Here is a 646,093-nt window from a genome sequence, read left to right as displayed (position 1 = left end):
AAACGGACGAGCCTGCGAAACTAGAAACCTACAAGCAAGAACAGTCAGACAAGCAAGTGCTTTAGCTGTCGTCCCACACTAAAATCCGGATACCCGTTTTTATTGCCGCGTTCGCGGTGCGTCAGAACGTGGCGCCGCCCGCCTGCTTGGCACTGCCGTCGGTGCAGAAACGCTGGCGATACTCATGCGCCTTGGGCAGGAGCGAGCGAAGATGCTCGATGCGGCTTTGCGGGCTGGGATGAGTGGAGGCGAACTCCGGGCCGGAGTTGCCACCGGCCTGCGCTGCCATGCGCTCCCACAGCGGCACGGCTTCGTCCGGGTTGAAACAGGCGGCCGCCATCAACATCAAGCCGACTTCATCTGCACTGCTTTCGTGGCCACGCGCATACGGCAGCTGCGAGGTCACGCCGTAGGCACTGAATATTGCCTGCTGTACGCCCACATCCACACCGCCAGCGGCTGCGCCCATCTGGGCCATCTGCTCAAGCTTGCCGCGACTCATGCGCTGCGCGCCATGGCGCATCAAGGCATGGGCGATTTCATGGCCCATCACCACCGCCATGCCATCGGCGTTCTGCGCCACCGGCACCAGGCCCGTGTAGACAGCCATCTTGCCGCCCGGCAGGGCGAAGGCATTCGCCTGCTGCGAATTGAGCACCGTCACTTGCCAGTTGAAATCCTTGGCGAAATTGTTGGCTTGCATGCCGTGTTCCTGGGCCAAGGCACCTTCGACCTCATCGATCTTGTCGACCAGGCGACCGGCGATGCCGCGGATCTGCTGGGCGATCTGCGAGTTCGGATCAACCGGCTGCTCTTGCTGCAGGATTTCCTGATACGCCTGCAAACCCAGCGCTTCTTCCTGCTGCGCGTCGATGCTCTTGTCGATCAGCACTTTTTCGCCGGTATACGGGTCAACCGTGCGATTGGAGAAGTAGTAGTACAGACCGTAGGCCGCGAAGGCCACGATGATCAACAGGCGCGGGTTGAAGCCGAACCCGCGGCGACGCGGCTGGCCATACGGGGACTGTGACGGGTCTTGACGCATCTTGGCTCACTCCTTGGAATCCACCCGTGCGCACAACGGTGGCACGACGTCTTATTGAAGCGGGAACGTCCGCATGGGCTTGTGAAGCCGCACCCTACACCGAAACCCGGGGTTTGGCGCGGCCCGGTCAGATCTCGCGCACCACCCGGATGCCGGTGCGGGCATTCGTGATGTCGTGGGCCTGCGACATCCGCCAAGCCGAGCGCGCCTGCGACGGCGCGCTGGACCAGGTGCCACCACGCACCACACGGCTGCGGCAGCCAGGATTGAACCATGCCCCACCGTCCGCCGGCGCGCGCCGATAGCCTTGATGCCAGCAATCCATCGTCCATTCCCCCACGTTGCCGGCCATGCCTTGCAGGCCGAAGGCATTGGCACGCCCGCGCGAAACCGGTGCCGGGCCCCAGTAACCATCGCCATAGCCCACGAAGGCGTTGCCCCAGCGCCGGCCGCCGGGCGAACGATCCAAGCTGCCGGTCAGGTTGCCGCCACCGCGTGGCGGGATACCGATACCCCAGGGGAAACGGGTCTGTTTGCCGGCGCGCAACGCATATTCAAATTCGGCTTCGTGCGGAAGGCGGTAGGGATGCCCGCTCTCTTCCGACAACCACGCCGCGTAGGCTTCCGCATCGCTGGCATCGACATGCAATACCGGCAAGTCCGGATTGGCCGGCCGGCCGACGTAGTCGTTACGCCAGGTGATGTCGTTGCGCAGCACGAAGTTGCCGCTGCGCTCGTCGTAGACCACGGAATAGCCACGTCGCTCGGCGCGCGTGCGGTGGCCAGTGGCGGCCACGAAACGTCCGAATTCGCCCACCGTGGTCTCGGTCCGCGCCATCGCGAAGCCGCGCGCGAATCGCACCTTGTGCTGCGGCCACTCGGCCTTGCTGGAATCGAGTTCATCCTCGGGCGCGCCCATCATGAATTCGCCATGTGGCACCACCACCAAGGCTGGCCCTTCGCCGCCTGAGATCAATGCATCGGCGAAACGCTCGCCTGGCCGATGGCGCCCGTACAAGGTGGCGCGCGTGAGTGTTTCTTGGGCGTGCCTGATACGGGGCTCGCCAGGCACGGCGATGGCCTGCATTTGTTCGATGTCAGCCTGCGCAGCTTTCAATGCACCAAATTCCCCCGGCTTCTCCAGTCGCTGCAGAACATTCGCGTACAAGCGCGCGACGCGCGCCTCGCGACGAAGCTTCATCCGCCTGCGTGCCTCATCCACCGCCACAGGCGTGTCGGGGCGCAATTTGGCCGCCGCATCCAACCAGAGGATGGCGCGATTGAATTGATCTACGCCGATCGCATCCTCGGCGCGGCCGATCATCTGGCTTTCGACCGCCGCCAAGCCTTGCATCGCACGCGCATCATTGGGCCTGTTACGCAATACTTCACGAAACGCGGTGGCGGCGCCGATTCCTGTTTCACCCAGGTTGCCTGCGGCCAGCTCGTTTTCACCGTGCTCCAGCAAGGCCTGCAAACGGTCGGCTGCATCGACGCGCGTCAGGTACTCCAGGGTTTCGGGCGCAGCCGGCGCAACTACGCGGGCGACGGCGGCAATCTCGTGCGCCAGGGCCAGGTTCACGCCATCGGCCTCGCTGCTTTCAAGCACTTCATTGCCTCGCTGGTGCAGGGCTGTACGTGCGTCTTCAAGACCTTGAATGGCCGTTTCATTACCCGGTGCCACTTTCAGGATAGCCATATAAAGAGGTATCGCTGAAGCTGCATCTTCATAAAGCCTCCCCTCATCCAGCGCCGCTTCTGCACGTGCCAGCGCATCCGGGAGCGCTCCTGCATCGACCACCACTTGCGGCACCCGCCAGTCCAGCGAGTACATGGGGGACTCATCCGCGCTGATGCTCACCAAGCCACGGCGCAGGCGCGCCTCCGCTTCGGTAGATGGCGGAGCGGTCTCCTTGCCCCCGCACGAGGCGAGCAAGATCGACAGCAGCAAAACAAGGCCGGCGTGGATGCGCATTCGCCTAGGGTATCGTTAGCGACCTTTCCATTCCCCGAATATCGCGTGACGCATCTCTGGATCGACCAACCCGACGCCCTCCGCTCGCACCTCGTTGACCTGCCCGAACGGGTAGGCCTGGACACTGAGTTCGTGCGCGAGCGCACTTGGTGGCCGGTTCTGGCCTTGGTTCAGGTGGCCATCAACGACAAAGTCTTGCTGGTGGACCCGACCGTCGCCGGCATGCCGGAGGTGATCGCCGAGTTGCTACGGGATTCCAGTGTGTTGAAGATCATGCACAGCCCGAGCGAAGACCTCGTCGCTTTCGGACACACATGCAATGCCCTGCCCGCGCCGCTGTTCGACACGCAAGCGGCTGCCGCGCTGGCCGGGCTGGGGGCGGGCCTTGGCTACCAAAAATTGGTGCAGGCCGCGCTTGGCGTGGCGCTGGAAAAAGGCGAGACGCGCTCCGATTGGTTACGCCGGCCGCTGAGTCCGTCGCAATGCGAATACGCGGCAGACGATGTGAATCACTTAGCCGCCTTACACGATCTACTGCGTGACAAGCTGCATGAGTTGAAGCGTTCCGCTTGGCTTGAAGAAGACGCCGAGCGCACGTTGCGAAATGCGGGTGATGACAGTCTCGACCCATGGCCGCACTTGGGTGTGCGTCCCGCACAGGATTTCGATGCTGAAGCCCAAATTCGCCTGCTGCGCTTGATGCGTTGGCGCGAAGTCTTCGCCCGCGAACGCGACCTGCCAAAAAATTGGGTCATCGACCAGCCCTTGGCGCTACAGCTCTCCCATCGACCGCCGGAAGATTTCACCGCGCTGCAGAAACTGCTGGATACGACACCAAAATCACCACGCAAATTGGCGAAGGAGTTGTGGGCCGCGCTCACCACGGCTTTGGAAGATGAAGCTTCGATGCCACCAGTGCGTCGTGATGGCGACATCGACAAGAAAAAACTGAAAAGCCTGCAGCAGGCCGTGGCCGATGTTGCCAAGGAGCTAGACCTGCCCGAAGGCCTGATTGCATCTCGGCGTTGGTTGGAAGCTCTGCTGGAAAACGGCGAATGGCCCGATGCGCTGAAAGGCTGGCGACAAACACTGCTGGCACCACGCTTCGCGCCGATCCTGGGCTAAGGCTCAAGGGGCAGGACAGTCGCCCACGCGCTGGAAATCCAAGTCTTCGAAATCGTCGCTGAAGTCGCCATCAGGGTCGAGCTTGGCCATCTTCAGGCGTTGGGGCGATGCACTATCAGACGAGAATCGCAGCCAAGCTTCGCTGACCGCATCGCCATCCCAATCCACCAGCCAGCCCTGGCCTGTCGTCATCACCTGCCCTTTGACACGCGGTGACTTGGCTGCCGCGAAGTACACGTTGCCTGACTCTGGGCAAATCTTGACATCGCCAAACCAAGGGTCGCGGAAGAGGCCCAGCTTTCCTGCCAATTCACTGGATGTCGATGGACGGCGGTCGCGCGTATCGGGAATAAGTGATGGCGATGCTGCAGCAGCGTGGGTGCGCTCATCAGCCAGCATCTCCGCGTATCCGTCGACACCAGGGTTGTTGGATGGGGCGGTGAAATGCTTGGTCAACGCCTGCATCAGCACGGTACGCGCTTCATCCGCATCGCCATTGATCAGCACCACGATGCCGATGTTTTTTTGAGGCAGCAGGGTGAAAGACGAATACATGCCCGACAATGTGCCGGTATGTGCGACGCGCGCGGTGCCATCGACATCGGACAAACGCCAGCCATAGCCGTAGGCGTAATAATGACTGTCGTCCCAACGCTGCATGCGTGCCGATAGCGGCATGGGCTGTTGCATCGACCACATCGCACTGCGTTGCGCATTGGAAAGCCAGGGCTTGCCGCCCGACTGCACACCGGCGCGATCAGGCTGCAGCCACATCGATGCCCACTTCAGCATGTCATCTAAGCTGCAGCGCACACCGCCCGCTGCAGCCATTGTGCTTTCTGGGATGTCGCTTCCATCGCGGTTAACCACTTCGTAACGATCATCACGCAGACGATGGGGCTGAGCGACGTTGCCCACAGCATCGCGCGACCATGCTCCGACGCGGCATCGTGACAAACCGAGCGGCTTGAATACTTCACGCTGCATCAGCGTTTCGTAAGACGCACCGCCCGCCGTCGCCGCAAGCTCACCCGCCACGATATAGAGCGTGTTGTCGTAGGCGTAGCGCGAGCGGAAACTCCACTTCGGCTTGAGATAGCGCATTCCGCGCAATACGTCAGCGCGGGTGAAGTGGTTGGGTTCGGGCCACAGCATCAGGTCGCCGGCGCCGGCAGGCAGCCCGCTGTTGTGGATCAAGAGGTCGCGCACCTGGATCTCGCGGGTGACCCAATCCTGCTGCATGCGGAAGTCCGGCAGATGGCGCGTGACCGGATCGTCCCAGCGCAGCTTGCCCTGGTCCACCAACCGGCCCAGCATCGCCGCGGTCATCGCCTTGGTATTGGAGGCAATCTTGAAGATGGTCGCGCTGTCGACTTTTTCACCCGTGCCGATTTCAGTCTCACCGCGCGTCCCGCGGTAGATGATTTCGCCATCCTTGACTACGCCAACGGCCACGCCGGGCAGCTGGTAGCGCTTGACCGCCGCATCCACCTCGTGATCAAGGGCCGCAGCATCGACCATCGCTTGTGCCACCGCGTCCAAAGGACACAGGGCCAGCACGAATGCCAGCCCTGCTGTCCCGCCAAACAGTCGTCGCATCAGAAATTCCAGCTCAGCACCATTTGCGCGTAACGCGGCGATTGCCAGCGCGTGCCGGTACCGAATGTAGACCGTTTGACGCCGGGCTGGCCTTCGTAGCGTGCGCTCACGTTGATGACTTCCTGCGAGTTGAGCAGGTTGAACACGGAGAAGCGCGCCTTGAAATCCGAATTGCCGATCTTGGTGCTCCAGCTGATGTTCGCGCCCACATCATAAGTCCATGGCATGCGACCAAACGCGCCACGCGGCGTGTATTCGTACACGCGACCGGTGTAGGGACCTGCGCAGTTCGCTACACAGAGCCAGCCAGAGCCGCCACCCGACCCCGTGCTGACGAAGCTGGCCGCGGCCGTGGTGTCATTCGGCCACGTGACGCCGAAAGCTGTGATCGGGCCGCCCGATGCCGCTCGCAGACTGCCGCCGATGCTCCAGTGATCGGTAATCGCATAGCTACCGCGCAATTTGATCTGGTGACGTCGATCATTGAACAACGGGCCATAGCGTTCGTTGTTGGCGGGATGATCCCAGTGCTGGACCATGCCGGTGTCACCGTAGTTGGTGTCCGAGTTGACCGGCCCCTCGTGGTTGCCGTCCGACTTGGACCACAGGTACGAGGCATTGAAGGCCCACTTGCCATCCCATGCACGATCAATCTGGAACTCAACCGACTTGTAGGTACGCTTCGGCTCGTAATAGCCGATTACCTGCCCGCTGCCGCCCTTGCGGTATCCGTCCTGCGAAGTATCGATGGTGATCCAGCCATCTTGTGCACACCCCATCGAGGTAGTGCCCCAGATGGTCAGTGGGCGCCCCGGATTGGCGATCGGCCAGAGCGTGCTGGTCGGCCCGCAGGGCGTGTGATTGATGCGCACATCGTCCAGCGCATTCTTCATCCGGCGATAGGTGGCGTTGACGCCCCAGGACCAGGCCTGGTTGATCATCGACTGGTAACCCAGGATCGCTTCATCCTGATACACGGCTTCCAGGTCGCGATCCACGCTCTTGCGCAAGTCGCCAACCGAAACATTGAACTGGTCATCCACTGGGCCAATCTGATTGCCCAGTATCGGCATCATGTAGGCCGCGCCCGTGATCGGGTTGGTCTCATTACTGAAACCATTGAGCGCGTAGAACGTGCGTTCGTCGGTCAGGCCGCCGGCGAAGGTGTAGTTGATGTTGTTGGTGACCGGCAGGTAATAACGTCCCAGGTTACCGAACAGCTTGCTGGCGCCATCCCCTTTGATGTCCCAGGAAAAGCCCAGTCGCGGGGACACGAGGTTATCGATCTTGATGAAGCTGGTGCCGGCCGCGGTCTTGTTGTTGAACGAATCCACGCGCACGCCGAGATTCAACAACAAATTGGGGGTGATGCTCCAATTGTCCTCGATGTACCACGCATTGGCCGTGGTTTCGAACACGCCGCCATCGATGCGGCGACGGCCCATCACGAAAGCATTCACGCCCGCGGGGACCGTGGCACCGTTGTCCAGGGTTGCGCCTGGCGTGGTGCCGTAGATCGTGTACAGCATGCCGGTCGGACCCGGATAGCGCGAGGTGCGGTCCGTCGTCATCACCTCGCGGTCCATGCCGAAACGAAGCAGGTGGTCACCGAGCGTCCACTCGAAATCCAGACGCGCGACTTTGCGCTCATCCTCGTGATCCACCACGGAGCCACCCGGATGGCAGCCCAACGTGGGGCGTCCCATGTTGTTGTACTGGGTGCCGTAAGTGGCGGTGTTGATGCCGACTAAATCGCAGGCTGCATCAGCGGGGGAGCGCGATAGGCTTTGACTGCGATTAACGCCGTACATCGCCTTGGCCACGAAGTTGTCACCGAAATAACCGGTGTACGTCAGTGATGCATTCTTGCCACCGCTTTCCACCGTGCGCTGGCCGGTCATGGTCTTCACTTCCTTGCTGGCGAAGTCATAACCGTAAGTCTTGGTGGTGATGTCGCCTTCATCGGAGAAGGCAAGAAATTCCAGCAGATGGTTATCGGTCAGTTTCCAGTCCAGCTTGGTGCCCCAGAAACCGTTGTCGCTCGATCCCTTGTTCAAGCTGTTCCCGAAGGAGCCCGTGGTGTAGCGCGATGTGCTGTCTCGGTCTTCATACATCGCGAAAATAAACAAACGGTCCCGGATGATCGGACCCGATCCCCACACATTGGTCTTCAAGAATCGTGAGCTGTCCTGACTGGACAAGGTATTTGGTGTGCCGTCAGCGTAGTAGTGATCATCCGCGCTCGACTTCCACTGCTCAGGCTCGATGGTCAGCTCGACGCCGCCATGAAATTCGTTGCTGCCTGATCGCGTGACCGCGTTGATCACGCCGCCGGTGCTACGCCCGAACTCAACGGAATAACCGCCTGTCTTGACTTGAAATTCCTTGAAGAACGCGAAAGGCGCAGTTGAAAAACTCTGTCGGCGATAGAAGTCAGTGACGTTCAAGCCGTTGATGAAGACCGAATTCTCGGCCACCGACGAGCCGCCGAACGATATGCCGCCGAACGAAGAATTGCCGCCGATAACCCCGGGGGCCAGCAACGCCACCGCGCCCATTGATTGGTCGACGGGGAGGCGAGCCAACTCATCACGCGTGATGTTGGTCGCAGACTCGGTCGATCGCACATCCACGCGATTGACGATGCGCGTGCCGATCACTTGCACGGAATCCAATGCGCCTGCAGTCCCGCCGGCCAGATTGACCGTCGTGGTACCACCCAGCGAGACACTGACATCGAACTTGCGGCCAGAGGCCTCAAGTTGGTAGTCACCCACCGGCAGCTGACTGAGCCGATAGGTGCCATCCGCGCCCGCCGTAACGGTACGACTGAAGCCGGTGGCCGGGTTGCTGATGGTGACCTCGGTGCCGGATGCCGCCCTGCCAGCAATCGCGCCCGTGGCGCTCTGCGCCAACGCCGGCTCCATCACCGACATGGACAGCAAACACGCACTCACCATGACGGCCAATGTCGAACGCCTGATCTTCCTCATGCCCCTCTCCTCTCGATCATAGTTGCAAGGCCATCACGGCACCGGCCTCGCCAGGCCGGGTGATGGCAGTGATGTGGTCCAACCGCTTATAGATGCGCAGGCCTACCCATCCGGTATGGGGGCCTGATGTCGGCACGCAGACAACCCGGGCTCCCACGCCCCCGCGTATGCTGAGTTTCCAAGCCTTGCTGCCCATGGCGTGCATGCGCTGCCCTCCTGCTACAGCAAGGGTGTAACACGGGGGAGCGAGGTCGGTCAATAAATTATTCCATTAATGCGTGATATAAAAATACATATTCCTAGCAGCGACCGAATGCGATGACTACCCGCCTCTCATCTCGCCCCCACCGCCCCAATTATTTAGGTGCCGCGTATTTAGGTACCGCGCTCTCCTTGGTATTGGCAGGATGCGCAAGCACACCTCAACCGCAGGCTGCCGCCGCTGCATCCACCCAAGCCACGTCGGTCATCCCTTACGTCAACAGCGCCCAGCTAACCGCAGCACATTGGGTTGGCCGCCTGGACGCGCCGGATCGACCGATGTTGGATGCCGCCTCCATCGACACGCAGAACGCGCGCCTGAAGACTGAAGACCCCAGCATCCACGACCTGCGCGCCCAACCCGCACGCATGATCGGCAACGATGTAAAGGCAATGGTCGGCAAACTGTCCAAACCACCCACACGCGCCCTTTACGATGTCGAGGGGCGTGAGATACCGGCATCAACATTGCAAGCCTGGCAGCGTGATGTCGCGTTGGATGCGATACCCGCCGATGTCGTAGTACGTCACGCTTTGGTGACCGAGCGCGCCGACCTGCGCACCTTCCCCACGACCACGCGCGTCTTCAGTCGTGCGGGTGACACCGACATCGACCGCTTCCAGGAAAGCGCGCTTTTCCCGGGCACGCCGGTGTTGGTACTGCATGAAAGCCGCGATCGCAACTGGGTATATGTGATGTCGACGCGCTATGCCGCATGGATGCGCCGCGATCATCTGGCCGTCGGTCCAGCGGATGATGTATTTGCCTACGCGGATCGCCAGCCTTGGCTGATCGTGACCGGCGTGCGTGCCGAAACGGTGTACACGCCGGAGCAACCGCAGCTTTCGCGTTTGTCGCTGGACATGGGCACGCGCGTACCGTTGCGACAAGATTGGCCGGAGAATCAGCCCGTCAACGGACAGCTGCCTGCTGGCGCCTATGTCATCGACTTACCGACGCGCGACAAGAATGGTCGCCTGCATATTGCACAAGCCCTGCTGCCCAAGTCGGTCGATGTCGCTACCGACTACCTGCCACTTACCCCGCGCAGCGTGCTGACCCAAGGTTTCAAATTCCTCGGCGAACGCTACGGCTGGGGGCATAGTTATGACGCACGCGACTGCAGCGGATTTGTATCCGAGGTATACGCAGGATTTGGCGTACAGATGCCGCGCAACACCAGCGACCAGGGCAAGAGCCCGGCCTTCAACACGCTGCAAGTGCCCGCATCGACCACCCGCGACGAGCGCATCGCATTGATGAAAACACTCGCCCCCGGCGACCTGATCTACATCCCCGGCCACGTCATGATGGTGATAGGCCATGAGGGCGGCCTCACCTATGTGATCCACGACACACCCGGCGTTCGATATCGCGATGCACAGGGGCGATCCGCGCACTATCCGCTCAATGCCGTCTCAGTCACGCCACTCGAGCCCTTGCAGTCGGGCGAAGATGCGCTATACATCGACAAGATCTACAGCATCCAGCGCATGCGTCGCTGACCGGAGCCCACATCGCATGAAGATATCCACCATCGAACTCGGCATGCTCCGGGTGCCGCTCAAGACACCCTTCAAGACCGCCTTGCGCAGCGTCGATCATGTCGAGGACATCATCGTGCGGGTGCGCACCGATGATGGCGCTTCGGGCTGGGGCGGCGCACCGGCCACCGCAGTGATCACCGGCGACACCCACGGGTCGATCATCGACGCGATCCGCCATTACATCGCGCCGAAGCTGATCGGCCGCGACATCGCCGACCACAACCGCAACATCGCACTGGTGCAATCCGCGCTGGAGCGCAATACAAGCGCAAAGGCAGCGGTCGAAATCGCGCTCTATGATTTGTTTGGCCAGCTGCATGGTGCACCCACCTATCAACTGCTCGGTGGTGGCGACCCGGTGGTAAGCACCGACATCACCATCAGCGTGGACTACATCGACAAGATGGTGGCCGACTCCATCAACGCGGTGGAACGTGGTTTTTCCGCGCTCAAGATCAAGGTCGGCAAGGACATTGGCGTGGACATCGAACGCGTGCGTGCGATCCACGCAGCAGTCGAAGGTCGCGCCCTGCTCCGCCTTGACGCCAATCAAGGTTGGACAGCAAAACAAGCAGTTTTTGCCCTGCAAGCATTGGAAGATGCTGGCGTGCACCTGGAGTTGGTGGAGCAGCCAGTCAAAGCGCGCGACCTATCCGGCCTGAAATTCGTCACCGAGCGTGTGCATACGCCAGTGATGGCCGATGAATCGGTGTTCGGGCCAAGTGAAGTGATCGAGCTCATTCGCATGCGCGCCGCCGATATCATCAATATCAAACTGATGAAGACAGGCGGACTCTCCGGGGCGATCCAGATCGCCGACATCGCCGCGGTACACGGCATGGAGTGCATGATGGGCTGCATGCTGGAGTCCTCGGTCAGCGTTGCCGCCGCAGCACACCTGGCCGCCGCCAAATCACAAGTAATCACCAAGATCGATCTCGATGGCCCCTCGCTGTGCGCGAACGACCCGGTCATCGGCGACACCGTTTTCAACGAGGCCGAGATCACCTTGGGTACTCGGTCGGGTTTCGGTGTCACCGATGTACCTGGCCTTTTGCCGGTTCGGAGCGATTGATCCATGCCCTTGCTTCGCATCCGTGCCGAGCGTGACCGCATGTCGGCGATGGAGCGGCGCATCGCCGACTACATCGTCGAAAACGCGCATTTTCTGCGCGATTATTCATCGCAGCAATTGGCCGATGCGCTTGGTATCAGCCAATCTTCCATCGTCAAATTTGCACAGAAACTCGGGTTCAAGGGCTATCCCGATCTAAAATTCTCGATTGGCGAAGCCCTGGCCCGCGATGGTGGCAATGGCAACGGCCACGCGCATGACGATACGGATGCAGAATCCACTCAAGCGCACCCGCATGCGCAAGTTGCCGATGACCTGTGGCGGCGAAAATCACTTGCCGAGCAGGAAACTCGTTTGCTCAATCCCCCGGAAAATATCGATGCCATCGCCCGCGCCATCCATCGCTCCAACGCGGTGTTCGTGATCGGACTGGGCGAGGACGGCATCCCCGCACGCGCATTCGCGATGAAGTTGTCACTGCTTGGCATCCTTGCCGTACATCACTTCGATCCCGCATTGATGGCTGCGGGCTTGTCTGGTGCCAGCAAGCGCGACGTGCTGCTGGTGTTCTCCGAGCAAGGCCAACAACCGATGCTCAGCCGCATGCTGCAGGACTGCCAGCCACGCATCGGCCATGTCATCAGCGTGACCCGGCACTCCGCCAATCCATTGCGCGCCCAAGCAGACATGACGTTGCTGGTCTCAGCGCACGACGACCGCCCGCATATCGCGCCCCTGCTTTATCAGGCGGCATTGCAACATTTGCTTGACTTGATCTTCGTGCTGCTTTGCGATGCGCGCGAACAGCGTCTCGCGGCGGTCAACACCAATCTCGAGCGCATGCAAGAGATACTTTCACCATGAGCCCATCCATGCCTCGCTTGCAAAACCTACTGACTACCGCGACTGCGGTCATCGCCCTCTCTGCGTGTGCCAATACGCCGTCTATGTCCACCGCGCCCAATCTGCCATGGTCGAACGCGAATCAGATGATTGTGGTCACCAGCGCGGACTGGAACAACGTGCGCGGCACGCTACGCCGCTTTGAACGCAGTGGCGAAGATTGGCTGCAAGTCGGCAATGCAGAGCCAGTCATGCTGGGGCGGTCCGGGATCGCCTGGGGCATGGGCCTGCATCCCGCGCAATCCGATGGCCCGCAAAAGCGCGAGGGGGATGGCCGCAACCCTGCTGGCGTGTTCGCCATTGGCCCTGCGTTTGGGTACAGCGCGACCGCCGAAACATCGCTGAACTATTTGCCGATGCAGGCAACGAGTTGGTGCATGGATGTGCCGGCCTCGCCGCTTTACAACCAGATCGTCGATAGCCGCAACGTGGGCGAACAAGCGGTCGAAGGCTCCAGCGAACGCATGCGACTGGACCTGCAAACCAAAGGCGATGATCGCTACAAACTGGGCTTCGTCATCCAACATAATCCGCAGAATGTGCGCGGCATGGGCAGTTGCATCTTCGCCCATCTATGGGGCAACCCTGACAAGACCACTGCGGGTTGCACAGCGATGAACGAGCTGGTGATGCGTGAAGCATTGGCTTGGCTCAAGCCTGCCGCACGCCCGGTCTTCGTGCAATTGACCGATGCCGACTACGATGCCCGTCAAGCTGCGTGGCAGTTGCCGGCCCGCACCGACTTTCGCTAAGGACCCATGATGAAGCTGCCTTTCTCCGCCACGACGCGCGTGCTTGTCGCCTTGGCCACTGCTGCCGTCATCGGTCTATTCCTGGCATGGATGGTGCCGGAAACCGGCGCGCGCGTCGCCGCTATCGCGCAACCCATCGGCAAGCTGTGGTTGAACGCATTGCAAATGACCGTGGTGCCCTTGGTCGGCACCTTGGTCGTGCTGGGTGTTTCGGCCGCACGTGATGCGGCATCTTCCGGACGCATCGCACGACGCGCCATCATCATCTTTCTCATCGTGCTGACCTGTGCCGCGACATTCGCCGCCATCGCGGCACCTGCTTTTCTGTCGTTGATGCCGCATAGCCCCGAGTTGATGGAGGCCTTGAAAGGTGCCGCAGGCACGCCGACCGACGTCGTGCCACCGAAGGCCGCCGACTGGTTGACGGGCATCATCCCCAGCAATGCGATTGCCGCCGCAGCGGCCAGTGCGATGTTGCCGCTGGTCGTGTTCTCGCTTTTCTTCGGCTTCGCGCTGACCAAGATCGAAGCACATCGCCACGAGCGACTGATGGAATTGGTACAAGCCATTGCGGACGTGATGATCGTGATCGTGCGTTGGGTGCTAGCCGTGGCACCGATCGGCGTGTTCGCCCTGGTCTTGGCGGTCACCGCACAAGCGGGTGCCGCAACCTTGCAAGCTCTCGGCATCTACATCGCGATGCTATGCGTGTTGTATCTGGTGGCGACGGCGATCCTCTACCCGGTGGTTCGCCTGTGGACCGGTCGCTCCTTGAGCAATTTCGCAAGCTCTATCTTCCCCGCGCAGGCCGTCGCAATGAGCACGCAATCATCGCTCGCCTCTCTGCCCGCGATGATCGAAGTCTCCGACCGCAAGCTGGGCATCCCGCTGCCTACGGTGTCCTTGGTGCTACCGATGGCAGTGTCCTTGTTCCGCCTCACCAGCCCCATCCAGTACATCGGCGTGGCCTCATTCGTCGCCTGGGCTTACGGCATCGACATCGGCCCCCTGCAATGGGCGACGGCAGTCGTGCTGGCGGTCGTAGTGAGCCTCGGGTCGGTCGGTCTGCCCGGTCAGGTCAGCTTCATGGCGACCAACATGCCGGTGACGCAGGCCTTGGGTTTGCCCGTTGAACCGCTCGGCCTGCTCTTGGCCGTCGACACCATCCCCGATGTGTTTGCAACGCTGGGTAATGTCACGGCAGACGTCTCGGCCACCGCGATGGTGGAGGGTCGGCAAGGCGATACCGCCAGGCTGGCATCCGCCGACGAGCGCGTTTAATATCAAGACGACCCATGGGGCCATAGCTCAGCTGGGAGAGCGCGTCGTTCGCAATGACGAGGTCAGGAGTTCGATCCTCCTTGGCTCCACCACATCACCGCCGACCACGGCGACGAAAGCCCGCTCAACGCGGGCTTTTGCTTGTCTGACTGCTGCCTCGCCGTCCAGTGGATCACTGGATGGCGAGGCCATCTAACCCATCAGCCCAGGAAACCCAGGGTAGACGAGGAAAAATTCCCGATGCCGGGAAAGATCGTGGGCAGATCACTCCCATCCACGCCCAGCCACTTCGCCAGCGTTGCGCCCATCTGGTTATTCGAGGTGGTGGGGATAAGCCGGCCGCGCTGGATGGCCTGGTTGCCATCAAGCTCCAGGAGTGGGTATTGCCCCCAGACTTGCCGGCCGCGCAAAGCCCCTCCCGAGGCGCTGGCACCGCCCATCATCATCTGCACGCCGCCCCAGGCGTGGTCGGTGCCATTGCCATTGCTGTTCAAGGTGCGGCCGAAGTCGCTCATGGTGAAGCTGACGGTGTCATTGAGCGCACCGATTTCCTGCAGTGCGTGGCGGAAAGCCAACAATGCCTCGGATAACTGGGTCAACAGGCGCGCATGTCCATTGGCGCCCATCTGGTTGTCATGTGTATCGAAGCCGCCCATCGATGCGAAATAGACTTGGCGATGATGGTTGATCGCCCCGGTTCGGCTGGCCTTGATGGTCCGGGCAATCATCCGTAGCTGCGCGGCCAATCGGTTGTCCGTCGGGAATACGGTGGCGATATCACCGCCGTTGGCAGGATCCAGCGCCTTGACCAACGCCCCGCCGATGCTCATCGCCCCCTCGCCCACCATGCCGTAGTACGACTGCATGACGGGCGAGTAGTCCCGTTGCATGAGCGCTTCGAGTGCCTGCTGCCGAATCAGATCAGCCTGACTCGCACCCGAGAACCTGCGCAACAACTGGGGGCCATTGCTGTCCATGCCATAAGGCGAGGTCTGCATACCGGCCTGGAACAGATTGGTGCCTGAGACGGTGATGGATGGAGACAACCCGGGCAAGCCGGTGCTCTGCGGATTGCGCAATACATCGGCGCACATGCCGCCCCAGCCAAAGCCGGCATTGCGGCTTTCGGAATGGCCACGCATCCACAATCGCTGCTGGTCGTTGTGGGAATACAGGCTGGGCGGCAACCTGGCCGTGCGCGCGATGATTTCATCCTTGGTGACGGGTTGCACCAACGTGCCAACGTTCGCGAGGAATGCCAGCTCACCGGCATCGAACAAGGTCTTGAGCCCGGCACAGCCTGGATGCAAGCCCCATGCCTTGCCCGCGACATCATTGATTTGCAGGAGCTGGCTGCGCGCGATACCAAGTCCCTGCGAGTTGCTGGCAGGGTCGTACACGCCGCCACGGCTGGCCAGATAAACATCATGCTCCGCCTGCACATGCGGTATCAGCATGTTGAATGAGTCATTGCCGCCAAGCAAAAAAATGCATACCAAGGCGCGGTGGCCGGAAGCCGGCGGTGTGGTGGCGGCCAATGCACGGCTGACCAAATCGAACTGGGGAAACATCGCCAATGCCGTGCCACCGGCCAACGTAGCGCCAAGCTGGCCAAGAAAACGGCGGCGGTCTTCGCGGATTTCACGCTTCATTTTCGCCACTCCTCAGCGCTGGACGACAAATTCGGGGGATGAAACCGCCAACTGCACCAACGAACGGACGCGTTCATCGGCTGGGCGGTTGGCTGCTTTCAGTTTGTCGAGCATGTCGACCATCACGCGACGGCTATCCGGAGAAAGCGTGCCGTAGAAAAGGAGGACGTCGAGTTTTGCGACCATGCCGGCATGGTCATTGTTGTTGGCCAGCGTCAGCAGTGGATTGATGTCCATCACCGGAGCCGGTGTATTGGCCGTAGGCGCGGTGGTCGCAAAATTGTTCCAGCCCGCATCCAACTGCTGATTGAAGATGCTGCCAAAACTCGCCTCGTTGTAGAGCTGCATCTCAGGGGCATAAATCCCCTGTATTCCCCCTGCCGCGGGCAGTCGGTAGTCGGGCTCGAAGAAGTTGAATACCGATGGAGCGCGAAGGGAATCCTGCATCAGCGTGGTGGTGAAGTCCCAGCTGTTGCTGAAGCGGAACATGTAGGTGCCATTGGTTGCCGGCAAGTATTTGGCATCGAACGCGCGCCAGAGCGCGGTAAGTTGAAGCAACGGCTCGCGCATTTTCCCGAAACCTGCATCGCTCGCTGCAGGCGGCACGCGCGCTTCGACATCCAACAAGATCGCACGCAGCACCTTGCCGAGGTCGCCATTACTGTCGGTCCATGCCTTGGACACCCTGCCGATGTAGGCGGGACTTGGATTGCTGGTGACGAAACGTTGAATCAGCTGCCGGCTGATGAACGGCGCCACGTTCGGATGCGTGGCCAGTGCATCGAGCGTCTGTTGCAAAGTCACCTTGCAGTCACTCGTGCCCGCGATGGTGATGCCACGGAAAATCAGCTTGGCCTGGTCGTCATGGAACTTGGGATGACACTCCATCGCCCGGTAATCATTGTCATGGCCGGCCCAGGCCCAGTAATTGGCGTCGGTATTGCCGGCCCATGTCCAGCCCGTGAAGACCCGCGCCATGGCGGCGATCACCGATTGGTCATAAGTAGCCTTGGTGGCGCCATTGGCATCAAGCACCGGGCTGAAGTCGGGGTTGCGCTCGACCAGGCCGATCGAGAACAACTGCATGACTTCGCGCGCATAGTTTTCATCCGGGACCACGCTGACCTGAAGCCCCTGCGCATTCTTGTAGGTGACTGCCTTTTGATTGGCCAGGTGACTCAGGTAAGTCCCCATCGCAGGATGCAGGGTTACCTGCTCCAGCAGCGAACGATAACTACCGAATGCTCCCTGGCCCAGCATGTCCTGGTAATGGGTAATCCGTTCGAAATTCTTGTTGTTGTAGTCCCGATCAGAGACAACGAATATTTCGCTCAGCGCAAACCCCATCCGCATGCGCAACTGGTCCGATGCACCGACGGTTTTCCAGAGCCAGTAATTCCGCCTCTCACGGTAATCGAGGGTGTCGTTCACCGTCATTTGATGAATGTGGGGAAGCAGCAATGTTGCCGGGGTACGAGCCGGATCCATTTGCTCATCGAGCCAGCGCGAATAGCCAATATGGCGAAGCCGCGCGATCTCGCTGCTCGTCGGCCCAAAAGTCGCCTGTGTCAGGAAGCGCGCCGCTTCGGCATCGGTTTGCGGAATGTCATTAAAAGGTGCGGGCGTCGGTGTCGGCGTCGTTCCCCCGCCACTAGCGCCACTACTCCCCGTGCTACCACCGCCGCCTCCCCCGCAAGAGGCCAGCAGGCCGAACAACAGGCTCAGGAAAACAACGCGCATCCAGCCAATGCCGTGCGTCATACATAAGACTTCCAAGTTGTCCCCTGCACCGCGAATAGTAAGCGAACTTCCAACCCGCATACCGCCTTTTATGTATTCGCCAAATCTTGACTCTTGTCGCAACAATTGCGCACCCACACGCCAAAGGATTTCTGGTCGGGAGTTCCATCCTTACTGGCTCCACCACATCACGCCGATGACGGCGACGAGAGCCCGCTCAACACGGGCTTTTGCTTGTCTGCCTTGTGCGTGCATGCCCACGCAGAAGGAACCTGCAGGCCTTATCCTGAGCCCATGTCCGAATCCCCTTCTCCCGTCACCGCTCCGGTCTGGACCGGTGACGTCAAGGCCGCGCGCGCGCTGCAGGTGTCGCTGGCCAAGCAAGTCATGCTGCGCGACGCCTACCCCAAACGACTGGCTACCGTGGCCGGTCTCGATGTCGGCTTTGAGGATAGCGGTGCGACCACACGTGCCGCCGCCGTCCTGTTAGACGCAAAGAGCCTTCAGCCCTTGGCGATGAACATCGCACGCATGCCGACGACGATGCCCTACATCCCCGGCCTACTCTCTTTCCGGGAGCTGCCTACCTTGCTCGAAGCACTCAACGGTTTGCCGACATCGCCCGACCTGGTGCTGCTGGATGGGCACGGCATCGCGCACCCAAGGCGGCTGGGTATCGCGGCACATTTCGGCGTAGTGACGGGCTTGCCAGCGGTCGGCGTGGCGAAGAAAAAACTGGTCGGTGATTTCGCCGCCTTGCACGACATGCGTGGCGCCTTCACACCATTGCGCGTTCCCATCCCCGGGCGTGACCCGGGTGAGCAGATCGGCTGGGCGTTGCGTAGCAAACCAGGCTGTCTGCCCTTGTTTGTTTCGCCTGGCCACAAGGTGTCAATGGCATCTTGCGCCGAGCTTGTCATGAGCTTCGTCACCCACTATCGCCTGCCCGAGCCAACGCGGCTGGCGGATCGCCTGGCTTCGCGCCGAGGTGACATCGACATCGACTATTCACGCACGCTTCCGTTGGCAGATGGCTGAATCAAGCCATCATCCCCATGGAGCCCGAGTCATGCGCACCCTGCTGCTAGTCGTCGCGATGTCACTGGTCGCCTGTCAGAGCTCTGGCAATGGAGGCAACGCGTCCACGTCGTCCACCACATCGGCACTTGAAAACCACACCCTCGGCACTGGCCAATCGGTTTCATTGCCGGATCGCAGCACGTTGACTTATGTACGCGTGGTCGCCGATTCGCGTTGCCGCCCTGACGTGCAATGTATCCGTGCGGGCGACGCGGATATCGAATTTAAATGGACGCCCGTCGCCGGAAATCCGCTGACCACGGCACTCAATAGCGATCCGCGGAATCAGCAAAACGCCCCGAACTCAGCTCGCTTCGGCCGCTGGCAAGTGGTCTTGAAAGGACTGGATTGGGAGGAGCCACCGAGGGCCACACTGACGATCTCGCAAGCCGATTGATGCCATATAAGCGCACCGCATCACATTTTTAGTCAGCCCCAGTTGACGCATTGCAGCATGCTACGCTAGGCATAGCATTAGTGTCAGATCTACTGGGGAAACAAATGAAACTGAATGCATCGCTGCGCCGCTTGGCGATATGCCTTGGTGCCAGCCTGCTGTGCGCAGCGCCGCTTCAAGCACAAGAAACACAGGGGTGTCCGCAACTGCCTGCGAACAGCGTGCTGCAATGGCAAGAAATCCGTAATCCCGACCTGCTCTTCTGCAAGGCGATGGATGCCAATGGCCGTCAAGCATTCACCGTGATGGTCAGCCACGAATCACCCTTCAACCCGGTCCGTAGCCAACGCGCGGAATCCACCAGCATCAACGGCCAAAAAACGTGGTGGTATCGCACCGAGATCGCTACCCGTCCTGAACTGCTGGCGCGCGAAGCGGCGATCGAGTTGTCGAATGGCAACGTAGCCTATTTCAACGTGCAAGCCAACAACGACGCCGACCTGCAGCAGGCGTATTCGACCGTCGCCGCGCTGAGCTTCTGATCAATCTCGACGCGCAGTGATCCGCCATGCACGGTGGATTTTTGGGTTGCGCGCGAAATCCGGCGGGATGGTCGATGCGCTGATGTCATGGACCTCGGCGAATTCGCTGAGCGCTGCTTCATCAAGACGGAAGCGTCTGAAGTTGTTGGAGAAATAAAGCACGCCGCCGTAAGACAGACGATTCATCGCCGCCCGAATCAAGCGCACGTGGTCGCGCTGCACATCGAAGTCATCTGCGCGCTTGGAGTTGGAGAACGTCGGCGGATCGCAGAAGATCAAATCGAATTCACTGCGTTCTGCATCCAGCCATTCCATGACATCAGCTTGGGCAATGCGATGTCGGGTGCCGCCCAGACCGTTCTCGCGCAGGTTGTCCGCCAGCCATTCCAGATACGTCGCCGACAGATCGATGCTGGTAGTTTGCGCGGCGCCCCCCATGGCCGCTTGCACGCTAGCGACGCCGGTGTAACAGAACAGATTGAGCACGCGCTTGTCGCGCGCCTCCTTGGCAATGCGCATCCGTAGTGGGCGATGGTCGAGGAACAGGCCAGTGTCGAGATAATCGAAGAGATTGATCTTGAGCTTTGCCACACCTTCTCGCACTGTCAAAAACTCGCCGGTGCGAGCGAAGCGCCCGTACTTGCTGCCGCCCTTGCCGGTGGATCGGGTCTTGATCGCGACGCGCTCCTTGGGCAAGTCGAACACGCGGCGCGCGGCGGCGAGCAGATCATCCAACCGACGCTGCGCGATAGCTTCGGGCACGTCAGCTGGCGCAGCATATTCCTGCACGTGCAGCCAGACTTCGCCATTCTCCGCTTCGGTATAGACATCGATGGCTGCGGCGTATTCGGGCAGGTCGGCGTCGTAGGCACGGAAGCAATCGACACCTTCACTCTTGCGCCAACTTTTCAGGCGACGCAGGTTTTTCTCGATGCGATTGGCGACCATTTGCGCGCCGTCCGATAGCGGACGTGGCCCAGCGTCTTCGCGCTTGGGCTGCGCGACGGGGTCCACCAGGATGAGACTGCACTCGATCGCGCCATTGAATATTTGATAACGCTTGCGCGCGAAGAGGCCCGTGGCGCGAGCGAGTTCATCGCTGCCGCACAACAAACTTGCCGCCCATGTGGGTGTGGCACGTTGCAATGCGTCGCCCAGCGCGCGATACAAGGCGGGATCGGCCGACAAGCGCGCGTCGTAGGGCGGGTTGCACACGATCAGGCCTTGTGCGGCTTCCGGCATGGGCAACGCAGCAACATCGCCGACACTCCACGAAATCGCTTCCGCGACGCCTGCGGCTTGCGCGTTGCTGCGCGCAGAGGTGATTGCGCGCGGATCCAGGTCATAACCGGAAAACACCGGACGCAGTATCGACAGACCGGTTTTCGCACGCGCTTCGGCATCCAGATGCAGCGCATGCCAGCTGTCGCGATCAAAGCCTTTCCAGTAGGTCGGCAATTTCAGGCCGTGGCGTTGCAGGCCAGGCGCGACATCGGCGGCCATCAATGCGCCTTCGATCAGCAATGTGCCGCTGCCGCACATCGGGTCGAGCAGGTCACCACCTTGCTGATAACGCTTGGGCCAGCCACCACGCATCAACATGGCTGCAGCGATGTTTTCCTTCAGCGGCGCTTCGCCCTGCAGGCTGCGCCAACCGCGACGATGCATAGGACCACCCGAGAGGTCAATCGAGATGATCGCCTTGCCTTTTCGCACGACCAGATTCAAGCGCACATCGGGTGATTCGGCGTCAACCGAAGGTCGCTCACCAGTCGCACCGCGCATCACATCGACCACTGCATCCTTGACGCGTTGTGCAGCGAATCGCGCATGGGTGATGCCCTCGCCCGAGACGTGTGCATCGACGGCCAGTGTCATGTCAGTGTCGAGATGTTGCGTCCAGTCGATGGCGCGCGCGCCTGCATACAGCGCTGCTTCGTCAGCGCAGTCGAATTCGGTCAGCGGCCACAACACGCGACTGGCCAGGCGTGACCACAGCACTGCGCGTTGTGCGTCGATCCTGCTGCCTTCGACATTGACGCCGGCCATGGTGGCGGTGGCCTTGGCAACGCCGAGCCCGAGGAGTTCGTCGGCCAAGAGGTACTCAAGGCCCTTGCCGCAACTGGCGAAGAATTTGTTCAAGATTTACAGCCCGGCCAGCAGTGCGGCGAAAGCGAGCTTGGAGGATTCCACGTGCTCGGTAAGGCGATGCGAGTCATCCACCAGGAGCAAGCGATCACGGCGCACTTGTGCCCACATGATCACTTCATCGGCGGGGATGAGCTCATCACGCCAGCCGTGAATGATCGAGGTCGGCACGGACGCAGCATCGAGCGGGTGCGCGGTGCCCATGCGAATCGGCGGCGCCATCAGGAACAGACCGGCGACCGGCACCTGCAACGAAACCAGACCCGAAATGTACGCACCCAGGCTGGAACCCGCCAACACCACCGGACCACGGCGCGCGGCGTCCTGTGCGATCGCCAGCAGGCGCTCGAGACGCGCAGGCACATTGCCCAATTCGCTGACCTCGCGCTGGGCATCGAGATCGGTGTAATCGGGGCGCTCGTGCGTCCAGCCGAGCGCATCGGCAGCTTCGGCCAGGGCCGTGACCTTGGTAGCGTCGGGCCCGCTTTCGAAGCCGTGGGAGAGGATGCAATGGCCTTTCATCCGTACATTTTACCTGTCACCGATGACCCAGAACGGCCTGATAGGATCGGCACATGCGCAAATCTGACCTCGACATCATCGATGCTCCCCTGCCCTACGTAGACCTGCTCGGCTTGCGTGCGACATCGGATATCGACCTCATCGTCATCCACTGCACCGAACTGCCGGACCTCGTCACTGCGCGCGAATACGGTGAGCGCATCCATTACCCGCAATCTGGCACCGGTAATAGCGGGCATTTCTACATCGACCGCGACGGACAGATTTCACGCTGGGTGCCCGAGGATCGCATCGCCCACCATGTGCGAGGCCTGAATGCACACAGCATCGGCATCGAACTGGTCAACACTGGACGCTTTCCGCACTGGTTGGACAGTACGCATCAAGGGATGGATGAGGCCTATACGCCCGTGCAAATCGAGGCACTGATCGCACTGGTTGCCGATTTGCAGGAGCGTATCCCCTCGATCAAGCAGATCGCCGGGCACGAAGATCTGGATACCGAGGAAGTCGAAGCCAGCGACGATGCGAGCCGCCAAGTGCGGCGCAAACGTGACCCGGGGCCTATGTTCCCCTGGACGCGAGTGCTGGCCGGGAGCCCATTGATACGTCTCATCGCCTGAAGAAAGGGGCCGCGCCGCCTACAATGGGCGACCGTGCACCCGAAACCACCGCCGATGACCTCTCCCGTCACTGAACTCGTCGATCTGCTAGCGCTGGAGCGTCTTGAGGACAACTTGTTCCGCGGTCAAAGTCGCGACATCGGCACCAAATACGTGTTCGGTGGACAGGTATTGGGGCAAGCCTTGTCGGCAAGCCAGGCGACCATTGATGCCAAGCATCCGCGCGATGCCCATTCGCTGCACGCTTACTTCCTGCGCGCAGGCGACATCGACGCGCCGATCATCTACCAAGTAGACCGCACGCGTGATGGCGGCAGTTTCTCCGTGCGCCGGGTCACTGCAATCCAGCATGGACAAGTAATCTTTTTCGCAGCGGCTTCGTTCCACAAGCAGGAGGAAGGTGTCGCCCATCAATTGTCGATGCCGGAAGTCCCGCGCCCCGATGATCTGCCAAATGCCGACCCGGTCCCCGATGGCGTGCTGGCGACACTGCCAACCAAGGTGCAGCGCTGGCTGGATCGCGCCGGTCCGTTCGAATTCCGTCATGTGTATCCACGTGATGAGCTGAACCCGCCCAAGCGCCCGCCGTATCAGCAAGTGTGGTTCCGCCTGGCCGAACGCATCGGGGATGCGCCCGAACTGCATCGCGCGATGCTGGCGTATGCAAGCGATTTCCATCTGCTCGGCACAGCCAACTTCCCACACGGCATCAGCTATTACCAACCGGGCGTGCAGATGGCATCGCTCGACCATGCGCTGTGGTTCCATCGCCCGTTCCGTGCCGACGATTGGCTTCTGTATTCCATCGACAGCCCTAGCGCACAGGATGCGCGCGGCTTGGCACGTGGCCAGATCTTCGATACGCAAGGACGTCTGGTAGCCAGCACCGCACAAGAAGGCATGGTCCGCGTGCTGAAGGACACTGACTGATGCGGCAGGTTTTCACCAGTCCGCGCTTGACCAATGTCGAAGCGGTAGCGGCGTTGCTGGAAGAAGCCGGCATCGCCACCAAGATCACCAATGGTCGTTCTTATCGCGGCAAGTTTGATCGCGGCATGAGTTACCGCGATACCGGCGGTGACAACCAGGCCGCCGTGTGGGTGATGCGTTCCGAAGACCAACCGCGCGCCCGCGAGATGCTGCGCGAAGCGGGCTTGCTGGACAGCACGCGTCCGGACCAACAGCGCGACAGTTTCTTGCCGGAGCATTTGCGCGCAGGTGGCAGGAAAGAGATTGCAGCCACCCGCTGGCTGAGCCCGGGGCGTCTGAAGGTGTTGCTCTTGATCGCGATTGCATTGGTGATGGCTCTGGTAGTGATTTGGCAACGTCGCCCTGCCCCGCAGGCGCAAGGCGTCAGCGCCCCTCTCATCGGCACGCAACCCAGTGGTCCGGGCGTACTCGCGGCGCGCAATGCCGCGCCCATCGTGCAGCGGGTCGATGTGCCATCAGCACTGGCCACGTTGCTGGTTAGCCGAATCGCTAGCGAACGCAACATCAGCGCAGCCTGCTTGCAGGTGGATGAAGCGATGCCATCGGCGCGTGTGCTCGAGCTGCTGACCAGCACCGGCCATATGCCCAAACTGGCCGATCCCGCGACGTGTGACGGCACGAACGAGCTACCCAGCATCCGCATCGACGATTACCAGACCGATGGCTCAGGCAGCGGCACGGTGCGCGTGCGCGTGCAGCGCGGCGATTTGCGCGTAGACCAGCGTTTCGATGTAGTCCGCGAAGGTTATGACTGGCGGGTAACGGGTAGCAGCAAGCCCTGATCAACCGGCATAAAAAACCCGGCAGCCGCATCAAGCGGACTGCCGGGGGCTCCCACCCACATTCGGTTACGAGGCTTAGCGTGCAACGCCCTTGCGAGCCGCCTGCTTTTGCTGGCGCTCGGCCATTCGCTTGGCATGACCCGCATCGTATTCGGCACGCGAGATCTGGCCATCGCGGTTGGTATCGGTCGCGTTGAACCATTCGGCGCGGCGCGTGGCCATGCGTGCTTCACGGTCAGCACGATCCAGGAAGCCATCCTTGTTGACATCCATCTGGGCAAAACGCTCGTTGAGTTTGGGCTGCTTGGCGGCCTCGGCGCGGCTGATGCGGCCGTCCTTGTCGGTATCCAGCTGCATCTTCATGCCCATGCCGTGATGACCACGCTTGCCACGCTTCATGTCGCGCTGCGGGCGCTCATCAGCGGACAAACGGCCATCCTTGTTGGCATCGAGCTGATCAAAGCGCTCAGCCAGACGCGGATGCTTGGCCGCTTCGGCGCGATCGATGGTGCCATCGTTATTGACATCCAACTTCATTTTGCTGGCCTTGGCAGCCGAGGTAGCGGTTTGGGGGGCGGCGATGGCCAGACCTGCGACTGCGATGGAGGCAGCGGCGGCGATGGCCAGAGAGAGACGAGAGGGTGACATTCGGTGAACTCCAATTTGGTTTCGATGCTGGGTCAACGCGCCGCACGAGCCGCCGGTTGACGCCTGCTAGGCTCTGTTCAGGCTGCGGCCAGTCTCGCGCCATGCAACCGTCCGCCGTTATCCTGCCCTCATGCGCGCCGATGCCGCCCCTGCCCACGATGTCCGCATTTTCCAGACCGGGGAGCATGTCTGCGGCTACTGGCACGACCGTCCCGCACGCGACCTGGTGGTCGAACCCAATGACCCTCGCCTGCCGCTGATCTATCCGCGTGCGCTGGAGCTGGGCTTTCGTCGCTCTGGCGACTTGGTCTATCGCCCCAATTGCCACGGCTGTCGCCTGTGCATGGCGGTACGCGTGCCAGTGGCACAGTTCCGCCCAAACCGCAGTCAGCGCCGCAACCTGAAACGCAATGCCGATCTCGTCGCACGCGTCGTGCCTGCCGAACGCAGCGACGAACAACTCGCGCTGTACCAACGCTATCTCGGCTTGCGTCATCGTGGCGGCGGCATGGACGATCATGGCGCCGTGCAGTTCGATCAGTTCCTGGCCGGCAGCTGGTCGGAGACCCGTTTCCTTGAAATCAGGCAAAAGGTGGATGGCGCAGCCGGGCCCTTGCTTGCCGTGGCCGTCACCGACTTGCTGCCCGACGCCCTCTCCGCTGTGTACACGTTTTACGATCCGGACCATGCGGATCGTGGCCTGGGCACCTTCGCCATCCTGCAACAACTGGATTGGGCGATGCGCGAAGGACGCCGACATCTCTATCTCGGTTACTGGATCGCCGGCCACCCGAAGATGGACTACAAACGCCGCTTTCGCCCACTTGACGGCTACGATGGCGATCGCTGGAGCCCGCTGGAGTATCTCGCCCCATGAACCGCGTCATCCGCACCATTTCGCTCGTTTCATTCGTCCTCGTCAGTGCCGCCTGCCTGCGCATCAACGTGCACGGCACCCCCGATGCCCGCGCGCTGGAGCGACTACCCGGCGACATGTCGCGCGTGCTGCGCGAAGCGATGCCCGCGGTGCGCTTCGCCACCTACAACACCTCGCTGTACAGCGACGAGGACGGTGGTCTCATCAAACGACTGCAAGGCGATGATGCCGATGCACGCAAGATCGCCGCCGTATTGCAACGTGTGCGTGCGGATGTGGTCTTGCTCAACGAATTCGATTACGACCGCAACGGCCGCGCCGCCGATCTTTTCCAGCAGAAATATCTCGATGTCGCGCAATATGGCGGCACACCGCTGCACTACCCGTTCCGCTATTTCGCCGAGGTCAACACGGGCGTGGCGAGCGGACTGGACATCGATGGCGACGGCCAGATCGGCAGCACCGGACGCGCACGTGGCAATGATGCCTGGGGCTACGGGATGCACCCTGGCCAATACGGCATGCTGGTGTTGTCGAAGTACCCACTCGACATCGCCCGTCTACGCAGCTTCCGTTTGCTGAAGTGGTCAGCGATGCCGAATGCACGCCGCCCCGTCGATCCGAAGACGGGCAAACCCACCCATATCGATGCGACATGGCAGCAATTGCGTCTGTCATCCAAATCACATTGGGATATCCCGGTGCTGACGCCGCAGGGCGAGATCCATTTCCTCGTCGCACATCCCACGCCCCCGACCTTTGATGGCCCAGAAGACCGCAACGGCAAACGCAATGCCGATGAATTGCGCCTGTGGGCGGATTACATCTCCGGAAAGCCCGTACCGTGGCTGTGCGATGACAAGCGTCAGTGCGGTGGTTTGCCGACCGATGCACGCTTCGTGATCGCAGGCGATCTCAACGCCGATCCTATCGATGGCGATTCGGCTCGCAACTCGATAACCCAGCTTCTCGATTCGCCACGCGTGCTCAAGATGCCGCCGCCCACCAGCGCGGGCGGCCCCGAACAAGCCCAGCGCTATGGCTTTGTGCGCAAGGGAGACCCCAGCATCCACACCGCCGATTTCGGGCCGAAAGTGGGCACTCTTCGTATCGACTATGTGTTGCCGTCAATGGGCTTGCGTGTGCGCGATGCGGGCGTGGCCTGGCCTGCAGCCAATGACGCAGACGCCCGCTTCTCCAACGCCAGCGACCACCACGCGGTGTGGATTGATGTGATCGCCGAATGATGCTTAGTAATTGATCGGCGACGCCGGACGCGCAAAACCGAAGGTGCCATCGCTATGCACCGACATGATCAGGCGCACCATGCTGGCCGGGAACATCAGCTCTATGCGGCGCATCACGCCCTCCTTGTCGGCCACTTCCAACGTGACTTCGATGAAAGCGCCGCCGGTGTCCACTTCCAGGCAGCGCATGTGCGGCTCACCATTTTCGGTATCAAGATAGGGCGACACCACGGCGCCGAGCGCTTCGATAGCCGCAGGAAAGAAAAACACCGCGTAACCACTGTCAGGCGCGATGACGGTCGGCTTGGCCGGCTCGGGCGCAGGCTTGGGCGGCTCTTGTGCTGCAGCGACTTCCATCGGCACTGGTGGCGCGATGGTCTGCTTCACCGGCACATCGCCCGACGACTTTCCAGTCCAGTTGGTGGCTTCAGGTGCTTCATCTTTTGTTTCGATCATCGTCATTCCTGTTTGGTGGGTCATCACGCCCGGTCAGTCAGGCCAGTTGCACGCCCAACACTTCGGCAGCATTGCGCGCGAGCAGGCGCGCCTCATCCACCGATCCTGCACGTGCCAGCGTGACCGCCACGCGACGCTGCCCTTCGACACGCGGCTTTCCAAATAGACGCAGCGCGACGGCAGGATTGCTCAATGCCACCTCAACGTTGGAAAACACCGGCACGCCATGGCCTTGCGCCAACACCGCACTTGATGCTGAAGACGCGATATTGGGGATGTTGCCGTCCGTATCCGCGCCGACCGGCAAGCCAAGAATCGCGCGCGCGTGCAACGCGAACTCCGACAAGTCCTGCGAGACCAGCGTGACCAGACCCGTGTCATGCGGGCGCGGGCTGACTTCGGAGAACCATACGTCATCGCCCTTGACGAAAAATTCCATCCCGAACACACCCCACCCACCCAAGTCGGCGGAGACATCGGCGGCGATGACTTTGGCGCGCTCCAGTGCCTTGGCGGACATCGGTTGCGGCTGCCAGCTTTCACGGTAGTCGCCGTCGCGTTGCAGATGGCCAATCGGTGCACAGAATGCGGTGCCGCCTGCATGACGCACGGTAAGCAAGGTGATTTCGTAATCGAAATCGATAAAACCCTCGACGATGCAGCGCCCTGCCCCCGCGCGGCCACCGGTTTGCGCGTATTCCCAGGCGTGATCGATGTCGGCTTCGTTCTTGACGGTGGACTGGCCCTTGCCTGATGACGACATCACCGGCTTGACCACGCAAGGCAGGCCGATGGCCTTGATCGCGGCCAAATATTCTTCACGCGTGTCGACGAAGCGATAAGGCGATGTCGGCGCGCCCAACGTTTCCGCAGCAAGGCGACGGATGCCTTCGCGGTCCATCGTCAACCATGCCGCGCGCGCGGTAGGAATCACTTTCAAACCGGCATCACGCTCCAATTCAACCAACGTCGGCGTATGGATCGCTTCGATTTCGGGCACCACCAGGTGCGGCTTCTCTTGTTCGATCAACGCGCGCAGCGCAGCACCATCCAGCATGTCCAGCACATGACTGCGGTGCGCGACCTGCATCGCTGGCGCATCGGCATAACGATCGGCCGCGATGACTTCCACGCCAAAGCGTTGCAACTCCAGCGCGACTTCCTTGCCCAGCTCACCTGAGCCAAGCAACAGGACGCGCGTGGCATGCGCGGATAGTGGTGTGCCAAGGGTTGTCATTCAGTGCTTTTCCAAGGGGCTCCAGCTACCAGTTTATGCCGAGGGCCGCATCTGTCATCCTTCGGCCATGCCATTCCCGTCCTCACGATCCGCGGGTTGCCTCCTCGCCTGCGCGCTGGTGCTTGGGCTTGCGTCCGTGTTGGCGGGCTGCAATCAGCCCAGCGAGTTGCCGGACACGCAGATCGCAGGGCTGATGATCGATGCTGATCTGGACGAGATCAGCGGCATCGCCGCATCACGGCGGGAAGACGGCGTGCTATGGGCGATAGACGACAGCGGCAAACCGGCCAACCTCTATGCGATCAGCCATCGCGGCAATCGCTTGGCCACGTTCAAGATCGAAGGCGTCAAGAAGACCGACTGGGAAGACATCGCCAGCTTCGAGCTGGATGGCAAGCCCTATCTCTTGATTGCCGATACCGGCGACAACGGCGGCATCCGCAAAACGCTGTCACTGCATGTTGTGGAAGAGCCGCAAGACATCGAAGCGGGTGGCAGTTTGAAGCCCGCATGGTCGATCCAGTTCCGCTGGCCGGATGGCGCGCGCGATTGCGAGGCCATCGCAGTGGATGCGCAGCGCAACGAAATCCTCTTGATCACCAAGAAGCGTCAGCCGCCGCAGCTATACACCTTGCAGCTTCGTGCGGATGACCGCAAGAAGGCACCCAAGACGCTTACCGCACGCCTGGCGGGCACCCTCGCGGGCGTGCCTCAAGCCGAAGCCAACGAGCGCCGCGACAACCCCTCGATGGCGCGGCTGCGCAGCCAAGTCACGGCCGCTGGCATCAACCCGCAGCGCGATGCGATCGCCGTGCTGACTTACGCCAACCTGCTGGTCTACACGCGCCAAGGCGATGACACTTGGGCACAGACCGTCGCCCGTCCGCCCTTGGTGGTGCGGATGATGCTTCTGCCACAACCCGAGGCGGTGACATTTTCCCGCGGCGGCAAGGGCATCTACGCCACGGGCGAATTCAGCCCGGCCCCGATCTTGTATCTACCAGACCGGCGCTAATCGTTTAACCCCCTGTTTTCAATGAAATTTTCGGCCTGATCTCGTGGCCGCTTTTTGTGCTGCGCCGCGGCTTGCAAACTGATATCAATTTGATATCTTTATCTGGAGCCCGTTGCTCTAGACCTTTTGGAGTTGCCGTCATGAAAGAGAAAGTCATCCGCTCCCTGCCCGGCGTACCGGTGCTGCTGGCCTTGTTGGCCTTGATGCTGGCCAGTGGCTGGATCGGCTACATGGGCTTTTCTGCTCGCAGCGTCCTCTGGGTCATTGCAGGCATCGCTACCCTCAGCATCGCTTTGGTGCTGATGGCCGGCTTGTACATCGTCGAGCCCAACCAAGCCGCCGTCCTCAGCCTGTTCGGCAAATACGTCGGCACGGTCAAGGACAACGGCCTGCGCTGGAACAACATCTTCTTCGCCAAGCGCAAGGTGTCGATGCGCGTGCGCAATTTCGAGAGCGGCAAGTTGAAGGTCAACGAGTTGGATGGCTCGCCCATCGAGATTGCCGCGGTCATCGTCTGGCAGGTGGTTGATGCCTCCGAGGCTGTCTACAACGTGGATGATTTCGAAAGCTTCGTGCACATCCAGTCCGAGGCTGCGCTGCGCTCGATGGCGACTAGCTATCCCTACGACCAGCATGAGGAAGGCCAGTTCGCCCTGCGCAGCCACGCCGCCGAAATCAGTGAGCACCTGCAAAAGGAATTGGCGGATCGCTTGAACGATGCCGGCGTGGCAGTGATCGATGCCCGCATCAGCCACCTTGCCTATGCGCCGGAAATCGCCCAGGCGATGCTGCAGCGTCAACAGGCCAACGCTATCATCGCCGCACGCACGCGGATCGTCGCCGGTGCGGTCGGCATGGTGGAAATGGCCTTGGCCGAGCTGCAGAAGAACGGCGTGGTGCAGCTGGATGAAGAGCGCAAAGCCGCGATGGTCAGCAACCTGCTAGTGGTGCTGTGCGGAGAGCGCAGCACCCAACCGATCGTCAACGCGGGCACGCTGTACTGATGATGGGACTCGCATCCCTGCTGCTGGCTTTGGCGGGCTTGCCCGCCATCGCCATCGCGGCTTGGCTGGCGAAGGATTCGCGCCCTGCATCGCCGGGGTTGGCCATTCGGATGGCGCTGGTCGGTATCACCATCCTGCTGGGGGCATTGGGCCTCTACTGGGCGGGTGAAGACGGCAGCCGTGCGATGAAGGTGGCGTTGGCGATGGCATTGGTGGTGAACGCACTCGCGTTGTCGATGTGGTGGCACGTGCGCAAGTTCAACCCAAGGAAAGGTGTGTGATGGCTGAAAAAAAGGCCTATCCCTTACGCATCAACGCCGCGATCCTGGAAGAAGTCCAGCGCTGGGCGGACGACGAACTACGAAGTGCGAACGCCCAGATCGAGTACCTGCTGCGTGATGCTCTGCGCCGCGCCGGGCGCATCAAGAGCCACAATTCCACATCCGACGAGGACATGACTTCATGAAAAACACCTGGGAATACAAGGTCATCGATATCACCCCGCAGATCACCGGCAACCCCGGCCAGAAGGTCGAGGAAACCCTCAACCAACTCGGCAAAGACGGTTGGGAATTGGTGGCCGCATTGCGCTGCAGCCTGATGGAACCGACCCGCCTGTACATGAAACGCAGCATCGCTTGAATGACATTGTTTGAATGACAAGGAGAGCACCGAATGAGTGACCGTTGGCAATACGAAATCATCGAAGTGAAAGCTAAGTTGTGGGGAAATTTCGACCTCGCACAGGCCATGACCGAGTTCGACCGCATGGGTCGCCAAGGCTGGGAAATGGTCAGCTTTACCCCACCGCTAGCCGGCATGACTGCAGGATTCGCCGTGTTCAAGAAGAGGGGGGCCTGACATGTTGCACATCGCCCGTCTGCTTGAACGTCGTTGGGGCGCGGAGCATGGTTCGCGCATCAAAGCTCGCCTGTTGTTGGGTTCCGGCTTGATGCTGATGCTCGGGCTGGGACTATTGCTGGGGCCTCAACACGCCGCCGCGCAAGTCGCCCCTGATACCGCACGCGCGACCGCAACACGTTTGCTCGATCACCTGGATCGCGGCGAATTCGCCCAGGCCGAGGCGATGTTCGACGCCAACATGAAACAGGCCGTGCCTGCTGCCCGTCTTGAACAGGTATGGAAGTCACTCCCCGCCGAAGGCAGCCGCGGCGAAGTATTTCTGCGTACCGAAGGCACCTCGCAAGTCCTGCTCATCCCGCTGACCCGTGGCGGGACAAGTCTCAACGCCAGCATCAGCATCGATGCGAAGGGCAAGGTATCCGGCCTGCTGGTACGCCCCGCGCCCCCTGCACCCGCGCCGCCACCCTCAGCTACTGCCACGTTCACTGAAAAAGAGCTGATGGTCGGCGCTGGCGAAGGCGCCCTGCCCGCAACACTCACGATGCCCAAGGGCCAGGGCCCGTTCCCGGCCGCGGTGCTGGTGCATGGCTCAGGTCCACAGGACCGCGACGAAACCATCGGTGCGAATCGCCCCTTCCTCGACATCGCACGCGGCCTCGCAACGCAGGGCGTCGCTGTCTTGCGCTACGAAAAGCGCACCAAGGCCCGCCCGCAGGATTACGCGGCAGGTGTCAGCATCGACAACGAGACCACCGATGACGCGGTTACCGCGCTCGCAACTCTACGCGCCCAGTCCGGCGTCGATTCCAAGCGCATCTTCGTCATCGGTCATAGCCAGGGCGGCATGATGGCGCCACGCATCGCGATGAAGGATGGCAAGACCACCGGGCTCGTGCTGCTGGCTGCACCGGCGCGCAACCTGCTCGACATCCTGATGGAGCAAAACGTGCGCATTCTGGGCATGCAAGGCATCCAGGACACGCCGGACGGCGTCGCACATCTGGACACGCTGAAGAAACAGATCGCCAACGTACGTGGCGCAGGTGATGCCACGGTCGGTGCACCGATGAACCTGCCCGTCGATTATTGGCGCAGCGTCGATGCGGTCGACCCAGTCGCCGAAGCACGCAAAGCGAATCAACCGATGCTGGTACTGCACGGCGGCCACGATATCCAGGTGGTCGATGCCGACTGGCAAGCGTGGCAGGCCGCGTTCGGCAATGACAAGGATGTGGTGCTGAAGCGCTACCCCACCCTCAACCACCTCGCGATTGAAAGCCAAGCCAATGCGGGCCTTGAAAGCTATCAGAAGCCTGGCCATGTCGATGTCACCTTGATCAGCGACATCGCCAATTGGATCAAGACCACTCCATGAGCAACGTGCGCAAGTTCGACGTCACCCCGCCGGACTTGCGCATCCCGGCGCTGATTTTCATCGCCGTGTTGCTGACATTGACGGGTGTGCTTGCGATGGGCTGGCACCAACTGGTTGGCAGCTCGGCGTTATGGGTCGTGATCGCGGCGGCCTTGATCGCGCCGGCACTGATTTTGATCACTGTCTTCAGGCGCAAGGTGATGCTGGATGGCGAGACGCTCAAGATCGTCGCGGGCCTCAACCGAACCAGCATCCCTACTTCGTCACTGCTTACAAACCAAGCACGCATCGTCGATCTCGACACCAGCACGGAATACCGCTTGGGTATAAAAAGTTTTGGCACCTCGATGCCCGGTTATCACGCTGGGCATTTCCGCCAGATCGGCGGAAACAAGGTGTTCGCGCTGGTCACCGATAAACGACGTGTGCTGGTCTTGCCTGAGCGCGATGGTCGCTTGTTGATGCTGAGTCTGGAAAAACCGCAGGCATTACTGGATGCACTGCAACGTTCAGCACACACGCAATAACCGAAGCGGCATCCGTTAATCTGACTATCCGGCAGATTCGGTTGAAGCAGCCTAATGAATCAGCTCTTCCAACAAACGCGCCGTGGTTGCATGGTCGAACCCGAAGCGATGCGTGTGCGACGAGGGCGGTGCCAGGGGTCAATTTCCGAAGATTCAGGATGTCGATGCGGGCCTGTCAGAACAGGATGGTGCTGACGATCACCACGATCTGACTCGCAGTCCGTTGTCCCGGAACAGGCTCGTTAGTTACGATCTCGCTAGAATTCAACCTGGCAAGTAGATACAGCAATACAGCATGACCACGGCCGTAAGATCCCTAACGCGACGCGAGCCCAAGCAACAACGCTCACGGCAGACCGTGGGTGCCGTACTCGAGGCTGTCCACGTTGTAGTGAAGCGCCATGGACCCCACGCCCTTACCACGAATCGCATCGCCGAGGTCGCTGGTGTTAGCGTCGGGTCACTGTACCAGTACTTCCCCGACAAGCAGGCAATATTCACAGCCCTCCACGATCGACATGTTGAAGATGTGCGACAGGCCATCAAACAGACGACGGATGCTTGGGCCTCTGCTCCGCTGGAAGAATTCACCCGCGAACTTGTCCAACGGTTATTGGATGCGCACGCAGAAGCTGCGGATCTGCACGAAATTGTTTCCTCCGCCATTGCGGAGAGCACGCTCGGCTTCAGGAGCGCGCTACATCACACCTTTGGGCGAATACTTTCACGCGCCGACCAAGCGTGGTACAGCTCCGACGAAACGGAACGAATGCTTTTCGTCCTTCCTCGCATGGTGGAATCGCTCGTGCACGGCGCGACCAACCCCGATGCGCACGCCGCCCTCTCGCAGGATGGTGCGAGAGCCGAGGCTATTCGCACCGTCATGGGGTATGTGAGCTCTTTTCGGAGAAGCGCAACGAAACGCTATTGAAACGATGCAGCATTCTCGGCTACCCACTGATCGAACGAGATGGGTTGCCGCCCGATAACGCGCTTTACCTCCTTGGTGACCGTATCCATTTTTCCCTCGCGAACTGCGCGCCAGATATCGACGAGCGCATCGGTGTAAGGGCCTTTCCCGGCCCATTCGACGGTGCTGATGTAGGCCTGACGATCTGATATTTCCTCGAAGCTCACGGGCTTGCCAATAGCTTTGCCGATCTTGGCCGCCATCTCCCCGTATGACAGCGCTATGCGGCCGGTGATCACCAGGGCATGGTCGTCATGATCGCGCGTGGTGAGTGCGGCCGTAGCAACGGCGGCTATGTCGTCTGGATGAATGAAGGCGATCTTGCCCGTCCCCGTAGACGAGCGCAGCACTCCCTCTCGGCGAATGGAATCTGACCAGCCGAACGCATTGGACATGAATCCAGCTGTTTGAATGAACGTGTACGTCACTCCACTTTCTTGAATAGCACTCTCGCCGCGCGCGTGCTAGGGACCGGTTCCGATCCCGGTTCTAACGTCCAATGTCGAGAGTTTGACCACGTGTCGTACGCCCGCGCGATGTGCAGCGAAGGAAACCGCGTGATCCTGCTTGTCGAGTTCCGGCCCATCGGTCAAGAGGAAGACCCCGTCGACCCCAGTCAGTGCGAGGTGGAGTGAATGGCCTGGCTTTTCGAGGTCTCCGGTATGGATATCGACTTGGTGGCCGAATAGCGCCCTGGCCCTCTTCGCGTTGCGCACGAAAACGGACGGACGTATTCCAGCATCAATGAGGCGCTGAGCTACTCGGAAGCCGATGTTTCCAGTGGCACCAAAAACGAGATATTTCAATTGAGTTTGCTCCATCCGCGGATGACTTCGAGCACCATTCGCTTCTGCCCCGCCAGAGTGAAGTGCAAATCATCGTCCATGAGCAGATCGGAAGAAGGCGGGCTTCCCAGCGTGGAGAAGGCGTCGATGACCGGTCCGTCGCTCACGCGGACAATCTTGGCGACTCGCTCCAGATCCTGGTTGCGGAACCGAACTCCGAATCTGGCCAAGCCCCAATGCGCCGTCACCAACGTCTCGTTTACTGCGGGCGGAGTGATCCAAACACAGGTTGCTGCGGTCTCACTGGAAACACGCTGACGCAGCTCCGCGATGTTGCGTGCGGTCTCCTCGTGATGGACGAGTGTCTTCGTGGGTTGCGCGCCCTGGGTGCGGGCGTCATTGGTGCCGAATAGGAAGAGCACCCAGTCGGGCTGGTAATTGATGACATCAGCGACCCGCACGAGACCCTGCGTGGTCGTCTCGCCAGCGACTGCGCTTATCGTCAATGAAATTCCTTCGGCACCCCGGCGCTTGCTCAGCATTTCCCTCAGGATTACCGCCCAGGACTGGGGCTCGGACGTCAAGCTGTCGCCGAACGCAACTACCTTGGCCCCTTCCTGCAGGGGAAGGCGATCGATCATCGATGCCACGGCTGAATCAGCAAGCAGCTCGTCTGCTGCTTCAGAGGCCTCCTTTTGCATGCGGCCAAGTTCGCTCGCGTAGATATCCTCCGGCAGGCCGAGGAGCTTGGCATGAGTTCCCTGGTCAAGGCTGGCACCGCCAGGAAGGGAAGCGAGAGTTCGCTCGGGTTGAATGACTTTCAAAAGCCAACGCACTTGTTCGCTCGACGAGAATTTCATCTCACATTGGGATCCGTTTGCAGAAGATGAAAAAATACCTGCAGGCCGCCAACGTCTCTACTCGCGTTTTTATCGCGCTAAATAACTGTAGTTACTAGGAATTTGGGTGACCCTCATCGCCTCCATCAGATTCAATGACCATTGGAGCACCTATCACGGTCTGCCTGTTACAGAGCCCAACGTCCGCCTGATCGATGACGCGCCCAAGCACCTGATGTGGCTTACATAATGATCGACTTCGACAAACATGAGATGTGGGAAGCAATCCGGCAGCGCTTCCATCGCATGGTCGAACTCGGGGCCAGGGCCCAATCAAGCAAATCTGTCGGATTTTCAACCCTATGGACAAAAGCCATGTCCAACCGAAATTGCCGGAAAGCCGTTAACCTTTGCGCATGACGCCACGCCCGCTGCTACTGCTCAATAGCCAGGAAATCGAGATCTGGCCCGCATGGCTGCTGGGTGCGCGCGGCAATGCCGATGCGCGCTTGCTTGCGCAGACGCGATGGGCGCTACGACGCAAGCGTGACGGCCGCTATCTAGGCGCGATGGACAGGTGGGGCACGCTGGCGCCCATGGTGATGCAACTCCAACACGAAGCCGGCCTGGACGACGCACTGCGTTGGCGCTCGCGTCGTAGTTTCAAGTTGGCACGGGCGACACACCCCGCCGTTGATCTGCCGATGCATGCACTCGCTGCGCGCCTATCGGCCTTGGGGTTGGATGCTGAAAATTACGCCGAACGCACCGGTCTCTCACTGGCGGCTGAACCCGACTGGCTCGCTTTTGCCGGCTTCGACCGTTGGCACCGGCCGTTATGGCTACATGCCGATGCCTCACGTGCATGGACGCGCATGCAAGCTGCTGCGCAAGCCGATGGCATTACCCTCGAAGCGATTTCAGGTTATCGCAGCCATGCGTATCAACTCGGCATCTTCGAGCGCAAGCTTGCGCGCGGGCTGGAAGTCGATGACATCCTGCAGGTGAATGCCGCGCCCGGTTTTTCCGAACATCATTCCGGACTCGCGCTGGACATCGGCACGACGAATGAGCCGGCGGCGGAAGAAAGTTTCGAAACAACGCCCGCCTTCGAATGGCTATCCAGGCATGCAGGCGATCATGGCTTTGGCCTAAGTTATCCGCGCGACAACCGACACGGCATCATCTACGAGCCTTGGCACTGGCGTTTCAACGGCATAGTGGCAGACTGATCAATCCTGAGAGCGTTTGGCGGGCGTCTTCGCGGCCACTTCGAAATCCGCAATGCGCCACAGATAGAAACTCGCCTGCGTCCGATGCGGTGCCCAACGTGCGCTGCGCACTAGTGCCTCGCGCGGCGTAGGCATCACGTCCAGTTTGTCCATCAACTGAATGCCTTTGCGAATGCCCAGATCGTCCGCGGGCAGCACATCAGGTCGGCCCAGGCGAAACATCAGCATCATCTCCACCGTCCAGCGACCGATCCCGCGAATCGGCACCAGGGCATCGATGATGGTTTGCTCATCCAGCCACGGCAGTTGCTGCATCGAAGGAATTTCACCGGCCGCCTCGCGTCGCGCGAGGTCACGCAGCGCGAGCGTCTTGTTTCCGGACACGCCGCAGGCACGCAACGCAGCATCATCGACCAAACTCAATGTGTCGCAATGCAAGCGCGCACTGCCTATGGCGGCTTCCACGCGCCCGACGATTGTCGACGCGGCTTTGCCGGAGAGTTGCTGGTAAAGGATGGCGCGGGCCAGCGCATCGACGGGATCGAAACGCCCACGCCACTGCTTTTGCGTGGCAATCGGCCCGATGCGCTCGATCCACCGCCCCAGCTTGCGGTCACGTTTGCACAGATGGGCATCCGCGGCTTCGGTATCAAAACCGCGCGGATAGCGAACCTTCAACGTCGCCATTGACCGATGGCATGCAGCAACCAGCCGGAGATCATCAGCATGCCGCCGAACGGCGCTGCGCCGGTGGAGATGCCGAACAAAGCTCCCAACACCAGACTGCCGGAAAACAGCAAAGTGCCGATAGCGATGCTCAACAACCCAAGCCATGCCAAGCGGCGCACCGCGAGCGGTGCCAGTGCAGCCAAGGCAGCGCCATGTCCGAAGGCGAAAAGCGCGGCTTGCTGCAAATTGCCCTGCGCCTTGTCACCCAAACTGGCGTGCGCGGCATAGGCGGCCAGCGCCACCGACAACCCTGCCAGCACCGAACCGCTTGATGCCAACCAGAATCGCCGGTGCATTTGTCGCTCGGTCAAGCCTGTGTGGATCTTCGGGATCATCAACCGACTCCTTGGCCTGGGCCAGAAACGCGAACGCCGCGGGATACGCGGCGTTCGGTGCAGTGCGATGCAGGTCGGATCAGTTCTTGACCTGCCAGTACAGGTCGAACTTGCCGTTCTCGGTGAACGCGGGGCCTACGCCACCGGTGTACACCTCGAACGGGCGGTCGACCACTTCGTGGCCGCGCACGGCGGCCCAGGCGCGAATCGCATTGCGCATGGCATCCAGCTCGGCAAAGTAGCCAGTGAACTTGCCATGTGCCGCACGGCGCCCCGGGATCAGTGCGTACTTCACCGGGCCTTGCGTGGTGACCTTCAGCTCGGCACCTGCATCAGCGACCGGAGCCGGTGCAGCCGGGGCGGTATCACCCGCTGCCGATGCATCTGCAGCCGGCGCAGCAGCGCCCTTGCTGACGACCTGCACGATGTCGAAGTTGTAAGTTTCGCGGCCCAGCTCATTGGTGACGATGCGGACGGGGCCAACGGCGGTCAGACCATTGGCAGCCATGGTGCGCTTGATCCATTCCTGGTTCGCAGCGATCGACGCCTGAATGCTGTCGTCATCACGCTTGACGCTACCGGAAGTCACGAACAGCACGTGTACAGACGGCAAGTCGACCAGCTCAAGCCCGGTCAGGCGGCTGTTGGCGATGCCGTAGTCTTGGTTCGGAATACCGGCCAGCAAGTTGGTCAGACGCGCCAAACCAATCTTGATGTCTTCGCCCATATAGCTTTTGACGTACAGACCAGCGTAGCGGCCCAACAGGTTGAAGCCGTAATCGACGTCGTAGGTCTGCTCGATCTCGACATTGCGGTTGTTGCGACCGGTCGGGGTCAGCTTGATGGTCGATTTCTTGTTCTTGCCGAAGTCGCCATTCTCGATCATGAAATCGACTTGGCTCTTGGGCTTGCTGTCGGTAATGGTCCAGGAACCGCTGCCAATGCCCTTTTCTTTGGACGTGTATTCCAGCTTGGCGCCCTTGCCGGCATCAGGGCCCGAGATCTTCATCTGGATGGACGGGTCGCGGGCGGCCAGCGCATTCCAGTCATGGAAGCGGCCAAAGCCGTTCACCACATCAAACACGATGGTCTGCTTGCGGTTGCTTTCCACCTTTTCGGACACATGGCGGTGGGACGGCAGCACCACACCAACGATCAGGAACAGCGCGGCGACGATCGCCAGTGAAATCAAGAGCTCGATCAAACGGGTCATTCGGAAGTTCTCCAAGGCGGCCGTAGCCGTCGCGGGGTCGGGGTCGCGGATTCGACATCCTAACAAAGACCGGGCGCGCGAGGCGAGATGCCCAAGCTGAATTTCCTGCCCTGGGCCTCAGAATGAATGGCCCTGGTACCCGGCCATCCGGGCTGGGTGCTGGCGACTGGACTGCTAGCCGTTCACTCAGACCAGTTGCAGCTCGAATGCCTTCAACACCGCCCGGGTGCGGTCACGCACGCCCAGTTTGGAGAGAATGCTGGACACGTGGTTCTTGATCGTGCCCTCTGCCACGCCCAGTGAATTGGCGATTTCCTTGTTGGAGAAGCCGCCAGCCATCAAGCGCAGGATCTCGGTTTCGCGGTCGGTCAACGGATCAGGGCGATCCAGGCTGACGAAGGCGTTTTGCATATGCTCCAGCCCCGACAACAGGCGCTGGGTGACTGCGGGCTGTACCAGGGAGCCACCACCCGCGACGGTCTGAATAGCACCGACCAACTGGTCCAGCGAGACATCCTTCAGCAGATAACCGCGTGCTCCAGCCTTGAGGCCCGCGAGCACCAATTGGTCGTCGTCGAAAGTAGTGAGGATGATCGTCGGCGGCAGTTGGTTGGTCCGTGACAAGGCCTGCAGGGCTTCGAGGCCTGACATCACCGGCATGCGCATGTCCATCAGCACGACGTCAGGTTTGACCTGGGGGATACGCTCGACCGCTTCGCGGCCGTCAGAGGCTTCAGCGACCACCTCAATGATGTCATCGGACAGTGCCAGCAAGGACTTCACGCCCTGCCGCACCAAGGTCTGATCATCCACCAGGAATACCCGGATCATTTCGTCGCTCCCATGTTCATGTGTTGCAGTGTGTCTGCCTGGGTAATTCCATCGCTGAGCGGCAAACGCAGCTGCAGCGCAAACCCATCGCCCGGCGCCGTGTCCACCACGACGCTACCTTGATATTGCTTCAATCGCTCGGACAAGCCACGCAGTCCGTTGCCCGGCGCCAGTGCTTCTACACCGCGTCCGTCGTCGCGCGCATGCAGGATCAGGCTGCCGTGGTCTCGCCACAAACGAATGTCCAGCCGCGATGCGCCGGAATGGCGTACCGCATTGGTGATGATTTCCTGTACCGAGCGCAGCAATACGTGGGCGCGCTCGGGATCGGCGACCACCAGATCGTCCGGCACGGTCATCTCGATCACCATGTTCGGCACGTTCTCTGCCAATGGTTTCAACGCACTGGCGACGTGCAGGGCCGCAGCATCCTCGCGCATCGTGCTGACGGCTTCGCGCACATCGGTCAGCAGCAATTTGGCCAGAGTATGGGCTTGGCGCACATGCCCCGCTGCCTTGCCATCGGTCAAATGGCCAGCGACTTCCAGATTGAGGCTCAGCGCGGTTAGATGATGGCCTAGCAAATCGTGCAGCTCACGCGAGATCCGTGTGCGCTCATTCACACGCACGCTCTCGGCCAAAAGAGCGCGTGTGGCACGCAGTTCCGCATTGAGGCGACGCTGCTCTTCCCGGGCCTCGGTCTGCTGGCGCGCAACCAGGCCGGTGATGAAGCTGAAGGCGCAAAACCCGACATAAATCATCGATTGCAGGATGGCCGACGGCCAATCGAAGCCTTGCCACCACACATACAGCGGCGCGATCGCCGCCTGGCTGATGGCCAGCAGCGCGATGCCCCAGGGGATCGGCAAGGTCCACGGCAGCGCCGTCGCCGCAACCACCATGAGGATGCCGCCCAAGCCACTGCCACTGAAATGGCTAACGGCCACCGAGCAGGCCAGCAGCAACATCATCAAGACGTAGTCGAGCACGCCGCGTCGATGCGGGCGCCCCATGCGCAGGGTCAAACCGAAATACAAGGCGCCAAACAGGAGATAGGCCAGCCAGCCCCACGGGCCAATCGTCGGCACGCTCGAGCCCTCCTCGCCGCGACTCAGCACGAAGGTCGTGTATAGCAATGGCGCGCCGACCATGGCCCAGGTGAACAGGCCCGCGTAGCGCAGCAAACGGGTATGGGAGATGCTGCCAAACATGCGGCATCTTAGTCACAAGCAGATGACGGGCACCTCGCCCGGAAGTCATGCCTCATCCAGCTGACCGTGCGATAATGGATGAATAAGCCGCCGAAGACGGCGATTCACCCGAACGGAGTCAGGAATGTCGATTGTCGTCCGCGACGTGCGAGAGCACGAGCTGGATTCCGTCCTTGCCCTCAACAACGCCGCCGGCCCCGGCATCCTCCCCATCGACGCTGCTCGCCTGCGCCGTTTCTTCGACACCGCTGAATATTTCCGGGTCGCGGAGCACGACGGCAACCTGGCAGGTGTCCTGATGGCGTTCGGTTCCGATTCGGCGCATGACAGCGCCAACTTCCGCTGGTTCCGTGAGCGTCACGGCGACTTCCTCTACATCGACCGCATCGTCGTCGCCAGCCGCCGCCGCGGCGGTGGCGTGGGCCGTGCGCTGTACGCCGATGTGCAGGGCTATGCCGAGGCGCGCTACCCCGAGCTCGCCTGCGAAGTCTTCTTGCAGGAGGGAAGCGATCCCGCCCTGCTATTCCACGGCAGCTTTGGATTCCACGAGATCGGGCAAAACCTGCAGACCGATGGCACCCGCGCCTGCATGCTGATGAAGCCGATGTGCAGCCACAACTGGATTCGCGAGACCTATGGCGACAAACTGCCAGATGTACCTTGGGTGGCCCGCCCACGCACCCTGCGAACCGCACACCGCCCTACCGGAACCAGCCTGTGAGCCTGCCGAACTACGAACCCGCCGGTGAGCTGAAAATCGGCCAAGTCGGCATCGCCAACCTGAAAATCCGTACCCTCGACATCGCTGCGCTGGCCGAGGAAATGCGCCAGCGCGTCAGTCGCGCGCCCAAGATGTTTGAGCGCGCTGCGGTGATTCTGGATTTCGGCGGCCTGACCCAACTCCCCAGCGCAGTGCAAGCTCGTGAGCTGGTGGAAGCACTCCGTGGCGCTGGTGCGCTGCCGGTGGGTCTGGCCTACGGCAGCAGCGAGAATGATGCGCTGGCAGTCGAGTTGGGCTTGCCGCTCTTAGCCAAGTTCCGTGCCCAGTACGAGCGTGCGGGCGGCGAAGTCGACATCGCCCCGCCGCCCGCTGCCAAGCCCGCGGCGGCTGAAAAGCCGCAGAAAGCTGCACCTGTTGCTGCACCTTCAGCCGGTGAGCCGGGCCTGATGCAGGTCGCCTCGGTGCGCTCAGGCCAACAGCTCTACGCCGAACAGCGCGACCTGACTGTGGTCGGCACCGTCGGCGCCGGCGCCGAGGTCATCGCCGATGGCTCCATCCACATCTACGGCGCGCTCCGCGGTCGTGCGCTAGCCGGTGCCCAGGGCATGGAAAACGCGCGTATTTTCTGCCGCGACTTCCACGCCGAGCTTGTCGCCATCGCCGGTACCTACATGGTGGCCGACGATTTTCCCCGCGAGTTGATAGGACGCGCCGTGCAGATTCGCCTGGAAAAAGGCAAGCTGGACATCGCCGCGCTCGACTGACACGCCAACCCCCACGTAAGGAGAACACCCTTGGCTGAAATCATCGTCGTCACTTCTGGTAAAGGCGGAGTTGGCAAGACCACCACCAGCGCCAGCATCGCCACCGGCCTTGCACGTCGCGGCAAGAAGGTCGCCGTGATCGACTTCGACGTTGGCCTGCGCAACCTGGACCTGATCATGGGCTGCGAGCGCCGCGTGGTGTACGACTTCGTCAACGTGGTGAACGGCGAGGCATCGCTCAAGCAGGCGTTGATCAAGGACAAGCGCTTCGACAACCTGCACGTACTGGCTGCATCGCAGACGCGTGACAAGGACGCGCTAACCAAGGAAGGCGTGGAGAAGGTGCTGAAGGACCTGGACGCCGATGGCTTCGACTATATCGTTGCCGACTCCCCGGCCGGCATCGAGAAGGGCGCCTACCTCGCCATGTATTACGCCGACAAGGCGGTGGTCGTGGTGAACCCGGAGGTATCTTCGGTGCGCGACTCCGACCGCATCCTGGGACTGCTCGCCTCCAAGACCAAGCGTGCGGAGGAAGGTGAACGCGTGCAGGAATTCCTGCTGCTCACCCGCTACAGCCCGGCGCGTGTCGAAAAGGGCGAGATGCTCTCGGTCACCGACGTCGAGGAAGTACTGGGCCTCAAGGCGGTCGGCGTGATCCCCGAATCCACCGACGTGCTGAATGCCTCAAACAAGGGCGAGCCGGTGATTCTGGAAGCCAACTCGGACGCCGCATCGGCCTATGAAGATGCCGTCGCCCGCCTGCTTGGCGAGGAGCGCCCGATGCGCTTCACCACGCCCGAGAAGAAGGGCTTCTTCAGCAAGATGTTCGGGGGTTGATGGTGGGCATTTTCGATTTCCTCAAGCCGAAGCAACAATCCGCCAACACCGCCAAGAACCGCCTGCAGGTCATCATCGCCGAGCAGCGCAGCGAGGCCGGTGCGCCCGACTACGTGCCGCGCATGCGTCAGGAGATCCTCGACGTGATCCGCAAGTACGTGCATGTGCCGGAAGACGCGATCAAGGTGTCGAAGGAGAAGCACGGCGAATACGACGTGCTGGATATCTCGATCGAGCTGCCTGATCGCGCCGTCGGCGAAGGCTGATTTTCGCCGGCGTTTTGATGATGCCGGTGTTTCGCGATGGATGACGCTTCACCCCCTGATGTGATGCGGATGCGCGATGTCGGCTTCGATGCAGCATCGTCATTGCTGGCACGTTATGGCCTGGTGTTGCATCGTGTGGAAGATGCAACACCCATCCCCGGCAGTTACTGGGGCGAATGTGAGGCCGGCATCATTGCTCATGATGTGTACGCACGCGACGACACACCCGTGCATTCGCTGCTGCACGAAGCCGGCCACCTGATCGTCTTGCCCGCTGATCGGCGCACCTCGGTGCACACCGACGCCACCGACTCGATCGACGAGGAAAACGCGGTCTGCGTGCTGCAATCGCTCATGGCCAATGAAATCCCCGGTTTCGGGCGTGACCGGTTGTTCGCGGACATGGATGCCTGGGGATATACGTTTCGCTTGGGCAGCGCTCGCGCCTATGTGGAACAGGATGCGGAAGAGGCGTGGCGCTGGTTGCTAGCTTCGCGTTTGATCGACGAACAGCGCCGTCTCCTATTGCCTTAGATGTTCTCGCTCAGGGCAACAACATCCGCATCTTGTGCCACCAGCCGGTGACACGCTCTTCCCGCAGAACGGTGAACAGTCCCGCCGCCAAGATGATGACGATGCCGAGCCATGTCATCGCGTCCACCTGATCGTCGAACCACCACCAGCCCAGCCACACCGCCCACAACATCTGCGTGTATTGCGTGGGCGCCACGTGGTTGACCGCTGTCGCGAGCGTTGCGTACATCAGCAGGATCACGCCCAGCACCGAAAGCAGCCCGAAGCCCGCCGCATAGGACCATTGCGTCATGGTCGGGGCCTGCAGCTCGGGCCACATCAGCACCCCGGCCATCAGAAGGTTGCCGATGATGGTGGTACCGAACAGCGTGAGCCGATGCTCGCCATCACCCACCTTGCGCATCAGCACCACGTTGCACGCGCCTGCCAGTCCGCAGACGATGCCGCCCAAGTGGCCGATGTTGAGTTCACGAAACCCCGGTCGCAGCACCACCAGCACGCCGATGAAACCTGCGATCACGGCTGACCAACGCCGCCAGCCGACGTGCTCGCCGAGCACCAGCACCGACAGCAAGGTGACGAAGATCGGCATCAGGAAAATGAGCGCGAAGGCCTCGGCCATCGGCAAATGGGTGAACGCCACGATCGCACCCAGGTTGTTGATGGCACCCGCGAGCATCCGCAACAGGTAGATGCCGCGGTGACGAGGCTGCACGAGATAGCGCCATCGTTCACCCGGCTGCTTGACGACCGGCAGGGCCAAGAGACTCAATGCTGCGCCCATGAACATCAATTGGAACGTCGGAAGCTGGCCTTCGAGCAATTTGATGAAGGCATCGCTGAAGGAAAAGGACGCGTAGGCCGCCAACCCCAACAGCACGCCACGACGGGTATTTGTCATGCCTTTCCTTCTTTGCCCGGCCTGGTGCCTGCCCCAAGCTCCGTGGACAGTGTAGTGCGCCGCCACATGCCCTAGACAGGCGCAGCGCCTACACTTGGCGGTCTGTCCCAGCATCGTCCGAGGTCCCCTGTGAAACTCCGCCACGCCCTGCTCTCGCTCGCCATCGCGGCCTGCGTATCGACTCCCACCTTTGCGCAGAAAGCACCCGCCAAGGAAAACGCCGATCAGTTCGTCGCCCGCATCAATACCCAATTGAAGGCGATGTATCCCGAGATCACCGTGCCGCAATGGCTGGCTGCAACCTACATCAGCGACGACACCCAGATGCTGGCGGCCAAGAGCGATGAGCGCTGGCTGACCTTGCTCAACCAGTGGATCGAAGAGGCCAAGCAGTTCGAAGGCCAGAAAATGTCGGCCGAGAGCGCACGCACGATCCAGCTATTGAAGCTGTCTGCATCCATGCCGCCGCCGAAGAACCCCGAACACCTGGGCGAGCTGACCCGCATCGCCAGCAAGATGGGCGGCATGTATGGCGCGGGTACCTATTGCAAGGGGGAAGGCGATGCCAAGAACTGTCGTCAATTGGGTGAATTGGAAGACGTGCTGCGCAGCAATCGTGACTACGACGCACAGCTGGATGCCTGGCAAGGCTGGCACACCATCGCGGTGCCGATGAAGAAGGACTACCAGCGCTTCGTCGAGCTCTCCAACGAAGGTGCGCGTGACTTGGGTTTCGCCAACACCGGCGAGTTGTGGCGTTCGGGTTACGACATGACCCCTGCGGAAATCGCCAGCGAAACCGATCGCTTGTGGGCGCAGGTCGAACCGCTGTACGAAGAACTGCACTGCTACACCCGCGAGAAACTGAAAGACAAGTACGGCGACGACAAGGGTCAGGTGGATGGCGGCCTGTTGCCGGCTCACTTGATGGGCAATATGTGGCAACAGGATTGGGGCAACTTGTGGGACTTCCTTGCGCCCTACCCCAACGCGGGCAGCCTGGACATCACCGGCGCACTGGAGAAGCAGTATCAGGATTTGCTGGCCGCCGAAAAGGCCAAGCCGGCGGGTCGCAAGCCAGAAGAGATCGAACGCGCCGCGCAGATGGATATCGCGGTCAAAATGACGCGTCGTGCAGAAGACTTCTACACCTCGCTCGGCATGCCCAAGCTGCCCGAGAGCTACTGGAAGAACACCCAGTTCATCAAGCCGCGCGATCGCGACGTGGTCTGCCATGCCAGCGCCTGGGACATGGACATGAGGGGCGACGTGCGCACCAAGATGTGCATCAAGCCGAACGAAGAAGACTTCACCACCATTTATCACGAGCTGGGCCACATCTATTACGACCTGGCTTACAACGTGCAGCCGGCCATGTTCCAGGGCGGCGCCCATGACGGTTTCCACGAAGCCATCGGCGACACGATCGTGCTGGCGATGACACCGGAATACTTGCAGTCGATCGGATTGGTCGGCGAGCAGAAGCAGAATCAGGAGTCGCTGATCAACTCGCAGATGCGTATGGCCTTGGCGAAGGTGTCGTTCATGCCCTTTGGCTTGATGATTGATCGCTGGCGCTGGGGCGTGTTCGATGGATCGATCAAGCCGACCGAATACAACCAGGCCTGGTGGGAGCTGAAGGCAAAGTACCAGGGCGTCGCGCCGGTCAACGCGCGCGGCGAGGATTTCTTCGACCCGGGCGCCAAGTACCACGTACCGGGTAATACGCCCTACACACGCTACTTCCTATCGCACGTCCTGCAGTTCCAGTTCTACAAGTCGCTCTGCGACGCGGCCGGTCACAAGGGCCCGCTATACCAGTGCAGCTTCTACGGCGACAAGGAAGCCGGCAAGCGCTACTGGGCGATGCTGTCCAAGGGCGCCAGCCAACCGTGGCAGAAGACCATGAAGGAGCTCACCGGCGGCGAAAAGATGGATGCCAGTGCTGTGCTGGAGTACTTCGCCCCGCTGCAGACGTGGCTGAAGCAGCAGAACGCCGGCAAGCAATGTGGCTGGAGTGCGACGACGGCAGCCCGCTGATAGCCAAATCGCAACACACCCCAGAACGCCGGCTCAATGCCGGCGTTCTGCGTTGCAGCCACTCACGTCATACTCCTCGCATGCAAGAAGATCTCATTCCCCAACCTGCTGCAACCGCCTCCGCACTCCCCGCACGCTTCTACACGACACCCGAAATGGCAGGCATAGATCGCCGTGTGATTTTCGACCGGGCATGGCAATTGGTCGCGCATGTGTCGCAGCTGCCTTCGGCCGGGGATTACGTCGTCGCTAATCTGGCAGGCCTGCCCGTAATCGCGGTTCGCGGCATGGATGACGAGGTGCGCGTGATGCACAACGTCTGCCGCCATCGCGCGGGCCCCATCGCGCAATGCGACGGTCGCGGCGCCAAGGCATTGCGATGCCGCTACCACGGCTGGACTTACACATTGGAAGGGCAGCTTCGCTCAGCGCCTGAAATGCAGGATGCGAAGGATTTCCACGTCGGCAACATCCACTTGCCGCAGCTGAGGGTACGGATCTGGCAAGGACTAATCTTTGCCACGGTCAACGAAAAATGGGCGCCTGACTTCGACGCCTTCGTCGCTGGCATCGATGAACGCTTGGGTGCTGATCGGGGCTTGCAACACTACGACGGCCATCATCGCGCCAGTTACGACATCGCCTGCAATTGGAAGGTCTACGTAGACAATTACCTAGAGGGATACCACGTCCCCCATGTGCATCCTGGCTTGAACCGATTGCTCGACTACCGCAGTTATCGCACCGAGCTGTCCGGCTGGCACTCGCTGCAATGGAGCCCGCTGGAAAGCGATGAAAGCCTGTATGGTAATGGCGATGCACTGTATTACTGGTTATGGCCCAACACGATGCTCAACATCCTGCCAGGACGTATGCAGACCAACACGGTTATCCCGCTGGGGGTAGATCATTGCCGCGTGTTGTTCGACAGCTATTACGCGCAGGCACATGATCAAGACAAGCGCACCGCTGATCTCGACTTCAGCGACAAAGTCCAACACGAAGATTTAGGCATCTGCGAAGACGTGCAGCGCGGCCTTGCCTCTGGCTCGTATGTCGCTGGGCGACTGAATCCTTTGCGCGAATCCGGCGTGCATCATTTCCACGAATTGCTGCGTGAAGCGTATCGTCAGAACTGATCAGAACCGGATACATCGCCACCCAAATCCGCCTGGCACTTGAATTTTAGTGGCAGGCATAGAAACACAAGGAAACTATCGGTGTAACGAAGTAATTTGCGATACCTTGCTTCATCGACGTGATTATCGATGAGGTTGGTGGCAACAGTACCTACTGAGGTGTGCAAACCAATTGCACCCTGATCTCGCCGCCTGGAAGAAGCGCAGGGATGACCGCACCCGGCGCAGTCTGCATGGCCGCCACCAAGGCCGCACCCGTTTGCGCTGGACAAACCGAGCCCGACGATGCAGAGCAAACAGCAGAGCTGCAATTCAGATTGGCTGTCACAGGGTCACTCAAGAAACTGCCACTCGCAGCATTCAGCCCGTTGTTACGTACGGTGATGACGTATGTAATGGGGGCACCAGAGACTACAGTATCGCCAGTCTGATCCACGGGAGAAACCAGAGGAGTATTCGTTTTACTGATCACCAAATCCGAAGTTGGTGCCAGACTGACGCCCACCGTGTGCCCTTCCGCAGTGACCTCACTATTGTCCTGGTCATATGAAGAAGGAGGCGTATGGCTGTAGCCGCGCAGTGAAACGTTCAGCACTATCCTGCTTACCGTGCCATTCACCCTTACCGAACCGCATGCTGCTTGTGGCGGCGCGGTGTCGCACGATGCGTTCACTGAACTGGCGTTACCGGAATGCAGGGCTGAACTTGCAGTCGTGCCGAAAACCGCATTCCCCGCCATCCGATCAAGCGTGACTGCAACCGGAGTGCCTCCATTGTCGGCAGAAACCAGGCTGTAGACAGTATTGGCAACAATGGCCTGCCCTTGTGGCGAAGGAAATGTGTCGCCCAATCCACCAAAGTGGAGAATCGGGTCTCTCACTGGCATGCTGAAGGTGATCGTTAAAGTGCCGCGACCACCACACGTCGTTCCGTCTACAGGCGCCCCAGTTCCCGGACGGCCACAGCCCACTCCCCACGTGTCCAGAAGAGCGGCTCTGATCGAGCTCGTTGCTTGAGTCCCTGGATAAAAAGACGATGGTGAAAGACTACCGGCGTTAGCCATGGAGCTATTTGGCACTCGCATGTGGTACGCATAGGCGCCGCCCGAGAAAGTCGTGCCGGTTGCCTGCAAGGTGACATCTACTGTGCTGCCACCCACTAGCTCATAGCGAAAAACGGCATACCCATTCGCCCCGGCGGTGCCCCCCTGATACGAACTGGCTGATACATAGGTTTGCGCAGCTGCGATGGGCGAACAAAGCAACACAAGACCTATCATCACCCAACGCATTGAATTCATTTTGAACTCCAAACTGAATTTTGGTCGAGCATCGCGGCTAACACGAAACATCCAACTAAAGCCGATATTCGCCGCTAGATAACTGCGCCCTCGGCTAGTAGGCAGAAAATTTTACCCCTTAGGGCAATTTTCAGCATTTGGTTGCCAAAAATTGCTCCACATCAGGCTAATCGCAGCGTATCGTGACGCGCAGAGTCGGACTACCTACCAGCGATCAATTCATCAAGGAGCGCTCCGTGACCGAAACAGCCAGCGTCTCCGATGTCAACGCGCAAACTGCATCCAGGCCACTAGGCCTGTGGATGGCAACCGCATTGGTCGTTGGCAGCATGATCGGCAGTGGCGTCTTCCTGCTGCCCGCGACCATGGCCCCGTATGGCGCCGCCAGCTTGATCGGTTGGGGCATCGCTTTATGCGGTGCGGTGCTGTTGGCGTTGACGTTCTCCAAACTCGCCATCCACTGGCCGTGCACGGGCGGCCCGTATGCGTATGTGCGCCGCTCCTTCGGCGATCTGGCCGGCTTTGGCATTGCGTGGAGCTACTGGATCTCGATCTGGTCCGGCATGGCTGCCATCGCGGTCGCATTCGCGGGCAGCATGGGGGCGATATTCCCTGCCCTGACATCGACGCCGGTGCGCGCGGCTGGCTGCGCGTTGGTCGCGCTGTGGATCTGCACCATCGTCAATCTGGTCGGTCTACGCGAAGCCGGACGATTCCAGGTGCTGATCACCGCGTTGAAACTCGTACCCCTGCTGCTGTTTGGATTGATCGGCTTGTGGTTCGTCGATAGCCACAACTACGTGCCGTTCAACCCGAGTGGCGAGTCGCTACCGCATGTGGCCAACGTCACCGTCATCCTTGCGATGTGGGCCTTGTGTGGTTTGGAAGTCGCAACCGTGCCTGCGCAGTCCATCCGCAACCCCGAGCGCACGATCCCGCGCGCCACCGTGCTGGGCACGCTGCTGGCCGGCATCGCCACCATCCTGGCTTGCACCGTCGTGATCGGCTTGGTTCCGACCGATGTACTGAAGGCCTCAGGCGCACCGATGGCCGAGGCGGCCGGCCGCGTGTGGGGGCCAAGTGCGGCGCTGGGCATCGCTGTACTTGCTGCCGTGTCCACCTTCGGCGCAATAAACGGCTGGTTGTTGGTGTGCGCGCAAGTTTCACTGGCTGCCGCCGACGATGGCTTGTTTCCGCGACGCTTTGCCAAGTTGGACAAGAACGGCACGCCAGCCTTCGGCATCCTGGTCGGCAGCGTGCTAGCCACGCTATTGGTGATCGCAAGTTACAGCCGGACACTGGTGGAGTTGTTCACCTTCATCTTGCTCATCGCGACATCAGCCATCCTGCTGCCCTATGCCGCCAGCAGCGCGGCATGGTTGCGCAGTGGCGGCAGGAATGGCGGACGCTTCATCGCGTTTCTTGCCTTGCTGTACAGCTTGTTCGCCTTGTCAGGCGCGGGTGCAGAAGCGCTGGCTTGGGGCGTTGTGTTGCTGCTTGCCGGCGTCCCTATCTATTGGTGGATGCGTCGCTCCAACAAGGGCATTCAGAGCTCGCCCAGCGGCTCGTAGTTTTCAGGGTGTTCGGGCGGGGTTGGCACGGCGGTGTTTTTTCGAATCGCCAGCCACCACACCAGCCATCCCAGGACGGCCATGACCAACGCGCCCGCCGCGAGCAAATGGTCTTTTCCAGAGAGCGCGGGAGAGATCACACCCGCGATGATCGCGTTCATCAGCAGGCCAACAAAGGCTTGCACCGACGATGCCGCTCCGCGCTGCTCGGGAAACAAGTCGAGACACATCAGCGTGATGATCGGCATGACCAGCGCGATGCCGAAGGCCATCAGCATCACCGGCATCATGCCTTGCGGGATGCGCAGAGGGCTGGCCCATAACGCATAGCCGAGCAACAACGCCGCGCCGAGGATGTTGAGCGCGAAGCCGATGTCGACCTGACGACGCCCTGCCATGCGACCCGCCAATCGCCCCGAAAGAAAAGCACCGCTCATCATCCCGGCAATCATCGGGATGAAGAACCAGCCGAACTGCTGCGGGCCGAGCTGAAAATGCTCCAGCACCAACGCGGGGGCGGACGAGATCATCAGGAACAGTGCGCCGAAGTTGAAGGCGGACGAAATCGACAGCCGCCGGAATTGCGCGTTGCCGATGATCGCGATGTACGAGCGCCAAAGATTGCGCGGCTTGATGGAGCGCCAGCGCTCGCGTGGATGTGTTTCGGGCAGCCACAGCATCACTGATATCCATAGCAGCAGGCCGAACAAGGCGAGGAACCAGAAGATCGCGGGCCAGCGATGCCAGCCCAGTAGCCAACCCCCGATGATCGGCGCGACGGCCGGCGCGATGCCGAAGATCATCGACACTTGGCTCATCAGTCGCTGCGCATCCGCGCCATCGAGCACATCGCGGATCACCGCACGGCCAACGATCAACCCGACGCCAGCACTGAGTCCCTGCAATACGCGAAAGCCGACCAACATCGGCAACGACGTCGACATCGCGCAGCCGATGCTGGCGAGGATGAAGAGGGCGATGCCGACCAGGATCACCCGACGACGCCCGAATACATCCGACAACGCGCCATGCCAAAGACTCATGGCGGCATAGGCGAAGAGATAGGCGCTGATCGTCTGCTGCATCGCCAGCGTACCGGCACCGAACTGATCGCCGATCTGCGGGAAAGCCGGAAAGATCGTGTCGATGCTGAAAGCACCGAACATCGACAAAAATCCCAGCAAGGGTGCCAAGCGGCGCATGGGGATCGCGGGCGCGCTCATCGTTTGTCCTCGTCAGCGCGGCGGTAGCGATGGCGAGGCAAGCGTTCGATCCGCGCGACCGCCTCATGCGACATCACTTCTGTGCGTCCGTTGGCCGGCCAGTACAAGAGCAGATGGGTGCTTGTGGTGCCGATCAATCGCGCCTCTCCCTGCAATGGCAGACGCTCTCCGGACAAGGTGACGCGCAGCGGTGTTCCACCGCCCTGCTTGATCTCATCGGCCCGGTCATCGGCATGGCTGATCATCACCGAGCCACTGCCGAGCACGAGCCCGAGCAGCACGACGGCCTCGGGCGAAAGGTCATACCAGCGGCGGCGGCGAAACGGGCTGGCATGCCTCGGGAACACCAGGCGGCCCCAGAATTTCTCATCGCGCAGAGCCGCCACGGTCTCGGGATGCCGGATTTCGTACCACGCCGTCAGATAGGCGAGCAGCGCCACGGCCAGCATCACCAACAAGGCCAGGAAGTTGAACGGGTCGCGCAGGCCCGCGATGAGGAAGTCACTGACCTGGTAATACTCAAGGATGGGCAGGCCGAATTCGCGGTAGTACCAGTAACTGGACCACAAGCCCACCGCGCCCACGAGGAAATAGGCCAGCGTGATCGCAAGGCCCGGCTCTCGCTTGATCAAGGGGATAAGCCGAGGCAGCCAACGCATCCGGTTGGCGTAATCGTCGGACGTCATTGGCTGAGCAGGCTGGGCATCTGGGGCCGGGGCTGGGGGGACAGCGGTCTCGGTCATGCAGCAGGCCTGTTCAGGTGAGTCCACATCATAGGCGCAGACCCGCATCGCATATAATGACCACTGCAGTGGGAGAAGCCGGGCAACCGGCTGCCGAAGGCGCAACCGCCCGGAATCGCTCAGGCCCCGTGTACCACCGCAGGCAACAACACTCTGGAGAGACCGGCGCGCGATGCGCAGACCGGCGCCGAAGGGGCAAGACGGCTTCCTCCCCCGCCGTTGAAACTCTCAGGCAAAAGGACAGAGGGGCATCCCACCCATTTGCGGCCACGCGCCGCACAGCCGGATGCCTTCGATGTCGAACGTTCAAACGCTTGCCGCCCTGGAACACCACGACGCTTTCGTCGCCCGCCACATCGGCCCGAATGATGCCGAGATCGCCACGATGCTCGAGGTGATCGGCCACGATTCGCTCGACGCGATGACCGAAGCCATCGTCCCCGGCAAGATTCGCCTCTCGCAGCCGCTCAACCTGCCCGCCTCGATGACCGAAGTCGATGCGCTGGCCAAGATTCGCGGCATCGCCGACAAGAACCAAGTCTTCAAGAGCTTCATCGGCCAAGGCTATTACGGCAACTACACGCCCAACGTCATCTTGCGCAACATCCTGGAAAACCCGGCCTGGTACACCGCCTACACGCCGTATCAGGCAGAAATTTCGCAGGGCCGCATGGAAGCCTTGATCAACTTCCAGACCATGTGCGCCGACCTCACCGGCATGGAAATCGCCAGCGCCTCGCTGCTGGACGAAGGCACCGCCGCTGCCGAAGCGATGACGCTGGCCAAGCGTTCGGCGAAGAACAAGTCGAACAACTTCCTGGTCTCCGGCGACACGCACCCGCAGACGCTGCAGGTGTTGGAAACCCGTGCCGAGCCGCTGGGCATCACCATCGAGTTGGTGAAGTCGGCAGACGAGTTCAACGCGGCGCTCGCGAAGGGCGATTTCTTCGGCGTACTGGCGTCCTACCCGGCTTCCAGCGGCTGGTTGGCCGATTGGGAGCAGGATGCCGAAGCCATCCACGCGAATGGCGCGTTGTTTGTCGTCGCGACCGACCTCTTGGCGCTAACCCTGCTCAAGCCGCCGGGCGAGATGGGTGCGGATATCGTGGTCGGCAACACGCAGCGGTTTGGCGTGCCGTTCGGCTTCGGCGGCCCGCATGCGGCCTTCATGGCTTGCCGTGACGCGTACAAGCGCAACATGCCCGGTCGCTTGATCGGTGTGTCGATCGATGGCGAAGGCAACAAGGCCTACCGCCTCACCTTGCAGACGCGCGAGCAGCACATCCGCCGCGAGAAGGCGACCTCCAACATCTGTACCGCACAGGTGCTGTTGGCGGTAATGGCCTCGATGTACGCCGTCTACCACGGCCCAGAAGGCCTGACCCGCATCGCGTCGCGCGTGCATCGCCTGGCATCGATCCTGCGCGCCGGCCTGACCGATCTGGGTTACACCGAAGATCACCATCCGAGCGCCTTCGACACCATCTGCCTGAAGACCGGCGACAAGACCGATGCCCTGATGGCACGCGCCTTGTCGATGGGCGTCAACCTGCGCAAGGCATGGAACGAGTACATCTGCATCTCGGTCGATGAAACCACCACCCGTAGCGACATCGAACTGTTGTGGAAGATCTTCGGTGGCGACGATGCCAAGCTGCCGAACATCGACCAGCTCGATGCCGATGCACCTTCGCTGATCCCGGCTGAGCTGAAGCGCAAGAGCGACTTCCTGACCCACCCGGTGTTCAACACGCATCACAGCGAGCACGAAATGCTGCGCTATATGCGCTCGCTCGCCGACAAGGACCTGGCGATGGATCGCACCATGATCCCGCTGGGCAGCTGCACCATGAAGCTCAACGCCACCGCGGAAATGATCCCGGTGACGTGGCCAGCCTTCGCCCACATCCACCCGTTCGCACCCGCCGCGCAGACGCAGGGCTACAAGAAGCTGATCAGTGGGCTGGAAGCGATGCTGGTGGAAGTTACCGGCTACGACAACGTCAGCCTGCAGCCGAACTCCGGCGCGCAGGGTGAGTACGCGGGTTTGCTGGCGATCCGCGCGTATCACGCCTCGCGCGGCGACGAGAAGCGCGATGTCTGCTTGATTCCCGAATCCGCGCACGGCACCAACCCGGCCTCCGCGCAACTGTGCGGCATGCGCGTGGTGGTGGTCGCCTGCGACAAAAACGGCAACGTGGATGTCGCAGATCTGCGCGCCAAGGCGGAGAAGCACAAGGACGATCTTGCCGCGATCATGATCACCTACCCATCCACCCATGGCGTGTTCGAGGAATCGGTGGTCGAGATCTGCGAAATCGTCCACGCGAACGGCGGCCAGGTCTACACCGACGGTGCCAACATGAACGCGTTGGTTGGCGTGGCAAAGCCCGGCAAGTGGGGCTCGGACGTCTCGCACCTCAACCTGCACAAGACCTTCTGCATCCCGCATGGCGGCGGCGGCCCGGGCGTTGGCCCGTGCGCGGTGAAATCGCACCTCGCACCGTTCCTGCCGAAGGCGGCGCAGGACGATGGCTTCGACACCGAAGGCGTCGGCAAGGGCGGCATGGTCAGCGCGGCGACCTACGGCTCGGCCAGCATCCTGCCGATCAGCTGGATGTACATCGCGATGATGGGCGCGGACGGCCTGCGCCGCGCGACGCAGGTGGCGCTGCTCAATGCCAACTACATCGCCAAGCGCCTCGCCCCGCACTACCCCACCCTCTACACCGGTCGCAACGACATGGTGGCGCACGAGTGCATCCTGGACCTGCGCCCGATCAAGGACGCGACCGGCATCAGCGCCGAAGACGTGGCCAAGCGTTTGATCGATTTCGGCTTCCACGCCCCGACCTTGTCATTCCCGGTCGCCGGCACCTTGATGGTGGAGCCGACCGAGTCCGAATCTCTGCACGAGCTCGACCGCTTCATCGACGCGATGATCCAGATCCGCGACGAGATCCGGATGATCGAGAAGGGCGAACTGGACCGCGAGGACAATCCGCTCAAGCACGCGCCGCATACGGCCACGCAGGCGATGGCCGCCGACTGGACGCACGCCTACAGCCGCGAGCTGGCGGTGTTCCCGCTGGCCACGCTCAAGCAGCAGAAGTACTGGTCGCCGGTTGCACGTGTCGACAACGTCTATGGCGACAAGAATGTGTTCTGCGCGTGCATTCCGATGAGCGAGTTTGCGAAGGAAGGCGAACCCGAGGCCTTCAGCGAGCCGATGGCTGTCTGAATGGGGCAATTATTCGGCCCTATTCCCCTAGGGCCGAATAAAGGAATAGATTAGGCGGCAGGATGCACCTGCCGGGAACTGCATCAGGGGGCGGTCAACGGCAGGCGATCAGGCGAAAAGGCCTGCGGTCCTTCCGTTCATTCGCTTTCCCAAGGGGAGTTACTTGATGCAAACCCGTCCGACACCCAAGCTCCGCCATCTTTGCGTCGCGCTGTTGGCCGCCATGGCCATGCCTGCCGTGGCACAAGATGCCGCGACCACCAGCAACCCGACACAAAAAACACTGGATCAGGTGACGGTGACCGGTTCGCGCATCAAACGTGCCGAGGCCGAGGAATCGTTGCCGATCACCTCTTTCAGCAAAGAGGAGATCGACCAGCAGGGCATCACCTCTGCTGAGCAATTGCTGAGCTACCTCAACATCGCGGGCAACGGCTCCGACAATCTGTCGAGCAATGCGGGCATCGTCCACGAAGACCAGCGCGGCAACAACGGTGTATCCGGTGCGAACCTGCGCGGCCAAGGCGCCGACGCCACGCTCGTGCTGTTGAATGGTCGCCGCGTCGCCACCCATGGCCTGAAAGGCCGCGCGGTGGACTTGAATGCAATTCCGTTCGCGGCCATCGATCGCGTCGAAATCCTGCGTGATGGCGCATCAGCCATCTATGGCACGGATGCGATCGGCGGCGTGATCAACTTCATCACCAAACGCGATTACCAAGGCGCGCAGGTCTCGGCTTTCGCCGATGTCACCGAAGCTGGCGGCGGCAACATCTATCGCACCAGCCTGCTGTTCGGCCATGGCGACCTCGACAAAGACCGCTGGAATGCCTTCGGTACGATCAGCGCTAAGCGCAACAACATCCTGCGGGGTGACCAGCGCGACTTCTCCAACACCTTCCAGCCTGCTCGCGGCCTGTCTCCCGACACGCGCGGCACCCCGTTCGGTACGGTCTTCAGCCTGGGCAGCACGGGCGTGGGCTCCACCAGCATGCTACGCAATGGTGTACTGGATCCGGCCGGCGGCACGACACGCTATACCGCCGTCAACATCTACAACATCCCGGGCGGAGCGGGCTGCGAAAATGCCGGCCCGAACATGGGCGCATATGACTACCGCCTCTGGAACTCGCCAGCCTCGCGCTTTGCCTGCGCATGGGATTATCCGGCTGCTGCGGTGATCATCCAGCCACAAGACAGTCTCGACTTCATCGGTCGTGCGACCTTCAAGATCAGCGAAAACCATGAGGCCTATGTCGAGTTGACCGGCTCGCGCGTCGAAGTCGCCAAGACTTTCGAGCCGAACCAGATCTCGTCCAGCACTAGCGCTGCTGCCACGTCGCTAGGCCCAACGACGTGGTATCCGCTCAATGCCACCACCCGTGCAACGTATGACAAGGTTTACAACGCCTTGTCAGGGTATTTTGGTGCAGGGCAATTGAACTACGGCGCACCCATTGCCTACCGTTGGCGTTGCATGGCCTGTGGCCCGCGTGAAATCAAGACCACCACGGATTCCTATCGTTTCGTCGCCGGTTTGGGCGGACTGATCTTCAACGATTGGTCGTATGACATGGGCCTGTCGCGCGCATCGAGCGAATCCGAATCCGTGCTTGGCACCGGCTTCCATTACACCGATGCCTTAAAGCAGGCGCTCGGTAGCGGCTTGATCAATCCATTCCTTGAGCCGGGTCAAAGTCAGAGCCCGGAGGCGATGGCTGCACTGCAAGCCGCTTCGGCACAAGGCGTCACTTTGTATGGTGGCGAGTCGATCGTGACCTCCTTCGATGCATCGATCACGGGTGACCTGGGCTGGAACCTGCCAGGCGGTGCTGTCGCGATGGCCACTGGTATCGACATCCGGCGCGAGGAATTCCAGTTCAACGGCGACAACCGTGCAGACAAACGCACCGTGTTCAATGCACCGTTCGATGATGCGAATGCTCTCGACAATGTCAGCCGCGATATCCGCGCGGTCTATGCCGAGTTCTATCTGCCCCTGCATCGCACCTTCGACATCACGCTGGCGGGGCGTTACGACGATTACAGCGGCTTCGGCAGCACCACCAATCCAAAGGTGTCGTTCAAGTGGCGTCCGATCGACTCGTTGCTGTTCCGTGGCGCGTACAGCACGGGCTTCAAGGTGCCTTCGTTCAACCAGCTCTACAACGGCGTGTCCGAAGTCCAGTACACGGGCCTGGATCTTGCCGATCCTGAAACCTGCCCGAGCGGCCGCGCCAATCAGACCGTGCCGGGTTGCGAGACAATTCGCCCGGTCGAACTATTCGGTGGCAAGGAAACGCTGGAGCCGGAAGAGTCCACTCAGAAGAGCTTCGGCTTGGTGTTCTCACCCAACGAGTGGTTCAACATCGCGCTGGACTGGTGGCAGATCGAGCGCACCAACACCATTCGTTCGGCCCCGCGTGACGTGCTGATCCAGTACTACGATCTGTTCCGTGATAATTGGATCCGTGATGCCAGCGGCGAAATCATCCAGATTGATCGTCGTTTCATCAACTCTGGCGGCAGCTTGATGAGCGGCGTGGAAGTCGACATCAACTTCAACGGCGAGTTGGCGGGCGGCAAGTGGAACTTGGGCCTCAACGGCAGCTGGATCGAAAACTTCCAGACCAAGGCGCTCGAATCACTGCCCTACGGCAACAACCTGGTCGGCAGCTACGTTCGTTACTACAATTTGCCGATCCGCTGGAAGCACACGCTCAATTTTGGTTGGAACCGTGGCAATTGGACGCACAACCTGAGCCAGCTGTACCGCGATGGTTACTACGACGAGTATCCGGTGAGCGTAGCCAACGGCACGTATGTGCCAGCCGATTGGCAGCAAAAAGTCGACAGCTATACGACGTATAACTACAGCGTGAGTTGGACCGGCATCCCGAAATTGAAGCTGGGCTTCGGCATCAAGAACCTGTTCGATGAAGACCCGCCGTTCACCGCACACCAGAACGACTTCGCGTCTGGTGCCGCGTGGGAGCCACGCATCGCGGATCCACGTGGCCGCGCCTACACCTTACTGTTGGAGTACAACTTCTACTGAGTCACGGCCTGGCTGCTTGACGAAAAGCCCCGCTTCGGCGGGGTTTTTCATGGCGCTCGACGCCACACCAGCATCCGGTTATTGGCCGGCATGGCCAGGTCGTCGATCAATTCAAAGCCTTGTGCATACGCCAAGGCACCAACGGCTTCTGCATCACGGATACCTGATCGTGGGTCGCGCGCCTTGAGCCATGCGTCGAAATGGCGATTGCTTTCGCTGGTAAATTCGCCATCCCGATTGAACGGGCCATAGACGATGAGTGCGCTCGGGCCGCTGCGCAACATCGTTGGCAAGGCGGCAAACAAGGCTTCGACCTCAGGCCATCCCATGATGTGGAGCGTGTTGGCAGTAAACGCGGCATCGAAGCCTGTTCCGGATTCGCTTTCTTCCAGCAATTTCCGGAAAGTGGATACATTCGTGCTCACCAAACCAGAAACGGCATCATCCACTTGCACCCACAACGGCAAGGGCTTGCGAAGGTTGGACAATCCAGCCTCATCCACCCACTGCATGATCCCATCGAGATGCTGCAGTTGATCAGTGGGCTGCCACACCAGGTGCGGCAAGCCTGCAGAGAAATGCACCGCGTGCTGACCCGTGCCGCTACCAATCTCAAGCACACGAGTCGAAACTCGCAAATGCTTTTGCAACACATCAAGAATCGGTGCCTTGTTGCGCTCATTGGCTTCGGAAAACGGTTTCATGGCGAAATCGCTGTGCGAATGCGCCGCGACAACCCACTGCTACGCCGTGCTGGATGATCGATGGCATGGCGCACGGCCGCGTCACTTCCCCATAAATGTAGCGCCCTGCGTGCACGCGAAATCGCAGTGTAAAACCATTGCCGCGACAGCAAGGGATGTTCTGCCTGGGGTGGCAACAGCACGGCGACTTCGTCGTATTCTGAGCCCTGGGCTTTGTGCACGGTCATCGCGAAGGCAGGCTCGTGCGGCGGCAGCGATCCGACATCGAATGAGCGGGGCTTCACATCGCCACCTTGGAACCAGGCACGCAAGCGACCCTCTGTGTCTAACAGGCATAGGCCGATGTCGCCGTTGAACAAGCCACTGGCAGCATCATTGCGGGTAATGAGGATGCGGCGGCCGGGATACCAACGCGCCCCCGGGCTCGTCCCACTCTCGCTTTGCAACGCGGGCGACAGACGGGTTTCGATGGCAGCATTGAGCCCTGCTGCACCGAAAGGCCCCTCGCGCAGCGCGCAAAGCAATTGTCGCTGCCCCGCCGCCGCCAGCAACTGGGGGATGTGATCGGACTCCGCTTCATTCACCGGCTTATCGATGCGGTGCGCACGGTAATCGAGGAGGATCGCATCGCTCCATGCATCCAGTTGTGCGGTGAGTTCAGACACCGTGCCTACGGGTCGATGCAGGGCCTGCGCACTCGCCGAGTTCAAGCCTGCATTAAATGCAGTGGCATCGCCAATGCGCACGGCCTCGTTCAAGGGACGCAATGCCGCATCGGCGCGGTAGGCATGTCGCAGGCGCTGCAGATGCTGGCCTGCTTCACCATCCAATGCAACGACGATGTCTTGCAGCACGGAGCCCGTACCAACCGAGTCCAGCTGATCCGCATCCCCTACCAATACCAGGCGCGTCTGCGGCCGCAGCGCAGAGAGCAAGGCCCGCAGCAAGGCAAGATCAAGCATCGAGGCTTCATCGACCACGACGATATCTGCATCCAGCGGGTTCTCGCTGTCACGCGAAAACCCCCCACGCGTGCCACGACTACCCAACAACCGATGCAGGGTGCCGGTCGCTCCAGATTGCACGTGGAGCAACGCGTCCTGCCAATCGGTGGGGAAATCTTCTGGCGTGGCGTTACGCAGAGACTCACCCAGTCGCTGAGCTGCCTTGCCGGTAGGCGCTGCCAACAAGATGCGCGGCCATTCGTCGTGATGTGAGCGGTGGTTGCGAGAGGCCGCCATCAACAAGCGTAGGACGGTTGTGGTCTTGCCGGTACCTGGCCCACCAGTCAACACGAAGAGGCGACGGTCCAGGGCTTTGCGAACCGCCTCAACCTGGCCTGCTTGCGCATTGCCGCCCGCCTCATCGAACAGACCATGCAAATCGAGTGTCTCGTCTTCGACATCGAAAGACCGAAGGCGTTGATGCAGCATCGTGGCGACTGCGACTTCGTTGAGGAAATTGCGGCGTAAGTAGAACAGGTCGCCATCGACAACAAACGGCTGACTATTCGAAGCTGCATTCCCTACCCACTCGGAATCGGTGAGCACACCGCGCAACACATCTTCATCGATACGCAGTGCGCTATCCCCGCGCCCATCGGCGAGACTGGCTTGCGCTGCCAACCTGGCCAAACCCGGGCTGCCGCCGTGCGCAATGACCCAACGCGCGACTGCACGATCTACCGTGCGGAGATCGTCTTGGGCACCCCAGGTCTCATTCGGTTTGAAGTCGAAGCGTTGTCCAGCCTGGATCATGCAACGACCTCCACCTTCACCCCTGGCAAGGCTTTGTCCACGTCATCCAGCAAACCATCTGCAAAACGATGTCGCCAGATGCCTGTGCTGGGTGCTAGACCCGCTGCGCGCACGAACAGATACCAGGCATCGCCCAAGTGCCGCGCACGGTCGTAAGCAGGCAAACGCAAGCGCAAATGACGTTCAAGCGCGATGGTGTAGAGCAGCGCCTGAAACGGGTAATTTGCGTGCTGCATTGCACGCTGCAGGGAGGTGCCCTGGTAATCCTGGATGCGCGTCCCGAGGAAATTTCCCTTGTAATCCAGCACATGGATGCGGCCGTCATGTCGGAAAAGCAGATCGATCTTGCCGGTCATGAGGCCAACCAGATGACGTGCGCCCCGTGGCACCAACGTCGGCTCGCCATGCGCATCGCATGCTTGCCGCAAGGCCTGCAATGACGTCTCATCCAGGGAAAAATGGAAACCCATCTCCGCGCGCAAATCGTTCGCCGGCAATGAACCCAACGTAGGCATGTCATCAGCCAACGGCGTGGCGAGCGTGGCATCAATGCGCTCGGCCACGCGCTTGGCCAATGATTGCCCGGCGATGTCGCTATTCCACAGCCCTTGTTCTCGCAACGACTTGCGCAACAACGCGGGCTGCTCCCGCACGGGCAGGCCGATGTCACGATGTTCGTAGATTGCGTGAATCGCATTGCCGATGCCGGTGCCGCGCACATCCTGCAAGGCCAGCAACGCAGGATGCTCACCCACCTCATGAAGCTGATCGGATGCAACATCGACCCACTCCTCCGCCATCTCGTCGGACGCTGCAGGAGCCTGACTGCCATCACTTGCATGCAAGCCGCGCGTCAGCGTGCTGAAGCTGTGGCGCGATGGCAATGGTGCTGAACGTGCAGGCGGCATATCGCGAGCCTTTCCACGCACGTCATTTTCAACGGCGGCCGCGTAGTGCACGCTCCCCTCGCTGCGCCAACCTTGTTGCCAACCGATACGTGGCGTCGCATCAATCAGTCCTAGGCTCATCACATCGTGCGGCATGCGTGCCAAGAGGATGTCGAGCGCAGTGCCGCGGGTATCGCCGTAGGCCTTGCTACGGGATGGCGGAAGCGCATACACATGGCAGGCGTGGATAGCACGAGTCAGCGCGACATAGAAAACGCGGAAACGTTCATCCTGCATTTCTCGGGCAGCCTGCTGCTTGGCCGCATCGTCGGTGCGCAGTTGGCGCATGCCCGTGATCGGATCGTTCAATACGACGAATTCGTTCTCACGCCGCTCGCCATGTGCCCACATCAAGGGCAGAAACACGACCGGGAACTCCAGACCCTTGCTTGCGTGGAGTGTCATCAATTGAACGCGTGCGGCTTCGGACTCGATGCGCAGCTGGCGCGATTCGCTGGCACTTTCTTCACCATCGGTTTCGCCGGCACGCTGCGCGGCCAACCATCCAAGCAGGGCCTGCGGACCCAGGCCTTCGTCCGCCTGCGACTGCAGCTCTTCGCCGAGGTGACGGACGTCGGTGAGCACGCGTTCGCCCTCTGTCCTTGACAACCAGTGCGGGCCGAGCTGCTCGACCACCGCATCTACTACGGCTTGCACGCCGCGCGACTGCCAAGCCGACTGCCAACGATGGAATTGGCCGCTGATCGCCTGCATGGCCGAAGGATCGGCATCCATCGCACGGATTTGTGCAAGAGGCATACCCCATAGCGGCGACGCCAATGCCGCCCTGATGAATGATGCGCGGCCTGGGTTTGCCACGCCATGCAGGATCAATTGCAGATCACGTGCGGTCTCGCCCATGAAGACACTGGACTTGGATCGTGATACGCAGGGCACGCCGCGCAACTCAAGCAAACGACGCATGCGCTGGATCTGTCCATGCGTGGGTAACAGGACCGCGATGTCTGCGGGTGTGAGTGGTTTGTTGCCGATCAGGACATCACCAGATCCAAGCATCTGCGCAATGTCATTCGCACAAGCAACCAATGCCGCTTCGATGCGGGGCTCTTGCAATTCCGGTGCATCCTCCTGGTAATGGATGACCAGAGGTTGCGATGACACTTCGCCCTTTATCCGCAGCGGCTCGGCGTCGCGTCGGCCACTGGCCGCTACCGCGTGATATTCGATGCCGGACGATGCGCCACCGCCTGCATCCAGTGACGGACCGCTGGCGGCGAAAAACTGGTTGACCGCATCGACCAAGCCACGCGAAGAACGCTGATTGGTATCGAGTCGAAGATGTCCATTTGCGTCGGCGCTATGGGCCGCACGCTGATAACTGTGGATATCGCCGCCACGGAAGCGATAAATCGCCTGCTTGGGGTCGCCGATCATCACCAAACGGCCACGCGGCTGTCCTTCGACATCACGATAGATGGCATCCAGAATGCCGTACTGCACGCCATCTGTATCCTGGAACTCATCCACCAGTGCGACAGGCCAAGCCGCGCACAGTGCATCGGCGAGTGGACGCGTGGCGTCACCTTGTTCTGCCAGCAATGCCGATTGCACGCTCGAGAGCAAGTCATCAAAGCTGCGCTGGTCATGGCGTTCAGCCTGCCGCGATTTTTGCAACAGCCCCCATGCGCGAATGCGATGCCAAAGTTGTTGCAAATCACTTGACTGCAACGACGCGACAAATTCAGCGACCAATGGCGATACAGCTGCAGCTCGTGCAAGCCCCTCATCATTTGCCGCACCTTTCAGCACGCCTTTCAGGCCTTCTTGCAGAGGCAGCGCTTTCAGCAGCTTCTCATCGATAGGCGCGCCGCCACGCGTCTCGATGAAGTTCGCTGCAGCGATCCAGGCTTGTGGCTGCAGGCTATTGGCTTTGAATAGCCCCGCTCGCGTACCTGCGCGCAAGGCCTCGACCACCTCCACGCCGGGCCAATCAGGCGCATTGATCAAGGGCACGTCGGTGCCAGGTGCAAGCAGGCGTCCCATCTGGCGTGCGTCCGGCGACCTGGTCAAATGCACACGCAATGCCTGAGGTAGCCAGACATCCAGTTCATCGGCATCACTTTGGGTCAAAGTGCGGCGCAGATCAGCGGCGATTTCGGCCATCCAGGCCGCGCCATCGACCAACTCGCCTTGCACGAATCGCCCACCTGCGGCGAAAGGGTGCTCGGCCAGGATGCGTGCACACAGTCCGTGCAACGTGGAGATCGGTGCGCGATCCAGTTCAGCCAATGCAAGCCGCAATCGCTGCAAGTCACGCTCGCGTTGCTCGGCATCATTACGCCAGCGCTGATGCAGCCAAAGAATGTCCGTGGATGCCGTGGCGTCGTACGGCAAGGTTGCATCAAAACTCAAGGCTTCGTCTTCTGCCCAACGCAAACGGTCACGCAGACGTTCGCGCAATTCGCTGGCTGCTGCATCGGTAAATGTAGTAACGACGATTTGCCGCGGCCCCAAGGCTTGCTCGAGCAGCAGGCGCAGATAGAGCACCGCGATGGTCCAGGTCTTGCCGGTCCCGGCGCTCGCCTCGATCAGGGTTCGACCTCCCTGATCCAGATTGAGGCCTCGCCAGTCGTTGGGGGGCGTGGTGGCGTTCATTGCCCTGCCCCGAAGCCGACGTGCAATGTCGCGGCAAGGTCTCGTGCAAATTCTTGCAGTTCACCAAGCGCGGGTGAGCCGATGGCGAACGCATCATCGCCCGCCAACATCGCCGCATAGCCAGGCGCGAAGTCTCGCTCGCCCGTTTTGTAATCACTCGATGCCCATGTCTTGCGCACTACTGAGGCGACATCCAAATCACTTTCTTGCACGGCCTGCCATGCAGCCCAGCTGGTGCGCGGAAAATAGCGCAGCGGATGTCGATCTGCCGACCGCCACCATGTGACCAGCCTCGCCAAACGCTGCTCCAGTTCAGTGCGTGACAAATCGCCATCACGGAATGCGGCATCTGCCAACTCCAGTCCCGCGGCCCAGGCATCAGGCGTCTGCGTGCTGAAGGTACACCGCAAAGGCAAATCGACGGGCAATGTCAAACGCGCGGCCAACCAATCGATGAAAGCCGGCACGCGCTTGCCGAAATCGAGTTCAACATCCTGCCACTTGTCCTTTTTAGCGTCGTATCGCGGCAATGCGATATTGAGCAATTGCAGCCCACCCCTTGGGGACGGGAAGAGATTGTCGATGCGGCCCAATAATCGTTCGGCGCCTGTCCCGGGCGGCAAAGATAATTCGATCTCAAGTGATTCTCGCTCGGCCGATGCAGCATCGACAGCCCCTTGTTCGCGCAAGGCGTTGGCGACAACACGGGTGAGCTCGCGTTCATGCTGCCATGCATCTCGGCCCGGCTGGCCCGCCGGCAGACGGCCATCCAGACGCAACCAATCGGGAGCTTGCTCGGGCCACCAGTCAGCATCCCCCAACGCGCCTTCAAACAGCAGTCGTCGTGCGACGCTGTCGAAGCGTGAGAGGCGCGCATCGAGCGGCTCTTCGGCTGAAAGCTGCGTGTCTTCCAGTGCATCAAGACTGATATCCATTCGACGTCGCAGCAAATCTTTCGCCGGGTCGCGCCAATACGATTTAAAGACATCGAGCAACACGGTATCCGTGGTGTGCGATTCGAGCTGGGATTCAACCCTTGTCGCTTCGACGATACGGGGTGCATGCGCCGTTGCACGCATCCCAGCATGGCGCGCAGCATAGGAGAACAAGCGCGGATCACTGTCCTTGCCATCATCAAAATAGCGCGCATCGAAAGGCTGCAGTGGATGCTTGACCCGCCACGGCACGGCCTTTTTCATGTCTTCGCTGGCTGCCGCATCTGCACGTGACAGCACTGCCGCAAGCTCTGCCAAGGGCGAGGCGGGATTGCGCGCCTGGCCGTCACGCACACCTTCACCGATGTAGCTCAGGTGCAAGCGATCACGCGCGGACATTACGGTTTCCAGGAAGAGATAACGGTCATCGAAACGCTGGTCACGGTCACCCAATCGGCGCAGCTTGGCCATCAGGTCAAGGCCGCCGTGATCGGCATTACGCGGAAACACGCCATCGTCCAGACCGAGCACGGCGATGAAACGGAACGGGATCGCACGTTGCGGGACCATCCCACTGAAAGTTGCACCGCCAAGCAGAAACGGCTGACGTTCCGGTACGGCGGCCAAAGCATCACGCAGGCGTTCGACAACGACAACGAAGTGCAGCTCTGGGTCCACGCCCGCCCCCGCAGTTTCATCCGCCAGACTGGCGATCAAACGCTGCAACGCATCCCAGGCTTCGCGCGCGTCATGGTCACTGCGGTCGATGCGCAGGACCCTTTCGGAAATTTCACGGAAGAATTGCGCCCATTGGCTCGCAGGCATGACGACATCGGCATGCGAAGTCAGGCGCTGCACTTGTTGCAACAAGGCATCAAGTGCACCCACGGCATCGGCGTGATCGCCCAGGATGTTGGACAGCGGCAGCAACTCGGTGTCATCGGGCAGGCGCAGCGCGACATCCGCCTCAGCAGCGGTATCGCTCATCAGATAGCCGGCCAGCATGCGGTCGAGCGCCCAGGCAAAGCCGTTCTCGGCGATGGCGGGCACACCAAAACCGGCTCGATGCGTGGGGTCCAGCGACCATGCAACGCGTGACTCTTCCAGCAGCGTGTTCAAGGCTTCAAGGCCACCGGCATCCAGACCGAATCGTCTCGCCACCTCCGGCATCGACATGAGATCGAGGATGTCGTCAACGCCAACGCGTGAAGCCGGCAACGCCAGCCAACGCTCGAAGGCAGCGAACAAGGGATGCGCACGGCTCATCGGCACATCGGCCAAGTGGTAAGGCAGTGGCTCGCGCGCATCGCCGGGCGTACCGAACAAGGCGGGAATCAAGGGCAGATAGCGGCGAATGTCAGGCGCCATCACCAGCATCTCGCCGGGAGTAATGCCGCGCTCGTTCGCGTCAAGCATCGCGTCACGCAGGATTTCCAACTCGCGCTGCGGCGTGTGGGCGATGTGCACGCGCAGAGAGGCATCGCGCATTTCGGCGGCGACATCAGCAGATGGGGTGATCAGCCCCTCATCCACTTGGCGAATGCTTTGCTGGATGCGCTGCAAGCGGTTGGTCGGCGATGCGTCATCAGTATCGCGCCAATGACGGATGTCCTCGCGCACGTCGCCATCGGCCAATGCTGCAAAGAAATGCTGGCCCAGCCGCCCCCAACGTGCGAGCAATTCATGCCCTTGCGAGCGCCACCAATCACCACCATCAGCCTCATCGATTAGCACTTCTTCCTGTGTGCGCCAGCTGGCAGCATCGCCCTCACCCAACACGCCCCAATAATCACGGCACGGGTCCGGCAAATACAGCGCAACGAGGGCCTGTTTGGCATACGCGCGCAACATCGCCAACTCGGCAGGCGCGAGGTGACTGGCACCAAACACATGCAAGGCAGGCAAAGACGCAGCACCCTGACTCGATGCATTCAACGTGCCGATCAAGTCAGCGACCACTTGCGAGCGATAAGTACCGATGTCAGCTACGGCCTGCCGCCACAGGGGCGCAAGCAACTGCGCTTCGGTCGCGATCAACTGCGGGTCTCGGGTGTTGCGCGTGGCGAAATGAGTGATGCCGCTGGCCCAGGCATCCAGCCAGTCCGCGCGATAGACGAGGTATTGCGAATACAGCCGCGCGAGACGATCCGCCAATTGGAAGCGGCGACGCGAACGCTCGGCCGCGGAGAGCGAAGGGTCAAGGAAGCGGCGGATACGCGGATCATCAAGGCCCGGCACCGATGCGACATCCCCCAACCACTCATGCAGGTTCCAGCGCAGGTGTGCGCGCTGCCAGCGCGGCAGTGACACTGCCTGTGCGCCAAGACGCGATTGAGCCAGGCGATCGATCCAGGTGCTGGGCAGGACTACGTCGAGATTGGCGACGATACCGGCCTCGCCCATGCGCCGGGCCAAGGCACCCGTCAGCCATTGCTTCATGCCCGGGTGGGCGGCGATGACGGTTTGCGGTGTGAGCGGGTCTTCAGGCCATGTCGCGGCCAGAAGATCGCGGAAGGGATCGAGCAGCGCCTCCAGCCGCGAGGCGCGATAGATCACCAGCCCGGTCGTCTCGCGCTCGGCTTTGATCTGCGGCAGCGCGTGGTGGGACTGGGCGACATCGATCATGCGTACATGATGCCGCAGCGCGGTCTCGCCCAGTGCGACGCGCAGGGAATCAACGCCCCTCGCGCAACGTCTTTAAAAGTTTTTGCCCGGCACGGCCATCCGGGGTCATGCCCAGACGTGCTTGCTCCTTGCGGATCGCATCACGGCTGGCACTGCCCAGGACACCGTCAATCGCACCGATATCGTGCCCCCGCGCGCTCAGATGACGCTGCAATTCGACGCGCTCATCGCGCCCAAGGCCCGGGTCATCGGTCGGCCACGGGGTGCGCAGGCCAGCCTGCCCACGCAATGCATTGGACAAGAGCGAAATCGCCAAGGCATAGCTTTCCGCGGCGTTGTAGCTGTAGATCGCATCGTAATTCTTGAACACGAGGAAGGCTGGGCCATTGATGCCGGTCGGAATGAGCACCGCAGCGCGCGCATTGGCCGGCAAGTCGATGTTGCCGCCATCCACGCGCACGACGCCCATCGCCTGCCAATCGGATAAGGCGTGGCGATTGGTGCGCCCGGCGAGCCCGGTGTTGAAGCCCGAAGGCAGCGTCACCTCGTAACCCCATGGCTCACCACTGCGCCATCCGGACTTGACCAGGTAATTCGCCGTCGAGCCGAGCGCATCGGGGATGCTGCCAACCAGATCACGACGGCCATCACCATCGAAATCCACCGCAATGCGGTTGTAGGTGGACGGCATGAATTGCGTGTGGCCGAAGGCGCCGGCCCATGAGCCCTTCAGATCTTCTGCGCGCACATCACCGCGCTGGGCGATCTTGAGCACCTCGAACAACTCGCTTCGGAAGAACGCCTGGCGTCGCCCGAAACAGGCCAGCGTACCCAATGACTGCAACAACGGGCGCTGACCGAAGTTTTGCCCGTAATCACTTTCCACCCCCCACACGGCGACAACGGTCGCGGCATCGACACCCGTACGCGCCTGCACTTGCGAGAGCAATGCGGCGTGCGTTTGCATGCGCTCTTTGCCTTGTGCGATGCGACGGCTGTCAACCAACGCAGCCAGGTAATCCCACAACGCGGTCGTGAACTCCGGCTGGCGATCCAGCAGCGGCAGCACGCCCATGTCAGGCGAGACGGTCAATGCGTATTGATCGAATGCGGCATCGGTCACGCCCGCAGCTTTCGCCGGGCCACGCAGGCCGACCATGCAGGCGCGGAATTGCGATAGCTCGGCGGCAGTTGGCTCGACCACTTTCGGGGCTTTGGGCGCGGCGGGTTCCGGCGCAGGTGTTGGCGCAGTGGGTTCCGGCTTAGCTGGCGGCGGCGTCTTTACCGGTGCAGGCGCACAGGCGGCCAACAAGGAAACTGTGAGTGCAACGATGGCGAATCGGGCGTTTCGGATCACGGACAAGCTCGCATTCGGGGAGTGTGCATGATGCCAGCCGCGGATGAATGCTTTGTCAGGCGGTGATTCAACATCGCCCATTCCCTTGCCCGCAAACAACAAAGCCGCGCGAAGGCGGCTTTGTCTCTTACTGGATGATGCGACGCGCGCAGCTTATCGCTTGCCGCCCATCATGCCCATACCGGCCTTCAGCATGTCGTTGAAGTCGAGGTCGCCATCGCCGTCCTGGTCCAGCACGGCGCCGAGCAGGCCGCCGCCCAAGCCGCCCTGCTGCTGCGCCTGACGGCCTGCCTGGCCCAGGATGTCACCCAGCGCGCCCGCCGTCGGTGCACTCGCCTGCTGCTGGCCACCACCAAACACCTGCTTGGCGAGGTAGGCCATGACGATGGGCGCGAGGATCTTCAGCAACATCTGCGCCTTGTCGCTACCCAGGCCCGTAGTCTGACCCAACCCGCTGACCGCCTGTTGCTGGCGACCGCCGAAGATGTGCCCCAGCTGACCGAGGCCATCGGTCTGACGCGACTGCGTACCGCCGAGCACCGCGCCCAGGATGTCGCCCAGCCCCATGCCGGCCGCACCGGAATGGTCACGTCCCAGCGCGCCGAACAGCGCTTCCGCGCCCTGCGGCTGGCTGGCATTGCGGCCCAATGCGCCGATCAAGAGCGGCAATGCCGCCGCGACCGCACCCGCCGTTTGTGTCTGTCCGGTGCCAAGTTGCTGGCTGATCTGTTGCAGTGCAGGGCCAGAAAGCTGGGAAAAAATATCGTCGGTCAAGCTGGACATGGTGGCTCCAAAGAGTGAGATAGATCACGTTACGCCCGTCATTGTTACCGCGAAGGCAAGGACAAAGCGAGACCCTCGATCCTCACCCATCTCATCTTCGTTCATCGCGGACTGCTCGCGGGCACGCTTGAGTGATCGGCGCTGTTGGCGCTGACCGATGGTGGCTCTGGCGTGCGATCCGCCACAGGAGATGACGGATGCGAGGGCACCTCCGCCGGGACAGCCACCTCGCGCGGATCCTGCGCCAGCATGGTCGCTTGGCGCCACCGCCCCCATTTGTAATAGGCCAGTGACATCAGCATCGCGCATAAGGCGCTAGCCGGAAAACTCCACCAAATCGCATCCACGCCCAACGCTGGCTGCAATAACTTGGCGAAGGGAATGCGGATACCCCATAACGCCACGCCCAGGATCAGGAGCGGCGGGATGACCGCACCGGTCGCGCGCACCACGCCGGAAACGACAAATGTCACGCCAAAAAACAGGAACGACCACACCGCGATGTGATTGAGGTGGCGTGCATTGGCCAGTGCTGCACTGCCCTCAGGCAGGAACAGCGATAGCGTCAGCCGGTCGGCCAGGATGATCGGCGCGATCAGTGCGCCGGTCAGCAGGAAGTTGAAAACCACGCCGGTGCGCGCCGTGGCATCGACCCGACCCCACAGCTTTGCGCCCACGTTCTGCGCCGCCATCGACGAGCACGCCGCGCCGATCGCCATCGCCGGCATCTGCACATAGGTCCACAACTGCAGCGCCGCGCCATAGGCCGATGCGTAGTCGACACCATAGGCATTAACCATGCTGATCATCATGATCATCGCCAGCGAGATGACGATCATCTGCAGGCCCATCGGCACACCCTTGACGATGAGCGCACGCAAGATCGCGAGATCCGGCATGTAGACGTGGTTCTCGCGGCGACTGATCCACAATGGATGCCGTCGATGTCGCAACCACAGAATCATCGCCACCAAACTGATGCCGTTGGCCACCAGCGTCGCCATTGCGGAGCCTGCGATGCCCATCTCCGGCAATGGTCCGAGGCCGAAGATCAACAGCGGATTGAGCACGATATCCAGCAACACCGCCAGCATCAGAAAGATGAAAGGCGTGCGTGTATCGCCCGAGCCGCGCAGGATCGCCGACAGGAACGCGAACATGTAAAGGAAAGGCACTGCCATGAAGATGATGCGCAGGTAAGCCTCCGCCAGCGGCAGTGATTCTGCGGGCGTCGCCATCCACGCAAGGATGTGTCGCGACAGGGGCAAACCCAGCAACGCGATCACCACGGACACTCCAAAGAAGAAGGTGGCACTGGTGCCGATCACGCGCTTGGCCTGCACCATATCCTTCGCACCCATCGCCTGTCCGACCAAGATGGTCGCGGCCATGCCGACACCAAACACCGCGCCGATTAAAAAGAACATGATGTTGTTGGCATTAGCCGTCGCCGCCAAGGCCTTTTCGCCCAAAAAACGGCCAACCCAGATCGCATTGACCGACCCATTGAGCGACTGCAGGACGTTGCCGGCAAGGATCGGCAACGCGAACACCAGCAACGTGCGTGCAATGGGCCCTTGGGTCAGGTCTTGTTGATTGCCGGGGTTGGCCATCGCGGCATCTTGCCAGATGCATCCATGTCCCCCTGCACGCTTTCGTCATCCTCACCCGCACCTTGTTTGCATTCGCGGGAAAACCTGCGCCACAAACGCTACCCTGCGCTGATGTCTGATCGCGCCACCCGCCTGCTTGCCCTCATCGACCACCTGCGTCGTGCACGCTACCCCGTGACCGCAGCCGATTTGGCCTCAAGGCACGAAGTCAGCCTTCGCACTTTGTATCGCGACATCGCCACACTCAGGGCGCAAGGCGCGGATATCGAAGGAGACCCTGGCATAGGCTACCGCCTCAAGCCCGGCTTCCTGCTGCCGCCACTGATGTTCAGCACGGACGAGTTGGAAGCCTTGGTCTTGGGCGCACGCTGGGTGCAGGCGCAGGCCGACACTGAACTCTCGCAAGCCGCGACCACGGCGCTGGCCCGCATCAGCGCGACCTTGCCTGAGCCGATGCGCATCGCCATCGACACCAGCGGCCTGTTCGTGCCGCGCTGGCATGAGAACAAGACACCAGAGCCATGGCTGCCGGTATTGCGTCATGCCATTCGCAACGAGCACAAACTGCGCATGACCTATGTCGATGCTGCATCAGCGCCGACTACGCGCATCGTCTGGCCTTTCGCGATGGCGTTCTTCGACCCGGTCACCCGCACGTTCGCCGCCTGGTGCGAACTGCGCAACGACTTCCGCCACTTCCGCGCGGACCGCGTCACCGCGCTGGAGCCCACCGGCGAGTGCTATCCCGAGCGTCGCCATGCGCTGCTCAAACGTTGGTGGGCGGCGAACCCGCGCCGCAAGCGCGACACTGCTGACACGGATTGACACAGGCCACGACTAGTCTGGCCTTCCGCCCCCAAGGAGCCCCGCCATGAACGATCGCACGCTCACTCTCTACACCCACCCGATGTCACGCGCCCGCGTCGCACGTTGGATGCTGGAAGAAACCGGTCTGCCCTACGACGCCCAAGTCCTCGAATACGGCACCACGATGAAGTCGCCGGAATTCCTCGCCATCAACCCGATGGGCAAGGTGCCTGCACTCAAGCATGGCGACACCGTGGTCACCGAGAACGCCGCCATCGGCTTGTATCTGGCGGATCTCGTGCCTGAAAAGCATCTTGCGCCTGCCGTGGGCAGCGCCAATCGCGGCCCGTATTACCGCTGGATCAGCTTCATGGGCCCGCTGGAGCAGGCGATGATGTCGAAGCACGCCGGCACCACCCCCGAGCCGATGTCCGCAGGTTTCGGCACCGTCGAAGACGTAACCAACGCACTCGATGCCGCCATCGGCGAACGCGATTTCCTGGTCGGTGATCATTTCACCATGACGGATCTCTTGGTCTCGGCCTACATCGACTGGTACCTGCAATTCAAACTGCTGGAGCCGCGCGAGTCGTTCGTGCGCTATGTCGCCCTGCATAGCCAGCGCCCGGCTGCCAAACGTGCCGGGGAGCTGGATGACGCCCTGATGCCGAAGGACAAGCAATCCTGATGCCGGCGCGCTAGGCTGCGCAGGTCCAACCACTCAGGGGAGTGAATGCATGCGCACGTTGATTGTCATCGCCATCGGCATTGCCCTCGGCATCGCCCTGCTCTGGCTGTTGCGCCGCCAACGCAACGCGCCGATGACCGGGCTCCTCGCCTTTGCCGGGCTGTGGCTCTTGGCCTGCGGCTACAACCTGTCGGTCGGGGTATCGCACGGGTATTCGGTCGCCGAGGAAATCCCCTTCCTGCTGGTCAACTATCTGGTGCCCGTGGCGGTCGTGTGGGCCCTACGCAATCGCATCGGCAAGGCGCAGGGCTGAAAAAATCACGCGGGCGATCCAGCGCCCGCGTGATTCCATCCATCGCTAGATGTTCGGTTACTTCTTGCTGCCGATATCCTCACCGCCGGGCGCGGCGCCCAGGTACTTCCTCTTCGCCATCGCCTTCTTCTGCTCGGCCATCAGCTTGGCCTGCTTCTTCAGCGCTTCGGCCACGCCCTTGCCGTAGGCCGGATCGGCCTTGGTGCAATTGCCGATGTAGCGCTGCTTTATGAAGTCCGGTGCGTCGCCCATCGCCCGCGCGGTATTGTCGAACAGGCGCTGCTGCTGCTCCTTGCTCATCAAGCGGAACAGGTCACCCGGCTGGCTGAAGTAATCGTCATCGTCTTCGCGGAAATTCCAGAAATCGGCATCGCCATTGATCTTGAGCGGCGGATCGCGATATTCCGGCTGCTCCTGCCACTGGCCGAAGCTGTTGGGCTCGTAATGCGGCAGGCTGCCGTAGTTGCCGTCCATCCGGCCCGTGCCATCACGATGGTTATCGTGCACCGGGCAACGCGCGGCGTTCACCGGGATCTGGTGATAGTTCACGCCCAACCGGTAACGCTGCGCATCGGCGTAGTTGAACAGACGCGCCTGCAGCATCTTGTCCGGCGATGGCCCGATCCCCGGCACCAGCGTGCTCGGCGCGAACGCGGCCTGCTCGACATCGGCGTAGAAATTCTCCGGGTTGCGATTGAGCTCGAACTCGCCCACCTCGATCAACGGGTAGTCCTTCTTCGGCCACACCTTGGTCAGGTCGAAGGGGTGGATGTGGTAGGTCTCGGCCTCCATCTCCGGCATCACCTGCACGTACATCTTCCACTTGGGGAAGTCGCCGCGTTCGATCGCGTCGTACAAGTCGCGCTGATGGCTCTCACGGTCACCCGCGACGATGTCGGCCGCCATGTCATCCGACAAATTCTGGATGCCTTGCTGGGTGAGGGAGTGGAACTTGACCCAGTAACGCTCGTCCTTCGCATTGATGAAGCTGTACGTGTGCGAGCCGAAACCGTGCATGTGGCGATAGCTGCGCGGGATGCCGCGGTCGCTCATCACGATGGTCACTTGGTGCAAGGCTTCAGGCAACAGGGTCCAGAAATCCCAGTTGTAGGTGGCGCTGCGCAGGTTGGTGCGCGGGTCGCGCTTGACCGCCTTGTTGAGGTCGGGGAACTTGCGCGGATCACGCAGGAAGAACACCGGCGTGTTGTTGCCGACCATGTCCCAGTTGCCTTCCTCGGTGTAGAACTTGAGCGCGAAGCCGCGGATGTCGCGCTCGGCATCGGCCGCGCCGCGCTCGCCGGCGACGGTGGTGAAGCGGGCGAACATCTCAGTCTTCTTGCCGATCTTGCTGAAAATTTTCGCCTTGGTGTACTGGCTGATGTCCTTGGTGACGGTGAACGTGCCGAACGCGCCACTGCCCTTGGCATGCATGCGGCGCTCAGGGATCACCTCGCGCACGAAGTTGGCTAGTCGCTCGTTGAGCCACACGTCCTGCGCCAGCAGCGGCCCGCGGGGGCCAGCAGTCAGGCTGTTCTGGTTGTCCGGCACCGGCGCACCGAATTGAGTGGTCAGATGGGTGACCGGGCACTTGCCGTGATTTTCGACGGCAGGCGCGGCTTTCTTGCTGGACTTGTTTTTTGGCGGGGCGGTCTTCGACTTGGCCATGGCTGAACTCCTTGAGGGACGAAGTGAGCTTCGCAGTCGGCCACCCATCTTGGAAGTCACTTATTTACATCTTTTTGATAGTTGTTGACTATCGATATGGCAGCCCGCGACATCCACTACTGTGCGCTCTCCGGCATTCAATTGGCGTGACCGAAAGCTTTCCTTGGCGTGTCGCAGCAGAACTCAGTTCGATAAGGATTTGAGTCGATACAAGGCTTCCAACGCCTGCTTGGGCGTGAGCTCATCCGGATCGATACCGGCCAAGGCCTCCATCGCCGCGGACGGTGGCGCGAACAGGCCGATTTGTTGTGGCGAATCCAGCACCTGCGCGGTCAGTGGCGGCGATTTCGCCCCGCCCTGCTGTTCCAGTTCGGCCAAGCGCGCACGGGCCTCGCGCACGACGGGTTTCGGCAGGCCCGCGAGCGACGCCACCTGCAAGCCGAAGCTGCGATCCGCCGGGCCGTCTTTCACCGCGTGCATGAAGACCAGCGCATCGCCATGTTCAACTGCATCCAGATGCACGTTGCGGATGCCGCTGCCGGTCGTCGCGAGGGCAGTCAGTTCGAAGTAATGCGTGGCGAAGAGCGTGTAGCTGCGATTGCTGGCCGCCAGATGACGCGCGCAGGCTTCGGCCAGCGCAAGGCCGTCGTAAGTCGAGGTGCCGCGGCCGATCTCGTCCATCAACACCAGGGATTGCGAGGTCGCGTGATGGAGGATGTAGCTGGTTTCCGACATCTCCACCATGAAGGTGGACTGCCCCTTGGCGAGATCATCGCCCGCGCCGATGCGGGTCAGGATGCGGTCGATGGGGCCGATCTCGGCGCGCGTGGCCGGTACGAAGCTGCCGATGTGCGCCAGCAGCACGATCAGCGCGTTCTGGCGCATGTAGGTGGACTTGCCGCCCATGTTGGGGCCGGTGATGACCAGCATGCGCGTCGCATCGTCCAGCATCAGGTCGTTCGGGGTGAACGGCTCGCTGCGCACGGCCTCGACCACCGGATGGCGACCGCCTTCGATCTGCAACACGGCGTCACTCAGCAACTTCGGGCGCGACCAGTCCAGCGCTTCGGCGCGCTCGGCGAAACCGCATAACACATCAAGTTCAGCCAGCGCCTCGGCACATTGGCGCAAAGGCTGCAAGTCTTCGTTCAGCGCGTCCAGCACGTCTTCGTACAAGCCTTTTTCGCGCGCCAGTGAACGCTCGCGCGCGGACAGCACCTTGTCCTCGAAAGACTTCAATTCTTCAGTGATGTAGCGCTCGGCATTGGCCAGGGTTTGACGCCGCGTGTAGTGCACCGGCACCTTGCCGGCGTGCATCTTGCCCATCTCGATGTAATAACCATGCACGCGGTTGTAGCCGACTTTGAGCGTGTTGATGCCGGTGGCTTCACGTTCACGGGCTTCCAGGTCAATCAGGAATTGATCGGCATTCGTCGAAAGCCGACGCAACTCGTCGAGTTCGGCATCGAAGCCTTCCTTGATCACCCCACCGTCGCGCGCCAACAGTGGTGGTTGTTCGATGATTGCGCGCTGCAGTAACCCGGCGGTGCCGACATGCTCGCCCAGCGTATCGCTGAGCCACTGCAAGCGCGGCGAATCCAGTGGCGCAAGCAAGGCGCGCAAGTCGGGCAACTTCAGCAACGCATCGCGCAAGGTCGAAAGGTCACGCGGGCGCGCACTACGCAGCGCGACACGGGTGAGGATGCGTTCGACATCGCCGAAACCACGAAAGGTCTCGCGCAGATCCTCGAAGCTTCGCGCATCCAACATCATTTGCACCGAATGCAGGCGCGGCTCGACGGTGTCTCGCGTGCGTAGCGGGCGATGCAACCAACGCCGCAACAGGCGCCCGCCCATCGGTGTGATGGTCGAATCCAGCACGCCCAGCAGCGTGTGTTTGGTATCGCCGTCCACGCGCGTGTCCAGCTCCAGATGGCGGCGCGTCGCGGCGTTCATGGCGATGGCGGCATCGCCGGTTTCCAGCGTGATTGCGGTGAGGTGCGGCAACTGCTGCTTCTGCGTTTCTTCGACATAGCCCAGCAACGCGCCCGCGGCCGCAATCGCCATCGGCAAGCCGTCGATGCCAAAACCGGTCAGATCGTGCACGTTGAAAAATGCCAGCAGTTTGCGACGCGACGAATCAACATCAAACAACCACGGCGCACGCCGACGCACGCCGTTACGCGTCATGAGCGATGCCGGCCACTCGCCTTCATCGGGCAGCAGGAGTTCTGCGGGTTCAAGGCGCGCCAGTTCGGCTTCCAACTGGTCCTCGTTTTCGACCTGCGCCACCTGGAAGCGGCCACCGGCGAGATCCGCCCACGCCAGACCGAAACCTTGTTTGCCGCGCGCCACCGCCATCAACAGCGTGTCGCGGCGGTCCTGCAACAGGGCCTCGTCGGTGACCGTGCCGGGCGTGACGATGCGCACCACTTTGCGTTCGACCAAACCCTTGGATGTCGCAGGGTCGCCCACCTGTTCGCAGATCGCGACCGACTCGCCCAGCGCCACCAGACGCGCCAGATAGCCTTCATAGGCGTGATGCGGCACACCGGCCATCGGGATCGGCTGCCCGGCAGACTGCCCGCGCTGGGTCAGGGTGAGGTCGAGCAGCTTGGCGGCCTTGCGCGCGTCGTCATAGAACAATTCGTAAAAATCGCCCATGCGGAAGAACAGCAGCACGTCCGGGTGCTCCGCCTTGGCGGTGAAGAACTGACGCATGAGCGGCGTGTGCTGGTCGAGGCTGGACATCCGATCCGGGTCGAAAACGTGAACTTGCTAGTTTGCCCGATCAGGCCTGTACGTGAAGCCTCGAGACCTCCATTCACCCCCGCACGGCGCGTGCAAGCTGTGATAGTTTCAGGTGGTCGGCCACAGCCGGCTCGTCCGACCGGACCCCCACCCGCTCGTGATGTGAATTCAACTGCCATGCGTTTGCAGCGTGGCTTCGTCATGTCATTACCCAGGGGAGCAACCGATGTCACGCAATCCGCACCGCAAACCTTTGACCCGTGCCGTTCTGCTGGCACTCACCTCGCTCACCATGATGGCCGTGCCGGCTTGGGCGCAAGAAGCCCAGCCCACCCAAGAGGAATCCGACAAGCCCACGCTGGGCAGCATCACGGTCACCGCGCAAAAACGCGAAGAGGCAATGCAGGACGTGCCAATCGCGATCACCGCGGTATCCGAGCAATTGCTGCAAGACACCGGCGTGCGCGACATCAAGGATCTGCAGGTATTGGTGCCCGGCTTGACCGTGACCAGCACGCAAAGCGAAGCAATCACCACCGCGCGCATCCGCGGCATCGGCACGGTGGGTGACAACGTCGGCCTGGAGTCCTCCGTCGGCATCGTTATCGATGGCGTGTACCGGCCACGCAACAGCGTCGGCTTCGGCGACCTGGGCCAGCTTGAACGCATCGAAGTGCTCAAGGGACCACAGGGCACGGTGTTCGGCAAGAACACATCGGCCGGCGTCATCAACGTGATCACCCGCCGCCCGGCTTACCAACAAAGCGCCGAGGCTGAACTCACCGTCGGCAACTACGGCGCCGTTGGCTTGGCCGGCAGCTTCAATAGTGGTCTGGGCGATAACGCCGCGTTCAACGTCTACGCCGCCAAGCGCGAACGCGATGGCTGGATGGATGTGAAAACCAGCAATGACCGCCGCTTCGACCGCAAGGACTACGACCAGAATTTCCACACCTTGCGCGGCAAGCTGCTGTTCGAGCCGACCGACACGCTCGACATCCTTATCTCGGGCGATTTCACCAGCCGCGAGGAAAACTGCTGCACCGCCGTGCAGACCACGGTCGGCGCCACCGCGGGCATCTTGAACGCACTCGTCGGCGGAAAAGCCGTCGCCGCACCGGGCGATGATCCCTTCGATCGTCTCGCCTACAGCAACCGCCCGACCGAACAAGACATCAAGGACAAGGGCGTTTCGATGGAAGTCGAGTGGGACAGTGGCTGGCTGGGGGGGGCGACGCTGACCTCGATCACCGGCTCACGCGACTGGCAGGCGATCAACGGTCTGGATTACGACTTCAGCACGGCCGACATCCTCTATCGCAACCCGGACGAGGATGAATCCTTCACCGGCTTCAAGACCTTCAGCCAGGAATTCCGTCTGACCGGCGCGACCGACAAGCTGGACTGGATGGTCGGCGCGTTCTATTCCGATGAGGACTTGAACCGCACCGAGACCTATCGCATCGGCCCGCATTACGAGCCCTATTTGTCGATCGCCCTGCTTTCCATTATCAACCCGGCATTGGGACAGTCATCGACGGCACCACTGTTCTTGTCGCAAGCCAGCGGCCGTCCCTATGGCACGGTGTTCGCGGGCTTGGGCGCGCTTGATCACTACAAGCAGAACGCCAAGAGCACGGCGCTGTTCACCAACAACACCTGGCACGCGACCGACGCCCTCGATTTCACCTTCGGCCTGCGCTACACCCGCGAGAAGAAGGACCTCATCTCCGACTACAGCAACCCTAATGGAGGTGCCGGTTGCGGCGCGATGCTCGCGAATCAATCACGCGTCGTCGGTGCTTTGATGTCACGTGGCTTGACCCAGGCACAGGCGATCGCGGCCGCGCCAACGGTGATCGGCTATGCCTGCCTGCCATGGGCCAATCCGCTACACAACGCCGCCACGCGTGACACGCATCAGTCGCGTGAGGAAAAAGAATGGTCCGGCACGATCAAGGCCGCCTACCGCTGGAACGAGAACCTGATGACGTATCTCTCGTTCGCGCGTGGCCACAAAGGTGGCGGCTTCAACCTGGACCGAGTGCAATCATCCGATGGGCTTTCCAGCGGCGGCACCGGCATTGTTCCCGTACTCGATACCTCCTTCCCGGCTGAGTTTGTCGACAGCTACGAGCTGGGCACCAAGACCACGTGGCTCGATGGCAGCCTGTTGCTCAACGCCACCCTGTTCCATCAGGAATACGAGGACTTCCAGCTCAACAGCTTCCTTGGCACCAGCTTCGTGGTGCGTTCGATCCCCGAGGTGAAATCTACCGGCCTGGATGCGGAAATCCTTTGGCAGCCACGTTCAATCAATGGGCTGATGTTGCAAGGCGGCCTGATGTATGCCGACACCAAGTATGGCGAGGGCATCCCGGGCGGCGACTTCGTTGCACCGACCGGCGCGCTGTACAAACTGCAAGGCGCACAGATGAGCTTTGCACCGAAGTGGTCAGGTTCGGCATCCGCCACATATGAGTGGGATGTCGGCAGCCGGTACGTCGCACGTTTCAACATCGGCGCCAAGTACGTGTCCGAATACAACACCGGCTCGGACGTGGATCCCGAGAAGATGCAGGATGCCTACACCGTCGCCAATGCGCGCATCGGCTTTGGTGCGCGCAACGAGCGCTGGATGGTGGAAATCTGGAGCACCAATCTCACCGACGAGGAGTACGTGCAGGTCGGCTTTGATGGCCCGCTGCAGAATGTTTCGCCGGCACCGGGCAACCCGTTCAACACCTTCAATGCGTTCCTCGGTGCACCACGCATGTACGGTGCCACCTTGCGCGTACGTTACTAAACAACATCGACAATCCGTGACGGCCCGCTGCATTGCGGGCCGTTTTTCATCTGCGAGACAGGGCTTCGGGGGATACTGGCACCCCCTGGTGACGAATGGCTGACATGCATTCCGACGACAACGCCCTAGACGAACTGGCCCGCCAAGTCGGGGAGCATCTGCGCGAGCGACATGAATCACTGGTTACGGCCGAAAGTTGCACCGGCGGCTGGATCGCCAAGACCGTGACCGGCATCAGCGGCTCGTCCGACTGGTTTGATTGCGGCATGGTCGCCTACAGCTACGAGGCCAAGCAGGCGCTACTGCGCGTGCGCCCGCAGACACTCGAACAATTCGGCGCAGTCAGCCGCGAATGCGTGGTGGAAATGGTGTCCGGCGCGTTGGTCAACTCCGGCGCCAGCATGGCGGTCGCGGTCACTGGTATCGCGGGGCCGGGTGGTGGCAGCGCGGACAAGCCGGTCGGCACGGTCTGGATTGGATGGAAGCGCCGCGGCGGCTATGCGCGCGCCGAACTGTTCCATTTCGATGGGGATCGCGATTCGGTGCGCCGGCAGACGGTGGCGGCAGCGTTGGCCGGCATCCTCGGCGGCTGATCACGTCACATCGCCATCCACGTAGTACCAGCGCCCATTTTCACGCACGAAGCGGCTTCGTTCCGCCAACTGTCCATGGCGCCCACCTTCGATGAACTTGGCGATGAAATCGACTTCCGCATGATCCAGGTCAATGTCGCGGCGAGCCTTGACCTGCAGGCGTAGCCATTTCGTCTTGGACATCGCAGGCAGTCCAAGCGTCATCGGCCTGGTCGATGGATGCCAAGTCGCCAGCAAATAAGACTCGAGCCCACGAACGTAGGCGCTGTAGCGCGAGCGCATCAATGCTTCAGCATCGGCCGCAGGCGTACCCGCGTGCAGCGTGCCGCAACAACCGGCGTAATCGCGCGCCGTCCCGCAAGGACATGGGATGATGTTCATTCAGGGCTGTATTCCAACAGGTCACCGGGTTGGCAGTCCAACGCTTGGCAGATCGCATCCAACGTCTCGAACCGAATACCTTTGACGTGGCCTTGCTTGAGCAAGGACAGATTGGTCTGGCTGATACCGATTTGCTCGGCCAGCGTCTTCGACTGCATCTTGCGCCGCGCCAGCATCACGTCCAGGTTGACGATGATCGGCATCAGACGAAGCTCCGGTTTTCGGCATCGACCCGACTTGCTTCCGCGAGAAGCTTCGCGACCATCCATGCCACGCAGACCGCCAGCACCCACGGCAGCAACATCCCTTCCGCGATGTTCACGCCCATGCCGGGCGCCAGTTGCTCGCGGGCCAAAAACAGCACCGCAGCCGCCAGCACACGCGATATCAGGAACACCAGCAGCGCCAGTGCGATGCCGCGGAACGCGCCATCCAAACGGCGACCGAATCCCGTCGCCCGTTGCACGGCCAGCCCAAGCCGAATGAACGATGCCCACAGCAATACGCTGCCGAGCAACATCAACGCCGCCGCCAACCCACCGTAGCGTTTGCCATCAACGGAGCCCGCAAAAGCATCCACCCCCATCTGCAACGGTGCGATATCCAACTGGACCCAGTTCGCATCGGCATTCGACAACACCCAAAACGCGAAGACATGGCTAATCAACGATGAAAGCAGACCCAGGGTGGCGAGCACGGCGATCCAACGTCCATGGTGGGACCAGCGCATGAGAAGTACTCCACTGAAAAGATAATTTACTTTATACATAAATTACTTTCTATTTGAAGTCGCTTGCATAATTTGTTTGTGAGTAGTATTACTACTCACATGGACACAACCAGCGCCCTCACCGACACTCAACAGGCCATCCTCGCCTTCATCGCCGAGCGCATCGAGGCCGATGGCTACCCGCCCGCACAGACCGAGATCGCCCGCGCGTTCGGCTTCAAGGGCGTGCGCGGCGCGCAATATCATTTGGAGGCGCTAGAGGCCGCCGGTGCCATCGAACGCAAGCCTGGCGTCGCTCGCAGCCTGCGCGTGCTGCGTCCGCTGCCGTCACCGCAGGCCGACTTGCCGCTGGCGGATCTGGATGAAAACGCCGTCCGCCTGCCGGTGTTGGGCCAGGTCGCCGCCGGCCTGCCGATCGGCGCGGACATTGGTTCGGATCAGGTGCTGATCCTCGATCGCGTGCTGTTCTCGCCCAAACCCGACTATCTGCTCAAGGTGAAAGGCGACTCGATGATCGACGAAGGCATCTTCGATGGCGACCTGATCGGCGTACATCGCACCGCCGACGCACGCAACGGCCAGATCGTGGTCGCTCGCATCGATGAGGAAATCACCGTCAAGTTGCTGAAAAAATCCAACGAACGCATACGACTGTTACCGCGCAATCCCGATTACGCACCGATCGACGTATTACCCGGACAGGACTTCGCCATCGAAGGCCTGTATTGCGGGCTTGTGAGGCCGAATCGTTGAGCGCTTTCCCTACCCGCGGCATCGACGTTACCCGCTATGGGGCGATGTCGCGCTCCCCTATTTTCGATATCGAATCCGGCGTCGCAGTCTGTGCGACCACCGCGTTCTAGCCTCTCTCCATGGCGAAATCGAATCGCAAGACCAAGACCACTTCCAAGATCACCACTGAGGACAAGACGATGGACGAGAACCGCAACCGCGCGCTGACTGCAGCACTCAGCCAAATCGAAAAGCAATTCGGCAAGGGCTCGGTGATGCGTATGGGCGACCGTGCCATCGAGCTGGTCGAAACTATCGGCACCGGCTCGTTGATGCTGGATCTTGCCCTTGGCATTGGCGGTCTGCCCAAGGGCCGCGTGGTCGAAATCTACGGACCGGAGTCCTCCGGCAAAACCACGTTGACCCTGCAAACCATCGCCGAATGCCAGAAGAACGGTGGCACCGCGGCCTTTATCGATGCCGAGCACGCCTTGGACCCGACCTACGCCGCCAAACTGGGCGTGAATGTCGATGACCTGCTGCTTTCGCAGCCCGATACCGGCGAGCAGGCGCTTGAAATCGCCGACATGCTGGTGCGCTCGGGTGCCGTGGACATGGTGGTGATCGACTCGGTTGCCGCCCTGACCCCGCGCGCCGAGATCGAGGGCGAGATGGGTGACCAGCTGCCCGGCCTGCAAGCCCGCTTGATGAGCCAGGCCCTGCGCAAGCTGACCGGCAACATCAAGCGCAGCAACTGCATGGTCATCTTCATCAACCAGTTGCGCATGAAGATCGGCATCATGATGCCCGGCCAAAGCCCGGAAACCACCACCGGCGGCAACGCGCTCAAGTTCTATGCTTCCGTCCGTCTCGACATCCGTCGTATCGGCGCGATCAAAAAGGGCGACGAGATCATCGGCAACCAGACTCGTATCAAGGTGGTCAAGAACAAGTTGGCCCCGCCCTTCAAGCAGGTCATCACCGAGATCCTCTACGGCGAGGGCATCAGCCGCGAAGGCGAGCTGATCGAAATGGGCGTCAACGCCAAATTGGTTGACAAGGCGGGTGCCTGGTACGGCTATGACGGCGAGCGCATCGGACAGGGCAAGGAAAACGCCCGCAACTACCTCAAGGAAAACCCTGCCATCGCCGTCAAGCTGGAAAGCCAACTGCGCGAAATCTTCATCCCCGAAGAGGCCTCTCGTGATGACGCCGAAAAAGACGGCGACGACGAGGCATGACCCAACCACCCGGCGACGATGCAGGCACTGGGCGCCCGCGTCGCCGCCGGGGGACCACCGAATTGACTCCGGCTCAGCGTGCGCTGGGCCTTCTGGTCCGCCGGGAGCACTCCAGCAAAGAGCTCGCCCGCAAATTGCAGGCGAAAGGCGTAAGCCAAGGCGATGCCAAGGCCACGGTCGAACGCATGACCGAGGCTGGCTGGCAAAGCAACGAACGCTTCGCCGATAACTTGGTGCGCAGCCGTGCCGCACAAGGACATGGCCCAGTCCGGATACGCGCGGAGCTCGCTACCCACGGTTTGGGCGAAGAAGCCATTCAGGCTGCCTTGGACAGCTTCGAGGAAGATTGGGCCCGGCTCGCACACGACATGGTGCAACGCCGCTTCGGCGAGGCCCTACATGAAGATCGCACCCTCCAGCGCAAGGCTGGGGAATTCCTGATTCGCCGCGGCTTCAGCATCGACCAAATGCGACGCGCAACGGGCAGCAGTCCGTTCGACGACGATTTCGACTGAGCCCGCTCGGCCGCTAACGCGCTGTCACGCAGTATTCGCAAAAAAGCGGGCCCTGCCCCGCGGCAACTCTTCGGCAGGCCCTGTTAATCTAGGTAATCTGCTTGTCGGCTGCCCGTCGCGCCCCTATCTAGATAGGCGTGAGTCATTACGTGCCCGCCGCATCACCCCACATACCTGCCCAAATGAAAACCACTGCCGATATCCGCCACGATTTCCTCGAATTCTTTGCCGAACGCGGTCACACCATCGTTCCATCGGCTCCCTTGGTGCCGGGCAATGACCCGACCCTGCTGTTCACCAACTCCGGCATGGTCCAGTTCAAGGACGTATTCCTGGGCGCGGAAAAGCGCAGCTACGTGCGCGCCGCGGACGTGCAGCGCTGCCTGCGCGCGGGCGGCAAACACAACGATCTGGACTCGGTCGGCTATACCGCCCGCCATCACACCTTCTTCGAGATGCTCGGCAACTGGTCGTTCGGCGACTACTTCAAGGAAGACGCGATCAAGTGGGCATGGCAACTCTTGACCGAGACCTGGAAGCTACGGAAGGAGCGACTGCTCGCAACCGTCTATCACACCGATGACGAGTCCTTCGCCATCTGGCGTGACGTGATCGGCCTGTCGGAAGACCGCATCATCCGTATCGGCGACAACAAGGGTGCGCCGTTTGCCTCCGACAATTTCTGGCAGATGGCAGACACCGGTCCCTGCGGCCCGTGCACGGAAATTTTTTACGACCACGGCGAGAAATACGCCGGCGGCCCTCCCGGCTCGCCCGACGAAGACGGTGACCGCTACATCGAGATCTGGAACAACGTCTTCATGCAGTTCGACCGTGCGGCCGACGGCACGCTGACGCCGCTTCCCGCACCCTGTGTCGACACCGGCATGGGTTTGGAGCGCATCACCGCCATCCTGCAAGGCGTACATTCCAACTACGAAATCGACCTGTTTCAGGCGCTGATCAAGCATGCTGCCGAATTGACAGGCACTGCCGACCTCGACAACAAATCTCTGCGCGTGATCGCAGACCATATCCGCGCTTCCAGCTTCCTGATCGCCGATGGCGTACTGCCATCGAACGAAGGTCGTGGTTATGTGCTGCGTCGGATCATTCGTCGCGCACTGCGTCACGGATGGATGCTGGGTGTGCGCCAGCCTTTCTTCTACAAACTCGTCAGCACGCTGGATGCATTGATGGGCGATGCATATCCGATCCTGCGCGACAGCCGCGCTACCGTCGAACGTGCATTGAAGGCGGAGGAAGAGCGCTTCGCGGAAACGCTCGATTCAGGCATGCGCATCTTCAACGATGTCGCTGACCGCGCCAAAGACACCATTCCCGGTGCTGATGCCTTCCGCCTGTACGACACCTACGGCTTTCCGCTCGATCTGACCCAGGACATGGCGCGCGAGCGTGGCATGTCAGTCGATACCGTCGGTTTCGACGCAGCGATGCAACAGCAAAAGGAAACCGCACGCGCTGCCGGCAAGTTCGGGGGCGGGCTGGCACTTCCAGCCGAGCTCATCGCCCAACTCGCCCCAACCCAATTTCTCGGCTATGACGAGCTGGCAAGCGACGGGCTCAAGATCATCGCGCTGATGCAAGACGGCAAGCCGGTCGATACCGTGCAAGCGGGCGATGACCTCGTGGTCATTCTTGATCGCACGCCGTTCTACGCGGAATCCGGCGGCCAGGTCGGCGATCTCGGCAGGCTGTCGAATAGCAATGCAAATTTCGATGTGACTGAAACTCGCAAACTGGCGGGCCAGTTCCATGCCCATGTCGGTTCGCTAACATCAGGTTCGCTGAAGGTGGGCGATGTGCTCCATGGTGAAGTCGATGCCAACCGCCGTGCCGCGACCGTGCTCAACCACAGCGCCACTCACCTTCTCCACGCGGCGCTGCGCGAGGTGCTGGGCACGCACGTCCAGCAGAAAGGCTCACTCGTCGCGCCGGATCGCCTGCGCTTCGACTTCTCCCACTTCCAGCCGATGACAGCGCAAGAACTGGCCGAAATCGAGCGTCGCGTCAATGTGGAAGTGCGCGCCAACCACGCCGGCGAAGTCCGCCACATGGCGATGCAGGATGCGCTCGATTTCGGTGCGATGGCGCTCTTCGGCGAAAAATACGGCGAAGAAGTGCGCGTGCTGAAGTTCGGTGAAGGATCGATCGAGCTCTGCGGTGGCACCCACGTCAATCGCACCGGCGACATCGGCCTGTTCAAGATCACCTCCGAAGGCGGCGTGTCCGCGGGCGTGCGCCGCATCGAAGCCATGACCGGCCAAGGCGCCCTGGACTACGTCAGCGACGAAGAACGTCGCTTGGCCGAAACAGCTGCGCTGCTTGGCGGCAGCGCCTCGGACATCGGTGACAAGCTGCGTACGATGCTTGATCGCCAGAAAAAGTTGGAACGCGAGCTGGAGGCCATGAAGGCCAAGGCCGCCAGCGGCGCTGCCAGTGACATCGCAAGCCAAGCGCAGGATGTCGGCGGCGTTAAAGTCCTGGCTGTACGGTTGGAAGGTTTCGATGCCAAATCCCTGCGCGATGCGATGGACAGCTTGAAACAACAATTGGGCGATGCCGTCATCGTCTTGGCAGGCGCTGACGGCAGCGGCAAGGTCGCCCTGGTCGCCGGTGTAAGCGGCTCAGCTACCGGCAAGGTCAAAGCCGGGGAACTACTGGCCAATGTTGCCGGTCAAATCGGCGGCAAGGGTGGTGGACGTCCCGACATGGCGCAAGGCGGCGGCGATGACAGCCCTGCGCTGGTCCAGGCCCTGAGCGGCGTTAGCCAATGGGTAAATGCACGCTTGGCCTGATCCAAAACGTCAGTCGGAATGCAGCGTTCCACTGACGCCTTCAATTTAGCGAGGTCCAGCTCTGGGCACCTGTATTCACAGCATTTATCCTCAATGTGCCAAACCGATGGGAACCCCGCTTAGGCGGATCAAGGAGTGATGACGATGTTGATTTTGACCCGCCGCGTCGGCGAGACGCTAATGATCGGTGATTCAGTCACCGTGACCGTACTGGGCGTCAAAGGCAATCAGGTCCGCGTGGGCATCACGGCCCCCAAGGATGTCGCGGTGCACCGCGAAGAAATATACAAACGCATCCAGGATGTGACGGATGCACCCGCTTCGAGCGACGCAGAAGGTTTGCCGTCGAACGCTTGAGCAGCTATCCTAGCGGTCTGGCGGCGAAAGCCGCCTTCGACGTTCCGGAGAGTTGCCCGAGAGGCCGAAGGGGCTCCCCTGCTAAGGGAGTATGGGGTCAAAAGCTCCATCGAGGGTTCGAATCCCTCACTCTCCGCCAATCCCATGACCGCATTCATGGTATTGACGGATAACGTAAGTTTCACCATAATTCCGCTTCTTCAGCGCGCCCGTAGCTCAGTTGGATAGAGCACCAGGCTACGAACTTGGGGGTCGGAGGTTCGAATCCTTCCGGGCGCGCCATTTATTGAAAAGCCAACCTCACGGTTGGCTTTTTCTTTTGTTGGTGCGCCCTCGGATTGCCGGCCCGCCGCAGCGCGGCGGGCGTTCGCCGGCGCGCGAAGCAGTGCTTCGCTTGCCGCGCCGGACTCACCCTTCCGGGCGCGCCATTTGATTGAAAGCCAACCCCACGGTTGGCTTTTTTGTTTTCTAGATGCGCCCTCGGATTGCCGGCCCGCCGCAACGCGGCGGGCGTTCGCCGGCGTCCGAAGAAGTACTTCGCACACGCGCAGGCAAGAAAAAACCCGCTGCGCTTGCGCAACGGGTTTTTTCATCATCCGAGTGACCGATAATCAGACAAACGGATCAAACGGATCCTGCAGCACGATGTTCGCATCGCGGTCCGGGCCGGTCGAAACAATCGCGAGCGGACAGCCTGCCAACTCCTCCAGCGAGCGCAGGTAGGCGCGCGCGGCCGGGGGCAGGTGGTCCCACTCGGTGATGCCAGCGGTCGATTCCTGCCAGCCCGGGAACTCGAGGTAGATCGGCGTGATCTCGTCCCAGCCCTTCGCGTCCAGCGGCGCGTATTCGGTGCGCTTGCCGCGGTATTCATAGGCGATGCACATCTTCAGCGTGTCCATTCCATCCAGGATATCCAGCTTGGTAATGCACAGGCCGGTGATGCCGTTGATCATCACCGCACGCTTCAGCGCCACGATGTCCATCCAGCCGCAACGACGCGGGCGACCAGTGGTGGCGCCGTATTCCTGACCACGGTCGCGAATGCCCTGCCCGATCTCGTCGTTGAGCTCGGTCGGGAACGGACCACCGCCGACGCGCGTGGCATAGGCCTTGGCGATGCCCAGCACGTAATCGATGCTGTCCGCACCCACGCCCGTGCCTGCATACGCGCCACCGACCGTAGTGTTGGATGAAGTCACATACGGATAAGTGCCGTGGTCGATGTCGAGCAGCGAGCCCTGCGCGCCCTCGAACAGCACCTTCTTGCCCTGGCGACGCAGGTCGTGAAGTATGCCGGCGACATCCGCCTTCATCGGCTCCACGTACTCGCCGAAAGCCAGCGCCTCGTCCAGCGTCTGCTGGAAGTCGACCGGGTCGACCTTCAGGTATTGGGTCAGGACGAAGTTGTGATAGTCGAGCGCCGCACGCAACTTCTCGGCCAGTTCCTGCGGGTAATGCAGGTCGGCGATGCGGATGCCGCGACGCGCCACCTTGTCTTCGTAGGCCGGGCCGATGCCGCGACCGGTGGTGCCGATGGCCTTGCCGCCCGCCGCCTTCTCGCGGGCCTGATCGAGGGCGATGTGATACGGCATGATCAGCGGCGTCGCCGGGGAAATCTTCAGGCGCGAGCGCACCTCGACGCCATTGGCTTCGAGCTCGGCGATTTCCTTCTGCAGCGCGCCCGGGTGCAGCACCACGCCATTGCCGATCAGGCAGAGCGCGTCATCACGCAGAACGCCCGAGGGGATCAGGTGTAGGACGGTCTTCTTGCCACCGATAACCAGCGTGTGGCCGGCGTTGTGGCCGCCCTGGAAGCGCACGACCGCGCCGATGTCCTGCGTCAGCAGGTCGACGATCTTGCCCTTGCCCTCATCGCCCCACTGGGCACCCAAAACAACGACAGACTGACCCATTTCACGAACTCCAGACGTGGAAAAAGCCGGCGGGGAAATGCCCCGTCCGGCTTTTCCAAATGATACCCGTGGCGGCCGGGGATTGCCAGCCGCCACCCGGGATCAGCGGTCGTTGCGCAGGTACTGCAGGAAGGGATCGTTTTTGTCCAGCACGATCACCGCATCGCCGTCCTTGAACGAGGCGCGATAGGCGTCCAGGCTGCGCTGGAAAGCGTAGAAGCTGGGGTCCTTCTGCGCCGACTGCGCGTACAGACGGGCCGCTTGGGCATCGCCCTCGCCGCGCAGCTTCTGCGCGTCGCGCTCAGCTTCGGACACGATCACCGTGCTGTCGCGATCGGCCTGTGCACGAATCTGCCGCGCCTGCTCCTCACCTTCGGCGCGCAGCTTGCTGGCCACCTGCTGTCGCTGGGCACGCATGCGGTTGTACACGTCGCCGATCACGTCGCTGTCGGTCGGCAGCTCGATCTGCTTCAGACGCAGGTCGATGATGCGCACGCCGACGTTCTTGGCGCCCTCGTTGATCGTGTCGAGCTGCTGCTTGACCACTTCCGCGCGATTGCCCGAGACCACTTCCTTCAACGTGCGCGAGTTGATCTCGTTGCGCAGGGCATCCTTGATGATCGGCGCGAGGCGTTCGATGGCGACGCTTTCATCGCCATTGGTCGCGCGATAGAAGGCGCTGGTGTTCTCGATCATGCCCAGGGCGAAGAAGTCGACGCTCAGATCCTTGCGTTCAGAGTCCAGGTAACGCTCGGCACCGGCATCCAGCACCTGTAGTCGGCGGTCGAAGATGCGCGCGCTTTCGATCAGCGGCACCTTGAAGTGCAGGCCCGGTCCGATGTCGGCGCGGGCGACGCGACCCAAGTTCAGCACGATGGCGGTCTGGCCTTCCTTGACGATGTAGAAGGAACCGGTGGCCAGCAGCAACACGACCACGATGATCGGCAGGATGCGCGAGAGGAAAGTATTCATGTTCATGGGGTGCCTCCCGTGGCGCTACGAGGCTGTCTTGCAGGGCGTGCATTGCCCGAGTTCGCTGGCTGCGCGTCGTCGGTCTGCGCGGCGGCCTCGATCGGCACGACCGTCGAAACGGCGGATGTGGCTTGCGCAGCGGCATCGCCCTTGCCCTGCATCGGCACGTAGATCAGCTGACGGCTGTCGCCGCCGACGATCTTGCGGTTTTCGGTCAGCACTTCCTGCACGGTTTCCAGCCACAGGCGCTTGCGAGTGACTTCGGGGGCAGATTTGTATTCATCGACCAACAGGCTGAAGCGCTGCGAATCACCGGTCGCACGCGCCACCTTGGCGGTCTTGTAACCCTCGGCCGCGGTGCGGATGCTGGCGGCCTGGCCGCGCGCCTCGGGCACCACGCGCGCCGCGTACGCGCGCGATTCGCTGATCACGCGGTCGCGGTCTTGGCTGGCGCTGTTGACGTCATCGAAGGCCGGCTTCACTTCGTCCGGCGGACGCGCATTCTGCAGATTGAGCTCGGTGACGATCAAGCCAGTGCGATACGCATCCAGCGACTTCTGCAATTTATCTTTCGCCGACACAGCCAGCGCATTGCGCGCGCCGAGCACGGTATCGAGCGTGGCACGGCCCACTTCCTCACGCACGGTGCTCAGCGAAGCTTGCTTCAATACTTCATCCGCATCGCGCGTGCCGAATAGGTAGCGCTTGGGATCGCCGATGCGGTACTGCACGTTGATCTGCACATCGACCAGGTTCTCATCGCTGGTCAGCACCGGCACCGTGGTGTCAAAGGTGTTGATCTCGGTCGCATTGACCTTGGTGACCTGTTCGATCGGCCAGGGCAGCTTGAAGCTGGGGCCCGGCTGCATGATGCGGCTGAACTGGCCGAAACGCAGGACGACGCCGCGTTGCTGCTCGGCCACCAGCACAAAGCTGGAAAACAGCAGCCAGAGCGCGACCACAACCGCGACCCAACGCAAGGGCGAGCCGCCATCAAAGATGCCGCCTAGCTTGGACATCAGGCCATCGAGCGGATTGCGTCCACCGCCACCACCGGGCTGGCGTGGGATTCGAGGCGGATTGTCGCGTCCGCCCTCACCAGGTTTATTCCAGGCCATGCCTGCTCCGTCTGGGCCCGAGCCACGCAAATCCGTGGCCAAGGCGTAAATCGAATGTGTCTGGATGATTCTAACGGGCACCGCATCAAGGTGCCCGTCGGGATCACGTGTTCATGACCTCAGATTACATGGGGTCGTCGTCCGGCTCGGGCAAGAGCGCCTTGAGCGGCGCGGCGTGCGGGTCGGACAGCAGCCTGTAGGCGTCGCTGGCAGGCAGGTCGATGTCGATCTCCCAGCCGTCCTCGTCATGGCTTTCCCGCCGCACGGCATCCAGCGCGTGCAATTGGGAGCGCAGGCGCGCGGCCTCGCTGGGCAGGCGCAGCGTGGCGACGATCCTTTGCAGGCCAAACAACTGGGCCAAACCCTCGCGCAAATCATCTAGACCCAAGCCATCCTTCGCCGATACCCAGGCCCGCGGACGTGTGTCCTCGCCGCGTTCGAAGCGCGGGGTAGCGGATTCGAGCCGATCGATCTTGTTGTAGACCAAGACCTGCGGCAAATCGCCTGCACCGATGTCCTCCAGCACCGCATCCACTTGTGCGATGCGCTCTTCGCGCAAGGGATCGGCCGCATCGACCACATGCAGCAGTAGGTCGGCCTCGCGCGCTTCGGACAAGGTCGAGCGGAACGCAGCGACGAGCTCATGCGGCAGGTCGCGCACGAAACCGACCGTATCCGCCAACAAGGCGTGCCCACCCGGCAGGTCGATGCGACGCACGGTCGGGTCGAGCGTGGCAAACAACTGATCCGCCGCATACGCATCGGCGCCGGTCACTGCATTGAACAGCGTTGATTTGCCGGCATTGGTGTAGCCCACCAACGCGATCCGCGGCATCGCGCTGCGCACGCGTGCACGGCGCATCTGCGTACGCTGCACTTCCACTTTCTCCAAGCGCTTCTGCAGCTGTTCTACGCGCTTTTGCAGCAATCGCCGGTCGGTTTCGAGCTGGGTTTCACCCGGCCCGCGCAAGCCAATCGAACCACCCCGCTGACGCTCCAAGTGGGTCCAGCCGCGCACCAGACGCGTAGCCAAGTGCTTGAGCTGGGCCAACTCCACCTGCAACTTGCCATCGTGCGAATTCGCGCGCTGGGCAAAGATATCGAGGATGAGGCCAGTGCGATCGACCACGCGACGCTCGAGGATTTTCTCGAGGTTGCGCTCCTGGCCGGGCGATAGCTGATGATTGACCAGGATGAGATCCGCGCCGACAGCCTCTGCCGCCGCTTTCACTTCCTCCAGCTTGCCGCTGCCGATCAAGGTGGCCGGGTTGGGTTTATCGATGCGCGCAGTGGCCACATGCAGCACCTCGGCGCCGGCGGAGCGCGCCAGTTCGGCGAACTCCTCCATCACATCGTCTTCGGGTGCGCCGCCCGCATGGGGCTGAATCAGGAGCGCGCGCTCGCCTTTTTTTGAACGATCAAACAATTCCACCGATTAATTCTCGCAATTCAGGCGACTCGGCGGAACAAGCAAAATTTCCGCATCAGTCGTCCGTGGGCGACGATGACATCGCGTCATCGTCTGGGGATTGAACGTAGCCGCCGCCCGGACCAACGCGCACATTGCGCGCCGGCACCACGGTCGAGATGGCGTGCTTGTAGACCATCTGGCTCACCGTGTTACGCAACAGGACCACGAATTGATCGAAGGACTCGATCGTTCCCTGAAGCTTGATGCCATTGACCAGATAGACGGACACCGGCACGCGCTCGCGGCGCAAGGCATTCAGGAACGGATCCTGCAAGGATTGGGCTTTGGACACGACACTTTCCCCTTTGATTTTTCGTTCTTGTTTGTTGTTGTTCTGATGTTGCCAGCCGCCAGTCCCACCCGGCGGAACCCCGAGTTTAGCGCAAGCCATTGATCAAACGGGGGCAAATGCCTGTGCGGCGCGCCACAATCCTGTGCCGTCGATCTGGGGATCGAACCACTGCGCATCAAGCTGGCCACGCAACCAGGTCAGCTGGCGTTTGGCCAACTGACGGGTGGCGAAGATGGCGCGATCGCGGAATTCGGCCGCATCGTACTGGCCATCGAGATGCTCCCAAGCCTGCCGATAACCCACCGCGCGAATCGCCGGCAGGTCCAACGGCGCGGGGTGATCACGCAATTCCCGCAAGGCGCGTAGGCCGCGCACTTCATCGAGGAAGCCGGCCGCCAGCATCTGGTCGAAGCGCGCCTCGATGCGTTGATGTAGCGTGGCGCGTTCGGTGGGTGCGAGCACTAGCTTGAGCACGCGAGCGGGAAATGACGAAGACGCCTTGCCCTCGCGCTGCCACTGGCTGATCGGCTTGCCGCTGAGTTGCCATACCTCCAGCGCCCGCTGGATGCGTTGTGGATCGGTAGCGTGGATGCGTGATGCTGCCTCCGGATCCACCTTCGTCAATTCGGCATGCAGGGCTGTCCAGCCTTCGCTTTCGGCCCGCGCACTGATCGCCGCGCGAATCGCCGGGTCTGCCTGCGGCATCGCTGCGAGGCCTTCGAGCAACGCTTGGAAATACAGCCCCGTGCCGCCGACGAGAATCGGCAGTTTGCCGCGGGCGAGGATGTCGTCGATGGCGAGGCGTGCATCGTGGGCGAACTCCGCGGCCGAATACGGCTGCCACGGCTCGCGCAGGTCGATCATGTGATGCGTCGCCTGCGCCAATTCTTCCGCATTCGGCTTGGCCGATCCGATATCCAGTCGCTGGTAGACCAATGCCGAATCGACACTGACGATTTCGCCTGCGTATTGTTCCGCCAAAGCCAACGAAAACGCGGTCTTGCCCGACGCGGTCGGGCCCATCACCGCGATCGCGGGCGGACGACGATCTGCCGTCATCAATACCCCGTCTGCGCCAACTCCGCGCGCACCGCGTCATGCGTTGCGAGGACTTCGCGGGAAGGCGCTGCGGTCGACAGGCTGACACCGATGACAGCCAGCGAGCCAGCGATGAAGCCGGGCACGATCTCGTAGAGCGCGCTGCCCGCATATTGCTTCCACAAGATCACCGTGACCGCACCAACAATGATGCCGGCCAGCGCACCCCATCCATTCATGCGCCGCCAGAACAGCGACATCAAAACCACCGGACCGAATGCGGCGCCAAAACCGGCCCACGCATAGCTGACCAGGCCCAGCACGCGGCTATCGGGGTCGCGCGCCAAGAAGATTGCCAAGAGCGCGACCAAGGCGACCATCGCCCGACCAAACCAGACCAGCTCGCGCTCACTTGCGGCGGGACGCACGAAGCCGCGATAGAAATCCTCGGTGAGTGCGCTGGCGCACACCAACAACTGGCAGGACAGCGTGCTCATCACCGCGGCCAAGATCGCCGATAGCAGGATGCCCGCGATCCATGGATTGAACAACAGCTCGGCCAAGACGATGAACACACGCTCGGGATTCGCGTTCACCGCCGCGGCTTGGTCGGCATGCGCCTCGAAATAGCTGATGCCGAAAAAGCCCACCAGGATCGCGCCTAGCAGGCAGAGGAACATCCACGTCATGCCGATGCGACGCGCCTGCGGAATCGTCTTCACGCTCTCCGCTGCCATGAAACGCGCCAGGATGTGCGGCTGGCCGAAATAGCCAAGACCCCAGGCGAGCGCCGAGATCACTGCAATCACGCCACCCGCGCCGATCCACGACATTTTTTGCGGATCGTTCTGCTCGATCAGCGCGAGGCTGGCCGACGGCCCACCCACCGCCGTCATCACGATCACCGGCGTCAGCACCAGCGCGAAGATCATCAGCGTCGCCTGCACGGTGTCGGTCCAGCTGACCGCGAGAAAGCCACCAATCAAGGTATAGGCAATCGTCGCCAAGGCGCCCCACCAAATCGCCTCGGCATACGGCAGGCCAAATACGCTCTCGAACAAGCGTGCGCCAGCAACAATCCCGCTGGCCGCATACAGGGCGAAGAACACAAGGATGACAAGTGCCGACACCACGCGCAGCAACTTGCCGTTCTCGCCAAATCGCGTGGTGAAGTAATCCGGCAACGTCAACGCATCGGCGCTGCGTTCGGTGTACAGCCGCAGCGGCCCGGCGACGAATCGCCAATTGAGATACGCGCCGATCAAGAGCCCCACCGCAATCCACGCCTCGGACAAACCGGTGAGATAGAGCGCACCGGGCAAGCCCATCAACAACCAACCACTCATGTCCGATGCGCCCGCCGATAGCGCAGTGACATAACCACCCAGCGAGCGACCGCCAAGGATGTAGTCGTCGAAGTCGCGCGTGCGCCACCAGGCGATGAAACCGATGGCGATCATCGCCACCAAGTACAGCCCGAAGGTGATCAGGAGCGGCGTGCTGGCAGTCATGCGGAACTCCGCGGAAAGATGTCCGGAGTTTACCCGCAGTGAGGGCGCGCCATTTCCATGGCAACTATTCCGGCCAGATGATCTCGGGTGGCCCGCGCTCGGCACGGGGCGCGGGAACGGCAGCCACCGCCTCCCATACTTTTAGTGCATCCACGGTCGCCGCCACATCGTGCACCCGCACGAGACGGGCACCGTTCTGCGCGGCGATGAGATGCGCCGCTACCGATCCAAACACGCGCTCAGTGGGGATGTCGCGACCGGTCAACTCACCGATGGTCTTCTTGCGCGAGAGCCCGGTCAGCACCGGCACACCCAACTCAGTGAAACGTTGCAGGCGCGCCAGCAACAGCAAGTTGTCATCGCGCTGCTTGCCGAAGCCAAAGCCTGGGTCGACGATGATTTTTTTCCTGTCGATGCCGGCCATCTCGCAGGCGAAGATGCGCTCAGCCAGGAAGCGATGCACTTCGCCCACCACGTCATCGTACGACGGCGATTGCTGCATGGTGCGCGGCTCGCCCAGCATGTGCATCAACACGACGGGGATGCCAAGCGCAGCGGCTTCATCTAGCGCGCCATCGCGACGCAGGGCATACACATCGTTGATCATGCCAGCGCCTGCCTGCGCAGCTGCACGCATCACCTCAGGCTTGGAGGTGTCGATGCTGATTGGCACGTCCACCTGCGATGACAATGCCTCGATTACCGGAATCACGCGGCGCAGCTCTTCATCGATGGCGACTTCACCCGCACCCGGGCGCGTGGACTCCCCGCCGATATCAAGCACGTCGGCGCCTTCTGCCACCAGCCTCAGCCCATGCGCAATGGCTGCAGCCGTGGTGTCATATGCGCCGCCATCGGAAAACGAATCCGGGGTCACGTTGACGATGCCCATCACCCGCGTGCGGTCGAGCTTGAGGATGCGGCCAGCGCAATTAATTTGGGGGGCGGTGTCGAACATCAGCGGGGTTCCTTGTGCATGTCGGCAGCGTAAACGATCGGGCTCACGCCAAAAAAGAAAGGGCGACATCACTGCCGCCCTTTCGTCCAACACGTGAGATCGATCAGGTACTCGGCGCTTCCACGCCGCCCAGATGCAAGGTCTTCGGCTCTTCAACCGCCGGACCACCCGGCGACCAACCAGCCGGCGGCGGTGGCTCGCGGCCTTCCATGATGGCGTCGATCTGCGGCGCATCGATGGTCTCGTACTTCAGCAACAACTTGGCCATCGCGTGCAACTTGTCGACGTTCTCGGTGAGGATGTCGGTCGTGCGCGTGTAAGCGCGATCCAGAATCCCGCGCACGACCACATCGATCTTGCGCGCGGTCTCGTCCGAGACATGCTTGGTCTGCGATACCGAGCGACCCAGGAACACTTCTTCCTCGTCTTCCGCATAGGTGATCGGGCCGAGCTCGTCGGACAAGCCCCACTTGGTCACCATGTTGCGCGCCATCTTGGTCGCGCGCTCGATGTCGTTGGAAGCCCCCGTGGTCACCTTGTCGGCGCCGAAGATCAGCTCCTCGGCGACACGGCCGCCGTAGAGCGACGCCAGCTGCGACTCGATCGCCACCTTGTTGAGCGAATATTTGTCGCCCTCGGGCAGGTACATGGTCACGCCCAACGCACGGCCGCGCGGGATGATCGTGACTTTGTAGACCGGGTCGTGCTCCGGCACCATGCGGCCGACGATGGCGTGGCCCGCCTCGTGGTAGGCGGTGAGCGTCTTTTCTTCCTCGCTCATCGCCATAGAACGGCGCTCGGCGCCCATCAGGATCTTGTCGCGCGCCTTGTCGAAATGATCCATGCGCACGGACTTGGCGTTCTCGCGCGCAGCGAACAAGGCCGCCTCGTTCACCAGGTTAGCGAGATCCGCCCCGGAGAAACCGGGCGTGCCGCGCGCAACGATCATTGGCTCGACGTCATCGGCCAGCGGCACCTTGCGCATGTGCACGCGCAGGATCTGCTCTCGGCCCTTCACGTCGGGCAGGCCCACGACGACCTGGCGGTCGAAGCGGCCCGGACGCAGCAACGCGGGGTCAAGCACGTCGGGGCGGTTGGTGGCCGCAACGACGATCACGCCCTCGCCTCCCTCGAAGCCGTCCATCTCGACCAGCAACTGGTTGAGCGTCTGTTCGCGCTCGTCGTGACCGCCGCCGAGACCGGCACCACGATGACGACCGACCGCATCGATTTCGTCGATGAAGATGATGCACGGCGCCTGCTTCTTCGCCTGCTCGAACATGTCGCGCACACGCGAGGCACCGACGCCGACGAACATCTCGACGAAGTCGGAGCCGGAGATCGAGAAGAACGGCACCTTGGCTTCGCCGGCGATGGCTTTCGCCAGCAAGGTCTTGCCGGTACCCGGCGGGCCGACCATCAGTACGCCGCGCGGGATGTGGCCGCCAAGCTTCTGGAAGCGCGAAGGATCACGCAGGAATTCGACGAGTTCCGCGACTTCTTCCTTCGCCTCGTCCGCGCCGGCGACATCGGCAAACGTGACTTTGGTCTGGTCCTCGTTGAGCATCTTGGCGCGCGACTTGCCGAACGACATCGCGCCCTTGCTGCCGCCCTGCTGCATCTGCCGCATCATGTAGATCCAGATGCCGATGAACAGCGCCATCGGCAACAGGTTGATCAGCAAGCTGACCAGGATGCCGCGACCGGACGATGCAGGTTCTTGGCTGATCTCGACCTTGTGGTTGATCAGGTCATCCATCATGCGCTCGTCGCGCGGGGCATTGGTGCTGCCCTTGCTGTTATCGGTACGCTCGAACTGGATCGTGCGGCCGTCGTCGGCGATCTCCACCTTGCGGATCTTGTCGCTGCGCACGGCCTCGATGAATTCCGAATACTGCACGGTGCCACCACCTGCAGCGCCGGTACGTGGGCTGAAACCCTGGAACACCATCATCAATACGATGGCGACAGTTACCCAGAGCAGCATGTTCTTCATCAGGTCTTTCATCGAATCTCCGGGGCCTGGCCCCATGACCGGGCGGTCATTTCATCTGCGCCAGCTTGCCCTGGGCCAGCGCATATACCTCGTTGGAACGGCGTCGCGATGCGGCCGGCTTGCGAATCGCCAGCTTGGCATAACGGCGGCGCAGCTCTCGCACGTATTCGTCGAAACCCACGCCTTGGAATAGCTTGATCAGGAACGTGCCCCCGACGCGCAGATGATCATCGGCAAATGCCATGGCCAACTCCGACAGGTGCATGGCCCGGGCCTGATCGACCTGGTCCACACCACTCATATTGGGGGCCATGTCGGACAACACAAGGTCGACCGCCGCCCCATCCAGCATCTTCTCAAGTTCCGATAAGACGCCATCCTCCCTGAAATCCCCATGAAGGAACTCCACGCCGGCGAGTGTCGGCATCTCAAGGATGTCCGAGGCGATTACCCGCCCGGTATCGCCCAATTCCTTGCGGACCCATTGCGACCACCCCCCCGGCGCGGCGCCCAAGTCCACCACCACCATCCCGGGCTTGAGCAGCCGATCGCGCTCGACCAGCTCCTCCAGCTTGTAGGCGGCGCGCGATCGCATGCCCTCGGCCTGCGCCTTCTTGACGTAGGGATCGGAGAAATGCTCCTTGAGCCAGCGCTGGCTGGATTTACTGCGTGACATGAGGGATGCGGGGCGCCCGATGGGCTGGAAAGGCAGGCCTGCATGATACCCTGAGGTCTTCCATCACCCCGTAGATTCCGCATGACCAGCGCCCCGCTCACCTCCGCCCAGACCCGCTTCCTGCGTGGCCAGGCCCACGAGCTCAAGGCTTTGATGCAGATCGGCGGCAAGGGCATCACTGACGGCGTGATCGCAGAGCTGAACCAGCTGCTGGAGGACCATGAGCTGGTCAAGGTCAAGGTCGGTGCTGCCGACCGCGAATCCCGCGACGCGATGATCGAGTCGCTAGCCGAACGCTGTGAAGCGGCATTGGTCCAGCGCATCGGCCATACCGCCGTGCTGTACCGCCAATCGCACGACAAGCGCCATATCGTGTTGCCACGCGCCTGAGGCCATACGGTGCATCTGGTTCAGGAACCACCGGATTTCGAATTCTTCCTGCGTGGTGCCGATGGTGCATCAGCCCTGGTCAACGAACGCCGGCTGACCCGTAGCTTCATCATCGCGCCGAATCAATTGCTCGAAGATTGGCCGGTGAGTGCAGTCGACCAGTTGGATGCGGCATCGATGGGCGCGCTTTTGGCGATGAACCCCGAAGTGGTGATTCTGGGCACCGGGGCGACACAGGGCTTCCCTTCCGCCGAAGTCATGGCCGCCTGCCTGCAACACGGCATCGGCATTGAATGCATGACCAACGCGGCCGCCGCACGCACATTCAACGTGTTGGCCGGCGAAGGCCGGCGCGTGGTCGCGGGCTTCCTGCTGCAAGGCTGAGTAAGCGCCCAGCCTTGGCATCCATTACTTGCGCGGCAGATACAGCTGCGGATCGACCGGCTTGCCGTTCAGGCGAATCTCGAAATGCAGCATGTTGCGTGCCGCACCTGTGCTACCCAACTCGCCGATTTGCTGGCCCGACTTCACCACCGCGCCCTCGCTGACGAGACGCTTGCGATTGTGACCGTAGGCGCTTAGCCACTGGTCGTTGTGCTTGACGATGATGAGTTCGCCATAGCCGACCAGGCCCGAGCCCGAATACACCACCGTGCCATCAGCCGCGGCGCGCACGGCATCGCCCGCATTGCCGGCGATGTCGATGCCTTGCCGGGTCGGGTTACCGGATTGATACGTGGTCAGCAATGCGCCATCGGCAGGCCAGCGCCACGCCAGGCTGGCGACCGGCGCGACCACCGACGGTGGCGGCGTGCTCGGGCGCGTCGTCGCCTGCTTCACCGGCGTGCGCGGCGGTGGAATGGTCGCCACGCTTCCACCCGGATACAAGCGCAGGCGCTGGCCCGGATGGATGATGTAAGGCGGCGGGATGTTGTTCCACAACGCCAAATCCAACGCGGTGATGCCGTTGGTGGTAGCAATGCGATAGACCGTGTCGCCCTTTTGTACCACTTGCGTCGCGCCGTATTTCGGCTGTGAAACACGCACGGGTGAAGACGCACTGCGCGGCACATTGCTAGCGGACGAGCCACTGGTGCGCACCACACTGCTGCTGCAGCCAACGACCATCACGGCAATGCCGGCGAGGATCAAGGGTTTGATTGTCGATCTGCGATTCATTCGCTCAAGCCTTCCAGATGAGATAACCAACCAATGCGGCGAGGATCACCAATGCCGTCCAGCCCACCGGTTCGATGTAACGATGCAGCGCGCGTTCCGCACGCTCGCCGCCAAGGCGAATTGCCAGCGCGATCAAGAACACGCGCTTGCCGCGGCCAACCAACATGCTGGCAAGGAACGGCAGCATCGGCACGCCGACGATACCCGACGCCCAAGTGAACACTTTCATGGGGATGGGCGAAAAACCGGCCAATACCAGGAACCAGAATACCGACCAGGGCGATGCCGCGGACTTCTCGCGCACAACTGCAATGCCCTGCTCGATCTTGTCCAGCATGTGCAGCGAGGACAGCACTGGTTTCAACGCCTCGTAGGCGTAATGGCCCAAGTAATAGCCGATGACGGCGCCTACCATCGATGCAGCCAAGCTGACACCGGCAAACCAGAAACCACGCTTCGGCTGCGCCAGGCACATCGGTGCAAGCATCACTTCCGGCGGGATCGGAAAGAAAATCGCCTCGATGAAGCTCAGAAAGGCCAGTAGCCATGTGGCATTGCGATGTTGCGCCCAGCGCAGCGTGCGCTCGTAGATCGGCCCGAAAACCTTCATTGCATCTTGTCCTTCTCAGCCATCCACGATGCCGGCGAGCAGCGGCACGAAGCTCACCGGCGCCAGGTTGATTTGTTCGATGTCGCCATCGCTCGTCTTGCGCAGGCGCAACAGTTGCCCCGCCACCGGCGCAACCAAAGTGCCGCCCGGCGCGAGCTGTTCGACCAATGCGGGCTCCAATGCTGCCGCACCGGCCGTGACGACGATGGCATCGAAGGGCGCATGTTCCGCCCAGCCGACGCGTCCATCGTCATGACGGCTGCGAATTTCCAAGTTCAATTTACGGAAACGCTTGCGTGCGCCGCGCAGCAAGTCGCCGATGCGCTCCACCGTATAGACCTGCAAGCCCAGGGCCGCCAGCATCGCTGCCTGATAGCCGGAGCCTGTGCCGATTTCGAGCACGGTCTTGGGCTGTGTTTCCAGCACGGCTTCGGTCATCTTCGCCACGACCCACGGTTGCGAGATGGTCTGACCATGGCCGATGGGCAATGCCGTGTCTTCGTAGGCGCGCGCGGCCAGGGCTTCATCGACAAACAAATGGCGCGGCAAGGTGCGCACGGCGACCAGCACGCGTTCGTCGTGCACGCCTTGTTCGCGCAGGCGTTCAATCAAGCGGTCACGCGCGCGTTGGCTGGTCATGCCGACCCCCAATGCGTCAGGTTGCAGGCGCATGCGCGAAACCATCACGCGTCGAAACCCTGGACCCAGCTGGCCACTTGCTCCAGCGCCTGGTAACGGGTCAGGTCGACCTTAATCGGCGTCACCGATATCGCACCCCGGCGAATCGCGTCGAAGTCGGTCCCCGGGCCTGCGTCTTGTTCCGGACCGGCCGGGCCGATCCAGTAGAACGCACGACCTCGCGGATCAGGCGCGGCGATACAGGCTTCTGCACGATGCCGGTTGCCCAGGCGCGTCGCCTCGAAGCCGGTGACTTCGTCCCAGGCGATATCCGGCACATTGACATTCAGGATGGTGTCGGCAGGCAGCGGATCACTTGCCAAGCGCGCGACGATCTGCACGGCAGCACGCGCCGCGGTCTCGAAATACTGCGGATCGTGGTCACGCGTGACCAGCGAGACGGCCACCGCCGGCAAGCCGAGGAAGCGCCCTTCCATCGCCGCAGAGACGGTGCCGGAATAAATCACGTCATCACCCAGATTCGCCGCATTGTTGATGCCGGAGACCACCATGTCGGGCTCTTCGCGATCATCAAACATGCCGGTCAACGCCAGATGCACGCAATCGGTCGGCGTGCCATGCACGCGCCAGGTATCGGCATCGAGTTGGACGACGCGGATGGGCATGTCGAGGGTGAGCGAATTGCTGGCACCGCTGCGGTCGCGGTCGGGCGCGACCACCGTCACTTCGTGGCCGGCCTCGCGCAGCTGGCGGGCCAGGATACGGATGCCCGGCGCGTCCACGCCATCGTCATTGCTCACCAGAATGCGCATGCGGTTCCTCGTTACGAAGCGGTCATGATACCGGAGCGACTTACCGGCTAAAGTTTCCGCATGAGCCGCAAACCGCCCGAACAGCTCGATCCGCCCGCTGACGACGATGATGCCGCGCTGTTTCGCTCGGCGATCGGCCCGGTGCGCGAGATCGATGCCGGGCCGGCGCCACCCGCCAAGCCCCGACCCAAGCCCCGCGCCGCCATGGCCGAACGCGACGAAGCCAATGCCCGCAGCGAATTCCGCCTGGCGCTGGGGGAACAATTGCTGGGTGCGGGCGATGCGCTGAGCTATCGCCGCGACGAAGTGACATCACGTGTCTTGCGTCGCCTGGCACGCGGTGAATATGCGGCCGGCGACGAGCTGGACCTGCACGGCATAGACGCCAAGACCGCGGAAAACTGGCTGCGCGAGTTCCTCCGCCACGCCCTGCACGAGGGCATCGCCTGCGTGCGCATCATCCACGGCAAGGGACGTTATTCGGCGGAAGGCGTACCGGTGCTGAAGAACCTGGTCGACCGCATGCTCCGCCAACGCGCCGATGTGCTGGCTTTCCACTCCGCGCCGACCGCGCAGGGCGGCACCGGCGCGGTGCTGGTGCTGCTCAAGACGAAGCGATGACCGGCGTAGTCCGCCACCATGTGTAATAACCCCGGTTACGCAGACGCGCCCCTCGCGGGCTGCCGCGCAGGATCAACCACGTTCCCATCAAATCGCCGCAGGCCAACATCCCGTTCATCATCGACACGCCCGCCGCCCAAGGTACGAACTGCCCGATGGCGAGACAGACCGACCAAGGCAACACGGTCAATACCAGGAACGGCCCGAGCAACACCGCGGCATAACGACCACGCGACATCTCACCAAAATACATCGCGTAGAGCACGCCGTGCTTGCTGCTACCGCCCACCACGCTCTGGTCGCTACGTCCCATGCCCGGGTGCAGCAATAAATGAATGCCTTCATGCACCGCCATCAGCGGCAATAGCAACAAGATGGCCGCGACGCTCGCGATGGCGAGGCCGCGCGAGTTCTCACTGCCGGGCACCAAGGCCCACGCAAGAATCAACAACGGCAAGGTGATGACCAAAGCGACGCCCGCATAAAGCTGCAATTGCTCTGCCGGCGGCTCGGGTAGTTTGGCCCAGCCGCCTTCGACTTCTGGCTCGAAATCCGGGTTGTCCGGGAATCCATTTTCGCGGTGCCATTTCATGGCCGTTGCACATCCTCTACGTCGCCCAACTCACGCAATACGGTGGTCGCATAACTGCCCGCAGGCAGCTGGAAGGACAACGACAAGACATCCTCCGCCTGCCATGTCCATGCGAGCGCCGACACCTTCAGCCGAAGTCCGCGGCGTTCTTGTTTCATGCCGGCTTTTTCCAGACCGTCGCATAGCTCGGCATAGGTCTGGGCGATGTAGCTTTCCAGTACGCGAATCGCAGCTTGCGGACGCAGTTCTCCACGCCCCCACATGGGACCAGTCGGGTGGATGTCGAAGCTGGCGAGACGCGTCGCGATGGTCTCATCGACCTCGACCGGGCCGAATACGCTGTGGCTGCCGTCCAGCATGAACACATCGCCCTCGATGCCCTGATCCCAGTCATTACGCTGAACGCGCTGATCCAGCACGGCGTTGAAAATCTGCGAGCGCGCAGCAGACAGCAGCAATGATCGCTCGTCGCGACGGACCCGCTTGCCCGCAAACATCGCCAAGGCCTGGGACACGTTGTCACCGCCGCGACCAAAGCGCTGCTCGCCGAAATAATTGGGCACGCCTCGCGCGCTGATCACTTGCAGGCGCGTTTCGACAGCATCTCGCTCGCCTTCGACATCGCGCAGCACCAGCCCGAAGCGATTGCCCGTGAGGGCGCCGCGCGGCAATTTGCGTGCGTGCCAGTCCGCGGACAGCACCTTGAAGTCATCCGCTTGCAACGCAGTTACGTCTGGCGAAGTTTTCTTCGGGATCCACACGGTGAAGCGTTGGCGCGTGACGGCATGCCGGTCCTTCAACCCCGCATACCCGATGGCCGATTCCGCAACGCCCGCCCACTGCGCGATCCGGCGCAGGGCGTGCATGGTCGTCATGCCCCGCTTTTCGATCGCGAGCAACAGGTGCTCACCGCTGCCGCTGGGCTCGAAGGTGTCGATCTCATCGACGCGGAAATCTTCAGCCGTGGTGCGCAGACGCGCCTTGAGTACCGGTGCGCCATGCGCGCGTGCGAGATCCTGGATAGACAAGAATCAGCCCGCCACCAGCAGGCACGCGGCCTGTGCGGCGATGCCTTCGCCGCGGCCGGTAAACCCCAGCTTCTCGGTGGTCGTCGCCTTGATGCTCACGGCATCCAACTCAAGGCCCAACTCATTCGCCAGCAAGCGACGCATCGCCTCGGCATGCGGTCCAACTTTTGGGCGTTCGCAAATCACCGTGATGTCGCAATTGCCGACCCGCCAGCCGCGCTCACTGAGCAACGCATTGCAATGACGCAAAAAATCGATGCTGGCCGCATCCTTCCAGCGCATGTCGCTGGGCGGAAAATGCTGGCCGATGTCGCCGAGCGCCAAGGCACCCAACATCGCATCGCACAGCGCATGGATCACCACGTCGCCATCGCTATGCGCTTCCACGCCTTGCGTGTGCGGCACGCGCACGCCGCCGAGCATCACGTGATCACCCGGCCCAAAGCCATGCACGTCGAAGCCCTGCCCGATCCGCATTCGCGGCGTGTTGTCATTGCTCATCGTGGTGACACCATGAATTCGAAGCGCGCGAGATCCGCGGGCGTGGTGATCTTGAAATTGTCTTCCGAACTTTCGACCAGACGCGCATGGATGCCGATACGTTCCATCGCCATCGCCTCGTCGGTCACGTCGATGCCCGCCGAAGCCGCATCGCCCAAAGCCTTGGCCAGCAGGCCGCGTGGGAAAGCCTGCGGCGTGAACGCACGCCACAACTTGTCACGCGGTTCGGTCGCGGCGATATCGCCAGAATCATCCGCACGCTTGAGGGTGTCGCGCACGGGCGCGGCCAGGATCGCCCCCTGCAGATGCGAATCCAATGCAGCGAACAAGGCGTCGAGATCGACATGCGACACATTGGGACGCGCGGCATCGTGGACCAGCACGGCATCACCGCCCGTCACTTCCACCGGTAAAGCTGCAAGTGCATTCGAGACCGATGCCGCACGGCTCGTCCCACCAATGCAAGTCCGCACCGGCTTGCCATGCATGTCGCTCAACGACACAGGCCAAAGCGCATCTCCGGCTGACAACGCCACTATCGCCCCAGCGATGCGCGGATGCGAGAGCAAGGCATCAAGCGTGTGCAGCAGGATGCTACGCCCCGCGACTTCGACATATTGCTTGGGGATGTCGCCGCCAAAACGTGCGCCACTGCCCGCAGCGGGGATCACGCACCAGTGCGTGATGCTCACTCGGCCTCGGCCTCGGCAGGGGCAGGTGCGGCCGGCTTGGGACGGTCATCGACCACGCGATAGAAGGTTTCGCCGGGCTTGATCAACCCGAATTCGTCACGGGCGCGCTCTTCGATCGCCGCGCCGCCCGATGACGGATCCTTCAGATCGCGCACCTCGGCCGCGAGTGCATCGTTGCGCTCCTGCAGGTCGGTGTTGGCAGCCTTTTGCTTGTCGACCTGTTCGGACAATGCGCCCACCTGGCGCTGCCCGCCCACGCCAAACCACAGCCGGTACTGCAGCCAGCCAAGCAAAGCCAGCAGTACCAGCGTGATGAGAAACAGCGGGCGCGGACCGCGCATCCGGCGTCAGCGCTTAATCGACACGAAGGCGTCGCGACCGGCGTACTTCGCCGCGCTGCCCAGTTGTTCCTCGATACGCAGCAGCTGGTTGTACTTCGCCACGCGATCGCTCCGGCACAGCGAGCCGGTCTTGATCTGGGTCGCGGTGGTGGCCACCGAGATATCGGCGATGGTCGTGTCTTCGGTTTCGCCCGAACGATGCGAGATGATCGCGGCGTAATTCGCAGCATCGGCCATCGCGATGGCTTCCAGCGTTTCCGACAACGTGCCGATCTGGTTGACCTTGATCAGAATCGCGTTGGCGACGTGCTCGTCGATGCCCTGCTTGAAGATGCGCGGATTGGTGACGAACAGATCATCACCCACCAACTGCACACGGTTGCCGACTTTCTCGGTCAAGAGCTTCCAGCCTTCCCAATCGTGCTCACCCATGCCGTCTTCAATGGTGATGATCGGATACTGGTCGCACCAGCCCGCAAGGAAATCGACAAACTGCTCGCTGGTCAAACGCTTGCCTTCGCCCGTCAGGTTGTACTTGCCGTTGTCGTGGAACTCGCTTGAAGCGACATCCAGACCCAACAGCATGTCGTCGCCCGCCTTGTAGCCCGCCTTGCCGATGGCCTCCAAAATCGTGTCGAGCGCTTCGGCATTGCTGCGCAGGTCCGGCGCGAAGCCGCCTTCATCGCCCACCGCCGTGGACAGGCCGCGGCCCTTCAACACCGATTTCAGTGCATGGAACACTTCCGTGCCCGCACGCAGCGCTTCGGAGAAGCGATCAAAGCCCACCGGCAGGATCATGAATTCCTGCATGTCGACGTTGTTGTCGGCATGCGCACCGCCATTGATGATGTTCATCATCGGCACCGGCAACACCGGCGCGCGGCCGTTGGCCAGATACTTCCACAGCGGCTCCTTGCGTGAGGCCGCCGTCGCATGCGCCACCGCCATCGACACACCCAGCAGCGCATTCGCACCAAGGCGGCCCTTGTTCTCGGTGCCATCCAGATCGATCAGGCGCGCATCGACACCCTTCTGGTCCGCTGCGTCCATGCCCTTCAGCGCATCGGCAATCGTCGTGTTGACGTTGCCGACGGCGTTCTGCACGCCCTTGCCGAGATAGCGCGTCTTGTCGCCATCGCGCAGTTCGACTGCTTCCTTGGTGCCGGTGGAAGCGCCCGAAGGCACCATTGCGCGGCCGAAGCTGCCATCATTCAGGGTGACTTCCGCTTCAAGCGTGGGATTGCCGCGGCTGTCGAGGATTTCGCGGGCGTGGACATGGCTGATCGTGGTCATGAGTCTTTCAGTTCTTCAAAGTTGGGATTCGATGAAACCGTTGCGCTTGGTGATCGCATCGATCTCCTTCAAGGTTTCAAGCAAGGCGCGCATCTTGCCGAGCGGCCACGCATTCGGGCCATCGCTGAGCGCCTTGGCCGGATCGGGGTGCGTTTCCATGAAGATGCCGCTGATGCCGACCGCCATCGCCGCGCGCGAGAGCACGGGCACGAATTCGCGCTGGCCGCCGCTGGAGCTGCCCTGCCCGCCCGGCAACTGCACCGAGTGCGTCGCATCGAACACCACCGGGCAACCGGTATCGCGCATCACGCTGAGCGAGCGCATGTCGGAGACGAGATTGTTGTAACCGAAGCTCGCGCCGCGCTCGCACACCATGATGTGTTGATTGCCGGTCGCCTTGGCCTTCTCGACCACGGGTTTCATGTCCCACGGCGAGAGGAATTGGCCTTTCTTGATGTTGACCGGCTTGCCCGCGTTGCAGACCTTGGTGATGAAGTCGGTCTGGCGCACGAGGAAAGCCGGCGTCTGCAGCACATCGACGACCGAAGCGACTTCGTCCATCGGCGTGTACTCGTGCACATCGGTCAGAAGCGGCACATCGAGCTGGCGCTTCACCTCGGCCAGCACCTTCAGGCCCTCTTCCATGCCCGGGCCGCGGAAGCTATTGAGCGACGTGCGATTTGCCTTGTCGAAGCTGGATTTGAAGATGAAGGGGATGCCCAGCTCGCTGGTGATTTCCTTCAGCTTGCCGGCGGTCTCGATCTGCAACTCCATCGACTCGACCACGCACGGGCCGGCGATCAGGAAGAACGGCTTGTCGAGGCCGATGTCAAAGTCGAGCAATTTCATGCTGCTGCCTCGCTCAAGAGTTTGCCGCCAGCTTTACGTTCACGCGCTGCGCGAATGAAGCCGATGAACAGCGGATGCCCACCACGCGGGGTGGAGAGGAATTCCGGATGCGCCTGGCAAGCCAGGAACCAGGGATGCGTCGGCCACTCGATCATCTCGACCAGCGTGTCGTCCATCGATTTGGCCGAGAACACCAGGCCTACGTCTTCCAGCTGGGTGCGGTAGTGATTGTTGAACTCGTAACGGTGTCGATGGCGCTCGCCCACCACATCGCTGCCATAGAGCTTGTGCGCCAGCGTACCGGGCTTCACCCGCTGCTGCTGCAGGCCCAGGCGCATGGTGCCGCCGAGATCGCTCGCTTCGCTGCGACGCTCGACTTCACCCGTGGACGTGCGCCATTCGGTGATGAGGCCGATGACCGGGTGCGGATTGTTGCGGTCATTCTCGGTGCTGTTGGCGCCTTCAAGGCCGGCGAGGTTGCGCGCAGCATCGACCACCGCCGCCTGCATGCCGTAACAGATGCCGAAATACGGGATGCCCTGCTCGCGGGCGTGTTTGGCGCTCAACACCTTGCCTTCGAAACCGCGATCGCCAAAGCCGCCGGGCACCAGAATGCCATCGACATCGGCCAGTGCGGCTTCCGCTCCATCGCGCTCGACGTCCTGCGATTCCAGCCACTTCAACTTGACGCGAGTGCGTTGGCGGATGCCGCCGTGCTTGAGCGCTTCGGCCACGGATTTGTACGCATCCTGATGGTCGATGTACTTGCCGACGACCGCGATCGTGACTTCGTCCACCGGGTTCTGGGTCGCATCGACCACGGCTTCCCATTCGGACAGGTCGGCTTCGTTTGACGCCTTGCCTTCTAGACGCAATTGGTCGACGACGATCTGGTCGAGCTGCTGTTCGTGCAGCCACGCCGGAATCTTGTAGATGTTGTCGAGGTCAATCGCGGTGATGACCGCGCGTTCCGGCACATTGGTGAACAGCGCAATCTTGCGGCGTTCGCCTTCCGGCAAGGGCTGCTCGCTACGGCAGATCAGCACGTCCGGCTGGATACCGATCGAACGCAATTCCTTCACCGAGTGCTGGGTAGGCTTGGTCTTGAGCTCGCCGGCGGCGGCGATGAACGGCACCAGGGTGAGGTGCATGAACATAGCGCTCTGCGGGCCGCGCTCCGTGCGGATCTGGCGAATCGCCTCGAGGAACGGCAGGGATTCGATGTCGCCCACCGTGCCGCCGATCTCGACCAGGGCGACGTCGTAACCGGCGGTCGCCTCGTCGATCCGGCGCTTGATCTCGTCGGTGATGTGCGGGATCACCTGCACCGTGCCGCCGAGGTAATCGCCGCGGCGTTCCTTGCGGATCACCGAGTCGTAGATCTTGCCGGTGGTGATGGAGTTCTTGCCCGACAGGCGCGTGTTGACGAAACGCTCGTAGTGGCCGAGGTCGAGGTCGGTCTCGGCGCCGTCATCGGTCACATAGACCTCGCCATGCTGGAACGGCGACATCGTGCCGGGATCGACGTTGATATAGGGGTCGAGCTTCATCATCGTCACCTTGAGCCCGCGGGCTTCAAGGATGGCGGCGAGTGAGGCGGCGGTAATGCCTTTGCCAAGCGAGGAAACCACGCCTCCGGTCACGAAGATGAGGGGCGTAGTGGCAGCGGGGGTCGTCATGATGCGGGCGTCGCGCTGGAAAGCGACATTCTACCGGCCGAGGGCCACAAACGCGAACGCCCCGGCGAGCCGGGGCGTTCTGCTGCAGGAACGACGCGAGCGATCAGTTCGCAGGGTCTTCTTCCTCTTCCTCGCGGCCATCGCCACTCTTAGAGGCCTTAGCCTTGCGCTCGGCGCGGCGCTGCTTGGCCGCCTCGGCATCCGCCTGCTTGCGGGCGTCGGCCTTGGCCTTGTCGCCCTCGGCCTGCGATTGCTCGGTGCTCGCCTTGGCATCGACCTGCTTCTGCTGGGCCATGGCGTTGCCCGCCACCAGCATCAGGGCGGCGGTACCGGCCAGTAAGATCATCGAACGGAATTTCATGGGGTCTCCTCGTCCCGTCTCAGTGGTCGGGACGATGGCACTTTACGATGCAGCGCCTGAATACTGGCTGGTGCGTAAACTATTCCGATGAATACCCGCTACAACGCCGCCGATATCGAAGTCCTGTCTGGCCTTGACCCCGTCAAGCGCCGCCCGGGCATGTACACCGACACCAGTCGGCCCAATCACCTGGCCCAGGAAGTCATCGACAATGCGGTCGACGAAGCCCTGGCCGGCCACGCCAGCCGCATCGACGTGACCCTGTTCGCCGACGGCAGCTGTGAAGTGGCCGATGACGGCCGCGGCATGCCAGTCGACATTCACCCGGAAGAAGGCATCCCGGGTGTGGAATTGATCCTGACCCGCTTGCACGCGGGCGGCAAGTTCAGCAACCGCAACTACACGTTCTCCGGCGGCCTGCACGGCGTGGGCGTGAGCGTGGTCAACGCGCTCTCGACCCGCGTCGATCTCTACATCAAGCGCGAGGGCAACGAATACCGGATGGGCTTCGCGAATGGCGACCCGGCCTCCCCGCTGGAAATCGTCGGCAGCGTCGGCAAGAAGAACACCGGTACCCGCCTGCGCTTCTGGCCCGATGGCAAATACTTCGACACGCCCAAGTTCGCCCTGCGAGCGCTCAAGCACTTGCTGCGCGCGAAGGCAGTGCTTTGCCCGGGCCTGACCGTCACCTTGTTTGACGAGGCCAGTGGCGAACGCGCCGAATGGCACTACCAGGACGGCCTGCGCGATTACTTGAAGGGTGAGCTCGCGCAAACCGAAGCCCTGCCCGCCGAACTGTTCGTCGGCCAGCTGAAGAAGGACACCGAAATCGTCGATTGGGCGGTCGCGTGGATTCCCGATGGCGAGCTGGTGCAGGAAAGCTACGTCAACCTGATCCCGACCGCGCAGCACGGCACCCACGTCAACGGCCTGCGATCGGGCCTGACCAATGCGCTGCGCGAGTTCTGCGACTTCCGCAACCTGCTGCCACGCGGCGTGAAATTGGCGCCGGAAGACGTGTGGGATCGCGTGTCCTTCGTGCTATCGCTGAAGATGCAGGAGCCGCAGTTCTCCGGCCAGACCAAGGAGCGCTTGTCCTCCCGCCAGGCCGCCGGCTTCATCGAAAGCGCCGCGCACGATGCGTTTTCGTTGTGGCTCAACACCCACACGGAACTGGGCGAGAAGATTGCGCAATTGGCGATCGAACGTGCATCGGCCCGCCTCAAGACCGAGAAGCAAATCGTCCGCAAGAAAGTGACGCAAGGCCCTGCCCTGCCCGGCAAGCTGGCCGACTGCATCTCGCAGGATCTCTCGCGCACCGAGCTCTTTTTGGTCGAAGGCGACTCGGCCGGCGGCAGCGCCAAGCAGGCACGCGACAAGGACTTCCAGGCCATCCTGCCGCTGCGCGGGAAGATCTTGAACACGTGGGAAGTCGGCAGCGGGCAAGTGCTCGCCTCCACCGAAGTGCATGACCTCGCCGTTGCCATCGGCTGCGACCCGGGCAAGGACGATATCTCCGGCCTGCGCTACGGCAAAGTGGTGATCCTGGCCGATGCGGACTCGGACGGATTGCACATCGCCACCCTGCTTTCTGCCTTGTTCGTCAAACATTTCCCGGCACTGGTCGAAGCCGGCCATGTGTTCGTGGCGATGCCGCCGCTGTTCCGTGTCGACGTGGGCAAGCAGGTGTTCTACGCGCTGGATGAAGAAGAAAAGCGCCTGCTGCTGGACCGCATCGAGCGCGAAAAGATCAAGGGCGCGGTCGCCATCACCCGCTTCAAGGGCTTGGGCGAGATGAATCCATCGCAATTGCGCGAATCCACCATCCATCCGGATACACGGCGTCTGGTGCAGCTCACCAATGACGATGACCTGCAGACCCGCGGCCTGATGGACATGCTGTTGGCGAAGAAGCGCGCATCGGATCGCAAGGCATGGCTGGAGCAGAAGGGCGACCTGGCGACATTGGAAGTGTGATCTTCCCTCTGGAATAACTGGCAAGGCGCGAATAGGCTGTCCCCGGGGCCAAAAACCGGGGAGTAACAGAATGTTCAAAGCATCGATGTGCTTGACCGCAATTGTCGTGGGGCTGTGCCTGCCTGCTTTTGCACAAATACCCACCGCTCATGACTTTGCGCGCCATTCGGAAGTTTACGAGGTTGCGCTGTCGCCAGATGGCAAGCATGTCGCGATGACGCTGCCTACCCAAGACAATCGCGAGACCCAATTGCTGATCGCTCCACTGGATGGCAACGGCAAGACCCAAAGGATGCGCTTCGGCAATCAAGAGCATGTATCGGACATTGTCTGGACTGCGGATGATCGGGTGACCTTGGCACGTGCACGCAATATGCCGTTGCAACCGATGCCCTACAGCCTGGGTCAACTGTTCTCCACCGACGTTACCGGCAAAGACCAGGAAACTTTGTTCGGCTACTTCCAGAACAAAGGCTTGGCAACCGCTCGCCGCAAGGACGAAGGCTTCGCCAGCCTGGCCAAGGTGCTGGATGAGGAACCTGGAAGTGCGTTGGTCTGGTTCACCTGCTGGAATTGCGGCGAACGACCAGACACTGTGGTTTACAAAGTCGATACGCGCACCGGCAACCGGCAGGAAGTCGAAAGGGTCAAGGATTCCGCACATCTCTATTTCGACCAGACCGGGCACGCTCGCGTCATGGTGGGACGAGATGACAATGATGAGCCGACGGTCTCCTATCGCCGTACACCAACAGCTGATTGGGCCCCGATGCCTGAATCGCTCGTCGGCTACAACCTGTCGGGCATCCACTTCGATGCCAGCGGAAACAAGGCAACCGCTTCCGTCAGCGACAAGGGGGAGGCACCGAGTTGGTATCGACTTGATCTGAATGCAGGCACACGCACCCCTATCGATTATCGCGCCGGCTTCGAAGCTGCCTACGTACCCCGCGCCGGTCGCAATGGCCCGCCGATCGCGGTGATCTCGCTGGCTGCCAAACCTAGCGTTCAGTACCTGGATCCCACATCCGAATTTACCAAGCTGCATGCAGGGCTGATGAAGGCATTCCCTGCCCATATCGTCGATTTCGATGACTTCTCACGTGACAGTCGCAAGGTCTTGTTTCGAGTCTTCTCTGACCGACAACCGACCAAGTGGTACGTGATTGATCGCGACACGATGAAGACCCAATTGGTTGCCGAGTCCATGCCGTGGATCAAGGCAGAACAGATGGCGTCCGTCACCCCGATCGAATTCAAGTCCCGCCATGGCGAGACCATGCACGGCTTCATCACGAGCAAAGGGCCTGGACCACGTCCGATGGTGGTGATGCCGCATGGCGGACCACATGGCCCCTATGACAGCTGGGGGTTCGATCCGCACGCGCAGTTCCTCGCCAGCCGCGGATATGCGGTACTGCAAGTCAACTTTCGCGGCTCAGGTGGACGCGGGATCAACTTCGAGAAATCCGGCTACCGCGAATGGGGCGGCAAGATGCAGGACGACATCGCCGATGCCGTGCGTTGGAGCATCGACAACAAGGTCGCGGACCCGTCGCGCATCTGTACCTTCGGCGCCAGCTATGGCGGCTACGCCGCGCTGATGCAGCCCCTGCGCTTCCCCGAGCTTTACAAATGCGCGATTGGATACGTCGGCGTGTATGACCTGACGGTGATGAAGAAAGAAGGCGATATCACCCAAAGCCGGGATGGCCGCCGCTACCTTGATCGTGTCCTCGGCAAGGATGACGCACAACTAAAAGCATGGTCGCCTGCGCAGAACGTGGATGCGATCAAAGTGCCTGTGTTCCTGGTACAAGGCGATGCCGATCGCCGGGTGCCAATGCCGCAATTCAACGCGCTGAAAAACGCATTTACTGCCCGCGACATCCCGGTTGAAACCATGGTGGCTGCAGGTGAAGGGCACGGTTTCTATTCGGTGAAGAACCGGGAAGCTCTTTATCAGCGCATGGAAGAATTCCTGGGCAAACACATCGGCGCGGGCGCCAAGTAATGTCCGGATTGATGATGGGGCAGTCCGGTGGCTGCCCTCATCTTCAGGCTTGATATCGGTCAACCCAATGCTGTTGTAAGCATCTGTCGTAAAAGTGGCTGCAGTTGCGCAGCCTTGTCTCCATCCCACTCAAAACTCGCCTCGTCCATATAGCAGCGCTGGCTGGTTTCCAGCTGGATCGCTTCCACGCCATCATCGGGCATGCCGTAGTGACGGGTGATGTGGCCGCCCTTGAATCGGCCGTTACTCACGAAGCCATAATCGCCCTGCCCGGCCAGTACGCTTTCGATTCGCACTTGGGTGGCTGGCAGGCAACTCGCACCGTTCGCAGTGCCCAGATTGAGATCAGGTAGTTGACCTTCAAACAGGAAGGGCAACGCATCCCCCTTGATCGAATGGCCTTCCCACAAGACGACGCGGCCATGCCGCGCACGTAGCCGCGCGATCTCACCGCGCAAGGCGTCGTGATACGGACGCCAATAGGTCTCGACGCGCGCGCGCACTTCGGCTTCATCGGGCTCACGGCCGGGCTGGTAGACAGGCTCACCCGTGAACTGCACCAACGGACACAATCCGGTGGTGTTCTGCCCCGGATACAGCGAGACATCATCCTCGCCGCGATTGAGGTCGATAACGTAACGCGAATGCATCGGCACGATCATCGACGCACCCATTTCGCGCGCGAAATCGTAAAGACGGGCGATATGCCAGTCGGTATCGGGCACGCGGCGCGCACTATCGGTCAGGCGCGATGCAATATCGGCGGGGACACGCGTTCCATCATGCGGCACGCTGACCAGGAGCGGCAGCTCGCCGCGATGCAGGGTGAAGATGTCGTCGCTCATGCCGCCAGTTTAACGACCCTCAATGCGAACGCCCCGGCGACTCAAATCAATACCAACTCTTCCGCACTGGTCGGATGGATAGCCAAGGTGTCATGCAGGTCGCGCCGGGTGATGCCCTTGCGCATCGCCACGGCAAATCCCTGCAGAATTTCGTCGCTACCCGGGCCGATCAGATGCAAGCCGATGACACGCTCGTCGTCGCCCACGCACACCAGCTTGAACAGACAGCGCCGATGTCCATCGGACAAGGCCTGCAGCATCGGACGGAAGTCGGCGCGATACACCTTGACCGCATCGCCATGCCCTTCGCGCGCAGCCTCTTCCGACAGCCCAATACTGGCGATGGGCGGATGTGCAAACACCACGGTCGGCACAAGTGGCAACTCCAATCGTGAGTCAGTATCGCCGCCGTACAAGCGATCCATCAGGCGACGGGCCGCCGCGATGGCCACCGGCGTCAGTGCAGGTTGCGCAGTGACATCCCCCACCGCAAACACATCCGCACGCGATGTCGCCTGCCAGGCATCGACTTCGACCTGTCCACGCTTGTTATGGACGATACCGGCTTCCTCCAGCCCCAAGCCATCGACATTCGGGCCACGCCCGGTCGCGAACAGCACACGATCAAACGGGCCGTGGCGGGTGTTGTCGCCGGTAATGGCTTCGACCGCGCCTGGCTTTCCTTCCAGCGCGGTTGCTTCGCAGTCGAAATGGAGATCGATGCCGGCTTGGCGGAACGATTCGGCCAGCTTGCCGGTGATTTCCTGATCGAAGCCAGCCAACAAACGTGACTGGCGAACGAACAGCGACACACGGCTTCCCAACGCCTGCAGTACGCTGGCCAACTCCACGCCGATGTAACCCCCACCGACGATCGCGATGCGCGACGGCGGCGCAGTGAGGGCGAAGAAGTCATCCGACACACCGCCAAGCTCTACGCCCGGAATATCCGGCTTCAAAGGGTGGCCGCCGGTCGCCAGCAGGATGCGTGGCGCGCGCCAACTGGAAGTGCCCGCATGCACCACGCCCGGCTCACTACTCAGACTGCCACGCTCGGGGATCACCACGATGCCGGCAGCCTCGAGTCGTTTGCGATACGCAGCGTGGATGTTCTCGATGTAGCAACTGCGCCGCAGCAGCAATTGCTCCCAAGACAACGGCGTTGACTCAGGCAGCTCGAAGCCGAAGCCACGTGCAGCGGCCAGATGCTCAGCCAAATCAGCCGCCAGCCACATCGCTTTTTTCGGCACGCAGCCGACGTTGACGCAAGTACCACCGAGCGCGCCCGGTTCCAGCATCGCCACCTTTGCGCCGTGGGAAGCCGCGCGGAATGCACCTGCTAGCCCGCCGCTACCGCCGCCAATGACGATCAGGTCGAAGTCTTGTTCCGATGGGCTCATGCAAATCTCTCCGGCGTGAAAGGGGCCGGATTGATCGCGGTCTCGCGTCCGCTGATCAGGTCAGCCAATAGTTGCCCCGTGCCTGCACTCATCCCCATCCCCATCATCCCGTGACCGGTCGCCATCCAGCCGTGACGACGGCCGGGGATGCGCCCGATCAAGGGCACGTCGTCCAGCGACATCGGCCGCCATCCACTCCAGCGCTCACGCACGACCGGGCCGACCGGGTGATGCAGAAACTCGGCCGCGCCACGCTCGAGCGCACCCAACCTGCGCTCGTTGAGACTGTCATCAAAGCCAGAGAACTCCATGGTGCTGCCAAGACGGTAGCCGTCGGCCCACGAGGTGACACACACCGAGCGATCACGCAGGATCACCGGGCGTTTGGGCACCAGCGGTGGGCGATCGTAGGTGATGGAATAGCCCTTGCCCGGCTGGATCACCGAACGCAACCACGGCGCGCCGATTTGTTTCGCCAAACGCGGCGACCAGGCCCCCAGGGCCAACACGAAATCACGGCTTTGCATCACCCCCTGTGACGTATGGACGATGTTGCCGTGGTCGGTTTCTTCAAGGCTCTCCAAAGCGCATTGTTCGATGATGTGGCCACCACGCGCACGCACGGCCTCGGCCAGCGCGCGAACGTAGGCATCCGGGCGGAACATCGCATCGCCAGAGAACCGCACCGCACCTGCGATTCCGGGTTTCATCGCCGGTTCCTGCCGCTCGTACTCGACGCCGTCGATGACCTCGACCACGATGCCCAGCTCTCGCAGCAGCGGCAATTCGTGCTGCTCTTCCTCAAGACCACGCGGATTTCGGAACACGTAATCCTCGCCGCTTTCGACGAACCCGCATGACAAGCCAAAGCGCTCGACCCAATCCTGAATGCGATCGCGCGAATCCTGCAGCAAGCTGTGTTTGGCGAAGGCACTGCGACGCCAATCGCGCGCATTGCAGCGCAGACCAAAGCGTAGCAACCATCGCCACAAATTCAGGTCCATGCGTGGATGCACGTACAGCGGCGCGTCGGGGGTCAGCATCCATCCCAACGCCTTGGTCACCATGCCTGGCGCGGCCAAGGGCGGTGCGTGACTGGGTGTGATGGTCCCGCAATTACCGTGCGATGTTCCCGCGCCTACGTGGGCAACATCGATAACCGTCACCGATCGCCCGGATTCGAGCAACGCCAACGCACACGAAAGGCCAATGGCACCCGCACCCGCAACGATCACGTCAGCATTCGCATTCATCCCTGCAGTGTAGCGATGAAGCCGCGGCGTTCGTAGCGACCACATCGGGATTCCGCGCGTGAAAAAGCCCGCTTGCGCGGGCTTGGTCTTGTCAACGTGGCGAGCTCAGTGCTCGTGGCCACCATCGCCATGCACATGACCGTGCTCGATCTCTTCCGGCGTTGCTTCACGCACGTCGACCACTTCGATGTCGAACTGCAGATCCTTGCCGGCCATCGGGTGGTTGAGGTCGATGTCGACGGTGGTCATGCCGACCTTCTCGACGGTGACCGCACGCGGCCCGAAGTTGGTGTTGAGTACCACTTGCATGCCCGGCTCAAGCTTGGCGCCCTGGAAGTGCTTCTTCGGCACACGCTGGGAAAGACCCTCGCGACGCTCGCCGTAGGCTTCGGCAGCCGGGACGTCCACACTAAATTTTTCGCCCGCCTCGCGGCCTTCCAGCGCCTTCTCCAGGCCAGGAATGATGTTGCCGTGGCCGATCAGGATCGCCAAAGGCTCGCGATCATGGGAGTTTTCCACCGATTCCTTCCCCTGTTCAGCCACGGAATAATGGAAACGAACGGCACGGTCTTTTTCAATCTTCATTAGATACTCGCAGTAAACACTTGAAATTCAAGGAGTGATTGGTTCAAACTCCGGCCAACTAGCGCCATAGGGGAACCGTGATGTCCACGCATTATCCCGCCCGCACCGTCCGCATGCCAGCGCCGGGGCGGTATCGCACCATATTCTTGGCCGCCTGCCTGTCGACAACTCCTGCTGCATGGGCGGCAGACGAAGCACCTGCTGCGCCGGACCCAGCCAATGTGTCCCAGGCTGTGCAAGCCAACGATGTCCTGATCCGCGCCATCAGCCTGGTTGGTACGCCCTATGTCTGGGGCGGCAATACCCCGGAAAGCGGCTTCGACTGCAGCGGGCTGGTGAATTACGTGTTCCGCGACATGCTCAACCTGCGACTACCCCGCACATCGCGCGAATTGTCAGCGCTGTCCGCCCCGGCTGTGGATTCAAGCGGCTTGGCCACGGGCGATCTGGTGTTCTTTGCCAGTGGCGGACAGGTCAGCCATGTAGGCATCTATGTAGGTGATGGGCGATTTGTGCATGCCCCGCGTACTGGTGGGGTTGTCAGGTTGGAGCGCCTGGACGGGCGTTACTGGCAGCAGCGCTATGCTGGTGCACGCCGAGTATTGGCCGGTTTATGAATGCGGGCTGCGTGAAGCCCAAGTGATCGGATTGTGAGGGCAGAGTCAATTTTCGTGCAGTCAGTCACGAAAATTAACTAATTTTTAACGAAATTAGAACATTCTGATCCGTGTGGACGGGCACACTCACCGCTGGTTTAGCACAGTGAAGACCGCGTGATGAAGTTAGAGCTTCTCCACGGCCGCTCCGGCGCCCTCCGCAACACCCACAAATTCGCGTTCCGTCTCTCCAGCCTGATGCTGATGGCCGCCCTGTCGGCACCGGCATTCGCTGACAGCGACCTGCCTGCCGTCCGCAGCACTGACGTGCAGACGATTTCCACCTCGACCACCCATAACTCGGTGCTCTCGGGCCTCGACAACACCACTCTTCCGCAAGACCTGGCGATGATGCCGTCCGGCCCGGCCGCGGCTACCGCATCCAGCGCAAAGGAAGGTCGCGTCCAGCAGCTCTTGAAGCGCGCCCTGACGCTGCTCGGCACCCCCTACCGCTGGGGCGGCACCACCACTGCCGGCTTCGACTGCAGCGGCTTGGTGGGCTACGTGTTCCGGACCGCGCTCGGCATCGAGTTGCCGCGTGTATCGCGCGAGATGGCCACTCGTGGCGAAAGCGTTCGCCGCGACCAGCTGATCGAAGGCGACCTGGTGTTTTTCAGCCGTGGCAAAGTGGTCGACCACGTTGGCATCTACATCGGCAACAACCAGTTCGTGCATGCGCCGCGCACCGGCCGTGACGTCAGCGTCTCCAAGCTCGAAGGCTACTGGTCCCAGCACTTCGTGTCTGCGCGCCGCGTCGCCGGTATCTGAGCGCCACAACATCCAGACATGCAAAGGCCGCCCACGGGCGGCCTTTTTCATTGCGATGTTGAATCCGGGATCGCGCTCAATCCTTGTCCATGTCCGCTTGGCGATAACGCTCGATGGTCTGCTCGATGCCCTTGCTGAGGTCCATCACCTTGAGCGCGTATTCGGCCAGGCGCTGATCCTCTTCCGTTTCCTGAGTCAGCGGCGGCACCGGCGCCGGTTTGCCATCCACACCATCCAGCGCGACGAACACGATCACGCAGTGCGTGCACAGGCGCTCCTTGCCGCCCATCGGGTCGCGCGCGTTGACATCGACCGCGAAATGCATGGAGCTGGTGCCGGTGTAGACCAATTTGGTGGTGATGGTGACCAGGTCACTGGTGCGGATTGGCGCGACAAAACGAATGCCGCCGACCGCCACCGTCACGCTGTATTTGCCACTCCAGCCGACCGCCGCCGCATAGCCGGCCTGATCGATCCACTTCATCACCACCCCACCGTGCACCTTGCCGCCGTAATTCACATCTGTAGGCTCTGCAAGGAAACGCAGGTTGAGTTCGCGCTGACTTCCGCTCATCGGTATATCCGCTTGGTGGGTGAGGTGGATGCGCTCACAGCGAGCGGCCATCGACGGGCTTGCGCTTGATCGCGTCGAGATCGACATCTTCGAGGCAGCGCACGTTGATCGCTGCCATCTTCTTGCCATCCGCCCCCTGGCCGAAGCCGAAAGGTGCGCAGCCGCAGTTCGGGCAGAACTTGTGCTCGATGACATGCCTGTTGAAGGTGTAGGTGGACAGCGCCGCTTCGCCATCTGTAATGGTCAACGCCTCCTGCGGTACGAACCACAGGAGATACCCCTTGCGCTGGCAGTGCGAGCAATTGCATTCCATCGCTGCGGGGATCTCGCCCGCCTCCACGGTGTAGCGGGTTTGGCCGCAATGGCAACTTCCGGAATGCATGGCCTTTCCTGTTGTCTGGATTAAAGGGGATGTTGGCTGTGGACACGTTAACGCAATGCCTGCATCGCAGCGTGCCACGGCGCGCTCACTTACACTAGCGCGATGCCTTACTCACCGATCATCGGCACCCTCGGTTACATCCTCTCACCCGACCGCCAGCACGTGCTGATGGTTCATCGCAATGCGCGCAAGGACGACGAGCATCTAGGCAAGTACAACGGCCTGGGCGGAAAGCTCGAAGCCGACGAGGACGTGATGGCCGGGATGATTCGCGAGATCCGCGAGGAAGCCGGCATCGAATGCACCGCGCTGTCGCTACGTGGCACGGTCAGTTGGCCGGGCTTCGGCAAGAACGGCGAGGATTGGCTCGGCTTCGTCTTCCTGATCACCGCGTTCGAGGGCGAGGCCTACAGCGAGAACCCGGAAGGCCCGCTGGAGTGGGTGTCTCTCAGCGACCTCTACGACCTGCCGATGTGGGAAGGCGACCGCTACTTCTTGCCACTGGTGTTCGATGACGATCCCCGCCCGTTCCACGGCGTGATGCCGTACAAGGACGGCCGACCGGTGCGTTGGGCATTCAGCCGCCTGTAGGACGGCGGCGGCTTAGCCGAGATCGCGGCCTTCGGCCTCGGGCTGCTCCAGCACCTGCAGCAGGCGCAGCTCCGACATGCGCCCGCCGGGCATCGGCCACTGGATGGTCTGGCCCACCCGCAGGCCCAGCAACGCACTGCCGACCGGTGCCAGGATGGAGATACTGTCGGGCTGTCCCGCCTGTTGCGGATACACGAGGGTGAGCTCGAAGGTCTTGCCCGAGGCGTCTTCGATGAATTTGACCCGCGAATTCATCGTGGCGACATCGGGCGGGACCAGCCGCGGCTCGACCACCTCCGCGCGCTCCAGCTCCACCCGCAAGGCATCCAACCCCGGAATGCCCCTCGTTGAGGGGGAATCGAGCAGCGCGTCCAGGCGGTCGGCATCGACGCGGGTGATAAGGATGGGGGGCAGCGTGGACACGAGCAACTCCAAGGGAACGGGCCGAAACGACCAATGTGGCAGCTTTGCCTGCGAAAGCAAGCTCAGCGCAGCTGCGAGTCCTTGCTCCCGCGACGGTTATAGCCAGCGTTGCTAGCCTCATCCGCGTCGTGGGCTTCCTGACAAGGCACGCACAGGCGCACGCCCGGCACGGCCTTGCGCCGCGCCTCGGGAATCTTCGCGTCGCATTCTTCGCAAGCAGCCAGACTCTCGCCTGTGGGCATGCGACTGCGTGCACGCTTGATCGCGTCTTTCACCGTCGCGTCGATTTGATCCTGCACGGCGCCATCGCCGGCCCAACCGGTGGCCATGTCGGTTCTCCACGTGATCTGCAAAAAGAAAGGCGAAGGATCGCGCCTTCGCCTTCCAATATCGGGCCATGTTCGCCGCGGTTCAAGCGGCAGACGCAATCACTCGCTGAACGCGGCGATCTCGCCCGGACGACGCAGCATCTTGTTCACTTCGTCGGCGTGCAGTTCTTCGTTCTCGATCTGCTGGCGCGCGTATTCCTCCAGCAACACCGATTTGCCTTCAACCAAAGCCAGCAGATCGTAATAGGCGTTGAGCGCCTTCTCCTCGTGCGCCAGGCTCTCGCGCAGCATGTCGCCGATGTCGTGCTGCTCGGTTTCAAGCAGCGGCCCGATTTTCAGCGACGGATGGCCGCCGAGCAACGTGACCAGTTCGCCAGCCTTGTGGGCATGCGCCAGGCTTTCATCGGCATTCGACTTCATCCACGACACGATCGGGATGCGGCCGTAGCCGTACACCATCAAGGAGTAATGGGTGTAACGCACCACGCCAGCAAGCTCCAACTCCATGATGGTGTTGAGGGTCTCGATGGCCTTGTTCTTGATGGCCGGATCAATGGTTCTGCTCATGGTGTCTTCCTCCGCATCACTTTGGTGTTGATGCGGAGGATTATGCGGATTACTCGCGAGACGTGACGGAATGCGAATCCGTCTCGATTCCCACGTTGGTGGATGCCGCATCAAACACACCTTGATCCAACATGCCGGTTTCTTTCGCCACCAGCACCGGCACCAGCACCTGCCCGGTCACGTTGGTCATCGTGCGCATCATGTCGAGTACGCGATCGATGGCGTAGAGATAACCGATGGTCTCGAGCGGCAAACCGGCGGCGGACAACACCACCGTCGCCATCACCACTGCCGTGCCCGGCACACCTGCGGTACCAAAGCTGCCCAATACCGATGCCAGCGCGATGATTACGTACTGATTGAGCGACAAATCGATACCCATGTACTGGCTGATGAACACGGCGGCCAACGCCGGGTAGATCGCGCCGCAGCCATCCATCTTGATGCTGGCACCGAGCGGCACTGCAAAGCTGGCGTAATCCTTGTTGACGCCCAGGTTATGCGTGGCCGAGCGCAGACTGGCCGGCAACGCCGCAAAGCTGGACGAGGCGACGAACGCGATCTGCATCGCCGGTGCCGCGCCGCGGAAGAACTTGAGCGGGTTGAGGCCATGCGCCAGCAGCAAGCTGGTGTACACGACGACGATCTGAATCGCACAGGCGATATACAGCGCGATGACAAAGTTGCCCAGCGGCAACAACTTCTCGAAACCATAGGCGCCGACCAACGCGGCGATCAAACCGAATGTGCCGAAGGGGGTGAACTCCAGCACGTACTTGGTGATCTGGATCCAGATGTCGCTGAACTGACTGGCCAGCTTGCGCGCCTCGGCCACCTTCTCGCCCAGCTTGACGATGGCAAAACCTATCAGGCCGGCGACGAAGATCACCGGCAGGATCGAGCCCTTGCCAGCGGCCAGCACGGTCTCGCCAGCCGCATTGGTCGTCGTGCCGATGCCCGTCAGCGCATGAAAGACGTTCGCCGGCACGATCCCCAGCAACACGTTGAGCAGGCTGGGCACCTCGCGCGGTTTGTAGTCGGTGTCGACCGTCAGCGCCTCCACCCCCGCACCGGGCTGCATCACCAAACCCACGCCCAACCCGACGCACACCGCCAACACCGCCGTGATCGCGAACCACAGGAAGGTGCGTCCGCCCAGCGCCGCCATCGATTTCTGCCCGGACAGGGCCGAGACCGCGCTGATCACCGCGAAGAACACCAGCGGCACCGCGATCATCTTGATCATGGTGACGTACAGGTCGCCCAGCCAGCCAAACCAGGTCTCGGCATTCGGCCCGAACGCCCAGCCGGCCAAGGCACCGAGCACGAAGCCCAACACCACGCGCTTCCAGAATTTGATGCGGAACCACCAATCGAACATCGGGATTTCCCGGGGCAAAGATCGATGGACGATACCGCAGCCATCGGGGCGCCACAAAGCCCACGCATAATGGGGCCTCATATCGTCATGCCCAGAATCGATGCCACGTCACAGTCTGCGTCCCGCCCTCATCGCCCTGCCGGTGGTCCTCTTGGCCGCCTGCACCACCCACGGCCCAGCCAGTCCTCCACCCGCAGTATCGACATCGATCAAGGTGGATGTCCCTTCGATCCAGCGCCCCACCGGTGAAACAGCCGCGTGGTGGTTCAGGAACGGCGCCGCCCAAGCGGCAGAACGCGGCGCCATGACCGGCCGGGCGAAGAACCTGATCCTCATCGTGGGCGATGGCATGAGCCTGCCGACGGTCGCTGCCGCCCGCATCCTGGAAGGCCAGCGCGCCGGCCACCCCGGCGAGGAGCAGAAGCTGGCCTGGGAGGAGTTTCCCGCCACTGCACTCAGTCGCACTTACAACACCAATTCGCAAACCCCGGACTCCGCCGGCACCATGTCAGCGATGGCGACGGGCGTGAAGACACGCCTCGGCGTTCTATCGATCGGCCAAGAGGCGCCGCGCGGTGATTGCAGCGCCGCACGCAACGCGCCGGTGATGTCGCTGTGGGAGCTGGCCGCGGCAAGCCAGATGGCCACCGGCGTTGTGACCACCACCCGCGTGACGCATGCCACCCCCGGCGCGACCTTCTCGCATTCGGCTGACCGCAACTGGGAGAACGACAGCGACCTGCCTGCGGAGGCAAAAGCCGCCGGCTGCATCGACATCGCCCGCCAACAGATCGAATCGCCCTATGGCAACGGTCCAGACGTGTTGATGGGCGGTGGTCGCAAGAGTTTCCTGCCCACCGATCAACGTGACCCCGAGCACGAGGACAAGGTAGGCGAACGCCTGGACGGCCGCGATCTGATCGCCGAGTGGAAGCATCGCCACCCGACCGGCGCCTATGTCTGGAACAAGACGCAGTTGGATGGCGCCCCAGCCGATGTGCCGCTGCTGGGCCTGTTCGAGCCCGACCACATGAACTACGAGCACGACCGCGCCACGGACAAGGGGGGCGAGCCTTCGCTGGCCGAGATGACCCGCGCGGCGATCACCCGGCTGCAGCACAACCCGAACGGCTATGTTCTGTTGATCGAAGGCGGGCGCATCGACCACGCGCATCACGCTGGCAATGCCTTCCGTGCGCTGACCGACACCATTGCACTTTCTGATGCGGTGCGCGTTGTGGCCGAGATGACCAACCCCGATGACACCTTGATTCTGGTCACCGCCGATCATGCCCACACGATGAATTTCGTCGGCTATCCGACACGCGGCAACCCGATCCTCGGCAAGGTCAAGGGCGGTAGCGGCGAGGACGGCGATCCGGCCCGTTACGCCTTGGATGCGACCGGCCTGCCCTACACCACGCTCAATTACGCCAATGGCCCGGGCTATGTCGGCGCGACTGACCAGCAGCAAGAGGGCCCAAAGAACGCCCGCTTCGACTCCAGCGGTTGGCAGCAAGCCGCGAATGGCCGACCCAACCTGACCGATGTCGATACCGAGCACCCGGACTACCTGCAGGAATCGATGGTGCCGATGCGCGCGGAAACCCATGGCGGCGATGACGTCGGCATCTGGGCGCGTGGCCCGGGCAGCTTTGCCGTGCGCGGTAGCGTGGAGCAGAACACCATTTTCCATTTCCTGCTGCAAGCGAATCCGCGTTTGCGCAAGGTCTTGTGCGATGCCGGCTACTGCAGCGCCCAAGGCGTGCCACAGGACTTGCCGGATTTACGCAAGTTCGAGACGCCCATCGGCCGCTGATGGCCATTTGGACGATGTCGCATCAACACGACATCGCTGATGATCGGGGCATTCACACCGCCCTATCATGCGGCGCGCCATGATTGCTGCATCGCACCAAAGGAGTTTTCCATGATGAACATCCCATTGAACGGCAAGGTCTGCGTGGTTACCGGCGCCGCCAGCGGCATCGGCAAACGCATCGCCGAGGTCTACGCCCACAACGGCGGCAAGGTGGTCATCGCCGACCTGAAGCTTGATGCGGCCGAGGCCACCGCGCAGGCCATCCGCGATGCGGGCGGCGAAGCGCTGGGTGTGGAGATGGATGTCACCAATGAACAGCAGGTCGTCGATGGCATTGCCAAGGCGGTCGCGACCTTTGGCCAGGTGGATGTGCTGGTGTCGAACGCCGGTATCCAGATCATCAACAAGATCACCGACTTCAAGTTCGAGGACTGGAAGAAGATGCTGGCGATCCATCTGGATGGCGCATTCTTGACCACCCGCGAATGCATGAAGGACATGGAGCGCCGCAAGGCACCGGGCGCGATCATCCTGATGGGCTCGGTGCATTCGCATCTGGCCTCGCCACTGAAGGCACCTTACGTGACCGCGAAGCACGGTCTGTTGGGCCTGGCCCGCACGATTGCCAAGGAAGGCGGCCCGCTGGGCATTCGCTCCAACGTGATCTGCCCCGGTTTCGTGCGCACGCCGCTGGTGGACAAGCAGATTCCGGAGCAGGCGAAGGAATTCGGGATCAGCGAGGACGAGGTGATCAAGAAGATCATGTTGAAGGACACGGTCGATGGCGAGTTCACGACGGTGGACGATGTGGCGAATGTCGCGCTGACGCTGGCCGCGTTCGAGACGAATGCGCTGACGGGCCAGAGCATCGTGGTGAGCCACGGTTGGTTCATGCAGTGATGCGTGCAAAGCATCGCAACTATGCACCTTGCGCAGTTGAGGCATGTGACCGGCGCTCGTGCGCCGCTCAGGCTGCGCTTCCTGCTCCGATTCGCGGGCGCGCGCCGTCCTTGGCGCGCTCGCACGAGCGCCGGTCACACGCCTCTTTGAGCGCTGTTGCTATCTGATGACGAACCGCAAGTCTCTCATCGATAAAGTTGCCCAGTACCCCGCCGTTGCATTGGTACTTCAGGGCGGTGGCGCGTTGGGCTCCTATCAGTGCGGCGTGTATGAAGGCTTGCACGAGGCCGGCATTCGCCCCAACTGGTACGCGGGCATTTCGATTGGCGCGATCAACGCGGCGATCATCGCCGGCAACGCGCCCGACGATCGTATTCCCCGCCTGCGCGAATTCTGGGAAACCGTGTGCGAGCCCGGCGGCGCGTTGACCATGCCGGCCACCGCCATCCGCCAGTGGTTGTCATTGGCACCCATGAATCCAATGCTGGAAGCTTGGGCGGCATCGATGAGCGCCGTGGCCGCACTCTGGCAGGGCCAGCGCGGCTTCTTCGAGGCGCGCACCGTCTCGCCCTTCCTGCTGCGTGATGGAAGCGACGCCGCGACCAGCTTCTATAACACCGCGCCATTGCGAGTCACGCTTGAACGTCTGATCGACTTCGACCGTATCAACCGCGATGACAGCATTCGGCTCACGGTCGGCGCCACCGATGTCGAAAGCGGCAACTTCCGCTACTTTGACAGCGCCGAGATGACCATTGACGCCGAGCACATCATGGCCTCGGGCGCGCTGCCGCCAGCCTTCCCGGCGGTTGAAATCGAAGGCCGCTGGTATTGGGATGGCGGCATCGTCTCCAATACGCCGCTGGAGCACATCCTCGACGAATGGCCGCGCAAGGACACCTTGGCCTTGCAGGTAGATTTGTGGAGCGCGAATGGACATAGGCCCCAGACGATGATGGATGTGCTCGAACGCGCGAAAGACATCCAGTACTCCAGCCGCACCCGCCACGGCACCGATACCGTGGCCCACACGCAGCGGCTACGCACTGCGCTGGGCGATCTGATACAGCTTTTGCCGGAGAAAAAGGTGCCGGATGAACTGGAAGAAGCCTTCGCTCCGTGGCTGGATGATCGCGTCTTCAACATCATCCAGCTTATCTATCAAGCCAAGCCGCACGAAGAACAGTTCAAGGACTACGCTTTCGGCGCACTGGCCATGAACGAACACTGGGACAGCGGCCTGCGCGATACCGCGATGACCTTGCAAAACCCGTCCTATTTCAACTTGCCCAATCGCGCCCTCGGTTATGCGGTGCATGATGTGCACCGGAAAGCGCAGAAATCTTGATCAAAACAGCTATTGCTGCCGCGCTGTTACCCCAAGCCAAGGGATTACGAGACGCGCAGCATACCCCTGACAACCAGCAGCGTTGCGCACGCACTCCATCAAGCCACGACGCCCTTGCTGGGTCATCGCTTGTTGCGTGCGTGTGATGGCCTGCAAAAGCCGGGCGCGCCTATGCACGCCCGGCACCAACATCAGAAGCGGAAAGTCAGGCTGGCCCACAGCCGACGGGCCTCATCGACGTACCAGTTGCCATCCAGGCCTTCAAAGCGGCCTCGCGGATCCACGGGCACGACGTTGTCGGTTGCATTCAATAGCGCCATATCCAGAGCCAGGTTGGAAGTGATATCCCAACGCATTCCCAGATCAAACGTCGTGGCCGCAGGTCGCGTACGCACATTGGTTGCGCCGTTGCGGAACCCCGCATAGCGCTGCTCGCCACCGTAATGCACCGACGCATTGAGTGATACCGCATCACTCATCACATAAGCCACATTGACGTGAGCCACATGCTCCGGCGTCATGTCCAACGGCTCACCGTCTAACGAGCCACCATCAAAAGCCGGCTCACCACCGCCATGACGCTCGGACTGGGTGAACGTGTAATTGCCGCCGACGCGCCAGCGCGCATTGGGCTGCCATTCGCCCGCCAACTCGACACCGCGCAAGCGAACACTGGAAATATTGTCGTAGACATACAAGGGACGCGCCGGGTTGACCGGATCAACCCCACCACTGCCATAGCTCACCACGCGATTCTCGAAGTCTGTATCAAAGAGCGTGGCGGAAAAACTTCCTGTCTCTGCATCCTTGCGAATGCCAACTTCAAACGTGCGGCTTTTCTCAGGTTCAAGATCTGGATTGCCGCACAACGGCCCGCGCACAAGCGCGCCACCGCCGGTGCTCATGCAATAGCCAGCCGTTGATTGGCGCAAGGTCGGCACTTTGAAGCCGTCTGCCATGCCGCCACGCAGGCTCCATCCCTCGGATAATTTGTAATTTGCATACAAACGCGGACTGAAGTGAGTATCGAAATCACCGGCCTTGTCTGCGCGCAAACCGCCCGTCAACTTCAGGCGTTCGGTTGCCTGGAATTCGTCTTCCGCAAATAGCGACCAAGTGCGGCGCCCTGCTTCATCCACATTACGGTAGCCGCTTACCATGTCCTGATTGCCGATGCCTTTCAGCCGCGCATCCATGTATTGCATGCCTGCTTTCAAGGTATGACGTTCACGCGGCATGGTCACCATTGCATCGAACACGGTATTGGTCAGTTCCGGCTGGGCGGCCGTACGCACACCTTGGGTCCAGCTTGTGTAGCGCGCCTGCTCCTGCATCAGGCTGAGATCAAGATTGAAGCGATCGAACTGACCGGCATATCCGACGCTAGCATTATGGCGCTCATGCAAATCACGGGTGAATGCACTGACCGGCGCACCGTCGGCCAGACTGAGGCCCGGACGCGCGGTGTATTGCAAACGGTCACTGCCGGCGTTGATCGTCAACCGTTGATACTCGGCCAACTGGATGTCGAAGCGCGTACCAAAATTGCGTTGGCGCGTGTCATCCGCACCAGAGGTGAAGCTGCGCGGGTAATAAATATCGTCCTCGTCACGACCGCGTGCACCGCCCCACGCTTGCCACGTCACATTTTTTGTCACCGGTCCGCCAAACGAGAATGAGGCGCTTCGCGAATTGCCATGCTCCTCGTGTTCGTTGTGGGTGCCCGCCAGCGTGACCGAACCCTGCCAATGGTCCAAGCGCTTGCGCATGATGACATTGATGACGCCGCCAATCGCATCCGATCCATACAGCGATGACATCGAACCACGAATAACTTCGATGCGTTCGATCGCATCCAGCGGCGGCAACAAGTTGGCCTGTACGCCGGTAGTGCCACGATTCATCGTCTCGCGTGTGCTTTGGCGCTTTCCATCAACCAGCAAGAGCGTGTATTCGCCGGGCATGCCCCGGATCAGGATATCGGTTGTACCTGGGTCATAGCCCTGCACCGAAACACCTTCGATATCGCGAACAGCATCGGCCAGGTTTTCGTACGGACGCGAACGCAGTTGCTCCGCCGTGATCACACTGATGCTGGCGGGAGCCTCGGAGATTACCTGCTCATAACCAGAGGCTGTGACCACGACATGGTCTAGTTTTTTTGCTGTCTTTTTGCTGTTCTTGTGAGGTGGATGCCGTGTTCTGCGCGTGCAGGGTGAGCGGAAGTGTACTGATCACGGCCATAAGCGCGATCGATAAAGGCCGACGTGGGAGAGCAATCATGATGTGAGCGTGGATGTGAATTCCCGGACATATTAATGCGAATGATTCTTGTTTGCTATAAGATGTTCACCACTTCCCGATGCGTCTCGCCATGCCTCTTGTCTTTCTTGCCACCGCGCTCGCTGCCTGGGCGCTTTATCGCAGCACGCATCAACACGCGCGTCGTTGGCGCTGGCCGGTGCCGGGCGCATTGACCGGGCTCGGCTGTTTTCTGCTGGCGTGGTTTGCTGCGACGCACTTCGCATCGGTGTCCGTGGGTTTCTTCCTCGCGTTGTCAGCATTGATGTTGATGCTGACGTTAGTGGCGCTCGTCGGCGGATGGCGACAACTTAGGGCGCAACGATGACCGCACGATCCACCCGTCCGCGTGACTGGCTTTCTTTGACTGCCGCCGCCCTATTTCCCAGCGCGACATTGGCGTTGGTGATGTCGGGGGTTTTTCAGTACATGGGCGGCGAAATGGCCTTGGACAAGAGCCAGGTCACCATGTGGATGGTGCCTCTGCTCTGGGCCGCCATCGCCTCGTGCGTATTCGCTACCCGCATCCCCGCACGCGCGTGGATATGGCTGGGCATCGCTAATAGTTTGGGCGTGATCGCGCTCGCCCTGTTGAGGATGACTTGAGTGGACGGTTACATGCTGCGTCGATTCAAGTCCTTGCATACATGGGCCGGCATCACGACTGGATTGCTGCTGTTCGTTGCTTTTTATGCTGGTGCTGCCAGCATGTTCAAGGCGCAACTGGATGACTGGGCCACACCATCATCGCATTCCCCTGCCGTTATAGATGATGCGGCGCGTGACCAGGTGGTGCGCGGCCTGCTGGCCAAACATCCCGATGTGACTAATGTCGTGGTACGCATGATGCCCGCGGCAAGGGCCCCGGCCACGGTCATGGCGCAAAGTGGCCGAGGTGAATCCTTGCAGCAACAGGCCGCGACACTAGATAGCCAAGGACACGTCCTGTTGGAACCCGCATATCCAACGCCCTTGGCCGATTGGGTGGATCGCATCCATCGCACCGGCGGACTGCCCGTCAGCATGGAGCGTGGCGTCTTGATCATGGGGATCGCGTCCGGTCTGTATGCCCTCGCCCTGGTCTCGGGGATTTTGGTGATGTTGCCTACCTTCCTCAACGATCTACTGGCGTTGCGCTTTCGCCGAGAAAACCCCAAGCGCGGCTGGCTTGATCTACATAATCTTCTGGGTGTTGCGAGCCTACCGTTTCACATCATCATGGCTGCAAGCGCGATGGTGTTCGCCTTCCACGATGTAATTTATGACGCGCAGGATCACAGCATCCATCGCGGCAGTCCGGTGGCCGGGGCGGCGTTTGCACCCTTCCCACCCTCCCCTGTCTTGCCTGCGCAGGTCTGGTTGCCTGACCAGATCAACGCGCGCTTGCATCAACTTGCGCCGGATTTCCAGGTAAGCGAGATCCAATATCGCGCCCAATCGCCCAATGCTCGCGGCGAGCGCAAGATCACTGCCTTCGTCAAAGGACATACGCCTAACCACTTTCTGCGCGGCGTCGACTTTGGTGCGGTGATGTTGGATGCAGGCGATGGCCGCGTCTTGTACAGCGGCTTCTTGCCGGGCCAGCAAGGCACTTGGTCACAGGCTGTTGCTTCATTTTTTGCGTTGCACTTCGGCAATTACGGTGGCAACCCGATCCGCTGGACATATGTGCTGCTCGGTGTGATCGGCGCGGCGGTGTTCTACACCGGCAATTTGTTGTGGATAGAAAGCCGACGCAAACGGCAACGCAAGAATCGTGCCGCAGTATTGCAGCCTCGCAAGGCTTCGATCATGGCCGCGGCAACGGTCGGCGTGTGTCTGGGCTCAGTTATCGGCATCTCCAGCACCATAGCGCTTGCTCATATTCAACCAGGCAATGCACCGGACGCCCTGATTCATCATCAACTGGCGTATTTTTTGCCCTTATTGCTGGCCGTAGTCTGGGCGTTATGGAGAAAGCCAGCACTCGCCGCCATCGACTTGCTAAGCATCGCCGCCATAGTGACGGCATTGATTCCTGCACTGACGATGCTCGATTACCTATGGCCCCGGATCAGCGTGCTCGAAGCAGGCCGGGATGGATTGGCAGTCGAATTGACTGCACTGGTGGCGGCTTCATTGATGTTGCTGTTGGCAAGGCTAAGTCGACATCGCGCAAAGTCCGCGCCGCATGACAGTGTGTGGGCTGCAGCTCATGCCCCGAAAATGGTGCATGAAACCGAGGCCAAATCCATTGCCTGATACCTTGGCTTCAATTACATCGGCTTGGCCAACACCAACCAGACGATCGCAATCAACAAAAGCACTGGCAGCTCATTGAACCAGCGCAGCGCGCGTGCACTGGGCAACAATCGCCCCTTTTCTATGCCCTTCAGCCAACGCCCGGCGACGATGTAATGCGCCAGCATGGCGATCACCAGCACCAGTTTCGCATGCAGCCAACCGCCACTGACGCCAAAGTGCAGCCACATGGCCAGGCCCAGCACCACGGCGATGCCGAACATGATGTGGCCAAAGCGATACAGGCGACGCCCCATCAGCACCAGGCGCTCACGCACCGCGCCGGCATCTCCCGCTTCCGCTATGTTCACCAGGATGCGCGGCAGGTAGAACACCCCGCCCATCCACGCCATGACGAAGACAAGATGGAACGTCTTGACCCACAAATAGGACGTGGACATCGATAACTCCTTGGACGAATCGGCTTAGGATGCCATGGATGAACGACACAACGACAGCACAAACACAGCCGGTGATCTTCATCGGCCACGGCTCGCCAATGAACGCCATCGAAGACAACGACTGGTCGCGTGCCTGGCGCGCGCTCGGCACGCGCTTGTCGAAACCCCGCGCGATCCTGTGCATCTCCGCACATTGGACAAGCCCGGGCGTGCTTTTGGGCGCAGCGAAAAAACCACGCACCATCCATGACTTTGGTGGCTTCCCGCCCGCCCTTTTCCAAGTCCAGTATCCGGCACCCGGTGACCCCGAACTCGCGGCGCGGGTTGCATCGATGCTGGATCCTGCGCTCGCACCGCAGTTGGATGCGGGATACGGCCTCGACCACGGTGCTTGGCAGGTGCTGGTGCACCTGTTCCCGGAGGCCGATGTGCCGGTGGTGCAGCTCAGCCTGGATCTGCGCCGCCCCGGCGCGCAGCATTTCGCCATCGGCAGGATGCTCGGCGCGCTGCGCGATGAAGGCGTTCTGATTCTCGCCAGCGGCAACATCGTGCATAACTTGGGACTGCTCAATTTCCGCAATCCCGAGCCGCCTGCTTGGGCGACAGCGTTCCGCGACAGGGTCAACAGCCTGATCGCCGCCGGTGATTTCACGGCGCTGGCCAATTTCGAGGACCTGCCGGACAACCGCCTTGCCATCCCCACGCCCGAGCATTACCTGCCACTGTTGTACGCACTGGCCTGCGCACGGGCGGGTGATTCGCTGGAGCTATTCAATGACGATGTGTGGAGCACGTTGTCGATGACCTCGCTCGCCCTCGGCATGGGCCGTGCACCATGAGCAAGACGTATGACCAGGCTTACTTCGACCGCTGGTATCGCCGCGAAGGCATCGGCGGCGCGGCGCGCTTGGCGCGCAAGGTCGCGCTGGCCGTCGCGATGGCCGAGTACCATCTGGAACGCCCGATCCAGAGCGTGCTGGATGTGGGGTGCGGCGAAGGTGCATGGCGTGCGCCGCTGATGAAGCTGCGCCCGAGGCTGCAATACATCGGTTTCGACAATAGCGAGTATGCAGTGCGCCGTTATGGCCGCAGCCGCAACATCCACTACGCGCGCTTTGGGGATTTCGAATATCTGCGTCCCTGCCCGCCGGTAGATCTTCTGATCTGCAGCGACGTGCTCCATTACCTGCCGACACGGGAACTCAATCGCGGCCTGCCGGGCCTGGCGGATTTGTGCGGTGGTGTCGCCTTCATCGAAATGTTCGCGAAGGAAGACGCGGCCATTGGTGACGAGGACGAGTTCCAATCCCGGCCCGCACGGTTCTATCGCGAACGGCTGGGTAAACTTGGCTTTGCGCAGATCGGCTCGCATGGCTGGTTGTCGCCACGCATCGCACATCACGCCACGGCGCTTGAACGGAGCTGAAGCCCCCACGGCAAGCCGACTAACTTTCCGGTATGCTGCGACGCAGCATTCCACTGGAACTCCCATGCTCCTTTATCAGATGCACGAGAACGCCCGCGCCTGGATGGCCCCGCTGACCTATTGGTCGGATGCGGTCGCCAAGATGTACACCGCACAGGGCAGCTGGCTATCAGGTCTACCTGGCGCCCAACGCGTGGCTGCCGGTTACGACCTCTTGTATCGCGTCGGCAAGGATTACGAGAAGCCTGGATTCGGCATCCACGAGATCGAAGTCGATGGCGTCAACATCCCGGTCGTCGAGCGCGTCGCGCTGGCCAAGCCATTCTGCCGCCTCCTGCGTTTCAAGCGCTACCACGATCAGGCCGATGGTCTCAGCCGGATGAAGGACGACCCGACGGTGTTGATCGTTGCACCGCTCTCGGGACACCACAGCACCTTGCTGCGCGACACGGTCAAGACGATGCTGCCTGACCACAAGGTGTACATCACCGACTGGACCGATGCGCGCATGGTGCCGAAAGAAGCTGGCGCGTTTCATCTGGATGATTACGTGGCCTACATCGAGGAATTCATCCGCCACATTGGCGCGGACAATCTGCATGTGGTCAGCGTGTGCCAGCCTACCGTGCCTGTTCTGGCCGCGGTGTCGTTGATGGCGGCTCGCGGCGAGGCTACTCCGCGTACGTTGACGATGATGGGCGGCCCTATCGATGCGCGTGAATCACCGACTGCGGTCAATAATCTGGCAATGCGCCGACCGCTCAGCTGGTTCGAGCAGAACCTGATCCACACGGTACCGGCCAACTATCCGGGTGGTGGCCGCAAGGTGTATCCGGGCTTCCTTCAGCACATGGGGTTTGTCGCGATGAACCCAGAGCGGCACGCGATGTCGCACTGGGACTACTACCAGGATCTGGTGCAGGGTGATGAAGAAACGGCCGCCTCGCACCGCCGCTTCTACGACGAATACAACGCCGTTCTCGATATGCCGGCGGAGTACTACATCGACACCATTCGCACCGTGTTCCAGGACTACGCACTGCCGCGCGGCCTGTGGAGGGTGAATGGCGAGCGTGTCGATGCCGGCAAGATCCACGACACGGCCCTACTCACCATCGAAGGCGAGCTGGACGATATCTCCGGCGAAGGGCAAACCCGCGCCGCGCTGAAGCTTTGCGACAACGTGCCGGCATCGCGCAAGCAGCACATCACGGTGAAGGGCGCGGGTCATTACGGCATCTTCAGTGGCAAGCGCTGGCGCAGCCAGGTGTATCCGCAGGTGCGTGATTTCATTGCGGCCAACCAAGAGGCGCCGAAGAAGCCGACCAAGCGGGTTGTCAAGAAGAAAGCGGCTGCACGCAAGGCCTGAAGCAAAAGAACCTGCCTCGATTAGGAGCCTGTATGTCCGATCAAAACGACTCACTGGACACCTTGGTATCAGCCAGCGGCACACTTGCCGGCATCGGCTTGGCTTTGGTCGGCATCCTGTCTGCCAAGAACACGCTCACCAAGACCGAAACCATCGCTGACGACTTCTTCCTGTTTTCGTCCATTGGCTTCCTTGTCGTGCTGGCTATCTGCTATCTGGCACAGAAGGAAAAGTCGCCGTCGCGTACCCAAAAGACCCAGAAGACCCAGAAGACCGCCGAATGGATCTTCTCCATCTCACTGGTGCTGTTGCTGATCGCGGGTTTCGTGCTGGTCTACACCGAGATCTGAACCGTGTTGGGCGTGGTCGCGTGATGAAAAGCCCGGCTTGCGCCGGGCTTCCTGTTTAGAGCGATGATCGATCAATTCTTGACCAGCAGGTTCTTGGCGATCAGGCCATGGAGTCGTCCAGCCCAGCGTGCAACATGCATGGTCAGCAACAACACGACGAACCCGGCCAAGATCACGATCGGTATCAGCCAAGGCTGATTGGACACAACATCCTCACCCCCGATACTGACGATCACCACGTTATCGCTGACCAGGCTGATCAACGGCGAGAACATCAGCGCGAGTGCGGTTGAAAGACCGGTGACGGCAATCGTGAAGTACGCCAAGCCCAGTGGCAGCATCAACAAGAAATACAAGAAGGTGCCCCAGGTGCGTGCATCGGTAAACATCGCGCCGATACGCTTGAGCAATGGCTGCTCCACGTCGCTGTAAAGTGGGCGACGCGGCATGCGCTCGCCCAGCATCACTTCGACCAAACGCCCTTCGACCAAGGCCAGCACGCGCGTCGCGCCGACGAACAACACCACGAATGGCAGGCCGATGATCAGGATAGACAGGCCCAGCGACAGACTTGCGCCAGTCACCGTCCAGGTGAAATAGAAGATGCCAGTCGCGATTGAAAGCAGCATGTAGAACAAGGCGCCGTAGGTGCGTGAGTCGACGAACACCCCGAAGATCTTCTGCCAGACCGAAGGCCCGTTGTCTTTTTTCTGAACCGCGCGTGGCGGACGCAACGCAGTCTGCACTTTCACTTCGGTGTCGCGGTAGATATCGGCGACTTCGTCCGGGGCGCCGTAGCTGCTGGCGACATCCGCGATCACCTCAGCCTCGGTCTTGCCGGGGTTGGCGGCGAGCTCGGCGCGCAGGTACTCCTCGGCGTCGTACAGCGCGTCATGGATCATCGCAGCATCGGCCCCCTCCAGCGATTTGCGCAATTGCGCCAAATAGGCGGGGATGGTGGTCGGCAGCACGGTGTTCATTTGAAGTTCCCCTTCAGAACGTGATCAACGGAATCTCGGGTGGCGCGCCAGGCCTCGGCCCAGTGGGTGAGCGTGACGTGGCCGAGGTCGGTGGCGCGGTAATAACGACGAGGCGGCCCGCTGTCTGACGGCTCGACGAAACTCTCCAGGAGACCTGCAGCCTCCAGATTGCGTAGCACGGGATAGAGCGCGCTCTGCTTGCCCGACAACACACCGTCCAGCTGCTCCAGCGACTTGGCGATTTGATAGCCGTACATCGGCGACTCGGCATCGGCCACTACGGCCAGTAGCGCCAGCGATACGGTGCCAGCGGACAACTCTTTCTGGAATTTGCGCAACAACAGGTCGTCTTCCATCACCAGTTCCTCGGTGGATGTAGGTCACTCTATTGTTAATTTCGATATAGCGAATGTGCCAGTAGTAACTCCCTGCCAAGATTCGACATCGACCAGCTATGCTCCGGCTTTAATTACTGATCACCGGAGCCTTCGATGCGCCGTTTGCCGCTCGCCCTCGCCTTGTCCGCCCTGCTTCCCTTTGTCGCCTTGGCTCAAGCCGAGCCCGCCGCAAAAGGGACCAAGTACCGCAGCGCCAAGGAGATCATCGATGCGGCGCCGGACAGCGCCTGGCGTGACCTGGACCCGGCCAATACGCTGTACATGGAGCTGCCGGCCGGCCGCGTGGTGATCGAGCTGGCTCCCGGTTTCGCGCCGGAGCACGTGGCCAACATCAAGACCATGGCCAAGGGCGGCTTCTGGGATGGCACCAGCATCTACCGCGCACAGGACAACTTCGTGGTCCAGTTTGGCGATGTAGATGCGGACGATGCCGCCAAGGCCAAGAAACACCCCGCCGGCACCAAGGAGAAGCTGCCCGCCGAATTCACCCGCAAGGGACCGGCCAGGTTCGACCGCTTGAAGGACAAGGACGGCTGGGCACCGCAGGTCGGCTTCACCGATGGTTTCGCGGTCGGGCATGACCCGGCCAAGAAAGAAACCTGGATCGCGCATTGCTATGGCGCACTCGGCGCGGGCCGCAACAACGCACCCGATAGCAGCATCGGCGCGGAGTTGTATGTGGTGATCGGCCAGGCCCCGCGTGCACTCGACAAGCAATTGACCATGGTGGGCCGCGTCGTGCAGGGGATGTCGCTGCTCAGCGCCACGCCACGTGGCCCTGAACCGATGGGCTTCTACGAAGACCCCGCTCAGCGCGCGCCGATCACCGCCATTCGCCTCGCCAGCGACGTCCCGGCGGCCGAGCGAACGAATCTGCAAATCCTGCGTACCGACAGCCAGGCCTTCATCGACGCCACCGAGGCGCGCCGCAATCGCAAGGATGATTTCTACACGATTCCCGCAGGCCATATTGACCTATGCAATGTGCCGCTACCGGTCCGCACCAAGAAATGAACGACAGGTGGTGCAACGACGGGGGTGAACAAATTTCTCACCCGACTGTCGCTGCACGCTGCTAGCCTTTGCCTACCCCAGCCAGAGTCCTTGCCATGCCCATGCTCAAGATGCGCATCACCGGTAGCGAAGACGACGTCCGCGCCATCTCCAACCTGTTGCAAAGCATCGACGGCATCGAGCATGTCGAAGAAATCGCCGACCTCATGTCGCACATGGACGATGACGACTCCAGCTCCTCTGGCCTGAGCGATGTCGGCGGCCCCGACGTGCACGAGATCGAAGTGGATGCACCGAACGCGGCCACCGCGCGTCGCGTGCGGCAGGCGCTGGAAGAGCTGGCATTCGAGCTCGACGCGATGGTCGAGTTCGAAGAAGAAGACGAGTAACGCGCCTGGTCAGTCCGGCTTGCGGGCGATGAACTCGCCCAACATCTCGCGACCATCCGACAGCGTGAACACGACGGCGATGCGGGTGCCCGGCTTCACCGGCCTCACCGGATCCATCAACATCAGATGCATGCCGCCGGGCTTCAGCGTGGCGGCCTCCTTCGGTGCGATGCGCAACTCCTTCAACTGACGCATCCGATTCACGCCATCGATGTTGCGGCTTTCGTGCAGCTCCACATCGCCATAACTGACGCTTTTGACGCCAACGATCGTAGCCGGTTGGGCGCAGGTGTTGTCGATGCGGGCAAAACCGGCATGCATGGGCATCCCGCCTGGCAAGAGGCGAATCCAACCTTGCTGGACCTGCGGCATGCAGCTGGTTTTTTCGCGTGCGATGGCAGGCATGGCCGCGACAACACCTAACGCAAGCAGGAGCGGAGCAAAACGTGCGATCTTCATGAGCAGCATGATAACGGTCGGCACCTGCAGTAACTTGACCACAGGCCAACCGACAAAGCTTCCACGGAGCTACCGATGATCGACATCCACCAGCACGGCCCTTTCGCCCATCTGCGGTTGGCGCGCCCACCCGTCAACGCACTCAACCCCGAGCTTTGCCTCGCACTGGTTGCAGCCGTGGATGAAGCGGCCGCGGCGGGCAGCCATGGCATCCTGCTCAGCGGCGGCGCGCGCGTGTTTTCCGCCGGCCTTGATGTGCCCTATCTGATGTCATTGGGCGATGATCGCGCTGCCTTGCGCACGGCATGGGAGGCATTTTTTGCCGCCGCGCGTGCCCTTGCCAACAGCCCGATTCCCGTAGCGGTAGCGATGGAAGGCCACGCGCCGGCGGGTGGCTGCGTGCTCGCGCTGTGCTGCGACTACCGGGTGATGGCCGACGCACCGATCCAGATAGGACTCAACGAAACGCATGTCGGTCTGGCCGTACCGCAGAGCGTGCAAATCCTCTTGCATCGCACGATTGGTCATCGCCGCGCCGAGCGCATGTTGTTGGTAGGCGCCATGGTCGAAGCCCGCGAAGCCCAAGCAATCGGCCTGGTCGATGCACTCGCCACGCCGGGCAATGCCGAGGCGGAAGCATTGGGATGGCTGGAGAGTCTGGAAGGCCTGCCACGTGCGCCGATGTTGGCCACGCGTGCGCTGTCGCGCGCTGACATGATCGAAGCACTATCGACTGACCGACTCGACATCGACCAACCCTTGCGCGATTGGCAACACCCGGATACCCAACACGCGCTACGTGCTTTGCTGGCGCGCTTGGGTAAAGGCTGAGGCTCAGGCCTCGCCCGTCGCGATAGGCCTGGCTGAGTCTGAAATCCAGCCACTCCACGACCCTTTGTACAGTTTTGCACCCTGCAAGCCCGCATGCGCCATCGCGAGCAGATGATGGCAGGCGGTCACGCCCGAGCCACACATCGCCACCATGTCGGACGGTGTGCGCCCGCCTAGCAGTTCGGCGAACTCGGCGAACAATTCATCGCGCGATTTGAAGCGGCCATCTTCGGCAAGGTTCGCCATGAAGGGACGATTCACCGCGCCCGGCACATGGCCGGCTGTTTTGTCGATGGGTTCGACCTCGCCACGGAATCGCTCAGGTGCTCGCGCATCCACCAACAGACCGCCATGTTCGACATGTGCGGCAACGTCATCATGATCAAACAAGCGACCGTAAGCGAAGTCACCCGGATATGGCGCAACAGCATCATGCAACGATGGCGCTTCGATTTGGATCGGCAAACCTGCGGCCTGCCATGCCTTCAAACCACCATCGAGTACCGCGATGCGCTCGTGGCCGATCATGCGCAAGAGACACCAGGCACGCGAAGCGTACATGCCGTTGTCGGCGTCGTAGGCCACCACCTGCGTGTGCGGGGTAATGCCCCAGCGTGACAGCGTGCGGGCGAGATCTTCTGCACGGGGCCATGGATGACGTCCCTGCCCGAGCTGCGACATGTCGGAGAGATCGCGCTCCAGGTTGGCGTGGAACGCGCCGGGTAGATGACCTTGCGCGTAGATGCGCGCACCGGCGTCGGGATCAGTCAGCACCGATCGGCAATCAAGCAGGACGATGTCGTTACCCTCAGTCGCGTCGGCAAGCGAAGCAACATCGATCAAAGTGCTCCAAAATGGAATGTCAGCATTCATGGCAGAGCCTCCAGGCGTTGGCGCAGGTTGTCGATGATGATCGCGGTCGCGCCCCAAACGCGCGCGGGTGTGCCGCCTGGCCACGGGTGCAATTCGGCGATGCGGCGCACACGTCCCTGCCACGGTACTTCGGCGTGGAAAAGCGTGTCGGGTGCCAGTATGAAGTCGAGCGGCAGCTCGAAGACTTGAGCGACTTCCGCAGGATCGGGGATGGCGTGGTAATCAGCATCGATGCGTGCGACTAGCGGCACCACGCGGAAACCGGTGATGGTCGCCATCGGGTCGAGGAAGCCCAGCGGCTCGATCAAAGCAGCACCGACCCCGATTTCCTCATGCGTTTCGCGCAAGGCCGCTGCGATCACATCGGCATCGTCCAACTCGACCGCACCGCCGGGAAAACTGACTTGGCCGGCGTGATGGCGCAGCTGATCGGTGCGTCGGGTAAACACGACCTGCGTCCCGCTGGAACGCTCAACCAAGCCGACCAACACCGCAGCCTCGCGCAATGCGGGCGGCATCAGGTCTTCCAGTTCGTCGTGGTTCCAGGGTTTGTCGGCAGGCGGCGTGGCCAAGGGGCGCAACGCCTGTTGAATGCGCTGGAGCATGCCGTCGCTCATTCGCCTGCAGGCACCACCGGCTGCCAACCCCGCGCGGGCAGGATCTCGTGCATGTAGCGACTGCGTTCTGCGTCGCTCATCTGGCGCCAGAAGGCGATTTCCTGACCACTGCGACGACATCCCAGGCACAGGCCCGCGGGATCCAGCTGGCATACGCCGCTGCAGGGGCTGGCGATGGTGGCGAGGGAGTTGCTCATCAAAAACTATTGATCCGGAAAAGAAAAACGCCGGCCCCTCCGCAGGAACCGGCGTTCATCATGCCATTCGATCTTACTGGACGTTGACCAGCTTGATCTCGAAGGCGACTGCGACGTTGGGCGGGAAGCCCGAACGCGGATCAGCACCAAAGGCCTTTTCCGGCGGCAAGACGACTTCCCACTTCGAGCCCATCGGCATCTGGGTAATCACGTCACGCATGGCCTGCATTTCGATCTCGCTGACCTTGACGTTAGGGGTCTGCGGCTGCACGGCCTGCTGCGGGCGCGTACCGTAGGGCAGCGGGCCCAGCACCTGCAGGGACACGGTATTGGTCAGCGCGGGCTTGCGACCGGTGCCGTTCTCCAGCACGCGGTACATCACGCCGCCCGGCAGCGTCTTGACGCCGGCCTGGGTCTTGTACTGGTTCAGGTACTGGGTGCTCTTGGTGCGATTTTCACCGGCGATCTTGTTGTACTCGGCTTGGGCCGCCTGGGCCTTGGCCTGCTGGCGCTTCTGGAAAGCTTCCAGCGCGGGCTTGGCCTGGTCCGGGGTGATCGCCGGGTCTTTCTTGGCCAGACCGTCCTGCACGGCCTTGATCACGGCCGCGTTGTCGACCGGCTCGCCGCTTTCGGCCAAGTTACGGGCGAAGTCATAGCCAAACGCATAGCTCAGCTTGCCCTTCTCGGAGTTCAGGTCCTGCGCACCGGCAACGCCCGCGGTCAGGGTGAGAGCCGCGACAGCGGCGGCCAGCAAACGCAATTTCATAGACATCTCTCTGTAGTGGGGTAGGCGTTATGCCCGTAAAACAACGCGTTAGGATAGTCGGCTACGGCCTTAACCGCCACTGACGCCAGATTGACCACGGCTGAGGCCGATGGTTCCCCATTCATTTACCCCGGCTATACGCCGTTTGCGAGGATTCATGTCCGAGTCTCCCCTGCTGATCGAAACCCGTGATGGTATCCGTACCATCACGGTCAACCGCCCCGACAAACTTAATGCGCTCAACAGCGCGACGCTGGATGCGTTGCATCAGGCCTTTGATGAGGCCGCGGTCGATGCCAACGTTCGCGTGGTGGTATTGACCGGCGCAGGCGAGAAGGCCTTTGTCGCCGGCGCGGACATCAGCGAGATGAATGGTTTGACGCCGGTCGAAGGCCGCGATTTCTCCCTGCGCGGTCAACGCATGATGCGTCGCGTCGAGAAGATGCCGAAGCCGGTCATCGCGGCGGTGAACGGCTTCGCGCTGGGCGGCGGTCTGGAGCTGGCGATGTGCTGTCACCTGCGCATCGCGGGTGACAACGCCAAGGTCGGCCAGCCGGAGATTAACCTGGGCCTCATCCCCGGCTTTGGTGGTAGCCAGCGATTGCTGCGTCTGGCGGGTCGCGCCGCCACGTTGGAACTGTGCCTGGTCGGCGCGCCGATCAACGCCGAACGCGCACGCGAGCTCGGCATCATCAACCGCGTGGTGCCGGCCGCCGAACTGCAGGCCGAAACCATGAAGCTGGCCACCCAACTGGCCAATGCCGCCCCGCTGGCCCTGCGCGCAATGCTGGACTGCGTGAACATCGGCGGCGAGTGCGGCATCGAGGAAGGGCTTGAATACGAATCCGCGCAGTTCGGCCTGGTGTTCTCCACCGAGGACATGCGCGAGGGCACCAGCGCCTTCCTCGAAAAGCGCAAACCGACGTTCACGGGTCGCTAAGTGTCAGCGGCTTCGGGCATCAACTTCGTGGCCATCGCGCATGCACTGCGCAAGGATGATGTCGATGCCGCGATCCAACTCGGCCTTCTCGATTGGGGTGGCGATGCCGCTTCGCTGGTTGATGTACTGGGCGAAGCCGACATCGCCCTGCTCCATCGCGTACACCACGAACGCTTGACCGCATTGGCCGCACGCGATCGTTACCGCGCCCGTAATGCGCGGCTGGAACGATGGCAGGCCGAGCGTCGGCAACGGCAAGCGGAATCCGTGACGACAGACAACAAGGGCTCACCCGCACTGACAGGCGCGGCGGCGGCGGCATTGGCTCGCGCGTTGGCGAAGGCCAAGCGATGAGCCCCGCATGCACGAAAAAACCTGCCGTGAAGAGGGCGGCAAAGAAAGTTGCGGCATCGAAAACATCCAAGCCGAAGTTCCCACGCAAATCGAAACTGATGACGCCTGTGGAAATCAGCGAAGCTTTCCGCCGTTGGCACGACCTGGAACCCGAGCCGAAAACGGAACTCGAATACACCACGCCTTTCGAATTGCTTGTCGCGGTTGCGTTATCGGCGCAGGCAACCGACGTCGGCGTCAACAAGGCAACGCGCAAGCTTTACCCCGTCGCCAACACACCCGCCGCGATTACCGCCCTGGGCGTGGAAGGTTTGAAGCCCTACATCGCCACTATTGGTTTGTTCAATACCAAGGCCGCGAATGTCGTGGCCTTGTCGGAACAGCTGCTGGAGCGCCATGGCGGCGAAGTACCGGCGGATCGCGCGGCGCTTGAAGCCCTGCCCGGCGTTGGCCGCAAGACGGCGAACGTGGTGCTCAACACCGCTTTCGGCCAACACACGATGGCAGTGGACACGCATATTTTTCGCGTCGCCAATCGGATGGGACTGGCACCGGGCAAGGATGTTCGCGCGGTGGAGAACGCCTTGATCAAACGTGTGCCTGCCCCATACCTGCGCCATGCCCACCACTGGCTGATCCTGCACGGGCGTTACATTTGCAAGGCCCGCAAGCCCGATTGTGCGTTATGCCCCGTGCTTGATCTATGCCACTGGCCGGAAAAGTCACTGGCGGGTACCGCCCCACGTTGACTCAGGCGGATGCAAAAAAAACGCCCCGGATTCCCGGGGCGTTCCTTCGATACTTTTTTGCCAGTGCGATCAGAACGCGAACTGCGTGCGCAAGGCGTACTGACCGGTCTTGTCGCCGTTGACTTCATTCTCGCCGCGCGTGTAGTTGAACATGAAACGCAGGTTCGGGTTCACGTAATAATTCACGCCGAAAATTGCCGAATTGGCACTGCGGTTGGCGATGTCCTTGTTCTCGATGGTGTCGTAACGCGCGGTCAACTCCCACGCGCCACCTTCCGGCACGGTGGCCGAGCCGAACACGCCGTTGGCGGATTTATAGGGCTTGTGGCCGCCGGTCAGCAGCCAGCTGCCCTGCACGTACCACGTATCCACTTGCTGGGCCGGACCGATCGGCATGTCGAAGTCGGCGCGCGCGTACTCACTCTGGAAGAACATCGGGCCGAACGAGCCGGCCGCTTCCACGCCCACCGTACTGATGCTCTTGGCGCTGCCGGCGGTGATCGCGGCAATGGTCTGCGAGGGGCCACGCCGACCGGCATAGTTCGCAACGGCGGTCATCGTCGGCGTGCCCTGGTTGCTGTTTTCGCTGCTATAGGACAGACCGAAGTGCAAGGTGTTCTCGGCATCGTTGATCGGCGCCCACGTAGCGCGACTGGCGAAGCCGATACCTTCGTTGCGCGCCGTCGGCGTGGCGCGCAGGGTGAATGCCGACGCACCCACGGTGTAGTTGGGGCCACCCATCAGGTACCCCACGCCCTGCTGGAATTGGCGGCCGTTATAGAGGCCGGTCGCGGAGGCGAACGGACGCTCCATCATCAGGATTTCATTCGAGCTGGTCAGCTCTTCCATCGAACGGTAGGGCTTGAAGTGACCGATGGTCAGCTTGCCCGGGCCAATTTGCTTGGCGATGTACAAATCACGCAGACCGTCCAGGTTGGTACCGGCGGCGAAATCCTGCTCCATCTTGTAGTCCCAACCCAGGGCCTTGCCTGACAAAGTCAGGCGCGCACGACGGAACTCATTGCCGGCGGTAACCGCAGCGCGATCACGATCAAACATATAGGTATCGAAGTGAATTCGGCCACCCAGCGATGCCTCGAACTTCTTGTCGGCCGAGGTAACCTTGATGCCGCCCTTGGTTTCCACTTTGGGCAGGTTGTCCGACAATTTGTCGAACTCTTCCTTGCTGGTCACGTTGATGTCCTGCTGGGCATCGGCGCGCTCTTCCAACTCAGTGACCTTGGACTCCAGCATCTTGATCTGCTCGCGCAAGGCAGCCAATTCGGCGCTGCTGGCGTTCTGGGCGTAAGCGGCAGGGCTAATGCCTGCAGCGGCGGCCAATGAAAGGGCCAGGACGGAAACTCGCATGGGTTACTCCACTCGGTAGTTGTGATGTGTCGGGCATCAAAGGCGATGCCGTTAAGGAAGCGTCAAAGCGGCGCCAGATTGTCTGAGCTATGTGACCATCAGGTGGATTAAATATTGCAGTTTGATGACGCGTGATCGTTATCCGATCAGCTTCGGGTATGTGGTGGAAAATTGCGCGCTTCTTCTGGGTGTCACCAAAACGTCATCTACTCATCAACGATCTGTCATCAATAACGCGTCGAATGCACTCCGATTCCTACCCATCCTGATTTCCCGGAGTGCACCGTGCGTAACATCTTCAAGACCACCTTCCCCGCGTTGGCGCTGGCCGCCGGCCTTAGTCTCAGTGCGCACGCCGCCGAATCTACGGGCGCAGGCGCTTCATTTGTGTATCCCGTGATGTCGAAGTGGTCGGCCGACTACGCCCGCACCACCGGCAACAAGATCAATTACCAATCGATTGGTTCCGGCGGCGGCATCGCCCAGATCAAAGCCGGCACGGTGAACTTCGGCTCGTCCGATGCTCCGCTTTCGCCGAAGGAGCTGGGCCAGTTCAAGTTGGCGCAATTCCCGTCGGTGATCGGCGGCGTGGTGCCCGCGATGAACATTCCCGGCGTCAAAGCCGGCGCAATGAAAATGGACGGCGACCTCTTAGCCGACATCTATCTGGGCAAGGTGACGATGTGGAACGACCCGCGCATCGTCGCACTCAACTCTGGCGTCAATCTGCCCGCCATGAAGATCACCGTGGTACGTCGCTCGGACGCGTCTGGCACCACCTTCAACTTCGTCAACTATTTGTCGAAGGTGAGCCCTGAGTGGAAGTCCAAAGTGGGCGAAGGCACTTCGGTGCGCTGGCCTGTCGGTATCGGCGGCAAGGGCAACGAAGGCGTGTCGGGTTACGTGAAGCAGATCAAGGGCGCGATTGGCTACGTCGAATTGTCATTTGCTTTGCAAAACAAGCTGGCCTACAGCCGCTTGAAGAACTCCGCGGGCAATTACATCGTCCCCAGCGACGACAGCTTCCAAGCCGCCGCTGCTAACGCCAACTGGGCGGCGAGCAAGGACTTCCACCTCGTTATGACCAATGCGCCGGGCGCAGAGAGCTGGCCGATCACCGCGACCAACTTCATCCTGATGCACCGCTCGCCGAAGAATGCGGCAGGCGCCAAGACCGCGAAGGAATTCTTCCGCTGGGTGTACGCCAATGGAGATGCGGAAGCACGCAAGCTGGGTTACGTGCCGCTGCCCGACGCCCTCGTCAAGCAAATCGAGACCTACTGGTCCAAGAACATGAATTACTGAGCCTCGGCTCACCTCCTCCAGTGAGCTAGATCTTGCGCGGGCTTCGGCCCGCGCTTTTTTTTCTGAACGGGCCGGCCAGAGATTTATGACGGCCCGTAACCTGTTTGTCACATAAAACGATTCCCATAGGTCAACCGCGAACCAGCGGCCCAGCCCAAGTCTATTCAGGAGTTGTCATGAAATCGAACCCGGTGCGCATCGCCGCCCTTGCCCTGGCCGCCGCCGCTTTCGTCGCAGGCTGCAAGCCGTCCGAATCCAGCAGCGCCCCGAATGCCGCCTCGGCCCAGGCCGAAGGCGCGGCTGCAGGTGACAAAGTCGCCGCCGAGATCACCGGCGCGGGTGCCAGCTTCATCTATCCGCTGATTTCCAAGTGGTCGGCCGATTACCACAAGGCCACGAGCAACAAGATCAACTACCAGTCGATCGGCTCGGGTGGCGGCATCGCCCAGATCAAAGCCGGCACGGTGGATTTCGGCTCGTCCGACAAGCCGCTGTCTTCCGAGGAACTCGCGCAGGCAGGTCTGGCCCAGTTCCCATCCGCGATCGGCGGCGTGGTCCCGGTGGTCAACATCCCCGGGATGGAAGCCGGCAAGTTGCGTTTCTCCGGCGCGGTCTTGGCCGACATTTACCTCGGTAAGATCACCACCTGGAACGATGCGCGCATTGCCGCTGAAAACCCCGGCGTGACCCTGCCGGGCGAGAAGATCCAGGTCGTGCGTCGCTCGGATGGCTCGGGCACCACCTTCAACTTCAGCAATTACCTGTCCAAGGTCAGCCCGGATTTCAAGAGCGCGATTGGTGAAGGCACCACGGTGAACTGGCCGGTCGGCATGGGCGGCAAGGGCAACGAAGGTGTCGCCGCCTACGTCAAGCAGATCAAACACTCGATCGGTTATGTCGAATTGTCGTACGCGCTGCAAAACAAGATGCCCTATGCATCGATGCAGAACGCCGCCGGCAACTGGGTCGCGCCGTCAGCCGAAAGCTTTGCCGCCGCTGCCGCCAGCGCCGATTGGGCCAATGCGAAAGACTTCAACCTGGTGATCACGAATGCACCGGGCGCCGAGGCTTGGCCGATCACCGCGACCAACTTCATCCTGATCTACAAGCAGCCGAAGGATGCCGCCAAGCAGCAGGCGACGCTCGATTTCTTCAAGTGGGCCTTCGCGCAAGGCCAAGCGCAAGCGCAGTCGCTGGACTACGTGCCGCTGCCGGCGGAACTGGTGCAGCAGGTCGAGGCTTATTGGGCTTCGCTCAAGTAATCCCGGCGACCACGACGCACGGGAGCGGATGGCCGCTTCCGTGCGTCATTGCAACGAATGAAATTTTGCGGGATGCGTCCCGCCACACCCGATCCGAGTCTTGTCGATGAATGCAGCTGCACTGCCCGCACCGGACGCCCGCAACCTGCGTGACGCACGCAATGACCGCGTGTTCCGCTGGCTTCTGACCGCGACCGCGATCTTCGTCCTCTTCACCTTGGCCGCTGCCGCCTTGTCGATGCTGTGGGGCGGCCGCAGCGTGTTGCAGAGCGAGGGCTTGTCGTTCTTCACATCCAGCGACTGGAACCCGGTCGAAGACAAATACGGTGCGCTGGTGCCGATCTACGGCACCATCGTCACTGCCATCATCGCGATGATCATCGCCGTGCCGGTCAGTTTCGGCATCGCCTTCTTCCTGACCGAGGTCGCACCGCGCTGGCTGCGCACACCGGTCGGCACCGCGATCGAGCTCCTGGCAGGCATTCCTTCGATCATCTACGGCATGTGGGGCTTCTTCATCCTGATGCCAGTGATGCGCGAAAGCATCATCCCGTGGATGGATGCACACCTGGGCACACTGCCCCTGATCGGCCGCCTGTTCCAGGGCCCACCGATCGGCGCCGGCATGCTGACCTCGGGCATCGTCCTGTCGATCATGGTCATCCCGTTCATCTCCTCGGTCATGCGCGAAGTGTTCATGACCGTACCGTCGCGCTTGAAAGAATCGGCCTATGCACTGGGCTCGACCAAGTGGGAAGTCAGCTGGGACATCGTGTTGCCCTACACGCGCTCGGCGGTGATCGGCGGCGTGTTCTTGGGCCTGGGCCGTGCATTGGGTGAGACGATGGCCGTCGCCTTCGTGATCGGCAACAGCGTGCAGTTCACCGCATCGCTGCTGGAGCCTTCGACCACGATTGCCGCGTTGATCGCGAATGACTTCGGCGAAGCCACCCAAACCTATCGCTCCGCGCTGCTGCTGCTCGGCTTCGTGCTCTTCATCGTCACCTTCATCGTGTTGGCGCTGGCGCGCCTGATGTTGATGCGCCTGTCGCAGAAGGAGGGCAGCTGATGTCCGCCGTCCAACTCCCTGCCAAGGATTTCAAGCGCGCCGATGCCCTGTATCGCCGCCGCAAGATCACCAACCTGATCGCGGTCGCCCTCGCAAATCTTGCAGCGCTGTTCGGCCTGCTGTTCCTCGGCTGGATCCTGTGGACCCTGGTGTCCAAGGGTATGGCCAGCCTCAATCTGAATCTTTTCACCATGGACCAGCCGCCGCCGATGGAAGAAGGCGGCATGCGCAACGCCATCATCGGCAGTTTGATGATGTGCGGCATGGGCATTTTGATAGGCACGCCGCTCGGTATTGCGGCAGGCACATGGCTGGCCGAATACGGCAATCGCACCAAGCTGGGCACGGTGGTGCGCTTCGTTAACGACATTCTGCTGTCTGCGCCATCCATCGTGCTGGGCTTGTTTGTCTATGCGATGTTCGTGATGACGACCGGCGGACGTTTTTCCGCGATTGCCGGCGCGCTGGCGCTCGCTTTCATCGTGCTGCCGGTGGTCGTGCGCACCACAGACGAGATGTTGCGCCTGGTCCCGATCACCATGCGCGAGGCGGCGCTGTCCTTGGGCGTGCCGCAGTGGAAGGTGACGATGCAGGTGCTGTACCGCTCTGCCCTGCCCGGTATCGTAACCGGCGTACTGCTCGCGCTGGCACGCATCTCCGGCGAAACCGCGCCACTGCTGTTCACCGCGTTCGGCAACGAATTCTTCAGCCTCGACCCGACCGGCGCGATGTCGGCCGTGCCGCTGGTGATGTACAAGTTCGCCGGTTCGGGCTTCGAGAACTGGGAAAAAATCGCCTGGGCCGGTGCGTTGGTGATCACCCTCTTCGTTCTCTTCGTCAGCCTGTTGGCACGCACGCTCCTGCTGCGCAACAAGATTTCCCATGACTAATCTCGACCACACCTTTGATATCCGGACATTTGAAATGAATGACGCTCGCCCCGCCATGCACATGCAGGTCCGCGAAGGCCAGGCCGCCGCGACCGCGCCGGTGAAGATCGCCACGCGCGGCTTGAACTTCCACTACGACAAGTTCCATGCGCTCAAAGACATCAACCTGGACATCCCGGAGAAGCGCGTCACCGCGCTCATCGGGCCCTCGGGTTGCGGCAAGTCCACCCTGCTGCGCATCTACAACCGCATCTACGCGCTGTATCCCAAGCTCAATGCAAGCGGTGAAGTGCTGCTGGATGGCGAAAACATCCTGGACCCGAAGTACCCGATGAACCGCCTGCGCAGCAAGGTGGGCATGGTGTTTCAGAAACCGGTGCCGTTCCCGATGACAATCTTCGAGAACGTCGCTTACGGCATTCGCCATCACGAAAAATTGTCGAAGTCGGACATGAATGATCGTGTCGAACACGCCCTGCGCCAAGGCGCCCTGTGGGACGAGGTGAAGGACAAGTTGGGCCAAAGCGCACTGGGCTTATCTGGCGGCCAGCAGCAGCGCCTGTGCATCGCGCGTGCGGTGGCATTGCGCCCGGACGTGCTGTTGCTGGACGAGCCGACCTCCGCGCTGGACCCTATCTCCACCAGCCGCATCGAACAATTGGTGGAAGAGCTCAAGCGTGACTTCACCATCGTCATCGTGACGCACAACATGCAGCAGGCCGCACGCGTGTCCGATTACACCGCCTTCATGTATCTGGGCGACCTGATCGAACACGATGCGACATCGACCATCTTCTCCAACCCGTCCAAGCAGCAGACCGAGGACTACATCACGGGCAGGTTTGGCTGATACAGCCTGCTACCCCTGGCCTCATCTTCTGCACAGGAACCCACCATGCACAACGAACACGACCACATCGTCAAAAGCTACGACGACGAACAATCCCGCCTCAGCCACGAGATCCAGCGCATGGGCGCCATGTCGGTGGCGCAGCTCGAAGCCGCGCTCGAAGTGATTGAACGCCGTGACGACAACGCCGCCGAACGCATCATCGCCAACGACGAAGCCATCGACGCGCTGGAACACGAAGTCAGCCAGGACGTCATGAAACTCGCGCTACGTGGCCCGATGGCGACCGACCTGCGCATCATTCTTGCAGCGTTGCGTATCGCATCCGACATCGAACGTGTGGGTGACTACGCCGCCAACCTCGCCAAGCGTTCGGTGGCGCTCAATACCGCCCCGCCGATGCCGCAGATCCGCGGTCTGCGTGCCTTGGGCCAATTGGCCGCGCAGCAGATGCGCGACGTCCTCGCCGCCTACCAATCGCTTGATGCTGATGCCGCCCAGCGCGTGCGTGAGCGCGATGCCGAACTGGACCTGCAGTACACCGCGCTGTTCCGTGAACTATTGACCTACATGATGGAAGACCCGCGCAACATCACGCCCTGCACCCATTTGCTGTTCATGGCGAAGAACCTGGAGCGCATTGGCGACCATGCCACCAACATCGCCGAGAACCTCTGGTTCCGCGTGCACGGCGACCAGCGCCCCTTGCCGCCGCGTGAAAAGCGCGACGACAGCAGCGTGATCAGCCGCACCTGACCGTATGTTGCTTGCCGATGAATGGGATGGCCCGCCTTTGGCGGGCTTTCTTGTTCAGGCTTGATAGCGCTTTATTTACCTTTTCAGGACTGTGGCCAGCTAACATAGAATCATCCACACACCCCACGGAAATCTGGTCATGACCACCAAACGCAAGAACGCCCTAACCCTTGGCACCCTCGCCGGTACGCTGGTCCTGTCTGGCGCAGCTTTCGCTGTCACTCCGCTCGCCAGCGGCTACATGGGCGATGGCAAGCATGGCGAAGGCAGCTGCGGTGTAAAGTCCATGGACAACAACGCCGATGGAAAAATCTCTAAAGCCGAATTCGCCGCCGCACATGACGGCAAGGCAGAAAAATTCGCATCCCATGATCTGAACAGCGACGGCTTCATTACTCAGGCAGAAATGGACAAGGCCCACGCCGCGATGAAGAAAGACAAGCCCAAGGCAGCTTCCGCCAACGACGCCAAAGCTGGCGAAGGCAAATGTGGCGAGGGCAAGTGCGGCGGCGGCAAATGTGGCGGCAGCCTCTGAGCTTGATGCCGTCCAGTCACACAGACAGGCGCCCTGCGGGGCGCTTTTGTGTTGATGGATGCGGATGATGGGCCCAAATGCACTTGCGAATGCCAGCGTCGGGCTGGGTCTGCGCCGCGGCTTGCTTGATGCGATCGAAAGCGCTCCGGCCGACTCGTTCGATTTCCTCGAGTGCGCGCCAGAGAACTGGATACGCGTAGGGGGTGCCTTGGGCGCACGCTTGCGTGCATTGCGTGAACGGCATCCCATCACTTTGCACGGCCTTTCGCTTTCATTGGGTGGCGTGATACCACTGGACGATGCATTGCTGGATGACATCACTGTTTTCATGCAGCGACACGACATCACGCATTACAGCGAGCACCTCAGCTACAGCGCGGACGATGGGCACCTCTACGATTTGATGCCGCTGGCCTTCCATGAAGACACGGTCAAGCACGTAGCGACGCGTATCGATCAAGTGCAGCAAAAGCTTGGCCGGCGGATCGCCATCGAAAACGTCAGTTATTACGCTGCGCCCTGGCAGCGTATGCCCGAGCACGAATTCATCAATGCGGTGTTGGATGCTGGCGATTGCAATCTATTGCTGGACGTGAACAACGTCTATGTCAACGCAATCAACCACGGCTACGATGCCCACACATTTCTCGGCACGATGCCCTCCCAGCGCGTCGCCGGCTATCACGTCGCCGGTCATTTTGATGAAGCCAACGATCTGAAGATCGACACACATGGCGCAGCAGTGAAGGAGGATGTCTGGTCGTTGCTCGATGCCGCCTATCAAACCCATGGCGTGAAACCAACTTTGCTCGAGCGCGACTTCAATTACCCCTCGTGGGATGAGCTTTCCGCCGAGCTGGGCCGCATCCGCGAATTACAAGAGCGACATGCCGATGTCTAAGCCCGTCGACACCGTGCGCGACCAGCAATTTGCCTTTGCCGCGCATTTGCGCGATTCAACGCAGCCCGCGCCGCCCGGTATCGAGTCGCGGCGAATGGCCGTCTACCGCGACTTGTTCCGCAACACCATCGAATCTCTACTCTCCTCCAATTTTCCAGTGATACGCAAGGCACTTGAATATGCCGAATGGAACGAATTGGTCGACACCTTCCACCGCGAACATCGTTGCACTACGCCGCTGTTTACCGAGGTCGCGCAAGAGTTCATCGGCTGGCTGGCTGACAACGACACACATCACCTGCCGTGGCTACCCGAGCTCGCGCACTACGAATGGATGGAGCTGCGCGCGCAGATTGACGATGCAGACCCGATTGCACACGATCCGCAGGGTGATCTGTTGCAAGGCATCCCACTGCTCTCGCCCCAGGCATGGCCATTGGCCTACGCATGGCCGGTGGATCGTATCGGCCCGACGTATCGGCCCCAAACCCCGCCGGCATCGCCCAGTTTGATCCTGGTGCGTCGCGCTCCCGACATGCAGGTCCATTTTGCCGCGCTATCACCTCTGGCATTCCGGCTATTGCAATGGATCGAAGGCAGTCACACGCTCAGTGGCAACGCCATCATCGAGGCCCTGGCAGACGAGGCCGGCCTGCCCGACGACGCCACCTTCACCACCGAGGTCCAGGCGATGCTGCATCGATTGCATATCGAAGGCACGGTGATCGGCACACGCACCAGCTAAACTGCACGCATGCCCGACGCTAATCCGACACGCACACACCCCACCATGGCCACCCGTTTTCGCGGGTTCCTGCCGGTCGTGGTGGATGTGGAAACCGGCGGCTTCGATTGGAACAGGCATGCACTGCTAGAAATCGCCGCAGTGCCGCTGGACATGGACGATGAGGGCAAACTGATCCTGGGCGAAACCGCCTGCGCGCACCTCGAGCCTGCCCCTGGCACCGACATCGACCCGAAATCACTCGCCGTCACTGGCATCCAGCTGGACCATCCCTTTCGCTTGGCAAAGCCCGAAAAAGACGGGTTGGAACACGTCTTCGCGCCCATCCGCGCCGCGGTGAAAAAGCATGGCTGCCAACGCGCAATATTGGTCGGTCACAACGCGCATTTCGATTTGAACTTCGTCAATGCCGCGGTCGCGCGCAGCAAGCACAAGCGCAACCCGTTCCACCCTTTCAGCGTATTTGACACAGTGACCATGGCAGGACTCGCCTACGGTCAAACGGTGCTGGCACGCGCCGCTCAAGCCGCAGGACTGCCGTGGAATGCGGCCGATGCGCACTCCGCCGTATATGACGCGGAGATCACCGCGCAATTGTTTTGCCGCATCGCCAACCAGTGGCCGATGTTGAAAGCTGCTAGCCCTGCGGAGTCGGACGCGGCTTCCTGAGTGTGCGCGCGATGCCGTACAGGCTCACCGCCATCCACGCGGCCTCAAGCAAGAACACCGAAATATTGAAGTTGCCCCAGAGCGACAGCAATATCGCGCCCGCACCGAACAGATTGAGCAATTGATACGTCAGGCCATTGCCATGCAGGCGTCCGGCCTGCAGCAGGAAGAATCCGCCCAGCACCATCAAGGTGCCGAGCATGCCTACCCAGTCATACCACTGCAGGTTCATCGTGCTTTCCCCTTGGGTTGGCGCTGGCGCACCGCTTCGAACAACGCGATACCCGTTGCTACCGACACATTGAGACTTTCCATCTCTCCCGGCATCGGGATCTTCACCAATGCGTCGCAATTTTCGCGTGTGAGTCTGCGCAGCCCATCGCCCTCGCCTCCCAGCACCAGGGCCACATTGCCGGTCAAGTCGATGTCGTAAATCGACGCATCAGTCTCGCCGGCCAAACCATAGATCCACACGCCCTGCTTCTGCATGTCACGCAGGCAACGCGAGAGATTGGTCGCCGCGATCACCGGGATCCGATCCGCCGCGCCCGCCGATGTCTTGCGTACGGTGGCATTCACTTGCACGGCCTTGTCGCGCGGGATCACCACAGCGGTGGCTCCTGCCGCAGCTGCAGAGCGTAGGCAGGCACCCAGATTGTGCGGGTCTTGCACGCCATCCAGCACCAGCACCAATGCGCGCCCTTCGGCTTGCTCGATCAGGTCGGGCAACTCGTGCTCGTCCCACATGCGCGCGGCTTCATAGCGTGCGACCACGCCCTGGTGGCGCAACCCGCCAGCCACGCCATCCAGCGCCTGTTGTGCGACACGGCGCACGTCGATTTCCAGACGTCGCGCTTGCGATTCGATCTCGGTCAGACGCGGGTTGCGCCCGCCTGCCTCGACCAATACTTCGCGCACGTTCGCCGCGTCGTGTTCCAGTGCCGATGCCACCGCATTGATACCGGCAATCCAAGGAGAAGCTTTGCTCATGGCGGCATTGTAATGGCTGGGGGATACGGCTTCGCTCAGTACTTCTGCTTGGGTCGTTTGGCAGGCTTGCCACGCGCCGGTAGCGGCTTGGCGCCTTCGTCCTCCTCCACCAGGCGGAAGTCGATCTTGCGCTCCTCCAGACTCGCCTTGAGCACGACGATGCGCACCCGATCACCCAAGCGGAATTCACGTCCGCGCCGCTCGCCTGTCAGCGTCTTGCGGATCGCATCGAAGTGGTAATAGTCATGTGGCAGCTGGGTGACGTGGATCAGGCCATTGACTTTGGAATCATCCAACTCGATGAACAGCCCAAAGCTGGTTACGCCGCTGATCACGCCATCAAATTCACCGCCGACGTGCTGCTCCATCCACGCAGCGCGATAACGCTCGTCCACTTCGCGTTCCGCTTCATCCGCACGGCGACTGCGCTCGGAGCACTGCAACGAGAGCTGGTCTATTTCGCGTGCGCTGTAGCGGAAATCGTTGGCCGTGCCACCAGCGAGGCCATGCTTGATCGCGCGATGCACTAACAGATCCGGATAACGTCGAATGGGCGAAGTGAAGTGTGCGTAACTTTTCAACGCCAGCCCGAAATGACCGACATTGCTGGGCGAATACACGGCCAATGACTGACTGCGCAGCAAGACCGATTCGATCAGCGCCGAATCCGCTCGTTCGCGCACCTTGTGGATGAGCGCCGTGAAATCACGAGGATGCACCTTGGCCCATGGCGGCATCGACAACTGGAACTCCTTCAAGAACTCCTGCAGGTCCGCATACTTTTGCTCCGGTGGGCGCTCGTGGATACGGAACGGTGCGGGGATACCTTTATCCAACAGATACTTCGCGGCTTCGACGTTGGCCGCGATCATGCATTCCTCGATCAACTTGTGTGCGTCATTGCGCTGGAGCATGCCGGCCTGGGTCACCTCGCCCTTGTTGTCCAGGACGAAACGCACTTCACCCGATTCAAATTCGATCGCCCCGCGACGCTGGCGCGCTTCGGCCATGCGCTGGTAGAGTTGATGCAGATGCTGGACCTGCGCCAGTTGATCGCCGATCTTCGCAAGCGCCTGCTGGTATTCTTCTTCGGGAATTCCATCACCTACCGCGTTCCAAACTTGCGTGTAAGTCAGGCGCGCGTGCGAGTTCATCACCGCCTCGTAAAACTCGGACGATGTGACTTCGCCACGGTTGTCCAACTGCATGTCGCAAACGAAGCACAGACGATCCACCTTCGGATTGAGCGAGCAAATCCCGTTCGATAATGTCTCCGGCAACATCGGCACGACGAAACCGGGGAAGTAGACCGAAGTCGCGCGTAGTTGCGCCTCATCGTCCAAAGGCGTTTCCGGCCGCACGTAAGTCGACACATCGGCGATGGCGACGATCAGGCGCCAACCACCGCGCGTGCGTTCGCAATAGACGGCATCATCGAAATCCTTGGCATCTTCGCCATCGATGGTGACCAGCGGCGTGCTGCGCAGATCAACCCGTCCCTTAAGCGCGGTCGCAGGCACTTCCAACGGCACTGCGGCCGCTTCATCCAACACTTCCTGTGGAAATACGTGCGGGATGTCGTGGCCATGGATCGCAGCTTCGACGACCAGAGAGGGTGTCAGCTTGTCACCCAGCACAGCGACGATGCGGCCAATCGGCGGCCGCCGGGAGTCTTGCGCCTGAGTGATTTCGGCCACGACCAACTGGCCTTTCCCAGCATCATTGCGTTCGGCCTGGGGAATCATCACGTTGCGCTGGATGCGTGCATCATCGGGCACCACGAACCCAACGCCGGCTTCTTCGTCAAACCGACCAACCAAGCGAGTGACGCGACGCTCCAGCACCTCGACGATGGCTGCCTCGGTGCGACCGCGTTGGTCCATGCCGGTGATGCTCACCAACACACGATCCCCATGCATGACTTTGCGCATTTCGGTGGGCGGCAGGAACGCATCCTCACCTCCACCCGCGTCGGGACGCAGGAATCCGAACCCTTGCGGATTGGCGATCACCGTGCCCGGAATCAGGTCCAACTGCTGCGCCGGAGCGAAACCACCACGCCGGTTCTGCAGCAATTGGCCGTCGCGGACCATCGCGCCCAACCGCTTGTCCAGCGCATCGCGCCGGTCAGGGGCAGTCAGCCTGAGCTGGCGCGCCAAGGCCTCGGCATCCATCGGGCCATCGGCTGCCGACAAGATCTGCAATATGTAGTCGCGGCTAGCGATGGGCTCGGCATAGCGCTGCGATTCACGCTGGAAATGCGGGTCCCTCGGCGGCGCCGAGCGTGCCTGCGGCAACGCCCCCCGGCCTGTCGGTTTGGCTGGTTTCGACATACCTTCGGGCAACCAAGGCGCCCTGGCGGGTGCCGCTTTCTTGCGTCCAGCGGCCTTGGCGGCTGGGGTCTTCTTGCCGCGAGCGGGAGAGGTGCTCTTGCCCGATGAACGCGGGCCTTTTGTTGGTTTCTTCGTCATACGAAGATCGTCGCACAGACCGCGTGAGTTGGCGGCGATCCGGAAAAACAAAACCCCCGATTGCTCGGGGGTTTGCATTTGGTGCCCAAGAGAGGACTCGAACCTCCACGGTTTTACCCGCTAGTACCTGAAACTAGTGCGTCTACCAATTCCGCCACCTGGGCATGTGGGCGCGTATCTTGCGGCTTACCGTCGCGCTTGTCAATCAGCAGCCGGGAAGACGTGATCGCGATGCTCGCACAGCACCGCCTGTAATCGCGCCAGTGGCGGCGGTTTGGTGAAATGATCATCAAAGCCCGCGCGGCGGGATCGCTCGATGTCCGCCGGCTGCCCCCAACCGCTGATGGCGATCAGCAAGCGCGACAAGCCTTCCGGATCAGCGCGAAGACGGCGGGCCACTTCCCACCCATCAAGTCCCGAAAGCCCGAGGTCGAGCATCACGACATGGGGATGCCAGAGCGTGGCGGCCTCGAGCGCCTCGTGGCCATCCTGGCAGACACGGACGACCGCGCCCTGCGCTTGCAGCCAGTCGGCGAAACTCTCGACGATCTCGCGGTTGTCATCGACCACCATCACCCGAAGTCCGTCGAGCTTGCACAGCGGAGTGTCATGAACCTCAGCAGCTTCGAGTGGAGACTCGTCCCTGCGATGCGGCAAACGAACCACAAAGCGGCTGCCTCGTCCCAACCCTTCACTGTGGGCCTCGACACTGCCGCCGTGCATCTCGACCAAGGTACGGACCAGCGTCAGTCCGATGCCCAGCCCGCCTTGGACCGACGTCCCCCTCGGCCCCAGTTGGGCGAACATGTCGAAGATGTGCTCCAGCCGGTCCGTGGGCAGGCCGATGCCGTCATCGATCACCGTCACGAGCACCTCGTCCTTCTCACTCGACGTGGTGAGCCCGACGTTGCTGCCCGCAGGGCTGTACTTGATCGCATTCGCCAGCAAATTGGTGAAGACCTGCGTCAACCTGACAGCATCGCCATCGACAATGATCGGTGCGTCGGGAAGATCGGCTGCGAGTCGGATGCCGGCCTTCTTCAGCATCGGCTCGACGGCCTCGATCGCGCCATGCAGCGCGTACTGCAACTCGATGGGTTCTGAACGCAGCGCCACTTTTCCGCGCGTGACGCGCGAGACTTCCATGAGATCGTCGACCAGCCGGACCAGTTGCCCCATCTGCCGGTCAATGACATCGGCTGCCCGGCGCACGGTCTCGGCGTCGGTCGATTGGCGGAGTTGGTACAGCGCTGCCTGTATCGGCACCATGGGGTTGCGCAGTTCATGGGCGAGCATGGCCAGGAACTCATCCTTGAGACGATCGTTCTCGCGCAACTCACGCAGCGCCAACTGCTCCGATGTGATGTCCTTGAAGACGATGGCGACTTCCTTGCTGCCTTCCGGACCCAATGGGAAGGCATACACATCGAACCAATGCCGCATCACCTCCGAGCCTTCGACAAACCGTTTGGCCTGACGCGTGACCACGACATCGCCGTAAGTGTCGAACCAGCGCGCTTCAAGGCCAGGCACCATCTCCCGGGCCGTGCGCCCTGCGGCGTTGACCAGGCCCGTTTGCCGCTCAAAGGTCTGGTTGACCTCGCAGAATCGATAATCGACCGCCTTGCCAGACGCATCGAACATCACGTCGATGATGCAGAAACCTTCATCGATGGAATCAAACAGCGCACGGTAGTCCCGCGCCACGATCGGCTCGGGCCAGCCGGGAGTCTCTTGTGGCTCACCCGATGTGACGTTCCTGTTGTCCACACCACGACCCCATGTATCCCCGGCCACATCATGCGCCCAGCCCGCGCAGGATGTCGAGCAGGCCTTCCCGACTACCGTTCGAAGCTGCGAGCAGCCGCATCCTTAGGCCTGCTGGTGGGGACCATACGGGTGGCCGGTAGAATGACCTGACTCATCCGATCCAATCCCGAGCCCCGATGTCCGACACCCCCGCCCGCCCCGCCTTCCACGGTTTCGAGCAAATCCCCCTGCGCGAATACGCCGAGCGCGCCTACCTCGACTATTCCATGTACGTGGTGCTGGACCGCGCCCTGCCCTTCATCGGGGATGGGCTCAAGCCCGTCCAGCGCCGGATCATCTATGCGATGAGCGAGCTGGGCCTGAACGCCGGCGCGAAGCCGAAGAAATCGGCCCGCACCGTGGGCGATGTCATCGGCAAATACCACCCGCATGGCGACTCGGCCTGCTACGAAGCGCTTGTGTTGATGGCGCAGCCGTTTTCCTATCGCTATCCGTTGATCGATGGCCAAGGCAATTTCGGCTCGCCGGACGACCCGAAATCCTTCGCCGCGATGCGTTATACCGAATCCAAGCTCACCCCGATCGCCGAGGTCTTGTTGGGCGAATTGGGCCAGGGCACGGTGGATTGGGACCCGAATTTCGACGGCACTTTGGAAGAACCCACCTGGATGCCGGCGCGCCTGCCGCACCTCTTGCTCAACGGCACCACGGGCATCGCGGTCGGCATGGCCACCGACGTGCCGCCGCACAACCTCAACGAAGTGGTCAGCGCCTGCATCCGCCTGCTGGATGACCCGGAGGCGACGACCGCCGACCTGTGCGAACACATCCTCGGCCCGGACTATCCGACCACGGCCGAGATCATCACGCCTGCGGCCGACTTGCGCGCCATCTACGAAACCGGCAACGGTGGCCTGCGCGTGCGCGCGACGTTTGTGAAAGAGAACGGCAACATCATCATCAATGCGTTGCCACATCAGGTCTCGCCATCGAAAGTGATCGAGCAGATCGCCACGCAAATGCGCGCGAAAAAGCTGCCCTGGCTGGAAGACATTCGCGATGAATCCGATCACGCAACACCGGTGCGCATCGCGCTCATCCCGCGCAGCAATCGCGTTGATGTCGATCAGTTGATGGGTCACCTCTTTGCCACCACGGATCTGGAAAAAAGCTATCGCGTCAACATGAACGTGATCGGGCTAGACGGCCGTCCGCAGGTCAAACCGCTCAAGGCGCTGCTGTCCGAATGGCTGGAGTTCCGCCAGGACACGGTGACTCGCCGCCTCAAGCATCGTCTGGAAAAAGTCGAGCGTCGCCTGCACCTGTTGGAAGGCTTGTTGATCGCCTTCCTCAATCTGGACGAGGTCATCCGCATCATCCGCACCGAGGACGAGCCGAAGGCTGTCTTGATGGCACGCTTCGAGCTCAGCGAAGACCAGGCCGACTACATCCTCGACACCAGGCTTCGCCAGCTAGCGCGATTGGAAGAGATGAAGATTCGCGGCGAGCAGGATGACCTGGACGCCGAGCGTGACCGCTTGATTGCGACGCTGGGCAGCAAGGCCAAGCTGAAGAAGCTGATCAAAGACGAGATGCTGGCCGATGCGAAGAAGTTCGGCGATGCACGACGCTCGCCCCTCGTCGCACGTGTGGCCGCGCAGGCGTTGGACGAAACAGAGCTCGTCGCCAGCGAACCCGTCACCGTCGTACTCAGCGAAAAAGGTTGGGTACGCGCAGCCAAGGGACATGATGTCGATGCGGCCGCGTTGTCGTATCGTGATGGCGATGGTTTGCTGGCTGCCACCAAGGGGCGCAGTAACCTGCAAGTCGCTTTCCTCGACTCGGCTGGTCGCAGCTATTCCACCGCCGCGCATACGCTACCTTCAGCACGCGGCAATGGCGAACCCTTGACCGGTCGTTTCTCACCCACCGCAGGTGCGACGTTCCGTGCAGTGGTATCCGCCGAAAACGATGTTCGCTTCGTACTGGCATCCAGCGCAGGCTATGGCTTCGTTACTCGCTTCGAGAATCTGACCGGGCGGCAAAAAGCCGGCAAGGCGATGCTCACGCTTGGCGATGGCGCGGACGTGCTGCAACCCGCGCTCGCCAGCAACATCGACAAGGACCGCATCGTTGTCGCCACCAGCGCAGGCCATGTACTGGCCTTCCCGCTCTCGGAGCTACCCGAGCTGGATAAAGGCAAGGGCAACAAGCTGATCGAGATCCCCAAAGCCAAGCGCGGCACAGAGAAAGTCGTGTCGGTCGCCGTGGTGAGCGAAGGCGGCAAGCTGATCGTCAAATCCGGCGCCCGCACCATGACCTTGTCGTGGAGGGAGCTGGAGGACTACCTGGGTGCACGCGCATCACGGGGCAGCTTGTTACCACGTGGCTGGCAGAAGGTTGACGCTCTTGGGGCGGAATAAGCACTGATGGAGGCCGATTACTGGAAGTCCCGATGGCTACGTGGTGAAACAGGCTGGCACCGCGATGAAGTGATGCCATTGCTGCTGAGGCACTGGCCTTCGCTGCACGCAAAACCGGGAAGCGAAGTATTGGTGCCGCTGTCCGGCAAGACACTGGATATGCCGTGGCTGGCCGCTCAAGGACAACGCGTACTCGGCATCGAACTCAGTGAACGCGCGATCAAGTCATTCTTCCTCGAACAAGAATTGTCGGATGTCGTGAGCGATACGCCGGATGGTCCGCTGCATCGCGCCAACGACATCGCCATCCTCGAGGCCGACGCATTCGAGGTGAGCGAGACCACGTTGTCCGGCATTCGCCATGTCTATGACCGCGCTGCATTGATCGCACTTCCGCCTGAGCTGCGCCAGCGTTATGTCGATACTTTGTATGCGCGTCTGCCTGCAGGTACAAACGCTGTATTGATCACGCTGGAATACCCGCAACATGAAAAAGACGGACCGCCGTTCTCGGTCTCCGAGGACGAAGTTTACTCGTTGTTCTCGCGAGTTTGGGATGTAGCGCTGCTGGAGCGACGCGACATCCTTCAACAGCAACCGTCCTTCGTCGCGGATGGCGTCAGCGCATTGCAAACAGCGGTGTATCGACTCGATAAACGCTGACAACGGCGCTGTCGCAGGCATGCGCCAGCGCCGCATCCAAAATGGCGGGTGCTATCCATCGACGATGGAAGGGATCAACCAGACGCATGTATATCCGACCAAAGCGGTTACTGATCTGCACGACTGTCATCATCGTGACGTGCATACCGCCATCATCCAAACGTTCTGCACTGATCGATGTCCGGAAGCGCAGGTGTCGATCATCCGCGCCCAGCACAATTTCCGCACAGCTTGCATCATCACGAACGATTTGGCGCACGGGGTAGACCCCCGCGAAGTGCATCGTGGCCTCACGATCCAACAGTGACGAAACTGGACAGCCGATATTCGATGTACGGAGTCGCCAAGGCTTGACCATTACGTTGCGCAGACGCATGGCCAATCGGACCTGCCAAGGGTGGGCGTGGATGCACCCTTGCAACAACAAAGCCAGCACAGCATTCGCGGGAATCTGCGGGGATTGCCCTGCCGTTAGAGTCCGCTGCACGCAGTCCCGGTAATCAGGCAGAAAGTCGTTGGCACTGGCTTCGATCATGACAACCCCTCTGGAAGCTGCAGTTCGATTGCGGGGATGTCCTCCCATGACAACGCTTCAACTTGTGCAGCAAGCGTTTGGGGAAGCAGCTCTGTCAGTGTGGGCAAATCGGCGCAGTTGCTTGTCACGGCCTTATGTTGCGCTGGTGACAACATCCCGCCCGCTTCATCGGGGTGACAAGACAGCGCAAATAAGGTGGGGTGTGGGCTGCCAGGCTTGCCAGGCAGAAATCGATGCCAAGTGCCTCCACCAAATCGCACGGTGAACAATGCATCTGGCGGCAGGATGACTTGACGCAGAGCATCAATGAAACCCTGTTCGTCATCCGCCGTTGAGAACAACAGCCGCGCACCACCGCTGCCGGCAATCGCCGTGAACATGCGATGTCCGGCATGGCGATGAAAGGGGTGTCCACGATCTCCGACCAGGAACGAAAACACCGTGCTGCGGTCACCCTCGCGACCATGTAAGGAGCCAATGCGCACCGAGGGCTCATCCAGGGCATCTACGAAGCCTGGATGTTCGCGTTGTCGATGCGCGGCGTCATGAATCAAGGCATCACCAGCGCTCCTGGCAAGCCTGGCAATAAGCGTGACTTCCACTGGCAAGCCGCCCGTGACATGCGCCAGCCTGGCCTGTGGGAACCCTGCGTTGAAGCCGCCATCGGCGCTCATTTGGAGGCGCTCGCCTTGAGTGGTCTGTAGCGTTGGTGCGACTCACGTTTGAGCGGACGCCCCACCGGACAAAGCTCCAAGGCCCATGCATGCACGGTGGTGGTCAATCGCTCGCGCACCAGGCTGAAGTAGACGAATTGGCCGCGCTTTTCGCGTGCAATCAAGCCGGCTTCTTCAAGAAGGCGCAGGTGCTTGGACAGTGCCGGCTTGCTGAATTCGAAGCGTTCGGCGATATCGCCCGCCGTGAGCTCGCCACCATCCAGGTAGGCGAGTATCTGACGACGCGGTGCGGAAGCCAATGCTTCGAATACACGATCCAGGGACATGGGCCGACTTTCTTAATTAACTAGATAATTAAATACTTATCCAGTTAATCGTAGATGTCAACCTATTTTTCTTGTCGCACCAAAGTCACACCGCCGCCGCATGTACCCCCGCCACCGCGCGCCCGGAGGGATCCGCGGCATTAGCGAAGGCCGCATCCCACGCAATCGCCGCAGGCGACGAACAAGCAATCGACTTGCCGCCCGGCACGGTCCGCGCCGAAGCTTCATCCGGGAATACCTGCTCGAACAGGCGACGATAGAAATACGCCTCCTTTGTCTGCGGTGGGTTGTGCGCAAAGCGCTGCGCAGCGGCGGTTAGTTCTGCATCGCTCACCTGCTTTTCTGCATGCGCTTTTAATCCGTCGATCCAGCCATAGCCCACACCATCACTGAACTGTTCCTTCTGCCGCCACAGGATTTCATCTGGCAACACACCTTCGAATGCAGCACGCAAAATGTTTTTTTCGATGCGTCCGTCTTTGACCATCTTGGCCTCCGCATCCATTGCCATCGCCACTTCCATGAATTCGCGATCAAGGAATGGCACGCGGGGTTCCACTCCCCAAGCCATCATCGACTTGTTGGCGCGCAAGCAATCGTAGTTGTGCAATGCGTCGAGCTTGCGCACCAACTCTTCATGGAATTCGCGCGCGTTGGGCGCCTTGTGGAAATAGAGATAGCCGCCGAAGAGTTCGTCGCTACCTTCACCCGAGAGCACCATCTTTACTCCCATCGCCTTGATGCGACGTGCCAGTAGATACATCGGCGTGGAGGCACGGATAGTGGTCACGTCATAGGTCTCGATGTGGCGAATCACATCGGGTATTGCGTCGAGCCCTTCTTCAAAGGTGTAGGTGAACCCGTGATGCACCGTGCCCAGCGCATCAGCCGCGATCTGTGCAGCCTTGAGATCGGGAGATCCTTCCAACCCAATCGCGAAGGAATGCAAGCGCGGCCACCACGCCTCGGAAGCATCATCATCTTCGATACGGTTACGTGCGAATCGCGCAGTGCATGCGGCCACTAGCGATGAATCCAATCCACCAGACAACAGCACGCCATAAGGCACGTCGCTCATCAACTGGCGATGCACGGCAGATTCGAATGCATCGCGCAAAATCTCCCTCGAGACTTCAACGCCCTGGGTCGCAGCCACGTCCCGCCACGGCCGGTCGTAGTATTTGTGCAACGTCTGTGTCTCGGTGTCGAACCAATGTCCGGGTGGGAATTGCGCGACGTCATCGCACAGGCGCGAGAGCGCCTTCATCTCCGATGCCACCCACAGACGCCCTTCGACATCATGCCCCCAGTACAACGGACAGATGCCGATGTGATCCCGAGCGATGATCGCGCGCTGACGTTTGGCATCCCACAACACGAACGCGAACATGCCGTTGAGACGATTCAACCATGCGCCGGCATCGCCATCCGGTTCAATCACGTACAGGGCGTTAATGACCTCGCAATCCGAGCCGGTCTGGAAGGCATAGGCGTCCTCCAACTCCGTGCGCAAAGGACGATGATTGTAGATCTCGCCGTTCACCGCCAAGGCCAATTGCCTGTCTGCGGAGAGCAAAGGCTGCGAACCACCCGCTGGATCGACGATGGCCAGGCGCTCATGCACAAGCAAGGCATGCGGATGTTGATACACCCCGCTCCAATCAGGGCCGCGATGTCGTTGGCGCGCGGACAACGAGAGCGCAAGCGGACGCAATACCGACAGATCGCTGCCGGGTCTCAGATCAATTACGGACAAGATGGAACACATGGCTGGACTCCCGGGTTTTGAACGACGAAAACGAAGAAGCCCGCCTTGGAGGGCGGGCTTCAGGAAGGTTGGCGTTGGAACGACGCGCTAACCGCTGGCCCGCTGGCGGCAGGTATTGTTATTGCGGTTATTGGCGTTGTTGGCAGCACACGAGGCCGTCACCACAGACGTGGTGTTGGCGAAAGAAACAAGGGCGTGCTGCGCGTGCATGGCCCAAGTGTGCACCCGGACTGCGGAGGAATGCAAGCGGGCTAGCTGCCGGGCTTGAGTTCCTTGCCCAAGATGATCCGGGCCGCTCGCTGATAGGTCCAATAGGCCCAGGTCCAGTTGAGCATCACCACCAAACGGTTGCGAAAACCGATCAAAAAGAACACGTGGGCCAGCAGCCAGAACCACCAGGCCAGGGCGCCGCTGAGCTTCCAACGCCCGAGTTGCACCACCGCGGCCATCCGCCCGATCGTGGCCAGATTGCCGAAATCGCGATAGCGGAAATGCTTGGCAGGTCGCCCGGCCAAGCGGTCGCGGATCACCGCAGCCACGTGCTTGCCCATCTGCTTTGCCGCTGGGGCAACACCGGGCACTGGCCGGCCATCACTCTGGATAGTCGCGAGATCGCCCGCGACGAAGAGATGTGGGTGGCCTGGCACAGAGAGATCACTTTCAACCGAGACGCGCCCCGCGCGATCCAGCGGCACGCCCAGCGTACACGCCAGCGGCGAAGCCGCCACCCCCGCAGCCCACAACACGGTACGTGCAGGGATGTGGCGCTCACCCAGCTGCACGCCTTCTGCATCGATGGCGGCGACGGGAGCGCCGGTCAACACATCAACGCCCAGCCGTTGCAATTGCAGGCGCGCCTTTTCGGATAAATCAGGATCAAAGGATGACAACACCCGCGGCCCGGCTTCCAGCAACATCACTCGCGCATGGGAAGGGTCGATGTGGCGGAACTCGTGATTGAGCGTGTGCCGGGCGATCTCCGCCATGGTGCCTGCAAGTTCAACACCCGTTGGGCCACCGCCGACGATCCCGAAGGTGAGCAAGGCCTTGCGTTCTTCCGGGTCATCGGTTGCTTCGGCACGCTCAAACGCGGACAGAATGCGGCGACGGATATCCAAGGCATCATCCAGTGACTTTAATCCCGGGGCATGTTTGGCCCAGTCGTCATGGCCAAAGTAGGCATGCGTTGCACCGGTCGCCAGCAATGCGTAGTCAAAGTCGACATGCCGTCCATCCTTGAGCGTGATCCGATGGCCGGCGGGATCGATGCCCGAAACTTCTTCCATCAACACCGTGACATTGGGTTGATTGCGCAGGATGTGGCGCAATGGCGCGGCGATATCCGGCGCCGACAGTCCTGCCGTCGCCACCTGGTAAAGCAGGGGCTGGAACAAATGATGATTGCCGCGGTCCAGCAAGGTGATGCGAACCGGGGTATCGGCCAGCGCGCGCACCGCCCACAGACCGGCAAAGCCGCCACCTATGATCACGACATGCGGGAGCGCGGCATCAATCATGTTGATGATTCCTTAGACAACAAGCGTTCGATCAAACCGAGATAAAGGTCCGGTAGCGCGTCCAGATCCGCAACGCTCACGTTTTCATCCACCTTGTGGATGCTGGCGTTCACTGGCCCCACCTCGATGCACTCGGCACCCAGCGGCGCGATGAAGCGCGCATCGGAAGTACCACCCCCTGTACTTTCTTCAGGCGCATGCCCGGCGAAGTGCGCCAGCACCTCGCGGGCCGCGGCACGCAGCTGGCCTTCGGGTGTGTAGAACGGCTCGCCGCTGCGATGCCAATGGATGTCGAAATCGAGGCCATGCTTGCGCAGAATCGCTTCGCATTCGGCCTCTAATCTGGCCGCACCCCAATGCGGGTTGTAACGCAGGTTGAACAACACATCGAGCGTGCCTGGAATCACATTGTTGACGTGGTTGCCCGCATGCACGTCGGTGATCTGCAATGACGTGGGCGGGAAGGTTTCGTAGCCTGCATCCCACTGGCGCGCAGCGAGTTCGGCCAGCGCGGGCAATGCATGATGGATCGGGTTTTTCGCCTTGTCCGGATACGCGACGTGGCCTTGCACACCCTTGACGGTGAGCCGCGCCGACAAGGATCCGCGCCGCCCCACGCGCACCAGGTCTCCCAGTACGGACATGGATGATGGCTCACCGGTGATGCACCAATCGATGCGTTCACCGCGCTCACGGAAAACATCAGCGACTTTACGAACGCCGTCGATAGCATCGCCCTCTTCATCCGAGGTCAACAACAAGGCGACAGTACCCACGTGGTCTGGATGCGCGGCGACGAATTGCTCAAGTGCGATGACGAACGCGGCTACGCTGCCTTTCATGTCGGCAGCGCCACGACCAAACAGGATGCCATCGCGGATTTCCGGCGTGAATGGATCACTCGTCCACGCATCCAGTGGACCTGGCGGCACCACGTCGGTATGACCGAGCAACACCAGCACCGGCCCACCGTTGCCCTGCGTAGCCCAAAGATTGTCCACATCGCCAAAACGCAGATGCTCGATGTTGAAACCGACACGGTTCAGGCGCTCGGCGATCAGCGCCTGGCAGCCCGAATCCTCAGGCGTGACCGATGCACGGCTGATGAGTTCCCGGGTGAGGTCGAGGACGTCGCTCATGCCTGCCTCATCCGATACCGAACAATTTCTTGAAACCGTTGTCGCTGAAACCTTGCACGATGCGGCCATCGTCCATCACAACCAACGGGCGCTTTACCAGGGCCGGATGCTCGCGCAGGAGCAGCTTCCACTCTGCGTCGCTGCCCGGGGATTTCCGATTCTCCGGCAGTTGCCGCCAAGTAGTCGAAGACTTGTTTACCAAAACATCCCAACCACCGACCGCATCTTTCCAAGCCACGAACATGTCGGGCGTGGGCAACTGCTCGCGCACATCCATGAATTTGTGCGAAATGTCGAAGCGATCCAGCCATTTGCGCGCCTTGCGGCAGGTATCGCAGTTCTTCAAGCCATACAGCGTGGTCATGCGCAGCTTCCAATAGAAGAATCTGCATTCTGGCCCTTCGCGGCGGTGCACGCCAGCCAGACACAGGCTGAATATCCCGGGCGCATATCGGCAGCGTTCATCGCAACCCGATTAGCGTTGCAGCATTCCATCCACTTCAAATCGGAGCCCCAGTGAACAACCTGATCCGACAAACCCTTGGCGCTTCGCTCCTGGCGTTATGCGTCGCCGCAACGCCGGTGATGGCGCAAAGCACCCCACGTGCGCAGGTGCAGAGTGTCAAACAAAACATCAAGGCCGACTGGAATAGCGTGAAGCGCAACGTCAAACAAGACATACGCGACGTCAAAAGCGGCAATTTCCGCAGCGCACACCAACGTCACAAGCGCGTGATTCGCGGCGACCATGCGCGTCATCGCGCTGCCGTGCGCAAATCACACGAGCGCCGCATGACAGCGGCAAATTGCCTTGCCCGGTACGGCAAGATGGACTGCCAGCGCCGGGGTTACAAATACACGCGCAGCTAACCATCTGTCCGCATAAGCATTAAACAAAGCGGGCACGCCATGGCGTGCCCGTTTCACGTGAATGATCACTGATGGCCGGCTCAAGCCTCCGGCAAGACGCCCACTTCCAACGCCGTGGGGTACTTCTCGTTTTGGTACACGCGATGCGTGGCCTTGATGAAGTCGCTGTCCTTCGCCTTGTAGATGTTCGGCACGTATCTCTGTGGATTGCGGTCGATGAATGGGAACCACGTTGATTGCACTTGCACCATGATGCGATGTCCCTTCTTGAAGGTGTGCAGCACATCATTGAGCGTGTAGTCCACCGCCGTCGGTTTGCCGGGCGTCATCGGCTCGGGCTTCTCGAAGCTGTTGCGGAAGCGCGCACGCATCGGTTCGCCGCGCACCATGGTTTGCTGCCCGGCGCGTGATTTCTTGCCTGCCATGCGTTCAGCCATGCTTGGTGCCGGCATGTCATCGGGATTCACATCGATCAGCTTGACGATGAAATCCGCATCACTGCCGGTGGTGGAGACCCACAACTTCACCTTGATCGGGCCGGCGATGGTGACATCCTCGGTCAATGGTGCGGTCTGGTAGACGAGCACATCGGGGCGCGATGCGGCGAAACGTTGGTCTGCGGCAATGTAATCACGGCTCCAGCCGGTCATGATCTCGGTCGTGTACGGCACAGGTTTGGCCGGATCACTCACATATTCGCCAAACCCGTTGGCGGCCATCGGCTTGGCATCGAACTTGAGGCCACCCTCCGGCTGGAAATACAACGTGCGCGGCTGAAGGTTCTTGGGCGGCCAGCTGGAAAAGCGCTCCCACTCATTTGCACCGGTGCGGAACATCCAGGCCTCGGGCAAGTCCGCTTTGCCTTCACCCTTCAGATGCTGCTTGAAGAAGGCGTATTCGACAGGCTGGTAATCAAGCGACGTGTCGCGACCGAATTCCGCATCGCCCACCTGGTCGCCCTTGCTACCCAGCCAGCCACCATGTGTCCACGGCCCCATCACCAAGGTGTTCTGGATGCCGGGGTTTTGGTTTTCGATGCTCTTGTAGATGTGGAGTGGGCCGTACAGATCTTCGGTATCAAACCAGCCACCCACCGTCATAACTGCCGCGCGCACACCTTTCATTTTTGAGGGCAAGTCGCGTGCCTGCCAGAACTCGTCGTAATTGGGGTGGTTGGTGATGTCATCCCAGAACGCGATCGGCGCACGGAAGCGCTTTGACGCATTGGAGAGCGCACCCAGACGGAGGAAATAGTCGTAACCATCGGGCGTGCCGAAGTCATAACGTTTCTCCCACTCTGTCGTGGGCTTGGGACGCGGATGGCCAAAGCCCATGCCGTGGAAGAAACCATAGGCAAGGTTGAGATTGAAGGCGCCATTGCGATGCATGTCGTCGCCGAGGAACCAGTTGGCGATGGGTGCCTGTGGCGACAGCGCGACTAACGCGGGATGGCCGTTGATCGCCGAAACCGCCGTGTAATAGCCGGGATAGGAAATACCCCACTGGCCCACCTTGCCGTTGTTGCCCGGCAGATTTTTGACCATCCATTCCACGGTGTCCCAGGTGTCGGTGTTGTCGTTCACCTCACCCTCGACCGGGCGCATGTTGACGTAATCGCCTTCGGACATGAATTTGCCGCGCACGTCCTGGCAGGCAAAAATGAAACCATCCTTCTCGTAATCGTCGGTCTGGCCCAGGCGGTCAGCAAATTTGTCTTCGCCATAAGGCCCGCACGAATACGGCGTGCGCTGCATCAGGATGGGGTAGGTGCGGTCGGCGCTGGCGTCCTTCGGTGTGTAAACCACAGTATGCAGCTTCAGCCCATCGCGCATCGCGATGTCGAATTCCTGCTTCATGTAGTGCGCCTTGATGTAGTCGGCGCGAACCTTCATCGCCTCAATCATCGCCGCCCTGCCCTCGGGCATCACGGACGGCCGTTGCGACTTCACTTGTTCACGCGCGCAACCTGCGACAACCAAGAGGATGGCCAGCGGCAGAAGCGCCCGGCTGAAATGATTGGCGATACGCATGGCGGGACTCCCCTTTGGGCAATCCCGCATTGTTCGCAGGCAGGGCAAGCGATCACCCCTGCCAAAGGGCATGCTTTAACGACTCAACTCGCCAAACCGCGCAACAAATCGTTGACGGAGGTCTTGCCGCGGGTCTTTTCATCAACTTGCTTGACGATCACCGCGCAATAGAGCGAATGCGAACCATCGGCCGCAGGCAAGGAACCCGACACCACGACGCTACCTGGCGGCACGTAGCCGTAGCTGATTTCGCGGGTTTCGCGATTGTAAATACGGGTGGATTGGCCGAGAAACACCCCCATGCCGATGACACTGTGATGACCCACGACCACGCCTTCGACGACTTCCGAACGCGCACCGATGAAGCAATGGTCTTCGATGATTGTCGGCGATGCCTGCAGCGGCTCCAGCACGCCGCCGATGCCTGCACCGCCTGAGATATGACAATGCTTGCCCACCTGTGCGCATGAGCCAACCGTGGCCCAGGTATCGACCATCGTGCCCTCGCCCACGTAGGCACCGATGTTGACGAAGCTGGGCATCAACACGACATCGCGTGCGATGTGACAGCCCCGGCGCGCCACCGTGCCCGGTACCACGCGCACGCCATCCTGCTTGAAGCGCGCGGCATCGTAACCATCGAAACGCAGCGGGATCTTGTCCCAGTACGGCGCAGGTGCGCCATCCATCACCTGCATGTCGTGCGTGCGGAAATACAGCAGGACCGCTTTCTTGAGCCATTCGTTGACTTGCCAGCCCTCAGTGCCGGGCTCGGCGACGCGCGCGCCGCCGCTTTCAAGCAGATTGATCGCGGTTTCGACATCAGGACGGATCTCAGCGAGTGCTGCGGCATCCAGATCGGCACGGCGTTCGAAGGCGGCTTCGATGCGGCTGCGCAATGAATTGTCGGTCATGACGGTGATTCTCCAGTGTTGCTGGCGAGCAAGGCATCGCGCAGCGATTGTTGACGTGATTCATCGAGCGGCAAGTCGCGCTCGTCGCTAAGCTGGAAAACGTCTTCCGCACGTTCTCCGAAGGTGGCAATGCGCGCATCATGCACGCGCAAGCCTTGCGCGCGCAGCGTCTGTGCGACTTCAGCAAGCAAGCCTGGTCGATCAGTGCACACCAGGCTCATCAAAGTGCGTCGACCATTCGCGGCATCACCGAATGCCACCTGCGGGCGAATGCGGAAATGCTGCAAGTGTCGCGGCTGGGTGCGTCGTGGCGGACGGATGGAGGCGAGGTCTTCCTTCGACAACACATCGCGCAAGCGCTGTTCCACCAGCGCGGGCGGCACCGGGCGTTGCGGATCGATGGGCATGCATTGGAACGTATCGAAGACGCTTCCATCCGGCCCCTGCAACAAACGGGCTTGCTGGATGGCGAGGCCCACGCGATCCAAAGTGGCGACGATCGCCGCGAATAGACCATCGCGATCCGGCGAATGCACGAAGACCTCGAGCACGCTGCTGTCGTCGTTGCCGATGGTGCGGGCCGCGACATGCAATGCCTCGGCCGGCGCCTTGGCAAGCACGCTGGCCTGCCACGCCACTTGTTCGGGGTGACCTCGCAGGAAACTTTCTTCCGGCATCGACAGAAACAGCGTGTCGGCCGCATCTTCAGTCACCCCGTAGGCGCGCAGGATCGCGCGTGTTCCTGCACGGGTTTCGGCGATGCGCTCGGCGGCCGCGACGGGGTTCTCCAAACCGCGACGCAAAGCCAAGCGAGTGGCGACATACAGGTCGGCCAACAGCCGGTCTTTCCAGGCATTCCATAGCTTGGGCGATGTCGCGGCGATGTCCGCACAGGTCAACAAGTACAGCGTGTCGAGGTGTTCGCGGTCCGCCACGGTCTCGGCGAAACGTTGGACGACGTCAGGATCGGCGATGTCCTGCTTCTGCGCGGTCACCGACATCAGCAAATGCTTCAAGACCAGCCATGACACGAGATCGGTATCGGCAGCGGACAGGCCATGCGCTTCGCAGAACTCACGCGCATCCACAGCGCCAAGCTCTGAGTGATCGCCGCCGCGCCCTTTGGCGATGTCATGAAACAAGCCCGCCAGGAGCAGCAACTCGGGTTTGCGCAGGCGCGGCCAGACTTCATGCGCCATCGAAAAACGTTGTTCATCACTGCCGCTCTGGAACAAGGCGAAATTGCCGAGCAATGCCAGCGTGTGCTGATCGACGGTGTAGACATGGAACAGATCGAACTGCATGCGACCGGTGACGCGTGCGAATGCAGGAATCCAACGTGCGAGCACACCGAGCTGCGACATGCGCCGGAGCGTGGTAACGGCCTCGGGTTGCTGCAGTAGATGCATGAACTGCGTGCGCAAGGCGGGACTGGCACTGGCGTAATCCGGCACCAGTGGGAGGCTTTCGGCCAAGGTGCGTGCAGTGCGCGAATGCAGCCCCGTGCCCTCCGGCAGATGTGACCAGGTCGCGAATAGCGCGAAAATTTGCGCTGGGTCGCCGTGCGGCCAATTGGCATGCCTCGCGGCTAGCCAGCGACCGCGCAATTCAAAACCGGGATCGAGCACTTCCGGTTCGACATCTCCTTCAAGCTCTTCTTCAAAACGCTGCAACAGGCGCTCGCCGATACGCAGCACCAAGGCCGCGCTGCGATAGAAGCCTTGCATCATCCGTTCGACATCGCTGTTGTCGGCCTGCTCCAGGCCGCCGAGACGTGCCGCCAAGAGGCGTTGGTAATCAAAGCGCAATCGCTCTTCGCGCTTGCCCGCGACCAGGTGCAGACCCCAGCGCAGGCGCTGCAATTCGCTGGCGGCGCGGAGCAAGGTCACGCGCTCATCACGGCCGATCTTGCCCATGGCCTCAAGCTGCTCCAGCCCGGTCACGCCGTACACGCGCATGGCCATCCAGCGCAGCGTTTGCAGATCACGCAACCCGCCCGGGCCCTCCTTGATATTGGGCTCCAAGTTGTCGGCGGTATCGCCGAAGCGCGCATGCCGATTGCGCAATTCTTCACGCTTGGCCGCGTAGTACTCGTCGGAAGACCAAATTTTTCCAACCCCGATGGCGTCCTGCAATCGCGCATCCATTGCCGCATCGCCCAGCAACTGGCGCGAATCCATCAGCGCCGTCTGGATCGTGATGTCCTCAGCAGCCGCCGCGCGCACATCGGCCAGTGACCGGGTGGCGTGCGACACCTGCACATGCGCATCCCACAGGCGCGCAATGAAGCCGGCCAGCGCATCGCGATGCGTCACTTGCGCATCCTCATCCCCCAATATCAGGAGATCGACATCCGATTGCGGATAAAGACTGCGGCGACCGTAACCACCCACGGCGAACAGGGCGAGGGGCGCATCCGAGGGGACGCAATCGGCCCACGCTTCCGTGATCAGTGCATCCACGCCATCCGCGCGTGCACGTGCCAGTACATGCGCGGCCTCGCTGGCGTCAAACCGCGCGGCCAAGTCGGCGTCGAGTTGATCGAGGCGCGTGCGTGCTGCCTGCGCCCGTTCCTGTCCTTCGGCAGTACTGCCCGGACTCACGCCACGGGTGGCGGCGGAGGCGAGCCGGCAGACAGCGTCAGGACGTCATAGCCGTCCTTGGTCACCGCGATCATGTGTTCCCACTGCGCGGACAACTTGCGGTCCTTGGTCACCACGGTCCAGCCATCGGGCAGCAGCTTGGAGTGACGGGTGCCTTCGTTGATCATCGGCTCGATGGTGAAGGTCATGCCTTCCTTCAACACGAGGCCCTCGCCCGGGCGGCCGTAATGCAGCACCTGCGGGTCTTCGTGATAGATCCGGCCGATGCCGTGACCGCAGTATTCGCGCACCACGCTGAAGCGCTCGCCCTCGGCAAACTGCTGGATGGCATTACCGATGTCGCCGAGCGTTGCGCCCGGACGCACCTGGCGAATGCCGCGCCACATGGCCTCATAAGTGGTGTCGATCAGGCGCTTGGCCATCACCGAAGGTGTGCCGACGTGGTACATGCGGCTGGTGTCGCCATGCCAGCCATCCTTGATGACGGTGACATCGATGTTGACGATGTCGCCATCCTTCAGCACCTTCGACTCGTTCGGGATGCCGTGGCAGATGACGTTGTTGACCGACGTGCACAGCGTCTTGGGGAAGCCGCGATAGCCGACGTTCGCCGGGGTCGCCTTCTGCACCTGGGTAATGTGGTTGAAGGCGATGCGATCCAGCTCCTCGGTGCTGATGCCGGGACGCACGTGCTGGGCCATGAGATCCAGCACTTCGGCGGCCAGGCGGCCGGCCTCGCGCATCTTCTCGATGTCTTCGGGGGTCTTGATGGTGATGCTCATGCCGCCATTATCGCCCAAGCCGCGACAGACCGTGGCCTTGGGCCGTAACGATTCATTCGATGGTTTGCCTGGGATATTGGGCAGGAGGTATAATTCCACACTTGCCTTCCCGGCAACGCCCACATCGAGCGACATCGGTGAATACACACCAGTCGGCAATCCCTGCTCCGGGGTGCCCGCATCCGCGGGTTCGGCAGCAGTGACGACTGGGAGGCCCAACCCCGGAACCCTGCCCTCACGGGCACCCGCCACCACTCAATCCGGCGGGCGGTTCCTTATCAGGAGTATCAAGCAATGCCCCAGATCACCATGCGCCAGATGCTGGAAGCCGGCGTCCACTTCGGTCACCAGACCCGTTACTGGAACCCGAAAATGGGTCCGTACATCTTCGGTGCCCGCGGCAAGATCCACATCATCAACCTCGAGAAGACCGTTCCGCTGTTCAACGACGCGATGAACTTCCTCTCCAAGATCGCCCAGAAGCGCGGCGTCGTGCTGTTCGTCGGCACCAAGCGCAGCGCGCGCGACGCGGTCAAGGAAGAAGCCGAGCGTTGCGGCATGCCCTTCATGACCCAGCGCTGGCTGGGCGGCACCCTGACCAACTTCGCCACGGTGAAGAAGTCGGTCAGCCGCTTGAAGGAGCTGGAATCGGCTGAAACCGACGGCACCTTCCAGAAGCTGGTCAAGCACGAAGTGCTGGGCCTGCGCCGCGAGCGCGACAAGCTGGAAGCCTCGCTGGGCGGCATCAAGGACATGAACCGTCTGCCCGACGCGCTGTTCGTGATCGACATCGGCCATGAAGACATCGCCATCAAGGAAGCCAAGACCCTCGGCATCCCGGTGATCGCGGTCGTCGATACCAACTACGATCCGGCCCTGGTCGATTACGCCATCCCGGGCAACGACGACGCCATCCGCGCCGTTCAGCTCTACGCTCGCGCGGCTGCCGACGCCGTGCTGGAAGGCAAGGCCGCTTCGCCGAACGCAGCCACCGTGAGCGAGGACGACTTCGCCGACGCTGCTGGCGAAGGCAAGCCGGCCCGCAAGGCCCCGGCCAAGAAGGCGGCTGCTAAGGCCGATGAAGCCGAAGCACCGGCTGCTGACGCTGCCGAAGAAGGCTGAGGACACGGCCATGCCGAACTCCCGCAAGCCCGATGACGAGCTGATGACCGCCCCGGTCGCGCCCGGCGAAGACCCCAACGCCGAGCTCGACCCGGACGTGGCAGCCCGCGCCGAAGCGCAGGTGGCGGAGAACGAAAGGCTCGAACGCGAAGCCGCTTACGACAACCCCGATCCGGACCTCGGCGCGGGCGAGTAATCGCTTCGACATGTGAGGACGCCACCCTGCGTGGCGTCCCTCCCCCATGACGTCGCCCCGCATTCGCGGCGACCACGAAACACTAAGGAATTGAAATGGCTGAAATCACCGCATCCATGGTCAAGGAACTGCGCGAGCGCACCGGCGCCGGCATGATGGAGTGCAAGAAGGCTCTGACCGAGAACAACGGCGACATCGAAGCGGCGGCCGACTGGCTGCGCAAGACCGGTCTGGCCAAGGCTGACAAGAAGGCCGACCGCGTCACCGCCGAAGGCAAGATCGGCATGGCCCAGGCACCGGGCAAGGCCGTGCTGGTCGAAGTGAACTCCGAGACCGACTTCGTCGCGAAGGACGGCAACTTCACCACCTTCGTCGATGCCGTCGCCCAGGCCGCATTGAACGCCGCCGACATCGAAGCCCTGAAGGCCGAGAAGATCGGTGCCGACACGGTTGAAGAAGCCCGCGCTGCCGTGATCGCCAAGGTCGGCGAGAACCTGCAGGTACGCCGCATGGCTCGTATCGACAGCGACAACACCATCGGCGCCTACGTGCACGGTGGCCGCATCGGCGTGCTGGTCGAGGTCAAGGGTGGCAACGAAGAGTTGGCCCGCGGCATCGCGATGCACATCGCCGCCATGAACCCGCCCTACATCTCGCCTGCCCACGTGCCGGCCGAGTTCATCGAGCGCGAGAAGGAAATCGCCCTGGCCCAGGTCAAGGATTCGGGCAAGCCGGCCGAGATCCTGGAGAAGATGATCTCCGGCAAGATCGCCAAGACCGTCGCCGAAATCACCCTGACCGGCCAGCCCTACGTGCTGAACACCGACCAGACCGTTGAGGCCGCGCTGAAGGCTGCTGGCGCTGAAGTCGTCGGCTTCGAGCGTCTCGCCGTGGGCGAAGGCATCGAGAAGGTGGTGGAAGACTACGCCGCCGAAGTGATGAAGCAGGCAGGCCTCGCCTGATCCTGATTCGCGTTTAGCGAGTGACACGAAAAACCCGCCAAAAGGCGGGTTTTTCTTTGCATGTACGATGAGCCAAGACGTTGTCAGCTGATGGGCGGCGACTTCAACAAGCGTTCGTAATCCTTGCGATAGGACTTGGCCAGCGACACTTTCTGCGCATCGCTGAGGATCTTGCCAGACTGCTGAAAGAACCGCGTCTCCTCCTCTTCCAGGTGATGCTCGATCTTTTCGCACAGGGTCTTGGCTCGCTGCATCCAGCCGCGTTGGGACGGCGCATCCTTTGCAAGTTCTTCGAAGAGCTCGTCGATCTTGTGGTGCTCGGCCAAGGCATGGCGCGATGGCAGCAGGCCGTTGTCTTCCATCAGGATCGGCGCGTAGAGGAAGCGCTCTTCCGCCGCCGCATGCGCGGACTCTTCACGACGCAATTCACGGAACAGGGCTTGCCGCCCATCGCCTTCGGGCTGGGTGTCGAGCAGCGCCTTGCACAGCGCACGTTGGCGCTCGTGACTTTCGCGCAGGGCTTCGTAGATGTTGTCGGGCATGGCGTGCAATCAAGTCAAGCTATGTGAGGCCTGATCATGCATGTTGGCCGGTGAAAGCCAGATTCATGCGAGGTGCAACGCGTGAAGCATCGCTCGATTTAAGCGCATGCAGCATCGATCAATGCCCAAGCAAGGCCTGGATCTCTTCCAGTCGGCGACCACGCGTCTCAACGCCAGACCGCCACAACATCACCCCCGAGATCGCCATAGGCAAGGCGATGAGTAATGCCGATGTCGCGAAGTGGGTAAAAAAGCCCATCACTCCGAGCGCGGCACCCACGATGCCGCCAAACTTGGAACTGGCCGCGATGAGCCCTGACCCTGTTCCACGCAAGCGCACCGGATAGATCTCCGCCGCGTAGGGAATCAACATCGCAATCACCCCACTGATGCTGATCAGGAGCGACGCCGTCGCCACCACGGTCGCCACTTCCGAGCGCATCTTCAGTGCGCCCATCACCCAGAATGCGAGCAGCGAGAGCGTCGTCAAGCCGATGAACAGCACCAACGACTTGTAGCTGCTCCAGTGGTGGTAGAGCCAGATCACGACTGAGATGCCGGGCAGTGCGAGCACGGCAGATTTCGCCAGCAGTGTGCTCGCGGCTTTCGGATCGACACCGAGTTCGGTCAGGTTGACCGGCAGCCATAGCAAGAAGCCGAAGTTGGCTAAGCCCCAGGCTACCCCGCAAGTGAGCAGGCCCCAGCTGATCGAAGCGTGACGGCCCCGCATCAATTCGCGCACACCGGTCGCTTCGGGTGTCACGTGCAGCCGTGGTGCGCCCGGATGCGACGCGTCCTCCGGCTCGACATCCAACACCCCGCCCGAAAATTTTCGCAGCACCGCGCGTGCCTGATGCGCGAGGCCTGCGTTGTAGAGGAAGCGCGGGGATTCGGGGATGAAGCGAGAGAGCAAGAGGATGATGCCACCGGTCGGCAGGCCCAGCAGCCACAGGATGCGCCAGCTGAACATTGGCTCCAGCGTCGCCGCCGCACCGGAAGCAAGCAAATAGCCGGCCGATGTCCCGATGCCGCCCAATGCCACCAGCAGCCAGCCACGATGCGCCGCCGGGATGCTTTCGGCCATCAAGGTGAAGGTGATCGGCAAGAGGCCGCCAGCCGATGCGCCCATCAGGAAGCACATGGCCAAGTTCCACTCGAAGGTGGGCATCGCGCCGCAGATCGAGGTGCCGATGAACATCAGCGCGGCTAGCAGGATCGCCGCACGCCGCCCGAACAGATCCGCCACCCGGCCCCATACGACCGAGCCCACCGTGGTGCCGGTCAGCGCTACCAGCGCCAGGAAACTCGCCGAAGGCTTGCTCATGCCATATTCCGCGCTCATCCCGGGCACGACAAAGCCGAGCGTGGCTGGCTTCATCACATCCACCGCCAGCGCGACCACCAACACCGCTACCAGTTTCCAGTGCTCGATGTTTAGTTGGACGGAGTCGGCGACATGGAACTGCAGCTGCCCATTGTCGCCCGCCATCGCCGTGCGCATCTGGGACAGGCGCGGCATCAAACCATAGGCGGCGAAAGCGAGTCCTACCGGGATCGCGGCCATGCCCAGCCACATTTCAGTGGTCATCGGCATCCCCACCATTTGCCAATGCGTGTGCTGGCCCATCATGAACATCGGCATGTGCGCCAAGACCCCGGCGACGATCAGCGCGCAGCCAAACCAAAAGGCCACGGGATGGTGGAAAGACAGGCCGTTGGATGATGACATTCGGGGGATGGCGGAGCGAACAGAGCGCGGATTATCGCAGACCCCCCGCGGTTGGGTCGCGACATCGACTAAAATCATCGCCAACCTTGCCTACCCCCGGAGCCTCCATGTCCCAGCTCGCCCATCGTCGTGTCCTGTTGAAACTCTCCGGCGAGGCATTGATGGGTGATGAGGACTACGGAATTGACCCCAAGATCCTGCACCGCATCGCGCGTGAGGTGATCGAAGCGCGCGATGCCGGCGCGGAGATCGCGTTGGTGGTCGGCGGCGGCAACATCTTTCGCGGCGCAGGCCTTGCCGCTGGGGGCATGGACCGCGTCACTGGCGATCAGATGGGCATGTTGGCAACCGTCATTAATGCGTTGGCCATGCAGGACGCGCTGGAGAAGGTCGGCGGCAAGGCGCGCGTGATGAGTGCACTCAAGATCAACGACGTATGCGAGGACTACATACGTCGCCGCGCTGTGCGCCATCTGGAAAAAGGCCGCATCACCATTTTTGCAGCAGGCACCGGCAACCCCTTCTTCACCACTGACTCCGGTGCTGCCCTGCGCGCGATCGAGATTGGCGCGGACATGCTGCTGAAGGCCACCAAGGTCGATGGTGTGTACGACAAAGATCCGAAAAAATTCCCCGATGCCGTGCGCTTCGAAACACTGGACTACGACGAAGTCATCAATCGCAACCTGCAGGTGATGGACACCGCCGCTTTCGCGCTGGCCCGCGATGCAGAGCTGCCGATGCGCATCTTCGACATGGACCAACCGGGCGTGCTGCTGAAAATCCTGCGCGGCGAGAATATCGGCACCTTGGTGCAGGGTCGCTCAGCCCGCTGATTTTGAAATAGTGTCCGCAGCCGCCCACTGACAGACTGCCGCCATGCTCGGACACTCGCACGGCCACGGAGACGACCACACCCACGGGCCCGGTGCGTTCTCCAACACGCGTACGTTCGCGATGGTCACGCTGTTGAACCTAGCGTTCACCACGGTTGAGGCGCTGTACGGCTTCTGGACCAACTCGCTCGCATTGCTGACCGACGCCCTGCACAACCTGGGCGATGTATTGGGCCTGGGCCTGGCTTGGGCGGCGGCCGCATTGGCCAAACGCCCACCCAGTGGCCGCCACACTTACGGCTGGCGTCGCGCCACCCTGCTCTCGCCGCTGGCCAACGCGGTGCTGCTGGTAGTGTTTTCCGGCGCCTTGGGCTGGGAGGCGATCCGTCGTTTCAGTGCGCCGCCGGAAATCCCGGCCTTGCCGGTGATCGTGGTCGCGGCGATTGGCATCGGCGTCAACCTGCTCGGCGCGTGGTTGGTGCGCGGCGGGCACGAAAACGACCTGAACCGTCGCGGCGCGTTCATGCACTTAATGGCCGATGCCGCCGTGTCGCTGGCGGCGGTCCTGGCCGGCTTGGGGATGTGGTATCTGGGCTGGTCGTGGCTGGATCCGGCCACGGCGCTGCTCATCAGCGTAGTGATCGCGGTCGGTGCCTGGGCGCTGCTGCGCGACAGCTTCGAGGCGGCAATGGATGCGGTGCCACGCAGCATCGATCGGGATGCGGTCCATGCCTTCCTGCTGGCGCGGCCTGGCGTCAGCGCCATTCATCACCTGCACATCTGGGCACTGGGGGCGGGCGAAATCGCGATGACCGCGCATCTGGTTCGCCCGGACGACGAAGACCACGATGCCTTCATCGACACCCTCGTCCACGACCTGGACCACGAATTCGGCATCAATCATCCGACCCTGCAGGTGGAGCGCGGCAACCTGTGCGAACACGACCGACACGACCGCGCCCCGCACGCGCACTAACACCACATCACCCGGACACCCCTGCAACACGCCTATAATCTCCGGCTACGTTCGTTCGGAGCCGACCATGATCAAGGACATTCACAAAGACGCGCAGTCGCGCATGCACAAGAGCATCGAAGCGCTGCGTCACAACCTGGTCAAGGTCCGCACCGGTCGCGCCACATCAGCCTTGGTCGATCACATCAAAGTGCAGAGCTACGGCTCCGACATGCCGCTGTCGCAGGTCGCCAGCGTGGCCGTGACCGATGCGCGCTCGCTCACCATCACACCGTGGGACAAGCAGATGGTCAGCGTGATCGAGAAGGCGCTGATCAATTCGGATCTGGGCCTGACCCCGAATACGGCCGGCATGACCATCCGTATCAACATCCCCGCCCTCACCGAGGAACGCCGCCGCGAGCTGACCAAGGTGGTGCACAGCGAGGCCGAGGACGCGAAGGTCGCGATCCGCAACATCCGCCGCGATGCCAACCAGCAGGTCAAGGATCTGCAAAAGGACAAGCAGGTCACCGAAGACGACGTGCGTCGCAGCGAAGACGATGTGCAGAAGATGACCGACAGCGCGATCAAGGATGTGGATGAAGTGGTGAAAGCCAAAGAACAGGAATTGATGGCTGTCTGAGGATGGGCCTGTTGCGCTTGCCCATACTGCGTCATCGGCGGCATTCGGCATCGGTCACGTACTTCAGTACGCTCCCTCTGCCCGAGCCGCCTCTTCTTTGCCTGGCCATCGCTCACGACGGCCCGGAAGTGTCGTCGGTGGGATGTCGATGAGCGATACAGCCACCTCCCCCATCCCCCGCCACCTCGCCGTCATCATGGATGGCAATGGGCGCTGGGCGGAGCAACGCCGTCGCCCGCGGCTCATCGGCCACCGCGCCGGGGCACGCGCGGTGAACCTGTGCGTGGAGTACTGCCTGGAGCGCGGGGTAGAGGCGCTGACGCTGTTTGCATTCTCCAGCGAGAACTGGGGCCGGCCGCAGGAAGAGGTAAGCGGCTTGATGAAGTTGTTCACCGGCACCTTGGATCGCGAGGCCGACGAATTGCATCGCCGCGGCATCCGCCTGCGTTTCATTGGCGATGTGAGCCGTTTCTCGGACGACATCCGCCGCCGAATGCAGGCCGCAGAAAGCCTCACAGTGGGCAATACGCGGATGACGCTGACCATCGCCGCCAGCTATGGCGGGCGGCAGGACATCGTCGATGCTGCACGCGCCTTGGCGCGCGAAGTCGCTGCCGGCCGCCTGTCCCCCGACGCAATCGACGAGACCCGTTTCGACCAGCACGTGGCGCTCGCCGACCTGCCTGCGCCGGACCTGTTGATCCGCACCGGCGGCGATCAACGCATCAGCAATTTCCTGCTCTGGCAGGCCGCCTACACCGAACTTTGGTTCACACCGCGCTTGTGGCCAGAGCTCGATGCCGCCACACTCCAGCACGCCTTCGACGATTACGCACGACGCCAGCGCCGTTTCGGCCTGACCGGCGCGCAGGTCACGGCACCCGACCCGAAACTGCCGCCGAGCGCATGACCAAGACCCGCACCCTCGCCGCCCTCGTCATGGGCCCACTCGCCATTCTGGCTGTGCTATTCCTGCCCACGCCCTGGATGATGGTGCTGGCCGCTGTGCTGTTCCTCGCCGGTTTGTGGGAGTGGTTTCGTCTGGCTGAGGTCGAGGACACCCTGACCCGCACCTTCCTCCTCGCCGCCAACCTGCTCTTGATGGTGATGCTGGTCTGGGCCTCGCGCACCGAGCGCGGCGGCTCGCTGGCGCTGTTCCACCTCGCCATCTTCGTCGGCGTGATCTGGTGGTTCTTCGCCGGCTTGTGGCTCAAATTCCCTGGCTTCGGTTCACATCACGAAGGCTGGGCACGCGCGATCAAGCTCGCTGCCGGCACACTGGCGGTCATTCCGGCTTGGTGCGCCCTGGCCGTCATCCACGGTGATCCGGGCGATGAAGGCATGGTTGGCATCATCCCGCGCAACCACTTGTGGCTGCTGACCGCGCTAATGATGATCTGGATGGCGGATACCGGCGCGTACTTCGCCGGGCGCAAGTTCGGCAAGCACAAGCTGGCCCCGCGCATCAGCCCCAACAAGACGGTCGAAGGCCTTGTTGGCGGTGCGATTGCTGCCACCGTGTTCGGCCTGATCTTCGCGATGATCGCCGGGGCCGAAACATCGGACCTGCCATGGGTCGCTCTGACCGCGCTGATCACGGTCATAGCATCGGTCGTCGGCGACTTGTTCGAAAGCCTGCTCAAACGCCATGCAGGCGTCAAAGACTCCAGCGATTTGATCCCCGGCCATGGCGGCATCCTTGATCGCATGGACAGCGTGCTGGCGGCCCTTCCGGTGTTTGCAGTCTGCAAAGCCAGCTTTGGGTTCTGAGATGGCTGCGATGCGCCGCATCGCCATCTTTGGTGCGACCGGGTCCATCGGCGCTTCGGCCCTGGACGTCATCAGCCGGCACCCCGAGCAGTATCGCGCCACTGTCCTCGCCGCCGGCAACCGCGTCGAGGCGCTGATCGACCTCTGCCGCCTCCATCACCCGGATCACGCGGTGATCGCCGATGAAGCTGCGTTCACCACCCTGCGCGACGGGCTGCGCGATGCGGGCCTCACGACACAGCCGCACGCCGGGCTTGCCGCGACGGACACACTCGCCGCGTCCGATGCCTGCGATACGGTGATCGCCGCCATCGTTGGCGCCGCGGGTTTGTCATCCACCTTGGCCGCAGCGCGCGCCGGCAAACGGCTGCTGCTGGCCAACAAGGAATCCCTGGTCCTCGCCGGTGAATTGTTGATGGCCGAAGTCGCGGCAGCGGGCGGCACGCTAGTGCCGATCGATAGCGAGCACAACGCCATCTTCCAGTGCCTGCCTGACGGTCGACCCGATGGCGTGGCCAAAATCATTCTGACCGCATCGGGCGGCCCGTTCCGCGGACGTACACGCGCGCAATTGGTCGATGTCACTCCGGCCCAGGCCGTTGCCCATCCAAAATGGTCCATGGGCCCGAAGATCTCGGTCGATTCTGCCACCCTGATGAACAAGGGACTGGAAGTCATCGAAGCGCACCACCTGTTCGGGATGCCTGCACAGCGCATCGAGGTGCTGGTGCACCCGCAATCTTTGGTGCACTCCTTCGTCGAGTTCATCGATGGCTCCACCCTCGCCCAACTCGGGCTGCCCGACATGCGCACCACACTGGCCGTGGGCCTCGCCTGGCCCGGGCGCGTGGCTTCGGGTGTCGCTGGCCTCGACCTGATTGCGCAGGGCGGTGAGCTGCAATTCGAGGCGCCCGACCTCGATGCCTTCCCCTGCCTCGGCCTCGCTTTCGCCGCATTGCAAGCCGGCGGCACCGCGCCTGCCATGCTCAACGCGCTGAATGAAGAAGCTGTTTCAGCGTTTCTTCAGGGCCGAATTGGTTTTCTGGACATCCCCGCGCTGGTCGAAGATGGTTTGGCCGCGCTCCCCCCCACGCGTGCGGAGTCGCTCGACGTGTTGCAGGCAGCCGATCAGGCCGCGCGACAACACGTACTCGCTGCGATTTCGCGCCTGAACTGATGCGAACGGCATGAATGACTTCGCCGGCTCGGTGTTCTGGCTGATCGTCAGTCTGGGGCTCCTGGTCACCTTCCACGAGTTTGGCCACTTCTGGGTCGCGCGCCGCTGTGGCGTCAAGGTGCTGCGCTTCTCGGTGGGTTTCGGCAAACCATTGTGGATGCGCCGCGGCAAGGACGGCACCGAATACGTGATTGCCGCCATTCCGCTGGGCGGCTACGTGAAGATGCTAGACGAGCGTGAAGCCGATATCCCGGCGCATCAGCTTGACCAGGCCTTCAATCGCAAGTCGGTCTGGCAGCGCATCGCGATCGTCGCCGCTGGCCCCATCGCCAACCTGCTGCTATGCGTGACGCTTTTGTGGGGGATGTTCGTGATCGGCCGGCCCGATTTCGCCCCGGACATCGGCCGTGTGCAAGGTGTCGCCGCAGCATCTGGCTTCAAGCCGGGCGACAGGCTGATCGCCATCGACGGCCGCCCAACGCCCAGCTGGAGCGAGGCCGGGATGGCGCTGATCACCACCTCGCTGGACCGCCAACCGGTCACGGTCGAAGTGACCGATGCCAACGGCCAAACCCGTGAGCGCATCTTGCATATGGAGCGATTGCCCTCGAGCGTGAAGGAGCGCGACGCCTTGGGCGCGATTGGCCTGATTCCCGCGCATGCGATCGCGCCTGCCGTGGTGGGGGATGTCGCGGCGGATGGCCCCGCCACCGGCAAGCTGCAATCAGGTGATCGGATCACCGCGGTCGATGGCACCCCGATCCGCGATTTCGAATCTCTGCCTGCACCGATTGCTGCCGCTGGGCAAGCCGGCCGACCGGCCCAGCTACGCATCGAACGCAACGGACAACCACTCACGGTCGAGATAACGCCCAAACAGCTCAAGCGCCCCGATGGCGGCGAGTACTGGGGCGTCGGTATCGCGATGGCGCAGGTCGCAAATCCGCCGCGCACGGCCTTGTTGCGTCATGGACCCCTCGCTGCAATTCCGGCGGCGTTCAGCGAAACCTGGCGTTTGGCGCGTGATTCGGTGGGCATGATCGGGCGGATGATCAGCGGCCGTGCATCGACCGAAAACGTCTCCGGACCCATCACGATCGCCCGCTACGCCAACGCTTCGGCGGATATGGGGCCTGCCTGGTTTTTGAACTTTCTGGCCCTGGTTTCACTCAGTCTTGCCATCATCAATCTTTTGCCAATTCCGATGCTGGATGGCGGGCACCTGCTGTATTACCTTATCGAATTGGCCAAAGGACGCCCTTTGGGTGACCGTGCCATGGCCTTCGGCCAGTACATCGGCTTGGCCTTCCTCGCCTGCCTGATGGGCTTGGCGTTCTACAATGACCTTCATGGTCTGCTGCGATAACACCCGCTGCAGACTTTTCATCATGCAAACCGGATCCCCGTAATGACGCGAAGCCCCACCCGTCGCCGCCTGCTCGCCCTTGCCCTCGCCTCTATCTTGGCGGCACCTGCCTGGGCGCAGTCGATCGATCCGTTCACCGTCAGCGACATCCGCGTCGATGGCCTGCAACGCATATCGGCAGGCACGGTTTTCACCTATCTGCCGGTCGAGCGTGGCGACAGGCTTGACCAAGCCAAAGCAGGCGAAGCCATTCGGGCCCTGTACAAGACCGGCTTCTTCGAGGACATCCGCCTGGATCGGCAGGGTGACATCCTGGTGCTGACCGTGGTCGAGCGCCCGGCCATCAACAAACTGACGGTCGCCGGCAACAAAGACCTGCAAACCGAGCAGCTGATGGGCAGCCTGAAGGACATCGGCTTGTCGGAAGGCGAAACCTACGACCGGATGAGCTTGGACCGGGTGAAGCAAGAGCTGACCCGCGCCTACCAGAACCGCGGCAAGTACAACGTGGTGATCGAGCCAACGGTGACCAAGCTGGACCGCAACCGCGTCGACATCGCGATCAACATCAAGGAAGGCAAGGCGGCCAAGATCCGCCACGTCAACGTGATCGGCAACGACATCTTCAGCGACAAGGATCTGTTGAAGGGATGGGAATCGCGTCCCAGCAACTGGCTTAGCTGGTATCGCCGCGACGACCAGTACTCGAAAGAGAAGCTCTCGGGCGATCTTGAAAAGCTGCAGTCGTATTATCTGGATCGCGGTTATATCGACGCCGATGTCGGCCCGGACAACACCCAGGTCTCGATCAGCCCCGACAAGCGCGAAGTCTTCATCACCGCCGGCCTGACCGAAGGTGAGCAGTACAAGATCTCGACAGTCACCGTCAGTGGCGACACCGTGCTGCCGAAGGAAGACATTGAGAAGATCGTCGCGGTATTCGTGAAACCCGAGCAGGTGTTCTCGCGTGCGCGCCTTGAGGCCGCGACCGACAGCATTACTGCATCGCTGAGCAACATTGGCTATGCCTTCGCGCAGGTACAACCGACGCCGGACGTCAACCGCGAAAACCGTACCGTCGGCATCGACATGCAGGTCGTGCCCGGTCCTCGCGTCAATGTGCGCCGCATCGTCTTCAAGGACAACAACCGCACCAAGGACGAGGTCCTGCGTCGCGAGATGCGCCAGTTCGAAGGCGCCTGGTATTCGCAGGCCGCGATCGACCGCTCGAAGATCCGCCTGCAGCAGCTGGGCCACTTTTCGAGCGTGGACATCGAAAGCAAGCCCGTCCCCGGCAGCAATGACCAGGTCGACCTGGAAGTAAAGGTCAAGGAAGAGAATTCCGGCCAAGTGATGCTGGCACTGGGTTATTCGCAGCTGGGTGGCGCACAGATCAGCGCACAGCTGTCGGAAAACAATTTCCTCGGTAGCGGCAACCGCGTGTCGATTGCAGCCATGCGCAGCGGATACCAAGAGCGCTACGACTTCTCCTTCCTGAACCCCTACTTCACCGACAACGGCGTGTCGCTGGGCTATAACCTGTTCTGGAACGAATTCGACTACTCCGACTTCAACGTCGCGCAGTACTCGACCAGCTCCGGTTCGGCACAGGCCTTCCTCGGCATTCCGATCACCGAATACGACACCGTCAGCTGGATGATGGGTATCGATAGCAAAGAGGTGTTGGCGCTGTCCGGCCAAACGCCCGAGGTGATCGTCGACTACATCAATGCCGTGGGCAATCAGACGTTCCACTCCTGGCGCACACAGCTCGCGTTCGCGCGCGACACCCGCAACCATGCACTGACGCCTACATTCGGCACCTACCAGCGCATCGGGTTGGAGGCCACGCTGCCGGGCTCGACCGTGCAGTACTGGAAACTGGATTACCAGTTCTCCAAATACTGGCCGCTGAGCCAAGCACTGGTATTGAACACAGGCTTCAACATCGGTTACGGCGACTCGTACGGAAAGGATTTCGTTCGAAATCTCTGTTACACGCCGCCGACCTTCGTCGACAGCGACAACGACGGCATAATCGATGTCGTCACCCCAGGTGCCGATCCCACTGTACCTTGCGAAACGACCTCGCCTGATTTCCAGAAGACAGTGACCGCCACCGGCCTGCCCTTCTTCGAGAATTACTACGCAGGTGGTGTTTCGACGTCGGGGCGCGTGCGCGGCTTCGTCGACAACACACTCGGACCGCGCGTCCCCAATGCTTACGGTTATCTGCAACCCTTGGGTGGTGCGTTGAAGACCATCGGCACGGTGGAGATGTTCTTCCCGAAACTGATCGACAGCCCTGCGGCGCGCGTGTCTGCATTCGTCGACTTCGGCAACGTGTACAAGGACTTCGACAGCTTCAGCGCGAAGGAATTCCGCGTCTCGACGGGTATCGCCCTTATGTGGCGCTCGCCGATGGGCCCGATCACCATCAGCTACGCGCTGCCGCTGCGCAAGGAAGACGACGACCGCATCGAGCGTCTGCAGTTCACGTTCACCGGCGCTTTCTGATCGACGCATGACGGCCACCTTTACCGCAGCAGGACTCGCGCAGCGGTTCGGGCTCGACGTGATGGGCGACGGGGAAGTCGCCATCGAAGGCGTCGCGACATTGGCTGCAGCCAAGCCGGGGCAACTCGGCTTCCTGGCCAATCCACGCTACCGCAACCAACTGGCATCCACTGGGGCCAGCGTAGTCGTGATGCGCGTCGATGATGCCCGCGAAGCACCGATGACCGCACTGGTCGCACGCGACCCGTATGCGGCCTTCGCACGCATTGCCACGCTGTTCGAGCCGGTCGCAGATCAGCCCGCCGGCATTCATGAGAGCGCGGTAATCGCCGCCGACGCCGTCATCGACTCAAGTGCACACATCGGGCCGTTCGTCAGTATCGGCGCGCGTAGCCATGTGGGTGCGAGCGCTGTGATCGGCCCCGGCTGCGTGATTGGCGATGATTGCGTGGTTGGCGCCGGCTGCGAGCTCATCGCACGGGTCACCTTGGTCACGCGCGTGCGCTTGGGCCAGCGCGTGCGCATCCACCCTGGCGCGGTACTGGGCGCAGATGGTTTTGGCCTGGCGATGGATGAAGGCCGCTGGCTCAAAGTCCCGCAACTGGGCGGCGTGGTGGTAGGTGACGACTGCGAGATCGGTGCCAACACCTGCATCGACCGCGGCGCACTGGACGACACCGTGCTGGAGGAAGACGTGCGCCTAGACAACCAGATCCAGATCGGCCACAACGTACGCATCGGTGCCCACACCGCCATGGCCGGATGCTCGGCTGCTGCAGGCAGCGCCAAAATAGGCCGCTATTGCCTGATCGGCGGTGGCGCGGGCGTTCTCGGGCATCTGGAGATCTGCGACCAGGCCGTGATCACCGCGATGAGCCTGGTCACCCACTCCATTCGGGAGCCCGGGGAGTATTCATCGGGCACGCCATTGATGGACAATCGCAGCTGGCGCAAGAGCGCCGCGCGCTTCAAGCAACTCGACAAGCTGTTCCGCGGCATGCGTGGCGGCGACAAGGAATCTTCATGACCGATCTCGAACTGCCTATCGACATCGAACGCATTCGCGAAATGCTGCCGCATCGCTATCCTTTTCTGTTGATCGACCGCGTCGTGGAGTTTGAGTCCGGCAAGCGCATCAAGGCGTGGAAGAACGTCAGCATCAACGAGCCTTTCTTCAACGGCCATTTTCCGGCGCATGCGGTGATGCCGGGGGTGTTGGTGATCGAAGCACTGGCTCAGGCCGGCGGTTTGCTCAGCCACATGACCCGCGGCGGTCGAAGCGTTGGCAAGCTGTCTTACCTGGTGAAGGTGGATGCGGCCAAGTTCTCGCGCATGATCGTGCCAGGTGACCGCCTGGAGCTGGATGTCGAGCTTAAGCGCGAGATCCGCAATATGGTGCAGTACGTCGGCACTGCCAGCGTCGATGGCAAGCAGGTCGCTTGCGCGGAAATTCTTTGCGCCGAGGTCGATGCCTGACGTGAGCGGCATCCATCCCACTGCTGTGATCGATCATGCCGCGCAATTGGCGGACGATGTCATCGTCGGCGCGTACACCATCATCGGCGCGGAAGTGGAGATTGGCGCGGGCACAGTGATCGGCCCGCATTGCAGCATCACCGGCCCGACCAAGATTGGTCGCAACAATCGCATCCATGGCCATGCCGCGATCGGCGGCGATCCGCAGGACAAAAAATTTCGTGGCGAGCGCGTAACGCTTGAAATCGGCGACGGCAACCACATCCGCGAATTCGTCACCATCAACCGTGGCACCGGCGATGGCGGCGGGATCACCCGTATCGGCCACGACAACTGGCTGCTGGCCTACGTGCATGTCGCACACGATTGTCAGATCGGCAGTCACTGCGTGTTTTCCAACAACGCCACGCTGGCCGGGCACGTTACCGTCGAAGACCATGTGATCCTCTCCGGCTTCGTAGGCGTACATCAGTTCTGCCGCATCGGCGCGCATGCATTTATCGGCATGGGCGCCTTCGTCAATGGCGATGTGCCGCCTTACCTGATGGTGGCGCAAGAAAAATACTCGCGGCCGCGTGGCATCAATGCCGAAGGCCTGAAGCGTCGTGGCTTCGACGCTGTGCGAATCGCTGCAATCAAACGCGCCTACCGTGCGTTGTATATGGGCGATGCGAAATTGGACGAGGCGAAGGCAGAGATCGCCGAGATCGCCGCCACTAGCGACGACGTTCGCGCGTTCCTCGATTTCATCGAACGCGGCGAGCGGCCGTTGCTGCGCTGAGGTGCCCATGCGCATCGCGCTGTGCGCAGGCGAGGCTTCCGGCGACCTGCTTGGCGCCGGCCTGATCGAAGAACTGCACAAACGCTTCCCCGATGCTGAATTCGCCGGCATCGGCGGCCCCAAGATGCGCGCTGCCGGCCTCGACGCTTGGCATGACGCACAAGAACTCGCGGTGATGGGCCTGGCCGAAGTGCTCGCGCACTTGCCGCGCCTGTTGAAACTTCGCAAAGCCTTTCGCCAACGTGTACTGGATTGGCAGCCCGATGTCTTCATCGGCATCGACGCGCCGGACTTCAACCTGGGCGTGGAAAAGTGGCTCAAGGCGCGCGGCATTTCTACAGTGCACTACGTCAGCCCCAGCGTGTGGGCGTGGCGGGAGTCGCGCGCGCAGCGCATAGGTGAATCTGCCGATCGCGTGTTGTGCCTCTTCCCAATGGAGCCACCGATTTACGCGCGCCATAGCGTCGATGCGGTCTTCGTTGGCCATCCACTGGCGGACGAAATTCCATTCCAGCCTGATCGCTTAGCAGTGCGTGCACGGCTGAGCGTGCCGGCCGATGCAAAGGTGCTCGCGGTACTGCCTGGGTCGCGCCTCGGCGAAATCCAGCGCATGTTGCCGGTGTTCCTGGAGGCGGCTTCGTTACTGACTAAAGCCACGCCTCGGCTTCAACTGCTCATTCCTGCGGCCAACCGCGAGTGCCGTAGCGCCATCGATGCTGAGCTCGCCACGCGACGCGACGCATCGCTCAATGCCCACGTACTGGATGGCGATGCGCAAGCTGCGATGATTGCCAGCGACTGCGTGTTGCTGGCCTCGGGCACCGCAGCGCTGGAAGCGATGCTGTGCAAACGCCCGATGGTGATTGGACATCGCATCGCGCCGCTCACGTATCGCATCGTCAAGGCCTTCGGCCTGCTCAAGAGCGCGCACGTCAGCCTGCCGAATGTGCTGGCCGGTGAGGCGTTGGTGCCCGAACTGCTGCAGGATGACTGCACGCCGGACAAGCTCGCCGCTGCGGTCAGTCATTGGTTGGGCGATGCCGCTGCGGTCGATGCGCTGCTACCCCGCTTCGAAGCGATCCACCGCGAATTGAAGCAAGACGCCTCCGCGCGTGCCGCCGATGCCATCGCATCGATGCTGAAAACGGACGCCACGCGATGAACCCGATGGACGATCTCTTCGCGCCGCCGCCGGACTTGATCGCTGGCGTGGATGAAGCCGGACGCGGCCCACTGGCCGGCCCTGTCGCGGTGGCCGCGGTCATCCTCGACCCTGCGCGTCCCATCGGCGGGCTGGATGATTCGAAGAAGCTCACCGAAGCGCGTCGCGAAGCGCTCGCCCCGTTGATTCGCGAACATGCCCTCGCCTGGCATATCGAATTTGTCGAAGCCGATGAAATCGACGACCTCAACATCCTGCAAGCCACGCTCGCCGGCATGCGACGCGCGCTGCTGGGGCTCGACATCGCGCCCACACTCGCCCGCATCGACGGCAACCGCCTCCCAAAAGGCCTGCCCTGTCCCGCCGAGGCATTGGTGGGCGGCGATGCGCTGGACCCGGCGATCATGGCCGCCTCGATTCTGGCCAAGACCGCGCGCGATGCCCGCCTGCGCGATCTGGACACTGAATTTCCGCAATACGGTTTCGCCAAGCACAAGGGCTATCCCAGCCCGGGGCATCTGGCGGCGTTGCGTGAACACGGCCCCTGTCCTGCGCATCGGCGCAGTTACGCGCCCGTTCGTCGCGCGCTGGAAGCGCGTCGCTGAGCTGGGCGGGAACGCCCGGCTGTCAAGCCTTGTCCCACCCTGCCCCAGCCCCTACCCTGAGGGGATATCGCGCGCCCAGCGCTTGACCGGACCGCATGTCGCACCGCTTCGCCTATCTGCAACTGCATAGCGAGTATTCGCTGGCCGATTCCACCGTCCGCATCAAGGAGATGGTGGCTGCGGCGGCGAAGCGTGGCATCCCGGCGCTGGCGATCACCGACCGCAACAACCTGTTCGCGTTGGTCAAGTTCTTCAAGGCGGCCGAGAGCGCTGGCATCAAACCGATTGCCGGCGCGGATCTGGCCATCGGCTTGCCGGGCGAACCCGTGCATTGGCTCACGCTGCTTTGCCGCGACAACGGCGGCTACAAGGCGCTGTCGCGATTGATCTCGCGCGCGTGGATGGAGGGCCATCGCAATGACGGCGTCGCCATCGCCCCGCATTGGCTGGACGAAGAAGACCTCTCCGGTTTGATCGCCATTGCCGGGCGCGCGTCGGATGTCGGCCTGTTGTTGTCTATGAACCGCCACGATCATGCCGAGGCCGCGCTGCGTGATTTGCAATCGCGCTTCGGTGATCGGCTCAACCTGTCGATCAGCCGCACCGGCCGCGAAGGCGAAGAAGCCTTCAACGCGTTTGCGATGGCGATGTCGTCCAAGCTGGGCATTCCGCTCATCGCCAGCAACGATGTGCGCTTCATCGACGCCGATGGCTTCGAGGCACACGAGGCGCGCGTGTGCATCGCCTCGGGCCGCGTGCTGGATGACCCCAAGCGCCCGCGCGACTACACCGACCAGCAATACCTAAAATCCGCCGAGGAAATGGCGGAACTCTTCGCCGATGCGCCGGATGCGATCGAGAACACGCTGCGCCTGGCTGAGCGCTGCAACGCCAGCCTCAACCTCGGCACCTACTACCTGCCGGATTTCCCGGTCCCCGACGATCACACGTTGGAAAGCTGGATCCGCACGCAATCCGCCGAAGGCCTGGCCGCGCGCCTGGACAAGCAGCCGCTCGCTACGGGCAAAACGCGCGAGGATTACGACGCGCGCCTGACCCGCGAACTCGACGTGATCATCGAGATGGGGTTCCCCGGTTACTTCCTGATCGTGGCGGACTTCATCAACTGGGGTAAGCAACACGGCATCCCGGTCGGGCCGGGACGCGGTTCGGGTGCCGGCTCGCTGGTGGCGTGGGCGCTCGGCATCACCGATCTCGACCCGCTGCCCTACGACCTGCTGTTCGAGCGCTTCCTCAACCCCGAGCGCGTGTCGATGCCCGACTTCGACATCGACTTCTGCATGGATCGCCGCGACGAGGTGATCGATTACGTCGCGCGCAAATATGGCCGCGAGCGCGTCAGCCAGATCATCACCTACGGCACCATGGCGGCAAAGGCCGTGGTGCGCGATTCGGGCCGCGTGCTCGGCTTCCCTTACGGGTTTGTCGATGGGGTGGCGAAGCTGATCCCGATGACCCTCGGCATCGGCCTGGAAGATGCGCTCGGCCGTACGGACAAATCAAAGAGCGACGATGCGTGGCGCAGCGATGAGCTCATCGCGCGCTATCGCGACGAAGACGACGTGCGCGATCTGCTCGACCTCGCGCTGCAACTCGAAGACCTGACCCGCAACGCCGGCAAGCACGCGGGCGGCGTGGTGATCGCCCCGGAACCGCTCGCCGAGTTCTGCCCGCTGTTCGCCGAACATGATGTCGAGGGCCTGGGAAAAAACCCGGTCACGCAGTTCGACAAGGACGATGTCGAGGCGATTGGCCTCGTAAAATTCGACTTCCTCGGCCTGCGCACGCTGACCATCATCGATTGGGCGGTGAAGGCGATCAATGAACGCCGCGCGGCCGTAGGCGAAACGCCGCTCGACATCGCCGCGTTGCCGCTCGATGACACCGCGACGTACGAGCTTTTCGCGCGCGGCGACACGGTCGCGGTGTTCCAGTTCGAATCACGCGGCATGCGTGAGCTGTTGAAGCGCGCCTTGCCTGACCGCTTCGAGGACCTCATCGCGCTGGTGTCGCTGTATCGACCGGGCCCGATGGACCTGATCCCCGACTTCATCGAGCGCAAGCACGGCCGCGCGGAAGTGCAGTACCCGCATGCGCTGCTGGAACCGGTGCTATCACCCACGTATGGCGTGGTCGTGTATCAGGAACAGGTGATGCAGACCGCGCAGATCCTGGCCGGGTACTCGCTGGGCGGCGCGGACTTGCTGCGTCGCGCGATGGGCAAGAAGAAAGTCGAGGAGATGGCGAAGGAGCGCGCCAAGTTCGAGGCCGGCGCGCAGGCCACACACGACATCGCCTCCAAAATTTCGGGGCCGATCTTCGACCTCCTGGAAAAATTCGCCGGCTACGGCTTCAACAAATCGCACGCCGCCGCCTACGCGCTGGTGAGCTACCAGACCGCGTGGCTGAAGACACACTACCCCGCCGAGTTCATGGCGGCGGTGCTGTCGTCGGACATGGACAACACCGACAAGGTCGTCGGGTTCCTGGACGAAGCACGCGCGATGGATCTCACTGTGCTGTCACCAGACGTCAACGCCTCAGATTACATGTTCGAAGCGGTGGACCCGAAGACGCTGCGATATGGCCTTGGCGCGGTGAAAGGCGTCGGCCGCGGCGCCTGCGAGGCCATCGTCGAGGCGCGCGAGAAAGAGGGTGCGTTCACCGACCTGCTGGATTTCTGCAAGCGCGTCGAATCCAACAAGCTAAACCGTCGCACGATGGAAGCGCTGATCCATGCCGGCGCGTTGGATGCGCTGGGCAGCAACCGGCCTTCGCTGCTGCTGCAGCTGCCCGAAGCGCTCAAGGCCACCGAGCAGCTCGCGCGCGAGCGCGAGGCCGGGCAGGTGTCCTTGTTTGGCGCGGTCGAATCGGCGGTGCCGGCACTCGACATCCATTTGCCCGAGACGCACGATTGGCCGCTCGCGGAAAAACTGCGCCACGAGCGCGAGACGTTGGGCTTCTATCTCTCCGGCCATCCGATGGACCCGTATCGCGACGACCTGATCGGCGTGACTGGCTTCCACCTTGGGCAGTTGGAGAAAGTCTGGAGCGAGCGCGCCGAAGACGAGAAGCGCGGCTGGCGTCCGGAGAAAACCGTGGTGCTGGCCGGCCAGGTCACCGGCATGCGCCGCAAGGGCGAGTCGCAAGCCTTCGTGCAATTGGAGGATGGCCGCGGACGCATCGAGTGCGCGTTCTTTGCCGAGACCTTCACCGAGTACGCCGCGCTGCTGACCCGCGACCGCATCCTCATCATCGAGGGCGGCCTGCGCGAGGACGAATTCTCCGGTGGCTTCAGTCTGCGCGCACGGCGCTGCTGGGATTACAGCCAGGTCTGCGCCACCCAGGCGCTGCGTCTCGCCCTGCGCCTGGATCTGCGCGTGCCCGGTGCGATGGAAGCGGTCGATGCCGTCCTCGACAAGCATCGCCCCGGCTCCACCCCCATCCGCTTCGAGCTGCTGCGCGAGGGCGCGGCCGGCCAGTTGGACCTCAATGGCAGCCGCGGCATCCGCATCGATCAGGATCTCGCCGCCACCCTGCGCGCCCAGCCCGGCGTGCGTACGGTGAAGCTGGCGCTGGGCAAGCCGTGGACGCAATGAAGCGACATCTCGCCCACATGACCGGGGCGTATGGGCCGCAGCGCCGCATCCGCTAGACTGTCGGGCCTGACCGGCCCTGCCGGACCAAAAAATCCGCCAAGTACCCGCTAAATGAACCCGAACTACCTCGATTTCGAGCAACCCATCGCCGATCTGGAAACCAAGATCCAGGAGCTGCGCCAAGCCAGCGATGGCCAGGCGGTCAATATCGACGCCGAGGTCAAGGCCCTGCAGGACAAGCTGCGCCAGCGCACCGCGCACATCTTCCGCGACCTCGCGCCGTGGCAGGTCTCGCAGATGTCGCGCCACCCCGCGCGGCCGTACACCAACGATTACATCAAGGTCATGTGCAGCGAGTTTCAGGAGCTGGCCGGTGATCGCGCGTATTCAGACGACGCCGCGATCGTCGGCGGTCTGGGCCGCATCGATGGCCGGAGCGTCGTGATCATCGGCCACCAGAAGGGCCGCGACACCAAGACCAAGGTGCGTCGCAACTTCGGCATGCCGCGTCCGGAGGGCTATCGCAAGGCGCTGCGCCTGATGAAGCTGGCCGAGCGTTTCAGCCTGCCCATCATCACCTTCATCGACACCCCGGGCGCATATCCGGGCATCGGCGCGGAAGAGCGCGGCCAGAGCGAGGCGATCGCGCGCAACTTGCTTGAAATGGCCGAGCTGCGCGTGCCGATCATCTGCAACGTGATTGGCGAAGGCGGCTCCGGCGGCGCGCTCGCCATCGGCGTGGGTGACGTCACCAACATCCTCGAATACGGCACCTACTCGGTGATCTCGCCCGAAGGCTGCGCGTCGATTTTGTGGAAGGATGCAGCGAAGGCCAAGGATGCCGCCGAGCAGATGGGCATCACCGCCAAGCGCTTGAAGGCGCTGGGCTTGGTCGACAAGGTCGTGCGCGAGCCGATCGGCGGTGCGCATCGCAATCCGCTGCAGATGGGCAAACGCCTGAAGGCCGTGATCATGAACGAGTTGGATGCGCTGGAAGCCAAGCCCGTCGAGACGTTGCTGGATGACCGCTACAAGCGCCTGCGCAGCTACGGTGCCTACGCCTGATCGTTTCGCGATGAATGTCCCCGCCACCGATGCCGTGCTGCGCGCGGTGGCGTCAGAGCCCAACACAACGTCTGCGCCAAGCCTGTTGGTGGGCTATAGCGGCGGGCTGGATTCGACCGTACTACTGCATGCACTGGCCAAAGCACAGGGCGGACGCGTGCGTGCCATCCATATCCATCACGGTCTGCATCCGCATGCAGACGCTTGGGCTACACATTGCCGACAAATCTGCGATGCACTCGGCGTGTCGCTCGTTACCGTGAAAGTCGATGTAGTGGATATCGATGCCGGACCTGAAGCAGCTGCACGCGCCGCACGCCACGCCGCTTTTGAAACGCATTTGCGCGAAGGCGAATGGCTGACCCTGGCACACCACCGCGATGACCAGGCGGAAACATTTCTGCTACGCGCGCTACGCGGCTCTGGTCCCGATGGCTTGTCGGCGATGCGGCCTTGGCGGCGTTTCGGCGCGGGCTGCTTATGGCGACCATTGCTCGGCTTGCCACGCGACACATTGATGGCCTATGCCGAAGCGAATGAACTGGCGTGGATCGAGGACCCCAGCAATACCTCATCCGTATTCGATCGAAACTACTTGCGCAATAATGTGATGCCGATGCTGCAGAAGCGTTGGCCACAAGTCGATGCCGCATTCGCCCGCGCTGCGCTTTTGCAACAACAAGCCCGCGTCGTACTGCAGGCCAACGACGACGATTTTGATGTCACAACCTCACCACTGCAGCTAGAAAGCCTGCGGGCATTGCCGCCCATGCAGCGTGCTCGCGGCTTTCGCGCCTGGGCTAGCCATCATGCCTTGCCGCCTGTGCCCACTCGCGTGGTGGAGTGGCTGGAAACCGAGCTCGCCAAACCGCCCCGCGATGGCGCATCCGAATGTCATTGGGCAGGCACCCTGCTACGGCGCTGGCGTGACGCGCTATATCTGCCGGACCCGATAACACCACTGCCTATGGATCTGGATATCGAATGGGATGGCCGGGATGAACTGGCTCTACCGAATGGCCTGGTTTGGCAGCTAAGCGGAACACCCGCCTTGCAGACACCGACGCGTGTACGAGCACGGTTGGGCGGTGAACGAATTGAACTAGCCAAACGCCAGCATCGTCATCTACTGAAACACCTATGGCAGGAGCAAGGCGTGCCACCATGGCGACGCAATGCCATCCCACTCATGTTCCGTGCTGATGGTGTACTCCTCGCCGCAGGCGACCTGCACTCGGCCCTTCTGGATGCGTGGCTGGACGCTAATCACGGGACACTGACCCTGATCAATCCCGCCCGCGATTGACCGCGCCCCCGAGCCGCCGCACACTTGCCCCATGGCACGCAAAACCTCAGAAAAAGAAGCGCCCTCGCCCGTCGCCAACTTCGAGCACTCGCTAGAGGAGCTGGAGCAACTGGTCGAACGCATGGAAACCGGCGAGCTGTCACTGGAAGAGTCACTGGCCGCTTACGAGCGTGGCGTTGGCTTGTATCGCAGCTGCCATCAAGCCTTGGAACAAGCCGAATTGCGTGTGCGCCTGCTGTCGGACCCGCAAGACCCGGCCACCGCCGAGCCTTTCGACGACAACGATGAGTGATGCGGTTTCGGTGGATGCGCGCCTCGCCGGCTGGCAGGTGCGCATCGAAGACGCGCTGCGTCGCGTTCTGCCTTCACCCGATGTCGAGCCCAAGCGTCTGCACGCCGCAATGCGTCATGCTGCGCTCAACGGCGGCAAGCGCATTCGTCCCCTGCTGGTGTACGCAACCGGCCATGCGCTGGGTGTGGATGAGACATCGCTCGACGACGCCGCACTCGCCGTCGAATTGATCCACTGCTACTCGCTGGTGCACGACGATCTTCCCGCAATGGATGACGACGACCTACGCCGTGGCCAACCCACCGTGCACATCGCCTTCGACGAAGCCACGGCCATTCTTGCGGGTGATGCATTGCAATCGCTCGCGTTCGAGCGCCTTGCACAGGCTGCGCTGCCGGACAAAGCCAAGGTGGCGATGTTGCGAGAACTCGCCATCGCCAGCGGCCACGCCGGCATGTGTGGTGGCCAGGCACTGGACATCGATGCAACCGGCCAACGGATCGACATCGACCAACTCGAACGCCTGCACGCAATGAAAACCGGTGCGCTGCTGCGGGCCGCCGTGCGTTTGGGGGCACTCGCTGCAGGCGCCGCTACCGCGCAACAACAGGTGTTGGATGCCTATGCCGATGCACTCGGCCTCGCCTTTCAGGTGAAGGATGACCTGCTGGACATCGAAGGCGACAGCGTGACGCTGGGCAAGACCGCTGGCAAGGACATCGCGCAGGACAAGGCGACGTTTCCGGCATTGATTGGGGTCGAGGCATCACGCTCGCGATTGCAGACGCTATCGGCAACGATGTTCGCCTCGTTGGGGCAACTGCAAGCGGATGCGTCTGCACTCGAGGCACTTGGCCGACGCGTGGTCCAACGCGACCGCTGACTGGCGACATCATCGCCCATGAAAAACGCGCGGCAGCCATAGCCACCGCGCGCCTTGTCCAGGCCGAGTGCGTGGCTTACTTGAGCAAGCGTATCGTCAGCGGATAGCGATACAGCTCGCCGTCGTAGGCCTTCATGGCGGCGATGATGGTGAAGATCAACCACACCAGGCCGAGCACGAGCCATGCTGGCAACGCCACCAGCAAGCCGATGCCGAGGGTGAACACCACCACCAGCACGGACACCACGGCGTACAGGAACATGCTGAGGTTGAAGTTGAAGGCCTCCTTGGCGTTCTCCGCTGCAAAGCTGGAGCGGTCGCGCACGATGAACCAGATGACGAGGGCCGCCAACGCACCGGCAATGCCCGCGAACCAGCTAGTGAAGAACGCTGCCAACAGCGCGGCGATATGCGTGCCCGCAGCCCACAATCGGTCGTCCTGACTCACGGCTGACGGTGCCGGCGGCGGAACCGCTTGATGTTCGTAATCGTTCATGGCGACCTCCTATGCGTTCGCTTATCCACACTATCGGGGCGAAGCACGCCCACCACAAGTGAACTGAAGACCTACTGTCCGGCCACCGTCATTCGGCCCACCAAAATCGGGCCCGTGCGGATATGCGAACGCGGGTCGATGTCAGCACCCACGGCTTCGATGGCCTCGAACATGCTGCGCAGATTGCCGGCGATGGTGATGCCATCCACCGGATAGGCCAGCTCGCCGTTCTCGATCATGAAGCCGGCCGCGCCGCGTGAGTAATCGCCCGTGATCAGGTTGATGCCCTGCCCCATCAATTCGGTAACGAGTAATGCGCGCGACTGACCATGCATCATCGACTGCAGGTTTTCCGCGTTCGTGCTGACTTCGAGGTTATGCACGCCACCGGCGTTGGCCGTGGTTTGTAGTCCCAGCTTGCGCGCGGAGTAGCTGCCCAACACGTAATGCTGGACGATACCGGCATCGATCAGCGGCGAGCGGCGCGTTGCCACGCCTTCGCCATCGAACGCAGCCGAGCGGAAACCACGCGGCAGGAACGGATCTTCGTTGATGCCGAACCACTCGGGAAATACGCGCTGCCCCACTGAATCGCAGAGAAAACTGGCGCGGCGATACAACGAACCGCCTGATACCGCGCTGACGTAGTGACCGATCAAACTACGCGCGATTTCGGCGCTGAAGATCACCGGCATCGTACTGGTCGGCACGCTGCGCGGATCAAGTCGCGCCAGTGCGCGCTCTGCAGCGATGCGCCCGACCGAAGCCGCATCCTCCACTCCATCCAGCGACAACGCCGTGCTGTACCAGCCATCGCGTTGCATGTCCTCACCTTGCCCGGCGATCAGCGCGCAACCCAAGGTGTAGTGCGTGTCACGCTCCGCACCGACAAAGCCGTGCGAGTTGGCATACACGCCCAGCGATTGTCCGCTGCCGAACGATGCGCCATCGGAATTGCCGATGCGTGCATCCATCGCGCGGCCTGCAGCTTCGCAAGCCAGCGCGCGTTCGACCGCTTCATCGGCGCTGACCTCAGCCGGGTGCCAGGTATCGAATTCGCGCAGGTCGGTAGCCATCAGCTCTGCATCAGCCAAACCGGCGGCGGCATCCTCTTCAGTGAACCGGGCGATGGCGCAGGCCTGGGCGACGGTGGCGACGAGGCTTTCATCCCGCACGTCACCCGTGCTGGCGCTGCCCTTCTTCTTGCCGAAGTAGACAGTGACGCCAATGCCGCGATCCTGATTGGACTCGACGGTCTCGACTTCGCCCATGCGCACACCGACGTTCAGCCCGCGCGATTCCGAGCAGCTGACTTCCGCCTGCGAGGCGCCCTGTTGGCGGGCCAGTTGAAGCAGGCGCTCGGCCGTCGCTTCCAGCTGGGCGATGCGGGCCTGGCTGTCATCATGGGCAAGTTGTTGGGCGGGCATGGCTTATCCTGTAACGATATTTGTTGAAAGGGTTGGATCGATGCGCGGACACGACGAAGAGACCGGCGACTTCCTGTCACCCAGCCGCAGCGAGCAGCGGCGCGAGGCGCTGGACGTGCTGGCGCTCGCCCATGTACTGGTCGGCAAGACCGTGACCGAGCTGGAAAAGCTGCCGATGGACGATGCGCTGCGTGCGCATGTCCGTGATGCTGCGCGCATTACCTCACCCATCGCGCGCAAACGCGCCGTGGCCTTCCTGGCCAAACAGATGCGCAAGGAAGAGGACGAGACGCTGGACGCGATCCGCGACGCGCTGGATGCCAACAGCGAAGGCTCGCGTCGGCAGGTGGCCCTGATGCATCGCGCCGAAGACTGGCGGGTGCGGTTGATCGAAGGCGGTGATGGTGCCTTGGCGGCGTTCATCGATGAAAACCCGGGCGCCGACCGCCAGCGCCTGCGCCAACTGGTGCGCAATGCGCAGGATGAAGCCAAGCGCAACAAACCGCCACGCGCGTTTCGAGAGCTGTATCGCGAAGTGCTGGCCGCCGTGCAAAGCGATGCGGACCAGACTGGCGATATGGATACCGAAATCGACATTGACGAAGAAAATTGAGCCACACGCGCGGCCTCAAGCCTGCGTGCCGCCCACGGTGAGCTCGCTGATCTTGAGTGAGGGCTGACCCACGCCTACCGGCACCGACTGACCGTCCTTGCCACAGACACCGACGCCATCATCCAGCGCCAGGTCGTGGCCGATCATGGTCACCCGCTGCATCGTCTCCGGGCCGTTGCCGATCAAGGTCGCGCCCTTCACCGGCGCGGTGATCTTGCCGTCTTCGATCAGGTACGCCTCGGTCGCAGAGAACACATACTTGCCGCTGGTGATGTCCACTTGTCCGCCGCCGAAGTTGACCGCGTACAGGCCGCGCTTGACCGAGCGGATCATGTCCTCCGGGTCGTCTTGCCCAGCCAGCATGTAGGTATTGGTCATGCGCGGCATGACGAGATGCGCATAGGACTCACGACGACCATTGCCGGTCGGGGCCATACCCATCAGGCGCGCGTTGAGCGTGTCTTGCATGTAGCCGGTGAGCACGCCATCTTCGATGAGCGTCGTCGATTGCGTCGGCGTGCCCTCATCATCGATATTGAGCGAGCCGCGACGCCCAGCGAGCGTTGCGTCATCGACAATGGTCACGCCGGGTGATGCGACGCGTTGGCCCATGCGGCCTGCATATGTTGATGTGCCTTTGCGATTGAAATCGCCTTCCAATCCATGACCCACCGCTTCGTGCAGCAATACGCCGGTCCAGCCATTGCCCAGCACCACCGGCATCAAGCCTGCCGGTGCATCGATGGATTCCAGATTGACCAAGGCCTGGCGTAAAGCCTCGCGCGCAAATTTTTCCGGCTGCCCATCGCCCAACAATTGTTCGTACGAATAACGGCCACCAAAACCTGCATAACCAGACTCCCGGCGGCCGTTCTGCTCGACGATCACCTGCACGTTCATGCGCACTAACGGACGCACATCTGCAGCCAACACGCCATCGCTGCGCGCGACCAATACCGTGTCCACCGCTGCAGACAGGCTCACCATCACCTGCTGTACGCGTGGGTCCAGGCTACGCAGCAATGTATCCACACGGCGCAGCGCTTTGACCTTGGCCTCGTTACCCATTGCATCGATGGGATCATCCGATGCATACAACTGACGCGATGGGCGCGGGGTCAACGCTTGAGCGCCGCCCGCCCCGCCATCGCGCGAGATGGCACGTGCAGACCCCGCCGCCGCAAGCAACGCTGCAGCATCAATTTCACCCGAGTATGCGAAGCCGGTTTTTTCACCATTGATCGCACGCACACCGACACCTTGCTCAATCGCATGTGCACCGTCTTTCACGATGCCGTCTTCCATCGACCAACTCTCACGCCGGCTGTGCTGGAAGTACAGGTCACCATAATCCGCGCCACTGGCAAGCAGCGTGGAAAAGGTGTGATCGATATCGGATGTCGACAAACCCGTCGGTGTCAGCAAGCGGGTTTGGGCGATGGCGAGTGCTTGGCTCATGTCATTCCTGTTCAGTTTTTTCGTGTCGATGTAGCACGCGGCTTGGCCATGACTTCGACCTTAGGGGCATCCCAGGGGCCAGTGACGCGATACGACTTGGCACCGACTTCACTCAAGGGTTTCTTGAGTACCGCATTGGCAACGGCACCGACCGCCGCACCTACCGGACCACCGGCAATCGCGCCGACCGCAGTAAGTAGGTTGCCTGTGCGTGGGCGTACTTCGATGGTCTGATCGAACTGCTGGCTGACCATGTTCGCATTGCCCGTGATGTCTATTTGGGCCGCCGGACCTTCGATTACAAGGCCTTCGCTACGGGCAAGGCCGTCTGCAAACTTCACCTTGCCTTCGATACGATCGAAAGCGAAGCCTTTGTCGAAAAAGTCGCGGAAATCAAGCGTCAATCGCTGCGGCAGGCGGGCTACGCTCAGCAAACCAAGCACACGGCCTGCACCTGGCTCCAACTCGACCAACTGGCCATCACGTATGCTGACGTCAAGCGCACCAGTCAGCGCAGCAGGTGAAAAATCCGAAGGTGCCCCCGGCCAGGCCAGTGACATCCCCACGCGCCCGTTGCCTTTCTTGAGTTGGTCAACGAACCCCATGCGGCCCAGCAAGGCGCCGTAGTCGCGGCTATCGACCTGCACATCCATGCGTGTGCGCGCAGCCGAGCCCAAGCCCGTCCATTGTCCCTGCACATCGATGGCTTGATTCGGTGCGCGCAACTGCAGTGTCTCGACCTGCATGCCGGCCACGGTGGGGCGCGTCTTCAAAGTGAGATTACCGAAGCTGATGCCGTTCACCCGCATGTCCTGGATGGCGATGTCGAGCGGCGGCACGCGTGCAGGATTGACATCGTCTGGGCTGCCGGTCAGTGCACTCGTCGCGCCTGCTTTGGGCTTGCCGATACCGAAGGCTGCGCGATTGAATCGACCGGTAATCGTCGCGCCATCGGCTTGCGGAATATCCAGCATGCCTTCCAGACCGTTGCTCTCTACCTGCACGCGACTACCTGAAGCTGTTGGCGACAACTGCAGTCGTGCATCGGCATAGCGCTGACCCAGGAGGGTCAAGCGCGCAGCCTGCACATCCACACGAACCGGCTTGATGCTAGGGCCATCCTTGCCTGCACCACCGCTGCCGAATCCGGCCCAGGCCAATGCATCCACGTCATCGGCGCGGCCTTCTACCAACAGGCCCTGCAATGAAGAGGCGGCCGGTACAGTGCCGGTCCCTAACTGCGCACGGATACCGGTACGACCATCACGCGAGTGCGCGCGCAGCGCGATGCGACGCCCCAATACGACTTCGACATCCCCCGCATCTACTGGCAACGGGATACGCACCTCACTTTGCAAGGGCTCATTGGCCGGCTTGCCCAGGGGCGCCGGCAAGCGAATCGCCGTACCCACCAGATTGGATTGCAGATGGACGCGGCTCGGACGTGCATTGGCGGCATCGGCACTGGCTGGCAGTGCGACGGCGACCGTCCACTCGGAACTGCCTTGCAGGTAGGGTTGCAGCCAAGCCATGTCAGGTGCCTTGGCGAGCAACGCCTGGGTGGTGAGTGTCGCGGCAAGATCGGCTTCGAAGGCGTTGTCGCGGTCACGGACATGCGGCTGCCCTGCGCGCAAGCTCAAACGGCCGGGATGACCATCATGTTGCACGCTCATCCGTTCGGCGATGAAGCCTTCGCCATCGTAGTTCGCCATGCCGCTGACATTGCGGAACTCGAGATCCAGCTCGCGCTCGATTAACGTGGCACCACGCAGCGCCACGGTTCCCGCGATTCGCTGGGCCGGCGCATCATCATGCAACGGCTGAAACAGCGAAAACGTGACATCAGCCGGGCCACTGGCACCTACGCGCTGAAAGGTGCTGCCCAGGGTTTTCTCAAGCGGGCTTTGCCTGAGCAAGGTCAGCAATTGCGCCGCATCACCGCGCCCGTTCGCACCGATGGCCAAGCCACCCTTGCCGAAGTCGGCGATCTCCGCCGTCACCGTATCCACCTTGACGCCTGACAATTCTCCGCTGCCCTGCACCTTCATGCCCGGGCCGATGAAAGCCGCATGCAACCGCGCTTGCTGGATGGCAGGCCAGTCATGCTGGAAACGCAGCTGGCCATTGTCGATGTCTGCACGCGCTTCGAAGCGACCGTTATTGCCGGTGAACGGCCAATCATCGAGGTCGCCGGTGATGATTGCGCGGCCATTTTTCACACGACCGTCGACCAAGGCCATGTCCAGCCACTCGATGGCTTGCGGCGGCATCAAGTGACGAATCCAGAATTTGCGCGCGACGGGCACATCGGCTTCACCCAGTTGCGCGGCGATGTCGATCCACGGGAGCGTGCCGTCGTTCTGGAACCACAGTCCGCCGCGTGCATCGGCGCTGTAACCGCCGCCTTGGATATGCATGCCACCCGTGCCCACGCGCACGCCCTTGCCTTCGCGCCACAGCGAGACCGTGCCGCTGGCGGTGATGGGGTGCGGTACGCCGAAACCCCGCGGCCAATCGAAGATCATGCGGGCCTTGGGATCGAGCTGAAGCGACAACGCATCGCCATCCCCATGCAACTTGCCTGCGACACCTTCAAGCCCGGGTGCATTTCCTACAGAAAAAAATCCCAGACTTTCCGCACGCGCTTCGAGCGACTGCAACTGCTTGCCGGCGCCTTGCACCGCGACATCGTGCAAGCTGCCACCCGGCTTGGCACGTCCCAACCAATGACGCAAACCAGTTGGCAAGCGATCACTGAGATCCGCGACCTGCAGCAACGGCCCGATCGCGACATGGCCGGCGCGCACTGCCCAACGCTGTCCTTCATGGCGCACGGCGATGCCATCCATCCGTGTTTCGCGCCCCGCTTGCGTCCAGGTCAGCTCGGGCGCGCGAAACATCCACCCTTCACCATCGCGCATGAACTGCGTGCGTTGGCGAAGGCGTTCAAAACGCACTTCGGGGGTGGCACCGGGCGCGGGTGAAACCGGGCGCAACGCCACGTCACGCAAATCACTGATGCTGGTGACTGCAATCACACGACGCCCTTTCATTTCCAGCCAACTCTGAGCACGCCCATGTCCGGACACCAACATCGCGCCCTGCCAACGCAGCAGGCTGGACCAGCCTTCCAGGTCGATGCGACGTGCACCGGCGTAGACACGGCCGTCGCCACGCTTGCGGTCGATATCCATGCTGGCTTGCAGCGGCATCTCCACACCCTTCGCCCATGCGCGCACGCCGGCGCGTACGCGTGCGCCGCTTACTTGCATGCGCAAATCGATGCGCGGGATCTCGACATCCAGACCTGAAGCCGGCGCAACGATGCGCAAGCGTCCGCCAATCACTTGCAGCTCGCCCAGCCCTTCGAGCGTCTCCAACGGATCGCGCCCCGAAGACTGCCCGGGCAAGCCACGCACATGCCATTCCCCCGCGGGACTGCGTTCCAAGGTAAATGACAGATTGTGCAAACGCAGCTCGGTGAAGCGGCGCCCCGGCAGCCAACCGGTGTAAGGCGCGATCAAAACTTCGGCCTGCCCCAACGCGATGGCATCCTGACCCGGCCCGATGTGCAGGCCACGGAGCGCAAGCAGAGGGCCACGTCGCGTCCACTCGGCGCGTACTGCAGTGAAACGAACCGGTTGCTTGGCGCGCACCGACAACCAGCTGGCGATGGAGGCCGGATTCGATTCCACCCAGCGCAGGCCCTGCGTCGCCGCACCCACGCCAGGGCCAGTAACAAGACCAGCAACGCGAAGCTGTACCACGCGGACCTTCCTGCAAACCGCAGACCGCGACGCAACGGCGTCGGCATCAACGTCCTCCGCGGTCAGAGCAGCACGACATCGTATTGCTCCTGCAGGTATTGGTCATCCGCCTGGAAGCGAATCGATTTGCCTAGAAATTCTTCGAGCTCCGCGACGGCTGCCGATTCCTCTTCGGTGATGCGATTGACCACGATCGGCGATGCAATCACCAGCAAACGCTCGGCTTCGAACTGACGCACTGCGCGGGTGATCTCTCGGAAAATTTCGTAAGTCACGGTCTCGGCGGTTTTCACCGTGCCGCGCCCACTGCACGTACCGCAAGCTTCGGACAACTGGCGTTCCAAACTTTCGACCGTGCGCTTGCGCGTCATCTCCACCAGGCCCAGCGGAGAGAAGTCGTACACCGTGGTCTTGGCATGGTCCTTGATCAGCGATTTTTCCAGCGTGCGCAAGACTTGGCGACGATGGTCGACATCATGCATATCAATGAAGTCGATGATGATGATGCCGCCAAGATTGCGCAGGCGTAGCTGACGCGCCACCGATTGCGCGGCTTCCAGATTGGTGCGAAAGACCGTCTCTTCCAATGTGCGTTGGCCAAGGAAGCTGCCAGTGTTCACATCGACCGTCGTCATCGCCTCGGTCTGGTCGATGACGAGGTAGCCACCGGATTTCAGCGGCACCTCTTTCTGCAACGCACGCTGGATTTCGTCTTCGACGCCGTACAGGTCGAAGATTGGGCGTGCACCGGAATAGTGCTCGATTTTCTCGGCAAGACCGCTGTCTTCTTCCGACTCGCCCGGCATGTATTGCGCAGCGAACGTCCGCAGCTTCTCGAATGTCTCGCGCGAATCGACACGTACCTTTTCGACATCGCGGCGAATCAGGTCGCGTACCGCACGCAGTGGCAAATTGAGATCTTCGTAGACGCATTCACCGACGCGTGACTCACGTGAACCCTTCTCGATCAATGCCCACACGCGACTGAGGTAGGCGATGTCCTCGGCCAACGCTTCCGATGGTTGGCCTTCGGCATTGGTGCGGACGATGTAACCGGCCGCGGATGGCATCGACAATTCACTGACCAAGGCTTTCAGGCGCGCACGCTCGGCATCGTCTTCGATACGTGCCGAAACACCTACGACGCGCGATTGCGGCAGCAGCACCAGGTAACGCGAAGGAATGCTGATCTGCGTGGTCAGCCGTGCGCCCTTGCTTCCGATTGGATCCTTCAAGACCTGCACCACGATGTCCTGACCATCACGCAGGAGTTCGGTAATCGGACGCACTTGCGTCGGCTGAGGCGAAGCTTCCAACTGCTCATCGCCGCTGTTGACGGCAGCATTCGGACGGTGGATGTCATTCACATGCAGGAACGCCGCGCGCTCCAGACCAATATCGACGAAGGCCGCCTGCATACCGGGCATGACGCGTTGCACGCGGCCCTTGTACAGATTGCCGACGACGCCCCGCCGCCAGCCACGCTCGATGTGCAACTCCTGCAGCATCCCGTTTTCGACCACGGCGACGCGGGTCTCACGTGGAGTGACGTTGACCAGGATCTCCTCGCTCATGCGATCACCCCACACTGGCGAAGCAAACGACCCGTCTCGAACAGCGGTAGTCCCATCACGCCAGAGTGACTACCTGAAAGATGGCTGATGAACTCCTGTGCAGCACCCTGGATGCCATAGGCACCTGCTTTTCCCTGCCATTCACCACTCTCGATATAGCGCGCGATGCGGGCATCGTCCAGCGCGTCGAAAGTGACTTCGGATATCGATATCGCGTGCTGCTCCTGCCCGGCGGATACCAGCCATAGCGCAGTCGCGACGGTGTGGGTACGGCCAGAGAGTCGCTGCAGCATCGACGCAGCATCTTCGGCATCCACCGGCTTGCCGAAGACCTCATCGCCCAGGATCACTTCGGTATCAGCGCCCAGCACCCAGGTGCCCGGTACTGCAACCACTTGCAACAAGCCGGCGCCGGCCTTTTCACGGGCCACGCGGGAGACATAATCGAGGGGCGGCTCGGATTCGCCACGCACCTCCGGCACGTCGATTTCAAGCAGGCCGAAATCCACCCCCAGACGGGCCAAGAGTTCGGATCGGCGGGGGGAACGCGAGGCTAAACGCAGCATCCGACCAGCATAACCCGGGCAACCTGCATGGAAAGACCCATGCGGCGCTAATGGCGCTGAACACTCGGCAACAAGGTCCAGGCCTGCAACCCCGTTCCGTGTCACGGCCCGTTCACCCCGTCGAGACCACCCTTTCACTGTTAAAAAGGAGCTTCTACGTGACCCAGAACAATCGATTCCCCCGTCTTCGTCCCCTTATGCTGGCCATTGCCCTGGCCGCCGGAACCGCCATGACTGCTGCTTGCGCCCAGACCACCGCCCCCGCCACTTCAATGGTGTCCACCGATGGCACCTTGCTCTCGGTTAGCGCCGAAGCCACCAGCAAGCGCGTGCCGGATGTCGCGACGATCTCGACCGGCGTAGTCACTCGCGGCGCGGACACCAACACCGCAATGCGCCAGAACGCCGAGCAGATGGCCAAGGTGATGGCCGCGCTCAAAGGCGGGGGCATCAATGAACGTGACATCCAGACCACGGGCGTCAACCTCAACCCCCAATACCACTATGAGCAAAACCAGCCACCCAAGATCACCGGCTACGAGGCTCGCAACACAGTCAGCGTAAAGGTGCGTGACCTGGCCAAGCTGGGCACGATCATGGACACGCTGGTTGCCCAGGGTGCCAACGAATTGAATGGCCCCAGCTTCGAAGTGGACAAGCCTGACGAGGCCTACGACGAAGCGCGTCGCGCTGCACTTGAGAAGGCACAAGCTCGAGCCGAGATGTATGCCAAAACGCTTAACCTGAAAGTGCGCCGGATTGTCAGCATCGATGAAACCGGTGGCGGCTTCCGCCCGCCGGTGCCGGTGATGCGTGCGATGGCGATGGAGGCCAAAGGAGCTGCCGACACCGCCATTTCCCCTGGCGAAAGCAGCTTGAGCGTCAACCTCAACATCGTATTTGAGCTGGGACGTTAAGTACCCAGCACCTTCACAAGCAAAGGCCCCAATCGGGGCCTTTGCTTTTTGCAGGCCATCAACCCCGTTTCCCTGCCTGATGCGTTCTCCTGACTGCCAATACCGGCCAGGAGGTGGAATATGGTCAAGACATTACGCCTGAGTGCGACGCAAGCCCACGAAAGTCAGCGGCTCGATGCCGCGCGTATCAGCGGCATCAGCAGCGCGATCGCCCTGCACTTCATCGCGCTGGGCTTGTTGATGATGCCGGCGCAAGTACCCATCGGCACATCAGCGACCGAAAGCCGCACGCGTTTCGAGCCGGTTTTTCGCGAAGCATTGCCGCCACCTCCGCCGCCGATTCCGGTTGACGTCGTCGAGCGGCCCCGAGTGACGCCCAAGCCGGCGACGCCTACGCCGCCGCAGAGGGAAAGCGTGCAAGCGCAGGACAACACCCCTGCAACAAACGAGCTGCCCAGCATCGATGCGCCTGTCATCGTCGATCACGGCGAGACCGTCACCACGCCGTCAGGCGGCGGTGAAACCACGGTCCCCGGCGATGGCCAGCCGGTGTCCGGCATCACGCTGCAATACCTCAGCAACCCCAAGCCGGTTTACCCGCGTGATGCACTGCGCGATGGGTTGCAGGGCACGGTGATGCTGCGCGTGGTGGTAGATGAGTCCGGCAACCCGGTCGAGGTCAGTGTCGCCACCAGCAGTGGGCATCGCGTGCTGGACCGCGCGGCGCGCGAACAAGTGTTGCGCAAATGGAAGTTCGTGCCCGCGCGTCAAAACGGCCGAGCCGTGCGCGCCGTGGGTACGGTGCCGGTCGCGTTTTCGATCAACGGTTGATGTTTGATGGATGCGCAATCGCTGCCTGCATTACAGCAGGCAGCGACATCGCAATGACTACGTTCAAGCGCGATGGTAGGGATGGTTGGAGAGCATCGACATCGCGCGATAGAGCTGCTCAGCCAACACCAGGCGCACCAGCATGTGCGGAAGGGTCAACGGGCCCAGTGACCAGCGCTCGTCCGCACGCGCCAGCACGTCGGGGGCATGGCCTTCCGGACCACCGATCAGGAACGCCAGATCACGCCCCTGCCCGCGCCAGTGCTCCATGCGCTCGGCCAACTGCTCGGAGCTCCACGTCTTGCCGCGACCATCCAGCGCAACCACCCACGCGCCCTTGGGTAGCGCCGCCAGCACGCGCTCGCCTTCGTCATGCATCGCACGCACGGCATCGCGACCCTTGCCACGAATCCCGGGCGTCACCTCGTCCAGCTCCAACGGCAGGCCGTGCGACAGGCGCTTCTGGTATTCGCTGAACCCTTCCGCCACCCAGCCGGGCGGACGTTCACCGACCGCGACCAGCTTGGCCTTCATGCGCGGGCTGCGCTCAGAGCGCGTCTTCGGCGTCGGTCTCGCCGTAGCGCGGCGGCTCATCGCCGACCGTCCACAGGCGCTCGAGCGCATAGAACTCGCGCACACGCGGCAGCATCACGTGGACAACGACATCGCCCAGATCCACCAGCACCCACTCGGCTTCCTGCTCGCCTTCGACGCCCAGCGGCTGGTAATCGAGCTGCTTGGCAAACTTCACCACTTCATCGGCGATCGACTTCACGTGACGCGTCGAGGTGCCAGAGACGACCACCATGTAGTCGCAGACGCTGCTCTTGCCGCGCACGTCCAGCTCGACCACGTCCTGCGCCTTCAGGTTCTCCACCGCGTCGATGACGGTTTTTAGCAGCACATCCACCGGCGGCGGCGGGGTTGGTGCGCTGGTCTTGATCACTTGGGCCTGATTGGACAAACGACGGATCTCTCGATGGGGAATGGGCAGATTCTACCGCGTGGGAGCTGAAGGCCGCGGATTTACGCCATAAAGGCGGTGTTGGTCGATGTAATCGGCGACCGGGCGCGTCACCCATTCGTGCCACGACTGCCCTTGGGCGATGCGGCTTCGGAGCTCACTGGAGGACTCCGGCCGCAGCGGCAACTTGAGCCGCAGCAGGCGCCCGGCCGGGACTTGGTGCAGCTCGGAAGCCCGCATGCACCAATGCGGCTCGGCAAAGTTGCGTAGCTGCTCGGGCAAGGCATGTGGGTCGATGACGCTTCCGGGGCGCTCTGCGATCACGATATGGGCGAAGTCGATGAGCAACTGCCATTCTTTCCAACTCGGCAAGCCAAGGAAACTGTCCGCACCAATCAAAATGGCCAACGGCGCTTCATCGCCTATTTCTCGGCGAAGGTCGGTCAGCGTGTCGACGGTCCATGAGGGGCCATCGCGGCGCAGCTCGCGATCATCGACATGCAAGTCTTTTTGCCCGGCAATGGCCAACTGCAACATCGCCAGGCGCTCTTGCGCGTCGGCCGCGGTCGGGCCTTTGTGTGGCGGGTCGGCGGCCGGCATCAACCAAACACCGGCCTGCAGCCGATCACGAGCACTTCGCGCCACCCCCAGATGACCATTGTGTACCGGGTCGAATGTGCCGCCGTATTGGATGCGCAACGCAGCCACGATCGGTCAGGACGCCATCAACTTCATTGCGCGTGGTTCAGCCACGGCGACCAGCAAACGCTCCAGCTCGCGCCATGCATCACCGCTGGCACGCCCCTTGGCGATCCGGTCCACCTGCCCGGCATGGGCGAGAAAACGCGACCAGCGCGGCGCATCGTGGCGTTTGAGTGCACGCAGGTACAAGGCCTGCTTGGACTCCCAGATACGCAGCGCGCGGAACTCACCGTTGACGTTGCCGCCGCGCGCCTGCACTTGCGCCAGTTTCTCGGCCATCTGCAATTCACGTACCACTATGCCCAGTAAGGCGACCACCACTTCACCCTCGCCGCGCAGTCCTGCCAGCACGCGTGACACCTGTGCCGGCTGACCATTCAACGCGGCATCAGTCAGCCGGAAGACATCAAAGCGCGCAGCATCGGTAACCAATGACTGCATCGCCGCGGCATCCAATATCTTGCCTTCGGCAAGCAGCGCGAGCTTGTCGACTTCCTGCGCGGCGGCCAGCAGATTGCCTTCGACACGCGCGGCCAGTTGGGCGACAGCATCGCGATCCGCGCGCACGCCTTTCGAACGCAAACGCTTCTCCACCCAATCGACCAGCTCATGCGGCTTGACCGCCCAGGCGATGGCAACGTGGCCTGCCTTGGCGATCGCCTCACTCCACTTGCCGGCGTGCGCCTTGCTCCAGTCGTTGGCGGTGATGAGCAAAGTCACACCCGGCGGCGGATCCGCGCAAAATTCACTGATGACAGCCGCGCCTTCCTTGCCCGGCTTGCCAGTGGGCAGGCGCAGCTCAATCAAGCGTTGGCTGCTGAACAGGCCCATGCTGCCGAAAGAGGCCGCGAGCGCGGACCAGTCGAAATCACGGGCATCAGCCTCGAATACCTCGCGTTCGTCGCAACCGTTCGCACGGGCATGGGCACGCACGGCATCCGCAGCCTCGAGCACACGCAGTGGCTCGACGCCCGCGACCAGATAGACCGGGCGCAGCGGCTCCTGCGGCAGCTGGGCAGTCAGTCGTTCGGTATTAAGTTCCACCGGCGCTCAGCGCAGGCGGGAGGCAGCATCGATCCGGCGCAGGATGGCGGCCGACATATCGCGACGCAGCTCGCGCGACAACAACTCGCGTTCACTGGCCTTGCCCCGGGAATCCGCCGCCGGCGCGATGTAGTCCCGCGACAACTCGATTACCTGCTGCGGCACCACGTCCTTGCCATTGCCATCGCGCAGGGCGAATACAGTGGCATAGCGGAGGCTGAATTCTTGCGCGCGGCCCAATTCGTCCAGAGACAAAGGAGTATCACCCCATCGCTCAGAGATGATTTCAAGCGTCGCCACGCCCTCGGTCGCCGTCGGGTCCGCAGGCGCGGAGGCCCCCGCGCGCGCCAAGGCCTGCGCCAACGACTCGGCCAATGGACTATAGGGATCCGGCGAAACCACGCGCACCGGGCCAATGTCGTCCGGCAATGTCAGCGCGTTGCGCAAATGAAATCCACAGCCGGCAAGCAGCGCTACAAGGGCAACAATGATCAGCTTCTTCATGGGTGAAGTCTGGACGATGCGGCCGCTGCGGGCAATGTCTCCGGCTGAACGGCGAACACCGGTCAGCCAGCCACGATGTTCACGATGCGCCCCGGCACCACGATCACCTTGCGGATCGTTTGGCCCTGCAGATGGGCTGCGACACCCGGCTCGGCGAGGGCGGCGGCTTCCGTCACCTCACGCGTGGCATCAGGTGCGACCTCGATATGTCCGCGCAGCTTGCCGTTGACCTGCACGGCCAACGTGACCGCATCGCGCACCAATGCCGAAGGATCAGCCTGCGGGAACGCGACATCCTCCAAGACTTCTTCCGGGTGGCCCAATACTTGCCACAAGGCATGGCTGATGTGCGGGGTGATCGGGTTCAGCATCAACACCAAGGCTTCGAACGCCTCGTGGCGCACCGCGCGGCCCTGGTCGCTCATGTCATTGAACTTGCCGATGTTGTTGAGTAACTCCATGCAAGCGGCGATCGCCGTGTTGAAACTGTGGCGGCGCTCGTAATCGTCGCCCACCTTCTGAATCGTTTCATGCACTTGGCGGCGTAGCGTTTTCTGCGCCGCATCCAATTGCGATGCATTGACCTCAGGATGGTCCGGCTGCGAGGCGTGTGTGTGTATGTCGCGCCACAGACGGCGCAGGAAACGCGCCATGCCGTCGACGCCGGCTTCATTCCACTCCAGCGACTGCTCGGGCGGCGCGGCGAACATCGAGAACAGGCGCACCGTGTCGGCGCCGTACTTGTCGACCATCGCCTGCGGGTCGACGCCGTTGTTTTTCGACTTCGACATCTTCTCGGTGCCGCCGATGCCAACCGGCCGACCATCGGCCTTCAAGTGCGCGCCGACCACCTTGCCCTTGTCGTCACGCTCCACTTCGACATCGGCCGGATTGAACCAGGTCTTTTCGCCCAGATCGCCTTCGCGGTAGTAGGTATCGGCGATCACCATGCCCTGCGTCAGCAGGCGCTTGGCGGGCTCGTCGCTGTGCACCAGTCCCGCGTCGCGCAGGAGCTTGTGATAGAAGCGGAAATACATCAGGTGCAGAATCGCGTGCTCGATGCCGCCGATATACTGATCGACCGGCAACCAGTAATTCGCGCGATCGTCCACCATGTCGGCAGCGCCTGGCGACGTGTAGCGCGCGTAGTACCAGCTCGACTCCATGAAAGTGTCGAAGGTGTCGGTCTCGCGCTCGGCGGGCTTGCCACAGTGCGGGCAGGTGGTCTTGCGCCACTCGGGATCGGCCTTGATCGGGCTGACCACGGTGCCCGCGGCGAATGCATCCTGCACGTCTTCCGGCAACACGACCGGCAGCTGGTCTTCCGGCACCGGCACGGCGCCGCAGTCCGCACAATAAATGACGGGAATCGGGCAGCCCCAGTAACGCTGACGGCTGACACCCCAATCGCGCAGGCGATAGTTGATGCGGCGTACGCCATTGCCTTCGGCTTCGAAACGCTGGGCCAGTGCATCGAACGCGGCCTGGTAATCCATGCCGTTGTATTCGCCGGAATTGATCAGCCAGCCGCGCTCGGTCATCGCGCCTTTGTCGTTGATGCGTTCCAGGTACTCGCGCACCACCGGCACCGCGGCATCGATCTCGACCACGTCGATCGGGCCGTGCGCACCCAACGCCACCGCCATCGGGTCATCGTGTTGGACGACGTGCGATGCGATTTCTTCCAGCGCATCGCGCACCTCCGTCGTGGCGATGACCGGTTGGATCGGCAAGCCATACGCCTTGGCGAACTCCCAATCGCGCTGGTCATGCGCCGGCACGGCCATTACCGCGCCGGTGCCGTAGCCCATCAGCACGAAGTTGGCGACGTAGATCGGCACGTCTTCGCCGGTGATCGGGTGGATGGCCCATTGGCCGGTGGCCATGCCGCGCTTTTCCTGCGTCTCCAGTTCGGCCTCGGAGACACCGCCCTTGTTCAATTCCTTCAGGAACGCGGCGAGCTCGGGATTGCCTTCGGCGGCCTTGATCGCCAGCGGGTGCTCGCCGGCAATGCTGATGAAGGTCACGCCCATCAGGGTGTCGGGGCGCGTGGTGAAGACGGTGAGCGGTTCCGCTTCACCCTCCACCTTGAAGGCGATTTCCAGGCCCTCGCTGCGACCGATCCAGTTGCGCTGCATGGTCTTGACCGAATCCGGCCAGCCCTCGAGCGTGTCCAAGCCGTCCAGCAATTCCTGCGCATAATCGGTAATGCGCAGGAACCATTGCGGGATCTCGCGCTTCTCGACCACGGCACCGGTGCGCCAGCCTCGCCCATCGACGACTTGTTCGTTGGCGAGCACGGTCTGGTCCACCGGGTCCCAGTTCACCACCGCGTTCTTGCGATAGGCAATGCCTTCTTTCATCAGGCGCACGAACATGCGCTGCTCGTGGACGTAATAGTCGGGAGAGCAGGTCGCGAACTCGCGCGACCAGTCCAGCGCAAAGCCCAGCGACTTCAGCTGCGCGCGCATGTGGTCGATGTTGGCGTAGGTCCAGGTCGCGGGCGCGGTCTTGTTCTTGATCGCAGCGTTCTCCGCCGGCAGGCCGAAGGCGTCCCAACCCATCGGCTGCAGCACGTTGTGACCGGTCATGCGCTTGTGGCGGCTGATCACATCGCCAATCGTGTAGTTGCGCACATGCCCCACGTGCAACGCGCCCGATGGATACGGCAGCATCGACAAGCAGAAGTACTTCGGCTTGTCGCTGTCCTCGGTCACTTCAAACGTGCGGGTCGCGTCCCAATGGCGCCGGGCGGCGGCCTCCACGGCGGCGGGATCGTAGGCTTGGGCGGGATGGGCGTCTTCGGACATGGGCAAGCTTGGGGATGCGGACTGGTCAGACTACCGCAGCGCAGCATTCGCCGCCATGCGTGGGCATGCCACTATCGGCCCACATCTTTGGGGAATCGCCATGCACCACCAACTGCTGACCGCCGCCGTCTTGTCCACGCTTGCCCTGCCCGCCTTGGGGGCGGACACGAGCCTGCATTGCGGGAAACTTTTCGACAGCCGCAGCGGCAAGGTGCTGGGGCCGCATACGGTGATCGTGCGTGACGGCAAAGTAGCCGATGTCCTCTCCGGACGCGTGGAACCCGTGGGCGATGTGACATCGATCGACCTCTCCAGCCGCACCTGCATGGCCGGCTGGACCGACCTGCACGTGCACCTCGGCAGCCAATCCAGCCCCCAGAGTTATTCCGAGGGCTTTCGATTGGACGATGTTGATTACGCCTTTCGCAGCGTGGGTTTCGCCGAAAAGACCTTGATGGCCGGCTTCACCAGCGTGCGCGACCTGGGCGGCGAAGTGACGCCGCATCTGCGCAATGCCATCAACCAGGGCTTGGTGAAAGGGCCACGCATCTGGGCGGCGGGCAAGTCCATCGCCACCACAGGCGGTCACGCCGACCCGACCAACGGCATGAACAGCGTGCTGCAACATTTGATCGGCCCGCCCGGTCCCACCGAAGGCGTGATCAATTCCATCGACGACGCGCGCCAAGCCGTGCGCCAGCGCTACAAGGAAGGCAGCGATGTCATCAAGATCACGGCCACCGGCGGCGTGCTGAGCTATGCCAAATCCGGTGATGCGCCGCAATTCACCGTGGATGAAGTGAAGGCCATCGTCGACACCGCGAAGGACTACGGCTACCGGGTGGCCGCGCATGCGCATGGCGAAGAAGGCATGTACCGCGCGGTCGCCGGCGGGGTGAACACCATCGAGCACGGCACCTACATGAGCGAGCGGGTGATGTCGCTGATGAAGCAGAAAGGCGCGTGGTATGTACCCACGATCTACGCCGGGCGCTTCGTCGCCGAGAAAGCCAAGATCGATGGCTACTTCCCCGAGGTCGTGCGCCCCAAGGCCGCACGCATCGGGTCGTTGATTCAGGACACGGCTGCCAAGGCCTACAAGGGCGGCGTCAAGATCGCCTTTGGCACTGACATGGGCGTGGGTCCGCACGGCGACAACGCACGTGAGTTCATCTACATGGTCGAAGCGGGTATTCCTGCGACGGTCGCCTTGCAGTCAGCGACCATCGTGGCTGCGGAGGTGTTGGGTGTCGATGACCAGGGCGTGGTCGAAGCCGGCAAGCGCGCCGACATCATCGCCATGCCGGGTGATCCCGTCGCCGACATCCACCATGTACTGAAAGTCGACTTTGTGATGAAGGATGGCGTGGTCTATCGGGAGCCCATACGATGAGCATGGAATGGATCGGCTACGTCGCGGCCACGCTCACCACGGTGGCGTTCGTGCCGCAGGCAATCAAGACCATCCGCACGCGTGACACCAAAGGCATCTCGCTGGGGATGTACGTGGTGTTCACGATCGGCATCGCCTGTTGGTTCGGCTATGGCCTGGTGTTGCAATCATGGCCGATGATCATCGCCAACATCATCACCTTCCTGCTGTCGGCGACGATCCTGGTGATGAAGCTTCGCCACGGCTGAGCGCCAACGTCACCGCGAGCCACCACCCCAACCACACGGCGATGCCGATGCGATACGCAAGCGCCACCGACAACGGCAACAGACCCAACATGGCTAATGGCATCAGCAACCCGATGGCGAAGCTGGCGATGCGCAAGCTCTTGGGTAAGCCGCGCGGCAAGGCCAACAACAGTGTCGATACGGTAAGCGTCAGCCACCAAAGCAACCACGATGCGGCATGCCAGCGATTGGCGCCGTCATCGGGTAAACGCGTGGGGTCCAGATTGCACAGTCCCTGCAGCGCGTAACCCAGCGCGGCCAGCAAACCAAGTTGCAAGGCGATACGCAGCGGCCATGCTTCGCCTGCGGGCAAGCGACCACGCATCGTCCACGCGACGGCCACAATCAACGCCCCGGGCAGCACAAACAACAACATGTTGGCGATGCGCCATCCGGGCGCGCCCGTCGCGCCCAGCGAGGCGAGTGAATGACGCGCGTGCTGGTAATCCTGCACCCCATGGCCGAAATACCAGGCAGCGCCGACAATCGAAATTGTCGCCAAGATCAATGCGAGCACCGGCCAACGCTTCATCGTGCCTGCTCACGGTTGCAAAACATGCCTCGCGCCACCATCTGTCCTTGCATCCACTTTTGAACCGGACGCCATCATGACCGATTCCGCCACCACCCTGCCCCATGTCTTCGACGCCACTGCCGCCAACTTCGAGGCCGACGTCATTCGTGCATCCGTCGATACCCCGGTGCTGGTGGACTTCTGGGCGACGTGGTGTGGTCCCTGCAAGACGCTGGGCCCGATCCTCGAGAAGCTCGCCGCGGATTACGGCGGCGCATTCCGCCTGGCCAAGGTCGATGTCGATCAGGAGCAGCAGCTCGCTGCCGCGTTCCAGATCCGCTCGGTGCCGACGGTGATGCTGGTCAAGGGCGGCCAACTGGTCGATGGTTTTCCTGGCGCATTGCCGGAAGGCGAGCTGCGCCAGTTTCTGGCCGGCCATGACATCCACCCGCTCGAAGGCAGCGCGGATGATGCCGAGGCGGAACCCACACCGCCCGCCGACCCGCATGAAGAAGTCCTGCGGCTGCGCAAGCTGGCGGAAGCCGAGCCCGACAAGGCCGAACACAAGCTCGATCTCGCCCTCGCACTTCTGGCCACGGGCGCTGCGCCTGAGGCAGAGCAATTGCTGGACGGCCTGCCCGCAAACCTCAGCACCGATGATCGCGCGGTCAAGGCACGCGCACGCTTGGGCTTTGCCTCGCTACTGAAAGACGCCCCGCCACGTGAAGTGCTGCAGGCAGCCATCGCCAGTAACCCGGATGATTTGAAGGCACGGCACCTGTTGGGCGTCCACGAACTGGTCTCGGGCGATGCCGAATCCGGCCTGCAGCAATTCATCGAGATGTTGCGTCGTGACCGCCAATACGAGAACGGTCTGCCGCGCACCACACTGATCGATGCCTTCCGCATCCTCGACGACGAAGACCTGGTGTCGAAGTACCGCCGCCAGATGTCGGCTTTGCTGCTGAGCTGATTTCGAATCAGGCCGGGCTTGCGGTCAACCATTCGCATGCGTATTGTCTGGATTCCACCCTGCGACGCCCGTCCGATCTCTGCTGATGGAAATGACCCCACGCCTGCTGCGCTTCGGCATGAACTTGTGGCCGCCGTTCCTGTTCACTGGCATCCACGTCACCGACATCGGCGCCGACTGGCGCAGCGCCCGTGTGGAGCTGCGCCTTCGCCCGTGGAATAGGAACTACGTCGGCACCCAATTTGGCGGCAGCCTGTTCGCAATGACCGATCCCTACTGGATGCTGTTGATGCTGCATGCCCTGCCGCGCGACTACATCGTCTGGGACAAGGCGGGCGAGATCGAATTCGTCAAACCCGGTCGCAGCACGGTGCATGCCGAATTCCACCTGAGTGATGCGGTGATCAAAGAGGTCATCGCGGCAGCCGCCAACGGCGACAAAGTCCTGCGCTGGTTCGACACCGATGTGATCGATGCCGAGGGCGAAGTGGTCGCGAAAGTGCGCAAGCAGCTGTACATCCGCCGCAAGCGCGATCGTTGATCGTCAGCGCGTGATCGCCGGGATACGCGTGCCCGGCAACGGCAAGACCATCTCTTCCTTCTTGTCCTGCAACCTGGGCAGGATGAGCGCGGTTTTATCCTCATTCAATCGAAGCGGATGTGCGGCGGCGCGATACTCGGCCGGCATCCTTGCCAAGGTCGCCGCAGGGTCGCTCAAGCCATCAGGCTGATTGCGCCACCAGGCCAGTGCGGCCAAGGCACGCTTCATCGCCAACCCATCGCGATGCCCCAGCTCGAAGCCTTGGTAGCCCGGCGCAGCAATGCGGGACAAGATGCAGCCGATTGCATTCGATACACACTGCAACCTGTACATCCCAGGCTCCTCTGCCTGGTCGGGCGTCTTGTCGGCAGCAAACGCGGCATTCGTCTCCTCGGCGCAATACTTTGCCATCGGCACCGCCGTCATCGCCTTGGTCATGTCTGCGTCGAAGAACACCTTTTGCTTGAACCCGTTCTTTCGTGACTCGATTTCCATCATCGATGCCATCGTCCGGCTGATGTGATTGAACTCACCCCGCATCGCCGCACACATGGAAATTTCCGCGGCAGCGGGTGGCGTCAACGCATCCCGACATTCCGCAGGCAGCGGCTGGTCAACAGGCATCTCCGCCAACATCTGCGCCAGCAATTTTCCGTAACCTTCCGCGCCATATCCGCGGGCCACGGCCCAGGCAATCAACATGTCGGTATTCGCGCCCAATGTCCGCCAATCCACCATCAGCTGACAGGTCGATGAAATCGCCGCTTCACGATCGCCCTGTGCAAAGCGCAGGGCAAGTTGGGTGGCAGGGGCATACACCGAGACGAAAGACGGAAGCGGCATATCCACACGGGGCGGGAACGGATTGCGCAGTTGATCAGCATGCGTGGCCAGCTCGGCGCGTGCGAACCACGCGGCATGTTGATCCACCCATTTTCCGAAGCCCGTCAAATCACCGCGCACCTTCGCAAGGCAGTCTTCGCTTGGCTTGCACAAGCGCACACGCGCAGCCTGATCGGGTTGATCGGACTGAAAGCGCCCAGCCGCGACCACGGTGGACACCGAAAATTTTCCATCAGGCGTCTGCAGGGGCGCATCGGCCACCCGCCGAACATCCTCCGCCATCACCGAATCCATTTCAGCTGCTGGCACGGGGTAATCCATCAGCCAGATCGCGGGATAGGCATTGCGGCCAGTGAACTGCACCGGCTCCGACATCGTCGCCAACGCCGCGCGCTCCATGCGGCTGGGACCGATCAGCTTCGACATTCCCCACACCAATGCGAGCACGAGCAGCGCGATGCCACCGCCGGCGAAGATCCCTCTGAACCACTTTTCCATGCACTCACTCGCTGATTGCTTGCCCAAGCCGAGTATTGCCGATGTCACTGCGCGGCGGCCACCGCATAGAATGCTCAAATGGCCACGCCCGCCCCCAAGTCCCGCCTTGCCCGCTTGTTCCTGACCGGCCTCCTGACCTTGCTGCCGCTCTGGCTGACCTGGGTCGTGGTGCGGTTCGTGTTCGTGATGCTCTCGGATGTCAGCCAGCCTTGGGCACAGCCGCTGCTTTCAAGCATCGCGGCGCAATGGCCGCAGACGCTCGGCTGGGTGGACGATCCCTGGGCGCGTTTCGCGATTGCGCTGGTCGGCACCATCCTCGTCATCCTTCTGGTCGGCATCCTCGCCACGCGCGTGGTCGGCCAGACCTTGCTGCGCTGGTTCGAAGCCCTCATCGCACGCATTCCGCTGGCGAACACCGTGTACGGCAGCGCACGCAAGCTGCTGGACATCCTGCAAACCTCGCCCGATGGCAGCCAGCGCGTGGTGTTGATCGATTTCCCGAATGCCGACATGAAAACACTGGGTTTCGTCACCAAGGTGGTGCGCGAAGTCGGCACCGGGCGCGAACTCGCTGCCGTCTATGTCCCGACCACGCCCAACCCGACGTCCGGCTATTTGGAAATCGTCCCGGTCGAGAAGCTGACGATGACCGACTGGACGGTGGACCAAGCGATGAGCTTCATCATCTCCGGCGGCGCGGTGTCGCCCGAGGAAATTCCGTTCTCGCCGGCACCGCGCGTCGACTGAGCGGCACCCAACTTCCGTCACTTGCCGCTCCCACCGCACTGACGGACACTCGGGGTTCACTCGCGAGGAATCCTGCCATGTCGTTGCGTCCATTGATCCTACCGTTAGCCGTTTCCCTCGCCTTGGCGAGTGCGGGCTGCGCCACCCTGCCCGCCTCTGAATCCGGCACCATGCCGTCGGCCTCGTCATCGACCGCACCGGCCACCGACAAGGCCGCGCAGCTGGACAAGCTCTACGCCGAGTACTGGGAAGAAGTGCTGAAGATGAATCCGGTGCAGGCCACGTTCCAGGGCGACAATCGCTACAACGACCAGATGCCGAATTTCTACACGAAGGCATTCCGCGACGAGGCCCGCGCCTTTACCCAGCGTTGGCTGTCGCGCGTCGAGGCCATCGGTCCCGACGGCTTGCAGGGCCAGGACCTCGTCAGTTACGAAATTTTCGTCAACGAAGCCAAGGACGGACTGGCGGGCGAACGTTTCCCCGGTTGGATGATGCCGGTCAACCAGATGGGCAGCATCGTCACGTATGCGGCCATGCTCGGTTCGGGTACGGGCGCGCAACCGTTCAAGACGGTGAAGGATTACGACAACTGGCTGGCCCGTGGCGGTCAGTTCCCGGTATTAGTGGATAGCGCCATCGACAACATGCGCGAAGGCATGAGGGCAGGCGTGGTGCAGCCGCGCGCGTTGATGGTGAAGGTGGTGCCGCAGATCGATGCCTTGCTCAAACCCAAGGCGGAAGACACCCTGTTTTGGGGGCCGATCCAATCGATGCCGGCGGATTTCAGCGCCGCCGACAAGGCCCGCCTGACGGATGCCTACCGCACGATGATCAATGGCGGGATGCTGCCTTCGTTCAAGAAACTGCGCGACTTCATCAACAACGAGTACCTGCCTGCCACGCGCCAGAGCGTTGGCATGGACAAGCTACCCGATGGCGCCGACTGGTACGCCTTCAACGTGCGCCAGACCACGACGACCAACCTCACGCCTGCCGAGATCCACCAGATCGGCCTGGACGAAGTCGCGCGCATCCATGGCGACATCCGCCAGGTGATGAAGGACGTCGGCTTCAAGGGATCGCTGCAGGAGTTCTTCACCTTCATGCGCACCGACAAGCGCTTTGAGTACGCATCGGAAGAAGAACTGCTCAAGCACTACCGCGGGCTGGAAGCAAAGATCGACCAGCGCGTGCGCGAGCAGTTTTCGCTGCTGCCGAAGGCGGGCTTCGAGATCCGTCCGGTCGAGGCCTACCGCGCCAAATCCGCGGCCGGTGGCTCCTACCAAGGCCCGAGCGAAGACGGCACGCGCCCCGGCATCTTCTACGTCAACACTTATGACTTGCCGACGCGCAAGCGTTGGGATGCCGAAGATCTGTATCTGCACGAAGCCGTGCCCGGCCACCATTTCCAGATCGCCCTGCAACAGGAATTGAAGGGCCTGCCGGCCTTCCGTCGCTTCGGTGGACAAACGGCCTACATCGAAGGCTGGGGCCTGTACGCGGAATCCCTCGGCAAGGCGCTGGGTGTCTACACCGACCCGTACGATTACTTTGGCTACAAGCAGAACGAACTCTGGCGCGCGATTCGCCTGGTCACGGACACCGGTCTGCACAGCAAGAACTGGACACGCGAGCAAGTGATCAAGTACATGCTCGACAACTCCGCCGAAAGCGAAACGCAGGCAACCGCCGAAGCCGAGCGCTACATCGCCTGGCCGGGGCAGGCGCTCGCTTACAAGATTGGCGAGTTGAAGATGCAGGAGCTGAAAAAGCGTGCGCAGGCGAAGCTGGGCGAACGCTTCGACCCGCGCGAATTCCATGCCGAAGTGTTGAAGGATGGTTCGCTGCCGCTCGACGTGCTGGAAGCGAAGATCGACCGCTGGATCGCATCGAAAGGCTGAGATTCGACATCCCCCTGAAAAGAAAACGCCGGCAGAAGCCGGCGTTTTTTGTGGCGCGATGCTGCGTGCCGATCAAGCCGAGGCGGCCGGACGCGGACGACGACGCTGCGCTGGCTTCGGGCCGGCATGCGCCTTGGCACCGGCGGCCTGAGGCTTGCCGTGCGGACGATGCGCCGGCTTCGCGCCGCCGGGCTTGCGCGGCGTCTGCTGGCCACCACGCGAATTGCCCTGCGAACGACGACCGCCATTCGACGGCATCGGCACATCGAGACGCAGCTGGCGGCCCAGCTCAAAGCCCTTCACGTTTTCGATGGTGATGTCGGCCTTGAGCAGGCGCTGGATCTGGCGCAGCAATGCGCCTTCTTCCGGCGAGACCAGCGACAGCGCTTCGCCGTCCATGCCATTGCGACCGGTGCGACCGATGCGATGCACGTAGTCTTCCGCCACCATCGGCAAGTCATGGTTGATCACCAGCGGCAGCGCCGGGATGTCGAGGCCACGCGCGGCCACGTCGGTCGCGACCAGGATGCGAGTGCGACCCGACTTGAACGCATCCAATGCCTTCTGGCGCGCGGCTTGGCTCTTGTTGCCGTGGATGGCGAGCGCCGGCAAACCGGCGGCTTCCAGCTGCTCGGCCAGACGGTTACAGCCATGTTTGGTCTTGCCGAAGATCAGGACGCGGTCGGTATGGCGCTCGGCCAGGATTTCAACCAAGAGATCACGCTTCTTCTTCGAATCGACCGGGTGCACGCGGTGCACGATGGTGTCGGCGATGGCGTTTTGCGTGGCTACCTGCACTTCTTGCGGATTGCGCAGGTAATCCAGCGCCAACGCCTTGATGCGCGGCTCGAACGTGGCCGAGAACATCAACGACTGACGGTTGGCCGGCAGGCGATTGAGGATGCGCTTCATCGCGGGCAAGAAGCCCATGTCCAACATGCGGTCGGCTTCGTCCATCACCAACACCTCGATCGCGTCGAGCTTGGCAGTGCCGCGCTCCATGTGGTCAAGCAAACGGCCCGGGCACGCGACCAGCACGTCCACGCCGCGATGCAGGGCATCGATCTGCGGCTGCATGCCGACGCCGCCAAACAGCATCGTCACGTTGAGGCGCAAATGACGCGCATAGATTTTCAGGTTGTCGGCGACCTGCACGGCGAGTTCGCGCGTGGGTACCAACACCAGCGCGCGCGGCTTGCGCGGCCCCTTGGGCGGGGTCTGCTTGGCCAGGCGCTGCAGCATCGGCAAACCAAACGCGGCAGTCTTGCCGGTGCCGGTCTGGGCAGCGCCGAGCAGGTCATGGCCAGCAAGCACGAGCGGAATGGCCTGCTGCTGGATCGGGGTCGGGGTGTCGTAGCCGGCATCAGCCAGCGCACGCAACACGGCGGGCGAAAGCCCGAGGGTTTCGAACGTCATTGGGAACTCCAAGGTAACGAGTCACCGCATCCCAAAATGGGATGCAGGGCTTACCCGGAGCTTTCCATGCCGCGCTGCGAGTAACGGGGTGACACCAAGGCCGGAAGGCCGGGTGTGCCAGCGCAACGAAAGACGTGCGGGAGAGGCCGATGGCCGAGAAGGCCAAGAGCGGGCTGCCGTGGAAAACGGACCGGCCGTGCGCTGATGGCGGGCATTGTACAGGGTTTCCCCCATTCATGTGCCCGCCACCCCGGCGCGCTCAGCGCAGCGTCACCTTCTTCCGATTGTCCGAAGACACCCGGTCGATCAGCTTGTTATAGGGGTCGAAGCCGGCTTCGATCGGCAGCGCGTCCACCGTGACCGTCAGCTCCGGATTGGCCTGAGTGATGTGGTGACGCTTGAGGTACAGCACGCGCTGGTCCCTTTCCTTGTCGGTCTTGCCTTTGGCAAACACGCCGATGTCCACCCAATCATCCAGCTGGCCGGCGGTTTCCTTGCCCTGCCCGTCCGCGTAACGCTTGTCGGCATGCAGCTTCAGGGTGACGTCGTATTGGCCATCGGGGCGCTTCTTCGCCGTCGCCTCTACCACCCGGTTGTCATAGAAGCTGATTTTCTCGAACAGGTCGGTGATGAGTTGCTGCTGCGCAGGCGTGGCCTCGGCGCGAATTTCCTTGAGGAAGTCGAGCGTGGTCGGATACGGCACCGCCCCGAACTTGTGCTTGTCGAGGAAGCGCTTGATGGCGCGATTGAGCTTGGCTTCGCCCAGCTCGTCACGCAGTCGGTAGAAGACCAGCGAGCCCTTCTCGTAATGGATGTATTGCTGGTTTTCGACGCGGTACAGCGGCTGTTCTTCCAGACGTTCCGCGCCACGTGCGCCAAGGTAACGATCCAGCTCGTACTTCAGGAACTGACGCATGTTGTCGCGGCCGTATTCCTTCTCCATCACCATCAACGCGGAATACTGCGCGAGGGATTCGGACATTACGGTCGCGCCCTGCACATCTGCGCCGATCACCTGATGCGCCCACCACTGGTGCGCGATTTCATGCGCGGTGATGTAGAAGACGTAGTCGACTTCGTTGCGGTCACGAACGTCGGCGATGAAGCCCACCGACTCCGAGTACGGGATGGTGTTGGCGAAGGCCTGCGCGAAACTAGCATAGCGCGGGAACTCGATGATGCGCACTTGACGATGCTGGTAGGGGCCGAAGTTCGCTTCGTAATACGCCAGCGACTTCTGCACGGCTTCGATCATCCTATCCACGTTGTAGCCATGGCGCGGGTCGAAATAGACCTCGATCGGGATGTCCTTGTACGTGCCACGCTTGACCTGCCAACGCGCGGAAAGATACGCGTAGAAATCCAGCATCGGCTGGTCCATCTCGTAGCTGAAGCAACGACGACCCTCGCGCTTGAACTCGCGCTTGAGGTAGCCCGGCGCCAACGCGACTTGGTCGGGCGCGGTGCAAATGGTGGTGGCAAAGTCGATCCAGTCGGCGTCGTCGGTCAGATAATTACGCTGGCGGGCGGAGACATCCTCCAGCTTCGCCATGCGACGCGGTTCGCCCAAGCCCCGCTTGCGTCGCTCGTTCTTGTCCTGCAGCTCGTCGCCCGGGTCGTAACCGAATTGTGGGAACAAGCGGCTATTGAAGAAACTGCCATTTTCGACCAGCTGCGTCTGCGCCGTCGCATTGGTGATGCCGCGCGGGTGGTAGTTGACACGGAAGCGCATCTCGCGCTCCTCGCCCGGCTGCATGGGTTTGTCGAGGCGATAGATGCGGTAGTTGAGCGCTTTGTCATCCAGCTTCAGCACCTGGCCGCCGAAGTCGATCGATACCAAATCGCGGAAATCACCCATCTGCACGTGGATGTCGCTGATCGGCGTGGCATGCGGGTTGACGATGCGCCAGCGACCTTCGGCCTGCATGGATTGCTTCTCTGGCCACAGATCGACATCGACATTCGATGACAGCACCTTCGGCTGCGGCAGGTTTTCGTACTTGCGGAAGTCGCGCTCGTAGCGCTCCTGCAAGTCTTCGACATCATCCGATGAGCGATACTCGTTGAGCACATTGGTGTTCCAGTACAACCAGCCACCAATCGCCGCAAAAAGCGCGAATGCCGAGACAGTAGCAATACCCAGTGGGCCGCGCAGGCGCTCTCCAGCTACGCGTAGCCGTTGGCGCAAGCCCCCATCTACACCACGCACCCAGAAAGCGGCAGCCAACAACAACAAGGCACCCATGAACACCAGCCAGTAACCCTGGAATGCGAACTGACCACGCAGGAAATGACCAAACCCGTTCATGTCCGACCAAGGTGCATTCGGCCAGCTACCGAAGTTGTAGAGGTTGTGTTCGAAGCCGAGCGCGCCGAAGGCGGCCTGCGCGATCAACACCAACACGATCACCCCGTAACCGGCGAACTTGTTGTTGGTGATTACCTGCGCGGCGAAGGCCAGCCCACCCATCAGCACGAAGGGCACGCAGCCAGTGAGAAGGATCTTGGCCCAGGTCAGCGGCTCCAACGCGATGTGCCCTTTCGCCAGCTGCATCAGCATCCCAGCCAACATGCCGATGGATTGGAACAGCACGATGACGCACAGCAACGCCAGCAATTTCGACAGCATCGGCATCCAGTTGGGCACCGGCATCGCGTCAGTGACGTCCTGCATCTTGGCCTGGCGCTCCTTGAAGACCAGTTCGCCTGCGTAGAACAGCACGACGATGATCAACAGGAAGCTGTAGCTGTTCTGCAGCAGCGAGGCCATCGCGGAGCTGACCGGATGGATGGCGGTGCCGTACATCGACTGCATGTTGGTGCTGGAGCCGATGAAATTCGCCAAGCCGAACAACAACATCACGATGAGCGGAATGCCCTTCATCACGCTCGATACATCGAAACGCAATTGCTTCCACAACTGGCTGAGGCCGGTCGATGGGCGGAAGCTCGGTTGCACGCGCGGGAGCGGCTTCGCCGGCAAAGCCACCATCGGGACGTGCGCCCGCTTGCGCTTGCGCCAGCCACGACCACTGCCGGTGCGCTCGGTGCGGAACAACGCGAACACGGCGCCGGCCAACAAGACCGAAACACCCAGCCACAAGGCACGATTACCCAGCAGATAGCCCGTAAGTGGCGGCAATAGCGTGTTGCGCTCGGCTGCCGACCAATAGCGAATGGTGCGGCCGAACGCGCGAATGCCCAGCGGCTCCATGAGCGAGACCAACCAGACGTTGTCGACATTCGACAACAGCCCCTGCGATACCGCCCACAACGTGATGAAACCCAGCACGCCGATGTACACCCACAGGATGGAGCGCGTGACGACGGCCAACAACGCCAGCAACATGCCGGTGAACAGCAGGTTGGGCAACACCATGACCGCCAGCGACCACATGTAAGGACCGAGCGATTTAGGCCCGAGCTGCGACGCATCGATCCACGGCATGAACTGCGCCACGTACATCGCGAACGCCAGCAGCACGTAGATCGCGAAGGAGGCCGCCAGCACCGCACCCAATCGGCCGGCCAGGTACTGGCGCGGCTTGATCGGCGTGGAGAAATAAAGCTCGGCAGTGTTCTGGTCGAAGTCGCGCAGTAATGCGGCACTGACCAACATGGTCACCATCAACAAGCCGAACAGTGTCAGCGTTGTCATGGCGGCCACGATCGCCGTCGGTGCGTTCCTATGGATGTTGCCCATGCCGCCGATCAGCGATGCCGCCTCGAGCGACATCAAAGCGAAGCCCAGCAGCGGGAACAACACGGCGACGATCCAGAACAGCGGCGAGCGGAACTGTTCGCGCAATTCGAAGCGGAAGATCTCGGTGATCATCGGTCGCGCCTCAGGCTGCCATCTGCTGCTGGCGCAGCTTGAGGAAGTAGACGTCCTCCAGACCCGGATCGACCAACTCGAAGCCTTGGTCCGGGCGATCCTTGGCGAACACGTGGATCACCGGCATGCCGGCCACCAGGCGTGTCGAGAGCACATTGAACTGACCGCGATGCGCTTCCAGTTGGCTCTTGTCGATGCGCTTCTTCCAGATGCATTGATCCAATTCGGCAATCGCATCCGCCGGACTACCGGTCAGGAGCACCTGGCCGCGATTCATGATGGCCATCGACTGGCACAGGTCGGTGACGTCCTCGACGATATGCGTGGACAGGATCACGGCCACGCTTTCGCCAATCTCCGCCAGCAGGTTGAGGAAGCGGTTGCGCTCCTCCGGGTCCAGGCCCGCCGTCGGCTCATCGACGATCACCAATCGCGGCGCACCCAGCAAGGCTTGCGCGATGCCGAAGCGTTGGCGCATGCCGCCGGAGAACGTGCCCAGCTTGCGCTTGCGCGCATCCCACAGGTTCACCTGCTGCAGCAGGGACTCCACCATCTCGCGACGCGGGCCGCGCGCGCTCAGTCCCTTCAGCACGGCGAAATGATCCAGCAGGTCAATCGCGCTGACCTTCGGATACACACCAAAGTCCTGCGGCAGATAGCCCAGTTGGCGACGCACCGCATCCTTGTCGCGCAGCATGTCGATCTGCCCGCCGCTGCCGTCCTCCATCGAGGCCGTGCCGCTGTCCGGCGCCTGCAAGGTGGCCAGGGTACGCATCAACGAGGATTTGCCCGCACCGTTCGGCCCCAGCAGCCCAAACATGCCGCGCGGGATGTCGAGGCTCACCCCATCAAGGGCGCGCACGCCGTTGGCATAGGTCTTGGTCAGGTTCTGCAATTTCAGCATGGCGATTCCCCAGTGGATGTCGCCACGCTACCGGGCTGCATCGAGCTGCGCCCGGGCCGAAAGTCACTCCGTCTTGCGGATGCGCTGCGGTGCCATCGCCCGCACGCCTGCCGCGACGATCTTGGCCAACACTTTCATGTCGATGTCGGCAAGACGCTTGATATAGAGACAGGACTTGCCAGTGGTGTGCTTGCCGAGCTTGGACATCAGGTCTTCCTGCTGATCAAAGCCGGGCATCACGTAGACGGTCAGCGCTTGCTTGCGCGGCGAGAAACCGGTGATCGGCCATTCGTAGCGCTTGCCGTCACTACGCTTGTATGCGTAGCGACCATAACCGACGATATTTCCCCACATCACCGCGTCCTCGCCGGTGGCCTTGCGCATCAGCGAGTCCAGCGCCGCGCATTCCTCGCGCCGCGCCTCGGGTTGTTGGGCGATGAAGTCATCCAGTGATTGCGCTGTGGGTCGGGTCTTGGGTTCGCTCATCACGGCTCTCCAGTGACATCACACTTGCAAGGTCATTCCGGGCTGGGCGAGTTCGGCTTCGATGCCGTGACGCTCATGGATTTCGCCTGCCAGCGCTTCACGCGCGGTGTCTTCGCCATGCACCAGCACCACCGGCGGCGATGGTTGGAAGGCGCCATACCAAGCGAGCAGGCCTCGTTGATCGGTGTGCGCGGACAACCCACCCACGGTGTGACGTTGTGCATTGACGCGATAGTCGCGGCCGTGGATGCGTACCCACTTGGCGCCATCCACCAATCGACGACCGAGCGTGCCTTGCGCCTGATAGCCCACAAACACGACGTGCGCTTGCCGACGACCGAGGTTGTGCTTGAGGTGATGCAGGATGCGGCCACCACTGGCCATGCCGTTGCCGGCGATGATGATCGCGCCACCCTCGATGCGATTGATCGCCATGGATTCGTCCGGCGATTCGGTCACGTGCAAATTGGGCAGGCGAAACGGATTGGGCGTGCCGCGCCAGACGGCTTGCGCATCGGCATCGAACAAGTCGTGGTGATGGTCGTAGACCTTGACGACTTTCCCCGCCATCGGGCTGTCGAGAAAGATCTGCCATCGCGACATCTGCCACTCATCCCAGTGGCGCGCAAACCAATACAGCAGCTCCTGCGTGCGGCCCACGGCGAAGGCCGGGATCAGCACGTTGCCTTTCTCCCGCCAGGCCTCATCCAGGATGCCGCCGAGCTCGCGAATGGTCTCGGCGCGATCACGGTGGTTGCGATCGCCGTAGGTCGATTCCATCAAGACCAGGTCGGCTTGCTCGACGCTTTCCGGGTCTCGCAGGATGGGCGTGCCTTTCGGGCCCAAGTCGCCGGAGAACACCAGCTTCCTTCCATCGCCAAACACTTCGACGATGGACGAGCCGAGGATGTGGCCGGCATCGCGGAAGTAGATCTCGATGCCCGGCAATATTTCGGTGCGCGCGTGGTAGGGCAGCGGCTTCACCAGCTCGAGCGCGGTTTGCACATCTTCACGTGTGTAGAGCGGGACCATCTCCGGCTCATGCGGCTTGCGCTTGCGGTTGTGGCGCTCGGCCTCGGATTCCTGCAGGGAGGCGGAATCGAGCAACATGATCGGCAAGAGTTCCGCCGTCGCCTCCTGCGCCCAGATCGGCCCGCGAAAACCGCGCGCGACCAACAGCGGCACGCGGCCTACATGATCGATATGCGCGTGCGACAACACCAGGGCGTCCAGCGTCGAAGGATCACAAGGGAACTCGGCCTGGTTGAGTGCTTCGGCTTCGACCGTGCCTTGGATCATCCCGCAGTCCAGCATGACCTGCTTGCCGGCCGCCTCGACCAAGTGCATGGAACCCGTGACCATCCCGGCCGCACCGTGGAAATGCACTTGCATCGTGTCGCCTCACCCTTCTTGACAAGGCCGAAACCGTAGCACGGCATCCGTATGAAGCATGACTTTCGACACCCATGCAGAGGCAGACACCGGCTTAAAGTGCCGGGTTCACGCCCGCGCCGCGGGCCGACTGAACAGGATCCACGCAATGCGCAAGACTGCCCTTCCCCGCCTGACCCTGGCCCTGGCCGTGGCCACCGTGTTGACCGCCTGCCCGCAGAAGCAGGAAGCCGCATCGACCGCCACGCCAGCTGCGACGCCCGCAGCCGAATCCGGCTACAAGCTGGATGAATCCAAGCTGCCGGCGATGAACAGCTTCAAGGCTGCCGACATCGACGCCAACGGCAATGCCTGCACCAACTTTGGCGACTACATCAACAAGAACTGGCTGGCCGCCAACCCGATCCCGGGCGACCGCACCAGCTGGGGCGCGTTCGAGATGCTGGATGAGCGCTCGACCGCCGTGCAGCACCAGCTGGCCGAACAAGCCGCCGCGATGAAGAACGCCACCGGCATCGACAAGATCATCGGTGACCTGTACGCCACCGGCATGGATCAGGCCAAGATCGATGCGCAGGGCATCAAGCCGATCGAAGCGGATCTGGCTGAAATCGACAAGCTGACCGACACCGCCACCATCGCCGAATACCTGCGCCAGACGTATGCGAAGGGCGAAGGCATGTTGTTCGGCTTCGGTCCGGAAGCCGACTTCAAGAATTCCAAGATGAACATCGCCTACGCCGCGCAGGGCGGCCTGGGCCTGCCCGACAAGGGCTATTACTTCGACGCCGACAAGAAGGCCAAGCTTGAGGCCTACCAGCAGCACGTCGCCAAGGTGCTGGAGCTCTCCGGCACGCCGGCCGCCGATGCCGCCAAGCAGGCCGCGGATGTCGTCGCGTTCGAGACGCGCCTGGCCAAGGCGTCGAAGTCCAGCGAAGAGCTCTCGCGCGACGTCTCGCTGTACTACAACCCGGTCAGCGTGGCCGATGCCGACAAGATCTCGCCCAATTTCCCGTGGTCCAAGTTCTTTGAATCGCAAGGCCTCGCCAAGCCAGAGATGTTCTCGCTGGCCATCCCCGCCTTCCACGCCGAGCTGAGCAAAATGCTGGCCGACGTGCCGGCCGATCAGTGGAAGAGCTACCTGCGCTTCCATATGGTCGATGGTGCATCGCCCTACCTGTCTGATGCCTTCGTGCAGGAGAACTTCAACTTCTACGGCAAGGCGCTGCGCGGCCAGAAGGAAAACAAGGAACGCTGGAAGCGCGTGCTGGGCACGATCGAAAACCAGGCTGGCGAAGCCTTCGGCCAAGCCTACGTCAAGGTCGCCTTCCCGGCCGACTCCAAGGCGCGCATGGAAACGCTGGTTAAAAACCTGCGCGAGGCCTTCAAGGTGCGCATCGAGAATCTGGCCTGGATGTCGGACGACACCAAGAAGAAGGCGCTCGAGAAGATGGCCGCCTTCACCCCGAAGATCGGCTATCCGGACAAGTGGCGTGACTGGTCGGGCCTGACCACCAGCCGTGACAGCTACATCGGCAACGTGCTGGCGGCGAACGCGTTCAACTACAAGTGGGGCCTGTCGAAGATCGGCAAGCCGGTCGACCGCAGCGAATGGGGCATGAGCCCGCAGACGGTCAACGCCTATTACAACCCGCTGCAGAACGAGATCGTGTTCCCGGCCGCCATCCTGCAGCCGCCGTTCTTCGACGGCAAGACGGATGACGCGCTCAACTACGGCGGCATCGGCGCGGTGATCGGCCACGAGATGACCCATGGCTTCGATGACCAGGGCAGCCGCTTCGGCCCGAACGGCAACTTCGAGAACTGGTGGAGTGAGGCCGATGCCAATGGCTTCAAGTCGCTGACCAACAAGCTGGTGCAGCAGTTCAACGACTACGAAGCCGCGCCGGGCAAGCACGTCAACGGCAAGCTGACCTTGGGCGAGAACATCGCCGACCTGGGTGGCCTCGCCATCGCTTATGACGCCTATCAGCGCTCGTTGGGTGGCAAGCCTGCCAATGCCGTGGAAGGCTTGTCTGGTGACCAGCGCTTCTATGCCAACTGGGCCACGGTGTGGCGTCGCAACTTCACCCCGGACGAGTTGGCCGTACGCCTGACCACCGACTCGCACGCACCGGCCAACTTCCGCGCCATCGGTGCGCCGAGCAACCTGCCGACCTTTGCTGCTGCCTTCAGCTGCAAGACCGGCGACAAGATGGTGCGCAGCGGCGATGACCAGATCGTGATCTGGTAAGACCCGGCATTACCTGCGTCACCTTGGAAGCCCGGCCCAGCGCCGGGCTTTCGCTTGTACGCACACTCACTATCGACTGTCCCGTTCACAAAGCTGCGTGTCTAGGGCGACGCCGGCTTGTTAGACTCCACCAGATTTCCCACACGGATTGCATGATGTCTCGAGCCAAGCCGCTTGCCCTCGCCTTGTTGGTGGCCCTGACCGCCACTGCGACTGCCCCCGATGCCTTCGCGCAGAAGAAGAAATCGACGAAGAAGGCCAAGGCGCCTGCCGTCAGTGCCGAATGCAGCGACTTCTACAGTGCGACCAACGATGCTTGGTTGAGCTCGGTGCAAGCCCCCGCTGGCACGGCGACGATCACCGCACTCGGCACCCTGCGCGCGCAGAGCGAGCAGCAACAGCGTGATTTGCTGGATGCCGCGATGGCCGCGCCTCAGCACAACGTGCAAAAGCTGCTGGGCGATTTCTGGGCCAGTGGCCTGGACCAGGCCGCGGTCGAAGCCGATGGCGCCAACTCCATCGCACCGCTCCTGACCCGCATCAACGGCATCCGCCGCGGCAAGGACGTGCCGGCCGCGATCGCCGCGCTGCACCAGGTCGGTATCCCGGTGGTGTTCAATTTTGGCGCAGACGTCGACCTGAACGACCTCAACCGCCACATCGGTTACTTCGGCCAAGGTGGCACCGCCCTGCCCGATCCTGCCTTCTATACCCGTCAGGACGCCGACACCCAGGCGCTGATGAAGCGCTACCGCAATTACGTCGGCAAGATCCTCACCCTGACCGGCACGCCGGCCAGCAAGCTGGAGGCCGAAACGCAATCCGTGCTTGACCTCGAGACTCGCATCGCCACCGCATCGCGTCCGCTTTCCGCCTTGCGCGACCCGCGCGGCAACTATGCGCAGGTGCCGATTGCCGATCTCAAGAAGCAATATCGCAACCTGCAGCTTGCCGAATTCCTCCAGGTACAGGGCGTGCAGGATGATGTCGTGTCGATCGCCAACCCGGCGCTGTTCCAGCAACTGGACGGTTTGATCGGCGGCATCAAGGCCGATCAGTGGAAGTCCTACCTGCGCTATCAGGTCGGCGTGGCCATGGCTCCGTACCTGTCAAAGAGCTTCCGCGAGGCCGATTTCGAGTTCAACGGACGCGTCCTGATGGGCCTGACCGATCCGCTACCGTGGTGGCGGCAGACACTGGATGCGATCAACCTGGCCGCTGGCCCGATGTTGGGCCGCGAATACGCGGAACGCCATCTGCCCGCAGCAACGCGTTCACGTGCCGGAACCGTCGCCGGTGAAATCCGTGATGCGCTGGTTGCCGCCATCGATGCGAACACCTGGATGAGCGAAGCCGCCAAGACCGAGGCACGTGCCAAGCTGGCCAAGACTGCTATCGAGATCGGCACACCGTCGCGCGACCTGGACTACACGGTGCAGCCGATGGGACGCGGCAGCTTCGGCAGCAACATGCTGATCGCGTCGACCTGGCGCCATCGCGAGGAAATGCGCCGCATCGGCCGCAACAACGCAGAGCGCCGCTGGGACGTCCTGCCGCAGGAGCCGGCACTGGCTTACGACATCGCCCACAACCGCCTGATCATCACCGCCGCCGTGTTGCAGGCGCCCGTGCTCGACATGACCAAGGACATGGCCTCGCATTACGGCAGCTTTGGCGCATTGGTCGGCCATGAGCTCACCCACGCCGTCGATGATCGTGGCCGGATGATCGATGCCAACAATCAGGTCCGCGACTGGTGGACCCCGACCGACGTCGCCGCGTGGAACGGCTTGCTGTCTCGCACCGGCAGCCAGTTCGACGCCTTGGCCTATCCCAAGCTCAACGGCGCCAAGGTCAATGGCCGTCTGGTCCGCGACCAAGCCCTTGGCGACATCGCGGGCATGGATCTGGCGGAAACCGCGATGGCCAAGGCCATGCGCGGCGCCAACACCGACAACCGCAAGGCCTTCTACGAGGCTTGGGCACGCCTGTGGGCGCAGCAAATGAGCGTGGAAGCCGCGACCTATCTGTCCACCTCGGCCGGCCAGCCGCCAGGACAGTGGCGCAGCAATGCCACGCTGGCCAACCAGCCGGGCTTCGCGTTGGCCTACAAGTGCAAGGTGCCGGGCCCGATGGCCCTGCCCGACGCGAGCCGAGTCAAGGTCTGGTAATCAGGCCCCGGGGATACGAAAACGGCGCATCTTCCGATGCGCCGTTTTTATTTGGGGATGTTGCTTCGACCAGACAGCTCAGACGCTGCGCAGGTGGCGCTTGCGTTTGCCCCTGCCGCCAAACGGCGGTTGGCCGCGCCAGTAACGAATCATCAGCCAGCCGGTCAGCATCCCGCCCAAGTGGGCGAAATGCGCGATACCCGGCATCGTATTGGTCACACCAGCGAACAAGGCAAACAAGCCGACCAGCACCACCGCGATCTTCGCCGGGATGAAGAAAGGGATGGGGAAGATCATCACCTTCTGCTGCGGGAACAACAGGCCATAACCCAGCACCAGCCCCAGCACGCCACCCGATGCACCGACGGTCGGATAGGCCGCGCCACCTTGGCTCACCATCCACCAACCTACCGCCAGCTGGCACAGGCCTGCACCAATCACGCAGGCCAAGTAGTACTGCAGGAAACGCTTCGGTCCCCAGACATGCTCCAACGGCGCGCCAAACATGAAAAGCACCAGCATGTTGAACAGCAAATGCATCAGACCGCCGTGCATGAAGCCATAGGTCAACAGCTGCCAAGGCATGAACGACTGGGCACCGGATTGATCGCCCAAGGGCCACAACATGAAGGGGCTCATGCGCATCTCGCCGAGCAACCATTGCATCAGGAAGACAGCGGCGTTGGCGATCAGCAGGGCGCGGGTTACCGGGGGAAGGCGCTGGAACATGTGGACTCCATCAGGGATGGCCATGATAGCGGCCTCGCACTTCCACGCAGGATGAAATCCTCAGCGCGGCGGCCCCCACACCAACTCATCGACATCCGCAGCCGGCTTCGCGCCCCGTACGCGGCCTGCAGTCACCGTCAACCCCTCCGCCCGCAAACGCTCGACCTGGGTGTTGAAGCCGCTTGATCCGGCCGGCAACGCAATCCGCCCATCACTGCGCAGCACGCGGTGCCACGGCAGGTCGGGGTCATTATTCTCAGACAGCACCTTGGCGGCCAGGCGCGCCCGCCCCGGTAGTCCGGCCCGGCGCGCCACTTCGCCATAACCCAACACCTGCCCGCGCGGAATACGCCGCACGACTTGCAGGATGCGTTCTCGCGGATCGACTGGTGGCTTCTTCATCCGCCACAGCCTTGGCGTTTGGGCGGCGAGCGTCAAGCCCGCCGGCAAGGATCAGGCCCAGCCCATCTTCTGAGCCAGCCACAGCAAGCCATAGGCGACACCGCCGGCGGCCGGGATGGTCAGAATCCACGCCCACAGGATGCGCTCGATCACGGTGAACTTGAGCGCCTTCGGGTTCTTGGCGTAGCCCACGCCCATGATCGCCGTGGAGATGCTGTGGGTGGTCGACACCGGCATGCCGAAATGCGCAGCCGTGGTCAGGATGGTGGCCGATGCGGTTTCCGCAGCAAAACCATTGATGGGATGCAGCTTCACCATCTTGTGGCCGAGGGTCTTGATGATCTTCCAGCCACCCGCCGCGGTACCCATCGCCATGACAATCGCGCAGGTGATCACGATCCAGGTCGCGATGTCCGCATCGCTGCCCGCCGGATGCAGGAACGATGCCCAAGCCGGCAAGTCGTTCAACGACCCATTCGCCTCTGCCGCAAACAACGTCAGCGCGATGATGCCCATCGTCTTCTGCGCATCGTTGTGGCCATGCGCGTAGCCCATGTACGCAGCCGAGAAGATCTGCGCCTTGCCGAAGAAGGCATTGACCCAGCGCGGCCGCGCCAGTCGGGCCAGCACGCCGCCTGCTTTGGCCATGGCGGCGATCAATGCCCACAGCAGCACCATGATCAACATGCCCAGCAGGAAGCCCGCGACGGGTGAGGTCACCATCGGCAACACCACCTTCCAGAGCAGGCCCTTGTTCTTGGTCCAGTCGCCGACGGTCTCGGACCAGATCAGCGCATTGGGGTTGTTGTGGGCAGCGGCCAGCGCCGCACCACACAAGCCGCCGATCAGCGCGTGCGATGACGAAGATGGCAGTCCCTTCCACCAGGTGATCAGGTTCCAGATGATGCCGCCCAGCAGCGCACACAGGATCACCTGCGAGGTCACTTCGACGACATTCGTGTCGATCAAGCCACTGGCGATTGTCTTGGCCACCGCAGTGCCCATCAGCGCGCCGACAAGGTTCATGATCGCGGCCAGCATCACCGCCTTCATCGGCGAAAGCACCTTGGTCGCCACGACCGTGGCGATGGAGTTGGCGGTGTCGTGGAAACCGTTGATGAACTCAAAGATCAACGCAGCCAGGATCACCAGCAGCACGAGGGTGAGCATGGGCGGCCCCCGTCAGCTGTTCTTGAGGACGATTTGGTACGCCACCACGCCCGCCTCACGGCAGCGATCGATGGCCTTCTCCAGGATCTCGAAAAACTCTTTCAACAGGAACATGTCGGCAGCATCCATGCGGCCCGAGTAGATCTCGCGGTGCAGCTCAAGAATGAGACGATCCGCCTCGGTCTCGATCGAGCGCAGGCGCTCGTTGAGCTTGCTCATCGGCTCAAGGCGCATGTGGCGAAGCTCTTTCACCATCTCCACCACGACGCCCGCGGCCTGCTCCAGCATGGCGGCACGCGGGGCGAAGTCGATGCCGTCCAAGCGGTGCTTGGCCAGCGCAAAGCGGTCGGCGAAGCGCTCGACCTGCTTGGGGATCTTGTACAGCGCGCTGCCGAGCGACTCGATGTCCTCGCGCTCGATCGGGGTGATGAAGTTGTCCACCAACGCGTGGTTGATCTTGTCCGATGCCGTGCGCTCACGCTGGCGGGCCAGCTTGAACGCGTCCAGCCCGTGGTAATTCTCGGGCGACTTCAGCATCTCGTAGAGCGCCTCGGTGCTGTCGTGTGCGGCCACGGCGGCCTCGTCCAGCAGGTCGTAGAACTGTTTGCCGGAACCGAAGATCGTCTGCAGTGAGAACATGGTGTCTGACTCGGTGAACGCCCGTTGCGTCCGCCTATTATGACGGATAGATGACGGCGTGAGCGGGCCGTCATGACCCGGCCCGGCCCACTGCTATGATGCCGATCGCATAAAACCCGACTCCCATGGACGACGAACCTCACCCGTGCAGGCGCCCTTCGCGCCGCGATTCCCTGACCTCCGGCCTGCGGACGCACCATGCTTGAGCTTGTCATCGTCGTCGCTCTGATCGCGCTCAACGGCTTCTTCGCCTTGTCGGAGATGGCGCTGGTCACCTCGCGCAAGATCCGTCTGAAGCAAATGGCCGAAACGTCGAAAGGCGCCGCCAAGGCCCTGGCGTTGGCCGAGCATCCGGACAACCTGCTGTCCACGGTACAGATCGGCATCACCCTGATTGGCGTGTTGACCGGCGTGTTCGGTGGCGAGGCCATCGGCCAGCAGATCGCCGCCTGGCTGGCCGATGTCTGGCCGAATGCACGCGAATATGCCCGTCCGGTGGGCATCGGCACCGCGGTGACCTTGATCACAGCCGGCTCGGTGATCTTCGGCGAACTCATCCCCAAGCGCCTCGCACTGACCAACCCGGAAGCCATCGCCGCCACCGTTGCGATTCCACTCAGCGCGCTGGCGACTGCCGCCAAGCCCGTCGTGATGGCCCTCGGCGCGATCAACCGCGGCGTGCTGCGCATTCTTGGCATCAAGGACGACGCGCGCGGCGCGATCACCGAAGAAGAGATCCACATGCTGGTGACGGAAAGTCACGAGCAAGGCGTCATCGACGATGACGAGCGCAACATGATGAATCGCGTCATGCGCCTGGGCGATCGCGATGCCGAAAGCTTGATGACGCCGCGAATGCGCATCACCTGGCTGGATGTCGAGTCCGACTTCGAGGAAAACTTGGCGACGATGCGCGAGACGCCGTTCTCGCGCTACCCGGTGTATCGCGGCAACGACCAGAACGTGCTGGGCGTGTTGGAAGTCAAATCCCTGCTGCACGATCTGGACCAGACCCGCCTCGACCTGTTCCGCGATCTGCGCGAAGCGGTGTTCGTATCCGAGTCCACCCACGCGATGAAGCTCCTCGAGATCTTCCGCGAAGAGCAGCAGTCGCTGGCGATGGTCGTCGACGAGTATGGCGACATCACCGGCATGGTCACCATCAATGACGTCATGGGCGCCGTGCTGGGCCGCCTGCAAACCAGCGAAAATCCGGACAAGGAGCCGATGGTCGTGCAGCGCGAGGATGGCTCACTCTTGGTCGATGGCAGCCTGCCAGTCGATGATCTGCGCGAAGTACTGGGCACGCCGCGCCTGCCTGACGAAGACGAACACGATTACCACACCGCCGCCGGCATGCTGATCGCACAATTCGGGCGCATCCCTCACGTCGGTGAAAGTTTCGAATGGGCGGGCTGGCGCATCGAGGTCGTCGACCTGGACGGGCCGCGCATCGACAAACTGCTGTTGGTGCGTCTGAACGCTGGAACACCAGCCGATGACGAGTGAGTCGGAACGCGGCACCAGCACCCGCGCGCTGCTCGATGAACTGGCCGAGGGCGATCCGAAAGATTTGCTTGCGTTAGGCGAATTGCTTGACGGCCTGGGTCAGCGCGGCTTTGGCGTGTTGCTCTTCCTTGCTATTCCGCCTTCGTTTTTCCCGGGCGTGGCCGCGGTCATTGGCAGTCCGGTGATCATCCTGGTCGGTCTGCACCTGCTCTTCCTGCGCCAACATGTGTGGCTGCCGAAATTTCTCGCAAAGCGTGGCCCGCATCGCGAGTTGATCATTCGCTTCGAACGTCGTTTCGACCCATGGCTCAAGCGTCTGGAGCGATGGGTGCGTCCGCGCTGGGAGTGGCTGGTCGATCATCCACTGGCGAGCATCTACACCGGTTTGTTGCTGGTGCTGCTGGGTTTCCTGCTGGCGCTGCCGATCCCGTTCACCAACGTCGTGTTCGCACTGCTCTTGCTGCTGGTATCGCTGGCCTTGCTGGAAGGCGATGGCCGGCTGCTGCTCGTCTCATGGCTCACGGGCAGCATCGCGGTGCTGGTTTACGGCGTGCTGTCCGGCGAGTTGGCCCGGCGTTCGGCCTGGTGGATCGATCATTTCCTGCTGTGAATTCCAGCGCCGAACAAGCAGGTGGGCGATGTCGGCAAAGATCAGCGCAATAGTTTGAGGAAGGATTGCTGGTCCATCGGCTTGCCCAACAAATAGCCTTGGCCGAGGTCGCATCCGGTTTCGCGCAGCAATTCGTATTGACCTTGCTCTTCGATGCCTTCGGCGATCACCACGATGCCGAGCGATTGCGCCATGCCGATGATCGCGCGCGTCAGTGCACGGTCATCGGCATCATGCAAGATGTCGGAGACGAAGGTGCGATCGATCTTGACACCATCCACCGGCAATCGACGCAAATGACTGAGCCCCGAGAACCCGGTACCGAAGTCATCCAGCCATAGCTTGACGCCGGCATCGCGCAGACGACGCATCAGGCCGCGACTGTCGATCGCATCATCCAGCACCACGGTTTCCGTCAACTCAAGATGCAAACCTTCCGGTGACATCCCGGTGGATTTGAGGATCTCGCCGACTTGCTCGGGCAACCAGGCATCGCGCAACTGGCGCACCGACAAGTTCACCGACACAAACAGATCCGTGTACTTGGGCGCCACAGCGCGCCAACGCATCGCGTCGATACAGGCCTTGCGAATCACGTGCGGGCCGAGCTGCTCGATCAGGCCGGTTTCCTCGGCCACCGCAATGAACACCGAAGGCGCGACCACGCCGTATTCGGGATGCTGCCAGCGCAGCAGCGCCTCTGCACCGACGATCTGACGATCGCTCATGCGGAACACAGGCTGGTAGTACATCGTCAGCTCATCGCGCTCCCACGCCGTGCGGAGCTCCTTTTCCATCCGCACGCGGCGCTCGACCACCTGCTCCATGCTGGGGTGATAAAAGCGATAACAATGCTTGCCGGCCGTCTTCGCCTGGTACATGGCGATGTCACCGTTCTTGATCAGCGTAACCGCACTCGCTGCATCACTCGGGAACAAGGTAATACCGATTGATGCGCCCAAAAAGACATGCTCGCTTTCGTCGATCTGAATCGGCTTGGCCAATTCCGTCACCAACGATTGCGCCAACTTGGCCGCGGTGCTTGAGACGCCACGCACACCCGCTTCGCGCGACTCCACCAGGATCACGAACTCATCGCCACCGAAACGGGACAACTCCGCATTTCGCAAATCGTTCTGCGCGACCAATTTGCGGATACGGCTGGAGACTTCCACCAATACCCGGTCGCCCGTCTCGTGTCCCAGGGTGTCATTGACCCGCTTGAAGTCGTCCAAGTCGATGAACAACAAAGCCAAGGCATCATCCTCGCCCTGGGTTTGCAAACGCTGGTCGAGGCGCTCGCGGAAATCACGACGATTTGGCAATCGCGTCAACGCATCGGTGAAGGCGATCTCACGAATTTCGCTGTCATGCGCGCGCACGCTGGAGCTCATCCTGGCAAACGCACGCTCAAGCTCACCCACCTCATCGGTGCGACGTGAACCTTGCACGTCGATGTCGTAATGGCCGGCTTCGATTTCCTGTGCATAGCGCGACAAACGCAGGATCGGCCCAACCAAACGACGCTGCACGGCCAGCGCGCTTGCCACTGCAAGCAACATCATCAAGCCGACCAGGATGTAGATTGGCAGGCGGTTGCGGCTGGCAACCTCACCGACTTTCCGATCCAATTCAGCAATGCTGCGCGCTTCGGTGTCACGAGCGGATGCAAGCGAGTATCCGATGCGCACACCACCCAACTGCTGGTCACCAACGCGGATCGGCGCAGCAACATCAAGCACTCTGGGCGTCAACTGGATGATGCTGTCCTTGGCGGCCACGGCCTTGGCCGCCAGCGGATCCTGCATCAGCTGGCCATAGGTCGATATTTCCCCACTGCCATCATGCAGAACGCGCCCTTCAAGGTCATAGACCAGGACGTATTCCACGTCCGGCTCACGCTTGGCGCTATTGGCGAGATCGCCGATGTTCTCCAGATCAAAGTAGTAGACCGGATTGGTGAGCGCTTCACTCAGTTGCACGATGCGGCTCTGTGCACGGTTGCGCACGCGCTCCTGAATCATCTGCTGCATCGCGGTCCGACTGAACTCCGTAACCTCGCTATGCATCTGCGCTTGGCGTTGCATCAACAGTGCAACCAACAAGGCCACGGCACTCAGCAAGATGGCAAGCATCACCAATAGTTGGCCCTGCACACCCAGCCGCGGCAAACGCATCACTCGACGTCCTTCCGCACCCGCGTCACTGCGGCGTCGATGTAGTCAAGCTCACGACGCATTTGCGCATCGATGGGTTCGAATCCCGTTGTGCCGAAAAATGCCTCCAGCGCCTTGTTTGCGGCCGGGTCATCTTCCGCATCCAACAGCACTTGCTTCAAACGTTCGCGCACCGCCGGCTTCATCTTCTGGCTCACCAGCTCCATCGCGCGCGGGAATTGCGCACTCACATGCAGCGGGCGTAGCTCCTGGCGGTAGTTCAGCGGCACACGTGCCGGGTCACGCCAATCCAGGTCGCTCATCACGCCGACATCGACCAAACCCTTCACGACCCAGGTCGCGATGTTACGCTCGGTGCGCGCGAACACGTATCCGACCGCGTCATCATTCGGGCGATCCATCGGCGATATAAGGATTTCGAGGCGCATGCCTCGCGAAAGCAATTCGTAAGCCGGGACGTAATACGCGCTGGTCGAGGCCGGGTTCTGGAAGGCGATGCTGCCGCCGCGCAAATCGGTCAAAGAATTGATCTTGCTATCGCGCCGCACGAAAAACATGGCCGCGTAACTGGACGCGCCGCTACGGTCCGTGCGCAGCAAGGGCACGGCGCTCGCGCGCTGGCGCAACAGGATGCCGCTGGCCGCGGTTTCGGTCACCCAATCAACACGACCGCTACGCAGGTAACTGGCCATCTGGCGGTCGTTTTTCGCCATCAGAATGCGGCCTTGCGTGATGCCGACATCCTTCATGCGCGGCACCACGTAATCGAGCAGGGGCTTGAGACGTTGGTAGTGGGATTTCGGATCGTCACTGATCTGGCCAAGCACCAACGTGTCCGCGTCGGCTTGCGCCACCGGGGGCATCAAGTACATCAGCATGCACAACGCTGAAGCGCGGAACAATCCGGACACGGACGCTCAATTACGGGCGGGAAGCAGCTCGCAGACTACCGGAAAGCCCGGGGCTGCGCACAGGCTCACGGGCCGGGCTCGTTCGCCAGCCGAGCCATGCGTTGCGCATCTGCTAATACACCGCGCATCAGGCGCACCTCCCGTGCATTCATCTCGGCGCGGAGAAAGATGCGCCGCAATTTACGCTCCGCGGACTCGGGCGTGCGCCCCTTGTGGAAATCGATGGCTTCCAAGGTGTCTGACAATTGGGTGAAGAAGCCCTCCAACTCCGCATGGGAGGCCGGTGGCTCAATGGGCTCGTCGACCGGCATAACCGGGCGTTCGGCAGCATCCAACAATGCCACCCGGGCCTCGTAAGCCAACACCTGCACCGCTGCAGCCAGGTTCAGCGAACTGAACTCGGGGTCAGACGGGATGTGCACAGCAGCATGGCAGAGCTGTAATTCGTGGTTGTCCAGGCCCGTGCGCTCGCGCCCGAATACCAAGGCGACATCGCCCTGGGCCGTCGCGGCTTTGACTGCGCGCGCGGCGGCATCGCGTGGTGACAGCTCCTCCAAAGCGATTCTTCGGCTGCGGGCCGTGCAACCCAGCACCAGCCGACAATCGGCTACCGCATCTTCCAGTGTGGGGAAGACTGGGGCATCGAAGACCAGCGCCTCTGCGCCGGCGGCCATTGAAGTGGTGTCGAGATTGGGCGCCTTCTCCGGGGCCACCAGCACCATCCGGGTCAAGCCCATCGTGCGCATGGCGCGGGCAGCAGACCCCAAGTTGCCGGGATGCTGGGTACCGACCAGGACGATGCGGATGCGGTCGGCGATTGAAACAGGGACATGGCTCATCCTGCGAATGTTAAACTGCGCGCCCGGTTTCGAGGCCGGACTTCGTTCTTTACTCAATCCAGGCGGCTCCCCATGCAGAAACCTGCAGTCACCCTCATGGTCAAGGCGGCCCGTTCCGCCGGCAACGTGCTCTTGCGCAACCTCAGCCGTCTGGACGCCCTCAACGTGGTCGAAAAGGGTCGCCAGGATTACGCCAGCGAAGTCGATTCGCAGGCCGAAGAAGCCGCCGTGCGCGAACTGCGCCGCGCCGCACCCGACTACGCCATTCTGGGAGAGGAAGGCGGCCTGCAGGGCAAGGGCCGCAGCACCTGGGTCATCGACCCGCTGGATGGCACCAGCAATTACCTACGCGGCCTGCCTCACTGGTGCGTGTCGATCGCGTTGGTCGAGAATGGCGAGCCGGTCCACGGCGTCATCTTCGACCCGATCCGCAATGAGCTGTTCACCGCCAGCAAGGGCTACGGCGCAGTGCTCAACGACAAGCGCATCCGCGTGGCCGAGCGCAAGACGCTGGAAGGCGCGCTGATCGGCACGGGCTTCCATCCTCGCGAGCGTGAGCGTCTGGGCGCGCAGCTGGAATGCACCCGTCAGCTGATGACGCAGGCCGAGGACATTCGCCGCGCCGGATCGGCCGCGCTTGATCTCGCCTATGTCGCCGCAGGCCGGCTGGATGCCTATTACGAAGGCGGCGTGAAACCGTGGGATATCGCCGCCGGCGTGCTGATGGTGCGCGAGGCAGGCGGCAAGGTCTGCGACCAGAAGGGCGCGCCGACCAAACCGATGGATGCACGTGGCATCGACAGCCGCTTCCTCATCGCCGGCAATGTGCGCGTGGCCGAAGCGCTGCAAAAAGTCGTGGTGGACAGCGGTTATGCGGCAACCTTCCGCGTCTAAGCCTTGAGATAGACGCCATGAAAAAGGCCCGCAGATGCGGGCCTTTTCTTTTGCCAGGTTGCCTGCCGATCAGGGACGGCGTGCCAGCGCCGCCTCGTCACGCGCCTTCGGCAACAAGTCCTGCTTGGTCACCTTGAGCGGACCATAGGTCAGCAAGGTGCAGGCGACAAAGATCGACGAAAGCGTGCCGATCACGATGCCCAGCATCTGCGACATCGCCATGCCTTCCAGCGAACCACCACCGTAGATGTAGAGCGCGAGGCCGGTCAGGAACGCGACGAACGAGGTGATGATCGTGCGCGAGAGCGTCTGGTTGATGGAGGTGTTGAGCACGGTCAACGGGTCGGCGCGCATGGTGCGGAAGTTCTCGCGCACACGGTCGAACACCACGATGGTGTCGTTGATCGAGAAGCCCATCACCGTCAGCAAACCCGCCATCAACGTCAAGTCGAACTCACGCTGGGTGAAAGCGAAGAAACCCGCCACCACCAAGACGTCGTGCAGAGTGGTCAGGATGGCGGCCACCGCGAACTTCCATTCGAAGCGGAACGCGATGTAGGCCATGAAGCCGATGATCACGAAGGCCATCGCCATCGCGGCATTCTTGGCCAGATCACGGCCCACCTGTGCACTGATCACCGAGCTGCTGCGTACTTCGGCCTGGTTGTCCGGCGTGGAGGCTGCCTTGGCGATCTGCTGGGCAATGCCCGCCGCGGCCGCTTCGCCGCTTTGCTGCGCGCCGCCTACGTTGCCGGTCTGCGCGGCATGTTCGCCGTTGTCCTGCAGGCGGATCAGCAAGTCGCTGCCGGTGCCGTAGGTCTGCACCTGTGCGCTTTCGAAGCCGGCGGCAGTCAAGCGATCACGCACAGCGTCCACGCCGGGCGGGGTGTTGAAGTGCAACTCCACGCCTACGCCGCCGGTGAAATCCAGTGCGAAGTTGAAGCCCTTGGTGGCGATGGCACCCACAGCCGCCAGGGCGATGAGGATGGCGACAAAGAGCGACACAATGCGCAAGCGCATGAAGTCGATCTTGGTGTCGTTCGGGATCAGGGTCAGCGGAAAAATCTTCATGTCGTGTGCTTCCTCAGATCGCGATCGACTTCAGCTTCTTGCGGCCGCCGTAAATCAGCGTGGCAAGTGCGCGTGACACGGTAACGGCCGTGAATACCGAGGTAAGGATGCCGACGACCATCGTCAGCGCGAAGCCCTTCAGTGGGCCGGTGCCGAAGGCGTACAGGGCGATACCCGCCAAGAGTGCAGTCATGTTGGCGTCGAAGATGGTGCCCGATGCCTTGTCGTAACCGGTCGCGATCGCGGCCTTGGGCGGCATGCCCGCTCGCAACTCTTCACGTATTCGTTCGTTGATCAAGACGTTGGCATCCACCGACATCGCAACCGTCAATGCCAAACCGGCGAAGCCGGGCAATGTCATCGTCGCGCCAAACAGCGACAACACTGCGACCACCATCAACAAGTTCATCAGCAAGGCCAAGCTGGTGACCACGCCGAACATGCGGTAGTAGATCAAGAAAAAAGCGAGCGTAAACAGAAACGCAAAGGCGACCGCCTTGGTGCCGCGCTCGACGTTCTCCTTACCCAGGCTCGGACCGATGGTGCGCTGATCAGCGAAGAACATCGGTGCTGCCAAAGCACCGGATTTCAGCTGCTTGGACAGGCTCTGCGCCTCTTCCGAAGACAGGCCGGTGGTGTGGAACTGGTTGCCGAACACACCTTGGATGGTGGAGGCACTGATCACGCGTTCTTCCACGCGCGAGCCCTGCACTTCCTTGCCATCCACCATCGTCACGGTCGGGATGCGTTCGATGTAGACGATGCCCAGACGCTTGCCCACGTTTTCAAGCGTGTGGTCCAGCATACGTTTGCCGCCGGCAGCATTCAGCGTGATGCTCACGTCGGGCGAACCGGATTGCGGATCGACACCGGGCACCGCGGAAAGCAGTTGATCGCCCGAGACCAGTACGCGCTTGGAAAGCAGGATCTGGCCACCCTCCTGCATGTTGTAGATGCGCGAATCCGGCGGCACCTGGCCACTGGCTTTTGCTGCTGCAGCGGCGGCTTCATCACCGGTCACTGCGCGGAATTCCAATGTCGCGGTAGCACCAATCTGGCGCTTGGCTTCAGCGGTGTCCTGCAAGCCCGGTAGCTGGATCACCAAACGGTCCGCGCCTTGACGCTGCAGCACCGGCTCAGCCACACCCAACGCGTTGATACGCTCAGCGATGACGGTACGGTTCTGGTCCACGGCGTCGACCGCGATCTTGTTGACCTCGGCGTCTGACAGGCGGGCACTAAGGTTGCCGTTGCTGACCGACCAAGTGAATCCGGGGCCACCTGCAGCCGGCGACCCCAAGCCCTTGATCAGGGCTGCTTGGGCATCATCGGCATTCACGCCCGGCTGGAACGAGATCGCCACGCTGTGGTCCGGGCGCACGTCCACCGAACGGTACTGGATGCGTGCATCACGCAGGATGCCGCGCATGTTCTCGGCATAGGCCTCCATGCGCTTCTGGATCGCTTCGTTCTGCTCGACCTGCATCAGGAAGCTGATGCCGCCCTGCAAGTCCAGGCCCAGCGACATCGGTTGCGCACCAATGCTTTCCAGCCACTTCGGCACCGTCGGCAACAAGTTCAGCGCCACCGAATAATCCTGCCCCAAGGTGCCACGCAGTGTGTCCTGCAACTGGGTTTGCTGGTCGGGCGAGGACAGCCGCACCATCACGGTGTCGTCCTTCTCCATCTCAATCGCCTTGGGCTTCAGGCCCGAGGCAGCGACACCAGCCTCGACCTTCTGCTTCAAGGTGATGCCCGTGGCAGCACCGCGATTGGCAGTGACCTGCACAGAAGGATCCTTCGGATACAGATTGGGCAGCGAGTAAATAGTGCTGACCAACAGCACCAACAGGATGACGATGTATTTCCAGCGCGGAAACTCAAGCATGGCGATCACCCGCGTGACCCGTGCAAGGGCCACGCGCTAGGAGTGGAATGGATCAGGAGGCTTTCAGCGAACCCTTAGGCAGCACGTTACCAACGGCGGACTTCTGCACGCGCACGCGCACGTTGTCGGCAACCTCGATGGTGACGAAGTTGTCGCCGATGTCGGTGACTACGCCCGCCAGGCCACCGTTGGTGAGGACTTCATCGCCGCGGCTCAGCGCTTCCAGCATCGAACGATGCTCTTTGGCACGCTTCATCTGCGGGCGGATCATCAGGAAGTACATCACCGCGATCAGGATCAACGGCATCAGCATCATGCCCAGACCACCACCTTGCGGTGCGGGGGCGGCTGCCTGCGCGTAGGCGGCCGGAATCAACAGGTCGAGAGGGTTCATCTTTCCATCCGATCAAAAATCAACGTGGAATTATGCCATGTGGCCGACTTCCCCGGTTTCCAAGGCCTTGGCGCGTCAATTAGGTGGATTTGCCCCGCGCGCCGCGTAAAAATCCGCCCTGAAGTCCGTGAACCGGCCCGCCGCGATAGCTTCGCGCATTCCGGCCATCAGGCGTTGGTAGTGCCGCAGGTTGTGCAGGGTGCCCAGCATCGGCGCCAGCATCTCGTTGCAACGGTCGAGATGGCGGATGTAGGCCCGGCTGAATCCGTTGGCACAGGCATAGCAGTCGCAGCCCTCCTCGATCACCCCGAGGTCATGCTCGTACTTGGCGTTGCGAATGCGCACCGTGCCATCAGCGGTGAAGAAGTGGCCGTTGCGCGCATTGCGGGTCGGCATCACGCAATCGAACATGTCGACGCCGCGTGCAACTGCTTCCACCAAATCTTCCGGACGACCAACACCCATCAGATAGCGCGGATGGTCGTCCGGCAACTGCGGCGTGGTGTGATCAAGCATCGCGTTGCGCTCGGCTTCGGTTTCACCTACGGCCAAGCCGCCAATCGCATAACCATCAAACCCGATTTCCTTCAGCCCTTCGGCCGAACGACTGCGCAAGTCGTGGTGCACGCCGCCCTGCACGATGCCGAACAGCGCCGCATCGTTGCCCTCGTGCGCGCGCTTGCTGCGCTCGGCCCAACGCAGGCTGAGCTCCATTGACCGTGCGACCACCCCAACATCTACCGGCTTGCCATCAATTTGCACAGGTGGGCATTCGTCAAAAATCATGACGATGTCGCTGCCCAGCACTTTTTGGATATGCATGGATTCCTCAGGACCGATGAACACCTTGCTTCCATCGGTTGGCGCGGCAAAGGTGACGCCTTCTTCGGTGATCTTTCGCCGTTTGGCCAGCGAGAACACTTGGAAGCCGCCCGAGTCGGTGAGGATGGGTCCGTTCCATTTGCCGAAGCCATGCAGGCCGCCGTGCGCTTCGATCACGTCGAGGCCGGGACGCAGATACAGGTGGAAGGTGTTGCCGAGGATGATTTCCGCGCCAAGGTCGCGAATTTGCTCGGGGAAGACACCTTTAACGGACCCATAAGTGCCGACCGGCATGAAGGCCGGCGTTTCCACCGTGCCGCGCGGGAAAGTGAGCCGACCGCGACGCGCGGCACCGTCGGTGGCCAGCAGTTCAAAGGACATGCGGCTCATGCAAGGAGCCCGGAGAAATGAGGACACACCGCGCAGCCAACATGGGATGCTGCGAGCGCGCCATGAATGGCGCGCGCCGGCGCATCAAACAGGGATGTTTGCCTGCGCCGGAAAGCATTCCGGGCTAGCTGCCCGGTATGTGGTGACGAATCGAACCCTCTGCTCATCCTGCGTCCTTCGAAAACAACAACATCGCATCCCCATAACTGAAGAAGCGGTAGCGCTGCGCCACCGCATATTGGTACGCGGCAAGAATCCGCTCGCGCCCGACGAACGCCGACACCAGCATCAACAGCGTGCTCTCCGGCAAATGGAAATTGGTGACCATCGCATCCACGCTTTGGATGCGGTAGCCGGGAAAGATGAAAATCTGCGTCTCGCCAGCGAACGGCTGCAACGCGCCCTCGCGCATCGCGCTTTCCAGCGCACGCACCACGGTCGTACCGACAGCGATCACGCGCCCGCCACGCTCGCGCGTGCGCCGCACCTGCTGCACCAGCTCCGCGCCCACGTTCAGCCATTCGCTGTGCATCACGTGTTCGTACACGCTCTCTACCCGCATCGGTTGGAACGTGCCCGCGCCGACATGCAATGTCACATGGCCGAACTCAATGCCGCCTGCGCGCAACTCGTCGAGCAAAGCCTCATCGAAATGCAGGCCCGCGGTCGGCGCGGCCACTGCGCCCGTATGACGCGCGAAGACGGTCTGGTAGCGCTCGCTGTCGGCGGCATCGGGCGCACGCTCGATGTAGGGCGGCAATGGCAGGCGTCCCGCATCGACCAACCATTTTTCCAGCGGCGCATCGACATGGAAACGCAGCTGATGGAACGCGTCATCACGCCCCATCACTTCCACCTCGCCACCTGCATCCAGCGTGATGCGGCTACCGGGTTTCGGCGTCTTGCTTGCACCGATCTGCGCACGCGCCTCGTTGTCTGGCAGCAAACGTTCGATCAGGATTTCGACGCGACCACCCGTCGCCTTGTTACCGAACAAACGCGCCGGAATCACCCGCGTGTCGTTGAAGATCAGCAAGTCGCCTTCACGTAGAAGCGATGGCAAATCACGGATACCGCGATCTTCAAACGGCGCGTTGCCTGGCGGCACAACCAAGAGACGGCTGGCCGAACGCTCGGGCAACGGTGCCTGCGCGATGAGCTCGGGCGGCAAATCGAAATGGAAGTCGGATTTCTTCAAGACAGTCGATCAGGACAACAAGCGCGCATTTTACGCAGGGGGCCAGCGCCCGGCTTAACGGTCAAACTTGGTGGAAAGCACGATGGAGGAGGTCGTGCGCTCGACACCATCTACCATGCCGATGCGATCAGTCAGTTCGTCCATCGCCTCGACCGTCGGCACCACGCCTACCGCCATCAGGTCCGATGGGCCACTGACCGAATGCAGTGCGCGAACCTCGGGCATCGCCTGCAACTCCTCAACCACCGACGGCATCTGTCGCGGCATCACCGTCACCGATATATAGGCGCGGATATGGCCGCGTTCGGCTGCCTCGCTTACCTGCACCGTGTACCCGGCGATCACGCCATCGCGTTCCAGCCGGTCGATGCGGCTTTGCACAGTGGTGCGCGAAAGCCTGAGCCGCCGCGCGATCTCGGCCGTCGAGGCACGGGCGTTCTCGCGCAGCAGGCTGAGCAATTGCTGATCGGCAGTGGTGATCCGCATGAGCGCGCCCCGGTTTCGTCGATTCGACGAAATTATCAGATATTTCGTCTGTTTAATGGCTGCCTTTCGACGAACCAATGCAGATAATGGAGGATTGCCTATGACTGCCACCCTTGGGGAGCCGCACATGACCCTGCTCGACACCCTGGCGCCGCTGCGCGCCCACGGCCACGCCCGCACCACCGGCTTGGATGACGCCACCCTCGCCCGCTTCGCCGCCACCCATCCGCCGCTGGTGGAAGCCGTGCAGGCCGCCGCCGCCGAGTACGCGGTCATCGCCCGCGAATTCCCCGAACTGCTCGACCTGGACGAGGCCGCGCAGGCGGAGAAGATCCAGGCCGGCTTCGTCAATTTCTATTCGGCCGACACGGTCAACCCGTATGTCGCGCTGGCCGCGCGCGGGCCGTGGGTGGTCACGCTCAAGGGCGCGGTGCTGCACGACTCCGGCGGCTACGGGATGCTCGGTCTCGGCCACACGCCCGAAGCCGTGCTCGAAGCGATGGCCAAGCCGCAAGTCATGGCGAACATCATGACCCCGAACATCGCGCAGCTGAAGTTTGATCGCGCGATGCGCAAGGAAATCGGCCAGACCATCGGCGGCTGCCCGTACACCCACTTCATGTGCCTCAATTCGGGCTCCGAATCGGTGTCGCTGGCTTCGCGTATCGTCGATGCCAATGCCAAGACCATGACCGATCCGGGCGCACGCCACGCCGGCCGCAGCATTAAGCGTCTGGTCGTGAAGGGCGCCTTCCACGGCCGCACCGAGCGCCCGGCGCTGTATTCGGATTCCAGCCGCAAGAACTACGTGCAGTACCTGGCCAGCTTCCGTGACGAGGATTCGGTGATCACCGTGCCGCCGTACGACGTGGCCGCGCTGGAGAAGGCCTTTGCCGATGCCGAGGCCAACGGCTGGTTCATCGAAGCGATGTTCCTGGAGCCGGTGATGGGCGAAGGCGATCCGGGCCGCAGCGTGCCGCGCGCGTTCTACGACGCCGCCCGCGAACTCACCCGTGCGCATGGCGCCCTGCTGCTGGTCGATTCGATCCAGGCCGGCCTGCGCGCGACCGGCTATCTCTCCATTGTCGACTACCCCGGTTTCGAGGGCATCGCCGCGCCGGATCTGGAGACCTACTCCAAGGCGCTCAACGCCGGCCAGTACCCGCTGTCGGTGGTCGCCGTCATCGAATCCGCCGCCGCCATCTACAAGCGCGGCCTGTACGGCAACACTATGACCGCCAACCCGCGCGCACTGGATGTCGCGATCACCGTGCTCGGCCAGCTCACGCCCGCGCTGCGCGCCAACATCCGCGACCGTGGCACGCAGGCCTTGCAGAAGCTGGAAGCGTTGAAGGCCGAACTCGGCGGCATGATCACCAAGGTCCAGGGCACCGGCCTGCTGTTCTCCTGCGAGCTGGCGCCGGGCTTCAAGGGCTACGGCACCGGCAGCACCGAGGAATGGATGCGCGAACAGGGCATCGGCGTAATCCACGGCGGCGAGAACTCGCTGCGCTTCACCCCGCACTTCGCTATGGACGAAGCCGAACTGGACCTGCTGGTGTCGATGGTCAAGCGCGCGCTGCAGGAAGGCCCGCGGGTCGAACAGGCGGCCTGATCGCCCTTCGCCACGGAAACAGAAACGCCCCGCATGCGGGGCGTTTTTTCGTGCGCGATGTGGCTTCGGCTCAGGGCTTCGCCGGGTAGCGCTTCATCGCGGCATCAATGACCGCACGGGCTTCGGCGGCATCGCCCCAGCCGTTGAGCTGCACGGTCTTGCCACCGCGCGGCAGCTGCTTGTAGACGCGGAAGAAGGCCTCGATGCGCTCGATTTCCTGCGCCGACAAATCTTTCAGTTCGCGCATGCCGGCATAGCTGGCATCGACCTCATCCACCGGCACGCCGATGATCTTCTCGTCGGCCTCGCCACCATCGACCATGCGCAGCACGCCCAGTGGCCGGAAGCGGATCACGCTGCCCGGATACAACGGCGCACGGGTGAGCACCAGCGCATCCAGTGGGTCGCCATCGCCGGCGAGCGTGCCCGGCATCGAGCCGTAATTGGCCGGATACGCCATCGGCATCGCGATGAAGCGGTCGACGTGCAACAGGCCGTCTTCGCCCATCTCGTACTTGGTGAAGCCGCCGGCGGGAATCTCCACCACCAGCAAGGCCTCGGCCGGCGCGTTCTCCACTTGCGCGATGGCGAACGGATGCACCCACGCGGGCGGCGCGGCGAATGCGGCCAACGGCAGCGCGAGGCCACACGCGATGACGATGGCGAGGCGACGCATCATCGCCGCGCGTGGCGTCATCCTCATTCCCAGCACCGGTCGCTGCGGCCACCGAGCGTGGCATCGCGATGCGTGCAATCGCGTTCGGCGATGCGGCCTTCGCGGATCTCGCGCAGCTGCTTGCGGCCCTGTGCATCGCGCACGATCTCGACATCGTCATACAGGCGACCGGTCACCGTGCGCGCCTGGTAACGCATGCGCTGGTTGTCGATGCGCAACACCTGGAACAACTGGGTGTCTTCGGCGGTCGGCGCCATCTCGCGCTTGGCCTCATCCGAGAGGCGGTACTGCTTGGGCCCGGCCACGCTCACCACGAACTGCGGCAGCGCCTTGCCACGCGTGTCGCCGGCGCGCCGTCCGTAGGTATGGTCATGGCCCTGCAGCACCAGGTCCACGCCGTGCTTCTCCATCACCGGCACCCAGGCCGCGCGCAGGCGTTCACTGGCGCCGCGACCGCGCGGCGAATACATCGGCTGGTGAACCAGCACGATCGACCACGGATGCGGGTTCCGCGCCAGCACGCGATCCATCCAGCGCGTCTGCGCCTGCAGTGTGCCGAGGTCGAGCGCCGAGGTGCCATCCAGCACCACGAAGCGGACGCCCTGCGCATCGAACCAGTACGTCGTGGCCCGCGCGTGCTCGCCTTCCGCACCGTTGCGGGGCAGCGCGAAAGCCTGCATCCACGACTCGCCGAGCACGCGACGCTCCTGCGGCGTGTCCTCGAACTCCTCGCGGTATTCGTGGTTGCCGATGGCCGGCGCGACCAGCATCACGTCGGGCAGGTCGCCGGCGGCTTCGAACCACTCGCCCCACTCGTTGTCGTCCACCGCTTCGGCGACCAGATCTCCGGCATAAAGCGCGAGCGTGGCGTCCGGCGCGTGGCGCATGGCTTCGCGCGTCACCCGGCTGACATGGCTCAGGTTCTTGTTCTGCGTGTCACCGAAAAACAGCACGGTCAGCGGCTCGCCGGTCGCGGCGGCGGTGCGCAACTGGCGCCAGCCGCTCCAACTGCCCTCGCCCTGCACGCGGAACATGTAGAGCGTGTCCGGCGCCAGGCCATCGATGTCCGCGCGATGCACATGCACGCCGCCATTGCTCGCCTGCCACGCCCGCGTGACGGCGGTGATGCGGCGCGGCTCGCCGACATCCGGCGAATCGGTGGCGATGCGGATTTCGATGACCGGCGACTGCACGCGGTCATTGGTGCGCCAGTTCACCGCGAAGCCGCTGGATGCATCCTGCGCGGGGCTGGCGATGATGCGGTCGGGCATCGCGCTGGCGACATAGCGCGTGGAGCCCGCACGCACCGCGAGGTTGGGTTCGTTCTCGCCGGGCGATTGCGTGAAGGCCGGAGCCATCACCAGCGCGAATGCGGCCAGCACCGTCCATCCACCCTTTCTCATCGCGGCGGTCCAATCGTGTCGATGCATGGTGTCAACGCGCCCCGCAGCCTTCGAGCGAAAGCGCCTTGGCGATGTCGCGCCAGTCGAACGCGGCCACGGCCTGGTCGTCGTCCACCGCGTAGAACACGCCCTGCGGGAAACGCGCGTCGACGCTCTGGTCCAGCCAGACGCCATCGGTATTCGCGGTGCGCTTGCCGGCGAAAGCGCCGCGATGCGCCAGCGTCACCCGGTCGAACACATGGAACAGGCTGCGGTCCTTGAACTGGTCGGTGGCGATCCAGTAGCCGCTGCCATCCGCGCAGGTGAACAGCGCCATGCCTTCGGCCTGCGCCTTGAACAGCGATGCGCCGATGTCGCGACCCCGATAGCGGCCATCCATCCCGTATTCGCGCAGGCGGGTACCGGTCGCCACGTCTTCTTCCGACAGCAGCAGGCGATCGTGCGCCACATCGCCGAACACCGATTCCGCGATGCGGATCGCGCCCGCCTCGCCCGTGTCACCGAACGCGCCGGTCAATCGCGCCTGCCAGCCCTTGCCTTCGCGCTGCAGCGCATAGCGCTTGAAACGCTGGCCGAGTTCCGCCAGCGGCGGCGGCACGTCCTCGTCCTGCGCCGACATGTAGTTGTCGCTGACGATCACTTCATAGCCACCCGCCTGCCTGCGGACCCACAGGCCGTAGGGCTGCCTGAGATCGGCCGCACCGAACACCAGCAGCGGCTTGAAGTCCGGCAACTGGAAGACCTGCACGCGCTGGTTGTCGCGCTCCACCACCAGCACCAGGTCGTCGATCACCGAGATGCCGTTCGGCCGCTGCATCCGGCCCAGCGCCGTACCGGGACCGGACACGGTGCGCAGCGTCTTGCCGGTATCACCGTCATAGATGACCAGGCGATGGGTCGCCTTGGCGGTGCCGATCAGCCAGCGCTGGCCCTGCGGCGTGCGCCAGCTGGCGGGGGAATCGATGTTTTCGTCCGGCGTGGACGCGGTGAAGAAGGCTTCCGGCACCACGACATGCGCGACGCCGGCTTCGGACAGCAGCGGATCCTTTTCGACATGCTCATCCGGCTCGCGTGCATCGGGCGTGGCGGCGGGCGGCGGCAGCGTGGCGCAACCGGCGGCCAGCACCATCGTAAGCAGCATCATGCAATGTGGTTTCACGTATTCCCCCGCGCTCGCGCATTCAACAGACCGCATAGAATACGACCATTGCTTGACGGTTTCGTGTCAATCCGCGCATTGCATGACTGTCATCGCATCTGCATCGCAGTGTCATGTTTCCGCCATGTACCAGGCGTACAAATCCCTGCTTTGTTTCGTCATGGGGATGCAATACATGAAACACCACGCCTTGGCTCTGGGTCTGTCGAGGGCGCTGTGCTGCGCCGCGCTGCTGCCGGCCACCACGTTCGCGCAGCAGGCCGCGCCGGATGGCGCCTCCACCGATCCCAAGCAACTGGACGCGGTCGTAGTCCAGGGCGAGATCACCTACCGTAACCGCACCGAAGACACCGCGCCGGTGCTGCGCTACGACCTCGAATACTTCCAGCGCTTCGAGCCCGCGACCGTAGGCGACATGCTCAAGCGGGTGCCGGGCGTAGCCTTTGTTGGCTCCGACATCATGGAGTTCGATGGCGCGATGATGCGCGGCATGGCCGCCGGCTACACCCAGGTGCTGGTCAACGGCAAGAAGGTGCCGGGCGCGGGCGACGACCGCTCGTTCTGGGTCGATCGCATTCCCGCCGAGATGGTCGACCACGTCGAGATCATCCGCAGCAACAGCGCCAACCGCAGCGGCGACGCGATGGCCGGCACCATCAATATCGTCCTGCGCGACGCTTACGTGTTCGACGGCAGCTACCTGCGCATCGGTGCCACCCGCTCGTTCGACGGCGAGTTCAACCCGACCTTCGGTGCGGTCACCAGCGGCGATTTCCTGGGCGGCCGAATCCTGGCCGGACTCAACGTACAGGACCGCTATCGCGCCAAGAACAAGCGCTCGGACCGCTACGCCGACCCGTCGCTGGACGAGTTGCTGAGCTTCGAGGACCAGAACGAGGTCAAGGACGGCCGCGACTATTCGGCGAACGTGTCATGGACTGCTAATGTCGGCGAGACCGGCCGCTTCGGCGTCGACGCTTTCTACGTCAAGACCGACCGCGACGTCACCGAGGTCTCCTACGAGGTCGAATACGACGACGGCGATGTGATCGAATCCAACGTGCCCGGCCTGAACCCCATCGACCAGGTGAACTGGGGCATCGGTACCGAATACCGCTTCGACATGGCCGGCGGCACCACCTCGCTCGACCTCGACCATGCGCGCTTCGAGGACAACAGCGCCGAAAGCGAAGAGAAGCACGAGTACGTCAACGGCGAGTGGGATGCGTCCGAGGCCGAGGCACAGTCGGTGGATGCCATCGACAAGGAAACCGGCTTCACCCTCGCCCACAAGCGCCCGCTGGGCGGCGCCGAACTGGAGTTCGGGGTGGACTGGCGCAGCAAGAAGCGCGACATCACCTACACCAACTTCGAATGGGAAGCCGACAACGAAGGCGACCCGGTGGTCTATGAACTCGATGGCAGCATCGGCTCGCTGATCGAGGAAACCCGCGTCGATCCGTACGTGATGGTGTCCGGCAAACGCGGCGCGTTCGCTTGGGAAGCCGGCCTGCGCTACGAGACCACCAAGTCCGACATCCGCTACAGCGAGGATGGCGAAACCGAAGGTTCCGCCAGCCGCGACTACAACCAGCTGCTGCCCTCGCTGCACCTGAAGTGGGACCTGGACGACGCCACCCGCGTGAAGTTCTCGCTGGCGAAAAGCGTGAAGCGGCCGAACTTCAACGAGCTGGTGCCGGCGCTGCTGGACGGCGAGTACGGCGACAACGACTACATCGGCAATCCGCTGCTGGAGCCCGAGCGCGCCAACGGCCTCGACCTCGGCTTCGAACGCCGGCTGGGCAAGAGCGGCGTGATCGGCGTGAACTTCTTCTATCGTGACGTGAAGGACCTGATCGAGCTGGTCAATACCGGCGAGTGGAGCGAGGACGCGCAGGACAACTACGAGGATGACCTGGAGGAATTCCTCGACGAGAACCCCGGCGCGAGCGAAGACGACTTCGAGTTCGAACCGGAAAGCTATGTGTTCACCTCGGCCAATGTCGGCGACGGCAAGGTCTACGGCGTGGAGTTCGATCTCTCCACCCCGCTGACCGCGCTGGGCCTGCCGAATACCGGCGTGTTCCTCAACTACTCGTGGCTCAACAGCAAGGTCGAGGACTTCCTTGGCAACCGCCGCTTCAACGACCAGGCGCGCAGCGTCTACAACGTCGGCTTCATCCACGACATGCCGGCGCTGCAGGCCTCGTTCGGTGCGACCTACCGCAAGCAGGGCGACGCCTTCAGCCGGATCGTGGCCGAGGAAGTGACCGTCAAGTACGGCGCGGACCTGGAGGTTTTCGTCGAGAAGCGCTTCGGCGAGACCCTGTCGCTGCGGCTGAGCGCGGCCAACCTGCTGGATGCGTCGAAGGACGAGTTCTTCAACAAGTTCGACAACCAGGCGGACCAGATCGATCGGGATTTCGACGAGTACGAACTGGAAACCGAGAAGGCCGGCCCGAGCTACCAGCTGGTCATGCGCTGGGCGTTCTGATCCTGCTTGAAGGGAACCGGCGCGATGCCGGTTCCCGCGTCACGCCGCCAGCGGCCGCGATCTGAGTTCCGCCACTTCGTGCGCGGTACCGAAGCGGCCCCTGTCGTCACGCGTCACCTGCGCCAGCGCACACGCCGGGTCGTGGGTGAAGAACAGATGCACGTTGCGCGCACGCATGTCATCGAGGAAATCGCGCTTTTCGTCGATCAGCAGTTCGGCGTTGCGGTCGTAGCCCATGGTGATCGGCACGTGCACCCAGGGCCTGCCGGGAATCAGGTCGGCGCAGAACACCACGCCGCCGTGCGCCTCGCCATCGACATGCTCCGGCCCGACGATCTCCGCCAGCATCAGCCCCGGCGTATGGCCATGGCTGTAGTGGAAGCGCACCGCATCGCCCAATGCGCGGCTGTGCGCGCCATCAACAACCTCCAATCGCCCGCTCGCCTCAAGCAAGCCAGGCAGCTCGGGAATGAAACTGGCACGATCGCGTGGATGCGGGTGGCGTGCGCGTTCCCAGTGCTCGCGCCCGACTAGAAAGGTCGCGCTGGGGAATAGCAAACGCGGCAGCTCACCTTCCGCCCACGGCGCCAGCAAGCCACCTGCATGATCGAAATGCAGATGCGACAGCACGACCACGTCGATGCTCTCGTGGCTGAAACCTGCCTCGGCGAGAGAGTCGAGTAGCACATGTCGGTCTTCCTGCACACCATAGCGCTCGCGGAGTTTCGGCTCGAAAAAACTGCCGATGCCGGTTTCGAACAACACGGTCTTGCCATTCAAAGGGGATGCGAGCAGTGCACGGCAAGCTAAATCGATACGATTGAGGTCATCGACCGACGTCCACTTCTGCCACATCGCACGCGGCGCATTGCCGAACATCGCCCCGCCATCAAGCTTTTGCGAATTTCCTAGGATCGACCAAAGCTTCATCGTGATTTACCGCTTGCTCTTTATCTGTCCTTGATTCTACGCCCGTCTCGACATCGTCTTAAGCATCGCCGTGGCCCAATGCCACACCATCCCTTGACTGGAGCCCTGAATGATTGGCCAATCCGTTCCCGATGTCGTACTGAAAACTCGCGTTCGCGATGAATCCATCGGCGGTGACAATCCCTTCCGTTGGCAGGATGTGTCCACCGGCGAGATCTTCGGCAAGGGTCGACATGTATTGTTTGCCTTGCCCGGTGCGTTCACGCCCACCTGCACGACCGAGCAGTGCCCGGCGTTCGAGCATCAATACGATGCACTGAAATCCGCAGGCGCAAATGAAGTCCACTGCCTCTCGGTCAACGATGCATTCGTCATGTACCAATGGGGCAAGCACCTCAACATCGACAAGGTGAAGATGTTGCCAGATGGTTCCGGCAAATTCACCCGTCGTATGGGCATGCTTATCGACAAGGACCATCTGGGCTTTGGCCAGCGCAGTTGGCGCTATGCCGCCGTGATTGATGATGGCGTGGTGCAGGCGATGTTTGTCGAGCCAGGCATCAACGATGATGGCAGCGATGACGATCCGTACATCGAGAGCAAGCCCGAGAAAGTACTGGGCTGGATGCACGCGAATCCTTACAAGGAATAATCACCGCACGGCTTGGCTGCATCGCTATCAAAAACGGCCGGAATGATCCGGCCGTTTTCGCATCCATTTTCAACACCACCGCACTCAGCGCGCGGAAGCCGATTTGGCTTTCACCTCACCCTTGCCCACCGGGTTGCGCGGATCACTACCCGCACTGAGATGGCCTGAAGTGACATCCCATTCCACAGCTTGCATGTTGCCCCAGGCGTCGGATGATCGCTGCCCACGCACTTCACCCGGCACTATCACCGTGTGCCCCATCGCACGCAATTTGGCGATGGTGTCAGCTGACAAGGCATCTTTCTCTATGCCGATGGCATCCGGCAACCACTGGTGGTGATAGCGCGGCTTGGTGACCACTTGCTGCGCATCCAGCCCTGCATCGAAACCAAGAATGCCAAGCAGAACCATGGTGATGATGCGCGTGCCACCGGGTGTGCCCAACACGGCAACGCGCTCGGGCGATGTCATGAAAGTGGGTGTCATCGAGCTCAACATGCGTTTGCCTGGTTCGGGCGCATTGGCCGCATAACCCATTACACCGAATGCATTTGGCGTACCGGGCTTGAGTGCGAAATCGTCCATCTCGTTATTGAGCAGCACGCCGGTCCCGGGCGGAATCAAACCTGAGCCAAACAGCAGATTCACGGTCTGCGTTACGGCCGCACGATTGCCGTTCGCATCGATGATGGAGAAGTGGGTGGTTTCAGGATGTTCTTCGAAGGGCGTGGGCTGACCCGGCAACAAATCGCTAGGCGTCGCCTTGAGTGGGTTGATGGTGCTGCGTAGACCGGCGGCGTAATACGGCGAGATGAGTGTTGACTGCGGAATCTTCACGAAATCCGGATCGCCCAAGTAAAAGGTACGGTCGTGAAACGCGCGTCGCATCGATTCGGTAACCAAGTGCACGCGCTGCGCCTCGTCCATCTTGTTCAGATCCCAGGGCTCAAGGATCTGCAACATTTCCGCCAAGGCGATACCGCCCGATGACGTAGGCGGCGCGGTGACGATGTTCCAGTCGTGATACTTGAAGCGGATCGGCTCGCGCTCTTTCACGCGATAAGCCGCGAGCTCTTGCGCCGTCCAGTTTCCACCCTCGGCGTTGACGCCCGCGATGAGCTTTTGCGCCGTTGGGCCCCGATAGAAGCCATCGAACCCACGATCGCCGAGCAGTTGCAGCGTCATCGCCAATTCCGGCTGGCGCAACAACTCGCCTTCAGTCAGCGGCTTGCCATCTTTGAGGAAAACAGCGCGCGTACCGGGATATCGCTCCATCACTTCGTGACGTTCGCCATAGCCTCGCACCAGCCTTGCATACATCGGGAAGCCGTCGCGGGCGATGCGAATCGCGGGCGCAAGTGAAACTTTCAGCGGCAGGCGCCCGTACTTTTCCGCTACGTGAACCAGTGCTGCAGGTAGACCAGGAATGCCGGCAGCCCAGGGACCATTGGTCGCGCGGTCGCGATTCAACTCGCCCTTGTCGTTTAAATAGACCTGAGGCGTTGCACTTGCCGGAGAGGTTTCGCGTGCATCAACGAACACATCCTTGCCGGTCTTGGCATCGTGAAGCAGGAAGAACCCGCCGCCACCCAAGCCAGAGCTGATCGGCTCGACCACGGATAGCGTCGATGACACGGCAACCGCCGCATCGAATGCATTGCCGCCCTTGGCGATGATTTCAAAACCGGCATCGGTGGCCAGTGCATGGGCTGAAGCTATCGCCGCCCCATCGGGTTTTGCGTTTCGCGGGGCTTCGCGTGCCTGCACACCAGCCGAAACCAGCAGAAACGCGAAAGCGAACCACGCGTGAAGAAGCAGCTTCATCGAACCCTTCATGCAGCCTCCTGTAGCCGGCGCAATTTTGCCAGCAAGTCTCCCTCGCTCTCGACGTGCAGGGGGTCGTTCTCGATGCATTCGACCGGACAGACCACGACGCATTGCGGCTCGTCGTAATGGCCAACGCACTCGGTGCACAGCGCCGGATCGATCACGTACACGACCTCACCTTGCGAGATCGCCTTGTTGGGGCAAGCGGGCTCGCAGACATCGCAATTGATGCAGGTGTCGAGAATCTTGAGTGACATGTCCGATCTGGAATCCAAAAAGGCCGCGCTCACCTTTCGGCAGACGCGGTCCGTTTCGTCACGATTACTTCGATTCGACGAACACGTAGGTCACACCCGACGGCGCGACGGCCGCCTGCACGCGATCCTTGTCCGCGGCATCACCCACGAAGATGACCTTTACGTTCTTCATCGTGTTCGGCTTGGCATCCTTGAAACTGGCCTCGACCAGATCAGCCAGCCTGGTGCGTGCCGGCGATCCGAACAGCAGCATGTTGCCTTCGATGATGCCGCGCGAGAGATCAAGCTGGACGCGCTCTAGCAGACGGTCGTACTCGCCCTGGAAATCCTCACTGGATTCACCTGGCAGGAAGTACGCATAGGGTGCGTTGACGACGCCATCCATGTTGGCCTTGGCCACGGAAGCCAGATACGGCTGCCACGCTGCCTTGTCTTCGCTTGTGGGCACGGCCACAGCTGCAGCGACAGCGGCCTCTTCAGGCTTGGCTTCTTCCTTTTTGTTGCAAGCAGTCAGTGCGAGGGTGGCAAGGCTGGCAGCCAGCAGCAGGCGGTAAGTGTTTTTCATGGTGTTCCCCGGTTGCTCATTTTGAATGACGCTGCCTTTCGGCCTGCAGCGCGGCGGCCACTGCTGGTGGTACGAAAGCGGAAACATCCCCGCCCAAGCGGGAGATTTCGCGCACCAGCGAAGATGAAATGAAGCCGTATTTTTCCGATGGCGTCAGGAACAGCGTCTCGACCTCTGGGATGAGGTGGCGGTTCATGCTGGCCAGCTGGAACTCGTATTCGAAGTCGGAGACCGCGCGAAGGCCCCGGATCAACACGCCCGCGCCGACTTCAGTGACGAAATGCGCAAGCAAGGTGTTGAAGCCGCGAACCTCCACGTTTGGGACATCGGCCAGGGCTTCGCTCGCCAACTTCACGCGCTGCTCCAGCGACATCCCGGGCCCTTTGCCCGAACTCGCCGCCACGCCGACAACCAGACGCTCGAACAGCGGCGCGGCGCGATGCACAAGATCGACATGGCCCGCGGTGATCGGGTCGAAGGTGCCGGGATATATGGCGATCCGCTGGCGTGACGTAGTCATGCGAACTCGAAAACGGTGATTCCTGCGAGTGTAACAGTGGGCCGGGCCTGCGTCCCTCAGATCCCGCGTCGCCACAGACGATAGGCCACTTCCCGCGTGCTGCCTTCCCGATGCAAACGCCATCCCGCTGGCATGGCGATGGCCGCACTGACCGGCGCCTCGACATACAGCCAGGCGTCATCGGCCATCAAGGGCAACACCCCGGCAATCGCATCTGCCCACAAATTCCCTGCAAAAGGTGGGTCGATGTAGGCGATGTCATACCTTCGTGCCTCGCTGGCTGCACGTGGCAACCATGCCAGCGCATCGTCCTGGATGATCTCGGCCGTCTGCCCGCCTTCCAAACGGCCCGCCACATCACGCAAACCGAGAACGAGATGTGCGTCACGTTCAACCAAGGTGGCAGACGACGCCCCGCGCGAGATCGACTCAAGCCCCAAAGCGCCGCTGCCCGCGAACAGATCCAGCACCCGCGCACCGGGCAACGCCGGCATCAACCAGTTGAACAAGGTCTCGCGCACCCGATCTGCGCTGGGGCGCAAGCCGTCGATATCAGGCACGACCAGCCTGGTGCCGCGCCAACGACCGCCGACTATGCGCACCATACCCGCCCGTGCCTTGCTCTTACTCATGCCAATCGAAACCCCGGTGCTACCATCCTCGCATTCTCTTACATCCCCCCACGCATGGTTAACTGGTTCTGGCGCAAGAAGCCCACTGATGGCGAAACCGCCACTGATACGCCGGCCCAACCGGTCGTCGAAGCGCCTGTCACTAGCGCCGCGCCGAGTGCGGCGGTCGATGCTCCCGCGCCTGTCGCCGCGCCCGTCTCCCCTGCGACGGCCAAAGATGACTATGCCGATGCCGCGCCTGCTGCAGCGCCGGGCAAGACCGGTTGGCGCGAACGCCTGAAAGGCAGCGGCATGGCGCGCTCGCTGGGGGGGCTGTTCTCGCGCAACCCGAAGCTTGACGAAGATCTGCTGGAAGAAATCGAAACCGCACTGCTCACCGCCGATGTCGGCGTGAAAGCCACGACGGCATTGATCGACGACCTGCGCGCACGCATGGGCCGACGTGAATTTGCCGATGCCAATGCGCTACTTGCGGCTTTGCGCGAAGACTTGGTCGCCCTGTTGCGCCCGGTTGCGCAGCCCTTGTTGATCGATGGCACCGCGAAACCGTTCGTCATTGTCACCATCGGCGTGAACGGGGTCGGCAAGACCACCACGATCGGCAAATTGGCGCGCAAGTTCCGCGATGATGGCCGCAGCCTGATGCTCGCAGCCGGCGACACATTCCGCGCTGCCGCCGTCGCCCAATTGCAGGCCTGGGGAGAACGCAACAACGTGCAGGTGATCGCGCAAGGACAGGATGCCGATGCAGCGGCGGTCGCTTTCGATGCCTACAGCTCGGCCAAGTCGCGCGGCACCGACGTGCTGATCGCCGACACCGCGGGGCGCCTGCATACGCAGGTTGGGCTGATGGATGAGCTTGGCAAGATCGTGCGCGTACTGGGCAAGCATGGCGCGGGCATCCCGCACGAGATCTTGATGGTGATCGACGGTACGACGGGCCAGAACGCGATCTCGCAAGTGCGCGCGTTCAGTGCCAAAGTGCCTGTGTCGGGTTTGGTCGTAACCAAACTCGATGGCACCGCGAAGGGCGGCGTCGTGTTCGCACTGGCGCGTGAATTCGGCATCCCGATTCGTTACGCCGGCATCGGTGAGCGGCCGGAAGACCTGCGCGTGTTCGATCCCGAAGCCTTCGTCGACGCGCTACTGCCTGCATCACTCGGCCAGTGAACGACAACCCAGCGAATACCACGTCACCTGCTCGCAAACGGAGGTGGGTGCGCGGGTTCGTGATCGGGTTGGCCGTACTTCTGTTGCTGCTTGCGCTGGCTATCCAACAGGCGCTGCAGCCTCGATTCGCCACTCGCCTGATCCTGCGCGAGGCAGGACAAGCGCTGGGCCTCGACATCAGTGCCGATGGCGAGGCCGAGTTGCAATTGCGCGGCACGCCACGTTGGGTAATTCGCGGGGTGAGCGCACGCTTGCCGGGTACCCAGCGTGAATTGCTTCATGCCGAACGCATCCTGCTGTCACTGCCTTGGTCCACGCTGAAAAGCCGGGGAAAGCTGCTGGATATCGAACGCGTCGAACTGGATGCACCCACGCTTGATCTGGCTGTACTGGCGGAATGGCGGAAATCCCGCCCGCCCAGCACCGAACAACGCTTGCCCACATTGTCACGCGGCTTGCGCCTGGTGCGCGGTCAAGTCCTGGGCAATGGATGGAAGATGGATGACATCGAAGCCGACCTGCCGCGTTTCGCCCCGAAAGAGCCTCTGGCCGCACATCTTCGCGGCCGTTACATCGCACGCACGATGCAACTTCCCTTCGATCTGCATCTTGTCCTGTCCGAACCTGCCAAAACAGCTGCATTGGGCTTGGCTGGCGACATCACCCCGACGGCCAGCGACTGGAAAATGCCGATGCGGATCCGACTCTCCGCACCCATGCATTGGAGTGATGAAGGGCTGCGCTTGCAACCCGCTAAACTGGGTGCAGATGTACGTTATGAAGGCCGCGGTGGTGACCCCGTCCCCTTCGCCCTGGGTGCATACGGCCCTGCGCACATATCAAGTGATGGACTGCATTGGCCACGGCTTTCATTGGCATTGCGGGCGGAAGGCGCGGTGCCAAACCTCGATGCAACCGGCAAGCTGCAAGCAAGTGATCGTTTGCAATTGACACTGGATGGCCAGATCCATGCATGGCCGGAGGTCTGGCCGAAACTTCCCCCACCATTGTCTGATTCAAATTCGCCTCTGCCGTTTTCACTCGACTACACCGGCGCATTTGATTTCAGCGATGTCATCGCGCTGGGTGTTCGCCGTGATGCCACGCGATTCGACGGGCGCTTCCATGTGCGCGATGTATTGGCATGGCGCGATGCCGCATCCACGGGATCACCGCTACCACCCATCAACGGGCGACTGAGCACACCGAAGTTGGAAATTGCGGACGCGCAACTTGAAGGCGTCGAAGTGGATTTCGACGAACCAACCGTGCCGGCAGTGAGCGAAAAGCCATGACCTCGCAACGCAAGCGCGGCATCGTTACGCCAAAAATCGAAGCCGACATCGACCAAGCCATCACATCGGCATTCGCGCCTCGCCTGCTCGAATGGTTCGACGCACATGGCCGCCACGATCTGCCTTGGCAAATCCAACGCACGCCGTATCGCGTGTGGCTATCCGAGATCATGCTGCAACAGACGCAGGTCACTACAGTCATCCCGTATTTCCAGCGTTTCGTCGATGCGCTACCCGACCTGCATGCACTGGCAAACGCGCCCAGCGACGATGTGCTCGCCCTGTGGTCAGGACTGGGCTACTACAACCGCGCGCGCAACCTGCATGCCGCTGCGAAAATTTGCATGGCCGAACACGACGGCGAATTACCGCGAGATTTCGACGCGTTGCATGCGCTTCCCGGCATTGGCCGCAGCACCGCGGGCGCGATTCTTGCGCAAGCTTGGAACGAGTTGCAGCCCATTCTTGATGGCAACGTCAAACGCGTGCTGACGCGATTGCACGGCATCGATGGTTGGCCGGGGCTGCCTGCGGTCGAAAAACAACTTTGGACGATCGCAGATGCTTCCTTGCCTGCCTCGCCTGCCGCGCGCCTGCGCATGGCCGACTACACACAGGCGCAGATGGATCTTGGTGCCACGCTGTGCACGAGAACCCGGCCCAAATGTGATACCTGCCCCTTCGTTGATCTATGCATCGCCAAACGAGATGGGCTCGCCGGCGAGATTCCCGCATCCAAGCCCAAGAAGGCGATTCCTCAACGTGAGACGCGCATGGTCTGGCTACGCGATGCCGACAGGCGAACTTTGCTGTTGCGTCGCCCTTCGACCGGCATCTGGGCATCGCTGTGGTCGTTGCCGGAAGTGGATGATGTCGAGGCGATCAACGCCCTTGCAAAACAGTACATCGCCTCAAACCACACGGCTACTAGTCGCGAATTGCCTGCCATCGAACACGCCTTCAGCCATTACCGATTACGCATCCATCCACATCTGTTCGATGGCGTCGCACCTCGTGCGCGCGTAGGCGACAATGACGACCTGCGCTGGGCATCGCACGAGGAACTCGCCTCGCTAGGCATCCCTGCTCCCGTGCGCAAACTGATCGAGAAGGAGACTCCATGAGCCGCACCGTCTATTGCCAGCGTGAACAACGCGAAACCGAGGGGCTCGCCTTCGTTCCCTGGCCGGGCGAGATGGGCAAGCGCGTGTTCGAGAACATCGGCAAATCGGCATGGGCTGCCTGGCTCGCGCATCAAACCATGCTGATCAACGAAAACCGGCTGTCTCCGATGAATCCCGAGCACCGGGCCATGCTTGAGCGCGAGATGGAAAAGTTCCTGTTCGGTGGTGGCGCAGAAAAACCCGAGGGTTATGTGCCGGAATAAGCCGGAGCATGACCCCATGTGGGAGTGCATGCCGAAAGCAGCAAGAAATCCAAGGTGATTACAGGCGCGCAGATCCGGCTTTTGACGATGCTCGCCCTGGTGCGGATGGTGGATACGAATGAATCCAAGGCGGACTCATTCGTACCCAAAGGCAAACAGTCAAGTCGGGCTCGCCGCCGCTTTCTCCGCTGCGCGCAGCCCCTTCAAGTCAAGCGGCCGAATCTCTTTGACGATGCAGGTCATGCCAGGCTGGCTGAGCGAGCTGACTCGATCAAAACCCGCACTGACTCGCCCAACTTGCGAGCTGATGTTCAACAGCGGCGCACTGCTATCACGCAAGCACGGGCCGGAAAGACTAAACAGGTAGCCTTCGGTGGGACGAATTTCAACCACCATGTGCTCTTCATCAATGATGTCGAAGCCGCGGCTGCCGCTTGCGTTGTAGGGGATGCTGCGGACGGGCTCACCGGCGAAGGATTGGTAACGCGCCAACTTGTCCGCGCTCGCTTCCCTTGGCGTTGTCGCGCATGCGCCGAGCAGCAACACCGCAGCAGATAGACCCAAGGCATGAACCATTTTCATTGGACTCCCTCCATAGTCACCGTCATTGGCACTAACCATCTTGCCCCCATACCCTAACGCACGCAGGACAACCCGGTCACAGATTCAAACCAGATTCAGTCCCGGGCAGAATTGGGCCATTCACGCTTGCCCAAAGCCGGCTTGCCCCGTAAGATGGCCGGCTGGCGTGACCCGAGCGCATTGGCCGGGTAGCTCAGTTGGTAGAGCAGGGGATTGAAAATCCCCGTGTCGGGGGTTCGATTCCCTCCCCGGCCACCACTGCGTTGGGTTACGTCGAAACAAAGGTCGCCATCGGCGGCCTTTTTGTTTTCCGGGCGTCCACATCCGCGCGTTATGCTCATCCCATCCCCTACGGAATGGAATGATGAAGATCCTGCGTACCGGCCTGTTTCTTGCCCTTGCCTTGTTGATTTCGGCCTGCTCAAGCACTGGCCCACGCCGCGTGTCGGAGCCTGCGGCCAGCATTCAGCAGCTCACCGTGGATGCGAATGGCGGCTGGCAAGTACGCTTGCGCCTGCAAAATTACAGCAGCATCGCGATGCGCTTTGATTCGGTGGATGTTGCGGTGACCGCAGGCGGCGCCTCCGCAGGTCAGTTGCAAGCCAGTCCTGCGCTCAACATCGCGCCCGAATCCGCTGACGTCATCGACATCACCCTACGCCCCAGCGCCGAAGCGCGTCTGCAAGTCGCCGATGCCCTCGCCTCTGGCCGCGGCCTGACATACACGCTCAACGGCAATCTGGTCGCCACGCCCGACAAGGGCAAAGTGCGCACCTTCCGCATCTCCCGCGACAGCGCGCTAAGCCCCACACCCGGCCTGCCTGGCGTGCTGCGCTGAACCAACATCCTCAAACTTAATTACCGGACAGCCCGATGAGCCAATACCGCGCCCCCCTCGATGACATCCGTTTCGACCTCTTCGACGTGCTCAAGGTCGAATCCGTATTGGCTGATCTCGGCCAGACGGATGTCAATCGCGAACTGATCGACGCCGTGCTGGAAGAAGGCGCGCGCTTCACCACTCAAGTGCTGGCGCCGCTCAATGCCATCGGTGACCAGGGCTGCACGTTCGACAAAGCCTCGGGCGATGTCACCACACCACCGGGCTTCTCCGCGGCGTATGCGCAATTCGTCGAAGGCGGCTGGCCTGGCCTCAACGCCCCGGTTGATTTCGGTGGCCAAGGCATGCCACAAGTGCTGGGCGCGGCGATGAAGGAAATGATCGATGCCGCGAACCTCGCCTGGGGCAACTTCCCCCTGCTCTCGCACGGTGCCACCGAAGCATTACTCCACCACGGCAACGAATGGCAGCAGGACGTGTTCCTCAAGCCGCTAGTCGAAGGCCGCTGGACCGGCACCATGTGCCTGACCGAGCCGCATGCCGGGACCGACTTGGGCCTCTTGCGCACGCGCGCCGTTCCCAATAATGACGACAGCTATGCCATCACCGGCACCAAGATCTTCATCACCGCCGGCGAGCACGACATGGCGGAGAACATCTTGCACCTGGTGTTGGCCAAATTGCCTGACGCACCGGCCGGCAGCCGCGGCATCTCGCTGTTTATGGTGCCCAAGTTCAAGGTGGGCAAGGATGGCGCGATGGGCGAGCGCAACGCCGTGCGCTGTGGCGCGCTGGAGCACAAGATGGGCATTCACGGCTCGGCCACCTGCGTGATGAATTTCGACGGCGCCGAAGGCTGGCTTGTCGGCGAACCCCACAAAGGCTTGATGGCGATGTTCACGATGATGAACACTGCGCGCCTGGCGGTGGGCCTGCAAGGCCTGGGCTTGGCCGATCGCGCGTATCAGAACGCCCTAGCCTACGCCCGCGAACGTTTGCAGATGCGTGCGCTGTCCGGGCCGAAATTCCCGGAAAAACCGGCCGATCCGATCATCGTCCACCCTGATGTGCGGCGCATGCTGTTGACCCAGAAGGCCTTGGTCGAAGGCGGTCGTCTGTTGGCCTACCACGCCTTCCTTAACGTCGACATCGCCCATCACGGCGCTGATGAAGCTGCGCGCCACGATGCCGATGCGCTGGTCGGTTTCCTCACCCCTATCGTCAAGGCTTGCTTGACCGAATGGGGCAACGAATGCACCTACCACGCGCTGCAATGCTTCGGTGGTCACGGCTACATCGCTGAACACGGCATGGAACAGCTCGCCCGCGATGCGCGCATCACCACCCTGTACGAAGGCACGACCGGCATTCAGGCACTGGATCTTGTCGGGCGCAAACTGCTGCAGCTCAAGGGCGAAGGCATGCGCGTGTTCTTGACGGAGGTGAAGGCCTTCTGCGCGGCTGAAGCCAACAACTCGGCGCTTGCCGAGTTCATGCCCGAACTTACCGCCAAGCTGGACGAATGGCAGGCGCTTTCGATGCGCATCGCCAAGGATGCGATGGCCAATCCGGATGAAATCGGCGGCGCGGCCTGGGACTATCTGTTCCACTCCGGCTATGTAGCGCTCGCCTACTGGTGGGCGCGCAGTGTCGCCGCGGCCGAAGCCTCATCACGTTCACAAGCGTTCAAGGATGCCAAGCGCGAAACGGCCCGTTTCTACTTCGCGCGCCTGCTGCCGCGCACGCTCGCGCACAAGGCGGCGATCGAGAGTGGCGTAGGCAATTTGACCGCACTGGACGTAGCCGCCTTCGACTGAAGCCAGTGCACGCGCCGGGGCGATTCCACATCAAACCGGCACGGACTACACAAACCGTCATCAAATGCGTATAACCTGTCTTTCCGATGGGTACGCATAGCGCAAAGCTACGCCTGATCGGCCCCGGTTCGGAAACGAGCCAGGACGCCGCGCCTACCTCCGTCGTTTCCCCGATTCGTTCCTTGCGCATCCTGGCGCTGGATGCGCATGGCCGGGCGCTGGACTGGATCCGCTGGCAGGATGCTGCCTGCTTGTATGCCCGCGACGCCGTGGCCTGGACATTGGGCGAATCCTGCCTGACCGTGCATGGCGGTACATCGCGCTTTACCGGTGAGCGCAGCTTCCTGGACCTGCATCCGATCATCGCCGCGCGTGGGCATGCCCGAGGCCGCGCCATCGACCCGACCCCGGCGCTGACCAACACCTCGCTATTCGCCCGCGATGCGCATATCTGCCTGTACTGCGGCGAGCGGCCCACCCGCCAGCAACTGACCCGCGACCACGTGATGCCGGTGTCGAAGGGCGGCGCGGACATTTGGGAAAACGTCGTCACCGCCTGCTTCCATTGCAATTCCCGCAAGAGCAATCGCACCCCGCAACAGGCGGGGATGCCGCTACTGGCCGTACCCTACCGGCCTAGCTGGATCGAACATCTGATCTTGTCCAATCGCAACATCCTTGCCGACCAAATGGAATTTTTGCAGTCACAAATGCCAAAGAAGCCACGCCGCGCTTTAGCCTGAATTCGACGCAGCGCCATTCATCAGGCGTGACATCGTGCTTGCGTGCATCAAAACGCCGACCAGCGCACGTGAAAAAAATACCATCGCGCCGCCCCTCCGCTACACTCGGATAGTCATTACAGGGGGCTTCACCGCATGACCAGCACGCTGGGTTTCACCGGGATGGACCGCGCCACGCAGGCGGATTTGAGTCAGGCCATCGGCCAATCGATCGAGCGACTTGGCCTTGATCTTCGCTTGGTACAGGACGCTGAAGCGGACGTCGTCGTCGTCGACATGGACAGCCTGTACGGCCCGATGAGCTGGATGCAGCTGCATAACGCCGGCCGCAAGGTCATCGGTTACACCTCTGCCGAGCGTACGCAAACCGATTTCCGCTTGGCGCGCCCCTACGAAGCGCCCGCCATAGACACTTTGCTGGGTGAGCTCGGCGCTGACCAAGCCAAGCCCACGCCTGCCACACTGGCTCCGACCGAACCCGAGGAAACAGAAGCACCCGCCGTCGCCGTGCCGCATGGCTTCACCGAGGCTCCGACGCCGACCGATGTGCTGCCGGAAGAGATCGCTCCCCTCGTGATGGACGAAGAACGCGTTCAACCGATCCCGGAGACAGTGATGGATGCGGTGGTCGTGTCGGAGCCCGAACCCGAACCCGTTCCAACCCGCGACCCGGTTCTTGCGGACTGGCTGCAGCCCGGCCGCTTGGCCACGCGCTCGCGTTTCCAGCGCGGCGATGGTCCCGTGTTGTTTATCGATGGCCCAGCCCAGCAGTACCACGGACCGGCCACGCTCAAGTCGCTCGATGCTTACTTCGAAGGCACGGTGCGCGAGACCGATTTCATTCCGCTCGATAATGCCGCCTGGCAGAGCGAGACGGCCGCAGCAGGCGCCGCACAACCGCTTTCGCGCTTGGCCTGGTACGCGGGTCTGCTGGAAGGCCGCGGCAGCCTGTTGCCGCACGTCGATCCGGAAGGTCGCTACCGCCTGACCAAATGGCTGCAGACCGAGCGTGAGTTCCCCAAGCATTTCCGCATCGCCACCGCGATGATGAAAGGCCCATCGATGGTCCCGGAAATCTCCGCCGCGGCCAATGTAAGCGATGCCGAAGTGGCCGATTTCGTCAACGCGGGCCTGGTCACCGGCATCGTCCAGCAGGACATCCCAGCCCCGGCGCCCGCAGCGGAAACATCACGCGGCCTGTTCGGAATGAAACGCGGCCGCTAAGCCCCCGGTCGCCAAGGGTTCACATCGACCACACGCAAGCGCACCGACAGGGTCGTAAAATACGGCCATGATCGATTCCACGCGTTATCCGCGCCTATCGCGCATTGATTCCCCGGCCGAGCTTCGCCGATTCGACGAAAACGAGTTGCGCGCCGTCGCCGATGAGCTGCGCGCCTATCTCATCGAGTCCGCCGGCAAGTCCGGTGGCCACTTCGGTGCCAATCTGGGCGTGGTCGAATTGACCACCGCGTTGCACTACCTCTACGACACCCCGGAAGACCGCATCGTGTGGGATGTCGGCCATCAGGCTTATCCGCACAAGATCCTGACCGGCCGCCGTGACCGCATCCACACGGTCAAGCAGAAGGACGGCGTCGCGCCGTTCCCCAAGCGCGAAGAATCCGAATACGACACGTTCGGCGTGGGTCACTCATCCACCTCCATCTCCGCCGCGCTCGGCATGGCGATCGCCAATGCGCGCGCGGGCAATGATCGCCGCGTGGTCGCGGTGATAGGCGATGGATCGATGACGGCCGGCATGGTCTACGAAGCGCTCAACCACGCCGGTGGCATGGACGAGGACCCGAACATCCTGGTCATCCTCAACGACAACCGCATGTCGATCAGCGAAGCCGTCGGTGGCCTGACCCGCATGTTGGGTCGGATGACTGGCAGCCGCACCCTCAACGCGATCCGTGAGGGCGGCAAGAAACTACTCGGCGACAAGGATGGCCAGCCCGCGCGCTTCGTCAAACGCTGGGAAGAACACTGGAAGGGGATGTTCGTTCCCTCCACCTTGTTCGAGGAAATGGGCTTCCACTACACCGGCCCGATCGACGGCCATGATATGGATGCGCTGGTCGGCACCCTGAAAACGCTGCAGGGGCTGAAGGGCCCGCAACTGCTGCATGTCATCACGACCAAGGGCAAGGGTTACGAGCGCGCCGAAGCCGACCAGATCGGCTACCACGCGGTGTCGCCGTTCGACCCCGAGCTGGGCATGGTGTCGAAGCCGGGCGCGGTCAAGAAGCCGACCTACACCGATGTCTTCAGCGACTGGCTGTGCGACATGGCGGCCGCCGATCCCAAGCTGCTCGCGATCACGCCGGCGATGCGCGAGGGCTCAGGGCTCGTGCGTTTCAGCAAGGAATATCCGGAGCGCTATTTCGATGTCGCGATCGCCGAGCAGCACGCGGTAACGCTCGCCGCGGGCATGGCCTGCGAAGGCGCCAAGCCAGTCGTCGCGATCTACTCCACCTTCCTGCAGCGCGCCTACGATCAGCTGGTGCACGATGTCGCGATTCAGGACCTGGACGTGCTGTTCGCGATCGATCGCGGCGGTGTGGTCGGCCCGGATGGCGCGACACATGCCGGCAACCTCGATCTCTCCTTCCTGCGCTGCGTGCCCAACATGGTGGTGATGGCCGCCAGCAATGAGGCCGAATGCCGCAGCATGCTCAGCACCGGCTACCGACACGAAGGCCCGGCGGCAGTGCGTTATCCGCGCGGCTCCGGCACGGGTGTGGCTGCAGGCAACAACCTCGATACGATTCCGCTTGGCAAGGCCGAGGTGAAGCGTCACGGATCGCGCATCGCCCTGCTCGCTTTCGGCGCGCTGGTCCCGGCGGCGGAAAAGGTGGGCGAAGAGCTCGGCTACAGCGTCATCAACATGCGTTTCATCAAGCCACTGGATCGCGAGTTGATCCTTGAGCTTGCGCGCACCCACGATGGCTTCGTCACCTTGGAAGACAACGTGGTGGCCGGCGGCGCGGGCTCCGGTGTGGCAGAACTCCTCGCTGCCGAAGGCATCGTCATGCCGATCTTGCATCTAGGTCTGCCCGATGCATTCCAGCACCACGCCAGCCGCGAAGACCTGCTGAGCGAAGCTGGTTTGGATGTCGACGGCATTCGCGCTGCTGTGTTGCGCCGCTTCCCTGCTGCCGGTGAAGCCAAGCTCGCCGGCAACGCTTGATCATTTGATCAGGGCGCGATGACCTCGTAGCCCTTGGCGCGCATGGTGTCGAGGTAGTTGTTCTGGCCTGCGACATATTCCAGCGGCAGGACCGCGAACGTCGAGGCGTTGCGTGATAACGCGTCTTCGGCCGCCTTGACCCAGTTGCTGCGCATGCGCTCGGGTACGTCACGGATACCGCGTTTCTTCGCAAAATCCGACTGCATCACCGCGTCAAAGCAACTCGGCCCTTTCTGCGCGGGCCGCCTGCGCAACGCAGCCACATCCCCCGTTGCCCACGCATTGGCTTGGCGCGCCACGTCGGGCAACTTCTGATCGATGTTGTCCAAGGTTTCGCTCAGGCATTTGGCATCGTCAAAACCACCGGCCTGCAAATCCTTCAGCGCTTGCTTGGGATCATCGATCTTGACCTTGATACCGGTAGTCACGATCTTCAATTGATGCCGCTTCACCGCGGCATCAATCACCGGCATCACGATGGGCTTGCCGCCCAAACCCGTGCGCTTGAGCGCGGCACCATACAAAGCTTCGGCCGCCACCATCGGGCGCTGTTTCTCGATGCCTTTGTCCTTGGGCAAGTAACGCGCCTTGGCCGCGCTCCATCGCGAATAAAGCTCCGGTGACAAGACTTGCTGCAAGGTCACGCCCCCCGGGTTTTTCTTGGCACGCAGGTAGGCCGGCAAAAGGCGCATGCCACTGAACCAGCCGACATTGGCCGTTATGCCCAAGGAAGGTGGGCTGATGTATTCCTGCGAACGCGCTATCGTGCCTTCCACCTGTGCCGAATCCCAGCTCATCCCGCTCGGCAGTGGCGAAACAGTGGCCAGCACATGCAGCACATGACCCCCTTTCTTGATCTTCCACATGCGTGGGCCGGGCTGGTTGCCAGCGACGACTTCGACCGAATCGAGCATTCGGCCTTCGCTGGTTTGCACCACTTCAAGAGTAGGTTTGCCATTGGCAGGCAGTGCTTGAGGCGTTACCGATTGGGCGAAAGCCCAGCCCGGCATCAAGGACAGACATACCCATATCGCACTCGCCTTGCGCTTAAACATATGCATCCCTTCATGTGTTTGTCGACGCGGGTTCGACTGCATGAGGCCGTGTTGGTTCCCGCAGGCACACCCCAATGTCGCCTTCAAACCATCGGCGCCAAGCCCAACATCCAAGTCATCAACGCGCAGGCGGGGTTTGTCGGATCGGATCCAGCCCACGGAAACGACGACCATACTCATCGGTCAGCGCGCGTGCCTCGCCGGGGTCACGGATCATCCGCGGAGTCAGCAGGATGATGACTTCGGTGCGTGACGATCGATCACTCTGCACGCCAAACAAGCCGCCAATCACCGGGATACGCGAGAGGAACGGTACGCCTGATGTGCCCTTGGTCGCCTCATCGCTGATGAGGCCAGCCAGCATCACCGTGTCGCCGCTCTGCACGGCGGCCTCGGTCTTGAGCCGACGCGTGTTGATGCGCACGTTGCCGTAGATATCGGCCTGACTGCCGGGGCTGCTGACTTCCTGCACGATGTCGAGGAAGACCATGCCATCGCGGGTGACGCGCGGACGCACCTTGAGAATGGTGCCGGTATCGAGGTACTGCACCTGGCTATAAGTCTGCGTGTTGCCGGTGCCCGGATTAACCGTGACCGAGGCGACCGGGATGCGGCTGCCCACATTGAAAGTCGCTTCCGAATTGTTCTTCACCACTACCGACGGCGTCTGCAGCAGACGCAGGTCCGTGACCTGGTCCAATGCGGTCAACAAGGCGGCGACATTATGGCCAAGAAATTGCAATGCAAATCCGTTGCCAATCCCCTCGCCGATGATGCTGCCGCCAACCAGGCTGAAACCCTGTTTCTGCGCGGCGGCGGCACGAATATCGGGATCGGTGATGCCGTTTTCCAGATACCAATTGACCCCATAGCGCAGGTCGCCGGTCAGGTTGACCTCGACCACTTGCGCTTCGATATGTACCTGAAGCGGCATGACATCGAGGCGCTGGATCACTTCACGAATCGACTTCCACGCCGAGGGTGACGCGCGCACCAGCAATGCATTGTTTTCATCCACAGCCGCCACACCAACCTGGTCGCCGTTGACCTGCAGCTTCACCGCGCCGGCGCCCCCCTGCGTCTGCGGGTTGAGCGACATCTGCCCGTTGCCCAGGCCGCCGCCACTCGCATTGCCGATGGTCGCCGTGCTGACGCCGTTGTCATTCGCCACTGACACATCGCCAATTTGGGTCGAGGTGAGACCCGGCATCAAGCTGGGAGCAGAAGCCGCCGGCTGCGCGGACGCACCGCCGAACACTTCGGCCAGACGCATCGCCAAATCACGCGCCTTCACGTATTTGAGCTCGTAGGTATAGAGGCGACCACCGGTCGCGCCACCATCGATACGGTCGATCCACTGCTGGATGTCATCCAGGTACTCGGGCTGCGAGGCAATCACCATCACCGAATTGGATGCCTCGAGCGGCATGAAGCGGAACATCCCCGCGACTGGCGTGCGGCTTTGTTCGCCGAACACGCGCTCAAGGTCTGATACCACTTGCGATGCACGCCCGCTCTGCAGCGGGAACACGCCCACCGACATGCTCGCCATCCAATCCACGTCGAAGGTCTGGATGGTGCGGCGATAGTTCTCCAGCTCGGTTGGCGTGCCAGCCAGGGTCAGCACGTTGCGTCCGGTATCGACATTGACGATGGCCGAAGGCCGCGCGTAAGGCTTGAGGATTTTCTCCATCTCGCTGGCGGAGATATAACGCAGCTCGTACGGACGGACTTGATAGCCAATGCCACGTGCGCCACTGCCTGCCCCGGTCGAAGGCGACATCAGCCCACTCGACACGGCTTGGTCAGCGGGGACGATGTTGTATCGGCCATCTGCCCAGATCAGGCGCGCGTTGTTCCAGCCCAATACGCTTTCCAACAGGCGCATCGCTTCGGCCTGGGTCACCGGGCGTGGTGTGTTGATGTTGACCGTGCCTTGCACACCCGGCGCGATCACATAGTTCTGACCCAACATGTCGCCCAAGATGACCGCGATCAATGACTGGATAGGCTCGTCCTGGAAGATCAGCGAGGTGCCGCCGCGTCCACGTACCGGGCCGCTCAGCGCCGGTGCCGACGGCGGCTGGATCGCAGCGCGCTTACTTCCGCGACGGATCACCGGCTGTGGGCCGGCACCATCATCCAGCACCACATTGTCTTGCGCGTTGGACGTCGTACCGGCGACACCGGTGGTACGGCTGAGGTCGGCATCGCGATGCATTTCCGGCACCGGCGCGGTAGCGCAACCCGCGATCAGGACGGCCAGGACTGGGAAGCTGTAACGGAAAACACTCATGCGATGCGGGTCTCGGGTGTGTGCTTCAGCGCGAAGGTTCGGGTGAATTGCGTGGTCTTGCCTGGCGTCGCGCATCCTCGATGCGACGACGTATCGCCTGGATTTGCTGGTCCTGGGCCGTATTCGCGGGCGCGTTGGACACAGGGCTTGATGATGTCACGGGCGGCGTACCCGATGCTTGCCCGGTGACCCCGGGCACTGCCGGCGGGGCTGCTTGGTCCGGCGGCCGCGGCATGTCCGGCGCCCCGCCCGACAGGGATGCAGGCGGCACAAGTGGCGCGGGCGCAGTGGCTGCATCCCTTGCATCCATCCGTAACACTTGCTCGCGTTCACCGCTGCGGAATGTCGCTGTGCGCGGCCCCAGGCTGACCAACCGCCAGCCGGTCTTGCCTTCGACTTCCTCGCCCAGCTTCACCCGCACCGGCTTGCCGCCAGCCGGCGAGAGCGTGGCGAGCTGCAAACCGGCCGAGCGCACGATGCCGGTCAACACCACATCAAACCCTTGGTCGGCCGCGCCGACGCCCACGCCCTGCGCAACCACCGCGATGCGCGGACGCCGGTCATTGAAATACAACGGGCGCGCCAAGGCAGGGTCGGCGGCGTTAGGTGCAGCGGCGGGCATCGCGTCATGCAAGGTATACACGGGTAGCGCCGCGTGTGTCGTCTCGCTGGATTTCAGGTCGACGGCCGGCCAGAACAGTGCCCAGCCGAGAAAGAGGGTCGCAGCCACCAATGCCGCGGCCCAAAACCGCGTCGAGATTGGCATCGATGCAGAGGTCTTCATGGCGAGATCTCCGCGGCGCCCGGACTGCCCGGTGGCAGGAAGGCCATAATTTTGAAGCTGATGTCGAGGACACCGGCCTCTGTGCCGAGCATTGCGCCGGGATATTGCGGCGGGGCACTGATGGCTATGTCGTCTAGCGCCAGCGGCGGCTGGCCCGATTCAAGGATGTGCGACAGCCGCAACCACTCGCTATTGCCGCAACGCAGGCGAATGGACAACGCGACCCGCGTCAGGCGACCGGCGGCGGCCTCCTCCACTGGATTGCGGCTTTGCACCTTGCAGCGCTGGCCGTTGTCGCCGACCACCGCGACCGCCTGATCCACCTGCCCGGCCATCACATCGATGGCCTGCGCACGATCAGCCAGCGGCAGCCACAACGGTTGTTGCCGCACTGCGATATCCGCTTGGGCAAGCGCGGTGCGAACAGCATCGCCCTCGGCCAGCAAGGCTTGCGCACGTGCCTGACGCTCGGCCAGCTGGGTGGCTCGTTCATGCGCGGCCTGCCACGGCTGCCACCAGGCCAAATAGGCAATCACAGCGACAGCCAGCATCACAATTACCAATCCCAGCACAGACAAATTGCGCAAACGACGATCAGCGGCTGACAGCGGCAAGGGGGCGCTCATCGCACAGCCGCCTTTGCCTTTGCCTGCGCCTGTGTTCCGACTGGCGTGAGTCGCAGACCGAGTGCATATCGCTCGCCCCCATTGCCGCCTTCGGCTGCGACCGCGCCCGACATGGTGACATCGCGCCAAAGCGTACTGCCCTGCAATGCCGGCACCAGCCGCGTGGCTTGCGATGACTGCCCTGAAAGTTGCATTTGCTCGCCTTGGATGCTGATTCGCTCGACCCACGCATTGCCGGCGAATCGCTCGGCCAGCGCGTTCTGGATGGCAAGCAAGGGCGCGCGACGATCACGCAGCACCTGTATCTGCTGCGCGGCCTCGGTGTAATCGAGCAATTGCTGGCGTTGCGCGGCAACCAGTCTCGTCTGCGCACGGTCCCGCTGCAGCTGCGCTTCCAAATCATCCGCGCGCGCGTTCTGTCGCTGGATGGACACGACCGCGCCAATCGCCAGCACCACCAGCACCGACAACGCCAGCCACAGGTTGCGTCGCCGCCAACGATTTACTGGTGTCGAACGGGCTTCGGCCGGCAACAGGTTGATTCCGGCGGGGCGGCCCGCGTCATCGGCCACATCGACGCCCTGCAACTGGATGCCCAGCGCATGCGCATGGCTCAACAACGGTGCGAGGCGCGCCTGCGGTACGACTACCAACTCCGCCAATACGGTCTTGGCGATCGGATCGATTTGCAACGCTCGTGCATCGAAAACCACATCGGCCAGGGCGAACGGTGTCTGTCGATCCACCTCAAACTGCAGTGCATGGCGTAGCTGGCCTGCGGCCGCCAGCGGCAGGCTGACCGGCACCCGCGCCACCATCTGCGGCGGCATCAGCAACCAGCGCGGCAAATCGGGATGGCGTGCAAGGACCGTGGCGACATCGATATGGTCACCCGCGACTTCCAACCCGCCGACATCACGGCCGGCAACCCATGCACGCTCGCGATCCGCATCCAACTGCAACCACACATCAGACGGCGACGGAAACCAACGTTGTCGCCAACGCAATGGCAGGGCCAGCTTCAGCCCATGCGCCCATGCGTCAAGGAATCGATGCACCCTGCCCCATAGATCGGTGCTTGCCGGTTGCGCCGGGATTACTGCGTCCATCGTCCGTGTTCCCATGCGAGCCAAGTGGAGGCCATGCCACCGCCACTGCGGGGAAATGCCCGCAGCACAACGTATATACGCCCGGCAGGTCGCCCCGGACGCGTAGCCACTGATTCTATGGCAAAGGTGCCACTACCAAACTCCATGCCGCCAAATTCTTGCGTACCGTCTTCGACGCGAGCTGGTGCGCGGCCTGTCTCCACCAACGCTTGACGCATCGCGGCGCTTGCCAAGCGAGCATCGGGCAGGGGTAGTCCACTATGAACCGTGAGGTCATCCCGCAGGCCAGCAACGGTGGATGCAGCGATCCCTGGCCATTGGCGCAGCGTGGAAAGCGTCGCGATGCGCTGTTCACGTCCACTCGCCGCCGGCGGTGCACCCGGCACCGGCGGCAATGGGCTGGCAAAACGCGCGTTGTTCTGCCGCATCGCAGTGACGCCGGCCAGCAGACGCGAGGCCTGATCGGCCGGGATTTGCCGCACTTGCAATAAAGCACGCAGCACTTCGATGTCGCCGCTGTTGAGGTCGAGCTTGCCCGATTCATCCCGAATGGTGATGTCGATGCGATACCCCTCCAGCTCAAGACTGCGTCTTTGCAGTGACGGCCCCCAAGCATCCGTACCCAATGAGCTATCCATCCGTGCCACCGCATAAGTAATGCCTGCGCGCGCGGCCGATTCCGCCTCCACCCGATCGAACTGCGTGCGCGATTCGATGTGGCCGATGCGCGCGGCATAAGCCAGCACAACGATCAGCGTCATCAATACCGCAATCAACCACAACACTAGCGGCAAGGCGAAAGCACGCGATGGACGATGCGTACTCATGGCACGGGGTTGATCGCAACCGGGATGTGGACCACCAATTGCGGCCACGCAGGTGCATCCGCAGGCGACCCCATTCGCACTTCGACCCATTCGGGCAAGATGTCGCCGCGCGTCCACTCCGGTAACCACGGACCTGCAGCGCCCGCTTCATTACGACCTCGATAACGGAATTCCACCCGCGACAGGCCGCGCACCAACGTACTCTGCTCGTCCGCCGAGCACACCGGCGTCGCTGCATCGGGCAACGCTTGGCTGACGCAGATCAGATAGCCAGAGGCACCTGCCGACTGCGCTTCGATCACCTGCCTCACCGGGCCGGTCAATGTCGGATACGGCGGCAACTCGGTGACAAACTCCATCCGATCACGCCGGCCAATAAACAACACACGCCCCTGCGCAGCATCAACGAATGCAACCGGCAACGTCGCACCGATCCGCGCACGCAGCCATGCCTGCACCGCGTTGCGTGCGCTGCTCTCTGCCAGCGCCGCCTCGCTGCGTTGTTGTGCACGCGCGATGCCACGCACGCTCGCCGCAGTCACTGCGATCGCACTGGCCAGCAATAGCGTGGCCAACAACACTTCGATCAAGGTGAATCCGCGTTGCCGCCTCATGGCATCGGCCCGGCCTTCGGCACAGGTGCAGGACGCAAACCTATGAGGCGAATCACGTTGTCACGCTGCCCATCATCCCAATGCACTTCCAATCGGGTTTGCCACAGGCGTGCGCGGCCATCGACATCACGCAACAAATTATCGGGATCACGGTATTCGCTGACCTCACGCACCCATCGGTAACGTCCGTCTTGCACGCGACCTTCGCTGCGGCCCAATGCCAACGTCTGCCCAGCGGCTTCATCTGACAAGGTCTGCGCCCATTGCGAGGCCTCCATCGCCGAACCCGACCATGCCACTTGCCGATACGCACGCGCCGCGATCGCCAACACCGTCGTCAACACCAGCGCCATCAACGCAAACGCGACGATCAACTCGATCAGGCTGAAACCGCGCTCACGATTTGCCCTTCGTAGTTGTCTTGGATGCGATGTCATCATGTCACTGCGCGCCCACGCGCTGGTTGCGGACTTGGCCAGTCAGCCAGTGCACGTCCAGTCGCCAAGTCGCGCCGTTGCGGGAAAGATCAACCCGACCACCGCTGGAAGCGCCATCCGGAAAGAACAAGATCACGCCACGGCTCGTCCCTTCGCGTAACTCTTCGGCGGTGGAAAGCGTCAAGCCGATATCATCGGGCACGTGTCGTGGTGCACTGCCCGGTACCTGCCACGCGTGCGTCGCCGTATCCAGCACGAAACGCTGCGTCATCTGCGTGCGCAAGGCGCGTGCACGGGCATCACGCAGACCATTGGTCATTTGTGCGGCCTCGTTGCGCAGTTGCGAGCTCGCGCCGCCGCGACTGAACGCCGCCGCCATCATCAAGGTACCGACCGCGACCAGCGCCAGCACCAGCATGATCTCCAGCAAGGTGAAGCCGCGCACACTGCGCGAGGCACCGGATCGCCCGCCGATGAAATTACTCGGCGATGATGTCGGCATCGACGCTAGAGCCGCCAGCCTTGCCATCGCGTCCGAAACTTACCAGCGAGTATGCCTTGCCGCTCTCGCCCGGCAATTTGTATTCGATGGGGTTGCCCCACGGATCCTTGGTTTCAACAGCTTTCGCGTATGGACCCAGCCAGCCAGCGACACCGTTCGGCTGGGTCACCAGGTCATCAAGCTTGGTGGGGTATTGGCCGACATCCATCTTGTATTGCTCGATCTTGTCCGATGTCGTTTGCACCTGCGCCTTGGCAAGGCCGACCTTGGCGCGATCACCACCGCCGAGGATGCGCGATGCGGCGAAGGCCACCACGACGCCGATCAACATCACCACCAGGATGATTTCGATCAGGGTGAAGCCAGACTGGACGCGGGGTGCGCGAAATTCGGAAAAAGATCGGGGAAAACGACGCATTGCAGGCTTCATCCTATGACAGAGGTTAGATCGTACAGCGGGACAAGAATCGACATCACCACGACGCCGATCAATACGAACATCACGACCGTCACCACAGGCACCAGCGCGGCCATCGCGCGATCCAGCACGCGACGAATGTCCTGCTCCAGGGTATCGGCGGCCTTCAACAGCAGACTATCCAGCGCGCCCGCTTCCTCGCCCACTCGCATCATCTGCAGGGCGAGCCGCGGGAAATGTGGCTCCGTGGCGAGCGCATCAGACAGCCGCGCACCACTGCGTACCGCTTCGCCGGCTTGCGTTGCCGCACGTGCAAGCACTGCATTACCCAGTACGCCTTGCGCAAGCTGCAACGCGTTCATCATCGGCACACCTGATTCAAGCAACGTCGCCAATGTACGCAACCAGCGCTCGGCATCGATTCGTGCCAACAGCGGCCCCAGAAATTTTTGACGCAAGAGCCACGCATCCAGCACGGGTTTGGATTCCGGACGCTTGAGCCATGCATTGGCAACAATCAAGGCGAGGAACAGCAGCGCGAGCAACAGCCACCACCATTCGCGCACTGCCATGCCCAGGCCCAACACCATCTTGGAAAACCACGGCAGCTCGGCTTGCAGGTTGGCGTACATCTCGGCGAACTGCGGTACCACGTAGCCCAGCAGGAAACCCATCGACAACAAGACAGTCGCCATCAAAATCGCGGGGTAGATGGCTGCGTTGATCAACCCACGACGAAAGCCTGCACTGCGTGCCAGGTATTCATTCAATCGATGCAGCGCCTGCGGCAAGGTGCCCCCGGCTTCGCCTGCCTTGACCAAGCTTTGCACCAACGGCGGGAACGCATCGTCATGTCTGGCCATCGCATTGCTCAGACTCGCGCCGCCGCGCACATCATCGCGCACGCTCGCGACCACGGCAGTCATCGCCTCACTATTGGCCGACTCTTGCAGGATGGATAACGCGCGATCAATCGGCTGACCTGCGGCAAGCAAGGTCGCGAGCTGATCAGTGAAGCCCAGCAGCTGATCGCTGCCAATGAGGTGGCGTCGGCGCCCCCATCGCCAACGGCCCGTCCCGCTGCGCCCACCTGCCAGACGCACATCCAGCGGGGTCCATTGCCGCGCATGCAATTGAGCGACCACGCCCGCGCTGTCGGCGGCATCCAGCACGCCTTCGCGCGGCTGGCCTTTTTCATCCACGGCACTGAAACGATACGCGACCATCTCAATCCAACTGCGTCACGCGCAGGACTTCGTCCAGTGTGGTGAGCCCGGCCATCGCCTTGCGGATGCCGTCTTCGGCCATGCTTGCGTGGCCTTCACTGCGCGCGATGGCTTCGAGTTGGCCGAGCGTCGCATCCTGCATCACTGCATGGCGGAGCGCATCGCTCATCACCAAGAGCTCGACGATGGCGACGCGGCCGAGGTACCCGCTCGCACTCAAGACAGAGGGCACAGGCCGCCACAAATAGATGTCGCCTTCGGGTTGAACGCGGCGCAAACCGAAACGCTCGATCTCTTCCAGGCTGGCAAGGTAACGCTCGGCATGCGTTGGCTCGATGCGGCGCACCAGTCGCTGCGCCAATAACGCATTCACCGTCGAGGTAACGAGATAGTTCTCGATGCCCATGTCGCGCAATCGGGTCAACCCACCCGCGGCGGAATTGGTATGCAGCGTTGACAGCACCAAGTGGCCTGTCAACGCAGATTGAATCGCGGTGCGCGCTGTTTCGATGTCGCGCATTTCGCCGACCAGGATGATGTCCGGATCCTGACGCACGATGGCGCGCAAGGCACTGGCAAAATCCAGCCCGATTTGCGGCTTCACCTGGATCTGATTGACACCGTCCATCCGGTATTCGACCGGATCCTCGACGGTAATGATCTTGACGCCCGGCTGATTCAATTGCGCGAGCGCCGCGTAGAGTGTCGTCGTCTTGCCCGAGCCCGTCGGCCCTGTCACCAGCACGATGCCATGCGGTTGCGACAAAGCCTCGCGGAAACGCGCACGCTGCACATCGGTATAACCCAGGTCACCGAGATCGAGGGTCACGTTCTCCCGATCGAGCAAACGCAGCACCAGCGACTCGCCATGCGTGGTCGGCACCGTCGATACGCGCAGGTCAAGCTCTCGCCCCTGCACGCGCAACTGGATGCGACCATCTTGCGGCAGGCGACGTTCCGCGATGTTGAGGCGGGCCAGGATCTTGAAACGACTCATCACTGCGGCTGCCATCGACAGCGGCGGCGCATCGGCTTCCTGCAAGACGCCGTCGATGCGATAACGCAAGGCCATCTCGCGCTCGAACGGCTCAAGGTGGATGTCGGATGCACGCAACTCCACCGCGCGCTGAAGAATCTGGTTGACGATCCGAATGACCGGCGCTTCGGAAGCGAGATCCTTCAGATGCTCGACATCCTCGAGGTCAGCACTGGTCGATGCCTCATCGTCTGTATTCGCGGGCTCGGCTTCGGGATACCAGCGAGCCAGCAATGCGGTGATCGCTGTACGCGGCGCGACCTTGATCGACAACGGCCGTGACAGTGCGAGCGACAAGGCATCCAGCGACGGTGCATGCCAAGGATCCGCCGCCCAGACCTCGACAACGCCATCGGCCTCGTCCACTGGTACCAATTGGAATTGGCGCAGGAATCGTGGCGATACCGTCGCAACATCGCCCAAAGTCTCTGGGGGAGATTCCGCGGCCTCGGCTGGATCGACCAAGACAAGCCCCATCACCTCAGCGGCGGCGCGTGCATGATCCTGCTCGGACAGCACGCCCAAGCGTTCGAGCAGCGGCAGCATCGGCGTGACATCAGGCGTCTGGCGCAAGCCTTCGGCGCGCCGGATGTCATCGGTCTTCAACCGTCCGCGCGCGACCAGAGATTCGATGATGCGGGTTTCGTGGCTCACTCTGAGAATCCGTGACTCGTGTTCAGTGATATTCAAGTTAGCCAAGGTAGCCAAGTTGACACTTTTCGTGCCGAACCACCGTAACCGAAACGGTTCCGCCTTGCAGGCCTGCCTGCGCGCGGTTCAGGCATGTTTGCATTGATGATCAAAATCCTACCCGATAAATTCAAGACGGCCCGCTTGCGCGGGCCGTCGGATACTGCAAGATCACGTCACATCAGTTGACGTTGGTCGCGCTCCACGCGGCGGCCACGGCGTTGTACTCCGGCGAACCGCTGCCGTAGAGGTCACGCGCGGCGTTGAGCGTTGCGGTGCGCGCGTTCGGGTACTTGGTGCTGGAGGTGAAGTACAGATCCAGCGCGCGATACCAGATAGCGCCCGCCTTGGTGCGACCAATACCGGCCAGGCCCGTGTTGCCATTACACACCAGCGACGACGGGGTCAGGTTGTAAGTCGTGCCTGCACCGAAGCCCGAGGGAACCACCGCACCTTCTGCCAGCAGATAGAAGAAGCGATTCGCCACGCCCGAAGTGTAGTGCGGATCTTCGCGGCGGAAACCACGGCTCGGGTAGCAGACGTACGACGCACCGTCGATGTTCTGCTTGAACATGTGGCGCAGCGCCTTGGTGCCGTTCGGGTTGGAGATGTAGACCTCTTCGCCGATCAGGTAATCGCCCGGATCGCTGCTGTTGTTGGCATAGAACTCGACCAACGTGCCGAAGATGTCGGAGTTGCCTTCGTTCAAGCCACCCATGTCGCCGGAATAAGCCAGGCCCGAAGTCGCCTGGGCGACACCGTGGCTCATTTCATGGCCAGCTACGTCCAGAACGGTCAGCGGCAGCCAGCTGGTGCCGTCACCATCGCCATACATCATCGAGTTGTTGTACCAGACGGCGTTGTTCCAGTTGGTGCCGGTGTGGACGTAGCTCTTCACACCTTTGCCATCGTTGAAGATGCCGTTACGACCGTGGACGTTTTTGTAATAGTCCCAGGTCACGGCCACGCCGTAATGTGCTTCGGCGGCCGACGTCGCACGGTCGGTCTTGGTGTAGTTGCCCCAGACGTTGTCGGCATCGGTCAGCATGACTGCATTGCCGGCAGCCGACGTGTACGCCGCATTGCGGGCGTCGTAAGTGGCGCCGCCGCCTCGGCTGAGATCGAGCAACTGGTAACCGCCGCTGACCGAATCGGTAGTGATGCCAACATCGCCCAAGGTGATGGTCTTGCCGGTGCCATTGGCCGCCGCGCTATGCACCATGTCCCAGGCATCCAGGATGGCGCCGCTGTTGGCATCCACGAAGTAATGCATTTCGGTCGGGGTCTGGTCAGCGCGCGTACCCTTCATCACCACTTCCCACGCCAGGGTCGGCTGCGAGTACATCGCATACACGACTTTGCGCGCGGTTGGCTTGCCATCGAAGCCGCCACCAAAATCCACACCAGCGGCGACGATCGCATCATCAGCCTTCACGCGCGCACCCAAGCCCGGGCGGCTCATGTTGTTAATGGTCTGGGTCATGCTCTTCAGGTTGCCGCCTTTGGAATGGACGACAACATCGCCACCGATGACCGGCAGGCCCTTGTAGCTGCGGTTGTAACGGACATGCTCGGTGCCATCGTTGTCGACGACCACGCCGCGCAAGTCGAAGCTGTCGCCAGTGACGCGATTGGCCCAGCCGGGGTTGGCATCAATCAGACCTTGGGCACGGTTGGCGGCCGAAGAGTTGGCAGCGCCAGTGGCGAGCCCGGAAGCGGATACAGCGAGTGCGGCGACAACGGCCGCGCAGATGAGGCGGACTTGCGATTGCATCGGTGAGTTTCGCCGTGATGTGGAGCGTGTGGATGGGAAACGACTGTCAGGCAAAAGCCCCACCCCACATCCATGCAGGTGACAGCCGCTAGCCATGGCGGCGTCACCGGAACCGGTGCGATTCGTCAGGGTTGACGGAATAGAAGGCATCTTCACGCCGTTGTCATGCTGCTATGCTACAAGCCCGCAGGCATTATGTATTCAGCCGAATTCTTGCTTGGGAATAACCCCTATTTTCCAAGCAAATTCGTAATTCCAAGCGGTGCTTTGCCGCTCGTCGGCGCGAGCATGAAAAGGCCTTCCACACGCACGATCTACCCGCATTCAGGAATCAATTCGCGCAGCTGTGCCGTGCATCACGTTTTTGACCGAGGATGGCCAGTCAAAACCAAAACAGAGCGCAGGAAAAACGCCTGGCTAGGCCAGGCGTTGGGATGATGGTCGGGGTAGCCGGATTCGAACCGACGACCACTTGTCCCCCAGACAAGTGCGCTACCAGGCTGCGCTATACCCCGAGAGGCGCGAATTATAGACGATGCGCGAGGCTTAGCGCTTCAGTAGCTGCAGGACTTCTTCCAGCTCCTGCCGCACTTGCTTGATGATTTGTGAGGACAGCGCCGATTCCTGCTTGCCGCTCTCACCCTCCAGACGCAGGCGCGCACCGCCGATGGTGTAACCCTGCTCGTACAAGAGGCCACGAATCTGGCGCACCATCAGCACGTCATGGCGCTGGTAGTAGCGACGGTTGCCACGGCGCTTGACCGGCGACAGGCTGGGGAACTCGGTCTCCCAGTAGCGCAGCACGTGCGGTTTGACGTCGCACAGCTCACTGACCTCACCGATGGTGAAGTAGCGCTTGGCCGGGATCAGCGGGAGCTCCTTGTTGCTACCTGGGTCCAGCATAAGCCTCCACTCGCTCCTTGAGCTTCTGACCGGGGCGGAAGGTCACCACCGTGCGGGCAGTGATCGGAATCTCTTCGCCAGTCTTGGGATTGCGACCGGGGCGCTGGTTCTTGCGGCGAAGATCGAAATTGCCGAACCCCGACAACTTCACCTGACGGCCGGCCTCCAGCCCCTCGCGGAGCGTGTCGAAGAACGCATCGACGAATTCCTTCGCCTCGCGCTTGTTCAAGCCGACTTCGTCGAAAAGACGTTCGGCCATCTCAGCCTTGGTCAATGCCATCCACTATCCCCTGATCTTTACGCCGTGGTCGCGCTCGAGGGCGGCCATCACATCGGCCACCACGGCTTCCACTTCGCGTTCCGTGAGCGTGCGGGATTCTTCCTGCAAAATCAAGCCCATAGTGAGGCTTTTGAAACCTGAATCGACCCCCTTACCGACGTAGCGATCAAACAACCGCACCGCACGCAGGCTGGGGCCGGCGCTCTGGCGCACGGTGTCACTGAGGCTCTGCCAGCTGACCGCATCCGGCACCAGCAATGACAGGTCGCGCCTGACCGAGGGGTATTTGGATGCCGCTTCGGTCTTGGCCGGGGCGCGCTGGCTGAGTGCGGCCAGGTCCAACTCGAAACCGACCGCGGGTACATCCAGGTCCAGCTGCGCGCGAAGACCGGGATGCAGCTCGCCCACCCAACCGATGCGCTCGCCGTCGCCCGCTCCATTCACGCGGTAGATGTCCGCCGAACGTCCCGGATGACCGAAGGGCTCGGCCGAACGGCGGAACTCGAGCGCGACATTCGCCATCGCCGCCAGCGATTCCACCGCGCCCTTGGCGTCGTGGAAATCGACCGCGCGATCCGGCTCGCCCCATTGCTCGGCGCGCGCGCTGCCACAGGCGATCGCGGCGATTCGCGGCGTCTCGATCGGCGCCTCACCCGCCTGCATCGGCGGGGCAAACACGCGCCCGACCTCGAACAGGCGCACGCGCGGCTGCTGGCGCGCCACGTTGCGGGCCAGCGCGGCGGTCAGGCCCGGCAGCAGCATCGGCCGCATCACGCCGAGCTCCGCGCTCAGCGGATTGGCCAGCGCCACCCCACCCTGCAACTGCCATTTCGTCAGCCACGCGGCATCGACGAAGGCGTAGTTGATCGCTTCCTGCCAATCCCGCGCGGCCATCTGACGGCGCAGGTCATTGACCGGCACGACGCTCGCATCGGACACCACCACACGCGCCGAACCGGCCGGCAGGACCGTGGGGATGCGGTCATAGCCGTGGATGCGCGCGATTTCCTCGATCAGGTCCTCCTCGATGGCGATGTCGAAACGCCGCGGCGGCGCGGTCACCTGCCAGCCATCGGCGACGGCGTCCACCTTGAGGCCCAGGGCGGAGAGGATGCGTTCGATCTCGGCATCGTCGATCACGATGCCCAGCACGCGCGCGATGCGCTCGCGGCGCAGATGGATGCTCGCCGGCTTGGGCAGGTCGGCGGCGTTGACAGCTTCGACCACCGGGCCGGGCTGGCCTCCGGCGATGTCGAGGATCAGTCCCGTCGCGCGCTCGATGGCAATGCGCGGCAGCTCAGGGTCCACGCCACGCTCGAAGCGATGCGCCGCGTCCGTATGCAGGCCCAGCTTTCGGCTGCGGCCGATGATCGCCGCCGGGGCGAAGTGCGCGGCCTCGAGGAAGACATTCTTCGTCGCTTCGGTCACGCGGCTGTCGTAGCCGCCCATCACGCCCGCGAGCGCGACCGGACGATCGGCATCGGTGATCAGCAGGAATTCTTCATCCACCACCGCATCGCGGCCATCAAGCAGCTTCAACGCCTCGCCCTTGCGCGCGCGCCGCACGCCGACCGGCCCCTGCAGCAGGTCGCGATCGAAGGCATGCATCGGCTGTCCGAGTTCCAGCATCACGTACTGGGTGACATCGACCAAAAAGCTCACCGGGCGGATGCCGCTGCGACGCAGGCGCTCGGCCATCCACAGCGGCGTCTTGGCGGCGCCGTCCACGCCTTCGATCACGCGGCCGAGGTAGCGCGGCGCATCAGCGCCCGCGTTCAATTCCACCGCTAACTGGCTGTCGATGGTCGATGCGACCGGCGCGATGTCGAACGCGGTCACTTCGCTGCCGGTCGCCGCGGCCACGTCGTACGCGATGCCGCGAATGCCGAAGCAGTCCGCGCGATTCGGCGTCAGTTTCAGTTCAATGCTGCTATCGGGCAGGCCAAGGTACTCGGCGAGCGGCGCGCCCACCGGCGCATCGGCCGGCAGTTCCAAGAGGCCCGAGGCATCCGCATCCAACCCCAATTCTTTCGTCGAACACAGCATGCCGTTGGATTCGACGCCGCGCAGCTTGGCGGCTTTGATGGTGATCTCGCCGATTTTCGCGCCGACCATGGCGAGCGGCGCTTTCAAACCGACGCGCGCATTGGGTGCGCCGCACACGATCTGCAAGCGGCCATGCGCGCCGGCATCGACCTCGCACACCTGCAGGCGGTCGGCTTCCGGGTGTTTTACAGCCGCCACGATCTCGGCCACCACCACATTGTCCAACCCGTCGCCCAGCGGCGTCAGCTCTTCCACTTCCAATCCGATCGCGGTCAACGCGGCAGAAAGCGCATCGCGGTCGGCAGTGGTCTGGATGTGTTCGCGGAGCCAGTTTTCGGAGAATTTCATCGGTGTCTCGTGTCGTTTCGATGCAGTCGCCGCAGCGACATCGATCAAGCAGATAGGCGATCAGGCAAAGCGGCGCAGGAAGCGCACGTCGTTCTCGAAGAAGCTGCGCAAGTCATCCACGCCTTCGCGCAGCATCGCGAAACGCTCGACGCCCAGGCCAAACGCGAAGCCGGTGTAGCGTTCCGGATCGATGCCGACGTTGCGCAGCACGTTCGGATGCACCATCCCGCAACCCAACACTTCCAGCCAACGCTGGCTGCCGTCCGGCTGCTGCCAGGCGATATCGACTTCGGCCGACGGCTCGGTGAAGGGGAAGTAGCTCGGGCGGAAACGCATGTCGAAGTCGCGGCCGAAGAACGCGCGCACGAATTCCGCGAGCGTGCCCTTGAGGTCGGCGAAGCTGGCGTGCTCATCGACCAGCAAGCCTTCGACCTGATGGAACATCGGCGTGTGGGTCTGGTCGGAATCGCTGCGGTACACCTTGCCCGCGGCGATCATGCGCAGCGGCGGGTCCATCCCTGCGCGCACGTGGTCCAGCATGTAGCGGATCTGCACGCCCGAGGTGTGCGTGCGCAAGAGGCGACCGTCAGGGAAGTAGAACGTGTCGTGCATGGCGCGCGCCGGATGATGCGGCGGGAAGTTCAGCGCCTCGAAGTTATGCCAGTCGTCCTCGATCTCTGGGCCTTGCGCCTGCGCGTAGCCGAGGCCGGCGAAGATCTCGGCGATGCGCTCCAGCGTGCGCCCAACCGGATGCAAGGTGCCGACGTCCGCATCGCGGCCCGGCAAGGTGATGTCGATGGATTCGTTGGCCAGACGCGCGTCGAGTGCAGCGGCATCCAACACGGTCTTGCGCTCGGCCAGCGCCGCGGTGATCGCGTCGCGTGCGCGGTTGATCGCCTCACCGGCAGATTTGCGCTCTTCAGGCGGCAACGCGCCGAGCGACTTCAACTGCGCGGTCAGGCGACCAGATTTGCCAAGCAAGGACACACGCAGCGCTTCAAGCGCATCGGGCGTAGCCGCATCGGTGATGGCGGCCAGCGCCTCGGTTTGCAGGGATTCGATTTCGCTCATCGTCAGAGGTTAACCCGGTGGCGACATGGGACGGCCCGTCGCATCGCAAAGATCACAAATGAAAACGGGGAAGGACTCGCGCCCTTCCCCGTTCAATGGAGTTCCACAGGGGACGGGCTTGAAAGGCCCGCGCCGGGGATTACTCGACCTCGCGGCCGCCCTGCAGTTCGTCCTGGAGCGCCTTCAGCTCGTCCATCTTGCCCGTCGCGGCCAGCTCGGCCTGCTGCGGCCAGGTGGTCGGGTCGTGCGAAGCGAACTGGCTGCCAGCGGCGTCGAGAATCTCGCGCAGCTTGGCGGCGTCAGTGTTGGCCAGGTCCTGGAAGCTGGCGATGCCGGCCTCGGTCAGGACTTCAGCGATCTTCGGGCCCACGCCTTCGATCAGCTTCAGGTCGTCGCCCTTGGCAGCCTTCTTGGCCGGTGCCTTCTTGGCAGCCGGGGCAGCTTTCTCGGCCTTGGCAGCCGGAGCAGCAGCCTTGGCGCCCTTCTTCGCGTCGCCCTTTTTCGCCTTTGGCTTTTCGGCCGGGACAAAGTTCGGCAGGTTGGCCGGACGGGTGATTTCGATGTTCAGTGCCTTGCCAGCGGCTTCGGCCAGATCACCAAAGCCCTTGATGTCATGGGCGGCGATGTCGGCCAGCACCTTGCGATCCAAGGTGATGCCAGCCTTCAGCAGGCCGTTCATGAAGCGGCTGTAGGACAGGCCGTACATGCGCGATGCGGCGTTGATGCGCGCGATCCACAGGCTGCGGAACTGACGCTTCTTCAGCTTGCGGCCGATGTAGGCGTACTGCTGCGCCTTGGTGACCGCTTGCTTTGCAACGCGGAAGACCTTGCGACGGGCGTTGTAGTAACCCTTCGCCTGGCTCAGAATTTTCTTGTGACGGCGACGTGCCGTTACGCCACGTTTTACTCGTGCCATTTCTCGTTCTCCTCAGATATCAGGCGTAGGGCAACTGGCGCGCAATGCGGCCGGCGTCGCTCGGGTTCACGTAATGCGGCTGGCGCAAATCGCGCTTCCGCTTCGTGGCCTTCTTGGTGAGGATGTGGCTGCGATTGGCGCTGCCACGCTTGAACTTACCGCTGGCGGTCTTCTTGAACCGCTTACCGGCAGCACGATGCGACTTGATCTTCGGCATGGTGATTCCTTTAACTTGCGTTCGACTGACTGGGCGGTGGCCGCAACCACGCTTTCCGTCCGTGCCCAAATCGGTGATGAGTCCGCCACGCGGGCGGAGGGTCCTGTCTACCGGCCCGGAGGCAGGTAGCCGCCTATTATGCGCGGCTCAAAGTCCGGCCGCAAGTCCCTGATTTCAGGTCGGCATCAGGCGATGGGGTCATCCCAGCCGCCGTAATCCAGCGCCTGGGCTTTGCCGCCAAACACCCGGTACACGAAGATGTTGTAGCCGATGATCATCGGCAGCACGACGCAGGTGCCCATGAACACGATCATCAGCGATTCCGGGGCCGAGGCGGCCTGCCAGATGCTGAGTCGGTCCACCACCAGATACGGGAACAGGCTATAGGCCAAGCCATAGAAAGCCAGCACGAAGATCCCGACCGTGCCCACGAAGGGCACCCAGATGCCGTACTCGTTGCCCTCGCCCAGCCGCACCGGCAGCCGGCGCAGGCTGCGCCAGACGATGAAGAAGAGCGCGGCCGTGACAATCGGGATGATCGCCAGCAGCGGCAGTCGCTCCCAGGCGAACCATTTGTCGAAGATGCGCGGCGACAACAGGGGCGTCGCCACCGACACCGCCACGACGCCCAGCGCGGTGCCCCAGAGTGCGCGCCCAGCCCACACCACGGCCTTCTGCTGCAAGGCGCCCTCGGACTTCATGATCAGCCAGCCGGCGCCCAGCAGGCAGTAGCCCGCGGCCACGCACAGGCCGATCAATGCCGAGAACAGATGCGGGCCGATGCCGTCCTGGAAGCCCACGACCAGCATCCCCAGCATGTAGCCCTGCGCCAGCGCGGCCACCAGCGATCCACCGAAGAACGCGCGGTTCCACCATTGCTGGTAACGCAGCGCCGCCTTGACCCGCAGATCGAAGGCCACGCCGCGCAGGATCAGGCCCAGCAGCATCACCGCCACCGGCAAATACAGCGCGCCGAGAATCTCGCCATGCGCGGCCGGGAATGCCACCAGCAGCACGCCCACACCCAGCACCAGCCACGTTTCATTGGCATCCCAGAACGGGCCGATGGAGGCGACCATCGCGTCCTTTTCCGCCGCATCCGCGCCGCGCATCAACATGCCGATGCCAAGGTCGAAACCGTCAAGGATCACGTAAGCCAGCATCGACAAACCCATGACCGCCATGAAGGCCAGCGGCAGCCAGCCAGCCGAGGTGGTGAGATCGATCAAGTCAGGATTCGGCATCACGCACCTCCTTTCGGGGCATCGGGCGATGCCACGGTGGTCTCGTCCATAAACGGCATCACCGGCGGGCCTTCCGCTTCCGGTTCGCCATGCTCGGCCACCGCCTTCGCCGCCAAGTGCCGCAGTGCGCCGATATAGGCCGCCAGCAGCAGCACGTACAGGACCATGTAGCCCACGAAGGTCAGGCCGATGTGTGCTGCGGGTACGGCCGAGGCCGCATCCGCCGTGCGCAGGATGCCGGTCACCAGCCACGGCTGGCGGCCGACTTCCGTGGTGTACCAGCCGGCCAGCACCGCGACCCAACCGGAGAACGTCATCAGCATGAGTGCACGCGCGAGCAGGCGCGAGGGCTCGCCCCGTCGCCACATCTGCCAGGCGCCCCACACCCCGGTCAAGAGCATCAACATGCCGATGCCGACCATGATCCGGAATGCGAAGAACACGGGTTTGACCGGCGGATGCTCGCCTTCGAATTGATCCAAGCCACGCAGCTCGCCGTTGGGGTCATGGGTGAGGATGAGCGATGCCAGCTTCGGCACTTCCACCGCATAGTGCGTGGTGCGTGCTGCTTCATCCGGCCAGCCGATCGCAACGAGCGGTGCACCGCGTTCGGTTTCCCACACGGCTTCGATCGCGGCGATTTTTGCAGGTTGATGCTCCAACGTGTTGAGGCCGTGCATGTCGCCGACGAAGATCTGCACCGGCGTCAGCAGCGCGCCGATCATCACGCCCGTGCGCAGCGCCGCGAGGACATCGTTGCCGCGATCGCCGCGCAACCATCGCCAAGCCGAGACGCCCGCCATCAGGAACGCGACGGTCAAGCCCGACGCCAACAGCATGTGCATCAGGCGATACGGCATCGACGGATTGAAGACGATCGCCCACCAATCGACCGCATGCGCGACACCATCGCGCATCTCGTAGCCGACCGGCGTCTGCATCCACGAATTGAGCGCGAGGATCCAGAACGCCGAGAGCGTGGTGCCGCCCGCGACCAGCAAGGTCGCCAGCGTATGCATGCGATTGCCGACACGGCGGAAGCCGAACAGCATGATGCCGAGGAAAGCCGCCTCGAGGAAAAACGCGGTCAACACTTCGTAGGCCAGCAATGGACCAGCGATGTTGCCGACAGTCTTCATGTAGCCCGGCCAATTGGTGCCGAACTGGAAGCTCATGGTGATGCCGCTGACCACGCCCATCGCGAAGGACAGCGCAAAGATCTTCACCCAGAAGCCGTAGGCGTCCATCCAGCGCGCGTCATGCGAACGATTCCAGCGCCATTTGAAGTACAGCAGCACCCAACCCAGCGAAATCGTGATGGTGGGAAACAGGATGTGGAAGCTGATGTTGGCGGCGAATTGCAACCGCGCCAGCAGCAGCGGATCTAATGATTCCATCATGGTTTCTTGCCTCCACCGATCAATTTGTCACGCGCATCGAGCAACTTGCCCACCTTGCGCCCCAGCTGCATCAACTCGACCAGACGCTCGCGGTCCAGGTCCTGCAACTCGTCAAACCAGCCGGTCGCCAGCTCGATCAACTCGTGCATCTCGCGCATGCGCCCCAGCGCATGGCGATCACCTTCGCCTTCAGGCGAGGCGAGCATCGCGTCGCGCAGCATGCTGAGCGTGGGCTCGATCTCGCGCTTGCGGCGCTCGGCGGCCAGCGTCTGGAAGATCGCCCAGACGTCCTCGGGCGCCGAGAAATACTCGCGGCGATCCCCCGGCAGGTGCTGCAGGCGGACCAGCTGCCAACTCTGCAACTCCTTCAGGCCCATGCTGACGTTGGAGCGCGAAAAGCCCAGCGCGTCGCCGATCTGGTCGGCGTTGAGCGGCTCGGGCGACAGGAACAGCAAGGCGTAGATCTGCCCCACCGTGCGGTTGATGCCCCAGCGGCTGCCCATTTCACCGAAATGGAGGACAAATCCTTGAACCAGCGGACTCAACATGATGTTCTGAACTTTCAGTGATTACTGAAAATTGGATTTTGCGCCTCGGCTTGACCGGGGTCAAGTGGATGTCACTTCGGCCCACGGCACGCCACTCCAGAAACGAACAACGCGCCCGAAGGCGCGTGTTCTTTGTTACCTAGCCGGCTTGAGGATCAACGCTTCTTCGGCGCGATCATCATCACCATCTGGCGACCTTCCAGGCGCGGACGCGATTCGATCACGATGTCCTCGCCCAAATCGGCCTCGATGCGCGCCGCCATCTCGCGGCCCAGTTCCTGATGGCTCATCTCGCGGCCACGGAAACGGATGTTGACCTTGATCTTGTCGCCCTCTTCCAGGAAACGGCGCATGTTGCGCAGCTTGATCTGGTAGTCGCCTTCATCGGTGACCGGTCGGAACTTGACCTCTTTGATCTCGACCTGCTTGGTCTTCTTCTTGGCCTCATTGGCCTTCTTTTGCAGTTCGAACTTGAACTTGCCAAAGTCCATGATCTTGCAGACCGGCGGGTCGGCGTTCGGCTGGATCTCGACAAGATCAAGATCTTCCTCTTCCGCCATGGCCAGGGCTTCATCGCGCGACAGGACGCCGATCATCTCGCCATCACTGCCGATCACGCGCACGCGCGGGACGCGAATCTCCTGGTTTCTACGGTTCTGCTTCGGGTCGTTCGTACTGATATTGCCATCTCCAAAAGAATGAGTGCCGGCCCACGTTTTCCATGGCAGGCCGGGCGGTGCTCACGCGGACGGGACGTGTTCGCCCGCCAAGCGCTTGGCGAAGTCCTCGACGGTCATGCTGCCCAGATCCTCGCCCCCGCGCGTGCGTACAGCGACTTGGCCGTTTTCCTTTTCGCGGTCACCGACCACCAACAGGTACGGCACGCGCTGCAGCGTGTGCTCGCGAATCTTATAGCCGATCTTTTCGTTCCGCAAATCGTCATCGACCCGGAAGCCTTGATCTGCAAGGGTTTTCCGGACCTCGGACACATAATCGGCCTGCGCATCGGTGATGTTCATGACCACGGCCTGGATCGGGGCCAGCCAGGCCGGGAATTGGCCGGCATGGTGCTCGATCAAAATGCCGATGAAACGCTCCATCGAGCCGACGATGGCCCGGTGCAGCATGACCGGATGGCGGCGCTGCGAGTGTTCATCCACATATTCAGCGCCCAAGCGGCCCGGCATCATGAAATCGACCTGCATGGTGCCCAGCTGCCAGGTACGGCCGATGGCGTCCTTCAGGTGGTACTCGATCTTGGGGCCGTAGAACGCGCCCTCGCCCGGGAGCTCCTCCCACTCCACCCCGGCCGAACTCAGCGCATTGCGCAGCGCGTCCTCGGCCTTGTCCCAGGTGGCGTCATCACCCAGACGCGATTCGGGGCGCAGCGCAATCTTGATCTGGATGTCGGAGAAGCCGAAATCCGAATAGACCTTCAGCGCCTGCTCGTGGAAGGCACGGACCTCGCCTTCGATCTGGTCTTCGGTGCAGAAGATGTGGCCATCGTCCTGGGTGAAACCGCGCACGCGCAGGATGCCGTGCAGCGCGCCCGAGGGCTCGTTGCGATGGCAGGCACCGAACTCACCGTAGCGGATCGGCAGGTCGCGGTAGCTGTGCAGGCCCTGGTTGAACACCTGCACATGGCCCGGGCAGTTCATCGGCTTGAGCGCATAGGTGCGCTTCTCCGATTCGGTGAAGAACATGTTGTCCTGGTAGTTGTCCCAGTGGCCGGACTTCTGCCACAGCGACACGTCGAGGATCTGCGGGCAGCGCACCTCGCCGTAGCCGGTCTCGCGATACACCTTGCGCATGTACTGCTCGACCACTTGCCAGATCGACCAACCCTTCGGGTGCCAGAACACCAGGCCCGGGCCCTCTTCCTGCAAATGGAAGAGATCCTGCGCCTTGGCGATCTTGCGATGGTCGCGCTTCTCGGCTTCTTCGATTTGGGTCAAATACGCCTTGAGGTCCTTGTCGTTGAGCCAGGCGGTGCCGTAGATGCGGCTCAACATCTGGTTGTTATGGTCGCCGCGCCAATACGCACCCGCTACCTTCATCAATTTGAAGCTGCGCAGCTTGTCCGTGCCCGGCACGTGCGGGCCGCGGCACAGGTCGGTGAACTCGCCCTGCGAATACAGCGACAGGTCTTCGCTCGCTGGGATCGATTCGATGATCTCGGCCTTGTAGTGCTCGCCCATGCCGCGGAAGAAGGCCACCGCGTCATCACGCGACTTCACGCTGCGACTGATCGGCTGCGCTTCCTTCACGATCTTCTGCATCTCCGCCTCGATCAGCGGCAGGTCTTCGGGCGTGAAAGGGCGCTCGTAGGCGAAGTCGTAATAGAAGCCATTGTCGATGACCGGGCCGATCGTCACCTGCGCGCCGGGGTACAGGCGCTGCACGGCTTGCGCCAGCAAATGCGCGGTCGAGTGGCGGAGGATGTCGAGCGCCTCGGGCGACTTGTCGGTGACGATGGACAGCGCCGCATCGTGATCGATGCGATACGAGGCATCGACCAATTTGTCGTCGACCTTGCCAGCCAGCGTGGCCTTGGCAAGACCGGCGCCGATGGAGGCAGCGACATCGCCCACCGTTACGGGGGCATCGAACTGGCGGACGGAACCGTCGGGGAGCGTGATGTTGATCATGGGATGCGGATTCTGAAGTCTGGAAACGCGAAAAGGCGCCGAAGCGCCTTTCCGTTGGAAATGCGTCGGTCGGTCAGGGTTGGCTGCGGGTAGTGGACATGTCGCACGCTCGGTCGGCGTTTCCGCGGACCACCTGTCTTCCGTGCCAGCGGGATGCCGGCCTCGTGTCCATTCTAGGTGGGGCCTGCGCCCGCGACAACCAAGCGCCTAACCGGCTTGCTTGGGCGATAGCGCCGCGAACGCCTGTTGCGCCCAGGCCCGCCCCTCGGCCAGGCCGACGATGGGCTCGGCCGGGTAGCCCGACACACGGATGCCCTGCTCCCACGGCGCGTGGATCGCCTTGGCATCCAGATGGGCGAGCTCCGGCAGCCATTCGCGCAGGTAAGCGCCATCGGGATCGAATTTGCGTGACTGCAGGACCGGATTGAAGATGCGGTAGTACGGCGCCGCATCCACGCCGCTGCCCGCCACCCACTGCCAGCCCATCGTGTTGCTGGCGATATCCGCATCGACGAGCGTGTAGAGAAACCACTTCGCCCCCTCGCGCCAATCGATGCCGAGATGCTTGGTGAGGTACGAGGCGACCACCATCCGCACGCGATTGTGCATCCAGCCGGTGTGCCAGAGCTGGCGCATGCCGGCATCGACCAAAGGCACGCCGGTCATGCCGCGCTGCCAGGCGTCCAGTGCGGCCGGATCATTGCGCCACTGCATGCCATCGAAGCGCGCATCGAAATTATCCTCGACCGTCTGCGGCCAATGCTGCAAGACGTAATACGCGAACTCGCGCCAGCCGAGTTCCGCGATCAACTTGCGTGCACCCTCATTGGTCGATCCGGCCACACGCGAGAGGATCGCGGACGGTGCGATTTCGCCGAAGTGCAGGTGCGGCGACATGCGCGATGTCGCGTCATGCGCAGGCAGGTCTCGTCGTTTCGCGTAATGACGAAGATGGTTGTCGATGAAGGTGTCGAGCTGTGCGTGGGCACCGGCCTCGCCAGGTGTCCACATGTCCCAGAACCCGGCATCCCAAGCAGGAGTCGGCGCATCGATGCTGGCCTGATGCCTCGCCATTTGCTGCGGAAAATCAGCGCTGGGAAGCGCATCCGGCGCGGGAATGCTGCGTGGCCGCCACGTGGGCTCTGCCGCCTTGAAGAAGGGCGTGAACACGCGAAAATTGCCGCCAGTCTTGGTTTGCACCTGGCTTGCATCCGTCAGCACGCGGCCGCGCGCACGACGGAAGCTGATGCCTTGCTCGCGCAGGCGGCGTGCGATGCGATCGTCGCGTGCATCGGCGGCCGGCTCGTACAAGCGCGAGGCATAGACGTGCGTGGCGCCCAAGGCATCGACGAGTTGTGGCAGCAGTATTTCCGCATCGCTGCGCAAGACATGCAAGCGTCCGCCCCGTGCGGCGACATCACCCGACAAGGCGTCAAGCGAACGCCGCAGCCATGCGCGGCTGGCATCGCCACTTCCAGGATCAGCATCGAAGTCGTCGATATAGACCATCAACACCGATTCGCATTCCAGCAAAGCCTGTTGCAGCGCCGGCTGGTCAGCCAGGCGCAGGTCACGTCGAAACCACATCACCCCAATGCTCATGACATCGAGCCCAGGGTGGAGGACGGGTATTGGGCGGAGACAGGGGTTGGCTGCATGCAGTCCGGGAACCTCGCAAGCGGAGACAGAACCCGCTTTTTACCTCAGCAGTCGTGAAGCGGATGCCGGGCGTTCATCGCGATGCTGATCCCGAAAAAACAAACGGGAGCCCGAAGGCTCCCGCTGCTGACTTTTCCACCTGTTTCAGAAGGTGGTGGGCGGTACAGGGTTCGAACCTGTGACCCCTACCATGTCAAGGTAGTGCTCTACCGCTGAGCTAACCGCCCCGAAGGGAGGCGAATTCTAGCCCAGCAACGCGGCGCGGACAACCACGCCTCGCCCGATAGCTTATGCCTCTGCCGGAATGCGCAGGACCTGGCCCGGGTAGATCTTGTCCGGATCGGTCAACATCGGCTTGTTGGCCTCGAAGATCACCGGGTACTTGTTGGCATTGCCGTACATTTCCTTGGCGATGGCCGACAGGGTGTCGCCCTTCTGCACCGTGTAGGTGCGCGAGGTCCACTCGCCGGTGCCGCCCGCGCCGACCACGGCCGAAGAGCCGCCGGTCACTGCGCTGAAATCAGCGCCGCTGGCGCCCGCCGCTACCGTCATGCGGTCATCCACCTTGTTGATGCCCTCGATGTTGCCGGCCACCAGCACGGCCTTCTCGCGGGTGGTGACGTCTTTGGCCTCGCCTTCGATCACGGCGGTGCTGCCATCGACCTCGACCTTCAGGCCGGCGATATCCAACCCATAGCTGCCAATGTGCTTGGCGATGGCATCCTCGGCCTTGGCCTCACCCGGCTTGAAGATCTTCTCGCCAGCGTCCTTGATGAAATCGAACATTCCCATGGGTTTCTCCTTAATAGGGACAGGCAGCATCGCAAGCGAATAGTTACGCTGGAGTCAAAGCCTCCCCAGCAAGGGTCTCCCCGCTGAACACGCGCCCAACGGTCACTGCAAAACGGCTTCGCGCAGGCGCTGCAACTCGTCCCGGACCTGGGCCGCTTCCTCGAACTCCAGGTCGCGGGCGTGCTTGTACATCTGGTCTTCCAACGACTTGATCTTGTCGGCCGCCGCCTTGGGCGTAAGCAGTGCGTAATCCTCGGCCTGCTCGGCTGCCCGGCGCTGCGCACTCGTCTTGCCGCGGGTCTTGCGCATCTCGGCGGCGTCGGCGCGCGCACCTTCCATCACGTCGTCGATCGCGCGGGCGACCGATTGCGGGGTGATGCCATGTTCCTCGTTGTAGGCCACCTGCTTCTCGCGTCGGCGATCGGTTTCATCGAGCGCCGCCTGCATGGATCGGGTGATCTTGTCGGCGTAGAGGATCGCCTTGCCACGCAAGTTTCGCGCCGCGCGACCAATGGTCTGGATGAGCGAACCCGTCGATCGCAGGAAACCCTCCTTGTCGGCATCCAAGATCGCTACCAGCGACACCTCGGGCATGTCCAAGCCCTCGCGCAACAAGTTGATGCCGACCAGCACATCGAACTTGCCCAAGCGCAGATCACGGATGATCTCCACCCGCTCCACCGTGTCGATGTCGGAGTGCAGGTAGCGCACGCGGACGCCGTGTTCGGACAGGTATTCGGTGAGGTTCTCGGCCATGCGCTTGGTGAGCGTGGTGACCAGCACGCGGTCGCCCATCGCCACGCGCTCGTGCACCTCTGACAACAGGTCATCCACCTGAGTCGCGACCGGACGGATTTCGACCGGCGGATCGATCAAACCCGTCGGGCGAACCACCAACTCGGTGATGTTGCCTTCGCCCTTCTCCAACTCGTACTTGCCGGGCGTGGCGGAAACGAAGATCGCGCGCGGCGAGCGTTCCTCCCACTCCTCGAAGCGCAATGGCCGGTTGTCCAGCGCCGAAGGCAATCGGAAGCCGAAGTTCACCAACGTTTCCTTGCGCGCACGGTCGCCTTTGTACATCGCGCCGATCTGCGGCACGGTGACGTGGGACTCATCCACCACCAATAATGCATCGGGCGGCAGGTAATCGAACAAGGTGGGTGGCGGCTCGCCCGGCCCACGTCGCGTCATGTGCCGGGAATAATTTTCGATACCGTTGCAGAAACCGACTTCGGCCATCATTTCCAGATCAAATTGCGTTCGTTGCTGCAGGCGCTGAGCTTCAACCAATTTGTTCTCTGCATACAGTCGTTCAAGCCGTTCCGCCAGTTCCACCTTGATGGTTTCGATAGCGTTCAACACACTTTCGCGGGTGCTGGCGTAATGCGTCTTCGGGTACACGGTGTACCGCGGAATTTTCCGCTGCACCGCGCCGGTCAGTGGATCGAAGATCGATAACTGCTCCACCTCGCCATCGAACAGTTCGATGCGCAATGCTTCGCTTTCAGATTCCGCCGGATGCACATCGATCACCTCGCCGCGCACGCGGTAGGTACCACGACGCAGTTCGGTGTCGTTGCGGACGTATTGCAACTCGGTAAGGTGGCGGATGAGGTCACGCTGCTCGATTCGCTCGCCATTGGCGAGGATCAAGCGCAGCTTGAGGTAATCCTCGGGGTCACCCAGACCGTAGATCGCCGAAACCGACGCCACGATGATCGCGTCGCGTCGCGAGAGCAGCGCCTTGGTCGCGGACAACCGCATCTGCTCGATGTGCTCGTTGGTCGAGCTGTCCTTCTCGATGTAGGTGTCGGAAGAAGGGACATAGGCCTCAGGCTGGTAGTAGTCGTAATAACTGACGAAGTATTCCACCGCGTTGTGCGGGAAAAAAGCTTTGAACTCGCCATACAACTGTGCGGCCAGCGTCTTGTTGGGCGCCATGATCAGCGTCGGCTTTTGAATTTCCTGGATGACGTTGGCGATGGTGTAGGTCTTGCCGGAACCCGTCACGCCCAGCAGCGTCTGGTGCGCGAGACCAGACTCGAAGCCGGCCACCAACTGCTTGATGGCTTGGGGTTGGTCGCCCGCAGGCTGATAAGGGGATACGAGGCGGAAGCCGGCGTCGTCACGATCACTTTGCATCGCGTCAGCATGCCAGAAGCCGCGACATCAAGCCTGACTCAACCTCCACCGGCAAGGGTATTTCCCTACCCCTCATTCAACATCACCCTACTGCGCTGCCATCTTCCACACAGGAAGCTGCACCTGTGGCCCGACCGCCGAACAGGAATGTCAGCATGCAAAGGAAATTGCAACGCGGTATCACCCTCGTCGAGATGACCTGCGTTCTGGCGGTCATGAGCCTGCTGGCCGGGATCGCGGGCCCATCGATGCATCGATGGCGCCAGCGCGCAGCCGCTGATGGGCTGCTCTCAGCCCTTACGACCGACATCGCACTGGCGCGTATCACCGCGATTTCACGCGGGGTGACCACCGTGGTGTGTCCCAGTCAGGATGCCGCCACGTGCCACGGAGCCGCTGAGTGGAGCGAGGGCTGGATCGTCTTTCTGGATGACAACAAAGACAAGGCCAGGCAGCCCGACGAAGACCTCATCAGCGCGGCCGGAATGCGGCGGATTCCATCGCTGAGTTTCGCATCGACCACCGGCAGGCGTACGGTACGCCTTTATCCCAGCGGGATGGGCTATGGGAGCAATTTGACCGTCACCACCTGCCTGGATGGTGTCATCCATGCCAAATTGGTCATGAACAACGCTGGTCGCGTACGGGTAGAGCGCCCGCGCATCGCCAATCCCTGCCCTGACGCCGCCGCCATGCCTTGACCACGCCCAACCCGGGCCCTATCCTTACACGCCCCGCCCGAATAGCTCAGCCGGTTAGAGCACTTGACTGTTAATCAGGGGGTCGTTGGTTCGAGTCCAACTTCGGGCGCCAGATAAACAAAAACCCGCCTTCCGGCGGGTTTTTTCATGTCAGCGATTCAAAAACACTGGCTTAGGTTGGCGCCGCTGACGCTGGAGGTCTTGGCGCCGGTGTGGTTGATCGTCAGGGTCCCGCATTTGGTGTCGTTTTGCGTGGCCTTGGGCTGGGCCTGGATCGTGTAGGCACGTGCCGCGAGCGCCCCTTGCGGGGCAACGGTGTAGAAATTGTTGACATCCGCGCTGCAAGTGGTGCCCGGCGCTCCGACGTAAGTCAGATTGACCGTGTAGTAGCGCTCCAAAGCCTGCGCGGCCTCCAGCATGCAACCGACCGCGGCTGCTCGACGAGTCTTGATCACATACTGCTGGTAAGCCGGCAACGCGATCGAGGCCAAGATGGCGATCACGGCCACCACGATCATCAGCTCGATCAGCGTGAAGCCTGTCTGATGCCCGCGATGGATGAAGTTGGATGACGACTTCTTCATGATTAATCCCTGATCAATTCTCGCCACGAGACACGGCGCTGGTGGAAGGTCGACGCACCGATCTTCATCGCGCCACGAGTGGCATCGTCGAAGCCCAGCTGCATCACGTCGCCAGTGAAGGTCGGGTTGTTGACGCCCGTTGAGAAGCCCACGCCGGTCACGGAATGCTTGGTGCCATCGGACGCCGTGATCGAATCATTGGTGTCGATCTTGCCATCACCATTGACGTCGAAGAAGTTGTTTTCCAACCGCCCGCCTGTGAATGGGTTGATTGCCATGACGTAACCCTGACCACCCGGCAGACAAGGATCGTCCAGATTCGGGGTTCGGCTGGTACCGATCAAGACATAACCCTTGAACTGGTTGGGCAGCACCATGCGCTCACCCTTCTGGCCGCCGGTCCCGGGCGAAACCAGGTCCATGTACCAGCCGCGCTTGCCTACCAGCTCAGTGTCCGTGCCTGCCGAGGTGCCACGCAGGACAAGGTTGCCACTGGTGAACTCCGTCTCGATCGAGCGCTGCACCAATTGGGTGCTCGAACTGATCTGGGTGCCGTCGTCGATCAGGCCATACCAGGTCTGCACATCCTTGTTGGTCAAGTCAGTCGTGTTTAGGTAGCGACCCGTTCCGAAGAACACCCACGTCTTGCCGGTCATCGGGTCCGCGCCCACCAGCGGCGCCGCGGTGATCGGCTTGCTGCTGCCGGCGCTGAACAGCTTGAGCAGCGCGACCGAGCCGCCGGACAGCGGATACTGGTTCGTGGTGGTCGCCGGCGCACCGAAGCGCCAGACGTTGCCCAGCATGTCGCCTGCGTAGATCAGGTTCATCACGCCATCGCGGTTGTCGTCCCAGGCCTGCACGGCAGTCAGGCCGTTGTCGCCGGAAACGCCCGTGCTGATCACGGTGCTGGTCCCGCTCAGGGCACCAATCATGACGAGTTGGGCGGTGCCGCCATTGCCATTGGGGCCATTGCCAACCAGAACACGCCAGTCGCCATTGCCCACTTGCGCAATGATCGGTTTGCCAAGATTGTTGCCCAGCGCCGGGATGTCGGTCGCCGTCTTCTCCCACAAGAACTTAGGCAAGGTCGGGTCAGTGATGTCCATGGCGAAGATGGCCCGGCCACCCCGCCCCATCGAGCCGACCAGGATCGTCTTCCACGCACTGCCGTTGTAGACATCCGCGATGGTCAGCTCGCCGTCCATGAAATAGCGGTGCACGTAACCCTTCTGGGTGTATTGCTTCAAACCGGCCTGGATGGAGGCATTCGGGATGAAGGCAAATTTCTCCACGCCAGTCGCCGCATCGAAGGCATGCAGCATGCCGTCGTTGGCGCCCACGTAGATCATGCCGGTACGGTTTTTCTGCGCAAGCGCGAAGGCTTGGTATTGATCCGCACCATTGAACTTGCCAGTGGAATTTCGGTAGAGATTCGGGTTGGGTGCGCCTGCATAGACCGGCTGGGAGTTGACGATGTCACCCAACAGGCCGCGCCGTGGCCGCAACTGGATGCCGTTCTGTCCTTCATTCGAGCGATCACCACGCAGGTAATCCACTACCGTGGCACTGCCCAAGGCCGTGACCTGGCTGGCGCTCAAATTGCTGAAGAGGAAGGGCTTAGGTGTGGCAGCGCCATCGGCATTGACCAGGATCTTGCGTGAATTCCAAACGGGCAACTGAGCCGCGGCCGACCACTTCGCGGTGGTGGCGATCGCGCCAGTCACTGGATTCACGTCGTAGGCGGAAATATCACCATCCCAGAAGCCGGCCGTGAACTTGGCCTGATACACCGCCGTGCCAGTCTCAAGCTTGGTGCTGTTGGCTGCCAGCGAACCACCTGAACCTTCCAGTTCGCCCACGATGCGCTCAAACGCACCACGCAAGCTGTTGACCATGGCTGCGGCGTCGCCGGCCGGGAAGTAATTGGAAGGCAGCGATAGCGTCACGCCTTTCACAGTGAGGGTTCGACCACTTTGCCAAGTGGAGTCAGCAAGCGCGTCCACGGAGTTCGGGTCGTAGCCCGAAGGCACCGCGAACCCGCCGTATTTGGCAGCCAGGTAATACTGGTTGGTCGCCACGGGCTCTAGGGCTTGGTTTTCAAGCACGTCCACCCAGTAGGTGGACACGGTTTGGCGTCCGATGGTCTGCTTCTTTGCCGGGTCATCCGGGCGTATGTCATTGACGTGCGCGTCGTAAGCCAGCGCAGCGATGTAGGCCGAGTTATTGCGGCCACTGAAGCTGCCGGATTGTGCCTTACTGAGCGCAGCTGCATCCGTGTTGGAAATGCCCTCCTTGCGGAAGATACGGGCAAGCACTTGGTCCACCTGGATCGAAGTATCAGCAGTGACTTCGGCTGGCTTGGTGGGCTCATCGGTGCTGCTCGTTGTGCCGGGCAGGTTCTTGTCGCGGTGAGTGTAGGCATCACCAATACCCAGCATCACGTTGGCCTGACAGCGATACTGCATCGGGTCCTGGCCCCAATCACTGATCACCGGGAAACCATCCGTCATCTCGGCATCGAGCCCTGAAGAGTAGGCCGCGACCGGGCCCAGACCCTTCAGATAGCGCAAGGCGGCGTAATACATCTCGCTGACAGGATCGAAGTCCTTGAGCAGCTTGGATGTCCTGACTTCACCGAACTTGTTGATGTAATTGATGACGCCACTATCGGCGACGCCGAATCCCGTGGCCGTGGCATCGGCAGCATCCGGATTCTTGACGAATACGCCCGTGGCCGGGTCCCATTCGCGCGCAATATTGGCCGTGATGCCGTCTTTCGGGTCATGTGAGTTGGGGCCCACGTACTTGGCGCGGGCGCGCATGACGCCGCCATCGCGCGTCATGCTGTGGTCATTGAGATAGGAGAAGACCGAATAGCGGATGCGGTTGGCGTATTCCTGTATCAGCCCTTCGGGCTTGTAGTTGCTGCCATAGGCGCGGCAATTCGTTTCCAAGCCTACTGACGCATCGCAGACCTTGACTCGCATGCTGACGGAATAGATCAGCGCGGTCGGGAGGTACGGGGTCCCGCCCACATCGACCATCTGCAACAGGTCCAATGAGTGGATGGCAGGGTTGTAATCCACCAAACGGTTGGTGGCGTTGTTATAACCCGGACTGTCGTAGCCAACCGTCGTGGCGCCGAAGTACATCTTCTTGCCCAGACCATCGATACGCGTGGTCATGCCAGTCCAGGTGGCGGGCGTTGCAGCAGCAACATCCAATGCACCCAAGGTGCGCAGCGGGAAGTAGCCGCGCTGATTGCGGTCATGGCGCGCTTTTTCCAGCAGGGTCATGTTGGGCTCGTCCTTAACCCGGTAACCACCGGTCAAGGCAGAACGGAACGGGTCGATCGTCTGCGTGCCCACCCAATTGAGGTAGTTGCCGCTCCACTCATCCTTCAGATTGCAGTTTCTGCCAGCCACATTGGCGCGCACCGGGTAGAAATAGCGATCAGGCTCGTTGTCAGAGTAGTTGTACTTGTAGCACTTATTGGGATCGAAGTAGCCGACCGCTTCAGTGTTGGTGCTGTAAGCGCTGAGGTTGGCCATGCTCAGCACCGTCGGAAACTCGACCGACGGCACCAGCACCATGTTGCCCGGCACGAGCACACTGCTGTTGAGCGGCTGCTGGGTGAGCTCGACCACCGAACTGGCCGGGGCCGTACCAAGCACAGCCACGACACCGACCATGGCGACGGCCAACCGGCTCTGGATTTTCGCCAGAAGACCGGGGCGTTCGTTTCGAGCATGCATTTGCTTATCCATGGCGGATCTCGTCATTTGATTGAGACTCGGGTCTGCAGAACCACCAGCGCCCGGTCGGAAACAGCGGCCGGATCGGCACTGCGCGCCGTGATCCGGAAGAAATAACCATTCGTCTGACCGCCCTCACTGCCGTACTGCGCGGCATTGGCGCTGTCGCCATACCCCAGGTAGGACGTATCACCGGTCGTCGACTCACCCATGTACTCAATGTAGTACTGCGGCGTGCCTGCAACCGTGCTCTTTGTGCTGGCCGTGACGCTGGTCCAACCCGCACCGCCTCCCGAATAGGTATTGGGCGGCACGACATCGCACACCGTGCCCACGGCCTCGCAATTCACGTGGGCTGCAGACTTGGGGTTATTGGCTTGCCAGTTTTGCCTGACCACCGCTTCGCCTGCACGCAATGCGCTTTCCGCTTGCTGGAAAGCCACACTGCGATCAAAGGCCGAGGCGCTCATGCGCTCTTGCAACAGGGTGCCACGCAGGCTGGCCAAACCGATCAAGGTCACCACGATCAGCAGGATCAACACCACGGCCAACGCAGCGCCAGATTGCCGGTTGCGAGTGGGGTATGGGGATCGATGTTTCATTTAGTCCACCCTGTTGCGAATAGTGACCGTGTAATTCAGCTGTCGCGCGACCGCATTCGTACCTGTTGCCAGCGAATCCAGCCGCGACAGCGTCACGATGACCTTGACCGCCTTGACCTTTTTCCAATCCATCCCGGCTGCGGCAGGCACGTAGTCGTCCGCACCGTCCAGCAAATAACTGAGCTGCATGTTGTCGACACCATCGGTCACTTCTTCTGGCATGACCGTGCTGCCCGTCAGGCTGTTGGCAAGATTCATTCGGTACAAGGATCCACCGCCCTGCGCGTTACGACCGACATACCAACGCACGCCCCGGAACCGCACGATCATTGAATTGCGGCCGTATTCCTTACAGGACTTGTTGTTGGATGGGCCTGAGCCACCACCACTGCCCGTGCACTGGGCGCTGCAATCCACCGGATAACCCAGTGCCTTGGTGCAGTTCCCCGGCGTCTCGGAATTGCCCGCGTTGTGAACAATGGTGACGTTGCTATTGTTGGCATTGGTGACTTGGAAGATGCTGGCTTGATTGAAGTCACATACCATGAGGATGTCGCCATCCTGGATGAAGCCAGCTTTGTTCACCTTGAATTGAGCGGATGGCGCGTGATGCGTTTCCACCGTGATGCCGCTGTCGGCGCCACTATGGAGTTCAATGGCATCAGTGCCGGGATAACGGGAGCCGGTGCCCGAGGCAGCAACATCGGACATTGCGTCGCCGGGCTCGTAGCCCAACACACCATCGCCGAAGTTGTATTTCCAATCCGTCGGCGGCGGCGCAGTGCCGCTGCGAGTGCGACCCAACACATTGGCTATCGGGATGTCCTTGGCACAAGGCACCGCAGCCGCTTCCCGGATGTCACGCGCCATTAGCTCGAAGGCAATGCGTGAAGATTCCTGCACCCGTCCCAGAACCTCGGTTGCCGCATAGGCGCGCTTGTTGGCCAGGTAGATGGAGCCGGCGCTGCCGATCACGATCAAGCCAAGCAAAAGCGCGATCATGAGCTCGATCAAGCTGAAACCACGCATGCCTGCCGGCGCTGGGCGAAGGCTGGGAGAAGTCACCCGCGTCATATCTGCACCTCGGTGGAGAACTGCTGCTTTTCTTCGCCGCCCTTGCCTCGGCGGTCGTCCCACGTCACGGTCACCGTGCACAGGCTGCCCGAGCACGTCACCGTGCCGCAGGCCGTGTTGCCCAGGTTGGCCTGGATCATCTGGATCCATGCACGCTTGTCTTTTTGCACCAGCGAGGTATTCGCTGCAGGCACCGTGCAGGTTTCGGACATGACGTATTCGCCTGCGCGTGCGCTGTCCACGTTGGCACGCATCGCGTCCAGCATGCTGTAGGTGTTCACTACGCCTTGGCTGCGCTCAAGCGCACTCTGGTTGTTGCGCAACGCCGTAGCCTGCAGGGCAGCCAGTCCGAGCAGCCCGATCGACAGCACCAGCACGGCGACCATCACCTCGATCAATGAAAACCCCGATTGCCGGGACCTGCTTGTCATGACTGCCGATGTGCGCATCGGAATGTTTTCCTGCGATTGCCCAAGAGAGTTTCTGCTGCGTGGGTTGATCATGAGCAGGTCCCTCCCCCATTGGCTTTGGTGGTGGTCAAGCGACTGCCGGATGAAATAGCGATGTTGCGGATGTTTTCCGCAGGCTTGTTGGTCGCCATGCAGACCCTGAAACTGGTCGCCAACAAGGCATCGCTGGCACCGCGTGCATAGCCATCAGGCCTGAAATGAAAGGTTCCGTTTCCAAGGGCCGATGTCAGCTGCAAGGGCGCCCTGACGGTGCCCTGCTGCAGTATCTCGGCTGCTTGGGGAGCTGCATCCCGATTACTGTCCAGAAAGACCAGCCAGCCATTCCACGTGCCGGATCCCGAGCAAGTGGTGCCATTGCTGGAAGAACACACGTACACCCGCTGGTTGTAGCGGATGGCCTCGCTGCGTGCACCCTGCACCACGCCGACCAACTCATTGGCCTGGCTCACCAAACGATTGCTATTGATCATTGACGTGAAGTTCGGGATCGCGATCGCGGACACAATGGCCAGCACTGCGACGGTCACCATCAACTCCACCAAACTGAATCCCTTGGCCTTCACATTTCCCCCTTGGCCTGGCCGCCCCGTCGGCGACCGATACTCTTTCAGGTCTCGCATGCTAAAAACTCCCATGGCAATCGGCAGCGAACTCCGACAAGCGGACACAAATCCAGGGCGAACGGCCAGCCCGATGGCCCCCGCGCCCATGGTCTCGCACGCCGTTGACCTGATGTGGGCCCAGGGAACGCTGATCTTCATCATCGCAGCTGGCGAGCTGCTCGCGGTCATCTTAAGCTCCGCCGCGCCCGCCACGGACAGTTGGCTGATTCGTTTTGGCCTGTATTCCTTCGCTATCCAGTGGAACATCATGTTCTCGCTGGGACTGCTCTATCTGGTCCGCAGCTGGCTACGAAAGCAAGGGATCACGACGGTCATATTGGCCACGATCGGCACGATCATCGCGGTCACGCTGGCATCCTCAGCCGTCTCTCACCAACTCTTCGGCACCGTCACCACGCTCGAACCCGAAGCCACATGGATCGCTTCCGGCGTCAAACTCGCTATCAGCTTGGTGAGCATGACATTGCTGGCCTTGTTGGTGCTTCGTGGGCAGTGGCTCACCCATCAACAACGGTTGCGCGCCCAACAAGCCGAACTGGATGCCCTACGCGCACGGGTGAACCCGCACTTCCTGTTCAACACGCTCAACACGGCCACCGCCCTGCTGCATGGCCAACCGCACCTGGCGGAAAGGGTGCTTCTGGATTTGTCGGACCTTTTCCGCGCCGCGTTGTCGGGCAGCGGCGAATCGACCCTTGAAGAAGAGCTGCTGTTGACGCGCCGTTATCTGGAAATCGAATCCTTGCGGTTGGGCGATCGTCTCATCATCGACTGGCAGCTTCCCGATGAAATCCCGCGGGTCCAAGTCCCGACCCTCGTCGTGCAGACACTGGCCGAGAATGCGATCAGGCATGGGGTCGAAACGGCGACCACCGCCAACGACCTGACGATTGCCATATCGCGGCGACCAGACAACACCATCGTGATACGGGTGGAAAACCCCCTGCCCGATAGCCAACCCAATTGGCATGCGGGTCATCGGGTTGGGTTGGCGGCCAGTCGCACTCGCATCGAGGCCATGACAGCTGGCCAAGGAAGCTTGCACACTCAAGTGGAAGCAGGGCGATTCGTCGCAGAGATCACTCTGCCATCCACGGCCCAAGGCTGACCCAAGACCGGCCTCAGCCCACCACTTCGTAACAAGGCTGGTAAGCGCCCGCAATCTTCATGCGGCGTTGCTCGACGAAAGCGCGCAGCAGCGCATCGAGCGAGGCCATCATGTCTGGCGCGCCATGGATCTTGAAGGGGCCATGCTCTTCGATTCGTTTCATGCCCGGCTCCTTCACGTTGCCTGCAACGATGCCCGAGAACGCACGGCGCAGGTCCGCCGCCAACTCATGCGACTTGCGCCCATGGTGTAAATCCAGCGCCGCCATCGCTTCGTGCGTGGGCTCGAATGGCTGCTGGAAGGTCAGCGGGATGTGCAGGCCCCAGTTGAAGAAGAACGAATCCTTCTGCGCGATCCGCTGCTCACGCACCTTGCGGATGCCGCGCGTCATGTACTTGGCAACTTCCTCGCAATCACCGGTGATGATGCGGTAACGCTTCGCGGCCTCATCACCCAAGGTCAAGCGAATGAATTTGTCGATTTGTTCGAAGTAAGGCGCCGCAGACACCGGCCCGGTGAATACCAGCGGGAATTCGATGTCGCGATTTTCCTCGCGCAGCAAGATGCCGAGGAGATAAAGAATTTCTTCCGCCGTGCCCACGCCACCCGGGAATACGATGATGCCGTGCGCCATGCGAACGAAGGCCTCGAGGCGTTTCTCGATGTCCGGCATGATCACCAAATGGTTGACGATCGGGTTCGGCGATTCGGCGGCGATGATGCCCGGCTCGGTGATGCCGATGTAGCGGGTGCGCGTCTTGCGTTGCTTCGCGTGCGCGATGGTCGCGCCCTTCATCGGCCCCTTCATCGCGCCCGGACCGCAGCCGGTGCAGATGTCGATGCCGCGCAAACCCAGGGCGTAGCCAACTTCCTTGGTGTACAGGTATTCATCGCGCGAGATGGAATGACCGCCCCAGCAGACGACGAGATTCGGTTCGACGGGCTGCAAAACCCGCGCATTACGCAGCACGCGGAATACCGCGTCGGTAATGCCGGTCGTGGTTTCCAACTCCTCTGCGTATTCCGGGCCCAACTCTATCGCGGCGTAAGCCAAGTCGCGCACGGTCGCGAACAACAGTTCCGCCACACCGCGAATGATTCTGCCATCGACGAACGCCATCGCCGGCGCGTTGTGCAGGTCGATGCGAATGCCGCGGTCTTGCTGTAACACTTCGATGTCGAAATCCGGATAGAGCTCGCGTGCGGCGCGCGGGTCATCCGAAGCGCTGCCACTGGTCAACACGGCCAACGCGCATCGACGAAGCAATTCGTGCATGCCGCCGGCGGAAGCATCCTTCAAACGAGCAACTTCTTCACGTGACAGGACGTCCAGCCCACCCTTCGGATAGATGCTGACACTGACGGTAGGGAGGGCGGCGTCGACGTTGGGTCCGTCGGTATTGGGTACGTTATGCATGCGGTGACTTTAGCGCAGCCAACGAAGGTTGGCATCCATAAATAAAACGGCCGGGTTTCCCCGGCCGTTGGTATTGCATCGCGATGGTCGCTGGATCAGAAGCTGTACTTCAGCGTGATACGACCGGCCCAACGCGAGACCGCCTTGGCATCGTAAACCTCACGAGCTTGCGGGTTGTAGTGACGGACGCCATTGCCATCGGTCGTGGTCGGCAGCGAGTACACGTACTTGCCGTTGACCACACCAGCGTAGTTGGCCAGCGTGCGCGTGAACGGATAGCCCACGCGCTCCTCGACGCCCCAATCCTTGTTCAACAGGTTGAGGAAGTTGTAGATGTCGAGACGCAGCTCGCCCTTGTGGCCGGCCATGAAGCCCGGCAGCTCCTGACGGAAGCCGAGATCCAGCTGGTTCGCCCACGGCGATTCGCCGCCTTGCAGCGGGGCGATCTGACCCTGGTAGCGCGACAGCTCGGGCTGGCTGGCGATATAGGCGTAGAACTCGTCGATGACGGTCTGCGACGTACCTGCCTCGAAGCTCACCTGGCCCGGAGCCGGGATGAACACCGGATCGCGGGTGTAGGAATCACCGTTGGCATCGTTGCCGAAGGCCCAGGTGTACGGACGACCGCTGTGGCCGTCGTAATAAGCCGACACCGTCGTCGAGTAATCACCGAAGAGCTTCTTGCTCCAGGTGATGCCCGCGTTGACGCGATGACGCGTCGAGGTGTTCGCGGTCTTGGCGACTTCTTCGTTCGGGTTCAGGTAGATGTTGTCGCGGAAGTTGGAGCTGGCCTGCGACGAGGTACCGGCATTGACTTCGGTCGAACGGCCAACGGTGTAGTTGAACGACCAGGACCAGTCATTCTCAAACGGCTTCTTCAAGCCGACGGTGACGAAGTTGGCCCAACCCTTGTCGGTGTTGTCCAGCACGGTGATCGCCTGGCCAAACGCCGGGTTGGCGTTGGCACGCTGCGTGTTGCCATTGGTGCCGCCATTCGGGTTGCGATAGTAGGTGAAGCGACCATCCGGCAGGACGCCAGTCGGTGCACCGATGTTGAGGTTGCGGTAGAAGAAGCCATCCTTCACGCGCAGGCCCTGCCACTCCATCGTGGCAACCATGCCCCACCACGGCAGCTCGGCATCGATACCAAAGCTGGACTTCCACACGGTCGGCTGCTTGAAGTCAGGTGCCAAGGTATCAACCACCATCTGGCTGGTGATGGCCGGCGGCACGTTTTGGTTGTACGGGTCGGCGCTGAACGGATACAGCGCAGACACGGCCGGGTTGTCGGCATTGTTGCGGATCGAGTAGGTGGAAACCGTCAGACCGTTGTTCTGGTAGGGGTTGGTCAGCCACACACCCAGGGTGTTGCCTTGGAACAGACCCAAGCCACCGCGCAACTGCGCCATGCGCCCCTCTTCATCGCTCAACTGGTAGTTGAACGAGAAACGCGGCTGGAACACGCCGTTGCCATCGATGGTGGTGTCATTGCGGAAGCCGTAAGCCGCTTCGAAGCGCGGGTTGTAGATAGGCTTGTCGTTGGTCTTCGGCAGGTCGTAACGGAAACCGTACTGCAGCGACAGGTTGTCCGTCGCCTGCCAGGTGTCCTGGGCGAAGAAGCCGTACTGCTTCAGGGTCCACTTCGCGGCCACGTCGCTGAGCGTGTAACCGGCGGCAGGCTGGTACAGGTCGAAACGGTTGTAGACGCCGTTGGCGAAGTTGTCGAGGCCATTGAAGGTATAGGCGCCGAACTGGGTGCGGCCAAACAGGTTGTAGAACTCGTCCGACTGGTAGTCGAAGCCGAACTTGAATTCGTGATCACCTGCGAACAAGGTCGCGGCGGTGAACGCCTTCCAGGTCTTCACACCGAGCTCGTTGTAGTGGGAGAACTGCTCTTCACCCAGATCAACGTAGGGGTTGGTGTTGTTGTACTGACCGTTGGCGTTGCGGCCCAGGTTGATGATGACCTGCGGCTGGTCGCCCAAGAGGCCATCACGCAGCACTTCGTAGTTGGTATAGGACAACGACGATTCGGTCGAAAAGTTCTCGGACCAATCGTTGTACAAGTTCAACACGTAGTTGTCGTTGTTGCGCTTACGCGCGTACCAGTAGCTGGACAGCGCGATGCCGTTGGCGCTGAAACCGCCAAGAATCGGCTCCACTTCACGCACCTTGTTGAAGCGGAAGCTGGCGCGGTGATCGGCGTTGATGTTCCAGTCGAACTTCACCAGGTAGCGTTTGCTATCGGTATCGACCGATGAAGCGTCCAGGCTACCCGGGTTCAGGCCATAGCCTTGGGCGATCTGGATGATGCGGTCGATGTCAGCCTGGGTCAGGTTGCGCACTTCATTGGTGGCACCCGAACCGACCGGACCGTAATCCGGACCCGGCGCGATGTTCTTGGTCTGCTCGGCGCTGACGAAGAAGAACAGCTTGTCCTTCACGATCGGGCCGCTGAAGGTCAGGCCGCCGGTCCAGTCACGCACGAAGCCGCGATATTCGCTCGGGTTGTCGCCGGTCAGGTTCTTCGCATCGGTGTAGCTGTAGTACAGCGAACCATGAAAGTTGTTGGTACCCGACTTGGTGACTGCGTTGATATTGGCACCGATCGAACGCGAGTTGGTCACGTCGTAGTTGGCAGTCGAGATGCTGTATTCCTCGATGCTGTCCTGCGAGATCGGGGTGCCGACGTACGGCAGGCCGTTCGCTTCCAGACCGAAGGGGTCGTTGACGCCGACCGCATCGACCGAGATATTGTTCATGCGGCTGTTCTGGCCGAGCGCCGAGATCTCACCACGAGCACGGTCCGTCACGTTGACGCGCGGGTCGAGACGGGCGACATCCTGGATCGAGCGATTCGGCGTCGGGGTGTTCTGCAGCTCACGCTGGCCGACGGTGGTGCCCATGCCCTTGTTGGCCGTCGAGAAGTCGACCGGACCCATCGTGCCGGTCACGACCACGGTATCGAGGGTTTGCTGGTTGCCGCCCAGCTGGGCGTTGACCTGGGTGACTTGGTCAAGACCAAGGAACACGTTGTTTTCGGTATCACTACCTGCACCGCTCTTGTTGACAGCGATGGTGTAAGGACCGCCAACGCGCAAGCCGCGCGCCGTGTAGCGACCATTCGCATCGGTCGTGACCGTGCTGAAAGTGCCCGAATCCACATGGGTGATGATGACTTGCGCACCCGCCACCGGCTGGCCATCAGCACCAGTCACTTGACCGGCTACACCTGCAGAGGTGCTCTGGGCAAAAACGGGCGCAGCCGCCATGGCGGCAATCAGGCCAAGCGCTAGCTTGGAGCGGCGAAGGGTTTGGGTGCGATTCATCGCGTCTGCCTCGAGAAGGTTTGCTGGACGGTGTCGTGGAGCTGGAACGTACGAAACCCGGCACGCAGATCTTCAGTACCGGGTCGGACGGTTAACATCAGATTAACACGATAACCAGACGTTATGACAGTGCCGTGACAGGTAAAAAGCGCCTGTAAACAAGGTGTTGAGAGGCGAATCTGGCCCCTTACCCCTGCACAAAAGTGAATGGGCTGGCCGTCAGCCGCCTGCAGCCAGCTTGCCCAGATGCTGGGATAGGCCATCCAGGAACATTTGTACGGAAATCGCGACCAGCAGCATGCCCATCAGGCGTTCGACCGCGGTCAGAACGCGGCGACCCAACAGACGATAAAGCAGCGGCGCCATCAGCAATATGGCCGCAGTGGCCAGCCAGGCAATGATCAGAGCCAAGCTCCACTCGCCCATGCGGTCGGGGTACTGGGTGCCCATCAGCATCACCGCTGCCATGCCCGAGGGGCCGGCGATCATTGGGATGGCGACCGGGACAATGAAGGGCTCGCCGTCCGGCAGCTCTCCCATGATCCCCTCGGCCGGAGGGAAGATCATCCGAATGCCGATCAGGAACAAGACGATGCCGCCGGCGATCGAGACCGACTCTTGCCGCAGGTGCATCGCCTCCAGCGCGTATTTGCCGAACCACAGGAACAGCAGCAGTACGCCCAGCGCGATCAACAACTCACGCGCAATGACGATCAGTTGACGGCGCGGCGGCAGCGAACGCAGCAAACTCAAGACCACCGGCACGTTGCCGAGCGGGTCGAGGATGAGGAACAGCAGCAGGGCAGCCGAGGCGATCGTCATGGCATTTGGGCGATGTGGCTGGTGGCCAACACCTTAGGAGGAAAGCACCGACAGCGCCACCCGTGTTGGTGTGGGCTCGGGGGCGAGTACGCGTTCGATGTGGCCGTGGGCACCACGACCGGCCGCTGAAAGCAGTCGCACGCAATCCGCAGCGTAAGCTTCCGGATCACGCAGGCGCGAGTCGATGTCCTCGACCGTGGCCTTCGCGCGCAAAGCGGTACGCATCGGGCCAGGCTGCAAACCGGCGATACGCACGCTGGAGCCTTCCGTCTCTTTCGCCCACATCGGCACCAAGGCGGCGCGCGCTTGCTGGGCAGCTGCGTACGGCCCCCAGTGCGCCTTGCCGACATGATCGACGTCATCCACGACGAACACGACCGAAGCATCATCGGACAGCTTCATCACCGGCAGCACGGCACTGGTGAGCCAGATGGGTGCGGTGACATTGATGTGCATCGCGCGGGCGATCTGGGCCGGATCGGTGTATTCGAGCGGGGTCAGGCCGCGGAATTCGGCCGCGACGTGCAACAGGCCATCCAGCCGGCCGAAGGTCTCTTTGAGGCGCTCCGCCATGTCCAGATGATCGTCGGGCGAGGCACCTTCGAGATCCATCGGGTACAGCATCGCCTCGCCGCCAGCGGCGGTGACGGCGTCATACACTTTGTTGAGCCGACGCACGTTGCGGCCCAAGAGCACCACGGTTGCGCCGGCACGCGCCGCCGCGACCGATGCCGCTTCGCCCAATCCACCGGTCGCGCCGACGATCAGGACAACGCGGCCGTCCAGCGGCTTGCCCGCGAACTCGCTCACGCCTTGCCGGCTTCCGCGACGATGCGTGCAAGCTCACCCGACTCGTAGAGCTCGATGGTGATGTCGCAGCCGCCGATCAACTCGCCATTGATGAAGAGCTGAGGGAACGTCGGCCAGTTGGAGTAACGCGGCAGATTGGCGCGGATTTCCGGGTCTTCCAGCACGTTGATGGTGTGCAGGTCCGTCGCGCCGGCGGCTTTGAGCGCCTGCACGGTACGGCTGGAAAAGCCGCACATGGGGAATTGCGCAGTGCCCTTCATGAACAACACGATGGGATGGGATTCGACTTCGTTCTTGATGCGGTCGACGACCGTCATGACGCGCTCCTCGCCCGCCTTTGACAGACAGGCAACAGGGTGGGGATTTAGAATGAATAGTGTAACGGCAGGCACCTGTCGTTCCCAATCACCCGTTTCGATCACCCCCACCAAGGAGAGCCAGACATGGCCATCGAGCTGCCAGCCCTTCCCTTCGAGCGCACCGCGCTTGAGCCCCACATCTCCGGCGAAACCATCGATTACCACTACGGCAAGCACCACAAGGCCTATGTGGACAACCTGAACAAGATGATCGAAGGCACCGAGTTCGCCGACATGGCGCTGGAAGACATCATCAAGAAATCGCAAGGCGGCATGTTCAACAACGCGGCCCAGGTCTGGAACCACACCTTTTACTGGAACTGCTTGTCACCGAACGGCGGCGGCGAGCCGACCGGCAAGCTGGCCAATGCGATCAACGCGGCTTTCGGTGACTTCGCCACCTTCAAGGAAGAGTTCACCAAGACCGCCATCGGCACCTTCGGCTCCGGCTGGGCGTGGCTGGTGCAGCGCCCGGATGGCACCGTGGGCCTGGTCAGCACCTCCAACGCCGCGACCCCGCTCACCGGCGAGGACACCGCGCTGATGACCTGCGACGTGTGGGAACACGCCTACTACCTGGACTACCAGAACCTGCGTCCGAAGTATCTGGAAAACTTCTGGAGCTTGGTCAACTGGGACTTCATCGCGAAGAACCTGAAGTAAGCATTGCATCGCTTGCAGATACCAAAACGGCCGGAGCAATCCGGCCGTTTTTTGTTGGGCGATGTCGCTTCGATCAGCGCACGTCGTAACCGAATTTACGCGCGAGCAGCGCATCATCGCCATACTCGCCGTGGCAGATGGCAAAGTACAGATTCGCCAAGCCTTGCACGGCGCCCGCCACGCCATCCGGGCTGAGGCTGAGTCGCTCGCCGTGGTTCTCGACTGCGGCATAGGGACTGTTGGATGAGCACATCACCTGAGCACCGACCGCGGCGGACTGCCACTGGATATCCACGTCGTCTGGGCGATTGGGGTAAGGATCCTTGGGATGCGAGGATTCACCTGGCGTGACCTGCAAGTTGTAATTGGGCGCAGTGTTGCCACCGGTGCGCTCGACTTGCTCGATGCGGTACCAGTCGCAGCTGCCCGACCGACAGGTGCTGCGCAGGACGAAGCCTTTCGTGGGTACCGCCGCGAAGCTTGGGGATGCCGGGCCTTCAGCGGCCGGCGGTTCCGGTGCGGGCTCGGATGTGGCCGGCTCAGCGAGCGGTTGCGATCCGGCTGGCGCTTCGGTTTTTGCAGCGTTGTCCAATGGCGCGGACGCTGGATCCGTGGGCGTGCAGGCCGCCAAGATGGCGACGCACAGGCTGGCGGCAATCAGCGGGGGATGATGTCGTTTCATGCCGACACCATCGCGGGACTCAAATGGCCAGCGCGTGAACGACCGGGGCCACTTGCGTTTGCCGTTGCAATGCTTCGCCCACGCGGGTGAGCGATTGGGCGAGTTCTTGGGCACTGTCTGCACGCAACGTCGCATGCCCCACCTTGCGCCCTGTCCGCGCACTTTTGCCGTAGTCGTGCCAGTGGCCGCCCGGCTCGCGCAGGACAGGATGGGCATCAGGCATCTCGCCGATCCAGTTGAGCATGCAGGCGCGGCCCACCATGCGCGTATCGCCAAGCGGCAAACCCAGCACCGCGCGCAGATGGTTCTGGAATTGCGAGGTCTCGCTGCCTTCGATCGTCCAGTGGCCGGAGTTGTGCACGCGTGGCGCGATTTCGTTGGCCAGCAATTCACCATCGCGGCAGAACAGTTCCAACGCGAACACGCCGACGTAGTCCATCGCTTCAGCCAAGGACTTGGCGTACGCAATGGCGCGCGCGGCCATCGCATCATCAACACGTGCGGGCGCAAGGCTGGCCGACAGCACGCCATCGACATGCCAGTTTTCGGTCAGCGGCCAGCTGCGGAATTCGCCATCGCGGCCGCGAACGGCAACTACCGACAACTCGCGCTCGAACGGCACGAACGCTTCAAGGATCAAGCCCACGGTGCTCGCCTGCGCACCGAGCGCTTCCCATGCCGCATCGACATCACCCGCCGTCTTGATGCGGAACTGCCCCTTGCCGTCGTAACCCAGGCGCCGTGTCTTGAGGATGCAGGGAGCACCGAGTGTCGTCACAGCCGCATCGAGCGCAGCGCGATCTGTGATGTCGGCGAAATCCGGCACCGGGATACCGAGCTCGCGGAACAAAGTCTTTTCGGCCAGACGATCCTGCGACAAACCGAGCGCGCGCGGGTTCGGGAACACCGGCACGCGCGAGGACAACCACTCGGCGGAAGCGGCCGGCACGTTTTCGAAATCGAACGTCGCGACATCCACCTGGGAAGCGAATTCGGCGAGCGCGGCTTCATCGGTGTAATCGCCCACCACCATCGGCGCGAACTGGCCGGCACAGGCATCGGCCACGCTGTCCATCACCAAAAAGCGCAGGCCCAGCGGTGCACCGGAAAGCGCCATCATGCGGGCCAGCTGCCCGCCGCCCAAGATTCCGACGGTGGTCATGCGATGCGCGGGTCGTCGGCCGCCATCACGTCATCAGTCTGCTTGCGACGGAAGGCTTCGAGGTTTTTCGCAACATCCGCGTCTTCGCTGGCCAACATCGCGGCGGCGAACAGCGCGGCGTTCGCGGCACCCGCATTGCCGATGGCGAAGGTGGCGACGGGAATGCCCGCCGGCATCTGCACGATGGAGAGCAATGAATCCATGCCGTTGAGTGCTTTGGATTGCACCGGCACGCCCAGCACCGGCACCGCGGTCTTCGCAGCAATCATACCCGGCAAATGCGCCGCGCCGCCGGCACCTGCAATGATCGCGCGCAGGCCGCGTTCGGCCGCATTTTCGGCGTAATCAAACAGCACGTCCGGCGTGCGATGCGCGGACACCACGCGTACTTCATGCGCGACGCCCAGCGCCTCGAGTTTCTGCGCCGCGTGCTGCATGGTTTCCCAGTCCGAGCGCGAGCCCATCACGATGCCCACCTTGGGCTTGCGGTCAGCGGTCATGGCCGTCCCCTTGCACAAAGACGTATTCTAACGGCCCCGCCCCGCGATGCCACGTTCATGGACAAGAAGCTGCTCGACATCCTCGCCTGCCCGGTCACGCGCCAGCCGTTGGCCCTGCTCGATGGCGACAAGCTGAAGGCATTGAACGCCGCCATCTCGGCGGGCGGCGTGCGCTTCGGCGATCACGAACAGACCGAGGCGCTGCGTGAAGCGCTGGTCACCCGCGACGGCAAGCGCATCTATCGCATCGACGACGGCATTCCGGTGTTGTTGCCGGAAGAAGGGGTGGAGGCGGCGTCGATCAGCGGCCTGGCCGCATGAGCGTGCAAGTGGTCCCACCCGACCCGAGCATGGTCGAGGCCGATGTCCGCCGCGCTTTGGCCGAGGATGTGCGCGAAGGCGACGTGACCGCCAGCCTGCTGCCGGACGGCCCCGACATCGCCTACCTGTTGTGCAAGGAAGACGCCGTCATCGCCGGTCGGCCCTGGTTCGATGCGACGCACCAGGCGCTCGACCCTGACGTGCGCATCGACTGGCGCATCAACGAAGGTGATCGCGTCGAGGCCAACACCGTCATCGCCACCCTCGAAGGCAAGAACCGCTCGCTGGTGACCGGTGAGCGCACCGCGCTCAACTTTCTGCAGACCCTGTCCGGCACGTCGACGACGACCGCGCAGTATGTCGATGCGGTAGCTGGCACGGGCACCAAGATTCTCGACACGCGCAAGACCATTCCCGGCCTGCGCATGGCGCAGAAATACGCGGTGCGGATGGGCGGCGGGCACAACCACCGCATCGGTTTGTTCGATGCGGTGATGCTGAAGGAAAACCACATCCGCGCGTTTGGCTCGCTGGCGGCAGCGGCGAAGGAAGCGACATCGCGCTATCCCGACCTGCCCTTGATTGTCGAAGTCGAAACGTTGGCGCAACTGCGTGAGGCGCTCGAAACCGGCTGCACCCGCATCCTCATCGATGATTTCGATGCCGATACTCGCCGCCAAGCCGTGCGCATCGCGCGTGACGAATTCGGCGGCCGTATTCCGCTGGAAGTCTCGGGCGGCGTGGATATGACGACGCTGCGCGGCATCGCCAAAGACGGCGTGGACTTCATCTCCATCGGTAGCCTGACCAAGCATGTGCGCGCCATTGACCTCTCAATGAAGCTGGGGCCACCGCCGCTAACGGCACGTTGAACTACTTCGTGGCAGGCTATCCGCCCCATGACCGGAAACCTGCCATGAAGAAGCACTCGACCCGGCCTCTGCTCCTCGCGTTTGGCATGTCGATGCTGGCCGCCTGCGCCAGCACGCCCAAGCCTGCCCCCAAGCCTGATGGTGTGCCCGTCACGCCGCAGCCCACCACGCCGCAAACCCCAACGCAAACCCAAACCCCGATGTATCGCGTGCCGCCGATGCAGTTCCCGGCAGGTACGCCGACCGCCTCGCGCATCACCCAGATCGCCCTGCGCGAACATGTCGCCTGGTATCAGCCTTTCATCGACACCAATGGCCGTTTGGCCAGTCGCCGGGTGTCGGAGGCCGAACGATCCAAGCTCAACGATGGCGACGAGCCATGGGCGCGCGTGGTCGCCTACTGGCGTGACAGCGGCACCCTCTACGAGATGGTGAATTCGAACCAGGGCGGTGCCTACCAGTGCCAGAACCCGTATACCTCCAACTTTGCGCGCAATGAGTGCCGCGGCTTTGTGGTCGATACCGCATGGTCGGCCGCCTTCATCTCCTACGTGATGGCGCAGGCCGGCGTGCAGGGCTTCCGTACCTCGCCCCGCCACATCGATTACATCCGCGCGGCGTATCGCGGTGATGCGACCAGCCCGTACAGCTTCCAGGACCCCAACCAGACCCCGATCCAGCCGGGCGACATGCTTTGCTATGTACGCAACAGCAGCAGCGTCGTGGGCCATGGTGGACTGCAAACCTTCCTGTCCGGCTCCAACGCCGGTCTGCAATCGCATTGCGACATCGCGGTATCGCTCAAGGGCAACCAGGTCTGGATGGTCGGCGGCAACGTGGCCAACATGGTGACGATGCGTAAGCTGACGCTCGATGCCGGCGGCCGCGCCTTGTTACCGCGCCCGATCAGCACCACATGGATGGGGACGGACGAAGACGGACAGGATCCTTCCTGTTCACCGGCCAACGAGGCTTCGTGCAGCATGAACCGGCAAAATTGGGCCGTGCTGTTGAAACTTACCCGCCCCTGATTCGAGGTGATGGATGGATTGGTTGTTATGGCTGCTGATTGCAGTGGTGATCGGCGGCGCTTGGTTCAACAGCGCCCGCCAAGCGGCTGAAATCGCGCGCGAGGTAGGCCAAGCGGCCTGCCGCCGCAACGGCGTGCAATGGCTGGATGAGAGCGTGCATGCCACCGGTTTCAGAATCCGTCGTAAAGCAAATGGCCGACTCGGGCTGGAACGCAGCTTCCGCTTCGAATATTCGCGCGATGGCAGCGATCGCCATGCCGGTAGCCTATCGCTGCTCGGCGGGGAGCTGGTACGTTTCGTCGGGCCGGTGCGCGAAGATGGCCAGACCAACAGCCTCAACTTCGGAGGCTGACCGCGCGGCTTACTTCACCACCCGCAGTTGGGGCCGCTTGGGGCTATTGCCCGGCTCGTTCGAGGGGGGCGTCGGCTCGTCGTCATCGCCATCGCTGCTTTCGTCCGAACCCTCTGCAGCAGGCACTGCCGACAACATCGGTCGCTTGGGCGCGTCATCGACATCCGCCTGTACAGGGGGGGATGCCGCATCATCCATATCCACATCTTCCGGCAAGGCCATGCCCTGCCCGGTTTCACGCGAGTAGATCGCCAGCACCGCCGCCACCGGCACGAAGACCTCGTGAGCGACGCCGCCAAAGCGCGCACCGAAGGTGATGTAGTCATTGCCGAGGCTGAGCTGCCCGACCGCGCGCTCGGCGATGTTCAGCACAACCTTGCCGTCCTTGGCAGTGCCGGGCGGCACATGCACGCCGGGAAAATCGGCATTCACCAGCAAATGCGGTGTCATGCCGTTGTCGCTTATCCATTCGTGGATTGCGCGCAACAGGTATGGGCGCTGACTGCTCATTGCAGCCACCGTCGTGTCGTCATTCATGCGTTGCCCCCGTGCCGCGCTTGGCTACTGAGGTCGGCATCACTCAGGCATGTCGCGGAGTTTCTTCTCTTCCTCGGTCAGGCTGCGCACGAAGCCCGGGTTGCGGAAGATGCGGTTGCCGTAGTCCTCGATCGCCTTGCCGCCGTCCTTCGGCAGCGGAATGCCGAGCGATTCCAAACGCCAGATGATCGGCGCGATGGCGCAATCGGCCAAGCTCATTTCGGTGTTGAGGAAAAACTTACTTGCCTTGAACAGCGGCACCGACTGCACCAGCAACTCAGTCAGGCGTTTTTTTGCGGCATCGGCCTGCGACTTGCCGCCGAGCTGCATCGCCTGCACTTGTGGCACCCAGTCGTGTTCGATGCGCAGCATGGCCAGGCGCAAGCGTGCACGCGATAGTGGATCGATCGGCATCAACGGCGGATGCGGGTAGCGCTCGTCGATGTATTCGCTGACTACCGACGCTGCGTAGAGCACCAGGTCACGCTCGACCAAGGTCGGCACCGAGTGATAGGGGTTGAGGTCGATGAGATCCTCGGGCGGCCGCGTCGGATCGACGGGGATGAAGTCGTAAGTGACGCCTTTCGCCGCCAGCACCAGCCTGACGCGGTGCGAAAGCACATCGTCAACGCCAGAGAACAGGGTCAAGTTGTTACGGACCCGGGAGGTTGTCGCCATCATCGTCATCATCTCCTTGCCTTCCACCCCATGTGCAACGCGGGCCATGCGGCCCGCGTCGTGATCAATGCACGTCCTTCCAGTATTCCTTCTTCACAAGCCATGCCAGGAAGGTGAAGAAAGCCAAGAACAGCAGCACCCAGACACCCAGGCTCTGCCGCTTCAGCCCGGCCGGCTCTCCCGTGTAGGCGAGGAACGCGCTGATGTCGCGAGCCACCTGATCGAACTCCGCCGGCTTCAGGCGACCGACTTGGGTCACTGCCAGCCCAGCCACTGGGCGCTCGCCGGTCGCGTCGGCCTTGCCGTATTCGGCATGTTGCAGGCCTTGCAGCTCCCACAACGGGTTGGGCATCGAGGCGTTCGGGAACACCGTGTTGTTCCAACCCAGTGGACGCGATTCGTCCAGGTAGAACGACTTCAGGTAGGTGTAGACCCAGTCGTTGCCGCGCACGCGCGAGATCACCGACAGGTCCGGCGGCGCCTTGCCGAACAACTTCTTGCCCAGCTCCGCGTCCATGCCGGTAATGACGTTGCCGCCGATCTGCGTGCCTTCCTTGAAGATCAGGTTCTGCTTGACCTCTTCTTCGGTCAGGCCCAGGTCTTCGCCGATGCGCGAATAGCGCTGGTATTTCAGCGAGTGACAGCCCGAGCAATAGCTCATGTAGTACTTGGCGCCGCGCTGCAGCGAGGCCTGGTCGCCCAGGTCCACGCCCGACTGCTCCAGATGCACGCCGGTCTCGGCAGCTTGGACGCCACCGGCCAACATCAGGCCCGCGATCAAACCCATGAAAGTGAGATGCAATTTCTTCATGTCAGTGCTCCCCCGTGACGCGCTCAGGCACTGGTTTGGTTTTATCGAGTTTCGTCCAGATCGGCATGCTGAGGAAGAACACGAAATAGAACACGGTCAGGATGCGTCCAATGATCGTCTCGGTCGGGTCGGTGCCCGGACCCGCGCCGATCTTGGCCAGCCACACGAAAGTGAAGGCAAAGGCCAGCAACATCACCCACGACAGCTTGCCGCGATAGCGATAGGACTTGACCTTGGCGCGATCCAGCCACGGCAGCAGGAACAGCACGGCGATCGCGGCGAACATCACCAACACGCCCCACAGCTTGATGCCGAAGAACGACGGCACCACACGCAACATCGCGTAGTACGGGGTGAAGTACCACACCGGCTTGATGTGCGCCGGGGTCACCAGCGGATCGGCGGCGGTGAAGTTGTCATGTTCCAGGAACCAGCCACCAAAGGCCGGCGCGAAGAAGATGATGAAGGCGGCGACCATCAGGAAGCAGCCGACGTAGAAGGTGTCCTTCACCGTGTAGTACGGGTGGAAGGGGATGCCGTCAGCCGGCGCGGTCGGCGACCAGCGGTTGCCCTTCGGACCCTTCTTGATCTCGATGCCGTCCGGGTTGTTGGAACCCACCTCATGCAGCGCACCGATGTGCAGCACCACCAGCAGCAACAGCACCAGCGGCAGCGCGATAACGTGTAGCGCAAAGAAACGGTTGAGGGTGGCATCGCCCGGGTTGTAATCACCCATGATCCACTCGGTCAGGCCGCCACCGATCACCGGGATCGCGCCGAACAGCGAGATGATCACCTTGGCACCCCAGAACGACATCTGGCCCCACGGCAGCACGTAGCCCATGAAGGCTTCGGCCATCAGCACCAGGTAGATCAGCATGCCGAGAATCCACACCAGCTCACGAGGCTTGCGGTAGCTGCCGTACATCAGCCCGCGGAACATGTGCAGGTAGATGACGATGAAGAACAGCGATGCGCCGGTCGAGTGCATGTAGCGGATCAGCCAGCCCCACTCCACGTCGCGCATGATGTACTCGACGGAGTTGAAGGCTTCCGCGGCACTCGGCTTGAAGTGCATGGTGAGGAAGATGCCGGTCAGGATCTGGTTGACCAGCACGACCATCGACAATACGCCGAAGATGTACCAGATGTTGAAGTTCTTCGGCGCGTAGTACTCGCTCATGTGCTTGCGATAGAACGGCATGAAGCCGGGCGCACGCTCGTTGAACCAGTCCATCAGATTATTGGCAGTACGGGTGATGACGTTCGACATGGCTTACGCGGCTCCCGTCGGCTCGACGCCGATCACCAGGGTGTTGTCGTCCTGGAAGTGGTACGGCGGCACGGGCAGCGCCAGCGGTGCGGGCTGCGCCTTGTAGACGCGACCGGCGATGTCGTACTTGGACTTGTGGCAGGGGCAGAAATAGCCGCCCTTCCATTCCGCGTCGAACGGCATCGGCTTGACTTCCGGCAGGTACTCCGGCGCGCAGCCCAAGTGCGTGCACACACCGACCAGCACCAGGATCTCCGGCTTGATCGAGCGATATTCGTTCTTGGCGAAAGCCGGGGTCTGGTCGGCATTGTCCGAGGCCGGATCCACCACCAGCGCGTCCATGGCCTTCAGGCTTTCGACCATGGCCGGCGTGCGGCGGGCGATGAAGATCGGCTGGCCGCGCCACATGACGGTGACCTGCTCACCGGCACCGATGTCATCGATCGCACGGATCGTCGGCGCACCGGCCAATTTGGCCCGGGCACTGGGATTCCAGCTCTTGATGAACGGGACGGCGGCAATACCTGCGCCAACGGCGCCCACCACGGCCGTGGTGGCGGTCAAAAACCGGCGGCGACCCGGATTGTCCGGGCTGTGTACCTCATCGTGGGCCATTCGGCGCTCCGATAGTTAATGCTGGCGAATGCTGGCAGCCACACCCACGCGGGGTGGCCACAAAGACGACAAAGTGTAACGGAACGTTAAATGGCAGGACAATATCGACCAACCCAAAAACGGGATCAACGCGACGCCAATTGGCCGCGATATCGGTCCGCCAACACCCTGACACGCTCCACATAACGCCGGGTTTCGCTGTACGGCGGCACGCCTTTGTACTTGTCCACGGCGCCCTCACCCGCGTTGTAACCGGCGGATGCCAAGGTCAAATCCCCCTTGAAGCGCTTGAGCAGCCAAGCCAGGTACTGGACCCCGCCATGGATGTTCTGGCGGGCATCAAAGGCGTTGGTGACCCCGAAACGCCGCGCCGTTGCCGGCATCAGCTGCATCAAACCTTGCGCCCCGACCCGCGACAATGCCTTCGGGTTGTAGGCGGATTCTGCGTGGATGATGGCGCGGACGATCGCCGGATCGACCCCGTGCAGGCGCGCCGCCTCGTCAATTTCCGCCTGATAGGCCGAGGTGTTCAGTCGCAAGGTACCGAAATTGACACCGGGCTTGGCTCCGCAGGCGAAGCAAGCCTCCATATAGCTAAAGGGGATCGACTTTAGCGAAGAGGCCGCAACACCGCGCGGCGGCGTGGTGCTGGCGTAAGTGATGCCATTGCGCTTATAGGTGTAGACACGCCCGCTGACCCGGCGGCTTGAAGAAGAAGAGGTGGACATGGGGGCCGAGACGACCGGAGAAGCACTCACGGCGGCCTGCGCATTGGCGGGCGTTACTGGCGTGATCGTTGCCGCAGAGGCCGATGCCACAGGCTGCCATTTGGAGGCAGGCTGCTTGGTGTAGCTCGCCACCGCCGAACAACTTGCCCCCGGCACGCGCTTGCTGGAATAGCTGCGACTGCCATCCGGCGACTCGCAGCGGTACAGCGTGCCGGCCAGCGCGTCGTTCACGCCCCACCAGCCCACCATTACGCAGAAGAGCCACCCGACAACCCGCATCCGCCCCATCCCCTTTGATTGATTCGGCCAAAATTAGCGCCTAACCCTTGGCGCACAAGCTTTTGCAAACATACACCGCGCGCATTGCCTACACTAGTGCCTTGTCCTCACCTCACCATCCGGCCCGGAATCACCACCGCGCCCCGGAGACTCCATGACTGACCGTATTCCCCTTGCCGTGCTTGATGCCGGCCAGCCCGCCCGTCCCGCCACGGGCACTCCCACCGGCAAACTCTTCATCCAGACCCACGGATGTCAGATGAACGAGTACGATTCGGCGAAGATGGCCGACGTTCTGGCCGAACACGAAGGCCTTGAACTCACCACGAACGCCGAAGAAGCCGACGTGATCTTGGTCAATACCTGCTCGATACGCGAAAAAGCGCAAGAGAAGGTTTTCAGCCAGCTGGGCCGTTGGCGGCAATTGAAGGAAGGCGGCAAGCCGGTCCTGATCGGCGTCGGCGGCTGCGTGGCCTCGCAAGAAGGCGATGGCATCGTTAAGCGCGCGCCATTCGTCGATCTGGTCTTCGGCCCACAGACCCTGCATCGCCTACCGGAGCTGATCCGCGCCCGCCGCGAATCCGGCCGCCCGCAGGTGGACATCAGCTTCCCCGAAATCGAGAAGTTCGACGCCCTGCCCGAAGCGCGCGCCGATGGCCCGACCGCCTTCGTCTCGATCATGGAAGGCTGCAGCAAGTACTGCAGCTTCTGCGTGGTGCCCTACACCCGCGGTACCGAGATCAGCCGCCCGTTCGAGGACGTCTTGGTCGAAGTCGCCCAGCTCGCCACCCAGGGCGTACGCGAGATCAACTTGCTCGGCCAGAACGTCAATGCGTATCGCGGGCCGATCAGCGATTCCGAAGAAACCGCAGACTTGGGACTCTTGATCCGCGCCATCGCCGAGATTGACGGCATCGACCGCATCCGCTTCACCACCTCACACCCGCTGGAGTTCAGCGATTCGCTGATCGAGGCCTACCGCGACGTGCCCAAGCTCGCCAACTACCTGCACCTGCCGGTGCAGGCCGGCAGCGACCGCATCCTGGCAGCAATGAAACGCGGCTACACGGCGCTGGAGTTCAAGCAGAAGATCCGCAAGCTGCGCGCGGTGCGTCCGGACATCAGCATCAGCTCGGATTTCATCGTCGGCTTCCCCGGCGAGACCGAGGCCGATTTCGAGAAGACGATGAAGCTGATCGAGGATGTCGGCTTCGACCAGAGCTTCAGCTTCATCTATTCGCGCCGCCCCGGCACGCCTGCCGCGGATTTGCCCGATGACGTCAGCGATGCCGAGAAGCATGCTCGCCTGTCGCGTCTGCAGGCGCACATCAACGCGCACAGCTTCGAGATCTCCAAAACGATGATCGGAAGTACGCAGCGTGTGCTGGTCACCGGCACGTCACGCAAGGACGCGAACGAACTCACCGGCAAGACCGAAAACATGCGTCAGGTGAACTTTGCCGGGCATCCGCGCTTGATCGGCGGATTTGTCGATGTGGTGATCACCGATGCGCTGCCGAATTCATTGCGTGGGCGGGTGGCGACGGGCGATTGATTCACTCGATGCGCCGGCCTTCTGCATCGAACATCTCGCCGAAGCACACATTGGGGAACATCAGATTGGGGTCGTCATCGTCGGGCATCTCCGAACCCAAGGGGACGTTGGCGCATCGCCACTCGCCCGGCGCATCCGGCTTGCCATGCGATGACTTCCAGCGCACGGTTCGGCCATCACCCAGCAACATCCATTGCAATGGCCCCTGCGACACCACGAACGCATCACTGACCGCGGCGGATGACGCATCCAGGCGCCAGCGTGTGCCCTTGGCCATCTGAAGGACAAATTGGCGGCGCACCAAAGCCTCGTCTCTTTTTATGTACGTGTCCTGCGTCAGGTAACGGTAGCCGAAGGTCAAGATGACCCTCGGCGGCAGCGACTTGAGCACGCCATCGGATGCCACGCGCTGAAAGCGCCGTTCGATCCGCTCGATGTCATCCGGGGTGGCCAAATCGCCATCGCGCAGGTTCAGCTCAACATAGGCTATGACCGGCCGATCCGCCCCCTTGCGCCGGAGTTGCACGCGCAGCCGCTGCGGTCCTCGTGCGCGCGGATCGCGCATCAAGGCTTCCTTCGATGCACGGTCGTCTATGGATATGGCCCGCAGGTGATAGTCCTGGCGCAGGCGCAGGTAGGCAGTAGGCGCTTGTGCGATGGCATCCACGTTGCTGTTGATTTCCATCAGACCCAGCTTGAGAAGATGTTGGCGCTTGTCTGCATCCACCTGGGCGACAAGCGCATCGCGGTTGACGGCATCCGCCGGCAGTATTTCCAGCAATGCATCGGCGAAATTCGTCGAATAACTGAATGCCCCATCCGCATTCCGCCACGGCAACATGCGATACATGTGCCCCGCCGTGCTTGCACCAAGCTGGGAGCCATCGTCGAAAATCGCCTTGACCCCCACGCCCACTTCCAGATCCACGGCAAACTGGCTCGCGGCATCTCGCAGCACCATGCCCAGGGTGGCTGGATCCCGTAGTCGCTCCCGATACCTCTGCGCGGCAAGATGAGCCTCTTCGACTGCCGCCCATTTCTCCGGACGCCACAGGGCATCGATGTCGGCCTGCCACACATCGAGCGGTGCCATTTCAGACGCATCCACCGTGGTGGTCGGTGGCAACCTCATCACCTCGATCAGCCGCCGCACCTTGTCCACGTTCATCCAGCCCATGACGGGCTCCGTGGTCTCGGGCGGCAGCACATCATGCGGCGGCGTGTCACTGCGCCTGATTTCGACGACCGTGGTTTCGCTTCGATAGCCCTCGCCACTGCGCCGCAGGGTCAGCCGGGTGGCACGCCCTTGACCAAAACCACCGGCCGATGACGAGATTTCCAGCGTAACGGGCAAGACACCTTGTTCACGAGCTTGCCCGGCAGTCTTGATAGGCGCCTGAGACCATGCGGCCATCACCCAAACGCCGAACATGGCAAGCAAGGCCCATTTGCCCAAGGCTCTCATCCTGCTTCTCGTCCTTGCCCCGTCGCCCATGCCAACAAGAATGCGTGCCTGATTCTGCTTGGGCAAGCTCACGCAAATGAAACCGCGCTTGCGGTAACGTGCCAGCCCCCACCCCAATACCTGCCCTATGCCCAGCCACGACTTCACGCTCGAACCCAACGACATCGAACGCCTCGCCAATTTGACCGGCCCGTTCGATGCGCATTTGCGCCAAATCGAATTGCGTTTGGGCGTCGAGATTGCCAACCGCGGCAATGTCTTCCGCGTGACCGGCGAAGACGCGCATGCACTGGCACTCACCGAAAAGGTGTTGCGCGAGTTGTATGCCGAGGCCGGTGGCGAAGCCTTCGATGGTCACGCCATCAACCTGCGTCTGTCGGGCTTGATAGGCGATGGCCCTGACGATGCACCCACGCGTAGCGACGACTACATCCCGCAAGACATCGCGGTACGGGTAAAGCGCGGAACGTTGCGCGGCCGCGGTGCCAACCAGAAGAAATATCTGCACGCGATCGCCACGCACGACATCAACTTCAGCATCGGCCCTGCAGGTACCGGCAAAACATTTCTGGCCGTAGCGATGGCGGTGGATGCGCTCAACGAATCGCGCGTGCAGCGTTTGATCCTGGTGCGTCCGGCGGTGGAAGCGGGCGAGAAGCTCGGCTTCCTGCCCGGCGACCTCACCCAAAAGGTCGACCCTTACCTGCGCCCGCTGTACGACGCGCTGTACGAGATGCTGGGCGTGGAAAAAGTGGTGAAATTGCTGGAGAAAAACGTCATCGAGATCGCGCCGCTCGCCTACATGCGCGGACGCACGCTCAACGATGCGTTCGTGATCCTCGACGAAGCGCAGAACACCACCATCGAGCAGATGAAGATGTTCCTGACCCGCCTGGGCTTCGGCTCGACGGCGGTCGTAACCGGTGACATGACCCAGATCGACCTGCCCAAGCACGTCAAATCCGGGTTGAAGGATGCAATCGAAGTCCTGCGTGGCGTGGATGGAGTGAGCTTCACCTTCTTCGAATCCCGCGACGTGGTGCGGCATCCCTTGGTCGCGCGCATCGTGAATGCGTACGAATCACGTGATGCGCGTGATGCGGCGACCAGCACGACCACGAACGGCTAGACTGGCCTACATCACACCCCAAGATCGTCCAAGGAAGATGGACATGCGCGCAAACATCCACAGGCACACACCTTGACCCGCGGCCCGCTCATTCTGGATGTCGCCGTCAGCTATGCCTGCCCACGCAAGGGTGTGCCGGCTGCGCCCAGCTTCCGTCGCTGGGTCAACACTGCGCTTGAAACCCGGATCCGCGAGGCCGACCTGGCCATTCGCATCGTCGGCGAAGACGAGGGCCGCGCGCTCAACCGCCACTATCGCGGCAAGGACTATGCGACAAACGTGCTGAGCTTTCCGGCCGAGCGTCCGCTAGGCTTGCCAAAGAACGCGAAGTTCCCGTTGTTGGGCGACCTGGTGATGTGCGCGCCGGTGGTGGCGAAAGAAGCGACATCGCAAAAGAAACCACTCGCCGCGCATTACGCCCACCTGACCGTGCATGGCTGCCTGCATTTGCTGGGTTGGGACCATGAAGACGATGCCGATGCCCATGCGATGGAGCAGCTCGAGCGTGAGATCTTGGCCGGCCTCGGCATCGCCGACCCCTACCTCTGAGCGCTGTCATCTGCCATGACGGCGGGGCGAGGTAGACTGCCAGCACCCGACAAGAGATGCATTCCCCCGCAATGTCCGAAGAACCCGACAGTACAAGCCCATCTACCGAACCCCGAAGCTGGCTGAAGCGCCTCGGTGCCGCCTTTTCGGGCGAGCCCACGACACGTGGCGACGTACTTGAATTCCTGCGCGATGCCGAGGCCGAGGGCCTGTTGGACGCAGACACCACACGAATGATGGAGGGCGCGATCGCGGTCTCCGAGCTGACCGTCGGCGATGTGATGATTCCGCGTGCGCAGATGACGATGATCCAGATCGATGAGCCGATGCGCGAAGTGATCGCCACGGCAGTCGAGTCCGGCCACTCGCGCTTCCCCGTGCATGGCGAGGACAAAGACCAGATTCTCGGCATCTTGCTGGCCAAGGATTTACTGAAGACCGTGGTGGCGGAATCACCGATCAGCCTCCATGACTTGCTGCGCCCTGCATTCCTCATCCCCGAATCCAAGCGCCTTGACCTGTTGCTGCGCGAGTTCCGTCTGTCTCGCAACCACATGGCGATTGTCATCGACGAGTACGGCGGTGTGGCGGGCGTTGTCACCATTGAAGACGTACTGGAGCAGATCGTCGGCGACATCGACGACGAACACGACGAAGCCGAGGAAGGCGATGCGCAAATCGCTGCGCAACCTGATGGCCAGTACGTGGTCGATGCGCTGACCCCGATCGACGATTTCAACGAACGTTTTGGCGCCGATTTCAACGACGACGAGTACGACACCATCGGCGGCCTGGTCACGGCGGCCATCGGCCATCTGCCCGAGGCTGGTGAGGAATTGACGATGGGGCGTTTCGTATTTCGCGTAGCCAATGCGGACGCGCGACGGGTGCATGCCTTCCATGTCGGCGTCCTGGGCGATGCGTAAGCCGCTATGCGCGGGCCTGGTCCCGTGGCTGCTGCTGATCACCCTCCTTTTCGCTGCGTTGCCATCCCTGGCAGCGCCGCGCATCGGCGTGATGACGATGCAGCCGGGCGAAGTTTTCTGGGAACGCTTCGGCCACGACGCCATCGTGGTGGATGACCCAGCGCGCAGCGCGCCGATCTCCTACAACTTTGGCTTCTTCGATCTGGAGGAAGAAGGATTCGTTGGCCGATTCGTGCGCGGCGAAATGGAGTACGCACTGGTGGCCCTGCCCTTGTCGCAAGACTTGGAGATGTATCGCCAGGAGGGCCGCGGTGTCAGTGTGCAATGGCTCGACTTGACACCCGAACAAGCCGAATCACTCGCACAACAGCTCGAGCACAACGCACGCCCCGAAAACGCGCGCTATCGCTACGACTACTTCCGTGACAACTGCGCCACCCGTGTGCGTGACGCGCTGGATCGCGCCTTGGGCGGCGCCTTGGGGCAACAGCTAGCCTCGCGCTCGCAAGGCAACACCTACCGCAGCGAGGCCACCCGCCTGTCGCGGCCTGCCCCATGGATGTGGCTCGGCTTCGAATTCGGCCTTGGGCCCAATGCAGACCGCCCGCTTTCGCGCTGGGAGGAAGCCTTTATCCCGATGCGCCTGGCGGACTCACTACGCGAGGCACGCACGACCGGCGGCACGCCGCTAGTGATCGGTGAAGAAGTACTGCTGCCGCATCGACTGGCTGCCGAACCCCAGGCGCGCGCGCAGCCCACCGTTGCGTGGACGTTGGCGGGAATCGTATTGGGCATCGCGCTTTGGTTCATTGGCCGTCGCCGCCCGCGCATCATCGCTGGCGTCGCATTGGGCTTCTGGCTGCTATGCGGTGTGCTGGGCACACTCATGCTGTTTCTGTGGCTGGACACCTCGCACTGGGCCGCTTGGCGCAATCACAATCTTCTTCTGGTCAATCCACTTGCATGGCTCTTGTTGCCTGGGGCCTGGGCGATGTCGCGAGGGCGTAGTCCCTCGCAAACATGGCGCTGGATACTGATCGTCGTAACCTCGCTGGCCGTGCTTGCCCTCCCGCTTTCCTGGGTTGGCATTGATGCGCAGTTCAATACGATGTGGCTGGGCTTGCTGCTACCCGTGCATTTGGCATTCGCAGTGCTGTGGGTACGCAAGCAGCCAAGTGGCATCATCAACTGATGAGCATCAAGCCCGATATACCCGCCTGCGTCGTCAACTGCGCCGTCTACCGCGATGGTCGTCGGCAAGACATAAGCCTGGACCAGATCAGCGATGTGTTGTCGGTAGATGATGACAGTTTCGTGTGGGTGGGCCTGCATGAGCCGGCCGAAGCCCTGCTGGACAAATTGCAACAAGAATTCGCCCTGCACGATCTCGCCATCGAAGATGCGCACAACGCTCACCAACGGCCAAAGATAGAAGCCTTTGGCAACACGCTGTTCATCGCCATGCACACCGCTCAACTGGTGAACGAGCACGTCGATTTCGGCGAAACACAAATCTTCTTCGGTAAGCGCTTTCTGGTTACGGTTCGCCATGGCTCGTCACCCAGCTTCAGCGTCGTACGCGAAAAACTCGAACGCGACCCCGACATCCTGAAACTGGGCCCGGCCGTCGCCCTGCACGGGGTCATGGATTTCATCGTCGACAACTACCAACCCATCGTCAGCGACTTCCAGGAAGAACTGGACGATCTTGAACACGCGATCTTCAGCGACGAGTTCCACCGTGACACGGTGCAGCGCCTGTACACGCTGCGAAAGGAGCTGACCCTGATGCGGATGTCGGTGACGCCTGTACAGGACATCCTTTCGCAGCTGCTGCGCTCGGAGACACTTGGCGTTCCGGATATCGTCCGACCCTATTTCCGCGACATCCGCGATCATGCCACGCGCACCGCCGACTACATCGACGTGTTGCGCGAGATGGCCAGCGCCGCGATGAACGTCAACCTGTCATTGGTGACGGTGAATCAAGGTGAGATCGTCAAACGTCTGGCAGGTTGGGCCGCATTGCTTGCACTGCCTACGTTGGTCACAAGCTGGTACGGGATGAACTTCCGCCACATGCCCGAGCTCGCGCAGCCCTACGCCTATCCGATATTGATCAGCGTAGTGTCATTCGCCTGCGTGGCGCTGTATCGCTACCTGCGCAGGGTGCGCTGGCTCTGAGCCGTGACCTCGCCCTCACGCAATGAAGAGGGGCGAAGGTGGACGTACCTCGTGTTGCCGCAATCGAGCGATCAACCGCCTGCCATCGCACGAAGCAAAAGGCCGGTGATGTAAGCGCAGTAAGTGCCTAGCGCATAGCCCAAGACGGCCAGCAACACGCCCACTGGTGCGAGCGAAGGATGGAAGGCACTCGCGACCACCGGCGCCGATGCGGCGCCACCTATATTCGCCTGCGAACCCACGGCCATGAAAAACAGCGGCGCACGAATAAGCTTGGCCACGGCCAGCAGCAAGCCGGCATGGACAGCGATCCAGATCAGCCCCATCACGAACAGCCACGGACGTTCCAGCAATGCGCGTAGATCCATCTGCATGCCGATGGTGGCAACCAAGATATACAACATCGCCGAGCCGATCTTGGAGGCACCTGCACCTTCCAGTGTACGTGCGCGAGTGAAGCTGAGAATCAGGCCTATGGTTGTCGCAAACACCACGATCCAGAAGAAGCCCGACGTCAGGCTGTAATCGGCCAGTTTCCACTCCGGCGGAAGCGTCTTGATCCAGGCCACCAACGGGTCAGCGAAGAGGTGCGACAGCCCCGTAGCGCCCAGCCCCACACCCAGGATCACCATGATGTCGGTCAAACTGGGGTTGCGTGCATGCTGGGCCTGATAGGCCTCGATGCGCTGCTTCATGTCCTCGATGGCCGAGGTATCCGCGCGCGTCCAGCGGTCGAACGACTGCGCGCGGCCTGCCATGAACAAGAGAATCGCCATCCACACGTTCGCCACCAGCACATCCACCGCGACGAACTGACCAAACAAGTTGTCCGGCACCTCAAACACTTCCTTCATCGCCGCCTGGTTCGCGCCACCACCAATCCAGCTACCGGCGACTGTCGTCATGCCCCGCCAGGTATCGCCTGCAACGGTTTCCGGATGGATGACACCCATCGCCAAGAATGCAACCAGCGCGCCCAGCATCACGCCTGCTGTCCCGGTGAGGAACATGATCACCGCCTTCGGACCAAGGCGCAGAATCGCGCCCAGGTCGATGGCGAGGCAAAGCAGGACGAGCGATGTCGGCAACAGGTAATCGCGGGCGACCGGGTACAACTTCGATGCACTGCCGTTGATGATCCCCAAGCTGTTGAGCAAAGCAGGAATGAAGTAACAGAGCAACAGCGCCGGCACATAGGTGTAGAACTTCGCCCATGCCCCCTTCTCACGCGATGACGTCCAGAACACCAGCGCCAGGATGACGGCAAGCAGACCGAGCACCGACGCATCGTTGGTGATCATGGCAGTGTTGGGAGCAGTGGGATCAATCGGGGCGGCCATGTCGTCTCCGGCAGGCGTAAAGAATGGAAACGGGGCCGATCTGCGGCCCCGTGTGTGTCGATGTTACTGGCCGAGGTGCTGCTTCAGCCAGGCATTGACGGTGTCATGCCAAAGCACGCTGTTGTGCGGCTTGAGTACCCAATGGTTTTCGTCGGGGAAGTACAGCAGTTTGGATTCGATGCCTTGGCGCTGCAGCGCGGTGAAGGCCGACAGGCTTTGGTCGATCGGCACGCGGAAGTCGTTCTGCCCGGCGACGATCAAGGTCGGCGTCTTCCACTTGCCGACATGACGCGCGGGATTGAACTTCTCGTAGTTGTCGCGCTTGTCCCACACCGTGCCGCCGAATTCCCATTCGGTGAACCACAATTCTTCGGTCACCAGGCCCATCGACAAGGTGTCGAACACGCCGTTGTGGGTGACCAGGCACTTGAACGGCGTGCTGCCGTCGCGGTTGAACCAGTTGCCAGCGATCCAGTTAGTCATGTAGCCGCCGTAGCTCGCGCCGAGCGCACACGCGTTGTCACCATCGATGAAGGCGTACTTCTCTTGCGCCGCGGCCCAGCCCTTCTTCAGGTCTTCCAGCGGCTTGCCGCCCCATTCACCACTGATCGAATCGGTAAAGGCCTGGCCATAACCGGTCGAGCCATGGAAATCGATCATCACCACCGCATAGCCCTGTCCCGCATACGTCTGCGGGTTCCAGCGATAGCTCCAGCCATTGCCGAAACTGCCCTGCGGACCACCATGGATCAGGAAGGCGACCGGGTACTTCTTGCCTTCCTGGTAATTCCACGGCTTCACGACATAGCCATGCACCGTGTCGTTGTCGGCACCACGGAAGGTGAACTGCTCGTAGTCACCGAAGCGCACATCCTTCACTTGCTCGGACGCGCTCGGCGTCAGTGCGCGCACTGCATCGCCACCCAGGCCGCCTGCGAAGATCTGGTCTCCCGACTTCAACGAATTGCGCGAGAACACCAATTGGTCGCCCGCCACGTCGAACGCGCCTACCGAGCCATCGCCCACCAGCTCGGTCACGCCGCCGCTGGCGATGTCAACCGCATACAACGGGTGCTCACCCACATCACCCGCCGTCGTGTAGATGGTCTTGCCATCAGCTGACAGGGTGATGCCATCCACGCTGCGGTCCCACTTCGGCGAGATCTCACGCGTGTTGCCGCTGGCGAGGTCCATCGCCATCAGCGCATTGCGGTCGGCCTCGAAGCCGGGACGCTTCATCGCCTTGTAGTACAGCGTCTTGCCATCGGCCGAGAACACCGGGCCCGAATCCCAGGCAAGGTTGGCGGCGGTCAGGTTGCGCGCGGCACCCGTGCCATCGGCATTGACCAGCCAGATGTCGAAGTTGGTGCTCCACGGCTCCTTGCCGTCACCGGAACGGATGCTCATCGCCAATTGCTTGCCGTCTGGCGACCACGCCAGATCCGACAAATCGCCGAACGGCTTGGACGGGATGTCGCCGGCCAGCTCACCACCGATCAAGGTCGCCTGGCTGAGCTTGGCCTTGCCGCCCAACGGTGCCACGAAGACACGGTTGTAACGACCATCGCCCCAGGTATCCCAATGGCGCACGAACAAGCGGTCATACACGACGCCCGAGGCCTTGTTGCTGGCAGTGGCGTCAAGCTTCTTCTTGGTGCAGGCGAAGTCGGCCTTGCAATCCGCATAGGCACCGGCGGCGATCGCGACGTGCTTGCCATCGGGCGAGACCTTGTAGCCATCGACATCCAGCGCGAACTCGGTGAGCTGCACCGGCGCACCACCCGACAACGGCATCGAATACAGCTGCGAGCTGCCGTTTTTCGCACTCAGGAAATACAGGGTCTTGCCGTCAGGGGACATGGTCGGTGAATTCACGTTCCAACCTTCGGGCGTGAGGCGACGCACCTTGTCACCGTTGAGCGCGCGCGCATACAACGCGCTGGTGGCCTTGAGGTCGCCATTGACCGTGCGCTTCGCGTACACCAGGGTCTTGCCGTCGGGCGTGAGCGTGGGCGAGGAATAACGGTCCAGCTTGACCATATCCTGCACGGTGAAACCGCGTTCGGCATGGGCGGCGAAGGGCATGGCGCACGCGAGGGCGAGCGGCAGGATGGCGTGGCGAAGCTTCATCGGTATTCCTCTTCTTGTAACGTCGATGCGTGAAACGTAGATCAGGGGGGATGAAGCTTGGGTCAGCGCGGGCCACCTTCGGTTTCACCGGCGACCGGCTGCGGCTTCATGGACGTGCGATAGAGCAGCCACGCGACCAGCGCCAACACCGCGAGCCCCAGCCATTCGGCACCCGGGAATTCCAGGCCGAGTGACAGCACATCGGCCTTGCCGCTGGCGACGATCGGGATGGCGATGAAGATGCCCATCAAGGCCTCACCGGTGATCAGACCGGCCGCGAACAACGTGCCCGGGCGGTGGATGCGATCACGGACAGATTCTTCGGCACCCAACACGCCATGGCGCTTCTCGACGACATAAGCCAAGAGGCCGCCCAAGAAGATCGGCACCATCAATTCCAGCGGCAGGTAGATGCCGATGGCGGCGGCCAGCACGGGCACGCGGAAATTCTTGCCGGTCTTCTTCAGCCATTCGTCGAACGCGATGATGACCGCACCGATGATCGCGCCAATACCGATGATGCCCCACGGCAATTCACCGCCGAACAAGCCACGCGCGACCGACGCCATTAGCGTCGCCTGCGGTGCACCGAGCGGGTTGGGATGTTCGGCCGTCGGCGCACCAATGCCGTAAGCCTGCACCAAAAGATTGAGCACCGGCGCCATGATCAGCGCGCAGGAAAACGCACCAATGCCCAGCATCAGTTGCTGCTTCCACGGCGTTGCGCCGACGAGGTAGCCGGCCTTCAAATCCTGCAGGTTGTCGCCACCGACAGCGGCTGCGCAACACACGACCGCACCGATCATGATCGCGGCCACGGCACCCAGCGGTGCACCCGCAATGCCCACCGGCGTGGTGCCAGAGGCCCCCATCAACAGCAGCAGCACGGCAGCGGCGAACAGGATGGTGGCGATGGTGATACCGGATACGGGGTTGTTGGATGAGCCCACCAGGCCTGCCAGATAACCGGAGACGGACACGAACAGGAAGCCTGCGACCACCATGATGATCGCCATCGGAATGCTCACCATCCAGTTGCCCACAATGGCTTGGTACAGCAGAAGCAAGGGCAGCACGAACACGGCGAGCGCGATCAACATCCACTTCATCGGCAGGTCGCGTTCGGTTTCGGCGACGATTTCGTTGCCGCCCTTGCGCGCGGCGGCGATGCCGCTCTTGATGCCGGACAGCAGCGACTTGCGCAGCGAGAACAACGTCCACACGCCACCGATCAACATCGCACCCACGCCGAGGTAGCGGATCTTTGCGCCCCAGATGGCCCACGCGGCGTCCTCGGCCCCTGCGTTGGCGATTTCTTGCGCCAAGACCGGATCGACCGATTGATAGAACGCGTGATACAGCGGGATGGCGATATGCCAGGAGATGATGCTGCCCGACAACACCACGATGCCGATGTTGAGGCCGACGATGTAACCCACGCCGAGCAGCGCGGGTGACAAGTTGGTGCCCATGAAGCCCAGGTACTTGCCGAAGAAGCCCGCTCCTGCCGCCGTGTCCGGAATGATGCGCAGGCCACTGGCTGCCATCAACTTGACCAAGGCGCCGGAGAATGCTGACACACCCAGAATCTTCAGGCCGGGGCCCGGGTTGTCGCCCGCCTTCAGCACTTCCGCGGCGGCCTTGCCTTCGGGGAAGGGCAGCGGATCTTCGACGATCATGGTGCGCCGCAGCGGCACCGAGAACAGCACGCCCAGCAGGCCGCCCAAACCGGCGATCCCGACTACCCACCAGTATTTGAAGTCGGGCCAGTAGCCCATGATGATCAGCGCGGGGATGGTGAAGATCACGCCCGCGGCAATCGACGAACCGGCGGAAGCGCCGGTTTGCACGATGTTGTTCTCGAGGATGGTGCCGCCGCCCAAGAGGCGCAGGACACCCATCGAAACCACCGCCGCCGGAATCGCGGTCGCGATGGTCATGCCGGCGAACAGGCCGAGGTAGGCGTTCGCGGCGGAGAGCACGACGGCCAGCACGATGGCCAGTACCACAGCGCGGAAAGTTAACTGAGGCGCTCCGCTGCGCGGTGCGGGCTGGTTCATCGGGCATCCCCTGTGGAAACGAATCCCGACAACCTACCGTGCAACGGCGCGCCAAGTCCAGCCGCGGCGCGCCATTCCGGGGCGTATCGCCCAGTTAGGCACGCCGCTTTGGATCAGGCGCAATCAGAACGGGATATCGTCATCGTCGAACCCGCTGTCGCCAAAATCAGCCGGCTGGGACTGTGCAGGTTTCTGCGGCTCTCGACGCTGGGCGGGCTGCGAGCGGCCACCACGGTCGCCGCCACTGCTGCGCTCGTAGCCACCGCCACCGCCGCCATCACCACGACCACCGAGCATTTGCATTTCGTCGGCGATGATGTCGGTGTAATAGCGTTTCTGGCCATCATCGCCGGTGTGCTCGCTATAGGTGATGCGGCCTTCAACGTAGCATTGCGAACCCTTGCGCAGATACTCGCCGGCGATCTCGCCGAGCTTGCCGAAGAAGGTCACGCGGTGCCACTCCGTCTTTTCCTGCTGGTTGCCGTCACGGTCCTTGCGCGCATACGTCGTCGCCAGGCTGATCTTGGTGACGGCCATGCCGCCTTGCGTGTATTTCGTTTCCGGGTCGTTACCGAGGTTGCCGACCAGAATCACCTTGTTGATGCCACGTGCCATGTCCAATCCTTGAAGGGTGTGATTCGTGTTGAATGCCGATGGCCGAATGCCATCGACAGGGGTATTGGACTCTAACGCAACGCCCTGCGCCAGCACCGAATGGCTGAACGCGCCGTCAGAGAAACCCGGCATCGGCCCCCTCGCCCGTATAATTCCTTGAACTTACGGCCCCTGCATCGCATGACCCCTGCCCGCCCCGGCCTTCCGGCCATCCAGCAACTGGCCGCCGCCGACATGGCGGCCGTGGACGCCCTCATCCGCCGACGCCTCGCCTCGGATGTGGTGCTGATCAACCAGGTGTCCGAATACATCATCGGTGCGGGCGGTAAACGCCTGCGTCCGATGTTGCTGCTGCTGGCGGCGCGCGCGCTTGGCCGCGTTGATGAAGATTCGCACCAGATGGCCGCGGTCATCGAGTTCATCCACACCGCCACCCTGCTGCATGACGATGTGGTCGATGAATCCGACCTGCGTCGCGGTCGCAGCACCGCCAACGCCGTGTGGGGCAATGCAGCAAGCGTGTTGGTCGGCGACTTCCTCTACTCCCGCAGCTTCCAGTTGATGGTGGAGCTCGGGCGTCCCGAGATCATGCAGATCCTGGCCGACACCACCAACCAGATCGCCGAAGGCGAAGTGCTACAGCTGCTGCACGTGCGCAATCCGGATACCGACGAGACCGCGTACCTCCGCGTCATCGAACGCAAGACCGCGATCCTATTCGCTGCCGCCACGCGGTTGGCGGCACTGCTTTCCGGCGCCGACCAGGCCACGCAAGACCGCCTGCATGATTACGGCCTGAATCTTGGTTACGCATTCCAGATTGCCGATGACGTGCTGGATTACGCCTCCGATGCCGCGACACTCGGTAAAAATCTTGGCGATGACCTGGCCGAAGGCAAGATGACCCTGCCGCTCATTCATGCGATGCAGCACGCCGACCATGCGACGCGTGAACGCCTCCGCGCGATCGTCGAGGTGGGTGATGTCGATGCGCTCCCGGAAGTGATCGCGGCGATCCAAGCGCATGATTCCCTCAGCTACAGTCGCGAACGTGCGCTCGGCTTTGCCGCCCGCGCCGAGGCCGCATTGCAAGGGCTACCCGACAACGAGGCCACGGCAGCGCTCCGCGGTCTCGCGCATTACGCGATCAATCGAGACAAGTGATGGGGCTGGAGGGCGGCAGCAGCTTGCTCTGCCGAAGCTCATCGAAGGCTCAAGCCACAGTAGTCGCGCAAGGCCACGGCATTGTTGTGGGCTAGATCCTCATTTCGCCGGGTTGGCGAATCGCTCCTCGAAAAAATCATCCATCATCTCGAAGGCGCGCTTGGATGCACGCTGGTTGTAGACGCAATTGGGCGGGCTGTTCGATTCGGGCTGGGTGAAGCAATGCACCGCGCCGCTGAAATCCACGAACTGCCAGTCAGCCTTGATCGCATCCATTTCCTTTTTGAAAGCGACGATCTGCTCGTCAGTCACACTGGTGTCGTCGGCGCCATTGAGCACCAAGATCGAAGCTGGCAGAGACTTACCATCCTGCGGCAAGTAACGCTCGATGCCGCCGTGAAAGCTGACCACACCCGCCACGGGGGCGCCGCTTCGCGCCAACTCCAAAGCCACCGATCCACCGAAGCAAAACCCAAACGCCCCGATACGTGAGGCATCCAGTGGCAAGTCGGGAGCACGCGCTTTCAATGCATCGACCGCAGCATTTGCACGTTCACGCAGGCGGACTCCGCCATCGTCATATACCTTGCTCACCGTTGCGCCCGCTTCATTCGTGTCCTTGGGCCTGACATCGCTGCCGTAGACATCGGCCACCAGCACCACGTAGTCGTCACCGGCAACATCACGCGCACGTTCAAGGGCAAGCTCGGTTACACCCATCCAGTTCGGAAACATCACCAAACCAGGCAGCTTTTCATCGACTGCATCGTCATACACCAGGTAGCCACTGAAGTGATCCTTGCCAACCTGCCACTCAACCGGCTGGGCCTTCATTTCGGCAAATGCCGGCGTCGCGCACAAGTAAAATGCGATGGCGAGCAGTACTTTGCGCATGGCGATGACTCGTGATGGAATACCCCGAGGCTAGCGGCGTCTTGTTTAACTACGCGTGAAAGCGCGATTAGCTGATGCCGAGCCCACTGATCGCGACGATTTTTTCGGGGTCAAAGCCACCCAACTCAGCAAAGTGCTTGCCACGTGCCACGTAATCTTTGTAGGCACCAAAACTGGGAGCGCCGGGTGAAAGCAGCATGACACCCTCACCCGCCAAGGCCTTGCTGGCCAGCGTCGTGGCTTGCGGAAGATCATGCGCCGACAGCAGGGAGAACCCAGCTTCGCGGGCGATCGGTTCCAACAAATCATGGATACGCGGGCCATTGGCACCCATGGTCACGATCACATGTGGCGCGCGATAGCGCATCGCGTTGGCAAATTCCGTCCAGTCCAGGCCACGATCATGGCCACCCACCAACAGCGCGACCTTGCGGCCAGCGAAAACATCCAGAGCAGCGAGGGATGCATGCGGCGTGGTGCTGATCGAATCATTGATCCAGGTGATGCCGCTGTGCGTGCCGAGCGTCTGCAAACGATTGGGCAGTGGCTGGAAGCTCTCCGCGTGGTGCGCCAACCCGATGGCGTCCAAGCCCAACATTTCAAGTGCCAACAAGACACCGCATAAATTGCCACGGTTGTGCATACCCGGCAATGGAAGCTCGCGCGTATCCAGGACGCGTACATCACCCCGATGAATAATGTCGCCGCGCAGGTGCCAACCTCCACCAAAGTTGAACCAACGCACGCGCGAGTCCGGCAATCTCAATTGCGACAACACACGATCGCCCGCATTGAGAGCGGCCAGTGTGGGGCGCGCCTGGGTGAACAGTGACAACTTGTCATCCACATAACGCTGCTGACTGCCATGCCAGTCCAGATGCTCTGGATAAATATTGGTGGCCAGGGCAAAGCTGGGACGCACACCGCTCTCAGCGACATCGCGCGTCTGATAGCTGGACAACTCGATAACCCATTCATCGGCATCGGCATCAAGCAGGTCGAGCATCGGCAGCCCGATGTTGCCAGCCAGCGCTGTTCGCCGTCCGGCCGCGCGCAACATGTGGGCCAGCAACGCACTCGTGGTGCTCTTGCCCTTGGTGCCGGTGACGCACAAGGTACGGGCGTTCTCACCGCGCTCACCAAACCAAAGACTAGTGCCCCCGATGAAGCGGGTGCCACGCTCTGCCGCGATGCGCACGATTTCGCCGTAAGGACTGATGCCGGGAGACTTCACCACCACATCGAATGCGGCCAGACGTTCGGCTGTCACGAAGGTGTCGAATGACAACAACGGATCCGCCAACTTGCGTGCATCGTCAAATTCTTCTGACGAGCAAAAAATCGTCAACGCCTGCGATGGCAACCGCTTGCGCAACGCTTGATAGGCGGCGCGACCTTCCCGGCCCCACCCCCACAGTGCTACATGACGGCCTTCAAGCTGCGAAATGCGCACGCAAGCGTTCCCACAAATCGGAGGGGATGCGGTGCTCGTCATCGATGACCATCAGCGCATCGATCGAAAGATCCGATGTTTCGAGTTGTGGTGCAACTTCGCGGGTGAAGCGCCTCACCACCACATCTTCCTGCCACTCAGGACGCGCCGCCAATGCTGCCATCGCAGCGCGCGACTCACGCCCCTCGCCCACGCATTCGAACGGTTTATGGTCACGAAATTCCAGCAACGCATCGAAGCCCGGCACCTGGCTTTCCTCGTCCAGCAGGTTGCGGCCAAAGATTCCCACCAGCCGTGGTTTAGGCATGAAGGGCGCCAGCGCCAGGAACACGAAGTGGCACTTCGGGCATACGCCGCACCAACGATTCACCGGCCGCTCGCCGAGGATGTGGAAGTTGCGATTGCAACTGGAGAAGTGCGCGTCGTAATGCGTGGTCTTGGTGAATTGGCGCGCAACCGCCAATTCGCTCATCGGGCGCAGCAACGAGTAGTAGTGCAGGTCTTTGGCGATGCGCTGTTCAACGTACTCACCGAAATCACGCTCGAAGGCCCAGCCCTTCGACCACTGGTGATTCACTTCGCCGGTGCCTTCGATCAGGCTGCCGTAGCTTGCCGAGCGCTCGTTCGAAAACACCACTTGATCTGCATCGACCAACAAGGCTGCCAGCACCATAATCGCGGAATTAATCGCCGTGACCGGTATGTGGCCGTTCCAAGCCCCCTGCCTGTTGTACTCGAACAATTCCGGTGCCAGTTGGCGCTGGATGTTGAGCGTCGGCAGGCCCGTACGTTCGGCGCAGGCACGGATCAATTGCGAGCCACCGATCCAGGTCACTGTTTGTGCGACATCCACGCCACGCAACGCCTCGATCGACACCAATGAATCCTTGCCGCCACCGATCGCAGTGAGCGCATGTCGCTTCAGCCCCACAGTAGGCGCATCGGCAACCGCTGCATCAGCATGCGGGAAGCGAATGTGGTTATCGAGATTCAAACCATTGCGATAGGCGAACTCGCCCAGGCCATGGCGATAGATCTCAACCAGCAATGCAGCCGTATCGCGATCCAGCGTGGCGTAATCCACCTGAATATCCTTCGGCACCGCCGCCTTGTAATAACTGACCCCCGCGATCAAATGCAGCAAGGTCAAAGCCGCGTCGACTGCAGTTCTACGTGTTTTATCCAGGGCAAACGGCGCACCGGGAATGGTGACTGTCTCGACCAATTCAGGGCCATCATCGAATGCATAGACCAGACGCGCGACGCCCGTTTCGGCATCGAATTCACGGCGCACAAAACGGAATGCCTTGATCGCATCGCGATTGAAATTTACATCACTCATTCCAGCACTTCCTCCTCGGGTAGTGCGCGTAAATTGTAGAAACTGGCCATGCTGTAGCCATAAGCGCCGGCATCCGCAATCAGCATCACGTCACCTTCGGCAGTCGTCGCAGGCAAGCCGCGTGCATGGCCGAACACGTCGCTGCTCTCACAAATGGGGCCCACCACGTCGAAATCAATCTCGGCGGTGTCGCTCAAACGGGACAGGTTGCGGATGTCGTGCCAGGCGTCATACAACGCAGGCCTGATTAGCGTATTCATGCCGGCATCCAAGCCCACACGGCGTACGCCATCCTTCTCCACCACTTGCGTAGCGGTAGCCAACAGCACACCACATTGCGCTACCAGAAAGCGGCCAGGCTCGATGGCGATTGCATAACGTGGGAACGCTGCCTTCACTTCTTCCAGTGCATTGGACCAACCGGCTAAGTCAAATTCACCGTCATCGGGCAGGTAAGGAATCGGCAGGCCACCGCCAATATCGAGTGTCTGCACAGTGCCGATACCGTCGGCCAAGGTTGCAAGTTCTGCGTGCACGCCTGCCCAGTGCGCGGGCGATTCGATGCCGCTGCCGAGGTGCGCATGCAAGCCCACCACGCGCACATCGATGGCGCGCGCGGCGGCGAGAAAATCATCCAGTCGCGACAAAGGCAGGCCGAACTTTGACTCAGCACCGCCCGTGACTACCTTGGCGTGATGGCCATCACCGCGCCCCAAATCGATGCGCAACCAGATACTGCGTCCGCGGAAGACATCCGGCCAGTTCTGCAGCGCCTCGAGGTTATCCAAGGTGATCTGCACCCCTCGCGCGAGCACGGCTTCGTATTCGCCACGAGGTGCAAAACTAGGCGTGAACAACAAACGCTCCGGATCAATGCCGGGCACAGCCTCGAATACACGTTCGACTTCCGCTCCGGACACGCACTCCAGGCCAAAACCCAGCGCATGCAATTCCTGCAGCAAGCGTGGGTGCGAATTGGCCTTGATCGCGAAGTAGCGCCGATCAACCGCCTTGATGTCATTGAGCTTGGCCGCCTGCGCACGCAGCGTGGGCAAGTGATAGACATAACGTGGCGTGCCTAGCTTGGCACGTTCAAGCAAGATGTCTTGGCGGGTACGCCACCATTTTTCGACAGGCATGGGTTCCTCCTCGCAGATGCCGCGCCAGCTGGGGCCGAATACACCTGCTTCACGCACCGGCATCGCACCGCTGCGAATGAGTTCCGCGTGCAGGCTAGGAATCAAGCCGTCCGCATCAACTTCATCGACCACAAAAGTCAGATTGAGGTCGTTCGACGATTGCGAAATCAAATGCACGCGCTCCTGCCCGAAGGTAGCCCATACACCCGATAACTTGTGCAGCATCGAACGCATACCGCGGCCGACCAAGGTGATGGCCGCGCAAGGCGCGATTACTTTCACCCGGCACACCTGCGCCAGGTCTTCGGACAAGCGCGAAAGCACATCGGTGTTCATCAGGTTTTCGCTGGGGTCCAACGAAACAGTGACGTTGGTCTCCGACGAGCCGATCAAGTCGACCGACAGGCCATGGCGGCGGAAGCGGTCGAACACATCGGCCAAGAAGCCGACCTGCTGCCACATCCCGATCGATTCCATCGACACCAGCACGATGCCGTTGCGACGGCTAATCGCCTTGACGCCGGGCACTGTGGTTGCGCTCGCATCGATGCGCGTGCCTGCCAAATCCAACCGTTCGGTGTCGAGAATGGCCATCGGCACGCGCGCATCACGACAAGGGCCTATCGAGCGCGGATGCAGCACTTTCGCACCGGTGGTGGCGATTTCCTGCGCCTCGGCGTAATCCAGCCGCGCCAGCAATCGCGCATCCGGCACCTCGCGCGGGTTGGCGCTGAACATGCCGGGCACGTCGGTCCATATCTCGACGCGCGCGGCATCGAGCAAGGCGCCGAAGTAAGCCGCCGAAGTATCCGAACCGCCGCGACCGAGGATCGCCGTGCCGCCGTCCTCATGTCGCGCGATGAACCCCTGGGTAATCAACAGGCGGTTGGGTTGCGCATCAAATCCTTCGCGCCACGCATCGTCACTGCTGCGATGACAGTTGACCGACAGGCGCCGCGCCCAATCACTCTGGTTAGGCATGTCGATGGCGGAAAGCCAGTCGCGCGCATCGCACCAGCCGAAATCATGTCCTTGCGCGGCAAGATAGGCGGCGCCGATCGTGGAAGACAACAACTCCCCCTGCGACAAGACTTCGGCCTGCCAATCGTAGGGGCGATGCGATGCGCGATCGTCATTGATGAGCGCGTGAAGATCAGCCAAGCGTGCCCCGAGAACTGCTTCATCGTCCAGCTGCAACTCGCGGACAAAGGCGCGATGACGCTGTTCCAGTGCAGCGACACGGGTTGATGCATTCGCATCGCCTTGCGCAATCGCCTGCAATTCATTGGTGACGCCCGACAACGCGGAAACGACCACGAGCACGCGTGCCTCGCGGGCACGGTCGGCGCTTATGCGTCCGATGTTGTCCCAACGGGCGCGGGAGGAAACGCTGGTGCCGCCAAACTTCAGCACCACCCAGGGGTCGACGTTGGGGGAGGACGACATAGAATATTCGCAGGCCAGAACTGCTGGCGGAAACGACATTCTAATGACAGAACCCACCCGCCGCCTGCGCCCTTATTTGCAGGCCGATGTGTTTGCCGACCGCGCTGGTGCTGGCAACCCCCTCGCCGTCGTGCTGGATGCCGAAGGCTTGTCCGATGAGGACATGCAGGCGATCGCGCGCTGGACGCGGCTGCCGGAGACGACTTTCGTCCTGCCTGCTTTGGATGAAAGCAGCAGCTATCGCCTGCGCATGTTCAGCCCGCGCCGTGAAGTGCCCTTCGCCGGTCACCCCAGCGTAGGCACCGCGCATGCGGTGCTGGAGGCTGGCCTGGCCACACCTTGTGACGGATTTTTGGTCCAGGACGGCATCGCAGGCAAGCTGCCACTGCGGGTTGACGGTGAAGGCGCGACGCGCACGATTGCGGTTCGCACGCCTCCATCGAAGTTGCTGGAAACGGCATCCCCTGACGACCCGCGCCTGAAAGACGCCCTCGCCGGCTTGCCGCTGGGTGAATTGCCGCCAGTCTTGATGGAAGGTGGTCGCCGCTGGTGGCTGGTGGAAATGGCGGATGAAGCTTCGCTTCGCAGCGCGACGCCCAACTGGCCGGCGATCAGCGCGTTGGCAGAGGCCACCGGCAGCATGGGCGTGTGCGTGTTCGCGCGCAGCGATGATCCGGTGTATTACCTCGCCGTTCGCGCCTGGGTCGGCGCACCGGCGGCATTCGAAGACGCCGCATCGGGCGCGGCCAACGCCACTTTGGCTGCATGGCTCGCTTTGCGCGATGCACTGCCTGGCGATGGCGGGTTCTATCGCATCAGCCAGGGCCGTGAAGTCGGCCACGACGCCATCATCGAACTCACCGTCGATGAAAATGGCGATGTGTGGTCGGGTGGTCGGGTCACCAGTGTCGTGCGAGGCGAACTGGATTGGTCTTGAGGCGATTCGAAGCCCCATCAACCACTCAACAAGAAGGGCGCCATGGGCGCCCTTCTTTATTTACGTCACGTCGCAAATGATCACTGCGGGGTGACATCCACCCGGATGCGCACGCGCTGACCGGGGTCGTAATTCACCCGCGAGGTGTAACGACGGCCGTTGTATTCGTAGGTGACGTCATATGCGTCCTGCGCATTGCCATAGCGGGCATTGTTGTAACCACCACTGGTCGGCACCGGGTCGCATACCGTCACCTGGCCTTGTTGGCGCTGGCGTTGGGTCTGGTCATAGATGCTGCCGCCGACCTGGCCGCCAACCATCGAGCCGATGGCTGAGGTCGCATAACGGGCTGATCCGCCGCCCACCTGGCTACCCAGTACTGCACCGACCACGCCACCTACCACCGTCGCGACGGTACGGCCGGTCTGCGAGCCGCCATAGCCGCGGTTGCCGTAGCCATCATTCCCATATCCATTCGGATAGGACGAATTGCCGTAGCGATCCACGTAGCCATCGTTGCGGGTATAGCAACGCTGACCTTGCGGGCCAACACTGCTCGACCCATAGCCGTTATTGGCTGCATAGCCTCCACCCGGCACGCGCACAACGTTGATCACGCGGGCGTAGTCGTACTGTGCGTTCTGCGTATAGCCGTTGTCGTACGCCGGATACGTACCTTGGTTGTACTGCGACTGGCCGGCCAAGGACAGGCTCTGCGCAGAGGCAGTGCCGACTGTAGCGGCCATGCCAAGGGCCATCAGGGAAAGGGACAGATACTTCATGACTCGACGCTCCCCCGCCAAGGATTGGGCGGACGTCCCTACCTTGCGGATAAGCAGCTAAAGGCGTGCTGAATTCGGCTTCCGGAGGCCTGGTCTGTTGCCGCACATTCACCCAGCCATGTTGGGATTCGCATGGCCAGCGTACCGGGCGTATGCTGGAACCACATCACCGCCATGACCGCCCGCCGAGCGCTTCGCTCGAGGGTCGCGCTCCGAGTCGCGGACGACCATGACGTCCCAGTCACCTCGCACCAAAGGAGACGGACGCATGTCCTACAGCACTGAAACACTCCGCAACATCGCCCTCGCGGGCCATCCTGGCGCCGGCAAAACAAGTCTGTTCGAAGCCCTGCTGCATGCCGGCGGCACCGTACAGACGGCAGGCAGCATCGAACGCGGCACCACGGTGTCCGACTTCGATCCCATCGAAAAAGAACGCGGCCATTCCATCGATTGCGCTATCGCCAGCACCGACCACGCAGGCATCCACCTCAATTTGATCGACACGCCCGGTTATCCGGAATTCCGTGGCCGGGCCCTGTCCGCACTCGCCGCGGTCGAGACCATGGTGGTGGTGGTCGATGCGGACTCCGGCGTCGAACATGGCACACGTCGGATGATGGATCACGCCAAGTCACGTGGGCTATGCCGGGTGATCGCGGTGAACAAGATCGATCACGCCAGCGGCACTGATCTTGCGAATCTGATGGAGTCGCTGCGGGAGACCTTCGGGCCCGAAGTCCTGCCGCTCAATTTGCCGGCGGAAGACGGCAGCCAGGTAATCGATTGTTTCGGCAACAGCGAAGGCGATAGTGATCTTGGCCCCGTCGCGCAATGGCACCAGCGCATCCTGGACCAGGTCGTCGAGGTCAACGAAAACGTGATGGACAGGTATCTGGACCTGGGCGAAGACGGCCTGTCGGGCGAGGAGCTGCACGATGCCTTCGAGCAATGCCTGCGCGAAGGGCATCTGGTGCCGGTGTGCTTCGTCTCTGCACGCAGCGGCACGGGCGTCCGCGAATTACTCGACATCGCCGAACACCTTTTTCCGAATCCTGCCGAAGCCAATCCCCCCGAATTCATCAAAGGCCAGGGGGATGCGGCATCCGCACTCCATCCCACTCCCGATCCCAATGCGCATGTCATCGCGGACGTGTTCAAGATCGTGCACGACCCGTTCGTGGGCAAGCTGGCGATTTTTCGTGTCTACCAAGGCACCCTCAGACCGGACAGCCAGTTGTTTATCGATGACGGGCGCAAACCGTTCAAGGTGGGTCATCTGTACAAGATGAAGGGGAAGGAGCACGTCGAAGTGATGCAGGCGATTCCCGGTGACATCGCGGCCATCGCCAAGAACGACGAGCTGCATTTCGATGCGGTGTTGCACGATTCACGCGACGAAGACCACATCCACCTGAAGCCCCTCGACTTCCCCAAGCCGATGTTCGGCCTGGCTGTCGAGCCCGCCAGCAAGGGGCAGGAGCAGAAGCTCGCCAACGCGCTGGCCAAGCTCGCCGAAGAAGATCCGGCCTTTGCCGTCGAGCACAACGACGAGACCCACGAGACGGTGATTCGCGGCCTGTCCGACCTGCACCTTCGCCTGCAATTGCAGCGTCTGAAGGACCGTTTCAGCGTGGATGTCACGACCCGGCCGCCGCGCATCGCCTATCGCGAGACCGTACGTCAACAGGCCGAGGGGCATCATCGCCACAAGAAGCAAACCGGCGGCGCGGGACAATTCGGTGAGGTATTCCTGCGTGTCGAACCCCTGCCCCGCGGCAACGGCTTCGAATTCGTTGATGCCGTGAAAGGCGGCGTCATCCCCGGACAATTCTTGCCAGCCGTGGAGAAAGGCGTGCGCCAGGTGATGGCCGCGGGCGCAGTGGCGGGCTACCCGATGCAGGACGTGCGCGTCACCGTTTATGACGGCAAGCACCATGCTGTCGACAGCAAGGAGGTCGCCTTCGTCGCAGCGGGAAAACGTGCTTTCCTGGATGCGATTTCCAAAGCCGACGCCCAGGTACTCGAGCCCATCGTGGAGCTGGAAGTGAGTGCACCGGAAGCGCATATGGGCGATATCAGTGGCGGCCTTGCCAGCAAGCGCGCACGCATCCATGGCACCGACAGCACGCGTGGCGGAGAGATCGTGGTCAAGGCTCAGGTGCCGCTGTCCGAGCTGGATGGCTACGCCGCGGAGTTGAAATCGGCCACCGCAGGACGCGGTCGTTATGCCCTGGACTTCAGCCATTACGAGCCCGTGCCCCCCCAAGTGCAGCAGCGCTTGGTCGAGTCATGGCACCCCCACCACGAGGAAGACTGATGCCCGCCGCTTGTCGGCGCGCACGAAAAAACCGCAAAAAACCGCTTGAAAACTCTTGGCGGCGCGCTTTTATTGCAATACATTGAGCTGCCGGTAACGACCGCGCATCATTCCATTCGACGAGGAACTCGAAACCCATGGCCACGAAGAAAGCCGCCAAGAAGCCTGCCAAGGCGCCCGCGAAAGCCGCTGCTAAAGCTGCTCCCAAGGCGATGAAGCCGATCAAGGACGCGTTGAGCAAGTCCGCGCTGGTCGCCCACATCTCCGAGTACACCAGCATCGCTGCCAAGGACGTGCGTAGCGTCATTGCCGCGCTGGAAAGCACCGTGCATGCTTCCGTGAGCAAGAAGGGCGCTGGCTCCTTCACCATGCCGGGCCTGTTCAAGATCACCGCTGTTGAAGTCCCGGCACGTCCGGCGCGCAAGGGCATCAACCCGTTCACCAAGGAACAGGTCACCTTCAAGGCTCGCCCGAAGTCGGTGAAGGTCAAAGTCCGTCCGCTGAAGAAGCTGAAAGACGCCGCTGTCTGATGGACCCGCGCGGCAACGCGCGATGATCAGATGATCCGGTTCGAAGCCGGAACCCTTGCGGGTTCCGGCTTTTTTCATGTCTTTCGATAGGACAGAGTCAGATCGCTTCACCGTCAGCGCACAAGTCTTGGGCAGGATGATGCGACATCAATGGATAGCCTCATGCCGCGCAAACCCTCTCCACTCGTATCCCTTGCACGCTGGGCAGCCGCGTTGCTGGTGCTGGCATTGGCCGCTCATTGGGCGTGGCACAAGCCTTGGGCGCAGGCCAGCGTCGAGGCTTGGCGGTTGTCACGAATGCCCTCCCCCACGGCGTTGCCCGTTCCAGTCGAGGGTATACGTGCCAGCCGCATCGCCGACACCTGGGGTGGTGCGCGCAGCGGCGGACGCAAACATCAAGGCGTGGATATCTTCGCCAAGCGCGGCACGCCGGTTCTCAGCGCCACCCGTGGCGTGGTGAGCAGCGTCAACGACTACGGTATCGGCGGAAAACACGTCTGGGTGATTGGCCCCGGTGGCGAGCGCCACTACTACGCGCACCTGGATGGCTTCGCGCCAGGCATCGCCCGCTTCGACTTGGTCGAAGCCGGAGGACTACTGGGTTTCGTCGGCGACACCGGCAATGCACGCGGTACACCGCCGCATCTGCATTACGGGATCTATGCGATGTCGGGCGCGTACAACCCGTGGCCGTTGTTGCAGGCGGGCGCGAAGCAAGCGCCTGGCTCTCAGCCTGGACGCTGACCTGAATCACGATACGCGCAGAACATTCTTCTTGCGTTGGCCTCGCCCGGGTTAGCATCGCGACTTGGCCCGGGAGAAACCCATGGACAAGCGTTTTTGGTTTTGCGGCGTGGTAATGAGCATCGCCGCCATGGTGCTCGACTTCATCATCCACGGCCTGCTGTTGCAGGCGGATTACGCTGCGCTGGTGCCCTCGGGCTTTGTGCGCGGCCCTGAAGCGGGCGCAAGCTACCTGCCGTGGATGCTTCTGGCGCACGTGGGGATCGGCTTTGGCCTGACCGCGCTATATCGCGCCTTCCACCCCTCACCCACCAGTGATGTTCGGCAAGGCCTGCGCTTCGGTGCGCTGATGGCCTTGGCCGCAACCATCCCCGGCTACCTCATCTATTTCGCAGTGCAGCCGTGGCCGGCATCGCTGGTGCTGAAGCAGATCGCCTATTCAACGGTGGCGATGTTGCTGCTGGGGCTGTTGCTGGCTTGGCTGCAACCACGTCGCCGCGTACTTTGATCAAAGGATGATGTCTTGAAGATGCTTCGTTTTTCCTTTGTCATGCTCTTTGCCGCCAGCCTGATGCTTGCCGCTTGCGGCGGTAGCGATGGCAAGTCGGGAACCGCGGCGGGTGCAGATGGCGATACCTCCGTGTTACCTGCGCCCGCAGCACAAGGCGGCTCGATCACCGGCATGCCGGATCCGCGCGAAGTCAGCAATCCGCATGCCGCGGAAGCCAGCATCGAACCCGAAACCTTGCCGGACCCCATGGCAGAGCCCGATGTGGTCGCCGACACCGCGCAGACCAGCAACGAGCCCGGCGCAGATGCTGCCGTGCGCGTGATCCGCGACTACTACGCCGCCATCAACCTGCGAAACCACACAGCGGCCTATGCGTTGTGGCGCGGCGAGGGCCAGGCCAGCGGCGTAAGTGCGGAGCAATTCGCGCAGGATTTCGCCACCACCAGCGGCGTCTCGGTGGAAATAGGTGAGCCCGGCCCTATCGATGCCGGCGCGGGACAACGCCATATCGAAGTCCCGGTGTCACTGGTCGTGCGCAACACCGATGGCAGCGAGCAACGCTATCGCGGTGAATATGTTCTGCAACGCACCGTGGCCGATGGGGCCAGCGAAGACCAGAAGGCTTGGCGCATTGCTTCGGCGCAGCTGTCCGCTGCGCCCTGAGCATTCAATCAGCAGTTCGGCAGGCGCCCCGAATCACTTCTTTTTCTTCGGCTTGCGCTTGGGCTGCAACATGGTGCCCGTGCACTTGGGCGATCCGCAGCGACATCCCCACAATTTCTTCAACGCAGGCGTGTGCGGCTCGTCCAGCACGATGCCGTAGTTGTAAGAGAGCTCTTCGCCCGGCTTGATGTCGCGGATGGCCTCGATATACACCTTGTCCTTGTGCGATTTGCCATTGGTGTTTTCTTCCAGCACGGCTTCGGCATTGGGCTCGCAGCTGGTGTTGATCCAGCGTGCGATGTTGCCGTCCACGTTCGCATCGATGACATAGTCATCATTCAGCGTGAACAGGAAGGTGTGCCCGTCTTCGTCGACATCGCCGTATTCGGCATCCACTTCCTCGTGGGTGCGTAGCTTGCCCTTGTAGCGAACGATGCGCTCACCCTTGGCGATGGGTTCAATGGCGAACACGCCGTTGCCGTGAATATTGGACTGGCGACGCTCGATCTTGTGCTTGCTGGTCTTGGCCATGCTGGTTTCCTTGCGGGGCCGCCATTGTGACCCATCACACCCTCCCCTTGCCGCCCATTGAGGCACGCCCTGCAAATCAGTACAATAACGGTACTGATTAGATCTTGATCGCCACCGGCCAGCCAACGCCACGCCGCCATGCTTCGCGTCACCAAACTCACTGATTACGCCACGCTCGTCATGACCGTGCTCGCCGCCGCACCCGATGCGGTGTTAAGTGCGGCCGAATTGGCAGAGCGCGCCGGCATCGAACTGCCCACCGCCGCCAAGGTGCTTAAACCGCTGGCGCAGGCCGGCTTGGTCGACGGCTTCCGCGGCGCCAATGGCGGCTATCGTCTGGCCCGCGATGCGCGTGATGTGTCGTTAGCCGACATCGTCGAAGCGATGGAGGGCCCGCTGGCGATGACCGAATGCAGCATCCACGAAGGCCAGTGCGGGATCGAAGATTCCTGCAACGTGCGCAGCAATTGGCAGCGCGTCAATGACGTGATCGCCAAGGCCCTGCGCGAGATCAGCTTGCATGACATGGCGCATGGGGATGTCGCATCGTCCTCCAGCAAGCGCATTCCCGTCCGCCTGGCCGTCGCCTGAGGCATGACCATGAACACACAGACCCCCCTCGCCGAAGCACCGCAGCAGAACGCCGACATCCACGCGCGACTCGGTCGCACGTATGACGCCGGTTTCGTCACCGAGATCGAAAGCGACAGCCTGCCGCCAGGCCTCAACGAAGACATCATCCGTGCGCTTTCCGCCAAGAAGGACGAGCCCGAGTGGATGACCGAATGGCGCCTCGCTGCATATCGCCATTGGCTGACCATGCCGATGCCCGAATGGGCGAAGCTCGACATCGCGCCAATCGATTTCCAGGCACTCTCTTATTACAGCGCACCGAAAGCGAAGTACAACTCGCTTGACGAAGTGCCGCAGGAGCTGCTGGATACCTACGACAAGCTGGGCGTGCCGCTGCACGAGCGCGCCAAGCTGGCCGGCGTCGCGGTGGATGCGGTGTTCGATTCGGTCTCGGTCGGCACCACCTTCCGCAAGGAACTGGCCGAGAAGGGCATCATTTTTTGCTCGATGTCGGAAGCCATCAAGGAACACCCGGAACTGGTGAAGCAATACCTCGGTAGCGTGGTGCCGGTTGGTGACAACTATTTCGCCGCGCTCAACTCCGCCGTGTTCTCCGATGGCAGCTTCGTCTTCATCCCCAAGGGCGTGCGTAGCCCAATGGAGCTCTCCACCTACTTCCGCATCAACGCCGGGCATACCGGCCAGTTCGAGCGCACGCTGATCATCTGCGAAGACAAGGGCTACGTCTCTTATCTCGAAGGTTGTACGGCGCCCATGCGCGACGAAAACCAATTGCACGCTGCCGTGGTCGAGCTGGTCACGCTGGAAGATGCCGAGATCAAGTACTCCACGGTGCAGAACTGGTACCCGGGCGATGAGAACGGCGTTGGCGGCATCTACAACTTCGTGACCAAACGCGCCGAATGCCGTGGTGCACGCAGCAAGGTGGTGTGGACGCAAGTCGAGACCGGCAGCGCCGTCACCTGGAAGTATCCCAGCTGCGTGTTGCTGGGCGATGACAGCGTCGGCGAGTTCCACTCCGTCGCATTGACCCATCACCGCCAGCAAGCCGACACCGGCACCAAGATGATTCACGTCGGCAAGCGCACCAAGTCGAAGATCGTTTCGAAAGGTATCAGCGCGGGACGCGGGCAAAACACGTATCGCGGATTGGTAAAGGTCGAGCGCGGTGCCGAAGACGCGCGCAACCACACGCAGTGTGACAGCTTGCTGATCGGCAAGAAATGCGGCGCGCATACCTTCCCCTATATCGAGGTGAAGCGCAGCGATGCGACCGTCGAACACGAGGCCACGACCAGCAAGATCAGCGACGACCAGCTGTTCTACTGCCGCTCGCGAGGCATTCGCGAGGAAGACGCCGTGTCGATGATCGTCGACGGCTTCTGCAAACAGGTTTTCCGCGAATTGCCGATGGAATTCGCAGTGGAAGCGAAAAAATTGCTGGAAGTCTCGCTGGAAGGTGCGGTCGGCTGATTGTCTGCCTCACGCTCAAATTATTCGGAAATCAATATGCTCAAGATCGACAACCTCCACGTGCGCGCCGGTGAGCGCGACATCCTAAAGGGCCTTTCGCTGACCGTGAAGCCGGGCGAAGTGCACGCCATCATGGGGCCGAATGGCGCGGGAAAATCCACGCTGGGCAACGTGCTGGCGGGCCGTGATGGCTACGACATCACCGAAGGCACCGTGAGCTTCGACGGCAAGGACCTGTTGACGCAGGAGCCGGAGGAACGCGCTGCGGACGGCGTGTTCCTCGCCTTCCAGTACCCGGTCGAAATTCCGGGCGTGAACAACACCTACTTTCTGCGCAGCGCACTCAACGCGCAGCGCAAGGCGCGTGGCGAGGCGGAGCTCGATTCCGTGCAGTTCCTGAAACTGGTGCGCGAAAAGATCAAGGTGCTGCACTTGCCGGACACGCTGCTCAATCGCGGCGTAAACGAAGGTTTTTCGGGTGGCGAGAAGAAGCGCAACGAGATCTTCCAGCTCGCGGTGCTGGAGCCTAAGCTGGCGATCCTCGATGAAACCGACTCCGGCCTCGACATCGATGCGCTCAAAGCCGTCGCAGATGGCGTCAACGCGTTGCGTTCGCCCGATCGCGCGTTCCTGGTCATCACCCACTACCAGCGCCTGCTCGATTACATCAAGCCGGACGTGGTGCACGTGCTGGCCGATGGCCGCATCGTCGAAAGCGGTGGCCCGGAACTCGCGCTCAAGCTGGAAGAACACGGCTACGCCTGGGTGCAGGATCGCATTGCCCCCGAGGCTGCGTGACATGAGCGCCTTGCTTGACTCTCTCCTCGCCGGCCACGACGACGCGGGATCCCGCGCGATCCTCGACGCCGGCTTGCCCGGCCCGCGCTCGGAGGCGTGGAAGTACACGCCGTTGCGCGCATTCGAGCGTCGCGCATTTGCGCCGGCATCATGCGTGAAAGCCGATGCCGAATGGATCACAGGCATCCCCGCGCCTCGCATCGTTTTCGTGAACGGGCAATTTGATGTCGCGTTGTCGGACATCGATGCCTTGCCGGCCGGCCTCGACCTCACACTTGGCCACGATCGCGATGCCTCGGTCGAAATCGACACGGAGACGAACGCCTGGCAGCCCGCAGGCGATGACGTGTTCGCCAACCTCAACACGAAACTGGCCAAGGACGGCGCGCATATCGAGGCCAGTGCCGTCATCGACAGGCCGTTACATCTGGTCACGCTCAACCTTGCCGACGGCGAAGATCGCGCCATCCATCTGCATCACTCGATCTCACTTGCGCCCAACGCCGCACTGACACTGGTCGAGCACCAGTTGGGCAATGACCAAGCCAACCTAGACAACAGCCGCCTCCGGATCACGCTCGGTGAACGCGCACAGCTCAAACAGCTACGCGTCCAAGATGACGGCGCACGCGCCACGCGCTTCCTGCGCACGGACGCGACGCTGGCCACCAAGGCCAACTACGACCGACTGGATCTTGAGTTAGGCGCTTCGCTTTCCCGTCACGAACTCAACATCACGCTCCAAGGCGAATCCGCCCGCGTGCATTCAGGCGGCATATTGATGGCGCACGGCAAGCGCCACCTCGACACCCGCCTCGGCATCGTGCATGCCGCAGCCAACACCAAAACCGAATTGCCATGGCGTGGTTTGGCCGATGGCCGTGCACGCGCGGTGTTCCATGGCGGAATTCGCATCGATGCAGGCGCCGATGGCAGCCAGGCCAATCTGCAGAATCGCAATCTATTGTTGTCCGATAACGCCGAAATCGATACCCAACCGGTCTTGGTGATCCATGCCGACGAAGTGCAGGCCGCCCACGGTGCCACCGTCGGCCAACTGGATGCGACGTCGCTGTTCTATTTGCGCTCGCGCGGCATCCCGGAAGACGAAGCCCGTCGCATTCTGACAGTGGCGTTTTGCCGCGAGGTGCTGGCGATGGTGGATGACGCTTCGCTTCGCGCGTCGCTGGAATCGCGCATCGATCAATCCCTTGCGCGCATGCAGCCAGAATGAACATCAACAACATCAACTGGTCGCAAGTCCGCGCCGACTTCCCGCTGCTCACCCGCGAGGTCCACGGCAAGCCGCTGGTGTATCTGGATTCGGCCAATACCAGCCAGAAACCTGTTGCCGTGATCGACGTCGTGGACGATTTCTATCGTCGCCACAATGCCAACGTCAGCCGCGCCGTCCACCAGTTGGGGGCCGAGGCGACCGAGCAATACGAAGCATCGCGCAAATCGCTTTCCCGCTTCCTCAACGTGCGTGCGGACGAGCTAGTGCTGACCAGCGGGACGACGTTCGCGATCAACCTGGTCGCTTATTCGTGGGCGCTGCCGCGACTGCAGGTGGGCGATGTCATCCTGCTCTCGCGGATGGAGCATCACGCCAACATCGTGCCGTGGCAATTGATCGCCGAGCGTACCGGCGCCACGATCCGCGTCGCTGAGCTGCTGCCGGATGGCAGCCTCGACATGGATGGCCTGTGGGCTGCCATGACGCCCGAGGTCAAGCTGCTCGGCCTGACCCATGTCAGCAACGTGCTCGGCACTGTCAATCCGGTGCGCGAGATCTGCAAGGAGGCACGCAAGCGCGGCATCACTACCCTGATCGATGGCTCGCAGGCTGCGCCGCATATGCAGGTCGATATCGCTTCGATCGGTTGTGACTTTTATGTCGCCACCGGCCACAAATTGTGTGGTCCGACCGGCACTGGCCTGCTATGGGCGCGACGCGAACTGCTGCAATCCATGCCACCTTTCATCGGCGGTGGCGAGATGATCAAGGAAGTGCGCTTCGACGGCACCGTGTTCAACAACCCGCCGCACAAGTTCGAGGCCGGCACCCCGAATATTGCGGGCTTCGTCGGCCTGGGCGCGGCGGTGAACTATTTGTCCGACATCGGCATGGACCACATCCATGCGCGCGAAGCCGAACTGCTGGCACACGCGACCGAGTCACTTTCCAGCTTCGACGGCCTGCGCATCTACGGAACCGCGCCCGGCAAGGCCGCCATCATTTCTTTCCTGATCGACGGCACCCACGCGCATGACGTCGCCACCCTCCTCGATCTGGAAGGCGTGGCCGTGCGCTCCGGCCAGCATTGCGCACACCCGCTGCTGCAATCGCTGGGGGTAGGTGCCACCTGCCGCGCGTCGCTGGCGTTCTACAACACGCACGAGGATGTCGATGCCTTTGTCCTTGCATTGCACAAGGTGAGGAAGCTCCTCGCATGAACCTGACTTACCGTCATGCCACGCCAGCCGACATCCCCATGCTGGTCGATCTCGTCACGTCCGCCTATCGCGGTGATGCGAGCCGCGCCGGCTGGACCACCGAAGCCGATTTGCTCGATGGCCTGCGCATCGATGCCGAACGCATCGCCGCCGACATCGAGCGCCCTCAAAGCGTGATCTTGCTGGGCGAATCTGATGGCGATGTCGTCGCCTGCGCCCATGTGGCCGTTGAAGATGGCGCAGGCTACTTCGGCATGTTCTCGGTGCGCCCGAATCTGCAAGGCCACGGCATCGGCAAATTGATGCTGACTGAAGCCGAGCGCATCGCCCGCGATGAGCTACAGCAATCCGCGATGCGCATGACCGTGATCGACGTGCGTGACGAGCTCATCGATTACTACGCACGTCGTGGCTATCAACGTACCGGCATCCACAAGCCCTTCCCTTATGGTGATGATCGCTTCGGCATCCCCAAGCGCCCGGATCTGCGCTTTGAAGTACTGGAGAAGTCGCTGTGAGCGATGACCTGCGCGACTGGGAATTTGTCTGCACCGAAGCGGAACTGCTGCCTGGCGAAAAGAAAACCGTATGGCACGGCGACACCCCGATCCTGGTCGTGAACTTGGATGGCGACTATTACGCCGTTGAAGACCAGTGCACGCACGAAGACTTCGAGCTTTCCGCCGGCCCCGTGGACCAGGAAACCGGGCTAATCGAGTGCGTGTTCCACGGCGCCAAGTTTGACCTGCGTACCGGCGCCGCCACCTGTCCGCCCGCATACACGCCAGTCGCCACATTCCCCGTGAAAGTGGTGGATGGCGCTCTCTGGACGCGCGATAACCGCTGAACTCAAGCAGCAGACGCACACCACCTGCTAGCACATACACCTGACCACCATGGGTTTGGTTGGTCAGTTAGGCGGCATCGGCCGTATGGGCAGCCCCAATACGGGCTCAGCTAGATCAAATAGATCCTGATCCCACCTCTATGGATGAAGCATGTGCCTTGGTCGGCACGGCGCGCTAAGGCTTTGTGAAATTTATTGTCAATAAGAATCATTCTTATTATCATTGGCGCAATGGTGCTGCTTGGCACTTTGACCATCATCAAGAGACCCCCCATGAACCTCACGCATCGTCCGGCCATTCGCCCGTTGGCGGCCGCCCTCATCGTGGCCTTGTCTAGCCCGGCTTTCGCCGCGGATGAAGTATCTGCCGACCCCGTCCAGCTTGACCGTGTTGTCGTGAAAGGCAGTCGTTACCTGCCCGCCTACCAAGCACTCGATACTCGTAGCGCGACCAAGACGGACACCCAGCTCGTCGATGTGCCGCAATCAGCCACCATCATCACTGAAGAGTTGATGCGCGACCAGGCCATGACCGGCCTGCCTGAAGTGCTGCGCTATGTCCCCGGTGCAGGCGTCGCCCAAGGCGAGGGAAATCGCGACACCGTGGTGATGCGCGGCAACAGCAGCACGGCGGATTTTTTTGTCGATGGCGCACGTGACGATGTGCAATACATTCGTGACATCTACAACATCGAGCGCGTAGAAGCGCTGAAGGGCCCGAATGCGCTGATCTTCGGTCGCGGCGGCTCAGGCGGCGTGATCAATCGCGTGACCAAGCAGGCCGATGGCCGCGAAGGCGGTGCGGTTGGCATCCAGATCGGAAACTGGAACCGCAAGCGTGGCACCGTTGACTGGAGCACCAAGATGGGCGAACGCGCCGCGTTCCGCATCAATGGCATGGTCGAGGACTCCGAGAGCTACCGTGATGGCTTTGAGCTGAAGCGCCATGGCATCAACCCGGTGCTCCGTTTCAATCTTGGCCAGAACACCCGACTCGATCTCTCCTACGAGCATTTCCGCGATGAGCGCACCGCCGATCGCGGCGTGCCTTCACTCAATGGCCGCCCATACAAAACGGATCCTTCGACGTTCTTCGGCAGCCCGGACCTCAGCCCGGTCGAAGCACGCGTCAATGCGTTCGACGCAACGCTCGTGCATGTATTCGGCAATGGCGTGGAGCTGCGCAATCACTTCCGCTGGGCCGATTACGACAAGTTCTACCAGAACGTGTTCACTAACGGCCTGGTCACCGCTACCGATGGCTCGCTACAAGCCACGCTAGCGGCCTACAACCAGCAGACGAATCGCCGCAACTGGTTCAACCAATCCGATTTCGTTTTCGATTTCGCAACCGGTAGCGTGCGCCACACTTTGCTTGCAGGTGCGGAATTTGGCCGCCAGGACACCGACAACCTGCGCATGAACGGCGCCTTCCAGGGCAGCAACCGCGTGCCGGTATCGAACCCGATCTACACGGGCAATGTGGTGTTCACACCGAACCGGCAGAACGAGAGCCAGGCCGATATCGCCGCTATCTATGTACAGGACCAAATCGCCTTCTCCGATAACTGGATGGCGGTAGTTGGCGTGCGTTACGACCGCTTCAACATCGACATGACCGACCTCACCACGGCTGCGCGCTTCAGCAGCCGGGATTCGATGTGGTCGCCACGCGCAGGCCTGATCTACAAACCACGCCAGGACATGTCGTTCTACGCCAGCTACAGCATGACCTTCCAGCCTCGTGCGGGTGAGCAGCTTGCATCGCTCTCTAGCAGCACCGAATCGCTTGAGCCCGAGAAGTTCATCAACAAGGAACTGGGCTGGAAATGGGACATGAACAACCGACTATCGCTGACGATCGCGGCCTACCAGCTGGACCGACAGAACGTCGCAGTCACCGATCCCGCCGACATCACCCGCATGATCCTCGTCGATGGTCAGCGAGCACGTGGCGTGGAGGCCGGCATCGCCGGCCGTATCACCGAGCGCTGGCAGGTCATGGGCGGCTATGCATGGCAGACCGGTGAAATCCTCGCCACTCAGTCGGCCAACGCGCCGGTCGGCAATCGTTTGGCTCAGTTGCCGAAACATTCGGCATCGCTATGGAATCGCTTCGACCTGACACCGAAGTTTGGTGTCGGCGTCGGCGCCATCTATCGCGGCAGCTTCTACGCCTCCTCTGATAACACCGTCACCGTGCCAGGCTTTACTCGTTTCGATGGCGCGCTGTTTTGGGATGTCAACGAACAAGTTCAGCTGCAACTCAATATCGAGAACTTGTTGGACAAGGAGTATTACTCCTCTGCACACAGCAATCAGAACATCACGCCTGGCGCGCCACGCGGGGCGATGCTGAGTGCACGCTTCAGCTTCTGATAGAACAGAATCGGGGCGGCGTCGAATGCCGCCCTGATTCAAATTATTTAGCCGAAGCTTTGCGGATCATTTAAGGCACGCAGCTCTGGGTAACAAAGCATCGACGCCGACGCGCCACCCTCAATCCGAACACCATCATGACCACACGCAACGCGCTCTTCCAGATCCACTGGTTCCTCGGCATTACCGCAGGCATCGTGCTTGCGCTGGTCGGCGTGACGGGCGGCTTGCTCAGCTTCGAAGATGAGCTACTCAAGGCCTGGAACCCGGGCGTGATATCGGTCCAGGCACGTGGCACCGCGCTTTCCCCCGACGCCTTGGTGGCGCGCATCCGTGAGCAACGTCCCGATGACCGCATTCAGTCGTTGGCGCTCTCTCGTGATGCCACCGATGCAGCACGTGTAGGCTTTGCACCGGCGAAAGATGCCGCTCGCGGCCCTGGTGGTCGCGGGCCCCGCGGTGAAAGCCGCTATGTGAACCCATATACCGGCGAGCTGCTAGACAAGCCGCGCGGCGAAGGTTTCTTCCGCACAACCATGCAATTGCATCGCTGGTTGGCGATGGATGATGTTGGCAAACAGATCGTCGCATTCTCGACCGTTGCATTGATCTTCTTCTGCTTGTCGGGTCTTTACCTGCGCTGGCCCCGTCGTTGGCACAGCTTGCGCACTTGGCTCGCGTTGGATTGGAAGCAGAAAGGTCGCAACTTCCTTTGGCATTTGCACTCCATCGTCGGTACGTGGGTGTTGATTGCATACCTGATCATGTCGCTCACAGGTCTATGGTGGTCATATGGCTGGTATCGCGATGCGGTGAACAAATGGGCTGACATGCCTAGCCAGCAGCAACCACGTGGTGAAGGCGCTCGCGCAGGCGGCGGTCGTGGCGATGCGAGCAAGCAACGCAAACCAGCTGATGTCGATGTGGCCGCAGCATGGAACGCATTCCAGAGAACGGTGCCTGAGTGGAGCACGGCCACCTTGCAATGGCCACGCGAAGGCGGCGGTCTGCAATTCCGTTACCTGGATACCGATCCCGCGCACGAACGCGCCAATAACACGCTCGAACTTGATCCCTTCACGTTCGCGGTCGAAAAGCATGAGCGCTACGACGCCCGACCGTGGAAGCAAAAGATCGCAGGCAGCATGTTCGCCCTGCACCGTGGCAGCTTCTTCGGTGTGGGTGGTGTCATCCTCTTCATGATCGCCAGTCTGCTGATGCCGCTGTTCGCCATCACCGGATGGATGCTTTATCTGGAACGCCGCAAGCGCCAGCGGGAAGCGAAGCGACTCGCCACATCACTCATCCCACCGACCAAATCCGTCAATGGCGAGCGCGTACTGGTGGCGTACGCCAGCCAGACCGGCAATGCCCAACGACTGGCTTGGCAAACAGCAGCCGAGCTCAATAAAACCGACAACCACGTTGAAGTTAAGTCGCTCGCCGAACTCAAGCCTGATGATCTCGCGAATGAAGCTCGCGTGCTGTTTGTGGTCAGCACATTCGGCGAAAGTCAGCCGCCGGATGGCGGTCGCGCGTTTGCCCGCCGCATGCGCGCGATGCAACCCGGCAGTTTGCGCGGCCTGCGCTACGGCATTCTCTCCTTGGGCGATAGTGAGTACGGCGAGGATTATTCCGGGTTCGGCCGCGAGCTGGAGCACTGGCTGCATGTCGCCGGTGCAACGCCGCTCTTCGACCGCATCGACGTGGACGCCATGGATGCCGGCGCACTACGCCATTGGCAACATCATCTTGGCGTAATGTCTGGCCGCACCGATATGGCCGACTGGACTGCGCCGACTTACCAGCACTGGTTGCTGGCCGAACGCCTCCACCTCAACCCAGGTAGCCCCGGCGGCGCGGCTTTCCACATCGCGCTGATGCCCCCTGCCGATACGCGCGTGACTTGGCAGGCCGGCGACATCATCGAGATCGGACCACGTCATTCCGATACTCGGGTCAACGACTTCCTTACCGCCACTGGATTTGATGGCGATCACGCCATGGTGGTCGATGATGCAATGACCTCGCTCCGCCACCTGCTTGCGCACTCACTCCTTCCCGAGGTGCAAGCGGTTCGCGGCATGGCAGTCGGGGCCCTGATCACCCAACTCAAACCGCTTCCCCACCGCGAATATTCCATCGCATCACTGCCCGCCGATGGCAGCGTGCAATTCGTGCTGCGTCGCATGCTGCTGCCCGATGGCACACCGGGCCTGGCCAGTGGCTGGCTGTGTGACCATGCATCCGTCGGTGACCAGATTAATGCGCGCATCCGCAGCAACCCAAACTTCCACGCTCCCGATTCCACGCGACCGATGGTCCTGATCGGAAACGGCACGGGTATTGGCGGACTGCGTGCACACTTGAAAGAACGAATTGCCGCAGGCGCGCATCGCAACTGGATGCTGTTTGGTGAACGCAGTGCTACATCGGACCGCTTGTATGGCGCAGAACTGGAAGATTGGCTGCAGAGCGGCGTACTCACGCATCTGGACCGCATTTTCTCACGCGATGGCGATGGCCCCCACTATGTTCAGGACGCCTTGCGTGCGAACACTTTGCGCCTACGCGAGTGGCTGGACGAAGGTGCCGCAATCTACGTCTGTGGCAGCTTGCAAGGCATGGCACCCGGTGTCGATGCGGTACTTGTCGATGCCATCGGACAGGATGCCGTGGACGCCTTGGTCGAAGCTGGACGTTACCGCCGCGACGTCTACTGACGAGTCATGACTCAATCACGCCGCTAGCCGGCGCAATGCGGATCACCAGCGCTTCGCCGGCCCCTTCCACAGCGCAGCGCCTGCGTTCATCGCCAGCGCGGATCAATACGGTATCCCCGCGCGCTAGGCCATCACCCTGCCCTGACCCATCAGCGACCTGGGCGGAACCGGCCAGCAAGTGGACCACCCAGATCTCTCTGGCCTCTGCGAACACCACCATGCTGCCGACCATCGGGCGTCGCCAAAGCTCGGCCTCGACGCGCCCACGTCGCCACATCAGGTTGAAGTCCCGTGTCGGGCCATCGATCAAGCGGCTGTACAAACCTCTCCCCCCATCGAATCTGAATCGCGGGCTTTCCGGAGTAAGCGCATGGGCATCGCCATCCTCAAAATCGAACTGCATCCCTGCACCTTCGAGCAGATAGATCTCCCGCTCGATGTCTGGCAAATGCGAGAACGGGCCGTCCGACTCCACATCCGCGACCGACAACCGCCAGTCCCAATCCGGGTTACCTGCACCAGTGGCGATTTCCCGGGTCCGGCCGCCGCCATTGAACCAACGCTGAGGCTGCACCGCGTCCAATCGGATGATGTCGATGGGTTTGATCTGCATGGAAACAGTCTATCGAGACTGAATAAAGATCGCCCGATTGGCCATCCTGACCACTCGGGCAACCCTGACTTCCTTGTATCGGCTTCCTGCCTGTCCTGACGGGCTCTCCCTAGCCCCACGCGACGGCCTTCCCGGCCGACTCGTTCCTTAGGCCTCAGCGCTGCGTGGCCTTGGCCCGCTTCAATGTGGGAATAGCCGGCTGCGATTTGCTTGCACGTGCCACCGGCACCATCGCCCGGCCGGAGCCGACGGTGATGCGGTCGCGATTCTTCTCAACGGTCTTCAGGCCGATTCCCTTGACCATCGCCAGTTGTTCGATGCTCTTGAACGCGCCGTTCTCGCGGCGGTATTCAACGATGGCTTGCGCCTTGGCCGGCCCCACGTTGAGCAATACCTCGTCCAGGGTCGCGGCATCCGCCGTGTTGATGTTGACGACCTCAGCCGCCAGCGCCTGGCCGCACAGCGCCAGTGCGAGCATGAGCGAGACGAGGAAGCGATTTAAACGATTCATGAGATGACTCCCGTGTGTGGTTGGATTCCGTTCCCGTCAGCGTTTCCGCCCGGTGAATCCAGTCTCCGCATCGGCATGGCAATAACCTATCGCCACAATCCCAGCGCCACAGCCAGCCAACTCCCCGTTGGCGTGTAGGAAAAATCCGAACGCCCCTCCAAGCTCACGAAGCCCAAATCCCCGTCCCGTTAGAATTCAGTATTCACCACTCACTGGAGCTCCAGATGTCCAGCAGCGTCCTCGACACCGGCAAGCTCGGTCAATTCGTCAATGCCAAATGGGACGACGAAATCGTTCCGCAACTGGTTGATTACATCGCCATTCCCAACAAATCGCCGATGTTCGACCCCGACTGGCAGGCCCATGGCTACATGGACCAGGCCGTCACCCTGATGGAAAACTGGGCCAAGGCGCAGAACATCCCCGGCATGGCACTGGAGGTAGTGCGTCTGGAAGGCCGTACACCACTGATTTATATCGATATTCCGGCTAGCGGCGAATCGGTCGGGGATGATTGCATCCTCCTTTACGGCCACTTGGACAAGCAGCCAGAGATGACCGGCTGGGACGATGACCTGGGCCCGTGGAAGCCGGTGTTGAAGGGCGACAAGCTCTACGGCCGCGGTGGCGCGGACGATGGCTACGCCATCTTCGGCTCGCTCACCAGCGTGATGGCGCTGCAGGCACAAGGCCTGCCGCATGCGCGCTGCGTGGTCTTGATCGAGGCCTGCGAGGAATCCGGCAGCTATGACCTGCCCGCCTACGTCGATCACTTGGCCGATCGCATCGGCAAGCCCTCGCTCGTCGTGTGCCTGGATTCGGGTTGCGGCAACTACGAGCAGCTGTGGTGCACCACGTCGCTGCGCGGCCTGGCCGGCGGCAATCTGCGTATCGATGTACTGGAAGAAGGCGTGCACTCGGGCGATGCGTCGGGCATCGTGCCGTCTAGCTTCCGCCTGCTGCGCCAGCTGCTGGATCGTGTGGAAGACGAAGCCACCGGCAAGATGAAGCTGGATGGGCTCTACGTCGACATTCCGGCCGAGCGCCTGACCCAGGCGAAGAAGGCCGCCGAGGTGCTGGGCGACGAAATTTTCGACAAATTTCCGCTGGTCAGTGGCCTTAAACCAATGGGCGAGGACAATGTAGACCGCGTGCTCAACCGCACCTGGCGCCCAGCCTTGTCGATCACCGGCGTCGATGGCATGCCCCCGCTGTCGTCGGCGGGCAATGTGTTGCGCCCGCATACGGCGGTGAAATTGTCGCTGCGCATCCCGCCGACGCTCGATGGCGAAGCCGGCGGAAAATTGCTGCGCGATACCTTGCTAAAGGATCCGCCGAACAATGCCAAGGTCACATTCGAGCTGGAGAAATCATCATCGGGCTGGAACGCACCGGCGTTGTCTGCGTGGCTGGCAACCGCCATCGACCAGTCTAGCCAGGAGGTCTTCGGCAAACCGGCAATGTATATGGGTGAAGGTGGCAGCATCCCCTTCATGGGCATGCTGGGCGAGAAATTCCCCGGTGCGCAGTTCATGATCACCGGCGTGCTGGGCCCGCATTCCAACGCGCACGGACCCAATGAATTCCTGCACATCCCGATGGGCAAGAACGTCACCGCCTGTGTTGCGCACGTGATCGCTGCACACCACGCGGCCAGCCTGCGCGGCGAGACGACCGGCGTCGCGGTCGCGCCCGATAGCGGCACCCGCAACGGCGACCACGGCTGCTGTTGAGGCGATCCGCAAGCATCGCAGCAGCGGCCTGCTGCGATGCAACAGCATCGTCATCGCAGGCTTGCTAGCATCGCCCGGCACAACACCAACCTAGGGGAGTCACATGTTCGAGGGGTTCTTTGGTTACATCATCGGCGGCGCAGTCATTGGCATCATCGCGCGTCTGCTCAAACCCGGTGCCGAGGCGATGGGTTGGATCATGACGATAGTGCTGGGCATCTTGGGTGCAGTGATCGGCGGCTGGGCTGCGGCCAATTTCGGCCTGCAAGGCTTCATGACCTGGGTGGTCGCGATCGTCGCTGCCATCATCCTGCTGTTTGCTTATGAGGCCCTGCGCAAGAAGCGCCCTGCAGGCCGCTGATTCAAGCTGGTTTTACCGAAACGCCCCGCTAATCCGGGGCGTTTTCTTTGGACAGCACTGTTATGCTTGACCCGATCCGCCACGGGAACGTCCATGCCCTTGTTTGGTAGCGAAAACTGGTTGTACATCGCCTTCATCGGACTCATCGTCGGCCTGCTGGCGCGGCTGCTCAAACCCGGCCGCGACCGCATGGGCCTGATCCTCACCACCCTGCTCGGTATAGGTGGCGCATTGCTCTCCGGCTTCGTTGGCCAGCACTTTGGCTGGTACTCGCTCGGGCAACCCGCAGGCTTCATTGGTGCCCTCATCGGCGCGATCGCCATCCTCTTGGTCGTCGCCCTGTTTCGTCGTCCGCGCGAACGCCGCATCTTTAAAAACAAACGCTGACCCTCTGCATGAATCGCGAAACCGAACGCCTCGCCTGGGCGCGCCAAGCGCTGTCCAACCCCACCGTCGAACTGGAACGCGCCTCCACCGATGCCGGCTTCCGCAGCTATTGGCGCACAGTAGGAATGTCGCCTTCGCGCATCGTCATGGACTCGCCTCCCGACAAGGAAGACGTGCGTCCGTGGCTGGCCATGCGCGATGTGCTCGAATCCGGTGGCGTGCGCGTGCCGCAAGTACTCGCGCGCGATGTGGATTCCGGTTTCCTGGTGTTGGAGGACCTCGGCGTCAACACTTATCTGCATGACATCGATGAGGCCAATGCCGATGCGATGTTTGATGCCGCCATCGACCAATTATTGAAGCTGCAGGCAACCCAACCACCCACCGATCTTCCCCGCTTCGACGAAGCCACGATCACCCGCGAACTGCGCATGTTCGATGAGTGGTTCTGCGGCAAGCACTTGGGAATGACACTGGCCTGTGACGACATGGAAGTGCTGGATGGCGCTTACCGTCATTTGATTGATGCCGCAGAAGCACAGTCGCAAGTGCTGGTGCACCGTGATTTCATGCCGCGCAACCTGATGCAGGCCGAGGGCGGCCCCGCCGTTCTGGACTTCCAGGACGCGGCGGTGGGGCCGATCGCCTACGACGCGATCTCGCTGTTCAAGGATGCGTTTCTCAGCTGGCCCAATGATCGTGTCGATGCCTGGCTTCGCCACTACCACGCACGCGCCACAGCTTCTGGCCTGCCGCTGCCACTGCTTGATCGCTTCCTGCGCGATGCCGACCTGATTGGCGTGCAACGCCACATCAAGATCATCGGCGTGTTCTCGCGTCTGCACTATCGCGACCACAAACCGAAATACCTCACCGACGTGCCGCGCTTCTTCGTGTATCTCGATGAGGTATTACCCAAGTATCCGCAACTGGCCGGCCTGCACGCTTTCATTGAAACCAAGATCAAGCCGGCCATCGCCGCACTTGAAGCCACACATAACGACGCCCCGGCATGAAGGCACTGATTTTTGCCGCGGGTCTCGGTGAGCGCATGCGTCCACTCACCGACCACACGCCCAAGCCACTGCTGCAAGTCGGCGGCAAGCGATTGATCGTCTGGCACCTGAAGAAGCTGGCCTCGATGGGCATCACTGATGTCGTCATCAACACCTCGTGGTTGGCGGATCAGTTTCCGTCGACGTTAGGCGATGGCGCCGATTTCGGCCTGCGCCTGCACTACAGCTACGAAGGCCCATCACCCCTCGAGACGGGCGGCGGCATGTGGAATGCGATGACGCTACTGGGCAATGCGCCATTCCTTGCTGTTAACGGCGATATTTGGTGCGATGCCGATTTCAGTCAGCTGCCACGCGAACCCGAAGGGCTGACGCATCTGGTCATGGTCGATAACCCTGCACACCATTTGAAAGGCGACTTCGCGCTGGACGAATCAGGACGCCTGCATTCGACAGGCGATATGCGATTGACGTTTTCGGGCATCGGTGTGTATCGACCGCAACTGCTGGATGATTGGCGCGATGTCATCGGCGACACGCCCGGCGCGGACCAGACAGCGCCACGCTTCCAGCTGGCACCGCTGCTACGCGCGGCGATGGCCAAAGGCATGGCGACTGGCACGCATCATCAAGGCCTGTGGACCGATGTCGGCACGCCGCAACGATTGGCCGAGCTGGACGCGCGATTGATTGCAACCCAACCTGCAGATTGACCGGTCCGCGACCATCTGGCTTGCTGGCGCGTACCGACTTCAATGGATAACGCCCAGCCGACGCACGACAAAAATGAGGCCGAGCTACTACGCGCGGCGCGGCGTGGGGACCAAGCGGCCTTCGCAGCGCTCTATCGGCTGCATGCTAAGGCGATCCACTCCCTGGTGCTTAGGTTATCTGGCAGCGTAGAAACCGCCGAAGACATCACCCAGGACACGTTCCTCAAGGCCATGCGCTTCCTGCCTGGCCTGCGCGCCGAGCTGCCACTGCGTCCTTGGCTGAAGCGCACGGCGTCCAACGCACTGATCGATCAGTTCAGAAAGCAATGGCGCTCGCTGCCGTTGCCTGGCGACGACTTCATGGCCGATGCAGCCGCTTTACCTGAATCTGATGCAGAAATCGCTGGCCTGCTGCGACGACTCCCACCCGCCGCTCGTACCTTGGTATGGCTGCACTTGATGGAAGGCTGGTCGCACAAAGAATTGGCAGCCCGATTCGGCCACACTGAAAGCTGGTCGAAATCCGTGCTTTCCCGTGCACTCAAGCAACTTCGCACAAACCTGTCTGACGACGAGAAAAACTCCTGTGAATGATCAACTCCTCAAGCAGCTACGCGATTTACCCGATGCAAAGCCATCTGACGCGGTTTGGGAAAAGCTGGCGGCGGCACGGCAGCGACAGGTTCGTCGCCAACGCGGCATGGTCGCTGGCGGCAGTGCTTGCGTGGCCCTTGCCGTAACGCTGCTCATCAACCTTGGCCTCAAACCGGGCGATGACAGGGCTGCTCCCGCCATCGCCACTACACGCGCGCCAACATCCACCATACCCGCGGTGTCGAACACGCCTTCCGAATCCCTGCATCACATCGATCGCGAACTGCAACTTGCCTATGCGCGCAACGCAGACGATGCCGAGCTGGCTTCGCTGTGGGCCGTGCGCCGGGGCCTGATCCATTCCCGCACGGACAACGTGCAGCCCCTCGGCATCTGATCAAGGAGCCGTAATGAATATCCGCATCATCGCCCCCGTATTCGCCGCCTTCATGGCTCTGCCCGTTACCGCACAAGACAACCCGACGCTGCAACGGGAAGTTGAAACCGCGCTGGTGCGCGCCGCTGAAAGCGGCACGTTGTCCACCACAGGACATACCACCACGCTGCGCAGCCAGGCGCGTGTGCGTTACGAGCTTGGTGCCGTGGTGGATGTGCGCAATGCCAACGCCAGCGGCCTACCAGTGCTGGCGGTTACACCGGGCTCGGCGGCCTCGCGCCTGGGCCTGCAAGCAGGCGACCGATTGCTCGCGATCAATGGCCGTAAGGTCGGTACGCAGGCCAGTCAACTGCAGCAGGCCATCGATGCGGGCGGCGGCAAGCTTGCTGCATCATGGTCACGTGCCGGCAAACAGCTGGCCGCCAATGACACAGCCGATGCGGTGGCAATCCCTGCCTTCCAATTGGTCGTCGGCGATACAAACAGCAAAGGATGCGGCTTCGTGTCCGATCAACAGGGCGTGGTGCCCAAGAGCGAAGACACCTACCGCGGGGAAATCACTCGCATCGATGGGCGCAGCACGCCGTTAGCGGGCTTGTACCAGTACGAACTGCCGACCGGCCGCCATGTCCTTACCATCGCAGAGAAAATCGATCGTCACCGTATGAGCCTGCGTGTGCAAAGGACAGCGCATTTGGCAAATCGATTGAAGACGGCGGCGCAGTCTTACAAGACTCTCGTGATCGATGTGAAGCCTAATACCAGCTACCTCATCGGTGTACGGCTGCTGGAAGACAAACTGGACAACGATTCGATCCGTCGCAATGCCTACTGGGAACCGGTGATCTGGGAGACCCGGGCGCAGGCCTGCCGCTGACTGAGGCCTTTGTGCTAACTGCCCAACACTTCTCGCAAAAATGGCACCGTCACGCGTCGTTTCGCGGCCAGTGATTCACGGTCCAATCGTTCGAACAAGACAGTCAAGCTACCCAGATCGCGTTCGACGCGCTTGAGCAGCCAATCAATCGCCGCATCGTCCATCGCCAAACCTCGGCGCTCCGCGCGCAAGCGCAGAATCGCCGCACGGGTTGAATCATCGGCTGGTTGCAGGCGAATCCGCGTCAACTGCGACAAGCGCGAGCGCAAGTCAGGCAGCACCAGACCCAATGCATCCGGCACCTCACGCGCGGTGTACACAACGCCCGCGCCAACGGTGCGGGCCGCATTATGAAAATCGAACAAGGCGACTTCGTCTTCCCGCTTTCCTGCGATGTGTTCGATGCCATCCAGCGCGATACGCATGTCGGGCTGTGGCGCAGGCAGCGCTTCGCGCAGCCGCCCTGCCATGGCCACCAACGGCAAGTAGGTCGCTGTTTTTGCCAACGCATCGACTTCCGCACAAAAACCCAGCGCCAAATGCGTCTTGCCTGCGTCATGCGGACCAACGAAATACAGCCACTCCGCACCACTTGCAGCAAGCGTGCTCAATTGCGCCAACGCGCCTGCGGGCGGAGCAACGAAAGCATCAAGGCGCTGGTCCGGCGGGTAACGCAGCGACAGCGGCAATTGCCGGGAGGTCTTGCTCACGCGTCGGGCGAAGGCGCAGCGGGTGCCTCAATCGCCACGGGTGCAGGCGTGGCCTGACCCATGGTCTCACCCTGTTCGCCGATATAGGTTTTGCTGTGGCGATACCGGTCCACGCAATAACGCAGCAACACGTTGAGCACGGCTGCTCCTGGCAACGCCAGCAACATGCCGACGAAGCCGAATAATGCGCCACCAGCCATCACCGCAAAGATCACTACCATCGGATGCAGGCCGATGCGGTCGCCCACCAATTTCGGTGTGAGCACATAACTTTCGATGACCTGCGCCACGCCCCACACTACAGCGACGCCGGCAACACCCTGCCAACCCAAACCTTGCACCAATGCGGCGATCGTCCCCATCACCACCACCGAGGTCGGGCCGAGATAAGGCACGAAGCTGAGCATGCCACCGATCAGACCAATCAAGATGCCGATCTTCACCCCGAACAGAGCCAGGCCCGCGCCATACATGATCGCCAATGCGATCATCACCAGGAATTGCCCGCGCAGGAAACCGCTCAACACATCGTTGGATTCCTGCGCCAACTTGGTGACAGTCGATAAAGAGTCGCGCGGAATCAGCGAAGCCACACGTTCGACGAACACATCCCAGTCACGCAAAAAGAAGAACGCCAGAATCGGAATCAGCACCAGGTTCACCAGCCACATCACCATTCCGATGCCCGAGCGCGACACATAACCCAGCACCGCCGTCGCAATACCGCCCACACGTTCCCAGTGCTCGCGCACCATCTCGATCAAGTGCTTGCTATCGAACCAGGCAATCAAATCGAAGTTGAATTTGGCCTGCACCCACGGGACCAGCTGACCGGTGAACCAGTTGGCAAGCCACGCTTGGTACTCCGGCAAGGACTGGGTCAATGTCCCGACCTGGCGCACGACGACCGGCACCAGAATCAACATCACGATCAGCAAGATCAGACACATCGCCGAAAACACGGCGGCGACCGCCGTATTACGACTGGCGCCGCGTGCTTCAATCCGGTCTACCAACGGATCTCCCAGCCAGCCCAGCATCGCTGCAATCACGAACGGGGCGAGGATTGATGAGAGCTTCGATAGCAGCCAACCGATGGCGACCACGACCACGACCCACTGAACCTTGCGGACGAAACCGGCCAGTGTTGCGAGCGAAGCCTGCGAGGAAGAGTCCATCGATGTCATCCGTGATTGGTGTTCAACGCACGTCGAACTGCGTGCTGTCTTCGTCTTCGCCGACAGCCGTAATCACGCCCTCACGCGCCGCGGCGCCACGGAACTTGACCAGGCCTTCCTTCAACTCCAAGGTGAAGACGACGCTGCCCGGCGTGGCCGATACAGGCACGATGCGGCCAATCTGCGGATGACGCTCCAGATAGCCGATCAAACCAAGGTATTCCTGCGCATTGTCGATGCCGGTGAAGGTGAGGCTGACGGTTTGCGAACGCACCACCGGCTTTGGCGGCACACGGCGCACGTACTTGCGAATCAGTGCATCGTTCACGACATCCGCGCCCGATGCGATCACCCGGCGCGGATCGGAACCGGCATTCGAATCCTTGGCGGAAACGCGGCCGTTGTCCACGAAGACCCAGTCCGCCTTCCAGCCCGAGCCAGCTCGCTGCACCTTGCCGATCAGCTGCATGGCCGGCTTGTACGCCTTGGACAGGCGCGCGACGGCACCGGTGTCACCCCGCCAGATGGCCCCGACGATCGCTTGCTCGGCGGCGCTGCCCTTCGGCAGACCCAGGCCAAACCCCAATGCCTTGGCACGATCCAATGCGGTGCGCGCCACGCTGGCTTGCGGCAGAGCCACCAGACGCGGCCCGCTGCCATCGTCCAGCGCCAACCACAAGACGGGTTTCGGACGCGGGTTGGGCCACGCCACGACACCGATTTGCTTGGCCAGCTCGTCCACCTTGGACGGTTTGAAGCGAACGATCAGGGTGGTGCCGAAGGTAGGCGCGCCGGTGGTCGGCGAAATGCCCTCGTCCTGACGATAGTCGTAGCTGGCGACGTAATCCTTGGCGTTGCGGACTTCGTCACCCACGCCGGGGCGTTGCTGGGGCGCGCGCTCGCCGGTCAGCTTGCTGAGCACCTGGATCAGGCCGCGGGAAAAGCCGTTGTTGCGCTCGGCCGCCGATTGGGAGCGAACCGACACTTCAGCGTCGTAAGCGCCCTGCGCGGACGCGCGGCTGCCCTCCACACGCTGTGCCTGTGCGGTGCCCATTGCCAGCACCAGCATCGCCGCCCATGTCCATCGAATCGTTGCGCGCATCGCCATGAGTTCCGGGTTTCCTAGGGGGAATGGTGCCGCAGCCGGGCGGATGCGTCCATCACGGGCCATTTCGGGGGGGTGAGCCGGGCTGTTAAAATCGCCCGTCCCCAAGCCGCGAGCCGCCCGTGAATCAGCCTACTTCCCTGACCTACCGCGACGCCGGTGTGGATATCGACGCGGGCAACGAGCTGGTCGAGCGGATCAAACCGCTGGTCAAGAAGAGCTTCCGGCCCGAGGTGATGGGCGGTCTGGGCGGTTTTGGCGCGATGTTCGACCTCTCGGCCAAGTATCGCGAACCGGTGCTGGTCTCCGGTACCGATGGCGTCGGCACCAAACTGAAACTGGCCCAGCAACTGGGCCGCCACGACACCATCGGCATCGATCTGGTGGCGATGTGTGTGAACGATGTGCTGGTGCAGGGCGCCGAACCGCTGTTCTTCCTCGATTATTTCGCGACCGGCAAGCTGGATATCGACACCGCCGCGGCCGTGGTGGGCGGCATCGCACAAGGCTGCACGGAATCCGGCTGCGCCTTGATTGGCGGCGAAACCGCCGAAATGCCCGACATGTACCCCCCGGGTGAATACGATCTGGCCGGTTTCTGCGTCGCGGGCGTCGAAAAGAGCGAGATTCGCGATGGCGGGCGCGTGCGGGCCGGTGACGTACTCATCGGCATCGCCTCCAGCGGTCCGCACTCGAATGGGTACTCGCTGATCCGCAAGATCCTGGCCCGCACCGAGACACCGATGGGCTATGACTTGGGTGGGCAGACACTCGAAGACGCACTGATGGCCCCGACCCGCTTGTACGTGAAGCCGGTGCTCGAACTTCTCCGCGGCCCTCACGGCGCGGACATCCACGCGATGGCCCATATCACCGGTGGCGGCATCACCGAGAACATCATCCGCGTCATCCCCGATGGCCTGGCCTTGGATATCGAAGCGGCAAGCCTCCAGCTGCCCGCCGTGTTCCAGTGGCTGCAGAAGGAAGGCGCAGTGGCCGATGCCGAGATGTGGCGCACGTTCAACTGCGGCATTGGTTTCGTGTTCGTCGTGCCGGCATCGGCAGCCGATGCAGTGAGCGCAGAGCTCGATCGCATGGATCTGGCACCGCGCACGATCGGTCGCGTGGTCGAAGCAGGCGATGGCGATGAGCGGGTCCGAATTGGCTGAAACCGACGCGGCAAAGCGGCGTCGGCTGGCGGTGTTGGTCTCCGGCCGAGGCAGCAACCTGCAAACGATCCTCGATGCCATCGCGGCAGGCACGCTGGATGCAAAAATTGTCGGCGTATTCTCAGACAAACCCGACTGCATCGCGCTGACGCGGGCCCCGCAACACCTGCGCTGGTCTCGCGCGGCCAAGACTTACGCGGACCGTCGCACCTTCGATTCAGAGCTGAGGGATGCGGTCGCGGCAAGCCAGCCGGACTGGGTGGTCTGCGCGGGCTATATGCGCATCCTGGGCAGTAATTTCGTCCAGCGCTTTGCAGATCGGCTGATCAACATCCACCCTTCCCTGCTGCCGAAATACCCAGGCCTGCATACGCATCGCCGCGCCCTTGAAGCGGGTGACAGCGAACACGGCGCGAGCGTGCACTGGGTCATCCCGGAGCTCGACGCTGGCACCGTCATCGCACAGGCCCGCATCCCCGTCCTGCCCGGTGACGATGCGCAATCGCTGGCCGCACGCCTGCTCCCGGCCGAGCACGAGCTTCTGGTCTCGGTATTGCGCGATGCGGTAGCAGGCCAGCTGGCGCTCCCCGGCCCCGTCTGAACCAAAAAGTCCGTTCTGGGATGTGGTCATGCTGCGTTTACACGCAGATAGCTACATTGCCGAACCTGAATACTTGAGATTGGATTACATGTCGGCCTTACGCTCGATCGCCCTGACCAGCTTGTTGCTGCTTCCGGTCTCCGCCGGGGCGGTAGCACAGGCAAATACCGTGCAGGCTCCCGTCGCGCTGGAATCGACGACGACACTCGCGCCTTATGTGATGCGTCCGTTCTCCGGCACGTATCAGGTATTTCGCGGCGAAAAACCCCTGGGCCAGGCCACCATGCGCTTGGTGAACACTGGCGGCGCGCGCTGGCGCATCGATTTGAACATCGTCGGCACTCAAGGCTTGGCCGGCGCTGCGGGTGTCAACATCCAGCAAAGCACCGTATTCGATACATCAGGCGACCAGTACCGACCAATCTCGCAAAGCACCGTGCGCCACGCCCTGTTCGCTACGCGCAAGACCGTAGGCACCTACAACTGGAGCAGCAAACAAGCCAGCTGGAGTGGCGACGTGAAAAAGTCGCGGCGCGGTCGCGTCATCCCTCTCCAGCCTGGCGACATGAGCGGCTTGCTGATCAATCTTGCGGTGATGCGTGATGCCAAGCCAGGCGCTTCTCTGCAGTATCGCTTCGTGGATGATTCACGCATGCGCGTGCAAAGTTACGCCGTGGCTCCGGCAACCGAAAATATCACCATCGGCGACATCAGTTACGACGCAATGCGCATCGATCGCACCAATGCCGGCGAGGACCGCACCACTGTGTGGTTCACTCCGGAAGTGCCGTTACCGGTGCGCATCCACATGAAAGATGGCGATGATGCATCGCTCGACCTCGTGTTGACCCAATACAAGGGAGTTTGACCATGAATATTCGCAACAAGACCAGCATGGCCGCTGGCCTGGTGCTGGCGCTGGCCACTCTGCCCACCGTGCAGGCCGCCGAGTTGAAGGCGTTCAATGCCAACTACCGTGCCAATTACAACAACATGGCCGCGAACGCGACGATGTCGCTGGCACCCGCTGGTGCCAATCGTTGGACCTACAGCATGAAGGTGCAAAACGCGCTGGTGCAGTTGGATCGTTCGTCTACCGTGGATGCATCGGGCAGCCAATTGCGCCCGGTCGGTAATCGCGAAACCATCAACATGCTGGTCAAGAAGAAGTCCAAGCAGACCAGCTTCGATTGGTCCGGCGGCCAGGCCACCTGGAGTGGCGATGTCAAAGCCGATCGCCGTGGCCCGGTCAAGCTGCAAGCCGGCGATGTCGATGGCATGACGCTCAACCTCGCCATCGTGCGTGACGCACTCGCCGGCAAGCCCATGCGCTATCGCTTGATAGAAAACGGCAAAGCCAAGCCGCTGGCTTTCACTAGCGCCGGCAAAGAAAGCGTGACCGTGGAAGGCAAGGCGATGCAGGCCACCAAGGTCACCGGCAACGATGGTGATAGCCGCATGACGCTGTGGGTGGTCGACGGCATTCCGGTGCCGGTGCGCATCCAGCAAAAAGACGATGACGGCGACACCATCGACTTGCGCCTGCAATCGATGCGCTAAGCATCATCGATACGCTTTTCGGGAGGCCTCGCAGATGCGGGGCCTTTTGTTTGACCGTCACCAACCCCACACCGAATTAATGCGCCGGCTGCTAACGTGCCGACATCGCCCAACCGCCAACAGGAACCGCTATGTCCTCCACCCTCGCCCGCGGCACCCATGCCGCCGACAAACCCTTCGAAGCTTTGACCATCGAGCGCCGCGAACCCGGCCCCAAGGACGTGCAAATCGACATCGCCTATTGCGGCATCTGCCACTCGGATTTTCATACCGCGCGCTCGGAATGGGCGGGCACGTTATATCCCTGCGTACCCGGTCACGAGATTGTCGGCAAGGTCAGCGCGGTCGGCAGCGACGTCAAGAATTTCAAGGTCGGTGACACCGTCGGTGTCGGCTGCATGGTCGATAGCTGCAAGCACTGCCCCGCCTGCGACGAGGGCCTTGAGCAATATTGCCAGAACGGCTTTGTCGGCACCTATAACGGTGCAACCAAAGACGCACCCGGCCACACCTTGGGCGGCTACGCGCAGCGCATCGTCGTGGACCAGGACTTCGTGCTGAAGGTGAAGCATCCAGAAGAACAACTCGCCGCTGTCGCGCCGCTCTTGTGCGCAGGCATCACCACTTATTCCCCACTGCGTCATTGGAAGGTTGGACCGGGACAAAAGGTCGGCGTGGTCGGCATCGGCGGCCTGGGCCACATGGGCGTCAAGATCGCGCACGCGATGGGCGCGCACGTTGTGGCTTTCACGACTTCCGACAGCAAGCGCCAGGCCGCGCTGGATCTGGGCGCGGATGAGGTCATCGTCTCGCGCAATCCGGACGAGATGAAAGCCCATGCGAACAGCTTCGACTTCATCCTCAATACCGTCGCCGCCAGCCACAACCTTGATGCCTACACCAGCCTGCTCAAGCGCGACGGCACGATGGTGCTGGTCGGCGTGCCCGAGCATCCGCATCCCTCGCCCAATATCGGCGTGTTGATCTTTGGTCGTCGCTCGATCGCAGGCTCACTGATCGGCGGCATCAAGGAAACCCAGGAGATGCTGGATTTCTGCGCTGAACACGGCATCGTTGCGGATATTGAAATGGTGAGCGCGGACGAGATCGACAACGCCTACGAGCGCATGGCGCGCAGCGACGTCAAATATCGTTTCGTCATCGACAACGCGACCATGGGGTGATGCGACATCCCGTTTGGCATAAAAGAAGCCCCGCTTGTGCGGGGCTTCTGCTTGACGGGGATGTCGCTTCGCTTAGTCGATGCGGCGAATCGTCGCACCGAGTCCCGCGAATTTCTCTTCGATGTTCTCGTAGCCGCGATCCAGGTGGTAGATGCGATCGATGACGGTTTCGCCATCCGCCACCAGGCCCGCAAGAATCAGCGACGCCGATGCACGCAAATCGGTCGCCATCACTGGCGCGCCCGTAAGCTGCTCAACGCCACGCACGATCGCCGTGTGGCCATCCACCTTGATGTCCGCACCCAGGCGCTGCAGTTCCTGCACGTGCATGTAGCGGTTCTCGAAAATGGTTTCGCGGATCACGCCCGCGCCTTCGGCGATGCAGTTCATCGCCATGAACTGCGCCTGCATGTCCGTCGGGAAACCCGGGTGCGGCGCGGTATTGATGTCCACTGCGCGCGGACGCTTGCCATGCATGTCGAGCGTGATGCGATCACCCCCGACGATCACTTCAGCGCCCGCTTCCACCAGCTTGGCCAGCACCGCGTCCATCGAAGCTGGATGTGCGTTGCGCAAGGTCACGCGACCGCCGGTCATCGCGGCCGCGACCAAGAAAGTGCCGGCTTCGATGCGATCCGCCAATACGGCGTGACGCGCACCATGCAGGCGCTCGACGCCCTGCACATGGATGCGACCATTGCCCGCACCTTCGATCTTCGCGCCCATCGCGATCAGGCAATCGGCGAGATCGACGATCTCCGGCTCCATCGCCGCGTTCTCCAGCACGCTTTCGCCTTGCGCCAGACACGCCGCCATCAAGACGTTCTCGGTCGCGCCGACGCTCACCATGTCGAAAGTGACACGCCCCCCGCGCAGGCGGCCATTGACACTGGCCTTGATGAAGCCGTGGTCAACGCTGACATCGGCGCCCAGCGCCTGCATGCCCTTGATGTGCAAGTCCACCGGGCGCGAGCCGATCGCGCAGCCGCCGGGCAGCGAGACTTCGGCATCACCGAACTTTGCCAGCAGCGGGCCCAGCACCAGGACTGAGGCGCGCATGGTCTTGACCAGCTCATATGGCGCGATGTGCGAGTTCACCGCGCGCGGATCGACCACCACGCCGCTCTCACTGCCCTTGCCGATGGTGCCTTGGTCGATGGTGATGCCCGCACCCAGACCCGCCAGCAACTTGGTCGTCGTCACCACGTCGTGCAGATGCGGCACGTTGCTGATCTCGACGGGTTCATCGGCGAGCAGCGTGGCGCACAGGATCGGCAGCACCGCGTTCTTGGCGCCGGAGATCGGCACTTCACCGTTGAGGACGGCGCCACCTTCGACCACGATCTTTTGCATCAGGCGACTCCTGCCTTGCTGGCTTCTTCAGGCGTCAGCGTCTTCAGCGCGAGCGCATGGATTTCGCCGCCCATCCTGTCGCCCAGCGTCGCGTACACCATGCGATGACGGGCCAGCGGCAGCTTGCCGGCAAAAGCATCACTGATCACCCGTGCCTCGAAATGCACGCCGTCATCGCCCATGACATCCACTTGCGCGCCGGGCAGCCCGGCCTCGATGAGTTGCTTGATGATGGCTGGGTTCATCAGGGCCGCCTCCGAAGGCGTAAAATGAACGGATTAGTTTAGCGAACTTGTCTTGGCGAAACCGGCCCCGCATGGATTCCAGCACCACTTCCCCTGATGCGCTACTCGCCACCGCGCGACGTGTGTTCGATGTCGAATCGGCTGCGCTCGCCGCTGTGGGCGCGCGCCTGGACGGCGACTTCACCCGCGCCTGCCAGCTGATCCTGGCAACCAGTGGCCGCGTGGTGTGCACGGGCATGGGCAAGTCAGGCCACATTGCCCGCAAGATCGCGGCGACATTGGCCTCCACTGGCACGCCCGCGTTCTACGTGCATCCGGGCGAAGCCGGCCACGGCGACCTTGGCATGATCACCGACGCCGACATCGTGCTGGCACTCTCCAACTCGGGCGAGACCGACGAGCTGCTGACGCTTTTGCCGGTGCTCGCTCGGCAGGGCAACAAGCTCATCGCCATGACCGGGAAGCCGGCCTCCACCCTGGGCCGACAAGCCGATGTCCACATCGATGCCAGCGTGCCCGCTGAAGCCTGCCCGCTCCACCTCGCGCCGACCAGCAGCACCACCGCTGCCTTGGTCTTGGGCGATGCACTGGCGGTCGCCTTGCTCGAGGCACGCGGCTTCACCGCCGATGACTTCGCCCGCTCGCACCCAGCGGGCAGCCTGGGGCGTCGCCTGCTGCTGCATATCCGCGATGTGATGCATGCAGGCGAGGACATCCCCAGCGTGCCAGACACCGCCACGGTGGGCGATGCGCTGATGGAAATGAGCCGCAAGCGTCTCGGCATGACCGCGGTTATCGATGCCGATAGACGCCTCGCGGGCCTCTTCACCGATGGCGATCTACGCCGCACGCTGGACGCCGGGACCGATGTCCGCGGCGCACGGATCGTCGATGTCATGACCTCGAACCCCAAGACGATCGACGAAGAGGCACTGGCCGTCGAGGCCGCGCAGTTGATGGAGGCGCACAAGATCAATGCCCTGCTCGTGATCAATGCAGATCGGCAAGTGGTCGGGGCGTTGAACATTCACGACCTGTTGCGCGCGCGCGTGGTCTGATTCGCATTCATGTCGATGACTACGCCTTCCCCTGAAGTGACCGCCCGCGCCACCCGCATCCGTCTGGCGTGCTTCGACGTGGACGGCACCCTGACCGATGGCCGCCTGCATTTCGATGACGAAGGCCGGGAACACAAGGCTTTCCACGCACAAGACGGCTTGGGATTGGCGATGCTGCGAAAAAACGGCATCGAAGTGGCATTCATCACGGCGCGCAAGAGCCGGGTCACCGAGATCCGCGGCGCCGAGCTCGGCCTGACCGAGGTGCACACCGCCGCGCATGACAAGCTGGCCACCACCCGCGCCATCGCCGACAAGCTGGGGCTTGGGATGGATGAGGTCGCCTTCATGGGCGATGACCTGGTGGATCTGGGCGTGTTTCCGCATGTGGGCCTGGCCGTCGCACCTGCAGATGCCCATCACTGGACAGCGCCCCACGCACACTGGATCACGCCACGCAAAGGTGGTTTCGGTGCTGCCCGCGATTTCTGCGACTTGCTGCTGGAAGCGCAAGGCAAACTGCCAGGGATCCTGGCCAATGCAGGAGTCAAGGCATGAGCTGGCGCGGCACCTTGACCCTCATTTTGCTCATCATCGCCATTGCCGCGGGCTGGGCGATCATCCGCCAACGCGCCAACCTCTCCGCCACAGGCGCAGCCCAGGCACGCCCGGATTACATCCTGCACGATTTCGAGATCATCACCCTGCAAAAGGACGGCACCGAGGGCTTCACTCTGCAGGCGCCCAAACTGGCCCGCACCCCAGGCAACCACGAGATGAACATCGACCAGCCCACCTTCCTGTTCCCGGACAAGAACGGCGAGCGCTGGCGTTCACGCTCGGCGACGGGCTGGGTCAATGGCGAGGGGAGCGAGGTGCGTCTGCGCGGCAACGTGATCCTCGACAACCCCCAAGGGGCGAAGAAGATGCGAATGGAAACCGAGGCACTGAACGTTTTCCCTGATGCGAACCGCGCCACCAGTGACCAACAAGTCGCCATCACCCAGCCCGGCGCTACAATTCGCGGCCGCGGGCTGGAAGCCCAACTCGACACCCAGCGTGTCATTTTGAAATCCGAGGTACGAGCCAGCTATGCGCCGTCCATCCAGTAACGCCCTTCTCATCGCGGCCGCTATGGTCGCTGCCAGCGGCATGGCGCTGGCCAAGTCGTCCGATCGCAACCAGACGATGAACATCGAGGCCGATACGACCACGTACAACGCCAATAGCGATAGCACGCCGACGGTGTTGACCGGCAATGTCCTGATTACGCAGGGCACGCTCAAGATCAACGCCGGGCGCGCTGACGTCTTCCAGAGCGGCGGAGATATTCGCCGAACCATACTGACTGGCTCGCCCGTTCGCATGTCTCAGCTCATGGACGATGGCACGCCTCTCAACATCACGGCCTCCAAAGTCGACTACGACATGAAGACCGAAATCGTCACACTCACGGGTAGCGTTGTCGTGACCCAGCCCCGCGGCAACCTGCGCGGCGAACGCGTGGTCTACAACATGCGCAACGGCCAGGTGCAGAGCGGTGGCCAGGGCAATGGCCGCGTGCGCATGACCATCCAACCGAAGACGGGCAGCAACTGATGCTGGTCGCCGAGGGGCTGCGCAAGCGCTACAAGTCGCGCGAAGTCGTCAAGGACTTCGGCCTGACTCTGGACGCTGGCGAAGTGGTCGGCTTGCTCGGCCCAAACGGCGCCGGCAAGACGACGTGTTTCTACATGATCGTTGGTCTGGTGCCGACCGATGCCGGCAAGATCGTGCTGGACGGTCAGGACATCACCGACGAGCCGATGTACGACCGCGCCAAGCTGGGCGTCGGTTATCTGCCGCAGGAGCCCTCGGTGTTCCGCAAACTGTCGGTCGCCGACAACATCCGCCTGGTGCTGGAGTTGCGTGATGACCTGGACAAGGCGGGCCGCCAACTGGAACTGGCCAGCTTGATGGACGAGCTGCAGATCACCCATGTTGCCGACCAGATCGGCGCAAGCCTCTCGGGCGGCGAGCGTCGACGCGTAGAAATCGCCCGCGCACTGGCCGCGAAACCCCGGCTGATGTTGCTGGATGAACCCTTCGCGGGCGTCGATCCGATCTCCGTCGGCGAGATCCAGCGCATCATCACCCACCTCAAGAATCGTGGCATCGGCGTGCTGATCACCGATCACAACGTGCGAGAGACCTTGGGAATCTGCGACCGAGCGTATATTCTGAACGAAGGCAGCGTTCTCGCTCAGGGGGCTCCGGATGCGCTGCTGGCCAACCCCGATGTGCGTCGCGTTTACTTGGGCGAAACCTTCCGCCTGTAAGCGCCTCGTATGCGGGGAGACCTGCATTGGAACCGGGGCGTCATGAAGCAACATCTCACTGCAACCCAATCGCAACAACTGGCGCTCACGCCCCAGTTGCGTCAGGCATTGGCAGTGTTGCAGATGTCAGCCACCGAGCTCGAAACCGAACTGGCCGATGCGGTCGAATCCAATCCGCTACTGGAATGGGCTGAAGATGCGCGCCCGTTGGAGCTGGCCGATATCAATGCCAGAAACGATCCACCGGAAGGGCCTTCGGAAGCCGCGCCGGGCGGCGATGACAACTGGAGCAGCGACGACACTCGCGACGAATGGCGTGAGTCCGGCGAGGAATGGACCCGCCACGGCGGCGGTCAAGTGGACGATGACGACAACCCTGCTGATCGCCAGATCGCGGAAGAGAGTCTGCAGGACCATCTTCGCTGGCAGCTGGGCCTGACCGCGCTCTCGAATCGAGACCAAGAACTGGGATTGGCCTTGATCGATGCCATCGATGACGACGGCTATCTGCGCGAAACACTGGACTCCATCATCGCCACCCTCGCGCCAGACATCATCGCGCGTGAGGACGAGCTTCTCGCCGTCCTGCACCTCCTCCAGCAACTCGATCCGGTTGGATGCGGTGGCAACTCGCTGGGCGAGTGCCTGTCGATCCAGCTTCGCCGCCTGCCTGCCGATACGCCCGGCGTGGCCCTCGCGCTGCGCATCGCCGGCGAGGCGATTGAACGCCTGCCCAAGATCGGCATCGAAGGGGTCGCACGCCAGTTCGGTTGCACGACGGCAGACGCCGAGCAGGCCGTCGCCCTCCTGCGCACGCTGGACCCGCGCCCGGGTTCGCAGATCGGCGGCATCGCCCATGACACCTATGTCGTGCCGGATGCGGTCATCTGGCGCCAACGCGGGTTGTGGCAGGCGGCGCTTGCCGGGCACGCGCGTCCACGGGTAACGATCAACCAGGAGTACGCGCAGATGGCCGGCTCCACCACCGGGCAGGATGGCCAGTACCTGCGCGGCTGCCTGCAGGAGGCGCGCTGGCTGCTGAAGAACATCGAGCAACGCGGCGAGACGCTGCTGCGGGTGGTCAATTGCCTGATCCGAGAGCAATCCGGCTTCCTCGAATTTGGCCAGCAGGCACTGCGCCCGCTGACATTGCGTGAGGTCGCCATCCAGCTGGAATTGCACGAATCCACCATCTCCCGCGCCATCGCACGCAAATACGTGCGCACCCCGCGTGGGACGATCGCCCTGCGTGACTTCTTCGCCTCCGGCATCGACACGGGCGCAGGTGAAGCCTCCAGCACTGCGATCCAGTCGATGATCCGGGACTTGGTCGATGCCGAAAACCCACGCAAGCCACTATCGGATGCCGCCCTCGCTGAAAAACTGAAACAGTCAGGCATTCCCGTGGCCCGGCGTACCGTGGCCAAGTACCGCGAGGCCTTGCACATCCCCGCCTCCGGCCAGCGTGTTCGCCTGGGCTAGGCCCGACCAGAACCTTGCGTTCCAGCTTTCTGGCGAATTTTTAACTCCAACTTCACCCCATGCGGGCAAGTTTGCGCGATGCTGTATTCGACCCATCGAAGCAGCCCCAAGGAGGCGCATATGCAAATCGACGTCCACGGCCAGCACATTGAAATCACGGACGCCCTTCGTACCTATAGCCAGGACAAGATGACCCGCCTCGAGCGCCACTTCGAACATCCACTCGAATTGCGCATGCAATTATCGATAGACAAACCCAACCATCGCGCCGAAGGGCATTTGAAAGTCGCCGGCCGTGAATACCATGCCGATGCCAGTGCGGAGACGATGTACGCCGCCATCGACTTGTTGACCGACAAACTTGATCGCGTGCTGGTGAAGCACAAGGAAAAGATGGTCGACCATCACCGCGGCGAGAATCCGGCCCGTGATGGCACCTTCGGCTGATGCTATCCGCTTCGCAATCCAGCAGCCCGCCACGTGCGGGCTGTTATGCTTTTGGGCCCGCGTAGAACCGGACGCCCGATCGGCATGAGCCTCAGTTCCATCCTGTCGCCCACGCGCATCGCCGTGCTTGATCGAGCATCAAGCGCTGACGAGCTCATCGATACCCTGGCCGGCCTGCTCAGCGAAGGCCGAGAGGATGCCGCACGCAAGACCGTTGCAGACAGTCTTCGCCAGCGCGAACGCATGGGCAGCACGGCCATCGGCCATGGCGTGGCGCTGCCGCATGGACGCAACGACGTATTCGACGAAGCACGCGCCGCCTTCGTGCGCGTGGTGCAGCCGGTCGGGTTCGAAGCCATGGACGATGAGGATGTGGACCTTCTACTCGCACTCTCGGTGCCCACGCACTTCACCCATCAACATCTGCAATTACTCGCCGAGATCGCCGAGCGATTTTCCGATGCCGACTTCCGCGCGGCCCTGCGCGCGGCGCCCGATGCCGAATCGCTGCACGCACTCCTGATCGGTGCCCAGGCGTGACCCAACGCATCTCCGCCATCGAACTCTTCGAGCAAATGCGCGAGCGCTTGGCGCTGCGCTGGCTCGCCGGCCCGCAGATGGGCGAGCGCACGCTGGTCGCCGGCGAAACCAATGCACGCAGGCCGTCACTGGCCGGTTACCTCAACATCATTTACCCCAACAAGGTACAGATCCTCGGCACAGAAGAATTGAGCTGGCTCGATGGCCTGGATGCGCGCGCGCGTTGGGAAGTGATCGAAAAGATCATGCAATCACGCCCGCTGGCGCTGGTCATCAGCAAGTCGCAATCCGCACCCGAAGACCTGCGCGCCGCCGCGGAAGAATCCGCGACGCCTTTGTGGGTATCACCGCGTCGTGGGCATGAACTGCTCAACCACCTGCAATACCATCTCGCTCGTCAACTCGCGCCGCGGACCACCCTGCACGGCGTGTTCATGGAGATCTATTCCATCGGCGTCTTGATCACGGGTGAAGCGGGTGCCGGCAAAAGCGAGTTGGCACTGGAGTTGATGACGCGCGGCCATCGTCTGGTGGCCGATGATGCGCCGGAGTTCACCCAGATCGCGCCGGATGTGCTCGACGGTACCTGCCCGGACCTGCTGCAGGATCTGTTGGAAGTGCGGGGCCTAGGCATCCTTAACGTGCGCGACATGTTCGGCGACACCGCGGTGAAGCGAAACAAATACCTGCGCCTGATCGTCCACTTGACCCGCCCGCAACTCGAGCCGCAGCCTGCCGGGATGGAGCGCATCATCGGCGACCTGGGCACACGTCGTGTTTTGGATCTGGATGTACCGATGATCATCTTGCCGGTGATGCCGGGTCGCAACCTGGCGGTGTTGACCGAAGCGGCTGCTCGACTGCACATCCTGCGCGCAAAAGGCGTCGATCCGGCTGCCGCCTTCATGGCGCGTCATTCTCATTTTCTTGAAGCCTCCGGCGCCTCGGAGGCCGAACATGACTGAGACACCCACCTCCTTGCTATTAGTCACCGGCATGTCAGGGGCCGGCAAATCAATCGCGTTGAAAATGCTGGAAGACAGCGGCTTCTATTGCGTCGACAACCTGCCTGCGGAGTTGCTCACCGATTGCGTGCGCAGCCTGGCCCAACACGGGACGGATACGCCGCCGCTACTCGCCGTCGCCATCGACGTGCGCAGCCACGGTGATCTCGCGCGTATGCCGGAGTGGCTGTCCGAACTTGGCCGCGAAGGCCACGACCCCAAGCTGTTGTTCGTCGACTCCACTGATGAAGTGCTGCTGCGACGCTACGCCGACACTCGCCGGCGCCATCCGTTGAGCCATCTCGGCCTTGCCTTGGCCGATGCGATTTCGCTTGAACGCCAGGCACTCAAGCCATTGCGCACCCTTGCCGACCACGTGATCGACAGCAGCGCAATGAACGTGCACCAGTTGCGCCGCGAGGTAGGCCGGACATTGCACGTCGGCCACGACACCCCGCCGACATTGCTGTTCCAGTCCTTCGCCTACAAGCGCGGCGTGCCGGCAGATGCCGACTTCGTGCTGGATGCGCGCGTGTTACCGAATCCGCACTGGAACCCTGAGCTTCGTCCGCTTTCAGGGCGCGATGCCGCGGTGCAGGAGTTTCTTGATGCCCAACCCGAGGCGCAACGCTACCTCGCACAGATCGGCGAGTTCCTAGACACCTGGCTGCCGCGCCTGCGCGAAGACACTCGCAGCTACATCACCATCGCCTTCGGTTGCACGGGTGGGCGCCACCGCTCCGTCTATCTTGCCGAACGGTTTGCCGAATCTGCTCGCAACAAGGGGTGGCCGGATGCATCGACCTTCCACCGCGAGCTGGATTGATGCCATCGACACATCACGCCAAACGGCTGTCGCCCATGGCCGCACAAGTTTGGTTATCTTGGACACACCCAACGACGATTCGACTTCATGAGTGTCGGCATCCTCCTCATCACCCATAGCGGTATCGGCCCGGCACTCTTGGCATCCACGCAACGCGTGTTGCCGCGCTTGCCGCTGAAGGCCGAGGCATTCGAAGTTCCGTTCGATGCCGACCCAGATGCTTTACTGCCAGAAGCCAGTGGCGCGATGCGACGTGTTGACGAGGGTGATGGCGTATTGGTCTTGGTCGATATGTACGGCGCAAGCCCGAGCAACCTAGCCGCGCAACTCTCTCGCCTGGGCACACCGGTCAAACGCGTCGCGGGCGTCAACCTGCCGATGTTGCTGCGCGTGATGAACTACCCAGAACAATCCCTGTCCGAATTGCAATCGACGGCGTCCGTGGGTGGGCGAAACGCGGTGCAACTGGATGACCCAAGTTGAGGACAGCTGGATGATCGAGCGCGAAATCACCGTTACCAACAAGCTGGGCCTGCATGCGCGTGCGAGTGCAAAACTCGTGCAGACCATGGCGGGCTTTCGCAGCATCGCCAAGCTCAGCGCAAAAGGCCGCGAGGTGGATGCCAAAAGCATCATGGGCGTGATGATGCTGGCTGCCGGGCAAGGCTCGGTCGTCACGATGCGCACCGATGGCGAAGACGAAGTGGCCGCGATGGATGCGGCCGTGGATCTGTTCACACGCAACTTCGATGAGGGTGGCTGATGCGGCGAGACCTGTCCGGCATCGGGGCATCACGCGGAGCCGCACTCGGGCGCGCACGGGTGCGCCTGCCGCATGCACTGGAAGTCGAGCAAGCCTACATCGATGAATCCGAAGTCGATGAAGAACTCGCGCGTGTCCATCGCGCCATCGACCAGGTGCGCGACGAAATGCATCAACTGCGCGAACGGCTGCATGGCGCACTCGCACACGAAGTCGGCGAATTCCTCGACTTGCATGCGTTGCTGCTGGATGACCCGGAACTCTTGCAAGGCCTGGACCGCTATATTCGCCTGAAGCGCTACACCGCGGATTACGCGCTGCGCCGACAACGCGACCGCATCGCCAATGTGTTTCTGGGGATGGACGATCCTTACTTGCGCAGCCGCATCGACGACATCGACCAAGTCATCGGCCGCATCCACGCCGCCCTGCACCAACGCGATGCCGAGTTGCAGGGCGTCGCTGGCGATATTTTGGTCACCGATGCCATCGCCCCAGCCGAAGTAGCGCAATTGCAAGCACAAGGCGTGCTGGCCGTCGTCACCACCACCGGCAGCGCGCTGTCGCATAGCGCCATCCTCGCGCGCAGCTTGCATCTACCGTTGATCGTTGGCGCCTCACACGCGTTGCAATGGCTCAACGATGGCGATGTCATCGTGGTCGATGGCGGCACCGGCACCGTCATCCGCGAGCCCAACGCGGCCGACCTCAAGGCCCATCAACAACGCGTCAATGCCTACAAACGCGAGCACAAGCAACTCAATCGTTTGCGCCGCGAACCCACGCGCACGCTCGATGGCGCCGACATCAAACTGTGGGCGAACGCCGAATCACGCGATGACGTGGCCGAGGCGCACGCACTGGGGGCCGCAGGTGTGGGTCTATATCGCACCGAATTCCTGTTCCTCGGCACGCATGAATTGCCGGATGAGGACACCCAATTCCGTGCGTACCGCGATTTGATCCTGGGCCTGACCGGGCGCACGGCCACCATCCGCACTCTGGACCTTGGCGCAGACAAGGCCGATGACACCGGGCTTGCACTGCGCAACGAAGAGAACCCCGCACTGGGTCTGCGCGGCATTCGTTTGTCCATGTCGCGACGCGAGATCTTCCGTACCCAGCTTCGCGCCATCCTGCGTGCGTCTGGCTACGGGCCGCTGCGCGTGTTGTTGCCGATGATCAGTGGCCGCGAGGAAATCCGCGCCGCGCGCGCATTGATGGATGAAGTCGCCAACGAATTGCGCGCGGAAGGCCAAGCCATCGCATCTCACATTCCGCTTGGCGCGATGATCGAAGTGCCCTCGGCGGCGATCGCGCTCACCACTTTCATCCGCGAGATCGATTTCCTCTCGGTTGGCACCAATGATTTGGTCCAATACGTCTTGGCCGCGGATCGCAATAACGAATACCTCGGCGATCTGTACTCCCCCCTGCATCCGGCCCTGCTGCACCTGCTGCACGACGTGCTGCGCACCGGTGCGCGTCATGACAAACCCGTGGCCATTTGCGGAGAAATGGCGGGCGACCCCAGCTTCACGCCGTTGCTGCTTGCACTCGGGCTGGAAGAGTTCAGCCTGCACCCCGGCACCTTGCTTGAGGTGCGCCGCGCCATCCGCGCAGTGAACCTTGGCGAATTGCGCACGCAGGCACGTTCGCTGCTGCGCGCCGGTGACCGCAGCGGCATCGAACGCTGGATGCGTGCCAACGCGCCCTGAGCGCAAATTGCATGCGGGGTTCCCAGTGCGCTGCCCACGCGTGATAATGGCCGCATCATGAACGCCTGATCCCCGTCGTGCCTGCAGGCGCGACATCGCCCTGCAGTCGCGCCGCGTGCACGACCGCCCCATCCGGAACCGTGCCATGGCCGAAGCCATCCGCCACGACAAAACCGTGCGCCAGCTGCGTCTGCTCTCGGACGCGCTGGACAGTGGGCGCCTGGGTCCGGTACGCCGCATGGTCAATGCGTTGTCGGCGGCGGAAATCGGCAACCTGTTGGAATCGCTGCCACCGGCCAAGCGCAGCGTGGTCTGGGGCCTGGTTGATCCAGCCGATGACGGCGAAGTGCTGGTCCACGTTGGCGACGAGGTGCGCGAGAGCCTGATCGCGGAAATGGACCAGGACGAGCTGGTCGCGGCGGTCGAAGACCTCGACATCGATGACTTGGCGGATCTGGTCGAAGACCTGCCAGACACGGTGATCGACGAAGTGCTGAAGTCGATGGACCGCGAGAATCGCGAGCGCCTGGAACAGGTGCTGTCCTACGACGAGGACACCGCCGGTCGTTTGATGAACCCGGAAGTGGTCACTGTGCGCGCCGACACCAGCGTCGATGTAGTGCTGCGCTACCTGCGCCTGCGCGGGGAGCTGCCCGACAACACCGACCATCTCTACGTCGTCAACAAACGCCACCAATTGATGGGGTGGGTCGCGCTGCAGGACCTCGTCACCCACGAAGCCGGCACGCCGGTGAACCAGTTGATCGATGACGAGCTGGAATCGATCCACGTCGATGACTCCAGCGAAGAAGTTGCGCGTCGCTTCTCCGACAATGACTGGGTGTCCGCGCCCGTGGTCGATGACGGCAACGTGCTCCTCGGCCGTATCACCATCGATGACGTGGTCGACATCATCCGCGACCAGGCCGAGCACCAGGCCTTGTCGGCCGCGGGTCTGGACGAAGACGAGGATCTGTTCTCACCGGTCAGCCGCGCGTTTCGCCGTCGTCTGATCTGGCTGGGCGTAAACCTGCTCACGGCGTTCCTCGCGGCCTCGGTCGTGGGTCGCTTCGAAGGCTCGATCCAGCAGCTCACCGCGCTCGCAGTCCTCATGCCGATCATCGCCGGCATGGGTGGCAACGCCGGCACACAGGTGTTGACGCTGATGGTGCGCGGCATCGCACTGGGCCAGATCGCCTCTAGCAATATCCCCACGCTGGTGTGGAAGGAAGTGCGTGTCGCAGTGATCAACGGCCTCATCCTCGGCATCGTCTTGGGCCTGGTGGTGCTGGTGTGGTTCCGCAACCCCGCACTTGCGGCGGTGATCGCCATCGCGTTGACCATGAATTTCACTTTTGCCGCGCTGGGCGGCGTGCTGGTGCCGGTGACGCTCAAACGCTTCGGCTTTGATCCCGCACTCGCCGGTGGCGTCATCCTCACCACCGTCACCGATACGCTCGGCTTCCTCACCTTCCTTGGCCTGGCCACGCTGATCCTGCTGCAGTGAGCACAGGCCTGACCGCGCAGCTGCCTAGCATCGTCATCATCGGTGGTGGCCCGGCCGGTTTGATGGCCGCGCAGACCGTGCGTGCAGCCGGCATCGAAGTGGATCTGTTCGATGCGATGGGTTCGGTTGGGCGAAAGTTCCTGATCGCGGGCAAAGGCGGCCTCAACCTCACCCATTCCGAGCCGCGACCCGCGTTCGACGCGCGCTATCGCGAACGTGCGCGCGAAGTCGGTGAATGGCTGGATGGTTTCGATGCGGATGCGTTGCGTGCATGGGCAGGCGGATTCGGCATCGACACTTATGTAGGCAGCTCCGGCCGCGTGTTTCCGAATGATCGCAAGGCAGCGCCGCTGCTGCGCGGATGGGTGAGGCGCCTGCGCGAATCCGGCGTGCGCTTTCACGTACAGCATCGCTGGCTGGGCTGGGACGATGCGGGCGCGTTGCGCTTCAACACGCCCGAAGGCGAGCGACGCATAGATGCCCCTGCCACCATCCTCGCAATGGGCGGTGGCAGCTGGCCGCAGCTCGGCAGCGATGGCGCCTGGGTCAGGCCGATGCAGGCAGCCGGCATCGACATCGCGCCTCTGCAGCCTGCCAACTGCGGCTTCGATATCGACTGGAGCACCCACGTCTCCGAACGCTTTGCGGGAAGTCCGTTGAAGCCGGTGATCGCACATTGGCAGGATGCCAACGGCATCGAACACTCCCTGCAAGGCGAATGCGTGCTCACCGAGACGGGCATCGAGGGCAGCGTGATCTATGCGATCTCGGCCGACTTGCGCGCTGCGATTGCGCGGGATGGTGAGGCGATGCTCTGGCTCGATTTGGCACCCGGCCGTGACGCGGAGCGCCTGCGCGAAGCGCTCGACAAGCCACGCGGCAAGCGCAGCCTGGGCGATCACCTGCGCCGTCAAGCCGGGCTGGATGCGGCGAAGATCGCGCTCGTGTTTGAAGTGTTGGGTCGCGATGCCGGTAGCGACATCGACTTGCTTGCGAAGACGATCAAGCGCCTGCCGCTGAGGCTCCTTCGCCCTCGCCCCATTGCCGAAACCATCAGCACGGCAGGCGGTGTGCGACTCGAAGCACTCGACGATGCACTAATGCTTGAGGCGATGCCTGGCGTCTTCTGCGCCGGCGAAATGCTGGATTGGGAAGCGCCGACCGGCGGCTATCTGCTGCAAGCATGCTTCGCCAGCGGGCTGCGCGCCGGGCTCGGAGCCGTGACGTGGCTGTCCGCCGGCAATCCACCACGCGAGATAGGTCAGGAGAAGATGGTGGGCCGTGATGGATTCGAACCATCGACCAATTGATTAAAAGTCAACTGCTCTACCGACTGAGCTAACGGCCCACATGCGTCGCTAAACGCCCCGACATCGCGCCGGGACGCGCATTCTACCCGATGTAACGCGTGTTGTCGGCGATACCCGCCTCATCGAATCCTTGCGCGCGCAGAAGACAGGCATCGCAGTGCCCACAGGCGCGGCCTTCGGCATCGGCCTGATAGCAGCTGACCGTCTGTGCGAAGTCCACGCCCAGACGCACGCCCTCACGCACGATGTCTGCCTTGGTCATCGACATCAGCGGCGCCTGTACACGCAAACCGCCCTCTTCGACCCCGGTTTTGGTGGCGAGGTTGGCCAGCCGCTCAAAGGCCTCGATGAAAGCCGGACGGCAGTCGGGGTAGCCCGAGTAGTCCACGGCGTTGACGCCGCAGAAAATGTCCTTCGCCCCCAGCACTTCGGCCCAACCCAGCGCCACCGACAACATGATGGTATTGCGCGCCGGAACGTAGGTGCTGGGGATGTCGCCCGTACCGATCTTGTGGCCATCCTCGTCGGTTGGCACATCGATGACATCGGTCAGGGCGGAGCCGCCGATCGAGCGCAGATCGACATCGACCGTCTTGTGCTGCGTGGCACCGGTCATCACTGCGACGCGCTGGGCGGCAGCCAATTCCGATTGATGGCGCTGACCGTAGGCGACCGACAAGGCATAAACATCAAACCCCTCTGCACGCGCGATCGCTGCGACCACGGCCGAGTCCATGCCGCCGGAGACCAGTACTACCGCGCGCTTGCTCACTTCGCTCATCGCCCCTGCTCCTCGCCCCACAACTGTTTGTGCAGCTGCATCTGAAACTTCACCGGCAGACGGTCTTCGACGATCCAGTCGGCCAGCTCGCGCGGCGCGACTTGCGTATAGCTGGGGGAGAACAGCACATCGCAGCGATGGGCCAAACCATGCTCGGCAACAACATCCTTCGCCCAGTCGTAATCTTCACGCGAGCAGATCACGAACTTCACTTGGTCGTGTGGGGTCAGCAGCGGCAGGTTTTCCCAACGATTACGCGCGACTTCCAGCGACCCCGGCGTCTTGATGTCGACAACGCGACTGACGCGTACATCGACCTCGCTGATGTCGATCGCACCTGAGGTTTCCAGCGACACTTCGAAGCCGGCGTCACACAACTTGGACAACAACGTGATGCAACGCTTCTGCGCCAGCGGCTCGCCGCCCGTCACGCAGACGTGGCGCACGCCGTGGCTCTGGACCTCTTCGACGATAGCGTCGATGTCGCGCCACTCGCCCCCATGGAAGGCATAGGCGGTATCGCAATAACTGCAGCGCAGCGGGCAGCCGGTCAGGCGCACGAACACAGTCGGCCAGCCGGCCGCACGCGCCTCGCCCTGCAGCGAGCAAAAAATTTCGGTGATACGCAAGCGATCCGCCACCGGGGCGGATGTGTCGTCAATCAGATTCATGCGGCAATTTTACCGCGTTGCCTTCGGTCAGGACTTGGGCGGGCTCAGCCGTTGCTGGGCAGTGCGTGCGGCATCGCTGCCGGGGTACTGCTTGACCACGGCCTGCAAGGTCGCACGGCCCTCGGAGTTCTGCTTCATGCCCAGCTGCGACAGGCCCAGCTTCAGCATCCCGCCCGGGGTCTTGTCGTGGGCGGGGTAACGCTGCACAAGCTCTCGGAATTGTTCGGCGGCGAGCGGGTAGTTCTCGGTCACGTAGTAGCTTTCGCCCAGCCAGTAAAGCGCGTTCGGCGCGTAGGGGCCATTGGGGTAACGGGCAAGGAAATCACCGAATTGACGCGCGGAATCGGCGTACTGGGCCGCCTTGAGTGCGTTGAGAGCCGCGTCGTAGGCGGCCTTTTCGTCAGCGGTCGCAGGTACCGGCTTGCCGGGCGGGTTGGCTGCTGCGCCTGCGCCATCGGCAGGAGCCGCTTCGACCGGTGCATCGCCGGGCAGGTCCAGCACCGGTGGCGGCTGGCTGGCCGCCTCCAAGCGCTGGAGTCGGGCATCGACATCCAGATATTGCGTGCGCGCCGAGTTGGCGGCTTGCTCGGTCTGGTGCTGCTGCTCTTCCAGTTGCGCGCGCAAGCTGTTGACCTCCGCGCGCAAAGCTTCGATCTGCCTCAGCAGCTCAAGTGTTGGAGAAGGTGCATTTGCCTGCTGCTCTAGCGCGGCCACGCGGTCAGCCACACTTTGTCGACGCTGGGCCTCCGCGCCGGACGGCGACATCAAACCCAGGGCAAGCACGGGCAAGAGCAGGAGCGAATGCACTTTCATCGTATTGACCCTCAGGGCACCGTGTAGTTGAGGTCGGCGCGGCGGTTCTGCGACCAGCAAGCTTCACCGGCTTCACGGCACTGCGGACGCTCTTCGCCAAAGCTGACGACGGTGATCTGGCTGCTGGACGCACCCTGAGCCTGCAGGGCCTGGGCAACAGAATTACCACGGCGCTCGCCCAGCGCGAGGTTGTATTCCTGGCTGCCGCGCTCGTCCGTGTTGCCTTCCAGGGTCAGGCGCGCCATTGGGCGGTCACGCAGATACTTGGCGTGGCAGAGGATGGCGTTCTGCGATTCCGGCTTGACGTTATCGCTGTCTAGATCGAAGTAGAACGCACGGATGCGCAGGCAGCTGTCACGGTCCAGGTCGGCGGCGGTATAAGCGCCAGGTGCGGGGGTGTAAGGCGCGGGCTCACCCGTGCCGCTGGTGTTGGCACCGGTGTCGGTGGCGGGCGGCGGCGGGGTTTCCTTTACCTTCTTGGAGCAAGCGACGACGCTGGTGCACAGCATCGCGGCGAGAACGAGCTTGGGGATCGGATGCATCGGTTTCTCCTTTCGTCGAAATAGGTCGAGGTTTGGATCGATCAGCGAATCTGGCGATACGGCGACCATGACGGGTCGCGCACATCACCACCACCCGCAGGCAGGCGCTCGCGCACGCGGCCATCGGCGGAAACGACATACAGGCCGCCACGCGCGCCCTCACGGCCCGCGTAGACGACCATGCTGCCGTTCGGCGCAAAGCTGGGAGATTCATCCAGCGAGCCCGGCGAGAGCAGGCTCCAGCGCGCGCTGCCAAGGCTTGAGTCGATCAGGGCGACGCGGTAACTGTTACCACTACCTTGCACCACGGCGATCTTCTTGCCATCCGAAGACACGGTGGCATCGGCGTTGTAACCGCCGTCAAAGCTGATGCGGGTTGCGCCGCCACCATTGGGCGAGGCGCGGTAGATCTGCGGGCGACCACCGCGATCGGAGGTGAAGTAGAGCGAGCCACCATCGGCGCTCCAGGTCGCTGCCGTGTCGATGCCGGATTGATTGGTCACCTGGGTCAGCGACTTACTGCCCAGATCCATCACGTAGATCTCGGGGTTGCCGCTCTTGGACAAGGTCATCGCCAGGCGTCCGCCATCGGGCGAGAACGACGGCGCGCTGTTGATGCCGGCAAAGGCCGCGACGCGCTCGCGCTGACCACCGGCCAGGTCCTGCACATAAATGGCGGAATTGCCACTCTCGAAGCTGACATAAGCCAACTTGCGGCCATCCGGGCTCCAAGTCGGCGACATCAGTGGCGAATTGGAGCTGGCCACACTACGGGCACCATGGCCATCGGCATCGGCCACCATGATGTTGAACTTGGCGGATTTGCCCAGGCCCTGCACGCTGACATAGGCCACGCGGGTCCAGAATGCGCCGCGCACGCCGGTGACCTTCTCGTACACCTCGTCGGCGATCTGGTGGGCGATGTCGCGAAGCGCCGTGCCAGGACCGCTCTTGATCAAACCGATCAAGCGCTGCTGACGGGCGACATCAAACAATTCGTATTGGACAGTGAGGTCGCCGGTGACCCGACCGACCAAGAGGTAATCCTGCCCCAGCGTGCGCCAGAACGGATAGTTGACCTCGCCGGAGGCGGTCGGGCGCTCGGCCATGTCGCCTTCGGGCAAAGTACGGAATTGGCCAGAACGCGCCAAGTCAGCGCTGATGATCGAAGCCATCTCGCCGCCTTTGTCGCCACTGAAAGGCACCACGGCAATCGGGGTGGCGGCGTCGCGGCCACCCACCAGATCGACTTCGGCCTGTTGGGCGTGGGCCAAGCTGGAGAAACAAAGCGCCAAAAAGATGAACAGGATGCGTTTGAAAGAGGCAATGGCCATGCAGGTCGGGGGACAGTGGCAGTTGCAACAAGGTTAACGCGGGTCGGGCCTTTGGCTGAATAAGGAGTTCAGCCTATCGTCATGAAGCTCGCAGGCCAGACAAATCAAGCCGCGAAGTAGATCAACGCGACGGGTAGAAGTTCACCACGAAGTCGCGCAGACGCAGGTCCTCGTTGCCTTTCAGCGGCAATGGGCTGGCTTTCTTCACCGCGGCCTCGACCGTGCGCTGGTTGGCCTCGCTGTACGGACAGCCAGGCTGCACCTCGGCCGACAGCACCTCTCCCCCCGGCAACAGCTTGATACGGATGGGGCATTTCTGCCCACGCGGGATGTCATCCGGACGTCGCCATTGGCGTTCGATCTCCCCGGCGATCAAGGCCAGCCACTCGGCGCGGGTGTCCTTGCCCTGCCCTGCGCCCGTCGCGGGACCAGGGTTGGATGCGGCCGTGGCACCGGCACGGGCCTTGGCATCCGCCAATTGTTGCTCACGCTGTGCAGCGAGCGCCGCGGCGCGCTTCTTCTTGGCCTCGGCGTCCTGCTTGGCTTTGGCATCGGCATCCGCCCTCTGCTGCGCCGCCAGGCGCTTCTTCTCTTCGGCAGCTTGTTGCTGCTGTTCTTTCTGCAGCTCGATCTGGCGCTCGCGGCGCAGGGCTTCCTGTTCGCGCTCGCGGGTCTCTTTGCTGAGCGCATCGCGGCGGGCTTCGTCCTGGTCTCGGGTATCGGGCTTGGCCTGCGGCATCTCAGGCGCCGATTGCGGCGGTGTGGTCGCGTCCTGCGGCTCGGGCTCCGGCAAGGGCTGCGGCGGAGGTGGCACGACCTCCTCCTCCAACGCTTCCGGCAAGGCGGTGTCTTCTACCGGCGTTTCAGTTGGCGTCGGTGTTTCCAAACGGGATGCCAATGCATCCTGCATCTTCGCGGACAGACTGCCGGCATCGACCATTTCAGCTTCGACCGGCGGGCCGCCGCCTGCAGGTTCGGCGTTCTCGCGCGTCCAGCGCAAACCGATGAACACCAAGCCGAACAGCAACACGTGCAGCAGCACGGCCAACGCGAACGACTGCAGGTTGTCGGCGCGGGTTTCCTTCATCCGGCGGCACCTACCTCGGTGCGCCGCTGTTTGGCGCGCATCGCGATCATTTCGTCGGCGTGCTCATCAGGCCTGCACGCGCAACACCCGCATCGGTCTGCAAGGTGCTCAGCACATCGTAGACGGTCTGGTACGGCGCATTCGCATCGCCCGCCACGTAGACCGGCACGTTGGGACGCTGGCTAACGAAGGCTTTGACCTTCGCCACCATTTCATCACGCGTCACTTCGCGGTTGGCATCACCCTGCAGGGTCAGGAAGAGACGTCCGCCGCGATCCACGCTGACGATGACCGGGTCTTCCTTGCTCTGGATGGACTTGGCGGTGGATTGCGGCAAGTCGATATCCACGCCCAGGTTCAGCAGCGGCGCGGTGACCATGAAGATGATCAACAGCACCAGCATCACGTCGATGTAGGGCACGACGTTGATTTCGGCCTTGAGCTTGCGTTTCTTGTGGCGACGGCTGCTCATCGTCATCCGACCTCAGTCCGCCTGCGCCTGGCGCTGCAGGATGGAGGAGAACTCTTCGGAGAACGCGTCGTACTTCACGCTGACACGCTCCACTTTGGTCGCGTAGCGGTTGTACGCCCACACCGCAGGGATGGCGGCGAACAGGCCCATGGCGGTCGCGATCAAGGCTTCGGAAATACCCGGTGCGACCGTAGCGATGGTCGCTTCCTTCACGTTGGCCAGACCCTGGAACGAAATCATGATGCCCCACACGGTGCCGAACAGGCCGACGTAAGGGCTGATCGAACCGACGTTGGCCAGGAATTCGAGATTCTGCTCCAATCCATCAATCTCGCGCGAGGCCGTCGCACGCATCGCGCGCTGCGCGGCTTCCAGCTGCAGGCGGCCGTCTTCGGCCGCGCGGCGATTGCGCGATTTATGAAACTCGCGATAGCCCGCTTCGAAGATCGCCTCCATGCCGCCTTCCTGGCTGCGGCTGGCTGAGTCGTACAACTTGCCGAGCTCACTGCCCGACCAGAAGCGTTCCTCGAAGGAATCGGCTTCGCGTAGTGCGCGATCCAGCACTTTTTTCTTGCGGATGATGATGATCCACGAGGCGATCGATGCCAGCAGCAGCAGCACCATCACCAACTGCACCGGCAGGGAGGCATGCAACACCAGCTGCAGCATGTCGAGGTCGCCACCCGGGGCTTGCGCAGCAGCGGGCGCGGCGGTCTGCGCAGCAACTTCCACCGGTGCGGGGTCCAGCGATTGGGTGGTGACTTGCAAAACTGCGGTCGAAAGCGACATCCGGACTTCCTTCAGGGGGATTCGGGTTTGAGCCGTGCCAGCACGGCCTCGGGGATCGGCACCGGACGGAAGCGATCAGCGGACACGGCGGCGACTCGCACCTTCGCACCGACCAGCAACTCCTCGCCGCGACGCACTTCCTGCGTGATCACCAGACTGGCACCGCGGCATTGTGCAAGACACACGCTGACTGAAAGCCAATCATCCAGTCTGGCCGGCATGCGGAAGTCGATGTTCATCGATCGCACGACGAAGCAGAGATTGGCTTCGCGCAGCGCTTCCTGGCCAAAGCCAATGGCACGCATCCATTCGCTGCGGGCGCGCTCCATGAAGGCCAAATATTGCGCGTGATAAACCACACCGCCCGCATCGGTATCTTCCCAATACACGCGAACGGGGTGCTGGAAGTCGAAGGAATCAGTCATGTCGATGCTGCATCCGCTCAATTCACCTCGGGCTGATAGCGCATCCCGATGGATGCAGGCGCGGTAGGCACGAAGCCGTAGTGCGCGTAGAGATGCTGTGCCTCGCCATCGGCCAGAAGACTGACGAACCCAGATTCCGGCACGTTGGCGCGCAGCCAGTCACTGATCGCGGCCATGATTTGCTTACCCAGGCCCTGGCCTTGATACGCAGGCAACACCGCGATATCGACCACCTGGAAAAACAGCCCGCCATCGCCAATGACGCGGCCCATGCCGACGACGATTTCGCCATCGAATACCTGCACCGCAAACAGACTATTGGGCAGACCGATGGCCGCGGCTTCGGTGGTCTTCGGGCTGAGACCGGCCTCGCGGCGCAGATGGCGATAGGTGCCGATGTCAGCCGTGCGCGTGTGCAGAGTAAAACTCATGAGGATGATTCCTCGTCGAACAGGCTTGCCTCTCGTGATTTCGGCTTGAAGCCCATGTGCCGATACGCCTTGTGCGTGGCCATGCGCCCACGCGCGCTGCGCACGAGGAAGCCTTGTTGAATCAGATACGGTTCGATCACGTCTTCCAACGTGCCGCGCTCTTCCGAGAGCGCCGCGGCGAGGGATTCCACGCCCACCGGCCCGCCATCGAAATTCTCGATGATGAGGTGCAATAGGCGCCGGTCCAGATCATCAAAACCTTCCGGGTCCACCTTCAACATCTGCATGGCAGCGGAAGCGACTTCGCCATTGATCACGCCGCCGGCGCGCACCTGGGCGTAATCACGCACGCGACGCAGTAAACGATTGGCGATGCGCGGCGTTCCGCGTGCACGACGCGCGATCTCGGCCGCACCTTCGTCCACACATTGGATGCCAAGGATCTGCGCCGAACGTTTCACGATGTGCGCAAGTTCATCGGCACTGTAGAACTCCAGCCGTTGCACGATGCCGAAGCGGTCACGCAGCGGCGCGGTGAGCAAGCCCGCGCGCGTGGTGGCACCGACCAAGGTGAAGGGCGGCAGGTCCAGTTTGATGGAACGCGCGGCGGGGCCTTCGCCGATCATGATGTCGATCTGGAAGTCTTCCATCGCCGGGTACAGCACTTCCTCGACCACGGGCGAGAGGCGATGGATTTCGTCGATGAAGAGGACATCATGCGGCTGCAGATTGGTCAGCAGCGCGGCCAAGTCGCCCGCCCGCTCGATCACCGGCCCGCTGGTCACGCGCAGGCTGACCCCGAGCTCGTTGGCGATGACATGCGAGAGCGTCGTCTTGCCCAGGCCCGGCGGCCCGAAGATCAGCACATGATCCAGCGCCTCACTTCGACCTTTCGCCGCATCGATATAGATCTGCATCTGCTCCTTGACCGGCTGCTGGCCAAGGTAATCGGCCAGCCGCTTCGGACGCAGGCTGGCATCAACAGCATCGTCTTCGCGGGTGGCAACGGGCGCGATCAGGCGGTCTTCATCCATGCGGCTATGTTCGCATGTCGCCGCACCTGCGGGCATGGCCCGATGGTTCACGCCCGCGGCGATTACGCTGGACTGATAGCCTGCATAGCTCGACTTGCCAGCGCGAAGGAGTGCTTGCGCGCCTGCATGTCGAAGACGTTGCCGGCAAACATCACTTCATTCGGGCGATGGCGGTCGATGAAGGCAGCCAAGCCTTCGCGTAGATCCGCGGGATCGCCCACCACGCTGCAGGCCAGGGCCTCACTCACCATCGCCTTTTCGGCGGGTGTCCAAAATGCCTCGATGTCGTCGATAGGCGGCGGGACAAGGCCCGGCGCACCACGTCGCAGGCGCACAAAGGCCTGCTGTTGCGTCGTGAACAGGCGCTCGGCCTCGGCGCGACTGTCGGCACCGATCACGTTCAACGCCAGCATCGCATACGGCTGTTTGAGACGTGCGGATGGCTGGAAATCGCGGTGATACACAGCCAACGCTTCGCTGAGCGCCGCCGGCGCAAAGTGTGAGGCGAACGCATAAGGCAGACCCAGCGCCGCCGCCAGACGCGCACCGAACAGGCTGGAGCCCAATATCCACACCGGCACGTCCAGACCCGCACCGGGCACGGCTTGCACAGCCTGTCCGGGCTGCACGGGCTCGAAGTAATGCAGCAATTCCTGCACATCCTGCGGAAAAGCCTCAGCGCCTTCGTAGTATCGACGCAACGCGCGCGCCGTGGCTTGATCGGTACCCGGCGCGCGCCCCAGCCCCAGATCGATGCGGCCGGGGTGCAGCGATGCCAGGGTGCCGAACTGCTCGGCGACTTGCAGCGGCGCCGAGTTGGGCAACATCACCCCACCCGCACCCACGCGAATCGTGGACGTGCCACTGGCGATATGTCCAATCAGAACCGCGGTGGCTGCACTGGCGATGCCCGGCATGTTGTGATGCTCGGCCAGCCAGTAGCGGGTGTAACCCAGCGCTTCGGCATGCTGTGCCAGCTCGAGTGAGTTGGCGAATGCCTGCGCGGGCGTACTGCCTTCGGTGACCGGGGCTAGATCGAGCAAGGAAAAGGGGATGCTATTCATCCCCTACAGATGATGCCGAAGGCACCCGGATTCAAGCGCAACGGCCCCGGTATTCACCCCGGGGCTAGATCTGTACCTGAGTGCCCAGCTCCACGATGCGGTTGCCGGGAATCCGGAAGAACCCCGTCGCTGGTGCTGCATTGCGGTGCATCAGTGCAAACAATTTGTCTCGCCACACTGGCATGTTGCGATGTGCGCTGGCCACGATGGTCTCGCGGCTAGCGAAATAGGTGGTTTCCATCGGATCGATGCAAATTTCGCTGCAGTCCGCTGCCTGCATCAAGGCCTGCGGCACATCGGGCTGCTCCATGAAACCGAACTTGATCACCACGCGATAAAAATTATCGCCGATGGTGGTGATCTTCAGTCGCTCGGCCTTCGGTGCATACGGGATTTTGAGCGAGTCCACGGTCAGGAAGACATTGCGTTCGTGCAGCACCTTGTTGTGCTTGAGGTTATGCATCAACGCATGCGGCACCACGCCTTTGTCGGCGGTCAGGAAGATGGCTGTGCCCGGCACGCGCACAGGTGGCGACAGCATCAAGCCATCAAGGAACGTTTCCAGCTGGATGCCTTGGTTTTGTACGGCTTCATGCAGCAATTCGCGGCCGCGACGCCAGGTCCGCATCATCGTGAACGCCGTGATGCCGATGAACAGCGGCACCCACGCACCAATGCCGGAGAACAGCTTGGCACCGTTGGCGATGAGGAACGCCATGTCGATGAAGAAGAACATCACGCACAATGGCAACACCCACTTGCGTGCGTCCGGCCAACGCGTGTACGCGACGACAGCAAGCAGCAAAGTATCGATGAGCATCGTGCCCGTCACCGACAAGCCATAAGCCGTGGCGAGGTTGGTGGAGCTGCGGAAGACCAGCACCAGCACGATGACGGCCGCCAGCAACATCCAGTTGATCGACGGCACATAGATCTGGCCGATGGTGTCGCGCGAGGTGTGGCGTATCTGCAGACGCGGCAAATAACCCAGCTGGATCGCTTGACGTGTCACCGAGAACGCGCCGGTGATCACCGCTTGCGATGCCACGGTGGCGGCCAAGGTCGCCAGCACCAGTAGCGGGATCTGCAGCGAATCCGGTGCGGCCATGTAGAAGGGGTTCTCCACCGCGCGCGGATTTTCCAGCAGCACCGCGCCTTGGCCAAAATAGTTCAGCACCAGCGCCGGCAATACGAAGCCAAACCACGCCCAGCGGATCGGCTTCTTGCCGAAGTGACCCATGTCGGCATACAGCGCTTCACCACCCGTCACCGTCAGCACCACCGCGCCGAGGATCAGCAGCGCGTGCCAGCCATGGTCCAGAAAGAAACGAATCGCCCAGTACGGACTGAGGGCGCGCAGCACGATGGGATTGTCGATGATGTTGTAGATGCCCAAGCCCGCCAGCACCAGGAACCACACGATCATCAGCGGCCCGAAGATCTTGCCAACCTTTTCCGTACCAAAGCGCTGGAAGGCAAACAGCCCGACCAGGATGACCAGACTGATCGGCACCACCCAATTGGCAAGGCTGGAAGACACAACGGTGAGACCTTCCACGGCGCCCAGCACCGTAATCGGCGGCGTGATCATGCCGTCGCCGAAGAACAGCGCCGCCCCGAAGATGCCGAGGATGCCGACGATATAACTCAGCCGCGACCCTTTCTTCAGGCTGCGCTGCGCCAGCGCGGTGAGTGCCATGATGCCGCCCTCACCCTCGTTGTCGGCGCGCATGATGACGATGACGTACTTGAGCGTCACCACCAGCAGCAGCGACCAGAAGCCCAGCGAGAGCAGGCCCTTCACCGTCGCCGCATCGGTCGGGTCCAGACCGAAGTGCGGATGGAACATTTCCTTGATGGTGTAGAGCGGACTGGTACCGATGTCGCCAAACACCACACCGACGGCACCCGCGACCAACGCGGCCAGGCCGGCGGAACCATGGCCATGCCCGTGTCCGCCCTCCGGGTGTGAGGACGACGAACCGGTTTCGGAAGCTGAACTCATTGGGGGTCCCCCAGTGCCAAGCCGCGCATGGTACGCCTCTACCGAAGCGCTTGCTGCAAGGCCTTGCGGATGATGGATTCGGGTGAGTCGCCCTCGGCCGCTACCTTCTTGGCCATGCGCTCGGCTTCGGCCGGTTTGTAGCCCAATTGCTGCAGGGCGATGATCGCCTCTGACAACGGATCCAGGCGCTGGCCGGGCTGCGGCGCGGTGACGCCGCCGGCCAGATCGGCCGCCCGGTCACGCAATTCCACGACCATCCTTTCGGCGGTCTTCTTGCCGATACCAGGGATGCGGGTGAGCGCGGTCACGTCCGAAGTCTGCACCAGTCGCGCGAACTCATCCACCGACACGCCCGACAACACCGCCAGCGCGATCTTCGCGCCGATGCCGCTGACCTTTTGCACGTCGCGGAACAGGCGGCGCTCGGCCTCGCTCAGGAAACCGTACAGCGACACGCTGTCTTCCTTCTGCGCGTAATGCGTGAACAGCGATACCTCGCGCCCCACGTCAGGCAAGTCATAGAAGGTGCTCATCGGCGCCTCCAGCTCGTAACCGACCCCGTGCACGTCAATCACCAGCCACGGCGGCTGTTTGTGGATGAGCGTGCCTTTCAACCGTCCGATCATGCCTATCTCCTGCCCCACGCCTGTCGCACGCCTACGCCCAGCCGCGCAGCGCTCGCGCGCACATGCGCATGCGTGATCGCGACGGCCAGGGCATCGGCGGCATCCGCCTGCAATTTGCCTTTCAGGTTCAACATCACGCCCACCATGTGCTGCACCTGCGCCTTGTCCGCGCCGCCCTTGCCTACCAACGCGAGCTTCACTTCTTTTGCTGCGTATTCCGCCACCTTCAAGTCACGCGCCACGCACGCAGCGATCGCCGCGCCGCGCGCCTGCCCCAGCTTCAACGCACTCATCGCGTTGTTGGACAGGAACACTTGTTCGATGGCGACTTCGTCGGGTTTGTGTTCTTCGATCAGCGCCCATAGACCATCCAACAGCAAGCGCAGGCGCTGCGGAAAATCCTCCGCCTTCATCAGCGACAGCGGTGCATGGTGGATGTGCACCATGCGGCCATCCGGCGCGACATCAATTACACCCACGCCTGTTCGCTGCGAGCCAGGATCGATGCCGAGGATGCGGACGGTGGACAACGTCTCGCTCAGGCCGGCAGCTCGGCGTTGCTGTACACCGCCTGCACGTCGTCGAGTTCGTTGAGGCGATCAAGCAGCTTCTGCACCTGCTCGGCGGTCTCGCCCTCGACGGCAATGTCGTTGTCGGCGCGCATCGTGACTTCGGCAAAACCCGGCGCAAGATTGGCCGCTTCCATCGCCGCCTTCACGTCGCCAAAATTTTCCGGCGCTGTGATCACGTCGATGGCGCCATCGTCATACACCACGACATCCTCCGCGCCAGCGTCGATGGCCGCTTCGGTAATCGCGTCTTCGTCGGCACCCGCGTCGTAACTCAACACGCCGAGCTTCTTGAACATGAAGGCGACCGAGCCTTCCGCACCCATGTTGCCGCCGTGCTTGCCGAACGCGTGGCGCACTTCGGCCACGGTGCGCACGCGGTTGTCGGTCAGGCAGTCGGCGATCACCGCGACGCCGCCCGGCGCATAGCCTTCGTAACGGATTTCCTCATATTCGACGCCTTCCAGCTCGCCCGTCGCCTTCTTGATCGCCCGCTCGATGACATCCTTGGTCATATTGACCGACAGACCCTTGTCCACGGCGCTGCGCAGGCGTGGATTGCTTGAAGGGTCGCCCCCCCCGGTGCGCGCCGCGACGGAGATCTCGCGAATGATCTTGGTGAAAATCTTGCCGCGCTGGGCATCGACCGCATTCTTGCGGGCTTCGATCGAAGGACCACGTCCCATGGTGTGTGTCGTGTCTGGCTGGAAAGTGCTGATTTTACGCGATGCTGGCCTCGGCCACTGCCTCACCGACCCCGTGGTCGAAGCGCCCGCTTCGCAGGAAAGCGACAGCCTGATCCACCGCGGCATCTGAAAAAATCAGGCCGGTATGGCTCGCGGGCAGCACGATATGGTCTGTCAAACCCTCCAGCCGAGTCTCGGACACCGCCACCGTGCCATCGTGGTCATCACTGAAATGCGCCAGTACGCCGCCGAGACCCCGACGGCGACTACCCGCGATAACGCCAACGTCGACATCCTCCGGCAGATGGCCCGCACCAGCCAACAACATCGGCACATGCTGGCCCAGCAGGCGACGGCCAGCCGGAAATCGCTGGATCACGCCGTTCGCCGCGCCGCTGCCTGCCAATGGCGTGCCAAGACAGACAATGCGGCCGATGTCAGTCGCAGCCACGCGTCTGGCCGCCTCCAACGCCATCAGCCCGCCCAGGCTATGTGCGACGACATGGCTGCCTGGCGCAGCTTGCAAGGCCTTCACCACCCGCCCGATCGCATGCTCGCTGTCCTCCAGCACGCTGTAATAGCCCAGTGTGCGCGCATCGAAACCGCGGCTCTTCAGGCGCGTGGCAAGCCAACGCATCGCCGGTGCATGCATCCACAGGCCATGGAGGAGGAGGACGTGGCCTTCGATTGGTCGTTGTTTCCGCATGCGTATATCTTGACGCATAGCCAATGCAACGCATGTATTCGATGTTGCATCTGGTTTGCCGCAGGCCAGTGCCGACGATACCTTCCTACTCATCCAGCGAAGCGAACCTGCCCGATGACCTCTCCCACATCACTGCCCACGTCAGCCGGACGCTTCAATGGTGGCCTGCGCAGACTTGGCCTTTCACTCTTCGCTTGCCTCTTCGCGCCTTGCGCATTCGCAGCACCGCAACAAGCAGCCCCGAGCCCCGCCTCTCTAAATGACGGCCCTTATATCTTCAACGAACAAGGCAAGCTGCAAGCGGCGTGGCTATGCGATGGCGAGGTGATCAGTGAAACCGTTGTCCGCCAGCAAACGCTGCCGCCACGCTGTGCCTATCCATACCCAATCAACATCCCGGCTTTCGCGACATCCGATGCCATGCCTTATCGCGGCCAGCGCATCATCGCGATATCCGACATCCATGGCCAATTCGGGCTGATGGTGCGCCTGCTGCAGGCGAATGGCGTCATCGACGAGCAAGGCCGATGGAAAGCGGGGGATGCACGCTTGGTGATCACCGGCGATGTGTTCGATCGTGGGCCGCAAGTCACCGAAGCCGTCTGGTTGCTGTTGCAACTGCAAGGCCAGGCACGCCAGGTCGGCGGCGAGGTGCATTACCTCTTGGGCAACCACGAGACGATGGTGCTGTCAGGCGATGTTCGCTACGTGAATCCCAAATATGTCGATGTCGCCAAACGTCTTAAACGCAGCGTCAATGGCTTGTATGCAAAAGACACGGTGATCGGCGAATGGCTGTACCTGCGCCCGGTGATGCTGAAATTAGGCGACACGGTGTTCCTGCATGGTGGGATTTCACCGGAAAATCTTGAGCTTGCACTCGACATGGATGGCACGAATGCGGGCTATCGCGCATCGCTTGGCAAACCAAAAGAAGAAGTGCGTGCCGACCCGGTGACTGCACGCCTGTATGACGGCAAACGCAGCCCCATCTGGTATCGCGGCTATCTGGATGGCCAACTCAAGCCCGAGGAAGTCCGCGACCTGACCGACAGACTCGGTATCGCGCGCATCGTCGTCGGTCACACCACGCAGAAGCAGGTCGGCAGCTTCCACGGTGGGCGCGTGATCGCCATCGAGAACGACATCAAGGCCGGTGAATCCGGTGAGCTGCTCTTCATCGAGGACGGCAAACTGAGCCGCGGCCTGCTGGATGGCAATCGTGCGCCCCTGGTCGAGCATCCGGGCGCACCCGAACCCGACTAAGCCTGGTCAATCGACAAGTGATTTCTTGAAGATGAATTCCAGGTCGCGTGCTTCGCCGACCGGATAGAAATATTCACCCGCTTTTTCATACCCATGTCGCGCATAGAAACGTTGTGCGCCCGGGTTTTCGCTCCACACGCCAATCCAGATTGCGGCCGGGCCGTTGCGACGCATCCAGTCTTCGGCCTCAGCAAACAACTTCGCGCCCCAACCGCCGTTCTGCAGCGAACGACGCAGGTAAAGGCGCTTCAATTCCATATCACCAGGCTGCACATCCTCGTGCGGCAAACCGCAGGGGCCGGCGAAGGCATAGCCTTGGACGTCGCCCGCTTCACCCTCTAGAAGCCACGCGACTGCGCCCTGCTCTTCCAGGGCGTCACGGTATTTTTCCGCGGCATAGCTGAAGTCCAGATGCCAAGCGAGATCTTCGGGTTTGTAGAGATGCCCGAACGTTTCGACAAAGGTGTCGCGCGAGATAGCCGACAATGCATCGGCATCACTCGCACTTGCGCGACGGATCCGTAGCGACATCAATCCTTCGCCTTTGTCTCGCGCACTTGCACGTGCACCTCGGCCAACTGCGCGTCCGGGATCGGCGACGGTGCACCGGTCATCAAACACTGCGCGCCCGTGGTCTTCGGGAAGGCGATGACGTCGCGGATCGACTCGGTGCCGGCCATCAATGCCGCGATGCGGTCGATGCCGAATGCGATACCGCCATGCGGCGGCGCACCGTACTTCAACGCGTCCAGCAGAAAGCCGAACTTGCCTTCCGCTTCTTCCGCACCGATGCCGAGCAACTCAAACACCGCGCTCTGCATCGCCGAATTGTGGATGCGAATCGAACCGCCACCGATCTCGTTACCATTCAGCACCATGTCGTAACCGCGCGACACGGCCGTCTTCGCATTCGCGCGCAGGTCGTCGATGCTGTCAACGGCCGGGGCAGTGAAGGGATGATGCAAGGCGACGAAGCGCCCCTCTTCCTCATCCCATTCGAACATCGGGAAGTCGGTGATCCACAGCGGCGCCCAGCCGTCGGCGATCAGATTGAAGTCCTTGCCGGCCTTCAGACGCAGCGCGCCCATGAAGTCGGAGACCTTGTTGTAAGCACCCGCGCCAAAGAACGCGATGTCGCCATTGCGCACGCCCACGGCATCAAGCAGCGCAACGAAGGATTCTTCCGAGAAGAATTTGGCGATGGGGGAATTCACCACGCCTTGCTCGTCCAGCTTGACGTAAGCCAAGCCCTTCGCGCCGTACTTGGCGGCGTGGGCGGCATATTCGTCGATCTGCTTGCGGCTGAGCGAAGCGCCGCCCGGGATGCGCAGCGCCGCGACACGGCCATCCGGGTCATTGGCGGCGGCCGTGAACACGGTGAATTCGCTGTCCTTCACCAGCTCGGCGACATCCATCAACTCCAGCGCGATGCGCAGGTCGGGCTTGTCGGAACCATAACGACGCATCGCCTCGGCATAGGTCATGCGTGGGAATTCCGCGGCCAGCTCGACATCGACCACGTCACGGAAGATGTCGCGGATCATGTCCTCGACCGTGTCCTGCACGTCGCGCTCGCCGACCCAGGCAAACTCCATGTCGAGCTGGGTGAATTCCAGCTGGCGGTCCGCGCGCAAGGCTTCATCGCGGAAGCAGCGCGCGATCTGGTAGTAGCGATCGAAGCCCGCCATCATCAGGATCTGCTTGAACAGCTGCGGGCTCTGCGGCAATGCATAGAACTCGCCCTCGTGCATGCGCGCCGGCACCAGGAAGTCTCGTGCACCCTCCGGCGTCGCCTTGGTGAGGATGGGCGTCTCAATGTCCTGGAAGCCGCGCGCATCCAGCCAATGGCGCAGGGCGCTGACCAGCTTGGTGCGGGTGCGCATCTTGCGCTGCATGTCGGGGCTGCGCAGGTCCAGATAACGGTACTTGAGGCGTGTGTCCTCGCCTGGGTTCTCATGGTGATGGAAGGGCAGCGGCTCGGCCTTGTTCAGCACCTCGATCTTCTCGGCCAATACTTCCACCTTGCCGGTGCGGATCTTGTCGTTCACAGCCTGACGCGCACGCACCGTACCGGTCACTTGCACGCAGCTCTCCAGCGCCAACTCCTTGGCGATCTGGAACAACTCGCCCATGTCCGAATCCACGACGATCTGCGCCACGCCTTCATGGTCGCGCAGGTCGGTGAACACTGTGTGGCTCTGGACGCGGTTGGTATTGACCCATCCGCAAAGGGTGACGGTCTGGCCGATCAGGGACTCGTCGATCAGGCCGCAGAATTGGGTACGCATGGGGGCTCCGGTGGCAATCAGACCGGCTTGAGCCGGCTAGCCGTCCATTTTAGCCCGAGCCCTGCCCTCAGGCCCCATCGTCGCTTGCTTGCGGGGCCTTACGGGCTAGGCGTCGGCTGATGGCCAATCCGCCGCTCGGTGGGGGCCGATGCATTTCGCACCCAAACGGGAAGCCCTCTACCGCAACACCACATTCAAAGGCTGCGCCGGTTGCGTTGTTTTCCTGCCGCACCGTCCGTTGGTGGCCCGTACTGTCGGTCACCGGCTGATCCTCAGCTTGCAGCAGCACCCTTTGGCTTGGCGTCCAAATTCGTCGCGCTATCCGCACTCTTCTTCGCGCCTTCCCCGCCTTCTCCGGCCAGGTTGCGCTTCTTGTCGCCGTCCTTTTTGAAGTCGGTCTCGTACCAGCCGCCGCCCGCCAGGCGGAACGACGGCGCAGTCAGCTGCCGGCGTATTTGCCCGCTGACCCCACATTCAGGGCAGGTGTCAGGGTCTGCATCGGACAGTTTCTGCAGGCGGTCGAAGCTGTGCCCACAGGCATCGCAAACAAAGGCATATATCGGCATGGTGAATCCGGTTGGCGCGTTGAGCGACTATTCTGGGGCTGACAGGCTCAGTTTCAAGCATCGCGGGGCATAAACCGTCATGCGCCAGCTGGATTGGGGTGCGCTGCGCGCCCGGTGGTTGGTCGCGCGCGCGATCCTGGCAGCCGCCTTCCTCGGCTTATTGATGCTGATGGCATTGTTCGACTCGACCAAACTGCTTCAGGCGACGTGAACATTCACGGCAGTAATCTGCCATCCATCCGTTGAATCGAAAGGAATCGACATGCCTGCCCCGACTCGTTCCGTGATTGCCGCTGCCGTCATCTCCCTCGGCCTGATAGGCGCTGGCTGGTTCGCCTCCCAAGGCATGACCAAGCTCCGCACCGCTGATCGTTACGTGACGGTCAAGGGCTCGGCCGAGAAGATCGTGGATGCCGACCTGGTGGTGTGGCCGCTCTCTCAGACTGTAGGCGGCAATGAACTGGGTATGGTGCAGATGCAATTGGATGCCAATACCAAAGCCATACGCGACTTTCTTACCGGCGCGGGCTTCAAGGACGACGAGATCGTGGTCAGTCCTCCGCGACTGGAAGATCGCTGGACGTATGCCTATGGCGACAATCGTCCGCCGGAGCGTTACCGCTATTCCAACAGCGTCACTTTGCGCACGAGCCGGGTCAAGGAGGCGCTGGCAGCACTGCGTCGCAGTGGCGATATCGTTGCCAAGGGCGTGATGCTCAATACCGAGGAAGGCGGCGGCCCCGACTTCGATTACACCCAGCTCAACGAAGTGAAGCCTGCATTGATCGCCGAAGCCACCGCCAACGCACGCAAATCCGCCGAGCAGTTCGCCAAGGATTCAGGCGCACGCATCGGCGGTATCCGAAGCGCCAATCAGGGCATCATCAGCATCGAAAACCGCGATGCCGGTAGCCCGCAAATCAAGAAGATCCGCGTGGTGACCACAGTTGAGTATTTCTTGAAGGATTGACCCCGCTCACCAACCCCAGGGCGTGGGCGGCGGACTAACTGGTCGAGTCAGATCAAATTCCACCTTGAACAAGCGTCCATTCGGGCGCGCAAGTTCATAAACAAACGTTCGCGGATGAATTTCCATCGCCCAAGTGTTCTCCACTGAAGCATTGAGCCCGCCACGCTTGAACATGGCGATGGACTCCGCATCAACGGGAAACTCCTGACGCTCCGGGCCACCGATGCCGCGCGAGTCGCCGCCATACATCGTCATGTCATCGGGGCTTCCGTCTTCGTGGCGATGATCATGCTTGAGACGCAAACCACTGGATGTGCGCGTCAATATCCATGTACGCGAACGATCTTCTCCCACGTGGAATGGAATCTCAATGCGCCCCATCGGCGCATCGCAGCCACGCACGTGCATAACCAATCGCTTGCCTTCGAAGGCGTCAGGCGTTGTGGGCTTAGGCTCATTGGCGATGATGCGGCCTTCATATGCTTTGCCGCAGTGCATGGCGATCCGGGCCATGAAAGCATCCACGGGCGGGGCACTCTCGGTGGGCGTGGATGCACAAGCTGCAAGGCCGATGAACGACGTGGCGATGACTGCGATTCTTGAAGTGTCCATCACTGCACCCTAGCCCCTCGGCGTTGCCGCGGCAAATCGCCTTCCTCGCTGCGCATCAGCCACGCTTCTGAGGCCGGAACGAGAGTCGCGACGCAGCGCGCAGTCCAATCGGGCGTAGCTCAGGCATCGTACAACGCAAGCAGTTCTGCTTCCGCCGTCGCCAACTCTTCACGCAATTGCATCTGGGTACGGCCAAGATCGGCGATGCGATCAGCATCCGAGTACACCGCCGGGTCAGCCATCTGTGCATCGCACTCCGCCAGCTTTTCTTCCAGGCGGGCGACGCGCGCCTCGGCCTTTTCCAACTTGTGCGGATTGATCTTGTTAGACGACTTTTTCAAGGCAGACGGCGCGGCGACGGGCTCAACCACTGTTTTCGCCGGGGCCTTGGCCGTCTTGTCTTCGCCCGGCGCAGGGCGCGAACGCAGCCACGCGGCGTAGTCATCCAGATCGCCGTTGAAAGGCTCGACCACGCCATCGTGCACACGCCAGTACTCGTCACTGACCAAGCCGATCAAGTGGCGATCATGGCTGACCATGACAATCGCACCCTCGAAATCGGACAAAGCTTCTGCCAAGGCTTCGCGCATGTCGAGATCAAGATGGTTGGTCGGCTCATCAAGCAACAACAGGTTCGGTTTGCGCCAGGCGATCAAGGCCAGTGCGAGGCGCGCTTTTTCACCACCCGAGAAATTGTCGATCGGCTCGAACGCGCGATCACCCGCGAATTGCCAGCGGCCTAGAAAATTGCGGAAGTCGAGCGTTGCGGTATTTGGCGAGAGTTCTTTCAAATGGTCGATGGGCGATGTGCCCGCAACCAGCGACTCCACGGTGTGTTGTGCGAAGTAGCCGATAACCAGATCCGGGTGCGCGACGCGCTCGCCTGCCATCGGCTCCAGCTCGCCGACCAGGGTCTTCACCAACGTCGACTTGCCTGCGCCGTTCGGGCCCAATAGACCAATGCGATCACCTGCTTCCAGTCCGAAGCCGACATCGCTCAAGATCTTCGCACCTTCGCCGTAGCCGGCATCGACATGGCGTAGCGAGAGCAAGGTATTCGGCATGCGCGCAGGTACGGGCAGATCGATGTGCACACCGCGTTCTACGCGCACGGCTTCGGTACCCGCCAATTTCGCCAGGCGCTTCATGCGTGACTGCGCCTGCTTGGCCTTGCTCGCCTTGGCCTTGAAACGATCGATGAACTTCTGCAAATGCGCACGCTCTACTTGCTCCTTCTCATGCGCAATTTGCTGCTGGCGCAGGTGCTCGGCGCGCTGGCGTTCGAACGCTGTGTAATTGCCGACGTACAACTTCGCCTTGCCATCGTGCAGATGCAGGATATGAGTGGTGACGTTGTCGAGGAATTCGCGGTCGTGACTGATGACGAGCAAAGTGCCGTCGTAACGGCGGAGCCAATCCTCCAGCCAGACGACGGCATCGAGATCCAAGTGGTTGGTCGGTTCGTCGAGCAGCAACAGATCACTCGGCGTCATCAACGCCCGCGCCACGTTCAAGCGCACACGCCAACCACCGGAGAAATCCGCAACCGGTGTGTCGTGCGTATCGGCGGGAAAGCCCAGGCCGTGCAGCAATTTGCCGGCACGCGCCTCGGCGTCGTAGCCATTCAACTCCGCCAGATTGTGATGCGCTTCGGCGACAGCTTCCCAGTCCTCCGCGGCCATCGCATCGCGTTCTGCGCGCACGGCCGAATGCAGGACATCATCGCCTGAGAGCACGAAGTCGAGCGCAGGATCGGGCAGATGCGGCGTTTCTTGTGCGACGCTCGCAATGCGCGCCTTGCCGGGCAGGTCCAGATCGCCCTTGTCCGGTTCAACATCGCCCAGGAGCGCTGCAAACAAGGAGGTCTTGCCGGCACCATTGCGGCCGACCACGCCCACGCGATAGCCGGCATGCAAGGCCAGGTCGACATCGGACAACAAGAGACGTTCGCCACGCCTCAAAGCGAAATTGCGGAAGGAAATCATTCGACTATTGTAAATGGGGCGGCATCCCTGCCGCCCACGCCCACTTCCATCCGTGGGTTTACTGCCCTGGTTTTATTGACCCGGCTGCCAACGCAGCGACAGCAGCCAGGTGCGACCGGCCTGGTTGTACCAACGCGCGGTTTCGTACTGACGGTCGAATACGTTGGCAACCATCAGCTGCAAACGCCATGCATCGCTCATCCGCAGCCCTGCACGCAGATCGGTGGTGGCATAGCCGCCCATGCGCACGCGATTGGCCGGGTCATCGAAACGCGCGCTATTGCCGTTCACGCTGGCACCCAGGCTGTAGCGACCGAAGTCACGATCCGCGTCAATGCGCGCCATCCGCTTGGGGCGACGATTGAGCTGCTTGCCGTCGAGCGAACCCGGCGTTTCATTGCGCGGATCGATGAAGCTGGCGGTCGCATTGACATCCCAGCCCGCGATATCAAGACCCAACATGGCTTCCAGGCCGCGCACGCGCGCCAACTGCACGTTGTCGGGCATGCCGTAAGGACTGCTGGGCGAAGTCAACATGGGGTTGTAAACGATGAGGTCTCGCAAGCGGTTCTGATAGCCACGCAGCGACCATTCGCCCCAGCCATGACGGCCTTCGACGCCGAGCTCGATGCTGCGTGAACGCTCCGGACGCAGATTCGGATTGCTGAAACCGGGGTAATACAAATCATTAAAGGTCGGGGCGCGGAAGGCGGTGCCGTAGGACGCCGTCAGACGCAGTGCCTCGGTGAAATCCCAGCCCCAGGCCGCGTTGCCGGTGGTCGCACCGCCAAATTGGCTGTTGTCCTCGCGACGCAGGCCGGTCTGGAAATGCTGGTTACCGGACTGCGTACGCCACTGACCAAAAAGCGCCCGGCTGATGCGGTGATCAACATCGAATACGGTCGTGCCTTCCACTTCATCGCGCTGCCAATCGAAGCCCACGCTCAAGAGGTTGGTGTCACCGCCGATGTCCGCCTGCAAGCTGGCGGTATCACGTTGCGTGGTAATCCGACCAGACTGCATGCCGGTGCTACCCACGATGCTGCGTGAATCATCATCATTGCGGCCGGCGTTGAGATGCAGCGCAAAGGTCTCGCTCGGCGCATATCGCACATGCGCGCCAGCGACCTGCTGGACGTTTTCGTTTTCGTTAGCCCAGCCGCCATCGAACTCGTTCTTGCCTTCAGCACGAAGCAGGCGTGCATCAGCCTGCCATTGCTGATTGAAATCGATGCCGCCAGCCAAGCGCACGGAATCATTACGATAGCCATCGCGATCCGGCTCTATGGTGCCGCAACCAGCGAAGGTCACCGGATCGCCATTGCAGGCATTGAAGCCACGGATTTCTTCGTGGGCAACGCCCGCCGAATACCAGCCACGCGCGGTGCGACCACGTATGCCAGCATCGGCCTTGTAGGTGTGCTCACTACCGATGGCCACGCCAAATTCAGGATGCACGCCCGGCTCACCGGCGCCGCGCGTGAATATCTGGATGACGCCGCCAACAGCCTCCGAGCCGTACAGCGACGACAACGGACCGCGCACGATTTCAACGCGCTCGATCTGCGACACCGGAATATCCCACACTGCCGCCATACCGTTGGTTGGCGAACCGATCTTGACACCATCGACCAAGACCAGCACTTGACCGGGGCTCGTGCCACGCAGGAACAGGCCGGAGACCTTGCCCGCACCGCCCTGGTTGTAGATGGCAAGACCGGTTTGTCCGCGCAACAAATCTTGCAGTGATGCTGGCTGCAGGCGCTCGATCTCTTCGCGTTCGATGACGGTGCGTGCTGCCAAGGTGTCCGGGCCACGCTCGCTGCGCGTACCGGTGACGACGACACGGTCGAGCGATTGGGCCGACGCATCTTGTGCGATGGCGATGGATGCGAACGCGTGCGAGATCGCCACGGCGAGCGCGGCCTGGGTGAGGATGGAGCGAGCTGACATCGTGTAACTCCTGCTTCCGCGCCCTACCGCGCGGATATGGCTTCGGGAAAGACGTGCAGGAGACAGCGAACGAAGCGGCATCGACACGGACGCGCGCCACCGTCCGCATGCCCACCGCATGTCCGGTTGATCCTCTGGCCGGTCTCCGGGCTCGCAGAAGACGCCGATGCGTCCGGTGCAGCCCTTCCCATGCGAGATGCACAGTGGTGATGCCGCACCCAGGCCCGATGGGCCCGCCTGCCTACCGTTGCGGGGGCAGCTCCGGAATGACGCAGCGCGCGTACCGGATTCCCGTTTCAGCCACTCAATCGTGGCCACCTGAGGCGGCGCAAGTCTAGCACCGAACGTCTGCGAAACTCGCCTGCCGGTGATGCCGATCAGAAATAAGCCGTATTTGGCAGCCACTTTCCCGCCCCCAAGCCGACGATGCCAAACTGCGCACGACACGATGCAAAGGACTGATCCATGAGCGAAACGAACGAACCCAAGGCCCTGCAGCTACTGACCCCGGTCGAGGCCCGCATTCTCGGTTGCCTGGTCGAGAAAGAAAAAACCACGCCTGATGTTTATCCGCTAACGGTAAACAACATCGTCATGGCCTGTAACCAGAAGACTGCACGTGACCCGGTGATGTCGCTGGAACTGGGCAACGTACATCACGCACTACGCCAGCTCGAAGTGCGCGGCATGGTGCGTTCACAACATACCGCGCGATCGGAGCGTTACATGCATCGCTTTGAGATTGTCTACGGCCTGACGCCCCCGCAGACAGCGTTGATGTCTCTATTGATGCTGCGCGGGCCGCAAACCGTGCATGAACTCTTCGGCCGCAGCGAGCGCTTGGCGAAGTTCGAGAATGTCGAAGAAGTGGGCCATGTGCTGGAGCGTCTGATGCAGAAAGAGCCAGCACTGGTCGCTGTACTGCCACGCAAATCCGGTCAGCGCGAAGATCGCTATCGCCAGCTACTTGTGCCGGGTGAAGTGATCGATGATGGCGACGACGAGGCTGCGTATGAAACTTCAACAGAACAAAGCGCACCCAGCATGCGCGAACGCGTGACGGCGCTGGAAGCAAAAGTCGAAGCTTTGGAAGCCAAACTGGCACATCTGATTCGAGATGAGCCATCTGCAACCGGCTGATACGAATTCAATATGAAGAAGGGGCCTTTCGGCCCCTTCTTCAATCGTTTTATTGCGCCTTTACCGCTGAAACACCAGCTTGCCACCCTCAGCATCCACTTTGACGGTATCACCGTTGGTGAATTGCCCAGACAAGATCTGCTGCGCCAGCGGGTTCTCGATCTGCTGTTGGATGGCACGCTTGAGCGGACGCGCACCGTACACCGGATCGAAACCGACATTACCCAGCAGCTCGTAAGCCTTGTCGCTTAGCTCCAACTTGATGCCGCGCTCGGCCAAGCGTTTCTCCAAACCACCCAGCTGGATCTTCGCGATCTGCTTGATCTGTTGCTTGTCGAGTGGGTGGAAGACGACAATGTCATCCAGGCGATTGATGAACTCCGGACGGAAATGCGCCTGCACTACGCCCATCACTGCGGCCTTCATCTGCACATAGGCCTCGGGTGAATCATCGCCCGCCAGCTCCTGGATCTGGTGCGAGCCGAGGTTCGACGTCATCACGATCACCGTATTGCGGAAGTCCACCGTGCGGCCTTGCCCATCGGTGAGACGACCGTCGTCCAGCACCTGCAGCAAGATGTTGAACACATCCGGATGCGCCTTCTCCACCTCATCCAGCAGGATCACGCTGTAGGGACGGCGACGCACGGCTTCGGTGAGATAGCCGCCCTCTTCGTAACCCACGTAACCCGGCGGCGCACCGATCAAGCGCGCCACGCTGTGCTTCTCCATGAACTCGCTCATGTCGATGCGGATCATCGCGTCGGGGGAGTCGAAGAGGAAATCGGCCAGCGCTTTGGTGAGCTCGGTCTTGCCGACGCCGGTTGGGCCAAGAAACAGGAACGAGCCACTGGGGCGATTCGGATCGCTCAACCCCGCACGCGAACGACGCACCGCATCCGACACGACCTTGATCGCCTCTTCCTGCCCGACCACGCGCGTGTGCAGGTGCTCCTCCATCTTGAGCAGCTTCTCGCGCTCGCCCTCCAGCATCTTGCTGACGGGGATGCCGGTCCAGCGCGAGACAACTTCCGCGATTTCTTCCGCCGTCACCTTGTCCTGCAGCAAACGGAACCCGGTGGTCTCCACTTCCTGCGCGGCTTTCAGTTGCTTTTCCAACTCCGGCAAAGTGCCGTACTGGATCTCGCTCATGCGCGCGAAATCCTGCTGGCGCTGCGCGGCCTCCAATTGCAGGCGCGCGTCCTCGATCTGCTCCTTGATCTTCGTCGCGCCTTGCAGGGTGGCCTTCTCGGATTTCCACACCTCTTCCAGATCGTTGTAGTCGCGCTCCAGCCCCTTGATCTCTTCTTCAAGGTCGGCAAGCCGTTGTTTGGATGCGTCGTCTTTCTCTTTCTTCAACGCTTCACGCTGGATCTTGAGCTGGATGAGACGGCGCTCCTTGCGATCCAACTCTTCCGGCTTGGAATCGATTTCCATGCGGATACGCGATGCCGCTTCGTCCATCAGGTCGATGGCCTTGTCAGGCAGCTGACGATCGGTGATGTAGCGGTTCGAGAGCGTTGCCGCCGCGACGATGGCCGGATCGGTGATCTCCACACCATGGTGGACCGCGTATTTCTCTTTCAAACCGCGCAGAATCGCAATCGTGTCTTCGACCGAAGGCTCACCTACGAAAACTTTCTGGAAGCGACGCTCCAGTGCGGCATCCTTTTCAATGTACTTGCGATATTCATCGAGCGTGGTCGCGCCAATGCAGTGCAGCTCGCCGCGCGCGAGGGCCGGTTTCAGCATATTGCCGGCATCCATCGCGCCATCCGCCTTGCCGGCACCGACCATGGTATGCAGCTCGTCGATGAAGAGGATGATCTGGCCCTCACTCTTCGACAAATCATTGAGCACGGCTTTCAGGCGTTCCTCGAACTCACCTCGGAATTTCGCACCTGCAATCAACGCGCCCATGTCGAGCGACAGCACGCGTTTGCCGCGCAAACCCTCCGGCACCTCGTTGTTGACGATGCGCTGGGCCAAGCCCTCGACAATTGCAGTCTTGCCGACACCGGGCTCGCCGATCAGCACGGGGTTGTTCTTGGTGCGACGTTGCAGCACCTGGATGCAACGACGGATTTCCTCATCGCGGCCGATAACCGGATCCAGCTTGCCTTTCTCGTGGCGCGCGGTCAGGTCAACGGTGTATTTCTCCAACGCTTGGCGCTGGTCTTCGGCATTTTCGTCCTGCACGGTATCTCCTCCCCGCATGTTGTCGATGGCAGTCTCGAGCTGCGCCTTGTTAGCCCCGGCTACCTTCAGCGCGCGCCCCGCATCACCACCGTCCTCCAACGCAGCCAACAAGAATAATTCGCTGGCGATGAACGCATCACCGCGCTGCTGGGCAAGCTTGTCGGTGACATTGAGCAGGCGCGAGAGATCGTTGCTGACACTGACGTTTCCTGCCTGCCCGCTCACTTTGGGCAAGCGATCCAATGCCTCGGTTAGCCTTTCCCACAGTACCGGTACGTTGACGCCGGCCTGGGCGAGCAACGGCTTGGTGCCACCACCCTGCTGGTCCAGCAAGGCCAGCAGCAAATGAGCGGGTTCGATGATCGAGTTGTCACGCCCGACAGCCAGCGATTGCGCATCGGCAATCGCCTGCTGGAAGCGCGAAGTGAGTTTGTCCATGCGCATGGCGCATCTCCGATGATGTGGCGGCATTCCGCGATGCACAGGAGATGGTGCCTAAGCCAGGTTAAATCAATGTGCAAGACGGATTTTTTGCCCACACACGGGCGATTGAAATCAAGTGACCAGGACACGGAGAATCCGTGGGTAGCCCACACCCTCTGGGCTACTGGAGCGATCTATGCACTGGCTATATCTGGCCATCGCCATCGGCGGTGAAGTTCTGGGCACCAGCTTCCTGAAAGCATCCGAAGGTTTCACCAAGCTCTGGCCCTCGTTGATCACGATAGTGAGTTACATCACCGCGTTCTACTTTCTTTCGCTCACCCTCAAAACTGTGCCGGTCGGTATCGCCTATGCCATCTGGGCTGGTGCTGGCATCGTGCTGATCGCGGCCATCGGCCTGACATTTCTCGGCCAGAAGCTCGACCTGCCTGCACTCATTGGCATCAGCTTGATCCTGGCCGGCGTGCTGGTGATCAATCTGTTCTCAAAGACGGTCGCGCACTGAATGAACGCACTGGATTCATTGATGACGGCCGATGGCTTAATCGGCGGGCTTGCCATCATCGGGCATCAACCAGCCTTGGTAATGAATCAGCTGGCCAAACCAGGGCAATCGCGCCTCTACCATGAAGCAATAGCGTCCGTCGCTTGCGAATTCACGGCAACGCATACCTTCGCACCAAAAGGCAGGCAGCGGAATCAACCCTAGAAATTTCGCCTCTTCTGCCACCCAGTGCAGATCAGCGCCGATGCGATAAAGACGAAAACGAAACGACATCAAGCCCAATCGTTCATGCAACCGTCCCGCATCTAAGGCTAGCCGCGAATACATCGGCACCCCGTTGAAACTGCGTTGCCAGGTCTCGCGAGCATTGTCACAGGTGAACGCGACACTGACCGGAACTTCGCGCATCGAAGGTGGCAAGCGCGCAACACTGCAGGCTAAGCGCGCCAACAGGCCGTTGCCGCGCTCGATGGTGCTGAGGCCACGCCAGACAAACTGGCCCGATTGCGAATGCAGAGCCTTGACTTGCGGCGAGAGGTGATAGAACTCGGCGCCCAACAGGCGCTGAAACAAAGTTGGGGTCATGCGGTCATCCAGACCAAAGTAGCGATGCGCCCGCTGCGTCCATCGCGGCGGTGGGAAAAGAAATCACCGGACTCAGAGATGGTGCAGCGGTCGCCGCCAGAAACGCGGGCGGAATCTATGCCCACGCCAGCAAGCCGTTGCCTCGCCAGTGCATACAAGTCCACCTTCCAGTGCCCTGGACGAGTTTCGACGAAGGCGGATGCCGCATTGCGATCGACGGAAACGAAAGCATCGCGCACCTCTGCTCCGATCTCGTAGGCCTTAGGGCCTGCCGCTGGTCCCAACCACACCACGAGGTCCTGCGGCGCGGTTCGCATCGCGGTCACGGTCGATTCAAGCACGCCGGCGGTCAAACCACGCCAACCTGCGTGTGCTGCCGCGATCTCGCTGCCATCGCGCGCCGCGAACACGGCGGGCAGGCAATCGGCGGTGAGGATGGCCAGCACTTCACCCGACATATCGGTAACGGCGGCATCAGCCTGGGGTTCGATGTCGGATGGGGATGCGGCATCAAACCTCGCCACATCGACCCCATGCACCTGCTGCAACCAACGCGGCTTTGACGGCAACGCCAGGGCATCGATCAATTGCTCGCGGTTGTGCATCACCGCATCGACATCATCCCCACTGCGCAGCCCCAGGTTGAATGTGTCGAATGGGGCCTGCGATACGCCAGCGCCAAAGCGGCGTGTGGTGATCGCCCGCACACCGGGCGGCGCGGGCCAATCCGCGTCGATCCACGGCGTATGACTCATCGGCGCTGCGCTTCATTGAACGCGGCGGTGTCTTCGCGCAGAACCTTCATCAGTGTCTGCATGTCTTGCGGGATCGGCGCTTCGGCGCGTACCGGCTCGCCAGTGATGGGATGCGCAAACTCCAGCACTTCGGCATGCAGGGCTTGACGCTTGAAGCCGCGCAAGCCATCGACCAACTCTTCGGTCGCGCCCTTGGGCAACTTGAGCGCGCCGCCATAGAGCGAGTCGCCGATGATCGGGTGCTTGATGTGCTGCATGTGCACGCGAATCTGGTGCGTGCGCCCGGTTTCTAGGCGGCATTCGAGCGCCGTATGCGCACGGAAGCGCTCCCGCAGGCGGTAGTGGGTGACAGCATCACGGCCATCCTCGCGCACAGCCATGCGGATGCGGTCACGCGGGTGACGGTCGATGGCGAAATCCGCGGTGCCGCCCGAAACCATGGGCCCCGCGACGACTGCCACATACTGGCGATGGACGTCGCGATCCGAGAGCATCTCCACCAATTTCGTCTGCGCAGGCAAGGTGCGCGCCACCACCATCACGCCCGAGGTGTCCTTGTCCAATCGATGGACAATGCCGGCGCGCGCCAGGGTCTTGAGCGTAGGGTCGCGATAGAGCAGCGCATTGACCAGCGTGCCATCGGGATTGCCCGCGCCGGGATGCACCACCAGGCCGGCCGGTTTGTTGATGACGAAGACGGCATCGTCCTCGTACAACACATCCAGCGGAATGTCCTGAGGCAAGGCTTCGGTCTCGATGCCCAATTCCGCGACCAGGCTCACCGACTCACCCCCGCGTACCGGATCACGCGGGCGCACCGCTTGTCCGTCCAGCAAGGCATCACCCGACTTGATCCAGCCCGCCAGGCGCGAGCGCGAGAAATCCGGGAAGAGCTCCGCCAACACCGCATCAAACCGACGGCCGGCGGCCTCGGCGGGCACCACGGCGTGCAAAGCATTGGAATCTTTAGGTTTCTGGGTCATGGGGAACTAGGCTGCTGTGGGCGGACGTTATCGCCGGATTCATGCTCCGCGGGCGAGGCCCTGGCCGACTGGGCTATTATCACCGCTTCCGCATCACCTCCCCTGCCAAGCCCATGACCTTACGCCCCAAAGCGCGTCACCCGTTCGCCCGCATCGCGCTCCTGCTGTTGATCATCACTTTGGCCGGCAGCGGCTGTGCCCGCATGGGCAAGATGTTCAAGAAAGACGGCAACAACGAAGGCCAGCCGGTCGAGGTCTTGTATGAAAAGGCCCACAAGCAGATGGTGGGCGGCAACTACGGCACCGCCGAAGAGACGTTCAAACGCCTCATCGCCCAGTACCCGTACGGCGTGTATGCCGAGCAAGCGTTAATGGAAACGGCCTACGCCCAGTACAAGTCGGGCAAGAACGACGAGGCCGTGTCCAGCGTCGACCGCTTCCTGCGCACCTACCCCACGCACAAGTACGTGCCTTACATGTATTACCTGCGCGGCCTATCCAACCAGGCACGCAACACGGTCTTCCTGCAACGCGTCTTCTCGCTGGACATGGCCAGCCGCGACCTTGCCGCACCGATGCAGGCCTACAGCGATTTCGGCATCGTGGTCGAGCGCTTCGGTAACAGCCGTTATGTCGACGATGCACGCCAGCGCATGGTCTTTTTGCGCAACCAGTTCGCACGCCAGGAGTTGAACACCTCGGTGTATTACCTGCGTCGTGGTGCCTGGGTGGCCGCGGCCGACCGTGCCAAATACCTCCTTGAGACCTATCCGCAGAGCGAGTACCAGAGCGACGCCGTCGCCGTGCTGGCCGAGACCTACACCCGCCTTGGCAACACTACGCTGGCCGAAGACGCCAAGCGCGTGCTGATGCAGAACGACCCGTCGCACCCGTGGCTGACGGGGGGGTGGCCGAAGGATCCTTCGATTTTCGATCGCCTCAATCCGTTTGCCCGCGAAGGCGTGCCGATGCGCGAAACCGGCGAGTAACTTCGCTCACTTCGCCATCGAAAAGCCGCCCAATGGGCGGCTTTTTTGTTGGGTCGATGCAGCTCCGGACGGGCCTCAGCCGCGCCAACCACTGGTGATCGGATAGCGACGCTCTCGCCCGAAGGCACGTCGTGACACCTTGGGCCCCGGCGCTGATTGATGACGCTTCCATTCGCCAATCCGGACCAATCGGACAACTTTATCGACCGTCACCGAATCAAACCCGGCCGCAACTATCTCATCGCGCGACTGCTCCTGATCAACGTAACGCAGCAAAATGGCATCCAAGACGTCATAAGGCGGCAACGAATCCTGATCCTTCTGGTTGTCGCGCAACTCGGCGCTCGGCGGACGCTCGATTACCGCGTTCGGGATCACTTCCGCGCCACCGACGGTATTGCGCCAGCGGGACAACGCAAACACCTCGGTCTTGTACAGGTCCTTGATCGGAGCATATCCGCCGCACATATCGCCATAGATGGTCGCGTACCCCACTGCGTACTCGCTCTTGTTGCCAGTGGTCAGCAACAGGCCGCCGAATTTGTTGGACAAGGCCATCAGCATCGCACCACGAATACGCGACTGCAGGTTCTCTTCCGTCGTGTCGACATCAGTACCGGCGAAGGTCTCCTGCAATGTATCCAGATAAGCCTGGAACGGCTTTTCAATCGGCAGTGCCATCAACTTCACGCCCAGCGCATCGCATTGCTGCTGCGCAAGATCATTGGAAAGGTCGGCTGTGTAGCGCGAAGGCATGCGCACCGCAGTGACGTTATCCGCACCCAGCGCATCCACCGCCAGCGCCATCACCATCGAAGAATCGATGCCACCCGACAATCCCAGCCACACCTTCTTGAAGCCGTTTTTGCCGCAGTAGTCGCGAATCCCCCGCACGACGGCGCGCCAGGCGAGCGCATCGCGCGATTCATCACCATCGTCCATCCATTGCACGGGAGTGAACTTGCGTGATGTCGCGTCGTAATCGACGACCAGCCATTGGTCGGTAAACGCGGCGGCGGCAGGCGAAGCCTTGCCATCCGCATCACAGACCACCGATGCGCCATCAAACACCAAGGCATCCTGCCCGCCAACAAGATTGAGATAGGCAATCCCGACGCCGGTTTCGCCAGTGCGTTGCGCCAACAACGCATCACGTTGCGCGTGCTTGTCGCGCTCGAAAGGCGATGCATTCGGCACCAACACCAACTCCGCACCCGCTGCCACAGTGGACGCGACGGGCTCGGCAAACCACAGGTCTTCGCAGATCACCAGCCCCACCTGCACGCCCTTGACCTCGAACACGCAATCCTCACGATCCGGATCGACATCGAAATAACGCCGCTCGTCGAACACGGCGTAATTGGGCAGCTCGCGCTTGCGATAGGTCGACGCGATACGGCCTTCGCGCAACACACTCGCCGCGTTGTAGACCACGCTCCCTGCCGCCTGCGGCCAACCCACCACCGCCACGATGCCTTCGACGGTCTTGGCCAACTCATCCATCGCCATTTCGCATTCGCGTAAAAACGAGGGGCGATACAACAGGTCTTCGGGCGGATAACCGGAAAGCGCTAGCTCGGGGAACATCACCACATCGGCACCGTGCTCGTCGCGCGCCACAGCAATCATCTCTGCCATGCGCGTCCGATTGCCGACGATATCGCCCACCGGGAAATCGAACTGGGCCATGGCGATTCGCAGATTCGTCATCGTGATGTCCGCTTGCCTTTCGGCTATCTGGTTCAGGTCATCGCATTATTCCAGAACCTTGCACGAAGGCAGCGCGACCTCGGTTGGCTTGCCCGCCCGGTTCAGCGCGATCATGGTGAAGCGGCCACGCGTGCACAGTCGACGCGTCCCGGCGAGCGCGTCCTCCGTGTGCAGTTCGACATCAATCTGCATTGAACTGCGGCCGACCTCATTCACGCGTGCGACCAATTCCACCAACTGGCCTTGGCGCACCGGTACGTGAAAATCAACCTGCTCCGAGCGCGCCGTGACCACCGTGCTGCGGGCAAATCGCGTGGCGGCGATAAACGCCGCCTTGTCCATCCAAGCCAGGGCCTGCCCTCCAAACAGGGTGCCCAGGTGATTGGTGTGGTCGGGGAAGACGATTTCCCAAATACGTGCTTCACGTGGGGCGTAGACGGGGTCAAAAGACATCGTCAAAAGCCACCGCGCCGTTGATGCCCACCTGATAGGCCGATACACGTCGCTCGAAGAAATTGGTCAGCTCCTGCACGTCCTGCAGGTCCAGGAACGGGAACGGATTTTTCGCACCAAATTCCGGCACCATGCCTAACGCTGTCAATCGCTGGTCGGCGACATACATCAGGTATTGACGCATTTCCTGCGGCGACAGGCCGTTCACCCCACCGGACAGCACGTCGTCGGCGAAGATGGCTTCGACCTCGATGGCTTCGTGCATCATCTTGCGCACGTCACGCTCCATGCCTGCATCGAACAAGCCCGGATCTTCCTGCCGCGCGGTACGGATCACTTCAAACGCAAACGCCATATGGCCCGACTCGTCACGAAACACCCAGTTGGTGCCGGCTGCAAGGCCGGGCAGCAAGCCACGTGAGCGAAGAAACCAGACGTAGGCGAAAGCTGCGAAGAAAAATAGACCTTCGACACAACAGGCAAAGCAAATCAGATTCAACAAAAACTGACGACGATGCTCACGTGTCTCCAGCTTGTCCAACGCATCTATCGAGTCCATCCAGCGGAAGCAGAAATCAGCCTTGGCGCGAATGGAAGGAATGCTTTCGATCGCCGCGAAAGCCTCATTGCGACGTGTCGCATCGGGGATATAGGCATCCAGCAAGGTGAGATAGAACTGCACATGCAGTGCTTCCTCATACAGCTGACGCGAGAGATACATGCGCGCTTCCGGCGCATTGATGTGCTTGTACAGATTGAGTACCAGATTGTTGGCGACAATGCTGTCGCCGGTGGCGAAGAACGCCACCAGTCGTTCGATCAAGTGTCGGTCCGCCGGCGCCAACTTGTTCCGCAGGTCATTGAGATCGATGCCGAAGTCGATCTCCTCCACCGTCCAGGTATTGCGGATCGCATCGCGGTACATCTCGTAGAAGACTGGATAACGCATCGGCCGCAAGGTGAGCGCGAAGCCGGGGTCAAGCAAATATTGCTGCATCCGGTTTTCCTCCTTGATGACATCAAACGTGGTGGATAGCGCGCTCATTGGCAGGCCTCGCAGGCTTCCGGGTTCTCAAGCGAACACGCAAGCGCCTCTTGCGGCGTGTAAGCGGACTGCACATGGACCGTGGCCTTGGCGATGCGCGTCGCCGGCCGCGATCGCAAGTAATAGGTCGTCTTCAATCCCGACTTCCACGCGTACATGTACATCGATGACAGGCGGCCGATGTTCGGGCTTTCCATGAATAAGTTGAGCGATTGCGATTGGTCGATGTAGGCACCGCGTGCTGCGGCGAGGTCGATCAGTGCTTTCTGCGGAAGCTCCCATGCCGTCCGGTACACCAACTTCAAGACATCGGGAATGCCATTGATCCCCTGCACCGAGCCTTCCGCCATCTTGATCGCATCCCGGGTGGCCTCCGTCCACAGACCCAAGCGTTTCAGTTCATCCACCAGATAACGATTGACCTGCAGAAAATCGCCGGACAAGGTTTCACGCTTGAACAAATTGCTCACCTGTGGCTCGATGCATTCGTAACACCCGGCAATCGACGCAATAGTCGCGGTCGGCGCGATCGCAATCAGCAAGGAATTGCGCAATCCGTGTTGGGCGATGCGTGGTTTCAACGCTTCCCATGCAGCGACTTCTGTCGGCACCACGCCCCACAGGTCAAACTGCAGATCCCCGCGTGCGGCGCGCGTATCCGCAAAGGCCGGATGCGCCCCACGCTCTTCCGCAATCTCGCAGGATGTCTCCAACGCATGCAGATAGACCCGCTCGGCAATACGCGTGGAGAGAGTCAATGCCTCCGTCGAATCGAACGGCAGGCGCAATCGGAAGAACACATCCTGCAGGCCCATGACGCCCAAGCCCACCGGTCGCCAGCGCATGTTGGATCGGCGTGCGGACTCGATGGGATAGAAGTTGAGGTCGATGACACGATCCAACTGACGTACGGCCACACGCACAGTTTCGGCCAGCTTGTCGAAGTCGAACCGCGCAGCGCCGCGCTCATCCTCCACAACATGGCGCGCCAGATTGATCGAACCGAGATTGCACACCGCGGTTTCTTCGGCAGAAGTGACTTCGAGAATTTCGGTACACAGATTGGACAGATGCACGGTCCTGCCCGGGCCCACCTGATTGCAAGTGCGGTTGGACGCATCCTTGAAGGTCATCCAGCCGTTGCCAGTCTCGCCCAGCACTTTCATCATCCGTGCATACAAATCGCGCGCCTTAATCGTGCGCGTTGCCAAGCCCTGTTTCTCGGCTTGCTGGAAGGCACGATCAAATTCCTCGCCCCACAGATCCACCAACTCCGGCAGCGCGCTGGGATCGAACAACGACCAGTCACCATCCTCCTCGACGCGGCGCATGAAAAGATCAGGCACCCAGTTGGCCAAATTGAGGTTGTGGGTGCGGCGCATCTCGTCGCCGGTGTTGTCACGCAACTCCAGGAACTCCTCGATGTCCGCATGCCAAGTTTCCAGATAGATGCAGGCCGCGCCCTTGCGCTTGCCGCCTTGGTTCACTGCAGCGACCGAGGCATCCAACGTCTTCAACCACGGCACGATCCCGTTGCTGCGGCCGTTGGTGCCGCGGATCAATCCACCGCGCGAACGGATGCGCGAATACGCCTGTCCAATGCCGCCCGAGAACTTGGAGAGCTGCGCCACGTCTGCATAACGCGCATAGATGTCCGCCAGCGAATCCTTCGGCGAATCGAGCAAAAAGCACGAGGACAACTGCTCATGCCGCGTGCCGGAGTTGAACAACGTGGGCGAGCTGGGGATGTAGTCCAGCGACGACATCAAGCGATACAGCTCCAAGGCTTCACCGGCGCTTTCGGTGAGTGACACCGCGATACGCATGAAGAACTGCTGAGGCGTCTCGATGACCGTGCGGCGCGTCGGGTGACGCAGCAAATAGCGGTCATACAGGGTACGCAGGCCGAAGTATTCGAAGCGCTTGGTTTGCTCGACATCAATGGCATCGTTGAACTTGCGTGCATTGGCTTCGACGACCTGCCGCAAGCGGTCATTGATTAGGCCTTGCTCGACCCCCAGCGAGATCGATTGCGAGAACGAGTGGATGCCCTGCCCGGTCACTTCCTTGTCGATGTAAGCCGAGAGCAAACGCGCGGCCAGACGCGCGTACTGCGGCTCGTCGGCGGTGAACGCGGCCGCAGTGCGAATCGACAGCTCATCCAGCTCACGGGTGGTCGCCCCGTCATAAATCCCTGCAATCGTCTTGAGCGCGACGCGCATCGGGTCGATGTCGTCCAGCCCGTCACTGCAGCGCTGCACGGCGCGCACGATCTTGCCGACATCGACCGCCTCGCGGCGGCCGTCGCGCTTGGTGATGCCCATGGCCGTGGGTGCGTGCGGCGGCGTGAGGGCGAAGTTGCCCTGGGTCGTACGAGGTTCAACCTTCGCAGCGACATCGGACTGGGTGGGGATGTCGCGGGTGGGTGTTGCGGTATCCATGCATCTCTCCTTGGGTCAATGGAGAGAAAGCGAAAGCGGTGCGACGGAATGCCAACCGGTCTGGGGACCGAAGCCGACATCCACGACGACCGGCCCTCGCCCCCTCGGGCGAGCCTGCATCAACGCGGACGAAGATCGACGACACGCAGCGACCCATCGGCCCCTGCCTGCTTCGACCTGCGCTCCCCGCGGAGACGGTTGGCCAGACGGCGCACATGCGCCGGCCGAGGCAGGTCTTCGGGCTCATGGGCGCGCGATCGGCTGATCGCATCTACTGCGCGTCGCTTCCCAGCCATGTCGCCTTGCGCGACGAGCCAGTGCCATTGACGCGGGTCGTTCCCAATTACCGCTGCGGGGCAGCTCCGGATTCAAGCAGGCGTGTTGCCACGACGCTTCCACCGGATTCCCATTTCAGTCTGCACCTGGCTAGGCGCAGACACCTTCGACAGCCACAACATAATGGGTCGATGCTACATCGTCAACACAAAATGTTGAGGTGTTAATGCCGGCATACGGAATCCGAGACGCCGTACAAGGCAGCCATGCAAACTCCGAAGCCGCATCACACCATAAGAAAAAGGCCACCCGATCGGGTGGCCTTTCTTTCGACTTCAGTGATGCTTGTCGAGGCTTAGTGCTTGGCGAGCGAGTGGCCTTCAGCGGTTCGCGCGGCCGGCGCTGAGAAGGCGAAGCGTACAGGCAGTACGTGAGCCTTCGAGCACCGGTTGCGCGGGCCGATCACGGCCTCGCAGCCGTCAAGCCAGGCGCTTCGCAATCGCCGCACCCAGATCACCCGGCGACTTCACCGTGGTGATGCCTGCGGCTTCCATCGCGGCAAACTTGCCTTCCGCCGTGCCCTGGCCGCCCGAGGCGATCGCGCCGGCGTGCCCCATGCGCTTGCCCTTCGGCGCGGACGCACCGGCGATGAAACCAACAACCGGCTTGGTCACGTGCTTGGCGATGTATTCGGCGGCTTCTTCTTCAGCCGAACCACCGATTTCGCCGACCATGATGATGCCTTCGGTCTGCGGGTCTTCCTGGAACAGCTTGAGCGCATCGATGAAGTTGGTGCCGTTGATCGGGTCGCCGCCGATACCAATACAGGTGGACTGGCCGAGGCCCGCGTCCGTGGTCTGCTTGACCGCCTCATACGTCAGCGTGCCGCTGCGCGAGACGATGCCAACCTTGCCCGGCATGTGGATGTGGCCCGGCATGATGCCGATCTTGCATTCGCCCGGAGTGATCACGCCGGGGCAGTTCGGGCCCACCAGCACGGTGTCCGGGTAACCCTTCAGCGTGTTCTTGACGCGCATCATGTCCAGCACCGGGATGCCTTCGGTAATGCAGACGATGACCTTGATGCCGGCATCGGCCGCTTCAAGAATCGCATCGGCCGCGAACGGCGGCGGCACGTAAATGACCGAGGCATTCGCGCCGGTCGCTTTCACTGCCTGCTGCATGGTGTCGAACACCGGCAGGCCGAGGTGCTCGGTGCCGCCCTTGCCCGGAGTGACGCCGCCCACGACTTTCGTGCCGTAATCGAGCATCTGCTGCGCGTGGAAGGTGCCCTGGGAGCCGGTGAAGCCCTGGACCAGCACCTTCGTGTCCTTGTTGATCAAAACTGCCATTTCAAAATTCCTCGAAGGTGGGATCAGGCGGCGTTCTTGACGGCTTCCACCGACTTCTTCGCGCCATCGTTGATGTCATCGGCCGGGATGATGGCCAGGCCGGAGTTCTTCAGCAGCTCCTTGCCGGCATCCACATTGGTGCCTTCCAGGCGCACGATCACCGGCACCTTGACGCCGACTTCCTTGACCGCGGCGATGATGCCTTCGGCGATCATGTCGCAGCGGACGATGCCGCCGAAGATGTTGACGAAGATCGCCTTCACCTTGTCGCTGGAGAGGATCAACTTGAACGCCTCGGTGACCTTTTCCTTGTTGGCGCCGCCGCCGACATCCAAGAAGTTGGCCGGCTCGCCACCGTTCAACTTGATGACATCCATCGTCGCCATGGCGAGACCCGCGCCATTGACCATGCAGCCGATGTTGCCGTCCATGGTCACGTAGTTGAGGTCGTACTTGGAGGCGAGCACTTCGGTCTCGTCTTCCTGACGCACGTCGCGCATCGCCACCAGGTCCGGATGACGGAAGTTGGCGTTGTCGTCCGAATCGATCTTGCCGTCCAGCACGGCCAGATCGCCGTTATCGAGGATTGCCAGTGGATTCAATTCAACCAGCGCCAGGTCCTTGTCGTTGAACAGCTTGAACAGGCCCATCATGATCTTGGACAGCTGACCGACCTGCTTGGCGTTGAGGCCCAGCTCGAAGCCGAGGTCGCGCGTCTGGTAGGGCTGCAGGCCTTGCACATAATTGACGTGCAGGGTCTTGATAGCCTCGGGCTTTTCAGCCGCGACCTGCTCGATGTCCATGCCGCCTTCCGCCGAAGCGATGAAGGTCACAGTCTGGGTGGCGCGGTCGACCAGCACCGACAGGTACAGTTCTTTGTCGATGTTGGTGGCCTGCGTGATCAGCACGCTGTCGATCGGCAACTCGACGCCGGCGGTCTGATAGGTCGCCATCTTGGTGCCCAGCATGGCTTTGGCGTATTCGCGCACTTCGTCCAATGTCTTGGCAAGCTTCACGCCGCCGGCCTTGCCGCGGCCACCTGCATGGATCTGGGCCTTGACCACCCAGAAATCGCCACCGATTGCCTTGGCGGCGGCCACCGCTTCGTCGGGGGAGCGGGCAACCTGCCCTGCGGGAACATTGATGCCGTAGTCGCCAAACATTTGCTTGGCCTGATATTCGTGGAAATTCATGGGTCACCAGGATGTGGGAAGACGCATCCCGCCGGCACGCGGCCCGCGGAGCGCCGTATATTGTCGCCGATGCGGCCTGCTCGGGCAAAACCGGGGTTCGGCCGCCCCCAACCCTCAATGAAACTGGCCCCACGGAGCCTGCCTACGCCCCATGAACGCGCTTTCGCACCAACCCGTGTCGCGGCATCCGCTAGGGGCGGAAGTCCAGCTGTACGTGATTTATCGCTTGGTTGCCGCCGCACTCGTCGCCTTGATGTTGGTGCTGCCAGCGTCCTCTTTGTCTTGGGGCGTGGCATTCAACAGCGCAGCGGGTTTCACCGGCATGGGCTATGTCCTGGTTGCCGGGTTACTGCTGGCGCTGAGCTTTACCCGGGTCCAGGTGCGATGGCAGCTGATCGTAGGGACGATCGTCGACTTGGGGTTCGCCTCCGTCGTCCTGAGCCTGCTGCCGGAGGCAATCGCCGTCATCGGCGTGTTGCTGCTGTTTACCATCGCTTCCGGGGCTTTGATGGTCTCCACCAGTTTCGGTGCCCTGTCCGCAACCCTGTCATGCGCGATGCTTATCAGCATTTTTGCCGGCAATGAAGCAAGCCGGCATGAGATGGGGCCTTACCTCATTCCCTTGATGCTGGCTTATTACACGATTGCACTATTGGCCGGGCGCATAGGTCACCGCATCGCCCTGGCCACCTGGGCCACGTCCGCGCAGCAATTGGAGATCGCCGAGCTCTCTGCATTGACCCAACAAATCCTCGAGCGACTGCCCGCAGGCGTGGTGGTGGTCGATGCCAAGGGCGATATCCAGTCCAGCAACGAAGTGGGTGCGCAATTGCTGCAGTTGCCGCCGGAGGGGGATCGACGCTCACTGGCCGTGGCATCGCCCGAACTGCAACGCATGATGGAAGCCTGGGAGCGCAATCCGGACGCGGAACGCAGCCCGGTGACTGTAGGCGTAGACGCACGCCAGATTGAGCCGCAATTCTTTCAGCTGCACCCGGACAGCGACGAAGTATTGGTCTTCCTCGAAGACACATCACAAGCCACCAAGCGCGCCGAAAGCATCACCTTGGCCACGCTGGGGCGCTTCTCTGCCAGCCTTGCCCACGAGATCCGCAACCCGTTGTCGGCGATCAAGTATTCCGCGCAATTGCTCAATGAGTCGAGCCATCTGGATGTGATGGATCGACGCATGCTGGACATCATCGACCAGCAGATCCAGCGCATGAACGGCATCATCGACAGTGTGCTGGGGCTTGCCCGCCGCGAACGCGCGCAGCCGCAAGACTTCGACCTGGGCGAGATGCTGCATGACTTCCTTGCCGAATATGCCGCTGGCTTCCCGCTCGACAACGACACCTTGGAGCTGCAGGCCCCTTCGACAAAACTGCGCGCGCATGCCGACCCGAAGCACGTGCACCAGATATTGATGGTGCTGGTCAGCAACGCCCGCTATTACGGCCGCATGCCCGACCAACCCGCCCACATGATCCTGCGCCTGCGCGACGAGGGCCTGCATCTAATCATCGATGTATTGGATCGCGGCCCCGGCATCCAGGAACATGCACAAAAAGGCTTGTTCCGGCCATTTTTTACTACATCCAGCCATGGCACCGGGCTTGGGCTTTACATCGCCCGCGAACTGGCGCGGTCAAATGACGGCGACCTCCAATACCTGCGCCGCACCAACGGCAGTTGCTTCCGCCTGATCCTGCCGCATGCCCCGACCGCACCCTGATGCTGCTAGGCTTTCAGACATCATGGGGAATTGTTTTCGGAGTATCGCGTGACTGCAGCTCAGTGCGCTTTGGTGGTGGATGACGAGCGCGACATCCGTGAACTACTGGTTGTCACCCTCACCCGGATGGGACTGCGCGTCGAAACCGCGGCCACCGTCGGCGCGGCCAAGCAGCAACTCGCCCAGCAACCTTTCGTCTTCTGCCTGACCGACATGCGCCTGCCCGATGGCAGCGGCATGGAGCTGCTCGCGCACATCAGCGCGCACTATCCGATGACGCCCGCGGCGATGATCACCGCCTTCGGCAATGTCGAGGCTGCGGTCGAGGCATTGAAAGCCGGCGCATTCGACTTCGTCGCCAAGCCGGTCGACTTGCACGCGCTGCGTGACCTGGTCCGCCATGCCCTCAAGTTGCGCTCCGAGCGCGGCACGATGGCTCCGATTGCAGCCACCAGCAACGAGCAAGCCGCCAACACCGCGATTGCCAAGCTGGAAGGCGATTCAGCGCCGATGCAAGCACTGCGTCAAACCATCGCCAAAGTGGCGCGCAGCCAGGCCCCGGTCTACATCTGGGGCGAATCCGGCACCGGCAAGGAACTCACCGCGCGCAGCATCCACGACCTCAGCCCGCGCGCGTCCGGTCCGTTTGTACCGGTGAACTGCGGCGCCATTCCCAGCGAGTTGATGGAAAGCGAATTCTTCGGCCACAAGAAGGGCAGCTTTACCGGTGCCCATGCCGACAAGGTCGGCTTGTTCCAGGCGGCCAGTGGCGGCACTTTGTTCCTGGATGAAGTCGCCGAGCTGCCCATGCCGATGCAGGTCAAATTGCTGCGCGCCATCCAGGAGAAACGCGTCCGTCCGGTCGGTGCGGCCGGCGAAGTGGATGTCGATATACGTCTGCTCTCCGCCACGCACAAAAATCTGGCGCAACTGGTGGATGAAGGCAAGTTCCGCCACGACTTGTACTACCGCATCAACGTGATCGAATTGCGCGTGCCGCCGCTGCGCGACCGCGGCGATGACTTGACTGCCCTGGCCGATGGCATCCTTGCGCGACTGGCGCGTGAGCAAGGCATCCCCGCACCACGGCTGGGCGCTTCTGCGCAACGCGCGCTGGGCGGCTATGCATTCCCAGGCAACGTACGCGAGCTGGAAAACATCCTTGAGCGCGCCATGACCATGGCCGATGGCGAAGTGATCGAAGCCGGCGACCTGCTGCTTCCGCAACAAGGCGCGGCCGCGCCAGCCTCGGCACCTAGCGAGCCCACTGTGAAAGCGCCTGCGCCCGCTGCACCGGCATTAGCCACGAACGACGGTGGCGTAACAGAGATCCTGGATGTCGAACCCGGACAAGCGCTGCCCGATGCCATCGAACAAATGGAGCGCGCCGCGATCGAACAAGCGCTCGTTGCCAATCGCTACAACAAGACCAAGACCGCCGCGCAGCTGGGCATTACCTTCCGTGCGCTGCGCTACAAACTAAAGAAGCTGGGCATCGACTAAGCAGGGGTGGGTGATGATGTATCACCCATGAAACAGTTGCGCCCAAACCGCCCATCAGCCCCGCCGAAAACGGCCGAAACTGACCAAAAACGGCAATTTCGACCCGGTCATCGGGTCAAGCGAGCGTGAAAAACGTGATTCCGGCCACTTCCAAGTCTGGCACGGCTCCTGCATAGTCCTACTGGCACGTGCCTGAAGCACGGCTGTCTACGGACCGGAGATGCCGGCCACGGGACACGTGACGTACCAACTACCCTGGGGATACAAATGAACAAGCAATCTGGTTTTACCCTGATCGAACTGATGATCGTTGTCGCGATCATTGCGATCCTGGCGGCTATCGCCATCCCGCAGTACAACGACTACACCGCCCGTGCCCAGCTGTCTGAGGCTTACACCCTGGCCAGCGGCCTGAAGACCCCGATCGCTGAGGCTTTCGCGCAAGACAACACTGCTGCCAACTCGTGCGTGGTTCCGGCAGGTACTGTTACCGCTGGCAAGTACGTGGCCACACTGACTGCCAACGCTTCCTCGCCTTGCGTCATCACTGCAACGATGGCTGCTGCCGGCGTGAACAGCAAGATCGCTAGCGACACTGTTACCCTGAGCTTCGCCCCGGCTACCGGTGCTTGGACCTGCGCCACGACCGCTCCGGCCGAAGTCAAGCCGAAGGCTTGCCTGTAATCGCAGCCTGACGGCCGTGATACAAAACCCCGGCCTAACGGCCGGGGTTTTCTTTTTTGCATCCACAATACTGGGGAGAATTGACGATGCATACGCAGAAAGGCTTCACCCTGATCGAGCTGATGATCGTCGTCGCGATCATCGCCATCCTTGCCGCCATCGCCATCCCGCAATACAACGATTACACCGCCCGCAGCCAAGTCAGTGAGGCCGTGACCTTGTTGGGCGGCTTGAAGACGCCAGTCGCAGAGGCCTTCGCCAACGACAATAGCGGCACCTCTTGCGCAGTCCCCGCCGGCGCAGTGTCCAGTGGGAAGTACGTGCAAAGCATCACTGCAGTCGCGGCCACGCCTTGCGTCGTCACCGCCACCTTCAGGGCCACGGGTGTCAACCAGAAGATTGCTGGCGAAACCGTCACTATCACTTACACCCCCGCCGCTGGCAGCTGGGCCTGCACCACCAGCGCACCGGCCGAAGTGCGCCCCAAGGCCTGCCTCTGAGTCGGCATAGTTGTAGGCTCTGCGCTAAAGTCATGTCCTGCCACGACACACGCCACCTATGAACGCTGCCATCCATCAAAACCTCATCGGTATTACCGGCATCACACGTCGGCTGGCCATGGATGGCGCGCTGGACGCAGAAACAGCTCGCGCCGCGCAAGAGGCCGCGACCAAGGCGCGCCGCCCCATCGCTCAGTGGTTGCTGGATGAAAAGCTGATCACCGCTGCACAGCTGACGGCTGCCAATGCGGTCGAGTTTGGCCTACCTGTCCTCGATCCCACCACCATGCCGCCACAACCGGATACCCTCCGGCTGGTTTCTGAAGAGCTGGTGCATAAGCACAAAGTGTTACCACTGTTCAAACGTGGGAATCGCCTGTTCATCGGCACCTCGGACCCTGCCAATCTTCAAGGCATGGATGAGATCAAGTTCCAGACCAATATGGCCGTCGAGCCCATCCTGGTTGATGCCGATACCCTACAAAGAACCTTGGAGATCTGGCAATCCACCGGCGACAACCTCAGCGACCTCCTAGGTGGTGGCGATGATCTAGGCACCCTCGAAGTTGCCGACGACTCAGCCGACAATGGTGACAAAGGGATTGATGCCAAGAGCGAGGACGACACGCCGGTCGTCAAGTTCATCAACAAGATTCTGATCGACGCGATTCGCCGCGGCGCATCGGATATCCACTTCGAGCCGTACGAAGAAAACTATCGGGTGCGTCTGCGCATCGATGGCGTGCTGCGTAGCGTGTCCAAGATGGCCAACAAAATGCACGCCCGCATTGCCGCCCGTTTGAAAGTGATGGCGCAGCTGGATATCGCCGAGAAGCGCATCCCGCAGGACGGTCGCATCAAGCTGAATTTGTCCAAGACCAAACAGATGGACTTTCGCGTCAGCACGCTGCCCACCCTGTTTGGCGAAAAAATCGTGCTCCGCATCTTGGATGGTGGCGCAGCCAAGCTGGGTATCGAGAAACTGGGCTACGAAGAGGATCAACAGAAGCTGTTCCTAGATGCCATCCATAAACCGTATGGCATGGTGCTGGTCACTGGACCGACCGGCTCGGGCAAGACGGTGTCTTTGTACACCGCACTCGGCATCCTCAACGACGACACCCGTAACATTTCCACGGTGGAGGACCCGGTGGAAATCCGCTTGCCGGGCGTCAACCAGGTCCAGCAGAACACCAAGACCGGCATGACCTTCGCGGCGGCCTTGCGCAGCTTTTTGCGTCAGGACCCGGACATCATCATGGTCGGCGAAATTCGTGACTTGGAAACGGCGGAGATCGGCATCAAGGCGGCCCAAACCGGCCACATGGTGCTTTCCACTTTGCATACCAATGATGCCCCGCAGACTATCGCGCGTCTGATGAACATGGGCGTCGCTCCGTTCAACATCACCAGCTCGGTGACCTTGGTGATTGCCCAGCGCCTGGCCCGGCGGCTTTGCCCCAAGTGCAAACAGGAGGCCAAACTGCCCGAGCATGCCCTCACCGCTGAAGGCTTCAGCGTGGCGGAAATCGCCTCCGGCCTCAAAGTTTACGAGGCTCAAGGTTGCAGCGAATGCACGGAAGGGTATAAAGGGCGGACGGGTATCTATCAGGTCATGCCTATGACTGAAGAAATCCAGACGATCGTGCTCGAGGGGGGTAGCGCTCTGCAAATCGCCGAGGCCGCACAGCGGTCGGGGGTCAACGACTTGCGCCAATCCGCTCTGGAGAAGGTCAGGCAGGGCATTACCAGCCTGACCGAAATCAACCGCGTTACCAAGGACTAAGCCATGTCGGCCACTCGCTCCGCCATCTCACGCCCAACCGCCGCAACACGCGGGGTTCAGCAGGCCCCGATGCCGATCTTCACCTGGAAGGGCACGGATAAACGCGGCATCGTGATGAAGGGCGAACAGCAAGCCAAGACTGAGGCATTGTTGCGCGCAGAGCTACGTCGTCAGGGCATCAATGCCACCCAAGTACGCCCCAAGAGCAAACCTTTGTTTGGGGCCGCAGGCAAGAAAATATCGGCGAAGGAAATCGCCATCTTCAGTCGCCAACTGGCGACGATGATGAAGTCCGGTGTGCCGATCGTTCAAGCACTGGAGATCATTGGTAGCGGGCAAAAAAACCCGCGCATGGCGAACATGGTGAACGATCTTCGGGCAGACATCGCGGGCGGCTCATCCATCTACGAAGGCATGAGTAAATTCCCAGTCCAGTTCGACGAGCTTTACCGTAATCTGGTGAAAGCAGGCGAAAGCGCTGGTGTACTGGAAACAGTTCTGGAGACCATTGCCAGCTACAAGGAAAATATCGAAACACTTAAGGGCAAGATCAAGAAAGCCTTGTTTTACCCTGCCATGGTCATCGCCGTCGCCATCCTTGTTAGCGCGATCATGCTGGTATTCGTAGTGCCTCAGTTCGAAGATGTCTTCAAAGGATTTGGTGCTGAACTACCGGCGTTCACACAACTGATTGTTTCCGCCAGTCGTTTCATGGTTTCTTGGTGGTGGGTTGTTCTGGGTGTTGTGCTTGGCGCGATCGTCGCTTTCGTCTTTTTCTACAAGCGTTCCCTGAAATTCCAACATTTTCTGGACAGGATGGTGCTCAGGCTGCCGATCATTGGGCAGATCATGCACAACTCAGCCGTCGCACGCTTCGCCCGAACACTTGGCGTCACTTTTGCGGCAGGCGTGCCGTTGGTGGAGGCCCTCGCCACCGTGGCAGGCGCCACTGGCAACAGCGTGTACGAAAAAGCAGTGTTGCGCATTCGTGACGATGTAGCCGTCGGCTACCAGGTGAATATGGCGATGAAGCAGGTCAACCTGTTTCCCCACATGGTGGTGCAGATGACCGCCATCGGCGAAGAGGCCGGCGCCTTGGACGCGATGTTGATGAAGGTCGCCGAGTTCTTCGAACAAGAGGTCAATAACTCGGTCGATGCGCTCTCCAGCCTGATCGAGCCGTTCGTCATGGTCATCATCGGCGTATTGGTGGGCAGCATGGTCATCGGCATGTATCTGCCGATCTTCAAGCTGGCCTCGGTCGTAGGCTGAGGCATGGCTTTTCTCGATCAGAACCCCGCGCTGGGCTACCCAGTGGCGGCAGCGCTTGGCCTGGTGGTCGGCAGCTTCCTCAACGTGGTCATCCTGCGCCTGCCCAAGCGGATGGAGTGGCGCTGGAAGCGCGATGCGCGAGAGATCCTTGAGCAGCCGGAGATCTATGATCCGCCACCGCCGGGGATCGCTATAGAGCCTTCGCATTGCCCGCACTGCAAGACACGCCTGCGTTGGTACGAGAACATCCCGCTGATCAGCTGGGCGATACAGGGCGGCAAGTGCCGTCACTGCGGCGCGAAGATCTCCCTGCAGTATCCGTTGGTGGAGTTCATCACCATGCTCCTCACACTTGCCTGCGTTTGGCGCTTTGGCTTTGGCTGGCAGGGTTTCGGCGCAGTGCTGTTCACCTGGTTCTTGGTCGCGGCCTCGGGCATCGATTTCCGCACGCAGCTATTGCCCGACTCGCTCACATTGCCACTGATGTGGCTGGGCTTTATCGCTGCGCACGAGAACCTCTTCGTCGGCCCCAAGACGGCGCTGGCGGGGGCGATGGTCGGCTATGGCAGCCTGTGGCTGGTGTGGTGGCTGTTCAAGCAACTGACCGGCAAAGAAGGCATGGGCCATGGCGACTTCAAGCTATTGGCGGCCATCGGCGCCTGGTGCGGGCTGAAAGGCATCCTGCCGACGATCCTGTTCTCGTCGCTGGTCGGCGCGATCATCGGCTCCATTTGGCTCGCAATGAAAGGGCGCGACAAAGCCACGCCCCTGCCCTTTGGCCCTTATCTCGCCATTGCGGGCTGGATCGTCTTCATGTGGGGCGATGAGCTGGTCGGTCGCTACATGCAGCTGACCGGGATGGGCGGCTGATCGATGGCGCAGTTCCGGGTCGGGCTGACCGGCGGCATCGCTTCGGGCAAGAGTGCGGCGGATGCGGCCTTCGCCGGGCTGGGTGTTGTCATCGCCGATGCCGACGTGATCGCGCGCGAGCTGGTCGAACCCGGGCAAGCCGCGCTGGCCGAAGTCGTCGCGCATTTCGGCACCGATGTATTAGGGGACGATGGCCGTCTGGATCGCGCGTCCCTGCGCGGACGCATCTTCGCCCACCCTGCGGACAAGACTGCGCTGGAGTCAATCCTGCACCCGCGCATTCGCGCCGAACTGGAAGCCCGCACCGCTGCCGCACCCGGGGATATCGCCATCGCATCGATTCCGCTCTTGACCGAAGGCGGTGGTCGGGATGCCTATCCGTGGCTGGACCGGATACTGGTCATCGATGTCGCACCTGAAACGCAGCGGGCACGATTGATGGCACGCGATGGCATCGATGCCGAACTGGCCCAGCAGATGATTGCCGCGCAAGCTTCACGCGAAGATCGACTCGCAATCGCGGACGACGTTGTGTGCAATGAAGACACGCTCGATACCCTGCGCTCACGCATAGCTGAGCTATGTCGTTTCTACCAACGCTTGGCAGCCGAAGCCGCGGGCTGATCAGCTTTGTGATGGCCCCTGCGGCCATAGCGCACGAATGGCCGCGATACCCTGCGCACCCTGCTGGCGCGCGTCTGCCATCGCATCCATGCCCAGTCCACCAATCGCATAAATGGGCAAGGACGTGCATTCGCGCAGCGCGGCAAAGCGCGCCCACCCCATGCCAGGCTGACCGGGGTGGCTGGCGGTTTCGTTCACCGCGCCCAAGACAACGAAGTCGCATCCCACCATCTCCGCGCGCTTCAGGTCATGTGCATCGTGGCAGGATGCCGCCAGACGCAGGTCGTCCGGGAAGTCACGCTTGCGCCGCTTCTTGAGTTGCTCCGCGCGCAGGTGCAGGCCCACGCCGTAAGTCATTGCCAAGGCTTCATCGCCATTGATCAATATCTCGGCGCGGCGTATGCGACAACGCGCCACGGCCTCAGCCGCCAGTGTGCGCCAACGCCCCTGCCCTACGTCCGGTGCGCGCAGCTGCACACGGCGAATGCCGGTGGCGAGCGCGGCATCGAGTGCGGCCAGCCAGGCGTCATCGCTCATGTCATAAGGCGATGGCGTCACCAGATAGCGTTCTGCTTGCAACAGCGCGGCCACCACCGGGCGGTCCGCCGGCGGCATGGCATAGCGCGGCAGCTTGTCGCGCGGCACCCACGCCAGCGCCTGCCCATCCAGACCACGCGGGTGACCGCGGTGCGTTGGCACATGACGCACGTCCAACACGATGCGTTTGTGCGGCATTTGTTGCGGGACGCGGATCAGCGGCTCGCCAATGTCGGCATCAATGCCCAGCTCCTCCTGCAGCTCGCGTGCGAGTGCCTCTTCAGGCGTTTCGCCCGGATCGACCTTGCCGCCCGGGAACTCCCACAAGCCTGCCAGATCTCGCCCTTGCGTGCGCCGCGCCAGCAGCACCCGGCCGCGCACGTCGGTGACCACGCCAGCCATGACATGGATAGGCGGCGTGTTGTCAGGGATTTCGGCTGGCTTCGACAAGCAGATTGAGCGGGATGGGGGTCTACAGCTTCCCACGATCACGCCCAAACGCAAACGGCGCCGGGATTACCGACGCCGTTTTGCATGCTTCAGAAGCAACAGGTCAGGCCAACTGGCCGTGGCATTGCTTGTACTTCTTGCCCGAACCACAGGGGCAAGGATCGTTGCGGCCCACCTTGGACATCGCGGCTTGGCCATCGGCAAAGTCGGTCGCGCCCAGTTGATCCGCGCCTTCCTCATCGGCGCCGTAGCCACCCATGTTCGGGTGCTGGAACTGCATCTGCTGCTGCATGCGCTCGGCTAGGCGGCGCTCCTCAGCCTCGATCGCATCGATCTCTTCCTGGCTGCGCACGCGCACGCGGGCGAGCAACGTGGTGACCTCTCGCTTGACCGTATCCAGCATCTCCGAGAACAGCTCGAAGGCTTCCTTCTTGTATTCCTGCTTCGGCTGCTTCTGCGCGTAACCACGCAGATGGATGCCCTGACGCAGGTAATCCATGCGTGCGAGGTGCTCTTTCCAGTTCTGGTCCAGCACGTTGAGCATCAAATGCTTCTCCAGCATGCGCATGGTCTCGCCGCCCACCTGCGCTTCCTTGTCGGCGAAGAGTTTGTCGACCGCCTGTTGCACTTCTTCGGCCACTTGCTCCGCGTCCCACTCGTTGCGCGTCTTGTGCATCTCAACCAAGGGCAGCTCGACACCGAACTCGGTAGACAACTCGGCCGCTAGGCCTTGCAGGTCCCATTGGTCGTCGATGGAATTCGGCGGCACGAAGCGATCCACCATCGCGGCAACCACATCGCCACGAATACCGTCGATGTTGTCCTGAATGCTGTCGGCTTCCAACAGTTCGTCACGCTGCTGGTAGATCACCTTGCGCTGATCGTTATTGACATCATCGAAATCCAGCAGGTTTTTGCGGATGTCGAAGTTGTGCGCTTCCACCTTGCGCTGCGCATTCGCGATCTGCTTGGTGACCAGCGGCGACTCGATGATGTCGTCTTCCTTCAGGCCCATGCGCTCCATCATCTTCTGCACCCAGTCGGCGGCGAAGATGCGCATCAGGTTGTCTTCCAATGACAGGTAGAAGCGCGAAGAACCCGGATCACCTTGGCGGCCGGAACGGCCACGCAGCTGGTTGTCGATGCGGCGGGATTCGTGGCGTTCGGTACCGATAATGTGCAGGCCGCCGGCGGCCTTCACCGCGTCATGCCGCTGCTGCCATTCGGACTTGAGACGCGAACGCGTGGCCGCATCGACTTCCGCGCCGGTCTCGGCTTCCAACTGCGCGAGCTCCGCTTCCAGCGAACCACCAAGCACGATGTCGGTACCGCGGCCGGCCATGTTGGTGGCGATGGTCACCGCCTGCGGGCGACCGGCTTGCGCAACGATGATCGCTTCGCGCTCGTGCTGCTTGGCGTTCAAGACTTCGTGCGGGATACCTTCCTGATTGAGGAAGTCGGACAGCAGCTCGGAAACCTCAATCGACGTGGTACCGACCAGCGCGGGCTGTCCACGGTCGTAGCATTCTTTGATTTCCCTCGCCACGGCGCGGAACTTGCCGGCGCGATTAAGGAAGACAAGATCCGGATGATCCTTGCGCACCATGGTGCGATGGGTCGGGATGACGACTACTTCCAGGCCGTAGATGCTCTGGAATTCGTAGGCTTCGGTATCGGCCGTACCGGTCATGCCGGCCAGCTTGCCGTACATGCGGAACAGGTTCTGGAAGGTGATGCTGGCCAGCGTCTGGTTCTCGCGCTGCACCGGCACACGCTCCTTCGCTTCGACCGCCTGATGCAGGCCATCGGACCAGCGACGGCCCGGCAAAGTGCGGCCGGTGAATTCATCGACGATGACCACTTCACCATCGCGCACGATGTAATCGACATCACGCTGGTAGATCGCGTGCGCGCGCATCGCGGCATTCAAATGATGCACGACGTGGATGTTGTGAGCGCCGTACAGGCCATCGTCCTCACCCAGTGCGCCTGCCTGGCGGAGCAGCGTCTCCACATGCTCCATGCCGGCTTCTGACAGATGGACCTGCTTGCCCTTTTCATCCACCCAGTAATCGCCGTCGGCGTTCTCGTCCTTCTGCTTCGAAAGTTGCGGGACGATGGCATCGACCACCGCGTACAAATCCTGGTTTTCATCGGTGGGGCCGGAGATGATCAGCGGCGTGCGTGCTTCATCGATCAGGATCGAGTCCACTTCATCGATGATCGCGAAGTTCAGGCCGCGCTGAAAACGATCGTCTTTCGACAGCGCCATGTTGTCGCGCAGGTAATCGAAGCCGATCTCGTTATTGGTCGCGTAAGTGATGTCCGCGCCGTAGGCCGCATGCTTGTCCGAATGCGGCATACCCGGGTAGACCACGCCCACCGTGAGGCCCAGCCAGGTATAGAGCTTGCCCATCTGCGCAGCGTCGCGACGGGCCAGGTAATCGTTGACGGTAACGACGTGCACGCCCTTGCCGGACAGCGCATTGAGGTAGACAGGCAGCGTCGCGACCAGGGTCTTGCCCTCACCCGTGCGCATCTCGGCGATCTTGCCCATGTGCAGCACCATGCCGCCCACCAGCTGGACGTCGTACGGGCGCATGCCAAGAACGCGCACCGAAGCTTCGCGACAGACCGCGAAAGCCTCGGGCAGCAGCTTGTCGAGCGACTCACCTTCGGTGTGGCGGCGCTTGAACTCGTCGGTCTTGGCTTGCAGCTCGGCATCGGAGAGCGCCTGCATCTGCGCTTCGAGTGCATTGGTCTTGGCGACGATTCGGTCTAACTGGCGGAGAAGGCGGTCGTTGCGACTGCCGATGATGCGGGTGAGCAAGCTGTTGAACATGCGTTGGGCCGGTTGGGCGTCGCGATGGATCAGACACGCGGACGCTGAAAATGAAGAAGGGCGCCAAGGCACCCTTCGGCAACTCTTCATTGTAGTGGAGGCTGGACGGCAGCGTCTCAACCCCTGTTCACCTCTTATCCGCGAGTCGGCTTGTTCTTGCCCATGAACTGGCCCGGATTGACGTAGGCGCCGTTCTTCCAGACTTCCAGATGAACGTGGACGCCGGTGGAGCGGCCCGTGGAACCGGCCTTGGCGACTTCATCTCCCACCCGGACCAGATCGCCCACGCGGCGAGTCAGGCGCGAGTTGTGCGCGTAGCGCGTCACATAACCGTTGCCGTGGTCCACCTCGATGGTGTGGCCATAGCCGGAACGATCCGCGGCGAAAGTCACCACACCATCGGCCACGGCGACAACCGGATCCCCATGGTCAGCGGCGTAATCGATGCCCTTATGGAACTGGCCACCGCCACCGAACGGGTCGGCGCGCAGGCCGAAGCTGGAGGTGACGTAGCTGTTGGCCACCGGCACGCCCGATGGCAGGGCTGCGCGATCACGCTGGCGGTTGAACAGCAGCGATTCCAGCGCCGAGAGCTGGGTGCCCGAGCTGCGCAGGCCGGCGTCGAGTTGGTCAATGCCGCCGGAAAGCTCGTGGGGGGCGATGTCGCGGACCGGGCCGCCACCGCCCTGGCCGACCGGCTTGGCGAAGTCGAACTCGCCTTCCGGCAACTCGGCGTCGCGGGTCAATCGTTGGCCCAAGGCGTTGAGGCGCGTGGTCTCGGCCTGCAACTCGGCCAGACGCGCGGCCATCGCGTTCAATTCGCGCTGGGCGGCCTGCTGGCTGAGGCTAGCCGAGTCCTGACGGCTTCCCGCATCGACCACACCCATCACGCCCGCACCGCTGCAAACGCCCGCAACCAGCAAGCAGGCTGAAGCGATCCACGGCTGGCGACGGATGAAACGTCGCACGTGGGCGACGCCGCCGCGCGTATGCTGTGACAGCGTCTGGAGTTTGTCTTGCATGTCCAAATCTGATTCCTCGTCTTCCCATTCCCCTGCCGGTCAAGCCGGCTTGCAACCGGCATTGGATGCCGTGCTGCGGGAACCTGCGGGCGACACCTTGCGTCGCGCCATGTGGTTGGAAGCCGTGGACCGCGAGCTGCGGTCGAAGCTTCCCGTAGCCCTTGCGCCTCACATTCGCGTGGCGAACGTGGCGCAGGGACGGTTGTCCTTGCGTACGCATGTCGCCGCCTGGGCCAACCGCGCACGGCTGCAAAGCGACGACATCCTGCAAGCAGCCCGATCCATCGGGCTCACGGTGGAGCGTGTCGAGATCAAGGTGGCACCGATGGCGATGCTGCCCAGACCTGCACCGGAAAAACCGGCTTCCCCGGCCTCGCGTGCCGCCGTCGAAGAGGCGATCAAGCTGCTCGGCCAACACGACTGAGTCAGCTCTTCACGCCGCCTCCACACCGTGGGGATGCGTAGGGTAACGGTGCAAGTCGTTGAATTTGTTAAATAAGCGTTTCACAAAACGGAACGCGCAGTCAGGCTGGGGACATCGCCCCGCGGCTTGTTCAAGCTGTGACTGGCTGCTCAGGCGAGCGCGGGATTTCCGGCAGGCATGTACATGGACGGGATATCGCCAGGGGCGGCGTCATCGAAGCTCACCAGTTCCCAGGCAGAGGTTTCGGCCAACAAGGCGCGCACCAGCTTGTTATTCAGCGCGTGGCCGGACTTGAAGCCTTCATAGGCACCAATGATCGGATGGCCGGCCAGATACAAGTCGCCGACGGCATCAAGAATCTTGTGACGGACAAATTCGTCGGCGTAGCGCAGGCCGTCTTCGTTCAGAACGCGGAATTCGTCCAGCACGATGGCGTTGTCCATCGAGCCGCCCAGGCCCAGGTTGCGCTCGCGCATGTATTCCAGGTCGCGCATGAAGCCGAAAGTGCGCGCGCGGCTGACTTCCTTGATGTAGCGGGCGGTGGAGAAATCCACGCTGGCGCTCGATTGCGCCGCCGGAATGGCAGGATGATTGAACTCGACGGTGAAATCGAGGCGGAAGCCATCGTGCGGGGTGAAGCGCGCCCATTTGTCGCCCTCACGCACCTCCACTTCGCCGAGGATGCGGATGAAGCGCTTGGGCGCGTCCTGTTCGGCAATGCCAGCAGATTGCAGCAGGAAAACAAACGGACCAGCAGAGCCGTCCATGATCGGCACTTCGGCCGCGGACAGTTCCACATAGGCGTTGTCGATGCCTAGGCCCGCCATCGCCGACAACAAATGCTCGACCGTCTGCACCTTGGCCGGGCCACAGGACAGGCCGGTGCATAGCGTGGTTTCGGTGACCAGATCACCTTGCGCGGGGATTTCGACCACCGGATCCAGATCAACGCGGCGGAACACGATACCGGTATCGACGGGTGCAGGACGCAGGGTCAGGAACACCTTTTCGCCGCTGTGCAGACCCACACCGGTCGCACGGATCACGTTCTTCAATGTGCGCTGGCGAGTCATCGGCGGTTGCGATCCTGAACAGGCTTTACTTTCCGACCGTGCAGGTTATCACGCTGCCGGCTGAACGCTGCCGGAAGCCTTCTGCTGCAGGGCTTGCGGCCAGAAAGGCGTCGGGTCATCCGACCCGACGCAAAGGGACAGACATGGATGTTGCGCTTGCCGCCGGCAAGGTGTCACCTGCCGGCGGTGTGTCGTCTTAGTCAGCCTGGCGGCGCAGGAACGCCGGGATATCCAGGTAATCGGCACCACCGAAGTCCGCGGCCTGCGGCGCGGCGGAATCGCCCGCCGAAGACGAGGACGCACCACGGCGCAGGCCCGAAGCCAGACCCTGGGCCGGATTGAAGGTGTTGGCCGGGACGGCATCGATCGGCAGGCCGGTCGTGCCATCGCGCTTCACTTCCTGCACGTTCGGCACGATTTCCATCTGCGGACGCGGCTTGCGGACCGGCTCATAGCCAAAGTCGTTGCGAACCGGCTGGCGCACGGCATTGCGGTTGAGGCCAGTCGCGACCACGGTGACCTTGACCTCGTCCTGCATGTCCGGATCCAGCGCGGTGCCGATGACCACGGTGGCGTCTTCGGCGGCGAATTCGCCGACCACGCGACCGATTTCGTCGAACTCGGCCATGGTCAGGTCCGGACCGGCTGTGATGTTGACCAGGATGCCGTTGGCACCGTTCAAGTTCACATCGTCCAGCAACGGGTTCTGGATGGCGGCTTCGGCAGCAGCCTGGGCGCGGTCATCGCCGCGTGCGGCGCCGGTACCCATCATCGCCAGGCCCATCTCGTTCATCACCGTGCGCACGTCGGCAAAGTCGACGTTGATCAGGCCCGGACGCACGATCAGGTCGGCGATGCCCTGCACCGCGCCCTGCAGCACGTCGTTGGCGGCGCGGAAGGCCTGGATCATCGTCGCGTTGCGGCCAAGCACGGTGATCAGCTTTTCGTTGGGGATGGTGATGAGCGAATCGACGTGCTGCGAGAGCTCTTCGATACCCTTCATCGCCACCTGCATGCGGCGGCGACCTTCGAACGGGAAGGGCTTGGTCACAACGGCCACGGTCAGGATGCCCATCTCCTTGGCCAGCTGCGCCACCACCGGAGCAGCGCCCGTACCGGTGCCGCCGCCCATGCCCGCGGTGATGAACACCATGTCGGCGCCCTGCAGGGCATCCATGATGCGCTCGCGATCTTCCAGCGCGGCCTGACGGCCTACTTCCGGGTTCGCGCCTGCACCCAGGCCCTTGGTGACGTTGCTACCGAGTTGCAGCTGCAGCTTGGCGCCGCAGTTCTTGATGGCCTGCGAGTCGGTGTTGGCGGTGATGAACTCCACGCCATCCACCTGGCTGCTGACCATGTGCGCGACGGCGTTGCCGCCACCACCGCCCACGCCGACCACCTTGATGACGGCGTTCGGGGCCATTTTTTCCATTAGTTCGAAAGTTGCCATGTCCATGTCCTTTTTGTTGGGCCGGTGTCTGACGTCAATCCGGGAGTCGGACCCGCTCAGTCGCCATGCCGGCGTTTTGGTCTAGTTGTAGTTGTTCACGCTTGCCACGCTTGTTGCACGCCGGCCATCCGGCGTCATCGCACACACACTTCAGAACTGCCCGCTGTACCAATCCTTCAATTTCCGAATCCACTCCGGGCCGCCACTGCGGCCACCCGGCAGCAAGGTGCGACCGCTGCGCGGCTGATCCATCCGGCTGCCCATCAGGAGCAAGCCCACGCCCGTCGCATGTACCGGGTTGCCGACCACTTCGGCCAAACCTGATACGTGCTGCGGGATGCCCACCCGCACCGGCATCTGCAGCATTTCCTCGGCGAGTTCGACCACGCCTTCCATCTTTGAGCCGCCACCCGTCAGCACCATGCCGGCGCGCACCAGTTCCTCGAAGCCGGAACGGCGCAACTCGGCCTGGACCATCTCGAAAATTTCCTCGTAACGGCCCTGCACGGCCTGCGCCAGCGCGTGACGCGGCAGGCGGCGCGGCGGACGATCACCGACCGACGGCACCTGGATGCTCTCCTCGGCGGTCGCCATCTGCGCCAGCGCGCAGGCGTAACGCACCTTGATCTGCTCGGCTTCCGGGGTCGGCGTGCGCAGCATGTGGGCGATGTCGTTGGTGACGTGATCGCCGGCAATCGGCAGCGACGCCGTATGCGAGATCGCGCCCTGCACGAACACTGCGATGTCCGTCGTGCCTGCACCGATATCGACCAGCACCACGCCGAGCTCGCGCTCGTCATCGGTCAACACCGCTTCGCTCGAGGCGAGCGCGGCGAGAATCAAATCATCGACCGACAAACCACAGCGCTGCACGCACTTGGTGATGTTCTGTGCTGCCGATTGCGCACAGGTGACCAGATGCGCATGCACTTCCAGACGAATGCCGCTCATCCCGACCGGGTTTTTGATGCCTTCCTGCGAGCTATCGAGCACGTATTCGCGCGCGATCGCATGCAGGATGCGCTGATCAGAGGGAATCGCCACGGCCTTGGCCGCTTCCAATGCGCGCTCCATGTCGCCGTAGGTGACTTCGCCATCGCGCAGCGGCTCCATGCCCTGCGAATTGCGGCATTGCACGTGATTGCCGGAAATCGATGCGTAGACCGAGCGGATCTCGCAGCCAGCCATTAGCTCGGCTTCCTCGACGGCGCGCTGGATCGATTGCACGGTTGAGTCGATGTCGACCACCACGCCGCGACGCAGGCCGCGTGATTCATGACTACCGATGCCGATCACCTCGATCGGCATGCCCGGCGAATATTCGCCGACCAGCGCCGTCACCTTCGACGTGCCGATGTCGAGGCCCACGATCAGGGATTTGTCGCCTTTGCGGTTCATGCGGTTTTCCGGGGTAAAACTGTGGGGGATGCGGCTTCGCTCCACTTCAAAGCGAAACCATTGGCATAGCGCAGATCGGCGCGCTGCAAGGCGCGGCCTTCCGGCGCGATCAATTTGGGCAGCAGTTCGGCAAAGCGACGTACGCGCGACTCGGCGTCTTGGCGGCCGACGATTACTTGTGCGCCATCGGACAGGCGCAGCGACCAGCTGCCGCGTGCGTCCTGGCGAAGCTCGCGCACGCCCAGACCTAGCGGCGCGAACAACTCACGTGACTGGTTGTAGAAGGACAGGACTTCAGCCACGCGGCGTGCGTCACCGCCCAGTTGCGGCAAGCCCTTTGGCAACGCCTCACCCATCGCGCTGCGCGGATACAGGCGACCGCGCTCGGACAGCAGCAGCGTGTCATCCCACAAAGCCAGTGGACGATGTTCGCGGATATGCACTTCCAGCACGTCCGGCCACTTCTTGCTGACTTCGGCTTCTTCCACCCAAGGCAGATTGGCGAGTGCGACTTGCGCATCGTCCAGGCGCACGGCGAAAAAACCTTGCTTGGCGAAAGGTGCGAGCACTTTCTGCAGTTCGGCATCGTCAACGTGCTTGGCATCGCTCGCCACGCGCAGCTTGGTCAGCGGAAAGCGTTCCGTGCCGATCCAGCCGTTCACGACGGCAACCACCGGCAGCACGATGACCGCGATGGCGAGGAGGATGCCGGCGATGCGCAGGAAAGCGTTCACGCGAGATCGCCCTCCCCCATCGTTTGCTCAAGGATGCGCCAGCACAGCTCGTCAAATTCGATGCCGAGCACACGCGCGGACTTGGGCACCAACGAATGGCTGGTCATGCCAGGCGCGGTGTTGACTTCGATCAACTGGAAGCCGCGCTCGACATCGCGCATCACGTCGACGCGTCCCCAGCCACTGCAGCCGGCGGAGACGAAGCCTGCATGGGCAAGGCGGCGAATTTCGGCTTCGTCATCGCCTTCCAGGCCCGGCGTGATGTATTGCGTGTCATCAGCGATGTATTTGGCGTGGTAGTCGTACCACTCGCCCTTGGGCACGATGCGGATGGACGGCAACGCGCGATCACCGATGACGGGCACGGAGAATTCATCGCCGCGCACCATCTGCTCCATCAGCATTTCGCCGCCGTATTCGCCCGCAATTTTTTCTGCAGCGTCCAGCGCGGATTCATCGAGAATGCGCGCTACGCCGACGCTCGAGCCTTCGCTCGACGGCTTCAGGAAGACCGGGAACCCAAGCGCGAAGGCAGCCGCACGAACGTCACCACCCGCCGGGATGCGGATGAAACGCGGCGTCGGCAAGCCTTCCGCGATCCACACCTGCTTGGTGCGGATCTTGTCCATCGACAAGGCACTGCCCAGCACGCCGGAGCCAGTGTACGGAACACCCAATTGGTCCAGCACGCCCTGCAAGACACCATCCTCACCGCCGCCATGGCTGCCATGCAGGATGTTGAACACGCGATCCACTTTGCCCGCACGGATCTCATCGACCAATGCGGGGATGCCGTCCACCGCATGCGCATCGACACCGCGCGATTGCAGGGCAGCGAGCACCGCCGCCCCCGAATCCAGAGACACCTCGCGCTCGCTGCTGGTGCCGCCCAGCAATACGGCCACGCGACCGAAGCGCGCCGGATCGGTCACGGTCATCGCCGGGAATCGTGCTTCTTTCATCGAATCAATCATTGCCCGCCTCCTTGCGCGCGAAGCCTTCGGTGGCGATCTGCTGCGCGGCGGCACCGATATCGCCCGCCCCCATCAGCAACAGCAAATCACCATCACGCAGCACGTCCGGCAGCACGGTGCGCAAATCCGCAGGCGAGCCGACCAATACCGGGTCGATGCGGCCACGCGTGCGGATCGCGCGGGCAAGTGACTTTCCATCCGCGCCGGCGATCGGTGCTTCACCCGCCGGATAGACCTCGGTCAGCACCAATGCGTCGACTTCCGACAAGACGGCGGCGAAATCATCAAACTGGTCGCGCGTGCGGCTGTAACGATGCGGCTGGAACGCCACGACCAAGCGACGCTCCGGCCAACCACCGCGCGCGGCATCAAACACCGCGGCGAGTTCTTTCGGGTGGTGACCGTAATCATCGACCACGGTGACCGTGCCGCCATTCTCCAGCGTGAGCTCGGCCAACTGGTTAAAGCGACGGCCGATGCCTTCAAACTTTTCCAATGCTGCGGCAATCGTGTTCGGCGCGATGCCCAACTGCCAACCGATAGCGGCGGCGGCCAGCGAGTTCAACACGTTATGGCGACCTGGCAACGCCAAAACGACAGGCGTACACGAGCCATCGGGCAGACACAGGTCGTAATGCATGGCCGCGGCGATCTGGCGCACGTTTTCGGCACGCACTTCCGCGTGTTCGCTGAAGCCGTAGGTCAGCACGTGGCGCGGAGTTGCATCGGCTAGGGTCGCGACTTCGGCATCATCGATGCACAGCACGGCGAGACCATAGAACGGCAGGCGATGGAGGAACTCACCGAATGCGGCCTGCACTTTGGCGAAGTCGTTATCGTAGTTTTCCAGGTGATCCGCGTCGATATTGGTGATGACGGCAATCAATGGATTTAGGCGCAGGAAACTGCCATCACTTTCGTCCGCCTCGGCCACCAACCACTGGCTATCGCCAAGCTTCGCGTTCGCCCCCGCAGCAAGCAATTGGCCGCCAATGACGAAGGTTGGATCCTTGCCGCCTTCGTGCAGGACACTGGCAGTGAGCGAGGTGGTGGTGGTCTTGCCGTGGGTGCCGGCAATGGCGATGCCACGACGGAAACGCATCAACTCGGCCAACATCTCGGCGCGCGGCACGATCGGGATGCGCTGCGCACGCGCCTCCATCAGCTCCGGGTTGTCGGCCTTGATCGCCGATGACACCACCACGCAATCCGCGCCCAACACGTTGGCTGCCGCATGTTCGCGATCGATACGCGCACCCAGCGCTGACAAACGACGCGTCGCGGCATTGTCCGCGCGGTCGGAGCCGGAAACCTCGTATCCCAACGTGCACAGCACTTCGGCAATGCCGCTCATGCCCACGCCACCAATGCCGACGAAATGGACGCGGCGGAATGCACGCGCCAAGTCACCCGGGTCTTGCAAGCGACGTTCGAATACGGTCTTGATCATTTCGCCACCTCCAACACGGCGTCGGCCACACGCTCGGCGGCATCGGGTTTGGCAAGGCGGCGCGCGGCCTGCCCCATCACTTGCAACCGTTGCGGATCGGCGGCGAAGACCAACAGTTGCGCGTGCAGCAAATCGGCCAGCGCATCGGATTGAGGGATTAGCACCGCCGCATCACGCTCGACCAGATATTCGGCGTTGCGGGTCTGGTGATCGTCCACGGCCTGCGGGAACGGCACCAGTACCGACGGCACACCTGCCGCGCAAAGTTCGGCCAAGGTCAGTGCACCGGCGCGACATACCACGACATCGGCCCATTGATACGCGGCAGCCATGTCGGCGATGAACGCTTCGGGTTCGACATCCAGCCCGGCTTCGGCGTACGCCCGACGCGCTTCGTCCAGCATTCGTTCGCCGCATTGGTGACGCGTGATGAAATTGCCCTCTGGCAACATCGACAATGCCTTGGGCACAGCCAGATTAAGTGCACGTGCGCCCTGGCTACCGCCCAGCACGAGCAACTTGATTGGTTGCACAGGCGCAGCCCCACGCACTGGCAAGGCAGAAATCACTTCGCGCACCGGATTACCGACCACGCGTTCATCGGCAAACGTATCCGGGAAACCCGTCATTACGATGCGCGCTAGTTTGGACAAGACGCGATTAGTCAGGCCTGCCGCACGATTTTGTTCATGCACGAGGAGCGGAATGCCGGCAAATTTCGCCGCCAGTCCACCGGGGCCTGCTGCATAACCGCCGAAGCTCACTACCGCACGCGGACGTCGCTGCTTGAGCACCGCGCTTGCCGCGCGCACTGAGCCGATCAAAGCAAATGGCAGCTGCAACAATTTGGCTATGCCCTTGCCGCGTGCGCCGCTGACCGCAATGGTATCGATCTTGATGTCGTGTTGTGGCACCAAGCGCGTCTCCATGCCGCCGTCCGCACCCAACCACGTCACCGGAACGCCACGCGCACGAAGCGCAGCAGCCACCGCGAGTCCGGGGAAGATGTGGCCGCCGGTACCACCGGCCAAGATCATCACGGGTGCGTTCGTGCTCATCGGCCGGATGCGCCTCCGAACGAAGGTTCGATGCGCTCACGGCGCGGATGTGATTCGGTCCGCTTGGCTTTCGGCGCACGATCAAGCAGGCGTGCGATGGTGCTGCGTGTGCGCTCGCCCGCTTCTGCCAACATGTCGGCTGCCATATTCGCCGCTTCGCGAACCGGCTTGGCTGATGTTGCTTGTGATTCGTTCGAAGCCGGCACGTTGGTCACAGTAGAAGTCGATGCCACGGATGCTGGTGTCACAGCATCACGACGCAGAGCCACTTGGCGACGCGCGCGTTCGAGCTCCCACGACACGCGAAGCAGCAAGCCCACGCCGACGCAGGTCACCAAGATGCTAGAGCCACCCGAGGACACCAGCGGAAGCGTCAAGCCCTTGGTCGGCAGCAGCCCCAGATTCACGCCGATCGATACGAAGGCCTGCAGGGCGATCCACAGACCAATGCCAAAAGCGAGATAGCCCGCGAAGTGACGACGCATCTCTACACACTTCAGACCGATCCAGAATGCGCGGCCAACCAGCGTGGCGTACAGGCCAATGACAAGGCACACGCCGATGAAGCCCAACTCTTCCGCAATCACCGCCATGATGAAGTCGGTGTAGGCCTCAGGCAGGTAGGAAAGCTTCTGCACCGAAGCGCCCAGGCCCACGCCAGCGAATTCACCGCGCCCCACGGCCATCAATGCATTGGTCAACTGGTAGCCGCTGCCAAACGGGTCAGCCCACGGATTGCGGAACGACACCATGCGCTCAACGCGATAGGGCTCCAGCAAGATCATCAAGGCCAGCAACGGCACCGCGGCCAGCGCCGGCAACACCATGCGCGGCATGTGCACGCCACCTAGCACCATCATGCCGGCGGTGATCGCCAGCACCAGCGCGGTGGTGCCGAAGTCCTTATGGACCAGCAGCAGAATGCCTGAGAACGCCAAGGCTACGCCAAACGCCTTGAACATCGCCGTCCACGTACCTTTCACTTCATCCGAAAAACGTGCGAGATAACTCGCGAGCCACACGATCAGGATCAATTTGACCGTTTCTGCAGGCTGGAAGCCGATCGGTCCCAGGCTGATCCAGCGACGCGCACCCTTCACCGTGTGGCCCAAGCCCGGCACCAGCACCAATAGCAAGATAAGGATGCCGATGATCGGCAAGAATCGGCTGTACTGTTCGATGCGGCGAATGTCGCCGCGTGTCATCGCAATCCATGCCAACAACAGGCCAGCAGCAAGAAAGGCCACATGGCGATTGAAGTAATACAGCGGTGCCAGATCACGGCTTTCCGCGATGGCGAGCGAGCTCGACGCCACCATCACCAGACCCAACGCGGCCAAGGCGATGAAGCAACCCAACAGCCACGGATCGAAGCGACCCTTGATCGCATCGAAGCGCGTGGCTTGGCGGCTGGCAGCGGTGTCGAAGCGTCCGTCCATCAGCGCACCTTCAAGGTCGCAAGGCCGATCAAGACCAACACCACCGAGATGATCCAGAAGCGCACGATCACGCGCGGCTCCGGCCAGCCCTTCAGTTCAAAGTGATGGTGAATCGGCGCCATCCGGAACACGCGTTTGCCGGTCAGCTTGAAGCTGGCAACCTGGATCATCACCGACAGCGTCTCGATCACGAACACGCCGCCCATGATCACCAGCACCAACTCCTGGCGCACGATCACCGCCAGCGTGCCCAACACCGCACCCAATGCGAGCGCGCCGATGTCGCCCATGAACACCATCGCGGGATAGGTGTTGAACCACAGGAAGCCAAGACCCGCGCCGGCAATTGCAGTGCAGATGATCAAGAGCTCGCCCGCGCCGGGCACTGCCGGGATCTGCAAGTACTTGGAGAATTCCGCGTGACCCGAGGCATATGCGAAAACACCCAATGCGCACGCCACCATCACCGTCGGCATGATCGCAAGGCCATCCAGGCCGTCGGTGAGGTTGACCGCATTGGAGAACCCCACGATCCAGAAATAGGCGATGGCGACGAACCCGATGCCGGCCAATGGCAAAGCCACCGACTTGAACAGTGGCACGTAGAACGTCGTTGCTGCCGGGACATCGGCATACGCATACAGATAGATGCCAGCAGCAAGGCCCAGCAAGGACTGCAACGCGTACTTGGTACGCGAACGCATGCCGTTGGGATCGCGCTTGACGATCTTGATCCAGTCATCCCACCAACCGATAGCACCGAAGCCGATCATCACGGCCAGCACTACCCATACATATTTGTTGCGCAGATCGCCCCACAGCAGGACGGCGGCAAGAATCGTGATCAGGATGAGCGCGCCGCCCATCGTGGGCGTGCCAGCCTTGGAGAAATGCGACTGCGGACCATCGGTGCGGATCGGCTGTCCACCGCTTTTGAGCGACGACAGATAGCGAATTACACGCGGCCCCCACCACAACGACAGAGCGAGTGCGGTCAGCGCCGAGAGGATCGCGCGGAATGTCAGGTACTGGAACAAGCCGAAATGGCCTTGCAATTGTTCCAACCAGCGGGTGAGTTCAAGCAGCATTTGTGTCCTCCCCTTGCAACAGCGCGGCAACCACGCGATCCATCGCGCTACCACGCGACCCCTTCACCAACACGCGTACACCCTCGTGCATGTTCTTCTTCAATGCTTCGGCCAAGGCTTCATGGCTGTCGAAGCCCATCGCACCATCACCAAAGGCATCCGAGGCATGTGCCGACAACACGCCCAAGGTGAACAACCTGGCAATACCAGCCGCCTTGGCGCGACGACCCACTTCTGCGTGCAACTCGATTTCATCCGCACCCAATTCGCGCATGTCGCCCAGCACCAACCAGGCCTCGCCACCACCTGAGGCCAAGGTGTCGATGGCGGCATGGGTCGAGCCCGGGTTGGCGTTATAACTGTCGTCGATCAATTCGGCGCCACTGCGCAAACGGCGTGCAACGCCACGACCGGAGACCGGCATCGATGCTTGCAGTCCCACGCGAATTGTGTCGATGTCGATACCTGCGGCCAGCGACATGGTCGCCGCGGCCAAGGCATTACTGATGTTGTGACGGCCTGGCAGAGCGAGTGCAACATCGACATCACCCGCCGGCGTGGACATGTGGAAGCGTGAACCCACTTTATCGAGATTGATATCGCTGGCGAATACGTCAGCTGATGCCTCAAGTCCAAAACGCAGAATGCTGCGACCGTGCGCACGCTCGGCGAAATATGGGGCGAATGCATCGTCGGCATTGATCACCGCGACGCCATCCGCAGGCAGCGCGTCGTAGATTGCCGCCTTGGTATCGGCGACGTTAAGCAACGAGCCCATGCGCTCGAGATGAGCCGGAGCGATGTTGTTCACCAACGCAATGTCCGGGCGAACGATCTCGGTCAGGTACTTGATGTCGCCCAACTTGCCCGCGCCCATTTCGTACACGGCGAAGCGTGCATCTTCAGGTGCCGCAATCGCAGACAGCGGCAGGCCGATCTCATTATTGAAATTACCGGGGTTAGCGTATGCACCACCGGCTTGCTCCAGAATCGACAACAGCAATGTCTTGACACTGGTCTTGCCGTTGCTACCGGTCACCGCGAACACCTTGGTCCCGCGCTCACGTTGCAAGCCACGCGCCAACGCGCCCAAGGCCAGCTCTGTATCAGCGACGACGATCTGCGGAATAGAGGCATCGACTTCGTGCGCCACCAATGCCGCAGCTGCACCCCGTTCGGCAGCAGCGGTCACATGCGCATGGCCATCGAAATTTTCTCCGCGCAAGGCCACGAACAACAGCGCGCGGCCATCTGCATCCGGAAGTTTTCGGGTGTCGGTGGAGACGCCTTCGATAATGACATCGCCATCACCGATGACGCGGCCACCGATCAGTTTCGCGATCTGGGAAAGCGGCATCGAGTTCATGTGCGCGCCTCCAATAGTTCACGGGCCACGGCCATGTCGTCGAAGTCGTACTTGACGCCAGCGACCTCCTGATAGGTTTCATGCCCCTTGCCCGCCACCAGGACGATGTCATCCGCAGACGCATCACCGATAGCACGGGTGATTGCAGCGCGGCGATCGCGCAACACAATCGCCGCATGGGGATTTTCGAATCCGGCAACGATATCGGCGACGATGGCATCGCCATCTTCCGTGCGCGGATTGTCATCGGTGACGATGACCTGCTCGCTCAATTTTTCAGCGATTGCCGCCATTTGCGGGCGCTTGCCGCGATCACGGTCGCCGCCGCAGCCAAACACGCAAGTCAGCTCACCCTTTAGATGGGCACGCAAGGATTGCAGCGCCTGCTCCAACGGGTCGGGCTTGTGCGAGTAGTCGATGACCACGAGCGGCAACACACCATCGCCACCCAAACGATTCATTCGACCTGCAACGGGCTGCAAGGACTCAAGCACGTCGACGATTTCGCCGAAGCCGCGTCCCTCCGCCAGCAACACGCCAGCGACCGTCAGCAGGTTGTCGATGTTGAAGCGACCCAGCAATGGCGATTGCAAATGACGCACGCGATCACCGATGCGCAAGTCGAAGCCGATACCTCGCGCATCCAGCACGATATTGGTCGCCGCAATATCGGCATCGACGTTGCCCGATGCGGAAATGCCGATGCCGCGAATCGGTGCCGCCAGTGACTTCAGCAGTTGATTGCCGAAAACATCATCACGATTGATCACCGCCGCACGCAAGCCGGGGCGCGAAAACAACTTGGCCTTCGCCGCGCCGTACGCTTCCATGTCGCCGTGGTAATCGAGATGATCGCGAGTGAGATTGGTGAATACCGCGATGTCGTAATGCACCGCATCGACACGCCCTTGATCAAGCGCGTGCGAACTGACTTCCATCGCCACCGCCTTGGCCCCTGCATCGCGCAGATCCGCCAGCATTTCGTGCATGGGCAACACCAGCGGCGTGGTGAAGCCAGTGGCGACCTCCTGACCATACAAGCCCACACCCAACGTGCCGATGGTGCCGGTGCGTATGCCGATCTTCTCGAAGGCCTGCGCAACCAGCTGCACCGTGGATGTCTTGCCGCTGGTGCCGGTCACACCCACCATCGTCATCGCTTTCGACGGCACACCATGAAATTGGTCAGCCATCGCGCCCATACGTGCGCGCAAGCCAGGCACGGCAATCGCATCGGTCGGCGCAGGCAAATCATCGGGCGCAGGCGGCTCAAACAGGATCGCCACGGCGCCTCGCTCGCGTGCTTGATCGACAAAACCCAGGCCGTGCGCGCCGAAACCGGCGATAGCGACAAAGGCATCGCCCGGACGTACCGCGCGGCTGTCCATCACTAGGCCCGTGATTTCAAGATCGGCCGGAATGCCAGCGACATCGGGCAGCAATTGACTGAGCAAGAGGCGGCGGGTCATTGACCAGCCTCCAACGGCTCTGGCAACGGCATTGGCAATGTAGCCGCAGCTGGCGCAGGCACTGCTGCAGGCGCACGCGCGATCACCGGCTGGCCTTTCATTTCCTTCGACTGCGCGGCGATCCAGCTGTCGATGTCATCCGGCGGCACATCCTGCAAACGCAACACACCTTCCATCACATTGTGGAAGACGGGTGCCGACACCAGGCCGCCGTAATAGGAGCCGCGACTCGGATCATTGACTGCAACCACCATCGCGTAGCGCGGATTGGCGACTGGCACGAGGCCTGCAAAATACGAAACATAACGACGCGAATAACCGCCGCCGCTGGCCTTGCGCGCGGTACCGGTCTTGCCGGCCACGTGATAGCCCAAGATCGCGGCCTGCGTAGCGGTACCGCCCGGCTCGGTCACCGTTTGCATCATCCGCACGATGGTGCGTGCAAGATCTGGCGTGATCACCTGTTTGCGTTCACCCTGCTCGTCCTTGATAAAAGTCGGACGAATCGACACGCCATCGTTGCCCAGCGTGGCGTAGGCATGCGCAATCTGCATCGGCGTGGCGCTTATCGCATAACCGTAGGACATCGTCTGCTTGGTGGTGCCGTACCAACGTGCGGGCGGCGAAAACAACCCGGCAGCTTCACCCGGAAAACCAATTCCCGTGCGCTGACCAAAGCCAAATTTTTGAAAAAAATCGTACAGCTGCTGATTGCTGAGCTTGTGTGCGATGAGCGACATGCCCACGTTCGAGCTTTTCTTGATCAACCCGGTCGTATCCAGCACACCGTAGTTATGCGTATCGGTGGTGCGGTACTTGCCGTTGGCAATCCAGCCAGGGCTGGTGTTGAATGTCGATTGCGCGGTGATGACGCCGTTTTCGATGCCCGCGGCAACCGTCAGCGGCTTGATGGTGGAGCCGGGCTCGAACAAATCAGTCAACGCACGATTGCGATGCGCTTCGCGATTGGCCGAGCCCACGTTGTTCGGATTGAACGACGGCAGATTGGCCATCGCCAGCACTTCACCGGTTTCGACATCCAACACAACGGCTGAGCCACTGGAGGCGCCGCTCTGCTCGAGCATCGCCTTCAGCTCGCGGTAGGTCAGGTACTGGATGCGGCGGTCGATAGTGAGTCGCACATCCTTACCAGGCTGGGCAGCACGCAACAGGTCGACGTTCTCGACGATCCGGCCACGGTTATCGCGGATCACGCGCTTCAGGCCTGGCTTGCCGCGCAACCACTCATCCAGCGCCAACTCGACACCTTCCTGGCCAAAGTCATCGACATTGGTGAAGCCCAGCACGTGTGCGAAAGCTTCACCTTGCGGATAGAAGCGACGAAACTCACGCTGCGAATACACACCCGGAATACCCATCGCCACCACGCGTTGGGCAATTGCAGGATTGATGCGGCGCTTGACCCAGAGAAATTCTTTTTCGGCCTTCTGCGATACGCGGCGACGCAACTCATCCTCCGACAAGCCGAGCGCCTTGGCTAGCTTGCGAATGCCTTCAGGGGATTTCGACAACTCTTGCGGATTCACCCACACTGATTCCACTGGCGTCGATACCGCAAGCGGCTCGCCATTGCGGTCGGTGATCATGCCGCGCGTGGTCGCGACTTCCACCTCGCGCTGAAAACGCTCATCGCCCTGTTTTTGATAGAACTCGTTGTTCACCAGCTGCAGGTTCACTGCGCGGCCCACCAAAGCAACCGCACACAGGGCCAAGCCACCGCCGACCAACATCAGGCGTTTGCGTACGTCATAACCTTGACGGCCGCTGTTACGCACCGGCGGCTGGCGCGGGCGATCACGACGCGGGTCGGCGCCATGGCGATGTTGGCCGGTGCGCCCGAACATGCTCATGGACGCACCACCACGATGTCATCTGCCACCGGCAGCACCATACCCAACCGCTCACGCGCGGTGCGATCAATCAGCGTACTTTCAGCCCACGTTGCTTGCTCCAACTGCAGGCGACTGAATTCGACATTGAGCTCGTCGCGCACCTTTTCCAGGCGATTCAACTCAACGAACAACTGGCGATGACGATGGCGTGCCATCACCACACCGACTGCACTGGCGATATTGAGTGCGATCAAAAGGCCAATAAGGAAGCGAGCACTCATGCGGCTTCTCCCAATTTTTCCGCCACGCGCAATACAGCGCTGCGTGCACGCGGGTTGGATTTGATCTCGGCCTGATCGCCCTTGATCGCACCACCTACCAGCTTCAACGTGGGACGGAACGTATCCATCTGTGGCAAACGACGATCCGCCGGTGGCGCCTTCGCATGCGCGGCCATGAAGCGTTTGACGATGCGGTCTTCCAGCGAATGGAAGCTGATCACGGCCAGACGACCTTCGGGCTTGAGCGCGCGATGAGCAGCTTCAAGCCCGGCTTCCAGATCCTGCAGCTCGCGGTTGATGTGGATGCGGATGGCCTGGAAGCTGCGTGTGGCCGGATGGATGCCTTCCTTGCCACGCGGCATCACTGAGGCGATCAAATTCGCCAATTGCAATGTGCGGGTGATCGGCTGCTCTGCGCGATACGCGACGATGGCGCGCGCGATGCGACGGCTCATGCGTTCTTCGCCATACGTCCACAGCACATCGGCGATGTCGCGCTCGCTGGCCTCCGCCAACCACTCGGCCGCACTCTGCCCGGCGCTGTCGTCCATGCGCATATCGAGCGGACCGTCCTTGCCGAAGGAAAAACCGCGCTCAGCGACATCCAGCTGCGGCGACGACACGCCAAGATCAAACAGCACACCATCGAGACCTTCCGATGTCGCATCCCACTGACCCAAATGTGCGAAGCTGCCGTGATAGATCGCGATGCGCGCATCGTCGGCAAATTTCGCACGCGCTTCGGCGATCGCGGTCGGATCCTTGTCCATGACCAACAGGCGACCGTCATCGCCCAACTGCGCCAGCACACCGGCGGCATGACCCCCGCGACCGAACGTGCCATCGAGGTACACGCCGTCGGCGCGGACGCGCAAACCATCCAACACCTGGGTGAATAACACCGGGAGATGCGAGGGCGGTGGCGAGACGACGGCTTGGGCCGCGCTCACAGACGCAGCTCCATCATTTGCGGACTGAGATCGTCGTCGCCGACGGTCTGGCGGATTTGCGCGTGGTGCGCCTGCTCACTCCACAGCTCGAACTTGTCGCCCATTCCCAGGAGAACAGCTTTCTTCTCTATACCCACCGCACTGCGATGGCTGGCCGGCACGCTGATGCGGCCGCTGCCGTCCAGCTCCACATGCGCTGCGGAACCCACCAAGGTGCGCTGCAGGCGGCGATGCGCGCTGAGCGTGGTCGGCAAGGCATTGACCTGGTCGCGCACGCGCTCCCACTCGGTCTCCGGATACAGGAACAGGCAACCGGACTCGAACGGGTTGTAGGTGATCACCAAGCGATTGCCGCACGCCTCCGCCACCTGCTCGCGATGAGCGGTGGGAATGGTCAGACGACCTTTGTCGTCGACTGTGATGGCGGTCTCGCCTTGGAACATGACGGTCAGGCTGGCCCGGCGCGGAAAGGAGACTTCAGGATGACACAGGAAACCACAAATTCCCCGGATATCCCACTTGCCGCCACATTAGGATTCACCCACAGGCTTGTCAACAAGTTTCAGTGGTTTTTTTTCAGCCTCGTCAATGACTTGCGTGAAACTTCAGAAACTAGTCGAAGGTTTATCCACAAGCCCTTGTTCCGTCTCAAAACGTGAGACAGACACCTGTCGTTCAGCTTCATTTATGAATGGGAGCGCGCGAATTCCGATGCTTCATCCCCTGCCGCGGGCGTCGGGAATTGCGCGGCTTCGGACAGAAGAAAGTGGCGGAGCCGGCCGATAAGCCGGGTTCTGTCTGGGACAGTCATTCCTCTCGGCCCTGCATCACTGCAGGGCTCCAGCAACCTACCCGGAGGCGTCGCGGGCCACGACATCGCCTCCCTATTTGGTCTTGCTCCCGATGGGGTTTGCCGTGCCGGCCGGTTGCCCGGCTCGCGGTGCGCTCTTACCGCACCATTTCACCCTTGCCGTCCCGCTCGCGCGGTCTTGGGCGGTATCTTTCTGTTGCACTTTCCGTCGGCTCACGCCGCCCAGGCGTTACCTGGCATCGCACCCTGTGGAGCCCGGACTTTCCTCGATGTGCACAATGGCACGTCGCGACTGTCTGGCCGACTCCGCCGCGGTCATTTTCGCACGTTCTGCCGGCGATCAGCTGCCGCCGTACAAGGCTTTTCTCGGCGCCCCCGTCAATTCAGCCGCCAGCTTGGCCGCGGTCGAGGGCGGCAGGTGCTCGGCCAGCTTGGCGTAGACGCGCTTGCCCTCGGCGAGTTTGGCGGCTTCGTCATCGCCCGCGCCCTCGATCAGCACCACGAATTCCCCCTTCTGTTGATTGGGGTCTTGGTCGATGCGGCTTCGGAGAGCGCCAAGCGGCCCATCCAGCACAGTTTCAAACAGCTTGGTCAGCTCCCGGGCGACGACCGCGTGGCGATCCGCGCCAAAGACCGAAGCCGCATCGCCCAAAAAGTCGAGGATCCGATGCGAGGATTCATAGAAGAGCAACGTGCGCGACTCGCCCGCCAGCGCCTGCAAGCGATCCCGCCGCCCGCCCGCTTTGGCCGGCAAAAAACCTTCGAAGGCGAAGCGATCGCTGGGTAATCCCGCCACGGACAGTGCCGCGATCAGCGCCGCGGCCCCCGGCACCGGGCTTACTCGCACGCCAGCCTCACGCGCGGCGCGGACCAACCGATAGCCGGGATCGCTGATCAGCGGCGTGCCCGCGTCCGACACCAGCGCCAGCGATTCGCCCGCCACAAGGCGCACCACCAGCCTCTCGGCGATCTCATCCTCGTTGTGGTCGTGCAGCGCGATGAGCGGGGTATCGATGCCAAATTGCTGCAGCAACGGACGGGTGCGGCGGGTGTCCTCGGCGCAGATCGCGGCGACTAATTTCAGCGTTTCGACCGCGCGCGGGCTGAAATCCCCCAGGTTGCCGATGGGCGTGGCGACGACATGCAGGGTTCCGGCGGCGGGCAAGTTCAAGCGGATTCCGGGCGTGGGTAGGCACATCCTTATACCGCGCCCGGGCAAATCGACGTGGCAAAGACCGCAACACACACTAGAATCGGGCCATCCCCTGTCAGGATCGCGCCATGCGCCTCGCCTTCAAGCACATCGTCCTTGCCACCGGTCTGGCCGTCTTGGCCGGTTGCGTCAGCGCGCCGACGCAGGGGCCGGTCCGCGAAACCGTGGCATCGCCCGCCTTCACCGAAGCGCACCAATTGGCGCAGGTCGACGCCCGCGGGAATGCGGCGCGAATCGAAGCCTTGCTGGCATCGCTGGATGATGCGGCCCTGTCCCGCCATACCGCTGCACTGGCCGCCAACGACCCGCTTTACCCGTTCGCCGGCCGCGCGATGTTGCGCCGCGGCCTGCAACCACCGCATGCCTTTGATCGCGGTTGGAATTTCGACGGTCGCCAGGCCGCCGCGGCTGATGGTTACCGCCCGCCGAACAAGGTAGCCATCTTGCTGCCGCTATCCGGAAGCCTTTCCGGCGCGGCCAAACCGGTACGCGATGGCTTTCTGGCCGGCTATTACGCTGAAACCCGCCAGCGCCCGACGATCACCTTCTATGACTCCGCCAGCGGCGTGAACGGCGCTTATCAGAAGGCGGTCAGCGAAGGTGCCGACTACGTGGTGGGCCCGCTCGATCGTGAGCAAGTGAGTGCGCTGTTCACCCAGGCCAATTTGCCGGTACCGGTACTGGCCCTCAATCGCGGCAGCCGCGGCGCACCTGCTGGCAGTGTCAGCTTCTCGCTGGCACCCGAAGACGAAGGCATCGCCGCTGCCGAGTATCTGCTTGGGCAAGGCGCGAAGAACGTATTGGTACTGACGGGCCCGGATGACACCCTGCGTCGTACCAGCGCCGCGTTCCGTGAACGCCTGCAGGCACGCGGTGGCGTCGTGGTCGATCAAATCAGCTTGAGCAGCAATGCCGATGCATTGCCTGCGCAGCTGACCGCAGCCGCAGCGAAGGGTGAGGTCGATGCGGTTTATTTCGCCGCCCGCGGTGACCACACCGCCTCTGCGATCCCCGCCATCAATTCGCAACCTGCATTGGCGAACGCGCGCCGCGTGGGCGCATCGCAAATAGCCAGCGGTATTGACTCCGCGGCTGAGATCGCGCTGCTCGATGGTGTTGTCTTCCCTCGCGAATCGCTGGGTAACCGCCAGTTGTCAGGCATGCCGGGCAACCCCGGCGCGCTCACACCCACGGCAGCGGGTGCGGCGGGACGCTTGTTCGCCTTCGGCTATGACGCCTGGTTGATCACCGCGTACCTGGAGTATTTGGCGACGTCACCGCAAAAACCCGTGCCCGGCGCAACGGGTGGATTGCAACTCGATGGCTTCGGCAACGTGCTGATCACGCCGACATGGTCGGTGATGCGCAGCGGCGTGGCGATGCCGCTCGGTGGCCGCTGACCCGCGACACCAAGCCGGCGCGGCGGCCGAATACGCCGCCGCCCAATACCTTGTTTCGCAAGGGCTCACCTTGCTTGACGCCAACGTGCGCTATCGCGATGGCGAGCTTGATCTTGTGATGAGAGACGGCGGCACGCTGGTGTTCGTCGAAGTTCGCTATCGCGCCAACGCGGAGTTTGGCGGTGCCGCGGCATCGGTAACCCCGACCAAGCAGAGGCGGCTGATCCGTGCAGCCACGCGCTATTTGGCTGCGCATCCAGCCTATGCCGCATTGCCCTGCCGCTTCGATGTGATCGGCGCTGAGGGCGACCAAATTGCACCGCAACTTACTTGGCTGCACGCTGCATTCGATGCGGGCAGATAAGTTTCAACATCAAGCGCAATCTTGCATCATCCATCGATAGAGCCACACAGGGGAAATGTATGTATATGTCCATGTCGCGTTGCTTGCAGGCACTGATGTTGACGCTTTGCGTTCTGATCGCACCAACCGTGTTGGCGGCTGAAAAACAAGAAAAAGAATTGCCGCCTTCCCCCGGCACCGGCACGTCACCACCGCCGGATCTTGGCAAGGATCGCAACGGCAATCCGGTTGACCTATCGAGACTCAAGGGCAAGGTTGTGATCGTGACTTTTTGGGCATCCTGGTGCGGACCTTGCCGCAAGGAACTGCCAGTACTCGGTCACTTCCAGAAAGTGGTGGGGCGCGATGCATTGGAAGTTATCGCGGTGAATCACAAGGAAGATCGCCGCGACTTCATCAATGTCGTACGCGCCAATCGCAACATCGACCTCACCTGGGTGCCGGACAGCCAAGGCAAACTCAACGATGCCTGGGGCGTTAGGTCCATCCCGCGCATGTTCATCATTGATCGCGAGGGCCATATCGCCCTCAGACACATCGGCTACAGCGAGGAGTCGCTACCGGGCATCATCGATGAAATCCTGAGCTTGCTGCCAGAAGAGGTGAAATCACGACCTGGTGGTGGTCAACAACCCAACAGCGCGAAATCTAGCCGCTGAAGTGCTCATGTCCGACTGATATCGGCTGCCACGCATCCCCGTCCAGCAAGGCGCGAACGCCATGTGCCTTCGTGATGCGCCCGATTCGCGTTACCGCCACCCCTGAGCTCCGAGCGGCGTCTTCCACATGCCTACCCGCATCTGCAGGCGCGGTGAAGCACAACTCGTAGTCATCGCCGCCAGCCGCCTGCAGATGACGGCGTGTCTCTAGGTCTTCGCCCGTAAACGCGAAAAATGTGGACGATGCGGGTAACGAATCGACATCAACTTCCGCCCCCACTCCGCTCGCCTTGCAGATGTGCCCAAGATCGGCAAGCAACCCATCCGAGACATCGATGCATGCATTCGCGATACCGGATAGCGCGCACCCCAGCGCGATGCGCGGTGTCGGTCGATCTAGTCGTTCACGCAATGCAGCCGGCATGGCTTGGCCCGACTGCCATAGCGACAACGCTGCAGCCGCATCACCCAATGTGCCGCTGACCCAGATGTCATCCCCTGCCTTTGCACCGTCGCGCTTTAGCGCATGCCCTGGCTCGACAAATCCGATGACACTCACGCAAATCGACAATGACCCGCGCGTGGTATCGCCGCCTATCAACGCAACACCATGCATCGAAGCCAGTGCCATGAAGCCGTCAATGAAAGCATCCACCCATGCGTCATCCGCTTGCGGCATCGACAAGGACAGGCTGCACCAAGCAGGCTGCGCACCCATTGCGGCCAAATCGGAAAGATTTACCGCCAGTGATTTCCAGCCGATGTAATAAGGCGCAGTTTCCGCCGGAAAATGAACGCCGCAGTTGAGCGTGTCGGTAGCGACGACGAGTTGCATACCTGGCGACGGCGTGAGCAAGGCCGCGTCATCGCCAATCCCAAGCACTACATCACTGCGCGTGCCTGCACGGGCGCGAATGCGTGCAATCACGTCGAATTCGCCGGACACGGCCTGCGTCTCTCAGCCGCGCGCGGCCTGCACTTCCACGCTGCGCCACTCGGCGGCCAACTTATCCAGCACGCCATTGACGTAGGTGTGGCCGTGCTCGGCGCCGAAACGCTTGACGGTTTCGATTGCCTCATTGATGACGACGCGATACGGCACATCCACGCGATGCTTGAACTCATACGCCGCGATGCGCATCACTGCGCGCTCGACCGGATCGACTTCGCTCACCTTGCGATCCAGATGCGGCAGCAAGCCTGCGTCCAGTGCGGCTTCGTGTTGCATCACCCCGCGCACCAGGTCCTCGAAATATTCGAGGTCGGCGATTTCGTGTGCTTGCTCGTGCGCGAACTGCGCGATGACCTGCTGCGCATTTCCACCCGACATTTGCCAGGCGTACAGCGCTTGCATCGCACGACGACGTGCGCGGGTGCGATGCACCGGATCAACACCATGCGGACGACGAGGCGGCTTCATGAGAATCGCGCCAGAAGATCGGACATTTCGATGACGACCATCGCGGCCTCCTCACCTTTGTTGCCATGGCTACCGCCAGCGCGTGCCTCGGCATCTTCCACGCGCTCGACCGCCAAGACGCCATTGGCGACCGGCAAGCCGAACTCCATCGCGACATCCATCAAGCCTTCAGAGCACCCATCGGCAACATGCTCGAAGTGACGCGTATCACCGCGCACCACACAGCCCAGCGCCACGATGCCGGCATAACCACCGGTCGATGCCAAACGCGCAGCAATCACCGGCAACTCCCACGCACCGGGCACACGGAAGACATCTACGGCGTCCTCGTCCACGCCATGGTCAGCCATCGCCTTGCGCGCACCTTCGAGCAAAGTCTCGGTGATGCGGGCGTTCCAGCGACTGGCGATGATGGCAAAGCGGGCGCCTTCCGGGGCGCGCAGGTCGCCTTCAAAACTGGGCATGGGCTTCTCGGGACTACAGGGCCTACCAGTTTACCGCGGCGGCAGCGCCACGTATTCCACGACTTCCAACCCGAACCCGGCCAAACCCACCTGTTTGCGCGGAGTGCCAAGCACTTTCAGCTTGCCGTAGCCGAGATCGGCCAGAATCTGGCTGCCCGCACCATTGCGTCGCCATTCGCTGGCGCTGGGCGTGGGGGATGCCGCTTCGTTGCGGATCCGCGCCAGCAAGGCTTCCGCGCCGGGCGCCGCTTCGGAGAGCATCAACAACACCCCCTGCCCGGCCTCGGCGATCGCCGCCAGCACGTCACCGGCCAGTGGGCCGAAGTCATCGCGCTGCCAGTGCAATGCATCCGCCAGCACGTTTTGCATCTGCACGCGTGCGAGCGTGGGGGATGTGGCATCGGCCTCGCCCTTCTGCAAGGCGAAGTGCACGCCATGACTCAGGCGATCACGATACGTATGAAGCTGAAACTCGCCGTGGTCCGTCGTGATCTCACGCGAATCGATACGCTCGATGGTGTGCTCGGTCTCGAGACGATGGCGGATGAGCGCTTCGATCGAACCGATCTTGAGGCCATGCTCACGCGCAAAGACTTCGAGCTCCGGACGACGCGCCATCGTGCCATCGGCATTGAGGATCTCCACCAGCACACCGGCAGGCTCAAGGCCCGCAAGCAAAGCCAAGTCGCTCGCCGCCTCGGTATGACCGGAGCGATTCAACACGCCGCCCGGCTGCGCCATCAACGGGAAGATGTGTCCTGGCTGGGACAAGTCCTTGGGCGATGCATCAGGCCGCACCGCGGTGCGGATGGTATGCGCGCGATCGTAGGCGCTGATACCGGTGGTGACGCCTTCGGCCGCCTCGATCGACACGGTGAAATTGGTGTGGTGCTGCGAGGTGTTGTCGCGCACCATCGGATTGAGACCCAACTGCGCGGATCGCTCGCGCGTGATCGACAGGCACACCAGACCACGCGCATGGGTGACCATGAAGTTGATGTCGGATGGCTTGACCAATTCGGCGGCCATGATCAGGTCGCCTTCGTTCTCGCGGTCTTCGTCATCGACGATTACGACCATGCGGCCGGCGCGGATTTCCTCAAGCAATTCGGGAATAGTGGCGAAACTCATGCGTCACGTTGCTCCAAGATGCGCCCGACATACCGGGCGACCACATCGATTTCCAGATTTACCGCATCGCCCACTTGCGTATCAGCGAACGCGGTATGTGAAACGGTATGCGGCACCAACGCGACATCGAACGTCGTGTCGTCCACCGCATTGACGGTCAGGCTGACGCCGTCGACGCATATCGAGCCTTTCTTTGCCACATATTTAGCGAGCTCCGGCGGCATCGAAAAGTGCCAGCGCTGCGCGCGCGCATCGTCCTGCACATCCAGCACGCGGCCCATGCCATCGACATGCCCGCTGACCATGTGACCACCCATGCGCTCGGTCGGCTGCAGGGCGCGCTCCAGGTTCAACGCAGCGCCTTCGCTCAATCCGCCCAAGGTGGTCAGCGACAACGTCTCGGTCGAGACATCCGCGCTGAACGATGCATCATCAAATCCCACCACGGTCAGGCACACGCCGTTGACCGCGATGCTCTCGCCCATCTCGACTGCGTTAAAAGGCAGCGATCCGGTGTCGATGTGGATGCGGATGTCGCCGCCTTGCGGCTCGAGTGCACGCAAGCGGCCCACGCCCTGGATGAGACCGGTGAACATCAGGCCACCTCCGGCTGAAACAGCAATCGCGAATCAGGGCCGATCTGACGTGCGTCGACCAGCTTTAGCTTCAACGCATCGGTCATCGTGTTGATATCGAGGCCATCGAACATCGGGCGGGCTTTGTCGCCCAACAATACCGGCGCCACGTAGATCAACAGCTCGTCCACCAATCCTGCGTGCAAGAAAGCACCCGCAAGCGTCGCACCGGTCTCGACCTGCACTTCGTTGATCTCGCGGCGACCGAGCTCTTCCAGCACTTCCTTCAAATCCAGCATGCCGCGCGTGACCGGCACGGGATGCCGTTGCAAAGGAATATCGCGCGGCGGCTTGGCATCGGGCGCATGGAAATACAAGGTCGGCACATCGCCTTGGCGCACGTTGCCGCGTGCGACGGTGGCAAGGCCGGGATCCAGCACGACGCGAATCGGCGGGATGAAATCGGTCTTGTCCTGCAAACGCACGGTCAAATGCGGATCGTCGGCGAGCACCGTGCCAGCGCCCGTCAGCAATGCGCCACAGCGCGCGCGCCAGTGATGCACGTCCTCGCGTGATTCCGCGCTGGTGATCCATTTGGAATCGCCATTGGCCAAGGCCGTGCGCCCATCCAGGCTGACACCCAACTTGACCCGCAGCCAAGGCCGGCCACGCTCGATGCGCGAGAAGAAGGCGCGATTGAGCACGCGAGCTTGCGCCTCCATGAGGCCGTCGGCCACTTCGATACCGGATGCGCGCAGCTTTTCGAAACCCGCACCTGCCACTTGTGGAAACGGGTCGCGCATCGCCGCGACGACTTTCGTCACCCCCGCTTCAACCAGCGCATCCGCGCATGGCCCGGTGCGTCCAGTATGCGCGCAAGGCTCCAAGGTTAAGTAAGCCGTGGCACTTCGCGCGGCATCGCCTGCAGCCTTGAGGGCTTCGATTTCGGCATGCGGGCCACCGGCACGCTGGTGCCAGCCTTCCCCGACGATCGTTTCGTCTTTTACCAGCACGCAGCCGACCATCGGATTGGGTTTGGTCGTGTAGCGACCGCGCTCGGCGAGTTGCAATGCGCGCGCCATCATCCGGTGGTCGAACGATGTGAAAGTGGTCGATGTCATTTCTTTCGCTTGTCCTGGCGCGGCGTGCCCTCCAACAAGGGCAGCTGGCCTTCTCCGGGAAGGTCGCGTTGCAGGCGGTCCAGTTCCTCGCGGAAATCGTCTACGTCCTCGAACGCGCGATAGACCGATGCGAATCGCACGAACGCGACCTGGTCCAGTTTGCGCAACTCGGCCATCACGAACTCGCCCACGCGACGCGAGGCCAATTCACGCTCCGCCGTCATGCGCAGGTCATGCACGACAGCGCGCACCGCAGCTTCGATCTGTTCTTCCGAGACCGGGCGCTTGTGCAAGGCGCGGTCGAAGCTCTGGCGCAGCTTGCGCGCATCGAACAACTCGCGGCGACCGTCGGACTTGATGATCGCCGGCAGTTTCAGCTCGATCGTTTCCAGCGTGGAGAAACGCTCGCCGCAGGCTTCGCATTCGCGGCGCCTGCGAATCGTCGCGCCATCGTCGCTAACGCGCGAGTCGATGACGCGGGTATCACCGTGCTGGCAGAAGGGACAGTGCATCAGTCCCCATCGCCATCGCGCTGATCGCGGGAGCCGCTGCCTCGACCAGCACGAAACACCACCGGCACCGCGATAACACTGGTGACCGCGGCGCCATCGGCCGTCGCGGGCTTGTATGCGGCCGTGCGCAGCGCGCGCTTGGCAGCGATGGAATAAGGCGCCGACGTCGCACAGATCGCTTCGGAGGCAATGGCAGCGCCATCGGCGCCGACCAGTACGGCGATCACGGCGATGCCGAATTGGCCCTCCAGCCCGCGCGGGGGCACGACGCGCCCACTCGAGATCACTTCCACAGGCGTGCTCGACGTGACCGGCGTAGGGGTCACTGGCCATGCGTCGCCGAAGACCTCGGCCATGGTTTTCCCGGCAAAGGGCTGCACATCGCCCGGCTTGCAGGTCACGGGCAGATCGCGGGCGCCGGCCCGCGAGTAATCGGTATCACTGCTGAGCGCCGTCGACTGCGCCCATGCGGGTAGACCGCACGACAGTGCCACCATGGCGAGGAACAGCCGCGCGCGCAGCATCTCAGCCATACACCGGGAATTGCTTGCACTGCTGCTCGACGTTTTCACGCACGCCCGCGATGACGTTTTCGTCCTTCGGGTTGTCCAGCACGTCGCATATCCAGTGAGCCAACGCCACGCAATCAGGCTCCTTGTAGCCGCGTGTGGTCACCGCTGGCGTTCCCAGGCGCAGGCCCGAGGTCACGAAGGGCTTGCGCGGGTCATTCGGCACCGAGTTCTTGTTGACGGTGATGTGCGCGCGGCCGAGCGCCTCTTCCGCGTCCTTGCCGCTGACGTCCTTACCGATCATGTCGACCAGCATCAGGTGGTTCTCGGTACCGCCGGAAACGATCTTGTAGCCGCGCGCGATGATCACTTCGGCCATCGCCTTGGCGTTCTTCACCACTTGTTCCTGATAGGCCTTGAATTCCGGCTCCAACGCCTCCTTGAACGCGACCGCTTTGCCGGCGATCACGTGCATGAGCGGGCCACCCTGGATCCCGGGAAACACGATGGATTGCAGCTTCTTGGTCAGCTCTTCGAAGCCTTCGCCGGCGCCCTTTTCGCTCGCGACGATGATGCCGCCACGCGGACCACGCAGGGTCTTGTGGGTGGTCGATGTCACCACGTGCGCGTGCGGCAACGGGCTGGGATAGACGCCAGCGGCGATTAGTCCTGCCACGTGTGCCATGTCGACAAAGAAGATCGCACCGACCTTGTCGGCGATGGCGCGCATGCGTGCCCAATCGACCACCTGCGAGTAGGCGGAGAAGCCGCCGACCAGCATCTTGGGCTTGTGTTCGATGGCAAGGCGCTCGACCTCGTCGTAATCGATCATGCCGTTGTCATCCACGCCGTACTGGATGGCGTTGAACAACTTGCCCGAGGCATTCACCTTGGCACCATGGGTCAGGTGGCCGCCATGGGCCAGCGACATGCCGAGGATCGTATCGCCCGGCTGCAACAAGGCCAGATATACGGCCTGGTTCGCTTGAGAGCCGGAGTGCGGCTGGACGTTCGCATAGTCGGCATCGAACAACTTCTTCAATCGATCGATGGCCAGCTGCTCGGCGACATCGACGAATTCACAGCCACCGTAGTAGCGCTTGCCCGGATAACCTTCGGCGTACTTGTTGGTGAGCTGGCTGCCCTGGGCTTCCATCACCATCGGGCTGCAGTAGTTTTCCGAGGCGATCAGCTCGACGTGATCCTCCTGGCGACGCACTTCGCCGGCAATCGCGGCGGCTAGTTCGGGGTCATAACCTTCGATACGGGCATCGCGGGGGAACATCCGTCTACTCCGGGGCAGGAAACCCCCATTGTAGCGGGCCGGACGGATCGGCACTTATGAAAGAAAAGCGCGCCCGAAGGCGCGCTTTTGACCGGCTATCCGCGGCGTTTACAGGCCGCGGGTCAGGATGTCGGCGATGATGCCCGTAGCGACCGAGACCAGCAGGTAGCGGCCCGAATCGTCACGCATCCAGCGCTGGCCATCGCGCGGGTCGTACAAGCGATAGCGGTCGTAATCGCTGATCGGCACATAAACCACGCGGTCATAGCCGTAGCTACGGTAGTCCTTGCCCTTGGCCCACGGCGGCGGGCCGCGGCGGCCATTGTCATGCTTGCCGCTCTGTGCATGGTAATGACGATTGCGATCATCATGCGTGTAGCGCACGTCCGGGCGGTGGTCACGATGCACCACGACAGTCTTGTCCGCTTTCTTGCCGTGGCCCTTGTTTTTGCCATTGTCCTTGGCCAAGGCCGGGCCTGCCATTAGGCCAATGCCGACCAACAGGGCTGGGGCGATGAGCTTGAGCTGTTTCATGGCAGTACTCCTTAGATGTTTTGCCGTGATTGGCCCTCAGGATGGAGGTAGCTGGCTGAACCGGGCATCGATTCGGCCAAAACCCGGCAGCACCGTTCATCCGCAAGCCGGTGAGGTGATGGCCGGGTATAATTCCGCATCCCCAAAAACCCACAAGGCCGGCACTGCCCGGCCTTGTTGCGCACCCAACAGGCCTGCTCATGTCTTCGCAATACATCTACACCATGAATCGGGTGTCCAAGGTCGTGCCGCCGAAGCGGCAGATCATCAAGGACATCTCCCTCTCGTTCTTCCCCGGCGCCAAGATCGGCCTGCTGGGCTTGAACGGCGCCGGCAAGTCGACCGTGCTCAAGATCATGGCCGGCGTCGATACCGATTTCGAAGGCGAGGCCCGCCCGCAACCCGGCACCAAGGTCGGCTACCTGCCGCAGGAGCCGCAGCTGGACCCCGAGATGACCGTGCGTGAAGCGGTCGAGCAAGGCGTGGGCGAAGTGATTCAGGCGCAAGCCATGCTGGATGCCGTGTACGCCGCCTACGCCGAAGAAGGTGCGGACTTTGATGCCTTGGCGAAGGAGCAGGAACGCCTCGAAGCAATCCTCGCCGCCGGTGATGCCCACACGCTGGAAAACCAGTTGGAAGTCGCCGCCGATGCGCTGCGTCTGCCGCCGTGGGACGCCAAGATCGGCAACCTGTCGGGCGGCGAGAAGCGCCGCGTCGCGCTGTGCCAACTGCTGCTGCAGAAGCCCGACATGTTGCTGCTCGACGAACCGACCAACCATTTGGATGCGGAATCGGTCGAGTGGCTGGAACAGTTCCTGGCCCGTTACACCGGCACGGTGGTGGCGGTGACGCATGATCGCTACTTCCTGGACAACGCCGCCGAGTGGATCTTGGAACTGGATCGCGGCCGCGGCATTCCGTGGAAGGGCAATTACACCGAGTGGCTGGTGCAGAAGGACGAGCGCCTGAAGCAGGAAGACAATCAGGAAAAAGCCCGCCAAAAAGCCATCCAGAAAGAGCTGGAATGGTCCCGCCAGAATGCCAAGGGCGGCCGTTCCAAGGGCAAGGCCCGTCTGGCGCGACTGGAAGAGTTGCAGTCGCAGGATTACCAGAAGCGCAACGAGACGAATGAAATCTTCATCCCGCCGGGCGAGCGCCTGGGCAACTCGGTGATGGAATTCAAGAACGTGTCGAAGAAGTTCGGCGATCGCCTGCTGATCGACAACCTGTCGATGATCATTCCGCCGGGCGCGATCGTCGGCATCATCGGTCCGAACGGCGCGGGCAAGTCCACGCTGTTCAAGATGATCACGGGGCAGGAGAAGCCGGACTCGGGCGAGATCGTCGTCGGTCCAACCGTGAATCTGTCCTACGTGGACCAGAGCCGCGATGCGCTTACAGGCGACCACAACGTCTTCCAGGAAATCTCCGGCGGCCTGGACATCCTCAATATCAACGGGACCGAGATCCAGTCGCGCGCCTACATTGGTCGCTTCAACTTCAAGGGCCAGGACCAGCAGAAGATGGTCGGCTCGCTGTCCGGTGGTGAGCGCGGTCGCTTGCACATGGCGAAGACGCTGCTGCAGGGCGGGAACGTGCTGCTGCTCGACGAACCGTCGAACGACCTGGACATCGAAACCTTGCGCGCACTCGAAGATGCATTGCTGGAGTTCCCGGGCAACACGTTCGTGATTTCGCACGATCGCTGGTTCCTGGATCGGATCGCCACGCACATCCTCGCCTTCGAGGGCGACTCGCACGTGGAGTTCTTCCAAGGCAACTACCGTGAGTACGAGGAAGACAAGAAGCGTCGCCTGGGTGACGATGCCGGTCCGCATCGTTTGCGTTTCAAGGCGTTGAAGTAATCGCCGCAACGACGGGCCATGCTTGGCCTGTCGTCGCCAAGCGCGCCATGGACGGCGCGCGCCCGAGTCTGGGCAGGATGCCCTGACCGAGGGGAAAGACGATGGGCCAGGCATGGCCCGTGCCATCCGGAGCCCACCCATGACGTTCATCAACAAACTCCGCAGCCGCTGGCAGAACGCCGACACCCTGCTCTGCGTGGGACTCGATCCCGACCCGGCCAAGTTCCCGGACGCCTTCATTGATGACGAAGATGCACTGTTCAACTTTTGCCGCGACATCGTCGATGCGACCGCCGAGTTCGCCTGCGCGTTCAAACCGCAAATTGCTTACTTCGCCGCGCACAACGGTGGCGAAGCGCAGCTGCAACGACTGATCGCCCACATCAACGGCGCACATCCCAACATTCCTGTCGTGCTCGACAGCAAGCGCGGCGACATCGGCAGCACCGCCGAGCAATACGCGGTGGAAGCCTTTGATCGTTTCGGCGCGGATGCCGTCACTTTGAACCCGTACATGGGCTTTGATTCCGCCGCGCCCTTCCTGCAACGCGGTGACCGCGGCTGCGTGTTCCTGTGCCACACCAGCAACCCCGGCGCACGTGATTTCCAGGAGCTCTTGGTCGATGGTGCACCGCTCTACCAGCACGTCGCCCGCACGATCGCGAACGAATGGAACAGCGATGGCAATTGCGCGCTGGTCGTCGGCGCGACGTTCCCCGAAGAGTTGAAGATCATCCGCGGCATCGTCGGCAACATGCCGCTGCTCATCCCGGGCGTTGGCGCACAAGGCGGCGATGTCGAAGCCGTGGTGAGTAATGGCAAGACCAGCGATGGCACCGGCCTGATGATCAATTCATCGCGCGGCATCTTGTATGCGTCCTCCAGCGCGGGCTATGCCGATGCGGCGGCGGATGCAGCGCGTGAGTTGCGAGACGCGATTAATCGTTGGCGTTGAGCGAACCAGGCATCAATTCGCAATCTGCACATGTCCGCTGCCCATCAGAACGCCGATGACGAACATCACGAAAAACGTGAAAATCACCATTACCACCTGAAAAAAGGCGAAACCCAGCAATCCCCGCAAACCTGCCTTCCAGCGCGGATAGCCTTTGAAAAACTGCATCAATGAGAACAGGTTGTAGGCAATAGCTAGCAATATGGCGAATGACATCGCACCGGACCATACGCGTTGAATAGGCATGAATACCGACCACAACACGAAGGACTGTGCGTTCAGGAAGCAGCCGATGACCAGCCACTCCGGATAGCTCACATCACTGAATCTCCGGAATGCCAATTTGACTCCCGCCGCCTGCACCGGAATCATCAACAAGGTAACCAGTGCAAGGTGCTGATTGATCCAATCCTTGGCCATTGTGAATAACTTGGCTGTCGCAGCTGTCGCCGCCTTGACCTCATCGCTGGGATCCCCGCCCAACCTCGTCCCAGCTTCCAGGCCCTGATGGAATGACGACCCCATCACATCACCGCCTAACAGGTAGTGAGCAATCAGGGTAGCGGCAGCGCCCATCATCACCACCAGCAACATGGGTTTGACGATACCAACTCGCTTGCCATCCAAATAATCGTGAATAAAGTACCCAGGCCGCAGCATTAATTGCTTGAGTGAATACAGAATCCCCTTGTTCATGTGCAGCACACTGTGCTCCAGCTCATGGCCAAGAAAGCGCCAATCGATACGCCGGGTCGGTGTCGCTTGGCCGCAATTGGGGCAGAACTTCTGCCCAGGCACATCGATAACCCGGTCGCAGTTACGGCAATTCTGCGTGTCTTCCATGTGCTGTTTCCGGTTACTTGTACCATCAGTCTAACAACCGGCAACGCCTTCACGGCCTGTGCCAAACGTCATCAGGGCGCGAACAATTTCCTTGCTAGTGCAAAAGGAAACCGCACCCAGATCATCGCCCACACCATCGACCGCGTCAGCCAGCCGTGGCGCGCGGCATCAAACTTGCTGAAATAACGCCACAGGCCGCGATGCTTCTGCCATTCGACGAACGTCGGACGCACACGCGAGGATACCCCTCGCACATGCAGCACCTGCACATCGTTAGCGATGGCCACACGGCCGCCAAAGGCACGAATGCGTCGACACAGGTCCAGGTCTTCGGCATGCAAGCGGTAGCCCTCATCAAAACCTCCGACCAATCGGAACAAGGTGCGCGGCACCACCATCAGCGCGCCCGAGACCGCATCCACTTGCTGCAATGCTTGGCCGGGGTCTTGCGGTACGGCCAAGTCACGCGCGGCCTTAGACCCCAGCATCGCGGCAAAATCCGGGTCACGACGACGCGCGGCAGGATCCGGCGTTCCCTCTTCACCCACCAGCTCCGCACCCACCAACGCGGGCTGGATGTGCTCTGCGGCAGTGCGCAATCTCGTCAAGGTATCCGGCTCTACCATCAGGTCGGGGTTCACAAAGGCGAGCCAAGGCGCATCGCTGTCCGCCGCACCCTGGTTGCAGGCCACCGCGAACCCCGGATTGTCCGGATTGGCTACGAAGCGCACGCGCGAATCGGACAAGGCATAGCGCTGCACGATATCCATCGTGCCATCGGTCGATGCGTTGTCGATGACGCGGACTTGCGTGACGCCTGCGCTAGCCAGCAGCCGTGAGAGGCAAGCACCGATGGTTTCTTCACTGAAATGACTGACCACAACCGCGGCGATGCCATCGCGCTTCATGCGAAGAGGTCTTCCTGCGGCGATGCGTCCGCGGCTTCGTCATAGCGCCGTTGCAACTCGAGCCTGGTCTGATGTAACGGATCTTCCATCAAGAATTGCGCAAGCCGTGGGCGATAGCTGGGCCAGCGCACGGCCAGCACATCCAAATCTTCTTCGCCGTGCCAAGGCTCACGATCACGCGCTACAAAAGCGCTTTCGCACAAAGCATTGCGCCAACCCATCGCTGCCAATCGCAAGGAATAGTCCGTCAGCGCCGCCGCCCAGCTCTCGAAACTTTCGCCATCCAGTCGGCCTGTACGCTGGCGTGGTGTGCCTCGTAGCATCACTGCATGCGTGCCGGCGGTCGGCAACTCCAGATGCAGGGGCGGCATTTGCGCAGCGGCACTGGCAATACGGCGCGGCTCGGCCGGCTCCGGCTGTACTTCGCCGATGCGCGGCCATGACACGCACTCACCTGCATTACTCCACGGCGTGGCGGTGCCTATCGTGGGGTCACGCTGCAAACACATCACCAGCCGCCCCAACCAACCCGGCGCCGGTCGCACATCGGGCGCCAACACGACGATATCCATGTCGCCACATGCGGCAACACCTTCGGACAGGTGCGCGGCTTCGCCAATCGGACGCTGACGACGCGTGTATTCGGCTTGCAGACGCGTATTCTCGAGCCAACGCTCGATGATGGCGATGCCGCGCGGACCGGCTTGCGCGTCATCCAGCAACCAAATGCGCGTGCCAGCGGGCGTGGCTTGCTCAAGCGCGGCAAGGCAAGCGTCCAATGCCGCATCGTCAGTGCCAATGGGCAACAAGACGATGGGCAGTGCGGGTTCTGTCATGCGAGGTGAAGTGCGACGGCGATGTCGCACTCTAACCGATCACGCCACCCAGGCCCGCGCATTCTGGAACATGCGCGACCAAGGCGACGCATCGCCCCACTCGGACGGATGCCAGCTGAAGTTGGCAGCAGAGAGCGTGCGTTCGGGATGCGGCATCAAGATCGTCACGCGGCCATCGTCGCTAGCGACACCTGCGATGCCGTCCGGCGAGCCGTTCGGGTTGGTCGGATAGGTCGCGGCGATGTTGCCTTCGCCATCCACATAGCGCGCGGCCACGGCAACCGATGCCTGATCCACGGCATTGGCGAAATGCATGCGGCCTTCTCCATGCGCGACGACGACCGGGATGCGAGAGCCGCCCATGCCGCGCAGCAGGATGGATGGCGACTCACCCACTTCCACCTGGGCCAAACGTGCTTCGTATTGCTCGCTGGCATTGCGGAGCAACTCCGGCCACTGCGCCGCACCGGGGATGATCGCCTTGAGTTGCGACAGCATCTGGCAGCCGTTGCAGACGCCGAGCGAGAACGTATCGCCACGTCCAAAGAACGTGGCGAATTGCTCGCGCAACGCGGGGCGCTCCAGAATCGATGTCGCCCAACCGCGCCCTGCGCCCAGCACATCGCCATAGCTGAAGCCGCCACAAGCGGCGAGACCAATGACATCGTCCAGTTTCGCGCGGCCTTCGATCAGATCACTCATGTGCACGTCGTACGCATCGAAACCAGCACGCATGAAAGCTGCGGCCATTTCGATCTGGCCGTTGACGCCCTGCTCGCGCAGGATCGCCACCTTCGGCTTGGCACCGGTCGCGATGTAAGGCGCTGCGATATCCTCGGCAAGATCGAAACTGAGCTTCGGGCTCAAGCCGACAGTGTCGAAATTGCGCGCGATCTCGCGTTCTTCATCCGCCGATTGCGGGTTGTCGCGCAGGCGCTGCATCGCATGAGTGACCGACCACCACGCGTCGAACAAGGTCTGCCATTGCCATTCGGCCAGCACTTCGCCTTCGTCAAGCACGCGGATGTCGTCGGAGCGCGTCGGTCGCGCGATGCGCTGCGCGCACTCGATCAGGCCATGCTCGGCGACGAGGTCGGCGAACTCGGCGCGATGTTCGCCGCGGATCTGCACCACGGCGCCCAGCTCCTCGTTGAACAGCACCTCGAAGACATCGTCGTCGTGGTTGTCGGCCCAGCCGTCGAGCGTGATGTCGAGACCGACGTGCGAAGCAAACGCCATTTCCGCCAAAGTGGCGAAGACGCCGCCATCTGCGCGGTCGTGATAGGCCAGCAGCATGCCGGCTTCGCGCGCATCGCGGATCAGCTCGAAGAAGCCACGCAGGAGCTGCGGATCATCAACGTCGGGGGATTCACCGGCGAAGGAGTCGTAGCATTGCGCCAGGATCGAGCCACCCATACGGCGCTTACCCGCACCGAGCCCAATCAACCACAACTCGGTGTCTTCGTCACTCGACAAGAGCGGCGTGAGTTGTTGGCGCACATCGACGACCGGCGCGAACGCGGTGACGATGAGCGACACCGGCGAGACGGATTTCTCCACCTCGCCATCGACATTCCATTGCGCCTGCATCGACAGGGAATCTTTGCCGACAGGGATGGAGAGATCGAGCGCCGGGCACAGCTCCATGCCGACCGCTTCAACCGCATCGAACAACTTGGCGTCTTCGCCTTCAAAGCCGGCCGCAGCCATCCAGTTGGCCGACAGTTTGATGCGATCCAGCGATTCCACCGGCGCGGCGCACAGGTTGGTGATCGCCTCGCCCACCGCCATGCGCGCGGACGCAGCCGCATCGATCAAAGCCAGTGGCGTGCGTTCGCCAATCGCCATCGCTTCGCCGGTGAAGCCTTCGTAACCGGCCAAGGTGATGGCGCAATCGGCGACCGGCATTTGCCACGGGCCGACCATTTGGTCGCGCGCAGTCAAACCACCGACGCTGCGATCACCAATCGTGATGAGGAAGGATTTCGATGCGACGGTCGGGTGCGACAACACACGCAAGCCAGCATCCACCAAATCGACCGTGGCGGTATCCAGCTCTGGCCATCGCGTGGACGCCGGGTGATGCGTGTCGCGATGCATCTTCGGTGCCTTGCCGAACAGCACATCCATCGGCAAATCAATCGCCGCATCGTTCGGGATATTGCCCGGCGTCGCGCCATAGCCGACGACCAGGCGTTCCTCCGCCGTCGCGTAACCCACTACCGCAAACGGGCAGCGCTCACGTGCGCACATCGCGGTGAATTCGGCGATGCGATCCGCGCTGATGCCCATCACGTAGCGTTCTTGTGACTCGTTGCACCACAACTGCATCGGCGACAACGAGGGATCGTCGTTAGGCACCCTCACCAGATCGATCACGCCGCCCACGCCGGAGTCGTGCAGCAACTCCGGGATGGCGTTGGACAAGCCGCCCGCGCCGACATCGTGGATGCTGCGAATCGGATTGCGCTCGGCCAATGCCACGCACGCATCGATCACTTCCTGTGCACGCCGTTCCATCTCCGGGTTGTCGCGCTGCACGCTGGCGAAATCGAGGTCTTCGCTGCTGTCACCCGACGCCACGGAACTCGCCGCACCGCCACCCAGGCCGATCAACATCGCCGGACCACCCAGCACGATCACCGCATCACCCGGGGCGAGGCGACGCTTCTCGACCAAAGGCTGGTCGATGGCACCCAGACCGCCGGCCAACATGATCGGCTTGTCGTAGGCACGCGCGAGGTGCGGCGCCTGCGGGAATTCGAAGCTGCGGAAATAGCCCAACAGGTTGGGACGGCCGAATTCGTTGTTGAACGCGGCCGAGCCGATCGGCCCTTCGATCATGATCTCGAAGGCACTGGCCATGCGCGGATTGAGCGGGCGCGGCTGCTCCCACGGCTGCGGCAGCGTGGGGATGCGCAAGTGCGAAACCGAGAACCCGGCGAGGCCTGCCTTGGGCTTGCCGCCGCGGCCGGTCGCGCCTTCATCGCGAATTTCGCCACCGGCACCCGTGGATGCACCGGGGAACGGCGAGATCGCGGTCGGGTGGTTGTGTGTCTCGACCTTGATCGCAAACGCGGAGTCGCTTTGCGGCTGCAGTACGTATTCGCGCGATGCGCCTTCGGCGCGCAGACGGCGGCTGGGATAGCCGGCCACGACCGCGGCGTTGTCGCTGTACGCGGAGAGCGTGTGCTCCGGCGTCTTCGCGTGCGTGTTCTTGATCATGCGGAACAGCGAGCGTTCCTGCTCGACGCCGTCGATGGTCCAGTCGGCGTTGAATATCTTGTGGCGGCAGTGCTCGGAGTTGGCCTGCGCGAACATCATCAATTCGACATCGTGCGGATCGCGACCCAGCTCGCCGTAGCGCGCTTGCAGGTAGTCGATCTCGTCATCGGCCAAGGCCAGGCCCAGGCGCTTGTTGGCCTCGACCAGATCACCAAGCGGCACGATTTCCAGCTCGCCGCGCATCGGTGCGTCGAACAGCGCCCCGGCATCGTTGGCATCGTCCAGCAGCGACTGCGTCATCGGGTCGTGCAGCAGGCGGCCAAGTTCGCGTTGGGTATCCGCATCATTCGGCCAAGCCTCGACATCCAGCCTCAAACCCCGCTCGACGCGCGCGACCGGCAAACCTGCGCCGCGCAGCAGTTCTCCGGCCTTGCTGGCCCAGGGCGAGATGGTGCCTAGCCGCGGCGAAACAAACTTCGACACTGCGCCATCCGCACGCGGCGTAATCGCCGTGCAGGCCTGCAATATGCGGCCCAAGGTCGCCAAGTCAGGGGCGCTTCCGGACTGCGGTTGCACCCAATAGGTGAACCAGCTGTCCTTTAGGCGGATGGCGGGATGGACGGCGCGAAGGCGGGCTTCAAGCCGCTCGCGGCGGAACGACGACAGGGCAGTCTGCCCCTCGAGCACGATCATGTGCGGGGAACCGTGGGTTAACGGGCCCTCTATTGTAACGAAGCCGGCACGGGGCCGGCTTCGTTTTTTGCCATTTGGGGCTGCTTACAGCTTGCCGTTCGCGTCCAGCCAGCGTAGGAGCTCGGCCGGCGGCAGGTAGCCCGGCGGCGACATCCCATTGGCGGCGACGATCAGCGGTGTACCCGTCAGGCCCGAACGGCGGCCGATGTCATAGTGGCGCATGACCGGGCTAGTGCAGCGCTCGGACTTCACGGCCCGGTCGCCCTTGGCCTCGGTCAGGGCCTTGGGTCGGTCCTTGGAGCACCAGACCGCCTCCATCTTGGCGAAGTCCGGGCTGCCCGGGCCCATGCGCGGATAAGCCAGGTATTCGAAGCCGATGCCCAGCTTGTTGTACTCGGCGATGTCCGCATGCATCTTGCGGCAATAGCCACATTCCACGTCGGTGAAAATCGCGACGGTGTACTTCGGATTCGGCGGCGAGAAAATGATGCGCTCGGACTTCGGCACCTGCGCCAAGAGGTCTTTGCGCACGCTGGCGAGCGTGGCCTGCGCCATGTCGCGCTTGGTCTGCATGTCCAAGAGCGCACCCTGCATCAGGTAGCGGCCATCATCCGACACGTACAGGACCTGGCCAGAGACCACGACTTCGCGGTAACCCGGCATCGGCGCCGGCCCGACCTTGTCGATCACGACCTGGCTATTGAGCTGGCGGATGGCGGCAATGGCCTTGGCATCCGCACTGCCCGGGGCGACCTTGGGATCGGTGGGGGCTGTCGTCGCAGCGGGGGCATCGGCCGGTTTTGCTGTCTCTGCGGGCGCTTTGCTTTGCGCGCAGGCCACTACGCTCATCCCACCCAACACGGCGATCAACAGGGCTTTCTTCATCAGGTGTCCTCGGGACATGGTGTTTCCGCTGGAAATTTGCCGGCGCATTGTCGCACGCGGGGCTGAACGCTCGCCCTCAAGCGCGTGGATGATGCTGCGCGTGCAAGCGCTTGAGTTTTTCCTTCGCAACCAAGGTGTAGATCTGGGTGGTGGAAAGCGAACTATGCCCCAGCAGCATCTGCAAGGCGCGCAAGTCGGCGCCATGGTTGAGCAAGTGGGTGGCGAAGCTGTGCCGCAGCCCATGCGGACTAACTTTGGCCGGGTCGATGCCGGCCGCTGCCGCATGTCGCTTGACCTGCAGCCAACACTGCTGACGCGACATCGGCTGACCATCGTCGGCGAGGAAAAGCTCCATCGCCTGCGCACGCCGCCGCGCAGCGTCTGGCCGCGCCTTCTGCAGGTAACGCTCAAGCCAGTACTGCGCTTCTTCACCAATCGGCACCAGGCGTTCCTTGCTGCCCTTGCCGGTGATCCGCAACACGCCTTGCCGCAGGTTGACCGCAGTCGCTGGCAGATTGGCCAGCTCACTCACGCGCAGGCCGGCGCCATACATCAACTCCAACATCGCGCGGTCACGCAGGCCATCGGTTTGGTCGATGTCGGGCGCAGCCAGCAGCGCTTCCACCTGCGACTCGCTCAGCGCCTTGGGTAGGCTGCGCGGCAAGCGCGGAGGATCCAGCAGCGCTGATGGATCATCGCTGCGATGACCATGACGCAGCATCCACCCATAGAACGCACGCAAGGCCGACAACAGTCGTGCATTGCTGCGTGGGCTGTAGCTGTTTTCTGCTCGCCAGCGCAGGTAGTCGAACAAATTTTCACGGCTGGCTTTTTGCAGGATGCCGCCCGCATCGCCGCGCCAACGCGCGAAACCGGCCAGGTCACGCCGATAGCTATCGAGGGTCGCGCGCGCCAAGCCGCTCTCGGCCCAGATGGCATCGAGGAATGTATCGATCAAGCGCGCGTCGGCATCCGGCAAGGGCGGCTGGCGCAGCATGGTTTGACGACGTTCGGCGGGCGTTTTCGACATCCCCAGACTGTAGCGCAGCCCATCCGCAACGCTATCCTGTGCGGATGAATGACGCTGGCACCCCCACCACCACGAGAGCGAAGCCGTTGATCCAATGGCGCCTGCTCTCCCTGCTCTACGATTTCTTCCCGATGCTGGGCATCTGGTTCGTGGTCGTGGTCGCGTCCCTGATCTTGCATCGGGGCGATGCCATCTTGCCGGGCACCCTGGCAAGCGCGCTGGAATTCATCGCCTTGCTTGGCGCAACTGGCCTGTACGCAACGGCCAGCTGGCGACGCGGCGGCCAGACCATCGGCATGAAACCGTGGCGAGTGTATGTCGTCGGTCTGGATGGCGGCCGCGCGCCCTTGCGCAAGCTATGGCTGCGTTATGCGGCGGGCATCGTGTCGCTGGCCTGCGCGGGGCTGGGCTTCTGGTGGGCATGGCTGGATCGCGATGGACTGACGTGGCACGACCGATTCAGCGGCACGCAATTCATCCGCGACTTCAACCGGGATGCGCTGGAAGAAGCACGGAAACGGGCGAGCTAGCCACTGCGTCGCCGGAACAGGAAGGCCGATACGCCCAGCATCAACACGGACGGCAGCACATAGGCGAATCGATAGTCGAACTTGTACGCCCCGGCCAGGCGCGCAGACATTTCCTGCAGCAGCCAGAAGCCGAGCGCGAACACCACGCCCAAGAACAAACGTTTGCCCAAACCGCCACTGCGCAGGGTGCCGAAGGCGAACGGAATCGCCGCCAGGCACAGCGCTAGCACATTGAGCGGATAGAACCAGCGGCCCCAGTAAAAAGCCTCGAACTCACCCGCATCCAACTGGTTACGCTTGCGGTAATCGATGCTGGATTTCAGCGTCGCGGAGTTGAGGTAGCGCGGCCGCGCGACGCTGGCCGACAATGCCGCAGCATCCAGCTCGGATTCCCAGCGTTCCTCATTGATGCGCTCTTGCGTCACCGAGCGCTCAGCGAACGTCGTCTTCACCACGTTCTTGAGCAGCCATCCACCGGGACGGTGCTCGGCCGTAGCCGCATGAGAAATGGACTTCAACTTGCCGGCATCATCGAACTCATACAGGCGCAGGTCCTTCAATTCCAGCCAGTGATCGTCGCCATTGGTGCGCTCTTGGCCGGATTCGGCATTGAGGAAAACATCGCCTTCGCGCGCCCACATGCCCGAATACTGGGCGACGATCATGTTGGGCGATGTCGCAGCCGCCTTCAGCGAATTGGCCTTGCGCTCACCCCAGGGCCCCAGCGTTTCACCACTCAGCACCATCAGCCCGGTCAGCAAGGCAATCGCCAACGCGACCGCCAAGCTCAAACGCTTGCGAGACAGGCCGATCGCGCGCAACGCGGTCAACTCTGAGGTGGCGGCAAGCTGGCCCAACCCCAATAGCGAGCCAATGACTGCTGCGGTCGGGAACAAGTCGTAAAAGCGACGCGGAAGTGTGTAGGCCGAATACATGAAAGCATCGACGAAGCCATAGCTGCCCTTGCCGATGTCGTCGAGCTGGGCCATCAAACCGCCGCCGCCCAGCACGAAATCCAGACCCACCAACACCAGCCAGACGCCCAGCACGAAGGTCAGCACGACCTTGCCGATGTAGACGTCATGGATTTTCGGAAACGGTTTCATCGTGCACGCCTCCGCTTGGGCAGGTGACCATCGCGGCTGTAGAACCACAGGCCCAACAGCAGCGCCGGAATCACCAGCCACCACAGGCCCAAGGCTGCCGGCATCTTGCCCTTGGCGATCAAATCAGTGCCCAACAACATCAACTGGATGCTGACCATATAGCCCAGGAAACCCAGCACCATGCGGCCATAACGCGCCTGCCTGGGCGGGCTGCGCGCCAGCGGGATCGCAAGCAGCGCCAAAGCCAACGCGATCAGTGGCGGTGCGATGCGCCATTGCAGCTGCGCGCGGGCCTCGTTGCTGTCATCCCCCATCAATTCGAGTGTCGGGGTGCGACGGGCATCCTGCACTTTCTTGTCTTCGGTCGAATCGGGCATCCGCACATCATTGCGAGCAAAGCGCAGCAGGCGGTAATCCTGGGTGGTGCCGCCCATCGGCCCCTCCACCTCAAAGCCGTTGCCTAGCTGGAGGTAGCGCTCGCGAGCGCCGTCGAGGGTCAGTTCGCCCTCGGCCGCCGTGGTGACATCCACCCGACCATCCTTGGCCCGATAGATGAAGATGCGTTTGAATTTGGCGCCATCCTGACTCATGTCGCCGACGTACACCACGCCCCCGCCACCTGGTAGCTCGGTGAAGCGACCGGGCTCAAGACCGGTGATCAAGAGGTTTCGATTGGCTTCCTGGATCATCGCGCGGGAGGTGCGATCCGCCCACGGGCCCAACCATAGCGAACACAGCGCGATCACGATCAAAATCGGCACGACGACCATCGAAAGCGGCTTCAGCAAACGCTTGGGCCCCACACCGACCGAGGTCAACACCGGCATTTCGGCGTCGCGATACAGGCGGCCCATCGCCATGAGCAGGCCCAGCATCAGCGCCAGCGGCAGGATGATCGGCAGCCACGTCAGCAAGACCAGCCCCAATTGCGCCGCGGTCATGCCTGGCGGCAAGCGTCCGCGAGTGATATCGCCAAGCACATCCACAAACGCGCCGCCGACCATGACGATCAGCAGCACGACCAGGGTCGCGAAGATGGCTTGGGCAAATTCCTTTGCCAGATAACGGTCCAGCGTCAGCATTCGGTCAGGGATCCGGGCTCTGGTTGGGCGATGAATTAGACTAGGGGATTGGTGTGCAGGCCGCGTCGCGGCAGCCCCGCATTGTACTCACCGGCTATATGGAATCTGCTCGATGGCTCTCGAATTCGCCCTGAATGGCTCCGCCGCCACATCCGCCCCCGTCGATTGCGTGGTGGTCGGCATGTACTCCGACAACAGCCTGACCCCGGCCGCCGCCGCGATCGACGCCGCCAGCGGTGGTCGTTTGAAGGCGCTGGCCGAACGCGGCGACATCGGCGGCAAGATTGGCCGCACTGCGATGCTGCACGACCTGGCTGGCGTCACCGCCCCGCGCGTGTTGGTGATCGGCCTGGGCGATGCCGGCAAGTTTGCCGTGCCGCAGTACTTGAAGGCCGTCGGCGACGCCACCCGCGTGCTAAAGACTGGCACGGTCAAGGCCGCACTTCTGACCTTGTCGGAAGTCGAAGTGAAAGACCGGGATGCCGCCTGGAACATCCGCCAAGCCGCCATCACCGCCGACCACGCCATGTACCGCTACACCGCAACGTTGGGGGCGAAGAACAAAAAGCGCGAAGAGAAGGGACTGGAGCGCCTCGAGATCAGCGGCGACGACAGCGTCGCGTTGGCCCACGGACAGGCCATTGCGGCCGGCGTCGCCTTCACCCGTGAGCTGGGCAACCTGCCGCCGAATGTCTGCAATCCGGCCTATATCGCCGAGCAAGGCCAAGCCTTCGCTAATCGTTTCGAAGGCGTGGAATGCGAAGTGCTGAGCGATGCCGAGATGGAAGCGCTGGGCATGGGCTCGCTGCTGGCCGTCGCGCGCGCATCCACCAACCGCCCGAAGCTGGTGATCATGAAGTGGAACGGCGGCGGCGATGCCAAGCCGTACGTGCTGGTTGGCAAGGGCATCACCTTCGACACCGGCGGCGTGAATTTGAAGACGCAGGGCGGCATCGAGGAAATGAAGTACGACATGTGCGGCGCCGGCACGGTGCTCGGCACCTTTGTTGCGGCGGTCGGCATGAAGTTGCCGGTGAACCTCATCTGCATCGCGGCCGCGGTTGAGAACGCCATCGATGGCAATGCCTATCGCCCGTCGGATGTCATCACCAGCATGTCGGGCAAGACCATCGAAGTCGGCAACACCGATGCCGAGGGTCGCTTGATCCTGTGCGATGCACTGACCTACGCGCAGCGCTTCGAGCCGGCGGCTTTGGTCGATGTCGCGACGTTGACCGGCGCAATGGTCGTCGCACTGGGCAAGTACGCCACCGGCGTCATGACCAAGAAGGACGACGATCTGGCCCGCGAACTTATCGACGCCGGCGAGACCACGTTCGACCGCGCCTGGCAGATGCCGCTGTGGGACGAATACCAGGGCATGCTCGATTCCCAGTTCGCCGATGTCTACAACATCGGCGGTCGCTGGGCCGGCGCGATCACCGCCGGCTGCTTCCTGTCGCGCTTCACCGAAGGCCAGCGCTGGGCGCACATGGACATCGCCGGCGTCTCCAATGGTGACGGCAAGATGGGCATGGCCACCGGCCGCCCGGTCGGGTTGCTGAGCCAGTGGCTCTTGGATCGCGCAGCCGCGAAGTGATCGACTGAGTGGCGCGCGCTGACTTCTATTTGATCGACAAGCCGCGCTTCCGCGAGGAGCCGCTGCTGTTGGTCTGCGAGTTGGCTCGCAAGGCGTTCGATGCCGGCTTCCCCACCCTGGTGCTGGCGCGCGACACTGCGCAGGCGGAAATGATCGACGACCTGATGTGGTCGTTCGATCCCGATGCCTACCTGCCGCATCAAATTGCCGGCAGCGATGAGGAAGACGATGTCACGCCGATCCTCATCCTGGCACCGGACATGGATTCGCCGATGCGCCCGATGGTGATCAACCTGCGCGATGCGCCGGTCGAAGGTGACTTCGAGCGGGTGCTGGAAGTCGTCCCCGCCGATCCTGCCGCCCGCGCGCCGCTGCGCGAGCGCTGGAAGCAATATCAAGCCCGCGGCCTCGAATTGAACAAACACGACATGTGACCCCCATGGACAAGCTCGCCCCCAGCTATCTCCCCGCCGACATCGAAACCCGCCTGTATGCCAAGTGGGAAGCCTCCGGCGTGTTTGCGCCACAGGGCAACGGCCCGGCCTACACCATCCTGCTGCCGCCGCCCAACGTCACCGGCACGCTGCACATGGGCCACGCGTTCCAGCACACGCTGCAGGACGCGCTGATCCGCTATCACCGCATGCGCGGCTATCGCACGCTGTGGCAGATGGGCACCGATCACGCCGGCATCGCGACCGAGATGGTGGTGAACCGCAACCTCGCGCTGGCCGGCAACGGCGATACACGCGATTCGCTGGGCCGCGACAAATTCATCGAGAAAGTCTGGGAGTGGAAGCAGCAATCGGGCGACACCATCGAGCGGCAGATGCGTCGCCTCGGCGCCAGTGGCGACTGGTCGCGCAGCGTCTTCACCATGGATCCGATGGCCTCGACCGCCATCACCGAAGCCTTCGTGCGCCTGCATGAGCAAGGCCTGATCTATCGCGGCAAGCGCTTGGTCAACTGGGACCCGGTGCTGAAAACCGCGATCTCGGATCTCGAAGTGGAGAACCGCGAAGTACCCGGCCACATGTGGCACTTCCGCTACCCGCTCGCGAATGGCCAGACCTACGAATACGTCGAACGCGATGCCGATGGCAACGAGACCCTGCGCGAAACGCGCGATTACATCGCCATCGCCACCACGCGCCCGGAAACGATGCTGGGCGATGGCGCGATCGCCGTGCATCCGGACGATGCGCGCTATGCACCGATCGTCGGACTGCTGTGCGAGATCCCGGTCGGCCCGAAGGAACACCGTCGTCTGATCCCGATCATCGCCGACGAATATCCGGATCCGGATTTCGGCTCCGGCGCGGTGAAGATCACCGGCGCGCACGACTTCAACGATTACCAGGTGGCGATGCGGCATCGCATCCCGCTGTATGCCTTGATGGACGATGCTGCCGCGATGCGCAGCGATGGCTTGTCCTATGCGGAAAGCGCAGCAATCGCCTCTCGCGCAGCACGTGGCGAAGAAGTCGGCGATGTCACCACGGTGAACCTGGTGCCGGAAGAGCTACGCGGACTGGATCGCTACGAAGCGCGCAAGCGCGTGATCGCCGCGATCACCGAAGAAGGCCTCGCCGTGATGGACGCCGAGGGTAACGCCGTCATCGACAACAAGCCGATCATGCAGCCCTTCGGCGACCGCAGCGGCCAAGTGATCGAGCCCTTCCTCACCGACCAGTGGTTCGTGAAGATGGACGACCTCGCCAAGCGCGGTCTCGAATTGGTCGAGTCGGGTGAAGTGAAATTCGTGCCGCCAAACTGGATCAACACCTATCGCCACTGGTTGGAGAACATCCAGGACTGGACCATTTCGCGCCAGCTCTGGTGGGGGCATCGCATCCCGGCATGGACCGACGCCATCGGCAACACCTATGTCGGTCGCAGTGAAGCCGAGGTGCGCGAAAAGCACGGGCTCGGCGATGTCGCCTTGGCACAGGATCCGGACGTACTGGAAACCTGGTTCTCCTCGGCGATGTTCCCGTTCTCGACCCAAGGCTGGCCGAATGAAGACGCGATGGGCGAGCTCGGTTTCGACATCGCGCTGCCGACCAGCGTGCTCGTCACCGGCTTCGACATCATCTTCTTCTGGGTCGCGCGGATGATCATGATGACCGACCAACTGGTCGGTCGTGTGCCGTTCCGCGACGTGTATATCACCGGCCTGGTCCGCGACAAGGACGGCCAGAAGATGTCGAAGTCGAAGGGCAACATCCTCGACCCGCTCGACATCATCGACGGCATCGACATCGACACCTTGGTGACCAAGCGCACCACCGGCCTGATGAAGCCGACCGATGCGCCCAAGATCGAGAAATCCACGCGCAAGGAATTCCCGGACGGCATTCCCACCTTCGGTGCCGACGCCCTGCGCTTTACCATGGCTGCCCTGGCCGGCCCGGGCCGTGACATCAAGTTTGATCTGGCGCGCGCAGAGGGCTATAAAAATTTCTGCAACAAACTGTGGAACGCCACCCGCTTTGTGCTGATGAACACCGAAGGGTTTACCGCCCACGGTGCGCCACAGCCGAAGACCGATGCGGAGCGTTGGATCCTCTCGCAGCTAGACCGCACCACTGCCGAAGCCGCCGAGCACTTCGCCAGCTATCGCTTCGACCTGCTCTCACAAACCCTGTACGAGTTCGCCTGGAACCAATTCTGCGACTGGTTCGTGGAACTCGCGAAACCTGCGCTCAATGGCGACGACACGGCAGCCGCGGACAGCACGCGCCACGCGCTGCTCTATGCGCTGGAGCGATTACTGCGCTTGTTGCATCCACTCATTCCGTTTGTCACCGAAGAACTGTGGCAACAGGTCGCGCCGAAATTGAACATCGCCGGCGACACCATCATGACGCAGCCTTATCCGCAGAGCGGCGAAATCGATGTAGCCGCGTACGCACAATCGGATGTCGATGTCGAATGGCTGAAGTCGATGGTGTCGGCGCTACGCCGCGTGCGCAGTGAGCTCGGCGTGTCGCCTTCCAAGCAGGTGCGCCTCTTGGTGCGCGGTGGTGGTGAAACAGAATGTGCGCGCCTGGGTCGCTTTGATGCTGCGCTCAAATTCCTGTCGCGCATCGAGGCCATCGACGTGCTGCAAGGCGAGCCGCCGGCTTCCGCTGCTGCGCGCGTAGGCGAACTGGATCTATTCGTTCCGCTGGAAGGCCTGGTGGATTTGAGCGCGGAGCGAAGCCGCATCGACAAAGAACTCAAAAAAGTCGAACTAGAGCTTGCGAAGTCAAAAAACAAACTGGCTGGCGAAACCTTTGTTGCAAATGCGCCGGCTGCCGTCGTCGAGCAGGAGCGTGCGCGATTAGCGGAGTGGAACGCACAAGTCGCTGCGCTCAGCGCACAACGCAAGCGACTAGGTTGATCGAACGGTTCAGTCGAACAATTCCATCGCCATCACGATGGCGTCTTCACGACGTCCGTCGTGGTCCGGGTAATAGCGCGGACGGCGGCCGATTTCGTTGAAGCCTTCATCGTGATACAGCGCGATGGCGTGCGTGTTGGATGGCCGCACTTCCAAAAACATGCGTTCGGCACCCTGCCCCCTGGCTATCGTGCGCATCGCACGCAACAAGCGGCGACCTTGCCCGCGTGATTGCAGCTTGGGATCGATGCATATGTTGAGCAGATGCGCCTCGCCCGCTTGCACGCTGGCGGCGGCGTAACCCACCAGGCCAACATCATCCTCCAACACCCACATCGCATAACCCGCGCGCAGGCAGTCGCGGAAATTGCCCGGCGTCCATGGAAATGGGTAGGAGCGCAGTTCGATCTCCATCAGTGCGTCGATGTCGACCTCGCGCATCCGACGCAACTGCGGCGCTGCGGGAGTCGGCTTCGCACTCATGGGTGCGTGCGCAGTCCGCGCAGGCGTGGCCACAGGGCGCGCTTCACCGATGCTTCGCGCAGCCGCTCAAGCCCAGGCAACACGATCCCGACATCGGCCAAAGCCTGCGGCGACATCCCTACTGTCTTCGCCAACATCGCCAGTACGCGCGGATCAGGGGGCGGCGGCGGCTCGCTTCCAGGCACATGCGGCGCCCACGCCGTCAGGCCAAGCTCGGCCAAGACTTCACGCTGGAGCACATCCCAACTCACGCAGGTTCTGCACCGCTGCCGCGCCGACGCATGATGGCCATCACCGGCCCCGACAGTGCATACAGGCCGAATACGAGCAACAGTGTTTGCGGCGGATACAGAGCCAGCGCGATCAAGGCCGCAACCACCAGCAGCAATGTCCAGAACGGCACGCGCTCGCCCTGTGCGCCGCCACGCCCCTTGAAGCTGCTGTAGCGGAAGTTGCTGACCATCAGCAGCGCCGCCAAGACGGTGATCGCGATCGCCCAATAGCGCATCACTTCGCCTTGCCAGCCAAAATCGTGCAATGTCCACACGAAGCTGGCCATGATTGCGGCAGCAGCCGGACTGGCCAGCCCGACGAACCAACGCTTATCCACCACGCTCACCTGGCTGTTGAAGCGTGCCAACCGCAACGCTGCGCAGGCCGCATAGAGGAATGCGGCCAACCAACCGAGCTTGCCCGGCGCCACACCATCCAGCCGCATGTATTGAAGGGCCCAGTGGTACATCACCAAGGCGGGGGCCATGCCGAAGCTGACGAGATCAGCCAGCGAATCGTACTGCACGCCGAATTCGCTCTGTGTGTTGGTCAGGCGCGCCACACGGCCATCCAGGCCATCGAGCAAGGCCGCGATGAAAATCGCTACGCAGGCGTGCCCAAATTTGCCTTGGCCGGCCGCGATGATGGCGTAGAAGCCGGCGAACAAGCCCCCCGTGGTGAACAGGTTGGGCAGCAGGTACACGGCCCGCGCAGGGCGGCGGCGCTCGGATTCTTGGGAGGTGGATTCATCCATTTGGGCAGTTTACCGGCTCAACCGCGGTTGAATGCTTGACCTGGCCAACTTGCGCCCCCTGCCCGGCGATGCTGCAATGGAGACCTGTCTTTCGGGGAAACACCATGAATCGCCCTCTTCTCGTCGCCGTCGGCCTGTTGATACTGGGCTGCCTGCTGTCTGCCCCGGGCACTGCACAGCAAAAGGTGTATCAGTGGAAGGACGCCAGTGGTCGGACGCATTACTCCAGCACTCCTCCCGCCTCGGGCAAGTTCACCGTACGCGGCATGGTGGCTGCCCCTGCAGCGCCAGCCAAGCCTGCAACCCCGGAGAACCCGCAGTGCGCCCAGGCGCGCAGCAACCTGGCAATCCTCAAGGGCAGCGCCAATGTGCGCATCGACAGTGATGGCGATGGCAAACCCGATCGCCTGATGAACCCCGAAGAACACGCTAATCAGGTAAAACTGGCCGAATCCATCATCGGCACCAGCTGCACCGCCGCGCCGAAAGCCTGAGCCCGCACCGGGCCTGCTCCCGCATGGCAAAATGCGGGATTGTTTTCCCGCGAGCTTCGCCATGCGTCTGTCGCAGTTTCACCTCAATACCGAAAAAGAAACCCCGGCCGAAGCCGAGATCGTAAGCCACAAGCTGATGCTCAAGGCTGGCATGATCCGCAAGCTCGCCGCCGGTCTTTACACCTGGTCGCCGCTGGGACTGCGCGTGCTGCGCAAGGTTGAAAATATCGTGCGCGAGGAAATGAACCGCGCCGGCGCAGTGGAAATGCTGATGCCAACCATCCAGCCGCGGGAATTGTGGGAAGAAACCGGTCGTTGGGAAAAATTCGGCGGGCAGTTATTGAAAATCAAGGACCGCAAGGAGGCGGATTATTGCTATGCACCGACCGCGGAAGAGGTCGTCACCGATTTCGCCCGCTTCGAGCTGGCCAGCTATAAGCAGCTGCCGGTCAATCTTTATCAAATCCAGACCAAATTCCGCGATGAAATCCGCCCGCGCTTCGGCGTAATGCGCGCGCGTGAGTTCTTGATGAAGGATGCTTATTCCTTTCATCTAGATGACGCATCGCTGCAAACCGAATATCGCAATATGTACGATACCTATTCGCGCATATTCGCCCGTTTGGGACTGAAATTTCGCGCGGTATTTGCCGATACCGGCGCAATTGGGGGCTCGGCATCGCATGAATTTCACGTACTGGCCGATTCCGGTGAAGATGCCATCGCATTTTCCGACGGCTCGGATTATGCGGCGAACGTGGAATTGGCCGAGGCCCTCGCACCCGGCGAACGCCCGGCGGCGACTGAAACCCTGCGCAAGATCGATACCCCGATACAGAAAACCTGTGAGGAAGTGGCCGCGCTGATGGGTATTCCACTGCAACGTACGGTCAAATCGGTCGCGATTATGGGCGAGGATGCCGAAGGAAAACCGCAATTCGCGTTGGCCTTGGTACGCGGCGACCACAGTGTCAATGAAATCAAGTTGAGCAAATCGGCTGGCATGGCGGAATACCGTCTGGCGACCGAAGCGGAAATCCGCGAAAGTCTCAATGCATCGCCCGGTTTTCTCGGACCGATCAGCGCAACCGAGTCGATTCGCGTCATCGCCGATCGCAGTGTGGCGTCAATGGCTGACTTCGTTGTAGGTGCCAACGAAGACGGCTTCCACATTGCCGGCGTCAACTGGGGCCGCGACCTGCCAGAGCCAGAAGTCGCCGACATCCGCAGCGTGGTGGAGGGTGACCCTTCCCCCGACGGCAAGGGCACGCTGGGCATCGCGCGCGGCATCGAAGTGGGCCATGTCTTCGCACTCGGCAACAAGTATTCCGAGGCGATGGACTGCACCGTGCTGGATGCACAGGGCAAGCCGGTGAATCCGCTGATGGGCTGCTATGGCATCGGCGTGTCGCGCATCGTCGCCGCTGCGATCGAACAGAACCACGACGACGCCGGCATCCGCTGGCCCGATGCGATGGCGCCGTGGAGGGTCGCGGTGTGCGTGATCAACCCGAAGAACAATCCGGATGTCGCTGCTGCTGCCGAAACCTTGTACCAGAACTTGCAAGCTGCTGGCGTCGATGCCGTCTTGGATGACCGCGGCCTGCGCCCCGGCGCGATGTTCGCCGACATCGAATTGATCGGCATTCCGCATCGCGTGGTGGTATCCGAGCGCGGCGTCGCTGCAGGCACTTTCGAATATCGCCATCGCGAAACCAGCGAATCCGAAAACCTGGATATCGATGCACTGAATGCCCGGATTCGCAGCTGATTCCATTTATCGGATTTGCAATACGCATTATCTGGGGAATATGATCAACGCAAGACAGGATGTCTGCGTTAACCCACTCACAGATAATCAAAGGCATTTCGTGGATATCAATTCCCTCAGCCCGAAAGAACTCACCACCCTCATCAGCGAAGCCAACAAGCGCAAGAAAGTGCTGGCCAAGCGCAAGCCGATCAATCAGGTTCGTGCTGCGGTCAACCGCATCGTGCGCACTTCGGGCTACACGATGGAGGAACTGTTCGGCGCCAAGGCCATCGGCACCAAGCGCGTGGCGAAGGCTGCCGGGGCGACCAAAAAATCGAAGGCAGGCGGCAAGGTGCCACCGAAGTATCGCAACCCTGCCAACCCGACCGAGACATGGACTGGCCGTGGCAAGCATCCGCGTTGGCTGGCCGCATTCGTGGCTAAGGGCAAGAGCCCCGAGGATTTCCTGATCAAGAAATGATCAAGCTTTTTTGAAACACAAGCGTTGAGTGGCGGGCACCTTCAAATGGTGCCCGCTTTCTTTTTGTCCAGCGCGCGGCCTATATCCATCGCAAATTCATGCCCCAGGGCATCCCATGAATATGCCATGACGGACGACATGCTCAGATCCAGGCCTTCATCCAGTTTTCCCAGACGCGCCAAATCGAGCAATCGCCTGATCTCATCCGCTATCTGCCCAGACTCCGGTCGCAGCACCCACCCTCTTTTCAGCTTGGCAACCAAAGCTGCCTGCGGGTCGCTCTCAGGGTGAGGGGTGATGTGCAATATCGGCCTGCACATTCCGAGATATTCATAGAACTTCCCGGGAACCTGCGCAGAGTCGGCATTGGCAAAATTGACCAAGATGTCGGCACTTTTTTGCAGCTCGAGACTTTCGGCGTGCGGCAAGAACCCGCGGTCGACGATGTTGCTCGTGGATGCTGCGATCGGACCAAGCCACGCCGGGATCTCGGGCGTTGCTATTTGCAGCTCAACATCCTTGTCGCTCACGGCAATCGCCTCGAACAACGGCGTTGGGTCCCGGAACGGATAAAACCTTCCGCTATAGACAAGCCTCAGCAGGGCGCCCCCCTCCGCGTGACCGGCCCCGCCTTCGTCATTGCCTGCGGGAGTGGGCTCGAATCCTTGCGAAATGACACTCACCCTCGCTACCGAGGCGCCGTGCCGTTTTTGCAAGAGTTGTGCCGTTGCATCGGAGGTCACTACGACCAGGCATGCGCGTGTGCAAACAGAGTGCTCAAGCTCGAATGCTTTCTCGACCCACTTCCCAGGCGTATAGGGCGCAAGCACCGGGTCGCCGAGTTCCGCGATGAACGTAACGCCCAGCTCATCACAAACCCTTCCCAGCAATAATGCCGATGCCGGCTCGTGGGAGAGGATGACGCCATCCACAGGCCCCATGTTGATCGCATCGATCAGCCAACGCTTCGCCCGTCGGCCCCAGAAGTAACCGCGGCCTGGAAATTTCAAGCGTTCTTCAAACGTCCTAAGACCCGCGATGAACCGCCCCTTCCAGTTGATCGGATCGCTCGATCTGACTCTATGAATGCCTGCGTCATTCCGGTCGGGATCCCCATTCGAAATTTCTGAGGGAGGCGTGTCTGTGCTTCCAGACAAATCCCGAGCGCCACTGGCCCGATTGCGCTGTTGATGCCAGGCCAACAGCAAGTCCGCCAGTCGATTCAAAGGGCCCGCATTCAAACGTACGACCTGCAATGAGCTGCCAGCCTCAAGCCGCTCATTGGCGCTTGTCGTTTCATGCAGATGCATGGCACGGGTTATTACCGTGACGTCATGCCCGGCCGCGATCAAGCCAGCAGCCAGACGCTCCGTACGCAATGATTGCGGAGATCTTTCTGGCGGATATTCATGCGCGAAGTAGAGGAGTCTCATGAATCGCTGATCAGACTGGCCTGCTCATTTTCAACTACAGATTCCGCCGCGCCTGCATCAACAGATTGCCGAACATCAATCCGGCGATCAGCGCCATGAGGATATTCAGCACCGCCATCAGCGCTGCCTGCCCTGCGCTCACGTCTTGCTGCTGCATCAGGGAAATCAAACCACGGAAACTCACGCTACCCGGCACCAGCAAAATGATGCCAGGCAGGCGAATCAAGGCCCCTGGGCGGTTTTTCCAGCGTGCGTACATATTCCCCGCAACCGTCATTGAGAAGGCCCCGAGGAAAACCCCGGCCACATCGCCCCAGAGATCCCCGCCAATTCGCGATATCAAATACCCCATGGTCGCTGCGATCATCACCAGCGGATAATCGCGACGCGCTGCACGAAACGCCACGGCAAAGGCATAGCCGGCCACCAGCAGCCCCATCCACTCGACCCAGTCCGGTTGCGGTCGCGCGTAGTGAATCTCCGGTCGTAAACCCACCAAGTCCGCCAATGTCAACGTGAGCATCGTGCCGATGGTGAGCTTGAGGATGGTGGTGATGGCGCCCGCAAAACGCGCCGTGCCGGCCACCAGGTGCTGACTGGTCAACTCGTTGACCGCATTCGTCAGCGCCATACCCGGCAACAGCACGATGACCGCGGCGATGATCACGGTGTTCATGTTGATTGGGCCGATGAAACTGGCGACCAGCACCGCGACGGCTGCGGCAAACATGCCGGCCAAGGCCTCGAGCGGCTCGCGGAAGCGTTGGCTGCGCTGGGAAACCTGATCCAGAAGACCGATGCCCAAGCCCGCCAACGAAGCCGTTGCGATATCCAGCCACGGCAGCCGCAACAGGCAGCCGACTGCACCCGCCACCAGGGCATAGGAGAGCACCTGCATCACCCGCCACAGGGTCGTCCGGGGCAAGTCGATGCGCTCCAATGCCTCGCGACCTTCGGCCACGCCCATCGTCCCGGCCAACACATCCTCGGCGATGCGATCCGCCCGGGACAGCCGGGACAAGTCGGTATCCCCGGGCGGCAAACGGATCACGCGGGTCAGGTCCGCGGCAAGCTCGTCAGCCGGGTCCCGGAACGTGAGGATCATCCCGGTGGGATTGACCCAAGGCTCGCATTCGACGCCCAAACGGTCAGCCACGCCCAGCAGGGCTCCTTCCAGTCGCTGCGCCGTGGTGCCGTAGGCGTGCAGCCGCTCGGCCAATTCGGTCAGGAAGGCGATGCGCTGTGCATACGGAGCAAGCGTGGCGGGCGAATGCGTCATCGACAAAGCATGACATGGATGAACAAGCCTGCGCGCCTTCATCTGGCCTGCATCCCGTCGTGACACGAAGCCGATACCATGCACACGACCCATGCCGATCAAACCCGCCCGCCCTACCGCCGATTTCACGCCCGATACGGGCGAATTGCGCCTGTCCGGCGACTGGATCTTGACCAACGCGCGTGACGTGATGCGCGACGTCGCCAAATTCCCGAGCGACATCCGCCATGTCGATGCCAGTTGCGTGGGCAGCATCGACTCATTCGGCGTGCTGCAACTGCAACGCTTCGCCAACGAGCGCGGACTGGGCCGGGACAACTTCAAGCTCCGCGACGAGCACATGACGCTGGTGAAGGCGATCCTGGATGTGTCGCCGGACCGCCCCAAGACCAAGCGTGATTACGGATTCCATGCCGCATTGGGGCGCCTGGGTTTCGCGGTCGTCGACAACTGGAAGGAAGTGATCGCGCTGGCGAGCTTCCTTGGCGAAAACCTGGTCAAGCTGCTCCGGGTCATCAAGCAGCCCCGCCGCCTGCGCATCACCAGCGTCGTCCATCACATGGAGCAAGTCGGCCTGGATGCCGTGCCCTTGGTGTTGCTCCTGACCTATCTGGTCGGCGCCGTGCTCGCCTTCCTGGGCTCCAACATCCTCGAGGACTTCGGCGCCACCATCTTCGTCGTGGAGCTGGTGAACATCGCCTTCCTGCGCGAGTTCGGCGTCCTGCTCACCGCCATCCTGCTCGCCGGTCGCACCGCCAGCGCCTTCACGGCGCAGATCGGCGCGATGGTCAGCCGCGAAGAAGTCGATGCGATACGCACGCTGGGCCTTGACCCCATCGACCTGCTCATCATCCCGCGCATCTTGGCCCTGTTGGTGATGCTGCCTCTGTTGACCTTCCTTGCGATGATCGCGGGTCTCTTGGGCGGCCTGTCGGTCGGTGCGTTCAGTCTGGACATTCCGCCGCAGGCCTATCTCGCGCGTATGGAGCAGACCATCGAGTTCGAAGACTTCTTGGTGGGGATGTCGAAGGCACCGATCTTCGCGCTGGTGATCGGCCTGATCGGCTGTCTCGAGGGCCTGCAAGTGCAAGGCACCGCGCAATCGGTGGGCGAACGCACCACATCGAGCGTCGTGCAGACGATCTCGCTCGTCATCATCATCGATGCGATCGCGGCGATCTGGTTCATGCACATGGGCTGGTGAGATGGAAGACACGACCGATCAAATCGCCATCGACCCAGCGCTGGACGCATCTCGCAAGGATGACGTCGTGATCCGCGTGCATGGGCTGGTGAATCGTTTCGGCGAGCAAGTCGTCCACGACCATCTGGATCTCGAAGTGAAACGTGGCGAAATCATCGGCATCGTCGGCGGTTCGGGCACCGGCAAATCCGTGCTGATGCGCTCGATCTTGGGCCTGCGCAAGCCCAACGCGGGCAAGATCGAAGTGCTGGGCATCGACGCTCTCTCCGATGCACCGCATGACCGGTTGGCCATCGAACGACACACCGGCGTCTTGTTCCAGGACGGCGCACTGTTCTCCTCGCTGACCGTGGGTGAAAACGTGGAGGTGCCACTCAAGGAGCACCATCCGGAACTCTGCGAAGACCTGCGTTACGAGTTGGCGCTGCTCAAGGTGAAGTTGTCGGGCTTGCCTGCGGATGCGTTGGACAAGCTGCCCTCGCAGTTGTCGGGCGGCATGCGCAAGCGTGCCGGCCTTGCGCGTGCGCTGGCCCTCGATCCACCGCTGCTGTTCCTGGATGAACCGACCGCAGGCCTGGACCCGATTGGGGCGGCGGCTTTCGACGAGCTGATCCTGACCCTGCGTGAAGCACTGGGCTTGACCGTGTTCATCATCACACACGATCTCGACACGCTATACGCTATTTGTGATCGCGTCGCGGTGTTGGCCGACAAGAAAGTCGTCGCCAATGCGCCGCTGGCGGAGATCGAGCGCTTCGAGCATCCGTGGGTGCAGGAATACTTCCACGGCCCGCGCGCACGCGCCGCACAGGTCGCCGCCAAGGGCGAACGCCGCATGATTGAGGATTGACGATGGAAACCAAGGCCAATTACGTCTTGATCGGCACGTTCACCATTCTGGTGACGGTCTTTCTGCTGGGCTTTGCCTTGTGGGCTGCGAAGTTCTCGTCCGATGCCAGCTGGCAGCGTTATCAGGTGATCTTCAACGAGCCGGTCACCGGCCTCACCGAGGGCAGCTCGGTGCAATACAACGGCATCTCCGTCGGCACGGTGGAGCAGCTCAAGCTGGACGCGCGTGATCCCCGCCGCGTGCAAGCCCTGCTGAAACTGGAGGCCGATGCACCGATCAAAATCGACACCCGCGCCAAGATGTCGCAGGCAGGCCTGACCGGCAGCCCCTTCATCCAGTTGACCGGCGGCAGCCCCGGCGCGCAATTGCTGCGCCCACGCGAGCGTAGCGAGATCCCGGTGATCCAGACTGAACCGTCTGCGTTGCAGAACATCGCGGACACGGCCAACAAGCTGGTGGCACGCTTGGACGAAGCACTGAGCGAAGAAAACATCCAGCGCATCTCCGACACGCTTGAAAACCTGCGCGCCACGACCGATGCCTTCAGCAGCCAGCGCGAAGACATCCAGCAGATGCTGATCAACGCGCGTCTGGCCAGCGAGGACCTGCGCAAGACCCTCGACACCACCAATGGTGCGATCAGCAAGGTAGACCGCGAAGTGATCGCCAAATTGCCGGCGACGATGGAGAAGCTGGACCGCGCCATCGCCTCGTTCGAATCCGCCGGCACCAATGCAAATGCACTGGTCGCCGAGAATCGCGCGCCGCTGCGCAGCTTCACCCGCGATGGCTTGCAGCAGGTCGCACCCACGCTCACCGAGCTGCGCAGCCTGATGCGTGACATCAAGCAGATCACCGATCGCCTCGACGGCAACCCGGCGGGCTATCTGCTGGGTCGCGAGCAACCCAAGGAGTTCACCCCGGAATGAACATCTCCGCCTCCCCTTCCCTGCGTTGGTTCGCGGCAGGCCTTGTACTGATGCTGGCAAGTTGCGGCATCGTGCCCGAGAAGACCGAGATATCCGTCTACCACCTGCAACCCAGCGTGCAGGCCGATGCCGGCTGGCCCCATGTCGACACGCAACTGGTGGTGCTGCGCCCGAACGCGGAGCGCCTGGTCAACAGCGCGCGCATCATGGTCCGCCCGACGCCGGGCGAGGTGCAGGTCTACAAGGGCGCAACCTGGTCGCAACCCGCGCCGGACATCCTGCAGGATGCCATCGTGCGCACGCTGGAAGACAGCCGCAAACTGGCCGGCGTGACGCGCCGCGGCGGCGGCATCGCGGGTGATTTCGATCTGGCGCTGGACATCCGCCGATTCGATGCGGATTACGCCGGTGGCGGAACCCCGAGCGCGGTGATCGAAGTGTCGGCCAACCTCATCCACAACGACGACAATCGGGTGGTCGCCACGCAAACCTTCCGCCACGCCACCCCCGCGGGAAGCACCGCGATCGTCGATGTGCATCGTGCATTCGAGCAATCGCTGTCCGATGTCACCCGCGATATTTCGGGATGGACGCTGACCCACATGCAGCGCGCAGGCCGCTGAAACTCAGGTCGTGTGGACAAAGATGTTGCGAAAGGTCAGGTTGATGCGCGGGCCGACGGCTTTCGCGGTACGCGGCAATGCATGACGATAGCGCCGCTGGCTATCGCCTGACATCGACAACAAGTCGCCATTCGCCAACTCCATGGCGTGACGTCGTCCTTGCGCATCCTTCAGCAAGAATCGCCGCGTCGCGCCCAGACTCAACGATGCAATCAATGGCGCATCGCCCAACTCCGGCTCGTCATCGCGATGCCAACCCATCGCATCGCGGCCATCACGATACAAGTTGGCCAGTACGCTGTTGAACGGCCTGCCACACTCGGCGGCGAGGCGGGCTCTCAGGCTATCCAGCATCGTCGGCCATGGTCGCGGTTCAAAGATCGTGCCCGAGTATCGATACACGGCATCCTCATCCCCCAGCCAGCAGGATAGTCGCGGTGAATCCACCATCCGCCCGAACATACGGATGCGATGCACCTCCCACTCGACGGTGTCGCGCAAACCGTTGAACAACGCATCGGCCTCCTCCCAAGACAGCCAGCCCGGGCGATGGTCGATGCCGGGGATCGTCGTGGATGCGGCGAACAGGTCCATCCCCGCATCCTGCGGATTTGCCGCCCCCGCCGCAAACCCGGACAATCAGCGGCAGCCACAGGAGCCAAGATGAACGAGAACAGCCCGCCCGAAATCGAACGCGACGTCATGGAATACGACGTAGTCGTCGTGGGCGCAGGCCCGGCCGGCCTGTCCTTCGCCATCCGCCTCAAGCAACTGAGCCCGGAAACCTCGGTCTGCGTGATCGAGAAAGGCGCAACCGTGGGCGCGCATATCCTGTCCGGCGCGGTCATCGAACCGCAGCCGCTCGACGCACTCTTGCCCGGTTGGCGCGACAACCCGCCGCCGATTTGCGTGCCGGCGAAAGAAGACGAATTCTGGATGCTGTCCAAGACCGGCCAACGCAAACTGCCCCTGCCGCCCGGCATGCACAACACCGGCAACTTCATCGTCTCGCTCGGTGCGCTGTGCGCGTGGCTGGCGCCGCAGGCCGAAGCCCTGGGCGTCGAAGTGTTCCCCGGCTTTGCCGCCGCGGAAACCCTGCACGACGACAGCGGCAAGGTGATCGGCGTGCGCATCGGTGACATGGGCATCGCGAAGGATGGCGAGCACAAGCCGAGCTACACACCCGGCATCGACATCCACGCCAAGGTCACGGTGTTGGCAGAAGGCGCGCGCGGCTCGCTGACCAAGCAATTGGTGAAGCGCTTTGGGCTGGATGCAGACTCGGACCCGCAGAGCTACTCCATCGGCATCAAGGAACTCTGGCAAGTGCCGGAAGACCGCGTGACCCCCGGCAAGATCGTGCACACGCTGGGCTGGCCGGCCGACAACCACACCTACGGCGGCAGCTTCATCTATCACCTGGAAGGTGGCCGGGTGGCGATCGGTTATGTCAGTGGCCTCGACTACCACGACCCCGAATACAAGCCGTGGGAAGCATTCCAGCAATGGAAGGCGCACCCGCTGATCGCGCCGCTGCTGGAAGGCGGCAGCATCGTCTCTGCCGGCGCGCGCGCCATCGTCACTGGTGGTTGGCAATCGCTGCCCAAGGTCGAGATGCCGGGCGCACTGTTGATCGGAGATGGCGCAGGCCTGCTTAACGTGCCCAAGGTCAAAGGGACACATCAAGCAATCAAGTCCGGAATGATGGCGGCGGAACACCTGGTGGCCTCGCAACTTGCGCCGGAAGGTTTCGATGCCAAGCTGCGCGGCTCCGACGTGATGGCCGAACTGCGCAAGGTCCGCAACATCAAGCCCGGCTTCAAGAAGGGCCTGTGGATCGGCATGGCCAACGCCGCATGGGAAACCGTCACCGGCGGCCTGTCGCCGTGGACACTCAAGCAAAGCGCGGATTACAAGTCACTCGACCGTCTGGGCACGGCGGAACCCGAGCGTGATTACGTGCAACGAACGCTCGCCCCACGCGATCGCCTGCAGGGCGTGTTCTACGCATCGACCTCGCATGACGAGGATCAGCCGATCCATCTCAAGGTCATGGACACGGATGTGTGCGCAACCACGTGCGTCGAGGAGTACGACAACCCCTGCACACGCTTCTGCCCGGCGGCCGTGTACGAGATGGTGGAAGACGCTTCCAAACTGCATGGCAAGCGCCTGCAGATCAACTCGGCCAACTGCGTGCACTGCAAGACCTGCGACATCAAGGACCCGTACCAGATCATCAACTGGGTGACGCCGGAGGGTGGTTCGGGGCCGAATTACCAGAATCTGTGACGATGAAAGCCGCAGCGTGGCGTTTGCGCCGACTACGGCACGCAATTTCCACAAGTCGCCGCAGCAAGCACGCTGGCGGATTGCATGCTCTGATGCAGCGCTGGATGCAAGGCTTTCGCGCGCCTGCATCCACAAACCGCAATAACGAGTGGTTGCTGGTCATCGACGAAGGCGTGCCGGATCCGGAGCGCGACTCCGGCTCTGTACGAATGGTTGAAATCCTGCGGATCCTGTCCGCCCAAGGATATGCCGTCGGCTTCATGCCGCATGATGGAATGGCGCACGACAAAGACATCGCACTTGCCCATCACCTCGACATTGAACTCATCGGGGTGCACGGCCAGCCTGACCTCGTGTCGTGGCTTGCTGGGCGGCAGCCTGTAGCTGCACTGCTTTGTCGCTTCCATGTGGCAAATGCCCACATGCCGCTGATTCGCGCAATGCAGCCAAACGCCCGCGTGCTCTTCGACACCGTCGATCTCCACTACGTACGCCTCACGCGCGAAGCCGAGCTAGGCGTTCTCAGCGCACCGTCTTCAACACAACTTCAAGCGATCAAGGGACAAGAACTTCAAGCGATACGGGATGCGGATATCACCCTCGTCGTCAGTGAGGTTGAACGTGAGTTACTGACGAAAGCAGTCCCAACCGCCGATGTCCGGGTTCTTTCCAATATCCACGTTGTCACCGAAGCCACATCGGGCTTCACTTCACGTCGCGACCTGTTGTTCGTCGGCGGAATGGCGCATTCGCCCAATCTGGATGCCATGCAGTGGTTCTGCCATGAGGTGCTTCCGAGCATCCGCTCGCAAGTGCCTGACATGACGCTGCACATTGTCGGCGCAATATCGGCCGCGCAACGCGACGAACTTTCACGGTTCGATGGCGTCCGAATACATGGGCAACTGCCTGACCTGACTCCACTCCTCGAGACATGTCGGATTTCGGTTGCCCCTTTGCGGTACGGCGCGGGGGTCAAGGGCAAGGTGAACCTGGCGATGAGCCACGGCCTACCCGTCGTCATGACATCGATTGCGGCAGAAGGCATGTCCATGACCGATCGAGAAGACGCACTCATTGCCGATAACGCCGCCGACTTTGCGGAAGCCGTACTCAGGCTTCATTCCGATGCGGTGCTGTGGCAAAAACTCGCTGACGCTGGCAAGAACAATATCCGCAAGCATTTTTCGCGGGAGATAGCTGCAGAGACTTTAGTGGGCGCATTGCCCCGCCGCCCTTAGTCCCATGGCGCACGAAAACGCCGCCCATTGGGGCGGCGTTTTTCTTGGGCGATGCCGCTTTGGTCAGTGCAGCGGCACGCCTGTTTTTTCCTTGGCCTCCTCCGCGCTGACGCCCGGCGCCAACTCGACCGTCTTCAAACCATCCGGCGTGACATCGAACACGCCCAGCTCGGTGATGATGCGATTGACCACGCCCAAACCTGTTAGCGGCAAGGTGCATTCGGGCAGGATCTTCGACGAGCCGCTCTTGGTGGTGTGCTCCATCAACACCACGACACGCTTGACGCCCGCGACCAGATCCATCGCGCCGCCCATGCCCTTCACCATCTTGCCGGGCACCATCCAGTTGGCCAGGTCACCCTTGTCGGTGACTTCCATCGCGCCAAGGATGGCGAGGTCGATGTGGCCGCCGCGAATCATCGCGAAGGAGTCGTGGCTACCGAAGAAACTCGCACCTGGCACCGCCGTCACGGTCTGCTTGCCGGCGTTGATGAGGTCTGCATCCACTTCGTCATCGGTCGGGAACGGGCCGATGCCGAGCAAGCCGTTCTCGCTCTGCAACCACACGTCCATCCCCTCGGGAATGTAATTGGCCACCAAGGTCGGCAAACCGATGCCGAGGTTCACATAAGCGCCGTCCGTCAATTCTTGTGCGGCGCGTTGCGCCATTTCATCGCGATTCCATGCCATGTCAGTTGCCCTCCGTCCGCACGGTGCGCTGCTCGATACGTTTCTCAGGATTGGCATTCACCACCATGCGATCGACATAAATACCCGGCAGATGGACGTGATCCGGGTCGATGTCGCCGATCTCGACCAACTCTTCCACTTCCGCGATGCACACCTTGCCGGCCATCGCGCAAGCTGGGTTGAAGTTGCGCGCGGTCTTGCGGAACACCAGGTTGCCGGCCTTGTCGGCCTTCCATGCCTTGACTAGCGCGACATCGGCCTTGAGAGCGGTTTCCAGTACATACCAGCGACCGTCGATTTCGCGGGTCTCCTTGCCATCGGCCACGATCGTGCCGTAGCCGGTCGCGGTGAAGAATGCCGGGATGCCGGCACCGCCAGCGCGCAGGCGCTCGGCCAGCGTGCCCTGCGGGTTGAACTCCAGCTCCAGTTCGCCGCCGAGGTATTGGCGCTCGAACTCCTTGTTCTCGCCCACGTAGGACGAAATCATCTTCTTGATCTGGCGCGTAGCCAACAGCTGGCCCAAGCCGAAACCATCGACCCCCGCGTTGTTGGAGATCGCGGTGAGACCCTTGACGCCGGAATCGCGCAGCGCAGTGATCAACGCTTCGGGGATGCCGCACAGACCGAAACCACCGACGGCGAGCGTCTGGCCATCGGCGACGATGCCATCAAGCGCAGTGCGCGCATCAGGCTGGAGCTTGGATTGACTCATTGGACACACCCTGGGTGGACATGTCCCTAGTTTAACGCGCCGGGCATCGATGGCCCGTCGTATTGGCCAAAGGTACAGGGCTACGTGTCGTGATCAGGTACGGCCATAGACATCGTCAAAGCGTTCAATGTCGTCCTCACCCAGATAATCGCCGGACTGCACTTCGATCAACTCCACCGGTTGATCGGTGGTGTTGCGCAAGCGATGCTTGCTGCCTAGCGGAATGTAGGTGCTCTGGTTCGCACCGAGATCGAACACCTTGTCGTTGCAGGTCACTTCAGCCGTGCCGGACACCACGATCCAGTGTTCGGCGCGTCGCTGGTGCCGTTGCAGGCTGAGCGCTGCGCCGGGTTTCACGACGATGCGCTTGACCTGGAAACCCGGCCCAACGGCCAGCGAGTCGTAGCTGCCCCACGGGCGATACACCTTGCGATGGTGAAGATGCTCGGTGCGCCCTTCCGCCTTCAGCCGATCCACCAACATCTTCACGTCCTGCACGCGATCACGATGTGCAACCAACACCGCATCGGCGGTATCGACGACGATGAGGTCACGCACGCCGAGCGCGGCAACCAGGCGGTCATCGGCGGCCTGCAAGTAACTGTCGCCGGTGTCGATCGCGAGGGTGTCGCCCAATTGCACGTTGCCATCGACATCGCGGTCGGCCACTTCCCACAACGAGGACCACGAGCCGACATCGCTCCAACCGCAATCGACCGGGACGACCGCGGCATTCGTCGCACGCTCCATCACGGCGTAATCGATGGAGTCGCTTGGGCTTGTAGCGAACGCATCGGCATCGACGCGAATGAAGTCCAGATCGCCGGTTGCAGCGTCGTAGGCTGCACGTGCGGCCACCAGAATCGCCGGCGCATGTTTTTTCAATGCTTCCAGATACGCATCGGCTCGAAACAGGAACATGCCGGAGTTCCACAGGTACTCGCCACTGTCGAGGTAGGTACGGGCACGCTCAACGTCGGGCTTCTCGACGAACGCACCGATCGCATGAACGCGTGCATCCAGCGGTTGGCCGATGCGGATGTAGCCATAGCCGGTCACCGGCGCATCGGGTTTGATGCCGAACGTCACCAGGGCGCCTGCATGGGCTTGCGCCAAGCCCGCCATTACCGCGTCCCGGAAGGCCGGTTCATCACGGATGAGGTGGTCGGCGGGGAGCACCAGCATCACACCTTGGGCGTCTTGCTGCTGCACGTGCAATGCCGCCAGCGCGATGGCGGGCGCCGTATTGCGTGCGGCGGGCTCCAGCAGGATGCCGCCGCTTGGCATGCCGATGGCCTGCAACTGCTCACCGACCATGAAGCGATGGTCTTCGGCGCACACCGTGATCACCGGCGCGACGTCCTGCATGGCTTTCACGCGCAATGCCGTCGCCTGCAAGAGTGTCTCATCCCCCACCAACGGCAGGAATTGCTTGGGGGTGTTGCTGCGCGAGCGCGGCCACAAGCGTGTGCCGCTGCCGCCGCTCAGGATCACGGGATGAAGCATCTGCCTACCTCGGCCTTGGATTACCGCCTAGGCTACTTCAAGGCGCCGCGGCGAGCTCATCCAACACTTCGTCAAGCCCTGTTTGCCAGGCAGGCAAGGTCAGGTGCCAGTCACGTTCAAGCGAGGCATTGTCGAGCACCGACCATGCAGGCCGGGCAGCGGGCGTCGGGAACTCCGCTGTACTGATCGCCGTGACGATGGGGCGCTTGGCCAGCAAGCCACGCCTGTGCGCACCCTCGATGATGGCTTCGGCAAAGCCATGCCAACTGGTTTGACCATGTGGCGTCAGGTGCCAGGTGCCGCTGGGTCTATTCCGCGATGTCACGATGCGAGCGGTGGCATCAGCGATCAATGCTGCCGGGGTGGGCGTGCCGACCTGGTCGCCCACGACACGAAGCTCATCGCGCTCGTTTGCCAAACGCAACATCGTCAATAGAAAGTTCTTGCCGTGTGCGGCATATACCCAAGCCGTGCGCAGAATGGCGTAATCGCACCCGCTAGCACGAACAGCTTCTTCACCGGCCAATTTGCTTTCCCCGTAGACGCCAAGTGGCGCGGTCGGATCATCGGGTAAATAAGGGCGATTACCCTGTTCATCGAATACGTAGTCAGTCGAATAGTGGATGAGGTAGGCGCCCAATTCAGCGCATGCACGTGCGATGGTTTCCGGCCCTTTCGCATTCACCAAAAAGGCGGCATCGCTCTCCTGCTCTGCCCTGTCGACTGCGGTATAGGCAGCAGCATTCACCACCACATCAGGCGCGATGCGTCGTACCAGTGCATACAAGCTGTCGGGGCCTTCGAAGTCGGCTTGCTCGCAAACTTCACCGCTTGAAAGACGCCCGTCACGCGTCGCGCAGACAAGGTCACCAAGGCCCGTCAAACTACGACGGCACTCCGTGCCTACTTGCCCGTTGGCGCCCAGCAGCAAAATCTTCATGGCGCGAATACGGGCAAGCGATCTTCGGGAATGTCCGCCAAAAACGGCGCGGCTGCATCCTTGGGAGAGAGGGATGGCGACGATACCGGCCAGTCGATAGCGAGATCAGGGTCATTCCAGGCGATGTTGGCGTCGGCCGCGGCGTCGTAGGTTTCGGTGCATAGGTAGGTGAAGATGGCGCTTTCACTCAGCACCACAAACCCGTGCGCGAAGCCTTCCGGGATCCAAAAATGGTGCTTGTTTTCGGCGCTCAGTACCACTGCCGTCCACTTGGCGAAGGTGGGTGAGCCGCGACGAATATCCACCGCCACATCCCACACCTCACCTTCGACCACCGAAACAAATTTGCCCTGCGGCTTCGGCCATTGATAGTGCAAGCCGCGTAGCACGCCGCCCGTGGACGACGACACGTTGCCCTGCTTCCATCGCATCTCCAAACCCACTGACGTGAGTTTGTCAGCATTGAAAGACTCGTAGAAGAAACCACGATCATCGCCAAACACGCGCGGCTCGAAAATCAGACATCCAGGCAGATCGGTTTCGATCACCTTCATGGCACGTAGCCTCGTTCCGGCAGGCTCATCAGGTACTGGCCATATCCGTTCTTGGCGAGTGGCATTGCCAGCGCTTCGAGTTGCACCTCGTCGATCCACCCGTTGTAGTAGGCAATTTCTTCCGGGCAGCAGACACGCAACCCCTGCCGTGCCTCGATGGTTTCGATGTAGTTGGCCGCCTCCAGCAATGATCCATGCGTGCCCGTGTCCAGCCATGCGTAACCACGACCAAGCTGCTCCAGATGGAGTGCGCTTTCTTCCAAATAGGCCTTGTTCAAATCGGTGATTTCCAGCTCGCCGCGCAGGGACGGCTTGAGCCCTGCCGCAAGCTCCGGCGCGCGACCATCGTAAAAATAGAGGCCGGTGACGGCGTAATGCGAACGCGGTTTCTCGGGCTTTTCTTCAAGGCCGATGACGCGTCCTTCGGCATCGAACTCGGCCACACCATAACGCTCAGGATCCTGCACCCAGTAGCCGAAGACCGTCGCCCCTTCATCGCGCGCATCCGCGCGCTTGAGCATCGCGGTCAGGCCAGGTCCGTGGAAAATGTTGTCGCCCAGCACCAGACAGCTGGGTGCCCCACCCAGGAATTCCTTGCCGAGGATGAAGGCTTGCGCCAACCCGTCGGGGCTCGGCTGTGCGACATACTCGAACTTCATCCCCCATTGCGAGCCATCGCCCAAGAGATTCTTGAACAACGGCTGCTCATGCGGGGTGTTGATGATCAAGACCTCGCGGATTCCCGCGAGCATCAGCACGCCGAGCGGGTAATAGATCATCGGTTTGTCATAGACCGGTAACAGCTGTTTGCTGATGCCTTGGGTGATCGGGTAAAGGCGCGTGCCCGACCCGCCCGCCAGAATGATGCCCTTGCGATCCATGCCGTTTTCTCCTTATGAGCTGCCGATGCGTTCGAGGCGGTAGCTGCCATCCAGCACGCGACTCACCCACGACTGATTGTCGAGATACCAGCCCACGGTTTCCGCGATGCCTTGCTCGAAGGTGTGCGCGGGTTCCCATCCAAGCTCGCGCTTCAGCTTGGATGCATCGATCGCGTAGCGACGATCATGCCCCGGACGATCCTTGACATAGGTGATTTGCGATTCGTATGGCTTGCCATCGGCGCGCGGTTTCCGCGCATCCAGCAAGGCGCAGATAGTCTTCACCACCTCGATGTTCTGCTTCTCGGAATTGCCGCCGACGTTGTAGGTTTCACCCATCTTGCCCGCTTCCAAGACGCGACGGATGGCAGAGCAATGATCCCCTACGTACAACCAGTCGCGCACGTTCTTGCCATCGCCATAAATCGGCAACGGCTCGCCGGCAACGGCTTTGGCGATGATCAGCGGGATCAGTTTTTCAGGGAACTGATAGGGCCCGTAGTTGTTCGAGCAATTGGTCGTCAGTACCGGCAAACCATAGGTGTGATGGAAAGCCCGGACCAGATGGTCCGATGCCGCCTTGGATGCCGAGTAAGGCGAATTCGGTGCGTAGGCCGTTTCCTCGGTGAACAGGCCCGTATCGCCGAGCGAGCCGTAGACCTCGTCGGTCGAGACATGGAGGAAGCGGAAGTCGTCAGCCGCGCTGCCTTGCAAAGATTTCCAGTAGTCACGCACCGCCTCAAGGAGCCCCAACGTACCGACGACGTTGGTCTGCACGAACTCGGCTGGGCCATCGATCGAACGATCCACATGGCTTTCGGCAGCGAAGTTGATCACTGCATCAGGCTGATATTCGGCAAGCAACTTGGCGACCAAGGCACGGTCACCGATGTCGCCCTTCACGAAGACATGGCTTGGGTTTTCGTTAAGGGCACTCAGCGTGTCCAGATTGCCGGCGTAGGTCAGCGCATCAAGATTGATGACCTTGACGCCGTCACGAACAGCCTCAAGCACGAAATTGCCGCCAATGAAACCCGCCCCGCCAGTCACAAGCCAAGTTTGCATGCACCACCCTCAGTAGGACTGATTCGTAATAATCCATTGTAGGCGGGCTTAGCCAGCCCCGGCTGGTCAGCTAGAATATGCGCTGTCGCGAGGCTAGGCCCGCAACTCCAAGGTATCGCTGCAGATGAAAATTCTCGTCGGCTACAAGCGCGTCGTGGACGCCAATGTCCGTGTCCAAGTCCGCCCCGATGGCTCGGGCGTGGTGACCGAGGGCGTCAAGCTCTCCCCCAACCCTTTCGACGACATCGCGCTGGAGGAGGCCCTGCGCCTGCGTGACAAGGGCATCGCGACCGAGGTCATCGTCGCCACCATTGCCCCCGCCGATGCCCAGCCCCACCTGCGTAATGGCCTGGCCATGGGCGCCAATCGCGCCATCCACATCGTGTCAGACGGCCCGGTCTCCCCGCTGACCGCGGCCCGCACCCTGCTCAAGCTGGTCGATAAGGAGCAGCCGGACCTCGTGTTACTCGGCAAGCAGGCGATCGACGACGATGCCAGCCAGACCGGTCAGATGCTGGCCACGCTCTGGGGCAGGCCGCAAGCAACCTTCGCCAGCAAGCTCTCCATCGACGGCGGCAAGGCTACGGTGACCCGTGAGGTGGACGCCGGTCTAGAAACCCTTGAGGTCGACCTGCCCGCCGTGGTGACGACCGATCTGCGCCTCAACGAGCCACGCTTCATCAAGCTGCCCGACATCATGAAAGCCAAATCCAAGCCGCTTGAAACCGTGGCAATCGCTGATTTGGGCGCAGAGGCCGGTGGTGGCCTCAAGACCACCCACTATGCTTCGCCCGCGCAACGTAGTCGCGGTGTGATGGTCAAGGATGCGGCGGAACTCGTCGCCAAACTGAAGGAAAAGGGGCTGCTCTGATGTCCAAGGTTCTCATCGTTGCCGAACATCTCGACGGCCAGCTCAACGCGGCTACGGCCAAGTGCGTGTCGGCGGCCAAAGCCCTCAACCCGGAGGCCATCGACGTCGTCGTCCTGGCCGCTGACCCAGCAGCCGTTGCAGCACAAGCAGCACAGATCGAAGGTGTTTCCAAGGTACTGGCCGTGGCCAATCCCGCCAACGAGCACGCCATCGCCCAAGTTCTGGCACCGCAGATCGCCCAGTTGGCCAGCGGCTACACCCACGTATTCGGACCCAGCACGACCTTTGGCAAGGACTTGATGCCGTGTGTGGCTGCCCTCCTCGGTGTCGCACAGGTCTCTGACTTGATGGCTGTGGAAGGCCCTTACACCTTCAAACGCCCGATCTATGCCGGCAACGCCATCATCACTGTCGAGGCACCGGCGGATCAGGCCTTGGTTGCCACCGTACGCACCGCGTCCTGGCCGCAGGCCGCCACGGGTAACAACGCTGCAGTAGAAGCCATGGGCGTGGATGCTGCCTTACCGACATCGACCCGCTTCGTCAACTTGGAAGCCGGCAAATCCGACCGTCCGGACCTGCAAAGCGCCCGTCGCGTGGTGTCCGGTGGTCGTGGCGTGGGTTCCGCCGAGAACTTCAAGATCGTCTACGATCTGGCGGACAAACTGGGGGCGGGTGTTGGCGCTTCTCGCGCCGCAGTCGATGCCGGCTATGTGCCCAATGACATGCAAGTGGGGCAAACCGGCAAGATCATCGCACCGGAGCTTTATGTGGCGATTGGCATTTCGGGCGCCATCCAGCATCTGACGGGGATCAAGGATGCTGGGACCATCGTTGCGATCAACAAGGATCCGGATGCTCCAATCTTCGAGATCGCGGATATCGGGCTGGTGGGGGACTTGTTTCAGATATTGCCTGAACTCGAGAGCCTGCTTTGATGTTCCGCCGGTGGCATGAACGCACTGTTCAACACAATGCGCGATTAGGCCGGACAAATATCCTCCACAAAAACATTATGGCCCCGTGCCAATCTCTTGAGACCTCATCATGAAGCATGTGCTGCTCGCCTTTGGCACCCGCCCCGAGGCTATCAAAATGGCTCCCGTGGTCAAAGCGCTACAGGCGCAACCGGCACTTAAAGTCAGCGTCGCCGTCACCGCTCAGCATCGGCAGATGCTTGATCAAGTGCTAGCCCTGTTTGACATCCAACCTGATATAGACCTGGATATCATGCAGCCCGGCCAGAGCCTGTCCGAGGCATTTTCCCGCATCTTGACTGGGATGACCACTGAAATCGCACGCCTTAAGCCGGACATAGTATTGGTTCACGGCGATACCAGCACTACCCTAGCCACTGCTCTGGCTGCCTATTACAACCAAGTCGCCATTGGCCATGTTGAGGCCGGGCTGCGCACGGGCAATCTGTATGCGCCTTGGCCCGAAGAGGCCAACCGCAGACTGGTAGCACCGCTCGCCAAGTACCACTTCGCGCCGACCAAGTCGTCCCGAGACAACTTGTTGGCCGAGAACATTGACGCTGAAAGCATCTTGGTCACTGGCAATACGGTTGTCGATGCTTTGCTACTCGCCGATGCCAAACTGGCCAGCGATTCCGACATCCGTCAATCGGTCGCTGCCGAATTCCCCTTTTTGGATCCGCAGCTGCGGATGCTTCTAGTTACCGGTCACCGGCGAGAGAATTTCGGCGATGGGTTTGAACGCATCTGCGTGGCGCTGGCTGAGCTGGCCAAGCGTGACGACCTGCAGATCGTATATCCCGTGCACCTCAACCCCAACGTGCAGGCGCCGGTTCATCGCCACCTAGCCGGCCTTCCGAATATCCACCTGATCCCACCCCAGGATTATCTGCCATTCGTTTATCTAATGCGCCAGTCGCACCTGATCCTGACCGACTCCGGCGGAGTTCAGGAAGAAGCGCCGTCGCTTGGAAAACCGGTACTAGTGATGCGGGAGACCACCGAGCGCCCGGAAGCGGTCAGCGCAGGCACGGTCAAGCTGCTCGGCACCGACAGTGGCCGCATTATCGACGAAGTCAGCCAACTGCTGGATAACAGCCTGGCCTTTGCCGCCATGTCCGAAGCACACAATCCCTATGGCGATGGACAGGCAGCGCAACGGATCGCCAAGTATCTAGCCTAAGCTCAACATTTTCAGCTATGCTGACACCAACTAGGGGCGCGCCTTAACCGCCGCAATACTAATCCCATTTCTCAAGCCATGACAATTACCATGAAACGCAACCCGACACTTTATGTCCTGCCGCTGGCGGCCGCTCTTGCCGCTTGCACCCCTGCCCCACCGCCGGCAGCAGAAGGCGCCAACAGCCCAGCAGTTACACCAACAGCTGCCCCCGCGCTGACAGGGTTCGCGATCGGCAATTACGTCGATTCCAACACCTTCGCCGTGGGTGGCCAAGGCAGTGAGTTCAAGAGCGGTGACTACCTGTACGCCACCACCAGCTTGTCCAATGCCACCCCGGGCCTAAAGGTTACCGTCAAGGTCAGCGATGAATCGGGCAAGGTCATCATCGAAAAGACCGGCTCAATCGAAAATGCCAACCAAGCCGCCCTGAACATTGACCTCGGTGTACCGAAGGAAGTCACCCTGCCGGCTGGCAAGTACAAATTTCAGGCCATCATGAACGGCAAAGAGGCCTCATCGCACTCCATCACGATTATCTGAAGGATTTCGGATTGGCGTGACCGAAGCGAAGCGGGCTACACGGCCCGCTTCTCACATTTCAGACTGCGAGCAACGACGTCCCCCCGGTTTTGAGTAGCACGGCGAACTGGAGTCCAATTCCCCAAAGCGAGGAGATTGGATGTGAAGAAGCGCTTTTCCGAAGAGCAGATCATCGGCTTCCTGCGCGAGGCCGAGGCCGGACTGCCGGTCAAGGAGCTGTGCCGCAAGCACGGCTTCAGCGAGGCGTCGTACTACCTGTGGCGGAGCAAGTTCGGCGGCATGAGCGTGCCCGATGCCAAGCGCCTGAAGGAGCTTGAGACCGAGAACGGCCGGCTGAAGAAGCTGCTGGCCGAGCAGGTTCTCGAGAACGAGGTCATCAAGGACGTCCTTCGAAAAAAGTGGTGAGCGCACCGGCTCGACGCGAGCAGGTGCGCTACATGGTGACCAAGGGGCTGAGCGAGCGGCGGGCGTTGGCGGTGCTGTGCATGAGCGCCAGCGCGTACCGCTACCAACCTGCGCCTGATCGGAACGTCGAGCTTCGGGAGCGCATCCTGGCGCTGGCGCAGCGATACAAGCGCTACGGCGTCGGGATGATCTACCTCAAGCTCAGGCAAGCAGGAGTGCTCGTGAACTACAAGCGTGTGGAGCGGCTGTACCAGGAAGCGAAGCTGCAGGTGCGGCGCCGGAAGCGGAAGAAGGTGCCAGTGGGCGAACGGCAACCGCTGTTGCGGCCAGACCGCGCCAACCAGGTCTGGTCGATGGACTTCGTGTTCGATCGGACGGCAGACGGACGGGTGCTCAAGGCCTTGACCATCGTGGACGACGCCACGCACGAGTCGGTGGCCATCGAGGTGGAGCGCGCGATCTCCGGTCACGGCGTGGTGCGCATCCTGGAACGTCTCGCGGTCCAGCGCGGCCTGCCTGAGGTGATCCGCACCGACAACGGCAAGGAGTTCTGCGGCAAGGCCATGCTCGAGTGGGCTCACAACCGTGGCGTCGCCCTGCGCCTGATCGAGCCGGGCAAGCCGAACCAGAACGCCTACGTCGAGAGCTTCAACGGCCGCCTGCGCGACGAATGCCTCAACGAGCACTGGTTCACCAGCCTGCTGCACGCCCGCACGGTCATCGAAACCTGGCGCCGCGAATACAACGAAGAACGGCCAAAGAACGCGCTCGGCGGGCTGACCCCAGAAGCCTATGCCAAAACCCTGGCGGGCTCGGATACCCTAACCCCGGACTCTAAAGCCGACCGCTACTGAAGGCGGGGGGACGTCGCTGTACCCGCATCTGTTCAACGCCGAGCACCATTATGCTGACTGGCGCAAGGAGATTCCTGTTTTGGCCAGCAAGGTACAGCACATGATTTCGGAGTTTCGTGCCCTAAACAGCTGGAATACCCTCTACATCATGCTTGCCAGTGAGGGCACGGCCGCATCCAGCCTGCCATCTCGGATGCACTCGGCGCTACAAACGCTGCGCGGTCCAGATAGCAAACCGTTTGAACTGATGGTCTGCGTCGAGAATCCCTCGGCTTTGCCGGTCAACATCGACGGGATAACCTACAAAGGCTATGGCAGCGCCGTCGACCATCCCGAATCGCCATGGTATGGCTCGGCCGCGGAATGGGACCATATGCTGGCTGATTATGGCCACAAGATGTTCGACGCATAATTGATCCCACACAGCCCGTTAGGGGTGGGGTGGTGCATCGAAGAAATAGTCCGGATGGTTTGCCTGCCACTTCTTGCCAAAGTAATTCGCGTTGCGACGGAATAGCGCTTGGTAAGACTCATTGCCGGCTGAAGCGCTCGTCGTCTGGTGCGGCTGGTGGCGTACTCCTTGAAGGTCGCGATAAGCAATCTTGCGCCCAGTAGCCTTTATGGACAGCGTGAAGTCGGTGTCTTCGAAGCAAGTCGGGTCGTAGAATTCATCGAAGCCTCCCGTGGCATGGAAAATGTCACGGTGCAGAAACAACCCACCGGAACCAAGATAAGCAATATCGGTACGCACCCCATACTGCTGGTATTCCGCCACATTGGTGCCGCGGGCGGGCATATAGTCCATAATCGGCCCGCCGAAATTATCGTTGCCATCGGCAAACCAGCCGGCAGCCCAACCCACCGCACCGATATCAGGGCGAGCCTCAAGAATCTGTAACGCTTCTTCTATCCCGCCTCGGTTGGTCAACCACTGGTCCGAATCAAAGAAAGCCAAGTAGTCACCACTGGCATGGGCCACGCCCAGATTGCGGCCCGAGCTGCAACCATTGCGGTTGTTGCGTAGCAATTTGACCTGCGGGAAGTGTGCTTCAACGTATTCGGCGCCACCATCGCAACTGTCATTGTCCACGACAATTACTTCGGCCCAAAAGTCTTCGCCATGCCGAAGAAGACTTGTCAGGCAGCGCTCGATAATGGCGCGATTGTTGTGTATCAACACAATCGCGCTCACCTTCTTGCCGACGACAAACCTTGGGGAAGCCAGAGCATCGACGCGCGCACCCCAAGAATTTTCCATGATGAAACGGTCGACGTCCTCGCCGGTCCTTGCTGGGGCTGCACACAGTCGAGCAAACTCTTCAACGCTAGTAGCAATAGACACATTCGGGTAATCCACGACCTCCGGCAAAAGATTTGATATTACCGGCACCCCCATGTAGAGGTATTCGAAGATCTTGATAGGAGACACAGCATCGGAAATATGACCTGGCTTGAATGGAAGCAAGGCAATATCTGCGTGGCGAAGAAAGGCCGGCAGCTCATCGATGTTCTTCGGCCCCAAGAATCTAATATTCTCCGCTACGGTCAGGCCCACGGGTGGATCGCCGATCAGGTAAAACACAGTATCCGGACAGTGGCGTGCAGCAGCGTCCAGCGCCTCCCAGTCGAACCACTCGCCATAAAGAGAGCCAAAGTAAAGTGCTACGCGCTTCTCGGGTTCAAGCTCAGCCGGGCGCTCGTAATGCCGGTACGCATCGAAAATCGATTCATTCGCCGCATTCGGCAAATATAGAGCATCCGCACGTCCACGCGATTTCAACACCCCTTGCAAGACCTTGGCTGTACCTACGACCTTATCGCTACGATCTATGAAGTACTGAAACACCTCCTCGGAAAACCAATCACCACCAAGCGAACTATCCCATGCATCGATCAATTCGAAAACACTGCTCACACCACATCGGCTGCAAATATCTAGCGCACTCTTGAAATCAATATGCGGCAGTTCGAAGATCGCCACGTCACCAGGCTTCGCATCGGCCAAAACATCCTCGACTGTGCTATTTCCCAAAAACGTATGTTCCAGACGCGGGATGCACACCTCGCTTTCAACTTCGACTCCTTCGTGCCACTTACGGTACGCATACACATAGTGGACACGTTCACCCCTCGACAGCAGCACCCGAGCCAGCTGCGCAGCACGTTGGCCACCGCCTATGTCGTCGTAAGGTACGCCTGTAAAGAAAAAAACCTTCCTGCACGAGGTTTCACGCCAATCCCGAATCTCCGGGGCCTGCGATGGTAATGGCGCTTTGCTGTCTGACGCAAAACCATGCGTGGCATTCAGTCTACTGGGGTCAACGGCGACCGGCAGCTGCGGATCATGTGTGGCAAGTGGCATTTCCATGGAATCGCGCTCAGGGCCGAGGCGCCACAAGAACCGCTTAATCGACCGCAGCGGCTGGGTCACGCGCCACGAGGTAGAACCTCGCAACGCAGCATTTCGTTGCCGTTCCTGAGTCAGGAGGTTGTTTCTAAGTTCCAGATCGTGTTGCAACACCTGCATCTTAGACTTCAACCCGTCAGCTTCTAAGCGAATACTTTTGAGCCAAGCCTGATGCTGTAGAAGTTGATCCGTCAGCACACCGCACTCACGCTCACGACGCTGAGAATCTTCTACGTGTCGTTCAAGCCGCTCCTGCTGATCAACTATAAGCGCCTGATGCTCGCGTTCACGGTGCTGAAATTCATCTGAATAACGCTCGAAACGCTTCTGTTCACCAGCTAGAAGCGCCTGATGTTCACGCTCGCGCTGCTGAAAGTCATCTGAATAACGCTCGAAACGTTTCTTTTCATCAGCTAAGAGCGCCTGGTGTTCGCGCTCGCGCTGCTGAAAGTCATCTACGTATCGTTCGAAAAGCCTCTGCTTTTCCCCGATTTCAGCAGCTTGATGAGTAACCAACTCGGCGAGACTAGCGAGCGTCATTTCAAGTTCGTTGCGATTAGAGACACCCGCCGAAATCTGCTGCGCAATTTCTTCTATTGACTTCATCGACTCAGCGACCGCCCTAACCACGCCATCTTGGTACAACTGACTTTTTTCAAGCACTGCCCGTCGTTCGTCCATGTCGTCTAGCTGATACTTAGCGGCCATCTTCAGCAATCTCCATGCGTCGCGTATGTCATGAAAGTCTTCACTGATATTGCCTCCAAAATTGCTCCATGCATTCACCCAGTCAAATCCATCCTTAGCATCCCATCGACGCGCCGGCGACTTCCTAGCTGCGTTAATGGCAGCCCGCAGAACATCTCTATGCCGTTGAGCATCATTAGTCAGCTTCATAACTGTTTCGGAAGACGCGCTAGCCGATCGGCCATCCACATCTTTTAACCATCTTTCAATCTTTCCCATTAAACCCTGCTTGAAGTCGACCTGGGTGAGCCGACAATGATCAAGCACACCAGCCAGCTCAGAGGTGGCAGCCATTTTCTTGTCGTATTCGACAGCCATCACCGGAAGACCCAACTTAAGCCCCACTATCTGTGCATGTAAACGCATTGCCACCAATGCGTCACAGTCATTAATGGCCTGCACGGCCTCTTGCGGCGAATGAAGTTTGCAAACTTCCTGCACAAAGGGGGCAGGAACCATTCCTGTAAGGCGCTCTATCAACGCAAGGTCACTACTGCTGCGTCCTGGAACCTCGTAGGGTTGGAACGGTATCCAGACTAGTTCGTGGCGTTCAGGGTCCAGAGCATGCAACAAGAACTCTACGAGACTCGAACTCCAGTCAAACGCACTCCACTCATGCCAGTCGCGGACCACAATTCCAATCCGGATTCTTTGTCGATCCACACTCGGATTACTGACAGAGAGCGGAAACGCCCATACTGCATCCGGCGCGCATACGACATTGTCACCGCCCCCTAGCATTCGCAATGTCTCCAGCGACTCCCGATCACGAACACTGACAAAATCGAGATTGCGGAGCAACGAGGAAACAATATCTTCAGGATCCCCCGAGGACAGCGGACCGACTCCCTGGGCCCATGCCAGTGTGGTCAAGCCAAACTGCTTCGCCATTAGAGCCGGGCGCACATAGCCCGCTATATCAGGGCGATGGAAGTCGTACAAAGCGGGAACCGTGAAGTCATCGTGCGCCTGCAACAACCCCCCCCCCCCGAGCACAAACAGGTCGCTGTCCTTCATGGCAAGTGCAACGGAGTAGAGGTTATGTCTGTCCACAGCCTCGCAACCATGCATTGCCGTTGTCAGCTTGGGGGCGATACTCATGACCTTGACATCGGCACCTTCAGCTTGAGCCCACATTTTCAATAACGCAAGCAATAGCTCATCGCCGACGTTACCCGCGCCATACCAACCATGAACAAGAAGCTTCACCCGATCAGATTCCCTGCCTGCTGGTTGTAGGCTCGTGCCAACCGCGTCCATCAACACGTTTCCAGCAATGCGAAACGGGGCTCGGCGGCCACCCAACCAGCACCTTGTCCGCGCTGGGGCAGGATATCGATATGCCCCGCATAATCGATACGTGAGTATCGCTTGTACTCACCATCGATGACTCTGCCTGCGCCAAGTGCGAAGACATACCTTCCCCCACACATGTTGGCGCGCAAGCGCCAAACGACCTCATGCACACCAGGCTCGAGCAGGCGACTGTGCATATCCATATTCAAGGTTGTCGTACTCCACAGCGATATGCCATCCACGCTCAATAACTGGATGCCGAAACAGGGGTCGGGTAGCAGCTCCGAAACGGCCCACAGGCACCTTATCTCGAAAACGTCTCGAAAATCGAAATTGACCCGCGCCTCGCCATAGATGTCCGTTATACCCACACTGATCGGATGGATAGCGCTCTGCGACGAGTGACTAGGCAATGGCTTAAGACCTCCCATAGCGCTCGGCATGATCGGTGCGAAGTCGATTGGGTCTAAGTCAGAGACTTTCTGAGTAGACGGGCTGGACATCACCATAGACTCCTCGCCTGGAGTTTTTTCCAGCCTTTGCTCGTCAACGACATTCGGCAACTCCCCCTCTACAGCTTCAAGGGCAACCTTATCCAGTGATCCACTGGTGGGCGCCACAGAGTCTGCGCTCTCTCTTACTGGCGCACTGTAGACCACCCCCCCCTCTTCCTCGACTAAGTCATCCGCATAAAGCTTGACCACTTCACGACAATCGCCGTCCATGACCAATCGGCCCTTTTTGAGGTATATACCCCGGTCGCAGAACTCAATCAGGGCGTTACTTGAATGGGTCACTAACAGGATAGTCACGCCACTCTCCTGCATGGCGCGAATACGACTGAGGCATTTCTGCTGGAACGCGGTGTCACCTACTGCCAACGCCTCGTCAATCACTAGCAGGTCTGGCTGCACGTGAATTGAAGTTGCAAAAGCGAGCCTCACCACCATCCCGCTGGAATAGGTCTTTAATGGCTGATTGACAAAATCGCCAATATCGGCAAAGCGGAGAATATCTTCGTATCTCGCGTCGACTTCTGCTTTGCTGAGCCCGAGGATCGACGCATTGAGATAAATATTTTCGCGCCCGGTAAACTCGGGATTAAAGCCGGAGCCCAGCTCTAGCATGGCTGCAACTCGGCCTTGGGTGGAAACCGTTCCATGAGTGCTGGCCAAGGTGCCGCAGATTATCTGTAGCAGGGTCGATTTTCCGGATCCATTCCGCCCAACAATCCCGACCGTTTCACCACGACCTACACTGAACGATATATCCTGCAGGGCATGAAATTCCTTACCATACTCACGCTCCGGCGATCCAAGCAGACGCGAAACCCCAGCAGACAAGAATTGCTGCAAGCGTTCTCTAGGGCTGGAATAGACTCGATAAGCTTTCGAGAGATTTTGGACCCGAATCAATACTTCAGATGACATCCGCGAAACCACTCTTTGTCGCGTTAAACCAAATATGGCCAAACCACATAATTAGCGCAGAAAGCGCGAAGGCAACCATCCAACCTGCTAGGTCAGGTACCTGTCCCCAAATCAGCACATCCCGCCCCGACTCGATCACCCACGTCAATGGATTGGCATTCATGTAAGGACGAAACCATTCCGGCAAGGCATCAATGGGATAGAAGATCGGACTCAGGAACATCAGCATGGTTACCACAACGCCGACAACTTGGCCGACATCGCGCAAATAGACCGAAAGTGAAGCGAGTACCCAGCTGAGTCCCAAGGTGAACATTATAAGCGGCAGCAGTACGAGCGGAAACAGCAAGGCGGTCCAAGACGGTACGCCGAAAACAATCAAATAGAACAACAACCAGACTAACAGGCTCACCAACAAATGGAACAGTGCCGACAGCATAGAGACCACCGCCAAGGTCTCGAGGGGAAATACTACTTTCTTAACGTAGTTGACGTTTCCCAGCACTAGCACCGGCGCACGGTTGATGCACTCGGAAAAAAAGTTGAAGAAGAGCAGGCCAGTGAATAGGACCAGAGCAAATTCGGCCTTGGACTCAGACCCTCCCTGCCACCTAGCCTTGAACACGACCGAAAAAACGAACGTGTAGATCGCCAGCATCAGGACTGGAGAAAAAAAAGACCAAGCAAGCCCCAAAATCGATCCCTTGTAACGACCGACAACTTCGCGTGAAGCAAGAGCATAAATCAGCCCCCAATTCTCTAGCATGCCACGCATTATTGCGGGTTTATGAGTATTAGAGGAAAGGGGGCTATTGTTCATTAGTGGTAGCACTTCGATTAACCACGGACCCTGTCCGCAAGGGGTATAAGTGTAATCTTGGGAAGGCATTTGAGCTTTACAATCAAGACAACTTCCAGCAACTCTGTCAGGCGACTCTGCGATCAGTTCACGACCACGTCAACTACTTGCAGCCCAGCATTCTGACCATTGAGCACTCATACCATGGACATCGGACACTTCCTAAAACTCATGACAGAGAAGCACGGGTCGGACATGTTCTTGTCCACCGGTGCGCCCATCCACATCAAGGTGGAGGGCAAATTGTACCCGCTCGGGACCACCAACCTCCCCCCCGGACTGGTCGAGCGGATCGCTCATTCATTGATGGACCGGGACCAGATCGAGGCCTTCGAGCGGGACATGGAGCTGAACATGGCCATGGCGATCCAGGATGCCGGCCGGTTCCGCGTCAACGTGTTCAAGCAGCGTGGTGAGGTCGGGATGGTGATCCGCGCGATCCGCACGGACATCCCGAGCATCGAAGACCTGCAACTTCCCCCTGTGCTCAAGGACGTGATCACCTCGCCTCGCGGGCTGGTGCTGGTGGTGGGCTCGACCGGCTCGGGCAAGTCGACCACGCTGGCCTCGATGATCGATCATCGCAACAGCCACATGACCGGTCACATCCTCACCATCGAGGACCCGATCGAATTCCTGCATCGGCACAAGCGTTCGCTGGTCAACCAGCGCGAGGTCGGCATCGACACGCACAGCTTCCACGAGGCGCTCAAGAACGCGATGCGCGAGGCGCCGGACGTAATTCTGATCGGCGAGATCCTGGATGCCGCGACCATGGAGGCCGCCATCACCTTCTCGGAGACGGGCCATCTGTGCCTGGCGACGCTGCACTCCAACAATGCCGACCAGGCGCTGGAGCGCATCCTCAACTTCTTCCCCGAGGCGGCGCACAAGAACGTGCTGATGAACCTCTCATTGAACCTCAACGCCGTGATCTCGCAGCGCCTGGTGAAGGGTGTCGATGGCAAGCGCCTGCCTGCGGTGGAGGTCTTGCTCAACACGCCGATGATCCGCGACCTGATGCGCCGCGGCGAGGTGCACAAGATCAAGCCCGCCATGGAAGAATCGCTCGCCGAAGACATGCAGACCTTCGACCAATCCCTCTTCACGATGTACAAGCAGGGCAAGATCGGGATGGAGGAAGCACTGCGCGCCGCAGATTCACGCGAAGGCTTGGCGCTGAAATTCCGGCTGTCCGAAGGCACCAGCGAAGAGCACGATCCTTACGCCGACGTTTTCAGCAGCAAGACGCCGGGTATCTCGCAAGGCTTCGACGAGACCAATTTCTAGAAGGCCACCCGACGCAGTCATTCGGCGTCGGGCTGGTTCTCCGGACGTGCGCGCTCAAAGGCCGGCAACGCCAGCGCATTCGCCTCGATGCGAATGAGCTCCGGGTAGGCGCTCAGATCGAGATCAAAACGGCGCGCGTTAAAGAGCTGCGGGATGAGGCAGCAATCCGCCATCGTCGGTGATTCACCGTGACAGAATGCACCGGTTTCAGTCGAGTCGGCCAACATCGCCTGCATCGCACTGAAGCCTTCACGCATCCAGTGACGCATCCATTCGTCGATGGCCGGCTGTTCTGTGCCCAGTTCGCGCTTGAGGTACTGCAGTACACGCAAGTTGTTCAGTGGGTGGATGTCGCAGGCAACCAGTTGCGAGAGTGCCCGCACTCGTGCGCGGCCACGCGCGTCGGTGGGGAGTAGCGCCGGCTTCGGCCAACATTCGTCGATGTATTCCAGGATCGCCATCGACTGGGTGATCCTTCGCTCGCCATGCAGCAACGTCGGCACCAACTGTTGGGGATTGAGCGCACGATAGCCATCCGCACGCTGCTCGCCGCCATCACGCACCAGATGCACGGGCTGGATCTTGCAATCCAGCCCCTTCAGGTTCAGGCCGATGCGCACGCGATAAGCGGCGCTGGACCGCCAGTACGAATACAGGGTCAGCGCATCGCTCATCGCATCCTCCTCATGGCGCCGATTGGCGCTCGATCACTTGTTCGATTGCACCGAAAATGCTGTTGCCGTCGCGGTCCAGCATCTCGATGCGCACCGTATCGCCGAAGGACATGAACGGCGTGGATGGCTTGCCGTCACGCAGGGTTTCCACCGTGCGCTGCTCGGCAAAGCAGGACGCGCCGAGGCTGGTGTCCTCGTTGGCGATCGTGCCGGAACCGACGATCGTACCTGCCGACAGCGGACGCGTCTTGGCCGCGTGCGCGACCAGTTGGGCAAAGTTGAATTGCATGTCGACACCCGCTTCCGGCGCGCCGAACCACTTGCCATTGATGTGCGTCAGGAGCGGCAGGTGCACCTTGTCGTCCTGCCAGACATCGCCCAGCTCGTCCGGCGTCACGAACACCGGGCTGAGCGCTGAACGCGGCTTGGACTGCAGGAAGCCGAAGCCCTTGGCGAGCTCCGGCGGGATGAGATTGCGCAAGGACACGTCGTTGATCAGACCGATGAGCTGGATGTGCCTTGATGCCTGATCCGGCGTGACCGCCATCGGCACGTCATCGGTGACCACGACGATCTCGGCCTCAAGGTCGATGCCGTAGTCCTCGCTCACCACTTTCACCGGATCGCGTGGGCCGTAGAAACCGGCGCTCACCGCCTGGTACATCAGCGGATCGACGTAGAAGCTTTCCGGCACTTCGGCGCCACGCGCGCGACGCACGCGCTCGACATGCGGCAGATAGGCGCTGCCATCGACAAATTCATACGCACGCGGAAGGGGCGCGGCGAGCTGCTGCAGATCGATGTCAAAGGCGCCGTCCGCGTTGCCGGCATTCAATGCCTCGTACAGCGCATTGAGACGGGGGGCGATGTTGCTCCAGTCTTCCAATGCCAGCTGCAGGGTGGGCGCGATGCCGCTGGCGCGCACGCCGCGCGACAGGTCACGAGAGACGACGATCAAGGTGCCGTCGCGGCCGCCTTCCTTCAGGGAACCGAGTTTCATCCGATGTCCGTTCGATGGGGAAACATCATTGTCCCATACGCCGTGCGGTGTTCGCGAACGGTCAAGCCTCGTCCTGGAACCCGCCCGCACGATAGGTCAGCACCAAGGTGTCGCGATGCCCGGTCACGCCCTCCTCCTCTGGCTGGATCGGCGTGGATTCGTGGATCACGCGCGGGTCGTCCATCAGCATCAGGCTCCACGGCGCGTCCAGCGTGAAACGCAGACCGGTCGGACCGTCAAACTCGAATACCCGCGTTTCGCCACCCTTGATGTGATGCCGCGCCAGCAGGAATACCGCGACGAAATCGACGCCATCACGATGCGCGCCTTCCGGCGTCGGGCGGCCGATGCCGTCGCCCGTGTCGATGCGGAACTGATGTGCCTCGACCGACCAGCGCTCCGGTCCGCGGACTTGATCGCAGACATGGCCGATCGACGCGATGATGTTGCCCCATGCCGGCTGCGCACGCGTCGCATCGCTCACCGGCTCGAACCAACGCAGCAAGCCCCCGTGCAGCGCGTTGTAGTCCTGCGACTGCCAGTGCGCGCGATGCGGCACATCTTCCAGCACGCCATGCTCCAAGCGATAACTGGCATGGCGTCGATAGCGATAACGCCCACCGTCACGCAGATGCTCGTCGGCCGGCAAGTCATTCCATGAAGGAAGCAAGGCGTCGAGCTCGGCAGCACTGCATCCCACCAATCGCGCAGCATCATCCGGCGCCAGCAGCGCATAACCGCGTGTGCGGATATCCGCGACCATGTTTTCAAGCATCGAGAACGGCGGATGGAACATCGACCAAGCTCCTTGGATGCGACATCACGCGCATCATGGCGTCATGCAGAAACGCGAAAGCCCGCCGAAGCGGGCTTTCTGTGATCGCCCGCAATGACTGCGAAACGATCTGGATGTGGCAGCCCCGGATGGATTCGAACCACCGAATGCCTGAGTCAGAGTCAGGTGCCTTACCGCTTGGCGACGGGGCTATGGAGCAATTATAACGCTGCGCGATTGCCGAGAAAAACACTTCGTTCAATCGCGTAGACAATCGCTCTCTGGCTAGGCGTGGCGGCGAAGCCTGTACTGACAGTACAGGCAAGCTGCCACAACAACGCCAGAGGGCGAGTGGCTTAGCGTTTGGAGAACTGAGTTGCGCGACGTGCCTTGTGCAGACCGACCTTCTTGCGCTCGACTTCACGGGCGTCACGGGTCATCAGGCCCGCCTTGCGCAGCTCGGTCTTCAGGGTTTCGTCGTACTCGACCAGCGCGCGGGCGATGCCGAGGCGGATCGCACCGGCCTGGCCGGTGGTGCCGCCGCCGGAAGCGGTCGCGACGATGTCGAACTTGTCGGTCGACTGGGTCAGTTCAAGCGGCTGACGCACGATCATGCGTGCGGTCTCGCGGCCAAAGAACTCGTCCAGCGGACGACCGTTGACGGTGATGTTGCCAGCACCCTTGCGCAGGAAAACGCGGGCGGTGGAGGATTTGCGACGGCCGGTGCCGTAATTTTGCTGGATTGCCATGATGTGTTCGCCTTAGATATCCAGAACCTGCGGCTGCTGCGCCGCGTGCGGATGCTCGGAGCCCTTGTAGACCTTGAGCTTCTTGAACATCGCGCGACCGAGCGGGTTCTTGGGCAGCATGCCCTTGACGGCGATCTCGATGACGCGTTCGGGGTGACGCTCCAGCGCTTCGGCCAGGGTCTCGGTCTTCAGGTTGCCGATGTAGCCGGTGAAGCGGTGGTACTTCTTGTCCGACAGCTTCTTGCCGGTGACGACGATCTTCTCGGCGTTGATCACGACCATGTAATCGCCTGCATCGACGTGCGGCGTGTAGATCGGCTTGTGCTTGCCGCGGAGGCGGTGTGCCAGTTCGGCGGAGAGACGACCGAGGGTCTTGCCTTCGGCGTCGACGATGTACCAGTCGCGCTGGACGGTCTCGTTCTTGGCGGTATAGGTCTTCATAAATGCTGCTCTGAGGTGCCTGGTCGGGGTGGTTGCGCGGGTCTGATGCCCACGGAACTTCGCCACGCGTTGTGGTGTTGCGGAAACAAAGAAGCGGGATTGTAGCCCCCAGCACTCCCGCGCGCAAGCCGAGCCCATCACCACCTCCCCCGGCTTGGGGATGCCTCAGAATAGGAGGATGGAGACCCTTCGCCACCTCACCCCGCTGGATCGCCTGTTGGCCGGCGCCCAGAACGCCCTGGAAACCGTGCTGGGCCGCCCTGTCGCGGAGCGCCCCAACCCCGGCCAGCCGCAGCCGGACGTGGTCATGGACGAGGCCGGCCGCCGCCACGCCGCGGGCCTGATGCGGATCAACCACGTGGGCGAGGTGTGCGCGCAGGCGCTGTACGTGGGGCAGGCCACGGTGGCGCGTGACCCGGCCACACGCGCCCAGCTGCTGCACGCCGCGCAGGAAGAAACCGACCATCTGGCCTGGTGCGCCGACCGGCTGGCCGAGCTGGACAGCCGCCCGAGCCTCCTCAACCCATTCTGGTACGGCGGCAGCTTCGCGATCGGGGCGCTGGCCGGGCTGCGCGGCGATGGCTGGAATTTGGGGTTCGTCGTCGAGACCGAGCGTCAGGTCGAGGCCCACCTCGACGAGCATCTGGAGGACCTCCCCGCCGAGGACCTGCGCAGCCGCGCCATCCTGACCCAAATGAAGATGGATGAAGCCCGTCATGCGGACCAGGCGGAGGCCGCCGGTGCGCGTACGCTGCCCTTCCCCATCCCCGGCGTGATGTCGATGGCATCAAAGGTGATGAAGACCGTCGCCTACCGGATCTGACTGCCGCCCGAGCGAGGCGATATCGACTCACCCGCCAATAAAAAGGCCGCCCTCGGGCGGCCTTTGCATATCGAAATGCAACCGAATCAATCGGCCAGGTTGCGACCCTGGTAGAGCTCTTCGATCTCGCGCTTGAGGCGCTGCTCGATCTTCATGCGGTCCTTGAACGACAGGTTCTTCGCCTTCTCTTCAAACAAATAGTTGTCGAGGTCGAAATCCTTCAGGTGCATCTTGGTGTGGAACAGGTTTTCCTGGTAGACGTTCACGTCGAGCATCTCGTAGCGCGACTTGATGTTCTTGGCCAAGTAATCCTGGATCGAATTGATCTTGTGGTCGATGTAGTGCTTCTTGCCCTTCACGTCGCGGGTGAAGCCGCGCACACGGTAATCCATGATCACGATGTCGCTTTCCAGTGACTCGATCAGGTAATTCAACGCTTTCAGCGGCGAAATCACGCCGCAGGTCGACACGTCGATATCCGCGCGGAAGGTCGCGATGCCATTGTCCGGGTGCGTTTCCGGATAGGTGTGCACGGTGATGTGCGACTTGTCGAGATGCGCGACGACGGCGTCGGAAATCACACCCTTGGCATCGGCCTTGTCGATGACCGGCTGCTCGGAGATCAGGATCGTCACCGACGCACCTTGGGGATCGTAGTCCTGGCGCGCGATGTTGAGGATGTTCGCGCCGATGATCTCGGCCACATCGGTCAGGATCTGGGTCAGACGGTCGGCGTTGTACTCTTCATCGATGTATTCGATGTAGCGCTGGCGCTCGTCTTCGGACACGGCGTAGCAGACGTCGTAGATGTTGAACGAAAGCGATTTGGTGAGGTTGTTGAAACCTTGCAGCTTCAAACGCGGCAACGGCTTGACCACGGCGGAACTCCAGGGGGACGCGAGCTGGGCATTATGAAGCATCCCCCGCCCGCCCGCGTGACCGGCCGTTTGCCGTGCCGCCCCCGAGCGCCTAAGCTTGGTGGCTTCCCCCGAACGGCCATGCGATGAATCTCCCCGCATCCCTGAACCTAGCGCTGCGCCGCCAGACAGGCACGCTTGCGCCCGATGGCCCGACCATCGAACGGTTTCTGCAGTACACACAGCGCCGACGCTACCCTTCGCGCGCGGACATCTTTCGTCCAGGCGATGCGGCAGGCACGCTTTATTACGTCATCGACGGCTCGGTCAGCATCCTGGCCGAGGAAGATGACAACCGCGAATTGATCCTGGGCTACTTCGGCCCGGGCGAGTTCGTCGGCGAAATGGGCCTGTTCGGCGCCTTTGCCGAGCAACGCGAAGTCACCCTGCGCACACGTAGCGCCTGCGAGCTGGCTGAAATCGGCTGCGAACAGCTGCTGCAGCTGATGTCCGGCCCGTTGGCTGCCGACGCGCCGCGCCTGCTGTACGGCATCGGCGGCCAATTGGCTCGCCGCCTGCGTGACACCAGCCGCAAGGCCAGCCGCCTCGCCTTCCTCGACGTCACCGACCGCATCACCCGCACCCTGCACGACTTGGCCGAAGAACCCGATGCCATGAGTCATCCGCAGGGCACCCAGCTGCGCATCTCCCGCCAGGAGCTGGCGCGACTGGTCGGCTGCTCGCGTGAAATGGCTGGCCGCGTGCTGAAGAAGCTGCAGGCCGATGGCAAGTTGCACGCCCGCGGCAAGACCCTGGTGCTGTACGGCACCCGCTGAGCCGCGACAACCACGAACGGAGTCTGGGATGCATGAGCCGATGGACAACGTGGATCTGCGCAGCGCCTCGCTGATGGATGCCGATGATGTCGCCGTGCTGCTGTCCACTCTCGGCTATCCATGTGATCGCGAAGACGCCAGCGAGCGCATCCACGCGATCATCGCCAATGACCGTCAGGCCTTGGTGCTGGCGCGTTTGGACGGCATGGTCTCGGGCCTGATCGCGCTCGACTTCATGTATTACTTGCCGCTCGGCACCACCACCTGCCGCATCACCGCGATGGTGGTCACACCCGAAGCGCAAGGCCGCGGCTTGGGCCGGCAACTGCTCCGCGAGGCCGAGCGGCGTGCGCGTGTCGGCGGTGCGGCGCGCCTGGAAATAACTAGCGGCTCACAGCGCTCGGATGCGCACGCGTTCTATCGCGCCTGCGGATATAGCGACGGAACGCTTCGCTTCGTCAAACACCTGGGTTGCTGATTGCCCGACTTCAGGACGCGACTGGCTCGCCTGCGCGATCCACACAACCCCAATTGAGAATCGGTGTACCCGCCGGCAATACCTTGCGGAACATCTCGACCCGCTCCGCTTTCGGATTCACGACCACGGGCGCTATGGCCGCTTTCAGCAACGGTAGGTCTGCGCTGCTGTCGCTGTAAGCGCGCTGGATGGGCTGGATGTAGCCAGCCTCGCGGATCATCGTTACTTTCATCTCGTAGTGGCAATGACGGACCGCACCAATGGCACCGAACCTGGGGCCTACCAGGGTGCCGATCACCGGCACGTCTTCGTGGGCGACGAAGGCGAGGATCGCACGGGCCAATTCCGGTGGCGCGCCTGTGGCGACGATCACGCAATCACCGGCCTCGCGATGTTGGTGGAAGACCTGCAGCGCGACGGGCAACAACTTTGCCCTCAGCGTTGCCTCGTTGGCGACGACATAGCGATCGATCAAATCATCCAGATCGCGACGACGATGCAAACCGATGGTCCCGACCCATACAAAGGCGGAGATGCCGCGTCGGCGCGTCGGCAGGAAGGCGATCATCGTTCCAAACACGGGCGTGATCAGCAGCGCCAACAACACCCGCCACCAGTCACGCTTGATCAACCACTTGAAGAGATGCGTGCCCGAATCCCCGTCATAAAGCGTGTGATCGAAGTCGAATACGACCAGCGGGCCATCGGCGCGGGGCGCGCTGTAACGGGGCGCAGGCGACTCGGGATTCATGCGCCGGAGAATAGCGCGGACAGTGCAGCGCCCGGATCATCGGCGCGCATGAAGGCTTCGCCGACCAAGAAGGCATCGACATCGGCATCACGCATCCTCGCCACGTCTTCGCGGGTGTGGATGCCGCTTTCAGTTACCAGCAAGCGACCTTCCGGGATGCGATCGAGCAAGTCGAGCGTGACGTCCAGCGATACCGAGAAGTCGCGCAGGTTGCGGTTGTTGATGCCAATGAGCGGCTTGCGCGCCCCCAGCCCTGGCACGGCGAGCGCACGTTCGAGCTCGTCACTGTCGTGCGATTCGATCAACACATCCATGCCCAGCGCCAACGCGCGACTGGCCAAGTGATGCATGGCGACGTCATCCAGCGCTGCGACGATCAATAGGATGCAATCCGCGCCCAAGACTCTCGCCTCGACCACCTGGTAAGGGTCGATCACAAAATCCTTGCGCAACACCGGCAGACTGCATGCACCACGCGCCTGCTGCAAATAGACATCGGCACCCTGGAAGTAATCAACATCGGTCAAGACAGACAAACAAGCCGCACCACCTGCCTCATAGCTGGCGGCAATGGCGGCCGGATCGAAATTTTCGCGAATGACGCCCTTGGACGGACTGGCCTTCTTCACTTCGGCGATCACGGCTGGCTGCTTGGCATCGATCTTGGCGCGCATCGCGCCCACGAAATCCCGGACGGCCGGCGCATCAACCAAACGCTCTTCCAATGCCGAAAGCGGTGTCACCGCACTGCGTTCGGCTACTTCCTCGCGCTTGCGATCTAGGATTTTGTTCAGGACGTCTTGCATGGCTTCCGGCATTTCATCGGGGCGGTCATTCTAGTCGAGGTGGTTGGCCATATCTGGCAGCGCATCTCCCGCACGCCAGCCTTCGCCTTGCAGGCGATCCAGCAAGGCGACCACGGCATCGCGACGTGATGGCTCATGCACCGGCAGTACCAACAAGTCACCGGGCCGCGCCCAAACCAATGCCTGGCGCGATGCCTCGGCTTCATCCAGGCACAAAGGCAATGCGTCCTCATCGAGGCCTGCATCGAGCAAAGCATCACGGATGATGGACGCAACCTGACCAGACGTTTTGCCACGCAAATAGTCGCCCCCAATATCCTTCAGCCAGACACGGTCCGGCCTTGCCTCTGCCGCAACCGCCGCCAATGCGCGGAAGTCTTCTTCCAATCGGTTGCCTGCATGGCCCAGCAATAATGCCAAGCGACCATGGCTGCGCAAGCCTTCGGCCACCTGCAACAGGCCACGCAGGCCATCCGGGTTGTGGGCGTAGTCGAGCAGCACTTGCACATCGCCCAAGAACCAACGCTGCAGGCGACCGGGGTTGTCTGCATTGGAGGCGCCGAATCGTTTCAGTACGGATGCGATGGTCGCGGGTGCGATGCCAAGCGCCTGCGCGGCTAGGCTTGCCGCTGCAATATTGGCGATGTTGTAACGCGCGCTGCCGCCGAGCGTGAGCGGCATGGCAGCCACCTCGCCCAGATCATGTTCGATACCGTCGATGGCGAGGATCAGGCGACCTTCGCGCACGCCACATGCGGTGCTGCTGCGGGCCACCGCATCCATCAAATCGAAGGCGAACCAGGCGATGCGTGACTTGCCGGTCGATGCCGCATGTTTCACCAACTGCGGATCATCCGCGTTCAGCACCAGCAGGCCGTCTGGCGCCAGTGACTTGGCCACCACCAGCTTGACCGCAGCGATGTGATCCAAGGTGTGGATGCCGTATTCGCCGAAGTGATCGGCGCTGATATTCGTGACGACGGCGACGCGTGCATCCTTCGCCACCAGGCCACGGCGCAACATCCCGCCTCGCGCAGTTTCGAGCACGGCGACTTGCACGCGCGCGTCACGCAAGACCGTGCGCGCGCCCACCGGGCCGGAATAATCACCGGCCTCGACCCGCTCGCCATCGATGAACAAGCCATCGGTGCTGCTGTATCCCGCGCGCTGGCCGTGCGCACCCAACATCGCGGCGAGCAGGCGCACGGTGGTGGTCTTGCCGTTGGAGCCAGTGATGACCGCTTTCGGGATCGCGTTCAACGGCGACCATGGCACCTCGCCTGCATCAGGCAATGCATCGATGGCCCAGGTCTGCGAATGCTCGCCTTCGCCGATCGACAAGGCATCATCATCGACATGCGCGGGCACCGCGTGCTGCTGGGCGGCGCGTATCAAGTCCATCACACGCGGCTTCGCTTCCGCATCGGCCAAGGCCTTCAGCTGTCGCAGCGCTTCATCTTCATCAAAATGGGCGATGTGCGCGCGTGGTGTTTCGCTGTCATCGTTCACCGGCGTGTCATCGGCACGTTGGCCCAACGCGGCGTATAGCGCCCATTCGTTGGCTTCGGCGGCGGTGTAGAGCTGGTCGATAGGCGCTTCATAGGCGAGTGAAGCCCCGGTGGCGTGCTCACGCACGACGGTGGCGCCCTCCGGCCAACCAAGCACGTCACGAAGACGTGCGATGTTGCTGCGCCAGCGCACCAATGTCTTCGCGTCGAACACTAGTCCGGGCGCTGTTTCCAAGGCCGCGCCGGCGCGATCGAAATACAGATTGGCGCCAGTCAACCGGCGTGAATCCTCGAAGGGTTCGTTCACGTGCTGTCCCGGCTCAATCGCTTTCTTCGCGCTCGAAGCGCAGGCCGCGCTCATCCCGCACCACGCCTTCCATCGCAGCGACGAGCTGTTCGTCCAGCGTGGTCTCAAGCTCAGGCACTTCGCTGCGCAATGGCGCCTGCGGCATGTCGCCATCGGGCTTGAAGCGGATGATCTGTTTCCACGAGCGCGTCAGCGCATCGGCGAACACGAGCACCAGATCACCTGACTGGCCCATGCGCAGCGCGGCATCGATCGCCTGCTGTTCATCGGGGATGATGCTGATCGCGCTTTCATCAACGCCCGCATCGCGCAGGGCCTTGGCGATGATGCGCGGCACTTCGTCGCCATCACGTCCTCGCAGAGCGTCATCGCGCCGAACCACGTAATGATCAAACTTGCCAGCGACCACATTCGCGATTTCGCGCAGGTCTTCGTCGCGACGATCGCCTGGGCCGGCCACCACCACGATACGACGATTCGCATCCAGCCGCTGCGCGAGGTCTGCCATCACAATCACGGCGTGTGCGTTGTGCGCGTAGTCCATCACCACCTTGAACGGATGTTCGTTGTAGACGTTCATCCGACCCGGCGCTTGGAAGAAGGTCGTGTCGAAAGTGCGCAAGCCATGGCGAATCGCGTCGAGCTTGATGCCCATCGAGAACGCCATCGATGCGGCCACCATCGCGTTCTGCACGTTGTGCATCGCGCGGCCTTCGAGCGTCGCAGGGATCAGGTGCGTCCACATCAACGGGATGTGGCTGCCCTTGTCGTACAGGGTGATCATGTGGCCATTGACGCCGTTCTCGAGCGCACACGCGCGCCCACCCGCGCGGACATGCTCGCGCACCAACGGGTGCGAGGGATTCATCGTGACGTAACAGATCACTTTCGCATCGGTGTAGGCCGACATCTTGAGCACGTTCGGGTCGTCGGCATTCAGCACCGCGCACTCCTTCGCGACTTCCACCACGATGCGCTTGATCTCAGCCAGTTGCTCCAGCGTGTCGATGCCCTTCAAACCGAGATGGTCCGAGGCGACGTTGATGACCGCGCCGACATCCACTTCCGCCACGCCCATACCTGCGCGCAGCAACCCGCCACGTGCAGTTTCCAGCACGGCAAGATCGATCTGCGGATCGGCCAGCACCATGCGCGCGGACACAGGCCCGGTCATGTCGCCTTCCACTGTGCGTTGGCCGTCGATGTAGACGCCATCAGTGGTAGTGAGCCCCGGTGTGTAACCCGCCATCTTGGCGATATGCGCCAGCATGCGGGCAGTGGTGGTCTTGCCATTGGTGCCGGTGACCGCAGCGATCGGCACACGCGATGGCGTGCCCGACGGAAACAACATGTCGATGACCGGACCGGCGGCGTCACGCGGCGTGCCTTCGCTGGGCGCGATGTGCATGCGGAAGCCGGGCGCAGCGTTCACTTCGCAAATGCCGCCGCCAATTGCCTTGTAACTCTCTGCGATATTGGTAGTGAGGAAGTCCACGCCGCCGACATCCAGGCCAATCGCCCGCACCGCACGCTCGGCCATTGCGCGGTTGTCCGGATGGATGATGTCAGTGACATCGGTGGCGGTGCCGCCCGTGGACAAATTCGCGGTGGAGCGCAGCGGCACCACTTCGCCTGCCTTCGGCACCGAATCGGCGGTATAGCCCATGCGCTCAAGCATCAGCTCGGCTTCGCGATCAAGCTTGAGTTTCGTCAGGACTTTCTCGTGGCCCACGCCGCGACGCGGGTCGTCGTTAACGATGTCGACCAACTCGGCCACGGTTTTTTTCCCGTCACCCACGACATGACCGGGCGTGCGGCGGGTGGCGGCCACAAGCTCACCGTTCACGACCAACAGACGATGATCGTCACCAGCGAGGTATGTCTCCACGATCACCGACCGCGAATGTTCGCGCGCTGCATCGAAGGCCGCACGGATGTCATCGTCTTCGCTGATATTGATGGTGATGCCGCGCCCATGGTTGCCGTTATACGGCTTCAGCACGACGTTGCCTCCCAACTTGCGCGCCGCACGCAGCGCATCGGTCTGGCTGGTCACCAACACCTGGCGCGGCACAGGCAGACCTAACGAGGCGAGGATCTTGTTAGTTTCTTCCTTGTCACTGGCGAGCTCGACCGAAATATGCGGCGTGCGCCCGGTCACGGTCGCCTGGATACGCTGCTGGTACTTGCCATGACCGAGCTGCACCAGGGATTGCTCGTTCAAACGCAGCCATGGAATGCCGCGCTCTTCTGCCGCACGCACTAGCGACATGGTCGATGGGCCCAGTGCACGGCGCTGTGCATAGCGGATGAAGCTGTCACGTTCTTCTTGCCAGTTCCACTCGTCCTTGGTGGCGCTGCGTAGCTCCGCCGGCAGCAAGGAGTCCAGCAACTTGAGCGCCAGCTCACCAGCGGCGATGCCCTCCTCGCGCTGCGCGTATTCGTATACGACCGAATACACGCCGGGACGGTCGTCGGAAATACTGCGCGTCTTGCCGAAGGTGACATCCTCGCCCGCAACGTTCTGTAATTCGATGGCGACATGCTCCAACACATGACCCAACCACGTGCCCTCGCCTTCGCGCATGCGTCGGATGAACCCGCCCGGCTCACGATACGAACAACCATGCTCGGCCAAGCCCGGCAGCGCTTCGACCAGCGCATCGACAAAGCCGTTACCCAATCTTGCGGTTGGCCATTCCTCTAGCGCGCCGAGATCAAGCTCGAGGCGGATGACCGGAAACTTCGCGTATTGCGAGGGCCCGACATAGACATTGCGATTCAGTACCCGCATCAAGCTCTCCCGCTCAGTTGTTCTAACGATTGGCGATGACGATCATTCCTTCACTGGCGACAGCGAGCCGGCCGATGCCTTTCGCGTACCCAGGTTAAAACTGGCACCCGCGGTCAAGATGTGAATCTGCACGCCCAGCATGCAGACCGGCGCATCGCCGCTGACTTGCGCCATGGACGAAAATTGCAGGTCATCGGCATCGATCACGGTCACCGCACCACTGCCTTCCACTTCGATCACGTTGTCCGGGCCGAGCAGGGCCGCGGTGTCTTCATCCACGCCCAAGCCGATGGCAAACGGGTTGTAAGCCAACGCCGCCAGCAGACGCCCCAAGCGGTCACGCTGGCGAAAGTGCTGGTCGATGACGACGCGGTTGGTCAGGCCGAGGCCTGGTGCCAGTCTTACGCTGTTCGCATGTGGGGTGCCGTTGTCGCTGTCTCCACCCGCGATCATGTGCTCGCTCAAGATGCCCGCACCCGCGCTGGTGCCGCCAACGGGAATGCCTCGTGCATTGCTGGCACGAATCGCCTGCGCGATCGGAGTACCGCCGAGAATCGTGGATAGCCGCAATTGATTGCCACCGGTGATGAAGATGCCATCGGCCTGCTCGATCGCTGCCACCCGGTTGCGCTCGTGGGCGTCACGTCGCGTATCGAAATCCAGCACGCTGACATTGGCTGCCCCCATGTCAGCAAACAATTGTTCGTAGCGATCACCGGTCTCGACCAGCTTGCTGGCCGTCGGGATCACCGCGATATCGGCCCCTTTGCCGCCGCACAGCTCGAAGAACCGGCGCAGCACGCGCATGTCCAATTCTTTGTCTTCCGCCCCGCCGATGGGAACGATCCAGCCGCGTTGTTCACCATCAGCTACCTTGCTGGGACACATGTACTGCCATTCCCCTCAAAATTAGCGCTCGAACATACCACGGCGGACCACCGCGCCATCGCGCACATGGGCGACCCCGCCCAACAGCACATGATGTGCCCGGCCCGCATCGTCCAAGGCGACCAGATCGGCGTCACCGCCCACGCCGATACGGCCCTTTCCGGGCAGGCGGAGCAAGTCCGCGACATTGCAGGTGAAGGCCGGCAGGGCGCGCTCAAGCGGCAATCCGCGCACCAGCAGGGCATTCAAGGTTTCCAGCAAGGCGCCCGAGTGGCCGATGTCCATGCCGCACACGCGACCCTGCTCATCGAAGCAGGCCAGACAGCCGCCCGCATCGGAACTGATGCTCACCCACTCCGGTGGCGCGCCGCTGTCGAGGTAACGCAGCAGGGCTTCGTCCGCCGGCCAGGCATCCTCGCCCTCTTCGACGGGAAACGCGGTGATATCGACATGGCAGCCGCGCTTGGCCAGCGCCACCGCTTCCTCAAACAAGGCCTTCTTGCGATTGATGTGGGTGGGCTGAAAGACGCGGGCGGGGATCTCGCTGGTGTCCAGCGCCTGTCGCACCAGTTCCAGTCCACGCGCGCCATCGCCCAGGTGCAGGTGGACGATGCCGGCCTTGCCGGTCATCAGGCCCGCCACATGCGCTTCCGATGCCAAGCGCAGCACGTCGTCCAGCGTCGGTTGGCTGGAACGGTGATCACTGATCGCGACTTCGCCCACGCCGATCAACGCATCGCTGAAGACGATGTCGCCGCGCACCGTGCCAGTCAGCGTGGTCGGCGGGATGTGGTAGCCGCCGCAATACGCCCAGGCGCCCATGCCTTGCTCGCGCAGCGCATACACGTGCGAGAGCAATTCCGCGGTGCTGCGCGAGACATCATCAGTACCCAAGAGGCCGATCACCGACGTCACGCCGGCGGTGGTGTAACGCGACAGCAGCGGCGCCGGCACACGGCTGGCGTAACCGGCCTCGCCACCGCCGCCGCTCACATGCACATGGCCGTCGATGAAGCCCGGGATCAGGCGCGCACCCTGCAGGTCAATCACATCGATGCCGAGCACATCAGGCAACGTGGGTTCGGCTTCGCCCATCCACAGGACCTTGCCGCCGCCAATCAATAGATGGCGCAGCCCGATGGATTCGGGCGCATGCACATCCGCGTTGCAGAGCAAGAGCATGGGCGTAGTCATATCGGGAGCGTGCGTCGGGGCCGTCGACACGTCAACCACCCGCGCCCTGGCGGGTCACGGCCACGTACTCGTCGAGCTTGGCACGCGCCGCGCCGCTATCGATCACTGCGCCCGCGCGCGCGATGCCATCGGCAATGGAGTCGGCCACGCCGCTGACATACAGGGCCGCGCCGGCATTCATCGCCACGATGTCGCGCGGCAGACCCGGCGTACCGGAGAGCGCCTCCAATAGCATCGCCTTCGACTCCGCCGCGTCATTCACTTGCAGGTTGCGGGTGTGCGCCATGGCGATGCCGAAGTCCTCAGGATGCACTTCGTATTCGCGCACCTCGCCGTCGCGCAATTCACCGACCAAGGTCGATGCGCCGAGCGACAACTCATCCATACCATCACGCCCCCACACCACCAGCGCCCGCTTGGCGCCGAGCGCCTGCAACACGCGCACCTGGATGCCGACGAGATCCGGATGGAAAACGCCGAGCAAAATGTTCTCCGCCCCCGCAGGATTGGTCAGCGGGCCGAGGATGTTGAACAAGGTGCGCACGCCCATCTCGCGACGCACCGGCGCGACGACTTTCATCGCCGGGTGATGCAGCGGCGCGTACATGAAGCCGATGCTCGTTTGCGCGATGCATTCGGCCACGCGCTCAGGCGGCAATTCGATGTCGGCGCCCAGCGATTCCAGTACGTCCGCGCTGCCCGAACTGGATGACACACTGCGTCCGCCATGCTTGGCAACACGCGCACCCGCCGCAGCTACTACAAACATCGAGGCAGTGGAGATGTTGAACGTGTGCGCGCCATCGCCGCCAGTGCCGACGATGTCGACCAGGTGCGTGCGATCTGCGACGTCGACCTTGCGCGAAAACTCGCGCATCACGGTCGCTGCGCCAGCAATCTCGTCCACCGTTTCCTTCTTCACCCGCAAGCCGGTGAGGATGGCTGCGATCATCGTCGGCGAGACTTCGCCGCGCATGATCTGGCGCATCAGATCGACCATCTCATCGAAGAAGATCTCGCGGTGCTCGATGGTGCGCTGCAAGGCTTGTTGTGGGGTGATCGGCATGTCAGCGTTCCAGGAAATTCTTCAGCAGCGCATGGCCGTGCTGGGTAAGGATGGATTCGGGGTGGAATTGCACGCCTTCGACCGGATGTTCGCGGTGCCGCAGGCCCATGATCTCCTCGAAGCTGCCATCCTCGTTCTCCGTCCACGCGGTGATTTCCAGCGCATCCGGCAGGCTGCTGCGCTCCACCACCAGCGAGTGATAACGCGTGGCTTCGTATGCATCCGGCAGCCCGGCGAACACGCCGCGGCCTTCATGGCGAATGTGCGAGGTCTTGCCATGCATGATGCGACCCGCGCGGATCACCTTGCCGCCATAGACCTGGCCGATCGACTGGTGGCCCAGGCATACGCCAAGGATGGGAATGCGCGGCCCGAGGCGTTCGATCAAGGCCATCGAGATGCCGGCTTCGTTCGGCGTACACGGGCCCGGCGAGATGACGATCTTGTCCGGTGCCAGGCGATCGACCTCCTCCACCGTCAAGGCATCGTTGCGCTCCACCCGCACGTCCGCGCCCAACTCCTGCAGGTACTGGACGAGGTTGAAGGTGAAGCTGTCGTAGTTGTCGATCATCAAAATCATGGCTTCACCTCAGAGTCCCTTCGCCGCTTGCGCCACCGCGCGGAACAACGCGCGCCCCTTGTTCATCGTCTCGTCCCATTCCTTTTCCGGATCGGAGTCGTAGACGATGCCGGCACCGGCTTGCACATGCAGGCGGCCGTCCTGAATCACGGCAGTGCGGATCGCGATGGCGGTATCCGCATCGCCATTCCAACCGAGATAACCGACCGCGCCGGAATAGACATTGCGTTTGACCGGCTCCAGTTCACGGATCACTTCCAGCGCGCGGATTTTCGGCGCGCCGGAGACCGTGCCTGCCGGGAACGCGGCGCGCAGTGCATCCATGTACCCCAGCCCTACGCGCAATCGGCCCGTCACTTCGCTGACGATGTGCATGACATGGCTGTAGCGCTCGATGGTGAAACTGTCGCCAAGCTTCACTGTGCCGGCTTCGCTGACGCGGCCGACATCGTTGCGGCCCAAGTCGATCAGCATCAGGTGCTCGGCGCGTTCCTTCGGGTCGGCGAGCAACTCGGCTTCCAAGGCGACATCGGCCTCCTGCGTTTCACCGCGCGGACGCGTGCCGGCAATCGGGCGCACGGTGACGATGCCATCCTGCAAGCGCACCAGGATTTCCGGCGAGGAGCCAACGACCTGCGTGCGCCCGGTGTCGAGGAAGTACATATAGGGCGACGGGTTCATTGCTCGCAAGGCCCGATAGACATCGACCGGGCGCGCATGAAACGGCACCGACAAGCGCTGCGACAACACCACCTGGAAGACATCGCCGGAGCGGATGTAGTCCTTCACCTGCCGGACGGCATTGATGTAACCCTCGCGGCTGAATCCGCTCTGGAAATCGGCCTCGTCCAGCACCTGCCCTTGCAGGGTTTCCGGATAGCCGCTACCGGCCTGGCGCAGGCGATGCACCAATGCATCGAGACGACGTTGCGCGCGGGCATAGGCGTGCGGCGCATCGGCCTCCGCATGCACGATGAGATACAACCGGCCCTTCAAATTGTCGAAAACGGCCAGCTCATCACTCTGCATCAGGAGAATGTCGGGCGTGCCCAGCTCGTCGGGTTTGTTCTGTTCGATAAAGCGCGGTTCGATGTAGCCGATCGACTCGAAGCCGAACCAGCCGACCAAACCACCGCCGAAACCCGGCAGGCCCGGCACATCCGGCACGCGCTGCGTGGTGCGGATGCGCTCGACTTCGGCCAGCGGGTCATCGACATGACGATGCTCGATCTCCACGCCGTCTTCGCTGACCGACAATGCATGGCCGCGGAAGGCATACACCCGGCGCGCCGGCAGGCCGATGATGGACCAGCGCCCGGAGCGCTCGCCGCCTTCGACGGACTCGAACAGATAGGTATGTGGGCCATCGGCCAGCTTGAGATAGACGGACAGGGGTGTGTCGAGGTCGGACAGGACCTCGCGCACGACGGGGATCAGGGTGTGACCTTCAGCGGCGAGGCGCTGGAACGTTTCTTCGGTAATCACGCGAAATCTCGGTTGGCAACGGACAGGCAAAACGGACGGAGGCTGTGGGCCACCATCGCCAGTTGCCGTTGCCAACAATTCGCGTGAATGCGGAAGTCATGTGTCTACTGTAGCCGCAAGCGTGGCCATCTTCAAAGCGAGCCGCTCATTCTCTTTGCCGATGAGGACACCAGGCCGCAGTCACCCGGCAGATGCATCCGCACCCGGCCTGGCACGCATTCGATACGGAATTCCGTCGATTCCACGGGCTCACCATCCAGATTCAAGGTGAGCGGCTTGGCTGGACGGATCTCCACCCACGGCAGTTGGGCGCGGACCGACACGCGATCCAAGGCGGCTTCGGCGCCCTCCATCAGCACCGAGCCGAGCGTGCTCATCACTTCACCCTCGAGCGGCGGGATCACGGTCAGATCGAGCAGGCCGTCATCGACCAAGGCATCCGGACAGAGCACTTGCCCGCCACCGGCCTGACGGCCATTGCCGATGCCGAGCGCGATGAACTCGCCTTCCCACTCGAAATCCGGACCAGTGAAACGCGCGCGCTGCGGCTCGATGTTGCCCAACTTGCCGAGGCCGGTGATCACGTAGGCCAGGCCGCCCAACATGCTCTTGAGTGTTTCGTCGGTCTCGACGGTGACCTCGGTGCCGAAGCCGCCGCTGGCGAGATTGGCGCACCAGTGGTCGCTGCCATCGTGCTGGATACGCAGAAGATCCATGCGATGCGGCGACGTGTCGCGAACCAACTGCAGCGCCGCCGCGGGTTCTTCGGGGATGCAGGTAGCGGTCGCGAAATCGTTGGCGGTGCCCAAGGGCAGCAGACCGAGCGTCGGCAATCCATCGGCCCCCGCATCGAAATGCGTGAGTGCTTCGGCGACCTCGCTCAAGGTGCCGTCACCGCCGCCGGCGATCACGGTTTGGGCGCCAGCCTCGACGGCTTCGCGCACATAGCGCTCGGCATCGCCCACTTCCCAGGTCACGCGCACGGCGAGCGGCATGCCGGCGTCGCGCATCGCCATCACAGCGTCGCGCACCGACGCTTCGCCGGCGGATTTTCCATTCAGGACCAGCATGGTCATCGGGGCGTCGTGGGCAGTCGTGTTCATGCGGGCACGCTAGCGCCTGTTAGGGGGATGGCGCGTGAACGCGCGTTGGCCGCCATTCGCGATCAGGCGTCATTAAATCGTCATCCATCCCATGGAACATGAAAGGTCATAGCCAAGGATGAAACGCGGAGGACGGAGCCTCCAACATCCCCGGACCGGCGCCACTAGGCGTCGGTTTTTTTAATGCCGGATTAACCGCGCACAGCGTCGGCGGCGGCCTTCATCCGGCTGATCACGTCGCGATAGTCCGGCTGGCCAAAGATGGCCGAACCCGCAACGAAAGTATCTGCGCCTGCAGCTGCGATCTCACCGATGTTGTCAGGTTTGACACCGCCGTCGATCTCCAGACGAATCGCACGACCGGAGGCATCGATGCGCTCACGCACCCGGCGCAGTTTGTCGAGGGTGGACGGGATGAACGCCTGCCCGCCAAACCCGGGGTTCACCGACATCAACAACACGTAGTCGATGTCGCCCAACGTGTAATCGAGCACATCCAAGGACGTGGCCGGGTTCAGCACCACGCCGGCCTGGCAACCCAGCGACTTGATCAGCTGGATGCTGCGATGCACGTGGCGGCTCGCTTCCGGGTGGAAGCTGATGTGCGTGGCGCCGGCGTTGGCGAACATCGGGATGATCGCGTCCACCGGTTCGACCATCAGGTGCACATCGATGGGCGCAGTCACACCATGCTTGCGCAGCGCCTCGCAGACCAGCGGGCCGATGGTGAGGTTGGGCACGTAATGGTTGTCCATCACGTCGAAATGCACCCAGTCGGCGCCAGCGGCCAGGACGTTGTCGACTTCCTCACCCAGTCGGGCGAAGTCGGCGGACAGGATCGACGGCGCGATGACGGTGGTTTGACGGCTCATCGGCGGCCCTTCCTCAGTTGCTTGATGCGGTCATAAGCGGCATTGATTTCGCCCGCCTTTTTATCGGCCTGCGCGCGCAGCTCCGGCGCGGCATCGGCGTATTTGTCAGGGTGGTACTGCGAGATCATCCGGCGGTAGGCCAGATCGATCTCGGCATCGCTGGCCTCAGGCGTCAGTCCAAAGACGCGATAAGGCGCGTTGCGCCGGCCAATGCCGAACCAGTCCGCGTCGAAGGCATGGCCGATCAACGCACCGATCGCCAACCCGAACAGTGGATTGCCACGCAACAAGAGGGCGCCGGCAAGGGCGCCCAGCAATTTTCCGTACCAGCGCTTCATGCGGCCAGTTTAACCGCTGGAAAGCCTTAAACTTGCGCTTCGTGCAAGGAGAACCGCGCTTTGGCCACCACGCTCACGCAATCCGACCTGCCAGGCCTTGACCTGCTCCACCGCGGCAAGGTCCGCGACGTGTTCGATCTGGGTGATGGCCGCCTGTTGATGGTCGCGACCGATCGTCTGTCCGCGTTCGACGTGGTGCTGCCCGACCCGATCCCGGGCAAGGGCGAGATGCTCTGCCAGATCAGCAATTTCTGGTTCGACAAAACCGGTCACATCATCGCCAACCACCTGACCCATGACGATGTCGCATCCGTCTTGCCGGCGGGCGTGGATGCCGCGTTGTATGCCAAGCGCGCGGTGGTGACGAAGAAGCTGAAGCCCGTGCCGGTCGAATGCATCGCGCGTGGCTACATCATCGGCAGCGGCTGGAAGGATTATTCGAAGACCGGCGCAGTCAGCGGCATCACCTTGCCGATGGGCCTGCATCAGGCGCAGAAACTCGAGGCACCGATCTTCACCCCTTCCACCAAGGCCGCCGTCGGCGACCACGACGAGAACATCGACTTCGAGACCGCCGTCGACAAGGTCGGGCGCGAGATGGCTGAAGCCGTGCGCGATGCCACCCTTGCGCTCTACGGTTTCGCCCGCGACTACGCCGCCGAGCGCGGCATCATCCTGGCCGATACCAAGTTTGAATTCGGCACCGACGAAGACGGCAAGCTCTACGTGATGGACGAGATGCTGACGCCCGACTCCAGCCGCTGGTGGCCGGCCGAGGACTACGCGGCCGGCAGCAGCCCGCCCAGCTACGACAAGCAGATCGTGCGCGACTATCTGGAAACGCTGGACTGGGGCAAGACCCCGCCCGGCCCGCGCCTGCCTGCGGAAGTGATCGAGCGCACCCGCGCGCGCTATGCCGAGGCGTTGGAACGGCTGGCCGGCATCCGCCTGGATTGACCCGCGGACCCGATCGCATGCATAAGCTCAGCCTGCTGGTGTCGGTCAACTCAGGGCTATCGCCCTACATCGCGACCACACCCTCGGGCAAACCGGTAGCCGTGCTCGAGCGCAACACCTGGCCCAAGCAGCCGCTCCGACTGGAGGTTGATGGCCGGGCCCATCGCATCCTGCATGAAGTCGCCAGCCACCATTTCTTGCTGAACAATTTCCGCTATGCGTTGGTTGATGACCTCGGCGTCACGCTGGCCAGCTGCATCGCAGCACCCGCGACCCGCACGACCGAAGTAAGAATCGGCGATGCCGACTACCGATTAGTGCGACGCAAGCGCTGGTGGTCGATGCACTTTGTGCTGCAAGATGCACATGGCCGCCCGCTTGGTCAGATCATCGAGACCACCGGCATCTCGCTGTGGCGACGCAAGTTCCGCGTCGATGCCCCCGCTGACATTGGAGTGCCTGCGGCGATGTTCCTGTTCTTCCTGGCCGCAACTTTCACTTTCCGCTAAAACTGTCGCCTGCTTCCTACACTCCGGTACTCTTGGCATCCAACAGACACCGGATGCACGCATGAGCCGCGACGCGACCGATCGCTCCATCGACCACTGGTTCGCCAGCTATTCCAGTGACCACCGCAACGCGACGAACCAGCTGATCCACGTTTTCGCCGTGCCGCTGATTTTGTGGTCGGTGATCGCGCTGCTGTGGTGCATACCGGTACCCGGCACGTTGTTCGGACCTGGCGCATGGGCGGCACTCATCATGTTCATGACGTGGTCGTTCTATTACCGCCATTCACGCACGTTGGGCATGGGGATGTTGCTGTTTTTTGTGCTGTTCTCGTGGGCGACGCGCTGGCTGCACATGGAACTTGGCACCGCTGGTCTTCTCAAGTTGGCCATCGGTGTTTTTGTCGTCGCGTGGATCGCGCAGTTCGTCGGTCACAAGATCGAAGGGCGCAAGCCCAGCTTCCTGACCGATCTCACTTATCTCTTGATCGGGCCGATCTGGGTGCTCAACAAGCTGTATCGCAAGCTCGGTTGGAAATACTGAGTGGGCGTGCCCGCCGCCCTGAGCCGGCGCGATTTTGCGCTGCTGTTGTTTGTTTGCGTGGTGTGGGCGCTCAACTTTTTGATGTCGGCGCTGGGCTTGCGCGAGATCCCGCCGTTTACCTTTACCTTGTTGCGCTTCGTCGTCTTGCTGCTCGCATTGGCCGCGTTCATGCGCGTGCCGCCGCGCGACCAATGGCCGCGACTGGCCATCGTCTCATTACTCGTCGGCGTGGTGCATTTCGGGCTCAGCTTCCTTGCGTTGCGGCTCTCTGGTGATTTGTCATCACCCGCGATCGTGATGCAAAGCTACATCCCCATGACCACGCTGCTGGCATGGTGGTGGCTGGGCGAGCGCTTCAAGTGGTGGACCGGTCTTGCTATCGCGGTCAGCTTTATGGGGGTCATGGTGATTGGTTTTGACCCGCACGTGCTGTCGCGTCCAGCCGCATTGATCACGATGCTGATCTCCGCATTGGCGCTGGCTATCGGCACCATCCTGATGAAGGGTTTGCGCGGCATCGACATGCCCAACCAGCAAGGCTGGATGGCCGCCGCCAGCGTCGTGCCCTTGCTGGGCATCAGTCTGTGGCTGGAGCCGGGCGCACTGGCGACTTTGCCCGGGGTCAGCGCCACTGCTTGGGCGGGCGTGGCTTATGCAGCGCTCGCTTCGTCGTTGCTTGGTCACGGCCTGTATTACAGCCTGGTGCAGCGCTATCCGGTGGCCTTGATGATGCCGTGGTTGCTCTTGGTGCCGGTGATCGCCGTAGCGCTTGGGATCGTGTTCTGGGGGGATCGCCCGGGCACGCGGATCTGGATCGGCGGAGCGATGGTGCTGGGCGGCGTATTGATCATCGCATTGCGCCAGCGATTCAAATCGCGCACACAGCAACCAGTAACCGAAGTCGTCGCCGAATATCCGCAGGGCTAAAACGCGCTATTCACCTTCGGCTAGAATGATGCTTCGGCCACTCGCCGGATTTCTTTTCCGAATCAACGACTTCTAATTCCCCACGCCCATGCCAGGTTTGATCCTGCTCCTGCCGTTCGCCGCCGCGCTCGTGATCGCCTTGCTCGGCGGGTCGCGCAGGCAGAGCGCGTGGATTGCAGGGCTGGCGTCAGTGCTGGGACTGGGTTTGCTGGCATCGCTAACGCCCGCGATCATGTCCGGCGCAATACCTACCGTCGACTATCCGTGGCTGCCGCAAATCGGCATCGGCTTCGTGCTGCGTATCGATGGCTTGGCGTGGATGTTCGGGTTGATGGTGTTGGCCATCGGTGCCTTGGTGGTGCTCTACGCCGCGTATTACTTGAGCCCCAAGGACAGTGCTACGCGCTTCTTCGCCTATCTCATGTTGTTCATGGGGGCGATGTTGGGGCTGGTGTTGTCCGGCGACATCTTGTTGATGGTGGTGTTCTGGGAGCTGACCTCAATCGCTTCGTTCCTGTTGATCGGCTTCTGGACGCAGCGCCGCGATGCCCGCCAAGGCGCGCGCATGGCGCTGACCGTCACCGGCCTCGGCGGCATGGCACTGCTCGGTGGCGCGATCTTGCTAGGCCAGGTTGTGGGCAGTTATCGCCTTGAGGATGTGCTGGCAGCCGGCGACATCGTCCGGGCAAGCCCTTGGTACCCGACCATCCTGATCCTCGTCCTCTTGGGCGCGTTCACCAAGAGCGCGCAGTTCCCATTCCACTTCTGGCTACCGCAGGCGATGGCCGCGCCCACGCCGGTCTCGGCTTACCTGCATTCGGCGACGATGGTGAAAGCCGGCATCTTCGTGCTGGTGCGTTTGTATCCGGTGCTGTCGGGCACCGAGATGTACACCATCATCGTCAGCACCATCGGCGCGACCACGTTGTTGCTAGGCGCTTGGGTGGCGATCTTCCAGCACGACCTCAAGGGCCTGCTCGCCTACTCGACCATCTCGCACCTGGGCTTGATCACCCTGCTGCTGGGCCTGTCCAAACCCCTGGCGGTGGTGGCTGCGCTGTTCCACATCCTCAACCATGCGACGTTCAAGGCCAGCCTGTTCATGGCAGCCGGCATCATCGACCACGAAACCGGCACACGCGATATGCGCAGGCTGGGCAATCTGCGCCGATATCTGCCTTACACCAGCGCGTTGGCCATCGCGGCCAGTCTTGCGATGGCAGGTGTGCCGCTGCTCAATGGCTTCCTGTCCAAGGAAATGTTTTACGCAGAGGCGCTGGATATCGCCGAGGATGGGCCGCGCGTCTTCACCGTGGTCGCCGCGTTCCTAGCGGGCGCATTCGCGGTCGCCTACAGCCTGCGTTTTGTCCACGACACTTTCTTTGGCGAAGGGCCGCGTGATGTGACGCGTGAAATCCACGAGCCGCCGCGTTTCATGAAGTTGCCCGTCGCGATCCTTGTGGTGCTGTGCTTGATGGTGGGCATTGCACCGGCACCCACCGTGGGACCGATGTTGGCCAGCGCCGCCAGCAGCGTGCTGGGCAAGGACATGCCCGAGTACAGTCTTGCGCTCTGGCATGGCATCAACACGCCGCTGTTGATGAGCCTGGGCGGCATGCTGTGTGGGATCACGTTGTACTTCGGCCTGCGTCGCTTGTTCGACCTGCACGCCATCGTCCGCCGCTCTTATGGCCGACACTTGTTCTATGTGAATGTCGATGCGCTTTACAACATCGCGCGTCGCTTCACCCGTCGCATCGCCAATGGCAGTCTGCAGCGCTCCTTGCTGTTGATGTTGCTGGCGGCGATGGCGCTGGCCACCCTGCCCGCATTGCCCGGCCTGCTGGGCACCGGGCCCGGCCCCGACCTGCAACCGATGCCGCTCCTCGGCTGGGCCTTGTGGGCGATGCTGGTCGCAGCCACCCTCGGCACCGTGGTGATGCATCGCCAACGATTGGTCTCCGTGATCGTGTTGGGCGCGGTGGGCACGGCGGTCAGCCTGAGCTTCGTCTTCTTGTCTGCGCCGGATCTCGCCTTGACCCAATTGCTGGTGGAGATGGCCACGATCGCGCTCATCCTGCTGGCACTGAACTACCTGCCGCAGGTGAGCCCGACACCGCAGGCAGGATCGTGGCGCGGATTGCGTCGCTGGCGCGATGCCTTGATCGCGATCACCGGCGGCGGCATCACCGCGGCATTGGCGTGGGCGATGATGACCCGTCCTTCCAACACCATCGCCGGCGAATTGCTGGCCCGCTCCCTGCCCGAAGCTTGGGGCAGCAATGTGGTCAACGTGATCCTGGTGGATTTCCGCGGCACCGACACGCTGGGCGAGATCGCCGTCTTCGGCATGGCCGGCTTGTTCGTGCATGCGCTGCTGCGCCGCGCGCGACTGGCGCCGGAAGAACGCATCCCCGGCCCGCCACTGGAACTGCCCATTCCTGCCACGCTGGGCCATGTGTTGTTCCCGCTCGCGTTGGCGGTCTCGTTGTACATGTTCCTGCGCGGCCACAACCAACCCGGCGGCGGCTTCATCGCGGGCCTCGTGCTGACCATTCCGCTGCTGCTGCAATACGTGATCCTGGGCTCGCGCTACGTCGAAAGTCGCCTCGGCTTCAATTACGTGCGCCTGATCGGCATCGGCCTGCTGATTGCGCTGATCGGCGGCATCGCACCGATCCTGTTGGGCTACCCCTTCCTCACCAGTGGCCACGCCGAGCCGGTCCTGCCGCTCATCGGCAGCGTGCCCCTGGCGAGTGCGATGGTGTTCGACACCGGCGTCTACCTGGTGGTCTTTGGCGCTGCGATGTTGATCCTGTCGATGATGGGCGACATCAGACCCCCGCGACGCAGGCCAGCCACATCCCAACCCACCCCTGAAGAGGTGGGCCCATGATGGAATTCGCCCTGGCCAGCGCCATCGGCATCCTCACTGCCAGTGGCATCTACCTGGTGCTGCGCGCGCGCAGTTTCGACGTGATCCTCGGCATCACCTTGATGTCGTACGCCGCCAATCTGCTGATTTTCTCCGCCGGACGTCTGCGTCCCGGCATGCCGCCCATCCTGCGCGAGGGCGTGCCGCACACCCTCGATCACCATGTCGACCCACTGCCGCAAGCCTTGGTGCTGACCGCCATCGTGATTGGTTTCGCGATGACCGCCGTCACCATCGTGATCGCGATACGCAATCGCAGCGACAGTGGCAGCGATCATGTCGATGCCGGCATCGGCCTGGACTATGCGGGGCTGATGCCCATCGATACCGATCGCGAAGAAACCTTCGAAGACCTCGAGGCCTGCGCCACCGCGCCCACTGCCGACAACGACGGGACCGAGGAAGCCAAGGAGGTGACGCGATGAGCGATCACCTGATCATTGCGCCGATCCTCTTCCCGCTGTTGATCGCCGCGCTGATCCTGCTGGTCGAGCGCCGCGGGGATATCTGGTCACGCACGCTGGGCTGGGTCGGCACGGTCGGCATGTTGCTGTTCTCCAGCTTGCTACTGATGCACGTGGCTGCATCCGGCAGTCAGGTCTACTTGCTGGGTGACTGGCCCGCGCGGCTGGGCATCGCCCTGTTTGCAGACCGCCTGTCGGCCGCGTTGGTGCTCTTGGTCGCGCTGCTTGGCCTGCCTGCATTGATATACGCATCCACTGGCTGGGATCGCCGTGCACCGCATTTCCATGCCTTCTTCCAGTTCCAGTTGGCTGGACTCGCCGGCGCCTTCCTGACCGCGGACTTGTTCAATCTGTTCGTGTTTTTCGAAGTGATGCTGATCGCGAGCTACGGTTTGATGCTCTCCGGCGGCAAGGGCCCACGGATGCGAGCGGGCCTGCATTACGTAGTCTTCAACGTCGTGGCATCCAGCCTGTTCCTGATTGCGCTTGGCCTGATCTATGGCTTGGTCGGCACGCTCAACATGGCGGAAATCGGAGCCCGCGTGGCGCAGGCCTCGCCCGACGACGTCGCATTGATCCAAGCCGCGGCCGGCATCCTCCTGACCGTGTTCTGCGCGAAGGCCGCCTTGCTGCCGATGTTCCTGTGGCTGCCGATGACCTACAAATTCCTCCCGGCTCCGGCCGCGGCGTTGTTCGTGGTGATGACCAAGGTCGGCGTGTATTCCGCGCTGCGTGTGTTCACGGTCGCGTTTGGCGACATCCCCGGCGCTGAAGGCTGGCCCTGGACGTGGTTGCTGCCGGCGGGACTAGGCACTTTGTTGCTCGCCACCTTCGGCGCGATGGCCTCGCAAACGCTGCGGGCGATCGTCGGATGGATGGTGGTGGCGTCGGCGGCCACCTTGTTCGTGGTGTTTTCGCTCGGCAGCGCCGATGCCGTGGCGGCGGGCCTGTATTACCTCCTGCACAGCAGTTTCGCCGCGGCGGCGCTGTTCCTGATCGCCAACCAAATGCGTCGCCAGCGTGGCCGCGAGGGGGATCGCGTCGATTGCATCGGCGTGCTGGAGCGGCCCATCGCCACCGGCGTCGCCTTTGCCCTGGCGGCCATGGCCATCACCGGGCTGCCGCCACTCTCGGGCTTCGTCGGCAAACTGCTGATCCTGCAAGCCGTACCCGAAGATCGCGTCCCTTGGATTTGGGTAATGATCCTGTTGACCAGTTGGATGGCGATCGTCGCATTCGCCCGCGCGGGCAGTGGCCTGCTGTGGGAGGCGCCTGCCCGCGCCGCACGTTGGCGCCCGGAAAGTGGCTTGCCGCCGCCGCCCCGACCGCGCCGCACCACGCGCGCCCAACGACGATTGCAATGGCTGGCGATCTGGTTGCTGCTGGGCTACGGCATCGCGCTGGTGGTGTTCGCATCACCCGTGTATCGCTATTTGCTCTCGGCTGCCGAAAGCGCTCTTGCCCCCAGCAGCACCGTCGACATGATTCGGGGCGTCCAACCCGTGATGCGGGAGCCGGCGCCATGAAACGCTTTCTCCCCTCACCCTTGCTCAGCTTGGCGGTGCTTGTCCTGTGGCTGCTGCTGGTCGGTGACTTTTCCAGTGGCAGCCTCGTGCTCGCCTTGGTGCTCGCGATCGTCTTGCCGCTGTGCGCAGGCCTCCTGCAACCCGAGCATGCCCATCTGCATCGCCTGCCCGCCATCATCAAACTCAGCGGACGCGTGCTGCGCGACATCATCGTTTCCAATGTCGAAGTCGCACGACTGATCCTGGGGAGCGAATCCCATATCCGCCCCGGGTTCATTTGGGTGCCGCTGGAGATCCGCGACCTGCACGGCATCACCGCCCTGGCCAGCATCATCTCGCTGACGCCCGGCACGCTCTCCACCGAGCTCACCCCCGACCGCCGTTTCCTGCTGGTGCATTGCTTCGATTTGAAGGATGCCGAGACGACCATTTCCGGCATCAAGTCGCGCTATGAATCACTGCTGAGGGAGATCTTCGAATGATCGAAGCCGCCGTGACCGTGTCCATCTACGTCATCGCGCTCGCACTTGCGATGTCGGTGTGGCGATTGCTGCGCGGCCCCAGCTTGCCCGACCGCATCCTGGCGCTGGACACGGTGTCGATCAACAGCATTGCCTTGTTGGTGCTTTACGGCATCCGCATCGGCTCATCGTTTTATTTCGAGGCCGCCTTGATCATTGCGATGCTGGGTTTCGTCAGCACCGTCGCGCTATCCAAGTACGTCATGCGCCGGGACATCGTCGAATGAACATGGCCCTCGAAATCATCGTCGTCGCGATGCTGGCGGTCGGCAGCTTCTTCATGCTGGTGGGATCACTGGGCTTGGTGAAGCTCAGCGAGTTCTACAAGCGCCTGCATGGCCCGACCAAGGCCAGTACGCTCGGCGTCGGCTGCATCCTGCTGGCCTCCATCGGGGCGCACGCCATGGCCGGTGAAGGGCTCGACTTGCGCGAGCTGCTGATCACGGCCTTCCTGTTCATCACTGCACCCGTTGGCGCGCACATGATGGCGCGTGCCGCCCTGGCGATTCGTCCTCAAGATCACCCCGACCCACCTGCTCCCGCCATCGAGAAAGACGCGAACGACTGATCAACGCAGCGTGTCATCTGCGCTACATGATCAGCCTGCAAAGTAAGGGCATCCCATGGCGAGCCCTACCATGCGCCTTTATAAATCGACCAAGGCCAGGGACGTGTTGATGTCCCAAAATCTGGCGCTAAGCCAAGCCGAGCGACGCGTGTTGATCCTGTGCGATGGCCAGCGCACACGCACCGCCATCGAAAAAATGTTGGGCGATGCCGCAAGCACGACCATCGACATATTGATAGATCAGGGTTACCTGCAAACTTCGTCGCATGCATCGACCACTGCCGTGACGGAAACGAAGCCGGTCTTGGCAGGCTTGTCCAGTATCGGGAAGAAAATCCTGCGCAGCGCTGATGTGTCGGACGCGTCATCGAACGCGTCACCTCCATCGCTTCCACCGACGTCTACAGCCACATCGCCCACCAACTTGCGCCCAGATGTGAGGCGTGAATCCAGACGATCCATGGCCGCATGCAAGATGTACATGCTGGACATGCTGCAGCTCCAGCGCAGCATCGAGTCCAGCGCGTTGGCCGTCGATATCCAGACCGCGACGAACGAGGAAGCGCTGATCGACGCACTATTCCAAGCCTTGCATCACTTGTGCACAACGACCAAAGCCAGCATGGGCGAACGTATCGCCCAGCGACTTCTAGAGACGATGCCAGAGGCGCATGTTCCCAGGCTGGAAGATGCAGTCAGCACGCTGTTCGACAAAATGGCGGCACACGAGACCAGCACCCGGAACGTGGTGTCACTGCGACGGGACGTGGCGTGATGCCCGTCGCGACGCAACACACGCATCAGGCACAACCTTCGACGTAACCCACAAACGGCTCCACGCCCACGCGCCACTCGGTGACCTTGCCAGCCTTGTCGGTTTCGAAGATCAATACGTTCTTACCTTCGTTGATCCGCAGGTAATTGCCATCGGTGTACTTGTGCGGCTCTTCCTTGATCCTGCCCGGATACAAGGCATCGATTTCACTTCGTGTCATGCCGATCTTGCCACCACCCGGCGCAGTCAACTTCGGATTTTCGGTGCTGTAACGCGCGAATTTCGTGTCGCCGAACATGAAGGCGAGCTCCGCCGATGTCTTCTGTCCCTTTGGCCACAGGTGGAAGCACGACGCTTTTTCTTCGAACTCATAATTGGATAAATCCCCACCCCAGGCATTGCGGAACGCCGTTTCATCAATGCCGAATGTCGTGTCGCCATAACCATTCCACTTGGACAGACCCAGCGTCGGGTCTGGCGCGATATCCACCGGCGGTTTGGCCGTATCGTCCGCAGGTGCAGGCGTTGGGGTGGATGGGGCTTCGTTGACGGGCGTGGCCGGCTCGGCTTCGGCAGGGGCTTCAGCGGCTGGCGCAGCCGTGTCGTTACCGGCCGGCGCGCATGCGGCCAAGCCCAACAGACAGGCGGCGACCAGCGCATTGGGAAGAAGATGACGTCGGGTCATGGGATGAAGCCTCGTGATGGGAACGAGGCCTACCCTACGAAGTGCCGGTGAATCACATGCGAAATTTACCGATGCCGGTTCAGGCGCGACTTAGGTCCCGGGATGGAATCGCTTTTGCAATCCCGCCCAACACGCTTGGTATTCGCGCTGGCGATACGGTGCGTCGATGGCTTGCACCGTCGGGCGAATCACCGCGCGCGATTCGAACATGAAGGCCATCGTGTCCGTGATGAAGTCGGGCTTGGCGGTATCGGCATTACTGGCTTTCTTGAACGTCGCGGCATCGGGGCCGTGGCCGGTCATGCAGTTGTGCAGCGAGCAGCCGCCCGGTGCAAAGCCGTCAGCCTTGGCGTCGTACGCGCCATGAATCAGCCCCATGAACTCACTGGCGATGTTGCGATGAAACCACGGCGGACGGAACGTATCCTGCGCCACCAGCACGCGCGGCGGAAAGATCACGAAATCCATGTTGCCAACGCCCGCGGTGTCACTGGGCGAGGTGAGCACCAGGAAGATGGACGGATCGGGATGATCGAAGCTGATCGAGCCGATCGTGTTGAACTTGCGCAGGTCATATTTGTACGGCACGTGGTTGCCGTGCCAGCCGACCACGTCGAGCGGCGAATGGCCGATGTCAGCTCGCCACAAATGCCCTTGGAACTTGGCGATGAGCTCGAACTCGCCTTCGACATCTTCATACGAGGCTTCCGGCGTCAGGAAGTCACGCGGATTGGCCAGGCCATTGCTGCCGATCGGCCCCAAGTCCGGGATGCGCATGAAGGCGCCGAAGTTCTCGCAGATGTAGCCACGTGACGGCCCATCGGGCAACTCCACGCGGAAGCGGATGCCGCGCGGGATCACCGCGATTTCCTGCGGCTCGACTTCCATCACCCCAAGCTCGGTGGCGATGACGAGACGGCCCTGCTGCGGCACGATCAACAACTCGCCATCCGCATCGTAAAAGAACCGTCCTTCCATCGACTGGTTCGCGGCGTAGAGATGCACGCCAATGCCTGCGCCCGCTTCGGGCCCGCCATTGCCCGCCACGGTGAACAAGCCATCGATGAAATCGACCGGCGTCTCCGGGATCGGCAACGGGCTCCAACGCAGCTGGTCCGGCGTCACCGGGCCACGCTCGAACTGATTGTGGAAGTGGTTGTGATGCAGCAGCGCAAACTCGCCGTGCATCGCCGCCGGGCGAATACGGTAGAGCCAGCTGCGGCGATTTTCATGGCGCGGCGCGGTGAACGCCGTGCCACTCAACTGCTCGGCATACAAGCCATGTGCCACGTGTTGCGGCGAGTTGCGGCCATCCGGCAACGTGCCCGGCAATGCCTCGGTCGCGAACTCATTGCCGAAGCCGGACATGTAACCGGCTTGGCGGATGCGTGACCCGTTGTGGTTCGGCAGGGTGACGACATTGCCTTCGTTGGCCATGGCTTGCTCCTTACAGGACGCCGCGCTTCATCTGGTCGCGCTCGATCGACTCGAACAGCGCCTGGAAATTGCCTTCGCCAAAGCCTTCGTTGCCCTTGCGCTGGATGATCTCGAAGAAGATCGGGCCGAATGCGTTCTGGGTGAAGATCTGCAGCAACTTGCGCTGTTTGGTCTCCGGGTCCGCATCGATCAGGATCTTGTTCTTGGCCAGGCGCGGCACGTCTTCGCCATGGTCGGGCACGCGCTGGTCGATCACTTCAAAGTAAGTTTCCGGCGTATCGAGGAAGGCGACGCCCGCCTCGCGCATCGCTTCGACCGACGCGTAGATGTCATCGGTGAACAGCGCGATGTGCTGGATGCCTTCGCCCTTGTAGGCATCAAGGTATTCGTTGATCTGCGACTTCGGGTCGTTCGACTCGTTGAGCGGAATGCGCACGATGCCGTCCGGCGCCGTCATCGCCTTCGACACCAGGCCCGTCTTCGCACCCTTGATGTCGAAGTAGCGGATCTCGCGGAAATTGAACAGCTTCTCGTAATAGTCCGACCACTTCTGCATGTTGCCGAAGTAGAGGTTGTGGGTGAGGTGATCGATGAAGGTCAGGCCAAAACCGACCGGGTTCTGATCGACGCCTTCGATGGCGACGAAGTCCTGGTACAAGTCGCCGCCTTCGGCATCGACCAGATACAGCATGCAGTCACCGATGCCCTTCACGACCGGCGCATCGACCGCCTTGCTCTCAGACTTGTGCGTGATCGCCTCGCCGCCATTGCCCAACACGACGTTGAAGACTTCATCGACCGGTTTCTGGAATCGGATCGCGAAGCCGCAAGCCGACAGGCCATGCGCCGCAGCGAAATCGGAGGCGAAGGAATCCGGATCCTCATTGATGAGGAAGTTCACGCCGCCCTGCTTGTACAGGGTGATCGGGCGGGTCTTGTGGCGCGCGGTCGCGGTGAAGCCCATGTTGCGCAGATAGGCGTGCATCGCCTCGCCCTGCCCGGCCGGAGCGGCAAACTCGACAAACTCGAAGCCGTTGATGCCCATCGGGTTGTCGAAGGTGGTTACGGTCATGCCGAGGTTGGGTTGCGCGCTCATGGTGGTGTCCTCACTGGGGTGTCCTATCATATAGTTTCATATGCAACCATCTCAACTGGTCTCTGAATGAGCCGAAAGCGCCAGCCCCGGCATGCGGAGCTCGACCTCAAGCACTTCCTGCCCTATCGCCTCAGCGTGCTGTCCAACCGCATCAGCAGCGCGATCGCGCGCGAGTATTCAGAGCGTCTGTCCTTGAGCGTGACCGAATGGCGGGTGATGGCTGTCTTGGGCCGCTATCCGGGCCTGTCGGCCCGCGAGGTGGCCGAGCGCACCGCGATGGACAAGGTGGCGGTCAGCCGCGCCGTGGCCAGCCTGCTGGCGGCGGGACGCCTGGCGCGGGAATTCGATGACGAGGACCGCCGTCGCTCCGTGCTGCAGCTGTCCGAAGAAGGCTTGGCCGTCTACGATCAGGTCGTGCCGCTGGCGCTCGACTTCGAGCGCCACGTGCTGGAAGGGATGCCCGAAGCGGAACGCGCGCTACTGTTCCGTTTGCTGGACCGCCTGGACGAGATGGAACTGCGCGCCGAAACCGACGCGCATGCACTGGCACCGGCCAGTCAATAACGGCCGTCGAGCGCGAAGATCGGCTTCCTGTCCTTCCACTTGCCTTCGGTGAAATCAGGGAAAGCCAGCGTCTTGTAATCCTCGGCGATGGATTGCTCGGACAGCGGCGTGATCGCGCTCCAGGCGACAGCGTCGTAGATATCGATCGGCATCGGCGTATTCGCCTTCAGTGCCTCGATGAAGGCGTGGATGACGAACCAGTCCATCCCGCCATGGCCTGCGCCCGCGGCTTTGGCCGCGTAATTGCGCCACAACGGATGGTCGTATTCGTCGTAATACTTTTGCGCTTGTTCCCATTTGTGCGCTGGGCTCTTGCCTTCGACATGGATCGACTTGTTGACGTCCATCCACAGGCCATCGGTGCCCTGCACGCGAAAGCCCAACGAATACGGGCGCGGCAGCGACGTGTCGTGCTGCAGGAGGATGGTCTCGCCGTTCTCGCAGCGCAGCGTCGTGGTCACCACATCGCCCAGCTTGAACTTGACCCCGGCGTTGGGATGGTTCGCGCCGCCCTTGGGATGCTCGACGATGTATTCGTGCAGGCCCCGCGCCTTGCTGGCAAACGCATTGATGTGAGTAAAGCGATTGCCGCGATGGATGTTGGCGTACATCGCGCACGGACCGATGCCATGGCTGGGATACAACTCGCCGTTGCGGTCGATGGAATGTTGCGTGCGCCACTGCGCTTCCGAGAAGCCCTTGTCGCCAAACTCGGCGCCGCTGCCGTAGGGCTCGTTGGGGTTGCCCGAGTTGAACTTCACAGCACGCAAATCATGCTGGTAGCCCGCCTGCATGTGCACCAGCTCGCCAAACAGGCCAGCACGCACCATCTGCAGCACGGCCAATACATCGCGGCGATAGCAGACGTTCTCCAGCAGCATGTAGGGCGTGCCCGTGCGCTGCTGCGCACGCAGCACATCCCAATGATCCTGCAAGGTGATGCCGGCGACGACTTCGCAGCCGACCGCAATGCCGGCTTGCATCGCCGCGATCGACATCGATGCATGCCATTCCCACGGCGTCACGATGAACACCGCATCGATGCCCTTCTGCGCCAGCAGGGCCTTCCAGGCACGCACGTCGCCATTGCCGCCGTACACCTTCGGCTTGCGACGACCGGTCTTTTCGATGATGGCCAAGGTCTTGTCCAGCATCACTTGCTGGGTATCGCAAATGGCGACCAGTTCGACATCGTCACGACTCAGCAGCGGGCCCAGTTGCGATTGGCCACGCAGGCCCGTGCCGATCATCGCAACGCGAATGCGGTCACGTGTTCGCGCACCGAGCGGCCAGGATGTCGTCGCCATCACGAGGGCGCCTGCAGCGGATGACTTGAGGAAAGTGCGGCGATGCATCGTGGCCTCCAGGTATCCATGTTGCTGAAAAAGAAACGGCGACCGAAGTCGCCGTCTCGTGTTGCGTGATGGGTTTATTTCACGCCGTGCATCAACTTCTGCACCAAGGGCGCGATCAGGAACAAGACCACGCCGGCGCCGAGCAGTGCCCAGAAGCCGAAGGTGTAACCGGCCAGTGCCGAATCGGTCGTCATGCCGCCCTCGCCGCTCACGCTGCTGGCGAAGATACCGGACAGATTGTTGCCGATCGCGATCGACAGGAACCAGCCGCCCATCGCCAGACCGGTCAGCTTGGCTGGGGCCAGCTTGGTGGTCATCGACAGGCCGATCGGCGACAGGCACAGCTCACCGATGGACTGGATCACGTAGACCATGAACAAGGTCCAGAACGGGATTTTCAGGGTCTCGGGATCCACCAGGCTGGAGAGCGCGAACATCAACAGCAAGAAGGCCAAACCGTTGAAGATCAAGCCCAAGCCAAACTTGCGCGGAATCGAAGGATTCGACTTGCCCATTTTCACCCAGAGCCACGCCAACACCGGGGCCAAGGTGATGATCGCGATCGAGTTGACCGACTGGAACCAACCGACCGGGAATTCCCAACCGTTGAGGTCACGATTCACGATGTTCTGCGCGAGGAAGTTGAACGAACTGCCGGCCTGCTCGAAGAACATCCAGAACAACACGTTGAAACCGAAGATGATCAGCATCGCGATCACCATGTCGCGCTGCACCGCGCCTTCGCGGATGCCCTCGGCCAGCAGCATGATCGCCGGAGCGACAAAGAGCGCGATCAGGATCCAGTTGAGGATGCCTGCGTCGATGGTGAGCAGGAAGTAGAACATCGGGATGGCAATCAATGCACCAAGGGCCACCATCAACACGCGCCCCATACCCTCATGGCCTGCCGGCGGCGCACCCACGCCCTTCAGCTGCGCGCGTCCAAACCAGAACCACACCAGGCTGATCACCATACCGATACCTGCCGCCATGAACACGACCTTGTAGGCCGGCATCTCGGGCGTGCCGAAGATCTTGTCGGCCAGGATGCCGGTCAGGATCGGCGCGATGAACGCACCGGCGTTGATGCCCATGTAGAAGATGGTGAAGCCGGAGTCACGACGCTCGTCGCCGGTGGCGTAGAGCTTGCCCACCATGGTCGAGATGATCGGCTTGAACAGGCCGTTGCCGACGATGATCGTGGCCAGGCCCAACTTCAGCAGGTTCTCGCTCGGCATCATCACCATAAACAAGCCCGCTGCCATGATCACCGCACCGAGCAGGATCGCACGCTGGTAGCCAATCAATTTGTCCGCGACGTAGCCGCCGAAAATCGCCGCTGCGTACACCAATGCCAGGTAAGCGCCATAGAGCTCGCTGGCCGGGGCTTCACCACTGGCATCGCCGTTATGGAACTGGGCCACGATGTAGAGCACCAACGCCCAACGCATGCCGTAGAACGCAAAGCGTTCCCAGAACTCGGTCATGAACAACATCCACAGCGGTTTGGGATGCCCCATCGCCTGCGGAAAATTGGGCGGTTGCGTGCCGCCAGGCGGCAATTGCACGGCCGGCCCGTTGGGCTCGACGTTATTCGGCACGGATGTGCTCATTCGGTATCCCCGTGTTACGTAATTTAGGAGGCGCGCCCAGCAAGGGCGACAGGCGAGGATTACCGACCCACCCCCTTCACGTCAAACACCGGCGCATTCATCCGCAGTGGCATGAATGGCACGCCATCACGCTTTGGGCAGAATCTCAGCGCTCGGCGACATCCTCGCCATAGCCACGCTCGGGGCCGATCGTGGTGCGGACTTCGAACAATTCAGGGAAGAACGTCAGGTCCAATGCACGCTTCAAGAAATCCACACCAGAAGACCCGCCGGTGCCGCGCTTGAAGCCGATGATGCGCATCACCGTGCGCATGTGACGGAAGCGCCACAGCTGGAATTGCGTCTCCAGATCGACCATGTCTTCGCACAGGGCGTATTCGCGCCAGTAGCGATCCGTGTCCTCGTAGATACGCTCGAAGACCGGCAACAATGCTTGATCCAGCACATGCGGCTTCGACCAATCACGCTCAACATGGCTTTGCGGCACCGCATGGCCCCAGCGCGCCAAATAGCGCAGGAATTCGTCATACAGACTGGGCGCATCCAGCACCGCGCTCAAGGTGTTGGATGCGGCCTCGTCGTGCTTGAACACCTTGACCATACCCGCATTCTTGTTGCCCAGCAAAAATTCCACCGTGCGGTACTGCAACGACTGGAAGCCGGACGATGGCCCCAATACATCACGGAATTCCATGTATTCGGAGGGCGTCAGTGTTTCCAGCACTGACCATTGATTGGTGAGTTGATCCATCACCTGCTTGCATCGTGCGACCGCCTTGCCGAATTGCCAGACCCGGTCATGGCGCAAGTGGTCAACCGCCGCAGTCAACTCATGGATCAACAGCTTCAGCCAGAGCTCGCTCGTCTGGTGCTGGATGATGAAGAGCATCTCGTCATGATTCGGCGGATCGGACAAGGGCATTTGCGCGGACAGCAGACGGTCCAATTGCAGATAGCCGGCATAAGTCATCCGACCAGACAGGTCCGTATGGATTCCGTCTTCAAGGACGCGTTCGTTTTGCGGATTGCTCATGCACGAATTCTCGCATGACAGGCCGGCCTTCCGGTCTGACCCTGATCAAGCACAAACGGCCCGTCTATTCATGCCGCAGCGCGCAACGGAACCTTAGCGCACGCTCGTTATCATGAATGCACCATCAGTCCATCGGATGCCTGCATGTCCTTAGCTGCCGAGTTCAAGATCGAATACCTGCAATGCCTGAAACCGGACGGCACCCTTGCCGGCCCACTGCCCCCTGCGGTGGATGACCCGGCCAAGCTAGTGCCCCTATTCAAGCGCATGTTGTTCGTGCGCACCTTCGACACCAAAGCCATCGCACTGCAGCGCACCGGCAAACTGGGCACCTATGCCGCCTGCCTGGGCCACGAAGCCACGCACGTGGGCATCGGCGCGTCGATGACGCCGGACGATGTCTTCGCCCCCAGCTATCGCGAGTACGGCGCGCAATTCATGCGCGGAGTGAAGCCGCGCGACGTGCTGATGTATTGGGGAGGCGACGAGCGCGGTAACGATTTCGAAGTGCCGCGCAACGATTACCCGTGGTGCGTGCCGATCTCCACCCAATGCCTGATGGCCGCGGGTGCGGCGCTGTCGTTCAAGCTGCGTAACCAGAAGCGCGTCGCCGTCGCCTGCTGTGGTGACGGTGGCTCGTCCAAGACCGACTTCTACGCGGCGGTGAACTCCGGCGGTGCGTATCAACTCCCGCTGGTGCTCTGCGTGATCAACAACGGCTGGGCGATCTCGGTGCCGCGCAAGGCACAGACCGGTGCCGAAACTCTGGCGCAGAAAGGCTTGGCCGGCGGCCTGCACTGCTTGCAAGTCGACGGCAATGATTTGATCGCCGTGCTCGAAGCCATGCGCCGCGCCACCGAGCGCGCACGCAAGGGCGAAGGCGGCAGCGTGATCGAATTCATGACCTATCGCCTGCACGATCACACCACCGCCGATGACGCGCGCCGTTATCGCGGCGAAGAGGAAGTGAAGGATGCCTGGACCCGCGAGCCTTTCCTGCGCCTGCGCAAATACCTCACCGACCTCAAGTTGTGGGATGAGGAACAAGAGAAAGCCTGGATCGATGAATGCGGCAAGGTGGTCGACACCGAGATCAACGCCTACCTTGAAACGCCGGTGCAGCCGGTAGAAGCGATGTTCGATTACCTCTACGGCGACATGCCGGCCGATGTGCTCGCGCAGCGCGAGGAAGCCATCGCCCTGGACAAGGCCGCCAAGGAGGCACGCGCATGAGCGACCAACCCATTGCACTGATCGAAGCAATCACCCAAGCGCTAGCGTATGAACTGCGCAACGACGACAGCGTCGTCGTGTTGGGTGAGGATGTCGGCGTCAACGGCGGCGTGTTCCGCGCGACCGCGGGCCTCTCCGCCACCTTCGGCCCTGAGCGCATCCTCGACACGCCGCTCGACGAAACCACGATCGCGGGCCTTACCGTCGGCATGGCCTCGCAAGGCATGAAGCCGGTGGCCGAAGCGCAGTTCGACGGCTTCATGTATCCGATGGTGGACTTCATCGTCTGCCACGCCGCGCGCATGCGTTACCGCACCCGCGGCCGACTGACGTGCCCGATGGTGCTGCGCGTACCGTGGGGCGGCGGCATCCGCGCACCGGAGCATCACAGCGAGGCGAACGAGTCCATCTTCACCAACGTGCCCGGTTTGCGCGTGGTGATGCCCTCATCGCCTGCACGCGCCTATGGCCTGCTGCTCGCCGCCATCCGCGACCCGGACCCAGTCATCTACATGGAGCCCAAGCGCATCTATCGCCAGTACAAGGAGCTGGTGCCGGATGATGGCGAAGCGCTGCCGCTCGATGTCTGCTTCGTGCTGCGCGATGGCAGCGACATCACCCTCGTCACCTGGGGCGCGCAAGTGAAAGAGACGCTCGAAGCTGCGGAGAAACTCGCGAGTGAGGGCATCAGCGCGGAAGTGATCGATGTCGCGACGCTCAAGCCGCTCGACTTCGACACCATCGCCGAATCCGTCGCCAAGACCGGCCGTTGCGTCATCGTGCACGAGGCCGCGAAGACCGCGGGCTTCGGCGCGGAGATCGCCGCCCGCGTCGCCGAGGAATGCCTGTTCGATCTCTTGGCACCGGTCGAGCGCGTCACCGGTTACGACACCCACATCCCCTTGTTCCGTCTGGAAATGAAGTACCTGCCCAGCGTGGACAAGATCGTCGCGGCGTCCAAGCGCGCGATGGCGCACTCTTAAGGAAGCCCCATGAGCAAGAAGACTTTTTTTCTCCCCGATCTTGGCGAAGGCCTGCCCGACGCGACCATCGTCGAATGGCACGTCAAGGAAGGCGATGTCATCAAGCTGGACGACAACCTCGTCTCGATGGAAACCGCCAAGGCCGTCGTCGACGTGCCCTCGCCGGTCAGCGGCAAGGTGACGAAACTCGCAGGCGCTGCAGGCGACATCATCATCACCGGCAGCATGTTGGCCGAGTTCGAGATGGACATGTCGATGCCGCAGCGTGCCGAAGGCCAGGACACGGGCCATCACCACGGCGGTGGGCATAGCGTGGGCTCGCACGACCCCGCGCCGGACGACAAGGTCGTCGCCTCCAGCGAAGGCGGCGCGATTGCCGACACGGACGAGAAGCAGCCGGAAGCCAGCAACACGAATGCGAAGGCCGATGCTGGCACCGTGGTCGGCGCGATGCAGGTCGGCGATTCCGTGCGCAGCGAAGCCGCGATGGCCGTGGGCGGCGTGAAGGCCGTGCCTGCCGTGCGCGCGATGGCGAGGAAGCTCGGCATCGACATCGCCCGCGTGCGCGCAAGTGGCCCCGATGGCACAGTCACCATGCAGGACGTGAAGCAAGCCGCGGCTGATCCGTCGCAGCTGGCGCCCGCCGGCGCACCCAAGGTCACCGCCGCAGGCCTGCGCGAGCAATTCCAGGCCGCGCGCGCTGCCGACGCCGCGCCTGCGCAACGCAGCACGCTGTCGCAAGGCGGCAAGCCGATGCGCACGCAACCGCCGAGCGTCGCCGCCAGCGGCCAGCCGGAGCAGCTCAAGGGCGTGCGCCGCAACATGGCCCGCGTGATGTCGGATGCGCACGCGAAGGTCGTTCCGACCACGTTGGTGGACGATGCCGACCTGCATGCGTGGATCGGCAAGCAGGACATCACTGCCCGCCTGGTGCGCGCGATCGTGGCGGCGTGCAAGCAAGTGCCGGCGCTCAATGCGTGGTTCGATGGCGAGAAGCTGACCCGCACGCTGCATCCGCACGTGGACATTGGCATCGCCGTCGATACCGATGACGGCCTATTCGTGCCTGCGCTGCGCAATGCCGACATGCTCGATGCGGCGGGCGTGCGCGCCGGCATCCAGCGCCTGCGCGCGCAAGTGGAAGATCGCAGCATCCCGCAAGGCGAGCTGATGGGCTACACCATCTCGCTCAGCAACTTCGGCATGTTCGCGGGCCGCTACGCCACGCCGGTCGTCGTCCCGCCGTGCGTGGCGATCATCGGCGCAGGCAAACTCTCGCACGATGTCGTGGCCGTCATCGGCGGCATCGAAGTGCATCGCCGCCTGCCGATCTCACTCACCTTCGACCATCGCGCCTGTACCGGCGGCGAGGCGGCGCGCTTCCTCAAGGCGCTGCTCGACGACATGGGCCGCCCGAACTAAGCCGGCCCTGCCCCCACCCAGACAAGGAGAGCCCCATGGGTAAGTTGATGCTTCTGATCGTGATCGCCATTGCCATCGGCTTCTGGTTGATCAAGCGCAGCGCTGGCAAGGCACAAGCCAGTGGCTACACGCGGGACAGCGTTGCGACTGCGGATACGCCTGAAACGCGTGCCATGATCGAACGTTGGGCCGAAGCACACGGCTATCAGCGCGCAGACGATAGCGCTACACGGCTGCGCTATCAGAAAAACGTCGGTGGCAATAAGGGGCAACCGACGTTTCTGGATGTGTGCGTTGGTGATGGCCAGCTGAATCTGGAGTCCTACGTCGGCATGCTCAACCCGTTGACTCGCCAGCCGCAACCTGGCGAAGTTCCGCTGGGCGCACCCGGCATGATCTTGGCCATTCCGCGCAAGATCGCCAAGCAGGAACACAACGCGCTGCGCAAGGACCTCGGCTTGCCGATCATCGACTGACGGGGATGCACCGGTCTCGGGAGAACTTCGCATGAGCCACCGCAGCCGCCTGTCCGGCTTCATCATCGATTGCAATACGGGCGATCTGGACGCCGCCGCCGATTTCTGGGCACAGGCGCTGGGGTGCACGGTCGCTAATCGTGATGCAGGCGATGACACCGCCGATTACCAGATGCTGGGCAACACACCAGGCGACCTGCACATCGAGGTGCAGAAGGTCGATCATCCCTCGCGCGTGCACCTGGATATCGAATCGGATGACATCGATGCTGAAGCCGAACGCCTTGAGAAACTCGGCGCGAAGAAGATTGCCTTCGTCAAGCGCTGGTGGGTGATGGAAGCACCGACCGGACAGCGCTTTTGCGTGGTGAAGATGAAAGATCCCTCACGCGGGCAAGCGCCGCACACATGGCCAGCGCCAAAGGATTAACGCCAGTAACGGGTTTGAGTATCGGCCACCACACGATTGCGACCAACTCGCTTGGCTTCATATAGCGTACGGTCCGCACGCTCGAGCGATTCGCGACGGCTTTCCTCGGCAGCATCACCCTCGATCAAGCCGATAGAAATAGTGACCGGCGCGTCCAGCTTCAATCGCTCCACCCCATGCCGTATGCGCTCCGCGATCTCGCGGGCCTGCTCAAGGTTGGTCGATGGCCAAAGCACGACGAACTCTTCGCCACCCAGCCTGCCTGCATAATCACCACGCCGGATATTGCTGCGGATGACATCTGCAACTGCACATAGGATGTCGTCACCGATGGCGTGACCATACTCGTCATTGACCTGCTTGAAGCGATCGACATCGGCCAATGCAACGCAATACGGTGCATTACGCACCCTCGCCATGACACGACTGTTCGCACGCAGTGCTTCCATACCTGCCCGATTGAGCAGCCCCGTCAATGGGTCTCGCCATGCGACATCCTGCAGATGGGCATTGTGCTGTCGCAAGGCGTCCTGCCCGGCAAGCAAGCGACGCGTGTCATCGTCATGCGCAGACATGATCGCCCGTTGCTTGGCAAGGAAGCCACGCACTTCAAGCAGCAAGGTAGCCTGCCGCGCCAAGGCAGCCAAGCCCTCACGCTGCTCCGGATTCAGCGCCCTCGGCATGTGATCCACCACACAAATCGCACCGACGGCTTCACCATCCTGGGTCAGGATGGGCATGCCCGCGTAAAAGCGCACATGCGGCTCTCCAAGCACCAAGGGATTGTTGGCGAAGCGCGCATCTTCATGCGCATCGGCCACTTCCATGATCCGATCAGGCTGCCTGATCGCGTGATCGCAGAACGATATCTCGCGCGGTATCGATTGCAGCTCGGTACCGATCCTCGCCTTGAACCATTGCCGGTTTCGATCGACCAGTGATACCAGTGCAATCGGCGCTCCGCACAAGGTCTGCGCCAAACGTGCCAAATCGTCGTACGCGGTTTCGGCCTGCGTATCGACGATTTCCAGACGGTCAAGCGCCTCCTGCCGCCGACGCTCTCTAGCGTCACGGTCACGATCAAGCGGCAATGAGATGACGTTTTCCATCAGTACACACGACGACAATAAACCGCGATTACCACCCCACGCGGCGTTGGCCCCAAGAGTAGGGGGAGTGGCGCGCGACTGCTTGAACGGCAACTAAAACGCGGCTTAATCCTGAGCGTCGTCACGAAATGCGGCCAGCGCAGCCGCCACGTCCTCAGCGCCCACCCCGGGGGACAAGACATAAGCACTGCCTGCCTCGCCCGTTTTCATCACGGCGATCTGCTGCCCGGCTTCACGCGGGGAATCAAAGCCCAGGCTGACCAGCAATTCGCGATCACCCTGCATCAGCTTGAAATAGAACTTGCCGTCGGCCTCGCGGTATTGCTTGAAGGTTGGAAGGGCACGCTTGTGGCGACGCTCAGGCACAGCCTGCGCCGCGACGACCGACAGATCGCGCAAGCCCACGGCCCGACGCAATTCCGCCAGCGCCGGCGTCGCATAACGGGCACGCAGGCGCGCCGCGCCATCACGCAAGATTGCCTCGATCGCATCAGGTTTGGCGATAAGCGCTTCGTATTTTTCACGCATCGGTGCGACTTGCCGATCGATCTGCTCGAAGAGCTGCTGCTTGGCATCGCCCCAGCCAATCCCCTGCGCAAAAGCCTCGCGCATCGCCGCGGTTTCCTCGGGTGTCGAGAAAGCCTGATACAACTGGAACAGCGCCGAGTCCGAGGTGTCCTTCGCCTCACCTGGCATGCGCGAATCAGTGACGATGCCCATGATCAGCTTCTTCAATTCGGCAGGCGGTGCAAACAGCGGGATGGTGTTGTCGTAACTCTTCGACATCTTGCGGCCATCCAGTCCCGGCAAAGTGGCGACGCTCTCTTCGATCACCACCTCGGGCAACACGAAATGCTCGCCGTAAAGATGGTTGAAGCGCTGACCGAAATCGCGCGCCATCTCGATGTGCTGGATCTGGTCGCGTCCCACCGGCACCTTGTCCGCGTTGAAGATGAGGATGTCCGCGGCCATCAGCACGGGATACATATAGAGCCCGCCGGTGATGCCGGCATCATCGTCCTCGCCTTCTGCGCGGTTCTTGTCGACCGCCGCCTTGTAAGCATGCGCGCGATTGAGCAGGCCCTTGCCGGCAACACAGGTGAGAAACCACATCAACTCCGGAATTTCCGGGATGTCGCTTTGGCGATAGAACCAGACCTTGGCAGGATCGAGACCGCAGGCCAGCCACGTCGCCGCGATCTCCAGCGTTGAGCGCTGCACACGCGCCGGGTCGCCGCACTTCACCAGTGCGTGGTAGTCGGCGAGGAAATAGAAATTCTCGACATCAGCCGATTGAGCGCTGACCAGGGCCGGACGGATTGCACCCGCGTAATTGCCCAGGTGCGGCGTGCCGGAGGTGGTGATGCCAGTAAGGATGCGGGTGGGGCGAGCGGACATTTCAGGCCGAAGTTGACGGTAAAGCAGCTAGTTTACTTGGCCTCAACCCCGTTCCACCGAGTGGCGCGTTGTCATCAAGGCCCCTTCAAGGAAACCTTGCCATGACCGTTTTTTCCAAGAGTCTTTTGATCACCACGCTGGCGATGTTGGTCGCCTGCCCCTCGCAAAGCGCCGTCGCACCCTATGGTGCACTGCCCGGCCAGGCAGGCCAGCCTGTTTCGGTATCTCTGGTTGATGAAGCAGGCGGTGAACTGCCCATCTACGGCCATCGCGGCCAGCAATGGGTGCCGGGGCAACCCGGACGCGCCTATCAAGTACGCCTAACTAATCAAAGCGATCGCCGCGTGATGGTCGTGCTGTCCATCGACGGGGTCAATGCGGTTACCGGCCAAACCGCCGCGTCCAACCAAACTGGCTATGTGCTCGACCCCTGGCAATCGGCCGAAATTGATGGCTGGCGCAAATCGATGGAGGAATCGGCCCGCTTCGTGTTTACCGATTTGCCCGATAGCTACGCCGCACGTACCGGACGCCCGGATAACGTCGGTGTAGTCGGCATCGCGGTGTTTGCCGAGCGGGTCAACCGCCCGGTGTATTCGGCGCCCATGCCGCAATCCACGCGCAGTAGCGCCGCGGGTGCTGCCAATGAAGCGATGGCCGATGCAACTCCCGCCCCCAGCGAACCGCAACAACGTATCGGTACCGGTCATGGCGAGGGCCAGTGGTCACCGGTGGCAAGCACCGAATTCGTCCGCGCCAGTCATCGCCCGATTCAGCTCACCGAGCTGCGCTACGACGATGAAAACGGATTGCGCGCCGCAGGCGTACTCCCGCGCCATTCAACCCGTTACCCCAAGCCGCCACGTGCATTCCCCAGCGGCTTTGTACCGGATCCGCCTGCCTATTAAGGCGCGTGTGAGATGAACTGCTGAACCACGCTCACGCCATACCAACGGATCCTTCATCCGCTCTTTACATGCATGAGCGGAGGATGGTTGTTGCGGCCACCGCTGCACGCGCAATTCTTCAAATTATTAATGCGCGATTCCCCCTGAGACAGGAGCACGAGATGAACAAGGACATCATTGCTGGCAAATGGAGCCAGATCAAAGGCAAGGCACAGATTCAATGGGGCGACCTGACCAACGATGTTTTCGATGTTGCAGAAGGCAGCACCGAATACCTCAGTGGCAAGCTGCAAGAACAATATGGCTGGGATCGTGATCGCGCCGAAAAAGAAATCAAAGAATTTGAGCGCATGATCGATAGCGAATAAATTGCTTCTGCGTTGAGACAGAAAAGGCCGCGATCATGCGGCCTTTTCATTGCACGAAATTCGCCATCACGCCATCGACATCCGGTTGGCAGATATCTGCATGACGATGGCCCCAATGAAAAAGGCCAGGTTTCCCTGGCCTTTCTCAAGTCTCAAGCAAGACGCTGGATCAGCACTTGCCGTCTTTGCAATCCTGCGCTTTGTCTTCGACCTTTTCGCCGACCTTCTGCACATCCTTGCCGGCGCCGGCAACGGTGTTACAGGCGGTCAGGCCCATCGAAAACATGGCAAGCAACATCACGGCCATCAAACGCTTCATGAGAATCTCCTTGTGTGGGGGGAAGTTCGTCCGGCACCTAGGCCGTACCCGCTACATGGAACCCATCGCGCCGTGAAGCCGATGTGGAACCAGCCCCGAGTTTGTGCCCCGCGCGGGAACGCACCCTGAACAACGGGGATGCATTCAGCAAAAAAAGCGACGTCAGTCGCGCATCAACGTCGATTTTCCAAACAAGCTCTCGACCAATTGCACAGCCAACCGCGCCGTGGCATTGCGCTTGTCCAGCGCAGGATTCACTTCCACCAGATCCAACGACGCCATGCAGCCGGTGTCCGCGATCATCTCCATCATCAACTGCGCTTCTCGGTAATTCACGCCACCCGGAACGCGCGTGCCAGTGCCCGGCGCGATGGATGGATCCAGCATGTCGACATCGAAGCTGACATGCAGGTGGGTATCGGCATCGACACCTTCCAACGCTTCTTCCATGACCCGACGCATGCCGATCTCGTCGATGTAGCGCATGTCGTAGATATCGAGGCCGTGTTCTTTGACCAAACGTTTCTCGCCACGATCCACCGAGCGAATGCCGATCTGGCGAATCTCGTCGGCTTTCAGCGCGGGACCAGGCGCGCCCAGGTTGACCAGTACATCCGGACCCAGGCCGCACAAGCAAGCCACCGGCATACCGTGGATGTTGCCCGAAGGCGTGATCTCGGAAGTATTGAAATCGGCATGGGCGTCGAGCCACAACACGCGCAGCTTCTTGCCTTGCGCGCGCGCATGTGCGGCGACAGCAGCAATCGAGCCAATGGCGAGGCAATGGTCACCACCCAGCATGATCGGCATGCGCCCGGCAACAAGCTCTTGCGAGCTCATGTCGAACACAGCCTGGTTCCAAGCGACGACTTCGTCCAAATGACGGTAACCATCGACCGGGCCGGTCAGTGGATTACGCGGGCCCGCAACATCGCCCAGGTCACGCACGTCCACGCCGCGACGGGCAATGGCTTCGGCCAGATTCGCCACACGCAGCGCTTCCGGGCCCATCGAAGCCCCGCGATGGGCGGCACCGACATCGGTCGGCACGCCAAAAATGGAGACGGGGGAGTAATCAGCACGCATCGGAATATCCTGATGGTGCCGGCTGTCAGAGTCGAACTGACGACCTACCGCTTACAAGGCGGTTGCTCTACCAACTGAGCTAAGCCGGCGAAGCTGCCTATTCTAGCCGACGCGGCGGGTCAGGCCGAGCAAGCAAGTGCTTGGGCCTGTGCCGCGCCCAAGCGTGTGCGCTGGGTGTTCGCATCGAAGCCTGCGGGCGCACGTACATCCAACCAATAACTTGCACCCGCGCCGCCGACGGGCTCGACTTGCGCGGCAAATCCCTTCGCCTGCAATGCGGCCTGATGGCGACGCGCATTCTCTTCTGATCCGAAACGGCCCAGCGCGATGCCGTTCGCCGCCTCGCCTTCATTGCGCACCACCAGGTCACTGAAGCCCGCGGTGCGCAAGCGCTCGGCCATGGCTACCGCTGCATCCCGATTGGCCAGGGGCGGCATGACGACGTTGTAACCACGTGCATTCGCGCCGCCGACACTGCGCACGCTTGCTTGTACGCCGGGCTGAGCAAGACGACCACGCGCCACTTGCACAGCCGCCTCATCACCATACGGGCCGAAACTTGCGCAGACCATGGCCGCAGGCGCAGCGACGGTTGCCGCGGGGGCAGGTGTCGATGTGGCTTCGGCGGCTGGCGCGGGCTCGACCGGGGCTGTGGCTGGCGGCGTGGTTGATGTTGCGTCTGCCGCACGCACCAGCTCGAGCGTAGGCACTGCCGCATCCAACGGCGCGGCTGCAGGCGGCGGTGCAGGACGATGGAAGGCCCACCAGGCCGCCACTCCCAGATTCAACATCAACAACAACACGAAAAGCATGCGCGTGATCATGGCCTGGATTCTAGCGGGCCAGATCTGGCGATGACGCATCGCCCAGCGCCGCGTATCGCGCCAACCCTTCCAATACCAGCCGCGGCTTGCTTTCGGCATCGTGGATACGCGCTTGCAATGCGGGTGCCCCGCCGCCGTGCAGCCACAACCGCGGCATCGCACCCAACAGACGTGCGGCCTCATCACGGCTGCGCTGGATAAGCGCCAACGCCGCTCCTTCGCAGCCCGAGGCCAGCGCATCGATGGTGTCATCGGCAAATTCGGCGTAAGTCCCGCCATCAAGCGGTAGCTGCCGGGCACGCGCATGCAGACTTTCACGCATCAAGGTGGGCGATGGGGCGATACGCCCGCCACGGTGCAGCCCGCTCGCATCCAACAGATCCAGCGTCAAGGCCGTGCCGACGCCACATACCAACACGGCATCACCAGCGGACCGCGCGGCCAGCAATGACAAAAACCGATCAACACCCAAGCGCGCCGGCACGGCATAGGCGATCTGCATCCCGCCACATCGGGGCAAGGTACGAGCAAAGCTGATGCGCGCAAAGCGCGGCCCCAGCACCGCCAGCAAGGCCGCCCGTACCGCCGGCGATGCCACGGCAGACACCCAGGCGATATCGCCGCGCACCTCATCCGGCAACTCGCTGAAATCAGCACCGGCATGATGATCAAGACTGCCCACCTCACCGATATCGCTCGCCACCTTGCCGCGCGCGAACTTGAGCCGCGTATTGCCCAGGTCGAATAGCCACGCACTCATGCTGCAGGCCTCACGCTGACTTCGCCGGAATATACGGTGCGTTCGCCTTGGGCATCACGCACGCGCAGCCCGCCATCGCTGGCAAGCCCCAAGACTTCGGCATCGCACACCTGATTGCCGTTGATTACACGAATGCGCTGGCCGGCCAAGGCATCAAGCGCCTGCCATCGCGGCAGGAAAGCCGAGAGTCCATCGCGATCAAAAGCCTCCAGCGCCGGCAGCCAAGCAGACAGCAGGATCGCCGCCAGCACGTTGCGCGATGGCGGCTCGCATTGCGCGGCCAAATCGGTCCAGGCCTGGTCGATGTCACGGCCGAACGCCGCGGGCATGCGCACGTTCAAGCCCAGGCCAATCACTGCGCGCGCGGGGCCGCCATGCTCCCCACCGCCTTCCACCAAGAGACCGCCTAGCTTGCGACCATCCAGCCACAAGTCGTTGGGCCATTTCAGCCGAATGTCGAGGCCGGTCGCCTCGCGCAGCGCCTCGGCGGCCACGATGCCGGCCACCAGACTCAGGCCGGCCAGGCGCGCCAGCCCGCCGTTGAACTGGCGGTCGAGCGAGATATACAGATTGGCGGCCAAAGGCGATGCCCAAGGGCGGCCCAAACGGCCACGCCCTGCTTGCTGGCGCTCGGCCAAGAGCACGCGGACCCCGCGCACAGGGGGCGGCTCGGCAAGCAGCACCGTGTTGGTGGAGTCGAGTGTCCAGCGCACGTTGAGTGACTCAAGCTGCTGTTGCGCGTGTGCCGGCATGTGTAGGCGGATGGAGGCTTCATCCAACAAATCCAGTGGCCGCGCCAAGGCATAACCCTGCCCCGGCTGGGCATCAACCTCTACTCCCGCCTGGCGCAGGGCAGCGATCCGCTTCCAGACGGCCGCACGGGTCAGGCCCAGCTCGCCCGCCAGCCGATCACCGGACACCGGCCCCTCAGCCAGACGCAGTAAGAGTGCGCGCTCTGCCTCGGCACGGCTGGGTTCGGTTTCGGTGGATCGTTGGACGGGCGGCATCCCCGGATTATCCCCAAACCGCCCGCTGTCGTGCCGCTGACATCAATTCAGGCTATAGTCGGCATTCCCCTGCCATCCAAGGACGGCCCGCATGCGCAAGCGTTTATTGATCGCTTTGATCCTCGCCACCGCGAGTGGCAGCGCATTTGCGCAGGCATCCAGCATCGGCAGCGACCCGGGGGCTACCACCACCAGCGACGACGACAGCGCACCCGCGCCTAAGCGTCCCGTGCCTGCCACGACGTCAGAGACCCGCAAGGGCCCGGCCCGTAGCGACAACCAGCGTAACAACAACCCACGCTGGCACAGCTTCCTGCCGGGGATGTTCCGCTAAGCGGATTACGGCTGCGCCATCGGCTGGATGCCGATACGCAATTCGATGTTGAATCAGCGCGGCAACGGCAGCCGCACTTCGAAACGTGCGCCGCCCAGTTCCTCTGAACGATCCACACGCAGCTCACCGCCATAGGCGCGGGTGATGTCCTGCACGATCGACAAACCGATGCCGTGACCCTGCACGCGCTCGTCGCCGCGCACGCCTCGCTGCAATAGACCCGCCACCTTGTCCGACGGGATGCCGGGGCCATCATCGTCCACGGCCAGCATCAGACGCGCCCGACCGCCTTCCTTCGTCGCCGGCTCACGCAGGACCGTCAGCAACACGCGGGCCTTCGCCCACTTGAAGGCGTTTTCCAGCAAGTTGCCGAGCACTTCCTGCAGGTCGCCGGTTTCACCGAAGAAGCGCGCTTCGTCATCGACTTCGAATTCGCACAGCACGCCCTTGCTGGCGTAGATCTTCTCCAGGCCCAGCACGATCTGCTCGGCCTGCGGGAGGATCGGCACGGGCGTCGCGAACAGCTTGTGGCCACCCGACGCCGCGCGCGATAGCTGATAGGACACCAGGCTGTTCATGCGATGCAATTGGGTGTCAAGTTCTTCGCGCAATTCCGGCAGGGATGCTTCGCTATCGATACGTGCGCGCAGCACGGCCAGCGGCGTCTTCAAACTATGCGCAAGATCGGCCAGCGTATTGCGCTGACGCTCCAGGTTCTTGCGTTCGCTCTCGATCAGAGCGTTGATGCTTTCGGTCAGCGGCTCGAGCTCACGCGGGTGGTAGTCGCTCATTCGCGCGGCGCGGCCATCCTTGACTCGATCGAGCTCCGTCACCACCTGGCGCAAGGGCGACAAGCTCCAGCGCAACGCGACCAGCTGCAGCATCAACAAAATCGCCGCCGCGCTGCCGAGATACACCCAAAGCGCACGACGAAACACGTTGATTTGCGCGGCCAGCGGACGCGTGTCCTCCATCACGTAGATGGTGTACGGGATCTCGCCATCCTTGCCATCGGTCCAGATGAAGCTGCGCGCATAGCGATAGACCTGGCCTTCGCTGCCATCGATCTGGCGCATCGGCAACGGCCCTTCAAACGTGCTGCTGTTACGCGGCAAGGTAGTCGCCTCTGGCAACTCCGGCCCTTGTGCGGAGGTCGAATACCATGGACCGCTGGGCACGATCATCTCGGCATACAACCCGCTGCCGGGGCGATCCAGGCGCGGATCCGGCGAGCGGAAGGGCGGCACCAGATAGCCGTCGATATCGAACTCGTTGCCCGCCGCATACGCCAAGGCGAAGCTCTCCAGGCGCACCTTGAGATTGCTTTCGGCAGTGTCGATGAAGGCGCGGTCCAGCGCGACGCCAACCAGGGCCAGGAACGCGACCAATCCCAGTCCCGCCGCTACCAGCTGGCGGGTGGCGATCGAACGGGGGCGCCAGAACAGGTTAGCCATCGAAGCGGTTCACGGTGGCCGAATCTGCGACCACCGTCATCAGGGCAGGCTCAGGCCTCGTTGTTGCGCGGGATGGCAAAGCGATAACCGCGGCCGCGCACGGTCTCGATCGGCTTCAGGCTGCCATCCGGGTCCAGCTTGCGACGCAGGCGGCCGATGAAGACTTCCAGCACGTTGGAATCGCGATCGAAATCCTGCTGGTAGATGTGCTCGGTGAGGTCGGCCTTCGAAACCAATTCGCCGGCATGCATCATCAAATATTCCAGCACCTTGTACTCGTAACTGGTGAGGTCAACGTTCTGACCGTGCACGGTCACCGTCTGCGCGGCAAGATCCAGCACCACCGGACCGCATTCCAGCGACGGCTTGCTCCAACCGGCGGCGCGGCGCACCAGCGCGTTGATGCGCGCGAGGAGCTCTTCGACGTGGAACGGCTTGACCAGGTAATCATCGGCACCCTGCTTCAAGCCATCGACCTTGTCTTGCCAGCTCGAGCGCGCGGTCAGGATCAGGATCGGGAACTGCTTGCCTTCCTCGCGCAGGGCCTTGATCAGCTCCATGCCGCTCATCTTCGGCAGACCCAGATCGATGATGCCGATGTCAAACGGCACTTCCTTGCCCATGTACAGGCCTTCTTCACCGTCTTGCGCGGCATCCACCGCATAGCCTTCGCGCTTCAGGCGCGCCGCCAGGGTTTCGCGCAGCGGGGCTTCATCTTCGACCAGCAAGATTCGCATGAGTATCTCCAGAATTCGGGAAGGCCTTAACAGGGCCGAGGGTCACAGCTTGGGCTTGCCCTTGTCATCATCGCGTGTAGACCTGAATGCAGGCTCAGCCTGGCCAGGCCTGCCGCGACCAGGGTCATCGACAATGATACGGATGCGGCCGCCCGGCTCCAGCACCTTGACGCGATGGATCTCCCGCCCTTGAAAGCGCATGCTCTCCACATTCAAGACTTGGCCACCCGTCTGGCGTTCGACCCGGCGCACCGCGTCCGGCATGCCCTGCTTGGCCGGCGGCGCAAAGGCAGCCGTACGGGTCGGCATGCGCGGCTCGGCAGCCTGTAACGGCAATCCTTGGGCAACGCCCACCGCAGGCAGCAATGACAGCACAAGGATCGATGTGGCCAAGGCAAGGCGCACGGCAGGACTCCAGCACACAGGGAAAGACGGCCAAGGCCGCTGGGGTAGCCAGTGTCGGGGGCAGCCTTTGAACTCGGCCTTAACTGGTTAAGGAAACGTTAGTGGGTAACACACGGGTTCACCGGGCGTTGCCCAGCTGAGCCTCTACGGCCGACTGCGCGGCCATGGCCTCCTCGATCAACCCCCAGCCTGCGCCCGGCAGGTGCGCTCGCTCGCTCAGTACCTGGCGAAACGGGCGTCCTCCCGGCTCCCCGTGCCAGAGCCCGAGCAAATGCCGGGTGATGTGCTTGAGCGCAACTCCATCGGCCAGCTTGGCTTCAACGTAAGGGCGGAAGCGTCGCAAGAGGTCGGCGCGTGGCAGCTCCGCGCGCGCCGCCCACTGGCTGTCGAGCCGGTGCAACAGGTACGGGTCGTGGTAGGCGGCACGCCCCAGCATCACCCCATCCAGCCGGCCGCGCTGACCTTCTGCAGTATCGATGTCGCGGATGCCGCCATTGAGCTCGATCCGCAGATCCGGTCGCTCATCTTTCAGGCGATACGCCCAGTCGTAACGCAGCGGCGGAACCTCGCGGTTTTCCTTGGGCGACAGGCCCTTCAGCCACGCATTGCGTGCATGAATGACGAAGTGGCCGCAGCCAACATCGGCAATCTGGTCGATGAAGCTTCGGAACTGGCCGTAATCATCATCGTCATCCACGCCCAAGCGGCATTTCACCGTCACCGGCACCTTGCCCGCCGCGCCGACCATCGCGCCCACGCAATCTGCGACCAAGGCAGGCTCACGCATCAGACAGGCACCGAAGCGCCCCGCCTGCACACGGTCGGAAGGGCAGCCGCAGTTGAAGTTGACCTCATCGAAACCGTGATCGACCGCGATCCGGGTAGCCTCGGCCAAATGCGCTGGATCGCTGCCACCCAGTTGCAAGGCCACCGGGTGCTCGACCGGATTCATCGCCAACAGCTGCGCGCGGTCGCCATGGATCACCGCATTCGCGTGCACCATCTCGGTGTACAGGCGCGCGTCCGGCGCGAGGATGCGATGGAAGACCCGGCAATGCGTGTCAGTCCAATCCATCATCGGGGCGACGGACAGCACAAAATCGCTCGATGTCACTGATTTCATGGTGTTTATTACTGATTTTTCAGCTGCTTGCGGGTGATTCATTGCCAACGTATTTCCGGGAGTTTTCGGGGGTTCTCGAACCCCGAGTGCTACACTAGGTGCTACACAAATGCCTATGTAGCACTCATGGGAACCATCACCTCAAGACGAAGCAAGTCTGGCGCCATGCGGCATACGGCGCAAATCCGGCTCAAGCGAGACGGTCAGATAACGCACACCGAATCGCAGACATTCGGCTCGGCTGCGGCAGCAAAGGAATGGCTTCGCCGCCGCGAAGCGGAACTCGATGGCCAGCGCTCTCGCGGTGAGGCAGTCGGAAAGCGCATGACCGTCGGCGAGATGGTCGCCTGGTACGAAAGCAGGGAACGCAAAGATGAGCCCTGGGGACGAACCAAGCGAGCCGATCTCGCGCGACTGAAGCTAGGCATTTTGGCAGACAAGCGCGCAGATCGCCTGACTGCTGCGGATTTCATCGCTTACATCGATGGTCGCCGCGATCAAGGCGCAGGGCCTTCTACCGCAGGAAACGACATCATTTGGCTACGGCAAGTCTTCAAAGCAATCACGATCAACCTGCGTGTCCCTGCCCCACTGCCACAGCTCGAGGAGGCCTCTGCATATCTTTGGCAGGAAGGCACCGTCGGAAAACCCAAGAAGCGCGAACGCAGACTCAAGCTTCCGCATGGGGACTTCAAAGGTGAGGAAGTCATCATTCTTGAATATATGGATGATCGGCGCGGCCCGATCCCGATGGGTGAGATCACTCGATTCGCCATTGCCACTGCACGCCGAGATGACGAGATCACCCGATTGCTCTGGGCAGACATCGATCGGGCAAATCGCACGGCACTTCTAAGGGACGTCAAACACCCCCGAAAGAAGAAGGGCAACAACAAGACCTTCCGAATGACCGAAGAAGCTTGGGCGATCATTGATCGCACCCCGGTCACGCTGATACATCACGCGGATGGAACTATTACCGAAGACCCACGGATCTTCCCTTACAACTCGAAATCCATCAGTTCGGCTTTCACTCGCGGCATGAAGGTCCTCGGGATTAAGGACTTGCATCTTCATGACTTGCGCCATGAAGCAACGTCCCGCCTATTCGAACGCGGCTACGACATTCATGAGGTCGCTCAGTTCACGTTGCACGAATCGTGGGCAACCTTAAAGCGTTACACACACCTCTCACCGGCTCATGTCCCAGAGCGCCCCGCCACTGTCAGACAGCTCAGAGGGCTGCTTAATGACAGAGATTAAGTAGTGATCTTGAAACCGCCATGCGAGGCACTCTCTAAGGCCCGTTTTCAGCCATGAGCTGCTTGATCGCCCTGCCTTCTCACTTGTGCGGGGCAACATTAGTCATGAACACTTGTAAGCCTTCAGTAGGGATTCTGGGACGAACGTCAGGTTGCCTCTTGCGCGAGAACAGGCGACGTACAGCCTGTTTCGCGTCCCCGGGTTGATTTCCCGGAAGCTACCTGCTTTCCAGGCTTTCACATTGCCGAGATTTAGCACCACGCACACATCCTCGTAGTGGTCCATGCCCTTGGATGCGCCCCAGTTCTGGGAGAAGCAGTCGTACTTCTGATTCTCTTTGTAGAACAGTTTGACGGTTCCGGAATCCCGGTAGATGGCTGCAACCGCTGCCGGGTCATCCTCGAAGCGCACGATACTCGTCCGCTCGTCATGCGCCTGGATGTCTATGCCGATCTTCTCGGTGATGAAGTCGCAAACGCTTTTGCTACAACGGCGGCTGAGCTTGAGGCTATCGGTGTCGACTTTCAGCTGGGCCTGCTCGAACCTCCTCTTGTAGGTATCGTAGTTCTCATGCAAGTTGGCATTGACGTTGCCGTCGCGGCTCGTGTCGAAGGTGTGCTGGTGGAAGTCGCCTACGAAGCTCACGTTCACCTGGGCGGCGCTGATAGCCAATAGGAAGTTGAAGTCATGCCCACCGAAATCCTGGACCTCGTCGACGAAGAAGACGTCAAAGTACTTTTCGATGCGGGCCACCACCGCACCGACCAGGCCGGACTGCTCAATGAACTTGGCGAGACGGTTCGCATAGAGCCAGCGGCCGGGCGACATGTAGCGCCGGTCATCGGTCAAGGGGTAAGCCGGAAACCGGCCGGGCGTGTTGAAGGTGATGCCGCGCGTATCCTTCTTAGAGCGTAGGAACGGCCGATAGCAAAAGCTGTGCAAAAAACTGAAGTAGGTGTAGATCGCGATGTTGGGGGGCAGATAGCCGAAACGCTCGATGACCTTGATACGCAGGTTGTGATAGTTGGCCTCGGTATACGTGATCAACAGGAAGCGCCGCGCCTCGTCCAGCGCATTCACCAAGCGGGTGGTCTTACCCGATCCGGCGACCGCAAAGACTACGCTTTTATCCATGCCACAGCCTGCTGGATATAGCCTGGCGCTACCAGAGCGTCGCCCTTTTTGTCCAGCAGCTGGAACGCGGCATCGGTCTTGTTCTTAAGCATGTAATCTTCGACGCTCAGGGTCTTACGGCCCGCCGCGAACAGCTCATCGCAGGTCGCTTGGTTGTCTTGGTACATGCAGGCCTCAAAGGTATGGCGGGCGTTATCGGGATCCGCAAAGACTTGGATGGATGCCGAGACGTAGTCCGAGTAGTTCGCGACGCAGTTGGCTGCATGGTCCTTGTCGTTGTCGCGGATCGCAGCCACCTTGATACCCAGCAGCTTGGCGAGTTCGAAGTAACGCTTGAAGCTGGTGCCATCGACCGAGATCACATGGATGCCATCGGCATCCAAGCTGAAACCGGGTGCGCTAATCCTGTAGAGCGCGTCCATCAGAATGAACTCCGCGTCGCCTTCGACCAAGATTGCCTTCTTACACAACGCTAACTCCAAGACGTTGTTGTCGGGCGCCTTCATGAAGAATTCGGCGGTTCCCAAGCTGAGATCCCTTAGGCTGGCCGGTCGCGACGGGTCCTCCTCGCTCAAGATCAAGACCTTCCGGAGGTTCAGCCGCGTGGCGATGAAGCTGCTATGCGTGGCGACAAAGAGTTGCTTCTTGACAGAGGCGCGGATGCGCTCGATTAACTTGCGCATATGCACCTGGCTGAGATGGTTCTCCGGCTCCTCCAGCAGCAGCACATGAAGTGCATGCTCTCGGTTACGCAGCGCGAACTCGGTCTTGATGAAGCACTGGCGACCCTTTCCCTTGCTGTCCACCGGGATGTCGTCTTCGGTAATTATGATGTCGGTCTCGACGCTGGCCTTCGGGCTGGTCCGGACGTCGAACTTATATGCTTCGAGTCCGTCATTCATCGTCTTGAAGACTTCATCCTTGAACTTCGCCTTCGCTTTCCGGTATTCGAAGCCGTGCAGGTTGCGCTGGGCAATGCTCGCATGCGCGGCATACATAGAGCGTGTGTACTCGCGCGTGGCATGCTCGTTGTTGATCAGTGAGCTGTCGATCAGCAGGTGCCGCAGCGGCTTCTTGTATGGAGAGACAGCCTCGTCCGTGAAGGTCAGGAAATGCACGCCGTAGTACTCGAAGGGGAAGATCTTGTGCTTCTCCGCGAGGATTGCCTGGATCTGCTTCGAGTACTCGTCCACTGGCTGACACACCATCTTGATGCCAAGGTGGTCGGCATCCTTACTGTTGTTGCGTCCATCCAAGTCATGGCGGTCCGACAGGCCATCGAAATAGACTTCGATCAGCAACTTGGGAAGGTCGCCAATATCCTTTGCGCCGCCGAGAAACTCGGCAATGCAGTCAGCATTGAACAACGCCTCTATCCCAATGCTTTCGACCTTGCTGCGACTAGCACTCAGCACGATGTCCATCGCCTGCAACACCGAACTCTTGCCGGCTTCGTTGCCGCCAACCAGGATGTTCAGTTCTGAATCGAACTCCAGCTCCAGCGACCTAAATCGCTTGAAATTCTGGAGCACCAACCGGCGAATTGTACCCACGTTATTTCCCTATTTATCAAATATACGAATCGACAATGCATGCATTGTCGACGTAATCTTCGGCTAGCGAATCGCACTCGATGCAAATCAGAAATCACTTCTCCCGTGCGCAGTTCAGCGTACCAATAACCTTGGCAAGAATGAGAAAGCACAAAATAGAGGGCGATCAGAGCCAAGATAGCCAAGGCACCCCAGCCTTACACTCGCTGGCCATTGCCACGACCGCCACTGAGGACGGTCCATAACCAAATCCCTCCGTACCTTGGCGGTGACATCGGCAATCGCGTGCATAGCATGCAAACCGCGATACATGCTCGAATTTTCGCTTTCGATCGTGAGCTGTAGTGATTGGCAATTGCGCATAGACAGAGCCGACAATCGTGTTACTGGGACTCTGGAAGCTTTAGCTCAATTTGCTCTTGCTCCAGAGCAAGCGATGGCAGCTCACCAAGCTCACTCCAACCTACCCGTACCGCTGCCGCTCTCATAGCATCCCCTATTGACTCAGAGACAGCATTCCCTCTGCCACATTTCGTTACGTCCATAAGCCATGGCTGCAGCGAAACTCCCTCTGGCAGTGCGACTTCCTGCAACCTTGCCGCAATCCTGAAGCCGCCAACATCTATATCACCCCAGTGATAGAACACCGCTGTCGTCGGCAACGATCCGGTTAGGCTGCGGAAACCCGTGACCCAAGCAGGTGATGGCATGCCGCCAGTGAATACCACCAACCCATCTTCCCGGCATTTCAACGCCTCGGCTGCCAGATGAAACGTCGTAAGGTTTTCAATGCTCAGTACCCATGAGGGTGTAGCTTCGAGGCCGCGCACACTTCGTGGCGCGACACCAACGTAGGGGTGAACGATTGTGCAGTCCGGACCCTCATGCATCAGGATCTTTCCCGTACCTGCAATCAGCAACGGCATTGGCTGCTTGACTAGGCCGAGAGTCCTGAGGACTTCCCACTTTCCCCTTGGCCGGCTTGATAGCCCTTCCCCTGATAGAACATCAAGCTGAGGCAATAGCTTCTCAATCCGTTTCGTGTCCGAGAAAAGTCTTCCACTGAGCACGCGGATGACTTGATCCTCACCTGGCATGGCTACAACCGCGTCGAGCACTCGAAGTGCATCGCGCCATGAACGCCATGAGTCAGGAGCGAGGCCACGCACCCGACGCAGCCTTTCCCACGCCTTCAAGACCTCAATAAGACGCGGATATGCATCCGTCCACGCCTCTAAATTTTTCTGGGCGACCTGCAGCTGGGTTGCGTTGGTGGCGATACCAAGCAAGCTCGCCAGCAATTCCACATCGTCTACTCGCACCCACTCAAGCGGACGATCATCGCCTCCTTGATCGCCCCAGCCAGCAGTCACGGCACCGTATTTGACGGCATCACGGATCTGTCCATGTCCGCGCATTCGTTCTTCGAAGTTCTGCTGCCAGTAAATCGAATTGGTCGGTTTGAGATTCGACTTCTGGGGTACCGATGATGATCCGGAGACACTTTTTCTCTCGCCACGCCCAAGTTGTTCTCGCAGCACAGCGTCCACCCAGCCACACAGAACCGGACGCCGCGTATCAACCACTAGAACGCTCCGAAACCTCAACCAATGCTTCCTCCATCAGTTCCGGGTGCACCGCAAGGATGTCACTAGCCAAAAGTTCCCGCGCAGCCGGTTTGATCTCGTTACGGAACAGTTGGATCCGTTTGGATCCGAATCGCGCCATGTCCCAGTACACGTCCAAGAAGGAAGACATCTTGGCCTGATCAGATTCGGGACCGGCGATGATCATCTGCAGGCCGAGTGCGTTCAGGTATTCGGCAGTCGCCCGTACGTTCTGAGCATCCATCTTCTCGAATGCCTCATCCAGCATAATCAAGCCGCCGCAGCCTGGCGTACCGGCAGGCTTGCCGAACGCTGCCGCCAGCGAGGCACCGAAGATGACGTAAAGCGGTGTGCGATGCTCGCCGCCAGAACCTGGCCCAAAGCGTTTACTCAGCTTGCCCTTCAAGTCGCCGTCAGCATAGATGTCGACGTCGTAACTGAAGAAAAGGCGATGATCGTTGAGCGGGCTGTTCTCTAGCTGTAGTGGCGAGCCCTTGCCGTCACCTTCTACCAGTAAACGGAATTCTTCAGGAATGGGACCGGAGCCCCCAAACAGCGTCGATTCACTCTCGCCCATCTCGCGCACGCGCTGAAGGAACTCATAGAGCTTTCGGTGCTGGTCGACCTTGGTCGCCCTGAACTGATAACGCTCGCCGTTAGTGAACTCCGGAGCCTTGTTCAAAATTCGATTCAGACCCTTGATCTGCTCCTCAATCGCATCGAATCCATTGAGCAAAGTGTGCGCCACGTCCGAGCGGAAAACCTCGACCGCTGCGGTATATGCGCGGTTGGCTTCGTCTTGCTTCTCGACCAGCTCCAGTTCGGACATGCGCTTGATCTCGCTTTGGACCATGGCCAATGCCTGCTGCCAGTCCTCATCGCGAATCTCGTGGTTCTCCAGCTGGTAGTTGGCAAGGTATGTGGTCATCAAACCCCAGGCCTTGGTATTGGCACTGTTGCCTAGGCTTGTGCTGTTCTCGCGCAGTCTGGAGCACTCCATGATCGCGGCAGACACATCGTCGCCCGTTTTAGTTTCCACAACCTCACGGAGCGTTTCGGCCGCATTGAGATCACAAAGCGAGTTTTGGCGTGCCAAAACCTCTTCGTCTCGCGCGCTGGCCTGCTCATCGGTGAGCTGTTTCAGCTTTTCTCGCATACCCTTCAGAGCCGACACAGCCTTATCCACGTTTGAGGCAGCTTCTGTTTTCGCTTTGTCCTTCGCGGCGTGCTGCTCAGCCGCCGCACTTGCCGCGAGCTGTAACGCAGCGAGACTACCGGCCTCACCCGCATCAATGATCATTTCCGTTTGTGTAATCGCGGCTTGCTGGTTCACGATCTGGCCGATCAACGACTGCAAGCGCACCTGGATCGTATCGCTATCGCCAGCTGATGCTAGCGCCTGACTGATCGTCGACACATGCTCCACACGTCGATTGAGCGCGTCGTAAAGCTCATCCGCCTTACGCAAGGCTTCGCGTGCCGCGCGCACGTGATCCTCGTTACTGACGCCACCGATTCGAAGGCCCGTTTTAGTCATAAGCCGGAGGCGGTCGACGCCGCCACCCGAACTAACCATGCCATCGCGCGACAAAGCTTTGTTCCCGACACGTAGTTGTTCGCTGTCTTCGACCAGCGCCACCTTTCCTAACTCGCCCTGAAGAAAGCGGATGGCACCGTTGTCGTCACCCGTGATCAGCTGAGCCGCATATTTCCCACTGCCCGGGGCCTGCCATGAGCGTCCACGAGAGATCAGGGCCAGCTTAGAACCGTAGATATCATTCCGGGCGCGCCGGAATACATCGATCGCCGCGGTCTCATCCGCCGTGTCATGCACCAGAAGGGCATCAACGTTTCGCCCAAGATAGGCCTCAATCGCTGGCTGCCACTCGACGTCCTTGACCTCCACAAGGTCACATACCGGCGTCGTTTGGATACCGGCACCCTCAAGCAACGACTGCAGCCTTGAAACTTCAGAACGCAGCGGCGGCCTGCCAGCGTTGACGCGGCCTAAGTCTGCCTTGGCCGCCGTCAATGAGTGGTTAGCTGCCGCAAGTTGCTGAGCAAGATCCATGCGAACACTATCGACTGCCCTGTGTAGCGTGCTTACGGCGTTGGCCAGCACCAGCGTGTCCTCTGGCTGGATGTCAGCTTCTCGGCCCAGCAACTCACTCAGTGCGGATACATGCTCCAAGGCATGTGCACCGTCACCCTGCAGCCTGGCGAGATCCTTGTTGCCGACCACTCGGCGCACAGCAGTGCCAAGCCGGCCCAGGTCATCCCTTATCGTTGATCGAAGTGAAGCGAGCCCATCGCGTCCTTTGTCTAATTCGGACTGGCTGCTTAAATGGCGCAGGTAATCCGGATCCTGCTTCAAGGCGACTTCGGCCGATACAAGACGTTTGTGGGCCGCGCCGACATCGCTCTCAGCCTTGCTAAGGGCCGACCTGAATCCCGCTTCTTGCTGGATCAGATGTTCAATGGTCTCTTCGGTTTCGGCGATCTCTTCGCCGAGTCGATCAGCATTGAAGACAGCCTTGAGGTAAGTGTAGTTCGCCGCCTTGACGAAGTGCTGTTGGACAGTTCGGTACTGCTTTTCGACTGCTTCTGCCTGAGAAAGACGCTCGGCCAGCTCCTGGATGGTGCGCTTTATCTCTCGAAACTGATCGAGTCGAGCGCGGAACTGGTTGACGTTGGTCGGGCGTGCCTCAATCAGGTGGTTGCGCAAGGTCTCGTTGAGATCGTCGACGTCTCGGTTGAGCTTGAGCGACCGGGCGAAAGCAGTTCGTATAGCGCGATAATTGGGGGACTCGCCACTGCTTGCTAACTGCGCGCCGAACAGCTGACGCGAGAACTCCTCTCCGTTGATGGTGAACACCGGCGTCGTTCCGACCGCTCTGCACAAGTCGGCCAGCTTGGGCTGCAGGGTACGCCATGGGAGCACCATCTCCTGTCCGTTCTTGGCCTCGACCATCTGATCAGTGCGAAGTGACACGCCAGGCAGGATGTAGAGGCTATGGAAGAGGTGCTCCTGGCTGTCGACCGATGCGGAGAGCGCAGCGCCGGCGGTCACGGGCGTGCCTGTGTCCGGGTCGCGGAACACAAGGTTGATATAGGTGTTAGCCGAATCTCGACACACGTCGCTTGGACGCTGGCCGTGTACGCCAAGGCAATAGTCGCGCAAGCTTCGCGCTCTGCGCTTGCCTTCGCTCGATGCGTTGAAATGGATGCGATTCCGGTCGGCGCCCAACAACACGATCTGCAAAGCATCAAGTAGGGCCGTCTTGCCTGTGCCGTTGGGGCCGAGGAAAGCGGTATTTCGTCCAACATCAAGATCCTGTCGGGCATACAGGAAGTACTGGACGAGGCCAATTGACTCAAGTTGTTTCATCGTCGACTTCCAGTTCTTCATCCACTTCGGGATCGACCCCATAAGCCGCCAACTGCAACAAGGCTGTCTGGCCAAGAATGTCGGTGATTGCAGGGCGGATCACGATCTGGAACGGCTGATCATCGGCCGCGTCGATTTCTCGAGCCATGCCGTTACGCCTGAGTGATCGCAACAACTCGCGCATCTCTCCACGGTCCGGTAGTTGCCTGCCGAGCAGCTCTTTGTAGAGCTGCTCCAGCTCCTCAAGGGTGACGAAGGCTTCTCCGTCCACGATATCGACCGCATTGATACGATCGTCGTAGACCCTGCGTAGTAACAACGCCAGCCGCGTTTCCTCCAGTCGCATGCGCCCACCGAAGGCATGACGCGGAATGGCGACCACATAGCCGTGATGCGGATTGTGGGTAATCGTCATACCGAACTGCTCGAACACCTCCCGAAAAGTACTCAGGTGATGCGTCAACAATTCGTATGGCAAACGCCCGCCACGGTCGCCCGCGTAGATCACCTGCTCCATCATCAAGCGGTAAGCCGCCTGCTGGTAATCCTGCTCTTCGTAGTGCCCGCTACTTTGTGCCGCCAATCGTTCCCAGTTGGCCATCACGCTTCCTCGCGCTCGACGACGAAGCGTCGATGAGTCATGTAATCGTTATTGGTCATGCTGTCATCATCGAACCGCACTCGAATCCCACGCAGCATTTGGATGAGTGGGTCATGACGTCGCTGCGTCAGCGGCGCATCGTCGCGGGATGCAATCAACAGTAGCCGCTGGTAGCAGCACAGATCGTTGATCGATGTGACGGACAAGGTGTCGGAGCTCATTCTCTGCTTGCCATCCAGCATCCGAACGACGTAGTTCGCCAGCTGCACGGGCGTGACCTTGCGATTTTCGATCATGCGTCGACGTAGCCACTCCATGGCCAACTCCTCGTCGGTCAGTTCCACCTCTTCGACCGCCGTGGCGACCTGCTCTCTTGCTTGTTTGCGGGGCTTGGCCAGCGCTGATGGCGACCAGTGCACGCCACCGGCATCGCCAGGAAGCGCCGGGTGCTCTTCCTCCATATCTGTCAGTGCGATGCACGCACGACTGATCAGCTTGTCGAGATGCTTCGGGGCGCGCAGCTTGTATTCGATCAAAGCGAGAGCACGCTGGTTGGCTACTTTGATCTCCTCATCCAGCCTCGCGAGGTGATCCTCAATATTGTTCAGCCGTAACAGTTGATTGGTATCACGTCGATATGCGTTCTCGCCGCGCTCCCGATCCCCCTTGCCGATATGTTCTGTGTACCAGCTGACGAGACGCTCGCGCGAAGCGTCGTCGTCCTGCAACGCATAGGTCTTCTCGATGATTTGGCCGCGATACTGGAGAGGGTGGTTGCGCGTGCGTAGCTCGCTGTAGTCCGCAATGTAGACGCGCTCAACGAAGTCGGTAAAGAAGCCATGGACGAAATCGCGGGCGGACTCCAATTCGACCAAGCTGTCCATCAGGTCCTGTACGCGACAGCCGGTGTTGACGATGTGCGCCATGCATTGCCGGGCCTGCTTGGCGGCCGTCTGGTAGGCGCTGCAGGCGCTCGGGTCGGTGCTGTCTTCAGTCACCGAGCGCAGATTCAACAATATCGAACGCACCTGACCGCCGATGTACTCCGGCTCCTGTCGCGCGAAGTCGTTGAGCATCGTGAAAAGCATGCTAATCCGTGGCTTCACGGTGACCATGTCGACCAGTCCTCGGCGGCGCACCGAGAGCCAGCCCGCATCGGCCAAGGCGTTGAAGACCATATGGCTGAGCACATTAAGGGGGGTCTGCAACTCGCCGTCCCACGGGTCATCCGCGATCAGGCAGGACTCAATAACCTGGGTGACGACCTTCTTGGGCACCTCCTCACCTGGGGCGCGGCCGTCTTCGCCCCAGAGGGTCGCCATGACCCGTGAGAGAACGTCCCAATAGTGCCGACTGTTGGCCACACCCAACGGCCGAAAGATCCCGTCTGGAAGACGGTCGAATAGTGGCGCGACTGGTTCCTGGATCATTTAGTCCGACTGGTAGGCCTCCGTGCCCCTACGAGCATATAACGAACGCCCCGCTCCCGGCTTTTTCACTGTCCCGAATGGACACGAACTAAGTCAGACCGTCCCGTTTCCGGCGTCCCGCGCGGACATGACCGCCGTCCGGTGAGAACTGGGGTCATTGGCGATGATCCGTTCTGCCCGATCGTCCATACCGGACGACTGCTGCCTTAGTACTTGTTCACCAAGTGTGGTCGCCACTCGGCGACGAGCCGCTCGAATTCCCGGCCGTAGCCAAGCGTGTCCGGATAGGTCTGGTGACTGGCGATGAAGATCAGGACTGTCACCACGTCCACACGAATGTCTCCATCCAGCCCCCACATGTCGGTCGGGTCGAACTTGCCACAGCTCTCGGCGTTCCACCATGAGAGCAAGAAATCGGTGACGCGCCGACTTTGCCCACTGTCATACCCAGCCACGGCAAGCAGGCGCTCCAACGCTGCCTTCGTCTTCTCATTCATTGGGGAACTCCACCTGCCGTCTGGAGCTTCAGGCTAGCCAAGAACATCGACGTCAAAGTACGGATTCGAGCAGTAAAAACGGCCTGAATCCGGATAACTGCATATCGACGCTAAAGCGTGGCAGCCGGCCTGACTTCTGGACGAAACGCTCAGCAGTTATCGAATTCCCCTCCCATCTTCGGTTACATGGCCGCGCGTATCGGCAAATCCGCGTGTGAGGTTGGCGCCGCGTTCCGTTTCATTCACCGCCCTGTCGCGGTTTCTACGCGCAAATTCCCCGACAACTTTGCTGCACGCCGTTGAGTGGTCTTTGGTTCATGCGATGCCTCGTCGCAAACCAAAGGACGCACATGAATCACAGTGAAGACGACTTGTGCCAGGGAACACAAGCCATCGTCGCAGCCTTGGCGTGGAAGCTGTCCAGCGGCTGGCCCACGAGCAGCCGCGACCTGGCGCTCGCTGGACGCATCTGGGCTCGACTGGAGACCGTGTCCATGACGGCTGAGGAGCGGTCAGCGCGCTACCTTGAGAAACTGGTGGACGCCTACGAGCGCACCGGTGACGCCGCCGTCCATCGCGCAGTCCTGGCCCGCCTGATACTTCATGCCTCCGGACTCTCGTCTTAGTAATGGCATCCGCCTTGTCGACGTCCATCAGCCACGTTGTGTGTTGCCGAGACCCGCCCCTAGTGTGGTTACATCTGGGCATTCCATTGGCATTATCCTATTTTCGGATATCCTATTTTCACGAATAGTTGCCGAACAAGAAGCCTCGACACCGAGGCCTGATGACGTTCTCGACACGGAGAAGCGCTTGTGAAGACACCATTGCTACTATTGATTGCGATGTGCTCGGTGGCATCGAATGCCTGGGCTTCTGAAGCGACCCGTTATGTGATCGAGGGTCCCTACAGCGAACGAGAAGCAAAGTCTGCGATCAAGAGGCTTAGCAGCGATCCCGTCGATCAAGCGGATAATCGCAGGTTCCTTTCAGTCGCTCATGACGTCAAGCTTCAAGCGCGTTGCAAAGCCGAAGGCTGGTTCAAGGCCGGTCCTTCTGGGCTCCTCAAACCCAAGCAGGAGTCAACTGATCTTGCGTCGCTTCGCATCGCCAGCGGGCTTTACGAGGCACGGCTAAAGCTCACTGACAAGTCGACGGGGCAGTCCTACTACCTGCTCCCTGCCAAGGAACGCGATGGTGACATCGCCCCACAAAGCAATGCAGCGACACAGACCAGGAACCATCGGCTTTATGTGGGCGTTGATCCCGGCTCTGGAAAGGTGCTCGGGAGGGAAATCCTCGTTTACGACAGGAGGTACCAGTTGTTGACGGGCGACTGGGGACCATGGCAAACAGATATGTGGGCAGGCGGATGCAACTTCGACCCGAAGCTCACAACGGGAACCCTTCTCGTTAGTTCGCTCTCCGAGAGGGAGTTCGACATCGCTCGCCAAAGCGCAATGGTTACCAACGCACGTCAGAGGAATGACGCAATGGCGGCCGAAGCCGATCGGACCCGACCGCAAAAGTCCCAGATTGGGACATCGATCTGTAAGACGCAGAGCGACGTGCTCCTTGAGGGATTCACCGAAGCGCGGAGCCCGGATAGCAACAAAATCCAAATCAGGATCTGGCGTGCGTCCTTTCCAGAGAATGGAAGACCGTCGCGCGTATCGCCTCCCGGATTCAAAGAGCAGATCATTTGGGACGATCCGGACAACTGGAAATTGTGCCAATAGCGTTGATATTTTGCTCATAAACGACCAGCACGCGCCTGTTGACACAGGTGGGCCATGCCAGCATTGGTTTCACGCCCCTCAGTGCAGTTGCAATGGTGAGCGCGGCATCAATTGCCAGCACGGTATCCCGGGCACGATCCCGAACGGGTTTGGCAAGGGATAGACCGCTTCCAGCATGCGCCCGCGTCCGGCATGATCCGCGACTGTCGCCTGCCAATCCAAGCGTTGCGCGTCATACAGCTTCAGGGCGTGCTGACGAAACGCAATTGAAATACCCTGCAACCGTTCTGCGGGATCGGCGATGCATGCCGTTTGCATCCTGATGATGGATGAGAGTGTCGAGTACGCCTTGTACATGCCGACGTGACAGACGAGACGATCTCCTGGGGGCATCTTCCGCGCCTGACGAATGGCTTCATCCAGGTCGCGCGTAGGCGATAACCTACGACGCTGCATTAGCTTATGCATCGATACTTGATAGTTTCCTACCTTCGCATCGATAGCGTGGAAGATCGGCGCTGCAAGACGGCCGACCGCTTCCCAGTCGCCATGCGCCCAAATTAAACCGTCGTGGATTGCCACCTCAAGCTCACGCCGCCTCTGTGAGCATTCCAGCGCTTCCCACGCCAACAGAACCGAATCGACGCAACGCATGGGGACACTGTGCTCAAGTGCTGCAAGGTTTTCGGGCGGCCGGTGGATGTCCGACATGATGAAACTCCTGGTTAGCACCCGGATTGGGTACACCTGGGGTTTCTCACATATCTGAAGGAGGCAAAGTTGCGAGGCGTTACTCTGGCTGCTTTCGAAGCGTAGCCGTCGTCGGGTCATAGCTCATCGATGTGATTGAGCCGTCCCGAATGCGGTTCACCGCCTCATCGATCACGTGCAACGGAACGAGAAACCATTCACGCGGCTTGACCGGCTTACCAAAACGATCCTCGATGGTTAAGTTGAGCTGGGCAGGCGCGAAAATCTTGTGGAACAGATTCTCCAGCTTCGTTCGATTGATGTGGGCCAATTTGTAGGTCGCCACGATGTCGACGCCAGCAAGCAGATAGGTTGCGTCATCCTTCGCGCCAGCGATGCGGGTCTCAACTTTTCCGCCTGTGACACCGATCTTGTGAATCAGTTCGCGATGCTCAGAAACGTAAGGATGATCGGACTGGCTGCGCAACACGTAAATCGTGCCGCTTTCGATGTCCTCCGGCTCGATGGTGTCGCCAAAGAGTGGGCCATTGTCCGGATCAGTGATACGCCTGCCTGTCTCATCTTTGTAAAGCGCACGCTGTAGCGAACGCTCCAAGAGATTGCTTTCGGTTCCATTGGAGAAAATCACGAGAAGACGCGCATTGGATTCCCCATTAGGAGTACGTGCCGCCTTTCCTACCTCCGCCACATAGGCAATCTGACCATCCAGAATAAAGAAGTTTCCCTGTTCAACGCTGGCATCACGTCCGAAGCGAAGCGTCTTGCGCTGCCCAGATTGAATGTCTCGCTCAACCTGCTCGAACAGTGGCTGGAAGTTGTCAAAGTCTTCGCAGCGAGCACGGTTGGCGATCTCTTCCGCAGTCTGGCGATCCGCATAGGACGAAACATGCCGCAGCTGGGTAATGTCTTCATCATCAGCAGGTGCATCGACCCCTAATTCGGCCAGCAGATCCTCGTCATCCAGAGAATCAACTGCAACCACCGCGGCGACAGGCCCGCTCAGCAGGCCGGAAGCATCCAACGAAGCTAACAATTCACGAGCCTCGGGCATCCCGCGCAAGCGATCAAGGCGAACGGCGTAGAGCCGCTCGAAGATGTCGCGATCCTCACCGTGTTGCGGTACCCGACCATTCGTTTCCACGAACCGCAGGATGTCCTCAAAGCCCGCAATCAAGCGCTCTTCGAGCTTGGTATGCGCGCCGGCCTTTGTGGGCGCAGCTTCTACGCCTAATGCATCCAGCAGGTCGTCATCTTCCATGTCAGCCATGGGCAGAAGCCTCGCGTGCCTTCTCGTCGGCGCGGAATCGGGCCAGTGCAGCCACGCCCTCGGCCATGCGCTTCTCCCACGCATCCGGCGAGTTAATGTCGGGCAGGCGACCCTTCTCGGTCTTGAATGCAAGTGCACGTCGCGCCAGTTCACGCGCATCCTCAATCGGGATGCTCACGCGCTTGGCCGATATACTGGCCTGCACTTGGCGGAGGATCTTCTCGTCCATGGCCTTGGCGAGCACGGAATAGGCGGCATCGAACGGATTGATCCGATCGATCAGATCGATGTCCAAATCGCGGACATTGATGAATTTGCGCACGCCATCGATGAGTGCCGTGTTGGTGTACTCGCCCTTCTCCTCGGCTACCCTCAATGCCTGGCTGGCCTGTTGGGTGAGATTGAGAGCGGCGATGGCATGTTGGCGGATGGCTTCCTGGTCGGCCTCGCTTAATTCAGGGTATCGATCGCGCACGATCTTTCCCATTTGCACTTGAGTTAGTTCCTCGGGCAGCGTTTGGTCGTTGAATAGCCCTTGTTCCAAGGCCGACTTGTCCTGAACGAAGGCCGTAATGACCTCGTTCAAGTCTTCCTTGCAGATGCGCCTGGCTTCTTGCGCTTCCGGCATGGCCAGGCCACCGATCTCCACGTGGACTTGCCCTGTGGCGACATTGACACCGAGATTGTTGCCACCCTCGACATAGCCGCCTTCGTACTCGAAGCCATCAAGCTTGCCCTGGTTCTTGGGCGTGAATTCGAAGCGCGGGGCCAACACCTGCTCCATCAGCAGGCTCGCGGCAATGGCTTTCAAAGTGTCGTTAACCGCGGCCACCACTTCCGCCTCACCCGCTGCGGGTTCTGCGATCAGGTTGGTGAATCGGGATCGCTCCTTGCCTGGGGCGTCGCGAGTGGCGCGACCGATGATTTGGACGATCTCGGTCAGGCTGCTGCGGTAGCCGATGGTCAGCGCGTGTTCGCACCAGATCCAGTCAAACCCTTCCTTGGCCATGCCCAACGCGATGATGATGTCGACGTGGTCGCGATTGTTCTTCTGGGCCGGGTCTTTCAGCGCGTTCAGCACCTTGGCGCGCTTGGTCGCGTCACTGTCGTCGACCAGGTCCGCCACCTTCAACACAGAACCATCAGCCCGTTCGACCAAGTGGAAACCCGTGGCGGGGTCAACACCCTTCCAGGTGCCCAACGACTCCATGATCTCCTCGACTTCCTTGTACTTGTCCTGCAGGCTCTCGCGCGAGTTGACGTTGGGGATATGGACGATGGTTTTCAGCGCCGGGTCCAGCACCTTGGTTATAGCGTCCAGGTACTGGCCCGTGTAGAAGAAGTAGCCGATTTCCAGCGATTTCAGGTAGGTGTAGCCGTTCAACTGCTCGTAATAGGTGTAGGTCACCGTCTCGAAGCGGTTCTCGTCCTGTGGGGACAGCACCGCTACCGTGTCACCACGGAAGTACGAGCCGGTCATGGCCACCAGGTGCACGGAGCCTGCCGCGATCAGCTGGGTGAGTTGGCTGCCCAACACGTTGTCCGGGTTGCTGCTCACATGGTGGAACTCGTCCACTGCCACTAGTCGATCGTTGAAGGCGGCAATGCCGTACTCTTCCACGGCAAATCGGAAGGTGGCGTGCGTACAGACCAGCACCTTGTCTTCGCATTCAAGGAAGCGGCCCACTGCCCGTACCTTGCTCTTGTCTGCCTTGACCTCGTCGTCGCCTGGGGCGTTGCACAGGTTCCACTGTGGCTGGACCTGCCAGTCCGCCCAGAAACCGTGCTCGGACAGCGCCTCGTCGGCGAAGCTGCCACCGATGGACTTCTCGGGCACCACGATGATGGCTTGCTTGAGGCCCTGGTTGTGGAGCTTGTCCAGCGCAATGAACATCAGCGCGCGCGATTTGCCCGACGCTGGTGGCGACTTGATCAGCAGGTACTGCTCGCCGCGCTTGGTGTAGGCGCGCTCCTGCATGGGACGCATGCCCAGTGCATTGACCTTGCTCGACGCGCCCGTGCGGGCAGTGGCAATCGAGACGGACGGGACTGCCTTTGTGCCTTCCGATGTCATTTCCGCATCCCCTTCTTCGGCTTGGCCTGGCCCGCCGTCATCTTGGTGTACAGGTCGAACAGCTTTTCCAGCCGCTCCGTGTCGTTTTTGAACTTGCGGCCGATGTAGATGCGTTCCAGCGTCTCATCGTTCCTTTCGTGGGCGCGGCGCAAGTCGTCCGGCATCGTGTCCGGGTCATAGAGGTCGGCGATGGTGGCCGGGAAATGGGCCTCGCGGGCCAGCAGGATTTCGTTGGCGCAATCGGTTAGATCTGTCTTGTTCTGCTCGGTTAAGGTGGGCAAAGGGAAGGTGTTCCAACCAAGAGTGTTTGAATAGGAAAAATCGGTTCGCATACGGACACATACCGTTCCAATCCAAACCCAATGCAGGCGTGATGCCACGATTGCCAAGTTCCAGATGGGGGCGTCGTAAAGCGCGAAATTCCGGTCGCCCACAATCGTCCCCCCTTCCACTAGACCCACGGGAAGGAAATCACGATTCTCGGAGCTTACGCGCGGAACCACAATCGTGTAGGTGCTATCGAGGTGCCTTATCTCTCCAAATCGATGGGGCCACCCCGCCGCTTCTTTTGTTTGGGCCTTGCTACTTGCGGCGCGCATTGCTGTCACATTGGCCATCCGATCTGAAATAAATTTGGCTGCCTTTGCGCGCCCTGCATTTTGATCCGAAATCCAGAGACAATACCGAAGTTTCCCGTTTATCAGTTCCTCGGAGCCCATATATGGTCTGACAAACTCATCGTAGGCACTCTCATTTTGGACGCGAAACTGTGTTGCTTCATACCCATCAAGTAAAAGGCCGCCACCATCGATGGCACTGTCTCCTCGGTCCATAGGGGACACTTCAGTTAGGGGATATGCGGATTTTTGGAGTTCAATGCCCTGCCCGGCGACTAGATAGGAATTGATGTGATCGACGACTTTGACCGACACCTCACCGTTATTTGCAATTGAGAATATCTGTCGAATTGAACTTTGCTGATTTGAAATGCCGACGATGACCACCGTAACGCCGGCCTTTTTGCTGGCGAGGTTGGCCCATTTGAAAGACGTGTGAGCAAATGCAATATGGTGACCGGTGGCAAAAATCAGCGGCCATAGTATTGGCACTTGCTGGCCCTGACAGATACTGTTTGTGGACACAAAAGATGCCCCAGCATTTGTTTTCGTACCATAGTCCGCCGCCTTTATGAACCACCCGGCAACGTAATCAAGTGACTTCCAGCTTTTTGTGCGATGAGCGAAGATTGCTTGTAAGTCGGCCTTCTGTTCCTCGTCCTGCCATGTCGAGCCGAGATAGGGCGGGTTGCCACAGATGTACGTCTCTCCACCCTCGTTCTCGAAGTCGATTTCAGATTGGTCTAGTGGCGTGTTGAAAAGGTCATCGCCCATCAGCTTTACACCTGTGCCCGTTGGCGGGCAGATCGCCAGCCAATCCAAACGCAGCGCATTCCCACAAGTGATCCAGTTCTGACTGTCCAACGGCAGAACGAGCTTCAAAGCTTCCTTCTGTCCGCGATACAGCACATCGCACTGGAACTCCGCGATGATCAGCGCCAGGCGCGCAATCTCCGCCGGGAAGTCGCGCAGCTCGATCCCGCGAAAGTTGTTGATCGGGATTTCCGACGGTTGATTCTCTTCGCCGCGAAGCCGGTTGATCTGGGCCTCGATCTCGCGCATCTGCTTGTAGGCGATGACCAGAAAATTTCCACTGCCGCATGCCGGATCGAACACGCGGATGCGTGCCATGCGCTTGCGCAGGTTCAGCAGTTTGATCTTGTTGTCGCCCGCCGCTTCCAGGTGCGCCCGCAGGTCGTCCAGGAACAGTGGGTTCAGCACCTTCAGGATGTTCGGCACGCTGGTGTAGTGCATGCCCAGGGCGCCGCGCTCCTCGTCGTCGGCCACCGCCTGGATCATCGAGCCGAAGATGTCGGGGTTGATCTCCCTCCAGTTCAATTGCCCGGCCTGGTACAGATAGGACCGGGCCGTGCGGGTGAACTTCGGCACCTCGGTGTTGCCGGAGAACAACCCGCCGTTGACGTAAGGGAACTCGGCGGCCCAGCGCGGAATACCCGCGGCGGCCCGATCCGCCGTCTTGGTGTTCATGGCACGGAAGATGGTTTCCAGCACCTCGTGGACGTTGCCGCCATCGCGCTCGGTCATCGTGTCCACGGTGGAGGTGAACAGGCTGGCGCCGGGGAAGATGTCGGTGTCCTCGGCGAAGAAGCAGAAGATCAGGCGGGCCATGAAGTGGTTCATGTCCGGCCGGCGCTTCTCGGTGGCCCAGGTGGGATTCTCGCGCAGCAATTCGACGTACAGCTTGTTCAGGCGACCCGTCGCCCGAACGTCGATGGGGTTGTCCTTGATCTCCTTGATCGTGGAGATGCCCGCCAGCGGCAGGAAGAAGCCGAAGTGATCGGGGAACTGGGGGAACTCGCAGGCGATGGCTTCGCCCGTAGCCAGTTCTTCGGCTTCCAGGGTCATGCCGTCTGTGGCCAGAACAAACTTGGCCTTAGCTTGGCCCGTCTTGGCGCTGGCCTTCAAGGCGGTGAGGGTCAGTCCCACCTGGCCGGGCTCGGCTACGGCGATATGGATGTGGTTGCGCTGCAGTACGCCGCCCGGCACATCGGAGGCGTTGCTGTCGCCCTTGCGTAGGCGCTGGATGGTCGTCGCCTTGTTGCCGAACGCGGTCAGGAACTGGAACGGGAATTCGGCGGCTTCGAACGCCTTTTCGGCTAACTCGGACAGTGCCTGTTCAATCTCAACTGCATTCATCAACGAGCCTGGAAGTGACGGTTTGGCCCTTGAAGGCAGAACATCCCGGTGGCTGCCCCGCTCGGCGAATCGCCGCTGTGCGCATCGGGCTGCCCTAGTCAGTCCTCGGAAAATCAAGGGCTTACGCCCCGGGCGAAATGCCCGGGGCTAGCTCGAATGATTCTAGGCGCTATCGCCGCAGACCGCGAGAATCGCCTCATTGATTGCCGGACGCATCATGAGTGTCTGAGGCACCACCTCGCGGGAGCCATCGGGCGCCTGAAGGTATTGAAAGCACACACGCGTTCGGCCCGGCTGAAGGTCGGCCAGCAATTGATCCGACACAACAGCAACAAACGCATCGGTGCAATTCGCCACCAAGATGATTATTGAATGCAGACCATCCTTCGTTGGACTCGGCAGAACCGTCAATCCCACAAGGAGCGCATTATCAACATGAATCCCCTCGTTCCACGTGTCTGCCAAACGCAGGAAGTCTGGATCGATTGCCGCGAGGCGTCGCTCGTGCGGCTTTCCTGCATGGATTCGAACCTCCCCGCCGATCGCTTCGATGGCATGGACCGCTGCATTGACGGCTAACCAGTTCGAGTCGCCTTCCAATGGCTCCAGTGCTTGCTCCCTTCGAAACGCAGCAAAGTAGCGGTCGTGGACGCGGTGTGCCCCAGTGGCCAAGGATTCAGCCAATACCAACGGATGCTGATTCACTGGTCCGTCGACTTGCAGGTCAATGTGGATCGCATTGTCTTCAAATCGAGCCCAGTCACTGAACCGTATGCCCTCAGGCATGACGCGTTCGAGCGCTGCAAGTAGCCGATCAACGCGTGCTTGCAGAACACGTTCAATACGAACTGAGTCAGGATCTTGCAGTAACCCGTGCGCCGATATCGTCATAAAGCTCATGGAAATCTCCTTCTAGAAGTTTTTGCCGCGCATGGTTATGCCGAGGGCACGCAGCGCGGCGATGCGTCCCGGGAGAAAGGGGTTGGGCCTTTGCCCGAACAGATTCGATGGATCGACCAATGGATCGACACTGAGTTGATAGGCGATTCGAAGAGTCGCCATGGGCACGCCTTGCGTGCGTCGATAAGAGGTCGGAATACGCTCCGATAGCGACCGCTAGTGGCGATACGCCTGTTGTACCCATGACGCGATCGTGTGCGCAAGTGGTCACGCAACGACCTCTGCCAGCTCGATAGCCCGTTGCAGTGCGAGCCCGTCCGTTCTTCCTAATGCTCCCGCCATATGCCGCGCGTACGTGGTCAACAGCATCCGGCAGTCGGCATGACCCAGAATTCTTGCGATGTAGGTGGGCGCTTCCCCCGAAGCCAACAACAGGGTTGCGGCCGTATGCCTCAATTGCTCTGGCGCCCGCTTCTTCAGTCCTGCCGTCGAAAGCATGCGAAGCCAATCCCGCCGGGCAAAGTTCCGCGTATCGAGTGGATAGCCACGAGGCGTCAAGAAGACATAGCCACCTGTCAAGCCAGTTTGCTCAAACTGGCGCACCAAGGCCGCATGGGCCGCAGGAATCAACCCAATCGTTCGCTCGGAAAATTCATTCTTGGGAAGCACATCGCGACCAGCAACGCGTGCCTGACGGATCTCGATTGTGGCGGCAGACAGATCGACGCAATCCCATTTCAGACCATTGGCCTCACCGGAGCGCAATCCCACCAATCCACGGATCCACACATAGGCCTGCAGGTGGTCCGGGGCAGCATTGGCCAGGCGCGCGAGCTCTGGAAGCGTGAAGGGCTGAATCGGCGTCCGTCGCGTCGGCAATCGACGCAAGTCGAGGCAGGGATTCGGAATCCCGAGCTGTCGCTCACGTTCAGCGAAGATGCGGCCCAGCGTCTGCAGCACCAAATTCACTCGCGCGGGTGATCGCAACGCGCCACTGGCCATCGGTTCGCGGACCAATCTTGATCGCAGCGCTAGCACCTGCGCACGTGTGAAGCCGTCGATTGGAACACCGCTCAACGCGGGGACTATATGGCGGCTGAGGATGCTCCGCACGCCATCCGCAGTCGTCGACCGCCAGGCAACCGAGGCATCGTCGAACCACGTCTTAGCAAAATCCTGCAACGCCGTTGACGCTGCGACAGTCCTTGACTGTATCGGAACAATGTTTGACATCGCGGCGAACTCCGATAGGAACACGACCACGATTGCGCATCTGCTTGTTCATCAAAGTTGGGTCAACTTTTATCCTTTTCTGGAGAATGGCTGTGGCGTGAAAAGGGCATGTTCATGGCAAATCACGCGGTAGTGCATGATGGAAACCAGCGCCGCCGCTTGAATCGCGTCGCCCAAGCCCGGCGCACTTGCCATATCCGGTCGGGACAGTGCCACCCGAATACCCCTCTCATCGACCTCAATATGCGGCGCCTCTACAATCTCGATACGAGATGCCACGCGTGCAAGCACACCAGCGACTTCTGCCGTGATTTCTGATCTCCCCTTCATCTGCATGATCGGTGGCGCTCGACAAATCGTCACCGTCCAAGACACATCGAAGACTTGCTTGTGCAGAAACTCCAGCAAGGTGCATGCATGCTCCAACAGCAATCCATTCGGCGCCAGCGCCGGTGGCAGCTGCAGGGCGCGGAAGATCTTGTCCGGATTCCGGCGTAGATATTCGAGCTGCCGCTTGAAGATGCCCATGGCCCGTGCACTCTGTAGAAACCCTACCTCTTGGCACCAGGGAAACAGTCTGCCGATTGACTCTGAATCCACGCGTTCGCGCTCCTGCTCGACCACAATGTAGGCGTGTTTCACCTGTTCGGTATCGATGCCGATGTTCCGCGCAATCGAATCCGGTGACTCACGCTTCCACAAGGCGCACTGCAAGGCAAACGCCTCGAGCAGATTGAGAGCTTCGATGGAACGCTTGAATTGATGCGACACGCTGATTGCTCCAGACAGGGAATTCAGTAAAGGGCTTTCTTGCGCCATCGCAACTGACGCACGCTTGCTGGCTGTACGTTTCTCAGACTTGCCCACACGGAATCGGATACGCGCGGCAGGCAGCGTTCGGTGGCGTCGTGTATCAGCCATTCGGCAACGTGCAGGTAGTGACATGTGGTCACGGCGCCATCCAAATGACCCAGCAACGCAGCGATGACAGCAGCGTGATGCTGCGGCAGCGTGCGATGCGTCAGGGCATGCGCATAGGTCGACGCATGCAGCGGCAAGGCGAACGCCGCCGCTGAGGCACCTTGCAATGATTCTGGCAACATCGCTTCTGGTGCAAACAAGCGCAGTGACAGCATGTTGGCGGCACCGTGTCGAAGATGATGAAACACAAGTCCCTCGTCACCCGAGACCTCGCGCATCAGTCGTTGGAGTAGATCGTGGGCCCAACGCTCCGGCGGAACCTGCGGGTTCAACGGCTCACCGAACAGCAAACTTGCCTCTGGTCGCTGGCAAAAGTGTCCGCTGCGGACATCGGATTCGAACTGCAGGACTTCTTGCAGCACATCGCGTGGCAACATGAGTTGTAATGGCAAAGCCCGTTCGCCGTTAACGGTCTTGCTGACGCGCACCAGCAGCGTGGCTTCGGCAAAGGTTCCATGACCCAATCGACGGATGGCATCGATCGGCAACCAGGCCAGTTCCCCCCAGCGCAAACCACACCAGAAGGCCAATTGGAAAAGCGCTCGTAATCGGCGGTGGTCGTAACACTCCGGTTGCTCGCGGTACATGCGCGCCAATCGCGCCAACACCCGGGCATATTCGGCGTGAGTCAGAAGGTTGGCGTTCGGTGTGCCACCTCGTGGCGACAATCCCCACCAGTCCACCAGATCGATGGCCGGTGCACCGAACCTTTCGGCAAAGATCAGGAATTCCTGCAGGGCGATCTGTGTGAGCTCTGCGCTTCTTTCAGGGCGCAACTCCCGGATCGCATCTAGACGCGCCATGAGGGTGTTCTCATCCACCACCCTCGGATCCAGATCACTGGCCAGCTGCACGAACCACGTTACGAAACTCCCCAAGTATCGCTGCATGCTCGAAGGCTTAAGAGCCTTGCCCCTCAGGTCGCGTCGTTCCTGCCCTGTGGCGTGATCCGTCCAATACGCGAGGATCACAACCCAACCACCCACCTCGCCGTGCGCATCGAACCAAGCTGCCAGGCGATTACGCAGAACCCCATGTGCAACCCGCGCATCATTTGGCAGCCTGCTCAGGCAGCGGCGCAACCTTGCCAACGCACGCAGCTGCAAGCGCTGGTCCGGGTGTGGTGAATCTGCTTGAAAGCGTGCGCCAACGCCGCGCGGGCCACGCCCCATCCAGGGCATGGCATTCGCACCCCGCTGCCCCAGCACCCGTGCAAAGGCGGTATTGGGTAACGACTCGCACCGGTCAGCTTCACTGACGAGGTCGTACACGAATGGCGAGAGATGTTGGCGCCAGAACGCCCGTGCAGGCTTCATCAACGCGCGTACCGTCGCTGGAAGTCCCGGCTCATCCAACACATCGCGTATCGCCGCCAACGCAGCATCATTGTCTTGTCGATCACGCACCGAATCCTGGACGGATGCCCAGTGTGTGAGCAGTCGCTCAGACAGCACCCCCACCTTCCATCGGCGACATCGAAGGTCAGTGTCGCCACGACGTAGCCCGTGCGAATGCGACATCGTGAGATATGCCCCGTCGACCATGCTTCGGTCCGGATCAGTCAGTGACTCGATCAACGGCGTCGCAAGCAACGCATCGAACAGCACCAGTGCCAACACCATTGCGCCGTGGACAACCAGTGGGTCCTTCGTGGACAACAAGGTCGGCACGTGTTGAGCCAGCCGCTCGCGCCATGCAATCGCTAGATCCACCTGCGCGCCGTCACAAACGTTTATCCGCGACGAGGCGAGCGTGTGCTGTGCCATGACACCAAGTCCGTCGTGCTGCCAAAGATCCGTGGCACGTCCGGTACGCAGCACGTGGTCGACGGCGTTGTGCACATTGATCCTGTGTTGGACGTCGCTGATGTCCGTTAGCGCTTTCCGGATCGACGTGCGCATCGGCCCAGAGAACTCTGCATCGACTTGCAAGGCCAACACTTCGTTGGCGCCCACACGCTCGAGCAGGTCACGTGCTGCATGGTGGGCACGCACCCGCACCAGCGCGGTGCCGGCTAATCCATGTGGTTCGCGCAGGTCCAACACCTCATGCAACGTGAGTGGTGGAGTTGTCATGCGGACCTCCGCAGCTGCGGGAGACCCAGTGCTTGCGTCATGGCCTCGAGCGCCGCGAGGGCGATGGGATCCACCTGCGCGGGGGCAATGCCCAGTTGCGGCGCACCAGGCTCGCTGCCAAGTTGCGCATGCCCCATCCACCCATCGAGAACAGGACCGGCTACGGCGCGAGCACTTAGCGCGCTCCGAAACCACTGCCGGGACGCATTCTTCGGTAAAGCAGACAGGGGCAACGGCGCGCGCAGTTCACTCCATGTCGCCGCACGCCACTGACCCTCGCCCGTGATCGAAAACCACAGGGGCGGTTCCTCCGCCCAATGAAGAACGTTCTTCAATCGAGCGCGATGGCCGCGCCAAACAGCGAGCGCACTAGATAGTGTCGAGCACACAGGAACCATGCGCGCTGCCGACCGGCCCGCGCCACCCGGCCGCGCCTTGTCGTCGATGGCTAGGACGTCCCCGGCATGCAGGAGTCCATCGAGCGCATGTAGGAACGGGCGTGCACCACTACACCACAGGGCGATTTCGAACACGATGGCCTGCAGGCGGGCGTGGTGCGCCGCCCGCACCGCTATCGTCGGGCGCCCTGCGCGGCCAGAGGTCGGAACCGCACGCAGCGCCGCCATGTACGCAGCCACGGCTGCATCCGTTGGGTGCCGCTTGGATCCGACGAAACCTTCCACGGGCGTGATCGGCTGCGAAAGCGGACCCGGCATCCCAAGACGCACCGCGATCCAGCGCAGCGCCCCGAGGTGCCACCGCCCCACTTCTACTTGTCGCGCCGAATAGTAGTGGCTTGCCGCGCCAGTGCCGCGGGTACCGTGCCCTGTCAGCAGCGCCGCTTCCGCGGTGCCGACATTGGTGGCTGCCACTGCCTCGCGAAAAACTTGCGGCAATCGCCGTAGCGTGACTGGCGATCCCGTCGCGGCGGCGTGCGTGATGAGCCAATCGCGGGCGGCGAGCACGTGCGTACGCGTAGCAAATGCCTGCTCTATACCGCGTTCGCCAACCCAACGCGTCACATCTTGCGCAAATGGCAGCTCAGGCGGCAGCATCAATAAGACATGCGGTACCGACGGGCGGCAGGCATCGGCGTGTTCTGGCGATGGCATCGGCAACCCGTTGGCTGCAGCGGTCGGCACACATAGCGCCAGCGGCCGGCACAACATCCCGATTTCGTCAGGCGCCAGGTGCTCATACGAATCAACGATTCGCCAACGCATGAGTTGTCCGGCCGGCACGCCAGCGTAGAGCAGCGCAACAACTACGGCACGCACCGAAGCCGGCACATCCGCCTGGTGCAAGGCATGGCCAAGCGCCGAGATCGTCCCGTCCGTAATGGCTTCGATCCTTCCGACGCGGCCGACGGTCGCTGCCGTGCGCGCCGCGCGAATTTGCAGGTGGTTCAGGGCCAGCCGTGGTCCACGCCCGAGCACGCGGTGGATGCCAGGAACCGTGTGGGCCATCGTGGTGAGGACCTCCTCCGGTTCGCCATCTGCATCGACCCGCACCACTAGCTCCTGCGGCATGCCAGCGTCTCGTGCCCGATCCACCGACTCATCAATTACGCACGAAGGCCCAGGCACCAATGCCGGGGTGCGATCCAGAAGCGGCGTAGGAGCAGGCAACGGGAACTCGGCGCTGGCCTTGGTCAGCCAATCAACGAGGCGCTGGACATAACTTGGCGTCGTGGCAGCGATGCCCGGCTGGTGCGTCAGCGTCGCCGCAGCGGTGGTCAACGCCACCATTAGATCGGTCTCGCGTGCACCCAACGTCTTGGACAGCTCGCCTTTCAGCGCGATCAATCGGCGTAGACCGAGGCCAGCCTCATAACGTTGCTGCTGCCTGGTGGCGTCGCCCTGGTAGTACAAGCCCGGGTGGGCGATGGCATGGTTGACGACCGCCACCAATGCGCGAGTTGCCAGCGCGGCGCGAGGCGAGGTGCGTACCCAGCTAATTAGCGCCGCGGCGATGGGTGCTCCCGTAAGCATTCCCTTCAGGTCTGGCGAAAGTTCTGGATTAGTGGGTGCATCCAACCCCTCGACCAGCAATTCAGAGGTTTGAGCTTCCAACCGTCCGATGGCGTGTTTAACCCAGTCGAATTCGTGGGGCTGTGCAACGCCCTCACAGAACAGTTCGGCGAGCGCTTGAGCGCCGGGAAGTGAGTCGGTGTGATCAGGGTTAGCTAGGTTGTCGTGCATGTGTCGGCGAGGGAAGTGAAGCCGACACCTACTCTATGCCTCGAAACCGTCACGGTTTTCCCGAAATGCGCGTGAAAAACGGCCTGAATCCCGAATTCATGCTCACGGCCGATGTCTACCGGGCAATGTCCCGCCACCACTGGCAGTACGCCCGAAAACCTCCCCCGCCCGTCTACTGGCAGCGGTTGCCGGTGCGTAATTAGCTGATCTGTCTACAAAACGGTTGACGCCGGTTTACGCACGACGGGGGTCACTTCGCCCTAGTGTTATGGAGCCGACCGGCCCGCCAAGGCACTACTTATCTCGCCTCTCGATCGGTGAAAAACCAACCAAACAAGCCATCATCAATGTCATTTTCAGGTGGTCGAAATTCGGTGCAACGTAAGCCTTTGATCTGCAGGAGGAATTGACCGAATCGACATTTGCCTGGTCGAAATTACATCCGAAAGTGACGGGGTCGTTATCCGACGCGATGGAATTTCGACCATACGCTTTGCATGTCGTCCAACGAGGACTCACAACATATTGAAATCTGGAGAGAAATTGGCGGGCTCCATCTATCCGGAATTTCGACCATCATTGCGTTTGCTTGTCAAAATCAAGGCTGGATCACGCTTCGATTGTTCGCGCAACTTCGGAAAACGGCGCGTAGTGCTTAATTCGATGGGCCAAATGCCAACCGACCTAGCGCTCCAGAAATATCGACAGCCCGGCAAGTCAGCCACCAGGAGAGTTTCGATGAGAAGACATCGCCCCCGTATCCCAACAATTCTGGAAGTCATCGCCGATGCAGAAGCGGCCGATTTTGATCAACTCGGCTCGCCCTTCACTGATCGATCACTTACCGAAGAGGACTTCGGTGCCGGCTGGATCATTGCTCGACCAGATCTCGTTCCGGTTCGTGTTCGGTCCGGCTCGGGAACGGTGTTGAAGGTGACGCGCACGAAGGTGCTGAGCGGCAAGATTCGAAAGCGTTGAACGACAAACTCTAGAGCCTCACTTGTCCCACTAGGGTCAACGGTGGCTGCAGGAGAGAATTCCCAGTATGGGAATGCCAAGAGACCGTGGAAAATAGGGTTTACGGAGGACATATGAGTAAACGGGAGAAGTCCATTGGCTGGCTAAAGTCACGTCGGGATTTGGCATTTGATGAGCGGAATCATCTTGTCGCAGCGCTCGCTCGACTATTTCCTTCTGGAACGCGTGACACCGCCGATCCCGCCTGGAGCGACGATTGGCGAGGGTGTTGCTACATCGACCTTCCCACTGGCCAAGTTGCGTATCACTATCATCGCCGCCAGGCTGAACTTTTCGCGGGTCTTCCTCCGTACGCCAAACCATGGGACGGTCATACAAAGGACATCGCCCATCAGCGCCTCGCGGCGCTGTACTCAGGCAAAACGATCAACACGACTTCACCTTAAAGGTGCAGCTAGCTTCTCCAGCGGGGAATGAAATCAACCCAAAGACGCCGACGAATCCCCGCCGACTGAACGATAGGAGCTGGCCCTTTCCTCTGGCTCAACCCAACCCCTCTCGATTGCCCATTTCCGCCACTCTCCATCCGCGGGCTGGATTGCATCTACGTAGTGTTCGATCTTGCAAGGGCTGTTATCGGCAAACCAAGCAACGATTTCTGACGCGAGTGGAACGTCGACGGGACGGGTGCGGCTTCTGAACATGCTTCCGGCCTTGCCGCAAAAGGTGCTTCGGCGAACACCCTCAATCAATCGCCTCGCAGACGGAAAGTCCGTCATCCCTTCGTTGTTAATAAGCAGAGCGGCGTTCGAATACTCGGCAGGGCGGTAGTCAGGATCCCACCGAATTTCGAGCTTCCCCGTTGTTCCACAAACGCGGATTGGAGGCGAGAGCCCCACGATCCGTATTTCGCCCTGCCCGCCTTGAAGAAAGGCGAGCTGGTCACCGTCTTTGAGATGCGTTGTTCTAGGATTGAGCAGATTCCGCGAATGGCACCCTGTCATTCCAAAGCTGCCGAATTCCCAGAATGGATCATTTCTCCGATCATCAAAACCGTTTGGCTTTCTGAGATATACGGCGAATATGCTCATGCGCGACCTGCACGTATGATCGCAGAAGCCCACTCCGACATCTCTGGGTACTCTGCCCCATCGACCACAAACTCTTGTCCCTTCGCTACGGACCTCAGTAGCACACGATGCTGATCGCGAGTCCATCGATCTTCACTTGCGTGATAGCTCATGGGTGTACGGCCATTACCCGGATGAAACCACTCAGGTAGAGACCATATGCTGCGCGTCTTGCCCGGGGCTGTGAGCTGAAGCATAGGGTCGAAACGGCGCAAGTATCCGCCGCCAGGCTCTAGGCTACTTCCCAATTCAGAGCGGGACTTGCCGACGTAAATCGTATTCTTAGGATCGTCGTAATGCTCTGGCGACAGAACATGCGGATGCGCCGAAACCCAAGGATGCCTATCCAGAGATCCTTGCCTGTCGCTCACAACGGATAGAACCTCATCAACTTCCAGCCAACCGAAAATGACATGCAGCTGGGGCTCGCTCTTTATGTACCTGTATTTTCCTGCCACTTCTTCGACGCGACGAAACCACCCAAAGAAGAGGAACGTGTCCCCAGCGCCGACCTCACTTTTCGCCAAATGGGACTGCGCGCTACCGGTCTGGCCAAGACTGGGCCGCCAGCCCGGAATTGAATTTGGGCCGACCAGCCTTTCGTAGACATCCGGACGCCATAATTCATGGCAATGACCGAGGTGTTTATGGGCAACAGCAAGCAGTACACGGATGAGTTCCGGGCCGAGGCGGTGAAGCAGGTGATCGAGCGCGGCTTCACGGTGGTGGACGTCGCCGCCCGGATCGGGATCCCCAAGCACACCCTGTATGGCTGGGTGCAGGTGGCGAGGAAAATGGCGCCGGCATCGGGCGCTTCAGCAGCGCCGAGCGACTCGGCCGAGATCCGCCGGCTCAAGGCCGAGCTGCGGCGTGTGACCGAGGAGCGCGACATCCTAAAAAAAGCCGCCGCGTACTTTGCCAAGGGGTAAGGGCGAAGTACGCGTTCATGCGCGCGCACATCCGCGAGTTCCGCCTGGTCGCGATGTGCCGGGTGCTGGGCGTGCACCGCAGCGGCTACTACGCCTGGTTGCGCCAAGGCACCAGTGCCCGCGAGCGGGACGATCAGCGCCTGCTGGGGCTGATCAGGCACCACTGGCTGGCCAGCGGCGCGGTGTATGGCTATCGCAAGATCACCTTGGACCTGCGGGAAGCCGGCGAGCATTGCAGCCGGCATCGCGTCCGGCGGCTGATGAAGGCCGAGGGCCTGCGGGCGCAGGTGGGCTATGGCGGCAAGCCGCGCCACCGCGGCGGCCCGGTCGGTGCCGTGGCGAACGTGCTCAACCGGGACTTCACGCCGCACGCCCCGAACAAGGTCTGGGTCACGGACATCACCTACATCCGCACCTACGAGGGCTGGCTGTTCCTGGCCGCAGTGATGGACTTGTACTCGCGCCAGATCGTCGGGTGGGCAACGGCGTCCACGATGACCAGCGACCTGGTGCTGCAGGCGCTGATGGCGGCGGCATGGCGACGCAAGCCCGGCCCGGGGGTGCTGGTCCACTCCGACCAGGGCTGCCAGTTCACCAGCAACGACTGGCAGTCGTTCCTGAAGGCGCACCGGATGGTGCCGAGCATGAGCCGTCGCGGGAACTGCCACGACAACGCCGTGGCCGAGAGTTTCTTCAGCGTCCTGAAGAAGGAGCGGATAAAGCGGCGGATCTACCCGACGCGAGCCACTGCTGCTTCGGACGTGTTCGACTACATCGAGATGTTCTACAACCCGATTCGCCGGCATGGTTCCGCTGGCGGCATGTCGCCGGTAGAGTTCGAAAAGCGCTACGCGCAGAGCGGCGACTGAGTGTCTATGGAACTCTGGTCGGTCCAATTTGAGCTCGATGGCATGAGCCAAGGGTCATGATGAATGGTGTCGCTTGATTGGACTCGACCGCCACTAAGGTCCCCAAGCAACTTTCCCATATCAATATCCTCAAACGCCAAGTCCGAGAATGTCTGCTTGTCATGCCGAGAAGGTATGGGGAGTGGAACCAGTCGCCCATCGGGGAGAATCGGGCTTGGTATGCCACCGTATTGAGAGTCAAACCCCTTTCGTGAGAGCACGAATTTCATTTTCATTCTTCCTTTTGTATGCGAAAGGCCGACTAGATATGAGAATGAAGATTATCAGCCAATCGTCTTACCTGACCCATGAATCTTCCGTCGACGAACATCTGAAACTGCATCACCAAAGCCGCTCAGCCACCACCCGAGCATTGCGGTATCGGCGACTGTCGCCGTGATCCGATAGTTGTCCTTCAATTCTTCAACTTTTTGATCATTAGAAAGAGGTGTCTCCAAGAGGTGAGCTCCCTCACCCTTGCGAATATTGAAAGTGAGCCGTATCACGCCTCCCTCACCAAAACCAAATCGCCCTTCTTCATCGAATCGACTTAGATCAAAGTCCTTAGGCCTCTTGAAGACTAGTGTCGATAGCTCAGCCTTCTGAATTCTATGCATAGCGAGCAACCGCTCATTGTCATACCCATCGTAGCGACAAACCATGTACAGACGTGGGCCTTGCTGGGCGATACCTAGAGGCATTACTTTGATTTCAGCCTCGTTTCCGGAAGCGTTTTTGTAATGCAGATGGAGCCATTGGTTCTTGTACAAAGCTTCACAAACCACTTCGAACACCATTGAATCGATCTTTGGTGGAAGGAGTGGTTGTGATGTCGCGACAGCGCGCACTTTGTCGGGCCACTCCTTCTCGAGTGATTCGGGCCCCATTTGGGCCAAGATTTTGGCGTGCCTGTGCGAAGAAGCCTTCCATGGACTTCATGAGATGCACAGGTAGTAGAAAGCGCAAATGCTGCTCAGCCAAGCGAAGCAACAAGGATTCTTGAAGGCTCAGATTGGGGATAGACAAGCCACCCGAGTGCTTTCGCCATTGGTAGCCATAGGGCTTACTTCGATCGTCTCGAATCAGATTAAAGTGTTCGCTCAACGTATCTAGCTGACGCTGGATGGTTCGCAAGTCTCGATGTATACCGGCGTTTTCCAACTGCCTATGCAATTCTGATGCCGTTATCTTGTGATTTCGCGGCACTCGTCTGAGCAATTCGATGGCAAGCAATGCGGTCTCGAGTGTATCGGCCCGTTTTCCCATGGCTTAAGACAACTTGATGCTCGAACCGCTGAAAGCCAGCCAGATACGAACCAGTGCGAGGGTGTCTAGCGAACAGTACGCTATAAGTTGACGTTCGATCTCAGCTTTTCGCTCTACGGTTGTAGCGGGAGCTAGTGCCTCTGCGTATGCGTCCATTGCCATGCCCCCATTCTGTACACCCTCCAACTGAGCATAGTCCAGATCAGGGCACAACGATGGCAACACTGATTTGATGCTCCAGCTGCCCAGTTGATCGGGGTGGTAGTAGTGCTCACGCGCCATTGGAAGTAGATCGACAATCCGCTCCGTCAATGCCATTAGTGCCGTACTCAAGCTCGGAAAGCGATCTGCGAGTTCTTTTATCCGCGATCTTTCAAAGCTGGCGTTGTATGCAAAAATCGGGCCCTTGTGTCCGCAGCTTGAAATAAGCGCGTGTGCAAATTTTAAGGACGGATCATCGCCAGAAAGATCGAGAAAGGAATGATGCTCCAACTCGCTAGCTTCAGAGAGTCGATGCACGCTGAACTGGAATGGGATTTGTTGGTAGGGCCGCGTGCCCTTCCAGATCGGGACGACAAACTGGATGGTTTCGAAGTCCATGAAATATGCGGGAAGCTCGTATGGCTTCAGGTCTAACGCTGCCGCCTCTCTATCGAAAAAGACCTTTCCAGACAGGGCGGCCTGCTTGACGCGCAACTGCTTGTGGTTAAGTAACTCATCGGGAACATCCCGCAGATCAGTCAGCCCTTCTGATTCGACCAACGCCTTCAAGCCCTTGCCCAATCTACCTGGCAGCTGGTCGATTGGATAGTTCGCCTTTGGCAGAAGCCCACGGCAATATTCGCTGAACCCACACTCGAATGGTGTGCTGCATTGCGTCCCCATCTTTACAGTGGGCTCGTGCTTTTCTGCGACCACGCGTTGGGCGTCAATTATCCAGCTTCGAACTTCCGAATCACGGCCATATGCCTCATCGGTGACGTCGGTTTCCTTGAGAAGGCCAACGTAGTCTTCCTCCCCAGGATAGATCCAACCGCTGTCGATACAAGCTACCGATACGCCAACCAGAGAAACACCACTTGAACGAGCTATGTGCGCCTGGATAGCCACATCTTCAAGGTAATAGTCCTTGACGGATGTTGAGGACTTCACCTCTACCATCTTCCAAGCTAGCGCTTCGGCGCCAGAGATGGGCAACAAGACATCAGCGAAGGCCAAAGCCCCGTCTATGCGGAATCCGGCTTCGAATATTGGATGGGGCGAATCAAGTAGTTGCGTGGTTCTTTCAAAGGAACCATCGAACCCGTACTTTTGCGGGTCAATGAGTGTTCCGGTGCCTTCTAGATCGAATAACTGTCTGGCAATGTCGCCAACCCGATGGCCGGCATTGAACTTGGCCTGGGATTGAGCGGAGTCAATTCGTAGATCGGGACGATGTACTTCCAACCAAAGACGCTTCTGACACTGCCTATAAGCAATTAACTTCGACTTGGATAGTGCGCGTCCGATCATTTTTCCATCCATAGTTTAAATATGACGCAAGTCACTAGTGAACGAATCCGATTGGCCGACTACTTCCATTCTTCAGCAAAACTTCGGCGCTAAGCAACTCCACAAAATGTCCAGGGCTTCTGATCGGACAAAATCTGTGCCGCCTCATCAGTGCGGCGAAGTCCCCAGGCGCCAATTTTCCCATGCGTGCAACTACGGCCTCGTCTCTTTCATTAGGCTCACCTAACTCCAATTCTAGGCAGTTTGCCCGAAAAAGCGCGACGGATTGTTGTGGCTTTAGGTAGGCGAAATGCACCTTGGCATCAAACCGACGCAATGCCGCCGGATCCAAACCATCCATAAGGTTTGTAGATGTTACAAAGACGCCCGAGAATGCTTCCATTTGAGTGAGCATCTCATTGACCCCAGTGATTTCCCATGGTCGCTGCGCTCCTGTGCGATCACGAAGGAAACCATCGATCTCGTCAATCATCAGCAATGCACCCTCTTGGGATGCCTCTTGGAATGCGCTAGCAATGTTTCTTTCCGTCATGCCGATGTATGGAGAGATCAGGTCCGAGCCACGCCGCACATACAGCGGGATATCCAACTGCAAAGCTAGCCAGCGACCGAAGGCAGTCTTCCCAGTTCCTGGGGGGCCGTAGAAGCACAATCGGCCGGATCGTGTCTCCTTCAACCCACATGTCATGGCACTGATATCAGAATCGGGGTTAAGGAGGCGAGGATCATAGGTGCTTGGTAGCAATTCCGAGTTCTGGGGTATCAGTCGCGCATGACCTTGGGCTTCGAGGGCATTACTTATCAAGTACTCGAGCGCGCGCTCCGCGCTCGGTTGATTGACCTCATTGCCGAGGGCATGAATGACCGAAGCGGATCGTGAAATGATAGCTGGCGACAAGTTTTCGGACTCAGCAATCCGAGCGATGCATTCCTTCCCAACTTTGGCCTGACACTCTCGCTCCAAGATTCGCTGTCGCTGTTTACGCGGCGGAATCGGCAACTTAATAACCATGTCAAACCGGCGCAAGAAAGCAGGATCGACACTGTCTATTGAATTTGATAGCCAGAAAGTAGGCACGGTGGCTTCTTCAAGCATACGATTCATCCATGCCTTTCGTGTTTGCGCAGTACTCCTCGGCCCGTGAAAGGCATTGCCATCATCGAACACATCCTCCACCTCGTTGAACAATATCAACGAGCGGCGTTTGGAGAGTAGCGTTTGGGCAATTCGATATGCACTGAGATCCTTTTTTCAGCGACCATTGCTTGGCTGCTAATGACTGATCTAGTCCAGTGTCATCTCAGATCGAGCAAAGCAGCTTGGTACCTGGCAAAGATGATCGCTCGATCATTACTGCCAGCCTCAGCCGTATGACTAAGATAGTTAGATCGACCGGACTTCAATTTCGCACTTTTTATAGCGAGCGAACTTATCGTTTTCTGAAGTCCAATCAGCAGGCATTCTTGCGCCAAGTCCACTGTCCTTTAGCTTTATATGCTCTGGCTTTGTGACCCATGCATGCAAGGTCAATTCATCGACGATTCGCGCAACCATCAGCGCACGCGGATGCGCCCGAAACTGCTCTAATACAGACGCTGGCAGGTGTGCCAGTTCTATCTCAACGCTTTTGTTCATTACTGCTGTGTTCGGCGTGTCCGATGCACCCAGGACCTCACGCACAGAGGCGTGCACGACCCCAGCAGGAATGACATGCTCTTTTTCAAACCCACATTTGCTCCAAGGCAAACCCAAGCTGGCTTGATGAGTGATTGCGTTGACACTGGCGTATCTGACGCCTTTTAGACCCGCGCGACAGTCTGTCGCCCGGCGCACGGCGAGCAATGATAGGGCTTTGGTAGCTGGATTGGCCTCTAATTAGTCAATCAGCTTCGCCGCTGCAAGACAGTACCAGAAGAAGTGCGCGGCCTCTGTCTTGCTTGATGCCTTACCTTGCTCTGACACCACCTTCATCTCCATGTCCAACCGTGTTGGTGGTTTGCAGCGTACGTGAGATCACAGCTTACTTCCAACGGGACAGTCAACCTCCCATCAGGCAGCCTCTCTATTCTCGTAGTAGGGGTGTTGTTTATCGTCGAAGATGTCGTACAGGGCTTGCAGGTTGTTGGGATCTGGATTCAACCATGCTTCGATGTGCTCTGGCTTGATGTTGATGATGGTACGGTCGTGGCCAGCAGCAGCGACTTCAGGTTCGGGGTCATCTGTGATCGCGGCGAACGAAAGAAGTTCTTCACCATCCTCGCCGAGCCAACGCGACCAAAGGCATGCCACATACATCGGACCACCGTCGCTTGGGGTGAATTGCAATACCTGATTCCGACCTTCATCCGTTTCCACGTTCTCATAGAACGTTTCAACCACGATGATTCCGTGGGTGTAGCCAAACTGGCCTTTCCAGAACCCCTCCAGATTGTCCCGGCGTGCGTTGTAGGTGCCTGGGTAGCGCTTGTCGTAGCTTTCGGGCTTGCCGGCTAGACGGCATTGATAACGCATCGGTGCGACGAATTTCTTGCCGCCCTCTGATGCCAGCACTGTGCTGTAGTTGCCGGGAAAGAAGCGGGAGTCTTTAGGTAATGACTTGATACGTTTCAGATCGTCTAGTTTCACTTTTAATTGACTGATTTTGTTGGTAGCGACTCGCTGGTCGTTCTCAGCTTTTTTTGTAACTTTCGACTTCAACATCCGCTCAGCATCTGCCAATCGCTTCTTCTGCTTGAAAAGCTCTTGTTCGAATTTTGCTGCTTGCTCGATCTTCCATTCCTCGATCCACCCATGGATCTTTCGCTCATCGTCAGTCTTTGGATTGTTGAACGCGTCCATCATCGCCTTCGGGATTTTGTAAGGCGTCCCTTTGCTCTTCCAGTCCCAGAAGAACTTCACATACTCCTTCATGGACAAGGGCGAGTCAGTTTCTCTCTGAAACTTTTCGTAGTCCTGCCAAGCTTGTGCGGAATAACACATCCTCAGTTCTCACTTTGGTTAGCTGCAGGCTGATGAAAATTGACCGGTATGTCCAACCCTTCTTCATAGGCGACCCAGCCTCGACTGTCTCTGACTTCCTCTATGTCATAGATAAGGGATTTGATCTCTTCAGAGTGATGCAGCTTCCAGAATCCTTGCGGAATCTTGAGTTCCCTCTCTTTTTCAGTGCAGATGACATCTACTTGTCGAAATGTCGTTCCCAAGGGGAGCTGCACGCTGCTCATGAAGCGACGCAACGCGATCAACTTTTCTTGAATCGTCATTTCACTCGGCGAACTCATGGCTATATCACCCTGCTTTTAGCAACGGCCCTATTTGACCATTTCCGACCATAAGGGTCGGTTGCGCCTGGTCGAAACGACGATTGATGCTCATGGTCCGCAATCAATGCCAGATGATAGGCTCGAACTGCGGCAGTCAGCCGTGTCCAAGGGGATCATCATGATGAAGGTTTGCTTGTTCCTATCACTGGCGTTCGCGTGTTTTACTGTGAATGCACAGACCAGTCCTGGCAAGGCTAAAGGTGAGGTATGTGCGACCGAGCCATCCGCTGCCATGGCCACTAAACCATTCAACAATGAAACTACCTTCAAGTGTCCGAGCTTGGGTTCAGTCACTGTCTCGAAAATCTATGAAAAGGGTTGGCGTGTGGTCCAGTACCTGCCGCTAGCATCGAACACGGGCACCTTCCAGATGGTGATACTCATCGAGCAACAGCACTAGCCCGCTCTAAGGGTGCCCGCGCATGTTCTTGGGCGGGCCACCTGAATCTGGTAATTGCATAAGGTCAAGAATCCCTCATAACTCATTGAGTGGACTAAGTCGCAGGTTCTGCGACTCGAATCGTGAAGATAGGCCGGGTTGCACTTCGCCCAATTAGGTATAAATATTTATACCATGACTGATCTCACCGACCGCCAAGCCGAAGTCCTTGCCTACATACATGAGTTTTCCAATCAGGAAGGTTTGCCTCCAAGCATCCCGGAGATCCAGCGACATTTCGGACTGGCTAGCCCACGCGGGGTAGCGAAGCACTTGGAAGCCTTGGCGGCTAAGGGCTACATGGACATCGTTCCAAACCTCGCAAGGGGTATTCGCCTTACCGCTTTCGCGAGGCAAACGCCCAACCAATGGGCATTGCCAATACTTGGTCGTGTAGCCGCCGGTGCCCCTATCGGGTCCGCGCATGAGGCTGACGACTCCGTTCTGGTGAGTCGCGACCTGTTCCGCACACGTCCGGATTACCTCTTACGTGTGAAGGGTGACTCGATGCGAGATGACGGCATCCTCGATGGCGATCTTGTTGCTATCAAACAGGCATCGACGGCCGAGAACGGACAGACCGTCGTGGCCCGTATCAATGGCGAGATCACCATCAAGCGCCTCAAGCTGATGCGCTCCGGGATCAGGCTCATGCCGCGCAATCCGGATTACGACCCCATCGACGTGCCGAAGGACGCTGACTTCGCGATCGAGGGCCTGTACTGCGGCTTGGTGAGGCGAGACTGATGGCGGCTGTTGTCGCTCTGGCTGACATCCTCGAAGCCCAATCGGTATGGCGCGGGCCTGCGCGTGCACCCAGTGCACCTGCGCTGCATCCGACGGGTTTTGCCGAGCTGGATGCACGGCTACCGACAGGCGGTTGGCCCGCTGCCAGCTTGTCCGAGATTCTGATCCCCGGAGATGGCGTGGGTGAGCTATCCCTGTTGCTGCCTACGCTTGCGCGCTTGACTCAGGCTGGGGAACGCGTGGCGGTGGTAGCGCCGCCGTATCGATTGCATGCCCCAGGTTGGCACAACGCAGGCGTGGCATTGGATCGGGTGGAAGTCATTGAAGCTTCCACCCCCAAAGATGCCTTGTGGGCCACCGAGCAGTGCCTGCGATCCGCGGCCTGCGCCGCCGTCTTGTCTTGGCCGATCAAGGCGGATGACCGAGCGTTGCGGCGGCTGCAGGTCGCGGCCGAGACCGGTCAAGCATTGGGCCTTGCCTTCCGTGATGCACGCGAGGCTCGTAACCCCTCGCCAGCGGCGCTTCGATTGCAGATTGATGCCCACGCCCGAGAACTCCGCGTTCTTAAATGTCGCGGAGGCTTGGCACCGCCCAATCCGATCGCCTTCGACCTACCATGGCATTGAGTCATGCGCTGGATCTGCCTCCTCCTCCCGCAACTCGCGCTCGACGCGGTGTTGCGACAGCAAACCGACCCCGATGCGCCGCTCGCGCTAATCGGCGGGCCCAGCCAACGGCGCGTGCTGCATGCCGTCAATGCGTCCGCCAGACAACTTGGGTTGCGTCGCGGAATGTTGTTGTCGGCGGCCCATGCACTCACCCGAGACTTCCACGCACTGCCGTTTGATCCCAAGCTCGAAGCGCAAACGCGTTTGATGCTGGCGAGCTGGGCTTACGGGTTCAGCTCGCAAGTGAGCATGGTGTTCGAGCATGCACTGGTACTCGAGATCGGCGCGAGCCGGGCATTGTTCGGGGGCTGGGATCAGTTGGGGCGCCGACTCTCATCGGAACTGGGCGAAATGGGATTCCGTCATCGCCTGGCTGCCGCACCCAACCCGTTCGCTGCGCGCATTATGGTCAACGTACATGACGCCATCGGTCTCGATGACGGCCAACTGGCTACAGCACTCGCAGGGATTCCGGTCGAGCGCAGTGGCTTACCTCCGTCAGTCACCGAGACCTTGCATCGGTCCGGCCTGCGAAAACTGAGGCAAGTGTTCGCCATCCCTCGCGAGAGCATGGTTCGGCGATTTCCGCCCGTTGTGCTTGAACATCTGGATTCCTTGCGTGGCACGCATACGCCACCGCTCCCTTATTTCGAGCCACCGGATCGCTTCGAGGCCCGCATCGAATTCGAATACGAAGTGGAGTCGAGCCAGGCATTGCTATTCCCCCTTCGCCGCCTGACCAGCGACCTCGCGACCTTCTTGTCCTCACGAGATGGCGGTGCCCAGCGGTTCGCCCTGTACTTCGAACATGAGCGCCACCCAGACAGCGTCCTGCAAGTGGGTTTGCTCACGCCTGAGCGGGAAGCGAGCCAGTTGTTCGATCTCTCGCGTAGCCGACTGGAACAACTGCGATTGCCCGAAGGCATCCGCGGCATGCGCTTGGTGGCCGATGACCTGCCACCCTTCGTGCCGATCTCACGCGATCTCTTCGATACCCGTCCTGCACAAGCCGTGGGTTGGGAGCAGCTTCGCGAGCGCCTCCGCGCACGGCTGGGTGATGGCGCGGTGCACGGCATCCGACTGCATGCCGACCATCGACCTGAGCGCGCAACGAGAACCCCCGTCGAAAACGTCAGGCCGTTCGTTGCTCAACTCCCCCCCCGCCCAACCTGGCTGCTGCCACACCCTATTCCCTTGCGCGGCTTCGGCCATGAGGTGGTCGATGAGGCAGAGCGCATCGAGACCGGTTGGTGGGATGGCAGCGATGTGCGGCGTGACTACGTGAAAGTGCTGACCCGTAATGGCCAACGCGCTTGGGCGTTTCGGGTGGTAGGCCATGACGAGCTTTGGCTGCAAGGGTGGTTCGGATGAGCTTGTCTGACTACGCCGAGCTGCATTGCCTATCGGCCTTTAGCTTCCAACGCGGCGCCTCCAGTGCCAACGAGTTGTTCGCCCGCGCTGTCAAGTTGGGATACAAGGCGTTGGCCATCACCGACGAATGCTCTCTCGCCGGCATCGTGCGTGCCTTTGAAGCGTCACGAAAGTACGAAGTACCGCTAATCGTGGGTGCAGAGTTTCAGATCAAGGATGGTCCCAAGATCGTGCTGCTCTGCGAATCAATCGCTGGTTACCAAGCGCTATGCCAGCTGATCACCGTTTCCCGGCGACGCGCTAAGAAGGGGCAATACCTGACGCTCACCTCGGATTTTTCCGAGCCCATGCCCGGACTTCTCTGCCTGTTGATCGAGCCAAGCCCTGACGCTGATCAAGATATCGACTGGTTGAAAACATGCTTCGAGAATCGCTTGTGGCTGGCCGTGCCCCAACACCGCCAAGCTGGTGATGCAGCCCGTTATGCCCAGCGATTGCATTGGTCGCGCACCCACAACCTATCGATGGTGGCCACTGGTGACGTACACATGCACGTCCGCGGGCGGCGCGCTTTGCAGGACACCATGACTGCCATTCGCCATCGATGCACCGTGGCCGAAGCGGGTTGGCGTCTCTTTCAGAACGGCGAGCGCCATCTGCGCACTCGATCGATACTCGCCGAGCGGTATCCCGCTCTCCTGCTAGCCGAGACAATTTCAATCGCAGCGCGTTGCAGCTTCACCTTGGACCAATTGCAGTACACCTACCCCAAGGAACTCGTACCCGATGGACACACGCCCACGACATGGTTGCGCCACCTGACCGAGGAAGGTGCTCGCTGGCGTTGGCCGAATGGCGTGACGGAGCGCGTGCGTGCACAGATCGAGCACGAGCTGTCATTAATCGCTGAGCTGAAGTTCGAAAGCTACTTCCTGACCGTACAGGACATCGTTCGCTTCGCCCGCAGCCGCGGCATCTTGTGTCAAGGGCGAGGCTCGGCGGCCAACTCTGCCGTGTGCTTTGCGGTTGGGGTCACCGAGGTCGACCCGGCCCGCATCAACCTGTTGTTCGAGCGGTTCCTGTCCCGCGAGCGTAACGAGCCGCCTGACATCGATATCGACTTCGAGCACGAACGTCGCGAAGAAGTCATCCAATACATCTTCGAGCGTTACGGACGCGAGCGCGCGGCGCTCACCGCCGTCGCCACCGAATACAAAGGCCGTAGCGCTATTCGTGATGTGGCGAAGGCGCTGGGGCTGCCGCCCGACCAGGTCAACACGCTCGCGGGGACGATGAACTATTGGGAAGGCGAGCCCGTCGATACTCACCTGCGTGAGGCGGGCTTCGATCCGGACACGCCGATCATGCGACGCGTCATCGCACTGACCCGCGAGCTGTTGCGCATGCCTCGCCACTTGTCACAGCATCCAGGCGGTTTCGTCATCAGCGATGCGCCCCTACATACCTTGGTGCCTGTGGAGAACGCCGCGATGGCAGATCGCACCGTCATCCAGTGGGACAAGGATGACCTCGATACGCTGGGTCTGTTGAAAGTCGATTGCCTTGCCCTCGGGATGCTCACGGCAGTTCGCAAGACAATGGAGTTGCTACGCGACACTGGGCGACAGGACCTCGCCTTGGCCACCATCCCGGCCGAAGACCCCGCCACCTACGACATGATTTGCCAAGCCGACACGCTCGGCGTTTTCCAGATCGAAAGCCGGGCACAGATGTCGATGCTGCCCCGCATACAACCGCGCTGCTTCTATGACCTCGTGATCGAGGTGGCCATCGTTCGCCCTGGCCCGATCCAAGGGGACATGGTGCACCCCTATTTGCGTCGTCGGCGCGGTGAAGAAGTCGTCGACTATCCACCGCAGCTCAAGCACATCTTCGAGCGGACGCTGGGTGTTCCATTGTTTCAAGAGCAGGTCATGCAGTTGGCCATTGATGCCGCTGGCTTCACGCCAGGTGAAGCTGATCAGCTTCGTCGTTCGATGGCGGCATGGAAGCGACGCGGTGGGTTGGAGCCACATCGGGACAAATTGCTCGTCGGCATGCTGGAACGCGGCTACAGCACTGATTATGCCGAGACACTCTTCGAACGCATTAAGGGGTTTGGCCACTATGGCTTCCCCGAGTCCCATGCCGCGAGCTTCGCCCTCATCACCTATGCTAGCTGCTGGCTCAAATGCCATGAACCCGCAGCCTTCGCAGTCAGCCTGATCAACAGCATGCCGCTCGGGTTCTATACGCCCGACCAGATCATCCAGGACGCACGTCGGCATGGCATTGGGGTCAGGCCGGTGGATGTGCGATACAGCGACTGGGATTGCACATTGGAGTTTCCCCGTGGGGACGCGTCAGGGAACCCTGAGATCAGGCTCGGGCTTCGCCTAATCAAGGGATTCAAGGGCGATATGGCTGAGCAACTACTGGCTGCTCGCGGCAGGCAACCCTTCATCGATGTTGCCGACATGTCCCAACGAAGCCAAATGGACCGACGCCATCAGGGGCTGCTCGCCGATGCCGGTGCGCTCAAAGCCCTAGCTGGGCATCGACACAAGGCACGGTGGGCCGTGTCAGGGGTCGAGGCCAGCCTGCCGCTGTTCGACACCACCCGCGCGACCCCGGAGACCCAGATCCGGATACCCATGCCTTCCGTTGGCGAGGACATGGTGGCGGATTACAGCTCCGTAGGCATGACGCTGGGCCAGCATCCCATCAGCTTGATACGCGGCCAACTGAGGGAGCGCAGGTGCGTTCGTTCGTCGGAGTTGGTAAAACTCCCACACGGCAGGCGCATTCGATTTGCCGGGTTGGTGCGTTTACGACAACGTCCGGAGACCGCCGGTGGCGTTACCTTCCTCACGCTTGAAGATGAGGATGGCATGGTCAACGCCGTGGTGTGGCAACACACGGCAGAACGGCAGCGTCATGTGCTCTTGGATAGCCAGCTGATGGGTATCGAAGCGCGGCTTGAGCGAGTCGACGGAGTCCAGCATTTAATCGTGCAGCGGATGGAGGACTATGGAGCGTTGTTGAGTGGGGTCCGGATGCCTAGTCGTGACTTCCACTAGGTGTGATCTCTCAGTAGGTTGTTCATCCGGGGTGATCCCGGAAGACTGGAGGTGCGAATCAGCCACCCCTCCAGGAGCCCCGGATGAACCTGCATAAACATGCCCGTCTTACGCCTCGCGGTCGAGCCTTGCTTGTGGAGCGAGTGATCAACCATGGCCTGCGGGTCGAGGAGGCAGCGCATGCCGCGGGCGTGAGCGTCAGAACCGCTTACAAGCGGGGCCACGACCACCTCCGGCTCGACACGCTCGCGCAAAGCCGAAGGTAAGGCGGCTACAAAAGCCTGCATCTCCCGCTCCCGCTCATTGCGAATGTAGGGGATCGTCTCGTCGGAATCGAGCCGCGTTGGAAACGGAGGCCGGAAGGCATGAAGGAGACGGATCTGCGCCTGGGGGAGCAGATGGGCCGCGGCCTCCAAAGCGCGATGCGAGCAAGATGAGAAGTCCGTGGCGACGACCAGAGAGCGGTAATGGCGCCGCGGCTTGCGCTTCACCACGAGGATCGGGACGTCCGCTCTCCTGACCAGGAAATCGACCGTGGTTCCGAGTATGTAGTCTTTCGGACTGTCGAAGCTGGCAATACCCGTGGCGATCAGGCTGCACCCGCGCTCCGCCGCGAGACGAGCAAGCGTTTCGGGAACCGAGCCGCTTACGATCAGGATTTCCGCAACCCCGTGCGCATCGCCCGAATCCTCGCGTGCGATGTCGTGCAAGCGACCCCGTAGCGTTTCGGTGAGTGGTTCCTCGCCTGCCACGACATGCGCGATCGTGAAGGGGAGTCCGAGCAGTTCACATCGCTCCAGCGCCCGATCCGTGCGGGAGGTCAGGTCGGAGGCCAACAATATCGAGTTTGGCACGGCATCCCCTTCTCAAAATCTAGGCCCCATGCCGGTCCCAGACGGCGCTTGCTCTCGCGGCCTGGAGTCTCTGCACGGACGGCCGGAGCGGCTTCCAGATTTGAAACTTGGGGTCTGGCTCGGATATTCACACATGCTGGGCACACAATTCAGCGTATTAACCGCGTGCGTTGACACAATCAAGCCAACGGGCAGCGCCTGGCGCGACCAGGCGGTTGAGATCGTGGGTCCAAGGTTCCGCACTATGCTGGAGGGGCTAACAGGTAGTGGAGTGCCACGCGGCTCTGCGCTAAGGTCCGGTGACGGTTGGCGCATGGAGGGATGGCGCTTGAACATTGCACTTCTTCTGATCGGCGGTCTCGCGCTGCTTATCCTGGGTGGCGAACTGCTGGTGCGCGGCTCAGTCCGGCTCGCCGAGCGGGTGGGCATATCGCCCCTGCTCATCGGCCTCACGCTGGTCGGCTTCGGAACGTCGACGCCCGAGCTGGTGACCAGCGTGCAGGCGGCGCTGATCGGCTCGCCCGGCATCGCGGTCGGCAACATCATCGGGTCGAACATCGCCAACATCCTGCTGATCCTGGGCTTGTCGGCCCTGATCTTCCCCTTGGCCGTGCAGAGGAATGCGCTGAAGCGCGACGGGCTTTTCGTGGTCATCGTGGCGCTGCTGTTCTCGGCCGCCGGTTGGACCGTCGGGCTCGAGCGGTGGGTGGGCGCCGCCTTCGTACTCTTCCTCGTCCTCTACATGGTTTACGCCTACCGGCAGGAGCGCACGGCAGCGGCCGGCGCGGGCGACCACACGGCGGCATTCGAGAAGGCCGAAGCCGCCGAAGGCGTCGATCCCGGGCTTCGCCCCGCGCCGCCGCATGGACACGGCGTCCTCGCGTGGCTCGTTCCCGTCGCCACGGCCGTCGCGGGGCTCGTCGCGATCATCTTCGGCGGTCAGTTCCTGGTCGAGGGCGCGGTCGAACTCGCGCGCGTGGCGGGGCTGTCCGAAGCGGTGATCGGCCTGACCATTGTCGCGGTCGGAACTTCGTTGCCCGAGCTCGTCACTTCGGTGGTGGCCGCCATTCGCCGGCAGGCGGACGTCGCGCTGGGAAACGTGCTCGGTTCCAGCATCTACAACGCGCTTGGCATCGGCGGCATCACCGCGCTGATCGCGCCGACGCCTGTCCCCCAACGGATTGCGCAGTTAGACATGCCAATTATGCTCGCCGCCTCCGTGTTACTTGTGTTGTTCGCCTGGACAGGCCAAAGGATCAGCCGCGCTGAAGGGGCTGCCTTCGTCGGGCTGTACGTGGCCTACGTGGTTTGGCTGTTGGCCGCCTAGGCAAACTCCCTACGAGCGGCGGCCGCTGGAGCGACTGCCCGGAACATGTCTACGGGCCAAAGAAGACGCTCTACAATCGGTTCCGGCGCGGGGCCGAGCGCAGTGTCTGGGAGCGTATCTTTGCCAGCCTTGCCGGGGTGGAAGGCGTGCCCGCCAGGCTGTTTATCGACAGCTCCTGCATCAAGGTCCACCGCACTGCCGGAGGCGCAAAAGGGGGGCCTTGGCTCATGGTATCGGCATCACCAAAGGCGGAAGGAATACCAAGCTCCACGCCGTCTGCGATGAAAAGGGCCGCCCCCACGTCCTCCTGCTGACGCCCGGCAACACGCATGACGCCAAGGTCGCCATGCTGGCGATCAATGCCGTGCCGCCATCGGAGTATCTGGTCGCGGACAAGGGCTACGACAGCAACGCCTTGCGCACATGGCTGACACGCTTCGGCCGCAATATCAAGACCTTCATGGCCACCATCGCCATCGCCGCCTTCGTCACATGGCGGCTCTAATGAGTCCGAACCCTAGTTCGCTCTGGTAAGAGACTGACAGCCATCGCAAACGGCGAACAGCATCGATCTTCGAGACTCGGATCGTACGCGCGGCACGCAGGCTTCAATGGCCCGGCGCTATTTGTTAGCTTGTGAAACCGAGGCGAATGAGCCTAAAGTGAGCAGGCCGACTTCATCGAATCCAACTTGTGGGATCACACCCTAGTAGCCCAACGCGATATGACAGGACGCACTCTCCCCGGCGGTTATAGACTCGCAGACCTGAAGGGCGACCTGTCCGGGGGGCTGGTGGCGGGGGTAATCGCGCTTCCGCTGGCGTTGGCGTTTGGCGTGCAGTCGGGGCTGGGGGCGGCCGCCGGCCTCTACGGGGCGATCGCGCTCGGGATTCTGGCCGCGGCGCTCGGGGGCACCCGCACGCAGGCCTCCGGTCCCACCGGGCCGATGACGGTCGTCTCGGCTTCCGTCGTGGCGACGGCCATCGCGACGACCGGTAGCCTGGAGGCGGGGCTAGGGATCGCGCTGCTCGCTTTCCTGTGCGGCGGTGTCCTGCAGATCCTGCTGGGCCTGGTTGGGGTCGGCAGATACGTCAAATTCTTTCCTTATCCGGTCGTCTCAGGCTTCATGAGCGGCGTCGGACTGATCATTATCGTGCTGCAGCTATGGCCATTTCTCGGCTCGGCTTCGCCAAAATCGCCGTCGGAGGTCTTCACGCGCATTGCCGAACCCATTGCCGCCGTGAACTGGAGCGCGGTGATGCTGGGTGCGATCACCGTGGCGGTTTTCTACCTGTTTCCGCGCGTTACCAAAGCGGTGCCCGCTGTGCTCGTGGCTCTCCTCACGGGGACGTTGGTCGCCGTCGCCGGACGGCTTGATGTTCCCAACGTGGGCGCTATTCCCAACGCCATTCCCGCGGTGCAAGTGGGCCAGATTCTGTCGGTGTCACCCGAGCATTACGTGCTCGTGATGGGATTCGGTATCACCTTGGCTTTGCTGGGGTCGATCGACTCGCTGCTGACATCGGTCATCGCTGACAATATCACCAAGACCAAACACGATAGCCGGCGTGAACTGATCGGACAGGGAATCGGGAACAGCGTCGCGGCCGTTTTCGGCGGCATCCCGGGCGCTGGGGCCACGAAGGGCACGGTGGTTAACATCAACGCGGGCGGGACGACCCGGTTATCGGGCGTCGTGCATGGCCTGTTCCTGCTGGCCGTGCTGTTGGGACTTGGCCGCTTCGCCGCTTACATTCCCCTGAGCGTGCTCGCCGGCCTCCTCATACCGGTCGGCCTGTCCATCATCGATTACAAGGGTTTGCGGCATCTCGCTCGCATCCCTCGCGCCGACGCCGCCGTGCTGCTCATCGTCATGGCTATGACCGTGTTCGGAAACCTCATCCATGCTGTCGCCGTCGGCGTGGTTCTGGCCAGTATTCTGTTCATGAAGAAGATGAGCGACCTGACGGAAGCCAACTCCCATGTCGCCGAACTCACCGACGAGCCCTGGGCCGACGAGGAAAAGACACTCGGGGCGCATCCCGGCCAGATCTATATCAAGCACATGTACGGGCCGCTCTTCTTCGGCTCCGCATCGCGGTTCCAGGACATGGCGGGCGCGATCGATGCGAGCGCCGCCATGCTCGTGATCCGCATGGAGGAGGTCCCTTACGTCGATCAATCGGGGCTTTACGCGCTGGAACACGTTGCTTTAGACCTGCGCCGAAGAGGCGCCGAGCTTGCTCTTACCGGCGTTCGAGAACAGCCTCTCGCCATGTTGCGAGACCTGAGGATCGTTCCCGACCTGATCAGCGAAGACCTGGTGTTTGCCGACATGGAGTCCCTGAGCGCCTGGTTGACGCGGCGCAGGGCGACAACTCGCCAGAATGAACGGTCCAACGTCGCCATCGGGGTGACTTGACGATGGAGAACGCGATGCAGACGACTTCCGAAGGTGGTCAGGCAGAAAAGCACGGCCTGGTCGAGAAGGTGCTCACCAAGGAGGAACAGGCCGGCCTGACGCCGGACATGGTCATCGCCTTGCTCAAGGAGGGCAACGAGCGCTTCGTCAGAGGCGAGGTTACCCTCCGCAATCACAATGAACAGATCCGCCGGGCGGTCGCCGGTCAGTATCCGAAGGCGGTGGTGCTGTCCTGCCTGGACTCGCGCATTCCCGTTGAGGACGTCTTCGATCGCGGCATCGGCGACATGTTCGTGGCGCGGGTGGCGGGCAACACCGTCAACGTCGATATCCTGGGCAGCATGGAGTTCGCCTGCAAGGTCGCGGGCGCCAAGCTTGTGGTTGTGATGGGGCACGAGCTTTGCGGCGCGGTCATGGGCGCGATCGACGGCGTCGAGATGGGTCATATCACGGCGCTTCTGGGCAAGATCCGGCCGGCCACGCTGATAGCCGAAGGCTTCGAAGGCGAACGGACCAGCGGAAACGTCGATTACGTGCGGTGGGTTGCCGAGCAGAACGTTAGGCTGGCGGTCGAGCGGGTGCGCGCCGAAAGCGCCATCCTGTCCGAGATGGAGAAAGGCGGCGACATCAGGATCGTCGGCGCCATGTACGCAATGGATACCGGCAAGGTCACCTTCACCCAATAGCCTGCCGGGCGCTGGGGGTTGAAATGGCGGCTCGCGGGCCGGTCAACGCTCCCCCAGCAACCGGTGCGACACCCGGACTAGCTGTGATCTCTCAGTAGGTTGTTCATCCGGGGTGATCCCGGAAGACTGGAGGTGCGAATCAGCCACCCCTCCAGGAGCCCCGGATGAACCT

Annotated in this window: 605 protein-coding genes, 11 tRNA genes, 1 other RNA gene, 8 pseudogenes and 3 riboswitches; of the genes and pseudogenes, 269 read left to right on the top strand and 356 right to left on the bottom strand. The window is 61.6% G+C overall.

All coding sequences use genetic code 11. The annotated features are described in order from the left end of the window. Window positions 1-121: 121 nt before the first annotated feature. Window positions 122-1,045 carry a M48 family metallopeptidase gene (locus tag BW989_RS03105; protein WP_076585192.1) on the bottom strand — a complete coding sequence of 308 codons (924 nt, stop codon included), beginning with the start codon at window positions 1,043-1,045 and terminating at the stop codon, window positions 122-124. Between the two features lie 127 nt (window positions 1,046-1,172). Next, a complete protein-coding gene (locus tag BW989_RS03100) occupies window positions 1,173-3,020 on the bottom strand; it encodes a formylglycine-generating enzyme family protein (protein ID WP_076585190.1) in 1,848 nt (615 codons plus the stop codon). A gap of 45 nt (window positions 3,021-3,065) precedes the next feature. Between BW989_RS03100 and rnd the strand changes: the two genes are divergently transcribed. Beyond that, window positions 3,066-4,145, top strand: a complete 1,080-nt coding sequence (gene rnd, locus BW989_RS03095; protein WP_076585188.1) for a ribonuclease D — start codon at window positions 3,066-3,068, stop codon at window positions 4,143-4,145. A gap of 3 nt (window positions 4,146-4,148) precedes the next feature. Here the strand turns inward: rnd and BW989_RS03090 are convergent, their stop codons facing one another. Next, window positions 4,149-5,744 (bottom strand): serine hydrolase domain-containing protein, encoded by a 1,596-nt coding sequence (locus BW989_RS03090; RefSeq protein WP_076585186.1) that lies wholly within the window; start codon window positions 5,742-5,744, stop codon window positions 4,149-4,151. Continuing rightward, window positions 5,744-8,737 (bottom strand): TonB-dependent receptor, encoded by a 2,994-nt coding sequence (locus BW989_RS03085; protein ID WP_076585184.1) that lies wholly within the window; start codon window positions 8,735-8,737, stop codon window positions 5,744-5,746. The genes BW989_RS03090 and BW989_RS03085 overlap by 1 nt, the downstream gene beginning before the upstream one ends. A gap of 318 nt (window positions 8,738-9,055) precedes the next feature. Here BW989_RS03085 and BW989_RS03075 point away from each other — a divergent pair, with 318 nt between their 5' ends. The 6 genes from BW989_RS03075 (at window position 9,056) to BW989_RS03050 (ending at window position 14,649) form a co-directional block, all read left to right on the top strand. Next, on the top strand, window positions 9,056-10,504 hold the full coding sequence (locus BW989_RS03075) for a C40 family peptidase (RefSeq protein ID WP_083688146.1): 1,449 nt from the start codon (window positions 9,056-9,058) through the stop codon (window positions 10,502-10,504). Window positions 10,505-10,520: 16 nt separating this feature from the next. Further along, entirely contained in the window at window positions 10,521-11,621 is a 1,101-nt protein-coding gene (locus BW989_RS03070; protein WP_076585178.1) for a dipeptide epimerase, read from the top strand. A gap of 3 nt (window positions 11,622-11,624) precedes the next feature. Continuing rightward, a complete protein-coding gene (locus BW989_RS03065) occupies window positions 11,625-12,485 on the top strand; it encodes a MurR/RpiR family transcriptional regulator (protein ID WP_076585176.1) in 861 nt (286 codons plus the stop codon). Window positions 12,486-12,502: 17 nt separating this feature from the next. Then, the gene (locus BW989_RS03060) at window positions 12,503-13,276 is read left to right on the top strand and encodes a L,D-transpeptidase family protein (protein ID WP_076585333.1); all 774 of its coding nucleotides are present in this window, start codon (window positions 12,503-12,505) and stop codon (window positions 13,274-13,276) included. A gap of 6 nt (window positions 13,277-13,282) precedes the next feature. Beyond that, entirely contained in the window at window positions 13,283-14,557 is a 1,275-nt protein-coding gene (locus tag BW989_RS03055) for a dicarboxylate/amino acid:cation symporter (protein WP_341349898.1), read from the top strand. Between the two features lie 16 nt (window positions 14,558-14,573). Beyond that, a tRNA-Ala gene (locus BW989_RS03050) sits at window positions 14,574-14,649 on the top strand. 108 nt (window positions 14,650-14,757) lie between these two features. On the opposite strand, the gene BW989_RS03045 is transcribed toward BW989_RS03050, so the two are convergent. Both BW989_RS03045 and BW989_RS03040 read right to left on the bottom strand, forming a co-directional pair. Next, a complete protein-coding gene (locus BW989_RS03045) occupies window positions 14,758-16,209 on the bottom strand; it encodes a DUF1501 domain-containing protein (RefSeq protein ID WP_076585329.1) in 1,452 nt (483 codons plus the stop codon). A 12-nt stretch (window positions 16,210-16,221) separates the two neighbouring features. Further along, window positions 16,222-17,970: a DUF1800 domain-containing protein gene (locus tag BW989_RS03040; RefSeq protein ID WP_076585174.1), complete on the bottom strand. Its 1,749-nt coding sequence runs from the start codon at window positions 17,968-17,970 to the stop codon at window positions 16,222-16,224. 273 nt (window positions 17,971-18,243) lie between these two features. Here BW989_RS03040 and nfi point away from each other — a divergent pair, with 273 nt between their 5' ends. The 3 genes from nfi (at window position 18,244) to BW989_RS03025 (ending at window position 19,968) form a co-directional block, all read left to right on the top strand. Then, window positions 18,244-18,987: a deoxyribonuclease V gene (gene nfi, locus BW989_RS03035; protein WP_076585172.1), complete on the top strand. Its 744-nt coding sequence runs from the start codon at window positions 18,244-18,246 to the stop codon at window positions 18,985-18,987. A gap of 31 nt (window positions 18,988-19,018) precedes the next feature. Continuing rightward, window positions 19,019-19,426 (top strand): hypothetical protein, encoded by a 408-nt coding sequence (locus BW989_RS03030; RefSeq protein ID WP_076585170.1) that lies wholly within the window; start codon window positions 19,019-19,021, stop codon window positions 19,424-19,426. Window positions 19,427-19,530: 104 nt separating this feature from the next. Next, a complete protein-coding gene (locus tag BW989_RS03025; RefSeq protein ID WP_076585168.1) occupies window positions 19,531-19,968 on the top strand; it encodes a hypothetical protein in 438 nt (145 codons plus the stop codon). Here BW989_RS03025 and rlmKL read toward each other — a convergent pair whose 3' ends face one another. Both rlmKL and BW989_RS03015 read right to left on the bottom strand, forming a co-directional pair. Next, window positions 19,969-22,110 (bottom strand): bifunctional 23S rRNA (guanine(2069)-N(7))-methyltransferase RlmK/23S rRNA (guanine(2445)-N(2))-methyltransferase RlmL, encoded by a 2,142-nt coding sequence (gene rlmKL, locus BW989_RS03020; protein WP_076585166.1) that lies wholly within the window; start codon window positions 22,108-22,110, stop codon window positions 19,969-19,971. A 3-nt stretch (window positions 22,111-22,113) separates the two neighbouring features. Next, window positions 22,114-22,638, bottom strand: a complete 525-nt coding sequence (locus BW989_RS03015; RefSeq protein WP_076585164.1) for an alpha/beta family hydrolase — start codon at window positions 22,636-22,638, stop codon at window positions 22,114-22,116. A 53-nt stretch (window positions 22,639-22,691) separates the two neighbouring features. On the opposite strand from BW989_RS03015, the gene BW989_RS03010 reads away from it, so the two are divergent. From BW989_RS03010 to BW989_RS03000, 3 genes are read left to right on the top strand one after another with little or no spacing between them, the layout of a single operon-like run. Next, window positions 22,692-23,261 (top strand): N-acetylmuramoyl-L-alanine amidase, encoded by a 570-nt coding sequence (locus tag BW989_RS03010; protein ID WP_076585162.1) that lies wholly within the window; start codon window positions 22,692-22,694, stop codon window positions 23,259-23,261. Between the two features lie 54 nt (window positions 23,262-23,315). Beyond that, window positions 23,316-24,191 carry an acyl-CoA thioesterase gene (locus tag BW989_RS03005; protein ID WP_076585160.1) on the top strand — a complete coding sequence of 292 codons (876 nt, stop codon included), beginning with the start codon at window positions 23,316-23,318 and terminating at the stop codon, window positions 24,189-24,191. Continuing rightward, window positions 24,191-25,033 carry a putative signal transducing protein gene (locus BW989_RS03000; RefSeq protein WP_076585158.1) on the top strand — a complete coding sequence of 281 codons (843 nt, stop codon included), beginning with the start codon at window positions 24,191-24,193 and terminating at the stop codon, window positions 25,031-25,033. The genes BW989_RS03005 and BW989_RS03000 overlap by 1 nt, the downstream gene beginning before the upstream one ends. Window positions 25,034-25,108: 75 nt before the next feature. Here the strand turns inward: BW989_RS03000 and BW989_RS02995 are convergent, their stop codons facing one another. Continuing rightward, window positions 25,109-25,681, bottom strand: coding sequence for an EF-hand domain-containing protein (locus tag BW989_RS02995; RefSeq protein ID WP_076585156.1), 573 nt, complete (start codon window positions 25,679-25,681; stop codon window positions 25,109-25,111). Window positions 25,682-25,811: 130 nt separating this feature from the next. Between BW989_RS02995 and BW989_RS02990 the strand changes: the two genes are divergently transcribed. Beyond that, window positions 25,812-26,558, top strand: a complete 747-nt coding sequence (locus BW989_RS02990; RefSeq protein WP_076585154.1) for an arginyltransferase — start codon at window positions 25,812-25,814, stop codon at window positions 26,556-26,558. After that, entirely contained in the window at window positions 26,555-27,805 is a 1,251-nt protein-coding gene (locus BW989_RS02985; protein WP_076585152.1) for an endonuclease/exonuclease/phosphatase family protein, read from the top strand. Before BW989_RS02990 ends, BW989_RS02985 begins: the two co-directional genes overlap by 4 nt. Window positions 27,806-27,808: 3 nt before the next feature. Here BW989_RS02985 and BW989_RS02980 read toward each other — a convergent pair whose 3' ends face one another. Beyond that, window positions 27,809-28,261 (bottom strand): hypothetical protein, encoded by a 453-nt coding sequence (locus tag BW989_RS02980; RefSeq protein ID WP_129582793.1) that lies wholly within the window; start codon window positions 28,259-28,261, stop codon window positions 27,809-27,811. A gap of 37 nt (window positions 28,262-28,298) precedes the next feature. Continuing rightward, window positions 28,299-29,498: a formate-dependent phosphoribosylglycinamide formyltransferase gene (gene purT / locus BW989_RS02975; protein ID WP_076585148.1), complete on the bottom strand. Its 1,200-nt coding sequence runs from the start codon at window positions 29,496-29,498 to the stop codon at window positions 28,299-28,301. 67 nt (window positions 29,499-29,565) lie between these two features. Here purT and BW989_RS02970 point away from each other — a divergent pair, with 67 nt between their 5' ends. From BW989_RS02970 to BW989_RS02930, 9 genes are all read left to right on the top strand, one after another. Beyond that, the gene (locus BW989_RS02970) at window positions 29,566-30,513 is read left to right on the top strand and encodes an SdiA-regulated/phytase-like domain-containing protein (protein WP_165688538.1); all 948 of its coding nucleotides are present in this window, start codon (window positions 29,566-29,568) and stop codon (window positions 30,511-30,513) included. 140 nt (window positions 30,514-30,653) lie between these two features. Then, complete coding sequence (locus tag BW989_RS02965; RefSeq protein ID WP_076585144.1) at window positions 30,654-31,517, top strand: SPFH domain-containing protein; 864 nt, start codon at window positions 30,654-30,656, stop codon at window positions 31,515-31,517. Continuing rightward, window positions 31,517-31,798: a hypothetical protein gene (locus BW989_RS02960; RefSeq protein ID WP_076585142.1), complete on the top strand. Its 282-nt coding sequence runs from the start codon at window positions 31,517-31,519 to the stop codon at window positions 31,796-31,798. Before BW989_RS02965 ends, BW989_RS02960 begins: the two co-directional genes overlap by 1 nt. Next, window positions 31,798-31,983, top strand: coding sequence for a type II toxin-antitoxin system antitoxin (locus BW989_RS02955; RefSeq protein WP_076585140.1), 186 nt, complete (start codon window positions 31,798-31,800; stop codon window positions 31,981-31,983). Before BW989_RS02960 ends, BW989_RS02955 begins: the two co-directional genes overlap by 1 nt. Beyond that, window positions 31,980-32,159 (top strand): DUF4177 domain-containing protein, encoded by a 180-nt coding sequence (locus BW989_RS02950; protein WP_076585138.1) that lies wholly within the window; start codon window positions 31,980-31,982, stop codon window positions 32,157-32,159. Before BW989_RS02955 ends, BW989_RS02950 begins: the two co-directional genes overlap by 4 nt. A gap of 33 nt (window positions 32,160-32,192) precedes the next feature. Further along, on the top strand, window positions 32,193-32,378 hold the full coding sequence (locus BW989_RS02945; protein WP_076585136.1) for a DUF4177 domain-containing protein: 186 nt from the start codon (window positions 32,193-32,195) through the stop codon (window positions 32,376-32,378). A gap of 1 nt (window position 32,379) precedes the next feature. Then, window positions 32,380-33,756 (top strand): alpha/beta hydrolase, encoded by a 1,377-nt coding sequence (locus tag BW989_RS02940; RefSeq protein ID WP_242651238.1) that lies wholly within the window; start codon window positions 32,380-32,382, stop codon window positions 33,754-33,756. After that, window positions 33,753-34,283 carry a PH domain-containing protein gene (locus BW989_RS02935; protein WP_076585134.1) on the top strand — a complete coding sequence of 177 codons (531 nt, stop codon included), beginning with the start codon at window positions 33,753-33,755 and terminating at the stop codon, window positions 34,281-34,283. Before BW989_RS02940 ends, BW989_RS02935 begins: the two co-directional genes overlap by 4 nt. 358 nt (window positions 34,284-34,641) lie before the next feature. After that, the gene (locus BW989_RS02930) at window positions 34,642-35,214 is read left to right on the top strand and encodes a TetR/AcrR family transcriptional regulator (RefSeq protein WP_207551602.1); all 573 of its coding nucleotides are present in this window, start codon (window positions 34,642-34,644) and stop codon (window positions 35,212-35,214) included. On the opposite strand, the gene BW989_RS12660 is transcribed toward BW989_RS02930, so the two are convergent. The 3 genes from BW989_RS12660 to BW989_RS02920 form a co-directional block, all read right to left on the bottom strand. Continuing rightward, window positions 35,208-35,648 carry a Rossmann-fold NAD(P)-binding domain-containing protein gene (locus BW989_RS12660; protein WP_207551601.1) on the bottom strand — a complete coding sequence of 147 codons (441 nt, stop codon included), beginning with the start codon at window positions 35,646-35,648 and terminating at the stop codon, window positions 35,208-35,210. The two genes, BW989_RS02930 and BW989_RS12660, sit on opposite strands and share 7 nt — an antisense overlap. Before the next feature lie 69 nt (window positions 35,649-35,717). Next, a complete protein-coding gene (locus BW989_RS12930; RefSeq protein ID WP_425476632.1) occupies window positions 35,718-36,074 on the bottom strand; it encodes an SDR family oxidoreductase in 357 nt (118 codons plus the stop codon). Next, the gene (locus tag BW989_RS02920) at window positions 36,056-36,898 is read right to left on the bottom strand and encodes an SGNH/GDSL hydrolase family protein (protein WP_076585130.1); all 843 of its coding nucleotides are present in this window, start codon (window positions 36,896-36,898) and stop codon (window positions 36,056-36,058) included. The genes BW989_RS12930 and BW989_RS02920 overlap by 19 nt, the downstream gene beginning before the upstream one ends. A 395-nt stretch (window positions 36,899-37,293) precedes the next feature. Here BW989_RS02920 and BW989_RS02915 point away from each other — a divergent pair, with 395 nt between their 5' ends. Next, the gene (locus tag BW989_RS02915) at window positions 37,294-38,109 is read left to right on the top strand and encodes a M15 family metallopeptidase (protein ID WP_076585129.1); all 816 of its coding nucleotides are present in this window, start codon (window positions 37,294-37,296) and stop codon (window positions 38,107-38,109) included. On the opposite strand, the gene BW989_RS02910 is transcribed toward BW989_RS02915, so the two are convergent. The 5 genes from BW989_RS02910 to BW989_RS02890 form a co-directional block, all read right to left on the bottom strand. Next, entirely contained in the window at window positions 38,110-38,796 is a 687-nt protein-coding gene (locus BW989_RS02910; RefSeq protein ID WP_076585127.1) for a DNA-3-methyladenine glycosylase family protein, read from the bottom strand. Continuing rightward, window positions 38,784-39,173 (bottom strand): DUF423 domain-containing protein, encoded by a 390-nt coding sequence (locus tag BW989_RS02905; protein WP_076585125.1) that lies wholly within the window; start codon window positions 39,171-39,173, stop codon window positions 38,784-38,786. Before BW989_RS02905 ends, BW989_RS02910 begins: the two co-directional genes overlap by 13 nt. Before the next feature lie 79 nt (window positions 39,174-39,252). Next, on the bottom strand, window positions 39,253-40,386 hold the full coding sequence (locus BW989_RS02900; RefSeq protein WP_076585123.1) for a polyketide cyclase: 1,134 nt from the start codon (window positions 40,384-40,386) through the stop codon (window positions 39,253-39,255). Window positions 40,387-40,572: 186 nt separating this feature from the next. Next, window positions 40,573-41,217 carry a response regulator gene (locus tag BW989_RS02895; protein WP_076585121.1) on the bottom strand — a complete coding sequence of 215 codons (645 nt, stop codon included), beginning with the start codon at window positions 41,215-41,217 and terminating at the stop codon, window positions 40,573-40,575. Next, window positions 41,214-42,428: a sensor histidine kinase gene (locus tag BW989_RS02890; protein ID WP_076585119.1), complete on the bottom strand. Its 1,215-nt coding sequence runs from the start codon at window positions 42,426-42,428 to the stop codon at window positions 41,214-41,216. The genes BW989_RS02895 and BW989_RS02890 overlap by 4 nt, the downstream gene beginning before the upstream one ends. A gap of 124 nt (window positions 42,429-42,552) precedes the next feature. Between BW989_RS02890 and BW989_RS02885 the strand changes: the two genes are divergently transcribed. Genes BW989_RS02885 through BW989_RS02865 form a run of 5 tightly spaced genes read left to right on the top strand, consistent with a single transcriptional unit; the run spans window position 42,553 to window position 45,553 of the window. After that, window positions 42,553-43,149: a GNAT family N-acetyltransferase gene (locus tag BW989_RS02885; RefSeq protein ID WP_076585117.1), complete on the top strand. Its 597-nt coding sequence runs from the start codon at window positions 42,553-42,555 to the stop codon at window positions 43,147-43,149. Beyond that, the gene (gene minC / locus BW989_RS02880) at window positions 43,146-43,913 is read left to right on the top strand and encodes a septum site-determining protein MinC (RefSeq protein WP_076585115.1); all 768 of its coding nucleotides are present in this window, start codon (window positions 43,146-43,148) and stop codon (window positions 43,911-43,913) included. The genes BW989_RS02885 and minC overlap by 4 nt, the downstream gene beginning before the upstream one ends. A gap of 30 nt (window positions 43,914-43,943) precedes the next feature. Then, entirely contained in the window at window positions 43,944-44,753 is an 810-nt protein-coding gene (minD, locus tag BW989_RS02875) for a septum site-determining protein MinD (RefSeq protein ID WP_076585113.1), read from the top strand. Between the two features lie 2 nt (window positions 44,754-44,755). Continuing rightward, window positions 44,756-45,019: a cell division topological specificity factor MinE gene (gene minE, locus BW989_RS02870; RefSeq protein ID WP_076585325.1), complete on the top strand. Its 264-nt coding sequence runs from the start codon at window positions 44,756-44,758 to the stop codon at window positions 45,017-45,019. Between the two features lie 36 nt (window positions 45,020-45,055). Beyond that, on the top strand, window positions 45,056-45,553 hold the full coding sequence (locus tag BW989_RS02865; protein WP_076585112.1) for a hypothetical protein: 498 nt from the start codon (window positions 45,056-45,058) through the stop codon (window positions 45,551-45,553). Between the two features lie 10 nt (window positions 45,554-45,563). Here the strand turns inward: BW989_RS02865 and BW989_RS02860 are convergent, their stop codons facing one another. Continuing rightward, window positions 45,564-46,454: a DMT family transporter gene (locus tag BW989_RS02860; protein WP_076585110.1), complete on the bottom strand. Its 891-nt coding sequence runs from the start codon at window positions 46,452-46,454 to the stop codon at window positions 45,564-45,566. A 129-nt stretch (window positions 46,455-46,583) separates the two neighbouring features. On the opposite strand from BW989_RS02860, the gene BW989_RS02855 reads away from it, so the two are divergent. Beyond that, window positions 46,584-48,494, top strand: a complete 1,911-nt coding sequence (locus BW989_RS02855; RefSeq protein WP_076585107.1) for a M2 family metallopeptidase — start codon at window positions 46,584-46,586, stop codon at window positions 48,492-48,494. Window positions 48,495-48,574: 80 nt separating this feature from the next. Continuing rightward, window positions 48,575-49,633, top strand: a complete 1,059-nt coding sequence (locus BW989_RS02850; protein WP_076585105.1) for an aromatic ring-hydroxylating oxygenase subunit alpha — start codon at window positions 48,575-48,577, stop codon at window positions 49,631-49,633. 151 nt (window positions 49,634-49,784) lie between these two features. Here BW989_RS02850 and BW989_RS12305 read toward each other — a convergent pair whose 3' ends face one another. Continuing rightward, window positions 49,785-50,984 carry a DUF11 domain-containing protein gene (locus tag BW989_RS12305; protein ID WP_083688138.1) on the bottom strand — a complete coding sequence of 400 codons (1,200 nt, stop codon included), beginning with the start codon at window positions 50,982-50,984 and terminating at the stop codon, window positions 49,785-49,787. A 185-nt stretch (window positions 50,985-51,169) separates the two neighbouring features. Between BW989_RS12305 and BW989_RS02845 the strand changes: the two genes are divergently transcribed. Then, on the top strand, window positions 51,170-52,504 hold the full coding sequence (locus BW989_RS02845) for an amino acid permease (RefSeq protein ID WP_242651236.1): 1,335 nt from the start codon (window positions 51,170-51,172) through the stop codon (window positions 52,502-52,504). Here the strand turns inward: BW989_RS02845 and BW989_RS02840 are convergent. Together BW989_RS02840 and BW989_RS02835 are read right to left on the bottom strand one after the other, a co-directional pair. Further along, window positions 52,480-53,727 carry a multidrug effflux MFS transporter gene (locus BW989_RS02840; RefSeq protein ID WP_076585099.1) on the bottom strand — a complete coding sequence of 416 codons (1,248 nt, stop codon included), beginning with the start codon at window positions 53,725-53,727 and terminating at the stop codon, window positions 52,480-52,482. The two genes, BW989_RS02845 and BW989_RS02840, sit on opposite strands and share 25 nt — an antisense overlap. Further along, window positions 53,724-54,413 carry a hypothetical protein gene (locus tag BW989_RS02835; RefSeq protein ID WP_076585097.1) on the bottom strand — a complete coding sequence of 230 codons (690 nt, stop codon included), beginning with the start codon at window positions 54,411-54,413 and terminating at the stop codon, window positions 53,724-53,726. The genes BW989_RS02840 and BW989_RS02835 overlap by 4 nt, the downstream gene beginning before the upstream one ends. Window positions 54,414-54,613: 200 nt before the next feature. Beyond that, a riboswitch (glycine riboswitch) is annotated at window positions 54,614-54,724 on the top strand. 32 nt (window positions 54,725-54,756) lie between these two features. On the opposite strand from BW989_RS02835, the gene gcvP reads away from it, so the two are divergent. Continuing rightward, entirely contained in the window at window positions 54,757-57,711 is a 2,955-nt protein-coding gene (gene gcvP, locus BW989_RS02830; protein WP_076585095.1) for an aminomethyl-transferring glycine dehydrogenase, read from the top strand. A 166-nt stretch (window positions 57,712-57,877) separates the two neighbouring features. After that, entirely contained in the window at window positions 57,878-60,769 is a 2,892-nt protein-coding gene (locus BW989_RS02825; RefSeq protein ID WP_076585093.1) for a TonB-dependent receptor plug domain-containing protein, read from the top strand. A gap of 47 nt (window positions 60,770-60,816) precedes the next feature. Here BW989_RS02825 and BW989_RS02820 read toward each other — a convergent pair whose 3' ends face one another. From BW989_RS02820 to BW989_RS02790, 7 genes are all read right to left on the bottom strand, one after another. Beyond that, complete coding sequence (locus tag BW989_RS02820; RefSeq protein ID WP_076585091.1) at window positions 60,817-61,473, bottom strand: DUF938 domain-containing protein; 657 nt, start codon at window positions 61,471-61,473, stop codon at window positions 60,817-60,819. Then, the gene (recD, locus tag BW989_RS02815) at window positions 61,470-63,230 is read right to left on the bottom strand and encodes an exodeoxyribonuclease V subunit alpha (RefSeq protein WP_076585089.1); all 1,761 of its coding nucleotides are present in this window, start codon (window positions 63,228-63,230) and stop codon (window positions 61,470-61,472) included. Before recD ends, BW989_RS02820 begins: the two co-directional genes overlap by 4 nt. Further along, the gene (locus BW989_RS02810; protein WP_076585087.1) at window positions 63,227-66,793 is read right to left on the bottom strand and encodes a UvrD-helicase domain-containing protein; all 3,567 of its coding nucleotides are present in this window, start codon (window positions 66,791-66,793) and stop codon (window positions 63,227-63,229) included. The genes recD and BW989_RS02810 overlap by 4 nt, the downstream gene beginning before the upstream one ends. Further along, window positions 66,790-70,353, bottom strand: coding sequence for an exodeoxyribonuclease V subunit gamma (recC, locus tag BW989_RS02805; RefSeq protein WP_076585085.1), 3,564 nt, complete (start codon window positions 70,351-70,353; stop codon window positions 66,790-66,792). Before recC ends, BW989_RS02810 begins: the two co-directional genes overlap by 4 nt. A 49-nt stretch (window positions 70,354-70,402) precedes the next feature. After that, entirely contained in the window at window positions 70,403-71,557 is a 1,155-nt protein-coding gene (locus BW989_RS02800; RefSeq protein ID WP_076585323.1) for a lytic murein transglycosylase, read from the bottom strand. A gap of 306 nt (window positions 71,558-71,863) precedes the next feature. Then, complete coding sequence (locus tag BW989_RS02795; protein WP_076585083.1) at window positions 71,864-72,493, bottom strand: DUF937 domain-containing protein; 630 nt, start codon at window positions 72,491-72,493, stop codon at window positions 71,864-71,866. A 101-nt stretch (window positions 72,494-72,594) separates the two neighbouring features. After that, window positions 72,595-74,106: an MATE family efflux transporter gene (locus BW989_RS02790; protein WP_076585081.1), complete on the bottom strand. Its 1,512-nt coding sequence runs from the start codon at window positions 74,104-74,106 to the stop codon at window positions 72,595-72,597. Window positions 74,107-74,217: 111 nt separating this feature from the next. On the opposite strand from BW989_RS02790, the gene BW989_RS02785 reads away from it, so the two are divergent. From BW989_RS02785 to BW989_RS02775, 3 genes are read left to right on the top strand one after another with little or no spacing between them, the layout of a single operon-like run. Next, on the top strand, window positions 74,218-74,931 hold the full coding sequence (locus tag BW989_RS02785; protein WP_076585321.1) for a helix-turn-helix transcriptional regulator: 714 nt from the start codon (window positions 74,218-74,220) through the stop codon (window positions 74,929-74,931). A gap of 46 nt (window positions 74,932-74,977) precedes the next feature. Further along, entirely contained in the window at window positions 74,978-75,601 is a 624-nt protein-coding gene (locus BW989_RS02780) for a glutathione S-transferase family protein (protein ID WP_076585079.1), read from the top strand. Between the two features lie 49 nt (window positions 75,602-75,650). Then, complete coding sequence (locus tag BW989_RS02775) at window positions 75,651-75,914, top strand: hypothetical protein (protein ID WP_076585077.1); 264 nt, start codon at window positions 75,651-75,653, stop codon at window positions 75,912-75,914. A 57-nt stretch (window positions 75,915-75,971) separates the two neighbouring features. On the opposite strand, the gene BW989_RS02770 is transcribed toward BW989_RS02775, so the two are convergent. Together BW989_RS02770 and mutS are read right to left on the bottom strand one after the other, a co-directional pair. Then, entirely contained in the window at window positions 75,972-77,579 is a 1,608-nt protein-coding gene (locus BW989_RS02770; protein ID WP_076585075.1) for a catalase, read from the bottom strand. 183 nt (window positions 77,580-77,762) lie between these two features. Then, entirely contained in the window at window positions 77,763-80,330 is a 2,568-nt protein-coding gene (gene mutS / locus BW989_RS02765) for a DNA mismatch repair protein MutS (protein WP_076585073.1), read from the bottom strand. Window positions 80,331-80,556: 226 nt separating this feature from the next. On the opposite strand from mutS, the gene BW989_RS02760 reads away from it, so the two are divergent. Together BW989_RS02760 and BW989_RS02755 are read left to right on the top strand one after the other, a co-directional pair. Continuing rightward, window positions 80,557-83,136: a TonB-dependent receptor gene (locus tag BW989_RS02760; protein ID WP_242651232.1), complete on the top strand. Its 2,580-nt coding sequence runs from the start codon at window positions 80,557-80,559 to the stop codon at window positions 83,134-83,136. Window positions 83,137-83,231: 95 nt separating this feature from the next. Next, entirely contained in the window at window positions 83,232-83,729 is a 498-nt protein-coding gene (locus tag BW989_RS02755; protein ID WP_083688136.1) for a CinA family protein, read from the top strand. Here the strand turns inward: BW989_RS02755 and BW989_RS02750 are convergent, their stop codons facing one another. From BW989_RS02750 to BW989_RS02740, 3 genes are read right to left on the bottom strand one after another with little or no spacing between them, the layout of a single operon-like run. Then, window positions 83,730-84,110 (bottom strand): YchJ family protein, encoded by a 381-nt coding sequence (locus tag BW989_RS02750; RefSeq protein WP_076585071.1) that lies wholly within the window; start codon window positions 84,108-84,110, stop codon window positions 83,730-83,732. It abuts the gene before it with no gap. After that, a complete protein-coding gene (locus BW989_RS02745; RefSeq protein WP_076585069.1) occupies window positions 84,107-84,313 on the bottom strand; it encodes a helix-turn-helix domain-containing protein in 207 nt (68 codons plus the stop codon). The genes BW989_RS02750 and BW989_RS02745 overlap by 4 nt, the downstream gene beginning before the upstream one ends. Further along, the gene (locus BW989_RS02740; protein ID WP_076585067.1) at window positions 84,313-84,840 is read right to left on the bottom strand and encodes a hypothetical protein; all 528 of its coding nucleotides are present in this window, start codon (window positions 84,838-84,840) and stop codon (window positions 84,313-84,315) included. The genes BW989_RS02745 and BW989_RS02740 overlap by 1 nt, the downstream gene beginning before the upstream one ends. A gap of 99 nt (window positions 84,841-84,939) precedes the next feature. Here BW989_RS02740 and lexA (BW989_RS02735) point away from each other — a divergent pair, with 99 nt between their 5' ends. From lexA (BW989_RS02735) to BW989_RS02705, 7 genes are all read left to right on the top strand, one after another. Next, on the top strand, window positions 84,940-85,593 hold the full coding sequence (gene lexA / locus BW989_RS02735; protein WP_076585064.1) for a transcriptional repressor LexA: 654 nt from the start codon (window positions 84,940-84,942) through the stop codon (window positions 85,591-85,593). A 179-nt stretch (window positions 85,594-85,772) separates the two neighbouring features. Next, complete coding sequence (gene recA, locus BW989_RS02730; protein WP_076585315.1) at window positions 85,773-86,813, top strand: recombinase RecA; 1,041 nt, start codon at window positions 85,773-85,775, stop codon at window positions 86,811-86,813. After that, window positions 86,810-87,328 (top strand): regulatory protein RecX, encoded by a 519-nt coding sequence (locus BW989_RS02725; RefSeq protein ID WP_076585062.1) that lies wholly within the window; start codon window positions 86,810-86,812, stop codon window positions 87,326-87,328. Before recA ends, BW989_RS02725 begins: the two co-directional genes overlap by 4 nt. Window positions 87,329-87,510: 182 nt before the next feature. Then, on the top strand, window positions 87,511-90,147 hold the full coding sequence (gene alaS / locus BW989_RS02720; protein WP_076585060.1) for an alanine--tRNA ligase: 2,637 nt from the start codon (window positions 87,511-87,513) through the stop codon (window positions 90,145-90,147). Between the two features lie 144 nt (window positions 90,148-90,291). Beyond that, the gene (gene csrA, locus BW989_RS02715) at window positions 90,292-90,504 is read left to right on the top strand and encodes a carbon storage regulator CsrA (protein WP_076585313.1); all 213 of its coding nucleotides are present in this window, start codon (window positions 90,292-90,294) and stop codon (window positions 90,502-90,504) included. A 46-nt stretch (window positions 90,505-90,550) separates the two neighbouring features. After that, window positions 90,551-90,643, top strand: a tRNA-Ser gene (locus BW989_RS02710). A gap of 66 nt (window positions 90,644-90,709) precedes the next feature. Then, a tRNA-Arg gene (locus BW989_RS02705) sits at window positions 90,710-90,786 on the top strand. A 329-nt stretch (window positions 90,787-91,115) separates the two neighbouring features. On the opposite strand, the gene BW989_RS02700 is transcribed toward BW989_RS02705, so the two are convergent. The 10 genes from BW989_RS02700 to rlmE all read right to left on the bottom strand — a co-directional run bounded on the left by BW989_RS02700 (window position 91,116) and on the right by rlmE (window position 102,449). Further along, window positions 91,116-92,417, bottom strand: coding sequence for an adenylosuccinate synthase (locus tag BW989_RS02700; protein WP_076585059.1), 1,302 nt, complete (start codon window positions 92,415-92,417; stop codon window positions 91,116-91,118). 102 nt (window positions 92,418-92,519) lie between these two features. Beyond that, window positions 92,520-93,389 carry a protease modulator HflC gene (gene hflC / locus BW989_RS02695; RefSeq protein WP_129582798.1) on the bottom strand — a complete coding sequence of 290 codons (870 nt, stop codon included), beginning with the start codon at window positions 93,387-93,389 and terminating at the stop codon, window positions 92,520-92,522. 2 nt (window positions 93,390-93,391) lie between these two features. After that, the gene (hflK, locus tag BW989_RS02690) at window positions 93,392-94,507 is read right to left on the bottom strand and encodes an FtsH protease activity modulator HflK (RefSeq protein ID WP_076585055.1); all 1,116 of its coding nucleotides are present in this window, start codon (window positions 94,505-94,507) and stop codon (window positions 93,392-93,394) included. 124 nt (window positions 94,508-94,631) lie between these two features. After that, complete coding sequence (gene hflX / locus BW989_RS02685; RefSeq protein WP_076585311.1) at window positions 94,632-95,933, bottom strand: ribosome rescue GTPase HflX; 1,302 nt, start codon at window positions 95,931-95,933, stop codon at window positions 94,632-94,634. Window positions 95,934-95,991: 58 nt separating this feature from the next. Further along, window positions 95,992-96,270 (bottom strand): RNA chaperone Hfq, encoded by a 279-nt coding sequence (hfq, locus tag BW989_RS02680; protein WP_076585052.1) that lies wholly within the window; start codon window positions 96,268-96,270, stop codon window positions 95,992-95,994. Window positions 96,271-96,372: 102 nt separating this feature from the next. Beyond that, a complete protein-coding gene (gene miaA / locus BW989_RS02675; protein ID WP_076585050.1) occupies window positions 96,373-97,329 on the bottom strand; it encodes a tRNA (adenosine(37)-N6)-dimethylallyltransferase MiaA in 957 nt (318 codons plus the stop codon). Further along, on the bottom strand, window positions 97,329-98,819 hold the full coding sequence (gene putP / locus BW989_RS02670; protein ID WP_076585048.1) for a sodium/proline symporter PutP: 1,491 nt from the start codon (window positions 98,817-98,819) through the stop codon (window positions 97,329-97,331). The genes miaA and putP overlap by 1 nt, the downstream gene beginning before the upstream one ends. Before the next feature lie 64 nt (window positions 98,820-98,883). Then, on the bottom strand, window positions 98,884-99,777 hold the full coding sequence (gene folP, locus BW989_RS02665) for a dihydropteroate synthase (protein WP_076585046.1): 894 nt from the start codon (window positions 99,775-99,777) through the stop codon (window positions 98,884-98,886). Window positions 99,778-99,880: 103 nt separating this feature from the next. Then, window positions 99,881-101,785 (bottom strand): ATP-dependent zinc metalloprotease FtsH, encoded by a 1,905-nt coding sequence (ftsH, locus tag BW989_RS02660; protein ID WP_076585044.1) that lies wholly within the window; start codon window positions 101,783-101,785, stop codon window positions 99,881-99,883. A gap of 34 nt (window positions 101,786-101,819) precedes the next feature. Beyond that, a complete protein-coding gene (gene rlmE, locus BW989_RS02655) occupies window positions 101,820-102,449 on the bottom strand; it encodes a 23S rRNA (uridine(2552)-2'-O)-methyltransferase RlmE (protein WP_076585042.1) in 630 nt (209 codons plus the stop codon). 81 nt (window positions 102,450-102,530) lie between these two features. Between rlmE and yhbY the strand changes: the two genes are divergently transcribed. Both yhbY and BW989_RS02645 read left to right on the top strand, forming a co-directional pair. Continuing rightward, window positions 102,531-102,839: a ribosome assembly RNA-binding protein YhbY gene (gene yhbY / locus BW989_RS02650; RefSeq protein WP_076585040.1), complete on the top strand. Its 309-nt coding sequence runs from the start codon at window positions 102,531-102,533 to the stop codon at window positions 102,837-102,839. A 9-nt stretch (window positions 102,840-102,848) separates the two neighbouring features. Then, window positions 102,849-103,223 (top strand): Mth938-like domain-containing protein, encoded by a 375-nt coding sequence (locus tag BW989_RS02645; protein ID WP_076585038.1) that lies wholly within the window; start codon window positions 102,849-102,851, stop codon window positions 103,221-103,223. 24 nt (window positions 103,224-103,247) lie between these two features. On the opposite strand, the gene BW989_RS02640 is transcribed toward BW989_RS02645, so the two are convergent. From BW989_RS02640 to surE, 4 genes are read right to left on the bottom strand one after another with little or no spacing between them, the layout of a single operon-like run. Then, window positions 103,248-104,018, bottom strand: coding sequence for a peptidoglycan DD-metalloendopeptidase family protein (locus BW989_RS02640; protein WP_076585036.1), 771 nt, complete (start codon window positions 104,016-104,018; stop codon window positions 103,248-103,250). 4 nt (window positions 104,019-104,022) lie between these two features. Continuing rightward, a complete protein-coding gene (locus tag BW989_RS02635) occupies window positions 104,023-104,628 on the bottom strand; it encodes a YqaA family protein (protein ID WP_076585034.1) in 606 nt (201 codons plus the stop codon). Between the two features lie 15 nt (window positions 104,629-104,643). Continuing rightward, window positions 104,644-105,312, bottom strand: coding sequence for a protein-L-isoaspartate(D-aspartate) O-methyltransferase (locus BW989_RS02630; protein WP_076585032.1), 669 nt, complete (start codon window positions 105,310-105,312; stop codon window positions 104,644-104,646). Continuing rightward, window positions 105,312-106,079: a 5'/3'-nucleotidase SurE gene (gene surE, locus BW989_RS02625; RefSeq protein WP_076585030.1), complete on the bottom strand. Its 768-nt coding sequence runs from the start codon at window positions 106,077-106,079 to the stop codon at window positions 105,312-105,314. Before surE ends, BW989_RS02630 begins: the two co-directional genes overlap by 1 nt. A gap of 60 nt (window positions 106,080-106,139) precedes the next feature. Between surE and BW989_RS02620 the strand changes: the two genes are divergently transcribed. Continuing rightward, window positions 106,140-106,700, top strand: a complete 561-nt coding sequence (locus tag BW989_RS02620) for a Smr/MutS family protein (protein ID WP_076585028.1) — start codon at window positions 106,140-106,142, stop codon at window positions 106,698-106,700. Here the strand turns inward: BW989_RS02620 and BW989_RS02615 are convergent. From BW989_RS02615 to BW989_RS02575, 9 genes are all read right to left on the bottom strand, one after another. Next, window positions 106,684-107,292, bottom strand: coding sequence for a DUF3267 domain-containing protein (locus BW989_RS02615; RefSeq protein ID WP_076585026.1), 609 nt, complete (start codon window positions 107,290-107,292; stop codon window positions 106,684-106,686). The two genes, BW989_RS02620 and BW989_RS02615, sit on opposite strands and share 17 nt — an antisense overlap. Beyond that, the gene (truD, locus tag BW989_RS02610) at window positions 107,289-108,314 is read right to left on the bottom strand and encodes a tRNA pseudouridine(13) synthase TruD (protein WP_076585309.1); all 1,026 of its coding nucleotides are present in this window, start codon (window positions 108,312-108,314) and stop codon (window positions 107,289-107,291) included. The genes BW989_RS02615 and truD overlap by 4 nt, the downstream gene beginning before the upstream one ends. A 9-nt stretch (window positions 108,315-108,323) precedes the next feature. Then, window positions 108,324-108,821, bottom strand: coding sequence for a 2-C-methyl-D-erythritol 2,4-cyclodiphosphate synthase (ispF, locus tag BW989_RS02605; RefSeq protein ID WP_076585024.1), 498 nt, complete (start codon window positions 108,819-108,821; stop codon window positions 108,324-108,326). Beyond that, window positions 108,818-109,513: a 2-C-methyl-D-erythritol 4-phosphate cytidylyltransferase gene (gene ispD / locus BW989_RS02600; RefSeq protein WP_076585022.1), complete on the bottom strand. Its 696-nt coding sequence runs from the start codon at window positions 109,511-109,513 to the stop codon at window positions 108,818-108,820. The genes ispF and ispD overlap by 4 nt, the downstream gene beginning before the upstream one ends. Further along, entirely contained in the window at window positions 109,510-109,854 is a 345-nt protein-coding gene (ftsB, locus tag BW989_RS02595) for a cell division protein FtsB (protein WP_076585020.1), read from the bottom strand. The genes ispD and ftsB overlap by 4 nt, the downstream gene beginning before the upstream one ends. Window positions 109,855-109,860: 6 nt before the next feature. Further along, window positions 109,861-111,147: a phosphopyruvate hydratase gene (gene eno, locus BW989_RS02590; RefSeq protein ID WP_076585018.1), complete on the bottom strand. Its 1,287-nt coding sequence runs from the start codon at window positions 111,145-111,147 to the stop codon at window positions 109,861-109,863. 15 nt (window positions 111,148-111,162) lie between these two features. After that, complete coding sequence (gene kdsA, locus BW989_RS02585) at window positions 111,163-111,996, bottom strand: 3-deoxy-8-phosphooctulonate synthase (RefSeq protein ID WP_076585016.1); 834 nt, start codon at window positions 111,994-111,996, stop codon at window positions 111,163-111,165. Next, window positions 111,993-113,675, bottom strand: coding sequence for a CTP synthase (gene pyrG, locus BW989_RS02580; protein ID WP_076585014.1), 1,683 nt, complete (start codon window positions 113,673-113,675; stop codon window positions 111,993-111,995). The genes kdsA and pyrG overlap by 4 nt, the downstream gene beginning before the upstream one ends. Before the next feature lie 103 nt (window positions 113,676-113,778). Then, window positions 113,779-114,036, bottom strand: coding sequence for a hypothetical protein (locus tag BW989_RS02575; RefSeq protein ID WP_076585012.1), 258 nt, complete (start codon window positions 114,034-114,036; stop codon window positions 113,779-113,781). 87 nt (window positions 114,037-114,123) lie between these two features. Here BW989_RS02575 and parE point away from each other — a divergent pair, with 87 nt between their 5' ends. Both parE and BW989_RS02565 read left to right on the top strand, forming a co-directional pair. Continuing rightward, window positions 114,124-116,013 carry a DNA topoisomerase IV subunit B gene (gene parE, locus BW989_RS02570; RefSeq protein WP_076585010.1) on the top strand — a complete coding sequence of 630 codons (1,890 nt, stop codon included), beginning with the start codon at window positions 114,124-114,126 and terminating at the stop codon, window positions 116,011-116,013. 214 nt (window positions 116,014-116,227) lie between these two features. After that, window positions 116,228-118,027, top strand: coding sequence for an alpha/beta hydrolase family protein (locus tag BW989_RS02565; protein WP_165688537.1), 1,800 nt, complete (start codon window positions 116,228-116,230; stop codon window positions 118,025-118,027). 59 nt (window positions 118,028-118,086) lie between these two features. Here the strand turns inward: BW989_RS02565 and hutG are convergent, their stop codons facing one another. The 4 genes from hutG to BW989_RS02545 all read right to left on the bottom strand — a co-directional run bounded on the left by hutG (window position 118,087) and on the right by BW989_RS02545 (window position 122,110). Further along, window positions 118,087-118,872, bottom strand: a complete 786-nt coding sequence (hutG, locus tag BW989_RS02560) for an N-formylglutamate deformylase (RefSeq protein WP_076585007.1) — start codon at window positions 118,870-118,872, stop codon at window positions 118,087-118,089. Window positions 118,873-118,913: 41 nt separating this feature from the next. After that, window positions 118,914-120,272, bottom strand: coding sequence for a glutathione-disulfide reductase (gene gorA / locus BW989_RS02555; RefSeq protein WP_076585005.1), 1,359 nt, complete (start codon window positions 120,270-120,272; stop codon window positions 118,914-118,916). Beyond that, window positions 120,269-121,525 (bottom strand): NAD(P)/FAD-dependent oxidoreductase, encoded by a 1,257-nt coding sequence (locus tag BW989_RS02550; RefSeq protein ID WP_076585003.1) that lies wholly within the window; start codon window positions 121,523-121,525, stop codon window positions 120,269-120,271. The genes gorA and BW989_RS02550 overlap by 4 nt, the downstream gene beginning before the upstream one ends. 105 nt (window positions 121,526-121,630) lie before the next feature. Further along, window positions 121,631-122,110 (bottom strand): FKBP-type peptidyl-prolyl cis-trans isomerase, encoded by a 480-nt coding sequence (locus BW989_RS02545; protein WP_076585001.1) that lies wholly within the window; start codon window positions 122,108-122,110, stop codon window positions 121,631-121,633. An 80-nt stretch (window positions 122,111-122,190) separates the two neighbouring features. Here BW989_RS02545 and BW989_RS02540 point away from each other — a divergent pair, with 80 nt between their 5' ends. Both BW989_RS02540 and BW989_RS02535 read left to right on the top strand, forming a co-directional pair. Further along, entirely contained in the window at window positions 122,191-122,727 is a 537-nt protein-coding gene (locus tag BW989_RS02540) for a C40 family peptidase (protein ID WP_129582790.1), read from the top strand. A gap of 159 nt (window positions 122,728-122,886) precedes the next feature. Beyond that, complete coding sequence (locus BW989_RS02535; protein ID WP_129582789.1) at window positions 122,887-123,534, top strand: C40 family peptidase; 648 nt, start codon at window positions 122,887-122,889, stop codon at window positions 123,532-123,534. Window positions 123,535-123,610: 76 nt separating this feature from the next. Here the strand turns inward: BW989_RS02535 and BW989_RS02530 are convergent, their stop codons facing one another. Together BW989_RS02530 and BW989_RS02525 are read right to left on the bottom strand one after the other, a co-directional pair. Further along, window positions 123,611-124,108 carry an acyl-CoA thioesterase gene (locus tag BW989_RS02530; RefSeq protein ID WP_076584999.1) on the bottom strand — a complete coding sequence of 166 codons (498 nt, stop codon included), beginning with the start codon at window positions 124,106-124,108 and terminating at the stop codon, window positions 123,611-123,613. 34 nt (window positions 124,109-124,142) lie between these two features. Further along, complete coding sequence (locus BW989_RS02525; protein ID WP_076584997.1) at window positions 124,143-124,490, bottom strand: GFA family protein; 348 nt, start codon at window positions 124,488-124,490, stop codon at window positions 124,143-124,145. 102 nt (window positions 124,491-124,592) lie between these two features. Between BW989_RS02525 and BW989_RS02520 the strand changes: the two genes are divergently transcribed. Beyond that, entirely contained in the window at window positions 124,593-125,081 is a 489-nt protein-coding gene (locus BW989_RS02520) for an NUDIX hydrolase (RefSeq protein ID WP_076584995.1), read from the top strand. A 12-nt stretch (window positions 125,082-125,093) separates the two neighbouring features. Here the strand turns inward: BW989_RS02520 and rnk are convergent, their stop codons facing one another. The 4 genes from rnk to BW989_RS02500 form a co-directional block, all read right to left on the bottom strand. Further along, window positions 125,094-125,504, bottom strand: coding sequence for a nucleoside diphosphate kinase regulator (gene rnk / locus BW989_RS02515; protein WP_076585303.1), 411 nt, complete (start codon window positions 125,502-125,504; stop codon window positions 125,094-125,096). Window positions 125,505-125,566: 62 nt separating this feature from the next. Then, entirely contained in the window at window positions 125,567-125,833 is a 267-nt protein-coding gene (locus BW989_RS02510) for a DksA/TraR family C4-type zinc finger protein (RefSeq protein WP_076584993.1), read from the bottom strand. 99 nt (window positions 125,834-125,932) lie between these two features. Beyond that, window positions 125,933-126,400 (bottom strand): ferritin-like domain-containing protein, encoded by a 468-nt coding sequence (locus BW989_RS02505; protein WP_076584991.1) that lies wholly within the window; start codon window positions 126,398-126,400, stop codon window positions 125,933-125,935. 49 nt (window positions 126,401-126,449) lie between these two features. After that, window positions 126,450-127,781, bottom strand: coding sequence for a dicarboxylate/amino acid:cation symporter (locus BW989_RS02500; protein WP_076584989.1), 1,332 nt, complete (start codon window positions 127,779-127,781; stop codon window positions 126,450-126,452). 100 nt (window positions 127,782-127,881) lie between these two features. Here BW989_RS02500 and BW989_RS02495 point away from each other — a divergent pair, with 100 nt between their 5' ends. From BW989_RS02495 to BW989_RS02485, 3 genes are all read left to right on the top strand, one after another. Continuing rightward, window positions 127,882-129,600 (top strand): alkaline phosphatase, encoded by a 1,719-nt coding sequence (locus BW989_RS02495; protein ID WP_076584987.1) that lies wholly within the window; start codon window positions 127,882-127,884, stop codon window positions 129,598-129,600. 114 nt (window positions 129,601-129,714) lie between these two features. After that, window positions 129,715-130,503: a 3-hydroxybutyrate dehydrogenase gene (locus BW989_RS02490; RefSeq protein WP_207551608.1), complete on the top strand. Its 789-nt coding sequence runs from the start codon at window positions 129,715-129,717 to the stop codon at window positions 130,501-130,503. Between the two features lie 166 nt (window positions 130,504-130,669). Continuing rightward, window positions 130,670-131,851 (top strand): patatin-like phospholipase family protein, encoded by a 1,182-nt coding sequence (locus tag BW989_RS02485; RefSeq protein WP_076584985.1) that lies wholly within the window; start codon window positions 130,670-130,672, stop codon window positions 131,849-131,851. Window positions 131,852-132,042: 191 nt separating this feature from the next. Here the strand turns inward: BW989_RS02485 and BW989_RS02480 are convergent, their stop codons facing one another. After that, on the bottom strand, window positions 132,043-133,995 hold the full coding sequence (locus BW989_RS02480) for a TonB-dependent receptor domain-containing protein (RefSeq protein WP_076584983.1): 1,953 nt from the start codon (window positions 133,993-133,995) through the stop codon (window positions 132,043-132,045). A 230-nt stretch (window positions 133,996-134,225) separates the two neighbouring features. Here BW989_RS02480 and BW989_RS02475 point away from each other — a divergent pair, with 230 nt between their 5' ends. Genes BW989_RS02475 through BW989_RS02465 form a run of 3 tightly spaced genes read left to right on the top strand, consistent with a single transcriptional unit; the run spans window position 134,226 to window position 136,393 of the window. Further along, window positions 134,226-134,480 carry a hypothetical protein gene (locus tag BW989_RS02475; protein ID WP_129582788.1) on the top strand — a complete coding sequence of 85 codons (255 nt, stop codon included), beginning with the start codon at window positions 134,226-134,228 and terminating at the stop codon, window positions 134,478-134,480. After that, a complete protein-coding gene (locus tag BW989_RS02470; RefSeq protein ID WP_076584979.1) occupies window positions 134,477-134,758 on the top strand; it encodes a hypothetical protein in 282 nt (93 codons plus the stop codon). The genes BW989_RS02475 and BW989_RS02470 overlap by 4 nt, the downstream gene beginning before the upstream one ends. Window positions 134,759-134,770: 12 nt before the next feature. Further along, window positions 134,771-136,393, top strand: coding sequence for a PepSY-associated TM helix domain-containing protein (locus BW989_RS02465; RefSeq protein ID WP_076585299.1), 1,623 nt, complete (start codon window positions 134,771-134,773; stop codon window positions 136,391-136,393). A 14-nt stretch (window positions 136,394-136,407) separates the two neighbouring features. Here the strand turns inward: BW989_RS02465 and BW989_RS02460 are convergent, their stop codons facing one another. Continuing rightward, window positions 136,408-136,833 carry a CopD family protein gene (locus tag BW989_RS02460; RefSeq protein WP_076584977.1) on the bottom strand — a complete coding sequence of 142 codons (426 nt, stop codon included), beginning with the start codon at window positions 136,831-136,833 and terminating at the stop codon, window positions 136,408-136,410. Window positions 136,834-136,871: 38 nt separating this feature from the next. Here BW989_RS02460 and ygiD point away from each other — a divergent pair, with 38 nt between their 5' ends. The 4 genes from ygiD (at window position 136,872) to BW989_RS02440 (ending at window position 139,978) form a co-directional block, all read left to right on the top strand. Then, entirely contained in the window at window positions 136,872-137,672 is an 801-nt protein-coding gene (gene ygiD, locus BW989_RS02455; protein WP_129582787.1) for a 4,5-DOPA-extradiol-dioxygenase, read from the top strand. Next, entirely contained in the window at window positions 137,669-138,259 is a 591-nt protein-coding gene (locus tag BW989_RS02450; RefSeq protein WP_076584973.1) for a class I SAM-dependent DNA methyltransferase, read from the top strand. Before ygiD ends, BW989_RS02450 begins: the two co-directional genes overlap by 4 nt. A gap of 64 nt (window positions 138,260-138,323) precedes the next feature. Then, on the top strand, window positions 138,324-139,628 hold the full coding sequence (locus BW989_RS02445) for a polyhydroxyalkanoate depolymerase (protein ID WP_076584971.1): 1,305 nt from the start codon (window positions 138,324-138,326) through the stop codon (window positions 139,626-139,628). 32 nt (window positions 139,629-139,660) lie between these two features. Continuing rightward, complete coding sequence (locus BW989_RS02440; protein ID WP_076584969.1) at window positions 139,661-139,978, top strand: DUF4153 domain-containing protein; 318 nt, start codon at window positions 139,661-139,663, stop codon at window positions 139,976-139,978. A 71-nt stretch (window positions 139,979-140,049) separates the two neighbouring features. Here the strand turns inward: BW989_RS02440 and BW989_RS02435 are convergent, their stop codons facing one another. Further along, window positions 140,050-140,958: a sensor domain-containing protein gene (locus BW989_RS02435; RefSeq protein ID WP_076584967.1), complete on the bottom strand. Its 909-nt coding sequence runs from the start codon at window positions 140,956-140,958 to the stop codon at window positions 140,050-140,052. Then, window positions 140,955-141,314 (bottom strand): PadR family transcriptional regulator, encoded by a 360-nt coding sequence (locus tag BW989_RS02430; protein WP_129582786.1) that lies wholly within the window; start codon window positions 141,312-141,314, stop codon window positions 140,955-140,957. Before BW989_RS02430 ends, BW989_RS02435 begins: the two co-directional genes overlap by 4 nt. 135 nt (window positions 141,315-141,449) lie before the next feature. On the opposite strand from BW989_RS02430, the gene BW989_RS02425 reads away from it, so the two are divergent. Then, window positions 141,450-142,370, top strand: coding sequence for a peptidylprolyl isomerase (locus BW989_RS02425; protein ID WP_076584963.1), 921 nt, complete (start codon window positions 141,450-141,452; stop codon window positions 142,368-142,370). 95 nt (window positions 142,371-142,465) lie between these two features. Beyond that, on the top strand, window positions 142,466-142,759 hold the full coding sequence (locus tag BW989_RS02420) for a hypothetical protein (RefSeq protein WP_076584961.1): 294 nt from the start codon (window positions 142,466-142,468) through the stop codon (window positions 142,757-142,759). A 9-nt stretch (window positions 142,760-142,768) separates the two neighbouring features. On the opposite strand, the gene BW989_RS02415 is transcribed toward BW989_RS02420, so the two are convergent. Then, window positions 142,769-143,218, bottom strand: a complete 450-nt coding sequence (locus tag BW989_RS02415) for a copper chaperone PCu(A)C (RefSeq protein WP_165688536.1) — start codon at window positions 143,216-143,218, stop codon at window positions 142,769-142,771. Window positions 143,219-143,293: 75 nt separating this feature from the next. Between BW989_RS02415 and BW989_RS02410 the strand changes: the two genes are divergently transcribed. Continuing rightward, the gene (locus BW989_RS02410; RefSeq protein ID WP_076584959.1) at window positions 143,294-144,049 is read left to right on the top strand and encodes an enoyl-CoA hydratase/isomerase family protein; all 756 of its coding nucleotides are present in this window, start codon (window positions 143,294-143,296) and stop codon (window positions 144,047-144,049) included. A 3-nt stretch (window positions 144,050-144,052) separates the two neighbouring features. Here the strand turns inward: BW989_RS02410 and BW989_RS02405 are convergent, their stop codons facing one another. From BW989_RS02405 to BW989_RS02395, 3 genes and pseudogenes are all read right to left on the bottom strand, one after another. After that, window positions 144,053-144,922: a sulfurtransferase gene (locus BW989_RS02405; protein WP_076584957.1), complete on the bottom strand. Its 870-nt coding sequence runs from the start codon at window positions 144,920-144,922 to the stop codon at window positions 144,053-144,055. Next, window positions 144,919-145,736 (bottom strand): annotated as a pseudogene (locus BW989_RS02400) (NUDIX hydrolase). Before BW989_RS02400 ends, BW989_RS02405 begins: the two are co-directional and overlap by 4 nt. 73 nt (window positions 145,737-145,809) lie before the next feature. Next, window positions 145,810-146,502 (bottom strand): FKBP-type peptidyl-prolyl cis-trans isomerase N-terminal domain-containing protein, encoded by a 693-nt coding sequence (locus BW989_RS02395; RefSeq protein WP_076584955.1) that lies wholly within the window; start codon window positions 146,500-146,502, stop codon window positions 145,810-145,812. A gap of 157 nt (window positions 146,503-146,659) precedes the next feature. On the opposite strand from BW989_RS02395, the gene BW989_RS02390 reads away from it, so the two are divergent. The 3 genes from BW989_RS02390 to nth all read left to right on the top strand — a co-directional run bounded on the left by BW989_RS02390 (window position 146,660) and on the right by nth (window position 148,545). Next, window positions 146,660-147,442, top strand: a complete 783-nt coding sequence (locus tag BW989_RS02390; RefSeq protein WP_076584953.1) for an enoyl-CoA hydratase/isomerase family protein — start codon at window positions 146,660-146,662, stop codon at window positions 147,440-147,442. Next, a complete protein-coding gene (locus BW989_RS02385) occupies window positions 147,443-147,796 on the top strand; it encodes a hypothetical protein (RefSeq protein ID WP_076584951.1) in 354 nt (117 codons plus the stop codon). Between the two features lie 98 nt (window positions 147,797-147,894). After that, entirely contained in the window at window positions 147,895-148,545 is a 651-nt protein-coding gene (nth, locus tag BW989_RS02380; RefSeq protein WP_076584949.1) for an endonuclease III, read from the top strand. 69 nt (window positions 148,546-148,614) lie between these two features. Here nth and BW989_RS02375 read toward each other — a convergent pair whose 3' ends face one another. Next, window positions 148,615-149,913 (bottom strand): OprO/OprP family phosphate-selective porin, encoded by a 1,299-nt coding sequence (locus BW989_RS02375; protein WP_076584947.1) that lies wholly within the window; start codon window positions 149,911-149,913, stop codon window positions 148,615-148,617. Between the two features lie 294 nt (window positions 149,914-150,207). Between BW989_RS02375 and pstS (BW989_RS02370) the strand changes: the two genes are divergently transcribed. The 10 genes from pstS (BW989_RS02370) (at window position 150,208) to rnt (ending at window position 158,895) form a co-directional block, all read left to right on the top strand. Beyond that, on the top strand, window positions 150,208-151,218 hold the full coding sequence (gene pstS, locus BW989_RS02370) for a phosphate ABC transporter substrate-binding protein PstS (protein ID WP_425476637.1): 1,011 nt from the start codon (window positions 150,208-150,210) through the stop codon (window positions 151,216-151,218). 176 nt (window positions 151,219-151,394) lie between these two features. Further along, entirely contained in the window at window positions 151,395-152,480 is a 1,086-nt protein-coding gene (gene pstS, locus BW989_RS02365) for a phosphate ABC transporter substrate-binding protein PstS (RefSeq protein ID WP_076584942.1), read from the top strand. Window positions 152,481-152,586: 106 nt separating this feature from the next. Beyond that, on the top strand, window positions 152,587-153,549 hold the full coding sequence (gene pstC, locus BW989_RS02360) for a phosphate ABC transporter permease subunit PstC (protein ID WP_076584940.1): 963 nt from the start codon (window positions 152,587-152,589) through the stop codon (window positions 153,547-153,549). Beyond that, window positions 153,549-154,439 (top strand): phosphate ABC transporter permease PstA, encoded by an 891-nt coding sequence (pstA, locus tag BW989_RS02355; protein ID WP_076584938.1) that lies wholly within the window; start codon window positions 153,549-153,551, stop codon window positions 154,437-154,439. The genes pstC and pstA overlap by 1 nt, the downstream gene beginning before the upstream one ends. Window positions 154,440-154,473: 34 nt before the next feature. After that, entirely contained in the window at window positions 154,474-155,289 is an 816-nt protein-coding gene (gene pstB, locus BW989_RS02350; protein WP_076584936.1) for a phosphate ABC transporter ATP-binding protein PstB, read from the top strand. Window positions 155,290-155,334: 45 nt separating this feature from the next. Next, window positions 155,335-156,045 carry a phosphate signaling complex protein PhoU gene (phoU, locus tag BW989_RS02345; RefSeq protein ID WP_076584934.1) on the top strand — a complete coding sequence of 237 codons (711 nt, stop codon included), beginning with the start codon at window positions 155,335-155,337 and terminating at the stop codon, window positions 156,043-156,045. Between the two features lie 139 nt (window positions 156,046-156,184). Beyond that, window positions 156,185-156,580, top strand: coding sequence for an EF-hand domain-containing protein (locus BW989_RS02340; protein WP_076584932.1), 396 nt, complete (start codon window positions 156,185-156,187; stop codon window positions 156,578-156,580). A gap of 64 nt (window positions 156,581-156,644) precedes the next feature. Then, window positions 156,645-157,481 carry an HvfB family MNIO-type RiPP peptide maturase gene (locus BW989_RS02335; RefSeq protein WP_076584930.1) on the top strand — a complete coding sequence of 279 codons (837 nt, stop codon included), beginning with the start codon at window positions 156,645-156,647 and terminating at the stop codon, window positions 157,479-157,481. After that, entirely contained in the window at window positions 157,474-158,226 is a 753-nt protein-coding gene (locus BW989_RS02330) for an HvfC family RiPP maturation protein (RefSeq protein WP_076585295.1), read from the top strand. Before BW989_RS02335 ends, BW989_RS02330 begins: the two co-directional genes overlap by 8 nt. A 45-nt stretch (window positions 158,227-158,271) precedes the next feature. After that, the gene (gene rnt, locus BW989_RS02325; protein WP_242651230.1) at window positions 158,272-158,895 is read left to right on the top strand and encodes a ribonuclease T; all 624 of its coding nucleotides are present in this window, start codon (window positions 158,272-158,274) and stop codon (window positions 158,893-158,895) included. Here the strand turns inward: rnt and BW989_RS02320 are convergent. The 5 genes from BW989_RS02320 to BW989_RS02300 form a co-directional block, all read right to left on the bottom strand. Next, on the bottom strand, window positions 158,864-159,127 hold the full coding sequence (locus BW989_RS02320) for a CBU_0592 family membrane protein (protein ID WP_076584926.1): 264 nt from the start codon (window positions 159,125-159,127) through the stop codon (window positions 158,864-158,866). The two genes, rnt and BW989_RS02320, sit on opposite strands and share 32 nt — an antisense overlap. After that, the gene (gene rlmB, locus BW989_RS02315; RefSeq protein ID WP_076584924.1) at window positions 159,124-159,885 is read right to left on the bottom strand and encodes a 23S rRNA (guanosine(2251)-2'-O)-methyltransferase RlmB; all 762 of its coding nucleotides are present in this window, start codon (window positions 159,883-159,885) and stop codon (window positions 159,124-159,126) included. Before rlmB ends, BW989_RS02320 begins: the two co-directional genes overlap by 4 nt. Window positions 159,886-159,920: 35 nt before the next feature. Continuing rightward, window positions 159,921-162,356 (bottom strand): ribonuclease R, encoded by a 2,436-nt coding sequence (gene rnr, locus BW989_RS02310; RefSeq protein ID WP_076585293.1) that lies wholly within the window; start codon window positions 162,354-162,356, stop codon window positions 159,921-159,923. Between the two features lie 79 nt (window positions 162,357-162,435). Continuing rightward, window positions 162,436-162,520: transfer RNA gene (locus BW989_RS02305), tRNA-Leu, on the bottom strand. 37 nt (window positions 162,521-162,557) lie between these two features. Beyond that, window positions 162,558-164,126, bottom strand: a complete 1,569-nt coding sequence (locus BW989_RS02300; RefSeq protein ID WP_076584922.1) for a hybrid sensor histidine kinase/response regulator — start codon at window positions 164,124-164,126, stop codon at window positions 162,558-162,560. Window positions 164,127-164,302: 176 nt separating this feature from the next. On the opposite strand from BW989_RS02300, the gene parC reads away from it, so the two are divergent. Beyond that, window positions 164,303-166,549 (top strand): DNA topoisomerase IV subunit A, encoded by a 2,247-nt coding sequence (gene parC / locus BW989_RS02295; RefSeq protein WP_076584920.1) that lies wholly within the window; start codon window positions 164,303-164,305, stop codon window positions 166,547-166,549. A gap of 6 nt (window positions 166,550-166,555) precedes the next feature. Continuing rightward, window positions 166,556-167,212: a thiopurine S-methyltransferase gene (locus BW989_RS02290; RefSeq protein WP_076584918.1), complete on the top strand. Its 657-nt coding sequence runs from the start codon at window positions 166,556-166,558 to the stop codon at window positions 167,210-167,212. Here BW989_RS02290 and BW989_RS12765 read toward each other — a convergent pair. The 7 genes from BW989_RS12765 to BW989_RS02260 all read right to left on the bottom strand — a co-directional run bounded on the left by BW989_RS12765 (window position 167,169) and on the right by BW989_RS02260 (window position 173,535). Then, window positions 167,169-167,747, bottom strand: coding sequence for a DUF2867 domain-containing protein (locus tag BW989_RS12765; protein ID WP_242651228.1), 579 nt, complete (start codon window positions 167,745-167,747; stop codon window positions 167,169-167,171). The two genes, BW989_RS02290 and BW989_RS12765, sit on opposite strands and share 44 nt — an antisense overlap. Further along, window positions 167,744-168,421 (bottom strand): hypothetical protein, encoded by a 678-nt coding sequence (locus BW989_RS12760; protein ID WP_242651225.1) that lies wholly within the window; start codon window positions 168,419-168,421, stop codon window positions 167,744-167,746. Before BW989_RS12760 ends, BW989_RS12765 begins: the two co-directional genes overlap by 4 nt. Beyond that, window positions 168,418-168,747 (bottom strand): metalloregulator ArsR/SmtB family transcription factor, encoded by a 330-nt coding sequence (locus BW989_RS02280; protein WP_207551598.1) that lies wholly within the window; start codon window positions 168,745-168,747, stop codon window positions 168,418-168,420. Before BW989_RS02280 ends, BW989_RS12760 begins: the two co-directional genes overlap by 4 nt. Before the next feature lie 85 nt (window positions 168,748-168,832). Next, window positions 168,833-170,515, bottom strand: coding sequence for an asparagine synthase B (gene asnB / locus BW989_RS02275; RefSeq protein WP_076584916.1), 1,683 nt, complete (start codon window positions 170,513-170,515; stop codon window positions 168,833-168,835). Between the two features lie 251 nt (window positions 170,516-170,766). Then, the gene (locus BW989_RS02270; protein WP_076584914.1) at window positions 170,767-172,032 is read right to left on the bottom strand and encodes an NAD(P)/FAD-dependent oxidoreductase; all 1,266 of its coding nucleotides are present in this window, start codon (window positions 172,030-172,032) and stop codon (window positions 170,767-170,769) included. Then, window positions 172,029-173,171 (bottom strand): succinyl-diaminopimelate desuccinylase, encoded by a 1,143-nt coding sequence (dapE, locus tag BW989_RS02265; protein ID WP_076584912.1) that lies wholly within the window; start codon window positions 173,169-173,171, stop codon window positions 172,029-172,031. Before dapE ends, BW989_RS02270 begins: the two co-directional genes overlap by 4 nt. A gap of 7 nt (window positions 173,172-173,178) precedes the next feature. After that, complete coding sequence (locus BW989_RS02260; protein WP_076584910.1) at window positions 173,179-173,535, bottom strand: Spx/MgsR family RNA polymerase-binding regulatory protein; 357 nt, start codon at window positions 173,533-173,535, stop codon at window positions 173,179-173,181. Window positions 173,536-173,687: 152 nt separating this feature from the next. On the opposite strand from BW989_RS02260, the gene BW989_RS02255 reads away from it, so the two are divergent. Continuing rightward, window positions 173,688-174,041 (top strand): hypothetical protein, encoded by a 354-nt coding sequence (locus tag BW989_RS02255; RefSeq protein ID WP_076584908.1) that lies wholly within the window; start codon window positions 173,688-173,690, stop codon window positions 174,039-174,041. Window positions 174,042-174,121: 80 nt separating this feature from the next. On the opposite strand, the gene BW989_RS02250 is transcribed toward BW989_RS02255, so the two are convergent. From BW989_RS02250 to map, 4 genes are all read right to left on the bottom strand, one after another. After that, on the bottom strand, window positions 174,122-176,071 hold the full coding sequence (locus BW989_RS02250; protein WP_076584906.1) for a CocE/NonD family hydrolase: 1,950 nt from the start codon (window positions 176,069-176,071) through the stop codon (window positions 174,122-174,124). 83 nt (window positions 176,072-176,154) lie between these two features. Continuing rightward, window positions 176,155-176,985, bottom strand: coding sequence for a 2,3,4,5-tetrahydropyridine-2,6-dicarboxylate N-succinyltransferase (dapD, locus tag BW989_RS02245; protein WP_076584904.1), 831 nt, complete (start codon window positions 176,983-176,985; stop codon window positions 176,155-176,157). Continuing rightward, window positions 176,982-179,588, bottom strand: coding sequence for a [protein-PII] uridylyltransferase (gene glnD / locus BW989_RS02240; RefSeq protein WP_076584902.1), 2,607 nt, complete (start codon window positions 179,586-179,588; stop codon window positions 176,982-176,984). The genes dapD and glnD overlap by 4 nt, the downstream gene beginning before the upstream one ends. Continuing rightward, a complete protein-coding gene (gene map, locus BW989_RS02235) occupies window positions 179,585-180,370 on the bottom strand; it encodes a type I methionyl aminopeptidase (protein WP_076585288.1) in 786 nt (261 codons plus the stop codon). Before map ends, glnD begins: the two co-directional genes overlap by 4 nt. 294 nt (window positions 180,371-180,664) lie before the next feature. On the opposite strand from map, the gene rpsB reads away from it, so the two are divergent. From rpsB to tsf, 3 genes are all read left to right on the top strand, one after another. Further along, window positions 180,665-181,492 (top strand): 30S ribosomal protein S2, encoded by an 828-nt coding sequence (rpsB, locus tag BW989_RS02230; RefSeq protein WP_076584900.1) that lies wholly within the window; start codon window positions 180,665-180,667, stop codon window positions 181,490-181,492. Beyond that, the gene (locus tag BW989_RS02225) at window positions 181,449-181,688 is read left to right on the top strand and encodes a hypothetical protein (protein ID WP_076584898.1); all 240 of its coding nucleotides are present in this window, start codon (window positions 181,449-181,451) and stop codon (window positions 181,686-181,688) included. Before rpsB ends, BW989_RS02225 begins: the two co-directional genes overlap by 44 nt. A 95-nt stretch (window positions 181,689-181,783) precedes the next feature. Continuing rightward, window positions 181,784-182,650, top strand: coding sequence for a translation elongation factor Ts (tsf, locus tag BW989_RS02220; protein ID WP_076584896.1), 867 nt, complete (start codon window positions 181,784-181,786; stop codon window positions 182,648-182,650). 83 nt (window positions 182,651-182,733) lie between these two features. Here tsf and BW989_RS02215 read toward each other — a convergent pair whose 3' ends face one another. Beyond that, entirely contained in the window at window positions 182,734-183,192 is a 459-nt protein-coding gene (locus BW989_RS02215) for a hemerythrin domain-containing protein (protein WP_076584894.1), read from the bottom strand. 118 nt (window positions 183,193-183,310) lie between these two features. After that, window positions 183,311-184,921 carry an MFS transporter gene (locus tag BW989_RS02210; RefSeq protein WP_076584892.1) on the bottom strand — a complete coding sequence of 537 codons (1,611 nt, stop codon included), beginning with the start codon at window positions 184,919-184,921 and terminating at the stop codon, window positions 183,311-183,313. Between the two features lie 107 nt (window positions 184,922-185,028). Here BW989_RS02210 and pyrH point away from each other — a divergent pair, with 107 nt between their 5' ends. The 18 genes from pyrH to ispA all read left to right on the top strand — a co-directional run bounded on the left by pyrH (window position 185,029) and on the right by ispA (window position 205,378). Beyond that, a complete protein-coding gene (gene pyrH / locus BW989_RS02205) occupies window positions 185,029-185,757 on the top strand; it encodes a UMP kinase (RefSeq protein ID WP_076584890.1) in 729 nt (242 codons plus the stop codon). 43 nt (window positions 185,758-185,800) lie between these two features. Further along, window positions 185,801-186,733: a cation diffusion facilitator family transporter gene (locus BW989_RS02200; protein WP_076584888.1), complete on the top strand. Its 933-nt coding sequence runs from the start codon at window positions 185,801-185,803 to the stop codon at window positions 186,731-186,733. A gap of 67 nt (window positions 186,734-186,800) precedes the next feature. Further along, window positions 186,801-187,358, top strand: a complete 558-nt coding sequence (gene frr, locus BW989_RS02195) for a ribosome recycling factor (RefSeq protein ID WP_076584886.1) — start codon at window positions 186,801-186,803, stop codon at window positions 187,356-187,358. A gap of 148 nt (window positions 187,359-187,506) precedes the next feature. Continuing rightward, window positions 187,507-188,268 carry a polyprenyl diphosphate synthase gene (uppS, locus tag BW989_RS02190; RefSeq protein ID WP_076585286.1) on the top strand — a complete coding sequence of 254 codons (762 nt, stop codon included), beginning with the start codon at window positions 187,507-187,509 and terminating at the stop codon, window positions 188,266-188,268. After that, a complete protein-coding gene (locus BW989_RS02185) occupies window positions 188,265-189,128 on the top strand; it encodes a phosphatidate cytidylyltransferase (RefSeq protein WP_076584884.1) in 864 nt (287 codons plus the stop codon). The genes uppS and BW989_RS02185 overlap by 4 nt, the downstream gene beginning before the upstream one ends. 1 nt (window position 189,129) lies before the next feature. After that, a complete protein-coding gene (dxr, locus tag BW989_RS02180; protein WP_076584882.1) occupies window positions 189,130-190,305 on the top strand; it encodes a 1-deoxy-D-xylulose-5-phosphate reductoisomerase in 1,176 nt (391 codons plus the stop codon). 10 nt (window positions 190,306-190,315) lie between these two features. After that, window positions 190,316-191,671 (top strand): RIP metalloprotease RseP, encoded by a 1,356-nt coding sequence (gene rseP, locus BW989_RS02175; protein WP_076584880.1) that lies wholly within the window; start codon window positions 190,316-190,318, stop codon window positions 191,669-191,671. Between the two features lie 42 nt (window positions 191,672-191,713). Next, window positions 191,714-194,188 (top strand): outer membrane protein assembly factor BamA, encoded by a 2,475-nt coding sequence (bamA, locus tag BW989_RS02170; RefSeq protein ID WP_076584878.1) that lies wholly within the window; start codon window positions 191,714-191,716, stop codon window positions 194,186-194,188. A 7-nt stretch (window positions 194,189-194,195) separates the two neighbouring features. After that, on the top strand, window positions 194,196-195,215 hold the full coding sequence (gene lpxD, locus BW989_RS02165) for a UDP-3-O-(3-hydroxymyristoyl)glucosamine N-acyltransferase (protein WP_076584876.1): 1,020 nt from the start codon (window positions 194,196-194,198) through the stop codon (window positions 195,213-195,215). Further along, on the top strand, window positions 195,212-195,664 hold the full coding sequence (gene fabZ / locus BW989_RS02160) for a 3-hydroxyacyl-ACP dehydratase FabZ (RefSeq protein WP_076584874.1): 453 nt from the start codon (window positions 195,212-195,214) through the stop codon (window positions 195,662-195,664). The genes lpxD and fabZ overlap by 4 nt, the downstream gene beginning before the upstream one ends. Further along, window positions 195,657-196,445, top strand: coding sequence for an acyl-ACP--UDP-N-acetylglucosamine O-acyltransferase (gene lpxA, locus BW989_RS02155; RefSeq protein WP_076584872.1), 789 nt, complete (start codon window positions 195,657-195,659; stop codon window positions 196,443-196,445). Before fabZ ends, lpxA begins: the two co-directional genes overlap by 8 nt. After that, entirely contained in the window at window positions 196,333-197,607 is a 1,275-nt protein-coding gene (lpxB, locus tag BW989_RS02150) for a lipid-A-disaccharide synthase (protein ID WP_129582785.1), read from the top strand. The genes lpxA and lpxB overlap by 113 nt, the downstream gene beginning before the upstream one ends. Further along, a complete protein-coding gene (rnhB, locus tag BW989_RS02145) occupies window positions 197,604-198,212 on the top strand; it encodes a ribonuclease HII (protein ID WP_076584870.1) in 609 nt (202 codons plus the stop codon). The genes lpxB and rnhB overlap by 4 nt, the downstream gene beginning before the upstream one ends. A gap of 95 nt (window positions 198,213-198,307) precedes the next feature. Further along, window positions 198,308-201,832, top strand: a complete 3,525-nt coding sequence (gene dnaE, locus BW989_RS02140; RefSeq protein ID WP_076584868.1) for a DNA polymerase III subunit alpha — start codon at window positions 198,308-198,310, stop codon at window positions 201,830-201,832. Window positions 201,833-201,943: 111 nt separating this feature from the next. Continuing rightward, window positions 201,944-202,897 (top strand): acetyl-CoA carboxylase carboxyltransferase subunit alpha, encoded by a 954-nt coding sequence (locus BW989_RS02135; protein WP_076584866.1) that lies wholly within the window; start codon window positions 201,944-201,946, stop codon window positions 202,895-202,897. A 10-nt stretch (window positions 202,898-202,907) separates the two neighbouring features. Continuing rightward, window positions 202,908-204,203 (top strand): tRNA lysidine(34) synthetase TilS, encoded by a 1,296-nt coding sequence (gene tilS, locus BW989_RS02130; protein WP_083688128.1) that lies wholly within the window; start codon window positions 202,908-202,910, stop codon window positions 204,201-204,203. A 31-nt stretch (window positions 204,204-204,234) separates the two neighbouring features. Next, complete coding sequence (locus BW989_RS02125) at window positions 204,235-204,495, top strand: exodeoxyribonuclease VII small subunit (protein ID WP_076584862.1); 261 nt, start codon at window positions 204,235-204,237, stop codon at window positions 204,493-204,495. Beyond that, complete coding sequence (gene ispA, locus BW989_RS02120; protein ID WP_076584860.1) at window positions 204,488-205,378, top strand: (2E,6E)-farnesyl diphosphate synthase; 891 nt, start codon at window positions 204,488-204,490, stop codon at window positions 205,376-205,378. The genes BW989_RS02125 and ispA overlap by 8 nt, the downstream gene beginning before the upstream one ends. 76 nt (window positions 205,379-205,454) lie before the next feature. Here ispA and BW989_RS02115 read toward each other — a convergent pair whose 3' ends face one another. Both BW989_RS02115 and pmbA read right to left on the bottom strand, forming a co-directional pair. Beyond that, the gene (locus tag BW989_RS02115; RefSeq protein ID WP_076584858.1) at window positions 205,455-205,874 is read right to left on the bottom strand and encodes a DUF4870 domain-containing protein; all 420 of its coding nucleotides are present in this window, start codon (window positions 205,872-205,874) and stop codon (window positions 205,455-205,457) included. A 71-nt stretch (window positions 205,875-205,945) separates the two neighbouring features. After that, window positions 205,946-207,301 carry a metalloprotease PmbA gene (pmbA, locus tag BW989_RS02110; protein WP_076584856.1) on the bottom strand — a complete coding sequence of 452 codons (1,356 nt, stop codon included), beginning with the start codon at window positions 207,299-207,301 and terminating at the stop codon, window positions 205,946-205,948. 40 nt (window positions 207,302-207,341) lie between these two features. Here pmbA and yjgA point away from each other — a divergent pair, with 40 nt between their 5' ends. Continuing rightward, window positions 207,342-207,914, top strand: a complete 573-nt coding sequence (gene yjgA / locus BW989_RS02105; RefSeq protein ID WP_076584854.1) for a ribosome biogenesis factor YjgA — start codon at window positions 207,342-207,344, stop codon at window positions 207,912-207,914. Window positions 207,915-207,929: 15 nt separating this feature from the next. Here yjgA and tldD read toward each other — a convergent pair whose 3' ends face one another. The 4 genes from tldD to BW989_RS02085 form a co-directional block, all read right to left on the bottom strand. After that, a complete protein-coding gene (gene tldD, locus BW989_RS02100) occupies window positions 207,930-209,372 on the bottom strand; it encodes a metalloprotease TldD (protein WP_076584852.1) in 1,443 nt (480 codons plus the stop codon). Between the two features lie 11 nt (window positions 209,373-209,383). After that, complete coding sequence (locus tag BW989_RS02095) at window positions 209,384-213,139, bottom strand: YhdP family protein (protein ID WP_165688535.1); 3,756 nt, start codon at window positions 213,137-213,139, stop codon at window positions 209,384-209,386. A 62-nt stretch (window positions 213,140-213,201) separates the two neighbouring features. Further along, window positions 213,202-214,713, bottom strand: coding sequence for a ribonuclease G (gene rng, locus BW989_RS02090; RefSeq protein WP_076584850.1), 1,512 nt, complete (start codon window positions 214,711-214,713; stop codon window positions 213,202-213,204). After that, on the bottom strand, window positions 214,710-215,279 hold the full coding sequence (locus tag BW989_RS02085; RefSeq protein WP_076584848.1) for a Maf family protein: 570 nt from the start codon (window positions 215,277-215,279) through the stop codon (window positions 214,710-214,712). The genes rng and BW989_RS02085 overlap by 4 nt, the downstream gene beginning before the upstream one ends. A gap of 197 nt (window positions 215,280-215,476) precedes the next feature. Between BW989_RS02085 and BW989_RS02080 the strand changes: the two genes are divergently transcribed. After that, window positions 215,477-216,196, top strand: coding sequence for an SIMPL domain-containing protein (locus BW989_RS02080; protein ID WP_076584846.1), 720 nt, complete (start codon window positions 215,477-215,479; stop codon window positions 216,194-216,196). A 120-nt stretch (window positions 216,197-216,316) separates the two neighbouring features. Further along, window positions 216,317-217,027 (top strand): energy transducer TonB, encoded by a 711-nt coding sequence (locus BW989_RS02075; protein WP_242651223.1) that lies wholly within the window; start codon window positions 216,317-216,319, stop codon window positions 217,025-217,027. A gap of 63 nt (window positions 217,028-217,090) precedes the next feature. Here the strand turns inward: BW989_RS02075 and rlmH are convergent, their stop codons facing one another. From rlmH to leuS, 6 genes are all read right to left on the bottom strand, one after another. After that, a complete protein-coding gene (gene rlmH, locus BW989_RS02070) occupies window positions 217,091-217,561 on the bottom strand; it encodes a 23S rRNA (pseudouridine(1915)-N(3))-methyltransferase RlmH (protein WP_076584844.1) in 471 nt (156 codons plus the stop codon). 13 nt (window positions 217,562-217,574) lie between these two features. Continuing rightward, the gene (rsfS, locus tag BW989_RS02065) at window positions 217,575-217,991 is read right to left on the bottom strand and encodes a ribosome silencing factor (protein ID WP_076584842.1); all 417 of its coding nucleotides are present in this window, start codon (window positions 217,989-217,991) and stop codon (window positions 217,575-217,577) included. 33 nt (window positions 217,992-218,024) lie between these two features. Continuing rightward, window positions 218,025-218,699: a nicotinate-nucleotide adenylyltransferase gene (nadD, locus tag BW989_RS02060; protein ID WP_076584840.1), complete on the bottom strand. Its 675-nt coding sequence runs from the start codon at window positions 218,697-218,699 to the stop codon at window positions 218,025-218,027. A 6-nt stretch (window positions 218,700-218,705) separates the two neighbouring features. After that, window positions 218,706-219,737, bottom strand: coding sequence for a DNA polymerase III subunit delta (gene holA, locus BW989_RS02055; RefSeq protein WP_076584839.1), 1,032 nt, complete (start codon window positions 219,735-219,737; stop codon window positions 218,706-218,708). A 6-nt stretch (window positions 219,738-219,743) separates the two neighbouring features. Further along, the gene (locus BW989_RS02050; protein ID WP_076584837.1) at window positions 219,744-220,241 is read right to left on the bottom strand and encodes an LPS-assembly lipoprotein LptE; all 498 of its coding nucleotides are present in this window, start codon (window positions 220,239-220,241) and stop codon (window positions 219,744-219,746) included. A gap of 62 nt (window positions 220,242-220,303) precedes the next feature. After that, window positions 220,304-223,051: a leucine--tRNA ligase gene (gene leuS / locus BW989_RS02045; RefSeq protein ID WP_076584835.1), complete on the bottom strand. Its 2,748-nt coding sequence runs from the start codon at window positions 223,049-223,051 to the stop codon at window positions 220,304-220,306. Between the two features lie 100 nt (window positions 223,052-223,151). Between leuS and BW989_RS02040 the strand changes: the two genes are divergently transcribed. Together BW989_RS02040 and BW989_RS02035 are read left to right on the top strand one after the other, a co-directional pair. Continuing rightward, window positions 223,152-224,444 carry a metal-dependent hydrolase family protein gene (locus BW989_RS02040; protein ID WP_076585281.1) on the top strand — a complete coding sequence of 431 codons (1,293 nt, stop codon included), beginning with the start codon at window positions 223,152-223,154 and terminating at the stop codon, window positions 224,442-224,444. After that, window positions 224,441-224,692 carry a SemiSWEET transporter gene (locus BW989_RS02035; RefSeq protein ID WP_076584833.1) on the top strand — a complete coding sequence of 84 codons (252 nt, stop codon included), beginning with the start codon at window positions 224,441-224,443 and terminating at the stop codon, window positions 224,690-224,692. The genes BW989_RS02040 and BW989_RS02035 overlap by 4 nt, the downstream gene beginning before the upstream one ends. On the opposite strand, the gene BW989_RS02030 is transcribed toward BW989_RS02035, so the two are convergent. Then, window positions 224,640-225,263 carry a DUF998 domain-containing protein gene (locus BW989_RS02030; RefSeq protein WP_076584831.1) on the bottom strand — a complete coding sequence of 208 codons (624 nt, stop codon included), beginning with the start codon at window positions 225,261-225,263 and terminating at the stop codon, window positions 224,640-224,642. The genes BW989_RS02035 and BW989_RS02030 overlap by 53 nt on opposite strands. A 76-nt stretch (window positions 225,264-225,339) precedes the next feature. Here BW989_RS02030 and trxA point away from each other — a divergent pair, with 76 nt between their 5' ends. Continuing rightward, entirely contained in the window at window positions 225,340-226,218 is an 879-nt protein-coding gene (trxA, locus tag BW989_RS02025; RefSeq protein WP_076584829.1) for a thioredoxin, read from the top strand. 91 nt (window positions 226,219-226,309) lie between these two features. Further along, window positions 226,310-226,759, top strand: a complete 450-nt coding sequence (locus BW989_RS02020) for a DUF4442 domain-containing protein (protein WP_076585279.1) — start codon at window positions 226,310-226,312, stop codon at window positions 226,757-226,759. 3 nt (window positions 226,760-226,762) lie between these two features. Here the strand turns inward: BW989_RS02020 and BW989_RS02015 are convergent, their stop codons facing one another. Then, entirely contained in the window at window positions 226,763-228,100 is a 1,338-nt protein-coding gene (locus BW989_RS02015) for a hypothetical protein (protein ID WP_076584827.1), read from the bottom strand. 78 nt (window positions 228,101-228,178) lie between these two features. On the opposite strand from BW989_RS02015, the gene BW989_RS02010 reads away from it, so the two are divergent. Continuing rightward, the gene (locus BW989_RS02010; protein WP_076584825.1) at window positions 228,179-228,847 is read left to right on the top strand and encodes a DUF502 domain-containing protein; all 669 of its coding nucleotides are present in this window, start codon (window positions 228,179-228,181) and stop codon (window positions 228,845-228,847) included. Window positions 228,848-228,924: 77 nt separating this feature from the next. Further along, window positions 228,925-230,751, top strand: coding sequence for a DUF885 domain-containing protein (locus tag BW989_RS02005; RefSeq protein WP_076584823.1), 1,827 nt, complete (start codon window positions 228,925-228,927; stop codon window positions 230,749-230,751). A 72-nt stretch (window positions 230,752-230,823) separates the two neighbouring features. Here the strand turns inward: BW989_RS02005 and BW989_RS02000 are convergent, their stop codons facing one another. The 5 genes from BW989_RS02000 to BW989_RS01980 all read right to left on the bottom strand — a co-directional run bounded on the left by BW989_RS02000 (window position 230,824) and on the right by BW989_RS01980 (window position 238,784). Beyond that, window positions 230,824-232,167 carry a DEAD/DEAH box helicase gene (locus tag BW989_RS02000; protein WP_076584821.1) on the bottom strand — a complete coding sequence of 448 codons (1,344 nt, stop codon included), beginning with the start codon at window positions 232,165-232,167 and terminating at the stop codon, window positions 230,824-230,826. Window positions 232,168-232,426: 259 nt separating this feature from the next. Next, window positions 232,427-236,002, bottom strand: coding sequence for an ABC transporter permease/M1 family aminopeptidase (locus tag BW989_RS01995; RefSeq protein WP_076584819.1), 3,576 nt, complete (start codon window positions 236,000-236,002; stop codon window positions 232,427-232,429). Between the two features lie 10 nt (window positions 236,003-236,012). Next, a complete protein-coding gene (locus BW989_RS01990) occupies window positions 236,013-236,906 on the bottom strand; it encodes an ABC transporter ATP-binding protein (protein WP_076584817.1) in 894 nt (297 codons plus the stop codon). 63 nt (window positions 236,907-236,969) lie between these two features. Further along, the gene (locus BW989_RS01985; RefSeq protein WP_076584816.1) at window positions 236,970-237,392 is read right to left on the bottom strand and encodes a DUF1801 domain-containing protein; all 423 of its coding nucleotides are present in this window, start codon (window positions 237,390-237,392) and stop codon (window positions 236,970-236,972) included. Between the two features lie 18 nt (window positions 237,393-237,410). Continuing rightward, a complete protein-coding gene (locus BW989_RS01980) occupies window positions 237,411-238,784 on the bottom strand; it encodes an MBL fold metallo-hydrolase RNA specificity domain-containing protein (protein ID WP_076584814.1) in 1,374 nt (457 codons plus the stop codon). Between the two features lie 172 nt (window positions 238,785-238,956). On the opposite strand from BW989_RS01980, the gene BW989_RS01975 reads away from it, so the two are divergent. Both BW989_RS01975 and BW989_RS01970 read left to right on the top strand, forming a co-directional pair. Then, entirely contained in the window at window positions 238,957-241,038 is a 2,082-nt protein-coding gene (locus tag BW989_RS01975) for a M13 family metallopeptidase (RefSeq protein WP_207551606.1), read from the top strand. Window positions 241,039-241,193: 155 nt separating this feature from the next. Next, window positions 241,194-243,209, top strand: coding sequence for a M13-type metalloendopeptidase (locus BW989_RS01970; RefSeq protein WP_076585278.1), 2,016 nt, complete (start codon window positions 241,194-241,196; stop codon window positions 243,207-243,209). Between the two features lie 78 nt (window positions 243,210-243,287). On the opposite strand, the gene BW989_RS01965 is transcribed toward BW989_RS01970, so the two are convergent. The 4 genes from BW989_RS01965 to BW989_RS01950 are packed head-to-tail and all read right to left on the bottom strand — an operon-like array spanning window position 243,288 to window position 246,149. Beyond that, complete coding sequence (locus tag BW989_RS01965) at window positions 243,288-243,938, bottom strand: rhomboid family intramembrane serine protease (protein WP_076584810.1); 651 nt, start codon at window positions 243,936-243,938, stop codon at window positions 243,288-243,290. Between the two features lie 60 nt (window positions 243,939-243,998). Next, window positions 243,999-244,340: an MGMT family protein gene (locus BW989_RS01960; RefSeq protein ID WP_076584808.1), complete on the bottom strand. Its 342-nt coding sequence runs from the start codon at window positions 244,338-244,340 to the stop codon at window positions 243,999-244,001. Window positions 244,341-244,391: 51 nt separating this feature from the next. Then, entirely contained in the window at window positions 244,392-245,510 is a 1,119-nt protein-coding gene (locus BW989_RS01955; protein WP_076584806.1) for an inorganic phosphate transporter, read from the bottom strand. A gap of 12 nt (window positions 245,511-245,522) precedes the next feature. Then, a complete protein-coding gene (locus BW989_RS01950; protein WP_076584805.1) occupies window positions 245,523-246,149 on the bottom strand; it encodes a DUF47 domain-containing protein in 627 nt (208 codons plus the stop codon). 198 nt (window positions 246,150-246,347) lie between these two features. Between BW989_RS01950 and BW989_RS01945 the strand changes: the two genes are divergently transcribed. Together BW989_RS01945 and BW989_RS01940 are read left to right on the top strand one after the other, a co-directional pair. Beyond that, the gene (locus BW989_RS01945) at window positions 246,348-247,658 is read left to right on the top strand and encodes a hemolysin family protein (RefSeq protein ID WP_076584804.1); all 1,311 of its coding nucleotides are present in this window, start codon (window positions 246,348-246,350) and stop codon (window positions 247,656-247,658) included. Beyond that, a complete protein-coding gene (locus BW989_RS01940; protein WP_076584803.1) occupies window positions 247,648-248,268 on the top strand; it encodes an exopolysaccharide biosynthesis protein in 621 nt (206 codons plus the stop codon). The genes BW989_RS01945 and BW989_RS01940 overlap by 11 nt, the downstream gene beginning before the upstream one ends. A 41-nt stretch (window positions 248,269-248,309) precedes the next feature. Here BW989_RS01940 and BW989_RS01935 read toward each other — a convergent pair whose 3' ends face one another. From BW989_RS01935 to BW989_RS01925, 3 genes are all read right to left on the bottom strand, one after another. After that, a complete protein-coding gene (locus BW989_RS01935) occupies window positions 248,310-250,445 on the bottom strand; it encodes a putative bifunctional diguanylate cyclase/phosphodiesterase (protein ID WP_076585276.1) in 2,136 nt (711 codons plus the stop codon). After that, on the bottom strand, window positions 250,445-251,323 hold the full coding sequence (locus BW989_RS01930) for a phosphate/phosphite/phosphonate ABC transporter substrate-binding protein (protein ID WP_076584802.1): 879 nt from the start codon (window positions 251,321-251,323) through the stop codon (window positions 250,445-250,447). Before BW989_RS01930 ends, BW989_RS01935 begins: the two co-directional genes overlap by 1 nt. A 98-nt stretch (window positions 251,324-251,421) precedes the next feature. Beyond that, window positions 251,422-252,195, bottom strand: a complete 774-nt coding sequence (locus BW989_RS01925; protein ID WP_076584801.1) for an RNA methyltransferase — start codon at window positions 252,193-252,195, stop codon at window positions 251,422-251,424. A gap of 72 nt (window positions 252,196-252,267) precedes the next feature. On the opposite strand from BW989_RS01925, the gene BW989_RS01920 reads away from it, so the two are divergent. Continuing rightward, complete coding sequence (locus BW989_RS01920; protein ID WP_076584800.1) at window positions 252,268-253,089, top strand: inositol monophosphatase family protein; 822 nt, start codon at window positions 252,268-252,270, stop codon at window positions 253,087-253,089. A gap of 69 nt (window positions 253,090-253,158) precedes the next feature. On the opposite strand, the gene secF is transcribed toward BW989_RS01920, so the two are convergent. The 6 genes from secF to BW989_RS01890 all read right to left on the bottom strand — a co-directional run bounded on the left by secF (window position 253,159) and on the right by BW989_RS01890 (window position 259,338). Beyond that, a complete protein-coding gene (gene secF, locus BW989_RS01915) occupies window positions 253,159-254,160 on the bottom strand; it encodes a protein translocase subunit SecF (RefSeq protein ID WP_076584799.1) in 1,002 nt (333 codons plus the stop codon). A gap of 13 nt (window positions 254,161-254,173) precedes the next feature. Then, window positions 254,174-256,048, bottom strand: coding sequence for a protein translocase subunit SecD (gene secD / locus BW989_RS01910; protein WP_076585274.1), 1,875 nt, complete (start codon window positions 256,046-256,048; stop codon window positions 254,174-254,176). A 52-nt stretch (window positions 256,049-256,100) separates the two neighbouring features. Beyond that, the gene (gene yajC / locus BW989_RS01905) at window positions 256,101-256,442 is read right to left on the bottom strand and encodes a preprotein translocase subunit YajC (RefSeq protein WP_076584798.1); all 342 of its coding nucleotides are present in this window, start codon (window positions 256,440-256,442) and stop codon (window positions 256,101-256,103) included. A gap of 75 nt (window positions 256,443-256,517) precedes the next feature. Next, window positions 256,518-257,654 carry a tRNA guanosine(34) transglycosylase Tgt gene (gene tgt, locus BW989_RS01900; RefSeq protein WP_076584797.1) on the bottom strand — a complete coding sequence of 379 codons (1,137 nt, stop codon included), beginning with the start codon at window positions 257,652-257,654 and terminating at the stop codon, window positions 256,518-256,520. A gap of 163 nt (window positions 257,655-257,817) precedes the next feature. Continuing rightward, on the bottom strand, window positions 257,818-258,852 hold the full coding sequence (gene queA / locus BW989_RS01895) for a tRNA preQ1(34) S-adenosylmethionine ribosyltransferase-isomerase QueA (RefSeq protein WP_076584796.1): 1,035 nt from the start codon (window positions 258,850-258,852) through the stop codon (window positions 257,818-257,820). A 54-nt stretch (window positions 258,853-258,906) separates the two neighbouring features. Next, window positions 258,907-259,338, bottom strand: a complete 432-nt coding sequence (locus BW989_RS01890) for an Lrp/AsnC family transcriptional regulator (RefSeq protein ID WP_076584795.1) — start codon at window positions 259,336-259,338, stop codon at window positions 258,907-258,909. A 127-nt stretch (window positions 259,339-259,465) separates the two neighbouring features. Here BW989_RS01890 and BW989_RS01885 point away from each other — a divergent pair, with 127 nt between their 5' ends. Then, complete coding sequence (locus BW989_RS01885) at window positions 259,466-260,953, top strand: aminotransferase class III-fold pyridoxal phosphate-dependent enzyme (protein ID WP_076584794.1); 1,488 nt, start codon at window positions 259,466-259,468, stop codon at window positions 260,951-260,953. A 70-nt stretch (window positions 260,954-261,023) separates the two neighbouring features. Here BW989_RS01885 and BW989_RS01880 read toward each other — a convergent pair whose 3' ends face one another. The 3 genes from BW989_RS01880 to BW989_RS01870 are packed head-to-tail and all read right to left on the bottom strand — an operon-like array spanning window position 261,024 to window position 264,173. Beyond that, on the bottom strand, window positions 261,024-261,650 hold the full coding sequence (locus BW989_RS01880) for an inorganic diphosphatase (RefSeq protein WP_242651217.1): 627 nt from the start codon (window positions 261,648-261,650) through the stop codon (window positions 261,024-261,026). A gap of 2 nt (window positions 261,651-261,652) precedes the next feature. Next, a complete protein-coding gene (locus BW989_RS01875; RefSeq protein WP_076584793.1) occupies window positions 261,653-263,032 on the bottom strand; it encodes a purple acid phosphatase family protein in 1,380 nt (459 codons plus the stop codon). A 31-nt stretch (window positions 263,033-263,063) separates the two neighbouring features. Beyond that, window positions 263,064-264,173 carry a phytase gene (locus BW989_RS01870; RefSeq protein WP_129582797.1) on the bottom strand — a complete coding sequence of 370 codons (1,110 nt, stop codon included), beginning with the start codon at window positions 264,171-264,173 and terminating at the stop codon, window positions 263,064-263,066. A gap of 142 nt (window positions 264,174-264,315) precedes the next feature. Here BW989_RS01870 and BW989_RS01865 point away from each other — a divergent pair, with 142 nt between their 5' ends. Continuing rightward, window positions 264,316-266,685, top strand: a complete 2,370-nt coding sequence (locus BW989_RS01865) for a TonB-dependent receptor plug domain-containing protein (protein ID WP_242651215.1) — start codon at window positions 264,316-264,318, stop codon at window positions 266,683-266,685. A gap of 39 nt (window positions 266,686-266,724) precedes the next feature. Here BW989_RS01865 and BW989_RS01860 read toward each other — a convergent pair whose 3' ends face one another. Further along, on the bottom strand, window positions 266,725-267,615 hold the full coding sequence (locus BW989_RS01860; protein WP_076584791.1) for an MBL fold metallo-hydrolase: 891 nt from the start codon (window positions 267,613-267,615) through the stop codon (window positions 266,725-266,727). 109 nt (window positions 267,616-267,724) lie between these two features. Here BW989_RS01860 and BW989_RS01855 point away from each other — a divergent pair, with 109 nt between their 5' ends. Beyond that, window positions 267,725-268,267, top strand: a complete 543-nt coding sequence (locus BW989_RS01855; protein WP_076584790.1) for a peroxiredoxin — start codon at window positions 267,725-267,727, stop codon at window positions 268,265-268,267. 84 nt (window positions 268,268-268,351) lie between these two features. On the opposite strand, the gene ggt is transcribed toward BW989_RS01855, so the two are convergent. From ggt to rsmD, 5 genes are read right to left on the bottom strand one after another with little or no spacing between them, the layout of a single operon-like run. Next, entirely contained in the window at window positions 268,352-270,091 is a 1,740-nt protein-coding gene (gene ggt, locus BW989_RS01850) for a gamma-glutamyltransferase (protein ID WP_083688169.1), read from the bottom strand. 8 nt (window positions 270,092-270,099) lie between these two features. Further along, complete coding sequence (locus BW989_RS01845; RefSeq protein WP_242651212.1) at window positions 270,100-270,384, bottom strand: YfhL family 4Fe-4S dicluster ferredoxin; 285 nt, start codon at window positions 270,382-270,384, stop codon at window positions 270,100-270,102. Window positions 270,385-270,415: 31 nt separating this feature from the next. After that, complete coding sequence (locus tag BW989_RS01840; RefSeq protein WP_076584787.1) at window positions 270,416-270,916, bottom strand: hypothetical protein; 501 nt, start codon at window positions 270,914-270,916, stop codon at window positions 270,416-270,418. Between the two features lie 16 nt (window positions 270,917-270,932). Continuing rightward, window positions 270,933-271,436, bottom strand: a complete 504-nt coding sequence (gene coaD / locus BW989_RS01835; RefSeq protein ID WP_076584786.1) for a pantetheine-phosphate adenylyltransferase — start codon at window positions 271,434-271,436, stop codon at window positions 270,933-270,935. Between the two features lie 56 nt (window positions 271,437-271,492). Continuing rightward, window positions 271,493-272,068 carry a 16S rRNA (guanine(966)-N(2))-methyltransferase RsmD gene (rsmD, locus tag BW989_RS12380; protein WP_076584785.1) on the bottom strand — a complete coding sequence of 192 codons (576 nt, stop codon included), beginning with the start codon at window positions 272,066-272,068 and terminating at the stop codon, window positions 271,493-271,495. On the opposite strand from rsmD, the pseudogene ftsY reads away from it, so the two are divergent. From ftsY to BW989_RS01810, 4 genes and pseudogenes are all read left to right on the top strand, one after another. After that, a pseudogene (ftsY, locus tag BW989_RS01825) lies at window positions 272,007-273,238 on the top strand (signal recognition particle-docking protein FtsY). The gene rsmD and the pseudogene ftsY overlap by 62 nt on opposite strands. Continuing rightward, window positions 273,235-274,533, top strand: a complete 1,299-nt coding sequence (locus BW989_RS01820; RefSeq protein WP_129582783.1) for an AsmA family protein — start codon at window positions 273,235-273,237, stop codon at window positions 274,531-274,533. Before ftsY ends, BW989_RS01820 begins: the two are co-directional and overlap by 4 nt. Then, complete coding sequence (mutY, locus tag BW989_RS01815; protein ID WP_083688118.1) at window positions 274,530-275,657, top strand: A/G-specific adenine glycosylase; 1,128 nt, start codon at window positions 274,530-274,532, stop codon at window positions 275,655-275,657. The genes BW989_RS01820 and mutY overlap by 4 nt, the downstream gene beginning before the upstream one ends. Continuing rightward, window positions 275,654-275,920, top strand: a complete 267-nt coding sequence (locus BW989_RS01810; RefSeq protein WP_076584783.1) for an oxidative damage protection protein — start codon at window positions 275,654-275,656, stop codon at window positions 275,918-275,920. The genes mutY and BW989_RS01810 overlap by 4 nt, the downstream gene beginning before the upstream one ends. A gap of 159 nt (window positions 275,921-276,079) precedes the next feature. Here BW989_RS01810 and BW989_RS01805 read toward each other — a convergent pair whose 3' ends face one another. Then, window positions 276,080-276,502, bottom strand: coding sequence for a DUF6491 family protein (locus BW989_RS01805; RefSeq protein WP_076584782.1), 423 nt, complete (start codon window positions 276,500-276,502; stop codon window positions 276,080-276,082). A gap of 182 nt (window positions 276,503-276,684) precedes the next feature. Between BW989_RS01805 and BW989_RS01800 the strand changes: the two genes are divergently transcribed. The 6 genes from BW989_RS01800 (at window position 276,685) to dxs (ending at window position 283,099) form a co-directional block, all read left to right on the top strand. Further along, window positions 276,685-276,760, top strand: a tRNA-Phe gene (locus BW989_RS01800). A 103-nt stretch (window positions 276,761-276,863) separates the two neighbouring features. Then, complete coding sequence (locus BW989_RS01795; protein ID WP_076584781.1) at window positions 276,864-277,340, top strand: LEA/WHy family protein; 477 nt, start codon at window positions 276,864-276,866, stop codon at window positions 277,338-277,340. A gap of 35 nt (window positions 277,341-277,375) precedes the next feature. Continuing rightward, complete coding sequence (locus BW989_RS01790) at window positions 277,376-279,160, top strand: acyl-CoA dehydrogenase C-terminal domain-containing protein (RefSeq protein WP_076584780.1); 1,785 nt, start codon at window positions 277,376-277,378, stop codon at window positions 279,158-279,160. An 86-nt stretch (window positions 279,161-279,246) separates the two neighbouring features. Then, a complete protein-coding gene (locus BW989_RS01785; protein WP_076584779.1) occupies window positions 279,247-279,903 on the top strand; it encodes an HNH endonuclease in 657 nt (218 codons plus the stop codon). 135 nt (window positions 279,904-280,038) lie between these two features. After that, window positions 280,039-281,127: a hypothetical protein gene (locus BW989_RS01780; RefSeq protein ID WP_076584778.1), complete on the top strand. Its 1,089-nt coding sequence runs from the start codon at window positions 280,039-280,041 to the stop codon at window positions 281,125-281,127. A gap of 67 nt (window positions 281,128-281,194) precedes the next feature. Further along, a complete protein-coding gene (gene dxs, locus BW989_RS01775) occupies window positions 281,195-283,099 on the top strand; it encodes a 1-deoxy-D-xylulose-5-phosphate synthase (RefSeq protein ID WP_076584777.1) in 1,905 nt (634 codons plus the stop codon). Between the two features lie 8 nt (window positions 283,100-283,107). Here the strand turns inward: dxs and BW989_RS01770 are convergent, their stop codons facing one another. The 30 genes and pseudogenes from BW989_RS01770 to uvrB form a co-directional block, all read right to left on the bottom strand. Next, the gene (locus BW989_RS01770) at window positions 283,108-284,154 is read right to left on the bottom strand and encodes a TraB/GumN family protein (RefSeq protein ID WP_076585266.1); all 1,047 of its coding nucleotides are present in this window, start codon (window positions 284,152-284,154) and stop codon (window positions 283,108-283,110) included. Between the two features lie 118 nt (window positions 284,155-284,272). Further along, complete coding sequence (gene gspD / locus BW989_RS01765; protein WP_076584776.1) at window positions 284,273-286,450, bottom strand: type II secretion system secretin GspD; 2,178 nt, start codon at window positions 286,448-286,450, stop codon at window positions 284,273-284,275. 25 nt (window positions 286,451-286,475) lie between these two features. Beyond that, window positions 286,476-287,234 (bottom strand): hypothetical protein, encoded by a 759-nt coding sequence (locus BW989_RS01760; RefSeq protein WP_076584775.1) that lies wholly within the window; start codon window positions 287,232-287,234, stop codon window positions 286,476-286,478. Next, the gene (gene gspM, locus BW989_RS01755; protein ID WP_076584774.1) at window positions 287,231-287,860 is read right to left on the bottom strand and encodes a type II secretion system protein GspM; all 630 of its coding nucleotides are present in this window, start codon (window positions 287,858-287,860) and stop codon (window positions 287,231-287,233) included. Before gspM ends, BW989_RS01760 begins: the two co-directional genes overlap by 4 nt. Beyond that, a complete protein-coding gene (locus BW989_RS01750) occupies window positions 287,857-288,969 on the bottom strand; it encodes a PilN domain-containing protein (protein ID WP_076584773.1) in 1,113 nt (370 codons plus the stop codon). Before BW989_RS01750 ends, gspM begins: the two co-directional genes overlap by 4 nt. Next, on the bottom strand, window positions 288,957-289,796 hold the full coding sequence (locus tag BW989_RS01745) for a type II secretion system protein GspK (protein WP_076584772.1): 840 nt from the start codon (window positions 289,794-289,796) through the stop codon (window positions 288,957-288,959). The genes BW989_RS01750 and BW989_RS01745 overlap by 13 nt, the downstream gene beginning before the upstream one ends. Next, window positions 289,793-290,410, bottom strand: coding sequence for a prepilin-type N-terminal cleavage/methylation domain-containing protein (locus tag BW989_RS01740; protein ID WP_076584771.1), 618 nt, complete (start codon window positions 290,408-290,410; stop codon window positions 289,793-289,795). Before BW989_RS01740 ends, BW989_RS01745 begins: the two co-directional genes overlap by 4 nt. Beyond that, on the bottom strand, window positions 290,407-290,850 hold the full coding sequence (locus BW989_RS01735) for a type IV pilus modification PilV family protein (RefSeq protein WP_076584770.1): 444 nt from the start codon (window positions 290,848-290,850) through the stop codon (window positions 290,407-290,409). Before BW989_RS01735 ends, BW989_RS01740 begins: the two co-directional genes overlap by 4 nt. Window position 290,851: 1 nt before the next feature. Continuing rightward, complete coding sequence (locus tag BW989_RS01730; protein WP_076584769.1) at window positions 290,852-291,349, bottom strand: GspH/FimT family pseudopilin; 498 nt, start codon at window positions 291,347-291,349, stop codon at window positions 290,852-290,854. Next, window positions 291,327-291,767, bottom strand: a complete 441-nt coding sequence (gspG, locus tag BW989_RS01725) for a type II secretion system major pseudopilin GspG (protein WP_076585264.1) — start codon at window positions 291,765-291,767, stop codon at window positions 291,327-291,329. Before gspG ends, BW989_RS01730 begins: the two co-directional genes overlap by 23 nt. An 8-nt stretch (window positions 291,768-291,775) precedes the next feature. Continuing rightward, window positions 291,776-292,993, bottom strand: a complete 1,218-nt coding sequence (locus BW989_RS01720; RefSeq protein WP_076584768.1) for a type II secretion system F family protein — start codon at window positions 292,991-292,993, stop codon at window positions 291,776-291,778. 1 nt (window position 292,994) lies between these two features. Then, on the bottom strand, window positions 292,995-294,719 hold the full coding sequence (locus BW989_RS01715) for a GspE/PulE family protein (protein ID WP_425476631.1): 1,725 nt from the start codon (window positions 294,717-294,719) through the stop codon (window positions 292,995-292,997). Window positions 294,720-294,900: 181 nt separating this feature from the next. Then, window positions 294,901-296,493, bottom strand: coding sequence for a M4 family metallopeptidase (locus tag BW989_RS01710; protein ID WP_076584767.1), 1,593 nt, complete (start codon window positions 296,491-296,493; stop codon window positions 294,901-294,903). A gap of 438 nt (window positions 296,494-296,931) precedes the next feature. Continuing rightward, a tRNA-Pro gene (locus BW989_RS01705) sits at window positions 296,932-297,008 on the bottom strand. A gap of 31 nt (window positions 297,009-297,039) precedes the next feature. Then, window positions 297,040-297,396, bottom strand: coding sequence for a MerR family transcriptional regulator (locus tag BW989_RS01700; protein ID WP_076584766.1), 357 nt, complete (start codon window positions 297,394-297,396; stop codon window positions 297,040-297,042). Beyond that, window positions 297,380-297,676: an integration host factor subunit alpha gene (locus BW989_RS01695; protein WP_076584765.1), complete on the bottom strand. Its 297-nt coding sequence runs from the start codon at window positions 297,674-297,676 to the stop codon at window positions 297,380-297,382. The genes BW989_RS01700 and BW989_RS01695 overlap by 17 nt, the downstream gene beginning before the upstream one ends. 3 nt (window positions 297,677-297,679) lie before the next feature. Next, the gene (gene pheT, locus BW989_RS01690; RefSeq protein WP_076584764.1) at window positions 297,680-300,070 is read right to left on the bottom strand and encodes a phenylalanine--tRNA ligase subunit beta; all 2,391 of its coding nucleotides are present in this window, start codon (window positions 300,068-300,070) and stop codon (window positions 297,680-297,682) included. 60 nt (window positions 300,071-300,130) lie between these two features. Next, window positions 300,131-301,141: a phenylalanine--tRNA ligase subunit alpha gene (gene pheS, locus BW989_RS01685; protein ID WP_076584763.1), complete on the bottom strand. Its 1,011-nt coding sequence runs from the start codon at window positions 301,139-301,141 to the stop codon at window positions 300,131-300,133. Window positions 301,142-301,280: 139 nt separating this feature from the next. Then, a complete protein-coding gene (locus BW989_RS12755; protein WP_278245847.1) occupies window positions 301,281-301,520 on the bottom strand; it encodes a helix-hairpin-helix domain-containing protein in 240 nt (79 codons plus the stop codon). Between the two features lie 186 nt (window positions 301,521-301,706). Beyond that, window positions 301,707-302,057 (bottom strand): annotated as a pseudogene (rplT, locus tag BW989_RS12750) (50S ribosomal protein L20); the annotation flags it as partial. Between the two features lie 19 nt (window positions 302,058-302,076). Next, entirely contained in the window at window positions 302,077-302,274 is a 198-nt protein-coding gene (rpmI, locus tag BW989_RS01670) for a 50S ribosomal protein L35 (RefSeq protein WP_076584762.1), read from the bottom strand. A gap of 185 nt (window positions 302,275-302,459) precedes the next feature. Then, window positions 302,460-303,518: a cytochrome d ubiquinol oxidase subunit II gene (locus BW989_RS01665; RefSeq protein ID WP_076584761.1), complete on the bottom strand. Its 1,059-nt coding sequence runs from the start codon at window positions 303,516-303,518 to the stop codon at window positions 302,460-302,462. Beyond that, a complete protein-coding gene (locus tag BW989_RS01660; RefSeq protein ID WP_076584760.1) occupies window positions 303,518-304,918 on the bottom strand; it encodes a cytochrome ubiquinol oxidase subunit I in 1,401 nt (466 codons plus the stop codon). Before BW989_RS01660 ends, BW989_RS01665 begins: the two co-directional genes overlap by 1 nt. Beyond that, a complete protein-coding gene (locus tag BW989_RS01655) occupies window positions 304,915-305,466 on the bottom strand; it encodes a GbsR/MarR family transcriptional regulator (protein WP_129582782.1) in 552 nt (183 codons plus the stop codon). The genes BW989_RS01660 and BW989_RS01655 overlap by 4 nt, the downstream gene beginning before the upstream one ends. A gap of 155 nt (window positions 305,467-305,621) precedes the next feature. Then, the gene (gene infC, locus BW989_RS01650; RefSeq protein WP_076584758.1) at window positions 305,622-306,146 is read right to left on the bottom strand and encodes a translation initiation factor IF-3; all 525 of its coding nucleotides are present in this window, start codon (window positions 306,144-306,146) and stop codon (window positions 305,622-305,624) included. Between the two features lie 60 nt (window positions 306,147-306,206). After that, window positions 306,207-308,114, bottom strand: coding sequence for a threonine--tRNA ligase (thrS, locus tag BW989_RS01645; protein WP_076584757.1), 1,908 nt, complete (start codon window positions 308,112-308,114; stop codon window positions 306,207-306,209). A 207-nt stretch (window positions 308,115-308,321) separates the two neighbouring features. Continuing rightward, window positions 308,322-309,716 carry a cryptochrome/photolyase family protein gene (locus tag BW989_RS01640; RefSeq protein ID WP_076584756.1) on the bottom strand — a complete coding sequence of 465 codons (1,395 nt, stop codon included), beginning with the start codon at window positions 309,714-309,716 and terminating at the stop codon, window positions 308,322-308,324. 209 nt (window positions 309,717-309,925) lie between these two features. Then, window positions 309,926-310,000: transfer RNA gene (locus tag BW989_RS01635), tRNA-Val, on the bottom strand. A 61-nt stretch (window positions 310,001-310,061) separates the two neighbouring features. Next, entirely contained in the window at window positions 310,062-310,559 is a 498-nt protein-coding gene (locus BW989_RS01630) for a LysM and BON domain-containing protein (RefSeq protein ID WP_425476636.1), read from the bottom strand. A 108-nt stretch (window positions 310,560-310,667) separates the two neighbouring features. Then, the gene (uvrB, locus tag BW989_RS01625) at window positions 310,668-312,707 is read right to left on the bottom strand and encodes an excinuclease ABC subunit UvrB (RefSeq protein ID WP_076584754.1); all 2,040 of its coding nucleotides are present in this window, start codon (window positions 312,705-312,707) and stop codon (window positions 310,668-310,670) included. Window positions 312,708-312,862: 155 nt separating this feature from the next. Here uvrB and BW989_RS01620 point away from each other — a divergent pair, with 155 nt between their 5' ends. After that, complete coding sequence (locus tag BW989_RS01620) at window positions 312,863-313,408, top strand: GspH/FimT family pseudopilin (RefSeq protein WP_083688110.1); 546 nt, start codon at window positions 312,863-312,865, stop codon at window positions 313,406-313,408. A gap of 35 nt (window positions 313,409-313,443) precedes the next feature. Further along, window positions 313,444-313,520: transfer RNA gene (locus tag BW989_RS01615), tRNA-Asn, on the top strand. A 46-nt stretch (window positions 313,521-313,566) separates the two neighbouring features. On the opposite strand, the gene BW989_RS12870 is transcribed toward BW989_RS01615, so the two are convergent. The 6 genes from BW989_RS12870 to BW989_RS01585 form a co-directional block, all read right to left on the bottom strand. Continuing rightward, window positions 313,567-313,992 carry a type IV pilin protein gene (locus tag BW989_RS12870; protein ID WP_076584752.1) on the bottom strand — a complete coding sequence of 142 codons (426 nt, stop codon included), beginning with the start codon at window positions 313,990-313,992 and terminating at the stop codon, window positions 313,567-313,569. Window positions 313,993-313,994: 2 nt separating this feature from the next. After that, the gene (locus BW989_RS01605) at window positions 313,995-317,747 is read right to left on the bottom strand and encodes a pilus assembly protein (RefSeq protein WP_076585260.1); all 3,753 of its coding nucleotides are present in this window, start codon (window positions 317,745-317,747) and stop codon (window positions 313,995-313,997) included. A 23-nt stretch (window positions 317,748-317,770) separates the two neighbouring features. Continuing rightward, complete coding sequence (locus BW989_RS01600; RefSeq protein ID WP_076584751.1) at window positions 317,771-318,349, bottom strand: pilus assembly PilX family protein; 579 nt, start codon at window positions 318,347-318,349, stop codon at window positions 317,771-317,773. Next, a complete protein-coding gene (locus tag BW989_RS01595; RefSeq protein ID WP_083688108.1) occupies window positions 318,350-319,378 on the bottom strand; it encodes a PilW family protein in 1,029 nt (342 codons plus the stop codon). A gap of 41 nt (window positions 319,379-319,419) precedes the next feature. Then, window positions 319,420-319,854 carry a type IV pilus modification protein PilV gene (pilV, locus tag BW989_RS01590; RefSeq protein ID WP_083688163.1) on the bottom strand — a complete coding sequence of 145 codons (435 nt, stop codon included), beginning with the start codon at window positions 319,852-319,854 and terminating at the stop codon, window positions 319,420-319,422. Window positions 319,855-319,922: 68 nt separating this feature from the next. After that, window positions 319,923-320,456, bottom strand: coding sequence for a GspH/FimT family pseudopilin (locus tag BW989_RS01585; RefSeq protein ID WP_242651208.1), 534 nt, complete (start codon window positions 320,454-320,456; stop codon window positions 319,923-319,925). Window positions 320,457-320,586: 130 nt separating this feature from the next. Between BW989_RS01585 and BW989_RS01580 the strand changes: the two genes are divergently transcribed. Continuing rightward, window positions 320,587-321,624, top strand: a complete 1,038-nt coding sequence (locus tag BW989_RS01580; protein ID WP_076584748.1) for a sensor histidine kinase — start codon at window positions 320,587-320,589, stop codon at window positions 321,622-321,624. Window positions 321,625-321,637: 13 nt separating this feature from the next. Here the strand turns inward: BW989_RS01580 and ppnN are convergent, their stop codons facing one another. The 5 genes from ppnN to grxD all read right to left on the bottom strand — a co-directional run bounded on the left by ppnN (window position 321,638) and on the right by grxD (window position 328,319). Further along, window positions 321,638-323,041, bottom strand: coding sequence for a nucleotide 5'-monophosphate nucleosidase PpnN (gene ppnN, locus BW989_RS01575; RefSeq protein WP_076584747.1), 1,404 nt, complete (start codon window positions 323,039-323,041; stop codon window positions 321,638-321,640). A gap of 95 nt (window positions 323,042-323,136) precedes the next feature. Continuing rightward, window positions 323,137-326,370, bottom strand: a complete 3,234-nt coding sequence (locus BW989_RS01570; RefSeq protein ID WP_076584746.1) for a TonB-dependent receptor — start codon at window positions 326,368-326,370, stop codon at window positions 323,137-323,139. Window positions 326,371-326,589: 219 nt separating this feature from the next. Continuing rightward, window positions 326,590-327,192, bottom strand: coding sequence for a YhgN family NAAT transporter (locus BW989_RS01565; protein ID WP_076584745.1), 603 nt, complete (start codon window positions 327,190-327,192; stop codon window positions 326,590-326,592). A gap of 33 nt (window positions 327,193-327,225) precedes the next feature. Continuing rightward, window positions 327,226-328,002 carry an SDR family NAD(P)-dependent oxidoreductase gene (locus tag BW989_RS01560; RefSeq protein ID WP_076584744.1) on the bottom strand — a complete coding sequence of 259 codons (777 nt, stop codon included), beginning with the start codon at window positions 328,000-328,002 and terminating at the stop codon, window positions 327,226-327,228. After that, window positions 327,999-328,319 carry a Grx4 family monothiol glutaredoxin gene (grxD, locus tag BW989_RS01555; protein WP_076584743.1) on the bottom strand — a complete coding sequence of 107 codons (321 nt, stop codon included), beginning with the start codon at window positions 328,317-328,319 and terminating at the stop codon, window positions 327,999-328,001. Before grxD ends, BW989_RS01560 begins: the two co-directional genes overlap by 4 nt. A 126-nt stretch (window positions 328,320-328,445) precedes the next feature. Here grxD and BW989_RS01550 point away from each other — a divergent pair, with 126 nt between their 5' ends. Next, window positions 328,446-329,024 carry a superoxide dismutase gene (locus tag BW989_RS01550; protein ID WP_076584742.1) on the top strand — a complete coding sequence of 193 codons (579 nt, stop codon included), beginning with the start codon at window positions 328,446-328,448 and terminating at the stop codon, window positions 329,022-329,024. A gap of 73 nt (window positions 329,025-329,097) precedes the next feature. Here the strand turns inward: BW989_RS01550 and BW989_RS01545 are convergent, their stop codons facing one another. The 3 genes from BW989_RS01545 to purE are packed head-to-tail and all read right to left on the bottom strand — an operon-like array spanning window position 329,098 to window position 331,368. Next, window positions 329,098-329,706 carry a hypothetical protein gene (locus tag BW989_RS01545; protein WP_076584741.1) on the bottom strand — a complete coding sequence of 203 codons (609 nt, stop codon included), beginning with the start codon at window positions 329,704-329,706 and terminating at the stop codon, window positions 329,098-329,100. Window positions 329,707-329,725: 19 nt separating this feature from the next. After that, a complete protein-coding gene (locus BW989_RS01540; protein ID WP_076584740.1) occupies window positions 329,726-330,868 on the bottom strand; it encodes a 5-(carboxyamino)imidazole ribonucleotide synthase in 1,143 nt (380 codons plus the stop codon). Further along, entirely contained in the window at window positions 330,865-331,368 is a 504-nt protein-coding gene (gene purE / locus BW989_RS01535; RefSeq protein WP_076584739.1) for a 5-(carboxyamino)imidazole ribonucleotide mutase, read from the bottom strand. The genes BW989_RS01540 and purE overlap by 4 nt, the downstream gene beginning before the upstream one ends. A 57-nt stretch (window positions 331,369-331,425) precedes the next feature. Between purE and BW989_RS01530 the strand changes: the two genes are divergently transcribed. The 4 genes from BW989_RS01530 to BW989_RS01515 are packed head-to-tail and all read left to right on the top strand — an operon-like array spanning window position 331,426 to window position 333,944. After that, entirely contained in the window at window positions 331,426-331,689 is a 264-nt protein-coding gene (locus tag BW989_RS01530; RefSeq protein WP_076584738.1) for a Trm112 family protein, read from the top strand. After that, a complete protein-coding gene (nadC, locus tag BW989_RS01525; RefSeq protein WP_076584737.1) occupies window positions 331,686-332,561 on the top strand; it encodes a carboxylating nicotinate-nucleotide diphosphorylase in 876 nt (291 codons plus the stop codon). The genes BW989_RS01530 and nadC overlap by 4 nt, the downstream gene beginning before the upstream one ends. 44 nt (window positions 332,562-332,605) lie before the next feature. Continuing rightward, window positions 332,606-333,592 (top strand): DUF2272 domain-containing protein, encoded by a 987-nt coding sequence (locus tag BW989_RS01520; protein ID WP_076584736.1) that lies wholly within the window; start codon window positions 332,606-332,608, stop codon window positions 333,590-333,592. Window positions 333,593-333,605: 13 nt separating this feature from the next. Beyond that, the gene (locus tag BW989_RS01515; protein WP_076584735.1) at window positions 333,606-333,944 is read left to right on the top strand and encodes a DUF3301 domain-containing protein; all 339 of its coding nucleotides are present in this window, start codon (window positions 333,606-333,608) and stop codon (window positions 333,942-333,944) included. A gap of 9 nt (window positions 333,945-333,953) precedes the next feature. On the opposite strand, the gene BW989_RS01510 is transcribed toward BW989_RS01515, so the two are convergent. The 6 genes from BW989_RS01510 to BW989_RS01485 form a co-directional block, all read right to left on the bottom strand. After that, window positions 333,954-334,454, bottom strand: a complete 501-nt coding sequence (locus tag BW989_RS01510; RefSeq protein WP_425476635.1) for a ClpXP protease specificity-enhancing factor — start codon at window positions 334,452-334,454, stop codon at window positions 333,954-333,956. 66 nt (window positions 334,455-334,520) lie between these two features. Further along, window positions 334,521-335,159, bottom strand: coding sequence for a glutathione S-transferase N-terminal domain-containing protein (locus tag BW989_RS01505; protein WP_076585256.1), 639 nt, complete (start codon window positions 335,157-335,159; stop codon window positions 334,521-334,523). Window positions 335,160-335,223: 64 nt separating this feature from the next. Then, window positions 335,224-335,970 carry a cytochrome c1 gene (locus BW989_RS01500; protein WP_076584733.1) on the bottom strand — a complete coding sequence of 249 codons (747 nt, stop codon included), beginning with the start codon at window positions 335,968-335,970 and terminating at the stop codon, window positions 335,224-335,226. A 1-nt stretch (window position 335,971) separates the two neighbouring features. Beyond that, a complete protein-coding gene (locus BW989_RS01495) occupies window positions 335,972-337,243 on the bottom strand; it encodes a cytochrome b (protein ID WP_076584732.1) in 1,272 nt (423 codons plus the stop codon). 3 nt (window positions 337,244-337,246) lie between these two features. Continuing rightward, window positions 337,247-337,858: a ubiquinol-cytochrome c reductase iron-sulfur subunit gene (gene petA / locus BW989_RS01490; RefSeq protein ID WP_076584731.1), complete on the bottom strand. Its 612-nt coding sequence runs from the start codon at window positions 337,856-337,858 to the stop codon at window positions 337,247-337,249. A 125-nt stretch (window positions 337,859-337,983) separates the two neighbouring features. Continuing rightward, window positions 337,984-338,865 carry a lytic transglycosylase domain-containing protein gene (locus tag BW989_RS01485; protein WP_083688104.1) on the bottom strand — a complete coding sequence of 294 codons (882 nt, stop codon included), beginning with the start codon at window positions 338,863-338,865 and terminating at the stop codon, window positions 337,984-337,986. Window positions 338,866-339,019: 154 nt separating this feature from the next. Between BW989_RS01485 and miaB the strand changes: the two genes are divergently transcribed. Further along, window positions 339,020-340,420 (top strand): tRNA (N6-isopentenyl adenosine(37)-C2)-methylthiotransferase MiaB, encoded by a 1,401-nt coding sequence (miaB, locus tag BW989_RS01480; protein ID WP_083688102.1) that lies wholly within the window; start codon window positions 339,020-339,022, stop codon window positions 340,418-340,420. A gap of 1 nt (window position 340,421) precedes the next feature. Here miaB and BW989_RS01475 read toward each other — a convergent pair whose 3' ends face one another. Further along, entirely contained in the window at window positions 340,422-341,885 is a 1,464-nt protein-coding gene (locus BW989_RS01475) for a hypothetical protein (RefSeq protein ID WP_076584729.1), read from the bottom strand. A gap of 127 nt (window positions 341,886-342,012) precedes the next feature. Between BW989_RS01475 and BW989_RS01470 the strand changes: the two genes are divergently transcribed. The 5 genes from BW989_RS01470 to BW989_RS01450 all read left to right on the top strand — a co-directional run bounded on the left by BW989_RS01470 (window position 342,013) and on the right by BW989_RS01450 (window position 346,673). After that, the gene (locus tag BW989_RS01470; protein WP_076584728.1) at window positions 342,013-343,014 is read left to right on the top strand and encodes a PhoH family protein; all 1,002 of its coding nucleotides are present in this window, start codon (window positions 342,013-342,015) and stop codon (window positions 343,012-343,014) included. Between the two features lie 72 nt (window positions 343,015-343,086). Further along, a complete protein-coding gene (ybeY, locus tag BW989_RS01465; RefSeq protein WP_076584727.1) occupies window positions 343,087-343,563 on the top strand; it encodes an rRNA maturation RNase YbeY in 477 nt (158 codons plus the stop codon). Window positions 343,564-343,634: 71 nt separating this feature from the next. Then, window positions 343,635-344,489 carry a CorC family transporter gene (locus tag BW989_RS01460; RefSeq protein ID WP_076584726.1) on the top strand — a complete coding sequence of 285 codons (855 nt, stop codon included), beginning with the start codon at window positions 343,635-343,637 and terminating at the stop codon, window positions 344,487-344,489. After that, window positions 344,464-345,681: a lipoprotein N-acyltransferase Lnb domain-containing protein gene (locus BW989_RS01455; RefSeq protein WP_242651205.1), complete on the top strand. Its 1,218-nt coding sequence runs from the start codon at window positions 344,464-344,466 to the stop codon at window positions 345,679-345,681. Before BW989_RS01460 ends, BW989_RS01455 begins: the two co-directional genes overlap by 26 nt. Continuing rightward, complete coding sequence (locus BW989_RS01450; RefSeq protein ID WP_076584725.1) at window positions 345,681-346,673, top strand: magnesium and cobalt transport protein CorA; 993 nt, start codon at window positions 345,681-345,683, stop codon at window positions 346,671-346,673. The genes BW989_RS01455 and BW989_RS01450 overlap by 1 nt, the downstream gene beginning before the upstream one ends. 71 nt (window positions 346,674-346,744) lie before the next feature. Here the strand turns inward: BW989_RS01450 and BW989_RS01445 are convergent, their stop codons facing one another. The 4 genes from BW989_RS01445 to ssb form a co-directional block, all read right to left on the bottom strand. Continuing rightward, window positions 346,745-348,013, bottom strand: coding sequence for a DUF819 family protein (locus BW989_RS01445; RefSeq protein WP_242651203.1), 1,269 nt, complete (start codon window positions 348,011-348,013; stop codon window positions 346,745-346,747). 63 nt (window positions 348,014-348,076) lie between these two features. After that, complete coding sequence (locus tag BW989_RS01440) at window positions 348,077-350,143, bottom strand: S9 family peptidase (protein ID WP_076584724.1); 2,067 nt, start codon at window positions 350,141-350,143, stop codon at window positions 348,077-348,079. Between the two features lie 62 nt (window positions 350,144-350,205). Further along, window positions 350,206-352,203, bottom strand: coding sequence for an OPT family oligopeptide transporter (locus BW989_RS01435; RefSeq protein ID WP_076584723.1), 1,998 nt, complete (start codon window positions 352,201-352,203; stop codon window positions 350,206-350,208). Window positions 352,204-352,326: 123 nt separating this feature from the next. Then, window positions 352,327-352,818, bottom strand: coding sequence for a single-stranded DNA-binding protein (ssb, locus tag BW989_RS01430; RefSeq protein WP_076585249.1), 492 nt, complete (start codon window positions 352,816-352,818; stop codon window positions 352,327-352,329). A 180-nt stretch (window positions 352,819-352,998) separates the two neighbouring features. Between ssb and BW989_RS01425 the strand changes: the two genes are divergently transcribed. Beyond that, window positions 352,999-353,982 (top strand): polyprenyl synthetase family protein, encoded by a 984-nt coding sequence (locus BW989_RS01425; protein ID WP_076584722.1) that lies wholly within the window; start codon window positions 352,999-353,001, stop codon window positions 353,980-353,982. Between the two features lie 99 nt (window positions 353,983-354,081). Here BW989_RS01425 and BW989_RS01420 read toward each other — a convergent pair whose 3' ends face one another. From BW989_RS01420 to BW989_RS01405, 4 genes are all read right to left on the bottom strand, one after another. Then, entirely contained in the window at window positions 354,082-354,876 is a 795-nt protein-coding gene (locus tag BW989_RS01420; RefSeq protein ID WP_076584721.1) for a dienelactone hydrolase family protein, read from the bottom strand. A gap of 67 nt (window positions 354,877-354,943) precedes the next feature. Next, on the bottom strand, window positions 354,944-356,329 hold the full coding sequence (murD, locus tag BW989_RS01415; protein ID WP_076584720.1) for a UDP-N-acetylmuramoyl-L-alanine--D-glutamate ligase: 1,386 nt from the start codon (window positions 356,327-356,329) through the stop codon (window positions 354,944-354,946). Continuing rightward, a complete protein-coding gene (murL, locus tag BW989_RS01410; RefSeq protein WP_076584719.1) occupies window positions 356,310-357,671 on the bottom strand; it encodes a UDP-N-acetyl-alpha-D-muramoyl-L-alanyl-L-glutamate epimerase in 1,362 nt (453 codons plus the stop codon). Before murL ends, murD begins: the two co-directional genes overlap by 20 nt. After that, on the bottom strand, window positions 357,668-360,256 hold the full coding sequence (locus BW989_RS01405) for a bifunctional aspartate kinase/diaminopimelate decarboxylase (RefSeq protein WP_076584718.1): 2,589 nt from the start codon (window positions 360,254-360,256) through the stop codon (window positions 357,668-357,670). The genes murL and BW989_RS01405 overlap by 4 nt, the downstream gene beginning before the upstream one ends. 43 nt (window positions 360,257-360,299) lie before the next feature. Here BW989_RS01405 and BW989_RS01400 point away from each other — a divergent pair, with 43 nt between their 5' ends. After that, window positions 360,300-361,193: a PhzF family phenazine biosynthesis protein gene (locus tag BW989_RS01400; RefSeq protein ID WP_076584717.1), complete on the top strand. Its 894-nt coding sequence runs from the start codon at window positions 360,300-360,302 to the stop codon at window positions 361,191-361,193. 80 nt (window positions 361,194-361,273) lie between these two features. On the opposite strand, the gene BW989_RS01395 is transcribed toward BW989_RS01400, so the two are convergent. Then, window positions 361,274-361,975, bottom strand: a complete 702-nt coding sequence (locus tag BW989_RS01395; protein WP_076584716.1) for a glycine zipper 2TM domain-containing protein — start codon at window positions 361,973-361,975, stop codon at window positions 361,274-361,276. A gap of 268 nt (window positions 361,976-362,243) precedes the next feature. On the opposite strand from BW989_RS01395, the gene fusA reads away from it, so the two are divergent. From fusA to BW989_RS01370, 5 genes are all read left to right on the top strand, one after another. Further along, window positions 362,244-364,295 carry an elongation factor G gene (gene fusA / locus BW989_RS01390; RefSeq protein WP_076584715.1) on the top strand — a complete coding sequence of 684 codons (2,052 nt, stop codon included), beginning with the start codon at window positions 362,244-362,246 and terminating at the stop codon, window positions 364,293-364,295. A gap of 137 nt (window positions 364,296-364,432) precedes the next feature. After that, window positions 364,433-364,825, top strand: coding sequence for an HU family DNA-binding protein (locus BW989_RS01385; RefSeq protein WP_076584714.1), 393 nt, complete (start codon window positions 364,433-364,435; stop codon window positions 364,823-364,825). A 162-nt stretch (window positions 364,826-364,987) separates the two neighbouring features. Next, window positions 364,988-365,569: a M23 family metallopeptidase gene (locus tag BW989_RS01380; protein WP_076584713.1), complete on the top strand. Its 582-nt coding sequence runs from the start codon at window positions 364,988-364,990 to the stop codon at window positions 365,567-365,569. Window positions 365,570-365,651: 82 nt separating this feature from the next. Beyond that, a complete protein-coding gene (locus BW989_RS01375; protein ID WP_076584712.1) occupies window positions 365,652-366,077 on the top strand; it encodes a hypothetical protein in 426 nt (141 codons plus the stop codon). 15 nt (window positions 366,078-366,092) lie between these two features. Beyond that, the gene (locus tag BW989_RS01370; protein ID WP_129582779.1) at window positions 366,093-366,743 is read left to right on the top strand and encodes a hypothetical protein; all 651 of its coding nucleotides are present in this window, start codon (window positions 366,093-366,095) and stop codon (window positions 366,741-366,743) included. Between the two features lie 33 nt (window positions 366,744-366,776). Here BW989_RS01370 and BW989_RS01365 read toward each other — a convergent pair whose 3' ends face one another. After that, a complete protein-coding gene (locus tag BW989_RS01365) occupies window positions 366,777-367,274 on the bottom strand; it encodes an SET domain-containing protein (RefSeq protein WP_076584710.1) in 498 nt (165 codons plus the stop codon). Between the two features lie 138 nt (window positions 367,275-367,412). Here BW989_RS01365 and BW989_RS01360 point away from each other — a divergent pair, with 138 nt between their 5' ends. The 9 genes from BW989_RS01360 to BW989_RS01320 all read left to right on the top strand — a co-directional run bounded on the left by BW989_RS01360 (window position 367,413) and on the right by BW989_RS01320 (window position 378,545). Continuing rightward, on the top strand, window positions 367,413-367,865 hold the full coding sequence (locus BW989_RS01360) for an SUF system Fe-S cluster assembly regulator (RefSeq protein ID WP_076584709.1): 453 nt from the start codon (window positions 367,413-367,415) through the stop codon (window positions 367,863-367,865). A 3-nt stretch (window positions 367,866-367,868) separates the two neighbouring features. Beyond that, window positions 367,869-369,341 (top strand): Fe-S cluster assembly protein SufB, encoded by a 1,473-nt coding sequence (sufB, locus tag BW989_RS01355; protein ID WP_076584708.1) that lies wholly within the window; start codon window positions 367,869-367,871, stop codon window positions 369,339-369,341. Between the two features lie 36 nt (window positions 369,342-369,377). Then, window positions 369,378-370,139 carry a Fe-S cluster assembly ATPase SufC gene (gene sufC, locus BW989_RS01350; RefSeq protein WP_076584707.1) on the top strand — a complete coding sequence of 254 codons (762 nt, stop codon included), beginning with the start codon at window positions 369,378-369,380 and terminating at the stop codon, window positions 370,137-370,139. A gap of 1 nt (window position 370,140) precedes the next feature. After that, window positions 370,141-371,373, top strand: a complete 1,233-nt coding sequence (sufD, locus tag BW989_RS01345) for a Fe-S cluster assembly protein SufD (RefSeq protein ID WP_076584706.1) — start codon at window positions 370,141-370,143, stop codon at window positions 371,371-371,373. Further along, window positions 371,370-372,596 (top strand): cysteine desulfurase, encoded by a 1,227-nt coding sequence (locus BW989_RS01340; protein ID WP_076584705.1) that lies wholly within the window; start codon window positions 371,370-371,372, stop codon window positions 372,594-372,596. The genes sufD and BW989_RS01340 overlap by 4 nt, the downstream gene beginning before the upstream one ends. Further along, entirely contained in the window at window positions 372,593-373,114 is a 522-nt protein-coding gene (locus tag BW989_RS01335) for a GNAT family N-acetyltransferase (protein ID WP_076584704.1), read from the top strand. The genes BW989_RS01340 and BW989_RS01335 overlap by 4 nt, the downstream gene beginning before the upstream one ends. Continuing rightward, a complete protein-coding gene (locus BW989_RS01330) occupies window positions 373,111-373,443 on the top strand; it encodes a non-heme iron oxygenase ferredoxin subunit (protein ID WP_076584703.1) in 333 nt (110 codons plus the stop codon). Before BW989_RS01335 ends, BW989_RS01330 begins: the two co-directional genes overlap by 4 nt. Window positions 373,444-373,716: 273 nt before the next feature. Continuing rightward, window positions 373,717-375,822, top strand: coding sequence for a TonB-dependent receptor (locus BW989_RS01325; RefSeq protein WP_076584702.1), 2,106 nt, complete (start codon window positions 373,717-373,719; stop codon window positions 375,820-375,822). A 137-nt stretch (window positions 375,823-375,959) separates the two neighbouring features. Beyond that, window positions 375,960-378,545: a PepSY domain-containing protein gene (locus BW989_RS01320; RefSeq protein WP_076584701.1), complete on the top strand. Its 2,586-nt coding sequence runs from the start codon at window positions 375,960-375,962 to the stop codon at window positions 378,543-378,545. A gap of 4 nt (window positions 378,546-378,549) precedes the next feature. Here the strand turns inward: BW989_RS01320 and BW989_RS01315 are convergent, their stop codons facing one another. Both BW989_RS01315 and BW989_RS01310 read right to left on the bottom strand, forming a co-directional pair. Then, window positions 378,550-379,158: a HutD/Ves family protein gene (locus BW989_RS01315; RefSeq protein ID WP_076584700.1), complete on the bottom strand. Its 609-nt coding sequence runs from the start codon at window positions 379,156-379,158 to the stop codon at window positions 378,550-378,552. 154 nt (window positions 379,159-379,312) lie between these two features. After that, complete coding sequence (locus tag BW989_RS01310) at window positions 379,313-379,669, bottom strand: ComEA family DNA-binding protein (RefSeq protein ID WP_076584699.1); 357 nt, start codon at window positions 379,667-379,669, stop codon at window positions 379,313-379,315. A 224-nt stretch (window positions 379,670-379,893) separates the two neighbouring features. On the opposite strand from BW989_RS01310, the gene BW989_RS01305 reads away from it, so the two are divergent. The 8 genes from BW989_RS01305 to BW989_RS01270 all read left to right on the top strand — a co-directional run bounded on the left by BW989_RS01305 (window position 379,894) and on the right by BW989_RS01270 (window position 385,747). Next, window positions 379,894-381,402 carry a M20 family metallopeptidase gene (locus BW989_RS01305; RefSeq protein WP_076584698.1) on the top strand — a complete coding sequence of 503 codons (1,509 nt, stop codon included), beginning with the start codon at window positions 379,894-379,896 and terminating at the stop codon, window positions 381,400-381,402. Window positions 381,403-381,505: 103 nt separating this feature from the next. Continuing rightward, window positions 381,506-381,763, top strand: coding sequence for a GlsB/YeaQ/YmgE family stress response membrane protein (locus BW989_RS01300; protein WP_076584697.1), 258 nt, complete (start codon window positions 381,506-381,508; stop codon window positions 381,761-381,763). A 93-nt stretch (window positions 381,764-381,856) separates the two neighbouring features. Further along, window positions 381,857-382,150, top strand: a complete 294-nt coding sequence (locus BW989_RS01295) for a GlsB/YeaQ/YmgE family stress response membrane protein (RefSeq protein ID WP_076584696.1) — start codon at window positions 381,857-381,859, stop codon at window positions 382,148-382,150. 8 nt (window positions 382,151-382,158) lie between these two features. Further along, a complete protein-coding gene (locus tag BW989_RS01290; protein ID WP_076584695.1) occupies window positions 382,159-383,166 on the top strand; it encodes an aminoglycoside phosphotransferase family protein in 1,008 nt (335 codons plus the stop codon). Beyond that, the gene (murU, locus tag BW989_RS01285; protein WP_076584694.1) at window positions 383,163-383,879 is read left to right on the top strand and encodes an N-acetylmuramate alpha-1-phosphate uridylyltransferase MurU; all 717 of its coding nucleotides are present in this window, start codon (window positions 383,163-383,165) and stop codon (window positions 383,877-383,879) included. Before BW989_RS01290 ends, murU begins: the two co-directional genes overlap by 4 nt. A gap of 42 nt (window positions 383,880-383,921) precedes the next feature. Beyond that, window positions 383,922-384,473: an RNA polymerase sigma factor gene (locus BW989_RS01280; protein WP_076584693.1), complete on the top strand. Its 552-nt coding sequence runs from the start codon at window positions 383,922-383,924 to the stop codon at window positions 384,471-384,473. After that, window positions 384,466-384,870: a hypothetical protein gene (locus BW989_RS01275; protein WP_076584692.1), complete on the top strand. Its 405-nt coding sequence runs from the start codon at window positions 384,466-384,468 to the stop codon at window positions 384,868-384,870. Before BW989_RS01280 ends, BW989_RS01275 begins: the two co-directional genes overlap by 8 nt. A gap of 13 nt (window positions 384,871-384,883) precedes the next feature. Further along, window positions 384,884-385,747 carry a PDZ domain-containing protein gene (locus tag BW989_RS01270; RefSeq protein WP_076584691.1) on the top strand — a complete coding sequence of 288 codons (864 nt, stop codon included), beginning with the start codon at window positions 384,884-384,886 and terminating at the stop codon, window positions 385,745-385,747. Between the two features lie 14 nt (window positions 385,748-385,761). Here BW989_RS01270 and hda read toward each other — a convergent pair whose 3' ends face one another. The 3 genes from hda to BW989_RS01255 are packed head-to-tail and all read right to left on the bottom strand — an operon-like array spanning window position 385,762 to window position 388,737. Then, complete coding sequence (hda, locus tag BW989_RS01265) at window positions 385,762-386,457, bottom strand: DnaA regulatory inactivator Hda (protein ID WP_076584690.1); 696 nt, start codon at window positions 386,455-386,457, stop codon at window positions 385,762-385,764. Beyond that, window positions 386,454-387,635, bottom strand: a complete 1,182-nt coding sequence (locus BW989_RS01260) for an AI-2E family transporter (RefSeq protein ID WP_076585247.1) — start codon at window positions 387,633-387,635, stop codon at window positions 386,454-386,456. The genes hda and BW989_RS01260 overlap by 4 nt, the downstream gene beginning before the upstream one ends. A 22-nt stretch (window positions 387,636-387,657) precedes the next feature. Continuing rightward, window positions 387,658-388,737 carry a DUF2066 domain-containing protein gene (locus BW989_RS01255; RefSeq protein ID WP_165688533.1) on the bottom strand — a complete coding sequence of 360 codons (1,080 nt, stop codon included), beginning with the start codon at window positions 388,735-388,737 and terminating at the stop codon, window positions 387,658-387,660. Between the two features lie 143 nt (window positions 388,738-388,880). Here BW989_RS01255 and purM point away from each other — a divergent pair, with 143 nt between their 5' ends. The 5 genes and pseudogenes from purM (at window position 388,881) to BW989_RS01230 (ending at window position 393,254) form a co-directional block, all read left to right on the top strand. Continuing rightward, complete coding sequence (purM, locus tag BW989_RS01250) at window positions 388,881-389,909, top strand: phosphoribosylformylglycinamidine cyclo-ligase (RefSeq protein WP_076585245.1); 1,029 nt, start codon at window positions 388,881-388,883, stop codon at window positions 389,907-389,909. Further along, window positions 389,887-390,501: pseudogene (purN, locus tag BW989_RS01245) on the top strand (phosphoribosylglycinamide formyltransferase); the annotation flags it as partial. The gene purM and the pseudogene purN, both read left to right, overlap by 23 nt. Window positions 390,502-390,598: 97 nt before the next feature. Next, window positions 390,599-391,378 carry a DUF3108 domain-containing protein gene (locus BW989_RS01240; protein ID WP_076585243.1) on the top strand — a complete coding sequence of 260 codons (780 nt, stop codon included), beginning with the start codon at window positions 390,599-390,601 and terminating at the stop codon, window positions 391,376-391,378. Window positions 391,379-391,380: 2 nt separating this feature from the next. Beyond that, complete coding sequence (locus BW989_RS01235; RefSeq protein WP_076584687.1) at window positions 391,381-392,070, top strand: DUF3108 domain-containing protein; 690 nt, start codon at window positions 391,381-391,383, stop codon at window positions 392,068-392,070. 131 nt (window positions 392,071-392,201) lie between these two features. Then, window positions 392,202-393,254 (top strand): NAD(P)-dependent alcohol dehydrogenase, encoded by a 1,053-nt coding sequence (locus tag BW989_RS01230; protein WP_076584686.1) that lies wholly within the window; start codon window positions 392,202-392,204, stop codon window positions 393,252-393,254. 72 nt (window positions 393,255-393,326) lie between these two features. Here BW989_RS01230 and murA read toward each other — a convergent pair whose 3' ends face one another. Both murA and BW989_RS01220 read right to left on the bottom strand, forming a co-directional pair. Next, window positions 393,327-394,607 carry a UDP-N-acetylglucosamine 1-carboxyvinyltransferase gene (gene murA / locus BW989_RS01225; RefSeq protein ID WP_076584685.1) on the bottom strand — a complete coding sequence of 427 codons (1,281 nt, stop codon included), beginning with the start codon at window positions 394,605-394,607 and terminating at the stop codon, window positions 393,327-393,329. Further along, window positions 394,607-394,852: a BolA family protein gene (locus BW989_RS01220; protein WP_076584684.1), complete on the bottom strand. Its 246-nt coding sequence runs from the start codon at window positions 394,850-394,852 to the stop codon at window positions 394,607-394,609. The genes murA and BW989_RS01220 overlap by 1 nt, the downstream gene beginning before the upstream one ends. A 71-nt stretch (window positions 394,853-394,923) precedes the next feature. Here BW989_RS01220 and BW989_RS01215 point away from each other — a divergent pair, with 71 nt between their 5' ends. From BW989_RS01215 to BW989_RS01145, 15 genes and pseudogenes are all read left to right on the top strand, one after another. Then, window positions 394,924-395,910: a KpsF/GutQ family sugar-phosphate isomerase gene (locus BW989_RS01215; protein WP_076584683.1), complete on the top strand. Its 987-nt coding sequence runs from the start codon at window positions 394,924-394,926 to the stop codon at window positions 395,908-395,910. A 15-nt stretch (window positions 395,911-395,925) separates the two neighbouring features. After that, window positions 395,926-396,468, top strand: a complete 543-nt coding sequence (locus BW989_RS01210; RefSeq protein WP_083688094.1) for a KdsC family phosphatase — start codon at window positions 395,926-395,928, stop codon at window positions 396,466-396,468. Further along, window positions 396,465-397,022, top strand: a complete 558-nt coding sequence (gene lptC, locus BW989_RS01205; protein WP_076584681.1) for an LPS export ABC transporter periplasmic protein LptC — start codon at window positions 396,465-396,467, stop codon at window positions 397,020-397,022. The genes BW989_RS01210 and lptC overlap by 4 nt, the downstream gene beginning before the upstream one ends. Before the next feature lie 22 nt (window positions 397,023-397,044). Beyond that, a complete protein-coding gene (gene lptA, locus BW989_RS01200; protein ID WP_076584680.1) occupies window positions 397,045-397,509 on the top strand; it encodes a lipopolysaccharide transport periplasmic protein LptA in 465 nt (154 codons plus the stop codon). Beyond that, window positions 397,509-398,228, top strand: coding sequence for an LPS export ABC transporter ATP-binding protein (gene lptB, locus BW989_RS01195; RefSeq protein ID WP_076584679.1), 720 nt, complete (start codon window positions 397,509-397,511; stop codon window positions 398,226-398,228). Before lptA ends, lptB begins: the two co-directional genes overlap by 1 nt. A gap of 42 nt (window positions 398,229-398,270) precedes the next feature. After that, on the top strand, window positions 398,271-399,710 hold the full coding sequence (locus tag BW989_RS01190) for an RNA polymerase factor sigma-54 (RefSeq protein ID WP_076584678.1): 1,440 nt from the start codon (window positions 398,271-398,273) through the stop codon (window positions 399,708-399,710). A gap of 120 nt (window positions 399,711-399,830) precedes the next feature. Continuing rightward, window positions 399,831-400,157 (top strand): ribosome hibernation-promoting factor, HPF/YfiA family, encoded by a 327-nt coding sequence (hpf, locus tag BW989_RS01185; RefSeq protein WP_076585241.1) that lies wholly within the window; start codon window positions 399,831-399,833, stop codon window positions 400,155-400,157. Window positions 400,158-400,241: 84 nt separating this feature from the next. After that, on the top strand, window positions 400,242-400,697 hold the full coding sequence (locus BW989_RS01180; protein ID WP_076585239.1) for a PTS sugar transporter subunit IIA: 456 nt from the start codon (window positions 400,242-400,244) through the stop codon (window positions 400,695-400,697). After that, window positions 400,694-401,662: an HPr(Ser) kinase/phosphatase gene (gene hprK, locus BW989_RS01175; RefSeq protein ID WP_129582778.1), complete on the top strand. Its 969-nt coding sequence runs from the start codon at window positions 400,694-400,696 to the stop codon at window positions 401,660-401,662. Before BW989_RS01180 ends, hprK begins: the two co-directional genes overlap by 4 nt. Then, on the top strand, window positions 401,655-402,527 hold the full coding sequence (gene rapZ / locus BW989_RS01170) for an RNase adapter RapZ (protein ID WP_076584677.1): 873 nt from the start codon (window positions 401,655-401,657) through the stop codon (window positions 402,525-402,527). The genes hprK and rapZ overlap by 8 nt, the downstream gene beginning before the upstream one ends. 87 nt (window positions 402,528-402,614) lie before the next feature. Beyond that, window positions 402,615-403,010, top strand: coding sequence for a PTS sugar transporter subunit IIA (locus BW989_RS01165; RefSeq protein WP_076584676.1), 396 nt, complete (start codon window positions 402,615-402,617; stop codon window positions 403,008-403,010). A gap of 10 nt (window positions 403,011-403,020) precedes the next feature. Beyond that, on the top strand, window positions 403,021-403,290 hold the full coding sequence (locus tag BW989_RS01160; RefSeq protein WP_076585235.1) for an HPr family phosphocarrier protein: 270 nt from the start codon (window positions 403,021-403,023) through the stop codon (window positions 403,288-403,290). After that, entirely contained in the window at window positions 403,290-405,008 is a 1,719-nt protein-coding gene (ptsP, locus tag BW989_RS01155) for a phosphoenolpyruvate--protein phosphotransferase (protein WP_076584675.1), read from the top strand. Before BW989_RS01160 ends, ptsP begins: the two co-directional genes overlap by 1 nt. Window positions 405,009-405,153: 145 nt before the next feature. Beyond that, window positions 405,154-406,515: a magnesium transporter gene (gene mgtE, locus BW989_RS01150; RefSeq protein ID WP_076584674.1), complete on the top strand. Its 1,362-nt coding sequence runs from the start codon at window positions 405,154-405,156 to the stop codon at window positions 406,513-406,515. Then, window positions 406,512-407,756, top strand: a pseudogene (locus tag BW989_RS01145) (TIGR03862 family flavoprotein); the annotation flags it as partial. The gene mgtE and the pseudogene BW989_RS01145, both read left to right, overlap by 4 nt. Window positions 407,757-407,787: 31 nt before the next feature. Here BW989_RS01145 and BW989_RS01140 read toward each other — a convergent pair. From BW989_RS01140 to BW989_RS01055, 18 genes are all read right to left on the bottom strand, one after another. Continuing rightward, window positions 407,788-407,863 (bottom strand) — tRNA-Lys (locus tag BW989_RS01140). 44 nt (window positions 407,864-407,907) lie between these two features. Beyond that, entirely contained in the window at window positions 407,908-408,606 is a 699-nt protein-coding gene (queC, locus tag BW989_RS01135; RefSeq protein WP_076584673.1) for a 7-cyano-7-deazaguanine synthase QueC, read from the bottom strand. Next, window positions 408,603-409,277: a 7-carboxy-7-deazaguanine synthase QueE gene (queE, locus tag BW989_RS01130; protein WP_076584672.1), complete on the bottom strand. Its 675-nt coding sequence runs from the start codon at window positions 409,275-409,277 to the stop codon at window positions 408,603-408,605. The genes queC and queE overlap by 4 nt, the downstream gene beginning before the upstream one ends. Window positions 409,278-409,304: 27 nt before the next feature. Continuing rightward, on the bottom strand, window positions 409,305-410,090 hold the full coding sequence (gene ybgF, locus BW989_RS01125; protein WP_076584671.1) for a tol-pal system protein YbgF: 786 nt from the start codon (window positions 410,088-410,090) through the stop codon (window positions 409,305-409,307). Between the two features lie 11 nt (window positions 410,091-410,101). Further along, entirely contained in the window at window positions 410,102-410,632 is a 531-nt protein-coding gene (gene pal / locus BW989_RS01120) for a peptidoglycan-associated lipoprotein Pal (RefSeq protein WP_076584670.1), read from the bottom strand. A 41-nt stretch (window positions 410,633-410,673) separates the two neighbouring features. Then, window positions 410,674-411,966, bottom strand: coding sequence for a Tol-Pal system beta propeller repeat protein TolB (gene tolB / locus BW989_RS01115; protein ID WP_076584669.1), 1,293 nt, complete (start codon window positions 411,964-411,966; stop codon window positions 410,674-410,676). Between the two features lie 121 nt (window positions 411,967-412,087). Continuing rightward, the gene (gene tolA / locus BW989_RS01110) at window positions 412,088-413,053 is read right to left on the bottom strand and encodes a cell envelope integrity protein TolA (protein WP_076584668.1); all 966 of its coding nucleotides are present in this window, start codon (window positions 413,051-413,053) and stop codon (window positions 412,088-412,090) included. A gap of 46 nt (window positions 413,054-413,099) precedes the next feature. Continuing rightward, a complete protein-coding gene (tolR, locus tag BW989_RS01105) occupies window positions 413,100-413,531 on the bottom strand; it encodes a protein TolR (RefSeq protein ID WP_083688090.1) in 432 nt (143 codons plus the stop codon). A gap of 6 nt (window positions 413,532-413,537) precedes the next feature. Next, window positions 413,538-414,314 carry a protein TolQ gene (tolQ, locus tag BW989_RS01100; protein ID WP_076584667.1) on the bottom strand — a complete coding sequence of 259 codons (777 nt, stop codon included), beginning with the start codon at window positions 414,312-414,314 and terminating at the stop codon, window positions 413,538-413,540. An 11-nt stretch (window positions 414,315-414,325) separates the two neighbouring features. After that, on the bottom strand, window positions 414,326-414,739 hold the full coding sequence (ybgC, locus tag BW989_RS01095; RefSeq protein WP_076584666.1) for a tol-pal system-associated acyl-CoA thioesterase: 414 nt from the start codon (window positions 414,737-414,739) through the stop codon (window positions 414,326-414,328). Window positions 414,740-414,756: 17 nt separating this feature from the next. Then, window positions 414,757-415,170, bottom strand: coding sequence for a GNAT family N-acetyltransferase (locus BW989_RS01090; protein WP_076584665.1), 414 nt, complete (start codon window positions 415,168-415,170; stop codon window positions 414,757-414,759). Beyond that, window positions 415,167-416,204 carry a Holliday junction branch migration DNA helicase RuvB gene (gene ruvB, locus BW989_RS01085; RefSeq protein ID WP_076584664.1) on the bottom strand — a complete coding sequence of 346 codons (1,038 nt, stop codon included), beginning with the start codon at window positions 416,202-416,204 and terminating at the stop codon, window positions 415,167-415,169. Before ruvB ends, BW989_RS01090 begins: the two co-directional genes overlap by 4 nt. 62 nt (window positions 416,205-416,266) lie before the next feature. Continuing rightward, the gene (locus BW989_RS01080; RefSeq protein WP_076584663.1) at window positions 416,267-417,268 is read right to left on the bottom strand and encodes an LLM class flavin-dependent oxidoreductase; all 1,002 of its coding nucleotides are present in this window, start codon (window positions 417,266-417,268) and stop codon (window positions 416,267-416,269) included. Between the two features lie 64 nt (window positions 417,269-417,332). Further along, window positions 417,333-419,273: a potassium transporter Kup gene (locus tag BW989_RS01075; RefSeq protein WP_076584662.1), complete on the bottom strand. Its 1,941-nt coding sequence runs from the start codon at window positions 419,271-419,273 to the stop codon at window positions 417,333-417,335. Window positions 419,274-419,311: 38 nt separating this feature from the next. Next, window positions 419,312-419,899, bottom strand: a complete 588-nt coding sequence (gene ruvA, locus BW989_RS01070) for a Holliday junction branch migration protein RuvA (protein ID WP_076584661.1) — start codon at window positions 419,897-419,899, stop codon at window positions 419,312-419,314. A 2-nt stretch (window positions 419,900-419,901) separates the two neighbouring features. Then, window positions 419,902-420,429, bottom strand: a complete 528-nt coding sequence (gene ruvC, locus BW989_RS01065; protein WP_076584660.1) for a crossover junction endodeoxyribonuclease RuvC — start codon at window positions 420,427-420,429, stop codon at window positions 419,902-419,904. An 8-nt stretch (window positions 420,430-420,437) separates the two neighbouring features. After that, window positions 420,438-421,154, bottom strand: coding sequence for a YebC/PmpR family DNA-binding transcriptional regulator (locus tag BW989_RS01060; RefSeq protein ID WP_076584659.1), 717 nt, complete (start codon window positions 421,152-421,154; stop codon window positions 420,438-420,440). A gap of 34 nt (window positions 421,155-421,188) precedes the next feature. Beyond that, complete coding sequence (locus BW989_RS01055) at window positions 421,189-421,860, bottom strand: esterase/lipase family protein (RefSeq protein ID WP_076585231.1); 672 nt, start codon at window positions 421,858-421,860, stop codon at window positions 421,189-421,191. Window positions 421,861-421,974: 114 nt separating this feature from the next. Here BW989_RS01055 and BW989_RS01050 point away from each other — a divergent pair, with 114 nt between their 5' ends. Next, on the top strand, window positions 421,975-423,126 hold the full coding sequence (locus BW989_RS01050) for a metallophosphoesterase (RefSeq protein ID WP_076584658.1): 1,152 nt from the start codon (window positions 421,975-421,977) through the stop codon (window positions 423,124-423,126). A gap of 6 nt (window positions 423,127-423,132) precedes the next feature. Here BW989_RS01050 and BW989_RS01045 read toward each other — a convergent pair whose 3' ends face one another. From BW989_RS01045 to BW989_RS01035, 3 genes are all read right to left on the bottom strand, one after another. Further along, window positions 423,133-423,657 (bottom strand): GNAT family N-acetyltransferase, encoded by a 525-nt coding sequence (locus BW989_RS01045; RefSeq protein WP_076584657.1) that lies wholly within the window; start codon window positions 423,655-423,657, stop codon window positions 423,133-423,135. Then, window positions 423,657-425,414, bottom strand: a complete 1,758-nt coding sequence (gene aspS, locus BW989_RS01040) for an aspartate--tRNA ligase (protein WP_076584656.1) — start codon at window positions 425,412-425,414, stop codon at window positions 423,657-423,659. The genes BW989_RS01045 and aspS overlap by 1 nt, the downstream gene beginning before the upstream one ends. A gap of 272 nt (window positions 425,415-425,686) precedes the next feature. Then, window positions 425,687-425,980, bottom strand: a complete 294-nt coding sequence (locus tag BW989_RS01035) for an FmdB family zinc ribbon protein (RefSeq protein WP_076584655.1) — start codon at window positions 425,978-425,980, stop codon at window positions 425,687-425,689. 79 nt (window positions 425,981-426,059) lie between these two features. Between BW989_RS01035 and BW989_RS12865 the strand changes: the two genes are divergently transcribed. Both BW989_RS12865 and BW989_RS01030 read left to right on the top strand, forming a co-directional pair. Then, window positions 426,060-426,191, top strand: coding sequence for a hypothetical protein (locus BW989_RS12865; protein WP_278245846.1), 132 nt, complete (start codon window positions 426,060-426,062; stop codon window positions 426,189-426,191). Window positions 426,192-426,242: 51 nt separating this feature from the next. Beyond that, on the top strand, window positions 426,243-426,950 hold the full coding sequence (locus tag BW989_RS01030) for an SIMPL domain-containing protein (protein WP_076584654.1): 708 nt from the start codon (window positions 426,243-426,245) through the stop codon (window positions 426,948-426,950). Window positions 426,951-426,956: 6 nt separating this feature from the next. On the opposite strand, the gene BW989_RS01025 is transcribed toward BW989_RS01030, so the two are convergent. The 3 genes from BW989_RS01025 to btuB form a co-directional block, all read right to left on the bottom strand. Continuing rightward, window positions 426,957-427,463, bottom strand: coding sequence for a hypothetical protein (locus tag BW989_RS01025; protein WP_425476630.1), 507 nt, complete (start codon window positions 427,461-427,463; stop codon window positions 426,957-426,959). Window positions 427,464-427,681: 218 nt separating this feature from the next. Then, complete coding sequence (locus BW989_RS01020) at window positions 427,682-429,547, bottom strand: ABC-F family ATP-binding cassette domain-containing protein (RefSeq protein WP_076584652.1); 1,866 nt, start codon at window positions 429,545-429,547, stop codon at window positions 427,682-427,684. A gap of 72 nt (window positions 429,548-429,619) precedes the next feature. Next, on the bottom strand, window positions 429,620-431,500 hold the full coding sequence (gene btuB, locus BW989_RS01015; RefSeq protein ID WP_076584651.1) for a TonB-dependent vitamin B12 receptor: 1,881 nt from the start codon (window positions 431,498-431,500) through the stop codon (window positions 429,620-429,622). 119 nt (window positions 431,501-431,619) lie between these two features. Beyond that, window positions 431,620-431,837, bottom strand: a riboswitch (cobalamin riboswitch). Window positions 431,838-431,965: 128 nt separating this feature from the next. On the opposite strand from btuB, the gene BW989_RS01010 reads away from it, so the two are divergent. Then, entirely contained in the window at window positions 431,966-432,640 is a 675-nt protein-coding gene (locus BW989_RS01010) for a YceH family protein (protein WP_076584650.1), read from the top strand. A 60-nt stretch (window positions 432,641-432,700) separates the two neighbouring features. Here the strand turns inward: BW989_RS01010 and clpB are convergent, their stop codons facing one another. Then, complete coding sequence (gene clpB / locus BW989_RS01005) at window positions 432,701-435,283, bottom strand: ATP-dependent chaperone ClpB (protein ID WP_076584649.1); 2,583 nt, start codon at window positions 435,281-435,283, stop codon at window positions 432,701-432,703. A gap of 175 nt (window positions 435,284-435,458) precedes the next feature. Between clpB and BW989_RS01000 the strand changes: the two genes are divergently transcribed. Next, window positions 435,459-435,788: an SMR family transporter gene (locus BW989_RS01000; protein WP_076584648.1), complete on the top strand. Its 330-nt coding sequence runs from the start codon at window positions 435,459-435,461 to the stop codon at window positions 435,786-435,788. 36 nt (window positions 435,789-435,824) lie between these two features. Here BW989_RS01000 and BW989_RS00995 read toward each other — a convergent pair whose 3' ends face one another. Genes BW989_RS00995 through rluD form a run of 3 tightly spaced genes read right to left on the bottom strand, consistent with a single transcriptional unit; the run spans window position 435,825 to window position 438,111 of the window. Continuing rightward, window positions 435,825-436,373 carry a DUF4166 domain-containing protein gene (locus BW989_RS00995; RefSeq protein WP_076584647.1) on the bottom strand — a complete coding sequence of 183 codons (549 nt, stop codon included), beginning with the start codon at window positions 436,371-436,373 and terminating at the stop codon, window positions 435,825-435,827. Then, complete coding sequence (gene pgeF / locus BW989_RS00990) at window positions 436,370-437,128, bottom strand: peptidoglycan editing factor PgeF (RefSeq protein ID WP_076584646.1); 759 nt, start codon at window positions 437,126-437,128, stop codon at window positions 436,370-436,372. The genes BW989_RS00995 and pgeF overlap by 4 nt, the downstream gene beginning before the upstream one ends. Beyond that, on the bottom strand, window positions 437,125-438,111 hold the full coding sequence (rluD, locus tag BW989_RS00985) for a 23S rRNA pseudouridine(1911/1915/1917) synthase RluD (protein WP_076584645.1): 987 nt from the start codon (window positions 438,109-438,111) through the stop codon (window positions 437,125-437,127). Before rluD ends, pgeF begins: the two co-directional genes overlap by 4 nt. 113 nt (window positions 438,112-438,224) lie before the next feature. Between rluD and BW989_RS00980 the strand changes: the two genes are divergently transcribed. Next, window positions 438,225-439,100 carry an outer membrane protein assembly factor BamD gene (locus BW989_RS00980; protein ID WP_076584644.1) on the top strand — a complete coding sequence of 292 codons (876 nt, stop codon included), beginning with the start codon at window positions 438,225-438,227 and terminating at the stop codon, window positions 439,098-439,100. A gap of 75 nt (window positions 439,101-439,175) precedes the next feature. Here BW989_RS00980 and BW989_RS00975 read toward each other — a convergent pair whose 3' ends face one another. From BW989_RS00975 to sucC, 6 genes are all read right to left on the bottom strand, one after another. Then, window positions 439,176-440,810, bottom strand: a complete 1,635-nt coding sequence (locus tag BW989_RS00975; RefSeq protein ID WP_076584643.1) for an NAD+ synthase — start codon at window positions 440,808-440,810, stop codon at window positions 439,176-439,178. A 45-nt stretch (window positions 440,811-440,855) separates the two neighbouring features. Next, window positions 440,856-441,263, bottom strand: coding sequence for an acyl-CoA thioesterase (locus tag BW989_RS00970; protein ID WP_076584642.1), 408 nt, complete (start codon window positions 441,261-441,263; stop codon window positions 440,856-440,858). Continuing rightward, a complete protein-coding gene (locus BW989_RS00965) occupies window positions 441,253-442,308 on the bottom strand; it encodes a ribonucleotide-diphosphate reductase subunit beta (protein ID WP_083688086.1) in 1,056 nt (351 codons plus the stop codon). Before BW989_RS00965 ends, BW989_RS00970 begins: the two co-directional genes overlap by 11 nt. Further along, window positions 442,305-444,749 (bottom strand): ribonucleoside-diphosphate reductase subunit alpha, encoded by a 2,445-nt coding sequence (locus tag BW989_RS00960; protein WP_076584641.1) that lies wholly within the window; start codon window positions 444,747-444,749, stop codon window positions 442,305-442,307. The genes BW989_RS00965 and BW989_RS00960 overlap by 4 nt, the downstream gene beginning before the upstream one ends. A 211-nt stretch (window positions 444,750-444,960) precedes the next feature. Beyond that, window positions 444,961-445,209, bottom strand: a riboswitch (cobalamin riboswitch). A 295-nt stretch (window positions 445,210-445,504) separates the two neighbouring features. Then, on the bottom strand, window positions 445,505-446,377 hold the full coding sequence (gene sucD, locus BW989_RS00955; RefSeq protein WP_076584640.1) for a succinate--CoA ligase subunit alpha: 873 nt from the start codon (window positions 446,375-446,377) through the stop codon (window positions 445,505-445,507). 23 nt (window positions 446,378-446,400) lie between these two features. Continuing rightward, on the bottom strand, window positions 446,401-447,570 hold the full coding sequence (gene sucC / locus BW989_RS00950; protein WP_076584639.1) for an ADP-forming succinate--CoA ligase subunit beta: 1,170 nt from the start codon (window positions 447,568-447,570) through the stop codon (window positions 446,401-446,403). 151 nt (window positions 447,571-447,721) lie between these two features. Here sucC and BW989_RS00945 point away from each other — a divergent pair, with 151 nt between their 5' ends. The 8 genes from BW989_RS00945 (at window position 447,722) to coaE (ending at window position 456,544) form a co-directional block, all read left to right on the top strand. Beyond that, window positions 447,722-449,305: a sensor histidine kinase gene (locus tag BW989_RS00945; protein ID WP_076584638.1), complete on the top strand. Its 1,584-nt coding sequence runs from the start codon at window positions 447,722-447,724 to the stop codon at window positions 449,303-449,305. Between the two features lie 48 nt (window positions 449,306-449,353). Beyond that, entirely contained in the window at window positions 449,354-450,808 is a 1,455-nt protein-coding gene (locus BW989_RS00940) for a sigma-54-dependent transcriptional regulator (RefSeq protein ID WP_076585228.1), read from the top strand. 267 nt (window positions 450,809-451,075) lie between these two features. Beyond that, on the top strand, window positions 451,076-451,492 hold the full coding sequence (locus BW989_RS00935) for a pilin (protein WP_076584637.1): 417 nt from the start codon (window positions 451,076-451,078) through the stop codon (window positions 451,490-451,492). A gap of 86 nt (window positions 451,493-451,578) precedes the next feature. Further along, the gene (locus BW989_RS00930; protein ID WP_076584636.1) at window positions 451,579-451,992 is read left to right on the top strand and encodes a pilin; all 414 of its coding nucleotides are present in this window, start codon (window positions 451,579-451,581) and stop codon (window positions 451,990-451,992) included. Window positions 451,993-452,050: 58 nt separating this feature from the next. Next, window positions 452,051-453,778 carry a type IV-A pilus assembly ATPase PilB gene (gene pilB, locus BW989_RS00925; protein WP_076584635.1) on the top strand — a complete coding sequence of 576 codons (1,728 nt, stop codon included), beginning with the start codon at window positions 452,051-452,053 and terminating at the stop codon, window positions 453,776-453,778. Between the two features lie 3 nt (window positions 453,779-453,781). After that, on the top strand, window positions 453,782-455,050 hold the full coding sequence (locus BW989_RS00920; protein ID WP_076584634.1) for a type II secretion system F family protein: 1,269 nt from the start codon (window positions 453,782-453,784) through the stop codon (window positions 455,048-455,050). A gap of 3 nt (window positions 455,051-455,053) precedes the next feature. After that, window positions 455,054-455,920 carry a prepilin peptidase gene (locus tag BW989_RS00915; protein WP_076584633.1) on the top strand — a complete coding sequence of 289 codons (867 nt, stop codon included), beginning with the start codon at window positions 455,054-455,056 and terminating at the stop codon, window positions 455,918-455,920. A 3-nt stretch (window positions 455,921-455,923) separates the two neighbouring features. Further along, window positions 455,924-456,544, top strand: a complete 621-nt coding sequence (gene coaE / locus BW989_RS00910; RefSeq protein WP_076584632.1) for a dephospho-CoA kinase — start codon at window positions 455,924-455,926, stop codon at window positions 456,542-456,544. Here coaE and BW989_RS00905 read toward each other — a convergent pair whose 3' ends face one another. The 3 genes from BW989_RS00905 to BW989_RS00895 form a co-directional block, all read right to left on the bottom strand. Next, window positions 456,545-457,513 (bottom strand): Nudix family hydrolase, encoded by a 969-nt coding sequence (locus BW989_RS00905; protein ID WP_076585226.1) that lies wholly within the window; start codon window positions 457,511-457,513, stop codon window positions 456,545-456,547. It abuts the gene before it with no gap. A 121-nt stretch (window positions 457,514-457,634) separates the two neighbouring features. After that, entirely contained in the window at window positions 457,635-460,373 is a 2,739-nt protein-coding gene (gene secA / locus BW989_RS00900; RefSeq protein ID WP_076584631.1) for a preprotein translocase subunit SecA, read from the bottom strand. Window positions 460,374-460,507: 134 nt separating this feature from the next. After that, a complete protein-coding gene (locus BW989_RS00895; protein ID WP_083688084.1) occupies window positions 460,508-461,395 on the bottom strand; it encodes a M23 family metallopeptidase in 888 nt (295 codons plus the stop codon). Between BW989_RS00895 and BW989_RS00890 the strand changes: the two genes are divergently transcribed. Continuing rightward, window positions 461,394-461,819 (top strand): DciA family protein, encoded by a 426-nt coding sequence (locus tag BW989_RS00890; RefSeq protein ID WP_165688532.1) that lies wholly within the window; start codon window positions 461,394-461,396, stop codon window positions 461,817-461,819. The two genes, BW989_RS00895 and BW989_RS00890, sit on opposite strands and share 2 nt — an antisense overlap. 149 nt (window positions 461,820-461,968) lie before the next feature. On the opposite strand, the gene lpxC is transcribed toward BW989_RS00890, so the two are convergent. The 17 genes from lpxC to rsmI all read right to left on the bottom strand — a co-directional run bounded on the left by lpxC (window position 461,969) and on the right by rsmI (window position 480,378). Continuing rightward, the gene (gene lpxC / locus BW989_RS00885) at window positions 461,969-462,892 is read right to left on the bottom strand and encodes a UDP-3-O-acyl-N-acetylglucosamine deacetylase (RefSeq protein WP_076584629.1); all 924 of its coding nucleotides are present in this window, start codon (window positions 462,890-462,892) and stop codon (window positions 461,969-461,971) included. A gap of 196 nt (window positions 462,893-463,088) precedes the next feature. Then, window positions 463,089-464,342: a cell division protein FtsZ gene (gene ftsZ, locus BW989_RS00880; protein WP_076585223.1), complete on the bottom strand. Its 1,254-nt coding sequence runs from the start codon at window positions 464,340-464,342 to the stop codon at window positions 463,089-463,091. A 150-nt stretch (window positions 464,343-464,492) separates the two neighbouring features. Continuing rightward, window positions 464,493-465,740 carry a cell division protein FtsA gene (gene ftsA, locus BW989_RS00875; RefSeq protein ID WP_076584628.1) on the bottom strand — a complete coding sequence of 416 codons (1,248 nt, stop codon included), beginning with the start codon at window positions 465,738-465,740 and terminating at the stop codon, window positions 464,493-464,495. Next, on the bottom strand, window positions 465,737-466,474 hold the full coding sequence (locus BW989_RS00870; RefSeq protein WP_076584627.1) for a cell division protein FtsQ/DivIB: 738 nt from the start codon (window positions 466,472-466,474) through the stop codon (window positions 465,737-465,739). The genes ftsA and BW989_RS00870 overlap by 4 nt, the downstream gene beginning before the upstream one ends. Beyond that, complete coding sequence (locus BW989_RS00865) at window positions 466,471-467,436, bottom strand: D-alanine--D-alanine ligase (RefSeq protein ID WP_076585221.1); 966 nt, start codon at window positions 467,434-467,436, stop codon at window positions 466,471-466,473. Before BW989_RS00865 ends, BW989_RS00870 begins: the two co-directional genes overlap by 4 nt. A gap of 4 nt (window positions 467,437-467,440) precedes the next feature. Further along, window positions 467,441-468,898 (bottom strand): UDP-N-acetylmuramate--L-alanine ligase, encoded by a 1,458-nt coding sequence (murC, locus tag BW989_RS00860; protein WP_076584626.1) that lies wholly within the window; start codon window positions 468,896-468,898, stop codon window positions 467,441-467,443. Next, the gene (gene murG / locus BW989_RS00855) at window positions 468,895-469,935 is read right to left on the bottom strand and encodes an undecaprenyldiphospho-muramoylpentapeptide beta-N-acetylglucosaminyltransferase (RefSeq protein WP_425476633.1); all 1,041 of its coding nucleotides are present in this window, start codon (window positions 469,933-469,935) and stop codon (window positions 468,895-468,897) included. Before murG ends, murC begins: the two co-directional genes overlap by 4 nt. Before the next feature lie 17 nt (window positions 469,936-469,952). Next, window positions 469,953-471,395, bottom strand: a complete 1,443-nt coding sequence (gene ftsW / locus BW989_RS00850) for a putative lipid II flippase FtsW (RefSeq protein ID WP_076584624.1) — start codon at window positions 471,393-471,395, stop codon at window positions 469,953-469,955. Further along, window positions 471,395-472,483 carry a phospho-N-acetylmuramoyl-pentapeptide-transferase gene (mraY, locus tag BW989_RS00845; RefSeq protein WP_076584623.1) on the bottom strand — a complete coding sequence of 363 codons (1,089 nt, stop codon included), beginning with the start codon at window positions 472,481-472,483 and terminating at the stop codon, window positions 471,395-471,397. Before mraY ends, ftsW begins: the two co-directional genes overlap by 1 nt. After that, window positions 472,473-473,849 carry a UDP-N-acetylmuramoyl-tripeptide--D-alanyl-D-alanine ligase gene (locus BW989_RS00840; RefSeq protein ID WP_076584622.1) on the bottom strand — a complete coding sequence of 459 codons (1,377 nt, stop codon included), beginning with the start codon at window positions 473,847-473,849 and terminating at the stop codon, window positions 472,473-472,475. Before BW989_RS00840 ends, mraY begins: the two co-directional genes overlap by 11 nt. Next, on the bottom strand, window positions 473,846-475,318 hold the full coding sequence (locus tag BW989_RS00835; protein WP_076584621.1) for a UDP-N-acetylmuramoyl-L-alanyl-D-glutamate--2,6-diaminopimelate ligase: 1,473 nt from the start codon (window positions 475,316-475,318) through the stop codon (window positions 473,846-473,848). Before BW989_RS00835 ends, BW989_RS00840 begins: the two co-directional genes overlap by 4 nt. Next, complete coding sequence (locus tag BW989_RS00830) at window positions 475,315-477,069, bottom strand: peptidoglycan D,D-transpeptidase FtsI family protein (RefSeq protein ID WP_484587431.1); 1,755 nt, start codon at window positions 477,067-477,069, stop codon at window positions 475,315-475,317. Before BW989_RS00830 ends, BW989_RS00835 begins: the two co-directional genes overlap by 4 nt. Before the next feature lie 116 nt (window positions 477,070-477,185). Beyond that, window positions 477,186-477,452 (bottom strand): cell division protein FtsL, encoded by a 267-nt coding sequence (ftsL, locus tag BW989_RS00825; protein ID WP_076584620.1) that lies wholly within the window; start codon window positions 477,450-477,452, stop codon window positions 477,186-477,188. Continuing rightward, window positions 477,449-478,402: a 16S rRNA (cytosine(1402)-N(4))-methyltransferase RsmH gene (gene rsmH / locus BW989_RS00820; protein WP_076584619.1), complete on the bottom strand. Its 954-nt coding sequence runs from the start codon at window positions 478,400-478,402 to the stop codon at window positions 477,449-477,451. Before rsmH ends, ftsL begins: the two co-directional genes overlap by 4 nt. Then, window positions 478,399-478,854, bottom strand: a complete 456-nt coding sequence (gene mraZ, locus BW989_RS00815) for a division/cell wall cluster transcriptional repressor MraZ (RefSeq protein WP_242651241.1) — start codon at window positions 478,852-478,854, stop codon at window positions 478,399-478,401. The genes rsmH and mraZ overlap by 4 nt, the downstream gene beginning before the upstream one ends. Window positions 478,855-479,169: 315 nt before the next feature. After that, an RNA gene (gene rnpB / locus BW989_RS00810) (RNase P RNA component class A) lies at window positions 479,170-479,521 on the bottom strand. Window positions 479,522-479,553: 32 nt separating this feature from the next. Then, window positions 479,554-480,378: a 16S rRNA (cytidine(1402)-2'-O)-methyltransferase gene (gene rsmI / locus BW989_RS00805; protein WP_207551603.1), complete on the bottom strand. Its 825-nt coding sequence runs from the start codon at window positions 480,376-480,378 to the stop codon at window positions 479,554-479,556. Window positions 480,379-480,494: 116 nt separating this feature from the next. Between rsmI and BW989_RS00800 the strand changes: the two genes are divergently transcribed. From BW989_RS00800 to BW989_RS00790, 3 genes are all read left to right on the top strand, one after another. After that, window positions 480,495-481,826 carry a penicillin-binding protein activator gene (locus BW989_RS00800; protein ID WP_076584616.1) on the top strand — a complete coding sequence of 444 codons (1,332 nt, stop codon included), beginning with the start codon at window positions 480,495-480,497 and terminating at the stop codon, window positions 481,824-481,826. After that, window positions 481,816-482,190: a YraN family protein gene (locus tag BW989_RS00795; RefSeq protein WP_076584615.1), complete on the top strand. Its 375-nt coding sequence runs from the start codon at window positions 481,816-481,818 to the stop codon at window positions 482,188-482,190. The genes BW989_RS00800 and BW989_RS00795 overlap by 11 nt, the downstream gene beginning before the upstream one ends. Before the next feature lie 71 nt (window positions 482,191-482,261). Continuing rightward, window positions 482,262-482,849, top strand: coding sequence for a TlpA disulfide reductase family protein (locus BW989_RS00790; protein ID WP_076585218.1), 588 nt, complete (start codon window positions 482,262-482,264; stop codon window positions 482,847-482,849). On the opposite strand, the gene thiL is transcribed toward BW989_RS00790, so the two are convergent. From thiL to BW989_RS00740, 10 genes are all read right to left on the bottom strand, one after another. Beyond that, window positions 482,839-483,795 (bottom strand): thiamine-phosphate kinase, encoded by a 957-nt coding sequence (gene thiL, locus BW989_RS00785; RefSeq protein ID WP_076584614.1) that lies wholly within the window; start codon window positions 483,793-483,795, stop codon window positions 482,839-482,841. The genes BW989_RS00790 and thiL overlap by 11 nt on opposite strands. Before the next feature lie 12 nt (window positions 483,796-483,807). Next, entirely contained in the window at window positions 483,808-484,269 is a 462-nt protein-coding gene (gene nusB / locus BW989_RS00780) for a transcription antitermination factor NusB (protein WP_076584613.1), read from the bottom strand. Continuing rightward, window positions 484,266-484,733, bottom strand: coding sequence for a 6,7-dimethyl-8-ribityllumazine synthase (gene ribH, locus BW989_RS00775; protein WP_076584612.1), 468 nt, complete (start codon window positions 484,731-484,733; stop codon window positions 484,266-484,268). The genes nusB and ribH overlap by 4 nt, the downstream gene beginning before the upstream one ends. A 30-nt stretch (window positions 484,734-484,763) precedes the next feature. Next, window positions 484,764-485,864, bottom strand: coding sequence for a 3,4-dihydroxy-2-butanone-4-phosphate synthase (gene ribB / locus BW989_RS00770; protein ID WP_076584611.1), 1,101 nt, complete (start codon window positions 485,862-485,864; stop codon window positions 484,764-484,766). Beyond that, complete coding sequence (locus BW989_RS00765; protein WP_076584610.1) at window positions 485,861-486,460, bottom strand: riboflavin synthase; 600 nt, start codon at window positions 486,458-486,460, stop codon at window positions 485,861-485,863. Before BW989_RS00765 ends, ribB begins: the two co-directional genes overlap by 4 nt. Continuing rightward, window positions 486,460-487,560: a bifunctional diaminohydroxyphosphoribosylaminopyrimidine deaminase/5-amino-6-(5-phosphoribosylamino)uracil reductase RibD gene (gene ribD / locus BW989_RS00760; protein WP_076584609.1), complete on the bottom strand. Its 1,101-nt coding sequence runs from the start codon at window positions 487,558-487,560 to the stop codon at window positions 486,460-486,462. The genes BW989_RS00765 and ribD overlap by 1 nt, the downstream gene beginning before the upstream one ends. Beyond that, complete coding sequence (nrdR, locus tag BW989_RS00755) at window positions 487,557-488,072, bottom strand: transcriptional regulator NrdR (RefSeq protein ID WP_076584608.1); 516 nt, start codon at window positions 488,070-488,072, stop codon at window positions 487,557-487,559. Before nrdR ends, ribD begins: the two co-directional genes overlap by 4 nt. After that, window positions 488,072-488,605 (bottom strand): energy transducer TonB, encoded by a 534-nt coding sequence (locus BW989_RS00750; RefSeq protein ID WP_129582777.1) that lies wholly within the window; start codon window positions 488,603-488,605, stop codon window positions 488,072-488,074. Before BW989_RS00750 ends, nrdR begins: the two co-directional genes overlap by 1 nt. Then, a complete protein-coding gene (glyA, locus tag BW989_RS00745; RefSeq protein ID WP_076584606.1) occupies window positions 488,598-489,866 on the bottom strand; it encodes a serine hydroxymethyltransferase in 1,269 nt (422 codons plus the stop codon). Before glyA ends, BW989_RS00750 begins: the two co-directional genes overlap by 8 nt. 108 nt (window positions 489,867-489,974) lie before the next feature. Next, complete coding sequence (locus BW989_RS00740; RefSeq protein WP_076584605.1) at window positions 489,975-490,400, bottom strand: RcnB family protein; 426 nt, start codon at window positions 490,398-490,400, stop codon at window positions 489,975-489,977. Window positions 490,401-490,600: 200 nt separating this feature from the next. On the opposite strand from BW989_RS00740, the gene ettA reads away from it, so the two are divergent. Then, the gene (ettA, locus tag BW989_RS00735; RefSeq protein WP_076584604.1) at window positions 490,601-492,265 is read left to right on the top strand and encodes an energy-dependent translational throttle protein EttA; all 1,665 of its coding nucleotides are present in this window, start codon (window positions 490,601-490,603) and stop codon (window positions 492,263-492,265) included. A 139-nt stretch (window positions 492,266-492,404) separates the two neighbouring features. Continuing rightward, window positions 492,405-493,220: an orotidine-5'-phosphate decarboxylase gene (pyrF, locus tag BW989_RS00730; RefSeq protein WP_083688080.1), complete on the top strand. Its 816-nt coding sequence runs from the start codon at window positions 492,405-492,407 to the stop codon at window positions 493,218-493,220. Window positions 493,221-493,232: 12 nt separating this feature from the next. On the opposite strand, the gene BW989_RS00725 is transcribed toward pyrF, so the two are convergent. The 6 genes from BW989_RS00725 to xerD form a co-directional block, all read right to left on the bottom strand. Continuing rightward, entirely contained in the window at window positions 493,233-494,063 is an 831-nt protein-coding gene (locus tag BW989_RS00725) for a DUF3667 domain-containing protein (RefSeq protein ID WP_076584602.1), read from the bottom strand. Window positions 494,064-494,134: 71 nt separating this feature from the next. Continuing rightward, window positions 494,135-494,971, bottom strand: a complete 837-nt coding sequence (locus tag BW989_RS00720) for a glycosyltransferase family 2 protein (protein ID WP_076584601.1) — start codon at window positions 494,969-494,971, stop codon at window positions 494,135-494,137. Beyond that, entirely contained in the window at window positions 494,968-495,807 is an 840-nt protein-coding gene (locus tag BW989_RS00715; protein WP_076584600.1) for a glycosyltransferase family 2 protein, read from the bottom strand. Before BW989_RS00715 ends, BW989_RS00720 begins: the two co-directional genes overlap by 4 nt. 39 nt (window positions 495,808-495,846) lie before the next feature. Further along, complete coding sequence (gene purL / locus BW989_RS00710) at window positions 495,847-499,725, bottom strand: phosphoribosylformylglycinamidine synthase (RefSeq protein ID WP_076584599.1); 3,879 nt, start codon at window positions 499,723-499,725, stop codon at window positions 495,847-495,849. Window positions 499,726-499,809: 84 nt separating this feature from the next. Continuing rightward, window positions 499,810-500,610 carry a DsbC family protein gene (locus BW989_RS00705; RefSeq protein WP_076584598.1) on the bottom strand — a complete coding sequence of 267 codons (801 nt, stop codon included), beginning with the start codon at window positions 500,608-500,610 and terminating at the stop codon, window positions 499,810-499,812. 76 nt (window positions 500,611-500,686) lie between these two features. Continuing rightward, a complete protein-coding gene (xerD, locus tag BW989_RS00700) occupies window positions 500,687-501,640 on the bottom strand; it encodes a site-specific tyrosine recombinase XerD (RefSeq protein WP_076584597.1) in 954 nt (317 codons plus the stop codon). A gap of 44 nt (window positions 501,641-501,684) precedes the next feature. Here xerD and BW989_RS00695 point away from each other — a divergent pair, with 44 nt between their 5' ends. Then, window positions 501,685-502,170, top strand: a complete 486-nt coding sequence (locus tag BW989_RS00695) for an RDD family protein (RefSeq protein ID WP_076584596.1) — start codon at window positions 501,685-501,687, stop codon at window positions 502,168-502,170. On the opposite strand, the gene lptG is transcribed toward BW989_RS00695, so the two are convergent. Then, the gene (gene lptG / locus BW989_RS00690) at window positions 502,167-503,276 is read right to left on the bottom strand and encodes an LPS export ABC transporter permease LptG (RefSeq protein WP_076584595.1); all 1,110 of its coding nucleotides are present in this window, start codon (window positions 503,274-503,276) and stop codon (window positions 502,167-502,169) included. The genes BW989_RS00695 and lptG overlap by 4 nt on opposite strands. Next, window positions 503,273-504,358 (bottom strand): LPS export ABC transporter permease LptF, encoded by a 1,086-nt coding sequence (gene lptF / locus BW989_RS00685; RefSeq protein WP_076584594.1) that lies wholly within the window; start codon window positions 504,356-504,358, stop codon window positions 503,273-503,275. Before lptF ends, lptG begins: the two co-directional genes overlap by 4 nt. Window positions 504,359-504,470: 112 nt before the next feature. Between lptF and BW989_RS00680 the strand changes: the two genes are divergently transcribed. From BW989_RS00680 to BW989_RS00670, 3 genes are read left to right on the top strand one after another with little or no spacing between them, the layout of a single operon-like run. Continuing rightward, window positions 504,471-505,958, top strand: a complete 1,488-nt coding sequence (locus BW989_RS00680; RefSeq protein WP_076584593.1) for a leucyl aminopeptidase — start codon at window positions 504,471-504,473, stop codon at window positions 505,956-505,958. An 8-nt stretch (window positions 505,959-505,966) separates the two neighbouring features. After that, window positions 505,967-506,392: a DNA polymerase III subunit chi gene (locus tag BW989_RS00675; RefSeq protein ID WP_076584592.1), complete on the top strand. Its 426-nt coding sequence runs from the start codon at window positions 505,967-505,969 to the stop codon at window positions 506,390-506,392. Window positions 506,393-506,397: 5 nt separating this feature from the next. Further along, window positions 506,398-509,343, top strand: a complete 2,946-nt coding sequence (locus tag BW989_RS00670) for a valine--tRNA ligase (RefSeq protein WP_076584591.1) — start codon at window positions 506,398-506,400, stop codon at window positions 509,341-509,343. 9 nt (window positions 509,344-509,352) lie between these two features. On the opposite strand, the gene rimI is transcribed toward BW989_RS00670, so the two are convergent. From rimI to pssA, 3 genes are read right to left on the bottom strand one after another with little or no spacing between them, the layout of a single operon-like run. After that, complete coding sequence (gene rimI, locus BW989_RS00665; RefSeq protein ID WP_076584590.1) at window positions 509,353-509,826, bottom strand: ribosomal protein S18-alanine N-acetyltransferase; 474 nt, start codon at window positions 509,824-509,826, stop codon at window positions 509,353-509,355. Beyond that, window positions 509,823-510,077, bottom strand: coding sequence for a hypothetical protein (locus tag BW989_RS00660; protein ID WP_076584589.1), 255 nt, complete (start codon window positions 510,075-510,077; stop codon window positions 509,823-509,825). Before BW989_RS00660 ends, rimI begins: the two co-directional genes overlap by 4 nt. After that, window positions 510,074-510,853: a CDP-diacylglycerol--serine O-phosphatidyltransferase gene (gene pssA / locus BW989_RS00655; RefSeq protein WP_076584588.1), complete on the bottom strand. Its 780-nt coding sequence runs from the start codon at window positions 510,851-510,853 to the stop codon at window positions 510,074-510,076. The genes BW989_RS00660 and pssA overlap by 4 nt, the downstream gene beginning before the upstream one ends. A 104-nt stretch (window positions 510,854-510,957) precedes the next feature. Between pssA and BW989_RS00650 the strand changes: the two genes are divergently transcribed. The 3 genes from BW989_RS00650 to BW989_RS00640 all read left to right on the top strand — a co-directional run bounded on the left by BW989_RS00650 (window position 510,958) and on the right by BW989_RS00640 (window position 513,581). Further along, complete coding sequence (locus BW989_RS00650; protein WP_076584587.1) at window positions 510,958-511,347, top strand: DUF4124 domain-containing protein; 390 nt, start codon at window positions 510,958-510,960, stop codon at window positions 511,345-511,347. Window positions 511,348-511,408: 61 nt separating this feature from the next. Continuing rightward, window positions 511,409-513,118 carry a proline--tRNA ligase gene (locus tag BW989_RS00645; protein WP_076584586.1) on the top strand — a complete coding sequence of 570 codons (1,710 nt, stop codon included), beginning with the start codon at window positions 511,409-511,411 and terminating at the stop codon, window positions 513,116-513,118. A gap of 100 nt (window positions 513,119-513,218) precedes the next feature. Next, window positions 513,219-513,581, top strand: coding sequence for an H-NS histone family protein (locus BW989_RS00640; RefSeq protein ID WP_242651196.1), 363 nt, complete (start codon window positions 513,219-513,221; stop codon window positions 513,579-513,581). A gap of 41 nt (window positions 513,582-513,622) precedes the next feature. Here BW989_RS00640 and BW989_RS00635 read toward each other — a convergent pair whose 3' ends face one another. Then, window positions 513,623-515,014 (bottom strand): glycosyltransferase family protein, encoded by a 1,392-nt coding sequence (locus BW989_RS00635; protein ID WP_083688078.1) that lies wholly within the window; start codon window positions 515,012-515,014, stop codon window positions 513,623-513,625. A 34-nt stretch (window positions 515,015-515,048) separates the two neighbouring features. Further along, window positions 515,049-516,293 carry a threonine/serine exporter family protein gene (locus BW989_RS00630; protein ID WP_076584583.1) on the bottom strand — a complete coding sequence of 415 codons (1,245 nt, stop codon included), beginning with the start codon at window positions 516,291-516,293 and terminating at the stop codon, window positions 515,049-515,051. A gap of 91 nt (window positions 516,294-516,384) precedes the next feature. Here BW989_RS00630 and BW989_RS00625 point away from each other — a divergent pair, with 91 nt between their 5' ends. From BW989_RS00625 to BW989_RS00610, 4 genes are read left to right on the top strand one after another with little or no spacing between them, the layout of a single operon-like run. Next, entirely contained in the window at window positions 516,385-517,497 is a 1,113-nt protein-coding gene (locus BW989_RS00625) for an MlaE family ABC transporter permease (protein ID WP_076584582.1), read from the top strand. A gap of 1 nt (window position 517,498) precedes the next feature. Beyond that, the gene (locus BW989_RS00620) at window positions 517,499-518,347 is read left to right on the top strand and encodes an ABC transporter ATP-binding protein (RefSeq protein ID WP_076584581.1); all 849 of its coding nucleotides are present in this window, start codon (window positions 517,499-517,501) and stop codon (window positions 518,345-518,347) included. A gap of 2 nt (window positions 518,348-518,349) precedes the next feature. After that, window positions 518,350-519,276, top strand: a complete 927-nt coding sequence (locus tag BW989_RS00615) for an MlaD family protein (RefSeq protein ID WP_076584580.1) — start codon at window positions 518,350-518,352, stop codon at window positions 519,274-519,276. Then, window positions 519,273-519,899: an ABC-type transport auxiliary lipoprotein family protein gene (locus BW989_RS00610; protein WP_076584579.1), complete on the top strand. Its 627-nt coding sequence runs from the start codon at window positions 519,273-519,275 to the stop codon at window positions 519,897-519,899. Before BW989_RS00615 ends, BW989_RS00610 begins: the two co-directional genes overlap by 4 nt. Before the next feature lie 3 nt (window positions 519,900-519,902). On the opposite strand, the gene BW989_RS00605 is transcribed toward BW989_RS00610, so the two are convergent. Beyond that, complete coding sequence (locus tag BW989_RS00605) at window positions 519,903-520,493, bottom strand: alpha-ketoglutarate-dependent dioxygenase AlkB family protein (protein ID WP_076584578.1); 591 nt, start codon at window positions 520,491-520,493, stop codon at window positions 519,903-519,905. Window positions 520,494-520,562: 69 nt separating this feature from the next. On the opposite strand from BW989_RS00605, the gene BW989_RS00600 reads away from it, so the two are divergent. Together BW989_RS00600 and BW989_RS00595 are read left to right on the top strand one after the other, a co-directional pair. Continuing rightward, window positions 520,563-522,191 (top strand): electron transfer flavoprotein-ubiquinone oxidoreductase, encoded by a 1,629-nt coding sequence (locus BW989_RS00600; protein WP_076584577.1) that lies wholly within the window; start codon window positions 520,563-520,565, stop codon window positions 522,189-522,191. Between the two features lie 92 nt (window positions 522,192-522,283). Next, window positions 522,284-523,432: a glycosyltransferase family 4 protein gene (locus tag BW989_RS00595; RefSeq protein ID WP_165688531.1), complete on the top strand. Its 1,149-nt coding sequence runs from the start codon at window positions 522,284-522,286 to the stop codon at window positions 523,430-523,432. A gap of 63 nt (window positions 523,433-523,495) precedes the next feature. Here BW989_RS00595 and BW989_RS00590 read toward each other — a convergent pair whose 3' ends face one another. From BW989_RS00590 to rfbB, 7 genes are all read right to left on the bottom strand, one after another. Then, complete coding sequence (locus BW989_RS00590; protein ID WP_076584575.1) at window positions 523,496-524,122, bottom strand: CoA transferase subunit B; 627 nt, start codon at window positions 524,120-524,122, stop codon at window positions 523,496-523,498. A gap of 1 nt (window position 524,123) precedes the next feature. After that, window positions 524,124-524,834: a CoA transferase subunit A gene (locus tag BW989_RS00585; protein WP_076584574.1), complete on the bottom strand. Its 711-nt coding sequence runs from the start codon at window positions 524,832-524,834 to the stop codon at window positions 524,124-524,126. A gap of 93 nt (window positions 524,835-524,927) precedes the next feature. Then, entirely contained in the window at window positions 524,928-526,340 is a 1,413-nt protein-coding gene (locus tag BW989_RS00580) for a mannose-1-phosphate guanylyltransferase/mannose-6-phosphate isomerase (RefSeq protein WP_076584573.1), read from the bottom strand. Between the two features lie 37 nt (window positions 526,341-526,377). Continuing rightward, on the bottom strand, window positions 526,378-527,280 hold the full coding sequence (rfbD, locus tag BW989_RS00575; RefSeq protein ID WP_076584572.1) for a dTDP-4-dehydrorhamnose reductase: 903 nt from the start codon (window positions 527,278-527,280) through the stop codon (window positions 526,378-526,380). Next, a complete protein-coding gene (rfbC, locus tag BW989_RS00570; RefSeq protein WP_076584571.1) occupies window positions 527,277-527,834 on the bottom strand; it encodes a dTDP-4-dehydrorhamnose 3,5-epimerase in 558 nt (185 codons plus the stop codon). Before rfbC ends, rfbD begins: the two co-directional genes overlap by 4 nt. Then, window positions 527,831-528,715, bottom strand: a complete 885-nt coding sequence (gene rfbA / locus BW989_RS00565; RefSeq protein ID WP_076584570.1) for a glucose-1-phosphate thymidylyltransferase RfbA — start codon at window positions 528,713-528,715, stop codon at window positions 527,831-527,833. Before rfbA ends, rfbC begins: the two co-directional genes overlap by 4 nt. Window positions 528,716-528,727: 12 nt before the next feature. Further along, the gene (gene rfbB / locus BW989_RS00560; protein WP_076584569.1) at window positions 528,728-529,780 is read right to left on the bottom strand and encodes a dTDP-glucose 4,6-dehydratase; all 1,053 of its coding nucleotides are present in this window, start codon (window positions 529,778-529,780) and stop codon (window positions 528,728-528,730) included. A gap of 124 nt (window positions 529,781-529,904) precedes the next feature. Between rfbB and BW989_RS00555 the strand changes: the two genes are divergently transcribed. The 6 genes from BW989_RS00555 (at window position 529,905) to BW989_RS00525 (ending at window position 535,025) form a co-directional block, all read left to right on the top strand. Then, window positions 529,905-530,651, top strand: a complete 747-nt coding sequence (locus BW989_RS00555) for an electron transfer flavoprotein subunit beta/FixA family protein (protein WP_076584568.1) — start codon at window positions 529,905-529,907, stop codon at window positions 530,649-530,651. After that, window positions 530,651-531,589, top strand: coding sequence for an electron transfer flavoprotein subunit alpha/FixB family protein (locus tag BW989_RS00550; RefSeq protein ID WP_076584567.1), 939 nt, complete (start codon window positions 530,651-530,653; stop codon window positions 531,587-531,589). Before BW989_RS00555 ends, BW989_RS00550 begins: the two co-directional genes overlap by 1 nt. A 109-nt stretch (window positions 531,590-531,698) precedes the next feature. Continuing rightward, on the top strand, window positions 531,699-532,811 hold the full coding sequence (gene wecB, locus BW989_RS00545) for a non-hydrolyzing UDP-N-acetylglucosamine 2-epimerase (RefSeq protein ID WP_076584566.1): 1,113 nt from the start codon (window positions 531,699-531,701) through the stop codon (window positions 532,809-532,811). A 90-nt stretch (window positions 532,812-532,901) separates the two neighbouring features. Then, entirely contained in the window at window positions 532,902-533,354 is a 453-nt protein-coding gene (locus BW989_RS00540) for a hypothetical protein (protein ID WP_076584565.1), read from the top strand. A gap of 141 nt (window positions 533,355-533,495) precedes the next feature. Further along, window positions 533,496-534,613, top strand: a protein-coding gene (locus tag BW989_RS00530) for an IS3 family transposase (RefSeq protein WP_420220317.1) whose coding sequence is annotated in 2 segments (ribosomal slippage) — window positions 533,496-533,748 and window positions 533,748-534,613 — 1,119 coding nt in all. Because the reading frame shifts where the segments join, the coding sequence is not laid out codon by codon here. 100 nt (window positions 534,614-534,713) lie between these two features. Next, entirely contained in the window at window positions 534,714-535,025 is a 312-nt protein-coding gene (locus BW989_RS00525) for a hypothetical protein (RefSeq protein ID WP_076584563.1), read from the top strand. A gap of 18 nt (window positions 535,026-535,043) precedes the next feature. On the opposite strand, the gene BW989_RS00520 is transcribed toward BW989_RS00525, so the two are convergent. From BW989_RS00520 to BW989_RS00510, 3 genes are all read right to left on the bottom strand, one after another. Then, window positions 535,044-539,027 carry a polysaccharide pyruvyl transferase family protein gene (locus BW989_RS00520; protein ID WP_076584562.1) on the bottom strand — a complete coding sequence of 1,328 codons (3,984 nt, stop codon included), beginning with the start codon at window positions 539,025-539,027 and terminating at the stop codon, window positions 535,044-535,046. Continuing rightward, window positions 539,027-540,418, bottom strand: a complete 1,392-nt coding sequence (locus BW989_RS12535) for an ABC transporter ATP-binding protein (protein ID WP_076584561.1) — start codon at window positions 540,416-540,418, stop codon at window positions 539,027-539,029. The genes BW989_RS00520 and BW989_RS12535 overlap by 1 nt, the downstream gene beginning before the upstream one ends. Window positions 540,419-540,482: 64 nt before the next feature. Continuing rightward, window positions 540,483-541,259, bottom strand: a complete 777-nt coding sequence (locus BW989_RS00510; protein ID WP_242651193.1) for an ABC transporter permease — start codon at window positions 541,257-541,259, stop codon at window positions 540,483-540,485. A gap of 237 nt (window positions 541,260-541,496) precedes the next feature. On the opposite strand from BW989_RS00510, the gene BW989_RS00505 reads away from it, so the two are divergent. After that, window positions 541,497-542,642 (top strand): PilT/PilU family type 4a pilus ATPase, encoded by a 1,146-nt coding sequence (locus BW989_RS00505; RefSeq protein ID WP_076584559.1) that lies wholly within the window; start codon window positions 541,497-541,499, stop codon window positions 542,640-542,642. A 17-nt stretch (window positions 542,643-542,659) separates the two neighbouring features. Here BW989_RS00505 and maiA read toward each other — a convergent pair whose 3' ends face one another. From maiA to rplM, 6 genes are all read right to left on the bottom strand, one after another. Then, the gene (gene maiA / locus BW989_RS00500; RefSeq protein ID WP_076584558.1) at window positions 542,660-543,316 is read right to left on the bottom strand and encodes a maleylacetoacetate isomerase; all 657 of its coding nucleotides are present in this window, start codon (window positions 543,314-543,316) and stop codon (window positions 542,660-542,662) included. Window positions 543,317-543,326: 10 nt separating this feature from the next. Continuing rightward, entirely contained in the window at window positions 543,327-544,316 is a 990-nt protein-coding gene (locus tag BW989_RS00495) for a fumarylacetoacetate hydrolase family protein (protein WP_076584557.1), read from the bottom strand. Window positions 544,317-544,377: 61 nt separating this feature from the next. Continuing rightward, entirely contained in the window at window positions 544,378-545,112 is a 735-nt protein-coding gene (locus BW989_RS00490) for a 2OG-Fe dioxygenase family protein (RefSeq protein WP_076584556.1), read from the bottom strand. A gap of 116 nt (window positions 545,113-545,228) precedes the next feature. Then, window positions 545,229-545,303, bottom strand: a tRNA-Gln gene (locus BW989_RS00485). Between the two features lie 144 nt (window positions 545,304-545,447). Continuing rightward, window positions 545,448-545,840, bottom strand: coding sequence for a 30S ribosomal protein S9 (rpsI, locus tag BW989_RS00480; protein ID WP_076584555.1), 393 nt, complete (start codon window positions 545,838-545,840; stop codon window positions 545,448-545,450). A gap of 12 nt (window positions 545,841-545,852) precedes the next feature. After that, a complete protein-coding gene (gene rplM / locus BW989_RS00475) occupies window positions 545,853-546,281 on the bottom strand; it encodes a 50S ribosomal protein L13 (RefSeq protein ID WP_076584554.1) in 429 nt (142 codons plus the stop codon). Window positions 546,282-546,459: 178 nt separating this feature from the next. Between rplM and coq7 the strand changes: the two genes are divergently transcribed. Next, window positions 546,460-547,104: a 2-polyprenyl-3-methyl-6-methoxy-1,4-benzoquinone monooxygenase gene (gene coq7 / locus BW989_RS00470; protein ID WP_076584553.1), complete on the top strand. Its 645-nt coding sequence runs from the start codon at window positions 546,460-546,462 to the stop codon at window positions 547,102-547,104. 86 nt (window positions 547,105-547,190) lie between these two features. Here the strand turns inward: coq7 and speD are convergent, their stop codons facing one another. Next, the gene (gene speD / locus BW989_RS00465) at window positions 547,191-547,982 is read right to left on the bottom strand and encodes an adenosylmethionine decarboxylase (protein ID WP_076584552.1); all 792 of its coding nucleotides are present in this window, start codon (window positions 547,980-547,982) and stop codon (window positions 547,191-547,193) included. A gap of 125 nt (window positions 547,983-548,107) precedes the next feature. On the opposite strand from speD, the gene crp reads away from it, so the two are divergent. Both crp and BW989_RS00455 read left to right on the top strand, forming a co-directional pair. Then, window positions 548,108-548,797 (top strand): cAMP-activated global transcriptional regulator CRP, encoded by a 690-nt coding sequence (gene crp / locus BW989_RS00460; protein ID WP_076584551.1) that lies wholly within the window; start codon window positions 548,108-548,110, stop codon window positions 548,795-548,797. A gap of 28 nt (window positions 548,798-548,825) precedes the next feature. Next, window positions 548,826-549,275 carry a GNAT family N-acetyltransferase gene (locus BW989_RS00455; RefSeq protein ID WP_165688529.1) on the top strand — a complete coding sequence of 150 codons (450 nt, stop codon included), beginning with the start codon at window positions 548,826-548,828 and terminating at the stop codon, window positions 549,273-549,275. A gap of 10 nt (window positions 549,276-549,285) precedes the next feature. Here the strand turns inward: BW989_RS00455 and BW989_RS00450 are convergent, their stop codons facing one another. The 12 genes from BW989_RS00450 to BW989_RS00395 form a co-directional block, all read right to left on the bottom strand. Further along, window positions 549,286-550,026: a haloacid dehalogenase-like hydrolase gene (locus BW989_RS00450; RefSeq protein WP_076584550.1), complete on the bottom strand. Its 741-nt coding sequence runs from the start codon at window positions 550,024-550,026 to the stop codon at window positions 549,286-549,288. After that, entirely contained in the window at window positions 550,023-550,832 is an 810-nt protein-coding gene (gene trpC, locus BW989_RS00445; RefSeq protein ID WP_076585214.1) for an indole-3-glycerol phosphate synthase TrpC, read from the bottom strand. Before trpC ends, BW989_RS00450 begins: the two co-directional genes overlap by 4 nt. A 30-nt stretch (window positions 550,833-550,862) precedes the next feature. Further along, on the bottom strand, window positions 550,863-552,647 hold the full coding sequence (locus tag BW989_RS00440; RefSeq protein ID WP_076585212.1) for a Mur ligase family protein: 1,785 nt from the start codon (window positions 552,645-552,647) through the stop codon (window positions 550,863-550,865). A gap of 13 nt (window positions 552,648-552,660) precedes the next feature. Further along, entirely contained in the window at window positions 552,661-555,441 is a 2,781-nt protein-coding gene (gene cphA / locus BW989_RS00435) for a cyanophycin synthetase (protein ID WP_076584549.1), read from the bottom strand. A 42-nt stretch (window positions 555,442-555,483) separates the two neighbouring features. Continuing rightward, complete coding sequence (locus BW989_RS00430) at window positions 555,484-556,329, bottom strand: cyanophycinase (RefSeq protein ID WP_076584548.1); 846 nt, start codon at window positions 556,327-556,329, stop codon at window positions 555,484-555,486. Window positions 556,330-556,350: 21 nt separating this feature from the next. Then, window positions 556,351-557,523, bottom strand: coding sequence for a beta-aspartyl-peptidase (iadA, locus tag BW989_RS00425; protein ID WP_076584547.1), 1,173 nt, complete (start codon window positions 557,521-557,523; stop codon window positions 556,351-556,353). A gap of 31 nt (window positions 557,524-557,554) precedes the next feature. Then, entirely contained in the window at window positions 557,555-558,589 is a 1,035-nt protein-coding gene (trpD, locus tag BW989_RS00420; protein WP_076584546.1) for an anthranilate phosphoribosyltransferase, read from the bottom strand. Window position 558,590: 1 nt separating this feature from the next. Next, window positions 558,591-559,169 (bottom strand): anthranilate synthase component II, encoded by a 579-nt coding sequence (locus tag BW989_RS00415; RefSeq protein WP_076584545.1) that lies wholly within the window; start codon window positions 559,167-559,169, stop codon window positions 558,591-558,593. Between the two features lie 9 nt (window positions 559,170-559,178). Continuing rightward, window positions 559,179-560,654 carry an anthranilate synthase component I gene (trpE, locus tag BW989_RS00410; RefSeq protein ID WP_076584544.1) on the bottom strand — a complete coding sequence of 492 codons (1,476 nt, stop codon included), beginning with the start codon at window positions 560,652-560,654 and terminating at the stop codon, window positions 559,179-559,181. Between the two features lie 131 nt (window positions 560,655-560,785). Then, entirely contained in the window at window positions 560,786-561,757 is a 972-nt protein-coding gene (yegS, locus tag BW989_RS00405; protein WP_242651191.1) for a lipid kinase YegS, read from the bottom strand. Window positions 561,758-561,948: 191 nt separating this feature from the next. Then, entirely contained in the window at window positions 561,949-562,629 is a 681-nt protein-coding gene (gene rpe, locus BW989_RS00400; protein WP_076584543.1) for a ribulose-phosphate 3-epimerase, read from the bottom strand. Continuing rightward, a complete protein-coding gene (locus BW989_RS00395; protein WP_076584542.1) occupies window positions 562,626-562,967 on the bottom strand; it encodes a J domain-containing protein in 342 nt (113 codons plus the stop codon). Before BW989_RS00395 ends, rpe begins: the two co-directional genes overlap by 4 nt. 60 nt (window positions 562,968-563,027) lie before the next feature. Between BW989_RS00395 and BW989_RS00390 the strand changes: the two genes are divergently transcribed. From BW989_RS00390 to BW989_RS00340, 11 genes and pseudogenes are all read left to right on the top strand, one after another. Continuing rightward, entirely contained in the window at window positions 563,028-563,924 is an 897-nt protein-coding gene (locus BW989_RS00390) for a phosphoribosylaminoimidazolesuccinocarboxamide synthase (protein ID WP_076584541.1), read from the top strand. Between the two features lie 17 nt (window positions 563,925-563,941). Further along, a complete protein-coding gene (locus BW989_RS00385) occupies window positions 563,942-564,433 on the top strand; it encodes a hypothetical protein (protein ID WP_076584540.1) in 492 nt (163 codons plus the stop codon). A gap of 61 nt (window positions 564,434-564,494) precedes the next feature. Beyond that, a complete protein-coding gene (locus tag BW989_RS00380) occupies window positions 564,495-564,977 on the top strand; it encodes an Mpo1 family 2-hydroxy fatty acid dioxygenase (protein ID WP_076584539.1) in 483 nt (160 codons plus the stop codon). A gap of 6 nt (window positions 564,978-564,983) precedes the next feature. Then, a complete protein-coding gene (locus BW989_RS00375; RefSeq protein WP_129582775.1) occupies window positions 564,984-565,904 on the top strand; it encodes a DMT family transporter in 921 nt (306 codons plus the stop codon). A gap of 88 nt (window positions 565,905-565,992) precedes the next feature. Beyond that, window positions 565,993-568,800: a monovalent cation/H+ antiporter subunit A gene (locus BW989_RS00370; protein ID WP_076584537.1), complete on the top strand. Its 2,808-nt coding sequence runs from the start codon at window positions 565,993-565,995 to the stop codon at window positions 568,798-568,800. Beyond that, window positions 568,800-569,173: pseudogene (locus BW989_RS00365) on the top strand (Na+/H+ antiporter subunit C); the annotation flags it as partial. The gene BW989_RS00370 and the pseudogene BW989_RS00365, both read left to right, overlap by 1 nt. 87 nt (window positions 569,174-569,260) lie before the next feature. Continuing rightward, a complete protein-coding gene (locus BW989_RS00360) occupies window positions 569,261-570,829 on the top strand; it encodes a monovalent cation/H+ antiporter subunit D (RefSeq protein ID WP_076584536.1) in 1,569 nt (522 codons plus the stop codon). Further along, window positions 570,826-571,311, top strand: a complete 486-nt coding sequence (locus tag BW989_RS00355) for a Na+/H+ antiporter subunit E (RefSeq protein WP_076584535.1) — start codon at window positions 570,826-570,828, stop codon at window positions 571,309-571,311. Before BW989_RS00360 ends, BW989_RS00355 begins: the two co-directional genes overlap by 4 nt. Further along, on the top strand, window positions 571,308-571,577 hold the full coding sequence (locus BW989_RS00350; protein WP_076584534.1) for a K+/H+ antiporter subunit F: 270 nt from the start codon (window positions 571,308-571,310) through the stop codon (window positions 571,575-571,577). Before BW989_RS00355 ends, BW989_RS00350 begins: the two co-directional genes overlap by 4 nt. Further along, window positions 571,574-571,918, top strand: a complete 345-nt coding sequence (locus tag BW989_RS00345; RefSeq protein ID WP_076584533.1) for a Na+/H+ antiporter subunit G — start codon at window positions 571,574-571,576, stop codon at window positions 571,916-571,918. Before BW989_RS00350 ends, BW989_RS00345 begins: the two co-directional genes overlap by 4 nt. 109 nt (window positions 571,919-572,027) lie before the next feature. Beyond that, window positions 572,028-572,693, top strand: coding sequence for a hypothetical protein (locus BW989_RS00340; RefSeq protein ID WP_129582774.1), 666 nt, complete (start codon window positions 572,028-572,030; stop codon window positions 572,691-572,693). Window positions 572,694-572,718: 25 nt separating this feature from the next. On the opposite strand, the gene BW989_RS00335 is transcribed toward BW989_RS00340, so the two are convergent. The 3 genes from BW989_RS00335 to hppD form a co-directional block, all read right to left on the bottom strand. After that, window positions 572,719-573,378 (bottom strand): hypothetical protein, encoded by a 660-nt coding sequence (locus BW989_RS00335; protein ID WP_076584531.1) that lies wholly within the window; start codon window positions 573,376-573,378, stop codon window positions 572,719-572,721. 90 nt (window positions 573,379-573,468) lie between these two features. Beyond that, entirely contained in the window at window positions 573,469-574,746 is a 1,278-nt protein-coding gene (hmgA, locus tag BW989_RS00330; RefSeq protein ID WP_083688149.1) for a homogentisate 1,2-dioxygenase, read from the bottom strand. A 79-nt stretch (window positions 574,747-574,825) separates the two neighbouring features. Next, window positions 574,826-575,911, bottom strand: a complete 1,086-nt coding sequence (hppD, locus tag BW989_RS00325) for a 4-hydroxyphenylpyruvate dioxygenase (RefSeq protein WP_076585204.1) — start codon at window positions 575,909-575,911, stop codon at window positions 574,826-574,828. A 66-nt stretch (window positions 575,912-575,977) separates the two neighbouring features. Between hppD and BW989_RS00320 the strand changes: the two genes are divergently transcribed. Then, window positions 575,978-576,475: a MarR family winged helix-turn-helix transcriptional regulator gene (locus tag BW989_RS00320; RefSeq protein WP_076584530.1), complete on the top strand. Its 498-nt coding sequence runs from the start codon at window positions 575,978-575,980 to the stop codon at window positions 576,473-576,475. Here BW989_RS00320 and BW989_RS00315 read toward each other — a convergent pair. From BW989_RS00315 to BW989_RS00305, 3 genes are all read right to left on the bottom strand, one after another. Beyond that, a complete protein-coding gene (locus BW989_RS00315; protein ID WP_076584529.1) occupies window positions 576,469-577,830 on the bottom strand; it encodes a Gfo/Idh/MocA family oxidoreductase in 1,362 nt (453 codons plus the stop codon). The genes BW989_RS00320 and BW989_RS00315 overlap by 7 nt on opposite strands. 74 nt (window positions 577,831-577,904) lie before the next feature. Continuing rightward, window positions 577,905-579,350 (bottom strand): peptide MFS transporter, encoded by a 1,446-nt coding sequence (locus tag BW989_RS00310; RefSeq protein ID WP_076585202.1) that lies wholly within the window; start codon window positions 579,348-579,350, stop codon window positions 577,905-577,907. A gap of 238 nt (window positions 579,351-579,588) precedes the next feature. After that, window positions 579,589-580,476 carry a tryptophan 2,3-dioxygenase gene (locus tag BW989_RS00305; RefSeq protein WP_076584528.1) on the bottom strand — a complete coding sequence of 296 codons (888 nt, stop codon included), beginning with the start codon at window positions 580,474-580,476 and terminating at the stop codon, window positions 579,589-579,591. A 144-nt stretch (window positions 580,477-580,620) separates the two neighbouring features. On the opposite strand from BW989_RS00305, the gene pdhA reads away from it, so the two are divergent. The 5 genes from pdhA to BW989_RS00280 are packed head-to-tail and all read left to right on the top strand — an operon-like array spanning window position 580,621 to window position 585,020. Next, window positions 580,621-581,709, top strand: a complete 1,089-nt coding sequence (gene pdhA, locus BW989_RS00300) for a pyruvate dehydrogenase (acetyl-transferring) E1 component subunit alpha (RefSeq protein WP_076584527.1) — start codon at window positions 580,621-580,623, stop codon at window positions 581,707-581,709. Continuing rightward, window positions 581,706-582,692, top strand: coding sequence for an alpha-ketoacid dehydrogenase subunit beta (locus BW989_RS00295; RefSeq protein ID WP_076584526.1), 987 nt, complete (start codon window positions 581,706-581,708; stop codon window positions 582,690-582,692). The genes pdhA and BW989_RS00295 overlap by 4 nt, the downstream gene beginning before the upstream one ends. 9 nt (window positions 582,693-582,701) lie before the next feature. Next, the gene (locus tag BW989_RS00290; protein WP_076584525.1) at window positions 582,702-584,114 is read left to right on the top strand and encodes a dihydrolipoamide acetyltransferase family protein; all 1,413 of its coding nucleotides are present in this window, start codon (window positions 582,702-582,704) and stop codon (window positions 584,112-584,114) included. A 35-nt stretch (window positions 584,115-584,149) separates the two neighbouring features. After that, window positions 584,150-584,590 carry a hypothetical protein gene (locus BW989_RS00285; RefSeq protein ID WP_076584524.1) on the top strand — a complete coding sequence of 147 codons (441 nt, stop codon included), beginning with the start codon at window positions 584,150-584,152 and terminating at the stop codon, window positions 584,588-584,590. 31 nt (window positions 584,591-584,621) lie between these two features. Next, a complete protein-coding gene (locus tag BW989_RS00280; protein ID WP_076584523.1) occupies window positions 584,622-585,020 on the top strand; it encodes a VOC family protein in 399 nt (132 codons plus the stop codon). Here the strand turns inward: BW989_RS00280 and BW989_RS00275 are convergent. Both BW989_RS00275 and BW989_RS00270 read right to left on the bottom strand, forming a co-directional pair. Continuing rightward, window positions 585,017-586,129 carry a GGDEF domain-containing protein gene (locus tag BW989_RS00275; RefSeq protein ID WP_076584522.1) on the bottom strand — a complete coding sequence of 371 codons (1,113 nt, stop codon included), beginning with the start codon at window positions 586,127-586,129 and terminating at the stop codon, window positions 585,017-585,019. The two genes, BW989_RS00280 and BW989_RS00275, sit on opposite strands and share 4 nt — an antisense overlap. A gap of 105 nt (window positions 586,130-586,234) precedes the next feature. Then, complete coding sequence (locus BW989_RS00270) at window positions 586,235-587,527, bottom strand: tryptophan--tRNA ligase (RefSeq protein WP_076584521.1); 1,293 nt, start codon at window positions 587,525-587,527, stop codon at window positions 586,235-586,237. 101 nt (window positions 587,528-587,628) lie between these two features. Here BW989_RS00270 and BW989_RS00265 point away from each other — a divergent pair, with 101 nt between their 5' ends. Together BW989_RS00265 and BW989_RS00260 are read left to right on the top strand one after the other, a co-directional pair. Further along, window positions 587,629-588,435 carry a hypothetical protein gene (locus tag BW989_RS00265; protein ID WP_129582773.1) on the top strand — a complete coding sequence of 269 codons (807 nt, stop codon included), beginning with the start codon at window positions 587,629-587,631 and terminating at the stop codon, window positions 588,433-588,435. Window positions 588,436-588,596: 161 nt separating this feature from the next. After that, the gene (locus tag BW989_RS00260) at window positions 588,597-588,803 is read left to right on the top strand and encodes a CsbD family protein (protein ID WP_076584520.1); all 207 of its coding nucleotides are present in this window, start codon (window positions 588,597-588,599) and stop codon (window positions 588,801-588,803) included. Window positions 588,804-588,972: 169 nt separating this feature from the next. Here BW989_RS00260 and BW989_RS00255 read toward each other — a convergent pair whose 3' ends face one another. The 6 genes from BW989_RS00255 to BW989_RS00230 all read right to left on the bottom strand — a co-directional run bounded on the left by BW989_RS00255 (window position 588,973) and on the right by BW989_RS00230 (window position 592,799). Continuing rightward, on the bottom strand, window positions 588,973-589,122 hold the full coding sequence (locus BW989_RS00255) for an entericidin A/B family lipoprotein (protein WP_076584519.1): 150 nt from the start codon (window positions 589,120-589,122) through the stop codon (window positions 588,973-588,975). Between the two features lie 162 nt (window positions 589,123-589,284). Further along, window positions 589,285-590,208 carry an arginase gene (rocF, locus tag BW989_RS00250; protein WP_076584518.1) on the bottom strand — a complete coding sequence of 308 codons (924 nt, stop codon included), beginning with the start codon at window positions 590,206-590,208 and terminating at the stop codon, window positions 589,285-589,287. Window positions 590,209-590,221: 13 nt separating this feature from the next. Beyond that, window positions 590,222-590,297 (bottom strand) — tRNA-Thr (locus tag BW989_RS00245). A 30-nt stretch (window positions 590,298-590,327) separates the two neighbouring features. Further along, the gene (locus BW989_RS00240) at window positions 590,328-591,032 is read right to left on the bottom strand and encodes an SPOR domain-containing protein (protein WP_076584517.1); all 705 of its coding nucleotides are present in this window, start codon (window positions 591,030-591,032) and stop codon (window positions 590,328-590,330) included. A 10-nt stretch (window positions 591,033-591,042) separates the two neighbouring features. After that, entirely contained in the window at window positions 591,043-591,792 is a 750-nt protein-coding gene (locus tag BW989_RS00235) for a type III pantothenate kinase (RefSeq protein ID WP_076584516.1), read from the bottom strand. Then, window positions 591,789-592,799, bottom strand: coding sequence for a biotin--[acetyl-CoA-carboxylase] ligase (locus BW989_RS00230; protein ID WP_076584515.1), 1,011 nt, complete (start codon window positions 592,797-592,799; stop codon window positions 591,789-591,791). The genes BW989_RS00235 and BW989_RS00230 overlap by 4 nt, the downstream gene beginning before the upstream one ends. Before the next feature lie 91 nt (window positions 592,800-592,890). Between BW989_RS00230 and BW989_RS00225 the strand changes: the two genes are divergently transcribed. Further along, a complete protein-coding gene (locus BW989_RS00225) occupies window positions 592,891-593,133 on the top strand; it encodes a hypothetical protein (RefSeq protein WP_076584514.1) in 243 nt (80 codons plus the stop codon). 53 nt (window positions 593,134-593,186) lie between these two features. On the opposite strand, the gene BW989_RS00220 is transcribed toward BW989_RS00225, so the two are convergent. The 4 genes from BW989_RS00220 to dusA all read right to left on the bottom strand — a co-directional run bounded on the left by BW989_RS00220 (window position 593,187) and on the right by dusA (window position 596,852). Next, window positions 593,187-594,587: an ATP-binding protein gene (locus BW989_RS00220; RefSeq protein ID WP_076584513.1), complete on the bottom strand. Its 1,401-nt coding sequence runs from the start codon at window positions 594,585-594,587 to the stop codon at window positions 593,187-593,189. 50 nt (window positions 594,588-594,637) lie between these two features. After that, entirely contained in the window at window positions 594,638-595,324 is a 687-nt protein-coding gene (locus BW989_RS00215; protein WP_076584512.1) for a response regulator transcription factor, read from the bottom strand. 42 nt (window positions 595,325-595,366) lie between these two features. Then, window positions 595,367-595,729 carry a PepSY domain-containing protein gene (locus BW989_RS00210; RefSeq protein WP_242651187.1) on the bottom strand — a complete coding sequence of 121 codons (363 nt, stop codon included), beginning with the start codon at window positions 595,727-595,729 and terminating at the stop codon, window positions 595,367-595,369. Between the two features lie 118 nt (window positions 595,730-595,847). After that, window positions 595,848-596,852 carry a tRNA dihydrouridine(20/20a) synthase DusA gene (dusA, locus tag BW989_RS00205; RefSeq protein WP_076584511.1) on the bottom strand — a complete coding sequence of 335 codons (1,005 nt, stop codon included), beginning with the start codon at window positions 596,850-596,852 and terminating at the stop codon, window positions 595,848-595,850. Between the two features lie 126 nt (window positions 596,853-596,978). Here dusA and BW989_RS00200 point away from each other — a divergent pair, with 126 nt between their 5' ends. Then, complete coding sequence (locus BW989_RS00200) at window positions 596,979-598,115, top strand: tyrosine-type recombinase/integrase (protein ID WP_076584510.1); 1,137 nt, start codon at window positions 596,979-596,981, stop codon at window positions 598,113-598,115. Window positions 598,116-598,217: 102 nt separating this feature from the next. On the opposite strand, the gene BW989_RS00195 is transcribed toward BW989_RS00200, so the two are convergent. The 7 genes from BW989_RS00195 to BW989_RS00165 form a co-directional block, all read right to left on the bottom strand. Beyond that, window positions 598,218-599,249, bottom strand: coding sequence for a DEAD/DEAH box helicase family protein (locus BW989_RS00195; protein ID WP_076584509.1), 1,032 nt, complete (start codon window positions 599,247-599,249; stop codon window positions 598,218-598,220). Next, the gene (locus tag BW989_RS00190; protein WP_076584508.1) at window positions 599,234-600,802 is read right to left on the bottom strand and encodes an ATP-dependent nuclease; all 1,569 of its coding nucleotides are present in this window, start codon (window positions 600,800-600,802) and stop codon (window positions 599,234-599,236) included. Before BW989_RS00190 ends, BW989_RS00195 begins: the two co-directional genes overlap by 16 nt. Window positions 600,803-601,185: 383 nt before the next feature. Then, window positions 601,186-602,352, bottom strand: a complete 1,167-nt coding sequence (locus tag BW989_RS00185) for a Wadjet anti-phage system protein JetD domain-containing protein (protein WP_129582772.1) — start codon at window positions 602,350-602,352, stop codon at window positions 601,186-601,188. 28 nt (window positions 602,353-602,380) lie between these two features. Next, window positions 602,381-605,797: an SbcC/MukB-like Walker B domain-containing protein gene (locus BW989_RS00180; protein WP_076584506.1), complete on the bottom strand. Its 3,417-nt coding sequence runs from the start codon at window positions 605,795-605,797 to the stop codon at window positions 602,381-602,383. Then, window positions 605,784-606,398, bottom strand: coding sequence for a DUF4194 domain-containing protein (locus tag BW989_RS00175; RefSeq protein ID WP_076584505.1), 615 nt, complete (start codon window positions 606,396-606,398; stop codon window positions 605,784-605,786). The genes BW989_RS00180 and BW989_RS00175 overlap by 14 nt, the downstream gene beginning before the upstream one ends. Next, window positions 606,398-607,720 carry a Wadjet anti-phage system protein JetA family protein gene (locus BW989_RS00170; protein WP_207551596.1) on the bottom strand — a complete coding sequence of 441 codons (1,323 nt, stop codon included), beginning with the start codon at window positions 607,718-607,720 and terminating at the stop codon, window positions 606,398-606,400. Before BW989_RS00170 ends, BW989_RS00175 begins: the two co-directional genes overlap by 1 nt. 314 nt (window positions 607,721-608,034) lie before the next feature. After that, the gene (locus BW989_RS00165) at window positions 608,035-608,325 is read right to left on the bottom strand and encodes a DUF7673 family protein (RefSeq protein WP_076584503.1); all 291 of its coding nucleotides are present in this window, start codon (window positions 608,323-608,325) and stop codon (window positions 608,035-608,037) included. A gap of 350 nt (window positions 608,326-608,675) precedes the next feature. Here BW989_RS00165 and BW989_RS00160 point away from each other — a divergent pair, with 350 nt between their 5' ends. Continuing rightward, complete coding sequence (locus tag BW989_RS00160) at window positions 608,676-608,951, top strand: hypothetical protein (RefSeq protein WP_076584502.1); 276 nt, start codon at window positions 608,676-608,678, stop codon at window positions 608,949-608,951. Between the two features lie 189 nt (window positions 608,952-609,140). Next, window positions 609,141-610,064 (top strand): hypothetical protein, encoded by a 924-nt coding sequence (locus tag BW989_RS00155; RefSeq protein WP_129582771.1) that lies wholly within the window; start codon window positions 609,141-609,143, stop codon window positions 610,062-610,064. 78 nt (window positions 610,065-610,142) lie between these two features. Here the strand turns inward: BW989_RS00155 and BW989_RS00150 are convergent, their stop codons facing one another. From BW989_RS00150 to BW989_RS00110, 9 genes are all read right to left on the bottom strand, one after another. After that, window positions 610,143-610,775 (bottom strand): hypothetical protein, encoded by a 633-nt coding sequence (locus tag BW989_RS00150; RefSeq protein ID WP_076584500.1) that lies wholly within the window; start codon window positions 610,773-610,775, stop codon window positions 610,143-610,145. Window positions 610,776-610,854: 79 nt separating this feature from the next. Continuing rightward, on the bottom strand, window positions 610,855-612,042 hold the full coding sequence (locus tag BW989_RS00145; RefSeq protein ID WP_076584499.1) for a GIY-YIG nuclease family protein: 1,188 nt from the start codon (window positions 612,040-612,042) through the stop codon (window positions 610,855-610,857). Continuing rightward, window positions 612,035-614,116, bottom strand: coding sequence for a DEAD/DEAH box helicase (locus tag BW989_RS00140; protein WP_076584498.1), 2,082 nt, complete (start codon window positions 614,114-614,116; stop codon window positions 612,035-612,037). The genes BW989_RS00145 and BW989_RS00140 overlap by 8 nt, the downstream gene beginning before the upstream one ends. After that, window positions 614,113-616,890, bottom strand: a complete 2,778-nt coding sequence (locus BW989_RS00135) for a class I SAM-dependent DNA methyltransferase (RefSeq protein ID WP_076584497.1) — start codon at window positions 616,888-616,890, stop codon at window positions 614,113-614,115. Before BW989_RS00135 ends, BW989_RS00140 begins: the two co-directional genes overlap by 4 nt. Before the next feature lie 162 nt (window positions 616,891-617,052). Further along, the gene (locus tag BW989_RS00130) at window positions 617,053-617,790 is read right to left on the bottom strand and encodes a hypothetical protein (protein ID WP_076584496.1); all 738 of its coding nucleotides are present in this window, start codon (window positions 617,788-617,790) and stop codon (window positions 617,053-617,055) included. A 267-nt stretch (window positions 617,791-618,057) separates the two neighbouring features. Beyond that, window positions 618,058-619,023 (bottom strand): tyrosine-type recombinase/integrase, encoded by a 966-nt coding sequence (locus tag BW989_RS00125; RefSeq protein ID WP_129582770.1) that lies wholly within the window; start codon window positions 619,021-619,023, stop codon window positions 618,058-618,060. Between the two features lie 69 nt (window positions 619,024-619,092). Then, complete coding sequence (locus tag BW989_RS00120; protein WP_076584494.1) at window positions 619,093-619,794, bottom strand: hypothetical protein; 702 nt, start codon at window positions 619,792-619,794, stop codon at window positions 619,093-619,095. A gap of 23 nt (window positions 619,795-619,817) precedes the next feature. Beyond that, complete coding sequence (locus tag BW989_RS00115; RefSeq protein WP_129582769.1) at window positions 619,818-622,079, bottom strand: site-specific integrase; 2,262 nt, start codon at window positions 622,077-622,079, stop codon at window positions 619,818-619,820. Continuing rightward, window positions 622,076-624,280 carry a hypothetical protein gene (locus BW989_RS00110; protein WP_129582768.1) on the bottom strand — a complete coding sequence of 735 codons (2,205 nt, stop codon included), beginning with the start codon at window positions 624,278-624,280 and terminating at the stop codon, window positions 622,076-622,078. The genes BW989_RS00115 and BW989_RS00110 overlap by 4 nt, the downstream gene beginning before the upstream one ends. A gap of 738 nt (window positions 624,281-625,018) precedes the next feature. On the opposite strand from BW989_RS00110, the gene BW989_RS12375 reads away from it, so the two are divergent. Then, window positions 625,019-625,258, top strand: coding sequence for a hypothetical protein (locus BW989_RS12375; protein WP_129582767.1), 240 nt, complete (start codon window positions 625,019-625,021; stop codon window positions 625,256-625,258). Window positions 625,259-625,371: 113 nt separating this feature from the next. Then, complete coding sequence (locus tag BW989_RS13015) at window positions 625,372-625,704, top strand: WDGH domain-containing protein (RefSeq protein WP_484587430.1); 333 nt, start codon at window positions 625,372-625,374, stop codon at window positions 625,702-625,704. A gap of 33 nt (window positions 625,705-625,737) precedes the next feature. Here BW989_RS13015 and BW989_RS00105 read toward each other — a convergent pair whose 3' ends face one another. Continuing rightward, window positions 625,738-626,349, bottom strand: a complete 612-nt coding sequence (locus tag BW989_RS00105; RefSeq protein ID WP_129582766.1) for a hypothetical protein — start codon at window positions 626,347-626,349, stop codon at window positions 625,738-625,740. Further along, entirely contained in the window at window positions 626,346-627,149 is an 804-nt protein-coding gene (locus BW989_RS12925) for an Nmad3 family putative nucleotide modification protein (protein WP_207551595.1), read from the bottom strand. The genes BW989_RS00105 and BW989_RS12925 overlap by 4 nt, the downstream gene beginning before the upstream one ends. On the opposite strand from BW989_RS12925, the gene BW989_RS00095 reads away from it, so the two are divergent. Then, window positions 627,036-628,186, top strand: a protein-coding gene (locus tag BW989_RS00095) for an IS3 family transposase (RefSeq protein ID WP_232540407.1) whose coding sequence is annotated in 2 segments (ribosomal slippage) — window positions 627,036-627,282 and window positions 627,282-628,186 — 1,152 coding nt in all. Because the reading frame shifts where the segments join, the coding sequence is not laid out codon by codon here. The two genes, BW989_RS12925 and BW989_RS00095, sit on opposite strands and share 114 nt — an antisense overlap. Here the strand turns inward: BW989_RS00095 and BW989_RS12920 are convergent. The 7 genes from BW989_RS12920 to BW989_RS00070 all read right to left on the bottom strand — a co-directional run bounded on the left by BW989_RS12920 (window position 628,165) and on the right by BW989_RS00070 (window position 634,285). Then, window positions 628,165-628,455: an Nmad3 family putative nucleotide modification protein gene (locus BW989_RS12920; protein WP_129582765.1), complete on the bottom strand. Its 291-nt coding sequence runs from the start codon at window positions 628,453-628,455 to the stop codon at window positions 628,165-628,167. The two genes, BW989_RS00095 and BW989_RS12920, sit on opposite strands and share 22 nt — an antisense overlap. Window positions 628,456-628,509: 54 nt before the next feature. Continuing rightward, window positions 628,510-629,073 carry a helix-turn-helix transcriptional regulator gene (locus tag BW989_RS12640; RefSeq protein WP_207551593.1) on the bottom strand — a complete coding sequence of 188 codons (564 nt, stop codon included), beginning with the start codon at window positions 629,071-629,073 and terminating at the stop codon, window positions 628,510-628,512. A gap of 421 nt (window positions 629,074-629,494) precedes the next feature. After that, the gene (locus BW989_RS00085; RefSeq protein ID WP_076585196.1) at window positions 629,495-631,003 is read right to left on the bottom strand and encodes a DUF2779 domain-containing protein; all 1,509 of its coding nucleotides are present in this window, start codon (window positions 631,001-631,003) and stop codon (window positions 629,495-629,497) included. Between the two features lie 34 nt (window positions 631,004-631,037). After that, window positions 631,038-632,108: an ATP-binding protein gene (locus BW989_RS00080; RefSeq protein WP_129582764.1), complete on the bottom strand. Its 1,071-nt coding sequence runs from the start codon at window positions 632,106-632,108 to the stop codon at window positions 631,038-631,040. 279 nt (window positions 632,109-632,387) lie between these two features. Beyond that, on the bottom strand, window positions 632,388-632,756 hold the full coding sequence (locus BW989_RS12365) for a hypothetical protein (protein ID WP_129582763.1): 369 nt from the start codon (window positions 632,754-632,756) through the stop codon (window positions 632,388-632,390). Window positions 632,757-633,053: 297 nt separating this feature from the next. Beyond that, entirely contained in the window at window positions 633,054-633,983 is a 930-nt protein-coding gene (locus tag BW989_RS00075) for an SOS response-associated peptidase family protein (protein ID WP_076584489.1), read from the bottom strand. Between the two features lie 2 nt (window positions 633,984-633,985). Continuing rightward, entirely contained in the window at window positions 633,986-634,285 is a 300-nt protein-coding gene (locus BW989_RS00070) for a hypothetical protein (protein ID WP_129582762.1), read from the bottom strand. 34 nt (window positions 634,286-634,319) lie between these two features. Here BW989_RS00070 and BW989_RS00065 point away from each other — a divergent pair, with 34 nt between their 5' ends. The 6 genes and pseudogenes from BW989_RS00065 to BW989_RS12735 all read left to right on the top strand — a co-directional run. Then, entirely contained in the window at window positions 634,320-634,727 is a 408-nt protein-coding gene (locus tag BW989_RS00065) for a hypothetical protein (RefSeq protein WP_165688528.1), read from the top strand. A gap of 174 nt (window positions 634,728-634,901) precedes the next feature. Beyond that, window positions 634,902-635,513: a transcriptional repressor LexA gene (gene lexA, locus BW989_RS00060; protein WP_076584486.1), complete on the top strand. Its 612-nt coding sequence runs from the start codon at window positions 634,902-634,904 to the stop codon at window positions 635,511-635,513. Next, complete coding sequence (gene imuA / locus BW989_RS00055) at window positions 635,513-636,139, top strand: translesion DNA synthesis-associated protein ImuA (protein WP_076584485.1); 627 nt, start codon at window positions 635,513-635,515, stop codon at window positions 636,137-636,139. The genes lexA (BW989_RS00060) and imuA overlap by 1 nt, the downstream gene beginning before the upstream one ends. A 3-nt stretch (window positions 636,140-636,142) precedes the next feature. Beyond that, a complete protein-coding gene (locus tag BW989_RS00050) occupies window positions 636,143-637,552 on the top strand; it encodes a Y-family DNA polymerase (RefSeq protein ID WP_076584484.1) in 1,410 nt (469 codons plus the stop codon). Beyond that, the gene (locus tag BW989_RS00045) at window positions 637,549-640,632 is read left to right on the top strand and encodes an error-prone DNA polymerase (RefSeq protein WP_076584483.1); all 3,084 of its coding nucleotides are present in this window, start codon (window positions 637,549-637,551) and stop codon (window positions 640,630-640,632) included. Before BW989_RS00050 ends, BW989_RS00045 begins: the two co-directional genes overlap by 4 nt. Window positions 640,633-640,715: 83 nt before the next feature. Continuing rightward, a pseudogene (locus BW989_RS12735) lies at window positions 640,716-640,847 on the top strand (leucine zipper domain-containing protein); the annotation flags it as partial. Window positions 640,848-640,880: 33 nt separating this feature from the next. On the opposite strand, the pseudogene BW989_RS12730 reads toward BW989_RS12735, so the two are convergent. Then, a pseudogene (locus BW989_RS12730) lies at window positions 640,881-641,384 on the bottom strand (universal stress protein); the annotation flags it as partial. A gap of 430 nt (window positions 641,385-641,814) precedes the next feature. Here BW989_RS12730 and BW989_RS00025 point away from each other — a divergent pair. The 4 genes from BW989_RS00025 to BW989_RS00005 all read left to right on the top strand — a co-directional run bounded on the left by BW989_RS00025 (window position 641,815) and on the right by BW989_RS00005 (window position 645,921). Next, complete coding sequence (locus tag BW989_RS00025; protein WP_207551591.1) at window positions 641,815-642,813, top strand: calcium/sodium antiporter; 999 nt, start codon at window positions 641,815-641,817, stop codon at window positions 642,811-642,813. Between the two features lie 220 nt (window positions 642,814-643,033). Then, window positions 643,034-643,318 carry a transposase gene (locus BW989_RS12530; RefSeq protein ID WP_076584480.1) on the top strand — a complete coding sequence of 95 codons (285 nt, stop codon included), beginning with the start codon at window positions 643,034-643,036 and terminating at the stop codon, window positions 643,316-643,318. A 219-nt stretch (window positions 643,319-643,537) separates the two neighbouring features. After that, window positions 643,538-645,235, top strand: a complete 1,698-nt coding sequence (locus BW989_RS00010) for a SulP family inorganic anion transporter (RefSeq protein ID WP_076584479.1) — start codon at window positions 643,538-643,540, stop codon at window positions 645,233-645,235. Window positions 645,236-645,249: 14 nt separating this feature from the next. Continuing rightward, on the top strand, window positions 645,250-645,921 hold the full coding sequence (locus BW989_RS00005) for a carbonic anhydrase family protein (RefSeq protein ID WP_076585194.1): 672 nt from the start codon (window positions 645,250-645,252) through the stop codon (window positions 645,919-645,921). The last annotated feature ends 172 nt before the right edge of the window (window positions 645,922-646,093 follow it).

Source organism: Solilutibacter tolerans (assembly GCF_900155935.1).
Lineage (GTDB): Bacteria > Pseudomonadota > Gammaproteobacteria > Xanthomonadales > Xanthomonadaceae > Solilutibacter > Solilutibacter tolerans.
Note: the sequence above shows the minus strand (reverse complement) of the source record. Positions and strands in the feature narration are given on the sequence as shown.

Excerpts from the sequence above, each read along its gene's own strand:
- BW989_RS00105 (WP_129582766.1), bottom strand. The coding sequence starts at position 626,349 with ATGAGCATATTCGCCGTATATCTCAGAAAGCCAAACGGTTTTGATGAT.
- leuS (WP_076584835.1), bottom strand. The coding sequence starts at position 223,051 with ATGTCCGAAGACGCCCATCCCGCCCAAGCCTACGATCCCGCCGCCGTG.
- BW989_RS00525 (WP_076584563.1), top strand. The coding sequence starts at position 534,714 with ATGATTTCGGAGTTTCGTGCCCTAAACAGCTGGAATACCCTCTACATC.
- BW989_RS02290 (WP_076584918.1), top strand. The coding sequence starts at position 166,556 with ATGGAGGCCGATTACTGGAAGTCCCGATGGCTACGTGGTGAAACAGGC.
- pstB (WP_076584936.1), top strand. The coding sequence starts at position 154,474 with ATGAATGACGCTCGCCCCGCCATGCACATGCAGGTCCGCGAAGGCCAG.
- BW989_RS02270 (WP_076584914.1), bottom strand. The coding sequence starts at position 172,032 with ATGATTGATGCCGCGCTCCCGCATGTCGTGATCATAGGTGGCGGCTTT.
- rsmD (WP_076584785.1), bottom strand. The coding sequence starts at position 272,068 with ATGAGTAAGAGCAAGGCACGGGCGGGTATGGTGCGCATAGTCGGCGGT.
- BW989_RS02940 (WP_242651238.1), top strand. The coding sequence starts at position 32,380 with ATGTTGCACATCGCCCGTCTGCTTGAACGTCGTTGGGGCGCGGAGCAT.
- BW989_RS01515 (WP_076584735.1), top strand. The coding sequence starts at position 333,606 with ATGGATTGGTTGTTATGGCTGCTGATTGCAGTGGTGATCGGCGGCGCT.
- BW989_RS00620 (WP_076584581.1), top strand. The coding sequence starts at position 517,499 with ATGGAAGACACGACCGATCAAATCGCCATCGACCCAGCGCTGGACGCA.
- maiA (WP_076584558.1), bottom strand. The coding sequence starts at position 543,316 with ATGAGCGATGCGCTGACCCTGTATTCGTACTGGCGGTCCAGCGCCGCT.
- BW989_RS01375 (WP_076584712.1), top strand. The coding sequence starts at position 365,652 with ATGGACAAGCGTTTTTGGTTTTGCGGCGTGGTAATGAGCATCGCCGCC.
- BW989_RS00895 (WP_083688084.1), bottom strand. The coding sequence starts at position 461,395 with ATGCAAGACAAACTCCAGACGCTGTCACAGCATACGCGCGGCGGCGTC.
- kdsA (WP_076585016.1), bottom strand. The coding sequence starts at position 111,996 with ATGAAATTGCTCGACTTTGACATCGGCCTCGACAAGCCGTTCTTCCTG.
- BW989_RS03055 (WP_341349898.1), top strand. The coding sequence starts at position 13,283 with ATGATGAAGCTGCCTTTCTCCGCCACGACGCGCGTGCTTGTCGCCTTG.
- BW989_RS02260 (WP_076584910.1), bottom strand. The coding sequence starts at position 173,535 with ATGACCACGCTGTATGGCTTGAAGAACTGCGATACCTGCCGCAAGGCG.
- yegS (WP_242651191.1), bottom strand. The coding sequence starts at position 561,757 with ATGAACACGACTGCCCACGACGCCCCGATGACCATGCTGGTCCTGAAT.
- BW989_RS01855 (WP_076584790.1), top strand. The coding sequence starts at position 267,725 with ATGATTGGCCAATCCGTTCCCGATGTCGTACTGAAAACTCGCGTTCGC.
- BW989_RS00635 (WP_083688078.1), bottom strand. The coding sequence starts at position 515,014 with ATGAGACTCCTCTACTTCGCGCATGAATATCCGCCAGAAAGATCTCCG.
- BW989_RS02395 (WP_076584955.1), bottom strand. The coding sequence starts at position 146,502 with ATGAAATTGCGTTTGCTGGCCGCCGCTGTCGCGGCTCTCACCCTGACC.
- BW989_RS01870 (WP_129582797.1), bottom strand. The coding sequence starts at position 264,173 with ATGCTGCTTACGATGGTGCTGGCCGCCGGTTGCGCCACGCTGCCGCCG.
- BW989_RS00165 (WP_076584503.1), bottom strand. The coding sequence starts at position 608,325 with ATGAATGAGAAGACGAAGGCAGCGTTGGAGCGCCTGCTTGCCGTGGCT.
- BW989_RS01545 (WP_076584741.1), bottom strand. The coding sequence starts at position 329,706 with ATGAAACGACATCATCCCCCGCTGATTGCCGCCAGCCTGTGCGTCGCC.
- BW989_RS00180 (WP_076584506.1), bottom strand. The coding sequence starts at position 605,797 with ATGAAACAACTTGAGTCAATTGGCCTCGTCCAGTACTTCCTGTATGCC.
- BW989_RS00010 (WP_076584479.1), top strand. The coding sequence starts at position 643,538 with ATGACAGGACGCACTCTCCCCGGCGGTTATAGACTCGCAGACCTGAAG.
- BW989_RS02935 (WP_076585134.1), top strand. The coding sequence starts at position 33,753 with ATGAGCAACGTGCGCAAGTTCGACGTCACCCCGCCGGACTTGCGCATC.
- BW989_RS03015 (WP_076585164.1), bottom strand. The coding sequence starts at position 22,638 with ATGAAAGGCCATTGCATCCTCTCCCACGGCTTCGAAAGCGGGCCCGAC.
- BW989_RS12375 (WP_129582767.1), top strand. The coding sequence starts at position 625,019 with ATGAGAAGACATCGCCCCCGTATCCCAACAATTCTGGAAGTCATCGCC.
- rseP (WP_076584880.1), top strand. The coding sequence starts at position 190,316 with ATGAATGACTTCGCCGGCTCGGTGTTCTGGCTGATCGTCAGTCTGGGG.
- BW989_RS02375 (WP_076584947.1), bottom strand. The coding sequence starts at position 149,913 with ATGCGAGTTTCCGTCCTGGCCCTTTCATTGGCCGCCGCTGCAGGCATT.
- BW989_RS01805 (WP_076584782.1), bottom strand. The coding sequence starts at position 276,502 with ATGAAAATGGTTCATGCCTTGGGTCTATCTGCTGCGGTGTTGCTGCTC.
- BW989_RS01470 (WP_076584728.1), top strand. The coding sequence starts at position 342,013 with ATGCCCAGCCACGACTTCACGCTCGAACCCAACGACATCGAACGCCTC.
- recC (WP_076585085.1), bottom strand. The coding sequence starts at position 70,353 with ATGATCGATGTCGCCCAGTCCCACCACGCGCTGCCGCAGATCAAAGCC.
- BW989_RS01010 (WP_076584650.1), top strand. The coding sequence starts at position 431,966 with ATGAGCGAAACGAACGAACCCAAGGCCCTGCAGCTACTGACCCCGGTC.
- coaE (WP_076584632.1), top strand. The coding sequence starts at position 455,924 with ATGGCGCAGTTCCGGGTCGGGCTGACCGGCGGCATCGCTTCGGGCAAG.
- BW989_RS00230 (WP_076584515.1), bottom strand. The coding sequence starts at position 592,799 with ATGCCGCCCGTCCAACGATCCACCGAAACCGAACCCAGCCGTGCCGAG.
- ruvB (WP_076584664.1), bottom strand. The coding sequence starts at position 416,204 with ATGGATGAAGACCGCCTGATCGCGCCCGTTGCCACCCGCGAAGACGAT.
- dxr (WP_076584882.1), top strand. The coding sequence starts at position 189,130 with ATGGCTGCGATGCGCCGCATCGCCATCTTTGGTGCGACCGGGTCCATC.
- BW989_RS03025 (WP_076585168.1), top strand. The coding sequence starts at position 19,531 with ATGAAACTGAATGCATCGCTGCGCCGCTTGGCGATATGCCTTGGTGCC.
- crp (WP_076584551.1), top strand. The coding sequence starts at position 548,108 with ATGAATCTCCCCGCATCCCTGAACCTAGCGCTGCGCCGCCAGACAGGC.
- BW989_RS01565 (WP_076584745.1), bottom strand. The coding sequence starts at position 327,192 with ATGACGATCGCCTCGGCTGCCCTGCTGCTGTTCCTCATCCTCGACCCG.
- BW989_RS01445 (WP_242651203.1), bottom strand. The coding sequence starts at position 348,013 with ATGGCCGCCCCGATTGATCCCACTGCTCCCAACACTGCCATGATCACC.
- BW989_RS01050 (WP_076584658.1), top strand. The coding sequence starts at position 421,975 with ATGACCTCTCCCACATCACTGCCCACGTCAGCCGGACGCTTCAATGGT.
- coq7 (WP_076584553.1), top strand. The coding sequence starts at position 546,460 with ATGGAGACCCTTCGCCACCTCACCCCGCTGGATCGCCTGTTGGCCGGC.
- ptsP (WP_076584675.1), top strand. The coding sequence starts at position 403,290 with ATGCGGCGAGACCTGTCCGGCATCGGGGCATCACGCGGAGCCGCACTC.
- ppnN (WP_076584747.1), bottom strand. The coding sequence starts at position 323,041 with ATGCATAACGTACCCAATACCGACGGACCCAACGTCGACGCCGCCCTC.
- BW989_RS02750 (WP_076585071.1), bottom strand. The coding sequence starts at position 84,110 with ATGAACATCATCCCATGTCCTTGCGGGACGGCGCGCGATTACGCCGGT.
- recA (WP_076585315.1), top strand. The coding sequence starts at position 85,773 with ATGGACGAGAACCGCAACCGCGCGCTGACTGCAGCACTCAGCCAAATC.
- BW989_RS01640 (WP_076584756.1), bottom strand. The coding sequence starts at position 309,716 with ATGAGCATTGGGGTGATGTGGTTTCGACGTGACCTGCGCCTGGCTGAC.
- lptG (WP_076584595.1), bottom strand. The coding sequence starts at position 503,276 with ATGAAACCGTTTCCGAAAATCCATGACGTCTACATCGGCAAGGTCGTG.
- BW989_RS02420 (WP_076584961.1), top strand. The coding sequence starts at position 142,466 with ATGCCCATGCTCAAGATGCGCATCACCGGTAGCGAAGACGACGTCCGC.
- BW989_RS02760 (WP_242651232.1), top strand. The coding sequence starts at position 80,557 with ATGTCACGCAATCCGCACCGCAAACCTTTGACCCGTGCCGTTCTGCTG.
- thrS (WP_076584757.1), bottom strand. The coding sequence starts at position 308,114 with ATGATCAACATCACGCTCCCCGACGGTTCCGTCCGCCAGTTCGATGCC.
- murA (WP_076584685.1), bottom strand. The coding sequence starts at position 394,607 with ATGCAAAAGATCGTGGTCGAAGGTGGCGCCGTCCTCAACGGTGAAGTG.
- BW989_RS01700 (WP_076584766.1), bottom strand. The coding sequence starts at position 297,396 with ATGCTGGACCCAGGTAGCAACAAGGAGCTCCCGCTGATCCCGGCCAAG.
- BW989_RS00625 (WP_076584582.1), top strand. The coding sequence starts at position 516,385 with ATGCCGATCAAACCCGCCCGCCCTACCGCCGATTTCACGCCCGATACG.
- pstC (WP_076584940.1), top strand. The coding sequence starts at position 152,587 with ATGAATGCAGCTGCACTGCCCGCACCGGACGCCCGCAACCTGCGTGAC.
- BW989_RS02620 (WP_076585028.1), top strand. The coding sequence starts at position 106,140 with ATGAGCCGCAAACCGCCCGAACAGCTCGATCCGCCCGCTGACGACGAT.
- tolR (WP_083688090.1), bottom strand. The coding sequence starts at position 413,531 with ATGACGATGAGCAGCCGTCGCCACAAGAAACGCAAGCTCAAGGCCGAA.
- BW989_RS00455 (WP_165688529.1), top strand. The coding sequence starts at position 548,826 with ATGCATGAGCCGATGGACAACGTGGATCTGCGCAGCGCCTCGCTGATG.
- BW989_RS00175 (WP_076584505.1), bottom strand. The coding sequence starts at position 606,398 with ATGGCCAACTGGGAACGATTGGCGGCACAAAGTAGCGGGCACTACGAA.
- rocF (WP_076584518.1), bottom strand. The coding sequence starts at position 590,208 with ATGCGTGCTGATTACTCCCCCGTCTCCATTTTTGGCGTGCCGACCGAT.
- yjgA (WP_076584854.1), top strand. The coding sequence starts at position 207,342 with ATGCGCGGACACGACGAAGAGACCGGCGACTTCCTGTCACCCAGCCGC.
- BW989_RS02725 (WP_076585062.1), top strand. The coding sequence starts at position 86,810 with ATGACCCAACCACCCGGCGACGATGCAGGCACTGGGCGCCCGCGTCGC.
- BW989_RS00915 (WP_076584633.1), top strand. The coding sequence starts at position 455,054 with ATGGCTTTTCTCGATCAGAACCCCGCGCTGGGCTACCCAGTGGCGGCA.
- BW989_RS01580 (WP_076584748.1), top strand. The coding sequence starts at position 320,587 with ATGGCCCCCGCGCCCATGGTCTCGCACGCCGTTGACCTGATGTGGGCC.
- BW989_RS00335 (WP_076584531.1), bottom strand. The coding sequence starts at position 573,378 with ATGACCCGACGTCATCTTCTTCCCAATGCGCTGGTCGCCGCCTGTCTG.
- BW989_RS01790 (WP_076584780.1), top strand. The coding sequence starts at position 277,376 with ATGAGCCAATACCGCGCCCCCCTCGATGACATCCGTTTCGACCTCTTC.
- pyrH (WP_076584890.1), top strand. The coding sequence starts at position 185,029 with ATGTCCCAGCTCGCCCATCGTCGTGTCCTGTTGAAACTCTCCGGCGAG.
- BW989_RS02770 (WP_076585075.1), bottom strand. The coding sequence starts at position 77,579 with ATGGCCAAGTCGAAGACCGCCCCGCCAAAAAACAAGTCCAGCAAGAAA.
- BW989_RS02005 (WP_076584823.1), top strand. The coding sequence starts at position 228,925 with ATGTCGTTGCGTCCATTGATCCTACCGTTAGCCGTTTCCCTCGCCTTG.
- BW989_RS01295 (WP_076584696.1), top strand. The coding sequence starts at position 381,857 with ATGCCCTTGTTTGGTAGCGAAAACTGGTTGTACATCGCCTTCATCGGA.
- BW989_RS03090 (WP_076585186.1), bottom strand. The coding sequence starts at position 5,744 with ATGCGACGACTGTTTGGCGGGACAGCAGGGCTGGCATTCGTGCTGGCC.
- BW989_RS02890 (WP_076585119.1), bottom strand. The coding sequence starts at position 42,428 with ATGTTTGGCAGCATCTCCCATACCCGTTTGCTGCGCTACGCGGGCCTG.
- BW989_RS02280 (WP_207551598.1), bottom strand. The coding sequence starts at position 168,747 with ATGTCCCTGGATCGTGTATTCGAAGCATTGGCTTCCGCACCGCGTCGT.
- BW989_RS00005 (WP_076585194.1), top strand. The coding sequence starts at position 645,250 with ATGCAGACGACTTCCGAAGGTGGTCAGGCAGAAAAGCACGGCCTGGTC.
- rfbA (WP_076584570.1), bottom strand. The coding sequence starts at position 528,715 with ATGGATCGCAAGGGCATCATTCTGGCGGGCGGGTCGGGCACGCGCCTT.
- BW989_RS01400 (WP_076584717.1), top strand. The coding sequence starts at position 360,300 with ATGACAGAACCCACCCGCCGCCTGCGCCCTTATTTGCAGGCCGATGTG.
- BW989_RS00310 (WP_076585202.1), bottom strand. The coding sequence starts at position 579,350 with ATGGGGCATCCCAAACCGCTGTGGATGTTGTTCATGACCGAGTTCTGG.
- BW989_RS01995 (WP_076584819.1), bottom strand. The coding sequence starts at position 236,002 with ATGATCACCGAGATCTTCCGCTTCGAATTGCGCGAACAGTTCCGCTCG.
- BW989_RS00170 (WP_207551596.1), bottom strand. The coding sequence starts at position 607,720 with ATGGCGACCCTCTGGGGCGAAGACGGCCGCGCCCCAGGTGAGGAGGTG.
- pheT (WP_076584764.1), bottom strand. The coding sequence starts at position 300,070 with ATGAAATTCTCCGAAAACTGGCTCCGCGAACACATCCAGACCACTGCC.
- BW989_RS00150 (WP_076584500.1), bottom strand. The coding sequence starts at position 610,775 with ATGTCGGACATCCACCGGCCGCCCGAAAACCTTGCAGCACTTGAGCAC.
- BW989_RS01740 (WP_076584771.1), bottom strand. The coding sequence starts at position 290,410 with ATGAGGCGGCAACGCGGATTCACCTTGATCGAAGTGTTGTTGGCCACG.
- BW989_RS02215 (WP_076584894.1), bottom strand. The coding sequence starts at position 183,192 with ATGCCCGACAACATCTACGAAGCCCTGCGCGAAAGTCACGAGCGCCAA.
- BW989_RS03045 (WP_076585329.1), bottom strand. The coding sequence starts at position 16,209 with ATGAAGCGTGAAATCCGCGAAGACCGCCGCCGTTTTCTTGGCCAGCTT.
- BW989_RS01965 (WP_076584810.1), bottom strand. The coding sequence starts at position 243,938 with ATGTTCCAGCGCCTTCCCCCGGTAACCCGCGCCCTGCTGATCGCCAAC.
- BW989_RS02035 (WP_076584833.1), top strand. The coding sequence starts at position 224,441 with ATGAGCATGGAATGGATCGGCTACGTCGCGGCCACGCTCACCACGGTG.
- BW989_RS00765 (WP_076584610.1), bottom strand. The coding sequence starts at position 486,460 with ATGTTCACCGGTCTCATCCAGGGCGTGGGCCGCTTGCGTGCACTCGAG.
- BW989_RS01025 (WP_425476630.1), bottom strand. The coding sequence starts at position 427,463 with ATGGCCCGGATCGCCATGCACTGCGGCAAAGCATATGAAGGCCGCATC.
- ggt (WP_083688169.1), bottom strand. The coding sequence starts at position 270,091 with ATGAAGCTGCTTCTTCACGCGTGGTTCGCTTTCGCGTTTCTGCTGGTT.
- BW989_RS02915 (WP_076585129.1), top strand. The coding sequence starts at position 37,294 with ATGACGCCACGCCCGCTGCTACTGCTCAATAGCCAGGAAATCGAGATC.
- murC (WP_076584626.1), bottom strand. The coding sequence starts at position 468,898 with ATGATCAAGACCGTATTCGAACGTCGCTTGCAAGACCCGGGTGACTTG.
- tolA (WP_076584668.1), bottom strand. The coding sequence starts at position 413,053 with ATGAAGGAAACCCGCGCCGACAACCTGCAGTCGTTCGCGTTGGCCGTG.
- bamA (WP_076584878.1), top strand. The coding sequence starts at position 191,714 with ATGACGCGAAGCCCCACCCGTCGCCGCCTGCTCGCCCTTGCCCTCGCC.
- BW989_RS02790 (WP_076585081.1), bottom strand. The coding sequence starts at position 74,106 with ATGGCCAACCCCGGCAATCAACAAGACCTGACCCAAGGGCCCATTGCA.
- mraY (WP_076584623.1), bottom strand. The coding sequence starts at position 472,483 with ATGCTGCTTGAACTCACCCGCTGGTTGGAACAATTGCAAGGCCATTTC.
- BW989_RS02950 (WP_076585138.1), top strand. The coding sequence starts at position 31,980 with ATGAAAAACACCTGGGAATACAAGGTCATCGATATCACCCCGCAGATC.
- xerD (WP_076584597.1), bottom strand. The coding sequence starts at position 501,640 with ATGTCGAAAACGCCCGCCGAACGTCGTCAAACCATGCTGCGCCAGCCG.
- BW989_RS02850 (WP_076585105.1), top strand. The coding sequence starts at position 48,575 with ATGCAAGAAGATCTCATTCCCCAACCTGCTGCAACCGCCTCCGCACTC.
- ftsZ (WP_076585223.1), bottom strand. The coding sequence starts at position 464,342 with ATGGCAACTTTCGAACTAATGGAAAAAATGGCCCCGAACGCCGTCATC.
- BW989_RS01760 (WP_076584775.1), bottom strand. The coding sequence starts at position 287,234 with ATGAAGACCTCTGCATCGATGCCAATCTCGACGCGGTTTTGGGCCGCG.
- BW989_RS02980 (WP_129582793.1), bottom strand. The coding sequence starts at position 28,261 with ATGATCGAAACAAAAGATGAAGCACCTGAAGCCACCAACTGGACTGGA.
- BW989_RS00995 (WP_076584647.1), bottom strand. The coding sequence starts at position 436,373 with ATGACCCCAACTTTGTTTCAGCGCCTGTTGGGCGCCGAGTTCTATCAC.
- coaD (WP_076584786.1), bottom strand. The coding sequence starts at position 271,436 with ATGACTACGTCACGCCAGCGGATCGCCATATATCCCGGCACCTTCGAC.
- gcvP (WP_076585095.1), top strand. The coding sequence starts at position 54,757 with ATGCCTTCGATGTCGAACGTTCAAACGCTTGCCGCCCTGGAACACCAC.
- BW989_RS00415 (WP_076584545.1), bottom strand. The coding sequence starts at position 559,169 with ATGATTTTGATGATCGACAACTACGACAGCTTCACCTTCAACCTCGTC.
- BW989_RS12660 (WP_207551601.1), bottom strand. The coding sequence starts at position 35,648 with ATGTCCAATGCGTTCGGCTGGTCAGATTCCATTCGCCGAGAGGGAGTG.
- BW989_RS00505 (WP_076584559.1), top strand. The coding sequence starts at position 541,497 with ATGGACATCGGACACTTCCTAAAACTCATGACAGAGAAGCACGGGTCG.
- BW989_RS00930 (WP_076584636.1), top strand. The coding sequence starts at position 451,579 with ATGCATACGCAGAAAGGCTTCACCCTGATCGAGCTGATGATCGTCGTC.
- BW989_RS02910 (WP_076585127.1), bottom strand. The coding sequence starts at position 38,796 with ATGGCGACGTTGAAGGTTCGCTATCCGCGCGGTTTTGATACCGAAGCC.
- eno (WP_076585018.1), bottom strand. The coding sequence starts at position 111,147 with ATGACCACGATCAGCCATGTCCACGCCCGCGAAATCCTCGACAGCCGC.
- BW989_RS02075 (WP_242651223.1), top strand. The coding sequence starts at position 216,317 with ATGGTCAAGACATTACGCCTGAGTGCGACGCAAGCCCACGAAAGTCAG.
- BW989_RS01695 (WP_076584765.1), bottom strand. The coding sequence starts at position 297,676 with ATGGCATTGACCAAGGCTGAGATGGCCGAACGTCTTTTCGACGAAGTC.
- hutG (WP_076585007.1), bottom strand. The coding sequence starts at position 118,872 with ATGAGCGACGACATCTTCACCCTGCATCGCGGCGAGCTGCCGCTCCTG.
- BW989_RS01795 (WP_076584781.1), top strand. The coding sequence starts at position 276,864 with ATGATGAAGATCCTGCGTACCGGCCTGTTTCTTGCCCTTGCCTTGTTG.
- dnaE (WP_076584868.1), top strand. The coding sequence starts at position 198,308 with ATGTCGCACCGCTTCGCCTATCTGCAACTGCATAGCGAGTATTCGCTG.
- rfbC (WP_076584571.1), bottom strand. The coding sequence starts at position 527,834 with ATGAAGGTGATCGAAACCGATCTGCCTGGATGTCTGATTTTCGAGCCG.
- queC (WP_076584673.1), bottom strand. The coding sequence starts at position 408,606 with ATGAGCGAAGTGAGCAAGCGCGCGGTAGTACTGGTCTCCGGCGGCATG.
- BW989_RS01710 (WP_076584767.1), bottom strand. The coding sequence starts at position 296,493 with ATGCAATCGCAAGTCCGCCTCATCTGCGCGGCCGTTGTCGCCGCACTC.
- BW989_RS00650 (WP_076584587.1), top strand. The coding sequence starts at position 510,958 with ATGAATCGCCCTCTTCTCGTCGCCGTCGGCCTGTTGATACTGGGCTGC.
- rlmE (WP_076585042.1), bottom strand. The coding sequence starts at position 102,449 with ATGTCACGCAGTAAATCCAGCCAGCGCTGGCTCAAGGAGCATTTCTCC.
- BW989_RS00115 (WP_129582769.1), bottom strand. The coding sequence starts at position 622,079 with ATGACAACTCCACCACTCACGTTGCATGAGGTGTTGGACCTGCGCGAA.
- ssb (WP_076585249.1), bottom strand. The coding sequence starts at position 352,818 with ATGGCACGTGGCATCAACAAGGTGATTCTGGTCGGCAACCTCGGTAAC.
- rnhB (WP_076584870.1), top strand. The coding sequence starts at position 197,604 with ATGAACCCGATGGACGATCTCTTCGCGCCGCCGCCGGACTTGATCGCT.
- nfi (WP_076585172.1), top strand. The coding sequence starts at position 18,244 with ATGTCCGAATCCCCTTCTCCCGTCACCGCTCCGGTCTGGACCGGTGAC.
- BW989_RS00495 (WP_076584557.1), bottom strand. The coding sequence starts at position 544,316 with ATGAAACTCGGTTCCCTGAAGGAAGGCGGCCGCGACGGCACCTTGATC.
- BW989_RS01190 (WP_076584678.1), top strand. The coding sequence starts at position 398,271 with ATGAAGCAACATCTCACTGCAACCCAATCGCAACAACTGGCGCTCACG.
- BW989_RS00320 (WP_076584530.1), top strand. The coding sequence starts at position 575,978 with ATGAGCCGAAAGCGCCAGCCCCGGCATGCGGAGCTCGACCTCAAGCAC.
- BW989_RS00370 (WP_076584537.1), top strand. The coding sequence starts at position 565,993 with ATGCCAGGTTTGATCCTGCTCCTGCCGTTCGCCGCCGCGCTCGTGATC.
- phoU (WP_076584934.1), top strand. The coding sequence starts at position 155,335 with ATGCACAACGAACACGACCACATCGTCAAAAGCTACGACGACGAACAA.
- BW989_RS02125 (WP_076584862.1), top strand. The coding sequence starts at position 204,235 with ATGGCACGCAAAACCTCAGAAAAAGAAGCGCCCTCGCCCGTCGCCAAC.
- trxA (WP_076584829.1), top strand. The coding sequence starts at position 225,340 with ATGACCGATTCCGCCACCACCCTGCCCCATGTCTTCGACGCCACTGCC.
- BW989_RS00695 (WP_076584596.1), top strand. The coding sequence starts at position 501,685 with ATGAATGACGCTGGCACCCCCACCACCACGAGAGCGAAGCCGTTGATC.
- BW989_RS00280 (WP_076584523.1), top strand. The coding sequence starts at position 584,622 with ATGAGCCACCGCAGCCGCCTGTCCGGCTTCATCATCGATTGCAATACG.
- yajC (WP_076584798.1), bottom strand. The coding sequence starts at position 256,442 with ATGAACCCTCTCGACCTGTTGATTCCGGCCGCCTACGCGCAGGCAGCC.
- BW989_RS01520 (WP_076584736.1), top strand. The coding sequence starts at position 332,606 with ATGAAGAAGCACTCGACCCGGCCTCTGCTCCTCGCGTTTGGCATGTCG.
- BW989_RS01485 (WP_083688104.1), bottom strand. The coding sequence starts at position 338,865 with ATGCGGGTTGTCGGGTGGCTCTTCTGCGTAATGGTGGGCTGGTGGGGC.
- BW989_RS00520 (WP_076584562.1), bottom strand. The coding sequence starts at position 539,027 with ATGGACGCGGTTGGCACGAGCCTACAACCAGCAGGCAGGGAATCTGAT.
- murL (WP_076584719.1), bottom strand. The coding sequence starts at position 357,671 with ATGAGTGATGTAAATTTCAATCGCGATGCGATCAAGGCATTCCGTTTT.
- BW989_RS00130 (WP_076584496.1), bottom strand. The coding sequence starts at position 617,790 with ATGAGCTTTATGACGATATCGGCGCACGGGTTACTGCAAGATCCTGAC.
- BW989_RS00255 (WP_076584519.1), bottom strand. The coding sequence starts at position 589,122 with ATGAAGCGTTTGATGGCCGTGATGTTGCTTGCCATGTTTTCGATGGGC.
- BW989_RS01060 (WP_076584659.1), bottom strand. The coding sequence starts at position 421,154 with ATGGGACGTGGTCCTTCGATCGAAGCCCGCAAGAATGCGGTCGATGCC.
- BW989_RS00600 (WP_076584577.1), top strand. The coding sequence starts at position 520,563 with ATGAACGAGAACAGCCCGCCCGAAATCGAACGCGACGTCATGGAATAC.
- BW989_RS01165 (WP_076584676.1), top strand. The coding sequence starts at position 402,615 with ATGAGTGTCGGCATCCTCCTCATCACCCATAGCGGTATCGGCCCGGCA.
- BW989_RS01730 (WP_076584769.1), bottom strand. The coding sequence starts at position 291,349 with ATGCCGACATCATCGCCGAGTAATTTCATCGGCGGGCGATCCGGTGCC.
- ybgF (WP_076584671.1), bottom strand. The coding sequence starts at position 410,090 with ATGAAAGTGCATTCGCTCCTGCTCTTGCCCGTGCTTGCCCTGGGTTTG.
- BW989_RS02010 (WP_076584825.1), top strand. The coding sequence starts at position 228,179 with ATGGCCACGCCCGCCCCCAAGTCCCGCCTTGCCCGCTTGTTCCTGACC.
- hflK (WP_076585055.1), bottom strand. The coding sequence starts at position 94,507 with ATGGCCTGGAATAAACCTGGTGAGGGCGGACGCGACAATCCGCCTCGA.
- parC (WP_076584920.1), top strand. The coding sequence starts at position 164,303 with ATGTCCGACACCCCCGCCCGCCCCGCCTTCCACGGTTTCGAGCAAATC.
- BW989_RS00265 (WP_129582773.1), top strand. The coding sequence starts at position 587,629 with ATGACCGTTTTTTCCAAGAGTCTTTTGATCACCACGCTGGCGATGTTG.
- BW989_RS02335 (WP_076584930.1), top strand. The coding sequence starts at position 156,645 with ATGATGGGCCCAAATGCACTTGCGAATGCCAGCGTCGGGCTGGGTCTG.
- BW989_RS03000 (WP_076585158.1), top strand. The coding sequence starts at position 24,191 with ATGCGGCAGGTTTTCACCAGTCCGCGCTTGACCAATGTCGAAGCGGTA.
- lpxD (WP_076584876.1), top strand. The coding sequence starts at position 194,196 with ATGACGGCCACCTTTACCGCAGCAGGACTCGCGCAGCGGTTCGGGCTC.
- tolB (WP_076584669.1), bottom strand. The coding sequence starts at position 411,966 with ATGGCCATTGCCTCTTTCAAACGCATCCTGTTCATCTTTTTGGCGCTT.
- BW989_RS00835 (WP_076584621.1), bottom strand. The coding sequence starts at position 475,318 with ATGACCCGCCGCCTCTTGCTCAGTCAATTGCTGCCCGATGTCGCTGGC.
- BW989_RS01475 (WP_076584729.1), bottom strand. The coding sequence starts at position 341,885 with ATGAGAGCCTTGGGCAAATGGGCCTTGCTTGCCATGTTCGGCGTTTGG.
- BW989_RS02185 (WP_076584884.1), top strand. The coding sequence starts at position 188,265 with ATGACCAAGACCCGCACCCTCGCCGCCCTCGTCATGGGCCCACTCGCC.
- BW989_RS01220 (WP_076584684.1), bottom strand. The coding sequence starts at position 394,852 with ATGAACCCAGCCATCATCAAGCAACTCATCGAGGCCGGGCTGCCCGGC.
- BW989_RS01940 (WP_076584803.1), top strand. The coding sequence starts at position 247,648 with ATGACGAGTGAGTCGGAACGCGGCACCAGCACCCGCGCGCTGCTCGAT.
- tolQ (WP_076584667.1), bottom strand. The coding sequence starts at position 414,314 with ATGTCGCTTTCGACCGCAGTTTTGCAAGTCACCACCCAATCGCTGGAC.
- BW989_RS00610 (WP_076584579.1), top strand. The coding sequence starts at position 519,273 with ATGAACATCTCCGCCTCCCCTTCCCTGCGTTGGTTCGCGGCAGGCCTT.
- BW989_RS02860 (WP_076585110.1), bottom strand. The coding sequence starts at position 46,454 with ATGACAAATACCCGTCGTGGCGTGCTGTTGGGGTTGGCGGCCTACGCG.
- BW989_RS02460 (WP_076584977.1), bottom strand. The coding sequence starts at position 136,833 with ATGTCCACGTCCTATTTGTGGGTCAAGACGTTCCATCTTGTCTTCGTC.
- BW989_RS01080 (WP_076584663.1), bottom strand. The coding sequence starts at position 417,268 with ATGAATAGCATCCCCTTTTCCTTGCTCGATCTAGCCCCGGTCACCGAA.
- lpxC (WP_076584629.1), bottom strand. The coding sequence starts at position 462,892 with ATGACTCGCCAGCGCACATTGAAGAACGTGATCCGTGCGACCGGTGTG.
- BW989_RS02540 (WP_129582790.1), top strand. The coding sequence starts at position 122,191 with ATGTCCACGCATTATCCCGCCCGCACCGTCCGCATGCCAGCGCCGGGG.
- BW989_RS00645 (WP_076584586.1), top strand. The coding sequence starts at position 511,409 with ATGCGTCTGTCGCAGTTTCACCTCAATACCGAAAAAGAAACCCCGGCC.
- BW989_RS01305 (WP_076584698.1), top strand. The coding sequence starts at position 379,894 with ATGTCCAGCAGCGTCCTCGACACCGGCAAGCTCGGTCAATTCGTCAAT.
- BW989_RS02490 (WP_207551608.1), top strand. The coding sequence starts at position 129,715 with ATGAACATCCCATTGAACGGCAAGGTCTGCGTGGTTACCGGCGCCGCC.
- BW989_RS01945 (WP_076584804.1), top strand. The coding sequence starts at position 246,348 with ATGCTTGAGCTTGTCATCGTCGTCGCTCTGATCGCGCTCAACGGCTTC.
- BW989_RS02775 (WP_076585077.1), top strand. The coding sequence starts at position 75,651 with ATGCGCACGTTGATTGTCATCGCCATCGGCATTGCCCTCGGCATCGCC.
- BW989_RS01935 (WP_076585276.1), bottom strand. The coding sequence starts at position 250,445 with ATGCGTTTGCCGCGGCTGGGTGTGCAGGGCCAACTATTGGTGATGCTT.
- BW989_RS01885 (WP_076584794.1), top strand. The coding sequence starts at position 259,466 with ATGACCCTGCTCGACACCCTGGCGCCGCTGCGCGCCCACGGCCACGCC.
- BW989_RS00975 (WP_076584643.1), bottom strand. The coding sequence starts at position 440,810 with ATGACGAATCTGCGAATCGCCATGGCCCAGTTCGATTTCCCGGTGGGC.
- BW989_RS01380 (WP_076584713.1), top strand. The coding sequence starts at position 364,988 with ATGCCGCGCAAACCCTCTCCACTCGTATCCCTTGCACGCTGGGCAGCC.
- BW989_RS02465 (WP_076585299.1), top strand. The coding sequence starts at position 134,771 with ATGCTGCGTCGATTCAAGTCCTTGCATACATGGGCCGGCATCACGACT.
- dxs (WP_076584777.1), top strand. The coding sequence starts at position 281,195 with ATGATCGATTCCACGCGTTATCCGCGCCTATCGCGCATTGATTCCCCG.
- BW989_RS03065 (WP_076585176.1), top strand. The coding sequence starts at position 11,625 with ATGCCCTTGCTTCGCATCCGTGCCGAGCGTGACCGCATGTCGGCGATG.
- BW989_RS00965 (WP_083688086.1), bottom strand. The coding sequence starts at position 442,308 with ATGAGCGCGCTATCCACCACGTTTGATGTCATCAAGGAGGAAAACCGG.
- purE (WP_076584739.1), bottom strand. The coding sequence starts at position 331,368 with ATGACCGCTGACCGCAAGCCCAAGGTGGGCATCGTGATGGGCTCGCGC.
- tgt (WP_076584797.1), bottom strand. The coding sequence starts at position 257,654 with ATGAGCCGCATGTCCTTTGAACTGCTGGCCACCGACGGTGCCGCGCGT.
- BW989_RS02785 (WP_076585321.1), top strand. The coding sequence starts at position 74,218 with ATGTCTGATCGCGCCACCCGCCTGCTTGCCCTCATCGACCACCTGCGT.
- folP (WP_076585046.1), bottom strand. The coding sequence starts at position 99,777 with ATGTTCGACACCGCCCCCCAAATTAATTGCGCTGGCCGCATCCTCAAG.
- BW989_RS00790 (WP_076585218.1), top strand. The coding sequence starts at position 482,262 with ATGTCGCGTTGCTTGCAGGCACTGATGTTGACGCTTTGCGTTCTGATC.
- BW989_RS00715 (WP_076584600.1), bottom strand. The coding sequence starts at position 495,807 with ATGACAGAACCCGCACTGCCCATCGTCTTGTTGCCCATTGGCACTGAC.
- BW989_RS01595 (WP_083688108.1), bottom strand. The coding sequence starts at position 319,378 with ATGCGTGGTTTCAGCTTGATCGAGCTCATGATCGCGCTTTTGCTTGGC.
- BW989_RS02550 (WP_076585003.1), bottom strand. The coding sequence starts at position 121,525 with ATGAATGCGAATGCTGACGTGATCGTTGCGGGTGCGGGTGCCATTGGC.
- BW989_RS01735 (WP_076584770.1), bottom strand. The coding sequence starts at position 290,850 with ATGATGACATCGCATCCAAGACAACTACGAAGGGCAAATCGTGAGCGC.
- BW989_RS00110 (WP_129582768.1), bottom strand. The coding sequence starts at position 624,280 with ATGCACGACAACCTAGCTAACCCTGATCACACCGACTCACTTCCCGGC.
- BW989_RS02640 (WP_076585036.1), bottom strand. The coding sequence starts at position 104,018 with ATGAATCGCAGATCGACAATCAAACCCTTGATCCTCGCCGGCATTGCC.
- sufD (WP_076584706.1), top strand. The coding sequence starts at position 370,141 with ATGAGCGCCTTGCTTGACTCTCTCCTCGCCGGCCACGACGACGCGGGA.
- mutS (WP_076585073.1), bottom strand. The coding sequence starts at position 80,330 with ATGTCCAGCCTCGACCAGCACACGCCGCTCATGCGTCAGTTCTTCACC.
- BW989_RS02700 (WP_076585059.1), bottom strand. The coding sequence starts at position 92,417 with ATGGGTCAGTCTGTCGTTGTTTTGGGTGCCCAGTGGGGCGATGAGGGC.
- BW989_RS00555 (WP_076584568.1), top strand. The coding sequence starts at position 529,905 with ATGAAAATTCTCGTCGGCTACAAGCGCGTCGTGGACGCCAATGTCCGT.
- BW989_RS00680 (WP_076584593.1), top strand. The coding sequence starts at position 504,471 with ATGGCTCTCGAATTCGCCCTGAATGGCTCCGCCGCCACATCCGCCCCC.
- BW989_RS02970 (WP_165688538.1), top strand. The coding sequence starts at position 29,566 with ATGCCATTCCCGTCCTCACGATCCGCGGGTTGCCTCCTCGCCTGCGCG.
- parE (WP_076585010.1), top strand. The coding sequence starts at position 114,124 with ATGAATACCCGCTACAACGCCGCCGATATCGAAGTCCTGTCTGGCCTT.
- BW989_RS01960 (WP_076584808.1), bottom strand. The coding sequence starts at position 244,340 with ATGAAGAAGCCACCAGTCGATCCGCGAGAACGCATCCTGCAAGTCGTG.
- ftsA (WP_076584628.1), bottom strand. The coding sequence starts at position 465,740 with ATGAACCGCAAAGGCGACAAATCCCTGATCGTGGGCCTCGACATCGGC.
- BW989_RS02810 (WP_076585087.1), bottom strand. The coding sequence starts at position 66,793 with ATGAACGCCACCACGCCCCCCAACGACTGGCGAGGCCTCAATCTGGAT.
- BW989_RS02340 (WP_076584932.1), top strand. The coding sequence starts at position 156,185 with ATGACCACCAAACGCAAGAACGCCCTAACCCTTGGCACCCTCGCCGGT.
- rfbB (WP_076584569.1), bottom strand. The coding sequence starts at position 529,780 with ATGCAAACTTGGCTTGTGACTGGCGGGGCGGGTTTCATTGGCGGCAAT.
- nadC (WP_076584737.1), top strand. The coding sequence starts at position 331,686 with ATGAGCGTGCAAGTGGTCCCACCCGACCCGAGCATGGTCGAGGCCGAT.
- BW989_RS02050 (WP_076584837.1), bottom strand. The coding sequence starts at position 220,241 with ATGAAGAAGCTGATCATTGTTGCCCTTGTAGCGCTGCTTGCCGGCTGT.
- BW989_RS00830 (WP_484587431.1), bottom strand. The coding sequence starts at position 477,069 with ATGTTGGTCGGCGGTGGCTTGGCCCTGTGTGCGGTTGCTTTGGTGGGC.
- BW989_RS00740 (WP_076584605.1), bottom strand. The coding sequence starts at position 490,400 with ATGAAACAGCTCAAGCTCATCGCCCCAGCCCTGTTGGTCGGCATTGGC.
- rapZ (WP_076584677.1), top strand. The coding sequence starts at position 401,655 with ATGACTGAGACACCCACCTCCTTGCTATTAGTCACCGGCATGTCAGGG.
- iadA (WP_076584547.1), bottom strand. The coding sequence starts at position 557,523 with ATGACTACGCCCATGCTCTTGCTCTGCAACGCGGATGTGCATGCGCCC.
- rng (WP_076584850.1), bottom strand. The coding sequence starts at position 214,713 with ATGAGCGAGGAGATCCTGGTCAACGTCACTCCACGTGAGACCCGCGTC.
- ftsW (WP_076584624.1), bottom strand. The coding sequence starts at position 471,395 with ATGGACGGACGCTTCGACACCGCTGCCAGCCGCCAAGCCACGCGCTTC.
- pdhA (WP_076584527.1), top strand. The coding sequence starts at position 580,621 with ATGTCCTTAGCTGCCGAGTTCAAGATCGAATACCTGCAATGCCTGAAA.
- BW989_RS02320 (WP_076584926.1), bottom strand. The coding sequence starts at position 159,127 with ATGAACCTGCAGTGGTATGACTGGGTAGGCATGCTCGGCACCTTGATG.
- BW989_RS00350 (WP_076584534.1), top strand. The coding sequence starts at position 571,308 with ATGATCGAAGCCGCCGTGACCGTGTCCATCTACGTCATCGCGCTCGCA.
- BW989_RS02955 (WP_076585140.1), top strand. The coding sequence starts at position 31,798 with ATGGCTGAAAAAAAGGCCTATCCCTTACGCATCAACGCCGCGATCCTG.
- BW989_RS00540 (WP_076584565.1), top strand. The coding sequence starts at position 532,902 with ATGAAACGCAACCCGACACTTTATGTCCTGCCGCTGGCGGCCGCTCTT.
- BW989_RS02330 (WP_076585295.1), top strand. The coding sequence starts at position 157,474 with ATGTCTAAGCCCGTCGACACCGTGCGCGACCAGCAATTTGCCTTTGCC.
- BW989_RS01530 (WP_076584738.1), top strand. The coding sequence starts at position 331,426 with ATGGACAAGAAGCTGCTCGACATCCTCGCCTGCCCGGTCACGCGCCAG.
- ribB (WP_076584611.1), bottom strand. The coding sequence starts at position 485,864 with ATGAGTTTCGCCACTATTCCCGAATTGCTTGAGGAAATCCGCGCCGGC.
- BW989_RS01745 (WP_076584772.1), bottom strand. The coding sequence starts at position 289,796 with ATGAGTACGCATCGTCCATCGCGTGCTTTCGCCTTGCCGCTAGTGTTG.
- BW989_RS00315 (WP_076584529.1), bottom strand. The coding sequence starts at position 577,830 with ATGCATCGCCGCACTTTCCTCAAGTCATCCGCTGCAGGCGCCCTCGTG.
- BW989_RS00580 (WP_076584573.1), bottom strand. The coding sequence starts at position 526,340 with ATGCTTCATCCCGTGATCCTGAGCGGCGGCAGCGGCACACGCTTGTGG.
- BW989_RS02430 (WP_129582786.1), bottom strand. The coding sequence starts at position 141,314 with ATGGAAGACGACCTGTTGTTGCGCAAATTCCAGAAAGAGTTGTCCGCT.
- BW989_RS02390 (WP_076584953.1), top strand. The coding sequence starts at position 146,660 with ATGTCCGAGTCTCCCCTGCTGATCGAAACCCGTGATGGTATCCGTACC.
- purT (WP_076585148.1), bottom strand. The coding sequence starts at position 29,498 with ATGACAACCCTTGGCACACCACTATCCGCGCATGCCACGCGCGTCCTG.
- BW989_RS00450 (WP_076584550.1), bottom strand. The coding sequence starts at position 550,026 with ATGAATCCCGAGTCGCCTGCGCCCCGTTACAGCGCGCCCCGCGCCGAT.
- recD (WP_076585089.1), bottom strand. The coding sequence starts at position 63,230 with ATGATCCAGGCTGGACAACGCTTCGACTTCAAACCGAATGAGACCTGG.
- BW989_RS01990 (WP_076584817.1), bottom strand. The coding sequence starts at position 236,906 with ATGCTGAAATTGCAGAACCTGACCAAGACCTATGCCAACGGCGTGCGC.
- BW989_RS02410 (WP_076584959.1), top strand. The coding sequence starts at position 143,294 with ATGATCGACATCCACCAGCACGGCCCTTTCGCCCATCTGCGGTTGGCG.
- aspS (WP_076584656.1), bottom strand. The coding sequence starts at position 425,414 with ATGCGTACCCAATTCTGCGGCCTGATCGACGAGTCCCTGATCGGCCAG.
- lptC (WP_076584681.1), top strand. The coding sequence starts at position 396,465 with ATGAGCTGGCGCGGCACCTTGACCCTCATTTTGCTCATCATCGCCATT.
- BW989_RS00800 (WP_076584616.1), top strand. The coding sequence starts at position 480,495 with ATGCGCCTCGCCTTCAAGCACATCGTCCTTGCCACCGGTCTGGCCGTC.
- BW989_RS02440 (WP_076584969.1), top strand. The coding sequence starts at position 139,661 with ATGTCCGATCAAAACGACTCACTGGACACCTTGGTATCAGCCAGCGGC.
- BW989_RS02535 (WP_129582789.1), top strand. The coding sequence starts at position 122,887 with ATGAAGTTAGAGCTTCTCCACGGCCGCTCCGGCGCCCTCCGCAACACC.
- pgeF (WP_076584646.1), bottom strand. The coding sequence starts at position 437,128 with ATGAGTCATACGCCGTGGATCGACGCGGATTGGCCCGCGCCGCCCGGT.
- tilS (WP_083688128.1), top strand. The coding sequence starts at position 202,908 with ATGAATGTCCCCGCCACCGATGCCGTGCTGCGCGCGGTGGCGTCAGAG.
- BW989_RS00305 (WP_076584528.1), bottom strand. The coding sequence starts at position 580,476 with ATGAGCAATCCGCAAAACGAACGCGTCCTTGAAGACGGAATCCATACG.
- BW989_RS00345 (WP_076584533.1), top strand. The coding sequence starts at position 571,574 with ATGAACATGGCCCTCGAAATCATCGTCGTCGCGATGCTGGCGGTCGGC.
- hpf (WP_076585241.1), top strand. The coding sequence starts at position 399,831 with ATGCAAATCGACGTCCACGGCCAGCACATTGAAATCACGGACGCCCTT.
- BW989_RS02565 (WP_165688537.1), top strand. The coding sequence starts at position 116,228 with ATGACGCTGCCTACCCAAGACAATCGCGAGACCCAATTGCTGATCGCT.
- BW989_RS02630 (WP_076585032.1), bottom strand. The coding sequence starts at position 105,312 with ATGGTTTCGCGCATGCGCCTGCAACCTGACGCATTGGGGGTCGGCATG.
- BW989_RS01210 (WP_083688094.1), top strand. The coding sequence starts at position 395,926 with ATGACTACGCCTTCCCCTGAAGTGACCGCCCGCGCCACCCGCATCCGT.
- BW989_RS00890 (WP_165688532.1), top strand. The coding sequence starts at position 461,394 with ATGTCCAAATCTGATTCCTCGTCTTCCCATTCCCCTGCCGGTCAAGCC.
- lptB (WP_076584679.1), top strand. The coding sequence starts at position 397,509 with ATGCTGGTCGCCGAGGGGCTGCGCAAGCGCTACAAGTCGCGCGAAGTC.
- clpB (WP_076584649.1), bottom strand. The coding sequence starts at position 435,283 with ATGCGCATGGACAAACTCACTTCGCGCTTCCAGCAGGCGATTGCCGAT.
- BW989_RS01450 (WP_076584725.1), top strand. The coding sequence starts at position 345,681 with ATGAGCATCAAGCCCGATATACCCGCCTGCGTCGTCAACTGCGCCGTC.
- BW989_RS00045 (WP_076584483.1), top strand. The coding sequence starts at position 637,549 with ATGAGCTTGTCTGACTACGCCGAGCTGCATTGCCTATCGGCCTTTAGC.
- BW989_RS02030 (WP_076584831.1), bottom strand. The coding sequence starts at position 225,263 with ATGAAGCGTTGGCCGGTGCTCGCATTGATCTTGGCGACAATTTCGATT.
- BW989_RS01035 (WP_076584655.1), bottom strand. The coding sequence starts at position 425,980 with ATGCCGATATATGCCTTTGTTTGCGATGCCTGTGGGCACAGCTTCGAC.
- BW989_RS00355 (WP_076584535.1), top strand. The coding sequence starts at position 570,826 with ATGAAACGCTTTCTCCCCTCACCCTTGCTCAGCTTGGCGGTGCTTGTC.
- BW989_RS01720 (WP_076584768.1), bottom strand. The coding sequence starts at position 292,993 with ATGGTCGCGTATCGTTTCAGTGCCGTGGATGAAAAAGGCCAGCCGCGC.
- BW989_RS01365 (WP_076584710.1), bottom strand. The coding sequence starts at position 367,274 with ATGGCCAAGACCAGCAAGCACAAGATCGAGCGTCGCCAGTCCAATATT.
- BW989_RS01320 (WP_076584701.1), top strand. The coding sequence starts at position 375,960 with ATGACCACACGCAACGCGCTCTTCCAGATCCACTGGTTCCTCGGCATT.
- BW989_RS01880 (WP_242651217.1), bottom strand. The coding sequence starts at position 261,650 with ATGACGCCACGCGCGGCGATGATGCGTCGCCTCGCCATCGTCATCGCG.
- lexA (WP_076585064.1), top strand. The coding sequence starts at position 84,940 with ATGGACACAACCAGCGCCCTCACCGACACTCAACAGGCCATCCTCGCC.
- BW989_RS01865 (WP_242651215.1), top strand. The coding sequence starts at position 264,316 with ATGTACCAGGCGTACAAATCCCTGCTTTGTTTCGTCATGGGGATGCAA.
- BW989_RS02040 (WP_076585281.1), top strand. The coding sequence starts at position 223,152 with ATGCACCACCAACTGCTGACCGCCGCCGTCTTGTCCACGCTTGCCCTG.
- BW989_RS12930 (WP_425476632.1), bottom strand. The coding sequence starts at position 36,074 with ATGGAGCAAACTCAATTGAAATATCTCGTTTTTGGTGCCACTGGAAAC.
- BW989_RS00160 (WP_076584502.1), top strand. The coding sequence starts at position 608,676 with ATGAATCACAGTGAAGACGACTTGTGCCAGGGAACACAAGCCATCGTC.
- putP (WP_076585048.1), bottom strand. The coding sequence starts at position 98,819 with ATGACTGCCAGCACGCCGCTCCTGATCACCTTCGGGCTGTACTTGGTG.
- miaB (WP_083688102.1), top strand. The coding sequence starts at position 339,020 with ATGACTGACCGTATTCCCCTTGCCGTGCTTGATGCCGGCCAGCCCGCC.
- tsf (WP_076584896.1), top strand. The coding sequence starts at position 181,784 with ATGGCTGAAATCACCGCATCCATGGTCAAGGAACTGCGCGAGCGCACC.
- BW989_RS00125 (WP_129582770.1), bottom strand. The coding sequence starts at position 619,023 with ATGTCAAACATTGTTCCGATACAGTCAAGGACTGTCGCAGCGTCAACG.
- fabZ (WP_076584874.1), top strand. The coding sequence starts at position 195,212 with ATGACCGATCTCGAACTGCCTATCGACATCGAACGCATTCGCGAAATG.
- rplM (WP_076584554.1), bottom strand. The coding sequence starts at position 546,281 with ATGAAGACCTATACCGCCAAGAACGAGACCGTCCAGCGCGACTGGTAC.
- petA (WP_076584731.1), bottom strand. The coding sequence starts at position 337,858 with ATGGCCCACGATGAGGTACACAGCCCGGACAATCCGGGTCGCCGCCGG.
- BW989_RS01300 (WP_076584697.1), top strand. The coding sequence starts at position 381,506 with ATGTTCGAGGGGTTCTTTGGTTACATCATCGGCGGCGCAGTCATTGGC.
- BW989_RS01075 (WP_076584662.1), bottom strand. The coding sequence starts at position 419,273 with ATGAGTTCAGCTTCCGAAACCGGTTCGTCGTCCTCACACCCGGAGGGC.
- BW989_RS01980 (WP_076584814.1), bottom strand. The coding sequence starts at position 238,784 with ATGCAAGTGCATTTCCACGGTGCGGCCGGGATGGTCACGGGTTCCATG.
- BW989_RS00085 (WP_076585196.1), bottom strand. The coding sequence starts at position 631,003 with ATGATCGGACGCGCACTATCCAAGTCGAAGTTAATTGCTTATAGGCAG.
- sucD (WP_076584640.1), bottom strand. The coding sequence starts at position 446,377 with ATGGCAGTTTTGATCAACAAGGACACGAAGGTGCTGGTCCAGGGCTTC.
- BW989_RS01235 (WP_076584687.1), top strand. The coding sequence starts at position 391,381 with ATGAATATTCGCAACAAGACCAGCATGGCCGCTGGCCTGGTGCTGGCG.
- secA (WP_076584631.1), bottom strand. The coding sequence starts at position 460,373 with ATGTTCAACAGCTTGCTCACCCGCATCATCGGCAGTCGCAACGACCGC.
- BW989_RS02635 (WP_076585034.1), bottom strand. The coding sequence starts at position 104,628 with ATGAAGGTTTTCGGGCCGATCTACGAGCGCACGCTGCGCTGGGCGCAA.
- BW989_RS01270 (WP_076584691.1), top strand. The coding sequence starts at position 384,884 with ATGAATATCCGCATCATCGCCCCCGTATTCGCCGCCTTCATGGCTCTG.
- BW989_RS00075 (WP_076584489.1), bottom strand. The coding sequence starts at position 633,983 with ATGTGTTATTCCGCACAAGCTTGGCAGGACTACGAAAAGTTTCAGAGA.
- gspG (WP_076585264.1), bottom strand. The coding sequence starts at position 291,767 with ATGCGTCGTTTTCCCCGATCTTTTTCCGAATTTCGCGCACCCCGCGTC.
- BW989_RS02905 (WP_076585125.1), bottom strand. The coding sequence starts at position 39,173 with ATGATCCCGAAGATCCACACAGGCTTGACCGAGCGACAAATGCACCGG.
- BW989_RS01510 (WP_425476635.1), bottom strand. The coding sequence starts at position 334,454 with ATGAGCAGTCAGCGCCCATACCTGTTGCGCGCAATCCACGAATGGATA.
- imuA (WP_076584485.1), top strand. The coding sequence starts at position 635,513 with ATGGCGGCTGTTGTCGCTCTGGCTGACATCCTCGAAGCCCAATCGGTA.
- BW989_RS01930 (WP_076584802.1), bottom strand. The coding sequence starts at position 251,323 with ATGCTGATGTACTTGATGCCCCCGGTGGCGCAAGCCGACGCGGACACG.
- queE (WP_076584672.1), bottom strand. The coding sequence starts at position 409,277 with ATGAATCTGATTGACGACACATCCGCCCCGGTGGCGGATCGCTTGCGT.
- BW989_RS01020 (WP_076584652.1), bottom strand. The coding sequence starts at position 429,547 with ATGATTTCCTTCCGCAATTTCGCTTTGAGGCGTGGCGAACGTCTCTTG.
- nrdR (WP_076584608.1), bottom strand. The coding sequence starts at position 488,072 with ATGCACTGTCCCTTCTGCCAGCACGGTGATACCCGCGTCATCGACTCG.
- BW989_RS01160 (WP_076585235.1), top strand. The coding sequence starts at position 403,021 with ATGATCGAGCGCGAAATCACCGTTACCAACAAGCTGGGCCTGCATGCG.
- glyA (WP_076584606.1), bottom strand. The coding sequence starts at position 489,866 with ATGTTCCCCCGCGATGCCCGTATCGAAGGTTATGACCCCGAACTAGCC.
- BW989_RS02225 (WP_076584898.1), top strand. The coding sequence starts at position 181,449 with ATGAAGCCGAAGCACCGGCTGCTGACGCTGCCGAAGAAGGCTGAGGAC.
- BW989_RS00215 (WP_076584512.1), bottom strand. The coding sequence starts at position 595,324 with ATGCGAATCTTGCTGGTCGAAGATGAAGCCCCGCTGCGCGAAACCCTG.
- BW989_RS02470 (WP_076584979.1), top strand. The coding sequence starts at position 134,477 with ATGACCGCACGATCCACCCGTCCGCGTGACTGGCTTTCTTTGACTGCC.
- BW989_RS02820 (WP_076585091.1), bottom strand. The coding sequence starts at position 61,473 with ATGAAACCGTTTTCCGAAGCCAATGAGCGCAACAAGGCACCGATTCTT.
- BW989_RS00225 (WP_076584514.1), top strand. The coding sequence starts at position 592,891 with ATGCGCAAGCGTTTATTGATCGCTTTGATCCTCGCCACCGCGAGTGGC.
- ftsH (WP_076585044.1), bottom strand. The coding sequence starts at position 101,785 with ATGAAAGACCTGATGAAGAACATGCTGCTCTGGGTAACTGTCGCCATC.
- BW989_RS02495 (WP_076584987.1), top strand. The coding sequence starts at position 127,882 with ATGCCACGTCACAGTCTGCGTCCCGCCCTCATCGCCCTGCCGGTGGTC.
- BW989_RS03085 (WP_076585184.1), bottom strand. The coding sequence starts at position 8,737 with ATGAGGAAGATCAGGCGTTCGACATTGGCCGTCATGGTGAGTGCGTGT.
- pstS (WP_076584942.1), top strand. The coding sequence starts at position 151,395 with ATGAAATCGAACCCGGTGCGCATCGCCGCCCTTGCCCTGGCCGCCGCC.
- mgtE (WP_076584674.1), top strand. The coding sequence starts at position 405,154 with ATGGCCGAAGCCATCCGCCACGACAAAACCGTGCGCCAGCTGCGTCTG.
- uppS (WP_076585286.1), top strand. The coding sequence starts at position 187,507 with ATGAGCGATACAGCCACCTCCCCCATCCCCCGCCACCTCGCCGTCATC.
- pyrG (WP_076585014.1), bottom strand. The coding sequence starts at position 113,675 with ATGACGACCCCCGCTGCCACTACGCCCCTCATCTTCGTGACCGGAGGC.
- BW989_RS00615 (WP_076584580.1), top strand. The coding sequence starts at position 518,350 with ATGGAAACCAAGGCCAATTACGTCTTGATCGGCACGTTCACCATTCTG.
- pssA (WP_076584588.1), bottom strand. The coding sequence starts at position 510,853 with ATGGATGAATCCACCTCCCAAGAATCCGAGCGCCGCCGCCCTGCGCGG.
- BW989_RS02985 (WP_076585152.1), top strand. The coding sequence starts at position 26,555 with ATGAACCGCGTCATCCGCACCATTTCGCTCGTTTCATTCGTCCTCGTC.
- BW989_RS01395 (WP_076584716.1), bottom strand. The coding sequence starts at position 361,975 with ATGAAGTATCTGTCCCTTTCCCTGATGGCCCTTGGCATGGCCGCTACA.
- rlmH (WP_076584844.1), bottom strand. The coding sequence starts at position 217,561 with ATGAAGGCCAAGCTGGTCGCGGTCGGTGAACGTCCGCCCGGCTGGGTG.
- pheS (WP_076584763.1), bottom strand. The coding sequence starts at position 301,141 with ATGAGCGAAATCGAATCCCTGCAAACCGAGGCGCTGGCCGCCATCACC.
- BW989_RS00865 (WP_076585221.1), bottom strand. The coding sequence starts at position 467,436 with ATGAAAGAAGCACGATTCCCGGCGATGACCGTGACCGATCCGGCGCGC.
- BW989_RS01260 (WP_076585247.1), bottom strand. The coding sequence starts at position 387,635 with ATGGACTCTTCCTCGCAGGCTTCGCTCGCAACACTGGCCGGTTTCGTC.
- rnt (WP_242651230.1), top strand. The coding sequence starts at position 158,272 with ATGGCCACCCGTTTTCGCGGGTTCCTGCCGGTCGTGGTGGATGTGGAA.
- BW989_RS00585 (WP_076584574.1), bottom strand. The coding sequence starts at position 524,834 with ATGAGTCAATCCAAGCTCCAGCCTGATGCGCGCACTGCGCTTGATGGC.
- BW989_RS01860 (WP_076584791.1), bottom strand. The coding sequence starts at position 267,615 with ATGAAGCTTTGGTCGATCCTAGGAAATTCGCAAAAGCTTGATGGCGGG.
- BW989_RS02250 (WP_076584906.1), bottom strand. The coding sequence starts at position 176,071 with ATGCGTATCGCCAATCATTTCAGCCGGGCGCTTCTGCCGCTGGCCATC.
- BW989_RS00490 (WP_076584556.1), bottom strand. The coding sequence starts at position 545,112 with ATGTTCCATCCGCCGTTCTCGATGCTTGAAAACATGGTCGCGGATATC.
- BW989_RS01500 (WP_076584733.1), bottom strand. The coding sequence starts at position 335,970 with ATGAAGAAATTGCATCTCACTTTCATGGGTTTGATCGCGGGCCTGATG.
- ruvA (WP_076584661.1), bottom strand. The coding sequence starts at position 419,899 with ATGATCGGACGGTTGAAAGGCACGCTCATCCACAAACAGCCGCCGTGG.
- BW989_RS01750 (WP_076584773.1), bottom strand. The coding sequence starts at position 288,969 with ATGGACGCAGTAATCCCGGCGCAACCGGCAAGCACCGATCTATGGGGC.
- cphA (WP_076584549.1), bottom strand. The coding sequence starts at position 555,441 with ATGCGGGTACTGAATCGCAATGTCTATGTCGGGCCCTCGCAATACGCG.
- BW989_RS00050 (WP_076584484.1), top strand. The coding sequence starts at position 636,143 with ATGCGCTGGATCTGCCTCCTCCTCCCGCAACTCGCGCTCGACGCGGTG.
- BW989_RS12920 (WP_129582765.1), bottom strand. The coding sequence starts at position 628,455 with ATGAAATTCGTGCTCTCACGAAAGGGGTTTGACTCTCAATACGGTGGC.
- BW989_RS02200 (WP_076584888.1), top strand. The coding sequence starts at position 185,801 with ATGCTCGGACACTCGCACGGCCACGGAGACGACCACACCCACGGGCCC.
- BW989_RS00920 (WP_076584634.1), top strand. The coding sequence starts at position 453,782 with ATGTCGGCCACTCGCTCCGCCATCTCACGCCCAACCGCCGCAACACGC.
- BW989_RS00240 (WP_076584517.1), bottom strand. The coding sequence starts at position 591,032 with ATGATCACGCGCATGCTTTTCGTGTTGTTGTTGATGTTGAATCTGGGA.
- BW989_RS01620 (WP_083688110.1), top strand. The coding sequence starts at position 312,863 with ATGCAAAGGAAATTGCAACGCGGTATCACCCTCGTCGAGATGACCTGC.
- nusB (WP_076584613.1), bottom strand. The coding sequence starts at position 484,269 with ATGAAGCCGCCTCGTCGTCCGCATGGTGTTGATCCGGTGCATCGCACC.
- fusA (WP_076584715.1), top strand. The coding sequence starts at position 362,244 with ATGTCCTACAGCACTGAAACACTCCGCAACATCGCCCTCGCGGGCCAT.
- BW989_RS00145 (WP_076584499.1), bottom strand. The coding sequence starts at position 612,042 with ATGGCTGACATGGAAGATGACGACCTGCTGGATGCATTAGGCGTAGAA.
- lptF (WP_076584594.1), bottom strand. The coding sequence starts at position 504,358 with ATGCTGACGCTGGACCGTTATCTGGCAAAGGAATTTGCCCAAGCCATC.
- BW989_RS02745 (WP_076585069.1), bottom strand. The coding sequence starts at position 84,313 with ATGCCGATCATCGTCAACCTGGACGTGATGCTGGCGCGGCGCAAGATG.
- gspM (WP_076584774.1), bottom strand. The coding sequence starts at position 287,860 with ATGAGCGCCCCCTTGCCGCTGTCAGCCGCTGATCGTCGTTTGCGCAAT.
- BW989_RS02835 (WP_076585097.1), bottom strand. The coding sequence starts at position 54,413 with ATGACGTCCGACGATTACGCCAACCGGATGCGTTGGCTGCCTCGGCTT.
- purL (WP_076584599.1), bottom strand. The coding sequence starts at position 499,725 with ATGATCGTGCTCGAGGGGCAGACTGCCCTGTCGTCGTTCCGCCGCGAG.
- BW989_RS01810 (WP_076584783.1), top strand. The coding sequence starts at position 275,654 with ATGAGCCGCACCGTCTATTGCCAGCGTGAACAACGCGAAACCGAGGGG.
- BW989_RS02740 (WP_076585067.1), bottom strand. The coding sequence starts at position 84,840 with ATGCGCTGGTCCCACCATGGACGTTGGATCGCCGTGCTCGCCACCCTG.
- BW989_RS00705 (WP_076584598.1), bottom strand. The coding sequence starts at position 500,610 with ATGAAGAAAGCCCTGTTGATCGCCGTGTTGGGTGGGATGAGCGTAGTG.
- rlmB (WP_076584924.1), bottom strand. The coding sequence starts at position 159,885 with ATGAGCAAAGCTTCTCCTTGGATTGCCGGTATCAATGCGGTGGCATCG.
- BW989_RS01280 (WP_076584693.1), top strand. The coding sequence starts at position 383,922 with ATGGATAACGCCCAGCCGACGCACGACAAAAATGAGGCCGAGCTACTA.
- BW989_RS01955 (WP_076584806.1), bottom strand. The coding sequence starts at position 245,510 with ATGCTCACCCTCGTGCTGCTGGTGATCCTGGCTGCGTTGATCTTTGAG.
- BW989_RS00935 (WP_076584637.1), top strand. The coding sequence starts at position 451,076 with ATGAACAAGCAATCTGGTTTTACCCTGATCGAACTGATGATCGTTGTC.
- BW989_RS02435 (WP_076584967.1), bottom strand. The coding sequence starts at position 140,958 with ATGAACACCGTGCTGCCGACCACCATCCCCGCCTATTTGGCGCAATTG.
- BW989_RS01495 (WP_076584732.1), bottom strand. The coding sequence starts at position 337,243 with ATGTCGAACGTCATCACCCGTACTGCCAATAATCTGATGGACTGGTTC.
- BW989_RS01665 (WP_076584761.1), bottom strand. The coding sequence starts at position 303,518 with ATGCCGAATCCTGACTTGATCGATCTCACCACCTCGGCTGGCTGGCTG.
- BW989_RS02425 (WP_076584963.1), top strand. The coding sequence starts at position 141,450 with ATGCGCCGTTTGCCGCTCGCCCTCGCCTTGTCCGCCCTGCTTCCCTTT.
- BW989_RS00395 (WP_076584542.1), bottom strand. The coding sequence starts at position 562,967 with ATGAAGCGCTGGTACGGAAAATTGCTGGGCGCCCTTGCCGGCGCCCTC.
- BW989_RS02135 (WP_076584866.1), top strand. The coding sequence starts at position 201,944 with ATGAACCCGAACTACCTCGATTTCGAGCAACCCATCGCCGATCTGGAA.
- BW989_RS02545 (WP_076585001.1), bottom strand. The coding sequence starts at position 122,110 with ATGAAGATTGAAAAAGACCGTGCCGTTCGTTTCCATTATTCCGTGGCT.
- BW989_RS00200 (WP_076584510.1), top strand. The coding sequence starts at position 596,979 with ATGGGAACCATCACCTCAAGACGAAGCAAGTCTGGCGCCATGCGGCAT.
- murU (WP_076584694.1), top strand. The coding sequence starts at position 383,163 with ATGAAGGCACTGATTTTTGCCGCGGGTCTCGGTGAGCGCATGCGTCCA.
- pyrF (WP_083688080.1), top strand. The coding sequence starts at position 492,405 with ATGACGTTCATCAACAAACTCCGCAGCCGCTGGCAGAACGCCGACACC.
- lpxB (WP_129582785.1), top strand. The coding sequence starts at position 196,333 with ATGCGAAATTGGACGAGGCGAAGGCAGAGATCGCCGAGATCGCCGCCA.
- BW989_RS01950 (WP_076584805.1), bottom strand. The coding sequence starts at position 246,149 with ATGTTCTCACTGCAGACGATCTTCGGTTCCGGCAAACAGTTCTACGAC.
- BW989_RS02445 (WP_076584971.1), top strand. The coding sequence starts at position 138,324 with ATGCTCCTTTATCAGATGCACGAGAACGCCCGCGCCTGGATGGCCCCG.
- BW989_RS01290 (WP_076584695.1), top strand. The coding sequence starts at position 382,159 with ATGAATCGCGAAACCGAACGCCTCGCCTGGGCGCGCCAAGCGCTGTCC.
- BW989_RS01540 (WP_076584740.1), bottom strand. The coding sequence starts at position 330,868 with ATGACCACCGTCGGAATCTTGGGCGGCGGGCAGCTGGCCCGCATGATG.
- rpsI (WP_076584555.1), bottom strand. The coding sequence starts at position 545,840 with ATGGCAATCCAGCAAAATTACGGCACCGGCCGTCGCAAATCCTCCACC.
- BW989_RS01000 (WP_076584648.1), top strand. The coding sequence starts at position 435,459 with ATGCACTGGCTATATCTGGCCATCGCCATCGGCGGTGAAGTTCTGGGC.
- BW989_RS02900 (WP_076585123.1), bottom strand. The coding sequence starts at position 40,386 with ATGACCCGTTTGATCGAGCTCTTGATTTCACTGGCGATCGTCGCCGCG.
- BW989_RS00945 (WP_076584638.1), top strand. The coding sequence starts at position 447,722 with ATGAACGCGCTTTCGCACCAACCCGTGTCGCGGCATCCGCTAGGGGCG.
- wecB (WP_076584566.1), top strand. The coding sequence starts at position 531,699 with ATGAAGCATGTGCTGCTCGCCTTTGGCACCCGCCCCGAGGCTATCAAA.
- BW989_RS01785 (WP_076584779.1), top strand. The coding sequence starts at position 279,247 with ATGGGTACGCATAGCGCAAAGCTACGCCTGATCGGCCCCGGTTCGGAA.
- BW989_RS02865 (WP_076585112.1), top strand. The coding sequence starts at position 45,056 with ATGGATGACGCTTCACCCCCTGATGTGATGCGGATGCGCGATGTCGGC.
- BW989_RS03030 (WP_076585170.1), top strand. The coding sequence starts at position 19,019 with ATGCGCACCCTGCTGCTAGTCGTCGCGATGTCACTGGTCGCCTGTCAG.
- BW989_RS00080 (WP_129582764.1), bottom strand. The coding sequence starts at position 632,108 with ATGAATCGTATGCTTGAAGAAGCCACCGTGCCTACTTTCTGGCTATCA.
- BW989_RS02210 (WP_076584892.1), bottom strand. The coding sequence starts at position 184,921 with ATGTCATCATCCAACGGCCTGTCTTTCCACCATCCCGTGGCCTTTTGG.
- BW989_RS02755 (WP_083688136.1), top strand. The coding sequence starts at position 83,232 with ATGGCTGACATGCATTCCGACGACAACGCCCTAGACGAACTGGCCCGC.
- BW989_RS01030 (WP_076584654.1), top strand. The coding sequence starts at position 426,243 with ATGCCTGCCCCGACTCGTTCCGTGATTGCCGCTGCCGTCATCTCCCTC.
- BW989_RS00980 (WP_076584644.1), top strand. The coding sequence starts at position 438,225 with ATGACCTTACGCCCCAAAGCGCGTCACCCGTTCGCCCGCATCGCGCTC.
- BW989_RS01405 (WP_076584718.1), bottom strand. The coding sequence starts at position 360,256 with ATGTCGTCCTCCCCCAACGTCGACCCCTGGGTGGTGCTGAAGTTTGGC.
- BW989_RS02080 (WP_076584846.1), top strand. The coding sequence starts at position 215,477 with ATGCTGGCCATTGCCCTGGCCGCCGGAACCGCCATGACTGCTGCTTGC.
- BW989_RS00725 (WP_076584602.1), bottom strand. The coding sequence starts at position 494,063 with ATGGAAGACACGCAGAATTGCCGTAACTGCGACCGGGTTATCGATGTG.
- BW989_RS02415 (WP_165688536.1), bottom strand. The coding sequence starts at position 143,218 with ATGAAGATCGCACGTTTTGCTCCGCTCCTGCTTGCGTTAGGTGTTGTC.
- sufB (WP_076584708.1), top strand. The coding sequence starts at position 367,869 with ATGACCATGAACACACAGACCCCCCTCGCCGAAGCACCGCAGCAGAAC.
- BW989_RS00290 (WP_076584525.1), top strand. The coding sequence starts at position 582,702 with ATGAGCAAGAAGACTTTTTTTCTCCCCGATCTTGGCGAAGGCCTGCCC.
- BW989_RS02530 (WP_076584999.1), bottom strand. The coding sequence starts at position 124,108 with ATGAGCGGAAGTCAGCGCGAACTCAACCTGCGTTTCCTTGCAGAGCCT.
- BW989_RS00275 (WP_076584522.1), bottom strand. The coding sequence starts at position 586,129 with ATGGAAAACGTCATCTCATTGCCGCTTGATCGTGACCGTGACGCTAGA.
- BW989_RS00840 (WP_076584622.1), bottom strand. The coding sequence starts at position 473,849 with ATGAACTCGATGCCGCTTTCCCAGATCGCGAAACTGATCGGTGGCCGC.
- BW989_RS01325 (WP_076584702.1), top strand. The coding sequence starts at position 373,717 with ATGAACCTCACGCATCGTCCGGCCATTCGCCCGTTGGCGGCCGCCCTC.
- ftsB (WP_076585020.1), bottom strand. The coding sequence starts at position 109,854 with ATGCGCGGTCCGCGCCCGCTGTTTCTCATCACGCTGGTACTGCTGGCT.
- BW989_RS02525 (WP_076584997.1), bottom strand. The coding sequence starts at position 124,490 with ATGCATTCCGGAAGTTGCCATTGCGGCCAAACCCGCTACACCGTGGAG.
- BW989_RS01055 (WP_076585231.1), bottom strand. The coding sequence starts at position 421,860 with ATGCGGAAACAACGACCAATCGAAGGCCACGTCCTCCTCCTCCATGGC.
- rfbD (WP_076584572.1), bottom strand. The coding sequence starts at position 527,280 with ATGAAGATTTTGCTGCTGGGCGCCAACGGGCAAGTAGGCACGGAGTGC.
- BW989_RS02795 (WP_076585083.1), bottom strand. The coding sequence starts at position 72,493 with ATGTCCAGCTTGACCGACGATATTTTTTCCCAGCTTTCTGGCCCTGCA.
- BW989_RS01335 (WP_076584704.1), top strand. The coding sequence starts at position 372,593 with ATGAACCTGACTTACCGTCATGCCACGCCAGCCGACATCCCCATGCTG.
- BW989_RS01310 (WP_076584699.1), bottom strand. The coding sequence starts at position 379,669 with ATGAATCGTTTAAATCGCTTCCTCGTCTCGCTCATGCTCGCACTGGCG.
- frr (WP_076584886.1), top strand. The coding sequence starts at position 186,801 with ATGATCAAGGACATTCACAAAGACGCGCAGTCGCGCATGCACAAGAGC.
- BW989_RS01420 (WP_076584721.1), bottom strand. The coding sequence starts at position 354,876 with ATGCGCAAAGTACTGCTCGCCATCGCATTTTACTTGTGCGCGACGCCG.
- BW989_RS02085 (WP_076584848.1), bottom strand. The coding sequence starts at position 215,279 with ATGCTGCGTTTAGCCTCGCGTTCCCCCCGCCGATCCGAACTCTTGGCC.
- BW989_RS02960 (WP_076585142.1), top strand. The coding sequence starts at position 31,517 with ATGATGGGACTCGCATCCCTGCTGCTGGCTTTGGCGGGCTTGCCCGCC.
- rluD (WP_076584645.1), bottom strand. The coding sequence starts at position 438,111 with ATGACCCAGAAACCTAAAGATTCCAATGCTTTGCACGCCGTGGTGCCC.
- lexA (WP_076584486.1), top strand. The coding sequence starts at position 634,902 with ATGACTGATCTCACCGACCGCCAAGCCGAAGTCCTTGCCTACATACAT.
- mutY (WP_083688118.1), top strand. The coding sequence starts at position 274,530 with ATGACCTCGCAACGCAAGCGCGGCATCGTTACGCCAAAAATCGAAGCC.
- BW989_RS02500 (WP_076584989.1), bottom strand. The coding sequence starts at position 127,781 with ATGTTCGATTGGTGGTTCCGCATCAAATTCTGGAAGCGCGTGGTGTTG.
- miaA (WP_076585050.1), bottom strand. The coding sequence starts at position 97,329 with ATGACGGCAGATCGTCGTCCGCCCGCGATCGCGGTGATGGGCCCGACC.
- BW989_RS02895 (WP_076585121.1), bottom strand. The coding sequence starts at position 41,217 with ATGATCCGGGTATTCCTGGTGGATGATCAGACCTTGGTGCGGCAGGGC.
- BW989_RS00590 (WP_076584575.1), bottom strand. The coding sequence starts at position 524,122 with ATGGCATGGAATCGCGATGAAATGGCGCAACGCGCCGCACAAGAATTG.
- BW989_RS01550 (WP_076584742.1), top strand. The coding sequence starts at position 328,446 with ATGGCCATCGAGCTGCCAGCCCTTCCCTTCGAGCGCACCGCGCTTGAG.
- BW989_RS01780 (WP_076584778.1), top strand. The coding sequence starts at position 280,039 with ATGACCAGCACGCTGGGTTTCACCGGGATGGACCGCGCCACGCAGGCG.
- pal (WP_076584670.1), bottom strand. The coding sequence starts at position 410,632 with ATGCATCCGATCCCCAAGCTCGTTCTCGCCGCGATGCTGTGCACCAGC.
- uvrB (WP_076584754.1), bottom strand. The coding sequence starts at position 312,707 with ATGCAAAGTGATCGTGACGACGCCGGCTTCCGCCTCGTATCCCCTTAT.
- BW989_RS01875 (WP_076584793.1), bottom strand. The coding sequence starts at position 263,032 with ATGAGAAAGGGTGGATGGACGGTGCTGGCCGCATTCGCGCTGGTGATG.
- BW989_RS01840 (WP_076584787.1), bottom strand. The coding sequence starts at position 270,916 with ATGAAAAACACTTACCGCCTGCTGCTGGCTGCCAGCCTTGCCACCCTC.
- dapE (WP_076584912.1), bottom strand. The coding sequence starts at position 173,171 with ATGAGCGACGTCCTCGACCTCACCCGGGAACTCATCAGCCGTGCATCG.
- BW989_RS01425 (WP_076584722.1), top strand. The coding sequence starts at position 352,999 with ATGACCCCTGCCCGCCCCGGCCTTCCGGCCATCCAGCAACTGGCCGCC.
- BW989_RS01315 (WP_076584700.1), bottom strand. The coding sequence starts at position 379,158 with ATGCAGATCAAACCCATCGACATCATCCGATTGGACGCGGTGCAGCCT.
- sucC (WP_076584639.1), bottom strand. The coding sequence starts at position 447,570 with ATGAATTTCCACGAATATCAGGCCAAGCAAATGTTTGGCGACTACGGC.
- alaS (WP_076585060.1), top strand. The coding sequence starts at position 87,511 with ATGAAAACCACTGCCGATATCCGCCACGATTTCCTCGAATTCTTTGCC.
- BW989_RS00720 (WP_076584601.1), bottom strand. The coding sequence starts at position 494,971 with ATGAAGCGCGATGGCATCGCCGCGGTTGTGGTCAGTCATTTCAGTGAA.
- BW989_RS12765 (WP_242651228.1), bottom strand. The coding sequence starts at position 167,747 with ATGATCGAAGCCAGTGCCAACGACTTTCTGCCTGATTACCGGGACTGC.
- BW989_RS02615 (WP_076585026.1), bottom strand. The coding sequence starts at position 107,292 with ATGAAATGGCACCGCGAAAATGGATTCCCGGACAACCCGGATTTCGAG.
- BW989_RS02450 (WP_076584973.1), top strand. The coding sequence starts at position 137,669 with ATGAGCAAGACGTATGACCAGGCTTACTTCGACCGCTGGTATCGCCGC.
- rpe (WP_076584543.1), bottom strand. The coding sequence starts at position 562,629 with ATGAGCCGTCAAACCACCGTCATCGCGCCGTCGATCCTGTCCGCCGAC.
- BW989_RS00260 (WP_076584520.1), top strand. The coding sequence starts at position 588,597 with ATGAACAAGGACATCATTGCTGGCAAATGGAGCCAGATCAAAGGCAAG.
- gorA (WP_076585005.1), bottom strand. The coding sequence starts at position 120,272 with ATGAGCCCATCGGAACAAGACTTCGACCTGATCGTCATTGGCGGCGGT.
- BW989_RS02000 (WP_076584821.1), bottom strand. The coding sequence starts at position 232,167 with ATGACGTTCGAAACCCTCGGGCTTTCGCCCGCCGTGTTGCGTGCGCTG.
- BW989_RS01985 (WP_076584816.1), bottom strand. The coding sequence starts at position 237,392 with ATGAGCGAACCCAAGACCCGACCCACAGCGCAATCACTGGATGACTTC.
- hppD (WP_076585204.1), bottom strand. The coding sequence starts at position 575,911 with ATGAGCGCGCAACCCAACCTCGGCATGACCGTAACCACCTTCGACAAC.
- BW989_RS00605 (WP_076584578.1), bottom strand. The coding sequence starts at position 520,493 with ATGGACCTGTTCGCCGCATCCACGACGATCCCCGGCATCGACCATCGC.
- BW989_RS00270 (WP_076584521.1), bottom strand. The coding sequence starts at position 587,527 with ATGTCCGCTCGCCCCACCCGCATCCTTACTGGCATCACCACCTCCGGC.
- BW989_RS01925 (WP_076584801.1), bottom strand. The coding sequence starts at position 252,195 with ATGAGCCATGTCCCTGTTTCAATCGCCGACCGCATCCGCATCGTCCTG.
- BW989_RS00295 (WP_076584526.1), top strand. The coding sequence starts at position 581,706 with ATGAGCGACCAACCCATTGCACTGATCGAAGCAATCACCCAAGCGCTA.
- ftsL (WP_076584620.1), bottom strand. The coding sequence starts at position 477,452 with ATGAGTGCTCGCTTCCTTATTGGCCTTTTGATCGCACTCAATATCGCC.
- BW989_RS03075 (WP_083688146.1), top strand. The coding sequence starts at position 9,056 with ATGACTACCCGCCTCTCATCTCGCCCCCACCGCCCCAATTATTTAGGT.
- sufC (WP_076584707.1), top strand. The coding sequence starts at position 369,378 with ATGCTCAAGATCGACAACCTCCACGTGCGCGCCGGTGAGCGCGACATC.
- BW989_RS01600 (WP_076584751.1), bottom strand. The coding sequence starts at position 318,349 with ATGAAACATCGATCCCCATACCCCACTCGCAACCGGCAATCTGGCGCT.
- BW989_RS00385 (WP_076584540.1), top strand. The coding sequence starts at position 563,942 with ATGCATAAGCTCAGCCTGCTGGTGTCGGTCAACTCAGGGCTATCGCCC.
- BW989_RS01460 (WP_076584726.1), top strand. The coding sequence starts at position 343,635 with ATGTCCGAAGAACCCGACAGTACAAGCCCATCTACCGAACCCCGAAGC.
- BW989_RS02475 (WP_129582788.1), top strand. The coding sequence starts at position 134,226 with ATGCCTCTTGTCTTTCTTGCCACCGCGCTCGCTGCCTGGGCGCTTTAT.
- trpD (WP_076584546.1), bottom strand. The coding sequence starts at position 558,589 with ATGCCGATCACCCCACAACAAGCCTTGCAGCGCACCATCGAGCACCGC.
- BW989_RS00235 (WP_076584516.1), bottom strand. The coding sequence starts at position 591,792 with ATGAGTGCGTGGCTATTCGACCTGGGCAATACGCGGCTCAAGTTCGCG.
- BW989_RS00630 (WP_076584583.1), bottom strand. The coding sequence starts at position 516,293 with ATGACGCATTCGCCCGCCACGCTTGCTCCGTATGCACAGCGCATCGCC.
- BW989_RS00140 (WP_076584498.1), bottom strand. The coding sequence starts at position 614,116 with ATGACATCGGAAGGCACAAAGGCAGTCCCGTCCGTCTCGATTGCCACT.
- ribD (WP_076584609.1), bottom strand. The coding sequence starts at position 487,560 with ATGACATCGACCACTTTCACATCGTTCGACCACCGGATGATGGCGCGC.
- asnB (WP_076584916.1), bottom strand. The coding sequence starts at position 170,515 with ATGTGTTCCATCTTGTCCGTAATTGATCTGAGACCCGGCAGCGATCTG.
- BW989_RS00670 (WP_076584591.1), top strand. The coding sequence starts at position 506,398 with ATGGACAAGCTCGCCCCCAGCTATCTCCCCGCCGACATCGAAACCCGC.
- BW989_RS00960 (WP_076584641.1), bottom strand. The coding sequence starts at position 444,749 with ATGGATACCGCAACACCCACCCGCGACATCCCCACCCAGTCCGATGTC.
- BW989_RS01440 (WP_076584724.1), bottom strand. The coding sequence starts at position 350,143 with ATGAAGCTTCGCCACGCCATCCTGCCGCTCGCCCTCGCGTGCGCCATG.
- grxD (WP_076584743.1), bottom strand. The coding sequence starts at position 328,319 with ATGACGGTCGTCGACCGCATCAAGAACGAAGTCGAATCCCATCCCATC.
- murG (WP_425476633.1), bottom strand. The coding sequence starts at position 469,935 with ATGATCTTGGCCGGTGGTACCGGCGGCCACATCTTCCCCGGACTCGCG.
- BW989_RS00750 (WP_129582777.1), bottom strand. The coding sequence starts at position 488,605 with ATGGCTGAGATGCTGCGCGCGCGGCTGTTCCTCGCCATGGTGGCACTG.
- BW989_RS12865 (WP_278245846.1), top strand. The coding sequence starts at position 426,060 with ATGCGCCAGCTGGATTGGGGTGCGCTGCGCGCCCGGTGGTTGGTCGCG.
- BW989_RS01970 (WP_076585278.1), top strand. The coding sequence starts at position 241,194 with ATGTCTCGAGCCAAGCCGCTTGCCCTCGCCTTGTTGGTGGCCCTGACC.
- ribH (WP_076584612.1), bottom strand. The coding sequence starts at position 484,733 with ATGCCCAGTTTTGAAGGCGACCTGCGCGCCCCGGAAGGCGCCCGCTTT.
- BW989_RS01605 (WP_076585260.1), bottom strand. The coding sequence starts at position 317,747 with ATGCATGCTCGAAACGAACGCCCCGGTCTTCTGGCGAAAATCCAGAGC.
- BW989_RS01090 (WP_076584665.1), bottom strand. The coding sequence starts at position 415,170 with ATGAGTTTTACTCTGCACACGCGCACGGCTGACATCGGCACCTATCGC.
- dusA (WP_076584511.1), bottom strand. The coding sequence starts at position 596,852 with ATGAAATCAGTGACATCGAGCGATTTTGTGCTGTCCGTCGCCCCGATG.
- BW989_RS00510 (WP_242651193.1), bottom strand. The coding sequence starts at position 541,259 with ATGCTAGAGAATTGGGGGCTGATTTATGCTCTTGCTTCACGCGAAGTT.
- BW989_RS02990 (WP_076585154.1), top strand. The coding sequence starts at position 25,812 with ATGCGCGCCGATGCCGCCCCTGCCCACGATGTCCGCATTTTCCAGACC.
- BW989_RS01770 (WP_076585266.1), bottom strand. The coding sequence starts at position 284,154 with ATGTTTAAGCGCAAGGCGAGTGCGATATGGGTATGTCTGTCCTTGATG.
- BW989_RS02510 (WP_076584993.1), bottom strand. The coding sequence starts at position 125,833 with ATGGCCACCGGTTGGGCCGGCGATGGCGCCGTGCAGGATCAAATCGAC.
- BW989_RS03010 (WP_076585162.1), top strand. The coding sequence starts at position 22,692 with ATGCGCAAATCTGACCTCGACATCATCGATGCTCCCCTGCCCTACGTA.
- BW989_RS00195 (WP_076584509.1), bottom strand. The coding sequence starts at position 599,249 with ATGGATAAAAGCGTAGTCTTTGCGGTCGCCGGATCGGGTAAGACCACC.
- BW989_RS02885 (WP_076585117.1), top strand. The coding sequence starts at position 42,553 with ATGTCGATTGTCGTCCGCGACGTGCGAGAGCACGAGCTGGATTCCGTC.
- BW989_RS00970 (WP_076584642.1), bottom strand. The coding sequence starts at position 441,263 with ATGTCTTTTGACCCCGTCTACGCCCCACGTGAAGCACGTATTTGGGAA.
- BW989_RS03105 (WP_076585192.1), bottom strand. The coding sequence starts at position 1,045 with ATGCGTCAAGACCCGTCACAGTCCCCGTATGGCCAGCCGCGTCGCCGC.
- BW989_RS02965 (WP_076585144.1), top strand. The coding sequence starts at position 30,654 with ATGAAAGAGAAAGTCATCCGCTCCCTGCCCGGCGTACCGGTGCTGCTG.
- BW989_RS00135 (WP_076584497.1), bottom strand. The coding sequence starts at position 616,890 with ATGAATGCAGTTGAGATTGAACAGGCACTGTCCGAGTTAGCCGAAAAG.
- BW989_RS01255 (WP_165688533.1), bottom strand. The coding sequence starts at position 388,737 with ATGCGCGCAACGATTCGATGGACATGGGCGGCGATGCTGGTGCTGGCA.
- surE (WP_076585030.1), bottom strand. The coding sequence starts at position 106,079 with ATGCGCATTCTGGTGAGCAATGACGATGGCGTGGACGCGCCGGGCATC.
- ispA (WP_076584860.1), top strand. The coding sequence starts at position 204,488 with ATGAGTGATGCGGTTTCGGTGGATGCGCGCCTCGCCGGCTGGCAGGTG.
- tldD (WP_076584852.1), bottom strand. The coding sequence starts at position 209,372 with ATGAGCCAAGCACTCGCCATCGCCCAAACCCGCTTGCTGACACCGACG.
- BW989_RS03005 (WP_076585160.1), top strand. The coding sequence starts at position 23,316 with ATGACCTCTCCCGTCACTGAACTCGTCGATCTGCTAGCGCTGGAGCGT.
- BW989_RS02015 (WP_076584827.1), bottom strand. The coding sequence starts at position 228,100 with ATGGAAAAGTGGTTCAGAGGGATCTTCGCCGGCGGTGGCATCGCGCTG.
- BW989_RS00340 (WP_129582774.1), top strand. The coding sequence starts at position 572,028 with ATGTCCCAAAATCTGGCGCTAAGCCAAGCCGAGCGACGCGTGTTGATC.
- BW989_RS02840 (WP_076585099.1), bottom strand. The coding sequence starts at position 53,727 with ATGAGCGCGCCCGCGATCCCCATGCGCCGCTTGGCACCCTTGCTGGGA.
- csrA (WP_076585313.1), top strand. The coding sequence starts at position 90,292 with ATGTTGATTTTGACCCGCCGCGTCGGCGAGACGCTAATGATCGGTGAT.
- dapD (WP_076584904.1), bottom strand. The coding sequence starts at position 176,985 with ATGACCGACAATTCATTGCGCAGCCGCATCGAAGCCGCCTTCGAACGC.
- btuB (WP_076584651.1), bottom strand. The coding sequence starts at position 431,500 with ATGTCAGCTCGCTCCATCCTCACCCAGGCCGCGCTCGCCGTGGCGATC.
- gspD (WP_076584776.1), bottom strand. The coding sequence starts at position 286,450 with ATGAGTGTTTTCCGTTACAGCTTCCCAGTCCTGGCCGTCCTGATCGCG.
- BW989_RS03100 (WP_076585190.1), bottom strand. The coding sequence starts at position 3,020 with ATGCGCATCCACGCCGGCCTTGTTTTGCTGCTGTCGATCTTGCTCGCC.
- BW989_RS01385 (WP_076584714.1), top strand. The coding sequence starts at position 364,433 with ATGGCCACGAAGAAAGCCGCCAAGAAGCCTGCCAAGGCGCCCGCGAAA.
- yhbY (WP_076585040.1), top strand. The coding sequence starts at position 102,531 with ATGACCAGCGCCCCGCTCACCTCCGCCCAGACCCGCTTCCTGCGTGGC.
- secD (WP_076585274.1), bottom strand. The coding sequence starts at position 256,048 with ATGCTTGAGTTTCCGCGCTGGAAATACATCGTCATCCTGTTGGTGCTG.
- BW989_RS01455 (WP_242651205.1), top strand. The coding sequence starts at position 344,464 with ATGTCGGCGTCCTGGGCGATGCGTAAGCCGCTATGCGCGGGCCTGGTC.
- BW989_RS12760 (WP_242651225.1), bottom strand. The coding sequence starts at position 168,421 with ATGAGCGCCGATGGCGGCTTCAACGCAGGGTTCCCACAGGCCAGGCTG.
- ettA (WP_076584604.1), top strand. The coding sequence starts at position 490,601 with ATGTCTTCGCAATACATCTACACCATGAATCGGGTGTCCAAGGTCGTG.
- BW989_RS01920 (WP_076584800.1), top strand. The coding sequence starts at position 252,268 with ATGCAGAAACCTGCAGTCACCCTCATGGTCAAGGCGGCCCGTTCCGCC.
- BW989_RS00430 (WP_076584548.1), bottom strand. The coding sequence starts at position 556,329 with ATGTGTCCCAGCAAGGTAGCTGATGGTGAACAACGCGGCTGGATCGTT.
- BW989_RS01215 (WP_076584683.1), top strand. The coding sequence starts at position 394,924 with ATGGATTCCAGCACCACTTCCCCTGATGCGCTACTCGCCACCGCGCGA.
- rpmI (WP_076584762.1), bottom strand. The coding sequence starts at position 302,274 with ATGCCGAAGATCAAGTCGCATCGTGCTGCCGGTAAGCGGTTCAAGAAG.
- BW989_RS02520 (WP_076584995.1), top strand. The coding sequence starts at position 124,593 with ATGCCTTACTCACCGATCATCGGCACCCTCGGTTACATCCTCTCACCC.
- nth (WP_076584949.1), top strand. The coding sequence starts at position 147,895 with ATGACGCCTGTGGAAATCAGCGAAGCTTTCCGCCGTTGGCACGACCTG.
- BW989_RS02945 (WP_076585136.1), top strand. The coding sequence starts at position 32,193 with ATGAGTGACCGTTGGCAATACGAAATCATCGAAGTGAAAGCTAAGTTG.
- BW989_RS00360 (WP_076584536.1), top strand. The coding sequence starts at position 569,261 with ATGAGCGATCACCTGATCATTGCGCCGATCCTCTTCCCGCTGTTGATC.
- BW989_RS02995 (WP_076585156.1), bottom strand. The coding sequence starts at position 25,681 with ATGTCACCCTCTCGTCTCTCTCTGGCCATCGCCGCCGCTGCCTCCATC.
- BW989_RS01505 (WP_076585256.1), bottom strand. The coding sequence starts at position 335,159 with ATGGCGACAACCTCCCGGGTCCGTAACAACTTGACCCTGTTCTCTGGC.
- BW989_RS00285 (WP_076584524.1), top strand. The coding sequence starts at position 584,150 with ATGGGTAAGTTGATGCTTCTGATCGTGATCGCCATTGCCATCGGCTTC.
- trpC (WP_076585214.1), bottom strand. The coding sequence starts at position 550,832 with ATGCAAGACGTCCTGAACAAAATCCTAGATCGCAAGCGCGAGGAAGTA.
- BW989_RS00220 (WP_076584513.1), bottom strand. The coding sequence starts at position 594,587 with ATGGCTAACCTGTTCTGGCGCCCCCGTTCGATCGCCACCCGCCAGCTG.
- BW989_RS01045 (WP_076584657.1), bottom strand. The coding sequence starts at position 423,657 with ATGTCGCTACGGATCCGTCGCGCAAGTGCGAGTGATGCCGATGCATTG.
- BW989_RS00070 (WP_129582762.1), bottom strand. The coding sequence starts at position 634,285 with ATGAGTTCGCCGAGTGAAATGACGATTCAAGAAAAGTTGATCGCGTTG.
- BW989_RS02825 (WP_076585093.1), top strand. The coding sequence starts at position 57,878 with ATGCAAACCCGTCCGACACCCAAGCTCCGCCATCTTTGCGTCGCGCTG.
- BW989_RS01660 (WP_076584760.1), bottom strand. The coding sequence starts at position 304,918 with ATGATGGAATCATTAGATCCGCTGCTGCTGGCGCGGTTGCAATTCGCC.
- BW989_RS12870 (WP_076584752.1), bottom strand. The coding sequence starts at position 313,992 with ATGAAGAAGTCGTCATCCAACTTCATCCATCGCGGGCATCAGACAGGC.
- BW989_RS01360 (WP_076584709.1), top strand. The coding sequence starts at position 367,413 with ATGCTTCGCGTCACCAAACTCACTGATTACGCCACGCTCGTCATGACC.
- BW989_RS00550 (WP_076584567.1), top strand. The coding sequence starts at position 530,651 with ATGTCCAAGGTTCTCATCGTTGCCGAACATCTCGACGGCCAGCTCAAC.
- hflC (WP_129582798.1), bottom strand. The coding sequence starts at position 93,389 with ATGAATACTTTCCTCTCGCGCATCCTGCCGATCATCGTGGTCGTGTTG.
- BW989_RS01240 (WP_076585243.1), top strand. The coding sequence starts at position 390,599 with ATGTCGGCCTTACGCTCGATCGCCCTGACCAGCTTGTTGCTGCTTCCG.
- pstA (WP_076584938.1), top strand. The coding sequence starts at position 153,549 with ATGTCCGCCGTCCAACTCCCTGCCAAGGATTTCAAGCGCGCCGATGCC.
- BW989_RS02505 (WP_076584991.1), bottom strand. The coding sequence starts at position 126,400 with ATGAGCAGAACCATTGATCCGGCCATCAAGAACAAGGCCATCGAGACC.
- rimI (WP_076584590.1), bottom strand. The coding sequence starts at position 509,826 with ATGAGTGCGAAGCCGACTCCCGCAGCGCCGCAGTTGCGTCGGATGCGC.
- rnr (WP_076585293.1), bottom strand. The coding sequence starts at position 162,356 with ATGACGAAGAAACCAACAAAAGGCCCGCGTTCATCGGGCAAGAGCACC.
- map (WP_076585288.1), bottom strand. The coding sequence starts at position 180,370 with ATGAGCATCACCATCAAGACCCCCGAAGACATCGAGAAGATGCGCGAG.
- BW989_RS00380 (WP_076584539.1), top strand. The coding sequence starts at position 564,495 with ATGAGCCGCGACGCGACCGATCGCTCCATCGACCACTGGTTCGCCAGC.
- BW989_RS01570 (WP_076584746.1), bottom strand. The coding sequence starts at position 326,370 with ATGAATCGCACCCAAACCCTTCGCCGCTCCAAGCTAGCGCTTGGCCTG.
- BW989_RS13015 (WP_484587430.1), top strand. The coding sequence starts at position 625,372 with ATGAGTAAACGGGAGAAGTCCATTGGCTGGCTAAAGTCACGTCGGGAT.
- pilB (WP_076584635.1), top strand. The coding sequence starts at position 452,051 with ATGAACGCTGCCATCCATCAAAACCTCATCGGTATTACCGGCATCACA.
- BW989_RS02575 (WP_076585012.1), bottom strand. The coding sequence starts at position 114,036 with ATGAAATTCCGTTCGATGATCTTACTGGCCGGTACCGCCGCCCTGATG.
- ybgC (WP_076584666.1), bottom strand. The coding sequence starts at position 414,739 with ATGACTGATTCCTTCGACTTCCAGCACCCCGTTCGCGTGTATTGGGAA.
- hmgA (WP_083688149.1), bottom strand. The coding sequence starts at position 574,746 with ATGTCCGGCTTCGGCAATGAGTTCGCGACCGAGGCATTGCCGGGCACG.
- BW989_RS01340 (WP_076584705.1), top strand. The coding sequence starts at position 371,370 with ATGAACATCAACAACATCAACTGGTCGCAAGTCCGCGCCGACTTCCCG.
- BW989_RS02780 (WP_076585079.1), top strand. The coding sequence starts at position 74,978 with ATGAACGATCGCACGCTCACTCTCTACACCCACCCGATGTCACGCGCC.
- BW989_RS01435 (WP_076584723.1), bottom strand. The coding sequence starts at position 352,203 with ATGAACCAGCCCGCACCGCGCAGCGGAGCGCCTCAGTTAACTTTCCGC.
- BW989_RS02405 (WP_076584957.1), bottom strand. The coding sequence starts at position 144,922 with ATGAATGCTGACATTCCATTTTGGAGCACTTTGATCGATGTTGCTTCG.
- BW989_RS01630 (WP_425476636.1), bottom strand. The coding sequence starts at position 310,559 with ATGTTCGATTTCATCAAGGACGCTGGCGAGAAGATCTTCAAGCCGGGT.
- rpsB (WP_076584900.1), top strand. The coding sequence starts at position 180,665 with ATGCCCCAGATCACCATGCGCCAGATGCTGGAAGCCGGCGTCCACTTC.
- BW989_RS00595 (WP_165688531.1), top strand. The coding sequence starts at position 522,284 with ATGCAGCGCTGGATGCAAGGCTTTCGCGCGCCTGCATCCACAAACCGC.
- BW989_RS01230 (WP_076584686.1), top strand. The coding sequence starts at position 392,202 with ATGTCCTCCACCCTCGCCCGCGGCACCCATGCCGCCGACAAACCCTTC.
- BW989_RS02020 (WP_076585279.1), top strand. The coding sequence starts at position 226,310 with ATGACCCCACGCCTGCTGCGCTTCGGCATGAACTTGTGGCCGCCGTTC.
- lpxA (WP_076584872.1), top strand. The coding sequence starts at position 195,657 with ATGCCTGACGTGAGCGGCATCCATCCCACTGCTGTGATCGATCATGCC.
- secF (WP_076584799.1), bottom strand. The coding sequence starts at position 254,160 with ATGAAGATTTTTCCGCTGACCCTGATCCCGAACGACACCAAGATCGAC.
- ispF (WP_076585024.1), bottom strand. The coding sequence starts at position 108,821 with ATGAGCAATGACAACACGCCGCGAATGCGGATCGGGCAGGGCTTCGAC.
- BW989_RS03040 (WP_076585174.1), bottom strand. The coding sequence starts at position 17,970 with ATGACGCACGGCATTGGCTGGATGCGCGTTGTTTTCCTGAGCCTGTTG.
- pilV (WP_083688163.1), bottom strand. The coding sequence starts at position 319,854 with ATGACAAGCAGGTCCCGGCAATCGGGGTTTTCATTGATCGAGGTGATG.
- BW989_RS03070 (WP_076585178.1), top strand. The coding sequence starts at position 10,521 with ATGAAGATATCCACCATCGAACTCGGCATGCTCCGGGTGCCGCTCAAG.
- BW989_RS01890 (WP_076584795.1), bottom strand. The coding sequence starts at position 259,338 with ATGCGGATCACCACTGCCGATCAGCAATTGCTCAGCCTGCTGCGCGAG.
- pmbA (WP_076584856.1), bottom strand. The coding sequence starts at position 207,301 with ATGCCCGCCCAACAACTTGCCCATGATGACAGCCAGGCCCGCATCGCC.
- BW989_RS02115 (WP_076584858.1), bottom strand. The coding sequence starts at position 205,874 with ATGAACGATTACGAACATCAAGCGGTTCCGCCGCCGGCACCGTCAGCC.
- BW989_RS02920 (WP_076585130.1), bottom strand. The coding sequence starts at position 36,898 with ATGAAATTCTCGTCGAGCGAACAAGTGCGTTGGCTTTTGAAAGTCATT.
- BW989_RS01180 (WP_076585239.1), top strand. The coding sequence starts at position 400,242 with ATGAGCCTCAGTTCCATCCTGTCGCCCACGCGCATCGCCGTGCTTGAT.
- lptA (WP_076584680.1), top strand. The coding sequence starts at position 397,045 with ATGGTCGCTGCCAGCGGCATGGCGCTGGCCAAGTCGTCCGATCGCAAC.
- ygiD (WP_129582787.1), top strand. The coding sequence starts at position 136,872 with ATGAACGACACAACGACAGCACAAACACAGCCGGTGATCTTCATCGGC.
- BW989_RS12305 (WP_083688138.1), bottom strand. The coding sequence starts at position 50,984 with ATGTTTCGTGTTAGCCGCGATGCTCGACCAAAATTCAGTTTGGAGTTC.
- BW989_RS01655 (WP_129582782.1), bottom strand. The coding sequence starts at position 305,466 with ATGTTGAGTCCGCTGGTTCAAGGATTTGTCCTCCATTTCGGTGAAATG.
- BW989_RS02485 (WP_076584985.1), top strand. The coding sequence starts at position 130,670 with ATGACGAACCGCAAGTCTCTCATCGATAAAGTTGCCCAGTACCCCGCC.